The 912,650-nt window shown below is 72.5% G+C and carries 825 protein-coding genes, 12 tRNA genes, 3 rRNA genes, 1 other RNA gene, 14 pseudogenes and 3 riboswitches (2 of these 858 cut by a window edge); of the genes and pseudogenes, 526 read left to right on the top strand and 329 right to left on the bottom strand.

Annotated features, from left to right (window positions below; all coding sequences use genetic code 11):
- Positions 1-378, bottom strand: the 5' portion of a protein-coding gene (locus tag CYQ11_RS09140; RefSeq protein WP_099200671.1) for a TetR family transcriptional regulator. The gene continues 285 nt to the left of window position 1, outside the view; the window shows 378 of its 663 coding nt (coding positions 1-378); the start codon lies at positions 376-378; the stop codon falls past the left edge of the window.
- Positions 379-490: 112 nt separating this feature from the next.
- Between CYQ11_RS09140 and CYQ11_RS09135 the strand changes: the two genes are divergently transcribed.
- Together CYQ11_RS09135 and CYQ11_RS09130 are read left to right on the top strand one after the other, a co-directional pair.
- Complete coding sequence (locus CYQ11_RS09135; protein ID WP_099200672.1) at positions 491-2,089, top strand: MFS transporter; 1,599 nt, start codon at positions 491-493, stop codon at positions 2,087-2,089.
- 180 nt (positions 2,090-2,269) lie between these two features.
- Positions 2,270-2,644 (top strand): peptidase inhibitor family I36 protein, encoded by a 375-nt coding sequence (locus CYQ11_RS09130; protein ID WP_099200673.1) that lies wholly within the window; start codon positions 2,270-2,272, stop codon positions 2,642-2,644.
- Between the two features lie 73 nt (positions 2,645-2,717).
- Here the strand turns inward: CYQ11_RS09130 and aceE are convergent, their stop codons facing one another.
- Positions 2,718-5,450 (bottom strand): pyruvate dehydrogenase (acetyl-transferring), homodimeric type, encoded by a 2,733-nt coding sequence (gene aceE / locus CYQ11_RS09125; protein ID WP_099200674.1) that lies wholly within the window; start codon positions 5,448-5,450, stop codon positions 2,718-2,720.
- A 483-nt stretch (positions 5,451-5,933) separates the two neighbouring features.
- On the opposite strand from aceE, the gene CYQ11_RS09115 reads away from it, so the two are divergent.
- The 6 genes from CYQ11_RS09115 to CYQ11_RS09090 all read left to right on the top strand — a co-directional run bounded on the left by CYQ11_RS09115 (position 5,934) and on the right by CYQ11_RS09090 (position 10,500).
- Positions 5,934-6,371 (top strand): DUF3052 domain-containing protein, encoded by a 438-nt coding sequence (locus CYQ11_RS09115; RefSeq protein ID WP_099200675.1) that lies wholly within the window; start codon positions 5,934-5,936, stop codon positions 6,369-6,371.
- Between the two features lie 202 nt (positions 6,372-6,573).
- Positions 6,574-7,032, top strand: coding sequence for a peroxiredoxin (locus CYQ11_RS09110; RefSeq protein ID WP_099200676.1), 459 nt, complete (start codon positions 6,574-6,576; stop codon positions 7,030-7,032).
- Between the two features lie 178 nt (positions 7,033-7,210).
- A complete protein-coding gene (locus CYQ11_RS09105) occupies positions 7,211-7,786 on the top strand; it encodes a TerD family protein (protein WP_099200677.1) in 576 nt (191 codons plus the stop codon).
- 101 nt (positions 7,787-7,887) lie between these two features.
- Complete coding sequence (locus CYQ11_RS09100; RefSeq protein WP_099200678.1) at positions 7,888-8,463, top strand: TerD family protein; 576 nt, start codon at positions 7,888-7,890, stop codon at positions 8,461-8,463.
- 48 nt (positions 8,464-8,511) lie between these two features.
- A complete protein-coding gene (locus tag CYQ11_RS09095; protein ID WP_099200679.1) occupies positions 8,512-9,654 on the top strand; it encodes a DUF475 domain-containing protein in 1,143 nt (380 codons plus the stop codon).
- Positions 9,655-9,753: 99 nt separating this feature from the next.
- Positions 9,754-10,500 (top strand): TerD family protein, encoded by a 747-nt coding sequence (locus tag CYQ11_RS09090; RefSeq protein WP_099200680.1) that lies wholly within the window; start codon positions 9,754-9,756, stop codon positions 10,498-10,500.
- 31 nt (positions 10,501-10,531) lie between these two features.
- Here CYQ11_RS09090 and CYQ11_RS09085 read toward each other — a convergent pair whose 3' ends face one another.
- Complete coding sequence (locus CYQ11_RS09085) at positions 10,532-11,497, bottom strand: TerD family protein (RefSeq protein WP_099200681.1); 966 nt, start codon at positions 11,495-11,497, stop codon at positions 10,532-10,534.
- Between the two features lie 208 nt (positions 11,498-11,705).
- Here CYQ11_RS09085 and CYQ11_RS09080 point away from each other — a divergent pair, with 208 nt between their 5' ends.
- From CYQ11_RS09080 to CYQ11_RS09065, 4 genes are all read left to right on the top strand, one after another.
- A complete protein-coding gene (locus CYQ11_RS09080) occupies positions 11,706-12,875 on the top strand; it encodes an HpcH/HpaI aldolase/citrate lyase family protein (RefSeq protein ID WP_099200682.1) in 1,170 nt (389 codons plus the stop codon).
- A complete protein-coding gene (locus CYQ11_RS09075; RefSeq protein WP_099200683.1) occupies positions 12,872-15,385 on the top strand; it encodes a phosphoribosyltransferase in 2,514 nt (837 codons plus the stop codon). Before CYQ11_RS09080 ends, CYQ11_RS09075 begins: the two co-directional genes overlap by 4 nt.
- The gene (locus tag CYQ11_RS09070; RefSeq protein ID WP_099200684.1) at positions 15,382-16,197 is read left to right on the top strand and encodes an HAD family hydrolase; all 816 of its coding nucleotides are present in this window, start codon (positions 15,382-15,384) and stop codon (positions 16,195-16,197) included. The genes CYQ11_RS09075 and CYQ11_RS09070 overlap by 4 nt, the downstream gene beginning before the upstream one ends.
- 65 nt (positions 16,198-16,262) lie before the next feature.
- The gene (locus tag CYQ11_RS09065) at positions 16,263-16,928 is read left to right on the top strand and encodes an O-methyltransferase (RefSeq protein WP_099200685.1); all 666 of its coding nucleotides are present in this window, start codon (positions 16,263-16,265) and stop codon (positions 16,926-16,928) included.
- A gap of 30 nt (positions 16,929-16,958) precedes the next feature.
- Here the strand turns inward: CYQ11_RS09065 and CYQ11_RS09060 are convergent, their stop codons facing one another.
- From CYQ11_RS09060 to CYQ11_RS09050, 3 genes are all read right to left on the bottom strand, one after another.
- A complete protein-coding gene (locus CYQ11_RS09060) occupies positions 16,959-17,180 on the bottom strand; it encodes an FmdB family zinc ribbon protein (RefSeq protein ID WP_099200686.1) in 222 nt (73 codons plus the stop codon).
- Between the two features lie 163 nt (positions 17,181-17,343).
- Complete coding sequence (locus tag CYQ11_RS09055; RefSeq protein WP_099200687.1) at positions 17,344-18,714, bottom strand: coiled-coil domain-containing protein; 1,371 nt, start codon at positions 18,712-18,714, stop codon at positions 17,344-17,346.
- 78 nt (positions 18,715-18,792) lie between these two features.
- On the bottom strand, positions 18,793-19,554 hold the full coding sequence (locus CYQ11_RS09050; protein ID WP_181143620.1) for a DUF4097 family beta strand repeat-containing protein: 762 nt from the start codon (positions 19,552-19,554) through the stop codon (positions 18,793-18,795).
- 193 nt (positions 19,555-19,747) lie between these two features.
- On the opposite strand from CYQ11_RS09050, the gene CYQ11_RS09045 reads away from it, so the two are divergent.
- Positions 19,748-19,819, top strand: a tRNA-Val gene (locus tag CYQ11_RS09045).
- 58 nt (positions 19,820-19,877) lie between these two features.
- Here CYQ11_RS09045 and CYQ11_RS09040 read toward each other — a convergent pair.
- Together CYQ11_RS09040 and CYQ11_RS09035 are read right to left on the bottom strand one after the other, a co-directional pair.
- Entirely contained in the window at positions 19,878-20,270 is a 393-nt protein-coding gene (locus tag CYQ11_RS09040) for a VOC family protein (protein ID WP_099200689.1), read from the bottom strand.
- A 37-nt stretch (positions 20,271-20,307) separates the two neighbouring features.
- Complete coding sequence (locus CYQ11_RS09035) at positions 20,308-21,279, bottom strand: LysR family transcriptional regulator (protein ID WP_099200690.1); 972 nt, start codon at positions 21,277-21,279, stop codon at positions 20,308-20,310.
- Between the two features lie 232 nt (positions 21,280-21,511).
- On the opposite strand from CYQ11_RS09035, the gene snpA reads away from it, so the two are divergent.
- Entirely contained in the window at positions 21,512-22,177 is a 666-nt protein-coding gene (gene snpA, locus CYQ11_RS09030; RefSeq protein ID WP_099200691.1) for a snapalysin, read from the top strand.
- 84 nt (positions 22,178-22,261) lie between these two features.
- Here the strand turns inward: snpA and CYQ11_RS09025 are convergent, their stop codons facing one another.
- The 3 genes from CYQ11_RS09025 to CYQ11_RS09015 form a co-directional block, all read right to left on the bottom strand.
- Positions 22,262-22,897 carry a DedA family protein gene (locus tag CYQ11_RS09025; RefSeq protein WP_099200692.1) on the bottom strand — a complete coding sequence of 212 codons (636 nt, stop codon included), beginning with the start codon at positions 22,895-22,897 and terminating at the stop codon, positions 22,262-22,264.
- Positions 22,898-23,133: 236 nt separating this feature from the next.
- Positions 23,134-23,625, bottom strand: a complete 492-nt coding sequence (locus tag CYQ11_RS09020; protein WP_099200693.1) for a DoxX family protein — start codon at positions 23,623-23,625, stop codon at positions 23,134-23,136.
- A gap of 214 nt (positions 23,626-23,839) precedes the next feature.
- Positions 23,840-24,481, bottom strand: a complete 642-nt coding sequence (locus CYQ11_RS09015; RefSeq protein ID WP_099200694.1) for an HNH endonuclease family protein — start codon at positions 24,479-24,481, stop codon at positions 23,840-23,842.
- Positions 24,482-24,703: 222 nt separating this feature from the next.
- Here CYQ11_RS09015 and CYQ11_RS09010 point away from each other — a divergent pair, with 222 nt between their 5' ends.
- Positions 24,704-25,501 carry an ABC transporter permease gene (locus tag CYQ11_RS09010; protein ID WP_240003517.1) on the top strand — a complete coding sequence of 266 codons (798 nt, stop codon included), beginning with the start codon at positions 24,704-24,706 and terminating at the stop codon, positions 25,499-25,501.
- A 239-nt stretch (positions 25,502-25,740) separates the two neighbouring features.
- Here CYQ11_RS09010 and CYQ11_RS09005 read toward each other — a convergent pair.
- Positions 25,741-26,840 (bottom strand): annotated as a pseudogene (locus tag CYQ11_RS09005) (RNA-guided endonuclease InsQ/TnpB family protein); the annotation flags it as partial.
- A 246-nt stretch (positions 26,841-27,086) separates the two neighbouring features.
- Here CYQ11_RS09005 and CYQ11_RS09000 point away from each other — a divergent pair.
- Both CYQ11_RS09000 and CYQ11_RS08995 read left to right on the top strand, forming a co-directional pair.
- Positions 27,087-27,668 carry a TMEM165/GDT1 family protein gene (locus CYQ11_RS09000; RefSeq protein WP_099200695.1) on the top strand — a complete coding sequence of 194 codons (582 nt, stop codon included), beginning with the start codon at positions 27,087-27,089 and terminating at the stop codon, positions 27,666-27,668.
- A gap of 41 nt (positions 27,669-27,709) precedes the next feature.
- Positions 27,710-28,192, top strand: coding sequence for a nuclear transport factor 2 family protein (locus CYQ11_RS08995; RefSeq protein WP_240003518.1), 483 nt, complete (start codon positions 27,710-27,712; stop codon positions 28,190-28,192).
- Positions 28,193-28,205: 13 nt separating this feature from the next.
- Here CYQ11_RS08995 and CYQ11_RS08990 read toward each other — a convergent pair whose 3' ends face one another.
- From CYQ11_RS08990 to CYQ11_RS08985, 3 genes are all read right to left on the bottom strand, one after another.
- Positions 28,206-28,862, bottom strand: coding sequence for a hypothetical protein (locus CYQ11_RS08990; protein ID WP_099200696.1), 657 nt, complete (start codon positions 28,860-28,862; stop codon positions 28,206-28,208).
- 113 nt (positions 28,863-28,975) lie between these two features.
- Positions 28,976-29,290 carry a DUF6255 family natural product biosynthesis protein gene (locus tag CYQ11_RS29150; RefSeq protein ID WP_146104659.1) on the bottom strand — a complete coding sequence of 105 codons (315 nt, stop codon included), beginning with the start codon at positions 29,288-29,290 and terminating at the stop codon, positions 28,976-28,978.
- 322 nt (positions 29,291-29,612) lie between these two features.
- Entirely contained in the window at positions 29,613-30,392 is a 780-nt protein-coding gene (locus tag CYQ11_RS08985) for a GntR family transcriptional regulator (protein ID WP_099200697.1), read from the bottom strand.
- 18 nt (positions 30,393-30,410) lie between these two features.
- Here CYQ11_RS08985 and CYQ11_RS08980 point away from each other — a divergent pair, with 18 nt between their 5' ends.
- The 4 genes and pseudogenes from CYQ11_RS08980 (at position 30,411) to CYQ11_RS08965 (ending at position 32,385) form a co-directional block, all read left to right on the top strand.
- A complete protein-coding gene (locus tag CYQ11_RS08980; protein ID WP_099200698.1) occupies positions 30,411-30,878 on the top strand; it encodes an NUDIX hydrolase in 468 nt (155 codons plus the stop codon).
- A gap of 8 nt (positions 30,879-30,886) precedes the next feature.
- Positions 30,887-31,444 (top strand): annotated as a pseudogene (locus CYQ11_RS08975) (GntR family transcriptional regulator); the annotation flags it as partial.
- Between the two features lie 68 nt (positions 31,445-31,512).
- On the top strand, positions 31,513-31,863 hold the full coding sequence (locus CYQ11_RS08970) for a putative quinol monooxygenase (protein WP_099200700.1): 351 nt from the start codon (positions 31,513-31,515) through the stop codon (positions 31,861-31,863).
- A 12-nt stretch (positions 31,864-31,875) separates the two neighbouring features.
- Positions 31,876-32,385 carry a DinB family protein gene (locus tag CYQ11_RS08965; RefSeq protein WP_099200701.1) on the top strand — a complete coding sequence of 170 codons (510 nt, stop codon included), beginning with the start codon at positions 31,876-31,878 and terminating at the stop codon, positions 32,383-32,385.
- Positions 32,386-32,556: 171 nt separating this feature from the next.
- On the opposite strand, the gene CYQ11_RS08960 is transcribed toward CYQ11_RS08965, so the two are convergent.
- Together CYQ11_RS08960 and CYQ11_RS08955 are read right to left on the bottom strand one after the other, a co-directional pair.
- Entirely contained in the window at positions 32,557-32,895 is a 339-nt protein-coding gene (locus tag CYQ11_RS08960) for a deoxyxylulose-5-phosphate synthase (RefSeq protein WP_099200702.1), read from the bottom strand.
- A 26-nt stretch (positions 32,896-32,921) separates the two neighbouring features.
- Positions 32,922-33,554, bottom strand: coding sequence for an AAA family ATPase (locus CYQ11_RS08955; RefSeq protein WP_099200703.1), 633 nt, complete (start codon positions 33,552-33,554; stop codon positions 32,922-32,924).
- Positions 33,555-33,614: 60 nt separating this feature from the next.
- Here CYQ11_RS08955 and CYQ11_RS08950 point away from each other — a divergent pair, with 60 nt between their 5' ends.
- From CYQ11_RS08950 to CYQ11_RS08940, 3 genes are read left to right on the top strand one after another with little or no spacing between them, the layout of a single operon-like run.
- On the top strand, positions 33,615-34,007 hold the full coding sequence (locus tag CYQ11_RS08950; protein ID WP_146104658.1) for a carboxymuconolactone decarboxylase family protein: 393 nt from the start codon (positions 33,615-33,617) through the stop codon (positions 34,005-34,007).
- A gap of 4 nt (positions 34,008-34,011) precedes the next feature.
- Entirely contained in the window at positions 34,012-34,218 is a 207-nt protein-coding gene (locus tag CYQ11_RS08945; RefSeq protein WP_099200705.1) for a hypothetical protein, read from the top strand.
- On the top strand, positions 34,215-34,580 hold the full coding sequence (locus tag CYQ11_RS08940; RefSeq protein ID WP_099200706.1) for a cupin domain-containing protein: 366 nt from the start codon (positions 34,215-34,217) through the stop codon (positions 34,578-34,580). Before CYQ11_RS08945 ends, CYQ11_RS08940 begins: the two co-directional genes overlap by 4 nt.
- A gap of 18 nt (positions 34,581-34,598) precedes the next feature.
- Here CYQ11_RS08940 and CYQ11_RS08935 read toward each other — a convergent pair whose 3' ends face one another.
- Positions 34,599-35,255, bottom strand: coding sequence for an HAD-IA family hydrolase (locus CYQ11_RS08935; RefSeq protein ID WP_099200707.1), 657 nt, complete (start codon positions 35,253-35,255; stop codon positions 34,599-34,601).
- 291 nt (positions 35,256-35,546) lie between these two features.
- Between CYQ11_RS08935 and CYQ11_RS08930 the strand changes: the two genes are divergently transcribed.
- Positions 35,547-37,619 (top strand): DHA2 family efflux MFS transporter permease subunit, encoded by a 2,073-nt coding sequence (locus CYQ11_RS08930; RefSeq protein WP_099200708.1) that lies wholly within the window; start codon positions 35,547-35,549, stop codon positions 37,617-37,619.
- Between the two features lie 28 nt (positions 37,620-37,647).
- On the opposite strand, the gene CYQ11_RS08925 is transcribed toward CYQ11_RS08930, so the two are convergent.
- Both CYQ11_RS08925 and CYQ11_RS08920 read right to left on the bottom strand, forming a co-directional pair.
- The gene (locus CYQ11_RS08925; RefSeq protein ID WP_099200709.1) at positions 37,648-38,157 is read right to left on the bottom strand and encodes a GNAT family N-acetyltransferase; all 510 of its coding nucleotides are present in this window, start codon (positions 38,155-38,157) and stop codon (positions 37,648-37,650) included.
- A 32-nt stretch (positions 38,158-38,189) separates the two neighbouring features.
- The gene (locus tag CYQ11_RS08920; protein ID WP_099200710.1) at positions 38,190-38,516 is read right to left on the bottom strand and encodes an antibiotic biosynthesis monooxygenase family protein; all 327 of its coding nucleotides are present in this window, start codon (positions 38,514-38,516) and stop codon (positions 38,190-38,192) included.
- 277 nt (positions 38,517-38,793) lie between these two features.
- Here CYQ11_RS08920 and CYQ11_RS08915 point away from each other — a divergent pair, with 277 nt between their 5' ends.
- On the top strand, positions 38,794-40,767 hold the full coding sequence (locus tag CYQ11_RS08915) for a bifunctional glycosyltransferase 87/phosphatase PAP2 family protein (RefSeq protein ID WP_099200711.1): 1,974 nt from the start codon (positions 38,794-38,796) through the stop codon (positions 40,765-40,767).
- A 40-nt stretch (positions 40,768-40,807) separates the two neighbouring features.
- Here CYQ11_RS08915 and CYQ11_RS08910 read toward each other — a convergent pair whose 3' ends face one another.
- From CYQ11_RS08910 to CYQ11_RS08895, 4 genes are all read right to left on the bottom strand, one after another.
- Complete coding sequence (locus CYQ11_RS08910; RefSeq protein ID WP_099200712.1) at positions 40,808-41,509, bottom strand: hypothetical protein; 702 nt, start codon at positions 41,507-41,509, stop codon at positions 40,808-40,810.
- Positions 41,506-42,081, bottom strand: coding sequence for a DUF6114 domain-containing protein (locus CYQ11_RS08905; RefSeq protein ID WP_240003519.1), 576 nt, complete (start codon positions 42,079-42,081; stop codon positions 41,506-41,508). The genes CYQ11_RS08910 and CYQ11_RS08905 overlap by 4 nt, the downstream gene beginning before the upstream one ends.
- Positions 42,068-42,688: a DUF6230 family protein gene (locus CYQ11_RS08900; RefSeq protein ID WP_099200714.1), complete on the bottom strand. Its 621-nt coding sequence runs from the start codon at positions 42,686-42,688 to the stop codon at positions 42,068-42,070. The genes CYQ11_RS08905 and CYQ11_RS08900 overlap by 14 nt, the downstream gene beginning before the upstream one ends.
- Before the next feature lie 218 nt (positions 42,689-42,906).
- Positions 42,907-44,145: a cytochrome P450 gene (locus tag CYQ11_RS08895; protein ID WP_099200889.1), complete on the bottom strand. Its 1,239-nt coding sequence runs from the start codon at positions 44,143-44,145 to the stop codon at positions 42,907-42,909.
- Positions 44,146-44,444: 299 nt separating this feature from the next.
- Here CYQ11_RS08895 and CYQ11_RS08890 point away from each other — a divergent pair, with 299 nt between their 5' ends.
- Entirely contained in the window at positions 44,445-45,614 is a 1,170-nt protein-coding gene (locus CYQ11_RS08890) for a steroid 3-ketoacyl-CoA thiolase (protein WP_099200715.1), read from the top strand.
- A gap of 85 nt (positions 45,615-45,699) precedes the next feature.
- Here the strand turns inward: CYQ11_RS08890 and CYQ11_RS08885 are convergent, their stop codons facing one another.
- From CYQ11_RS08885 to CYQ11_RS08860, 6 genes are all read right to left on the bottom strand, one after another.
- The gene (locus CYQ11_RS08885; protein ID WP_240003520.1) at positions 45,700-46,116 is read right to left on the bottom strand and encodes an aggregation-promoting factor C-terminal-like domain-containing protein; all 417 of its coding nucleotides are present in this window, start codon (positions 46,114-46,116) and stop codon (positions 45,700-45,702) included.
- Positions 46,117-46,387: 271 nt separating this feature from the next.
- Positions 46,388-47,185 carry an ECF transporter S component gene (locus CYQ11_RS08880; protein ID WP_240003543.1) on the bottom strand — a complete coding sequence of 266 codons (798 nt, stop codon included), beginning with the start codon at positions 47,183-47,185 and terminating at the stop codon, positions 46,388-46,390.
- Between the two features lie 269 nt (positions 47,186-47,454).
- A complete protein-coding gene (locus tag CYQ11_RS08875; protein ID WP_099200717.1) occupies positions 47,455-49,146 on the bottom strand; it encodes an ABC transporter ATP-binding protein in 1,692 nt (563 codons plus the stop codon).
- Entirely contained in the window at positions 49,143-50,387 is a 1,245-nt protein-coding gene (locus tag CYQ11_RS08870) for an energy-coupling factor transporter transmembrane component T (protein ID WP_107489258.1), read from the bottom strand. The genes CYQ11_RS08875 and CYQ11_RS08870 overlap by 4 nt, the downstream gene beginning before the upstream one ends.
- A gap of 68 nt (positions 50,388-50,455) precedes the next feature.
- On the bottom strand, positions 50,456-51,130 hold the full coding sequence (locus CYQ11_RS08865; protein WP_240003521.1) for an SCO2322 family protein: 675 nt from the start codon (positions 51,128-51,130) through the stop codon (positions 50,456-50,458).
- Entirely contained in the window at positions 51,127-52,395 is a 1,269-nt protein-coding gene (locus tag CYQ11_RS08860) for an SCO2321 family membrane protein (protein WP_099200718.1), read from the bottom strand. The genes CYQ11_RS08865 and CYQ11_RS08860 overlap by 4 nt, the downstream gene beginning before the upstream one ends.
- 543 nt (positions 52,396-52,938) lie before the next feature.
- Between CYQ11_RS08860 and CYQ11_RS08855 the strand changes: the two genes are divergently transcribed.
- The 6 genes from CYQ11_RS08855 (at position 52,939) to CYQ11_RS30770 (ending at position 61,383) form a co-directional block, all read left to right on the top strand.
- A complete protein-coding gene (locus CYQ11_RS08855) occupies positions 52,939-54,420 on the top strand; it encodes an aldehyde dehydrogenase (RefSeq protein WP_099200719.1) in 1,482 nt (493 codons plus the stop codon).
- Positions 54,417-54,656, top strand: coding sequence for a ferredoxin (locus tag CYQ11_RS08850; RefSeq protein ID WP_099200720.1), 240 nt, complete (start codon positions 54,417-54,419; stop codon positions 54,654-54,656). The genes CYQ11_RS08855 and CYQ11_RS08850 overlap by 4 nt, the downstream gene beginning before the upstream one ends.
- A gap of 136 nt (positions 54,657-54,792) precedes the next feature.
- Positions 54,793-57,462: a class III lanthionine synthetase LanKC gene (lanKC, locus tag CYQ11_RS08845; RefSeq protein WP_099200721.1), complete on the top strand. Its 2,670-nt coding sequence runs from the start codon at positions 54,793-54,795 to the stop codon at positions 57,460-57,462.
- 43 nt (positions 57,463-57,505) lie between these two features.
- Entirely contained in the window at positions 57,506-57,631 is a 126-nt protein-coding gene (locus CYQ11_RS08840; protein ID WP_099200722.1) for a SapB/AmfS family lanthipeptide, read from the top strand.
- A gap of 141 nt (positions 57,632-57,772) precedes the next feature.
- Complete coding sequence (locus CYQ11_RS08835; protein WP_099200723.1) at positions 57,773-59,488, top strand: ATP-binding cassette domain-containing protein; 1,716 nt, start codon at positions 57,773-57,775, stop codon at positions 59,486-59,488.
- Positions 59,485-61,383: an ATP-binding cassette domain-containing protein gene (locus CYQ11_RS30770; protein WP_338105649.1), complete on the top strand. Its 1,899-nt coding sequence runs from the start codon at positions 59,485-59,487 to the stop codon at positions 61,381-61,383. The genes CYQ11_RS08835 and CYQ11_RS30770 overlap by 4 nt, the downstream gene beginning before the upstream one ends.
- On the opposite strand, the pseudogene CYQ11_RS30765 reads toward CYQ11_RS30770, so the two are convergent.
- Both CYQ11_RS30765 and CYQ11_RS08820 read right to left on the bottom strand, forming a co-directional pair.
- Positions 61,297-61,671: pseudogene (locus CYQ11_RS30765) on the bottom strand (LuxR C-terminal-related transcriptional regulator); the annotation flags it as partial. The gene CYQ11_RS30770 and the pseudogene CYQ11_RS30765 overlap by 87 nt on opposite strands.
- A gap of 313 nt (positions 61,672-61,984) precedes the next feature.
- Positions 61,985-62,656: a TetR family transcriptional regulator gene (locus CYQ11_RS08820; protein ID WP_146104657.1), complete on the bottom strand. Its 672-nt coding sequence runs from the start codon at positions 62,654-62,656 to the stop codon at positions 61,985-61,987.
- A gap of 217 nt (positions 62,657-62,873) precedes the next feature.
- Here CYQ11_RS08820 and CYQ11_RS08815 point away from each other — a divergent pair, with 217 nt between their 5' ends.
- The 4 genes from CYQ11_RS08815 to CYQ11_RS08800 all read left to right on the top strand — a co-directional run bounded on the left by CYQ11_RS08815 (position 62,874) and on the right by CYQ11_RS08800 (position 67,053).
- Positions 62,874-64,256 carry a glycosyltransferase family 4 protein gene (locus CYQ11_RS08815; protein WP_099200724.1) on the top strand — a complete coding sequence of 461 codons (1,383 nt, stop codon included), beginning with the start codon at positions 62,874-62,876 and terminating at the stop codon, positions 64,254-64,256.
- A gap of 103 nt (positions 64,257-64,359) precedes the next feature.
- The gene (locus tag CYQ11_RS08810) at positions 64,360-65,106 is read left to right on the top strand and encodes a class I SAM-dependent methyltransferase (RefSeq protein WP_099200725.1); all 747 of its coding nucleotides are present in this window, start codon (positions 64,360-64,362) and stop codon (positions 65,104-65,106) included.
- Complete coding sequence (locus tag CYQ11_RS08805) at positions 65,103-66,185, top strand: glucosidase family protein (protein ID WP_099200726.1); 1,083 nt, start codon at positions 65,103-65,105, stop codon at positions 66,183-66,185. Before CYQ11_RS08810 ends, CYQ11_RS08805 begins: the two co-directional genes overlap by 4 nt.
- A gap of 76 nt (positions 66,186-66,261) precedes the next feature.
- On the top strand, positions 66,262-67,053 hold the full coding sequence (locus tag CYQ11_RS08800) for a maleylpyruvate isomerase family mycothiol-dependent enzyme (protein WP_099200727.1): 792 nt from the start codon (positions 66,262-66,264) through the stop codon (positions 67,051-67,053).
- A gap of 24 nt (positions 67,054-67,077) precedes the next feature.
- Here the strand turns inward: CYQ11_RS08800 and CYQ11_RS08795 are convergent, their stop codons facing one another.
- The 6 genes from CYQ11_RS08795 to CYQ11_RS08770 form a co-directional block, all read right to left on the bottom strand.
- On the bottom strand, positions 67,078-68,088 hold the full coding sequence (locus CYQ11_RS08795) for an LLM class F420-dependent oxidoreductase (protein WP_099200728.1): 1,011 nt from the start codon (positions 68,086-68,088) through the stop codon (positions 67,078-67,080).
- A gap of 201 nt (positions 68,089-68,289) precedes the next feature.
- On the bottom strand, positions 68,290-69,162 hold the full coding sequence (locus CYQ11_RS08790) for a DUF5336 domain-containing protein (RefSeq protein ID WP_099200729.1): 873 nt from the start codon (positions 69,160-69,162) through the stop codon (positions 68,290-68,292).
- A gap of 210 nt (positions 69,163-69,372) precedes the next feature.
- The gene (locus CYQ11_RS08785) at positions 69,373-70,344 is read right to left on the bottom strand and encodes an N-acetylmuramoyl-L-alanine amidase (protein ID WP_240003522.1); all 972 of its coding nucleotides are present in this window, start codon (positions 70,342-70,344) and stop codon (positions 69,373-69,375) included.
- Positions 70,345-70,367: 23 nt separating this feature from the next.
- Positions 70,368-71,015 carry a class I SAM-dependent methyltransferase gene (locus tag CYQ11_RS08780; RefSeq protein WP_338105651.1) on the bottom strand — a complete coding sequence of 216 codons (648 nt, stop codon included), beginning with the start codon at positions 71,013-71,015 and terminating at the stop codon, positions 70,368-70,370.
- 96 nt (positions 71,016-71,111) lie between these two features.
- A complete protein-coding gene (locus CYQ11_RS08775) occupies positions 71,112-71,717 on the bottom strand; it encodes a response regulator transcription factor (protein WP_099200895.1) in 606 nt (201 codons plus the stop codon).
- A gap of 5 nt (positions 71,718-71,722) precedes the next feature.
- On the bottom strand, positions 71,723-72,886 hold the full coding sequence (locus CYQ11_RS08770) for a sensor histidine kinase (RefSeq protein WP_099200731.1): 1,164 nt from the start codon (positions 72,884-72,886) through the stop codon (positions 71,723-71,725).
- Positions 72,887-73,053: 167 nt separating this feature from the next.
- Here CYQ11_RS08770 and CYQ11_RS08765 point away from each other — a divergent pair, with 167 nt between their 5' ends.
- Genes CYQ11_RS08765 through CYQ11_RS08755 form a run of 3 tightly spaced genes read left to right on the top strand, consistent with a single transcriptional unit; the run spans position 73,054 to position 76,025 of the window.
- Positions 73,054-73,941: a MaoC/PaaZ C-terminal domain-containing protein gene (locus CYQ11_RS08765; protein ID WP_099200732.1), complete on the top strand. Its 888-nt coding sequence runs from the start codon at positions 73,054-73,056 to the stop codon at positions 73,939-73,941.
- Positions 73,942-73,995: 54 nt separating this feature from the next.
- Positions 73,996-75,072: a Zn-dependent alcohol dehydrogenase gene (locus CYQ11_RS08760; protein WP_099200733.1), complete on the top strand. Its 1,077-nt coding sequence runs from the start codon at positions 73,996-73,998 to the stop codon at positions 75,070-75,072.
- Positions 75,057-76,025: a 3-oxoacyl-ACP reductase gene (locus CYQ11_RS08755; protein ID WP_099200734.1), complete on the top strand. Its 969-nt coding sequence runs from the start codon at positions 75,057-75,059 to the stop codon at positions 76,023-76,025. Before CYQ11_RS08760 ends, CYQ11_RS08755 begins: the two co-directional genes overlap by 16 nt.
- Positions 76,026-76,103: 78 nt before the next feature.
- On the opposite strand, the gene CYQ11_RS29475 is transcribed toward CYQ11_RS08755, so the two are convergent.
- Both CYQ11_RS29475 and CYQ11_RS08750 read right to left on the bottom strand, forming a co-directional pair.
- Entirely contained in the window at positions 76,104-76,262 is a 159-nt protein-coding gene (locus CYQ11_RS29475) for a hypothetical protein (RefSeq protein ID WP_181143619.1), read from the bottom strand.
- A 253-nt stretch (positions 76,263-76,515) separates the two neighbouring features.
- Positions 76,516-77,709 carry a hypothetical protein gene (locus tag CYQ11_RS08750; RefSeq protein ID WP_398779565.1) on the bottom strand — a complete coding sequence of 398 codons (1,194 nt, stop codon included), beginning with the start codon at positions 77,707-77,709 and terminating at the stop codon, positions 76,516-76,518.
- 229 nt (positions 77,710-77,938) lie between these two features.
- Here CYQ11_RS08750 and CYQ11_RS08745 point away from each other — a divergent pair, with 229 nt between their 5' ends.
- From CYQ11_RS08745 to CYQ11_RS08730, 4 genes are all read left to right on the top strand, one after another.
- Positions 77,939-78,970 (top strand): ABC transporter substrate-binding protein, encoded by a 1,032-nt coding sequence (locus tag CYQ11_RS08745; RefSeq protein ID WP_099200735.1) that lies wholly within the window; start codon positions 77,939-77,941, stop codon positions 78,968-78,970.
- A gap of 106 nt (positions 78,971-79,076) precedes the next feature.
- A complete protein-coding gene (locus CYQ11_RS08740; protein WP_099200736.1) occupies positions 79,077-79,916 on the top strand; it encodes a Nif3-like dinuclear metal center hexameric protein in 840 nt (279 codons plus the stop codon).
- Between the two features lie 14 nt (positions 79,917-79,930).
- The gene (locus CYQ11_RS08735) at positions 79,931-80,674 is read left to right on the top strand and encodes a zinc ribbon domain-containing protein (protein WP_181143837.1); all 744 of its coding nucleotides are present in this window, start codon (positions 79,931-79,933) and stop codon (positions 80,672-80,674) included.
- A gap of 6 nt (positions 80,675-80,680) precedes the next feature.
- Positions 80,681-81,868 carry a bifunctional RNase H/acid phosphatase gene (locus tag CYQ11_RS08730; protein WP_099200737.1) on the top strand — a complete coding sequence of 396 codons (1,188 nt, stop codon included), beginning with the start codon at positions 80,681-80,683 and terminating at the stop codon, positions 81,866-81,868.
- Positions 81,869-81,938: 70 nt separating this feature from the next.
- On the opposite strand, the gene CYQ11_RS30235 is transcribed toward CYQ11_RS08730, so the two are convergent.
- Both CYQ11_RS30235 and yaaA read right to left on the bottom strand, forming a co-directional pair.
- The gene (locus CYQ11_RS30235; protein WP_240003524.1) at positions 81,939-82,247 is read right to left on the bottom strand and encodes a hypothetical protein; all 309 of its coding nucleotides are present in this window, start codon (positions 82,245-82,247) and stop codon (positions 81,939-81,941) included.
- A gap of 138 nt (positions 82,248-82,385) precedes the next feature.
- Positions 82,386-83,183, bottom strand: coding sequence for a peroxide stress protein YaaA (gene yaaA / locus CYQ11_RS08720; RefSeq protein WP_099200738.1), 798 nt, complete (start codon positions 83,181-83,183; stop codon positions 82,386-82,388).
- A gap of 91 nt (positions 83,184-83,274) precedes the next feature.
- Here yaaA and CYQ11_RS08715 point away from each other — a divergent pair, with 91 nt between their 5' ends.
- Together CYQ11_RS08715 and rnpB are read left to right on the top strand one after the other, a co-directional pair.
- Complete coding sequence (locus CYQ11_RS08715) at positions 83,275-84,741, top strand: RNB domain-containing ribonuclease (protein WP_099200898.1); 1,467 nt, start codon at positions 83,275-83,277, stop codon at positions 84,739-84,741.
- 29 nt (positions 84,742-84,770) lie between these two features.
- Positions 84,771-85,178, top strand: an RNA gene (rnpB, locus tag CYQ11_RS08710) — RNase P RNA component class A.
- A 3-nt stretch (positions 85,179-85,181) separates the two neighbouring features.
- On the opposite strand, the gene CYQ11_RS29040 is transcribed toward rnpB, so the two are convergent.
- Positions 85,182-85,589: a site-specific integrase gene (locus tag CYQ11_RS29040; RefSeq protein WP_181143618.1), complete on the bottom strand. Its 408-nt coding sequence runs from the start codon at positions 85,587-85,589 to the stop codon at positions 85,182-85,184.
- 1,127 nt (positions 85,590-86,716) lie between these two features.
- Between CYQ11_RS29040 and CYQ11_RS08695 the strand changes: the two genes are divergently transcribed.
- Positions 86,717-87,328, top strand: coding sequence for a ricin-type beta-trefoil lectin domain protein (locus CYQ11_RS08695; protein WP_146104656.1), 612 nt, complete (start codon positions 86,717-86,719; stop codon positions 87,326-87,328).
- Between the two features lie 55 nt (positions 87,329-87,383).
- On the opposite strand, the pseudogene CYQ11_RS30230 reads toward CYQ11_RS08695, so the two are convergent.
- Together CYQ11_RS30230 and CYQ11_RS08685 are read right to left on the bottom strand one after the other, a co-directional pair.
- A pseudogene (locus CYQ11_RS30230) lies at positions 87,384-87,595 on the bottom strand (alpha/beta hydrolase); the annotation flags it as partial.
- Positions 87,596-87,699: 104 nt separating this feature from the next.
- Entirely contained in the window at positions 87,700-88,497 is a 798-nt protein-coding gene (locus CYQ11_RS08685; RefSeq protein ID WP_099200740.1) for a PASTA domain-containing protein, read from the bottom strand.
- A gap of 332 nt (positions 88,498-88,829) precedes the next feature.
- Between CYQ11_RS08685 and CYQ11_RS08680 the strand changes: the two genes are divergently transcribed.
- Positions 88,830-89,303 (top strand): superoxide dismutase family protein, encoded by a 474-nt coding sequence (locus CYQ11_RS08680; protein WP_338105652.1) that lies wholly within the window; start codon positions 88,830-88,832, stop codon positions 89,301-89,303.
- A 63-nt stretch (positions 89,304-89,366) separates the two neighbouring features.
- On the opposite strand, the gene CYQ11_RS08675 is transcribed toward CYQ11_RS08680, so the two are convergent.
- The 5 genes from CYQ11_RS08675 to CYQ11_RS08660 form a co-directional block, all read right to left on the bottom strand.
- Complete coding sequence (locus tag CYQ11_RS08675) at positions 89,367-90,575, bottom strand: FG-GAP-like repeat-containing protein (RefSeq protein ID WP_099200742.1); 1,209 nt, start codon at positions 90,573-90,575, stop codon at positions 89,367-89,369.
- Between the two features lie 102 nt (positions 90,576-90,677).
- Complete coding sequence (locus CYQ11_RS08670; RefSeq protein WP_181143617.1) at positions 90,678-92,735, bottom strand: glycoside hydrolase domain-containing protein; 2,058 nt, start codon at positions 92,733-92,735, stop codon at positions 90,678-90,680.
- A 187-nt stretch (positions 92,736-92,922) separates the two neighbouring features.
- Positions 92,923-94,392, bottom strand: coding sequence for a C40 family peptidase (locus tag CYQ11_RS08665; RefSeq protein WP_099200744.1), 1,470 nt, complete (start codon positions 94,390-94,392; stop codon positions 92,923-92,925).
- Between the two features lie 276 nt (positions 94,393-94,668).
- The gene (locus CYQ11_RS29470) at positions 94,669-94,836 is read right to left on the bottom strand and encodes a hypothetical protein (protein ID WP_181143616.1); all 168 of its coding nucleotides are present in this window, start codon (positions 94,834-94,836) and stop codon (positions 94,669-94,671) included.
- A 197-nt stretch (positions 94,837-95,033) separates the two neighbouring features.
- A complete protein-coding gene (locus CYQ11_RS08660) occupies positions 95,034-95,285 on the bottom strand; it encodes a hypothetical protein (protein ID WP_099200745.1) in 252 nt (83 codons plus the stop codon).
- Positions 95,286-95,524: 239 nt separating this feature from the next.
- Between CYQ11_RS08660 and CYQ11_RS08655 the strand changes: the two genes are divergently transcribed.
- Positions 95,525-96,538: a helix-turn-helix domain-containing protein gene (locus CYQ11_RS08655; protein ID WP_099200746.1), complete on the top strand. Its 1,014-nt coding sequence runs from the start codon at positions 95,525-95,527 to the stop codon at positions 96,536-96,538.
- A 32-nt stretch (positions 96,539-96,570) separates the two neighbouring features.
- Here CYQ11_RS08655 and CYQ11_RS08650 read toward each other — a convergent pair whose 3' ends face one another.
- Positions 96,571-97,023, bottom strand: a complete 453-nt coding sequence (locus tag CYQ11_RS08650; protein ID WP_146104655.1) for a hypothetical protein — start codon at positions 97,021-97,023, stop codon at positions 96,571-96,573.
- Positions 97,024-97,144: 121 nt separating this feature from the next.
- Here CYQ11_RS08650 and CYQ11_RS08645 point away from each other — a divergent pair, with 121 nt between their 5' ends.
- From CYQ11_RS08645 to CYQ11_RS08635, 3 genes are all read left to right on the top strand, one after another.
- Positions 97,145-98,635: an alkaline phosphatase D family protein gene (locus tag CYQ11_RS08645; protein WP_240003525.1), complete on the top strand. Its 1,491-nt coding sequence runs from the start codon at positions 97,145-97,147 to the stop codon at positions 98,633-98,635.
- Between the two features lie 98 nt (positions 98,636-98,733).
- Positions 98,734-100,035 carry a multidrug effflux MFS transporter gene (locus CYQ11_RS08640; RefSeq protein ID WP_240003526.1) on the top strand — a complete coding sequence of 434 codons (1,302 nt, stop codon included), beginning with the start codon at positions 98,734-98,736 and terminating at the stop codon, positions 100,033-100,035.
- Between the two features lie 22 nt (positions 100,036-100,057).
- Entirely contained in the window at positions 100,058-101,068 is a 1,011-nt protein-coding gene (locus CYQ11_RS08635) for a small ribosomal subunit Rsm22 family protein (RefSeq protein ID WP_099200750.1), read from the top strand.
- Between the two features lie 10 nt (positions 101,069-101,078).
- Here CYQ11_RS08635 and ddaH read toward each other — a convergent pair whose 3' ends face one another.
- Together ddaH and CYQ11_RS08625 are read right to left on the bottom strand one after the other, a co-directional pair.
- Positions 101,079-101,945, bottom strand: coding sequence for a dimethylargininase (gene ddaH, locus CYQ11_RS08630; RefSeq protein WP_338105665.1), 867 nt, complete (start codon positions 101,943-101,945; stop codon positions 101,079-101,081).
- 114 nt (positions 101,946-102,059) lie between these two features.
- Entirely contained in the window at positions 102,060-102,245 is a 186-nt protein-coding gene (locus tag CYQ11_RS08625) for a DUF6243 family protein (RefSeq protein ID WP_099200751.1), read from the bottom strand.
- Between the two features lie 138 nt (positions 102,246-102,383).
- Here CYQ11_RS08625 and CYQ11_RS08620 point away from each other — a divergent pair, with 138 nt between their 5' ends.
- Together CYQ11_RS08620 and CYQ11_RS08615 are read left to right on the top strand one after the other, a co-directional pair.
- On the top strand, positions 102,384-102,977 hold the full coding sequence (locus CYQ11_RS08620) for a TetR/AcrR family transcriptional regulator (protein ID WP_099200752.1): 594 nt from the start codon (positions 102,384-102,386) through the stop codon (positions 102,975-102,977).
- Between the two features lie 131 nt (positions 102,978-103,108).
- On the top strand, positions 103,109-103,837 hold the full coding sequence (locus tag CYQ11_RS08615) for a bifunctional DNA primase/polymerase (protein ID WP_099200753.1): 729 nt from the start codon (positions 103,109-103,111) through the stop codon (positions 103,835-103,837).
- 21 nt (positions 103,838-103,858) lie between these two features.
- Here CYQ11_RS08615 and CYQ11_RS08610 read toward each other — a convergent pair whose 3' ends face one another.
- The 4 genes from CYQ11_RS08610 to efeO are packed head-to-tail and all read right to left on the bottom strand — an operon-like array spanning position 103,859 to position 108,212.
- Complete coding sequence (locus CYQ11_RS08610) at positions 103,859-104,866, bottom strand: SCO2278 family lipoprotein (RefSeq protein ID WP_099200754.1); 1,008 nt, start codon at positions 104,864-104,866, stop codon at positions 103,859-103,861.
- On the bottom strand, positions 104,763-105,734 hold the full coding sequence (gene efeU, locus CYQ11_RS08605) for an iron uptake transporter permease EfeU (RefSeq protein WP_099200755.1): 972 nt from the start codon (positions 105,732-105,734) through the stop codon (positions 104,763-104,765). Before efeU ends, CYQ11_RS08610 begins: the two co-directional genes overlap by 104 nt.
- Positions 105,735-105,765: 31 nt before the next feature.
- Positions 105,766-107,067 carry an iron uptake transporter deferrochelatase/peroxidase subunit gene (gene efeB / locus CYQ11_RS08600; RefSeq protein ID WP_099200756.1) on the bottom strand — a complete coding sequence of 434 codons (1,302 nt, stop codon included), beginning with the start codon at positions 107,065-107,067 and terminating at the stop codon, positions 105,766-105,768.
- Positions 107,068-107,078: 11 nt separating this feature from the next.
- Entirely contained in the window at positions 107,079-108,212 is a 1,134-nt protein-coding gene (efeO, locus tag CYQ11_RS08595; RefSeq protein WP_099200757.1) for an iron uptake system protein EfeO, read from the bottom strand.
- A gap of 627 nt (positions 108,213-108,839) precedes the next feature.
- Here efeO and CYQ11_RS08590 point away from each other — a divergent pair.
- The gene (locus CYQ11_RS08590; RefSeq protein WP_099200758.1) at positions 108,840-110,492 is read left to right on the top strand and encodes an HtaA domain-containing protein; all 1,653 of its coding nucleotides are present in this window, start codon (positions 108,840-108,842) and stop codon (positions 110,490-110,492) included.
- Positions 110,493-110,560: 68 nt separating this feature from the next.
- On the opposite strand, the gene CYQ11_RS08585 is transcribed toward CYQ11_RS08590, so the two are convergent.
- On the bottom strand, positions 110,561-111,262 hold the full coding sequence (locus CYQ11_RS08585; RefSeq protein WP_181143615.1) for a biliverdin-producing heme oxygenase: 702 nt from the start codon (positions 111,260-111,262) through the stop codon (positions 110,561-110,563).
- Between the two features lie 89 nt (positions 111,263-111,351).
- Positions 111,352-112,209: a type I methionyl aminopeptidase gene (map, locus tag CYQ11_RS08580; RefSeq protein ID WP_099200760.1), complete on the bottom strand. Its 858-nt coding sequence runs from the start codon at positions 112,207-112,209 to the stop codon at positions 111,352-111,354.
- A 66-nt stretch (positions 112,210-112,275) separates the two neighbouring features.
- Between map and CYQ11_RS08575 the strand changes: the two genes are divergently transcribed.
- Positions 112,276-112,506 (top strand): hypothetical protein, encoded by a 231-nt coding sequence (locus tag CYQ11_RS08575; protein WP_099200761.1) that lies wholly within the window; start codon positions 112,276-112,278, stop codon positions 112,504-112,506.
- Between the two features lie 112 nt (positions 112,507-112,618).
- Here the strand turns inward: CYQ11_RS08575 and CYQ11_RS08570 are convergent, their stop codons facing one another.
- A complete protein-coding gene (locus tag CYQ11_RS08570) occupies positions 112,619-113,935 on the bottom strand; it encodes an MFS transporter (protein WP_099200762.1) in 1,317 nt (438 codons plus the stop codon).
- 73 nt (positions 113,936-114,008) lie between these two features.
- Complete coding sequence (locus CYQ11_RS08565; RefSeq protein WP_099200763.1) at positions 114,009-114,653, bottom strand: hypothetical protein; 645 nt, start codon at positions 114,651-114,653, stop codon at positions 114,009-114,011.
- A gap of 133 nt (positions 114,654-114,786) precedes the next feature.
- On the opposite strand from CYQ11_RS08565, the gene npdG reads away from it, so the two are divergent.
- Together npdG and CYQ11_RS08555 are read left to right on the top strand one after the other, a co-directional pair.
- Positions 114,787-115,491, top strand: coding sequence for an NADPH-dependent F420 reductase (gene npdG / locus CYQ11_RS08560; protein ID WP_099200764.1), 705 nt, complete (start codon positions 114,787-114,789; stop codon positions 115,489-115,491).
- A 77-nt stretch (positions 115,492-115,568) separates the two neighbouring features.
- A complete protein-coding gene (locus CYQ11_RS08555) occupies positions 115,569-115,763 on the top strand; it encodes a hypothetical protein (protein WP_099200765.1) in 195 nt (64 codons plus the stop codon).
- Here CYQ11_RS08555 and CYQ11_RS08550 read toward each other — a convergent pair.
- Positions 115,760-116,569 (bottom strand): site-2 protease family protein, encoded by an 810-nt coding sequence (locus CYQ11_RS08550; RefSeq protein WP_099200766.1) that lies wholly within the window; start codon positions 116,567-116,569, stop codon positions 115,760-115,762. The genes CYQ11_RS08555 and CYQ11_RS08550 overlap by 4 nt on opposite strands.
- Before the next feature lie 141 nt (positions 116,570-116,710).
- Between CYQ11_RS08550 and CYQ11_RS08545 the strand changes: the two genes are divergently transcribed.
- Complete coding sequence (locus CYQ11_RS08545; RefSeq protein ID WP_099200767.1) at positions 116,711-120,193, top strand: AfsR/SARP family transcriptional regulator; 3,483 nt, start codon at positions 116,711-116,713, stop codon at positions 120,191-120,193.
- A gap of 31 nt (positions 120,194-120,224) precedes the next feature.
- Here the strand turns inward: CYQ11_RS08545 and CYQ11_RS08540 are convergent, their stop codons facing one another.
- From CYQ11_RS08540 to panB, 3 genes are all read right to left on the bottom strand, one after another.
- The gene (locus CYQ11_RS08540) at positions 120,225-121,055 is read right to left on the bottom strand and encodes an ABC transporter permease (protein WP_099200768.1); all 831 of its coding nucleotides are present in this window, start codon (positions 121,053-121,055) and stop codon (positions 120,225-120,227) included.
- The gene (locus CYQ11_RS08535; RefSeq protein WP_099200900.1) at positions 121,052-122,074 is read right to left on the bottom strand and encodes an ATP-binding cassette domain-containing protein; all 1,023 of its coding nucleotides are present in this window, start codon (positions 122,072-122,074) and stop codon (positions 121,052-121,054) included. Before CYQ11_RS08535 ends, CYQ11_RS08540 begins: the two co-directional genes overlap by 4 nt.
- A gap of 129 nt (positions 122,075-122,203) precedes the next feature.
- The gene (gene panB, locus CYQ11_RS08530) at positions 122,204-123,073 is read right to left on the bottom strand and encodes a 3-methyl-2-oxobutanoate hydroxymethyltransferase (RefSeq protein ID WP_099200769.1); all 870 of its coding nucleotides are present in this window, start codon (positions 123,071-123,073) and stop codon (positions 122,204-122,206) included.
- A 219-nt stretch (positions 123,074-123,292) separates the two neighbouring features.
- Here panB and CYQ11_RS08525 point away from each other — a divergent pair, with 219 nt between their 5' ends.
- The 5 genes from CYQ11_RS08525 to CYQ11_RS08505 all read left to right on the top strand — a co-directional run bounded on the left by CYQ11_RS08525 (position 123,293) and on the right by CYQ11_RS08505 (position 128,390).
- Entirely contained in the window at positions 123,293-124,912 is a 1,620-nt protein-coding gene (locus CYQ11_RS08525; protein ID WP_099200770.1) for an MFS transporter, read from the top strand.
- A complete protein-coding gene (locus tag CYQ11_RS08520; RefSeq protein ID WP_099200771.1) occupies positions 124,909-125,586 on the top strand; it encodes a TetR/AcrR family transcriptional regulator in 678 nt (225 codons plus the stop codon). The genes CYQ11_RS08525 and CYQ11_RS08520 overlap by 4 nt, the downstream gene beginning before the upstream one ends.
- 275 nt (positions 125,587-125,861) lie before the next feature.
- The gene (locus CYQ11_RS08515) at positions 125,862-126,905 is read left to right on the top strand and encodes an endonuclease/exonuclease/phosphatase family protein (protein ID WP_099200772.1); all 1,044 of its coding nucleotides are present in this window, start codon (positions 125,862-125,864) and stop codon (positions 126,903-126,905) included.
- Between the two features lie 59 nt (positions 126,906-126,964).
- Positions 126,965-128,173: an MFS transporter gene (locus CYQ11_RS08510; RefSeq protein WP_099200773.1), complete on the top strand. Its 1,209-nt coding sequence runs from the start codon at positions 126,965-126,967 to the stop codon at positions 128,171-128,173.
- On the top strand, positions 128,148-128,390 hold the full coding sequence (locus CYQ11_RS08505) for a DUF2277 domain-containing protein (RefSeq protein ID WP_099200774.1): 243 nt from the start codon (positions 128,148-128,150) through the stop codon (positions 128,388-128,390). Before CYQ11_RS08510 ends, CYQ11_RS08505 begins: the two co-directional genes overlap by 26 nt.
- 28 nt (positions 128,391-128,418) lie before the next feature.
- On the opposite strand, the gene CYQ11_RS08500 is transcribed toward CYQ11_RS08505, so the two are convergent.
- The 3 genes from CYQ11_RS08500 to CYQ11_RS08490 form a co-directional block, all read right to left on the bottom strand.
- Entirely contained in the window at positions 128,419-130,011 is a 1,593-nt protein-coding gene (locus CYQ11_RS08500) for a S1 family peptidase (RefSeq protein WP_099200775.1), read from the bottom strand.
- 82 nt (positions 130,012-130,093) lie between these two features.
- Positions 130,094-130,600, bottom strand: coding sequence for a hypothetical protein (locus CYQ11_RS08495; protein ID WP_146104654.1), 507 nt, complete (start codon positions 130,598-130,600; stop codon positions 130,094-130,096).
- Between the two features lie 217 nt (positions 130,601-130,817).
- Positions 130,818-132,572: an NAD+ synthase gene (locus CYQ11_RS08490; RefSeq protein WP_099200777.1), complete on the bottom strand. Its 1,755-nt coding sequence runs from the start codon at positions 132,570-132,572 to the stop codon at positions 130,818-130,820.
- 366 nt (positions 132,573-132,938) lie between these two features.
- Between CYQ11_RS08490 and gadC the strand changes: the two genes are divergently transcribed.
- The 6 genes and pseudogenes from gadC (at position 132,939) to CYQ11_RS08460 (ending at position 141,508) form a co-directional block, all read left to right on the top strand.
- A complete protein-coding gene (gadC, locus tag CYQ11_RS08485) occupies positions 132,939-134,423 on the top strand; it encodes a glutamate/gamma-aminobutyrate antiporter GadC (RefSeq protein ID WP_099200778.1) in 1,485 nt (494 codons plus the stop codon).
- Positions 134,424-134,564: 141 nt separating this feature from the next.
- Entirely contained in the window at positions 134,565-135,419 is an 855-nt protein-coding gene (locus CYQ11_RS08480; RefSeq protein ID WP_099200779.1) for an alpha/beta fold hydrolase, read from the top strand.
- Between the two features lie 119 nt (positions 135,420-135,538).
- On the top strand, positions 135,539-136,018 hold the full coding sequence (locus tag CYQ11_RS08475) for a hypothetical protein (RefSeq protein ID WP_099200780.1): 480 nt from the start codon (positions 135,539-135,541) through the stop codon (positions 136,016-136,018).
- Positions 136,019-136,253: 235 nt separating this feature from the next.
- Positions 136,254-137,615: a gamma-glutamylpolyamine synthetase GlnA2 gene (gene glnA / locus CYQ11_RS08470; protein WP_099200781.1), complete on the top strand. Its 1,362-nt coding sequence runs from the start codon at positions 136,254-136,256 to the stop codon at positions 137,613-137,615.
- Positions 137,616-137,696: 81 nt separating this feature from the next.
- Positions 137,697-138,269 (top strand): annotated as a pseudogene (locus CYQ11_RS08465) (histone deacetylase); the annotation flags it as partial.
- Positions 138,270-138,403: 134 nt separating this feature from the next.
- Entirely contained in the window at positions 138,404-141,508 is a 3,105-nt protein-coding gene (locus tag CYQ11_RS08460; protein ID WP_099200782.1) for a bifunctional [glutamine synthetase] adenylyltransferase/[glutamine synthetase]-adenylyl-L-tyrosine phosphorylase, read from the top strand.
- A 66-nt stretch (positions 141,509-141,574) separates the two neighbouring features.
- Here CYQ11_RS08460 and CYQ11_RS08455 read toward each other — a convergent pair whose 3' ends face one another.
- The 6 genes from CYQ11_RS08455 to CYQ11_RS08430 form a co-directional block, all read right to left on the bottom strand.
- The gene (locus CYQ11_RS08455) at positions 141,575-142,438 is read right to left on the bottom strand and encodes a phosphatase PAP2 family protein (RefSeq protein WP_099200783.1); all 864 of its coding nucleotides are present in this window, start codon (positions 142,436-142,438) and stop codon (positions 141,575-141,577) included.
- A gap of 36 nt (positions 142,439-142,474) precedes the next feature.
- Positions 142,475-143,569, bottom strand: a complete 1,095-nt coding sequence (locus CYQ11_RS08450) for a LacI family DNA-binding transcriptional regulator (RefSeq protein ID WP_240003527.1) — start codon at positions 143,567-143,569, stop codon at positions 142,475-142,477.
- Positions 143,570-143,594: 25 nt separating this feature from the next.
- Positions 143,595-145,235 carry a glycoside hydrolase family 13 protein gene (locus CYQ11_RS08445; RefSeq protein WP_104650975.1) on the bottom strand — a complete coding sequence of 547 codons (1,641 nt, stop codon included), beginning with the start codon at positions 145,233-145,235 and terminating at the stop codon, positions 143,595-143,597.
- Positions 145,236-145,304: 69 nt separating this feature from the next.
- Positions 145,305-146,159 (bottom strand): sugar ABC transporter permease, encoded by an 855-nt coding sequence (locus CYQ11_RS08440; RefSeq protein ID WP_099200784.1) that lies wholly within the window; start codon positions 146,157-146,159, stop codon positions 145,305-145,307.
- Positions 146,156-147,100: a carbohydrate ABC transporter permease gene (locus tag CYQ11_RS08435; protein ID WP_099200785.1), complete on the bottom strand. Its 945-nt coding sequence runs from the start codon at positions 147,098-147,100 to the stop codon at positions 146,156-146,158. The genes CYQ11_RS08440 and CYQ11_RS08435 overlap by 4 nt, the downstream gene beginning before the upstream one ends.
- A 10-nt stretch (positions 147,101-147,110) precedes the next feature.
- On the bottom strand, positions 147,111-148,412 hold the full coding sequence (locus CYQ11_RS08430) for an extracellular solute-binding protein (protein ID WP_099200786.1): 1,302 nt from the start codon (positions 148,410-148,412) through the stop codon (positions 147,111-147,113).
- Between the two features lie 295 nt (positions 148,413-148,707).
- On the opposite strand from CYQ11_RS08430, the gene CYQ11_RS08425 reads away from it, so the two are divergent.
- Together CYQ11_RS08425 and pulA are read left to right on the top strand one after the other, a co-directional pair.
- The gene (locus tag CYQ11_RS08425) at positions 148,708-150,105 is read left to right on the top strand and encodes an alpha-amylase (RefSeq protein ID WP_099200787.1); all 1,398 of its coding nucleotides are present in this window, start codon (positions 148,708-148,710) and stop codon (positions 150,103-150,105) included.
- 313 nt (positions 150,106-150,418) lie between these two features.
- A pseudogene (gene pulA / locus CYQ11_RS08420) lies at positions 150,419-152,905 on the top strand (pullulanase-type alpha-1,6-glucosidase); the annotation flags it as partial.
- Positions 152,906-152,912: 7 nt separating this feature from the next.
- Here the strand turns inward: pulA and CYQ11_RS08415 are convergent.
- From CYQ11_RS08415 to CYQ11_RS08375, 9 genes are all read right to left on the bottom strand, one after another.
- Positions 152,913-154,850 (bottom strand): hypothetical protein, encoded by a 1,938-nt coding sequence (locus tag CYQ11_RS08415; RefSeq protein WP_099200789.1) that lies wholly within the window; start codon positions 154,848-154,850, stop codon positions 152,913-152,915.
- Positions 154,851-155,002: 152 nt separating this feature from the next.
- A complete protein-coding gene (locus CYQ11_RS08410; protein ID WP_099200790.1) occupies positions 155,003-155,821 on the bottom strand; it encodes a tyrosine-protein phosphatase in 819 nt (272 codons plus the stop codon).
- Positions 155,822-156,010: 189 nt separating this feature from the next.
- The gene (locus CYQ11_RS08405; protein WP_099200791.1) at positions 156,011-156,658 is read right to left on the bottom strand and encodes a response regulator transcription factor; all 648 of its coding nucleotides are present in this window, start codon (positions 156,656-156,658) and stop codon (positions 156,011-156,013) included.
- Complete coding sequence (locus CYQ11_RS08400; RefSeq protein WP_099200792.1) at positions 156,649-157,101, bottom strand: cupin domain-containing protein; 453 nt, start codon at positions 157,099-157,101, stop codon at positions 156,649-156,651. The genes CYQ11_RS08405 and CYQ11_RS08400 overlap by 10 nt, the downstream gene beginning before the upstream one ends.
- A gap of 17 nt (positions 157,102-157,118) precedes the next feature.
- The gene (locus CYQ11_RS08395) at positions 157,119-158,393 is read right to left on the bottom strand and encodes a sensor histidine kinase (RefSeq protein ID WP_099200793.1); all 1,275 of its coding nucleotides are present in this window, start codon (positions 158,391-158,393) and stop codon (positions 157,119-157,121) included.
- 183 nt (positions 158,394-158,576) lie between these two features.
- On the bottom strand, positions 158,577-159,206 hold the full coding sequence (locus CYQ11_RS08390) for a winged helix-turn-helix domain-containing protein (protein ID WP_099200794.1): 630 nt from the start codon (positions 159,204-159,206) through the stop codon (positions 158,577-158,579).
- A gap of 434 nt (positions 159,207-159,640) precedes the next feature.
- A complete protein-coding gene (gene sph, locus CYQ11_RS08385; RefSeq protein ID WP_099200901.1) occupies positions 159,641-160,567 on the bottom strand; it encodes a sphingomyelin phosphodiesterase in 927 nt (308 codons plus the stop codon).
- A 199-nt stretch (positions 160,568-160,766) separates the two neighbouring features.
- Positions 160,767-161,465 (bottom strand): DUF817 domain-containing protein, encoded by a 699-nt coding sequence (locus CYQ11_RS08380; protein ID WP_099200796.1) that lies wholly within the window; start codon positions 161,463-161,465, stop codon positions 160,767-160,769.
- A gap of 182 nt (positions 161,466-161,647) precedes the next feature.
- Positions 161,648-162,016, bottom strand: a complete 369-nt coding sequence (locus CYQ11_RS08375; protein ID WP_099200797.1) for an arsenate reductase family protein — start codon at positions 162,014-162,016, stop codon at positions 161,648-161,650.
- Between the two features lie 119 nt (positions 162,017-162,135).
- On the opposite strand from CYQ11_RS08375, the gene CYQ11_RS08370 reads away from it, so the two are divergent.
- Complete coding sequence (locus CYQ11_RS08370) at positions 162,136-162,411, top strand: hypothetical protein (protein ID WP_099200798.1); 276 nt, start codon at positions 162,136-162,138, stop codon at positions 162,409-162,411.
- Between the two features lie 45 nt (positions 162,412-162,456).
- Here the strand turns inward: CYQ11_RS08370 and CYQ11_RS08365 are convergent, their stop codons facing one another.
- The 3 genes from CYQ11_RS08365 to CYQ11_RS08355 form a co-directional block, all read right to left on the bottom strand.
- Positions 162,457-163,587: an acyltransferase family protein gene (locus CYQ11_RS08365; RefSeq protein WP_099200799.1), complete on the bottom strand. Its 1,131-nt coding sequence runs from the start codon at positions 163,585-163,587 to the stop codon at positions 162,457-162,459.
- A 954-nt stretch (positions 163,588-164,541) separates the two neighbouring features.
- Positions 164,542-165,225 carry an HAD family hydrolase gene (locus CYQ11_RS08360; protein ID WP_181143613.1) on the bottom strand — a complete coding sequence of 228 codons (684 nt, stop codon included), beginning with the start codon at positions 165,223-165,225 and terminating at the stop codon, positions 164,542-164,544.
- Positions 165,222-166,064, bottom strand: coding sequence for a GntR family transcriptional regulator (locus CYQ11_RS08355; protein WP_181143612.1), 843 nt, complete (start codon positions 166,062-166,064; stop codon positions 165,222-165,224). Before CYQ11_RS08355 ends, CYQ11_RS08360 begins: the two co-directional genes overlap by 4 nt.
- 128 nt (positions 166,065-166,192) lie before the next feature.
- On the opposite strand from CYQ11_RS08355, the gene CYQ11_RS08350 reads away from it, so the two are divergent.
- From CYQ11_RS08350 to CYQ11_RS08290, 13 genes are all read left to right on the top strand, one after another.
- A complete protein-coding gene (locus CYQ11_RS08350; protein ID WP_099200802.1) occupies positions 166,193-166,549 on the top strand; it encodes an SCO3933 family regulatory protein in 357 nt (118 codons plus the stop codon).
- 2 nt (positions 166,550-166,551) lie between these two features.
- On the top strand, positions 166,552-167,907 hold the full coding sequence (locus CYQ11_RS08345) for an FtsK/SpoIIIE domain-containing protein (RefSeq protein ID WP_099200803.1): 1,356 nt from the start codon (positions 166,552-166,554) through the stop codon (positions 167,905-167,907).
- Between the two features lie 89 nt (positions 167,908-167,996).
- Entirely contained in the window at positions 167,997-168,200 is a 204-nt protein-coding gene (locus CYQ11_RS08340) for a hypothetical protein (RefSeq protein ID WP_099200804.1), read from the top strand.
- Positions 168,201-168,205: 5 nt separating this feature from the next.
- Complete coding sequence (locus tag CYQ11_RS08335) at positions 168,206-168,415, top strand: hypothetical protein (RefSeq protein ID WP_146104653.1); 210 nt, start codon at positions 168,206-168,208, stop codon at positions 168,413-168,415.
- On the top strand, positions 168,412-168,600 hold the full coding sequence (locus CYQ11_RS29935) for a hypothetical protein (protein ID WP_240003528.1): 189 nt from the start codon (positions 168,412-168,414) through the stop codon (positions 168,598-168,600). The genes CYQ11_RS08335 and CYQ11_RS29935 overlap by 4 nt, the downstream gene beginning before the upstream one ends.
- A gap of 81 nt (positions 168,601-168,681) precedes the next feature.
- Positions 168,682-169,356: a DUF2637 domain-containing protein gene (locus tag CYQ11_RS08325; RefSeq protein WP_099200806.1), complete on the top strand. Its 675-nt coding sequence runs from the start codon at positions 168,682-168,684 to the stop codon at positions 169,354-169,356.
- 21 nt (positions 169,357-169,377) lie between these two features.
- Positions 169,378-169,569 carry a mobile element transfer protein gene (locus tag CYQ11_RS08320; protein ID WP_099200807.1) on the top strand — a complete coding sequence of 64 codons (192 nt, stop codon included), beginning with the start codon at positions 169,378-169,380 and terminating at the stop codon, positions 169,567-169,569.
- Positions 169,570-169,604: 35 nt separating this feature from the next.
- Positions 169,605-169,925 carry a SpdD-like protein gene (locus tag CYQ11_RS08315; protein WP_099200808.1) on the top strand — a complete coding sequence of 107 codons (321 nt, stop codon included), beginning with the start codon at positions 169,605-169,607 and terminating at the stop codon, positions 169,923-169,925.
- Between the two features lie 281 nt (positions 169,926-170,206).
- Complete coding sequence (locus CYQ11_RS08305) at positions 170,207-170,575, top strand: MazG-like family protein (protein WP_420894521.1); 369 nt, start codon at positions 170,207-170,209, stop codon at positions 170,573-170,575.
- Positions 170,572-170,751 (top strand): hypothetical protein, encoded by a 180-nt coding sequence (locus CYQ11_RS29145; RefSeq protein ID WP_146104652.1) that lies wholly within the window; start codon positions 170,572-170,574, stop codon positions 170,749-170,751. Before CYQ11_RS08305 ends, CYQ11_RS29145 begins: the two co-directional genes overlap by 4 nt.
- Positions 170,748-172,136 (top strand): replication initiator protein RepSA, encoded by a 1,389-nt coding sequence (gene repSA / locus CYQ11_RS08300; protein ID WP_181143611.1) that lies wholly within the window; start codon positions 170,748-170,750, stop codon positions 172,134-172,136. The genes CYQ11_RS29145 and repSA overlap by 4 nt, the downstream gene beginning before the upstream one ends.
- Positions 172,133-172,330 (top strand): helix-turn-helix domain-containing protein, encoded by a 198-nt coding sequence (locus CYQ11_RS08295; RefSeq protein WP_099200810.1) that lies wholly within the window; start codon positions 172,133-172,135, stop codon positions 172,328-172,330. Before repSA ends, CYQ11_RS08295 begins: the two co-directional genes overlap by 4 nt.
- Complete coding sequence (locus CYQ11_RS08290; protein ID WP_099200811.1) at positions 172,330-173,553, top strand: tyrosine-type recombinase/integrase; 1,224 nt, start codon at positions 172,330-172,332, stop codon at positions 173,551-173,553. Before CYQ11_RS08295 ends, CYQ11_RS08290 begins: the two co-directional genes overlap by 1 nt.
- A 121-nt stretch (positions 173,554-173,674) precedes the next feature.
- On the opposite strand, the gene glnA (CYQ11_RS08285) is transcribed toward CYQ11_RS08290, so the two are convergent.
- Positions 173,675-175,084 carry a type I glutamate--ammonia ligase gene (glnA, locus tag CYQ11_RS08285; RefSeq protein ID WP_099200812.1) on the bottom strand — a complete coding sequence of 470 codons (1,410 nt, stop codon included), beginning with the start codon at positions 175,082-175,084 and terminating at the stop codon, positions 173,675-173,677.
- A gap of 295 nt (positions 175,085-175,379) precedes the next feature.
- Here glnA (CYQ11_RS08285) and CYQ11_RS08280 point away from each other — a divergent pair, with 295 nt between their 5' ends.
- Complete coding sequence (locus tag CYQ11_RS08280; protein ID WP_099200813.1) at positions 175,380-175,847, top strand: RDD family protein; 468 nt, start codon at positions 175,380-175,382, stop codon at positions 175,845-175,847.
- Positions 175,848-176,113: 266 nt separating this feature from the next.
- Here the strand turns inward: CYQ11_RS08280 and CYQ11_RS08275 are convergent, their stop codons facing one another.
- From CYQ11_RS08275 to lipB, 4 genes are all read right to left on the bottom strand, one after another.
- Complete coding sequence (locus CYQ11_RS08275; protein WP_099200814.1) at positions 176,114-176,797, bottom strand: DUF4191 domain-containing protein; 684 nt, start codon at positions 176,795-176,797, stop codon at positions 176,114-176,116.
- Positions 176,798-176,807: 10 nt separating this feature from the next.
- Positions 176,808-177,068 (bottom strand): SCO2195 family GlnR-regulated protein, encoded by a 261-nt coding sequence (locus CYQ11_RS08270; protein ID WP_099200815.1) that lies wholly within the window; start codon positions 177,066-177,068, stop codon positions 176,808-176,810.
- Between the two features lie 203 nt (positions 177,069-177,271).
- The gene (gene lipA / locus CYQ11_RS08265) at positions 177,272-178,225 is read right to left on the bottom strand and encodes a lipoyl synthase (protein WP_099200816.1); all 954 of its coding nucleotides are present in this window, start codon (positions 178,223-178,225) and stop codon (positions 177,272-177,274) included.
- A 122-nt stretch (positions 178,226-178,347) separates the two neighbouring features.
- A complete protein-coding gene (lipB, locus tag CYQ11_RS08260) occupies positions 178,348-179,151 on the bottom strand; it encodes a lipoyl(octanoyl) transferase LipB (protein ID WP_099200817.1) in 804 nt (267 codons plus the stop codon).
- 271 nt (positions 179,152-179,422) lie between these two features.
- Between lipB and CYQ11_RS08255 the strand changes: the two genes are divergently transcribed.
- Positions 179,423-180,883: an NsdA family TPR-like regulatory protein gene (locus CYQ11_RS08255; protein WP_099200818.1), complete on the top strand. Its 1,461-nt coding sequence runs from the start codon at positions 179,423-179,425 to the stop codon at positions 180,881-180,883.
- A 67-nt stretch (positions 180,884-180,950) separates the two neighbouring features.
- Here CYQ11_RS08255 and CYQ11_RS08250 read toward each other — a convergent pair whose 3' ends face one another.
- From CYQ11_RS08250 to CYQ11_RS08240, 3 genes are all read right to left on the bottom strand, one after another.
- Positions 180,951-182,273 (bottom strand): NAD(P)/FAD-dependent oxidoreductase, encoded by a 1,323-nt coding sequence (locus CYQ11_RS08250; RefSeq protein WP_099200819.1) that lies wholly within the window; start codon positions 182,271-182,273, stop codon positions 180,951-180,953.
- A gap of 178 nt (positions 182,274-182,451) precedes the next feature.
- Positions 182,452-183,348 carry a TIGR01777 family oxidoreductase gene (locus tag CYQ11_RS08245; protein WP_099200820.1) on the bottom strand — a complete coding sequence of 299 codons (897 nt, stop codon included), beginning with the start codon at positions 183,346-183,348 and terminating at the stop codon, positions 182,452-182,454.
- Positions 183,348-183,866, bottom strand: coding sequence for a DUF4240 domain-containing protein (locus CYQ11_RS08240; RefSeq protein WP_181143835.1), 519 nt, complete (start codon positions 183,864-183,866; stop codon positions 183,348-183,350). Before CYQ11_RS08240 ends, CYQ11_RS08245 begins: the two co-directional genes overlap by 1 nt.
- A gap of 273 nt (positions 183,867-184,139) precedes the next feature.
- Between CYQ11_RS08240 and CYQ11_RS08235 the strand changes: the two genes are divergently transcribed.
- Entirely contained in the window at positions 184,140-185,027 is an 888-nt protein-coding gene (locus CYQ11_RS08235) for an SDR family oxidoreductase (RefSeq protein ID WP_240003548.1), read from the top strand.
- Between the two features lie 31 nt (positions 185,028-185,058).
- Here CYQ11_RS08235 and CYQ11_RS08230 read toward each other — a convergent pair whose 3' ends face one another.
- From CYQ11_RS08230 to CYQ11_RS08205, 6 genes are all read right to left on the bottom strand, one after another.
- Positions 185,059-186,054, bottom strand: coding sequence for a helix-turn-helix transcriptional regulator (locus CYQ11_RS08230; RefSeq protein WP_099200905.1), 996 nt, complete (start codon positions 186,052-186,054; stop codon positions 185,059-185,061).
- 271 nt (positions 186,055-186,325) lie between these two features.
- Positions 186,326-186,949, bottom strand: a complete 624-nt coding sequence (locus tag CYQ11_RS08225; protein ID WP_099200822.1) for a GntR family transcriptional regulator — start codon at positions 186,947-186,949, stop codon at positions 186,326-186,328.
- Positions 186,950-187,090: 141 nt separating this feature from the next.
- The gene (sucB, locus tag CYQ11_RS08220; RefSeq protein WP_104650974.1) at positions 187,091-188,848 is read right to left on the bottom strand and encodes a 2-oxoglutarate dehydrogenase, E2 component, dihydrolipoamide succinyltransferase; all 1,758 of its coding nucleotides are present in this window, start codon (positions 188,846-188,848) and stop codon (positions 187,091-187,093) included.
- Positions 188,849-188,897: 49 nt separating this feature from the next.
- Positions 188,898-190,286 carry a dihydrolipoyl dehydrogenase gene (gene lpdA / locus CYQ11_RS08215; protein WP_099200823.1) on the bottom strand — a complete coding sequence of 463 codons (1,389 nt, stop codon included), beginning with the start codon at positions 190,284-190,286 and terminating at the stop codon, positions 188,898-188,900.
- A gap of 294 nt (positions 190,287-190,580) precedes the next feature.
- Positions 190,581-192,116: a leucyl aminopeptidase gene (locus tag CYQ11_RS08210; RefSeq protein WP_099200824.1), complete on the bottom strand. Its 1,536-nt coding sequence runs from the start codon at positions 192,114-192,116 to the stop codon at positions 190,581-190,583.
- A gap of 144 nt (positions 192,117-192,260) precedes the next feature.
- Positions 192,261-193,058 (bottom strand): adenosylcobinamide-GDP ribazoletransferase, encoded by a 798-nt coding sequence (locus CYQ11_RS08205; RefSeq protein ID WP_099200825.1) that lies wholly within the window; start codon positions 193,056-193,058, stop codon positions 192,261-192,263.
- 66 nt (positions 193,059-193,124) lie between these two features.
- Here CYQ11_RS08205 and CYQ11_RS08200 point away from each other — a divergent pair, with 66 nt between their 5' ends.
- Positions 193,125-193,862: a hypothetical protein gene (locus tag CYQ11_RS08200; RefSeq protein WP_099200826.1), complete on the top strand. Its 738-nt coding sequence runs from the start codon at positions 193,125-193,127 to the stop codon at positions 193,860-193,862.
- Here CYQ11_RS08200 and CYQ11_RS29465 read toward each other — a convergent pair.
- The 4 genes from CYQ11_RS29465 to CYQ11_RS08180 all read right to left on the bottom strand — a co-directional run bounded on the left by CYQ11_RS29465 (position 193,829) and on the right by CYQ11_RS08180 (position 198,737).
- A complete protein-coding gene (locus tag CYQ11_RS29465; protein WP_181143610.1) occupies positions 193,829-194,548 on the bottom strand; it encodes a hypothetical protein in 720 nt (239 codons plus the stop codon). The two genes, CYQ11_RS08200 and CYQ11_RS29465, sit on opposite strands and share 34 nt — an antisense overlap.
- Positions 194,545-196,311: a phosphatidylglycerol lysyltransferase domain-containing protein gene (locus CYQ11_RS08190; protein ID WP_099200827.1), complete on the bottom strand. Its 1,767-nt coding sequence runs from the start codon at positions 196,309-196,311 to the stop codon at positions 194,545-194,547. Before CYQ11_RS08190 ends, CYQ11_RS29465 begins: the two co-directional genes overlap by 4 nt.
- A gap of 81 nt (positions 196,312-196,392) precedes the next feature.
- Positions 196,393-197,439 carry a nicotinate-nucleotide--dimethylbenzimidazole phosphoribosyltransferase gene (locus tag CYQ11_RS08185; RefSeq protein ID WP_099200828.1) on the bottom strand — a complete coding sequence of 349 codons (1,047 nt, stop codon included), beginning with the start codon at positions 197,437-197,439 and terminating at the stop codon, positions 196,393-196,395.
- Positions 197,440-197,537: 98 nt separating this feature from the next.
- Entirely contained in the window at positions 197,538-198,737 is a 1,200-nt protein-coding gene (locus CYQ11_RS08180) for a bifunctional adenosylcobinamide kinase/adenosylcobinamide-phosphate guanylyltransferase (protein WP_181143609.1), read from the bottom strand.
- 147 nt (positions 198,738-198,884) lie between these two features.
- Here CYQ11_RS08180 and CYQ11_RS08175 point away from each other — a divergent pair, with 147 nt between their 5' ends.
- Complete coding sequence (locus CYQ11_RS08175; protein ID WP_099200829.1) at positions 198,885-199,097, top strand: hypothetical protein; 213 nt, start codon at positions 198,885-198,887, stop codon at positions 199,095-199,097.
- 52 nt (positions 199,098-199,149) lie between these two features.
- Here CYQ11_RS08175 and CYQ11_RS08170 read toward each other — a convergent pair whose 3' ends face one another.
- Together CYQ11_RS08170 and CYQ11_RS08165 are read right to left on the bottom strand one after the other, a co-directional pair.
- Positions 199,150-199,905, bottom strand: a complete 756-nt coding sequence (locus tag CYQ11_RS08170; protein ID WP_341533609.1) for a class I SAM-dependent methyltransferase — start codon at positions 199,903-199,905, stop codon at positions 199,150-199,152.
- Positions 199,906-199,946: 41 nt separating this feature from the next.
- The gene (locus CYQ11_RS08165) at positions 199,947-200,549 is read right to left on the bottom strand and encodes a DUF3043 domain-containing protein (RefSeq protein ID WP_099200831.1); all 603 of its coding nucleotides are present in this window, start codon (positions 200,547-200,549) and stop codon (positions 199,947-199,949) included.
- Positions 200,550-200,832: 283 nt separating this feature from the next.
- On the opposite strand from CYQ11_RS08165, the gene CYQ11_RS08160 reads away from it, so the two are divergent.
- The 4 genes from CYQ11_RS08160 (at position 200,833) to CYQ11_RS08145 (ending at position 204,162) form a co-directional block, all read left to right on the top strand.
- Positions 200,833-201,609: a PspA/IM30 family protein gene (locus CYQ11_RS08160; protein ID WP_099200832.1), complete on the top strand. Its 777-nt coding sequence runs from the start codon at positions 200,833-200,835 to the stop codon at positions 201,607-201,609.
- A gap of 119 nt (positions 201,610-201,728) precedes the next feature.
- Positions 201,729-202,007, top strand: a complete 279-nt coding sequence (pspAA, locus tag CYQ11_RS08155) for a PspA-associated protein PspAA (protein ID WP_099200833.1) — start codon at positions 201,729-201,731, stop codon at positions 202,005-202,007.
- Positions 202,008-202,154: 147 nt separating this feature from the next.
- Positions 202,155-203,468 carry a sensor histidine kinase gene (locus CYQ11_RS08150; protein WP_099200834.1) on the top strand — a complete coding sequence of 438 codons (1,314 nt, stop codon included), beginning with the start codon at positions 202,155-202,157 and terminating at the stop codon, positions 203,466-203,468.
- 10 nt (positions 203,469-203,478) lie between these two features.
- Positions 203,479-204,162, top strand: coding sequence for a response regulator (locus CYQ11_RS08145; RefSeq protein WP_099200835.1), 684 nt, complete (start codon positions 203,479-203,481; stop codon positions 204,160-204,162).
- Positions 204,163-204,268: 106 nt separating this feature from the next.
- On the opposite strand, the gene nadA is transcribed toward CYQ11_RS08145, so the two are convergent.
- Positions 204,269-205,447, bottom strand: coding sequence for a quinolinate synthase NadA (gene nadA / locus CYQ11_RS08140; protein ID WP_181143608.1), 1,179 nt, complete (start codon positions 205,445-205,447; stop codon positions 204,269-204,271).
- 250 nt (positions 205,448-205,697) lie between these two features.
- Here nadA and erpA point away from each other — a divergent pair, with 250 nt between their 5' ends.
- A complete protein-coding gene (gene erpA, locus CYQ11_RS08135) occupies positions 205,698-206,054 on the top strand; it encodes an iron-sulfur cluster insertion protein ErpA (RefSeq protein ID WP_004946545.1) in 357 nt (118 codons plus the stop codon).
- Between the two features lie 70 nt (positions 206,055-206,124).
- Here erpA and CYQ11_RS08130 read toward each other — a convergent pair whose 3' ends face one another.
- Positions 206,125-207,675: a hypothetical protein gene (locus tag CYQ11_RS08130; protein ID WP_099197463.1), complete on the bottom strand. Its 1,551-nt coding sequence runs from the start codon at positions 207,673-207,675 to the stop codon at positions 206,125-206,127.
- Between the two features lie 140 nt (positions 207,676-207,815).
- Complete coding sequence (locus CYQ11_RS08125; RefSeq protein WP_099197462.1) at positions 207,816-208,034, bottom strand: hypothetical protein; 219 nt, start codon at positions 208,032-208,034, stop codon at positions 207,816-207,818.
- A gap of 169 nt (positions 208,035-208,203) precedes the next feature.
- Between CYQ11_RS08125 and CYQ11_RS08120 the strand changes: the two genes are divergently transcribed.
- A complete protein-coding gene (locus CYQ11_RS08120; protein WP_099197461.1) occupies positions 208,204-209,178 on the top strand; it encodes a carbohydrate kinase family protein in 975 nt (324 codons plus the stop codon).
- A gap of 41 nt (positions 209,179-209,219) precedes the next feature.
- Here CYQ11_RS08120 and CYQ11_RS08115 read toward each other — a convergent pair whose 3' ends face one another.
- Positions 209,220-210,605 (bottom strand): cysteine desulfurase/sulfurtransferase TusA family protein, encoded by a 1,386-nt coding sequence (locus tag CYQ11_RS08115; protein WP_099197460.1) that lies wholly within the window; start codon positions 210,603-210,605, stop codon positions 209,220-209,222.
- A 314-nt stretch (positions 210,606-210,919) separates the two neighbouring features.
- Between CYQ11_RS08115 and ctaC the strand changes: the two genes are divergently transcribed.
- From ctaC to CYQ11_RS08095, 4 genes are all read left to right on the top strand, one after another.
- A complete protein-coding gene (gene ctaC / locus CYQ11_RS08110) occupies positions 210,920-211,891 on the top strand; it encodes an aa3-type cytochrome oxidase subunit II (RefSeq protein WP_099197459.1) in 972 nt (323 codons plus the stop codon).
- Complete coding sequence (ctaD, locus tag CYQ11_RS08105) at positions 211,888-213,618, top strand: aa3-type cytochrome oxidase subunit I (protein ID WP_099197458.1); 1,731 nt, start codon at positions 211,888-211,890, stop codon at positions 213,616-213,618. The genes ctaC and ctaD (CYQ11_RS08105) overlap by 4 nt, the downstream gene beginning before the upstream one ends.
- Positions 213,615-214,013 carry a cytochrome c oxidase subunit 4 gene (locus CYQ11_RS08100; protein WP_099197457.1) on the top strand — a complete coding sequence of 133 codons (399 nt, stop codon included), beginning with the start codon at positions 213,615-213,617 and terminating at the stop codon, positions 214,011-214,013. Before ctaD (CYQ11_RS08105) ends, CYQ11_RS08100 begins: the two co-directional genes overlap by 4 nt.
- A gap of 121 nt (positions 214,014-214,134) precedes the next feature.
- Entirely contained in the window at positions 214,135-215,382 is a 1,248-nt protein-coding gene (locus tag CYQ11_RS08095; RefSeq protein WP_099197456.1) for a L,D-transpeptidase, read from the top strand.
- Positions 215,383-215,400: 18 nt separating this feature from the next.
- On the opposite strand, the gene CYQ11_RS08090 is transcribed toward CYQ11_RS08095, so the two are convergent.
- On the bottom strand, positions 215,401-215,808 hold the full coding sequence (locus CYQ11_RS08090) for a response regulator transcription factor (RefSeq protein WP_099197455.1): 408 nt from the start codon (positions 215,806-215,808) through the stop codon (positions 215,401-215,403).
- 273 nt (positions 215,809-216,081) lie between these two features.
- On the opposite strand from CYQ11_RS08090, the gene ctaE reads away from it, so the two are divergent.
- The 6 genes from ctaE (at position 216,082) to CYQ11_RS08060 (ending at position 223,213) form a co-directional block, all read left to right on the top strand.
- Positions 216,082-216,702, top strand: a complete 621-nt coding sequence (gene ctaE / locus CYQ11_RS08085) for an aa3-type cytochrome oxidase subunit III (protein WP_099197454.1) — start codon at positions 216,082-216,084, stop codon at positions 216,700-216,702.
- A gap of 68 nt (positions 216,703-216,770) precedes the next feature.
- Positions 216,771-217,580 carry a cytochrome bc1 complex diheme cytochrome c subunit gene (qcrC, locus tag CYQ11_RS08080; protein WP_099197453.1) on the top strand — a complete coding sequence of 270 codons (810 nt, stop codon included), beginning with the start codon at positions 216,771-216,773 and terminating at the stop codon, positions 217,578-217,580.
- On the top strand, positions 217,577-218,632 hold the full coding sequence (gene qcrA / locus CYQ11_RS08075) for a cytochrome bc1 complex Rieske iron-sulfur subunit (protein ID WP_099197452.1): 1,056 nt from the start codon (positions 217,577-217,579) through the stop codon (positions 218,630-218,632). Before qcrC ends, qcrA begins: the two co-directional genes overlap by 4 nt.
- The gene (qcrB, locus tag CYQ11_RS08070) at positions 218,629-220,254 is read left to right on the top strand and encodes a cytochrome bc1 complex cytochrome b subunit (protein ID WP_099197451.1); all 1,626 of its coding nucleotides are present in this window, start codon (positions 218,629-218,631) and stop codon (positions 220,252-220,254) included. The genes qcrA and qcrB overlap by 4 nt, the downstream gene beginning before the upstream one ends.
- Positions 220,255-220,412: 158 nt before the next feature.
- On the top strand, positions 220,413-221,477 hold the full coding sequence (gene trpD / locus CYQ11_RS08065) for an anthranilate phosphoribosyltransferase (protein WP_099197450.1): 1,065 nt from the start codon (positions 220,413-220,415) through the stop codon (positions 221,475-221,477).
- Positions 221,478-221,592: 115 nt separating this feature from the next.
- Positions 221,593-221,709, top strand: a riboswitch (SAM riboswitch).
- A gap of 145 nt (positions 221,710-221,854) precedes the next feature.
- Positions 221,855-223,213: an aminotransferase class V-fold PLP-dependent enzyme gene (locus CYQ11_RS08060; protein WP_099197449.1), complete on the top strand. Its 1,359-nt coding sequence runs from the start codon at positions 221,855-221,857 to the stop codon at positions 223,211-223,213.
- Between the two features lie 4 nt (positions 223,214-223,217).
- On the opposite strand, the gene CYQ11_RS08055 is transcribed toward CYQ11_RS08060, so the two are convergent.
- Both CYQ11_RS08055 and CYQ11_RS08050 read right to left on the bottom strand, forming a co-directional pair.
- Positions 223,218-223,499, bottom strand: coding sequence for an Lrp/AsnC ligand binding domain-containing protein (locus CYQ11_RS08055; RefSeq protein ID WP_099197448.1), 282 nt, complete (start codon positions 223,497-223,499; stop codon positions 223,218-223,220).
- Entirely contained in the window at positions 223,496-224,215 is a 720-nt protein-coding gene (locus CYQ11_RS08050; RefSeq protein ID WP_099197447.1) for a rhomboid family intramembrane serine protease, read from the bottom strand. The genes CYQ11_RS08055 and CYQ11_RS08050 overlap by 4 nt, the downstream gene beginning before the upstream one ends.
- A 147-nt stretch (positions 224,216-224,362) precedes the next feature.
- Here CYQ11_RS08050 and CYQ11_RS08045 point away from each other — a divergent pair, with 147 nt between their 5' ends.
- From CYQ11_RS08045 to CYQ11_RS08025, 5 genes are all read left to right on the top strand, one after another.
- Positions 224,363-224,602, top strand: a complete 240-nt coding sequence (locus tag CYQ11_RS08045; RefSeq protein ID WP_099197446.1) for a hypothetical protein — start codon at positions 224,363-224,365, stop codon at positions 224,600-224,602.
- A 20-nt stretch (positions 224,603-224,622) separates the two neighbouring features.
- Positions 224,623-225,996, top strand: a complete 1,374-nt coding sequence (locus tag CYQ11_RS08040) for an NYN domain-containing protein (RefSeq protein WP_099197445.1) — start codon at positions 224,623-224,625, stop codon at positions 225,994-225,996.
- 221 nt (positions 225,997-226,217) lie between these two features.
- Positions 226,218-227,288: a C40 family peptidase gene (locus CYQ11_RS08035; RefSeq protein WP_099197444.1), complete on the top strand. Its 1,071-nt coding sequence runs from the start codon at positions 226,218-226,220 to the stop codon at positions 227,286-227,288.
- Positions 227,289-227,530: 242 nt separating this feature from the next.
- Positions 227,531-228,592: a C40 family peptidase gene (locus CYQ11_RS08030; protein ID WP_099197443.1), complete on the top strand. Its 1,062-nt coding sequence runs from the start codon at positions 227,531-227,533 to the stop codon at positions 228,590-228,592.
- Positions 228,593-228,640: 48 nt separating this feature from the next.
- Positions 228,641-229,888: a hypothetical protein gene (locus tag CYQ11_RS08025; protein WP_420894454.1), complete on the top strand. Its 1,248-nt coding sequence runs from the start codon at positions 228,641-228,643 to the stop codon at positions 229,886-229,888.
- 42 nt (positions 229,889-229,930) lie between these two features.
- On the opposite strand, the gene CYQ11_RS08020 is transcribed toward CYQ11_RS08025, so the two are convergent.
- Positions 229,931-231,172 (bottom strand): glycosyltransferase 87 family protein, encoded by a 1,242-nt coding sequence (locus tag CYQ11_RS08020; RefSeq protein WP_099197442.1) that lies wholly within the window; start codon positions 231,170-231,172, stop codon positions 229,931-229,933.
- Positions 231,173-231,324: 152 nt separating this feature from the next.
- On the opposite strand from CYQ11_RS08020, the gene CYQ11_RS08015 reads away from it, so the two are divergent.
- A complete protein-coding gene (locus CYQ11_RS08015; RefSeq protein ID WP_099197477.1) occupies positions 231,325-232,467 on the top strand; it encodes a glycosyltransferase family 4 protein in 1,143 nt (380 codons plus the stop codon).
- 55 nt (positions 232,468-232,522) lie between these two features.
- Here CYQ11_RS08015 and CYQ11_RS08010 read toward each other — a convergent pair whose 3' ends face one another.
- Positions 232,523-234,319, bottom strand: coding sequence for an AMP-dependent synthetase/ligase (locus CYQ11_RS08010; protein WP_099197441.1), 1,797 nt, complete (start codon positions 234,317-234,319; stop codon positions 232,523-232,525).
- Positions 234,320-234,588: 269 nt separating this feature from the next.
- On the opposite strand from CYQ11_RS08010, the gene CYQ11_RS08005 reads away from it, so the two are divergent.
- The 6 genes from CYQ11_RS08005 to CYQ11_RS07980 all read left to right on the top strand — a co-directional run bounded on the left by CYQ11_RS08005 (position 234,589) and on the right by CYQ11_RS07980 (position 239,545).
- Entirely contained in the window at positions 234,589-235,350 is a 762-nt protein-coding gene (locus CYQ11_RS08005; protein ID WP_099197440.1) for a metallophosphoesterase family protein, read from the top strand.
- A gap of 72 nt (positions 235,351-235,422) precedes the next feature.
- Complete coding sequence (locus CYQ11_RS08000) at positions 235,423-235,872, top strand: SRPBCC family protein (protein ID WP_099197439.1); 450 nt, start codon at positions 235,423-235,425, stop codon at positions 235,870-235,872.
- Positions 235,873-235,922: 50 nt separating this feature from the next.
- Positions 235,923-237,158 carry an ArsA family ATPase gene (locus CYQ11_RS07995; protein ID WP_099197438.1) on the top strand — a complete coding sequence of 412 codons (1,236 nt, stop codon included), beginning with the start codon at positions 235,923-235,925 and terminating at the stop codon, positions 237,156-237,158.
- Positions 237,159-237,259: 101 nt separating this feature from the next.
- On the top strand, positions 237,260-237,724 hold the full coding sequence (locus tag CYQ11_RS07990) for a DUF5304 family protein (RefSeq protein ID WP_099197437.1): 465 nt from the start codon (positions 237,260-237,262) through the stop codon (positions 237,722-237,724).
- Positions 237,725-237,781: 57 nt separating this feature from the next.
- The gene (locus CYQ11_RS07985) at positions 237,782-238,723 is read left to right on the top strand and encodes an ROK family glucokinase (RefSeq protein WP_099197436.1); all 942 of its coding nucleotides are present in this window, start codon (positions 237,782-237,784) and stop codon (positions 238,721-238,723) included.
- A gap of 60 nt (positions 238,724-238,783) precedes the next feature.
- Entirely contained in the window at positions 238,784-239,545 is a 762-nt protein-coding gene (locus CYQ11_RS07980) for an endonuclease/exonuclease/phosphatase family protein (RefSeq protein WP_099197435.1), read from the top strand.
- Between the two features lie 13 nt (positions 239,546-239,558).
- Here CYQ11_RS07980 and CYQ11_RS07975 read toward each other — a convergent pair whose 3' ends face one another.
- Positions 239,559-240,083, bottom strand: coding sequence for a hypothetical protein (locus tag CYQ11_RS07975; protein ID WP_099197434.1), 525 nt, complete (start codon positions 240,081-240,083; stop codon positions 239,559-239,561).
- Positions 240,076-240,870: an alpha/beta hydrolase gene (locus CYQ11_RS07970; RefSeq protein ID WP_099197433.1), complete on the bottom strand. Its 795-nt coding sequence runs from the start codon at positions 240,868-240,870 to the stop codon at positions 240,076-240,078. The genes CYQ11_RS07975 and CYQ11_RS07970 overlap by 8 nt, the downstream gene beginning before the upstream one ends.
- A 120-nt stretch (positions 240,871-240,990) precedes the next feature.
- On the opposite strand from CYQ11_RS07970, the gene CYQ11_RS07965 reads away from it, so the two are divergent.
- Genes CYQ11_RS07965 through CYQ11_RS07950 form a run of 4 tightly spaced genes read left to right on the top strand, consistent with a single transcriptional unit; the run spans position 240,991 to position 244,779 of the window.
- Complete coding sequence (locus tag CYQ11_RS07965) at positions 240,991-241,770, top strand: lysophospholipid acyltransferase family protein (RefSeq protein ID WP_099197432.1); 780 nt, start codon at positions 240,991-240,993, stop codon at positions 241,768-241,770.
- A gap of 24 nt (positions 241,771-241,794) precedes the next feature.
- The gene (gene macS, locus CYQ11_RS07960) at positions 241,795-243,015 is read left to right on the top strand and encodes a MacS family sensor histidine kinase (RefSeq protein ID WP_398779503.1); all 1,221 of its coding nucleotides are present in this window, start codon (positions 241,795-241,797) and stop codon (positions 243,013-243,015) included.
- A gap of 17 nt (positions 243,016-243,032) precedes the next feature.
- Complete coding sequence (locus CYQ11_RS07955; RefSeq protein ID WP_099197430.1) at positions 243,033-243,698, top strand: response regulator; 666 nt, start codon at positions 243,033-243,035, stop codon at positions 243,696-243,698.
- Positions 243,699-243,747: 49 nt separating this feature from the next.
- Positions 243,748-244,779: a 6-phosphofructokinase gene (locus CYQ11_RS07950; protein WP_099197429.1), complete on the top strand. Its 1,032-nt coding sequence runs from the start codon at positions 243,748-243,750 to the stop codon at positions 244,777-244,779.
- 44 nt (positions 244,780-244,823) lie between these two features.
- Here CYQ11_RS07950 and CYQ11_RS07945 read toward each other — a convergent pair whose 3' ends face one another.
- Positions 244,824-246,785 (bottom strand): anthranilate synthase family protein, encoded by a 1,962-nt coding sequence (locus CYQ11_RS07945; protein ID WP_099197428.1) that lies wholly within the window; start codon positions 246,783-246,785, stop codon positions 244,824-244,826.
- A 298-nt stretch (positions 246,786-247,083) separates the two neighbouring features.
- Here CYQ11_RS07945 and CYQ11_RS07940 point away from each other — a divergent pair, with 298 nt between their 5' ends.
- Positions 247,084-248,433 (top strand): class II 3-deoxy-7-phosphoheptulonate synthase, encoded by a 1,350-nt coding sequence (locus CYQ11_RS07940; RefSeq protein ID WP_099197427.1) that lies wholly within the window; start codon positions 247,084-247,086, stop codon positions 248,431-248,433.
- Positions 248,434-248,584: 151 nt separating this feature from the next.
- Positions 248,585-248,851 (top strand): (2Fe-2S)-binding protein, encoded by a 267-nt coding sequence (locus CYQ11_RS07935; protein ID WP_099197426.1) that lies wholly within the window; start codon positions 248,585-248,587, stop codon positions 248,849-248,851.
- A gap of 4 nt (positions 248,852-248,855) precedes the next feature.
- Here CYQ11_RS07935 and bfr read toward each other — a convergent pair whose 3' ends face one another.
- Entirely contained in the window at positions 248,856-249,344 is a 489-nt protein-coding gene (gene bfr, locus CYQ11_RS07930; RefSeq protein WP_099197425.1) for a bacterioferritin, read from the bottom strand.
- Positions 249,345-249,530: 186 nt separating this feature from the next.
- Here bfr and CYQ11_RS07925 point away from each other — a divergent pair, with 186 nt between their 5' ends.
- Positions 249,531-250,187, top strand: coding sequence for a sulfite oxidase-like oxidoreductase (locus CYQ11_RS07925; RefSeq protein ID WP_240003082.1), 657 nt, complete (start codon positions 249,531-249,533; stop codon positions 250,185-250,187).
- A gap of 25 nt (positions 250,188-250,212) precedes the next feature.
- Here the strand turns inward: CYQ11_RS07925 and CYQ11_RS07920 are convergent, their stop codons facing one another.
- From CYQ11_RS07920 to thiO, 5 genes are all read right to left on the bottom strand, one after another.
- On the bottom strand, positions 250,213-251,091 hold the full coding sequence (locus tag CYQ11_RS07920) for a deoxyribonuclease IV (protein ID WP_099197424.1): 879 nt from the start codon (positions 251,089-251,091) through the stop codon (positions 250,213-250,215).
- 7 nt (positions 251,092-251,098) lie between these two features.
- Complete coding sequence (pknB, locus tag CYQ11_RS07915; protein ID WP_181143607.1) at positions 251,099-253,084, bottom strand: Stk1 family PASTA domain-containing Ser/Thr kinase; 1,986 nt, start codon at positions 253,082-253,084, stop codon at positions 251,099-251,101.
- A gap of 156 nt (positions 253,085-253,240) precedes the next feature.
- A complete protein-coding gene (locus tag CYQ11_RS07910; RefSeq protein WP_099197423.1) occupies positions 253,241-254,044 on the bottom strand; it encodes a thiazole synthase in 804 nt (267 codons plus the stop codon).
- A gap of 9 nt (positions 254,045-254,053) precedes the next feature.
- Positions 254,054-254,278 carry a sulfur carrier protein ThiS gene (thiS, locus tag CYQ11_RS07905; protein WP_099197422.1) on the bottom strand — a complete coding sequence of 75 codons (225 nt, stop codon included), beginning with the start codon at positions 254,276-254,278 and terminating at the stop codon, positions 254,054-254,056.
- Positions 254,275-255,468, bottom strand: coding sequence for a glycine oxidase ThiO (gene thiO / locus CYQ11_RS07900; protein WP_099197421.1), 1,194 nt, complete (start codon positions 255,466-255,468; stop codon positions 254,275-254,277). The genes thiS and thiO overlap by 4 nt, the downstream gene beginning before the upstream one ends.
- A riboswitch (TPP riboswitch) is annotated at positions 255,466-255,578 on the bottom strand. It overlaps the preceding gene by 3 nt.
- A gap of 152 nt (positions 255,579-255,730) precedes the next feature.
- Between thiO and CYQ11_RS07895 the strand changes: the two genes are divergently transcribed.
- From CYQ11_RS07895 to CYQ11_RS07875, 5 genes are all read left to right on the top strand, one after another.
- Positions 255,731-256,957 carry an NAD(P)/FAD-dependent oxidoreductase gene (locus CYQ11_RS07895; RefSeq protein ID WP_099197474.1) on the top strand — a complete coding sequence of 409 codons (1,227 nt, stop codon included), beginning with the start codon at positions 255,731-255,733 and terminating at the stop codon, positions 256,955-256,957.
- A gap of 144 nt (positions 256,958-257,101) precedes the next feature.
- The gene (locus tag CYQ11_RS07890) at positions 257,102-257,467 is read left to right on the top strand and encodes an Rv2175c family DNA-binding protein (protein WP_099197420.1); all 366 of its coding nucleotides are present in this window, start codon (positions 257,102-257,104) and stop codon (positions 257,465-257,467) included.
- A gap of 103 nt (positions 257,468-257,570) precedes the next feature.
- Entirely contained in the window at positions 257,571-258,224 is a 654-nt protein-coding gene (gene thiE / locus CYQ11_RS07885) for a thiamine phosphate synthase (RefSeq protein ID WP_099197419.1), read from the top strand.
- Between the two features lie 125 nt (positions 258,225-258,349).
- Entirely contained in the window at positions 258,350-259,267 is a 918-nt protein-coding gene (gene metF, locus CYQ11_RS07880) for a methylenetetrahydrofolate reductase [NAD(P)H] (RefSeq protein ID WP_099197418.1), read from the top strand.
- Between the two features lie 39 nt (positions 259,268-259,306).
- A complete protein-coding gene (locus CYQ11_RS07875; RefSeq protein ID WP_099197417.1) occupies positions 259,307-260,284 on the top strand; it encodes a hypothetical protein in 978 nt (325 codons plus the stop codon).
- 43 nt (positions 260,285-260,327) lie between these two features.
- On the opposite strand, the gene CYQ11_RS07870 is transcribed toward CYQ11_RS07875, so the two are convergent.
- The 5 genes from CYQ11_RS07870 to CYQ11_RS07850 all read right to left on the bottom strand — a co-directional run bounded on the left by CYQ11_RS07870 (position 260,328) and on the right by CYQ11_RS07850 (position 266,331).
- A complete protein-coding gene (locus CYQ11_RS07870; protein WP_099197416.1) occupies positions 260,328-261,830 on the bottom strand; it encodes a phytoene desaturase family protein in 1,503 nt (500 codons plus the stop codon).
- Between the two features lie 60 nt (positions 261,831-261,890).
- Positions 261,891-262,493, bottom strand: a complete 603-nt coding sequence (locus CYQ11_RS07865; RefSeq protein WP_099197415.1) for a DUF4126 domain-containing protein — start codon at positions 262,491-262,493, stop codon at positions 261,891-261,893.
- Between the two features lie 319 nt (positions 262,494-262,812).
- Positions 262,813-263,427, bottom strand: coding sequence for a TetR/AcrR family transcriptional regulator (locus tag CYQ11_RS07860; protein WP_099197414.1), 615 nt, complete (start codon positions 263,425-263,427; stop codon positions 262,813-262,815).
- Between the two features lie 35 nt (positions 263,428-263,462).
- Entirely contained in the window at positions 263,463-265,592 is a 2,130-nt protein-coding gene (locus tag CYQ11_RS07855) for a YhgE/Pip domain-containing protein (RefSeq protein WP_099197413.1), read from the bottom strand.
- The gene (locus CYQ11_RS07850) at positions 265,564-266,331 is read right to left on the bottom strand and encodes an ATP-binding cassette domain-containing protein (protein ID WP_240003081.1); all 768 of its coding nucleotides are present in this window, start codon (positions 266,329-266,331) and stop codon (positions 265,564-265,566) included. Before CYQ11_RS07850 ends, CYQ11_RS07855 begins: the two co-directional genes overlap by 29 nt.
- A 164-nt stretch (positions 266,332-266,495) precedes the next feature.
- Here CYQ11_RS07850 and CYQ11_RS07845 point away from each other — a divergent pair, with 164 nt between their 5' ends.
- Together CYQ11_RS07845 and CYQ11_RS07840 are read left to right on the top strand one after the other, a co-directional pair.
- On the top strand, positions 266,496-267,251 hold the full coding sequence (locus CYQ11_RS07845) for a methyltransferase (protein WP_099197411.1): 756 nt from the start codon (positions 266,496-266,498) through the stop codon (positions 267,249-267,251).
- 237 nt (positions 267,252-267,488) lie between these two features.
- Entirely contained in the window at positions 267,489-267,881 is a 393-nt protein-coding gene (locus CYQ11_RS07840; protein WP_099197410.1) for an SCO2097 family morphological protein, read from the top strand.
- A 133-nt stretch (positions 267,882-268,014) separates the two neighbouring features.
- Here CYQ11_RS07840 and CYQ11_RS07835 read toward each other — a convergent pair whose 3' ends face one another.
- The 4 genes from CYQ11_RS07835 to CYQ11_RS07820 all read right to left on the bottom strand — a co-directional run bounded on the left by CYQ11_RS07835 (position 268,015) and on the right by CYQ11_RS07820 (position 273,491).
- Entirely contained in the window at positions 268,015-270,432 is a 2,418-nt protein-coding gene (locus tag CYQ11_RS07835; protein WP_099197473.1) for a transglutaminase TgpA family protein, read from the bottom strand.
- Entirely contained in the window at positions 270,429-271,781 is a 1,353-nt protein-coding gene (locus CYQ11_RS07830; protein WP_099197409.1) for a DUF58 domain-containing protein, read from the bottom strand. Before CYQ11_RS07830 ends, CYQ11_RS07835 begins: the two co-directional genes overlap by 4 nt.
- Positions 271,781-272,779: an AAA family ATPase gene (locus tag CYQ11_RS07825; RefSeq protein WP_099197408.1), complete on the bottom strand. Its 999-nt coding sequence runs from the start codon at positions 272,777-272,779 to the stop codon at positions 271,781-271,783. The genes CYQ11_RS07830 and CYQ11_RS07825 overlap by 1 nt, the downstream gene beginning before the upstream one ends.
- 163 nt (positions 272,780-272,942) lie before the next feature.
- Positions 272,943-273,491 carry a beta-class carbonic anhydrase gene (locus CYQ11_RS07820; protein WP_099197407.1) on the bottom strand — a complete coding sequence of 183 codons (549 nt, stop codon included), beginning with the start codon at positions 273,489-273,491 and terminating at the stop codon, positions 272,943-272,945.
- 425 nt (positions 273,492-273,916) lie between these two features.
- Here CYQ11_RS07820 and rsmH point away from each other — a divergent pair, with 425 nt between their 5' ends.
- The 16 genes from rsmH to CYQ11_RS07740 all read left to right on the top strand — a co-directional run bounded on the left by rsmH (position 273,917) and on the right by CYQ11_RS07740 (position 291,870).
- Positions 273,917-274,876, top strand: coding sequence for a 16S rRNA (cytosine(1402)-N(4))-methyltransferase RsmH (gene rsmH, locus CYQ11_RS07815; protein WP_099197406.1), 960 nt, complete (start codon positions 273,917-273,919; stop codon positions 274,874-274,876).
- Positions 274,873-275,496, top strand: a complete 624-nt coding sequence (ftsL, locus tag CYQ11_RS29460; RefSeq protein WP_099197405.1) for a cell division protein FtsL — start codon at positions 274,873-274,875, stop codon at positions 275,494-275,496. The genes rsmH and ftsL overlap by 4 nt, the downstream gene beginning before the upstream one ends.
- Before the next feature lie 8 nt (positions 275,497-275,504).
- Positions 275,505-277,427 (top strand): peptidoglycan D,D-transpeptidase FtsI family protein, encoded by a 1,923-nt coding sequence (locus CYQ11_RS07805; protein ID WP_099197404.1) that lies wholly within the window; start codon positions 275,505-275,507, stop codon positions 277,425-277,427.
- Complete coding sequence (locus tag CYQ11_RS07800; protein WP_099197403.1) at positions 277,424-279,121, top strand: UDP-N-acetylmuramoyl-L-alanyl-D-glutamate--2,6-diaminopimelate ligase; 1,698 nt, start codon at positions 277,424-277,426, stop codon at positions 279,119-279,121. Before CYQ11_RS07805 ends, CYQ11_RS07800 begins: the two co-directional genes overlap by 4 nt.
- Positions 279,122-279,186: 65 nt before the next feature.
- Complete coding sequence (locus CYQ11_RS07795; RefSeq protein ID WP_099197402.1) at positions 279,187-280,608, top strand: UDP-N-acetylmuramoyl-tripeptide--D-alanyl-D-alanine ligase; 1,422 nt, start codon at positions 279,187-279,189, stop codon at positions 280,606-280,608.
- On the top strand, positions 280,608-281,672 hold the full coding sequence (gene mraY / locus CYQ11_RS07790) for a phospho-N-acetylmuramoyl-pentapeptide-transferase (protein WP_099197401.1): 1,065 nt from the start codon (positions 280,608-280,610) through the stop codon (positions 281,670-281,672). The genes CYQ11_RS07795 and mraY overlap by 1 nt, the downstream gene beginning before the upstream one ends.
- Positions 281,654-283,108, top strand: coding sequence for a UDP-N-acetylmuramoyl-L-alanine--D-glutamate ligase (gene murD / locus CYQ11_RS07785; protein WP_099197400.1), 1,455 nt, complete (start codon positions 281,654-281,656; stop codon positions 283,106-283,108). The genes mraY and murD overlap by 19 nt, the downstream gene beginning before the upstream one ends.
- Before the next feature lie 58 nt (positions 283,109-283,166).
- Positions 283,167-284,540, top strand: coding sequence for a putative lipid II flippase FtsW (gene ftsW, locus CYQ11_RS07780; RefSeq protein ID WP_240003079.1), 1,374 nt, complete (start codon positions 283,167-283,169; stop codon positions 284,538-284,540).
- Positions 284,541-284,546: 6 nt separating this feature from the next.
- Positions 284,547-285,641 (top strand): undecaprenyldiphospho-muramoylpentapeptide beta-N-acetylglucosaminyltransferase, encoded by a 1,095-nt coding sequence (gene murG / locus CYQ11_RS07775; RefSeq protein WP_099197399.1) that lies wholly within the window; start codon positions 284,547-284,549, stop codon positions 285,639-285,641.
- Positions 285,642-285,670: 29 nt separating this feature from the next.
- The gene (locus tag CYQ11_RS07770; RefSeq protein ID WP_099197398.1) at positions 285,671-286,558 is read left to right on the top strand and encodes a cell division protein FtsQ/DivIB; all 888 of its coding nucleotides are present in this window, start codon (positions 285,671-285,673) and stop codon (positions 286,556-286,558) included.
- A gap of 240 nt (positions 286,559-286,798) precedes the next feature.
- Positions 286,799-288,052 (top strand): cell division protein FtsZ, encoded by a 1,254-nt coding sequence (gene ftsZ / locus CYQ11_RS07765; RefSeq protein ID WP_099197397.1) that lies wholly within the window; start codon positions 286,799-286,801, stop codon positions 288,050-288,052.
- A gap of 62 nt (positions 288,053-288,114) precedes the next feature.
- Positions 288,115-288,837 (top strand): peptidoglycan editing factor PgeF, encoded by a 723-nt coding sequence (pgeF, locus tag CYQ11_RS07760; protein WP_099197396.1) that lies wholly within the window; start codon positions 288,115-288,117, stop codon positions 288,835-288,837.
- On the top strand, positions 288,834-289,553 hold the full coding sequence (locus CYQ11_RS07755) for a YggS family pyridoxal phosphate-dependent enzyme (protein ID WP_099197395.1): 720 nt from the start codon (positions 288,834-288,836) through the stop codon (positions 289,551-289,553). The genes pgeF and CYQ11_RS07755 overlap by 4 nt, the downstream gene beginning before the upstream one ends.
- A 121-nt stretch (positions 289,554-289,674) precedes the next feature.
- Positions 289,675-290,283 carry a cell division protein SepF gene (locus CYQ11_RS07750; RefSeq protein WP_099197394.1) on the top strand — a complete coding sequence of 203 codons (609 nt, stop codon included), beginning with the start codon at positions 289,675-289,677 and terminating at the stop codon, positions 290,281-290,283.
- A gap of 71 nt (positions 290,284-290,354) precedes the next feature.
- Positions 290,355-290,639, top strand: coding sequence for a YggT family protein (locus CYQ11_RS07745; RefSeq protein WP_099197393.1), 285 nt, complete (start codon positions 290,355-290,357; stop codon positions 290,637-290,639).
- Between the two features lie 61 nt (positions 290,640-290,700).
- Positions 290,701-291,870 (top strand): DivIVA domain-containing protein, encoded by a 1,170-nt coding sequence (locus tag CYQ11_RS07740; protein ID WP_099197392.1) that lies wholly within the window; start codon positions 290,701-290,703, stop codon positions 291,868-291,870.
- A gap of 159 nt (positions 291,871-292,029) precedes the next feature.
- Here CYQ11_RS07740 and ileS read toward each other — a convergent pair whose 3' ends face one another.
- Positions 292,030-295,164 (bottom strand): isoleucine--tRNA ligase, encoded by a 3,135-nt coding sequence (gene ileS, locus CYQ11_RS07735; protein ID WP_099197391.1) that lies wholly within the window; start codon positions 295,162-295,164, stop codon positions 292,030-292,032.
- A gap of 435 nt (positions 295,165-295,599) precedes the next feature.
- On the opposite strand from ileS, the gene CYQ11_RS07730 reads away from it, so the two are divergent.
- From CYQ11_RS07730 to CYQ11_RS07715, 4 genes are all read left to right on the top strand, one after another.
- Positions 295,600-296,910, top strand: coding sequence for a TraR/DksA family transcriptional regulator (locus tag CYQ11_RS07730; RefSeq protein ID WP_099197390.1), 1,311 nt, complete (start codon positions 295,600-295,602; stop codon positions 296,908-296,910).
- Between the two features lie 119 nt (positions 296,911-297,029).
- The gene (gene lspA, locus CYQ11_RS07725; RefSeq protein ID WP_240003086.1) at positions 297,030-297,551 is read left to right on the top strand and encodes a signal peptidase II; all 522 of its coding nucleotides are present in this window, start codon (positions 297,030-297,032) and stop codon (positions 297,549-297,551) included.
- Positions 297,552-297,593: 42 nt separating this feature from the next.
- The gene (locus tag CYQ11_RS07720) at positions 297,594-298,535 is read left to right on the top strand and encodes an RluA family pseudouridine synthase (RefSeq protein ID WP_099197388.1); all 942 of its coding nucleotides are present in this window, start codon (positions 297,594-297,596) and stop codon (positions 298,533-298,535) included.
- Between the two features lie 84 nt (positions 298,536-298,619).
- Entirely contained in the window at positions 298,620-300,212 is a 1,593-nt protein-coding gene (locus CYQ11_RS07715) for a Na+/H+ antiporter (RefSeq protein WP_099197387.1), read from the top strand.
- A 21-nt stretch (positions 300,213-300,233) separates the two neighbouring features.
- Here the strand turns inward: CYQ11_RS07715 and CYQ11_RS07710 are convergent, their stop codons facing one another.
- Positions 300,234-301,337, bottom strand: a complete 1,104-nt coding sequence (locus tag CYQ11_RS07710; protein WP_099197386.1) for a mechanosensitive ion channel family protein — start codon at positions 301,335-301,337, stop codon at positions 300,234-300,236.
- A gap of 97 nt (positions 301,338-301,434) precedes the next feature.
- Here CYQ11_RS07710 and CYQ11_RS07705 point away from each other — a divergent pair, with 97 nt between their 5' ends.
- The gene (locus CYQ11_RS07705; protein ID WP_240003078.1) at positions 301,435-302,025 is read left to right on the top strand and encodes a dienelactone hydrolase family protein; all 591 of its coding nucleotides are present in this window, start codon (positions 301,435-301,437) and stop codon (positions 302,023-302,025) included.
- A 67-nt stretch (positions 302,026-302,092) separates the two neighbouring features.
- Here the strand turns inward: CYQ11_RS07705 and hisF are convergent, their stop codons facing one another.
- Genes hisF through hisD form a run of 8 tightly spaced genes read right to left on the bottom strand, consistent with a single transcriptional unit; the run spans position 302,093 to position 307,821 of the window.
- Positions 302,093-302,848: an imidazole glycerol phosphate synthase subunit HisF gene (gene hisF / locus CYQ11_RS07700; protein WP_099197384.1), complete on the bottom strand. Its 756-nt coding sequence runs from the start codon at positions 302,846-302,848 to the stop codon at positions 302,093-302,095.
- A complete protein-coding gene (locus tag CYQ11_RS07695; protein ID WP_099197383.1) occupies positions 302,845-303,249 on the bottom strand; it encodes a RidA family protein in 405 nt (134 codons plus the stop codon). The genes hisF and CYQ11_RS07695 overlap by 4 nt, the downstream gene beginning before the upstream one ends.
- Positions 303,246-303,980: a bifunctional 1-(5-phosphoribosyl)-5-((5-phosphoribosylamino)methylideneamino)imidazole-4-carboxamide isomerase/phosphoribosylanthranilate isomerase PriA gene (priA, locus tag CYQ11_RS07690; protein WP_099197382.1), complete on the bottom strand. Its 735-nt coding sequence runs from the start codon at positions 303,978-303,980 to the stop codon at positions 303,246-303,248. Before priA ends, CYQ11_RS07695 begins: the two co-directional genes overlap by 4 nt.
- Positions 303,980-304,624, bottom strand: a complete 645-nt coding sequence (hisH, locus tag CYQ11_RS07685) for an imidazole glycerol phosphate synthase subunit HisH (protein WP_099197471.1) — start codon at positions 304,622-304,624, stop codon at positions 303,980-303,982. The genes priA and hisH overlap by 1 nt, the downstream gene beginning before the upstream one ends.
- A complete protein-coding gene (locus CYQ11_RS29455; protein WP_181143606.1) occupies positions 304,621-304,788 on the bottom strand; it encodes a CG2302 family histidine operon protein in 168 nt (55 codons plus the stop codon). The genes hisH and CYQ11_RS29455 overlap by 4 nt, the downstream gene beginning before the upstream one ends.
- On the bottom strand, positions 304,785-305,378 hold the full coding sequence (hisB, locus tag CYQ11_RS07680; protein ID WP_099197381.1) for an imidazoleglycerol-phosphate dehydratase HisB: 594 nt from the start codon (positions 305,376-305,378) through the stop codon (positions 304,785-304,787). The genes CYQ11_RS29455 and hisB overlap by 4 nt, the downstream gene beginning before the upstream one ends.
- Positions 305,375-306,499, bottom strand: a complete 1,125-nt coding sequence (locus CYQ11_RS07675; protein ID WP_240003077.1) for a histidinol-phosphate transaminase — start codon at positions 306,497-306,499, stop codon at positions 305,375-305,377. Before CYQ11_RS07675 ends, hisB begins: the two co-directional genes overlap by 4 nt.
- Entirely contained in the window at positions 306,496-307,821 is a 1,326-nt protein-coding gene (gene hisD, locus CYQ11_RS07670) for a histidinol dehydrogenase (RefSeq protein WP_099197379.1), read from the bottom strand. Before hisD ends, CYQ11_RS07675 begins: the two co-directional genes overlap by 4 nt.
- A 193-nt stretch (positions 307,822-308,014) precedes the next feature.
- On the opposite strand from hisD, the gene CYQ11_RS07665 reads away from it, so the two are divergent.
- From CYQ11_RS07665 to CYQ11_RS30965, 4 genes are all read left to right on the top strand, one after another.
- Entirely contained in the window at positions 308,015-309,616 is a 1,602-nt protein-coding gene (locus CYQ11_RS07665) for an oxidoreductase (RefSeq protein ID WP_099197378.1), read from the top strand.
- Positions 309,617-309,659: 43 nt separating this feature from the next.
- Positions 309,660-310,397, top strand: a complete 738-nt coding sequence (locus CYQ11_RS07660) for an LON peptidase substrate-binding domain-containing protein (RefSeq protein ID WP_099197377.1) — start codon at positions 309,660-309,662, stop codon at positions 310,395-310,397.
- Between the two features lie 18 nt (positions 310,398-310,415).
- A complete protein-coding gene (gene ybaK / locus CYQ11_RS07655) occupies positions 310,416-310,919 on the top strand; it encodes a Cys-tRNA(Pro) deacylase (RefSeq protein ID WP_099197376.1) in 504 nt (167 codons plus the stop codon).
- An 88-nt stretch (positions 310,920-311,007) separates the two neighbouring features.
- Positions 311,008-311,082, top strand: a complete 75-nt coding sequence (locus CYQ11_RS30965) for a 50S ribosomal protein bL37 (RefSeq protein ID WP_466319588.1) — start codon at positions 311,008-311,010, stop codon at positions 311,080-311,082.
- Between the two features lie 47 nt (positions 311,083-311,129).
- Here CYQ11_RS30965 and CYQ11_RS07650 read toward each other — a convergent pair whose 3' ends face one another.
- The 4 genes from CYQ11_RS07650 to CYQ11_RS07635 all read right to left on the bottom strand — a co-directional run bounded on the left by CYQ11_RS07650 (position 311,130) and on the right by CYQ11_RS07635 (position 315,174).
- Positions 311,130-311,828 carry a hypothetical protein gene (locus CYQ11_RS07650; protein ID WP_240003076.1) on the bottom strand — a complete coding sequence of 233 codons (699 nt, stop codon included), beginning with the start codon at positions 311,826-311,828 and terminating at the stop codon, positions 311,130-311,132.
- 59 nt (positions 311,829-311,887) lie between these two features.
- Positions 311,888-312,721: an ABC transporter permease gene (locus CYQ11_RS07645; RefSeq protein ID WP_398779478.1), complete on the bottom strand. Its 834-nt coding sequence runs from the start codon at positions 312,719-312,721 to the stop codon at positions 311,888-311,890.
- Between the two features lie 43 nt (positions 312,722-312,764).
- Entirely contained in the window at positions 312,765-313,736 is a 972-nt protein-coding gene (locus CYQ11_RS07640) for an ABC transporter ATP-binding protein (protein ID WP_099197470.1), read from the bottom strand.
- 160 nt (positions 313,737-313,896) lie between these two features.
- The gene (locus CYQ11_RS07635) at positions 313,897-315,174 is read right to left on the bottom strand and encodes an NYN domain-containing protein (protein WP_099197373.1); all 1,278 of its coding nucleotides are present in this window, start codon (positions 315,172-315,174) and stop codon (positions 313,897-313,899) included.
- 259 nt (positions 315,175-315,433) lie between these two features.
- Here CYQ11_RS07635 and CYQ11_RS29450 point away from each other — a divergent pair, with 259 nt between their 5' ends.
- Positions 315,434-315,607, top strand: a complete 174-nt coding sequence (locus tag CYQ11_RS29450; RefSeq protein WP_181143605.1) for a hypothetical protein — start codon at positions 315,434-315,436, stop codon at positions 315,605-315,607.
- Between the two features lie 143 nt (positions 315,608-315,750).
- On the opposite strand, the gene dnaE is transcribed toward CYQ11_RS29450, so the two are convergent.
- Complete coding sequence (dnaE, locus tag CYQ11_RS07630; protein WP_099197372.1) at positions 315,751-319,296, bottom strand: DNA polymerase III subunit alpha; 3,546 nt, start codon at positions 319,294-319,296, stop codon at positions 315,751-315,753.
- A gap of 181 nt (positions 319,297-319,477) precedes the next feature.
- On the opposite strand from dnaE, the gene CYQ11_RS07625 reads away from it, so the two are divergent.
- From CYQ11_RS07625 to CYQ11_RS07600, 6 genes are all read left to right on the top strand, one after another.
- Positions 319,478-320,803, top strand: coding sequence for a DUF2252 domain-containing protein (locus CYQ11_RS07625; protein ID WP_099197371.1), 1,326 nt, complete (start codon positions 319,478-319,480; stop codon positions 320,801-320,803).
- Positions 320,804-320,849: 46 nt separating this feature from the next.
- Positions 320,850-321,503, top strand: a complete 654-nt coding sequence (locus CYQ11_RS07620; protein ID WP_240003075.1) for a hypothetical protein — start codon at positions 320,850-320,852, stop codon at positions 321,501-321,503.
- Positions 321,504-321,564: 61 nt separating this feature from the next.
- On the top strand, positions 321,565-322,401 hold the full coding sequence (locus CYQ11_RS07615) for a thioredoxin domain-containing protein (RefSeq protein WP_099197369.1): 837 nt from the start codon (positions 321,565-321,567) through the stop codon (positions 322,399-322,401).
- A 119-nt stretch (positions 322,402-322,520) separates the two neighbouring features.
- Complete coding sequence (locus tag CYQ11_RS07610; protein WP_099197368.1) at positions 322,521-323,210, top strand: hypothetical protein; 690 nt, start codon at positions 322,521-322,523, stop codon at positions 323,208-323,210.
- A 59-nt stretch (positions 323,211-323,269) separates the two neighbouring features.
- Positions 323,270-324,127, top strand: a complete 858-nt coding sequence (locus CYQ11_RS07605; protein WP_099197367.1) for a thioredoxin domain-containing protein — start codon at positions 323,270-323,272, stop codon at positions 324,125-324,127.
- Between the two features lie 131 nt (positions 324,128-324,258).
- Positions 324,259-325,929 carry an alkaline phosphatase D family protein gene (locus CYQ11_RS07600; protein WP_099197366.1) on the top strand — a complete coding sequence of 557 codons (1,671 nt, stop codon included), beginning with the start codon at positions 324,259-324,261 and terminating at the stop codon, positions 325,927-325,929.
- A gap of 116 nt (positions 325,930-326,045) precedes the next feature.
- Here the strand turns inward: CYQ11_RS07600 and CYQ11_RS07595 are convergent, their stop codons facing one another.
- Positions 326,046-326,594, bottom strand: coding sequence for a DoxX family protein (locus CYQ11_RS07595; protein ID WP_099197365.1), 549 nt, complete (start codon positions 326,592-326,594; stop codon positions 326,046-326,048).
- Positions 326,595-326,785: 191 nt separating this feature from the next.
- On the bottom strand, positions 326,786-327,418 hold the full coding sequence (locus CYQ11_RS07590; RefSeq protein ID WP_099197364.1) for a TIGR03085 family metal-binding protein: 633 nt from the start codon (positions 327,416-327,418) through the stop codon (positions 326,786-326,788).
- A gap of 130 nt (positions 327,419-327,548) precedes the next feature.
- Here CYQ11_RS07590 and hisI point away from each other — a divergent pair, with 130 nt between their 5' ends.
- The 14 genes from hisI (at position 327,549) to CYQ11_RS07530 (ending at position 343,698) form a co-directional block, all read left to right on the top strand.
- Entirely contained in the window at positions 327,549-327,917 is a 369-nt protein-coding gene (gene hisI, locus CYQ11_RS07585) for a phosphoribosyl-AMP cyclohydrolase (protein ID WP_099197363.1), read from the top strand.
- Between the two features lie 9 nt (positions 327,918-327,926).
- Positions 327,927-329,507, top strand: a complete 1,581-nt coding sequence (locus tag CYQ11_RS07580) for an anthranilate synthase component I (RefSeq protein WP_240003074.1) — start codon at positions 327,927-327,929, stop codon at positions 329,505-329,507.
- A gap of 73 nt (positions 329,508-329,580) precedes the next feature.
- Positions 329,581-330,234, top strand: a complete 654-nt coding sequence (locus tag CYQ11_RS07575) for a TIGR02234 family membrane protein (protein ID WP_099197361.1) — start codon at positions 329,581-329,583, stop codon at positions 330,232-330,234.
- Between the two features lie 179 nt (positions 330,235-330,413).
- Positions 330,414-330,644 (top strand): HGxxPAAW family protein, encoded by a 231-nt coding sequence (locus CYQ11_RS07570; protein WP_099197360.1) that lies wholly within the window; start codon positions 330,414-330,416, stop codon positions 330,642-330,644.
- Positions 330,645-330,742: 98 nt separating this feature from the next.
- Positions 330,743-331,198, top strand: a complete 456-nt coding sequence (locus CYQ11_RS07565; protein WP_099197359.1) for a DUF2752 domain-containing protein — start codon at positions 330,743-330,745, stop codon at positions 331,196-331,198.
- A gap of 157 nt (positions 331,199-331,355) precedes the next feature.
- Positions 331,356-332,165, top strand: a complete 810-nt coding sequence (gene trpC, locus CYQ11_RS07560; protein ID WP_099197358.1) for an indole-3-glycerol phosphate synthase TrpC — start codon at positions 331,356-331,358, stop codon at positions 332,163-332,165.
- Between the two features lie 65 nt (positions 332,166-332,230).
- Positions 332,231-332,395 carry a tryptophan biosynthesis modulator TrpM gene (gene trpM, locus CYQ11_RS30875; protein WP_398779653.1) on the top strand — a complete coding sequence of 55 codons (165 nt, stop codon included), beginning with the start codon at positions 332,231-332,233 and terminating at the stop codon, positions 332,393-332,395.
- A gap of 103 nt (positions 332,396-332,498) precedes the next feature.
- A complete protein-coding gene (gene trpB, locus CYQ11_RS07550) occupies positions 332,499-333,743 on the top strand; it encodes a tryptophan synthase subunit beta (RefSeq protein WP_099197356.1) in 1,245 nt (414 codons plus the stop codon).
- On the top strand, positions 333,743-334,558 hold the full coding sequence (trpA, locus tag CYQ11_RS07545; protein ID WP_099197355.1) for a tryptophan synthase subunit alpha: 816 nt from the start codon (positions 333,743-333,745) through the stop codon (positions 334,556-334,558). Before trpB ends, trpA begins: the two co-directional genes overlap by 1 nt.
- Positions 334,559-334,623: 65 nt before the next feature.
- Entirely contained in the window at positions 334,624-335,589 is a 966-nt protein-coding gene (locus tag CYQ11_RS07540) for a DsbA family protein (protein WP_099197469.1), read from the top strand.
- Positions 335,590-335,824: 235 nt separating this feature from the next.
- Positions 335,825-336,388 (top strand): hypothetical protein, encoded by a 564-nt coding sequence (locus CYQ11_RS30215; protein ID WP_243469266.1) that lies wholly within the window; start codon positions 335,825-335,827, stop codon positions 336,386-336,388.
- Positions 336,389-336,454: 66 nt separating this feature from the next.
- Positions 336,455-341,062, top strand: a complete 4,608-nt coding sequence (locus CYQ11_RS30210) for a LamG-like jellyroll fold domain-containing protein (protein ID WP_240003072.1) — start codon at positions 336,455-336,457, stop codon at positions 341,060-341,062.
- Positions 341,059-343,089, top strand: a complete 2,031-nt coding sequence (locus CYQ11_RS30205) for an RHS repeat-associated core domain-containing protein (RefSeq protein WP_481135919.1) — start codon at positions 341,059-341,061, stop codon at positions 343,087-343,089. The genes CYQ11_RS30210 and CYQ11_RS30205 overlap by 4 nt, the downstream gene beginning before the upstream one ends.
- A gap of 3 nt (positions 343,090-343,092) precedes the next feature.
- Positions 343,093-343,698, top strand: coding sequence for an SMI1/KNR4 family protein (locus CYQ11_RS07530; protein WP_240003070.1), 606 nt, complete (start codon positions 343,093-343,095; stop codon positions 343,696-343,698).
- Between the two features lie 67 nt (positions 343,699-343,765).
- Here the strand turns inward: CYQ11_RS07530 and CYQ11_RS29445 are convergent, their stop codons facing one another.
- The 3 genes from CYQ11_RS29445 to CYQ11_RS07520 are packed head-to-tail and all read right to left on the bottom strand — an operon-like array spanning position 343,766 to position 344,342.
- Positions 343,766-343,933, bottom strand: a complete 168-nt coding sequence (locus tag CYQ11_RS29445) for a hypothetical protein (RefSeq protein WP_181143604.1) — start codon at positions 343,931-343,933, stop codon at positions 343,766-343,768.
- Positions 343,930-344,154: a hypothetical protein gene (locus CYQ11_RS07525; protein ID WP_099197354.1), complete on the bottom strand. Its 225-nt coding sequence runs from the start codon at positions 344,152-344,154 to the stop codon at positions 343,930-343,932. Before CYQ11_RS07525 ends, CYQ11_RS29445 begins: the two co-directional genes overlap by 4 nt.
- Entirely contained in the window at positions 344,151-344,342 is a 192-nt protein-coding gene (locus tag CYQ11_RS07520; protein ID WP_099197353.1) for a hypothetical protein, read from the bottom strand. The genes CYQ11_RS07525 and CYQ11_RS07520 overlap by 4 nt, the downstream gene beginning before the upstream one ends.
- Positions 344,343-344,497: 155 nt before the next feature.
- On the opposite strand from CYQ11_RS07520, the gene CYQ11_RS07515 reads away from it, so the two are divergent.
- The 3 genes from CYQ11_RS07515 (at position 344,498) to CYQ11_RS07505 (ending at position 348,617) form a co-directional block, all read left to right on the top strand.
- On the top strand, positions 344,498-345,643 hold the full coding sequence (locus CYQ11_RS07515) for a helix-turn-helix domain-containing protein (protein WP_099197352.1): 1,146 nt from the start codon (positions 344,498-344,500) through the stop codon (positions 345,641-345,643).
- 118 nt (positions 345,644-345,761) lie between these two features.
- Positions 345,762-348,071: an RHS repeat domain-containing protein gene (locus tag CYQ11_RS07510; protein WP_099197351.1), complete on the top strand. Its 2,310-nt coding sequence runs from the start codon at positions 345,762-345,764 to the stop codon at positions 348,069-348,071.
- An 18-nt stretch (positions 348,072-348,089) separates the two neighbouring features.
- Positions 348,090-348,617, top strand: a complete 528-nt coding sequence (locus tag CYQ11_RS07505) for an SMI1/KNR4 family protein (RefSeq protein ID WP_099197350.1) — start codon at positions 348,090-348,092, stop codon at positions 348,615-348,617.
- A 254-nt stretch (positions 348,618-348,871) separates the two neighbouring features.
- On the opposite strand, the gene CYQ11_RS07500 is transcribed toward CYQ11_RS07505, so the two are convergent.
- On the bottom strand, positions 348,872-349,096 hold the full coding sequence (locus tag CYQ11_RS07500) for a hypothetical protein (protein ID WP_099197349.1): 225 nt from the start codon (positions 349,094-349,096) through the stop codon (positions 348,872-348,874).
- A complete protein-coding gene (locus CYQ11_RS07495; protein ID WP_099197348.1) occupies positions 349,093-349,290 on the bottom strand; it encodes a hypothetical protein in 198 nt (65 codons plus the stop codon). Before CYQ11_RS07495 ends, CYQ11_RS07500 begins: the two co-directional genes overlap by 4 nt.
- 158 nt (positions 349,291-349,448) lie before the next feature.
- Here CYQ11_RS07495 and CYQ11_RS07490 point away from each other — a divergent pair, with 158 nt between their 5' ends.
- From CYQ11_RS07490 to CYQ11_RS07465, 6 genes are all read left to right on the top strand, one after another.
- Positions 349,449-350,417 (top strand): helix-turn-helix domain-containing protein, encoded by a 969-nt coding sequence (locus CYQ11_RS07490; RefSeq protein WP_099197347.1) that lies wholly within the window; start codon positions 349,449-349,451, stop codon positions 350,415-350,417.
- Positions 350,418-350,663: 246 nt separating this feature from the next.
- Entirely contained in the window at positions 350,664-351,803 is a 1,140-nt protein-coding gene (locus tag CYQ11_RS07485; protein ID WP_240003069.1) for a hypothetical protein, read from the top strand.
- Between the two features lie 81 nt (positions 351,804-351,884).
- Positions 351,885-352,865 carry a prolipoprotein diacylglyceryl transferase gene (gene lgt / locus CYQ11_RS07480; RefSeq protein ID WP_104650973.1) on the top strand — a complete coding sequence of 327 codons (981 nt, stop codon included), beginning with the start codon at positions 351,885-351,887 and terminating at the stop codon, positions 352,863-352,865.
- Between the two features lie 225 nt (positions 352,866-353,090).
- The gene (locus CYQ11_RS07475) at positions 353,091-353,822 is read left to right on the top strand and encodes a VIT1/CCC1 transporter family protein (protein ID WP_099197345.1); all 732 of its coding nucleotides are present in this window, start codon (positions 353,091-353,093) and stop codon (positions 353,820-353,822) included.
- A 311-nt stretch (positions 353,823-354,133) separates the two neighbouring features.
- On the top strand, positions 354,134-358,690 hold the full coding sequence (gene gltB, locus CYQ11_RS07470) for a glutamate synthase large subunit (RefSeq protein ID WP_099197344.1): 4,557 nt from the start codon (positions 354,134-354,136) through the stop codon (positions 358,688-358,690).
- Entirely contained in the window at positions 358,683-360,143 is a 1,461-nt protein-coding gene (locus CYQ11_RS07465) for a glutamate synthase subunit beta (protein ID WP_099197343.1), read from the top strand. Before gltB ends, CYQ11_RS07465 begins: the two co-directional genes overlap by 8 nt.
- Positions 360,144-360,226: 83 nt before the next feature.
- Here CYQ11_RS07465 and CYQ11_RS07460 read toward each other — a convergent pair whose 3' ends face one another.
- The 3 genes from CYQ11_RS07460 to CYQ11_RS07450 all read right to left on the bottom strand — a co-directional run bounded on the left by CYQ11_RS07460 (position 360,227) and on the right by CYQ11_RS07450 (position 363,421).
- A complete protein-coding gene (locus tag CYQ11_RS07460; protein WP_099197342.1) occupies positions 360,227-360,892 on the bottom strand; it encodes a calcium-binding protein in 666 nt (221 codons plus the stop codon).
- Positions 360,889-362,082 (bottom strand): non-hydrolyzing UDP-N-acetylglucosamine 2-epimerase, encoded by a 1,194-nt coding sequence (gene wecB, locus CYQ11_RS07455; protein ID WP_099197341.1) that lies wholly within the window; start codon positions 362,080-362,082, stop codon positions 360,889-360,891. Before wecB ends, CYQ11_RS07460 begins: the two co-directional genes overlap by 4 nt.
- Before the next feature lie 76 nt (positions 362,083-362,158).
- Positions 362,159-363,421: a glycosyltransferase gene (locus CYQ11_RS07450; RefSeq protein WP_099197340.1), complete on the bottom strand. Its 1,263-nt coding sequence runs from the start codon at positions 363,419-363,421 to the stop codon at positions 362,159-362,161.
- A gap of 531 nt (positions 363,422-363,952) precedes the next feature.
- On the opposite strand from CYQ11_RS07450, the gene CYQ11_RS07445 reads away from it, so the two are divergent.
- Together CYQ11_RS07445 and CYQ11_RS07440 are read left to right on the top strand one after the other, a co-directional pair.
- A complete protein-coding gene (locus CYQ11_RS07445; protein ID WP_240003068.1) occupies positions 363,953-365,770 on the top strand; it encodes a DUF2334 domain-containing protein in 1,818 nt (605 codons plus the stop codon).
- A gap of 5 nt (positions 365,771-365,775) precedes the next feature.
- Complete coding sequence (locus tag CYQ11_RS07440) at positions 365,776-366,852, top strand: glycoside hydrolase family 113 (protein ID WP_240003083.1); 1,077 nt, start codon at positions 365,776-365,778, stop codon at positions 366,850-366,852.
- A 32-nt stretch (positions 366,853-366,884) separates the two neighbouring features.
- Here CYQ11_RS07440 and CYQ11_RS07435 read toward each other — a convergent pair whose 3' ends face one another.
- The gene (locus CYQ11_RS07435) at positions 366,885-367,760 is read right to left on the bottom strand and encodes a hypothetical protein (protein WP_099197337.1); all 876 of its coding nucleotides are present in this window, start codon (positions 367,758-367,760) and stop codon (positions 366,885-366,887) included.
- Positions 367,761-367,938: 178 nt separating this feature from the next.
- Between CYQ11_RS07435 and CYQ11_RS07430 the strand changes: the two genes are divergently transcribed.
- The 6 genes from CYQ11_RS07430 (at position 367,939) to CYQ11_RS07405 (ending at position 373,063) form a co-directional block, all read left to right on the top strand.
- On the top strand, positions 367,939-368,739 hold the full coding sequence (locus CYQ11_RS07430; protein WP_099197336.1) for a S1 family peptidase: 801 nt from the start codon (positions 367,939-367,941) through the stop codon (positions 368,737-368,739).
- Between the two features lie 261 nt (positions 368,740-369,000).
- Complete coding sequence (locus CYQ11_RS07425; RefSeq protein ID WP_099197335.1) at positions 369,001-369,729, top strand: hypothetical protein; 729 nt, start codon at positions 369,001-369,003, stop codon at positions 369,727-369,729.
- A 96-nt stretch (positions 369,730-369,825) separates the two neighbouring features.
- On the top strand, positions 369,826-370,506 hold the full coding sequence (locus CYQ11_RS07420; RefSeq protein WP_099197334.1) for a response regulator: 681 nt from the start codon (positions 369,826-369,828) through the stop codon (positions 370,504-370,506).
- The gene (locus CYQ11_RS07415; protein ID WP_099197333.1) at positions 370,503-371,660 is read left to right on the top strand and encodes a sensor histidine kinase; all 1,158 of its coding nucleotides are present in this window, start codon (positions 370,503-370,505) and stop codon (positions 371,658-371,660) included. Before CYQ11_RS07420 ends, CYQ11_RS07415 begins: the two co-directional genes overlap by 4 nt.
- An 84-nt stretch (positions 371,661-371,744) precedes the next feature.
- Entirely contained in the window at positions 371,745-372,470 is a 726-nt protein-coding gene (locus CYQ11_RS07410) for an MBL fold metallo-hydrolase (RefSeq protein ID WP_338105335.1), read from the top strand.
- Between the two features lie 53 nt (positions 372,471-372,523).
- The gene (locus CYQ11_RS07405; RefSeq protein WP_099197332.1) at positions 372,524-373,063 is read left to right on the top strand and encodes a class I SAM-dependent methyltransferase; all 540 of its coding nucleotides are present in this window, start codon (positions 372,524-372,526) and stop codon (positions 373,061-373,063) included.
- 16 nt (positions 373,064-373,079) lie between these two features.
- On the opposite strand, the gene CYQ11_RS07400 is transcribed toward CYQ11_RS07405, so the two are convergent.
- Entirely contained in the window at positions 373,080-373,469 is a 390-nt protein-coding gene (locus CYQ11_RS07400) for a VOC family protein (protein WP_099197331.1), read from the bottom strand.
- A gap of 165 nt (positions 373,470-373,634) precedes the next feature.
- Between CYQ11_RS07400 and CYQ11_RS07395 the strand changes: the two genes are divergently transcribed.
- Positions 373,635-376,760, top strand: a complete 3,126-nt coding sequence (locus CYQ11_RS07395) for an endo-alpha-N-acetylgalactosaminidase family protein (RefSeq protein WP_099197330.1) — start codon at positions 373,635-373,637, stop codon at positions 376,758-376,760.
- A gap of 100 nt (positions 376,761-376,860) precedes the next feature.
- On the opposite strand, the gene CYQ11_RS07390 is transcribed toward CYQ11_RS07395, so the two are convergent.
- A complete protein-coding gene (locus CYQ11_RS07390) occupies positions 376,861-378,579 on the bottom strand; it encodes a beta-galactosidase (RefSeq protein WP_099197466.1) in 1,719 nt (572 codons plus the stop codon).
- 204 nt (positions 378,580-378,783) lie between these two features.
- On the opposite strand from CYQ11_RS07390, the gene CYQ11_RS07385 reads away from it, so the two are divergent.
- From CYQ11_RS07385 to pepN, 3 genes are all read left to right on the top strand, one after another.
- Complete coding sequence (locus tag CYQ11_RS07385) at positions 378,784-379,674, top strand: helix-turn-helix domain-containing protein (protein ID WP_099197329.1); 891 nt, start codon at positions 378,784-378,786, stop codon at positions 379,672-379,674.
- A gap of 15 nt (positions 379,675-379,689) precedes the next feature.
- The gene (locus tag CYQ11_RS07380; protein WP_099197328.1) at positions 379,690-379,995 is read left to right on the top strand and encodes a chorismate mutase; all 306 of its coding nucleotides are present in this window, start codon (positions 379,690-379,692) and stop codon (positions 379,993-379,995) included.
- 241 nt (positions 379,996-380,236) lie between these two features.
- Positions 380,237-382,753: an aminopeptidase N gene (pepN, locus tag CYQ11_RS07375; RefSeq protein WP_104651117.1), complete on the top strand. Its 2,517-nt coding sequence runs from the start codon at positions 380,237-380,239 to the stop codon at positions 382,751-382,753.
- Positions 382,754-382,901: 148 nt separating this feature from the next.
- Here pepN and atpF read toward each other — a convergent pair whose 3' ends face one another.
- The gene (gene atpF, locus CYQ11_RS07370) at positions 382,902-383,456 is read right to left on the bottom strand and encodes a F0F1 ATP synthase subunit B (protein ID WP_099197327.1); all 555 of its coding nucleotides are present in this window, start codon (positions 383,454-383,456) and stop codon (positions 382,902-382,904) included.
- 385 nt (positions 383,457-383,841) lie between these two features.
- Here atpF and CYQ11_RS07365 point away from each other — a divergent pair, with 385 nt between their 5' ends.
- Positions 383,842-385,275 (top strand): lysine N(6)-hydroxylase/L-ornithine N(5)-oxygenase family protein, encoded by a 1,434-nt coding sequence (locus tag CYQ11_RS07365; RefSeq protein WP_104650972.1) that lies wholly within the window; start codon positions 383,842-383,844, stop codon positions 385,273-385,275.
- Here CYQ11_RS07365 and CYQ11_RS07360 read toward each other — a convergent pair.
- Entirely contained in the window at positions 385,231-387,039 is a 1,809-nt protein-coding gene (locus CYQ11_RS07360; RefSeq protein ID WP_099197797.1) for a bifunctional metallophosphatase/5'-nucleotidase, read from the bottom strand. The two genes, CYQ11_RS07365 and CYQ11_RS07360, sit on opposite strands and share 45 nt — an antisense overlap.
- Positions 387,040-387,202: 163 nt before the next feature.
- On the opposite strand from CYQ11_RS07360, the gene CYQ11_RS07355 reads away from it, so the two are divergent.
- Complete coding sequence (locus CYQ11_RS07355; protein WP_099197798.1) at positions 387,203-387,919, top strand: SIMPL domain-containing protein; 717 nt, start codon at positions 387,203-387,205, stop codon at positions 387,917-387,919.
- A gap of 144 nt (positions 387,920-388,063) precedes the next feature.
- The gene (gene pyk, locus CYQ11_RS07350) at positions 388,064-389,497 is read left to right on the top strand and encodes a pyruvate kinase (RefSeq protein ID WP_099197799.1); all 1,434 of its coding nucleotides are present in this window, start codon (positions 388,064-388,066) and stop codon (positions 389,495-389,497) included.
- Positions 389,498-389,503: 6 nt separating this feature from the next.
- Here the strand turns inward: pyk and CYQ11_RS07345 are convergent.
- A pseudogene (locus tag CYQ11_RS07345) lies at positions 389,504-390,277 on the bottom strand (transcriptional regulator).
- 110 nt (positions 390,278-390,387) lie between these two features.
- A tRNA-Leu gene (locus CYQ11_RS07340) sits at positions 390,388-390,461 on the bottom strand.
- A 99-nt stretch (positions 390,462-390,560) separates the two neighbouring features.
- Between CYQ11_RS07340 and CYQ11_RS07335 the strand changes: the two genes are divergently transcribed.
- Complete coding sequence (locus CYQ11_RS07335; protein WP_099197800.1) at positions 390,561-391,211, top strand: ANTAR domain-containing response regulator; 651 nt, start codon at positions 390,561-390,563, stop codon at positions 391,209-391,211.
- A gap of 73 nt (positions 391,212-391,284) precedes the next feature.
- Here CYQ11_RS07335 and CYQ11_RS07330 read toward each other — a convergent pair whose 3' ends face one another.
- The 7 genes from CYQ11_RS07330 to CYQ11_RS07300 all read right to left on the bottom strand — a co-directional run bounded on the left by CYQ11_RS07330 (position 391,285) and on the right by CYQ11_RS07300 (position 399,974).
- Positions 391,285-392,001, bottom strand: a complete 717-nt coding sequence (locus CYQ11_RS07330) for an ABC transporter ATP-binding protein (protein ID WP_099197801.1) — start codon at positions 391,999-392,001, stop codon at positions 391,285-391,287.
- Positions 391,998-392,819, bottom strand: coding sequence for an ABC transporter ATP-binding protein (locus CYQ11_RS07325; protein WP_099197806.1), 822 nt, complete (start codon positions 392,817-392,819; stop codon positions 391,998-392,000). The genes CYQ11_RS07330 and CYQ11_RS07325 overlap by 4 nt, the downstream gene beginning before the upstream one ends.
- A 5-nt stretch (positions 392,820-392,824) precedes the next feature.
- Complete coding sequence (locus CYQ11_RS07320) at positions 392,825-394,606, bottom strand: branched-chain amino acid ABC transporter permease (RefSeq protein ID WP_240003175.1); 1,782 nt, start codon at positions 394,604-394,606, stop codon at positions 392,825-392,827.
- 5 nt (positions 394,607-394,611) lie between these two features.
- A complete protein-coding gene (locus CYQ11_RS07315; RefSeq protein WP_099197807.1) occupies positions 394,612-395,541 on the bottom strand; it encodes a branched-chain amino acid ABC transporter permease in 930 nt (309 codons plus the stop codon).
- Positions 395,542-395,624: 83 nt separating this feature from the next.
- Complete coding sequence (locus CYQ11_RS07310; protein WP_099197803.1) at positions 395,625-396,866, bottom strand: branched-chain amino acid ABC transporter substrate-binding protein; 1,242 nt, start codon at positions 396,864-396,866, stop codon at positions 395,625-395,627.
- A 267-nt stretch (positions 396,867-397,133) separates the two neighbouring features.
- Positions 397,134-397,595 (bottom strand): PaaI family thioesterase, encoded by a 462-nt coding sequence (locus CYQ11_RS07305; protein ID WP_099197804.1) that lies wholly within the window; start codon positions 397,593-397,595, stop codon positions 397,134-397,136.
- Positions 397,596-397,661: 66 nt separating this feature from the next.
- Complete coding sequence (locus CYQ11_RS07300; RefSeq protein ID WP_099197805.1) at positions 397,662-399,974, bottom strand: FdhF/YdeP family oxidoreductase; 2,313 nt, start codon at positions 399,972-399,974, stop codon at positions 397,662-397,664.
- 199 nt (positions 399,975-400,173) lie between these two features.
- Here CYQ11_RS07300 and polA point away from each other — a divergent pair, with 199 nt between their 5' ends.
- From polA to CYQ11_RS07280, 4 genes are all read left to right on the top strand, one after another.
- On the top strand, positions 400,174-403,017 hold the full coding sequence (gene polA / locus CYQ11_RS07295; RefSeq protein WP_104650971.1) for a DNA polymerase I: 2,844 nt from the start codon (positions 400,174-400,176) through the stop codon (positions 403,015-403,017).
- Positions 403,018-403,249: 232 nt separating this feature from the next.
- Positions 403,250-403,384, top strand: coding sequence for an SPW_0924 family protein (locus CYQ11_RS07290; protein WP_104650970.1), 135 nt, complete (start codon positions 403,250-403,252; stop codon positions 403,382-403,384).
- Positions 403,385-403,399: 15 nt separating this feature from the next.
- Entirely contained in the window at positions 403,400-404,422 is a 1,023-nt protein-coding gene (gene pgfA / locus CYQ11_RS07285; protein WP_099201892.1) for a cell envelope lipid trafficking protein PgfA, read from the top strand.
- Positions 404,419-404,610, top strand: coding sequence for a hypothetical protein (locus tag CYQ11_RS07280; RefSeq protein ID WP_099201893.1), 192 nt, complete (start codon positions 404,419-404,421; stop codon positions 404,608-404,610). The genes pgfA and CYQ11_RS07280 overlap by 4 nt, the downstream gene beginning before the upstream one ends.
- Before the next feature lie 249 nt (positions 404,611-404,859).
- Here CYQ11_RS07280 and CYQ11_RS07275 read toward each other — a convergent pair whose 3' ends face one another.
- On the bottom strand, positions 404,860-407,529 hold the full coding sequence (locus CYQ11_RS07275) for an ATP-dependent RNA helicase (RefSeq protein WP_099201894.1): 2,670 nt from the start codon (positions 407,527-407,529) through the stop codon (positions 404,860-404,862).
- Positions 407,530-407,603: 74 nt separating this feature from the next.
- Positions 407,604-408,407 carry a class I SAM-dependent methyltransferase gene (locus CYQ11_RS07270; protein ID WP_099201895.1) on the bottom strand — a complete coding sequence of 268 codons (804 nt, stop codon included), beginning with the start codon at positions 408,405-408,407 and terminating at the stop codon, positions 407,604-407,606.
- 597 nt (positions 408,408-409,004) lie between these two features.
- On the opposite strand from CYQ11_RS07270, the gene rpsA reads away from it, so the two are divergent.
- The 7 genes from rpsA (at position 409,005) to CYQ11_RS29135 (ending at position 414,504) form a co-directional block, all read left to right on the top strand.
- The gene (gene rpsA / locus CYQ11_RS07260) at positions 409,005-410,504 is read left to right on the top strand and encodes a 30S ribosomal protein S1 (protein ID WP_099201896.1); all 1,500 of its coding nucleotides are present in this window, start codon (positions 409,005-409,007) and stop codon (positions 410,502-410,504) included.
- A 148-nt stretch (positions 410,505-410,652) separates the two neighbouring features.
- Positions 410,653-411,597, top strand: a complete 945-nt coding sequence (locus CYQ11_RS07255; RefSeq protein WP_099201897.1) for a PAC2 family protein — start codon at positions 410,653-410,655, stop codon at positions 411,595-411,597.
- A gap of 25 nt (positions 411,598-411,622) precedes the next feature.
- Complete coding sequence (gene coaE / locus CYQ11_RS07250) at positions 411,623-412,240, top strand: dephospho-CoA kinase (RefSeq protein WP_099201898.1); 618 nt, start codon at positions 411,623-411,625, stop codon at positions 412,238-412,240.
- A gap of 210 nt (positions 412,241-412,450) precedes the next feature.
- Positions 412,451-413,035, top strand: a complete 585-nt coding sequence (locus tag CYQ11_RS07245) for a hypothetical protein (protein WP_099201899.1) — start codon at positions 412,451-412,453, stop codon at positions 413,033-413,035.
- 31 nt (positions 413,036-413,066) lie between these two features.
- Positions 413,067-413,387 carry a WXG100 family type VII secretion target gene (locus CYQ11_RS07240; RefSeq protein WP_146104651.1) on the top strand — a complete coding sequence of 107 codons (321 nt, stop codon included), beginning with the start codon at positions 413,067-413,069 and terminating at the stop codon, positions 413,385-413,387.
- Positions 413,384-414,121, top strand: a complete 738-nt coding sequence (locus CYQ11_RS07235; RefSeq protein WP_099197502.1) for a WXG100 family type VII secretion target — start codon at positions 413,384-413,386, stop codon at positions 414,119-414,121. Before CYQ11_RS07240 ends, CYQ11_RS07235 begins: the two co-directional genes overlap by 4 nt.
- A 14-nt stretch (positions 414,122-414,135) precedes the next feature.
- Positions 414,136-414,504, top strand: coding sequence for a hypothetical protein (locus tag CYQ11_RS29135; RefSeq protein ID WP_146104650.1), 369 nt, complete (start codon positions 414,136-414,138; stop codon positions 414,502-414,504).
- On the opposite strand, the gene CYQ11_RS07225 is transcribed toward CYQ11_RS29135, so the two are convergent.
- The 3 genes from CYQ11_RS07225 to CYQ11_RS07215 all read right to left on the bottom strand — a co-directional run bounded on the left by CYQ11_RS07225 (position 414,501) and on the right by CYQ11_RS07215 (position 416,468).
- Positions 414,501-414,773, bottom strand: coding sequence for a DUF6343 family protein (locus CYQ11_RS07225; RefSeq protein ID WP_099197504.1), 273 nt, complete (start codon positions 414,771-414,773; stop codon positions 414,501-414,503). The genes CYQ11_RS29135 and CYQ11_RS07225 overlap by 4 nt on opposite strands.
- Before the next feature lie 90 nt (positions 414,774-414,863).
- Entirely contained in the window at positions 414,864-415,439 is a 576-nt protein-coding gene (locus tag CYQ11_RS07220) for a methylated-DNA--[protein]-cysteine S-methyltransferase (RefSeq protein WP_240003100.1), read from the bottom strand.
- 57 nt (positions 415,440-415,496) lie between these two features.
- Positions 415,497-416,468 (bottom strand): glycerophosphodiester phosphodiesterase, encoded by a 972-nt coding sequence (locus CYQ11_RS07215; RefSeq protein WP_099197505.1) that lies wholly within the window; start codon positions 416,466-416,468, stop codon positions 415,497-415,499.
- Between the two features lie 286 nt (positions 416,469-416,754).
- On the opposite strand from CYQ11_RS07215, the gene uvrB reads away from it, so the two are divergent.
- From uvrB to CYQ11_RS07195, 4 genes are all read left to right on the top strand, one after another.
- A complete protein-coding gene (uvrB, locus tag CYQ11_RS07210) occupies positions 416,755-418,902 on the top strand; it encodes an excinuclease ABC subunit UvrB (RefSeq protein WP_099201901.1) in 2,148 nt (715 codons plus the stop codon).
- 287 nt (positions 418,903-419,189) lie between these two features.
- A complete protein-coding gene (locus CYQ11_RS07205) occupies positions 419,190-419,768 on the top strand; it encodes a TerD family protein (protein ID WP_099201902.1) in 579 nt (192 codons plus the stop codon).
- Positions 419,769-419,955: 187 nt separating this feature from the next.
- Positions 419,956-421,962 (top strand): TerD family protein, encoded by a 2,007-nt coding sequence (locus CYQ11_RS07200; RefSeq protein WP_099201903.1) that lies wholly within the window; start codon positions 419,956-419,958, stop codon positions 421,960-421,962.
- Between the two features lie 190 nt (positions 421,963-422,152).
- Positions 422,153-423,199 (top strand): TerC family protein, encoded by a 1,047-nt coding sequence (locus tag CYQ11_RS07195; RefSeq protein WP_099201904.1) that lies wholly within the window; start codon positions 422,153-422,155, stop codon positions 423,197-423,199.
- A 79-nt stretch (positions 423,200-423,278) separates the two neighbouring features.
- On the opposite strand, the gene CYQ11_RS07190 is transcribed toward CYQ11_RS07195, so the two are convergent.
- The 3 genes from CYQ11_RS07190 to CYQ11_RS07180 form a co-directional block, all read right to left on the bottom strand.
- Positions 423,279-424,556 (bottom strand): MFS transporter, encoded by a 1,278-nt coding sequence (locus tag CYQ11_RS07190; protein WP_099202005.1) that lies wholly within the window; start codon positions 424,554-424,556, stop codon positions 423,279-423,281.
- A 161-nt stretch (positions 424,557-424,717) separates the two neighbouring features.
- Entirely contained in the window at positions 424,718-425,374 is a 657-nt protein-coding gene (locus CYQ11_RS07185; RefSeq protein ID WP_099197809.1) for an MBL fold metallo-hydrolase, read from the bottom strand.
- A gap of 9 nt (positions 425,375-425,383) precedes the next feature.
- Complete coding sequence (locus CYQ11_RS07180) at positions 425,384-426,070, bottom strand: maleylpyruvate isomerase family mycothiol-dependent enzyme (RefSeq protein WP_099197808.1); 687 nt, start codon at positions 426,068-426,070, stop codon at positions 425,384-425,386.
- A 215-nt stretch (positions 426,071-426,285) separates the two neighbouring features.
- On the opposite strand from CYQ11_RS07180, the gene uvrA reads away from it, so the two are divergent.
- The gene (uvrA, locus tag CYQ11_RS07175; protein ID WP_099201905.1) at positions 426,286-429,246 is read left to right on the top strand and encodes an excinuclease ABC subunit UvrA; all 2,961 of its coding nucleotides are present in this window, start codon (positions 426,286-426,288) and stop codon (positions 429,244-429,246) included.
- Between the two features lie 71 nt (positions 429,247-429,317).
- Here uvrA and CYQ11_RS07170 read toward each other — a convergent pair whose 3' ends face one another.
- On the bottom strand, positions 429,318-430,232 hold the full coding sequence (locus tag CYQ11_RS07170; protein ID WP_099201906.1) for a carbohydrate kinase family protein: 915 nt from the start codon (positions 430,230-430,232) through the stop codon (positions 429,318-429,320).
- Between the two features lie 115 nt (positions 430,233-430,347).
- Between CYQ11_RS07170 and CYQ11_RS07165 the strand changes: the two genes are divergently transcribed.
- On the top strand, positions 430,348-430,779 hold the full coding sequence (locus tag CYQ11_RS07165; protein ID WP_099201907.1) for a Rieske (2Fe-2S) protein: 432 nt from the start codon (positions 430,348-430,350) through the stop codon (positions 430,777-430,779).
- 43 nt (positions 430,780-430,822) lie between these two features.
- On the opposite strand, the gene CYQ11_RS07160 is transcribed toward CYQ11_RS07165, so the two are convergent.
- The gene (locus CYQ11_RS07160; protein ID WP_240003637.1) at positions 430,823-431,803 is read right to left on the bottom strand and encodes a hypothetical protein; all 981 of its coding nucleotides are present in this window, start codon (positions 431,801-431,803) and stop codon (positions 430,823-430,825) included.
- Positions 431,804-432,054: 251 nt separating this feature from the next.
- Here CYQ11_RS07160 and CYQ11_RS07155 point away from each other — a divergent pair, with 251 nt between their 5' ends.
- The 13 genes from CYQ11_RS07155 (at position 432,055) to pgi (ending at position 447,410) form a co-directional block, all read left to right on the top strand.
- Positions 432,055-432,678, top strand: coding sequence for a papain-like cysteine protease family protein (locus CYQ11_RS07155; RefSeq protein WP_240003638.1), 624 nt, complete (start codon positions 432,055-432,057; stop codon positions 432,676-432,678).
- A 4-nt stretch (positions 432,679-432,682) separates the two neighbouring features.
- On the top strand, positions 432,683-433,552 hold the full coding sequence (locus tag CYQ11_RS07150) for a hypothetical protein (RefSeq protein ID WP_099201909.1): 870 nt from the start codon (positions 432,683-432,685) through the stop codon (positions 433,550-433,552).
- A 121-nt stretch (positions 433,553-433,673) separates the two neighbouring features.
- Positions 433,674-435,674, top strand: coding sequence for an excinuclease ABC subunit UvrC (gene uvrC / locus CYQ11_RS07145; RefSeq protein WP_099201910.1), 2,001 nt, complete (start codon positions 433,674-433,676; stop codon positions 435,672-435,674).
- Between the two features lie 173 nt (positions 435,675-435,847).
- Complete coding sequence (rapZ, locus tag CYQ11_RS07140) at positions 435,848-436,780, top strand: RNase adapter RapZ (protein ID WP_181143601.1); 933 nt, start codon at positions 435,848-435,850, stop codon at positions 436,778-436,780.
- A complete protein-coding gene (locus tag CYQ11_RS07135) occupies positions 436,777-437,826 on the top strand; it encodes a gluconeogenesis factor YvcK family protein (protein ID WP_099201911.1) in 1,050 nt (349 codons plus the stop codon). Before rapZ ends, CYQ11_RS07135 begins: the two co-directional genes overlap by 4 nt.
- Positions 437,817-438,824: a DNA-binding protein WhiA gene (whiA, locus tag CYQ11_RS07130; protein WP_099201912.1), complete on the top strand. Its 1,008-nt coding sequence runs from the start codon at positions 437,817-437,819 to the stop codon at positions 438,822-438,824. The genes CYQ11_RS07135 and whiA overlap by 10 nt, the downstream gene beginning before the upstream one ends.
- Positions 438,825-439,092: 268 nt before the next feature.
- Complete coding sequence (locus CYQ11_RS07125; protein ID WP_099201913.1) at positions 439,093-441,459, top strand: M14 family metallopeptidase; 2,367 nt, start codon at positions 439,093-439,095, stop codon at positions 441,457-441,459.
- A 130-nt stretch (positions 441,460-441,589) separates the two neighbouring features.
- On the top strand, positions 441,590-442,594 hold the full coding sequence (gene gap / locus CYQ11_RS07120; protein ID WP_099201914.1) for a type I glyceraldehyde-3-phosphate dehydrogenase: 1,005 nt from the start codon (positions 441,590-441,592) through the stop codon (positions 442,592-442,594).
- A gap of 153 nt (positions 442,595-442,747) precedes the next feature.
- Complete coding sequence (locus CYQ11_RS07115; RefSeq protein WP_099201915.1) at positions 442,748-443,959, top strand: phosphoglycerate kinase; 1,212 nt, start codon at positions 442,748-442,750, stop codon at positions 443,957-443,959.
- Between the two features lie 6 nt (positions 443,960-443,965).
- Complete coding sequence (tpiA, locus tag CYQ11_RS07110) at positions 443,966-444,742, top strand: triose-phosphate isomerase (protein WP_099201916.1); 777 nt, start codon at positions 443,966-443,968, stop codon at positions 444,740-444,742.
- 117 nt (positions 444,743-444,859) lie between these two features.
- A complete protein-coding gene (secG, locus tag CYQ11_RS07105) occupies positions 444,860-445,096 on the top strand; it encodes a preprotein translocase subunit SecG (protein WP_099201917.1) in 237 nt (78 codons plus the stop codon).
- A 183-nt stretch (positions 445,097-445,279) separates the two neighbouring features.
- A complete protein-coding gene (locus CYQ11_RS07100) occupies positions 445,280-445,615 on the top strand; it encodes an RNA polymerase-binding protein RbpA (protein ID WP_003957010.1) in 336 nt (111 codons plus the stop codon).
- 142 nt (positions 445,616-445,757) lie between these two features.
- Positions 445,758-447,410, top strand: coding sequence for a glucose-6-phosphate isomerase (gene pgi, locus CYQ11_RS07095; RefSeq protein WP_099201918.1), 1,653 nt, complete (start codon positions 445,758-445,760; stop codon positions 447,408-447,410).
- Between the two features lie 290 nt (positions 447,411-447,700).
- Here pgi and pgl read toward each other — a convergent pair whose 3' ends face one another.
- Genes pgl through tkt form a run of 5 tightly spaced genes read right to left on the bottom strand, consistent with a single transcriptional unit; the run spans position 447,701 to position 454,303 of the window.
- Positions 447,701-448,480 carry a 6-phosphogluconolactonase gene (pgl, locus tag CYQ11_RS07090; RefSeq protein ID WP_099201919.1) on the bottom strand — a complete coding sequence of 260 codons (780 nt, stop codon included), beginning with the start codon at positions 448,478-448,480 and terminating at the stop codon, positions 447,701-447,703.
- The gene (gene opcA / locus CYQ11_RS07085) at positions 448,477-449,550 is read right to left on the bottom strand and encodes a glucose-6-phosphate dehydrogenase assembly protein OpcA (protein ID WP_099201920.1); all 1,074 of its coding nucleotides are present in this window, start codon (positions 449,548-449,550) and stop codon (positions 448,477-448,479) included. Before opcA ends, pgl begins: the two co-directional genes overlap by 4 nt.
- A complete protein-coding gene (gene zwf / locus CYQ11_RS07080) occupies positions 449,547-451,070 on the bottom strand; it encodes a glucose-6-phosphate dehydrogenase (protein WP_099201921.1) in 1,524 nt (507 codons plus the stop codon). Before zwf ends, opcA begins: the two co-directional genes overlap by 4 nt.
- Before the next feature lies 1 nt (position 451,071).
- Positions 451,072-452,187, bottom strand: a complete 1,116-nt coding sequence (tal, locus tag CYQ11_RS07075) for a transaldolase (RefSeq protein WP_099201922.1) — start codon at positions 452,185-452,187, stop codon at positions 451,072-451,074.
- 34 nt (positions 452,188-452,221) lie between these two features.
- Positions 452,222-454,303 (bottom strand): transketolase, encoded by a 2,082-nt coding sequence (gene tkt, locus CYQ11_RS07070; protein WP_099201923.1) that lies wholly within the window; start codon positions 454,301-454,303, stop codon positions 452,222-452,224.
- Between the two features lie 442 nt (positions 454,304-454,745).
- Here tkt and CYQ11_RS07065 point away from each other — a divergent pair, with 442 nt between their 5' ends.
- The 3 genes from CYQ11_RS07065 to CYQ11_RS07055 all read left to right on the top strand — a co-directional run bounded on the left by CYQ11_RS07065 (position 454,746) and on the right by CYQ11_RS07055 (position 457,240).
- Positions 454,746-455,687, top strand: coding sequence for a heme o synthase (locus CYQ11_RS07065; protein ID WP_181143600.1), 942 nt, complete (start codon positions 454,746-454,748; stop codon positions 455,685-455,687).
- A 93-nt stretch (positions 455,688-455,780) separates the two neighbouring features.
- Positions 455,781-456,101 (top strand): hypothetical protein, encoded by a 321-nt coding sequence (locus CYQ11_RS07060; protein ID WP_240003639.1) that lies wholly within the window; start codon positions 455,781-455,783, stop codon positions 456,099-456,101.
- Between the two features lie 92 nt (positions 456,102-456,193).
- Complete coding sequence (locus CYQ11_RS07055) at positions 456,194-457,240, top strand: amidohydrolase (protein ID WP_099202008.1); 1,047 nt, start codon at positions 456,194-456,196, stop codon at positions 457,238-457,240.
- On the opposite strand, the gene CYQ11_RS07050 is transcribed toward CYQ11_RS07055, so the two are convergent.
- The 3 genes from CYQ11_RS07050 to CYQ11_RS07040 form a co-directional block, all read right to left on the bottom strand.
- On the bottom strand, positions 457,213-458,211 hold the full coding sequence (locus CYQ11_RS07050) for a COX15/CtaA family protein (protein WP_099201926.1): 999 nt from the start codon (positions 458,209-458,211) through the stop codon (positions 457,213-457,215). The two genes, CYQ11_RS07055 and CYQ11_RS07050, sit on opposite strands and share 28 nt — an antisense overlap.
- Before the next feature lie 94 nt (positions 458,212-458,305).
- Positions 458,306-459,073 carry an ABC transporter permease gene (locus CYQ11_RS07045; protein WP_099201927.1) on the bottom strand — a complete coding sequence of 256 codons (768 nt, stop codon included), beginning with the start codon at positions 459,071-459,073 and terminating at the stop codon, positions 458,306-458,308.
- Complete coding sequence (locus CYQ11_RS07040; protein WP_099201928.1) at positions 459,070-460,041, bottom strand: ABC transporter ATP-binding protein; 972 nt, start codon at positions 460,039-460,041, stop codon at positions 459,070-459,072. The genes CYQ11_RS07045 and CYQ11_RS07040 overlap by 4 nt, the downstream gene beginning before the upstream one ends.
- Before the next feature lie 136 nt (positions 460,042-460,177).
- Here CYQ11_RS07040 and CYQ11_RS07035 point away from each other — a divergent pair, with 136 nt between their 5' ends.
- The 8 genes from CYQ11_RS07035 to CYQ11_RS07000 all read left to right on the top strand — a co-directional run bounded on the left by CYQ11_RS07035 (position 460,178) and on the right by CYQ11_RS07000 (position 466,816).
- Complete coding sequence (locus tag CYQ11_RS07035; protein WP_099201929.1) at positions 460,178-460,966, top strand: helix-turn-helix transcriptional regulator; 789 nt, start codon at positions 460,178-460,180, stop codon at positions 460,964-460,966.
- Positions 460,963-462,384, top strand: coding sequence for a Fe-S cluster assembly protein SufB (gene sufB / locus CYQ11_RS07030; protein ID WP_099201930.1), 1,422 nt, complete (start codon positions 460,963-460,965; stop codon positions 462,382-462,384). The genes CYQ11_RS07035 and sufB overlap by 4 nt, the downstream gene beginning before the upstream one ends.
- Positions 462,385-462,452: 68 nt before the next feature.
- Positions 462,453-463,634, top strand: a complete 1,182-nt coding sequence (sufD, locus tag CYQ11_RS07025; RefSeq protein ID WP_099201931.1) for a Fe-S cluster assembly protein SufD — start codon at positions 462,453-462,455, stop codon at positions 463,632-463,634.
- Positions 463,631-463,957 (top strand): non-heme iron oxygenase ferredoxin subunit, encoded by a 327-nt coding sequence (locus tag CYQ11_RS07020; RefSeq protein ID WP_099201932.1) that lies wholly within the window; start codon positions 463,631-463,633, stop codon positions 463,955-463,957. The genes sufD and CYQ11_RS07020 overlap by 4 nt, the downstream gene beginning before the upstream one ends.
- Before the next feature lie 7 nt (positions 463,958-463,964).
- A complete protein-coding gene (sufC, locus tag CYQ11_RS07015) occupies positions 463,965-464,729 on the top strand; it encodes a Fe-S cluster assembly ATPase SufC (protein WP_099201933.1) in 765 nt (254 codons plus the stop codon).
- 2 nt (positions 464,730-464,731) lie between these two features.
- A complete protein-coding gene (locus tag CYQ11_RS07010) occupies positions 464,732-465,985 on the top strand; it encodes a cysteine desulfurase (RefSeq protein ID WP_099202009.1) in 1,254 nt (417 codons plus the stop codon).
- Between the two features lie 19 nt (positions 465,986-466,004).
- A complete protein-coding gene (gene sufU, locus CYQ11_RS07005) occupies positions 466,005-466,478 on the top strand; it encodes a Fe-S cluster assembly sulfur transfer protein SufU (RefSeq protein ID WP_099201934.1) in 474 nt (157 codons plus the stop codon).
- The gene (locus tag CYQ11_RS07000; RefSeq protein WP_099201935.1) at positions 466,475-466,816 is read left to right on the top strand and encodes a metal-sulfur cluster assembly factor; all 342 of its coding nucleotides are present in this window, start codon (positions 466,475-466,477) and stop codon (positions 466,814-466,816) included. The genes sufU and CYQ11_RS07000 overlap by 4 nt, the downstream gene beginning before the upstream one ends.
- Positions 466,817-466,858: 42 nt before the next feature.
- Here CYQ11_RS07000 and CYQ11_RS06995 read toward each other — a convergent pair whose 3' ends face one another.
- Complete coding sequence (locus tag CYQ11_RS06995; RefSeq protein WP_099201936.1) at positions 466,859-467,881, bottom strand: agmatine deiminase family protein; 1,023 nt, start codon at positions 467,879-467,881, stop codon at positions 466,859-466,861.
- 67 nt (positions 467,882-467,948) lie between these two features.
- Positions 467,949-469,166: a S8 family peptidase gene (locus CYQ11_RS06990; RefSeq protein ID WP_099201937.1), complete on the bottom strand. Its 1,218-nt coding sequence runs from the start codon at positions 469,164-469,166 to the stop codon at positions 467,949-467,951.
- Positions 469,167-469,384: 218 nt separating this feature from the next.
- Between CYQ11_RS06990 and dapD the strand changes: the two genes are divergently transcribed.
- Positions 469,385-470,377 carry a 2,3,4,5-tetrahydropyridine-2,6-dicarboxylate N-succinyltransferase gene (gene dapD, locus CYQ11_RS06985; protein WP_099201938.1) on the top strand — a complete coding sequence of 331 codons (993 nt, stop codon included), beginning with the start codon at positions 469,385-469,387 and terminating at the stop codon, positions 470,375-470,377.
- A 61-nt stretch (positions 470,378-470,438) separates the two neighbouring features.
- On the opposite strand, the gene dapA is transcribed toward dapD, so the two are convergent.
- Positions 470,439-471,329, bottom strand: a complete 891-nt coding sequence (gene dapA, locus CYQ11_RS06980; protein WP_099201939.1) for a 4-hydroxy-tetrahydrodipicolinate synthase — start codon at positions 471,327-471,329, stop codon at positions 470,439-470,441.
- A gap of 128 nt (positions 471,330-471,457) precedes the next feature.
- Positions 471,458-473,299 (bottom strand): DUF8508 domain-containing protein, encoded by a 1,842-nt coding sequence (locus CYQ11_RS06975; RefSeq protein WP_099202010.1) that lies wholly within the window; start codon positions 473,297-473,299, stop codon positions 471,458-471,460.
- A 344-nt stretch (positions 473,300-473,643) separates the two neighbouring features.
- Here CYQ11_RS06975 and CYQ11_RS06970 point away from each other — a divergent pair, with 344 nt between their 5' ends.
- The 3 genes from CYQ11_RS06970 to CYQ11_RS06960 all read left to right on the top strand — a co-directional run bounded on the left by CYQ11_RS06970 (position 473,644) and on the right by CYQ11_RS06960 (position 477,807).
- Complete coding sequence (locus CYQ11_RS06970) at positions 473,644-475,137, top strand: hypothetical protein (protein WP_099201940.1); 1,494 nt, start codon at positions 473,644-473,646, stop codon at positions 475,135-475,137.
- Between the two features lie 148 nt (positions 475,138-475,285).
- Positions 475,286-476,707, top strand: a complete 1,422-nt coding sequence (locus CYQ11_RS06965) for an alkaline phosphatase PhoX (protein ID WP_099202011.1) — start codon at positions 475,286-475,288, stop codon at positions 476,705-476,707.
- A 53-nt stretch (positions 476,708-476,760) separates the two neighbouring features.
- Positions 476,761-477,807 (top strand): LLM class flavin-dependent oxidoreductase, encoded by a 1,047-nt coding sequence (locus CYQ11_RS06960; protein WP_099201941.1) that lies wholly within the window; start codon positions 476,761-476,763, stop codon positions 477,805-477,807.
- On the opposite strand, the gene CYQ11_RS06955 is transcribed toward CYQ11_RS06960, so the two are convergent.
- Entirely contained in the window at positions 477,782-478,981 is a 1,200-nt protein-coding gene (locus CYQ11_RS06955; protein ID WP_099201942.1) for a TerD family protein, read from the bottom strand. The genes CYQ11_RS06960 and CYQ11_RS06955 overlap by 26 nt on opposite strands.
- A 140-nt stretch (positions 478,982-479,121) precedes the next feature.
- Between CYQ11_RS06955 and CYQ11_RS06950 the strand changes: the two genes are divergently transcribed.
- Complete coding sequence (locus CYQ11_RS06950) at positions 479,122-480,276, top strand: serine hydrolase domain-containing protein (RefSeq protein ID WP_099201943.1); 1,155 nt, start codon at positions 479,122-479,124, stop codon at positions 480,274-480,276.
- An 80-nt stretch (positions 480,277-480,356) separates the two neighbouring features.
- Here the strand turns inward: CYQ11_RS06950 and CYQ11_RS06945 are convergent, their stop codons facing one another.
- From CYQ11_RS06945 to CYQ11_RS29440, 3 genes are read right to left on the bottom strand one after another with little or no spacing between them, the layout of a single operon-like run.
- A complete protein-coding gene (locus tag CYQ11_RS06945) occupies positions 480,357-481,031 on the bottom strand; it encodes a response regulator (RefSeq protein WP_099202012.1) in 675 nt (224 codons plus the stop codon).
- The gene (locus CYQ11_RS06940) at positions 481,028-482,302 is read right to left on the bottom strand and encodes a sensor histidine kinase (RefSeq protein ID WP_240003640.1); all 1,275 of its coding nucleotides are present in this window, start codon (positions 482,300-482,302) and stop codon (positions 481,028-481,030) included. The genes CYQ11_RS06945 and CYQ11_RS06940 overlap by 4 nt, the downstream gene beginning before the upstream one ends.
- Positions 482,299-483,333, bottom strand: a complete 1,035-nt coding sequence (locus CYQ11_RS29440) for a hypothetical protein (RefSeq protein WP_099201944.1) — start codon at positions 483,331-483,333, stop codon at positions 482,299-482,301. The genes CYQ11_RS06940 and CYQ11_RS29440 overlap by 4 nt, the downstream gene beginning before the upstream one ends.
- Positions 483,334-483,494: 161 nt before the next feature.
- Between CYQ11_RS29440 and CYQ11_RS06930 the strand changes: the two genes are divergently transcribed.
- On the top strand, positions 483,495-484,616 hold the full coding sequence (locus tag CYQ11_RS06930) for an amidohydrolase family protein (protein ID WP_240003641.1): 1,122 nt from the start codon (positions 483,495-483,497) through the stop codon (positions 484,614-484,616).
- A gap of 10 nt (positions 484,617-484,626) precedes the next feature.
- Here the strand turns inward: CYQ11_RS06930 and CYQ11_RS06925 are convergent, their stop codons facing one another.
- Complete coding sequence (locus CYQ11_RS06925; protein WP_146104649.1) at positions 484,627-485,229, bottom strand: hypothetical protein; 603 nt, start codon at positions 485,227-485,229, stop codon at positions 484,627-484,629.
- Between the two features lie 248 nt (positions 485,230-485,477).
- On the opposite strand from CYQ11_RS06925, the gene CYQ11_RS06920 reads away from it, so the two are divergent.
- Positions 485,478-486,440 carry an SCO1860 family LAETG-anchored protein gene (locus CYQ11_RS06920; protein ID WP_181143834.1) on the top strand — a complete coding sequence of 321 codons (963 nt, stop codon included), beginning with the start codon at positions 485,478-485,480 and terminating at the stop codon, positions 486,438-486,440.
- Positions 486,441-486,612: 172 nt separating this feature from the next.
- On the opposite strand, the gene cobC is transcribed toward CYQ11_RS06920, so the two are convergent.
- The 9 genes from cobC to CYQ11_RS06875 all read right to left on the bottom strand — a co-directional run bounded on the left by cobC (position 486,613) and on the right by CYQ11_RS06875 (position 496,789).
- Positions 486,613-487,665 carry an Rv2231c family histidinol phosphate aminotransferase CobC gene (gene cobC / locus CYQ11_RS06915; RefSeq protein ID WP_099201947.1) on the bottom strand — a complete coding sequence of 351 codons (1,053 nt, stop codon included), beginning with the start codon at positions 487,663-487,665 and terminating at the stop codon, positions 486,613-486,615.
- Between the two features lie 34 nt (positions 487,666-487,699).
- Positions 487,700-488,077 carry a cobalamin biosynthesis protein gene (locus tag CYQ11_RS06910; protein ID WP_240003643.1) on the bottom strand — a complete coding sequence of 126 codons (378 nt, stop codon included), beginning with the start codon at positions 488,075-488,077 and terminating at the stop codon, positions 487,700-487,702.
- Complete coding sequence (locus tag CYQ11_RS06905; RefSeq protein ID WP_099202015.1) at positions 488,074-489,516, bottom strand: cobyrinic acid a,c-diamide synthase CobB; 1,443 nt, start codon at positions 489,514-489,516, stop codon at positions 488,074-488,076. Before CYQ11_RS06905 ends, CYQ11_RS06910 begins: the two co-directional genes overlap by 4 nt.
- Complete coding sequence (gene cobO / locus CYQ11_RS06900) at positions 489,513-490,112, bottom strand: cob(I)yrinic acid a,c-diamide adenosyltransferase (protein WP_099201948.1); 600 nt, start codon at positions 490,110-490,112, stop codon at positions 489,513-489,515. Before cobO ends, CYQ11_RS06905 begins: the two co-directional genes overlap by 4 nt.
- Positions 490,112-492,220 (bottom strand): putative cobaltochelatase, encoded by a 2,109-nt coding sequence (locus CYQ11_RS06895; protein WP_099201949.1) that lies wholly within the window; start codon positions 492,218-492,220, stop codon positions 490,112-490,114. Before CYQ11_RS06895 ends, cobO begins: the two co-directional genes overlap by 1 nt.
- Before the next feature lie 175 nt (positions 492,221-492,395).
- The gene (locus CYQ11_RS06890; protein WP_099201950.1) at positions 492,396-493,913 is read right to left on the bottom strand and encodes a cobyric acid synthase; all 1,518 of its coding nucleotides are present in this window, start codon (positions 493,911-493,913) and stop codon (positions 492,396-492,398) included.
- Positions 493,910-494,881, bottom strand: a complete 972-nt coding sequence (locus CYQ11_RS06885) for a cobalamin biosynthesis protein (protein WP_099201951.1) — start codon at positions 494,879-494,881, stop codon at positions 493,910-493,912. The genes CYQ11_RS06890 and CYQ11_RS06885 overlap by 4 nt, the downstream gene beginning before the upstream one ends.
- Positions 494,882-494,938: 57 nt before the next feature.
- Positions 494,939-495,058: riboswitch (cobalamin riboswitch) on the bottom strand.
- A 209-nt stretch (positions 495,059-495,267) separates the two neighbouring features.
- Positions 495,268-495,510: a hypothetical protein gene (locus tag CYQ11_RS06880; RefSeq protein WP_099201952.1), complete on the bottom strand. Its 243-nt coding sequence runs from the start codon at positions 495,508-495,510 to the stop codon at positions 495,268-495,270.
- Positions 495,511-495,535: 25 nt separating this feature from the next.
- The gene (locus tag CYQ11_RS06875; protein ID WP_099201953.1) at positions 495,536-496,789 is read right to left on the bottom strand and encodes an inorganic phosphate transporter; all 1,254 of its coding nucleotides are present in this window, start codon (positions 496,787-496,789) and stop codon (positions 495,536-495,538) included.
- Between the two features lie 111 nt (positions 496,790-496,900).
- On the opposite strand from CYQ11_RS06875, the gene CYQ11_RS06870 reads away from it, so the two are divergent.
- The 3 genes from CYQ11_RS06870 (at position 496,901) to CYQ11_RS06860 (ending at position 500,368) form a co-directional block, all read left to right on the top strand.
- A complete protein-coding gene (locus CYQ11_RS06870; RefSeq protein ID WP_099201954.1) occupies positions 496,901-497,617 on the top strand; it encodes a class II aldolase/adducin family protein in 717 nt (238 codons plus the stop codon).
- A gap of 77 nt (positions 497,618-497,694) precedes the next feature.
- Entirely contained in the window at positions 497,695-498,819 is a 1,125-nt protein-coding gene (locus CYQ11_RS06865; RefSeq protein WP_099201955.1) for an alpha/beta hydrolase, read from the top strand.
- Positions 498,820-498,952: 133 nt separating this feature from the next.
- Complete coding sequence (locus CYQ11_RS06860; RefSeq protein ID WP_099201956.1) at positions 498,953-500,368, top strand: hypothetical protein; 1,416 nt, start codon at positions 498,953-498,955, stop codon at positions 500,366-500,368.
- A gap of 129 nt (positions 500,369-500,497) precedes the next feature.
- On the opposite strand, the gene CYQ11_RS06855 is transcribed toward CYQ11_RS06860, so the two are convergent.
- Together CYQ11_RS06855 and ypfJ are read right to left on the bottom strand one after the other, a co-directional pair.
- On the bottom strand, positions 500,498-500,920 hold the full coding sequence (locus CYQ11_RS06855; protein ID WP_099201957.1) for a VOC family protein: 423 nt from the start codon (positions 500,918-500,920) through the stop codon (positions 500,498-500,500).
- A 5-nt stretch (positions 500,921-500,925) separates the two neighbouring features.
- Positions 500,926-501,822 (bottom strand): KPN_02809 family neutral zinc metallopeptidase, encoded by an 897-nt coding sequence (gene ypfJ, locus CYQ11_RS06850; protein WP_099201958.1) that lies wholly within the window; start codon positions 501,820-501,822, stop codon positions 500,926-500,928.
- 235 nt (positions 501,823-502,057) lie between these two features.
- On the opposite strand from ypfJ, the gene abc-f reads away from it, so the two are divergent.
- The 3 genes from abc-f to CYQ11_RS06835 all read left to right on the top strand — a co-directional run bounded on the left by abc-f (position 502,058) and on the right by CYQ11_RS06835 (position 505,142).
- Positions 502,058-503,656, top strand: a complete 1,599-nt coding sequence (gene abc-f / locus CYQ11_RS06845; RefSeq protein ID WP_099201959.1) for a ribosomal protection-like ABC-F family protein — start codon at positions 502,058-502,060, stop codon at positions 503,654-503,656.
- A gap of 357 nt (positions 503,657-504,013) precedes the next feature.
- Positions 504,014-504,235 carry a helix-turn-helix domain-containing protein gene (locus tag CYQ11_RS06840; protein ID WP_181143599.1) on the top strand — a complete coding sequence of 74 codons (222 nt, stop codon included), beginning with the start codon at positions 504,014-504,016 and terminating at the stop codon, positions 504,233-504,235.
- A gap of 115 nt (positions 504,236-504,350) precedes the next feature.
- Positions 504,351-505,142, top strand: coding sequence for an enoyl-CoA hydratase/isomerase family protein (locus CYQ11_RS06835; RefSeq protein ID WP_099201960.1), 792 nt, complete (start codon positions 504,351-504,353; stop codon positions 505,140-505,142).
- Positions 505,143-505,177: 35 nt separating this feature from the next.
- On the opposite strand, the gene CYQ11_RS06830 is transcribed toward CYQ11_RS06835, so the two are convergent.
- On the bottom strand, positions 505,178-505,804 hold the full coding sequence (locus tag CYQ11_RS06830) for a hypothetical protein (protein ID WP_099201961.1): 627 nt from the start codon (positions 505,802-505,804) through the stop codon (positions 505,178-505,180).
- A 118-nt stretch (positions 505,805-505,922) separates the two neighbouring features.
- Between CYQ11_RS06830 and CYQ11_RS06825 the strand changes: the two genes are divergently transcribed.
- Genes CYQ11_RS06825 through amaP form a run of 5 tightly spaced genes read left to right on the top strand, consistent with a single transcriptional unit; the run spans position 505,923 to position 508,120 of the window.
- Entirely contained in the window at positions 505,923-506,342 is a 420-nt protein-coding gene (locus CYQ11_RS06825; RefSeq protein WP_099201962.1) for an Asp23/Gls24 family envelope stress response protein, read from the top strand.
- A gap of 10 nt (positions 506,343-506,352) precedes the next feature.
- The gene (locus CYQ11_RS06820) at positions 506,353-506,544 is read left to right on the top strand and encodes a hypothetical protein (RefSeq protein WP_099201963.1); all 192 of its coding nucleotides are present in this window, start codon (positions 506,353-506,355) and stop codon (positions 506,542-506,544) included.
- A gap of 4 nt (positions 506,545-506,548) precedes the next feature.
- Entirely contained in the window at positions 506,549-506,902 is a 354-nt protein-coding gene (locus tag CYQ11_RS06815) for an Asp23/Gls24 family envelope stress response protein (protein WP_240003644.1), read from the top strand.
- The gene (locus CYQ11_RS06810) at positions 506,899-507,516 is read left to right on the top strand and encodes a DUF6286 domain-containing protein (RefSeq protein ID WP_099201965.1); all 618 of its coding nucleotides are present in this window, start codon (positions 506,899-506,901) and stop codon (positions 507,514-507,516) included. Before CYQ11_RS06815 ends, CYQ11_RS06810 begins: the two co-directional genes overlap by 4 nt.
- Before the next feature lie 7 nt (positions 507,517-507,523).
- Positions 507,524-508,120 carry an alkaline shock response membrane anchor protein AmaP gene (gene amaP / locus CYQ11_RS06805; protein ID WP_099201966.1) on the top strand — a complete coding sequence of 199 codons (597 nt, stop codon included), beginning with the start codon at positions 507,524-507,526 and terminating at the stop codon, positions 508,118-508,120.
- Positions 508,121-508,136: 16 nt separating this feature from the next.
- Here amaP and CYQ11_RS06800 read toward each other — a convergent pair whose 3' ends face one another.
- From CYQ11_RS06800 to CYQ11_RS06785, 4 genes are read right to left on the bottom strand one after another with little or no spacing between them, the layout of a single operon-like run.
- Positions 508,137-508,892: an SDR family oxidoreductase gene (locus tag CYQ11_RS06800; protein ID WP_099201967.1), complete on the bottom strand. Its 756-nt coding sequence runs from the start codon at positions 508,890-508,892 to the stop codon at positions 508,137-508,139.
- Between the two features lie 4 nt (positions 508,893-508,896).
- The gene (locus tag CYQ11_RS06795; protein WP_099201968.1) at positions 508,897-510,681 is read right to left on the bottom strand and encodes a glycoside hydrolase family 15 protein; all 1,785 of its coding nucleotides are present in this window, start codon (positions 510,679-510,681) and stop codon (positions 508,897-508,899) included.
- Positions 510,682-510,710: 29 nt separating this feature from the next.
- On the bottom strand, positions 510,711-511,535 hold the full coding sequence (locus tag CYQ11_RS06790) for an SURF1 family cytochrome oxidase biogenesis protein (protein WP_099201969.1): 825 nt from the start codon (positions 511,533-511,535) through the stop codon (positions 510,711-510,713).
- A 55-nt stretch (positions 511,536-511,590) separates the two neighbouring features.
- Positions 511,591-512,589: a DEDDh family exonuclease gene (locus CYQ11_RS06785; protein ID WP_099201970.1), complete on the bottom strand. Its 999-nt coding sequence runs from the start codon at positions 512,587-512,589 to the stop codon at positions 511,591-511,593.
- Positions 512,590-512,854: 265 nt separating this feature from the next.
- Here CYQ11_RS06785 and CYQ11_RS06780 point away from each other — a divergent pair, with 265 nt between their 5' ends.
- The 5 genes and pseudogenes from CYQ11_RS06780 to tyrS all read left to right on the top strand — a co-directional run bounded on the left by CYQ11_RS06780 (position 512,855) and on the right by tyrS (position 519,019).
- Complete coding sequence (locus CYQ11_RS06780) at positions 512,855-514,384, top strand: TldD/PmbA family protein (RefSeq protein ID WP_099201971.1); 1,530 nt, start codon at positions 512,855-512,857, stop codon at positions 514,382-514,384.
- 521 nt (positions 514,385-514,905) lie between these two features.
- On the top strand, positions 514,906-515,253 hold the full coding sequence (locus CYQ11_RS06775) for a hypothetical protein (RefSeq protein WP_099201972.1): 348 nt from the start codon (positions 514,906-514,908) through the stop codon (positions 515,251-515,253).
- 541 nt (positions 515,254-515,794) lie between these two features.
- Positions 515,795-516,061 (top strand): annotated as a pseudogene (locus tag CYQ11_RS06770) (TldD/PmbA family protein); the annotation flags it as partial.
- Positions 516,062-516,143: 82 nt separating this feature from the next.
- On the top strand, positions 516,144-517,550 hold the full coding sequence (locus tag CYQ11_RS06765; RefSeq protein ID WP_099201973.1) for a metallopeptidase TldD-related protein: 1,407 nt from the start codon (positions 516,144-516,146) through the stop codon (positions 517,548-517,550).
- Between the two features lie 65 nt (positions 517,551-517,615).
- Complete coding sequence (gene tyrS / locus CYQ11_RS06760; protein WP_099202018.1) at positions 517,616-519,019, top strand: tyrosine--tRNA ligase; 1,404 nt, start codon at positions 517,616-517,618, stop codon at positions 519,017-519,019.
- Positions 519,020-519,112: 93 nt separating this feature from the next.
- Here the strand turns inward: tyrS and CYQ11_RS06755 are convergent, their stop codons facing one another.
- Positions 519,113-519,391 (bottom strand): GlsB/YeaQ/YmgE family stress response membrane protein, encoded by a 279-nt coding sequence (locus tag CYQ11_RS06755; RefSeq protein ID WP_099201974.1) that lies wholly within the window; start codon positions 519,389-519,391, stop codon positions 519,113-519,115.
- Between the two features lie 222 nt (positions 519,392-519,613).
- On the opposite strand from CYQ11_RS06755, the gene CYQ11_RS06750 reads away from it, so the two are divergent.
- Positions 519,614-520,000, top strand: coding sequence for a DUF3099 domain-containing protein (locus tag CYQ11_RS06750; RefSeq protein ID WP_099201975.1), 387 nt, complete (start codon positions 519,614-519,616; stop codon positions 519,998-520,000).
- A gap of 214 nt (positions 520,001-520,214) precedes the next feature.
- A complete protein-coding gene (locus CYQ11_RS06745; RefSeq protein WP_099201976.1) occupies positions 520,215-520,442 on the top strand; it encodes a hypothetical protein in 228 nt (75 codons plus the stop codon).
- Here the strand turns inward: CYQ11_RS06745 and moaA are convergent.
- From moaA to CYQ11_RS06730, 3 genes are all read right to left on the bottom strand, one after another.
- Complete coding sequence (moaA, locus tag CYQ11_RS06740; RefSeq protein ID WP_099201977.1) at positions 520,425-521,414, bottom strand: GTP 3',8-cyclase MoaA; 990 nt, start codon at positions 521,412-521,414, stop codon at positions 520,425-520,427. The two genes, CYQ11_RS06745 and moaA, sit on opposite strands and share 18 nt — an antisense overlap.
- Positions 521,415-521,553: 139 nt before the next feature.
- On the bottom strand, positions 521,554-523,188 hold the full coding sequence (locus CYQ11_RS06735; RefSeq protein WP_099201978.1) for a monocarboxylic acid transporter: 1,635 nt from the start codon (positions 523,186-523,188) through the stop codon (positions 521,554-521,556).
- A complete protein-coding gene (locus CYQ11_RS06730) occupies positions 523,185-523,502 on the bottom strand; it encodes a DUF485 domain-containing protein (RefSeq protein ID WP_240003649.1) in 318 nt (105 codons plus the stop codon). Before CYQ11_RS06730 ends, CYQ11_RS06735 begins: the two co-directional genes overlap by 4 nt.
- Positions 523,503-523,736: 234 nt before the next feature.
- Between CYQ11_RS06730 and CYQ11_RS06725 the strand changes: the two genes are divergently transcribed.
- On the top strand, positions 523,737-523,937 hold the full coding sequence (locus CYQ11_RS06725) for a hypothetical protein (RefSeq protein WP_099201979.1): 201 nt from the start codon (positions 523,737-523,739) through the stop codon (positions 523,935-523,937).
- Between the two features lie 175 nt (positions 523,938-524,112).
- Entirely contained in the window at positions 524,113-525,660 is a 1,548-nt protein-coding gene (locus tag CYQ11_RS06720; protein ID WP_099201980.1) for a S8 family peptidase, read from the top strand.
- Here CYQ11_RS06720 and CYQ11_RS06715 read toward each other — a convergent pair.
- Positions 525,615-526,367 carry a lysoplasmalogenase gene (locus CYQ11_RS06715; protein ID WP_099201981.1) on the bottom strand — a complete coding sequence of 251 codons (753 nt, stop codon included), beginning with the start codon at positions 526,365-526,367 and terminating at the stop codon, positions 525,615-525,617. The genes CYQ11_RS06720 and CYQ11_RS06715 overlap by 46 nt on opposite strands.
- Entirely contained in the window at positions 526,364-527,269 is a 906-nt protein-coding gene (locus tag CYQ11_RS06710; protein WP_099201982.1) for a sterol desaturase family protein, read from the bottom strand. Before CYQ11_RS06710 ends, CYQ11_RS06715 begins: the two co-directional genes overlap by 4 nt.
- Positions 527,270-527,524: 255 nt before the next feature.
- Here CYQ11_RS06710 and fabG point away from each other — a divergent pair, with 255 nt between their 5' ends.
- The 6 genes from fabG to CYQ11_RS06685 all read left to right on the top strand — a co-directional run bounded on the left by fabG (position 527,525) and on the right by CYQ11_RS06685 (position 530,696).
- Positions 527,525-528,229, top strand: a complete 705-nt coding sequence (fabG, locus tag CYQ11_RS06705) for a 3-oxoacyl-[acyl-carrier-protein] reductase (RefSeq protein ID WP_099201983.1) — start codon at positions 527,525-527,527, stop codon at positions 528,227-528,229.
- Positions 528,230-528,234: 5 nt separating this feature from the next.
- On the top strand, positions 528,235-529,005 hold the full coding sequence (gene fabI / locus CYQ11_RS06700; protein WP_099201984.1) for an enoyl-ACP reductase FabI: 771 nt from the start codon (positions 528,235-528,237) through the stop codon (positions 529,003-529,005).
- Positions 529,006-529,122: 117 nt separating this feature from the next.
- Positions 529,123-529,482: a hypothetical protein gene (locus CYQ11_RS06695; protein ID WP_240003645.1), complete on the top strand. Its 360-nt coding sequence runs from the start codon at positions 529,123-529,125 to the stop codon at positions 529,480-529,482.
- 49 nt (positions 529,483-529,531) lie between these two features.
- Positions 529,532-529,648, top strand: coding sequence for an SGM_5486 family transporter-associated protein (locus CYQ11_RS30625; RefSeq protein ID WP_275666487.1), 117 nt, complete (start codon positions 529,532-529,534; stop codon positions 529,646-529,648).
- A gap of 186 nt (positions 529,649-529,834) precedes the next feature.
- On the top strand, positions 529,835-530,068 hold the full coding sequence (locus CYQ11_RS06690; protein ID WP_099201985.1) for a hypothetical protein: 234 nt from the start codon (positions 529,835-529,837) through the stop codon (positions 530,066-530,068).
- 109 nt (positions 530,069-530,177) lie between these two features.
- Complete coding sequence (locus CYQ11_RS06685; protein WP_099201986.1) at positions 530,178-530,696, top strand: SixA phosphatase family protein; 519 nt, start codon at positions 530,178-530,180, stop codon at positions 530,694-530,696.
- A gap of 40 nt (positions 530,697-530,736) precedes the next feature.
- Here the strand turns inward: CYQ11_RS06685 and serB are convergent, their stop codons facing one another.
- Positions 530,737-531,969 carry a phosphoserine phosphatase SerB gene (serB, locus tag CYQ11_RS06680; RefSeq protein WP_099201987.1) on the bottom strand — a complete coding sequence of 411 codons (1,233 nt, stop codon included), beginning with the start codon at positions 531,967-531,969 and terminating at the stop codon, positions 530,737-530,739.
- 70 nt (positions 531,970-532,039) lie between these two features.
- On the bottom strand, positions 532,040-533,683 hold the full coding sequence (locus tag CYQ11_RS06675) for a streptophobe family protein (protein WP_099201988.1): 1,644 nt from the start codon (positions 533,681-533,683) through the stop codon (positions 532,040-532,042).
- A 247-nt stretch (positions 533,684-533,930) separates the two neighbouring features.
- On the opposite strand from CYQ11_RS06675, the gene CYQ11_RS06670 reads away from it, so the two are divergent.
- Positions 533,931-536,483, top strand: coding sequence for an ABC transporter ATP-binding protein/permease (locus tag CYQ11_RS06670; protein WP_099201989.1), 2,553 nt, complete (start codon positions 533,931-533,933; stop codon positions 536,481-536,483).
- Positions 536,484-536,563: 80 nt separating this feature from the next.
- Here CYQ11_RS06670 and CYQ11_RS06665 read toward each other — a convergent pair whose 3' ends face one another.
- The gene (locus CYQ11_RS06665; protein WP_099201990.1) at positions 536,564-537,268 is read right to left on the bottom strand and encodes a transglycosylase SLT domain-containing protein; all 705 of its coding nucleotides are present in this window, start codon (positions 537,266-537,268) and stop codon (positions 536,564-536,566) included.
- Positions 537,269-537,629: 361 nt separating this feature from the next.
- A complete protein-coding gene (locus CYQ11_RS06660) occupies positions 537,630-538,328 on the bottom strand; it encodes a nitroreductase family protein (RefSeq protein WP_181143597.1) in 699 nt (232 codons plus the stop codon).
- A 164-nt stretch (positions 538,329-538,492) separates the two neighbouring features.
- On the opposite strand from CYQ11_RS06660, the gene CYQ11_RS06655 reads away from it, so the two are divergent.
- From CYQ11_RS06655 to CYQ11_RS06640, 4 genes are all read left to right on the top strand, one after another.
- Positions 538,493-539,638, top strand: a complete 1,146-nt coding sequence (locus CYQ11_RS06655; protein WP_099201992.1) for a GAF domain-containing sensor histidine kinase — start codon at positions 538,493-538,495, stop codon at positions 539,636-539,638.
- Positions 539,631-540,281 carry a response regulator gene (locus CYQ11_RS06650; protein WP_099201993.1) on the top strand — a complete coding sequence of 217 codons (651 nt, stop codon included), beginning with the start codon at positions 539,631-539,633 and terminating at the stop codon, positions 540,279-540,281. The genes CYQ11_RS06655 and CYQ11_RS06650 overlap by 8 nt, the downstream gene beginning before the upstream one ends.
- A 175-nt stretch (positions 540,282-540,456) precedes the next feature.
- A complete protein-coding gene (locus CYQ11_RS06645; protein WP_099201994.1) occupies positions 540,457-540,705 on the top strand; it encodes a chaplin in 249 nt (82 codons plus the stop codon).
- A gap of 188 nt (positions 540,706-540,893) precedes the next feature.
- Positions 540,894-541,208, top strand: coding sequence for a chaplin (locus tag CYQ11_RS06640; protein ID WP_099201995.1), 315 nt, complete (start codon positions 540,894-540,896; stop codon positions 541,206-541,208).
- A 100-nt stretch (positions 541,209-541,308) separates the two neighbouring features.
- On the opposite strand, the gene CYQ11_RS06635 is transcribed toward CYQ11_RS06640, so the two are convergent.
- Positions 541,309-542,115, bottom strand: a complete 807-nt coding sequence (locus CYQ11_RS06635; protein WP_099201996.1) for an Rv1486c family protein — start codon at positions 542,113-542,115, stop codon at positions 541,309-541,311.
- A gap of 109 nt (positions 542,116-542,224) precedes the next feature.
- Between CYQ11_RS06635 and CYQ11_RS06630 the strand changes: the two genes are divergently transcribed.
- The 4 genes from CYQ11_RS06630 to CYQ11_RS06615 all read left to right on the top strand — a co-directional run bounded on the left by CYQ11_RS06630 (position 542,225) and on the right by CYQ11_RS06615 (position 545,470).
- Complete coding sequence (locus CYQ11_RS06630) at positions 542,225-543,016, top strand: ABC transporter ATP-binding protein (protein ID WP_099202021.1); 792 nt, start codon at positions 542,225-542,227, stop codon at positions 543,014-543,016.
- Positions 543,017-543,100: 84 nt separating this feature from the next.
- Positions 543,101-543,523, top strand: coding sequence for an NfeD family protein (locus tag CYQ11_RS06625; protein ID WP_099201997.1), 423 nt, complete (start codon positions 543,101-543,103; stop codon positions 543,521-543,523).
- 119 nt (positions 543,524-543,642) lie between these two features.
- Entirely contained in the window at positions 543,643-544,590 is a 948-nt protein-coding gene (locus tag CYQ11_RS06620; RefSeq protein WP_099201998.1) for an SPFH domain-containing protein, read from the top strand.
- Between the two features lie 106 nt (positions 544,591-544,696).
- Positions 544,697-545,470, top strand: coding sequence for a sulfite exporter TauE/SafE family protein (locus CYQ11_RS06615; protein ID WP_099201999.1), 774 nt, complete (start codon positions 544,697-544,699; stop codon positions 545,468-545,470).
- A gap of 297 nt (positions 545,471-545,767) precedes the next feature.
- Here the strand turns inward: CYQ11_RS06615 and CYQ11_RS06610 are convergent, their stop codons facing one another.
- Entirely contained in the window at positions 545,768-546,307 is a 540-nt protein-coding gene (locus CYQ11_RS06610) for a YbhB/YbcL family Raf kinase inhibitor-like protein (RefSeq protein WP_099202000.1), read from the bottom strand.
- A 148-nt stretch (positions 546,308-546,455) separates the two neighbouring features.
- Here CYQ11_RS06610 and CYQ11_RS06605 point away from each other — a divergent pair, with 148 nt between their 5' ends.
- A complete protein-coding gene (locus CYQ11_RS06605; RefSeq protein ID WP_099202001.1) occupies positions 546,456-546,878 on the top strand; it encodes a guanyl-specific ribonuclease in 423 nt (140 codons plus the stop codon).
- Positions 546,875-547,306, top strand: coding sequence for a barstar family protein (locus CYQ11_RS06600; protein ID WP_099202002.1), 432 nt, complete (start codon positions 546,875-546,877; stop codon positions 547,304-547,306). The genes CYQ11_RS06605 and CYQ11_RS06600 overlap by 4 nt, the downstream gene beginning before the upstream one ends.
- Before the next feature lie 65 nt (positions 547,307-547,371).
- On the opposite strand, the gene CYQ11_RS06595 is transcribed toward CYQ11_RS06600, so the two are convergent.
- Positions 547,372-548,154 (bottom strand): sporulation protein, encoded by a 783-nt coding sequence (locus CYQ11_RS06595; protein WP_099202003.1) that lies wholly within the window; start codon positions 548,152-548,154, stop codon positions 547,372-547,374.
- Between the two features lie 55 nt (positions 548,155-548,209).
- Here CYQ11_RS06595 and CYQ11_RS06590 point away from each other — a divergent pair, with 55 nt between their 5' ends.
- The 6 genes from CYQ11_RS06590 (at position 548,210) to CYQ11_RS29430 (ending at position 556,397) form a co-directional block, all read left to right on the top strand.
- Positions 548,210-548,872 carry a DNA-3-methyladenine glycosylase gene (locus CYQ11_RS06590; RefSeq protein ID WP_099202004.1) on the top strand — a complete coding sequence of 221 codons (663 nt, stop codon included), beginning with the start codon at positions 548,210-548,212 and terminating at the stop codon, positions 548,870-548,872.
- A 534-nt stretch (positions 548,873-549,406) separates the two neighbouring features.
- Positions 549,407-550,930: ribosomal RNA gene (locus CYQ11_RS06580) — 16S ribosomal RNA — on the top strand.
- Between the two features lie 282 nt (positions 550,931-551,212).
- Positions 551,213-554,336 (top strand): 23S ribosomal RNA (locus tag CYQ11_RS06575).
- Positions 554,337-554,474: 138 nt separating this feature from the next.
- Positions 554,475-554,591, top strand: a 5S ribosomal RNA gene (gene rrf, locus CYQ11_RS06570).
- Together the 16S, 23S and 5S rRNA genes form the textbook arrangement of a ribosomal RNA operon.
- Positions 554,592-554,850: 259 nt before the next feature.
- Positions 554,851-555,561, top strand: coding sequence for a hypothetical protein (locus tag CYQ11_RS29435; RefSeq protein WP_181143596.1), 711 nt, complete (start codon positions 554,851-554,853; stop codon positions 555,559-555,561).
- Entirely contained in the window at positions 555,558-556,397 is an 840-nt protein-coding gene (locus tag CYQ11_RS29430) for a tetratricopeptide repeat protein (protein ID WP_099202187.1), read from the top strand. Before CYQ11_RS29435 ends, CYQ11_RS29430 begins: the two co-directional genes overlap by 4 nt.
- Positions 556,398-556,486: 89 nt before the next feature.
- Here the strand turns inward: CYQ11_RS29430 and CYQ11_RS06560 are convergent, their stop codons facing one another.
- A complete protein-coding gene (locus CYQ11_RS06560) occupies positions 556,487-557,785 on the bottom strand; it encodes a DUF1015 family protein (protein ID WP_104650968.1) in 1,299 nt (432 codons plus the stop codon).
- A 75-nt stretch (positions 557,786-557,860) separates the two neighbouring features.
- Here CYQ11_RS06560 and CYQ11_RS06555 point away from each other — a divergent pair, with 75 nt between their 5' ends.
- Complete coding sequence (locus tag CYQ11_RS06555) at positions 557,861-558,892, top strand: HAD hydrolase-like protein (RefSeq protein ID WP_099202022.1); 1,032 nt, start codon at positions 557,861-557,863, stop codon at positions 558,890-558,892.
- 259 nt (positions 558,893-559,151) lie between these two features.
- Here CYQ11_RS06555 and CYQ11_RS06550 read toward each other — a convergent pair whose 3' ends face one another.
- Together CYQ11_RS06550 and CYQ11_RS06545 are read right to left on the bottom strand one after the other, a co-directional pair.
- Positions 559,152-559,988, bottom strand: coding sequence for a siderophore-interacting protein (locus tag CYQ11_RS06550; protein ID WP_099202023.1), 837 nt, complete (start codon positions 559,986-559,988; stop codon positions 559,152-559,154).
- A gap of 44 nt (positions 559,989-560,032) precedes the next feature.
- The gene (locus CYQ11_RS06545; RefSeq protein WP_099202024.1) at positions 560,033-561,061 is read right to left on the bottom strand and encodes an ABC transporter substrate-binding protein; all 1,029 of its coding nucleotides are present in this window, start codon (positions 561,059-561,061) and stop codon (positions 560,033-560,035) included.
- Between the two features lie 56 nt (positions 561,062-561,117).
- On the opposite strand from CYQ11_RS06545, the gene CYQ11_RS06540 reads away from it, so the two are divergent.
- Genes CYQ11_RS06540 through CYQ11_RS06530 form a run of 3 tightly spaced genes read left to right on the top strand, consistent with a single transcriptional unit; the run spans position 561,118 to position 564,160 of the window.
- Positions 561,118-562,176, top strand: coding sequence for a FecCD family ABC transporter permease (locus CYQ11_RS06540; RefSeq protein ID WP_099202025.1), 1,059 nt, complete (start codon positions 561,118-561,120; stop codon positions 562,174-562,176).
- Positions 562,173-563,255: a FecCD family ABC transporter permease gene (locus tag CYQ11_RS06535; RefSeq protein ID WP_099202026.1), complete on the top strand. Its 1,083-nt coding sequence runs from the start codon at positions 562,173-562,175 to the stop codon at positions 563,253-563,255. Before CYQ11_RS06540 ends, CYQ11_RS06535 begins: the two co-directional genes overlap by 4 nt.
- 47 nt (positions 563,256-563,302) lie before the next feature.
- Positions 563,303-564,160, top strand: coding sequence for an ABC transporter ATP-binding protein (locus CYQ11_RS06530; RefSeq protein WP_099202189.1), 858 nt, complete (start codon positions 563,303-563,305; stop codon positions 564,158-564,160).
- On the opposite strand, the gene CYQ11_RS06525 is transcribed toward CYQ11_RS06530, so the two are convergent.
- Positions 564,108-564,455, bottom strand: a complete 348-nt coding sequence (locus tag CYQ11_RS06525) for an alkyl sulfatase C-terminal domain-containing protein (RefSeq protein ID WP_099202027.1) — start codon at positions 564,453-564,455, stop codon at positions 564,108-564,110. The two genes, CYQ11_RS06530 and CYQ11_RS06525, sit on opposite strands and share 53 nt — an antisense overlap.
- Before the next feature lie 69 nt (positions 564,456-564,524).
- On the opposite strand from CYQ11_RS06525, the gene CYQ11_RS06520 reads away from it, so the two are divergent.
- The 3 genes from CYQ11_RS06520 to CYQ11_RS06510 are packed head-to-tail and all read left to right on the top strand — an operon-like array spanning position 564,525 to position 566,526.
- Positions 564,525-564,770 (top strand): hypothetical protein, encoded by a 246-nt coding sequence (locus tag CYQ11_RS06520; RefSeq protein WP_099202028.1) that lies wholly within the window; start codon positions 564,525-564,527, stop codon positions 564,768-564,770.
- Between the two features lie 20 nt (positions 564,771-564,790).
- On the top strand, positions 564,791-565,597 hold the full coding sequence (locus CYQ11_RS06515) for a TlyA family RNA methyltransferase (protein ID WP_099202029.1): 807 nt from the start codon (positions 564,791-564,793) through the stop codon (positions 565,595-565,597).
- Complete coding sequence (locus CYQ11_RS06510) at positions 565,594-566,526, top strand: NAD kinase (RefSeq protein ID WP_099202030.1); 933 nt, start codon at positions 565,594-565,596, stop codon at positions 566,524-566,526. Before CYQ11_RS06515 ends, CYQ11_RS06510 begins: the two co-directional genes overlap by 4 nt.
- Positions 566,527-566,584: 58 nt before the next feature.
- Here CYQ11_RS06510 and CYQ11_RS06505 read toward each other — a convergent pair whose 3' ends face one another.
- Positions 566,585-568,000 (bottom strand): S41 family peptidase, encoded by a 1,416-nt coding sequence (locus tag CYQ11_RS06505; RefSeq protein ID WP_099202031.1) that lies wholly within the window; start codon positions 567,998-568,000, stop codon positions 566,585-566,587.
- A 121-nt stretch (positions 568,001-568,121) separates the two neighbouring features.
- Here CYQ11_RS06505 and recN point away from each other — a divergent pair, with 121 nt between their 5' ends.
- Complete coding sequence (gene recN / locus CYQ11_RS06500) at positions 568,122-569,882, top strand: DNA repair protein RecN (RefSeq protein ID WP_099202032.1); 1,761 nt, start codon at positions 568,122-568,124, stop codon at positions 569,880-569,882.
- Between the two features lie 164 nt (positions 569,883-570,046).
- Entirely contained in the window at positions 570,047-571,177 is a 1,131-nt protein-coding gene (locus CYQ11_RS06495; RefSeq protein WP_099202033.1) for a glycosyltransferase family 4 protein, read from the top strand.
- A 52-nt stretch (positions 571,178-571,229) separates the two neighbouring features.
- Here the strand turns inward: CYQ11_RS06495 and CYQ11_RS06490 are convergent, their stop codons facing one another.
- Positions 571,230-573,032, bottom strand: coding sequence for a glycoside hydrolase family 15 protein (locus CYQ11_RS06490; RefSeq protein ID WP_099202034.1), 1,803 nt, complete (start codon positions 573,030-573,032; stop codon positions 571,230-571,232).
- A 416-nt stretch (positions 573,033-573,448) separates the two neighbouring features.
- Between CYQ11_RS06490 and CYQ11_RS06485 the strand changes: the two genes are divergently transcribed.
- The 9 genes from CYQ11_RS06485 to CYQ11_RS06445 all read left to right on the top strand — a co-directional run bounded on the left by CYQ11_RS06485 (position 573,449) and on the right by CYQ11_RS06445 (position 584,734).
- Positions 573,449-575,101: a CTP synthase gene (locus tag CYQ11_RS06485; protein ID WP_398780535.1), complete on the top strand. Its 1,653-nt coding sequence runs from the start codon at positions 573,449-573,451 to the stop codon at positions 575,099-575,101.
- A 78-nt stretch (positions 575,102-575,179) separates the two neighbouring features.
- Positions 575,180-575,821, top strand: a complete 642-nt coding sequence (locus CYQ11_RS06480) for an NUDIX domain-containing protein (RefSeq protein ID WP_099202035.1) — start codon at positions 575,180-575,182, stop codon at positions 575,819-575,821.
- A 222-nt stretch (positions 575,822-576,043) separates the two neighbouring features.
- Entirely contained in the window at positions 576,044-578,146 is a 2,103-nt protein-coding gene (locus CYQ11_RS06475; RefSeq protein ID WP_420894536.1) for a tetratricopeptide repeat protein, read from the top strand.
- Positions 578,147-578,351: 205 nt separating this feature from the next.
- Complete coding sequence (ald, locus tag CYQ11_RS06470) at positions 578,352-579,467, top strand: alanine dehydrogenase (protein WP_099197509.1); 1,116 nt, start codon at positions 578,352-578,354, stop codon at positions 579,465-579,467.
- Positions 579,468-579,788: 321 nt separating this feature from the next.
- Positions 579,789-580,916, top strand: a complete 1,128-nt coding sequence (locus tag CYQ11_RS06465) for a ParA family protein (protein ID WP_099202036.1) — start codon at positions 579,789-579,791, stop codon at positions 580,914-580,916.
- A complete protein-coding gene (locus CYQ11_RS06460) occupies positions 580,901-581,428 on the top strand; it encodes a hypothetical protein (protein ID WP_099202037.1) in 528 nt (175 codons plus the stop codon). The genes CYQ11_RS06465 and CYQ11_RS06460 overlap by 16 nt, the downstream gene beginning before the upstream one ends.
- An 83-nt stretch (positions 581,429-581,511) precedes the next feature.
- Positions 581,512-582,696, top strand: coding sequence for a segregation and condensation protein A (locus CYQ11_RS06455; protein ID WP_099202038.1), 1,185 nt, complete (start codon positions 581,512-581,514; stop codon positions 582,694-582,696).
- On the top strand, positions 582,693-583,361 hold the full coding sequence (gene scpB, locus CYQ11_RS06450) for an SMC-Scp complex subunit ScpB (RefSeq protein ID WP_398780533.1): 669 nt from the start codon (positions 582,693-582,695) through the stop codon (positions 583,359-583,361). Before CYQ11_RS06455 ends, scpB begins: the two co-directional genes overlap by 4 nt.
- Positions 583,361-584,734 (top strand): pseudouridine synthase, encoded by a 1,374-nt coding sequence (locus CYQ11_RS06445; protein ID WP_099202039.1) that lies wholly within the window; start codon positions 583,361-583,363, stop codon positions 584,732-584,734. Before scpB ends, CYQ11_RS06445 begins: the two co-directional genes overlap by 1 nt.
- A 340-nt stretch (positions 584,735-585,074) precedes the next feature.
- Here CYQ11_RS06445 and CYQ11_RS06440 read toward each other — a convergent pair whose 3' ends face one another.
- On the bottom strand, positions 585,075-585,437 hold the full coding sequence (locus CYQ11_RS06440; RefSeq protein ID WP_099202040.1) for a DUF952 domain-containing protein: 363 nt from the start codon (positions 585,435-585,437) through the stop codon (positions 585,075-585,077).
- Positions 585,438-585,501: 64 nt separating this feature from the next.
- Between CYQ11_RS06440 and CYQ11_RS06435 the strand changes: the two genes are divergently transcribed.
- The 4 genes from CYQ11_RS06435 (at position 585,502) to der (ending at position 589,580) form a co-directional block, all read left to right on the top strand.
- Complete coding sequence (locus CYQ11_RS06435) at positions 585,502-586,587, top strand: prephenate dehydrogenase (protein WP_099202041.1); 1,086 nt, start codon at positions 585,502-585,504, stop codon at positions 586,585-586,587.
- 98 nt (positions 586,588-586,685) lie between these two features.
- On the top strand, positions 586,686-587,420 hold the full coding sequence (gene cmk, locus CYQ11_RS06430) for a (d)CMP kinase (RefSeq protein WP_099202042.1): 735 nt from the start codon (positions 586,686-586,688) through the stop codon (positions 587,418-587,420).
- On the top strand, positions 587,360-588,058 hold the full coding sequence (locus CYQ11_RS06425) for a lysophospholipid acyltransferase family protein (protein WP_398780532.1): 699 nt from the start codon (positions 587,360-587,362) through the stop codon (positions 588,056-588,058). Before cmk ends, CYQ11_RS06425 begins: the two co-directional genes overlap by 61 nt.
- 61 nt (positions 588,059-588,119) lie before the next feature.
- On the top strand, positions 588,120-589,580 hold the full coding sequence (gene der / locus CYQ11_RS06420; RefSeq protein WP_099202043.1) for a ribosome biogenesis GTPase Der: 1,461 nt from the start codon (positions 588,120-588,122) through the stop codon (positions 589,578-589,580).
- 93 nt (positions 589,581-589,673) lie between these two features.
- Here der and CYQ11_RS06415 read toward each other — a convergent pair whose 3' ends face one another.
- The gene (locus CYQ11_RS06415; protein WP_181143595.1) at positions 589,674-589,985 is read right to left on the bottom strand and encodes a hypothetical protein; all 312 of its coding nucleotides are present in this window, start codon (positions 589,983-589,985) and stop codon (positions 589,674-589,676) included.
- A 164-nt stretch (positions 589,986-590,149) separates the two neighbouring features.
- Complete coding sequence (locus tag CYQ11_RS06410; protein ID WP_099202199.1) at positions 590,150-590,923, bottom strand: DUF8842 C-terminal domain-containing protein; 774 nt, start codon at positions 590,921-590,923, stop codon at positions 590,150-590,152.
- Positions 590,924-591,172: 249 nt separating this feature from the next.
- Here CYQ11_RS06410 and CYQ11_RS06405 point away from each other — a divergent pair, with 249 nt between their 5' ends.
- Both CYQ11_RS06405 and CYQ11_RS06400 read left to right on the top strand, forming a co-directional pair.
- Complete coding sequence (locus CYQ11_RS06405; protein ID WP_099202044.1) at positions 591,173-592,420, top strand: glycosyltransferase family 4 protein; 1,248 nt, start codon at positions 591,173-591,175, stop codon at positions 592,418-592,420.
- A complete protein-coding gene (locus tag CYQ11_RS06400; RefSeq protein WP_240003651.1) occupies positions 592,417-593,367 on the top strand; it encodes a hypothetical protein in 951 nt (316 codons plus the stop codon). Before CYQ11_RS06405 ends, CYQ11_RS06400 begins: the two co-directional genes overlap by 4 nt.
- A 30-nt stretch (positions 593,368-593,397) precedes the next feature.
- Here CYQ11_RS06400 and ctaD (CYQ11_RS06395) read toward each other — a convergent pair whose 3' ends face one another.
- Positions 593,398-595,077 (bottom strand): aa3-type cytochrome oxidase subunit I, encoded by a 1,680-nt coding sequence (gene ctaD, locus CYQ11_RS06395; protein ID WP_099202045.1) that lies wholly within the window; start codon positions 595,075-595,077, stop codon positions 593,398-593,400.
- A 484-nt stretch (positions 595,078-595,561) separates the two neighbouring features.
- Between ctaD (CYQ11_RS06395) and CYQ11_RS06390 the strand changes: the two genes are divergently transcribed.
- Positions 595,562-595,777, top strand: a complete 216-nt coding sequence (locus CYQ11_RS06390; RefSeq protein ID WP_099202046.1) for an I78 family peptidase inhibitor — start codon at positions 595,562-595,564, stop codon at positions 595,775-595,777.
- 92 nt (positions 595,778-595,869) lie between these two features.
- Here the strand turns inward: CYQ11_RS06390 and CYQ11_RS06385 are convergent, their stop codons facing one another.
- Both CYQ11_RS06385 and CYQ11_RS06380 read right to left on the bottom strand, forming a co-directional pair.
- The gene (locus tag CYQ11_RS06385) at positions 595,870-596,883 is read right to left on the bottom strand and encodes a phosphatase PAP2 family protein (protein WP_181143593.1); all 1,014 of its coding nucleotides are present in this window, start codon (positions 596,881-596,883) and stop codon (positions 595,870-595,872) included.
- Positions 596,884-597,144: 261 nt separating this feature from the next.
- Positions 597,145-598,338, bottom strand: coding sequence for a glycosyltransferase family 39 protein (locus CYQ11_RS06380; protein WP_099202048.1), 1,194 nt, complete (start codon positions 598,336-598,338; stop codon positions 597,145-597,147).
- 157 nt (positions 598,339-598,495) lie between these two features.
- Between CYQ11_RS06380 and CYQ11_RS06375 the strand changes: the two genes are divergently transcribed.
- Both CYQ11_RS06375 and CYQ11_RS06370 read left to right on the top strand, forming a co-directional pair.
- Positions 598,496-600,145, top strand: a complete 1,650-nt coding sequence (locus CYQ11_RS06375) for an MFS transporter (RefSeq protein WP_099202049.1) — start codon at positions 598,496-598,498, stop codon at positions 600,143-600,145.
- Positions 600,146-600,234: 89 nt separating this feature from the next.
- Positions 600,235-601,401: an acyl-CoA dehydrogenase family protein gene (locus CYQ11_RS06370; RefSeq protein WP_398780530.1), complete on the top strand. Its 1,167-nt coding sequence runs from the start codon at positions 600,235-600,237 to the stop codon at positions 601,399-601,401.
- Positions 601,402-601,447: 46 nt separating this feature from the next.
- On the opposite strand, the gene CYQ11_RS06365 is transcribed toward CYQ11_RS06370, so the two are convergent.
- Positions 601,448-601,882, bottom strand: coding sequence for a cell division protein SepF (locus CYQ11_RS06365; RefSeq protein WP_099202051.1), 435 nt, complete (start codon positions 601,880-601,882; stop codon positions 601,448-601,450).
- 275 nt (positions 601,883-602,157) lie between these two features.
- Here CYQ11_RS06365 and CYQ11_RS06360 point away from each other — a divergent pair, with 275 nt between their 5' ends.
- The 5 genes from CYQ11_RS06360 (at position 602,158) to CYQ11_RS06340 (ending at position 607,950) form a co-directional block, all read left to right on the top strand.
- Positions 602,158-603,390 (top strand): DUF5685 family protein, encoded by a 1,233-nt coding sequence (locus CYQ11_RS06360; RefSeq protein WP_099202052.1) that lies wholly within the window; start codon positions 602,158-602,160, stop codon positions 603,388-603,390.
- Positions 603,391-603,527: 137 nt separating this feature from the next.
- Positions 603,528-604,322 (top strand): DUF1684 domain-containing protein, encoded by a 795-nt coding sequence (locus CYQ11_RS06355; RefSeq protein WP_099202053.1) that lies wholly within the window; start codon positions 603,528-603,530, stop codon positions 604,320-604,322.
- A 247-nt stretch (positions 604,323-604,569) separates the two neighbouring features.
- Positions 604,570-605,490 (top strand): S1 family peptidase, encoded by a 921-nt coding sequence (locus CYQ11_RS06350; RefSeq protein WP_099202054.1) that lies wholly within the window; start codon positions 604,570-604,572, stop codon positions 605,488-605,490.
- A gap of 215 nt (positions 605,491-605,705) precedes the next feature.
- The gene (locus CYQ11_RS06345; protein ID WP_240003664.1) at positions 605,706-606,590 is read left to right on the top strand and encodes a slipin family protein; all 885 of its coding nucleotides are present in this window, start codon (positions 605,706-605,708) and stop codon (positions 606,588-606,590) included.
- Positions 606,591-606,891: 301 nt separating this feature from the next.
- Positions 606,892-607,950 carry a S1 family peptidase gene (locus CYQ11_RS06340; RefSeq protein ID WP_240003652.1) on the top strand — a complete coding sequence of 353 codons (1,059 nt, stop codon included), beginning with the start codon at positions 606,892-606,894 and terminating at the stop codon, positions 607,948-607,950.
- A gap of 119 nt (positions 607,951-608,069) precedes the next feature.
- On the opposite strand, the gene CYQ11_RS06335 is transcribed toward CYQ11_RS06340, so the two are convergent.
- Both CYQ11_RS06335 and CYQ11_RS06330 read right to left on the bottom strand, forming a co-directional pair.
- The gene (locus CYQ11_RS06335) at positions 608,070-608,519 is read right to left on the bottom strand and encodes a subtilase-type protease inhibitor (protein WP_099202056.1); all 450 of its coding nucleotides are present in this window, start codon (positions 608,517-608,519) and stop codon (positions 608,070-608,072) included.
- Between the two features lie 529 nt (positions 608,520-609,048).
- Positions 609,049-610,083 carry a YhgE/Pip domain-containing protein gene (locus CYQ11_RS06330; protein ID WP_099202057.1) on the bottom strand — a complete coding sequence of 345 codons (1,035 nt, stop codon included), beginning with the start codon at positions 610,081-610,083 and terminating at the stop codon, positions 609,049-609,051.
- A gap of 214 nt (positions 610,084-610,297) precedes the next feature.
- On the opposite strand from CYQ11_RS06330, the gene CYQ11_RS06325 reads away from it, so the two are divergent.
- The 3 genes from CYQ11_RS06325 to CYQ11_RS06315 all read left to right on the top strand — a co-directional run bounded on the left by CYQ11_RS06325 (position 610,298) and on the right by CYQ11_RS06315 (position 615,910).
- Entirely contained in the window at positions 610,298-613,777 is a 3,480-nt protein-coding gene (locus tag CYQ11_RS06325) for a DNA polymerase III subunit alpha (RefSeq protein ID WP_099202058.1), read from the top strand.
- Positions 613,774-614,844 (top strand): DNA polymerase Y family protein, encoded by a 1,071-nt coding sequence (locus CYQ11_RS06320; protein ID WP_099202059.1) that lies wholly within the window; start codon positions 613,774-613,776, stop codon positions 614,842-614,844. Before CYQ11_RS06325 ends, CYQ11_RS06320 begins: the two co-directional genes overlap by 4 nt.
- A 190-nt stretch (positions 614,845-615,034) precedes the next feature.
- Entirely contained in the window at positions 615,035-615,910 is an 876-nt protein-coding gene (locus CYQ11_RS06315) for an esterase/lipase family protein (protein WP_240003653.1), read from the top strand.
- Here the strand turns inward: CYQ11_RS06315 and CYQ11_RS06310 are convergent.
- The 3 genes and pseudogenes from CYQ11_RS06310 to CYQ11_RS06300 form a co-directional block, all read right to left on the bottom strand.
- Positions 615,907-616,266: pseudogene (locus CYQ11_RS06310) on the bottom strand (transposase); the annotation flags it as partial. The gene CYQ11_RS06315 and the pseudogene CYQ11_RS06310 sit on opposite strands and share 4 nt — an antisense overlap.
- Positions 616,267-616,373: 107 nt before the next feature.
- On the bottom strand, positions 616,374-617,045 hold the full coding sequence (locus tag CYQ11_RS06305; RefSeq protein WP_099202061.1) for a class I SAM-dependent methyltransferase: 672 nt from the start codon (positions 617,043-617,045) through the stop codon (positions 616,374-616,376).
- A gap of 155 nt (positions 617,046-617,200) precedes the next feature.
- On the bottom strand, positions 617,201-617,503 hold the full coding sequence (locus CYQ11_RS06300; RefSeq protein WP_240003654.1) for a UCP032817 domain-containing protein: 303 nt from the start codon (positions 617,501-617,503) through the stop codon (positions 617,201-617,203).
- Between the two features lie 2 nt (positions 617,504-617,505).
- Here CYQ11_RS06300 and CYQ11_RS30200 point away from each other — a divergent pair.
- The 10 genes and pseudogenes from CYQ11_RS30200 to CYQ11_RS06250 form a co-directional block, all read left to right on the top strand.
- Positions 617,506-617,729, top strand: a pseudogene (locus tag CYQ11_RS30200) (transcriptional regulator); the annotation flags it as partial.
- Positions 617,730-617,740: 11 nt separating this feature from the next.
- A pseudogene (locus CYQ11_RS06290) lies at positions 617,741-617,919 on the top strand (transposase); the annotation flags it as partial.
- A 195-nt stretch (positions 617,920-618,114) separates the two neighbouring features.
- The gene (locus CYQ11_RS06285) at positions 618,115-618,621 is read left to right on the top strand and encodes a ribonuclease FAU-1 family protein (protein WP_240003665.1); all 507 of its coding nucleotides are present in this window, start codon (positions 618,115-618,117) and stop codon (positions 618,619-618,621) included.
- Between the two features lie 35 nt (positions 618,622-618,656).
- Positions 618,657-620,198, top strand: a complete 1,542-nt coding sequence (locus CYQ11_RS06280; protein WP_099202062.1) for a carboxyl transferase domain-containing protein — start codon at positions 618,657-618,659, stop codon at positions 620,196-620,198.
- 259 nt (positions 620,199-620,457) lie between these two features.
- On the top strand, positions 620,458-621,708 hold the full coding sequence (locus CYQ11_RS06275) for an ATP-grasp domain-containing protein (RefSeq protein WP_099202204.1): 1,251 nt from the start codon (positions 620,458-620,460) through the stop codon (positions 621,706-621,708).
- Positions 621,705-623,480, top strand: a complete 1,776-nt coding sequence (locus CYQ11_RS06270) for an IucA/IucC family protein (protein WP_099202063.1) — start codon at positions 621,705-621,707, stop codon at positions 623,478-623,480. The genes CYQ11_RS06275 and CYQ11_RS06270 overlap by 4 nt, the downstream gene beginning before the upstream one ends.
- Positions 623,481-623,551: 71 nt before the next feature.
- Positions 623,552-625,297, top strand: a complete 1,746-nt coding sequence (locus CYQ11_RS06265; RefSeq protein WP_099202064.1) for an IucA/IucC family protein — start codon at positions 623,552-623,554, stop codon at positions 625,295-625,297.
- Positions 625,294-626,478: a type III PLP-dependent enzyme gene (locus CYQ11_RS06260; protein WP_099202065.1), complete on the top strand. Its 1,185-nt coding sequence runs from the start codon at positions 625,294-625,296 to the stop codon at positions 626,476-626,478. The genes CYQ11_RS06265 and CYQ11_RS06260 overlap by 4 nt, the downstream gene beginning before the upstream one ends.
- Before the next feature lie 209 nt (positions 626,479-626,687).
- Positions 626,688-628,541 (top strand): asparagine synthase (glutamine-hydrolyzing), encoded by a 1,854-nt coding sequence (asnB, locus tag CYQ11_RS06255; RefSeq protein WP_099202066.1) that lies wholly within the window; start codon positions 626,688-626,690, stop codon positions 628,539-628,541.
- A gap of 87 nt (positions 628,542-628,628) precedes the next feature.
- The gene (locus tag CYQ11_RS06250; protein ID WP_181143592.1) at positions 628,629-629,003 is read left to right on the top strand and encodes a GntR family transcriptional regulator; all 375 of its coding nucleotides are present in this window, start codon (positions 628,629-628,631) and stop codon (positions 629,001-629,003) included.
- A 63-nt stretch (positions 629,004-629,066) separates the two neighbouring features.
- Here the strand turns inward: CYQ11_RS06250 and CYQ11_RS06245 are convergent, their stop codons facing one another.
- The gene (locus CYQ11_RS06245) at positions 629,067-630,188 is read right to left on the bottom strand and encodes a DUF5925 domain-containing protein (protein WP_099202205.1); all 1,122 of its coding nucleotides are present in this window, start codon (positions 630,186-630,188) and stop codon (positions 629,067-629,069) included.
- Positions 630,189-630,301: 113 nt separating this feature from the next.
- Between CYQ11_RS06245 and CYQ11_RS06240 the strand changes: the two genes are divergently transcribed.
- The 3 genes from CYQ11_RS06240 (at position 630,302) to CYQ11_RS06230 (ending at position 632,697) form a co-directional block, all read left to right on the top strand.
- Positions 630,302-631,699 carry a xylan 1,4-beta-xylosidase gene (locus CYQ11_RS06240; RefSeq protein WP_099202068.1) on the top strand — a complete coding sequence of 466 codons (1,398 nt, stop codon included), beginning with the start codon at positions 630,302-630,304 and terminating at the stop codon, positions 631,697-631,699.
- 102 nt (positions 631,700-631,801) lie between these two features.
- Positions 631,802-632,056: a hypothetical protein gene (locus tag CYQ11_RS06235; RefSeq protein ID WP_099202069.1), complete on the top strand. Its 255-nt coding sequence runs from the start codon at positions 631,802-631,804 to the stop codon at positions 632,054-632,056.
- The gene (locus CYQ11_RS06230; protein ID WP_099202070.1) at positions 632,053-632,697 is read left to right on the top strand and encodes a hypothetical protein; all 645 of its coding nucleotides are present in this window, start codon (positions 632,053-632,055) and stop codon (positions 632,695-632,697) included. Before CYQ11_RS06235 ends, CYQ11_RS06230 begins: the two co-directional genes overlap by 4 nt.
- A 45-nt stretch (positions 632,698-632,742) precedes the next feature.
- Here CYQ11_RS06230 and CYQ11_RS06225 read toward each other — a convergent pair whose 3' ends face one another.
- From CYQ11_RS06225 to CYQ11_RS06200, 6 genes are all read right to left on the bottom strand, one after another.
- Positions 632,743-636,354 carry a lipopolysaccharide biosynthesis protein gene (locus tag CYQ11_RS06225; RefSeq protein ID WP_099202071.1) on the bottom strand — a complete coding sequence of 1,204 codons (3,612 nt, stop codon included), beginning with the start codon at positions 636,352-636,354 and terminating at the stop codon, positions 632,743-632,745.
- The gene (locus CYQ11_RS06220) at positions 636,347-637,135 is read right to left on the bottom strand and encodes a polysaccharide deacetylase family protein (RefSeq protein WP_181143832.1); all 789 of its coding nucleotides are present in this window, start codon (positions 637,133-637,135) and stop codon (positions 636,347-636,349) included. The genes CYQ11_RS06225 and CYQ11_RS06220 overlap by 8 nt, the downstream gene beginning before the upstream one ends.
- 23 nt (positions 637,136-637,158) lie before the next feature.
- Complete coding sequence (locus tag CYQ11_RS06215; RefSeq protein ID WP_099202073.1) at positions 637,159-638,199, bottom strand: glycosyltransferase family 2 protein; 1,041 nt, start codon at positions 638,197-638,199, stop codon at positions 637,159-637,161.
- On the bottom strand, positions 638,196-639,023 hold the full coding sequence (locus CYQ11_RS06210; RefSeq protein ID WP_099202074.1) for a glycosyltransferase family 2 protein: 828 nt from the start codon (positions 639,021-639,023) through the stop codon (positions 638,196-638,198). Before CYQ11_RS06210 ends, CYQ11_RS06215 begins: the two co-directional genes overlap by 4 nt.
- Before the next feature lie 405 nt (positions 639,024-639,428).
- Positions 639,429-640,526 carry a GNAT family N-acetyltransferase gene (locus tag CYQ11_RS06205; protein WP_099202075.1) on the bottom strand — a complete coding sequence of 366 codons (1,098 nt, stop codon included), beginning with the start codon at positions 640,524-640,526 and terminating at the stop codon, positions 639,429-639,431.
- Position 640,527: 1 nt separating this feature from the next.
- Positions 640,528-640,983 (bottom strand): hypothetical protein, encoded by a 456-nt coding sequence (locus CYQ11_RS06200; RefSeq protein WP_099202076.1) that lies wholly within the window; start codon positions 640,981-640,983, stop codon positions 640,528-640,530.
- A 382-nt stretch (positions 640,984-641,365) separates the two neighbouring features.
- Here CYQ11_RS06200 and CYQ11_RS06195 point away from each other — a divergent pair, with 382 nt between their 5' ends.
- Positions 641,366-642,169, top strand: a complete 804-nt coding sequence (locus CYQ11_RS06195) for an SGNH/GDSL hydrolase family protein (protein WP_099202077.1) — start codon at positions 641,366-641,368, stop codon at positions 642,167-642,169.
- A 52-nt stretch (positions 642,170-642,221) separates the two neighbouring features.
- Here the strand turns inward: CYQ11_RS06195 and CYQ11_RS06190 are convergent, their stop codons facing one another.
- The gene (locus CYQ11_RS06190; protein WP_099202078.1) at positions 642,222-643,877 is read right to left on the bottom strand and encodes a serine/threonine-protein kinase; all 1,656 of its coding nucleotides are present in this window, start codon (positions 643,875-643,877) and stop codon (positions 642,222-642,224) included.
- 241 nt (positions 643,878-644,118) lie between these two features.
- On the opposite strand from CYQ11_RS06190, the gene CYQ11_RS06185 reads away from it, so the two are divergent.
- The gene (locus CYQ11_RS06185) at positions 644,119-644,394 is read left to right on the top strand and encodes a hypothetical protein (RefSeq protein ID WP_099202079.1); all 276 of its coding nucleotides are present in this window, start codon (positions 644,119-644,121) and stop codon (positions 644,392-644,394) included.
- Between the two features lie 96 nt (positions 644,395-644,490).
- On the opposite strand, the gene CYQ11_RS06180 is transcribed toward CYQ11_RS06185, so the two are convergent.
- Together CYQ11_RS06180 and CYQ11_RS06175 are read right to left on the bottom strand one after the other, a co-directional pair.
- Entirely contained in the window at positions 644,491-645,276 is a 786-nt protein-coding gene (locus CYQ11_RS06180) for an ABC transporter permease (RefSeq protein ID WP_398780545.1), read from the bottom strand.
- Positions 645,276-646,238: an ATP-binding cassette domain-containing protein gene (locus tag CYQ11_RS06175; protein ID WP_099202080.1), complete on the bottom strand. Its 963-nt coding sequence runs from the start codon at positions 646,236-646,238 to the stop codon at positions 645,276-645,278. Before CYQ11_RS06175 ends, CYQ11_RS06180 begins: the two co-directional genes overlap by 1 nt.
- A 63-nt stretch (positions 646,239-646,301) precedes the next feature.
- On the opposite strand from CYQ11_RS06175, the gene CYQ11_RS06170 reads away from it, so the two are divergent.
- Positions 646,302-647,024 carry a TetR/AcrR family transcriptional regulator gene (locus tag CYQ11_RS06170; RefSeq protein WP_099202081.1) on the top strand — a complete coding sequence of 241 codons (723 nt, stop codon included), beginning with the start codon at positions 646,302-646,304 and terminating at the stop codon, positions 647,022-647,024.
- 61 nt (positions 647,025-647,085) lie between these two features.
- Here the strand turns inward: CYQ11_RS06170 and CYQ11_RS06165 are convergent, their stop codons facing one another.
- Entirely contained in the window at positions 647,086-647,679 is a 594-nt protein-coding gene (locus CYQ11_RS06165; protein ID WP_099202082.1) for a TetR/AcrR family transcriptional regulator, read from the bottom strand.
- 289 nt (positions 647,680-647,968) lie between these two features.
- Here CYQ11_RS06165 and CYQ11_RS06160 point away from each other — a divergent pair, with 289 nt between their 5' ends.
- Positions 647,969-649,300, top strand: coding sequence for an alpha/beta hydrolase family protein (locus tag CYQ11_RS06160; RefSeq protein WP_181143591.1), 1,332 nt, complete (start codon positions 647,969-647,971; stop codon positions 649,298-649,300).
- Between the two features lie 193 nt (positions 649,301-649,493).
- The gene (locus tag CYQ11_RS06155) at positions 649,494-650,111 is read left to right on the top strand and encodes a hypothetical protein (protein ID WP_099202083.1); all 618 of its coding nucleotides are present in this window, start codon (positions 649,494-649,496) and stop codon (positions 650,109-650,111) included.
- Positions 650,112-650,178: 67 nt separating this feature from the next.
- Here CYQ11_RS06155 and soxR read toward each other — a convergent pair whose 3' ends face one another.
- Together soxR and CYQ11_RS06145 are read right to left on the bottom strand one after the other, a co-directional pair.
- A complete protein-coding gene (soxR, locus tag CYQ11_RS06150; protein WP_099202084.1) occupies positions 650,179-650,640 on the bottom strand; it encodes a redox-sensitive transcriptional activator SoxR in 462 nt (153 codons plus the stop codon).
- Between the two features lie 25 nt (positions 650,641-650,665).
- On the bottom strand, positions 650,666-651,301 hold the full coding sequence (locus CYQ11_RS06145; protein ID WP_099202085.1) for a TetR/AcrR family transcriptional regulator: 636 nt from the start codon (positions 651,299-651,301) through the stop codon (positions 650,666-650,668).
- Positions 651,302-651,423: 122 nt separating this feature from the next.
- Between CYQ11_RS06145 and CYQ11_RS06140 the strand changes: the two genes are divergently transcribed.
- Positions 651,424-651,936, top strand: coding sequence for a DUF2165 domain-containing protein (locus CYQ11_RS06140; protein WP_240003656.1), 513 nt, complete (start codon positions 651,424-651,426; stop codon positions 651,934-651,936).
- Positions 651,937-651,957: 21 nt separating this feature from the next.
- Here the strand turns inward: CYQ11_RS06140 and CYQ11_RS06135 are convergent, their stop codons facing one another.
- Positions 651,958-653,046 carry a zinc-binding dehydrogenase gene (locus CYQ11_RS06135; protein WP_099202087.1) on the bottom strand — a complete coding sequence of 363 codons (1,089 nt, stop codon included), beginning with the start codon at positions 653,044-653,046 and terminating at the stop codon, positions 651,958-651,960.
- A 29-nt stretch (positions 653,047-653,075) separates the two neighbouring features.
- Positions 653,076-654,494 (bottom strand): aldehyde dehydrogenase family protein, encoded by a 1,419-nt coding sequence (locus CYQ11_RS06130; protein ID WP_099202211.1) that lies wholly within the window; start codon positions 654,492-654,494, stop codon positions 653,076-653,078.
- A gap of 186 nt (positions 654,495-654,680) precedes the next feature.
- Between CYQ11_RS06130 and hmgA the strand changes: the two genes are divergently transcribed.
- Together hmgA and CYQ11_RS06120 are read left to right on the top strand one after the other, a co-directional pair.
- The gene (hmgA, locus tag CYQ11_RS06125; RefSeq protein WP_099202088.1) at positions 654,681-656,012 is read left to right on the top strand and encodes a homogentisate 1,2-dioxygenase; all 1,332 of its coding nucleotides are present in this window, start codon (positions 654,681-654,683) and stop codon (positions 656,010-656,012) included.
- Between the two features lie 25 nt (positions 656,013-656,037).
- The gene (locus CYQ11_RS06120; RefSeq protein WP_099202089.1) at positions 656,038-656,787 is read left to right on the top strand and encodes a GntR family transcriptional regulator; all 750 of its coding nucleotides are present in this window, start codon (positions 656,038-656,040) and stop codon (positions 656,785-656,787) included.
- Between the two features lie 49 nt (positions 656,788-656,836).
- On the opposite strand, the gene CYQ11_RS06115 is transcribed toward CYQ11_RS06120, so the two are convergent.
- From CYQ11_RS06115 to CYQ11_RS06100, 4 genes are all read right to left on the bottom strand, one after another.
- Positions 656,837-658,048 carry an acyl-CoA dehydrogenase family protein gene (locus CYQ11_RS06115; RefSeq protein WP_099202090.1) on the bottom strand — a complete coding sequence of 404 codons (1,212 nt, stop codon included), beginning with the start codon at positions 658,046-658,048 and terminating at the stop codon, positions 656,837-656,839.
- Between the two features lie 8 nt (positions 658,049-658,056).
- Positions 658,057-659,082, bottom strand: a complete 1,026-nt coding sequence (locus CYQ11_RS06110; protein WP_099202091.1) for a phosphotransferase family protein — start codon at positions 659,080-659,082, stop codon at positions 658,057-658,059.
- A 103-nt stretch (positions 659,083-659,185) separates the two neighbouring features.
- Positions 659,186-660,133: an MBL fold metallo-hydrolase gene (locus CYQ11_RS06105; protein ID WP_099202092.1), complete on the bottom strand. Its 948-nt coding sequence runs from the start codon at positions 660,131-660,133 to the stop codon at positions 659,186-659,188.
- A gap of 115 nt (positions 660,134-660,248) precedes the next feature.
- On the bottom strand, positions 660,249-660,692 hold the full coding sequence (locus tag CYQ11_RS06100) for a MarR family winged helix-turn-helix transcriptional regulator (RefSeq protein WP_099202093.1): 444 nt from the start codon (positions 660,690-660,692) through the stop codon (positions 660,249-660,251).
- Positions 660,693-660,829: 137 nt separating this feature from the next.
- Between CYQ11_RS06100 and CYQ11_RS06095 the strand changes: the two genes are divergently transcribed.
- Together CYQ11_RS06095 and CYQ11_RS06090 are read left to right on the top strand one after the other, a co-directional pair.
- Positions 660,830-662,329, top strand: a complete 1,500-nt coding sequence (locus CYQ11_RS06095; RefSeq protein WP_099202094.1) for an MFS transporter — start codon at positions 660,830-660,832, stop codon at positions 662,327-662,329.
- A gap of 52 nt (positions 662,330-662,381) precedes the next feature.
- Positions 662,382-663,305 carry an NADP-dependent oxidoreductase gene (locus tag CYQ11_RS06090; RefSeq protein WP_099202095.1) on the top strand — a complete coding sequence of 308 codons (924 nt, stop codon included), beginning with the start codon at positions 662,382-662,384 and terminating at the stop codon, positions 663,303-663,305.
- Between the two features lie 27 nt (positions 663,306-663,332).
- Here CYQ11_RS06090 and CYQ11_RS06085 read toward each other — a convergent pair whose 3' ends face one another.
- Positions 663,333-663,863 (bottom strand): NUDIX hydrolase, encoded by a 531-nt coding sequence (locus tag CYQ11_RS06085; RefSeq protein ID WP_099202096.1) that lies wholly within the window; start codon positions 663,861-663,863, stop codon positions 663,333-663,335.
- 33 nt (positions 663,864-663,896) lie between these two features.
- On the bottom strand, positions 663,897-664,781 hold the full coding sequence (locus tag CYQ11_RS06080) for a DMT family transporter (protein WP_099202097.1): 885 nt from the start codon (positions 664,779-664,781) through the stop codon (positions 663,897-663,899).
- 396 nt (positions 664,782-665,177) lie between these two features.
- Between CYQ11_RS06080 and CYQ11_RS06075 the strand changes: the two genes are divergently transcribed.
- The 3 genes from CYQ11_RS06075 to CYQ11_RS06065 are packed head-to-tail and all read left to right on the top strand — an operon-like array spanning position 665,178 to position 669,717.
- On the top strand, positions 665,178-666,161 hold the full coding sequence (locus CYQ11_RS06075) for a hypothetical protein (protein WP_099202098.1): 984 nt from the start codon (positions 665,178-665,180) through the stop codon (positions 666,159-666,161).
- A gap of 56 nt (positions 666,162-666,217) precedes the next feature.
- Positions 666,218-667,771: an APC family permease gene (locus CYQ11_RS06070; protein WP_099202099.1), complete on the top strand. Its 1,554-nt coding sequence runs from the start codon at positions 666,218-666,220 to the stop codon at positions 667,769-667,771.
- Positions 667,768-669,717, top strand: coding sequence for a primary-amine oxidase (locus CYQ11_RS06065; protein ID WP_099202100.1), 1,950 nt, complete (start codon positions 667,768-667,770; stop codon positions 669,715-669,717). Before CYQ11_RS06070 ends, CYQ11_RS06065 begins: the two co-directional genes overlap by 4 nt.
- A 25-nt stretch (positions 669,718-669,742) precedes the next feature.
- On the opposite strand, the gene CYQ11_RS06060 is transcribed toward CYQ11_RS06065, so the two are convergent.
- Positions 669,743-670,150 (bottom strand): hypothetical protein, encoded by a 408-nt coding sequence (locus CYQ11_RS06060; RefSeq protein WP_099202213.1) that lies wholly within the window; start codon positions 670,148-670,150, stop codon positions 669,743-669,745.
- A gap of 663 nt (positions 670,151-670,813) precedes the next feature.
- Between CYQ11_RS06060 and CYQ11_RS06055 the strand changes: the two genes are divergently transcribed.
- From CYQ11_RS06055 to CYQ11_RS29125, 8 genes are all read left to right on the top strand, one after another.
- A complete protein-coding gene (locus CYQ11_RS06055) occupies positions 670,814-671,023 on the top strand; it encodes a hypothetical protein (RefSeq protein ID WP_099202101.1) in 210 nt (69 codons plus the stop codon).
- Positions 671,007-671,519 carry a DUF6879 family protein gene (locus CYQ11_RS06050; protein ID WP_181143590.1) on the top strand — a complete coding sequence of 171 codons (513 nt, stop codon included), beginning with the start codon at positions 671,007-671,009 and terminating at the stop codon, positions 671,517-671,519. Before CYQ11_RS06055 ends, CYQ11_RS06050 begins: the two co-directional genes overlap by 17 nt.
- On the top strand, positions 671,516-672,349 hold the full coding sequence (locus tag CYQ11_RS06045; RefSeq protein WP_099202102.1) for a helix-turn-helix domain-containing protein: 834 nt from the start codon (positions 671,516-671,518) through the stop codon (positions 672,347-672,349). Before CYQ11_RS06050 ends, CYQ11_RS06045 begins: the two co-directional genes overlap by 4 nt.
- A 466-nt stretch (positions 672,350-672,815) precedes the next feature.
- A complete protein-coding gene (locus CYQ11_RS29425) occupies positions 672,816-672,953 on the top strand; it encodes a hypothetical protein (protein ID WP_169748831.1) in 138 nt (45 codons plus the stop codon).
- Between the two features lie 14 nt (positions 672,954-672,967).
- Entirely contained in the window at positions 672,968-674,155 is a 1,188-nt protein-coding gene (locus CYQ11_RS06035; RefSeq protein WP_099202104.1) for a cupin domain-containing protein, read from the top strand.
- On the top strand, positions 674,152-675,255 hold the full coding sequence (locus CYQ11_RS06030; protein ID WP_341533602.1) for an aldo/keto reductase: 1,104 nt from the start codon (positions 674,152-674,154) through the stop codon (positions 675,253-675,255). Before CYQ11_RS06035 ends, CYQ11_RS06030 begins: the two co-directional genes overlap by 4 nt.
- A 211-nt stretch (positions 675,256-675,466) precedes the next feature.
- The gene (locus CYQ11_RS30195) at positions 675,467-675,892 is read left to right on the top strand and encodes a hypothetical protein (RefSeq protein WP_240003658.1); all 426 of its coding nucleotides are present in this window, start codon (positions 675,467-675,469) and stop codon (positions 675,890-675,892) included.
- Between the two features lie 187 nt (positions 675,893-676,079).
- Complete coding sequence (locus CYQ11_RS29125) at positions 676,080-676,619, top strand: hypothetical protein (protein ID WP_146104648.1); 540 nt, start codon at positions 676,080-676,082, stop codon at positions 676,617-676,619.
- Positions 676,620-676,707: 88 nt separating this feature from the next.
- On the opposite strand, the gene CYQ11_RS06010 is transcribed toward CYQ11_RS29125, so the two are convergent.
- Positions 676,708-676,795: transfer RNA gene (locus CYQ11_RS06010), tRNA-Leu, on the bottom strand.
- 256 nt (positions 676,796-677,051) lie between these two features.
- Between CYQ11_RS06010 and CYQ11_RS06005 the strand changes: the two genes are divergently transcribed.
- From CYQ11_RS06005 to CYQ11_RS05995, 3 genes are all read left to right on the top strand, one after another.
- Positions 677,052-678,395: a M20/M25/M40 family metallo-hydrolase gene (locus CYQ11_RS06005; protein WP_099202108.1), complete on the top strand. Its 1,344-nt coding sequence runs from the start codon at positions 677,052-677,054 to the stop codon at positions 678,393-678,395.
- Between the two features lie 153 nt (positions 678,396-678,548).
- Entirely contained in the window at positions 678,549-678,782 is a 234-nt protein-coding gene (locus CYQ11_RS06000) for a chaplin (RefSeq protein WP_099202109.1), read from the top strand.
- Between the two features lie 161 nt (positions 678,783-678,943).
- A complete protein-coding gene (locus CYQ11_RS05995) occupies positions 678,944-679,786 on the top strand; it encodes a chaplin family protein (RefSeq protein ID WP_099202110.1) in 843 nt (280 codons plus the stop codon).
- Positions 679,787-679,873: 87 nt separating this feature from the next.
- Here the strand turns inward: CYQ11_RS05995 and CYQ11_RS05990 are convergent, their stop codons facing one another.
- A complete protein-coding gene (locus CYQ11_RS05990) occupies positions 679,874-680,062 on the bottom strand; it encodes a DUF5703 family protein (RefSeq protein WP_099202111.1) in 189 nt (62 codons plus the stop codon).
- Between the two features lie 47 nt (positions 680,063-680,109).
- Between CYQ11_RS05990 and CYQ11_RS05985 the strand changes: the two genes are divergently transcribed.
- Entirely contained in the window at positions 680,110-680,889 is a 780-nt protein-coding gene (locus CYQ11_RS05985) for a hypothetical protein (protein WP_099202112.1), read from the top strand.
- A 34-nt stretch (positions 680,890-680,923) separates the two neighbouring features.
- Here the strand turns inward: CYQ11_RS05985 and CYQ11_RS05980 are convergent, their stop codons facing one another.
- A complete protein-coding gene (locus CYQ11_RS05980; RefSeq protein ID WP_240003659.1) occupies positions 680,924-683,137 on the bottom strand; it encodes a helix-hairpin-helix domain-containing protein in 2,214 nt (737 codons plus the stop codon).
- Positions 683,134-684,117: an aldo/keto reductase gene (locus CYQ11_RS05975; RefSeq protein ID WP_099202113.1), complete on the bottom strand. Its 984-nt coding sequence runs from the start codon at positions 684,115-684,117 to the stop codon at positions 683,134-683,136. Before CYQ11_RS05975 ends, CYQ11_RS05980 begins: the two co-directional genes overlap by 4 nt.
- Before the next feature lie 135 nt (positions 684,118-684,252).
- Here CYQ11_RS05975 and CYQ11_RS05970 point away from each other — a divergent pair, with 135 nt between their 5' ends.
- Both CYQ11_RS05970 and CYQ11_RS05965 read left to right on the top strand, forming a co-directional pair.
- Positions 684,253-685,302: an LLM class F420-dependent oxidoreductase gene (locus tag CYQ11_RS05970; RefSeq protein WP_099202114.1), complete on the top strand. Its 1,050-nt coding sequence runs from the start codon at positions 684,253-684,255 to the stop codon at positions 685,300-685,302.
- A gap of 166 nt (positions 685,303-685,468) precedes the next feature.
- Positions 685,469-685,695, top strand: a pseudogene (locus tag CYQ11_RS05965) (ferritin-like domain-containing protein); the annotation flags it as partial.
- A gap of 36 nt (positions 685,696-685,731) precedes the next feature.
- Here CYQ11_RS05965 and corA read toward each other — a convergent pair.
- The gene (gene corA, locus CYQ11_RS05960; protein WP_099202219.1) at positions 685,732-686,724 is read right to left on the bottom strand and encodes a magnesium/cobalt transporter CorA; all 993 of its coding nucleotides are present in this window, start codon (positions 686,722-686,724) and stop codon (positions 685,732-685,734) included.
- A 64-nt stretch (positions 686,725-686,788) separates the two neighbouring features.
- Between corA and CYQ11_RS05955 the strand changes: the two genes are divergently transcribed.
- From CYQ11_RS05955 to CYQ11_RS05935, 5 genes and pseudogenes are all read left to right on the top strand, one after another.
- Positions 686,789-687,487 carry a histidine phosphatase family protein gene (locus tag CYQ11_RS05955; RefSeq protein ID WP_099202115.1) on the top strand — a complete coding sequence of 233 codons (699 nt, stop codon included), beginning with the start codon at positions 686,789-686,791 and terminating at the stop codon, positions 687,485-687,487.
- Positions 687,488-687,592: 105 nt separating this feature from the next.
- Positions 687,593-688,183 (top strand): DUF3090 domain-containing protein, encoded by a 591-nt coding sequence (locus tag CYQ11_RS05950; protein ID WP_104650967.1) that lies wholly within the window; start codon positions 687,593-687,595, stop codon positions 688,181-688,183.
- The gene (locus CYQ11_RS05945; RefSeq protein ID WP_099202117.1) at positions 688,147-688,977 is read left to right on the top strand and encodes an SCO1664 family protein; all 831 of its coding nucleotides are present in this window, start codon (positions 688,147-688,149) and stop codon (positions 688,975-688,977) included. The genes CYQ11_RS05950 and CYQ11_RS05945 overlap by 37 nt, the downstream gene beginning before the upstream one ends.
- A 138-nt stretch (positions 688,978-689,115) precedes the next feature.
- Complete coding sequence (gene mshC, locus CYQ11_RS05940; RefSeq protein ID WP_099202118.1) at positions 689,116-690,345, top strand: cysteine--1-D-myo-inosityl 2-amino-2-deoxy-alpha-D-glucopyranoside ligase; 1,230 nt, start codon at positions 689,116-689,118, stop codon at positions 690,343-690,345.
- 195 nt (positions 690,346-690,540) lie between these two features.
- Positions 690,541-692,790, top strand: a pseudogene (locus tag CYQ11_RS05935) (glycoside hydrolase family 31 protein); the annotation flags it as partial.
- Between the two features lie 64 nt (positions 692,791-692,854).
- On the opposite strand, the gene CYQ11_RS05930 reads toward CYQ11_RS05935, so the two are convergent.
- The 3 genes from CYQ11_RS05930 to metH all read right to left on the bottom strand — a co-directional run bounded on the left by CYQ11_RS05930 (position 692,855) and on the right by metH (position 698,343).
- Complete coding sequence (locus CYQ11_RS05930) at positions 692,855-694,429, bottom strand: hypothetical protein (RefSeq protein WP_099202120.1); 1,575 nt, start codon at positions 694,427-694,429, stop codon at positions 692,855-692,857.
- A 40-nt stretch (positions 694,430-694,469) separates the two neighbouring features.
- Complete coding sequence (locus CYQ11_RS05925) at positions 694,470-694,658, bottom strand: hypothetical protein (protein ID WP_099202121.1); 189 nt, start codon at positions 694,656-694,658, stop codon at positions 694,470-694,472.
- A gap of 178 nt (positions 694,659-694,836) precedes the next feature.
- Entirely contained in the window at positions 694,837-698,343 is a 3,507-nt protein-coding gene (metH, locus tag CYQ11_RS05920) for a methionine synthase (RefSeq protein WP_099202122.1), read from the bottom strand.
- A 287-nt stretch (positions 698,344-698,630) separates the two neighbouring features.
- Here metH and CYQ11_RS05915 point away from each other — a divergent pair, with 287 nt between their 5' ends.
- The 9 genes from CYQ11_RS05915 (at position 698,631) to CYQ11_RS05875 (ending at position 710,664) form a co-directional block, all read left to right on the top strand.
- Positions 698,631-699,395, top strand: a complete 765-nt coding sequence (locus CYQ11_RS05915) for an IclR family transcriptional regulator (RefSeq protein ID WP_099202123.1) — start codon at positions 698,631-698,633, stop codon at positions 699,393-699,395.
- Between the two features lie 314 nt (positions 699,396-699,709).
- Positions 699,710-700,492 (top strand): MIP/aquaporin family protein, encoded by a 783-nt coding sequence (locus CYQ11_RS05910; RefSeq protein WP_099202124.1) that lies wholly within the window; start codon positions 699,710-699,712, stop codon positions 700,490-700,492.
- A 47-nt stretch (positions 700,493-700,539) separates the two neighbouring features.
- Positions 700,540-702,075: a glycerol kinase GlpK gene (gene glpK, locus CYQ11_RS05905; RefSeq protein ID WP_099202125.1), complete on the top strand. Its 1,536-nt coding sequence runs from the start codon at positions 700,540-700,542 to the stop codon at positions 702,073-702,075.
- 2 nt (positions 702,076-702,077) lie between these two features.
- Positions 702,078-703,685: a glycerol-3-phosphate dehydrogenase/oxidase gene (locus tag CYQ11_RS05900; RefSeq protein WP_099202126.1), complete on the top strand. Its 1,608-nt coding sequence runs from the start codon at positions 702,078-702,080 to the stop codon at positions 703,683-703,685.
- Positions 703,686-703,819: 134 nt separating this feature from the next.
- The gene (locus CYQ11_RS05895) at positions 703,820-704,860 is read left to right on the top strand and encodes a glycosyl hydrolase family 18 protein (protein ID WP_099202127.1); all 1,041 of its coding nucleotides are present in this window, start codon (positions 703,820-703,822) and stop codon (positions 704,858-704,860) included.
- Positions 704,861-705,004: 144 nt separating this feature from the next.
- Positions 705,005-706,054 carry a PAC2 family protein gene (locus CYQ11_RS05890; RefSeq protein ID WP_240003660.1) on the top strand — a complete coding sequence of 350 codons (1,050 nt, stop codon included), beginning with the start codon at positions 705,005-705,007 and terminating at the stop codon, positions 706,052-706,054.
- A 154-nt stretch (positions 706,055-706,208) separates the two neighbouring features.
- Positions 706,209-706,904 (top strand): HAD family hydrolase, encoded by a 696-nt coding sequence (locus CYQ11_RS05885; protein ID WP_099202128.1) that lies wholly within the window; start codon positions 706,209-706,211, stop codon positions 706,902-706,904.
- A 449-nt stretch (positions 706,905-707,353) separates the two neighbouring features.
- Complete coding sequence (locus tag CYQ11_RS05880; protein ID WP_099202129.1) at positions 707,354-708,949, top strand: ABC transporter substrate-binding protein; 1,596 nt, start codon at positions 707,354-707,356, stop codon at positions 708,947-708,949.
- Between the two features lie 128 nt (positions 708,950-709,077).
- Complete coding sequence (locus tag CYQ11_RS05875; RefSeq protein ID WP_099202130.1) at positions 709,078-710,664, top strand: ABC transporter substrate-binding protein; 1,587 nt, start codon at positions 709,078-709,080, stop codon at positions 710,662-710,664.
- Between the two features lie 38 nt (positions 710,665-710,702).
- Here CYQ11_RS05875 and CYQ11_RS05870 read toward each other — a convergent pair whose 3' ends face one another.
- Positions 710,703-711,374, bottom strand: a complete 672-nt coding sequence (locus CYQ11_RS05870) for a response regulator (protein ID WP_099202131.1) — start codon at positions 711,372-711,374, stop codon at positions 710,703-710,705.
- A 15-nt stretch (positions 711,375-711,389) separates the two neighbouring features.
- The gene (locus tag CYQ11_RS05865; protein WP_099202132.1) at positions 711,390-712,421 is read right to left on the bottom strand and encodes a RecB family exonuclease; all 1,032 of its coding nucleotides are present in this window, start codon (positions 712,419-712,421) and stop codon (positions 711,390-711,392) included.
- A gap of 24 nt (positions 712,422-712,445) precedes the next feature.
- Here CYQ11_RS05865 and CYQ11_RS05860 point away from each other — a divergent pair, with 24 nt between their 5' ends.
- The 3 genes from CYQ11_RS05860 (at position 712,446) to CYQ11_RS05850 (ending at position 715,413) form a co-directional block, all read left to right on the top strand.
- Positions 712,446-713,738, top strand: coding sequence for a site-2 protease family protein (locus CYQ11_RS05860; RefSeq protein WP_107489262.1), 1,293 nt, complete (start codon positions 712,446-712,448; stop codon positions 713,736-713,738).
- Between the two features lie 62 nt (positions 713,739-713,800).
- On the top strand, positions 713,801-714,688 hold the full coding sequence (locus tag CYQ11_RS05855) for a tRNA (adenine-N1)-methyltransferase (RefSeq protein ID WP_099202134.1): 888 nt from the start codon (positions 713,801-713,803) through the stop codon (positions 714,686-714,688).
- 164 nt (positions 714,689-714,852) lie between these two features.
- A complete protein-coding gene (locus CYQ11_RS05850) occupies positions 714,853-715,413 on the top strand; it encodes a hypothetical protein (protein ID WP_099202135.1) in 561 nt (186 codons plus the stop codon).
- A 40-nt stretch (positions 715,414-715,453) separates the two neighbouring features.
- Here CYQ11_RS05850 and CYQ11_RS05845 read toward each other — a convergent pair whose 3' ends face one another.
- Positions 715,454-715,750, bottom strand: a complete 297-nt coding sequence (locus CYQ11_RS05845) for a ferredoxin (RefSeq protein ID WP_099202136.1) — start codon at positions 715,748-715,750, stop codon at positions 715,454-715,456.
- Between the two features lie 242 nt (positions 715,751-715,992).
- On the opposite strand from CYQ11_RS05845, the gene arc reads away from it, so the two are divergent.
- The 6 genes from arc (at position 715,993) to prcA (ending at position 722,144) form a co-directional block, all read left to right on the top strand.
- A complete protein-coding gene (gene arc, locus CYQ11_RS05835; RefSeq protein WP_099202137.1) occupies positions 715,993-717,759 on the top strand; it encodes a proteasome ATPase in 1,767 nt (588 codons plus the stop codon).
- A gap of 305 nt (positions 717,760-718,064) precedes the next feature.
- Positions 718,065-719,576, top strand: a complete 1,512-nt coding sequence (gene dop, locus CYQ11_RS05830; protein ID WP_338105724.1) for a depupylase/deamidase Dop — start codon at positions 718,065-718,067, stop codon at positions 719,574-719,576.
- Positions 719,577-719,724: 148 nt separating this feature from the next.
- Positions 719,725-719,943, top strand: coding sequence for a ubiquitin-like protein Pup (locus CYQ11_RS05825; RefSeq protein ID WP_086569168.1), 219 nt, complete (start codon positions 719,725-719,727; stop codon positions 719,941-719,943).
- A 29-nt stretch (positions 719,944-719,972) separates the two neighbouring features.
- A complete protein-coding gene (locus CYQ11_RS05820; protein WP_099202139.1) occupies positions 719,973-720,566 on the top strand; it encodes an endonuclease VII domain-containing protein in 594 nt (197 codons plus the stop codon).
- Positions 720,518-721,360, top strand: coding sequence for a proteasome subunit beta (gene prcB / locus CYQ11_RS05815; RefSeq protein WP_099202140.1), 843 nt, complete (start codon positions 720,518-720,520; stop codon positions 721,358-721,360). Before CYQ11_RS05820 ends, prcB begins: the two co-directional genes overlap by 49 nt.
- 46 nt (positions 721,361-721,406) lie before the next feature.
- A complete protein-coding gene (gene prcA, locus CYQ11_RS05810) occupies positions 721,407-722,144 on the top strand; it encodes a proteasome subunit alpha (RefSeq protein WP_099202221.1) in 738 nt (245 codons plus the stop codon).
- Between the two features lie 90 nt (positions 722,145-722,234).
- Here the strand turns inward: prcA and CYQ11_RS05805 are convergent, their stop codons facing one another.
- Positions 722,235-723,326 carry a LacI family DNA-binding transcriptional regulator gene (locus CYQ11_RS05805; RefSeq protein ID WP_099202141.1) on the bottom strand — a complete coding sequence of 364 codons (1,092 nt, stop codon included), beginning with the start codon at positions 723,324-723,326 and terminating at the stop codon, positions 722,235-722,237.
- A gap of 157 nt (positions 723,327-723,483) precedes the next feature.
- Between CYQ11_RS05805 and CYQ11_RS05800 the strand changes: the two genes are divergently transcribed.
- The 12 genes from CYQ11_RS05800 (at position 723,484) to CYQ11_RS05745 (ending at position 735,690) form a co-directional block, all read left to right on the top strand.
- Entirely contained in the window at positions 723,484-724,752 is a 1,269-nt protein-coding gene (locus CYQ11_RS05800; protein WP_240003661.1) for an MFS transporter, read from the top strand.
- Positions 724,753-724,761: 9 nt separating this feature from the next.
- Positions 724,762-726,123, top strand: a complete 1,362-nt coding sequence (gene pafA, locus CYQ11_RS05795) for a Pup--protein ligase (RefSeq protein ID WP_099202142.1) — start codon at positions 724,762-724,764, stop codon at positions 726,121-726,123.
- Between the two features lie 149 nt (positions 726,124-726,272).
- Positions 726,273-727,253 carry an FKBP-type peptidyl-prolyl cis-trans isomerase gene (locus tag CYQ11_RS05790; RefSeq protein WP_099202225.1) on the top strand — a complete coding sequence of 327 codons (981 nt, stop codon included), beginning with the start codon at positions 726,273-726,275 and terminating at the stop codon, positions 727,251-727,253.
- A gap of 65 nt (positions 727,254-727,318) precedes the next feature.
- Positions 727,319-727,690 (top strand): FKBP-type peptidyl-prolyl cis-trans isomerase, encoded by a 372-nt coding sequence (locus CYQ11_RS05785; RefSeq protein WP_099202143.1) that lies wholly within the window; start codon positions 727,319-727,321, stop codon positions 727,688-727,690.
- Positions 727,691-727,807: 117 nt separating this feature from the next.
- The gene (locus tag CYQ11_RS05780; protein WP_099202144.1) at positions 727,808-728,782 is read left to right on the top strand and encodes a helix-turn-helix transcriptional regulator; all 975 of its coding nucleotides are present in this window, start codon (positions 727,808-727,810) and stop codon (positions 728,780-728,782) included.
- Between the two features lie 22 nt (positions 728,783-728,804).
- A complete protein-coding gene (locus CYQ11_RS05775) occupies positions 728,805-729,767 on the top strand; it encodes a helix-turn-helix transcriptional regulator (RefSeq protein WP_099202145.1) in 963 nt (320 codons plus the stop codon).
- Positions 729,768-729,804: 37 nt separating this feature from the next.
- Positions 729,805-730,053 (top strand): hypothetical protein, encoded by a 249-nt coding sequence (locus tag CYQ11_RS05770; protein ID WP_099202146.1) that lies wholly within the window; start codon positions 729,805-729,807, stop codon positions 730,051-730,053.
- A gap of 74 nt (positions 730,054-730,127) precedes the next feature.
- On the top strand, positions 730,128-730,325 hold the full coding sequence (locus CYQ11_RS05765) for a hypothetical protein (RefSeq protein WP_099202147.1): 198 nt from the start codon (positions 730,128-730,130) through the stop codon (positions 730,323-730,325).
- A gap of 223 nt (positions 730,326-730,548) precedes the next feature.
- Positions 730,549-730,830, top strand: coding sequence for a Sec-independent protein translocase subunit TatA (tatA, locus tag CYQ11_RS05760; protein ID WP_099202148.1), 282 nt, complete (start codon positions 730,549-730,551; stop codon positions 730,828-730,830).
- 63 nt (positions 730,831-730,893) lie between these two features.
- Positions 730,894-731,832 carry a twin-arginine translocase subunit TatC gene (tatC, locus tag CYQ11_RS05755; RefSeq protein WP_099202149.1) on the top strand — a complete coding sequence of 313 codons (939 nt, stop codon included), beginning with the start codon at positions 730,894-730,896 and terminating at the stop codon, positions 731,830-731,832.
- Between the two features lie 97 nt (positions 731,833-731,929).
- Positions 731,930-732,823: a diacylglycerol kinase gene (locus CYQ11_RS05750; protein WP_099202150.1), complete on the top strand. Its 894-nt coding sequence runs from the start codon at positions 731,930-731,932 to the stop codon at positions 732,821-732,823.
- Between the two features lie 44 nt (positions 732,824-732,867).
- The gene (locus CYQ11_RS05745) at positions 732,868-735,690 is read left to right on the top strand and encodes a DEAD/DEAH box helicase (RefSeq protein ID WP_099202227.1); all 2,823 of its coding nucleotides are present in this window, start codon (positions 732,868-732,870) and stop codon (positions 735,688-735,690) included.
- A gap of 131 nt (positions 735,691-735,821) precedes the next feature.
- Here the strand turns inward: CYQ11_RS05745 and CYQ11_RS05740 are convergent, their stop codons facing one another.
- From CYQ11_RS05740 to CYQ11_RS05730, 3 genes are read right to left on the bottom strand one after another with little or no spacing between them, the layout of a single operon-like run.
- Complete coding sequence (locus CYQ11_RS05740; protein WP_099202151.1) at positions 735,822-736,505, bottom strand: hypothetical protein; 684 nt, start codon at positions 736,503-736,505, stop codon at positions 735,822-735,824.
- 45 nt (positions 736,506-736,550) lie between these two features.
- A complete protein-coding gene (locus CYQ11_RS05735) occupies positions 736,551-737,408 on the bottom strand; it encodes a siderophore-interacting protein (RefSeq protein WP_099202152.1) in 858 nt (285 codons plus the stop codon).
- Positions 737,409-737,460: 52 nt separating this feature from the next.
- On the bottom strand, positions 737,461-738,366 hold the full coding sequence (locus CYQ11_RS05730; protein ID WP_099202229.1) for a 5'-3' exonuclease: 906 nt from the start codon (positions 738,364-738,366) through the stop codon (positions 737,461-737,463).
- 170 nt (positions 738,367-738,536) lie between these two features.
- Between CYQ11_RS05730 and CYQ11_RS05725 the strand changes: the two genes are divergently transcribed.
- Genes CYQ11_RS05725 through CYQ11_RS05715 form a run of 3 tightly spaced genes read left to right on the top strand, consistent with a single transcriptional unit; the run spans position 738,537 to position 742,198 of the window.
- Complete coding sequence (locus CYQ11_RS05725; protein ID WP_240003662.1) at positions 738,537-739,610, top strand: quaternary amine ABC transporter ATP-binding protein; 1,074 nt, start codon at positions 738,537-738,539, stop codon at positions 739,608-739,610.
- Positions 739,603-741,417: an ABC transporter permease/substrate binding protein gene (locus tag CYQ11_RS05720; protein WP_099202154.1), complete on the top strand. Its 1,815-nt coding sequence runs from the start codon at positions 739,603-739,605 to the stop codon at positions 741,415-741,417. Before CYQ11_RS05725 ends, CYQ11_RS05720 begins: the two co-directional genes overlap by 8 nt.
- Before the next feature lie 40 nt (positions 741,418-741,457).
- Complete coding sequence (locus tag CYQ11_RS05715) at positions 741,458-742,198, top strand: helical backbone metal receptor (protein ID WP_099202231.1); 741 nt, start codon at positions 741,458-741,460, stop codon at positions 742,196-742,198.
- Here the strand turns inward: CYQ11_RS05715 and CYQ11_RS05710 are convergent.
- Entirely contained in the window at positions 742,125-743,249 is a 1,125-nt protein-coding gene (locus CYQ11_RS05710) for a TDT family transporter (protein ID WP_099202155.1), read from the bottom strand. The genes CYQ11_RS05715 and CYQ11_RS05710 overlap by 74 nt on opposite strands.
- A gap of 70 nt (positions 743,250-743,319) precedes the next feature.
- Here CYQ11_RS05710 and CYQ11_RS05705 point away from each other — a divergent pair, with 70 nt between their 5' ends.
- Positions 743,320-744,243 (top strand): LysR family transcriptional regulator, encoded by a 924-nt coding sequence (locus CYQ11_RS05705; protein WP_099202156.1) that lies wholly within the window; start codon positions 743,320-743,322, stop codon positions 744,241-744,243.
- Between the two features lie 6 nt (positions 744,244-744,249).
- Here CYQ11_RS05705 and CYQ11_RS05700 read toward each other — a convergent pair whose 3' ends face one another.
- From CYQ11_RS05700 to CYQ11_RS05690, 3 genes are all read right to left on the bottom strand, one after another.
- Positions 744,250-744,969, bottom strand: a complete 720-nt coding sequence (locus tag CYQ11_RS05700; RefSeq protein ID WP_398780504.1) for a gamma-glutamyl-gamma-aminobutyrate hydrolase family protein — start codon at positions 744,967-744,969, stop codon at positions 744,250-744,252.
- A 26-nt stretch (positions 744,970-744,995) separates the two neighbouring features.
- A complete protein-coding gene (eat, locus tag CYQ11_RS05695) occupies positions 744,996-746,456 on the bottom strand; it encodes an ethanolamine permease (protein WP_099202158.1) in 1,461 nt (486 codons plus the stop codon).
- A gap of 197 nt (positions 746,457-746,653) precedes the next feature.
- The gene (locus CYQ11_RS05690; RefSeq protein ID WP_099202159.1) at positions 746,654-747,373 is read right to left on the bottom strand and encodes a FadR/GntR family transcriptional regulator; all 720 of its coding nucleotides are present in this window, start codon (positions 747,371-747,373) and stop codon (positions 746,654-746,656) included.
- Between the two features lie 72 nt (positions 747,374-747,445).
- Here CYQ11_RS05690 and CYQ11_RS05685 point away from each other — a divergent pair, with 72 nt between their 5' ends.
- From CYQ11_RS05685 to CYQ11_RS05670, 4 genes are all read left to right on the top strand, one after another.
- Positions 747,446-748,813: a glutamine synthetase family protein gene (locus tag CYQ11_RS05685; protein WP_099202160.1), complete on the top strand. Its 1,368-nt coding sequence runs from the start codon at positions 747,446-747,448 to the stop codon at positions 748,811-748,813.
- A gap of 10 nt (positions 748,814-748,823) precedes the next feature.
- Complete coding sequence (locus CYQ11_RS05680; protein ID WP_099202161.1) at positions 748,824-750,191, top strand: aldehyde dehydrogenase family protein; 1,368 nt, start codon at positions 748,824-748,826, stop codon at positions 750,189-750,191.
- A complete protein-coding gene (locus CYQ11_RS05675) occupies positions 750,188-750,973 on the top strand; it encodes a 3-oxoacyl-ACP reductase (protein ID WP_099202162.1) in 786 nt (261 codons plus the stop codon). Before CYQ11_RS05680 ends, CYQ11_RS05675 begins: the two co-directional genes overlap by 4 nt.
- Before the next feature lie 88 nt (positions 750,974-751,061).
- A complete protein-coding gene (locus CYQ11_RS05670) occupies positions 751,062-752,342 on the top strand; it encodes an HAD family hydrolase (RefSeq protein ID WP_099202163.1) in 1,281 nt (426 codons plus the stop codon).
- A gap of 37 nt (positions 752,343-752,379) precedes the next feature.
- Here the strand turns inward: CYQ11_RS05670 and CYQ11_RS05665 are convergent, their stop codons facing one another.
- Positions 752,380-753,567 carry an alanine racemase gene (locus CYQ11_RS05665; protein WP_398780502.1) on the bottom strand — a complete coding sequence of 396 codons (1,188 nt, stop codon included), beginning with the start codon at positions 753,565-753,567 and terminating at the stop codon, positions 752,380-752,382.
- A 187-nt stretch (positions 753,568-753,754) separates the two neighbouring features.
- Here CYQ11_RS05665 and CYQ11_RS05660 point away from each other — a divergent pair, with 187 nt between their 5' ends.
- The 4 genes from CYQ11_RS05660 to CYQ11_RS05645 all read left to right on the top strand — a co-directional run bounded on the left by CYQ11_RS05660 (position 753,755) and on the right by CYQ11_RS05645 (position 757,819).
- Positions 753,755-754,624, top strand: coding sequence for a hypothetical protein (locus CYQ11_RS05660; protein ID WP_099202164.1), 870 nt, complete (start codon positions 753,755-753,757; stop codon positions 754,622-754,624).
- On the top strand, positions 754,621-755,829 hold the full coding sequence (gene mycP / locus CYQ11_RS05655; protein WP_099202165.1) for a type VII secretion-associated serine protease mycosin: 1,209 nt from the start codon (positions 754,621-754,623) through the stop codon (positions 755,827-755,829). Before CYQ11_RS05660 ends, mycP begins: the two co-directional genes overlap by 4 nt.
- Before the next feature lie 318 nt (positions 755,830-756,147).
- The gene (locus CYQ11_RS05650; protein WP_099202166.1) at positions 756,148-756,891 is read left to right on the top strand and encodes an SseB family protein; all 744 of its coding nucleotides are present in this window, start codon (positions 756,148-756,150) and stop codon (positions 756,889-756,891) included.
- A 103-nt stretch (positions 756,892-756,994) separates the two neighbouring features.
- The gene (locus tag CYQ11_RS05645) at positions 756,995-757,819 is read left to right on the top strand and encodes an MIP family channel protein (protein ID WP_099202167.1); all 825 of its coding nucleotides are present in this window, start codon (positions 756,995-756,997) and stop codon (positions 757,817-757,819) included.
- Between the two features lie 132 nt (positions 757,820-757,951).
- Here the strand turns inward: CYQ11_RS05645 and CYQ11_RS05640 are convergent, their stop codons facing one another.
- Positions 757,952-758,341: a DUF1844 domain-containing protein gene (locus CYQ11_RS05640; RefSeq protein ID WP_099202233.1), complete on the bottom strand. Its 390-nt coding sequence runs from the start codon at positions 758,339-758,341 to the stop codon at positions 757,952-757,954.
- Between the two features lie 319 nt (positions 758,342-758,660).
- On the opposite strand from CYQ11_RS05640, the gene infC reads away from it, so the two are divergent.
- The 10 genes from infC (at position 758,661) to CYQ11_RS05585 (ending at position 769,486) form a co-directional block, all read left to right on the top strand.
- The gene (infC, locus tag CYQ11_RS05630) at positions 758,661-759,320 is read left to right on the top strand and encodes a translation initiation factor IF-3 (protein ID WP_099202168.1); all 660 of its coding nucleotides are present in this window, start codon (positions 758,661-758,663) and stop codon (positions 759,318-759,320) included.
- Between the two features lie 132 nt (positions 759,321-759,452).
- On the top strand, positions 759,453-759,647 hold the full coding sequence (gene rpmI, locus CYQ11_RS05625; protein WP_099202169.1) for a 50S ribosomal protein L35: 195 nt from the start codon (positions 759,453-759,455) through the stop codon (positions 759,645-759,647).
- A gap of 96 nt (positions 759,648-759,743) precedes the next feature.
- Entirely contained in the window at positions 759,744-760,130 is a 387-nt protein-coding gene (gene rplT, locus CYQ11_RS05620) for a 50S ribosomal protein L20 (RefSeq protein ID WP_030493496.1), read from the top strand.
- 134 nt (positions 760,131-760,264) lie between these two features.
- Positions 760,265-761,119, top strand: coding sequence for a TrmH family RNA methyltransferase (locus tag CYQ11_RS05615; protein ID WP_099202170.1), 855 nt, complete (start codon positions 760,265-760,267; stop codon positions 761,117-761,119).
- A 38-nt stretch (positions 761,120-761,157) separates the two neighbouring features.
- Positions 761,158-762,270 carry a sensor histidine kinase gene (locus CYQ11_RS05610; RefSeq protein ID WP_099202171.1) on the top strand — a complete coding sequence of 371 codons (1,113 nt, stop codon included), beginning with the start codon at positions 761,158-761,160 and terminating at the stop codon, positions 762,268-762,270.
- A gap of 167 nt (positions 762,271-762,437) precedes the next feature.
- The gene (pheS, locus tag CYQ11_RS05605; protein WP_099202172.1) at positions 762,438-763,562 is read left to right on the top strand and encodes a phenylalanine--tRNA ligase subunit alpha; all 1,125 of its coding nucleotides are present in this window, start codon (positions 762,438-762,440) and stop codon (positions 763,560-763,562) included.
- The gene (pheT, locus tag CYQ11_RS05600) at positions 763,562-766,072 is read left to right on the top strand and encodes a phenylalanine--tRNA ligase subunit beta (protein WP_099202173.1); all 2,511 of its coding nucleotides are present in this window, start codon (positions 763,562-763,564) and stop codon (positions 766,070-766,072) included. Before pheS ends, pheT begins: the two co-directional genes overlap by 1 nt.
- Before the next feature lie 211 nt (positions 766,073-766,283).
- Positions 766,284-767,471: a PP2C family protein-serine/threonine phosphatase gene (locus CYQ11_RS05595; protein ID WP_099202174.1), complete on the top strand. Its 1,188-nt coding sequence runs from the start codon at positions 766,284-766,286 to the stop codon at positions 767,469-767,471.
- An 89-nt stretch (positions 767,472-767,560) separates the two neighbouring features.
- A complete protein-coding gene (locus tag CYQ11_RS05590; protein WP_099202175.1) occupies positions 767,561-768,898 on the top strand; it encodes a tetratricopeptide repeat protein in 1,338 nt (445 codons plus the stop codon).
- Positions 768,899-768,955: 57 nt separating this feature from the next.
- Positions 768,956-769,486, top strand: coding sequence for an NUDIX hydrolase (locus CYQ11_RS05585; RefSeq protein WP_099202176.1), 531 nt, complete (start codon positions 768,956-768,958; stop codon positions 769,484-769,486).
- 23 nt (positions 769,487-769,509) lie between these two features.
- Here the strand turns inward: CYQ11_RS05585 and CYQ11_RS05580 are convergent, their stop codons facing one another.
- Together CYQ11_RS05580 and CYQ11_RS05575 are read right to left on the bottom strand one after the other, a co-directional pair.
- A complete protein-coding gene (locus CYQ11_RS05580; RefSeq protein ID WP_099202177.1) occupies positions 769,510-769,767 on the bottom strand; it encodes a hypothetical protein in 258 nt (85 codons plus the stop codon).
- A 178-nt stretch (positions 769,768-769,945) separates the two neighbouring features.
- Positions 769,946-770,815 (bottom strand): 3-hydroxybutyryl-CoA dehydrogenase, encoded by an 870-nt coding sequence (locus CYQ11_RS05575; protein WP_275666509.1) that lies wholly within the window; start codon positions 770,813-770,815, stop codon positions 769,946-769,948.
- A gap of 194 nt (positions 770,816-771,009) precedes the next feature.
- On the opposite strand from CYQ11_RS05575, the gene CYQ11_RS05570 reads away from it, so the two are divergent.
- Positions 771,010-772,254: a glycoside hydrolase family 10-like protein gene (locus CYQ11_RS05570; protein WP_099202179.1), complete on the top strand. Its 1,245-nt coding sequence runs from the start codon at positions 771,010-771,012 to the stop codon at positions 772,252-772,254.
- A gap of 10 nt (positions 772,255-772,264) precedes the next feature.
- On the opposite strand, the gene CYQ11_RS05565 is transcribed toward CYQ11_RS05570, so the two are convergent.
- Both CYQ11_RS05565 and CYQ11_RS05560 read right to left on the bottom strand, forming a co-directional pair.
- Positions 772,265-772,465: a DUF1918 domain-containing protein gene (locus CYQ11_RS05565; protein WP_099197491.1), complete on the bottom strand. Its 201-nt coding sequence runs from the start codon at positions 772,463-772,465 to the stop codon at positions 772,265-772,267.
- Positions 772,466-772,546: 81 nt separating this feature from the next.
- Positions 772,547-773,494 (bottom strand): DMT family transporter, encoded by a 948-nt coding sequence (locus CYQ11_RS05560; RefSeq protein ID WP_099197492.1) that lies wholly within the window; start codon positions 773,492-773,494, stop codon positions 772,547-772,549.
- Here CYQ11_RS05560 and CYQ11_RS05555 point away from each other — a divergent pair.
- Positions 773,493-774,938 (top strand): aminotransferase-like domain-containing protein, encoded by a 1,446-nt coding sequence (locus tag CYQ11_RS05555; protein ID WP_099202180.1) that lies wholly within the window; start codon positions 773,493-773,495, stop codon positions 774,936-774,938. The genes CYQ11_RS05560 and CYQ11_RS05555 overlap by 2 nt on opposite strands.
- Here the strand turns inward: CYQ11_RS05555 and CYQ11_RS05550 are convergent.
- Complete coding sequence (locus CYQ11_RS05550) at positions 774,935-775,870, bottom strand: LysR family transcriptional regulator (protein ID WP_099202181.1); 936 nt, start codon at positions 775,868-775,870, stop codon at positions 774,935-774,937. The two genes, CYQ11_RS05555 and CYQ11_RS05550, sit on opposite strands and share 4 nt — an antisense overlap.
- 117 nt (positions 775,871-775,987) lie before the next feature.
- Between CYQ11_RS05550 and CYQ11_RS05545 the strand changes: the two genes are divergently transcribed.
- The gene (locus CYQ11_RS05545; protein WP_099202182.1) at positions 775,988-777,427 is read left to right on the top strand and encodes an MFS transporter; all 1,440 of its coding nucleotides are present in this window, start codon (positions 775,988-775,990) and stop codon (positions 777,425-777,427) included.
- A gap of 14 nt (positions 777,428-777,441) precedes the next feature.
- On the opposite strand, the gene CYQ11_RS05540 is transcribed toward CYQ11_RS05545, so the two are convergent.
- On the bottom strand, positions 777,442-777,684 hold the full coding sequence (locus CYQ11_RS05540) for a hypothetical protein (RefSeq protein ID WP_099202183.1): 243 nt from the start codon (positions 777,682-777,684) through the stop codon (positions 777,442-777,444).
- 157 nt (positions 777,685-777,841) lie between these two features.
- Between CYQ11_RS05540 and CYQ11_RS05535 the strand changes: the two genes are divergently transcribed.
- A complete protein-coding gene (locus CYQ11_RS05535) occupies positions 777,842-778,981 on the top strand; it encodes a sensor histidine kinase (RefSeq protein ID WP_104650966.1) in 1,140 nt (379 codons plus the stop codon).
- A gap of 27 nt (positions 778,982-779,008) precedes the next feature.
- On the top strand, positions 779,009-779,674 hold the full coding sequence (locus CYQ11_RS05530; protein WP_099202184.1) for a response regulator transcription factor: 666 nt from the start codon (positions 779,009-779,011) through the stop codon (positions 779,672-779,674).
- A gap of 41 nt (positions 779,675-779,715) precedes the next feature.
- On the opposite strand, the gene CYQ11_RS05525 is transcribed toward CYQ11_RS05530, so the two are convergent.
- Both CYQ11_RS05525 and CYQ11_RS05520 read right to left on the bottom strand, forming a co-directional pair.
- Positions 779,716-780,939 (bottom strand): beta-ketoacyl-[acyl-carrier-protein] synthase family protein, encoded by a 1,224-nt coding sequence (locus CYQ11_RS05525; protein ID WP_099197724.1) that lies wholly within the window; start codon positions 780,937-780,939, stop codon positions 779,716-779,718.
- Between the two features lie 205 nt (positions 780,940-781,144).
- Positions 781,145-781,792: a TMEM175 family protein gene (locus CYQ11_RS05520; RefSeq protein WP_099197723.1), complete on the bottom strand. Its 648-nt coding sequence runs from the start codon at positions 781,790-781,792 to the stop codon at positions 781,145-781,147.
- A gap of 209 nt (positions 781,793-782,001) precedes the next feature.
- Here CYQ11_RS05520 and argC point away from each other — a divergent pair, with 209 nt between their 5' ends.
- The 6 genes from argC to CYQ11_RS05495 are packed head-to-tail and all read left to right on the top strand — an operon-like array spanning position 782,002 to position 786,988.
- A complete protein-coding gene (gene argC / locus CYQ11_RS05515) occupies positions 782,002-783,030 on the top strand; it encodes an N-acetyl-gamma-glutamyl-phosphate reductase (RefSeq protein WP_099197722.1) in 1,029 nt (342 codons plus the stop codon).
- Entirely contained in the window at positions 783,027-783,173 is a 147-nt protein-coding gene (locus CYQ11_RS29420; RefSeq protein ID WP_181143589.1) for a hypothetical protein, read from the top strand. Before argC ends, CYQ11_RS29420 begins: the two co-directional genes overlap by 4 nt.
- Positions 783,170-784,321, top strand: coding sequence for a bifunctional glutamate N-acetyltransferase/amino-acid acetyltransferase ArgJ (gene argJ, locus CYQ11_RS05510; RefSeq protein ID WP_099197721.1), 1,152 nt, complete (start codon positions 783,170-783,172; stop codon positions 784,319-784,321). The genes CYQ11_RS29420 and argJ overlap by 4 nt, the downstream gene beginning before the upstream one ends.
- Entirely contained in the window at positions 784,318-785,235 is a 918-nt protein-coding gene (gene argB / locus CYQ11_RS05505; protein WP_099197720.1) for an acetylglutamate kinase, read from the top strand. The genes argJ and argB overlap by 4 nt, the downstream gene beginning before the upstream one ends.
- Positions 785,232-786,437, top strand: coding sequence for an acetylornithine transaminase (locus CYQ11_RS05500; protein ID WP_099197719.1), 1,206 nt, complete (start codon positions 785,232-785,234; stop codon positions 786,435-786,437). Before argB ends, CYQ11_RS05500 begins: the two co-directional genes overlap by 4 nt.
- Before the next feature lie 8 nt (positions 786,438-786,445).
- Positions 786,446-786,988, top strand: a complete 543-nt coding sequence (locus tag CYQ11_RS05495; RefSeq protein WP_099197718.1) for an arginine repressor — start codon at positions 786,446-786,448, stop codon at positions 786,986-786,988.
- Positions 786,989-787,137: 149 nt separating this feature from the next.
- Here CYQ11_RS05495 and CYQ11_RS05490 read toward each other — a convergent pair.
- Positions 787,138-787,211, bottom strand: a tRNA-Pro gene (locus CYQ11_RS05490).
- A 330-nt stretch (positions 787,212-787,541) separates the two neighbouring features.
- Here CYQ11_RS05490 and CYQ11_RS05485 point away from each other — a divergent pair.
- The 5 genes from CYQ11_RS05485 to CYQ11_RS05465 all read left to right on the top strand — a co-directional run bounded on the left by CYQ11_RS05485 (position 787,542) and on the right by CYQ11_RS05465 (position 793,547).
- Positions 787,542-788,738: an argininosuccinate synthase gene (locus CYQ11_RS05485; RefSeq protein WP_099197717.1), complete on the top strand. Its 1,197-nt coding sequence runs from the start codon at positions 787,542-787,544 to the stop codon at positions 788,736-788,738.
- Positions 788,739-788,829: 91 nt separating this feature from the next.
- The gene (gene argH / locus CYQ11_RS05480) at positions 788,830-790,278 is read left to right on the top strand and encodes an argininosuccinate lyase (protein ID WP_099197716.1); all 1,449 of its coding nucleotides are present in this window, start codon (positions 788,830-788,832) and stop codon (positions 790,276-790,278) included.
- Positions 790,279-790,396: 118 nt separating this feature from the next.
- The gene (locus tag CYQ11_RS05475) at positions 790,397-790,945 is read left to right on the top strand and encodes a TetR/AcrR family transcriptional regulator (protein ID WP_240003144.1); all 549 of its coding nucleotides are present in this window, start codon (positions 790,397-790,399) and stop codon (positions 790,943-790,945) included.
- A 74-nt stretch (positions 790,946-791,019) separates the two neighbouring features.
- Complete coding sequence (locus tag CYQ11_RS05470; RefSeq protein ID WP_240003155.1) at positions 791,020-792,513, top strand: MFS transporter; 1,494 nt, start codon at positions 791,020-791,022, stop codon at positions 792,511-792,513.
- Positions 792,514-792,716: 203 nt separating this feature from the next.
- Positions 792,717-793,547 carry an alpha/beta fold hydrolase gene (locus CYQ11_RS05465; protein WP_099197713.1) on the top strand — a complete coding sequence of 277 codons (831 nt, stop codon included), beginning with the start codon at positions 792,717-792,719 and terminating at the stop codon, positions 793,545-793,547.
- A 35-nt stretch (positions 793,548-793,582) separates the two neighbouring features.
- Here the strand turns inward: CYQ11_RS05465 and CYQ11_RS05460 are convergent, their stop codons facing one another.
- Positions 793,583-794,260 (bottom strand): lysophospholipid acyltransferase family protein, encoded by a 678-nt coding sequence (locus CYQ11_RS05460; protein WP_099197712.1) that lies wholly within the window; start codon positions 794,258-794,260, stop codon positions 793,583-793,585.
- A gap of 229 nt (positions 794,261-794,489) precedes the next feature.
- On the opposite strand from CYQ11_RS05460, the gene CYQ11_RS05455 reads away from it, so the two are divergent.
- The 3 genes from CYQ11_RS05455 (at position 794,490) to CYQ11_RS05445 (ending at position 796,802) form a co-directional block, all read left to right on the top strand.
- Complete coding sequence (locus CYQ11_RS05455; protein ID WP_099197711.1) at positions 794,490-795,656, top strand: glycerophosphodiester phosphodiesterase; 1,167 nt, start codon at positions 794,490-794,492, stop codon at positions 795,654-795,656.
- Between the two features lie 102 nt (positions 795,657-795,758).
- Complete coding sequence (locus CYQ11_RS05450) at positions 795,759-796,250, top strand: RNA polymerase sigma factor (RefSeq protein ID WP_099197710.1); 492 nt, start codon at positions 795,759-795,761, stop codon at positions 796,248-796,250.
- Between the two features lie 48 nt (positions 796,251-796,298).
- Positions 796,299-796,802, top strand: a complete 504-nt coding sequence (locus CYQ11_RS05445; RefSeq protein ID WP_099197709.1) for a GNAT family N-acetyltransferase — start codon at positions 796,299-796,301, stop codon at positions 796,800-796,802.
- 36 nt (positions 796,803-796,838) lie between these two features.
- Here the strand turns inward: CYQ11_RS05445 and CYQ11_RS05440 are convergent, their stop codons facing one another.
- Together CYQ11_RS05440 and CYQ11_RS05435 are read right to left on the bottom strand one after the other, a co-directional pair.
- Positions 796,839-797,246 carry a hypothetical protein gene (locus CYQ11_RS05440; RefSeq protein WP_099197740.1) on the bottom strand — a complete coding sequence of 136 codons (408 nt, stop codon included), beginning with the start codon at positions 797,244-797,246 and terminating at the stop codon, positions 796,839-796,841.
- Between the two features lie 14 nt (positions 797,247-797,260).
- On the bottom strand, positions 797,261-797,620 hold the full coding sequence (locus CYQ11_RS05435) for a hypothetical protein (protein ID WP_099197708.1): 360 nt from the start codon (positions 797,618-797,620) through the stop codon (positions 797,261-797,263).
- A 504-nt stretch (positions 797,621-798,124) separates the two neighbouring features.
- Between CYQ11_RS05435 and CYQ11_RS05430 the strand changes: the two genes are divergently transcribed.
- The 8 genes from CYQ11_RS05430 to CYQ11_RS05395 all read left to right on the top strand — a co-directional run bounded on the left by CYQ11_RS05430 (position 798,125) and on the right by CYQ11_RS05395 (position 809,226).
- A complete protein-coding gene (locus CYQ11_RS05430; RefSeq protein WP_181143588.1) occupies positions 798,125-799,183 on the top strand; it encodes a methionine ABC transporter ATP-binding protein in 1,059 nt (352 codons plus the stop codon).
- Positions 799,180-799,950 carry a methionine ABC transporter permease gene (locus CYQ11_RS05425; protein WP_099197706.1) on the top strand — a complete coding sequence of 257 codons (771 nt, stop codon included), beginning with the start codon at positions 799,180-799,182 and terminating at the stop codon, positions 799,948-799,950. Before CYQ11_RS05430 ends, CYQ11_RS05425 begins: the two co-directional genes overlap by 4 nt.
- Positions 799,951-800,040: 90 nt before the next feature.
- A complete protein-coding gene (locus CYQ11_RS05420) occupies positions 800,041-800,910 on the top strand; it encodes a MetQ/NlpA family ABC transporter substrate-binding protein (protein ID WP_099197705.1) in 870 nt (289 codons plus the stop codon).
- Between the two features lie 156 nt (positions 800,911-801,066).
- Positions 801,067-801,717: a GNAT family N-acetyltransferase gene (locus CYQ11_RS05415; RefSeq protein ID WP_099197704.1), complete on the top strand. Its 651-nt coding sequence runs from the start codon at positions 801,067-801,069 to the stop codon at positions 801,715-801,717.
- Positions 801,718-801,811: 94 nt separating this feature from the next.
- Positions 801,812-803,035 (top strand): precorrin-6y C5,15-methyltransferase (decarboxylating) subunit CbiE, encoded by a 1,224-nt coding sequence (gene cbiE, locus CYQ11_RS05410; RefSeq protein WP_099197703.1) that lies wholly within the window; start codon positions 801,812-801,814, stop codon positions 803,033-803,035.
- A 217-nt stretch (positions 803,036-803,252) separates the two neighbouring features.
- Complete coding sequence (cobT, locus tag CYQ11_RS05405; RefSeq protein ID WP_099197702.1) at positions 803,253-806,981, top strand: nicotinate-nucleotide--dimethylbenzimidazole phosphoribosyltransferase; 3,729 nt, start codon at positions 803,253-803,255, stop codon at positions 806,979-806,981.
- 147 nt (positions 806,982-807,128) lie between these two features.
- The gene (gene cobA, locus CYQ11_RS05400; protein ID WP_099197701.1) at positions 807,129-808,358 is read left to right on the top strand and encodes a uroporphyrinogen-III C-methyltransferase; all 1,230 of its coding nucleotides are present in this window, start codon (positions 807,129-807,131) and stop codon (positions 808,356-808,358) included.
- Positions 808,359-808,407: 49 nt separating this feature from the next.
- The gene (locus tag CYQ11_RS05395) at positions 808,408-809,226 is read left to right on the top strand and encodes a TrmH family RNA methyltransferase (RefSeq protein WP_099197700.1); all 819 of its coding nucleotides are present in this window, start codon (positions 808,408-808,410) and stop codon (positions 809,224-809,226) included.
- Between the two features lie 22 nt (positions 809,227-809,248).
- Here CYQ11_RS05395 and CYQ11_RS05390 read toward each other — a convergent pair whose 3' ends face one another.
- A complete protein-coding gene (locus tag CYQ11_RS05390; protein WP_099197699.1) occupies positions 809,249-810,511 on the bottom strand; it encodes a serine/threonine-protein kinase in 1,263 nt (420 codons plus the stop codon).
- 671 nt (positions 810,512-811,182) lie between these two features.
- Between CYQ11_RS05390 and CYQ11_RS05385 the strand changes: the two genes are divergently transcribed.
- Positions 811,183-811,386: a hypothetical protein gene (locus tag CYQ11_RS05385; protein ID WP_099197698.1), complete on the top strand. Its 204-nt coding sequence runs from the start codon at positions 811,183-811,185 to the stop codon at positions 811,384-811,386.
- 213 nt (positions 811,387-811,599) lie between these two features.
- On the opposite strand, the gene CYQ11_RS05380 is transcribed toward CYQ11_RS05385, so the two are convergent.
- The 6 genes from CYQ11_RS05380 to CYQ11_RS05355 form a co-directional block, all read right to left on the bottom strand.
- Positions 811,600-811,671: transfer RNA gene (locus CYQ11_RS05380), tRNA-Val, on the bottom strand.
- A gap of 20 nt (positions 811,672-811,691) precedes the next feature.
- A tRNA-Val gene (locus tag CYQ11_RS05375) sits at positions 811,692-811,766 on the bottom strand.
- Positions 811,767-811,789: 23 nt separating this feature from the next.
- A tRNA-Val gene (locus CYQ11_RS05370) sits at positions 811,790-811,861 on the bottom strand.
- 20 nt (positions 811,862-811,881) lie between these two features.
- Positions 811,882-811,956, bottom strand: a tRNA-Val gene (locus CYQ11_RS05365).
- Between the two features lies 1 nt (position 811,957).
- Positions 811,958-812,031 (bottom strand) — tRNA-Cys (locus CYQ11_RS05360).
- Positions 812,032-812,068: 37 nt separating this feature from the next.
- Positions 812,069-812,141: transfer RNA gene (locus tag CYQ11_RS05355), tRNA-Gly, on the bottom strand.
- A gap of 168 nt (positions 812,142-812,309) precedes the next feature.
- On the opposite strand from CYQ11_RS05355, the gene CYQ11_RS05350 reads away from it, so the two are divergent.
- The 3 genes from CYQ11_RS05350 to CYQ11_RS05340 are packed head-to-tail and all read left to right on the top strand — an operon-like array spanning position 812,310 to position 815,024.
- Positions 812,310-813,344 carry a chorismate-binding protein gene (locus tag CYQ11_RS05350; protein ID WP_181143828.1) on the top strand — a complete coding sequence of 345 codons (1,035 nt, stop codon included), beginning with the start codon at positions 812,310-812,312 and terminating at the stop codon, positions 813,342-813,344.
- A complete protein-coding gene (locus CYQ11_RS05345; RefSeq protein ID WP_099197697.1) occupies positions 813,341-814,171 on the top strand; it encodes an aminotransferase class IV in 831 nt (276 codons plus the stop codon). Before CYQ11_RS05350 ends, CYQ11_RS05345 begins: the two co-directional genes overlap by 4 nt.
- A gap of 31 nt (positions 814,172-814,202) precedes the next feature.
- Complete coding sequence (locus CYQ11_RS05340) at positions 814,203-815,024, top strand: GNAT family N-acetyltransferase (protein WP_099197696.1); 822 nt, start codon at positions 814,203-814,205, stop codon at positions 815,022-815,024.
- A 26-nt stretch (positions 815,025-815,050) separates the two neighbouring features.
- On the opposite strand, the gene CYQ11_RS05335 is transcribed toward CYQ11_RS05340, so the two are convergent.
- A complete protein-coding gene (locus CYQ11_RS05335) occupies positions 815,051-815,566 on the bottom strand; it encodes a DsbA family protein (protein ID WP_099197695.1) in 516 nt (171 codons plus the stop codon).
- 167 nt (positions 815,567-815,733) lie between these two features.
- Here CYQ11_RS05335 and CYQ11_RS05330 point away from each other — a divergent pair, with 167 nt between their 5' ends.
- Both CYQ11_RS05330 and CYQ11_RS29415 read left to right on the top strand, forming a co-directional pair.
- Positions 815,734-816,183, top strand: coding sequence for a hypothetical protein (locus tag CYQ11_RS05330; protein ID WP_099197694.1), 450 nt, complete (start codon positions 815,734-815,736; stop codon positions 816,181-816,183).
- Positions 816,184-816,251: 68 nt separating this feature from the next.
- Positions 816,252-816,392, top strand: a complete 141-nt coding sequence (locus CYQ11_RS29415; protein ID WP_181143587.1) for a hypothetical protein — start codon at positions 816,252-816,254, stop codon at positions 816,390-816,392.
- Positions 816,393-816,430: 38 nt separating this feature from the next.
- On the opposite strand, the gene CYQ11_RS05325 is transcribed toward CYQ11_RS29415, so the two are convergent.
- Positions 816,431-816,967 carry a CGNR zinc finger domain-containing protein gene (locus CYQ11_RS05325; RefSeq protein WP_099197693.1) on the bottom strand — a complete coding sequence of 179 codons (537 nt, stop codon included), beginning with the start codon at positions 816,965-816,967 and terminating at the stop codon, positions 816,431-816,433.
- Positions 816,968-817,217: 250 nt separating this feature from the next.
- Positions 817,218-817,631 carry an SsgA family sporulation/cell division regulator gene (locus CYQ11_RS05320; RefSeq protein ID WP_003959770.1) on the bottom strand — a complete coding sequence of 138 codons (414 nt, stop codon included), beginning with the start codon at positions 817,629-817,631 and terminating at the stop codon, positions 817,218-817,220.
- A 191-nt stretch (positions 817,632-817,822) separates the two neighbouring features.
- Between CYQ11_RS05320 and CYQ11_RS05315 the strand changes: the two genes are divergently transcribed.
- From CYQ11_RS05315 to CYQ11_RS05305, 3 genes are all read left to right on the top strand, one after another.
- On the top strand, positions 817,823-818,254 hold the full coding sequence (locus CYQ11_RS05315) for a TIGR02611 family protein (protein ID WP_099197692.1): 432 nt from the start codon (positions 817,823-817,825) through the stop codon (positions 818,252-818,254).
- A 74-nt stretch (positions 818,255-818,328) separates the two neighbouring features.
- Positions 818,329-818,400 (top strand) — tRNA-Val (locus CYQ11_RS05310).
- Positions 818,401-818,569: 169 nt separating this feature from the next.
- A tRNA-Val gene (locus tag CYQ11_RS05305) sits at positions 818,570-818,641 on the top strand.
- A gap of 71 nt (positions 818,642-818,712) precedes the next feature.
- Here CYQ11_RS05305 and CYQ11_RS05300 read toward each other — a convergent pair.
- A complete protein-coding gene (locus tag CYQ11_RS05300) occupies positions 818,713-819,438 on the bottom strand; it encodes a 3'-5' exonuclease (RefSeq protein WP_099197691.1) in 726 nt (241 codons plus the stop codon).
- A gap of 164 nt (positions 819,439-819,602) precedes the next feature.
- Here CYQ11_RS05300 and CYQ11_RS05295 point away from each other — a divergent pair, with 164 nt between their 5' ends.
- The 6 genes from CYQ11_RS05295 to CYQ11_RS05270 all read left to right on the top strand — a co-directional run bounded on the left by CYQ11_RS05295 (position 819,603) and on the right by CYQ11_RS05270 (position 826,285).
- Entirely contained in the window at positions 819,603-820,184 is a 582-nt protein-coding gene (locus CYQ11_RS05295) for a DUF4365 domain-containing protein (RefSeq protein ID WP_099197690.1), read from the top strand.
- On the top strand, positions 820,184-821,392 hold the full coding sequence (locus tag CYQ11_RS05290) for a hypothetical protein (protein WP_104650965.1): 1,209 nt from the start codon (positions 820,184-820,186) through the stop codon (positions 821,390-821,392). The genes CYQ11_RS05295 and CYQ11_RS05290 overlap by 1 nt, the downstream gene beginning before the upstream one ends.
- 83 nt (positions 821,393-821,475) lie before the next feature.
- Positions 821,476-823,452, top strand: a complete 1,977-nt coding sequence (gene thrS / locus CYQ11_RS05285; protein WP_099197689.1) for a threonine--tRNA ligase — start codon at positions 821,476-821,478, stop codon at positions 823,450-823,452.
- Between the two features lie 81 nt (positions 823,453-823,533).
- Positions 823,534-824,094, top strand: coding sequence for an HIT family protein (locus tag CYQ11_RS05280; RefSeq protein WP_099197688.1), 561 nt, complete (start codon positions 823,534-823,536; stop codon positions 824,092-824,094).
- A gap of 98 nt (positions 824,095-824,192) precedes the next feature.
- On the top strand, positions 824,193-825,029 hold the full coding sequence (locus CYQ11_RS05275) for a polysaccharide deacetylase family protein (RefSeq protein ID WP_099197687.1): 837 nt from the start codon (positions 824,193-824,195) through the stop codon (positions 825,027-825,029).
- Positions 825,026-826,285 (top strand): YncE family protein, encoded by a 1,260-nt coding sequence (locus CYQ11_RS05270; protein WP_398781074.1) that lies wholly within the window; start codon positions 825,026-825,028, stop codon positions 826,283-826,285. Before CYQ11_RS05275 ends, CYQ11_RS05270 begins: the two co-directional genes overlap by 4 nt.
- A gap of 28 nt (positions 826,286-826,313) precedes the next feature.
- Here CYQ11_RS05270 and CYQ11_RS05265 read toward each other — a convergent pair whose 3' ends face one another.
- Both CYQ11_RS05265 and CYQ11_RS05260 read right to left on the bottom strand, forming a co-directional pair.
- Entirely contained in the window at positions 826,314-827,984 is a 1,671-nt protein-coding gene (locus CYQ11_RS05265) for an AbeC-like domain-containing protein (RefSeq protein ID WP_099197686.1), read from the bottom strand.
- A gap of 154 nt (positions 827,985-828,138) precedes the next feature.
- Positions 828,139-830,346 (bottom strand): elongation factor G-like protein EF-G2, encoded by a 2,208-nt coding sequence (locus CYQ11_RS05260; RefSeq protein WP_099197685.1) that lies wholly within the window; start codon positions 830,344-830,346, stop codon positions 828,139-828,141.
- 235 nt (positions 830,347-830,581) lie between these two features.
- On the opposite strand from CYQ11_RS05260, the gene pgsA reads away from it, so the two are divergent.
- The 3 genes from pgsA to CYQ11_RS05240 are packed head-to-tail and all read left to right on the top strand — an operon-like array spanning position 830,582 to position 833,330.
- Positions 830,582-831,244 (top strand): phosphatidylinositol phosphate synthase, encoded by a 663-nt coding sequence (gene pgsA, locus CYQ11_RS05250; protein WP_099197683.1) that lies wholly within the window; start codon positions 830,582-830,584, stop codon positions 831,242-831,244.
- Positions 831,241-832,173, top strand: coding sequence for a phosphatidylinositol mannoside acyltransferase (locus CYQ11_RS05245; protein WP_099197682.1), 933 nt, complete (start codon positions 831,241-831,243; stop codon positions 832,171-832,173). Before pgsA ends, CYQ11_RS05245 begins: the two co-directional genes overlap by 4 nt.
- Entirely contained in the window at positions 832,170-833,330 is a 1,161-nt protein-coding gene (locus CYQ11_RS05240) for a glycosyltransferase family 4 protein (protein WP_099197681.1), read from the top strand. Before CYQ11_RS05245 ends, CYQ11_RS05240 begins: the two co-directional genes overlap by 4 nt.
- 123 nt (positions 833,331-833,453) lie before the next feature.
- Here CYQ11_RS05240 and CYQ11_RS05235 read toward each other — a convergent pair whose 3' ends face one another.
- Complete coding sequence (locus CYQ11_RS05235) at positions 833,454-834,092, bottom strand: VC0807 family protein (RefSeq protein ID WP_240003143.1); 639 nt, start codon at positions 834,090-834,092, stop codon at positions 833,454-833,456.
- Positions 834,093-834,376: 284 nt separating this feature from the next.
- Between CYQ11_RS05235 and CYQ11_RS05230 the strand changes: the two genes are divergently transcribed.
- The 12 genes from CYQ11_RS05230 (at position 834,377) to CYQ11_RS05175 (ending at position 847,174) form a co-directional block, all read left to right on the top strand.
- Positions 834,377-834,919: a hypothetical protein gene (locus CYQ11_RS05230; protein ID WP_099197679.1), complete on the top strand. Its 543-nt coding sequence runs from the start codon at positions 834,377-834,379 to the stop codon at positions 834,917-834,919.
- Between the two features lie 323 nt (positions 834,920-835,242).
- On the top strand, positions 835,243-836,154 hold the full coding sequence (gene pdxS, locus CYQ11_RS05225; protein WP_181143826.1) for a pyridoxal 5'-phosphate synthase lyase subunit PdxS: 912 nt from the start codon (positions 835,243-835,245) through the stop codon (positions 836,152-836,154).
- A 96-nt stretch (positions 836,155-836,250) separates the two neighbouring features.
- Positions 836,251-836,841 (top strand): pyridoxal 5'-phosphate synthase glutaminase subunit PdxT, encoded by a 591-nt coding sequence (gene pdxT / locus CYQ11_RS05220; protein WP_099197677.1) that lies wholly within the window; start codon positions 836,251-836,253, stop codon positions 836,839-836,841.
- Between the two features lie 62 nt (positions 836,842-836,903).
- A complete protein-coding gene (locus CYQ11_RS05215; protein WP_099197676.1) occupies positions 836,904-837,656 on the top strand; it encodes a YebC/PmpR family DNA-binding transcriptional regulator in 753 nt (250 codons plus the stop codon).
- 146 nt (positions 837,657-837,802) lie between these two features.
- Complete coding sequence (gene ruvC / locus CYQ11_RS05210) at positions 837,803-838,354, top strand: crossover junction endodeoxyribonuclease RuvC (RefSeq protein WP_099197675.1); 552 nt, start codon at positions 837,803-837,805, stop codon at positions 838,352-838,354.
- A complete protein-coding gene (gene ruvA / locus CYQ11_RS05205; RefSeq protein ID WP_099197674.1) occupies positions 838,351-838,974 on the top strand; it encodes a Holliday junction branch migration protein RuvA in 624 nt (207 codons plus the stop codon). Before ruvC ends, ruvA begins: the two co-directional genes overlap by 4 nt.
- Positions 838,975-839,083: 109 nt before the next feature.
- Complete coding sequence (gene ruvB, locus CYQ11_RS05200) at positions 839,084-840,178, top strand: Holliday junction branch migration DNA helicase RuvB (protein WP_099197673.1); 1,095 nt, start codon at positions 839,084-839,086, stop codon at positions 840,176-840,178.
- Positions 840,179-840,340: 162 nt separating this feature from the next.
- Positions 840,341-840,832, top strand: coding sequence for a preprotein translocase subunit YajC (gene yajC / locus CYQ11_RS05195; RefSeq protein WP_099197672.1), 492 nt, complete (start codon positions 840,341-840,343; stop codon positions 840,830-840,832).
- 150 nt (positions 840,833-840,982) lie between these two features.
- On the top strand, positions 840,983-842,785 hold the full coding sequence (secD, locus tag CYQ11_RS05190; protein ID WP_104650964.1) for a protein translocase subunit SecD: 1,803 nt from the start codon (positions 840,983-840,985) through the stop codon (positions 842,783-842,785).
- A gap of 1 nt (position 842,786) precedes the next feature.
- Positions 842,787-843,923 carry a protein translocase subunit SecF gene (gene secF, locus CYQ11_RS05185; protein WP_099197671.1) on the top strand — a complete coding sequence of 379 codons (1,137 nt, stop codon included), beginning with the start codon at positions 842,787-842,789 and terminating at the stop codon, positions 843,921-843,923.
- A complete protein-coding gene (locus CYQ11_RS05180; protein WP_099197670.1) occupies positions 843,920-844,486 on the top strand; it encodes an adenine phosphoribosyltransferase in 567 nt (188 codons plus the stop codon). Before secF ends, CYQ11_RS05180 begins: the two co-directional genes overlap by 4 nt.
- 165 nt (positions 844,487-844,651) lie before the next feature.
- Entirely contained in the window at positions 844,652-847,174 is a 2,523-nt protein-coding gene (locus tag CYQ11_RS05175; RefSeq protein WP_099197669.1) for a RelA/SpoT family protein, read from the top strand.
- Positions 847,175-847,243: 69 nt separating this feature from the next.
- Here CYQ11_RS05175 and CYQ11_RS05170 read toward each other — a convergent pair whose 3' ends face one another.
- Together CYQ11_RS05170 and CYQ11_RS05165 are read right to left on the bottom strand one after the other, a co-directional pair.
- Positions 847,244-848,473 (bottom strand): DUF349 domain-containing protein, encoded by a 1,230-nt coding sequence (locus tag CYQ11_RS05170; protein WP_099197668.1) that lies wholly within the window; start codon positions 848,471-848,473, stop codon positions 847,244-847,246.
- A 212-nt stretch (positions 848,474-848,685) separates the two neighbouring features.
- Complete coding sequence (locus CYQ11_RS05165) at positions 848,686-849,501, bottom strand: peptidylprolyl isomerase (RefSeq protein WP_099197667.1); 816 nt, start codon at positions 849,499-849,501, stop codon at positions 848,686-848,688.
- 190 nt (positions 849,502-849,691) lie between these two features.
- Between CYQ11_RS05165 and CYQ11_RS05160 the strand changes: the two genes are divergently transcribed.
- The 4 genes from CYQ11_RS05160 to CYQ11_RS05145 all read left to right on the top strand — a co-directional run bounded on the left by CYQ11_RS05160 (position 849,692) and on the right by CYQ11_RS05145 (position 853,848).
- Positions 849,692-850,402, top strand: coding sequence for an MBL fold metallo-hydrolase (locus CYQ11_RS05160; protein ID WP_099197666.1), 711 nt, complete (start codon positions 849,692-849,694; stop codon positions 850,400-850,402).
- A gap of 10 nt (positions 850,403-850,412) precedes the next feature.
- Entirely contained in the window at positions 850,413-851,675 is a 1,263-nt protein-coding gene (hisS, locus tag CYQ11_RS05155) for a histidine--tRNA ligase (protein WP_099197665.1), read from the top strand.
- Between the two features lie 59 nt (positions 851,676-851,734).
- Positions 851,735-852,385 (top strand): vitamin K epoxide reductase family protein, encoded by a 651-nt coding sequence (locus CYQ11_RS05150; protein WP_099197664.1) that lies wholly within the window; start codon positions 851,735-851,737, stop codon positions 852,383-852,385.
- 98 nt (positions 852,386-852,483) lie between these two features.
- A complete protein-coding gene (locus CYQ11_RS05145) occupies positions 852,484-853,848 on the top strand; it encodes a replication-associated recombination protein A (protein ID WP_099197663.1) in 1,365 nt (454 codons plus the stop codon).
- Positions 853,849-853,916: 68 nt separating this feature from the next.
- Here CYQ11_RS05145 and CYQ11_RS05140 read toward each other — a convergent pair whose 3' ends face one another.
- Positions 853,917-854,633, bottom strand: coding sequence for a DUF2470 domain-containing protein (locus tag CYQ11_RS05140; RefSeq protein ID WP_099197662.1), 717 nt, complete (start codon positions 854,631-854,633; stop codon positions 853,917-853,919).
- A 189-nt stretch (positions 854,634-854,822) separates the two neighbouring features.
- On the opposite strand from CYQ11_RS05140, the gene rpsD reads away from it, so the two are divergent.
- The 15 genes from rpsD to nusB all read left to right on the top strand — a co-directional run bounded on the left by rpsD (position 854,823) and on the right by nusB (position 868,722).
- On the top strand, positions 854,823-855,437 hold the full coding sequence (rpsD, locus tag CYQ11_RS05135) for a 30S ribosomal protein S4 (protein WP_071966204.1): 615 nt from the start codon (positions 854,823-854,825) through the stop codon (positions 855,435-855,437).
- Positions 855,438-855,654: 217 nt separating this feature from the next.
- On the top strand, positions 855,655-856,101 hold the full coding sequence (locus CYQ11_RS05130) for a DUF948 domain-containing protein (protein ID WP_240003141.1): 447 nt from the start codon (positions 855,655-855,657) through the stop codon (positions 856,099-856,101).
- Between the two features lie 8 nt (positions 856,102-856,109).
- Entirely contained in the window at positions 856,110-856,439 is a 330-nt protein-coding gene (locus CYQ11_RS05125) for a DUF6167 family protein (RefSeq protein ID WP_104650963.1), read from the top strand.
- On the top strand, positions 856,439-859,108 hold the full coding sequence (alaS, locus tag CYQ11_RS05120) for an alanine--tRNA ligase (RefSeq protein ID WP_099197660.1): 2,670 nt from the start codon (positions 856,439-856,441) through the stop codon (positions 859,106-859,108). The genes CYQ11_RS05125 and alaS overlap by 1 nt, the downstream gene beginning before the upstream one ends.
- Complete coding sequence (gene ruvX / locus CYQ11_RS05115) at positions 859,105-859,575, top strand: Holliday junction resolvase RuvX (protein WP_099197659.1); 471 nt, start codon at positions 859,105-859,107, stop codon at positions 859,573-859,575. Before alaS ends, ruvX begins: the two co-directional genes overlap by 4 nt.
- 125 nt (positions 859,576-859,700) lie before the next feature.
- Positions 859,701-861,341, top strand: coding sequence for an endolytic transglycosylase MltG (gene mltG / locus CYQ11_RS05110; RefSeq protein ID WP_099197658.1), 1,641 nt, complete (start codon positions 859,701-859,703; stop codon positions 861,339-861,341).
- Complete coding sequence (locus tag CYQ11_RS05105) at positions 861,338-862,171, top strand: shikimate dehydrogenase (RefSeq protein ID WP_099197657.1); 834 nt, start codon at positions 861,338-861,340, stop codon at positions 862,169-862,171. The genes mltG and CYQ11_RS05105 overlap by 4 nt, the downstream gene beginning before the upstream one ends.
- Before the next feature lie 254 nt (positions 862,172-862,425).
- The gene (gene aroC, locus CYQ11_RS05100; RefSeq protein ID WP_099197656.1) at positions 862,426-863,610 is read left to right on the top strand and encodes a chorismate synthase; all 1,185 of its coding nucleotides are present in this window, start codon (positions 862,426-862,428) and stop codon (positions 863,608-863,610) included.
- The gene (locus CYQ11_RS05095; protein ID WP_104650962.1) at positions 863,607-864,143 is read left to right on the top strand and encodes a shikimate kinase; all 537 of its coding nucleotides are present in this window, start codon (positions 863,607-863,609) and stop codon (positions 864,141-864,143) included. The genes aroC and CYQ11_RS05095 overlap by 4 nt, the downstream gene beginning before the upstream one ends.
- A gap of 7 nt (positions 864,144-864,150) precedes the next feature.
- Positions 864,151-865,242, top strand: a complete 1,092-nt coding sequence (aroB, locus tag CYQ11_RS05090) for a 3-dehydroquinate synthase (protein WP_099197654.1) — start codon at positions 864,151-864,153, stop codon at positions 865,240-865,242.
- Entirely contained in the window at positions 865,239-865,691 is a 453-nt protein-coding gene (gene aroQ, locus CYQ11_RS05085; RefSeq protein WP_099197653.1) for a type II 3-dehydroquinate dehydratase, read from the top strand. Before aroB ends, aroQ begins: the two co-directional genes overlap by 4 nt.
- Before the next feature lie 142 nt (positions 865,692-865,833).
- Positions 865,834-866,481 carry an AAA family ATPase gene (locus CYQ11_RS05080; RefSeq protein WP_240003139.1) on the top strand — a complete coding sequence of 216 codons (648 nt, stop codon included), beginning with the start codon at positions 865,834-865,836 and terminating at the stop codon, positions 866,479-866,481.
- Positions 866,482-866,559: 78 nt separating this feature from the next.
- Positions 866,560-867,669, top strand: a complete 1,110-nt coding sequence (locus tag CYQ11_RS05075; protein WP_099197652.1) for an aminopeptidase P family protein — start codon at positions 866,560-866,562, stop codon at positions 867,667-867,669.
- Between the two features lie 49 nt (positions 867,670-867,718).
- Positions 867,719-868,285 (top strand): elongation factor P, encoded by a 567-nt coding sequence (efp, locus tag CYQ11_RS05070; protein WP_099197651.1) that lies wholly within the window; start codon positions 867,719-867,721, stop codon positions 868,283-868,285.
- Between the two features lie 2 nt (positions 868,286-868,287).
- Positions 868,288-868,722, top strand: a complete 435-nt coding sequence (nusB, locus tag CYQ11_RS05065; RefSeq protein ID WP_099197650.1) for a transcription antitermination factor NusB — start codon at positions 868,288-868,290, stop codon at positions 868,720-868,722.
- Between the two features lie 121 nt (positions 868,723-868,843).
- On the opposite strand, the gene bldD is transcribed toward nusB, so the two are convergent.
- Positions 868,844-869,344: a transcriptional regulator BldD gene (bldD, locus tag CYQ11_RS05060; protein WP_004948690.1), complete on the bottom strand. Its 501-nt coding sequence runs from the start codon at positions 869,342-869,344 to the stop codon at positions 868,844-868,846.
- Between the two features lie 197 nt (positions 869,345-869,541).
- Here bldD and pyrR point away from each other — a divergent pair, with 197 nt between their 5' ends.
- From pyrR to CYQ11_RS04990, 14 genes are all read left to right on the top strand, one after another.
- Complete coding sequence (pyrR, locus tag CYQ11_RS05055) at positions 869,542-870,111, top strand: bifunctional pyr operon transcriptional regulator/uracil phosphoribosyltransferase PyrR (RefSeq protein ID WP_099197649.1); 570 nt, start codon at positions 869,542-869,544, stop codon at positions 870,109-870,111.
- Positions 870,112-870,201: 90 nt separating this feature from the next.
- Positions 870,202-871,221, top strand: a complete 1,020-nt coding sequence (locus tag CYQ11_RS05050; RefSeq protein ID WP_099197648.1) for an aspartate carbamoyltransferase catalytic subunit — start codon at positions 870,202-870,204, stop codon at positions 871,219-871,221.
- A 2-nt stretch (positions 871,222-871,223) separates the two neighbouring features.
- Positions 871,224-872,510 (top strand): dihydroorotase, encoded by a 1,287-nt coding sequence (locus tag CYQ11_RS05045; protein WP_099197647.1) that lies wholly within the window; start codon positions 871,224-871,226, stop codon positions 872,508-872,510.
- Complete coding sequence (locus tag CYQ11_RS05040; RefSeq protein WP_099197646.1) at positions 872,507-873,091, top strand: PH-like domain-containing protein; 585 nt, start codon at positions 872,507-872,509, stop codon at positions 873,089-873,091. Before CYQ11_RS05045 ends, CYQ11_RS05040 begins: the two co-directional genes overlap by 4 nt.
- Positions 873,088-874,230 carry a glutamine-hydrolyzing carbamoyl-phosphate synthase small subunit gene (gene carA / locus CYQ11_RS05035; RefSeq protein ID WP_099197645.1) on the top strand — a complete coding sequence of 381 codons (1,143 nt, stop codon included), beginning with the start codon at positions 873,088-873,090 and terminating at the stop codon, positions 874,228-874,230. Before CYQ11_RS05040 ends, carA begins: the two co-directional genes overlap by 4 nt.
- Entirely contained in the window at positions 874,223-877,534 is a 3,312-nt protein-coding gene (gene carB, locus CYQ11_RS05030) for a carbamoyl-phosphate synthase large subunit (RefSeq protein ID WP_099197644.1), read from the top strand. The genes carA and carB overlap by 8 nt, the downstream gene beginning before the upstream one ends.
- 81 nt (positions 877,535-877,615) lie before the next feature.
- Entirely contained in the window at positions 877,616-878,740 is a 1,125-nt protein-coding gene (locus CYQ11_RS05025; RefSeq protein ID WP_099197643.1) for a quinone-dependent dihydroorotate dehydrogenase, read from the top strand.
- A gap of 64 nt (positions 878,741-878,804) precedes the next feature.
- The gene (pyrF, locus tag CYQ11_RS05020; RefSeq protein WP_099197642.1) at positions 878,805-879,662 is read left to right on the top strand and encodes an orotidine-5'-phosphate decarboxylase; all 858 of its coding nucleotides are present in this window, start codon (positions 878,805-878,807) and stop codon (positions 879,660-879,662) included.
- Between the two features lie 244 nt (positions 879,663-879,906).
- Positions 879,907-880,230, top strand: coding sequence for an integration host factor (locus CYQ11_RS05015; RefSeq protein ID WP_099197641.1), 324 nt, complete (start codon positions 879,907-879,909; stop codon positions 880,228-880,230).
- Between the two features lie 71 nt (positions 880,231-880,301).
- The gene (gene gmk / locus CYQ11_RS05010; RefSeq protein ID WP_099197640.1) at positions 880,302-880,892 is read left to right on the top strand and encodes a guanylate kinase; all 591 of its coding nucleotides are present in this window, start codon (positions 880,302-880,304) and stop codon (positions 880,890-880,892) included.
- 34 nt (positions 880,893-880,926) lie between these two features.
- On the top strand, positions 880,927-881,199 hold the full coding sequence (rpoZ, locus tag CYQ11_RS05005; RefSeq protein ID WP_030360466.1) for a DNA-directed RNA polymerase subunit omega: 273 nt from the start codon (positions 880,927-880,929) through the stop codon (positions 881,197-881,199).
- Positions 881,200-881,366: 167 nt separating this feature from the next.
- A complete protein-coding gene (gene coaBC, locus CYQ11_RS05000) occupies positions 881,367-882,599 on the top strand; it encodes a bifunctional phosphopantothenoylcysteine decarboxylase/phosphopantothenate--cysteine ligase CoaBC (protein WP_099197639.1) in 1,233 nt (410 codons plus the stop codon).
- A gap of 188 nt (positions 882,600-882,787) precedes the next feature.
- Entirely contained in the window at positions 882,788-883,996 is a 1,209-nt protein-coding gene (gene metK / locus CYQ11_RS04995; RefSeq protein ID WP_099197638.1) for a methionine adenosyltransferase, read from the top strand.
- Between the two features lie 285 nt (positions 883,997-884,281).
- Positions 884,282-886,435, top strand: coding sequence for a primosomal protein N' (locus tag CYQ11_RS04990; RefSeq protein ID WP_243469265.1), 2,154 nt, complete (start codon positions 884,282-884,284; stop codon positions 886,433-886,435).
- A gap of 244 nt (positions 886,436-886,679) precedes the next feature.
- Here CYQ11_RS04990 and CYQ11_RS04985 read toward each other — a convergent pair whose 3' ends face one another.
- Entirely contained in the window at positions 886,680-887,183 is a 504-nt protein-coding gene (locus CYQ11_RS04985; protein WP_099197737.1) for a hypothetical protein, read from the bottom strand.
- Between the two features lie 295 nt (positions 887,184-887,478).
- Between CYQ11_RS04985 and fmt the strand changes: the two genes are divergently transcribed.
- The 4 genes from fmt (at position 887,479) to CYQ11_RS04965 (ending at position 892,106) form a co-directional block, all read left to right on the top strand.
- Positions 887,479-888,423 carry a methionyl-tRNA formyltransferase gene (gene fmt / locus CYQ11_RS04980; RefSeq protein ID WP_099197637.1) on the top strand — a complete coding sequence of 315 codons (945 nt, stop codon included), beginning with the start codon at positions 887,479-887,481 and terminating at the stop codon, positions 888,421-888,423.
- Positions 888,424-888,462: 39 nt separating this feature from the next.
- Complete coding sequence (locus CYQ11_RS04975; protein WP_099197636.1) at positions 888,463-889,890, top strand: RsmB/NOP family class I SAM-dependent RNA methyltransferase; 1,428 nt, start codon at positions 888,463-888,465, stop codon at positions 889,888-889,890.
- A 365-nt stretch (positions 889,891-890,255) separates the two neighbouring features.
- A complete protein-coding gene (rpe, locus tag CYQ11_RS04970; protein ID WP_099197635.1) occupies positions 890,256-890,942 on the top strand; it encodes a ribulose-phosphate 3-epimerase in 687 nt (228 codons plus the stop codon).
- A gap of 174 nt (positions 890,943-891,116) precedes the next feature.
- The gene (locus tag CYQ11_RS04965) at positions 891,117-892,106 is read left to right on the top strand and encodes a sugar-binding transcriptional regulator (RefSeq protein ID WP_181143586.1); all 990 of its coding nucleotides are present in this window, start codon (positions 891,117-891,119) and stop codon (positions 892,104-892,106) included.
- A 100-nt stretch (positions 892,107-892,206) separates the two neighbouring features.
- Here CYQ11_RS04965 and CYQ11_RS04960 read toward each other — a convergent pair whose 3' ends face one another.
- From CYQ11_RS04960 to CYQ11_RS04935, 6 genes are all read right to left on the bottom strand, one after another.
- Positions 892,207-893,289 carry an HAD-IIIC family phosphatase gene (locus CYQ11_RS04960; RefSeq protein ID WP_099197633.1) on the bottom strand — a complete coding sequence of 361 codons (1,083 nt, stop codon included), beginning with the start codon at positions 893,287-893,289 and terminating at the stop codon, positions 892,207-892,209.
- A 10-nt stretch (positions 893,290-893,299) separates the two neighbouring features.
- Positions 893,300-894,445 carry an acyl-CoA dehydrogenase family protein gene (locus CYQ11_RS04955; protein ID WP_099197632.1) on the bottom strand — a complete coding sequence of 382 codons (1,146 nt, stop codon included), beginning with the start codon at positions 894,443-894,445 and terminating at the stop codon, positions 893,300-893,302.
- Entirely contained in the window at positions 894,438-894,734 is a 297-nt protein-coding gene (locus CYQ11_RS04950; RefSeq protein ID WP_240003138.1) for an acyl carrier protein, read from the bottom strand. Before CYQ11_RS04950 ends, CYQ11_RS04955 begins: the two co-directional genes overlap by 8 nt.
- Positions 894,731-895,597: a 3-hydroxyacyl-CoA dehydrogenase family protein gene (locus CYQ11_RS04945; protein WP_099197631.1), complete on the bottom strand. Its 867-nt coding sequence runs from the start codon at positions 895,595-895,597 to the stop codon at positions 894,731-894,733. Before CYQ11_RS04945 ends, CYQ11_RS04950 begins: the two co-directional genes overlap by 4 nt.
- Before the next feature lie 150 nt (positions 895,598-895,747).
- On the bottom strand, positions 895,748-896,410 hold the full coding sequence (locus tag CYQ11_RS04940) for an O-methyltransferase (protein ID WP_099197630.1): 663 nt from the start codon (positions 896,408-896,410) through the stop codon (positions 895,748-895,750).
- Positions 896,411-896,442: 32 nt separating this feature from the next.
- Positions 896,443-897,204: a thioesterase II family protein gene (locus CYQ11_RS04935; protein ID WP_099197629.1), complete on the bottom strand. Its 762-nt coding sequence runs from the start codon at positions 897,202-897,204 to the stop codon at positions 896,443-896,445.
- A gap of 575 nt (positions 897,205-897,779) precedes the next feature.
- Between CYQ11_RS04935 and CYQ11_RS04930 the strand changes: the two genes are divergently transcribed.
- The 5 genes from CYQ11_RS04930 to CYQ11_RS04910 all read left to right on the top strand — a co-directional run bounded on the left by CYQ11_RS04930 (position 897,780) and on the right by CYQ11_RS04910 (position 904,319).
- The gene (locus CYQ11_RS04930) at positions 897,780-900,584 is read left to right on the top strand and encodes an AAA family ATPase (protein WP_099197628.1); all 2,805 of its coding nucleotides are present in this window, start codon (positions 897,780-897,782) and stop codon (positions 900,582-900,584) included.
- A gap of 146 nt (positions 900,585-900,730) precedes the next feature.
- Positions 900,731-901,327, top strand: a complete 597-nt coding sequence (locus CYQ11_RS04925; RefSeq protein WP_146104647.1) for a TetR/AcrR family transcriptional regulator — start codon at positions 900,731-900,733, stop codon at positions 901,325-901,327.
- A gap of 106 nt (positions 901,328-901,433) precedes the next feature.
- Entirely contained in the window at positions 901,434-902,387 is a 954-nt protein-coding gene (locus tag CYQ11_RS04920) for a quinone oxidoreductase family protein (protein ID WP_099197626.1), read from the top strand.
- Between the two features lie 105 nt (positions 902,388-902,492).
- Positions 902,493-903,440, top strand: coding sequence for an ATP-binding cassette domain-containing protein (locus CYQ11_RS04915; protein ID WP_099197625.1), 948 nt, complete (start codon positions 902,493-902,495; stop codon positions 903,438-903,440).
- A 45-nt stretch (positions 903,441-903,485) separates the two neighbouring features.
- Positions 903,486-904,319 carry an ABC transporter permease gene (locus tag CYQ11_RS04910; protein WP_099197624.1) on the top strand — a complete coding sequence of 278 codons (834 nt, stop codon included), beginning with the start codon at positions 903,486-903,488 and terminating at the stop codon, positions 904,317-904,319.
- 103 nt (positions 904,320-904,422) lie between these two features.
- Here CYQ11_RS04910 and ccrA read toward each other — a convergent pair whose 3' ends face one another.
- The 3 genes and pseudogenes from ccrA to CYQ11_RS29410 form a co-directional block, all read right to left on the bottom strand.
- Positions 904,423-905,766 (bottom strand): crotonyl-CoA carboxylase/reductase, encoded by a 1,344-nt coding sequence (ccrA, locus tag CYQ11_RS04905; RefSeq protein ID WP_099197623.1) that lies wholly within the window; start codon positions 905,764-905,766, stop codon positions 904,423-904,425.
- A gap of 19 nt (positions 905,767-905,785) precedes the next feature.
- Positions 905,786-907,015: an FAD-dependent oxidoreductase gene (locus CYQ11_RS04900; RefSeq protein WP_099197622.1), complete on the bottom strand. Its 1,230-nt coding sequence runs from the start codon at positions 907,013-907,015 to the stop codon at positions 905,786-905,788.
- Positions 907,016-907,156: 141 nt separating this feature from the next.
- Positions 907,157-912,650: pseudogene (locus CYQ11_RS29410) on the bottom strand (type I polyketide synthase); its annotated part runs 1,460 nt beyond the window's last position; the annotation flags it as partial.

Below are 912,650 nucleotides of genomic sequence, written 5' to 3'. Positions count from 1 at the left end.
GATGTGCAGTTCCAGGGGGACGACCGCCTGGATGGCCTCCTCGATGGTGTCCCAGGAGGCGAGGACCGCGGCCCGCAGCGCGGTGAGCGGGGGCTCCTCGGCGGGGCGGTCGTACACGGCGGCGAAGAAGTGCGACTCCACCATGTGCTGGACGGCGAGGGCGACCTCCTCCTTGCCCGCGAAGTAGCGGAAGAAGGTCCGCTGGGAGACGTCCGCCGCGCCGGCGATCTCGTCGACCGTGGTGCCCTCGTAGCCCTTGAGGGAGAACAGCTCCAGGGCCGCTCTGACGAGGGCGTCCCGGGTGCGCTGCTTCTTGCGCTCGCGCAGGCCCGACGAGGGCGCCGCCGTGCGCCCCGGCGCGCTCTCGATCGCGTGCATGTTCGCCTCTTCTCGCTGTGTTTCCGCTGCTCAGAATAGCCGTGGCCGGTCTGGCAGATCATGACGGTTGAAGTGGATTGTCAATTGACAGAGACTGCCATAATCTCGGTGCATGACGTTTGAGACCACCGTCGCCGAGGCGACGCCGCCGGATGACCCCGGACCCGCCAAGGGCCTGCGGGGCCACCCCTGGCTGACACTCGTGACCGTCGCGATCGGCGTGATGATGGTCGCGCTCGACGGCACGATCGTCGCCATCGCCAACCCCGCCATCCAGAAGGACCTGGGCGCCTCGCTCGCCGACGTCCAATGGATCACCAACGCCTACCTCCTCGCCCTCGCCGTCGCCCTGATCACCGCCGGCAAGCTCGGCGACCGCTTCGGCCACCGGCCGATCTTCCTCATCGGCACCACCGGCTTCGCCCTGTCCTCCGGGCTCATCGCCCTGTCCGGCAGCGTGTCGCTGATCGTCACCTTCCGGGTGCTCCAGGGCCTGTTCGGCGCGCTCCTCATGCCCGCCGCCCTCGCCGTGCTGCGCGCCACCTTCCCGGCCGAGAAGCTCAACATGGCCATCGGCTTATGGGGCATGGTCATCGGCGCGTCGACGGCCGGCGGGCCGATCGTCGGCGGGCTGCTCGTCGAGCACGTCAACTGGCAGTCGGTGTTCTTCATCAACCTGCCGATCGGCGCCCTCGCGCTTGTCCTCGGCCTGGTGATCCTGCGTGACCACCGCGCCGAGAACGCCCCCCGCTCCTTCGACCTCCTGGGCATCGGGCTGCTCTCGGCCGCGATGTTCTGCGTCATCTGGGCACTGATCAAGGTGGCCGACTGGCACTGGGGCAGCGGGAAGACCCTGGCCTTCCTGGGCGCCTCCGCCGTGTGCTTCGTCCTCTTCGCCCTCTGGCAGGCCAGGACGCGCGAGCCGCTGCTGCCGCTCAGCCTCTTCCGGTCGCTGCCGCTGTCCGCCGGCACGGTCCTGATGGTGCTGATGGCGTTCGCCTTCATCGGCGGCGTCTTCTTCGTCACCTTCTACCTGCAGAACGTCCACGGCATGGCCCCCGTCGACGCCGGCCTCCACCTGCTGCCCCTCACCGGCATGATGATCGTGGCCTCGCCCGTCGCGGGCGCGCTCATCACCAGGTTCGGCCCGCGTGTCCCCCTGGTCGGCGGCATGGTTTCCACCGCGGTCGCCTGCTTCGGCATGGCCACCCTGGACGTGGACACGAGCACGGGGCGCATGTCCGTGTGGTTCGCGCTGCTCGGCATCGGCCTCGCGCCGGTCATGGTGGGTGCCACCGAGGTCATCGTCGGCAACGCCCCGCTGGCGCACGCCGGTGTGGCGGGCGGCCTCCAGCAGGGCGCCATGCAGGTCGGCGGCTCGCTGGGGACGGCCGTCCTCGGCGCCGTGGTGGCCTCGCGGGTGGACCACCTGCTGCCGGAGAAGTGGACGGCGGCGGGACTGCCGCCGCTCGCGCCGGAGCAACTGGACGGGGCCAAGGACGCCGTCCAGCTCGGCGTCGCCCCGGTGCCGCCGCACGCGCCGCCCCAGGTGGCCGAGAAGATCACTTCCATCGCGCACGACACCTTCATGTCCGGCATGAACCAGGCCTTCACCATCGCCGGATGCGTCGCCGTCTTCGCCGCGGTCGTCGCCCTGTTCACCAAGCGGGGTGAGAACGCGGAGGCCGGCGCCGGCGCGGCGCACCTCTGACCCTTGTCTCCCACGGCCCGACGGCGGCGGTACCTCGGTACCGCCCCCGTTTTCGGCCGCCTTCCCCTATCAGGGCATGGCCGGACCCGCGCCCTTGGCAGCGTCGATCTTGCGCGGCAAGACTCGTCGCACCGTCGGATCCACCGTCGGATCCGACGCCGGACTGGGGGAGGAACCCATATGCGTACGACCCGTACCACCGCGCTGGTCCTCGGCCTCGCCACCGTCCTGGCCTGCGCGGCCGCGCCCACGGCCAGCGCCGCCCCGGACAAACGCCGGGGCGAGTGCTCGGCGGGGCAACTGTGCGTCTGGCCCAAGGCGGGCTTCCGGGGCGAGCGGGCCACCAGCGAGCTCGCCGGCATCGAGATCGAGAGCTGCGTCACCCTGCCCGCCGGCACCACGGCGGCGTCCTTCGCCAACCGCACGGGCCGGCCCGTGACGACGTACCAGAGCGCCACCTGCGCCGAGACCGGCGAGTTCGCCACCTACCCCTCGGGGACCTGGGTCCCGGAGTCGCCCTACGTGGTGCGCGCGTACAAGGTCTGGGAGAGCTGAGCGGAAAAAGGGGCGGCCCCCCACCTCCACGAGGTGGGGGGCCGCCCCTTCGAACGGGGTGATCCGGACGGGATCAGGCGTCGCCGCCGGCCGCGCCCGGGTCGGCCGCGGCCACGTCCAGGAGCTGGTAGCGGTCGATGGCCTGCTTCAGGGCCGAACGGTCGATCTTGCCCTCCTTGGCGAGCTCGGTGAGCACGCCCAGGACGATCGACTGCGCGTCGATGTGGAAGAAGCGACGGGCCGCGCCCCGCGTGTCCGCGAAGCCGAAGCCGTCCGCACCGAGCGACTGGTACGAGCCGGGCACCCAGCGGGCGATCTGGTCCGGAACCGCGCGCATCCAGTCGGACACGGCGACCTTCGGGCCCTCGGCGCCGGCGAGCTTCTTCGTCACGTACGGGACGCGCTGCTCCTCCTCCGGGTGGAGCAGGTTGTGCTCCTCCACCTCGATGGCGTCGCGGCGCAGCTCGTTCCAGGAGGTCGCCGACCAGACGTCCGCCTTGACGTTCCACTCCTCGGCGAGGATGCGCTGGGCCTCCAGGGCCCACGGCACGGCCACGCCGGAGGCGAGGATCTGCGCCGGGACGGCGCCGGCCTCGGCCGCCTTGTAGCGGTACAGACCCTTGAGGATGCCCTCGGCGTCCACGTTCTCCGGCTCGGCCGGGTGCTGGATAGGCTCGTTGTAGACGGTGAGGTAGTAGAAGATGTCCTCCGCGTTCTCACCGTACATACGCCGCAGACCGTCCTGGACGATGTGCGCGATCTCGTAGCCGAACGCCGGGTCGTACGCGACGACGCCCGGGTTGGTCGAGGCCAGCAGGTGCGAGTGGCCGTCGGCGTGCTGCAGGCCCTCACCCGTCAGGGTGGTGCGACCGGCGGTGGCGCCGAGGACGAAGCCTCGGGCCAGCTGGTCGGCCATCTGCCAGAACTGGTCACCCGTGCGCTGGAACCCGAACATCGAGTAGAAGACGTAGATCGGGATCAGCGGCTCGCCGTGCGTGGCGTACGCGGAGCCCGCGGCGATCAGCGACGCGGTGCAGCCCGCCTCGGAGATGCCGTCGTGCAGCATCTGACCGGTCGGGGACTCCTTGTACGCGAGCAGCAGCTCGCGGTCCACGGCCTCGTACTGCTGGCCCAGCGGGTTGTAGATCTTCGCCGACGGGAACAGCGAGTCCATGCCGAAGGTGCGGTACTCGTCGGGGGCGATCGGCACGAAGCGCTTGCCGATCTCCTTGTCCCGCATGAGGTCCTTCAGCAGACGGACGAACGCCATCGTGGTGGCGATCGACTGCTGGCCGGAGCCCTTCTTGATCGGGGCGTAGGCCTTGTCGCCCGGCAGCTGCAGCGGCTTGGCGCGCACGACGCGGGTCGGCACGTAGCCGCCCAGCGACTTGCGCCGGTCGTGCATGTACTGGATCTCCTCCGAGTCGCGACCCGGGTGGTAGTACGGCGGCAGGCCGGACTCCAGCTCCTTGTCGGCGATCGGGATGTGGAGGCGGTCCCGGAAGCGCTTGAGGTCCTCGACCGTCAGCTTCTTCATCTGGTGGGTCGCGTTGCGGCCCTCGAAGTTCGGGCCGAGCGTCCAGCCCTTGACCGTCTGCGCGAGGATCACGGTCGGCTGGCCCTTGTGGGCCTTGGCCGCCGCGTAGGCCGCGAAGATCTTCTTGTGGTCGTGACCGCCACGGCCCAGGTGCAGGATCTGGTCGTCGGTCATGCCCTCGACCATCTTCCGCAGACGCTGGTCGTCGCCGAAGAAGTGCTCACGGATGTACGCGCCGGTCTCGGTGGCGTACGTCTGGAACTGGCCGTCGGGGGTGCTGTTGAGCTTGTTGACCAGGATGCCGTCGCGGTCCTGGGCCAGCAGCGGGTCCCAGGAGCGGTCCCAGACCAGCTTGATCACGTTCCAGCCGGCGCCGCGGAACTGCGACTCCAGCTCCTGCATGATCTTGCCGTTGCCGCGGACCGGGCCGTCGAGGCGCTGCAGGTTGCAGTTGACGACGAAGGTCAGGTTGTCCAGGCCCTCGCGAGCGGCCAGGGACAGCTGGCCGAGCGACTCGGGCTCGTCCATCTCGCCGTCGCCCAGGAACGCCCAAACGTGGGACTTGGAGGTGTCGGCGATGCCGCGCGCCTGCATGTAGCGGTTCATGCGGGCCTGGTAGATCGCGCCGAGGGGGCCGAGGCCCATCGAGACGGTCGGGAACTCCCAGAAGTCCGGCATCAGCCGCGGGTGCGGGTAGCTGGACAGGCCGTAGGGAGCCTTCGACTTCTCCTGGCGGAAGGCGTCCAGCTGCTGCTCGGACAGTCGGTCCAGCAGGAAGGCGCGGGCGTAGACGCCCGGCGAGGCGTGGCCCTGGAAGAAGATCTGGTCGCCGCCGTCACCCTCGTCCTTGCCCCGGAAGAAGTGGTTGAAGCCCACGTCGTACAGGGAGGCCGAGGAGGCGAAGGTGGCGATGTGGCCGCCGACGCCGATGCCCGGGCGCTGGGCGCGCGAGACCATGACGGCCGCGTTCCACCGGGTCGCGTTCAGGACCTTGCGCTCGATCTCCTCGTTGCCGGGGAAGAACGGCTCGTCCTTGGTCGCGATGGTGTTGACGTAGTCCGTGCTGCGCATCTCGGGCACGGCGACGCGCTTCTCGCGTGCCCGCTCGATCAGGCGAAGCATGAGGTAGCGGGCACGTTCCCGGCCTCGCTCATCGACAGCCGCGTCGAGCGAGTCGAGCCACTCCTGGGTCTCTTCGGGATCGAAGTCCGGGACCTGGCTGGGAAGACCGCCAATGATGATCGGGTTGCGATCGGATCCGGAAGCCACGCTGTTCCTTCGCTGTTCTGGTCGTGTCGTGCTCGCACATGATCGATGCTGTGCACGCGGGTCAATACGGTCTTTGCTTATGAGTCGCGCCGGCTCCCATCGTGGACCGCGGCGGCGGAAACGTCATCTCTACTGGGCGGTAACCCCCACCCAAGAGACAAATCGTCGGTGGTTGGTCGCCTGCGGCGGCCAAATCGCAACCTTACGCCCCCTATGAGAGTCCCCCGCGTACGGCCGTTCGGACCTGAGTCCCGTAATCGCACGGAGTAACTTCGCAAACCCGGCAGAACCCTGTGGTGTGAATCACTCGCGCTTGCTGCCTGATGGTTGGAGTTGCCATAAGACGGTCGTGTTCGTCAACGTTTCGGCGGTCTCGACGGCCGGGTACTTGCGCGATCCGTCCGGCACGTGTGGACTACGCCCAATGCCTTGCGTACGCGAGCAGCACAAGACAATTTCTCGAAAGATGACAGGAGGCAATCCGTGAGCGCGACCGCGGACCACGCGGAGGAGCGGACCCTTGCCGCCAGGCTGGGTTTCCAGCCCGGACAGGTGGTCCAGGAGCTCGGTTTCGACGAGGACACCGAGCAAGATCTCCGTGAGGCCATCGAGGAACACACCGGCACGGAGCTCGTCGACGAGGAGTACGACGATGTCGCCGACGCCGTCCTGCTGTGGTTCCGCGACGAGGACGGCGACCTCACAGACGCGCTGGTGGATGCCATCGGTCTGCTCGAAGAGGACGGCATGATCTGCCTCCTCACGCCCAAGACGGGCCGCGAGGGCTACATCGAGCCCAGCGACATCAATGAGGCGGCCCGCACCGCCGGCCTCTCCCAGACCAAGAGCATCAGCGTGGGCAAGGACTGGAACGGCAGCCGCCTCGCCACCCCCAAGGCCGCCAAGACCGGCCGCCGCTAGTCCGCGAGGACCGGCACACCCGCGACGCTCCCGCACCCCCGGCGACCTCGGTCGCCGGGGGTGCGGCGCTTTCCGTGCCGTACCGGGCGCCCCGCCGGACGCGACCGCCCCTCGCGCCGGCCGTCACCCGCCGCCCGGCGGCTGTGACGGCAGTGACAGACTGGGCCCGCCGACAGGCTCCGTCACCAGAAAGGTGTTCCCCATGGCAATCGCCGTAGGCGACAAGGCTCCGGACTTCGCGCTGAAGAACCAGCACGGCGAGACCGTCCGGCTCTCCGACTTCCGTGGTGAGAAGAACGTCGTGCTGCTCTTCTACCCCTTCGCCTTCACCGGCGTGTGCACCGGCGAGCTGTGCGCCCTGCGCGACGAGCTGCCGAAGTTCGCCAACGACGACGTGCAGCTGCTGGCCGTCTCCAACGACTCGCCGTTCTCCCTGCGCGTCTTCGCCGAGCAGGAGGGTCTGGAGTACCCCCTGCTGTCCGACTTCTGGCCGCACGGCGAGGCCAGCCGCGCCTACGGCGTCTTCGACGAGGAGAAGGGCTGCGCCCTGCGCGGCACCTTCATCATCGACAAGGAGGGTGTCGTCCGCTGGACGATCGTCAACGGACTGCCCGACGCGCGTGACCTGAACGAGTACACCAAGGCGCTCGCCGCGCTCTGAGCGCACTTCCGGGACGCCTGGGGCAACCCTGACGCCGGATCCGGGCGTCCTTCGTCGCAAGAGCCTGTAATCGGTGGGAACCGGTCACTAGGATCAAACCGTTGATCGGATGCCATCGCACAACCGGGGGCGCGGGTCGGTCACCACTGCCCGGCCCCTCGAAACCTATGGAGGACTCGTGGGAGTCAGTCTCAGCAAGGGCGGCAACGTCTCGCTGACCAAGGCGGCCCCGAACCTGACCGCGGTCGTCGTCGGTCTCGGCTGGGACGCCCGTACCACCACCGGTACGGACTTCGACCTGGACGCCAGCGCCCTGCTGACGAACGACCAGGGGAAGGTCGCCAACGACCAGAACTTCGTCTTCTTCAACAACCTCAAGAGCCCCGACGGCTCCGTCGAGCACCAGGGCGACAACCTCACCGGTGAGGGCGAGGGCGACGACGAGGTCATCAAGGTCAACCTGGCGGCCGTGCCGGCGGACGTGCAGAAGATCGTCTTCCCGGTCTCCATCTACGAGGCCGAGAGCCGCCAGCAGAGCTTCGGCCAGGTGCGCAACGCCTACATCCGCGTCGTGAACCAGGCCGACAACACCGAGCTGGCCCGCTACGACCTCAGCGAGGACGCCTCGACCGAGACCGCCATGGTCTTCGGCGAGCTCTACCGCAATGGTGCCGAGTGGAAGTTCCGGGCCATCGGCCAGGGCTACGCCTCGGGCCTGCGCGGGATCGCCCAGGACTTCGGCGTCAACGTCTGACGTCTCGAAACCGACCGGGTCCGGCGCCGTACACCCCTGGGGGGAGTGCGGCGCCGGACGCGCACCGCGCAACACCGTCATCTCGGGGAGGAAGCAACATCATGGGCGTAACGCTCGCCAAGGGAGGCAACGTCTCCCTCTCCAAGGCCGCACCGAACCTCACCAACGTCACCGTGGGCCTCGGCTGGGACGCGCGTTCCACCACGGGGGCCCCCTTCGACCTCGACGCCAGTGCGCTGCTGTGCGCCTCGGGCCGGGTCCTGGGAGACGAGTACTTCGTCTTCTACAACAACCTCAAGAGCCCCGAGGGATCCGTCGAACACACGGGCGACAACCTCACCGGTGAGGGCGACGGCGACGACGAGTCGATCCTGGTGGACCTCACCAAGGTGCCCGCCAGCTGCGACAAGATCGTCTTCCCGGTCTCCATCCACGAGGCCGACACCCGCGGTCAGAGCTTCGGCCAGGTCAGCAACGCCTACATCCGGGTCGTGAACCAGGCCGACGGCAGCGAGCTGGCCCGCTACGACCTCAGCGAGGACGCGGCCGGCGAGACGGCGATGATCTTCGGTGAGGTCTACCGGTACGGCGGCGAGTGGAAGTTCCGAGCGGTGGGGCAGGGGTACGCGTCAGGCCTGCGAGGCATCGCCCTAGACTTCGGGGTCAACGTTTCGTAAAGCCGCGTCCGCGCGGAGGGACCCGAACAGCGAAGGATTGGGTAGCCAGTGCTCCTGAAAACCTTTGGTTGGTCGTTCGCCATCACGGCGGCCGGACTGGCCTTGGCCGGCGTTCTCTGGGGGTGGCAGGGGCTGGCGATCGTCGCGATCCTCTCCGTCCTGGAGATCTCGCTCTCGTTCGACAACGCGGTCATCAACGCCGGCATCCTGCGGAAGATGAACGCGTTCTGGCAGCGGATCTTCCTGACGGTCGGCATCCTCATCGCCGTCTTCGGCATGCGGCTGGTCTTCCCGGTCGTCATCGTCGCGATCACCGCCAAGCTGGGCCCAATCGAGGCCGTCGACCTGGCGATCAACAACAAGGACCGCTACGAGGAACTGGTCACCGCGGCGCATCCGGCCATCGCCGCCTTCGGCGGGATGTTCCTGCTGATGATCTTCCTGGACTTCATCTTCGAGGACCGGGACATCAAGTGGCTGGACTGGCTGGAGAAGCCGCTGGCCAGGCTGGGCAAGCTGGACACGCTCTCCACGGTCGTCTCGCTCGTCGTCCTGCTCGTCGCCGCCACCACCCTCGCCACCGCCGTGCCGGTGCACGGCGGCGACGGCACGGTGGACAAGGCCGCGACGGTGCTGCTCGCCGGCATCGGCGGCCTGGTGACCTACCTGATCGTCGGGGGCGTGTCCGGCTTCTTCGAGGACCGTCTGGAGCAGGAGGAGGAAGAGGCCGAGGAGGAGGCCGAGAAGGCGCCCGCGAAGAGCGGCGGCGGCTCGGTCGTCGGGCTGGCCGGCAAGGCCGCGTTCTTCATGTTCCTCTACCTCGAGGTCATCGACGCGTCGTTCTCCTTCGACGGCGTCATCGGCGCCTTCGCCATCACCAACGACATCTTCATCATGGCGCTGGGCCTGGGCATCGGTGCGATGTACATCCGTTCGCTCACGGTCTTCCTCGTCCGCAAGGGCACCCTGGACGACTACGTCTACCTGGAGCACGGCGCCCACTACGCCATCGGCGCGCTGGCCGTCATCCTGCTGATCACTATCAAGTACGAGATCAAGGAGGTCGTCACCGGCCTCGTCGGCATCGTGCTGATCGGCCTGTCCTTCCTCTCCTCGGTGCGGCGCAACCGCCGCGAGGCGGAGGCGGGCGGGGACTCCGGAGCCAAGGCCGAGGTCTCCTCCGGAGTGTGACTCCGGCACATTTGAGGAACGCTCTGACCGGGGCGGTCGTGAGGATCATCCTCACGACCGCCCCGCGGCGTTTCGGATCGTCCGGTGGGGGTTTTCGCGATGACGGTATGGGACAAGCTCTTCGGCAACTGGGGGACGGCTGCCGCACGTCAATTCGACGCCGCCGGCGGAGCCAGCGGCGCGGTCGAACTGACCAAGCGCCGTCCGACGTTCTCCCTGACCAAGCAGGGTGCGGTCACGGGAAACCTGCGGGTCAACCTCTCCTGGCGGATGCGGACCTCCGACATCGCGGACAAGCCCGGTTTCGGCTCCGGCGTCCGGCATCCCTTCCGCAAGTTCACCCCGCAGATGGTCCAGGCCCAGGGACCGGCCATGGTGGACGTCGACCTCGACCTCGCCTGTCTGTACGAGCTCCAGGACGGGTCCAAGGGCGTAGTGCAGCCCCTCGGCAACATACTGGGCAGCATCAACTCGCCGCCGTATGTTCAGCTGAGCGGTGACGACCGCTTCGGGTCGGGGTCGGGCGAGACGATCTACATCAACATGGACCACCGCGACGAGTTCAAGCGTCTGCTGATCTTCGTCTACATCTATGACGGCACCCCCGCGTTCGACCGTACGCACGCGATGGTGACGCTCTACCCGGGCAACGGCCCCCGGCTGGAGGTCGAGCTCCACGAGCGCGCGCCGGAGGCCCGCTCCTGCGCCGTGCTGCTGATCGAGAACAGGGGCGGCGAGATCGTCGTGCGGCGCGAGCTGAAGTACGTGTACGGGTTCCAGGCGGAGCTGGACCGGCTGTACGGCTGGGGCCTGCAGTGGGGCCGGGGGTACAAGACCCGGGTCTGAGGAGGGCCGGCCCCGCCGCGGGGCCGGCCGGTCAGCGGCCGGGCTGGAACTGCGGGCCCTGGGGCGGCAGCCGGAAGGCCGGGTCGGGCACAGGCCGCTGCGGCGGGTAACCGTAGGACGGCTGCGGAGAGTGGTTCGACTGGTGCTGCTGGGGATAGCCGTAGGCGGGCTGGGCCGCGGGGACCGCCGGGGCCGAGGGGTAGGGGGGATAGCCGTAGGACGGCTGCGGGGGGATCACGGGCGGCATGGGGGGCGGCGGCGGGTAGCCGCCGTGCCCGGTGCCCGGGGCCGCCACGGGGGACGTGGCGACGGTCACGGGCTCGTCGGCGGGGACGGCCGGGTCGGGGACGGGCTCGGGAGCCGCGGGGGCCTCGGGGGAGGCGCTCACGCCGTCCGCGTCCCGCGCGCCGTCCGTGCCGTCGCCCTCCTCGACCGTGATGCCGAACTCCGTGGCCAGGCCGACCAGCCCCGAGGCGTAGCCCTGGCCGAGCGCGCGGAACTTCCAGCCGTCCCCGCGCCGGTAGAGCTCGCCGCAGAGCATGGCGGTCTCGTCGCCGGTCTCCGGCTGGACGTCGAAGCGGGCGAGGGGCGTGGGGCCGGCCGCCCCGGTGCCCCCGGCCACCGCGGCGGAGACCTGCTCGGCGTCGTAGAGCAGCACGCACAGGTCCCGCACGAGCCCGAAGGGGCCGCCGTCCGCCGAGGCGGCGATCACGACGCGGGCCACGGACGCGTCGAGGGCGCCCAGCTCGGCCTCGACCGTGTCGGTCATCCCCTCCAGCTGCCGTTTCTTCAGCAGGTGCCGGACGAGGCCGGAGGGGTGCCGGGGCTGGTTGTAGAAGACGAAGTCCTCGTCCGAGCGCACGCGGCCCCCGTCGCCCAGCAGCAGGGCGGAGGCGTCCACGTCGGGGATGCCAGGGCCCGGCGTCCAGCGCAGTACGGCCCGTACGGTGCGGGCGTTCAGCGGGATGTTCGACCCCTTGAGCATGGCGTGCGTCATGTCCGCAATCCTGCCTTCCCGTGCGGGCCCCGGACAACGCAGGGGGCCCCGGCCGCTCCTCGCTTACCGGATCGATCCCTGGCGGTCATGAGTTTTTAACGGCTTTGGGGAACTCTTGACCCGCCCCCGGACGTACGATAATCGGCCACGCTTTCCTGCCGGGTGGACCGGAACGAAGGCGGCCAGGCCGCGGGATTCGGGGAGAACTATGAGGCATTTCGGACACCTTGCGCCTGCGGTGCGGAGTGGGCTGTTCCACCGGGAGCCGGGTGAGTTCGACGCCGGCTCCCCCGCCCGTACGCTCGCCGTCGCCCTGGGCGCCACGCTCTACAGCCCCGCCACGCGCGGCACGCTCGCCCGGGACGTCCGCAAGCAGGCCCGGCGCGGCGTGGTCTCCATGGTGCTGTGCCTGGAGGACTCCATCAGCGACGCCGAGGTCGCCGGCGCGGAGGAGAACCTCGTCCGGCAGTTCGCCGAGCTGGCCGCGGGCGGCACGGCCGAAGGGCTCCCGCTGCTCTTCGTCAGAGTCCGCGAACCCCGCCAGATCACCGACCTCGTCCGGCGACTGGGCCCCCACGTGCGGCTCCTCTCCGGATTCGTGCTGCCCAAGTTCACCGAGGACCGCGGCCTTCCGTTCCTGGAGGCGCTGGCCGGCGCCGAAGCCGGCTGCGGACGGAGGCTCTTCGCCATGCCCGTCCTCGAATCGCCCGAACTGCTCCACCTGGAGACCCGCACCGAGACCCTGGCCGGCATCGCCCGCGCCGTCGACAAGTACCGCGACCGCGTCCTCGCCCTGCGGCTCGGCGTCACCGACTTCTGCTCCGCCTACGGGCTGCGCCGGGCGCCCGACATGACCGCCTACGACGTCAAGCTCGTCGCCTCCGTCATCGCCGACGTCGTCAACGTGCTCGGCCGCGCCGACGGCAGCGGCTTCACCGTCACCGGCCCCGTCTGGGAGTACTTCCCGCAGCCCGAGCGGATGTTCAAGCCCCAGCTGCGGCGCAGCCCCTTCGCCGGACCCGCCGAGGCGCTGCGCACCGCGCTCATCGAGCACGACCTGGACGGCCTCCTCCGTGAGATCCAGCTCGACCGCGCCAACGGCCTCCAGGGCAAGACCTGCATCCACCCCTCCCACGTCGCGCCCGTGCACGCCCTCTCGGTCGTCAGCCACGAGGAGTTCAGCGACGCGGAGGACATCCTGCGACCGGAAAGGGACGGTGGTGGAGTGCTGCGCTCCGCCTACACGAACAAGATGAACGAGGTGAAGCCGCACCGCGCCTGGGCCGAGCGGACCATGCTGCGCGCGGAGGTCTTCGGGGTGGCGCGGGAAGATGTGAGCTTCGTGGAACTGCTGGCGGCGGGGTTGCAGAACGTATGAGGAGTGGTGGAGTGGTCTGGTCGGGACAGTGGGTCGCGGACCGGCTGGGCGTGGGGCTGGAGGGTGACGCCCGCCTGACGGAGCTGCTGGGCCTGGCGCTGCGGCGCAACCCCAAGCGGGCGCACCTGCTCGTGTCCAACGTGCTGGGCAAGCACGTGCCGCAGCGGCCCTCCACGGTGTACGGGACGGGCGCGGACCTCGGCCGCCGCGTACGGGCCCTGCTCGGGGAGGGGGCCGCCGCCCGCGCCGTGGTGCTCGGCTACGCCGAGACCGCCACGGGCCTCGGCCACGCGGTCGCGGACGGCCTCGGCCTCGCGCCGTACCTCCACTCGACGCGGCGCGCCGTGGCGGGGGTCGCCCCCGTGGGCGGCTTCGAGGAGGAACACAGCCACGCCACGTCGCACCTGCTGCTGCCCGAGGACCCCGCCCTCCTGGCCGGCGACGGGCCGCTGGTCCTCGTCGACGACGAGTTCTCGACGGGCCGCACGGTCCTGAACACCATCGCCGCGCTCCACGCGCGCTTCCCGCGCGAGCGGTACGTGGTGGTGGCGCTGGTCGACATGCGCGGCGCCCGGGACCGGGGACGACTGACGGAGTTCGCGGCGGAGCTGGGCGCGCGCGTGGACCTCGTGGCGCTGGCCACGGGGACGGTGTCGCTCCCGGAGGGGGTGCTGGAGCGGGGGCGCGAGCTCGTCGCCCGGTACGAGGCGGAGGCCGGTCGCCGTCGCGGCGGGGACGGTCTCCCCGGTCCCGCCCACGGGTCCGGGGCGCAGCCCCGGGAAACGGCGACGGGCACGGACCGTCTCGGCCGCGACGGCGACCGGCCACGGTGGAGGGGCCCGGCGGTGCCGAACCGCGTGGAGCTCGACTGGCCCGCGGGCCTCCCCGACGGCGGCCGCCACGGCTTCACGCCCGCTCACCGCGCGCGACTGGACGCCGCGCTCCCGCAGATGGCGGCCCGCGTCCGCGCAGCCCTCCCGCAGGACGCCTCCCGCGTGCTCGTCCTCGGCAACGAGGAGCTGATGTACGCCCCCCTGCGCATCGCCCGGGCGCTCGAACCGGCCCTCGCCGAGGTCCGGTTCTCCACCACCACCCGTTCCCCCGTCCTCCCCGTCGACGATCCCGGCTACGCGATCCGCTCACGGATCACCTTCCCGGCGCACGACGCGCCCGCCGACGGCCCCGGCGAGCGGTACGCCTACAACGTCGCCGACGGCCGCTTCGACGCCATCGTCACCGTCGTCGACTCCACCGGCGACACCCCCGAACTGCACGCCCCCGGCGGCCTGCTGGACGTGCTCGGCGCGCACACACCCCACGTGCTGCTCGCCGTCATCCCCTCCTACGTACCCCCCGAGGCTGCTTCCCCCATGCCCGAACCGCTGCGCGGACCCGCGTTCTCCTCCTACGAGCCCGAGGACGTCGGCTGGCTGCTGCAAGACCTTTCCGCCGTGGAGCTCGAAGCGCCCACCGAGGAGCGCGAGGAGGCCATCCAGAGCGGCGGGGCGCACTACGCGGAGTCCCTGCCCGTCGAGTACCAGCCCAGCGAGCGCTACCAGCAGCTCTACCGCTCCGCCCTCGACGCGTCGGCCACCCGCATCGCCCGCGCCGTCGGCACGGTCACCGAGACCGTGCTGGCCGAGCGGTCGCCCCGCCCGGTGCTGGTCTCCCTGGCCCGCGCCGGAACGCCCGTGGGCGTGCTCATGCGCCGCTGGGCGCGCCACGCGCACGGACTGGACCTGCCGCACTACGCCGTCTCCATCGTGCGCGGCCGCGGCATCGACCGCAACGCCCTGCGCTGGCTGGCCGCCCACCACGACCCGGCCGACGTCGTCTTCGTCGACGGCTGGACGGGCAAGGGCGCCATCACCCGTGAACTGGCCGACGCCCTCGCGGACTTCGAGGGCTTCGACCCGCGCATGGCCGTCCTCGCCGACCCCGGCCACTGCGTGGAGACGTACGGCACGCGCGACGACTTCCTCATCCCCTCCGCGTGCCTCAACTCCACCGTCTCCGGCCTGATATCGCGGACGGTGCTGCGCGACGACCTGGTCGGGCCGCAGGACTTCCACGGCGCCAAGTTCTACCGCGAGCTGGCCGGCGCGGACGTCTCGCGCTCCTTCCTCGACGCCGTCACGGCCCGGTTCGCCGAGGCCGAGCCCGACGTCGCCGCCGACGTCAAGGAGCTGGCGGCGGCCGACCGCACGCCCACCTGGGCGGGCTGGGCGGCGGTCGAGCGCATCGCCGCCGCCCACGGCATCGACGACGTCAACCTCGTCAAGCCGGGCGTCGGCGAGACCACCCGCGTCCTGCTGCGGCGCGTCCCCTGGAAGATCCTCGCCCAGCGGGGCGCCGGCGCCGACCTGGCCCACGTGCGGCTGCTGGCCGAGCAGCGCGGCGTACCGGTCGAGGAGGTCGACGGGCTGCCGTACAGCTGCGTCGGCCTGATTCACCCCCGCTACACCCGCGCCGCGACGGGCGCCGACGGCAAGGCGGTGGCGTCGCGGTGACCACGGCCCCCACCCTCGTCACCAGCGACCTCGACCGCACCCTCATCTACTCCACCGCCGCGCTCGCCCTGTCGATGCCGGACGCGCAGTCCCCCCGGCTGCTGTGCGTGGAGACCTACGAGCACAAGCCGCTGTCCTACATGACGGAGGCCGCGGCGGCCGGCCTGGCCGCACTGGCCCGCACGGCCACGTTCGTGCCCACGACCACCCGCACCCCCGAGCAGTACGCCCGGGTCCGGCTGCCCGGCCCGGCGCCCCGGTTCGCGATCTGCGCCAACGGCGGCGAGCTGCTCGTCGACGGGGAGCCGGACCCGCACTGGCGGGCGGTGGTGCGCCGACGGCTGGCCGCCGAGTGCGCACCGCTGGCGGAGGTCGAGGAGCGCCTGGTGCGCACTGCCGACCCGGCGTGGCTGCTCAAGCGGCGCACGGCGGCGGACCTCTTCGCCTACCTCGTCGTCGACCGGCCGCTGCTGCCCGAGGCGTGGGTCAAGGACCTCGCCGACTGGGCCGCGGGCCGCGGCTGGACGGTCTCCCTCCAGGGCCGCAAGGTCTACGCCGTGCCCGGGCCGCTGACCAAGAGCGCGGCCGCGGCCGAGGTCGCCCGCCGCACCGGCGCCGGCCGGACGCTCGCCGCCGGCGACTCGCTGCTCGACGCCGACCTGCTGCTGGCCGCGGACCGGGCCTGGCGGCCGGGCCACGGCGAGCTGGCGGACGTCGGCTGGAGCGCGCCGCACGTCACCGCCCTTCAGACCCGGGGAGTGGCGGCGGGAGAGGAGATCATCGAGGCGTTCACGGCGGCCGCGCTCTCGTAACGGGCCGTCTCCTGGACGTAGTGTCGTGCCCGCATCGTCTCTGCCGTCCTCGCTGAGGAGAACGCGTGCCCGAGATCAAGAGCGCTCCGCTCACCCCCGAGCTCTACGCGTACGTACTCGCCCACAACCCGCCCCTCGACCCCGTGCAGCGCGCCCTGGTCGCGTCGACCCGGGAGCTGTTCCCGGACCACGCGATCAAACAGGTGGCCCAGGAGCAGGCCCCGCTCCTGGCCTTCCTCGTGCGGCTCACCGGCGCCCGGCACGTGGTGGAGGTGGGCACCTTCACGGGGCTGTCCGCCCTGGCCATGGCACAGGCGCTGCCCGCCGGCGGCCGGCTGATCGCCCTGGACATCTCCGAGGAGTGGACGGCCCACGCCCGCGAGGCGTGGGCCCGGGCGGGCGTCGCCGACCGCATCGACCTGCGCATCGCCCCCGCCCTGGACTCGCTGCGGGCCCTGCCCGCCGAACCGCACGTCGACCTCGCCTTCCTCGACGCGAACAAGGACGGCTACGTCGACTACTGGGAGGAACTCGTGCCGCGGCTGCGGCCCGGCGGCCTGATCGTGGCGGACAACGTCCTCTTCATGGGCCAGGCCGCCGATCCGTCCGTGACGAGCGGCCCGGGCGCGCACGTCCGGGTGTTCAACGAGCACGTGGCCGCGGACAAGCGGATGGAGTCGGTGATGCTCACGGTCGCGGACGGCCTGACGCTGGCGCGCCGCGTGGCCTGAGGACGGGCGTGGCCGGCAGGGGCCGCCGGCTCAGCCGCAGCAACCGCCGCCGCAGCAGCCACCGCCGCCACCGCCGCCGGACCGGGGCGCGGGACCGGCGCCCGCCGTGCCGGTGACGGCGACGGTGGAGAGCAGCTTGACGGTGTCGGTGTGCCCGTCCGGGCAGGTGGCCGGGTCGGAGGACTCGGCCATGGGACGGTTCAGCTCGAAGGTGGAGCCACAGGGTGCGCAGCGGTATTCGTAACGGGGCATGGGGGCAGCTTAGGCGGTGTCCGACGGGCCGGCACGGGCGCTGCGGGGCATGGCCCAGGGGTGTCCGACGGGTCGGTGCGGGTCCTGCGGTGCCCGGTGCCGGGGGCATCTCCCGGCGGTAGTCGGGGGAGTCCCGGGGCAGGCGGGACTTCGCGGACACCTCCTAGCGCTGCGCCGCCCCGCCGCCGCGCTCCTCGCGGATGTCCTGCACCACCCGGGCCGCGGCGCCCCGCACCGCCTCGGTCTCGGTCAGGAAGTGCCACCAGTCCGGGTGCCGGCCCTCCAGGCCCGCCACAGCCCGGTCCAGGCGGGCGACCGCCTCGTCGAGCGGGCGGGCGTGGCGCGGGTCGGGGGTGCTGCGGCCGTCCATGGCCAGGCGCTGGGCGTCGCGCAGGGCGAAGCGGGTGCGTTCGACCTCCTTCTGGTGGTCGAACGACACCTCGTCCAGCCGGCGCAGCCGGTCGCCGGCGGCGGAGACGGCCTCGTCGGTGGTGTTGAGCAGCGCCCGGACCGTGGCGAGCAGCGCGGTGGCGTCCGGCCAGCGCTGTTCGTCCCGCGCGGTACGGGCCTCGCGCAGCTTCTCCTCCGCCCGGGCGACGGCGCGTTCCGCCTCCTCGGGCACCTGCTGGAGGTCCTGCCAGCAGGCCGCGCTGTAGCGGCGGCGCAGCTCGCTGAGGACCGGTGCGACGCCGCCGGCGCGGGTGGCCAGGGCTTGGGCGCGGGTGCGCAGCGAGACGAGCCGCTTGTCGGTCTCCGCCGCCTTCTCCGGCAGCCGCTCGGCCTCGCCGCGGATGGCCTCGGCCTCGCGCAGCACGCGGTCGGCGCGGTCGACGGTCGGCTGGACGCCGTGCCGGCCGGCGCCCTGGTTGAGCTTGGTCAGCTCCGGGGCGAGGGCCGCGAGGCGGGCGGCCAGGTCGTCGGCCCGCAGCCCCGTGGCCCGCGCGGCCTCCAGCGCCTCGCCGGCCGCGCGCAGCCCCTGCCGGGCCCGCTCCACGGCGGGCGCCAGCTGCGTCAGCTGGTGCTCGGCCCGGGTCAGCAGCGGCTGGAGGCTCTCGGCGAAGCGGTCCAGGTCGGCCTTGGCCCGCACCAGCTCGTCCTTGGCCTTGGTCAGGGCCGTGCGGGCGCGGGCGGCCGTGGCGGTGTCGAGGTCGTCGCGGTCCAGGTCGTGGGAGTCGACGGCGGTGATGTAGGTGCTGGAGACCTCGTCTATGCGGTGGCCGAACGCCTCGAAGTCCGCGGCGGCCTTGCGGGCGGCGGGGGAGGAGTCGACGGCGGTGATGGTCTCGATGGTGATCCGCAGGTCGCGCTGGGCGGTGTCCAGCTCGTAGAACGCCGCGGCGGCCGCGTCCTTGGCGGCCTGCGCGTCACCGCGCTGGCTCTCGCCGCGCCCCCAGCCCCAGCGGCGGGTGCCGCCGCCGGAGAACGCGCCGGGGGAGGCCGCCGCCGCGGCGGCGAGGAGGGGGAGGGGCAGCAGGACCAGTGCGAGGGTCTCACGGACCGCAGCCGTCACCGTACGCACGCAGGTCGCCGTCACTTGCCCTCTCCCCGTTGGATCGCCCCAGGCCGGTTGTCATTCTCCCACCCGGCGGAGGCGAACACACAGGCCGGGAGGTCAGCCCGCCGTGCGGATGTCGATCCTGCCGCTGCCGCTGCGGGCGGTGACCGCGTGACCGGCCGCGTCGTCGCGCGGGACGTCGACCTTGGTGCCGCCGTTGTCGCTGTGGGCGGCGACCTTGTAGCCGGCGCGGGGCAGGGTGATGCGGGTGGCGCCGTTGCCGGTGCGGGTCTCGACGTGGTCGGGCACCTGCTCGGCGCCGACCTCGACCGACCCGTTGGAGGTGGTGACCGACACCGTGCGCGAGCCGAGGCCGCGGGCCTTGACGGCGCCGTTGGAAGTCCTCAGCTCCAGGGGCCCCTTGGCGTTCCGGACGTCGATGGAGCCGTTGGAGGTGGTGATCGCCAGAGGGGTCTCCAGATCGCGCGCCGTGACCGACCCGTTGTCCTCCTTGACGGTGACGGCGACACCGCGCGGCACCTCGATCCGGTGCTTGGCCTCGCAGCCCATGCTGATCCCCTTGCACGTCAGCCTCAGCTTGAGGGTGTCGCCGCGCATCTCCCACGAGACGCCGGCCGACCCGCCGAGCGCCCAGCCGTCGAAGCGCCGGACGACCTTGACGTCCTTGCCGTCGCCGCCCGGCACGAGCTCGATGGCCGAGTTGTCCGAGTCCACGGTGAGCTCGCGCCCGCTGATCGAGAACGTCCTCTCCTCGGGCGTCGCGTCGTCCGCGTTCGAACTCCCGCATCCGCCGAGGGTCAGTCCGGCGAGCAGGACTCCGCCCACGAGGGCCGGTATGCGGACGGGGCGGGGGGTCATGGGAGTCTCCGTTTCCGGGCGGTGTCGGGCGGGCTGCGCCGACTCTACGGACGCGTGCCGGCGCCCGGGATCCGGCGACCTCCCGGATCCGGGGTGGGGATACCCCCAGGTCCTCCCCGTCGAGGGGGCCGCGGGGCCCGGCGCCGGGTTTGCCCGGACCCGGGGCGGGCCATGTAGGCTGTCGTTCCATTGCGGGCGCATAGCTCAGCGGTAGAGCGCCGCTCTTACAAAGCGGATGTCGGCGGTTCAAATCCGTCTGTGCCCACAGAGGGAACACCCGGGGCCCCGCACGCGATCGCGTGCGGGGCCCCGGTCGTACGCCCCTACGCCGTGCGCGGTCCGATGAGGTCCCAGCGGTTTCCGTACAGGTCCTGGAAGACGACGACCGTGCCGTAGGGCTCGTGGCGGGGCTCCTCCTCGAAGTGGACGCCGGCGGCGCGCATCCGCTCGTGGTCCCGCGCGAAGTCGTCGGTGGTGAGGAACAGGCCGACGCGGCCGCCCGTCTGGTCGCCGACGCGGGCCTGCTGTGCGGGGCCGTCCGCGCGGGCGAGCAGCACCCCCGTCTCCTTCGAGCCCGGTGGGGCCACGACCACCCAGCGCTTGCCGTCGCCCAGCGGGGTGTCCTCCCGCAGTTCGAAGCCTGCGGCGTCCGTGTAGAAGGCGAGTGCTTCGTCGTAGTCGCGTACGACGACCGTCACGAGTCCGAGATAAGCCATCCCCGCATCATGCCGCACGCCCGTCCCCCCGCTGCCGTCAGTGGCTCCCCACCGACGGCAGCAGCGGGCTCCCGCTGCGGTCCAGCCAGGCCCGGTACGTGGTGTCGGCCGCGGCCAGGTCCACGTACGAGGCCATCAAGTCCGCGAAGAGCGCGTCCAGTTGCGGCAGAGGCAGCGAGCCGGGGCGGGAGGCCAGGGACAGCTGGGCCGTCAGCGGGTCGCCGTGCAGGGGGCGGATCACCGTGCCCGGTGCCGGGGCGGCCGTCGGCTGGGCGGGGCGGACCGCCTCGCCGGAGGCGACCAGTTCGGCGGCCGTGGTGGCGTCCCGGACGTGGACGAGGCGGGGGTCGAGGCCGGCGGCGGTGAAGACCCGGCGCAGGGCCGTCACCTCGTCGTCGGCGGTGGGGTCGACGATCCAGGCGTCGTGGGCCAGTTCGCGCAGCCGCACCGCCGGCCGGCCGGCCGCCCGGTGCCGGTCGGACAGGCACACGAAACGGGGCTCGCAGGCGATCAGCACACGGCGCTCGACCCCCGGCGGCACGGCCAGGGGCAGCCCGGGGGTCTCCTGCACGAAGGCCACGTCCAGCTGGTTGGTGGCGAGCAGCTGGAGCAGCGTGTTGGACGAGACGTCTATGTGGATCGTCGTGTCGGTGTCCGGCAGCCGCTGGTGGATGCGGCGCAGCCAGCCCGTCACCGCGCGGCTGCCGATGCTCCCGATGCGCAGGCGCAGACCTCCCACGCCCCCGGCCGCGTCCCGCGCCGCGGAGACCAGCGCGGTCATCTCGGCGATGATCGGCCGCGCGCGGGAGAGCACCGAGTGCCCCAGCGGCGTGGGGCGACTGCCGGTCTGGCCGCGGGTGAACAGCATGCCGCCGAGGGACGTCTCGATGCGGCGGAGCTGGGTCGTCAGCGAGGGCTGGGTCATGCCCAGTTGCAGGGCGGCCTTCCGCACGCTGCCGGTGTCCGCGATGGCGCAAAGTGCACGGAGGTGCCTGACCTCAAGCTCCACGCGGAGAGCATAACGGCGCCCCGTGCGTCACACCAGGCACATCCCGGACGGTGGACGCCAAGGGGTGGCGCAGGATAGGCGATTGGATGGTGTTATGGCCAACTGGCATCATCCGTACCAGTGATAACCCGTCAGAGACTCAAGGGGAACAGGAGTTCACCCGTGAGCCCCGGCCTTCGCGACCCACCGCGCGGCGCGCCGAAGCGGCTCCGGAACGAATGGAGTCCCCCACATGAAACGCTCCACGATGGTGCTGTCGGCTGCCCTCGGCCTCGGGCTGGCGGCCTCGCTGACCGCCGTGCCCGCCTCCGCCGCCACCCAGGCGCCGGCCGGCACCTCCTCGGCGCGGACCGTGTCCTCGTACGTCGGCTCGGCGGCCGAAGAGGCCAACAACAAGGCCTTCTTCGACGCCGTGATGAAGTCCGTGAAGGCCAAGCAGGCCGCCGCGCCCGGCGCCCAGGTCGTCACCGTCGTCTACGACGCCAGCCAGGCGCCGAGCTTCCAGACGGAGATAGCCAACAGCGCCCGGATCTGGAACAGCTCGGTCCGCAACGTCCAGTTGCGCGCGGGCTCGAACGCCGACTTCAGATACTACGAGGGCAACGACTCCCGCGGCTCGTACGCCAGCACCGACGGCCACGGCCGCGGCTACGTCTTCCTCGACTACCAGCAGAACGAGCAGTACGACTCCACCCGCGTCACCGCGCACGAGACCGGCCACGTGCTCGGCCTCCCGGACCACTACTCCGGCCCGTGCAGCGAGCTGATGTCCGGTGGCGGCCCCGGCCCGTCCTGCACCAACGCCTACCCCAACACCACCGAGCGGAGCCGGATCAACCAGCTCTGGGCGAACGGCCTGAAGGCGTTCGACAAGGACGCGTTCACCAAGGCCCGCTGACGGCGCGTACCGCACGCGCCCGCGGCCCGGACACGACGGCGGCCCGGTACCGGAAGGTACCGGGCCGCCGCCCACGTCCACCGACTACTGCGGCTGGGTCTCCGGGGCCTCCCGGCGCATCACGTACACCGCTCCGGAGCCCGCCGCGAAGAGGGCGAGGACGGAGACCGCCGTGCTCAGCCACGACGCGCCCAGCCACTGGCCGCCGAAGTAGCCCAGGCTCACGCTGTACGCGGCCCACGTCAGGCCCGCCAGCGCGGACCACGGCAGGAACTCGGCCACCCGCCGGTGCATCACCCCGGCGCCGAGGCTGACCACCGAGCGCCCGGCGGGCGCGAAGCGGGCCAGCACCACGAGCGGGCCGCCGCCGCGGAGCAGGGCCGTGCCCAGCTTGGCCTGGGCCGCGGTCAGCCGGCGGGAGCGGGCGATGGCCCGGTCGAAGCGGTCGCCGCCGCGCCAGGCGAGGCGGTAGGCGACCATGTCGCCCATGACGGACGCCGTCGCGGCGCACATCACCAGCGCGAGCATGTCGGAGAACCCCGCGTGGCCCTGGGCCGCGTCGCCCACCGCGCCGGCGGCGGACCCCGCGGCCGCGGTGGCGGCGGTGATCACCAGCACTCCGCTCGGCAGCACGGGAAGGAACACGTCCAGGAGGACGGACAAGCCGACGATCACGTATATCCACGGGGTCCCGGCCAAGGTCCCCAACTGCTCCAGCACGTCCTGATCTCCCGGTACGGTCCCCCGCCGCGACGTCGCAGGGGAGCGGCAGGGGCGGCCTTCACAACCGTACAGCGTACGCCTGGGGCTGGTGGGAAACGGGCGTGGGGGAGGTGATGTTGTTCGAATCACTTGTGCCGGATTTGGGAATATCCGGCTCCGGACACCCGCCGGCCCGCTCCGAGCGGTGGAGCGGGCCGGGGGAAGCGGCGTGTGCGGCGCAGGCCGGCGCGGGGTCAGCCCCGGCGGCCGCGCCCGAAGAAGCGGTCCAGCGACAGCGCGCCAGGACCCGTGAAGACGAGCAGCAGGAACGCCCAGCAGAACATCGCCGAGGCCTCGCCGCCGTTCTGTATCGGCCACAGGGCCATGCTCTGGTGCACGTCGAAGTAGGCGTAGGCCATCGAGCCCGAGGCGATGAGGGCCGCGGTGCGGGTGCCGGCGCCCAGCAGGACGAGGGCGCCCGCCACGAGCTGGATCGCCGCCGCGTACCAGCCGGGCCAGGTGCCCGCGGCGATCGTGCCGCCGTTGCTGCCGGGCGCGCCGCCGAGCACGCCGAAGAGCGACGCGGCGCCGTGGCAGAGGAAGAGCAGGCCCACGACGGCGCGGAACAGGGACAGGACGTACGGGCGGGCCTCGTCCAGGCGCTGGGTGAGCGCGGAACCGGCGGCGCTCGCGGAGGACCGCGCCGAGGCCGGCGAGGGAGCGGGCGCGGTGGGCGTCGGGGGCATGGTCGGGCTCCTCGTGTCAGGGGACGGGTGCGACGAGGGGACCAGGTTAGGGGTGCCTAACGAATAGTTGCAAGTTCAAGTTTCTTGGTTTCTCGCCGACGGCACGGGTTCTCCGCGGCACCGGTGGAGCAGGTGGGGCGGGAGCGGCGGCCGGGCCGGCCAGCCGGGGCGGCCGAGGCCGCCCCGGCCGCCGGTGAAGCGGCGTCCGCCCGCCTCAGCAGCCGCCGAGGACGCGCGTGAGCGCGTCCTTCTCCGCGGAGTCGACGGTCAGGGCGTACTCGTGCTTGACGCTCACCCACATCTGGGCGTACGTGCAGGCGTAGGACTTCAGCGGCGGCATCCACTGCGCCGGGTCCTTGTCGCCCTTCGCCTGGTTGACGCGGTCGGTGACCGCGATCAGCTGCGAGTGGGTCAGGTCGTTGGCGAACGCCTGGCGCTGCGCGGTGGTCCAGGTGTTCGCGCCCGAGCGCCAGGCCTGGGCGAGCGGCACGATGTGGTCGATGTCGACGTCCTGGGCGTCGTGCCAGGTGGCCCCGTCGTAGGGGGAGAACCAGGTGCCCGAGACGGCCGCGCACTTGGCGTCCTGCTGCACGTCCTGCCCGTCGCGCTTGAGGACCACCTCGCGGGTGTTGCACTGGCCGGACTGCGTGATCCAGTGCGGGAACCTGGCGCGGCTGTAGCCGTCCATCGAACCCTCGGGCTTGACGGTCAGCTGGCTCAGGTACGTACGGGCCGTCGCGGCGTCCGGCGGGGTGGGGGGCGCGGCCTGGGCCGCCGGGCCGCTCAGGACGAGCGTGCCGACGAGGGCGGCGAGCCCCGCGGCGACGGCGGTACGACGCGCGTAGACGCTGGACATGGAGACTCCCTAGGGGTGGAGGGTGGGGGCGACCTGTGCGGGAAGGGCGCGGCCAGGATCGTGGCGACGGGTATCCGGGGGGTGGTCGCCAGGTGACAGAATGACGACGCGGTCATGTCAAAGCAAGGGTTTCGGGGCGTGAGATCGACTGATCGGCCGGTTTCTGACGCGCCAACAGGTCTACGCCCTGGTATGGACTTTCACGGCCCTTAGGGTGGCGGCGTGCCCCTCGCCGCGGCCCTGCTGCCCGTCAACGCCACGCTGGGCGTGGTGCTCGCCGTGCTGCTCGTCGTCGCGGTGGGCGTGGCCGCCCTCGCCCGGCTGGAGGACGCCCGGGGGCACGGCTACGCCCGGGCGATCGCGCTGGCCGGGGTGCGGGCCGCTGTTCAACTGGCCGTCGTCTCCGTGCTGATCGGCTGGGTCGTCCGGGCGGTTCCGCTGCTCCTCGCCTTCCTCGTCCTGATGTTCGCCGTCGCGGCGCGCACGGCCGGGCGGCGCGTCACGGACAACCGCACGTGGTGGTGGGCGGCCGCACCCCTCGCGGCCGGCGTGCTGCCGACCGTCCTCGCGCTGCTGCTGACCGGGCTCGTCCCGCTCAAGGGCGTCGCCCTCGTCCCCGTCACCGGCATCCTCATCGGCGGCGCCCTGACCGGCACCGTCCTGGCCGGCCGCCGCGCCCTCGACGAGCTGCGCACGCGGCACGGCGAGGTCGAGGCGGGCCTGGCCCTCGGCCTGCTGCCCCGCGAGGCCCGCCTGGAGATCGCCCGCCCGGCCGCCTCGGACGCCCTGCTGCCGGGCCTGGACCAGACGCGCACCGTGGGGCTCGTCACGCTGCCGGGCGCCTTCGTCGGCATGCTGCTGGGCGGCGCGTCGCCGGTGCTGGCGGGGGCGGTGCAGCTGTTCGTGCTGGTCGCGCTGATGACGGTGCAGGCGGTGGCGGTGGCGGTCACGCTGGAGCTCGTGGCGCGGGGGATGCTGCACCGGTCGCGTACTCCTCTGGGGGAAGCAGAAGGGGATTGACCTCCTCCCCGCGTGGACGCGAGGATTTCCTCCCTGGCGACCTCATGAGCGGTTGCCTTGAGCTGGGTTCCTGGTTCTTCCCCAACGTAAGTGGGGGTTGTGCACTCCGCCGGGGCCAGGCCCGGTCTGACATGTGCTCCGCAGGCGTTTACTCGCGCCGTCACCGGCGTGAGGCCCCCGGTCCGGGGGTCGGTGGTGCTGTCTCAGGAAGTAGCCGCTCGTAGGCGGCGTCCTTCCAGCCTGATGTTCTTGGCCGCATTGTGGTCCCGGTCGTGCCGAGTGCCGCATGCTGGGCAGGTCCAAGCCCGTACGCGCAGGGGCTTGGGGCCGTCTCGGCGGCCGCAAGCGGAGCACGCTTGGGACGAGGGGAAGCGCCGACCCACGGCGGTGAAGGAACGGCCGTGTTTGACCGCCTTGTATTCCAGCATGGCGATGAACGCGGACCATCCGGCGTCGTGCACGGACTTGGCGAGGTGGCCGTGTGCCGGGCCTTTCACATTCAGGCTCTCCGTGCTGACCGCTTGGTTCTCGCGGATCAGCTTCGTGGACAGCTTGTGATGGAAGTCCTTGCGTGCGTCGCTGATTTTCGCGTGTACGCGTGCCACCTTCGCTCTGGCCTTTTCCCTGTTCTTTGAACCTTTCGTCTTCCGGGAGAGACGACGTTGCTCTCTGCGGAGCTTTTTCTCCATCGTGCGCAGGAAACGCGGTGACTCGACACGGGAGCCGTCCGCCATGACGGCGAAGTGCGTCAGGCCGAGATCCACCCCCTGTTCTCTCGTCTGAGGGGGAGGGCGTCGGCGGCCGGGTCGGTTTCCACGACGAAGCTGGCCCAGTAGCGGTCGGCCGCGTCCTTGGTGATGGTCACAGTCGAGGGCGCGGAGGGCAGGGCACGGGACCAGCGGACCCGCACGGCCCCGATTTTGGGGAGGCTCAACCTGTCGTCCGCTGTGATCGACCAACGAGCGTTGGCGGTGAACCTGACGGCTTGCCTGCCGTCCCGCTTCGACTTCATGCGTGGCTCGCCCATCTTCGGGCCTTTGCGGGCACCCTTGGTGCTGGCGGATAAATTGGAATATGTCGCGATCAAATCCCGTAGTGACTGCTGCAGCACCACTGCTGAAACCTCACTGAGCCAGGCCCGTTCCGAGGTCTTCTTCGCTTCGGTGATAAATCGCTTCGACAGCTCCGCCGGAGTCGGATAGGGAATGCCTGCGGCTTGCGCGTCCTTGCGTGCCCGCAGGCAGTCGTTCCAGACTGTCCGGGCGCAGCCGAACGCCCGGCTCAGCACAATACGCTGAGCCGGGCTCGGCTCGATGCGGAAGGAGTAACGGAGCTGCATGCCAATTACCGTAATGCTCCGGCCGCGCCCGAGACAGCAGAGATCGGAAATGACGGAATCTGCTCATGCTCGTGTCGCATGTGCGCATGGTTTCGCGAGAGCGGTGACGTAGGGCGGTCCATAGGCTTGTGGATCCTTGCTTACCAGTCGGCGATACTTCGGTGTAGTGCCCATGCGTCACGTGGGACTGTCGTTCGTCCGGGCCTCCTGATCCGGTGCGACGCTCACCGATCAGAAGGAAAATGCGTGTTCAGCCTCACCGTCGCCGCCGTGGCCTTCGGAGTCGTCTTCCTGGCCGAGCTGCCCGACAAGACCGCCCTCGCCGGCCTGATGCTCGGCACCCGCTACCGCGCCTCTTACGTCTTCGCGGGTGTCGCGGCCGCCTTCCTGGTCCACGTCTGCCTCGCCATCGCCGCGGGCAGCGTGCTGACCCTCCTCCCGCACCGCCTGGTCCAGGCCGTGGTGGGCGTGCTCTTCCTGGCGGGCGCGACGGTGCTGCTGCTGAAGAAGGACGACGACGAGGAAGAGATCAAGAAGCCCGCCGACCAGTCCTTCTGGAAGGTCTCGGGGGCGGGCTTCATGCTGATCCTCGTCGCGGAGTTCGGCGACCTCACACAGATCATGACCGCCAACCTCGCGGCCCGCTACGACGACCCGCTCTCCGTCGGCACCGGCGCCGTCCTGGCGCTGTGGGCCGTCGCCGGCCTGGGCATCGTGGGCGGACGGACGCTGATGCGGTACGTGCCGCTGAAGCTGATCACGAAGGTGGCGGCGCTGGTGATGCTGGCGCTGGCGGGCTTCAGCCTCTACGAGGCGGTGACGGGGTAGGGGCTGGACCTCAACCATGGTTGAGGGGGCAGGCTTCGATCATGGACATCGAGAGCATGGACGCCGAAGAGGTGCAGCGCCGGCTGCGGGCCCTGACCGACCGCGCCGAGATCGCCGACCTGATGAGCCGCTACCTGCGGTCCCTGGACGAGCGGGTGTTCGACGAGGCGTGGGTCCGCGCGTTCCACACCGAGGACGTCGTCGCGGAGATGCCGATCGGTACGGTGCGCGGTCAGGACGCCCTGCTGGACCACATACGGCGCGGCATGGCGCTGTTCGACCGGACCGTGCACCTGGGCACCGACACGGTCATCGAGATCGACGGCGACCGGGCCACCGCCCGCGGCGCCCAGCTGAGCACGCACGTCCTGGCCGAGCGCCCCGAGGACGGCTCGGAGAACGTCTTCGTCTCCGGCGGCCACACCCACACGGAACTGGTGAGGACACCGGCCGGCTGGCGGATCCGCGCCACGGCGCTGCGGGTGGTGTGGACGCAGGGCACGCCGCCGCGGCTGCCGGCCTGAGGCCGGCAGGGGCTCAGCGCGCCGGACCGTCGAGCAGGTTGGTGATCAGCTTCCGCAGCCGCCCCTCGCGGACCGTCTCCACGCCGTGCACGAGCTGCGCGCCGTAGACGACGGCGGTCCCTGCGGGGGGCGCGCTGGTCCAGCGGGTGCGCGGGATGCCGGCGAGCGCGGCGAGGTCCTCGGGCCGCCCCTCGTGCGAGACCTCCCGGGCGAAGCGCGTGCCGGGCACGAAGGCGCTGCCCGAACCGGCGACGCGTGAGGTCCACAGGTCCTCGGCGGAGCAGGTGTCGACGTAGAACTCGCCACCGCGCGACGCCTCCTGGAGGTGGAACGCCACCCGCGCCACGCGCTGCGGCCGCGCGTCGGGCTCTCCGACGCCGTGCAGGTGCGCGTCGATCCGGTCACCGGGCCCGAGGTCGTGGTAGTCCCACGGGGTGGCCGCGGCGACGGAGGGGAACACCCGCCGGATGGCGGGCAGCGCCCGCGCGATGCCGGCCGCGAGGATCTCCTGCACGGCCTCGGGCGGGACCGTCCCCTCGCTGGGCCGCGCGGGCACCCAGCGGGTCGCTTCGAGGTGCTCGTCCAGCAGTTTCGTCACCTGGGCGGTCTCCTCGGGGGTGAGGAAGCCCTCCAGGGTGTGGACGGCGAGGGTTTCGGTCATGTGGATCACGAGCGGACTCCTCTCGCGGGGCGGGAGCGCTGCGGTTCGGCGTCACGCATGCTAGGTGCGGTGGCGTGGCCCCGGAAGTACGAGGTGAGCCATGGTCGTGATGGCGGTCGGGGCTACGGCCTGCCCCTCCGGCTCCGGAGATTGACCTCGCGGAGTCTGCGAAGGAGCTCCCGCCGACGAGCGGGGTCGGCGGGGCCGCCCATGGGGCCGGTGCACGTGGCCGTCGCCGCGAAGAGGGCTGTCCGCTCGGGCGGTTCGAGGGCTTGGGCGAGCGCGCGGTAGTCGGTGACGCGCCGGGTCGCGCAGCGGACGCAGGTGGCGATGCCGCCGGTGGTGGCCCAGGCGGGGTGGGGGCAGGGCTTGGCCGCCGGACGGGTGCTGGTGAGTCCCTGGACGGTGCTGTCTGTGGCTGCCCGAACCGCCGCCATCAGTGCGCAGCCCGTAGGTGTCGCCCCATAGCCGCGGTCATGGCTTCGGCGGTTTGGACGTCGCTTTGGCGGGCGGCTTCGTAGTAGGTCGCTTTGATCGCTGTGCAGCGCACACATGACTGCTGGGAGCGAAGCTGATTTGTCCTCTGGCGCGCCGCATCGGGGTCGGGGCCACTGAGTGGATCCTGCATCGAGACTCCTGGTGTGAGGCAAGAGGGCGACACATGCACTCATGTATATGAGTGCATGTGTCGAGGGTGGCTCAGCTCCTGCATATGAGTCAAGGGTGCCGGCCTGGCCGCGTCGCTGCGTTGACCCGGGATCAGTCCACTGAGGGGATGCGGTATTCGAGGACGAAGCGGTCGGCGGCCATGATCGTGTCGCAGACCTCAACGACCCGGCCGTCACGGGTCACCGCATTCCGCACAAGGTGGATGACCGGAGATCCCGGACTGAGTCTCAGTGCTGAGACCTCCTGTTTGGTGGCCAGTCGTGCCCGCACGGTCTCCACGTACTCGCCGAGGGTGAGTCCGTGTTCTTCCAGGCGGGCGTAGATGCCACCGCTTCCGGGGTTCTCGCTCAGCAGCTGGGGGATGGCCGTCGCAAGCGGCCAGGGTAGGTATGAAGTCGCTTCCTCGGTGGGCGTGTTGTCGCTGAAGTAGCGACGACGCCGGGCCAGCACTTTGTCCCCCGCGGCCACTCCGAGACGGTCAGCGATCTCGGCCGGCGCGTCCGTGGGGCCGACGTAGAGCACCTGAACGCGCGGCTTCTGACCCGCCTGCTCTGCTTCGGCGAGGTAGGCGCCCTTACCGTCCCTGCGGTGGGAGCGACGAAACCTGTCCGAGGACTTCCTCCGCACGGGAGGCAGGCTCTTCACATACGAGCCACGCCCGTGATGCGTCTCCACAAGCCCTGAGGTTCGCAGCTCGGCCATCGCCTTGCGCACTGTCCCCTGGGAGACGCCGTAGCGCTCCATGACCTCGGACTCGCTGGGCACCTGGCTGCCCGGCTCCAGGATCCCCGCTCGGATCTGCTCGGCGAGATCGTGCGCGATTTGCAGATATCGCGGCTTTCCCGAGTCCTGCGAGACCTCGTTCCCCATGGGCCTGCCCGCCCTCCTATGCTCATCCGCATGAGTACAGCGGCCCAGTCTCCCAGGTCCACCCCGCTCCACTCGGTTTCGGTGGCGGGAGCCGTCGTACGCGACGACGGGCGTGTTCTCGCCATCCGCCGGGCCGACAACGGCAACTGGGAGCTCCCGGGCGGGGTGCTGGAGATCGAGGAGTCGCCAGAGGCGGGCGCTCGCCGGGAAGTGCTGGAGGAGACGGGCATCGAGGTCAGCGTGGACCGGCTGACCGGCGTCTACAAGAACATGACCCGCGGCATCGTGGCTCTCGTCTTCCGATGCCGGCCGGTGGGGGGATCGGAGCGGACCTCCGACGAATCCGCTGCGGTCTCATGGCTCACTCCCGAGGAAGTGACCGCCGCCATGGCGGAGGCGTACGCCGTGCGCTTGCTCGACGCGCTCAGCGACGATGCCCCGCACGTGCGCGTCCACGACGGTCGCCGGCTGATGCCCGCTGCGTGAGAACCGGAGAGGGTGAGGGCGTGCAGTCTGACCAGAGAGTTTCCATCCGCCGCCGCGGCGTCCAGCGCCTGGCCGAGGAAACCTGGGGTTCTGGGCGGTCGATCTGGTCGTCCGACGTCGGGGACCGCGTACTGATCGTGGACCGGATCGAGGTCGGTGAGCGACCGGCGCCCCAGTGGGTGGCCGAAGCCCTGGGCCTGGAGCCGGGCGCGGCCGTCTGCGTCAGGAGCCGGCGCTTCGTCCTGGACGGCAAGCCGGTCCAGCTCTCCACCTCGTACCTGCCCGCCGAGCTCGTGGCCGGGTCCGCCATCACGCGGGCGGACAGCGGGCCCGGCGGTACCTACGCGCGCCTCGCGGAGCTCGGGCACAAGCCTGTCCGGTTCCGCGAGGAGATCCGCACCCGGATGCCCACCGCCGAGGAGGCGGAGCAGCTCGAACTGCCGTCGGGCACGCCCGTTGTGCACATCTGCCGCACCGCATGCGCGGGTGGCGGCAGGGCGGTCGAGGTCTGTGAGATGACGCTGGACTCCGCGTCGTACGTGCTGGAGTACGAGTTCGACGCCTAGTCGAGTGAAGGCCATCCCCTGTCGGCCGCCGCGTGAGAACCTTGGCGCGACGAGAGGGGAGAGCGCCCATGACCTCGGGCTTCGGACTTGTCGTGCGCTTCACGCTTCGTGACGCCGCTGCCGCGCTGGCCTTCGACGAGTTGGTCTCCCAGACCCTGGACGGGATCAGGAAGCACGAGGCGGGCACGGTCGCCTACCTCGTTCACCGGGTGCCGGACGAGCCGGACGTGCGCGTTTTCTACGAGCTGTACGAGAGCCGCACCGCCTTCGACGCGCACGAGCAGCAACCGCACACCTGCCACTTCCTGGCAGAGCGTGAGAAGTTCGTCCTCAGCACCGACGTGACCTTCCTGGAGCTTGCCGACGGCAAGCGCGGCCGGACCGGAGTGGATACTGGCCCTGCGTACAGGCGCGGATGAGGAGCACGACCAGTGACCAGCGATCAACGCGTGGGACCGCCCAGCTTCGGCAGCGAACGCGACATGCTGCGGGCATTCCTCGATTACCACCGCGCGACCCTCGCCATGAAGTGCGAAGGGCTCACCGACGAGGAGCTGCGGCGGCAGTCGATGCCGCCGTCCACGCTGTCGCTGCTCGGCCTGGTGCGGCACATGGCGGAGGTGGAACGTGCCTGGTTCCGCCGGGTGTTCGAGGACAACGACGCACCCATGGTCTGGTCGGACGAGATCGACTTCCAGGCGGCGTACGACGCGGGCGCGTCGACCAGACACGAGGCGTTCGCAGCCTGGGAGGCCGAGGTGGAGACCTCGCGCCGGATCGAGCGGGAGGCCCGGTCCCTGGACCAGGCCGGGCACCAGCCGCGCTGGGGCGAGGACGTGTCACTGCGCATGGTGATGGTGCACGTGCTCCTGGAGTACGGCCGTCACAACGGACACGCGGACTTTCTGCGTGAGGGCGTCGACGGGGCCGTGGGCGCCTGAGTCCGCAGGAGCCGACGATCTCCACCCGGGAGTCCAACGTCAGTGTCTGAAGGCAGAGTTGGCCCGGACGATCTACTGAAGGATTCGCCGCAGCGGCCCCGTGGCGGCCGGCCGAGGGCATCGCGCCGTGGCTCGCCGACGGCAAGCGCTGACGGCTCACGGTAAGCGGCCCTACGGCACCTCCCGCCGCAGCAGCGCCTGCGCGAACGGCTCTCCCGAGCGCCGGGCGTACGTCATCCGCTCCCGCACCTCGCTGAGGGTGCGGGGGCGGTAGCCCGGGCCGCCGAAGCAGCAGTCCTTGCGGAAGCGGATGCCCGCGTGCAGCAGGACCGAGAGGGTTCGCCAGGCGGCGGTGTCGCGGCGGCGCGGGGGTGCGAAGGCCGAGCCCACGTGGATCAGGGGACCGGCGCAGCGCGGGCACACGCGGACGTCGTCGCCCGGTGAGGGGTGGCGCTGCTTGTACGAGGCACGGCAGGGCAGGCAGACGTAGGCGGTCTTCGCGGGCGGCATCCGGCCAGCGTAGGGGCGGCCGGCGTTCAGACGAACCGGATATGCCGCGCCCCCGTCCACGCCCGCCGCAGGCGGCCCCGTAGCGCGCCGTCCCTGTCCGGTGCCAGCCTCAGGCCCGCCGACTCGGCGATGTGGTCGGCCACTTGCGGGACCGTGAGCCGGTCCGTCCACACGTGGTCCGCGAACTCCTCCTCGCGCAGCCTCTCCAGGCACACGTCCAATCTCGCGACCGCGAAGCTCTCCCCCCGTGGCGGGGCGTTCCGTCCCATGGCCCGCTGGACGGCGTGGACCGGGTTCCGTTCGCCCAGCCGGCGCAGCACCGTCTCCCGCCGCGCCAGCAGCGCGAAGTGGCGGACGCCGTGGCCGCGCTCGCGCAGGCGGCCCACCGTCTCCCGGAAGTACGCCGGCTCCGTGATCGTCATGGGGGCGATGACCACCCCCTCGTGCCGGGTCAGGACCAGGTCCAGGACCTCGTAGACGCCCTGGCGCCAGGCCGTGAGGTCCTGGAAGTCGCCGCGCAGGCGCGGTGGGGTCATGCGGTGCAGGCCGAAGCCCACCTCTTCGGGGTCGCAGACCACGCTTCCGGGCAGACGGCGGCGGATCTCGTGGGCGGTCTGGGTTTTGCCGGCACCGAACGGGCCGTTGATCCACAAGAGCATGTCCGGACCCTACGGCCTATCGTGAGAAGAGAGGAACGAAGCGGAAAGGGAGTGGCCACCATGGCCGGCCGTAGCCGCGCTGAGATCGAAGCCGACATCAAGGAAACGCTCGGGCTCGTTCCCCATTTCCTCGCCGGCATCCCCGATGACCTGCTGGAAAGCGAGTGGGAGATCTTCAAGAAGCTCGAACTCGGCGAGACCCTCATTCCCAACAAGTACAAGGAACTGATGGGCATCGCCCTGCACTCCGAGACCAAGTGCCGCTACTGCACGCTCTTCCACACCGAGGCCGCGAGGCTCTACGGGGCCACGGACGAGGAGATCCAGGAAGCCGTGCACTACGCCAAGAACAGTCTCGGCTGGAGCGCCTACCTCAACGGCATGCGTGAGGACTACGACGACTTCGCCAAGGAGCTGGAGCAGATCAAGGACTACCTGAACGCCAAGGCGTGAGCCGGTGGAACTCGAGTGGGTCCGCCCCGGCGTGCTGCGCGTGACGTCGCACGCCTACGAGTTCGCCGCGCTCGTCGCCGCCGCCCGGTACGTCACCGAGTCGGCCCCCGCGGAGATCCCGGAGGAGGCGCTGGAGCAGATGCGCGGGGTGCTGGCCGACTACGACACGCGGCTGCGTGAGGCGACCGCGAGAAGCGAGGAGGAGCCATGACGTCGACGACCCGTGAGCAGACGCCGGTCACCGTCGAGGGCGAGGGCCTCGAAGTGCGGACGCAGGACATCGGCGGCGGCATGAGCGTGATGTTCATGCGCGCCGCCGCGGGCACGGACCTCGGTCCTGCTCTCAAGGGGCTGCCCGACGACCTGTGCCAGTGCCCGCACTGGGGCTTCCTGGCCAAGGGCCGGGTCCGGATTCGGACGAAGGACGGCGAGGAGATGTACGAGTCCGGTCAGGCCTTCTACTGGGGGCCGGGGCACGCCCCGTCGATGGTGGAGGACACCGAGTTCGTGGACTTCTCGCCCACGGAGAAGGTCAACGAGGTGGTCTCGCACGTCAAGGCGCAGATGGGGTGACCCCGGCCGGGGCCCGTCTCAGGCCGCCGCGATCCGCAGGGTGATCGCGCCGTCCGGACCGGCCTCGACCCGCACCTGCTCCAGCGTCATGACATGGGCGTCCGGCGCGTGCGCCGCCGCGCGCGGGCCCACGCCCACCACGCGCATGCCCGCCGCCTTGCCGGCCGCGATGCCGGCCTCGGAGTCCTCGAAGACCACGCAGTCCTCCGGGGCGAAGCCCAGCTCCGCCGCGCCCTTGAGGAAGCCCTCCGGGTCCGGCTTGCTGGCGCTGACGCACTCGGCCGTGACCCGCACGGCGGGCATCGGCAGTGCCGCGGCCCCCATGCGGGCCTCGGCGAGCTTGCGGTCGGCCGAGGTCACCAGGGCGTGCGGCAGGGCGGCCAGCGCGGCCATGAAGGCGGGGGCGCCCGGCACGGGCACGACGCCGTCCATGTCGGCCGTCTCGGCGGCCAGCATCCGGCGGTTGTCCTCGTGGTTGAGCTCCATGGGGCGGTCCGGCAGGAGGACGGCCATGGTGGCGTAGCCCTGGCGGCCGTGGACGACCTTCAGCGCCTCGTCGGCGTCGAGCCCGTGCTCCTCGGCCCAGCGGCGCCAGCAGCGCTCGACCACCGCGTCGGAGTTGACGATGGTCCCGTCCATGTCCAGGAGCAGGGCACGAGCCGTAAGCGTGGTCATCGGGTGGACTCCAAGCGCGCGGAAAAAAGACAAGCGGCTCCACCCGCCGGTCAGGGAGTGCGGGCGGAGCCACTTTGTTTCTCAAAGATACAAAACGAATCACCCAAAACGCCAGCGCCCCAGGTCGCAGGCCCGCGCGGGGTGCCGGCCGGGCCCCCGAGGGCCCGCCCGCGCCCGCCCCCGGCACCGCCCCGGGCTGCCAATGGCGTACCCCGGCAGGCCGAACGGCGGAATCCGGCCGACCATGGAGGCAGCGGACCGGAACGCACCCCCGAAACCCGAGGAGCGCCCATGGCCCAGGACACCCCGGGCCCCGCCGTGACCGAGGCCCCCGCGCCCGTCCCCGGTGCGGGGCAGCCCCGCAGCACCGTGCGGGTCGCCATCGGCGCGCTGTTGCTGGGCATGCTGCTGGCCGCACTCGACCAGACCATCGTCTCCACCGCCCTGCCCACGATCGTCAGCGACCTCGGCGGGCTGGAGCACCTGTCGTGGGTGGTCACCGCCTATCTGCTGGCCTCCACGGCCGCCACCCCGCTGTGGGGCAAGCTCGGCGACCAGTACGGCCGCAAGAAGCTCTTCCAGACCGCCATCGTGATCTTCCTGGTCGGTTCCGCGCTGTGCGGCCTCTCCCGCAACATGCCCGAGCTGATCGGCTTCCGGGCCCTCCAGGGCCTGGGCGGCGGCGGGCTGATCTCCCTGTCCATGGCGATCGTCGGCGACATCGTGCCGCCCCGCGAGCGCGGCCGCTACCAGGGGCTCTTCGGTGCCGTCTTCGGCGGTACGAGTGTCCTGGGCCCCCTGCTCGGCGGCCTGTTCGTGGACCACCTGAGCTGGCGCTGGGTGTTCTACGTCAACCTGCCCGTCGGCGTCGTGGCCCTGCTGGTCATCGCCGCCGTCCTGCACATCCCCGCCGACCGCACCCCGCACCGCATCGACTACCTCGGCACGTTCCTCATCGCCGCGGTCGCCACCTGCCTGGTGCTGATGACCTCGCTCGGCGGCACCACCTACCCCTGGTCCTCCTGGCAGATCATCGGCCTGGGCGTGCTCGGCGTGGCACTCCTCGTGCCCTTCGCGCGCGTCGAGCGGCGCGCCGCCGAGCCCGTCCTGCCGCTCGGCCTCTTCCGGAACCACACCTTCGCGCTGTGTTCGGTGATCGGCTTCGTCGTCGGCTTCGCGATGTTCGGCTCGATGACCTACCTGCCGACGTTCCTGCAGGTGGTGCAGGGCGTGTCGCCCACGATGTCCGGCGTGCACATGCTGCCGATGGTGGCCGGCATGCTGATCTCGTCGACCGCCTCCGGCCAGATCGTCAGCCGCACGGGCCGCTACAAGGTCTTCCCCGTCGCCGGCACGGCCGTCATGACCGTCGGCCTGCTGCTGCTCCACCGGCTCGACCCGGCCGTCGGCACCACCGAGATGAGCGCGTACTTCTTCGTCTTCGGCTTCGGGCTCGGCCTGGTCATGCAGGTCCTCGTGCTGATCGTGCAGAACTCCGTGGGCTACGAGAACCTCGGCGTCGCCACCTCCGGCGCCACCTTCTTCCGCTCCATCGGCGCCTCGTTCGGCGTCTCCATCTTCGGCACGATCTTCACCAACCAGCTGGGGCCGCGCGTCGAGCGCGCCCTCGCCGGGGTCCCGCTGCCGCCCGGCGTCACCCCCGCCGCGCTCCAGGCGGACCCGCGGGCCGTGGACCGCCTTCCCGCCGCCCAGCGCGCCGGCGTCCTCGACGCCTACTCGCTGTCGATCACCGACGTCTTCCTCTACGCCGTCCCGCCCGCGCTGCTCGCCTTCGTCCTCGCCTGGCTGCTGCGTGAGGAGCCGCTGCGGGGCAGCGTCACCGCCCCCGACACCAGCGAGGTCATCTCCAGCAACCCCGTCGAGCGCTCCTCCCGCGAGGAGTGCGCCCGCGCGCTGTCCCTGCTCGGCAGCCGCGAGGGCCGCCGCAAGGTCTACGAGAAGATCACCGAACGGGCCGGGCTCGACCTCAGACCGGCCGCCAGCTGGATGCTGCTGCGCATGAAACGCGACGGCCACGTCGAGCCGTCGTTCCTCGCCGAACGCGTGGACGTGCCACTGCGGGTCGTCACCGACGCGGCGGCGCAGCTGGAGACGCGCGGCCTGGCGGAGCGTCAGGGGCTGCGGCTCGTGCCCACCGAGGAGGGCCGGCAGGAGGCCGACCGGCTGTTCCGGGTCCGGGAGGAGATGCTGGCGGAGCTGCTGGGCGACTGGTGGACGGCCGAGGACCGGCCCCACGACCTCCAGGCCCTCGTGCGCCGTCTGACGGAGGAGCTGTCTGGCTCGGACGAGGAGCAGCCGCGCGACGGCGGCTCGGCGGAGATCAAACCCGACCACCGGCGGTGAGCGCGGGCCGCCCCCTGGTGGCGCATCGTCAGTCCAGCTCCTTGCCGAGCCACACCTCCGCGTACTCGTCGCCCGTCTTGTAGGGCGCGATCTCCGTGAAGCCGTGGCGCGCGTACAGCGCCCGGGCCTCGCGCAGGTCCCGGCGGGTCTCCAGGACGACCCGCCGCGCGCCCCACTCGCGGGCGACCGCCTCCGCCGCCCCGACCAGCGCCGCCGCCCCGCCCGTCCCGCGCAGCGAGGCCCGTACGAACATGCGGGTCAGCTCCGCCGTCCGCCCGTCCAGCCGCCGCAGGCCCACGCAGCCGGCCGGGGCGCCGCCGTGGCGGCCCATCAGGAACACGCCGTGCGGCGGTGCGAGGTCGTCGCTGGGCATCTCGGCGAGGTGCCGCTCGACCTCCTCGGGTGTCGTGCGGCTGCCGCGGTGCAGCAGGTACCAGCGGTCGGCGACGTCCACCAGGAACGCGCGCAGCAGCGCGGCCGACTCGGGCGAGCCGACCGGCTGCGGGGCGATGGTCCAGGAGGGTGCGGATCCCGTCATGCGCGGATGGTCGCACGCCGGGCGGCGGGCGCTCAGCTGGTTTTCGGCGCCGCCTGCTGGACGACCTCGAAGGACCACAGCGTGGAGCCCGAGGCCGCCGGACGCTGCTGGGGCGCGCCCTGGCCGCCGCCCTGGTGCGCGGCCTTCATCGGGCCCTCCATCCACGCCTGGAAGTCCTCCTCGCTGCGCCAGCGGGTGTAGACGAGGTACTGGTCGGTTCCCTCGACCGGACGCAGCAGTTCGAACCACTCGAAGCCGTCGGAGCTCTCCACGGAGCCGGCGCGGGCGGCGAAGCGCTGTTCGAGGACGGCGCGCTGCTCGTCGGGGACGGTCAGGACGTTGATCTTCACGATGCTCATGGCCCCCATCCTGCCGCAGTCCCCCCGCCCGGCCCCCCACCCCCACCGGAGTCTCCGACCGCACCCTAATCGGCCCTAGAAGCGTTGCATTCAGGCCACCTGTGGAAGGTTGTCAGGTGACCTGGGGGTGACCTGCGTCCGTTCCTTAGGACTCAGTAAGGTCTCAAACAGCCCTACGAGGGTGACCGAGCTGGGCGACTTGGAGGAGCGGCGAAGCGTGGCGGATGCAGAGCGGCGCGGACTGGGGAGTCCGCCGAGGGCGGGCTCGCGGACCGGCATGGCCCTGGCGGCGCTGTGGTTGCTCGCCGGACTGCTGGCGGTGCGTCAGGCGGCGGTGGTGCTGCGGCTGCCCCCGGAGCGCCGGTTCAGCGACCTGGAGACGTGGATCGGTGAGAACGGGGTCCTGCACGTGCGGGGCTCCCTCTACGACACCGACCGGTTCACCGGCACGCCCTTCTCCGGACTGGCCCTCAAACCCCTCACCAAGGCGGCGGAACACGCGCTGGGGATCTTCTGGACCTTCGGCACGCTCCTGCTCGTCGTCGCCGTCGCCCTCGTGGCGGCGCGGGCCCTGCCCGGCCCCCTCACCCGCCGCGCCAAGCTGCTGGCGCCCCCCGTCGCCGTCATCCTGACGGTCCTTTCGCTGCCCGTGCGCAACACCTTCACCCTCGGGCAGACCAGCATCATCCCCGTGCTCCTGGTGCTCCTCGGCTGCTGCCTGCCGGCGATCGCGCGGGGGCCCGGCCGGGCGAGCGGGATCCTCGTGGGCGTCGCGGCGGCCCTCCAGCCCGCCGTCCTGCTCTTCGCACCGCTCCTGTGGCTGACCGGCCGGCGCCGTGCCGCCGTCACCACCGGCGTGACGTTCGCCGCGTGCACCGCCCTGGCGTGGGCGGCCATGCCGGACGACTCCTGGACGTACTGGGTGCACCACCTCGCCGGGGCGGGCCTCGGCGAGAAGCCCGACGGGCTGGCCAACCAGTCCCTGCACGGCCTGCTGTTGCGCGTCGGCCTGCGCGGCCCCCTGGAACTGGCGCTCTACGCCCCGCTGGCCCTCGCCGTCACCGTGGTGGGCCTGCGCCGCGCCGCGCGCTACGCCAAGGACGGGCAGCCGCTGCTCGCCACGGCCATCACCGGCTGTGTGGCGGTCGCCGTCTCGCCCACCGCCTGGCAGCACCAGCAGTTGTGGATCCTGCTCGCCGTCGCCGGCCGGGTCGGCAAGCGTCGCGCGGACCGGCTCGTCTGGCCGGTGCTCGTCGTGCTCGTCATGACGCTGCCCAGCACGATCCTCGTACCGGCCAACCCCGTCCTCGGCCCCCTCGGCGAGAACGCCCCGCTGCTGGCCGCCCTCGCCGCCGGCTGCGTGGTGCCCTTCCTCTCACGGGACTCCGCGCTGTGGGACGAGCCCCTGCCGACCCCCGTCGCCGAGCCGCAGCGCGGCCGCTTCTCCTGGGTCCCGCTGCTGGGCTTCTTCAAGCGCTCACTCAACCGGCCGAACCTGTTGCTGGAGCTGATGCTGATACGGGTCTTCTACTGGGCCTACTCCTTCGTGCGCGCCCAGGCCCCGGACTCGCGCACCCTCGCCGAGTCCCACGGCCGGCAGATCATCGGCATCGAGGAGTTCCTGCACATAGACGTCGAGCACGGCTTCAACCACTTCGTGGCGGGCACGGGCTGGCTGGCGGACAGCATGGACTACTACTACGGCACCTTCCACTTCCTGGTGCCGCTGTCCCTGCTGGGCTTCCTGTACCTGCGCCGTCCGGCCACCTACCGCTGGGCGCGCACGGCGCTGGGCTTCGCGACGCTGATGGCGCTCGTGGGCTTCTGGGTCTACCCGCTGGCTCCGCCGCGGCTGATGCCGGGGCGTGGCTTCATCGACACCGCCAACGGTCCGCAGGACCTGTCCAACCCCGACTTCGGGGCGCTGACCGAGCTGTCCAACCAGTACGCGGCGATGCCCTCGTTGCACATCGGGTGGTCGCTGTGGTGCGGGGTCGTGATCGCGATCGTGGCGCCGAAGCTGTGGATGAAGGCGCTCGGCATGCTCTACCCGGTGCTGACCTTCTCGGTCATCATCGGCACGGCCAACCACTACGTGCTGGACGCCCTGGGCGGCGCGTTCGTGGTGGCCTCCGGCTTCGCCATCCAGTACGCCCTGACGGGCCCGGGCCGGGGGACCCTGGCGGTGATCCCGGGGGCGCGGGGCGAGAGCGACGCCCTCAAGCCCGAGCCGGTACGGGCCGGAGGCTAGGGGACGTCCCCCGCTCCGGCCCGTCCTGTGGACGCGGCGGTCAGCTCCCGACCGTGATCCGCGCCGCCGGGTCGGTGACGTCCGTGACGTCGTAGACCGCGTTGAACACCGAGGTCGTGGCGGCGGTCGGGCACCCGAAGCCGCCCGTGACCTTCACCGCGACCTCGGCGTCGGCGACGGTGATCCGCGAGGGGGTGCCGCCCGAGCCGTTGGTGAAGGTGGCCGGGAACGTCACGGGCCCGTCGGGGGCCGCGGTGATGGTGCAGTTCGCCAGACCGCTGCTCTTGAGCACGAAGCCCCCGGTGGGGATCGTCAGCGAGGCCGTGATGGGCGAGCCGTTCTGCATCGAGACGGTCCACGTGCCCGAGGTGGTGACGCTGACGTCCACCGGCAGGCTGGACGTGCAGTCGGAGTAGGTGGGCGCGTTGATGCCGCTGCTCACCGGCCCCGAGGCGTTGGTGTTGCCCGGCGCGTCGGGCACCTTGTTGTTGCCGCTGCCGGCCGAGGGCGCCGAGGCGGAGACCTCACAACTGGCGCTGACCGAGCCGGCCTTGAAGGACGCCGCGCCGTTGAGGGTGGCCGCGAAGGAGTGGCCCGCCGGCTGGACCGTGGTGGACGCCGCGTCCGCGGTCCCGGCCGATGCGGTGCCCGTGCCGCTCAGGGACAGCGCGACGGTGACGGCCAGGCCGGCGCCTGCGGCCAGCAGGGCGCGGTGGCGACGGGGCGTGCTGGGGGAGGTCACGGTGACTCCTTGGGTGGGAGGTGACGTGGTGGTGCCGGTGCCTCTGCCTGCGTCCGTGCCGGGTGCGGCTGTGTCCGACCTGGCTGCGTCGGCGCCTGCGCGTGCGCTTGAGGCGTCGGTACGGGGGGCTCGGCGAGCGGGGCCCCGGCCGGCTCCGGCGCCGGTTCCAGGGGCGTCCAGGCGAAGATCATGGCGCCGCCGACGACGCCGACGACGGTGCCGAAGAGGAAGCCGCCGAGGTTGGACATCACCAGGGTGGCGGTGGCGACGAGAACGGTGAGGACGCCGGCCAGGCCGCGGTACTGCGGGGCGAACCACGCGGACAGGCCCATCACGATCATCACCAGGCCCATGAGGACGCCGGGGATCCCCGCGATGCCCTGCTCCAGCATGATCTTCAGCGGCGCCAGCGGGATGGCGCAGATCTCGGCGCCCGCGACGACGGCGGCCAGGCCGCCCCAGAACGGACGGCTCCTGCGCCACCGGCGCCACGCGGCCCAGAAGCCGGGCCGTGCGGCCGCCGGCGGACGTACGGACCCGGTGCCGCCGCCCGGCATGTCAGAAGCACTCATCCTTGCCGAGCTTGATGTTCATGTCGAGGCCGGAGAGCTTGAACCGGCCGGCGTTGGTCGCCCAGGCGGTCTGGCGCAGGTCCGTCATCTTGATGGACTTGGCCTGCTGGCCGAAGGCGTCCTGCAGGCCCTGCGCGGAGGCGGGTCCCTTGTTGAGGGTCGACGCGTCCCGGCCGATCTCGATGTTCTCGAACTCGGCGTCGCCGGACATCCGGGTGGCGTCGATGAAGAGGTCGGACGCCTCGACGACCTTGCCGCCCGTGCCGGCACGGAGCTTCAGCGAGATGTCGCCGATCAGCGGCAGGGTGGTGACCACGGACTGGCACAGGTCGTGGATCTCGGCGTTCTTGATGGCGGTGACGGCGACGGGCAGCAGCTTGCCGCGCGCGTTCTTGTCGATGCCGCCGTACTGGGCGAAGCCGGTGCCCGACAGGCTCGACGCCCCCACCTTGAACTCCTGGCCGGACACGGCGAACGAGGCGGCGAGGGCCCCGTCGGCGAGCGCTATGGCCAGCGCGGCGGTGACGGCGAAACCGGGGACGGACAGCACGGCGAACTTCCGCCACCTGACGCGTCCTGTCACCTGTCTTCCCTGAGCGTCCTTCATCCTGATGTCCCTCGTCCCTCGAAAGGAGTGGTGGGCAGGCGCACCGCTGCCCGTGCCGTCGGCATACGTGGGGGTGCGGTGATGATTCCGTGGCGATCTGGGGTCACCGCGGGGTGTACCCGAGAGTAAGTCCGCCCCGTGCACCTGACAAGGGTTCAGGTATGGACCGATTCCCGTCATGCCAGGGGCAGTTGTGGTTGACGTGTCGAGTGTGGGGATCAGGCCCCGTACTCCACTCTCAGCTCCTTGATCCCGTTCAGCCAGGCCGAGCGCAGCCGCCGGGGCTCGCCCGCCAGGCGGATGCCGGGCAGGACGTCGGCGATGGCGTCGAAGATCAGACCGATCTCCAGCACGGCGAGGGACTTGCCCAGGCAGAAGTGGGGGCCGCCGCCCCCGAAGCCGAGGTGGGGGTTGGGGTCGCGGGTGATGTCGAAGGTCCCGGGCGCGTCGAAGACCTCGGGGTCGTGGTTGGCCGACGCGTAGAAGAGCCCGACGCGCTGGCCCTCGGCGATGTCCGCGCCGCCCAGCCGGGTGTCCCGCGTGGCGGTGCGCTGGAAGGAGGTCACGGGGGTCGCCCACCGCACGACCTCCTCCGCCGCGGTGGCGGGGCGCTCCCTCTTGTACAGATCCCACTGCTCGGGGTGGGTGAGGAAGGCGTGCATGCCGTGGCTGATGGCGTTGCGCGTGGTCTCGTTCCCGGCGACGGCCAGCATCAGGACGAACAGCCCGAACTCGTCGGAGCGCAGGTTCCCCTCGTCCTCCGCGGCCACGAGCCGGCTGACGATGTCCCGCGCGGGACACGCGGCGCGGGCGGCCGCCAGGCCCATGGCGTACGAGATGAGTTCCAGCGCGGAACGGGCGCCGGTCTCCTCGGTGGCGGCCAGCTCGGGATCGTCGTAGGCGATCATCTTGTTGGTCCAGTCGAAGATCTTCGCCCGGTCCTCCTGGGGGACACCGATCAGCTCGGCGATGGCCTGGAGGGGCAGTTCGCAGGCGACGTCCGTGACGAAGTCCCCGCTCCCGCGCTCCCGTGCCGCCGTCACGATGGCGCGCGCCCGCCGCCGGAGGGCGCCCTCCAGGGCCCGCACCGCGCGCGGGGTGAAGCCGCGCTGCACGATCTGGCGGACCCGGGTGTGCTCGGGCGGGTCCATGTTGAGCATCATCAGCCGCTGGTGGTCGAGATGTTCGGACGGGATCCCCGGGCGGAAGCGGATGACCGAGGTGTTGCGGTGGGAGGAGAAGACCTCCGGCCGGGTGGAGACCTCCCGGACGTCCGCGTGCCGGGTGACGACCCAGTAGCCGTCGTCGCCGAAGCCGGCGGAGCCGTACGGCTGGGCGTTCCACCAGACCGGGGCGGTGCGCCGGAGCAGGGCGAACTCCGGCAGCGGCACGCGCCGTCGGTAGAGGTCGGGGTCGGTGAAGTCGAAGCCCTCGGGCAGCGCGGGGCAGGGCGGCATGGCGACCACTCCCTTTCGGCCGGAGACCCTGACGACGGACCCGCCGACGGCCGGGGCCGGCCGGCAATGGGTCTGACGGTCAGTCAGAAGTCCCCCCTTGAGTCGACGGTAATGACGGCACCCTGGAGCGGCAAGGGACGTGACGCCATCTGTTGCGCGGGCGGGGGGTGCGCGACCCTTGCGTACCGGGGGCGGGGGTCGGAAGACTGCCGAAGTCGAACAGGACTAGAACGCGTACCAGTTCTGGCTGGCCGTGGGCGCCGGGAAGCCCTGCGGACCGAGGAGAGGACGAGTCAGTCATGGCCGCGGAACCCGTCATCGTCGAAGCCGTACGCACCCCCATCGGCAAGCGCGGAGGAGCGCTCGCCAACCTCCATCCCGCCTATCTGCTGGGGGAGACCTACCGGGAGGTCCTCGCCCGCACCGGCATCCAGCCCGACTGCGTCGAGCAGATCGTCGGCGGCACGGTCACCCATGCCGGCGAGCAGTCGATGAACCCCGCGCGCACCGCCTGGCTCGCCATGGGCCTGCCCTACGAGACCGCCGCCACCACCGTGGACTGCCAGTGCGGCTCCTCCCAGCAGGCCAACCACCTGGTCGCCAACATGATCGCCGGCGGCGTCATCGACATCGGCATCGGCTGCGGCGTCGAGGCCATGTCCCGCGTGCCCATCGGCAGCGGCTCCAAGCACGGCCCGGGCAAGCCGTTCCCCGACGAGTGGAACGTCGACCTCCCCAACCAGTTCGAGGCCGCCGAGCGCATCGCCCGCAAGCGCGGCCTCACCCGCGAGCGCGTCGACGAACTGGGCCTGCGGTCGCAGGAGCGGGCGGCTCGCGCCTGGGCCGAGGAGCGCTTCAAGCGGGAGACCTTCGCGGTGCAGGTGCCCACGACGGAGGAGGAGCAGATCGCCGGGCAGGGCATGTGGCGCCTGGTCGACCGCGACGAGGGGCTGCGCGACACGAGCATGGAGGCCCTGGCCGGCCTCAAGCCCGTCATGCCCACCGCCGTCCACACCGCCGGGAACTCCTCCCAGATCTCCGACGGCGCCGCCGTCCTGCTGTGGGCCTCCAAACGCATGGCCCGCGCCCTGCGGCTGCGCCCCCGGGCCCGCATCGTCGCCCAGGCCCTCGTGGGCGCCGACCCGCACTTCCACCTGGACGGGCCCGTCGACGCCACGCGGGCCGTCCTGGGCAGAGCGGGCATGTCGCTGCGCGACATCGACCTGGTGGAGATCAACGAGGCGTTCGCGTCGGTGGTGCTGTCCTGGGCGCAGGTCTTCGAGCAGGACCTGGAGAAGGTCAACGTCAACGGCGGTGCGATAGCGCTGGGCCACCCCATCGGGGCGACGGGGGCCCGGCTGCTCACGACCGCGCTGCACGAGCTGGAACGGCGCGACGGGGAGTTCGCGCTGATCACGATGTGCGCGGGCGGGGCGCTGGCCACGGGGACGATCATCCAGCGGCTGTAGGGGCGGGCCCGCATGCGAAGCGGCCGGCACCCCGTGGAGGGGTGCCGGCCGCATTCGCGTGCGCGGGGCCGTCCGGCCGGTCCGGTCAGTACCAGTGGTGGGCGGACCAGAAGGACCAGGCGCCACAGGGGCTGCCGTAGCGGTCCTTCATGTAGTCCATGCCCCACTTGATCTGGGTGGCCGGGTTGGTCTGCCAGTCGGCACCGGCGGAGGCCATCTTCGAGCCGGGCAGGGCCTGGACCAGGCCGTAGGCACCGCTGGAGGCGTTGGTGGCGGTGTGCTTCCAGCCGCTCTCATGCTCGACGATCTTGCTGAAGCACTGGAACTGCGCCTCGTCGCCGATCATCTTCCGCGCGATGTCCTGCGTGGCGGTCGTCGACGGGGCCGCGGCGTGGGCCGGAACGGCGGTCAGCACGGCGCCCGCGGTGCCGAGCACCAGGGCGGCGCCGGCGGCGGCGACGAGCTTGCGGGAGGCCTTGCGGTTGATGGTTCGGAACGTCACGAAGGAGAACCTTCCGTCGGGGGCAGAGGCGTGCCGCCGGAGCGACGTGCTCCCTGGCGGCTCAACCAACCTGGCCGACGCTCGGGGGACCTGGCAAAGACCCCCGTGCACGGGGGTCTTTCGGAGGACGGACCCGCCTACCCCTCCCGAGTTGGGCGGACGCCTACGAGGAGGCATCGGATGTGAACGGGGCCACGTGCCCCGGCTCACCGGATGCGTAAGCCTCCCAAGTCGCTGGGGTCCTTACGGGGGTGGCCGGCTGTGGCCCCGGTCACGGGCCGTGCGGGTCGTGGAAGGCCACCGGCGCGTCGAAGGCCGCCCGGCGGGTGGCCCGGCGCAGGGCCTTGAGCAGGGTGGGCCCCAGGGCGAGCGTGGCGAGGACCGTGACCAGCGCGCGCGGCAGGTCCCAGCCCAGGGAGGTCGCCAGGCAGTAGGCGACGAAGCGGCCGAGGTTGTCCGCCAGCGGGTCGCCGGGCACGAAGGAGACACCGGAGACGAGCGAGCCGATGTAGGGCCAGCCCTGGAGGTTCATGACCGTCCCGTAGCCCACGGAGGCGACGGCCCCGTACGCCGCGAGCATCGCGAGCTCCCCGCGCCCCCGCAGGCGGTCCGGGCCGGGCAGCAGGCCCGCGCCCATGCTCACCCAGCCCATGGCCAGCATCTGGAACGGCATCCACGGCCCGACCCCGCCGGTCAGCAGCGCGGACGCGAACATCGACAGGGAGCCCAGCACGAACCCGAAGCCGGGCCCCAGGACGCGGCCGGACAGCACCATCAGGAAGAACATCGGCTCGATGCCGGCCGTCCCCGCGCCGAGCGGCCGCAGCGCGGCCCCGGTCGCGGCCAGCACGCCCAGCATGGCGACGGCCTTGGCGTCCAGACCGGAGTCCGCGATCGTCGCCACGGCCACCGCCAGCAGCAGCGGCAGCAGCGCCGCGAACAGCCACGGCGCGTCCTTGGAGTGCGCCAGCCCGGACGAGGAGGCGGCGAGCAGGGGCCAGCCGAAGGCGGCGACGCCGATGGCGCTGACCAGCGCCAGGGCGGCGACGGACCGCGGTCCGAGGCGCACCGCGCGGACCTGCCGGTCCGGCCCCCTGCCGGAGAGGGAGGCGCGCCCGAGGTCCCGCGGGGAGCCGGCGACGGCACCCCCGGCTCCGGGCAGGGCCCGGACCGGGACCTCTCCCCGCTGCGACGGCGCGACCTTCGAGGTGCCTGCCGGGCGGTGCCGGAGGGGCCACCGACGGCCGGTGCCCGCGGTCGCGGCCGGCTCCGCGTCGCCGGTCACCGCGGCGGAGCCCCGCCGGGCCCGGGAGAGCGGGGAAGAACGTCGCCCGGACCTCATGACCCGCCCTCCAGGGCGTCCCGCACCTGCGGGACCGTGAGCCACGGCTGCGGCGCCAGCACCTTCGCCACCTGCGGGGCGAACGCCGGCGACGAGACCACGACCTCCGCCGTGGGGCCGTCCGCCACGACCTCGCCCTCCGCGAGGACCACGACCCGGTGGGCCAGCTCCGCCGCCAGCTCCACGTCGTGGGTGGCCAGCACGATCGCGTGGCCCTCGCCGGCCAGTCCGCGCAGGATCTCCACCAGGCGGCCCTTCGCGGCGTAGTCCAGCCCCCGCGTCGGCTCGTCCAGGAGGATCAGCGGCGGCCGGGAGGTGAGCACCACGGCGAGCGCGAGCGCCAGCCGCTGCCCCTCCGACAGGTCGCGCGGATGGGTGTCGCCGGCCACGTCCGGCAGCAGCCCGGAGACCAGCGCGCGGCAGGTGCCGGGCGCGGCCTCCGCGTCGTGGTCCGCGGCCGCGCACTCGGCGGCGACCGTGTCCGCGTACAGCAGGTCGCGGGGATCCTGCGGTACGAGGCCGACGTGCCGCAGCAGCTCGCGGGGGCCCGTGCGGTGCGGCTCGGCGCCGCCGACGCGTACCGCCCCCCGCGCCGGCTCGTGCAGCCCGACGAGCGTGCCCAGCAGCGTGGACTTGCCGGCGCCGTTGCGGCCCATGAGCGCGACCGTCTCACCGGCACGGACCGTGAGACCGACGTCGCGCAGCGCGTCGACGCGACCCCGGCGCACGCCCAGGCGCGTGACCTCGGCGGCGGAGCCGGCCGGGGCGGGCTCGGCCACCCGGGCCCTGCGCAGCAGACCGGTGCGCCGCGGCCGTGGTGCGGCCCCGGCGTGGGTGCCCGCGCCGCCGCTCTCCCCGGCCGCCGGGACCAGCGGCGCCAGCCGCTCCCGCAGCGGTGCCGCCTTGCGGCGCGCGTCCCGTACGGACAGCGGCGGCGGCGACCAGCCGGCCAGCCGGCCGAGGGCCACGACCGGTGGGTGGACGGGGGAGACCGCCATGATCTCGGCGGGGTCGCCGATCCGGGGGGCCTGGCCGGGACCGGGCAGCAGGATCACCTGGTCCGCGTACTGCACGACGCGCTCCAGCCGGTGCTCGGCGAGCAGCACCGTGGTGCCCAGGTCGTGCACCAGGCGCTGGAGCACGGCCAGCACCTCCTCGGCCGCCGCCGGGTCCAGCGCGGACGTCGGCTCGTCGAGCACCAGCACCTCGGGGTGCGTGGTCAGCACCGAGCCGATCGCGACGCGCTGCTGCTGCCCGCCGGAGAGCGTGGCGATCGGGCGGTCGCGCAGGGTCGCCAGGCCCAGCAGGTCGAGGGTCTCCTCGACGCGCCGCCGCATGGTGTGCGGCGGGACGCCGAGGGACTCCATGCCGTAGGCGAGCTCGTCCTCGACGGTGTCGGTGACGAAGTGGGCGAGCGGGTCCTGCCCGACGGTGCCGACGACGTCGGCCAGCTCGCGCGGCTTGTGCGTGCGGGTGTCGCGGCCGGCGACGGTGACGCGGCCGTGCAGGGTGCCGCCGGTGAAGTGCGGGACGAGGCCGCTGACGGTGCCGAGGAGGGTGGACTTGCCGACGCCGGACGGGCCGACGAGGAGGCAGAGCTCGCCCTCGGGGACGGTGAGGTCCACGCCTCGGAGCGAGGGGGCTTCGGCGTCGTCGTAGGTGACGGACACGTTCTCGAAGCGGATCACTTGGGCTCCTGGGGGTGGGGGATGTCGAGCGGTGCGGCACCGCCGGGCTCCCCGGTGGGGGTCGCGCGCCGCGGCGGCGGGACGGAGGGCCCCGGAGGTGGAGCGGTCGAGGCAGCGCCCCGGGCCTCACGGGACCGGGTGGTGGCGGCCGTCCCCGCCGGCGCGGCGAACGCGGGCAGCAGCCCCAGCAGCACCGCGGCCGCCGGCCACAGCGGCAGCGCCGGAGCCGTCAGCGGCACGGCCGGCGAATGGAGGGCCGTCGGGGCGTGGTCGCCCGCCCAGATCATCAGTGCCGCCACGGCCACGCCCGAGGCCGACACCAGCCACGCCCGTCCGTCCCACCGGTCCGGCCGGTAGCGCGTGCGCACCGAGCGGCGGCCGCCCAGCCACAGGCCCGCCACGGCCAGGGCCAGGCCGGCGAGCAGGAGCGGCAGGCCGTAACCCGCGCCGACATCGGCCAGCAGCCCATACGTCCCCGCGCACACGCCCAGCAGACCGCCCAGGGTCAGCGCGTTCGTCGTGAGCCGGACCGGGCGCGGGACGCGGGCGGTGCGGCCGTAGCCACGGGCGTTCATGGCCGCCGCCAACGCCACGGAACGCTCCAGTGCCCCCTCCAGTACCGGCAGCCCCACCTGGGCCAGGGCCTTCAGCCCCCGCCCGGAGCGGCCCCGCAGCCGCCGCGCCCCGCGCAGCCGCTGGACGTCCGCGACCAGGTTCGGGGCGAAGGTCATGGCGACGACGACCGCCACCCCCGCCTCGTACAGCGCGCCCGGCAGCGACTTCAGCAGCCGCGCCGGGTTGGCGAGGGCGTTCGCCGCGCCGACGCAGACCAGCAGGGCGGCCAGCTTCATCCCGTCGTACAGGGCGAAGACCAGCGCCTCCGCGGTCACCCGGCCGCCGATGCGCACCCCCCGCGCCCACGCGGGGAGCGGCACCTCCGGGAGGGTGACGACGACGTGCGTGCCGGGGATCGGCGAGCCGAGCGCGACCGCGAAGACCAGCCGGATGACGATCACGGCCAGACCGAGCCTGAGGAAGGCCCCGTACGAGCGGGCCCACGGCGCGTCCGTGCGCCGCGCCGCGACGACGTAACCGGCGACGCCGACCAGCATGCCCAGCAGCAGCGGATTGGTGGTGCGCGAGGCCGCCGTCGCGAGCCCGAGCGCCCACACCCACCACGCCCCGGCGTGCAACGCCGGCGCGCGCCCGCCGGCCGGGCCCACCCGGCTTGCCCCGCTCATCCGCACCATCCGGCTCGTACAGCTCTTCCGGTCTCGACTCTCGTGACTCTTCTCGTGACGCCGACGGGTCACCCGTGACGGCGTCGCCGGGCCTGCCACAGGCCCGCGGCACCGAGGGCGACCACGACGGCGACGCCGCCGACCAGCCCGGCCGACGGGCCACCGTCGTCCTTCTTCCCGGAGGCCGTCCCCTCCTCGGCCGCGGCGGTGCTCTTCCTCTCCCCGACCCGCTCGCCGCACCCGGTCCGCGGGTACCCCGCGATCGCGCACAGCAGCGCCGAGGAGTCGTAGCGCAGCGGCTCGGCCACCGCGGCCAGCACCTCGCCGGCACTCGCGTCCGCGGCCACCTGCGCGCAGGCGGTACGGGCCGCCGGCGGGGCGTCGCCGGAGGGGGCGTCGGCCGGGGTGCCGAAGTCGAGGACCACGGCGACGCGCTTGCGGCCCTCCTTCGCGGGGGTGCCCGCGCACACCGCGCCGAAGCCGGCGGCCGCCCGCGGCTTCGCGGCGTGCGCCGAGTCCTCGCTGACGGCGAAGCGGAAGCCCACGGCCTGGCCGTCGCCGGGCCGCAGCGTGGCGGGCCCCTGCGTGGCGTACGTCCACTCCTGCCCCGCGCCCTGCCAGAACGACCAGTAGCGGTAGCCGTCCGCGTGGGCGGGCGCCGCGCCGAGCACGGCGGTCAGCGCGGCGAGGAGAGGGGCGAGGAGCAGCGCGCGGACCGCGCGCGGACCGCGCGCCGGCCTCACAGCTTGTTCTTCTTGCGGCCGCTGAGCAGGAAGCCCACGCCCACGCTCGCGACGAAGAAGAGCCCGAAGAACCACCAGACGCCGAAGCCGCCGCCGTCGTCCTTCTTCTCCTCGTCCTTCTTCTCCGGCGAGGCGGAGGCCTTCTCCGGGGCGGGGCCGGTCTCGTTCAGCTGCTTCACCAGGTCGGTGCCGCCGAAGTCCCGGGGGTCGGCGCCGGCGGCGTGGGCGGTGAGGACGAGCTTGGCGAGGCGGCCCGGGTCGCCCTGGGCCCACTCGACGGCCTTGTTGTCCTTGGCCTGGAGCCACGTCAGCGGCTTGGCGGCGGCGTTGCGGTGGCCGCCCGTCGCGAGGGCCAGGGTGGCGTCGGCGGTGGTGCCGAAGTCGGGGCCCGCGGGGGCGCCCGGCATGGAGGACTTCAGGTGGTTGTCGCCGGCGTCGAGCTTCTTCGCCAGGTAGGCGGCCACGGCCTCGGCGCCCGCCGCCGCGTCCTTCGGCTTCGCCTTCTCGTCACCCGCGCAGTCCAGCGGCGCCACCGGCCGGTCCGCGCCCTTGGCGGCGGGCCCGGTCAGGAAGCCCTTGCCGAGCGCGGCCTGCGCGGCGGCGGCCGAGGCCAGGTCGTTGGGCAGCAGCTCGCCGTTCTGCGGCATGTAGGCGAAGGCGCCGCGCTCGTCCTCCTTCTTGTCGCAGCCGAGCTGGAAGGACAGCAGCGCGTCGTACGGGCTCTTGCCGCCCTTGACCGCGGCCTTCGCCGGGTCCTGGCCCGCGGCGACGAAGGCGCCCACGGCGATGGAGGTGGAGTTGGCGTCGGTGGCGCCGCCCGGGGTCATGCCCCAGCCGCCGTCCTCGTGCTGGTGGGTCTTGAGCCACTCCAGGCCCTTCTGCACGGCGCCGGCCCGCCCGCCGACGGCCGCCAAGGCCTGCACGGCCGCCGACGTGGCGTCGGTGAACTCCCCCGCGTTCGCGTCGCACGCCTTGCCGGTGTCGGCCCGGTAGCCGGCGAAGCCGCCGTCCGCGCACTGCTGCCCGGCCAGCCAGTCGACGGCCTTCGGGGCCGGCGAGACACCCACCGCGTCCTGCGCCAGGAAGGCCAGCGACTGCCGGAAGACGCCGTCGAACTGCGGGTCCTTCGCGCCGTACAGCCCCGACGCCGCCGGGGAGGGGGAGCCGTCGGCGAAGGCGGCGGGGGCGGCGCCCGCGCCGAGGGCGGCGGCGGTGGCCAGGGCCGCGGCGCCGCGGCGCGCGTGGACGGCGAAGGAGGGGGCCATGGAAGGGTGCCTCTCGGTGATTGCCCGGCTCGCACCGGGGACCTTCGGAGTGACGCTTTGGTGGGAGCTGAACACTTTATCCGGCCGCGCGCGGGCGGCTCCGGCCGCCATGGGCCGCGGTGCGGCCGGGGAACGGCGGCCTGTGCCCCCGTCGGGCCGGGGACCGGGTTTCCGCCGGGCCGGGGTCCTGTGCCCCGTCGGGCCGGGGTCCTGTGCCCCCGTCGGGCCGGGGATCGGTTTCCGGGGCGGGGGCGGGGCGTGGAGTCCCCTTCTGGGGGCTGCGATTTCGCGGGTCCGCCCTCTGTTCCTCCGCTTGCCCCGCACCGCCCGCGAAACCGCTCTACGCCCCCTGCCAGGGGTCTCCCCGCCCCGCCCCCTCGTGGGTGGGGCGCCTTCCCCTCTCCCCGGTCGCACTCTCCGTTGCGGGCCCGGTGGCTGGCCCACCGTCCCCTTGCACGGGTGGAGCGCCTTCCCGTCGTCCTCCGGCCCTCGTACATTGCTGATGCACCGTCAGATGCTACCGATGCGAGGGGACCCCCCGTCATGGCCGAACTCGTCGAGCACGGACAGCTCTTCATCGGCGGCAGACTCGCCGACCCGGCCGCCGGAGACGGCGGCGCGGTCATCGACGTGGTCTCGCCGCACAGCGAAGAGGTCATCGGACGCGTCCCGCACGCCTCGCGCGCCGACGTGGACCGCGCCGTGGCCGCCGCCCGGGCGGCCTTCGACTCCGGGGTGTGGGCCGGCCTGCCGCTGGCGGAGCGGCTCGCGGTCGTCACCCGGATCAAGGACGGCCTCGCCGCCCGCCACGAGGAGATCGCGAGGACCGTCTCCGCCCAGAACGGCTCCCCCTACTCCTGGAGCGTCCTCGCCCAGGCCCTCGGCGCCGTCATGGTGTGGGACTCCGCCATCGCCGTCGCCCGCGGCTTCCCCTACGAGGAGCGGCGCGCCGGAGCCCTCGGTCCGCTGCTCGTGCGGCGCGAGCCGGTCGGCGTGGTGGCGGCGGTGGTGCCCTGGAACGTGCCGCAGTTCGTGGCGGCGGCCAAGGTCGCGCCGGCGCTGCTGGCGGGCTGCTCGGTGGTGCTCAAGCCGGCGCCGGAGACGCCCCTGGACTCCTACGTCCTCGCCGAGGTCGCGGCCGCGGCGGGGCTGCCCGAGGGGGTGCTGTCGATCCTGCCCGCGGGCCGTGAGACCGGGGAGTACCTCGTCGGCCACCCCGGGGTCGACAAGGTGTCCTTCACCGGCTCCGTCGCGGCGGGCAAACGCGTCATGGAGGTCGCCGCCGGCCACCTCGCCCGCGTCACCCTGGAACTGGGCGGCAAGTCCGCCGCGATCGTCCTGCCCGACGCGGACCTGGACGCGGCCGTCGCCGGCATCGTGCCCAGCGCCTGGATGAACAACGGACAGGCCTGCGTCGCCCAGACCCGCGTCCTCGCGCCCCGCTCGCACTACGCCGAGCTCGCCGAGCGCCTCGCCGCCGCGGCCACCGCCCTGACCGTCGGCGACCCCCTCGACCCCGCCACCGAGGTCGGCCCCCTGGTGACCCGGCGCCAGCGCCAGCGGTCGCTGGACTACATCGCGCTCGGCCGGCGCGAGGGCGCCGCCCTGCTGGCGGGCGGCGGCACCCCGGCGGGCGCGGACCGCGGCTGGTACGTGGAGCCGACGCTCTTCGGCGAGGTCACCAACGCCATGCGGATCGCCCGCGAGGAGATCTTCGGCCCGGTGGTGTGCCTGCTGCCCTACGAGGACGAGGAGGAGGCCGTCGCGATCGCCGACGACTCCGACTACGGGCTCTCCGGCAGCGTCTGGACCGGCGACGTCGAGCACGGCATCGGCATCGCGCGCCGCGTGCGCACCGGCACGTACTCCGTCAACACCTTCAGCCTGGACATGCTCGCGCCCTTCGGCGGCTACAAGGACTCCGGGCTCGGCAGGGAGGGCGGCCCCGAGGGCTACGCCGAGTACCTGGAGCAGAAGACCATCCACCTGCCGGCGGGTTACGGGCGGGACGGGGCCGGCCGGTGAGCGGGGCACCGCGCTGGCGGGTGGCGGTCGACCGGGGCGTGTGCGTCGGCTCGGGGCTGTGCGCGGCCGTGGCGCCCGGGGCGTTCCGGCTCGACGCGACGCGCCGGTCGCGGCCGGTGGCAGAGGAGACGGAGGCGTCGCCGGCGGTGCTGGAGGCGGCCGAGGGCTGCCCCGTGGAGGCCGTGGCCCTCCATGTGGCCGGTACGGGGGAGGCGGTGTTCCCCCCGGAGGAGTAGGGTCGGCCCTCTGTTCGGATTCTGGTCCGTACATTACTTAACTCATGCGTTCCGCACGGGATGTTCGTGACACGCGTGACTGTCCCGGCCCTCTGCGGCGTGGAAATCTCTTCCCGTCGCCGCCAAGGGGGGTCCGATGGAGAAGCGGTACGAGGTCTACTGCCTGGCCGACAGGCACTTCTACGAGATCCCGGACCGGTTGTCGGCCCCCGCCGGAACCGGCGCCGGGACCGCCCTCTTCGAGACGGCGCGGCGGCCCGTCCCCGACGGCTGGAAGAGCACCCGCAGCGGCGACTGGCTCCAGCTCACGCCCGTCGACGCCACCGGCGCCCCGCGCCCCGGACAGCCCGCACAGGGCTGGAAGATCCACGTGTCCGCCACCGCGGAGAGCGCCGACAAGACGGCGGCCGCGGTCTGGGACTACTGCGTCCCCCGGGGCATCCCCTTCAAGTTCGTCCCCGCGCCGCACCTGTTGCACCTGCGCAACAGCAAGTACGCGGCCCGCGACGCCAGCGGGAAGTTCGTCACCGTCTACCCGGCCGACGAGGACCAGCTGCACACGGTCCTCACCGAGCTGCACGAGACGGTCGGCGGCGCTCCCGGCCCCTACGTCCTCACCGACCTGCGCTGGCACGAGGGCCCGCTCTACGTACGCTACGGCGCGTTCGCGCGCCGCTACTGCACCGACGCGCACGGCGCCCTCGTCCCCGCCGTCGAGGACCCCGACGGCACGCTCGTGCCCGACCTGCGCAACCCGGCGTTCCAGACCCCCGCGTGGGTCCGCCTCCCCGCCTTCCTCGAACCCCACCTGGCCGCCCGCAACGCCACCACCGTCGGCGAGCTGCCCTACAGCATCGAGAAGGCCCTGCACTTCTCCAACGGCGGCGGCGTCTACCGCGGCACCGACACCCGCGACGGCAGCGCCGTCGTCCTCAAGGAGGGCCGCCCCCACGCCGGCCTCGCCGCCGACGGCGCCGACGCGATCGCCCGCCTGGAGCGGGAGAGGGACGCACTGGAGAAGCTCGCGGGGCTCGGCGTCGCGCCCGGCTTCCGCGACTGGTTCGCCGTCGGCGACCACCGCTTCCTCGTCATGGACTTCGTCGAGGGCCGGCCGCTGAACTCCTTCTTCGCCGAGCGGCACCCGCTGCTCGCCCCCGACGCCGACCCCGGCGCGGTCGCCGACTACACCGCCTGGGCGCTGCGGATCCACCGCGCGGTGGAGGACGCGGTGGAGCGCGTGCACGCCAGGGGCGTGGTCTTCAACGACCTGCACATGTTCAACATCATGGTCGCCCCGGACGAACGGTCCGTGACGCTGATCGACTTCGAGGCCGCGGCACCGGCCTCCGAGAGCGGCCGGCAGGTCGTCGCCCACCCCGGCTTCGTCGCCCCGCCGGACCGCACGGGCACCGACGTGGACCGCTACGCCCTGGCCTGCCTGCGCCTCGCCCTGTTCCTGCCCGTCACCACGCTTCTCGCCGTCGACCGGTCCAAGGCCGCGCACCTCGCCGGCGTCATCGCCGAACGCTTCCCCGTGCCCCGGGAGTTCCTCGACGAGGCCGTCACCGAGATCACCCGCGACACGGGGACGAGCGGCCGCCCGGCCCGCGCCGCCGGCGGGACGGCCGCGCGCGGCACCCCTCCGGCCGGCGGCGGCGCCGCGGCCCTGCCCGAACCGGGCGACTGGCCGGCCGCCCGCGACTCCATGGTCCGCGCGATCCTCGCCTCCGCCACGCCCGACCGCGACGACCGGCTCTTCCCGGGCGACATCGCGCAGTTCTCCGACGGCGGCGGACTCGGGCTCGCCCACGGCGCCGCCGGGGTCCTCCACGCCCTCGCCGAGACCGGCGCCGAGCGCTACGAACAGGGCGAGCAGTGGCTGCTCGACCACACCCGCTCCGCGCCGCCCGGCACCCCGCTCGGCCTCTACGACGGCCTCGCCGGCGTCGCCCACGTCCTCCACGGCCTCGGCCACGTCGAGCGGGCCATGGACCTCACCGGCGCGCTGCTCGCGGAGAAGTGGCAGCGCCTGTCGTCCGGACTGCGCGGCGGCCTGGCCGGCGTGGGCCTGGCCCTCGACCACCTCGCCGAGGCCACCGGCGACCTGTCCCTGCGGGACCACGCCGTCCAGGCCGCCCAAGTGCTGGCCGACCGACTCGCCGCCGACCAGGCGGCCCCCTCCGGGCGCCGGCGCGCGGGCCTGATGCACGGCGCCACCGGCCCCGCGCTGCTCTTCCTCAGGCTCCACGAACGCTCGGGCGCACCCGCCCTCCTCGACCTGGCCGGCGCCGCCCTGCGGGCCGACCTCGCCCAGTGCGTCCGCACCCCCATCGGCTCCCTCGACGTCAACGAGGGCTGGCGCACCATGCCCTACCTCGGTGACGGCAGCGTCGGCATCGGCGCGGTGCTGGACGACTACCTCGCCCACCGCGCCGACGAGGACCTCCAGGAGGCCCGAAGCGGCATCCTCCTCGCCGCGCGGTCCGGGTTCTACGCCCAGCCCGGCCTCTTCCAGGGCCGTGCCGGGATGATCTGGCACCTCGCCCGCACCACGGCGCCGGACGCGACCGCCGGGCACCTGGCCGCCCAGATCTCGGCCCTGTCCTGGTACGCCATGCCGTACGAAGGCGAACTGGCCTTCCCCGGCCATCAGATGATGCGGCTGTCGATGGACCTCGCCACCGGAACGGCCGGCTGTCTGCTCGCGCTCGGTGCCGCCCTCGGCGGCGACCAGCCGGCCCGGCTGCCGTTCCTGCCGCCCCTCGGGGCGCCCCAGAGCCGGCTCCGCCTCGCGGCGGAGTCGTGACCAGCAAGTCCCACGTATTCCGTCCCCACGAAAGGAAAGAACCATGGCGCTTCTCGACCTGCAGAGCCTGGAGTCCGACGAGTCCTACAGCGGCGGTGGCCACGGCGGCGGCAGCAACGCGAGCCTGCTCCTGTGCTGGAGCACCGCCAGCACCGTGCTGTGTCTGTGACACGTGGTGACTCGCGGTCGCTGATACGCGCTCGCGGATGACCGCCCCGGGTGGGCCCTCCCTCAACGGAAGGGCCCACCCGTCCGTCTTCACCCCGGCTCGCCCGACCGGCCGGCCACTCGCACCCCAAGGGGGCAGCCCATGGCCGTCACGGCCCCGCACGAGGCGGGCGAGGACGCCCGCGCAGGCGACCGGATCCTGGCCGGCGCGGTCCGGCACAGCGCCGCCCGCACCCTCGTCCTCGCCCTGATCGCCACCGCCGGCACCGGCGCCGCCCTCCTGTCGCCCGCCGTCCTCGGCCACACGCTCGACCTGCTGCTCGCCCGGCGCGGCGACACCACCCGCTGGGTCCTGCTGTGCGCCGGGCTCGTGTGCGCACCCGCCGCCCTGGACGCGCTCGACGAGCTGCTCGGCGCCACCACGACCGCCCGCACCACGGCCTGGCTGCGGCACCGCGCGCTCGGCCACGTCCTCGCGGCCGGCCCGGCGGCCACCGCCGCGGTGCCCCCCGGCGACCTGGTCTCACGCGTCGTCGGCAACGCCGCCCACGCCGCCGCCGCGCCCGCCTCCCTCGCCGGCACCGTCACCGCCGTCGTGGGCCCCCTCGGCGGCGTGGTCGCCCTGGGCCTCATCGACCCCTGGCTCGTCGTCGTCTTCCTCGCCGGCGCGCCCCTTCTCGCCCTGCTGCTGCGGGCCTTCGCCCGTGCCTCCACCGACAGCCTCACCGCGTACCAGCGGCTCCAGGGCGACCTCGCCGGGCGCCTGCTCGAAGCGGTGGGGGGCGCCCGGACCATCGCCGCCGCCGGGACGGCCGGCCGCGAGCGGGCCCGCGTCCTCGCGCCGCTGCCCGGCCTCTCCCGGCACGGCCACCGCATGTGGCGGGTGCAGGGCCGCTCCACGGCCCAGGCCGTGACGCTCGTCCCGCTGCTGCAGATCGCCGTCCTGGCCGTCGCCGGACTGGAGCTGCACCGCGGCCGGCTGAGCGTCGGCGACGTGCTGGCCGCCTCCCGCTACGCCGCGCTGGCCACCGGCGTCGGCATGATCGTCGGGCACGTCAACACCCTCGTGCACAGCCGCACCGCCGCCCGGCGGCTGGCCGGCGTCCACGCCCTGCCCGCCGTCCGGCACGGCTCGCGGCGCCTGCCGCCCGGCGACGGCACCCTGCGGCTGCGCGGCGTGAGCGCACGGCGCGGCGGGCGGCAGGTGCTGAGCGACGTCGACCTGGTCGTGCCCGGCGGCACCACCCTGGCCGTCGTCGGCCGCTCGGGCACCGGCAAGTCGGTGCTCGCCGAACTCGCCGGACGGCTCGCCGACCCGGACACCGGCGAGGTCACCCTCGACGGCGTGCCCCTGCCCGACCTCGCCCACGACGAGCTGCGCCGAGAGGTCGGCTACGCCTTCGCCCGCCCCGCCCTGCTGGGCGGCACCATCGGCGGCACGATCGGCTTCGGGTCCCGCACCCCAGCCCCCCACGAGCTGACGGCGGCGGCCCGCGCCGCCTGCGCGGACGGGTTCATCCGCAAGCTCCCCGCCGGCTACGCCACGCCGTGCGCCGCCGCGCCGCTGTCGGGCGGCGAGGCCCAACGCCTGGGCCTGGCGCGGGCCTTCGCCCACGCGGGCCGGCTGCTCGTCCTCGACGACGCCACCTCCAGCCTGGACTCCGTCACCGAACACGAGGTGGCGCGGGCGCTGGTCGACGACGTCACCGCCGGCACGCGCGTGATCGTCGCCCACCGCGCGACGACGGCCGCCCGGGCCGACCGCGTCGCCTGGCTGGACGCGGGCCGCGTCAGAGCGGTCGGCACGCACGGGGAACTGTGGCGACTGCCCGCGTACCGGGCGGTGTTCGGAGAATGAGCGCACGCCGCACGCCGAGGCGTCCCCCGGTGCCGCAGGGCCCCTCGCCCGCCGGCTTCCGCCAGGGGCTGGCCTTCCTCGCGCGCCGTCGGCGCGTGCTCGCCGGCCTCGCCGCGTGGTCGGCCGTCGAGGCGGCGCAGACCTTCGCCGCCGGCTACGCGCTGGCCCGCGCGCTCGACGCCGGGTTCCTCGCCGGGCGCCCCGGCACCGGACTGGGCTGGCTCGCGGCCGCGGCCCTCGCCGTGGTCGTCGGCGCCTACGGCACGGGGCGGACCTACCGGGGCGTGGCCGCGATCGTGGAGCCGTTCCGGGACGCCCTCGTGCGGCGCGTGGTCGACCGGGCCCTGGTCGACGGGGACGCCGCCGCCGTCTCCCGGCTCACCCACCAGGTGGAGATCGCCCGCGACGCCCTCGCCGGCCTGGTGATGGTGACGCGGTCCTTCGTCTTCACCGCCGCCGGGGCCCTGGTGGGCCTGGTCGTGCTGGCGCCCGTCCTCCTCGCGGTCGTCGTGCCGCCCCTCCTGCTGGGCCTGGCGCTGTTCCTGGCGACGCTGCGGCCGCTGGCCCGCCGCCAGGAGGCGTGCCTGGCCGCCGACGAGGCCGTGGCCCAGTCGCTGGGGGAGGTCTGCGACGGCCTGCGCGACATCACCGCGGGCGGCGCGGAGCGGGGGGTGCGGGCGCAGACGGGCGCCCTCGTCGACGCCGGGCTGCGCACCTCCAACGCACTCGCCCGCTGGTCCGTCGCCCGCGTGGTGGCCCTGGCGGTCGCCGGGCGCCTGCCCGTCGTGCCGCTGCTCGCCGCCACGCCGTGGCTGCTGGACCACGGGGTGTCGGCGGGCGCGATCGTCGGCGCCCTGGCCTATCTGACGCAGTCCCTGCTGCCCGCCCTCCAGAGCCTCGTCCACGGGCTGGGCACGAGCGGCTCCCGGCTGGTCGTGGTGGTGCGCCGCCTGACGGCACCGCCGCCGCCGCGGCCCGCCCCGGCCCCGGCGGCGGACCCCGTGCCGGGGGCGCCCGCCGTGGAGCTGCGAGGGGTGACCTTCGGCTACGGCGAGCACGCCGACCCGGTCCTCCACGGGCTCGACCTGAGTCTTCCCGTGGGCTCCCGCCTCGTGGTGGTCGGGCCGAGCGGCGTGGGCAAGTCGACGCTGGCCGCCCTCGTGGCGGGCCTGCTCCGGCCGTGGTCCGGGGAGGTGCGCGTGGGGGGCGTCGACGCCGGGGCCGAGGGGGCGGCGGCCCGGCGGGTGCTGATCCCGCAGGAGGCGTACGTCCACTCCGGCACGCTCGGCGAGAACCTGCGCTACCTGCGCGAGGACGCGGGCGACGACGAGGTGGTGGCGGCCGTCCGGGCCGTCGGCGCGGACGGGCTCGTGGCCAGGCTGGGGGGCCTCGCGGCGGCCGTGGTGCCGGGGGAGTTGTCGGCGGGGGAGCGGCAACTGGTCGCGCTGGTGCGCGCGTACCTCTCCCCGGCGCCGGTGGCGCTGCTCGACGAGGCCGCCTGCCACCTCGACCCGGCGGCCGAGGCGCGCGCCGAGCGCGCCTTCGCGGCGCGGCCCGGCGGCACGGTCGTTGTCGTCGCCCACCGCGCGGACTCGGCCCGCCGCGCGGATCGCGTGCTGGTCATGGACGGTCCCCGCACCATGGTGGGTACGCACCGGGACCTGCTGGCGCGTTCGCAGCTCTACCGTGACCTGATGGGTGCTGCGGGAGGGGACGGCCGGGACTCACACCCAGCCGGCCCCGCGGGAGATGCGGATGGCGTCGACCCGGTTGCGGGCCCCGGTCTTGCGGGTGATCGCGGCCATGTAGTTGCGCACGGTCCCGTTCGACAGGTGCAGGCTCCGGGCGATCTCGCCGACGGAGGCGCCCTCGGCGGCGAGGGACAGCACGCTTAACTCCCGGCGGGTCAGCGGCATCTCGGCGGCCTGGAGGAAGCCGTAGCCCAGTGTCTCGTCGATGTAGCGCTCGCCTTTGGCCACATGCCGTATCCCCTCGACCAAGCGATCAGGTGAAGCGTTTTTGCTCAAGTATCCCAAGGCCCCCACCTCATAGGCCCGGCGCAGTGGCCCCGGCCGCCCCGCGGTCGCCAGGGCGAGCAGCGCACCGCCTTCGTCCCCCTCGCCGCACCGGGCGGCCAGGGATCTGACGCCCCCGCACTCCTCACTCGCGCCGGGGCTGTCCATGTCGATCACGCACACATCGGGGCGCAGCGCCCGGGAGGTGGCAAGGGCGCCGTGCCACGACGCCGAGGACACGTCGAGGTCCGGTTCCCTGCCGATGAGCACCGCAAGGGCCGTGCGCAGCAAATAGGTGTCGAGTATCAGAAGCACTCGGGTCACGTTCCGCCTCTCCCGCTCCGTGTAGCGAACCACCTCGGTCACGTCGATAAATTCATACCGGCGCGTGTCGCTATCCCGGGTGCAGTTACCCGCTCCCCGGGGGGCGTAAGGGCGTAGAGGCCCCGGCGGACCCGCCCCGACTGCGAGGATCGTGCGCCTACCGCGAGCGGCGGGGGCCTGGTCGGTCGGCTGAGGGGCCGATGAGACGGCATACCGTCTCAATGTCGATCTTCACTTGGGCGATAGACGCTCGTCCCGACAGCCAGGTGATCAGCGCCGAGTGCCAGGTGTGCTCGATGACGCGGACGACGGACAGCTGGGCGGGGGTGGGCGGGCCGGTGAGGCCCATCGCGTCCAGGATGATCGTCGTGGTCAGCCGGGAGACCGTGTCCACCTCGGCGCTCACCGAGCGGTCGGCGAAGGTGAGGGCGCGCACCATGGCGTCGGCCAGGTGCGGTTCGCGCTGCATCGCGCGGAAGGCGCGCATCAGGGTCTGCGCGACGCGGGCCGCGGGGTCCTCCTCGGTGGGCGGACGCTCGCGCAGGGTCTCGTGCAGGTGCTCCAGCTGGTCCCGCATCGTGGCCACCAGCAGATGGACCTTGGAGGGGAAGTAGCGGTAGAGCGTGCCGAGCGCGACGCTCGACAGCTCGGCCACCTCCCGCATCTGCACCGCGTCGAAGCCGCCCCGGCTCGCCAGCCGGGTGGTCGCCTGGAGGATCCGGCGGCGCCGGGCCTCCTGACGCTCGGTCAGGGGGGCGGGGGCCGCCGTGGCCGCCGCCGGGGCGGTCGTCGGGGACGCGCCGGCCGGCTGGGGGGGTGGCGTAGTCATGTGTCCCATTCCGTGGCAATCCATCCAGCGGTGTCTGTGCGGCCCGGACGGCACAGCATGGCAGGGGTCGGGCCGTGGCGCGAATCACCCGGTCCGCATCTTTCGGCGCCCTGACATCCCGGTAGATTCAAGGCCCTGACGACCCAGTCTGAAACTTGTTCTAGATTAGCGCGACCCGTTACGCTCCGGCGGAACAGCCAGCGAGAAGGAGGCCGGAGTGACCGCTGAGGCCACGGAGGCATCGCTCACTCGGGCCCACGGCCTCCCGACCGGTGACGGCGACGACGGCGACAGCCCGCTGCGCATCGCGCTGCTCACGTACAAGGGCAACCCCTTCTGCGGCGGCCAGGGCGTGTACGTGCGCCACCTCTCCCGCGAGCTTGCCCGCCTCGGCCACTCCGTCGAGGTCATCGGCGCCCAGCCCTACCCCGTGCTCGACGCCCAGGACGACGGCGCGCCGGGCCGGCTCGCCCTCACCGAGCTGCCCAGCCTCGACCTCTACCGCCAGCCCGACCCCTTCCGCACCCCCGGCCGCGACGAGTACCGCGACTGGATCGACGCGCTGGAGGTCGGCACGATGTGGAGCGGCGGCTTCCCCGAGCCGCTCACGTTCTCGCTGCGCGCCCGCCGCCACCTCGCCGCCCGGCGGGGCGAGTTCGACGTTATCCACGACAACCAGACCCTCGGCTACGGCCTCCTCGGCGGCCCCGCCGCCCTCGGCGCCCCGCTGGTCACCACGATCCACCACCCCATCACCGTCGACCGGCGGCTGGAGCTGGACGCCGCCCAGGACTGGAAGCGCCGCGCCTCCGTGCGCCGCTGGTACGGCTTCACGCGCATGCAGAAGCGCGTCGCCCGGCGCCTGCCGTCCGTGCTCACCGTCTCCGGTTCCTCCCGGCAGGAGATCGTCGACCACCTCGGGGTGCGGCGCGACCGCGTCCACGTCGTCCACATCGGCGCCGACACCGCGCTGTTCTCGCCCGACCCGTCCGTCCCCGAGGTCCCCGGCCGGATCGTCACCACCTCCAGCGCCGACGTCCCCCTCAAGGGCCTGGTCCACCTCGTGGAGGCGCTCGCCAAGGTCCGCGCCGGCGATCCCGCCGCCCACCTCGTCGTCGTCGGCAAGCGCGCCGAGGACGGACCGGTCGCCTCCGCGATCAGACGGCACGGCCTCGAAGGCGCCGTCGAGTTCGTCAAGGGCATCACCGACGCCGAACTGGTCGACCTGGTGCGCTCGGCGCAGGTCGCCTGCGTGCCCTCGCTCTACGAGGGCTTCTCCCTGCCCGCCGCGGAGGCCATGGCCACGGGCACGCCGCTGGTGGCGACCACCGGCGGCGCCATCCCCGAGGTCGCCGGCCCCGACGGCGAGACCTGCCTGGCCGTGCCGCCCGGCGACGCCGACGCCCTGGCCGGCGCGCTGGCGCGGCTGCTGGGCGACGCGGACCTGCGCCGCCGCCTCGGGGCCGCGGGCCGGGACCGGGTCCTCGCCAGGTTCACCTGGCGGCAGGCCGCCATCGGCACGGCCGAGCACTACCGCCGGGCCGTCGCCCGCGCGAGAGCCGTACGGGCGACGGGCGGGCGCGGCCCGTGGTCCGCGTGAGCCCCGGCCGGACCGCACCGCCCCCTCGGACCTCCCCCCGCCCCGGACCGCGCCGTGCGCGGTGTCCGCGACCCGACCTGACCCGCCGGACGAAAGCAAAAACGTGCTGACCGTCGATTTCTCCCGCTTCCCGCTCGCCCCGGGCGACCGCGTCCTCGATCTCGGCTGCGGCGCCGGCCGGCACGCCTTCGAGTGCTACCGGCGCGGGGCGCGCGTCGTCGCGCTGGACCGCAACGGCGAGGAGATCCGCGAGGTCGCCAGGTGGTTCGCCGCCATGAAGGAGGCCGGCGAGGCGCCCGAGGGGGCCACCGCCACCGCCATGGAGGGCGACGCGCTGGCCCTGCCCTTCCCCGACGACAGCTTCGACGTCGTCATCATCTCCGAGGTCATGGAGCACATCCCGGACGACAAGGGCGTGCTCGCCGAGATGGTCCGCGTCCTGCGACCGGGCGGCCGCATAGCGGTCACCGTGCCGCGCTACGGCCCGGAGAAGGTCTGCTGGGCGCTCAGCGACGCCTACCACGAGGTCGAGGGCGGCCACATCCGCATCTACAAGGCCGACGAGCTGCTGGAGAAGATGCGCGAGGCCGGCCTCAAGCCGTACGGCACCCACCACGCCCACGGCCTGCACAGCCCGTACTGGTGGCTCAAGTGCGCCTTCGGCGTCGACAACGACAAGGCGCTGCCCGTCCGCGCCTACCACAAGCTGCTGGTCTGGGACATCATGAAGAAGCCCGCGGCCACGCGCGTCGCCGAGCAGCTCCTCAACCCCGTCATCGGCAAGAGCTTCGTCGCCTACGCGACCAAGCCGCACCTGCCCGCCGACGCGGTGGCCGGGGAGCGCGCGTGACCACCGCCGGCAGCAGGCCGGACCGCACCGAGCGCCTCGTCCTGCCGGGCGTCCTCACCGCCGAGCAGGCCGCCCGCACCGTCGCCGGCATCGCCGCCGGGCAGCGCGAGGACGGCGCCATACCGTGGTTCAGGGGCCACCACCTCGACCCCTGGGACCACGTCGAGGCCGCCATGGCCCTGGACGCGGCGGGTGAACACGAGCGCGCCGAGGCCGCCTACCTCTGGCTGGCCCGGCACCAGAACCCCGACGGCTCCTGGTACGCGGCCTACGCCGACGGCGACGCCGAGGCGCCCACCGACCGCTCCCGCGAGAGCAACTTCGTCGCCTACGTCGCCGTGGGCGTCTGGCACCACTACCTCTCCACCGGCGACGACGCCTTCCTCGACCGCATGTGGCCGACGGTCTTCGCCGCCGTGGAGTTCGTCCTCGGCCTGGCGCAGCCGGGCGGCCAGATCGGCTGGAAGAAGGAGGACGACGGCACGGAGCGCACCGAGGCGCTGCTCACCGGCTGCTCCTCCGTCCACCAGGCGCTGCGCTGCGCCCTGGCCATCGCCGAGCACCGCGAGGAGCCGCAGCCCGACTGGGAGCTGGCGGCCGGCCTGCTGGCGCACGCCATACGGCACCACCCCGAGCGGTTCCTGGACAAGAGCCGCTACTCCATGGACTGGTACTACCCGGTCCTGGGCGGGGCCGTCACCGGCGCGGCCGCCAAGGAGCGCATCGAGGAGCGCTGGGACGACTTCGTCGTGACCGGCCTCGGCGTGCGCTGCGTGCTGCCCAACCCCTGGGTGACCGGCGGGGAGAGCTGCGAACTGGCCCTGGCGCTGTGGGTGATGGGCGAGTCGGACCGCGCGGTGTCGATCCTCCAGTGGATCCAGCACCTGCGGGCCGAGAACGGCATGTACTGGACCGGGTACGTCTTCGCCGACGACGCCGTGTGGCCGGAGGAGCAGACCACCTGGACCGCCGGTTCGCTGCTGCTGGCCGTGGCCGCGCTGGGCGGCGACGAGGCGACCACCGCCGTCTTCGGGGGCGAGCGCCTGCCGTCGGGCCTGGAACCGGACTGCTGCGGGTAGGGCGGGCGGAGGGTCGCCCGCGCGAACTCACCCCCTGCTCAGGTGGATTGTCAGTGGCTCGCCCTACAGTGACGTCATGAGCCTTCTCAGTCATGAGCGTTACTGCGGCGAGGTCATCGCCGAGACCGAACTGCTGTGTACGGCCCTGCGGGACGCCGACGTCTCCACCCCCGTACCCACCTGCCCCGACTGGACCCTCGCCCAGCTCGTCCTGCACCTCGGCGGCGCGCACCGCGCCGTCGAGGCCGTCGTGCGGACCCGGGCCACCGAATTCGCCGTGCCGGACGTGTCGCAGGAGGCCGGCGGCCCGGCCCCGGCCGACGCGGCCGCGCTCGCGGCGTGGCTGACCGAGGGCGCCGCCACGCTGGTGGCGGCCCTGCGGGAGGCCGGCCCCGACGCCCGGGTCTGGACGTTCGGCGGCGAGCAGCCCGCCGCCTTCTGGTTCCGCCGCATGGCGCACGAGACGGTGATCCACCGCGCCGACGCCTTCGCCGCGGTCGGCTCCCCCTTCGCCGTCGCCCCGGAGGTGGCCGCCGACTGCCTCGACGAGTGGCTGGACATCCTCGCCTTCCTCCACAGGCTCGGCCGCCTCCCGGAGCTGAGCGACGTCACCGGCCCCGACCGCACCCTTCACCTGCACGCGACGGACGCCGCGCCCGAGCTGGACGCGGAATGGGTCATCGACGGCACGCAGGAGCACATAGCGTGGCGGCGCGCCCACGAGAAGGCCGCCGTGGCCGTGCGGGGCCCGCTGGCCGACCTGCTGTGCCTCGTCTACCGCCGCCTGCCGCTGAAGGACGCGGACCGGATCGAGGTCGTCGGCGACCGCGAGCTGCTCGAAGCCTGGCTGGAACGAGCCAAGTTCTGACGGGTCGCCCCCGCTTCCGGCCGGTCAGGAGTTCAGCTCCGCCAGCACCCTGAGGGTCTCCTCGTCCGGCGTGATGACGAGGAGGTCGGTGACCGGGCCCGCCCGCCACAGCTCCAGCCGTTCGGCGACGCGCTCGCGCGGGCCGACCAGCGAGATCTCGTCGGCGAAGGAGTCCGGCACCGCCTCCACGGCCTCCTCCCGCCGTCCGGAGAGGAACAGGCGCTGGACGCGGCGGGCCTCCTCCCCGTATCCCATGCGGGCCATGAGGTCGGCGTGGAAGTTGCGGGCCGCGTGGCCCATGCCGCCGATGTAGAGGGCGAGCATGGTCTTCACGGGGCGCAGTCCCTCCGTGACGTCCGCGCAGATCCTCGCCTGCGTCAGGGGGGCCACCATGAAGCCCGCGGGGGTGCCGGCGAGGGACTCGGCGTAGAGGTCCGAGCGCGCCGGCGACCAGTACAGCGGTAGCCAGCCGTCCGCGACGCGCGTGGTCTGGGCGACGTTGCGCGGGCCCTCGGCGCCCAGCAGCACGGGCAGGCCGGCCCGCAGGGGGTGGGTCACGGAGCGCAGCGGCTTGCCCAGGCCGGTGGCGCCGGGCCCGGTGTAGGGGTGGCAGTGGTAGCGCCCGGCGAGCTCCACGGGCGCCTGTCTGCGCAGCACCTGCCGGACGACGTCCACGTATTCGCGGGTGGCGGTCAGCGGGCTGTCGGGGAACGGGCGTCCGTACCAGCCCTCGACGACCTGGGGGCCCGACAGGCCGAGGCCGAGCAGGACCCGGCCGCCGGAGAGGTGGTCGAGGGTGAGGGCGTGCATGGCCGTGGCCGTCGGCGTGCGGGCGGCCATCTGGGCCACGGCCGTGCCGAGCCGGATGCGGCGGGTGTGGGCGGCGATCCAGGTCAGCGGGGTGAAGGCGTCGGATCCCCACGACTCGGAGGTCCAGACGGAGTGGTAGCCGAGCCGCTCGGCCTGCTGGGCGAGGGCGAGCTGGCGTGGGTCGGGGTGCCGGCCCCAGTAACCGAGGGCGAGACCGAGTCGCACGAGAGCCTCCTTGGGTACCCTGCCGGATCCATATCTGACGGGTCATCAGGCAATTGGGGACTCTAGGGCCGCGGGCCGCACGGGACCAGGGCGCCGCGAGGGCCGCCGGCCGGCCGTGCCGGCCACCGCCGCCCGGGCGCCGCGGACAACGCGACGGCCCGCCGGGATGAACCCGGCGGGCCGTCGTGGGAGCGGGGCGCGTCAGCCGCGCTGGATGCCCGTGGTGTCCTGGAGGACGCCGCGGCGGCCGTCCTGCGTCTGGGCGACGAGCGCCGGACCGCGCTGGTCCACCGCGAGGTACCACGTGCCGGGCGCCAGCTCGGCGATCGGCGTCTGGGAGCCGTCCTCCGGGAACAGCGGCCGGTTCACCGGCACCGCGAACCAGAACGGGGTGAAGTCACCGCCGGCCGGCGCGGCGGGCTGGCCGGCGGCCGCGGGCTGCGCGGCCTCGGGGCCCTGCTGCGGCTGGACCTGGGTCGGGCCGGCCTGCGGCGCGCCGCCGAAGGACGGCTGCTGCTGGGCGCCGTAGGGGGCGCCGGGCTGCATGCCGCCCGGGGCGGGGTAGCCGTAGCCCTGGCCGGGCTGGGCGCCGTACGGAGCCGGGGCGGGCTGCGGGGCGCTCAGCAGCGGGGCCTTCAGGGCCGGGACGCGCGGGGTGAGCGCCGAGACGGCGGCCAGCACGAGGGTGGCGATGAGGGCCAGGATCTGGCCGACGCCGGGGGAGACGCGGTCGCTGTCCGGGCCGCCGAAGATCGTCCACAGCGAGGACCACGCGGCGAAGACCGAGAGCGCGATGCCCCACTGGTCCAGGCTCAGGCCGACGAGCTTGCGGCCCTCGGGCTGGAAGCGCGCGGCGATGACGAGGGCGGCGGCGATGATTCCGGCGAGGAAGATCGACGGCAGCACGGGGAAAAGGTCGGGCTTCCAGCCGGTCGGCTCCTTGGGGCAGCCCATCGCGCCGATCGGCGAAGGCCCGCAGTCATACGAATGGAAGCTCAGGAACGAGGCGATGAACAGCAACACCGCTGCTCCGATCACCACGCCGTCGCCTCGAGTGAGGGAGCGGATGTTCACCTAAAATCCTTTGTCAGTGCTGTCAGTACGCGTCGCCGGCATGGGGATGCGGGATGCCGGAGCGCGTGAGGGCGCGGGGGTGGCGGCCACCCATCGTACGGGTGAACCTATCGCCTGGACGGCCGGGGCGTCTCCTTCGTATCACCCTCGTGACACGCCCGTGGCCTGCCGGTACGTACCCGGCGTCCGCGCGGTCCGCCCCCCGCGGGCCTACCCGCGCAGAAAGTCCGTGATGCCGTCCGCGATCCCCTGCGCCGCCTTTTCGCGCCAGCTCGCGTCGGTGAGCGAGGCGGCGTCCCGCGGGTCCTTCATGTTGCCGCACTCGATGAACACCTTGGGGATGACCGAGAGGTTGAGGCCGCCCAGGTCACCGCGGGTGTCGAGGCCCGTGCCGCCGCCGACGTAGTTGGACGCCGGGGTCCCGGTCGAACGGACGAAGTTCCCCGCGATGCGGGCGCCCAGCTCCTTGGACGGGCCGACGATGGCCGAGGTGTCCGCCCGCCCCGCGTGCACCTGTGCGGGCAGGATCACATGGAAGCCCCGCTGGCCGACGGCCGCGCCGTCCGCGTGGATCGACACGGCGGCGTCCCCGTGGGCCTTGTTCCCGATGTCGGCCCGCTCGGTCACGCAGGGCCCCCACGGCCGGTCGCCGTCGTGGGTGAGGGTGACCGTGGCGCCGCGCGCCCGCAGCAGCGCCCGGAGGCGGTGCGCCACGTCGAGGCTGAAGGCGGCCTCGGCGTAACCGGCGTCGGTCTCGGTGCCGGTGGTGTCGCACTCCTTGCGGCCGTTGCCGATGTCGACCTGACGGTTGATCTCGGCGGTGTGCTCGCTGTTGTGGACGTTGTGGCCGGGGTCGACGACGACGACCTTGCCCTTGAGCGGCCCGTCGGCCGCCTGCGGGGCGTCCTGCGGCGAGGGCGCGGAGGACGGCGACTCGGCGGGCGCCGACCACGGCGGTGCGCCGGACGGCTCGGACGGCTGCGGCCGCTGGCGGGGCGGCTGCGCGGCCGGCGAGGACGCGGCGACGGGCCCCCGCGCGTCGTCCCGCCGCGCCGCCGGGCCGCCCGGCTCGCCCGAGCAGGCCGTCAGCACGCCGACGGCCAGGAACAACGCGGCCGCCCCGGCCGCCGGACGCCGGGGTGCGCGGGAGAGGACGCCGTGGAACACGCTGCCGTTGGACACGCGGGCGATGCTAGCGCCGCCGCTCAGACGCCGTGACCCGTACGCCGCAGTACGCGCAGCGAGCGCGTCACCGAGACCTCGGTGAACGCCCCGGACTCAAGGGCCCTGCGGTACACGCGGTACGGGGCCTGGCCGCCGTCCGCGGGGTCGGGGAAGACGTCGTGGATGACGAGCAGCCCGTCGGGGGCGACGTGGGGCGCCCACCCCTCGTAGTCCGCGTTCGCGTGCTCGTCGGTGTGCCCGCCGTCGATGAACACCAGTCCGAGGGGCGTCTGCCAGACCTTCGCCACCTGCGGGGAGCGTCCGACGACGGCGATGACGTGGTCCTCCAGCCCGGCCCGGTAGAGCGTCCGCCGGAAGGTGGGCAGGGTGTCCATCCGCCCGACGCCCGGCTCGTGGTCCACGACCGAGGGGTCGTGGTACTCCCACCCCGGCTGCTGCTCCTCGCTGCCCCGGTGGTGGTCGACGGTGACGGCGACGGTGCCGCCCTCGCGGGCGGCGTCGGCCAGGAGGATGGTGGACCGGCCGCAGTAGGTGCCCACTTCGAGCAGGGGGAGTCCCTGCCCGGCGGCCCGCGCGGCGGCGGAGTACAGGGCGAGCCCTTCGTCCACGGGCATGAACCCCTTGGCCGCTTCGAAGGCGGCGAGTGTCTCGGGCTTGGGCTGCGCCATGCTGTCCTGTCCTCGGGGCGGAGTGGGTGTGGGGGCCATGCTGCCGTACGCGGCTGGCGGTTCCCCGCCCACCCCGCCCCCTGGCGGGCGGGGCCGCTACAACCAGCCGTTCTGGCGTGCCGCCCGCACCGCCTCCATGCGGTTGCGCGTCTGGGTCTTGCCGATCGCGGCCGACAGGTAGTTGCGGACCGTCGCGGGCGACAGGTGCACCTTCGCCGCGATGTCGGCGACGGTCGCCCCGTCCACGGCCGCCGCCAGCACGTCGCGCTCGCGCTGGGTCAGCGGGTTCGGCCCGGCGCTGAGGGCGGCCGCGGCGAGCGCCGGGTCGATGACGCGCTCGCCGGCCAGCACCCGGCGGATCGTCGCCGCCAGTTCCTCGACCGGGCCGTCCTTGACGAGGAAGCCGCAGGCGCCCGCCTCCATGGCCCGGCGCAGATAGCCGGGCCGGCCGAAGGTGGTGAGTATCAGCACCCGGCACTCCGGCAGCCGCGCCCGCAGGTCGGCCGCGGCGTCGAGGCCGCTGCGGCCCGGGAGCTCGATGTCCAGCAGGGCGATGTCGGGGCGCAGTTCGAGGGCGCGGGGGAGGATCTCGTCACCGTCACCCACCTGGGCGACGATCTCGATGTCGTCCTCCAGGCCCAGCAGCAGCGCCAGCGCGCCGCGCATCATCCCCTGGTCCTCGGCCAGCAGTACCTTGATCACGCGGCTCACGCGGCCCGCTCCTCCTCGTTGTCGTCCACCGGGAGTTCCGCCACGAGCCGGAACCCCCGCCGCCCGTCAGGGCCCGCCGTCAGGGAGCCGCCCGCGGCGGCCAGCCGCTCGCCGAGCCCCTTGAGTCCGTTGCCGCCCGTGCCCGGGTCGCCCTGGGCCGAGCCTACGCCGCGTCCGTCGTCGCTGATCTCCAGATGGACCCGGTCCTGTTCCCCGCGCACCTCGATCAGGCACCGCCCCGCGCCGCTGTGCCGTACGACGTTGGTGACCCCCTCCCGGACGACCCAGCCCAGGAGGGCCGCCGTCTGGGGCGGCAGCGGCGGGCCCGACTGGCGGATGTCGGCGCTGACGCAGGACGCCTCCAACAGGGACCGCGCGCGGTCGAGTTCCGTGGTGAGGCTCCCCTCGCGGTAGCCGGTCACCGCCTCGCGGATCTCGGTGAGGGCCTGCCGGCCCACCGCCTCGATGTCGGCGGCCTGGCCCATCGCCGCCTCCAGGTCGCGCGGCGCCAGCCGGCGCACCGCCTCCGCCTTGACCACGATGACGGACATCGTGTGGCCCAGCAGGTCGTGCAGGTCGCGGGAGAAGCGCAGCCGTTCCCGCTCGACGGCCGAGTGGGCCAGCTCCTCGCGGGTGGCGCGCAGCTTGGCGTTGGTCTCGGAGAGGTTGAGCACCGCGGCCGCCACCATGCCCGACAGACCGGTTCCCCAGGCGACGACGAGCACGTTGTCGGTGTGGCTCTGGACGGCCATGGTGGCGCCCACCGTGATGCCGAGCGTGCCCAGCGCCGCTCCGAGCCGGGGGCCGGTGCGCAGGACGACGCCGGTGGCGAGCGAGAGCAGCGGGAAGCACAGCAGCCAGTCGCCGCCGTAGCCGATGGTCAGGGCGTAGGTGACCGCGGCCATCCCGCCGAGCAGGTAGAGCGGCCGGCGGGTGTGCCGGCGCTCCTCGTCGAGCCCGTCGAGGATCGCGGCCACGTAGAGGGCCAGGAAGGCGGCGACGCCCAGGGCGCCGAGCCAGGGGAGCGGCAGTCGGCCGCGGGCGAGGTCGACGACGTCGCTGACGATGACGAGGGGCCAGGGCATGAAGTGCCGCGGCCCCGGCGGTCCCAGCCGCTCGAACCGTTCCTCGCGCCGTCCCCGCTCCGTACAGTGCCGCATGGCTCACGACCCTACGGAAGCGCCCGAGGGCCGGTCAGAGGGGAATGTCGCAGGACACCCATGACATTTGTCTTCCCACGCCGCGGGGGATGGGCTATACATAGCCGGTTGAGAACTGGAACGCGTTCTAGTACCCCTCACGGCACCGGCGAAGGAGCAACACCTCCATGCCCATCGACCCCGCCAAGGCCACCGCCGCCGAACCGCGGACCGTCCCGCTCTCCTGGGACCACAAGGACGTCCTGCTCTACCACCTCGGCATCGGCGCCGGATCCCGCCAGGGCGCGCCCGGCGCCGCCACCGACCCCCGCGAACTGCGCTACACCCTGGAGAGCAGGCTGCACGTCCTGCCCTCCTTCGCGACCGTCGCCGGCGGCGGCATGGCCCTGGCCGGCGGGCTCACCGCGCCCGGCGTCGACGTCGACCTCGCCGCCGTGCTGCACGGCGGGCAGAGCGTCGTCCTGCACCGGCCCATCCCCCTGCGGTCCGCCGCGGGCACCCGGCAGACCAGCCGGGTGGAGGCCGTCTTCGACAAGGGCAAGGCCGCGCTCATCGTGCTCCGCGCCGACGTCGCCGACGACGACGGGCCGCTGTGGACCTGCGGCAGCGAGATCTTCGTCAAGGGGGAGGGCGGCTTCGGCGGCGAGCGCGGCTCCACCGGCCGCCTCGAAGCCCCGGCCCGCGCAGCCGACCTGACGGCCGAGCGGCACGTGCGCGAGGACCAGGCCCTGCTCTACCGCCTCTCCGGCGACTGGAACCCCCTGCACGCAGACCCCGAGTTCGCGGCCCTCGCCGGCTACGACAAGCCGATCCTGCACGGCCTGTGCTCGTACGGCATCGCCCTCAAGGCCGTCGTCGACACCGTGCTCGGCGGCGAGGTCGCCCGCGTGCGCTCCTACCGCACCCGCTTCGCCGGCGTCGTCTTCCCCGGCGAGACGCTGCGCGTGCGCATGTGGCGCGACGCCCCCCGGCCGGGCAGCGTCCAGCTCACCGCGACCGCCGTCGAACGCGAGGACGCGCCGGTCCTCACGGACACCGTCGTCGAACACGACTGAGTCACCGGCGAGGCCGGCTCGCCGCCGTCACGTTCCGTACGAAGGGAGCCCCGCATGCGCGCCGCCGTACTGCACGAGACAGGACAGGACAGGCTCGACGTCCTCGACGACGTCGAACCCGTCGCCCTCGGCCCCGGCAAGGTCAGGATCCGCGTCCGGGCCGCCGGGCTGTGCCACTCGGACCTCTCCGCGATGTCCGGCGTGCTGCCGCAGCCCGCGCCCTTCGTCCCCGGCCACGAGGGCGCGGGCGACGTCGTCGACGTCGGCGACGGCGTCACGGGCCTGGGGCCCGGCGACCGCGTCCTCGTGTGCTGGCTGCCCGCCTGCGGCGGCTGCCCGTCCTGCAAGCGCGGGCAGACCCACCTCTGCCTCGCCGGCTTCGCCAACTCCGGCACCCCCAACTTCAGGCGCCCGGCCGGCGACGTCTTCGGCTTCGCCGGCACCGGCACCTTCGCCGAGGAGACCGTCGTCGCGGCCGGCTGCGCCGTGCCCGTCCCCGACGACGTGCCCTACGAGATCGCCGCCCTCCTCGGCTGCGGCGTCACCACCGGCCTCGGCGCGGCCCTCAACACCGCCGGGGTGACCCCCGGTTCGTCGGTCGCCGTCCTCGGCTGCGGGGGCGTCGGCCTCTCCACCGTCCAGGGCGCACGGATCGCCGGCGCCGCCCAGATCCTCGCCGTCGACCCCGTCGGCTCCCGCCGCGAGGCGGCCCTGGGCTTCGGGGCGACCGAGGCCGTCGCCCCCGAGGGCCTGGCCGACGCCAAGGCCCGCATCACCGGCGGCGAGGGCTTCGACTACGTCTTCGAGGTCGTCGGCAGGTCCGCCACCGCCCGCACCGCCTACGAGGCCACCCGGCGCGGCGGCACGCTGTGCGTCGTGGGGGCGGGCGCCCTGGACGACCACTTCCACGTCAGCATGTTCGAGCTGTTCTTCGACGAGAAGAGGATCCTGCCCTCGCTCTACGGCGGGGGAGACGTGCTCCGCTCGTACGAACGCGCCATCGCCCTGTGGCGGGCCGGCCGCGTCGACCTGGAGGGCCTGATCACCCACCGGGTGCCGCTGGCCCGCATCAACGACGCCCTCGACCAGATGCGCACGGGCGAGGCGCTGCGCACATGGGTGACGATGTGACGGGCGGCCGGAGCGCCCCGCTGGCGGGCAGGACCGCCGTCGTCACCGGTGCCGGGCGCGGGCTCGGCCGCGCCGAGGCCCTGGAACTGGCCCGCCTGGGCGCCGCCGTCGTCGTCAACGACTACGGACAGCCCGCCCGCGACGGCTCCGGCGAGGCGTCCGCCGGCCCGGCGGAGGCGGTCGCGGCCGAGATCCGGGCGGCCGGCGGGCGGGCCACGGCGCACGCCGGCGACGTCGCCGACTTCGAGGAGGCCCGCGCGCTCGTGGACCTGGCCGTCGAGACCTACGGAGCCCTCGACGTCCTGGTCAACAACGCCGGCATCCTGCGCGACCGGATGGTCTTCTCGATGAGCGAGGAGGAGTGGGACGCCGTCGTCCGCGTCCATCTGAAGGGCCACTTCAACACCACCCGGTTCGCGGCCGCGCACTGGCGGGAGCGCGCCAAGGCGGCCGGCGGCGCACCGGTCGGCGGACGCATCGTCAACACCTCCTCGGAGGCGTTCCTCGCCGGCTCGGCCGGGCAGCCCAACTACGCGGCGGCCAAGGGCGGCATCGTCGGACTGACCACCTCCACAGCCGAGGCGCTGCGCAAGTACGGGGTCACGGCGAACGCGATCTGCCCCCGGGCGCGGACGCGGATGACGGAGGACGTCTTCGACGGCGTCGGGCCGCCGGCGCCGGGGCGCCCGGACCCCCTGGCCACGGGGCACGTCGCCCCGCTCGTGGCCTATCTCGCCTCGCCCGCCGCCGCCGGGATCACCGGGCAGCTGTTCGTGGTGCACGGCGGCATGGTCGCGGTCATGGAGCGGCCGAAGGTGGCCGCGCGCTTCGACACGGAGGGGGACGCCTTCACCGTCGAGGAGCTCGACAGTCTCCTGACGCCGTATTACGCGGGGCGGCCGGAGCGGGAGGGCTTCGCGGCGCCGGAGGTGCTGGCACTGCGGCACGGCTGACGCCGCGGCCCCGGAGAACGGTGCCGCCCGGGTGGGCCCGTACGCGGGGGCCCACCCGGGCGGGAAGTGCTGCCGGGACTAGTTCGTCTCGCCGGGGCGGCGGTGTTTGCCGAAGGCGGGAGCGCGGTTCTCGTCCGGCGAGGCCGGACCGCGGTGCCTGCCGGTGCCGCCGGCTGCGGCCTGGGCGGGCGCCTTGAGGGTGCGCGCCTCGGTCGTGTCGTTTCGGGCATCGGACATGGGGAAAGTCACTCCGTCGGATCTGGGTGCGTGCTGTGCGCGTCGGGGCCCACGACAGCGGCACCCGGCGTCACAGACCCCGCCCGACGACCTCGCCCGACATCAACGCACTGGTCGTGCACGGCCGTTGGGCTGCCTCGGTGCCCGCTGGTACAGCTGCGCGACCCCCGCCCGATTCTAACGGGACCTTGATCACCGAGCCACCCGCGGCAGCGGCGTGTCCACGGCAAGAAAGCACCGGGAAACGCCACAACTACGGCGTACGGGCACAGGGCGCCTGCTGGAGCGGCACGGGCCGGGCGGGGGCGGAGCCGTCCGGTTCCGCCCCCGCCGTCGCCGTGCCCGCGGTCCCCTCCACCACGGGCACGGCACGCTCGGTCTCCCCGCCCGGCTCCGGGGCCCCGGCCTCGCCGGGCATCCGCAGCCGCGCCAGCCCGCAGGGCACCCCGGCCGTGACGAACGGCAGCCGCAGCTCCCCGCAGGCCGTCCACAGCCCCGCCCCCGGCAGCCAGCCCGTGGGACCGGGGAACTGCCGCAGCCGCTTGGTGGCCGGCCGCCACACCCCGACCCAGCTGTCCGCCGCGCCGCGGTCGACCCGGAAGGCCACCGAGCACTCCTCGGGGCTCAGCCCCTGTCCCGGCTGGGCGGCGAACGGCGTGAGCGAGGCGTCCGGCAGCAGCAGGCACTCCGGGAAGCGCACCGGGCGCGACGACCCCAGCACGCCCCAGCCGAGCCGGTCGACGCCGGGCGCGTCGGACCTCACCAGCAGCAGGCCGCTGTCCGGCTCGGCGAGCAGCAGCCGGTCGTTGCTCTTGTCGGTGATCTGGAGCAGCGGGCTGGTCTCGCCGCCGCGTCCGAGGTCGACCACGACGGTCTTGGTCAGCCCCTCCAGCTCCCGGTCCAGGGCGAGCAGCCGGCCCGAGCGGTCCAGCCAGGCGCCCCCCTCGCAGCGCCCCTGGACGGTGGCGAGCAGTTCGGGGCCGCCGGCGCCGCCGTGCACCCGCCAGAGGGTGGTCGACCGCTCGCCGTGCACGAGGGCGTAGGCGGACGAGCCGTCGGGGGCGGGTGGCAGCAGGGACAGGTAGGGGCACTCGATCGTGCCCAGCGGCAGCTCGCCGGTGCCGGGCCCGGTGGGGTAGAGCAGCGAGAGCGCGTACCGCTCGGCCACCCGGCGCCGGATGAGCACCCGGCCGTCGCTGAGCGGCAGCACCTCGCTGTCGGGCTCCTCGGGCTGGCTGCCGGGCAGCGACACGGCGTAGGGCTCGGGGCCGTCGAGGGTCCAGCGTTCCGGAAACCAGCCGTCCGTGCCGCGGCCGAGAGCCAGCCACGCGGCGTACGAACCGTCCACGGTGACCGTGAATGCCGTGCGTCTCATGTCCAGCGGCGGAGCACTTCGGGGCGTGCTCTGAGGGGTGCTCTGGGTGCCTTGGGGAGCACAGACCGTCATGAGAAACGTCACCTCCGGCACTGAACGTAGTTATGGCGCCTCCGGCTCAACCCTCCGACCCCGGTCACTTCACGCGTAAGGGTGGTAGATGTCCGATTTACCGGAGGGGCGGGGGGTGGGTGTGCTGCGGGTGTTTCAGATGGGTAAGGTAAGGCGATCCTAAGTAGCCGTCATATGGCCGTCCCGGCCCCCTCGACCCGGCGCCGGCCGTCCCCTTGGAGCACCACCCATGTCTTCGCGCCGTCGCGGCACCGCCGCCGCAGCCCTGTCCGTCGCCGCCGCGCTCTCGCTCGCCGCCTGCGGCTCCTCCGGGGGCGACGGGGCGGGCAAGGACGGCGGGGCCGGCTCGAAGTCGGTCGCCCAGGGCGGCAAGGACTTCGGCAAGGCCGCCGAGGAGACCGCGAAGATGGGCACCGACGCCGCGCCCGGCCAGTTCCCGCGCACCATCACCCACGCCCTCGGCACGACGGAGATCAAGAAGCGCCCCGAGCGCGTCGTCGTCCTCGACGTCGGCGAGCTGGACAACGTCGTCTCCCTCGGCATCAAGCCGGTCGGCTGGGCCCCCAGCGAGGGCAGCCAGGAGATCCCCGCCTACCTGAAGAAGGACGCCGGCGAGCCCAAGAGCGTCGGCACCATCAACAACCTCAACCTTGAGGCGATCAACGCGCTCAAGCCCGACCTGATCCTCGGCAGCAAGCTGCGAGCGGAGAAGAACTACAAGGACCTGTCGAAGATCGCCCCCACCGTCTTCTCGGTCCGCCCCGGCTTCACGTGGAAGGAGAACTACCTCCTCAACGCCGCCGCCCTCGACAAGAGGGCCGACGCCGAGAAGCAGCTCGCCGACTACGAGGCCAAGGCCCGCAAGCTCGGCCAGGACGTCGGCGAGAAGAAGCCGACCATCAGCATGGTGCGCTACCTGCCGCAGGTCACCCGCCTGTACGCCCGGCAGTCCTTCATCGGCACCGTCCTCGCCGACGCCGGACTGCCGCGCCCGGAGAACCAGCGGGCCGACACCCTCGCCGTCGAGGTCGGCCCGGAGAGGATCGACCAGGCCGACGCCGACTGGATCTTCACCGGCGTCTACGGCGACCCGGGCAGGACGAAGCAGGACGCGGCCGAGGGCAATCCGCTGTGGAAGAACCTCACGGCGGTACGCGAGGGCCGGGCCAAGCCCGTCCAGGACGAGACCTGGTACCTGGGCCTGGGTGTCACCGCCGCCAACAGCGTCCTGGACGACCTGCGCGGCTTCCTCGTGAAGTGACGCGCCGGCATGACACGCGCGGACCGCGCGCCACGAGCCGTCCGAAGTGAGCCGTGTGAGGTCGGCGCAGTGAAGAGCGGCACGGGGGACAGGTAGCCTTTCCTCCGTGCCCGCACTGTCTGAAGTCATCGCCGCCCTCGAAGCTCTCTGGCCCCCGGAGCGGGCCGAGCAGTGGGACGCCGTCGGCACCGTCTGCGGCGACCCCGACGCCCCCGTCGGCACGGTCCTGTTCGCCGTCGACCCCGTCCAGGAGGTCGTCGACGAGGCCGTGCGGCTCGGCGCCGACCTGGTCGTCGCCCACCACCCGCTCTACCTGCGGGGCACGACGACCGTCGCCGCCCACACCTTCAAGGGCCGGGTCGTCCACACCCTGATCAAGAACGACATCGCCCTGCACGTCGCGCACACCAACGCCGACAGCGCCGACCCGGGCGTCTCCGACGCCCTCGCCGGCGCCCTCGACCTGCGCGTCACCGGCCCCCTCGTGCCGGACCCCACCGACCCGCACGGCCGTCGCGGCCTCGGCCGCCTCTGCGAGCTCGACCCGCCCATGAGCCTGGCCGACTTCGCCGAGCGGGCCGCGGGACGCCTGCCCGCCACCGCGCAGGGCATCCGCGTCGCCGGCGACCCGGCCCGCACCATCCGCACGGTCGCCGTCTGCGGCGGCTCCGGCGACTCCCTCTTCGACCAGGTCCGCGAGTCCGGCGCCGACGCCTACGTCACCGCCGACCTGCGCCACCACCCCGCGTCCGAGGCGCAGCAGCACAGCCCGCTCGCGCTGGTCGACGCCGCGCACTGGGCCACCGAGTGGCCCTGGACCGAGCAGGCCGCGGCCCAGCTCGACGAGATCTCCGACCGCCACGGCTGGGGCCTGCGCACCCACGTCTCGCGTACGGTCACCGACCCCTGGACCGCCCACGCGGCGTCGTCCGGCCACAACCACTAACCAGGAGCCCCCAAATAAACGCCGCGCCCGCCGACCAGATCCGCCTTCTCGATCTCCAGGCCCTCGACGTCCGCCTCACCCAGCTCGCGCACAAGCGCAAGAGCCTGCCCGAGCACGCCGAGATCGTCACCCTCGAAGGCGACCTCACCCAGCACCGCGACCTCCTCGTCGCCGCGCAGACCGAGGAGAGCGACTGCGCCCGCGAGCAGGCCAAGGCCGAGCAGGACGTCGACCAGGTCCGCCAGCGCGCCGCCCGCGACCAGCAGCGTCTCGACTCCGGCGCCGGCATGTCCCCCAAGGACCTGGAGAACCTCCAGCGCGAGGTCGCCTCGCTCGCCAAGCGCCAGGGCGACCTGGAGGACGTCGTCCTCGAGGTCATGGAGCGCCGCGAGACCGCCCAGGAGCGGGTGAAGGAGCTGACGAGCCGCGTCGAGTCCGTGCAGGGCAAGGTCAACGACGCCGTGGCCCGCCGCGACGCCGCCACCGAGGTCCTCGACACCGAGGCCGCGACGGTCACCAAGGAACGCGAGATCGTCGCCGGTTCCATCCCGGCGGACCTGCTGAAGCTGTACGACAAGCTGCGCGCCCAGTCCGGCGGCGTCGGCGCGGCCCGCCTCTACCAGCGCCGCTGCGAGGGCTGCCAGCTGGAGCTGAACATCACCGAGCTCAACGAGGTGCGGTCCGCCGCCCCCGACACCGTGGTGCGGTGCGAGAACTGCCGCCGCATCCTGGTCCGTACGCCCGAGTCCGGCCTGTAGCCGACGATGGCGAACCGCTTCGTCGTCGAGGCCGACGGCGGCTCCCGGGGCAACCCGGGACCCGCCGGCTACGGCGCGGTGGTGCTCGACGCGGCGACCGGTGAGGCCCTGGCCGAGGCGGCCGAGTACATCGGCACCGCGACCAACAACGTCGCCGAGTACAAGGGCCTGATCGCCGGGCTGAAGGCCGCGAAGGCCCTCGACCCGGACGCGGAGATCGCGGTCCGGATGGACTCCAAGCTCGTCGTCGAGCAGATGTCCGGACGCTGGAAGATCAAGCACCCGGACATGAAGCCGCTGGCCGCCGAGGCACAGCGGGTCTTCCCCGCCGGCCGCGTCGCGTACGAGTGGATCCCGCGCGAGAAGAACAAGCACGCGGACCGGCTGGCCAACGAGGCGATGGACGCGGGCAAGGCGGGCCGGCAGTGGGAGCCGGGACGCTCCTCGGCCGGCCTCGCGGCAGCGGCCTCCGCCCCGTCCGGTGTCGCGGCCGCCCTCCAGGTGCCCGCCGCCGAGCCGCTCGCCGAGCCGAAGGCCTCGCCGGTCGGCTGGGCCGCGCCCGCCGACCTCGGCGCACCCACCACGTTCGTCCTGCTGCGGCACGGCGAGACCGCCCTGACGCCGCAGAAGCGCTTCTCCGGCAGCGGCGGCAGCGACCCCGGACTGTCGCCCGCCGGCCGCCGCCAGGCCGAGGCGGCCGCGGCCGCGCTGGCCGCCCGCGGCACCATCCAGGCCGTGGTCACCTCGCCCCTGCTCCGCTGCCGGGAGACCGCCGGCGCCGTCGCCGCCCGGCTGGGCCTGGACGTGCGCGTCGAGGAGGGCCTGCGCGAGGCGGACTTCGGCGCCTGGGAGGGCCTGACCTTCGCCGAGGTGCGCGAGCGCCACCCCGAGGACCTCGACGCCTGGCTCGCCTCGTCGAAGGCCGCCCCCACCGGCGGCGGCGAGAGCTTCGCGGCCGTCGCCCGCCGGGTGTCCCTGACGCGCGACAGGCTCCTGGCGCGCTACGCCAGCCGCACGGTCCTGCTCGTCACGCACGTCACGCCCGTCAAGACGCTGGTGCGGCTGGCGCTGGGCGCGCCGCCCGAGTCGCTGTTCCGCATGGAGCTGTCGGCGGCGTCGCTGTCGGCGGTGGCGTACTACGCGGACGGGAACGCGTCGCTGAGACTGCTGAACGACACGTCGCACCTGCGGTAGGCCCCGCGGGAACGCGCCGAGGCCCCGTCGCGTCCGCGACGGGGGCCTCGGTCGTGGTCGTCCGGGGGCGCTAGAGGGCGAGGGTGGAGCCGACCCGGTCGCAGCCGGGGCACTCCCACCGGTCCGGAGCGCCGATGCGCGGCGGCGTCATGTCGACCTCGCACTGCGGACAGCGCATCGTGATGGGCTCCACGTGCCCGCACGTGCCGCACACCCACAACGGCCCCTCGGAGTCGTGCTGCCGCCAGGCGGTCCGCTGACAGCGCGCGCACCCGGTCGTCACGATCCCCGCGCCCCTGCTTATGACCGGCGGCTCCGGGGTCGAGTGGGCGTACTCGATGATCTGTGCCCTGATGTGGTCGTCGGTGGTGTTGGCCATCCGGAGCAGATGTGCGACTCGCGAGCGTGCTTCGTCAACGAAATCGTTCATGGCGGCAACAGGCTATCGCCTGGCGGTCAGTTGGGTTCAGATGTAGTCAACGTGCTGCTCGCGGTGTCGCCCTGGTGGAACCCTGGGCTAGACCTCCGTCACCACCACGTCGAGGGCCCACGGCCGGCCGGCCCCGGCCGGGGCGGCGCCCTCCACCGTGTAGCCGAGGTCCCGCAGGGCGTCGGCCAGTTCGGCCGGGGTGGCGGGCGCGGACCCGGTGGTCAGCAGCTCGCGCACGAGCCGGCCCTTGGTGGCCTTGTTGAAGTGGCTGACGACGGACCGTTTCTCGACCCCGTCCACCACCTTGGACTGCAGCACCCGCACCGTGGCGGTCCGCTCGGCGAGGCTGCCCTTCGGCTTCCAGGCCGAGGCGTACGCCGCCGAGCGCAGGTCCAGCACCAGACCGTCCCCGGCGGCCTCGGGCAGGGCCTCGGCCATCGGAGCGCGCCAGTGCGCGGCGAGGGCGCCCAGCCCCGGCAGCTTCACGCCCATCGAGCAGCGGTAGGAGGGGATGGCGTCGTCGACGCGCACGGCGCCCCACAGCCCGGAGAAGACCAGCAGCGAGCGGCCGGCGGCGCGGCGCGCGGGCCCGGCGAGCGTGGCCAGGCCCAGGGCGTCGTAGAGCACGCCCGTGTAGATCTCCCCGGCGGGGCGGGTGCCGGCCGTGCGCAGCCCGGCGTTCTTGGCGACCTCGCCGCGCAGCCCCGGGCTCAGGCCCAGCACCTCGGCGGCCTTCTCCTCGTCGCCCGAGCACAGCTCGACCAGCTCGTCCAGGACGCTCTCCCGCGCCCGGCCGAGCGCCGGCAGCGCCAGGCCGGCGATCTCCAGCGCGGGCCCGGTGCCACCCGTGGCCTTCCCCTCGGACGGCGGCAACAGCACGAGCACGGTCGATCTCCTTCACGGCCTTCGGGGGACCTCTGCACCCTAGGACATGTTCGCCGTGCCCCACGCCCGCACCGCCCCTAGGCTCGGTGCCATGCCCCGCCGCCCGATGCGTGTGACGGACGCGGAGCGCGCCCCGCTGGCGACCGCCCTGCGCGAGCTGCGCGCGCGCACGCACGTGCCCGGGGGGTTCCCCCCGGCGGTGCTGGAGGAGGCGGAGCGGGCCGCGCGCCGGCCGCGCATGCCCGCGTACGACGCGACGGACGTGCCGCTCTTCACGATCGACCCGCCGGGCTCCACGGACCTGGACCAGGCGATGTACCTGGCGCGCCGGGACGCCGGCGGCTTCCGCGTCTACTACGCCATCGCCGACGTGGGGGCCTTCGTCGCACCCGGGGGAGCGCTGGACCGGGAGGCGCACGAACGGGTGGTGACCCTCTACTACCCCGACCTGCGGGTGCCCCTGCACCCGCCGGTCCTCGGCGAGGGGGCCGCGAGCCTGCTGCCGGACCACGACCGGCCCGCCGTGCTCTGGCGCCTGGACCTGGACGCGGACGGGAACGTCGAGCGCACGGACGTCCGCCGCGCGGTCGTCCGCAGCCGGGCCAGGCTGGACTACGCCGGCGTCCAGCGGGCCCTCGACTCCGGGACGGCGGAGGAGCCGCTCAGCCTGCTGCGGGAGGTGGGCCGGCTTCGGGAGGGGCTGGAACGGACCCGCGGCGGCGTCTCCCTCAACGTGCCCGAGCAGGAGGTCGTCCGGCGGGCGGACGGCCGCTACGCGCTGGAGTACCGGGCCCCGCTGCCGGCGGAGGGCTGGAACGCGCAGATCTCCCTCATGACGGGGACGGCCGCGGCCCAGCTCATGCTCACCGCCGGGACGGGCGTCCTGCGCACCCTGCCCGCCGCGCCGGAGAGCGCGGTCGCGAGGCTGCGGAGGGTGGCGCGGGCCCTCGGCGTGACGTGGCCGGAGGCGATGCCGTACGCCGTGGTCGTCCGGGCCCTCGACCCCCGGCACCCCCAGCACGCGGCCTTCCTGCAGGAGTGCACGGCCCTGCTGCGGGGCGCGGGCTACGCGGCCTTCGACCGCGACCGCCCGTCCGAGCTCCCGCCCCCGGCCGCCCCGGTCCACGCCGCGCTGGCGGCCCCCTACGCCCACTGCACCGCCCCGCTGCGCCGCCTGGTCGACCGCTACACCAGCGAACTGTGCCTGGCCGCGGTCGCGGGGACGGCCGCCCCGGAGTGGGTGCGGGCGGCGCTGGACGCCCTGCCGGCCGAGATGGAACGGGGCGGGCGCCGGGCGGGCGAGGCCGAGCGGGAGTGCGTGGACCTGGTCGAGGCGGCGCTGCTGCGCGACCGGATCGGCGAGGTCTTCGACGGCTACGTGGTGGACGTGGTCGAGTCCCGCCCCACGGCGGGCCGGGTCCACCTCTACGACCCCGCCGTGATCGGCCACGTCGAGGGCGACGGCGACGGCCCGCCCCTGCCGCTGGGCCGGCGGATGAGGGTCAGGGTGATCGAGGCGAACCCCGGACGGGAGAAGGTCTGGTTCGCCCCGGCCTGAGCGGCCGGTAGCATGGTCGTCACGGCGGACGAGCCGGCCGGGCGGCCGCGTGGGATCCTCACGGATCCCCCGAGGAACGTCCGGGCTCCACACGGCAGGGTGGTGGGTAACGCCCACCCGGGGTGACCCGCGGGACAGTGCCACAGAAAACAGACCGCCGGGACCGTGAGGTCCCGGTAAGGGTGAAACGGTGGTGTAAGAGACCACCAGCGTCCGAGGTGACTCGGACGGCTAGGTAAACCCCACCCGGAGCAAGGTCAAGAGGGGCAGCCGCTTCACGGCGGCGGCCCTGCGCGGACGATCGAGGGCTGCCCGCCCGAGTCCGCGGGTAGACCGCACGAGCCTGTCGGCAACGGCAGGCCTAGATGGATGGCCGCCTCCCCGAGGACCGCGAGGACCTCGGGAGACAGAACCCGGCGTACAGGCCGACTCGTCCGCCCCTAACCCCTCTGACCTGCGGAAACGCAGAGCTGAGGGGCTTCATTTTGCCCCGTGGGGAGTATCTGGGGAGTTTCGATCGAGACACTCGCATTCCCCTCCTGCTGCACCTCCACGGCCACGCGGACGGCGAATGCGAGGAGCGCGCCGAGCGCCGCCATTCCCCGGGCTCCGGATTTCGGCATGAAGTGCACGTAGGTCCGCAGCGTGAATGCCGGGTCGCTGTGTCCGAGCCAGGCCGCGAGCTGAACGATCGTCTCACCGGCGGCCAGCACGACTGAGGCGAAGGTGTGACGAAGGACATGGAAACCCTCTTCGCGAAGCATGGCCCACACCACGTGCACCAGCGGGCGTTTCCCCGGCCGGGGGATGACCTCCACCTCCGGAGCCGGGATGACGCCGGCCTTCACGAGGGCGGGCTTCCAATGCAGCCGACAACAAGGATCGCCCTCGAATCCTGCCTTGGACCCGCGCCTGGCGCCCATCCGCCCCCGTCGCGACCGCTCGGGACGGCGCGTAGAAGCGGCGGCATGATGGCCAGGGTGTGACTCATCGCGAATCTGGGAGCTTGCGCCGAGTCCACGGGGCGCCTCGGCCCGTCGACTCATCCCCCGGGCCGGAATTGGCCCGGGGCATTATCGAACCGACGAGGCGATTGGTTGAGGGGCCGTCGTGTTGTGCGACGGCCCCTCAACCTTTTCAACAGAACTGCGCGTCCGCTGTTACACGGCAGGCAGCATGCCCGGCGTCGCCTTGTCGGCGGGGACGGAGACGATGAACCGCATGGTGGGGTCGCGAAGCGGAGTGAAGCCGAGCCAGACGACCCGGCCTCCTCGCCCTGGAGGATGAGGTCAGCCGTCTCTTCCTCGACCCACACGGTCGGCGAGCCGCCTCCGGTGGTCTCCGGGGCGATTCCGACGAACTCTAGGGGCCATGGCGCCCTCCCGTTTCAAGTCGGTTGCGGGTTCTTGCGTTGCGACGCTTCCCGAGCGGTTGTGCCAGGTCAAGGGAGCGAGGCGTCCTTCGCGTCAAGATGGCTTGTTCACGCGAACATGCAGTCCGCCGATCACTCGGCCCATGTCCGCGGTCACGCCGCCGCACCGTCCGGCGCCTCGGCCCCGCCCACGTAGTCGCAGCCGTTCAGCCAGGCCGTGAGCTTGTCCACGCCTCGTTCGAGGCGGTATCTCACTGCCTGGTCGGTCATCCCGTCGCGGGCGGCCGCGATCAGGCCGTCCGGCCGGTCCAGGGCGCACCGCAGGGACAGGGCCCGCCGCTCGCCGAGGGACAGCTCGCACGTCTTCCACGCCTGCCGTCTGGTGGTTTTGGCGCTGGGGAGAACCTGGGGGTTTCCGCCCCCCGGACCTCGCCCCGGTCCCCGCAGCCGGTGCCGGCAGGCCGGCTTTTCCCTTCCCTCGGCTGGTCCGGTTCGGTAGCGGAGTGAACCGTTTCTTGAACTGCCGTCCCCTGTGCGGCCGTTCGAACCCCTGCCACGGTTCTTGTGGCGTACCACCGAGGTACGGGGAGAGAGGGTTCTCGGGTGAACATCAAGGTGAGATCGGCACTGGCGGCCGGAGTGCTCGCAGCTGCGGTGGTGACAGGAACGGCGGGCACCGCCCACGCGAACACCTACCAGCGCAACGTGATGCTCCAGGACTACGCCACCGGCTACTGCCTCGACAGCAACGGCGGCGACGTCTACACCAATCCGTGCCAGCCGGGGAACCCGTACCAGCGGTGGGACGTGGTCTCCTACGACGGCAACGTCGGCGGCTACTACGACCGCGTGCAGATCATCCACAAGAAGGAAGGCAACTGCCTCCGGGCCCAGCACTACCACTCGCAAGTCCCGGGCGGCACCCAGGACTGGACGGCCACCCGCGGGGCCGGATGCGAGTGGACCGACTACCACCAGCAGTGGAACCTGACCTGGGTCGGCAACACCTCCGGCAACCCGCGGCAGAGCTGGCAGTTCGCCAACTACCAGAGCGGGAGGGACGGCACCGGCCACGTCTTCTGCCTGGACCGCGGCCAGGACGGCCACGAGAACCAGCTCCTGTGGGACCAGGGCACCCCCAAGGGCGCTCCGGTCGCCAAGACCACCTGCTACAACCACACCAACCGGTACCAGATGTGGAACATGGTCCATTAGCGGGAGTCCCGGCGGCTCTGGCGTCGCTGGGGCCGCCCCGGGGCCCGCTCCGCCGAGGTGCCGGCGGCTCGCCGGCCGCTCTCGCCCGGAAGAGTTCGGCGATCTCCGCCTCGTCGTGCGCCGTGCGCGGCCGGCCACCGTGACCGGGTCGAGGACGGCGACGTGGAAGCCGCAGCCGGTCACCAGGAGTCGGGCTCGGCCGGACATCGCCGGGCGCTTCTTGTGGTTGCCGCCGCCGTGGCCCATCAGGACCAGGGGTGCGCGCTCCGTGGCGCCGTGGCCACGTACCATCGCCCGGTCCCGGCGGCCACCGGTCGCTGCGGTGGCCGCGACCTCCACGTCCTCCCCTCGCAGTGGCCGACCAGCCGGCCCTACGCACTGCGCCAGCGGTTGCGGCCCCCCGTGCTCGGGGCGCAGGTCATGGGCGTGCCCTTCGTCGTGACGCCCGTGGCGCCCTGTGGGGAGCAGAACGCGCCCGGGTGGACCACGCCCACGCCTCCTCCGCCGGCGCTGCCGCCCGAGGCTCCGCCCGTGCCCGGCTTCCTGTCGGGGTCCGGGCCGGGTTCCGTCGTCGGTTTCGGGTGCAGCTCCGTGTTCTTGCTCTTGGGGCACGGTGTGCCCGGCGGGGCCACGTGGATCTTCGGTGCCGCGTGCGCCGGGGCGAGGGGTGTGCCCGCCGACGGGCTCTGGAAGCAGACCGTCCAGTCGTCGTGGTCGTTCACCAGCTCGACGTCCGTGTAAGCGCTGTACGCCTCCGTGCCGCCGTCGACCAGCTTCTTTAAGGCATCCGACGCCTTGCCGTACGGCATGTTCACCACATCCGGCATCTGTGGATCAGCGGTCGGCGTGGGGGTCGGGGGCGGCGTCGGCGAAGGTGTCTCCGAGGGCGTCGGCGAGGGCGCCGGCGACGCCGACGCCCGTCCGGCCGGCTTCGGGGCCGCTGCCTTCCCCTTGCCTTCGTGCTCGGCCTTCGAGGGGGTCGCCACGAAGAGGGCCAGCCACAGAGCCGAGAGGACGATGGCGATGGTCTTCTTACGGCGCGGCCAGTCACTTAGCCACGCCAGGACGATGCCCACGGGCGGGAGGACCACCAGCAGGGCGATGACTACTCCCGGACGCTGCCACCAGCGGGCGTGCCGCGGCGGGGAGTGCGGTGACAGGACGGACACAGGGGCGCTCCCACGAGGCAAGTCGGGCTGGGCGCCGCACTCTAACCCCGGCGTTGAGGGGTGCGGAAGAAAATCACGGAACATCTCTGTGGAAGCTTCGGGGCCGCTCATCGGCGCCACCCCGCCGCCCCGCGCACCCCGGGCGATGGCTGGATACCGTGTAGCCAGGGGCGTGGAGCGGACGGGAGGGTGCGGGGCTGAGGAGTCAGCCCGCGCCGGGGGCCGAGAGCGGGCTGCGTCGAAAGGGGCGGAAGATGTCCTTCGTCACGTCCGCGATTGCCGCTTCGATGCTGGTGGCATCTCCGACGAGCGTTCAGTGCCAAGGCGTTGCCGTGAGCGAGTGGTTCGAGCCCGCGGCCGGCGGCGGTGTCCACGCCGCCGTCACCTTCCGTGCGGACGTCGTCCCCGACGGCGCCCGCGTCACCGTCGTCGAGCGCACCGGCCACGACGGCACGCACATCGCCCTGCGTCTGCACGGCGTCGAGGCCGGCCGGACGTTCGGCGCCCACGTGCACACCAAGCCGTGCGGTGCCAAGCCCGAGGATTCCGGGCCGCATTACCAGGACCGCAAGGACCCGAAGCAGCCGTCCACCGATCCCGCCTACGCCAACCCGCGCAACGAGGTGTGGCTGGACCTCACCACCGACCGGCGCGGCGACGGCGGCGCGTCCGCCGACGTCCAGTGGCGCTTCCGGGACGGCGAGGCCCGTTCCGTCGTCGTGCACGAGCACGCCACCGAGACCGGTGCCGGGCACGCCGGCATGGCCGGTGCCCGGCTCGCCTGCGTCAACGTGCCCTTCGTCTGAGGGGGTACAGCGCTGCGGGGCGCCCGTGACCGGGCGCCCCGCAGCGTTCGTCAGGCCGGCTGATCACCAGCCGCCGGTGCCGATCTCGACGCGGCTGTCGAGGCCGCCCTTCTGGCTGTTGCCCTTGTAGAGGTAGAGCTTTCCGGTCTCGCGGGCGTCGGAGTCGACGGCCACGAGGTCGGTGATGCCGTCGCCGTTGAAGTCGGCGGCCGCGTAGTCCGAGATGCCGTTCCAGCCGCCCGTGCCGATCTCCCTCGGGGAGTCGAACATCTCGGTGCCGGACTTGCCGGTGCCGGCGTACACGAACAGCTGGCCGGTGGCCGTCTTGGTGGCGATCAGGTCGGGGCCGCCGTCGCCGTTGAAGTCGCGCGCGGCGACGACCTTGTTCATGCCGTTCCAGCCCCCGGTGCCGACGAGGGTGCGGCTGCCCAGCGTGTCCAGGCCCTTCTTGCCGGTGTTCGGGTAGAGGAACAGCTCCCCGGTCTCGGTCTTCGCGGCGATGAGGTCCGCCTTGCCGTCGCCGTTGAAGTCGGCGGCCGCCAGGTGCTTCATGCCGTTCCAGCCGCCGGTCCCGATGAGGACGCGGTCACCGAGGGCGTCCAGGCCCTTCTTGCCGGTGCCGGGGTAGAGGAACAGCTCGCCCGTCTCCTTCTTCGCGGCGACCAGGTCGTCCTTGCCGTCGCCGTTGAAGTCGCCGACGGTGAGGTCCTTCATGCCGTTCCAGCCGCCCGTGCCGATGAGGACGCGGTCGCCGAGCATGTCGAGGCCCGACTTGCCGGTGTTCGGGTAGAGGAACAGCTCGCCGGTCTCGACCTTGACGGCCACGACGTCCTTCTTGCCGTCGGCGTTGAGGTCACCCGCCGTCAGCTCGGTCATGCCCGGGTCGGTGGGGGTGGGCTTGTCCGGGTACGGGTCGGCGTGGTCGTTGCCGAGCCCGGCCCGGGCGCCGCAGCTCGGCCAGGCGCCCGGGCCCTGGCCCTTGAGCACCTTCTCGGCGATGCGTATCTGCTCTTCCTTGCTGGCGAGGTCGGCGCGGGCGGCGTACTTCTTGCCGCCGTAGGACTCCCAGGTGTCCTGCGAGAACTGGAGGCCGCCGTAGTAGCCGTTGCCGGTGTTGATGTGCCAGTTGCCGCTGCTCTCGCACTGGGCGACCTTGTCCCAGGTGGCGACCGAGGCGGCCGAGGCCGTGCCGGAGCCGAAGAGGGAGAGGGCGGCGACGGGCGCCACGACCAGGGGGAGGAGGCGTCTGGCGATGCGGGACGAGGAAGACATGGATGACCTCTTGGTGAAGTTCACGGAACGTTCGCTGACGAGCTGAGAAGCCGGCGAGCTGAGAAGCTCGGAAGGTGAGGGGACCGGGGAGAGGGGCGGGAACTACCAGCCGCCGGTGCCGATTTCGGTGCGGCTGTCGAGGCCCTTGCCGTTGCCCTTGTAGAGGTAGAGCTTTCCGGTCTCGCCGCGGTCGGAGTCGACGGCGGCGAGGTCGGCGATGCCGTCGCCGGTGAAGTCGGCTGCGGCGTAGTCGGAGATGCCGTTCCAGCCGCCGGTGCCGATCTGGGTGCGGTCGCCGAGGGTGTCCAGGCCCTTCTTGCCGGTGCCGGGGTAGAGGAACAGCTCCCCGGTCTCGGTCTTGGTGGCGACGAGGTCGGGCTTGCCGTCCTTGTTGAAGTCGCCGGCGGCCAGCTTGTTCATGCCGTTCCAGCCGCCCGTGCCGATGAGGACGCGGTCGTCGAGAGCCTCCAGGCTCTTCTTGCCGGTGCCGGGGTAGAGGAACAGCTCGCCTGTCTCGCTCTTGACCGCACCCAGGTCCGTCTTGCCGTCGCCGTTGAAGTCACCGGCGAACAGGCCCTTCATGCCGTTCCAGCCGCCGGTCCCGATGAGGGCGCGGTCGTCGAGGGCCTCCAGGCTCTTCTTGCCGGTGCCCGGGTAGAGGAACAGCTCGCCTGTCTCGGCCTTGGTCGCGACGAGGTCGTCCTTGCCGTCGCCGTTGAAGTCGCCGACGGTGAGGTCCTTCATGCCGTTCCAGCCGCCCGTGCCGATCAGGACGCGGTCGCCGAGCATGTCGAGGCCCGACTTTCCGGTGTTGGGGTAGAGGAACAGCTCGCCGGTCTCGACCTTGACGGCCACGACGTCCTTCTTGCCGTCGGCGTTGAGGTCACCGGCGGTCAGCTGCGTCATGCCCGGGTCGCCGAGGGACGGGGCGACGTCGACGTAGTCGCGGTCGATGTTCAGCTGCGTGCCGCCGTGCGACTCGCTGACCTCACCCGCGTACTGGTGGACGCGCTGGTGGTGGGACCAGTAGCCGTCGGGGATGTAGCTGTCGTCGGTGTCGGCCTTGCTGTTCCAGTTCGCCGACCACACCACGTCCGGGCGGTGGTAGGAGTCGTTGTTGTAGACCGAGGAGAGGTCCTTCATGGCGCTGGACGCCGAGCCGTAGACGCCCGAGCGGAAGCCCAGCTCGCGGATCCGGTCGGACCAGCCGGACAGGTAGTTGAGGACGTTGGCGCGGTAGCCGGGGGAGTAGTTCTCCATGTCGACGTACAGCACCGTGCCCGGCGCGAAGCCCAGGTCCTTCGCCAGCTCGACGGCCTTCTCCGCGGCCGCGCGGCCCTGCCCCGTGGCGTTGCCGGAGGAGATGCCGGCGGCCTGCGTACCGGCGTAGATCGGCAGCATGTGCCAGCCGGCCCGGGTCTGGGTCTGCACCCAGGAGGAGGTCAGGTTGGGCTGGGCGCACACCCGTGTCGGGCCGCCGATGTAGATGCCGACGCCGCGGTAGGGCGAGTCGGCCCAGTCCGACATCGTGGAGTTGGAGGGGGCGGCGCAGGCGTCGAAGGCCTTGCCGGTGAACCCGGTGCTCGGCGTCACCGCGGCGGCGGCCGCGGCCAGGGGGGCCCGCGACGGCTTGGGCGCGGCGGCGGGCTTCGCCGACTTGTCGAGCTTCGCGGAGGAGAGGATCTTCTGGACGGCGGCGGTGGAGCCCTCGTAGCTGGCCGTGGCGAACAGGCCCGCGCCCTCGAACGCCACCCGCACCTCCCGCCCGTCGTCGGTGGGCAGCGTGCCGGGGACCTGCTGGCCTGCCGCGACGTTCACCGTCGGGACGTCCGGCCGGGGGGCGGCGCCGGAGACCGGCTCGACGACCAGCGCGTCGGTCTTCTGGCCGACCAGGTGGGTCGGGCAGTTCTGGTTGGCCCCGGGGTGACCGAGGTAGAGGGTCTTCTGGTCCAGCCGGACGCAGGTGTCCGGGTGGTCGTCGAGGTTCACCACGTTCCAGCCGGCGGGTACGTCCAGGGACAGTCCCTGGTACGAGACCGGGGCGCCGCCCTGGCCGGCCGGGGTGGCGGCGAGGGCCGAACCGGCGGACACCAGCGGGGCGGCGAGGACGGCGGCGGCCGCCACGAGCGTGGCCAGGCCGCGCACGTGCTTGGAGCTCATCATTTTCTCCACAAAGAGCGTCTGCAGGCGGGCGCGAGCCGGCCTGGGCTGGGCGGGAAGGGCGAAGGAGGGGGCGGGGTGGGCCCGGGCGGGGCGCGGGCCCACCCCTGGGAGGCGGCGCGCCGGCCGGTGTCATCCCCCGGCGGGGGCGGGAGCCGGAGGGCTCACCGGCGCGGCGCGTCGCGGGCTACCAGCCGCCGGTGCCGATTTCGGTGCGGCCGTCGAGGCCCTTGCCGTTGCCCTTGTAGAGGTAGAGCTTTCCGGTCTCGCCGCGGTCGGAGTCGACGGCGGCGAGGTCGGCGATGCCGTCGCCGGTGAAGTCGGCTGCGGCGTAGTCGGAGATGCCGTTCCAGCCGCCGGTGCCGATCTGGGTGCGGTCGCCGAGGGTGTCCAGCCCGGCCTTGCCGGTGCCGGGGTAGAGGAACAACTCGCCGGTCTCGGTCTTGGTGGCGACGAGGTCGGGCTTGCCGTCCTTGTTGAAGTCGCCGGCGGCCAGCTTGTTCATGCCGTTCCAGCCGCCCGTGCCGATGAGGGTGCGGCTGCCCAGGGTGTCGAGGCCCTTGTTGGCGGTGCCGGGGTAGAGGAACAGCTCGCCGGTCTCGTTCTTCGACGCGATGATGTCGGCCTTGCCGTCGCCGTTGAAGTCACCGGCGCTGAGGTTGTTCATGCCGTTCCAGCCGCCCGTGCCGATGAGGACGCGGTCGCCGAGGGCCTCCAGGCTCTTCTTGCCGGTGCCGGGGTAGAGGAACAGCTCGCCGGTCTCGGTCTTGGAGGCGACCAGGTCGTCCTTGCCGTCGCCGTTGAAGTCGCCGACCGTCAGGTTCTTCATGCCGTTCCAGCCGCCGCTGCCGATCTCGACGCGGTCGCCGAGCATGTCGAGGCCCGACTTGCCGGTGCCCGGGTAGAGGAACAGCTCGCCGGTCTCGACCTTGACGGCCACGACGTCCTTCTTGCCGTCGGCGTTGAGGTCACCGGCGGTCAGCTGCGTCATGCCGGGGTCGGACGGCCCGTCGTCCACGACGGACTTGTTGCGGACCGGGTAGTAGCTGCCCGCGTCGTAGCCCGAGAAGTAGGTGTAGGGGATCTCGCGGTAGTGGACGCCGCTGCCCGTGAACTCGTAGCCCCAGTAGGCGGAGTGGTCCGAGTTGGCCCACTTCTCGAAGAGCACGATGTGGCCGTAGTTGCCCGGCTTGGGGTTCAGCAGGGCGTCGCCCGCCTTGAGCTCGTTCTTGCTGATCTTCTCGGTCACGCCCTCGGGGCCGAACTCGGGGGTGGCCAGCGAGTCGCTGAGGTTCCAGGCCATGGACACGTAGCCGGAGCAGTCGGTGCGGTAACCCTTGTACGAGCCGCCCTGGTTGTAGGAGAGGCCGATGCCCACCCAGGACTTGGCGCGTTTGATCGCCTCACTGCGGGTGATCTTCGGGGCCAGCTTGGTGGCGCCGGCCACCAGGGAACTTCTGGGATGCGCCGGGGTGCGCGGGCCCTGACCCGCGCCACCCTTGTCGTTGTCCGCGGCCGGCGTGGCGGTGGCCGAAGCGGCGGGGGCGGGCGCCGGGGCGGCGAAGGCGGCGGTCGCGGTGGCGACCGTGCCACCGGTGATGGCGCACACCAGTGCGATGCCGATGGCGGACTTGCGCAGGTAGGCGTTCTCAGCCATGGAAATCTCCGTAGGAAGTGGTGTCAGGCAATGCGGTGCCGTCAGGCCGGCCGGAATGCCTGGTCGAGTCGTGGGGAACCGGTTCGGAAGGCGGCTGCCGCGGCGTTTCGGGCGGCGCTCGCTACGAGCCGGAAAGTCTGGGAAAGCCGGGCGGAGTTAATGCGTGGCGCCCGTGGAGTTCGGCGCCGGTAATGCCCGGAGTTTCGGATATCGGCGAGAGCCGGAAGCGGCCTCGGTGGTGTCTGCGGGCCGTCCGCCGCGGGCCGGCCCCGCCGTTTACTGCCAGCCCATGGACTGCCAGCCCATGGAGGGAAGGACCACCTTCTGCGCCTTGGCGTCCGCGGCGGCCGCCGGAGTGGCGCCGGTGGCGGCTTGCGTGAGGACGGCGGAGCCGAGCGCGAGGGCGACGACCGCGGCGGCCTTGGCGATTCGGGTGCGAAGCATCTCAGGTGGTCCCTTCGGGTGTGGACTTCGGGCGGCGAGCCGGCGGTCCAAGGGCATCCCGCGGTGATGCCTCTTTGGTCCAGCCGGTGCGTTCTCCGGTGCTCGCCGCCGGTGTTCCGTGCTGATGGGTAATAGCTTCGTCCCAGGTCAGACGGTGCGGAAGAGCTTTCCGGTGGCCCGAAGGGGCCCTGGACGGATCAGTCCACGAGGGGTGAGAGCTCCAGGGGGCCGTGCAGATCCAGCAGGGGGACCTGGGCCGTGGCGAGTTCCCATTCGGCGAGTTCGGGGCGGTGCGCGATCGTGCGCCGGCAAGCCTGTGCCGCGTGCAGTTCGGCCTGCTCCAGCCGCTCGGCGAGCAGGTATACCCCGAGTACGGGGTGCGGCTCGGCGTGCGCATGGACCGCGACGTGTTCGACGCGTTCCCTGGGCAGGGCGTGGGAACGGACCAATTCGCCGGTTCCGGGCGGAAGCGCCGCATTGTCCGGGCCCCGGAGGCTTACGTGCACGAGATACATGGCGCCAATCTCCCAAGCCGGGGCGGGGGGTGGCCAGGCATTCAAGCGGAACTTTTCAGTCCATGGCCTAAAGCGGCCACGGGATAGGGGCGGACAGGCCTACAAATATTCGTACATACATGCAATGATCTTGAAAGTATTGGGGAGACATCTCGTCTTTTCGGGGGTTGGGAATGCTGGACACGCTGGGACTCGATCCCAGATCCGAGCAGGTGTACCGGGGGCTGCTCGCCCTGCCGGGGGCGGGGGTCGCCGCCCTGGCGGACCATGTGGGACTGTCCGACGCCGACGTGCGTCACGGACTGGACGTGCTGAGCGAACTGTCGCTCGTGCGGCCGTCGGCTGAGCTGGGGGGCTTGCCGCGGGCCGTGTCGCCGGACATCGGACTCGACATCCTGATGTCACGTCAGCAGGCGCAGCTCGCCGAGCAGCAGAAGCGCCTGGAGGAGTCCCGGGTGGCCGCAGCCCAGCTCATCGCCGAGTTCGCCGACCAGCGGTCGGCGTCGGCGGGCTTCGGCGGCGAGCAGCTGGTCGGTATCGACGCCATCAGGGACCGCCTGAACGGGCTGACGCGCGACGTCCGTGAGGAGGTGCTGGCCTTCAGCCCCGACGGGGCGCAGACCAAGGAGAACCTCCAGGCGTCCCGCCCGCTGGACCGGCACCTGCTCGGACGGGGCGTGCGGATGCGCACGGTCTATCTCGACAGCGTGCGCAACAGCACCCACTCTGTGGCGTACGCGCAGTGGCTGACGGAGCTGGGCGGCCAGGTGCGCACGGCGCCCTCGCTGCCCACCCGGATGATCATCATCGACCGCACGACCGCGGTCATCCCCGTGAACAGCGAGGACTCGGCGGCCCGGGCCGTCGTCCTGACCGGCCAGGGCATGCTCACCGCCCTGTGCGCGCTCTTCGACGCCATCTGGTCCGCGGCGCAGCCGCTGGGTGAGGCGCCGGCCCGTGACGACCGGGGCCTGACCGCCCAGGAGGCGGCCACCATCCAACTGCTGGCCGAGGGACGCACCGACGAGGCCATCGCCAAGCGCCTGGGCGTCTCGCAGCGCACGGCCCGGCGCATCGCCACGGGCCTGATGGAGCGCCTCGGCGCACGCAGCCGGTTCGAGGCCGGGGTGCTGGCGGTGCAGGCGGGATGGCTGCCGAGCCGGGTGGCGGTGGGCCCGGCGGTGTGACACCCGCCGTGCGACACCCGCCGCGGACCGGCTCAGCGGAACGCGAAGTCCGAGTGCCCCGACGCCAGTTTCCGGCCGTCGGGGCCGTACGCCGTCACCCGCAGCTGCCAGGGCACCGGGGGTGTGGGGACGGTGAGCGTCGGCTTCCAGTCGGTGGTGCGCCAGGCCAGCACCGGGGAGCCGAGGGTGCTCTCCTCGCTCATGGGCAGCTCGGTGACGTCGTTGTACAGGTGCCACCGGAGGGAGCCCGCCCGGCCCTTGAGGCCGGTGAAGGTCACCTTCACCCGCACCCTGGTGACGGCCGGGTCACCCGTGCCCAGGGGGACGACGGCGGCGACGCGCGCCGAGACGCGGGGTTCCGGGCGGGGGTGCGGGGGAGCGGCGGCCCGCCCGACGAGGACGAAAGCGGCCACGGCCAGGGCCGAGGCCAGGCCGCACGCCACTCCGTACGCCAGGACGCGCCCTCGCGGTGTCGCCTCTCGCATGGGGGGAAGCTACACCCCGAATCGGCCATTGCGGGGCGAGACGGTCACCGTTCCCCCTCGTCATGGAACGTTCAGTACCACGGGCCTTCACAGTCACCCCAGCCACGCGCAATCTGAACGTATGACCCCCCTCCAGGCCCTGAACGCCGACCCCTTCACCCTCGGCGTCGCCTCCGGCGACCCCCTGCCAGGATCCGTCGTCCTGTGGACCAGACTCGCCCCCCGGCCCTTCGAGCCGGGCAGCGGCTTACCCGCCGACGGCGCCCTCGACGTCCAGTGGGAGCTGGCCTCCGACGAGTCGTTCCGCCACCTCCACCGCAGCGGCACCACCTCCGCGCCGGCCGAGGACGACCACACCGTCCACCTGGACGTGTGCGGCCTCGAACCCGACACCGTCTACTGGTACCGCTTCCGCGTCGGCAGATGGATCAGCCCCGTCGGCCGCACCCGCACCGCACCGGCCCCCGACGCGGACGTCGACGGCGTCCGCTTCGGGCTCGTCTCCTGCCAGCAGTACGACGAGGGCTACTACACCGCCCTCGCCCACCTCGCCGCGGAGGACCTGCACGCCGTCTTCTTCGTCGGCGACTACATCTACGAGAACGCCATCAACGCGCAGGCCGGCGCCCGCAACTACACCGACCACCCCCTGCCGGAGTTCTTCGACCACTGGACCTGGAACCTCACGGACTACCGCCTGCGCTACGCCCTGGGGAAGTCCGACCCCGACCTCCAGGCCGCCCACGCCGCCCACCCCTGGTTCGTCACCTGGGACGACCACGAGGTCGAGAACAACTACGCGGGCGACGTCTCGCAGAACAACGACCCCGTCGACGTCTTCCGCGCCCGCCGGGCCGCCGCCTACCGGGCGTACTGGGAGAACATGCCGCTGCGGGCCGGCCTCCGGCCCACGGGGCCGGACATGCGGCTCTACCGCCGCTTCCGCTACGGGCGGCTGGCGCAGTTCGACATCCTGGACACCCGCCAGTACCGCTCCGACCAGGCGTACGGCGACGGCTGGCAGTACCCCGGACCCGAGTCCGAGGACCCGGCGCGCACGCTCACCGGCGAGGCCCAGGAGCGCTGGCTGCTCGACGGCTTCCACGACTCCACCGCCCTGTGGAACGTCGTCGTCCAGCAGGTCGCCTTCTGCCGCCGCAAGAACACCACCGCGGACCGGTCCCGGCTCTCCATGGACGCCTGGGACGGCTACCCCGCGTCCCGGCAGCGCGTGCTCGACGGGGTGGAGCGGGCCGGCGTCGAGAACCTCGTCGTCCTCTCGGGGGACGTCCACGTCCACTACGCGATGGACGTCAAGAAGGACTTCGACGACCCCGGCTCCCGCACCCTGGGCGTCGAGGTGGTCGGGACCTCCGTCTCCAGCGGCTTCGACGGGGAGGAGCGGCCCGACGACTGGAACCTCCAGCTGGCCGCCAACCCCCACATGAAGTACTACGACGGCCGCCGCGGCTATGTGGTCGTCTCGCTCGACGCCACCCGGATGCAGGCCGACTTCCGCACCCTCTCCGGCGTGCTCACGCCGGGCGCCCCCGTCCAGACCTCCGCGCGCTTCGTCTCGGAGGCCGGTGCCCCGGGCTTCAGTGCGGCGTAGGACACATCGCACACGTAAGGGTCGGGGACCGTCCGCGCTCATGACACCATGGGTTCGCTTGAAGTTTCATCAATCGGCGCAGACCCATGGAGCCCCGCATGACGGACCCCGGCCCCGGCAAGGCCGTCCACGAACACACCCCCGCCCCGCCGGCGGCCGGCACGTCCCCGGCCGCGACGGCCGCCCGCCGCGCGAGCCTGATCGTCACCCTCGTCCTCGGCGGCCTGACGGCCCTGCCACCGCTCTCCATGGACATGTACCTCCCGGCCCTGCCCGAGGTCACCGACTCCCTGTACAGCCCGGCGGCCACCGTCCAGCTCACCCTCACCGCCTGCCTCATGGGCATGGCCCTCGGCCAGCTCGTCGTCGGCCCGCTCAGCGACCGGTGGGGCCGCCGCCGCCCGCTGCTCGCCGGCATGCTCGTCTACGTCGTGGCCACGGCGGTCTGCGCCTTCGCCTCCTCCGTCGAACTGCTCGTCGCCTTCCGCCTGGTCCAGGGCCTGGCCGGAGCGGCCGGCATCGTCATCGCGCGCGCCATGGTCCGCGACCTCTACGACGGCGACGCCATGGCCCGCTTCTTCTCCACCCTCATGCTGATCTCCGGTGTGGCCCCCGTCGTGGCTCCGCTCATCGGCGGCCAGATCCTCCGCCTGACCGACTGGCGGGGCGTCTTCGTCGTCCTCGCCGTCATCGGCGCCGTCCTGACCGTGGTCGTCTGGCGGCGGCTCGGGGAGACCCTGCCGCCGGACCGCCGCCACTCCGGCGGGCTCGGGGAGGCCCTGCGCACGATGCGCGGCCTGCTCGCAGACCGCGTCTTCACCGGCTACACCCTCGCCGGCGGCTTCGCCTTCGCCGCGCTCTTCGCCTACATCTCCGCCTCGCCCTTCGTCGTCCAGGACATCTACGGCGCCTCGCCGCAGACCTTCAGCCTGCTCTTCGGCCTCAACTCCGTCGGCCTGGTCGCCGTGGGCCAGGTCAACGGCAAGGTGCTCGTCGGGCGGGTGAGCCTCGACAAGGCGCTCGGCGCCGGCCTCGCCGTGATCACGCTGGCCTCGGCGGCCCTGCTGCTCATGACCTCCGGCGTCCTCGGCCACGTGGGCCTGGTCCCGGTGGCGGCCGGGCTCTTCGTCCTGATGTCCGCGATGGGCCTGGCCATGCCCAACACCAACACCCTCGCCCTGATGCGCTCCCGCGACGCCGCCGGCTCGGCGTCCGCCCTCCTGGGGACCTCCACGTTCCTGCTCGGGGCCGTCGCCTCGCCCCTGGTCGGCATAGCCGGCGAGCACACGGCCGTACCGATGGCGGCCGTGCAGCTCGGCTGCGCCCTCGCGGCCGTCCTGTGCTTCGTCGTCCTGTGCAGGCCGGGGCGGAGGGCCACCGCCACGGCGGACCCCGCCTGAGCGGCCGCCTAGAATTCACCAAATGCACGCCCCCGTGAACCCGCCGACCGGCGAGAACCTGCGCACCGTCCTCGCCGGACTCCTCGACGGGCTGCCGCCCAGCCAGGCCGCCAAGGCCGTCGAGCGGCTGATCGCCAACTACCGGGGGCGCACCCCGACCCACACCCCCGTGCTGCGCGACCGCTCCGACGTCGTCGCGTACGCGGCCTACCGCATGCCCGCCACCTTCGAGGCCGTACGGTCCGCGCTGGAGGCCTTCCGGGACCGGCTGCCGGCGTGGGAGCCCGCCTCCCACACCGACATCGGTGGCGGCACCGGCGCCGCCACCTGGGCCGTCGCCGCGGCCTGGCCCGGCGCCGAGCGGACGACGACGGTCCTGGACTGGGCGGAGCCCGCCCTGGCCCTCGGCGCCGAGCTGGCCCGGGCCGCCGCCGACCCCGCCCTGCGCGCCGCGCGGTGGCAGCGGCAGACGATCGGCACCGGGCTGGCCCTCGACGCCGGCACCGACCTGGTCACCGTCTCGTACGTGCTGGGCGAGCTGACGGAGGCCGACCGGCGGGCCGTGACCGAGGCGGCGGCCCGCGCCGCGCGGACCGTCGTCGTCGTCGAACCCGGCACCCCCGAGGGCTACCTGCGCGTCATCGAGGCGCGCGACCGCCTGATCGCGGCCGGCTTCCGCGTCGTCGCCCCCTGCCCGCACAGCGCGGCGTGCCCCATAGAACCGGGCGCCGACTGGTGCCACTTCGCGGCGCGCGTGAGCCGCTCGTCGCTGCACCGGCAGGTCAAGGGCGGCTCGCTGGCCTACGAGGACGAGAAGTTCTCGTACGTGGCGGCCGTCCGCGACGAGGACCCGCCGGCCGCCCCCGCCCGCGTCGTCCGCAAGCCGCAGATCCGCAAGGGCCAGGTCCTGCTCGACCTGTGCACCCCCGAGGACGGCCTGACCCGCGAGACGGTGACCAAGCGGCACGGGCCCCGGTACCGGGACGCGCGCGACGCGGACTGGGGCGACGCGTGGCCGCCCCGGTCCGGCTGACGCGGAGCCGTCAGAGCCCGGCGGTCCCCGTCCCGCCGGGCCCGGCGGGATCCCCGCGCAGCTCCTGGGTGCAGCACTTCACGCTGCCGCCCCCCTTCAGGAGCTCGCCGAGGTCCATCCCGACCGGCTCGTACCCCCGCGCCCGCAACGGCTCGAAGAGCCCCACCGCGCCCTGCGGCAGCAGCACGTGTCTGCCGTCGGACACCGCGTTGAGCCCCAGCGCCATCGCGTCCTCCTCGCTCGCGACGAGCGCGTCGGGGAACAGCCGCTCCAGGACCGCCCGGCTGCCGGGTGAGAAGGCGCCCGGGTAGTACATGATCTCGCCGTCGGTCGAGTCGTCGAGCACGCACAGCGCGGTGTCGAGGTGGTAGTAGCGCGGGTCGACCAGGTCGAGCCCGATGACCGGGCGCCCGAAGAACTCCTGCGCCTCGGGGTGCGAGAGCGGGCTGCTGCGGAAGCCCCGCCCGGCCAGCAGCCAGGAGGCGGTGACGGCGAAGTCGCCCTCGCCCTCGTTGATGTGCTGGGGCTCGCGCACACGGGCGTACCCGTGGGAGCGGAACCACGCCAGGTGGGCCGCGGCCTCCTCCCACCGCTCGGGGTGGGTGAAGCGGGCGCCCAGCACCCGGCCGTCGACGACGGTGGCCCCGTTGGCGGCGAAGACCATGTCGGGCAGGCCGGGGCGGGGTACCAGCTCCTCGACGGTGTGGCCGAGGGAGCGGTAGCGGTCGCGCAGCTCCTCCCACTGGGCGAGGGCGAGCGGCAGGTCGACCGGCTTGCCCGGGTCCATCCAGGGGTTGATCGAGTATGTGACCCGGAAGTACGTGGGCGGGCACATCAGATAGCGACGCGGGGTGGATGCACGCGGGGCGGTGATCAAGTCGCGCTCCTCACGGTGGTGTTGGGCACGCACGCCGTTGTCGTGCGTGCCCAAATGGTCCACGGTGGGAGACCTTCGCGCATGAACCGTACGGGTGGTTTACAAACCGCCCGCTCACGCTCCCGTGCCGCCGGACCGTCCCTCCCGCAACGCCCGCAGCAGCTCGCGCTTCTGTGCGAGCGCGTCGGTGCCGCTCCCGGCTCCCCGGCCGCCGCGGCCGCCGCCGCGGAGCGCCGTGCGGGAGAGGTTGCTGCGCGTGCCGCCGACTCCGAGCATGGCGCCGTTGTTGCCCCGGGTCATGGGGTTCCCCTCTCGTCCAGACTTGCGATTCAGTGAGACGCTCCGTCTCGTTGCGCCTCTAGGGTGAACGAGACGGTTCGTCTTGTCAACCTGTTCGAAGACGATACGGTTCGGATCGGCTCTCGCTAGACTCCCGTCATGGCCACCCCCAGGACCCCCGACTCCACCCGCCGCAGCGAGCGTTCCCGCCGGGCGATCTTCGACGCCGCCCTCGAACTCGTCGGCGAGGTCGGCTACGACAAGCTCACCATCGAGGGCATCGCCGCCCGGGCGGGCGTCGGCAAGCAGACGATCTACCGCTGGTGGCCGTCCAAGGCCGCCGTGCTGCTCGACGCCTTCACCGCGGACGCGGGCGACTACGAGGCCGGCCTCCCCGACACCGGCGACCTGGCCGCCGACCTCCGCTTCGTCCTCCGCGCCAGCGTGGACGAATTCAACGACCCGAAGTTCCAGGCCCCCTACCGCGCCCTCGCCGCCGCGGGCGCGAACGACGCCGAACTGTCCGCCGACTTCGTCGCCCGGCTCATGGAGCCCGGCATCAAGGTCTACACCGACCGGCTGCGCGCCGCCCGCGACCAGGGCCAGGTGGCCGAGGACGCCGATCTGCGCGTGGCCGCCGAGATGCTCCTCGGCCCCTTCAGCCAGCGCTGGCTCATGCGTACGGGTCCTCTCACGTACGAGTTCACCGACACCCTCGTGGACTTGGTCGTCCGGGCCGTCGCCAGGCGCTGAGGCCCCGGACGGCCCGTACGGGCGGCCCGGCACGCGGCCGGTCTCACACCCCCCGGATGCGTCCGGCGGTCACACCGGGAGCAGGATGGTGGCAGCATTGACCGGAGACCGCGGTCGAAGTGAGGGGATAGATGGAACGCAAGGGCAGGTTCTCCCAATGGCTGCGCCGCCCCAGGAGCGGAGCGGGCGGCGATACGGGCACGGGGGCGGCCGACGGGGCCGCCCGCGAGGAACTGCTCCTGGCCGCGGCCGCCGCGGGATTCCCGCTGGCCCCCGCCGCCCACCCCTCCGGGTACGGCTGTTCCTGTGAGCGCATCGGCTGTCCCACCCCCGGCCGCCACCCCGTCTCCTTCGCCTGGCAGACGCTGGCCACCACCGACCCCGAGAAGGTCACCAAGTGGCTGCGCGGCCAGCCCGAGGCCAACTTCGTCACCGCCACCGGCATCGCCCACGACGTGCTGGACGTGCCGGCCGAGGCCGGCCGGGCGGCCCTGGAGCGGCTGACGGCGGCCGGCGTCGAGGTGGGTCCCGTCGCCACCGTCGCCCCCGACCGCATGCTGTTCTTCACCGCCACCCGCGGCACCCCGGACGACGAGGACGAGTGGTGGCCCTGCGAGCTGGACTGTCACCCCGAGACGATGGACGAACATCCCGGCCTGCGCTGGCACTGCCGGGGCAGCTACGTGCTGCTGCCGCCCTCGCTGCCGCCGGGCGACGTGCGGGTGGCGTGGCTGCGCGGCCCCGAGCGGCCGCTGCCCGACCCGCTGACCCTGCTCGAAGCGCTCACGGACGCCTGCGCCCAGTACGCCGGCGACCGGCAGGACCACGAACAGCCCCACCCCTGGCCGATCGGCCGCTGAAGTCCCGCCCGTCCCGCGCGGTCACTCGCCCTTGGCGGCGGTCAGCGACTCGATCCGGTTGAGGAAGACCACCTGGCCGCCCGCCGTCCTCGGCGGCACGGCCACGGCCGACTCCGACACCCGGGTGTACGTCACCGCGTGCCTGAGGTCCCCGGAGAGCAGGGCCTTCGTCCGCGGATCGGTGACCGTGGGCCGCACGCCCTCGGCCATCGTGCGCTTCTCCCGGTGGTGCGCGGTGAAGAAGACCAGCGCGCCGCCGTCCGCCGTGCGCAGGCCGAAGGCGGGGAAGTCCGGCTCCTTCTCGGGGCTGTCGATGTAGTCGGTCCAGAAGTTGGGGGTCCGCGCCAGCCTGGCGCGCTCCTCCCGGAGCAGGGTCGTGGACCCGCCGGGAGCGAAAACGTTTCCGTCGCCGGTGCGCAGGTAGTCCGTGTACCTGCCGCTCACCGCGCCGGGCGCGAGCACCGGCGCCGGCTTCGAGGCGCCGCCCTTCGCGCCGCCCTTCGCACCGGACGCCGTCCCGGTGACCCCGGCCGCCGGCACCGCCTCCGCGTGTCCGTCCCCGTCCAGGGCGAAGGCCGGCACCTTCCCCTCGCCCAGCAGCGACAGGTACGCCGCCTTCCAGGGCTTCCCAGCGCCGGCCCGGGTGAAGACCACGAGCCAGCGGTTGCGGTCCCGGTTGCTGCGGGTGTCGGCGAGGAAGAACTTCGGCCAGCCGGCCATCGCGGGGACGGTGAACCGGGCGTCGTCCAGCTTCAGCGCCGGGTAGCCGGGGTTGCCCCCGGGCGTCGCCGCGCGCTGGGCGGCCAGGTCGGCCCGGCCGATCTCCGCGAGCGCGCCGGTCTCGACCCGGTCCACGAGGGCCGGGTCGAGCCTGCGGTACGCCTCGGTGTAGCCGTCCGTGAAGCGGCCGAGTGCCTTGGCGGCCTCAGCCCTGGTCACCGCCGGGACGACCGCCCGTTCGCCGTGCACCGTCACGCAGCCCGTCGCCGTCAGCAGTGCCGCCGCCGTCAGCGCCGCTGCCGGGAACACTCGACGTGGCGACCGGCGTCTCATCGCGCTTCGACTCCTCGGTGACTGCTGGGGACGGCGACACCCTACCGGCACGCCCCGGCGCGAAGAACAGCACCAGGGTCGGCACCACGTACAGCGCCCACACCCCGACCTGCACCCACGTCGGGTCGGGCTGGAAGTTGAAGACGCCCTTCAGCAGCGTGCCGTACCAGCTGTCGACGGGGATCTGCTCGCTGACGTCGAAGGCCCTGTCGCCCAGCCCCGGCAGGACGTCGGCCTCCTGGAGGTCGTGGAAGCCGTAGGCGAGGACGCCCGCCGCGACGACGATGAGCATGCCGCCGGTCCAGGTGAAGAACTTCGCCAGGTTGATCTTCAGCGCGCCGCGGTAGAACAGCCAGCCCAGCAGCACGGCGGTCAGCAGGCCGAGCAGCGCGCCGACCAGCGGCCGCACGCCGTCGTCGGTGGCCTGCACGGCCGTCCAGATGAACAGCGCGGTCTCCAGGCCCTCCCGGCCCACGGCCAGGAAGGCGGTGACGACCAGCGCGGTCGTGCCCATCGCGAGCGCCGCGTCCAGCTTGCCGTGCAGCTCCTTCTTCAGGTGCCGCGCGGTGCGCCGCATCCAGAAGACCATCCACGTCACGAGGCCGACCGCGACGACCGACAGCGAGCCGCCGAGCATCTCCTGCGCCTCGAACGTCATCGTCTGCGAGCCGTACTGGAGCAGGGCGCCGAAGCCCATGCTCAGCAGGACGGCCACGGCGATGCCGAGCCAGACCGGGCGCAGGGCGTCCCGCCGCCCGGTCTTGACGAGGTAGGCGACGAGGATGCAGACGACCAGGCTGGCCTCCAGGCCCTCGCGCAGGCCGATCAGGTAGTTGCCGAACACGCGGCCTCCCCTTCCGTGGTGCGTCCGTGGATCACGCGAACAGGGCCTTGCCCCACCAGTCGCCCTTGTCCCGGACGCCCGGCGGCACGGCGAAGACCGCCGAACCCACGTGCTGGATGTACTCGTTCAGCGCGTCGTTGCGGGCGAGGTTCGTCTGGAGCGGCACGAAGCCGTCCCGGACGTCACGCTGGTAGGCGATGAAGAACAGGCCCGCGTCCAGCCGGCCCAGCCCGTCGGTGCCGTCGGTGAAGGAGTAGCCGCGGCGCAGGATGGTCACGCCGTTGTTGCTGTCGGGGTGGGCGAGGCGCACGTGCGCGTCCGGCTTCATGGCCTTCAGCAGCGGCTCGTCGTGCTCGCGCTCCCTGCCGACCGGGGCGCCCTCGGCCTTGTCGCGGCCGAAGACGTCCTCCTGCTCCCGGAGCGAGGTGCGGTCCCAGGTCTCGATGTGCATGCGGATGCGGCGGGCGACGAGGTACGAGCCGCCGGTCATCCAGTCCGGGCCGTCCTTCTCGCCGACCCACACGTGCTTGTCGAGCCGGGCGGTCTCGGTGCCGGCGATGTTCCGCGTGCCGTCCTTGAAGCCCATCATGTTGCGCGGGGTCTGGGCGTCCGGCGTCGTGGACGAGGTCTTGCCGAAGCCGAGCTGCGACCAGCGGATGGCGACCTTGCCCATGCCGATGCGGGCCAGGTTGCGGATCGCGTGCACCGCGACCTGCGGGTCGTCGGCACAGGCCTGGACGCACAGGTCGCCGCCGCTGCGGGCCGGGTCGAGGTTGTCGCCGGGGAAGGCGGGCAGGTCGATCAGGGCCTTGGGGCGGCGGGCGCGGAGCCCGAAGCGGTCCTTGCCGTCCTTCTCGAACAGGCCGGGGCCGACGCCGAAGGTCAGGGTCAGCCGGGACGGCTTGAGGCCGAGCGCCTCGCCGGTGTCGTCCGGGGGCAGTTCCTCGTTGTCGCTGATCGCGCCGTCGCCGACCTCGTGGCCGGCCGTCATGCGGGCCGCGGCGGCCGTCCAGTCCTGGAGCAGCTTGACCAGCGCGGCACGGTCGGTCGTGGTCACGTCGAAGGACGCGAAGTGCAGCCGGTCCTGGACGGGCGTCGCGATGCCGGCCTGGTGGGCGCCGTGGAAGGGCACGGCGTCGCCTCCGGAGGCGACGGGCTGGGCGTCGGCGCCGGTCCGCAGGGCGGCGGCGGTGCCGCCGGCCGCGGCGGCGCCGAGCGCGAGGCCGGCGCCGCCCCAGCCGAGCAGGGCGCGGCGGGAGGGACGCGGGGACGCGGTGTCCGCGGCGGGCCCGGCGTTCCGTTCGGAGCCGGTGGTGGTGTTCGCTTCAGTCATCGTCCGAACCCTTACTTGGCGACGGCGCCGGCGAGCTTGGACAGCGGCTCGGACAGGGCGTTGACCGCGTCCGAGAGCTTCTTGCGGTCGTCCTTGCCGACCGCGTCGTACGACTTGAAGCCGTCGCCGTCGCGGTAGTCGCCGAGCAGCTTCTTCAGGTTCGCGAACTGGGTGTCGAGTTCCTTGGCGAGCGCGGCGTCGTTCTTGGCGGCGACGGGCTTCAGCAGCTCGTAGGCCTTCTCGGCGCCCTCGACGTTGGCCTGGAAGTCGGTCAGGTCGGTGTGGCTGTAGCGCTCCTCCTCACCGGTCACCTTGCGGGTGGCCACCTCGTCGAGCAGCTCCTTGGCGCCGTTGGCCATGCTGGTCGGGGTGATCTCGGCGGTGCCGACGCGCTTCTGCCAGTCCTTGAGGTCCGTCATCAGCTGGTCGGCGAGCTTCTTGTCGTCGTCGCCGATCTGCTTGGTCTCCCACAGCGACTTCTCGAGCTTGTGCCAGCCGGTCCACTGCTGGTCCTTCTCCAGGCCGTCCTCGCGGACGTCGACCTTCGGGTCGATGTCGCCGAAGGACTCCGCCACCGGCTCGGTGCGCTCCCAGCCGACGCGGGAGAGGGCGTAGTTCTTCTGCGCCTCCTCCAGGTCGCCGTTCTTGACGGCGTCGGCGAACTTCTGGGCGGCCGAGACGGTCTCGTCGGCCTGCTGCTGCACGTAGGCGCGGTATGCGGCGACGGCCTTGTCCAGCTCCGGGTCCGTCTTCTTCGCGGCGCCGCCACCACCGGTCACGGTGATCTTCTGCCGGATGCCGTCGCCCTTCATTCCGGGCTTGCAGGCGATCTCGTAGGAACCGGCCTTGATGGTGGCGGTGATCTCGGTCTTGGTGCCCGGGCCTATGTTCTCCCGCTCCGTGACGATCCGGTCGCCCTCGCCGTAGACGTACACCTCGGTGACCTTGGAGCCCTTGTTCTCCACGGCGATCTTCACGTGACCCGAGGGGAACGTGGTCTTCGAGACCTCGCACTTGTCGTCGGAGGCGGCGACCTTGATCGCGTCCGATCCCTTGCCGTCCGACTTCTCGGCACAACCGGACACGACGGTCAGAGCCGCGGCCGCCGCGACGGCGGTGACGGCGGAGGAGCGGAGGACTCGCATGGGGGCTCCCAGGCTCTCGGATAGGGCGGAACAGGACATGGCCAAAAAGCACCGGCCGAATAAGGTCGCCCTAACTTATCTGAGGCTTGCCTACCCTGTTCCCCGATCGGTGCGTGATTCTGCTCTCACGAGGCAAAATTTCTTCCAGTACGGCCCCAGAGGCATCACGTGTCCCACGGCGCGCCTCTCCGTGGAGAGGCTCCCTCGCATTCGGGGTCCGGGAATGGACACGGCCCGACAACGCCGCGCCGACGGCCCCCGATACGGGCCCGCCCGTGCCGGGGTTCCGCCGGCCGGGGCGGCGGGGCGCGCGGGCGGGGGGCGGATCCGGCCATCCCGGCGGTCGCCGCCGTACGCGCTCCACGGTCTTCCCGATCCGGGTGCGGCATCCTCCGCCCCCGCGCGTCTTCACGGGGTGAGCGGGCCTGGCGGATTGTGCGATTCCGATTCCGTTTTCCATTCCGCTTGCGATTTCGCCTACGGTCATTGCGATCTGACGCCGCGTCGGCCGTGACGCACCCCTCACCGGGCTCGACCGACGCGGCTCTTCCCCGGCCCGCGCCGCACTGCTGAGATGGGCAGCGTGTTCACCTCATTCACCTCAAGCCCCACTAGGAGATATGGAAGATGACCGTCACCGCACGTCGTGCCGCGCTGACCGCGCTGGCCACGGCGACTGCCCTCGGTGCCGCCGCGCTGACCGTTCCCGCGCACGCGGCCGTGGCCGGGGCGCAGACCGACGGGCCGCCGTCCGGCGCCGCGCTGAAGGACGCCACCTTGGAATGGGGGGTCTCCAAGGCGTTCCGTGAGTACGTGGCCGGCGTCGGACAGGGCAGGATCGAGGCCGGGGACGGTGTGCGGCAGGCCGACGGCAACGGCGCCCTGACGTTCCCCGGCGGCACCGGCGCGCCCGCCGCCGCGTACCCGGCCACGACCACGTTCAAGGGCAGCGTGCGCTTCCTCGCGCGCCCCGTGGACGCCGGGAAGTGGCAGTTCGACCTCACGTTCACCGACGTGAAGTTCGTGGCCGACCCCAAGGGCGGCACGGCCGGCAGCATCACCGCCGACGTCACCACCGCGGACGGCAGGCTCCAGGACGACGTGGCCCTCGCCTCGGTCGACCTCGCGGGGCTCACCCCGAAGCCCGGCGAGGGCGGCGCGCGCGTCTACGCCGGCATACCCGCGAAGCTGACCGGCAAGGGCGCGGAAGTCCTGTCGTACGACGGCACGCCCCTGCGGCAGGGGGCCGAGATCGATCCGGTCACCCTCGCCCTGCCAGCGGCGCCGAACGGACAGCAGCAGCGGCCGGCCGACCCCGCGCACCCCGAGGGCAGCGCCGGCGACCCGTCGAAGGGCGGCGCCACCCGGCCCACGGGAGGTGTCACCCAGCCCACGGGCACCACGCCCCAGCCGGCAGGCGGCACCACGCAGCCCACGGGCGACACCACGCAGCAGAAGAACAACGGCACGCCGACGGGCACGACCGCCTCGGGCAAGGTCTACGACGGCCGCCTGGACTGGGGCCTCCTGAAGTCCTTCCGCGACTACGTCACCGGCCCCGCCAAGGGCAAGGCCGAACTCTCCGGCGACGCCGTGAAGTCCGGCGACGGCTACCGCTTCACCAAGGGCACCGGCACGTACGACGCGGCCAGGCCCTCGCTCTCCGACGTCACCTTCAGCGGCCAGCTGCTCTTCACCGGCCGGGACGGCGAGCTGGACCTGCGCTTCGGCAACTTCAAGGTGCAGGCGGCGGGCGTCAGCGGCAAGATCACCGCGGACGTCGCCACCAAGAACAAGGCCACCGGCACCACCACGAAGGTTCAGGACATGCCGCTCGCGGAGCTGGCACTGGGCACGGCCGACGCCCTGAAGGCGAAGGACGGCCTCGTGTCCCTCTCGGCCGTTCCGGCGACGCTGACCAAGGAGGGCGCGGAGCTGCTCACCCAGCAGGGGAAGGCGTCCTACAAGGAGAAGGCGGCTCTCGACCCGGTGTCCCTCGCCCTCACCGTGGACGAGAAGGTCAAGCTGCCCGACGGCTCGGGCACCTCCGGCACCGGCACGACCACCACCACGACGACCAGCACGGACACCGGCGGCAGCGCGGACACCGGTACGGGCACCACCGGTCCGGCCTCCGGCACCGGCTCGGGCGGCGACGCCACCCTCGCGGCGACGGGCGCCACCACGCCCACCGGCCCGCTCCTGGGCACCGCGGCGGCCCTCATGGCGGCGGGCGGCACCGCGGTCTACGGCGCCCGCCGGCGCCGCGCCCGCGACTGACCCCCTCCCCGCGACCCCCGCGCCCGCCGGTACGGCTCACCGGCGGGCGCGGGCCTGTCCGCCGTCCGTCAGGCGCTGAGCGGGAACTGCCGCCCCAGTTCGTGGAAGACCGCGGTGTTCAGCGCGAAGGCGCGCCTGCACTCCTCGACCACCCGCTGCTTCTCCAGCTCGTCCACCGGCAGCGCGTCCAGCAGTGCCCGGTACTCGCGCTTGAAGGCTGCGGGGTTGCCGATCCGCTCGAAGACGTAGAAGCGCACGCCGTCGCCCTTGCGGGCGAAGCCCCAGGTCCTCTCCGCGGTGCCCCGGATGATCTGACCGCCGGAGAGGTCGCCGAGGTAGCGGGTGTAGTGGTGGGCGACGTAGCCGGCGGGCCAGGTGCGGGCGCACTCCGCGATCCGGGCCGCGTAGGTCGCGGTCGCGGGCAGCGGCTCCAGGCCCGCGTCCCAGCGGGGGCCGCCGAGGTGGGCCAGGTCGCGCGCGAGCTGGGGGGTGCGCGCCAGCTCGGGGCGTATGAAGGGGCCGGCGACGGGGTCGGCGGCCAGGGCCCCGGAGGCCGACTCCAAGGCGCGGTAGACGAACCAGAGCTGCTCGGTGTAGCGGCGGTAGGCCGCCACACCCAGTCGCCCGCCGAGCATGTCGCTCATGAACGACGAGTTCTCGGCCTCCGCGTGCTGCTCGTGGGAGGCCGTGCGGATCAGCGTGGAGAACGGAGCCGGGGCGGACGCGTCCAAGGAGGACCTCCGGAAGCCGGGGGGACGGGAAAGCCTCATCCTCTCCACTTAGGTTCACCTAAGTCAATCGCTTCCCGACTGGACGTCGGTAAAAAGACCCTAGCGCCCGTCCCCGCGCCCCGCAGGGCCTACGGGAGCGTGAGGATCTCCGCGCCCGTGTCCGTCACGACCAGCGTGTGTTCGAACTGCGCCGTCCGCTTGCGGTCCTTCGTCACGACCGTCCAGCCGTCCTCCCACATGTCGTAGTCGTGGGTGCCCAGCGTGAGCATCGGCTCGATCGTGAACGTCATGCCCGGCTCGATGAGCGTGTCGTGGTACGGGCTGTCGTAGTGCGGGACGATCAGGCCGGAGTGGAAGGAGGAGTTGATGCCGTGGCCGGTGAAGTCGCGGACGACGCCGTAGCCGAAGCGCTTGGCGTACGACTCGATGACCCGCCCGATGACGTTGACCCGGCGGCCGGGCTTGACCGCCTTGATGGCCCGGTTCAGCGCCTCGCGCGTCCGCTCCACCAGCAGGCGCGACTCCTCGTCCACCTCGCCGCAGAGGTAGGTGGCGTTGTTGTCGCCGTGCACCCCGCCGATGTAGGCCGTCACGTCGAGGTTCACGATGTCGCCGTCGCGCAGCACGGTCGAGTCCGGGATGCCGTGGCAGATGACCTCGTTGACCGAGGCGCACAGCGACTTGGGGAAGCCGCGGTAGCCGAGCGTCGAGGGGTAGGCGCCGTGGTCGCACATGTACTCGTGCGCGACGCGGTCCAGCTCGTCCGTCGTCACGCCCGGGGCGATGTGCTTGGCGGCCTCCGCCATGGCGCGGGCGGCGATGCCGCCCGCGATCCGCATCCGCTCGATCGTTTCGGCGTCCTGCACCTCGGGCCCGTCGTACGGGGTGGGCGCGGGCTTGCCGACGTACTCGGGGCGCGCGATGGAGGAGGGGACGGGGCGGGCGGGGGAGAGGGTCCCCGGAACAAGAAGCGACTGGCCAGACATGTCAGCGAGTGTAGTCAGGGCCCATCGGGGAGCATGTGGGCGAGAGCACGGCGTGAGGAGACGGTGATGGCACTGTTCAAGAGGCGCCCGGCCGGCAGGGCCGGCGAGTGGTACTACTGCCTCAAGCACGGCACGGTCGAGGAGGGGCCGGAATGCCGGGCCGCCGACCGCATGGGGCCCTACGGGACCCGTGAGGAGGCGGCCCACGCGATGGAGACGGCGCGTGAGCGCGACGAGGAGTGGCGCAACGATCCGCGCTGGCGCGACGAGGGCGAGGGCGGCAAGACCGCCGACTGAGGCGGTCCGGCGCCGCCGGGCGCCTCGGTGGGGGTCCGCCCACCGCGAGGTGCCCGGCGGCGCCGGACCGGCCGGGAGGAGGATGCCCCCCAAGCCGACTCGGCCAGTTCCGCTAAGCCGCCTCGGTCACCTCCGCGGCCTTCCGTTCCCGCATCCGCACCGCGTGCTCGTCCGTGCGCTGGTCGTACGCCATCAGCTTCGGCAGCGACACCGCCAGCAGGCCCACCGAGGCCACGCAGGCCAGGCCGCCCGCCCACACCGACGTGCGGACGTTCGTCAGCGAGGCCATGCCGCCGGCGCGGACCTGGCCCAGCTGCGGGCCCACCGAGTACGACAGCATCTCGATGCCGGCCAGGCGGCCGCGCAGCTCGTCGGGGATCGTCTGGTCCCAGATCGCCGAACGGAAGAGGCCGCTCACCGTGTCGCAGGCGCCGGCCGCGGCCAGGAACAGCAGCACCAGCCAGAGGTTGTGCAGCCAGCCCGCCACGGCCATGGCCAGGCCCCAGCCCAGCGCGGCGCCGGCCACCATCCGGCCGTGGCGGTGGACCCGTGCGATCCAGCCGCTGGTCAGCGTCACCGCCAGCGAGCCGACCGCCCCGGCGCCGTAGAGCAGGCCCAGCGCCCAGGGCGCGCCCAGGTCGTCGGCCAGGAACGGGAAGATCGCGGTGGGGTAGGCGAAGAACATCGCCGCCAGGTCCACGGCGTACGTCCCCAGCAACTCCTTGCGGCTCCACGCGTAGCGGGCGCCGTCCAGGATGCCGCGCAGCGACGGCTTCTCGGCGTCCTTCGAGGCGGGGGAGGGGGCGAGGCCCACCACCAAGGCCAGGGACAGCGCGTACGAGACGATGTCCAGGAGATACGCCAGCGGCAGCCCCGCGAAGGCGATGACCACGCCGGCCAGGGACGGGCCGATGATGGCGCCCGCCTGCCAGCGCAGGGAGTTCAGCGCGATGGCGGCGGGCAGCTGCTCATGCGGCACGATGCGGGGCACGATGGCGTGCAGCGCCGGGCGCTGGAGCCCCGTCAACGCGCTGACCAGGGCGGCGACCAAGTACAGCGGCCAGACCATCGGGTGCGGGAGCAGGGTGTTGAGCAGCAGCAGGCCGCTCAGGACGCCCAGTCCCGCCTCGGTCCACAGGATCAGCTTGCGGCGGTCGAGGGCGTCGGCGAGGGCGCCGCCGTAGAGACCGAAGACGATCAGAGGGACGAGCTCGACCGCGCCGATCGCACCGACCGCCAGCGCCGAACCCGTCAGCTCCTTGAGCTGCAAGGGCACGGCGACGAAGGTCAGGAAGCTGCCGAAGACCGTGACGAAGCCCGCGAGCCACATCCGGCGGAAGTCGGGCGAGGAACGCCACGGGGACAGGTCCGGGAGCAGGGCTTTGAGGCGGCGGACGGGGCCGGGGGAAGGGGGATGGGGCTCGGTCACGGGGAAACATGGTCCGCTGCGGGGGTGCGGTGGGGCAAACGAATATCGGGGCGCCGGGCCCGCCGGCCGCCCCTCACCAGCGCTGCGGCGGCGGTGCCGTCAGCTGGTCCGCGAGCCGGGACAGCCGGTCGCGGAAGCGGCGGCCGCGCGGGGACGGCAGGCCGTTCTCCCCGGCCGCGGCGCTGACGAGGTGCTGCACGGTGTCGAGGTCGAGCGCCGCGGAGTCCGGCACGCTGAGCGCGTCGTGGGCGAGCGCGAGCATCTCCGCGTGCGCGGTGGTGTCCCCGGGGCCGGGCCCCGGCGCGTCCCTGGCCGGGGCGCCCTCCAGGGCGAGGACGGTCGCCCCGCCGCGCCGGGCGTCGTGCACCCGCTCCAGCAGCCCCTCGCCGGGCCGCCCCGCGGCCACGACCAGCAGCGTCTCCCCCCGCCGCGCCGCCTCCAGCCGGCCGAGCCCCACCGACAGGTGCGCCGGGGCGCCGGCCGGCACCCGGTGACGCACCAGCGTGGGGGTCAGCTCGGGCAGGCCGGCCCAGGCGGCCTCGTCCTCCAGGTGCGCGGCCAGGTGCCAGGGCTCGTACTCCCTGGTGCCCACCAGCAGCAGCCCCCCGCCGTGCGCCCCGACGGAGGCCCGCAGCGTCCCCGCGAAGCGTCGGGTGGCCTGCAGCCACTCCGTTCCGGCGAGCATGTCTCGCAGCGTTGCGACCCGTACGGCGTCCATGCGCCGGATCCTGCCCCAACGGCCGCGTGCGAACGTGCAGTTGCACCCCTTCTCACCCGTTCGGGCCCGGGGCCCCGGCGTGCTGGCCGCACCGGCCCGCCGGTGGGGAAACGGGCGTGACAGTATCGCTGTCATGACTACTTCTGAAGAGCCGAAGAAGGCCCCCGCGAAGGACCCTTGGGACCTTCCCGACGTTTCCGGTCTGGTGGTCGGCGTCCTCGGTGGCACGGGCGACCAGGGCCGGGGCCTGGCCTACCGGCTGGCCAAGGCCGGCCAGCGGGTGATCATCGGCTCGCGGGCCGCCGGGCGCGCGCAGGCCGCGGCCGACGAGCTGGGCCTGGGCGTCGAGGGCGCCGACAACGCCGAGTGCGCCCGGCGCAGCGACATCGTGATCGTCGCCGTGCCGTGGGACGGCCACGCCGAGACCCTCCGGTCGCTGCGCGAGGAGCTCGCCGGCAAGCTCGTCGTCGACTGCGTCAACCCGCTCGGCTTCGACAAGCAGGGCGCCTACGCGCTGAAACCGGAGGAGGGCAGCGCCGCCGAGCAGGCCGCCGCCCTGCTGCCCGGCTCGCGCGTCACCGCCGCCTTCCACCACCTGTCGGCCGTGCTGCTCTCCGACCCGGAGATCGCCGAGATCGACACCGACGTGATGGTGCTGGGCGAGAAGCGGGCCGACACCGACGTCGTGCAGGCCCTGGCCGGCCGCATCCCCGGCATGCGCGGCGTCTTCGCGGGCCGGCTGCGCAACGCCCACCAGGTGGAGTCGATGGTCGCCAACCTGATCTCCATGAACCGGCGCTACAAGGCGCACGCGGGTCTGCGCGTCACCGACGTGTAGCCCCGGCGGGGGCATGGGGGACAATGACCGGGATCGTACGCACATGCGCCCCCGGACACCGGACAGGAGCCGCTCCCATGCCCCGCCTCGCCCTCTATGCCCTCGCCGTCTGCGCCCTCTCGCTCGCGGCGGCCGTCGTCTCCTTCGCGCGGGGCAGCTGGCTCGGCGTCGTCTGGATCCTGCTGCTCGGCGTCTCGTCCAACATCGCCTGGTACTACGTGCGCAAGGCGAAGAACGACAAGGCCGCCGAGGAGGGCCTCCGTCTCGGCTAGCCGAAGTCGACCGTGTGCAGCGGCGGTATCTCGGGCGTGCCCTGCCAGAAGCGGAACAGCTCCTGGCCCCAGTAGGTGTCCCACTCCGTCACGCCGAGGGTCCGCAGCACCGCGTCGATCATGTCGAAGAAGGCGTGGTTGACCTCGGGGATCCACAGGAAGCCGAAGACCGCCAGCAGGCCGAACGGCGCGAACGGCTCCACCTGGCGCCGCACCTTGTACGACAGCCAGGGCTGGATGACGCCGAAGCCGTCCAGGCCCGGCACGGGCAGGAAGTTGAGGATCACCGCGGTCACGTGCAGCTGGATCATGAAGGCGAGGGCGTAGCGGACGTTGTCCGGTGCCCCGTCCAGCGCCCCCAGCAGGAAGGGGAGGCCGACGGCGAGGGCGAAGACGGCGTCCATCAGCGGGCCGGCCGCCGAGACCAGGCTCTGCTTCCAGCGGCTGCGGATGCGGTGCTGCTCGATGAAGACCGCGCCGCCCGGCAGGCCGATGCCGCCCATGACGACGAAGACCACCGGCAGCACGATGCTGAGTACGGCGTGGGTGTAGAGGAGGGGGTTGAGGGTCAGATAGCCCTTGGCCCCGACGGATATGTCACCGCCGTGCAGGGCGGTGCGGGCGTGGGAGTACTCGTGCAGGCACAGCGACACGATCCAGCCCGAGAGGATGAACAGGAACACGGCGAAGCCGGGGCTCGCCGAGAAGCCGGTCCACACCGCCCACAGGGAGACCGCCATGATGGCGACGAGGGCGAGGAAGACGGGGCTCACGCGCCGTTCGCCACGGGTCGCGGTGGATGCCATTTCTGAGTGCTCCTGGGTGTCTACGGGGCTGCCGGGACGATCCCGGGCGTACGAACGTACCGGGCGACGGTACTTCGTCGGCGCACCGGCCTCGCGGCGGGAGGTAGCGGGGCCGGGTCCGGGCCGGGGGAGAATGGGCCCGTGCGCTACGGCATCCTCGGCACCACCCAGGCATTCTCCGACGACGGCTCGCCCTTGGCTGTCGGCGGGGTCCGGCTGCGCGCGCTGCTGGCGGCGCTCGCCCTGCACCCCGGGCGGGTCCGCGGCGCGGACGCGCTGATCGACGACGTATGGGACGGCGAGCCGCCCGCCGACGCGACGGGCGCGCTGCAGGCGCTGGTCGGCCGGCTGCGGCGGGCCCTCGGCCATGAGACGGTGGCCTCCGAGGCGGGCGGCTACCGGCTGTGCGCCGAGCCGGACGACGTCGACCTCCACCGTTTCGAACGGCTCGCGGGCGAGGGCGAACGGGCGCTCGCCGACGGTGACGCGGAGAAGGCCGCCGTCCTCCTCGACGACGCGCTCGCCCTCTGGCGCGGCCGCCCGCTGGCGGACCTCCCCGGCGGGGCCTTCCACGCCGTCCGCCACGAGGCCCGCCACCTCGCCGCCCGCCGCGCCCGGCTGGCCGCCTCCGTGGCCCTCGGCCAGGCCGCCCGCTCCCTCCCCGAACTGGCCGAGCTCAGCGAGGCCCACCCCCTCGACGAGCCCCTCCAGGCCCTGCACCTGCGGGCCCTGCGCGACTCGGGCCGCCCGGCCGAGGCGCTCGCCGCGTACGGGCGGGTCCGCGCGGTGATAGCCGGCCGCCTCGGCACCGAGCCGGGACCGGAACTGCGGGCCCTCCACGCGGAACTGCTCAACCCGGAGCCGGCGGGCGCCCCGGCCGGCCCCGGAAGGGACACCGCGGCACCGTCCGCCCCGCGGCCCGGCGCGGACGCGCCGCGGGACACCGGCGCGGAGCCCGCGGCGGGACCGACCGCCGCCCGGGCGGGCGGCGCGGACACGGCCGCCGCCCAGGCCCCCGCCTCCTCGGCGGCGCCGGCTGCCGCCCCGCCGCGCGGCAACCTCCGGGCCCGGCTCACCTCCTTCGTGGGGCGCGAGGACGACCTCGCGCGCATCCGCGCCGACCTCGCGGGGCACCGGCTCGTGACGCTGCTCGGCCCCGGCGGCGCCGGCAAGACGCGGCTGTCGCAGGAGGCCGCGGAGAGCGCGGCGACGGCCGGGGGGCACTGGCCGGACGGCGTGTGGCTCGCCGAGCTCGCCCCCGTCGACGACCCCCAGAACGTGCCCGAGGCCGTACTCACCGCCCTGGGCGCGCGCGAGACCGTCGTGCGGGCGACCGCCGCGGAAGGGCTGCGCGCGGCGGGCGACGTCGCCGGCGCCGACCCGCTGACACGCCTGGCCGAGCACTGCGCACCGCGCCGCATGCTGCTCGTCCTCGACAACTGCGAGCACGTGATCGACGCCGCCGCCCGCCTGGCCGAGACGCTCCTGGCGGGCTGCCCCGGCGTCACCGTGCTCGCCACGAGCCGTGAACCGCTCGCGGTGCCCGGCGAGTTGGTGCGTCCCGTGGAGCCGCTGCCCGACCCCGTCGCGCTGCGTCTGCTCGCCGACCGGGGCGCGGCCGCCCGGCCCGGCTTCCGCGTGGACGACGACCCCGAAGCCTGCGCCGAGATCTGCCGCCGGCTGGACGGCCTGCCGCTGGCCATCGAGCTGGCCGCGGCCCGCCTGCGGCTGCTCACGCCGCGGGGCCTCGCCGACCGCCTCGACGACCGCTTCCGGCTGCTGACCTCCGGCAGCCGCACCGTCCTGCCGCGCCAGCAGACCCTGCGGGCGGTCGTCGACTGGTCGTGGGACCTGCTCGACGCGTCCGAACGCGCCGTCCTGCGCCGGCTGTCCGTCTTCTCCGGCGGCTGCGACCTGGCCGCCGCCGAGGACGTCTGCGCGGACGGAGCGGACGGGGCCGGCGACGTCGGGTCGTGGGACGTCGCCGCGCTGCTCGGCTCCCTGGTCGACAAGTCGCTCGTGGTCGCCGCCCCCGCCGGCGACGGGCAGATGCGCTACCGCCTGCTGGAGACCGTCGGCGAGTACGCCGGGGAACAGCTGGACGCCGCCGGCGAGCGGGCCGCGGTCGAACGCCGCCACCTGGTGGCCTACCGGGAACTGGCCCGTACCGCCGATCCGCTGCTGCGCGGCCCCGAGCAGCGCGTGTGGCTGGACCGGCTGGAGCTGGAGCACGACAACCTCCGCTCCGCCCTGCGCCGCGCCGTCGCGGCCGGCGACGAGCAGGAGGTCCTGTGCCTGGTGCTGTCGCTGAACTGGTTCTGGCAGCTGCGCGACCACGTGCCCGACGGCCGGGCCTGGTCGAAGGCCGCCGCGGCGCTCGGCCCCGACCCCTTCGCGGAGCCCGTCGTCCCGGCCCCGCCGCTGCTCGGCGCGTGCACGGACACGCCCCCGCCGATGACCCCGGAGGTCCTGGAGGAGGCACGGCGCCAGGTGCGCCTGGTGATGCTCTCCCACCTGGAGTCCGACATGCGGATGGTCGAGAGCCCCGAGATGCAGCGCATGCTGCACGGCATCGTCACCGCCTACGGGGACGGGCAGCCGCAGAACTGCCGGGTCCCCGGAATGATGTGGTTCTACGCGCGTATGCTGACGGCCGCCCTCGACGAGCTGCACAGGGCCGTCGACATGGCCGTGGAGCGCTGCCGCCGGCTCGGCTACACCTGGGAGCTGGCCAACGCGCTCCAGCTGCGCGCCAAGCTGCTCAACGACAGTCTGGACCGGGCGGACCAGGGGATCCTGGACGCCGACGAGAGCCTGGAGATCTTCCGCCGGCTCGGCGACTCGTGGGGTGTGGCCGAGGCGCTCTCCGGCCGTGCCGAGGCACGGGAGAAGCGGGGGCAGTTCGCCAGCGCCGCCGAGGACTACCGGGAGGCCATCGAACGGGTCCGCGAGCTGGGCTCCAACGGCCAGGTGCCGTTGCTGCGGTCCCGCCTGGTCGAGGTGCTCCAGGAGAGCGGGGAGATCGACCTTGCCGAGGCCGAGCGCATGCTCCGCGAGGCGCTCGCCGACGCCGAACGGCTGCCCCCCGACGCCGCCATCTTCCCCCGCCTCCAACTCGGCGTCTGCCTGGGCCGGTCCGGCGACCTCCGTCAGGCGAGAGAGATCTTCGAGGGGCTCCTCGACGACTTCGCGGGCCGGGCCATCGCCCTCTTCGACGGCTTGATGAACGGGCTCGGCGCCTGGGTGGACGTCCTGGAGGGGCGGCCGCAGGAGGCCCTGCCGAAGATCCGCGTCGCCCTGGAAATGGGCCGGCACCCCGTCTCCCTGATGGTGGCGCCGCAGATGGTGGCGGCCCAGCTGCTCCAGGGCGCCCATGCCTACGCCGTGCTGAGCTGCGACGGAGCCGGGGACGGGCGGGGCGCGGAGCACGCGCGGACCGCCGCCGTGCTGCTCGGCGCCTACGCGGCGCTGCGCCCGGCCGGCTTCCACGCCAGCACTCTGGAGCGGGAGGTCCGCGAGCAGGCGGAGACCCGGGCCCGGGCGCTGCTCGGCCGGGGGGACTTCGAGCAGGCGTGCGCCGAGGGCGCCCGCCTCTCCCTCGTGGAGGCGAGCGCCCTCGTCTGACGCGAGGCCGGGGCCGGCCGGAGCCGGCCCGTCAGGTCTTCTTGCGGAACTTGGCGATGGCCAGCGGCGCGGTCACCACGGTGATGGCCACCGACCAGCCCAGCGTCATCCACACCGCGTGGGCCACGGGGCCGCCGTTGATGAGGTTGCGCGCGGCGTCGGCCAGGTTGGACAGGGGGTTGTACTTGGTGAACGTCTCCAGCCAGCCCGGCATGTTCGAGGGCGAGGAGAAGATCGAGCTGCCGAACTGCAGGGGCATCAGGACGATCATGGCCATTCCCTGCACCGCCTGGGCGTTCTTCAAGGTCAGCCCCAGCAGGATGAAGATCCACATCAGCGAGGCGCCGAAGGCCATGGACAGCGCGACGGCTCCGAGCAGGTGGAAGACGGAGGTGCTGATGTGCAGGCCCATGCACAGGCCCATGACGAGCAGGATCGTGGTCGCGACGAGCATCCGGCCGATCTCGACGACGATCTTCGCGATGAGGACGGAGGACCGGGCTATCGGCATGGTGCGGAAGCGGTCCATCACCCCCTTCTTGAAGTCGTCGTTGATGCCCTGGCCGACGGCCATGGAGATGTTCAGGCCCATCATCGCCATGAGGCCCGGCACCAGGTAGTTGACGTACTGCTCCTCCTGTCCCTTGCCGACGATCGAGCCGCCGAAGACATAGGTGAACAGCAGGATGAAGATCACCGGCATCAGCACGGCGTCGTACATCGACTCCGGGTCCGCCTTGATCTGAAGGGCGTTGCGGCGCGCGAGGGCGCCGATGTGCCGCAGGTTGGCCCGCAGCCCGATCCGGCCCTCGCCGGTCCGGGGGCGCGCCTTCGGCGGCGCGGCCGTCGTCGTCGCGCTCATGCCGCGACCTCCTCTAGTGCGTCGGTGCGGGAAGCGGTGGCCGTCGTCCGGGTCGGCTGGCCGGTGACGGCCAGGAAGACCTCGTCGAGGCTGGGCAGGTGGGTGTCGATCCCGGCGAGCTTGAAGCCGCGCTCGCCCAGCAGCCCCACCACGGCGGTCAGCTGCTCGTCGCTGACGATCGGGACCCTGACCACGCCCTCCGCCTCGTCGGCGCTGGCACCGGCGACGCCGTCCAGCCCGGCCTGGGCGAGGGCGCCGACCATGCGGGCCAGCTCGGCGGGGTCCGCCGGACGGATCTGCAGGGTGCGCCCGCCGACCTTGGCCTTCAGCTCCTCGACCCGGCCCCGGGCGATCACACGGCCCCGGTCGATCACGGTCAGCTCGTCGGCCAGCTGCTCGGCCTCCTCCATGTACTGCGTGGTGAGCAGGACCGTGCTGCCCTCGCCGACCATGCGCTGGACCTCGGTCCAGACCTCGTTCCGGGTGCGGGGGTCGAGGCCCGTGGTGGGCTCGTCCAGATAGAGCACCGCGGGGCGGCCGATCATGGAGGCGGCCAGGTCGAGCCGGCGGCGCATGCCGCCGGAGTACTGCCCGGCGGGCCGCTTGGCGGCGTCGGTGAGCGAGAAGCGCTCCAGCATCTCGTCCGCACGCCGCCAGGCCTCCTTGCGGGAGAGGTCCAGCAGCCGGCCGATCATGTAGAGGTTCTCGCGCCCGGCCAGCTTCTCGTCGACGGAGGCGTACTGCCCGGTGAGGCCGATCACCCGGCGCAGCTGCCGGGGCTGGGCCACCACGTCGTAGCCGGCGACGACGGCGGTGCCCGCGTCCGGCCGCAGCAGGGTGGACAGGCACCTCACCAGCGTGGTCTTGCCCGCGCCGTTGGGGCCGAGGACTCCGAGGACCGTGCCCTCGCGCACGTCCAGGTCGACCCCGTCGAGGGCCTTGGTCTTGCCGAAGTGCTTGACCAGCCCCCGGACCTCGACGGCGTTCCCGTCGTCTGTGGGGATGTCGATTCGCGTCATGCCGATGACGGTGCCAGACGGCACTGACAGCGGGCCGACAGACGGCCGACGGCGACCTGTCGGCGTCCCCGGGGACGCCGACAGGTCACCGACACGGCACCGACGGGCGGTTCGCGCCGGACGTCCGGCCTAGTGGAAGGAGTGCTCCTCCGCCGGGTACGCCCCGCCCACGACCTCGTCCGCGAAGGCCTTCGCGGCGTCGCCGAGGGTCTCGCGCAGCCGGGCGTACTGCTTGACGAAGCGCGGCAGCCGGCCGGCGGTCATGCCCGCCATGTCGGTCCACACCAGCACCTGGGCGTCGCACTCGGCGCCGGCGCCGATGCCCACGGTCGGGATGTGCAGGATGCGGGTGACCTCGGCGGCGAGCTCCGCCGGGACCAGCTCCAGGACGACCGCGAAGGCGCCCGCGTCCTGAACGGCCTTGGCGTCGCGGAGCAGCTGCTGGGCCGCCTCCTCGCCCCGGCCCTGCACCGGGTAGCCGCCGTAGGCGTTGACGGACTGGGGGGTGAGGCCGACGTGGGCCATGACCGGGATGCCGGCCTGGACCAGCAGCTCGATCTGGTGCGCCGAACGCTCGCCGCCCTCCAGCTTGACCGCGCCGACGCCGGCCTCCTTCACCAGCCGGGTGGCGTTGCGCAGGGCCTGGACCGCGCCCTCCTGGTACGAACCGAAGGGCAGGTCGCCGACGACCAGGGCGCGCTTGGTGCCGCGGACGACCGCGGCCGAGAGGACGGCGATCTCGTCCATGGTGACCGGCACCGTGGACTCGTAGCCGAGGTGACAGTTCCCCATCGAGTCGCCCACGAGCAGCACGGGGATGCCGGCCTCGTCGAAGACGGAGGCGGTCATCGCGTCGTAGGCGGTGAGCATGGGCCACTTCTCGCCGCGCTCCTTGGCGGCGGCGACGTCTCGGACGGTGATGCGGCGGGAGGTCGTGCCGCCGTACAGCGCCTTGCTGCTCTTCTGGCCGCTGTCGGGCGTCTTCAAGGCATGCGTCATTGCCATGGCTCCTGTGTTCTGTCGTCTCGAGGCGCCCTGACGGCGTCCCCGGATCACCTCCATGCTGACACGGCCCGCGCGGGCGGGGAAGTGAGGGGACCGAACCCTGGGGTGCCCCCTGGCCACCCCTTCCCCCGGAGCCCCGGCGGCGGACCGCAGCCGGGGAATTTCTTTCCAATACGAGACGGGATCGTATCGATATCGCTTTATGCTGGGCTCATGACAACTGAGGAGACAGTCGCGCCGCGCAAGGTTCCCGAGGCTGTCCACCGCAGGCGGTGGGCGATCCTGGCCGTGCTCCTGTTCAGCCTGCTCGTCGTCGTCCTGGACAACTCGATCCTGAACGTGGCGATGAAGACGATCGCCTCGCCCGCGCCCAGGGGGCTCGGGGCCACCCAGAGCGAGCTGGAGTGGGCGGTCAACTCCTACACGCTCGTCTTCGCCGGGATACTGTTCACCGCCGGCCTGCTGGGCGACCGGCTGGGCCGCAAGAAGGTCCTGCTCTTCGGCATGGTCGTCTTCGGCGTCGGCTCGGTGTTCTCCGCCCTGGCCGGCTCGCCCACCGAACTGATCACCTTCCGGGCGCTGATGGGCTTCGGCGGCGCCTTCGTGATGCCCACGACGCTGGCCATCATCATGAACGTCTTCGAGCGCGACGAGCAGCCCAAGGCCATCGGCATCTGGGCGGGCGCGGTCGGGCTCGCGATCGCCATCGGCCCGATCACCGGCGGCGTCCTGCTGGAGCACTTCTGGTGGGGCTCGGTCTTCCTCGTCAACGTGCCCGTCGTGATCACCGCCGTGACCGCCATGGTGATCCTCATCCCCGACTCCCGGGACCCCCGGCCCGGCCGCCTCGACCCCTTCGGCGTGGTGCTCTCCGTCGTCGGCCTCGTCCTGCTGGTCTACGGCATCATCAAGGGCGGCCAGCTCGCCGACTTCACCGACCCCGAGGTCTACGGCACCGTCGGCGGCGGCCTGCTGGTGCTGACCCTGTTCGTCGTGCACGAGCGGCGCAGCGACCACCCCTCGCTCGACGTGCGCTACTTCCGCAACCCCGCCTTCTCCGCGGCCGTCACCTCCATCGCGCTGGTCTTCTTCGCGCTCATGGGCGTGACCTTCTTCATCGTCTTCTACACCCAGAGCGTGCGCGGCTACACCCCCCTGCAGAGCGGCATGCTGATGCTGCCGGTCGCCGCCTCCCAGATGTTCTTCGCGCCCCGCGCCCGGCTCGTCGTCGAGCGCTTCGGCGCCCGCGCCGTGTGCACGTGCGGCATGTTGCTGATCGCCACCACCATGGCCGGCCTGGGCCTGCTCGGCCGGGACACCCCGATCTGGGTGCTGGAGGTGCTGTTCTTCTTCCAGGGCGCCGCGATGGCGCACATCATGCCGCCCGCCACCGTCTCGATCATGCAGTCGCTGCCGCGGGAGAAGGCCGGTTCCGGGTCCGCCGTGAACAACACCTTCCGGCAGGTCGGCGGCGCGCTGGGCGTCGCCGTGCTCGGCTCCGTGCTCTCCACCACCTACCGCGACGGCATCTCCGACAGGATCGACGCCGTCCCCGGCCTGCCCGACGAGGCCCGGCACGCCGCGGGCGAGTCCATCGAGGCCACCCTGTCCGTCGCCGACCGGCTCGGACCGGCGGGCAAGGACCTCGTCGGGCCGGCCCAGGACGCCTTCGTCCACGCCATGCACGTCACCGTCCTCGGCGCCTCCGGCATGGCCGTGCTGGGCGCCCTGGTCGTCGGGCTCTTCCTGCCGGGCAGGGGCGCGACGGCGAAGGGAGCGGGCCCGGCCCGGCCGGGCGCCGAGCGGGAACCCGCAGCGGGGGCGGGCAAGTGAGCGGCACCGGGACCGGGGCCGCCCCCGGCGGGCGGCCCGCGGAGCGGCGCGGCCGGCCGCGCAGCGCCGCCGTGGACACCACCGTCGTCGAGACCGTGCTGCGGCTGCTCGAGGAGGGCGTCACCGTGGGCGAGCTGTCCATGGAGCGGATAGCCCGCGAGGCGGGCGTCGGCAAGGCCACCGTCTACCGCCGCTGGGCGGACAAGGAGGCGCTCCTGCTCGACGTGCTGCGCTCCCTGGACGACGCCTGTCCCGAGCTCGCGGGGGCGTCGGTGCGCGACGACCTCGTCGCCCTGCTGGAGTTCCTGCGCCGCCGGGTGCTGGCCAAGCGCTCGTCCGCCGTCATGCGGGCCGTCATCGCCCACGTGCAGACGCAGCCGAAGCTCTGGCGCGAGTACCACGACACCGTCGTCGCGGCCCGCCGCCAGGCCTTCCACGCCGTGCTGCTGCGCGGCGCGGCCACCGGCGAGATCCGCCCCGGCCTGGACGCCGAGCTGCTCACGGACCTGTTCGTGAGCCCGATGCTTTCGCGGGTCATGCTCCACGAGTGGCGGGAGCTGCCCGACGGGCTGGCCGAGCAGATCGTCGACACCGTGCTCCAGGGCGTACGGCCGCAGGAGGGCACGGCCGCGCGCGGGGGCCCGTCGCGGGGGAACGCGCCGGGTCCTGCGTGACGCTCGCGGGGAAGTCCGCGCCGGCCCGTCGGGCACCCCGCGCCGGGGGGCCGCGCCGGGGGCGGTGCCCGGCCCGGGCGGAATGTGCCCGTTGTGTCACAGCAGGCCGCCCCGGCCGCCCGGGAGGAACCCGCGCCCGCCGGAGCCTCGTCCTCCTCCCCGACGCCCCCGCCAGGGGCGTCCGGTAAGCCCCGTACCCAGTGGTGATCACTTTCTTCCGTGATCACCTATCGTCTGGTGCGGGGGCGGAGCAGACGAAGCAGTGAGGACAGCGGATGCCGCAGGCGTATGTGGAGGAGACGGGCCGTGAGGGAGCCGGTCCGGAGCGGACCGGATCCGGAGCCCCGACCTTCCCGGGTCGGTGGCGGGGACTCGGCGCGTGGCTCGGGAAGTGGAAGGGCCCCGGCCTGTGGCGGCGGGGCCTCGTCCTCGCCGTGCTCGCGGCACTGCTGGGCCTGCTGATGCTGCTGCACACCCACCTCCCCAACCGCGTCGGCAACCTCGGCAGTCTCACAGAGACGTTTCTGCCGTGGCTGGGCCTCTTCGTCCCGGTGTTGCTCGTGCTGGCCCTGGTGCGCCGCTCGGCGACCGCCCTGATCGCCCTGCTGCTGCCCGCCGTCGCCTGGGTCAACCTCTTCGGCGGCCTGCTCAGCGACAAGACCGGCAAGGGCGGCGACTTCACGGTGGCCACCCACAACGTCAACGCCGGCAACCCCGACCCCGCCGCCACCGCCAAGGCCGTCGCCGCCTCGGGCGCGGACGTCGTCGCCCTGGAGGAGCTCAGCGACGCCTCCCGCTACGAGCGGGCGATGGCCGGCACGTACCGGTACCACTCCGTGCAGGGCACCGTCGGCGTGTGGAGCAGGTACCCGCTGAGCGACGCCCGGCCCGTCGACATCAAGATGGGCTGGACCCGGGCGCTGCGCGCCACCGTCCACGCCCCCAAGGGCCCCGTCGCCGTGTACGTCGCCCACCTGCCGTCGGTGCGCGTGAAGTTCAACGCCGGCTTCACCGCCGGCCAGCGCGACAACAGCGCCGAGGCCCTCGGCCAGGCCATCTCCCACGAGCCGGTGAAGAAGGTCGTCCTCCTCGGCGACCTCAACGGCACCATGAACGACCGCTCGCTCGCGCCCGTCACCTCCCAGCTCCGCTCGGCGCAGGGCGCGGCCGGCAACGGCTTCGGCTTCACCTGGCCGGCCGGCTTCCCGATGGCCCGCATCGACCAGATCATGGTCCGCGGCCTGGACCCCGTCTCGGCCTGGACGCTGCCCGCCACGGACAGCGACCACCTGCCGGTGGCGGCTCGTGTGAAGACCTGACCGGGCGGCCCGTAGGGTGGAGGGCTTGCCCCACCGCACCTCCACCCGAAAGGCCCCCCATGCCCCTGGCGCTGCTCGCCCTCGCGGTCTCCGCCTTCGGCATCGGAACGACCGAGTTCGTGATGATGGGCCTCCTGCCCAACGTCGCCGACGACCTCCACACCTCCGTCCCCACGGCCGGATACCTGGTCTCGGCCTACGCGCTCGGCGTCGTCGTCGGTGCCCCGCTGCTCACGGCCCTGGGCGCGCGCATCCCGCGCAAGCGCATGCTCGTCCTGCTCATGGGCCTCTTCACGATCGGCAACCTGGCCTCCGCGCTGGCCCCCTCCTTCGGGCCGCTCGTCGCGGCCCGGGTCCTGGCCGGCCTGCCGCACGGGGCGTTCTTCGGCGTCGGCTCGGTGGTCGCGGCCCGGCTGGTGAGCCAGGGCCGGCAGGCGCGGGCCGTCGCCACGATGTTCCTCGGTCTGACCGTCGCCAACGTCGTCGGCGTGCCCACCGCCACGCTGCTCGGCCAGCACCTCGGCTGGCGCGCCACGTTCCTGGTGGTCACGGGCATCGGCCTGCTGGCCATGGCCGCCCTCGCGGCCCTCGTCCCGCAGCTGCCCCGCGAGGAGCACGGCGGCCTGGCCCGGGAGCTGCGCGCCCTCGGCGGCCGGCAGGTCCTGCTCGGCCTGCTCACCGCCGTCTTCGGCTTCGCGGGCGTCTTCGCCGTCTACAGCTACCTCGCCTCGATGAGCACGGAGGTCACCGGCTTCTCCGAGACCTCGGTCACCGTGGTGCTGGCCCTCTTCGGCACCGGGATGACCCTCGGCGCCCTCGCCGCGGGCCCCCTCACCGACCGGGCGCTGCGCCCCACGCTGTACGGCTCGCTGGCGGCGCTGGCGGCGGTGCTCGTGCTCTTCGACTTCACGGTGCACGTGAAGTGGGCGGCGCTGGTGACGGTGGTGCTGCTCGGCGCGGTCGGCTTCATGACGACGACGCCGCTGCAGATGCTGGTGATGCTGGGGGCCCGCCAGGCCCCCACGCTGGCCGCGGCCTCCAACCACTCGGCGTTCAACCTCGCCAACGCCGGCGGCGCCTGGCTGGGCGGCGCGGCCATCGCGGCGGGCTGGGGCTGGACGTCCCCCACGCTGGTGGGCGCGGCGCTGGCGGTCGTGGGCCTGGGCGTCGCGCTGCTGGCGGGACTGCTGGACCGCGGCGAGGAGGAGGGCTCGCGGGTGGTGGCGGGTGCACACTGGGAGCATGTGCCGCAGCATCAAGACGCTTAGGCCCCCGGTCACCCCCGAGCCGGGGGAGGACGACATCCGGGCGGCGGCGTTGCAGTACGTCCGCAAGGTCTCGGGCTTCCACGCCCCGGCCGCGCACAACCGCGAGGTCTTCGACGAGGCGGTGGACGCGGTGGCGGAGGCGACGGAGCGGCTGCTGGCGGGGCTGGTCGTGCGGGGACGGCGCGACGCCCCCACCGCCGGGGCGTCCCAGGGGTGAGGGCGTCGTCAGGTGGTGACGGGCTGCGTCAGCCGGTGAGCTGGACCTCGTCGTGGGTGCCGGAGGCGTCCACGTCGGCGTAGTAGCTCACGTTGCCGTCGGCCCAGCGGACGAGGAGGTCCTCCCCGTAGCCGCCGCCGAACGAGCCGGCCGTCAGGATCTGGGCGTACTTCCAGGCCGAGCCCTGCGGACGGAGGTTGACCTCCTGCCCGTAGTCGCCGTTCACCTCGAAGCCGCCGAGGGCGTCCGCCGCGCCGTTCGGCCAGCGCACGACCAGGTCGTCCCGGTCCTTGCCGGTGAACGAGCCGGCGGCGAGCTGCCCGCCGATCAGGGCTTCCGTCTTCCCGGTGATCTGGGTCTCCTTGGAGACGCCGTTGACGCCGGTGTCGGTGTACGTCGACCAGGAGCCGTCCGCCCACAGAACCGACAGGTCGTCCCGGAGGCCGTTGGCGCTGTGGCGGCCGGCCGCGATGGAGCGGGCGTTCTTCCAGCTGTTGCTGGAGGCGAGGGTCTTCTCCTCGAAGAAGCCGTACTCGTCCGCGTGCGTGTAGGTCGAGAGCTTGCCGGTGTTCCAGCGGACGGTGAGGCCGTCGGAGGCGCTGCCGCTGGAGGGGGAGTCGGTCACGCGCGTGCCGGTGATCGCCTCGGCGTTCTTCCAGTAGCTGCCCTTCGGGGCGACCTTGTGCTCCGTCGCGAAGGGGCGCTTGGCGTCCTTGTGGTAGGAGCGCTCGAAGATGCTGGCCGAGCCGTCCGCCCAGACGACGAAGAGGTCCTTGCGGCCGGTGCCGACGAGGCTGTGCCTGCGGGTGAAGTCGCCCGCGACGACGTGGACGGCGTCCTTCCAGTTCGGCCGGGCCAGGACGTCCCGGGAGGCGACGCCCTGGATCCAGTCCACGATGTCGTCGACGCGGGCCTCGGACGCGGTGTGGCGGGTCTCGGACTCGTCCGCGCCGAAGCAGCCGGCCTGACCGGAGGTGCTGTGGACGCCCATCAGGTGCCAGGCGGCATCCAGGGTGGGGCCGCCGGTGTCTCCCTGGCAGACAGCGGCGTCGGGCGACGTGCCGCTGATGCGCACGGTGCCGCCGGATACCGAGTCGACCTTGAAGTCGGCGACGTTGAGGCGGTCCGGGACCCACTCGTCCTTGGTGCGGCCGTAGCCGAGGGCCTGGACGGTCTCGCCCGCCATCGGGGCGTGGTCGGGAAGGGCGACGGTCTTGATGCCGTCGACCGGCTGTGCCAGCCGCGCCATCACCAGGTCGCGGTCCTCCCGCGGGACGAGTTCGACGACGTCGACGACCGTGCCCTTGTCCTCACGGGTGAGGTCCGTGCGGCCGATCGTGGCGGTCGTCTTCCGCTGGGGGGCACCGGAGTTGATCCTGTACCCCTTCGCCGGGTCGTCGGCGAAGCAGCTGGCGGCGGTGATCAGCCACTGTCGTTCGACGAGGGTGGCGGAGCAGCTGCGCCGCCCGTCGATGTCCAGCCGCGCCACCGAGGAGTACTTCCCCTCCGCGACGGGCTGGCCGGCGATGGCGTGCGCGGGAGCGCCGGCCAGGACGCTCGCGGTGACGGCGGACGCGAGGAGACCTGTCATCCAGGCGGCGCGCGGACGTATGGCAGTCATGATGGTGTTCCTCCGAGGGCTCGACGCGTCGCGGAGCCCGGGGTGATGAACCGTGGAGTGGAAGGTGGACGAAGAGGCGGCGTCAGCCGACCTGGAGCGCCAGCAGCGTGGCGGGGTGGTCCCAGGAGGCCTCGCCCATGGCCTTGAAGGTGTTCTTGGGCACGTGAACCGGTCCGTTCGGACCACCGGCGGAGGCCGAGACGGGGTACTTGCCGGCGTCGACCCCGATCACGTCGGGAACGTTGAGGGCGAGGTAGCCCTTCTTGCCGTTTCCGGTGACCTTGAAGCAGAAGTGGTTGCGGCCGGCGCTGTTGGCCTTCTTCGTGTAGACGACGATGTCGTCCCTGACGTCGTTGTTCAACGGCATGCAGCTGGTCAGCAGGATGTGCCCGTCACCGCTCTCGAGCGTGAGGCCCTGTTCCTTGAGGATCTTCGCCGCACCCGGGTACTCGAAGGTCTCCACGGCGGAGGGCAGCTTGTCGTCCGCCGGGTCGGGCGTGCCCGCGGCGAGGCCCGGAGCGGAGGCTCCCAGGACGACGACGGCGGCGCCGGCCGCGGTGATCAATGTTTTGCGCGCGCGAGAAAACAACGCGAATCCCCCGATTCAGAAAGGCAAAAGAAAAGCGCCATGCGAGATGGCGATCTTTCGGCAAACCTACCACGGAGTAGTGCTTTGTGCTTCTGATGATGTGATGAGCTTCGGATTCCGGAGTGTGTCGGATGTCCGTTGAGTCGGGCCCGGGGGCCTGGCCGGGGCCGGAGACGACGAACGGGCCGCCCGGAGGCGGCCCGTTCACCTGGGTCCGTCAGACCGCTTCCCGCCACCGGTTCGTGATCGGCAGCCGGCGGTCCTTGCCGAAGCCCTTCGCCGAGATCTTCGTGCCCGGCGGGTACTGCCGGCGCTTGTACTCCGCCGTGTCGACCATGCGCAGCACCCGCGTCACCAGCTCCGCGTCGAAGCCCTCCGCGACGATCGCCGCCCGGCCCTGGTCGCGGTCGACGTACAGCTCCAGGAGCCGGTCGAGCACGTCGTAGTCCGGCAGGGAGTCCGTGTCGACCTGGCCCGGGCGCAGTTCGGCGCTCGGGGGCTTGGTGATGGAGTTCTCCGGGATGGGCGGCGTCTCGCCGCGTTCGACCGCCGCCCGGTTGCGCCACCTGGCGAGGCGGAAGATGCCGGTCTTGTAGACGTCCTTGATGGGGCCGTACGCGCCGACCGAGTCGCCGTAGAGCGTCGAGTAGCCGCACGCCAGCTCGGACTTGTTGCCCGGGGCCAGCACGATGTGGCCCTCCTGGTTGGAGATCGCCATCAGCATCGTGCCGCGCAGGCGCGACTGGAGGTTCTCCTCGGCCAGGCCCGTCAGGCCCAGCGCCCCCATGTACGCGTCGAACATCGGCGCGATCGGCACGGTGCGGAAGTGGAGGCCGGTGCGGCGGGCCAGGTCCTCCGCGTCGGCGATGGAGTGGTCGGAGGAGTAGCGGGACGGCATGGCCACGCCGTACACGTGCTCCGCGCCCACCGCGTCGCAGGCGACGGCCGCCACGAGCGCCGAGTCGATGCCGCCGGACAGGCCGATGAGGACGCTGCGGAAGCCGTTCTTCGTCACGTAGGCCCGAAGGCCCGTCACCAGCGCCTCGTAGACCTCCTCGTCGTCGTCGAGGGCCTCGGTCACGACGCCGGGGAACCGCGGCTCGTAGGCCGGCAGCGGCTCGGCGGAGAGGGTGACGTGGTCGATGCGCAGGCCGTCGGCGACGACGCCGGACGGCGCCTTCGCCGGCGCGGCCGGCAGGTCGAGGTCGAGGACCACGCAGGTCTCCCGGAACTGCGGGGCCCGGGCGACGACGGAGCCGTCGGCGCCGACGACGATGGAGTCGCCGTCGAAGACCAGCTCGTCCTGGCCCCCGGTCATCGCCAGGTACGCGGTGGTGCAGCCGGCCTCCTGGGCGCGCTTGCGCACCAGTTCCAGCCGGGTGTCGTCCTTCTCGCGCTCGTACGGGGAGGCGTTGACCGTCAGCAGCAGCCCGGCCCCGGCCTCGCGGGCGCCGGGCACCCGGCCGCCCTCCTGCCAGAGGTCCTCGCAGATGGCCAGCGCCACGTCCACGCCGCGCACCCGGACCACCGGCATCGTCTCGCCCGGCACGAAGTACCGGAACTCGTCGAAGACGCCGTAGTTCGGCAGGTGGTGCTTGGCGAAGGTCAGCACGGCGGCGCCGCGGTGCAGCACGGCCGCGGCGTTGCGCGGGGCGCCGGCGGGCCGGCCCAGACGCGGGCGCGCCTCCTCGCTGCGGTCGAGGTAGCCGACGACCACGGGCAGCTCCCCGAGGCCCTCCTCCCGCAGCCGGGCGGCGAGCGCGTGCAGCGCCTCCCGGCTGGCCTCGACGAAGGAGGAGCGCAGCGCCAGGTCCTCGACGGGGTAGCCGGTGAGCGCCATCTCCGGGAAGGCCACCAGATGGGCACCCTGCTCGGCCGAGTGCCGGGTCCAGCGGACGATCGACTCGGCGTTCCCGGCGATGTCGCCGACGGTGGAGTCGATCTGGTTCAGGGCGAGACGAAGTTGAGCCACCCGGCCAGTGTAATCGTCTGACTGACGCAATGTGCTGTGAGGGCGGACACGCGGCGGCCCTTCCCCGCCCGTCCGGCGCCGCCGCGTGGTGACCTTCGCGGGCGTGCCCGCGGGGGTGTGCCGGGTGTGTGGATCGTCACGGTGCCCGGCACCGGCGCGCCGCACGGCGGCGGCCGGCCCCCGGGCGGTGGCCGTCCGCTGTCCTTGCCCCGCCTGCCTCCCGGGCCTTCCGGTCGTCCCGCCCCCGCCCCCGGCGGGTATCCCCGCTCCGGGGAGGCGGCGGGGGACGGATGTGCGCGCACCCGTACGAAGGCCCGATCATGGGGCGGAACGCACCACGCACGGCCCGAAGGACGCTCTCCCCCCATGACCCTCACGGAACCGGTTCGGGACGAACGTCCCGCCGCCGCTGCCGCCACCGCCCCGGCACCCGCACCCGGCGGCACCCCCCGGGCACAGTTCCTGTCCTGGACCACTCTCGCGATGATGACGACCGCCTCCGTGGCGAACCTGCGTCCCTCGCCCTCCATGGCCCTCTACGGCCTGGCCGCCGTCTTCCTCTACCTCCTGCCCGCCGTGGTGTTCCTGCTGCCGACCGCCCTGGTCTCGGCCGAGCTGGCCTCCGGCTGGCCCGGCGGCGTCTACCGGTGGGTGAGCGAGGGCCTGTCCAAGCCGCTGGGCTTCCTCGCCGTGTGGTGCCAGTTCGCGATGACCATCGCGTACTACCCGAGCCTGCTGGCGTACGTGGCGAGCACGTTCGCGTACGTCGTCGACCCGTCGCTCGCCGACAACGGCCTCTACATCGCGATCGTCATCGTCGTCATCTACTGGGCGGGCGTGCTGGTCTCCTCGCGCGGCACCAAGGCGGTGGCGGGGCTCTCCAGCGCCGGCCTGGTCGTCGGCACGCTGGTGCCGGGCGTCGTGCTCGTCGTCCTCGGCCTGGTCTTCCTCGGTCAGGGCAACCCGTCCGCCGCGCCCATGGACGGTGCCCACGTCCTGCCGCAGTGGACCGGGATCGCCAGCCTCGTGCTGATCGTCAACAACTTCCTGTCCTACGCGGGCATGGAGATGAACGGCGTGCACGTCTCCTCGCTGCGCGACCCCGCGAAGCAGTACCCGCGCGCCATGTTCGCCGCTACCGGCCTCGTCCTGCTGATCTTCATCCTGCCCGCCCTGGCCATCAGCTGGGTGATGCCGGGCGAGGACCTGAGCCTGACGGCCGGCGTGATGCAGGCGTTCCAGGGCTTCTTCGACCACTTCCACGTCGGCTGGCTCACCAAGGTCGTCGGCGTCCTGCTGGTCGCGGCCGCGCTCGGCGGCATGCTCACCTGGCTGGCCGGCCCGTCCAAGGGGCTGCTGATGGTCTCCCGGCAGGAGGGCTACCTCCCGCCCGTCCTGCAGAAGCTCAACAAGAACGGCGTCCCGCGCAACATCATGGTCGCCCAGGGCGTGCTGACGACGCTGATCGCCCTGCTCTACGCCTTCCTCCCCGATGTCTCCAGCGCCTACTGGATCTTCTCGGTCGTCACCACGCAGATCTATCTCGTCGTCTACGTGCTGATGTTCGCCGCCGTCGTCCGGCTCCGGGTCACCCGGCCCGGCCAGCCGCGCGGCTTCCGCGTCCCGGCCGTGCGCCTGGTCGCCGGCGTCGGCCTCGCCGCCTCCCTCGGGGCGATGTGCATCGGCTTCATGCCGCCGGAGCAGTTCGGCGGCCAGCCGCTGTGGCGCTACCTGCTCATCGTCGGCGGCGGGCTCGTCACGCTCGGCTTCGTCGCGCCCTTCGCCTTCCTGAGGTTCCGCAAGCCGCACTGGGTGACGGCCGCGGACGGGGAGGGCGCCGGCGTCGAGTAGCTTGGCGGTGCTCCCGGGCGCACGACCCCGGCGCGTGTGCCGGGCGTGTGCTTTCCGGGTGGTGCTCGTGGGCAGTGCTCTGCGGTGACGGACCGGACGATGGGGGAGCGCGTGAGCGATACGCAACGGCCACCGGGGCGGATGCTGAGGGTCGGCGGAGTCGCGCTGCACGTCGTGCGCGAGGGCTCGGGGCCCGTGTGCGTGCTGAGCGCCGGGCTGGGCATGGGCTGGTTCGACTGGGAGCCCGTCGTACCGCTCCTCACCCCCCACCGCACGGTCGTCCGCTTCGACCGGCCCGGACTGGGGTTCAGCGCCCCCGCCCTCGAACCCCCCACCGCCACCGCGGAGGCCGACCGGATAGCGGGCGTCCTCGACGCCCTGGGGCTGCCGGGCCAGGCCACCGTCGTCGGGCACTCGCTCGCCGCGTTCCACGCCGAGGCGTTCGCCCGGCTCCACCCCGACCGCACGGCCGGCCTCGTCCTGGCCGACCCCGGGGTCCTGGAGGAGGACGCCCGCCCCGTACCGGGCCTGGGCCTGCGCACCGCCGCCGCGCAGGCGCGCGGCGCGGCCTTCGCCGCCGCCGGGCTGCCCCGGGCGCTCGGCCCGGCCCTGCGCCGGCTGAGCGCCCGCTCCGCCTCGCTCGCCCGCCGCGATCCCGCCCCCGCCGAGCTGGTGCGCCGCGTCTACGGCAGCGGGCGCGTCGCCCGCGCCGTGCTGATGGAGAACGCCCGCTACCGCGACGTGGCCGCGGAGCTGGCGGACCTGCGCGGCCGGCACGCGCTGCCGCCTGTCCCGGTCACCGTCCTCGCCGCCTCCACCGGCACCGGCTCCTGGCTGGAGCGGCGCTGGCTGACGCGCCAGCGCGCCCTCGCCGAGCGGCTCGACGGCCGCTTCGAGGCGGTCGCCCCGGCCGGCCACCTGCTGATGTACGACCGGCCGCAGGCCGTCGCCGCCGCCGTGCTCGCGACCCCGTTCCTGCGGGGCCGCGGCGGCTGAGGGCGCGGCGGCCGCCCCGGCGTCACCCGCTCGGTCGCCGCCGGTGGGTGCCGCGCCCGCCGTTGCGTCAGTGTGAGCAGCGGACGGGGCGGGCCGGATCGCAGGCGAGGAGCGGGCGCGTGAGCACGGAAGGGACCTACACGCCGTTCGGCGGCGAGCTCGAACGGGGCGTGAAGTACGCCGTCCAGTGGCGGGCGGATCCCCGCTACGTCCTGTGCGGCGACCTCACGCACGGCGTCGTCGACGTCCGCGACCGCGCCACGGCGGCCGAGCGCGACTACGCCTGGCACATCGACGCGGCCACCGGGACCGTCACCCTGGCCGCCGCCGCGGACGAGCACACCCCCCGGGTGCTCACCCTGCTCCTCGGCCGCACCGGCCTGCGCCCCGTCCTGCGCCGCCTGGTCTCGCCCCGCGTCAGCACCCAGCGCTGGAACTGGACCGGCAGGGCCCTGATGAGCCACAACCAGCCGGCCGACGACAAGCTCGCCGTCCACGTCGGCGACCGGTCCGCCGACGGCGGCTACGGCCTGCGGATGGTCCTCCCCACGGGTGGCGTCCCCGCCCACGAGTGGCAGCTGCTGCGGTCCGCGGCCTGAGCCCCCGGCGGGCCGGTGGCACCCGGCCGGAGCCCCATGCCGCGGCGTCCCACGGCAGCCGGGGCGGCCCGACAGGTGACGTTCTGGAAGCGCTCATCAGTACGATGCACCCAGAAGGCGCAACAGTGCGGCGGCCGACGGAAACCCCCCGGTAACCACGGGACGTGATACTCAAGGTCCAGCCCGTGCCCGTATCCGGTGAAACGAGCCGTCTGACCTGCAAGGATAGGTAGCTATGGATAAGCAGCAGGAGTTCGTGCTCCGCACGCTCGAAGAGCGCGACATCCGGTTCGTCCGGCTGTGGTTCACCGATGTCCTCGGCTACCTGAAGTCCGTGGCCGTCGCCCCCGCCGAACTTGAGCAGGCCTTCGACGAGGGCATCGGCTTCGACGGCTCCGCGATCGAGGGCTTCGCGCGGGTCTACGAGTCGGACATGATCGCCAAGCCGGATCCGGGGACCTTCCAGATCCTTCCCTGGCGGGCCGAGGCCCCCGGCACCGCCCGGATGTTCTGCGACATCCTCATGCCGGACGGCTCGCCCTCCTACGCCGACCCGCGCTACGTCCTCAAGCGCATCCTGGCCAAGACCTCCGACCTCGGCTTCACCTTCTACACCCACCCCGAGATCGAGTTCTTCCTGCTCAAGGACAAGCCCGTCGACGGCACCCGCCCGGTGCCCGCCGACTCCTCCGGCTACTTCGACCACACCCCGCAGAACGTCGGCATGGACTTCCGCCGGCAGGCCATCACCATGCTCGAATCCATGGGCATCTCCGTGGAGTTCAGCCACCACGAGGGCGCCCCCGGCCAGCAGGAGATCGACCTGCGCTACGCCGACGCGCTGTCGACCGCCGACAACATCATGACCTTCCGGCTGGTCATGAAGCAGGTGGCGCTGGAACAGGGCGTGCACGCCACGTTCATGCCGAAGCCGTTCTCCGAGTACCCCGGCTCCGGCATGCACACCCACCTCTCGCTCTTCGAGGGCGACCGCAACGCCTTCCACGAGTCCGGCGCCGAGTACCAGCTGTCCAAGGTCGGCCGGTCCTTCATCGCGGGCCTGCTGCGGCACGCCGCCGAGACCTCGGCCGTCACCAACCAGTGGGTCAACTCCTACAAGCGCATCTGGGGCGGCTCCCAGCGCACCGCCGGCGCCGGCGGCGAGGCCCCCTCCTACATCTGCTGGGGCCACAACAACCGCTCCGCGCTCATCCGGGTGCCGATGTACAAGCCCGGCAAGACCGGCTCCACCCGCGTCGAGGTCCGCTCCATCGACTCCGGCGCCAACCCCTACCTGACCTACGCCGTGCTGCTGGCGGCGGGACTCAAGGGCATCGAGGAGGGGTACGAACTCCCCGCGGGCGCCGACGACGACGTGTGGGCGCTGTCCGACGCCGAGCGCCGCGCCATGGGCATCGAACCGCTGCCCCAGAACCTGGGCGAGGCCATCGAGTTGATGGAACGCAGCGAACTGGTCGCCGAGACCCTCGGCGAGCACGTCTTCGACTTCTTCCTGCGCAACAAGAAGCAGGAATGGGAGGAGTACCGGTCGGAAGTGACGGCGTTCGAGCTGCGCAAGATGCTGCCGGTGCTGTGAGGCGGCCGTGAGCGCCGGCCGCAGCGGTTGCCGCGCGTGAGCGGCCCCGACCGCGTCTGGTACGCGGCCTTCGGGTCCAACATGCACGGCCGGCGCCTTCGCTGCTACCTCTCCGGCGGCAGGCCGCCCGGGGGCACGCGGACGTATCCCGGCTGCCGGGACCCGCGCCCGCCCGAGCGGTCGGTGCCGGTCATGCTGCCCGGAGTCCTGTACTTCGCCACCGAGTCGCCCGTCTGGACCGGCGGGCGGGCGTTCTACGACCCCGACGGCGCGGGCGAGACCGCCGCCCGCGCCCATCTGCTCACGGCGGCCCAGTTCTCCGACATCGCGGCACAGGAGATGTACCGGGAGCCGGGCCGGGACGTCGACCTGACGCGGGCCGTCCCGGACTCCCGCACGCGACTGGGCCCGGGGCGCTACGAGACGCTGGTGTGCCCCGGCCGGCTGGACGGCCACCCCGTCCTCACCCTCACCGCCCCGTGGAGCCACCGCGACGTGCCCGGCAATCCGCCCTCGGCCGCCTACCTGCGGCACCTCGCGGCCGGCCTCGTCGAATCGCACGGCTGGAGCGCCGAGCACGTCGCCGCCTACCTGGCCGGATGCCCGGGCGCCGAAGGGCACTGGAGCCCCGGGGCGGTCGCGGCGCTGCTGCGGACGCCCGCGGCCGGCCCCCCGGCCGGGGGCCGCACCGTGCCGGGAACACCCCCCACGCCGCCGCGGCCCGGTACGACTAGGCTCGGCCGTGGTTCGGACCGAGCCTGTCGGGAGCCAGGGACGGGAGGCATGCGATGACGGTGCCGGAGGGGCGTCGCAGCAGCACGTACACACGGCTGCTGAGGTACGGCTTCACCGACGCGGCCGCCGCCGAGCGACTGCTCGACGGCCCCGGACTGGAGGGCGTGCGGGCCGACCCGGTGTTCCTCGACGCGCTCGGCGCCACCGCCGACCCCGACCTCGCGCTGCGCGGGCTCACCCACCTCGTGGACGCGCTGGACCGCCGGGGCGAGGACGGCGAACGCCGGGCGCTGCTGGACACCCTGGCCCGCGCCAAACCGCTGCGCGACCGGCTGCTGGGCGTGCTGGGCGCCTCCGAGGCCCTTGGCGACCACCTCGCCCGGCACCCCCGGGACTGGCACGCCCTGGACGCCTTCGAACCGGCCGACCTCAACCCCACCGTCGCGGACTTCGAACGGGCCCTCGCCGAGGGGATCCGCGGGGAACGCGGCGCCGGGCTCACGCCCCCCGACGCGCTGCGCGCCGCCTACCGTCGCTGCCTGCTGGTCATCGCCGCCCGCGACGTCGGCGGCAGCGTGGACGTCGCCCGGACCGCGGCCGAACTGGCCGACCTGGCCACCGCCACCCTCCGCGCCGCCCTGGCGATCGCCGGGGAGGAGCAGCCCGCCGACGCCGCGGCCTGCCGGCTGGCCGTCATCGGCATGGGCAAGTGCGGCGGCCAGGAGCTGAACTACGTCTCCGACGTCGACGTCATCTTCGTGGCCGAGGCCACGGACGGCACCCCCGAGGGCCCCGCCCTCCAGGCCGCCACCCGCCTCGCCTCCCGCATGATGCGCGTCTGCTCCGACGTCACCCCCGAGGGGACCATCTGGCCCGTCGACGCCAACCTCCGCCCCGAGGGCCGCAACGGCCCCCTGGTGCGCAGCCTCTCCAGCCACCTCGCCTACTACCAGCGCTGGGCCAAGACCTGGGAGTTCCAGGCCCTCCTCAAGGCCCGCCCCGTCGCCGGCGACGCCGCCCTCGGCCGTGCCTATCTGGACGCCGTCTCCCCGCTGGTCTGGCAGGCCGCCGAGCGCGAGAACTTCGTCGCCGACGTCCAGCAGATGCGCCGCCGCGTCATCGAGTCGATCCCCGCGACCCAGCTCGAGAGGGAACTCAAGCTCGGCCCCGGCGGGCTGCGCGACGTGGAATTCGCCGTGCAGCTCCTCCAGTTGGTGCACGGCCGCAGCGACGCCTCGCTCCGCGCCGGCAGCACCCTCGACGCGCTGGCCGCCCTCGCCGCGGGCGGCTACGTGGGCCGCGCCGACGCGGCGTCCCTCGACGCCGCCTACCGCTTCCTGCGGGCCATGGAGCACCGCATCCAGCTCTACCGGCTGCGCCGCACCCACCTGGTGCCCGAGGGGGAGGACGACCTGCGCCGCCTCGGCCGCTCCCTGGCCCGCACCTGCGGCTGGCCGGGCGGCAAGGAACCCGTCGCCGAACTCGGCAGGCAGTGGCGGCTGCACACCCGCGAGGTCCGCCGGCTGCACGAGAAGCTCTTCTACCGCCCCCTGCTGGACGCCGTCGCCCAGCTGGAGCCCGGTGAGGCCCGGCTCAGCCCCGAGGCCGCCGGCCAGCGCCTGGAGGCCCTCGGCTACGCCGACCCCGCCGCCGCCCTGCGCCACCTGGAGGCCCTCGCCTCCGGCGTGACCCGCAAGGCCGCCATCCAGCGCACCCTGCTGCCCGTCCTCCTGGGCTGGTTCGCCGACTCGGCCGACCCCGACGCCGGGCTGCTGAACTTCCACAAGGTCTCCGACGCGCTCGGCCGGACCCCCTGGTACCTGCGGCTGCTGCGCGACGAGGGCGCCGCCGCCGAGAACCTCGCCCGGGTGCTCTCCGCCGGCCGCCTCGCCCCCGACCTGCTGCTGCGCGCCCCCGAAGCCGTCGCCCTGCTCGGCGACCCCGGGGGCCTGCGCCCCCGCAGCCGGGAGGCCCTGGAACAGGAGGTGCTGGCCGCCGTCGGCCGCGCCGAGGACGCCGAGGCGGCGATCGTCGCGGTGCGCGGCGTGCGCCGCCGCGAGCTGTTCCGCACCTCGGCCGCCGACATCATCGGCGCCTACGGCCGCGGCGGCACCCCCGCCGAGGCCCACGCCTCCGGCGAGCGCGGCACGGGCTCGCGCGGCGCCGCCGAGACGGCCGGCGGCGACCACGCCGCCCGCGCCGACCTCGTCGGCGAGGCCGTCTCCGACATCAACGCCGCCACCATCGCCGGCGCCCTGCGCGCGGCCGTACGGGCCGAGTGGGGCGACACCCTGCCCACCCGCTTCGCCGTCATCGGCATGGGCCGCTTCGGGGGCCGCGAGCAGGGCTACGGCTCCGACGCGGACGTCCTGTTCGTCCACGAGCCGCGCGAGGGCGTCAGCGACGAGGAGGCGGCCAAGGCCGCCTTCGCCGTCGCCGGGGAGATGCGCCGCCTGCTGCAACTGCCCACCACCGACCCGCCGCTGCTCGTCGACGCCGACCTGCGCCCCGAGGGCAAGTCCGGCCCGATCGTGCGCAGCCTCGCCTCGTACGCCGCCTACTACCGGCGCTGGTCGCTGGTGTGGGAGAGCCAGGCGCTGCTGCGCGCCGAAGCCGTCGCGGGCGACGCGGAGCTGGGCCGGCGCTTCATCGACCTGGTCGACCCGCTGCGCTACCCCGCCGAGGGGCTCGGCGAGGACGCGGTGCGCGAGATCCGCCGGCTCAAGGCCCGGATGGAGACCGAGCGGCTGCCGCGCGGCGCGGACCCCACCACCCACACCAAGCTGGGGCGGGGCGGGCTGTCGGACGTGGAGTGGACGGTGCAGCTGTTGCAGATGCGGCACGGCTGGGCGGAGCCGGGGCTGCGCACCACGCGGACGCGCGAGGCGCTGGCCGCGGCCTGCGCCGCGGAGTTGATCTCCACCGAGGACGCCCGGATCCTGGACGAGGCCTGGGTCCTGGCGACCAGCGTGCGCAACGCCGTGATGCTCGTGCGCGGCCGGCCCGGGGACACCTTCCCCGGCGACGGCCGCGAGCTGGCCGCCGTGGGCCGCTACCTCGGCTACGAACCGGGGCACGTCGGGGAGATGCTGGACGACTACCGCCGCACCACGCGGCGGGCCCGGGCCGTGGTGGAGGAACTGTTCTACGGGGCCTGACGGACACGGCCCGCCCGGCCGCTTCCAGCATGCCGCCGGCTCCCCACATCCGCCACTTCGAGCGTTCTAGACGCCCCTGACCGCGACGTGCCGGGCCAGCCGGAAGGGGAACGCGCCGTACCAGAGGCGGGAGAGGGCACCGCCGAGGGTCAGGCACAGCAGGCCGCCCACCGCGTCCAGCCAGAAGTGGTTGGCGGTGGACACGATCACCACCAGCGTCGCGAGCGGGTACAGCGCCCCCAGCGCCTTCGCCCACGCCCGCCGGGCCAGCATCGCGATGGTGACCCCGCACCACGTCGACCAGCCGATGTGCATCGACGGCATCGCCGCGTACTGGTTGGACATGTCGGCGAGATTGCCCGAGGCCATCGAACCCCAGGTGTGGTGCACGACGACGGTGTCGACGAAGCCGGGGCCGGTCATCAGCCGCGGTGGCGCCAGGGGATACAGGTAGTAACCGATCAGTGCCACGCCGGTGGTGGCGAAGAGGACCAGCCGCGCGGCGGCGTAGCGCCCGGGATGCCAGCGGTAGAGCCAGACCAGCACGCCGATCGTCAGCACGAAATGCAGCGTGGCGTAGTAGTAGTTCATGCCCACGACCAGCCACGTCACCGAGTTCACGGCGTTGTTGACCGTGTGCTCGACCGCGATGTGCAAGGTGTGCTCGGTCTGCCAGATCCAGTCGGCGTTCCGCAGGGCGGCCGCCCGCTGCTCGGGCACGGCATTGCGGATCAGCGAGTACATCCAGTAACTCACCGCGATCAGCAGTACCTCGACCCACAGGCGCGGATGCCGTGGGGAACGCAGTCTGCCCAGGAGGCGCGGCGCCCGGGGACGGGGGCGGCCCGCCGGCGGCCGGTCCCCTCGCTCCTCGGTGGGTGGCGGGGCGGCCGTCCGGCCTTCCAGGGTCCTTGCAGTCGCTTCACCCATAGGGAAACAGTCTGCCAGAAAGCCCCTGGGCGCAGATCAACCCGAAGTCGGCCCTTCGTCGTTTTCAGCCAGCTCCGCCGCCGCCCCGCGGGGGCTCGTGCGGGCCTCCGCCCGCACGGCCGGAGCCGACGCCGTGGAGCCCCTGACCACGAGTTCGGGGAGGAAGACGAACTCGCTGTGCGGCGCCGGGGTGCCCCCGACCTCCTCCAGCAACGCGCGCACCGCGGCCTGCCCCATCGCCTGCACGGGCTGGCGGATCGTGGTCAGCGGCGGGTCCGTGAACGCGATGAGCGGGGAGTCGTCGAAGCCCACCACCGAGACGTCGCGCGGCACTTCGAGGCCGCGCTGGCGCACCGCCCGCACCACGCCCAGCGCCATCATGTCGCTCGCGCACACCACGGCCGTGCACCCGCGTTCGATGAGCGCGGAGGCCGCCGCCTGACCACCCTCAAGAGTGAACAGGGAATGCTGGACCAGCTCGTCCGCCCCGGCCCCGCTCACCCCGAGCCGCTCCCGCATGCTCGACAGGAAGCCCTCGATCTTCCGCTGCACCGGCACGTACCGCCGTGGGCCCACGGCCAGCCCGATCCTGCGGTGCCCCAGTGCGGCCAAATGGGTGACGGCCAGGTCCATGGCCGCGCGGTCGTCCGGCGAGACGAAGGGCGCCCGCACCTCCGCGGAGAAGCCGTTGATCAGCACGAACGGCACGCCCTGGGCGCGCAGCCGCTCGTAGCGCTGCATGTCCGCCGAGGTGTCGGCGTGGAGCCCGGAGACGAAGATGATCCCGGCCACCCCCCGGTCGACCAGCATCTCGGTCAGCTCGTCCTCCGTGGAGCCGCCCGGCGTCTGCGTGGCCAGCACCGGGGTGTACCCCTGGCGGGTCAGCGCCTGCCCTATCACCTGGGCGAAGGCCGGAAATATGGGGTTCTCCAGCTCCGGGGTGATCAGCCCGACCAGCCCGGCGCTGCGCTGCCGCAGCCGCACCGGGCGTTCGTAGCCCAGCACGTCGAGCGCGGCCAGCACCAACTGGCGGGTGGAGGCGGCGACCCCCGGCTTTCCGTTGAGGACGCGGCTGACGGTTGCTTCGCTGACACCCGCCTGGGCTGCGATGTCGGAGAGCCGGGCGGTCACAGGAGGTGACTGTACCCGTCGCATCTCAGACTGCCCACCACACGCACGTATCCGAAGGAATCCGCACGGTTCCACCGGAGAATTCCAGGGCGGCGGACGACAGCAGGGGCCGGCCGGGCACCGGAACCGCCACCTCGTCGCCGAGCGTGTTCAGCGTGCACACGAATCCCGGCCGCCCGAAGGCCAGTACGCCCTCCGGTGCCTCCAGCCACGTCATCTCCCCGTCACCGAGACCGGGCAGCTCGTGGCGGAGCGTCAGCGCCGAGCGGTACAGCTCCAGCGTCGAGCGCGGGTCGCCCGACTGCGCCTCCACCGACAGCGCCCGCCACGACGAGGGCTGAGGCAGCCAGCTGCCGCCCGGCCCGAAGCCGTACGGGGCCGCCTCGCCGGACCACGGCAGCGGCACCCGGCAGCCGTCGCGGGTGCCGTCCTGGCCGTCGCCCCGGAAGAACGCCGGGTCCTGGCGCACCTCGTCCGGCAGGTCCACGACCTCGGGGAGCCCCAGCTCCTCGCCCTGGTAGACGTAGGCCGAGCCGGGCAGCGCCAGCATCAGCAGCGCCGCGGCGCGCGCCCGCGCGAGGCCCAGCCGCTCGTCCCCGCCGCCGTAGCGGGTGGCGTGCCGCACCACGTCGTGGTTGGACAGCACCCAGGTCGTCGGCGCCCCGACCGACAGCGTGGCCGCCAGCGACGCGTCGATGACCTCCCGCAGCGCCTCGGCACCCCAGTCGCAGGTCAGGAACTGGAAGTTGAACGCCTGGTGCAGTTCGTCCGGGCGCACGTACAGCGCCAGCCGCTCGGACGTCGGCGCCCACGCCTCGGCCACGCCGATCCGCTCACCGGGGTAGGAGTCCAGCAGCTGCCGCCAGCCGCGGTGGATCTCGTGCACCCCGTCCTGGTCGAAGAACGGCAGCACCTGCGCGCCGATCAGCTTCGCCTGCTCGCTCAGCCCGATGTCCGGCAGCCCCGCGGCCTTGACCATGCCGTGCGCCACGTCGATCCGGAAGCCGTCCACGCCCAGGTCCAGCCAGAACCGCAGCACCGAATCGAACTCGGCCCGCACCTCGGGGTTGTCCCAGTTGAGGTCCGGCTGCTCGGGCGCGAACAGGTGCAGGTACCACTCGCCCGGGGTGCCGTCCGGGCCGGCCGTCCGGGTCCAGGCCGGACCGCCGAAGACCGACTCCCAGTCGTTGGGCGGGAGTTCGCCGTGCTCGCCCTTGCCGGGACGGAAGTGGTAGCGCGCGCGGGCCGTCCCCCCCGGACGGTCCGCGAGCGCCGCGCGGAACCACACGTGCTGGTCGGAGGTGTGGTTGGGCACGATGTCCACGATCACCTTCAGGCCCTGCCGGTGGGCCTCCCGCACCAGGTCGTCCGCGTCCGAGAGCTCCCCGAACAGCGGGTCCACCGCGCGGTAGTCCGCGACGTCGTAGCCGCCGTCCGCCTGCGGCGAGGCGTAGAACGGCGTCAGCCACAGCGCGTCCACGCCCAGCTCCGCCAGGTACGGCAGCCGCTCGCGGATCCCGCGCAGGTCCCCGATGCCGTCACCGTCGCTGTCGGCGAACGAGCGCACGTACACCTGGTAGATGACGGCGCTGCGCCACCAGCCGTCCGCCCGCGCGGGGGCGGCGCCGTGGGCCGGGCGGACGGAGGGCGCGAGATCCTGGGTCATGTACTTCCTATCGGCTCGTAGTCTCGGTGGTGGGCGTGCGAACGGCTCAACGACGGGCGGGGCGCAAGGTCAGCCCTTGGTGCCGCCCGCGGTCAGCCCGGCGACCAGGTGCCGCTGGGCGAGGAAGAAGACGAGTCCGGCCGGGACGGTGATCAGCACGGCCGCCGCCGTCATCAGGCCCCACTCGGCCTTCTGCTGGCCCACGAAGGTCTGCAGGCCCACGGCCAGCGTGTAGTGGTCCTCGCTGCTCATGAACTGGCTGGCGAAGGCCACTTCCCCCCAGGCGGTGATGAAGGAGTAGAAGCCGGTGACGGCCAGTCCCGGCCGGGCCAGCGGCACGATCAGCCGCCAGAACGTGCCGAACGGCGTCAGCCCGTCCACCCGGCCCGCCTCGTCGATCTCGGCCGGTATCGAGTCGAAGTACCCCTTGAGCATCCACGCGCAGAACGGCACCGACACCGAGCAGTAGGTGAGGACCAGACCCGCGTAGGAGTCCAGCAGCTCCAGCTCGCCGAGGATGTTGTACAGCGGCACGATGAGCACCGCCATGGGGAACATCTGCACCACCAGGAACGTCCACATCAGCGGCCGGTGCCCGGGGAAACGCATCCGCGACACGGCGTAGCCGGCGGTCGCCGCGATGAGCACGCCCAGCACGGTCGCGCCCAGCGCCACGATCACCGAGTTGCCGAACCAGGTCAGGAACTTGGTCTCGCTCAGGATGTGCGTGTAGTTCGAGAAGTCGAACCCGACGAAGCGGGTGGGTTCCTGCCAGCCGTCCCGCCCGCGCAGCGAGACGAAGACGATGAACAGGACGGGGAAGAGGGAGATCGCGGAGGCGCAGATCAGCGCCGTGTGCAGGGCTACGGAGGCCCCGCGCGAGCGCTGTCCCCGCTCGCGCGGCCTGCGAGTGGTGCCGCTCATCGCGTCGCGGCCTCCTGTCGGGTGAGCAACCGGCGGTAGAAGACGGCGAAGACCAGCAGCAGCGAGAGGATGAGGATGCCGTACGTCGCCGAGCCCGCGTAGTCGCGGACGCCCTGGAAGGCGAGGCGGTAGGAGTACGTCACGAGGATCTCGCTCTCCGAGCTCGCCCCCTGCCCGATCAGCAGGTAGATGACCTGGAACATGTTGAACGTCCAGATGACGCCCAGCAGGATCACCGTCCCGCTCACCGGACGCAGCCCCGGCAGGGTCACGTGCCGGAACCGCTGCCACGGCGAGGCGCCGTCCATCTCGGCCGCCTCGTGCAGCTCGGCGGGGATGGACTGCAGGCCGCCGAGGATGGCCACCATCATGAACGGCACGCCGAGCCAGACGTTGACGGCCACGGCCGACACCTTCTGCAAGGTGGCGTCACCGAGCCAGTCCACGGGGTCCATGCCCACCTGGGTGAGGAGGGCGTTGAGGACTCCGTACTTCTCGTTGAACATCAGCCGCCACGAGAACGTGGCGACGAACGCCGGCACCGCCCACGGAAGGATCAGCAGCACCCGGTAGAGCGCCCGAAACCGCACCTTCCGGTTGAGCAGCAGCGCCAGGCCCAGGCCGAGCGCGTAGTGCAGGAGGACGCAGGACGCCGTCCAGAGGACCGTCCAGGTGAGCCGGGAGTAGAAGTGGCCCTCCTGGCCGGAGAGCACCTTCCAGTAGTTGTCGAGGCCGACGAACTGGTACGTGGCGGGGATGCGGTTGACGCCGATGGTGCGGCCGACGTTGGCCTCGTTGGCGTCCGTGAAGGAGAGGTAGACGCCCCTCCCCAGCGGATAGCCGACGAGAACGGCCAGCACGATGACGACCGGCAGCACCATCGCCCACGCGTACCAGTGGGTGGAGAAGGAGCGCCTGACCCGGGTGACGACTGTGGCCATGAGATGGGACCTACTCCTCGACGCCGTAGTCCTTGAGGAGCGCGGACTGCCAGGCCTTGGCCGTGGCGTCCACACCCGCCTTGGGGTCTTCCTTCAGCGTGAGGATCTTGGTGTAGTGCTGGAGCCACTCGGTGAACAGGTCGCCGCCCTGCGGGATCGGCACCCGCGGGTGCGCCTTGGCCAGCGCGTCGTGGAAGGCGCTGCGCACCGGGTCGGCCAGGACGGTCTGCGAGTAGGCCGACTTGCGGGTCGGCAGCACGCCGACGGCGTTGGAGACGCTCTCCTGCTGCGCGCTCTCGGTCATGAACCGGGCGAAGAGGTAGGAGGCGTCGAAGTTCTTCGAGCCCGCGTAGAGGACGAGGTTGTGGCCGCCCACCGGGGCGCCCGCGGTGCCGGTGGAACCGGCCGGGATCGGTGCGATGCCCAGGTTCTCGCGGGACTTGTAGGCGTCGCCGCCGAAGATCTCCTTGGTCGCCCAGGGGCCGTCGATCAGCATGCCCAGCTTGCCGTTCTTGAAGTCCGTCTTGAGGGCGTTGTAGCCGTCGGTGCCGGCCGGCTTGGGGGCGGCGCCGGACTTGACGAGGTCGACGGCGGTCTCGACGCCCTTGAGGGAGGCGGCGCTGGAGATCGTGATCTTCTTCTTCGCGGCGTCGACCATGTCGCTGTTCTCGCCGTAGAGGAAGGGCAGGGAGTAGTAGCTGTCGGGGCTGAGGCCGATGCCGTCGGCGCCCGTCTTCTCCTTGATCTTCAGGGCGGCGTCCTTCACCTCCTGCCAGGTGGCCGGGGCCTTGTCGAGGCCCGCCTTCTGGAACAGCTCCTTGTTGTAGAGGAGGCCGAGGGTGTCGGTGACCTGCGGGACGCCGTAGGTCTTGCCCTGGTACGCCGCGTTCTTCAGCGGCCCCTCCAGGAAGTCCTCGGACTTGTCGAGGGCGGGGGTGCCGGTGAGGTCCTTGAGGTATCCGAGCTGGGCGAAGCCGGGGGTCCAGCCGACGTCGGAGCGCAGGACGTCGGGGGCGCCCTTGCCGGTGGAGGCGGCGGTCTTGAACTTCTGCTGCGCCTGGTCGAAGGGGACGTTGACGTAGTCGACCTTGATCTTCGGGTACTTCGCCTCGAAGTCCTTGACCAGCTTCTTGAACGCCGGCGCCTCGTTGGTGGCGTCGGAGGTGTCCCACCAGGTGATGGTCCCGCTGACGCTGCCCGGGTCCTCGGCCGCCTTGGAACCGTCGTTCCCGCTGTCGCCGCCACCGCCGCACGCGGTCGCGGTCAGGGCCAGCACGCCGACGACGGCGGCGACCGATATGCCTCTTCGCATAGGGACTCCTCTTTCGGAAGGCCGCCTGGGGGGCAGGGCGGCCCGAGCTGAGGAGGAAGTTAACAGGCTGCAATCCCTTGCGAAAGACTTTGCAAGAAGGGATTCGTGAGATTTCAGGGTTGTAACCGTCCCGTGTCCAAAGGGTTGACCGGGAGGGAAGCGGCTCGTACGGTCTCGTGCGGCAAGCCGTTGCATTGTGCGAGCAACCTTGCTGAAAGAACCTTCAGCGGCCTTACGGGCACGGCGCGTTGCCGTACGGGTCCGCACCCCTCTCCCCCCACCCCCAGGAGAACCCATGCCTTCCCTCGGTGTGTCCGGATTCGCCCGAAGAGGCCTGGTCCTCGCCCTCGCCCTGGGGGGCGCCGCCGCCCTCCCGGCACCGCAGGCCCATGCGAGCCCGCCCGGCGCGAAGGACACCACCGCGGTCCTCTTCGAGTGGACGTACGCCTCCGTGGCCAGGGAGTGCAAGGAGACCCTGGGCCCCGCCGGCTACGGACACGTCCAGGTCTCCCCGCCCCAGGAACACGTCCCAGGCCCCCAGTGGTGGACCTCCTACCAGCCCGTCGGCTACCGCGTCGCCGGCCGCCTCGGCGACCGGGCGGCCTTCGCGGGCATGGTGACCGCCTGCCACGGCGCCGGGGTGAAGGTCGTCGTCGACACCGTCATCAACCACATGGCGGCCAAGCCCGGCACCGGCACCGGCGGGACGTCGTATACGAAGTACTCCTACCCCGGCCTGTACCAGGACGGCGACTTCCACACCTGCCGCAAGGACGTCACCGACTACACCAGCCGCTCCGAGGTCCAGAACTGCGAACTCGTCGGCCTGGCGGACCTCGACACCGGCAGCGACCGCGTCCGTTCGGCCGTCGCCGGCTACCTCAACGACCTGCTGTCCCTGGGTGTCGACGGCTTCCGCATCGACGCCGCCAAGCACGTCGCCGCCGGCGACCTCGCCGCGATCAAGGCCAAGCTCGGCAAGCCGGACGTCTACTGGAAGCAGGAGACCATCCAGGGCGCCGGCGAGGCCGTTCAGCCGGAGGAGTACCTGGGCAACGGCGACGCGCAGGAGTTCCGCTACGCCTGGGACCTCAAGCGGGTCTTCCAGCGGGAACGGCTGGCGTACCTGCGCGACTACGGCGAGGGCTGGGGCTATCTGCCCGGCGGCCGGGCGTCCGTCTTCGTCGACAACCACGACACCGAGCGGGACGGCGTCACGCTCACCTACAAGGACGGCGCCGCCTACACGCTGGCCCACGTCTTCATGCTCGCCTGGCCGTACGGCTCGCCGGACGTCCACTCCGGCTACGCGTTCACCGACCGCGACGCGGGACCTCCGAACGGCGGCGCGGTGAACGCGTGTTGGCAGGACGGCTGGAAGTGCCAGCACAAGTGGCCCGAGGTCAACGCCATGGTGGGCTTCCGCAACGCCGTCGCGGACACGGAGGTGACGAACTGGTGGGACAACGGCTACCAGGCGATCGCCTTCGGTCGCGGCACCAAGGGCTACGTGGTGATCAACCACGAGACCTTCGCGGTCGGGCGGACGTTTCAGACCTCGCTGCCGGGCGGTGACTACTGCGACGTGCAGAGCGGCCGCCGCGTGACAGTCGGCGCGGACGGCCGCTTCACGGCGAGCGTGGCGCCGAACACGGCGCTGGCGCTGCACGCGGGCGCGCGCACGTGCGGCTAGCCGTCTGCTTTCCCCGGCCCCGCCCCTTCCCGTAACCGGAACTCCGCCCTGGGCCCCGCGCCGCACACGCCGGCGGGGCTTGGTTCCAAGCCCGTCCGGCGATGGAGGACACCGCGCGGCAGCGCGGTCCGGGGCCCGGGGCCTGCCCCCGGTCACGGGAAGGGGCGGGGCCGGGGTCTCTTCCGTTCCGACCGCAACCGAAGGAGACCCACGCGTGAAACGCCTGGCCGCGATCGCCGCAGCGATAGGCACCCTGCTGCCCCTGGCAGCGGCGACGTCCCCCGTCCACGCGGACCCGCAGCCCCCCGCAGGGGCCCGCGTCCAATGGATCGACGCCCACACCGTCGCCTGGCCCAGAAACCTGGGAAACCCCACCCACCCCCACCGCCTCGTCCACGAGCACGGCAGCTTCCCCCTCACCCCCCAGCCCGGAGGACTGACCCCCGCCCAGCAGGCGAAGTACCCGTTCCTGGCCACCGGCGCCTACGACGCCTTCCGCGTCCACGCGAGCGAGAAGGACGAGCGCACCGCGCTCAGAGGGCGGCTCGTCGCCGAGACGGACGGCGTCACCACCGGCGTCCAGATCCCCGGCGTCCTCGACGCCCTCTACGCCTCCGCCGCCACCACGGCCCACCTGGGCCCCACCTTCCGCAACGGCCGCCCCACCCTCTCCGTCTGGGCCCCCACGGCCAAGAACGTCGCCCTCGAACTCGACGGCCGCACCGTCCCGATGAGGCGCGACGACGCCGCCGGCGTGTGGAGCGCGACCGGCGGCCGCGACTGGGCCGGCAAGCCCTACCGCTACGCCGTCACCGTCTACGCCCCCACCGTCGGCAAGACCGTCACCAACCACGTCACCGACCCGTACTCCACCGCCCTCACCGCCGACTCCGCCCGCAGCCTGGTCACCGACCTCGCCGACCCGGCCCTCGCCCCGCCCGGCTGGCAGCGGCTGCGCAAGCCGGCCGCCGTGCCGCTGCGCGACGCGCAGATCCAGGAACTGCACATCCGCGACTTCTCCGGCGACGGCGGCTACCTCGCCTTCACCGACCGCGCCTCCGCCGGCATGCGGCACCTGAGGGACCTCGCCGACGCCGGCACCTCCTACGTCCACCTCCTGCCGGCCTTCGACTTCGCCACCGTCCCCGAGCGCCGCGCCGACCAGGCCGCGCCGCCCTGTGACCTGACCGCGCCGCCCGCCGACTCCGAGGCGCAGCAGGCCTGCGTCGCCAGGACCGCCGCCCGCGACGCCTACAACTGGGGCTACGACCCGCTGCACTACACCGTCCCCGAGGGCTCGTACGCCTCCGACCCGGACGGCCCCCGCCGGACCGTGGAGTTCCGGCAGATGGTGCAGGGCCTGGCGGGCGCCGGGCTGCGGACCGTCATGGACGTCGTCTACAACCACACCGCCGCCTCCGGGCAGGACGAGAAGTCCGTCCTCGACCGCATCGTGCCCGGCTACTACCAGCGCCTCCTCGACGACGGCACCGTCGCCACCTCCACCTGCTGCTCCAACACGGCACCCGAGCACGCCATGATGGGCAAGCTCGTCGTCGACTCCGTCGTCACCTGGGCGAAGCAGTACAAGGTCGACGGCTTCCGCTTCGACCTCATGGGGCACCACCCCAAGGACAACATCCTCGCCGTCCGCAAGGCCCTCGACGCCCTCACCCCCGCCAAGGACGGCGTCGACGGCAAGGCGGTCGTCCTCTACGGCGAGGGCTGGAACTTCGGCGAGGTCGCGAACGACGCCCGCTTCGTGCAGGCCACACAGAAGAACATGGCCGGCACCGGCGTCGCCACCTTCTCCGACCGCTCACGTGACGCGATCCGCGGCGGAGGCCCCTTCGACGCCGACCCCCGCGTCCAGGGCTTCGCCTCCGGCCTGTTCACGGACCCCAACGACTCGCCCGCGAACGGTTCCCCCGCCGAACAGCGGGCCCGCCTCCTGCACGCCCAGGACCTCATCAAGGTCGGCCTGACCGGCAACCTCGCCGGCTACCGCTTCACCGACACCACCGGCCGCACCGTGCGCGGCGCCGACGTCGACTACAACGGCTCACCCGCCGGCTACGCCGCCGCCCCCGGCGACGCCCTGTCCTACGCCGACGCCCACGACAACGAGTCGTTGTACGACGCCCTCGCCTACAAGCTGCCGGCCGCCACGGCGCCCGCCGACCGGGCCAGGGCCCAGGTCCTCGCCATGGCCACCGCCGCGCTCTCCCAGGGCCCGGTCCTCTCCCAGGCCGGCACCGACCTGCTCCGCTCGAAGTCCCTGGACCGCAACTCCTACGACAGCGGCGACTGGTTCAACGCCATCCACTGGAACTGCGCCGAGGGCAACGGCTTCGGCCGCGGCCTGCCGCCCGCGACCGACAACGCGGGCAAGTGGCCCTCCGCGCGGCCGCTGCTGGCCGACCCCGCGCTGAAGGCCGGGTGCGCCCAGATCACCGCCGCCTCGGCCGCCTACCGGGACCTGCTGCGGATCCGTACCACCGAGAAGGCCTTCGGCCAGCCGACCGCCGGAGCCGTCCAGGCGGCGCTGTCCTTCCCGCTGTCCGGCCCGGACGAGACGCCCGGCGTCATCACCATGCGCCTCGGCGACCTCGTCGTGGTCCTCAACGCCGCCCCCGGCCGGCACACCCAGCGCGTCGCCGGCCTCGCCGGCCGGGACTACACCCTGCACCCGGTGCAGGCTCGGGGAGCGGACCCCGTCGTCAAGTCCGCCTCGTACGAGGCCGCTTCCGGTACGTTCACCGTCCCCGGCCGCACGGTCGCGGTCTTCCGCCGGGCCTGACCCTCCCTCAGCGCAGCTGGGACAGCTTCCCGCCGTCCGGCAGCCGCGCCGTCAGCTCGGCCTGGGCGCCCTGCCGGGCCGGTACGGCCAGGAGGTGGCCCGCGGCGCTGCCGCGAACCCCGCCCGTGGCGGCGACGGACGTGACGTCGCCGTCGCCGGCGGCGAGCGCGTACCACGTGCCGCCCTGGGACTTCCACAGCACGCCCGCCAGGACGTGGGGCTCGGGGGTGCCGCAGGCGGGGGAGTCCTCGGCCCGGGCGACCACCGACGCGGGGGCGGCGGCGCGGGTGCCGGGCGGCAGGAACTGGGCGAGCACCCGGCTGCCGGCGCCCCGCCAGGTCTCGGCGCGGGTGCAGGACCAGGCCGCGCTGCCGGCGCCCCCGGGCAGCGGCTGGGTGGCGAACTGCCAGTTGTTCACCGCGCGCACGCCCTGCCCCCGGATCGTCGCGAGGTGGCAGGCGGTGTGCGCCCAGTCGGCGCGCTCGGCGGGGCCGCCCACGTCGTGCGGGGCGGTGGGCGCGCCGGCGGTGAGCCGGGCCGGGACCAGCTCCGCGAGGTCCGTCACCAGATGCGCGCCCAGCTGCAGCGCGGTCCAGTCGTGGCAGTCGTTCGTGGCACCCGGGCTGGGCACGGCGTCGGTGACGCCGTCCGCGTCCCGGTGCAGCGGCTTGACGGGGGCGGTCGGCTCCAGCAGGTTCCGCACGCCGGCGCTGGTCAGCCAGGGGGCCGTCAGATACCGGACGTTGCCGTCGGTGCGGCCCAGCACCAGCGCCGTCGCGGACGCCGCCTCCGCAGCGTCCGCGCGGGCGAAGTCCAGGGCGGCGGAGCCGGTGGCCCCGTTCTTGGCCTCGGCGTAGCGCACCACGCGCAGGCCGTCGTGGAACAGCACGACGGCCGCCGCGTCGACCTCGCCCGCGTACAGCAGCTGCGGCGGTCCGGCGGCGGGCCCCGTCGCGGTGCCGGGCGTGGCCGTGACCTGCACCGTGTGCCCGGGGCGGGCCCACACGGCGAGGGCCCGGCGCAGCAGTGCCCGGTCGCCGGTGCGGTTGCCGCGCGCGGGCCAGGAGGCGAATCCGGGGTGGTCGGCGCGCTTCCAGGCGGTGGCGGGGACCCGGGTCAGCCGGGCGGGGTCCAGGGCCTGCTGCGCCGCGGGGTTCTGCGCGTACGGCGGGGCGGCCGCGCCGTCCCGGCCCCAGCCGTCGCCCGGCAGGCCCAGGAGCGTCCCGCACACGACCACGGCCGCCAGCGCCGCGAGGGCCGCGCGGGTGTGCTGGCGGCGGCGCATCAGATCCGTGGGGCGGGCCTGGAGGGAGCAGGGGTCGAACTCCACCGACTCCAGCAGCGACGCGTCCCGGCTGCCGGCCGGCGTGCGCGCCCGGTCCGCCTCGGTCAGCGCCGCGTCGGGGTCCTCCACCCCCGCGGCGGCCAGCAGCAGGCGCACGTCGTGGTCGGTGGGCAGCTCCAGGGCGCGCAGGACGTACGCGGCCCGGGCGGGACCGGACAGGGTGGCGAGCGCCTGGTCCAGGGCGAGCTCGTCGGCGCCCCCGGAGCGGGGGAACAGCCGCAGCCCCCACACCTGCGGCAGCAGCGGGGGCAGCTGCCCGGGGCGGGGCAGGCCCCAGCGGCCGCGGGGCCGCCCGGCCTCCAGCGCCGCCTGGAGGACCCGCCGGCGCACGTAGGCGTACCCGGGGTCGCCCGGGGACGTCTCCGCGCCGCGCGGCTGGGGCACGGCCGGCTCCCGCACCTCCGCGCGGTGGCGCGGGAGGGCGCGCTGGACCAGGGCGTGCGCCGTGAGGACCCGGCGGTTGCGGCCGAGGGCCGGCGGCAGCACCAGATACCCGAGCCGCACCAGGCGGGGGTAGTGCTCGATGAGCGCGGCCTCGGCCTGCTCGACGTCGACGGGGGCCGGGGCGAACGGCCGGGGGGCTGTAGCTTGCTGCTCCACATCCGTAGAACGAGTGAATCGTGGGATGGTCACCTCACCCATGTGGGCGCATGGCCGGGTCCGGGCGCCCCGCCCGTACCCCGCACGCCCGGGGGCGCGTCACCCGCGGTGCGCGCCCGCCGGACGCGCCGCCGACGGGGGCCGGCCGCGGCTCAGGCGACGCAGCGGGCGCGGATGCGGTCGACGGCCGCGTCGGAGATGCCGAGCCCGTCGCGCACGTACCCCTCCACGGACCCGTACGCCCAGCGCATCGCCTCCAGGGCGGCCGCGAGGTAGGCCGGGCGCACGCCGAGGATCGCGCCGGCGATCTCCGGGTCGCCGCCCACGGCCGTGAAGCCGTCGATGAGCGGCGCGAAGGCCGCCCGCACGGCCGGGGCGACGGCCAGGTACTCCCGCCCGGCCGTCTCCTCGTCCGCGCCGAGCAGCAGCAGGACCACGGTGGCCGCCCAGCCGGTGCGGTCCTTGCCCGCCGTGCAGTGGAAGAGCACCGGGCCGCAGTCCGGCTCGGCGAGCGTGGTCAGCAGCAGCCCGTAGGCCTGGCAGGCGGACTCCGAGGTCACGAACGTGCGGTAGGTGTCGCACATCAGCTTCTCCGCCTTGCCGCCGCCCAGGTACTCGTCGGCGACCGCCGGGTTGCCCAGCACGTCCTCCAGCCTCGCGGGCACCTCGCCGCCGGCCGGGGCGTCGCCCGCGCGGTGCCGCGAGAACGCGCCCGCCAGCACGTCCGCGACGATCAGGCGGGCCCCCTCCGGCAGCCGGTCGGGGCGCTCCCGGCGCTCCTTCTCGGTGCGCAGGTCCACGACGGTGTGGATGCCGAGGGCCGCCACGGACGGGTCGGCGGCCGGGTCCAGCCGGTCGAGCTGGCCGGAGCGCAGCAGCAGGCCGGGGCGGACGGCGGAGTTGCCGACGAGCGCGATGCCGCCGAGGTCGCGGAGATTGGTGATCGTCGAGGCATCGAACTGCTGCGGCATGGGCCGTCTCCCTTGTCCGCCGTTCCGGCTGTCGCGCGGTCGGGCCTGTCGCGTGGGGTTCTGTTTGTTGCGATTTCTCGTTTTATTGTGGGGAACGGTAGCGGACTCCGCGACGGAAGGGCCGCCCGCCGGCCCGGCTCCGCCCGCGTACGCCCGCCCCCGCGCCCGCCGGGCAGGCCCCGGCCGCGCTCAGCCGTGGTCGAGGTAGGCCAGCACGGCCAGCACCCGGCGGTTGTCGTCGTCGGAGGGCGGCAGCCCGAGCTTGCCGAAGATGTTGGAGGTGTGCTTGGCCACGGCCCGCTCCGTCACCAGCAGTTGCGTGGCGATCGCCGTGTTGGACCGGCCCTGCGCCACCAGCTCCATCACCTCGCGCTCACGGGGGGTGAGCCGGCCGATGGGCCGGTCCTGCGACCGCCGCGTGAGCAGCTGGGAGATGACCTGCGGGTCCATCGCGGTGCCGCCCGCCGCCACCCTCCGCACGGCGTCGACGAACTGCTCCGCGTCGAAGACCCGGTCCTTCAGCAGGTACCCCACCCCGCCGGCGCCGTCGGCGAGCAGTTCGCGGGCGTACAGCTGCTCCACGTGCTGCGAGAGCACCAGCACCGGCAGGCCCGGCCGTGCCCGCCGGGCGGCGAGGGCGCACTGCAGGCCCTCGTCGGTGAAGGACGGCGGCAGCCGGACGTCCACGACGGCCACGTCCGGCTTGAGCTCCGCGAGCGCCGTGGTGAGTTCCGGTCCGCTGGCCACCGCGGCCGCGATCTCGAAGCCGAACGCCTCCAGGAGCCGCACCAGCCCGTCCCGCAGCAGGAAGAGATCCTCGGCGAGGACTACGCGCACGGTTCCCCCGCGAGCGTGAAGTCCTCGTAGTGGAAGCCCGGTGCGACGACGCAGGTGACCAACGCCGGTTCGGTGCCGACCGGTTCGGCGGACTGCCAGACCCCGCCCGGGACCAGCACCTGGGGGCGCTCCCCGCGCTCGACGCCGGAGCCGAGGACGACGTCGGCCGCCCCGGCCTCGTCGGGCCGTTCGCCCGTCCCGCCCAGCCGTAGCCGCAGTGGGCCGCCCCGGTGCCACAGCCACATCTCGTCCGAGCGCACCCGGTGCCAGCGGGACACCTCGCCGGGGTGCAGCAGGAAGTAGATGCCGGTCGCGTACGCGCGGGGTCCGGCGTAACCGTCGGGGACGGTGGCGCCGGCGGTCTGCCAGGTCTCCCTGAACCAGCCACCCTCCACATGGGGTTGGAGGTCGAGGAGCCGGACGAGCTCGCAGGGTTCGGTCATGCCCGCAAGCTTCTCACTCACCCACCGGCGGCGAGTGCGCAGGGGATCTCCACGGTGATCATCGTCGGCCCGCCGCGGGGGCTGCTGACGGCCAGGACGCCGTCGAAGGCGCCCAGGCGTCGCTCCAGGCCGGCCAGCCCGCTGCCGCCCGCCGGGTCGGCGCCGCCGCGGCCGTCGTCGGTCACCGCGATGCGGAGCGTGCCCCGGGCGTGGTGGACGTCCACCCACACCCGTTCGGCCCCGGCGTGCTTGGCCGCGTTGGTGAGCAGTTCGCTGACCGCGAAGTACGCGGCCGACTCCACCGGCTCCGCGGCGCGCCCCGCCAGGTCGACGTCCACCTCCACCGGCAGCGGCATCCGCAGGGCCAGGGCCCGCACCGCGTCGCCCAGGCCGCGCTCGGCCAGCACGGGCGGGTGGATGCCGCGCACCAGGTCGCGCAGCTCGGTCAGGGCCTCGGCGGAGGTCGCGCGGGCCGCCGCGACGAGCTTCCTGGCCTGCTGCGGGTCCTTCTCGATCAGCGCCTCGACGGCGCCCAGGCTCATGCCCACCGCGACCAGCCGGGCCTGCGCCCCGTCGTGCAGGTCCCGCTCGATGCGGCGCAGCTCGGCGGCGGAGCTGTCCAGCGCGTCGTGCCGGGTCTCGGTGAGCCGGTCGACGCGCAGCGCCAGCTCGCGCTCGCGGGTCGGCCGCAGGAAGTGCCGGGTGAGGTGGAAGTTGGTGCGCAGCAGCCCCGGATTGACGAACAGGCCGAGGACGCCGTAGGCGAGGCCGAGGACGGCGGCCGAGTCGGCGCTTTCCTGACCGGTGACGTGCACGAAGGTGAACCACTCGTTGCCGCCCGCCTCGACGATCGGCTTCCAGACGCCGAGGGCCAGCACGGGCCCCCAGACCGCGTAGAGGAGCAGGCACGGTGCCAGGATCGCCAGGACGAAGCCCGCGGTCATGTCCACGAGAAGCCACTGGAGGTCGCGCCAGGTCGCCGGGTCCTTCAGCAGTGCCACGCAGCCCTCGACCTGGCCGGCCAGCCCGCCGCGCCGCCCGCCTGCGGGGACCGGGGGCCGGTAGGGGGAGGGGATCCGCACCCCCGACCACTCGTGGGCCAGGACGCGGCGCTGGTCGGCGAAGGCCCGCAGGGCCTTGATCATGACGGGGGTGGTGAAGAACCCGATCCCCAGCACGACCAGGACGATCGAGACCACGGTGAGCGTGAACAGCAGGACGGACCCGATCAGGCCGAACAGGGCGAGCCACAGCCCCTGCGCCCCTGCCAGCAAACCCCCGCGGACCCTCATCCGGCCTGTCCCCACGCTCTTCCCCACCCTTTTCCTCCCGCGGCCGCCGTCCGGCCGTCACCATTGTGCGGCCTGGGAGGGGTGAAGATCACGGGGCCTGGGCCGCCGGACGGGGGTGGTGCTGGCCCCACCCTCCGGCCGGGGGCGCGGGGGTCGGCCGGAGAACGGGCGGGGACGCCGGGGTCAGAGGCCGGCCGGGGGTGCGTACTTGTAGCCGACCCGGCGGACGGTCACGATCGACGACCGGTGCTCGGCCCCCATCTTGCGGCGGAGCCGCGCCACGTGGACGTCGACGGTGCGGCCGTCGCCCACGTGCCCGTAGCCCCACACGGTGGTCACCAGCTGGTCGCGGGTGTGGACGCGGTGGGGGTGGGCGACGAGGTGGGCCAGCAGCTCGAACTCCAGGTAGGTGAGGTCCAGCGGCTTCCCCGCGATGTGCGCCGTCCGCTGCTCGGGGTCGATGCGCACCAGGGCGTCCCCCTCGGTGAGCGTGCGCGGGGCGGCCGGCCCGGGGACGTCCGGGCCCTGCGCGCCCGGAGCACGGGGGGCGGGCACGGGGGCGGGGAGGCCGGGCGCGGCGGACAGCGCCTGGTCGGCCGGTACGAGCACCAGATATCCGATCATCGGCGGCTGGCCCGGCAGGTCGGGCAGGGTGTGCTGCGGCGCCGGCATCCAGGTCGCGCCCGGGTGCAGCAGCTCGGCGACGGGGGGCACCTCGTCCGGGGCCACGGCCCGCAGCCGGTGGCGGTGGGCGGGGGAGGGCAGGGTGGGGGCGGCCGGCGAGGACGCGGTGACGGTGCGGAGGTTCGTCATGGGGAGCTCAGCTCTTTCGCACGGGAGGCCGTCGAGAGGACGTGCGTGCGCGGGCCGCTTGGCCGGAAGGGTCGCCGGCGGCTGACTTCGACGTGGGTCAGCGAGAGGAGTGGGCCCGCGTAAAGGACGCGCGACAACACACTCGGTCGAAGTCGTGGTGCTGGCGAGAAGGCCAGAAGGGCTCGAGGTCGTCGCGACCCGTCGAGGTGTTCTGGTAGCCGGCCATGTCCCCTATTGAAGCACGGCCGGCGACGGGAGAGCAGCCCCCACCTGGTACTTGACCGGATTCCCGCTGGTCAGCCGACGGCCCGGGGGCCGCCGGTGTGAGGGCGGTCACCCGCGGGCCACCGGCGTGGGGCCCGGGCCGGTCAGGAGCCGGTCAGAAGCCGGTCAGGATCGGATCCGGATCGGCTCCGGATCAGATCAAAATCGGGTCAGGATCCGGTCAGGGGGTAGTGGTCGCTGAGGTTCGTGTACGTGTACTCCTTGCCCCAACTGGAGACCTTCCACGGCGCGGACTGCTCCTTGACCACCGTGTTGGTCCAGCCCTGTGGACGCGCGTGCCCGTTGCGGTGGAGGACGTGGTCGAGGTCCTCGCGCGGGTCGGTGGGGTAGCGGTAGGCCGCGATCGAGTTCTCCTTCGTGTCGAAGGAGTACGGGTGGCCGGTGCGGTGGTCCGCCGGTGCCACGTCGGCGTCGGCCAGCAGGGAGCGGTATTCGTCGCTGCGCGAGTCCACGTTCAGGTCGCCGGCCAGCAGGACCTGCTCGCCGGCCGGGATGTTCTTGCCGTCCAGGAACGCGTCGATCTGCCGCAACTGCCGGGAGCGGTCGGCTGCCGCCTCGCCCGCGGCGCAGCCGCCGTCGGTCGACTGGGTGTGGGTGCCCACGACGTGCACCTTCGTGCCGGCCACGTTCAGCACGACGTAGGCGAAGCCCTTGTTGGACCACCGGTCGGCGCCGCACGCGTCCTTGAAGACGACCTGCTCCTTGCGGACGATCGGCCACTTGCTCAGGACCGTCACCCCGCCGTCCTCCGGCGTGGTCGACGCGTAGGCGCCCCCGGTGGCGTCCCAGCCGCTCGTGCTCCGCCCGACCACGGGCGTCTGGTACGGGTACTGGCCGGCCGCCCGCGCCTTCAGAGCGTCGGAGGCGGAGTTGTCGAAGGCCTCCTGCAGCACCACGACGTCGTTGCCCTGGAAGAAGCCGGCGGACGGTATCTCCCGTGCCCGGTGCTCCTGCCCCCAGTTGGGGTAGAGGTTCGTGCTCATGAGGAAGACGTTGTACGACAGCACCTTCAGCCGGAGTGTCGTCGCGGCCGGCGAGGCGTCGGCCGCCCGGGCCGTCTGCGGCAGGGCGGCCATGGTGAGGGCGGTGGCGGCGAGGACGGCGGCCTTGGTGGTTCCGGCGAACGGCACGGGCAACTCCCTGAAGGGGTGGGGTTCCTGGGCGCGATGGTGCGGAACGAGCGTTCCACATCAGATCAGTCGCCGTTAGCCGTGGATGACGATCAGTTGACCGGCGGGGGTCGGGAGCGGGAACCCTGCCGCGCGCCGTGCCTCCTCAGCGGGTGCGCTGCCGCCGGCGGGACGCCTCGACCAGGACGACGGTGACGCTGATCAGCAGGGCCCAGGCACCGAACTTTTCGACGGAGACGGGCTGCCAGCCGTGCAGCTGGGAGGGGTAGCGCCAGGCGCCCGCGTAGGTGGCGATGTTCTCGGCCAGCCAGAGGAAGAAACCGATCAGCGCGAAGGAGAGGGCCAGCGGCATGCGGTAGCGCCGGGAGCCCACGGTGTAGTGGACCCACGTCCCCGTGGTGACCGCCACCAGCAGCGCGGCCAGGGGCCAGCGCAGGTCGGGCAGCCAGTGGTGGCTGAAGAAGTTCGCGTAGACCGCCGCCGCCACGGCCGCCGTCAGGCGCCGGCGGTAGCCGGTGAGCTCCAGGTCCAGCACCCGCCAGGCGCTGCACACGTAGCTGCCGACGGCCGCGTAGAGGAAGCCGCCGTACAGCGGCACGCCCGCCTCCTTGAAGAGGGCGGGCTCCGGATAGCTCCACGAGCCGAGCGAGACCTTCACCAGCTCGAAGGCCAGCCCGACGGCGTGGCACACGGCGATCACGGCCAGGTCCCGCGTCGTCTCCCAGCCGCACAGCCGGAAGAGCAGGGTCAGCAGCAGCCCGTAGCCCAGGAGCAGGTCGTACCTGGCCACGGGCAGCTGCGGCGCGAGGGAGGACGACAGGGCCACCCCCGCGAGCAGGGCGATGGCGAACGCGCAGCTGCGCGTCTACAACCGCGCGAAGAGCAGCAGCTGCTGTGCGGGAAGCATGATCGCGGACATGGCAGGGGAGACGTGGCCGGAGGTGGGGGCGGTTCCCTATGATCTGCTGTGACCTGCGCGTTCCGCCCCGCCGGCACGCCTGACCGGCCCGGGCGGCCACCCGGGCGTCACCCCTTGGACCGCGCCAGCGCCTCCCGCACCGCCTCGTCCGATCGCGCCACCAGGGCGGAGCCGTCGTCGGCCGTGATGATGGGCCGCTGGATCAGCTTCGGGTGCCCGGCCAGCGCCTCGACCCAGCGGTCCCGCGACGCCGCATCGCGCGGCCAGTCCCCCAGGCCGAGCTCCTTGGCCTCCGCCTCCTGGGTGCGGGTGATGTCCCACGGCTCCAGCCCGAGCCGGCCGAGGACGGCACGGATCTCGTCGGCGCTGGGCACGTCGTCGAGGTAGCGGCGGACGGTGTAGCCGGCGCCCTCCGCGTCGAGCAGCGTGAGGGCGCCGCGGCACTTGGAACAGGCGGGATTGATCCAGATCTCCATGCCCCAACGGTAGCGCGTCACCCCGGCCGAAGCCTGTTTGACCAGGGCCGATTGTCAGTGGTCGGCAGTAAAATGGGGGGAGTTGAGCAAGGGTGCACGACCCCTTCAGGAGGACGCCGATGGCAGTAGCCGCAACACCTCGACCCGACCTGCCGAGCATTCCGACCCTGCCCGTGAAGCGCCTGCCCGCCGGCCGCCCGCGGGAGTGGTACGAGGCCCACAACCGCCAGCTGAAGGCCATGCGCCTGGCCATCGCGCTGCTGCACGCCGGTGTGTGCCGGGCGGAGCAGGCGAACAACCGCAGGATACGCACCACGGCGGTCCGCATCGGTGTGCACCGCCCGTCCAACACCACCTGCCGGCTGGTGCGCTCCCTCATCCCCGCCGACGCCTGACCCCCGGCGCCGTGTGGAAGAGCCCCGTCCGAGGACGGGGCTCGCTCACGTCGCGGCCGGCCGCGGCTTCGGCCGCCCGCGGGAGAGCAGCCTCACGCCGGGCTTCTCCACGTACCGGTGCAGGAGGGCCGCGCCGGCCAGGGAGACGCCCAGCACCAGGAGGGTGTCCAGCCAGAGGGCGGGGGAGAGGTGGTGGGTGAAGAAGAAGTGGTTGGTGCCGAAGATGACCATTTCGTGCACCAGGTAGAAGGAGAAGGAGATCTCACCGAGGTACACCAGGACCCGGTTCCGGAACGGTGAGCGGGACCCCCGCGCGTCGGCGTGCGCGGCCGCGGCGATGGTGAGCGTGTACGGGACGATCGTGCAGGCGCTCCAGTGGAAGTCGTACGGCACGAGGTGGACGAGCCACAGGGCGGCGGCGCAGGACAACCCGAGGCTCACGCCGAGCCCGGGGCCGCGCCAGGAACCGTTCCTCACCAGCAGCGCCAGCGCGATGCCGACGACGAACTCGGCCAGCCGCACCGGCGGCAGCAGGTAGAGCAGGAACTTCGGGTGCCAGCCGGCCGCGTACGCGAGGTCCCGCCCGTACAGCGGAAAGAGCACGACGAACAGGTTCCCGGCCGCGACCACCGCCCACAGCCCGCGGGACCGCAGCCGCCGGAGGGGCCCGATCAGGAACGGGAACGCGAAGTAGAAGAAGAACTCACAACTCAACGACCACGAGACGCCGTTGTAGCCGAACCACACCTCGGGGTCGGGGACCCACGCCTGGGTCAGGGTGAGGTTCGCGAGGCCGGTGAGGGGATCGAGCGTCAGCCCCATCCACAGGAGCATCACGACGGCGACGCAGAAGGTGACGGCGTGGCTCGGGTAGATGCGGGCGAAGCGCCGCCGCCAGAACCCGCCGGCCGTGTCGGCCGTCCGGGCCGACCACGCGAGCACGAAGCCGGAGAGGACGAAGAAGAAGGAGACCGCCGAGGGCCCGGCGAGGGTGAGGTGTCTCAGCTGCCCCACGTGCTGCCCGCTGCCGGCGGCGGACTCCTCGAAGGAGAAGTGGTAACAGAAGATCAACGCGGCCGCGCACCAGCGGAGTCCCGTGAGCGAGTCCAGGCGTATGGACCGGGGAACGGCGGGGCGGGGCGGAGCTTTCGGAGCGGTGGAGGTTATGAGGCTCACAGGCTGGCATCCGTCGACGAGCTGGCAGAGGGGTGCTGCGTCAGCCGCTGCGCCGAAGCCCTACCCCCCCGACGCGGCCACCACCCGGCGCCCCCGCGCCCCGTCGCGCACCCGGCGACGGGCCGGGCGGGACGGACAGGCCCGCGGCTGGGTGCTGGAATCTACCATTCAGCTTCCTTCCGCCCGCCCGTGGTGCGAGGTCGCGCGGACACACCGGAGCCCCGCCGCCGCCGGGGGCGGTGACGGGGCTCGGTGTTGCCGCCGGCGAGCGGCGGACGCGGTCTAGATGTCGAAGAAGTGATGAGGCGGCTTTCTGACCTGCGGTCGTCTAGTGGATCAACCTGCTGACCTGCGGCTGAGCCGTCATCCGTTGCCGTTGTCGGTCACCCTTGAGCGCCCTTTCACGGCCCCACCACGGCCCAGGAGCGCTTTTGGGTCCTAGCAGGAACCACAGCGGTCCCCGGCTCCCATCCCGTCTGCCGTCGACCCACACGCATGTGGAGCGGGCGTGGTCCCTGGCGTCCAGGTGGAGCGCGCCACTGTACGAACGACCTGGACGCCAGGGGCCGCGTCTGCTCGGCTTCGCCTGGGTTGATGGCAGGCGGGATGGGAGCCCCCACGCACGCCACGACGGGCCCGCAGCCGCACGCGGAGCCCCCGCCATCCCGGAGCCTGAGCGCCCCCGCCGGAGGCATTTTCGGTGAGAGACGGATCCAGCGGCCCGTATGGGCTCGGCTCATGCCTTCGGGCCTGTCCCGCCGTAGGGGCGGGCGTCGGCGCAGCCCGCGCGGAGCGGGCCGAAGGCAGGAGCGTCGCGCGGAGCGGAGCCGGGAAGCCCGCCCGGCGGAGCGGAGCGCAGCCGGGTGCTTGATGAAGTAGAGAAACTCTTATCGCACCGCATGCGCTGCCGGTGATGAGGCCGAAGATCGAGCGGGGCGCCTGTCGTGCGTTGGGTCAGATGGCCTCTGTGAGTTCGCCCATGTCCTGAATAACCGTGGTGGCGCCTTCGTGTTTCAGGGTTTCAGCCTTCCCCGGCTTATTGGCATACCCGATACATGGCACGCCAGCAGCGTGGGCGGCCTGAATATCGGTCACAGAGTCGCCGACCACCACGGCGCGGTGTGGCGCTGTCCCGTGCGCCTTCAAGGCCAGCAGGACCATGTGTGGGTCCGGCTTCATTCGCGTCAGGTGCTCCGGCTCTCGACCGATCAGCGGAGAGACGTACCGATCAAGGCTATGTTCCGAGAAGTACTGGACCAGTGCAGCGGTGCTGTTGTTGCTCACTGCGGCCAGCTTTCGAGAGCTGGCATGAACCGCCTGGATGGCCTCCCTGGCATGCGGGGTGGGCTCTCCAGCGTTGACGGCCTCCAGCTCCAAGGCGGTCAGCATGGCCTCTAGCCTCCGAGCGCCGGGCAACTTCTTCGTGCCCGCCCGTCTCACCAGCTCCAAGGGGTCATCTGTCTGCCCCAAGCGTGAAGCGGCGGCCTTGCCGTGCGTCTCTGTGTAACTCTCGCGCAGACGCTGAGCCACGCTCGGCGCTGGCAGACCTGCGAAGACATGGCAGATCGGGCCATCAAAGTCCAGGAGGACCGAGTCCGCCCGGGAAAGCACTTCTTTGACTGCGTCCGCTCCAGTCACGGTGTGAAGTCCTCGCCTAGGTTGTCCCATACGCTGTCGAACCACAGCTGACTCTGTTCGACCCACTGCGTTTCGTTGCCGTTGCGGTCGTCTCCCTGAGAGAACGGAAACAGAGTGGCGTCCAGCCCCAAAACGTCCAGAATTTTTACTGGCTCTCCGCCGATGGGCACCGTATTAGGTGTTACGGGGTAGAACCCGAAGAACACGTCACGCTGGTTGAGGATGTAGAGCTTGAACGACGGCGTGAAGCCGTGAACGCGAACGCTAACGCGGGCCTGCTCGATCAACCCTAGAATCTCAAGTTCGGTCACGGCATCGACGATCCCCTGAGTGCTCCGGAGCATGATGCGGTGGGCCCGCTCTCGAACCTGTTCTGCCGTGACTGACGGATCGAGGGATGCCGGAAGTGCTTGCGGCTTCCTGGTATCCGGAACCAAAACGCGCAGATTGATGCTCTGCGGCCGGAGGCGTCCGGTTCGGATCCGGTCAATCGGCTCCCGGATTGCCCCATACAGGGTTTCACCCGAAAACCCAGCGAAGTCGATCGTCACCTCGTCGGCCGCGAACGCTTGCTCGATGTGCGGACGAAGCGCCATCGGGCGCTCGGTCTTGCTGCGCACGAAGACTCCACTGCCCTGGCGGGCGACGATGAGTCCTTCGTCTTGGAGGTCGCGCAAGGCGCGCTGCACTGTGGCGCGCGAGACCTGGTAGCGCTTGGTCAGCTCGTTCTGAGAGGGAAGCCGCTCGCCAGGCGTGAGCGTCTTCGTGAGGATCGCGGCGCGCAACGCGTTCGTGATCTGCACGTATGGCGGTCGCGGGTCATCTGGATCGAGGCTCATACCGGGACATGGTGTCACAGCTGGCACAGCTTGCCTAATCAACCGTTGACCTGACTAGCCAAGCTGGTCTAACGTACTGGCATAGCCAAGTTGGCCAACCTGGCCATCTGTGAGCCTAGGAGTGCGCTATGCGTCAGATCCCCGTCGACACTTCCGCCGCCTCTGTGATGGTGGCTAAGCCTCCGCAGCCCAAGTTGAAGGACCGTCGTACTGGTGAGCGTGCGGTGGACGCTGAGACCGGTGCACCGCTGTCGGTCGTGGACGTGATGTTCGCGGCGAACGATGAGGTGGAGATCCTGTCCGTAGCCGTTCCGGAGACAGGTGTCTCTGGTGAGCTGGTGATGGGCACCCCGGTGGCGCTGACTGGGCTGGTGGCCCGGCCGTGGGAGAACGAGTTCAACGGTCAGAAGCGCCATGGGATCAGCTTCCGAGCAGTGGCTGTGACATCGCTTGTCGCCGGTGCCACGAAGCCTAAGGCGGCCTGACCATGAGCGGCTTAGTGGTCACGCTGCTGGTGGTCTTCGCCGTCGCTGGTCTCCTGCGGTGGTGGCGTCCCACCTGGTACTGGCTGACCTTCGGGGCGACCTTCGCCGCGCTGCGGGTCCTGGTTCGGTACAGCTCGGTGATGGATGCGTGCAGGCTGACGGTTCCGCCGTCGCGCTGGCGCATGGCTCTCGCCAGGTTCGCTAACCGCCCTATCTCGCAGCCACGGGTTCCGCGCCTGCTGCGCCTGCGGCCGACAAGGACTGGCCTTGTCCTACGGCTCAAGCTCTGCCCCGGTCAAGATGCTTTCGACGTCGCTGCGGCTACCGACCGGTTGCGTCACTCGTTCGTGATGTACCGGGTGATGTCCCAGGAGGTGCGCTCGGGGGTCGTAGAGCTGCGGATGACTGGCTACGACGTGCTCAAGCGGGTGCAGATGCCGTCCAAGGTCGACCGTGCATCGATGCGCGTCCCGGTCGCGCTGCGTGAGGACGGCTCTGTGCACTATCGCGACTACCGGGCCGTCCCCCATGCTCTGACTATCGGTGCTACGGAGTCTGGGAAGTCGGTCTATCTGCGCAACCTGGTGGCTGAGCTGGCCAAGTTGGATGTTGCCCTGGCTGGTATCGACTGCAAACAGGGAGTGGAGCTGTTCCCGCTGGCGCGTCGGTTCTCCGCGCTGGCCGACAACTCCGATACTGCCGCTGACCTGCTTGACGCACTCGTGTCCCGTATGGGAGGCGTCTATCAGCTCATTCGCGCTGAGCAGCGTATTGCGGCTGACGTGCCTGATGCGGAGATCGCCGCCGACATCTGGGACCTGCCTGACGATCTGCGGCCTACACCGGTTGTAGTCGTCGTCGATGAAGTCGCGGAACTGGCCTTGGTTGCCAGCAAGGATGAGGAGAAGCGCCGGGACCGGTGCGTTACCGCTTTGGTCCGCCTCTCTCAGCTCGGCCGCGCTGCCGGTATCTATCTGGAGATTTGCGGCCAGCGCTTCGGCTCCGAACTGGGCAAGGGCATCACGATGCTTCGCGCTCAGCTGACCGGGCGGACGGCACATCGGGTCAACGACGAGTCGAGCGCGAACATGGCCTTCGGCGACATCGCCCCCGATGCGGCACTCGCCGCGATCCACATTCCCCCCGACCGTCCCGGCGTGGCTATCGCTGGTGACTCCACCGGCGGATGGTCCCGCATCCGCGCTCCGCACATCTCGCTGCGGCAGGTCGTGAACGTCTGCAACCGGTACGCGCACCTGACCCCGGACCTGCCAGAACTGGCACCCTTCCGGCCCGCGCTGCCGCACTCGGCTAAGGCTCCGGCTCCGGCCGTCGAGACCGCCCCCACCACGGTCTGACCCACCCGCCCCAACGGTCGGCGCGACCGCCTTCGCGCCAGGTCCCTACCCCATCCATGCCCGAAACCGGGCACAAAGGAGAGATACCCGTGTCCTACCGAGACCGCCGCAGCACCAGTGACGCGGCAGAAGACCAGCGTCTGACCGGAAAGCTCCTGCACGACGCGCAGACCTACAGCTACCGCGACGACGCCGACCCGGAATTCACCTCGATCGTTATGCGGGGCTGCGGAACCTCGCAGCGCGGCGACTACCCACCCAAGGGTCACGACTACCCCCGCCGGGATCGGTGACGGTCATGGCCTACGACTACGACTACGACGCGCAGCGGGCGGACGACGAACGCCAGAACCACCTCGCCTGCCACGTGGCCGAGTACGTGTGCCACCCCCGCCATGACGCCGAGTTCGCAGCGGCCCTCTACTCCGCGACGATCGCCGAATTCGAAGCCAAGGAATGGGGCGACTACCCGCCCGAGGGCCACGGATACCCCCGAGAGGAGCGGTGATCACGGTGGCTGCTCGTAAGACCACTCGCCGCAAGGCCTCCGCGAAACCTTGCCCGGACTGCACCGCAGGCCAGACGTCCGAGACGTTCAAGGTCGGCGGCCGGAAGAAGCACGAGAGCCCGGACCGGCAAGAGGCCCTGTGCCTGACCTGCCTCGGAAGCGGCCAGATCAGCGAAACGCCCTGAACCCCGCTCGGAGCCGGGCCGCTCAAGGCTTCCGGCCCGGCCCCGGGCCTCCGCCCTGATGCTTGGAAGGAGGACCGCGCGATGAGCCGACTGCCCCGACGAGACCCCGTTCTCGTCCAGGCCGTGATCGCCGGTGCCTTGTCCTTCGCTCACCTTCACGACATCGCCCAAGCCGCCGGGCAAGACGGCTGGAAAGGCTGGGCCTACCCCGTCTCCGTCGACCTGCTCCTGGTCGCCGCATGGCGCCGCCTGCGCTCGGGCACCCGCGCACGCCTGGCCTGGGCCTGGTTCATCATCGCCCTAACAGCTTCCCTCGGCGCTAACGTCGCCACCGCCGGATTCCTCGACCTGGCCCATCCTCCGGCCTGGCTGCGCATGCTGGTCGCCGGTTGGCCCGCCGCCGCGTTCCTCGGCGGAACCCTTCTCGCTCACGTTCCTGACCCGGCCGAAGACCCGGCACCGATCACGTCGGCAAAAGTAGCCCCGGCCCCCGAACCCGAGGTGACGGGACCGGAACCCGCTGGGGAGCCAGAGACCGCACCAGTCGCCGACGTCGAAGAGGCCCCGGCCTGTCCAGCTCCTGCCGTGGAACCCGAGTCGCTGCCTGTGGTCCCGGTCGCGCTGGTCGCTCACGCCCGCAGGGTCGCTGACGACCACCACGCCCGCACCGGCGCGCAGATCGACACCGACACCCTGCGCGCCCGCCTGGGAGTGCCCGCCTCGATGGCCGACGCGATCGCAGCCCAGCTCGCCTGACACGAACGGAGAAGCACCCACATGCCCGCCTACGACCGCTTCCACTCGCTGATGCGGATCGGCCCCGTGCAGATCGGTACGCACCGTGACCGGCATGGCCGTACCAAACACGCCGCCGTGTGCACCAACGACCACTGCGGCTGGTCGGCCGACTACTCCAGCCAGACCGCCGCTCAGCTCGCCGCCCGCACCCACTGCTGCCAACCCACCTAAACGCCTACCAGACACGTTCAAGGAGGAGACCAACCATGCTTTATCCAAAAGTGCCCACGAACCCCCTGCCGACTCCCGTCGTCATTCCCGCCCGCGACATCCAGGGCGACGGGTGCCCCGAGGGCTCAGTGACACCGATCGTGTGCCAACACACCGTGCCTCCGGCTGCCCCCGCTCAGCGGGCTGTGCAGCTGTCGGCGGGTGGCACGGTCGCAGCCATCGGCCTGGGCTCCGTTGCGGTGCTCGTCGTCGGTGCGGTCCTGGTCGGCATGTTCCTGGCCATCGCCATCACCGCCACCTCGCTGGCCATCGTCGCCGTGATCGCGCGCTCCATGCTCAACGACCTCAAGCGCTGAACAGTCCCCGGGGCGGCCTCTACCGCCAAGTATCCGCCGCCCCGAGGACCCAAGCCCCCTTCACCAATCAGCAAAGGGAGATCCCCATCATGCCTCAGCACACCCATGCTTTATCCCGGCCGTGCTCTCACTGCGACGGGTTCCCCGCCGTAGCCGTCACCACCGGCCGAACCACCCCGACCGGGCACCGGGAGACCATCACCGCCACGTGCCCCGCCTGCCGTGGCACCGGCACCAGCAAGATCAGGCCCGTCCTCGTTGCGGCCGGGAGGTGAGCTGAAGTGGCTGACCTGCCTCCCACCCACGACTGGCCCGGTATGCCGTGGCACCACGTGCTTGCCCTGGTCATGTGGCTCGACTCCCACAACGGCACCGGACCGGAAGAAATCGCGCTGCGGCTTCTCAAGCTCACCGAGGAAGCAGGGGAAGCAGCGCAGGCCTACATAGGGCTGCGGGGCCAGAACCCCCGCAAGGGCATCACTCACACCCGAGAGGACGTCGCCACCGAACTGTGTGATGTGGCCCTGACCGCACTGGTCGCTTTATGCGCCTTCACCGAAGATCCGGCCGCCTTCTTCGACACTGCGATACGCACCCGCCGCGAGCGGGTCAGCCCTTCCACGCTCGGCAATCACTCCGGGGGCTGGTGACTGCCGTGGCCTTCCTCGACTGGCGCGACCACAAGCATTTCGACCACTCCGGTGACAAACCGTGCGTGTGCTGCGGGAAGCCCACCCCCCTGCGCTCGGACCGAGGCAAGCCCGTCCACAAGGTCTGCGCCGAGGCGTGGATCGACGCCCACACCCGGAAGGAGGACAACCGTTGACCGACACCGCGACCTTCGCGGGCCTGGACCCGATCACCCTGGGCGACCTGCTCAGGGTGGCCGGGGCACCCGGCTTCGACCGTTGGCAGGAGCAGGTCCGCCGCACAGGAGGCTGCGCCGACCCCATCCACCTCCGAGGCTGGGCTATCACCCAAGACCGCGTAACCGGCGAGACCCTGCACCACTACACGACCGATGGTGAGCCGGGCGGACGGCTCCGGGTCGCCTGCGGCAACCGCCGTGCCTCCCGCTGCCCCTCCTGCGCCTGGACCTACGCCGGAGACACCTACCACCTCATCCGTGCCGGGCTCGCCGGAGACGACCGCCGCGACATCCCCACCACCGTCCGCGACCACCCCCGCGTCTTCGCCACCCTCACCGCCCCCTCCTTCGGCCCCGTCCACAACCGACCCCACCACGGCACCTGCCGCTGCGGCACCCGCCACGCCTCAGACGACCCGGCCCTCGCTACCGCCCTCGCCCCGGAGACGTACGACTACGCGGGCACGGTGCTCTTCAACAACCACGCGGGCGAACTGTGGCAGCGCTTCACCACCCGGCTCCGCCGCGAGATCGCCCGACGCGCCGGACTCACGCAGCGCGAGTCCCGTGAGTTCCTTCGGGTTTCCTTCGGTAAGGTCGCCGAGTTCCAAAAGCGCGGCGCCATCCACTTTCACGCCGTGATCCGCCTCGACGGACCCGACGGGCCCCAGAGCCCGCCACCGTCCTGGGCGAGCGTCGACCTGCTGACCGACGCGATCCGCGCCGCCGCACAGCACCCGTACACCTCCGTCTCCGTCCCGGCCGCCGACGACCAACCGGCCCGCACGTTCCGCTGGGGCACCCAGCTCGATGTCCGCCCGGTCAAAGCGTTCGGCGACGGCTCCGACATCACGGAACAGGCCGTCGCCTCCTACGTGGCCAAGTACGCCACCAAATCGGCGGAGAGCACCGGCACCCTCGACCGCCGGATCGGTGAACTCGCCGAACTCGACCGCCACGGCGTCCCGGACCACGCCCGCCACCTGATCGCCGCATGCTGGACGCTCGACCCGCTCTACCCCGACCGTCGGCTGTGGGCGTGGGCCCACATGCTCGGCTTCCGAGGCCACTTCTCCAGCAAGTCCCGCCACTACTCGACCACCCTCGGCGCCCTCCGCCAGGCCCGTGCCGACTACCGAGCAGCCCAAGAACGCCAAGCCCACGGCATCGACGACCGCGACCCGGGCACCGTGCTCCTCCTCGCCGACTGGCAGTACGCCGGACACGGCCACACCCCCGGCGAATCCGCCCTCGCAGCCACCATTGCCCGCAGCCTCCAGCTGAATCGCGAAACCGCCCGCGAAGCACTGAACGACCTGGGTGACCAGGAGGTGGGCGCATGAGCCGCCTCCTTCCGACTCGCTACCTAACCCCCATCGACGTGGCCGACCTGCTCGGGGTCCCCGTGGAGACGGTCTACCAGTGGCGCCGCAAGCGCACTGGTCCCTGCGGCTTCCGAGTCGGCCGCCACCTGCGCTACGACCCCGAGGACGTACGCGTGTGGATCACCTCCCTCATCAACGGGGAGGCCGTCTGATGGCCGGACACATCCAAGACCGCTGGTACAAGACCGAACCCGGCCCCAGCGGCAAACCCGTCAAGACCAAGACCGACCGTCACGGCATCGGCCTGCGGTATCGAGCCCGCTATGTCGGCCCCGACGGCACCGAGAAGTCCAAGAGCTTCCCCGACAAGCAGAAGCGGCGGGCCGAGACGTGGTTGTCCACGATCGAGACTGACATGGCGCGCGGCCAGTACATTGACCCGACAGCTGGTCGGATCACCTTCCGGGACTTCGCTTCGGACTGGATGGCCTCACAGACGACAGATCCTGCCACCCGCCAGGCGGTGGAACTCCGGCTCCGGCTTCACGCCTTCCCGCACTTGGGTTCCCGCTCCATGTCCGCCTTCGCCCCAGGCAACATCCGGGCCTGGGCGCGTGCGCTTCAGGACTCGGGCATGGCGCCGACGTATCAGCGGGTCGTCTTCGCGAACGTCTCGTCGGTGTTCACGGCTGCGGTCGACGATGGGCTGATTGCTCGAAATCCGTGTCGCGCGCGCTCCGTTCGCGCCCCCAAGGTAGAGCGACGCAAGGTGCAGCCCTGGTCGCACGAACGTGTCCGTACGGTCCGTCTCGGGCTACCTGAGCAGTACCGCTTAACCGTAGACCTCGGCGCTGGCTGCGGTCTCCGCCAAGGGGAAGTCTTCGGCCTCGCCGTTGATGACGTGGACTTCTTGGGCGGCGTCGTCCACGTAGTGCGCCAGGTCAAGATGATCGGCGCGGAACTGGTCTTCGCTCCGCCTAAGGGCGGCAAGATTCGTGACGTACCACTTGCCGATGTGACGTCGACCGCCCTCACGCAGCACATCACGCGGCGCCCACCGCTGGAAGTGACCTTGCCCTGGAAGACTCCCGACGGGCCTCCGGTCACGGCCTCGCTGCTGCTCTACACCCGTGAACGCAAGGCGCTGAACAGGAACTACTTCAACATGTACTTGTGGAAGCCTGCTCTGGTCGCCGCCGGGGCTATCCCAGAGCGGCAACCGGGGGAGCGCTTTAAGGAGTCCCGCGAGCATGGGATGCACGCGCTGCGTCATTACTACGCCTCGGTGCTTCTCGATGCGGGTGAGAACGTCAAGGCTCTGGCCGAGTACCTGGGCCACTCAGACCCGGGCTTCACGCTCCGCACGTACACGCACCTGCTGCCCAACAGCAGCGAGCGCGCCCGCCGTGCCATTGACGCGGCCTTTGCCGCATAGCTGATCGGCAACCGCACATTCAACGACCGTGGGCCGTGCCCTCCTCCCAAGCGGGGAAGGCACGGCCCACGGCCCATGTACGGCCCAGAGCTTCATAGAGCGGCTCTGACCTGCGGGTTCCCTAGATGTCGAAGTACATCTCGAACTCGTGCGGGTGCGGGCGCAGCTGGATCGGGGCGATCTCGTTCGTGCGCTTGTAGTCGATCCAGGTCTCGATCAGGTCGGACGTGAAGACGCCGCCGGCCTGGAGGTACTCGTTGTCGGCCTCCAGGGCCTCGAGGACGGCCGGGAGGGACGTGGGGACCTGGGGGACGCCCGCGTGCTCGTCGGGGGCGAGCTCGTAGAGGTCCTTGTCGATCGGCTCGGCCGGCTCGATCTTGTTCTTCACGCCGTCCAGGCCGGCGAGGAGCAGGGCCGAGAAGGCGAGGTAGGGGTTGGACGACGGGTCCGGGGCGCGGAACTCGACGCGCTTGGCCTTGGGGTTCGCACCCGTGATCGGGATGCGCATGGCGGCCGAGCGGTTGCGCTGGGAGTAGACCAGGTTGACCGGGGCCTCGAAGCCGGGCACCAGGCGGTGGTAGGAGTTCACCGTCGGGTTGGTGAAGGCCAGCAGCGACGGGGCGTGCTTGAGGATGCCGCCGATGTAGTAGCGGGCGGTGTCCGACAGCCCGGCGTAGCCCTGCTCGTCGTAGAAGAGCGGCTCACCGTTGCTCCACAGCGACTGGTGGACGTGCATGCCGGAGCCGTTGTCACCGAAGATCGGCTTGGGCATGAAGGTGGCGGTCTTGCCGTTGCGCCAGGCGACGTTCTTCACGATGTACTTGAAGAGCATCAGGTCGTCGGCCGCGGCCAGCAGCGTGTTGAACTTGTAGTTGATCTCCGCCTGGCCGGCCGTGCCGACCTCGTGGTGCTGGCGCTCGACCTGCAGGCCGGCCTTGTCCAGCTCCAGGGAGATCTCCGCGCGCAGGTCGGCGAAGTGGTCGACCGGCGGGGCGGGGAAGTAGCCGCCCTTGTAGCGGACCTTGTAGCCGCGGTTGTCCTCCAGCGCACCGGTGTTCCAGGCGCCCGCCTCGGAGTCGATGTGGTAGAAGGACTGGTTCGCGCTGGTCTCGAAGCGGACGCTGTCGAAGACGTAGAACTCGGCCTCGGGACCGAAGTACGCCGTGTCGGCGATGCCCGTGGAGGCGAGGTAGGCCTCGGCCTTCTTGGCGATGTTGCGCGGGTCGCGGCTGTACTGCTCACCCGTGATCGGGTCGTGGATGAAGAAGTTGATGTTGAGCGTCTTGTCCCGGCGGAACGGGTCCATGCGGGCCGTGGAGAGGTCGGCGCGCAGAGCCATGTCCGACTCGTGGATGGCCTGGAAGCCGCGGATCGACGAGCCGTCGAACGCCAGCTCCTCGGTCGGGTCGAAGGCCGAGGCCGGGATCGTGAAGTGCTGCATCACGCCAGGCAGGTCGCAGAACCGGACGTCGACGAACTTGACGTCCTCGTCCGAGATGAACTTCTTGGCCTCGTCGGCGTTCTGGAACATCCAACTCCTCCTAGCCCGGCCGCACGCGGTCGGGGATTGCTTCGATGGCGCGTCCGTGTCGCGGTGCACGATGACATGCTGCTGCGACGCGCTGGGGCCGACCCTAGAGAGGCGGGATTTCTCAAGCATGACCCATTTGTTTCGCCGAGGTTAACCGGAACGAAGGTGATCTCTTCGGCCGTCCGTGCTCCCGCGGCGGGGCGTCCGTGGTCCGGCAGGGGGGTTCCGGCCGGTCCTCCGGCGGGGCGCGCCCCCGGCATCCGGGGGACGAATACGGGCGCAGTACCGTGGACGGGTGGACAACAGGCAAGCAATCGGCTCATGGCTCTCCGGCCCCCGCGCGGCGGCCGAGGACATGGGCGTCGAATTCGGCCACCAGGGTGAACGCCTGGGGCTGCCCCAGAGCGGCCCGGGCTCGATCGCCCCGGTCGGGCGGCGGGTCGTGGCCCTCCTCGTGGACTGGGCGCTGTGCATGCTCATCGCATACGGCCTCCTCGCCGGCGGCGAGCCCCAGCGGGCCGGCAACTGGGCCGTGCTGATCTTCTTCGTGCTCAGCGTGCTCACGGTCGGCACGGTCGGCTGCACCCCCGGCAAGCGGCTGCTCGGCCTGCGTGTGGCCGCCGAGGGGGGCGGGCGGCTGTCCTTGCCGCGGGTCCTGCTCCGTAGCCTGCTGATCGTCCTCGTCGTGCCCGCGGTCGTCTGGGACCGTGACACCCGCGGACTGCACGACCGGCTCACCCGCTCCGTCCAGGTGCGGATCTAGCCGTCCGCCGGTCTGGTGGGGCTCCAGCCGCCCCGCCGGCCTGGTGTGGCTCTGGCCGTCCGCCGACCGGGTGTCGATCCAGCCGCCCGGGCCGGCCAAAGCTCGGATCCCCCCCCGCTCAACTCCCCTGACCGTCCAGCCGCAGACCGGCCCCCGCCCGAGAGGCAGGACGGACGGCCCACGAGCCGGGACCGAGGCGACAACGGAAGGCGGGCCGGAACTCTCGTTCCGGCCCGCCTTCCGTTTCGTTCGGGTGCCGTGACGCGTCAGCGGCCCTTCGGCATGCGCATGCCCTTGGGCATCGGCCCCTTGGGGATCGGCATGTTGCTCATCAGGTCGCCCAGCGCCCGCAGACGGTCGTTCACGGCCGTCACCTGGGCGCCCGGCAGGACCCGCGGCAGCTTCAGCAGCGTGGTGTGCAGCTTCTTCAGCGGCACCTGGCCCTCGCCGTCACCCACCACGATGTCGTGCACCGGCACGTCCGCGACGATGCGCGCCATGCGCTTCTTCTCGGCCGCCAGCAGGGCCTTCACCCGGTTCGGGTTGCCCTCGCCGACCAGCACGATGCCCGCCTTGCCGACGGACCGGTGGACGACGTCCTGGTTGCGGTTCATCGCGACCGCGGGCGTCGTCGTCCAGCCGCCGCGCCGGATGTTCTCCAGCACCGCGGCGGCCGCTCCCGGCTGGCCCTCCATCTGCCCGAAGGCAGCGCGCTCGGCACGTCGCCCGAAGACGATCGCCATACCGAGGAATGCCAGCAGGAAGCCCAGAATGCCCAGGTAGACCGGGTGATCGATCCAGAAGCCGATGGCAAGGAGTACACCGAAGGTGACCATGCCCACAGCCGCGACGACAAGACCGACCTTCGAGTCGACCTTCTTGGTCATCTTGTAGGTCAGGGCGATCTGCTGCAGTCGCCCGGGGTTCTCGGATGTTTCCTTCCTCGCCATACGCCGAAGTTTACGTGGCTTGCGGACCGGGGGCCGCCACGGCCTCCAGGACGTGCTGGGCCTCGCGGCGGTCCTTGGCGCGGCGGCGGTCCTCCAGCACCGCCGTCCAGGCGTTCCGGCGGGCCGTGCGCTGACCGCCGCGCATCAGCAGTTCCTCCAGGGCGCGCAGGGCCCCGGTGAACGACGGGGGCCTGACGGTGAGCGTGGAAGGCGGAGCGGAAGACGCGCGTGTGGCGTTCGCGAAGACTGCGTTACCGGGCGCGGCCTGCATGTCGGTATCCCCTCGGGAGCGGAAAGAATTCGAGGCGTGGAGGGTGTCGTACTGCTGTGCGTGCTTCCATCGTTACTGAACGGTGTTACCAACGCATGACTAGTTGGTCAAACGCCTATGAAACGTTGACGCGGCCCGTACCATCTCCCGGATCCGGGTGAGAGGTGCGGGCCGCGTCGACGGCACGGGGGGCGGAGCGGGGCCTACACGGCCGCCTGGCTCCGTCGGTCCATCGCCTGCTGGTAGAGGCGGCCGGCCCGGTACGACGAGCGGACCAGGGGGCCGGACATGACACCGGCGTAGCCGATCTCCTCCGCCTCCTCCTTCAGCTCGACGAACTCCTGCGGCTTCACCCAGCGCTCCACCGGGTGGTGGCGCACGCTCGGCCGCAGGTACTGGGTGATGGTGATCAGCTCGCAGCCCGCGTCGTGCAGGTGCTGGAGCGCCTCGCTGATCTCCTCGCGGGTCTCGCCCATGCCGAGGATCAGGTTCGACTTGGTCACCAGGCCGTACGCGCGGGCCTGGGTGATGACGTCGAGGGAACGCTCGTAACGGAAACCGGGGCGGATCCGCTTGAAGATCCGCGGCACCGTCTCGACGTTGTGGGCGAAGACCTCCGGGCGGGAGGCGAAGACCTCTTCGAGCAGCTCGGGGACCGCGTTGAAGTCGGGGGCGAGCAGCTCGACCTTGGTGCGGCCGCCCTCGCGGCCGGCGGTCTGCTCGTGGATCTGGCGCACGGTCTCGGCGTACAGCCAGGCGCCGCCGTCCGGCAGGTCGTCGCGCGCGACGCCGGTGATCGTGGCGTAGTTCAGGTCCATCGCGACGACGGACTCGCCGACGCGGCGCGGCTCGTCGCGGTCCAGGGCCTGGGGCTTGCCGGTGTCGATCTGGCAGAAGTCGCAGCGCCGGGTGCACTGGTCGCCGCCGATGAGGAACGTGGCCTCGCGGTCCTCCCAGCATTCGTAGATGTTGGGACAGCCCGCCTCCTGGCACACCGTGTGCAGGCCCTCGCGCTTCACCAGGCCGTGGAGCTCCTTGTACTCGGGGCCCATCTTGGCGCGGGTCTTGATCCACTCGGGCTTGCGCTCGATGGGGGTCTGGGCGTTCCGGACCTCCAAGCGCAGCATCTTGCGTCCGTCGGGTGCGACAGCGGACACGTCCGGCTCCCTATGACTTCGATTCCTCGGCGAACACCAGGGTACGCCCGTTATTTCCTACGCTCGTACGCGTGGCTACGCGTATGCCCAAGGCAACTGATGGAGCCCTGGGCGCATTCCCCCTAGCCGGCGACCTGGGCCGGCTCGACCTCGCGGGGCAGCGGGGCCTCGGATTCCAGGATCTCCCGCAGGTGCTTCTCCACCAGCGGCACCACCTCGCCCACCGTCACCCGGCGGCCCAGCTCGTTCGAGAGCGAGGTCACGCCGGCGTCGCGGATGCCGCAGGGGACGATCCGGTCGAACCAGGTGTTGTCGGGATCACAGTTCAGCGAGAAGCCGTGCATCGTGACGCCCTTGGCGATGCGGATGCCGATGGCCGCCAGCTTGCGGTCCTCGCGGCGCTGGCCGGCGTTGGACGGGGCGTACTCCGGGCCGTTCAGCCGGGGGTCGAACTCCTCGTCGGTCAGCCGGGGGTCGAAGTCCAGGTTCAGGCCGGGGATCGCCGGGCGCTGGTCGACTGGATCGCCCAGCACCCACACGCCGCTGCGGCCCTCCACCCGGGTCGTCTCCAGTCCCAGCTCCGCACACGTGCGGATCAGCGCCTCCTCCAGGCGGCGGACGTGCGCGATGACGTCCACCGGGCGGGGCAGCTTGAGGATGGGGTAGCCGACAAGCTGGCCGGGGCCGTGCCAGGTGATCTTGCCGCCGCGGTCGACGTCGATGACCGGGGTGCCGTCCAGGGGGCGCTCGCTGTCCTCCGTGCGCCGCCCGGCCGTGTAGACCGCCGGGTGCTCCAGCAGCAGGCAGGTGTCCGGGATCTCGTCCGCGAACCGGGCCGCGTGGACCCTGCGCTGCTCCTGCCACGCCTCCTGGTACTCGACGGAGTCCGCCCCGAAGCCCAGGTGGACAAAGCGCAGCTCACTCACGGCGGCAGCTCCTCTTCGAACCGGTTCGGTGTTCCTCGGGCGTGTCCCGGTGTGCGTCCCGGTGCGTCCCCGCAGGTTCGCACGCCCTTGCCCACTGTACGGCGACTCTCCGGCGACCCCGCAGGCGGCCGCCGCCCGGGACCGCCTCCCGGGCCCATTTGATCTGTCCTCACACGATCGGATGAATGCGGGGCGAAGGTGGCGATCGGGGCGGCGGGGGCCGTTAAGTTCACGCCGTTCCAGAACAGAGATCAGGGAGACCGGCAGGCTGATGACGGAACGACCCCCACAGCGCATTCCCAACCGTCAGCTCGCCGCGCTCATCGCGGAGGCCGGGTTCTCCAACGCGGGCCTGGCGCGCCGCGTGGATCAGCTGGGACTCGAGCACGGCCTCGACCTGCGGTACGACAAAACCTCCGTCACCCGGTGGCTGCGCGGCCAGCAGCCGCGCGGCACGACACCGGCGCTGATCGCCGAGGTCTTCACCCGGCGGCTCGGCCGCCGGCTGTCCGCACAGGACCTCGGCCTGGACGCGTGCGCCCCGGTCTACGCCGGGCTCGAATTCGCCGCCTCGCCCGAGGAGGCCATTGACATCGTCAGCGGCCTGTGGCGCAAGGACTCCGGCAGCCACACCGAGCTCCGGAAGATCGCGTTCACCCCGGCCGGGCTCGTCGTGCCGAGCCGCGACTGGCTCATCGGGCGCGCGGACGAACGCGTGGCGCGCGGCACCGGCCCCGCGCCCTCCGCAGAGGGCGCGCGCCTGCCCGCTCAGGCGCGCGGCGGTGTCCAGGCTCCGCTGCCCCGGCAGCGGCTCGCCGAACGGGCGCCGGGCAGCCGGGTCTCCATGGGCGACATCGCCGCCCTGAGGTCCGTCGGCGAGCTCTTCCGCACCCTCGACGCCGCCTACGGCGGCGGGCACGCCCGCCAGGCGCTGGTGCGCTACCTGGAGCACGAGACCGAGCCGATGCTGCGCGGCACCTACGGGGAGACGACCGGGCGGCGGCTCTTCGCGGCCGCCGCCGACCTGACCCGGCTGGCCGGCTGGACGTCCTTCGACATCGCCGCCCACGGCCTGGCCCAGCGCTACTACGTCCAGGCGCTGCGCCTGGCCCAGGCCGCCGGCGACCGCGCCTACGGCAGCTACGTCCTGGTCACCATGAGCCGGCAGGCCGTCTACCTCGGCCACGGCCGCGAGGCCGTGCAGCTGGCCCGGGTCGCCCAGCAGGGCGTGGGGTCGAGCGCCCCGCCGGTGGTGCAGTCGCTGCTGCACGCGGTGGAGGCGCGCGGGCACGGGGTGCTCGGCGAGGTACGGGCCTGCTCGGCGTCGCTGGCCCGGGCGGAGCGGGCGCTGGAGACGTCGCGGACGGGGGAGGACCTGCCCCACTGGGCCCGGTTCTTCGACGAGGCCGAGCTGGCGGACGAGTTCGCGCACTGCCACCGGGACCTCCAGCAGCACCGGGCCGCCGCCCAGCACGCGGAGCGCTCGCTCCAGCTGCGCAGCCCCGCGTACGCGCGCAGCAGGCTGTTCTGCCGCGTCGTGCTGGCCTCCGCGCGGCTGGGGCTCGGCGAGCTGGAGCAGGCCTGCGCGCTGGGCGTGGAGGCGGCGCAGCAGGCCGCCGAGATGCGCTCGGTCAGGGCGCTGGAGTACGTGCGCGACTTCGAGCGCCGGCTGGAGCCCTACCGGGACGCCGCCGCGGTCCGGGCCTACCGGGAGAAGGTGGCGGGGCTGTGAGCGGGTGCGGGGCGGACGCCCGCGCGCCCGCCCCGCACCCGGGGGCCGTCAACACATCGGACACCCCCTAGGCCGCCCGCAGCACCTGCGTGCCGTGCCCCGGCCGGATCCCCAGGTCGCGCAGGACGGCCTGGGCCGCCCGGCGGCCGGAGGACAGGGCGCCCTGGACCGTGCTCGTCTCCCGGTGGTCCCCGCAGACGTACAGGCCCGACAGCAGGCGCACCGGCCGGCGGATGTCGTGGGGGGCCGGCATGGCGGGGACCGCGTCCGGGTCGTGGTGGGCGGCCAGCAGCCGCCAGGAGGCGGTCGAGGTGTTGTAGACCCGGGCCAGCTGCGCCCGGGCCGCCCGGTCCAGCTCGGCGGTGGGCAGGGCGGCGGCGGGGCCCAGCACGGTCGACGTCACCAGGGCGCGGCCGAGGGGCGCGCGGTCGGGGTCCACCTCGCTGGCCACCGTGGTGTGGGCGACGGGGCCCCGGCGGCCCGTGGTGAGGACCAGGGAGGCGTCCCGCAGCGGCGGCTCGTCGGCGGCGTGGTGGAGGATCGTCACGGGGTGGAAGCCCGGCAGCCGCAGGCCGGGGATCAGCTCGGCGGCGGCCCGCGCGCCGGTGGCCACGATGACCGAACGGCAGGGGACGTCGCCGTGCTCGGCGGTGCCGACGGACGTCGTCGCCACGCACTTGGCGTGCACGCCCGTGTGGAGCGTGTCCGCGGGCAGCCCGCCGGCCAGCAGGTCCGCGATGGTCCCCGCGCCCCCCGCCGGGAGACACAGCCGGCCGCGCGCGAAGCCGCGCAGCACCAGGTCGGCGCACCGGCTGGACGTCGTCAGGTCCGGGTCGCACAGCAGGGAGACCAGCAGGGGGCGGAGGAAGCCCTCGACGGTGCGGCCGGGCAGGCCGCGGCCGCCCAGGGTGGCGGCCGTGGGGCGGTCCGGCCGGGCCAGCATCCGCTCGCTGGGCAGCGCGGCAAGGCGGGCCAGTGCCACGCCGAGCCGCGCTTGATCGAGGCCGGCGCTGCGCGGGGCGCGGGCGGCGGCGAAGGCGCGCGCCGTGGTGAAGGCGCGCTTGGCACCGCGGAGTTCTCCGGTGCGGTGGTTGCGGCCGTCCGCGTGGACCAGCACGCCGGGGGTGAAGGGGCGCAGTTTGAGCGCTTCGAGGCCAGGGGTGCGCGTCAGCTCGGGGAAGGACGTGTTGAGCAACTGGCCGGTGCGGTCGAGGCGGAAGCCGTCGACCTCGTCGGTCGTCATGCGGCCGCCGGGGCGGGACTCCGCCTCGAGGACCGCGACGCTCACCCCGGCGCCGGTGAGATGGTGAGCCGCCGAGAGGCCGGCGAGGCCGGCCCCCACGATGACGACGTCAGCGTGGTGTGCGGTGTCGCGTGCGCTGCTGAGCACGTGCCCTCCCGGGGTCGGTCCGCTCTCGCTCGGGGGCCTGATGCCCTCAACCGGGGGCGGCGATGCGCGAGTTCGCCTCGACCGTAGAGAGAATTCCGGTCAATAACAGTCGCGCACGAACAGAGCACGGTCGCACAGCGGTCGCACGGGCGGGGTCCGGTGCGGGGGCCGTACCCCGTCAGCTGTCGGTCAGCGCCGCGCGTACGGCGCTCTCGGCGTCCGGGTACGCGAAGGAGAAGCCGGACGCCTCCAGTCGCCGGGGCAGCACCCGCCGGCTGGCCAGCACTTCCCCGGCCATCTCGCCCAGCGCCAGTCTGAGCGCCGGAGCGGGCGCGGGCAGCAGCGTCGGACGCTTCAGCACGCGCCCCAGCGCCTCGGTCACCTCGCGGTTGGTCGCGGGCCGGGGAGCGGTGAGGTTGAAGGGACCGGAGAGGCCGGGGGAGTCCAGGAGGTGGCGCACGGCCGCGACGTGGTCGGACAGGGCGATGAAGCTCCAGTACTGCGCGCCGTCGCCGATCCGGCCGCCGAGACCGGCCCGGAACAGCGGCAGGAGACTGCCGAGGGCACCGCCCTGACGGCTCATCACCAGTCCCGTCCGGATGACGACCGTACGGACGCCCGCCTCGGCGGCCGCGCCCGTCGCCTCCTCCCAGTCCCGGCAGACGTCGCTCAGGAAGCCCCGGCCCGGCGGGGTGTCCTCGTCGATCACTGCGTCGCCGGCGTCGGGGTAGATGCCGATCGCGCCGGCGCTGACCAGCACCCGGGGCGGCTCGGCCAGCGACGCCACCGCCTCGGCGATCGTCCCGGTGCCGTGCACGCGGCTGTCGCGGATCTCCTTCTTGTAGGCGGCCGTCCAGCGGTGGTCGCCGATGCCGGCGCCGGCGAGGTGGACGACGGCGTCGCAGCCCTCCAGCGCGCCCGGCGCCACGTACTGGCGCGAGGGATCCCACCGGGCCTCGTCCTCCCCGCGCGGCGCGCGCCGCACCAGGCGCACGACTCGGTGACCGTCCGCTTCGAGGGACCGCACGAGCGCCCCGCCGATGACCCCGGACGAGCCGGTGACCGCCACCCGCATCAGGCCCTGAACCTCTCCCAGAGCCGGGGGAACCGCTCCGCCAGCGCGGCCTCGTCCTCCAGGTCGAACGGGGTGCCGAGCGGCTCGGCCGGCTGCGGCGCGAGGCCCAGGTCGGGCGTCTCCGTGCCGGTCAGCTGCTCGTACGCCTCGTCCGCCGCGTAGCCCAGGTCCTCCCCGTCCCCGTCGACCTCGTCGTCGAAGTCGTCGAGGAGCTCGGCGAGCTGGTCGGGGTCGTGGACGGCGCCCTCGAAGACCTCTCTGCCCTGCCCGATCAGCCAGCACCGGAAGTAGTCGAACACGTCGTCGCTCGCACCGTTCAGCAGCACGGCGGCCGCGCCCCACAGGTCCCAGAGGTAGGCGCGGTTGTAGCGCGACTCGAAGTGCCGGGCGAAGTCCAGCACGTCCTCCGGCTCCAACTGCGTCAGGCTCTCGACCAGGACGTCGGCCTGGTCCTCGGGGTCTCCCTCGGCGGCGTCACGTGCGGTGTCGATCAGCTCCCAGAACTCCGTCTCGTCCATCACGGCACCAGCATCGGTCCTGCCGGTGCCCCACGCACCCGGAGGGGACCGGATGCGGCCGTGTTGTTACCGGTGGCTCTGGGACGAGGTGGCGGTCATACCCGACAGGAGGTGTCCGGATTCGGTGCGAAGGTCGTCCGCGGCACCGAGGAGGACCGAGTGAGAGGACGCGTCGTCGTGACCGCATCGGAGAACGTGACCGCACCGCAGGACCCGGCGGCGAGGGAGGAGAAGGAGCCGGCCGGGGCCGGCCGGCGCACGCTCGAGGGCAGGATCGCGCTGGTCGCCGGGGCGACCCGGGGCGCGGGCCGGGCCATGGCCGTCGAGCTGGGGGCGAGGGGCGCCGTCGTCTACGTCACGGGGCGCACGACGCGCGAGCGGCGCAGCGAGGTGGGGCGGGCCGAGACCGTCGAGGAGACCGCCGAGCTGGTGACCGCCGCCGGCGGCACCGGCGTCGCCGTGCCGACCGACCACCTGGAGCCCGCGGCGGTCGAGGCCCTGGCCCGGCGCGTCGACGGGGAGCAGGGACGGCTGGACGTCCTCGTCAACGACGTGTGGGGCGGGGAACACCTGATCGAGTTCGGGAAGAAGGTGTGGGAGGCCGACCTGGCCAAGGGTCTGCGGATGCTGCGGCTGTCCATCGACACCCACGCCATCACCAGCCACTTCCTGACGCCGCTGCTGATCCGCCGGCCCGGCGGGCTGCTCGTCGAGGTCACGGACGGCACGGAGGAGTTCAACCGGACCTACCGGGAGAACCTCTTCTACGACCTCGCCAAGTGCGCGCCGATCCGGATGGCCTTCGGGCTGGCCCAGGAGCTGGAGGAGTACGGGGCCACGGCCGTGTCGCTCACTCCGGGGTTCCTGCGCTCGGAGCAGATGCTCGACCACTTCGGGGTGACGGAGGCGAACTGGCGGGACGCGGTGAGCGCGGAACCGCACTTCGCCATCGCCGAGTCGCCCGCCTACGTCGGCCGGGCCGTCGCCGCGCTCGCGGCCGATCCGCGGCGGGACCGCTGGAACGGGCGGTCGCTCTCCAGCGGGGAGCTGGCCCGGGAGTACGGCTTCACGGACGTGGACGGCTCGCGACCGGACGCCCAGGCCTACTTCCGGGACGTGGTCTTCGGGGGGAAGGAGGCGTCGGCGGAGGAGTACCGGTAGGACCGGGACGGCGTGCGCCTCCCCCCGTCCGTCAGGGGGAGGGCTCGCCGGACGCGTCCCGGTCGTAGAGCGCGGCAGCCCGCGCCGCCGCCCGGGCGAAGCGGTCCCGCAGTTCCGGCGGGTCCAGCACCTCCGCCTCGGGCCCCAGCGCCAGCAACTGGTCGTAGGCGACCTCCAGCGTCTCCACCGCCAGCGTGACGGTGACGCGCTGCCGCGCGTCGGGCCCCGGCGCCGCGGCCAGCGCCCGACGCGCCTCGGCGCGGTCGGTGACGTGCGGCAGCCGCCGCGCCCCCTCGGGGGTCAGCCGGAGCCCGACCGTCTCCCGCAGGATCGAGCGGGCGAACTCGGCGGCCCGCTCCTCCCAGAACTCCGGCAGGTCGAAGGACTCCTCGCGGTCGAAGTGCTCCTCGCCGGCCGTCGCCGCGACGAAGCGGTCCAGGCGGTAGACGCGGAAGGCACCCTCCGGCACGCGGGCCGCCAGGTACCACACGCCCCCCTTGAGCACGAGCCCGTAGGGCTCCAGCACCCGCTCGGCCTCGGTCTCGCGGCGCCGGTAGCGGGCCGTCAGACGGAGGTCGTCCCAGACCGCGCGCGCGACCGCCGGCAGCAGCGGCGGCGGGTCGGCGGACTGCCACCAGGCGGGGGCGTCGAGGTGGAAGCGCTGGGCGGCGCTCGCGGGGGCGTCGCTCAGTTCGGGCAGCAGCGCGGCCGACACCTTGAGCCTCGCTGCGGAGGCGACGTCCGCCAGGCCCATCTCGCGCAGCGCGGAGGGCACCCCGGAGAGGAAGAGGGCTTCGGCCTCGGTGCGGTCCAGGCCGGTGAGGCGGGTGCGGTAGCCGCCGACGAGGCGGTAGCCGCCGGCCCGGCCGCGATCGGCGTAGACGGGCACGCCGGCCTCGGACAGGGCGAGGACGTCCCGGGCGACCGTGCGCTCCGAGACCTCCAGCCGCCGCGCCAGCTCCGGGCCCGTCGTGGACGCCCGCGACTGGAGCAGCAGCACCAACTTGATCAACCGGGCCGCACGCATGCCCCCCATGATGCGGGAGCGGGGCGCGACGACAGGAACCCGCGTGCCAGTCAGGGCAACGAATGAACGCGCGGGGTCCTGTCGTCACCCCTGAGCCGTTCCGCGACACAGGACAGGGCGCGCGGACGGCTCCGGCGGAGACGATACGCCTCTGATCGATGATCGATCAACGCCAGATGAGGAGAAACCGGGGGGAAAACAGGGAGGAGGGGTGAAGATCGGGTGTCGGCCGAGGCCGCCGGCCGCTCGGCCGGGCCCGCCGGAGCCCTGGTCAGACCCGCGGGGCGCAGCTCAGGACGTGCGTCCTGAGCAGCTCACCGATCTTCGGGTCCCGTCGCTCGAACGCCCGGACGATCTCCGCGTGGTCCTCGGCGTGGGCGCGTGGCTGGGGGCTCAGCCAGCGGATGGACAGCGCCGTCCACACCTCGATGCCCAGCGACTCCCAGGTGTGCAGCAGCACCGCGTTGCCCGCGGCCCGGACGATCGCGCGGTGGAAGGCCACGGTGTGACGCGCCTGCGCCTCGCTGTCGCCTGCCCGGTCGGCCACCCGGAGCGCGGCCACCTCGGCCTCCAGCGCCGAGACGTCCCCCGCCAGCGCGTCCGCCGCCAGCTCGGCCGCCACCTGCTCCAGGCCCGCCCGCACCGGATAGCTCTCCTTGAGGTCCGCGGCGGTCAGCTCCCGGACCCGGACGCCCTTGTTGGGGGCGGACTCGATCAGCCGCAGCGACTCCAGCTCGCGCAGCGCCTCGCGCACCGGGGTCTGGCTCACCAGCAGCTCGGCGGCGATCCGCCGCTCCACGATCCGCTCGCCCGGCTGCCAGCGCCCGTTCACGATCCCCTCCAGGATGTGCTCGCGGATCTGGTCGCGCAGCGAGTGGACGACGGGTGGTGCCATGGGTGCTCCTCAGCGGGCGGGTTCGCCACGTCGGTGGGCGGAACAGCATTATCGCGGCAGCACAAAGGGCGCGGCCCCGGTCGTACGGATACGAACCGGGGCCGCGCCCTCAGCCTTGTGCGCGCACAGAGTGCCTGCGGATCAGAGACCGATCTCGGTCTCGAACTCCGCCGCCTCCAGGATCTGCTTGACCGCGGTCAGGTAACGGGCCGCGTCGGCGCCGTCCACCAGACGGTGGTCGTAGGAGAGCGTCAGGTAGGTCATGTCGCGGACGGCGATGACCGTGCCCTCGGCGGTCTCGACGACCACCGGGCGCTTGACCGTGGCACCGATGCCCAGGATGGCGACCTGGTTCGGGGGCACGATGACCGTGTCGAACAGCGCACCGCGCGAGCCGGTGTTGCTGATCGTGAAGGTCGCGCCGGACATCTCGTCCGGGCTGATCTTGCTGGTGCGGACCTTGCCGGCCAGCTCCGCGGTCTTCTTGGCGATGCCCGCGATGTTGAGGTCACCCGCACCCTTGATGACCGGGGTCATCAGGCCCTTCTCCGAGTCGACGGCGATGCCGACGTTCTCGGAGTCGAAGTAGGTGATGGTGTTCTCGTCCTCGTTGATCCGGGCGTTGATGACCGGGTGGGCCTTCAGCGCCTGGACGGCGGCCTTGACGAAGAACGGCATCGGGGACAGCTTGACGCCCTCACGGGCGGCGAAGGCGTCCTTGGCCTTGTTGCGCATCCGCATGATCTTGGTGATGTCCACCTCGACCACGGAGCTCAGCTGCGCCTGGCTGTGCAGCGCCTTCATCATGTTGTCGGCGATGACCTTGCGCATGCGCGGCATCTTGACCGTCTGACCGCGCAGCGGGGAGACCTCGAGGGCCGGGGCCTTCGGGGCGGCCGCGGCGGCCGGGGCGGCGGCCGGAGCCGGAGCCGCGGCCTTGGCGGCCTCGGCGGCGGCGATGACGTCCTGCTTGCGGATGCGACCACCGACACCGGTGCCCGCGACGGTGCTCAGGTCGACGCCGGACTCGGCGGCGAGCTTGCGCACCAGCGGGGTGACGTAGGCGCCGTCAGCCGCCGGGGCGGCGGCCGGAGCGGCGGCCGGGGTCACCGGCGCGGGGGCCGGGGCGGCCGGAGCCGGAGCAGCCGGGGCCGGAGCCGGGGCGGCGGCCGGGGCCGGGGCGGCGGGGGCCGGAGCCGGAGCGGCCGGAGCCGGAGCAGCCGGGGCGGCGGCGGGGGCGGGGGCGGCCGGGGCGGCGGGCGCGGCGGCGGCCGGAGCCGCACCGGCGGCGCCGATCACGGCCAGCTTGGCGCCGACCTCGGCGACGTCGTCCTCGCCGACGAGGATCTCGAGCAGCACACCGGAGGCCGGGGCCGGGATCTCGGTGTCGACCTTGTCGGTCGAGACCTCGAGCAGCGGCTCGTCCTCGGTGACCTCCTCGCCGACCTCCTTCAGCCAGCGGGTGACGGTGCCCTCGGTGACCGACTCGCCCAGGGCGGGCAGCACGACGTCGGTGCCGGAGGCGCCGCCGGCCGGGGCGGCGGGCGCCTCGGCGGCCGGAGCCGGAGCAGCGGGGGCCTCGGCCGCGGGGGCCTCGGCCGCGGGGGCCTCGGCGGGGGCCTCGGCGGCGGCCGGAGCCGCAGCCGGGGCCGGGGCGCCGGTGCCGTCGTCGATGACGGCGAGCTCGGCGCCGACCTCGACCGTCTCGTCCTCGGCCACCTTGATGTGGGCGAGGATGCCGGCCGCGGGGGCCGGGATCTCGGTGTCGACCTTGTCGGTGGAGACCTCGAGCAGCGGCTCGTCGGCCTCCACGCGCTCACCCTCGGCCTTGAGCCATCGGGTGACGGTGCCCTCGGTCACGCTCTCGCCGAGCGCCGGCAGGGTTACGGAAACCGCCATGATTGCGGTTGCTCCTTACGGTTAGTGCGGATGGTGGTGCGCTCGGGACTTAGTCGTGCGAGTGCAGCGGCTTGCCGGCCAGGGCCAGGTGGGCCTCACCGAGAGCCTCGTTCTGCGTCGGGTGCGCGTGGATGAGCTGCGCGACCTCGGCCGGCAGCGCCTCCCAGTTGTAGATCAGCTGGGCTTCGCCGACCTGCTCACCCATACGGTCGCCGACCATGTGGACGCCGACCACGGCACCGTCCCGCACCTGGACGAGCTTGATCTCGCCCGCGGTCTTCAGGATCTTGCTCTTGCCGTTGCCGGCGAGGTTGTACTTCAGAGCGACGACCTTGTCGGCGCCGTACAGCTCCTTGGCCTTCGCCTCGGTGATGCCGACCGAGGCGACCTCCGGGTGGCAGTACGTGACGCGGGGCACGCCGTCGTAGTCGACCGGCACGGGCTTGAGCCCGGCCAGACGCTCCGCAACCAGGATGCCCTCCGCGAAGCCGACGTGCGCGAGCTGGAGGGTCGGGACGAGGTCACCGACGGCCGAGATGGTCGGCACGTTGGTCTGCATGTACTCGTCGACGAGGACGTAGCCGCGGTCCATCGCGACGCCGGCCTCCTCGTAGCCCAGGCCCTGGGAGACCGGGCCGCGGCCGACGGCCACGAGCAGCAGCTCGGCCTCGAAGGTCTTGCCGTTCTCCAGCGAGACCTTCACGCCGTCGGCGGTGTACTCCACGCCGGAGAAGCGCGAACCGAGGGAGAAGTTGATGCCGCGCTTGCGGAAGGCGCGCTCCAGCAGCTTGGAGCTGTTCTCGTCCTCGACCGGGACGAGGTGGGGGAGCGCCTCGACGATGGTGACGTCGACGCCGAAGGACTTCCACGCGGAGGCGAACTCGACGCCGATGACGCCGCCGCCCAGCACGATCGCGGACTTCGGCACGCGGTCCAGGACCAGGGCGTGGTCGGAGGAGATGACGCGGTCGCCGTCGATGGTCAGGCCCGGCAGCGACTTCGGCACGGAGCCGGTGGCCAGCAGGACGTGGCGGCCGTGGACGCGCTCACCGTTCACGTCGACGGACGTGGGGGAGGACAGGCGGCCCTCACCGGTGATGTAGGTGACCTTGCGCGAGGCGACCAGGCCCTGCAGACCCTTGTACAGGCCCGAGATCACGTCGTCCTTGTACTTGTGGACGCCCGCGATGTCGATGCCCTCCAGGGAGGCCTTGACACCGAACTGCTCGGCCTCGCGAGCCTGGTCGGCGACCTCGCCCGCGTGCAGCAGAGCCTTGGTGGGGATGCAGCCGCGGTGCAGGCAGGTGCCGCCCAGCTTGTCCTTCTCGATCAGGGCGACGTCGAGACCCAGCTGCGCTCCACGCAGGGCAGCGGCGTAACCGCCGCTACCGCCTCCGAGGATCACTAGGTCGAAAACGGTGCTGGCGTCGTTCGCCACGTCACGTCCTCCATGCATGGGTACGCCGGAGCCGGTCGTCGATGACCGGGCGGCGGCTGTCTTTCGGCCGCTTTTGGTCGGCCCTGTGTTTAAGGGGGCCCTGTCCTGCCGAGACAACATCTTCGCACTTGTTGACGGGCGGCGGGACGCCGGGCCGGGCTGAGGGACGACGGATGCGTCACCTTCGAGGGTTACTCGCGCGTAGGAGCCCGCGTTGACGTTGAGGTTTCGTCGAGAGCGAACGCACGCCGTACGGACCGGGTCGCACCCCGGTCCATACGGCGCGAATCGACCTCAGCCCAGGTCGCCGGCGGCGGTGCGCTCGGCCAGCCGCACCAGCGTGCGGACCGCGGAGCCGGTGCCGCCCTTGGGGGTGTAGCCGTACGGGGCGCTCTCGTGGAAGGCCGGGCCCGCGATGTCCAGGTGGGCCCAGGTGATGCCCTCGCCCACGAACTCCTGGAGGAAGAGGCCGGCGACCAGGCCGCCGCCCATGCGCTCGCCCATGTTGGCCATGTCGGCGACCGGGGAGTCCATGCTCTTACGCAGGTCGGCGGGGAGCGGCATCGGCCAGGCCTGCTCGCCGACCTCCTCGGCGATCTCGTACAGCGAGGTGCGGAACGCGTCGTCGTTCGCCATCACACCGAAGGTGCGGTTGCCGAGCGCGAGGACCATGGCACCCGTGAGGGTGGCGACGTCCACGATCGCGTCCGGGTTCTCCTCCGAGGCGCGGGTGAGGGCGTCGGCCAGGACCAGCCGGCCCTCGGCGTCGGTGTTGAGCACCTCGACGGTCTTGCCGCTGTACATGCGCAGCACGTCGCCCGGACGGGTGGCGTTGCCGGAGGGCATGTTCTCCGCGAGGGCCAGCCAGCCCGTGACGTTGACCTCCAGGCCGAGCCGGGCGACGGCCACGACGGCGGCGAGGACGGCGGCGGCGCCGGCCATGTCGCACTTCATGGTCTCGTTGTGGCCGGCCGGCTTCAGCGAGATGCCGCCCGAGTCGTAGGTGATGCCCTTGCCGACCAGGGCCAGGGTCTTGGCCGCCTTGGGGTGGGTGTAGGCGACGCGCACCAGGCGCGGCGGGTTGTCCGAGCCCTGGCCGACGCCCATGAGGCCGCCGAAGCCGCCCTTGAGCAGCGCCTTCTCGTCCAGCACCTCGACCTTGAGGCCGAACTCCTTGGCCGCGGCCTGGGTGTGGGCGGCGAAGGCCTTGGGGTTGAGGTCGTTGGAGGGCATGTTGACGAGGTCGCGGGCGCGGTTGACCTCGGCGGCCACGGCCTGGGCCCGCTCGACGGCGGCCTTGGACGCCTTGTCGCGGGGCTTGGCGCCCAGGATCGTCGCCTCGGCGAGCGGGGCGGACTTGTCGTTCTTGGCGCCCTTCCCGCTCTTGCCCGCGGTGCCCCGGTAGGCCGTGAAGGCGTACGCGCCGAGGACGACGCCCTCGCCGACGGCCGCGACGGACTCCGCGTCCGGGACGGGCAGCGCGAACGCGGCCTTCTTGGTGCCGGTCAGCGTGCGGGCGGCGACGCCCGCGGCGCGGCGCAGCGCCTCCTCGGCGAAGCCGTCGCCGTCGGCGGGCAGGTCGCCGAGGCCGACCGCCAGCACGACCGGCGCCTTGATGCCGGCGGCGGCGGGCAGCTTGGTCACCTCGCCCTCGCCGCCGGAGGCGCCGAGGGTCTCCAGGACGGTCGCCAGCTTTCCGTCGAAGGCGTTGTCGACGGCCTCGCCGCCGGGGGCGACGACGGGTCCCTTCGGGCCCTTGGCCACGCCGACGACGACGGCGTCCGCGCGCAGCGTCGCCGCGCTGGAGGTGCTGAGAGTCAGAGCAGTCACGGTGGTGGGTGTCCCTACTTCCGTCGAGTTCCTCGGCCGCTGGGGGTGATGGGCCGGCCGCACCCTGCGCCATCGTATGCGTCATGCATCCGTCGCCCGGGGCCGGGCCGTCCGGCACGCGAGAGCGTATCCCCGCCGGGGCGCTCAGCCCAGGGTCAGGGCGAGGAGGGCGACGGTGCCGGCGGTTTCGGCCAGGGCGCCGAAGACGTCTCCGGTGACGCCGCCGAACCTGCGCCGGCAGTGACGCAGCATCAGCTCGCCGGCGCCCAGCGCGAGGAGCACGGCCACCGCGCCGTGCACCGCGCCGTACCGGCCGAGGAGCGCGCCCGCGGCCGCGGCCGCGCCGGCCGAAAGCGCCGTGGCGGTCAGCGCGGCCGGCAGGGGCACCGTTCCCGCCACGGCCGCGCCCAGCCCCTCCGGCCGGGCGGCCGGCACCCCGGCGCGGGAGGCGAGCGTCAGGGCGCAGCGGGCGGCGAGGGCGGCGGTGATGGCCCCGAGGGCCCCGGCCGTCGCGCTCCGGCCGTACAGGCTGTCGAGCGCCGCGACCTGGCCGAGGAGGGTCAGCAGGAGGGCGACGACGCCGAACGGGCCGATGTCGGACCGCTTCATGACGCGCAGCGCGTCCTCGGCGGGCTTGCCGCTGCCCAGTCCGTCGGCGACGTCGGCCAGCCCGTCCAGGTGCAGGGCCCGGGTGAGCACGGCCGGCACGGCGACGGTGGCCACGGCGGCCGGCAGCGAACCGGCGCCCAGCAACAGGAACAGCGTGCCGACGGCGGCGGCGCAGAAGCCCACGACGAGCCCGGCCAGGGGGGCCGCGAGCATCCCGCCGCGGGCGGCGGGGCGGTCCCACCGGGTCAGCCGCACCGGCAGCACCGTCAGGGTGCCGAAGGCGAAGCGCAGGGCGTCGCCGGGGGTGGGCCGGGCGGAGGTCGTGTCGGTCATCGCGGGCAGGGTATCGGGCCGGTTCCGGCAGTACGTTGGCCGGGAGGCACGACGCGGGAGCGGAACATGGGTCACTGGCTGGCACGGAACATCGTCGACCCGGGCAAGCTGCCGCTCCTGCTGGCGCTCACCTCCTTCGTGCTCACCTTTCTCGTCACCCGCGTCATCACCCGCCTCATCCGGGCCGGGCGGGGGCCCTTCCGCAACATCCGGCCGGGCGGGCTGCACGTGCACCACGTGGTGCCCGGCGTGGTGCTGATGGTGGTGGGCGGCTTCGGGGCCGTCGCCGAGGGGCAGCACGGCGTGGGGGCGGCCGTCTCGGCCGTGCTGTTCGGGGCGGGCGCCGGGCTGGTGCTGGACGAGTTCGCGCTGGTCCTGCACCTGGACGACGTGTACTGGACCGAGCAGGGCCGCAAGAGCGTGGAGATCGTGGTGCTGACGGCGGCGCTGGTGACGCTGCTGCTCGCCGGCTTCCTGCCGTTCGGCGTCAACGAGCTGACGCCGGACGAGCTGCACGACCGGGGCATCGTGGTCGCGAACGTGTCGGTCAACTTCCTGATCGCGCTGTTCGCCCTGGCGAAGGGCAAGCCGCGGATGGCCCTGATCGGGGCCGTGGTGCCGTTCGTGGCCCTGGTCGGAGCGGTGCGGCTGGCCCGGCCGGGCTCCCCGTGGGCGCGGCGCTTCTACCGCAACAGGCCCCGGGCCCGGCGCCGGTCGCGCGTGCGCGCCTACCGGCACGACGCGCGCTGGGCGGCGGTGCGGAACCGGCTTCACGACCTGGTGGCGGGCGCCCCCGACCGCTGATCCCGCTCCCGGTGGGCGTCCCGGCGGGGCTTGTGGCGCCGGCGGACCTCGTCGGCGCCGCACGCCACGAGCATCGCCGCGACGGCGGCGATGTGCTCCTTGCCGGCGAGGTTGGGCTTGACGAGCGCCTCGCCGACCATGGCCAGCACCACCAGGCCGCAGGTGAACCAGGCGCGGTAGCGCCAGGAGACGTAGACCGCGAGGCCCACGACCGCCGCCGACGGGCCGGTGTCGATCACCTTGGCGGCCTCCGGCGGCAGTCCCAGGAGGGAGGCGGGGCCGATGGCGATGGCGAGGCGGGCGTACATCGTCCCCGCCAGGGTGGCGAGGTAGCCGACGGCCAGGGTGCGCCCCATGCCCAGGCACGCCTCGGCGATCCCGAAGACGAGCAGGAGCTGCGCCAGCGCCCCCCACACCGGGAGGTCCAGTGCGGGGACGAACAGCGACAGGGGGGTGCGCAGCAGGGCGAGCCACCACGGCAGCTGGGCCTGGACCGAGCCGATCCGCTGGACGGGCTGGAAGCCCCAGGGCTGGTTCTGGACGATCTGGAAGACCGCGGTGAGGGCCACGGCCGTGAGGGTCATGGGGACCGCCCTCAGCCGTTCGCGGGCGAACGTCCCCCACACGGCCGTATAGAGCGGGCCCCATTCGGTGCGCGCGGCGCGGAGCAGCGCCGCGCGGTTCATCGCCGGCTCTCCAGGTGTTTGCGGTTGAGCCACTTGGGCAGGCCGGGGGCCTCCAGGAAGCCCTCGGCCCGGGCGCCGGCGACGCCGATCCTCAGCAGGTCACTGCTCTTCTCGAACAGCATGAAACGAGGCTCCCAGATGGGACGGTATTTCGCATTTGCTCGGTAGAGCGATTCGATCTGCCACCAGCGGGAGAAGAAGCTGAGCAGCGAGCGCCACATCCGCAGCACCGGGCCGGCGCCCAGCTTGGAGCCGCGCTCGAAGACCGAGCGGAACATCGCGAAGTTCAGCGACACCTGGGTGACGCCCAGCGACACGGCCCGCTGGAGCAGTTCGATGACCATGAACTCCATCAGGCCGTTCTCCGAGTCCCGGTCACGGCGCATCAGGTCCAGCGACAGCCCCTTGGGGCCCCACGGCACGAAGCTGAGCAGGGCCCGCAGCCGGCCCTCGGCGTCGTGGCACTCGAGCATCACGCAGCGGCCGTCGTCCGGGTCGCCGAGACGGCCCAGCGCCATGGAGAAGCCGCGCTCGGTCGCGCCGTCGCGCCAGTCGTCGGCGCGGCGCAGCAGCTCGGCCATCTCCGGCTCGGGAATGTCCTCGTGCCGCCGCACGGTGACGGTGTAACCGGCGCGCTTGACGCGGTTGTAGGCCTGGCGCACGGTGCGCATCGCCCGGCCGTCGAGGGTGAACTCGGCGGTGTCCACGATGGCCTCGTCGCCCAGCTCCAGGGCGTCCAGGCCGTGCCGGGCGTAGATCGTGCCGCCCTCCTCGCTCGCGCCCATGACGGCGGGGATCCAGCCGTGCTCGCGCGCCTGGGTCAGCCACGGCTCGATGGCCCCGGGCCAGGCCTCGGGGTCGCCGATGGGGTCGCCGGAGGCCAGGGAGACGCCGCCGAGGACGCGGTAGGTGACCGCCGCCTTGCCGGAGGGGGACCAGATGACGCTCTTCTCGCGGCGCAGCGCGAAGTAGCCGAGCGAGTCCCGGTCGCCCCACCGGTCGAGCAGGCCGCGCAGGCGCGTCTCGTCCTCGGCGGTGAGCGGGTCGGTGGCCCGGCGGGAGCGGAAGGCCGCGAAGACGACGAGGATCAGCAGGACCGTGCTCATCACGTTGATGACGACGTCGACCCAGCCGGGAGGGGCGATGCCCGCGTAGCGCGAGTCGTCGGCGGCGATCGAGATCAGCCGCATCACGCCGTAGTGCCAGCGGTCGAGGAAGGTGGACCGCTGCTCGTCGGTGGCCTCGTTGGTGACGGTGACCAGGCCGGCGGCGATCAGCGAGGTGACCAGCAGGCCGCCCGCCGCGACGGCCGAGGCCAGCTTGGGGTTGGACCGGTCCCCCTTGGCGTAGAACTCCCGCCGGCCCACCAGCAGCGCGGTCACGAACAGGGCCGTGAGCACCAGCGAGATCCAGTTCAGGCCGTGCCGCCGGAACTCGGGGAAGGCCATCACGAAGGCCAGCAGGAGCAGCAGCAGCCCGGCCAGCACCAGGTTGAGGATCCACGCGGCCCGCTTGCGCCGGCGCAGGGTGATCGCCATGAACAGCGACACCAGCGCCGGCGAGAAGCCCGCCGCCAGCAGGTAGGGGGTGAAGAACTCCTCGACGTTGTGGCGGCGGATGTCCGTCCCGAAGGACACCCAGACCGCGCCGAGCAGATTGATGAACGTGACGACGCGCAGGTACCACACGGCGAAGCCGGCGGCACGCCGCTGCCAGACGCCGTCGCGGACGCTCTCATCCGGAGTCAAACGGACTTCTCCCATGAAAATTGATCATATGGGGCCCATGTGCGGCGGGATTCCGTGCGCTCACGACGTGCCCGGCCACCGGCCGTCCGTCCGCCGTCAGGCGTGCTCGGGGAGTTCCGCCGCCAGGGCCGCGGCCGCCTGCACCAGCGGCAGAGCCAGCAGCGCCCCTGTCCCCTCGCCCACAGTGACGCCGTGATCGAGGAGAGGGTTGAGCGCCATCCGGTCCAGCGCCTTCGCCTGGGCCGGATCGCCGGCCGCCTGCCCCGCCAGCCACCAGTCCGGGGCCCGGAACGCCACCCGCTGGCCCACCAGCGCGGCCGCGGCGCAGACCACGCCGTCGAGGATCACCGGGGTGCGGCGCACGGCGCTCTGGAGCAGGAAGCCCGTCATCGCCGCGAGGTCCGCGCCGCCCACGGCCGCCAGCAGCTGGAGCTGGTCGCCCAGGACCGGGCGGGCCCGGCGCAGCGCGTCGCGGATCGCCGCGCACTTGCGCATCCACGCCAGGTCGTCGATACCGAAGCCGCCCCGCCCGGTGACCACGGAGGCGTCCGTCCCGCACAGCGCGGCGATCAGGACCCCCGCGGCGGTGGTGCCGCCGACGCTCAGGTCACCGAGGACCACGAGGTCCGTGCCCGAGTCGGCCTCCTCGTCGGCCACCGCCATCCCGGCGCGGAACGCCCGCTCCGCCTCCTCGGCGGTCAGCGCGTCCTCGACGTCGATCCGGCCCGAACCGCGCCGCACCCGGTGCCGCGTGACGTCCCCGGGCAGGTCGGCCGGGTCGCAGTCCAGCGACATGTCCACGACGCGCAGCTCCACGCCGGCCCGCCGGGCCAGGATCGCGCCGGTGCCGAGGCCGTCGAGCGCCGCGCGCACGAGCGTCCGCGCGCCCTCCGCCGGGCCGCCCGAGACACCCAGCTCCGCGACGCCGTGGTCGCCGGCGAACAGCACCGCCTTGGGGCGCGTCACCGGCTTCACCGGCACCGCCCCCTGGGCGGCGGCGAGCCACTCGCCGAGCTCGTCCAGCCGCCCCAGGGCGCCGGGCCGCGGCCCGATCCGCTCCCGCCGCTCCTCGGCGTCCCGGCGCACACCGGAGTCGGGGCGCTCGATCAGCGTGGCGAAGTCATCAAGATTCAGACCGCTCATCCGCGAAACACTACCCGCGCGAGGTGACGGTATCCCCGGTGCGGGGCGGGGCCCGTGGGGCGCCGGGGCGCTCCCGGGGCCGCCGCGTCGCGGCGGTCTCACCCGCGCAGCGGCAGCGCCTGTCCCGCGACCACCAGCACCACGTGCTCGCACTCGTCCCCGACCATGGCGTTCAGCCGCCCCAGCTCGTCCCGGAAGCGCCGCCCCGACGCCGTCGCGGGCACCACGCCCGAGCCCACCTCGTTGCTCACCAGCACCACGGTGCGCGGCGTGGCCCGTATCGCCGCCACCAGCTCCGCCACCCGCCCGGCCAGCGCCGCCGCCCCGCCGTTGTGCCAGGTGGCGTCGTCCCACGCCCCGACGGAGTCCATCGCGTCGGTCAGCCACAGCGCCAGACAGTCGATCAGCAGCGGCGGACCGTCCGCCGCCAGCAGCGGGACCAGGTCGCAGGTCTCCGCCGTGCGCCAGGAGCCGGGGCGGCGCTCGCGGTGGCGGGCCACCCGCGCCGCCCAGTCGAGGTCGCCCTCGCGGGAGCCGCTGGTGGCCACGTAGAGCACGCCGGGGAAGGCGTCCAGCCGCCGCTCGGCCTCCACCGACTTGCCCGAGCGGGCCCCGCCCAGCACCAGCGTCCGCCGCGGCACATCCGGCACGGCGTGGAAGTCGCCGACGACGAGCGTGGTGCCGTCCGGCACCGCCCGGGCCCCCACCGCGGCCAGCCGCCGGTGCAGCTCGCGGCCCGGCGGAGTGTCGTGGTCGAGGTGCACCGCGACGACGTCCGTCGTCGGCCCGGCCGCGCCCGTCTCCCGCAGGCGGGCCAGGGCGTCCGGCCGTCCCACCGCGTCGAGCAGCACCATCGCGTACGGGCCCGGCGCACCGGACATCCCGGCGGGCGCGCCGCCCGGCGGCAGGTACAGCAGCCGCTCCCCATCGGGGCCCGTCACCTCGTAGCCCGTGCCGGGCGCGTCCAGGGCCACCGCCCGCACCCGGTGCCCGCTGATCACCGACAGCTCACGCCCGTCCGGCACCCGCACCGGCGTGGGCAGCCCGGCCGGGAACTCCACGGCGGGCCCGTCGTGCGGGTGCGAGAGCAGCACCTGCCGCACCCCGGCGACGGACCGCCCGGCGCGGGCCGCGGCGAAGGCCGGCCCGGGCGTGAGGTCCAGCAGCAGGGCGTCGTCCACGAGCAGGGCGGTCGCCGCCCGCGCGTCGTCACCGGTCGCGGTGGCGCAGGAGGCGCAGGGGCAGCCGGGGCGCGGCAGCCCCTCGGGGGCCCCGGTGCCGAGGAGAGTCAGTTCCACCCACTGATCGTCTCGCGTCGGCGGGCGGCGGGCGCGCGGGGCTCACCCTTTCTCGTCCGTCACGGCCCGTTAGGCTTCGGTCGCAGGACACTCCGAACGACGCGTAGCGCGGGACGACGTGGGAACCAGCAGCCCCAGGAGGCGGACATGGTGTGGACGTGGCGGTTCGAGAAGGCCGACGGCACGGAGGTCGCCCCGGCCGTGGAGCCGGAGGAGTTCACGACGCAGGGGGACGCGGAGTCCTGGGTCGGCGAGGTGTGGCGCGCCCTCATGGACGGCGGTGTGGACCAGATCCGGCTGTTCGAGGACGACACCGAGATCTACGGCCCGATGAGCCTGCACGCCGCGGCCGAGGGCTGAGGGCCGGTGTGCCGGCCGGGTCCGTGGACGTGACGGGCCCGGCCCGCTCCGGTCAGCCGCCCCGCACCCCGCACAGGTGCAGCAGCGCCGCCACCGCGCGGTAGGGGTCGGTGCGGCCCGCCCGGTCCTCGGCGGCGAGCAGGCGCTCCAGCTCCGCGCCGGAGGGCGGCGGCGCCTCGTCGGGCGCGAGGTCGCAGAAGACGCGCACGCCGTACCAGGCGTGCAGCGGTGCCCCGATCCCGGCCAGGGTGGCCGTCAGGGTCTCCCGGCGGTCCGCCCGTACCTCCAGCCCGATCCGGTTGGTGTAGGCGGGGGAGTCGAAGGCCGCCAGGGCGGTGTCCCAGTCGCCGGCCAGGCCCGGCCGCATGGCCAGCGCGTCGGCGTTGCGCACGAGCAGCGACAGCAGCCCGCCCGGGGCGAGCACGCGCGCCAGCCCGGCGAGCATCGGGTCCGGCTCCGGCACGTACATCAGGACGCCGTGGCACAGCACGACGTCGAAGGCGCCCGGCAGGAAGTGGGCGCCGGCCTCGCGGCCGTCCCCCTCGACCAGCCGGACGCGCTCGCGGATGCCCTCGGGCTCGCCGGCCAGCGCCCCGCGCACGGCGTCCAGCATCCGCGGGTCGCTCTCCAGCCCGGTCACCTCGTGGCCGGCCCGGGCCAGCCGCAGCGCCTGCGTGCCCTGGCCGGGGCCGACGTCGAGGACGCGCAGCCGCCGGCCCACGGGGAAGCGCGCCGCTATCTGCTCGTCCACCTGCCGGGCGACCAGCTCCTGGCGGACGGTGTTCCGCAGCCCCCCGAGCCCCCTCAGCCACCCCTCGGCGCCGCCCCCGAAGCCCGGTGAGAGGGCGCTCAGGGTCGCTCCCCGCGCTTGACCTTCGGCTTGGGCAGGCGCAGACGGCGGACCTGGAGGGTGCGCATGAGCGCGTACGGGACGGCGCCCCGGACGTTCTCGCCGGGGAAGCGCTGGGCGAGGGCACGCTTGAGGGTGAGACCCGTGATCACGGAGTTGATCACGATCAGGGCGATCACGATCATCCACAGCAGCAGCACGTAGGTCTGGAACTGACCCCGGTTGACCATGCTCAGGATGAGGATCAGCACGGCCAGCGGCAGGAAGAACTCCGCCACCGAGTAACGGGAGTCGACGTAGTCCCGCGCGAAGGAGCGCACCGGGCCCTTGTCGCGGGCGGGCAGGTACCGCTCGTCCCCGCTGGCCAGGGCCTCCCGCTGACGGGCGAGGTCGGCGCGGCGCGCCTCGCGCGAACGCTTGGCCGCGTCCTTGCGGTTGGCCGGTGCGGCGGCCTGGGAACGGCGCTGCGAGTTGGCCTCGCTGCGCTTGGGGGTCGGGCGGCCCTTGGGGGCCTGCGGGTCACGGGGCTGCTTCGGCTGGTCCGGGGTCACGGCTTCGTTGACCTTGGCGGACCGCTCTTCCTTGGAACGGCTTCGGAACACGGGACCCAAGGGTACGGGCTTGGGACCTTCTGCCCCAGCCCGGCCGGGCACGATACGACAACGGCCGTCCGCCGCCCTCCGCCGCGGGGCGCCCCTGGGGTGCCTTCTACTCCTTGCGCCGGAGGGAGCGGCTTCCTGATCGTCCTGCAGGAGGAGCGCATAGGAGCCCGAACAGTGCGGTAATGGAAGCAGGGCCCGTACTGTGGGTTCTGATAGTTGTGGTGGAGCCTAAGCCCGATCTATTTCGGTCAGAAGGGGGCGCGCGAGGCCCATGAGCGGTGTCATGAAGCGGATGGGGATGATCTTCCGCGCGAAGGCCAACAAGGCCCTGGACCGGGCCGAGGACCCGCGCGAGACCCTCGACTACTCGTACCAGAAGCAGCTCGAACTGCTGCAGAAGGTGCGCCGCGGCGTCGCCGACGTGGCGACGTCCCGCAAGCGCTTGGAGCTCCAGCTCAACCAGCTCCAGAGCCAGTCGTCCAAGCTGGAGGACCAGGGCCGCAAGGCGCTGGCACTCGGCCGGGAGGACCTCGCCCGCGAGGCGCTCACCCGGCGGGCCGCGCTCCAGCAGCAGGTCAGCGATCTGGAGACCCAGCACCAGACCCTCCAGGGCGAGGAGGAGAAGCTCACGCTCGCCTCCCAGCGCCTCCAGGCGAAGGTCGACGCCTTCCGCACGAAGAAGGAGACGATCAAGGCCACGTACACGGCGGCCCAGGCCCAGACCCGGATCGGCGAGGCCTTCTCGGGCATCTCCGAGGAGATGGGCGACGTCGGCATGGCCATCCAGCGCGCCGAGGACAAGACGGCCCAGCTGCAGGCCCGCGCCGGCGCCATCGACGAGCTGCTCGCCTCGGGCGCGCTCGACGACCCGACCGGCATGGCCAAGGACGACCTCACCGCCGAGCTGGAGCGCATCTCCGGCGGTTCGGACGTGGAGCTGGAGCTCCAGCGGATGAAGGCGGAGCTGTCGGGCGGCGGCCAGAAGCCGGCCATCGAGGGCGGCGCCGCGGGGCAGGCCGGCGAGCAGCAGCACAACCAGCACCGCTTCGACAAGGGCTGACCGGCACCACGCGAGCGGGCGGCGCAGTTCCAGTGCGCCGGCCACGAGCGTCTGCCCCGAGCGCCGACCCGACGAGCAGAGCCCGACGAGCAGAGCCGACCACGAGCCTGGGAGACGTCATGATCGTACGGATCATGGGGGAGGGACAGGTGAAGCTGGCCGACAGCCACTTCACCGAGCTGAACAAGCTGGACGACGAACTGCTCGACGAGATGGAGAGCGGTGACGAGGAAGGCTTCCGCCGCACCCTGGGGGCCCTGCTGGAGGCGGTGCGCCGGCTGGGCACCCCCTTGCCCGACGACGCCCTGGAACCCTCCGAGCTGATCCTGCCCGCCCCCGACGCCTCCCTCGCGGAGGTCCGCGCGATGCTCAGCGACGACGGCCTCATCCCCGGCTGAGCCGCTCCCTTCCGGCCGGCCCGGCCGTCCGGCGCGCGTCCCGCCCCCGTCACCCTCCGTGCGGGGGCGCCGCCGCGTCGCACGGCGGCCGCCGTGCCACGCTTGCCCCGCACCCCGCCCGGCCGGACCGCCGTCGATCGGATCGCGATGACCTCCCTCGCCGCCACGGGCCTGGCCCGCCCGCACCGCTGGCTGCGCGCCCACCCGCTGGCCGCCGACACGCTGCCGGCCGCCGCCGTCCTGGCGGTCATCCTGCTGGGCGTCTACGTGAGCCCGCGCGGCGGCCCGCAGCGCCCGCCCGACGCCCTGTTCCTGCTCTCGGCCGCGGCGGCCTGCGCCGCCCTCGTGGCACGCCGCCGCGCACCGCGCGCCGTCGTCGCGATCACCTCCGCCCTCACGGTCCTCGTCACCGTCGTCCCCCGCGAGGGGCCGCCGCGCACCCACGTCGCCCTGGCCGTGGCGGTGGCCCTCTACACGGTCGCCTCCCGCACCGAGCGCCCCACCGCCTGGCGCATCGTCGCCGGCACCGTCGCCGCCCTCACCGGCACCGTCATGCTCTTCGGCCCGCCGCCCTGGTACGCGCAGGAGTACTTCGGCCTGGTCGCCTGGACCGGCATGGCCGGCGCCGCCGGGGACGCGGTCCGCAGCCGCCGGGCCTACGTCGCGGCGATCGAGGAGCGGGCCGTGCGGGCGGAGCGCACGCGCGAGGAGGAGGCCCGGCGGCGCGTGGCCGAGGAGCGGCTGCGCATCGCCCGTGAGCTGCACGACGTCGTCGCCCACCACATCGCCCTGGTCAACGTCCAGGCCGGCGTCGCCGCGCACATCATGGACAGCCGGCCCGAACAGGCCAAGGAGGCCCTGGCCCACGTCCGCGAGGCCGGCCGCTCGGCCCTGGAGGAGCTGCGCGCCACGGTCGGCCTGCTGCGCCAGTACGGCGACCCCGAGGCGCCCACCGAGCCGGCGCCGGGGCTGGGCGTGCTGGACCAGCTCGTCGATGGGTTCGCCCGGGTGGGCCTGCGCGTGGAGGTGAACGTGGCCTCCAGCCTGCCCGGCGGGCCGGGGGCCTCGGCGAGCGCCGCCGAGGCCGCGGGGGTCGTCGGGCCGCTGCCGGGGGCCGTCGACCTGACCGCCTACCGGGTGCTCCAGGAGGCGCTGACCAACGTGCACAAGCACGCGGGGCCCGGCGCCCGGGCCCAGGTCGCCGTGGTGCGCAGCCCCCGGAGCCTGGTCCTGACCGTGCTCGACGACGGCGCCGGGGGCGGGGACGGCCCGTCCGTGGACCTCATCGGCGGCCCGGCCGGCGGCCACGGGCTGATCGGCATGCGCGAGCGGGCGGTCGCGCTCGGCGGCACCTGCGAGGCGGGCCCGCGCGGCCGCGGCACGCCCGGCTTCCAGGTCCGGGCCGTGCTGCCCCTCCAGAGCCGTGCGGAGGCGGCCGTCCCGGCCCCCGGCGAACCCTAGGCTGGGCGCCATGACTGAGCCGATCACCGTTCTGCTGGCCGACGACCAGGCGTTACTGCGCAGCGCGTTCAAGGTGCTGGTGGACTCGGAGCCGGACATGCGGGTGGTGGCGGAGGCGGCGGACGGCGCCGAAGCGGTGGAGCTGGCCCGCCGCCACGTGCCGGACGTGGTGCTGATGGACATCCGGATGCCGGGCACCGACGGCCTGGCCGCGACGCGGGCCATCTGCACGGACCCGGCGCTGGCGGCGGTGCGGGTGGTGATGCTGACGACGTTCGAGGTCGACGAGTACGTGGTGCAGTCGCTGCGGGCGGGCGCCTCGGGGTTCCTCGGCAAGGGCGCCGAGCCGGACGAGCTGCTGGCGGCGATACGGGTGGCCGCGGCGGGCGAGGCGCTGCTGTCGCCGGCGGCGACGAAGGGACTGATCACCACGTTCCTCGCGCAGGGCGAGGAGCGCGGGCGCCCGGCGGGCCCGGCGGCCCGGCTGGACGCGCTCACCGTGCGCGAGCGGGAGGTGCTGGTGCACGTGGCCGGGGGCCTGTCGAACGACGAGATCGGGGAGCGGCTCGCGGTCAGCCCGCTGACCGTCAAGACGCACGTGAACCGGACGATGGCCAAGCTGGGGGCGCGGGACCGGGCCCAGCTGGTCGTCGCGGCGTACGAGTCGGGGCTGGTCCGGCCGCGGACGGACTAGGGGGTGTCCGACGGGCCGGCCCCCGTCGCGCGGACCCAAACGCGCTCGTGCCGGACGGGCCGCCTCGGCGGCCCGCCCGGCACGAGCGGGGTGTGCGGGGTGCGGGCTACGGCAGCGCCAGCATCCGCTCCAGCGCCAGCTTGGAGAAGCTCGCGACCTCGGGGTCGACCTCGATGCGGTTGACGACCTTGCCCTCGGCCAGCGACTCCAGGGCCCACACCAGGTGGGGGAGGTCGATGCGGTTCATGGTCGAGCAGAAGCAGACCGTCTTGTCGAGGAAGACGATCTCCTTGCCCTCGGAGGCGAATCGATTCGCCAGGCGGCGCACCAGGTTCAGCTCGGTGCCGATGGCCCACTTCGACCCGGCCGGCGCGGCCTCCAGGGTCTTGATGATGTACTCGGTCGAGCCGACGTAGTCCGCCGCCGCGACGACCTCGTGCTTGCACTCGGGGTGGACCAGGACGTTGACGCCCGGGATGCGCTCGCGCACGTCGTTGACCGAGTCGAGCGAGAAGCGGCCGTGCACGGAGCAGTGGCCCCGCCAGAGGATCATCTTGGCGCCGCGCAGCTCCTCGGCGGTCAGACCGCCGTTCGGCCTGTGCGGGTTGTAGACGACGCAGTCCTCCAGGGACATGCCCAGGTCGCGGACGGCGGTGTTGCGGCCCAGGTGCTGGTCGGGCAGGAAGAGCACCTTCTCGCCCTGCTCGAAGGCCCAGGTCAGCGCCCGCTCGGCGTTGGAGGAGGTGCAGATGGTGCCGCCGTGCTTGCCGGTGAAGGCCTTGATGTCGGCGGAGGAGTTCATGTAGGAGACCGGGACGGTCACCTCGGCTATGCCGGCCTCGGTCAGCACGTCCCAGCACTCGGCGACCTGCTCGGCGGTGGCCATGTCGGCCATCGAGCAGCCCGCGGCCAGGTCCGGCAGGACGACCTGCTGGTCGCCGGTGGTGAGGATGTCCGCGGACTCGGCCATGAAGTGCACGCCGCAGAAGACGATGTACTCGGCGTCCGGCCGGGCCGCCGCGTCGCGCGCCAGCTTGAACGAGTCGCCGGTGACGTCCGCGAACTCGATGACCTCGTCGCGCTGGTAGTGGTGGCCGAGGACGAAGACCTTGTCCCCGAGCTTCGCCTTGGCCGCGCGGGCGCGCTCCACCAGGTCCGGGTCGGACGCCGCCGGCAGGTCGCCGGGGCACTCCACGCCGCGCTCGCTCCGGGGGTCGGACTCGCGTCCGAGCAGCAGGAGGGCGAGGGGGGTGGGCTGGACATCCAAGGGCTGGGCGGTGGTCACGACACGCACCCTTTCTGTTTCTGCGGGCGGCCCGCGGGCCTTGTCGTCAATTTGACGCTATCTATCATAGCCCCTTCATGTCAGTTTGACGATGTTGATCGCGTCGATGTGACGCATTCCCGATCCGGCCGCGCGTGTGCGAGCATGAAAGACGGAAGTACGAGTCCGGCCCCGGAATGATTCCGGGACGACGGCGGTTGCTGGCGTAGGCAAGCAGTCCGCACCCGCACCGAACCCGGGAGTGAAGCAGATGTCCGTTCAGGACGAGAAGACCACTGTGAGCGACGGCATCCTTCTGTCCGACGCCGCGGCCGCCAAGGTCAAGAGCCTGCTGGAGCAGGAAGGCCGTGACGACCTCGCCCTGCGCGTCGCCGTCCAGCCCGGCGGCTGCTCCGGTCTGCGCTACCAGCTCTTCTTCGACGAGCGCTCGCTCGACGGCGATGTCGTCAAGGACTTCGACGGCGTCAAGGTCGTCACCGACCGCATGAGCGCCCCGTACCTGGGCGGCGCCTCGATCGACTTCGTCGACACCATCGAGAAGCAGGGCTTCACGATCGACAACCCCAACGCCACGGGCTCCTGCGCCTGCGGCGACTCGTTCAGCTGACGGCTGGACGCGTGCTCGTGCGCGAGGGCGGCACCCCGTGGGGGTGCCGCCCTCGCGCGTTCCGCAGCGGCTACTTCTCCCGCAGCTGCCGCACGGGCCCGCCCGTGGTGAGGTCCACGACCTTCCGGTCGCCCAGCGGCTCGTCCAGCGCCACCGTCGTGTCGAACTGCTTGATCATCATCACGCAGTAGCGGCCCGGCTCCTTCTCGGTGGCCGTGACCTTGACCGTCACCGCCGCGCCCGACTGGTCGGCGGACGCGGCGTACTCGCTGCACACCCCGCCCCAGAAGTGCAGGGTGAGCTTCCTGCCGTCGGAGTCCAGGCGGTAGGACTCCACCGGCACCGGCCCCGACCGCGGGGGAGTGGCCGTCGGGCTCCCGCCCGGCCCGCCGGGGGACGGGTGGTGCTCGATGAACTTCGGGTCGACCGCCGGCTGGGCGACCGTGACCGTGGCACCGTCCTTGGGGGTGCCCGGGATCCGGGCCGTGAACAGCCACGACGGCACCAGCGCCGACCGCCCGGCCACGGACTGCGCCGACAGCCCGAAGACCGCGCCCTCCACCTCCACCGGCTCCGGCTTGCCGGGCTTGTCCTTGCAGGGGTCCTCGGAGCCGTCGCCGAGCGGGGCCGGCGTCGCGCAGCCGCCGATGCCGGCGTGGCCGGTGCCGCCGCCCTTGTTCAGCTCGTCCAGCGCCTGCCGCGCGGTCAGCATCGGGTACGCGGTGGCCTTCCTCGGCATCTGCAACTGACCGCTGCCACCGGTCAGTTGCGCGTCCGCACCCACCTGCAGGCTGGTCTGCCAGCCGTAGGTCGGCAGCGTGTCCAGCACCGGCTCGGCGCTCACCGTCCGCAGCGCGCCGTGCACCCCGCGCGCGTCGGTCTTCGCGCGGCCCTGGCCGAGGGCCTTGAGCACGGGGGCGGCGACGCTCTTCGCCTTCTCCTCCGACACCGGCCCGGCGGCGCCCGGATCCGGCGCGGGGGAGCCGCGGAACGACGGGCACGCCGGCACCGCCGCATCGGTCCCCGGCCCCGGCGCGGGACCGCTCTCCCGCTTCGGCCCGGCACCCGGCGGGTGCTCGCAGTGCGCGCCGCCCGGAACGCCGTAGCGCGCGTACGACCAGGTGCCCGGCCCCTGCCGGCTCACCTGCAGGGTGGGCCCGGCGGCGTCCGGCGTACCGCCCACCGTCCAAGTGTCCTGCACGAGCCGGGGCACGCCCTGCACGTTCAGGGCCTTGGCCAGGTCCGCCACCTCCTCGCGCGTCACCTCGCGCGCGGGCAGGTAGACCGCCGCCGTGCGCGGCCCGTCGGGCAGCTTCCCCGTGGCCCGGTAGCGGACGCCACCCGGATCCGGCTCGCCCACCGCGATGCCCGGCCCGGAGGAACCCGGCGCGCGCCCGTACCCGTCCAGCGCCAGCGGCGGGGGAGAGGAGTCGGCGGCGGACGTGCCCGGCTCGCCGCCACCGCCACCGCCACCGCCACCGTCCGACGCCGTCGACGCCCAGTACGCGCCGCCGCCCCCGGCGAGCAGCACCGCCGCCGCCACCGATGCCACCGCCAGCGGTGAGTGCTTCCGCCGCCGTTTGCCGGGGGTGCCGCCCGGAGTGCCGCCCTCGGTGCTCACCGCATCGCTCCTTCGCTCCGCTCAAAAAGATGTACTGCCGCATCCCCCGGGAAGGGGACGCCGCTTGGACGGAGCGCAGGAGCGGGCGGTTCCCCTGTGATGTCCGGTGCGCCTGCCGGCGCGGCCCTTCGCGGGTGAGGTCAGTCGCCGTAGTCCGACATCGCGTCCAGCAGCCGGGCCGACCGCGCGGGCACGACGACCCCGTGGATCAGGGACAGCGGTGTCCCGTGCGGCCGGGGGCGGCCGGCGGGCGCGGCGACGCCGGTCCAGTGCGGTGCCATGCGGGCGCAGTCCCTGCGCAACTCGGCCAGCGACTCCGGCTCACGGGCCGGAGTGACGTCCTTCACAGTCTTCGGCATACCCGCACCGTACGCACCGGGGGACGCCCGGCGAAAGACCTACGATTAGGTAGATTTGCCCGCTCAGTGGCGAGAACCGCACCTGGCGTGCCGTATCCGAACCGGTAACGTGGTGTGGCTCTTCTTGTTCTTGTCGTTTCAACCTCGCCCCGCAGGGAGCAGACCCGTCGTGCGTATCGCTGTCACCGGCTCCATCGCCACCGACCATCTGATGACCTTCCCCGGCCGCTTCACGGATCAGCTCGTGGCCGACCAGCTGCACACGGTCTCCCTCTCCTTCCTGGTCGACGAGCTGGACGTCCGCCGCGGCGGCGTGGGCCCCAACATCTGCTTCGGCATGGGTCTCCTCGGCCTCCGCCCGGTCCTCGTCGGCGCCGCCGGCGCGGACTTCTCCGACTACCGCGCCTGGCTCGACCGGCACGGCGTCGACACCGCCTCCGTGCACATCTCCGAGGTCCTGCACACCGCGCGCTTCGTCTGCACCACGGACACCGACCACAACCAGATCGCGTCCTTCTACACCGGTGCGATGAGCGAGGCCCGCCAGATCGAGCTCCAGCCGGTGGCCGACCGCGTCGGCGGCCTGGACCTGGTCCTCATCGGCGCCGACGACCCCGAGGCGATGCTGCGCCACACCGAGGAGTGCCGCACCCGGGGCATCCCCTTCGCCGCCGACCCCTCCCAGCAGCTCGCCCGCCTGGACGGCGACGACATCCGCCAGCTGGTCGACGGCGCGACGTACCTGTTCACCAACGAGTACGAGAAGGCGCTCATCGAGTCCAAGACGGGCTGGACGGGCGAGGAGATCCTCGCCAAGGTGGGCACCCGGGTGACCACCCTGGGCGCCCAGGGCGTGCGCATCGAGCGCGCCGGCCAGCCGGTCGTCGAGGTCGGCTGCGCCCAGGAGGAGGCCAAGGTCGACCCGACCGGCGTGGGCGACGCGTTCCGCGCCGGCTTCCTCGCGGGCGTCACCTGGGAGCTGTCCCTCGAGCGCGCGGCGCAGGTCGGCTGCATGCTGGCCACCCTCGTCATCGAGACGCTGGGCACCCAGGAGTACGAGCTGCGCCGCGGCCACTTCATGGAGCGCTTCGCGAAGGCCTACGGCCACGAGGCCGCCGCCGAGGTCCAGGCCCACCTGGCCTGACGGCCCCGCGGGGGTCCGCAAGGCCCCCCGCACCCCTTCCCCTACGAGCGGCGCCGCACCGTGTAGGCGACCCCGCGCTCGGCCGGCCGCTCGCCCACGTACTCCTGGCCGCGCATGTCGCACCACGCCGGGATGTCCAGCCGCGCCGCCTCGTCGTCGGACAGCACGGTCACCAGCCCGCCCACCGGCACGTCGCCGATGACCTTCGCCAGCTCGATCACCGGGATCGGGCACCGCTTGCCGAGCGAGTCGAGGACCAGCTCCCGCGCCTCACCCCCGGCCGCCGCCGGGGTTCCGGCGGGCGCCCCCGCCCGCTCCCGCACCGAGGCCACCACCTCCGGCAGGACGGCGAGGAAGTCCTCCACGTCCTTCGCCGCGGTCCCCATCGGCAGGGAGACGCGCACGTTCCCCTCCGACAGCACCCCCATCGCCCGCAGCACATGGCTCGGCTCCAGCGTGCTGGAGGTGCACGAGGAGCCCGACGAGACCGAGAAGCCCGCGCGGTCCAGGGCGTGCAGCAGGACCTCCCCGTCCACGTAGAGACAGGAGAAGGTGACCAGGTGCGGCAGACGGCGCACCGGATCGCCCACCACCTCCACGTCCGGCACCAGCCGGGGCACCTCGGCCCGCACGCGCGCCACCAGCTCGCGCAGCCGGGCCTCCTCGGCCACCGCCTCCGCCCGCACCGCCCGCAGCGACGCGGCGGCGGCGACGATCGCGGGGAGGTTGGGGAAGCCCGGCGCCCGGCCCGACTCCCGTTCGTCCGCCGGCCCCTGGGCCGCGAAGCGCACGCCCTTGCGCACCGCCAGCAGGCCCACCCCCGAGGGGCCGCCCCACTTGTGGGCGCTGGCCGCGAGCAGCGACCAGCCCTCCGGGGCGGGCTCCCAGGCCAGCGTCTGCGCCGCGTCCACCAGCAGCGGGACGCCCGCCGCCCGGCATTCCCGCGCCACCTCGGCCACCGGCTGCGCGGTGCCCACCTCGTGGTTGGCCGACTGAAGGACCGCCAGGGCGGTGTCCGGGCGAAGCGCTGCGGCGTAGGTGTCCGGGGCCACCCGGCCCGTGCGGTCGACCGTCACCTCGGTGACGCTGCCGCCGGCCGCGTCCAGCGCGGCGGCCGACTGGAGCACGGCGGAGTGCTCGACGGCCGACACCACCAGATGGCGGCCCACCCGGCGGCGCCCCGCGAGCGCGCCGGCGATGCCGTCGTGCAGCGCCCGGGTCCCCGATGGAGTGAAGACCAGTTCGTCGGTCCGGCACCCCACGGCCTCCGCGGCGGCCTCCCGCGCGGCGTCCAGCAGCAGCCGCGCGCGCCGGCCCTCGCGGTAGAGCCGGGCGGGATCCGCCCAGCCCTCGTCGAGGGCGGCGAGCAGTGCCTGGCGGGCGACCGGGTGCAGGGGGGCGGCGGAGGCCGCGTCGAAGTAGGGCACGTGACGAACGCTAGCGCGCCCCTTCGAACAGCGCGGGCCGCGGCCTGACGGCCGGTCGGTGGACCGGGAGTGTGCGCAGGCCAGCGGCCTGAGCCGGCCGTCTGACGGTCCTCCAGATCCTCGCCGGAGCCCTAGATTCCACCCCTTCGGGGAGTGACGCGGCGCGTTGGGCACCCTCCCCGCGCGGCCCTAAATAGCGTCCAGTAGGGTTTGGTCCGCATAAACATCCAAACCCCTGCCCGCAGCGGGCCGGCGACCGACCAGCGAGACGGCCGCAGCCGGCCGCACGGGCGAGACTCTCGGGAAGGCGCTACGTGAGTCCCAACGGCTCCGACCGCTCGTCGCGGCGCCCGGTGCGGCGGAAGCTGCTGCAGGCGCTGGCCGCGGGCGCTGTCCTTGCGACCGCCACCGGTTGCACATCGAAGGACTTCCCCCGCCTCGGAATGCCCACTCCCGTCACGGAAGAGGCGCCGCGGATCCTCTCCCTGTGGCAGGGCTCCTGGGCCGCCGCCCTCGTGGTCGGCGTTCTGGTGTGGGGCCTGATCATCTGGAGCGTGCTGTTCCACCGGCGCAGCCGGAGCAAGGTGGAGGTACCGGTCCAGACCCGGTACAACATGCCTCTTGAGGCGCTCTACACCGTGGTCCCGATCATCATCGTGTCGGTGCTCTTCTACTTCACCGCGCGTGACGAGAACAAGCTCCTGACCAACCCTGACAAGCCGCAGCACGTCGTGAACGTGGTCGGCTTCCAGTGGAGCTGGGCGTTCAACTACATGGAGAACGTCGACGGCAACGCCGCCACCCCGGCGCAGCCGCTCCGCCAGAACAAGGAGCTCGACGCGATCCCGGACCGGTTCCTGCAGAAGGCACCGGCTGGCGCCGAGGGCGTCTACGAGGTGGGCGTACCCGGCGACCGGAACCCGCAGAACGGAAACCCCGGCCCCACGCTGTGGCTGCCCAAGGGCGAGACGGTGGAGTTCATCCTCACGTCGCGGGACGTCGTCCACTCCTTCTGGGTGGTGCCGTTCCTGATGAAGCAGGACGTCTTCCCGGGGCACACCAACAGCTTCACGGTGACCCCGAGCAAGGAGGGCACCTACATGGGCAAGTGTGCCGAGCTCTGCGGCCAGGACCACTCCCGGATGCTCTTCAACGTCAAGGTCGTCTCTCCTGAGCGTTACCGGGCGCACCTGAAGGAGCTGGCGGCAAAGGGCCAGACCGGTTACCAGCCGGCGGGCATCGCGCAGACGGATCACGCGAAGAACGCGGAGACCAAGAACAAGTGAGCATCCTCAACGAACCCCAGGGTGCCGCCGCCGCATCGGCCACGGCAGCACCGCCCGTACGCCAGAAGCAACCCGGCAGTCAGGTGATCAAGTGGCTCACCACCACTGACCACAAGACGATCGGCACGCTGTACCTGGTCACGTCGTTCGCGTTCTTCTGCATCGGCGGCCTGATGGCGCTCCTCATGCGCGCCGAGCTGGCCCGTCCCGGCACGCAGATCATGTCGAACGAGCAGTTCAACCAGGCGTTCACGATGCACGGCACGATCATGCTGCTGATGTTCGCGACGCCGCTGTTCGCCGGTTTCGCGAACTGGATCATGCCGCTGCAGATCGGCGCGCCCGACGTGGCGTTCCCGCGGCTGAACATGTTCGCCTACTGGCTCTACCTCTTCGGCTCGCTGATCGCGGTGGGCGGCTTCCTCACCCCGCAGGGTGCGGCCGACTTCGGCTGGTTCGCCTACTCCCCGCTGTCCGACGCGGTGCACTCCTCGGGCGTCGGCGCCGACATGTGGATCATGGGTCTGGCCTTCTCCGGCTTCGGCACGATCCTCGGTTCGGTCAACTTCATCACCACGATCATCTGCATGCGCGCCCCGGGCATGACGATGTTCCGCATGCCGATCTTCACCTGGAACGTCCTGCTGACCGGTGTGCTGGTCCTGCTGGCCTTCCCGGTGCTGGCCGCCGCGCTGTTCGCCCTGGAGGCGGACCGCAAGTTCGGCGCCCACGTGTTCGACCCGGCCAACGGCGGTCCGCTGCTGTGGCAGCACCTCTTCTGGTTCTTCGGTCACCCCGAGGTGTACATCATCGCGCTGCCGTTCTTCGGCATCATCTCCGAGATCATTCCGGTGTTCTCCCGGAAGCCGATGTTCGGTTACATCAGCCTCATCGCCGCCACCATCGCCATCGCCGGTCTCTCGGTGACGGTGTGGGCGCACCACATGTACGTGACGGGCGGCGTGCTGTTGCCGTTCTTCTCGTTCATGACCTTCCTGATCGCGGTCCCGACCGGTGTGAAGTTCTTCAACTGGATCGGCACCATGTGGAAGGGCTCGCTGTCCTTCGAGAACCCGATGCTCTGGGCCGTCGGCTTCCTGATCACCTTCACCTTCGGTGGTCTGACCGGCGTCATCCTGGCCTCGCCCCCGATGGACTTCCACGTCTCCGACTCGTACTTCGTCGTCGCGCACTTCCACTACGTCATCTTCGGCACCGTGGTCTTCGCGATGTTCGCCGGCTTCCACTTCTGGTGGCCGAAGTTCACGGGCAAGATGCTGGACGAGCGGCTCGGCAAGATCACCTTCTGGACGCTGTTCGTGGGCTTCCACGGCACGTTCCTGGTGCAGCACTGGCTGGGTGCCGAGGGCATGCCCCGTCGTTACGCGGACTACCTGGCCGCCGACGGCTTCACCACGCTGAACACCATCTCGACCATCAGCTCGTTCCTGCTGGGCATGTCGATCCTGCCGTTCTTCTACAACGTGTGGAAGACCGCCAAGTACGGCAAGAAGGTCGAGGTCGACGACCCGTGGGGTTACGGCCGTTCGCTGGAGTGGGCGACCTCCTGCCCGCCGCCGCGGCACAACTTCCTCACCCTGCCGCGGATCCGCAGCGAATCCCCGGCGTTCGACCTGCACCACCCCGAGATCGCGGCGCTCGAGCTCGAAGAGAACCCGGAGATGGCCGCCAAGGCGGTCGCGGGTGGCAAGGAGGCCGGTAAGTGAAGATCCAAGGCCGGATGTTCATCTGGCTCTCCGTCTTCATCCTCGCCATGGCGATCGTCTATGGCGTGTGGGCGAAGGAGCCGGCCGGTGCGACCGCCCTCTTCCTGGCCTTCGGCCTGACCATCATGGTCGGCTACTACCTGGCGTTCACCGCGCGCCGGGTGGACGTCGGGGCGCAGGACGACAAGAACGCGGACGTCGCGGACGACGCCGGTGAGCTGGGCTTCTTCGCCCCGCACAGCTGGCAGCCGCTGTCCCTGGCCGTGGGCGGCGCCCTCGCCTTCATGAGCATCTGCTTCGGCTGGTGGCTCATGTACTTCTCGGCCCCGGTCATCCTGGTCGGCCTCTTCGGCTGGGTGTTCGAGTTCTACCGCGGCGAGAACCAGAACCAGTAGGTCCTCGCGGCAGCTTCCGCCGGGCCCCGCACACCCTCGGGTGTGCGGGGCCCGGCGTGCGTTTACACCCGTTTGCACCACACCAGAAGCCGTATCACCCGATTCTTCCTACGGTGTGACCATGAGTCACTCACCTCGCAGGCGCACGGCGGAAGTCCTCGCCCTGCTGCTGGTCTCCTTGGCGCTGGGGGCGTCCGCGTGCGGCGGCTCGTCGAACCCGCTGGCCGACAAGCCCTACGACGCCTCGGCGTCGGTCGGCCTCGCCGGCGCCCGGGCCGGCCACAAGGTGGATCCGAGCAAGCCCCTGGAGGTGACCGCGACCGGCGGCGACCACATCACGGACGTCACGGCCACGGACGCCGCAGGACGCTACGTCAAGGGCGAACTGGCCGCCGACGGCTCCAGCTGGCACAGCACCGCCCCACTGGCGGCCGGCGCGCACTACACCGTCCGGGTGAGCACCGAGGACGAGGAGGGCGCCCAGGGCCGCCGCACGATCGGCTTCGACACCAATCCGGCCGACCGGCTGCTGCGGGTCGCCTTCGGCCCGCAGAGCGGCAAATACGGCGTCGGCCAGCCCATCACCGCCGAACTGAGCATCCCCGTCCAGGACCCGGCCGCCCGCGCCGTCATCGAGCGCACCCTCCGGGTGGACGCCCAGCCCGCCGTCCAGGGCGCCTGGCACTGGGTGGACAACCGCACCCTGCACTACCGCCCGCAGGACTACTGGCCGGCCAACTCCGTCATCGAGGCCCACGCCACGCTCGACGGGATCAAGGTGGCCCCCGGGCTCTACGGAGGCCCCTCCAAGCCCGTGCGGCTGACCATCGGCGACCGTGTCGAGGCCGTCACCGACGCCGCCGCGCACTACATGACCGTGATGAAGAACGGCAAGACGGTCCGGACCATCCCGGTGACCACCGGCAAGCCCGGCTACGCCACCCGCAACGGGGTCAAGGTGGTCCTGGGCCAGGAATCCTTCGTACGGATGCGCGGAACCAGCATCGGCATCGCCGAGGGCAGTTCGGACTCCTACGACCTGCCCGTCTACTGGGCCACCCGGGTGACATGGAGCGGTGAATACGTGCACGCCGCCCCCTGGTCCGTCGGGTCGCAGGGAGCGGACAACGTCAGCCACGGGTGCACCGGCATGAGCACCGAGAACGCCAAGTGGTTCTTCGACAACGTCCGCGTCGGCGACGTCGTCAAGGTCGTCGGCAGCGCCGGCGCCACCATGACGCCCTTCGACAACGGCTTCGGCGACTGGAACATGCCCTGGAAGCAGTGGCGCGAGGGCAGCGCCCTGATGGCCGGCAAGCGCGAGGGCACCAGCCCCGCCGACGCCGCCCGCCTGCGCCCCCGCGTCTAGACCGCCCCGCCCCGGCCCTCAGCTGGGCTGGGGCTGCCGGTCGCCCGGGCGCAGCAGCTCCGCCAGCGACTCCGCGAAGGCCACCGGGTCCAGCGGGTGGGTCACCGCCGCGTCCGCGCGGCTCCAGGTGGCCAGCCAGGCGTCCTGGGGGCGGCCGATGAGCAGCAGCACGGGCGGGCAGCGGAACACCTCGTCCTTCAGCTGCCTGCACACCCCCATGCCGCCCGCAGGCGCCGTCTCGCCGTCCAGGACGCACACGTCCACGCGGTGCTCCTCCAAGGTCCTCAGGACCGCCGGCAGGGTCGCGCACTCCAGGTACTCCACCGGCGGCACGTCGGCCGCGGGACGCCGCCCGCCGGCCAGCCGCACCTGCTCGCGGGTGCTCGCGTCGTCGCTGTAGACCAGCACCGTAGCCGTCGGCCGCATCGTTCCTCCAGACTCGTGGACAAGCACAGCTGTGGGTCGGACCTCCCCCGGCCGCCGCCGGGAGGTGTCCCCGGCGACGCTACTCCCCACAGGGCCCTCACGAGGAGGGTTCGGGCCGGTCCCCAACTGTCCCGGAACCAGCGCTTCCTCCCTTCGGGGGACGCCTCGGGGTCCCTCGTCCGGAGCAAGGGCAGGGCCGTACGAGCAGCGCATACCGTCTTGACACACCGAACGGCACCCCCCGGAGTGAGCGCGAGATAAGCGACCGACATAATGTCGGTCGTGGCGACAGCAACAGCAACTGATACCGGGCACGCACACCCGTCGGTCAATCGACCGAACCTCACCAGCGTCGGAACCATCATCTGGTTGAGTTCCGAGCTGATGTTCTTCGCGGCCCTCTTCGCGATGTACTTCACCCTGCGATCGGTGATGGGTACCGACCACTGGAAGGAAATGGCGTCCGCGCTGAACCTTCCGTTCTCGGCCACCAACACCACGATCCTGGTGCTCTCCTCCCTCACCTGCCAGCTCGGCGTCTTCGCCGCCGAGCGCGGCGACGTGAAGAAGCTGCGCATGTGGTTCGTGGTCACCTTCGTGATGGGTGCCATCTTCATCGGCGGCCAGGTCTTCGAATACACCGATCTGGTCAAGGAGGAGGGCCTCTCGCTCTCCTCCGACCCGTACGGTTCGGTGTTCTACCTGACGACCGGCTTCCACGGCCTGCACGTGACGGGCGGTCTCATCGCCTTCCTGCTGGTCCTGGGCAGGACGTACGCGGCCAAGAGGTTCACCCACCACCAGGCGACGGCGGCCATCGTCGTGTCCTACTACTGGCACTTCGTCGACGTGGTCTGGATCGGCCTCTTCGCCACGATCTACTTGATCAAGTAATCGGTCCTGTCCCGCACCGGACCATCAGTCCAGCATCGACGCAGAAGATCCTGACACCGGGGTAATCCGTGAAAAAGCTCTCCGCACGACGACGCCATCCGCTGGCGGCGGTCGTCGTCCTACTCTTCGCGCTGGCGGTAACTGGGGGGCTGTACGCCGCGTTCGCGCCGGCGGACACGGCCAAGGCCGATGACACCGCCCAGTCCCTCGCCATCGAGGAGGGCAAGAAGCTGTATTCCGTGGGCTGCGCAAGCTGCCACGGCACCGGCGGTCAGGGCACCTCCGACGGGCCGAGCCTGGTCGGCGTGGGTTCCGCCGCCGTCGACTTCCAGGTCGCCACCGGCCGCATGCCGCTCCAGCAGCAGGGCGCCCAGGCGCCCCGCAAGAAGGCGATCTACAACCAGGCCGAGATCGACCAGCTCGCCGCGTACATCGCCTCCCTGGGCGCGGGCCCCTCGGTCCCGGCCAAGAGCCAGTACAGCCCCGAGGGTGCCGACATCGCCAAGGGCGGGGAGCTGTTCCGTACGAACTGCGCCCAGTGCCACAACTTCGTCGGCAAGGGCGGCGCGCTCTCGAACGGCAAGTTCGCCCCGACGCTCGAGGACGTCAACCCGAAGCACATCTACGAGGCCATGCAGACCGGCCCGCAGAACATGCCTTCCTTCCCGGACACCACGATGACCGAGAAGAACAAGAAGGACATCATCGCGTACCTCGACACGGTCAACAGCAGCAAGACCAAGAGCCCGGGCGGCCTCGAACTGGGCGGGCTCGGCCCGGTCAGTGAGGGTCTGTTCGCGTGGATCTTCGGTCTGGGCGCGTTGGTCGCCGTCGCCATCTGGGTCGCCGCCCACACCGCCAAGGCCAAGAAGTCATGAGTAGCCAAGACATTCCAGAAGAGACCCTGCCGAGCAAGCAGGGCGACGCGCACGAAGGTGTGGTAGCCACCGCCGGCGACCCGTTCGCCGACCCGGGGCTGCCGCCGCACGAGCCCCGCATCCAGGACATCGACGAGCAGGCCGCCAAGCGCTCCGAGCGCGTGGTCGCGTTCCTGTTCATGCTCTCGATGCTGGCCACGATCGGCTTCATCGCCGCCTACGTGACCCTGCCGATCGACAAGAGCATCTACGTGTTCCCGATCGGCCACATCAGCGCCCTGAACTTCTCCCTGGGCCTGACCCTCGGCGTGGCGCTGTTCTGCATCGGCGCGGGCGCCGTCCACTGGGCGCGCACCCTGATGTCCGACGTCGAGCACGCCGACGAGCGGCACCCGATCCAGGCCGAGCCCGAGGTCAAGGCCAAGGTCATGGCCGACTTCAAGCAGGGCGCGGAGGAGTCGACCTTCGGCCGCCGCAAGCTGCTGCGCAACACGATGTTCGGCGCGCTGGCCCTGGTGCCGCTGTCCGGCGTCGTGCTGCTGCGCGACCTCGGCCCGCTGCCCGGCACCAAGCTCCGCAAGACCGCCTGGTCCGCGGGCAAGATGCTGATCAACCAGAACACGATGCAGCCGCTGCGTCCCGAGGACATCCAGGTCGGCTCCCTCACCTTCGCCATGCCCGAGGGCATGACGGAGGAGGACCACGACTTCCAGCAGGAGATCGCCAAGGCGGCCCTGATGATCGTCCGGCTCCGTCCGGAGAACATCAAGGACAAGCGCGAGCTCGACTGGTCGGCCGACGGCATCGTCGCGTTCTCCAAGATCTGCACCCACGTCGGCTGCCCGATCAGCCTCTACGAGCAGCAGACGCACCACGTGCTGTGCCCGTGCCACCAGTCCACCTTCGACCTCTCCGACGGCGGTCGCGTGATCTTCGGCCCGGCCGGCCACGCCCTGCCGCAGCTGCGGATCAAGGTCAACGACAAGGGCTACCTCGAGGCCATGGGCGACTTCGCCGAGCCCGTCGGTCCTGCCTTCTGGGAGCGCGGATGAGTACTGCAGCTGACAACCGCCGCAAGGCGCCCGCCGGCGAGCGGGTAGCCGACTGGGCCGACGGCCGGCTGGGCATCTACAGCCTGGCCAAGGCCAACATGCGCAAGATCTTCCCGGACCACTGGTCCTTCATGCTGGGCGAGGTCTGCCTCTACAGCTTCATCATCATCATCCTCACGGGTGTGTACCTGACGCTGTTCTTCCACCCGTCCATGAACGAGGTCGTCTACCACGGCTCGTACGCCCCGCTGCAGGGCATGCGGATGTCCGAGGCGTTCAAGTCGACCCTCGACATCAGCTTCGACGTCCGTGGCGGTCTGCTCATCCGGCAGATCCACCACTGGGCCGCGCTGATCTTCCTGGCCGGCATGTTCGTGCACATGATGCGCGTGTTCTTCACCGGCGCGTTCCGCAAGCCGCGTGAGGTCAACTGGCTGTTCGGCTTCCTGCTGTTCGTCCTCGGCATGTTCACCGGCTTCACCGGTTACTCGCTGCCGGACGACCTGCTCTCCGGCACCGGTGTCCGCTTCATGGAGGGCGCGATCCTGTCGTTCCCCATCGTGGGCACGTACATCTCGATGTTCCTCTTCGGCGGCGAGTTCCCCGGCTCGGACTTCGTGCCGCGGTTCTTCTCGATCCACGTCCTGCTGCTGCCGGGCATCATGCTCGGCCTGCTGGTGGCGCACCTGATCCTGGTCTTCTACCACAAGCACACGCAGTTCCCCGGCCCCGGCCGGACGAACAAGAACGTGGTCGGCATGCCGCTGCTGCCGGTCTACATGGCCAAGGCCGGAGGCTTCTTCTTCCTGGTCTTCGGTGTGATCGCGGCCATCGCGGCCATCGCGTCGATCAACCCGATCTGGTCCATCGGCCCCTACCGGCCGGACCAGGTGTCCACCGGCGCCCAGCCCGACTGGTACATGGGCTTCGCCGAGGGCCTCATCCGAGTGATGCCGGGCTGGGAGATCAACGTCGCGGGCCACACGTTCGTCCTGGGCGTGTTCATCCCGATGATGATCTTCCCGCTGGTCCTCGCGGCCATCGCGGTCTACCCCTTCATCGAGTCGTGGGTGACCGGCGACAAGCGGGAGCACCACCTGCTGGACCGTCCGCGCAACGCCCCGACCCGCACCGCCTTCGGTGTGGCGTGGCTGACCGCGTACATGGTCATGATGGTCGGTGGTGGCAACGACCTGTGGGCCACCCACTTCCACCTGTCGATCAACGCCATCACCTGGTTCGTCCGGATCGGCTTCTTCGTCGGCCCGGTCATCGCCTTCGTCGCCACGCGCCGGATCTGCATGGGTCTCCAGCGCCGCGACAAGGACAAGGTGCTGCACGGCCGCGAGTCGGGCATCATCAAGCGCCTGCCGCACGGTGAGTTCGTCGAGGTCCACGAGCCGCTCTCGCAGCAGCAGCTGCACACCCTCACGGCGCACGAGCAGCCCCGGCCGCTCGAGCTCGAGCCCGAGGTCGACGAGAACGGTGTCGCCCGCAAGGCCGGCGCCGGCCAGCGCCTGCGCGTGAAGCTCTCGAAGGGCTTCTACGGCGAGGGGACGCACATCCCCAAGGCCACCGCGGAGGAGTACCAGGAGATCACGAGCGGCCACGGCCACCACTGATCCCCGCCCACTGATCAGTAACTGATCGCCACGGCGAGAGCCCCGTCCATCGCATGGACGGGGCTCTTCGCTGTCCGTGGAGCTGGATAGGCTGGACCCCGGGAACCAGTGGACCTCTACGCGGTCCCCCCTCGGACCGACCACCAGGAGTGTGGACCATGAACGTTGCGACCCCGGCAGGCGGCGAGCGCTCGGTGGCCCCCTCCTGGCCCGGCGTGCTCGACGCCCTGCTGAACCGGGTGGACCTCAGCGCGGACGACACCGCCTGGGCCATGGACCGCATCATGCGCGGCGAGGCGACCGACGCCCAGATCGCCGGCTTCGCCGTGGCGCTGCGGGCCAAGGGCGAGACGGTCGCCGAGATCTCCGGCCTGGTCCGCACGATGTACGCGCACGCCAACCTGATCGAGGTGCCGGGTCCCAGCGTGGACATCGTGGGCACGGGCGGCGACGGCGCCAAGACCGTCAACATCTCCACCATGTCCTCGATCGTCGTCGCCGGCACCGGGGCGAAGGTCGTCAAGCACGGCAACCGCGCCGCGTCCTCCGCCAGCGGCGCCTCGGACGTCCTGGAGAAGCTCGGCGTCAACCTGGACCTCACCCCGCGCCGCGTGGTGGAGGTGGCCGAGGAGGCCGGCATCACGTTCTGCTTCGCGGTGAAGTTCCACCCCGCGCTGCGGCACGTGGCCCCGGCCCGGCGGGAGTTGGGCATCCGGACGACCTTCAACGTGCTGGGTCCGCTGACCAACCCCGCCCGGGTGAGGGCCCAGGCGACGGGTGTCGCGGACCCCCGGATGGCGCCGATCCTGGCCGGGGTGCTCGCCGAGCGGGGCTCCTCGGCCCTGGTCTTCCGCGGCGACGACGGCCTGGACGAGCTGACCACGACGGCGACCTCGCGGGTGTGGGTCGTGCGCGACGGCCGGGTGCGCGAGGAGGCGTTCGACCCGCGGGACGTGGGGATCGAGCTGGTGCCGGTGGAGGCGCTGCGCGGCGCCGACGCCTCGTACAACGCGGACGTGGCGCGGCGGCTGCTGGGCGGCGAGACCGGTCCGGTGCGGGACGCGGTGCTGCTGAACGCCGCCGCCGCGCTGGTGGCCCTGGAGCCCACCGGGGCGCCGCTCGCCGAGCAGATCACCGCCGGGATGGCCCGGGCCGCGGAGTCGATCGACTCGGGAGCGGCCCGGCGGGCGCTCGAACGCTGGGTCACGGCGAGCAACGCCTAGCCCGGGCCGGGCGGGACTTCGCCGGCACGGCCCAGGCCCCGCATGCCGGACGGGCCGTCCGGCATGCGAGAGGGCCCCTGTGCCGAGGAGGTTGTTGTGCCATACTCCTCGGCAAGGTCACGAGTGACAGCGACACGGCCCCGGCCCGCTGTCCGGCAACCCTCCTTCCGTGGCGGGGTGCCCCGGGTGATGACCAGGTCGCAGGCAGCGAGGTCTGCGACAAGCGCGGATCCCTCGCCAGGGATCCTGGTTGTCGAGGGAGAACTTCCGTGACGCAGCGAATGCGCTAGGGCTCCACGAGCCCCTTCTCCGTACCCACTTCCCTTTTCCCGCGCCGTCGCGCGGTCGAATTCGCCTGCTCTGTACGGGAGTTCGCCATGTCTGTCGCCACCCTTGCCGCCGACCAGTCCGTTTGTCCGCCGCTGCCCGTCCTGGGCAGGGACGTCCGGGTGCCGCTCGTCACCGGGGGAGAGGTGACGTACGCGGCGCTCGACTACGCCGCCAGCGCCCCGGCCCTCCAGCGGGTCTGGGACGACGTGGCCGCGTACGCGCCCTACTACGGCAGCGTGCACCGCGGTGCCGGATACCTCTCGCAGCTGTCCACCGAGCTCTTCGAGAACAGCAGGGCCGAGGTCGCCGCCTTCCTCGGCTGCCGCCCCGGCGACCAGGTCGTCTTCACCCGCTCCACCACCGACTCGCTCAACCTGCTGGCGGCCGTACTGCCCGCCGGCTGCCGGGTGTTCGTCTTCGAGACCGAGCACCACGCGGCGCTGCTGCCCTGGCCCGCCGGCCACGTCACCGTCCTGGACGCCCCGCGCAGCCCGCGGCAGGCCGTCGAGATCCTGGAGCGCGCGCTGGCCGACCGCGACCCCCACGGTCCGGCACTCGTCTGCGTGACCGGGGCGTCCAACGTCACGGGTGAGTTGTGGCCGGTGCGGGAGCTCGCGGCGGCGGCCCACGCGCACGGGGCGCGGATCGTGGTGGACGCCGCGCAGCTGGCGCCGCACCACCCGGTGGACATCGCCGCCTGTGACGTCGACTGGGTCGCGTTCTCCGGGCACAAGCTCTACGCGCCGTTCGGCTCCGGCGTGCTGGCCGGACGGGCGGACTGGCTGACGCGGGCCCGGCCGTACCTGGCCGGCGGCGGCGCGAGCCGCACGGTCGCGCGGGGCGGGGACGGGGGCCTCGACGTCGAGTGGCACACGACCGCCGCCCGGCACGAGGCCGGTTCGCCCAACGTCATCGGCGCCTACGCGATCGCCGCCGCCTGCAAGGCGCTCACCGAGGCCGGCTTCGAGCGGCTGGTCGAGCGCGAACAGCGGCTGGTGGCGCGGGTGCGGGAGGGACTGGCCGGGGTGCCCGGGGTGCGGGTGCTGTCACTGTTCGGAGACGACGCCCCGCGCGTGGGCGTCCTGTCCTTCGTGGTCGACGGCTGGAACAGCTCGCACTTCGCGGCCGCGCTGTCGGCCGAGTACGGCATCGGGGTCCGCGACGGCCTCTTCTGCGCCCATCCGCTCGTCCGCGTCCTGCTGGGCGGCGAACGGGACGAGCCCGGTGAGTGCGGGGCCCCCGACGGGGAGCGGTCGCTGAACGCCGTCAGGGTCAGCTTCGGCGCCGGGACGCCCGACGAGCACGTCGAGCGGTTCGTCCGGGCCGTGGGGGAGCTGGTGGCGAACGGCGCCCGCTGGCTCTACCGTACCGAGGACGGGCGCTGCGTGCCCGACGGCTCCGCCTGAGGCGTCAGTTGTCGAGGCCGATGGCGAAGGCCGCCTCGAGGTCGTGCTGGGAGTAGGTGCGGAAGGCGATGTGCGTCTCGGTGGAGGCCACTCCCGGCACCTTGCTGATGCGGCCCGGGATGACGTCCGCGAGGTCGTCGTGCCGGGCCACCCGCACCAGGGCGATCAGGTCGCAGGCGCCGGTGACCGAGTAGACCTCGCTGACGCCCTCCAGGGCGGCGATGCTCTCGGCGATCTCGGGGATCCGGTCCACGTCGGTCTTGATGAGCACGATCGAAGTGATCACGTCGGTTTGTCTCCTTCGGTGGACCTGGCTGCGTTCTTCACTCTAGCCGCATGCGTTCCGAGCCCCCAGGCGAAGGCGAAGCCCAGCGCGAAGCCCAGGACGTGCGCCAGATGGGCGACCCCCGGACGTCCCGCCTCCGCGCCCGCCGCCAGCCACTGCAGGACGAACCAGAACAGCAGTACGGCCCAGGCGGGCAGGCGCAGCGGCAGGAAGAAGAGGAAGGGCAGAAGGCTGGTCACGCGCGCCCTGGGGAAGAGATAGAGGAACGCGCCGAGCACCCCGGAGATGGCGCCGGAGGCTCCGACGAGCGTGCGGTCGGAGTGGGCGTGCACGGCGGCGTAGCCGAGCAGGGCGAGCGTGCCGGTGACGAGGTAGCACAGGGCGAAGGCGCCGCGGCCCATCCGCGCCTCGGTCATGGCGCCGAAGACGTAGAGGAAGAGCATGTTGCCCAGGAGATGCAGCCAGTTGCCGTGCACGAAGAGGGCCGTGAACGGCGTGCAGAGAGCCAGGGGCGAGCCGTACCACAGCTCCTCGGGCACCACGCCCCAGCGCTGGAAGTAGGCGGTCTGGGCCGCGTGCAGCGCGTGCCCGGTGCCGTAGGCGGGGTTGAGACCGGACACCGGGCCGACGACGAAGACCGCGCAGCACAGGGCCAGGAGCGTCCACGTCACCACAGGAGTGCCGGATCCGCCCGGAGTTCCTGCCTTTTCGATCATTGCCAGATCATGGCGTACCAGGCGCAACCATCCCTAAGTGCCTCGCCGGGCGTTCCGCTCCGGCCGGTGGCACCGCCCTCGGCGACCACCAGGCCGTAGGGTTACGGAAAGCACTTCGCGGACCACTCGAGACGGACGGACGACACGATGGGCATTCCCCAGCCGAGCGCCGGCACCCGGTGGCGCTGCACGCTGTGCGGCAACCTCACGCGCTTCGACGTGACGCGGCGGACCACGGCCGTCGAGTTCGTGCACCTCGACCTGTCCGGCGAGCCGACGGTGGAGGAGCGCGAGGTGCTCAGTGAGACGATCGAATCCGTGCGCTGCCGGTGGTGCAACGCCGTCGACCAGATCGAGCTGGTGGACCGGCCGGGCGCGCATGCCTGAAGAACGGGAGCGATGAAACGGTGGTGGAGCACACAGACGGCGCGGAGGCGGCCGGTGACGCCGGCGGGGCCGACGACGGCGTCACCGAGGTGCTCGACCGGCCGTTGCCCGAGGGGATCCGGCGCCGGGTCATCGGGCTGGTCGCCGAGGCGTTCGGCGGGCTGACGGTCGCCGAACTGCCGCCCCAGCTGCGGCAGTACTCCCGGTTCACGCCGAGCCGGCGGGCCAAGTTCGCGGGGAACGCCATGGCGGCCGCCGTGGAGGGCGACCCCGCCTTCCGGCAGCGGATCTCGGCGCGGCTGCGCGAGAGCGGCTCGGAGCTGGTCGACGCGCTGGAGGCCGGGTCGCCGCCGGCGGCCGCCGACCCGGAGGACGTGGCCGCCATGGCCTTCGTGCTGCGCCCGGCCGGCTGGGTCAAGCTGGTCACGGCGGCCGGCGAGGAGGCCCAGCGGGCCAGCGCCGAGCGGGCGGGCGAGGAGGCCCAGCGCGAACTGCGCCGGCTGCGGGAGGAACTGGCCGCGGCCCGTGCGGAGACCAAGGCCGAGGCCGAGCGCGTCCGCGCGGAGCTGGACGCGGCCCGCAAGGAGACAGAGGCCCTCCAGCGCAAGCTGCGCAGCGCGCTCAGCGACGTGCGGCGCGGCGAGGCCGCGCTGCGCAAGGCGCAGGCCGAGCTGGAGTCCGTCCGGGCGGAGGCCCAGGCCGAGAAGGCGGCCGCCTCGGGCGAGACCCGGCGCGCCAAGGCGCGCCTCGCGGAGGCCGAGGCGGCGCTGGAGGCGAGCCGCCGGGCGGCACGCGAGGGGCGCAGCGTGGAGGACGTGCGGCTGCGGCTGCTGCTGGACACGGTCCTGGAGGGGGCCCAGGGGCTGCGGCGGGAGCTGGCGCTGCCGCCGGCGTCGGTGCATCCGGCGGACACCGTGGACGCGGTGCGGCCGGGCATGATGACGCCCAGGGACATCGCGACCCGGGCGCTGTCGGAGACCGATCCGGCGCTGCTGGACCAGCTGTTGGCGCTGCCCCAGGCCCACTTGGTGGTCGACGGCTACAACGTCACCAAGACCGGCTATCCGACGATGCCCCTGGACAAGCAGCGGCTGCGGCTGCTGGGCGGGCTCGCGATGCTGGCCGCGCAGTCGGGCGCGGAGGTGACGTGCGTCTTCGACGGCGCCGAGCTGGCCGCGCCGGTGCTGCTGGCGCCGCCGCGCGGGGTGCGGGTGCTGTTCAGCAAGCCGGGGGTGACGGCCGACGAGCTGATCCGGCAGCTGGTGCGGGCCGAGCCGCCGGGCCGGCCGGTCGTCGTGGTCTCCACGGACCGCGAGGTGGCGGACGGCGTGGCCAAGGCCGGGGCGCGGCCGGTGGCATCGGCTTTGCTGCTCAAGCGACTTGCACGTACCTGACCGTCAACTGTCCATTACCGACCGTGCGGACTTGGTAAAGGATGCTGTACTGACGAAGTTTTTTCGTACGAGAATTTGAAAGGATCACATTCCGCTCACTAGGGTCGGGCCTCGAACCCTTCGCACGGTGATCATCCATTCGGGGTGGCGCGAGGGGTCCCGCCGTGCGCGCGGCAGTCCGGGTGGCACGCGGTCGAGCAGAAGAAGGAGCTCGTCTCTCCGTGGCGTCCCACCGTCGTCCCAAGCAGCCGAGCCGCACTCGGGTCACCGTCCTCACCGCGACCGCCGCCGCCGCGGTCGCCCTCTCGGCCCAGGCCGCGCACGCCGACTCCCCGTCCAAGGCGGACGCCAAGACGAAGGTCGACAAGCTCTACGAAGAGGCGGAGCAGGCCACCGAGAAGTTCAACGGGGCCAAGGAGAAGCAGGAGCAGCTGGAGAAGGAGGTCGGCGACCTCCAGGACAAGGTGGCCCGCGGCCAGGAGGAGCTGAACAAGCTCCGCAACGGCCTCGGCGCGATCGCCACCGCCCAGTACCGCAGCGGCTCCGTCGACCCCACGCTGCAACTGCTGCTCTCCTCCGACCCGGACAGCTACCTGGAGAAGGCCTCCACCCTCAACCAGCTCACCGCCAAGCAGGCCGAGGCCCTCAAGCGCATCGCCGACAAGCAGCGCACCCTCAGGCAGGAGCGCCAGCAGGCCACCGGAAAGCTCGCCGACCTCGAGTCCACCCGCAAGGCGCTGGGGGAGAAGAAGCAGGAGATCCAGGGCAAGCTCTCCGACGCCCAGGACGTCCTCAACACCCTCTCCGCCAAGGAGCGCGCCGAGATCACCGGCGCGGACAAGGACAGCGGCGGCAAGAGCGGCGGCTCCGGCTCCGGCTCGGGCGCCGATACGGGTTCCGGCTCCAGCGCCTCCCGCCCCAAGGTCCCGGCCGGCTCCGGCCGCGCCGCCGCCGCCCTGGCCGCCGCCGACACCAAGGCGGGCAAGGCCCCGTACGTGTGGGGCGCCACCGGCCCCAACTCCTTCGACTGCTCCGGCCTGACCTCCTGGGCCTACGCCCAGGCCGGCGTCAACATCAGCCGCACCTCGCAGGAGCAGGCCAACGACGGCACCCGCATCTACGACCAGAGCCAGCTCAAGCCCGGCGACCTGGTCCTCTTCTACGGCGACCTGCACCACGTGGGCCTCTACGCGGGCAACGGCATGACCCTCCACGCCCCCAAGCCCGGCACGAACGTGCGCTACGAGGCGATGAGCAACATGCCCTTCCAGTTCGGCGTCCGCATCGGCTGACCCTCCGGGCCCGCGCCGCGCCACGCCACGCCGCCCGTTCGGGCGAATCGCGGCGTCGCCCACTGACACCACGCCCCGCCGGTGACCTGCGTCTCCGGCGGGGCGTCAGTTTTCCCACCGCGTACGGTCTTTGAACAGGGGGTGACCGCGCCGCTACTGTCTGGCGCGCGGCGCCCGCCGGAGACCGCCCCGTCAACCGGGCGGCAGGGCACCGCACACAGCGGAAGGAAGTGCGGCACCCAGTGGCGTCCCATCGCCGTCCCACGCAGACCGGTCGCAGCCCGGGCGTCCGGTCTGCCGTCCTCTCGGCCGCCGTGGCCACCGCCGCGGCCGCCCTCTCGGCGGCGCCGGCGACCGCCCGGCCCGGCGACACCGCCGAGGCCCCCGCGGCCCCGGGGACGGTCAAGGCCCAGCTCGACCGGCTCTACGAACAGGCGGAGCGGGCCACCGAGCGGTTCAACGCGGCGGACGAACGCGCGGGCACCCTCAAGGAACAGGTGGAACGAGCCGCCGACCGGGTCGCCCGGGGCCAGGAGAAGGTCAACCGGATGCGCAGCGCCCTCGGCATGGTCGCCGCCGCCCAGTACCGCAGCGGTGCCGTCGACCCCGCCCTCCAGCTGCTGCTGTCCTCCGACGCCGACGGCTACCTCGACCGCGCCACCACCCTCGACCGCGTCACCGGCCGTCAGGCCGGGCAGCTGCGCGCCCTGCTGGCCGCACAGCGCAGCCTGCGCCAGGAGCGCGAGGAAGCCGCGCGCACCCTCGCCGAACTGGAGGACAGCCGGCGGGCCGTCGAGCGGCACAAGCACGAGGTCGAGGGGAAGCTGGCCGCCGCCCGCCGGCTGCTGAACTCCCTGCCGGAGGCCGACCGGGCCGAGTACACCCGCTCCTCCCGCGCCGAGGACCGCCCGGCCGGCCCGCTGCGCTCCGTGCTGCCCGACCTGTCCGGCATCGGATCCGGCCGGGGAGCCGCCGCCGCGATGGCCGTCCGCTCGGCGGTCGGCTCCCCGTACGCCTGGGGGGCGACCGGGCCCGGCGCCTTCGACTGCTCCGGGCTGATGCAGTGGGCCTACGGACGCGCCGGAGTGGGCCTGCCGCGCACCTCGCAGGCCCAGCGCAACGCCGGCCGCCACGTCTCGCTGGCCGAGGCCCGCCCGGGCGACCTGGTGATCTACCGCGACGACGCCAGCCACGTGGGCATGTACGTCGGCAACGGCCAGGTCGTGCACGCCCCCTACCCGGGCGCCCGGGTGCGCTACGACCCGGCCGACATGATGCCGATCTCCTCCGTCACCCGCCCCTGAGCGTGCCCTGACGCGGCGTCCGGTCCCCCCTGCTCGTACGATGCGGGCGTGACGGGCTGGAGGCGGAGCGGGCGGCGGGCGGCGTGCTGCCTGACCGCGGTGGTGCTCGGCGTCCAGGCCCTGACCGGCTGCGACGTGAGCGGGGGCGGCGACCGCGGGGACCACGGCCGCGCGGCCGCCGAACGGCTGCTCAAGCGGTGGTCCGCCGCCGTGCGCGACCGGGACGAGAGCGCGTACCTGGCCGCCGTCGACCCGGCCGCCGAGGGCTACCGCGCCGAGCGGCGGCGGGTCTTCGCGAGCCTCGCCTCCGTGCCGCTCGCCTCCTGGGAGTACCGCCTGGTGCGGACCGGCGGCTTCGCCCCGGCCGCGGGCGACGGCCGGCGGCTCGCGGCACAGGTCGAACTGCGCTACCGGCTGGCCGGCTACGACAGCGCTCCCGTCAGCGCCGCCCTGCGGCTGACGCTGGTGCGCCGCGACGGCGGCTGGTACGTGGCCGGGCAGGACGCCGGCGGGGGCGGCGCGCAGCTGTGGGAGCAGGGCGAGGTCACGGTCGTGCGGGGGCGGCGCGGGATCGTCCTGGGGGTGGGTCAGGACCCACAGCGGCTGCGGGCGGTGGCGGACCTCGTCGACCGGGCGGTGCCGGACGTGGACGGGGCGTGGCGGGGCCCGTGGGCGGAGCGGGTGGTGGTCGAGATGCCCGCCTCCCTGGACCGCATGGCCGCGCTGCTGGGGGCGCCCGCCGCCAACTACCGGGGCATCGCCGCCGTGACCACCGGCGAGGTCGGCGGCGGGCCGGCGGCCCCCGCCGACCGCATCATCGTCAACCCCGAGGCGTACGGCGCGCTCGGCGACTTCGGGCGGCGGATCGTGCTCACGCACGAGACGGCGCACGTGGCGACCCGCGCCCGGACGTCGGCCGCCACCCCGCTGTGGCTGTCCGAGGGCTTCGCCGACTGGGCCGCCTACCGCGCCACCGGCCGCACGGCCCGCCAGGCCGCCCCCGAGCTCGCCGCCGCCCTGGAGGCCGGCTCGGCCCCGCGCGAGCTGCCCGAGGACGCGGACTTCGGTTTCACGGGCGAGGCGGGGCGGCTGGCCCGCGCCTACGAGGGCGGCTGGCTGGCGTGCCGCATGATCGCCGAGCGGTGGGGCGAGGAGAGACTGGTCGCGTTCTACGCGGCGGTGGGGGCCCGGAAGAAGCGGGCGGGCGCGGTGGACGGGGCGTTGCGCGAGGTGCTGGGGGTGAGCGCGGGGGAGTTCACCCAGCAGTGGCGGCGGTACGTGACGGACGCCTTCTGACGGCGCCCGCCCGCCGCGCCCGGGGCCGTGCGGCCCCGGTGCTCACCCCGGCACCAGCGCCGACTCCTTCTCCGCCGGCGGCTCCGGCTCCTCCTGGGAGGGGTGGTCCTCCGTCACCGTCTCCCGCCACAGCCGTGCGCAGGCCAGCACGGTCGCCGCCACCAGCAGCCCGTTGCGCAGCGTCAGCGTCGCCACCCCCAGCTTGTCGCTCGCGACGACGTGCGAGAACCAGATGGGGAACTCCAGCTGGGTGAGCGGCGTCGCCAGCAGCACCAGTACCACCGGCAGCCCCTGCCGTGGCGTCCGCATCGTCACGCACACCGCCGCCAGGCCGATCAGCCAGATCATGTACTGCGGGCTGATCACCCTGCTGGTCGTGGTGAACAGCAGCACCGCCGCGAAAGCCGCGTCGTACGGCGTGGTCGCCGTGAACCTGCGCGCCCTCACCCGCCACAGCAGCAGCCACGCGAACGCCAGCACGCTCAGCCCCAGCGCCAGGAAGCTCACCGCGTGGACGTGCCGGCCGAGGAACTCCACCGAGCCGTAGTTCAGCCGCGCCTTGCCGTGCCAGCCGAGGTGCCGCCCGAGGTGGAAGACCAGCGAGCCCAGGGACTCCACCTCCGTGCCCCGGTGCCGCTGGAAGGTCAGGAAGGCCAGCGCCCCCGGCATCGCCGCCGCGAAGAACATGGCCAGCCCCATCGCCGTGAGCAGCGCCGACCCCCACAGCGTGCGGGTGCGCGGGCCGCGCGGGGAGCCGGCGAGCAGCAGCACCGGCCAGACCTTGAGCAGGGCGCCGAAGCCCACCAGCGCCCCCGCCAGCCGGGTCCGCCGGCGGGCCGCCAGCAGGGCCGCCACGGCGACGGCGGTGACCATCACGTCGTAGCGGGCGTAGACGATGGGGCCCAGCAGCGGCACCCCCACCACCCACACCCACACGCCCCAGGCGCTGCGCCGGCCGTCGCGCACCGCGTACAGCAGCATCCCCATGACGGCGACGTCCGCCAGGAAGCACAGCACGAAGAACGCCGGGGCGTAGTCCAGGAACGGCACCAGCCCGGGCGCGAGCACGGCCAGCGCGGCCGCCGGCGGGTACTGCCAGGTCACGTCGTCGTACGGGAAGATGCCAGTGCGCAGCACCCCGTACCAGCCCTGGTAGATCACCTCGATGTCGACGGAGACGTCCGACCCCGGCAGGATCCACACCCGGAACACGCACAACAGCAGCACGGCCCGGGTGAGGGCCCACGCCACGATCGAGAGCCGCAGACCAGTGCCCGCCACCATCACTCACCACGTCCTTCCGTCGGCACCCGCAGCACTCGCCGTACCCGCGCCGTCACTGGAAGGAATGATGCCGGTCGGAGGGGCCCGCGCGCGACGACGTGGCGGGACGCGGCGCGGCCTACGCCCGATCGCACCCGGTACTGTCGGCGGCGATGCACAAGACCCTTATCGTCACCAACGACTTCCCGCCCCGTCCCGGCGGCATCCAGGCCTTCCTGCACAACATGGCGCTGCGCCTGGACCCGGAGCGGATCGTGGTCTACGCCTCCACCTGGAAGCGGGGCCGTGAGGGTGCCGAGGCCACCGCGCGGTTCGACGCCGAGCAGCCGTTCCCGGTCGTCCGCGACCGTACGACCATGCTGCTGCCGACCCCGCGGGTGACCCGGCGCGCGGCCTCGCTGCTGCGCGAGCACGGCTGTTCGTCCGTGTGGTTCGGGGCCGCTGCGCCGCTCGGGCTGATGGCCCCCGCGCTGCGCCGGGCGGGGGCGCGCCGGCTCGTCGCCACCACGCACGGCCACGAGGCGGCCTGGGCCCAGCTGCCCGGCTCCCGGCAGCTGCTGCGCAGGATCGGCGAGGGCACCGACACAATCACCTATCTGGGCGAGTACACCCGCGTCCGGATCGCCTCCGCCCTGACGGACGAGGCGGCCGCGCGGATGACGCAACTGCCGCCGGGCGTGGACGAGAAGGCCTTCCACCCGGCGTCGGGGGGCGAGGAGGTCCGCTCCCGGCTCGGGCTCGCCGACCGCCCGGTCGTGGTGTGCGTCTCCCGGCTCGTGCCGCGCAAGGGCCAGGACACCCTGATCCAGGCCATGCCGCGCGTCCTCGCGGCCCTCCCGGACGCGGTCCTGCTGATAGTCGGCGGCGGCCCCTACGCGGAGGACCTGCGGAAGCTGGCCGCCGACAGCGGGGTCGCGCACGCGGTGCGCTTCACCGGCCCGGTGGAGTGGGAGGAGCTGCCCGCGCACTACGGCGCCGGCGACGTCTTCGCGATGCCCTGCCGCACCCGCCGCGGCGGCCTGGACGTCGAGGGCCTCGGCATCGTCTACCTGGAGGCCTCCGCCACGGGACTGCCGGTGGTCGCCGGCGACTCCGGCGGAGCGCCGGACGCGGTGCTGGAGGGGGAGACGGGGTACGTGGTGCGGGGCGGATCACCGGCGGAGGCGGCCGACCGGATCGTCACGCTGCTGCGGGATCCCGGGCTGCGCCGCCGCATGGGCGAGCGGGGGCGCGCCTGGGTGGAGGAACGCTGGCGCTGGGACCTGCTGGCGGAGCGGCTGAAGGACCTTCTCTGACCAACGGGTGAGGGGCTCGCGCCACCTGGCGCGAGCCCCTCACCCGTATGCGGCGTCAGCCGTGGTAGATCGCCTCGATCTCGTCCGCGAAGTCCTTCGCCACGACGTTGCGCTTCAGCTTCAGCGACGGCGTCACGTGCCCGGACTCCTCCGTGAACTGCGCCGGCAGGATGCGGAACTTGCGCACCGACTCCGCCTTGGACACGGCGGCGTTGCCGTCGTCCACCGCCTTCTGCACGGCCGCCAGCAGGTCCGCGTCGTCGGACAGCTCGGACGCCGTCAGCCCGGCCGGCTTGCCGTGCTGTTCCAGCCAGCGGGGCAGGAAGTCCTCGTCCAGGGTGATCAGCGCGCCCACGAACGGCCGTCCGTCGCCCACGACCATGCACTCCGCGATCAGCGCGTGCGCCCGGATGCGGTCCTCGATCACCGCGGGGGCGACGTTCTTGCCGCCCGCCGTCACGATGATCTCCTTCTTGCGGCCGGTGATGCGCAGGAAGCCGTCCTCGTCCAGCGTGCCCAGGTCACCGGTGTGGAACCAGCCGTCGGACAGCGCCTCCGCCGTCGCGGCCTCGTTGTTCCAGTAGCCCGTGAACAGGTGCTCGCCGTGCAGCAGCACCTCGCCGTCGTCGGCGATGCGCACCACCGAGCCCGGCAGCGGCTGGCCGACCGAGCCGATGCGCGGCTTGTCCCAGGGGTTGAAGGCGGTCGCCGCGCACGACTCCGTCAGGCCGTAGCCCTCCAGCACCGTGAAGCCGATGCCCCGGTAGAAGTGGCCGAGCCGCTCGCCGAGCGGGGCGCCGCCGGAGATGGCGTGGGTGGCGCGGCCGCCGAGGACCGCGCGCAGCTTGCCGTAGACAAGCTTGTCGAAGACCTTGTGCTTGATCCGCAGGCCGAAGGACGGCCCCGACGGGGTGTCCAGCGCCCGGCTGTAGGCGATCGCCGTCTCCGCCGCCTTGTCGAAGACCTTGCCCTTGCCGTCCGCCTGGGCCTTGGCCCGGGCGCCGTTGTAGACCTTCTCGAAGACGCGCGGGACGCCCAGGACCAGCGTGGGCCTGAAGCCCTGGAGGTCGTCGGTCAGGTTCCGGATGTCGCTGACCAGGCCCAGGCGGATCGGGGCCAGCACCGCGGCGACCTCGACCAGCCGGCCGAAGACGTGGGCGGCGGGCAGGAAGAGCAGCACGGACGAATCGCCCGTGTTGAACAGCGGCTTGAGCCGCTCGACCGCGTTGCCGCACTCCGCGAAGAAGGCGCGGTGGGTCAGCACGCAGCCCTTGGGGCGGCCGGTGGTGCCGGAGGTGTAGACGATGGTGGCGGGCGAGTCCGCGGTGGCCAGCGCGCTGCGCTCGTCCACCTGCTCGTCCGTCAGCGACTCGCCGGCGGCCCGCAGGCGCTCGACGGCCCCGCGCTCGATCTGCCAGATGTTCGCGAGCTCGGGGAGGCGGTCGCGCACGGACTCCACGGCCGCCTCGTGGTCGGGGGTCTCCACCAGGCAGGCCACCGCGCCGGAGTCGCCCAGGATCCACTGGATCTGCTCGGGCGAGCTGGTCTCGTAGACGGGCACGGTGACCGCGCCCGCGCTCCAGATGGCGAAGTCCAGCAGCGCCCACTCGTAGCGGGTCCGCGACAGCAGGCCCACCCGGTCACCGGGGCGGATGCCCGACGCCATCAGGCCCTTGGCCGCGGCCCGGACCTCGTCGAGGAAGCCCGCCGCGGTGACGTCCTGCCAGCGGCCGTCCACCTTGCGCCCTATGACGGCGACGTCTGGGTGCAGTGCGGCGTTCCGGCGGATGAGATCCGTCAGGTTTCCGTCGGCGGGGACCTCGTAAAGGGCCGGAAGGCTGAACTCGCGCAAGACTGCTGCTCCTCGTCGGGCGCCGGCGCCGCCGCGTCTTCGAGGGGCGCTGCGTCGGCTGCGGTCCATGATCAGGCAAGGGGGGGACAGGACTGCCCGGACGTTACCCACCGGTATGCGTTTCGAATAGGGGGTCACGACCAGATGTTCGCTGCGTCACATGCCACGGAACCGCTCCCCGCACCCTAGCCCCCCGGCCGGGTAACCGGGAAGTAACCGCAGGTCGGGGCCCTTTCCGAGGCGCCTTCGCACACCCTAGGGTGATCCGTATGCGAGTCCACGTGGTCAGCGATGTGCACGGCAACGCCGAGGGCCTGGCGCGGGCGGGCGAGGGGGCGGACGCCCTGGTCTGCCTCGGCGACCTGGTCCTCTTCCTCGACTACGCCGACCACTCGCGCGGCATCTTCCCCGAGCTCTTCGGCGTCGAGGCCGCCGACCGCATCGTCGAGCTGCGCACCGCCCGCCGCTTCGAGGAGGCCCGCGCCCTCTCCCGCGGCCTGTGGGCCGGCATCGACCGCGAGAGCGCCGTGGAGCAGGCGGTCCGCAAGCAGTACGCCGAGCTCTTCGCCGCCTTCCCCACCCCCACCTACGCCACCTACGGCAACGTCGACGTCCCCCCGCTGTGGCCCGAGTACGCCCGGCCCGGCACCACCGTCCTCGACGGCGAGCGGGTGGAGATCGGCGGCCTGGTCTTCGGCTTCGTCGGCGGCGGCCTGATCTCGCCCATGCGCACGCCCTACGAGATCCCCGAGGAGGCGTACGCGGCCAAGCTCGCCGCCCTCGGCGACGTCGACGTCCTGTGCTCGCACATCCCGCCCGACGTGCCCGAGCTCTGCTACGACACCGTCGCCCGCCGCTTCGAGCGCGGCAGCTCCGCCCTGCTGGAGACCATCCGCGCCGTCCGCCCCGCGTACGCGCTCTTCGGCCACGTCCACCAGCCGCTCGCCCGCCGGATGCGCATCGGCGCCACCGAATGCGTCAACGTCGGCCACTTCGCCTCGACCGCTACACCGTGGGTGCTGGAGTGGTGACGCGCAGCGCGAGGTAGCCTTCACCGGCAGACGAATTCACAGGGTGCGGACCGGTACGGAGGAGCCACGCAGATGGCGGAACACACCAGCTCGAGCATCACGATCGAGGCAACCCCCGCCCAGGTCATGGCGGTGATCGCGGACTTCAGCCGCTACCCCGAGTGGACGGGCGAGGTCAAGCAGGCCGAGGTGCTCGACCAGGACGACCAGGGCCGCGCGCTCAAGGTGCGCCTCGTCCTGGACGCGGGCGCCATCAAGGACGACCACACCCTGAACTACAGCTGGCCCGAGCCGGGCGTCGTCGCCTGGTCCCTGGACAAGTCCCAGATGCTGCGCCAGCTCGACGGCTCCTACAGCCTGGAGCCCGTCGCCGGCGGGGCGCACACCAAGGTGACGTACCAGCTGACCGTCGACGTCAAGATCCCCATGCTCGGGATGATCAAGCGCAAGGCGGAGAAGGTCATCATCGACCGGGCCCTGGAGGGGCTCAAGACCCGCGTCGAGAGCGGCGTGACGTCCTGACCCAGGGCGTCCTGTCCGACGCCCCCACCCCTTCGCCCGGAGGCTCCACCTTGCGCACGGTCCTCGTCACCGGTCCCGGCGGCGCGGGCCGCACCACCGTCGCGGCGGCCACGGCCCTGGCCGCCGCCCGCGCCGGCCGCCGCGTCCTGCTGCTCACCTGCGACCGCGGCCCGGCCCCGGACGCCGTCCTGGGCGTGAGCCTGCCCGCGGACGGCGACGGGGAGGGCGGGGACGCCATACCCTGGGCGCCGCCCACCGAGGCGGCTCCCGGGCTGTGGGCCGCCCGCGTGGCCACCGGCGCGCACTTCCGGGCCCTCGCCCGCGACCTCCAGGACCGCGGCACCTCGGTCTTCGACCTCCTCGGCGCCAGCCCCCTCGACCCCGAGGAGCTGACCGAACTGCCCGGCGCCGAGCACCTGGCGATCCTCGCCGCGCTGCGCGCCGCGCACGCCCGGCCGGAACGCTGGGACCTCCTCGTCGCCGACATGCCGCCCGCCCACGAGACCGTGCGGCTGCTCGCCCTCCCCGAACAACTGCGCCGCTACCTGCGCCGGCTCCTGCCCGCCGAACGCCAGGCGGCCCGCGCCCTGCGGCCGATGCTCGCCCAGCTCGCCGGGGTGCCGATGCCCACGCAGCGGCTGTACGAGACGGTCGAGCGCTGGCAGGAGGAGCTGACCGCCGTCCAGCGCGTGATCGAGGCGGACGGCACGACCGTGCGCCTGGTCGCCGAGCCGGGGCCGTCCGGAGCGGACCTGCTGCGCCCCGCCCGCGCGGGGCTGTCCCTCCAGGGCTGCCGCGTCGATTCGCTCGTGGCGAACCGGCTGCTGCCCGCGGAGTCGGCCGATCCCTGGCTCGCCGGGCTGGCCCAGGAGCAGCGGGCCGCCCTCAAGGCCCTCAGCGAGGAGTACCTCGCCGACGGCATTACCGTCCGCGAGCTGCCCCACCTGGGCAGGTCCCCGCGCGGCCGGGCCGACCTCGACGCCCTGGCCCAGCGCGCCACCCTGCCCCGCGAGGACCACGCGCCCCCCGTGCCCTGGCCCGTCGACGACCGCCTCGCCGACGAGGGCATGCTGGTCTGGCGCATCCCGCTGCCCGGCGCGGAGCGCGACGGCCTCGGGCTCGTCCGCCGGGGCGACGAACTCCTCGTCTCCGTCGGACCGTTCCGCCGGGTGCTGCCCCTGCCCTCCGCGCTGCGCCGCTGCACCGTGTCCGGCGCCGGCCTGCGCGACGGCGAGCTGTGCGTGCGCTTCGTCCCCGACCCGGGACTGTGGCCGCGCGGCACCTGACCGGGCGGACCGGCGCCGGGCCCGGGGCAGGCCCGGGCCCCCTGAACGGCACCGGGTCGTTCGGGTAACGTCGGGAGAAAGCCCAGCCGCAGGAGACCGTCATGAGCGAAGCCACCGAGGGCCCCGGCCAGGCGCCCGACCCCGACGCCTGGGAGCGGGCCTGCGCCGAGGACCTCGCCGCCGAGCGGGCCCGGCGTCGCGCGGAGTACGGGCACGACAGCCCGCCCGGCAGCGCCGCCGAAGAGCTGCGCAAGCTGGTCGACGCCGTCGCCGAGAAGGTCTCCGCCCTCCACCTGCCGCTCGCCGGGGCCGCCGCCCAGGAGGCCGTGCGGCACCTGGTCACCCAGGCCAGGACCGCGGTGGAGCCGGTCATCGAGCGCAACCCCGAGGTCTTCGACCACCTGGCCTCCGCGGGCTCGGAACTGCGGGCCGCCTACCGCGCGGCCGTGCGCCGGCAGGAGGCGCGCTGGACCCGCGACGAGCCCCCGCGCGCGGCGCGCGAGCCGCGCGAAGGCGACGACGGCGGTGCGGACCAGGGCGGAACCGAGCACATCGATCTCGACTGATCCCCCGCTCGGGTACGGTGGGTCGCGGCGGGGTCAGAGCGAAAAACTGAGGGACACATGGGACTCACCATCGGCGTCGACATCGGCGGCACGAAGATCGCGGCCGGCGTGGTCGACGAAGAGGGCTCGATCCTCGCGACGTGCAAGGTGCCGACCCCGGACACCCCCGAGGGCGTCGTCGACGCCATCGCGGACGCGGTGCGCACGGTCAGTGAGGGCTTCGACGTCGAGGCCGTCGGCATCGGCGCCGCCGGATACGTGGACGACAAGCGGGCCACCGTCCTGTTCGCCCCGAACATCAACTGGCGGCACGAGGCGCTCAAGGACAAGGTCGAGCAGCGCGTGGGCCTGCCGGTCGTCGTCGAGAACGACGCCAACGCCGCCGCGTGGGGCGAGTACCGCTTCGGCGCCGGCCAGGGCCACGACGACGTCATCTGCATCACCCTGGGCACGGGCCTGGGCGGCGGCATCATCATCGGCAACAAGCTGCGCCGCGGCCGCTTCGGCGTCGCCGCCGAGTTCGGCCACATCCGGGTCGTCCCGGACGGCCTGCTGTGCGGCTGCGGCAGCCAGGGCTGCTGGGAGCAGTACGCCTCCGGCCGCGCCCTGGTCCGCTACGCCAAGCAGCGCGCCCACGCCACCCCGGAGAACGCCGAGATCCTGCTGAGCCTCGGCGACGGCACCCCCGAGGGCATCGAGGGCAAGCACATCAGCGACGCCGCCCGGCAGGGCGACCCGGTGGCCATCGACTCCTTCCGCGAGCTGGCCCGCTGGGCCGGCGCGGGCCTGGCCGACCTGGCCTCGCTCTTCGACCCGTCGGCGTTCATCGTCGGCGGCGGCGTCTCGGACGAGGGCGACCTGGTCCTTGACCCGATCCGCAAGTCCTTCCGCCGCTGGCTGGTGGGCGGCCAGTGGCGGCCCCACGCGCAGGTCCTCGCGGCCCAGCTCGGCGGCAAGGCCGGCCTGGTCGGCGCGGCCGACCTGGCCCGGCAGGGATAGCACCCGGGCGGACGGCAGCCACACCGGCCGACGGGCCGGCTGACGGATGGGAGCGGTCGGATGAGTACGGCGGTGCTGAAGGACCTTCCGGCGTCCCGGACGGAGCCCGACGGCTCCGCCGTCGTCCGCCTGCTGAGCTACAACATCCGCTCCATGCGCGACGACGTGGGGGCGCTGGCCCGGGTCATCCGGGCCTGCGCCCCCGACGTCGTCTGCGTCCAGGAGGCGCCGCGCTTCTTCCGCTGGCGCAAGAAGGCCGCACGGCTGGCCCGCGCGTCGGAGCTGGTGCACGTCACGGGCGGGGCCACCACGTCCGGGCCGATGATCCTCGCCTCGCTGCGCGCCCACGTGGAGCGCGCCGACGACGTCCTGCTGCCCCGCACCCCGGGGCTGCACCAGCGGGGCCTCGCCACCGCCGTGCTGCGGTTCGGGCGGGCCCGGCTGGGGGTCGTCAGCTGCCACCTGAGTATCGACGCGGACGAGCGCTTCGCCCAGGGCCGGCTGCTGCTCGCGAAGCTCGCCTCGCTGGAGGCGGCGCACACGGTGGTGGCCGGGGACCTCAACGACCGGCCCGACGGCCGCACGTTCGGCCTGCTGGCCGGGACGCTGCAGGACGCCTGGGCGACCGCGCCGTGGGGACGCGAGCACACGACGCGGCTCGGCGACCCGGAGCAGCGCATCGACGCGGTCTTCGCCAACCAGGGCGTGGAGGTCCTCGGGTGCGGCGTCCCGATGGGGCTGGCGGGGGTGAGGGAGGCGGACCTGCGGGCGGCCACCGATCACCTGCCGGTGCTGGCGGCCCTCCGGGTGCCGGCCCCGTAGCCGGACGGCCGGCTCAGACCACGGCTCCGCGCCCGGGGTCGCCGTCGTCGTCGTCCTCGTCCTTCATCCGCAGGACGAGCGTCGCGAAACCGCCGAGGAAGCCTCCGACGCCCAGCGTGGTGATCCACCACGTCAGCTCCTGCCGCAGCAGCACCATGACCAGCAGCAGCAACGGGCCGCCCAGCACGGCGATCCACGCGAAGCGGGAGGTGACGTCGCCGGCCGGCAGCGGCGGCGGCTCCGGCGGGACGAAGTGGCCCTCGTCCGTCTCGTCCTCGGCGGCCCCGACCGGCGGGGTGCCCCCATCGCGCGGGCCCACGCCCGGCGCGTAGACGATGAAGCTGCCGGGCCGCTCCGGCCCGTCCGCCCGCTCCGGCGACGGCGGCTTCTCGTCGCCGCCGTCCCCCGTCGCGGGCCAGCGGCCCTTCTCCGGGTCCGGCTGCTCGCCGTACGCCGCGACCAGCTCGGCCCAGGCACGGTCCTCGTCCAGCGGGTCGCGGCTCTCGTCGCGGTCGCGGTCCGCGTCGTGCTCAGCCACGGGAGGCCGTCCGCGGTGCGCCGGCGCTCTCCTCGCCGGTGCCGGCCGAGAGTCGGCCGATGAAGGCGTACGTCTCCTCGAAGACCGTCGGGGCGTCGTGGTCGAGGGTCGCCACGTGGTAACTGCGGTCCAGCAGCCGCTCGGTGACGTCCCGCGAGGAGACCCGGGCCAGGATGCGCGCCGAGTCGGCCGGGGGAACCACATGGTCGTGGGGGCTGTGCATCAGCAGCAACGGCTGGGTCACCTGGGGCAGTTCGGAGTCGAGCATCCGCAGGAAGCGACGGAAGGAGTGCGCGGCGTGCAGCGGCACCCGGTCGTAACCGGTCTCCTCCATGCCGGGCTTGGCGATGTCGCTGGCGATGCCCTTGGTCGTGCGCACCAGGTGGCGCACCACCGGCAGGGCCCGCGCGGCGAGCCCGTGCACCTTGTTGGCCGGATTCACCAGCACGGCCCCGGAGACGGCGTCGCCGTGCCGGGCCGCCAGGCGCAGGCTGAGGGCGCCGCCCATGGAGAGCCCGCACACGAAGACGCGGGAGCACCGCTCGCGCAGCGTCCACAGCTCCCGGTCGACCTCCGCGTACCAGTCCTGCCAGCCCGTGACCGCCATGTCCTGCCAGCGCGTGCCGTGCCCCGGCAGCAGCGGCAGCGACACCGTCAGACCCCGCTCCGCGAGATAATCGGCCCAGGGGCGAACGGACTGAGGGGAGCCGGTGAAGCCGTGGCACACGAGGACGCCGACCTCTCCGCCGTCGTGGCGGAACGGCTCGGCACCGGGGAGGAGCGGCACCGGGATCTCCGATCGATGGAGCGGAACAACAGGAAAGAGGCTCTCGCCCTCAGCCTACGCGGAGCGCCGCACCGCGGGTAGGCAGGTTAAGGTCTCCTCGTCACTACAGGAGGTTCTCGGTTGTTCTACGGCGCTATGAAGCTGTCCATCGGCGGGTCGCTGAAGCTTGCCTTCCGGCCGTGGGTGGAGGGCTTGGAGAACGTCCCGGCCGAGGGACCCGCCATCCTGGCGAGTAACCACCTGTCCTTCTCGGACTCGTTCTTCCTGCCCGCGGTGCTCGATCGCAAGATCACCTTCATCGCCAAGCAGGAGTACTTCACGTCCCCCGGCGTCAAGGGGAAGCTGACGGCCGCCTTCTTCAAGGGCGTCGGTCAGCTCCCGGTCGACCGGTCCGGCGCCCGCGGCGCCGGCGAGGCCGCGATCAAGAGTGGCATCGAGGTGCTGGAGCGCGGTGAGCTCTTCGGCATCTACCCCGAGGGCACCCGCTCTCCCGACGGCCGTCTCTACCGCGGCAAGCCCGGCGGGCTGGCCCGGGTGGCGCTGGCCACCGGAGCGCCCGTGATCCCGGTCGCGATGATCGACACGGAGAAGATCCAGCCGCCCGGCAAGGTCGTCCCCAAGCTGATGCGGCCGGGCATCCGGATCGGCAAGCCGCTCGATTTCAGCCGTTACCACGGCATGGACGGCGACCGCTTCATCCTCCGCTCGGTGACCGACGAGGTCATGTACGAGATCATGAAGCTCTCGGGCCAGGAGTACGTCGACATCTACGCGACCGCCGCCAAGCGGCAGATCGCGGACGAGGCGAAGCGGAAGGCCGAGGAGGAGAAGGCGGCCAAGGCCGCCGGCCTCGACAAGGAGAAGACGGAAGACACGGCGCAGGACAAGCCCGAGGCATAGCCGCCCGGGCCGGGGGGTTGGCCAATGACTCAGCGCACCGGACGCCCGCGTGCCGTGCGGATGTCGGTGGAGCTGCCGCTGTGGCGCGCCCTGACCGGCTACCGCATCCTGACGCTGGGCTACGCCCTGGCCCTGTTCTTCCTCAACTACCACGAGTACGCCCATCCGCTCGGTGCCGCGCTCTACATGGGCGTACTCACCCTGTGGATGCTGCTGACCTGGAACCGGGTCTCGGCGCCCGAGCGCTGCACCCGGGCCTTCCTGATCGCCGACCTGACCATCGCGCTCGCGGGAGTGCTGCTCAGCGCCGTCGTCGACTCCGCCCAGCGCGTCGACGGAGGCGCGGCCACCCTGCCGTCCATCTGGACCGGCGGCGCGGTCCTGGGCCTGGCCATCAAGGGCGGCTGGCGCTGGGCGGCGGCCGGCTCCACGCTGGTGGCCGCCGCCAACCTCGTCGAGCGCGGCAGCGCCGCCCGCGACACCGTGCACAACGTGGTGCTGGTGTGGGTCTCCAGCATCGCCATCGGCTACATCGTCGAGGTTGCGCGCGCCAGTGAGCGCACGCTCGCCCGCGCCCTGCAGATCGAGGCGGCCACCCGCGAGCGCGAGCGGCTGGCGCGCGACATCCACGACAGCGTCCTCCAGGTCCTGGCCATGGTCCAGCGCCGCGGCGCCGCCATCGGCGGCGAGGCCGCCGAGCTGGGCCGGATGGCCGGCGAGCAGGAGATCGCCCTGCGCAGCCTGGTCGCCGGCGGCCTGGTGCCCCCGCAGCGCTCGGCCGAGCAGCTGGCCGAGGACGCCGAGCTGGTCGAGGCCGTGACGGGCGCCCCCCGTCCGCCCGTCGGCCCCTGCGACCTGCGGGCCCTGCTCGCCCCCCACGAGGGCGCCACCGTCACCTTCTCCGCGCCCGGCACCCCCGTGCTGCTGGAGGCGGCCGCCGCGGCGGAGCTGGCGGCCGCCGTCAGCGCCGCCCTGGACAACGTGGCCAAGCACGCCGGAGCCGGGGCGCGGGCCTGGATCCTGGTCGAGGACGAGCCGGACGGCGTGATCGTCACCGTCCGGGACGACGGCCCGGGCATCCCCGAGGGGCGGCTCGCCGACGCGGAGCGCGAGGGGCGGATGGGAGTCGCCCTGTCCATCCGCGGCAGGCTGCGGGACCTGGGCGGAACCGCCGAGCTGGTGTCGGTGCCGGGACAGGGCACCGAGGTCGAACTGAGAGTCCCACGGGGGAGCGAGAAGACGTGACGAGTACGGAGAGCACCATGACGGCGGACGCGGTGCGGGTCATGGTCGTCGACGACCACCCGATGTGGCGCGACGCCGTCGCCCGCGACCTGGCCGCCGCCGGGTACGACGTGGTGGCCACCGCTGGCGACGGCCCGCAGGCGGTCCGCCGCGCCAGGGCCGTCGTCCCCGACGTGCTGGTGCTGGACCTCAACCTCCCCGGCCTGCCCGGCGTGGCCGTCTGCAAGGAGCTCGTCGCCGAGCAGCCTGCCCTGCGGGTCCTGGTCCTGTCCGCCAGCGGCGAGCACGCGGACGTCCTGGAGGCCGTCAAGTCCGGTGCCACCGGCTACCTCCTCAAGTCCGCCGGACCCGAGGAGCTGCTGGACGCCGTGCGCCGCACCGCCGCCGGCGACCCCGTCTTCACCCCGGGGCTGGCCGGCCTGGTCCTCGGCGAGTACCGCCGGCTGGCCGCCGACCCCGCCCCCGCCGCCGACGAGCCCAAGGCGCCGGCGCTCACCGACCGCGAGACCGAGGTCCTGCGGCTCGTCGCCAAGGGCCTGTCCTACAAACAGATCGCCGAGCGGCTGGTTATTTCCCACCGCACGGTGCAGAACCATGTGCAGAACACCTTGGGCAAGCTCCAGCTGCACAACCGCGTGGAGCTCGTCCGCTACGCGATAGAGCGAGGCCTCGACGACGCCTGACCGCCCCTTGCGGCCGGGCGCGCGTATCCGGCGGAAGGGAAGGTGTCTCATGCGGATCGGAGTGCTGACCGGTGGCGGCGACTGCCCCGGTCTCAACGCGGTCATCCGCGCCGTCGTCCGCAAGGGCGTCCAGGACTACGACCACGACTTCATCGGCTTCAGGGACGGCTGGCGCGGACCGCTGCACGGCACGGTCGTGCCGCTCGGCATCCCCGCGGTGCGGGGCATCCTGCCGCGCGGCGGGACCATCCTCGGGTCCTCGCGGACCAACCCCCTCAAGGAGGCGGACGGCGTCCGCCGGATCAAGGAGAACCTCGCCGCGCACGAGGTGGACGCCCTCATCGCCATCGGCGGCGAGGACACCCTGGGCGTCGCCGCGCGCCTGCACGACGAGCACGGCGTCCGCTGCGTCGGCGTGCCCAAGACCATCGACAACGACCTCTCCGCCACCGACTACACCTTCGGCTTCGACACCGCCGTCAACATCGCCACCGAGGCCATCGACCGCCTCCACACCACGGCCGAGTCGCACATGCGCGTCCTCGTCGTCGAGGTCATGGGCCGGCACGCCGGCTGGATCGCCCTGCACTCCGGCCTCGCCGGCGGCGCCAACGTCATCCTCGTCCCCGAGCGGCCCTTCGACCTCGACGAGGTCTGCGACTGGGTCACCTCCCGCTTCCGCGCCAGCTACGCCCCGATCGTCGTCGTCGCGGAGGGCGCCGTGCCCAAGGACGGCGACCTGGTCCTGAAGAACGCCTCCGCCCGCGACTCCTTCGGTCACGTCCGGCTGTCGGGCGTCGGCGAGTGGCTGGCGGAGGAGATCGAACGCCGCACGGGCAAGGAGGCGCGCACCACGGTGCTCGGGCACGTCCAGCGCGGGGGCACGCCCAGCGCGTTCGACCGCTGGCTGGCCACGCGGTTCGGCCTCCACGCCATCGAGGCCGTCGACGACGGCGCCTTCGGCTCGATGGTGGCCCTGCGGGGCCCGGACATCGTCCGGGTGCCGCTGGCGGAGGCGACGGCACGGATCAAGACCGTGCCGGCCGCGCTGTACGAGGAGGCGAGGGTCTTCTTCGGCTGACGCCGCCGGCCCGCCCGGTGACGGGCGGGCGGGCCGGCGCTCCCTCAGCGGACCACCACGCCCGCCAGGAGCTCGCTTACCACCGCCACGCCGTTCAGGGTCAGCACCGATTCCGGATGGAACTGCACACCGGCGAACGTGCCCGCGCGCAACGCGTGCACGTCGCCGCTCTCCGGGTCGCGGCTCAGCTCGACGCCGCGCGTCGCGAGCTCCACCGCCGTCGCCGCGTCGCACCGCGCCGTGAAGGTGTTGTAGAACCCCACCGTCTCCTGCCGTCCGAAGAAGTCGATCCGCTCCTGCGCCCCCTGGAACGGCACCCGCTTGCGCACGATCCCCAGCCCCAGCTCCGCCGCGATCAGCTCGTGCCCCAGGCACACGCCGAACAGCACGCGGCCCGCGGTGCCCTGCTGAGGGGTGGTGGCCGCGGGACCGTGCCGGTGCCCGCGCAGCAGCTCCCCCGTCAGGGAGCGCAGCATCCGCATCTTCGGGTCGGCTGTGTCCGAGGGGTCGCCGGGGCCGGGCCCCAGCACGACCGGGCCCTCGTGGGCGAGCGCCGCCTCCCGCAGGCCCGGCTCGTCGAAGCGCCGCACGGTCACCGTCAGCCCCGCGGTGCGCAGCACATGGGCGAGCATCGCCGTGAAGGTGTCCTCGCCGTCGACGACGAGCGCGTGTCCGCTCGTCGCGGCGGCCCGGGGCTCGGTCTGCATCCGCAGCCAGAAGGGGGCCAGGTCCGCGCGCCGGGCGTCCAGCGCCGCCCGTACCCGCGGGTCGTCGGCGAGCCGTACGGCCGGGGCCGCCGCCGGGCGTAGGGGACCCGGTCGCACGCCGAGGGCCGTGAGGACGCCCGCCGCCTTGGCGTGGGTCTCGGCGACCTCGGCGCGGGGGTCGGAGCGGCGCACCAGCGTGGCGCCGACCCCCAGGCGCAGCCGGCCGTCGCCGCCGATGTCGGCGGTGCGGATGAGGATGGGGGAGTCGAGGGTCTGCGCGCCGCCGGCGTCCCGGCCGAGGAGGGCGAGCGCCCCGGCGTAGTAGCCGCGTCCGCGGGGCTCGTACCGCTCGATCACCCGGCAGGCGTTCTGCACGGGCGAGCCGGTGACGGTCGCGGCGAACATCGTCTCCCGCAGGACGTCGCGGACGTCGAGCGAGGAGCGCCCGCGTAGCTCGTACTCGGTGTGGGCGAGGTGGGCCATCTCCCGCAGGCGGGGCCCGACGACCACGCCGCCCATGTCGCCCACGGTGCACATCATCTTCAGTTCCTCGTCGACGACCATGGACAGCTCCTCCACCTCCTTGGGGTCGTGGAGGAACTTGAGGAGCCCCTCGGCCGTGGGGCCTCCGGCGGGGTGGCGGTAGGTGCCGCTGATGGGGTTCATCACGACGGTGCCGCCCGCCATCCGCACGTGGACCTCGGGGCTCGCGCCCACCAGGGTGCGGCCGGGGGTGTGCACGACGTGGGTCCAGTAGGCGCCGCGCTCGCCGGCCAGCAGCCGGCGGAAGAGGGCCAGCGCGTCGGCGGCCCGGAAGCCGTGGACCTCGCCCTCGAAGGTGCGGCGGATGACGAAGTCGGCGCCCTCGCCGGTGCCGATCTCGTCCTCGACGACCCGCTGGACGACGCGCGCGTAGTCGTCGTCGCTCATGTCGAAGGCCCCGCCCTCCACCCGCACCTCGTGCCGGGGCAGGGCGGCGAGGACGTCGTCGAGCGGCAGCTCGTGGACCTCCTCGGGGCGCAGGACGAGCAGGGGGGTGCCGTCGTCGCGGACGTCGAAGCCGCGTTCGCGGATCTGCCGGAAGGGGACGAGCGCCAGCGCGTCGTGCACCGGGCGGCCGTGCGGCGGGGGCCCGTCGGGCAAGGGGATGGCGGCCAGGCGTTCGACCTCGGTGACGGGGCCGGTCAGCAGCTCGACGACGTCCTCGGGGTGGCCGGGCGTACGGCGGTGCAGCAGGGCGAACGGCGGGCAGCCGGGGTCCGTCAGGCGGGCGAGGAGGGCGGCGGTGCCGGCGGTCATGAGGGTGTTCCTTCCGTGGGGGGAGGAACGGCCGCTCGCCGCGTCCGGTCCACGGACGCCGAAGGCCGCCCCTCGGGGCGGCCTTCGCGATCGGTTCGGGAGTACGCGCGATCAGTGGGCCGCCGGAGGAGCGGTCCACCACCAGTTCTGATTCTGGGACTCGAGCACGTACACGCCCGGCACGTTACCCGACGCCCCCGGGCCGTGTCCTGGATTTCCGCGGAATCCCGTCTCAGGATTCGTCTCACAGTGCGGTCCGGCGGCTGGACGGCGGTGCCGACCCCGTACTGTTGACTGCGTGACCGTGAACGCTGAAATCCACGCCGGTGGCAACACCTGGCGCTCCCTGCCCGCGGCGCAGCAGCCTGAATGGCCGGACCAAGAGGCTCTGCGCGATGTGATCGCCGAGCTCGAGTCCTATCCGCCCCTCGTCTTCGCCGGCGAGTGCGACCAGCTGCGTCAGCGCCTGGGAGCCGTCGCGCGCGGCGAGGCGTTCCTGCTCCAGGGCGGTGACTGCGCGGAGGCGTTCGACGCCGTCGGCGCGGACCAGATCCGCAACAAGCTCAAGACCCTGCTCCAGATGGGCGCCGTGCTGACGTACGCCGGCTCCGTGCCCGTCGTGAAGGTCGGCCGCATCGCCGGCCAGTACAGCAAGCCGCGTTCCAAGCCGACCGAAACCCGCGACGGCGTGACCCTGCCGACCTACCGCGGCGACTCGGTCAACGGCTTCGCCTTCACGCCCGAGGCCCGTACGCCGGACCCGCAGCGGCTGAAGCGGATGTACCAGGCGTCGGCCTCCACGCTGAACCTGGTGCGCGCCTTCACCACCGGCGGTTACGCCGACCTGCGCCAGGTGCACGCCTGGAACCAGGACTTCGTGAAGTCCTCGCCGTCCGGTCAGCGCTACGAGCAGCTGGCCCGCGAGATCGACCGGGCGATGAACTTCATGAACGCCTGCGGGGTGGACCCGGAGGAGTTCAAGACGGTCGAGTTCTACGCCTCTCACGAGGCCCTGGTCCTCGACTACGAGTCCGCCCTGACCCGGGTCGACTCGCGCACCGGGCAGCTGTACGACGTCTCGGGCCACATGGTGTGGATCGGTGAGCGCACCCGGCAGCTGGACGGGGCGCACATCGAGTTCGCCTCCAAGATCCGCAACCCGATCGGGGTGAAGCTCGGGCCGACGACCACGGCCGACGAGGCGCTCACCCTCATCGAGCGGCTGGACCCGGACCGCGAGCCCGGCCGGCTCACCTTCATCACCCGGATGGGCGCGGGCAAGATCCGCGAGAAGCTGCCCGCCCTGGTGGAGAAGGTCACGGCGTCCGGCGCCCAGGTCGTGTGGGTCTGCGACCCCATGCACGGCAACACCTTCGAGGCGGCCTCGGGCCACAAGACCCGCCGCTTCGACGACGTGCTGGACGAGGTCAAGGGCTTCTTCGAGGTCCACAAGGGCCTCGGCACCCACCCGGGCGGCATCCACGTGGAGCTGACCGGCGATGACGTCACCGAGTGCGTGGGCGGCGGCGACGAGATCTTCGTCGACGACCTCCACCAGCGCTACGAGACGGCGTGCGACCCCCGCCTCAACCGCAGCCAGTCCCTGGACCTGGCGTTCCTGGTCGCCGAGATGTACCGCGACCAGTAGGGGGACCGTCCTTCGTGCGCCGTGGGGCGCGGATCGGAAGTGATCCGCGCCCCACGGCGTTGTTTTTCGGACGGCGGGCCGGGTAAGGTAAGGGTAACCTTATTGATCAAGTTGTTCGATCAGTTCCCCGGACCGGCAAGGCGGTGGCCGCGTGTATGTCTGCTCGTGCTTCGGCATCACGGAGCAGCAGGTGCGCGAGCACGCGGACAAGGGGGCGTGCACGCCCCGCAAGATCGCGTCCGCCTGCAAGGCCGGCACCGACTGCGGCAGCTGCGTCCGGCGCATCCAGGCGCTGCTCGGCCGCGGTGCCTGCCCGCGCCGCGAGCTGGCCGACCAGGGCGAGGGCGACGTGCTGGCCGCCGAGGTGACCCTGATGGCCCCCTCCGCGTCCGCGCCGGACGCCGCCCGGGCGGCCTAGGGGCTCAGTCGGCCCCGCCACCGTCCTGCTCGATGAACTGCGCGAGGTACAGCGGTTCGCCGAGCTTCTCGATCAGCTCCAGCTGGGTGTCGAGGTAGTCGATGTGGTCCTCCTCGTCCGCGAGGATCGACTCGAAGATGTTGGCCGAGGTGATGTCGCCCTTGGCCCGCATGACCTCCACGCCCCGCCGCAGGCGGTCGATGGCCTCGACCTCCACCTGCCGGTCGGCCTGGAACATCTCGCTGACCGACTGGCCGATCCGGACGTGGAAGAGCCGCTGGTAGTTGGGCAGTCCCTCCAGGAAGATGATCCGGTCGGTGAGGACCTCCGCGTGCCTCATCTCGTCGAAGGACTCGGCGCGGGTGTGCTGCGCGATCTTGGTCCAGCCCTTGTGCTCCTGCAGCTTCGCGTGCAGGAAGTACTGGTTGATGGCGGTCAGCTCGGCCGTCAGCTGTTCGTTCAGGAACTCGATGACCTCGGGGTCGCCCTGCATCGCAGAGGGCTCCTTCCTGGGGGCACCTCCCGTGGCCTTCGGGCCGTGGGGGAGGACGACTGGCAGGTTGCGCGCATCCTCGCACCGCCCTTCGAAACCGTCCAGTAAGTTCACACTTAGTGGGAGTTGCCCGGATAACGCAACCCCTGGTCATCAGCACCCTCGAAGGTCTGACACCATTGAGCCATGGGGCCCTCGCAGAACACCGAAAGCCGCAAAGGGGAACTCCCCCGGCTGCCGCCGGGCGGCGCCCCCACGCTCCCCCCGGGGCAGCGGCTCCAGCGCGGATGGCCGGTGACGCACTACGGCCCGGTCCCGAGGTTCAAGCCGGACCGGTGGGAGTTCCGTGTCTTCGGCGCGACCGCCGACGGTGACAAGCGCTGCTGGACGCACGACGAGTTCTCCGCCCTGCCGTACACGACCGTGGTGGCGGATCTGCACTGCGTCACGAAGTACAGCATGCTCGGCGCCGAGTGGGGTGGGGTTTCGGCCCGCACGATCCTCGAACTGGCCCCGCCCGCGCCCGAGGTCACGCACGTGATGGTGTGGGCCGAGTACGGCTTCAGCTCCAACCTCCGGCTCGCCGACTTCACCGCCGAGAAGACCATTTTCGCCACGCACAAGGACGGTGAGCCGCTCACCGCCGAGCACGGGTTCCCCGTACGCCTGGTCGTCCCGCACCTGTACGCCTGGAAGGGCCCCAAATGGGTGCGCGGTGTGGAGTACATGACCGCGGACCGGCGGGGGTTCTGGGAGGAGCGCGGCTACCACAACATCGGCGACCCCTGGCGCGAGCAGCGCTACTCCTACCAGGAACAGCCCGGCGAGGGCCCCGAGCTCTAGGGGGTGTCCCCCTGGCGGGCGCCGGTCAGCCGTCCCGCAGCGCCTTCAGCCGCGCGACGTCCGCGGCGTGTCCCTCCGCACCGCCCGGCGTCTCGATCGTCAGGGGGACCCCCGCCGTCTCCGGGTGCCGGAAGAGCTCCGCGAAGGGCTCCAGCCCGATGTGGCCGGAACCGATGTTCTCGTGCCGGTCCTTGTGGGCGCCGACGACGTCCTTGGAATCATTGGCGTGAATGAGCCCCAGCCGGCCCGTGCCCACCACCGACACCAGCTCGTCGAGCGTCTGCTTGACCCCGCCGGGCCCGGCGAGGTCGTGCCCGGCCGCGAAGAGGTGGCAGGTGTCCAGGCAGACCCCCAGCCGCGGATGGTGCTCCAGCGCGTCGAAGTACGGGCCGAGGTCCGCGACCAGCGAGCACAGTGAGGCACCCTGACCGGCCGTCGGCTCCAGCAGCAGCCGGGGGTCGTCGTCGTGCGTGAGCTCCTCCAGCAGCGGCAGCAGCCGCTCGTGGACCTGGGCCAGCGCCGCCGCCCGCGCGCGGCCACCGGTCGCCGAACCGGTGTGGACGACGACGCCGCGGGCGCCGATCTCCCGGCCCCGGCGCAGCGAGTGCCGCAGGGACTCGACGGACTTCTCGACGGTGGCCCCGGTGTGCGAGCCGAAGTTGATCAGGTACGGGGCGTGCACGTACGCGGGAATCGCCCCGGCCGCGCACCCGGCGCGGAACTCCTCGTCCTGCCGGGGGCTGCCGGGCGGGGTCGCCCAGCCGCGCGGGTTGGCGACGAAGACCTGCACGGCCTCGGCGCCCATCGCGCGGGCATAGGGCAGGCCCACCTTGGCGAGGCCGCCGGCGACGGGGATGTGGCCGCCGACGGGATTGCGCCCGGGGCCGGGCGGTGTGTCGTTCATGTGGTGCTCAGAATCCGCTCTTCATCCGGATGACGATGGTGTCGCCCTTGGCCGCCTGGTCCCCGGCGCGCACCGACTGGCCGTCGACCGAGTCCTTCGGGAAGAGGAACGGCCGGTCCACCTTGACCTGGAAGCCCGCGGCGCCCAGGATCCGCTTGGCCTCGGCCTCGCTCTTTCCGGTGACGTCCGGGACGGTGGCCATCTCCTTGCCCTTGGAGACGGCGACGGTGACGGTGTCGCCCTCGGCCACCTGGGTGCCCCGGTCCGGGGACTGCCGGGCGACCGCCCCCTTCTCCTGGGTGGAGAAGACCGGGTCGTCCGCGACCTTGGTCTCCAGCCCGGCGTCCCGCAGCGCGGCGGTCGCGGCGGCCACCGACATGCCGGTCACGTCGGGCACGTTCCGCGGCTTGCCCTTGCTGACGACCAGCGCCACGGCCGAGCCCGGCCGGCGCTCCACGCCGGGCGCCGGGTCGGTGGAGAGCACCGCGCCCTTGGGGGTCTCGCCGCTGAACTGCTCGGTGACGTCGCCGACCGTCAGCCCCAGCTCCTGGAGCTTCCGCTTGGCGTCGTCGAGCTGCACGCCGGCCAGGTTGGGCACCTCGGCCTTCTGCGGCCCGCGCGAGACGGTGATCGTCACCGTGCCGGTGTTGCGGATGCGCTTGCCCGGCTCGGGGTCGGTGGAGATGACGCGGCCGCGCTCGACGGTGTCGCTGAACGCCTGCCTGGTCTTCACCCCGAGCCCGGCCCGGTCCAGCTCCTGGGACGCCTTGTCCTGGGTCATGTCCAGCACCGCGGGGACGGCGGTGAACTGACCGGAGTTGATGTACCACACGCCCGTGCCGCCCAGGAGGAGCACCACGGCGGCGACCGCCGCGATCAGCCAGCGCCGGGGCAGCCGCTGCCAGGGCCGCGCCGGGTGCGCCGGGCGCGCCGGCGGAGGGCCGGGCGGGGAGGCCGGGGGCACCGGCGGCGCCTCGAAGCGGGTGGTGCGGTTCAGCTCGTCCTCGGCCGGCGGCAACGGGCCCGCCGTGACCGGACGGGGGATCACGCTCGTACGGTCCTCGGAGCCCACGGACGCGACGGACGCCGCGGGGACGGCGCCCGCGCCGGCCTCCGCGCCCGGCGCCGCCGCGTCCAGCTGCTCGTCGGACAGCTCCGCGCGCTCCGCGCGGACCCGGCCCAGCAGGGCGGCTGCGTCGGCCGGGCGCAGCCGCGGGTCGCGGGCGGTGGCGGCGGCCACCAGCGCGTCGAGCTCGGGTGCCAGGGACGGGACGGCGGCCGACGGCGCCGGCACGTCCTCGTGGAGGTGCTGGTAGAGCACCTGGGCGGGGGTGCCGCCGGAGTGCGGCTTGGCGCCGGTGAGCATCTCGTAGAGGACGACCCCGCAGGCGTAGACGTCCGCGCGGGTGTCGGCCGTGCCGTGCTCGATCTGCTCGGGGGCGAGGTAGGACACCGTGCCCAGCACCGCGCCGGTGCTGGTCGAGGTGTTGGTGTCCACGGCCCGCACCAGTCCGAAGTCGGCGACCTTGACCCGGCCGTCGTCCCCGATGAGCACGTTCTCCGGCTTGACGTCGCGGTGGACCAGCCCCGCCAGGTGCGCGGCGCCCAGCGCCGCCAGCATGGGTTCCAGGACGTCCAGGGCGGCGCGCGGGCGCAGGGCCCCGCGCTCGCGCAGGACGTCGCGCAGGGTGCACCCCGCCACGTACTCCATGGCGAGGTAGACGTACGGGCCGTCGGTGCCCTGGTCGTACACGCCCACCACGTTGGGGTGGTCGAGCCGGGCCACGGACTTGGCCTCGCGGATGAACCGGTCCACGAAGGCCCGGTCCGCGGCGAGCGAGGGATGCATCACCTTGAGGGCGAGCACCCGGTCGAGCCGGGTGTCCACGGCGCGGTAGACCGTGGCCATGCCGCCCACGGCGATCCGCGCCTCGACGCGGTAGCGGCTGTCGAGCAGGTGATCGACTAGGGGGTCCGGCAGGGTCGTGTCCACGGCACACGAGTCTACGAGCCGTGCCGGGCCCCCTCGTACGTCCCGCCTTCCGCGCACCCGTTCTGAAGCCGAACAGTGACAAGATCGCAGGTCGGGCCCGTCTCCCGCAGGGAGTACGGGTGCTTATGTCCCACCGGCCGCCGCCCGTCGGCCGCCCTACGGACGGGCGAAGGCCGGCCGCTCCGGGTCCAGGGCCGCCCGTCCCTCGACGGGCGAGGACGCCTCGGCGAAGTGGCGGCGCGGGATACGGCCGGCCCGGTGGGCCAGCCGCCCGGCCTCCACCGCGTGCCGCATCGCCTCCGCCATCAGCACCGGCTCCTGCGCCCGGGTCACCGCCGAGGCCAGCATCACCGCCGCGCAGCCCAGCTCCATGGCGAGCGCCGCGTCCGAGGCCGTGCCCGCGCCCGCGTCCAGGATCACCGGGACGCCGGCGCGCTCGGTGATCAGCTGGAAGTTGTGCGGGTTGCGGATGCCGAGCCCGGAGCCGATGGGTGCGCCCAGCGGCATGATCGCCGCGCAGCCCACGTCCTCCAGCTTGCGCGCCAGGACGGGGTCGTCGTTGGTGTACGGCAGGACCGTGAAGCCGTCGTCCACCAGGATCTCGGCCGCGTCCAGCAGCTCGATCGGATCGGGCAGCAGGGTGCGCTCGTCGGCGATCACCTCCAGCTTGACCCAGTCCGTGCCGAGCGCCTCGCGCGCCAGCCGGGCGGTCAGGACCGCCTCGCCCGCCGTGAAGCAGCCGGCCGTGTTGGGCAGCACCCGGATGCCGTGCTTCTCCAGCACGGACAGCACCGAGCCCCGCACGGTCGCGTCCAGCCGCCGCATCGCGACGGTCGTCAGCTCGGTGCCGGAGGCCAGCAGGGCGCGCTCCAGCACGTCCAGGCTGGGGGCGCCGCCCGTACCCATGATCAGGCGGGAGGTGAAGGGGGTCTCCGCGATGGTGAGCAGGTCGTCTGCCATCTGTGCTGATCAGCCTCCCTGGACCGCGGTGAGGACCTCGACCCGGTCGCCCTCGCCGAGCGGGGTGGCCGGCCACTGGCCGCGCGGGACGACGGCCTCGTTGACGGCGGCGGCCACGCCGCCGCGCTCGGTGGTGAGCGTCGCGACGAGCCCGTCGAGCGTGGTGCCCGCGGGCACCGTGCGGCGCTCCCCGTTGACGCTGATGGTGTGGGTGATCACTTCGCCGGCGGTCATGCGGACTGCTCCTGGAGGACGGGGGTGAAGCGCTGGGGGGAGAAGGGCAGGGCCTCGTCGGGCAGCCGCCCGGTGGTGAGCACCTCGGCCATCACGTCACCCGTGAGCGGGGCGAGCAGGACGCCGTTGCGGTGGTGCCCGGTGGCCGCCAGCAGGCCGGGCAGCCGGGTGGGGCCGAGCAGGGGGGCGTTGTCGGGCGAGCAGGGGCGCAGCCCGGCCCGGGTCTCCACCAGCGGCAGCTCGGTGATCCCGGGCACCAGCTCGTGGGCGTCGCGCAGCAGCTCGTAGACGCCGCCCGCGGTGACGGTGGTGTCCCAGCCCAGCTCCTCCGTCGTCGCCCCGACGACCAGCTCGCCGTTCTCGCGCGGCACCAGGTAGACGTGGCCGCCGCGCACCACCGCCCGCACGGTCCGCGAGAGGAAGGGCCGGTACGCCTCCGGCACGCGCAGCCGCAGGATCTGGCCCTTGACCGGGCGGACCGGCGGCAGGACGTCCGGCGGCAGGCCCTCCAGCCGGCCGCTGTGGCTGCCCGCGGCCAGCACGGTCTGCCCGGCGGCGACGCGCGTGCCGTCGGCGAGTTCGGCGCCGGCCGCCCGGTCGCCGGACAGCAGCGCCCGTACCGCCGCCGACCGGTGGAGGGCCACTCCGGCCCGCTCACAGGCCGTCAGCAGCGCCCCGGCCAGCCGGCGGGGGTCGGTCTGGTGGTCGCCGAGCGCGTGGAGCCCGCCGCGCACGCCCGGCGCGAGCATCGGCTCCAGGCGGCGGCACTCGCGCCCGGTCAGCCACTGCGAGTCCAGGCCCGAGCGCTGCTGGAGGTCGTGGAGCTCCCTCAGATGGGCCCGGTCGTCGGCGTCCAGGGCGACGGCCAGCGTGCCGCAGGCGCGGTAGCCGGTGTCCCGGCCGGTCGCCTCCTCCAGCTCGGCCGTGAACTGCGGGTAGCGGCGCGCCGAGGCCAGGTTCAGGGCCAGCAGGTCCTGCTCGCCGTAGTGCAGCTCGGTGACCGCGGCCAGCATCCCGGCCGCCACCTGCGCCGCGCCGCCGCCGGGCGCGGGGTCGGCGACGGCCGTGCGCAGCCCCCGCTGGGCGGCGCGCCAGGCCGTGACGAGGCCGATGACCCCGCCGCCGATGACGAGGACGTCGTACGTGTGGTGCGCATGGGTTGGGTGTGCCGGGGTTCGATGCGCGTGCATGGGCTTCCAGCCCCTCCCTTCGCCGGCATGACCCGGATCAGGTTCGTACGGTCGGAGGCCGTCCAGCCTCCCTCTCAGCCCGGTCCGCCCGGGCTCCCGCGAGTGCTTGCAGCGGCCACCCTAGTACGCGCCGGCGACGGCCCGGAAGGGCGGCCGGGCGCACGGAGGGCCGGACGGCGCGCCCAAACATCGTGACGCTGTGTCAGAGGTCTCCCCACGCGGTGCTCCGGCCAAGGCCGGCCGCCGCCCTACAGTGGACCGGGTGAGCGAGCAGACGAATACCTCCGGTGACCGGCGCGTCGTCATCGTCGGCGCGGGCATGGCGGGGGTGCAGACCGCCGTCGCCCTGCGCGAGCAGGGCTGGCGCGGCACGATCTCCCTGCTGGGCGAGGAACCCCATCCGCCGTACGACCGGCCACCGCTCTCCAAGGCCGTCCTGCTCGGCAAGGCGGAGGGCTCCGCCTTCGAGGTGGACTTCGCCTCGCTCGCCATCGACCTGGAGCTGGGCGTCGAGGCCACGGGGCTGCGGGCCGGCGAGCACGTGCTGGAGACCTCGCGCGGCCCCGTCCCCTACGACGTCCTGGTCGTCGCCACCGGCGCGCAGCCGGTGGCGCTGCCGGGCAGTGAGGGCGTGCCGGGCGTGCACGTGCTGCGCACCATGGACGACGCGGAGCGGCTGCGCCCGCTGCTGGCCGGGCAGCGCGACGTCGTCGCGGTCGGGGCCGGCTGGATCGGCGCCGAGTTCGCGACCGCGGCGCGCGAGGCGGGCTGCCGGGTGACCGTGGTGGAGGCCGCCGACCGGCCGCTGGCCGGCGCCCTGCCCGCCGAGGTCTCCGGCCACATGGCCGACTGGTACGCGAGCAGCGGCGCCCGGCTGCTGACGGGCGCCGCCGTGGCCGCCGTCGAACCCGGCGCGGTCGTGCTGGAGGACGGGACGCGGCTGCACACGGACGCGGTGGTCGTGGGCATCGGCGCGCGCCCCGCGACGCGCTGGCTGGACGGCTCGGGCGTCGTGCTGGCCGAGGACGGCTCCGTGGTGACCGACAACCGGCTGCGCTCCTCCCTCCCGGACGTCTACGCGGTCGGCGACTGCGCCTCCTTCCCCTCCGCCCGCTACGGGGAGCGGCTGCTGGTGCACCACTGGGACAACGCCCTCCAGGGCCCCCGGACCGTCGCGGCCAACATCGTGCACGGCCCCGCCGAGGGCGAGGTCTACGACCCGGTGCCGTACTTCTGGTCGGAGCAGTTCGGCCGCTTCGTGCAGTACGCGGGCCACCACTCCGCAGCCGACGAGCTCCTGTGGCGCGGCGACCCGGACAGCGCCGCCTGGACCGTGTGCTGGCTGCGCGCGGGCGTGCTGGTGGCGCTGCTGGCCGTGGGGCGCCCGCGCGACCTGGCCCAGGGGCGCAAGCTCATCGAGAAGGGCGCGCTCCTCGACCGCGCCAAGGCGGCGGACGCCTCCGTGCCCCTGAAGTCCGCCGTCCTGTGAGCCCGCGCGAGGCGCCGGCCGGACGGTGAAAGCGGGGGTGCGGAAGTGGTCAGGGGGCCACAGGGGTGACCTGAGGCGCGGCTCGGGGCCCGGCTCGGGTCAACCCGGCTACCGGCTGTCAGTCCCGGATGGCAGGCTTGTCCCGTGACCGAGATTGACGCAAAGATCGATGCTCTCGTCCCCGCCTGGCTCAACCTCCCCGACATCGCCGAAAAGCTCGGCGTCGAGGTGACGCGTGTCCGGCAGCTGGTCAAGGAGGGCCAGCTGATCGCCGTGCGACGTGGCGAGAACCGAGTGCTCATGGTGCCCGCCGACTTCATCGGCGAGGACAAGGTGGTCAAGGGCCTGGCCGGGACCTTGACGCTGCTGCGGGACGACGGCTTCAGCGACGAAGAGATGCTGGAGTGGCTGTTCACCGAGGACCCGACCCTGCCCGGCACGCCCGCGCAGGCCCTGCGGGAGAATCGCGGCACGGAGGTGAAGCGCCGCGCCCAGGCGCTCGCCGTCTGACCCACGGCGCGCTCGCGCCGCGAGATAAAACCATCCGGTGAGCGGGCCGGGGACGCCGACGGCGCGTCCCCGGCCCGCTGGCCGCCGACCCGGGGGAGACCCGATGCCCGACAGCGCGCGCCAGCGGCTCGCCGACGCCCGGCTGTACCTGTGCACAGACGCCCGCAAGCGCCAGGGAGACCTGCCGGAGTTCCTCGACGCGGTCCTCTCCGCCGGGGTCGACATCGTGCAGCTGCGCGACAAGGGCATGGAAGCGGGCGAGGAGCTGGAGCACCTCGCCGTCCTCGCCGAGGCCGCCCGCCGCCACGGCAGGCTCCTCGCGGTCAACGACCGCGCGGACGTCGCCCACGCCGCCGGCTCCGACGTGCTGCACCTGGGCCAGGGCGACCTGCCCGTGCCCGCCGCCCGGGCGCTCCTCGGCGACGACGTCCTGATCGGACGCTCCACCCACGCCGAGTCCGAGGTCGAGGCCGCGATCACCGAGCCCGGCGTCGACTACTTCTGCACCGGCCCCTGCTGGCCCACCCCCACCAAGCCGGGCCGCCACGCCCCGGGCCTGTCCCTCGTGCGCCACGCCGCCGCCCTCGCCCCCGCGCGCCCCTGGTTCGCGATCGGCGGGATCGACGCCGGCAACCTGGACGAGGTGCTGGACGCCGGCGCCCGGCGGGTCGTCGTGGTGCGCGCGATCACCGAGGCGGACGACCCGGGCGACGCCGCGGCCGCGCTGGCGAAGCGGATCCGCGCGTACGACGCCTGACCCGGACGGCCGTGCGCGGGACGCCGTCCGAGGAGTGAGACGGCGTGCGGACGGAGAACGGGCGAATGCCCGCAAAGGGCATGTGTGGGTTGGGGGCCCGTCCGCCCGCTGGTTAACTTGCCGGTATGGCCCTTGGCACTGCCTCCACCAGGACAGACCATGCGCTCACCGTGCGTGAGCTGCTCGCTTCCGGCGAGCGTTCCTACTCCTTCGAGTTCGCCGCCCCGAAGACGGAGAAGGGCGAACGGACGCTGTGGAACGCCATCCGGCGGATCGAAGCCGTCGGACCGACCTTCGTCTCCGTGACGTACGGCGCCGGGGGGTCCTCCCGTGAGGGCACCGTCCGGGCCACCGAGCGGATCGCGACGGACACCACCCTGACGCCCGTCGCCCACCTCACGGCGGTCGACCACTCCCTCGCCGAGCTCCGCAACGTCATCGGCCAGTACGCCGACGTCGGCATCCGCAACATGCTCGCCCTGCGCGGCGACCCGCCCGGCGACCCCATGGGCGAGTGGGTGCGGCATCCCGAGGGCGTCCGCTACGCCGCGGACCTGGTCCGGCTGATCAAGGAATCCGGGGACTTCTGCGTGGGGGTCGCGGCCTTCCCCGAGATGCACCCCCGGTCCACCGACTGGGAGACCGACATCGGTCACTTCGTCGACAAATGCCGGGCGGGCGCCGACTTCGCGATCACCCAGATGTTCTTCTACCCCGAGGACTATCTGCGGCTGCGCGACCGGGTCGCGGCGGCGGGCTGCGAGACGCCGATCATCCCGGAAATCATGCCGGTCACCAATGTCCGCCAGATCGAACGGTTCGCACAGCTCAGCAACGCCGCCTTCCCCCCGGACCTCGCCGAGCGGATCCTCGCGGTGAAGGACGATTCGGCCGCTGTACGCTCGGTCGGGATCGAGTACGCGACGGACCTGTGTGCTCGGTTGATGGCCGAGGAGATTCCCGGGTTCCACTTCATTACCCTGAACCACTCCACGGCCACGTTGGAAATCTACGAGAATCTGGGACTGCATCAGCGGTCCTGACGGCTGTCCGGCGAACGGCGGCCGACGAGAGGGGCGTTAATGGGCTGGACGGTCCTCTACATCGCTTTCGGCGTCGTCGCGCTCTGGCTGCTCGGCGAGGTGCTGCTGCAGTACAAGGCGCGGCTGCGCTGGCGGCTGCTGGCCTTCGTCGGCTTCCTCGGCGTGGTCGCGGGCGTCGTGATCCCCTCCGTCGCCGTCATCGTCGTGGGCGCCGTCGCCTTCGCGGTGGGGCAGACGTTCGTCACGCTCTCCTTCCGCCGCGGCTTCTCCCGGGGCTGGGCGATCCGCCGCGGCGAGGAGGGCGCGGCCGCGGAGCCGGGCCGGGGCTCCGGCAAGGGCGAGTCCCGGGCCGCCGGCAAGTCGCGGGCCGAGAAGTCCCGGTCGGGGCGCCGCCGCAAGGGCGGCGACCGCGCCCAGCGGTCCGCCGCCGGCGTCACCGCGCCGGTCTCCGGACCGGACGCCCCGCCCACCGCGGGGGCCGGCGAGGACGACCGCACGGAGCTGATGCCCAGCGTGCCCCAGCAGCCGACCGGAGAGTCCGCGCAGCCCGCCGGGTACGGCGGCGGCTACGGCGCGGACACGAACGCCACGGGCACGGACCAGGACGGTTTCCCCGCATACGGGAGCTACGCCGCGGCCCAGCCCGCCGAGGCCCCGGCCGCCCCGGGCGGCTACGCGGGCCAGTTCGACTACGGCCAGGGCCAGTACGCGGCCTACTCCGACCCGTACATCGGCAACCGCCCGCCGTCGTACGAGCAGTACGACGCCTACGGCCAGCAGCAGGCGTACCCCCAGCAGCAGTACGGCACGACCGCGTACCCCGGCGACACGTACGCCACCCCGCAGCAGTACGACGTCGACACCCCGCCCGGCGGCGTGTGGGTGCCGCAGCAGCGGGACACCGACCACCCGGCCGGCCAGGCCCCTCCGCCCGAGCAGTACCCCGGCCAGCAGCAGCCGCCCTACCCGCCGCAGCAGCCGGGCCAGGGCTTCGACGAGCAGCGCTACCGCTACTGACGGCGGCCGCCGCGGCCCGGGGGACGAAGCCCCCGGGCCGCGGTCACTGCGAGCCTCGCCAGTCGGCTCCCTCGACGATGAGCCCGGCGACCATCGCCCCCGACATCCCCGCGTGGGCGAGCCCGCCGCCCGGGTGCGCGAAGCCGCCCACCAGATAGAGGCCGGGCAGGCGCGTGACGTTGGCGGGCCGCAGGAACGCGCCCTCGCCGCCGGCCAGGACGGGCGCGGGCACCCCGCCCCCCTCGGCGCCGGTCGCCGCCTCCGTGTCGGCCGGCGTGCGCACCTCGCGCCACAGCACCCTCTCGCGCAGCCCCGGCACCGCCGCCTCGGCGGCCGCGACCATCCGGTCCGCGAAGTCCGCGACGGTCCGTGCGTCGTTCCAGTCGGTCCGGCCGTGCGGGGCGATCGTGGCGGTCAGCGTGACGGCCTCGTGGGCGTCGTCCGGCCGCGTGTCCGCGTCGTCGGGCCGCAGCACGGTCACCGTGGGGCGGTAACCACCCACGCCCGCCGCGCCGAAGACCGCCTCCAGCTCCGCCGTACGGTCGTCGCCGTGCACCACGGTGCGGTGCGCCGCGTCCTCGGGGCGGGAGCCGGCGACGGCGAGGAACACACTGAACCGGCCGGGCGGCACCGGCCCCCGGGACGGCCCGGCCACACCGGGGGCGAACGCTTCCAGCCGTCCGGGGGCGACCCCGGCCACCACCATGTCCGCCTCGGCGACGCCGTCGCCGGCCAGCCGCACTCCGGCCGCGCGGCCGTCCTCCTCCACCAGTCCCACGACCTCGGCGCCGAAGAAGAACTCCACGCGCCGGGCCAGGCAGCGCTCGTACAGCGCGTCGGCGAGCGCCCGTACGCCGCCGCGCACGTACCAGCTGCCGAAGGTCTGCTCCATGTACGGCAGCACCGTCGCGCTCGCGGGCGCGACGCGCGGATCGAGCCCGTGGGCCAGGGCGTGGCCCTCCAGCAGGGCGACCAGCCGGGGGTCCGCCAACTCCCGCTCGGCGACGGACGCCAGGGTCAGCGGGCCCCTCCGGCGCCGGAACAGCCCGCGGCGGGGCGGCGCCGGGTAGGGGTCGTGGCCCAGGGCGGCCGTGCGGTCCGCACGCAGCGGCTCCTCCAGCAGCGGGCGCCGGGTCGCGTCCCACACCTCGCGCGCCCGGTTGACCAGGTCGCTCCAGCGCTCGCCCGCGCCCGGCCCGGCCGCGGCGTCGAGCGCCGCCACGACACCGGCCCGCGAGGCGTTGGGCAGGCGGACGTCCGTGCCGTCCGCGAAGAGGTGGCGGCTCGCCGGGTCGACCTGGGTGAGGGTCAGGCTCTGCTCCAGCGACTCCTTGCCGGTCTTGACGAACAGGTCGCGGTAGACGGCGGGCAGGTGCAGCAGCCCCGGCCCGGTGTCGAAGGCGAACCCGTCCCGTTCGAGCCGTCCCACGCTTCCGCCGTGCGTCGCCGCGCGCTCGTACACCGCCACGCGGTGACCCGCGACGGCCAGCCGGGCGGCGGCTGCCATGGCGCCCATTCCGGCGCCGATTACCGCGATTCGTGCCATGGGGAGGACTTTATCCGCCTCCCGGGGGCCCTCCCTCCGGGCCGGGGCGGCCCCCTGCCGTCAGGCTCCGGCCGCGCCGGACAGCCTCGCCGCGCGCCGCTCGCGCCTGCGCCGCAGGAACGCCCGGACGCGTTTCCACAGGAAGGCCACCAGCGCGACGCCCAGCGCCAGGAGCGTGCCCGCGACGACGGCCGCGGCGACGGGATGGAAGAGCGCGAAGACGATGAGGGCGGCGACGCCCAGGTCCTCGCCGAGGCTCAGCGCGATGTTGCTGGCGGGCTCCGGCGAGGTGTTGACCGCCATGCGCGTGCCCGCCTTGACCAGGTGGCTCAGCAGCGCCGCCGAGCCGCCCAGCGCCCCGGCCGCGAGCTCCGGGACCGACCCCGTCTGCCCCGCCAGCAGTGCGCCGACCACGCCGCCCGCCACGGGCCGGACCACGGTGTGCACGACGTCCCAGACCGTGTCCACGTAGGGGACCTTGTCGGCGACGGCCTCGCAGAGGAAGAGCACGCCGGCCGCGATCAGGACGTCGGGGCGCTGAAGGGCCCCCGGCACGTCGTCGGAGACGCCGGTCGCGCCGAGCACGCCGAGCAGCAGGACCACGGCATAGGCGTTGATCCCGCTCGCCCAGCCGCTCGTGAACACCAGAGGAAGCACCGACACCCGCAGGATCGTAGCCAGTGGCGGCTGGTGCCGGGTGCCCAGGTCTGAGTACGCGTACTCAGAAGCCGAGATGAGTACCCGCACGGATGGGCCGCACCCGGCCGGGAGGAGAGAGTGGTGTCCGCAGAGGGGACGCGGCACCGGTACCGCCGGCACGGGGCGGCGGAACGGTGCGGCCTCCCCGACGCGACCGGGGGGACGGGGGCTCCCACGGGGGGCTCGGGGGAGCGACGGGGGAACACACGGGGGGAACGGGGGAACGCCGTGCCGGTGCGGGCCGAGGGGGAACGGTCCGCACCGGCACGGCGCCACCCACCCCCTAGACGGCCGTGCCGCCCACCCGGCCCTGCAGCAGGCGGGACAGCGCCGAGTGCACCTCGTCGATGGACCGCTCCGGCTGGAAGGACTGCCAGTCCAGGGCCGCCACCAGCACCATGCCGAACAGCGCCGACGCCGTCAGCGGAACGTCGATGTCCCCGCTCAGCTCGCCCGCGGCGACCGCTTCCCGCAACACCGACTCGATCACGGCGATCGCCTTCTGCCGCACCTGCATCAGCGTCGACTGCCACGCCCGGTTGGTGCGCCACAGCTCGGCCACGTACAGCTGGGTGAGCGAGGGGTAGCGGGTGATGAAGTCCAGCCCGGCCCGGATCATCGCGTCCAGGGCGTCGACCCGGCTGCCGCCGCGCTCGGCGCTCTCGTCGGCGGCGGCCTGGAGGGCGGCGGTGAGCAGCTCGATGCCGTGCTTCAGCAGCTCCTCGAAGAGCACGGTCTTGCTGGCGAAGTTGTAGTAGACCGTCCCCTTCGCCACTCCCGCCCGCTCGGCGATCTCGTCCACCGTGGTGGAGGAGAACCCCTGCTCGGCGATGAGGGTGACCGCCGCCTCGAAGAGCTTGCGTCTGGTGTTCTGGCGGCGCGTACTGCTGCTGTCCATGAGAGTGATTCTCCCTGTACCCCGCGTGTTCGCGCTCACAGACTCAGTTCCGGGTGCAGCCGGTCGACCGACCAGACCTGCGCGCGCCGCGCGGACCAGGCCGTCAGCGCGAGCGCGCCCGCGGTGAACGCGACCAGCACGCCGCACGCCTGCCACACGGGCCCCAGCCCGCCGCCCGTGATCAGGTGGCGCAGCCCGTCGACGACGTAGCTCATCGGCAGGAACGGATGGACGGCGTTGAAGAATCCGGGGCTCGTCTGCACCGGGTACGTGCCGCCCGCCGAGGTCAGCTGGAGCATCAGCAGGGCGAGGACGAGGATGCGGCCGGCCGGCCCGAAGCGGGCGCCCAGCCACTGCACGATCGCGGCGAAGCAGGCGGTGACCAGGCAGAGGAAACCGGCCGTGCCGGCCGTGCGGGCCATGTGGAGGCCGAGCCCCCAGTGGAGCACCGCCAGCAGCGCCCCCGTCTGCAGGACGCCGACCGCGACGACCGGCAGCCAGCCGGCGACGGCGATGCGCCAGGCGGGCGCCCCGGCGGCGAGGGCCCGCCGGTTGAGCGGCTGGATCAGCATGTAGGCGACCATGGCGCCCACCCACAGGGAGAGCGGGATGAAGTAGGGGGCGAAGCCGGTGCCGTAGTTGGGCGCCTTGTGCAGGGCCCGCGAGGCCAGCCCGACCGGGTCGGCCATGACCTCGGTGCGGGCGTCGCGGTCCTTCTTGTCGTAGTCGGGGATCCGGCCGGCGCCGTCGTGCAGCCCGCCGGCGAGTTCGGCGGAGCCGTCGGACAGCTTGAACATGCCGCCCTGGAGGGTGCCGGCCCCCTCGCGCAACTTCCCTATGCCGCCGTCGAGATCGGCCGCGCCCTCCTTGGCGGTGCCGAGCCCGGTGTGCAGCCGCCCGGCGCCGGTGTGGAGCTTGCCGGCGCCCTCGGCGAGCTTCTGGGCGCCGTCGTTGAGCGCGTTGACGTCGCGGACGGCGCCGTCGATGTCCCGCCCGAGGTGCGGGGCCTCGGCGGCGAGACGCAGGGCGTAGCCGCGCAGGGTGTCCAGCCGGCCGGGGAGCCGGTCCAGTTCGCCGTTCTTGTTCTGCATCAGCGTGTTGAGCTTCTCGGCGCCCGCGGCCGACTGCTGCGCGGCGAAGACGGCCTTCTTGAGGGTGGGGCAGAAGCCGGGCGCCCCGGCGGGTGGGCACGCCTTGGCGTAGGCGGCGGCCAGATCCTCGGCGCCGCGCCGGCTGCCGCTCGCGAGCAGGGCGGTGGTGGCGGGGGAGGGCAGGTCGTCCAGGTGCTCCCGGACGGTCTGGGCCTCCTTGGCCACGTCCCGGGCGGTGGCGCCGATCTCCCGGGCGTGCTCCTTGACGAAGGCGCCCTCCTTGCCGGCGACGCCGTTGACCTTGTCGGCCAGCCGCTGGGTGCCCGACGCCACCTTCTGCGCGCCCGAGGCGAGCTCCCCCGACGCGCTGTCCAGGGTGCCGGCGCCCGTGTGGAGTTGAGCGACCCCGCTCTCCAGGTCGCCGCTGCCGCGCTCGGCCCGGGCCAGTCCGTCCTTGAGGTCGCCGGCGCCCTTGCGGGCCTCGCCGATGCCCTCGCCGAGCCGGTCGGCGCCCTCGGCGGCCTTCTGGGTCTTGTCGTGGAGACCGGAGAAGGAGACGAAGATCCTGTCGTAGAAGGAGCGCGAGGCCTTGCGGGAGGCCGTCGCGCGGATCTCGGAGAAGACCGTGCGGGAGATCTGCCCGACGATGTAGTTGTTGGCGTCGTTCGTACGGACCTGGAGGGCGCCCGCCACCGGGGACGCACCGGAGCTGGAGGCCACCTTGTCGCTGAAGTCGGGCGGAATGGTCAGCGACAGGTAGTACTTGCCCTTCTCGACGCCCTCGCGGGCGTCGTCGGCGCTGGTCTCGTGCCACGCGAACGACTTGCTCCCGCGCAGCCCCTCGGCGATCGAGGCGCCGGCGTCGAGCCGCTGGCCGTCGACTTCGGTGCCCCGGTCGGCGTTGACCAGGGCCACCGGCACCTTGTCCAGCCGCCCGTACGGGTCCCAGAACGACCACAGGTACAGGGCGCCGTAGAGCAGCGGCAGCAGGAGCAGCGCGACGAGGGCGGCGCGCGGGAGCCTGCCCCTGCCGAACCTTCTGAGCTCAAGCGCGGCCAGCTTCGGCGAACGCATCCGCCGCTCCCTTCGTCGTGTCGGCGCCGGCGTCCCGGGCGGCCCGCGCGGTGGTGACGACGACCGCGTCGCGGGGGGCCTCACTGCACACCGCGAGCACGGTCGTCCCCGCCCGGGCGAGCGACCGCAGCAGCTCCCAGACCTGTTCGCGTTCGGCGGGGGAGAGCTTGAGATCGGTGTCGTCGACCGCGACCAGCCGCGGCTCGCCGATGAGCGCCAGGGCCACCGAGAGCCGCAGCGCCTGAAGCCGGTCCAGCCGCCGTACGGCCGTGTCCTCGCCCCCGGGCAGCGCGCCGGGATCGAGGCCCGCGGCCGCGAGCGCCGACTCGACGCGGGAGCGCCGCTCCGCGGCCCGCTCAGCCCGCGGGCGCAGGAGGGCGCGCGGCGATCCGTTGAACCGGCGTTCCAGCAGGGCGCGTTCGCGCAGGTGCTCGGCGACGGTCAGGGACGCGTCGAGCTCGGCGACGCCGGGGACGTGCGCCAGCGCGCTCACCCTCCGGACGGCCGCCATCTTGCGGGGCAGGGGCAGCCCGGCGACTTCGGCGCGGCCGGCGGCGGCACGCATGCGGCCGGTGAGAGCGAGCAGGAGACAGGTGCGGCCCGAGCCGGAGGGCCCCTGGACGGCGATGAGCGAGCCGGGTGGCGCGGCGACGTCCACGTCGCGGAAGGCCCAGCCGCGCGGGCCCTTCACGCCCAGGGCGCGGGCCGTGATCGCGGCTCCGTGCGGGGTGCTGTCCACGCCACCTCCAACGATCTTGTACTGACCAGTCAGTGCAAAAAGTATGGCGCACCGCGCCCTGCCTCCGTCAAGCGGAGCCCGCCCGCCCATTAGGCTGGGGCCCTACGTTCAAGTCACCCGTCGCCGCCGAGGCGGTGGCGGCCCGTGCCGAGGAGCCAGCCGCCGTGTCAGACCCCCTGCGTCCCCGGGCCTCCCTCCGTACCGCCGTGGTCTGGGAGGTCCTGCGCGACGCCCTGGACCGCCGGGTCAAGGCCGCCGGCCGGGACGCCCTGGAGGTCCTCGACACCGGGGGCGGCTCCGGGAAGTTCGCGGTGCCGCTGGCCCGGCTCGGGCACCGGGTCACCGTCGTCGACCCCAGCCCCAACGCGCTGTTCGCGCTGGAGCGCCGGGCCGCCGAGGCGGGCGTGGCCGACCTGGTGCGCGGCGTCCAGGGCGACGCGCACGGCCTGTTCGACGTCGTCGAGCGCGACGGCTACGACCTGGTGCTGTGCCACGGCGTCCTGGAGTACGTCGAGGACCCCGCCGAGAGCGTGCGCAACGCCGTCGCCGCGCTCCGCCCCTCCGGCACCCTCAGCCTGCTCGCGGCCGGCCTCGGCGGCGCCGTCCTCGCGCGCGCCCTCGCGGGGCACTTCACCGAGGCCCGGCAGGCCCTGGCCGACCCGGCCGGACAGTGGGGCGCGGGCGACCCGCTCACCCGCCGCTTCACCGCCGAGCAGCTGTCGGGCCTCGTCACGGACGCCGGCCTCGCGGTGACGGCCGTCCACGGCGTGCGTGTCTTCGCCGACTTGGTGCCCGGCGTGCTCGTCGACGCCGAGCCCGGCGCGATCGACGCCCTGCTGCGGCTGGAGGCCGCCGCGGCCGAGGTGCCCGCCTTCCACTCGGTGGCCACTCAGCTGCACGTCCTCGCCGAACGAGGCTGATCCCACCCGCCGCACACGGCCCACCCGGACGGGCCGTTCGCCCCGTATGATCGGGGGACACCGTCCGGCATGGCGGATCGGCGGAACGGGAATGTACGTCCCGACGGCATCGACCGCCACACCGGGGCCGGTGGCCGAATTGGCGCAGAGGGGCGGGTTTCATGGGGGCGAATCCCTGCCTATCCTGAAAGGGTCGCACCCCGGTCGCCCCCCGCGACCGACGAGTAGGAGGACTCCGTGCCGCTCTCGGAGCACGAGCAGCGCATGCTCGAGCAGATGGAGCGAGCGCTGTACGCCGAAGATCCCAAGTTCGCGACAGCGCTCGAGGGCAGCGGCCTGCGCACGTACACCCGGCGACGGGTCTACCAGGCGGTCGCGGGTTTTCTGGCGGGCATCGCGCTCCTCATGGCCGGAATGGTCGCCCAGCGCATCTGGATCAGCGTGGCGGGCTTCCTCGTCATGCTCGCGTGCGCCGTGCTCGCGGTGACGGGATGGCGCAAGGCGCCGAGGCCCGGAGCCCAGCGGGGTGCCGGCCCGGGGGGAACGCCCCGCCGCCAGGCCGGCCGACGCTCCATGATGGACCGCATCGAGCAGCGCTGGCAGCGCCGCCGTGACGAACAGGGCCACTGAGGCCCGGCTCCTCCTGACGAGGTGACCCCGCAGCGAACGCCGGGGCCAGGACTTCCCGTCCTGGCCCCGTTTCGCGTTTCCGAGCCCTGTGACCGTGTCCGGTGGCCGGGGGCGGGGCCCCCGGGCCCGGGCGTCAGGGCAGGGGGCGGGAGCGGGGCAGCAGCCGCCCGGCGGCGCGCAGCCGCGCCAGCAGCCGCTCCCGCACCGCCGACCAGCAGCGCCCCCACGCCCAGCGGACCCGCACCGCCGACCGCGGCGCCAGCTCGGCCCGCACCCGGCCCCGGCGGCCCGCCGACGCCCGCAGCCCGGCCCGCACCAGCTCCGCGTCGGCGGCCGGATCGCCCGGCGTCCGGGGACTGGGCGCGTACAGCACCTGCTCGACCGCCGACGCCAGCCGGCCGGCCGCCTCGGCCGCCGGCGCGTTAAGCCGGCCGGAGCGGACGAGCCGTGCCACCGCCGCCCGCGGGGTCAGGGACTCGTCGGGCGGGATGCCGTGGTCCCAGGCCGAGTCGGTGGTCTCGTGCCAGGCGTCCAGCACCCGCTCGCCCGCGTCCCGCGCGTCGCGGCCGTCCCGGCCCAGCCGCCGGGCCCGGAGCCGCCGCCGCCACAGCATCGGCAGCAGCGGAAGCGCGAGCGCCACGAGCGCGGCCGCCGCCGTGCCGGTCAGCTGGGCCGGCGAGGGACCGCCGCCGGAGGAACCGCCGCCCGTCTGCTGCGCGGCGCCCGGGCAGCCTTCGAGCTTCTTCTGCCGCCCTGTGCAGCCGTCGTCCACCGAGGGGGCCGTCGGCCGGGCGGTCGGGCGGCCGGGCTGCGCGCTCGGCGCACCGGGGTCGGGAACGGCGGGAGTCTGCGCGATCGTGTACTCGGGCGGGGTGCCACGGCTCGGGGTGGGCTCGAAGCGCGTCCAGCCGGCGCCCTCGAAGTACAGCTCGGGCCAGGCGTGCGCGTCCTTGGACCCGATGGACATCGCACCCTCCGTCTGCGGGCTGCCCGGCGTGAAGCCGACCGCCACGCGCGCGGGGATGCCCAGCGTCCGCGCCATGGCCGCCATGGAGAAGGAGAAGTGGATGCAAAAGCCCCGCTTCTCCTCCAGGAAGCGCGCTATGGCGTCGGGGCCGCTGCCCGAACGCACCTCGGTGTCGTAGCGGAAGCCGCCGCCCGTCGAAAACCAGTCCTGGAGCTTCACCGCCTGCTGGTACGCGTTCGCGGAGCCCGCCGTGACCTGACGGGCCGTCGCCGACACCACCTTCGGCAGCGTCGCGGGCACGCGCGTGTACTCGCGCAGCAGCTCGCCGGGCGGCGCGGGCGCGGCGGCGAGCTGCTGCGCGGTGGGCGTGACCAACAGGCTCGACACCTGGTAGCGCAGGCCCTTGGTGGTCTGCCCGTGGTCGCCCACGATCGTGCGGCCCTCGGGTTCGTACCGCCACTGGCCCGTGAAGCGCACGCTCGTCGCCGGATACGGCAGGGGGAGATACGTCTGCCCGTAGGTCTCGGCGGCGGCGACGGACGTCGTGACCTCCTCGGTGCGCACGCCCGGGGCCAGCCCGGCGGGGGCGGGCAGCGGCACCGGCACATCGGTCACCCGGCGCTCGGAGGCGCTCCACGTCGCCCCGTCGAACCGGTCGAGGGCGATGATGCGCAGGTACAGGTCCTCGGTGGTGCCCGCGGAGGTGCGGTAGCGCAGAACCTCCCGGTTCTGCGGCTGGTTGAGGCTGTTCTGCAGCGACACCAGCGGATTGACCGCCGAGATCGTCCCCCCGCCGTCGCCGCCGGGGCCGTCCCCGTGGTTGTCCGGACGCAGCAACCCGCCGCCGATGGAGGGCAGTACGGCCGGTACGGCCAGGGCGACCCCGAGGGCGAGGGCACCGATCCGCCGTCCGGTGCGCACCGGCGCGAGCGCGGGGCCGGTGCCCGCCGCGGCGAAGCCGGCGGCGGACCGCGGCCCGCCGGGCTCGCCGCCCCCGAAGACGCGGCCCCAGCGCGAGAGCCGGTCGCGCCCCTCGGCCAGGAGCAGCAGCAGATAGCCGCCGGCGGCGGCCAGGAACCACAGCCAGCCCGAGCCGCCCTGCGCCAGACCGGCGCCGATGGAATAGAGGGCCAGCAGCGGCAGCCCGGCCGGCGCGGCGGTGCGGAAGGTCGCCGCCACCGCGTCCACCACCAGGCCGACCACCAGCACCCCGCCGACCAGCAGCAGCCGGATGGCCGAGGTCGCGGGCGCGGGGATGGCGTACCGGCCGACGTCGTCGGCGCCCTCCCGCAGCAGCTGCCCGAACTCCCGCCAGACGTCGGGCCCCGGCAGGAAGCCGCCGACCGCCTGCGCCCGCGCGAACACGACGGTGAGCAGCAGCAGCGCCACCAGCGCCTGCATCGCGACCGTCAGGGGCCTGGACAGCGGCACCCTGCGGGCGACCACGCCGGCCGCCGTCTGAACGGCCAGCAGCAGCGCGGCCTGCACCAGCCAGCTGGCCTTGTCGACCAGGGGCAGCATCGCGCAGGCGGCCGCCAGGGTGGCCACCGCGCCGAACACCGCGACCCGCGTCCGCCCGCTCATGCGCCGCCCCCCGCGTGCCCGCCGACCAGCCGGCCCAGGGCGCCGGCCCCGCCGGGCGAGCCGGCGACGCGCCACAGGTCCGGCAGGGCGGCACCCGGAGTGACGAGCAGCGCCGTCCAGCCGGCCTCGCGCAGCATCCGCAGCCCCTCCTTGGCGGGGGAGGCCGGCGCGTGCTGCCCGGGGGAGCCCGCCCAGGCGTCCTGGTCCAGCAGGAAGGCGACCGCCGTGCCGCTGCGCTGCCGCATCCTGGCGGCCACCGCGGCCTGCCGCTCGTCCAGTTCCCCGAAGAACGCCACCAACAGCCCCCCGCCGCCCCCGCGCAGCACGTCGTACGCCGGGGAGAGCCCGGTCTCCTCGGAGTGGTCCACCGTCGCGAGGGTGTCCAGCAACAGCCCGGCCGCGTCCGCCGTGCCGTGGCCCATGCCGTCCGGTCCCGGCACCGGGGTCCCGGTGTCGGTCAGCAGCCGCACGGAGAAGTCGCGCTCCAGCAGGTGCACCGCCGCGGAGGCCGCCCCCGCCACCGCCCACTCGAAGGGCGAGTCGGGGCCCGCGCCGAAGTAGGCGTCGCCACGGGTGTCCAGCAGCACCGTGCAGTGAGCCCGCTGCGGCTGCTCCTCGCGGCGCACCATCAGCTCGCCGTGGCGCGCGGTGGAGCGCCAGTGCACCCGGCGCAGGTCGTCACCGTGGCGGTAGCCGCGCGGGATCACGTCGTCGTCGCCGGCGAGGGCGAGTGAGCGCCGGTGTCCGTCGCCGTGGCCCGCCGCCTCGCCGCCCAGCCGCACCGGCGGCAGCGGCTCGACGCGCGGCATGACCGTCAGGGTGTCGTACGCGCCGAAGCCGCGGGTCAGTTCGCACATGCCGAACGGGTCCGTCAGCCGAAGCTGCAGGGGCCCCAGCGGATAGCGGCCGCGCAGGTCCGAGCGGACCCGGTAGGACACCTCGCGGCGCCCGCCCGGCTCCATCCGGTCCAGCACGAAGCGGGGGCGGGGGCCCAGCACGTAGGGCACCTGGTCCTGGAGCATCAGCAGACCGGTGGGCAGCCGGGAGACGTTCTCGACGCGCAGGCTCACCCGCGCCTCCGCCGAGGCCGGCACCCGGGCCGGCGACAGCCGCCTGCTGCCGGTGACCCGGTGCCGGGTGCGGTGCAGCACGACCACGCACAGCAGGGGGAGCACGGTCAGCAGCAGCCCGACCCGCAGCAGCTCCTCCTGGCCCAGGACGTAGGCGCAGCCGGTGGCGGCCACGCCCGCGGCGAGGAACGAACGGCCCCGGGTGGTGAGCCCGCCGAGCGCCGCACCCAGACCGCCGGGGCCGGCGGGCCCCGCCCGGCCCGGCCCCCCGGCGCTCATCACGGCCTCCGCACGCCCGGCGGCTGCTGGCCGAACGGGTCGGGCAGCGGGGTGCGCTGCAGGATGTCGACGACGACCTGCTCGGCCGTGCGCCGGTTCAGCTGGGCCTGCGAGGTCGGCAGCAGGCGGTGCGCGAGCACCGACACGGCCAGCGACTGCACGTCGTCCGGCAGGGCGAACTCCCGCCCCGTCAGGGCCGCGGCGGCCTTGGCCGCCCGCAGCAGGTGCAGCGTCGCCCGCGGCGACGCGCCGAGTCTGAGCTCCGGGTGGTGGCGGGTCGCGGCGACCAGGTCCACCGCGTAGCGCCGCACGGTGTCGGAGACGTGGACCGTGCGGACCGCGTCGACCAGCTTGACGATCTCGTGGGCGTGCGCGACGGGCTGGAGGTCGTCCAGCGGGGACGTCCCGCCGTGCACGTCGAGCATCCGCAGCTCGGCCTCCGGGCTCGGATAGCCCATCGAGACCCGGGCCATGAAGCGGTCGCGCTGGGCCTCGGGCAGCGGATAGGTGCCCTCCATCTCCACCGGGTTCTGCGTGGCCACCACCATGAACGGACTGGGCAGTTCATAGGTCTGCCCGTCGATGGTGACCTGCCGCTCCTCCATCGACTCCAGCAGCGCCGACTGGGTCTTGGGGGAGGCACGGTTGATCTCGTCGCCGATGACGATCTGCGCGAAGACGGCGCCGGGCTTGAACTCGAAGTCCCGCCGCTGCTGGTCGTAGACGCTGACGCCGGTGATGTCGGACGGCAGCAGGTCCGGGGTGAACTGGATGCGCCGCACCGAGCAGTCCACCGACCGCGCCAGCGCCTTGGCGAGCATGGTCTTGCCCACGCCCGGCACGTCCTCGATCAGCAGGTGCCCCTCGGCGAGCAGCACCGTCAGCGCCAGCCGAACGACCTCCGGCTTGCCCTCGATCACACTCTCCACCGACCGGCGGACGCGCTCCACCGTCGATGTCAGATCGCTCAGGCTCGCTCGTTCGTCATAGGTCGTCACCCGGCCCTCCTCGGCCCGTTCACCAGGGCCGTGGTCCGACGGATACGGACCGGCCCACCCCAAAGCGCGGGCGCGCGCCCCGGAAGGCGGCGTCCCCTGTGCATTCTGTCCGCCCGCGCCGTGTCCCGTCACTGTCTGTGGACAACTCGCCGAGCCCGGCGCGTCAGTGCTGCGGATCGATCTCGCGCAGCCGGCCCGTCGTCACGTCGAAGACGAAGCCGCGCACGTCGTCGCGGTGGGGCAGGAAGGGAGAGGTGCGCACCCGCTGCATGGACTGCCGCACGTCCTGGTCGAGGTCCTTGAAGGCCTCCACCGCCCACGCCGGCCGCTGCCCGACCTCGGCCTCGATGTCGTGCCGGAAGTCCTCGGTGAGGTTCAGCAGACCGCAGCCGGTGTGGTGGATGAGGACGACCGAGCGGGTGCCCAGTGCGCGCTGGCTGATCGTCAGCGAGCGGATGATGTCGTCGGTGACCACGCCGCCCGCGTTGCGGATGGTGTGGCAGTCACCGAGCTCGAGGCCCAGCGCCGCGTGCAGGTCGAGACGGGCGTCCATGCAGGCCACGATCGCGACCTTCAGGACGGGCCGGGCGTCCATGCCCGGGTCGGTGAACTCTGCTGCGTACTTCGCGTTGGCGGCGACCAGACGATCGGTGACCGTGGGCTCGGTGGCGCCGGGCTCGGGGCTCTGGGGCTGGGACGCGGATATCGACATGAGTACGAAGGTAGTCGGCCGGGCGCCGGTCGGCCCGGTTTACCGGGCGACATTCACGGCCAACACGACCTCTTGTGAGGTATGCCACAACGCCCTGGTCATCCGCCATTCGGGTGACCGGGCGCCTTCACGCGCCCCTCACCACCCATCTGCCGCGCCTGATCACACCTATCGCGGGACGCGCAGGCCGGTTGGTTGACCGAGGGGACGAGTGGACTAAAGTGGCGCGAAGTGGGAGGCGTGACGCTCCCCTTGGAACCGAAGAACTCCCGTGCGCGACGCGTACGCACCCCTCGGCCTCCTCCCGCTCCCCGGTCGCCCCGGCGCCTCTTCCCCGGTGCCGGACCGGCCGCTTCCCCTTCGAGCGGGCGGGGACCCGGCGGTGTGCGCGCGCCGCGCCCCCCGCATACCTCTCTGAAGGGCGCATGAGCAGCAACGCGCGACACGTCCCCGTCATGCTCCAGCGCTGCCTGGACATGCTCGCCCCCGCACTCGCCGAGCCCGGCGCGGTCGTCGTCGACTGCACCCTCGGCGCCGGTGGGCACAGCGAGGCGCTGCTCAAGAGGTTCCCGGAGGTCCGGCTCGTCGCCCTCGACCGCGACCCCACGGCCCTGAAGCTCGCAGGCGAGCGCCTCGCCCCCTACGGCGACCGCGCCACGCTGGTGCGCGCCGTCTACCACGAGCTGCCCGAGGTCCTGGAGCGGCTGGGCATCCCCCGTGTCCAGGGCGTCCTCTTCGACCTGGGCGTCTCCTCCATGCAGCTCGACGAGGCCGACCGCGGCTTCGCCTACGCGCAGGACGCGCCGCTGGACATGCGCATGGACCAGACCACGGGCATCAGCGCCGCCGAGGTGCTCAACACCTACCCGCCCGGCGAGCTGGTGCGCATCCTGCGCGCGTACGGCGAGGAGAAGCAGGCCAAGCGCATCGTGTCGGCCGTCGTCCGCGAGCGGGAGAAGGAGCCCTTCAGCAACAGCGCCCGGCTCGTCGAGCTCATCCGCGACGCCCTGCCGCAGGCCGCCAAGCGCACCGGCGGCAACCCCGCCAAGCGCACTTTCCAGGCCCTGCGCATCGAGGTCAACGCCGAGCTCGCGAGCGTCGAGCAGGCCATCCCCGCCGCCGTCGCCGCGCTCGCGGTCGGCGGCCGCATCGCCGTGCTGTCGTACCAGTCGCTGGAGGACCGCATCGTCAAGAGCGTCTTCGCCGCGGGCGCCACGAGCACCGCACCGCCCGGGCTGCCCGTCGTCCCCGAGCAGTACCAGCCGCGCCTGAAGCTGCTGACCCGCGGCGCGGAGCTGCCCACCGAGGAGGAGGTCGCCGAGAACCGGCGCGCCGCCCCCGCCCGGCTGCGCGGCGCCGAGCGCATCCGCGAGGACATCCCGTGACGCCGGCGGCCCGCCGCGGCCCCCGGCTCGGCCGGCTGCTGCCCCCGGGCGTGGCCGGCGCCAGGCGCACCCCGTTCGTCCTCCTCGTCGTGGTGCTGCTCGGCTCCGGCCTGATCTCCCTGCTGCTGCTGAACTCCTCCCTCAACCAGGGCTCCTTCGACCTCAGCCGCCTCCAGCGCAAGACCACCGAGCTGACCGACGAGGAGCAGGCCCTGCAACAGGAGGTCGACCAGCTCGCCGCCCCGGACGCCCTGGAGCGCCGCGCCCGCGAGCTGGGCATGGTCCCCGGCGGCAGCCCCGCCTTCCTCAACCCCGACGGCACCGTCAGCGGCGTCCCCGGGCCGGCGTCCTCCGAGGTCCCGGCCGCCCCCGCCGCCTATGCCGCCCCCGAGGCGCCCGCCCCCGCGCCCGCCGTCCCGGCCGCGCCGTCCTCGCCCGCGTCCCCCCTGGTCCCCCTGGTGGCGCCCGCACCCTCCGCCGCCCCCGCGGTGCCCGTGTCCCCCCTCGCGGTGCCGTCCCCGGCGCCCCCGCCGGCCGACGGCCGCAAGCCGACGACAGTCCCCGCCGTCCCCGCCCTCCCCCCGCCACCGGCGGACGGGAACCTCCGACAGGTCAGGTAGGTGACGTCGTGACGGCGCCCAGGCAGCCCCGCCGCCCGGTCCCCGGGCCCGCGCGCCCCGCCGCGCGCCCGGCCCGCCCCCGCCCCGGCTCCCAGGCCCTCCGGCTGGGCAACCCCCGGCCCCGGCTGCGGATGATCGGGGTCGGGCTCACGCTCGTCCTGCTGGTCTTCACCGTGCGGCTGCTCCAGGTGCAGGCCGTCGACGCCGGCGCGTACGCCGCCCAGGCCAACGTCAACCGCTACATCCCCGTCACCCTGGCCGCCGAGCGCGGCGCCATCACCGACCGGACCGGCGTGGACCTGGCCACCACCGTCGACGCCTACGACATCACGGCCGCCCCCGACCTGCTCACCCCCGAGCGGGCCAAGGCCGAGGGCGCCGCCCGGCTCGCCGCCGAGCTGCTCGCCCCGGTCCTCGACGAGCAGGCCGACGTGCTGGAACAGCGGCTCACGGCCAACCCCAAGTCGAAGTACGTCGTGCTCGCCCGCCGCCAGACCCCCCAGGTCTGGAAGAAGATCACCGAGCTGAAGAAGCAGCAGCAGGAGAAGGCGAACCGGACCAAGGGCGTGAACGTCCTCGCCGGCGTCAACCGCGAGTCCCACAGCAAGCGCGTCTACCCCAACGGCGACCTCGCCGCCGGCCTGCTGGGCTTCGTCAGCGGCGACGGCCAGGGCGGCGGCGGCCTGGAGGCGCAGCTCGAGGAGACCCTCGCCGGCAAGAACGGCAAGCGCGTCTACGCCCAGTCCGGCGGCCGCCAGGTGCCCACCGGGGACGTCAAGGAACAGGCCGCCGTGCCCGGCTCCGACGTCGAGCTGACCCTCGACCGCGACATCCAGTGGGCCGCCCAGAACGCCATCAGCCGCCAGGTGACCGACTCGGCGGCGGACCGCGGCTACGTCGTCGTGCAGGACACCCGCACCGGCGAGATCCTGGCCATGGCCAACGCCCCCGGCTACAACCCCAACGACCTCGCCCACGCCGACCGCGCCGCCATGGGCAACTTCGCCCTCCAGGACGCCTACGAACCGGGCAGCGTCAGCAAGGTCATGACCATGGCCGCCGTCCTGGAGGAGGGCGTGGCGAACCCCGCCACGCACGTCGAGGTGCCCAACCGGCTGCCGCGCGCCGACCGCGCCTTCGCCGACGACATCGACCACCCCACCTGGCACCTGACCCTCAACGGCGTCCTGGCCAAGTCCAGCAACATCGGAACCATCCTGGCCAGCGAGCAGCTCGGCAAGACGCGGGAGGAGGCCAACAAGGTCCTCTACACCTACCTCCGCAGGTTCGGCGTCGGCCGCCCCACCGGCCTCGGCTTCCCGGGCGAGACCCCCGGCATCCTCGCCAAGCCGGGGGAGTGGACCGCCTCCCGGCCCTACACCATCCCCTTCGGCCAGGGCCTGTCCCTCAACGCCGTCCAGGCCGCGTCGGTGTTCTCCACCATCGCCGGTGGCGGCGAGCGCGTACAGCCCACCCTCGTGCGCGGCACCAAGGGTCCCGACCACCGCTTCACCGCGGCCCCGCCGCCGCCCCGCACACGCGTGGTCAGCGAGAAGACCGCCCGGCAGCTGTCCGAGATGCTCGAGTCGGTCGTCGACGACCAGGAGGGGACCGGCACCAAGGCGAAGATCCCCGGCTACCGCGTCGCCGGCAAGACGGGCACGTCCAACCGGGTGGATCCGCAGACCGGCCGCTACCACGGCTACACCGCCTCCTTCGCCGGCTTCGCCCCGGCCGACCAGCCCCGGATCACCGTCTACTGCGCCATCCAGAACCCCACGAGGGGCAGCTACTTCGGCGGGCAGATCTGCGGACCGGTCTTCAAGCAGGTGATGGAGTTCGCGCTCAAGACCCTCCAGGTGCCGCCGTCGGGCTCCCAGCCGCCCCGGCTGCCGGTGAGCTACGACGGCCGGCCCGCCGGCTCGCCGTGACGACGATCACTCCCGGTCCGGGGAACCACGGCCCGGCACGCCCCTCGCTTCGCGACGAGGAGGGTGCGCCCGGTACGCTCACCGCCGTGCCCCACGCTGATCAGTCCCCCAACCCTCCCAAGGACACGCCCGTCGTGACGCCGGGAGCGCCCCGCCCCACCCAGGTCCGCCCCGTGCCCCTCGCGGAGCTGGCCGGTCAGCTGGGCATTCCCGCGCCGCAGGGTGCCGAGGCCGCCGCCACCGGCATCACCCACGACTCGCGGGCCGTCCGCCCCGGCGACGTCTACGCGGCCCTGCCCGGCGCCCGCTTCCACGGCGCCGACTTCGCCGCCCAGGCCGCGGGCCTCGGCGCCGTCGCCGTGCTGACCGACCCGGCGGGCGCCGAGCGCGCCGCCGCCACCGGCCTGCCCGTGCTGGTCGTCGACGACCCGCGCGGCCACATGGGCGCCCTCGCCGCCGCCGTCTACGGCGACCCCGGCGCCGACCTGCTCCAGATCGGCATCACCGGGACCTCCGGCAAGACCACCACCGCCTACCTCATCGAGGGGGGCCTGCGGGCCCTGGCCGGACCGACGGGCCTCATCGGCACCGTCGAGTCCCGCATCGGTGACGAGGCGCTGAAGTCGGAGCGCACCACCCCCGAGGCCACGGACCTCCAGGCGCTCTTCGCCGTCATGCGCGAGCGCGGCGTCCGCTCGGTGGCCATGGAGGTCTCCAGCCACGCCCTGCGCCTCGGCCGCGTCGACGGCTGCGTCTTCGACGTCGCCGTCTTCAACAACCTCAGCCCGGAGCACATGGAGTTCCACTCGGGCATGGAGGACTACTTCGCCGCCAAGGCCGAGCTGTTCACCAAGGAGCGCAGCCGCCTGGGCGTGGTGAACCTCGACGACGAGTACGGCCGGCGCCTCGCCCGCGGCGAGTCCGAGGTCCCCGTCGTCACCTTCTCCGCCGAGGGCCGCGAGGACGCCGACTGGCGCGCGGTGGACGTGGAGATCGGCCCGTTCGACTCCACCTTCACCGTCCTGGGCCCCGAGGGCCGGTCCGTGACCGCCCGGGCGCCGCTCGCCGGCCCGTTCAACGTCGCCAACGCGCTCGCCGCCATCGTCGCGCTCGTCGCCGCGGGCGCCGACCCGCAGGCCGCCGCCGACGGCGTCGCGGCCGTCCCCGGCGTGCCCGGCCGCCTGGAGCGCGTCGACGCGGGCCAGCCCTACCTGGCCGTGGTCGACTACGCGCACAAGACGGACGCCGTCGAATCGGTTCTCCGCGCCCTGCGCGAGGTCGGCACGGGCCGGGTGCACGCCGTGCTCGGCTGCGGCGGCGACCGTGACACCACCAAGCGGGCGCCGATGGGCCGCGCCCTGGCCCGGCTGGCCGACACGGCCGTGCTGACGTCCGACAACCCCCGCTCCGAGGATCCCCTCGCGATCCTCGCCACCATGCTCTCGGGCGCCGTCGAGGTGCCCCCCGCCGAGCGCGGCACCGTCCTCCTGCTGGAGGACCGTGCCGCCGCCATCGCCGCCGCCGTCGCCCGCGCCGAACCCGGTGACACCGTCCTGGTCCTCGGCAAGGGCCACGAACAGGGCCAGGACGTCGCCGGAGTGGTACGCCCCTTCGACGACCGCCGGGTGCTGCGCGAGGCCATCGAGGCCGAGCGCGCGCGCTCGTCGACCAAGCACCGGAACGACCAGGGATGACAGACCGCCATGCGCGCACAACCCTCCCCCCGGAAGCTCTCCCGAACGGCCGGAGGTGACCACCGGTGATCGCACTCTCCCTCGCCGACGTCGCCGCCATCGTCGGCGGGCAGCAGCACGACATACCGGACCCGGGGCTCACCGTCACGGGTCCGGTCGTCATCGACTCCCGTGAGGTGCGGCCCGGCAGCCTCTTCGCCGCCTTCGCCGGCGAGCACGTCGACGGCCACGACTTCGCCGAACGGGCCGTCGCCGCCGGCGCCACGGCCGTGCTGGCCTCCCGGCCCGTCGGCGTCCCCGCCGTCGTGGTGGACGACGTCGTCGCGGCCCTCGGCAAGCTCGCCCGCGCCGTCGTGGAGCGGCTCGGCACCACCGTCGTGGCGCTGACCGGCTCCGCCGGCAAGACCAGCACCAAGGACCTGGTCGCCCAGCTGCTGACCGGCATCGGCCCCACGGTGTGGACCCCCGGCTCCCTCAACAACGAGATCGGGCTGCCGCTGACCGCGCTGCGCGCCGACGCCGGCACCCGGCACCTGGTGCTGGAGATGGGCGCCCGCGGCATCGGCCACATCCGCTACCTGACCGAGCTGACCCCGCCGCGCATCGGCGTCGTGCTCAACGTCGGCACCGCCCACCTGGGCGAGTTCGGCGGCCGCGAGCAGATCGCGCAGGCCAAGGGGGAGCTCGTCGAGTCCCTCCCCGGCGAGGCCGACGGCGGCATCGCCGTGCTCAACGCCGACGACCCGCTGGTGCGCGCCATGAGCGCGCGCACCAAGGCCCGTACGGTCCTCTTCGGAGAGGCCGCCGACGCGCACGTCCGTGCCGAGGACGTCCGCCTGGACGCCCTGGGGCGGCCCTCGTTCACGCTTCACACACCCACCGGGTGCGGAAACGTGACCATGCGGTTGTACGGTGAGCACCACGTGTCGAACGCGCTCGCCGCCGCCGCCGTCGCCCATGAGCTGGGCATGCCCGTGTCGGAGATCGCCTCCGCGCTCTCCGGGGCGGGCCAGCTCTCGCGCTGGCGGATGGAGGTCACCGAGCGCGCGGACGGCGTGACGATCGTCAACGACGCCTACAACGCGAACCCCGAGTCCATGCGAGCCGCGCTGCGCGCGCTGGTCGCGATGGGCGAAGCCGCACAGGCTAGGGGCGGGCGTACGTGGGCAGTACTCGGTCGGATGGCCGAGCTGGGCGAGGAGTCACTCGCCGAGCACGACGCTGTCGGACGGCTCGCCGTCCGGCTCAACGTCAGCAAGCTCGTGGCAGTCGGGGGCAGGGAAGCGGCCTGGCTGCGGATGGGCGCCTATAACGAGGGTTCGTGGGGTGAGGAGTCGGTGCACGTGTCCGACGCGCAGGCGGCGGTCGACCTGTTGCGCAGCGAGCTGCGTCCGGGAGACGTCGTACTGGTGAAGGCGTCCAGGTCGGTGGGGCTGGAGCGGGTGGCCGAGCAGCTGCTCGCTCTCGACGGTGAGGTCGCCGGCTGATGAACCAGATCCTCTTCGCGGGTGTCATCGGTCTGTTCCTGACCCTCATCGGCACCCCGCTGCTGATCAAGTTCCTCGCCCGCAAGGGCTACGGCCAGTTCATCCGTGACGACGGCCCCCGCGGCCACGCCGGGAAGAAGGGCACGCCCACCATGGGCGGCATCGCCTTCATCCTCGCCACGCTCATCGCGTACGCGGCGACCAAGGTGATCACCAGCAGGGAGCCGACCACCTCGGGTCTGCTGGTGCTGTTCCTGACGGCGGGCATGGGCCTGGTCGGCTTCCTCGACGACTACATCAAGATCGTCAAGCAGCGGAGCCTGGGCCTGCGGGCCAAGGCGAAGATGGCCGGCCAGCTGATCGTCGGCATCGCCTTCGCCGTGCTGGCGCTCCAGTTCTCCGACACCCGGGGCCAGACCCCGGCCTCCACGCGGCTGTCCTTCACCCAGGACTTCGGCTGGTCCGTCGGCCCCGTGATCTTCGTGGTCTGGGCGCTGTTCATGATCCTCGCGATGTCGAACGGCGTGAACCTCACCGACGGCCTCGACGGCCTGGCCACCGGCGCCTCCGTGATGGTCTTCGGCGCCTACGTCTTCATCGGCACCTGGCAGCACGGCCAGTCCTGCGCCAACCCGCTGACCGCGGGCGCGGGCTGTTACGAGGTGCGGGACCCGCTCGACCTCGCCGTCGTCGCCTCGGCCCTGATGGGCTCCTGCTTCGGCTTCCTGTGGTGGAACACCTCGCCCGCCAAGATCTTCATGGGCGACACCGGCTCGCTGGCCCTCGGCGGCGCCCTCGCGGGCCTGGCGATCTGCTCCCGCACGGAGCTGCTGCTCGCGCTCCTCGGCGGCCTGTTCGTGCTGATCACCATGTCCGTGATCATCCAGGTCGGCTCCTTCCGCCTGACCGGGAAGCGCGTCTTCCGGATGGCTCCGCTCCAGCACCACTTCGAACTCAAGGGGTGGAGCGAGGTCCTGGTCGTGGTCCGGTTCTGGATCATCCAGGGTCTGTGCGTGGCCGTCGGGCTCGGAATCTTCTACGCCGGATGGTTGGCCATCAAGTGAGCCCCGCAGAGTTCCACGGCAAGCACATCACCGTCGCCGGCCTCGGGGTGAGCGGCGTCAGCGCCGCCCGCGCCCTGGCCGGCCTCGGCGCCCGGGTCACCGTCGTCGACGGCGGTGACGGCCCGGCGCTGCGGGAGCGGGCCCGGGTCCTCACGGACCAGGGGGTCGCCGTCCGCCTCGGCGACGCCGACACCCTCCCCGAGGGCACCGACCTGGTCGTCACCTCGCCCGGCTGGAAGCCGGAGAGCCCGCTCTTCGCGGCAGCCGCCGAGGCGGGCGTCGACGTCGTGGGCGACGTCGAGATCGCCTGGCGGCTGCGCGGCGAGGACGCCGCGCCCTGGCTCGCGGTCACCGGCACCAACGGCAAGACCACCACCGTGCAGATGCTCGCCTCCATCCTGGAGGCCGCCGGGCTGCGCACGGCCGCCGTGGGCAACATCGGCACGCCGATCATCGACGTGGTCCTCGGCGACCAGCCCCACGACGTGCTCGCCGTCGAGCTCTCCAGCTACCAGCTGCACTGGGCGCCCTCGCTGCGCGCCCACTCCGCGGCCGTCCTCAACGTCGCGCCCGACCACCTCGACTGGCACGGCTCCATGCGCGCGTACGCCGCCGACAAGGGCCGCATCTACGAGGGCAACACCGTCGCATGCGTCTACAACGTCGAGGACCCGCGCACCGAGCACCTGGTCCGCGAGGCCGACGTGGAGGAGGGCTGCCGCGCCATCGGCTTCACCCTCGGTGCCCCCGGCCCCTCCATGCTGGGCGTCGTCGAGGGCCTCCTCGTCGACCGGGCGTTCGTCGAGAACCGCCAGCAGCAGGCCCAGGAGCTGGCCGAGGTCGCCGACATCGCGCCCTCCGCCGGCCCGGCGGCCCCGCACAACATCGCCAACGCCCTGGCCGCGGCCGCCCTGGCCCGTGCCTTCGGCGTGCCCCCCGAGGCGGTCCGCGACGGCCTGCGCGCCTTCCGCCCGGACGCCCACCGCATCGCGCACGTCGCGGAGGTCGACGACGTCGTCTACGTGGACGACTCCAAGGCCACCAACCCCCACGCCGCCCAGGCCTCGCTCGCGACCTACGAGTCGATCGTGTGGATCGCGGGCGGCCTCGCCAAGGGCGCCACCTTCGACGAGCTGGTCACCGCCTCCGCGAAGCGGCTGCGCGGCGTCGTCCTGATCGGGGCCGACCGGGCGCTGATCAGGGAGGCGCTGGCGCGACACGCCCCGGATGTCCCGGTCGTGGACCTCGACCGGACCGACACTGGGGCGATGGCGGCGGCGGTCCGGGAGGCGGCCCGGCTCGCCGGTCCCGGGGACACCGTGCTGATGGCCCCGGCCTGCGCCTCGATGGACATGTTCACCAACTACAACAAGCGCGGCGAGGCCTTCGCCGAGGCGGTACGGGCCCTGGAAACCGGCCGCGGCGCGGACGAGTAGCCGCCGCCCCCCTCGGCGCGGGCCGGCGGCGCGGGACTCAAGCGGAGGGGACACCCGGATGCACGCGGACGAGAGCGCCTGGCCGAGCGGCGCCTGGACGGCCCTGCGCGGGTCCGTGGCCCGGTCCCGCCCCGCCCGTGCCCCCCGTCCGGCGGGCCGGGCGACCCCGGGCGGGCCCCGGCGCCCCCGCGGCGGCCCCGGCGGCCTGCGCGGCCTCCAGCTGCGCGCCAAGCGCGCCTGGGACCGCCCGCTGACCGCCTACTACCTGGTCCTGGGCGGTTCCCTGCTCATCACCGTGCTCGGCCTGGTGATGGTCTACTCCGCCTCCCAGATCAAGGCCCTCCAGAACGGGCTGGCCCCCAGCTACTTCTTCCGCAAGCAGCTGCTGGCCGCCGCGATCGGCACCGTGCTGCTGCTGGCCGCCGCCAGGACCCCCGTGCGGCTGCTGCGCGCCCTGGCCTACCCGCTGCTGGCCGGCTCGGTCTTCCTGCTGTGCCTGGTCCAGGTGCCGGGCATCGGCGAGACGATCAACGGCAACACCAACTGGATCTCCCTCGGCGGCCCCTTCCAGCTCCAGCCCAGCGAGTTCGGCAAGCTCGCCCTGGTGCTGTGGGGGGCGGACCTGCTGGCCCGCAAGCAGTCCAAGAAGCTGCTCACCCAGTGGAAGCACCTGCTGGTGCCGCTGGTGCCGGTCACCTTCCTGCTGCTGGGCCTGATCATGCTGGGCGGCGACATGGGCACCACCGTCGTCCTCACCGCCGTGCTGCTCGGCCTGCTGTGGGTGGCGGGCGCCCCCACCAGGCTGTTCTCCGGGGTGTTCGGCGTCACGGCCGTGCTCGCCGTGCTCTTCATCAAGACCAGCGCCAACCGCATGTCCCGCCTGGAGTGCATCGGCGCCACCGACCCGGGCGTGAACGACCAGTGCTGGCAGGCCGTGCACGGGATCTACGCCCTGGCCAACGGCGGCTGGTTCGGCGCCGGCCTCGGGGCGAGTGTGGAGAAATGGGGTGAACTGCCCGAACCCCACACCGACTTCATCTTCGCCATCACCGGCGAGGAACTGGGTCTGGCGGGGACGCTGTCGGTACTCGCCCTGTTCGCGGCTCTAGGCTATGCGGGTATCCGCGTGGCCGGACGCACGGAGGACCCCTTCGTGAGGTACGCCGCGGGAGGTGTGACCACCTGGATCACGGCCCAGGCCGTGGTCAACATCGGTGCGGTGCTCGGCCTGCTGCCGATCGCCGGTGTCCCGCTCCCGCTGTTCTCCTACGGAGGGTCCGCCCTGCTGCCGACCATGTTCGCCATCGGGCTGCTGATCGCCTTCGCGCGCGACGAACCCGGTGCACGGGCGGCGCTGGCCATGCGGCAGCCTGGGGTGAGATGGAAGACGATGAGACGGCGCGTCAAGAAGCGACCGTCCGGAGAGCGGTGAATTTCGGTGCATGTCGTACTCGCCGGTGGGGGGACCGCCGGCCACATCGAGCCCGCGCTCGCCCTCGCGGACGCCCTGCGCAGGCAGGACCCGACCGTGGGGATCACAGCGCTCGGCACGGAGCGGGGCCTGGAGACCCGCCTGGTGCCCGAGCGGGGCTATGAGCTGGGGCTCATCCCCGCCGTACCGCTGCCGCGCAAGCCCACCCCGGAGCTGATCACCGTCCCCGGGCGGCTGCGCGGCACCATCAAGGCCGCCGAGCAGATCCTGGAGCGCACGCAGGCGGACTGCGTGGTCGGCTTCGGCGGCTACGTGGCGCTGCCCGGCTACCTGGCCGCCAAGCGGCTCGGGGTGCCGATCATCGTCCACGAGGCCAACGCCCGCCCCGGCCTCGCCAACAAGATCGGCTCGCGTTACGCGGCGTCGGTCGCGGTGAGCACCCCGGACAGCAAGCTGCGCAACGCCCGCTACGTGGGCATCCCGCTGCGCCGCACCATCGCCACCCTGGACCGGGCCGCCATGCGCCCCCAGGCGCGGGCCGCCTTCGGGCTCGACCCCAACCTGCCCACGCTGCTGGTCTCCGGCGGCTCGCAGGGCGCCCGCCGGCTCAACGAGGTCGTCCAGGCGGTCGCCCCGCTGCTCCAGCGCTCCGGCGTCCAGATCCTGCACGCGGTCGGTCCCAAGAACGAACTGCCGCACGCGGACAACATGCCCGGAATGCCGCCCTATATCCCGGTATCGTATGTTGACCGGATGGACCTCGCGTACGCCGCGGCCGACATGATGCTCTGCCGCGCGGGCGCGATGACCGTCGCGGAGCTGTCCGCCGTCGGCCTCCCGGCGGCCTACGTCCCGCTGCCCATCGGCAACGGCGAGCAGCGGCTCAACGCCCAGCCGCTGGTCAAGGCGGGTGGCGGCCTGCTGGTCGACGACGCCGAGCTGACCCCGGAGTGGGTGCAGAGCCAGGTGCTCCCGGTGCTCTCCAACCCGCACCGGCTGTACGAGATGTCCCGCGCCGCCGCGGAGTTCGGGCGGCGGGACGCCGACGAGCTCCTGGTCGGCATGGTGTACGAGGCGATTGCCGCACGCAGAGCGGGCTGAGCGCCCGTAGAGCAGGAGGCTTGAGGAGCGTGGCCGGACCGACGACCGCCCGGCGCGGTGGCGCGAAGAACGCGAAGTCGAAGTCGTCCAAGTCGTCCAGATCGCCGAAGTCGCCCAAGGCGTCCCGGCCCGCTCTCCTGCCCTCCCGCTCCCGCCGGCCGGGCGGCAAGCCCCGCAAGGGCGCGCCGCGCGGCTCCGGCGCCCGCTCCCGGCGCGCCGGACGGCGCAGACTGCTCCTGTGGGCCGTGCTGGCCGCCCTCCTCGGCGCGGGCGTCTGCTGGGTGCTCTACGGCTCCGGCTGGCTGTGCGTCACCCGTGTGGAGGTCAGCGGCACCACGGTGCTGACGGCCGACGAGGTGCGCGAGGCGGCCGAGGTGCCCCTCGGCGACCCCCTGGCGTCGGTCGACACCGACGCCATCGAGGAGCGGCTGCGCGCCCGGCTGCGGCGCGTCGAGACGGTCGACGTCGAGCGGTCCTGGCCACACGCGATCGGTCTGAAAGTGACCGAACGACAGCCCAAGGCGCTTCTCGAGAAGGCCGGGAAGTTCATCGAAATCGACGGTTCCGGCGTGCGGTTCGCCACAGTCGATCAAGCCGTCCGGGGCGTGCCCCGGCTGGTGCTGGAGACCGAGGACTCGCCCAGCACCCGCCGGTTCGGCACCGAGCGGCTCGAACAGGAGGCCGTCCGCGTGGCGGCCGCCCTGCCTGCCGCGATCCGCGGGCAGACCCTCGTCATCCGGGTGCGCTCGTACGACTCCATCACCGTGGAACTGACGGGTGGTCGGACGGTGGTCTGGGGAAGTGGTGAACGGGGCGAGGTGAAGGCCCGTACGCTCACTGCACTGCTCAAGGCTGCGGGCGGCGCCAAGCGCTTCGACGTCAGCGCTCCGGCCGCCCCCGCGGTGTCCGGGAGTTGACGCCGATCCAGGCCGGCCAGCACCCTGGTTGGCTACGGCTATGGGTGATCACATAGGGTGAAAAGAAAAACGGGAGGTTCGGCGTGTTCGTTGAAGCCGCGCCGCTTGTCGACTTAGTGTCCTGCTTCAGAGAACCCAGGGAACAGTGACACCGGTAACCCTAAACTTCAACGTTAGGGTTCGGGTCGGCATTGAGAACCGCCCCCAGGCATACGTAACTCGAGGCGAGAGGCCTTCGACGTGGCAGCACCGCAGAACTACCTCGCAGTCATCAAGGTCGTCGGCATCGGCGGCGGTGGCGTGAACGCCATCAACCGGATGATCGAGGTCGGTCTCAAGGGCGTCGAGTTCATCGCGATCAACACCGATGCGCAGGCCCTGCTGATGAGCGACGCAGACGTCAAGCTCGACGTCGGCCGCGAGCTCACCCGCGGCCTCGGCGCCGGCGCCAACCCCGATGTCGGCCGCAAGGCCGCCGAGGACCACCGCGAGGAGATCGAGGAGGTCCTCAAGGGGGCCGACATGGTCTTCGTCACCGCGGGCGAGGGCGGCGGCACCGGCACGGGCGGCGCGCCCGTCGTGGCCAACATCGCCCGGTCCCTCGGCGCCCTGACGATCGGTGTGGTGACCCGCCCGTTCACCTTCGAGGGCCGCCGCCGCGCCAACCAGGCCGAGGACGGCATCGCCGGCCTGCGCGACGAGGTCGACACCCTCATCGTCATCCCCAACGACCGGCTGCTGTCCATCTCGGACCGTCAGGTGAGCGTGCTCGACGCGTTCAAGTCGGCCGACCAGGTGCTGCTGTCCGGCGTCCAGGGCATCACCGACCTCATCACCACCCCGGGTCTGATCAACCTCGACTTCGCCGACGTCAAGTCCGTGATGTCCGAGGCCGGCTCCGCGCTCATGGGCATCGGCTCGGCCCGCGGCGACGACCGCGCGGTGGCGGCGGCCGAGATGGCGATCTCCTCGCCGCTGCTGGAGGCGTCCATCGACGGCGCCCGCGGTGTCCTGCTGTCCATCTCCGGCGGTTCCGACCTCGGTCTCTTCGAGATCAACGAGGCCGCCCAGCTGGTCAGCGAGGCCGCCCACCCCGAGGCCAACATCATCTTCGGCGCCGTCATCGACGACGCCCTCGGCGACGAGGTCCGGGTCACGGTCATCGCCGCCGGCTTCGACGGCGGCCAGCCGCCGGCCAAGGGCAGCCGCGACAAGGTGCTCGGTGGTTCCTCCTCCTACGGCTCCGCCCGCGAGGAGAGCTCCGCGGCCACCACGCCGGCGAGCCGCCAGGCCGCCCCGTCGGCCGAGCCGGCCCGCCCGTCCTTCGGTGGTCTCGGCAGCGTGACCCCCCGCACGGAGGAGCCCGTACCGGCCGACCCGTCGCCGGTCGCCGAGGTTCCGCCGCCCCCGGTCGCCTCGCCCCAGGTCCCCCCGGCCCGTCCGTACCAGGACTCCACGGCCGAGGAACTGGACGTTCCCGACTTCTTGAAGTGACGCGGGCCGAAGTGACCTCCGTGATAGGGAATTCAGCCCCGCACACGCGGGGAGGGCCCCAGGTGGCCCACGCGAGCGGCGCCCACTTCGCCTTCACCGACCGGTGGGGCGGGGTGAGCGCCGCTCCGTATGCGGAGCTCAACCTGGGCGGCGCGGTCGGCGACGACCCGGCGGCCGTGCGGGCCAACCGCGAGCGGGCCGCCCGCACGCTGGGCCTGGACCCGGCGGCGGTGGTCTGGATGAACCAGGTGCACGGCGCGGATGTGGCCGTAGTGGACGGACCGTGGCAATCGGGTGAAACCCCCCGGGTCGACGCCCTGGTGACGGCCCGTCGGGGGCTGGCCCTCGCGGTCCTGACCGCCGACTGCACCCCGGTCCTGCTGGCCGACCCGGTCGCCGGGATCGCGGGCGCAGCCCACGCCGGCCGGCCCGGCCTGGTGGCCGGGGTCGTTCCGGCGGTCGTGGAGGAGATGCTCCGGCTCGGCGCCGACCCGGACCGGATGCTCGCCCACATCGGCCCCTCCGTCTGCGGCCTGTGCTACGAGGTGCCCGAGGCGATGCGGCTCGAGGTCGCCGAGGCGGTGCCCGAGGCGTGGGCCACCACCCGCCAGGGCACGGCGGCGGTGGACGTCGCCGCCGGGGTCGCGGCCCAGCTGGGCCGAATGGGTGTCACCATCAGCGGCAAATCTCACATTTGCACGCTGGAGTCGGCGGACCACTTCTCCTACCGGCGCGAGCGCACCACCGGACGGCTCGCGAGCTATGTGTGGCTGGACGAGCTGTGACGGACCGTAGAACCCAGTTGGCGGACAACCTCGCCCGTGTGGAGGAACGTATCTCCGCCGCTTGCGCCGCGGCCGGCCGCGAGCGCGAGGAGGTGACCCTGATCGTGGTCACCAAGACCTACCCCGCGAGCGACGTCCGCCTCCTCAGCGAGCTGGGTGTCCGTCACGTCGCCGAGAACCGCGACCAGGACGCCGCCCCCAAGGCGGCCGAGTGCTCGGACCTGCCGCTTACCTGGCACTTCGTCGGTCAGTTGCAGACAAACAAGGTCCGGTCGGTAGTGAATTACGCCGGTCTGGTGCACTCCGTTGACCGAAGCAGACTGGTCACCGCGCTGTCGGCGGCGGCCGTCCGGGCCGGCCGGGAGCTGGACTGCCTGATCCAGGTGGCGCTTGACGCGGAGTCGGGAGCCCGGGGGGAGCGAGGCGGCGTCGCTCCCGACGGGGTGTTGGACCTGGCGGATGAGATCGCGGCGGCGGAAGGTCTGCGGCCCGTCGGTCTGATGACGGTGGCTCCGCTGACCGGGCCGTTCGCGGACCGGCCGCGGGCCGCCTTCGGGCGGCTGATGGAAATCGCAACGGACCTGCGCGCGACTCATCCTGCTGCGAACATGGTGTCCGCAGGGATGAGCGCGGACCTCGAGGACGCCGTGGCGGCCGGTGCGACACATGTACGTGTCGGCTCAGCGGTACTCGGAGTCCGACCCCGGCTCGGGTAACGTCGCCAAGAAGTCGGACCACAGCAGAAAATATGGTCATTCCCGCCAAAAGGCGGGCGGACCACGTGGATCCGGGCGCCGTTGACGGAGCCGATCCACCACAGAGCGGAGGACGCAGAGAATGGCCGGCGCGATGCGCAAGATGGCGGTCTACCTCGGCCTCGTGGAGGACGATGGGTACGACGGCCCGGGGTTCGACCCCGACGACGAGTTCGAGCCCGAGCCGGAGCCGGACCGGCGCCGGCAGCACCAATCGCACCAAGCACAACAGACGCAATCGGACGAACCGGTTCGAGTCGCCCAGCCGCCCGCGCAGCGCGAACCCGCTCCGCTCGTAGCGGAAACGGGACGACCCGCCCGAATCGCCCCCGTGTCGTCCATCACACCCGAACGCCACTCTCTGGAGAAGAACGCACCGGTGATCATGCCCAAGGTTGTGTCCGAGCGGGAGCCTTACCGCATCACGACATTGCACCCCCGGACCTACAACGAGGCCCGTACCATCGGGGAACACTTCCGCGAAGGTACCCCGGTGATCATGAATCTCACCGAGATGGACGACACCGACGCGAAGCGACTTGTCGACTTTGCGGCCGGTCTGGTCTTCGGACTGCACGGCAGTATCGAGCGGGTGACGCAGAAGGTGTTCCTGCTGTCTCCTGCTAACGTCGATGTCACGGCGGAGGACAAGGCCCGCATCGCAGAGGGTGGGTTCTTCAACCAGAGCTGAGACGCAACACCGGGCAATCCGGACAACGGCCGGTCAGGCCGAGTACGAGCAAGGGGAGAGGGAAGCGCGAGATGGGCATCGCACAGCAGGTGATCTACATCGCGCTGTACTGCTTCCTGATCGTGCTGATCTTCCGGTTGGTGATGGACTACGTCTTCCAGTTCGCCCGCTCGTGGCAACCCGGTAAGGCGATGGTGGTCGTCCTGGAGGCGACCTACACTGTCACCGATCCGCCACTCAAGCTTCTGCGGCGGGTCATCCCGCCGCTGCGTCTCGGGGGCGTAGCGCTCGACCTGTCCTTCTTCGTACTGATGATCATCGTCTACATCCTGATCACCGTCGTGAGCCGGCTGTGAACGCGGCTGTGAACGATACGGTCTTGCCGATTGCCGACGACTACGTTGAGGTGAAGAAGAGATGCCGCTGAGCCCCGAGGACGTGCGGAACAAGCAGTTCACGACCGTCCGCCTCCGAGAAGGCTATGACGAGGACGAGGTCGATGCCTTCCTCGACGAGGTCGAGGCCGAACTGACCCGCCTGCTCCGGGAGAACGAGGATCTGCGCGCCAAGCTGGCCGCCGCGACGCGTGCCGCCGCGCAGAACCAGCAGCAGAACATGCGCAAGCCCGAGCCGCAGGACCAGCGACCCGGCGCTCCGGTGCCCGCCGCCATATCGGGCCCGCAGCCGGTGCCGCCGAACCAGCAGCAGATGGGCGGCCCGCCGCAGCTTCCGGGCGGTGCCCCGCAGCTGCCGGCCGGCCCCGGCGGTCACGGCCACGGTCCTCAGGGCCCGCACGGTCCCGGCCCGATGGGACAGAACGGTCCGATGGGTGGCCCGATGGGCGGCCCCATGGGACAGAACGGACCGATGGGGCAGAACCCCATGCAGCAGAACGGCCCCATGGGCCAGAACGGCATGGGTCAGAACGGCCCCATGGGCGGCCCGCAGCTGCCCCAGCCCGGACAGGGTCCGGGCGGCGACAGCGCGGCCCGCGTCCTCTCCCTCGCCCAGCAGACGGCCGACCAGGCGATCGCGGAGGCCCGTTCCGAGGCCAACAAGATCGTCGGCGAGGCCCGCAGCCGCGCCGAGGGCCTGGAGCGGGACGCCCGTGCCAAGGCCGACGCCCTGGAGCGGGACGCGCAGGAGAAGCACCGCGTGGCGATGGGCTCCCTGGAGTCCGCCCGCGCCACGCTGGAGCGCAAGGTCGAGGACCTGCGCGGCTTCGAGCGCGAGTACCGCACCCGCCTGAAGTCCTACCTGGAGAGCCAGCTGCGTCAGCTGGAGAACCAGGCGGACGACTCGCTGGCCCCGCCGCGGACGCCCGCAGCGGCGTCGCTGCCGCCGGCCCCCTCGATGAGCGGGTCGATGGCCTCGACGGGTGCCGGCATGGGCGGCCACTCCATGGGCGGCAACCAGTCCATGGGCGGTCACGGCGGCCCGTCGACGGCTGCCCCGTCGTACGGCGGCCAGCAGCAGATGTCGCCGGCGATGACCCAGCCGATGGCACCGGTGCGGCCGCAGGGCCAGCAGCCGATGCAGGCGCCGTCCCCGATGCGGGGCTTCCTGATCGACGAGGACGACAACTGACGGCCGCGTAGTCGTCGGCATCAACGGGCCGGGCCCCTGGGATCTCCCAGGGGCCCGGCCCGTTTGCGCACCCGTGTCCCGGACGGGGGGGGAAGAAGCCCCCCAGGGCAGGTGAAAGCCCCCCGGCGCACAGGCGCCGGGGGGCTTTCACCCGTCTGCTTACGCCTTACGGAGGCGGAACGTCAGTCCGAGACCCTCGTCCACGAACGGCTCACCGTAGGAGTCGTCCGCCTCACCCGTGGCGAAGTCCGTCGCCAGGACCTCGTCCGCGATGAGACCGGTGTGCTCGGTCAGAGCGGTCACCGTCTCCTCGTCCGTGGCGGTCCACCGCAGGGCGATCCGGTCGGCCACGTCCAGGCCGCTGTTCTTGCGGGCCTCCTGGATCAGCCGGATGGCGTCCCGCGCGAGACCCGCACGCCGGAGCTCCGGCGTGATCTCCAGGTCGAGGGCGACCGTGGCACCCGAGTCGGAGGCCACCGACCAGCCCTCACGCGGCGTCTCGGTGATGATCACCTCGTCCGGGGCGAGCGTGACGGTCTCACCGTCGACGACGACGGAGGCCGTTCCCTCGCGCAGCGCCAGCGACAGCGCGGCGGCGTCGGCCGCGGCGACGGCCTTGGCCACCGCCTGGACGCCCTTGCCGAAGCGCTTGCCCAGGGCACGGAAGTTGGCCTTGGCCGTGGTGTCGACGAGCGAGCCGCCGACCTCCGAGAGGGAGGCGAGCGAGGAGACGTTCAGCTCCTCGGCGATCTGCGCGCGCAGCTCCTCGCCGAGCGCCTCGAAGCCGGCCGCGGCGACCAGCGCGCGCGACAGCGGCTGACGCGTCTTGACGCCGGACTCGGCGCGCGTGGCGCGACCCAGCTCGACCAGGCGGCGGACCAGCAGCATCTGCTGGGACAGCGCCGGGTCGACGAGCGCCGTGTCGGCCTTCGGCCACGTGGCCAGGTGGACCGACTCCGGGGCCTGCGGGTCGACCGGGACGATCAGGTCCTGCCACACCCGCTCGGTGATGAACGGCACCAGGGGCGCCATCAGCCGGGTCACGGTCTCGACGACCTCGTGCAGCGTGCGCAGCGCGGCCGCGTCACCCTGCCAGAACCGGCGGCGCGAGCGGCGCACGTACCAGTTGGACAGGTCGTCGACGAAGGCCGACAGCAGCTTTCCGGCGCGCTGGGTGTCGTAGGCCTCCATGGCCTCGGTGACCTGGCCGACGAGCGTGTTGAGCTCGCCCAGCAGCCAGCGGTCCAGCAGCGGCCGCTCGGCCGGTGCCGGGTCGGACGCGCCGGGCGCCCAGCCGGAGGTGCGGGCGTACAGGGCCTGGAAGGCGACGGTGTTCCAGTAGGTGAGGAGCGTCTTGCGGACGACCTCCTGGATCGTGCCGTGACCCACGCGGCGCGCGGCCCACGGGGAGCCGCCGGCGGCCATGAACCAGCGGACGGCGTCGGCGCCGTGCTGGTCCATCAGGGGGATCGGCTGGAGGATGTTGCCCAGGTGCTTGGACATCTTCCGGCCGTCCTCGGCGAGGATGTGGCCCAGACAGACCACGTTCTCGTACGACGACTTGTCGAACACGAGCGTGCCGACGGCCATCAGGGTGTAGAACCAGCCGCGGGTCTGGTCGATGGCCTCGGAGATGAACTGCGCCGGGTAGCGCTGCTCGAACAGCTCCTTGTTCTTGTACGGGTAGCCCCACTGGGCGAACGGCATCGAGCCCGAGTCGTACCAGGCGTCGATGACCTCCGGCACGCGCACGGCCCGGTGAGAGCAGCCGTCGGCGGTGCAGGTGAAGGTGACGTCGTCGATGTAGGGGCGGTGGGGGTCCAGGCCGCTCTGGTCGGTGCCGGTCAGCTCGGAGAGCTCGGCCAGCGAGCCGACGCAGGTGAGGTGGTTCTCCTCGCAGCGCCAGATGGGCAGCGGGGTGCCCCAGTAGCGGTTGCGGGAGAGCGCCCAGTCGATGTTGTTGTTCAGCCAGTCGCCGAAGCGGCCGTGCTTGACCGAGTCGGGGAACCAGTTGGTCTTCTCGTTCTCCTCAAGGAGCCGGTCCTTGACCGCGGTCGTGCGGATGTACCAGGACGGCTGGGCGTAGTACAGCAGCGCGGTGTGGCAGCGCCAGCAGTGCGGGTAGCTGTGCTCGTACGCGACGTGCTTGAAGAGCAGGCCGCGCTCGGAGAGGTCGGCGACGAGCTTCTCGTCGGCCTTCTTGAAGAACTGGCCGCCGACCAGGCCGAGGCCCTCCTCGAAGGTGCCGTCGGGGCGGACGGGGTTGATCACGGGCAGGCCGTAGGCGCGGCAGGTCCTGAGGTCGTCCTCACCGAAGGCCGGGGCCTGGTGGACCAGACCGGTGCCGTCCTCGGTGGTGACGTAGTCGGCGTTGACGACGAAGCTGGCGTCCTCCAGCTCGACCAGGTCGAACGGGCGGCGGTAGGCCCAGCGCTCCATCTCGCGGCCGGTGAAGGACCGGCCGGTGGCGGTCCAGCCCTCGCCGAGGGCCTTCTCCAGCAGCGGCTCCGCGACGACCAGCTTCTCGTTGCCGTCGGTGGCCACGACGTAGGTGACGTCGGGGTGCGCGGCGGCGGCCGTGTTGGACACCAGCGTCCACGGGGTGGTCGTCCACACCAGCAGCGACGCCTCGCCCGCGAGCGGGCCGGACGTCAGCGGGAAGCGGACGAAGACGGAGGGGTCGACGACCGTCTCGTAGCCCTGCGCCAGCTCGTGGTCGGACAGGCCGGTGCCGCAGCGGGGGCACCAGGGGGCGACGCGGTGGTCCTGGACCAGCAGGCCCTTGGTGAAGATCTCCTTCAGCGACCACCAGACGCTCTGGACGTAGTCCGGGTCCATGGTGCGGTAGGCGCCGTCCAGGTCCGTCCAGTAGCCCATGCGGGTGGTGAGCTCGGCGAACGCGTCGGTGTGGCGGGTGACGGACTCGCGGCACTTGTCGTTGAAGGCGGCGATGCCGTACGCCTCGATGTCCTGCTTGCCGGAGAAGCCGAGCTCCTTCTCGACGGCGAGCTCGACCGGCAGGCCGTGGCAGTCCCAGCCGGCCTTGCGGGCCACGTGGTAGCCCTGCATGGTGCGGAAACGCGGGAAGACGTCCTTGAAGACCCGGGCCTCGATGTGGTGCGCGCCGGGCATGCCGTTGGCGGTCGGCGGGCCTTCGTAGAACACCCACTCGGGGCGGCCCTCGGACTGTTCGAGGGTACGGGCGAAGGTCTTCTGCTCGCGCCAGAACTCGAGCACGGCGTGCTCCAGGGCGGGCAGGTCGACCTGCGCGGGTACCTGGCGGTACTGCGTCATCGGCTTCCTCCGGCGGGACGGTTGTGCGCTGTCCGTCGGAGGGACGAGAGCGTGTGCTGCTCCCGCGGTACCACCCTCCTTGGCCGCAGGCGCGTCACGCCTCCGGCCCCCTCATTAGGGTCGCGACGCCGGTTCTACTGACCCCGGGGCGGGGGGTTCCTCCGGCGGCTCCGGGCTGATCTTCACCCCGCGCACACCCCCGGGCTCGCACCGTCCCCGGATCGCTGATGGCTGCGTGCGGCGCTACTGGTCCCATCCACGCCTTTCGCTGCGCCCAGTGTACGGGGCGCGAGGCGCGCCGGCCGACCGATTAAGGGGCCGGAGGCGGGGCACAACGGATGAGACCGGCGAGCCCCGTTGCCGCGTGCCCTGCGCCGATTTATCGTTCCCGCACGATTCGCGCGCAAGATCATAAAATGTGAAGGGATCGCGGCCATGGCGGAGAAGTCGGCGACAAAGGCCGTGCCGGCCAGGTCCGCCGTGGGGTCCGCGCGGCCGGCCAAGGCCGGTGCCGGTGGGAAGACGGCGCCGGCGAAGAAGTCCACGGCCCCCGCGGCCGCGAAGTCCGCGGCGGGCGGGAAGAAGGCGGCGACGAAGAAGTCCGTGCCGACCGGCGGAGCCGCCGGGAAGGCCACCCCCGCGAAGAAGGCGACGACCGCCAAGACCGCCGCCGGCGGCAAGGCGGCACCGGTGAAGAAGGCCGCAGCCGCCGCCAAGGCCGCCGCGGCCAAAAAGACGACAGCGGCGAAGAAGGCCGCTCCGGGCGGCAAGGCCGCGCCGGCGAAGAAGGCGACGACCACCAAGACCGCCGCCGGCGGCAAGGCCACGCCGGCCAAGAAGGCGGCGAAGGCCGCCGAGCCCGCACCCGCGAAGAAGACCGGCACCGCTGCCAGGACGGCCACCGCCGCCCCCGCCAAGGCCGCCGCCAAGAAGTCCGCCTCCGCCGGCAAGGGCGCCCCGGGCCGGAAAACCGCCCCGGTCAAGAAGTCCGCCCCGGCCAAGAAAGCCACTGCGGCAGACAAGGCCGCCGCGGCGGGGAAGACTGCCACGGTGGCCCGGGCCGCCCGGCAGGGGGAGGACGCGACCGGTGCGGCGGCCGGCACCGGGAAGGCGGCGGCGAAGGCCGCCCCCGCACGAGGAACAGCGCCGAAGGCCGGGCCGGACGGAACAGCACCACCCCGCAAGCCGGCCCGCCGGGCCGGTGCCGCATCAGATGACCGGGCCGCATCGGCCGCAAGCGCACCGGCCGGGACGGCGGTGCCCGCTAAAGAGACGGGAGCCAGGACGGTGGCTGCTAAGAAGAGCACGGACGAGGCCCAGGCCGCCAAGAAGGTGCCGGGAGCCCGCACCGGTGCGGTGCTGGCCGTGCGGCCGGGGGAGGAGCCCTGGTCGCCCGCGGAGGTGGCCGGGGCGCGCAGCGAGCTCCAGACCGACGCCGCGCGGCTGCGGGCCGAGATCGCCGCCTCCGACGCGGCGATCAGCGGGCTGATGCGGGACTCGGGCGACGGCGCCGGGGACGACCAGGCGGACACCGGGACCAAGAACATCACCCGGGAGCACGAACTGGCCCTCGCCGCGAACGCCCGCGAGATGCTGATGCAGACCGAGCGGGCGCTGGAGCGGCTGGACGCCGGTACGTACGGCCTCTGCGAGAACTGCGGCAAACCGATCGGCAAGGCCCGTATGCAGGCGTTTCCCCGCGCCACCCTGTGTGTGGAGTGCAAGCAGCGGCAGGAACGTCGCTGACCCGCCCCCCACCGCGTGCCGTACCCTCGTCCTCAGTCAGCAGGGACGAATAACCAGGGACTCACGTGACAGAGGCGGATCAGGCCGGACGGCCCACCGAGCCCACCGAGCCCGGCGGGGTGACGGATACGGCAGGCGGGAAGGGCGACCCCCGGCGCCGGCGGCGCATCGCGGTGCTGCTCGCGGTGGCCGCGTTCGCCTATCTCCTGGACCTGGGCAGCAAGCTGCTCGTGGTCGCCCACCTGGAGCACCACGACCCCGTCGAGGTGTTCGGCACCTGGCTCCAGCTCGACGTGATCCGCAACCGCGGCGCGGCCTTCGGCATCGGCGAGGCGATGACGATCGTCTTCACGGTCATCGCCGCCGCCGTGATCGTGGCGATCGCCCGCATCGCCCGCAAGCTCTACAGCCTGCCGTGGGCGATCGCGCTGGGCCTGCTGCTGGGCGGCGCCTTCGGCAACCTCACCGACCGGCTCTTCCGGTCGCCCGGCGGCTTCGAGGGCGGTGTGGTGGACTTCATCGCCACCCCGCACTTCGCGGTCTTCAACCTCGCCGACTCCGCGATCGTCTGCGGCGGCTTCCTGATCGTCGTCCTCTCCTTCCGGGGCCTGGACCCGGACGGGACGATCCACAAGGACTGAACCGGGGACGGGCGTCCCCCGCCCGTCCGTCATACTCGACTGGTGAGCACCATTCCCGAGATCCGCGCCCTTCCCGTCCCCGATGGCCTCGAAGGCGAGCGCGTCGACGCCGCCATCGCCCGTATGTTCGGTTTCTCCCGCACCAAGGCGGCCGAGCTGGCGGCCGCGGGCAAGGTCCAGCTCGACGGGGCCGAGGCCGGGAAGTCCGACCGGGTCACCGGTGGCGCCTGGCTGGAGGTCGAGCTGCCCGCGCCGCCCGCGCCGGTGCAGATCGTCGCCGAGCCGGTCGAGGGCATGGAGATCGTCCACGACGACGACGACATCGTCGTGATCGTCAAGCCGGTCGGCGTGGCCGCGCACCCCAGCCCCGGCTGGACGGGCCCCACCGTCATCGGCGGACTGGCCGCCGCCGGCTACCGCATCTCCACCTCCGGCGCCGCCGAGCGCCAGGGCATCGTGCACCGCCTGGACGTCGGCACCTCCGGCCTGATGGTCGTCGCCAAGTCCGAGCGCGCCTACACCCTGCTCAAGCAGCAGTTCCGCGAGCGCACGGTCGACAAGCGCTACCACTCCCTGGTCCAGGGCCACCCGGACCCGATGAGCGGCACCATCGACGCCCCCATCGGCCGCCACCCCAACCACGACTACAAGTGGGCCGTCACCGCCGAGGGCAAGCCGTCCGTCACCCACTACGACCTCATCGAGGCGTTCCGGGCCGCCAGCCTCCTGGACATCAAGCTGGAGACGGGCCGCACCCACCAGATCCGCGTGCACATGGCCGCCCACCGCCACCCGTGCGTCGGCGACCTCACCTACGGCGCCGACCCCACCATCGCCAAGCGCCTGGGACTCACCCGCCAGTGGCTGCACGCCGTGCGGCTCGGCTTCGAGCACCCGGGCGACGGCCGCTGGGTGGAGTTCGAGAGCGCCTACCCCGACGACCTCCAGCACGCCCTGGACACGGTGCGCGCCGAGAGCTCGTAGCACCGTCCCCCGTGGGGCGGGCCGGAGGCGGGTGAGGCAGGCTGTAGGCCTGGCCGACCGCACCGACCCGCCCGGAGGGCGTCCGTGGACCAGCTCGCCCTGCTGTTCGTCCTGCTGCTCGGGGCGCTCGTCACGGTGCCGCTGGGGGACCGGCTGGGGGTGCCCTCCCCGGTCCTGATGACGATCGGCGGGATCGTCCTCGCCCTGCTGCCGTTCGTGCCCAACGTGGCCGTCCCGCCGGAGTTCATCCTCCCGCTGGCCCTGCCGCCGCTGCTCTACGCCACCGCGCAGCGCACCTCCTGGCGGCAGTTCGCGGCCAACGTGCGGCCGATCCTGCTGCTCGCGGTCGCGCTGGTCTTCGTCACCACCGCGGCCGTCGCCGCCGTTGCCAACGCGATCATGCCCGGCATCTCGCTGGCCGCCGCCGTGGCGCTCGGCGCGCTCGTGGCCCCGCCCGACCCGGTCGCCGCCACCGCCGTCGCGGGCTCCCTCGGACTGCCGCGGCGCCTGGTCTCCATCCTGGAGGGCGAGGGGCTCTTCAACGACGTCACCGCGATCGTGCTCTACCACGTGGCCATCGCGGCCGCCGTCAGCGGCAGCTTCTCGCTGTCGCGGGCCGTCGGAGAGCTGGTGCTCTCCGCCGTGGTGGCCGTCGCGGTCGGCCTCGCGCTCGGCTGGGCCGCCAAACGGCTGATGGACGTCCTCGGCGACGCCACGCTCCAGATCGGGCTCACCCTGCTGGTGCCGTTCGTCGCCTACGTCCTCGCCGAGGAGCTCAAGGGCTCCGGCGTGCTCGCCGTGCTGACCACCGCGCTGTTCCTCGCCGAGTACGCCCACGACCCCGACGACGTCCTGGGCCGGCTGGCCGGGCACACCTTCTGGGAGGTCGTCGACACCCTCGTCACCGGCGCCGCCTTCGGGCTCGTCGGCCTGGAGCTCCACAACGCCGTCAGCACGGCCTCCGGCCGCTGGGGCGAGATGCTGGGCGTCGGCGGCACCGTCGTCGCCGTCGTGGTGGGCGTACGGCTGCTGTGGCTGCTGCCCGCCGCCTGGGTGACCAAGAAGCTGCACAAGCGCCGGGACGTCGACGAGGACGTCCTGCTGAGCTGGCGCGAGACGGTGGTGACGTGGTGGTCGGGGATGCGGGGCGTGGCCACCGTGGCGCTCGCCCTCGCGATCCCCCTCACCAAGGACGACAAGTCGCCCTTCCCGGCCCGCGACGAGATCCTCTTCGTCGCCTTCGCGGTCATCATCGCCACCCTCGTCGTCCAGGGTCTGACCCTGCCGTGGCTGGTCAAGGCCGTGGGGGTGCGCAAGGACATCGACGCGAGCCGGGAGCTGGAGCGGCAGCTGGCCACCCGGGCGGCGAAGGCCGCCCGGCACCGGCTGCTGGAGCTCGTGGAGGACGAGGACCTGTCCGAGGACATGATGGAGTCCCTGGGCCGCCGCGCCTACGACATGGGCGCCCGGATCAGCCCCGACATGGTCGACGAGGAGCGCCGCGACGCCCACGCGCAGCGCGTGGAGCGGCTGCGCGCGCTCCACCGGCTGCAGGGGGAGCTGCTGTCGGCGGCGCGGCACGAGGTGATGGCGGCGCGCAGCGAGCCGGGAATGGACCCGGAGGTGGTGGACAGCGTGCTGCGCCACCTGGACGAACGCACCCTGCGCGGGCTCTGAGCACGGCTTCCCCGGGGGCCCTCATGCCGTCCCCGGGCCCGGGGCGACGTCCTCGGAGGTCGGCGGTGTCTGCCGCCGGTCGGGGGCCTCCTCCAGGCCCGGCGCGGGCGCGGTGTTGAACCGGGGGAGGGCGTACGGGTGCTCCCGGCGCAGCCAGGACACCAGTTCCTCGCGGACCACGCAGCGCAGGGCCCATATGTCGTCGGAGTTCTGGGCGGTCATCAGGGCCCGCACCTGGATCGTGGAGGGCGTGGTGTCGGTGACCACCAGGCTCCAGGCGCGGCCGTCCCACTCCAGGGTCGCCTTGAGCACCTGGTGGAGCCGCTCGCGCAGCAGGTCGACGGGGGCGGCGTGGTCGAGGTGGAAGAAGACCGTGCCGGTCATCCGGGCGTTGCCGCGGGACCAGTTCTCGAACGGACGGCTGGTGAAGTACGACACCGGCATGGTGATGCGCCGCTCGTCCCAGGTGGCCACCACCAGATAGGTCAGGGTGATCTCCTCGACGGTGCCCCACTCGCCCCCGACCACGACCGTGTCTCCGATGCGCACCATGTCGCCGAAGGCGATCTGGAGGCCCGCGAAGAGGTTGCCCAGGGTCGACTGGGCGGCCACACCGGCCACGATGCCGATCAGGCCGGCGGAGGCCAGCAGCGAGGTCCCCACGGTCCGCATGGCGGGGAAGGTCAGCAGCATGGCCGCCACCGCGACCACCGCGACGGCCGCCGTGACGACCCGGCGGATCAGCGTGACCTGCGTCCGCACCCGGCGCATGCGGGCCGGATCGCGGGCCCCGGCGGCGTAGCGGGCGTACCCCGCCTCCACCACCGCGGTGGCCAGCCGCACCGCGAGCCACGCGCACGCCCCGATCAGCACCAGCGTGAGCCCCTGACCGATGACGGCCTCGTGCTTCTCGCCCAGCTCCGCCGAGCTGTACCCCCCGCGCAGCAGGGCCGCGCACAGCACCAGCCGCAGCGGCATTCTGCACCGGCGCAACAAGCCCCACAGCGGGTCGTCGGGGCGCCGCTCGGCGATCCCGCGCACGATGCGGTCGGCCAGCCAGCCGACCAGCAGCGTGACGAGGAGCGCCCCGCCGACGACCGCGAGGGGCCGCAGCACGTCCTCCATGGCACCAGCTCCTTCCGGCCTCCTGCCGGCGCGCGCCCCTTCCGAACGTAACTGGCACGATGGGGGCACGCGATCCAGCTGTAAGGAAGTGTCTTCAGTGGCGTCCCCTACCACGATTGTCCTTTTTCATTCGGCCTACGGGCTGCGGCCGGCGGTCCTCGCCGCGGCCGAGCGACTGCGCGCCGCGGGCCACGAGGTCCACGCGCCCGACCTCTACGAGGGCCGCACCGCCGAGTCCGTCGAGGACGGCATGGCCATCAAGGACGAGATCGGCCGCGAGGAGCTGCTGCGGCGGGCCGTGACGGCGGTGGCCCCGCTCTCCGACCGGGGGCTGGTCTACGCCGGCTTCTCGCTCGGCGGGTCGATCGCGCAGAACCTGGCGCTGGCGGACGCCAAGGCGCGGGGACTGCTGCTCCTGCACGGCACGTCCGACCTGGCGGAGGACGCGGCGGTGGACGAGCTGCCGGTCCAGCTGCACGTGGCGGACCCGGACCCCTTCGAGCCGCACGACTGGCTCAACGCGTGGTACCTGCGGATGGGGCGTGCGGGAGCGGACGTGGAGGTGCACCGGTACCACGGCGCGGGGCACCTCTTCACGGATCCCGGCCTGCCGGACTACGACGAGGAGGCGGCGGAGGCCGCCTGGCGGGTGGCGCTGGGCTTCCTGGAGGACGTCGGCCGGGGATAGGGGACGAGGCGCCCGGCCGGGCGGGCCGCCGGCCCGCCCGGCGACCGGGCGTCGTGGGCGGGCGCCCCTACCGCACGGGGTGGCCCGCGTCCCGCAGCGCGCCCTTGACCTCCGCGATGCGCAGGTCGCCGAAGTGGAAGACCGACGCGGCCAGGACCGCGTCCGCGCCCGCGTCCACCGCCGGGGCGAAGTCGGCGAGCTTGCCGGCGCCGCCGCTGGCGATGACGGGGACCGTGACGTGCCGGCGCACGGCCGCGATCATCTCCGTGTCGTAGCCGTCCTTGGTGCCGTCGGCGTCCATGGAGTTCAGCAGGATCTCTCCCGCGCCCAGCTCCGCCGCGCGGTGCGCCCACTCCACGGCGTCGACGCCGGTGCCGCGCCGGCCGCCGTGCGTGGTCACCTCGAACGATCCCGAGGCGGTGCGGCGGGCGTCGACCGACAGGACCAGCACCTGCCGGCCGAACCGCTCCGCGATCTCGCGGATCAGCTCCGGCCGCTCGATGGCCGCCGTGTTGACGCCCACCTTGTCGGCGCCGGCCCGCAGCAGCTTGTCGACGTCCTCCGCGGTGCGGACCCCGCCGCCCACGGTCAGCGGGATGAAGACCTGCTCGGCGGTGCGGCGCACCACGTCGTAGGTGGTCTCCCGGTTGCCAGAGGAGGCGGTGATGTCGAGGAAGGTCAGCTCGTCGGCGCCCTCCTGCCCGTAGACGCGGGCCATCTCGACGGGGTCGCCCGCGTCGCGCAGGTTCTGGAAGTTGACCCCCTTGACGACGCGGCCGTTGTCCACGTCCAGGCAGGGGATGACTCGGACGGCGAGGGTCACGCCGATGCTCCTCTGAAAGCTTCTACTTCTACTTCGACCAGGACGCGCGAGTCGACGAAGCCGGACACCACGACCATGGTCGCGGCGGGCCGGACGCCGTCGAAGAGCTCCTTGTGGGCGCGGCCGACCGCGTCCACGTCCCGCGCGTGGGTGAGGTACATCCGGGTGCGCACGACCGACTCGGGGCCCAGGCCGAACTCCTTCAGCGCGGCGAGCGCGTTGCCGAAGGCCGCCAGGGCCTGCTCGTACGGGTCGCCCTCGCCCTGGAGGACGCCGTTCACCAGCGGCGTCGTCCCGGCGACGTGCACCCGGTCCCCGGCCGCCACGGCGCGCGCGAAGCCGATCGACGCTTCCCAGGGATTGTCTGTCTGCACGCGCCGGGGGGCCGGGGTTTCGCTCATACGGACACTGCCTCCAGGGCCTCTTCCAAGGTGAACGCCTTGGCGTAGAGGGCCTTTCCGACGATGGCGCCTTCGACACCCTCCGGTACCAGGGTGGCGATCGCACGCAGATCGTCAAGGGAGGAGACCCCGCCGGAGGCCACGACGGGCCGGTCGGTGACCGCGCACACGTTCTTCAGCAGCTCCAGGTTGGGGCCCTGGAGGGTGCCGTCCTTGGCGATGTCGGTGACGACGTAGCGGGCGCAGCCCTCGGAGTCGAGGCGGGCGAGGGTCTCGTAGAGGTCGCCGCCGTCGCGGGTCCAGCCGCGGCCCCGCAGCGTCGTGCCGCGGACGTCCAGGCCGACGGCGATCTTGTCGCCGTGCTCGGCGATGACCCGGGCGACCCACTCGGGGGTCTCCAGGGCGGCGGTGCCGAGGTTGACGCGGGTGCAGCCGGTGGCGAGGGCCGCGGCGAGCGAGGCGTCGTCGCGGATGCCGCCCGAGAGCTCGACCTTGATGTCCATCGCGCGGACGACCTCGGCGATCCGCTCCCGGTTGTCGCCGGTGCCGAACGCCGCGTCGAGGTCCACCAGGTGCAGCCACTCGGCGCCGGCCCGCTGCCACGCCCGGGCGGCGTCGAGCGGGTCGCCGTAGGAGGTCTCCGAACCGGACTCGCCGTGGACGAGCCGGACGGCCTGCCCGTCGCGGACGTCGACGGCCGGGAGGAGTTCGAGCTTGGACGCGTTGGTCATCACAGGGTCTCGATCCAGTTGGTCAGCAGCTGGGCGCCGGCGTCGCCGGACTTCTCGGGGTGGAACTGGGTGGCCCACAGCGGTCCGTTCTCCACGGCGGCCACGAACGGCTCGCCGTGCTCGGCCCAGGTGACCTTGGGCGCGCGGATGTGGGGGTTGGTCACTTCCAGGCTCCACTCGCGCACCGCGTAGGAGTGCACGAAGTAGTAGCGGGTGCCGGCGTCGAGCCCCGCGAAGAGCTGCGAGTCCTCGGCGGGGGTGACGGTGTTCCAGCCCATGTGGGGTACGACCGGGGCCTTGAGCGGCTCGACGGTGCCGGGCCACTCGTCGAGGCCCTCGGTCTCGACGCCGTGCTCGATGCCGCGCCCGAAGAGGATCTGCATGCCGACGCAGATGCCCATGACCGGGCGGCCGCCGGCCAGCCGGCGCCCCACGATCCAGTCGCCGCGCACGGCCCGCAGGCCCTCCATGCAGGCGGCGAAGGCACCCACGCCGGGGACCAGGAGGCCGTCGGCCGCCATGGCCGCCTCGAAGTCGTGGGTGATCTCCACGTCCGCGCCGACGTGGGCCAGGGCCCGCTCGGCGGAGCGGACGTTGCCGAAGCCGTAGTCGAGGACCACGACCTTCTTCGCGGCGGCGGTCATGACCACAACCCTTCGATGCGCAGTATCCCGGCGCTCAGGCACATCACGGCGCCGAAGCCCAGCAGCACGACCACGCCCTTGGGCATGCCCTGCTTGAGGAACGAGATGATGCCGCCGACGAGGAACAGCCCCACGACGATCAGTACGGTCGAGAGGCCGTTCACAGGGCACCCTTCGTAGACGGAATGATGCCCTCCGCACGCGTGTCGCGCTCACAGGCGTAGCGCAGCGCCCGGGCCAGGGCCTTGAACTGGCACTCCACGATGTGGTGGGCGTTGCGCCCGTACGGGACGTGGACGTGCAGGGCGATCTGCGCCTGGGCCACGAAGGACTCCAGGATGTGCCGGGTCATCGTGGTGTCGTAGGCGCCGATCATCGGCGCCATGTTCTCGGGCTCGCTGTGCACGAGGTAGGGGCGGCCGGAGAGGTCGACGGTGACCTGGGCGAGGGACTCGTCCAGCGGGACCGTGCAGTTGCCGAAGCGGTAGATGCCCACCTTGTCGCCCAGGGCCTGCCGGAAGGCGGCGCCGAGCGCCAGGGCGGTGTCCTCGATGGTGTGGTGGGTGTCGATGTGCAGGTCGCCGTCGGTCTTGACCGTGAGGTCGAAGAGGCCGTGGCGGCCGAGCTGGTCGAGCATGTGGTCGAAGAAGCCGACCCCGGTCGACACGTCGACCTGTCCGGTGCCGTCGAGGTCTATCTCGACCAGGACCGAGGTCTCCTTGGTGGTGCGCTCGACGCGCCCAACGCGGCTCATGAGTTGCTCTCCTTGCGAATGGCGCGTACTGCGTCCAGGAACGCGTCGTTCTCCTCCGGGGTGCCCGCGGTCACCCGCAGCCACCCCGGTACGCCGTTGTCCCGTACCAGCACACCGTGGTCGAGGATGGCCTGCCATGCGGTGTGGCTGTCGTCGAAGCGCCCGAACTGGACGAAGTTGGCGTCGGAGTCGGTCACCTCGCAGCCCATGGCGCGCAGCTCGGTGACGATGCGGTCGCGTTCGGTCTTGAGCTGTTCGACGTAGCCGAGCAGCGTGTCGGTGTGTTCCAGCGCCGCGAGGGCCGTGGCCTGGGTGACGGCCGACAGGTGGTACGGCAGGCGGACGAGCTGCACGGCGTCGACCACGGCGGGGTGCGCGGCGAGGTAGCCGAGGCGCAGCCCGGCCGCGCCGAACGCCTTGGACATGGTGCGCGAGACGACGAGGTGCGGGCGGCCCTCCAGGAGCGGCAGCAGCGAGGGGCGGTGGCTGAACTCGCCGTACGCCTCGTCGACCACCACCATCGACGGCTTCGCCGCCTGCGCGGCCTCGTACAGCCGCAGGACGGTCTCGGCCTCGACGGCCGTGCCGGTGGGGTTGTTCGGCGAGCAGACGAAGACGACGTCGGGCCGTCGCTCGGCGATGACGCGCTCGGCGGCCTCGACGTCGATGGTGAAGTCGTCGTGGCGCGGGCCGGAGATCCAGCCCGTGCCGGTGCCGCGGGAGATCAGGGCGTGCATCGAGTAGGACGGCTCGAAGCCGACGGCCGTGCGGCCGGGACCGCCGAAGGTCTGGAGCAGCTGCTGGAGGACCTCGTTGGAGCCGTTGGCCGCCCACACCCGGGCCGCGGTGACCTCGTACCCCGTGGTGCGGGTGAGGTACGCGGCCAGCTCGGTGCGCAGCTCGACGGCGTCCCGGTCGGGGTAGCGGTTGAGGTGCCGGGCCGCCTCGGCGACGCGCTCGGCGATGCGCGCGACGAGGGGCTCGGGCAGGGGGTAGGGGTTCTCGTTGGTGTTCAGCCGGACGGGCACGTCCAGCTGGGGGGCGCCGTACGGGGACTTGCCGCGCAGTTCGTCCCGGACGGGGAGTTCGTCCCAGGGGGAGGGGGTACCGGTGCCGGTCACTTGCCTTGCGGAACCTTCCATCCGAACCGGGCCTTGAGGGCGGCCCCGTGCGCCGGCAGGTCCTCGGCCTCGGCGAGGTTGACCACGTGGTGGGTGACCTCGGCGAGCGCGTCGCGGGTGTAGTGCACGACGTGGATGCCGCGCAGGAACGACTGCACGGACAGGCCGGAGGAGTGGCAGGCGCAGCCGCCGGTGGGCAGGACGTGGTTGGAGCCGGCGCAGTAGTCGCCGAGCGAGACGGGCGCGTACGGGCCGACGAAGACCGCGCCGGCGTTGCGCACCCGGGCGGCGACGGCCTCGGCGCCGGCGGTCTGGATCTCCAGGTGCTCGGCGCCGTAGGCGTCGACGACCTTGAGCCCGGCGTCGATGTCGTCGACGAGCACGATCGCGGACTGCCGGCCCGCCAGGGCCGGGGTGATCCGCTCCTCGGCGTGCTTGGCGAGCGCGACCTGGGCCTTGAGCTCGGCCTCGGTCGCGTCGGCGAGCTCGGGCGAGTCGGTGACGAGGACGGCCGCGGCCAGCGGGTCGTGCTCGGCCTGGCTGATCATGTCGGCCGCGACGTGCACCGGGTCGGCGGTGGCGTCCGCGAGGATGGCGATCTCGGTGGGACCGGCCTCGGCGTCGATGCCGATGCGGCCCTTGAGCAGCCGCTTGGCGGCGGCGACCCAGATGTTGCCCGGGCCGGTGACCAGCCGGACCGGCCGGCACTCGTCGGTGCCGTAGGCGAACATGGCCACGGCCTGGGCGCCGCCCGCGGCGTAGACCTCCTCGACGCCCAGCAGGGCGCAGGCGGCGAGGATCGTGGGGTGCGGCAGGCCGCCGAACTCCTTCTGCGGCGGCGAGGAGACGGCCAGCGAGGGGACGCCGGCCTCCTGCGCGGGCACCACGTTCATCACGACGGACGAGGGGTAGACGGCCCGGCCGCCCGGGACGTACAGCCCCACCCGGTCGACGGGCACCCAGCGTTCGGTGACCGTGCCGCCGGGCACGACGGTGACGGTCTTGTCGGTGCGGCGCTGTGCGCGGTGGACGAGGCGGGCGCGCCGGATGGACTCCTCCAGGGCGGCCCGGACGGCCGGGTCCAGCTCCTCCAGGGCACGCGCGATGGCCTCGGCGGGCACCCGCACCCGCTCGATGCGCACGCCGTCGAACCGCTCCGCGTAGTCGATCAGGGCCGCGGTGCCGCGATGATGCACGTCGTCGCAGATGGGCCGCACCTTCTCCAGGGCGGCCTCGACGTCGAGCTCGGCACGGGGCAGCAGGTCGCGGTCGATGCCACCGTCGAGGGTGGCGTCGCCGCGCAGATCGATTCGGGAGATCACACGGCCAATTGTCTCAGACCCGCCCCGTCCCACGGCCGCCCGTACCACTCAGTGATACACCGCCAAACTGTTGATCTTTGCCTGACGGAGGACCGACAATCGTGACCTCACCGCCGGTATCCGGCCGGTCACGGGTGGGAAAGGGCCCAGCAAGCCGTAACGGCGGCGGACGAGGGTGGCGGGAGGGGAGAGCGTGAGCGAACCGCGCGGCGAGCCGCCCTCGGGGCTCGACCTCACCACGGCCGAATGGGGCATGTGGCAGGCGTTCCGCAACGGCGGCACCCACGACCTGCGCACCCCCTACCCCGAGCAGAACGACCCGGGCGGCCCCCACACCTGGGGCCCCGAGCGCAGCGTGCGCGCGGACATCGTCGCGCGGCTGCTCCTGAGCGGCCCGCCCGCCAACCCGGGCCGGGTCTGCGCCCTGAAGCTCAACGGGGTACGGATCACCGGCACCCTCGACCTCTCCGGCGGCACCGTCGTCCCCTACGTCGAGTTCCACAACTGCCGCTTCGACCAGCAGCTGCTGCTGCCCGAGAGCCACTTCACCACCCTGCGCCTGGTCGGCTGCGCCCTGCCCCGCCTGGAGGCCGCCCGCATCCGCACCGAGGGCGACCTGCACCTGCCCCGGTGCGTCGTCTCGCACGGCATCCGGCTGACCGACGCCCACATCGGCACGGACCTGCTGCTCAACCAGCTGCTGGTGCGCCGGGACCGGCGCGGGCTGTCCATAGCCGCCGACGGGATGACCGTCGGGCAGGACGTCCAGGCCGAGATGATGCGCTCCCACGGTGAGCTGAGCCTGCGCGGCGCGACGGTCGGGGCCTCCCTCAGCCTGCGCGGCTCCGTCCTCAGCAACCCCTACGGCAGACGCGCCCTCAACGCCCCCCAGCTGACCGTCGAGCGCACCCTCTACCTCACGGCCGCCGGCATCAGCGGATCCCGGCCGGGCGGCGGGGTCACGCCCCCCTACGGCATCGGCACCACGACCCCCGCCCACGGCACGCGGGTGCAGCGCTTCGAGTGCCTGGGCGGGGCGCGGCTGGACGACGGACGGTTCGGCGACGCGGTCGACCTCAGCCAGGCCCGGTTCGAGATGGAGGCCGACCAGGAGCTGTCGCTGCGCCGGGTGCAGACGCCCGAACTGCGTTTCCTCGGCGAGCGGCCCGAGGGCGGACGCGTGGTGCTGTCGGGGACCAAGGTGGCCAACCTGGTCGACCGGTACGACAGCTGGCCCGCGCCCGGCGGCCTGGTGATGGCCGGGTTCGGCTACGAGAACCTGATACCCCTGGGCCACTTCCCGCTCGCCCTGCGCCTGCAGTGGGTCGCGGCCGCCACCCCCGAGTACGCCCCGGAGCCCTACGAACGCCTGGCCGGCGCCCTGCGCGCCAGCGGCGAGGACGCGGACGCCCGGGCGGTGCTGCTGGCCAAGCAGCGCCGGCGGCGCGAGACGCTGCCGCTGGCGGGCAAGGCCTGGGGGTACCTCCAGGACTGGACCGTGGCCTACGGCTACCGGCCCGGGCGGGCGGCGGTGTGGATGGCGGTGCTGTGGGCCCTGGGGACCGTCTACTTCTCCTGGCGGCCGGTGCCGCCGCTGAAGGAGGGCGAGGGCCCGGTGTGGAACCCCGAGCTGTACACCCTGGACCTGCTGCTGCCCGTCATCGACCTGGGTCAGGGCACCGCCTGGCGGCCGACGGGGGGCACCCAGTGGGTGGTCGCCGCCCTCACCCTGCTCGGCTGGATCCTCGCCACCACGGTCGCCGCGGGCGCCTCCCGGCTGCTGCGCCGCCAGTGAACTCCCGGCGCCGCCGGCGGCGGGGCCGTTAGGCTTACCCGCCGTGACCACCGCGCGCCTTCCCCTCTTCCCGCTGAACTCGGTGCTGTTCCCGGGCCTCGTACTCCCGCTGAACGTCTTCGAGCAGCGGTACCGCGCGATGATGCGCGACCTGTCACGGCTGCCCGAGGACGCGCCGCGCCGCTTCGGAGTCGTCGCCATCCGCGACGGCCACGAGGTCGCGCCCAGCGCCCCGGGCCTGCCCGACGAGACCCGCCCCGAGCCGGGCCCCGCCGCCGGCTTCGGCACCGACCCGGCGAAGGCGTTCCACGGCGTGGGCTGCGTCGCCGACGCCGCCTCGATCCGCGAGCGCCCGAACGGCACGTTCGAGGTGCTCGCCACGGGCACCACCCGCTTCAGGCTGCGGTCCGTCGACGCCTCCGGCCCCTACCTCGTCGGCGAGGTCGAGCACGTCGAGGAGCGGCAGGGCGACGAGGCCGGCGCGCTCGCCTCCGGCGTCGTCCGGGCCTTCCGGGCGTACCAGAAGCGCCTGGCCGGGGCCGGCGAGGCGTCGCTGGCCGGGCAGTCGGAGCTGCCGGGCGAACCGCAGGTGCTGTCGTACCTGGTGGCGGCGGCCGCGGTGCTGGACACCCCCGCCAAGCAGCGGCTGCTCCAGGCCCCCGACACCGCGTCCCGGCTGGCCGACGAACTGCGGATACTGCGCGCCGAGACGGCGGTCATACGCCAGCTCCCGTCGCTGCCGGCCGTCGACCTGACCCGGCGGCCGACCAGCCCCAACTGAGGCGAGGACACCGAACCAGTGGCCAAGAAGAGCAGGAAGCAGCAGACGTCCGGCCCCACGCCCGCGATCGTCGCCCTGGAGAAGGCGGGCACCGCCTTCTCCGTCCACGCCTACGAGCACGACCCGGCCGCCGCCTCCTACGGCGAGGAGGCCGCCGAGGCGCTGGGGGTGGAGCCGGGGAAGGTCTTCAAGACGCTCGTGGCCGAGGTGGACGGCGAGCTGACCGTGGCCGTCGTGCCGGTCTCCGGGTCGCTGGACCTCAAGGCGCTGGCGGCGGCGGTCGGCGGCAAGCGGGCCGCCATGGCCGACCCCGCCGCGGCCGAGCGCACCACAGGCTACGTACGCGGCGGGATCTCCCCGCTGGGCCAGCGCAGGCGGCTGCCGACGGCGCTCGACGCGTCGGCGCGCTCGCACCCCACCATCTGCGTCTCGGCCGGCCGGAGGGGCCTGGAGGTCGAACTCGCGCCCGACGACCTGGCCCGGCTGACGGGCGCCGTCGTCGCGCCGATCGCCCGCGGCTGAGCCGCGCACTCTGGACGGCGGCCCGTACCTCCGCTACGACCGAGGGGCGGGCCGCCGTGCGTGCGTCCCGCACCAGGGAGGGACGCCCATGTCGAAGCGCACCCGCAAGCGCCGCTGGCGGCTGAAGAAGGGCCGCGCCAACCACGGCCGCCGCCCGGCGTAGGCACGCGGGCCGGCGGCCGGGGGCCCAAGGGGAACACCCCCGGGTCCTCACGCGGACTCGGGCCAGTGGGGCACCACCGGCCCGGGTTCCGGGTCACGCGGCCCGAACAGGGCCGTCAGGCCCAGGTGCACGGCCATCGCCGCCATCGGCCAGGCCAGCAGGGCGCCCTTGGCGGCCAGCTTGAGCGGCGCCTCGAAGACCACGCCCGCCCCCACGGCCCTGGCGTGCGCGGCCACGTCGGAGCCGGGCCCCAGCCAGACGCCCAGCCGCCAGCCCACCAGCGAGCCCAGCAGGGAGCCGACCGCCAGGCCGACGACCAGGGGGATGCCGCCCCGGCGGTGGAGGAGGAACACCACGGCGGCGCTCACCGCGCCGAACGCCAGGGCCAGCAGCGTGAACCAGCCGTCCGCGCCGATGGCCTGCTCGCCCTCGCTGTTCTTGAGGTAGACCGCCTTGCCGTCGGAGATCAGCGGCACGCGCGGCGCCAGCCACAGCCACAGCAGGCCCAGCAGCACTCCGCACACCGTGGTCACCGCCAGGACGACGGCTGCCTGCCGCATCTCGGTGCGCAGCTCGGCCCGCTCGTCCGGGGCCTCGGCCTGCTCGTCGGGGGCGTCGGCCTTCTCCTTCGGCGCCCCGGCCTTCCCGTCCGGGATCGGCAGGCCGGGCCCGGGGCCCGGGCCGGGGTCCGGTTCGGGTTCAGGTTCGGAGGAGGAGTTGCCCTGCGGGGTCAGCGGTGCGGTCACCCCGCCATCGTGCCAGGCCGCGCCGTCCGGCCCGGAGGCAGGACGGTCACTGCGGCGCGTCACCGCACGGCCGCCCGGCGGTAGGCCCAGGTCGCCACGGCCAGCGACACCACGCCGACAGCCGCGCAGACCCCCAGGTCGGCGAGGACCAGCAGCCAGTCGGGGCGCGCGTCGAAGCTGCGCGCCAGCGCCTCCACGCCGTAGGTCGAGGGCAGCAGGTCGCGCGCGTAGGCGATGGGCGCCGGCATGTGCGCGGCCGGCAGCACCCCCAGCAGCAGCGCCGCCGACATGCCCAACTGACCGCACAGCGTCGCCAGTTCCTGCCGCGGGGCGAGCAGGCCCAGGGCCGCGCCCAGGCCGGCCAGCGCCGCGCCGGACAGCGGGATCACCGCCGCGAGCACCCACAGGTGCCCCATCGGCAGCTGGAACAGCACGCTGCCCACCACGGCCGTCACGGCGGTGCCGGGCACGGTGAAGGAGGCGTACGCCCCGGCCGCTCCCAGCACGACGGCGGCGGGCGGCACGGGCAGCGTCGCGTAGTGGTCGAGGCCGCCGCCGGCCCGCAGCTGGCCGAAGTACTGGGCGAGCAGGTTCAGCGCGACGAACGCCACGACGAGCACGCTGGAGCCGGCCACGACCGCCCGCGCCTCGTCGCCGCCGTCCACGACGCCCCGCATGAGGATCATGATGCCGACGGACTGGAAGGTCGCCACGAACAGCAGCGGGATCCGCGCCACCCGGGCGCGGGAGAGCTGGGCGCGGTAGACGGCCGACAGTGCGGGCAGCAGCCGCGCGGCCGGCGCCAGCGGCGCACCTCGGCGAGGGGGCCTCGTCCGGTCTGCGCCCTCTGCTGCGGCGACTGCGGACACCGCCTCTGCGGACACGGCACTCACGCGGCACAGCTCCTGTTCACTCCGGACCGGAGGGTGATCGTCCTCATCCCTTCACCAGCCCCTGCGCGAGACCGCCGCCGAGCGCCAGGTAGACGTCCTCCAGGCTCGGGGTGGCGAGGGTGAAGTCGTCGAGCGCGGCGAAGGCCGGGCCGCCGGTGACGGCGGCGACGGCGGCACGGGCCTCGGCCGGCGCGAGCCGCAGCGACCAGCGGCGGCCGGTCTCCCGGGCCGCGCCCCGCAGCGCGGCCACCTCGGGCACGTCCAGCGGGGGCTCGGCCCGCCAGACGAGGTCGACGCGCACCTCGTCCCCGACGAGCTCCTTGAGCCCGGCGGGGGTGTCGCAGGCGATGATCCGCCCGCGTTCGAGGACCGCGACGCGGTCGAGGACGGTCTCGGCCTCGATGACGTTGTGGGTGACGAGCAGGACCGTGGTGCCCTTCTCGGCGCGCCGCCGGTCGACGGCGGCCCACACGGCGCGGCGGGCCGCGGGGTCCATGCCGGTGGTCGGCTCGTCGAGGACCAGCAGCGGGCGCTCGCCCACCAGCGCCGCGGCGAAGCAGGCGAGGCGGCGCTGGCCGCCGGAGAGCTTCTTCAGCGGGCGGCCGGCCAGGGGGCCGAGGCCGAGCTCGTCGAGGACGTCGTCGCGCTCGGCGCGGGCGGCGGCGAGGCTCAGGCCGCGCAGCCGGCCGGTGGTCTCGGCGGCCAGCGCCACGGTCAGCTCGTCCAGCGCGGTCGACTCCTGGCCCAGGTAGCCGACGAGCCGGGCCGCGCGCTCGGGGTGGCGGACCAGGTCGTGGCCGAGCAGGTCGACGCTGCCCTCGTCGGGCCGCAGCAGTCCGGTGAGCTGACGGACGAGCGTGGTCTTGCCGGCCCCGTTGGGGCCGAGCAGGCCGAAGATCTCGCCGCCCCGGACGTCGAGGTCGATGCCGTCGCTGGCCCGGACGTCGGCAGCGCCGCCGCCGCGCCGGCCGCGGGCGGCGGGGTAGGTCTTGACGAGGCCGCGCACGGCGCACACCACCTCGCCCGCGGTTCGCTCCGCCTGTTTCGCGCCCGTTCTCACGAGCTATGAGGGTACGCGCCCGGGGGCCTGCCGCTCGCCGCGGGGGCCTGTGGACGGCCGGGGACGGACGGGGCGCGCGCGGGCCGGCCCGGCCGGCGGTCCGCCCGGCGGCACGTCAGTCGCCCGCCTGCGTGTGCTCCGCGGCCGTGCGGGCGTCGATCTCCCGCCAGAAGCCGGCCCGGATCGCGTAGCGGTCGTGCTCGTCGATCTGGTCGTCCTTGTGGGCGAGGAGGCCGAAGCGGGCGGCGTAGCGCAGCAGCTCGCCGTCGATGCGGTGCGGGATGCGGGGGTATTCGGTGGAGAGGTGCTGGAGGTGGACGGAGTCCGTGAGGCGCTCGGCCCAGCGGCGGGCGAAGACCTGGCCCACCTCGAAGGGGTCGCCGCCGACGGTGGTGATGTCCTCCTCGCGGTCGGCCCAGCGCTGCTCGGCGCTGGTGAGCTGGGCCAGCATGGGCAGACAGGCCGTTTCGGGAGGCTCTCCGAGGCCGTTGCCCGCGCCGCGCTCGACCCACCCCTTGTCGGAGGACCAGCGCAGGGTGGCGTTGGGCGTGGCGGGCTGGACGGTCTGCGCGGTGCCGGCGCTCTGCTGGGCGGGGCCCCTGCCGAGGCCGGCCAGGTCCTTGGGGGTGGGCACACCCCGGGTGGCGGGGCCGTCCGCGCCGCGCTCGGCGGTGGTGAGGGCGGCGACGGCCGCGGGGCGGGTGCCGTTGCGCTCGGTGGTGGCGGGCTCCGGCTGGCGGTTCGCGGCGGCGGCAGCGGCGGCGGCCGTCTCGGGGAGGGGCGCGGAGAGGATCGCGGCGATCTCGGGGCGGTCGGCGGGCTGGGGGGCGCAGGCGCCGGCGAGGTCCTTGGCCCGGACGGCCCGGGTGATCCAGGTGCGGTCCAGCACCCGGCGCTCGTCCGCCTCGGCGACGAGGTCCTCGGACTGGTTGTAGTCGCCGTCGGCCGCCTGGACCGCCCACAGGTGGACGGCGACGCCGTGCTCCTTGGCCGACATCAGGCCCGGGAGCAGGTCGCCGTCACCGGTGACGAGCACGATGTCCGAGCAGGCGCGGTTGCGGGCCAGTTCGGTCAGCTCGGTGTGCATGGCCGCGTCGACGCCCTTCTGCGCCCACCGACCGTCACTGCGGGTGAGGGCACCCAGCCTGACGGTGACGCGGGGCATCACGCGCAGCCTGCGGTGCTCGGGCTGGGGCACGCGGTCGGGGGCGCCGTCGAACCAGTAGATGCGCAGCAGGGGGCGCTGGGTCTCGGACTCGGCCCTCTCCCGCAGGCCCTGGATGAGGGTCGAGTGATCGACCGTGATGCGGGACCGGGCGGGTTCCCCCGCCAGCAGGCTCGCGGCGGCGCCCAGCAGATAGCCGGCGTCCACCAGGACGACGCAGCGGTCCACGTTCCACCCTCTTTCCGTCGGTTCGGACGTGCGGTCGCCCCCCGGCACAGGCGTGCCCCGGATTCCTTGGCTTTCCCAGGAGTCTGCCCGACCGCACGGGGGTTATCAGTCCGAACTGGATCATCGGCGTGGCGGATACGGGGGAACACCGATAAGTACCCCGGTCACCCACGGTAATTACCCGAAATGCACGGTTCGGCGGGGCGTGTCAGGGTGGGCGGGGTGGGGGGCGTCACCCCGATCCGGAGGCAACAGCAGCATGGCCAAGAACAAGAAACAGGACCGGAGCCAGCAGAAGGCCAGTGCGGCCGAGCGCGGCTCGGAGCAGGCCAAGACCTCCTCGATGGAGGCTCAGGCCGAGCGGCGCCAGTCCCAGGTCACCCCGGGGGACATGGCCCGCAAGAGCAAGCAGAAGCGCTTCGGCCACAACTGACCGGCGCCTCGATGTGATTGAGGGCGCGCTCGCTTGGCGTGCGCGCCCTCTTCGATGTTTCTCCGACGCCTTCTCGGACGTTCTTAGGTGATTTACCCCTTGTATTCCCAGGGGGAGGCGTCGTGTTCCCCCGGGGTCCGGCGTCAGCCCGCCAGGCAGGACGGGCCGAGGAGCACCTTCAGGTCACCGAAGAGCGCCGGGTCGGGCGTGACCCGGTGCCGGTCCAGGCGCAGCACGGTCGTCTTGCGCGCCCCCTGGAGCTTGATGCGGACCTCGGTGGCGCCCTTGTGGTGGCTGAGCACCTGTCCGAGCTTCTCCACCAGCGGCGGGGTGACCTTCACCGTGGGGATGGTGATGACCACCGGCGCGTTGGTGCCGGCGTTGGACAGGTCGGGGACCATCAGCTCCATGGCGACCAGGCGGGGGACGTCCTCGCGCTTGTCGAGCCGGCCCTTGACGAAGACGACGGCGTCCTCGACGAGCTGGGTGGAGACCAGCTGGTAGGTGGCGGGGAAGAACATGCAGTCGATGGAGCCCGCCAGGTCCTCCACGGTGGCGATGGCCCAGGCGTTGCCCTGCTTGGTCATCTTGCGCTGGAGGCCGGAGATGATGCCGCCGATGGTCACGATCGCGCCGTCGGCGTGCTCACCACCGGTGAGCTGGGAGATCGCGGCGTCGGCCTTGTCGTTGAGCACGTGCTCGATGCCGAAGAGCGGATGGTCGGACACATAGAGCCCGAGCATCTCCCGCTCCTGGGCGAGCAGGTAGGACTTCTCCCACTCGACGTCGGAGAACTCGACGTCGAGCCCGAAGCCCGGCCCCTCGTCGGCGCTCTCGTCGTCCATGCCGCCGAAGAGGTCGAACTGCCCCTCGGCCTCCTTGCGCTTGACCTGCACCACGTTGTCGATCATCGGTTCGTAGTGCGCGGTGAGGCCCTTGCGGGTGTGGCCCATCTCGTCGAAGGCGCCGGCCTTGATCAGCGATTCGACGGTGCGCTTGTTGCAGACCACCGCCTCGACCTTGTCGAGGAAGTCGGGGAAGGAGGAGTACTTCCCCTTGGACTTGCGGCAGCGGATGATCGAGTCGACGACGTTCTGGCCGACGTTGCGCACGGCGGTGAGGCCGAAGAGGATCACGTCGTCACCCTGGGCGGCGAAGTTGGCCTCGGACTCGTTGACGTTCGGCGGGAGCACCTTGATGCCCATGCGGCGGCATTCGTTGAGGTAGATCGCCGACTTGTCCTTGTCGTCGCGCACCGAGGTGAGGAGCGCGGACATGTACTCGGCGGGGTAGTTCGCCTTGAGGTAGGCGGTCCAGTACGAGACCAGGCCGTACGCGGCCGAGTGGGCCTTGTTGAAGGCGTAGCCGGCGAAGGGCACCAGCACGTCCCACAGGGCCTGGATGGCCTCGTCGGAGAAGCCCTTCTTCTGCGCGCCCTCCTTGAAGAAGACGAAGTTCTTCGCCAGCTCGTCGGGCTTCTTCTTGCCCATGACGCGGCGGAGGATGTCGGCCTCGCCGAGCGAGTAGCCGGCGACGATCTGCGCGGCCTTCTGGACCTGCTCCTGGTAGACGATCAGACCGTAGGTGACGCCGAGGACCTCTTCGAGCGGTTCCTTCAGCTCGGGGTGGATCGGGGTGATCTCCTGCTGGCCGTTCTTGCGCAGCGCGTAGTTCGTGTGCGAGTTCATGCCCATCGGGCCCGGCCGGTACAGGGCGGACACGGCGGAGATGTCTTCGAAGTTGTCGGGCTTCATCAGCCGCAGCAGGGACCGCATGGGTCCGCCGTCGAACTGGAAGACGCCGAGGGTGTCGCCGCGCTGGAGCAGCTCGAAGGTCGTGGGGTCGTCGAGCGGCAGGCTCAGGAGATCGATGTCGATCCCCTTGTTGGCCTTCACCATCTTGACGGCGTCGTCCATGATCGTGAGGTTGCGCAGGCCCAGGAAGTCCATCTTCAGCAGGCCGAGCGACTCACAGCTCGGATAGTCCCACTGCGTGATGGTCACGCCGTCGGAGTGCCGGACCCAGACCGGGACGTGGTCGGTGATCGTCTCGCTGGACATGATCACGCCGGCCGCGTGCACACCCATCTGCCGGACCAGGCCCTCGACGCCGCGCGCGGTGTCGATGACCTTCTTCACGTCCGGCTCGTTCTCGTACATCCCCCGGACCTCACCGGCCTCGCTGTAGCGCGGGTGGTTCGGGTCGGTGATGCCGGAGAGCGGGATGCCCTTGCCGAGGACGTCGGCGGGCATGGCCTTGGTGATGCGGTCGCCCATGGCGTAGGGGTAGCCGAGGACCCGGGCCGAGTCCTTGATCGCGTTCTTGGCCTTGATGGTGCCGTAGGTGCCGATCATGGCGACCTTGTCCTGGCCGTACTTCTCGGTGACGTACCGGATCACCTCGGCGCGCCGGCGCTCGTCGAAGTCGATGTCGACGTCGGGCATCGAGATGCGCTCGGGGTTGAGGAACCGCTCGAAGATCAGGCCGTGCGGGATGGGGTCGAGGTCGGTGATGCCGAGGGCGTACGCCACGATCGAGCCGGCCGCGGAGCCTCGGCCCGGGCCGACGGCGATGCCCTGCTTCTTGGCCCACATGATGAAGTCGGCGACCACGAGGAAGTAGCCCGGGAAGCCCATCGAGATGATGGTGTCCATCTCGTACTCGACCTGGCGCATCCGGTCCTCGGGGATGCCGCCGGGGAACCGGCGGGCCATGCCGCGCATGGTCTCCTCGCGGAACCAGGTGACCTCGGTGTAGCCCTCCGGGATGTCGAACTTGGGCATCAGGTTCTTGGCCTTGAACATGCCCTCGGTGCTGACCTGCTCCGCGACCAGGCGGGTGTTCGCGCAGCCCTGCTGCCAGGCGTCCGAGGAGTCGACGGCGTACATCTCCTCCGTGGACTTGAGGTAGTAGCCGGAGCCGTCGAACTTGAAGCGGTCGGGGTCGGAGAGGTTCTTGCCGGTCTGGATGCACAGCAGGGCGTCGTGGGCCTCGGCCTCGTGCGCGTAGGTGTAGTGGGAGTCGTTGGTGACCAGCGGCGGGATGCCGAGCTTCTTGCCGATCTCCAGCAGGTCCTCGCGGACCCGGCGCTCGATCTCGATGCCGTGGTCCATCAGCTCCAGGAAGTAGCGGTCCTTGCCGAAGATGTCCTGGTACTCGGAGGCGGACTTCAGGGCCTCGTCGAACTGGCCGAGGCGCAGGCGCGTCTGGAGCTCGCCGGAGGGGCAGCCGGTGGAGGCGATCAGGCCCTCCGACCACTGGGCGATGGTCTCCTTGTCCATGCGCGGCCACTTCGTCAGCCAGCCCTCCTTGTACGCGTCGGAGGACAGCCGGAAGAGGTTGTGCAGGCCCGTCGCGTCGGCCGCCCAGATGGTCTTGTGGGTGTAACCGCCGGAGCCGGAGACGTCGTCGCGCTTCTGGTGCGGCTGGCCCCACTGGATGCGCCGCTTGTTGCGGCGGGACTCGGGCGCGACGTACGCCTCGATGCCGATGATCGGCGTGACGCCGGCCTTCTGGGCCTGGTGGAAGAAGTCGTAGGCGCCGTGGAGGTTGCCGTGGTCGGACATGGCGATGTGTGTCATGCCCATCTCATTGCAGGCATTGAACATGTCCTTGAGCCGCGCGGCACCGTCCAGCAGGGAGTACTGGGTGTGGACGTGCAGGTGCGTGAAGGGCGGCTTGGTGGCCACGGTGGGAGACCTCCGGCGGGAGTGGGCGGCGGGGCGGACGGGACTGTTTTGAAGGTTACCGGCCCCCACCGACAGCCGCGGGCACGCGCCGGTAGCCTCACGCGTTGAGGACGGCAGCACAGACGTTCGTCCCATGACCTCCCCCGGCCACCACCGGGGGTGCCCCAAGGAGGACCCCGCGATGGCGCTCGAGCACGACCGGTCCGCGCAGCGCGGCGAGGAGATCCTCGCCGTCTTCGACACCGCCTTCGGTGAGCTGCTCGCGGCCGACCCCGCCGCCTTCCGCGTCAAGTTCCGGAAGATGGCCGCCTCCGCCTTCGCCTTCTACCGGGGCACCGCCTGCCTCTTCTACGCGGACCTCCAGCACGAGCGCGACGCCGGCCCGTACCTGGACGAGCGGACCGGCCGGGTGTGGATCCACGGCGATCTGCACGCCGAGAACTTCGGCACGTACATGGACGCCAACGGCCGCCTCGTCTTCAACGTCAACGACTTCGACGAGGCCTACGTCGGGCCCTTCACCTGGGACCTCAAGCGCTTCGCCGCCTCCGTCGCCCTGATCGGCTACACCAAGGCGCTGAGCGACGAGAAGATCACGGAGCTGGTGCGGACCTACGCGGCCGCCTACCGCGAGCGGATCCACGCCCTCGCCACCGGCGCCCAGGACGACGACCTGCCGCCCTTCACCCTGGACACCGCCGACGGCCCGCTGCTGGACGCGCTGCGCGAGGCCCGCGCCCAGACCCGCTTCGGGCTGCTCGCCACGATGACGGAGATCCGGGACTTCGAGCGGCGCTTCCTGGAGGACGGCGGCGCCGTCGAGCTGGACGCGGCCACCCGCTACAAGATCCTCGCGGCCTTCGACGGCTATCTGGAGACCCTGCCCGACACCAGCCTGACCCGCCCCGACTCCTACCGCGTCAAGGACGTCGTCGGCCGCCGCGGCGTCGGCATCGGCAGCGCCGGGCTGCCCTCGTACAACATCCTCCTGGAGGGCAACAGCGACGCCCTCGAGAACGACGTCGTCATCTACATGAAGCAGGGGCAGACCCCGGCGGTCTCCCGGCACATCACCGATCCCGCCGTGCGCGGCTACTTCCAGCACGAGGGCCACCGCACGGTGATCTCCCAGCGGGCCCTCCAGGCGCACGCCGACCCGTGGCTGGGCTGGACCGAGCTGGACGGGGCCGGGCAGCTGGTCGCCGAGGTCTCGCCCTACGCCGTCGACCTGGACTGGTCGGACATCGACGACCCGGCGCAGATCGCCGCCGTCGTCGCCGACCTGGGCCGGGCCACCGCCACGATGCACGCGGCCGCCGACGACCAGAGCGGGCACTCGCTGGTGCCGTTCTCCACCGAGCGGGCCATCGACGCCGTGATCGCCGCCGACGAGGAGGGCTTCGCGGACCTGCTGGTGGACTTCGCCCACACCTACGGCGCCCGGGCCCGCGCGGACCACCAGATCTTCGTGGACCTCTTCCGCAACGGCAGGATCCCCGGCCTCTAGGGTCCCCGGACTCCGGGCGGCTCTTAGGCACGGCTTATCACGGGGCATGACAGACTCCACCCTCATGGACATATCGGCGGCACGGCTGCGGGCACTGCGCGCGGCGCTGTTCTCAGCGCTGTGCGTCCTGCTGTCCGCCGCGTCCCACGTGCTGCTGTCCGGGCGGCCCCTGCCCGGCCCCGCCGTGGCCGCCGCCTCGGCCGCCGTCTTCGTCCTCGCCTACGCCCTGGCGGGCGCCGAGCGCGGCTACGGGCGCATCGCCGCCCTGCTGGTTCCCCTGGAGCTGGCCTCCTGCGCGCTCTTCACCGCCGGGCAGGACACCTGTTACGGCTCCGGCGGCCGACCGTCCGCCGGAGCCCTGACCTGGCTGTGCAGCGGCAGCGTGGGGCAGCCCCTCGCCGGGCTCGCCGCGCCCGGCACCGCGCCGTGGCTGGTGCTCGCCGGGCACGTCGTGACCGGCCTGCTGGCCGCCCTCTGGCTGCGGCGCGGCGAGGCGGCGCTGGGCAGGCTGCTGCGCGCGGCCGCCGCCGTGGCCTTCCGGCCGCTGCTGCTGGCCGCCGCCACGCTCACGGCCGGCGGACGGGTGCGCGGGCGGGCGGCCGTACGCGTCCCGAACGGCACACGCCCGGCCCGGCCGCTGCCGCCGTTCCTGCACTCCGTGGTGCGGCGCGGCCCGCCCGCCCTGCCCGCCGCCGGCTGACGGAGGCCGGCGGGCGACGACGGACGACGACACGGAACACGCACCACGGAGAAGCACCACCATGAGCAAGCGCAACAACTGGGAGCACAAGCAGTCGGCCCGCGAGCGGCTGCGCGCCGAACGGGACCGGCAGGCGAAGAAGGAGAAGACCCGCCGCCAGCTCCTCGTCGGCGGGGCGGTCGTCGCCGTCCTCGCGGTCGTGGGCGGCATAGCCGTGGCCGCGACCCAGCTGGGCGGCGACGACGCCACCGACGCCTCCTGGAAGGCGGCGAAGGACAAGACGCTCGTCAAGCCGGCCCACACCGGCGGCGACAAGGGCCTGGAGGTCGTGGTCGGCAAGCAGGACGCCAAGCACACCCTGGAGATCTACCAGGACATGCGCTGCCCGGTCTGCTCCGTCTTCGAGCAGAACGTCGGGGACACCGTCGACAAGGACGTCAAGGACGGCAAGTACAAGGTCGCGTACCACATCGGCACGTTCCTCGACCGCAACCCGGCGATCAAGGGCAACGGCTCGAAGAACGCGCTCAGCGCCCTCGGGGCCGCCCTGAACGTCGGCCCGGACGCCTTCGCCGCCTATAACAAGGCGCTCTACGCCAAGGCGAACCACCCCGACGAGACCAAGGACACCTTCGCGAAGGACGACGTCCTGCTGAAGATCGCTCAGCAGGTCCCGGCCCTGAAGGACAACGCCGACTTCGAGAAGAACGTCAAGGACGGCACGTTCGACAAGTGGGCGCTGGAGATGTCCGACGCCTTCGACGACGCCAAGGACGTCACCGGCACCCCCACCATCAAGCTGGACGGCCAGAAGCTCACCGTCGACACCCCGAACGGCAAGGGCGCCCCGATGGTGGCGGAGCAGTTCAACACGGCCGTGGGCCAGATCCTGAAGTAACCCGGGCCACGCGGCCGGCCGGCGGGCCGGCCGGCCGCGAACCGGGACGAACCCCCGTCCCTTCGCCGATACCGAAACTTGACACGACACTCAAGGCCGGTCGTGGCACACTTCGGGCCATGGAGGGGACGGGAGTTCGGTTCAGGACGGTGCGCGCCGCGCTGTTCACCGCGCTCTGCGTCACCCTGTCCGCGGCCTCCCACGTGCTGCTCTCCCGGGCGCCGCTGCCGCTGTCCACGGTCACCGTGCTGTCGGGCGCGTTCTTCGCGCTCTCCTACGCGCTGGCCGGCCGGGAGCGCGGCTACTGGCCCATCGCCACGCTGCTCGTCCCCCTGGAACTGTCCGCCGACACCGTCTTCACCACTGGCCAGCACGCCTGTTACGGCCAGGCCGGTGGCCCGGTCGCGGGCCCGCTGCGCTCGATGGGCGTCGACCTGGTCTGCGGGGGCGGGGACTTCGGCACCCCGCTGGCCCGGATGGCCGGCCCCGCCGGCTCCGGCCACATGACGGACGGCGTCGCCGGGCACTCCGCCACCCCCTGGCTGCTGCTGGCCGCCCACGTGGCGGTCGGCCTGCTGGCCGCCGCCTGGCTGCGCCGCGGCGAGGTCGCGCTGTTCCGGCTGCTGCGCGCGGTGGCCTCGCTGGCCTTCCGGCCGCTGCTGCCGCTCGTCGCCGCGCTGGCCGCGCACGCCCGCCCCGCCCGCCCGCCCGTGCGGCCGGTGCGGGACACCCTCTCGGCCCGCGTGCTGCCCCTGCTCGTCCACTCCGTCGTACGGCGGGGACCGCCCCCGTGCCCGGCGAGCGCCTGAGCGCCCGCCCAGCACGCACCGGTCACCAGCCCTCACCTTCCTCACGCGGAGAAGACGTCATGAGCAACCGCAACAACCCGCAGAACAAGGCCGCCGCCCGCGAACGACTGCGCGCCGAGCGCGAACGGCAGGCGAAGAAGGACAAGCTCCGCCGCCAGCTCCTGGTCGGCGGAGGCGCCCTGGCCGTCCTCGCGGCCGCCGTCGGCATCGGCGTGGTCGTCTCCAACGCCACCAACGGCAGCAAGAACACCAAGGTCAGCAGCGAGGACTGGGAGGCGGCCGCCAAGAAGACGGAGTTCAAGCAGCCCGCCAACAGCACCGGCGACAAGGGCACCACGGTCGTCATGGGCAAGCAGGACGCCAAGAACACCCTTGAGGTCTTCGAGGACATGCGCTGCCCGGTCTGCTCGGACTTCGAGCAGAACGCCGGGGAAACCGTCCTCAAGGACGTCAAGGACGGCAAGTACAAGGTGCAGTACAAGATCGGCACCTTCCTCGACCGCAACCCCATGATCAAGGGTTCGGGCTCGAAGAACGCGCTGAGCGCGCTGGGCGCGGCCCTCAACGTCGGCCCGGACGCGTTCCTCGACTACAAGAAGGCGCTGTTCGCCGCCAAGAACCACCCCAACGAGCAGGACGACGCCTTCTCCGACGACGAGAAGCTCATCGGCATCGCCCAGCAGGTCAAGGCGCTCAAGGGCAACTCCGCGTTCGAGAAGGACGTGAAGGACGGCACGTTCGACAAGTGGGCGCTGGAGATGTCCGACGCCTTCGACAAGGTCGTGGGCCAGGGCAAGGACATCCAGGGCACGCCGGGCTTCAAGCTCGACGGCAAGGTGCTGGCGGACGAGCAGGGCCGCACCCCCAGGACGGGCGAGCAGTTCACCGCCCTGGTCGACAAGGCGCTGGGCAAGTGACGACCGCGGTGACCGGGAGGTAACCGGCGGGCGGCCGTCGCCGACGGCGGGCCCAAGGGCGGACGAACAGTCGGTGTCGTGTCCGCCCTGGGGCTTACCCGTGGTTTTACCGGCCAGTAAAGTGACGGCCCGTGACCTCTCACGACATATCACGCCGCACTGCCGTCACGGCCGCCGCCGCGACCGCGACCGCCGCGCTGCTCCCGCTGGCCGCACCGACCACGGCACACGCCGACTCCGTCCCGTCCGGGGCCGGTTCACCGGCCACCGGCCAGGGGACCGCCTTCCTGCACGGCGTCGCCTCCGGAGACCCGCTGCCCGACGGCGTCCTGCTGTGGACCCGCGTCACCCCGAGCCCCGACGCCGTCCCCGGCTCCGGGCTCGGGGCCGCCGTCGAGGTCGGCTGGGAGGTGGCCGAGGACGCCGCCTTCGCCCGCGTCACGGCCCGGGGCAAGGTGACGGCGACGGCGGCCGCCGACCACACCGTCAAGGCGGACGTCCGCGGACTCCGCCCGGCCACGGAGTACTTCTTCCGCTTCTCCGCCGGCGAGGCGGCGTCCCCCGTGGGCCGTACGCGCACAGCCCCCGCCCACGGCGAGGCCACCGCGGGCGTCCGCTTCGGCGTCGTCTCGTGCGCCAACTGGGAGTCGGGCTGGTTCTCCACGTACCGTCACCTCGCGGCCCGCCGCGACCTGGACGCGGTGCTGCACCTCGGCGACTACATCTACGAGTACAAGTCCGGCGAGTACCCGGCCGCCACGTACGTCGTGCGGCCCCACGCCCCCCAACACGAGATCACGACGCTGGCCGACTACCGCACCCGGCACGGCCACTACAAGACGGACGCCGACCTGCAGGCCCTGCACCACGCCCACCCCGTCATAGCCATCTGGGACGACCACGAGTTCGCCAACGACGCCTGGGCCGGGGGCGCCGAGAACCACACCCCGGGCGAGGAGGGCGACTGGTCCGCCCGCATGGCGGCGGCCAAGCAGGCCTACTTCGAGTGGATGCCCGTGCGCCCCTCCGTCGAGGGCACCACCTACCGGCGGCTGCGCTTCGGCAAGCTCGCCGACCTCCACCTCCTGGACCTCAGATCCTTCCGCTCCCAGCAGGTCAAGCCCGGCAGCGGCAAGGTGGACGACCCGGAGCGCACGATCACCGGCCGGGCCCAGCTGGACTGGCTCAAGGACGGCCTGGCGGGCTCCGACACCACCTGGCGGTTCGTCGGCACCTCGGTGATGATCTCCCCGGTGGCCTTCGGGTCCCTGCCCGCGCACCTCCTGGAGCCCCTCGCCAAGCTGCTGGGACTGCCGGCGGGCGGCATCGCGGTCAACACCGACCAGTGGGACGGCTACACGGACGACCGCCGCGAGCTGATCGGCCACCTCGTCGACCGCGGCATCCGCAACACGGTCTTCCTCACCGGCGACATCCACATGGCCTGGGCCAACGACGTGCCGAAGCAGGCCGCGACGTACCCGCTGTCGCCGTCGGTCGCCACGGAGTTCGTGGTCACCTCCGTGACCGCGGACAACCTGGACGACATCCTGCACGTGGCGCCCCACACCGTCTCGCTCGCCGCGGTGGCGGCCCTGAAGGCCGCCAACCGCCACGCGAAGTGGATCGACATGGACTCGCACGGGTACGGCGTGCTGGACGTGACCGCGGAGCGGGCGCAGATGGACTACTACGTGCTGTCGGACAAGCGGGACGCGAAGGCGACGGCGTCCTGGGCCCGCTCGTACCGGACGCTGTCGGGCACGCAGAAGGTGGAGCGGGTGGACGCCCCCGTCCGCTGACGCGGGGTCCTTCCCCCTGACCCACCCTCACGACACCCCGCCTGGTGGGCGGGTCCGGCAGCAGCCGGCCCCGCCCACCAGGCGAAGCCCGCAACCGAGCCTGTCCGCGGCCCCGCCTACGTGCGGACCAGCAGGAACACCGCCCCCACCACGCACGCCAGGGCGATCGCCGCCACCCCGTAGGCCAGCCGGTGCCCGCGCAGCCCCGGCACGAAGCGGTCCACCGCGAACTCTCCCGGCCCCGTCAGGGCCAGGGCCGCGGCGCCCACCGCGACCAGAAGGGTGAACTCGACGCCCTTGGGCAGCAGGAAGCCGCCCTCCCACGTCACGCCCAGCGCGTTGATCATCGTCCCCAGCACCGCCGCCGCGGCCAGCGGCGTCAGGAAGCCGAGGAAGAGCCCCGCCCCGCCCAGCGTCTCGCTGAGACCCGCGACGACGGCCATCGCCCGGGGCGCCGGATAGCCGTACAGCTGGAAGAACTTCGCCGTCCCGTCGAGCCCGGGCCCGTCCCACCAGCCGAACAGCTTCTGCGTGCCGTGCGCCATCATGATGACGCCGAGCATCATGCGCAGCAGCAGGAGTCCCAGGGAGCAGCCGGCCGGCAGGGTCCGGTACGCGACCCCGCCCCTCCCGGCGAGCACGTCGTTCCTGCTCCGGAAAGCCATGATCGGCACCTTCCTCCGTGTGGGCGTCCGGCCCGCCCTCCAGTGTCGCCCCGCCCGGTCCCGCCCGCCACGACAACCGGGCGCGGCCCGGTGCGCCCCGAGTGCGCCGAGACGTCCCGGGACCCGCCCTCCGGGCGCACGGCGCTCCTTCGCGAAAACGCCCCGGAGGGTGCCTGGAGGGCGTCGCCTCCCTAGATCCCCAGCTCGCCCGCCTTCAGTTTGGCGATCGCCGTGTCCTCGCCGTCCAGGTCCACCCGCGCGGTCGCCGTGCGGCCGAAGGCGAACAGCGTCAGCTCGCCCGGCTCCCCGGTGACCGTCACCACCGGCACGCCCTTGCGGGCCACGGCCGTCCGGCCGTCCGGCCGCCGCAGCACCAGGCCCACCGGCGCCCTGCGGCCGAGCAGCCGCGCGCTCCGCTCCAGCCGGCTCCACAGCGCGTCCGCGAAGACCGGGTCGATCTCGCGCGGCGTCCACTCCGGCTGTGCCCGGCGCACGTCCTCGGTGTGGACGTAGAACTCGACCGTGTTGGCCGCCTCGTCGACCTGCTTGAGGGCGAACGGCGACAGCCGCGGCGGACCGGTGCGGACGAGCCGGACCAGCTCCTCGTACGGCTTGGCCGCGAACTCCGCCTGCACGCGCTCCAGGCGGGCGGCCAGCGGCTTGAAGACGACTCCGGCGGCCGCGTCCGACCGCCTCTCCCGCACCACCACGTGGGCGGCCAGGTCCCGGGCCCGCCAGCCCTCGCAGAGTGTGGGGGCGTCCGGGCCCACCGTCTCCAACAGGTCGGCGAGAAGCAGGCGTTCGCGCTGCGCGTGGGTCGACATGCCGCCACCCTACGACCGGGGGCTCGACGGGCGCCACGGTGACCCTACGGCGGCGTGTTGGCGTACCCGGCCGCCACCGGGCGTAGCCGTGGCGCGCACCGCGCGGCGGGCGGGGAGGCAGAATGGGGGTATGACCGGCAACGCCCGACCCCTCTCCGGACTCGACCCCGCCATCGCCGCCCGGCTCAAGCGGAGCGTCGACGGACTGGTCCCCGCCATCGCCCAGCAGTACGACACCGGCGAAGTGCTCATGCTCGGCTGGATGGACGACGAGGCCCTCCACCGCACCCTCACCAGCGGCCGCTGCACCTACTGGAGCCGCAGCCGCGAGGAGTACTGGGTCAAGGGCGAGACCTCCGGCCACGCCCAGCACGTCAAGTCCGTCGCCCTCGACTGCGACGCCGACGCCCTCCTGGTCAAGGTCGACCAGGTCGGGCCCGCCTGCCACACGGGCACCCGCACCTGCTTCGACGCCGACGTGCTGCCGCTGGGCCAGTAGGCTCCGGCCATGGCTGCCACGACCGCATCTGTGCCCGCACCCCAGGGCAACCACGGGGACGTCGTCCCCGACGCCGACACCTTCCGCAGGCTCGCGAAGGACCGCAGGGTCATTCCGGTCACCCGGCGCTTCCTCGCCGACGGCGACACGCCGGTGGGCCTCTACCGCAAGCTCGCCGCCGAGCGCCCGGGCACCTTCCTCCTGGAGTCCGCGGAGAACGGCCGCACGTGGTCCCGGTACTCCTTCGTCGGCGTCCGCAGCGCCGCCGGCCTGACCGTGCGCGACGGCCAGGCCCACTGGCTCGGCACCCCGCCCGTCGGGGTCCCCACCGACGGCGACCCGCTCGCCGCCCTGCGCGCCACCGTGGCGGCCCTGCACACCCCGCGCGACCTGCTGGAGGGCGCCGGGCTGCCGCCCTTCACCGGCGGCATGGTCGGCTACCTCGGCTACGACGTCGTCCGCCGCCTGGAGAAGATCGGCGAGCACCCCGGCGGACCCGGCGACGACAGCCTGGACCTGCCCGAGCTGACGATGCTGCTCACCTCGGACCTCGCCGTCCTCGACCACTGGAACGGCACCGTCCTGCTGATCGCCAACGCGATCAACCACAACGACCTGGACACCGGCGTCGACGAGGCCTACGCCGACGCCGTCGCCCGCCTCGACGCCATGACCGCCGACCTCCGCCGGCCGGTGCCCACCGACCCCACCGCCCTGCCGCCCTCCGAGCTGCCGGAGTACACCGCCCGCTGGGGCGGGAGCGACTTCATGGCCGCCGTCGAGGACATCAAGGAGCGCATCCGCGCGGGCGAGGCCTTCCAGGTCGTGCCCTCGCAGCGCTTCGAGACGCCCTGCGCCGCCTCGGCGCTGGACGTCTACCGCGTGCTGCGGGCCACCAACCCCAGCCCGTACATGTACCTGTTCCGCTTCCCCCACGGGGAAAGCGGGGCGTTCGACGTCGTCGGCTCCAGTCCCGAGGCCCTGGTCAAGGTCGAGGACGGGCGGGCCATGGTGCACCCCATCGCCGGCACCCGGCCCCGCGGCGCCACCCCGCAGGCCGACGCCCAGCTCGCCGAGGAACTGCTCGCCGACCCCAAGGAGCGCGCCGAGCACCTGATGCTCGTCGACCTCGGCCGCAACGACCTCGGCCGGGTCTGCGAGCCCGGCAGCGTCGAGGTCGTCGACTTCATGTCCGTCGAGCGCTACAGCCACGTGATGCACATCGTCTCCACGGTCACCGGCCGGCTGGCCCCCGGACGCACCGCCTTCGACGTGCTCACCGCCTGCTTCCCCGCCGGCACCCTGTCCGGCGCGCCCAAGCCGCGCGCCATGCAGATCATCGAGGAGCTGGAGCCCGCCCGCCGGGGCCTGTACGGGGGCTGCGTCGGCTACCTCGACTTCGCCGGGGACTCCGACACGGCCATCGCCATCCGCACCGCCGTGCTGCGCGACGGCACCGCCTACGTCCAGGCGGGCGCCGGCGTCGTCGCCGACTCGGACCCGGCCGCCGAGGACGCCGAATGCCGCAACAAGGCCGCCGCCGTGCTGCGCGCGGTGCACGCGGCGGGCCGCCTCACCTCCCGGGGCTGACGCTTGCGCCGGCCGGGGGCCCCGCGGCACCCCCGGCCGCGCGGAGCACCGGCGACAAGGGATAGTGGTATCCGTGAGCGCAGCCGTACCCCACCCCCGCACCCACGCCGAGCCCACCCCCCGCGAGGACCGCGGCGGCCGGCGCAGCGTCGCCGCCGCCCTGCTCCTGGGCGCCGCCGGCGCCGCGCTCGTCCTGCTCTCCGGCGGCCGCACCTGGTCCGAGGGCACCGCCGCCGACGTCGCGCAGGCCTCCGCCGTCCAGCACGCCAGCGGACAGGACGTCACGGCCCTGCCCGGCGCCCTCGCCATCGTGGGACTCGCCGCGCTCGTCGCCGTCTTCGCCGTCCGCCGCGCCGGCCGCCTGGTCGTCGCCGGGCTGCTGGCGCTGAGCGGCGCCGGCGTCGTCGCCTCCGCCGTCACCGCCCTCTCCGACACCGCCGCGCTGGAGGAGAAGGCCGCCAAGGCCTCCGGGCTCACCCGCGCCGGCGTGGAGGGCGTCACCCACACCGCCTGGCCGTGGGTCGCCGTCGCCGGCGGCGTGCTGCTGCTGCTCGCCGGGCTGCTCGCCCTGCGCCACGGCCGCGACTGGCCCGCCATGTCCGGCCGGTACGAGCGCGACGGCGCCCCCCGCCCCCGCCCCCGCACGGCCCCCGACCCGGACCGCCCCGAGGAGCTGTGGAAGGCCCTCGACCGCGGCGAGGACCCCACCGGCGGCCCCGGCCGATGACGGCCCCCGGCGCGCCCGGCCGCGCCCCCGCGCCGCCGGCCGTGCCACGGCAGGGGCCACCGGCGACGACACCGCCGGTGACACGCCAACCCCGGGCGCACGGCGGCCCGGCAGGTCGGGGACAATGACCCGGAGATCTCCGCGCCGGCAGGCGCGATACAGCAACGAGGAGTCAACTCATGTCGGCTAACAGCCACGGACACACTCCGGCCGCCTGGACCGGTGTGACCATCGCCTTCATCGGCTTCTGCGTCGCCGGCGCGTTCGTCGTGATGGCGAAGCCCGCCGGCTTCCTGGCGGGGATGGCCGTGGTCGTCCTCGGCGGTGTCGTCGGTGGCGTCATGCGCATGATGGGCTACGGCATGGTCCCCAAGCGCGGTACGCAGCCGCAGCCCCAGAGCCAGAGCTGACCGCTCCCGCTCCCGCCCGAGGCGCGGCCCGGGCCCGTACGCACCCCGTGCGCCGGCCCTGAGCTGCGCCTTCGTGCTTTCCGGCGGAAACTGGCGACGTGAGGGACCACGTACGCGCCGAAGCCGTCGGCGGCCCGCCGCGGGCGGCGTCCACGTCCACGGCCCGCCGCCTGGCCGCGCCCCTGGGGGTGGCGGCCGGTGTGGGCGCCGCCGTGGCCTGGGTCGCCGCCGTCGACCCGGGCCGGCCCGGCCACTACCCCGTGTGCCCGCTGCTGAGCTGGACGGGTCTGTACTGCCCCGGCTGCGGCGGGCTGCGCGGCCTCCACGCGCTGGCCCACGGCGATCCGGTCGCCGCCCTGGGGGCGAACGCGCTCGCCGTCGCCGCCTACGCGGCCTTCGCCGTGCTGTGGGTCCGCTGGCTCGTCGCGGCGGTGCGGACGGGAGGGGGCATGCCCGTCGTTCCACGGGCGAGGCACTGGTGGCTGCTGGGCGGGATTCTGTTCGTCTTCACCGTCGTGCGGAACCTGCCTCTCGGGGCGGCGCTCGTCCCCTGAGCCCCGCCGGTCACCTACTCGCGGGTATGCGGGACGCGGCCCGCGTCAACCGGATGCGAAACCTTCGCCGTCCGGCAAGTACCATCGCAGGTGCCTGGTGAGGTCGTATCGTGCCGCACCAGCCCAGACCAGCCGAGTCCGGAAGGGGGCCGCTCGCGTGAGTGTGCTCGACGAGATCATCGACGGAGTCCGTGCCGACCTCGCGGAGCGGCAGGCGCGCGTCAGCCTCGACGAGCTCAAGGAGCGCGCGGCCAAGGCCCCGCAGGCCAGGGACGGGGCCGCCGCCCTGCGCGGCGAGAACGTCAGCGTGATCTGCGAGGTCAAGCGCTCCAGCCCGTCCAAGGGCGCCCTCGCCGCGATCGCCGACCCGGCCGGGCTCGCCGCCGACTACGAGGCCGGCGGCGCGGCCGTCATCAGCGTGCTGACCGAGCAGCGCCGCTTCGGCGGCTCGCTCGCCGACCTCGAAGCCGTCCGCGCCAAGGTCGACATCCCGATCCTCCGCAAGGACTTCATCGTCACGGCCTACCAGCTGTGGGAGGCCCGCGCCTACGGCGCCGACCTCGCCCTGCTGATCGTCGCCGCCCTGGAGCAGGAGGCCCTCGTCTCCCTCATCGAGCGGGCCGAGTCCATCGGGCTCACCCCCCTCGTCGAGGTGCACGACGAGGAGGAGGTCCAGCGCGCGGTGGACGCCGGCGCCCGCATCATCGGCGTCAACGCCCGCAACCTCAAGACCCTCGAAGTCGACCGGGACACCTTCGCCCGCGTCGCCCCCGAGATCCCCGACGGCATCGTCAAGATCGCCGAGTCCGGTGTGCGCGGCCCGCACGACCTCATCGCCTACGCCAACGAGGGCGCCGACGCCGTGCTGGTCGGCGAGTCCCTGGTCACCGGCCGCGACCCCAAGGGCGCCGTGGCCGACCTCGTCGCGGCGGGCGCGCACCCGGCCCTGCGGCACGGGCGGAGCTGACCCCCCCCGTGAGCGGCCGCCGCACCTCCGCCACGGAGCCGGGCGCCCGCCCGGCTCCCGCCGGGGTGCCCGCGGCCCAGGGCCCCCACGCGCGCTGGGCGCGTGGATGCCGCCCGCGTGGATGCCGCGCGCCGGCGCGGCGCGTGCGCGGCCGCCGGGTGCGGTATCACATCGGCTGTGAGCCGGGGCAGATCAACGGGCGCCGATGGCGCGGGGCGGTAGTGCTCTAGCCACGTCGCCACGACCGGGTGCGGCGCCCGTCCCGCGGGTGCCCGCGGCGGGTTCCTCCGCCGTGCGTCCACCCGGCGCCCACATCTGCATAGGAGTACGTCAGTGACCTCTGACTTCTTCGTCCCCGACCCCGAAGGCCAGGTGCCGAGCGCCGAAGGCTACTTCGGCGCGTTCGGCGGCAAGTTCATCCCCGAGGCCCTCGTCGCCGCCGTCGACGAGGTCGCGGCCGAGTACGAGAAGGCCAAGGCGGACCCCGCCTTCGCCGCCGAGCTGGGCGACCTGATGGTCAACTACACCGGGCGGCCCAGCGCCCTCACCGAGGTGTCGCGCTTCGCCGAACACGCGGGCGGAGCCCGGGTGTTCCTCAAGCGCGAGGACCTCAACCACACCGGCTCGCACAAGATCAACAACGTGCTGGGCCAGGCGCTGCTCACCAGGCGCATGGGCAAGACCCGCGTCATCGCCGAGACCGGCGCCGGCCAGCACGGCGTCGCCACGGCCACCGCCTGCGCGCTCTTCGGCCTGGAGTGCACCATCTACATGGGCGAGGTCGACACCCAGCGCCAGGCGCTCAACGTCGCCCGCATGCGCATGCTCGGCGCCGAGGTCATCGCCGTGAAGTCCGGCAGCCGCACGCTGAAGGACGCCATCAACGAGGCGTTCCGCGACTGGGTCGCCAACGTCGACCGCACCCACTACCTCTTCGGCACGGTCGCGGGCCCGCACCCCTTCCCGGCGCTCGTCCGCGACTTCCACCGCGTCATCGGCGTCGAGGCCCGCCGCCAGATCCTGGAGCGCGCCGGCCGGCTGCCGGACGCGGCGGTGGCCTGCGTCGGCGGCGGCTCCAACGCCATCGGCCTCTTCCACGCCTTCCTCCCGGACGCCGGCGTCCGGCTGGTGGGCTGCGAGCCCGGCGGCCACGGCGTCGCCAGCGGCGAGCACGCCGCCACCCTCACCGAGGGCACCCCGGGCATCCTGCACGGCTCCCGGTCGTACGTCCTCCAGGACGAGGACGGCCAGATCACCGAGCCCTACTCGATCTCGGCGGGCCTGGACTACCCCGGCATCGGCCCCGAGCACTCGTACCTGAAGGACATCGGCCGCGCCGAGTACCGGGCCGTCACCGACGACGAGGCCATGCAGGCCCTGCGGCTGCTCTCGCGCACCGAGGGCATCATCCCGGCCATCGAGAGCGCCCACGCACTCGCCGGAGCGCTTCAGGTCGGCCGGGAGCTGGGCGAGGACGGCCTGCTCCTGGTGAACCTCTCCGGGCGGGGAGACAAGGACATGGACACGGCGGCCCGCTACTTCGGGCTGTACGACAACGACACGGCGGGGGAGAAGTAATGGCGGGCAACATCGAGCTGCTCGGCTCCGTCCTGGCCGCGGCCAAGGCCGAGAACCGTGCCGCCCTCGTCGGCTACCTCCCCGCCGGCTTCCCGACCGTCGACGACGGCGTACGGGCCGTCACCGCGATGCTCGACGGCGGCTGCGACGTCGTCGAGGTCGGCCTGCCCCACAGTGACCCCGTCCTGGACGGCCCGGTCATCCAGACCGCCGACGACATCGCCCTGCGCGGCGGCGTCCGGATCGCCGACGTGATCCGCACGGTCAGGGAGGCCCACGAGATCACGGGTGCGCCCGTGCTGTGCATGACGTACTGGAACCCCGTGGACCACTACGGCGTCGAGCGGTTCGCCGCCGACCTCGCCGCCGCCGGGGGAGCGGGCTGCATCCTGCCCGACCTGCCGGTCGAGGAGTCCGAGGTGTGGCGCAAGGCCGCCGAACAGCACGGCCTGGCGACGGTGTTCGTGGTCGCGCCGAGCAGCCGCGACGAGCGCCTCGCCAAGATCACCGCGGCGGGCAGCGGCTTCGTCTACGCCGCCTCCCTGATGGGTGTGACGGGCACCCGCGAGTCGGTGGGCGACGAGGCCAAGGACCTGGTCCGCCGCACCCGCGCCGTGACGTCGCTGCCGGTGTGCGTCGGCCTCGGCGTCTCCAACGCCGTACAGGCGGCCGAGGTCGCCCAGTTCGCCGACGGCGTCATCGTCGGCTCGGCCTTCGTCAAGCGCCTGCTGGAGGCGCCCGACCTGGAGAGCGGCCTCGCCGCGGTCCGCACCCTCGCGGGTGAGCTGGCGGAGGGTGTGCGCCAGCGCGCGTAACTCTTTTGAAGGAAACGACGGCCGGGGGCGCGCTGGGGCGCGCCCCCGGTTCGTTGTACGGGGACGTGAGCCAGAAGAACAGCGAGGGAAAGCGCAGCGCCCGCGAGCGGCTGCACGAACAGCGCCAGAAGGAGGAGGCCCGCGCCAAGCGCAAGCGGACTCTGATCGCGGCCGTCGTGGTGGTGGCGGTCCTCGGTGTCGGCGGCGGAGTCGCGGCCCTGGTGGCCAGCACCAACCACGCCAAGGACAACAAGCAGCACGCCACCGGTCCGCTCGTCGCCCCCCAGGGCGCCATCGGCAAGGACAACCTCGCCGTCCCGGTGGGCGGCTCCGGAGCCAAGGCGACGCTCGTCGTCTACGAGGACTTCCGCTGCCCCGGCTGTGGCATGTTCGAAAACGGCTACCGGGACACGATCCACGACCTGGAGGACAAGGGCCAGCTCAAGGCCGAGTACCACCTGGTCACCCTGATCGACAAGAACCTCGGCGGCTCCGGCTCCGTCAACGCCGCGAACGCGGCGGCGTGCGCGCAGGACGCGGGCAAGTTCCGCGCGTACCACGACGAGCTCTACAAGAACCAGCCGCCGGAGACGGACGACGCGTTCGCCAAGAAGGACCGCCTGCTGACGCTGGCGGACAAGGTCGCCGGCCTGAACACCGCGTCCTTCAAGAAGTGCGTCGAGGAGGGCACGCACGACAGCTGGGTCCACAAGTCCCAGGAGGCGTTCAGCACGTCCGGCTACCGCGCCACACCGACGGTCCTGCTGGGCGGCAAGAGCATCTACGGCGACCCGGCGAACCCGCTGACCCCGGAGAAGTTCCGCAAGATGGTGGCGGACGCCCAGAAGGGCGGCGGCGCGGGGAAGGGCAGCGGAGCGCCGGGGGAGACGGGCGTGGGGAAGGGCGCGGCGTCGCCGAGCGGGGCCGTCCCGAGCGGACTTGTGCCGAGCGCGCCGGAGAAGGGCGCGGCGGAGAAGGGCGCAGCGGCGTCGAGCGCACCGGCGATGGGCGGTGCGCGGGAACGGGGGTGAGGGCGAGGCCGGCTGAGGCCTCGCCCTCTTCGGGGGCGGGATGGCCGAGTGCCGTCCCTGCCAACAAGGGTTGAAATGGCGATAATTCGCCTCATCGAAGCGTTTCGTGACCTACCACTGGTAATGGAAGGGTAAATTTGGCCAGCTGACGGTCCGTTATGCCCCTTATGGATTTGTGTGAAGATCGCTTAAGTAGTAAACATGGGCGATTTTTGTTCACTCCATAGGGAAATTTGTGCGTTTCACGAGATACATAGCCTTCGTCATAGCCTTCGTCATGGCCTTCGCCATGGCTCTGCTATGCGGCACCGAACAGGTGGCGCTAGCAGTCGATCAATGGAACAGGAGCTCGCCCGGAGGCCCCGGTTCCCCCGACCAGCGCTGGGGGTCGGCGGCAGGCCGTGACCACCGGACCCCCGGTGGTGCCACCGAGGCCGCGGCCGCCGGCGGCCGCCCCGGGGCCCTTGAGGCCCCCGGACAACTGCCGGCCGAACACAAGCTGACCGAGCGTGAGCTCGGCGGTAGGCCGCAACCGCCCGCGATGGGCAAGGCCGAGCGGGCCACAGCTCCTGACGGCCCGGCCCCTCAGGGTTTCTCGGAGAAGACGAGCAAGGAGCTGCCGACTGGACGCCAAGAGCGCCGGCGCACCTTCCTCAACGAGGACGGGACCTACACGACCCGCTTCTACAACGAGCCCGTCAACTTCAAGGACCGTGACGGCTCCTGGAAGCCCATCGACTCCAGTCTGGTCCGCTCCACGCGCAGCCTCCGTGCGGCGAGCGCGGCCGGACCGCTGTAGGAGACCCGCTCGACCGCGACCGCCATCAGCTTCGCGCCCACGGCGGACGCGAGTCCGGTGATGAGCATGAAGCTGAGCGACGGGCCGTCGCTGGGCTACGGCCTGTCGGGCGGCGCATCCGTGCCAGGCAAGGTCGAGGGCAGCATCATCACCTACCCGGACGCGCGGCCGGCCACGGACCTGCAGTACGTCGCCGGCAGTGACTCCGTGAAGGAGACGCTCGTCCTCAAGAGCAAGGAAGCGCCGACCGAGTGGCGGTTCCCGCTCCTGACGCAGGGCCTGACCGCCAAGCTCGACGACCAGGGCGGCGTGGTCTTCACCGACAAGGACGGCAAGCAGCGCGCCCGGATGCCGGCGGGCTGGATGGAGGACTCGCACCTGGCGGAGAACGCCAACCAGGGTGAGGTCTCCTCGGGTGTCCGGTACGGCCTGGAGACGGAGAACGGTCATCAGGTTCTCACCGCCTCCCTCGACAAGGAGTGGCTGAGCGCGCCGGAGCGGGTCTTCCCCGTGAAAGTGGATCCCTCGCTCAAGAGCGTCGACGCCGCGTCCGGCACATACGTCCAGGCCCCGTACAACACTGACTTCTCCAGCGACACTGTACTGAAGGCGGGCACGTACGACGGCGGCACCCACAAGGCCGCGTCGTTCCTGCGCTTCGACGGCGTGGAGAGCTCGCTGAAGAACGCCTGGGTGCTCGACGCGAAGCTGGCGCTGTACAACACGTGGTCGTACTCCTGCGACGCACGGCCTGTGACCGTCCACGCCATCACGTCCGACTGGACCGAGTCGTCGACCAAGTCGTACCCCGGCCCGGCCACCGGATCCTCCCTCGCCTCCAAGAGTTTCGCCCACGGCTGGCGTCCGCCGAACACGGAGTCATGGGCCTGTGGAGCGGCCTGGGAGTCCATAGGTCTGGGATCCGAGGGACGCCAGGTCGTCGACGACTGGACGCACGGCCGCAAGAAGAACTACGGCCTCGCGGTCAAGGCGTCGGAGACGGACACCAAGGGCTGGAAGCAGTTCGGCTCCGACGACTACCCCGGCGGCAAGCCGAGCCTGGACATCACCTGGACCCGCTACGGAGCCACGTACAAGGTGGGTGACTTCACCAAGCCGGTGACCGCCACCTCCCAGGGCTCCATGAAGGTCACGGTCACCAACCAGGGCCAGGACACCTGGACCAAGGGTGGCAAGGTCCAGCTGCGCTACAACCTCTACGACGAGGCGGGCAAGGAGTACAACGACACGGCGCACGTCGCCTGGACCCCCCTGCCCCAGGACGTCGCGCCCGGTCAGAGCGTCACCCTCGACGCTGCGATCGCGGCTCTGCAGCCCGCCACCTACACCCTGGTGTGGACCATGGACGTCCTCGACGGCCCCCGGTTCACCAGTGAGGGCGTCCCGGGCGCGGCGATCAAGTTCGCCGCGGTCAACCTGCCGCCCCAGGTGACGGCCGAGTCCCCGGCCGGCGGCGCCGTGCTCAACTCCCTGACCCCGACCCTGTGGGCGTCCGGCAAGGACGAGGACCACTCCCCCTCCAGCAGCCTGCAGTACACCTTCGAGATCTGCGAAGTGGAGGGCAAGGACTCGCGCAAGAACTGCCGCAGCGGTTCCCGTGGCACCTCCCAGCAGTGGGCCGTCCCCGGCGGCTGGCTGTCCTGGAGCAGGAGCTACGCCTGGTACGCCTATGTGTACGACGGCAAGGACACCTCCGCCCGGCCCGGACCCGCGTACTTCACCACGCAGGTCCCGCAGCCCGCGGTGACCGCTCACCTCGGCGGTGACGGCGGCCGGGAGTTCGGCAGCCGGTCGGGGAACTACGCCACGGCCGCGACCGACGCGTCCTTGCCCACGGTGGGCCCGGAACTGTCGGTCGTCCGCACCTACAACTCGCTCGACCCGCGCACCGACAACGTCTTCGGCACGGGCTGGTCGACCCGGTGGGACATGCGCGCGGTCGCCGAGAGCACCGGCGACATCGTCGTGACCCAGGCCAACGGCACACGGATCCGGTTCGGCAAGAACGCGGACGGGACCTACGCCGCCCCGCCCGGCAACCCGACCACCCTCACCTCCGCCTCCGGCGGCGGCTGGGTGCTGCGGGACAAGTCCGCCACCACGCTGTCCTTCGACCCCTCCGGCCGGCTGACGAAGATCACCGACGGCTCGGGCAGGGAACAGCGCCTGACGTACACCGACGGCAAGCTGACCGAGGCCCGTGACACGCTGTCCGGACGGTCGCTCGTCTTCACCTGGAGCGGCGGCAAGGTCGCCACGGCGACGGCCCAGGGCACCGGCCCCGGCGCCGACGGCCTGACGTGGACGTACACCTACACCGGTGACCGTCTCACCAAGGTCTGCCCGCCGGGCGTCACCGACAAGTGCACGGTGTACGAGTACGGCGACGGCTCGCTCTACCGCAGCATGGTCCTCGACCAGAACCCCCTCTCCTACTGGCGTCTCGGCGAGGCCCAGGGCTCCGTCGCCGCGAGTGAGGCGCCTTCGCGCACCGGCCTCAACCAGGCCCTGTACCGGGACGTGAAGCCGGGCTCCGACGGAGCCGTGGCGGGCACGAGCGACAAGGCCGCCGCCTTCGACGGCACCAACTCGTACGTGGAGCTGCCCGAGGACACCCTCCGGACCTCGACCTCGCTGACGACCGAGCTGTGGTTCAAGACCACCAAGCCCGGTGTGCTGGTCGGCTTCCAGGACGGGCGCCTGACCGACGGCCAGCCGGGCGACTGGACCCCCGCCCTCTCCGTGAACAGCGCGGGCAAGCTGGTCGGGCAGTACTGGACCGGCAAGGTCCAGCCCCTCGTCAGCGGCAACGCCGTCACCGACGACACCTGGCACCACGCGGCGCTCACCGCCGCGGGCACCACGCAGTCGCTGTACCTCGACGGTGTCCTCGTCGGCTCCCTGACCGGACCGATCGACCACCGCAAGCAGTCCTTCACCTACCTCGGTGCCGGCTACTCCAGCGAGGGCTGGGACGGACAGGCGGCCGGCGTGCGTCACTTCACGGGCCTGATGGACGAGGTGGCGGTGTACCACCAGTCCCTCGACGCGACTACCGTGGCGGAGCACTACCGGGCTCGTGGTGTGTCGGGGCGACTGACCAAGGTGACCATGCCTTCCGGGCGTGTCCATTCCACGATCGCCTACGACGCGGGCACCGGGCGGCTCCGTGAGACCACGGACGACAAGGGCGGCATCTGGAAGGTGTCCGCTCCCGCCTATTCCTCCGGTTCGGCGGCTTACGCCGACACCGTGCGTACTTCCGGCCCTGTCGAGTACTGGCGCCTGGGGGACCGGAGCGGTTCCACCGCGGCCAACGCGGTGAACGGCGGGGCCGACGGCGCCTATCGTGACGGGGTGACGCTCGGCGCGGTCGGGGCCTTCTCCGACGGCGACGACGGCTCGGCGACGTTGGACGGCGCGCAGGGTGCCGTTCAGGTCCCCACCGACCCGCTCAAGGGTGCGGACGCCCTTTCCGTGGAGCTGTGGTTCCGCACGGCTAAGCCGGGCGTGTTGTTCGGTCTGCAGGACGCGGAGCTGGGCAAGGCGCCGACCGACTGGAACCCGAGCCTGCTGGTCGACTCCGACGGCAAGCTGCGGGGTCAGCTGTGGCATGGCACTTCGTGGAAGCCCATCGTCTCCGGGCCGAAGGTCACGGACAACGAATGGCACCATGCGGTGCTCACCGGCTCGGCGAAGGGCCAGTCGCTGTACCTCGACGGCTCGAAGGTGGGCAGCCTCGCGGATGCGGCCAAGCCGGAGACGCTGGCCTATGCCTACATCGGAGCCGGTTACTCAAGTGACAGCTGGGACGGTCAGAAGCCCGGAACCCGCTACCTCACCGGCCAGCTCGACGAGGTGGCCTTCTACACCAAGGAGCTGACGCAGGACACGGTGGCCGAGCACTACCGCTCGCGCGCCGGCCTGGTCTCCGGCGACGGCGCCCACTACCGGGGCACGGTCACCGCGGACGCCCCGTCCGGCTACTGGCGTCTCGCCGAGACCAGCGGCGACAAGGCCCGCAGCCAGACCGCGGTGTACGCCGGCGACGGCACGTACACCAAGGCGAAGCTCGGCACGACCGGCGCCTTCGGGCCCGGCGACGACGGTGCGGTGACCCTGGCCGGTGACGGCTCGGTCGAGCTGCCGTACGGCGTCATGGGCGGCACGCCGGCGATGTCGGCGGAGCTGTGGTTCCGTACCGGCAAGCCCGGCGGTGTCCTGCTGGGTCTGCAGGACGCGGAGCTGGGCAAGACGCCGACCGACTGGAACCCGAGCCTGCTGGTCGACTCCGACGGCAAGCTGCGGGGTCAGCTGTGGCACGGCGGCGCCGGAAAGCCGATCGTCTCGGGAACGGCGGTCACCGACAACCAGTGGCACCACGTGGTGATCACCGGCGGTGCGAGCAGCCAGTCCCTCTACCTCGACGGCACGAAGGTCGGCGCGCTGAACGAGCCGTCCAAGCCGGAGACCATGGCCCACACCTACCTGGGCGGTGGCTTCGCGAGCGAGGGCTGGGACGGGCAGAAGCCCGGCACCCGCTACTTCACCGGCGACCTCGACGAGGCGGCCTTCTACCCGAAGGAGCTGACCGAGGAGCAGGTGGCCGAGCACTACCGGGCCATGCGTAGCTCCGGTATGACTACGACCTGAACAACCGTCTGACGAAGAAGACCACCAGCGGAATCTCGGGTGCCGGAACGGAGGCCTACGCGTACGACAAGTCCGGCCGCATGACGTCCTGGACGAGCGACGGAAAGACCACGACCTACGCGTGGGACGACGCGGGCAACCGGGTCAAGGCCGGTGACGTCCCCGCCACCTTCGACGAGGCCAACCGCCTGCTCACGGACGGCGCCGGTCGCTACGGCTACACGCCGCGCGGCACGCTCTCGTCGGTCGACACGGGAAGCGGCAAGCGCTCGCTGACCCATGACGCCTTCGAGCGCCGCATCGCCGACGGCGACACCAGGTTCACGTACGACTCGCTCGACCGGGTGAGCCGCAACGGTGACACCGCCTTCACGTACGACGGCGGCTCCAACAACCTGGTCTCGGACGGTTCGAGCACGTACAGCCGGAGCCCCGGCGGTGCGCTGCTGGGCAGCACGGACGGCACGACCAGGCAGCGGGCGGTGACCGACCAGCACACGGACGTGGTGGCCGGCCTGTCGCCCGACGGCACGAAGGTCGTGGGCTCCACGGCCTACGACCCGTTCGGTTCGGTGCGGGCCAAGTCCGGTTCGCGCTCGTCACTGGGCTTCCAGTCCGGCTGGACGGACCCGTCGAGCGGCGACGTCAACATGGCGGCGCGCTGGTACCAGCCGGGCACGGGCCGTTTTGCCTCGCGTGACACGTGGCAGCTGGACGCTTCGCCGTCGGTTCAGGCGAACCGGTTCGTTTACGGGAACGCGTCGCCGCTGAACGGGACGGACCCCTCGGGGCACTGCTTCTGGGATGCATGTGCGGCCGAACTGATTGCTGGAGCAGCTGCATACGGCGCCTACACGACCTGCGTTCAGTACTGCGGCGGCCTGACGAGCAGTCTGAGTGACGCTGTGGACTGGACCCGGGACCGTTGGAACGATTGGGCATCCGACGACACTGATAGCGGTACGAACGAATGGACCTTCGAACTGGGCGGGAGGATCGTCGGCAGCATAGTCCGGGATTACAGCATCGTTCGCGGTATCTGGCGGTCCGTCAGGTCCATTCCTCGTTCTTGGGATGTCGATGAGGACGAAGGTGGATGGGGAGGAGGCGGATACGACGGCGGATGCATCCGGTGTGATGGCGGTTCGGGCGGGCCGGTCGGCACTCCTCTCCGCAACCCGCGGGGAACACGCAAGCGGCATGTGCAACCTCCCCGCCCCCCGCGCCCGAAGATCGACCAGAACCCCAACAACGGCAAGAACCCGAAGCCGGCCCCGAAGCGACCGGCACCGAAGCCGGACTTCGCTCCGAACGGCGGCTGGAATCCCGGCGATGTGGTCAACGCGGTCATCACTGCCGCGCACATTCTGGACCTGTTCAACGCCGACTCGTACGACCCGTCACAGGGACAGTGGGTAGACCCCAACCAGACGCAGACGGACAAGCAAGGGGGAAAGAATGGCGGTCGCTTGCGAAGTGATGGCCAGTGCGACGACGGGCCCGGAAGGAGCCCAAACGGCCACGCTACATACTTGCCGCGCGAGCGCTACTACGACGCCTTTGAGGGCAGCGAACAGTGCCGGGCTACGGGAGCTTACGGAGTGCTCGACATCAGTGACTACAACAAGGGCCGTAAGAGGCCGGGGACCAACACCAACACCTCGACCCAGCCGCCAGGTATGCGCGAGATTGATGCCCAGGGGCACGACCCGGCCAATGGTCATTTGATTCCTGCTGCCGCCACGGGTTCGGGAATCGACCTCAGGAACCTTGTTGCCGAGTACGAGAAGACTAACCACCCCTATCTCGACCATGGAGTGGAGAAGGAAGTTCGCAATGCAATCAAGTCGGGTAACCATCTGCAGATTTCTGTGGTCCCCCATTACGGAAGGGCAAAATCTGGGATTCCGACCAGCATCGAGTACAACTACTCTGTGATCGAAACAGGGGTGTCTAGGCGCTGTATCATCCATCAGTCTCCCATCGGTGGTACAACGACCGGCGACGCAGACTGCCCGAGGAGGTAGAACGTGAAGAGTGCTGATTATCTTGAAGCTGTTTTCGCCATGCTTGGTGAGGCCACCGGTCATGGGGCGAACCCGGGGGCATGGGAAAGCATCGAAAACTCGCTGGGGTTCGGGCTTCCCGCCGACTATAAGCAGGTTCTTGAAGCTTATGGACCTGTGAAGCTCAACGGTCACTTGTATGTGAACCATCCGGCTACTGTTCGATGGAATCTGGGAAAGTGGATCCGTGAGACAGTGGTGGCTTGGGGAGAGGTCCCCTGGGACGACGATATCGATGGGGACCCTCGGCCTGCACTCGGTATAAGTGAGATGAAGTTCGGTACCAGCGATGGCCTGACACCTATCGCTGGTACCGATCGCGGGGAGCTGATTTTTCTAGCCAGGGGAGCGTCTGGTCAGGAGTGGCGCATCTTCGTTGGAGACGGCGACGGGGAATTTTTCGAGTACTCCATCTGCTTCTCCGAGTGGCTTTATCGGTATCTTGTCGGCGAAGACATGGCCGGTCCGAACAGCTCTGCCTTTTACCCGGGGCCGGTGAAGTTTGAGGGCCGCCCCATGAGCTATGGCGAAGAGACGGCCGTCTGGTACGGCCCGGATCGCGGGATGTAGCGACCCGCGCTGCCGTAGCCGTGAAGCGACTGCCCGCCCCGGTTGGCCGGGGCGGGCAGTCGTGCTGTCAGGGGTGCGCCACGCGCAAGTGGACGCCCATGGTGACGGTCGCCGCTTCGGCGCCGGAGCGGTCGCCGGCTTCCAGGGCCTTGGCCCGTTGCCGCTTGATGTTCTGGCACTCAGCGCAGCGCGTCCCGGATGCGGGCCTCGGCCGGGCCGTCTTCTGGTTCGTCACCGGGCCTGCCTCCGCACGCTGCGGTGGTTGAGGTCCGCGACCTTCGCTCGCAGCTCGTCGTTCGCCGTCGCGGGCCGGACGTCGCACGACAGCGCCTCCCACTCCTCCCTGCTGGTGAGGTCGCGCAGCGACACCCGCCCGTCGCTCACCTCGACAACCTCGCCGACGCGGTCCCGTCTGACGTCGACCACCCACGTCCCGGCTTCGGGCGCGGCGTTCACCGGGTCACCTGCGCGCGGTGGGGCTGGCGGGGGATGAAGTTGATGCCGTGTGCGGAAACGACGACGGTGTAGGGGCGCTCGGTGGCCCTCGGACAGTGCGGGGGCTTGCGCCGGGGCGGTGGGGGAGTGGGAATCGGGGCGAGCAGCGCCCTTACCCGGCGGAACCAGCGGGCGATATGGTCGGTCATGTCGACGCTCCTTGTTCAGCGTTGGCCGCGCCCCGGGGCCGTTCACGCGGTCGCCGGGGCCCTGAGCGTCCATGGTCGGTAAACGCAGAGGGCCAGCGGGAGTTGACCGGCGTTGACTACGCTGGAAGTCATCAGTCAACACCCCGGAGCCCACCATGACGGAGTTCGCGTCCCGAGCCCGCGAAGCCTTGGCAGCCAGGGGCCTGAGCATGCGCGGGGCAGCGCGTGCGCTGTGCTACGACCCGGCGTACCTCTCCCGCGTTCTCAACGGGAAGCAGTGCCCGTCACCGCAGTTGGCCGGGGCGTTGGACGCGCTGGTCGGGGCGGAAGGGGCGTTGGCCGGTCTCTTGCCGCCGGGGGCGGCTCTGCGGGTGGACACTGCGCCTGAAAACACGGACAGCGACCTCGGCCATCTGCGTGCGACCGTCGCCTACTTGCTCGACCACGACAACCGGTACGGCGGAGACGCCATCGCGCCTGCGGCCGTACGGGTGTGGAAGACCGCGCAGCGCAAGCTGGACACCGGGTCCGTGCCCGACCGGCTGAAGTGTGAATACCTGACGGCGGTTGCCGAGCTCGCGCAGGTAGCGGGCTGGTTGCTGTTCGACGCGGGGCAGCAGGACGCTGCTCGCTCGGCCTTCCTCGAAGCGCGCATACTGGCCGGGCACGCCGGGGACCGGTCGAGGGAATGGTTCGTACTGGATCTGCTGGCCATGCAGGGTGTGGAGCACGGCCGCACGGGCGAGTCGCTGCGGATCGCGGATGAGCTCTTGTCCCAGCTCCGGCTTCCGCCGCGTGTCGCATTGATGGCTCGTGTACGCAAGGCGCGGGCGCTCGCAGACGCCGGCCATCGGCAGGGCGCGCTGAACGAGCTGAAGGCCGCCAGGGCCGCGCTGGAGGATTCGATCAGCCCTTGCGATCCGTCCTGGACCTGGTGGATCAACGAACTCGAGATCGCCGGGCACGAGGGCGAAGCGCTGCGTGCACTGGGCGATGACGGCGCCGCCGTCCCCCAGCTCCAGAGGGCGCACGACTTGAGCGTGGAGTTCCGGCCCAGCGGGCGGGGCGTGCTGTACTACAAGATCTCCCTGCTGTCGGCGTACACAGCGATCGAGGACTGGCCCGCGTGTGAGGCGATGCTGCACTCCCTGCCCGCCGTACTCGATGTTGTGAGCTCCGGTCGTAACCACCGCAGGCTGCGAGGTGCCCTGCAAGGCGTGACGCGCGCTCCCCACGCCCCCCACTGGCTGACCGACCTGGCCCGCGACGTCGCGAGCACACCCCAGCTGTCAGTCGCGTGAGGGGTCACCGTCTTCGTGATCTCGCCGCGGAGGCGCTCACCGCCGATGAGCGGTCGCGCATCGCGCGCTCCGTCGAGCTGCCCTCCCGGCTGGACAGAGGAACCGTGCCGACGGCGCCATGACGTCCCGGACGGACAAGTCCGGCACGTCGACGTACGGCTACGACGCCGCGGGTCGTCTGAACCGCACCGAGGACGCCGTGACCGGCGGCCAGACGACGACGGCCTACGACGCCGCCGGCCGCGTGCTGCAGGAGCAGTACGCGACCAAGCCCGCGGGCTCGACCGACTGGCAGCTCGGCGCGAAGCGGGGCTACGGCTACGACCAGCTCGGCCGCCTGACCGAGTCCAAGGTCACCAGTGCGGACGGCACCGCGCAGGTCATGTCGAACACCTATGACTACGACCTGAACAACCGTCTGACGAAGAAGACCACCAGCGGAATCTCGGGTGCCGGAACGGAGGCCTACGCGTACGACAAGTCCGGCCGCATGACGTCCTGGACGAGCGACGGAAAGACCACGACCTACGCGTGGGACGACGCGGGCAACCGGGTCAAGGCCGGTGACGTCCCCGCCACCTTCGACGAGGCCAACCGCCTGCTCACGGACGGCGCCGGTCGCTACGGCTACACGCCGCGCGGCACGCTCTCGTCGGTCGACACGGGAAGCGGCAAGCGCTCGCTGACCCATGACGCCTTCGAGCGCCGCATCGCCGACGGCGACACCAGGTTCACGTACGACTCGCTCGACCGGGTGAGCCGCAACGGTGACACCGCCTTCACGTACGACGGCGGCTCCAACAACCTGGTCTCGGACGGTTCGAGCACGTACAGCCGGAGCCCCGGCGGTGCGCTGCTGGGCAGCACGGACGGCACGACCAGGCAGCGGGCGGTGACCGACCAGCACACGGACGTGGTGGCCGGCCTGTCGCCCGACGGCACGAAGGTCGTGGGCTCCACGGCCTACGACCCGTTCGGTTCGGTGCGGGCCAAGTCCGGTTCGCGCTCGTCACTGGGCTTCCAGTCCGGCTGGACGGACCCGTCGAGCGGCGACGTCAACATGGCGGCGCGCTGGTACCAGCCGGGCACGGGCCGTTTTGCCTCGCGTGACACGTGGCAGCTGGACGCTTCGCCGTCGGTTCAGGCGAACCGGTTCGTTTACGGGAACGCGTCGCCGCTGAACGGGACGGACCCCTCGGGGCACTGCTTCTGGGATGCATGTGCGGCCGAACTGATTGCTGGAGCAGCTGCATACGGCGCCTACACGACCTGCGTTCAGTACTGCGGCGGCCTGACGAGCAGTCTGAGTGACGCTGTGGACTGGACCCGGGACCGTTGGAACGATTGGGCATCCGACGACACTGATAGCGGTACGAACGAATGGACCTTCGAACTGGGCGGGAGGATCGTCGGCAGCATAGTCCGGGATTACAGCATCGTTCGCGGTATCTGGCGGTCCGTCAGGTCCATTCCTCGTTCTTGGGATGTCGATGAGGACGAAGGTGGATGGGGAGGAGGCGGATACGACGGCGGATGCATCCGGTGTGATGGCGGTTCGGGCGGGCCGGTCGGCACTCCTCTCCGCAACCCGCGGGGAACACGCAAGCGGCATGTGCAACCTCCCCGCCCCCCGCGCCCGAAGATCGACCAGAACCCCAACAACGGCAAGAACCCGAAGCCGGCCCCGAAGCGACCGGCACCGAAGCCGGACTGGGATCCCGGCGGGGGCTGGAAGCCCGGCGACGTGGTCAACACGGTCATCACCGCCGCGAACATTCTCGACCTGTTCAACGGCGACTCGTACGATCCGGATCGGGAGCCGGGAGCTGCCCCTCGGTCGGCACCGGGCGCGGATCCCTCTCGCGGGGGTCGCCTGAACGGTGACCAGGACGACGACGATGTGGACTGCACGAAGCTCCTTGAGATGGACACCGTGTCAAAGGGTATGTCGGGGCCTGTGTGCTTCCGTGCTCCCAGCGGTGCCACGGCTGCTCAGATAGAAGAGCTGAAGGATCATATAGCCGCGATCAACGCAATTCCCGGCTACTGGTCCCCGAAGGGGCGGGTGTCCCCCCCTAAAGAGTTTGTCGGCAACAAGACGCTCAGTGCGGTCGCGACAGAATACCTGGTGAATCATAAAAAGGAACTGAAGGGAACCCCGTACGAGTATCGGACGGGGCAGGCTGCAGGGCACCTTCCAGATACGACATGGTCTGGGAAGGAGAAGCCGTACTGTTGGCACCAGCAGGATGGACGCGTTAATTCCACGGTCGGTTCGTATGCGAACAAGTATCCGGTGGGGTACAAGCCAACTGGCTTTTACTATGCGGGAGTGCGAAATGATCCCAGTACGTACACGACGGAATACGAATCCGGCTCAGTGTCCGTGGGTTCTTATGGACTCTGTAGCATCAGCAGGCTCCCCTGATGGAACGAATGTCCTTGAGTGTCCGATTTGATGGAGGTGGATGGGTTGCAGGAAATGATCGCGCAACTTGTTGAGAAGCGTGCTCGCGAGGTTGCCGAGGAGCCAGGTGCTTACAGCTTGATCCAGCTGCGTCCGTCAGCAACGGAAGAGCAGTTGGCAGAACTGCAAAGTGTAGTTGGGCAGGCGCTGGAGCCGAGATATCGGGAATTTCTCTCGGTGAGCGACGGGCTGGATAACTTCTACTTCGAGATGCCAATTCTCGGGTGTCAGGACTGGCCTGAGAGTGCGGCCCTGATTCGTGCTCAATCATTTCTTGAGCTAATCCTCGACATGGGGACGCTGGAAGATGAGGGTCTGCCGTCCACCAGCAGGCTTGTTCCCGTATCGGTCGATGAAGATGAGACCAACGGGATCTTCATGATCGACACTCTGGGTGCGACGCAGGACCGCTTTTGGTGGGTAGGTGAAGGCTCAAGCCTGCTATTCCCTGACTTCGCAGCCGTGATGGCGTACGTGATCGATCCCGCTGGCTATCTCTTGCGATAGCTCTTACATCACGCGAGTCAGTCGAATTCAGCTCGGCGTAACCAGCCGAGGACGGCCCGCCCCGGTTCGCCGGGGCGGGCAGTCGTGCTTTTAAGGGTGCGCCACGCGCAGGTGGACGCCCATTGCTACGGTCGCCGCTTCGGCGCCGGAGCGGTCGCCGGCTTCCAAGGCCTTGGCCCGTTGCCGCTTGACGTTCTGGCACTCCGCGCAGCGCGTCCCGGATGCGGGCCTCGGCCGGGCCGTCTTCTGGTTCGTCACCGGGCCTGCCTCCGCACGCTGCGGTGGTTGAGGTCCGCGACCTTCGCTCGCAGCTCGTCGTTCGCCGTGGCGGGCCGGACGTCGCATGGCGACGCCTCCCACTCCTCCCTGCTGGTGAGGTCGCGCAGCGACACCCGCCCGTCGCTCACCTCGACGACCTCGCCGACGCGGTCCCGTCTGACGTCGACCACCCACGTTCCGGCTTCGGGCGCGGCGTTCACCGGGTCACCTGCGCGCGGTGGGGCTGGCGGGGGATGAAGTTGATGCCGTGTGCGGAAACGACGACGGTGTAGGTGTAGGGGTGCTCGGTGGCCCTCGGGCAGTGCGGGGGCTTGCGCCGGGGTGGTGGGGGAGTGGGGACGGGGGCGAGCAGCGCCCTTACCCGGCGGAACCAGCGGGCGATATGGTCGGTCATGTCGACGCTCCTTGTTCAGCGTTGGCCGCGCCCCGGGGCCGTTCACGCGGTCGCCGGGGTCCTGTCTGCCGCCCATCGTCGGATTTCCCCTTGGCCACACGGGAGTTGACCGGCCTTGACTAAACTTGAAGCGACAAGTCAATGCCTAGGGGTTCACCGTGAGCGACTTCGCTGATCTGGCCCGCCGTGCCCTGCGGGACAACGGCTATTCCATGGGTGCCGCAGCTCGGGCGATCAACTACGACCTCTCCTACCTCTCCCGCGTGCTGAACGGGAAGCAACAGCCGTCCCCGAAGCTGGCTGAGGCGTTGGACCAGCTCGTAGGGGCCGGAGGTGCGCTGTCCGCAGTGGTGCTGAGCGCCGACGACCGTTCGCGGGTCTCGCGCAGCGTTGAGCGGCCATCCCGTCTGGACGCGGGAACGGTGGAGGCGCTGGGCGGTGTGCTGGCCGCCTACCGGCGCCTGGACGACGCCCTTCGCCCCGAGGCGGTCATCCCGGCCACCCTTACACACGTCAAGGACGTGACCCGCATGCTCAAGGACGCGCGCGGACCCCGCCGGGACCAGCTCACAGCCGTGGCGTCGGAGTTCGCCCAGTTCGCCGGGTGGATGCTGGCTCAGGTGCGCCGCGACGACGAAGCCGTGTCGATGCTGACCCAGGCACTGGAGCTCGCGGACTCGATCGAGGACGGCACCCTCGCCGCACAGGCGCTGAACTTCCGCGGCTATCTCGCCCGCCAGCAAGGAAGACAGCAAGGCGTCGCCAGGTGGTTCGCCGCGGCCGCCGGCACTCCGGGTGCCCACCCCGCTCAGCGCCTGGGCGATCTACTCCAGTCGGCCGCCGGGCTGGCGGCTCTCGGCGAGAGAGATCAGGCGCTGCGCGCCGTGGAGCAAGCCGAGCGGTTGTCGGACGTGGCCGCCGCCGTGCCGCCGCCTGAGACCGCCTACTGGCTCACGCCGGAGTTCAACCGACTGAACATGGGCCTGTGCACCCTTGCACTGGGGCGCTACGACGAGGCCGTCGATCACATCTCTGTGGGACTCGCGGGCCTGCCTGAGGAGCAGCGGGGCGCTGCCTGGACGCAGGAGCACCGGGACGCCCTGCGGAGAGCGCTGGCGGCTCGCTGACTTGCCCCGAGGGCCGCTGTGGCAGCGGTTACCTCAGCCGTGACCCTAGGTCGGATGGAGGATTCCGCTGGGACGGCTGTGCCGCTCCGGCGCCTGACACCGACGGGCGGTCGAGAACGCCCTCGACGGCCGTCCAACCCGCTCTGACCCGTGTCCGAGCACGCCTCTACAGTGCCCTCTGACCTGGTGATCCATTGAGAGCAGACAAGAGGGCGTGCCGTGACGGTCGAACCACCTGAGAGACCCTTGACCGACGAGGACTGGGAGCGTTTCGCCCGGGACACCGAGCAGTCGATCCGTGAGTCCGCCCCCAAGGAGCCGTCGGCGCGGGCCCGTATGGTCACCGATCGGTTGCGGCGGCAGGACGAGGCCGCCGCGAAGGCCCGGCGGAAGGGGCTGGGCGGGTTTCTCGGCCGGGGAGGCGGGAACGTTCCCCCGTCGTACCCCGAAGGCTGGCGCACCGGGCCCGCCTGGCAGGAGATGAACGGGAAGGCCGCCCGCAAGCGCCGGATCCTCGGCGGTGTCGGGGTCGTCCTGGCCGTCGCCGTGGGCGCCACGTTCGTACTCAATCCCGGCGACGTCCTCTCCCGGATACCCGGCGGCTGGGGCAAGGAGAAGGAGGCCCCGGCGTCGTCCGAGGGCACCGCGACCCTCGACCGGCCCTTCGCCGGTTCGCCGGCGGAGGAGTACGCCGATGGAGCGGCGGGGATCGTGCTGCCCGAGGCCACGGCCGTGGGCCAGGTGCCGAAGGAACGAGTCGCCTCGGCCCTGCAGCTGACCAAGGACTTCCTCGTCGCCGCCAACCTCGATCCCGCGACCCTGCGCGGCGAGCGCCCGGCCGCCGCGCTGGACCTGCTCGATCCGGAGCAGGAAGGGATGATCGCCAAGGCGAGCGCCTCCCTGCGCGAGCCCGACCGCGAGAACGATCCGCTGACTCTCTTCAGCCGCTTCGACCCGGACGAGGTCCGCGTGGTGGGCGGTGCCGTCAAGACGCAGGGCCGGATGACCTTCGCGGAGGGGAAGGGCGGCGTCGTCACCATCCACGCCGACTACACCTTCGTCTACCCGCTGACGAAGAAGGACAAGGGTTCGCGGCAGGTCGCGCGCAGCATCGTGCGCCGCGTCGTCGACACCGAGATCCTCGACCCCGCCCGCTTCAGCGTGACGCCCGGCAAGCTGGTCATCGCCCGCCACATGATGGACATCGGCAACACCACCTGCGACGTCCACGACGGGTTCATCCACCCGCGATTCCCCAGGCTCGTTCGCCACGGCGAGAAAGAGGACGAGTCCGGGCCTTCCGTCGACCCCTACGACCGCAGCCGCGAGCTGGGCGCCGAGGACGAAGTCCGTCGCGGGGAGTGCGGAAAGGTCACCCGGACATAAGTGCCACCCGTGGCGTTACGGAGCTGTTGCGCCAGGCGGGGTGCCACCTGCGCGTTCCGGCAAGGTAGCGTCGTAGCTGTCATGGAACTCGCATACATTCCCAGCCCGTCGACCGGCGTGATCCACCTCGGGCCGGTCCCGCTGCGCGGCTATGCCTTCTGCATCATCATCGGCGTCTTCGTCGCCGTCTGGCTCAGCAACAAGCGCTGGATCGCACGGGGCGGCCGGGCCGGGACGGTCGCGGACATCGCCGTGTGGGCGGTGCCGTTCGGGCTCGTCGGCGGCCGGCTGTACCACGTGATCACCGACTACGAGCTGTACTTCGGGTCGGGCCGGAACTGGGTCAACGCCTTCAAGATCTGGGAAGGCGGACTGGGCATCTGGGGGGCCGTCGCGCTCGGCGCCGTCGGTGCCTGGATCGGCTGTCGCCGTCGCGGCATCCCGCTGCCCGCGTGGGCCGACGCCGTCGCGCCCGGGCTCGCCGTCGCGCAGGCCATCGGGCGCTGGGGCAACTGGTTCAACCAGGAGCTGTACGGCAAGGCCACCGACCTCCCCTGGGCGCTGAAGATCGACGCCAACCCCGCCATCGGCCGCGTCGGGGGCACGTACCACCCCACGTTCCTGTACGAGTCGCTGTGGTGCCTCGGCGTCGCGGCGCTCGTCATCTGGGCCGACCGGCGGTTCAAGCTGGGGCACGGCCGTGCCTTCGCGGTGTACGTCGCCGCGTACACCGTGGGGCGCTTCTGGACCGAGTACCTGCGCGTCGACGAGGCCCACCACGTCCTGGGCCTGCGGCTCAACGGCTGGACGTCGATCCTGCTCTTCCTCGCCGCCGTCGCGTACATCGTGATCTCCACCAAGCGCGTCCCCGGCCGGGAGCTCGTCGTCGAGCCGGCCGCCGAGGTGGAGGTGGCCGACGGGAAGGCGAAGCCGGAAGACGCCGAGCCCGCCGCCGCGGGCGACGCGAAGCCCGGAACGGACAAGCAGGCGAAGCCCGGCACGGCGAAGCCCGCCCCCGACGCGAAGCCCGGCACCGCGAAGTCCGGCACCAAGAAGCTCTGACGCTCCGCGTCACCCCTCCGCCGTCGTGGCCGACGACCTCGGCCACGGCGGCGGATCTTTGTTTCCGGCCCCGGCCGAAATTCGCACCCCCTCTGATAAAACCGCAGGTCAGCGAGGTAAGTTCGGCCTTCCTTGCTAGCGGATCACCCCCATTCGTGCGTACCTTCGAGTCATGGGGGGTGGGGCGAAGGGCCCGTACCCCCGGGGAAGGGAGCACCCGGAGAAATGGCTGTCCTCGATACGGCAGCGGCCACGCACGTAGCCCACCGCGACAACCACACGCACCGCGATGTGAACGGCGGCTGGCTGCGACCCGCGGTGTTCGGCGCCATGGACGGGCTGGTCTCCAACGTGGCCCTGATGACCGGCGTCGCCGGGGGCACGGCCTCCGCCGACGCGATCGTCATCGCCGGTCTGGCCGGCCTCGCCGCCGGCGCCTTCTCGATGGCCGCCGGCGAGTACACCTCCGTCGCCTCGCAGCGCGAGCTCGTGCTGGCCGAGCTGGACGTGGAGCGGCGCGAGCTGCGCAAGCACCCGGCGGACGAGCTGGAGGAGCTCGCGGCGCTGTACGAGTCCCGCGGCGTCGAGCCCAAGCTGGCGCGCGAGGTCGCCCGGCAGCTGTCGAAGGATCCGGAGCAGGCGCTGGAGATCCACGCCCGTGAGGAGCTGGGCATCGACCCGGCCGACCTGCCCTCGCCCACCGTCGCGGCCGTCTCCTCCTTCGGTTCGTTCGCGCTGGGCGCCCTGCTGCCCGTGCTGCCGTACCTCCTCGGCGCCACCCAGCTGTGGCCGGCCGTCCTGCTGGCGCTGCTCGGACTGTTCGCCTGCGGGGCCGTCGTGGCCCGCGTGACGGCCCGGACGTGGTGGTTCAGCGGGCTGCGGCAGCTGCTGCTCGGCGGGGCCGCGGCGGGTGTGACGTATCTCCTCGGTATTGCCTTCGGCACCGCCGTGGGGTAATTCTTATGCGCGCTTCCGCATAACGTGTGTGTTTCCCCGCGGTTTCAGTTCCTCGGTGGCAGGGCACAATCCGGAAGCGCAGCGGGCAACGCCGCCCGTGCTGTGCTGATCTCCGGTGCGGCCGGGCCTGGCGATCCCAGGGAATCCGGAGTGCCCGCCCGACCCTCTGGTGTCCATATGGTGGACCCCCTCTTCCACTTCTTGAGAAGCGCCCCATCATGTAGCTTGCACCGACTTTCACCCAGCGAGGGCCAACGTCGTCCCTCGGCACATGCCTCTGACATGACTGCCAGACGACGACGGGAGCGCCGATGCGCCACGCATCCCACCCCGCCCCGCAGGGGATGTACGACCCTCGCAACGAGCACGACGCCTGTGGCGTGGGATTCGTAGCGACTCTCACCGGCGAGGCGAGCCACGCGCTCGTCGAGCAGGCGCTCACCGTTCTGCGCAACATGGAGCACCGCGGCGCCACCGGCTCGGACCCCGACTCGGGGGACGGCGCCGGCATCCTGATGCAGGTCCCGGACGCGTTCCTCCGCGAGAGTGTGGACTTCGCCCTCCCCGAGGCCGGCGCCTACGCCGTGGGCATCGGCTTCCTCCCGGCGGACGACCGGGAAGCGGCCGCCGCCGTCTCGCAGATCGAGACGATCGCCGCCGAAGAGGGCCTGGCCGTCCTCGGCTGGCGCGAGGTCCCCGTCGCCCCCGAGCTGCTGGGCGCCGGCGCCCGCGCCACCATGCCGGCCTTCCGGCAACTGTTCGTCGCGGACGCCGACGGCGAGGTGTCCGGCCTCGCCCTCGACCGCAAGGCCTTCGTCCTGCGCAAGCGCGCCGAGCGGGAGGCGGACACCTACTTCCCGTCCCTGTCCGGCCGGACGATCGTCTACAAGGGCATGCTGACCACCGGGCAGCTGGAGCCGTTCTTCCCGGACCTCTCCGACCGCCGGTGCGCCACCGCCATCGCGCTGGTCCACTCCCGCTTCTCCACCAACACCTTCCCCAGCTGGCCGCTGGCCCACCCGTACCGCTTCGTCGCCCACAACGGCGAGATCAACACGGTCAAGGGCAACCGCAACTGGATGCGCGCCCGCGAGTCCCAGCTGGCGAGCACGCTGTTCGGGGAGGGCGAGAACCTGGAGCGCCTCTTCCCCGTCTGCACCCCCGACGCCTCCGACTCCGCCTCCTTCGACGAGGTCCTGGAGCTGCTCCACCTCGGCGGGCGTTCCCTGCCGCACAGCGTGCTGATGATGATCCCCGAGGCATGGGAGAACCACGCCTCCATGGATCCCGCCCGGCGCGCCTTCTACCAGTACCACTCCACACTGATGGAGCCCTGGGACGGCCCCGCCTGCGTCACCTTCACCGACGGCACCCTCGTCGGCGCCGTTCTCGACCGCAACGGCCTGCGCCCCGGCCGCTACTGGGTCACCGACGACGGCCTGGTCGTGCTCTCCTCCGAGGTCGGCGTCCTGGACATCGACCCCGCCAAGGTCGTCCGCAAGGGCCGGTTGCAGCCCGGCAAGATGTTCCTCGTCGACACCGAGGGCCACCGCATCATCGAGGACGACGAGATCAAGGCCGCCCTCGCCGCCGAGCAGCCCTACCAGGAGTGGCTGGAGGCCGGGCTGATCGACCTGGCGGACCTCCCCGAGCGCGAGCACATCGTGCACACCCACGCCTCGGTCACCCGCCGCCAGCAGACCTTCGGCTACACCGAGGAGGAGCTGCGCGTCATCCTCGCCCCGATGGCGAAGTCCGGGGCCGAGCCGATCGGCTCGATGGGCACCGATTCCCCCATCGCCGCGCTCTCCGAGCGGCCCCGCCTGCTCTTCGACTACTTCACCCAGCTGTTCGCGCAGGTCACCAACCCGCCGCTGGACGCCATCCGCGAGGAGCTCGTCACCTCGCTGATCTCCTCCCTCGGCCCCCAGCGCAACCTGCTGGAGCCGACCGCCGCGTCCTGCCGCAGCGTCACCCTGCCGTTCCCGGTGATCGACAACGACGAGCTGGCCAAGCTCATCCACATCAACGCCGACGGCGACCTGCCGGGCCTGAAGGCCGTGACCCTCTCCGGCCTGTACCGGGTCGCAGGCGGCGGCGAGGCGCTCGCCGCCCGCCTCGCGGCCATGTGCGCCGAGGCCGACGCCGCCATCGAGGGCGGCGCCCGCCTCATCGTGCTCTCCGACCGGCACTCCGACGCCGAGCACGCCCCCATCCCGTCCCTGCTGCTGACCTCCGCCATCCACCACCACCTCATCCGCACCAAGCAGCGCACCCAGGTGGGGCTGCTGGTCGAGGCCGGCGACGTCCGCGAGGTCCACCACGTCGCGCTGCTCATCGGTTACGGCGCGGCCGCCGTGAACCCCTACCTCGCGATGGAGTCCGTCGAGGACCTCGTCCGCGCGGGCACGTTCCTGCCGGACACCGCCCCCGAGGACGCCATCCGCAACCTCATCAAGGCGCTCGGCAAGGGCGTCCTGAAGGTCATGTCCAAGATGGGCATCTCCACCGTCGCCTCCTACCGCGGCGCCCAGGTCTTCGAGGCCGTCGGCCTGGACGAGGGATTCGTCGCCACCTACTTCCAGGGCACCGCCACCAAGATCGGTGGCGTCGGGCTGGACGTCGTCGCCCAGGAGGTCGCGGCGCGGCACGCCAAGGCCTACCCCGCCACCGGCATCCCCGCCACCCACCGCCGCCTCGACATAGGCGGCGAGTACCAGTGGCGCCGCGAGGGCGAACCCCACCTGTTCGACCCCGACACCGTCTTCCGGCTCCAGCACTCCACCCGTGCCCGCCGCTACGACATCTTCAAGCAGTACACCCAGCGCGTCGACGAGCAGTCCGAGCGCCTGATGACGCTGCGCGGCCTGTTCTCCTTCACGAGCGACCGCCCCTCGGTCCCCCTCGACGAGGTCGAGCCCGTCAGCGAGATCGTCAAGCGCTTCTCCACCGGCGCCATGTCCTACGGGTCCATCTCGCAGGAGGCCCACGAGACCCTCGCCATCGCCATGAACCGGCTGGGCGCCAAGTCCAACACCGGTGAGGGCGGCGAGGACCCCGAGCGTCTCTACGACCCCACCCGGCGCTCCAGCATCAAGCAGGTGGCGTCCGGCCGCTTCGGCGTGACCAGCGAGTACCTGGTCAACTCCGACGACATCCAGATCAAGATGGCCCAGGGCGCCAAGCCCGGCGAAGGCGGCCAGCTGCCCGGACACAAGGTCTACCCCTGGGTCGCGAAGACCCGGCACTCCACCCCCGGCGTCGGCCTGATCTCGCCGCCCCCGCACCACGACATCTACTCCATCGAGGACCTCGCCCAGCTCATCCACGACCTCAAGAACGCCAACCCCGCGGCCCGCATCCACGTGAAGCTGGTCTCGGAGGTCGGCGTCGGCACGGTCGCGGCGGGCGTCTCCAAGGCCCACGCCGACGTCGTCCTCATCTCCGGCCACGACGGCGGCACCGGCGCCTCGCCCCTGACGTCCCTCAAGCACGCGGGCGGCCCCTGGGAGCTGGGCCTGGCCGAGACCCAGCAGACCCTGCTGCTCAACGGGCTGCGCGACCGCATCGTCGTCCAGACCGACGGTCAGCTCAAGACCGGCCGCGACGTGGTCGTCGCCGCCCTCCTCGGCGCCGAGGAGTTCGGCTTCGCCACCGCGCCCCTCGTCGTCTCGGGCTGCGTCATGATGCGCGTCTGCCACCTGGACACCTGCCCGGTCGGCATCGCCACCCAGAACCCCGTCCTGCGCGAACGCTTCAACGGCAAGGCCGAGTTCGTCGTCAACTTCTTCGAGTTCATCGCCGAGGAGGTCCGCGAGATCCTCGCCGAGCTGGGCTTCCGCACCCTCGAGGAGGCCGTCGGCCACACCGAACTCCTCGACACCGGCCGGGCCGTCGGCCACTGGAAGGCCCAGGGCCTCGACCTCGCCCCCCTGCTGCACGTGCCGGACCTGCCCGCCGGGGCCGCCCGCCACCGCACCACCGCACAGGACCACGGCCTGGCCAAGGCGCTCGACAACCAGCTGATCAAGCTCGCCGCCGACGCCCTCGACACCGTCGGCGCCGAGGAGGCCCAGCCGGTCCGCGCCCACCTGCCCATCCGCAACATCAACCGCACGGTCGGCACCATGCTCGGCCACGAGGTGACCAAGAAGTACGGCGGCGCCGGGCTCCCCGACGACACCATCGACATCACCTTCACCGGCTCCGCGGGCCAGTCCTTCGGCGCCTTCCTGCCGCACGGCGTCACCCTGCGCCTGGAGGGCGACGCCAACGACTACGTCGGCAAGGGCCTCTCCGGCGGCCGGATCGTCGTCCGCCCCGACCGCGGCGCCGACCACCTCGCCGAGTACTCCACCATCGCCGGCAACACCCTCGCCTACGGCGCCACCGGCGGCGAGATGTTCCTGCGCGGCAGCGTCGGCGAACGGTTCTGCGTCCGCAACTCCGGCGCCACCGTCGTCTCCGAGGGCGTCGGCGACCACGGCTGCGAGTACATGACCGGCGGCAAGGCCGTCGTCCTCGGCCCCACCGGCCGCAACTTCGCAGCCGGCATGTCCGGCGGCGTCGCCTACGTCGTCGACCTCGACACCGACAACGTCAACAAGGAACTGGCCGGCGCCGTCGAAGCACTCGACGACGCCGACCGGCGGTGGCTGCACGGCGTGGTGCGCCGCCACCACGAGGAGACCGCCTCCACCGTCGCGGCGGCCCTCCTCGCCGACTGGGACACGGCCGCGACCCGCTTCCGCAAGGTCATCCCGGCCACGTACAAGGCAGTGCTCGCCGCCAAGGACGCCGCCGAGCGAGCCGGTCTGACCGAGACCGAGACCCACCAGAAGATGATGGAGGCGGCGACCCATGGCTGACCCGAAGGGCTTTCTGACCACCGACCGCGAGGTCGCCCGCACCCGTCCCGTCGCCGAACGCGTCCGCGACTGGAACGAGGTCTACGTCCCCGGCTCCCTCCTGCCGGTCATCAGCAAGCAGGCGAGCCGCTGCATGGACTGCGGCATCCCCTTCTGCCACAACGGCTGCCCGCTGGGGAACCTCATCCCCGAGTGGAACGACTACGCCTACCGCGACGACTGGCAGGCCGCCAGCGAGCGGCTGCACGCGACCAACAACTTCCCCGAGTTCACCGGCCGCCTGTGCCCCGCTCCCTGCGAGTCCGCCTGCGTGCTCGGCATCAACCAGCAGCCCGTCACCATCAAGAACGTCGAAGTCACCATCATCGACAAGGCGTGGGACGCCGGGGACGTCACCCCCCAGCCCCCCGAGCGGCTCTCCGGCAAGACCGTCGCCGTCATCGGCTCCGGCCCCGCCGGCCTGGCCGCCGCCCAGCAGCTGACCCGGGCCGGCCACACCGTCGCCGTCTACGAGCGCGCCGACCGCATCGGCGGCCTGCTGCGCTACGGCATCCCCGAGTTCAAGATGGAGAAGCGGCACATCAACCGCCGCATCGAGCAGATGCGCGCGGAGGGCACCAAGTTCCGCACCGAGGTGGAGATCGGCCGCGACATCGACGCCGCCAAGCTGCGCAAGCGCTACGACGCCGTCGTCATCGCCGCCGGCGCCACCACCTCCCGCGACCTGCCCGTGCCCGGCCGGGACCTCAAGGGCGTCCACTTCGCCATGGAGTACCTGCCCCTGGCCAACAAGGTGCAGGAGGGCGACCTGACGGTCTCCCCGATCAGCGCCGAGGGCAAGCACGTCGTCGTCATCGGCGGCGGCGACACCGGTGCCGACTGCGTCGGCACCGCCCACCGCCAGGGCGCGGCCTCCGTCACCCAGCTGGAGATCATGCCCAGGCCGGCGGACGAGCGGGCCGCCCACCAGCCCTGGCCGACCTTCCCCATGCTCTACAAGGTCACCTCGGCGCACGAAGAGGGCGGTGAGCGGATCTACTCCGTCTCCACCACCCACTTCGAAGGCGACGCTGACGGAAACGTCCAGTGGCTGCACCTCGTCGAGGTCGAGTTCACCGGCGGCAAGCTGGAGCAGAAGCCTGGCACCGAGCGGCGCATCCCCGCCCAGCTCGTCACCCTCGCGATGGGTTTCACCGGCACGGACCGGCAGAACGGTCTCGTCGAGCAGTTCGGCCTGGAACTGGACGAGCGCGGCAACGTCGCCCGCGACGCCGACTACGCCACCAACGTCCCCGGCGTGTTCGTCGCCGGCGACGCCGGCCGCGGTCAGTCGCTCATCGTCTGGGCCATCGCCGAGGGCCGCTCCGCCGCCCGCGGAGTGGACCGCTACCTGACGGGTACGAGCACCTTGCCGGCACCCGTCCGGCCGACCGACCGGGCGCTCACCGTCTGACGGACCCGCCCCCGAACCGCGGCGCCTGCCTCACCCCCCGACCGAGGCAGGCGCCGTCGTCCGTGCGGACCCGGTCCCGCGCCCTACTCCGGCGCGCGCACGGAGAGGTCGGTGAACAGCACCCGCGCGTCCTCGGTGTAGACGCCGACGTTCCCCTTCAGGTAGGGGCGTTCCCGGTCCGCGTAGCCGACCAGTCCCCGGCCGTCCACGCTGACCTCTATCCGCGCACCGCGCTGGGCGACGCGCACGTCCGAGGTCCTGCCGATCGGGAAGTGCTCGGCCCCGGTCGCCAGGAACCGCTGGCCGCCCGGATACGCCGGGTCGCGCTTGCCCAGCTCCCAGCCGTTGGGCTTGAGGGTGATGTAGTAGAAGTGCTCCGGGTCGTTGTACGCCCACACCAGCCACGGCACCTCCCAGGGGTTGGGCTCCGGGGTGCGCAGCTGGGCGAGGGTGCGGACCTTGGCCCGGAAGTCCACGTCCTCGTACTGGCGCGTGGAGACGATCAGCCCGGCGTGGGTCTCGCCGGGCTCGCGGGCGGGTCTGGGGGAGAGGGCCAGGCCGTCGTGGCGGCCGATGTTCTCCCCGTGGCCGTCGAAGACCGACCGCCACGAGCCGTGGACCGAGCCCTCGGCCCACGGCCGCTCCGGCTCCCCGCTCTCCTCCCAGACGTTGCTCACGGCTATGGCGATACCCACTACCACGGCGGCCGCGAGCAGGGTGAGGGCGAGAAGCCGGTGAACTCTCGTCATGCCGTCGAGTATGACCCCGGACCGTCGGGCTGGGGCGCGATCAGCGTGGTGGGCGCGGGCAGCACGCCCGCGTCCGCGCCGAAGTCCTCGGCGAGCTGCGCCACGATCCGCTCGGTGGCCCGCCCGTCCCCGAAGGGGTTGCCGGCCGTCGCCATCCGTTCGTACGCGGCGGCGTCGTCCAGCAACCGGACCGCCGCGTCGAGGACGGCGTGGGGCTCGGTGCCCACCAGGGCGGCGGCTCCCGCCTCCACCGCCTCGGGCCGCTCGGTGGTGGTGCGCAGCACCAGGGCCGGCTTGCCGAGGCTGGGCGCCTCCTCCTGGATGCCGCCCGAGTCGGTCATCACCAGGTCGCAGCCGGCGAGGGTCGCGGAGAAGTCCACGTAGTCCAGCGGCTCGACGACGCGGATGCGGGCGTGGCCGGACAGCTCCGGCAGCAGCGCCTCGCGCACGGCGGGGCTCTTGTGCAGCGGCAGTACGATCTCCACGTCGCCGCGGTCGGCGAGCTGCCGCAGGGCCTTGCCCATGGCCCGCATCTTGTCGCCCTGGTTCTCGCGGCGGTGGAGGGTGACCAGGACGCGCCGCAGGTCGCTTTCGAAGAGGTTGGCGCCGGTGCCCTCCTCCAGCACCCACAGCAGGTTGTCGATGACGGTGTTGCCGGTGACGAAGACCTCCGCCGCCGGCACCCCCTCGGCGGTGAGGTGGCCGGCCGCGCGGGGCGTCGGTGCGAAGTGCCAGCGCGCGACGCGGCCGATGAGGCGGCGGTTGAGCTCCTCGGGGAACGGGTTGTCCAGCACCCCGGTGCGCAGTCCGGCCTCCACGTGGGCGACGGGGACGTGTTCGTAGAACGCGGCGAGGGCGCCCGTCAGCGCGGAGGTGGTGTCGCCCTGGACGACGACGAGGTCCGGGCGCTGCTCGCGGACGACGTCGCCCAGGCCGTCGATCAGCCGGGCCGTCAGCTTGGACAGCTCCTGGCGGTCGCGCATGACGTCGAGTTCGACGCGGGCGGGGACCTTGAGCAGGGCCAGCATCTGCTGGAGCATCTCGCGGTGCTGGCCGGTGGTGACGACGAGGGGGTCGAAGAGCGGGGACGCGGCCATGGCGCGGGCGAGGGGCGCGAGCTTGATGGCTTCGGGGCGGGTGCCCAGGACGAGCATGGCGCGTACGGGCGTGCTGATCACGTTCGGGGACATGGTGGTCTCCCTCGAAAGGTGCGTGCTGTGCTGATGGGTGGAGGAGAGGGGAGCCGGACGCCGGTGCGGCGCGGCGTCAGGTGCGCGCTGTCTTCAGCCAGGTCTGCTTGCCGGTGAGCATCCGCCACAGTCCCCACCATCCGGCGGCGAACCAGATGTAGCCGTAGAAGACGAAGACGTGGGAGAGCAGGACGGCGCGTGTGAGGCCGAGGTTCCGCTCGCGCCGGGAGTAGACCCAGCCGTAGGCGTACGCGGCCGTGAAGGACAGCACGTACGGTCCGAGGACGAACATCGGTGAGAACAGCGGCCGTCCGGCCTCCACGGAGCCGATGAGCGTGCCGGCCGTGGCGACGAGGAAGGACAGCGGGAGCAGCGAGGTGAGCAGGATCAGGACCGGGCTGGAGAGGTGGTACATGAGGTCCACCGCGGCCCGGGTGGGCACCTCGCGCAGGATGAGCGGTACGAGGTTCGCCGACTGAAGGTGTCCCTGGAACCAGCGTGAGCGCTGGCGCACCAGTCGTCCCACGTCGAGGACGGCCTGCTGGGAGACGGCGGCGGTGGTGCAGTGCTGGTTGGTCCAGCCGCGGGCGATGAGGCGCACCCCGAGGTCGAGGTCCTCGGTCAGGGAGTCGCTCCAGGGGCCCCTGCCGTCCGGGCCGCCGAGGGTGTCGAGCGCGGCCAGCCGCATGAACTGGCCGTTGCCGCCCATGCCGACGCTGCCGAAGTAGCGCCGGGCGGTTTGGAAGATGTCGCCGTAGATGACGAATTCCATGTCCTGGAGGCGGGCGAGCAGACCCTTGTGGCGGTTGTACATCCGCACGCCGATCTGGGTGGCGCCGGTGTGCGGGTCGTCGAAGTAGGGGTCGACCGCCTGGACCACGTGGGGGTCGAGCCGGCCGTCGGCGTCGACGACGCAGACGATGACGTCGCGCGGGTCCCGGCCGTCGAGGAGGCCGGATTCCCGCAGGTGCCGAATGCCGGCGTTGAGGGCGGCGCCCTTGCCCCTGCGGGCGTCGGGCAGGTGCCGCTGGAGGAGCTGGACCCGGCCCTGCGAGGAGCGGCCGGCGGCGCGCGCGATCTCGGCCGTGCCGTCGTCGGAGGCGTCGTCGATGACGAGTGCCATGAAGTTCCCCGCCGGCAGGGAGGTGATGCGGGCCAGGCTCTCGGCGAGCACCTTCTCCTCGTTCAGGCAGGCGAGGAGGAAGACGTACAGACGCTCGGCGCGGGGACCGCGGTCCCGCCGGACGCGGCGTCTGGAGAGGACGAACAGGGTGGTGTTGTAACAGCCCGCCATCACGATGATGGCGATGCTGCCCCACAGCAGAACTGCGGCGATCATGGCCGGTCACCGGAGTTCCGGAGCACGAACCAGAATTTCGCCGAAAGAAGGACGGCGGCTATCGAGCAGTAGAGCAGAAAGCCGGCGCCGGCGGCTTCCTGTAGTCCCCTGGCAAAGGGTATGCCCGGAATGACTTCTGGGGCTGCCGTCAGTCCGGCGAAGGGCAGGACTGTCCCCAGAGCGGGTTTTCCGTACATGAGTTCCCCCCGGATTCCGCCTCGTCTTGAGGCGTGCGGTGGGAAGGTATCAGACCTGGCAAGGAGTTTCCGGGGTGATGGTGAGAGTTGTTCGATCGGAACTGTTAATTCTTTAAACCAACCGGTTGTTATGCCTGTTCGAGTAGGGCGTGTGACGGGTGTGACGTTTGGTCTGTGCCAATGAGGGTGACGGTAATTGCCCGTTCCAGACCGCAATTGTCTATTGACACCCTTCTCAGGCGGCACAAGAATCAGCCAACTGTCGGTACTTCACGCCTTCTCGGCGGGGGGACGGCACCGGCTCGTTCAACCAGGGGGAACAAAAATGAATGAAATGCGAGGGAGATCAGGGGCTTCCCGGATCTCGCTCATCCTCGTCCTCGTCGCCGCCTTGCTGGGCGGCGTCTCTCTTTCCACGGGCGCCGAGGCCGCGATAGCCGTGAAGAAGCCCAGCCCGCCGCACGGACTCACGGGCGTCGGCTCGGCGTCGCTCTCCGGCGTCGGCACCACGGACCTGAAGTCATGGGTGTCCAGCCGGCTGCAGGCGGACGTCCAGCGCCGGGCCGGCAAGCTCACCGTCAGTCCCGCGCCGCTGACCGCGGCCGCGGCCGCCGCGCCGCTCGCCGCCCCGACCGGCACCTCGGCCCTCGTCCTCTACGACACCACCGGGCCCTACGGCTATCTGGGCGAGCTGTACGCGATGGCCGTCGCCAACCTCGCCGGCCACTTCGGAACCGTCACCTCCAAGCCCGTGTCGGCCTACACCGCGGGCCTGGTGGACCAGTACACCGCCACCGTCTACATCGGCTCGACGTACTACGGCGGTTCGATCCCCGACGCCGTTCCGGCCGTCTTCTACCAGGACGCGCTGAAGACCACCAAGCCCGTCAGCTGGGTCGGCGACAACATCTGGAACATGGCCAACGCCGTCGGCATCGAGGCCTTCAAGCAGAAGTACGGCTGGGACCCCACCAACTCGTTCTTCGAGACCGGGGGCAGCGTCGGCAACATCACCCAGGTCGCGTACAAGAACCAGACGCTGACCCGGAAGATCCCCACGGGCTTCGACGGGGGAGTGCTGCACCCCGCCCTCTCCGGTGCCGGCTATCCGCAGGTCACCGAGCTCGCGACGGCCACCGACGCCAATTCCGGGGCCACCAGCCCGTGGGCGGTCCGCTCGGGCAACCTCACCTACGTCGGCGAGATCCCCTTCACCTACGTCTCCGAGTCGGACCGTGTGATCGCCTTCGAGGACCTCCTCTTCGACGGCCTCGCCCCCGCGACCACCGAGCGGCACCGCGCGTTCGTGCGCCTGGAGGACATCAGCCCCAAGGCGGACCCGGCGCAGCTGCGGGCGATGGCCGACTACCTCTACTCGCAGAAGATCCCCTACGGGATCAACGTCATCCCGGTCTACAAGGACCCGAAGGGCGTCTACAACGGCGGCAGGGCCGAGACCGTCACCCTCGCCCAGGCACCCAAGGTCGTCACCGAGCTGAAGTACATGCTCGCCCACGGGGCCGTGCTGATGAACCACGGCTACACCCACCAGTACAACAACGTCAACAACCCCTACACCGGGGTCACGGGCGACGACTTCGAGTTCTTCCGCGCCCACGTCGACGCCGCCGACAACGTCATCTACGACGGGCCGCCCGCCGAGGACTCCACCCTCTGGGCACAGTCCCGGGTGACGTCGGCCCTCGGCGCCTTCGCCGCCGCCGGCCTGCCCAAGCCCACCCTCTGGACGACCCCGCACTACGCGGCCTCCGCCACCGACTACCGCGTCCTCGGCCAGAACTACACCGCGCGCCTGGAGCGTTCGCTGTACTTCGCCGGAACGCTCAGTGGCGGCGCGGTGAACGCCAGCAGGTACATCGGGCAGTTCTTCCCGTACGCCGTCAAGGACGTCTACGGTACGACCGTGCTCCCCGAGAACATCGGCAACTACGAGCCCGAGCCCTTCAACAACCACCCGGCCCGCCTGCCCGCCGACCTGATCGCCTCGGCCAAGGCCAACCTGGCCGTCCGCGACGGCGTGGCGAGCTTCTTCTACCACCCGTACTACGCGGTGGACCCGCTGAAGCAGACCGTCGACGGCATCCGGGCCCTCGGCTACACCTTCGTCGGGCCCACGGAACTCGCGCAGTGACCGCGATGGGGAGGACGGCCGCCGTGTTCGCGGCGGTGGCCGTCCTCCTCGTCGCCGGATGCTCCTCCTCCGGCGACGAGGACGCTCCGGTCCCCCAGGACAGCGGCCGGACCGGCGGCCAGCCCGACGACAGGAAGGTGAACGGCATGCGCGGCATGACCCTCCCGTCGTGGAACACCGACGACTACGGCAGTCCGCAGGCCGGAACGTATCTGCGGCAGATCGCCGCCACCGGCGCCCGGTGGGTGACCTTCACCCCCACCTGGTACCAGGACCGCGTCACCGACTCCGCCCTGCGCACGACGGGGGAGACGGCCGGCGACGACAGCCTGCGCCACATCATCCGCCTCGCCCACGAGGCAGGCCTGAAGACCATGCTCAAACCCCACGTCGACCTGGTGAAGGGCGGTGACCGCGCCGAGATCAGGCCGCGCGACCCGGACGCCTGGTTCGCCGACTACGAACGCTTCATCACCCACTACGCCCGGCTCGCGGCGGACACGGGCGTCGAGCAGTTCGCGGTCGGCACCGAGCTGGCGGGCACCTCGGGTGAGGGCGGGCGCTGGAGCAGGACCATCGCCGCGGTGCGCGAGCGCTACAAGGGCCCGCTGACGTATGCCGCCAACTACGACGAATACCGGAGCGTTCCGTTCTGGAAGGACCTCGACGTCATCGGCATCGACGCGTACTGGCCGCTGGCCGACAAGGCCACGACCGACCCGGCGCGGCTGCGGCAGGCGTGGCAGCCCATCGCCGAGACGCTGGCCGCCTTCTCCGCACGGCAGCACCGCAAGATCCTCTTCACCGAGGCGGGCTACGTCAGCCAGCGCGGCTCCACGACGGCCCCGTACTCCTGGACGGTCAGCAAGCGCGACGGCGACGCCGAACAGGCCGCCGCCTACGACGCGTTGCTCGCGGCGTTCGACGGCAAGTCGTGGTGGGAGGGGGTGTGCTGGTGGATGTGGGACGACTGGCCGGACAGCGGTGAGACGGCCAAGCGCCTGGCGTACACCCCGCACGGCAAGCCCGCGGAACAGGTCCTGCGCAGGTGGTGGGCGAAGCCCGGCTCGTCCGGCGGCTGAGCGCGCCGCCGGGGGAGGCCGCGCGGAGCCTCCTAGGTGTCGCACTCCAGCACCGACCTGCACAGCCCGCACCGCGCCCGCACCCGCCCGCGCACCGGCACCCGGATGCGCTGATGGCACGTGGGGCACGGGAAGCTCACCCGCGACGCGCCGTCGCTCTCGAACGCGTACCCGGCGCCGCGCGGCGCCACCCCGGCCCGCCGGTCGCGGGCGTAGCGGTGCCGCGCCAGGCGCCCGGCCGCGGCGAGCGGGGGCCGGCGCCCGTCGCGGCGCGCCCACTGGGCGCCCCTGACGTAGGCGTCGTACGCCTGGGGGCTGGTGAACCAGGGCGCCGGGTCCTCGCCGAACGCCAGCGCCCGCTTGGCCAGGACGTATCCGAACTCCTCCGGCGTGAGATAGCCGAGCTTCTGCGTCGCGACCGACGACTCCCGGTAGGCGTCCAGCAGCAGCCAGCCGGCGCCGAGGTAGGCGGCGGCGGTGTCGGTGAGGATCTCGTTGTCGCGGGTGCCGGGGAACTCGAGGCCGAGCCGGTGCAGGTAGACGTGCATGACCTCGTGGGAGAGGGCGGCGCCGATGTCCCGGCGGTGGGTCTTGAAGCGCGCGTTCAGCTCGATGAAGTACTCGGGACCGGCGGCGAGTTCGACACTGCCCGCGTGGCGCATGTCCCGGAAGCTGACGATCATCCGCGCGTCCGGCAGCCGCAGGTGCCGCACCATCGAGCCCGCCACGCGCTGCACGCCCAGGTAGGGGTCCTCGTCGTCCGAGAAGGCCACGTCCACCGGCGGCACGCTGGTGTCGAAGGCGTGGACGGTGTCGTAGGAGAGCCGGCGGTACAGCGCGGTGATCGCCGAGCGCACGGTCTCCACATGGGGGAAGCCGTGCTCGATCACGGTCTGAGGGACGCCCACGCCTGACCACCCCCGTGCGGTTGCCGCTGCCCTTCCACTGTACGGGCCGCGGCCCGCCGACTGGCCGAAAACCGGGCTGGGTCCGGCCCTCACCCGCCCCGATAATCACCTTGCGCATTGTCATGAGCCCAACAACCCACCAGTGCGATGCGCGCAACCCTCCACGAAAGGAAGACCGTTGCGCAACTACCTCAAGGCGCTCAAGAGATGCACGGCCGTCGGGGCGATCGCCCTCGCCGGGTTCAGCCTCCAGCCCGGCAGCGCCCAGGCCGCCGACCCCGGCCCCCGGCCGGGCCCGGGCGTCGTCGGCGGCACCCGTGCCGCGCAGGGCGAGTTCCCCTGGATGGTGCGGCTGTCCATGGGCTGCGGCGGAGCCCTCTACACCCGGCAGATCGTCCTCACCGCCGCCCACTGCGTGAACGGCAGCGGTGCCAACACCTCGATCACCGCCACCGCGGGCGTCGTCGACCTCAACTCCTCCCAGGCCGTCAAGGTCAAGTCCACCCAGGTCCTCCAGGCACCCGGCTACAACGGCACCGGCAAGGACTGGGCGCTGATCAAGCTCGCCAAGCCCGTCGACCTGCCCACCCTCAAGATCGCCGACACGCCCGCCTACAACCAGGGGGACTTCACCATCGCCGGCTGGGGCGCCGCGAGCGAGGGCGGCGGCCAGCAGCGCTACCTGCTCAAGGCCACCGTCCCGTTCGTCGACGACGCCACCTGCCAGGGCGCCTACGGCGGCAGCCTCACCCCCGCCGAGGAGATCTGCGCCGGCTACCTGGACACCGGCGGCGTGGACACCTGCCAGGGCGACTCCGGCGGACCCATGTTCCGCAAGGACGACTCCGGCGCCTGGACCGAGGTCGGCATCGTCAGCTGGGGCCAGGGCTGCGCCCGGCCCGGCTACCCCGGCGTCTACACCGAGGTGAGCACCTTCGCCTCCGACATCAAGTCCGCCGCCGCGAGCCTCGGCGGCTGAGCCCCGTCCCCGCCGCCCGCACCGGCGTGCCGGGCCGCCGCTGACCCGGACGGCCCAGCCCCGGTGCGGGCACCGGCGGCCCGCGAAGGGCCCGCCACCCCTGCCCCTGGTATGACGCCCACGGCCTCCGTCATCCTTTCGGCCGAGATGAGAATGGTCGGACAGTCGAGGTGTGGGCCGTATAAACGCCCGTAACGTGAGGGCGTGGCCCGTCGGCACGGGCCACCGTCCTCAGCCCACCGTTACGGAAAGGCACGCTCCGTGTCCGTGAAGTCCCGCCTCGCCGCCGCCACCGTCCTGACCGCCGCCGTCGCGGCCGTGGCGTACCCGACGGCCGGTGCCTTCGCCGCGGACACGGCACACCGCGACACCCGTCCCGGCACCCCCGCCACCAGCCACCAGGTGCAGCTGCCGGACGGCAGCCGGGCCCGGCTGACCTCGGGCCGCTCGGGCACCACCGTGACCGTCACCAGCGCCCGCGGACACCACACCCTGGACGCCGGCCGCCCCTCGGCCGACCTGGACCGCCTCCACCTGCGGATCATCGGCGGCGACACCACGCACCCCACCCTGCGGGCCCGGCTGGACGGCACCCGGCTGACCAACTACTACGACTTCGCCTCCGGCTCCCTGCGGCACACCGCCGACGGCAGCGACCTCGACCGCCCGGTCCGCGAGGGCGACAGCATCGCGGACTACCGCAAGGAGTCCCCGGCCGGGCCCGCCGCCACCGCCGTCCCCGCGCAGCCGCGGCCCCACGGCGCCCCCGCCTCCGCCCAGCCCCACGCCTCCGCCAAGGGCAAGCCGCCGCACGACTCCTCCGGCAACCCCGTCAAGCGGGTCGTCGAGGCCGGCCAGGTCATCAAGGCCAGCCACGACGTGGGCGACGTCGGCACCCCCGTCCTCGCCGCGGGCGTGGCCCTCCTCGCCGTCGGCGGCGCCTACGGCGTGCGCGTGGCCCTGCGCCGGGGCGGCCGCGGCGAGTCCTGACCGCGCCCTGCGGTTGCGGCACCGGGACACCCCCTGTGCCATGGAGAGACGCCCCGGCGCAGGCGACGGATCTCCACGAAGGGCGAGGGCACCAGCATGGCGATCACCGTGGTCATCGCGGACGACCAGGAGATGGTCCGCACCGGCTTCCGGATGATCCTGGAGAGCCAGCCCGACATCGAGGTCGTGGCCGACGTCGTCGACGGCGAGGCCGCCCTCGCGGCCGTCGAACACCACGACCCCGACGTGCTGCTGCTGGACATCCGGATGCCGAAGCTCGACGGCCTGGAGGTCACCCGCCGCCTGTCCGCCCTCGCCGCCGCCCACCCCGAGCGCGGGCAGCGCCCCCGCGTCGTCATCGTCACCACCTTCGACCTCGACGAATACGTGCACCAGGCCCTCCGCAACGGCGCCTCGGGCTTCCTGCTCAAGGACGCCAGCCCCGCCATGCTCGTCGAGGCCGTCCACGCCGCGGCCGTCGGGGACTCCCTCATCTCACCCGCGATCACCGTCCGGCTGCTGCGCGACATGGCCCCGGGCGTCGGCACGGCCGGCACCCTCCGGCAGCCGGCCGAGCCGCTCACCGACCGCGAGGCCGACGTCGTGCGCTGCCTGGCGCGCGGCGCGACGAACGCCGAGATCGCCTCCGAGCTCTTCGTCTCCCTGTCCACGGTCAAGACCCACCTGGCCAACGTGCAGACCAAGCTCGACGCCCGCAACCGCGTCGAGATCGCCGCCTGGGCCTGGGAGAGCGGGCTGGCCACGGGCGGCACGTGAGCAGACGGTCGGGCTGGGCCACCCGCCACCCCCGGCGGGCGGCGGTCGCGAACGCCGCCCTCGGGGTGGCGCTGCTCTGCCTCGTCGCCTTCGAGGGCACGGCCCTCGCCCGCCGGCCCAGCGAGCCGCACGCCCTCGTCCTCGCCTCCGGCGTCGCCGTCTGCCTGTGCGCCGTGCCCTACGGCTGGATCCCGCTGAACGTACGGGCGGCCGTCGCCGTCGCCGTCTCCTGGACCACCTCTGCCGTCCTGATGGCCGGGACGCACCCCACCGTCGTGTGGGGCATGGGGGAGGACGTGGCCCTGCTCGTCCTGCTCACCGGCGTCGTCAGCCGCTCCTCCGACCGCGCCGCCGCGATCCTCGGCCCGATGCTGGCCCTCGCCATCGTCGCCGCGCCCGTGCGCGACCTCAACCCGGAGTGGTTCACCGCCCTGTTCACGGTCCTGCTGGCCGTCGTGGGCAGCTACTCCCTGCTGCTGCGCGGCCACGCCGCCCAGCGCGTGCGCGACATGGCCGCCGTGCGCACCGCCGAGCGGCTCGAACTCGCCCGCGAACTCCACGACCTCGTCGCCCACCACGTCACCGGCATCGCCGTCCAGGCCCAGGCCGCCCGCTTCACCTCCCTGGACGGCCCGGCCGCCGCCTCGGCCTTCGAACGGATCGAGACCTCGGCCGGCGAGGCCCTCGGCGCGATGCGCCGCCTGGTCGGCGTCCTGCGCGAGGGCGAGGCCCAGACCGAACCGCTGGCCGGCCTGCCCCAGGTGCGCGCCCTGGCCGAGGACTTCACCCGGACGGGCCCGCCCGTCGCCCTGTACATCGAACGGGGCATGGAGCGTTGGATCCCCGGCGACGTCGCGGCGGGCGTCCACCGGGTCGTCCGCGAGGCCCTGACCAACATCCGCAAGCACGCCGCCGACGCCACAGCCGTGCGCATCGGCGTGCGCGGCGGCCCGGAGGGCGTCGAACTGCGCATCGCCGACGACGGCAAACAAGCCGCACAACTGTCCGAACAGGCGCGGGGTGGCGGCTTCGGTCTCGTCGGCCTCGCCGAGCGGGCCAAGGCGATGGGCGGCCGCCTGCACGCCGGCCCGGCGCCCGAAGGAGGCTGGCAGATCACCGCGGTCTTCCCGGTGGACCGGGGCCCGAGGGCATGACCCACGGCGCTGTTCGCCCGGCGCTCAATCCGCCCACGGCGCAAAAGCTGGGGCGACCCGCGGGATGATCCTTAACGTGGGGGCATGAACGCCATCGAGACACAACAAGTCACGCCGACGATATGGATGTTGAAGTTCGCCGTCGGGCAGGCCTATGCACTGCGCCTGCCCGACGGCTGGTCCCTGGTCGACACGGGCCTGCCCGGCCACGCCGAGCAGGTCCTGGCCGCCCTGCGCCGGCTCGACGGGACGGGCTGCGCCGACCTGCGCGACATCGTGCTCACCCACTCCCACCTGGACCACGTCGGCTCCGCCGCCGACCTCGCCGCGGCCACCGGCGCGACGGTCCTCGCCGGAGCCGCGGACGCGCCCGTCATCCGGGGCGAGGTGCCGGAGCCGCCGCCGGTCCTGGAGGACTGGGAGGTGCCGCTGTGGGACGCCGTCCACGCGAACATGCCGGACCTCCCGCCACCGGGCCCCTGCCCGGTGGACCGGGAGCTCGCGGACGGCGACACCCTGGACTGGGGCCAGGAGGTCCGGGTCGTCCACGTGCCCGGCCACACCGCCGGCAGCATCGCCCTCCACCTGCCCCGCACCGGCGTGCTCTTCACGGGCGACACCATCGCCAACGTGGAGCAGCTGATGCCGGGCGTCTTCAACGTCGACCGCGCGCAGGTCCTCGCCGCCTTCCACCGCCAGGCCGCGCTGGAGGTGGAGACCGCCTGCTTCGGCCACGGCGCCCCCCTCGTCGGCGGCGCCGGCGAGGCGCTCAGGGCCGTGGCCCGGCAGCTCGGCGGGCCCGCCACCTGAGCCGCCGCGCGCCGGTGCAGTAGAGAGGGGTGATATGGGGGAAACATCCCTCTATGCCCAGAACCCCCACCCGCTGCTACGCCTTCATCAGCCACCGCCTCATCAGAGCCGCCCTGGGCGACAGCCCACCCCGCGACGTCCGCTGGATCACCCCCGGCCCCGGCCTGCGCTGCGCCGAGATCGGCAGCGGGGGCGGCTTCTACACCACCGCCCTGGCGCGCCACCTGGGCCCCGGCAGCCTCCTCGTCGCCCTGGACCCCGCCGCCCACGACCCCCGCGCGCAGCACGGCGCGGGCCCGGGCGCCCGGACCGTCCACGTCGCCGGCGACGGCTGCGCCCTGCCCTTCGCGTCCGCCGCCCTCGACGCCCTGCTCTACAGCTACAGCCTGGAGGAGATGCCCGAGCACACCGCCCTGGCCGAGGCGGAACGGGTCCTGCGCCCGGGCGGACAGCTCGTGCTGTTCCTGTGGCGCCCCCTGGTGGGACGCCACAGGACCACCGCGCTCACCCACCTGGCCCGCGGCGGAGCCTTCGAACTCCGCCGGGCCGACCGCGGCCTGCAGAACCTGCGCCTCGCCTACCGCAAGCGGTGACCGGCCCGAGGCCCGTTCAGCCCGTCTGGCCGTAGCACAGGCAGAAGGGATGCCCCGCCGGGTCCGAGAACACGAGGAACCCCCGCTTCTCCCCACCGCTGTCGTGCAGGAACGTCGCCCCGAGGGCGACGACCTCCCCCTTCGCCCGCTCCACGTCCGCCCGCTCCGGCACGTCGAAGTCCAGGTGCATCTGCTGCGGACGAGCGGGGTCCGGCCAGTGGGGCGGGTGGTACTCCTCGACGCCCTGGAAGGCGAGGCGCTGCCCCGTCGCGGGATCGGTCAGCCACACCCAGGCGGGGTCGCTGTCCTCGTCGCCGACGCGCCAGCCCAGGACGGCCGCGTAGAAACGCGCCAGGGCCAGCGGGTCGGGGCAGTCGATGACGGTGCACTGCATCGTGGCGATCATGTACGGCATCATGCCGCGCCCCGCGCCGCGACGAAACGGGGGCCCCGGCCACCCACGCCCCACACATCCGTTAGTCCAACACGGGTTACTCCTTTGTCCATGGGCACCCCGGCCCCCCTCGCCCAAGGTGACGCATAGCCACCAGCGCGAGGAGGCACGAGCAGCGTGACCGCAGACCGACGCGAAGCCCGCCCCGGCCCCACCCCCCGGACCGGCCCGAGCCGCCGGACCGCCGTCGTCACCACCGCCCTCGCCGGCCTCGGCACGGCCCTCGCCCCCGCCACCGCGGCCGCCCGCACGGCCCGCACCCCCGCCGAGGCCGTCCTGCGCTCCGCCGCCCTCGACGTCCGGGTCGACACCGCCTTCCCCCGCATCCTGTCCTACACCGACCGCGCCACCGGCGCCGTCCTGTACGGCCAGGAGGAACCCGTCACGACCCTCCTGATCGACGGGACCACGCACACCCCCCACGTCACCGCCACCACCACCGCCGACCGCGCCACCTACACCCTCACCCTCCCCACCGGCACCCGCATCGACGCCGAGATCCACGTCGACGGATGGCGCGTGGACTGGCGGGTGACCCGCATCGCCGACGCCCCCGGCCCGCCCCGCCGCGTCGGCACCCTCCAGATCCCCGGCCTCGCCTTCCTCGCCGTCCGCGACACCCAGCCCGGCGCCACCCTGCTCGCCGCACGGATCGCCCTCGACGCCGCCGGCAACGGCGACACCCTCGTACGGGTCACCCCGGCCACACCCCCCGACCCGGCGCCCCTGGGGTGCGCCTACGCCGTCGTCAGCACCGACCGGCTCGCCGCCGCCATCGAGACCAACACCGTCCAGGACCGGCCCGACGCGCGCACCGCGTGGGAGAACGGCCGTCTGTGGCGGCAGACCCTCGCCCGCCCCGGCCACACCGAGGCCCGCATCACCGCCGGCCAGTGGACGCACCGGGCCGCCACCGCCCCCGCCGACGACACCGCCCCCCTGCCCCGCGTCAGCGTCATCCTCACCCGGGACCGCAACGGCGACGGCAGGACCGACTGGCAGGACGCCGCCATCGCCCTGCGCGAGATCATGACCGACCCGCCCGGCGCCGACGAACAGCACCTGCGCGTCGTCCCGCACATCCCCTTCAACTTCGCCAGCCAGGCCACCAACCCGTTCCTGACCACCCTCGACAACATCAAGCGCATCCACCTGGCCACCGACGGGCTACGGCAGTTCACCCTCCTCAAGGGCTACCAGTCCGAAGGCCATGACTCCGCCCACCCCGACTACGGCGGCAACTACAACACCCGCGCCGGCGGCCTCGCGGACCTCAACACCCTCCTGCGCGCCGGAAAGAAGTGGAACAGCGACTTCGCCGTCCACGTCAACACCACCGAGTCCTACCCCGTGGCCCACGCCTTCTCCGAGACGCTCGTCGACGAGAACGACCCGCAGTGGGACTGGCTCGACCAGTCGTACCGCATCGACCCCCGTCGCGACCTCGTCTCCGGTGACCTCGCCCGCCGCTTCCGGCAGCTGCGCGAGGAGACCGACCCGGCGCTGACCACCCTCTACATCGACGTCTTCCGCGAATCCGGCTGGAACTCCGACCGGCTCCAGCGCCTCCTGCGCGAGCAGGGCTGGCAGATCACCACCGAATGGGGCCACGGCCTGGAACGCTCCAGCCTCTGGTCCCACTGGGCCACCGAGACCGACTACGGGCCCGACACCTCACGCGGCATCAACTCCCGGCTCATCCGCTTCCTCCGCCACCACCAGAAAGACGTCTTCGCCGACAAGTGGCCACTGCTGCCCACCGCCAGACTCGGCAACTTCGAGGGCTGGCGCGGCAAGACGGACTGGACGGCGTTCTACCGGCAGCTGTGGACCGACAACCTCCCCGCGAAGTACCTCCAGGCGTTCGCGATCCGGACCTGGGACGACCACGACGTCACCCTCGCCCACTCCCACATCACCGTCCACGTCACCGACCGCGGCGGCACCCGGCGGATCACCACCGACGGCCGCACCGTCGCCGTCGGCGACACCTACCTCCTGCCCTGGGAACCGCGCCGCGCCACCGACCCCGCCAAGCTCTACCACCACAACCCCCACGGCGGCACCACCACCTGGACCCTGCCGCGCGGCTGGGCCCACCGGCGCACCGTCCACCTCCACCGCCTCACCACCCGAGGACGCACGGGCACCGTGGCCCTGCCCGTACACCGCGGCAGGGTCACCATCGAGGCCGCGGCCGGCCGGCCCTACGTCCTCACCCGCGAGCCGGACCCCCACGGGCCGGCCCCCGCCGACCCGGACTGGGGCGAGGGCACACCCCTGCGCGACCCCCACTTCCTGTCCCAGACCCTCGACGCCTGGCAGATCACCGGCCCCGCCCGCGTCGTGGAAAGTCCCCTGGGCGACCCCGAACTCGTCGTCGGCGCCGGGGCGGCGGCCACCGTCAGCCAGCGACTGGCGCGTCTCCAACCCGGCACGTACGCGGCGTCCGTCCAGGTCGAAGTCGGCGCCACGGCGGGGGAGCGGCGCAGAGCCGCCCTCCAGGTCCGCACGGCCGACGGCGTCACCGCCGTCAACTGGACGGACACCTCCACGGCCGGCAACCACATGGCGGCCGACCGCAAGCACGGCACCCGGTTCCAGCGGATGTTCACCTGGTTCACCGTCCCCGACGGCGGCGGCCCGGTCACCCTGGCCCTCACGGTGGCGGCGGGGCGGGCACGCGTACGGTTCGACGCGCTGCGGGTCGTACCCGGCCGGCGCACAGAAGCACCCCCCGGCACCCTCGTCTCCGAGGACTTCGAGAACGTGCCGCAGGGCTGGGGCCCGTTCGTCAAGGGCAACGCCGGCGGCACCACCGACCCGCGTACCCACATCGCCCAGCGGCACGCGCCCTACACGCAGCGCGGCTGGAACCGCAAGGCCGTCGACGACGTCATCGACGGCACACAGTCCCTCAAGTCGCGGGGCGAGAACCCGGGCCTCGTCTACCGCACGGTCCCCCACACCGTGCGCTTCGAGCCCGGACACCGCTACCGCGTCACCTTCCGCTACGAGAACGAGCAGGCGGAACAGTACGCGTGGGTGACCGCCGTGGACGAGCCGCAGCCGCGCGAGCTGACCCGCGCGCCCCTGCCGGCCGCCACCGGGCCGACGACGTACTCGTACGACTTCACCGCGCCGGATACGGGTGAGGCGTGGGTGGGACTACGGAAGGTGGGGGAAAGCGGGACCACTGAGTTCTGCCTGGACGGCTTCACCGTGCGGCAGGTCGGGCAATAGACATCCACGGGGTTCCGTCCCGTTGGTCACCGTCATCGGCCGGTGACCAGCGGGACGGGGGGCTCAGCCACCACCCCGCGCCGCCGGGGGCCGGGCGGGCTCAGCGGACCGGCGGCGACGCGGGGCCGGGAAGGCACCCCAGCACCGCCTCCCGGTCACCCGCCCGGTCGAACTCCAGGACCAGCAGTTCGTTGCCCCCCTCCCGCAGCACCGGACCCGGCACGTACAGCGAACGCTGCGGCCCCCGGTCCCAGTGACGGCCCAGACAGAAGCCGTTCACCCACACGTAGCCCCGCCCCCAGCCGGGCAGCTCCAGCACCGCGTCCCCCGCCCCCGCCACCGCGAACCTCCCCCGGTACAGCCCCGGAGCACCCCCCGCGCCCACCCGGCCCCGCCACGGCACCCGCGCCGCCGCCCCCGCCTCCTCCAGCGCCTCCAGCCGCAGCCCCCGCGCCCGCACCCCGTGCACGTACTGCCGCTCGTGCAGCAGCCCGCCCGTGAGGCCCTTGGCCTCACCCAGCCGCGGCCCGTAATTGACCCGGCCCAGCGACTCCACCCACAGCTCCACACGGGCCGGCCCCGGCACCTCACCGATCACCCCCGACTCCGTCTCCACCGTGGCCGCACGGACCCCGTCCACGTACGCCACCGCCACGTCCCGCAGCCCCGCCACCCGCAGCGGATACGCCCGCCGCGGCCCCGGCACGTCGAAGCGGTACCGCACCACCCCCCGCTCGACCCCCAGCTCCTCGAACGACGGCGGCACCGGGCCCACCGCCTCCGGCCCGCCCAGCACGTCCACGACCCCACCCAGCGCGGCCCACTCCACCAGCGGCACCCGCACCGCCGCCCGCAACGCCGCCGGCGCCGCGGGCGGCGGGGGCGGCGGCCCCGCACGGTCCGGACAGGCGGCCAGCACCTCGCGGAACGCCCAGAACTTCGCCGTCGGACGGCCGTACTCGTCGACCGGCGCGTCGTAGTCGTACGACGTCACCACCGGCTCCAGCACCCCACGGTGGTCCTCACCCGAGCGGTTCGCCCCCGACCAGCCACCGAAGTTCGTCCCCCCGTGCGCCATGTAGACGTTGACCGACGCACCACGCCCCACGATCTCCCGCAGCACCCCCGCCGCCTCCCCGGCCTCCCGGACGGCCGGACGCCCGCCCCAGTGCGTGAACCAGCCGCACCAGAACTCCATGCACATCAACGGCCCGCCCTCCGGCCGGTGCCGCCGCAGCGCCGCGAACGCCTCACCCGCCCCCGAACCGAAGTTCACCGTCGCCGGCAGCCCCGGCACCGTGCCACCCGACAGCATGTGATCCTCCGGCCCGTCGGAGGTCACCAGCGGAACCGTGACACCGCACCCACGCAACCGTTCTACGAGATGCCGCAGATAAACCTCGTCACTCCCATACGACCCGTACTCGTTCTCCACCTGCACCAGCACCACCGGACCACCCCGGTCCGCCTGCCGGCCCACCACCTGCTCCGCCACCAGCGCGAACCAGCCGTCCACCGCCCGCAGGAAAGCGGCGTCCCGCGTGCGCACCCGCCGCCCCAACCGCCCCGTCAGCCAGAACGGCAACCCCCCGTTCTCCCACTCCGCGCAGATGTACGGGCCGGGCCGCACGACCGCCCACAACCCCGCCGCTGCCGCCGCGTCGAGGAAACGCCCCAGCTCCTGAACGTCACGCGGGCGCCCCGGAAGGGGCTCGTGCCGGTTCCACGGCACATACGTCTCCACGCAGTTGAGACCCATCGCCCGCAACATCCCCAGACGGTGCGCCCAGTGCGCCTCGTGCACCCGGAAGTAGTGCATCGCCCCCGACAACAGCCGCACCGGCCACCCACCGGCCTCCGCGTCCCCGCCCCCGTCCCCGTTCCCGACGAAACGCGCCACCGACCCCGCCCCCTGCCCTCGGCCCACTCCGGCGTCCGGAGACCATCGTCGCCCTCTGGCGGGGGAGGGGGCCATGGACAAAGATCGGCCCTGATTGGACGAGTCACGGAAAGGCGGCGGCGCGTGTACCACACCTGGATGCGCTACTTCACGCCCGGCCCGGTCCACCACCGGCTCGGCCTGGTCTGCCTCGGCGTGGGACTCCAGCACGGCGCCCTGCCGCCCGTCGGCCCCCGCACCCTCGACCACCACGTCGCCGTCGTCGTCAGCGCCGGAGCCGGCTGGTACCGCACCCCCGACGGCCGTACCCGCCCCGTCATCGCCCCCGCCCTGCTCTGGCTCACCCCCGGCACCCCCCACCACTACGGCGCCGGCCACGGCGCCGGCTGGGACGAGGCCTTCGTCGACTTCACCGGCACCGCCGTCGGCGCCTACACCGAACTCGGCTACATCGAACCCGAACGCCCCGTCGTCCCCCTCACCGACACCACCGGCGCCCGCGCCGCCGTCACCCGCATCGCCCGCGCCGCCCGCCGCGGCAACCCCCTGCTGGAGGTCGAGACCTCCGCCGCCGTCCACGAACTGCTCGTCGCCCTGCGCCGGGCCCGCGCCGACACCGCCACCGGCGCCGACCCCGTCCTCGCGGCCCTGGCCCGCGACGCCTTCCTGCCCCTGTCCGTCACCCAGCACGCCGCCCGCCACGGCATGACCCCCGCCGAGCTGCGCACCGCCGTGCGCCGCGGCGCCGGCTGCAGCCCCAAGGACTACCTGCTGGGCATCCGGCTCGGCCGCGCCAAGGAACTCCTCGCCGCCACCGAGCTGCCCGTCGCCGCCGTCGCCCGCCGCGTCGGCTACGACGACCCCGCCTACTTCAGCCGCCTCTTCACCCGCCGCGTCGGCACCGCCCCCGTCCGCTTCCGCGAGCGCGTCGGCCGTGCCCTGCCCGGCGGCTGGAGCGACCGCGTCCCCGATCCGGAGCACCCGCCGGTCATTGGATCGCGCCCTTCCGCATAGGCTCGTGGTGTGGAGATGAACAACAGTGCCAACGACGAGTCCGTGCGTGCGGAGCTCACGCGCCTGCGCGACAGCATCGACAACATCGACGCCGCGGTGATCCACATGCTCGCCGAGCGCTTCAAATGCACCCAGCAGGTCGGCCACCTCAAGGCCGCCCACAAGATGCCCCCCGCCGACCCCGCCCGCGAGTCCCGCCAGATCGCCCGCCTGCGCGAACTCGCCGAGAACGCGAAACTTGACCCCGCCTTCGCGGAGAAGTTCCTCAACTTCATCATCGCGGAGGTCATCCGCCACCACGAGACCATCGCCCGGGCCTGACCCCACGCCGGACGGGCCGCACCCGCGGCCCCCGGCTCTCCGGCTCTCCGGCCCGGGGCCTGGGGCACGAGTGGACCCCAGCGGGTCCCGGACGCCACCGGGCCCGCCCACGACCGGGCCTCGACAGCCCCCCGCCCAGGCCGGGCCACAACAGGAGCCCCACACCACCCGGCCGCCACAGCGAATCCGGACGCGGAAAACCCCCTCGGCCCCCACCCCCCTGATGCGGCAGCATGACCGCATGCCCGTACTGACGTGTGACGAAGCCCAGACCCGAGCCCGCCTCCTCGACGTCCACCGCTACGAGATCGACCTCGACCTCACCCGCGGCGACGAACACTTCCGCTCCACCACCGTCATCCACTTCACCGCACGGAACTCCGGCGACACCTTCGTCGAACTCAAACCCGCCACCCTGCACACCGTCCGCCTCGACGGCACCCCGCTCGACCCCGCCACGCTCGACGACAACCGGCTACCGCTCACCCTCACCGCCGGCCCCCACGAACTCCACGTCGAAGCCGACATGCGCTACTCCCGCACCGGCGAGGGCATGCACCGCTTCACCGACCCCGCCGACGGGGAGACCTACCTCTACACCCAGACCTTCATCGACGACGCCCAGCGCGTCTTCGCCGCCTTCGACCAGCCCGACCTCAAGGCCGTCTACGACGCCACCGTCACCGCACCCCCGCACTGGACCGTTCTCGGCAACGCCCGCGCCACCCGCGTCGGACCGCCCGCCCAAGGCCGCTGGCACCTGGCCACCACGAAACCCCTGAGCACCTACTTCGTCGCTTTCGCCGCCGGCCCCTGGCACAGCGTCCACACCGAGCACGCCGGCCTGCCCTTCGCCCTGCACTGCCGCCGTTCCCTCGCCCCCCACCTCGACGCCGACGCCGGCGAACTCCTCGACATCACCCGGCGCTGCTTCGACCGCTACCACGAGATCTTCGACGAGCCCTACCCCTTCGACTCCTACGACCAGGCGTTCGTCCCCGAGTTCAACGCCGGCGCCATGGAGAACCCCGGCCTCGTCACCTTCCGCGACGAATTCGTCTACCGCTCCGCCGTCACCGACACCGAACGCCAGACCCGCGGCATGGTCATCGCCCACGAGATGGCCCACATGTGGTTCGGCGACCTCGTCACCCTCCGCTGGTGGGACGACATCTGGCTCAACGAGTCCTTCGCCGAGTACATGGGGTACCAGGTCCTCGCCGACGCCACCCGCTTCACCGGCACCTGGACCGACTTCGCCATCGCCCGCAAGAGCTGGGGCTACGACGCCGACCAACGCCCCTCCACCCACCCCGTCGCCCCCGCCCCCGGCGCCGTGACCGACACCGCCTCCGCACTCCTCAACTTCGACGGCATCTCCTACGCCAAGGGCGCCAGCGCCCTGCGCCAGCTCGTCACCTGGCTCGGCGAGAAGGACTTCCTCGCCGGCATCAACGACCACTTCTCCCGCCACCGCTTCGGCAACGCCACCCTCGCCGACTTCATCGACTCCCTCGACCGCCACTCCAGCCGCGACGTCCCCACCTGGGCCGCCCACTGGCTGCGCACCAGCGGAGTCGACACCCTCACCCCCCACACCCCCGCCCCCACCACCCCCGGCACCTGGCGACTGGAGCTCCACCACGACGGCACCCGCCCCCACCACCTCACCGTCGGCCTCTACGACCACACCCCCGACGACCCCCACGCCCTCACCCCCCGCACCCCCCTCACCCTCGACCTCCCCGCCGACGGCCACACCCCCGTCCTCGACCTCCCCGGCCCCCGCCCCGCACTCGTCCTCCTCAACGACGGCGACCTCACCTACGCCAAGGTCCGCCTCGACCCCGACTCCTGGACCACCGCCCTCACCTCCCTCTCCTCCCTCCCCGACCCCCTCACCCGGGCCGTCCTGTGGAACGCCGCCCGCGACATGGTCCGCGACGCCGAGCTCGCCCCCGCCGCCTACCTCGACGCCGCCCGCGCCCACCTGCCGCACGAGAACGACATCGCCATCACCCAAGGCGTCCTCGCCTTCGCCCGCACCGCGATCGCCGACCACTACACGACCGCGAAGGACCGCCCCGCCGCCCTCGCCACCCTCACCGACCTCTGCCACGACCTCCTCACCCGCACCGAGGGCACCGACGCCCACGGCCTGCGCCTGACCGCCGTCCGCACCCTCATCTCCAGCGCCACCACCCCCACCACCCTCCAGGACTGGCTGGCCGCCGGCACCGTCCCCGCCGGCCCCGCCCTCGACCCCGAACTGCGCTGGGGCATCCTCGCCCGCCTGGCCGTCCTCGGCGCCACCACCACCGCCGACATCGACGCCGAACTCACCCGCGACCCCAGCGCCACCGGCCAGGAAGGCGCCGCACGCTGCCGCGCCGCCCTCCCCGACCCGGTGACCAAGGAAGCCGCCTGGCACGCCATGTACGGCGGCGACGACCTGTCCAACTACCTCTTCACCGCCACCGCACAGGGCTTCTGGCAGCCCGAGCAGACCGACCTCCTCCGCCCCTACCTCGACCGCTACTACCCCGACGCCGTCGCCGTCGCCGCCCGCCGCGGACCCGCCCTCGCCGTCGCCGCCGGCCGCGACGGGTTCCCCCGCACCCTCATCGACGAGGAGAACCTGCGCCGCGGCGAACAGTGCCTGCGCGACGCCGACCCCACCCCCGCGCTGCGCCGCCGCCTCACCGACCAGCTCGACGACCTGCGCCGCGCCCTGGCCATCCACGCCGCCCAGGGATGACCCCCGGGCCCTCCCACAGGGCGGGCCCGGAAACGACATCTGAGAACGACACCTGGGAAAGGCCTCCCGGGAAACGAACCCGGGAAACGACAAGGCTCCCCGCACCCGGAAGGGTGCGGGGAGCCTGGGCCTATGGCTCTGCCGGTTGTCAGTCGCGGGTCTCGCCCGCTGCCGCGTCCGACGCCTTCGCCGTGCGCAGCTCCTCCAGGAAGCGGTCGACGACACCGCTCTCCCGGGCGTAGTCCGTCATCGGCTCGCCGACGATCTTGCCCGCGAGGTCCGTGGCCAGCACGCCGACCTGCTCGCGCAGCTCCGCCTCGGCCACCGCGCGCTCCGCGTCGATCACCGCGTGACCGGCGGAGATGATCTCCTCACGCTGCCGCTGGCCCTCGGCCCGCAGCTCCGCGATGATCGCCGTGCCCTGCTCGAACGACTCCTGCCGCAGCCGCGCCGCCTCGTGGCGGGCCTCCGCCAGCAGCTCCTGGTACTCGGCGTGGACCCGCGCCGCCTCGGCACGCGTCTCCTCGGCCTCCTCGAAACGCCCCTCGGTGGCGTTCTCACGCTCGATGAGGACCTTGTTGACGCGCGGAAGGATCACCTTCGCCATCACCCAGAAGGTGAGGAAGAACAGCACCAGACCCAGGATGAGCGGTGCGGGCTCGGGCTTCAGCGGCCCTACGTCGAGAGCAAAAGTCATGGCCATGGTGAGCACATTACCTTGAAGCCCCTCCCCACCGCCGAACCGCACCCCCCGCCACGGCCTCGCCCCACGCCCCCGCGCCCCCAACTCCGCGCCCGCGCAAGGCCTCGCCGGGCCCGTACCCCCATCGGGCGAAACCTTCCCCACCCCACGTCACCGTGCGAGCACAGCCGGTAGCTTGAGCCGTTGGCGCCAGCCCGGCCCGCCACAGACCAGGGAGAACGCCCCGAGAACAGCCTCCGGCCACCGCCGCACCCGGCCCGCGGCGCGCACCCGCCCCGGAGCCGGCCCCGCCGACGCGATCATTCGAGCCCGCTCCGGACCCCGCCCGGTACCCGCCCCCGACGACCCCGGCACCGCCGACACTCGTGGAAGGCCACACCACCCGATGACCAGCCCCCAAGAGCCCCCCGCCTCCGCCCCCGACCACCCCCTCGACCTCGTCGGCATCGGCATCGGCCCCTTCAACCTCTCCCTCGCCGCCCTCGCCCACCCCCTCCAGGACCTCAAGGCCGCCTTCTACGACCAGAGCCCGTCCTTCCAGTGGCACCCCGGCCTCCTCATCGACGGCACCGCCCTCCAGGTCCCCCACCTCGCCGATCTCGTCACCCTCGCCGACCCCACCAGCCCCTGGTCCTTCCTCAACTACCTCAAGACCCGCGAACGCCTCTACCCCTTCTACTTCGCCGAGCGCCAGCACATCCACCGCGCCGAATACGACGCCTACTGCCGCTGGGTCAGCGAGAACCTCCGCGGACTCCACTTCAACCACCACATCGACGCCGTCCGCTGGAACCCCGAACGCGTCCTCTTCGAGATCGACTACACCCAGCTCGACCCCGACGGCGAAGCCGACGCCCTCGGCCGCGCCTACACCCGCAACCTCGTCCTCGGCGTGGGGACCGCCCCCTACGTCCCCGAACCGCTCCGCCCCCTCGTCGACGCCCCCAACGTCCCCGTCATCCACGCCGCGGACTACCTCTCCCACCGCGACAGACTCCTCGAAGCCGAACACATCACCGTCATCGGCAGCGGACAGTCAGGCGCCGAGGTCTTCCTCGACCTCCTCCGCCGCCGCCCCGAAGGCCGCGAAAAACTCCACTGGATCGCCCGCACCCCCGCCTTCGCCCCCATGGAGTACAGCAAGCTCGGCCTCGAGCACTTCACCCCCGACTACACCCACTACTTCCGCACCCTCCCCGAACCCGTCCGCGACCAGGTCCTGCCCCAGCAGTGGCAGCTCCACCAGGGCATCGACACCCACACCATCGCCGACATCCACGACGAGCTCTACCGCCGCAGCCTCCACGGCGGCTGGCCCGACGCCACCCTCACCCCCGGAGTCTTCGTCCGCACCGCCGGACGCGTCGGCACCACCCGCGTCGAACTCCACCTCGAACACACCCAGCAAGGCAGCCGCTCCCGCCTCACCACCGACGCCGTCGTCCTCGCCACCGGCTACCGCGAACGCCGCGTCGACACCCTCCTCGCCGCCCTCGACCCCTACATCCGCCGAGACTCCAGCGGCCGCCCCCGCATCGACGAACACCACCGGCTCATCCTCGACCCCTCCGTCAAGGGAGCCGTCCACGTCCAGAACGCCGAAACCCACACCCACGGCGTCGGCGCCCCCGACCTCGGCCTCGCCGCCTGGCGCAGCGCCGTCATCCTCAACGCCCTCACGGGGAAAACCGTCTACGCCCTGCCCCAGCGCACCGCCTTCACCACCTTCGGCCTGGAGCCGCGGCCACAACCACGACCCCAGACCGCCATCGGCTCAGAAAACCGGCACACCATCCCGCGTCAGCTTCCAGTCCACTGAAGCGAACGCCCCCACATCGATCGACCCCTTCGCCTTCACCCAACCGATGATCGTGTTGCGGATCTCCTCCGAGTTCGCCCACAACTGCTTGGCACGCGCCACATGCGGGAAACCACCCCCGCCACTCGCCCGGTAGTTGTTCACCGCCAGAACGAACTCGGCGGAGTCGTCCAACGGCTTCCCCGCGAACGACAGGCCCACGATCCGCGACCCCGGCGCCCGAGCGATGTCCACCTCGTACGACAGACCACTCACCACGTCGTAGTTGTAATCCGGAACCCCCTCCGCATTCGTCAACTTCGACGGATCCACCGGCGCACCCACAGCGGTCTGCGCGTAATAGCGCACCGAGAACTCCAGATACTCACGCAACTGGGCACCGGTCATCAACCGCGCCTCCAGCGTGTTCTCAAACGGATACAGCCCCGCCACCTCGCGAATCGTCACCTTCCCCGCCGGCACCGCAGCCGTACGCGAAAAACACGAAGCCTGGGACAACACTGGCAACGACGCGTACGCCGAACCCGCCAGAGCACCCCGCACCGTCTCCGCCTGCACATGATTGATGAAATCAATGATCGGCGTGTCCTTGTACGGCGCCTCCGCGGCACTCATCGCCGCCGACGACGAACCGATCACCTGGTTCACATACGCCACCACCTTCCGGTGCTCATCACGCAGCAAACCGGTGATCCGGGCGTCCTCCGCCACCGTATTGGAGTTCAGCACCTTCGCCGAGACCGACTCCACCTGCCAGCCGCCCCGCTCCCACACCAGGTCGAAGTCGAACAGCGTCAGCCGCTGACCCCACTTCAAGGGCTCCGACAGCACGACCTGCTTGCCGGTCTCCTTGTTCGCCACCCGGTACTCGGGAATCTCCGTGTGAGCGTGCCCCACCAGAATCGCGTCGATACCCGGCACCTGCTCCGCCACCAACGCCGCCGCGTTCTCCACGTACGGCAACTGATCACCGTACGACGACGTGCCGCTCGAACCCGAATGCGCCGCAACGATCACCACGTCCGCGCCCATCGACCGGAGCTTCGGCACCCACTTCGCCGCCTGCTCCTCCAGACCGGGAAACACCATCTTCCCCTGCACGTTCGCCTTGTCCCAGATCGCGATCCCCGGATTCGTCAAACCCAGAACCGCCACCCGCACATCACGACCATGCGGCGTGCACACCCGCTTCATCACATACGGACGGAACGCCGGCCGCATGGTCTTCGCATCCAGAGCGTTCGCACCCAGCAGCGGAAAATCACACTGCTCCTCGAACTTCCGCAACGTCGGAATGCCGTAGTTGAACTCATGGTTGCCCAGCGCGGCAGCGTCATAGCCGATCGCGTTCATCGCCTGCGCCATCGGGTGCACCGGCCCTCCCGGACCCGTGATCGGATCCACCCTGGCGTAGTAATACGAAAGCTGAGTCCCCTGAATCGTGTCACCGGCATCGATCAAAAGCGTGTTCCGACGCCCCTTCTCCGCCCGGACCTGACCCACCAGCGTCGAAATCTTCGCCAGCCCGACGTCGTTGTGCGCCTTGTCATCGAACTCGGCATCGGTGAAATAGTCCCAGTTGAAGACGTTGCCGTGCAGGTCGGTCGTCCCCATCACGGTCAAGGAGTAGCGCTTCTTCCCCCGACCCCGCTCCTGGTCCGCAGTCCGCGCCTCGGCCGGCACGGCACCCGCAGCCCCCGCCAACGCCACACCGGCACCCGTCACAGCCGTACGCCCCAGGAAGTTCCTACGATTGAGCGGCATATGTTCTGTTCTCCCCATTCATCACCAGAACCAACGCGGCCAGAGCCAACGCGCGTAGATTCTGGCCCACCCCCCACACCCCCCAACACCCTCAACACCCTGCGATCCACATCACCACCCACCAGCCACGACACCCCCGCACCACGCCTGCCACCCTGACCCCATGACCACACCCCACCCCGCACCCCTGCCCTACGGCACCCCCGACGCCCCCCGAGTCGCCGTCCGCGGCGAAGCCCGCCTCGAAGTCGACCCCGAAATCGCCCACCTCGGCATCAGCATCAGCGCCCGCGGCACCGACCGCCGCACCACTCTCGACGACCTCACCCGCCGCAACAACCACACCCTCGAACTCCTCAGGAGCTACGGACAAGCCATCGAGAAAATCGAAACAGGAAGCTTCACCATCACCCCCCAACTCAACGACAAAGGCCGCCACGAACGCGTCCACGCCTACCACGGCCACGTCCACCACACCGCCACCGTCACCGACTTCACCACCCTCGGCGAACTCGTCACCCGCCTCTCCGAGAACGACCTCATCCGCATCAACGGCCCCTGGTGGAGCCTGCGCCCCGACTCACCCGCCCACCGCGAAGCCCGCCAAAAGGCCGTACGCGAAGCCGTACAACGCGCCCGCGAATACGCCGACGCCCTCGGCTCCCGACTCGTCGCCCTCGTCGAACTCGCCGACACCGGCGCCGAGCACACCCTCCCCACCGCCCCCGCAGGGCCCCCCGCCGCGCCCGGCGGCATGATGCGCTCCGGCTTCGGCGGCGCCCCGCCCACCCCGCCCCCCACCCTCGACCTCGAACCCCGCCGCCAGACCGTCCACGCCCACGTCAACGCCCGGTTTACGATGACGCCCCCCACCCTCTGAGGCCCACCACCGCGGCGGCCGGAGGCGCTCATCGGAGCGCCTCGCTGCACGTTTCACAAGGTGTCAACAAGGGTTTACCCAAAGGACTTTGAGCACTTGCGGCGGGCGAATTCCCTACCGGTCGGTAGGTCATAGGCTCGTACCATGCGCCGAGCGAAAATCGTCTGCACCCTGGGGCCCGCCACCGACTCGTACGAGCAGATCAAGGCACTCGTCGAAGCCGGCATGGACGTCGCCCGCTTCAACCTCAGCCACGGCACGTACGTCGAACACGAGACCCGCTACCAGCGGGTCCGCAAGGCCTCCGACGAAATCGGACGCAGCGTCGGCGTCCTCGCCGACCTTCAAGGCCCGAAGATCCGCCTCGGCCGCTTCCGCGAAGGCCCCGTCCTCCTCGAGCGCGGCGACGAGTTCACCATCACCGTCGAGGACGTCGAAGGCGACCGCCACTCCTGCGGCACCACCTACCCCGGCCTCGCCCACGACGTCTCCAGGGGCGAACGCATCCTCGTCGACGACGGCCGTGTAACTCTTGAAGTCATCGACGTCCACGGCCCCCGGGTCAGGACCATGGTCATCGAAGGCGGCATGGTCTCCGACCACAAGGGACTCAACCTCCCCGGAGTCGCCGTCTCCGTCCCCGCCCTCTCCGCGAAGGACGTCGAAGACCTCCGCTGGGCCATCAGGACCGGCGCCGACATCATCGCCCTCTCCTTCGTCCGCACCGGACACGACATCGACGACGTACACCGCGTCATGGACGAAGAAGGCCGCCGCCTCCCCGTCATCGCCAAGATCGAAAAGCCCCAGGCTGTCCAGAACCTCGACGACATCGTCGCCGCCTTCGACGGCATCATGGTCGCCCGCGGCGACCTCGGTGTCGAAATGCCACTGGAAACAGTCCCGATCGTGCAGAAACGAGCGATCAAGCTCGCCAAGCGCAACGCCAAGCCGGTCATCGTCGCCACCCAGATGCTCGACTCCATGATCGACGCCTCCCGCCCCACCCGCGCCGAAGCCTCCGACGTCGCCAACGCCGTCATCGACGGCACCGACGCCGTCATGCTCAGCGGTGAGACCAGCGTCGGCAAGTACCCCGTCGAGACCGTCAAGACCATGGGCCGCATCGTCGCCGCGGCGGAGGAAGACGTCCTCGCCAAAGGCCTCCCCCCTCTCACCGAACGCAGCAAGCCCCGCACCCAGGGAGGCTCCGTCGCCCGCGCCGCCGCCGAAATGGGCGACTTTCTCGGCGCCAAGTTCCTGGTGGCCTTCACTCAATCCGGTGACACGGTCCGCAGGCTGTCGCGCTACCGGTCACCCATCCCGCTGCTGGCGTTCACCCCCGAGCCGGCGACGCGCTCGCAGCTGAACCTCACGTGGGGGGTGGAGACGTTCCTGGGCCCGATGGTGCAGACGACCGACGAGATGGTCGAGCAGGTCGACGAGCACCTGCTGCGGATCGGCCGCTGCCGCAAGGGCGACATGGTCATCATCACGGCGGGCTCCCCACCCGGGACGCCGGGGACGACGAACCTGGTGCGGGTGCACCACATCGGGGAGGACGACTCGCCGAAGTAGGGGCGATCAGTACTTCGGTCCTATGTGGGCGTCCATGAGGGCGACGGAGGCGCGGCGGGCTACGGAGATGTTCTGGGCGCGTCGGCTCTGGGTGGGTGGACTTCCATTCGACGCCCACCTTGTCGAGGGTCTCGGTGAAGAGCATCAGGATGTCGGTGGATGTGTTGGTGAAGAAGTAGCGGGAGTACTCGTAGCGCTTGACCTCACCGTTGATGGTGCGGGTGGTCCAGTTGGTGATGCGCGAGCCGTCGGAGTGGATGAGTCCGCGGAGGAACTCCCACGGGTGTGCGTCCACGATTCGCTGCTGCCAGGCTTCCAGCACGATGCGGCGCTCGTGCTTCTTGCCGGGGCCGTGCTGAGGGAAGAGGCACGGGAGGTGTTTCGAGTGCACCTTCACGTAGGTGCAACCGGTGCCGCTCACCTGGCAGACCTTGTTGTCGGGGAACACGGCGTTGAGGGCCTGTGCGGCGGCTTCGATGAGGCCGGGCCACTTGTCGCCGCACGCGAGAGACATGCTCGGTGCCCGGTGTTTGCGGTAGTCGATGATGTGGCCGTCGCCCAGGTAGAGGCCGAGCAGATAGGCGTACGCGGCTGACATCGGCGGGGGTGCGGTGTGCTGCAGCAGCGCGAGCATTCGTGCGTGCGGGGGAGGGGTTCGAGCCTGGTCTGCCACGAGCGGATCGCGTACCTGGATATGCCGGTCTGCTTGCTCACGGCATTGAGGCTGTGGCCCTGATCGACGAGGGCGAGTGCACGCTGGCGCGTTTCGGTGTCGTACACAGCTGCGGGCGTGCCTGAACGTGTGTGGCAGCGAGCCGGCTCGAAGAAATGTTCACCGTAGCGAGTGAAGATCACCAGCAGGCTGGCGAGCCTTCGATTCGAAGGTCAAGTGCCCCGAGTGGGATTCGAACCCACACTGTCGGTGGTTTGAGCACCGTCTCTCTAACCGTTGGAGTACCGGGGCCTCCTGCGAAACGAAGGTCCACGAGTGACCTTCGTGCATCAAACATACAGGACCTAGGTAGGCTCGTGGGGCAGTACCCCTGCCCTACCAAGGAGACCCGTGACCGCCGCCGAGCCCCAGCCGCCCGTCGACGACGAGCCGCAGCACACCCCTCCGCACATCACCCGCGTCGTGATCGCCGAGGACGAGGCCCTCATCCGCCTCGACCTCAAAGAGATGCTCGAAGAAGAGGGCTACTCCGTCGTGGGCGAGGCGGGCGACGGCGAGACGGCCGTCGCGCTCGCGCGCGAGCACCGGCCGGATCTGGTGATCCTCGATGTGAAGATGCCGGTGCTCGACGGGATCTCCGCGGCCGAGCGGATCGCGGGGGAGTCGATCGCCCCGGTTTTGATGCTGACCGCGTTCTCGCAGCGTGATCTTGTGGAGCGGGCCCGGGACGCCGGGGCCATGGCGTATCTGGTGAAGCCGTTCAGCAAGAGCGACGTCGTGCCGGCGATCGAGATGGCGGTGTCGCGGTTCACGGAGCTGAGGGCACTGGAGCAGGAGGTCGCGGACCTCTCGCAGCGGCTGGAGACGCGGAAGCTGGTGGACCGGGCGAAGAGCGTGCTGCAGACGCAGTACGGGCTGACGGAGCCGGCGGCGTTCCGGTGGATTCAGAAGACGTCGATGGACCGGCGGATGTCGATGCAGCAGGTGGCGGAGGCGGTCATCGAGGACGCGCAGGAGAAGAAGCAGGCGAAGGGGCAGTAGTCCGCTCGTCGTTGTGGTGGGGCCCGGGTCCGTGGGGACTCGGGCCTTTTGCGTTGCCGGGGGTTGTCGGGTGTCAGTCTTCGCCGAGGTAGGCCTTGCGTACGGATTCGTCGTGGAGGAGGTCTGTGCCTGTTCCGGAGAGGACGATGCGGCCGGTTTCCATGACGTGGCCGTGGTCGGCGAGGGCGAGTGCGGCTCGGGCGTTCTGTTCGACGAGCAGGATGGTGGTGCCGGTGGCTTTGAGTTCGGTGATGGTGGCTGTGATTTTCTGCATCATGATCGGTGAGAGGCCCATGGAGGGTTCGTCGAGCATGAGGAGTTTGGGCCGGGACATGAGGGCGCGGCCCATGGCGAGCATTTGTTGCTCCCCGCCGGAGAGGGTGCCGGCTTTTTGGGTGGAGCGTTCGCCGAGGACGGGGAAGAGTTCGTAGACGCGGTGGATGTCGTGGGTGATGCCGTCGGTGTCTTTTCTGAGGAACGCTCCGAGGTGGAGGTTTTCGGCGATGGTGAGGCGGGGGAAGATGTGGCGGCCTTCGGGGGAGTGGGCGAGGCCGCGGGCGACGATGCGGTGGGCGGGGGTGTGGGTGAGGGGTTGGCCGTCGAAGTGGATGGTGCCGGAGTGAGGGGTGAGGAGACCGGAGATGGTGCGGAGGGTAGTGGTTTTTCCGGCGCCGTTGGTGCCGACGAGGGTGACGATTTGGCCGGTGTGGACGGTGAGGGAGATGCCTTTGACGGCTTTGATTTTTCCGTAGGCGACGTGGAGGTTGTCGATTTCGAGGAGGGCGGTCATCGGTGGTCGTCCTCCGTGGTGGTGCTGTGGGGTGTGCCGAGGTAGGCGGCGATGACGCGTTCGTCGTTCTGGACGGTTCGGGGGGTGCCTTCGGTGAGTTTTTGTCCTTGGACGAGTACGGCGACGTGGTCGCAGAGGTTGAAGATGAAGCGCATGTCGTGCTCGATGACGAGGACGGCGGTGCCTTGGTCGCGGATGGCGCGGACGAGTCGTTCGGTGGTGCGGGTCTCGTGGGGGTTCATTCCGGCGGTGGGTTCGTCGAGGAGGAGGAGTCCGGGGTCGCTGGCGAGGGCGCGGGCGATTTCGAGGCGGCGCTGTTCGCCGTAGGGGAGGTTGCGGGCGAGCTGGTCGCGTTGGGGGGTGAGGCCGGTGAAGTCGAGGAGTTCGAGGGCGCGTTGTTTTGAGGCTTTCTCGGCGCGGTGGTAGGTGGGTCCGCGGAGGAGGGCGGCGAGGAGGCCTTCTTTGGTGCGGGTGTGGCGGCCGACGAGGACGTTTTCGAGGACGGTCATGCTGGCGAAGAGGCGGATGTTTTGGAAGGTGCGGGCGATGCCTGCCCGGGTGACGAGGTGGGGTTTGGCGGGGAGGGCGGTGTCGCGGTAGGTGACGGTGCCTTCGGCGGGGGTGTAGAGGCCGGTGAGGCAGTTGAAGAAGGTGGTTTTGCCGGCGCCGTTGGGGCCGATGAGTCCGACGATCTGACCGGTGTGGACGGTGAGGTCGACGGATCGTACGGCGGTGAGTCCGCCGAAGCGCATGGTGACGCCGGTGGCGGTGAGGAGGGGCTGGGGCCGGGGGGTGTCGGCGGCGTCGGTGGTCGTCATGGTGTTCATGCCTCCGCCTTGGTGAGCTGGACGCCGTCGTCGGGGCGGTTGTCGGTGGTGTCGTGGAATTCGAGCTGTTGTCGGCGGCTGGGGATGAGGCCTTCGGGGCGGAAGCGCATGAGGAGGATGAGGGCGATGCCGAAGGCGAGGAGTTGGTAGTCCTGGAGGAATTGGAGTTTGGCGGGGATGAGGTAGAGCAGGGCGGCGCCGAGAAGGGGGCCGCTGATGGTGCCCATGCCGCCGAGGATGACGGCGGCGAGGAGGAATGCGGAGTTGGGTGGTACGGGGCCGGCGAAGACGTACTGCTCGGGGACGACGGTTTGGGCGACGTGGGCTTGGACGGTGCCGGCGAGGCCGGCGAGGGTGGCGCCGAGCGCGAAGGCGAGGAGTTTGAGGCGGAAGCTGTTGATGCCCATGGCGGTCGCGGCGGTCTCGTCCTCGCGGATGGCGATCCAGGCGCGGCCGATGCGGGAGTTTCCGGCGCGGCTGAAGACGAGGACGACGATGACGGTGATGAGGAGCATCAGGAAGTAGTAGTTGGCGAAGGGGGTGAGGGTGATGCCGGCGAGGGAGTGGGTGTCGCCGAAGTGGTAGCTGCCGAGGGCGAGGTCGGGGATGTTGGGGATCCCGTTGGGGCCGTTGGTGAGTGAGGGGCCTGATTCGCCGTTGAGGTTGCCGACGGCGATGCGGAAGATCTCTCCGAAGCCGAGGGTGACGATGGCGAGGTAGTCGCCGCGCAGGCGGAGGGTGGGTGCGCCGATGACGATGCCGAAGATGAGGGAGGCGGCGGCGCCGGTGAGGGCGGCGGCCCAGAAGGGGAAGTGGACGTGGAGGGTGGAGGCGGTGGAGCCGGAGACGAGGGCTGCGGTGTAGGCGCCGACGCCGAGGAAGGCGACGTAGCCGAGGTCGAGGAGGCCGGCGAGGCCGACGACGACGTTGAGGCCGAGGGCGACCGTGGCGAAGATCAGGATGTTGACGATGATGAGGGTGTATTCGTCGGTGTCCTGGGTGAGGGGGAAGAGGGCGGCGGTGAGGAAGGCCGCGGTGATGGTGACGTGGCGGTGCTGGTGGGTGAGGTGTCGTAGGCGTGTGATGAGTCCGGCTTTGAAGAGTGCCGCCGTGGTGAAGGCGGCGAGGAGGAGGAAGCCGGTGAAGAGTTCGCCGTATGCGGTGCCGATGCCGTAGGTGAGGACGTAGAGGGCGAGTGCGAAGACCGCCGCGATGATGGCGATGCCGGCGGGGGCGGGCAGCGGCCGGGGTGGGGGCGGTGTGTGGCTGCCGGGTCCGTTGAGCAGGGTGCGTGCGGTGCGGAGCAGGGCGGCGGTGGCGGTGGTGGTCCGGTCCTGGTGGGTGTGGTCCTCGGTGGCGTGGTGGTGGGCGAGGGCGAGGGTGCCGGTGAGGGTGATGAGGGGGGCGATGGCGGCTACGGCGCCGCCGGGTTCGAGGTTGACGAGTCCGCCGAGTTGTACGGCGATGGCGATGAGGGTGTACCAGGTGGTGGCGAGGGTGCCGGTGGCGAGGAGGAGGGCGGGGGTGTGGGTGCGGGCGGGGTTGAGCCAGCGGAGGCCGGGGATGCCGTGTCCGGCGAGGAGTTGGATGAGGGTGAGGGCGGCGCCGATGAGGGTGAAGAGTTGGAGGCCGCCGGGGTAGCCGGTGATGGTGAGGTTGCCGGGGAAGGCGGTGGTCCAGGTCCAGGGGAGGTAGGTGGAGAAGGCGGTGAGGGCGGCGCCGCAGGTGGTGAGGGCGGTGGCGGTGGTGGGGGAGAGGGTGGCGGGGTGTGTGGTCATGTCTCTCACGCCCGATCCGCGACGCGTTCGCCGAGCAGTCCCTGGGGGCGGACGAGGAGGACGGCGATGAGCATGGCGAAGGCCCATACGTCCTTCCAGCCTCCGCCGCCGAGTTGGTGCATGCCGGGGATGTGCTGGATGTAGGTGACGGAGGCGATTTCGCCGATGCCGAGGAGGACTCCGCCGAGCATGGCGCCGTAGATGTTGCCGATGCCGCCGAGGACGGCGGCGGTGAAGGCCTTGAGGCCGAGGACGAAGCCCATTTCGAAGTTGATCTGACCGGCGCGCAGTCCCTGGGCCACGGCGGCGACGGCGGCGAAGGCGCCGCCGATGGCGAAGGCCAGGACGATGATGCGGTCGGTGTTGATGCCCATGAGGCGGGCGGTGTCGGGGTCCTGTGCGGTGGCCTGCATGGCGCGGCCGGTGCGGCTCTTGGCGACGAAGATGCCGAGGGCGAGCATGCACAGGGGGGCGGCGATGAGGACGAAGAGGTCGTCGCGTTGGAGGCGGAGGTTGCCGGCGAGCTGGAAGGCGTCGCCGAACTGGGGGAAGCTGCGGGACTTCTTGGCGTCGGGGTAGAAGGCCCAGACGATTTGCTGGAGTGCGATGGACAGGCCGATGGTGGTGATGAGGGGGGCGAGGCGGGGGGCGTTGCGCAGGGGGCGGTAGGCGAAGCGTTCGGCGGCGCCGGCGACGGTGACGGAGGCTATGACTCCGCCGAGGAGCATGAGGGGGAGGGTGGCGGCGAGGGGGATGGTGTCGGGCAGCCAGAGGTGGATGGTGAGGGCGCCGAAGGCGCCGATCATGACGATCTCGCCGTGGGCGAAGTTGATGAGTTGGACGATGCCGTACACCATGGTGTACCCGATGGCGATGAGGCCGTAGAGGGCACCGAGGGCTATTCCGCTGACCAGCACTTGGGGCAGTTCGTGCACCACGGGCCTCCCCGTTGAGGGTGTGATGGGTTGCGGCGCGGCGTGGGGCCGGGCGCGCGTGCGGTGTGCGTGTGTGCGGGGTGTCAGCCTTCGAAGGTGGTGCTCTTGATGGGTTTCCAGATTTTCCCGGCGACTTGGTAGACGGTCATCTGTTTGTTGGTGGTGTCGCCGTATTCGTCGAAGGAAACTTTGCCGGTGACCCCGCCGAAGTAGACGTCGCTCATGGCTTCGACGATTTTGGGGCGGGGGTTTTCGGGGAGTTTTCCGTCGTTGTCCTGAACGGTTTTCTTGATGGCTTGGATGATGGCCCAGGCGGCGTCGTAGGAGTAGCCGCCGTGTGAGGCGTAGGGGTCCTTGTAGCCGGTTTTTTTGTAGTTCTTGATGAATGTCCTGGCGGAGTGCAGTTCTTCGACGGGGTAGCCGACGGAGGTGACGAGGTCGCCGTCGTTGCTTTCGCCGGACGCGGTGATGAAGGCAGGGTCGTACATGCCGTCGCCCCCCATGAGGGGGATGTGGGCGCCGGTTTTTTTGACCTGGTCGGACAGGAGGCCGCCTTCGGGGTACTGGCCGCCGAAGTAGACGGAGTCGGCGCCGGAGGATTTGACTTTGTTGGCGATGCCGGAGAAATCGGTTTCTTTGACGGTGAGGTGGTCGGTGCCGACGACCTGGCCGCCGAGGTGTTTGAATTCCTGGGCGAAGATGGCTGCGAGGCCCATGCCGTAGGTCTGTTTGTCGTCGACGACGAAGACGCGTCGTTTCTTGGATTCGTTGTAGTAGTACTGGGCGGCGAAGCGTCCTTGGACGAGGTCGGTGGTGGCGGTGCGGAAGTAGGTGGGGAAGGGGCGTTTCTTGTCGCCTTTGGCCCAGGCGTCGCCGAGGCTGAGTGCCGGGTTGGTGTTGGCGGGGGAGACCTGGGTGAGGTGGGATTTGGCGAAGATGCCCTGCATGGACTGGGCGACGCCGGAGTTGTAGGGGCCGACGACGCCGAGGACGGTTTTGTCGGCGGCGAGTTTGGCGGCGTTCTGCTGGCCGGTGCCGGGTACGGCCTGGTCGTCGAGGGCGACGGTCTTGAAGGTGATGCCTTTGACTTCGCCGTATTTGTTGGCGGTGCGGACGGCGAGGTCGACGGAGTTCTTGATGCCCTGGCCGATGGCGGAGACGGATCCGGTGAGGGGGGCGTCGACGCCGATGGCGACGACGGTTTTGCCGGCGGCGTCGCCGGCGGCGTCGCCGGCCTTCTGAGGGTCGCGTGATCCGCAGGCGGAGAGGGCCAGGGCGCAGGTGGTGAGGGTGGTGGTGAGGAGGAGAAAGGGGCGGTGGCGCACGCGGTGTGGCACGGTGAATCCTTTCCCTGGCGCGGCTGTTGAGGTGCCGTGGCGCTCGCCGGGCGAGGGCGGGGGGATCCGAGTGCGGGGGTGGTGGGTGTACCGCCCGGCGGGGTCGTGATGGGCCGTGACTTTAGGGGGTGGTCGGCTCGGTGGGGCAGAGGTGGGGGACACGATGTGACTGTCTTGTTATGCCGCTTGTCGTGCCTTCGCCCCGGCCTGTCCGTGTGGTGTGCGCGTGCGGTCGTTCCCGGTGCAGACCGTGGTTCAGATCGTTTCGTTGTCGCGCAGGATGCAGGTGAGGCGGGCGGTGCACACGCGCTTGTCGTGTTCGTCGGTGATGACGATCTCGTAGGTGGCGGTGGTGCGTCCGCGGTGGACGGGGGTGGCGACGCCGGTGACCAGGCCGGAGCGCACTCCGCGGTGGTGGGTGCAGTTGAGGTCCACGCCGACCGCGATGCGGGCGGGGCCGCCGTGGAGCATGGCGCCGACGGAGCCGAGGGTTTCGGCGAGCACGGCGGAGGCGCCGCCGTGCAGGAGTCCGTACGGCTGGGTGTTGCCCTCGACGGGCATGGTGCCCACGACGCGCTCGGGGGATGCCTCGGACACGTCCACGCTCATGCGTTCGCCGAGGTGTCCGGCGGAGAAGAGGGCGTTGAGGTCGAGCCCGCTGCCGGCCCACTGGTCGAGGATCTCCTGCGGGAACGTGGTCTTGCTGCGCTCGCCCATGCGTCGTGGCTCCGATCACCCGTGGTCGTTGTGGTGTGAAATTGTTTTCGGCCGGACGGCCCGGCGTCAACGGTTGCCGGGGGACGGGTCCTGGGCCGGGGCGTCGTGGGGGCGTTCGATCCTGATGACGACGGACTTGCTGGCCGGGGTGTTGCTGGTGTCGGCGGTGTGGTCCAGGGGGACGAGGACGTTGGTCTCGGGGTAGTAGGCGGCGGCGCAGCCGCGGGCCGTGGGGTAGTGGACGACGCGGAAGCCGGGTGCGCGGCGTTCGCTGCCGTCGGTCCATTCGCTGACGAGGTCGGCGTAGGCGCCGTCGGCGAGGTCGAGGTCGCGGGCGTCGTCGGGGTGGAGGAGGACGACGCGGCGGCCGTTCTTGATGCCGCGGTAGCGGTCGTCCAGGCCGTAGATGGTGGTGTTGTACTGGTCGTGCGAGCGGAGGGTCTGGAGGAGGAGGCGTCCCTCGGGCACGCGCGGGTACTCGACGGCGGCGGCGGTGAAGTTGGCCTTGCCGGTGGTGGTGGGGAAGCGGCGGCTGTCGCGGGGGGCGTGGGGGAGGGTGAAGCCTCCGGGCTCGGCGACGCGGGTGTTGAAGTCCTCGAAGCCGGGGATGACGCGGGCGATGCGGTCGCGGATGGCGGCGTAGTCGCGCTCGAAGGCCTCCCACGGTGTCTTGCTGCCGTCGCCGAGGACGCGGCGGGCGAGGCGGCACACGATGGCCGGCTCGGACAGCAGTCGCGGGCCGGCGGGTTCCAGGCGTCCGCGGGAGGCGTGGACCATGCCCATGGAGTCCTCGACGGTGACGAACTGGTCGCCCGAGGCCTGGCGGTCGCGTTCGGTGCGGCCGAGGGTGGGCAGGATCAGGGCCCGTGCGCCGGTGATCACGTGTGAGCGGTTGAGTTTGGTGGAGACGTGGACGGTGAGGCGGGCGCGGCGGATGGCGGCCTCGGTGACGTCGGTGTCGGGGGTGGCGGCGACGAAGTTGCCGCCCATGGCGAAGAAGACCTTGGCGGCTCCGTCGCGGAGGGCTCGGATGGCCCGGACGACGTCGAGGCCGTGCTCTCGGGGCGGGGCGAAGCCGAACTCCTTCTCCAGGGCGTCGAGGAACGCGGGGGCGGGGCGTTCGAAGATGCCCATGGTGCGGTCGCCCTGGACGTTGCTGTGTCCGCGGACGGGGCAGACGCCGGCGCCGGGCCGGCCGATGTTGCCGCGCAGCAGCAGGAAGTTGACGACTTCCTTGATGGTGGGCACGGCGTGCTTGTGCTGGGTGAGGCCCATGGCCCAGCACACGACGGTGCGGCGGGAGGCGAGGACCATGCGCAGGGCGGCCTCGATGTCCTCGCGGGGCAGGCCGGTGGCGCGCAGGGTCTCGTCCCAGTCGGCGGCGCGGGCCGCGCGGGCGAACTCCTCGAAGCCGTGGGTGTGCTCGCGGACGAAGTCGGTGTCGACGGCGCCGTCGGTGTCGAGGACCAGCTTGTTGAGGAGGCGGAAGAGGGCCTGGTCGCCGCCGAGGCGGATCTGGAGGAAGAGGTCGGTCAGGGCGGTGCCGCCGCCGGCGAGGCCGCGGGCGTTCTGGGGGTTCTTGAACCGCTCCAGGCCGGCCTCGGGCAGGGGGTTGACCGTGATGATCCGTGCGCCGCCGGTCTTGGCCTTCTCCAGGGCGCTGAGCATGCGGGGGTGGTTGGTGCCGGGGTTCTGGCCGGCGACGATGATCAGGTCGGCCTTGTGGAGGTCCTCCAGGAGGACGCTGCCCTTGCCGATGCCGATGGTCTCGGTGAGTGCGGAGCCCGAGGACTCGTGGCACATGTTGGAGCAGTCGGGCAGGTTGTTGGTGCCGTACTCGCGGGCGAAGAGCTGGTAGAGGAAGGCGGCTTCGTTGCTGGTGCGCCCGGAGGTGTAGAAGACGGCTTCGTCGGGGGAGGTGAGGGCGGTGAGTTCCTCGGCGACGATGTCGAAGGCCCGTTCCCAGGAGACGGGCTCGTAGTGCTCGGCGCCCTCGGCCAGGTACATGGGTTCGGTGAGCCGGCCCTGCTGGCCGAGCCAGTAGCCGCTGCGGTCGGCGAGCTGGGCGACGGGGTGGGCGGCGAAGAAGGCGGGGGTGACGCGGCGCAGCGTGGCTTCCTCGGCGACGGCCTTGGCGCCGTTCTCGCAGAACTCGGCGGCGTGGCGCTTGTCGGGTTCGGGCCAGGCACAGCCGGGGCAGTCGAAGCCGTCCTTCTGGTTGACCTTGAGGAGGGTCAGGGCGGTGCGGCGCACGCCCATCTGCTGCTGGGCGATGCGCAGGGTGTGGGCGATGGCGGGCAGGCCGGCGGCGGCGTGCTGCGGGGCGGTGACGTCGGGTGCGTCCTGTACGGGGTCGCCGGTGGGCGGCTTGCCTGCCATGTCGCTCTCCCTTGAGCGGATCGGTGGTGCTCGGGGTGGCCTCGGTGGTGCGCGGGCCGCGCGGCGCGGCCGGTGGGCGCGTCGCGGTCGTGCGTGCGGTGCCGATCCTGTCACGGGGGTCGGACGGTGGGGATGGCGGAGGGTGATCCGTGGCTCGGGGCGGTCGGGATTGTCAGTGGGCCGTGGCAGGATCGGGGGCGTGGCAGCAAAGGCATCGAAAACACCGTCCGAAGTGAAAGACCCGACCGGCGCCGAGGCGGCGGAGGGGGGTCGTCCCCGCCTGCTCCTGATGGACGGGCACTCCATGGCGTACCGGGCGTTCTTCGCCCTGCCCGTGGAGAACTTCACGACGTCCGCCGGGCAGCACACGAACGCGGTGTACGGCTTCGCGTCGATGCTGGCCAACACGCTGCGTGACGAGCAGCCCACGCACTTCGCGGTGGCGTTCGACGTCTCGCGCAAGACCTGGCGCTCGGAGGAGTTCCCCGAGTACAAGGCGACCCGGTCGAAGACGCCGGACGAGTTCAAGAGCCAGGTGGAGCTGATCGGCCGGCTGCTGGACCACATGCAGGTGCCGCGCTTCGCCGTGGACGGCTTCGAGGCCGACGACGTGATCGCCACGCTCGCCACCCAGGCCGAGGCCAAGGGCTTCGAGGTCGCGATCGTCACCGGCGACCGGGACTCCTTCCAGCTGGTCAGCGACAGCGTCACGGTGCTGTATCCGACCAAGGGGGTCTCGGAGCTCACGCGATTCACCCCCGAGAAGGTCGTGGAGAAGTACGGGCTGACCCCGGCGCAGTACCCCGACTTCGCGGCGCTGCGCGGTGACCCGTCGGACAACCTCCCGGGCATCCCGGGCGTGGGCGAGAAGACGGCCGCGAAGTGGATCAACCAGTTCGGTTCGTTCGCCGAGCTGGTCGAGCGCGTCGAGGAGGTCAAGGGCAAGGCCGGGCAGAACCTCCGCGATCACCTGGAGGCGGTCAAGCTCAACCGCCGTCTGACGGAGATGGTGCGTGACGTCGAGCTGTCCACGGGCCCCGAGGGCCTGATCCGCGAGGCCTACGACCTGCCGGCCCTGACCGAGCTGCTGGACGAGCTGGAGATCCGCAACAAGAGCCTGCGGGACCGGCTGAACGGCACCGACCCGGCGGCGGCCGTGCAGGAGGCCGCGGAGGAGATCGAGATCGAGCTCGACGGCCGCATGCTGGGCGCCGACGAGCTGGCCCCGTGGCTGGCGGCCATCCCGGCGGACGTGCCGGCCGCGGTCGTCGCGGGCTACGACTGGAAGCTGGGCAGCGGTGACGTCCACGAGGTGGCCCTCGCGCTGCCCGACGGCCGTGCCTGCTGGTTCGTGCCGCAGGACCTGACGGAGGGCGACGACCGGGCCTTCGCCGGCTGGCTGGCGGACGCCGGCCGCCCCAAGGTCCTCCACATGGCCAAGCGGGTCGTGCGCGTCTTCGCCGAGCGCGGCTGGAACGTGGCGGGCGTCACGATGGACACCGCGGTCGCCGCCTATGTGGACGAGCCCGGGGCGCGGCTGTTCGAGACGGACCCGCTCAACCGCCACCGGCAGAAGCGGGCCGGCAAGGTGCGGTTCAACAAGGGCAAGCGCCAGCTCACCGAGCTGGAGGTCCTCGTCGAGGACAAGCTGGGCCGCGTCCTGCCGCGCGTCGACCCCGAGAAGGCCGACGCCGGGCAGCAGGCGTTCGACTTCGACGGCGAAGGCGACAAGGACGCCGCCGAGAAGCTCATGCTCGAAGGCCGCGCCGTGCTCGACCTCGGTCAGTTCTACGAGCGGAAGCTGGCCGGCACCGGTGCGCTGAAGCTCATGCGCGAGCTGGAGTTCCCGGTCGGCGACCTGCTGGTCGCCATGGAGCGCGAAGGCATCGCGGTCGACCGTGAGCGCCTGCAGCGGCTGTCCGAGGAGTACCAGGGCGAGATGGAGCAGGCCGTCAAGGAGGCGCACGCCGCCGCCGGGCGGGAGTTCAACCTCTCCTCGCCCAAGCAGCTCCAGGAAGTCCTCTTCGACGAGCTCGGGCTGCCGAAGACCAAGAAGATCAAGACGGGTTACACCACCGACGCCGACGCGCTGGCCTGGCTCGCCGCCCAGACGGAGAACGAGCTCCCGGTCGTCCTGCTGCGCCACCGTGACCGCGCCAAGCTGCGCACCACCGTCGACGGTCTGATCAACAACGTCGCCGCGGACGGCCGCATCCACACCACCTTCAACCAGATGGTGGCGGCCACCGGCCGGCTCTCGTCCACCGACCCGAACCTGCAGAACATCCCGGTGCGCACCGCCGACGGCAGCCGCATCCGCAGGTGTTTCGTCGTCGGTGAGGGCCATGAGTCCCTGATGACGGCCGACTACAGCCAGATCGAACTGCGCGTGATGGCCCACCTCTCCGAGGACGAGGGCCTGATCGAGGCCTTCACCTCCGGCGAGGACCTGCACACCACCGTCGCCTCCCAGGTGTTCGGCGTCGCCAAGAGCGAGGTCGACCCCGAGATGCGCCGCAAGATCAAGGCGATGTCGTACGGACTGGCCTACGGCCTGTCCGCCTTCGGCCTCTCCCAGCAGCTGAACATCGCGCCCGATGAGGCGCGCCGTTTGATGGACACGTTCTTCGAGCGGTTCGGCGGGGTGCGCGACTACCTCCAGCGCGTCGTCGAGGAGGCCCGCGCCACGGGCTACACCGAGACGATCATGGGTCGTCGCCGTTACCTCCCGGATCTCAACAGCGACAACCGCCAGCGCCGTGAGATGGCCGAGCGCATGGCCCTCAACGCCCCGATCCAGGGCACGGCCGCCGACATCGTCAAGGTCGCGATGCTGCGGGTGGCCGAGGCGCTGACCGCCGAGGGGCTCACCTCCCGGATGATCCTCCAGGTGCACGACGAAATCGTGCTGGAGATCGCTCCCGGCGAGCGCGAGAAGGTCGAGACGCTGGTCCGGCGCGAGATGGCCGGCGCGGTCGAGCTGCGCGCCCCGCTGGACGTGTCGGTGGGCGTCGGCGGGGACTGGGAGTCCGCCGCGCACTGACGGACCGCACCAGCGGCACCGCCGGTCCGGGCGAGCGCCCGGCGCGGCGCGCCCCGGCGGCCGGGGTCACCGCGGAGGCCCTGGTCCGGGACACCGGTACGCGTCACGGCTCTTCTCCCCCGCACGGGGGGAGAAGAGCCGTGACGCGTTGTTCTCATCTCCGTCCGGCGTTGCTACCGTTCCCTGATCCTGACGCATCGTCAGGTGTCGGGATCCCGCCGGGAGGCTCCGCATGCGCGCACTGGCCGCCGCGGCCGTCGGACTGGCCGCCGCCCTCGCCCTGGTCCTGACCCTCACGGCCGTCGGCCCGCCCCGGGGCGAGACCTCCCCCAGGCCCCTGCTGACCTCCGCCCCCGCACACCCCTAGCGGGAGGGACCCGCCATGCGCCGCAGAGCGAGCCTGGTGCTGCTGGCCCTCGCCGTCTTCTTCGCCGCCCTGTCGCCCCTGCTGCGCTGGTACGCCTTCCCCCGGCTGGCCAAGGTCCCGGCGGGCCGCTACCAGACGGTCGTCCTGGAGGCCAAGGACGCCACCCTCATCGACTACGGCACCCTCGAACCCCGCACGGTCCCCCGCCTCACCATGATCCAGACCCTCAAGGGCAACGTGGAGGAGGCCAACAAGGTCAAGAAGGAGACGGGCAGGGACGTCGTCGTCTGGGACACCCTCTCCCACGCCGCCGGACCCGACGGCGCGATGGTCTCGCAGATCCCCGAGCGCTACGTCTTCGACGCCCACAGCCAGCAGCCCGTGCACGCGGGCGGCGAGCACGTCGACGGCACCCCGGTGCGGCGCGACGGCATCGAGTTCAAATGGCCGTTCCTCGTCGAGAAGCGCGACTACCGCTACTTCGACCTGATGACCCGCACGTCCGCGCCCATTCACTACCGCGGCACCCGCGACTTCCACGGACTGCGTGTCTACTACTTCGAGCAGACGATCCCCTGGACCGAGGTGCCCCTGCCCCGGCGGCTCCCGCTCGGCATCACCCCCGACACCGTCCGGGCGCTCGGCCTGGAGCGCTGGTACAGCACCAGACGCATGTTCTGGGTGGACCCCACCACCGGCGCCCCCGTCAACGGCGAAGAGGTCCACCAGGAGGAGATGCGCTGGACCGGCCACCCCGAGAAGAAGCCGATCACCGCCTTCGCCGGCCATGTGAAGATGCGCCCGGACTACGTCGACTCCACCGTCGCCCTCGTGAAGTCCCAGCGACAGCTCGTCCTCCTGCTCACCAGCTACCTGCCCTGGGGCTTCCTGGCCCTCGGCGGCGCCCTGCTCGTCCTCTCCCTGGTCCTGGAGGCCCGAGATCGTCGTGCACGCGCCGCCGAACTGTCACACGATGGAGGGAAACCCGAACGGGCGGCCCCCGGTGAGGGGGCGCTGAGCAGAGGAGGCTCGCCGTGAAGGAGAGTCCCGAGGACACATCGAAAACGTCCAGGCCGAGCCGGCTCTACACCGGCGGCGAGCGGCCCTTCGACCCCGAGGACCTGGTCATGGCCTCCGGTCACGACGTGACGCCCGAGCGGATCGAACGGGCCAAGCGCCTGATCGAGGAACAGGGGGCGGCGGCCGTCGAGCGCTACCTCCCCTGACCTCCCCCCACGCCCGTCCCCGTGCCGGCCGGCGCATCAAGGCCCTCTGCCCGGCCGGCACGACACCGCCCCCGGGTGCCGTCCGGGTGACGGCCGCGCGGCAGGCGGTGTCCTGTGCGTCAGCCCGGCTCGGCTGCCCTTCAGGCCGCGGCCCGTAGCCGCACGCCCACGCACGCCCCCCGGCACCGACGCCGCCCGGGTGCCACGGCCGGTCCGGCCGCAGGGCGCCTTCCGGCTAGCGCCTTCTGGCTAGCGCCTGGCGTTGGTGCGCCGCGTCGCCGTCGCCGTGGAGGGGTCCTCGGGCCACGGGTGCTGCGGGTACCGGCCGCGCAGCTCCGCCCGTACGGACCGGTAGCCGTCCCGCCAGAACGACGCCAGGTCCGCCGTGACCGCCGCCGGCCGTCCCGCCGGCGACAGCAGGTGGACGAGCACGGGCACGCGCCCGCCCGCCAAGCGCGGCGTCTCCCGCATGCCGAAGAGCTCCTGCAGCTTGACGGCCAGCACGGGCTGCTCACCCGCGTAGTCCACGCGGATCCGCGAACCGCTCGGCACCTCGATGCGCTCCGGGGCCAGCTCCTCCAGCCGGGCGGCCTCACCGCCCGCCCACGGAAGCAGCCGCTCCAGACCCTTGCCGGCGTCCAGCCGCTCCAGATCGGCGCGCCGCCGGGCCCGGTCCAGCTCCCAGCCCAGCCAGTCGTCCGCCCGGCCGAGCAGCGCCTCGTCCGAGACGTCGGGCCACGGATCGCCCAGCTCCCGGCGCAGGAACGCCAGCCGCTGCCGCAGGCCCACCGCCTCCGGGCTCCACCGCAGCAGCCCGAGCCCCTCCCGGCGCAGGCCCTCGACCAGGGCGGCCCGCACCAGGGACGGGTCCGGCGAGGCGAGCGTCCCGGCCGTCAGTTCCACCGCGCCCAGTCGCGCCACCCGGCGCGCCACGACGTCCCGCCGCTCCCCGGACCAGCACACCTCCTCGCTCTCCGAGAACAGCGCCCCGGCGGCCTCCCGCGCCGTGTCCTCGTCGATCACCGCACCCAGCCGCACCCGCGCGGAGGCCGCCGTCACCGGGCGGTCCGCCACCGCGATCGCGAGCCAGGGCGCGCTGTGCAGCCGTGACCCCTCGCCCAGGCCGGCGCCGGTGCCGGACACCATGAGGTAGGACTCTCCGCCCCGCGCCCGGGCCACCCGCTCCGGGAAGGCGAGCGCGGCGATCAGCCCGGCGACGGCGTCGTCGGCGTGCGGGGAACCGGCGGGGGAGCGCGAACCGCCCTGCGGCGCGGACAGGCCGTCGCGCGCCCCTCCAGCGCCGGAAGCGGCCGGCTGCCCGGGCCCCTCCGTCCGCTGCGGACCGCGGGCCTCGGGCGCCGCCCCGCCGGAGGCGCTCCGCACGGCGCTCTCCAGGCGTTTGGCCTCGGCCTTCCAGCGGGCGCCGTAGGCGTCGCCCCCGCGGCGGGCGGAACGCCAGGCGGCGGCCAGGTCGTCGCCGTACTCCCGCGGCGGCTCCTCGCTCAGCAGGGCCACGACCTCCGCCGCCCGGCGCGCGCCCACCTCGCGAGCGCCGTCCAGGAGGGCGCGTGCCAGGCGGGGATGCACGCCCAGGCGGGCCATGCGCCGGCCCCGGTCCGTGGGCCGCCCCACCGCGTCGACCGCGCCCGTGGCCGTCAGGACGCCGCGCGCCGCGGCCAGCGCACCCGGCGGCGGCGCGTCGAGGAGGGCCAGCCCCGTCGCGTCCGGATCACCCCAGCAGGCCACCTGGAGGGCGAACGCGGTCAGGTCCGCCACCGTGATCTCGGCCGCCGGGAACGCCGGCAGCCGCACGTCGTCCGCCTCCGCCCAGCAGCGGTACACCGTCCCCGGCGCCTCACGCCCCGCCCGGCCCGCGCGCTGCCGGGCGGCCGCCCGCGACGCCCGTACGGTCGTGAGGGCGCTCAGCCCCCGGGCGTGGTCGGTGCGCGGCTCGCGCGCCAGGCCCGCGTCCACCACGATCCGCACACCCGGCACGGTCAGGCTCGACTCCGCGACGGAAGTCGCCAGCACCACCCGGCGCCGGCCCGAGCCGCCCGCCAGCACGGCGTCCTGCACGGTGGCCGGTGCCCGCCCGTGCACCTGGAGCACCTCCGCGCCGCCCGGCCCCTGTGCGCCGCCCAGCAGGCCCGCCACCCGGCCGATCTCGCCGACGCCGGGAAGGAAGCACAGCACGTCCCCCTCCCGCTCGCGCAGCGCCCGCCGCACCACCGCGGCCACGTGCTCCAGCAGTACGGGATCCACCCGCATGCCGTGCGGCGGCCGCACCGGACGCTCCGGGGGCGCCCACACCACGTCGACGGGATGCGACACGCCCTGCGCCTCGACGACGGGCGCCCCGCCCAGCAGCCGGGCCCAGCCCTCCGCGTCCGTCGTGGCGGAGGCGGCGACCAGCCGCAGCTCCGGCCGGAGGGCCGCCCGTACGTCCAGGAGGAAGGCCGCGGCGGTGTCGGCGTCCAGATGCCGTTCGTGGCACTCGTCGAGCACCACGGCGTCCACGCCGGCCAGCTCCGGGTCGCGCTGGAGACGTTGCAGCAGCACACCGGTCGTGACCACCTCGACCACCGTCGAGGGCCCGGCGCGCCGCTCGCCGCGGACGGTGAAACCGACCCTCCCGCCGACCTCCTCGCCCAGCAGCCAGGCCATGCGTCGCGCGGCGGCCCGCGCCGCGATGCGCCGCGGCTCGGCGACCACGACCCGGCGCACGGGCCGCTCGGCGGCGTCGCGCGCCTCGTCTCCCGGCGGCCCCGCCAGTCCCGCCAGGACCAGCGGGACGAGCGTCGTCTTGCCCGTACCGGGTGGCGCGCACAGCACCGCCGCGCCGTGCTCGTCCAACGCGCGGGTGAGGGCGGGCAGCGCGGTCCGTACGGGCAGTCGTTCGAGGGCGTCGGCAGGGATCACGGGTCAAGTCTCTCCGAGGCCCCGGCCGGGCCGGCGCGCAGGCCGTGGCCCGGCCGGGGACGGGGCGCGGCGGGTCAGCCGCGCTCGCAGACGAAGATCGCCGTGCCGGGGATCAGATGGCCGCGCAGCGGGGACCAGCCGCCCCACTCCTGGGTGTTCCAGGCCGGCCACTCGGGCTCGACCAGGTCGACCAGCCGGAAGCCGGCCGCCACGATGTCCCGCACCCGGTCGCCGACCGTCCGGTGGTGCTCCACATAGACGGCACGGCCCGTCTCGTCCTGCTCCACGTACGGCGTGCGGTCGAAGTAGGAGGCCGCGACGGACAGCCCTTCGGGCCCCGGCTCGTCGGGGAAGGCCCAGCGGACGGGATGAGTGACGCTGAAGACCCAGCGTGCGCCGGGGCGCAGCACCCGGTGCACCTCGCGCATCACCCGTACGGGATCGGCGACGAACGGCACGGCGCCGTAGGCCGAGCACGCGAGGTCGAAGGAGCCGTCCGCGAAGGGCAGGGCCCCGGCGTCCGCCTCCACCAGCGGGAAGTCCGCGCCGATGCGCAGGGCGTGCTGGAGCTGCCGGTGGGAGAGGTCGAGGGCTACGGGCCGCGCGCCCCGGGCGGCCAGCCAGCGCGAGCACTGCGCCGCGCCCGCCCCGATCTCCAGGACGTCGAGGCCCTTGAGGGCGCTCGCGGGGCCCAGCAGGGCCGCGTCGGCCTCGTCGAGGCCCTCGGGGCCCCAGACGAACCGGTCGTCGCCGAGGAAGCCGCCGTGCTCGGTCTGGTACTCGTCGGCGTTGCGGTCCCACCAGCCGCGGCTGGCGCGGCTGCTCTCGGTCTCGCCGGTCTCCCGGCGGGTCGCTGCGGGCTCGTGTTCTTCGGTCATCTCGGCGGTCGCTCGCCCTCGGCCTCGGCGGTGGATGGATGGTGTGGCGGTGCGCGGTCTGGGGCCGGGGCGGGCCCGCGGACGCCGGGCCGGCCCTGCCGGCTCGTCGGCCGGCTGGCGGGCCGGCCGCGCCCGGCGCGCTGGATCGTCGGCCCTACCCGGCGGTAATCTGTCGTGCCCCCGCGGTCAGCGGCCCGGGGGCGGGCCTCGCGCGGCACGCCGACGGGGAACGATCTTTGCAGGCGCCGCTCCGGGGCGCTCGGCGGGGGCGTTCGGGGGCCGTCGTGGCCTCGCACAACCCGAATTGCGCCGGAATTACGGCGTTTCGTCCCGGGTGTTCGCCTTCGCGCATTGACCGTGCCCGGCTGCCCCCGTATGCTACAAGTTGCGCTGCGGGCCTGCGCGCCTCAGACGGAGCAGGTCGCGCTCGCACTTGTTGTATGTCCCCTCGGTTGTCGAGGTGCTCCCGATATTTCGGGTCTTCGGACCCCCAATGGAGAGTGCGCCTCCAAGGCTGTCCGGCTTCGGCGGTGCGATACGGGCTCTCGGCGTAGCAGTACCTACGACTTCAATGTCCGTACCGGAGCCCTTTCCCACATGACGAGCAGCACCGAGACCACCGCCACCACCCCGCAGGTTGCGGTCAACGACATCGGTAACGAGGAAGCCTTCCTCGCCGCGATCGACGAGACGATCAAGTACTTCAACGACGGCGACATCGTCGACGGCGTCATCGTGAAGGTCGACCGGGACGAGGTCCTGCTCGACATCGGTTACAAGACCGAGGGTGTCATCCCCTCGCGCGAGCTCTCGATCAAGCACGACGTCGACCCGAACGAGGTCGTCAAGGTCGGCGACGAGATCGAGGCCCTGGTCCTCCAGAAGGAGGACAAGGAAGGCCGCCTGATCCTCTCGAAGAAGCGCGCCCAGTACGAGCGCGCCTGGGGCACCATCGAGAAGATCAAGGAAGAGGACGGCATCGTCACCGGTACCGTCATCGAGGTCGTCAAGGGTGGTCTCATCCTCGACATCGGCCTCCGTGGCTTCCTGCCGGCCTCCCTGGTCGAGATGCGTCGCGTCCGCGACCTCCAGCCCTACGTGGGCAAGGAGCTCGAGGCCAAGATCATCGAGCTGGACAAGAACCGCAACAACGTGGTCCTGTCCCGCCGCGCCTGGCTGGAGCAGACCCAGAGCGAGGTCCGCCAGACCTTCCTCACCACCCTCCAGAAGGGTCAGGTGCGCTCCGGCGTCGTCTCCTCCATCGTCAACTTCGGTGCCTTCGTGGACCTGGGTGGCGTCGACGGTCTCGTTCACGTCTCCGAGCTGTCCTGGAAGCACATCGACCACCCCTCCGAGGTCGTCGAGGTCGGCCAGGAGGTCACGGTCGAGGTCCTGGACGTCGACATGGACCGCGAGCGCGTCTCCCTGTCGCTCAAGGCGACCCAGGAAGACCCGTGGCAGCAGTTCGCCCGGACCCACCAGATCGGTCAGGTCGTCCCGGGTAAGGTCACCAAGCTCGTTCCCTTCGGTGCGTTCGTGCGCGTCGACGAGGGCATCGAGGGCCTGGTCCACATCTCCGAGCTGGCCGAGCGCCACGTGGAGATCCCGGAGCAGGTCGTCCAGGTCAACGACGAGATCTTCGTCAAGGTCATCGACATCGACCTCGAGCGTCGTCGCATCAGCCTCTCGCTGAAGCAGGCCAACGAGTCCTTCGGTGCCGACCCGTCCGTGGTCGAGTTCGACCCGACCCTGTACGGCATGGCCGCGTCCTACGACGACCAGGGCAACTACATCTACCCCGAGGGCTTCGACCCCGAGGCCAACGACTGGCTGCCGGGTTACGAGAAGCAGCGCGAGGAGTGGGAGCGCCAGTACGCCGAGGCGCAGCAGCGCTTCGAGCAGCACCAGGCGCAGGTCATCAAGTCCCGCGAGGCGGACGCCGAGGCTGCGGCCGAGGGCGCCCAGGCCGCCCCGCAGGCCGGTGGCCAGGTCTCCGGCGGCTCGTACTCCTCGGAGTCGGCCGACACCTCCGGCGCCCTGGCGTCGGACGAGGCGCTCGCCGCCCTCCGCGAGAAGCTCGCCGGCGGCCAGAGCTGAGGCTCGAACCGACGCGCAGCTGACCGCAGCTGACTGATGTAAGGCCCGCTTTCCTTGGAGAGCGGGCCTTACTCATGTTCCGGGGTCGGGAATGACCAGTGGCCCCAAGGACGTTCCCCCGTACGGAACATGAGGAGGAACGGTCACTGTGTTGGATCCGCAGGGTTTGTACGAATGGGAGCCCAAGGGGCTCGCCGTGGCCGACCTGGCCCTGGCCCAGGACACGGCTGGTCTGGTCATGCTCTACCACTTCGACGGCTACATCGACGCGGGTGACGCGGGCGAGCAGATCGTCAAGCGGCTGCTGGACGGCCAGCCCCACCAGGTCGTCGCCCGCTTCGACCACGACAGGCTCATCGACTACCGGGCGCGCCGCCCCCTGCTGACCTTCCAGCGGGACCGGTGGAGCGCGTACGAGGTCCCGAAGATCGAGCTGTATCTGGTGCAGGACGCCACCGGCGCCCCCTTCTACCTCCTCACCGGGCCGGAGCCCGACGTGGAGTGGGAGCGCTTCGCGGTCGCCGTCCGCCAGCTCGTCGAGCGCCTGGGCGTCCGCCTGTCCGTGAACTTCCACGGCATCCCCATGGGTGTGCCCCACACCCGCCCCGTCGGCCTCACCCCGCACGGCAACCGCACGGACCTCACCCCGGGGCACCGCAGCTACTTCGACGAGGCCCAGGTCCCCGGCAGCGCGGAGTCGCTTGTCGAGTTCCGCCTGGCCGAGGCCGGCCACGACGTCCTGGGCGTCGCCGCGCACGTCCCGCACTACGTGGCCCGCTCCCCCTACCCGGACGCCGCGCTGACGGTCCTTGAGGCGGTCACCGCCGCCACGGGTCTCGTCCTGCCGAACGCCGCGCACGCCCTGCGCTCCGAGGCGTTGCGCACCCAGGAGGAGATCGAGCGTCAGCTGGCCGAGGGCGACGAGGAGCTCGTCGCGCTCGTACGGGGCCTTGAGCACCAGTACGACGCGGTGGCCGGCGCCGAGACCCGCGGCAGCCTCGTCGCCGAGCCCGTCGACCTGCCGTCCGCCGACGAACTGGGCGCGGAGTTCGAGCGCTTCCTCGCCGACAGGGAGGGCGACGGCGGCCGCTGACGGCGGGGGCTATAGCGTGGGGCCCATGCTGAAGGTGGGCCTCACAGGCGGAATCGGTGCGGGCAAGAGCGAGGTCTCGCGGCTCCTCGCGTCGTACGGAGCGGTGATCGTCGACTCCGACAGGATCGCGCGGGAAGTGGTCGAGCCGGGCACGCCCGGACTCGCGGCGGTGGTCGCGGAGTTCGGCCCCGGCGTGCTGACCGCGGACGGCACCCTCGACCGCCCCAAGCTGGGGGCGATCGTCTTCGCCGACGAGACCCGCCTGGCCGCCCTCAACGCCATCGTCCACCCCCTCGTCCGCGCCCGCGCCGAGGCCCTGGAGTCGGCGGCCCCGGCCGACGCGGTGGTGGTCCACGACGTCCCCCTGCTCGCCGAGAACGGCCTGGCCCCCCTCTACGACGTCGTCGTCGTGATCGACGCCTCCCCGGAGACCCGCCTGGACCGCCTGGTCCGCCTCCGCGGCATGACCCCCTCCGAAGCCCGGGCCCGCATGGCCGCCCAGGCCACCCGGGAGGCCCGCCTGGCCGTCGCGGACGTCGTCATCGACAACGACGTCCCCCTGGCGGAGCTGGAGCCGCGGGTGAGGACGGTGTGGGAGGACCTGCGGGAACGGGCCGCGGGATCCCCCACCGAGGGTGAGTGAACGCCGCCCGGTCGGTTCGTCATATCGGGTGAGGGGCCGGGTGCGTCCAGACATGACGCGCCGGGTGGTCGCGGGCCGGTGAGGGCGGGAAGGACGGCCTCCGCGTAGTCCTGCGGCCCGTGCGCCGGCCTGCTCCCTCCGTGCCGTCGACGGCGTGCGCAACGTGGTTTCATCGGGCTCTCCCGTCACCTGCTCCCTGGGGAACCGCCCGTGGCCATGCCGGACATGCTTTCCTCAAGCCCTTTCGCGACTCCGACCGAGCCGCGCTACAAGACGTGGCTCATCGGCGCGGGCTACGTCCTCCTCGGTCTCCTGTGCATGGGCGCGACGGCGACCCAGGCGACGAAGGCGACGGGCGAGGTGGCCCACAAAGGCACCCTGACCGTGGAGAGTTGCACCGTGCGTCACGTGTCCGGGCGGCACGGTGGTGACAAGACGATGTGTGTGGGGACCTTCCGGCCGGGGAGAGGCCCCGCCGTGCGGGACGAGACGGAACTCGAGGGGGACCACATCCCCGGCGAGCACGTGCGCGTGTACCGCGAGGACTACGAGTACCACCTCATCAGCTGGCGGTCCTTCTGGGGCTGGCTGGCTTTCTTCTTCCTGAGCGTGCTGGCGGTGTGCAGGGGCGCGACCACCGCCCTGTCGGGGGTCCACGCCAGGACGGTCGACGAGTTCACCGTTGTCAGGTCCTTGATGGAACGACACCCCGGGGCGCCCTATGTCGCGGCGCTGCGCTGGGCCGGGGCCGGGGGCTTGCTGCTGTGTTTCGTGTTTGCACTGGTGTCGCATTGACTCGGTTTTCTTTTCTGAAGGAGGAGCTGTGGTGGATCTTCGTGTCGACCCCGGGCAGCTGGAAGCGTTTGCGCGACAAATCGGAAGAGCTGCTGAGGACTCGCGGGAGGTCCTGGGTCGCACCCGGGACTTCACCCGCATCTCGGCACGCAACGAGGGGCTCATGGGTTCGGCGATCGGTCATCACACCGAATTACGAAGTGGTGTGCTGCAGGCGCTCCACCGCCTCTCTGAGATCCTTCTGTGCTCGTCGGAGGAGTTGCAGGAATCAGCCGCGTACTACCGCCGGACCGATCGGGCCGTGGCTGCGGCCATGGACGCCGTCCACCCCGGGGAGGGAGCTCAGCTGTGACGCAGTTCGTTGATGTGCGGGAGCCCACGGCCTGCCTGAAGCCACCTGGGGAGCCGGAGGACTTCCTCGATCCGTTGGAATCGATCAACGCCGTGTGCGATGTGCTCACCCCAGGTTCCTGGCTGCTCAAGCTCGCAGAACTGATGCTGCCGAGAGACCCCGTGGCTTGGGCTCAGGAACAGCTCGCCGGAGACTGGAAGGCCTATGCCAAGTGCTCGGAAACATGGCGAAGGGCAGGGCAGGCATGTGACGCCGTCGCACGGAACATCGATGCTGGGGTCAAGGACATCGACGCGACGTGGGACGGAAACGCCGCAGAAGCGGCCCTCCGTTACTTCGACGCCCTACGTGGGGACTTGGAGGAATTCCGCACCTCCCTGCAGGCGATGGGCGACGAGTACCTCGCCGTCGCACAAGCCGTCTCAGCTGCGGGACAGGCCATCGGCGAATGCATCGGAGCCATCACGGACGCGCTCGTCACCGGGGCCATCGCTGCCGCCGCCTCGACCGCGCTCGGCTGGACGGGCTGGGCCGCCGCGATGGGATACGCGCTCGGAGCGCAGGAGGCGCGGGTCATCATCAAGGAATGGGAACGCATGACCAGGCTCATTAACGCCGCCCAACTGGCTATGAACGCCGGCTACGCGGCCATGGGGAGGGTCGGGGGAGAAGCCATGGCCAAGCTCAACACCTTCCCCCTGCCGGGAGCGAGCTATGACCACCCGGCGGTCTGAGGAGCGGAGGCACCATGAGTGAATCAGAAGTGGGCTACGAGGAGTTCCTGAGCCGGGGGCGTGACCATGCGCAGGCCCAGGTCGTGCACAAAGCCCTTCAGCACCTGGCGACCGGAGGAGACGACGACGTCCTCCGGGAAATGGCACGAGAGGTCCTCTCCGGGCGTATCGGTCTTCGTGAGGCCATGCGCGTCGGGGCCTACGCCGACGCGCTGGGCGAACATGTCCAGCCGGTTCGTGCGGCATGGGAGCAGATGCCCCAGGCAGAGCGTGAACAGTACACACATGAAGCCCGCCAGCTTCTGGATGCTTCCGGCGATGCCCTGGGTGAGGGCGTTTCCCTCAGCCGCCGGCAGGAGTCCTGGGACAGGCCCGCGCGTTAGCGCCCCCGCCTCTCCTCCCGCACCGCTTCGTACGGCGGTACGTCCCGTCCCGGCTGGTAGTGCGGGCCCTGCCGGATGTGGCGGATGATCAGGGTCAGGTCCACCACCGTCACGGCCACCAGCACCCCGCAGGCGATCGCCCACCCCGGCTGCCCCGCCAGCGCGAACAGCACGGTTCCGGCGATCGTCCACACCAGCCCGAAGGCCGCCAGCCCGCACCTGAGCCGTAGCGGGCTCCGGGCGGTCATCGGTTCGTTGCCCGTACGCATGACGCACCATCTCCCACTACCAGGATCCACCCGATCCCGTGCGTTCGATCCGGGCGTTTGAAGCGTGCGCGCGTCAGAACAGTGCTCGTTTCAGAACAGCGGCTCCGGCAGCACGCCCTCCAGCGCCAGCAGAGCCCGTTTGATCTCCAGGCCGGGGCCGAAGCCGCCCAGGCCGCCGCCGCTCTCGACGACCCGGTGGCAGGGGACGACTATGGGCAGGGGATTGCTGCCCATGGCCACACCCACCGCGCGGGCCGCGCCCGGTTCGCCGGTGCGGTCGGCCAGGTCCTGGTAGGCGGCCAGGGCGCCGTAGGGGACGTGGGCGAGGAGTTCGCGGAGGGCACGGCGGTTGAAGCCCGAGGTCAGCGACCAGTCAAGGGGGACGGAGAACGTCCGTAGCCGGCCGGCGAAGTAGTCCCCGAGCTGCGCCGACGCCTCGGCGAGCAGCCCGTTGCAAGGGGAGGGCGGTGGGCAGGGGGGCGAGCCCAGCTGCTGGGTCAGGCGGGCGACAGCCGTGGCCGCGGTGCCGGCGTCGGCCCGGAAGACGACGCTGAGCAGGCCCTGCGCCGTCGCGGCCAGCCCCAGCGGGCCGACGGGCGTGTCGATGGTGGTCCACGCCCACGGCCTGGGGCCGGGCGGCGGCAGGGGGCGCTCCGAATCCGTCACGGGATCAAGCGTAGAGCCAAGCGGAAAGCAGCGTCCCTGCCGCCGTCCCCGGGGTCCTCAGAGGATGCCGTCGACGAGGGCGTCCGTGTCGGCGGGGTTCGTCAGTCCGTTCAGGAAGGCGTCGTCGTCGGCGTCCTCGGCCAGCGCCGCCGCCACCTCGTGCGGGGCGTTGCTGATGATCCCGTCGACGCCCTTGCGGGCGAGGGAGACCGCGTCGTCACCGTCGTCGACGGTCCACGCGGAGACCTCCAGACGGCGCCCGTGCGGGCCCTTCAGGGCGTGCACGGAGCGCACCCACGCCTCGGTGACGCTCTTGTAGGACGGGTTGATCTGGTCGGCGAAGGCGGCGTACGAGCGGAGTTCGGAGGGCTTGGGGGCGCCCAGGAATCCCGTCTTCACGTCCGGGCGCAGCTGGTGGACGGTCCGCAGGGAGGCCGCGTCGAAGCTCTGGACGACGAGCCTGCCGTCGACGTGCCGCCGGTCGAGCCAGCCGGTGCGGTCCAGTTCGGCCAGTATCTGCCGCTCGATGCCCGGGTAGAGCTCCGGCGCCTTGACCTCCAGGAGCAGCTTCTGGCGGTTGCGGTCCACGCGGCGCAGGTAGCTGCTCAGGGTGGGGACGCGCTCGCCGGCGAAGCGCGGGGCGTACCAGCTCCCGGCGTCCAGCTTCTGGATCTCCGCGAGCGTGAAGTCGGAGACCTTCCAGGGCGCACGGTCGGGGTAGCGCTGCTCGACGTCCGTCGTCCGGGCCAGGGTGGTGTCGTGCATGACGATCAGAGCACCGTCCTTGGTGCGCTGGACGTCGTTCTCCACCCACCGGACACCCAGTTTCGCGGCTCTGTCGATGGAGGCGAGGGTGTTCTCGGGGGCCCGGGCCGGCACGCCCCGGTGGCCGATGACGACGGGCGAGGAGACGCGCTGGGCCGCGTGGACGGGGGGAGAGGCCACGCCGAGCGACCCGAGGGCGGTGAGCGCCGTGACGGACAGACCGACGAACGCGCTGGTCACGGCGGAGGCGGGGCGAATGCGCATGGAGGCTCCTCGTCTCGTCCTGGCCGGAGGCGGGGCGCGCCCGGCCGGGCGTGTGCGGATGTCGTACCCGGACGCACGGAGAGTCGTACCCCGTGCACGGAGAGTCGTACACGAAACACCTACGCGATCCCGGCGCCCCGTACCCGCCGGAGCCGGGACGCTTTGCCGACATTTCGCCGGCCGTTCGCCTGCCGAACGACCCGTGAACGCCCTGGTCCGGGGCCGCCGGCCAGCCGGGACGCGGCCGGACACGCTGGTTGTCAGTGGTCGGCCGTACCGTGGTCTCATGCGGCCCGTATCGAAGATCGAACGCAAGGTGGCGCCTTTCGAGGTCGTCAGCTCCTTCCAGCCCAGCGGTGACCAGCCCACCGCCATCGCCGAGCTGGAGCGGCGCATCCGCGCCGGGGAGAAGGACGTCGTCCTGCTGGGTGCGACCGGCACCGGCAAGTCCGCGACCACGGCGTGGATGATCGAGAAGCTCCAGCGGCCGACGCTCGTCATGGCTCCGAACAAGACCCTGGCGGCCCAGCTCGCCAACGAGTTCCGCGAGCTCCTGCCCAACAACGCCGTCGAATACTTCGTCTCGTACTACGACTACTACCAGCCCGAGGCGTACGTCCCGCAGTCGGACACCTACATCGAGAAGGACTCCTCGATCAACGAGGAGGTGGAGCGTCTGCGCCACTCCGCGACGAACTCCCTCCTCACCCGGCGCGACGTGGTCGTGGTGGCGTCGGTGTCGTGCATCTACGGCCTGGGCACGCCCCAGGAGTACGTGGACCGCATGGTGCCGCTGAAGGTCGGCCAGGAGATCGACCGGGACCAGCTGCTGCGCCGCTTCGTGGAGATCCAGTACACGCGCAACGACCTCGCCTTCACCCGGGGCACCTTCCGCGTGCGCGGTGACACCATCGAGATCTTCCCGGTCTACGAGGAACTGGCCGTCCGCATCGAGATGTTCGGCGACGAGATCGAGGCGCTCTCCACGCTGCACCCGCTCACCGGCGAGGTCATCTCCGACGACCAGGAGCTGTACGTCTTCCCCGCCAGCCACTACATCGCCGGTGCGGAGCGGATGGAGAAGGCCATCGCGGGCATCGAGGCGGAGCTGGAGCAGACGCTCGCCCGGATGGAGAAGCAGGGCAAGCTGCTGGAGGCACAGCGCCTGCGCATGCGCACCACGTACGACATCGAGATGATGCGGCAGATCGGTTCGTGCTCCGGCATCGAGAACTACTCGCTGCACATGGACGACCGCGAGCCGGGCTCCCCGCCCAACACCCTGCTCGACTACTTCCCCGAGGACTTCCTCCTCGTCATCGACGAGTCGCACGTCACGGTCCCGCAGATCGGCGCCATGTACGAGGGTGACGCCTCCCGCAAGCGCACGCTCGTCGAGCACGGTTTCCGGCTGCCCTCGGCCATGGACAACCGCCCGCTGAAGTGGGAGGAGTTCACCGAGCGCATCGGCCAGACCGTCTACCTCTCCGCGACGCCCGGCAAGTACGAGCTCTCGCGTGGTGACGGCTTCGTGGAGCAGATCATCCGGCCCACCGGCCTGGTCGACCCGGAGGTCGTCGTCAAGCCGACCGAGGGGCAGATCGACGACCTGGTGCACGAGATCCGCACGCGCACCGAGCGGGACGAGCGCGTGCTCGTCACCACGCTCACCAAGAAGATGGCCGAGGATCTCACGGACTATTTCCTGGAGCTCGGCATCCAGGTGCGCTATCTGCACAGCGACGTCGACACCCTGCGCCGCGTCGAGCTGCTGCGCGAGCTGCGGGCCGGCGAGTTCGACGTCCTGGTGGGCATCAACCTGCTCCGCGAGGGCCTCGACCTGCCCGAGGTGTCGCTGGTCGCGATCCTGGACGCGGACAAGGAGGGCTTCCTGCGGTCCGGTACGTCCCTGATCCAGACCATCGGCCGTGCGGCGCGCAACGTCTCCGGTCAGGTCCACATGTACGCGGACAAGATCACTCCGGCGATGGAGAAGGCCATCGAGGAGACCAACCGCCGTCGTGAGAAGCAGATCGCCTACAACAAGGAACGGGGCATCGACCCGCAGCCGCTGCGGAAGAAGATCGGTGACATCGTCGCCACCCTCGCCCGCGAGGAGCTCGACACGCAGGAGCTGCTGGGCACGGGCTACCGCAAGGGTGACAAGGACAAGGCGAAGGCCCCCGTGCCCACGGTGGCTTCCGCCGCGGGCGGCAAGGGCAAGGCGGCGCAGGGCAAGGCCAAGGCGGCCAAGGGTGCGGTGACGCCGACGGACCGGCCGGCGGCGGAACTGGCCCAGCTCATCGAGGACATGACCGACCGGATGCGGGCGGCGGCGGCAGAGCTGCAGTTCGAGGTCGCGGCCCGGCTGCGCGACGAGGTGGGCGAGCTGAAGAAGGAGCTGCGGCAGATGCGCGAGGCCGGCCTCGCCTGACGGCCCGGAAGGGGTGGACGGCGGGCCGTCGTCGCGCCCGGTGCGCCGCTGAGCGGCCCGCTCCGTTCATGTACGGCGCGGGCCTGTTTCCTGACGAACCATGGGCAAAACGGGCCTCGTGCTCAAGGCGGGGCAGAGATGGCGCGGCGAGGCGGATGATGTTGCAAGACCGCCACAAACCCCCCTCGGGTGAGTGTGCTGTGGGCAGCTGTGCATAGGGTCGTTCAAGAAGACCGCGCGATCGGACGTGTGGTCACGGGGACGAACGAACGAGAGAGGGACTGCGCGTGACGGTCAACTTGTCCAAGGGCCAGGGCATCAGCCTGCAGAAGGCCGACGGGGCCACCCTGACCGCGGTGCGGATGGGGCTGGGCTGGCAGGCGGCTCCTCGCCGCGGACTGTTCGGGTCGCGCACGAGGGAGATCGACCTCGATGCCTCGGCGGTGCTCTTCGCCGACAAGCAGCCGGTCGACGTGGCCTTCTTCCAGCAGCTGGTCAGCAAGGACGGCTCGGTGCGCCACACCGGCGACAACCTCGTGGGCGGTGCCGGCCAGGGTGGTGACGACGAGTCGATCCTCGTCGACCTCCAGCGCGTGCCCGTGCACGTCAACCAGATCGTCTTCACGGTGAACTCCTTCACCGGTCAGACCTTCGCCGAGGTGCAGAACGCTTTCTGCCGGCTGGTCGACGAGACCACCGGCCAGGAGCTGGCCCGTTACACCCTGGACGGCGGCGGCCCGTACACCGCCCAGATCATGGCGAAGGTGCACCGCGTCGGCGCCGGCTGGCAGATGACGGCCATCGGCACCCCGGCCAACGGCCGGACCTTCCAGGACCTCCTGGCCGAGATCCAGTCCGTCCTCTGACGGCCGGTTCCGGGCCGCGCCCCGCGTGGCCGGGCCCGGGCCCCGGTGAGGACACGCCCACGTACGTACGCCACACTCTTGCGCCGTACGTACACACATAGCGCAGCGATACGAAACGGGCCCGGCGGAGCATCATCCGCCGGGCCCGCGGGCACAGCGAGCACAGACACATCGAGGGGGAGCGGCGATGACGGCCGAGCTGGTGCGGGGGCAGAACCACCCGCTGTCCGGGACTCGACTGGAGATCCGGGTCTCGGCGGGCCACCCGGTGGTGGCGGGGGCGACGCTCGGTGACGCGGAGGGCCGGGTCCCGGGCGCGGACGGGGTCGCACATCCGGCCGCCCCCCGGCTCCCGGGCGTCGAGGTGTCCCGGCAGGCCGCGGCGGAGCACCGGCTGGCGTTCGACCTGGAGGCGGTCTCCGAGGCCGTGCACCGGGTCAGCATCGTGCTGGCCCTGCCGTCCGGCGTGGGCGGCCCGGTGCGCTTCGGCGCTCTCGCCGCGCCGTTCGTCGCGGTCACGGACCTCGACGGCACCGAGATCGCCAGCTACACCATCACCGACCTGGAGGCGGAGACCGCGGTCGTCGCGGTCGAGCTGTACCGCAGGCAGGGAGCCTGGAAGGTGCGCGCGGTCGGGCAGGGGTACGCGGGCGGCCTGGCCTCGATGCTGGCCGACCACGGGATCCCGCAGGCCGCCGAGCTGGCGGCGAGCATCGACGAGGCCGTCGCCCAGGGCATGGCCCGCGCCGTGGTGCCGCCCCCCGCGCGGCTCGCCACGGGCGAGGGAGCCGGCCGGGGGTCCGCCCCGGCCGCGGACGTTCGCGGGAGCGCGGCGGACGGCCGGTCCGTCCCGGACGCGGCGGCCGAGGCGACCGGCCCCGACGGCCTCGACCCCACGGTGTCCCTGCCCGCCCAGGGGGTGGGTGGTGCGGACGAGGCCCCGGGGCGGCAGCCCGGGGGCGCCTCCGGCCCGATCAGCTACCAGCACCCCGGCCGCCGGACCTCGACGCCCCCGGAGCCGGCCCCGGCCGCCCCGGCCGCCGAGCCGGGCCGGGCCGGCGCGCCCGTGGCGGGCGACGCCACGGGCTGGACCATGAACGAGCGGCTCTACAACCAGGTCTGGGGCATGTTCGAGGACCTGGCCCGCGCGGCGGCGGCCTACCGCAGCGCCGTCGACTTCGCGGAGTCCCGCCTGGAGCAGGAGCTGGACCGGGTGCTCTCCGACCCGAGCACCCGGGTGGGTCCCGCCGCCGACGCCGCCAGGGCCCAGGCGCGCGCCAGGCACGGTGAGCTGATGGACCAGGCGCGGGCCGTGCTCGACCGCGACCTCACCCAGCTGGCCGCCGAGGCCGAGGTCGTCGAGCACGCCCTGCCGCCCGCCTACGCGCGCTGGGACAGCCCCGTCTGGCAGGGCTACCAGGTGCCCCTGGAGCGGCCCATGGCGCTGCGGCTCGGCGATCTGCACCTGCCGGAGCGCAAGGACCTGCGCATCCCGATGCTGGTCCGGCTGCCGCTGGAGCGCGGGCTGTGGATCGACAGCGGCCGTTCCTCGGGCGGGGTGGACGCCGCCCTCGTGGACTCGGCCGAGCTGCGCCGGCTCGCGGTGGACTGCGCGGTGGCGCAAGCCGTGCGGCTGCTGGCCGTCCACCCCGTGGGCGACTACACGGTGCACGTCATCGACCCAGCGGGCTCGGCGGGGACGGCGCTGGCCCCGTTGCTGGAGTACGGGGCCCTCAAGGAGCAGCCGGCGGCCGGTGCCCAGGGGGTCTCGGAGGTCCTGGCACGGCTGACGCGGCGGGTCGACCTGGTGCAGATGGCGGTGCGCAGCGGCGCCGTGGACGCGCTGCCGCCGGACGTCGACACCGCCGAGCAGCTGCTGCTCGTGAACGACTTCCCGCACGGCTTCGACGATCGCGCCGTCACCCAGCTGCGCTACCTCGCCGACGAGGGCCCGGCCGTGGGCGTGCACCTGGTGATGATCGCCGACCGTGACGACGCGCGGGCGTACGGGCCCGTGCTGGACCCGCTGTGGCGTTCCCTGCTCAGGGTCACGCCGGTGCCCGACGACCACCTCGCCGACCCCTGGGTGGGGCACGCCTGGACGTACGAGCCGTCGATGGCCCCCGCCGGCAGCGACGTGGTGCGGCAGGTGCTGTGGCAGGTGGGCCAGGCGCGCCGGGCCTACGGCATCTGAGGTCTGCCCCCTCGGGCGCCGGGCGGCGTCCGAGGGGCGTCGGACGGCTTCCGCGGGGACTTCTCCGAGAAAGGTAAAGGGAAGGGAAGGGCGGTTCAGCAGGGCGTTTGGGATTCTCTTTACTCTTCCTTGGTGTTTCCTGTACTCTTCTGGGGACAGCTCGTACGCCGTACGACATGCCGGAGGAACAGTGGACGTCTCCCTGACCCTGTGGGTGCTGACCATCCTGGGTCTCTGCGCTCTGATAGCCGCCGACTTCTTCATCGGGGGCCGCAAGCCCCATGAGGTCTCCCTCAAGGAAGCCGGCGTCTGGACGGTGGTCTGGGTCGCCCTGGCCGGGCTGTTCGGACTGGGACTCCTGGTCTTCGGCGGCGGACAGCCGGCCGGTGAGTTCTTCGCCGGGTTCGTGACCGAGAAGTCCCTGAGCGTCGACAACCTCTTCGTCTTCGTCTTGATCATGGCGAAGTTCGCGGTGCCGCCGGTGTACCAGCAGCGGGTGCTCATGGTCGGGGTGCTCATAGCCCTGGTGCTGCGGGCCGTCTTCATCGGCGCCGGCGCGGCGATCATCGCCAACTTCTCCTGGGTCTTCTACATCTTCGGCGCGTTCCTCATCTGGACCGCGTGGAAGCTCATCCAGGAGGCGCGGTCGGACGAGGAGGAAGAGGAGTTCGAGGAGAACCGCTTTCTCAAGATGGTCGAGCGGCGCTTCCCGTCGACCGACCGCTATGACGGCACGAAGCTGTTCACCGTCGAGAACGGCAAGCGGCTGATGACCCCGATGCTGATCGTTATGCTGGCGATCGGCACGACCGACGTCCTCTTCGCGCTCGACTCCATACCGGCGATCTTCGGCCTCACCCAGGACCCGTACATCGTCTTCACCGCCAACGCCTTTGCGCTCATGGGGCTGCGGCAGCTGTACTTCCTGATAGGCGGCCTGCTGAAGAAGCTGGTCCACCTGTCGTACGGCCTGTCGGTCATCCTCGGCTTCATCGGCGTCAAGCTCGTGCTGCACGCCCTGCACGAGAACGGCGTCGGGGTCCCCGAGATCAGCATTCCGGTCTCGCTGGGCGTCATCTGCGCCGTGCTGGTCGTCACCACGATCACCAGCCTGCGCGCCTCGGCCAAGCAGGAGCGGGCCGAGGCGGCCGGGGGAGCGGCGGGTCGGCCGACGGCCGGGCCCGACGGGGACGATGCCGTGGAGACCGAGAAGGACCGCGAGGGCGTTCGCGCCTGAAGCCTGAAGCCTGAAGCCTGAAGCCTGAAGCCTGAAGCCTGAAGCCTGAAGCGTGTCGGCCGTCGCGGTCCCCTTTCGCTCAGGCGGGGGCGGGGCCGGTGGCGGCCTTGACCGCCGGGTTGGTCTCGGGGAGGGCGAGGAAGCACCCCATGCTCAGCAGGGCCACGCCGACCAGATAGACGGCGACGCCCCAGGGCGGCCCGTCCCGGCCGGCCAGGGCGGTGGCGGCCAGGGGGGTGACGGCACCGCCCAGGACGCCGGCCAGGTTGTAGCCGACGGCGGCACCCGTGCAGCGGATCCTGGCCTCGTAGAGCTCGGGGAGGTAGGCGCCCACCACGCCGAAGGCGGTGGCGAAGGCCAGCAGCGCGATGACGAAGCCCAGCACCATCAGCGCCGGGCGTCCGGTGCGCAACAGGCCGATCAGCGGGAACATCCACAGGGCGACGGCGGCGCAGCCGGACAGGCACAGCGTGCGGCGGCCGAAGCGGTCCGCGAAGAAGGCGACGAGGGGCGTGGCGACGCCGGAGGCGGCGACGGCCGTCATGATGCAGCCCAGTATCACCGTGCGGTCGACGCCGAGCCGTTCGGTGCCGTAGGCGAGGGACCAGGTGGTCACCGTGTAGAAGAGCGCGTAGCCGATGGACAGGCCGCCGGCGGTGAGCAGCAGGAGCCGCCAGTTGCCGCGGACGACCTCGGCGAGGGGCAGTGAGGCACGGCTCTCGGTCTCGCTGAGGGTGCGGAAGACAGGCGTCTCGGTGAGCCGGCTGCGCAGCAGCAGGCCGACGGCCGCCAGGGCGCCCGCGCCCCAGAAGGGTACGCGCCAGCCCCAGGACAGGAACTGGGCGTCGCTGAGGACGGCGGAGAGGGTCACGGTGATGCCGTTGGCGAGCAGGAAGCCCAGGGCCGGGCCGACTTGGGGGAAGCTCGACCACAGGGCCCGGCGGTGCTCGGGCGCGTGTTCGGCGGTGAGCAGGACGGCTCCGCCCCATTCGCCGCCGAGCCCGAGTCCTTGCAGGAAGCGCAGCAGGAGCAGCAGGAGCGGGGCGGCGACGCCGATGCTGCGGTAGGTGGGCACCAGGCCGACCGCGATGGTCGCGAGGCCGGTCAGCAGGAGCGAGGAGATGAGCACGGGACGGCGGCCGACCCGGTCGCCGATGTGGCCGAAGAGCACCGAGCCCAGAGGGCGGGCGAGGAAACCGATGCCGAACGTGCCGAAGGCGGCGAGGCTGCCGGCGAGGGGGGAGACGGTGGGGAAGAAGAGCGGGCCCAGGACCAGGGCCGCGGCGGTGCCGTAGGTGAAGAAGTCGTAGAACTCGATGGCGGTCCCGACCATGGACGCGGCCGCCAGGCGGAACATGGCCGGGGAACGGTCACGGTGCATGTACTGCCCAACTTCCCTGCGGCGGACAGGAAACGGGGCGTACGGGGGTGTTGGCGGGGGCGTGTGGGAATCGCGCCGTCCGCCTCTCGTGCGGACGGCGCGCTACCCCGGCCGGGCCGGCAGGCCGCGGGCGGGCGTCACCAGCCGCGCTTGCGCCACTCCGCCAGGTGCGGGCGCTCGGCGCCCAGGGTGGTGTCGTCGCCGTGGCCCGGGTAGACCCAGGTCTCGTCCGGCAACTGGCCGAAGAGCTTGGTCTCGACGTCACCGAGGAGGCTGGCGAAGGCCTCGGGGTCGTCGTGGGTGTTGCCCACGCCGCCCGGGAAGAGGCAGTCGCCGGTGAAGAGGTGCGGGTGCCCGTGCGGGTCGTCGTACACCAGGGCGATGCTGCCGGGGGTGTGGCCGACGAGGTGACGGGCGGTCAGCTCGACGCGTCCGACCCGGATGACGTCGCCGTCCTCGACGAGTTCGTCGGTGCCCACCGGGATGCCCTCGGCGTCGTACTTGCCCGCGTAGGTGCGGGCGCCGGTGGCGGCGACCACCTCGCGCAGCGCGCCCCAGTGGTCGGCGTGCTGGTGGGTGGTGACCACCGAGGTGATGCCGCTGTCGCCGATGAGGGAGAGCAGGGTGTGCGGCTCGGCGGCCGCGTCGATCAGCAACTGCTCGTCCGTGGCACGGCACCGCAGGAGATAGGCGTTGTTGTTCATCGGGCCGACCGCGACCTTGGAGATCATCAGATCGGTCAACTCGTGTACATCCGCAGGTCCGCCGACCTGTACCGCTCCGCTGTAGGTCATGGTTTCAGCCTATAGCGGGGGCAGAGCGGGCAGCGGGGCGCCACCGGCTTCCAGGGCGGCGCCGTCGCGCCGTCCGGCCAGCCAGCCCATCAGGTCGGGGGCGGGGCCGGTGACGGTCAGCGCGGTGCCCTCGCCGGCGCCGGTGTGCCACTGGCCGCCGTCGGGTGCGGTGAGCCGCAGGGACGGGAGGCCGGGGTGGCCGGAGAAGCGCTGGGCGAGGAAGTCGATCTCGCGGTGGGTGAATTCGGCCGCCAGGTCCTCCAGCTCGTAGCCGATCCCGAGGTCGACGTGGTGCAGCTCGACCTCGACGAGGCGGCGGAAGGGGACGCGTGAGGCGCTGTCCGTCACGCCGTTGCGCAGGGTGACGGTGCGGTTCCAGTCGGCGGGGGCGGCCGCCGTCGCCAGGAAGCGGGCCGCGGTGTCCCGCAGGTCGGCGAGGTGGGTCTCCAGGGGGCGGGGGGCGCCCCGCTCGATGTCGGTGTCGCGGGCCTCGGCGCTGGGGTACATGGGGCGGCCCTCGAGCACGTTCCCCAGGGCGTCCGCGTTGCGGGCGAGGTGGGCGAGGACGTGGCCGCGGGACCAGCCGGGCAGCCGTGACGCCTCGGCGACGGCGGCGTTGTCCAGTTCGCCGACCGCGGAGAGCAGCCGGTCGGTTGCCTCACGTACAGCGTTCAGGTCGTGCACATGATCAATCATGCGGCCGACGATAGCCGCCGCCACTCCTTCGGGTGAAGGAGTCACACTTCCCCCGTAAATCGAATGTGCGTGCTATATGGTCGAGGGTGGCATCGCGTTACGGCATCCGTGTGTCCCACGGTTGTCAGAGGCCCCCCGTACTCTGGATCGGGGGCGCGGCCCGGCCCACCCCCCTGCTCTTCCAGAGCCGACTCTCAAGAAAGGTGCCGACCGGCGTGACCGACCGTCTCATCGTCCGTGGCGCTCGCGAGCACAACCTCAAGAACGTCTCGCTCGACCTCCCGCGTGACTCCCTCATCGTCTTCACGGGACTCTCGGGGTCGGGCAAGTCGTCCCTCGCGTTCGACACGATCTTCGCCGAGGGGCAGCGTCGCTACGTCGAGTCGCTCTCCTCCTACGCACGGCAGTTCCTCGGGCAGATGGACAAGCCCGACGTGGACTTCATCGAGGGCCTGTCCCCGGCCGTGTCCATCGACCAGAAGTCGACCTCGCGCAACCCGCGCTCGACCGTCGGCACGATCACCGAGGTCTACGACTACCTCCGCCTGCTCTTCGCCAGGATCGGCAAGCCGCACTGCCCCGAGTGCGCGCGGCCCATCTCCCGGCAGTCGCCGCAGGCCATCGTGGACAGGGTGCTGGAGCTGCCCGAGGGCAGCCGCTTCCAGGTGCTGTCCCCGCTGGTGCGCGAGCGCAAGGGCGAGTTCGTCGACCTCTTCGCCGACCTCCAGGCCAAGGGCTACAGCCGCGCCCGGGTCGACGGCGAGACCATCCACCTCACCGACCCGCCCAAGCTCAAGAAGCAGGAGAAGCACACCATCGAGGTGGTGGTCGACCGCCTCACCGTCAAGGACAGCGCCAAGCGCCGGCTCACCGACTCCGTCGAGACCGCCCTGGGCCTGTCGGGCGGCATGGTCATCCTCGACTTCGTCGACCTCCCCGAGGACGACCCCGAGCGTGAGCGGATGTACTCCGAGCACCTCTACTGCCCCTACGACGACCTGTCGTTCGAGGAGCTGGAGCCGCGTTCCTTCTCCTTCAACTCGCCCTTCGGCGCCTGCCCCGACTGCACTGGCATCGGCACGCGCATGGAGGTCGACCCCGAGCTGATCGTCCCGGACCCGGACAAGTCCCTCGACGAGGGCGCGATCAACCCCTGGTCCCACGGCCACACCAAGGACTACTTCAGCCGGCTGGTCGGCGCCCTCGCCGACGCCCTGGGCTTCCGTACGGACATCCCCTGGGCCGGACTGCCCCAGCGCGCCAAGAAGGCCCTGCTCAACGGCCACAAGACCCAGATCGAGGTCCGCTACCGCAACCGCTACGGCCGTGAGCGCGCGTACACCACCGCTTTCGAGGGCGCGGTGCCCTTCGTCAAGCGGCGCCACTCGGAGGCCGAGAGCGACTCCAGCCGCGAGCGCTTCGAGGGCTACATGCGCGAGGTGCCCTGCCCCACCTGTGAGGGCACGCGCCTGAAGCCGATCGTGCTCGCCGTCACCGTGCAGGGCCGCTCCATCGCGGAGGTCTCCGCGATGTCCATCAGCGAGTGCGCCGACTTCCTGCGCGACATGAAGCTGACCGGCCGCGAGAAGAAGATCGCCGAGCGGGTGCTCAAGGAGGTCAACGAGCGGCTGAAGTTCCTGGTCGACGTCGGCCTGGACTACCTCTCGCTCAACCGCGCCGCCGGCACGCTCTCCGGCGGCGAGGCCCAGCGCATCCGGCTCGCCACCCAGATCGGCTCCGGTCTCGTCGGCGTGCTCTACGTCCTGGACGAGCCCTCCATCGGCCTGCACCAGCGCGACAACCACCGCCTCATCGAGACGCTGGTCCGCCTGCGCGACATGGGCAACACCCTGATCGTCGTCGAGCACGACGAGGACACCATCAAGGTGGCCGACTGGGTCGTCGACATCGGCCCCGGCGCCGGCGAGCACGGCGGCAAGGTCGTGCACAGCGGTCCCCTGAAGGAGCTGCTGAGCACCGAGGCGTCGATGACCGGGCAGTACCTGTCCGGCAAGAAGTCCATCCCGACGCCCGACGTCCGCCGGCCCGTCGACCCCAAGCGGCGGATCACGGTGCGCGGTGCCCGCGAGAACAACCTGCGCGACATCGACGTCTCCTTCCCGCTCGGCGTGCTCACGGCCGTCACCGGCGTGTCCGGTTCGGGCAAGTCGACGCTGGTCAACGACATCCTGTACACCCACCTGGCCCGCGAGCTGAACGGCGCCCGGGCCGTTCCCGGCCGGCACACGCGCGTGGACGGCGACGACCTGGTCGACAAGGTCGTCCACGTCGACCAGTCGCCCATCGGCCGTACGCCGCGGTCCAACCCGGCCACGTACACCGGTGTCTTCGACCACGTCCGCAAGCTCTTCGCGGAGACGATGGAGGCCAAGGTCCGGGGCTATCTGCCCGGTCGCTTCTCCTTCAACGTCAAGGGCGGCCGCTGCGAGAACTGCTCCGGCGACGGCACCATCAAGATCGAGATGAACTTCCTGCCGGACGTGTACGTGCCGTGCGAGGTCTGCCACGGCGCGCGCTACAACCGGGAGACCCTGGAGGTGCACTACAAGGGCAAGTCCATCGCCGAGGTGCTGGACATGCCCATCGAGGAGGCGCTGAGCTTCTTCGAGGCGGTGCCCACCATCGCCCGGCACCTGCGCACGCTCCACGAGGTCGGCCTCGGCTACGTCCGCCTCGGCCAGTCCGCGCCGACGCTCTCCGGCGGCGAGGCGCAGCGCGTGAAGCTGGCGAGCGAGCTGCAGAAGCGCTCCACGGGCCGCACGGTCTACGTGCTGGACGAGCCGACGACCGGTCTGCACTTCGAGGACATCAGCAAGCTGATCTCCGTGCTGTCCGGGCTGGTCGACAAGGGCAACACCGTGATCGTCATCGAGCACAACCTCGATGTGATCAAGACCGCCGACTGGGTCGTCGACATGGGCCCCGAGGGCGGCGGCGGAGGCGGCCTCGTGGTCGCGGAGGGCACGCCGGAGGAGGTGGCGGCGATCCCGGCCAGCCACACGGGCAAGTTCCTGCGCGACATGCTGGGCGACCGGGTGAGCGACGCCCCGCCGCTCGCGGAGCCGAAGGCGCCGAAGAAGCGGGCAGCGGCGAAGAAGACGGTGGCGGCGAAGTCCGGCGCCGTGAAGAAGACGGTGCGGGCCCGCAAGGCCTGACCTGTCCGTACGGGGGCGGGGCGGGGGAGGTCCTCCCCGCCCCGCCCTCTGCCGTCCCCCCGGGCAGGCGCTCAGCCCAGCTCGGCCGCGTGCGGCGGTTCCGCGCCGCGCCGGGAGCAGGTGACGGCCGCCGCGCGGGCGGCGAAGCGCAGGACGTCGCCCCAGCCCGCCTCGTCGAGGGCGGCGAGCCCCGCGCGCGAGAGCGCGTCCCGCGCCGCGAGCCGGTGCAGCAGCGCGGCGTTCACCGTGTCGCCCGCGCCGATCGTGTCCACCACCGCCACCCGCTCCGCCGGCACGGCGTACACGGCCCCCTGTCGCGTGTGGACCGTCAGGCCCTCCGCGCCCCGGGTGACGACCACCGCGGCCGGGCCCGCGGCGAGCCACTGCTCCACCGAGCCGTCCAGCCACCGCGCGTCCTCCTCGGACACCTTGAGCAGCGTCACGTCCGGCAGCCACGAGCGGAACCGGGCGCGGTAGGCGGCGGCGTCGGGGATCAGGCCGGGCCGGATGTTGGGGTCGAGCAGGGTGAGGACCCCGCGCCGGGCCTCGCGCCGCAGCAGGGCCTCGTAGGCGCTCGCGCCCGGCTCCAGCACCAGCGAGCACGTGCCCAGGCACAGCGCCCGCGCCGTGTCCGGCAGGGCGGCCGGCAGCTCGAACAGCCGGTCTGCGGTGCCGCCCGCGTAGAAGCCGTAGCCCGCGGAGCCGTCGGCACCGATCTCCGTCACGGCGAGCGTGGTCGGCTCGGGTCCGCGCTGCACCAGCGAGACGTCCACCTCCGCCGCCCGCAGACCGTCGAGCAGCGCCTCGCCGAAGGCGTCCGCCGACACCCGGGAGCAGAAGGCGGCCGGCGTGCCCAGCCGGCCCAGCGCCACGGCCGTGTTGTACGGGCCGCCGCCGCGGCGGGGCAGCAGGGCCGGCAGGCCCGCGTCGCCCCCGGGGCCGTCCGGTACGAGATCGATCAACGCTTCTCCGGCTACGACGATCATCCCGGGAGTCTGCCACGCAGCCCGCGGCCCCCGGAATCCCCTGGCCGCCGGACGACCGGACGAAGGGCTGCCGTATCGTCGCCGTGTCGTACCGCCCTTCCCCGCTGGAGCCCCCATGTCTTCCCCCACCGCCTCCTCGGCCTCCCGCCGTACCGTGCTGCGCGGAGCGGCCCTGGCCGGCGTCGCCGGGCTCGGCGCCAGCGCGTGCTCCGGCGGCGCGGGCGCCAAGGGTCCCGCCGTCCCCACCGCGCCGGTGGACCTCGGGGCCGCGGGCGAGGTCCCCGTCGGCGGCGCCCGGCTCTACCGCGAGCAGCGACTGATCGTCGCGCAGCCCGTCGAGGGGCAGTACAAGGCGTTCAGCGCGGTGTGCACCCACGCGGGATGCGTCGTCGACAAGATCGAGGACGGGAAGGTCAACTGCCCCTGCCACGGCAGCAAGTTCGACGCGCAGACCGGCAAGGTCCTCCAGGGCCCGGCGGGCGCGCCCCTGCCGTCCGTGCCGGTCAAGGCGGACGGCGGCAAGCTGGTGGCCGGCCCGGACGCCTGAGGGCCCGCACCCGCCCGGGCCCGGCCGCCGCGGCGGCCCGGCCTCAGCACCAGTCCCAGCCGATGCCCACGATCCCCGGCCGCACCCCCTGCTCCACCAGGTGCACGCCCCGGTGCCGCCCCGCCAGCGTCAGCTCCTGCTGACCGCCGCGCGGGGCGTTCGCCGAGGACTGGGTGAAGCGGCGGCAGCGCACCGGCAGGGCGGCGGCGTCGAAGCGGACCTGGAGCACGTACTGCCCGCCCGCGAAGCTGAACCCGCGCACGTACTCCCGGCTCGTCCCGCCCGTACCGTCCTCGAAGCCGTAGCCGAAGACGTACGTCTCCCCGGCCCGCAGCCGTGCGTCGAAGAGGAGTTCGGCGGCGAGCACGCCCGAGGCCGCGTGCCACCGGACCCGGCCGACCCGGCAGTTCTCGGCGGCCCGCACGATCACCCGGGCCGGGTCGCAGCCCGGGTCGCCGTGGTGGATGGCCAGGTAGCGGTCCACACCGTCGCGGTGCGCCCTGACCACGTGCTGCGAGTCGCGCCGGCGCATCTCGCGCCGCGCCCCTATGAGCACCCGTTCCAGGTGGCAGACGGTGTGCAGGCCGCCGTCGGCCGGCGACTCCAGTTCGGCCAGCAGCCGCTCCAGCGCCCGGGACTCCTCCACCAGCGTGCGGTAGGAGCGGGCGGCCGGCCGCTCCGTCCCCCGCCGGGGGGCGGCCGGCTCCAGCAGCCGGGTCAGCGCCTGTGCGGGCAGGTCCAGCACGTCCTCCAGCATCCGCACCGCCCGCAGCGACTCCGCCCGCCGGGGCCGGCGCGCACCCTGCTGCCAGTAACTGAGGCTGGTGACGCCCACCTTGACGCCGCGTTGTGCCAGCCGGTGCTGCACGCGGTGCAGAGCGAGCCCCCGGGCGGACAGGGCCGTGCGCAGCGCCAGGTCGAACGGACCCGTGCGCAGCGCCCGGGCCAGTTCGGTCTCCGCGGCCCCCTTGCCGCCGGCCTGTCTTGCGTCTCCCGCGCCGACGTCACCCCTGGTGCGTGCCATCCGCTCGCTCCTTTGTGAAGCTCTTCCACGGATGTGAACGTTCACGATCTGCCGAAGCGGCTCAGGTGGTCAGGAGCGTTTGGTTCCTCCTTGACGGGCACCGGCTGTTCACATCCGCTTCCTCGCGTTCACACCGCCGTCCTTGGGCGTATTGAAGCTGGTTGACCGTTCTCCGACAACATCCGATGCTCCTCACACGCGTCCGGACGCGCTCCTCCACCACAACCCCCCGCCACGGGAGGAACGCGAAAATGACCCGTGCTTCGGCATCGGCACCCACAGAGAAGTCCCGCATACGCGGCAGACGGCTGTCCCTGGCAGCGATCGTCGCCTCCGTCCTGCTCGCCGTCCCCACCACGGCGACCGCGGCGACCGGCGACCAGTCGTCCCTGCTCGCATCCAAGCGACTGAACATCGTCATGCAGGCCCAGCAGAAGAACAACTGGTGCTGGGCCGCCTCCGGCAACACCATCGCCACCTGGTTCGGGCGCACCTACAGCCAGAACCAGTTCTGCAACGCCGCCTTCAACCGGCAACAGGGCACGGAGTGCCCCAACAACCAGGCCACCCTGGGCAACGTGCAGAACGCCCTCTCCTGGGCGGGCGTCAACCAGGGCTCGTACGTCTCCGGCTGGCTGCGCTACTCGACCGTGCAGAGCGAGATCAACGCCGACCGGCCCGTCGAGACCCGCATCCAGTGGTCCTCCGGCGGTGGCCACATGCACGTGGTCTACGGGTACGACGACTCCAACGGCTGGGTGTACTGGGGCGACCCGTGGCCCTCCAGCAACCGCTACAACTGGGCCTCGCACAACTGGTACGTCGGCAACGACGGGTTCTCCTGGACCCACTCCCTCTACCGGATCGGGGCGTGAGGCCGTGACCGACCACCCGTACACCCCCGACCACTCCCGGCGCAACGCGGTCCGCGCGGCGGCCGCCGGCGCCCTGACCGCGGGCCTGCTCGGCCTCGCCCCCCTCGCCCACGCCGCCCAGCCGCCGGCGGCCCCCACGCCGCCCCCGGCGGGCGGGGTCGCCGCGGCGCACGACGCGGCGGCGGCACCCTCGAACCTGGAGACGCTCTCCCGCTTCTTCGCCCGCGACGGGGCGGTCGCCCGGTCCGCGGCGCGGCCGCGGATCGAGGGCGCGACGGTGCCCGTCTACACCCTCGCCCCCGAGTTCGTCGCGGGCGAGGACGGCGCCGCCGTCGCCAGGCTGGAGTTCCTGGCCAGCACGGCCGTCTCGGCCGACGGGCAGAAGGCCTCGGTGTGGACCGCGCGCACCGGGGACACCTGGAAGGTCGTCAACATCGCCACCGGTGACGACGAGACGCGCTACGCCGCCGAGGGCGCGCGGAAGCTCAGCGGCGGCACGGTCTTCCGCGAGCCCCAGATCAACGCCTGGTACGTCCAGCGCGGCGACCGCGTGCTGCCGCTCGACGAGGACGCCGTCAAGGCCGTCGGCGAGGGGGGCACCACCGTGGACGCCTACCGCGCGAGGGTCCACAAGGCGTACGGCGACAAGCTGCCCGGCTCGGCCTACGCCAAGAAGGGCGTGGCGGGCGGCTATGCGGAACAGAACGCCCCGGACTCGGCCGCGGCCGGGACCGGCGCGGACCGGGCGGCGGTCGCGGCACCCGCGGGTGACGGCGGCTCTCCGGGCGCCGGCACCGTCGCGGCCGCGGGCGGGACGGCACTCGCCCTGGGCCTCGGCGCGGTGGCCGCGCGCAGGAGGCTGAGGCGCCGCTGACGGACCGGGCCGGTCCCACGGCCGGCCCGTCGCGGCCCCGGCGGCCACCACCGCCGGGGCCGCGGTCGCCCGCTCCGCGGGCGGACGCCGATTGTCACCGCCCGCAAGTAGGGTGTGAGACATGGCAGACCCCAGCAGCTACCGACCCAAGCCGGGACAGATCCCCGACTCGCCGGGGGTCTACAGGTTCCGTGACGAGCACGGCCGGGTGATCTACGTCGGGAAGGCGAAGAGCCTCCGCCAGCGGCTCTCCTCGTACTTCCAGGACCTCGCCGGTCTCCACCCGCGCACCCGCACCATGGTCACCACGGCCGCCTCCGTGGAATGGACCGTGGTCTCCACCGAGGTCGAGGCGCTCCAGCTCGAATACTCCTGGATCAAGGAGTACGACCCGCGGTTCAACGTGAAGTACCGCGACGACAAGAGCTACCCCTCCCTCGCCGTCACGCTGAACGAGGAGTTCCCCCGCGTCCAGGTCATGCGCGGCCCCAAGAAGAAGGGCGTGCGCTACTTCGGCCCGTACGCCCACGCCTGGGCCATCCGCGAGACCGTCGACCTGATGCTGCGCGTCTTCCCCGTACGCACGTGCTCGGCCGGGGTGTTCAAGCGCTCCGCCCAGATCGGCCGCCCCTGCCTGCTCGGCTACATCGGCAAGTGCTCCGCCCCCTGCGTCGGCCGGGTCACCCCCGAGGAGCACCGCGAACTGGCCGAGGAGTTCTGCGACTTCATGGCCGGGCGTACCGGCGCGTACATCCGCCGTTTGGAACAGCGGATGCACGATGCCGCCGAGGAGATGGAATACGAGAGGGCAGCACGACTGCGGGACGACATAGAGGCGCTCCGGCGAGCCATGGAGAAGAACGCCGTCGTCCTCGCGGACGCCACCGACGCGGACCTGATCGCGGTAGCCGAGGACGAACTCGAAGCGGCCGTGCAGATCTTCCACGTGCGTGGCGGGCGCGTGCGCGGCCAGCGCGGCTGGGTGACCGACAAGGTCGAGGCCGTCGACACCGCCGGGCTCGTCGAGCACGCCCTCCAGCAGCTCTACGGCGAGGAGAGCGGCGACGCCGTCCCCAAGGAGGTCCTGGTCCCCGCCCTGCCGCAGCCGGCGGAGCCCGTCGCCCAGTGGCTGACCGAGCGCCGCGGCGCCCGCGTCGACCTGCGCATCCCGCAGCGCGGCGACAAGAGGGACCTGATGGCCACGGTCCAGCGCAACGCCCAGCAGGCCCTCGTCCTGCACAAGACCAGGCGCGCCTCCGATCTGACCACCCGCTCCCGCGCCCTGGAGGAGATCGCCGGGGCGCTGGGCCTGGACTCCGCGCCCCTGCGCATCGAGTGCTTCGACATCTCCCACCTCCAGGGGCAGGACGTGGTGGCGTCCATGGTCGTCTTCGAGGACGGCCTGGCCCGCAAGAGCGAGTACCGCCGTTTCCAGATCAAGGGCCGCGTCGGGGACACACAGGTCTGGCACGGCACCGGCCAGGACGACGTCCGCTCGATGCACGAGGTCGTGAGCCGCCGCTTCCGCCGCTATCTGCAGGAGAAGCAGAAGACGGGGGAGTGGACCGAGGAGGCGCTCGACGGCGAGGTCTCCGCCGAGGGCGACGACCGGCCCAAGCGCTTCGCCTACCCGCCGCAGCTCGTGGTCGTCGACGGCGGAAAGCCCCAGGTCGCGGCAGCCCAGCGGGCCCTGGACGAGCTGGGCGTCACCGACGTGGCCGTGTGCGGCCTCGCCAAGCGCCTGGAGGAGGTCTGGCTGCCGGAGGAGGACGACCCCGTCGTCCTGCCGCGCACCAGCGAGGGGCTGTACCTGCTCCAGCGCGTGCGCGACGAGGCCCACCGCTTCGCCATCGCCTACCAGCGGGGCAAGCGCACCAAGACCATGAAGGCCGGGCCGCTCGACACGGTCCCCGGCCTCGGCAGCACCCGCAAGCAGGCCCTCCTCAAACACTTCGGCTCGGTCAAGCGGCTGCGCGCCGCCACGGTCGAGCAGATCTGCGAGACGCCCGGGATCGGCCGCAAGACGGCCGAGACGATCGTCGCCGCGCTGGCCCGGGCGGCCCCGCCCGCCCCCGCGGTCAACATGGCGACGGGCGAGATCATGGACGACGCGGAGGAATGATGGACGTGGCCGGAGCAGACGCGGCCGCGGCCCCCGCAGGACGCGACGGCCCCGCCGGGCGGCACGCCCCGGCCGCGGCCGCGCGGTCCGGGCCGTGGGACCGCCGAACCCGCACTATGGAAGACAGGACGACAGGCGCCCCCGGCGCCGTCGGCAGAACGGGGGAAGACAGCATGAACGTGACCGACCGGGACGGAGCACAGGTGAGTACGGGCGCGACGGCGGACGCCGGCGGCGAGGCGACGGGCATCCCCGAACTGGTGATCATCTCCGGCATGTCGGGGGCGGGACGCAGCACCGCCGCCAAGTGTCTCGAGGACCTCGGCTGGTTCGTGGTGGACAACCTGCCGCCCGCACTGATCCCCACCATGGTGGACCTCGGCGCCCGCTCCCAGGGCAACGTGGCCCGCATCGCCGTGGTCGTGGACGTGCGCGGCCGGCGCTTCTTCGACAACCTCCGCGAGTCCCTCGCCGACCTGGAGGCGAAGAAGGTCAAGCGGCGCGTGATCTTCCTGGAGGCGTCCGACGAGGCCCTGGTGCGCCGCTTCGAGTCGGTGCGCCGCCCCCACCCGCTCCAGGGCTCGGGGCGCATCGTCGACGGCATCGCGGCCGAGCGCGACCTGCTGCGCGAGCTGCGCGGCGACGCCGACCTGGTCATCGACACCTCCAGCCTCAACGTCCACGAACTGCGCGCCAAGCTGGACGCCCAGTTCGCGGGCGAGGAGGAGCCGGAGCTGCGCGCCACCGTCATGTCCTTCGGCTTCAAGTACGGCCTGCCCGTCGACGCCGACCTCGTCGTGGACTGCCGCTTCCTGCCCAACCCGCACTGGGTGCCGGAGCTGCGGCCCTTCACCGGCCTCAACGAGGAGGTGTCCGGCTACGTCTTCAACCAGCCCGGCGCCAAGGAGTTCCTCGACCGCTACACCGAGCTGCTCCAGCTCATCGCCGCCGGCTACCGCCGCGAGGGCAAGCGCTACGTGACCATCGCGGTCGGCTGCACCGGCGGCAAGCACCGCTCGGTCGCGATGTCGGAGAAGCTCGCCCACCGCCTGGTCTCGGAGGGCGTCGAGACCGTCGTCGTGCACCGGGACATGGGGCGCGAGTGACCGGCCGCGCCCCCCGGATGCGCCGTGTCCGCCGGCTGGTCCCCGGCCGGGCACGCGGCGCCGACAGCCGTGTGGTCCGCGGGGCACAGCCCAAGGTCGTCGCCCTCGGCGGCGGCCACGGGCTGTCCGCCTCGCTCGCCGCCCTGCGCCGGATCACCGGAGACCTGACGGCGGTCGTCACCGTCGCCGACGACGGCGGCTCCAGCGGCCGGCTCCGCGACGAGCTGGGCGTGCTGCCCCCCGGCGACCTCCGCAAGGCCCTCGCGGCCCTGTGCGGGGACGACGACTGGGGACAGACCTGGGCGCGCGTCATCAAGCACCGCTTCGAGAGCCAGGGCGAGCTGCACGGCCACGCCGTGGGCAATCTGCTGATCGTGGCCCTGTGGGAACAGCTGGGCGACCACGTCAAGGCCCTCGACCTGGTCGGCAGGCTGCTGGGCGCCCACGGCCGGGTGCTGCCCATGTCGGCCGTTCCGCTCGAACTCCAGGCGCTGGTCCGGGGCCACGACCCGGCCGCCCCCGACGAGATCACCACCGTGTGCGGCCAGGCCACCGTGGCGCTGACCCCCGGCGAGGTGCAGTCCGTGCACGTCGTCCCGGAGGAGCCGCCGGCGGTGCCCGAGGCCGTCGAGGCCGTGCTGGACGCGGACTGGGTGGTCCTCGGGCCGGGCTCCTGGTTCTCCTCCGTCATCCCGCACCTGCTGGTGCCCGAGCTGCTCCAGGCCCTCCAGGAGACCAAGGCCCGCCGGGTGCTCTCACTGAACCTCGCCCCGCAGCCCGGGGAAACCAGTGGCTTCTCCCCGCAGCGTCATTTGGAGGTTTTGGCCCGACACGCCCCTAAACTCGCCCTGGACGTGGTGCTGGCCGACGAGGCCGCCGTGCCCGACCGGGAGCGCCTGACCGACGCCGCCAAGCGGCTGGGGGCCACGGTCGAGCTGGCGGCGGTCGCCGCGCCCGACAGCTCGGCCACTCACGACCCGGAGCTGTTGGCCGCCGCGTACGACCGTATTTTTCGGATGCATGGAAGGATCGGCCCATGGCGATGACGGCAGCGGTGAAGGATGAAATCTCCCGGCTCCCCGTCACCCGCACCTGCTGCCGGAAAGCGGAGGTCTCGGCGATCCTGCGGTTCGCGGGCGGTCTGCACCTGGTCAGCGGGCGCATCGTGATCGAGGCGGAGCTGGACACCGGGATCGCCGCCCGGCGGCTGCGCAAGGACATCCTGGAGATCTTCGGACACGCCTCCGACCTGGTGGTCATGGCCCCCGGCGGCCTCCGCAGGGGCAGCCGGTACGTGGTGCGGGTGGTGGCGGGCGGTGACCAGCTGGCGCGCCAGACCGGCCTGGTCGACGGCCGCGGCCGGCCGATCCGCGGGCTGCCCCCGCAGGTCGTCTCCGGTGCCACCTGCGACGCGGAGGCCGCCTGGCGGGGCGCCTTCCTCGCCCACGGCTCGCTGACCGAGCCGGGCCGCTCCTCCTCCCTGGAGGTGACCTGCCCCGGCCCCGAGGCGGCGCTGGCCCTGGTCGGCGCGGCCCGCCGGCTCCAGATCGCGGCCAAGGCCCGGGAGGTGCGCGGAGTGGACCGCGTCGTCGTCCGGGACGGTGACGCGATCGGCGCGCTGTTGACGCGCCTCGGCGCCCATGAGTCGGTGCTCGCCTGGGAGGAGCGGCGCATGCGCCGCGAGGTCCGGGCCACCGCCAACCGCCTGGCCAACTTCGACGACGCCAACCTGCGCCGCTCGGCCCGGGCCGCCGTCGCGGCGGGCGCGCGCGTGCAGCGGGCGCTGGAGATCCTCGGCGAGGAGGTGCCCGAGCACCTCGCCGCCGCCGGACGACTGCGCATGGAGCACAAGCAGGCGTCCCTGGAGGAGCTCGGCGCCCTCGCCGACCCGCCGCTGACCAAGGACGCCGTGGCCGGCCGCATCCGCCGCCTGCTGGCGATGGCCGACAAGCGCGCCCAGGACCTGGGCATCCCCGGCACCGAGTCGACCCTGTCCGACCTCTCGGACCTCACCGAGGAGATGGCCGAGGGCATGGTCGGCTGACCTGCCGCGAGGCCCCCGGCGCCGTAGCGCGCCCTTTTGCCGGCCCCCGGATCCGGCCCGTGTCCTCCCGGCCCGGATCCGGCCGCCCGCGCCCTCACCCCCTGCGGTCTCCGCCGCACGGCGCCGTGCCTCCGTGCCGTCCCCGCACCGCCGCACGACCAGGCAGCGTCCTCCCGGCGCGACGCAAAACGCGTCATTGACATGATCATGAAGGGTTACGAGTCTGGCCCCCGTGTACTGACGTGGCAGACAACAGCAAGGGGGGCTCATGAGACGCAGGGCGCAATCGGTCCTCGCACTGGCTTCGCTGTTACTCGGCGGGCTCGCCGCGGCTCCGGCCGCACAGGCACGACCCGGCCCGGCGGCCCCGCCGGCCGGCGCCGACGCGCTGACCGCGTGGACCGCCCAGGTCACCACCGAGCAGGTCCCGCTCCTCCTGGAGGCCGGCGTCGACGGCCGGGAGCTCGGCGAGCGGCCCGCCGCCGGTAGACCCGCACGGGTCGAGGTCCAGCTCACCGGCGCCCAGGCCGAGGGCCTGCGCGCCAAAGGCGTGGACCTCGTCGAGAAGCGCCTGCCCCAGCGCACCCGCGAGCGGCTGAAGGCCGCGGGCGACGGAGTCTTCCGCCCCTATGGCGGGAAGAACGGCCTCAGCCAGGAGATCGCCGACACCGGGCGGGCCCACCCCCGCCTCACCAAGGTCGTCAGCATCGGCAAGACCGTGCGCGGCCAGGACATCCTCGCGGTCAAGGTCTCGAAGGACGCCCGCACGACCCGGGACGGGGCCAGACCCGCCGTGCTCTACATGTCCAACCAGCACGCCCGCGAGTGGATCACTCCCGAGATGACGAGGCGGCTGCTCCACCACTACCTGGACCGCTACGGCAAGGACGAGCGGATCACCCGGATCGTGGACCGGACCGAGCTGTGGTTCGTGCTCTCCGCCAACCCGGACGGCTACGACTACACCTTCCAGAGCCCGGCCACCCGGCTGTGGCGCAAGAACCTCCGCGACAACGACGGCGACGGGAAGATCGCCCCCGGCGACGGCGTGGACCTCAACCGCAACTTCCCCTACAAGTGGGGCTACGACAACGAGGGTTCCTCCCCGCGCCCCGCCTCGGAGACCTACCGCGGCCCCGCGCCCGCCTCCGAGCCCGAGACGCGCGCCCTCGACGCCTTCCAGAAGCAGCACGACTTCACCTACGCCGTGAACTACCACTCGGCCGCCGAACTGTTGCTCTACGGCGTCGGCTGGCAGGTGGCCACCCCCACCCCCGACGACGTGCTCTACAAGGCGCTCGCCGGGACCCCCGGGAACTCCGCCATACCGGGCTACCGGCCCCAGCTGTCCTCCGAGCTGTACACGACCAACGGCGAGGCCGACGGGCACGCGGCCAACGTCAACGGCACCATGATGTTCACCCCCGAGATGTCGACCTGCGAGACCGCCTCCGCGGTCGACCCGGCCGACCGCTGGGACCCGTCCGACTGCCCGTCCATCTTCACCTTCCCCGACGACGAGAAGCTGATCCAGGGGGAGTTCGCGAAGAACGTGCCCTTCGCCCTCGCCGTCGCCGAGACCGCGGGCCACCCGGACCGGCCCTCCTCCCCGGTCGGCGTCGACGCCCCCGACTTCACGCCGCACGCCTTCGCCACCTCCTACGCGCGGGGCAAGGACCAGACCGTCGCCGTCACCGCCCGCAAGAGCCTGGGCGACAAGCGCCTGAACTACCGCGTCGACGGCGGCCGTACGCACTCCGCGCCGCTGGCGGCCTGGGGCGGCGGCGACCGTTACGGCGGCGACGACAACCTCCGCTTCGACCAGTACCGCGCCACCGTCGAGGGCGCCCGCCCCGGGTCCACCGTGAGCGTCTGGTTCACCGGCCGCACGCGCGAGGGCGGCCGGACGGCCAGCCGGCCCTTCACCTACAAGGTCGCCGAACAGCCCCGCGCCGACACCCTGGTGATAGCCGACGAGGGCGGCGGCACGCCCGCCCGGCAGGCGGACGACTACGTCCGGGCCCTGGCCGCCGACGGCCGCGAGGCCGTCGTCTGGGACGTGGCCCGGCAGGGCGCGCCGCCCGCGCTCGGCGTGCTGAGCCACTTCGACACCGCCGTCTGGTACTCCGGCACCGCCAGCCCCGACGGCGCCACCCTGCTGGCCGTACGCGACTTCGTCAACGAGGGCGGCAAGCTGGTCGCCGCGGGGGTGCGGGCGGGCGGCAGTTCACGGGTCGGCGACGCGGACACCGACGACTTCGCCCAGTACTACCTGGGGGCCGGCAGCCGGACCTCGTACGCCGCGCCCTCCCGCTTCACCGGCGCGGGCGAGCTGACGGGCACCACCGCGGCCCTCGGCACGCCCGTCGCCGGCGCGTACACGCCCGTCTCCGACCTGCTGCCGCCCGAGACGTTCCCCCGTTTCCGCAGCGCCGCCGCGGGGGAGTACACCCCTGCCGCCCGGACGGCGTCCCCCCAATCGGTGACTCTCCGTGAGGAAGGGGGCGGCCGGCGGCTCGCGGCGGCCGTCACTACGCGTGACACCGCCCTGTTGGGCTTCGGCCTGGAACACGTCCCGGACGCCCGTCAGCGGGCGGTGCTCATCGGTGCCGCTTTGCGCGCAATTGGGGGCTGAGGGAGGGCTTGCTGGAGCAGCGCCGCCAATGTCACGTACCTCTGCTCTTAGAGGTAGGGTCAATGGTGGTCGGGGACATCCCATACAGCCGCCGGCGGACAGCCCGGCACACCAACGAGGAGATCGGTTCGTGACGATCCGCGTAGGCATCAACGGCTTTGGCCGTATCGGTCGTAACTACTTCCGCGCGCTCCTGGAGCAGGGTGCGGACATCGAGATCGTCGGTGTCAACGACCTGACCGACAATGCCACCCTGGTCCACCTGCTGAAGTACGACTCGATCCTGGGTCGTCTCAAGCAGGAGGTCAGCCACACCGACGACACGATCACCGTCGGTTCGCAGACCTTCAAGACGATGGCTGAGCGTGACCCGGCCGCCCTTCCGTGGGGCGAGCTCGGTGCCGACATCGTCATCGAGTCCACCGGCATCTTCACCAAGCGTGAGGACGCTGCCAAGCACCTCGCCGCCGGCGCCAAGAAGGTCCTGATCTCCGCGCCCGCCAAGGGCGAGGACATCACCATCGTCATGGGCGTCAACCAGGACAAGTACGACGCGGCCAACCACCACGTCATCTCCAACGCCTCCTGCACCACCAACTGCGTGGCGCCGATGGCCAAGGTCCTCGACGAGAACTTCGGCATCGTCAAGGGCATGATGACGACGGTCCACGCGTACACCAACGACCAGCGCATCCTGGACTTCCCGCACTCCGACCTGCGTCGCGCCCGTGCCGCCGCGGAGAACATCATCCCGACCTCGACCGGTGCCGCCAAGGCCACCGCCCTGGTCCTCCCGCAGCTCAAGGGCAAGCTGGACGGCATCGCCATGCGCGTCCCGGTCCCGACCGGCTCGGTCACCGACCTCGTCCTGGAGCTGGACCGCGAGGCCAGCAAGGACGAGATCAACGCCGCCTTCCAGAAGGCCGCCGAGGGTCAGCTCAAGGGTGTCCTCGAGTACACCGAGGACCCGATCGTCTCCTCGGACATCGTCAACTGGCCGGCCTCCTGCACCTTCGACTCCTCCCTGACCATGGTCCAGGGCAAGCAGGTCAAGGTCGTCGGCTGGTACGACAACGAGTGGGGCTACTCCAACCGCCTGGTGGACCTGACCGTCTTCGTCGGCGGGCAGCTCTGATATCTGTCTGACCGACGGTGCCGCCGACGGCACCGGCGAGCGCACCGTCACAGACAGCGGGATGTGGTAAGGGACGGGGCTCGTGCGACGCGATGAGGCGTCGTCCGGGCCCCGTCTCATGACTGACCCCTACGGAAGTACCGGAGTCACTGCATGAAGACGATCGACGAACTCATCCAGGGCGGCATCGGGGGCAAGCGCGTCTTCGTACGCGCCGACCTCAACGTGCCCCTCGAGGGCACCACCATCACCGACGACGGCCGCATCCGCGCCGTCGCGCCGACGATCGCCAAGCTCGCCGAGGCGGGCGCCAAGGTGATCGTCGCCTCCCACCTGGGCCGTCCCAAGGGCGCCCCGGACCCCCAGTTCTCCCTCGCCCCGGCCGCGCAGCGGCTCGGCGAGATCCTGGGCAAGAACGTCTCGTTCGCCACCGACACGGTCGGTGACAGCGCGAAGGCCACCGTCGCCGCTCTGGCCGACGGCGAGGTCACGCTGCTGGAGAACCTCCGTTTCAACGCGGGCGAGACCAGCAAGGACGACGCCGAGCGCGGCGCCTTCGCCGACGCGCTCGCATCGCTGGCCGACCTCTACGTGGGCGACGGCTTCGGCGCCGTCCACCGCAAGCACGCCTCGGTCTTCGACCTGCCGGCGCGCCTGCCGCACGCCGCGGGCGACCTCATCGCCACCGAGGTCGGCGTCCTGAAGAAGCTCACCGACGAGGTCCAGCGGCCCTACGTCGTGGTCCTCGGCGGGGCCAAGGTCTCCGACAAGCTCGGCGTCATCGACAACCTGCTGGAGAAGGCCGACCGCATCCTCATCGGCGGCGGCATGTCGTACACCTTCCTCAAGGCCAAGGGCCACGAGGTCGGCATCTCCCTGCTCCAGGAGGACCAGATCCCGGTCTGCCTGGAGTACCTGGCGCGCGCCGAGAAGCGCGGCGTGGAGTTCGTCCTCCCCGTCGACGTCCTGGTCTCCGCCGACTTCCCGGACCTGAAGACCAAGGCCCCGGCCAACCCGGACACCGTCGCCTCGGACGCCATCCCGGCGGACAAGGAGGGCCTGGACATCGGCCCGAAGACCCGGGAGCTCTACGCCTCGAAGCTCGCCGACGCGGGCACGGTCTTCTGGAACGGCCCGATGGGCGTCTTCGAGCACCCCGACTACGCGAACGGCACCAAGGCCGTCGCGCAGGCCCTCCTCGACTCGGACGGCTTCACCGTCGTCGGTGGTGGCGACTCGGCCGCCGCCGTGCGCATCCTTGGCTTTGACGAGAACGCTTTCGGCCATATCTCGACCGGCGGTGGCGCCAGCCTCGAATACCTCGAAGGCAAGACGCTCCCCGGCCTCGCCGCACTGGAGGACTGAACCACCGTGAGTGCACGTACCCCGCTGATGGCGGGCAACTGGAAGATGAACCTCAACCACCTTGAGGCCATCGCGCACGTCCAGAAGCTCGCCTTCGCCCTCGCGGACAAGGACTACGAGGCCACCGAGGTCGCCGTCCTGCCGCCGTTCACCGACCTGCGCTCGGTGCAGACCCTGGTCGACGGCGACAAGCTGAAGATCAAGTACGGCGCCCAGGACATCTCGGCGTACGACTCCGGCGCGTACACCGGCGAGATCTCCGGTGCGATGCTCGCCAAGCTCAAGTGCACCTACGTCGCCGTCGGGCACTCCGAGCGCCGTCAGTACCACGGTGAGACGGACGAGCTCTGCAACGCCAAGGTGAAGGCCGCCTTCCGGCACGGGCTCACCCCGATCCTGTGCGTCGGCGAGGGCCTGGACGTCCGCAAGGCCGGCCAGCAGGTCCCGCACACCCTCGCCCAGGTCGACGGCGCCCTGAAGGACGTCCCGGCCGAGCAGGCCGAGAGCATCGTCATCGCCTACGAGCCCGTCTGGGCCATCGGCACCGGCGAGGTCGCCACCCCCGAGGACGCCCAGGAGGTCTGCGGGGCCATCCGCGCCCGCCTGGTCGAGCTGTACAGCCAGGAGCTGGCCGAGAAGGTCCGCATCCAGTACGGCGGCTCGGTCAAGTCGGGCAACATCGCCGCGATCATGGCGCAGCCCGACGTGGACGGCGCCCTGGTGGGCGGCGCCGCCCTGGACGCGGACGACTTCGTCAAGATCGTGCGCTTCCGCGACCAGTAGCAGCTATGACGACGGGCGCTCCCCGTCGTACCCTGTCGGGGCCGGGACCGGCGCAAACGCGCCCCCCGGCCCCGCAGCATTGTCCATCCGAGTCAGTCCGAGAGAGTTGGTCCAGCCGTGGTCATCGGGTTCTCGATCGCCCTCATCGTCTTCAGCTTGCTGATCATGATGCTGGTGCTCATGCACAAGGGGAAGGGCGGCGGCCTGTCCGACATGTTCGGCGGCGGCATGCAGTCCTCCGTCGGCGGCTCCTCGGTCGCCGAGCGCAACCTCGACCGGATCACGATCGTGATCGGTGTGCTGTGGTTCGCGTGCATTGTCGCTCTCGGCCTGCTGATGAAGCTCGACAGCTGACGTACCGTCGTATCAGCAGCCTATGATGGAGTCTCGCGTCTTCGCGGCTGGGCTGTAACTACTGCCACTGGACGCGCGTTGGGCCTTACGTAGACTGGGGCGCCCGCGGCGGAGCCGACTGCCGATCCGCGGCGCAACCGCTGTTCGGCACAGTGCAGCACCATCACGCAGGGAGTTACAACCGTGGCAAGTGGCAACGCGATCCGAGGAAGCCGGGTCGGTGCGGGGCCGATGGGGGAGGCCGAGCGGGGCGAGTCCGCGCCGCGCCTCCGCATCTCCTTCTGGTGTTCCAACGGGCACGAGACGCAGCCGAGCTTCGCCAGCGACGCACAGGTGCCGGACACCTGGGACTGCCCGCGTTGCGGCTTCCCGGCCGGCCAGGACCGGGACAACCCCCCGGACCCGCCGCGTACCGAGCCGTACAAGACCCACCTCGCGTACGTCCGCGAGCGGCGGAGCGACGCCGACGGGGAGGCGATCCTCGCCGAGGCGCTCGCCAAGCTCCGCGGGGAGATCTGAGCGCAGCGCGGGAAGAGACCCGGGCGACATACGACAAGCGGCCCGGCCGCGCACCCCCACCAGGTGCGCGGCCGGGCCGCTTCGGTATTAGGTTGGGGTGGAGGCGATGCAGCTACGAGTGAGAAGTGGGCTGATGTCCGAAATGAACGCTGAAGGCCGCGGCCGGCTCGACCAGACGCCTGAATGGCACGCGCTGGCCAAGCACCGGGACGAGTTGGGGGAGGTGCACCTGCGCGAGCTGTTCGCGAGCGACCCCGGGCGGGCCGAGAAGTTCTCCCTGTCCGTCGGCGACCTCCACCTGGACTACTCCAAGCACCTCGTCACCGACGAGACCCTGCGGCTGCTGCGTGAGCTGGCGGCCTCGGCCGGCGTGGCGCAGCTGCGGGACGCCATGTTCCGGGGCGAGAGGATCAACACGACGGAGGACCGCGCGGTCCTGCACACCGCCCTGCGCGCCCCCGAGTCGGCCGACGTCGAGGTCGACGGGGAGAACGTCGTCCCCGCCGTGCACGCCGTCCTGAGGAAGATGCAGGTCTTCTCCGACCGCGTGCGTTCGGGGGACTGGAAGGGCCACACCGGAAAGCCCATCAAGAACGTCGTCAACATCGGCATCGGCGGCTCCGACCTCGGCCCGGCCATGGCGTACGAGGCGCTGCGCGCCTACACCGCCCGGGACCTGACGTTCCGTTTCGTCTCCAACGTGGACGGCGCGGACCTGCACGAGGCCCTGCACGACCTGGACGCCGAGGAGACGCTCTTCATCGTCGCCTCGAAGACCTTCACCACGATCGAGACCATCACCAACGCGACCTCGGCCCGCAACTGGCTGCTGACGGAGCTGCGCGCCGGTGAGGAGGCGGTGGCCAAGCACTTCGTGGCGCTGTCGACGAACGAGGAGAAGGTCGCCGCGTTCGGCATCGACACGGCCAACATGTTCGAGTTCTGGGACTGGGTCGGCGGCCGCTACTCCTTCGACTCGGCCATCGGGCTCTCCCTGATGATCGCCATCGGCCCGGACCGCTTCCGCGAGATGCTGGCCGGCTTCCACCTCGTCGACGAGCACTTCCGCACCGCCCCGCCCGAGGAGAACGCCCCGCTCCTGCTGGGCCTGCTGGGCATCTGGTACGGCAACTTCCACGACGCCCAGTCGCACGCGGTGCTGCCCTACAGCCACTACCTGTCGAAGTTCGCGGCCTACCTCCAGCAGCTGGACATGGAGTCCAACGGCAAGTCCGTGGACCGCGAGGGCCGGCCCGTCTCCTGGCAGACCGGCCCGGTCGTCTGGGGCACGCCCGGCACGAACGGCCAGCACGCCTACTACCAGTTGATCCACCAGGGCACGAAGCTGATCCCGGCGGACCTGCTGGGCTTCGCCAAGCCGGTGGACGACCTGCAGCCCGGACTCGTGGCCCAGCACGACCTGCTGATGGCCAATCTGTTCGCGCAGGGGCAGGCGCTCGCCTTCGGCAAGACGCCGGAGGAGGTCGCGGCGGAGGGCGTCCCGGCGGAGCTGGTGCCGCACAAGACGTTCCGCGGCAACCACCCGACGACGACGATCCTGGCGAGCGAGCTGAGCCCGTCCGTGCTGGGGCAGCTCATCGCGCTCTACGAGCACAAGGTGTTCGTCCAGGGTGCCGTCTGGAACATCGACTCCTTCGACCAGTGGGGCGTCGAGCTGGGCAAGGTCCTCGCGAAGCGGGTCGAGCCGGCGCTGACGGAGGGCGCGGAGGTTCCGGGACTCGACGCGTCGACGGCGGCGCTCGTCTCGCGGTACCGCGAGCTGCGGGGACGCTAGGGGTGTCCGAGGGGTCAGCACGGGCCCTGTGGAGCCCGGTACGGCACCTCGCTGCGTTGTCGCATCAGCCGAGGACGCCCGGTCCGAGGTAAATGCTCCGCCTTGCGATCTACCGCACCGACCACCGCAGGACCCGCACCGCCCCATCGGACACCCCCTAGTCGCCCCCCACCGCGCTGCGCGCGGTGGCCTCGGTCGCCGGACGGGCTGAAAACCAGCCCGTCCGGCGAGAAGACGGATGGCCCGCCCCCCGACAGGGGGACGGGCCACAGGCTCCGCAGGGGCCAGCGTCAGGGCGACGCCGGCGGGTAGAGGTCGCGGGGCAGGCGGGCCGCCGCGGCCTGGTCGAGGAGCCACAGCGTGCGGCTGCGGCCGTACGCCCCGGCCGCCGGAGCCTGCACCTCACCCGCACCGCTCAGCGCGACCGCGACCGCCCCGGCCTTGTCCTCTCCGGCCGCCAGCAGCCACACCTCCCGCGCCGCCCGGATCGCCGGCAGGGTCAGGGAGACCCGGGTCGGCGGGGGCTTCGGCGCGCCGTGGACGCCGACGACCGTGCGCTCGGTCTCCCGGACGCCCGGGAGCTCGGGGAACAGCGAGGCGACGTGGGTGTCCGGACCGACGCCCAGCAGCAGGACGTCGAAGGCCGGCACGGGACCGTGGTCCTCGGGCCGGGCCGCCGCGGCCAGCTCGGCCGCGTAGGCCTCCGCGGCCGCGTCCGCGTCGTCGTGCGTGCCGTCCGCGGCGGGCATGTAGTGGACCCGCGCCGGGTCCAGGTCCACCGCGTCCAGCAGTGCCTCACGCGCCTGCGTGGCGTTGCGCTCCGGGTCGCCCTCGGGCAGGAACCGCTCGTCGCCCCACCACAGGTCGAGGCGGGACCAGTCGACCGCGTCCCGGGCGGGCGCGGCGGCCAGGGCCGCGAGCAGCCCGTTGCCGTTGCGCCCGCCGGTGAGGACGACGGAGGCCGAGCCGCGCGCGGCCTGGGCGTCCACGATCTTCGTGATCAGCCGGGCCGCCGCGGCCTGGGCCATCAGCTCCTTGTCCCGGTGGACGACGACCTGGGGCGTGGTCACTTGGCCGCCGCCTTCTTGCCGGAGGACTTCTTCGCGGGGGCGGCCTTGCCCTCAGGGGTCTCGGCGGGGGCCGCCGCCTCCGCGTCACCCGCCGGGGACTCCTGGGCGCTCCCGCCGGCGGCCGCCGGGGCCGCCGAAACCGGCTCGCCGAGCCGCTCCACGCCGTACTTCAGCGCCGACTCGTAGATGAGGTCCGGGTCGAGCCGGCGCAGCTCCTCCGCGAGCAGCTCGGCGGTGTCCCGGCGCTTGAGCGCCACCGCGCGGTCCGGCTGGCCGCGCATGGCGAGCGTGGCCAGGGAGCCGTCCGGGCGGTCCAGGGTGACGACGCCGCTCTTGGTCTCCAGGCGGACGGCCGTGAGGCCGGGGCCGTCGGAGACGGTCCGCCGGGCGGTGACGCCCAGCCGGTCCGCGAGCCACATGGCCAGCAGCTCGCCGCTGGGGTTGTAGGCCTCGCCCTCGACCTCGGCCGAGAGGACCTCGATGCCCGGCTGCTGGTCCAGGGCGGCCGCGAGCATCGAGCGCCACGGCGTGATCCGGGTCCAGGCCAGGTCGGTGTCGCCCGGCGTGTAGTTCGCGGCACGGGCCGAGAGCTCCGCGACCGGGTCCTCGGCGGCGTAGGTGTCGGTGACCCGGCGCTGGCCGAGCGCGCCGAGCGGGTCCTTCTCCGGGTTGGGCGGAGAGGCGACCGGCCACCAGACGACCACGGGGGCGTCCGGCAGCAGCAGGGGCAGCACCACCGACTGGGCGTGGTCTATGACCTCGCCGTACAGCCGCAGCACCACCGTCTCACCGGTGCCGGCGGACGTGCCGACGCGCACCTCGGCGTCCAGGCGGGCCTGGGCGCGGTCGCGGGGCGAGCGGCTGACGCGCTTGATGACGACGAGCTTGCGCGAAGGGTGCTCGCGGGATGCCTCGTTGGCCGCCTTGAGCGCGTCGTAGGCGTGCTCCTCGTCGGTGACGATGACCAGGGTGAGCACCATGCCGATGGCGGGGGTGCCGATGGCGCGGCGCCCCTCGACCAGGGCCTGGTTGATCTTGCTGGCCGTGGTGTCCGTGAGATCCATCTTCATGGCCGGCGCCAGCTCCGTCCGTCTCGTGCGAGCATCTCGTCCGCCTCGACCGGCCCCCAGGTGCCGGCCGGGTACTGCGCGGGCTTGCCGTGCTTGTCCCAGTACACCTCGATGGGGTCGAGGATCTGCCAGGAGAGCTCGACCTCCTTCAGGCGGGGGAAGAGGTTCGACTCGCCCAGCAGGACGTCGAGGATGAGCCGCTCGTAGGCCTCGGGGCTGGACTCGGTGAAGGACTCGCCGTAGGCGAAGTCCATCGAGACGTCCCGGACCTCCATCGAGGTGCCCGGCACCTTGGAGCCGAACCGCACGGTCACACCCTCGTCCGGCTGCACCCGGATGACCAGGGCGTTCTGCCCCAGCTCCTCCGTGGCGGTCTGGTCGAAGGGGGAGTAGGGGGCGCGCTGGAAGACGACCGCGATCTCGGTGACGCGGCGGCCGAGCCGCTTGCCGGTGCGCAGGTAGAAGGGGACGCCCGCCCAGCGGCGGTTGTCGATCTCCAGCTTCACCGCGGCGTAGGTGTCGGTCTTCGACTGCGGGTCGATGCCCTCTTCCTGGAGGTAGCCGACGACCTGCTCGCCGCCCTGCCAGCCGTGCGCGTACTGGCCGCGCACGGTCTCCTTGCCGAGGTCCTTCGGCAGCCGGACGGCGCCCAGCACCTTGGTCTTCTCCGCGGCCACGGCGTCGGCGTCGAAGGAGGCGGGCTCCTCCATGGCGGTCAGCGCGAGCAGCTGGAGCAGGTGGTTCTGGATGACGTCACGGGCGGCGCCGATGCCGTCGTAGTAGCCGGCGCGGCCGCCGATGCCGATGTCCTCGGCCATGGTGATCTGCACGTGGTCGACGTAGGACCGGTTCCAGATCGGTTCGAAGAGGGTGTTGGCGAACCGCAGGGCCAGGATGTTCTGGACCGTCTCCTTGCCCAGGTAGTGGTCGATGCGGAAGACCGCCTCGGCCGGGAAGACCTCGTGGACGATCCGGTTGAGCTCCTGGGCGCTCTTCAGGTCGTGGCCGAAGGGCTTCTCGATGACGGCGCGCCGCCAGGTGCCCTCCTTCTGCTCGGCCAGACCGTGCTTCTTGAGCTGCTGGACGACCTGGGGGAAGAACTTCGGCGGCACCGACAGGTAGAAGGCGAAGTTGCCGCCCGTGCCCTGCGCCTGGTCCAGCTCCTCGATGGTCTTGCGGAGGGTGTCGAACGCCTCGTCGTCGTCGAAGTCGCCCTCGACGAAGCGGCAGCCCTGCACCAGCTGCTGCCAGACCTCCTCGCGGAAGGGCGTGCGGGAGTGCTGCTTGACGGCGTTGTACACCTCCTCCGCGAAGTCCTCGTCCACCCATGAGCGGCGGGCGAAGCCGATCAGCGAGAAGCCCGGCGGCAGCAGACCCCGGTTGGCCAGGTCGTAGACCGCCGGCATCAGCTTTTTCCGGGACAAATCGCCCGTGACGCCAAAGATGACCAGGCCCGACGGCCCCGCGATGCGCGGGAGCCGTCGGTCCGATGCGTCACGCAGCGGATTGCTGCTGCTCAATTCACGCCTCCGGTGCGAGGCGCTTGAGCTCCGCCTCAGTGGACTTCAGCAGGTCGTTCCAGGACTGCTCGAACTTGTCGACGCCCTCGTCCTCCAGGAGCTGCACGACCTCGTCGTACGAGATCCCGACCTTGGCGATGGCGTCGAGCTCGGCCTTGGCCTGCTCGTAGGTGCCGCGCACCGTGTCACCGGTGATCTGCCCGTGGTCGGCCGTGGCCTCCAGGGTGGCCTCCGGCATGGTGTTGACCGTGTTCGGGGCGACCAGGTCGTCCACGTACAGCGTGTCCTTGTAGGCCGGGTCCTTGACGCCGGTCGAGGCCCACAGCGCACGCTGCTTGTTGGCGCCGGCCTTCTCCAGGGCGGCCCAGCGGTCCGAGGAGAAGACCTCCTCGTACGCCTGGTAGGCCAGGCGGGCGTTGGCGAGGGCGGCCTTGCCGCGCAGCGCCTTGGCCTCGTCGGTGCCCAGCGCGTCCAGGCGCTTGTCGATCTCGGTGTCCACGCGGGACACGAAGAAGGACGCGACCGAGTGGATCAGGGACAGGTCCAGGCCGGCGGCCTTGGCCTGCTCCAGACCGGTCAGGTAGGCGTCCATGACGGCGCGGTAGCGCTCGAGGGAGAAGATCAGCGTCACGTTGACGCTGATGCCCCGGCCGATGACGTCGGCGATGGCCGGCAGGCCCGCCTGGGTGGCCGGGATCTTGATCAGGGTGTTGGGGCGGTCCACCAGCCACGCCAGCTGCTTGGCCTCGGCCACGGTGGCCTTGGTGTCGTGCGCCAGACGGGGGTCGACCTCGATGGAGACCCGGCCGTCCTGGCCGCCGGTCGCGTCGAAGACCGGGCGCAGGATGTCGGCGGCGTCGCGGACGTCCGCCGTCGTGATCATGCGGATGGCCTCGTCGACGGTGACCTTGCGGGCGGCGAGGTCGGCGAGCTGCTGCTCGTAGCCCTCACCGCTGGAGATCGCCTTCTGGAAGATCGACGGGTTCGTCGTGACGCCCACGACGTGGCTCTGGTCGATCAGCTCGGCCAGGTTGCCGGACGTGATGCGCTTGCGGGACAGGTCGTCCAGCCAGATCGCGACGCCTTCGTCGGAGAGGCGCTTGAGTGCGTCTGTCATCGGGTTTGCATCTCCTACTTGTTGTATACGGGCGTCAGCGGCGGTTCGCGTCGGCGATCGTCTCGCGGGCCGCCTCGACGACGGCCTCGGCGGTCAGACCGAACTCGCGGTAGAGCACCTTGTAGTCGGCGGAGGCGCCGAAGTGCTCCAGCGAGACGATGCGGCCGGCGTCGCCGACGTAGCGGTGCCAGGTCAGGCCGATGCCGGCCTCGACCGCCACCCGCGCCTTGACGTCCGGCAGCAGCACGCCGTCGCGGTACGCCTGGTCCTGCTCCTCGAACCACTCGACGGACGGCATCGAGACCACACGGGTCGGGATGCCCTCGGCCTGGAGCACCTCGCGGGCCTCGACGGCCAGCTGGACCTCGGAGCCGGTGCCGATGAGGATCACCTGCGGACGGCCGCCCTCGGCCTCGAACAGGACGTAGCCGCCCTTGGCGGCGCCCTCGTTGGCCTCGTACGTCGGGACGTTCTGGCGGGTGAGGGCCAGACCGTGCGGCGCCGGGTGGGTGGTGTGACGCTTGGTGATCTCGCGCCAGGCGATCGCCGTCTCGTTGGCGTCGGCCGGGCGGACCATGTTCAGGCCCGGGATGGCGCGCAGCGCGGCCATGTGCTCGACCGGCTGGTGGGTCGGGCCGTCCTCGCCGAGGCCGATGGAGTCGTGCGTCCACACGTAGGTGACCGGCAGCTTCATCAGCGAGGCCAGGCGCACGGCCGGGCGCATGTAGTCGGAGAACACCAGGAAGGTGCCGCCGTAGACGCGGGTGTTGCCGTGCAGCGCGATGCCGTTCATGGTCGAACCCATGGCGTGCTCGCGGATGCCGAAGTGGATCGTGCGGCCGTAGGGGTCCGCCTCCGGGAGGGGGTTGCCCTCGGGGAGGAAGGACGACGACGCGTCGATCGTGGTGTTGTTCGAGCCGGCGAGGTCGGCGGAGCCGCCCCACAGCTCGGGGATCACGCTGCCCAGCGCCTTGAGGACCTCACCGGAGGCCTTGCGGGTGGCGACGTCCTTGCCGGCCGGGAAGACCGGGACGGCCTTCTCCCAGCCGTCGGGCAGCTCGCCCGCGTTGACGCGGTCGAACTCGGCGGCGCGCTCCGGGTTGGCCTCGCGCCACTGCTGGATGCGCTTGTCCCAGGCGGCGTGGGCCTCGCGGCCGCGGTCGACGACCTTGCGGACGTGGGTGAAGACCTCGTCCTCGACCTGGAAGTGCTGCTCCGGGTCGAAGCCCAGCACCTTCTTGGTCGCGGCGACCTCGGTCTCGCCGAGCGCCGAGCCGTGGGAGGCCTCGGTGTTCTGGGCGTTCGGGGCGGGCCAGGCGATGATCGTGCGGGCCGCGATGATCGAGGGACGCCCGGTCTCCTCCTTCGCCGCCTTCAGCGCCGCGTACAGCGCCTGGACGTCGAAGTCGCCGGTGGGGGCCTGCTCGATGCGCTGCACGTGCCAGCCGTAGGCCTCGTAGCGCTTCAGGACGTCTTCCGAGAACGCCGTCTCGGTGTCGCCCTCGATCGAGATGTGGTTGTCGTCGTACAGCGCGACGAGGTTGCCGAGCTTCTGGTGGCCGGCCAGCGAGGACGCCTCGGCCGAGATGCCCTCCTCCAGGTCGCCGTCGGAGACGATCGCCCAGATGGTGTGGTCGAAGGGCGACTCGCCCTCCGGGGCCTCGGGGTCGAACAGGCCGCGCTCGTAGCGGGCGGCCATCGCCATGCCCACGGCGTTGGCGATGCCCTGGCCCAGCGGGCCGGTGGTGGTCTCGACGCCACGGGTGTGACCGTGCTCCGGGTGGCCCGGGGTCTTGCTGTCCCAGGTGCGGAAGGCCTTGAGGTCGGACAGCTCCAGGCCGTAGCCGGCCATGAAGAGCTGGATGTACAGCGTGAGGCTGGTGTGGCCCGGAGAGAGGACGAACCGGTCGCGGCCGGTCCAGTCGGCGTCGCTCGGGTCGTGCCGCATCAGCTTCTGGAAGAGCAGGTACGCGGCGGGCGCCAGGCTCATGGCCGTGCCCGGATGGCCGTTGCCGACCTTCTGCACGGAGTCCATGGCCAGGACGCGGGCGGTATCGACGGCCCGCTGGTCCAGTTCGGTCCATTCGAGGTCTGTGGTGGTCGGCTTGGTGCTCACCCTCGGATCAGGGCTCCTCTCCACATGGTCAATCTGCCGGGGGCGGTATTGCCCGCCACGACGCGGCGCTGACGAGCCTACCCCCGCTGGGACGCGCATCTTTTCGACGTACAGTCGGGCTCCCGGCCTCTCATTTGAGTGCTCCAGAACGATCGTGGACCGGGGCGACCTGATTCGGATCTCCAACACTCCCGTCTGGTGTGACGGCCACGAGTCCAGCCTGCCGGTGACCGCGGTGCTCCGCCTCCCGAACGCGACCGTTCCGTCGCGTTCCGGCAGGCGCGGACGAGGTACGGTTTCCCGCTGCCGCGCGCCCAACACGACCCCACCCCGGCGAAGGCCGCGCCACGCCCTGCGTCTAAAGTGGCGTGGTACGCGCAAGCCTTCACCGGGCTTCCCCGCCCGGATGTGCTTGCTGGCCTTATCTCTGTCAGGGGTGTGCGTGACGGCCGTCGAATCCCGTCCTGCGGGGGTACTCACCGAGAACCCCGGTCACCGGCCGTTCGGGGCCCGTGTCAAGGCGTTCGTGGCGCTCACGAAGCCGCGCGTCATCGAGCTGCTGCTGATGACGACGGTGCCGGTGATGTTCCTCGCGGCCAAGGGCGTCCCGGACCTGTGGCTCGTGCTGGCCACGTGCATCGGCGGCTACCTGTCCGCCGGCGGCGCTGGCGCGTTCAACATGTACTACGACCGCGACATCGACGCGATGATGGACCGCACGTCCCAGCGTCCGCTGGTCACGGGCATGGTCTCCCCGGTGGAGTGCCTGGTCTTCGCCAGCGTCCTGACCGTCGGCTCGACCGTCTGGTTCTGGTTCCTGGTCAACCCCCTGTCGGCGATGCTGTCGCTGGGCGCGTCGGTGTTCTACACCGTCGTCTACACCATGATCCTCAAGCGTCGCACCGCGCAGAACATCGTCTGGGGCGGCATCGCGGGCTGCCTGCCGGTCATCATCGGCTGGTCCGCCGTGAAGAACGAGGTCTCCTGGGCCTCGCTCATCCTCTTCCTCGTCATCTTCTTCTGGACGCCGCCGCACTACTGGCCGCTGTCGATGAAGGTGAAGGACGACTACGAGCGCGTCGGCGTGCCGATGCTGCCGGTCGTCGCGGGCAACAAGGCCGTGGCCAAGCAGATCGTCCTCTACAGCTGGGTGATGGTCGGCGTGTCGCTGCTGCTCACCCCACTGGGCTACACCGGCTGGTTCTACACGCTCGTCGCGGTGGTGTGCGGCGGCCTCTGGCTGAAGGAGGCGCACGCCCTCCAGGCCCGCGCCAAGGCCGGAGTCACCGGCGCCAAGCTCAAGGAGATGCGCCTCTTCCACTGGTCGATCACCTATGTGTCGCTGCTGTTCACGGCCGTGGCGATCGACCCGTTCCTGCGCTAGTCCCCTCTTCTCCCGCCGACGGGCGGTGCTGGTGGTCAAGGCCACCCGCACTGCCCGTCGCCATATGTGCTACCCGTCGGTAGCATCCTGGCCATGGCAGACAACAAGCAGGCAGCGAAGCTGGCCCGGCAGATCACGGCCTTCGCCCGGAGCCACGGCGGTAGCGCCGAAGGACAGCTCGCGCACATCGGCCGCGGCACCACCCGCATCGCCCTCGTCGGCGCCAACGGCGAGTGGGGCAACCTCGTGGCCCGCTCCGACGAGACCGCGCGGAAGGCCGTCGAGCTGGCCGGCATCACCCTCCGGGACGAATTCGACGGGGAGATGGCCGCCCAGGTGCGCACCGGCCCCTACGAATGGTCCCGCATGGCGGGCCTCCAGATCGGCGGCCCCGCGAACCCCGCCGATAACTGACGGCCCCCTCGCCCGTTAGACCCACCGGGAGCGGCGCCGCGGCGCGCCGCGCGGTGGGGGACGGGCGGGAGGGGCCACGCATGGACGGCCGGATGGACGGCATACCGCCGCTCGTCGACCAGCACAGCCACGGTGCGGTCCACGGCGAGCTCGGGCTCGGGGAGTTCGAGACGCACCTGGCGAAGGCCCAGGGCGCGACCGGCCCCGCACCGCCCGGCACCACCTTCTTCGACAGCCGCGCCGGCCTGGCCGTACGCCGCTGGTGTCCGCCCCTGCTGGGCCTGGAGCCGCACTGCGCGCCGGTGCGCTATCTGGCCAGACGCCGCGAGCTGGGCGCCTACCGCGCCGGACTGCTGCTGCTCCGCGGCGCAGGCATCGGCACGTTCCTGCTGGAACAGGGGGCTCCGGGCGCCCTCACCTCGCCGGCCGAACTGGCCCGCGCCGCCGAGGGCCGCGCCCACGAGGTCGTCCGGCTCGAACCGCTGGCCGCGCAGGTCGCCGACACCTCCGGCGGCACCGACGCCTTCCTCTCCTACACGGCCGAGGCGCTCTACGCGGCCGCCGGCAGCGCCGCCGCCTTCGCCTCCGGCGCCGCCGCCTGCGCGGGCGGCCCGCCGTGCGCCGCGGAGGTCCGCCAGGCGGCCGGACGCTGGCTGCGCACCCGCGGCACGGGTGCGGCGCCGGCCGATCCGGTGCTGGTCCGCCACCTGCTGTGGAGCGCGGTGGCGACGGGGCTGCCCGTCCAACTGCACTGCCCCGACCCGCGACGGCTGACCGGCTTCCTGAGCGCCACGGCGGGCCGCGGCACGGACCTGGTGCTCCTGCCCGGCCCGGGGCACCGCCGGCAGGCCGCCCGGCTGGCCGCCGTCTTCCCCCACGTCTACGCCGACGTGGGCGCCCGCCCGGAGGAGGCCCTCAGGGAGGCGCCGTTCGGCAAGCTGCTGTTCTCCACGGGCGCGCGGGCGCTGGCGGAGCTGTACGTGGTGGCCGCCCGGCTGTTCGTGCGCGCCATGGAACACCTGGTGCGCGACTGGGTCGCCGACGGCTGGTGCCGGGCCGCCGAGGCGGGGCGGATCGCCTCGCTGGTCGCAGCCGGCACCGCCCGCCGGGTCTACCGGCTGGAGGCGGCCGCGGGCTGATCCGGGGCCAGCGCCTCGTGCTCGCCGGAGGGTGCGGGCAGCGTCGCCGCCTCGCCGCGCCCGCGCAGCGACAGGAAGACCCGCAGCACCGCGATCCACACCAGGCAGGAGCCGAACATGTGCGTGCCGACGATCACTTCGGGTGAGTCGTTGAAGTACTGCACGTAGCCGACGACGCCCTGGAGCATCAGGACGACGAACAGCTCCGCCACCCGGCGGCGCGGGGTGGCGGGCGCCTGGACGGCCCGCAGCACGAACCACAGGGCCACGGTGAGGCCGACGACGACGTAGACGAAGTCGACGTGCAGCTGGGTGATCTCGTGCCAGTCCAGCGGGATGCGGTGGACGTCCTTCTTGGCGTCGCCCGCGTGCCGGCCGGAGCCGGTGACGACCGTGCCGACGAGGATCAGCAGGGTGGTCGCCACGACCAGCACCCAGCCGAGCTGCCGCACCGGACGGGGCACCAGGTCGCGCGGCTCGTCGTCGCCCTCGGCCGAGCGGTGCCACATCACCACGGCCACCGTCAGCAGCGCGGTCGCGGCCAGGAAGTGCAGGGCGACGATGTACGGGTTGAGGCCCGTCAGCACCGTGATGCCGCCGATGACGCCGTTGCTCGCGATCAGCCAGAACTGGGCCCAGCCCAGCCGCGTCAGGGGGCGGCGGCGCGGGGCACGCGCGCGTGCCGCCACGATCGCCAGGCCGACGATCGCGCAGAGCACGTACGTCAGCATGCGGTTGGTGAACTCGATGACGCCGTTGATGCCCATCTCGGGGGTGGGCGTCAGGCTGTCCTCGGTGCAGGTCGGCCACGTCGGACAGCCGAGCCCGGACTGGGTGAGCCGGACCGCGCCGCCCGTCACGACGATGACGACCGCCATGACGACGCAGGCGAGCGAGGCCCGCCGGACGAAGCGGGCGGAGGGCTGCCAGCGGTCGGCGACGAGCTGGAGGGGGTTCAGCGTTTTCGGCACGGGAGTCATCGTATGCGCCCGCTTGTGCACGGATTCACGAGGGGGGTGCGTGGCGGAATGTCCCCTGGTGGGTCCTGGTGCGATCCGGTGCGGGCTACTCCCAGCGGAAGAACCGGGCCGCCGCGCCCAGGCCCAGCACCGCCCAGCCGGCGAGGATGCCGAGGTCGGCCCAGGGCATGCCCGCGCCGTCGCGCAGGACGTCCCGCAGCCCGCCGGAGAGCGCCGAGATCGGCAGCAGGCCGAGCACCGACTGCGCGGCGTCCGGGAACTTCGTCAGCGGCACGATCACGCCGCCGCCCACCAGCAGGAGCAGGAAGACGAGGTTGGCCGCGGCCAGCGTCGCCTCCGCCTTGAGCGTCCCGGCCATCAGCAGGCCCAGCCCGGAGAAGGCCGCCGTGCCGAGGACCAGCAGCAGGACGACGGCGAACGGGTTGCCGTGCGGCGACCAGCCGAGGGCGAAGGCGATCACCGTCAGCAGGACGGTCTGGAGGACCTCGGTCACCAGCACCGAGCAGGTCTTCGCGGTCATCAGCCCCCAGCGCGGCAGCGGCGAGGCGCCGAGCCGCTTGAGGACGCCGTAGCGGCGCTCGAAGCCGGTCGCGATGGCCTGTCCGGTGAAGGCCGTGGACATCACGGCCAGCGCCAGCACGCCCGGGGCGAGGAAGTCCACGGCCTCGCCCTCGCCGGTGTCGACGATGTCGACGGTGCTGAACAGGGCGAGCAGGAGCGTGGGGATGACCACGGTGAGCAGCAGCTGCTCGCCGTTGCGCAGCAGCATGCGGGTCTCCAGCGCGGCCTGCGCCCGGATCATCCGGGGCAGCGGCGCGGCACCGGGCCGCGGGGTGAACGTGCCGGTCGTCACGGGCGCAGCTCCTTGCCGGTCAGTTCCAGGAAGACGTCCTCCAGGGTGTGCCGCTCGACCGTTATGCGGTCGGGCATCACACCGTGCTGCGCGCACCAGGCCGTCACGGTGGCGAGCAGCTGCGGGTCGACCTTGCCGTCGACCCGGTACGAGCCGGGGGCCGGCTCGGCGGCCGCGGAGTCGGCGGGCAGCGCCTTGAGCAGCGAGACGAGGTCCAGGCCGGGGCGGCCGGTGAAGCGCAGGGTGTTCTCGGCGCCGCCGCGGCACAGCTCCTCGGGGCTGCCCTGGGCGATCACCTTGCCGGCGTCGACGATCGCGACGTCGTCTGCCAGCGTTTCGGCCTCGTCCATGTAGTGCGTGGTCAGCACGACCGTCACCCCGTCCGCGCGCAGCTCCCGGACCAGGTTCCAGGTGGCGTGCCGGGCCTGTGGGTCGAGGCCCGCGGTCGGCTCGTCGAGGAAGACCAGCTCGGGGCGGCCCACGACGGCCATGGCCAGCGACAGCCGCTGCTGCTGGCCGCCGGACAGGCGCCGGTAGGTGGTGCGGCCGCAGTCGCCCAGGCCGAGCCGCTCGACGAGGGCGTCGACGTCCAGGGGGTGGGCGTGCAGTGACGCGGTGTGACGGAGCATCTCCTCGGCGCGCGCGCCGGCGTAGACGCCCCCGCTCTGCAGCATCACGCCGATGCGCGGGCGCAGCGCGGCGGAGTCGGCGACCGGGTCGAGCCCCAGCACGCGGACGGTCCCGGCGTCGGGGCGGCGGTAGCCCTCGCACGTCTCGACGGTGGTGGTCTTGCCGGCCCCGTTGGGGCCCAGCACCGCGGTGACCGTCCCCGTGTCGACGGTCAGATCGAGCCCGTTCACGGCGGTTTTCGGCCCGTACCGCTTCACCAGGCCGCGGACCTCGACGGCGGGTGTCCCGCCGGAGGGCGGGGGGCCGGCCGGGCCGTCACCCGGAAAGACGCTGCGCATGCGGGGAAGTCTACGAACCCGGCAGGGGGGCGAACCCGGGCGGGGGGCGCTTAGGTGACCCTAAGTGATCAAAGCCACCGATCCGTCACCCGGCCGACGCTTGTCGCCCCTCCCGCAATTACGCAACAATGGTGTTGTGAAATACGCGGGCGAGGCTCCCCAGAGCCCCGCGGCCGGGCAGGCCGCCGGGGTGCGATCGCCGCTGCCCGCTCCCGCGCGCGAGGACCAGCGTGCTCACGACGAGCAGCGAGGCACCCGCAACCGCGTCGCCCGGTCGATCCTCGACCACGGTCCCTCCACCGCCGCCGAGCTGGCCCTGCGGCTGGAGCTGACCTCCGCGGCCGTCCGCCGCCACCTCGACACGCTGGTCGCCGAGGGCGTCGTCGAGGCCCGTGAGAAGCGGGTGTACGGCGCCCGTGGCCGCGGCCGCCCCGCCAAGGTCTTCGCGCTCACCAACTGCGGCCGCGACGCCTTCGACCAGGCCTACGACACCCTCGCGCAGGACGCCCTGCGCTGGATCGCCCAGTCCGCCGGCGGCGGCGAGATGGGCGAGGCCGCGGTCGCCGCCTTCGCCCGCGCCCGGATGGCCGCCCAGGCCGAGAGCTACCGGCAGGCCCTGGAGGCCGTGGCCCCCCAGGAGCGCGCGGAGGCCCTCGCCCGGGCATTGACCGCGGACGGGTACGCTGCTACGGCGCGCAGCGCACCGGTCGGCGAACAGCTCTGCCAGCACCACTGCCCGGTCGCCCATGTCGCCGAGCAGTTCCCGCAGCTGTGCGAGGCGGAGACCGAGGTCTTCTCCCGCCTGCTCGGGACTCATGTGCAGCGTCTTGCCACCATCGCCCACGGCGACGGTGTGTGCACGACGTTCATCCCCAAAAAGACCACCACCGCATCCACCAGCACGGCCGGGAGGAACCCCGCATGACTCTCCCCACGGAGACTGCCCACCCTGAGCTCGAGGGCCTGGGCACGTACGAATACGGCTGGGCCGACTCCGACGAGGCCGGTGCCGCGGCCAAGCGCGGCCTCTCCGAGGAGGTCGTCCGCGACATCTCGGCCAAGAAGTCCGAGCCGGAGTGGATGCTCAAGCTGCGCCTGAAGGGCCTGCGGCTCTTCGACAAGAAGCCCATGCCGACCTGGGGCTCCGACCTCACCGGCATTGACTTCGACAACATCAAGTACTTCGTCCGCTCCACCGAGAAGCAGGCGGCCACCTGGGACGACCTGCCCCAGGACATCAAGAACACCTACGACAAGCTGGGCATCCCCGAGGCCGAGAAGCAGCGCCTGGTCGCCGGTGTCGCCGCCCAGTACGAGTCCGAGGTCGTCTACCACCAGATCCGTGAGGACCTGGAGGAGCAGGGCGTCATCTTCCTGGACACCGACACCGCCCTGAAGGAGCACCCCGAGCTCTTCCAGGAGTACTTCGGCACGGTGATCCCGGTCGGCGACAACAAGTTCGCCTCGCTGAACTCCGCCGTGTGGTCCGGCGGCTCCTTCATCTACGTCCCGAAGGGTGTCCACGTCGACATCCCGCTGCAGGCCTACTTCCGTATCAACACGGAGAACATGGGCCAGTTCGAGCGGACGCTGATCATCGTCGACGAGGACGCCTACGTCCACTACGTCGAGGGCTGCACCGCCCCGATCTACTCCTCCGACTCGCTGCACAGCGCCGTCGTGGAGATCATCGTCAAGAAGGGCGGCCGCTGCCGCTACACGACGATCCAGAACTGGTCGAACAACGTCTACAACCTGGTCACCAAGCGCGCCGTGGCCTACGAGGGCGCGACCATGGAGTGGGTCGACGGCAACATCGGCTCCAAGGTGACGATGAAGTACCCCGCCGTCTACCTGATGGGCGAGCACGCCAAGGGCGAGACCCTGTCCATCGCCTTCTCCGGCGAGGGCCAGCACCAGGACGCCGGCGCCAAGATGGTCCACATGGCACCGAACACCTCCTCCAACATCGTCTCCAAGTCGGTGGCGCGAGGCGGCGGCCGCACCTCCTACCGCGGCCTGATCGAGATCGCCGAGGGCGCCCACGGCTCCAAGTCGAACGTGCTCTGCGACGCCCTGCTGGTGGACACCATCTCCCGGTCGGACACCTACCCCTACGTCGACGTCCGCGAGGACGACGTCTCCATGGGCCACGAGGCGACCGTCTCCAAGGTCAGCGAGGACCAGCTCTTCTACCTGATGAGCCGTGGCCTGTCCGAGGACGAGGCCATGGCCATGATCGTGCGAGGGTTCGTCGAGCCGATCGCCCGCGAGCTGCCCATGGAGTACGCACTGGAGCTCAACCGGCTGATCGAGCTGCAGATGGAGGGCGCGGTCGGCTGACCTCCGCGCCGCCGAAGCCCCCGCCCGCAGCGAACCCTTTGTGACAGGAAGAGAGCACGACGACAGCCATGGCTGACAACACCCCCGCCGGCAGCACGACCGACGGCGCCATCCAGGTGGGCGGCCCCCGGCAGCCCATCGACGCCCGGGTCAGCGCCCCCGCCTCGTACGACGTGGCGGACTTCCCCGTGCCGCACGGTCGCGAGGAGGAGTGGCGCTTCACCCCGCTGGAGCGCCTGCGCGGTCTCCACGACGGCACGGCCGTGGCCGACGGCGCCGGCGTCAAGGTCGAGGTGACCGCCCCCGAGGGCGTGACGGTCGAGACCGTCGGCCGGGACGACGCCCGCCTCGGCAGGTCCGGCAAGCCGGTCGACCGGGTCGCCGCCCAGGCCTACAGCTCCTTCGAGAAGGCCTCGGTCGTCTCGATCCCCAAGGACACCGTGCTCTCCGAGCCCGTCCGCATCTCCGTGCGCGGCGAGGGCGGCGTGGCCTTCGGCCACCAGGTCGTCGAGATCGGCGCCTTCTCCGAGGCCGTCGTCGTCATCGACCACACCGGTGACGCCACGCTCGCCGCCAACGTCGAGTACCTCCTCGGCGACGGCGCCAAGCTCACCGTCGTCTCCGTGCAGGACTGGGACGACACCGCCGTGCACGCCGCCCAGCACACCGCGCTGGTCGGCCGCGACGCCTCCTTCAAGTCCGTGATCGTCACCTTCGGCGGCGACCTGGTCCGCCTCCACCCCCGGGTCGTCTACGGCGCCCCAGGCGGCGAGGCCGAGCTGTACGGCCTGTACTTCACCGACAACGGCCAGCACCAGGAGCACCGCCTCTTCGTCGACCACGACACCCCGCACTGCCGCAGCAACGTGGTCTTCAAGGGCGCGCTCCAGGGCAGGGACGCCCACGCGGTCTGGATCGGCGACGTGCTCATCCGCGCCGCCGCCGAGGGCACCGACACCTACGAGCTCAACCGCAACCTGGTGCTCACCGACGGCGCCCGCGTCGACTCGGTCCCCAACCTGGAGATCGAGACCGGTGAGATCGTCGGCGCCGGCCACGCCTCGGCCACCGGCCGCTTCGACGACGAGCAGCTCTTCTACCTGATGGCCCGCGGCATCCCCGCCGACGAGGCCCGCCGGCTGGTCGTCCGCGGCTTCTTCACCGAGCTCGTCCAGCAGATCGGCATCCCCGAGCTGGAGGAGCGCCTCATCACCAAGATCGAGGCCGAGCTGGAGGCGTCGGTGGCATGAGCGACTCCCCGTTCGTCCGAGTGGCCGCCCTGAGCGACCTCGAAGAGGACAGCCCCCAGCGCGTCGAGCTCGACGGCACGCCCATCTCCCTCGTCCGCACCGAGGGCGAGGTGTTCGCGATCCACGACATCTGCTCGCACGCGAACGTCTCGCTGTCCGAGGGCGAGGTGGAGGACTGCCACATCGAGTGCTGGCTGCACGGCTCCAGCTTCGACCTCCGCACGGGCAAGCCCGACAGCCTCCCGGCCACGCGTCCCGTCCCCGTTTACCCCGTCAAGATCGAAGGGGACGACGTGCTCGTCTCCGTCACCCAGGAGTCCTGAGTTCCCCATGGCAACGCTTGAGATCCACGACCTGCACGTCTCCGTCGAGGCCGAGAACGGCCCCCGGGAGATCCTCAAGGGTGTCGACCTGACCGTGAAGCAGGGCGAGACCCACGCCATCATGGGCCCCAACGGCTCCGGCAAGTCCACCCTGGCCTACTCCCTCGCGGGCCACCCCAAGTACACGATCACCGGCGGCACCGTCACCCTCGACGGCGAGGACGTCCTGGAGATGTCCGTCGACGAGCGCGCCCGCGCCGGTGTCTTCCTCGCCATGCAGTACCCGGTCGAGGTCCCCGGCGTCTCGGTCTCCAACTTCCTGCGCACCTCCGCCACCGCCGTCCGCGGCGAGGCCCCCAAGCTGCGCACCTGGGTGAAGGAGGTCAAGGCCGCCATGGAGCAGCTCCAGATGGACCCGTCCTTCGCCGAGCGCAACGTCAACGAGGGCTTCTCCGGCGGTGAGAAGAAGCGCCACGAGATCCTCCAGCTGGAGCTGCTCAAGCCCAAGATCGCGATCCTGGACGAGACCGACTCCGGCCTGGACGTCGACGCCCTGCGCGTCGTCTCCGAGGGCGTCAACCGCGTCCGCGAGACCGGTGAGGTCGGCACCCTGCTGATCACTCACTACACGCGCATCCTGCGCTACATCAAGCCCGACTTCGTGCACGTGTTCGCGAACGGCCGCGTCGTCGAGTCCGGCGGCGCCGAGCTGGCCGACAAGCTGGAGAACGAGGGCTACGAGGCATATGTGAAGGGTGGCGTAAGCGCGTGACCATACTGCTGCCGGGCCTCCTCGACACCGAGGCGATCCGCAAGGACTTCCCGATCCTGGACCGCGTGGTCCACGACGGGAAGAAGCTCGTCTACCTGGACAACGCGGCGACCTCCCAGAAGCCGCGCCAGGTGCTCGATGTGCTCAACGAGCACTACGAGCGGCACAACGCCAACGTCCACCGCGGCGTGCACGTGCTCGCCGAGGAGGCCACGGCGCTGTATGAGGGCGCCCGCGACAAGATCGCCGCATTCGTCAACGCCCCCAGCCGCGACGAGGTGATCTTCACCAAGAACGCCTCGGAGTCCCTCAACCTCGTGGCGAACATGCTGGCCTGGGCCGACGAGCCCTACCGCGTGGACCACGAGACCGAGATCGTCATCACCGAGATGGAGCACCACTCCAACATCGTGCCGTGGCAGCTGCTCGCGCAGCGCTCGGGCGCGAAGCTGAAGTGGTTCGGCCTCACCGACGACGGCCGGCTGGACCTGTCGAACATCGACCAGGTCATCACCGAGAAGACCAAGGTCGTCTCGTTCGTGCTGGTCTCCAACATCCTGGGCACGCTCAACCCGGTCGAGGCGATCGTCCGCCGCGCCCAGGAGGTCGGCGCCCTGGTCGTCGTCGACGCCTCCCAGGCCGCCCCGCACATGCCGCTGGACGTCCAGGCCCTCCAGGCCGACTTCGTGGCCTTCACCGGCCACAAGATGTGCGGCCCCGACGGCATCGGCGTCCTGTGGGGCCGCCAGGAGCTGCTCGAGGACCTGCCGCCGTTCCTCGGCGGCGGCGAGATGATCGAGACCGTCTCGATGCACTCCTCGACCTACGCCCCGGCGCCGCACAAGTTCGAGGCGGGTACGCCTCCGATCGCCCAGGCCGTCGGCCTCGGCGCGGCGGTGGACTACCTCACCTCGATCGGCATGGAGAACATCGCCCGCCACGAGCACGCGATCACCGAGTACGCGATCCGCAGGCTCCAGGAGGTCCCGGACCTGCGCATCATCGGCCCCACCACGGCCGAGGACCGCGGTGCCGCCGTGTCCTTCACCCTCGGCGACATCCACCCCCACGACGTGGGCCAGGTGCTGGACGAGCAGGGCATCGCGGTACGCGTCGGCCACCACTGCGCGCGCCCCGTCTGCCTGCGGTACGGAATTCCCGCGACCACGCGGGCGTCGTTCTATCTGTACTCCACCCCCGGCGAGGTCGACGCCCTGGTCGAGGGCCTGGAGCACGTACGGAACTTCTTCGGCTGAGCGGACGAGGCAGCGGACAGTGAAGCTTGATTCGATGTACCAGGACGTGATCCTGGACCACTACAAGAATCCCCACGGCCGGGGCCTGCGGGACGGCGACGCCGAGGTGCACCACGTCAACCCGACGTGCGGTGACGAGATCACCCTGCGCGTGCGGATGGCCGGCGAGACCGTCGAGGACGTCTCCTACGAGGGCCAGGGCTGCTCCATCAGCCAGGCCAGCGCCTCGGTGCTCAACGAACTCCTGGTCGGCAAGGACCTCGGCGAGGCCCGGCGCATCCAGGAGACCTTCCTGGAGCTGATGCAGTCCAAGGGCCGCATCGAGCCGGACGACGCGATGGAGGAGGTGCTGGAGGACGCGGTCGCGTTCGCCGGCGTCTCCAAGTACCCGGCACGCGTGAAGTGTGCTCTGCTGAGCTGGATGGCGTGGAAGGACGCGACCGCCCAGGCGCTGGGCGAAGGCCCCGAAAGCACGGTAAGGAAGACCGCATGACCGACAAGGCAGACGTGACCACCACCAAGCCGGCCACGGAGGAGGAGGTCCGCGAGGCCCTCTACGACGTGGTCGACCCCGAGCTGGGCATCGACGTCGTCAACCTCGGCCTGATCTACGGCATCCACATCGACGACGCCAACATCGCCACCCTCGACATGACTCTGACGTCCGCGGCCTGCCCGCTGACCGACGTCATCGAGGACCAGGCGAAGTCGGCCACCGAGGGCATCGTGAACGAGCTCCGGATCAACTGGGTCTGGATGCCGCCGTGGGGCCCCGACAAGATCACGGACGAGGGCCGCGAGCAGCTCCGCGCGCTGGGCTTCAACGTCTGACGCGACCGGTACGTCCCCGGCAGCCCGCCTCCCGACCAGGTGTCAGGAGGCGGGCTGCTGCTGTGTGGCGCAGTGGATCCCGCCGCCGCCCTCGGCGAGCGTCGGGACGGCGACGGTGCGGACCTCGCGGCCCGGGTGGAGGGCGCCCAGCAGGGCGGCGGCCTCGTCGTCGGCGCGGCGGTCGCCGAAGCGGGGGACGATGACGGCGCCACCCGACCCTCCCGCCCCTCCCGCCAGGTAGTAGTTGACGTAGCTGCCGAGGAAGTCGGGTCCCCGGTCGCCCAGGGCGGCGGGGTCGGGCTCGGGCAGGTCGATGACCTCCAGCGCGCGGCCGTCGGCGTCCGTGGCGGCCTCCAGGGCGGTGCGGGCCCGCTCGTACACCCGCGTCCACACGTCGGGCCTCGCGTCGGCGGGCGGGCGGCTCAGGAGGACCGTGGCCGGCCCGGCGAAGCGGGCGAGGGCGTCGACGTGGCAGTCGGTGACGTCCTCGCCGCGCACGCCCTCCAGCCAGATCACCTTGCGCAGGCCCAGCAGGGCGGTGAGTGCGCGTTCGACGGCGTCGCGGGTCAGGCCCGGGTTGCGGTTGTCGTTGACCAGGGAGCTCTCGGTCGCCAGGAGGGTGCCGGCGCCGTCGGTCTCCAGGGAACCGCCCTCGGCGACGACCGGGGACTCGACGCGGGGGATGCCGAAGTGGTCCAGGAGACGGGAGGCGACCAGGCCGTCCCGGGCGTGCTCCTGCTTGCCGCCCCAGCCGTTGAAGCGGAAGTCCACGCCGCGCAGCCCGCCGTCCTCGCCGGTGACGAAGACCGGGCCGGTGTCGCGCAGCCACAGGTCGTCGACGGGCACGGGGAGGACGGCGGCCGCCGCACCGCAGGCCCGTCCGGCGTCCGCCGCGTCCTCGGGCGAGGCCAGCAGCACGACCGGCTCGTACTCCCCGATCGTCCGGGCGAGGGCGGCGACGTCCTCGCGCACGGCCGCGGTGGAGCGCCCCCACACCGAGCCGGCCGGCGGCCAGCCCAGGAAGGTCCGCTCGTGCGGCCGCGACTCGGACGGCAGGTGGTTCATCGTCGGGTCCCCCCTGGTCCGGCACGGCTCACTCGCACCCGAACGGTACCCGGGCCCGGGCGCCGGATCAGAGACCGCCGGTGAACAGCAGGCGGTTCGGGGTGCCCGCCTTGAGGTCGGTCACCACGTCCTTGGTGGACTGCTCGACCAGCCACTTGATCACGGCGTCCGAGGTGGCGCTGGGCGTGCGGGCCTTGTAGAGCGTCGCCACGCCCGTGACGTAGGGGGACGCCTGGGACGTGCCGCTCTTGGTGGCGGTGCCGCCGCCGGGCGCGGCCGAGACGATGTCCTCGCCGGGGGCGAGGATGCGGGCGCACGGACCGGAGTTGGAGAAGTCCGTCATCTGGTCCCTCTGGTTGGTGGCCCCCACCGCCAGGGCGGCCAGGGCGCCGGAGGGGGAGTGGTCGCAGGCGCTGTCGTTGTTGTTGCCGGCCGCGACCACGGGCAGCACGCCCTTGGCGGCGACGTTGCCGACGGCGGTGTCGATGGCGCGGGACGGGGGGCCGCTGAGCGAGGCGTTGACCACGGAGGCGGCCGGCGCGTTCGCGGCCACGTACTCGAAGGCGGCGGCGACCCGGGCGGCGGTCGTCCGGCCGGTGCAGTCGAGCACGCGGACGCTCACCAGCGTCGCCTTGCGGGCCACCCCGTAGGTCGCGCCCCCCACGACGCCCGCCACATGGGTGCCGTGGCCGCTGCCGGAGGGGCAGTCCTTGCCGTCGCCGCCCGAGGTGACGAGGTCGGTGCCGTTGCGGGCCCGGCCGCCGAACTCGGGGTGGCCGTAGTCGATGCCGGTGTCCACGATGTAGGCGGTGCCGCCCTCGCCGGTGGCGGCCTCGCTGAACTGGCCGTCGAGCGGCAGCCGGTGCTGGTCCACCCGGTCCAGGCCCCAGGACTGCGTCGGCGCCCGCGTCCGGGTGGCGGGCGCGTCGTCCTCGTCGGCCTGGGAGTAGACCGCGTCCTCTTCCACCGCCTCCACGTCGGACGCGCCGCGCACGGCCTCCAGCTGCTCGGGGGTGAGCGTCGCGGCGAAGCCGGTGAGAGCGTGGGTGTAGACGAAGTCCGGGACCACGCCCAGGCGGGAGGTCAGGGTGCGGGGGCTGGATCCCTTGCGCAGCGTGACGATGTAGTGGCCGGGCACGGGCTGGCCCGAGGTCTGCCGCAGCGGGGCGAGGCGGGCGGTGCTGTCGGGCCCGGGCGCGGGCTCGGCCGCGACGGCCGGCGCGGCGGCCAGCGGGAGGGCCAGCATCAGCGCGGCCGCGCAGAGCCGGTATCTCGGCGGTTTCATGCGGGATCCGTTCGAAGCGAGGGGGAGCGGTCGGCCGGGGAGCACACACGACGCGCTCCCCGGTGTCACCTCAATGGATATGTCGACTTTGATCCCGGTGGCCACGCGGGCTGCTCCGACCGGCTGGTGACGCTGGGCCATTCGCGTCGTTCCGGGCCGCCGGGCGTGAGAGGGCACCGGTTCGCCTTGGGAGGGCCCCGCCGGTTAGGTTTTCGGACATGACCGATGCTGTTGCCACCACCCCTGTCACCGGCGCCGTCGCCGCCGGTCTCGCCACGATCACCACGGACGGCACCGTCCTCGACACCTGGTACCCCGCCCCCGAGCTGGTCGCCGAGCCCGGTCCGGCAGGCACCGAGACGCTCACGGCCGAGCTGGCCGCCGAGCTGCTGGGCGAGGCCGCCGTCAAGGCCGTCGGCCCGGACCCCCGCCGGGGCGTCACCGTCGTGGCCGTCCGCACGGTCATCGCCTCGCTCGACGACAAGCCGCTCGACGCGCACGACGTCTACCTGCGTCTGCACCTGCTCTCGCACCGCCTGGTGCGGCCGCACGGGCAGAACCTGGACGGCGTGTTCGGCCTGCTCGCCAACGTCGCCTGGACCTCGATCGGCCCCGTCGCCGTCGACCACGTCGAGGCGGCGCGCCTGAACGCCCGCGCCGAGGGCCTGCACCTGTCGGTGACCAGCGTGGACAAGTTCCCCCGCATGACCGACTACGTCGTCCCCTCCGGCGTCCGCATCGCCGACGCCGACCGCGTCCGCCTCGGCGCCCACCTCGGTTCCGGCACCACCGTGATGCACGAGGGCTTCGTCAACTTCAACGCCGGCACGCTCGGCACCTCCATGGTCGAGGGCCGCATCAGCGCGGGCGTCGTGGTCGGCGACGGCACCGACATCGGTGGCGGCGCCTCCACCATGGGCACCCTCTCCGGCGGCGGCAAGCAGATCATCTCCATCGGGGAGCGCTGCCTGCTGGGCGCCGAGTCCGGCATCGGCATCGCGCTCGGCGACGAGTGCGTCGTCGAGGCCGGCCTGTACGTCACCGCCGGCACCCGCGTCACCCTGCCCGACGGCGAGGTCGTCAAGGCCCTGGAACTCTCCGGCGCCGACAACATCCTCTTCCGCCGCAACTCCACCACCGGCGCCGTCGAGGCCCGCCCCTACAAGAGCAGCTGGGGCGGTCTCAACGAGGTGCTGCACAGCCACAACTGACCGGTGACCGGGAGGGCCGCACCCCCTGGGGGTGCGGCCCTCCCGGCGTTCGCGCGCGGCGCTACAGGCCCAGCTCCGCACGCGCCGCCAGCAGCGCCCGGGTGCGCTCGGCGGACGCCGGCCGCAGGGGCGCCCGCACCGGGCCGCCGGGCAGGCCCAGCGCGCCCAGCAGGGCCTTGGCCGTGACGGTGCCGGGCAGGCCCGCGGCCATCATCAGCTCCACCAGCGGCAGCGTGCGCTGGTGGAGCCGCGCCGCCTCCTCGTTCGCGCCGCGGTCGTAGGCGTCCAGGACGGCGGCGACCGCCGGGCCGGCGACGTTGGCGACCGTGCTGACGTAGCCGACGCCGCCCACCGCCCGCAGCGGAAGGTTCAGTTCCTCCGAGCCGGAGTAGTAGGCGAGACCGGTCGCGGCGATCACCTTCGCGCTGCCGAGCAGGTCGTACGCGCAGTCCTTGACCCCGGCGACCCGCGGGTGCTCGGCCACCCGGAGCATGGTGTCGGGTTCGACGCGCGTGCCGGTGCGGCCCGGGATGTCGTACAGCATCACCGGCAGCCCGGTCGCGTCGGCGACCGTGCGGAAGTGCTCGGCGACGTCCTCCTGGGGCGGCCTGCTGTAGTACGGGGTGACCACCAGCAGCCCGTGCGCCCCGGCCTTCTCGGCGGCCCGGGCCAGCTCCACGGTGTGCGCGGTGCTCGCCGAGCCGACGCCGGCCGTGATCCGCGCGCGGTCTCCCACGGCCTCGACGACGGCCGCGACGAGCGCGCTCTTCTCCGCGTCGCTCGTCGTCGGCGACTCGCCGGTGGTGCCGCTCAGCACGAGCCCGTCGCAACCCCCCTCGCACACGAGGTGGTCGGCCAGGCGCTGTGCGCCGTCCAGGTCGAGCGCCCCGTCCGGGGTGAAGGGGGTGACCATCGCGCAGACGGTACGGCCGAAGGGGCTGGTGGGCGGCATGGGGTCACACTCCGGAATCGGTACCGGGGCCGCGGACACGGCCCCGACCGGATTCTGGGCTCCTTCGACCGTACAGGTCTATTTAATTGTTGTGCCCGAATTCCCTAAGCAGGGCTACAGCTTCGGGGTCAGGGGCGCCAGCGCAGCACCTGGGGGTCGTGGTCGCTCGCCTGGTCGGCGAACTCCGCGTTGATGTGGACGATGTCGTAGTCGACGCGGCCGATGTGGCGGCTGGTCAGCATGTGGTCCAGGACCTGGGAGTTGCCCTGGTAGACGTAGCCGTACCGTTCCTTCTTCGGCAGCCTGTCGACCTGGTCCGTCAGGACGCAGCCCGCGGTGAGGGCCTTCAGGGCGGGCGAGAACTGGTAGTCGTTGAGGTCGCCGGCGACGATGACGTTCGCGTGCTTGTCGGCCGCGAGGAGCTGCTTCACGAAGCCGTTGACGAGCTGCGCCTGCTGGGTGCGCTGGATCTCCGACGAGCGCGCCGGCGGCTGGAAGCGGCTGTCGAGGCCCTGGTCGCCGCCCTTGGAGTTGAAGTGGTTGGCGACCACGAAGACGTCCCGGCCCCGGAAGGAGAACTGGCCGGCCAGCGGCTTGCGGCTGTTCGTCCACGCCGCGTCGGCCGGGGCCACGCGGCCCGGGGAGGCGGACAGCGCCGCCTTGCCGTTCTCCCGGGTGACCTTGACGGGCGTGGTGGCGTCGCCGCCCGGGACGTCCTTGAACGAGACGCGCGCGGGGTTGAAGAGGAAGGCGGTGCGGATGTTGCCGCCCGGCTGGCCGCCGTCCTGGTTGTTGACGGGGCTGATCTGCCGCCACTGGTAGGCCGGGCCGCCCGCCGCGGCGATCGCGTCGGTCAGCTTCTTCAGCGTCTGCCCGGCGTCCACGACGCCGTCGTTCACCGTGCCGTCGTCGTCCTGGACCTCCTCGAGCGCGACGACGTCGGGCGAGGCGAGGTTGGTCACGAGCGCGGCCGCCAGGCGGTCGAACTTGGCCTGCGGCGTCTTGGGGGAGAGGTTCTCCACGTTGTACGTGGCGACGGCAAGCTCGTCGGACCGCTGCTTGCGCGTGGTCTCACGGGCGAGCTCGTGGTCGGCGAGGGTGCCCAGCTCGGTGGCCTGGAGGGTGTAGCCGCCGAAGTTGTCGTAGTCCAGCGGGCCGGCGGTGGTGCCGGTCAGCGCGTCCCCCACGTCGGCGACCGGGAAGGGGTGCTGGGCGAAGGGGATCAGCGAGGCGACCTTCACCCGGGCGGAGTTGGGGTCGTCGTACGCGCCGTAGAGCGTGCCGCCGCGCCGGGTGCGGTCGTGCCGGGGGTCGGCGGTGACCCACAGCTCCTTGTGCTCGTTGGTGGCCCCGACGACGGCGGCGTCGCGCACCTCGACCCGCATGCCCTCCAGGGACTCGTAGCGGTCCAGGGCGTACCGGCCGGGCTTGAGCGGCAGCTTCTCGATGGAGCCGCCGTGCGCGTCCGGCGCGTAGCGGGCGGGGACGGCCGAGGACGTCAGCCGCACCGCGGCGGGCAGGGGGTTGCCGGAGGAGCGGACGGTCCAGGTGGCCTTGGTCAGCTGGGTGACGGACTGGAGCCCCGCGGCCTCGCCGCCGGGGTAGTACTCGCCCACCGTGCCCGACACGAGAACGGAGTCGCCGGGGGCGACGGCCGGCGTGGTCGTCCCCGTGAAGACGAAGACGCCCTCGCTGGTCGCCGCGTCGTGGTCGGGGTCCGGGTCCTGGAACCAGAAGCCGCGCGCCGAGCCGAAGGCCTTGACGGCCGTCACCACGCCCGGTACGTCCCGCACCTGCTGCCCGGCGAGCGGCGACACGCGGGTGGTGCCCTGGATGTCGTGGATCCGCACCCCGGATCCGTCGGCGGCGCTCGCGGACTGGGCGGGGGTCACGAGCCCCGCCGCGAGCGCGCCGGCTATGAGGAAACCGGTGGCGGTGGTGCGTCTGTGCGCGGGGCGGTCGGTGGGCAGCACAAAGGCCTCCGTGAGGAGTGGTGAGGGGTGGGGCCGAGCGGTGGTGCGCCGGTGACACCGGTGGTGGAGCGGTCGCCGGGTCACACGGTGGAGCAAAGATGGATCAAGGTGGTGCGGAGGTGATTACAGGCCGTCGCGGGACGATGCGCAATCTACGCGCGTCAATCTGTTGTCTGAGCACCGGAGTTGTCAAGGGTTGTCGCGTGGACGGCGGCGGTACGGCCGCGGCGGGTTCGTGAACCGGGCGGAGGAGGAGGAATCCCGTCTAGGGTGGTGCACTGCGCGCTTGATCCACCGACGCGGCCCGGTGTGGCCGTCACCACGAGGAGATGACTCCCCTGATGTCCTCTGACCGCCCGACCATGCCGCCGGTGCGGCTCCCCTCCGACGCGGAGCTGGCCCGCGACGCGCTGTCCGCGCCGCTGTTCGCCCGCGCCGCGAAGCTCGCCCGCTGGGCCGGCGAGGGCACCCCGGTCGGCGCGGGCGGCGAGCTGCTCGCCGGTCAACTGGCCACCGCCACCGGCCTGCTCGGCCTGGAGGGCGACGAGGACGGTCCCGCGTACGCGGCGGAGGCGTGGCAGCTCGCGCTCGACACGGGCCTGGTGGAGTTCACCGAGGGCGAGGAGGCGGCCGACGCGGACGCCGACCAGCCCTCCGGGACCGCCGTGGCCGGCGAGGAGCTGGCCACCCTCACCTCCGGCAGCCCCCAGGACGTCCTGGAGCTCTGGCTCGCCGGCCTGGAGACCGTGCTGGCCGACGCCGCCACCCCGGACCTGGGGGACCTGGTCGAGCAGCTGACGGACTCCGCCGACGGGCAGCTCGACCTCGACTCGATCGACTGGAACCCCGAGGAGGAGGCCGACTTCCTCGACGGCATCCTCGGCAACCTCTACCTGCTGACCGCCCTCGACGAGGGCTCCGCCGAGCGGCCCGTACCGCTGCCCGCGCTCGCCGCGTCCATGATCGTCCCCGATGACATGGACGAGCCCACGGACGAGGTCCTCGAAGAGGTCTCCGACGCGATGATGCGCCTGGACGACCAGTTCCGGATGCTCGCGCCGACCGGCCTGGTGACGTACCGGCCCGTCGACGAGGAGCTCATCGAGGTCGTCGACGGCGAGGGCCACATCCGCGAGTCCGTCGACGGCCTGGCCTCCGACCTCCCCGAGGACGAGGACGTCTCCCGCTACGGCCTGGTCGGTCTGACCCCGCTCGGCGTCTTCGCCGTGCGCTCGCGGATGCTGGACGCGGGCGTGGACGCCCCGGCCGTCGGCGACCTCGCGGAGGCCGGCGCGGACGCGCTCCTCGCCGCGCTGCCCCACCACCCCCCGTCCGCCGTCCACACCGAGACCGAGCTGTGGCTGGCCCGCCGGAGCCCGCTGGAGGCGGCCCGCGAGCTGCTCGCCGCCGCGCGCGGCTCGGACGAGGCCGCGCCGGGCCGCCGCCTGGTCTGCCAGCAGACGCTGTCCCTGCTGGGCGCCGAGGCGGAGCCCGCCCTGCGCGAGGTCCTCGACGACCCCGAGCTCGGCGGCCTCGCCCGCGTGTGGCTCGCCGAGCACGGCGCCGCGGACATCCCCGAGCCGGGCGAGGCCATGGTCTTCTGGCTCACCGTCGACACGATCGCCGCGCAACTGGCCGTGGAGGGGGACTCGGAGGAGCTCCGCGGCCTGGTGGAGGCCCTGGCCGGCCGCCACAGCGGCTTCTTCGAGACCGCGTGGCGGGTGGACCACCCGGCGACCGCGGAGGTCCTGGAGGCGATGGGCCGCCTCCACCCCGACAAGAAGCTCGCCAAGCAGGCCCGCAAGGCGGCCTTCAAGGCCCGCTCCAGGGGCTGAGGGCGGGGCGGTCCGCCGGCCGCGCGGAAACCGGAGCCGGCCGGGGGCCGCCCGCCGGGGCGTGTTCATCCTCCGTTCTCCGGGGGACGGAAGGGTGAGGGAAGGCTTCGAGCCGTCCGCCCGTTTCCGGACCCTGGAGAAGACGCCCATGTCCCTCAGCCGAAGAGAGTTCGCCAAGCGATCCGCCGCCACCGGCGCGGGGGTGGCCCTCGCCGGCAGCGTCGGCGTGCTGGCCAGCGCGCCCGGTGCGCTGGCCGCCCAGCCGGGCGCCGGGAGGCCGCCCGGGTACGGGCCGCTGCTGGCCGACCCGGCCGGCCTCCTCGCGCTGCCCGCCGGGTTCACGTACCGCGTCGTCACCCGCACCGGCGTCACCAGGCTGGAGTCGGGCGAGTCCACCCCCTCGAACCACGACGGCACGGCCGCCTTCGCCGGACGGCGGGGAACGACCCTGCTCGTCAACAACCACGAGCTGAAGGGCCCCCGCGCGAACTGGCCGCACCCCGTGCCGCTCGCCGACGGCCTGGTGTACGACCCGGCGGCCGCGGGCGGTTGCACGGTCGTCGAGGTCGCGCCGCACGGCGACCACGTCGCCGAATGGGTCGGCATAGCCGGCACGTCCACCAACTGCGCGGGCGGCACAACGCCCTGGGGCACCTGGCTGACCTGCGAGGAGACCGAGGACAAGGCCGGCCAGAACGGCATGACCAAGGACCACGGCTACGTCTTCGAGGTCGATCCCCACGACCGGCGGGCGGCCCGCCACCCCAAGCCGGTCAAGGCCCTCGGCCGGTACGCCCACGAAGCCGTCGTCGTGGACCCGGACCCGGCCCGCGGCCACCTCTACCTGACCGAGGACGCCGCCGGTCCCAACGGGCTGTTCTACCGCTGGGTCCCGCCGCACGGCTTCCGGCACGGGCGGGGCCGGCTGCGCGCCCTGGCCGACGACGCGGGCGTGCTCCAGGCGTTCACGTGCTACGACTCCGGCGGCCGGTTCGTCGACGACCTCTCGCGCGCCACCCACACGGGCACCGTCTACGGCGTGGACTGGACGACGGTGCCCGACCGCGACGCGCGGACGACTTCCGTGCGCAGGCAGTTCCACGACGGCGAGGTCACCCGGGCCCGCAAGCTGGAGGGCATGTGGTGGGGCGACGGCGGCGTGTACGTCGTGGCGTCGTTCGCCCGGGAGGAGAGCCCGGTGCGGCACGACGGGCAGGTGTGGTTCTACGACCCCCGCCGCCGCACCCTGACCCTGAAGGTCCTGCTGGGCGTCAACCCGCACCCCGAGCGTGACGGCGCCTTCGACGGGCCGGACAACATCACGGTCTCCCCGCACGGCGGGCTGGTGATCGCCGAGGACGGCGAGGGCGTCCAGCACCTCTTCGGCGCGCTCGACGACGGCCGTACGTACCCGATCGCGCGCAACGAGCTCAACATCGGGACGCCCCAGAAGCCGGAGTACAGCGAGTTCACCGGGGTGACCTTCGCGCCGGACGGGCGCACCCTCTTCGCCAACATCCAGGAGCCGGGCATCATGCTCGCGATCACCGGCCCGTGGCGCCGCCCGTGACGGGGGTGACGGCGTCCCGGGAATCCCCGCGGCGGCAGCGCGTTGACGTGTAGGTGACCGTTCCGTTCTCCGTACTGGACCGCTCCCGCACCCGGCAGGGGCGGGAGCCGGGCGAGGCCCTGCGCGACACCGTCGCCTTCGCGCGGGAGGCCGAGGCGCTCGGCTACCACCGCTTCTGGGTGTCGGAGCACCACAGTGTGCCCGGCGTCGCGGGCTCGGCGCCGACCGTGCTCGCGGCGGCGGTGGCGGGGGCGACCTCGCGGATCCGGGTCGGCACCGGCGGCGTGATGCTGCCCAACCACCGCACCCTGGTCGTCGCCGAGCAGTTCGGGGTGCTGGAGTCGCTCTTCCCCGGCCGGATCGACATGGGTCTGGGCCGTTCCGTGGGGTTCACCGACGGGATCCGGCGGGCGCTGGGCGCGGACAAGGACGCCATGGGGGACTTCGGCGCCCAGCTGGCGGAGCTCGCGGCGTACTTCACCGACGGCCCCAGGCCCCATCCGCAGGTGCACGCCCGCCCGGCGGAGGGCCTGCGGGTGCCCATGTTCGTCCTCGCCAACGAGTCGGGCGCCGAGCGGGCCGCCGAGGCCGGGGCGGCCCTGGTGATCGGGGGTCTGAAGGGCGAGGACGCGATGCTCGCCGCCATCGAGCGCTACCGCGCCGCCTTCCGGCCCTCGGCCGGCTGGCCCCGGCCCCATGTGATGGTCGCGGGGAACGTCGCCGTGGCGGAGACGAGCGAGGCGGCCCGGCGGCTGCTGGTGCCGGAGGCGTGGTCGCTGGCGTACTCCCGGACGCACGGCGTCTTCCCGCCGCTCCTCGCGGCCGAGGAGATCGAGGAACTGCCGATGACGGAGAAGGAGCGGGGCTTCTACGAAGCCGGGCTGCGCGGCCACATCCACGGCACGCAGGAGGAGGTGGGCGCGGCCCTGGCGGCCCTGGTGGGGCGCACCGGGGCGGACGAGGTGCTGGTGACCACCAGTTCGTTCGACAGGGCGGCGCTGCTGGACTCCTACCGGCGCCTGGCCGCACTGGCGGGACCGCCGGAGCGGCCCCGCCGCGTCGCCGCGCCGGCGGCTACAGCGCCTGCGCCGCGGGCTTGACCAGGTCCCGGACCGTCTTCGCCTTGACGTACTCGCCCATGGCCGTCATCTCCCACTCGCCGGTGAACTGGCGGATGAACTTGCACATGAGCACGCCGGTCTTCGGCTCCGAGCCGGTGAGGTCGAAGCGTACGAGCTCCTCGCCGGTCTGGGCGTCCAGCAGGCGGCAGTAGGCCTTGGCGACGTCCGTGAACTTCTGGCCGTTGAACGAGCTGACGGTGAAGACCAGGCCCGTCACCTCCGGCGGCAGACCGCCCATGTGCACGGTGATCGTCTCGTCGTCGCCGGAGCCCTCGCCGGTGAGGTTGTCCCCCGAGTGCTGGATGGTGCCGTTCAGGATCTGCAGACGGCCGAAGTAACAGGCGTCGATCATGTTGCGGTCGGGGCCGTAGGCGATGACCGAGGCGTCGAGGTCGATGGCCGCGCTGTTCCAGGCCGGCTCCCAGCCGAGGCCCATCTTCACGGAGCGTGTCAGCGGCTGTCCGCCCTTGACCAGCGAGACCGTCTCGTTCTTGCGGAGGCTCACCTTGCCCTTGTCGAGGCTGATCTTCCCCGGGACGGCGGGCGGCGCGGCGGGCGCCGGGGGAGCGGCGGCCGGCATGGGCGGGGCCGCGGGGAAGACCGTCGCGGGCGCGGGGGGCGCCGGGGTGGCGGGGGCGGCGGCGGGCTGGGCCGGGGCGGGCTCCTCCACGCTCACGCCGAAGTCCGTGGCGATGCCGGCCAGGCCGTCGGCGTAACCCTGGCCGACCGCGCGGACCTTCCAGGCGCCGTTGCGCCGGTAGACCTCGACGATCACCAGCGCCGTCTCCGCGCCCAGCTGGGGCGGGGTGAACGCGGCGATCACGGCGCCGTCGTCCGCGCCGCGCACGGTGGCGGTCGGCTCGGTGCCGGCGAAGGTGGTGCCGGCGGCGTCCAGGCTGGCCGTGACCACGATCTTCTCGATGCCGGCCGGGACGGCGGACGTGTCGACGGTGATCGCGTCGGGGGAGCCGGCGGAGGCGGCCCGGTGGGTCACGCCGGGGCCGTGGGGCTGGTTGTAGAAGACGAAGTCGTCGTCGGAGCGCACCTTGCCGTCGGCGGTGAGCAGCAGGCCCGAGACGTCGAGCCGCACCGGAGCGGTGACGTCCACCGTCACCCGGGCGACGGAGAGCGGAAGGTTCGAGCCGGGGGTCATAGCGGTCATGTCCCGGATAACGAGCCGCCCGGCTTTACGGTTCCATGACCCGGGGACCGAATCTGGCCAGGAATATTCGAACGAAAGTCTAGGCTTATCTCCTCCGTCACAAGATTTTCGATCTTTACAGGGGAGGACACGTGTCGGAGGGCATCGTGGCGCAGGGCACCGTCGCCGAGGGGTTTGAGGCGGTGCGCGCGGAGTTCGAGGCCACGCTGAACGAGGAGCGGGCCGGGCACTCCGCACAGCTCGCCGCGTACGCCGACGGACAGCTGGTCGTGGACCTGTGGGGAGGGCCCGGCATGGCGGGGGACTCGCTGACCGGTGTCTTCTCCTCCACCAAGGGCGCGGCCCACCTCGTCGTCGCCCTGCTGGTGCAGGAGGGCGTGCTGGAGCTGGACCGGAAGGTCGCCTCCTACTGGCCGGAGTTCGCAGCCGAGGGCAAGGGGGACATCACCCTGCGGGAGCTGCTCGCGCACCGGGCGGGCCTGGTCGGCGTGGAGGGCGGCTTCACGGCCGAGGAGCTGGCGGACGACCGCGCGATCGCCGCGCGCCTGGCCGCCGAGCGGCCCTACTGGCGCCCGGGCGCCGGCTTCGGCTACCACGCCTACGTCATCGGCGCCCTCACCGGCGAGGTCGTCCTGCGTGCCACCGGGCAGACCATGCAGGAGGTCTACGAGGCGCGGATCCGCGCCCCCCACGGCCTCGACCTCTACATGGGCCTGCCGGAGGACCAGGAGCACCGCGTGCTCGACGCCCAGCCGATGGACCCCACCCCCGAGCAGAAGCGCGCCCTGGCGGAGGGGCAGGCGGGGCCGCAGAGCCTGCACGGCTTGGCCTTCAACCTCAACCACCCGCACCCCACCGACCTGCAGTCCCTGCCCAACTCCCGTGCCGTGCGCGCCGCCGGCCCCGCCTCCGTCGGCGGCGTCGGCTCCGCGCGCGGCCTCGCGCGGATGTACGCGGCAGCGGTGAGCGGGCTGGACGGGAAGGCGCCGCTGCTTGCGCCCCGCACGATCGCGGAGTTCTCCCAGGTGCACTCGGCGGGCCAGGACCTGGTGTTCGGCCAGCCCAACTCCTTCGCCCTGGGCTTCGCCGCCACCTCGCAGCTCTACCGCTTCCTCGGGGCCCGCTCCTTCGGCCACAGCGGCGCCGCCGGCTCGCAGGCGTTCGCCGACCCGGGCGCCGGTCTCGCCTTCGGCTACAACCGCCGCCGCTTCGCCTTCCCGGGCGGCGCCGCCCCCGAGGCGGCCCGCCTGGCGAAGGCCGTGTGGGAGGCCGTGACGGGGCGCTGAGCCGCCGCGCCTTCGCGGCCGCCGGGCGGGCTCGCACCGAGCCCGCCCGGCGGCGCGGGGGACGGAATATCCCGCGCGGCTCACCGCGGCGACACGAACCCGCATTCGTACGCCGCGATGACCGCCTGGGTGCGGTCGCGCACCCCCAGCTTGGCCAGCACGCCCGCCACGTGCGTCTTGACGGTCGCGGCCCCCAGCGCCATCCGCTGCGCGATCTCCGCGTTCGACAGGCCGCGCGTCATCAGCCGCAGCACCTCCGCCTCCCGCTCGGACAGCCGGGCGCGCAGCCGCTCGGCCTCCGCGCGGGAGGCCCGTTCCTGGCCGTAGGCGGCGGCCAGGGCCCGCACGGCCGAGGGGAACAGCAGCGAGTCGCTGCCGGCCACCATCCGCACCGCCTGCACCAGTTCGTCCGCGCCCGCGCGCTTGAGCAGGAAGCCGCAGGCACCGGCGCGCAGCGCGTCGTAGACGTAGGCGTCGTTCTCGAAGGTCGTGACGACGATGACGCGCGGCGGCTCGGCCATGCCCGCCACGATGCGCTCCGTCGCGCGGATGCCGTCGACCTCCGGCATGCGGACGTCCATCAGCACGATGTCCGGGCGCAGCTCCCGGACCAGGGACACCGCCTCCGCGCCCGTGGCCGCCTCGCCCACGACCTGAAGGTCCGGCTCGGCGCCCAGGATGGCGCGCAGGGCGGTGCGCACCATCCGCTCGTCGTCCGCGAGCACGATCCGCACCGGCGGCGGGGCGGCCGTCACCGGGCGCCGCCCGCGAGCGGCAGCCGCACGGTCAGCCGCCACACGCCCTCGTACGCGCCCGCGGTGGCGGTGCCGCGCAGCAGCCGGGCCCGCTCGGCTATGCCGGGCAGCCCGCGGCCTCCGCCGGACGGGCGGTGCGCGGGCACGGCACCGGGGCTCAACGGATTCTCCAAGGCGACCTCCAAGTCGTCGTCGAGCAGGGCGATCCGCAGGCGCACGGGGACCTGTCCCGCGTGGCGCAGGGCGTTGCCGAGCCCTTCCTGAACGATCCGGTACGCCTCGCGGGAGACGACCGGGGGCACCCGCTCCAGGGAGGCGGGCGCGGTGAGCGTGACCGTGCAGCCCGCCGCCCGCGTGCGGTCCAGCAGGGCGTCCAGGCCGGCGAGGGTCGGCGCGGGAGCGGTGGCGGCGGACCCCTCCTCGCGCAGCAGCCCCAGGACGGTGTCGAGTTCGCCGACCGCCTCGCGGGTCGTCTCCTCGATCGCGGCCAGCGCCTGCCGGGCGAACTCCGGGTCCGCGTCGAGGAGCCGGCGGGCGGCGCTCGCCTGGAGCGTCACGGCGCTGAGCGCGTGGCCGACCGAGTCGTGCAGCTCGCGCGCGAGACGGTTGCGCAGGGCCAGGCGCAGGGCGTGCTGCTCGGCGGCCGCCAGCCGGTCGGCGGCCGTGGGCCCCAGCAGGACGGGCGCGCAGCGCGCCAGCACCTCCCCAGCCGCCCAGGACGTGCCGAAGACCAGGCCCAGCAGGGCGAGCCCGGCCACGGGGGCCGCCATCGTCCACGGGCCCAGGCGTCCGAGCGCGTACGGCGCGTCGGAGCCGCCGGGGGCGCCGGTGACCGGCAGGAGGATCAGCAGCACCGCGAAGGGCGGCGCCGCCAGCGACATCCCGCTGACGACGCCGCCCGTCAGCAGGTGCAGGGTGTACCAGGCGGCCGTGCGTCCCCGCGCCGCCCAGGTCCTGCTCGGCCCGGTGGCCAGCGCGTTCCGTGGCACCCCGCACAGCGCCCGCGCCGCCCCGCCCTCCAGGGGCCGTACGAGCGGGTGCAGGGCCGTGATCGCCGCCGGGACCAGCGCGATGGCGAAGGTGACGAACTGCCACAGCAGGGAGAGCGGGAAGATGCCGTTCGTGCGCTCCTCCCCGAGCATCGACACCACCGTGCCCGCCAGCAGGTAGTACGGCATCAACAGCGCCCCGCCCAGCAGCAGGTGCACCCAGCGCAGCCGCGCCCGGTGCCCCAGCAGGGCGACGGCCGCGCTCCGCAGGGCGCCCGTCACGGGGTGCGGGCGGCGGCCCGCCCGGAGAAGAAGCGGGCGCCGGCTCCCAGGACCAGCAATCCGATGATCATCTGGACAGCGTAGGTGACGAGCATCAGCGGTGTCGCCGCCTGGTCGCCGCCCTGTCCGCCGACCGCGGAGGCGAGGAGCAGCCAGCCGCCCCAGCAGCCGACCGCCGCCGAACCGGCCCCCGCGAGCAGCAGCGGCAACCACAGGGGCGTCCGCGCCGGCACCCACGCCCGGGCGAAGCGCGGCAGGAGCCGCTCGGGCCGGGCGAGCAGCAGCACGACACCCACCACGGTCGCGCCCGCGTACAGCACCCAGGCCGCGTCCTGCACGGCGGCCTCGGCGTCGTACTGCCGGCCCAGGGCCCCCGACAGCCCCGACCGGTGGCCGGTCGCCCACATCAGGTGCACCGTGATGGGCATTGCCGCCAGCAGGGCCGCCGCCACCACCGCGATCCGCTGTCCGCGTCCCGGCAGCCGGCCCGCCGGCTCGCCCGCCAGCCCCCGCCACAGATGTGCCCACCGCTCGCGGGCGTACAGCACGAACAGGGCCCCCAGGGCCAGGCCCTGGACGATGAACCCCGGGTAGACCACGAAGTAGACCCACTCGTCGAGGAACGGCCGCTCGCCCGGGGTGCGTTCACCGCTCGCGAAGCCCGTCACCCGCAGCACGACCTGGGCCGGGAAGCCCGCCATGATGGGCGTCAGCAGGCCCGCCGCGGCCCACATCGGCAGGGCGAGCAGCCACGACGGCACGCGCCTGCCCCACGGCCGGCTCAGCAGCAGCGCCAGGACGACGACGCAGGCGTCCATCAGCACCGTGGCCGCGTTCACCACCCTCATCGTCGTTTCGTGGGCGAGCAGCACGCTGCCCTCGGGGATGCCGACCCGGCTGCCGGCGATCCAGGCCGCCTTGAGCGAGAGGTAGGGCACGCAGGCGGCGACGGCGACGGTCCGCAGGGTCCGGCGGGCGGTGGCGCGGTCGTCCCCGGCGACGGGGGAGGGGGTGGGTGTCGTACGGCTCATGTGGCCAGCCTCCCGCGCCCCGGGGCCGGCCACCTCGGCCCCGGTGGGGAACCGCCTCCCCCGCAGGGCGGAGCCGCCCCTCCTCCTCACCCGCCCCCACCCGGCGGCCGGTGATCCGCCGCGGGTGCCGTCCGGCGGGGTCCGGCTCGTAGAGTGCCTGCATGGCCTCCAAGGACGACAGCGCGACGGCGTCGCCGGTGCTGCACATCAAGGGACGGATACTCGTCGGACCGGACCCGCTGAGCGGGGTGCGCGACGAGCTGTGGGTGGTCGGTGGGCGGATCACCTTCGACCGGCCGGCGGGGGCGCGGGACGTCACCACCGTCGAGGGCTGGGTGCTGCCCGGCCTGGTGGACGCCCACTGCCACGTCGGGCTCGACGCGCACGGCGCCGTCGACGAGTCGACCACCGAGAAGCAGGCGCTGACCGAACGCGGCGCCGGCGCGCTGCTCCTGCGCGACGCCGGGTCCCCCTCCGACACCCGCTGGATCGACGACCGCGAGGACCTGCCGCGCATCATCCGCGCGGGCCGCCACATCGCCCGGACCCGCCGCTACATCCGCAACTACGCGCACGAGATCGAGCCCGAGGACCTGGTGGCGTACGTCGCGCGCGAGGCCCGGCGCGGCGACGGCTGGGTCAAGCTCGTGGGCGACTGGATCGACCGGGAGACCGGCGACCTGGGCGTCTGCTGGCCGCGCGGCGAGGTCGAGGCCGCCATCGCCGAGGCGCACCGGCTGGGCGCCCGCGTCACCGCGCACTGCTTCGCCGAGGAGACGCTCGCGCCGCTGGTGGAGGCGGGCATCGACTGCGTCGAGCACGCCACCGGACTGACCGAGGAGACGATTCCGCTGTTCGCCGAGCGGGGCGTGGCGATCGTGCCGACCCTGGTCAACATCGCGACCTTCCCGCGGCTCGCGGCGGGCGGCGAGGCCAAGTTCCCGCGCTGGGCCGACCACATGCGCCGCCTGCACGCGCGGCGGTACGAGACGGTGGGCGCCGCCTACGACGCCGGCGTCCCGGTCTACGTCGGGACGGACGCGGGCGGTTCGCTGCCGCACGGCCTGGTCGCCCAGGAGGTCGCCGAGCTGGTCACGGCGGGCGTCCCGGCCTCGGCGGCCCTCGCCGCGACGGCGTGGGGGGCCCGGGAGTGGCTGGGCCGGCCGGGCCTGGAGGAGGGCGCCCCCGCGGACCTGGTGGTCTACGACGCCGATCCGCGCGCCGACGTCCGGGTGCTGGGCGCGCCGCGCCGGGTGGTGCTGCGGGGGCGCGTGGTGGCGTGAGGGGCGGCCGTCAGCCGACGAGGGCGTCGAGCGCGCCGACGACCGCCACCACGCCCAGGACGAGTCCCACGGCCCCTCCACAGCCCCAGCCCATGACGGCGCGTCCGCGCAGCGGCGTCCGGCCCGTCGTGTCCCGGAGGTTCGACAGCCGTGCCAGCAGCGCGGCGGGGACGGTCGCCACGGTCAGCCCGAGCCACCACCACAGATAGACCGCCGGCGCCGCCGCGTCCCCGCGCGTCAGCCCGGTCCCCGTCCCCACCGCGGCGACCGCGACGGCCGCCACCGCGGTGGCCGCGGCCGGCACCCACCACCAGGCCCCCGCGCCGCCCCACCACGAGCCCGCCCGCCGCGCCAGCAGGGTGGTGGGCAGGACGAACGCGGAGACGAAGGCCAGGGCCGCGGCCGTCACGAGCGGCAGCAGGACCGGCAGGACGAAGATCGCCAGAGCGGGGCTGTCCGGACCGGGGTCCCCCTCGGGCTGGGGCTCCGGATGCGCCATCGCCCACAGGAACAGGACGGTGAGCGCGAGCGCCGCTTCGGCGACGACGCCCGCCGCCGCGACCTTGGTCATCGACCACGTCCACGCCTGGTGAGGCGTTATCGCTGCTTTCACGCCACTGATGATCCTCCGCCTGTCGATGTGACGGAAAACCGCCCCCGTGACGCATGAATCGAACGCCTAGGCGAAACCCATCCTTTGGGGTGAACTCCCCCTGGCCGTCTGTCCGTTCACCCTCACGTGATCGAACATTGCGGGGTCGATGCCGTCGGCGCGCGATGTCCCCCATTGGCGCGCCGGCGGCTCCTTTTTCCCGTGGGGGTTCCACACACGTGTTCAGCACCACCGGCTCTTCCTTCGGCATGCCCGCACGCCGGATCACGGCGATGGCCGCGACGGCCACCGCCACCGCCCTCGCCCTCGGCGCCACGCCCGCGCACGCCACCGACAGCGCCGGCGGCGGCGCGGCCGGCGCGGCCGTCCTGCGCACCGGACTCGACCTCTCCCTGCTCGGCGGAACCGCCCACCTGCCGGTCAACGCCTCCGTCGACGACGTACGGGCGCCCGCGAGCGCCGACCGGACCGCGCTCGCCGTCACCCTCGACGGCGTGGAGAACGGCAAGCCCGTCAGCGTCCTGCGCGCGGACACCGCCACCGCCCGCGCCACCGCCGACGGGCGGACGGCCAAGGGGTATGCCAACCTCGTCCATGCCCGGGTCCACGTCCCGGGCCTGCCCCTGCTGTCCCTGATCGAGGTGCAGCAGGTCATCTCGGAGGCCGTGTGCGAGGCCGGGAGGAAACCGGAGGCGACGTCGAACCTGCTCGGCAGCGTCTCGGTCCTCGGCAAGAAGGTCACGCTCACCACTGCCGGCCCGACCAAGGTCGACGTGCCTGGCGTCGGCGCGGTCCGCCTGGACCTGTCGAAGACCGCCACGATCTCCCGGACGGCGGCGGCCACGGCGCTCGCCCTCGACGTCGCCGTCGACCCCCTGGGCCTGGGCGTCGCCAAGGTCAGGGGCCGGGTGACGCTCGCGGAGGCCACCTGCGGGACCCCGGCCGGCCCGGGCAACCCCGCCAAGGGCCAGGGCGCCTCGGGCACGGACGGAAAGGCGACGGACGCGAAGGGCGCACCGGACAAGGCGACGGACGTGAAGGCACAGACCGCGCCGCGCACGGCCGCCCGTCCCACCGGCGGCGGGCTCGCCGAGACCGGCGGCGGCTCCGCCACGCCCTACCTCGCGGCGGCCGCCGGACTGCTCGTCGTCGGCGGCGCCGGCGCCCTCGTCGCCGCCCGCCGCCGCAGGTCGGCCCGCGACGAGGGCTGACGGGGGGCGCGCCGGGGGCCGGGGACGGTCGGGGCCACCGGCCGGCGGTGGTGTACGGGGCCCGGCCTGCCCGGCTCATGAGGGCGCCCGGCCGGGGCGGACCGGCGGCCGGTCCGGGTGAGGCGCCCGTGGGGGCGGGCCCGCGCCGTCGCCTGAGCCGCGGCCGGCCCGCTCAGTCCTCCGTGAGGGCCTTGGCCAAGGCGTCGGCGAAGCGGTCCGTCGTGGCGCGGTCCCGCACCGCCAGGCGCAGGTAGTCCGGGCCCAGGCCCGGGAAAGTGTCGCCCCGGCGCACCGCGAAGCCGAGGCCGCGCAGCCGGGACCGTACGGCTGCCGCCCCCGGCAGCCGCACCAGGAGGAACGGCCCGGCCGCCGGCCCGCACACCGTCACCTGGGGGAACTCCGCGAGCCGCGCCTGGAGGTGGGAGCGGTCGGCGGCCGTCTCGTGCGCCGCCCGCTCCGCCTCGGCGAGCGCCGGGGGAGCGCTGCACGCCTCCGCCGCCACCAGGGCCGGCGAGGACACCGGCCACAGCGGCTGGGCCCGCTCCAGCCGGGCCACCGTGCCGGGCGAGGCCAGGACGTAGCCGACGCGCAGTCCCGCCAGCCCCCAGGTCTTGGTGAGGCTGCGCAGCACGACCAGCCCCGGCAGGTCCGTGCGGGCGGCCAGCGACTCCCGCTCGCCCGGCACCGCGTCCATGAACGCCTCGTCCACCACCAGCGTCCGGCCGGGGCGGGCGAGCCGGGCCAGGGTGGTGGCGGGGTGCAGGACGGACGTCGGATTGGTCGGGTTGCCCACGACCACCAGGTCCGCGTCCCCGGGCACCGCGCGCGGATCGAACCGGAAACCGTCCTCCGCGTCCAGCAGCACCCGTTCCACCGCGTGCCCGGCGTCGCGCAGCGCCGCCTCCGGCTCGGTGAACTGGGGGTGCACGACCACGGCCCGGCGGGCCGGCAGCGCCCGCGCGATCAGGACGAACGCCTCCGCCGCCCCCGATGTCAGCAGCACCCGCTCCTCCGGCAGCCCGTGCCGCTCGGCGACGGCCCGCCGTGCCGCCCGGCCGTCCGGGTAGGCGGCGAGCGAGTCCAGCGAGCCGGCTATGCGCTCCCGCAGCCACTCGGGGGGCGTGCCGGAGCGCACGTTGACGGCGAGGTCCGTCAATTCCGTGCCCATGCCGCGTACTTCGGCGTCTCCGTGGTGCCGCAGGTCGGGCTCGGTCGATTCGTGCATGCGATAGACGGTACTGAGGGCGCGGCCGGGCCGTTCACGCGGGGCGGCACGCCACCGCGGCGGTGACGTGCGCGGACTTCCGCTTCGGCACGGCGAGCACCGCCCCCGGTCCCGCCGCCAGCAGCGCGGCCGCCTCGGCGACGCCCGGCGTGCCCAGGGCCCTGCGGGCCGCCTCCGAGGGGTGCGGAACCGGTTGCGCGGCGAGGACGCCGGGGGCGTAGGCGGTGAGGGGCACGCCGAGCCGCGCGGCCGCCGCCAGCATGCCGGGCTCGTCGGCACGGACGTCGACGGTGGCCAGGGCGGCGACCGCGCCGCCGCCGGCCTCCGCCAGGGCGTGCTCGACGAGCGCGAGCACCTCGGCGGCGGCCACGTCGCGGCACGCGCCGACGCCGACGTAGAGCACGGCGTTCACCGCGCGTCCGCCGCCGCGGCCACGAACCGCTCCGCCGTGCCGGGGGCCCCCGCCCAGTGGACATGGAGGTACGAGGCGTGCACGCCGCCCTGCGCGAAGCCCTCCACACGGCGCGCCGGACGCGTGATCCCCCAGGCCGGGACGGCCCCGGCGGCCGGCTCGACGACCGTGCGGTGGAACTCGTGCCCGCGGACGCGGGTGCCCGCGGCGGCGAGCGGATTGTCCGCGATCGCCACCGCCTCGCGGTAACCGAGCGTCAGCCGCTCCGACATGCGGGCGTCCGCCGGCAGGACGCCGCACATCGGCTTCCCGTCGAGGGCGCGGGAGAGGTAGAGCAGGCCCGCGCACTCGGCGGCGACCGGCGTGCCGGCGAAGGCGAGTTCCGCCACGGCCTTGCGGAGCGGCTCGTTGGCGGAGAGCTCCGGGGCGTACACCTCGGGAAAGCCGCCGCCGATGACGAGGCCGGCCGTGCGTTCCGGCAGGGCCTCGTCGCGCAGGGGGTCGAACGTGACGACCTCCGCGCCGGCGGCCCGCAGCAGCTCGGCGTGCTCGGCGTACGAGAAGGTGAACGCCGGGCCGCCGGCCACGGCGATCACGGGGCGACCCCTGTTCGGGTCCGCCCCCTCGTCCGGCCTCTCCGGCGTCTGAGAAGCGGGGTCCGGGGCGGAGCCCCGGTTCGGGGAGGGGACAGGGTGGGGGAGAGGCTCGCCGCGGGCGCTCCACGCCTCTCCGGTCACCGGCGGTGCCGAACGGGCCAGGGCCAGGAGCCTCTCCAGGTCGCAGCCTTCCCGCACGCGGGCCGCGAACTCCGCCACCGCGTCGACCGCCTCGGCCCGCCGCTCGGCGACGGGCACCAGGCCCAGGTGCCGGGACGGCGTGTGCACGGGCTCCGCCCGCCGCACCGCGCCCAGCACCGTCACCCCCGACTCGTCCAGCGCCTCCCGCAGCAGCGCCTCGTGGCGGTCGGAGCCGACCTTGTTGAGGATGACCCCCGCGACCCGCACCTCCGGGTCCCAGGAGGCGAAGCCGTGCACCAGCGCCGCCACCGACCGCGACTGCGACGACGCGTCGACGACCAGCACGACCGGCGCCCGCAGCAGCTTCGCCACGTGCGCCGTCGACGCCAGCTCGCCCTGCCCGGCCGCCCCGTCGTACAGGCCCATGACGCCCTCGACGATCGCCAGGTCGCAGCCCGCCGCCCCGTGCAGGAACAACGGGGCGATCCGTTCCGGGCCGCACAGGAAGGAGTCCAGGTTGCGGCCCGGCCGCCCGGTCGCCAGCGCGTGGTAGCCCGGATCGATGTAGTCCGGGCCCACCTTGTGCGGCGACACCGCGAGGCCCGCGTCCGCGAAGGCCCGCATCAGGCCCGTGGCCACGGTGGTCTTGCCGCTGCCGGACGCCGGCGCGGCGATGACGAGACGGGGGAGGCGCGTACTCACCACTCGATGCCCCGCTGGCCCTTCTGACCGGTGTCCATCGGGTGCTTGACCTTCGACATGTCCGTCACCAGGTCGGCGAACTCCACCAGCTTCTCCGGGGCGTTGCGGCCGGTGATCACCACGTGCTGGGTGCCGGGGCGGTCCCGCAGCACCTCGATCACCTCGTCGGTGTCGATCCAGCCCCAGTGCATCGGGTACGCGAACTCGTCGAGCACGTAGAGCTTGTACGTCTCGGCCGCCAGGTCGCGCTTGACCTGCTCCCAGCCCTCACGGGCCTTCTCCTCGTTGGACAGCTCACTGTCGCGCTGGATCCACGACCAGCCCTCGCCCATCTTGTGCCAGTCGACCGTCCCGCCCTCGCCGGAGGCGCCCAGCACCCGCAGCGCGTTCTCCTCGCCGACCTTCCACTTCGCCGACTTCACGAACTGGAACACCCCGATCGGCCAGCCCTGGTTCCACGCCCGCAGCGCCAGCCCGAAGGCCGCCGTCGACTTGCCCTTGCCGACGCCGGTGTGGACGAAGACCAGCGGCCGGTTGCGCCGCTGGCGCGTGGTGAGACCGTCGTCGGGGACGACGGCCGGCTGTCCCTTGGGCATTACGCGACCCTCCTGTTGTCGGTGTTCCGTACGGTACGCACGCCGCGCACCAGCGTGGCCACGCTGTCCGCGCGCAGCTCGTCGAGCGTCACGACCGGCCCGCCCAGCTCGCGGCCCAGCTCAGCCGCCAGGCCCAGCCGCACCGGCCCGGCCTCGCAGTCCACGACGACCGACGCCGTGCCCTCGCCGGCCAGCAGCCGGGCCGCGCGCGCGGCCCGCGCCAGCGGCTCCGGGCCGCCCGTCGCCCGGCCGTCCGTCACCACGACCAGCAGGGGACGCCGGGACGGATCACGCATCCGCTCCACCCGCAGCACCTCGTGCGCCCGCAGCAGGCCCTCGGCCAGCGGGGTGCGGCCGCCGGTCGGCAGCTTCTCCAGCCGCGCCGCGCCCGCCTCCACCGAGGACGTCGGCGGCAGCGCCACCTCCGCGCCCGAGCCCCGGAACGTGACCATGCCGATCTTGTCGCGGCGCTGGTAGGCGTCCATCAGCAGCGACAGCACCGCGCCCTTGACGGCGCTCATCCGCTTGCGGGCCGCCATCGAGCCCGAGGCGTCCACGACGAACAGCACGAGATTGCCCTCGCGCCCCTCGCGCACCGCCTCCCGCAGATCGTCCCGGCGGACGAGCAGCCCCGGGCCCGAGCGGCCACGCGCCCGCTGGTGCGGGGCGGCGGCCTGCACGGTCGCGGCGAGGTGCAGCTTGGCGAGCGCACCGCCGCGAGGCCGGCGCGCCCCCGTCGTGCGCCCGTGCGCGGTACGGGCCCGGGAGCGGCGGCCGTCGGCGCCCTCACCGAGTCCGGGTACATCGAACCGGCGCGTCCGGAAGGGCTCCGCGGCCGCGACGGCGGGTGCCTCGGGGGCCTCGCCCTCGCTTCCGGGCACGCCGTCGGAGGAGTTCTGCCGCGGGGCGGGGTCGGCTGCGGGGGAGTCCTGCCGCTGCTGCGGCACGTCGGGGCCGCCCGCGCCGTCGGGGCGGGGGCCGTCCTGCGGCGGTCGGCCGCCGCCGTCCGGACCGCCGCCATCCGGATCCTCGTCGCCGGGGCCGCCGTCCTCCGGGCCCCCGGGCTCGGGGTCCGGCTCGGGGTCCGGCTCCTCGTCCTCGAACCGCCTGAGGATCTCGTCGAGCTTGTCCTCGTCCAGACCGGGGGCGTCGAAGGGATTGCGGCGGCGCCGGTGCGGCAGCGCCAGCAGCGCCGCCTGCCGCACGTCCTCGGTCGTGACGTCCGTACGCCCCGCCCACGCGGCCAGCGCCGTCGCCGTCCGAGCGGTCACGATGTCGGCCCGCATGCCGTCCACCTCGAAACCGGCGCACACCGCGGCGATCCGGCGCAGCGCGCCGTCCCCGAGCCGTACGGCCGGCAGCAGCGCCCGCGCGGCGGCGATGCGCTCGCGCAGCGCGTCCTCCTCCGCCGCCCACTTGGCGGCGAAGGCGGCCGGGTCCTCGTCGTAGGCGAGGCGGCGGCGCACGACCTCGACGCGCTCGTCGGTGTCGCGGGAGGCCGCGACCTCGACGGTCAGCCCGAAACGGTCGAGCAACTGCGGTCGCAGCTCGCCCTCTTCGGGGTTCATGGTGCCGACGAGGAGGAAGCGGGAGGCGTGCCGGACGGAGACGCCTTCGCGCTCGACGTACGAGGCGCCCATCGCGGCGGCGTCCAACAGCAGGTCGATCAAGTGGTCGTGGAGGAGGTTGACCTCGTCGACGTAGAGCACGCCGCGGTGTGCGGCTGCCAGCAGGCCCGGCTCGAAGGCCTTGACGCCTTCTGAGAGGGCCCGCTCGATGTCGAGGGCGCCGACGAGCCGGTCCTCGGAGGCCCCTACCGGCAGTTCCACCATGCGTGTGGGGCGTGCGCTGCCCGCCGCGTCCGCCGTGTGCGGCCCGTCAGGGCACGTCGGGTCCGGTGCCACCGGGTCACAGGAGAACCGGCAGCCGTCGACGACGGCGACAGACGGCATCAGCGTCGCGACACCGCGCACGGCAGTGGACTTCGCCGTGCCCTTCTCGCCGCGTACGAGCACGCCGCCCACCGCGGGGGAGACCGAGGTCAGCAGCAGGGCCAGTCGTAGATCGTCCATGCCGACGATCGCCGTGAAGGGATAGGGGGTGCTCATGAGCTGATCGCTCCTTCGAGTGGCATTCGTCCGATGGCGTGTGCACCGAGTGGAAGGCGCGGCATGCTGGTGATCTCGGCCGCCCATCTGTGGGGATGCACCCCCGGCACCGCCGAGGCGACGACGGTCCGCGTGTTGTCCGCTCCCCGCTTCCGTGGGGATGGTGGGCCGCTCATCACGGCGCCCCCGGCGGGATGAACGGCAGCCCCGCCGGGACCCCGTCCCCGATCAGCCGCAGCAGCGCGTCCGTGTCCGCGTGCTCCTCGATCAGATCGCCCAGCCGGTCCAGCTGTTCCTCGCGCAGCGCGGCGAAGGACGTGTCGGGCGCCGGCACGAACGCCCGGCCCGCCGCCCGTGCGACCTCGCGCAGGAACGCCCGCCGGAAGCCGTCGCTCTCCAGCGAGCCGTGCCAGTGCGTCCCCCACACCGCACCCACCCGGCAGCCGTCCAAGAACGGTTCCCCGTCCAGGACCTCGGCGACGCCGTGGTGGATCTCGTACCCCTCGACGTGCTCGCCCAGCGCCTTGCCGGCCGGCCGGGCCAGGGTCTTCTCCACCGCGAACCGCACCCGCACCGGCAGCAGGCCCAGCCCCTCGACCGTGCCCGCCCGGGACTCCACCTCGTCGTCGATGCGCTCGCCCAGCACCTGGAAGCCGCCGCACACGCCCAGCACCGGGCGGCCCTCCGCGGCGCGCCGCTTCAGCGCGTCCGCCAGGCCGCGCTCGCGCAGCCACGCCAGGGCCTTCACGGTGCCGCGCGTCCCCGGCACCACCACCAGGTCCGCGTCGGCCAGTTCCTCGGCCCGGTCCACGAACCGCACCACCACGCCCGGCTCCGCGGCCAGCGCGTCCACGTCCGTGAAGTTCGACATCAGCGGAACGGCGCACACCGCGACCCGCAGCACGTCGGTGCCGTACGGCGGGGCGACCACCGACTCGCGGACCGCCCCGCGCAGCGACACCCGCAGGCCGTCCTCCTCGTCGATGCCGAGCCCGTGGGCGAACGGCAGCACGCCCAGCGTGGGCCGCCCGGTCAGGCCGCGCAGCATCTCCAGCCCCGGCTCCAGCAGCGTCACGTCGCCGCGGAACTTGTTGACGACGTAGCCCGCTATCAGCTTCTGGTCCTCGGGCGAGAGCAGGGCCGTCGTGCCGAAGAAGGACGCGAAGACGCCACCCCGGTCGATGTCGCCGACCACGACGACGGGCAGCCGGCCCGCGCGGGCGACGCCCATGTTGACGATGTCGCTCCGCCGCAGGTTGATCTCGGCCGGGCTGCCCGCGCCCTCGCAGATCACCGCGTCGTGCGTCCGCCGCAGCTCCTCAAGGCACGCGGTCACCGTCCCGAACAGCTGCTCCTGGCGCCCCGCGTGGTAGCCGCGCGCGCTGAGCTCGCCCACCGGCTTGCCCATCAGCACGACCTGGCTGCTCCGGTCCCCGCCGGGTTTGAGCAGCACCGGGTTCATCAGCGCGCTCGGCTCGACGCGCGCGGCGGCGGCCTGCATCGCCTGGGCACGCCCTATCTCCGCGCCCTCGCGCGTCACGTACGAGTTGAGCGACATGTTCTGCGCCTTGAACGGCGCGACCTTGACGCCCCTGCGGACCAGCCAGCGGCAGATGCCGGCGGTCACCACGCTCTTGCCCGCGTCCGAGGTGGTCCCCGCCACCAGCAGGCCCCCGCCCCTTGGAGCTGTCACCGGTTCCTCCTCCTCGCGGCCGACGCCGCGGCGCTCTTCACAAGGCTGCCCAGCGCACGGCCGCCGATGGCGGTGCCCACGGCCAGCAGCGACACCCGGCGCGAGAGCCGCACCGCGCGCTCGATGTCGGCCACCCGGACCGGACGCAGCTCCGCGCCCAGCACGGGCCGGTGCTCGACGCGCCCGGCGTAGGCGAGCGTGCCGCCGAGCCGCACGCCCAGGGCGCCGGCGAAGGCGGCCTCGACCGGGCCGGCGTTGGGACTGGGGTGGCGGGAGGCGTCACGGCGGGCCACCCGCCAGGCACCGCGCGGGTCGGGGCCCGCGAGCACGGTGAGGGCGGCGGTGAGCCGGGCACCGGGCCAGCCCACGACGTCGTCGAGCCGGGCGGACGCCCAGCCGAAGCGGCGGTGGCGGGGCGACTTGTGACCCACCATCGCGTCCAGCGTGTTCACCGCCCGGAAGCCCGCCAGCCCCGGCACCCCGCCCAGCGCGCCCCAGAACAGGGCGCCCACGACGGCGTCGGAGGTGTTCTCGGCGACGGACTCCACGACGGCCCGGGCGATCTGCTGCCCGTCCAGGGCCTGCGGGTCGCGCCCGCACAGGTGCGGCAGCCGCTCCCGGGCGACCTCGATGTCGCCCGCGGCGAGCGCACCGCCGATGGCCCGCGCCTCCCGGCCCAGCGACGTCCCGCCCAGCACGGCCCAGGTGGCGGCGGCGGTCAGGGCGACGCCGGGGGCGCGGCGGCCGCGTACGGCGCGGGCCAGCAGTCCGGCGCCGGCCACGGCGCCGCCCGCGCAGACGAGGGTGTGCAGGGCGCCGTGGCCGCGGTGGTCGCGCCACAGGCGCTGTTCGACGGCGTGCGCGGCGCGCCCGAAGGCGGCCACCGGGTGGCCGCGGCGGGGGTCGCCGAAGACGAGGTCGGCGAGATAGCCGAGGGCGGTGCCGCAGGCGAAACCGCAGAAGGGCATGGCCGGCTTGTGTCCTCACTCAGGGTCCGCGCCCTGGCTCGACGTGACGGCGACCAGAGTCTCCTGGCTCCCGGATCCACGCCGCCCCCGGCCTTCCGGCTCACGCCGTGGCCATCGCTTGGGGGTGCGCTCCCCGGTGACAGTGGCGGGACCGCGCCGGACTCGCACCGGCTTCCTCTGCTGTCGCCGTTTTGGCTCCGGAAGTCCACCACGGCCCGGGAACGGGCGTCAACTCACCCTGACCTGCGATGAGGCGGCCGTGGGGCAGTGGGGCCGGTGGGTCCACCGCCCCGTGACCGGGCTCCGGCCACGGGGCGCGCGGAAACGACGAAGCGCCGGCCCGGCGGCTGCCGGACCGGCGCTTCACGCGCGGGGCTGTCCCCGCGTCAGGCGACGATGAGGTAGATGCCGTAGCCCACGGCGGCCGCGCACAGGGCGTAGCAGGCGTACGCGCCGGTGCGCACGAGCGCGGCCGGGCCGGCGACCGCGGCGACGGTGCCGTCCGGCTGCTCCTGGGGCTTGCGGGGGGACGTACCGATGATGCCGAGGGTGAAGACGCCCACGAGACCGACGGTGACCACGAGGCTGACGCCGAAGACCTGGCCGAGGGCTTCCCAGTTGATGTGCATGCGGGGTTCCTTGGTTTCCGGTTCCTCAGCTCGTCGCCGTCGCGGCGGCGGGAGCTGCGGTCTGGGCCGCGGGGGCGGCCGGGACGGCGGACAGGGGGCCGGCCGGCGGCGGGGCGACGGCCTGGAGGGCGGCGGTGACGACACCGGCCGGCTCGGCGGGCAGGCCCTGCGGCACGTTGAGGTCGTTGACCGTGTCGTGGGAGACCGGCTTGCGGCGGGAGGCCGCCCAGATCGCGCCGGACACGGCCAGGCCGAGGACGGCGACCGCGGCCACGCCCCAGTCGCCCTGGTCGGCGAGGAGGGCCGCGCCACCGGCGACCAGGCCCGCGGCGGGCAGGGTCAGGACCCAGGCGGCGACCATGCGGCCGGCGGTCGACCAGCGCACCACGCCGCCCTTGCGGCCGAGGCCGGCGCCCATGATCGAGCCGGAGCAGACCTGGGTGGTGGAGAGCGCGAAGCCGATGTGCGAGGAGGCGAGGATCACCGTGGCGGCACCGGTCTGGGCGGCGAAGCCCTGGGCCGGCCTGATGTCGGTGAGGCCCTTGCCGAGCGTCTGGATGATGCGCCAGCCGCCCAGGTACGTGCCGAGCGCGATGGCCAGGCCCGCGGAGACGATGACCCACAGGGGCGGGTCGGAGTGCGGGGCCACGACGCCGCCGGCGACCAGCGCGAGGGTGATCACGCCCATGGTCTTCTGGGCGTCGTTGGTGCCGTGGGCGAGGGAGACCAGGGCGGCCGAGGCGATCTGGCCGGCGCGGTAGCCCTTGGCGGTCTCCTGCTCGTCCCGCCCCTTGGTCAGGCGGTACGTCAGGCGCGTGGCGGCCGTCGCGGCGAGGCCGGCCACGAGGGGCGCGGCGACGGCCGGGATGAGGACCTTCATCACGATCTTGTCGGCGTTGACCGCGTCGAAGCCGACGGAGACGATCGTCGCGCCGATCAGACCACCGAAGAGGGCGTGGGAGGAACTGGAGGGCAGGCCCACCAGCCACGTCACCAGGTTCCAGACGATGGCGCCGACGAGCCCGGCGAAGATCACCTCTGGTCGGATGCCGGCACTCTCGTCGATGATGCCGCCGGAGATCGTCTTGGCGACCTCCACCGAGAGGAACGCGCCGACGAGGTTGAGAACCGCCGACATCGCCACCGCGGCCTTGGGCTTGAGCGCCCCGGTGGAGATGGTGGTGGCCATGGCGTTGGCCGTGTCGTGGAAGCCGTTCGTAAAGTCGAACACCAAGGCCGTGACGATCACGATCCCGATGAGAAGCGTGATGTTTTCCATTCACCCAGGCAATCAGTTCGATGGTCAGTACGCGGCGACCGTAGGGACCCTGGGTGAACGGAAGGTGAACGGGGTCGGGGTGCGGCGGACACCGACCGGAGGGGCAAGCCGATGAGGGTTCCAGAAGAGGACGCGAGGACCGCGCGCGGCCGCACCGGGGCGGGCGGGCCCATACCCCCCGGCATCCCCGCCGACCTGGGCGGCGCCTGGGCCGAGCTGGTCGCCAGCGCCCGCCGCACGACTGCCGAAGGACTCGTCGTCGGCACCTCGGGCAACGTCTCCGCCCGGGTGGGGGATGTGGTGCTCGTCACGCCCAGCGGCGTGCCCTACGACCGCCTCGGGCCCGGCGACGCGGTCGGCGTCGACCTCGACGGCCGCCAGGTCCTCGGCGAGCTGGTGCCCACCAGCGAGCTGCCCATGCACCTCGCCGTCTACCGCTCCACCGACGCCGCCGCGATCGTGCACACCCACGCCGTCCACGCCACGGCCGTGTCCACCCTGGTCGACGAGGTGCCGCTGATCCACTACATGGCCGCCGCCCTGGGCGGGCCGGTCCGCGTCGCCCCCTACGCCCTCTACGGCTCCGAGGAGCTGGCCGCGCACATGCTGGCGGCCCTCGACGGCCGCACCGGCTGCCTGCTGCGCAACCACGGCACCCTCACCTACGGCACCACCCTGGACCAGGCCTACGACCGCACCGCCCAGCTGGAGTGGATGTGCCGGGTCTGGCTCGCCGCGTCCGCCGTCCCCGGCCGCACCCCAACCCTCCTCACCCCCCAGCGGCTCGCCGAGGTGACCGAGAAGTACCGCGGCTACGGACAGCGCTGACCCCCGCCCCCGCCCCGGGCGGCACCCGTCCGCCGCCCGGTGGACGCCGCCCCCGCCCGGGGCCCAGACTGGAGGGGATGGGACTGCGCGGAGCGACGGCCACGGCGGCCGCCACCCTGATCGGTGCCGGCGCGGTCGCGGTGGCGGCCGGACGGTACGCCGGCGACGCCGCCCTCAAACCCGCCCCCGGCCACCCGCCGCCGGGCGAGCCCAGGATCGCGGTGCACGACGCGGACGCCGGCACGGTCACCCTCACCCGCACCCCCGCCACGCTGCGCCCGGGCACCTACGGGCTGGCCGGGCGCGGGCTGCGCGCCGTCGTCGGGCCGGTCGTGCCCGACGTGTCCCACCCCCACCACTGCGTCGTCCGGCGCCTGGAACGGGTGCACCACGGCACCGTGGCACCGGGCGACCACGTGTGGCTCACCCCGCAGGTGCACGCCGGCACCCCCCGCGACGCCCTCGGCCTGGACCACACCGACGTCGACGTGCCCGGCGAACTGGGCTGGCTGCCCGCCTGGTTCCTGCCCGGCGCCCGCGACACCTGGGTGATCAGCGCCCACGGCATGGGGACCACCCGCGAGCACTCCATGGTCCTCATGCCGTTCCTGCACGGACTGCGGCTCCCGGTGCTCGTCCCGGCCTACCGCGGCGATGCCGGCGCACCCCGGACGGCGCACGGAATCAGCCACTTCGGCGCCAGGGAATGGCGGGATCTCGACGCGGCCGTCCGCTACGCCGTCGCCCACGGCGCCCGCCGGGTCGTCCTGCACGGCTGGTCCACCGGCGCCACCATGGCCCTGCTGACCGCCCTCGACTCACCCGAGAGCGACCGCGTCGCCGGCGTCGTCCTGGACTCGCCGCTCCTGGACTGGCCCGCCGCCCTGGGCGCCCTCGCCGCCCACCGCGTCCCGGCACCGCTCATTCCGCTTGCCGTGCGGGCAGCCGAGGGCAGGACCGGCCTCGCCCCCGACGCACTGCTCGCGGCCGCCGACCCCGGGCGGCTGTCCGTACCCGCCCTCGTCGTGCACGGCACGGACGACGCCCTCGCGGCGCCGTCCCGCTCCCGCGAACTGGCCGCGGCGCGACCGGAACTGATCACCCTGCGCACGGTGCGCGGCGCGGGCCACGCGGCGTCCTGGAACGTCGACCCCCAGGGGTACGAGGAGTCCCTGCGGCGCTTCCTCGTCCCCCTCATGTGACGTTCCGCAAACCCGGCGCGCGGTGCACACGGGGTCGCGCGCGGCCGCCCCGTAGCCTCCCGTCACTGGTCGTGGACGGCCGGATAGTTGATTCCGATTGGGTTTTCGGAGCGTGAACGGCAAGACTGCTCCTGTGACGTCCCGTACTCCGCGCGACTCCCGGCTCAGACTCGTCCCCCGACAGCCGATCACGGCCGCCCGCACGGCCGTGGCGAACCGCGGCTCCCGCCCGGCGCCCCGCCCGCCCGCGGGCACCCCGGCCCGGCCGGAACTCGCCCGGCAGGCCAGAACCGGACTGGCCGGAGCGGTCCGCCTGGCCCGTTGGGCGGCCGAGGAGTGCGGCCGCGGCGCCACGCTGCGGCCGGGCGCCGCCGGCGGGCTCTGCGAGGGCACGGCCGAACGGGCCGCCGCCGCCCTCGGGCTGACGGGTGGCCAGGTGCGCTCGGACTGGGACCGGGCCCGCCTCGCCGGGCTCCTCGAACTCCACGGCGGCACCGCCCGGCCCGGCTGGCGCCTGACGGCGTGGGACCGCGACGACAGCGCCGTGCTGCGCGGCTGGGTGGCGCTCTTCGACGCCTGGTCGCTCGCCCACCCCGAGCCCGCCGGCACCGACGCCACGATCGCCGCCGAGGTCGTCGAGGCCGCCCCCCAGCTGCTGTCCGTCATGCACCTGTCGGCCGGTCCCGTGTCCGTGGCGATGCTGCTCGACCTGCTCCGCCAGCGCGTCGCCGAGATCCGCGCCGAGCGCTGCGAGGTCCCCTACGGCAACGTGCCGGCCGCCCCCGCGCCGCCGCCCGTCCCCACCGCCGGCGACACCCTGCCGGAGCTGCTGGACTGGGCGCTTGAGGCGCTCGCGTCGGTCGGGGCGCTGGTCATGCGCGGCGGCACCGGCCCCGGCGCCGAAGCGGTCCTGACCCCGCTCGGCAACTGGGCGGTGTGGGTCAAGCTCGAACAGATCTGCGTCGCCGCGCAGAGCCCGGCCGGCCACATCGAGCTGTCCGCCGAGGCCATGCTGCGCGGCTGCGCCGACCTCACCCCCGGCCCCGCCCGCGCCGAGTACCGGGCCTGGCTCGCCGCCCGGCCCGTGCGCAGCGCCGTCGGGGAGCTGCTGGAGGCCGCCCGGGGCGACGACGCCATGGTCCGCGGGCTGGCCTTCGAGGCCCTGCGCGCGGTCGGCACCCCCGCCGAGCCCGCCGTCCGGGCGGCGGCCGACGAGCCCGCCCTGCGGCCCTACGCCCTGCTGTGGCTCGCCGAGCACGAGGGGCACGACCCCGAGGACGCCGCGGAGGTGCTGACCCGCGAGGAGGCCACCTGGCTGTGGGTCGACACGGCCGCCGCCGTCGCGGACCACGGCGAGAGCCGGCTGCTGGTGCGCCACCTCGACTCGGCCGTCCAGGGAACGGTGCCCGGGCTCCTGGAGGAGGTGCGCGCCGTGGGCCATCCCCGCACGGTGCAGGTGCTGGTCGCGCTGGCCGCGGCCCACCCCGACCCCGCGCTGGCCAAGGCCGTGCGCAGGGCGGCGTTCCAGGTGCACCGGGGCGGGGCCTAGCTAGGGGGTGTCCGCACAGTTCCGCCCGGCCCGGGACTCCCGCGGCCACCGCTGAGAGGTGCCCCGGCACGGGAGGCCCGGGGTTACGCCCTACGGGCGCACGGCTACCGCGCGGGCACGCCCTGGGCCCTAGCCGGTCGTCTCCGGCCCCTTGGGGGCGTACGTGCCGAACGTCCAGAGGTTGCCCTCCAGGTCCCGGGCCGTGTAGTCCCGGGACCCGTACTCCTGGTCGGCCGGCGGCGCCAGGACCTCCGCCCCGTGCGCCACGGCCCGCCGGTGGTGCGCGTCGGGGTCCTCGACGGCCACGTAGACCCCCGAGGGCCCGGCGTCCTTCACGGCCTCGTCGAAGACGCCGCCCCGGCCCCTGGAGCCGATCATCACGATCCCGTTGCCCCACATCAGCTCGGCGTGCAGCACCGTGCCGTCCTCGCTCTCGTACAGCGCGGTCCGGGTGAAGCCGAAGGCCTCCGTGAGCTGCCGGATCGCCGCCCGGGCGTCCCGGTACAGCAGGGCCGGGCAGACGGCCGGCGCGGCCGTGCTGATCTGTGCCATGACGCTCACTCCTGGTGGAAGGTGTCGCAGCGGGCCACGTCCCCCGTGGAGTACCCGGTCGTGAACCACTGCCGGCGCTGCGCGGCCGAGCCGTGGGTCCAGCTCTCGGGGGTGACCCGGCCCTGGAACCGCTCCTGGATGCGGTCGTCGCCGACCGCCGCGGCGGCGTTCAGGCCGTCGTCGACGTCGGCCGGCGTCAGCCGCTCGACGAGCGGCCGGCCGGTGGACCGCTCGGGCGTCGTGGTCGCGTGCCGGGCCCAGACCCCGGCGTAGCAGTCGGCCTGGAGCTCGACCCTGACCGCGTTGCTGCCCGCGCCCGTCCGCCGGTCCTGGGCGCGGCCGAGGACACCCGTGAGGTCCTGGACGTGGTGCCCGTACTCGTGGGCGACGACGTAGGCCTGGGCGAACGGTCCGCCGCTCGCCCCGAACTTCGTCTTGAGCTCGTCGAAGAACCCCAGGTCGAGGTAGACCTTCCGGTCGGCCGGGCAGTAGAACGGGCCGACCGCCGAGGTCGCGGCCCCGCAGCCGGTACGGACCTGGCCGGTGAAGAAGACCGTCGGGGCGGGGGTGTAGGTGCCGCCCCGGCGGGGGAGCTCCTGGCTCCAGAACGACTGGGCGCTGTTGACGACCGCGACGGTCCGGCAGTCCTGACGGGTGTTGGCGTCCTTGCCGGTGCGGCAGGTCCGGGAGACCTGGGCGTCCGTCGTGGCCGCAGGGCCGGACCCGGGCTCGCCGGAGCTGAGCCCCAGCTCCCGCGGGCCGATGCCGAAGAACAGGCCGGCCAGCAGGGCCAGCAGCCCGACCAGCCCGCCGCCGATGGTGAGCCCGCCCCCGGGGATCCCGCCGCCGCGCTCGTCCTGCACCTGGGAGGTGTCCAGGTCCGCGTCGTCGTCGAACTGCATCAGCCACCGCCTCTCCACCCAGGGGCTTGTCCACCCTGAGTATCCGCGAATCACCCCCTGTGCGCCCTTTTCGGCGCACTGAGGCCCATGTACGCCCGTCGGCGGCCCCGGAAACCGGTTTGCGCGCCGCCGTTAGACTGGTTCGCATGGCCTCCCTCCTCGTGCATTAGACGGCGTCGAAACGACCCAGTCCGTCCCTTTCCGCCGTCCCGTCCTGCTCAGGAGTAGAAAACCCGTGATCACCGCCTCCGGCATCGAGCTGCGCGCCGGCGCACGCGTCCTCATCGAGTCGGCCAGCTTCCGCATCGCCAAGGGCGACCGCATCGGCCTCGTGGGCCGCAACGGCGCGGGCAAGACCACCCTCACCAAGTGCCTCGCCGGCGAGGGCATCCCCGCCGCGGGCACCATCGCCCGCTCCGGCGAGGTCGGCTACCTCCCGCAGGACCCGCGCACCGGCGACCTCGACGTCCTGGCCCGCGACCGCGTCCTGTCCGCCCGCGGCCTCGACGCCGTGCTGCGCAAGATGCGTGAGAACGAGGACCGGATGGCGAACGGCAAGGGCGCCACCCGCGAGAAGGCCATGAAGAAGTACGAGCGCCTGGAGACGGAGTTCCTCACCAAGGGCGGCTACGCCGCCGAGGCGGAGGCCGCGACCATCGCCGCCAGCCTCGGCCTGCCCGACCGCATCCTCACCCAGCCGCTGCACACCCTCTCCGGCGGTCAGCGCCGCCGCGTGGAGCTGGCCCGCATCCTCTTCTCCGACGCCGACACGCTGCTGCTCGACGAGCCCACCAACCACCTCGACGCCGACTCCATCGCCTGGCTGCGGGACTACCTCAAGACCTACCGCGGCGGCTTCGTCGTGATCTCCCACGACGTCGACCTCGTCGAGACCGTCGTCAACAAGGTCTTCTACCTCGACGCCAACCGCTCGGTCATCGACGTCTACAACATGGGCTGGAAGCTGTACCAGCAGCAGCGCGAGGCCGACGAGAAGCGCCGCAAGCGCGAGCGGCAGAACGCCGAGAAGAAGGCCGCCGCCCTCAACTCGCAGGCCGACAAGATGCGCGCCAAGGCCACCAAGACCGTCGCCGCGCAGAACATGGCGCGGCGGGCCGAGAAGCTGCTGTCGGGCCTGGAGGCCGAGCGGGTCTCCGACAAGGTCGCCAAGCTGCGCTTCCCCGAGCCCGCCCCCTGCGGCAAGACCCCGCTCATGGCCGACGGCCTGTCCAAGTCCTACGGCTCGCTGGAGATCTTCACCGACGTCGACCTGGCGATCGACAAGGGCTCCCGCGTCGTCATCCTCGGCCTCAACGGTGCCGGCAAGACCACCCTGCTGCGCCTGCTCGCCGGCACCGAGAAGCCCGACACCGGCCAGGTCACCCCCGGTCACGGCCTCAAGCTCGGCTACTACGCCCAGGAGCACGAGACGCTCGACCCGGACCGCACGGTGCTGGAGAACATGCGCTCCTCCGCCCCCGACCTGGACCTGGTCGAGGTCCGCAAGACGCTCGGCTCGTTCCTCTTCTCCGGCGACGACGTGGACAAGCCGGCGGGCGTGCTCTCCGGCGGTGAGAAGACCCGGCTGGCGCTGGCCACCCTGGTCGTCTCCTCCGCCAACGTGCTGCTGCTCGACGAGCCCACCAACAACCTCGACCCCGCCAGCCGCGAGGAGATCCTGGGCGCCCTGCGCACCTACAAGGGCGCCGTCGTCCTGGTCACCCACGACGAGGGCGCCGTCGAGGCCCTCGAGCCCGAGCGCATCATCCTGCTGCCCGACGGCGTCGAGGACCTGTGGGGTCCGGACTACGCCGACCTGGTCGCCCTCGCCTGAGCGGGGCCGGCCGCCGGCTTGATCAGTACGGTCCCGATCATTCGGCCGACGCGTGATCCATCATCTGAGTGAGGGCGGCTCGTACCGTCATGCGGCCGGGTGCTCCGGCGCGCGCGCTGTGCGAGGTGCGGGGCGCCGTTCGCGCCGTGCTCGACGGGGCCCCGCCTGACCTGGCGCTTCACCCCGCCACCCGTACGGCCGTACGAGCGAGATCGTCCGGAATCGCCTGCTCCAGGGCCTGTCCCCGGCCGAAAACGAGGAAATCTCCTCGGATGGACCTTGCCGAATGGGTGGCCAGGAGGCGGCCAAGGGGTGATCATGAGAGTCAAGAGGCGCATCTCCCATGAGGAGGCACGGGTGGCCGAGACTCTGAAGAAGGGCAGCCGGGTGACCGGCGCCGCGCGCGAAAAGCTCGCGGCAGACCTGAAGAGGAAGTACGACTCCGGTGCGAGTATCAGGGCGCTGGCCGAAGAGACCGGTCGCTCCTATGGCTTCGTGCACCGGATGCTCAGTGAATCCGGCGTGATCCTGCGAGGTCGCGGCGGAGCGACGCGCGGCAAGAAGGCCGCCTCGGCCTGACGCCGCGCACCCGGAAACAAGCAGTGTGGGCAGTCCCACCCGGTCGGCCGATCCGTCGGCCGGGTGGTTACTGTGCAGTCAACCTATTGCGACTGCGGCCATTCCGGAGGCCCCCATGACTGCCCGCGAAACCCTGCTCGACCAGGACGGCGTACAGCTCACCGTCGCCGACGCGGTTGCCACCGTCACGCTGACCAATCCCGCCAAGCGCAACGCTCAGTCGCCCGCCCTGTGGCGGGCCCTGACCGAGGCGGGCCGGCTGCTGCCGGGCACGGTCCGGGTGGTGGTGCTCCGCGGCGAGGGCAAGTCGTTCTCCGCGGGGCTCGACCGTCAGGCGTTCACGCCCGAGGGCTTCGACGGGGAGCCCTCGTTCCTGGACCTCGCGCGCGGGTCGGACGAGGCGCTGGACGCGGAAATCGCCACGTACCAGGAGGCGTTCACCTGGTGGCGCCGCAACGACGTCGTCTCCATAGCCGCCGTGCAGGGGCATGCCATCGGCGCGGGCTTCCAGCTGGCGCTCGCCTGTGACCTGCGCGTGTGCGCGGACGACGCGCAGTTCGCCATGAAGGAGACCAGCCTCGGGCTGGTGCCGGACCTCGGCGGCACGCAGCCGCTGGTCTCCCTCGTGGGCTACGCCCGCGCCCTGGAGATCTGCGCCACGGGACGCTTCGTCGGAGCGGACGAGGCCGAGCGGACGGGGCTCGCCAACCTCGTCGTCCCGCTCGCCGAACTGTCCGCCGCCACCGACGACCTGACGGCGGCTCTGCTGGCGGCGCCCCGGGACGCGGTCGTCGAGACGAAGGCGTTGCTGCGGGGCGCGGCCGGCCGTACGTACGACGAGCAGCGCGTCGCGGAGCGCGCGGCGCAGGGGCGCCGGCTGCGCGACCTCGCGGGGCTGGGGGAGTAGGGGCGAGCGCCGGCGGCGGGCGGCGGGGCCGCGGCTCAGCGCGGCGGGCCGGGGTGGACGGGGGGTTGGTCCACCGCCGTGACCAGCACCGCCGTCGGCACCGCGGCCCGTACCGCCCGCGCCACGTCCAGCGCCCGGTATCCGGGCGCGACCGCGATCTGCTGCCAGTCGTCACGGCGCGGGTCGATCAGGGCCGGGGCCAGGCGCGCCGCCCCGGGCACCGAGAGCGCCGCCCGTCCCGCCCCGTCCGCCGGGGCGGGCGCGGGATCCGGCGCGTGCGGCGGGGCCTCGTCCGGCGCCGGCGCGTCCAGCAGCGCCGTCACGCGCAGGTCCATCACCGCGACCGCGAGCCCCAGCCGGTCCTCCGTCGCCGCCGCCAGCGCGTCCCTGAGCCGATCCGCCGTCCGGGGGAACGGCAGGTCGCCCGGCGCCGCGAAGTCGACCTCCACCCGCGACGGCCCGCGCGGCTCGTCGCTCCGGGCCGGGGCGACCCGCACCGCGTCGACGCGCAGCCCCAGTCCCGCCGCGGCCGCCGCGTGCCGCAGCGCCGCCGCCACCGCGGCCTCCGAGATCCACAGGTCCTCGTCCGCGCCGCCCAGCGGCAGCACCCGGCCCAGCCTCAGCTGCTGCCGTACCGCCTCTGCCCAAGGGTCCGCCACCACACTCCCAGCCTGCCCCACCCGGAGGGCGGGCTCCACCCGGACTTGCCCGTCATCAGTCGGGCGCCGCGCGGGTATCCGGCTTATGGTGGCAAAAGGACTGGAGGAGAGGCGATCACAGATGACCGAGACGGTGAGCCAGACCAGTCAGCCCCCGGCCGAGCGGGGCCGGACGACGATCGCCGACGGCGTCGTCGAGAAGATCGCGGGTCTCGCGGCCCGCGACGTGGTGGGCGTCCACGCCCTGGGCAGCGGGCTCGCCCGCACCTTCGGCGCGGTGCGGGACCGGGTGCCCGGCGGCGGCAGGTCCGTCACGCGCGGCGTGAAGGCCGAGGTCGGCGAGGTGCAGACCGCACTCGACCTGGAGATCGTCGTGGACTACGGCGTGGCGATCACCGATGTGGCCCACTCCGTGCGGGAGAACGTCATCCTGGCGGTGGAACGTATGACGGGCCTTGAGGTCGTCGAGGTCAACATCGCCGTGAGCGACGTCAAGCTGCCGGACGAGGAAGAGGAAGAGCCGGAGCCGAGGCTCCAGTAGGGAGCGCGCGATGAGCATGGCCGTGGTCGGCCTGGCGGCCGGCATGGTGCTGGGGTTCGCCGGGTACTTCGGCGGATTCGGGGCCTTCTTGCTGGTGGCGGCGCTCGGCGCCGTCGGTTTCGTGGCGGGGCGGTTCCTCGACGGGGACCTGGAGCCGGGCGACTTCTTCCGCCCCCGCGACCACGACGGGCGGAGGAGGTAGCGGCGTGGGGGGAGGACGCGCGGTGGAGCCCGCCGAGCGCGGAGCGACCCGCATCGCCGACCGCGTCGTCGCGAAGATCGCCTCCCGGGCCGCAGGGGAGGCGCTGAGCGACACGGCGGAGGAGCACCACGAGCCCCCGCTGGCCTCCGTGGTCGTCCACGAGGGCGCGGCACGGATCCGGGTCGCGGTGGAGCTGGGATACCCGGGTGACATCGGCGCCCGCTGCCGCGCCGTGCGCAGCCGCGTCGCCGAGCGGGTGCGGGGGCTGGCGGGCATGGACGTGCCGGAGGTGGTGATCACGGTGGAGCGGCTGCATTCACCGCACACCGGCCGCGCGGACCGGGAGCGGGTGCGATGAGCGCTCCCGTGCCCCTGGAGAAGCCCGCGCCCGAGGAGACCGAGGGCGGGCCCGCGCCGGCGCACGGGCACGCGCACGCGCACCGCTTCTGGTCCGCGCGCCGGGTCCCGGCCGCGTTCCTGGCGGCCCTCCTGCTGGCCGGTGCGGGCGTCCTCCTCTACGACGTGGTCGCCGTGCGCGCCCACCACCCGGCCATGGCGTGGCGCCGCCGGCTCGCGCACGAGCTGGCCACCCGCCCCCTCGACGATCCCTGGGTGACCACGGGCGCGGCCCTGGCCGTTGTGCTGGGCCTCTGGCTGATCGTGCTGGCCCTCACGCCCGGCCGGCGCCGGGTGCTGCCCATGCGCCGCGACACCCCGGACGTCCGGGCCGGGCTCGACCGCAGGGCTGCCGCCCTGGTCCTGCGGGACCGGGCCATGGAGGTGCCGGGCGTGCAGTCCGTGCGGGTCGACGTCACACGCCGTCGGGTCCGGGCGCGAGCCCGGTCGCACTTCCGGGACCTGGACGAGGTGCGGACGGACGTCGGCGCCGTCCTGGCGGCGGGCGTCCGGGAGCTGGGACTGGCCCGGGAGCCGTCCTTGTCCGTGCACGTCCACCGGCCGGCGAAGAGGTGAGCGGGTCGTGCTGAGGAACGTCAACCGGGTGCTGGTCGCCCTGGCCGGGGTGCTGCTCGTGGCCCTCGGCGCGGCCGTCCTGATCGGGTCGTTCGGCCTCCAGCGGCGCTGGGGCCTCGCCCTGCCGTCCGCCTGGCCGTTCGACGGGGCGCACGACGTGCTGCTCACCCTCGCCGAACAGCGCAGGTGGCGGGGGCGCGGGTGGTGGTGGCCCGTGGTCATCGCCGCCCTCGCGGCGGTGACGCTGCTGGCCCTGGCGTGGCTGCTCGTCCAGGCCCGCCGGCGCCGGCTGCGGCACCTGGTCGTCGACAGCGGCGACGGCGACGTGGTCGTGGTGCGGGGCAGGGCGCTGGAGGACGTGCTGGCCGCCGAGGCGGGGGCGCTGGACGGGGTCGACCACGCCGCCGTCACCCTCGGCGGCCGCCGTACCGCCCCCGAGGCCCGGATCGTCCTGACGCTCGCCCCGCACGCCGCCCCCGCCGCGGCCCTGCACCGGCTGCTGGCCGAGGTGCTGCAACAGGCCCGTACGTCGGCCGGGCTCGCCCGCCTCCCGGCGGAGGTCCACCTCCGCGCGGTGCGGCACGGCGCCGAACGCGTGGGGTGACCGGCGGAAGGGGACGTCAGAAGCCGTGCCGGGCGCCGCCGTCCACGGGCAGCATCACGCCCGTGACGTACGAGGCGGCGGGCGACATCATGAACGCCGCGACCTTGCCGAACTCCTCGGGCGCGCCGTAGCGGCCCAGCGGAATGGCCGCCGAGTGGCGGGCCCGGGCCGCCTCGGAGTCGCCCGACAGCGCGTCCAGTTCCCGCAGCCGGTCCGTCTCGACGCGCCCCGGCAGCAGTCCGACCACCCGGATGCCGCGCGGTGCCAGCTCGCGGGACAGCGACTTGGCGAAGCCGGCCAGGCCCGGCCGCAGCCCGTTGGAGATCGTCAGCCCCGGCACCGGCTCGTACACCGACGAGGACAGGACGAAGGCGATGACCCCGCCCTCGCCCAGCTCCGCCGCGGCCGTCCGGGCCATCCGGACCGCGCCGAGGAAGACGGCCTCGAACGCCGCCCGCCACTGGTCGTCGTCGTTGTCGGCGGCCGACCCCGGCGGCGGTCCGCCGACGCTGACGAGCACGCCGTCGAGGCGGCCGAAGCGCTCCCGGGCGGTGGCGAGGAGCCGGCCGGCGGCCCCGGGGTCGGCGTTGTCGGCGGCCACGCCGACGGCGTTCCCGCCCAGCTCCGCCGCGGCCGCCCGGGCGGTCTTCTCGTCCCGCCCGGAGACGACCACTCTGGCGCCGTCGGCGGTGAGTTCGCGTGCGGTGGCGAAGCCCAGGCCGCGGCTCGCGCCGGTCAGGACGTACACCCGGTCCTTGAGTCCAAGATCCATGCCCTCAGTCTGCCGTGTCACCACCCGACAGGAGAAGGGCCGTTCCCACGAGGCCGATGTGGCTGAACGCCTGGGGGAAGTTGCCCAGCAGCCGGCCGGCGCCGGGGGCGTACTCCTCCGCGAGCAGGCCCACGTCGTTGCGCAGGGTGAGCAACTGCTCGAACAGCTTCCGGGCCTCCTTCGTGCGCCCCGTCAGATACAGCGCGTCGGCCAGCCAGAACGAGCACACCAGGAAGGTGCCCTCGTCGCCGGGCAGCCCGTCGACCCGCCTGCCCTCCAGGCTGTAGCGGCGGACGAACCCCTCGCACGTCAGCTCCCGGCGGACCGCGTCCACCGTGCCGACGACGCGGGGGTCGTCGGGCGGCAGGAAGCCGACGCGGGGGATGAGCAGGGCGGCCGCGTCGAGTTCGCGCGAGCCGTAGTACTGCGTGAAGGTGCCGCGCTCGGCGTCGTAGCCCCGTGCGCAGACCTCGCGGTGGACCTCGTCGCGCATCGTGCGCCAGGCGTCGACGTCGCCGCCCAGCCCGGGGTCCGCCTCCAGGGCGCGCACGGCGCGGTCGGCGGCGACCCAGGCCATCACCTTGGAGTGCACGAAGTGACGGCGGGGGCCGCGGATCTCCCACAGGCCCTCGTCGGGCTCGCGCCAGTGCCGCTGGAGGAACTCCAGGAAGTGCCGCTGGATGTTCCACGCGTGCGGCTTGGCGAGCAGGCCGCCCCGGCGGGCGACGTGCAGGGAGTCGATGACCTCGCCGTAGACGTCGAGCTGGAGCTGCCCGACCGCGCCGTTGCCCACCCGCACCGGCTGGGAGCGCTCGTAGCCCGCCAGCCAGGGCAGCTCCCGCTCGGGCAGCCGGCGCTCGCCCCCCAGCCCGTACATGATCTGGAGGTCGGAGGGCTTGCCGGCCACCGCGCGCAGCAGCCAGTCACGCCAGGCGGTGGCCTCCTCCTCGTATCCGAGCGAGAGCAGGGCCTTGAGGGTGAGGGTGGAGTCGCGCAGCCAGCAGTAGCGGTAGTCCCAGTTGCGGACGCCGCCGATCTCCTCGGGCAGCGAGGTGGTGGGGGCGGCGACGATGCCGCCGGTGGGGGCGTAGGTGAGGGCCTTGAGCGTGATCAGCGAGCGGACGACCGCGTCGCGGTGGGGCCCCTCGTACTGACAGCGGTCCGCCCACGCGCGCCAGTCCGCCAGGCAGTGCTCCAGCGCCTCGTGGGGATCGACGAGCCGGGGCCGGGGCTCGTGGGAGGGGTGCCAGGTGAGCACGAAGGCGACCTTCTCGCCGGCCCCGACGGTGAACTCGGAGTAGGTGCTGTAGTCACGGCCGTAGGTGGGCACGGGCGGTTCGCTGCGCAGCCACGCCGAGTCCGGCCCGGCGACGGCCACCCGGTGGCCGTCGGTGCGCCGTATCCACGGGACGATGTCGCCGTAGTCGAAGCGCAGTCGCAGCACGCTGCGCATGTCCACCTGTCCGCTGACGCCCTCGACGATGCGCACGAGGTCGGGGGCGCGGTCGCGCTGCGGCATGAAGTCGGTGACCTTGACGGTGCCCCGGGCGGTCTCCCACACGGACTCCAGGGCGAGGGAGTCCTTCAGGTAGGCGCGCCGGGTGCAGGCGCCGGCGCCGTCGGGGGCGAGCCGCCAATGGCCGTTGTCCTCGTCGCCGAGCAGGGCCGCGAAGCAGGCCGCGGAGTCGAAGCGGGGCAGGCAGAGCCAGTCGACCGAGCCGTCACGGCCGACGAGCGCCGCCGTCTGGAGATCGCCGATGAGCGCGTAGTCCTCGATGAGAGCTGCCACGCGAAGCGACTTCCCTGATCGGGTGGGGGCTACTCCGGTGAGGTGGAGCTCGCGGCCACTCCGGCGGCGGGTTCCGCCGGCTCGGTGGTGGTCCCGGCGGTCGCGGCCGCCGCCTCGGCGGCGCGGTCGCGGCGCTCCCTGCGGACGAGGATGACCCAGCCGACGGGGACGAAGGCGGAGAAGAGCCACCACTGCACGGCGTAGGCCATGTGGTTGCCGATGCTGCTGTGGTCGGGGCTGGGCACGGGCTGGGGCTGTCCGTCGCCGGTGGGGGAGACGAGCTCGACGTAGCCGCCGAGCACGGGGCGGTGCAGCACCTCCGCCTGCCGCTCACTGTTGATGATCATGATCATCCGGGCGGGCAGGCCCTTGGTGTCCCTGATGCCGCTGCCGGCGGTCTCGTCGGCGCGCAGCCGGCCCGTGACGGTGACCTTGCCGCCGGGCGGCGCGGGCACGGAGGGGAACTCCCGCTGGCCGGCGTCGGCCGGGATCCAGCCCCGGTTGACGAGCACGGCGGTGCCGTCGTCCAGGACCAGGGGGGTGATCACCATGTAGCCGGACTTGCCCGACTCGTCGGTGCGGTAGCGGGCGACGACCTCGCCCTTGGTGTCGTACGTACCGGTGGCCGTGACCCGGCGCCAGACGCTCTCGTGCGCCACCTCGCGCCCCGGGCCCGTGAGCCCGGTGATGGGGACGGGGGCGTGGGCGAGGCTCTCGCCGATCTGGTTGTTGCGCGCGACCCTCTGCTCGTGGCGGTGGAGCTGCCAGAAGCCCAGTTTGATCATCACCGGAATCAGGGCGAGCCCCACGAGAGTGAGGATCACCCACTGCCGGGTCAGCAGGAAGCGGTACACGCATTTGACGGTACCTGGTGGGGTTCGCCCCCCGGCCAGTGGGTCGGCGCGGACGTCAGGCGCGGCCGCCCCCCGCCGGGGTCACGTGCGACAGCAGCTGTATGAACGCCGCCTCGTCCACCACGGGAGTGGCGAAGGAACGGGCCTTGACGACCTTGGAGGTGGGGGAGTCGGGATCGTTGGTCACCAGCAGGCTGGTGAGGCGGGAGACGCTGGTGGCCACGTGGAGACCGGCCTCGACGGCCCGGTCCTCCAGCAGCTCCCGGTCGACCGAGGTGTCACCGGAGAACGCCACCCGCATGCCCTGAATGAGCTGTTCGCCCGATTTATAGCGCCCCGGGTTGGGATACGGGCACGCCGGCCGCTTGCGGCTCGGCCGCCAGGTGCCGGACCGGTAGGACGGCTGATAGCCGATCTTCGCCGACCGGGTGGCCGCCGACGGTCCGTCGGACCACTCGGTCAGCGGCTGGCACGCCAGCAGCGGCAGCCGCAGCCCCGCCTCCGCCGCCAGCTGCAGGCTCGGCCGGAACGCCTCGGCGAGCACCCGGGCGTCGTCCAGCGCGTGGTGGGCCCGCTGCTGGACGACGCCGTAGTGCGCGGCCAGCGACTCCAGCTTGTGGTTGGGCAGCGGCAGCCCCAGCTCCTTGGAGAGCGCGATCGTGCACAGCCGCTGCCGCACCGGGGCGGCGGCCTTCGCGCGCGCGTACTCCCGGGCGATCATGGACCAGTCGAAGGCGGCGTTGTGCGCCACGAGCACCCGCCCCTGAAGCCGCCGGGCGAACTCCTCGGCGATCTCCGGGAACAGCGGCGCGCCCGAGAGGACGTCGGTGGTGAGCCCGTGGATCCACACCGGGCCCGGATCCCGCTCGGGATTGACCAGCGTGTACCACTGGTCCTCCACCCGGCCGCGGGCGTCCAGTTGATAGACCGCGGCCGACACTATCCGGTCGTCCCGGGCGAGCCCGGTGGTCTCCACGTCGACGACCGCGTACCCCTCGGGATACGCGGCCGGCCACGGGCTGGGCGATGCGGCGGCGGTGCGGTCTTCGAGCATGGTCCAAGAGCTTACGGGCCACCGCTGACAACGAAGGATCCGGTCGGCCCGGACAAAAGGATCAGGCCAGGGCCCGTGCGCCCTCCCCTGTCACCCGGAAGACGGACCCGCGTCACCACGGCCGGCCCCCGCGGCCGCCGGCCGCGCGCCGGACCGCCCCCGCCACGGCTGCCCCCGGGGAGGCGGCCCGGTCCGCCCGGAGCTGACCCCCACTCACCAACTGACGTGGTTCACTGCGGAAACACACCCAAAAGGAGAGTGAACCGTGCCGCATGAGATCGATCCGTCATTCCTGGCGCTGCCACTGCGCCCGTTGGCCGACGCGGCGCTCGCGCGGGCGCGGGCCCTGGGGGCCGAGCACGCGGACTTCCGGTTCGAGCGGGTGCGCGACGCGTCGTGGCGACTGCGGGACGCCCGGCTGGCGGGGTCCTCGGACTCCACCGACCTGGGGTACGCGGTCCGGGTCGTGCACGGCGGCACGTGGGGGTTCGCCTCCGGTGTGGAACTGACGATGGACGCCGCGGCACGCGTGGCGTCGCAGGCCGTGGCGATGGCGAAGCTGTCGGCCAAGGTGATCGCGGCCGCGGGCTCCGACGAGAGGGTGGAGCTGGCGGACGAGCCGGTGCACGCGGAACGGACGTGGGTCTCCTCCTACGAGACCGATCCCTTCGACGTGCCCGACTCCGACAAGACCGGGCTGCTCGCCGAGTGGAGCGAGCGGCTGCTGGCCGCCGACGGGGTGGCCCACGTGGACGCGTCCCTGGTCACCGTGCACGAGAACAAGTTCTACGCCGACTCCGCCGGCACCACGACCACCCAGCAGCGGGTCCGGCTGCACCCCCAGCTGACGGCCGTGGCCGTGGACCACCGGACCGGCGGCTTCGACTCCATGCGCACCCTCGCGCCCCCGGCCGGCCGCGGCTGGGAGTACCTGACGGGTGCCGGCGGCTGGGACTGGGACGCCGAGCTCGCCGAGATCCCCTCCCTCCTGGCCGAGAAGATGCGCGCGCCGAGCGTCGAGGCGGGCACCTACGACCTGGTCGTCGACCCCTCCAACCTGTGGCTGACGATCCACGAGTCGGTCGGCCACGCCACCGAGCTCGACCGCGCGCTCGGCTACGAGGCCGCCTACGCGGGCACCTCCTTCGCCACCCCCGACCTCCTGGGCACGCTCGCGTACGGCTCGCAGCTCATGAACGTGACCGGGGACCGGACCGCCGAGCACGGCCTGGCGACCGTCGGCTACGACGACGAGGGCGTGGCCGCCCAGTCCTGGGACCTGGTCCGCGACGGCGTCCTGGTCGGCTACCAGCTCGACCGCCGCATCGCCCGCCTCACCGGTCTCGGCCGGTCCAACGGATGCGCGTACGCCGACTCGCCCGCCCACGTGCCGGTGCAGCGCATGGCGAACGTCTCGCTGCGGCCGGCGGCCGGCGGTCCGTCGACCGAGGAGCTGATCTCGGGCGTGAAGAGGGGCGTCTACGTCGTCGGGGACCGGTCGTGGTCCATCGACATGCAGCGTTACAACTTCCAATTCACCCAGCAGAGGGCATACGCGATCCGCGACGGCCGCCTGGCCGGCCAGCTCCGGGATGTTGCCTACCAGGGAATCACGCCCGAGTTCTGGGGCTCGATGGAGGCCATCGGAGGCCCCCGGACCTACGTCCTGGGAGGCGCCTTCAACTGCGGGAAGGCCCAGCCGGGGCAGGTCGCGGCGGTGTCACACGGGTGCCCGTCGGCGCTGTTCCGGGGTGTGAATATTTTGAACACTGCGAACGAGGCCGGACACGGCTGACGGGCGGCTTGTCGGACGTTTCCGAGGCCTGGAAGCCTGCACCAGGTCGACACGTCGTCACGGATGACTGTGTCGGGTTGCGGTGGCGGGGGCGTGCCGTCGCCGTGCCGCCTAGGCCACATCGTCCCAGTCCTCGACGTCTTCCTCAGAGGGAGCCAGCTGGGGCGGGGCGATGAGGCCTCGGAAAGGCTCAAGGGCGCGCCGCAGGCGGCGCGCCGGGCGGTCCGGCGCCCCGGCGGGCTGCGGCCTGGCGGCCGGTCCCGCCGGTCGCCCGCAGGCGGCCGCCGGCGACCGTAGGAGCCGGGCGCCGTAGTCCCGCCGCCACGGATACCGGCGCGTGACAACGGCCACCTGGAATTCCCCATGTTGACAAGTGATCTTGGTCGATTGCCAAGTGACTTTGACCGCCAGTCGGAGGCCTGCGAACGGTGCACCATGATCAGGGCATGCTCATTCGCCGGCTTCGGCTGCCACGACTCTCGCGCCTCCGCGGGGGTCCGGAGATCCCGCATGTCAGCCCCGTGTCGTTTCCCTGCCTGCTGGTCGACGGCGACGGCTGGGTCATGCCGTGCGAGGACGACGCCGAACTCCAGGCACTGACCGAGCCGGACTTCATCGACGACATCGTGGCCGCCTTCGACGCGACTGCGCGCCCGCTGAAGCTCCACCTGGTCGGCGAGGGGCACGTGATCGCTCTGCGCCCGACGGAGGAGCCGCGGCCTGACGAACTCGCCGCGCACGTACGCGCCTACTTCCACCACTGGACCGATCAGGAAGCCCCCGAGGCGGCACAGCCGATGCGACTCGACGTCAGAAGCATCGCCGACGCCGTCCACGCCACGCCCACGCGCCGTCGGCGACGTTCCTGAATCGCCACCCGCCGGTCTCCCGCCCCGACGGTGTCCAGGCCGACCGGCCGGGGCGCGCCCGAGGTAAAACCTTCGTCCGGTGTGCAAGCAGCGCTCGACGACATGCCGGTACCAGCTCCCCTAGCCGCGCGCTACCACTGGTGACCAACCAACGCGCGCAGGACACGAGAGAGACCGTACCCACCGTCGATGAACGCAAGCGAGCCTGTCGGGAACATGATCAGCCACGTGCCGCGCCCGGGGCGGGGCCGGGGTGGTGCCGGCTCTGCGGGACTCGACGCGCACGCCCATCCGGTGGCAGGGCGATCCGTCGGCACACCTTGCGAGCCGCATGCCGCGTCTTCGCATTCGAGGTCTTCGAGCCCCCAACCAGCGCGGCTGTCACTCAGTAGGCTCTCCTCCGACGTCGACACCAAGTCGTCACCAGACCCCGTAGAGTCCGGTTTCAACCCGTATGAACAGGGAAGGAGGGCGCGCCGTGAAACGTGCTCTGACCTGCGCAGACGCTGATCACGCACGTATGCCCTCTGCCGCCTCCGTGAACTTCCCATTCACCCAGCAGAGGGCATACGCCATCCGCGACGGCCGCCTGGCCGGCCAGCTCCGGGATGTTGCCTACCAGGGAATCACGCCCGAGTTCTGGGGCTCGATGGAGGCCATCGGAGGCCCCCGGACGTACGTCCTGGGAGGCGCCTTCAACTGCGGGAAGGCCCAGCCGGGACAGGTCGCGGCGGTGTCACACGGGTGCCCGTCGGCGTTGTTCGCGGGCGTCAACATTCTGAACACCACCCACGAGGCCGGCCGATGAGCACCGCGCACGGGGCCGGCCGGGGCGCCGGGGGCGTCCCCCCGGGCAAGCACAGTCCGAACACGACTCAGGAGGCCGGTCGATGAGCCCGCGCACCAACAAGCCGCACGAGATCGTCGAGCGCGCCCTCGAGCTGTCCCGCGCCGACGGCTGCACGGTGATCGCGCAAGAGCAGTCCACCGCCAACCTCCGCTGGGCCGGCAACGCCCTCACCACCAACGGCGTCACCCGCGGCCGCACCCTCACCGTCGTCGCGACCGTCGACGGCAAGGAGGGCACCGCCTCGGGCTCCGTGACGCGGTCCGCCGTCACCGCCGACGACCTGGAGCCGCTGGTGCGGGCGGCGGAGGCCGCGGCCCGGGAGGCCGGGCCCGCCGAGGACGCGCAGCCGCTGGTGACGGGCGTACCCCACGCCGCCGACTTCACCGGCGCGCCCGCCGAGACCTCCCCGGCCGTCTTCGACGCCTTCGCCCCGGCCCTCGGCGAGGCCTTCGCCCGGGCCCGCGCCCAGGGCCGTGAGCTGTACGGCTTCGCCCGGCACGAGACGGAGTCCAGCTACCTCGGCACCTCCACCGGCCTGCGCCTCCGCCACGACCAGCCCACCGGCACCCTGGAGATCAACGCCAAGACCCCCGACCGCGCGCACTCCGCGTGGGCGGGCCGGGCCACCCGGGACTTCCTCGACGTCGACCCGCTGACCATGGAAGCGGAGCTCGCCGAGCGCCTGGCCTGGGGGAGCCGCAAGAAGCTGGAGCTGCCGGCCGGACGGTACGAGACGCTGCTGCCGCCCACCGCAGTGGCGGACCTGCTGGTCTACCAGCAGTGGTCGGCCTCCGCGCGGGACGCCGCCGAGGGCCGCACCGTCTTCTCCAAGGCCGGCGGCGGCACCCGGGTGGGGGAGAAGCTGTCGGAGCTGCCGCTGACGCTGCGCAGCGACCCGCACGCCCCGGGCCTGGAGTGCGCGCCGTTCGTCCTGACGGGCTCCTCCGGCGACGACGCCTCGGTGTTCGACAACGGACTGCCCATCGCCGCCACGGACTGGATCCGCGACGGCGTGCTGGAGCGCCTGGTCACCACCCGGCACAGCGCCGGCCTGACCGGCCTCCCGCTCTCCCCGTACACCGACAACCTCGTCCTCGACGCCGGCGGCACCCGCTCGCTCACGGAGATGGTCGCCGCCGCCGGGCACGACGGGCCCGCCCTGCTGCTGACCTGCCTGTGGTACATCCGCGAGGTGGACCCGGCCTCGCTGCTGCTGACCGGACTGACCCGGGACGGCGTCTACCTCGTGGACAAGGGCGAGGTCGTCGGCGAGGTCAACAACTTCCGCTTCAACGAGTCGCCGGTGGACCTGCTCTCCCGGGCCGTCGAGGCCGGGCGGACCGAGCCGACGCTGCCGCGCGAGTGGGGCGACTACTTCACCCGGGCGGCGATGCCGGCCCTGCGCGTTCCGGACTTCAACATGAGTTCGGTCAGCAAGGGCGTATGACCGCTCTGCGGAGGAAATAGACTCGGGCCTGTCCTTTGTCCGACAACCACTACAGGAACGTCACGATGACACGCCTCGGCGACTCCGTCGCGCGCGCCAGCGCCCTGCTGGCGCAGGACCTCTCCACCGACTCGACCGTGGAGCAGCTGCTCACGGAGACGAAGGCGAGGCGCTATCTGGACCTGACGGACCTGTCGGCGAAGGAACAGGCCGAGCTGATCGCCGCCCGCACGGTCGAGGTCCTGCCCGCGGTGAGCAAGCTCGCCGAGCGCATCGACGCGCGCCGCGCCGAGGGCAAGGGCCTGAGCATCAAGCTGGGCATCGACCCGACGGCCGCCGACGTCCACCTCGGCCACGCGGTCCCGGTGATCATCCTCAGCCGCTTCCAGCGCATGGGCCACGACGTCACGCTCCTCATCGGCGACTTCACGGCCAAGATCGGCGACCCGACGGGCCGTACGGCGGAGCGCCCGCCGCTGACCGACGAGGACATCGCGGCGAACCTCGCGGGCTACCGCGACCAGGTGCGCCCGTTCTTCGACTTCGAGAAGGTCACCTTCGTACAGAACAGCGAGTGGCTGGCGCCGTACACCTTCCCGAAGCTGCTCGGTCTGCTCTCGCAGGTGCCGGTCTCGCAGCTGCTCCAGCGCGAGGACTTCCGCAACCGCCTCGCCTCGGGCTCGGGCCTGACGATGTCGGAGCTGCTGTACCCGATCGCCCAGGGCCTGGACTCCGTGGCCCTGGACTGCGACGTGGAGCTGGGCGGCGCCGACCAGCTGCTCAACCTCCAGATGGGCCGCAAGCTAATGGAGGTGCACGGCCAGAAGCCGCAGCTCGTCGTCACCATGCCGCTCATCGAGGGCACGGACGGCACCGGCGCCAAGATGTCCAAGTCCAAGGGCAACTACGTGGGCCTCTCGGCGCCCGCCGACGACGTCTTCGGCAAGATCATGTCCGTGCCGGACCGTCTGATGGAGCCGTACCTGAAGGCCTGGACGGAGTGGACGGACGCCGAGATCGCGCTGGCCCTGGCCCGGATCGAGGAGAAGGCGCTGCACCCGATGGACCTGAAGAAGGTCCTCGCGGGCGAGGTCGTCGCCGCGCTGTACGGCGTGGAGGCGGCGATGGCGGCGCGCGCCGGGTTCGTCGCGCAGTTCTCGAAGAAGAGCTTCTCCGACGTCGAGACGCCGGTGGTGGAGCTGGCCGAGCACGGTGAGGAGCCGGCCACGGCCGTCCTCAGCAAGGTCCTCGGCTTCCAGCCCAGCGCCTCGGCCGCCCGCCGGGTCGCCAAGCAGAACGGCCTGCGGCTGGTCTTCCAGACGGCGGGCGAGCAGGAGGCCGTGGTGCTGGCCGAGGCCGACGCCATCCGCCCGCTGGGCGAGGTGGCCCGGGAGCTGCTGGCCGGGCGTGAGGTGAGCGGCGTCTACCTCAAGGCCGGCCGCAAGATCGCCGAGCTGCGCGGCCTGTAGGCCGCGCCCGCGCGGCCCCGCCGGCCGCCGTGGAAGGCTCCCCGAGGGGGCCGGTCGCTTCCCCGCGCCCGGCCCCCTCGTTCCGCGACCGCCTCAGGTGACCCTGTGCCGCCTGCCCCGCATCCCGACCCACAGCCGGTCGCCGAGGGCGACCAGTACGACCGCGCCGGCCAGCTGGAGCAGGTGGCGGATCCAGTCGATGCCCTTGGTGTGCTCGACGCCCAGCGCGCTGGCCGCCCAGTTGCCGAGCAGCGCGCCGATCAGGCCCAGGATGATCGTCAGCCAGAGCGGGACCTGCTGCTTGCCCGGCAGGATCGCCTTGGCGATCAGTCCCAGGACCAGTCCGACGATGATGGCCCACAGCCAGTTCATGCCGCCTCCTCACCCGGAGCGATAGGGCGTGCTCAGTCATTCTGGGCCCCTCCCCCCTACGGCGCACGTCGGAGTCCTCCGTACGCCGTATGCGCACGTCGGGCGCCTGCCGGGGAGTCCGGCGGCGGCTGCCCCGGTCTCGTCCGCCGGGGAGTCGCGGCGTAACGTTGAGTACGTAAGGGCCCGAAGGGCGTCGGCGCGGCAGTCGGGTGGTGGAACGTGATGCGGAAGCTGGGCGGTACGGAGGTCTTCCGGATCACCGGGGCCCGGCAGGGCCTGGAGGAGGACGTGCGCGGGCGCCAGCGCCGGTACGTCATCTCGATGGGCGTCCGCACCCTGTCCGTGGTGCTCACCGTGATCCTGTGGAACATCGAGCGTTACGTGGCGGTGGGCACTCTCGTCCTCGGCGCGCTCCTGCCGTACGTGGCCGTCGTGATAGCCAACGCGGGCCGGGAGAACGCCCCTTCACTGCCCGGTACGTTCGTCCCCGCGCCCACCCGCCCGGTGCTGACGGCCGGCCCCGCGGGCGGCGTGGCGGAACCCGTCCCGGAAGCGGCCCCGGACGCCGAGGGCCCCGCGCGGCCCGATCAGGGACCTGACCACGACTGACCCTCCGGTTCCGGGCGGACCCCCGGCAAGCGGTGTGACAAGCTCAAGAAAACCTCAGATCAATCATGTGGATCGGTGCCCTGCGAAGGGCCCCCCGTGACATACTTCGTAGGCGCTCCGCATCCCCCGTCGGAGCGACAGACCGACGCCGGGCGGCTCCCCCCGTGGCTGCCCGGCGTCGCCGTGTCCGCAGCCCGCTGCGTAGAGTTGTCGGGTGAACTCCCCCGAGAACGCCGTGATCTGCTCCGCCAAGGGCTGCCGCGCGCCGGCGGTGTGGGTGCTGGCGTGGAACAACCCCAAGCTGCACACCCCCGAGCGCCGCAAGACCTGGCTCGCCTGCGACGAACACCGCGAGCACCTGTCCAACTTCCTTGCCCTGCGCGGTTTCCTCAAGGACGTGGTGACGCTCCAGGAGTGGGAGGCGTCAGCCTCCGATCGCTGACATCGGCCGGCTGGGCTGGAGGAACGCCGGGTCGTCCAGCCCCGAGCCGGCCTTCTTGCCCCACATGGCCCGCCGCCACAGGGCGGCGATCTCCTCGTCGTCCGCGCCCGCGCGTAGGGCCGCGCGCAGGTCCGACTCCTCGGTGGCGAACAGGCACGTGCGCACCTGCCCGTCGGCCGTCAGCCGCGTCCGGTCGCAGGACCCGCAGAAGGGGCGGGTGACCGAGCCGATGACGCCCACCCGGGCGGTGCCGCCGTCGACCAGCCAGCGCTCGGCGGGGGCGGAGCCGCGCTCGTCCTCGCCCTCGGGGGTGAGGGTGAAGCGGGTGCGCAGGCTCGCCAGGATCTCCTCGGCGGTGATCATGCCCTCGCGCTTCCAGCCGTGCTGGGCGTCGAGCGGCATCTGCTCGATGAAGCGCAGTTCGTAGCCCGCCTCCACGGCCCAGGCGAGCAGGTCGGGGGCCTCGTCGTCGTTGTGCCCGGGCATCAGCACGGCGTTGACCTTGACGGGGGTGAGCCCGGCGGCGTGGGCGGCGGCCAGCCCGTCGAGGACGTCCTGGTGGCGCCTGCGGCGGGTCAGGGTGGCGAAGACCTCGGGGCGCAGCGTGTCGAGGGAGACGTTGACGCGGTCCAGGCCCGCGTCCTTCAGGGCCCGCGCGGTGCGGGCCAGGCCTATGCCGTTGGTGGTCAGGGAGAGCCGGGGCCGGGGGGTGAGGGCCGCGCAGCGCTCGACGATGCCGACGAGTCCGGGGCGCAGCAGGGGCTCGCCGCCGGTGAAGCGGACCTCGGTGACGCCGAGGGCGGTGACGGCGACGCCGATCAGACGGACGATCTCGTCGTCGGTGAGCAGGTCCGGTTTGGCGAGCCACTGCAGGCCCTCCTCCGGCATGCAGTAGGTGCAGCGGAGGTTGCAGCGGTCGGTCAGGGAGACGCGCAGGTCGGTGGCGACGCGACCGTAGGTGTCGATGAGCACGGTGCGGCCCCTCCCTGGACTGGAACGACGTTTTGTTCACTCGTTCACTACCGCAGCGTACGTGATCCCCCCTCGCTTCAACACTTCGTTGAAGGGGGTGGCCGGCGTACGGGGAGGGGCCGCACCGGGGCGGCGGTCGTCAGTGCGCGCCGTATCCGGTCAGGGAGCGGACCTCCAGCTCCGCGTACTTCTGCTCCTGATCGGGCGCGGGCGCGGAGAGCAGCGAGCCGGCCCAGCCGAGCAGGAAGCCCAGCGGGATGGAGACCAGGCCCGGGTTGCCGAGCGGGAAGTAGTCGAAGCTCATCCCGGGGAAGAGGGCCTTGGGGTTGCCGGAGACCACCGGGGAGAAGATCACCAGGGTCACGGACGAGACCAGCCCGCCGTAGATCGACCACAGGGCGCCCCGGGTGGTGAAGCGCTTCCAGAAGAGGCTGTAGAGGATCGTCGGGAGGTTCGCCGAGGCGGCCACGGCGAAGGCCAGGGCCACCACGGCGGCCGCGTTGAGCCGGTGGGCGAAGATGCTCAGGCCGATGGCGACGCCGCCGATGACGACGGCCGCGCACTTGGCGGTGAGGACCTCCTCCTTCTCGCTCGTCCTGCCCTTGCGGATGACGTTGGCCCACAGGTCGTGGGCGAAGGACGCCGAGGAGGCCAGGGTCAGCCCCGCGACCACGGCGAGGATCGTCGCGAACGCGACGGCCGAGATCACGGCGAGCAGGATCGCCCCGCCCGTGGAGCCGGACCCCCCGCCGACCTCCTGGGCGAGCAGCGGCGCGGCGGTGTTGCCGGAGGGGTCCGAGGCGGTGATCGCCTTGGAGCCGACCAGGGCGGCGGCGCCGAAGCCCAGGGCGATGGTCATCAGGTAGAAGGTGCCGATGATCCCGATCGCCCAGTTGACCGACTTGCGGGCGGCCTTGGCCGTCGGCACGGTGTAGAAGCGGATGAGGATGTGCGGCAGCCCGGCCGTGCCGAGGACGAGCGCGATGCCGAGCGAGACGAAGTTGAGCTTGGAGGTGCCGTCCTTGCCGTACTGGAGCCCGGGTTCCAGGAAGGCCCTGCCCTTGCCGCTCTCCTCGGCGGCGCGGCCGAGGAGCGTGGAGACGTTCCAGTCGAACTTGGTGAGCACCAGGAAGGTGATCAGCAGGGTCCCCAGGATGAGCAGGACGGCCTTGACGATCTGCACCCAGGTGGTGCCCTTCATGCCGCCGATGGTCACGTACAGCACCATCACCAGGCCGACCAGGACGATGATCCACCGCCGTGAGCCCTCACCGCTCGCCCCGAGCAGCAGGGAGACCAGCGCGCCCGCGCCGATCATCTGGGCGAGGAGGTAGAAGATCGACACGACGATGGTGGAGGTTCCCGCGGCGGTGCGGACGGGCCGCTGCTTCAGCCGGTAGGCCAGGACGTCGGCCATGGTGAAGCGGCCGGAGTTGCGCAGCGGCTCGGCGACGAGCAGCAGGGCGACCAGCCAGGCGACGAGGAAGCCGATGGAGTAGAGGAAACCGTCGTAGCCGAACAGGGAGATGGCGCCGGCGATGCCGAGGAACGACGCGGCGGACATGTAGTCGCCGGAGATGGCCAGGCCGTTCTGGAAGGCGGTGAACGAACGCCCGCCGGCGTAGAAGTCCGTGGCGTCCTTGGTCTGCCGGCCGGCCCAGACCGTGATGCCGAGGGTCACGGCGACGAAGACCGAGAAGAGAGTGACGATCAGGGTGCGGTGGTCCCCCGCGCCGCCGGCGGCGGCCAGGACGGTGGTGCTGCTCGCGGTCATTCCCCCGCCTCCATACGGGCCTTGAGGGCCTCGGCCTTCGGGTCGGTGTTCGCCGCGGCGTGCCGTGCGTACCACCAGGCGATCAGGAAGGTGGTGAGGAACTGGGCGAGGCCGAGGACCAAGGCGACGTTGATGTTGCCGGCGACGGTGGTGTCCATGAACGCGCCCGCGTAGTTGGAGAGCAGGACGTACAGGAGGTACCAGGTGACGAAGGCGACGGTGAGGGGGAAGGCGAAGGAGCGGTGGGCCCGGCGCAGTTCGGCGAACTCGGCGCTCTCCTGGGCCTCGGTGAATCGTTCGGGCTGAGCGGGGATGGCGGGGCGAACGGCTTCGTCCGGCCCCTGGGCTGCGGTCGGTGGGGTACCCACCGCCTCTTCAGAGTCCACGACCTCTCCTGACGGTGAAAAGCGGGGCGCGACCCGAGCCTGTGACCCGGATCACGCATCGTAGAGGGACACCGCAGTATGCGACAGGGGGCGGTTCGACCGATGTCGCAGTGGCGCCCGCACGGGGCAAAACCGCCCGCCGACGGCCTCGTTGACCCTGGTGTGAGCGCTGCCCCGACCTCTCCCGCGCCGTCCCCCGGCCGCCGCCCCTTCGGCATCGTCAGGTTGACGGCCCCCGTGCCGGCGGTGCCCACGGACCGGGCCCCGGCCGCGGTCCCCGCCCCGGCCCGCTGGCACGGCCCGGGGGTGCCGCTGCCGCCGCTGAGCATCGCCGCCCTGCGGAGCCCGCGGCCGCGGTCCTGAGCAGCCGGCCCGGGTTCCGACAAGGCGTCACCAACGCGCCCAGATCCGGTCTCTGCCGCATTTCCTGCGAGAATTCATTGCCTGGAACAGCTGACCAGCGCTAGCTTCACTCGTCATGCGACCGCCCGCGCACATCCGTGCGACCGGGCGGATTTCCGGATGATGTGGAGTACCCATGGCTCATCTGCGTTCCAGACGGCGGCACGCCCTGCTGGCGGCCCCGATCGGACTGGCGCTCACGGCGTCCCTCGGTTTCCTGCCCGGCACCGCCTCGGCGGCGGCGCCCGGCACGGGAACGAAGGCGGCCGTCACGGCGGACGGACCCCTGCTGTCGTACGTGGTGAACACCGGCACCGACCGCGCCACGCTCGCCAAGGTGAAGAAGGCCGTCGGCCAGGCCGGTGGAACCATCGTGGCCTCCTACGACCGCATAGGCGTCATCGTCGCGCACTCGAAGAACCCCGCCTTCGGCACGACGCTGCGCGCGGTGCCGGGCGTGCAGTCGGCGGGTGCGACCCGCACCGCGCCGCTCAAGTCGGCTGCCACCACCGACTACGGCAAGCCGGAGAAGCTCAAGCTCGACAAGGCCGGCGCCCTGGCCGCCGCCCGCTCGGCCGCCGACGGCAAGGAGCCCCTGGAGGGCCTCCAGTGGGACCTCGGGGCGATAGGCGCCGACCAGGCCGCCAAGGTCAACCCCGGCAGCAAGAAGGTCACCGTCGCCGTCATCGACACCGGCGTGGACGACACCCACCCCGACCTCGCCCCCAACTTCTCGGCGAGCCAGTCGGCGAGCTGCGTGACGGGCAAGGCCGACACGACCCCCGGCGCCTGGCGGCCCAACGACCCGGCCGAGGACTACCACGGCACCCACGTGGCCGGCACCATAGCCGCGGCCCGCAACGGCTCCGGCGTCGCCGGCGTGGCCCCGGGCGTGAAGGTCTCCGGCATCAGGGTGAGCACCCCCGACAAGAACTCCTTCTTCTACGCGGAGAGCGTGGTCTGCGCGTTCGTCTTCGCCGCCGACCACGGCGTCTCGGTGACGAACAACAGCTACTTCGTCGACCCGTGGATGTTCAACTGCCCTGACAACGCGGACCAGAAGGCGATAGCCGACGCGGTCGGCCGGGCCGCGAAGTACGCCGAGGGCAAGGGCATCGTCAACGTCGCCTCGGCCGGCAACTCCAACTTCGACCTGGCGGCCAAGGAGATAGCCGACGGCGGCAGCCCGAACGACACCACGCCGCAGCCCCGCAAGATCGACCCCAAGCAGTGCCTGGACGTCCCCGCCCAGCTGCCCGGCGTCGTGACCGTCTCCGCCACGGGCGTGAAGTCGCAGAAGTCCTTCTACTCCAACTACGGCCTGAACGCCGTGGACGTCGCGGCCCCCGGCGGCGACTCCCTCCAGGTGCCCGAGCTGCCCGCCAAGGACGGCCGGATCCTCTCCACCATGCCGGGCGGCGACTGGGCCTACCTCCAGGGCACGTCGATGGCCGGTCCGCACGTGGCGGGCGTGGCGGCGCTGATGAAGAGCGCCCACCCCAAGTCCAGCCCGCAGGAGATCCAGTGGCTCCTGAAGGCCCAGGCGAAGAACCCCGGCTGCCCGACCGCGGCCTACGACCCGGACGGCACCGGTAAGTACAAGGCCGCCTGCACCGGTACCCAGCACGTCAACAGCTTCTACGGCTTCGGCATCGTCGACGCCCTGGCGGCCGTCAAGAACTGACGCGAGCGGGACGTCCGGCCTGCCGGACGCCGGTCGGAGGAGGGGCCGGGTGGCTGCAGCCCGGTCCCTCCGCTTTCACCGTCGCACCTGCGCACCCCGTACGCCAGCAGACACTGCGCGGCCAGGTAGGTGAGCATGACCCAGAACTGCGGGACCGGTGCCTGCGGCCATCCGGCCAGACCGGTGGCGATGAGCGTGTCCGACAGCAGGAACAGCGCCCCGCCCGCGGCGGTCCACAGCCGGGCCCGCGTCGCGCCGAGCGCCATGGCGGTCAGCAGCAGGCTGTAGCCGGCGACGGGCAGCCGCAGGTCCGCGTCGAGGTCCGGCCACAGCAGGGTGACGGTCCCCAGCCAGGCGGCGGCGTACCCGGCCGCGAGCCGGTGGGTGCGGGCGCCGCCCGGGCTGCCGTGCCGGGCGAACAGCACCAGGTAGCACACGTGCCCGGCGGCGAACGACCCCATGCCGGCGCGGAAGAGCGCGTCCCCGCCGCACTGCAACAGCACGTCGCCCCCGCAGCCGAAGAGCAGCGCCACCGCCAGCAGCCGCGGTCCGCCCCGCGTGAGGACGTGCACCGCCAGCAGCGGCATCAGCAGCGGTTTGGTGGCGAGGGCGAGGACGGTGGCCCCGGCGGCGAGCGCGGTCAGGTGCGTGGCGGCCGCGACGGCGAAGGCCGCGCGCGCCGCACGGCTCGCCGCGGACCGCCTCACGCGACCCGCTCGGGCAGGCCGGCGGAAGCCCGGCCCGCTCCGCCCGCCGCGGCACCGGACGCCCCGCCGCCCCCGGCCGGCTGCCAGCCGGGCCCCCTGAAGACCCGCCCGGCCCGCTCGCGCCAGCTCCTCGCGGCCCGCAGGTCGCGTGCGAGGGCCGCGTACTCGTGGGTGGCCACGCGCAGCGGGTTGTAGGTCGCGATGTTCTTGGTCAGCCCGTAGACGGGACGTTCCCCCTCCGCCACGAACGACCCGAAGGCCCGGTCCCAGAGGATCAGGATGCCGCCGAAGTTGCGGTCCAGGTAGCCACCCTGGGAGGCGTGGTGGACGCGGTGGTGGGAGGGGGTGTTCAGGACGTACTCCACGGGCCTCGGCAGCGTGCCGATCCGCTCGGTGTGCACCCAGAACTGGTAGACGAGGTTGACCGAGGAGCAGAACGCCACCGCCGCCGGATGCACCCCGAGGAGCACCATCGGCACGTAGAACGGCCAGACGGTCAGGGAGGTCCACGGCTGGCGCAGCGCGGTGGTCAGGTTGAACTTGCGGCTGGAGTGGTGCACCACGTGGCACGCCCACAGGACGCGCACGACGTGGTGCCCCCGGTGCGACCAGTAGTAGAAGAAGTCCTGCGCGAGGAGCATCAGCGGCAGCGTCCACCACAGGACGGGCACGCGCAGGGGGGTCAGCTCGTAGAGGGCGGTGTAGACCGCGACGATCGGGATCTTCCAGAGGGCGTCGAAGACGAGACTGCCCAGCCCCATGCCGACGCTGGTCGCCGCGTCCTTGGCCTCGTAGCCCTCCAGGCGGTCGTCGGGGTGCAGACGGTAGCTCGCCAGCTCCAGCACGGTGAGCAGGACGAAGGCGGGCACGGACCACAACACGACATCGGGAAGGTGCGGCATGGCGGCACCATAAGCGCGCCGACGGGCCTGCCGCTAGGGGTTGTTACCCCCGGGTACCGGTGGGGGGTTACCGGGGGTCACCTGGTGGTGGCGGGGCCCGTGCGGGCCGGTGGGGGACGCCCGCCTTCTGTAGGGACCCGACAGGGACCGCTCGTCGCACCTGTCGCAGGTCGATTCCCGCTTTGGTGACCTCTACCGATACGTTCAGGTGTAGTCCAGCACGATCTATGGATACGCAAACGGAAGGGTGATCCTTTGAGCCGCTCGGTTCTCGTCACCGGAGGAAACCGGGGCATCGGCCTCGCCATCGCGCGCGCCTTCGCCGCAGCGGGGGACAAGGTCGCCATCACCTACCGGTCGGGCGAGCCCCCGGAGGGCTTCCTCGCCGTGAAGTGCGACATCACGGACCCGGAGCAGGTCGAGCGGGCGTACAAGGAGATCGAGGAGAAGCAGGGCGCGGTCGAGGTGCTGGTGGCCAACGCCGGCGTCACCCGCGACATGCTTCTGCTGCGCATGTCGGAGGAGGACTTCGCCTCGGTGGTGGAGACCAACCTGACCGGCACCTTCCGTGTGGTCAAGCGTGCCTCGAAGGGCATGCTGCGGGCCCGTAAGGGTCGCATCGTGCTGATTTCGTCCGTCGTGGGCCTCAGGGGCTCCGCGGGCCAGGCGAACTACGCCGCCTCCAAGGCCGGCCTGGTGGGCTTCGCCCGCTCGGTCGCCCGCGAGCTGGGCTCTCGCAACATCACCGTCAACGTCGTCGCGCCCGGCTTCGTGGACACCGACATGACCCGCGCGCTCACGGACGAGCAGCGCGCCGGCATCGTCGACCTCGTCCCGCTGGGCCGTTACGCGCAGGCCGAGGAGATCGCCGCCTCGGTCCGCTTCCTCGCCTCCGAGGACGCCGCATACATCACCGGAGCCGTCATTCCTGTCGACGGCGGATTGGGCATGGGTCACTGAACGCCATGAGTGGAATTCTCGCCGGCAAGCGCATCCTCGTCACGGGTGTCCTCACCGAGTCCTCGATCGCCTTCCAGGCCGCGAAGGTCGCCCAGAACGAGGGCGCCGAGGTCATCCTGACCGGCTTCGGGCGCCTCTCCCTGGTCGAGCGCATCGCCAAGCGGCTGCCGAAGCCGGTCCCGGTCATCGAGCTCGACGTGAGCAACCAGGAGCACCTCGACGGCCTGGCCGACAAGGTCCGCGAGCACCTGGGCGAGGACGCCCGCCTCGACGGCATCGTGCACTCGATCGCCTTCGGCCCGCAGGGCGCCTTCAACTTCCTCGAGGGCACCTGGGAGGACGTCTCCACGGCCGTCCAGGTCTCGGCGTACTCCTACAAGTCGCTGGCCATGGCCCTGCTGCCGCTGATGGGCGAGGGCGCCTCGATCGTGGGCCTGACCTTCGACGCGCAGATCGCCTGGCCGAAGTACGACTGGATGGGCGTCGCCAAGGCCGCCCTGGAGTCCACCAACCGTTACCTGGCCCGCGACCTCGGCCCCCAGGGCATCCGCTGCAACCTGGTCTCCGCCGGCCCCATCAAGTCGATGGCCGCCAAGTCCATCCCGGGCTTCGAGGAGCTCGCGGACGTGTGGAACCACCGCGCCCCGATCGGCTGGGACCTGGCCGACCCGGAGCCGGCCGGCCGCGGCGTCGTCGGCATGCTGTCCGACTTCTTCCCCCGCACCACCGGTGAGATCGTGCACGTCGACGGCGGCGTGCACATGATGGGCGCCTAGCCCCCGCGCACCCTCCGCGATGCCCGTCCCGAAGACCTTCGGGGCGGGTATCGCCCGTTCCCGGGTCGTGCGTTCGACGCCGCGACCGCACACTGGGGCGAGGAGGAGGTGGGTGCCATGCGCTTCCGGACAGGCCCCCGGGCGCGTTCCCGGGCACGTCGGCGGACGCGCCGCGCGGTCACGCTGCTGCTGCTCACCGCCGCCGCCGTGCTCACCGCCGCGGCCACGCCCCGGGCGCCCGACCCCCGGCGCGAGGCGGAGTGCCACACCCGCGTCCGCGGTTCGCACGTCACCGCCTCCTGCTACAACGGCAACGCCACCACCGATCGCGTCCAGCTGCACGTCACGTGCGCCCGTTGGTGGGACCCCGCCATGGACACCGCCGTGGTGGACGTCGGTCCGGCCCGCCGCGCCGACCTCGCCCAGCGCTGCTGGCTGGAGGTCCGCGACGCCTGGGTGACCCACGACCCCGGCTGACCCTCGCCCCGAGGGCGGGCGGCCCGGGCCGGGATGGGAGACTGGTGCCATGCCCGTCCTCGAACCGAACCCCAAGAACGGCCAGAAGGCCCTCCTGACGATCCTCGGCATGATGCTCGGCATCACCGTCGTGATCGGCGTCATCGCCACCATCGCCGCCGGCTGACCCGCCCCGGCCCGCCGCCGACCGCGCCCCGGACCCGAAAGGGTGGGGCTGGCCCCACCATCCCCTAGGGGGCTGGGGTCAGGGGTAAGTGGGTGGGTTGCCGGATGGGAGGGGGGCGCCGCACTCCGTAGGTTCGACGTACACCGCGACGCGGCGGTGCACGAACCCCCCTCGGAGGCGATTCCCATGTCCGCCGGCAGGCAGGCCGTCCATGTCCCGGGCGGCGCACAGCACCGGACGCAGTCCCGCCTGCCGTGGTGGGCCCTGGCCCTGCCGCTCGTCGCGTTCGCGACCCTCTTCTCCCTGCTGGCGCAGCCCGCCTCCGCCGACACCGGCGGCGGCTCGTCCACGGGAGGCGTCTCCCGCGTGGTGCAGTTCGTACGCTACTTCGTCGACCACACCGAGAACTGGGCGCCGTGACCCCCTGCGCCCGGTGACCCTCCGTGGCCCCCGGCGGCGCACACCCCTGCGGGGGCAAGCGTGTCAACACCCCGCGCCTCGCCATGGGTTTCGTGCGAAGCTGGACGACATGAGCTCCGAACCGACCCGCAGGATCGTCATCCTCCGGCACGCCAAGGCCGAATGGTCCGACGTGGACGACCACGAACGTCCGCTCGCCGAGCGCGGCCGCAAGGACGCCCCGGTAGCCGGCCGCTGGCTCGCCGGTTCCGGCATCACCCCCGACCTGGCCCTCTGCTCGACGTCCGCCCGCACCCGGGAGACCTGGAAGCTCGCCGTTTCCGAGCTGCCGGAGCGCCCCCGGACGGTGTACGAGGAGCGGATGTACGAGGCATCCCTGGGCGAGCTGATCGCGCTGCTCAACGAGACCTCCGACGAGGTGCGCGACGTGGTCCTCATCGGGCACAACCCCGGGATGCACGCCCTGGCCGACGCCCTCGCGGGCGAGGCCGACGGGGACCTCCTGGCCAGGATGAACCGCTCCGGCTTCCCCACGTCGGCGATCGCGGTGGTCGAGTTCGGCGGTTCCTGGAAGTCCGTGGAGCACGGCGTCGGCAAGCTCGTCGCCTACTGGGCCCCCCACGCCTGACCCGGGGCGGGGACGGGCGCCGGTCCGTCCCCGCGGACGCTCACTCGTGGGTGTTGGCCGCCTCGACCTCTTCGCGGGTGACCCCGAGCAGGTACAGCACGGTGTCCAGGAAGGGGACGTTCACCGCCGTGTGCGCGGCCTCGCGCACCACGGGCTTGGCGTTGAACGCGACGCCCAGGCCCGCCGCGTTGAGCATGTCCAGGTCGTTGGCGCCGTCACCCACCGCGACCGTCTGGGACAGCGGCACCCCGGCCTCCGTCGCGAAGCGGCGCAGCAGCCGGGCCTTGCCCGCCCGGTCCACGATCTCCCCGGTGACCCGGCCGGTCAGCTTGCCGTCGACGATCTCCAGCGTGTTGGCGGAGGCGAAGTCCAGGCCGAGCCGCTCCCGCAGGTCGTCCGTGACCTGCGTGAAGCCCCCGGAGACGACCCCCACCTGGAAGCCGAGCCGCTTGAGGGTCTTGATCAGGGTCCGGGCGCCCGGCGTGAGCCGCACCTCCGCCCGCACCTTGTCCACCACCGACTCGTCGAGTCCCGCCAGCAGCGCCACCCGGGCGTGCAGCGACTGCTCGAAGTCCAGCTCGCCGCGCATCGCCTGGGCCGTCACCTCGGCGACCTCGGCCTCACAGCCGGCGTGCGCCGCGAACAGCTCGATGACCTCGTCCTGGATGAGCGTCGAGTCGACGTCCATCACGACCAGGCGCTGCGCCCGCCGCTGGAGGCCGGCCGCCACGACCGCCACGTCCACGCCCAGCGCGGCGGACTCCGTGGCCAGCGCGGTCCGCAGCTTCTCCGTGTCCGTGCCGGAGACTGCGAACTCCACGGCCGTGACCGGGTACTTGGCGAGCCGGAAGATGCGGTCGATGTTGCCGCCGGTGTCGGTGATGCAGGCCGCGATGGCCGCCGTCGACTCGGCGGTCAGCGGGTGGCCGAGCACGGTGACGTGGGAACGGCCCGTGCCGCGCGGCCGGTTGTCGCCCCGGCCCGAGATGATCTCGGTCTGCAGGTGCATCGAGTCCGCCCAGCTGTGCACCGTCGCCCGCAGGTCGCCCTCCGTCACCCCGCCGCCCGAGGGTGCGGTGACCAGGGCGCACAGCGTGATCCGCCCCCGGGTGACGATCTGCTCGATGTCTATGACGTCCACGGCGTAGGCGGCGAGGGTGTCGAAGAGCCCGGCGGTGATGCCCGGCCGGTCCTTCCCGAAGATCTTGACGAGGAGGGTGGGGACATCGTCGCCGGTGACGGCGGTGGCAGGCGGGGTCTGCGATGCGCTCATGGTGTTCCTACGGTATCCGCCTCCGCGCCGGACCCGTACACGTGTCCCGAGGGCCGGACGGCTCCCGCGCCTACCCGCGCCCCCGCGGCGGGGGCGGCGGCCGTTCGTCCGGCGGGGGGACGGGTGAGGAACCGTACCGGTAGTCGGAGGAGCGCCGAGGCCGGTAGGGCGGCGGCACCGGGTGCCCGGTCTGGGTGGGCGCCGTGAAGGGGTTCTCGCCCGGCGGCCGCAGGTACGGGTTGGTCTCGTCCCGCGCGGGCCGGTAGCCCGGCGAGGGGTTGTACGGGCCCGGCACGTGGGCCTGGGCCGGGTAGGTGCCACCGGGCGGCGCACCACCGTCACCCGGTCCCCGCCCGTACGGCGCCGCCCGCCGCCCGGCGGCCCCCGCCACGGACGCCAGCAGCCCCCCGAGCGCCCCCGCGCCGAAGCCCCACACCGCCCCCAGCGCGAGCGCCGCCGGTACGCTGCCGCCCAGCTCCAGGCCCGCGCCCACGGCGTCGATCCCCAGCACCGACAGGCTGGCGTCCACCTGGACGCGGGTCGCCACCACCAGCAGCGGCAGCGCCACCGCCGTGGCCGCCCCCAGGCACAGCCCGCACCGCCCGGCGAAGGCCAGTGGCCGCGCCGCGCCCCTGGGCGTACGGGCGCCGGTGAGCACCCCGGCCGTGAGCATCATCAGCGCGCACCCCACGGACAGCAGCCACACGAGCGGCTCCAGGTCGGCCAGCCGCCCCACGCTGATCGTCTGCTCCGTCCCGGCGCCCAGCAGGCCGGGCAGCGGATCGGGCAGCACCTGCAGCAGGGAGCCCGTTGCCGTGCCCCGCAGGGGCACGAACAGCCCCAGCGGCACCCCCAGCCACACCCCGTTCGGCGCCCCGAGCAGCGCCCCGCCGATCACCCGCCCGGGGTGGTCGTCACCCGTGGCCGCCGCCCCCGCCCCCGCCGCCAGCCCCGCGACGACCGCCAGCACCAGCACCGCGCACAGCGCCGAGGCCGCCGGGCGCACCGCGCGGTGCGCCACCGCCCAGCCGCGGGGCACCGGCGCCCGGCGGGCGGCCAGCAGCGTGATCAGCAGCACCAGGAGCACCCAGACCGCACCCCCCAGCAGCGACGGTCCGGTCCGCACCGAGAACCCGACGGCGGCCTTGGCGTTCGCGAGGCCGGCGAGCCGGTCCGGCAGTCCGCCGCCGATGTCCCCCAGCCCGGGGATGTCCAGCCCGCTGCCGCCGGGGGACGCATCCTGGCCCCCGAGCCCCAGACCGCTGCCGTCGAGGGTGACCGAGGACGAGCCGGCCCAGGCCAGACCGCCCAGGATCCCCAGGAACAGGAGCATGACGGCCCCCACCCGCGCCGCCAGTTCGCCGCCCCCGATCTCGGGCCCCGCCCGTCGCAGCGACCGCGCGAAGACCCAGCCGAGCAGAAGCGCACCCGTCAGGCTCACCCCCAGTGGCGCGATGTCGATGGTGGTGTGCGCCCCGGCGCCTGTCAGCCCGAATGCTTCGACCGACCCCGAGGGGGTGAGGGATCCACCCACGGCGAGCACCACCAGGGCCCCCGTCATCGGCCCCAGCGCCCCCACCGCGTCCGCCCCCAGCAGATGCAGCCCCAGCGCCGCCACCCCCGCCATGGCGAGGAACGCCCAGCTCACCGCCGCCGTCGCGGCGAGCAGCAACTCAGCGGCACGCCCCGCGCGCCGACCACTGGTCAAGGTCATCACGGCCCCCCGGTCCCTACCAGCGCCCGGATGCACATGATCCGTCCGTGTCTGCGGCATCCATCGCATCCATGGGCGGTTACTACTGTCAGGGCGTGTTTCGCATCGGTCAACGGCTGCTGTTACCGGGCCGGTACGTCGTGGAGCCCGTCCCGACTTTCGGTCAGGGGACTGTGCCTGAAATAGTTCCTCCCGATGTTCGCCATCCCTAGACTCCCCGTGCAGGGGGCTCATCGGGGGACAAGTAGTGGGGCATGGAGTGCCGGAACTCGTACTGGAATTGAACGGACAGACCTGGACATTGGACCCGTCCAGGTCGTACACCCTCGGGCGTGACCCGCAGGGTGACATGGTGTTGGAGGACGCCCGGGTCTCCTGGCGGCACGCCAGTCTCCGCTGGGGCGGGCGCGCGTGGGTCATCGAGGACCACGGCAGCACCAACGGCACCTATGTGCAGGGCCAGCGCATCCACCAGCTGGAGCTCGGCGCCGGCGCGGTCGTGCACCTCGGCAACGCGACGGACGGCCCGCGGCTGAACCTCTCCGCCGCCGCCTCTCCGGCCGCCGACCTCTACAGCGCGCAGACCGCGATGGCCGCGCCGGTCCAGCCGGGCGCGCAGCCGCCGCAGCAGTACCAGCAGCCCGACCCCCAGGGGTGGGGCCACCAGCCCCCGCAACAGCAGTACCAGCAGCCCCCGCAGGCGCAGGCCTGGCAGCAGCAGCCCTACGTCCCGCCGCAGGCCGCCCCCCAGCAGGGCCAGACGACCGGCGGGCAGGCCGGCGCCCCGCCCGTCTACGGCGACCGCAGCCCGACCAGCTTCCACCAGATGGCCGTCGGCCGGGTGATGCGCATCGGTCGTGCCCTGGACAACGAGCTGGTCGTCTCGGACCTCCAGGTCTCCCGGCACCACGCCGAGTTCCGGGCCACCAGCGACGGCCGCTTCGAGATCGTCGACCTCGGCAGCCACAACGGCACCTACGTCAACGGTCAGCCGGTCCGCCAGCAGATCATCGGCCCCCAGGACATCGTCGGTGTCGGTCACTCGACCTTCCGGATGGTCGGCGACCGGCTCGAGGAGTTCGTCGACACCGGTGACGTCTCCTTCTCCGCCCGCCACCTCACGGTGACGGTCGAGGGCGGCAAGCAGATCCTCAAGGACGTCTCCTTCGGCGTCCCCGAGAAGTCGCTGATCGCCGTCATCGGCCCCTCCGGCTCCGGAAAGTCCACCCTGCTCAAGGCGCTCACCGGCTACCGGCCCGCCAACCAGGGCGACGTCCTCTACGACAACCGGAACCTCTACAAGCAGTTCGCCGAGCTGCGCCAGCGCATCGGTCTGGTCCCGCAGGACGACATCCTGCACAAGGAGCTCACCGTCCGGAAGGCGCTGCGCTACGCCGCCAAGCTCCGCTTCCCCGGCGACACCGCGCCCGCCGAGCGCGAGGCGCGCATCGACGAGGTGCTGCGCGAGCTGAAGCTGGACATCCACAAGGACAAGAAGGTCACGGCCCTCTCCGGCGGCCAGCGCAAGCGCGTCTCGGTGGCCCTGGAGCTGCTCACCAAGCCGTCGCTGATCTTCCTGGACGAGCCGACCTCCGGTCTCGACCCGGGCATGGACCGCGACGTGATGCAGCTGCTGCGCGGCCTCGCCGACGACGGCCGCACGGTCCTCGTGGTCACCCACTCCGTGGCCGAGCTGGCGCTCTGCGACAAGCTGCTCGTCATGGCCCCCGGCGGTTCGGTCGCCTACTTCGGCCCGCCCGACGAGGCGCTGAACTTCTTCGGCTACGAGACGTGGGCGGACGTCTTCTCAGCCTTCGAGAACTACCGCGACTACGACTGGTCGGGCCGCTGGCGCGGTTCCCAGCACTACCAGATGTACGCGGCCGACATCGACGCCGTCGCCCCGCAGTCGGTCCACGTCCAGCCGCAGATGGTGCGCCCGCCGGTGCCGCAGAGCTGGGGCGCCCAGCTGTGGACGCTGATGCGGCGCTACGTCTCGGTCATCGCCTCCGACCGCGGCTTCCTGGCCCTGATGGTGATACTGCCCGCCGTGCTCGGCGGGGTGAGCACGGTCATCCCCGCCAACTTCGGCCTCGGACCCGGCCCCGCGAAGTCCGCCTTCCAGAACCGCGACGCCGGCACCATCCTGCTGATCCTCGCGGTGGGCGCCTGCTTCGCGGGCGCGGCGAACTCCGTCCGCGAGCTGATCAAGGAACGGGTGATCTACGAGCGGGAACGCGCGACAGGCCTGTCCCGCTCCGCGTACCTGATGTCCAAGGTCGTCGTCCTGGGCATGATCACCGTCTTCCAGGGCGCGCTCATCAGCGTGATCGGCTTCGGCACGCGCGGTGCGAAGATGCCCAAGGAGGGCGTGCTCCTCACCAACCTGCCGCAGGTCGAGATGGCCCTGGTCATCATGGCCCTGGGCTTCACCTCGATGATGTTCGGCCTGATCATCTCCTCGCTGGTGAAGACGGCGGAGAAGACCATGCCGCTGCTGGTGATGTTCGCGATCGTCCAGGTCGTGTTCACCGGAGTGCTCTTCCAGATCTTCGACAAGATTGGCGTGGAGCAGCTCGCCTGGCTGATGCCCTCGCGCTGGGCGATCGCCGCCGCGGGCGCCACGGCGGACCTCAACGTCCTCATGCCGTGGCCGGGCGCCGGCCCGGACCCGCTGTGGGAGCACACCGCGGGCCAGTGGATCGTCGACATGGGCGTCCTGCTCGGCATCGGCGTGGCCTGCGGCGTCGTCGTCGCCCGGCTGCTGCGCCGGCACGAGCCGGAGGTCATGCGCAAGTAGCGCCGCGCCCGTACACGCCGAAGGGCGGCACCCCCGCGGGGGTGCCGCCCTTCGGCGTGTAGGTGCCGTTCGCGGAAGGCTCAGTACGCCGAGTTGACGTTGTCCATGGAGCCGTACACCTTGGCCGCGTAGTTGCACGCGGCGGTGATGTTGGCGACCGGGTCGTAGATGTTCCAGGACGTGCCGTCGACGTGGTACGCCTTGAAGGTCGGGTCGATCACCTGGAGCAGGCCCTTGGAGGGGATGCCCGCGGCGGCGTTGGAGTCCCAGTTGTTGATGGCGTTGGGGTTGCCGCTCGACTCCCGGATGATGTTCCGGTAGAGGCCGTTGTAGCTGCCGGGGATGCCCTTGGCCTTCATGATGTCCAGCGCCTCCTTGATCCAGCCGTCAAGGTTGTTGGCGTAGGTCTTCTTGGCGGGGGCCGGGGCGGGCGCGGCCTGGACCGGCTTGCGCTCCTCGGAGCGGCTGGCGGCGGCCTTCTCGGCGCGCTCCTTGTCGGCCTTGGCCTTGGCGTCGGCCTCGGCCTTCTTCTTGGCCTCGGCGTCGGCCTGGGCCTTCTTGACCGCGGTCTCCGACTGCTTGTTCAGCTCCTCCTGCTGCGTCTCACCGAAGGAGTTGGTGTTCCACGCGACGGGCTTCACGGCGACGGAGTGGGCCTCGGTGCCGGCGGAGGCGTCCGGGATGACGGCGAACGCGAGGGCGGCGGCACCCACCGCGGCGACGCCGGCGGCGGAGAGCTTGTGGACCTTGGTGAGACGGCTATAGCCGGAGATGGCGGAGCGCATGAGTGTGCTGAACCTCTTCCAATCGCTTGAGTCGCACTGGCCCGTCGTGGCGCGCAAAAAGCGCCGTGTCTCGATCGACGGCGCCGTGCGACGTGCGGCAATTGTTAGCGGCTGCAAAATCATGTGGCAAAGGTGTGACGTACTACCGCGCTTCGTTGCGAGACCACCCGCCGAAGGCCCGCAAAACAGGCACTTCTCCCTGCTGGGGGGCGTGCTTACGGCTTGTTTACGGGCCCACTAGGCTGCTTCGTACGTGACCTGCGTCCCATGAGCGGGCTCACACCGGGGGCCGTAGGTCCTCACCCGGTGTGGCCGGCTCTGTGCGGAACGTTTGCGATCAAAAACGTTGCTCGACGGTGCGTCAGATTTCGACCAGCACCTGGTCGAGGCTCTTGCGCACCAGGTCCGGCACCTGGCAGTCCGCCGCCGGGTAGCCCACCGGGATCACCGCGAAGGCCTTCTCGTTCACCGGCCGGCCCAGCACCTCGGACAGGAACCGCATGGGGCTCGGGGTGTGCACGAGCGCCGCCAGTCCCGACAGGTGCAGCGCGGTGAGCAGCATCCCCACCGCGATGCCGACCGATTCGTCCACGTAGTAGTGCTTGCGCTTGTCCCCGTCCTCGCCCAGCCAGTAGCGCTGCTGGAACACCACGACCAGCGCGGGCGCGTCCGTCAGGTGCGGCTTGACCTCGTCCGTGCCCAGCGGCCGCAGCGCCGCCAGCCACTCCTCACCCAGCCGGCCCTCGTAGGAGACGTGCTCCTCTTCCTCCGCTGCCAGGCGGATGCGCCGGCGGATCTGCGGGTCCTTGACGAGGACGAAGGTCCACGGCTGCTGGTGCGCGCCCGAAGGCGCGGTCGCCGCGCACGCGATCGCGTCCTTCACCACCTGCTCGGGCACGGGGTCGGGGGAGAACTGCCGCACGGTCCGCCGCCGGCCCATCCGCTCCCTCAGCTCCGCGGCGCGGGCGAGGGACTCCTCGGCGGGCATCCGCTCGGGACGGTAGGGCACGGGACGGTACGGCTCGCCGTGCGTGGGCGTCCACTGCGTTGGTATAGACATATCCCGAGTCTGGTCCCCCGGGCGGCCCCTTGGGGCGCACACGCGGAAACCCGCCACGACGACGCGGCGCACCCGCCAGGGCCGGCCGACCTAGGTCCGGCGGCCCATCCCCTTGCCGCCGCCCGCCCGATCCGCTGCCCTCCGGCCGTCGATACGGTGAGGCCATGACCATGGGCCCCCGCTCCGGCCTCACCGCCGTGAGCACCGCACTCCTCGCCATGAGCCGGCACCTGGAAGTCCGTGACGTGCTCAAGACGATCGTCGCCTCCGCGCGCGAACTCCTCGACGCCGAGTACGCCGCCCTCGGCGTCCCCGACGACCACGGCGGATTCGCCCAGTTCGTCGTCGACGGCGTCAGCGAGGAGGAGTGGAGGGCGATCGGCCCGCTGCCCCGCCAGCACGGCATCCTCGCCTCGATGCTGAGCGACGCCACCCCCCAGCGCCTCGCCGACGTCCGCCTCGACCCCCGCTTCGGGGGCTGGCCGGAGGCCCACCCCGACATGAGCGACTTCATCGGGATGCCGGTCGCCGACGGCGACGAGATCCTCGGCGCCCTGTTCCTCGCCAACAAGAGATGCCCCAAGGTGGAGGGCGGCTGCTCCTTCACCGCCGAGGACGAGGAGCTGCTGGCCGTCCTTGCCCAGCACGCCGCCATAGCCCTCACCAACGCCCGTCTCTACGAGCGCAGCCGCGAACTGACCATCGCGGGGGAGCGGGCCCGCCTCGCGCACGAGCTGCACGACGCCGTCTCCCAGAAGCTCTTCTCGCTGCGCCTGACCGCCCAGGCCGCCACCGCCCTCGTCGACCGCGACCCCGCCCGCGCCAAGGGCGAGCTGCACCAGGTGGCCCGGCTCGCCGCCGAGGCGGCCGACGAACTGCGCGCCGCCGTGGTGGAACTCCGCCCCGCCGGCCTCGACGAGGACGGGCTCATCGCCACCCTGCGGACCCAGGTCAAGGTCCTCGACCGGGCCCACTCCGCCCGCGTCACCTTCGCCGCCCACGGCGTACGGGCCCTGCCGGCCGCCCAGGAGGAGGCGCTGCTGCGCGTGGCCCAGGAGGCCCTGCACAACGCCCTGCGCCACTCGGGCGCCCAGGCCGTGGACGTCGTCCTCACCCGGCAGGGCCCCGGCGCGGTCCTGCGCGTGACCGACGACGGCACCGGCTTCGACCCGTCGGCCGTCCGCAGGGCGGGCCGCCACCTGGGCCTGGTGTCCATGCGTGACCGGGCCAACGGCGTCGGCGGCGCCCTGGCCGTCCTCTCGGAGCCCGGCAAGGGCACCACGATCGAAATGGAGGTCCCCGGTGGCTGAGAACCGAGTCATCAAGGTGCTGCTGGTGGACGACCACCAGGTGGTCCGCAGGGGCCTGCGCACCTTCCTCGAGGTGCAGGACGACATCGAGGTCGTGGGGGAGGCCGCGGACGGCGCCGAGGGCGTCGAGCGCGCCGAGGAGCTGCGGCCGGACGTCGTCCTCATGGACGTGAAGATGCCCGGCATGGACGGCGTCGAGGCGCTGCGCCGGCTCCGGGAGCTGGCCAGCCCCGCGCGGGTGCTGATCGTCACCAGCTTCACCGAGCAGCGCACCGTCATCCCCGCCCTGCGCGCCGGTGCCGCGGGCTACGTGTACAAGGACGTCGACCCCGACGCGCTGGCCGGTGCCATCAGGTCGGTGCACGCCGGGCACGTGCTGCTCCAGGCCGAGGTCGCGGACGCCCTGCTGTCCCAGGAGGAGTCGGGCGCGGGCGGCCAGGGCCGGGGCAACGCCCTCACCGACCGGGAGCGCGAGGTGCTCGCCCTCATCGCGGACGGGCGGTCGAACCGGGAGATCGCCCGGGCGCTGGTCCTCTCGGAGAAGACCGTCAAGACCCACGTCTCGAACATCCTGATGAAGCTGGACCTCGCCGACCGGACCCAGGCGGCGCTGTGGGCCGTGCGCCAGGGCATCGGAGGCTGACCGGGGGACGCACGGACGGCAACGGAGCGTTGCGTTCCGACCAGAGATTCATGCGGTCGTGTGATAAACCACCCGGCTGCGCAACCCGAATGGCCCTGGCCCGTTGGTCATGGCGTAACCGCGGCGGCTGGCCGTGGCGACGCTTTGGCAACATTCCAGGAAGGTCATAGGAAGAGTGAAGAACATCAAGAAGGCCGCTGCTGTCACGCTCGCCGTCGGCGGTCTCGCCCTCGCCGGCGCCGGTGCCGCCTCCGCGCACGGCGGGCACGTGGGCGCGGACGCCACCTCGAAGAACAACCCGGGTGTCGTCTCCGGCAACGTCCTCCAGGTTCCGGTCGAGGTTCCCGTGAACGTCTGCGGCAACACCGTCAGTGTCGTCGGTCTCTTCAACACCGCGCACGGAAACCTCTGCGTCAACGAGTAATCAGGCTCGTCCCGCCTCGTCGGGCGGTCGGCTCCACGGTGGTGGAGCCGACATCCGAGGGCTTTTCAATCGTCCGAACGAGGGCAAACACCGCCGGTGGCCGTGCCATCGGCGGTGCATTGGCGTTCATCAGTGCAGGCCCCGTGGCAGGGGCTGTCAAGGTCAGTCATCAGAAGGAAGACCACCTCATGAACAGTGCCAAGAAGGCCGCCCTCGCTCTGGCCGCAGCCGGTGTCGCCCTCGGGGCGTCCGTCATCCCCGCCGCCGCCACCGACGACGACGGCTTCGGAGGCGCCCTGGCCTCCGGCGTCGCCAAGGGCTCGCCGGGTGTCATCTCGGGCAACGTCATCCAGGTGCCGATCGACATCCCGATCAACATCTGCGGCAACACCATCGACATCGTCGGCCTCCTCAACCCGACGTTCGGCAACACCTGCGTCAACGACGGCCACGAGAAGCACCACGACCACCACGAGGGCGGCCGCCACGGCGGTCACCACTAGTTCTCACGCGGCGTCCCGCACGGCGGCGCACGGCGCATACGGGAAGGCCCCGCGGACCGGGAGGTCTGCGGGGCCTTCCTGCTGCCGGGAGGACGCCGGGTCAGGGCCGGCGGCGGCTGCGCTCCTCCACCATCGCGTTGTACGCGGCCACCTGCGCCCGCCGCGCCGTGCGCTCCACCGGCCGCAGGGCCGCCGAGCGGGCCGTGATCTCCGCCGCGCTCACCGCGCCGCCGTGCTCGCGCCCCTCGGAGTCGCCCGGCTCGTACGCGATCGAGACCAGTGCCCCGACGCGCTGCGCGAGCTCCAGCACCCGCACCGCGCGCGGCGGATACCCCGGCGCGAGCACCTCACGGCCGCGCTCCGCCCGCGCCCGGTATGCCTCCAGTGCCGCCTGTGCCACCGGTCCGGAGCCGGCCACGTCCAGCCGGGTGAGCACCTCGGTCGCCTCGCGCAGCGCCTCCGCGAGCTCCCGCTCGGCCTCCGAGAGCGAGGGCACGTCGGCGGGCGGCGCCTCCCGCACGGGCAGGCACCGCCAGAGGACCTCCGCGTGGACGTCGCCCTCGGGTCCGGCCTCGAAGACCTCGGGCACGAGGCCGAGCGGCAGCCCCGAGACCAGCACCGCCTCCTCGGCCTCCATGGCGCGCGCGTTGAACTCGGGCGGACCGCTCAGCCCCAGCGGGTGCCCCGGCACCGGAAGCGCCAGCCGCAGCCCCGTCGCCCCGAGGGCGCGCAGCCGCCCCAGCGCCAGCGTGAGCCCGACCGGACCCGACTCGCCGGGCAGGTCCGCGACCCGGTGCACCGCGTCGTCCCCCGTGATGTGATGCGCGGCGTCATCGGGCGCGGCAAATCCGGCAAGCAGGGCATTTCCCCACGCGGTGAGCCGTCCTGAGCGGTGTTCGTTCAGCATGGGCCCCAGCCTAAGGACTGGCGCCGACAACCGGTGGCGTAGGTTTTCCCTGGGGACTGCGCCGACAGGCGCAAGCGACGACGCGACTGCAATGGGAGACAACGCGCTCATGAGCGATGTGCTGGAACTGGTGGACGTATCCGTGGTCCGCGAGGGCCGGGCTCTGGTGGACCAGGTCTCCTGGTCGGTCAAGGAGGGCGAGCGCTGGGTGATCCTCGGCCCCAACGGTGCCGGCAAGACCACCCTGCTCAATGTCGCCTCCAGCTACCTCTTCCCCACCAAGGGCACCGCCCGGATCCTGGGTGAGAAGCTCGGCGCCGTCGACGTCTTCGAACTGCGCCCCCGCATCGGCATGGCCTCCATCGCCCTCGCCGACAAGCTGCCGCGCAGCCAGACCGTGCTGCAGACCGTCCTCACCGCCGCCTACGGCATGACCGCCGGCTGGCAGGAGGACTACGAGGAGGTCGACGAGCAGCGCGCCCGCGCCTTCCTCGACGTGCTCGGCATGACCGATTACCTGGACCGGAAGTTCGGCACGCTCTCCGAAGGCGAGCGCAAGCGCACCCTCATCGCCCGCGCGATGATGACCGACCCCGAGCTGCTGATGCTCGACGAGCCCGCAGCCGGACTCGACCTGGGCGGGCGCGAGGACCTCGTGCGCCGCCTCGGCCGGCTGGCCCGCGACCCCCTCGCCCCCTCGATGATCATGGTCACGCACCACGTCGAGGAGATCGCCCCCGGCTTCACCCACGTCCTGATGATCCGCCAGGGCAAGGTGCTGGCCGCCGGCCCCCTCGAACTCGAGCTGACCTCCCGCAACCTCTCCCACTGCTTCGGCCTGCCCCTGGTCGTCGAGCGCCGCGGGGACCGCTGGTCCGCGCAGGGCCTGCCGATGTCCTGACGCCTGCGGCCACGACGCGCGCACGGTGCCCGGGACACCGCGCGCGCCCTGCCGCCGGGCCGCTCACGCCCCTACCATGACCACGTGGACACTTGGGTGTGGTGGCTCGTGGCCGCCGTGGGGCTGGGCATTCCGCTGGTCGTGACCGCCATGCCGGAATTCGGCATGTTCGCCGTCGGCGCCCTGGCAGCCGCCGGCACCGCCGTCGTCGGCGGCGGCACGGTGGCCCAGTTCATCGTCTTCGCCGCTGTCTCCGTCGCCCTCATCGCCGTCGTGCGCCCGATCGCCAACCGGCAGCGCGCACGGCGCCCCGAGGTCAGGTCCGGAATCGACGCGCTGAGGGGCCGCCAGGCCGTCGTGCTCGAACGGGTCGACGGCAGCGGCGGCCGCATCAAGCTCGCCGGCGAGGTCTGGTCCGCGCGCTCCCTGGACGCCGACCGGGTCTACGAGGCCGGAGCGCACGTGGACGTCGTCGAGATCGACGGCGCGACGGCGGTGGTGATCTGAAGGCCGCGCCGGGGGACCGGGTCGATCCGGACGAGCTCGGCCCAACGCCTGCACGGCGCCGCCGGGTTCTGAAAGACTGATCAAGCCCAACGACACAGGCACGGGGAGCTGGAGTCACGATGGAACCGATCATCATCGTCCTGATCATCCTGGTGGTGCTGGTCTTCATCGCCCTCATGAAGACGGTGCAGGTCATCCCACAGGCCAGCGCGGCCATCGTCGAGCGCTTCGGCCGCTACACCCGCACCCTCAACGCCGGCCTGAACATCGTCGTCCCCTTCATCGACTCCATCCGCAACCGCATCGACCTCCGCGAGCAGGTCGTGCCGTTCCCCCCGCAGCCGGTCATCACCCAGGACAATCTCGTCGTCAACATCGACACGGTCATCTACTACCAGGTGACCGACGCCCGGGCGGCCACCTACGAGGTGTCCAGCTTCATCCAGGCCATCGAGCAGCTCACCGTCACCACCCTGCGGAACATCATCGGCGGCATGGACCTCGAACGGACCCTCACCTCCCGCGAGGAGATCAACGCCGCCCTGCGCGGCGTCCTCGACGAGGCGACCGGCAAGTGGGGCATCCGCGTCAACCGCGTCGAGCTCAAGGCCATCGAGCCGCCGACCTCCATCCAGGACTCGATGGAGAAGCAGATGCGCGCCGACCGTGACAAGCGCGCTGCGATCCTCACCGCCGAGGGCATCCGCCAGTCCCAGATCCTCACCGCCGAAGGTGAGAAGCAGTCGGCGATCCTGCGCGCCGAGGGCGAGGCCCGGGCCGCCGCGCTGCGCGCCGAGGGCGAGGCCCAGGCCATCCGCACGGTCTTCGAGTCCATCCACGCCGGCGACGCCGACGAGAAGCTGCTCGCCTACCAGTACCTCCAGATGCTCCCGAAGATCGCCGAGGGCGACGCCAACAAGCTCTGGATCGTCCCCAGCGAGATCGGTGACGCCCTGAAGGGACTCAGCGGCGCCGTCGGCAGCCTCACCCCCAAGAGCGGCGGCGGCGCCCCGTCGCCCGCCCCCGCCAAGCAGAACCCGCGCCGGGAGCAGCCGCCGATCGACTGACCGACGACTGAAGCCCCTCCCCCTTCACGCATGTTCGATCTCATGCATGATCAGTGCGGCCCCTCGACCTCTCACGGCGGGGAGGCGACACACTGAACTGAAGGAGATGGCCTTGTCCATCTGGGAAGCACTCGCGGTCTTCGCGGCCGGCATCGGCGCCGGCACGATCAACACCATCGTCGGCAGCGGCACCCTGTTCACCTTTCCGGTGCTCCTCGCCACCGGCCTGCCGCCGGTCACCGCCAACGTCTCCAACACCCTCGGCCTCGTCACCGGCAACATCAGCGGCGCCGTCGGCTACCGCCGCGAACTGCGCGGCCAGCGCCGCCGCATCGTCCGCTTCGGCGTCACCGCGCTGATCGGCGGCCTCACCGGCGCCGTCCTGCTGCTCGCCCTGCCGTCCAAGGCGTTCGACGCCATCGTCCCCGTCCTGATCGCCCTCGCGCTGGTACTCGTCGTCCTCCAGCCCCGCCTCGCCCGGGCCCTCGCCCGCCGGCGCGAGCGCAACGGCACCGAGGCACCCACCGACGGCGGCGTCGCCCTGCTGGCCGGACTGCTCGTCGCCAGCGCCTACGGGGGCTACTTCGGCGCCGCCCAGGGCGTCATGTACCTCTCGCTCATGGGAATCCTGCTCCACGACGGACTGCAGAGGATCAACGCCCTCAAGAACGTCCTCGGCGTCGTCGTCAACGGCGTCGCCGCGCTCTTCTTCGTCTTCGTCGCGGACGTCGACTGGACGGCCGTCCTCCTCATCGCCGTCGGCTCCACCCTCGGTGGCCAGGCCGGCGCGAAGCTCGGCCGCAGACTGCCGCCCACCGTGCTGCGCGGCGTCATCGTCGTCGTCGGCGTCGTGGCGATCGTCCAGCTCCTGCTGCGCTGACGGCGGGACGCGGCTGACCGGGGGAGGGGGAACGCTCCGGGCCCATTCCCCCGTGTCGAACGCGGGCCCGGAGCGCACGGCAGCAGGCGCGGTCCCCCGGCACCAGACCGGGCTCCGGCAGACAGGCGCACAGCGCCACGCCCCCGCCACGGCGGTACCTGCTGCCCGACGGCCGCATGCGAAGCCGTCGGCAGGAACCACTGTGCGAGCCAGGGGCACGGACGCGCAACGGAATTTCCGGACGCCCACGCCTGTCTGACGGGACCTACGGACCGCCGGCCGCCCGCCGTCGCGGCCTCAGCCCGCGGCCGGCACCTCGTACTCACCGATCAGCTGCGCCCGCGCCAGCGCGTGGAAGCGCAGGTGGAAGCCCACCACCGCCGGGGACGCGTCCGCGTCGGGGCCCAGCTTCTCCCGGTCCACCGCGTAGACGGTGAAGACGTACCGGTGCGGCCCGTCACCGGGCGGCGGCGCCGCACCACCGAAGTCGCGGGTCCCGTAGTCGTTGCGCACATGAACGGCGCCCTCGGGCAGCTCCTTCATCCCGCCGCTTCCCGCACCGGCCGGCAACTCGGTGACACCGGCCGGGATGTCGAAGAGCACCCAGTGCCAGAAACCGCTGCCGGTCGGCGCGTCCGGGTCGAAGCACGTGACGGCGAAACTCTTCGCGTCCTCGGGGAAACCCTCCCAGCGCAGGTGCGGCGACACGTTGCCGCCCGCGTGCACCTGGTCGCTCTTGAGCCTCGCACCATCCGTCACATCGTCGCTCGCCACTGTGAACGAGGGCACCGGCGGATGAAAATCGTGGGGGAGCGGCCGTCGCTTCTGCTCGGACACCAAGACACCTCCAATACGCGCTGACAGGTGAAAGCGCCAGCCTAACGAGGCATCGGCCGCCCGCACTGCGACCATGGGGAGCGTGCTTCATGTACTTCGACAAATCGGACGACGACAGAACGAGCGGCGACGACCGGCGGGCCGTCTCATGCGCGCCCTGACCGTCCTCCTGGCCACCCTGCCGCTGCTGCTGCTCCCTGCCTGCGTGTCAGGAGGCCAGAAGACCGAGAAACCCCGGACCACCGCCGCCACCCCCACCGACACGGGCGCGACCCCCTCCTGGGCGAAGGGCATGAAGACCGTCCGCGAGGACCGGCTGCCGCCCGAGGCACGGCGCACCCTCGACCTCATCGCCAAGGGCGGCCCCTTCCCGTACCCCAAGGACGGCACCGTCTTCGGCAACCACGAGAACCGGCTCCCCCGGCAACCCCGCGGCTACTACCACGAGTACACGGTGCCCACCCCGGGCTCCCGTGACCGCGGCGCCCGCCGCATCATCGCCGGGGAGCACTCCGAGCGCTACTACACCAGCGACCACTACGAGACGTTCGAAGCGGTGGTGCACCGATGACCCGCTCGCTGCCCGCATCCGGGCTCCAGGGAATCCTCAGCGGCGCCACGCCGCCGGGCCTCTACCGACTGCCCCCCGCCGAACCCCCGCAGGAGGTCATGGACCTCGCCGCCGAGGCCGACTGGCGGGCGGCGCGGCTGCGCCTCGACGGCGTCCACGACAAGGCCGCCTTTCTCCGGAGGTGCGCCGCCGACCTCGGGTTCCCCGACTGGTTCGGCCACAACTGGGACGCCCTCGCCGACTGCCTCACCGACCTCTCCTGGTGGCGCGAGGCCGGTAAGTCCCGCGGCTACCTGCTGCTGGCGGAGCAGTGGGAGGCCTTCAGCAAGGCCGCCCCCGCCGACGCCCGCACGGCGGAGGCCGTCCTGGCCGACGCCGTCGACTTCTGGGCCGAGGGCGAGTCGCCGCTGACGGTGCTCCTCGGCTGAGGCAGGGCGCCGCGTACAGCGCCCGGCACGCACGAGGCGGACGTGCCGGGCACCGACGGGACGGATCAGAACCAGTTGCGCTTGCCGCCGACCTCGGAGAGCCACTGGTTCAGGTACGCGGCCCAGTCGGTCTGCGCGTACGCCTGGAGGTCCACGGCGAACGACCGGTAGGCGTCGCTGCCCGAGCTGAACACGCCGGGCTTCTTGTCCATCTCCAGGACGACGTCCATCTCGCGGTCATCGGCCACGAACGACAGCTCGACCTCGTTCAGCCCCCGGTACTGCGACGGGGCGTGGAACTCGATCTCCTGGTAGAACGGCAGCCGCTGCCGCGTCCCGCGGATGTGGCCGCGCTCCAGGTCGGCGCTCTTGAACGCGAAGCCGAGCTGCCCGAAGGCGTCGAGGATCGCCTGCTGCGCGGGGAGCGGGTGGACGTTCACCGGATCGAGGTCGCTGGAGTCCACCGCGCGGGCGATGGCCAGATGGGTGGTGACCCCCACGTTCATCCCCGTGAGGTGCCGGCCCAGGAACATGGTGATCGGCGTCTCCCAGGGGATCTCCAGCCCGAACGGCACCGAGTGGACCGCCCCCGGCTGCACCTCGAAGGCGCCGCCCAGCTGGAGACGGGTGAACTCGACGTCCTGCTTGTACTCGCCGTCGTCGCCCTCCACCTCGACGCGGGCCTGGAGCCCCACCGAAAGCCCCTCGATCCGCTGCGGGACCGAGCCACCCTGGATGCGGACCTCGCCCTGCACCACACCACCGGGTACGACGTTCTCCTCGAAGAGCACCGTCTCGACCGAGGCGCCGCCCGCGCCCAGACTCGCCATGAGCTTCTTGAAAACCACTGCGCCATTCCTCCCCGGACCCGTTCGCCGGGCCCTTCCAGTACGCTCGACCGGCATGATTGCCGCGCCTGACCGTATGCCACTCGCCCGGGAGTTCTTCGACCGTCCGGTCCTGGAGGTCGCTCCCGAACTCCTCGGCCGCACACTCGTCCGGACGAGTCCGGAGGGTGTGATCGAGCTCCGCATCACGGAGGTCGAGGCGTACGCCGGCGAGGCGGATCCCGGATCCCACGCCTACCGAGGCCGCACGGAGCGGAACGCGTCGATGTTCGGCCCGCCCGGGCACGCCTATGTCTACTTCATCTACGGCATGTGGTTCAGCCTGAACCTGGTCTGCGGTCCCGAGGGCACCGCCAGCGGTGTCCTGCTGCGCGGCGGGGAAGTGATCAGGGGAGCCGACCTCGCCCGTGGACGCCGCCCCAAGGCGCGTCACGACCGGGAGCTGGCCCAGGGTCCGGCCCGCCTCGCGACGGCGCTCGACGTGGACCGCTCCCTGAACGGCACGGACCTCTGCGCGGGCCCGGGCGCCCCCCTCTCCGTCCTGGGGGGCACTCCGGTGGCCGCCGAGCTGGTGCGGAGCGGCCCGCGCACGGGGGTGGGCGGCGAGGGCGCGACGCACCCCTGGCGGTTCTGGACGGACGGCGATCCGACGGTCAGCCCGTACCGGGCCCACGTGCCCCGCAACAGGGGCAAGGGGGCACGCCAGGGGGGTGCTTGACTCTGAAGGATGGAGGGCCTAACGTAGGCAAGCCGCTTGAGACACGGGCAGCGCTGTGAGCGCGTACCGGCGAGCGGCAACAACCACTGCTACGAGGACTCCCCGGATCGGGGTCATGTTTCGGTGTGCCGAAATATGTCCGCGGATCGGCTCGATTATGAGCCGCCGGAGAAATCCGCTAACGTAGTGGTCACCCCGCCGACAGGGGAATCGGAAACCGAATTCGGACCGGAAACGGAACGGAAAAGGATCTGATAGAGTCGGAACACGAAATACCGAAGGGAAGCGCCCGGAGGAAAGCCCGAGAGGGTGAGTACAAAGGAAGCGTCCGTTCCTTGAGAACTCAACAGCGTGCCAAAAGTCAACGCCAGATATGTTGACACCCCGTCCATCTCGATGGATGAGGTTCCTTTAAAAGTCCTGCCGGGTCCGTATGGATCGGGTAGGCACACACAGCGAGGACGCTGTGAACGACCGGGCTTATTCCGCCTGGTTGTTCCGCTCTCGTGGTGTCGACCCGATTACGGGTAAACATTCACGGAGAGTTTGATCCTGGCTCAGGACGAACGCTGGCGGCGTGCTTAACACATGCAAGTCGAACGATGAAGCCCTTCGGGGTGGATTAGTGGCGAACGGGTGAGTAACACGTGGGCAATCTGCCCTGCACTCTGGGACAAGCCCTGGAAACGGGGTCTAATACCGGATACGACCGCTGACCGCATGGTTGGTGGTGGAAAGCTCCGGCGGTGCAGGATGAGCCCGCGGCCTATCAGCTTGTTGGTGGGGTGATGGCCTACCAAGGCGACGACGGGTAGCCGGCCTGAGAGGGCGACCGGCCACACTGGGACTGAGACACGGCCCAGACTCCTACGGGAGGCAGCAGTGGGGAATATTGCACAATGGGCGAAAGCCTGATGCAGCGACGCCGCGTGAGGGATGACGGCCTTCGGGTTGTAAACCTCTTTCAGCAGGGAAGAAGCGAAAGTGACGGTACCTGCAGAAGAAGCGCCGGCTAACTACGTGCCAGCAGCCGCGGTAATACGTAGGGCGCAAGCGTTGTCCGGAATTATTGGGCGTAAAGAGCTCGTAGGCGGCTTGTTGCGTCGGATGTGAAAGCCCGGGGCTTAACCCCGGGTCTGCATTCGATACGGGCAGGCTAGAGTTCGGTAGGGGAGATCGGAATTCCTGGTGTAGCGGTGAAATGCGCAGATATCAGGAGGAACACCGGTGGCGAAGGCGGATCTCTGGGCCGATACTGACGCTGAGGAGCGAAAGCGTGGGGAGCGAACAGGATTAGATACCCTGGTAGTCCACGCCGTAAACGTTGGGAACTAGGTGTGGGCGACATTCCACGTCGTCCGTGCCGCAGCTAACGCATTAAGTTCCCCGCCTGGGGAGTACGGCCGCAAGGCTAAAACTCAAAGGAATTGACGGGGGCCCGCACAAGCAGCGGAGCATGTGGCTTAATTCGACGCAACGCGAAGAACCTTACCAAGGCTTGACATACACCGGAAACGGCCAGAGATGGTCGCCCCCTTGTGGTCGGTGTACAGGTGGTGCATGGCTGTCGTCAGCTCGTGTCGTGAGATGTTGGGTTAAGTCCCGCAACGAGCGCAACCCTTGTTCTGTGTTGCCAGCATGCCCTTCGGGGTGATGGGGACTCACAGGAGACTGCCGGGGTCAACTCGGAGGAAGGTGGGGACGACGTCAAGTCATCATGCCCCTTATGTCTTGGGCTGCACACGTGCTACAATGGCCGGTACAATGAGCTGCGATACCGCGAGGTGGAGCGAATCTCAAAAAGCCGGTCTCAGTTCGGATTGGGGTCTGCAACTCGACCCCATGAAGTTGGAGTTGCTAGTAATCGCAGATCAGCATTGCTGCGGTGAATACGTTCCCGGGCCTTGTACACACCGCCCGTCACGTCACGAAAGTCGGTAACACCCGAAGCCGGTGGCCCAACCCTTGTGGAGGGAGCCGTCGAAGGTGGGACTGGCGATTGGGACGAAGTCGTAACAAGGTAGCCGTACCGGAAGGTGCGGCTGGATCACCTCCTTTCTAAGGAGCACATAGCCGACTGCAAGCGAATGTCTTGCACGGTTGCTCATGGGTGGAACGTTGACTATTCGGCACAGTTCTTGAGGGTTCACTAGTACTGCTTCGGCGTGGAACGTGAAATTTCTGAGGGGCTGGGTCGGGCACGCTGTTGGGTATCTGAGGGTACGGAACGTAAGTTTCGAACCTTCGCGATGCCGGCCCCAGTGCACTCACTGCTTCGGTGGTGGGGTGATGGGTGGCTGGTCGTTGCTTGAGAACTGCACAGTGGACGCGAGCATCTGTGGCCAAGTTTTTAAGGGCGCACGGTGGATGCCTTGGCACCAGGAACCGATGAAGGACGTGGGAGGCCACGATAGGCCCCGGGGAGCTGTCAACCGAGCTTTGATCCGGGGGTGTCCGAATGGGGAAACCCGGCAGTCGTCATGGGCTGTCACCCGCTGCTGAACACATAGGCAGTGTGGAGGGAACGCGGGGAAGTGAAACATCTCAGTACCCGCAGGAAGAGAAAACAACCGTGATTCCGGGAGTAGTGGCGAGCGAAACCGGATGAGGCCAAACCGTATGTGTGTGATACCCGGCAGGGGTTGCGCATGCGGGGTTGTGGGATCTCTTTTTCATAGTCTGCCGGCTGTGAGACGAGTCAGAAACCGTTGATGTAGGCGAAGGACATGCGAAAGGTCCGGCGTAGAGGGTAAGACCCCCGTAGCTGAAACATTGACGGCTCGTTTAAGAGACACCCAAGTAGCACGGGGCCCGAGAAATCCCGTGTGAATCTGGCGGGACCACCCGCTAAGCCTAAATATTCCCTGGTGACCGATAGCGGATAGTACCGTGAGGGAATGGTGAAAAGTACCGCGGGAGCGGAGTGAAATAGTACCTGAAACCGTGTGCCTACAAGCCGTGGGAGCGTCGCGCATCGAGCTTGCTCGGTGCGTCGTGACTGCGTGCCTTTTGAAGAATGAGCCTGCGAGTTTGCGGTATGTTGCGAGGTTAACCCGTGTGGGGAAGCCGTAGCGAAAGCGAGTCCGAATAGGGCGTTTGAGTAGCGTGCCCAAGACCCGAAGCGGAGTGATCTAGCCATGGGCAGGTTGAAGCGGAGGTAAGACTTCGTGGAGGACCGAACCCACCAGGGTTGAAAACCTGGGGGATGACCTGTGGTTAGGGGTGAAAGGCCAATCAAACTCCGTGATAGCTGGTTCTCCCCGAAATGCATTTAGGTGCAGCGTCGTGTGTTTCTTGCCGGAGGTAGAGCACTGGATAGGCGATGGGCCCTACCGGGTTACTGACCTTAGCCAAACTCCGAATGCCGGTAAGTGAGAGCGCGGCAGTGAGACTGTGGGGGATAAGCTCCATGGTCGAGAGGGAAACAGCCCAGAGCATCGACTAAGGCCCCTAAGCGTACGCTAAGTGGGAAAGGATGTGGAGTCGCAGAGACAACCAGGAGGTTGGCTTAGAAGCAGCCACCCTTGAAAGAGTGCGTAATAGCTCACTGGTCAAGTGATTCCGCGCCGACAATGTAGCGGGGCTCAAGCGTACCGCCGAAGTCGTGTCATTGCAGTATGTACCCCCAACGGGGACTGTGATGGGTAGGGGAGCGTCGTGTGCCGGGTGAAGCAGCCGCGGAAGCGAGTTGTGGACGGTTCACGAGTGAGAATGCAGGCATGAGTAGCGATACACACGTGAGAAACGTGTGCGCCGATTGACTAAGGGTTCCTGGGTCAAGCTGATCTGCCCAGGGTAAGTCGGGACCTAAGGCGAGGCCGACAGGCGTAGTCGATGGACAACCGGTTGATATTCCGGTACCCGCTTTGAAACGCCCAATATCGAATCAGGCGATGCTAAGTCCGTGAAGCCGCCCTGGAGTCTTCGGACAAAGGGGAGTGGTGGAGCCGACGAACCAGACTTGTAGTAGGTAAGCGATGGGGTGACGCAGGAAGGTAGTCCAGCCCGGGCGGTGGTAGTCCCGGGGTAAGGGTGTAGGCCGTGTGATAGGCAAATCCGTCACACATTAAGGCTGAGACCTGATGCCGAGCCGATTGTGGTGAAGTGGATGATCCTATGCTGTCGAGAAAAGCCTCTAGCGAGTTTCATGGCGGCCCGTACCCTAAACCGACTCAGGTGGTCAGGTAGAGAATACCGAGGCGTTCGGGTGAACTATGGTTAAGGAACTCGGCAAAATGCCCCCGTAACTTCGGGAGAAGGGGGGCCATGTCTGGTGAGGGAACTTGCTTCCTGAGCTGGGTGTGGCCGCAGAGACCAGCGAGAAGCGACTGTTTACTAAAAACACAGGTCCGTGCGAAGCCGTAAGGCGATGTATACGGACTGACGCCTGCCCGGTGCTGGAACGTTAAGGGGACCGGTTAGCTCCATTTCGGTGGGGCGAAGCTGAGAACTTAAGCGCCAGTAAACGGCGGTGGTAACTATAACCATCCTAAGGTAGCGAAATTCCTTGTCGGGTAAGTTCCGACCTGCACGAATGGCGTAACGACTTCTCGACTGTCTCAACCATAGGCCCGGTGAAATTGCACTACGAGTAAAGATGCTCGTTTCGCGCAGCAGGACGGAAAGACCCCGGGACCTTTACTATAGCTTGATATTGGTGTTCGGTTCGGCTTGTGTAGGATAGGTGGGAGACTGTGAAGCATGCACGCCAGTGTGTGTGGAGTCGTCGTTGAAATACCACTCTGGTCGTGCTGGATGTCTAACCTGGGTCCGTGATCCGGATCAGGGACAGTGTCTGGTGGGTAGTTTAACTGGGGCGGTTGCCTCCTAAAGGGTAACGGAGGCGCCCAAAGGTTCCCTCAGCCTGGTTGGCAATCAGGTGTTGAGTGTAAGTGCACAAGGGAGCTTGACTGTGAGACCGACGGGTCGAGCAGGGACGAAAGTCGGGACTAGTGATCCGGCGGTGGCTTGTGGAAGCGCCGTCGCTCAACGGATAAAAGGTACCCCGGGGATAACAGGCTGATCTTCCCCAAGAGTCCATATCGACGGGATGGTTTGGCACCTCGATGTCGGCTCGTCGCATCCTGGGGCTGGAGTCGGTCCCAAGGGTTGGGCTGTTCGCCCATTAAAGCGGTACGCGAGCTGGGTTTAGAACGTCGTGAGACAGTTCGGTCCCTATCCGCTGTGCGCGTAGGAGTCTTGAGAAGGGCTGTCCCTAGTACGAGAGGACCGGGACGGACGAACCTCTGGTGTGCCAGTTGTCCTGCCAAGGGCATGGCTGGTTGGCTACGTTCGGGAGGGATAACCGCTGAAAGCATCTAAGCGGGAAGCCTGCTTCGAGATGAGGACTCCCACCCACTTGATGGGGTAAGGCTCCCAGTAGACGACTGGGTTGATAGGCCAGGTGTGGAAGACCGGTAACGGTTGGAGCTGACTGGTACTAATAGGCCGAGGGCTTGTCCTCAGTTGCTCGCGTCCACTGTGTGGTTCCCGGGTTGCGAACAGTCGCACCGGTTGAACCAGTAACACCTTTTAATTGAAGAGTGTGCTTGTTCGCTAGGAGCGCCATCTATCCCGCTGACGCGGGGTGGCCCGATGGTGTTTCGGTGGTCATAGCGTTAGGGAAACGCCCGGTTACATTCCGAACCCGGAAGCTAAGCCTTTCAGCGCCGATGGTACTGCAGGGGGGACCCTGTGGGAGAGTAGGACGCCGCCGAACAATCTTTTAAAGGACCCTTGGTCCCAGCGTTCACGCTGGGACCAAGGGTCCTTTTGTTTTTTCGTTTGTATTTTGCCGAAGCGCGCCTGCAACCCGGGTGCGCGAGAATGACTGCGGTACCCGAAGACAGGAGTCACGTCGATGTCCACCAACTCTCCCGACGACCGCTCGGGCGGCGAGCCGCGTCGCGGAGGCCCTCGCGGTCCGCGCAGCGGCGGCGGCGGCTTCCGTCGTGACGACCGTGCCGGCGGTTTCCGACGTGACGACCGTGGTCCCCGTCGTGACGATGACCGTGGCGGTTTCCGTCGTGACGAGCGCCGTGACGACCGTGGCCCGCGTCGCGATGACGACCGTGGCGGCTTCCGTCGCGATGACCGCCGTGACGACCGTGGTCCCCGTCGCGACGACGACCGCGGTGGTTACCGTGGTGGCCGTCCCGGTGGTGGCTTCGGCCCTCGCCGTGACGATGACCGTGGCGGTTTCCGTCGTGACGAGCGCCGTGACGACCGTGGCCCGCGCCGCGATGACGACCGTGGTGGTTTCCGCCGCGATGACCGTCGCGATGAGCGTCCGTCGTTCCGTCGTGACGAGCGCCGTGACGAGCGTCCCTCCTTCCGCCGTGACGAGCGCCGCGATGACCGTGGTGGCCGTCCCGGTGGTGGCTTCGGCCCTCGCCGTGACGATGACCGTGGCGGTTTCCGTCGTGACGAGCGCCGTGACGACCGTGGCCCGCGCCGTGACGACGACCGTGGTGGTTTCCGCCGCGATGACCGTCGCGATGAGCGTCCGTCGTTCCGTCGTGACGAGCGCCGCGACGACCGTGGCCCCCGCCGTGACGACGACCGTGGCCCCCGTCGTTCCTACCGGGACGACCGCCAGGGCGGCGGTGGCGGCTACCGAGGCGGTCGCGACGACCGTTCCGGTGGCTACGGCCGCCGCGACGACCGGGACCGCGACCGGGAGCCCGTGAAGCGGCTGCCGATCCCCGAAGAGGTCACCGGCGACGAGATCGACAAGGACGTCCGGCAGGAGCTGATGAGCCTGCCGAAGACCCTGGCCGAGGACGTCGCCCGTAACCTCGTCATGGTCGCGAAGCTCCTGGACGAGGAGCCCGAGCAGGCGTACGAGTACTCCCGCATCGCCCTGCGGCTCGCGTCCCGCGTCGCCGCCGTGCGGGAGGCCGCCGGCTTCGCCGCGTACGCGACGGGCAAGTACTCCGAGGCCCTCGCCGAGTTCCGTGCCGCCCGGCGGATGACCGGCTCCGTCGAGCTGTGGCCCGTCATGGCGGACTGCGAGCGCGGCATGGGCCGTCCCGAGCGCGCCCTCGCCATGGCCGGTGAGCCCGAGGTGCACAAGCTCGACAAGGCCGGACAGGTGGAGATGCGCCTGGTCGCCGCCGGCGCCCGCAAGGACATGGGCCAGGCGGAAGCGGCGGTCGTGACGCTGCAGAGCCCCGAGCTGGCGTCCAACTCCATCCAGCCGTGGACTGCGCGCCTGCGGTACGCCTACGCCGACGCGCTCCTTGAGGTCGGGCGCGAGAGCGAGGCGCGCGAGTGGTTCGCCAAGGCGCTGGAGGCCGACCAGGGCGGTACGACGAACGCCTCCGACCGGCTCGCTGAGCTGGACGGCGTGGAGTTCACCGACGCCCTGGAGGAGGAGACCGAGGACGAGGCCGAGATCGCCGAGCCCAAGGCCGAGGACGCCGAGGTCAAGGACGAGCCCAAGGGCGAGACGGAGTCCGCCGCCAGCGCGGACGCCGACGCGGACGCCGAGCCCAAGGCCGGCGAGGGCGACAGCCAGAGCTGATCACAACTCTGGCGCTGATCGCTGATCGCTGATCATGACGATGAGGGCGGAACCCCCACGGGGTTCCGCCCTCATCGTCGTATGCGGCCTCAGTGCAGCGCGAGGCTGCGCAGCACCAGCCCGGTGGCCGGCTTCGGGCCGAAGGACGTCGACTTGCGCGGCATCGTGACGCCCTGCTCGGCGAGCTCCCGCACCACGTCCTCGTGGACCGGGTGCATCAGCACCGCCGTGCCGCCGTGCCGCTCCGCCTGTGCCACGGCGGCCGCCGCCTCGTGGATGTAGCCGATGTGCTCGGGATCGTCCGGGACCTCCCAGACGTGCTCCAGCAGGGCCGAGTGCAGGACCGCCGCGTCGAGCTCCCGCCAGGCCCGGGGCCGGTCGGTGGGGACCGTGCGGGCCAGCAGACCGGCGTCGGGGCGGTCGAGGAGGTGGAAGCGGCCGTCGCCGGCGAGGACGAAGGCGTTGCCGCCCTCGCGGACCGCCTCCGCTAGGGCGTCCAGCGCTTCGGGGAGCGGGCCGTCGAGGGCGCGGACCCGGAAGGAGCCGCCCACCGCGGCCAGGGCGTCGGCGACCGGCAGACGGTGCAGCAGGCGGTGGATGGCCCGTACGCGCAGCGGATAGCGGGCCGTGTCCACGAGGAGGACCAGACCGAAGTCCCAGGGCCCGGGTGCCGGCTGCTCGTCGCGCAGGCGCAGGTAGGTGGCCCAGCGGTGGTGGCCGTCGGCGATGAGGGCGTGCTGGTGGGAGAGGTCCTCGGTGATGAGGGCCAGGTCGGCCGCGTCGGTGACCGACCACAGGCGGTGGGCGTAGCCGTCGTCGGTGGTGGTGGAGAGCAGCGGCTCCGTGCGGATCACCCGCTCGATGACGCCCGCGGCGCCCTCGGTGCCGTCGCCGTTGCCGCGGTAGGAGAAAAGCAGGGGTTCGAGGTTGGCCCCGGTGTCGCGCATGAGGGCGGCCCGGTCCTCGATGATGTGCGGCATGACGTCCTCGTGCGGCAGGACGACGCCTTCCTCGCGGGGGGACAGGCGCAGGGCGCCGATGAGGCCGCGCTGCAATATGCCTTCGCCGCGCTGCTCGTACACGTAGAGCGCGGGCTCGGGGTCCGGGGCGAGGACCTGCTCGTCCTGCCAGCGGCGCAGGGTCTCGGCCGCCTGGCGGTGGCGGTCGGCGGCGGTGGCGGCCTGCGGGAGGATCAGCCGCACGATGTTGTGCGGGTCGGCGGTCTCCAGGTGGCGCAGACCGTCGGGCCGGACGACCACGTCGTACGGTGGCGACGTGACCGCCGAGAGGCTGCCGACCTGCTCGGGGACGTAGCGGAGTCCTCGGAAGGGGGTGAGGTGGAGCCCCCGCCCCGTGCGATCGCCGTGGCCATGGCCTGGAGTGCTCATTGTGAAATGTTATGTCGCATGGCCCGATGAGCAATGATCGTGGAAGAGACTTACAGCACAAGGAGCGAACCCGGTATGAACCAGACCGCCCGGACCCGGCCCGACGGCAGCGAGCAGCGGCTGAGCGACGCCTACGACACCGCGCTGCTGGACCTCGACGGGGTGGTGTACGCGGGCGGTGTGGCCATCGCGCACGCCGTGGAGTCGCTCGGGGCGGCCCGCGAGGGCGGGATGCACCTCGCGTACGTGACGAACAACGCGGCGCGCACGCCCGCGACGGTGGCCGGGCACCTGACGGAGCTGGGCATACCGGCCGATCCCTCGGACGTGATCACTTCGGCGCAGGCGGTGGCCCGGCTGATCGCCGATCAGGTTCCCGCCGGCTCGAAGGTGCTGGTGGTCGGGGCGGAGGGGCTGCGGGTCGCGCTGCGGGAGCGCGGTCTGGTGCCGGTGGAGTCGGCCGACGACGATCCGGCGGCGGTCGTGCAGGGGTACGGCGGGCCGGACATGCCGTGGTCGCGGCTGGCGGAGGCCTCGTACGCGGTGGCCAGGGGAGTGCCGTGGTTCGCGTCCAACACGGACCTGACGATTCCCAGTGAGCGTGGCATCGCCCCGGGGAACGGGTCGGCGGTGGAGGTCGTACGGATCGCCACCGGGGGCGACCCGCAGGTGGCGGGCAAGCCGCAGCCGCCGATGCACCGGGAGACGATCCTGCGGACGGGGGCCGAGCGGCCGCTGGTCGTCGGCGACCGGCTGGACACGGACATCGAGGGCGCGCACGTCGGCGGAGTGGACTCGCTGCTCGTGCTGACCGGGGTGACGACGGCCGCGCAGTTGATCGCGGCGCGGCCGGAGCACCGGCCGACGTACGTGGCCGAGGACCTGCGGGGGATGCTCCAGGGGCAGCCGGTCGTGTCCGGGTCCGCGGAGGAGGGTTTCCGCTGCGGCGGCTGGACGGCGTCGGCGGACGGCCGGGCGCTCACGCTCGACGGCGAGGGCGAGCGCATCGACGCGCTGCGGGCGCTGTGCGGGGCCGCGTGGGCGTCGGCGGGGGAGGGCTCCTGCGGGCTGGACGCCGGCAAGGCGCTGAGCCGTCTGGGCTGGTAGCGGGGCACCGGGCGCCTCCGGGGACCCGAGGCCGGCGGAGGGGCCGGGGTGGGACGGGGCCTGGCAGGGGGCGTAAAGGGTTGTTCGTGGGAAGTGCCGGGTACGCTCCACGCTGGGCGTTCCCCACGAACAATCCAGCCCCCCAGAAGGCCCCGTCCCACCCCGGCCCCGGCCCCCACACACCGCCATCAGCCCCGGCCCCACCGGCCCCGGCCCCACCGGCCCCGGCTCCCGCCGCCCGGTTCCGGGCGGCGGGGCGTCAGCCCAGCTCCGCCAGCAGCTGCTCTTCGGTGGCGCCCCGGCGCCAGTAGCCCGTGAAGGTCACGGTCCGCCGGTCGAAGCCGCGCTCGGAGACGAGGTGGCGGCGTACGGCGCGGACGGTGCCGGACTCGCCGGCGACCCACGCGTACGGCGTGCCGGCGGGCAGGTCCGCGGCGCGGACCGCGTCGAGGGTGGCTGTGGCGCCGCCCACCAGCCAGGTGACCTCCGCGTCGGCCTTCGTCGGCAGGTCCTGGACGTCCTCGGGGTGCGCGACCTCGACCCAGACCCTGGCGGGCGTGCCCGCGGGCAGCCAGGCGAGGATGCCCGCCACCGCGGGCAGCGCGGACTCGTCGGCGGTGATCAGTACCCAGTCGGTGCCGGCCGGGGGCTGGAAGTCGGCGCCGCCGTTGTCCTCGGCGACGGGGCCGAGGACGGCGACGCGGTCGCCGGGGCGGGCGGTCCGGGACCAGTGCGAGGCGGGGCCGCCGTGGCCGTCGTGGCCCTCGCCGTGCTGGACGAAGTCGACGTCGAGCTCGGCCGGGTCGTGGCGCAGCTCCCGGATCGTGTACGAGCGCATGACGGCCCGCACGGCCGGGTCCTGGGCGCGCCACTGGGCGTACCAGCTGATGCCCCGGTCGTCGGGCAGCACCGGGGCGTCCTGGCCCGGCCGGGGCAGGAACAGCTTGAAGCGCTGGTCGCGGCCGTCGGTGACCATGTCGCCGAGGCGCTCGCCGCCGAAGGTGACGCGGAGCAGGGAGGGGCTGACGCGCTCGGTCCGCAGGACGTGCAGGTCGAACCACTGGTAGGGCGGGGGCGGGGGCGGGGCGTCGGGCATGCGGGACGCGCTCCTTTCGGGGATCGGTGGTCGGGGCCCCGGCGTCAGGACGTCTTCTCGGCCTTCTCGATGGCGGCGGCGAGGCCTTCGAGCAGCGGTGCGCAGCCGGCGTAGGAGAAGCGGGGTTCGCTGAGCCAGGGGGCGACCTGTCCGGCCTTGACGGCGGGGAGCTTCCCCCAGGTCGGCTTGGCGGCGAGGTCCTTGGGCTGGAGCGCGGAGGTGCGGCTGTCCAGCAGGATCAGATCGGCCTGGTACTTGTCGGCGTTCTCCCAGCTCAGGCTCTCGAAGTAGCCGCCCTTGTCGAGCTTTTCGGGGACGACGAGGTCGACGCCCAGCTCGCGGAAGTACATCAGGTCGGCGTTGACGGCCGGGTTGGAGGCGTAGAACAGGTCGGCGCTGCCGGAGGCGGCCAGGACCTTGACGGGGTTGGCCTTGGCGGCCTTGCGCAGCGTCTCCGCGGCCTGTTCGAAGCGGGCCTTGGCGTCGGTGACCTTCTTGGCGCCGAGGTCGGCGCCGAGGGACTCGGCCAGTTGGGCGTAGCGCTTGATGGGTTCCAGCATGGAGACCCGGGCGGAGGTGAGGCCGACGCTGGGGGCGAGGCCGAGGATCTTCTTCTTGCTCTCCTCGGGCACGTACCAGAGGGCGTCCGGTTCGAACATGTTGCTGACGAGCAGGTCGGGCTTGAGGGCGGCGTACTTCTCGACGCGGAACTCGCCCCAGGTGTTGCCGAGGACGGTCACCTTGTCGACGTCGAGGTCGCCGGCCTGCGGGTCGGGCTTGCCGTTCTCGAGCCGGGTGGGGCCGAAGACGCCGACGCATTCGACGCCGAAGTCGTGCAGGGCGGCGGCGGTGCCGGTGAAGGCGACGATGCGCCGGGGGGTGCCGGCGGCCTTCACGGTCTGCCCGCGGTCGTCCTTGAACGTCCACGGCCCGCCCTTGCCGCCGTCGGACGCGTCGGACGAGCCCTTGGAGCCGCCACCCCCACAGGCCGTCAGGAGGGCGCCGACGCCCAGGGCGCCGCCCGCGGCGAGGAGGCCGCGGCGGGATACGGTGAAGGTGCGGGGGGTGCTCATGGGGTTGGTGCTTCTCTCTGGGAGGAATGAGACTCAGGGTAGGCTAACCTAACCACGTGTTGGTCGACAGTCCCCCTCCACCGAGCCCCGCCCCGGCGACGCCAGCCCGCCGACGCGGCGTCAGCCGCAACGCCGCACGGGCCGCCGGGCTGCTCCTCGCCCTCGGCGCGCTGCTGCTGGTCACGGTCGCGTCCGTCGCCGTGGGCGCCAAGCAGATCCCCGTCGACCAGGTCTGGCACGGGCTGTTCCACTACGCCGGCAGCGACACCGACGTCGTCGTGCGCGACGTCCGCGTCCCCCGCACCCTCCTCGGTCTGCTCGCCGGCGCCGCGCTCGGGCTCGCGGGCGCGGTCATGCAGGCCCTGACCCGCAACCCGCTCGCCGACCCGGGGCTGTTCGGCGTCAACGCCGGGGCCGCGGCCGCCGTCGTCTCCGGCATCAGTCTTCTCGGCGTCACCTCGCTGACCGGCTACGTGTGGCTCGCCTTCCTGGGCGCCGCGGCCGTGTCCCTCGTGGTGTACGCGCTGGGGGGCACCCGCGGGGCCACGCCCGTGCGCCTGGCCCTCGCGGGCACCGCCGTCACCGCCGCCCTCAACGGCTACATCTACTCCGTCGAGCTGCTGGACTCCGCCGCCCTGGACAGGATGCGCTTCTGGACGGTCGGCTCGCTGGCCTCCGCCAACGCGGACCTCGTCGGTCAGGTCGCCCCGTTCGTCGTCGTGGGCGTCCTCCTCGCGCTCGCGCTGGCGAGGCCCCTCAACGCCATGGCGCTCGGCGACGACCAGGCCCGCGCCCTCGGCAGCAGGCCGGCCCTCACCCGTGCCCTCGCCCTGACCGCGGTCACGCTGCTGTGCGGCGCCGCGACCGCCGCCTGCGGGCCCATCGTCTTCGTGGGGCTGATGGTCCCCCACATCGTCCGCTCGTTCACCGGCCCCGACCTGCGCTGGATCCTGCCGTACGCGGCCCTGCTCTCGCCGGTGCTGCTGCTCGGCACGGACATCGCCGGCCGCGTCGTGGTCCGCCCGTCCGAGCTCCAGGTCGGCGTCGTCACCGCCCTCGTGGGCGGTCCCCTCTTCATCCACCTCGTCCGCCGCCGGAAGATGGCCCAGCTATGACAGGCACACGAGCCGTCACGTCCCCGCGCTCCCCGCATGTCTCGCGCTTCCCACGTGCCCTGCGTACCCGCGGCGGGCTCTCCCTGCGCGTCGACGCCCGCGCGGCGCTGGTCGTCCTGGCCCTGCTGGCCGTCGCCCTGGCCGCCTCCGTCGCCCTCGTCGGCACCGGCGACTACCCCATGTCGGCCGCCGACGTCCTGCGGACCCTCACCGGCGGCGGCACCCCGGCGGAGGAGTTCATCGTGCGGGACCTGCGGCTGCCGAGGGTCCTGGTCGGCCTGCTCGCCGGCGCGGCCCTCGCCCTCGCCGGCGCCGTCTTCCAGACCGTCTCCCGCAACCCCCTGGGCAGCCCCGACGTCATAGGCCTCGGCCAGGGCTCGGCCGCCGGGGCGCTGACGGTCATCGTCCTCTTCCAGGGCGGCACCACGGCGGTCGCCGCCGGGTCGGTCGCCGGCGGCCTCGCCTCCGGCGCCGCCATCTACGCGCTCGCCTGGAAGAAGGGCGTGCACGGCTACCGCTTCGTGCTCGTCGGCATCGCCATGGCCGCCGTCCTCACCGCCGTCGTCGGCTACCTCCTCACCAAGGCCAGCCTCACCGACGCCACGCGCTCGACGGCGTGGATGGTCGGCTCCCTCAACGGCCGCGACTGGGACCAGGTGTGGCCCCTGCTGGCCGCGTGCGCCGTGCTCGTCCCGCTCGTCCTCGGCCACGGCCGCGCCCTGCGGATGCTGGAGATGGGTGACGACGCCGCGCACGCCCTCGGCGTGCCCGTCGAGCGCACCCGCCTGGTCACCATGGCGGCCGCCGTCCTGCTGACCTCCGCCGCCACGGCCGCCGCGGGCCCCATCGCCTTCGTCGCCCTCGCCGCGCCCCAGCTCGCCCGGCGGCTCACCCGCGGCTCCGGGCCCGGCCTCACCGCCGCCGCGTGTGCGGGCGCCGCGCTGCTGGTGACCGCGGACTGGGCCGCCCAGCGGCTCTTCGGCCCCGACCACCTGCCCGTCGGGGCCCTCACCGGGATGCTCGGCGGCTGCTATCTGCTGTGGCTGCTGTTCACCGAGCGCAGGGCAGGACGAATGTGAACCCGCACCCGCACCTGCACCCGCACCCCCACCCCAGGAGCCAGACCGTGAGCCGACTGACGGCCGAATCCGTCACCCTCGCCTACGACGGGCGGGTCATCGCGGAAGACCTGTCGGTCGCCGTCCCCGACCACTCCTTCACCGTCATCGTGGGCCCCAACGCCTGCGGCAAGTCCACGCTGCTGCGCGCCCTGTCCCGGATGCTGAAGCCGCGGGCCGGCTCGGTCCTCCTGGACGGCCAGGCCATCGGCTCGTACCCGGCCCGGAAGGTGGCCCGCACGCTCGGGCTGCTGCCGCAGTCCTCGGTCGCGCCGGACGGCATCACCGTCGCCGACCTCGTCGCCCGCGGCCGCCACCCCCACCAGGGCCTGCTGCGCCAGTGGTCGCCGGAGGACGAGCGGATCGTCGAGGAGTCCATGGCCGCCACCGGGGTGGCGGCGCTCGCCGACCGCTACGTCGACGAGCTGTCCGGCGGCCAGCGCCAGCGCGTGTGGATCGCCATGGCCCTCGCCCAGCGCACCCCGCTGCTGCTGCTCGACGAGCCCACCACCTACCTCGACATCCAGCACCAGATCGAGGTCCTCGACCTGTGCGCCGACCTCCACGAGACCCAGGGCCGCACCCTCGTCGCCGTCCTGCACGACCTCAACCACGCCGCGCGCTACGCCACCCACCTGATCGCCATGCGCGACGGGCGCGTCGTGGCCGAGGGGCCGCCGTCCGAGGTGGTGACCGCCGGCCTGGTCGAGCGTGTCTTCGGGCTGCGCTGCCAGGTCATCGACGACCCGCAGACCGGGACCCCGCTGGTCGTGCCGGCCGCCCGGACGGCCCGTACGCCCCGGGAGGCCGCCCCTACAGGACCGAGCGCAGCCGCAGCAGGTCCCGCAGCGGCGCCTTCACCCTGACCCGGCCGCTGGCCCAGGCGCGCGCGAAGTGCAGCCTGCCGTCGACCAGCGCCACCAGGTCCTCGCTCGTCATCTCCAGAGCGATCTCCGCCCGTTGCTCGGGGGCGCCCTCCAGCGTGCGCACCTCCTTGAGGTGGCCGTCCCTGAGGTGGCCGGTGAAGGTGGCGTCGAGGTCGGTGACGTGGCAGCTGAGCGAGCGGTCCAGCGCGGCGGCGCCGCGCAGCTCCGCGCTCGCCCCCGAGAGGTTCTCCGCCAGCCGGTCGAGTGCGTCCAGGCACTCCTCAATGGTCGCCATCGCAATGGACGGTACACCGCGATGCCCGGAACACCGGAGAAACACCCGTTCCGGGGTAGCGTCGGGTCCATGACCGATCCGATGGCCCCCGAGCCCGGCGAGCCCGCCGCCCCCCGGCCGCTCGGCGTCGACCGCACCCCCACCGGCCACGCCGCGGTGGACGCCGGCCTGGCCCGGCTGGAGGACGCGGACCACCTCGCCGTGAGCGGACACCTGGAGGTGTACGAGGATGTACACCAGGGGCTGCGCGAGGCGCTCAGCGCCCTCGACCAGCGCCCCGGGCCCACGGGCCCCACGCGCCCGTACGACCTTTAGGAGCTGAACCGCACGTGGCAGTGACCCGCCGCCGACTCGACGCGGAGCTGGTGCGCCGCAAGCTGGCCCGCTCGCGCGAGCACGCGAGTCAGCTGATCGCCGCCGGCCGGGTGACCGTCGGCGGCACGACGGCGACCAAACCCGCCACCCAGGTGGAGACCAGCGCCGCCCTCGTCGTCACCCAGGACGACAGCGACCCGGACTACGTCTCGCGTGGGGGCCACAAGCTCGCGGGCGCCCTCGCCGCCTTCGTCCCCCTGGGGCTGAAGGTCGAGGGCCGGCGGGCGCTCGACGCCGGCGCGTCGACGGGCGGCTTCACCGACGTCCTGCTGCGGGCGGGCGTCGCCCATGTCGTCGCCGTCGACGTCGGCTACGGCCAGCTGGCCTGGTCGCTGCAGAGCGACGAGCGGGTCACCGTGAAGGACCGGACCAACGTACGCGAGTTGACGCTGGAGCAGATCGACGGGGAGCCGGTCGACCTGGTCGTGGGCGACCTGTCCTTCATTCCCCTCGGCCTGGTCCTGCCCGCCCTCGTCGGCTGCGCAGCCCCCGACGCGGACCTCGTGCTCATGGTCAAGCCGCAGTTCGAGGTGGGCAAGGAGCGCCTCGGCACCGGTGGCGTCGTGCGCAGCGCCGAGCTGCGGGCCGAGGCCGTGCGGGCCGTCGCGGCGCGGGCGGCGCAGCTCGGGCTCGGCGTACTGGGGGTCACAGCGAGCCCGCTGCCCGGACCGTCGGGCAATGTCGAGTACTTTCTGTGGCTGCGCGCCGGTGCGCCCGAACTGGACCCGGCGGATGTTGACCGTGCAGTGGCGGAGGGGCCCCGTTGACCACTTCAGAAGCACCATCAGCAACAACGACCGGACGCACTGTCTTCCTGCTCGCCCACACCGGCCGCCCCGCGGCCATCCGCAGCGCGGAGCTCGTCGTCCAGGGCCTGCTGCGCTGCGGCATCGGCGTGCGCGTGCTGGCCGAGGAGGCCGCGGACCTGCCGCTGCCGGCCTCGGCGCAGCGCGTCGAGGCCGGGCCCGGCTGTCCGGACGTCCTTGAGGGCTGCGAGCTGCTGGTGGTGCTCGGCGGCGACGGCACCTTGCTGCGCGGCGCGGAGTTCGCCCGGCGGTCCGGGGTGCCGATGCTGGGCGTCAACCTCGGACGGGTCGGCTTCCTCGCCGAGGCCGAGCGGGACGACCTCGACAAGGTCGTCGACCGGGTCGTGACGCGCGCGTACGAGGTCGAGGAGCGGATGACCATCGACGTGCTCGTCCGCACCGACGGGCACGTCGTGCACACGGACTGGGCGCTGAACGAGGCGTCGGTCGAGAAGGCGGCGCGGGAGCGGCTGCTGGAGGTCGTCACGGAGGTCGACGGCCGTCCGGTGTCCCGCTTCGGCGGCGACGGCGTCGTGTGCGCCACGCCGACGGGGTCGACCGCGTACGCCTTCTCCGCGGGCGGGCCGGTGGTCTGGCCGGAGGTGGAGGCCCTGCTCATGGTGCCGATCAGCGCGCACGCGCTGTTCGCCAAGCCGCTGGTGACGGCGCCGGACTCGGTGCTGGCGGTGGAGGTGCAGCCGCAGACGCCGAACGGGGTGCTGTGGTGTGACGGGCGACGGAGCGTGGAACTGCCGGCCGGGGCGCGGGTGGAGGTGCGGCGCGGAGCGGTGCCGGTCCGCCTGGCGCGGCTGCACCACGCGTCGTTCACGGACCGGCTGGTGGCGAAGTTCGCCCTGCCGGTGGCGGGCTGGCGCGGGGCGCCGCACTAGACCTCGAATCGCCGGACGGGCTCTTTGAGCCCGTCCGGCGATTCGAGGACACCGCGCGTCAGCCCGTCCGGCGCGTCAGCCGCCGCCGCGCCTCCGCCAGCGCCGAGTCCCGCCCCGCCGCGAACTCCTCGTCCGTGAAGACCGGAACCCGCACATCCGGCGCGATCCCGTCCCCGTCGTACGACCGCCCGGTCGCCGGGTCGAGGAACTCCTCGTTCGGCAGCCCGAAGCCCCATCCGTTCGGCAGCCGCCGCTCCAGCACGTCGGAGAAGGACCCGTTCGTGTTCTGCCCGATCCGCACCACCCGGGGCGCACGCCCCGTCAGCGCCTGCGTCGTCGTCTCGCCCGCGCTGATCGTCAGCCGCCCGGTGAGGACCGCGACCGGTCCGGTGTAGACCGCGCCGCGGTGCGGCAGCACCCGCACCGGCTCGGCCGGCGTGAACTTCCCCGGGTCCCGCGGATCGTTGCGCGCCTGCTTGAGGTAGGCCGTGTACGGGCGGTCCGTGAGCCGCTCGGCCACGCGCAGGCCCAGCCGGTCCGAGCCACCGCCGTTGAGACGGAGGTCGAGGACCAGGCCGCGCAGGTCCCGCACCCGCTGCGGGGTGAAGACGGCGTCCAGCGCCCGGTCGAGTTCGGCGGCGTCCGCCTCGAAGGTCCTGTCGTCGGTGTAGTTGACGAAGCCGGTCAGGCGCAGGTAGCCGGTCCCGTCCGGCAGCTCGGCGAAGGCGATCTTGCCCTTGCCGCGGCCCTGCCCCCACTTCTGGAGCCGGTCGGCGCCGACCTGGCCGGCGATCGACGCGTCGATCTTCTCGACCAGTTCCTCGGTGGGGAACGGCGTGTCCGTGCGGTGGCCGCCGAAGCAGTTGCCGGGTGCGGCCCGGCAGTCGCCGCGCACCAGGGACGTGTGTCCGTCGTGCAGCGGCTCGATCATCTTCGTCAGGATCGCGAACAGCTCGTCGTCCGTGGTCCGGTCCGTCACCTGCGGCCGGTAGCGGTCGCGGACGGCCCGCCAGTCCACGCCCTTCATTGCGAAAAAGGGGTAGTTCTCCGCGTATGTCTGCCAGAAGGTGTCGAAGACGGCACGGGCGTCCTTCGCGGGCTGCGGGTCGAGGCAGGCGGCGGGCAGGGCGGCGACGCGCCGCAGGGTGCGGTGGCCGACGCTGCCGGCGTAGCCGAGCCGGGCCCGGCCCGGGCCCGCCGGCTCGAGCGTGGCCGTGGTGGGGGTCAGCTCGGTGACGTCGCCGGGCAGGCAGCCGATCCCCGTCGTCTCGTACTCGCGCATCCGCCGGCCCCCGTCCTCGACGGAGACGACCGTGCCGTAGCCGTCCACCCGCCACACGCCGTCCAGCGCCGCCGGCCCGTTCCCGCCGAGGGGCCCGGCGACCGCGCCCTGAGCTCCGGCGCACGTGGCGAGCGCGACGGCCGTGGTGAGAAACAGCGTGGCGGCACGGCGGCCGGAAGTACTGGTGATCATGGGACAAGCCTTCCGCCACAAGGGGTCCGGGCACCATGGAGCGATCACCCGGAACGGTGGTGGGGTTCTCCCCAGGGGGGTTGGTGGGGGAGGCCGTCGCGAGGGGCCCCCGGAACCTCGTATGGTCGTACCCGTGTTGGAGGAGATGCGGATCCGGTCCTTGGGCGTCATTGACGACGCGGTGGTCGAGCTGTCGCCCGGTTTCACGGCGGTGACCGGCGAGACCGGTGCCGGCAAGACCATGGTCGTCACCAGTCTCGGCCTGTTGCTCGGCGGCCGTGCCGACCCCGCCCTGGTGCGCGTCGGCGCCAAGGCGGCCGTCGTCGAGGGGCGACTGGCCCTGGACGGCCGCTCACCCGCGGCCGTGCGGGCCGAGGAGGCCGGCGCCGAGCTGGACGACGGCACCCTGCTCGTCAGCCGCACCGTCTCCGCCGAGGGCCGCTCGCGCGCCCACGTCGGCGGGCGGAGCGTGCCCGTGGGGCTGCTGGGGGAGCTGGCCGACGACCTCGTGGCCGTCCACGGCCAGACCGACCAGCAGGGGCTGCTGCGCCCCGCCCGCCAGCGGCAGGCCCTGGACCGCTACGCCGGCGCCGCGGTCTCCGCGCCGCTCGCCAAGTACGCCGACGCCTACCGCCGGCTGCGCGCGGTGACCGCCGAGCTCGCCGAGCTGACCACCCGCGCCCGCGAGCGCGCCCAGGAGGCCGACCTCCTGCGCTTCGGCCTGGACGAGGTCGCCGCCACCGAGCCGCTGCCCGGCGAGGACGCCGAGCTGGCGGCCGAGGCCGAGCGGCTCGGCCACGCCGAATCCCTGGCCTCCGCCGCCACCGCCGCCCACGCCGCGCTGGCCGGCAACCCCGAGGACCCCGAGGGCGTCGACGCCGCCACCCTCGTCGCGGGTGCCCACCGCGCCCTGGAGTCCGTGCGCTCCCACGACCCGGCCCTCGCGGCGCTCGCCGACCGGATCGGCGAGATCGGCATCCTGCTGTCCGACGTCGCCGGCGAGCTCGCCGGCTACGCCTCCGACCTCGACGCCGACCCACGCCGCCTCGCCGCCGTCGAGGACCGCCGCGCGGCGCTGACCCACCTCACCCGTAAGTACGACGAGTCCGGTGAGGGCATCACCGCGGTCCTCGCCTGGGCCGAGCGCGGCGCCGCCCGCCTGGCCGAGCTGGACGGCGACGACGACCGCATCGGCGAGCTGACCGCCGAGCGCGACGCCCTGCGCGCCGAACTCGGCGACCTCGCCCAGGCCCTGACCGACGCCCGCACCGAGGCGGCGCAGCGGTTCGCCGAGGCGGTCACCGCCGAGCTGGCCGAACTCGCCATGCCGCACGCCCGCGTCACCTTCTCCATCCGGCAGACCGAGGTGGCCGACGCCGCGTCGGGCATCGACGTCGGCGGCCGCGCCGTCACCTACGGCCCGCACGGCGCCGACGACGTCGAGCTGCTCCTCACCCCGCACCCCGGCGCCCAGCCGCGGCCCATCGCCAAGGGCGCTTCCGGCGGTGAGCTCTCCCGCGTCATGCTGGCCGTCGAGGTGGTCTTCGCCGGCTCCGACCCCGTGCCGACGTACCTCTTCGACGAGGTCGACGCGGGCGTCGGCGGCAAGGCGGCCGTCGAGGTCGGCCGCCGCCTGGCCCGCCTCGCCCAGTCGGCGCAGGTCGTGGTCGTCACCCACCTACCGCAGGTCGCGGCCTTCGCCGACCGGCACCTCGTGGTCGAGAAGACCCACGACGGCGCCGTCACCCGCAGCGGCGTCCAGGCCATGGAGGGCGAGGCCCGCGTCCGCGAGCTCTCCCGCATGCTGGCCGGGCAGGAGGACTCCGAGCTGGCCCGGGCCCACGCCGAGGAACTGCTGGCGGCGGCCCGGGCCGGACGCTGACGGACGCACGGAATCCCCAAAGCGGGTGAATCCGGGGATCTGCGGGCGAGGCGGGACGGGCCGCCCAGCCGTCGGTGGTGCCCCGATCCGGGTGCCGACTGGCATCCTGGGCTGACGCACCCCGCCGCCCGCCCCGCCGACGCGAACCCAGGAGCCCCCACCGCGTGAGCAGCACACCCGGCCCCTCGCACGGGCGGCCGCCCCTGCACGCCGTACAGGTCGTGGGCGGCGGGCGCGGAGGAAGCGGCGCCCACGTGCGCTCGCTGACCGGCGGGCTGGTGGCGCGGGGACTGCGGGTCACGGTGTGCGGGCCGCAGGAGGCGGCGGACCGCTACGAACTCACCGCCGGCGGAGCCGCGTTCATCCCCCTGCGGCCCGGTACGAGCGCCCTGGCGGTCGCCGCCATCCGTGCCGCGAGCCGGACCGCCGACGTGGTGCACGCCCACGGGCTGCGCTCCGGGGCGCTGGCCGCCCTGGCCCTGCGGGGACGACCGACGCCCCTGGTGGTCACCTGGCACACCAGGGTGCGGGCCGAGGGCGCCCGCACCCATGTCGTACGGCTGATGGAACGGCAGGCCGCGCGGGCCGCCGCCGTCGTCCTCGGAGCCTCCTCGGACCTGGTGGCCGAGGCCCGGCTGCGCGGGGCGCGGGACGCCCGGCTGGCCCCCGTGGCGCTGCCCGCGCCGCGCGTCCGCCCCGACGACGACGACGAGTGCCTCCGGCTGAAGGCCCGCGCCGAACTGGGCGCGGTGGCCCGGCCGTTGCTCGTCACCGTCGGCCGGCTGGAGCCCGGTCAGGGCCACGGCCCGCTGCTGGACGCCGCCCGCGTCTGGCGGCGGCTGGACCCCGAGCCGCTGCTCGTCATGGCGGGGGAGGGCGGCGAACGGGCGGCGCTCCAGCGCCGCATCACCGACGAGGAACTCCCGGTGCTCCTCGTCGGGCGCCGCGACGACGTGCCGGAGCTGCTGGCGGCGGCGGACGTGGTGATCCTCCCCAGCCGCTGGGAGGCGCGGGCCCTGCTGGCACAGGAGGCGCTGCACGCGGGGGTGCCGCTCGTGGCCACGGCGGTGGGCGGCGTCCCCGAGCTGGTCGGGGACGCCGCCGAACTGGTCCCGTACGGGGACGCGGGCGCGCTGGCCGGAGCGGTCGCGGCCCTGCTCGACGACCCGCTGCGGTGCGCGGAACTGGTCGCCGAGGGGTTCCGGCAGGCCGCCCAGTGGCCGTCCGAGGACGACACGGTGGCGCACGTCCTGAGCGTCTACGACGAACTGCGCCAGCGCCAGGACCCGACCTAGGCCACCGCCCGCAGGGGAGCCCGGAGCCCCCGGCGGGCCGGCCGCCGGGGTGCTACCCGCCGAACGCGCTCGACGCCGTCAGCCGCAGCGCCGTGTCGATCAGCGGCACGTGGCTGAAGGCCTGCGGGAAGTTCCCCACCTGGCGCTTCAGACGCGGATCCCACTCCTCCGCCAGCAGTCCCAGGTCGTTGCGCAGCGCCAGCAGCTTCTCGAACAGCTGCCGCGCCTCGTCGACCCGCCCGATCATCGCCAGGTCGTCCGCCAGCCAGAACGAACAGGCCAGGAAGGCCCCTTCGTCGCCCTCCAGACCGTCCACCCCGGCCTCGTGCCCGGCGGTCGGGTAGCGCAGGACGAAGCCGTCCGGCGTCGACAGCTCCCGCTGGATCGCCTCGATGGTGCCGATGACGCGCTTGTCGTCGGGCGGCAGGAAGCCCATCTGCGGGATGAGCAGCAAGGAGGCGTCCAGCTCCTGCGAGCCGTAGGACTGCGTGAAGGTGTTGCGCTCCTTGTCGTAGCCCCGCTCGCAGACGTCCCGGTGGATGTCGTCCCGCAGCTCGCGCCAGCGCTCCAGCGGCCCGTCCACGTCACCGGACTCGATGAGCTTGATGGTGCGGTCGACCGCGACCCAGGCCATCACCTTGGAGTGCACGAAGTGGCGGCGCGGCCCGCGCACCTCCCAGATGCCCTCGTCGGGCTCGGTCCAGTGGTCCTCGAGGTAGCCGATGAGGCGCAGCTGGAGCAGGGAGGCGTAGTCGTTGCGGGCGAGCCCTGTCATGTGGGCCAGGTGCAGGGCCTCGGTGACCTCGCCGTAGACGTCCAGCTGGAGCTGTCCGGCCGCGCCGTTGCCGACCCGGACGGGGCCGGAGTTCTCGTAGCCCGGCAGCCACGGCAGCTCCGCCTCGCCGAGCTCCCGCTCGCCGGCGATGCCGTACATGATCTGGAGGTTCTCGGGGTCGCCGGCGACGGCCCGGAGCAGCCACTCGCGCCAGGCGCGGGCCTCCTCGCGGTAGCCGGTGCGCAGCAGCGAGGAGAGGGTGATCGCCGCGTCCCGCAGCCAGGTGTAGCGGTAGTCCCAGTTGCGGACGCCGCCGATCTCCTCGGGCAGCGAGGTGGTGGGGGCGGCGACGATGCCGCCCGTCGGGGCGTACGTCAGCGCCTTGAGCGTGATCAGCGAGCGGACCACGGCGTCCCGGTAGGGGCCGTGGTACGTGCAGTGGCCGACCCACTCCCGCCAGAACTCCTCGGTGGCCTCCAGCGACCCCTCGGGGTCGGGCAGCGCGGGCGGCTCGCCGTGCGAGGGCTGCCAGCTGATGGTGAAGGCGACGCGCTCACCGGGGGCGACGGTGAAGTCGGAGTAGGTGGTCAGGTCCTTGCCGAAGGTCTCGGCGGTGGTGTCGAGCCAGACCGAGTCGGGGCCCGCGACGGCCACCGTGCGGTCGCCGACCTTGTGCACCCAGGGCACCACCCGCCCGTAGGAGAAGCGCATGCGCAGCGCCGAGCGCATCGGCACCCGGCCGGTGACGCCCTCGACGATGCGGATCAGCTGAGGGGCACCGTCGCGCGGCGGCATGAAGTCGATGATCCGCACGGTCCCGCGCTCGGTGTCCCACTCGGACTCGAGCACCAGCGAGTCCCCCCGGTACCGGCGCCGGTCCGCACGCGGCGGAGTGGCCCCCGCGGGATGCGCCGGGCCGATGCGCCAGTAGCCGTGTTCCTCCGTGCCGAGCAGTCCGGCGAACGCCGCGTGCGAATCGAATCGGGGCAGGCACAGCCAGTCGGCCGTGCCGTCCCGGCAGACCAGGGCGGCGGTCTGCATATCGCCGATGAGTGCGTAATCCTCGATACGCCCGGCCACGTCATCTCCAGTCGAACGGCATCTAGGACCCCGAAGGGGCCGTTGGCGGTCAAGCGATCTTCGACGAGCTCTTGTTCCGGAAGGGGGGCGGGGATGGTGCCGTGCCGGCCGGCTCGCTGCGTGTGTCCGAGCAGGATACGACGCCGAGTTGGGACACGCGCGACGGTTGGCCGGGGAATCTGTGCCGAATGGGTGGCCTGATGCGTACCCGTTCCGCGGCCGGTGACACGCCCGTGACGCACGGTCCGCGAGGGCGTCGCACCGCGTCACCGGACGCGTCCGGTGCCGGGCGCTGATACCCTGGTACCCCGTGGACCGGCGGGCGCCAGACCCCCCAACCGCAGCGACGGCACCCCCGAAAACAACCGGGTGATCGCCGGTACGCACCTTCACCTCGCGACCACGGGAGCCCCCCTTTGGCTATTGCCGCAAAGCCCACGACGACCAAGCACCTCTTCGTCACAGGGGGTGTCGCCTCCTCGCTCGGCAAGGGACTGACCGCCTCCAGCCTGGGCGCGCTGCTCAAGGCCCGGGGCCTGCGGGTGACGATGCAGAAGCTCGACCCGTACCTGAACGTCGACCCGGGCACGATGAACCCCTTCCAGCACGGTGAGGTGTTCGTCACCAACGACGGCGCCGAGACCGACCTGGACATCGGCCACTACGAGCGCTTCCTCGACGTCGACCTCGACGGCTCGGCCAACGTCACCACCGGCCAGGTGTACTCCACGGTCATCGCCAAGGAGCGCCGCGGTGAGTACCTGGGCGACACCGTGCAGGTCATCCCGCACATCACCAACGAGATCAAGCACCGCATCCGGCGCATGGCGACCGACGATGTCGACGTCGTGATCACCGAGGTCGGCGGCACCGTCGGCGACATCGAGTCGCTGCCGTTCCTGGAGACCGTCCGCCAGGTCCGCCACGAGGTGGGCCGCGACAACGTCTTCGTCGTGCACATCTCGCTGCTGCCCTACATCGGCCCCTCCGGCGAGCTGAAGACCAAGCCGACCCAGCACTCCGTCGCCGCCCTGCGCAACATCGGCATCCAGCCCGACGCGATCGTGCTGCGCGCCGACCGCGAGGTGCCCACCGCCATCAAGCGCAAGATCTCGCTGATGTGCGACGTGGACGAGGACGCGGTGGTCGCCGCCATCGACGCCAAGTCGATCTACGACATCCCCAAGGTCCTGCACGCCGAGGGCCTGGACGCCTACGTCGTCCGCAAGCTGGACCTGCCCTTCCGCGACGTGGACTGGGCGCAGTGGGACGACCTGCTGGACCGCGTCCACCAGCCCGACCACGAGGTGACGGTCGCGCTGGTCGGCAAGTACATCGACCTGCCCGACGCCTACCTGTCGGTGACCGAGGCCATCCGCGCCGGCGGTTTCGCCAACAAGGCCCGCGTGAAGATCAAGTGGGTCACCTCGGACGACTGCAAGACCCCGGCCGGGGCCAAGAAGCAGCTGTCCGACGTCGACGCCATCTGCGTCCCCGGCGGCTTCGGCGACCGCGGCGTGGACGGCAAGGTCGGCGCCATCACCTACGCCCGTGAGAACAAGGTGCCGCTGCTGGGCCTGTGCCTGGGCCTGCAGTGCGTGGTCATCGAGGCCGCCCGCAACCTGGCCGGCATCGAGGGCGCCAACTCCACCGAGTTCGACCCCGCCACGGCCCACCCGGTGATCTCCACCATGGCCGAGCAGATGGACATCGTCGCCGGTGAGGGCGACATGGGCGGCACGATGCGACTGGGCATGTACCCGGCCAAGCTGGCCGAGGGCTCGATCGTCCGCGAGGTCTACGACGACCAGCCGTACGTCGAGGAGCGCCACCGCCACCGCTACGAGGTCAACAACGCCTACCGCGGTGAGCTGGAGAAGAAGGCCGGCATCGTCTTCTCCGGCACCTCCCCCGACAACAAGCTGGTGGAGTACGTCGAGTACCCCCGCGAGGTCCACCCCTACCTCGTGGCCACCCAGGCCCACCCGGAGCTGCGCTCCCGCCCGACCCGCCCGCACCCGCTCTTCGCGGGCCTGGTGAAGGCGGCCGTCAAGCGTCAGCAGGGCTGACCTATACGGTGGACCGGGGTGGGGGCCTCCCGCAGGAGGCGCCCACCCCGGTTTCCGCGTTCTCGGGAGGACACACACATGGCGCACACGGCGCACCGCATCCAGGACACCGCCGAGGAGTGGCGGATCAACGCGTCCGCGACGCCGTTCACCGGCAACAAGACCAGCGTCCGCACGGACGAGGTGGTCATGCCCGACGGCTCCGTCGTCACGCGCGACTACCAGGTGCACCCCGGTTCCGTGGCCGTCCTGGCGCTCGACGACGACATGCACGTCCTGGTCATCAACCAGTACCGCCACCCGGTGCGCCAGCGGCTGTGGGAGATCCCGGCCGGCCTGCTGGACGTGCCGGGGGAGAACCCGCTGCACGCCGCGCAGCGCGAGCTGTACGAGGAGGCGCACGTCAAGGCCGAGGACTGGCGGGTCCTGACGGACGTCTACACCACCCCGGGCGGCTGTGACGAGGCCGTGCGGATCTTCCTGGCGCGCGGCGTCTCCGACGTCGAGGGCGACCGCTTCGCGGTCGAGCACGAGGAACTCGACATGCAGCTGGCCCGCGTCCCGCTGCCGGAGCTGGTGCGCGGCGTCCTCGCTGGCGAACTCCACAACAACTCCCTGGCCGTCGGCGTGCTCGCGGTCGCCGCCGCGCTCGCGGGCGAGGGCCTCGACGCGCTGCGTCCGGCCGACGCGCCCTGGCCGGCCCGCCCGTTCGAGGCGTGACCGCGTGACCGCGTGACCGCGTGACCGCGTGACCGCGTGACCGTGTGTGCCGCCCCGGTTTCACCACCCCCGGTCCTATCGTCATGCAACCCGAATAGGTGATCTTCGGCATGGCGGGTGTGGGTTACCGGGGGTGAGGGGGCCGGTGAACTAGGCTCGACACGTTCCCGACCGCGGCCGCGGCGGGCTCGAGCGTGTGCAGGGTGGAACGGGAGTGGCCCCGTGGCGGAGCGGACGGTGGAGACCGGCGGACCGGCGACGGACCGGCCCGGGCGACGGCTGGCCGCCGTGGGACCGGTGATGACCCCCCGTCAGGCCCCGGCGCCCGCGCCCTGTTTCGCCCCGGCCGGCCCGTTCGTCGGCCGCCAGCGCGAGCTGAAGGAGCTGCGGGCCGACATCGTGCGGGCCGGCCTCGACACCCTCTCCGGCCGCAAGCGACCGCGCGGCCGGGTGCTGCTCATCGCGGGCCGGCCCGGTTCCGGCCGCACCGCCCTCGCCGAGGAGCTCGCCCGGCAGCTCGCCGGGGACTACCCGGACGGAGTACTGCGCGCCCGCCTCACGGGTGCCGACGGGGAGCCCGTACCGACCGAGCGGACCGCGCGGGCCCTGCTGGGGGCGCTGAACGCCCCCGTGCCGGCCGGGGCGCGGGAGGACGAGCTGACCGAGGCGCTGCGGGCCGCGCTCAACGGACGACGGGTGCTGCTGCTCCTGGACGACGCCGCGGGGGCCGGGCAGGTGGACCCGCTGCTGCCCGACGAGCCCGAGTGCCTGGTGGTCGCCGTCTCCCGGGGTCCGCTGACCGGGGTGCCCGACGTGCGGCCGTGCACGCTCGGCGGGCTGGACACCCCGGCGGCCGTGGAGCTGCTGGAGCGGTACGCGGGCCCGACGCGGATCACCTGCGACCCGGTGGCGGCGAGCGCCGTCGTCGAGGAGTGCGGCGGCCAGCCCGCCGCGCTGGTGCTCGTCGGCGGCTGGCTGGCCGCCCGGCCCAAGATGTCGGTCGTCGACGTGGCCAAGCGGCTGCGCGAGCTGCCGGCGGGCGGCCCCGCCGCCGGCCGGGAGGGCGCGGCCCGTCCGCTGGCGAGGGCCTTCTGGCTCGCCTACGAGGCGCTGCCGCCCTCCTCCGCCCGGCTGCTGCACCTGCTGGCGCTGGCGCCCGCCGGGCTCGCCGACGCCCACACCGCCTCCGCCCTGGCGGGCTGCGCGCTCACCACCGCCCAGTCGGCGCTGGAGGACCTCACCGCGCGGGGCCTGCTGAGGGGGGAGGCCCCCGAGGGGGCGGAGGGGGCGCTGCCGCCGCAGTACCGGGTGCCGGGCTGCCTCGCGGAGCTGCTCGGCGCGCTGCTCCAGGCCCAGGAGCGGCCGGCGGAGATCGAGCTGGCGCGGGCGCGGATGCTGGAGCGGACCGTGCGGCAGCTGCACTCCTGCCGGGCCGCGACGGAGCAGGACGACCCGGCGGTGCGGCGCAGGATCGAGCAGCTGCCCAGACCCCTGCGGTTCCCCTCGCGGCCCGCCGCCGAGGAGTGGCTGCTGGCGCGGCTGCCCGCGCTGCTGGCGGCGGCCCGGCTGGCGGTGGAGGACGGCCGGCTCGACACCCTGGCCCGCCGGCTGGTGTCGGCGCTGACCAGGGCGCTGACCGCCCACCTGGGGCCGGAGGCTGCGGCTCCGGACCTCTACGGGCTGCACCAGCTCGTCCTCGACGTCGCCAGGCGCTGCGAGATGCCCCTGGAGAAGGCGGCGGCCCTGCTGAACCTCGGCGACCTGGACGCCCGCGGCGGGCGCACCCCCGAAGCCCTCGAACGCTACCGCCAGGCGCTGCAGTCGGCGCGGGAGGCGGGCGATCCGTACGCCACGAGCCGGGCCCTGGAGTCCATCGGCGCGGCGCACCAGGAGCTGGGCGACTGGCAGCGGGCCGCCGACTGGTACCGGCGCTCCCTGGAGTTGCGCCTGACCCGGGGCGAACTGGCCGACGAGGCAAGGCTGTACGGGCGGCTGGGCGCGGTGCACGGCTACGCGGGCCAGTGGAGCGAGGCGCTGCGCGACTGGCGGGCCGCCGCCGCGGCCCACCGCAGACTGCGGGACCAGGCGGGGCAGGCCAGGGCGCTGGGCGAGGCCGCCCGGGTGCTGGAACAGGCGGGCCGCTCGCGCGAGGCGCTGCGGACGGGCCTGGAGGCGATGGAGTGCGCCCGGCGGGCCGGGGACGGCCGGCTGGAGGCGGCGGCGCGGCTGCGGCTGGCGGACACGCTGGACCGGCTGGGCGACGGGGCGGCCGCGGAGGCCCACCGGCGGGCGGCGCACGAGCTGCTCGGAGAGGGGGCGAGCTGAGGAGGCCCGGTGAGGGGGGCCAGGACACTGGATCTTCGACCTAAGAAATCAGTGGCGGTTCGCGCAAAGATTGCTGCATTGCAAGGCTAGACAGCGCGCAATCCTTCATTAGACTGGCTAGGCCGCGATCGACGCGGTCTGCTCTGGTGTGCCCGGCATATCAGGGATTAGCCTGTCATTCTCTGATTCAAGGACCGTGATCGACGTGAAGGTCGGCATCCCCCGCGAGGTCAAGAACAACGAATTCCGCGTGGCCATCACCCCGGCCGGTGTGCACGAGCTGGTGCGCAACGGCCACCAGGTCTTCGTGGAGAAGGGGGCCGGTCTCGGCTCCTCCATCACCGACGCCGAGTACGTCGAGGCCGGCGCCGCCATCCTGGACACCGCCGATGACGTCTGGGCCACCGCCGACCTGCTGCTGAAGGTCAAGGAGCCGATCGCGGAGGAGTACCACCGCCTCCGCAAGGGCCAGACCCTCTTCACCTACCTGCACCTGGCCGCGTCCCGCGAGTGCACGGACGCCCTGCTGCAGTCCGGCACCACCGCCATCGCGTACGAGACGGTCGAGCTCGCCAACCGCGCGCTGCCGCTGCTCGCCCCGATGTCCGAGGTCGCGGGCCGCCTGGCCCCGCAGGTCGGCGCCTACCACCTGATGCGCTCGGCCGGCGGCCGCGGCGTGCTGCCGGGCGGCGTCCCGGGCACCCACGCCGGCAAGGCCGTCGTCATCGGCGGTGGCGTCTCCGGCTGGAACGCCACGCAGATCGCCGTCGGCATGGGCTTCCACGTGACCCTGCTCGACCGGGACGTCAACAAGCTCCGCGAGGCCGACAAGATCTTCGGCACCAAGGTGCAGACGATCGTCTCCAACGCCTACGAGCTGGAGAAGGCCGTCGTCGAGGCCGACCTGGTCATCGGCGCCGTCCTCATCCCGGGCGCCAAGGCCCCCAAGCTGGTCACCAACGAGCTCGTCGCCAAGATGAAGCCCGGAAGTGTACTTGTCGACATTGCGATCGACCAGGGCGGCTGCTTCGAGGACTCCAAGCCGACCACCCACGCGGAGCCGACCTTCCAGGTCCACGACTCCGTCTTCTACTGCGTCGCCAACATGCCGGGCGCGGTGCCGAACACCTCCACCTACGCGCTGACCAACGCCACGCTGCCCTACATCGTGGAGCTGGCCAACCGCGGCTGGCAGGAGGCGCTGCGCCGTGACGCCGCGCTCGCCAAGGGCCTCAACACCCACGAGGGACAGGTCGTTTACGGCCCCGTCGCCGAGGCGCACGGACTGCCGCAGGTCGAACTGAGCAGCCTCCTCGGCTGAGCCCCTGGCGTCATCAGTCGAAGAGCACGTACCCGGCCGGGCCTTGTCGAGCAAGGCCCGGCCGGGGTGTTTCGCCCCCGTTTCGCCCGCCCGTGAATCTTCCGGGTTATCTCCCGTACACCCTTGACAGAAGGGTGTTCGATTGCCGACACATCGTGCCGTCTCCGGCGGATTGTGTTGCTGCGGACCGCCGACACGCCATAGAGTCGCCAACCGTCGGCATGGTGCCACGCTGACGTATCTAGATGTTTCCTGGTCACCAAGGAGGTAGGACGACTTGTGAATGAGTCGACATTTGCTCCCGGGGGTGGTCACCCAGGAATGCCTGCGCAGGGCCAGAGTCCCGTGGGACTCCAAGCAGTCGGCTCCGTCGCTGTCCACACCTTCGCAGCACACCAGAACATCCAGAGCATGACGACAGCCCACCAGAGCATGGACGGTCAACACGTGAACGCCATGGCCGGCGACCGGGGCGGGGTGGAGACCACCCGTCTCGCCGACTACGAGGAAGTGCCGGACGGTCACTTCTACGACCCCGACGCGGAGTACGAGCCCGACCCCGAGTACGCGGCCACTCTCGCACCCGACGCCGCGCGCCAGCGCCGCGAGCGCATCGGCCCCACGGGGCGTCCCCTGCCGTACTTCCCCATCCCCGGGCCGCTGACCGACCACGGTCCGGCCAAGATCATCGCGATGTGCAACCAGAAGGGCGGGGTCGGCAAGACCACCTCGACCATCAACCTGGGCGCCGCGCTCGCCGAGTACGGCCGCCGGGTGCTGCTCGTCGACTTCGACCCGCAGGGAGCGCTCTCCGTCGGGCTCGGAGTCAACCCGATGGAGCTGGACCTGACGGTCTACAACCTGCTCATGGAGCGGGGCATGTCGGCCGACGAGGTCCTGCTGAAGACGGCGGTGCCCAACATGGACCTGCTGCCCAGCAACATCGACCTGTCGGCGGCCGAGGTCCAGCTCGTCAGCGAGGTGGCCCGCGAGTCCACGCTCCAGCGCGCCCTGAAGCCGCTGATGGCCGACTACGACTACATCGTCATCGACTGCCAGCCCTCCCTCGGCCTGCTCACCGTCAACGCCCTGACGGCGGCTCACAAGGTGATCGTCCCGCTGGAGTGCGAGTTCTTCGCGCTGCGCGGCGTGGCGCTGCTCACCGAGACCATCGAGAAGGTCCAGGAGCGGCTCAACCCGGAGCTGGAGCTCGACGGCATCCTCGCCACGATGTACGACTCGCGCACCGTGCACAGCCGCGAGGTCCTCGCGCGCGTCGTCGAGGCGTTCGACGACCACGTCTACCACACGGTCATCGGCCGCACGGTCCGCTTCCCCGAGACCACGGTCGCGGGCGAGCCCATCACCACCTACGCGTCCAACTCCGTCGGCGCCGCCGCATACCGTCAGCTGGCCAGGGAGGTGCTCGCCCGTTGTCACGCCGAGTGAGTCTGCCCGGCGCCGACGAACTGTTCCGCACCACCGGAGGCATGGGGCTCCAGTCCTCCTCGCCCCGCCGCAAGGCGAACGGCGAGAAGCCGCCGAGGGTGCCCGGTCCGGGCGACGCGCCCGACGGTGAGCGGCCGGGCAAGGGAACGGAGCACGACGGCCACGCGACCGCGCCCGCCGCGGCGGGCCAGGAACAGGACGCCGAGCGGCGCCCCACCACCGCCGACCGCGCGACCGCGCCCCGAGCCGCCGAGCCGGCGACCGGCAAGCGCCGGGGCCGCAGCGGGGGCCGCCGCCCCAGCGGCCGCGAGCGCCACGACGAGAAGATCACGGTCTACGTCTCCGCGGAGGAGCTGATGGACCTCGAGCACGCGCGCCTGGTGCTGCGCGGCGAGCACGGGCTGGCCGTCGACCGGGGCCGCATCGTCCGGGAGGCCGTCGCCGTCGTCCTGGCCGACCTGGAGTCCCGCGGCGACGCGAGCATCCTCGTGCGGCGCCTGCGCGGCCGCTGAGGGGCCGCGCCGCGCTAGCCTCCTGCCGTACGCGTCCTCGGGCCGTACGGCCCGTTCCGCTTCCCCCGCCCCCTGGAAACCCAATGCCCCCAGCCGCCTCGTCCCCGGCCCGCCGTCCCCTGGGCCGCGGCCCGGCGAGCCGGCCCGCCGTCCCGCCGCCGGCCGGTGACGACGGAGCGCGCGGGGGCGACCCGGGCCGGCGCGAGGACGGGGGAACCGCCCGCGCCACGGCGGCCGGGCCGGAGGCCGACGGTACGGCCCCGGCTGCGGACACCCGCCCCGAGCCCCCGGCGGCCGGCACGGCAGAGCAGGCGGCCCCCTCCGAGCCGGCGGCCCTCTCCGAGGCTGCCGACCGTGCGGAGCCGGCCGGGACCCCCGACACCCCCGAGCCGGCCGAGGCGCCCGAGCCCGCGGACACCACCGGCGGCGCTGACGCCCCCGACGGTGCCGGCACCCCCGATGACGGCCGCTTCACCATCCACCTGGAGAACTTCGAAGGCCCCTTCGACCTCCTCCTCCAGCTGATCGCCAAGCACAAGCTGGACGTCACCGAGGTAGCCCTGCACAAGGTCACCGACGAGTTCATGGCGCACATCCGCGCCATGGGCCCCGAGTTCGACCTGGACCAGACCACCGAGTTCCTCGTCGTCGCCGCGACGCTCCTCGACCTCAAGGCGGCCCGGCTGCTGCCCGCCGCCGAGGTGGAGGACGAAGGGGACCTCGCCCTGCTCGAAGCCCGCGACCTGCTCTTCGCCCGGCTCCTGCAGTACCGCGCGTACAAACGGATCGCCGAGATCTTCAGCGGCCGGCTGGAGGACGAGGCCCACCGCCACCCCCGCACGGTCGGCCTGGAGCCGCACCACGCGGAGCTGCTGCCCGAGGTCGTCCTCGGCATCGGCGCCGAGCGCCTGGCCGAGCTGGCGGCCCGGGCCATGCGCCCCAGGCCGGCGCCGCAGGTCTACGTCGACCACATCCACGCCCCGCTGGTCAGTGTGCGCGAGCAGGCCGAGGTCGTCGTCGCCAGGCTGCGCGAGGCGGGCGAGGCCACCTTCGGCCGGCTCACGGCGGACGCCTCCGACACCCTCACCGTCGTGGCGCGCTTCCTGGCCCTGCTGGAGCTCTACCGCGAGCGCGTGGTGGTCCTGGACCAGGACGAGGCGCTCGGGGCCCTGACGGTCCGCTGGACGGGCGCGGCGGACGCCTCCCCGGTCGTGACCGACGAATTCGACCGCGAGCCGGAGACCGAGCCCGAGGAGGCGACGGCGTGAACGACGTGCACGAGGAGCCGCGACGACCGGCGGAGGCCCCCGCCGGAGCGCCGGCCGTGGCGGAGCTGCCCCTCGCCCCGGCCCTGGAGGCCGTCCTGATGGTCGTCGACGAGCCGGCCACCGAGGAGCACCTGGCCAAGGTCCTCGCCCGGCCCCGGCGCGAGGTCGAGCGGGCGCTGCGCGAGCTGTCCGAGGAGTACACGGCCCAGGGGCGCGGCTTCGAGCTGCGGGAGGTGGCCGGCGGCTGGCGCTTCTTCACCCGTCCCGCGTACGCCGACGCCGTCGAGTCCTTCGTCCTCGACGGCCAGCAGGCCCGGCTGACGCAGGCCGCGCTGGAGACCCTGGCGGTCGTCGCGTACCGTCAGCCGGTCGGCCGTTCGCGGGTCTCCGCGGTGCGCGGAGTGAACTGCGACGGGGTCATGCGCACCCTCCTCCAGCGCGGTCTGGTGGAGGAGGCGGGGACGGAACCCGAAACAGGTGCGATCCTGTACAGGACGACGAACTACTTTCTGGAACGGATGGGCCTGCGCGGCCTGGACGAGCTCCCCGAGCTGGCTCCGTTCCTCCCGGAGGCGGAAGCGGTCGAGGGCGACTCCCCGGAAGGGGTGCCGTCGTTCGATCCGGACGCACCGGACACCGAAGCGGACGACAAGACGGAACTTTGATGCGAAGCAGCGGCAGGAACAGCGGAAGCGGCAACCGGGACGACCGGGGCGGCCGGGCAGGGTCTCCCCGTCCGGGGTCCGGGGGCGGGCGCGCGGGCGGCGGGCGTTCCGGCGGCGGACGCCCCGAGAGCGGCGGTCGCTCCGGCGGCGGCTACGGCGGTGGCCGCTCCGAGGGCGGTCGTTCCGGCGGCGGGCGCCCCGAGAGCGGCGGTCGCTCCGGTGGCGGTCGCTCCGGTGGCGGCGGCTACGGCGGTGGCCGCTCCGAGGGCGGGCGCTACGACGGCGGTCGCTCCGGGGACCGGCGGGACGACCGCCGGGACGACCGGCAGCAGGAGCGCCCTCGCCGTCCGCGCCCCGAGGAGCGCCGCTACGACGTGGGCCCCGACGCCGAGCGCACCCGTAACGGCCCCACCAGCGGCCGCACCGGTGGACCCTCCGGCGCTCGCGGTGCGGCGGCCCGCGGCGGCGCCAAGGGCGGCCCCCGCAAGAGCTCGACCGCCGGTGCGGGCGGGCGCAGCAGCGGCCCCGCCCGTGGCCACGGCTATGCCCCGGCCCGCCCGCGCGAGCTCGACGCCAAGATCGAGGAGCGTAACCGGGAGCGGCACAACAAGCCGCAGGTGAAGACCCCCAAGACCTTCCCCGGCGCCGAGCAGGAGGGCGAGCGCCTGCAGAAGGTGCTGGCCCGGGCGGGCATGGGCTCCCGCCGTGCCTGCGAAGAGCTCATCGAGATGGCCCGCGTCGAGGTCAACGGCGAGATCGTCACCGAGCAGGGCCTGCGCGTCGACCCGGAGAAGGACGAGATCAAGGTCGACGGCCTGACGGTCGCCACCCAGTCGTACCTCTTCTTCGCGCTGAACAAGCCGGCCGGCGTCGTCTCCACCATGGAGGACCCGGACGGCCGCCAGTGCCTCGGCGACTACGTCACCAACCGCGAGACCCGCCTCTTCCACGTCGGCCGGCTCGACACGGAGACCGAGGGCATCATCCTGCTCACCAACCACGGCGAGCTGGCCCACCGTCTGACGCACCCGCGCTACGGCGTGCAGAAGACCTACCTCGCCGCCATCACGGGCCCGCTGCCGCGCGACATCGGCAAGCAGCTCAAGAGCGGCATCGAGCTGGAGGACGGCTGGGCCCGCGCGGACAACTTCCGCGTCATCCAGCAGACCGGCAAGAACTACCTCGTCGAGGTCACCCTCCACGAGGGCCGTAAGCACATCGTCCGCCGCATGCTCGCCGAGGCGGGCTTCCCGGTCGAGAAGCTGGTCCGCACCAGCTTCGGCCCGATCGCCCTGGGCGACCAGAAGTCGGGCTGGCTGCGCCGCCTGACGAACACCGAGGTCGGCATGCTGATGCGCGAGGTGGACCTCTAGGAGGTCCCGGGGCGGGCCCCCGGCCCGCCCGGCCGCGGCGCGCGGGCTGGGGAGCCCGCCCGTCATGGTCTCCGCCGAGGCCGCCGCCGAGCACGGCCCGGCCGGGGAGGCCGCGGACGAGCACGGGTGCGGGCCGGCGCCGAGGCGCCGCACGTCCGGCTGGGCGCCGGGCCGCCTCCGGCTGCCCGGAAGCCCGGCGCCGGAGGTCCTGGACGCGCTGCGCGACCTCGGGCGTACGGGGGCGTACGGCGGGCTGAGCCGCCGGGCCGGCCTCGCGCCCGGCACCACGCCGCCGAGCGCCGGCGCACCCGGATGCAGGAAGTCCTCGCCAGACCGTCGTCTACGACCAGACCGTCATCCCGGTCGCCCGGCCGTCCTCGTCGCGCTGGATCTCCATCATCCCCTCGACCGCGTCCCGCGTGATCCGCCCGTAGACGTGCGGGAAGAGCGCACCCGGGGCCGCCCCCGGCGGCGGGGCCGGGTCGGCGGCCTCCCAGCGGACCATGACGTCGAGCTTGTGCTCGTCGATCAGCAGGGCCATCAGCGGACCGGGCACCTCGCGGTAGTAGGCCGTGGCCACGGCCAGCGTGGTCGCCTCGTCGGGGGAGCAGTGGACGAAGCCGTCGTCCGCGAGGGAGGCGGGGGAGTAGGGGCGGTCGGGCACGGCCAGCCAGTCGTCGAGGGGGACCACATGAAAGATCATGAATACGGTTCTACCGGACCCCGGTCCCGCCCGTCGCCCTCCGGAGGCTGACTAGGCTGGGGGCGTGAGAACCGCCCTTGTGATCGGAACCGGACTGATCGGCACGTCCGCCGCCCTCGCCCTCGCCGGCCGCGGAGTCCAGGTGCACCTGTCGGACCACGACCCCGCACAGGCGCGCACCGCCGCCGCCCGCGGGGCCGGCACGGACCGGGCCCCCGAGGGCCGCGTGGACCTGGCGATCGTGGCCGTGCCGCCCGCGCACGTCGCCGAGACCCTCGCCGAGGCCGTCCGGGGCGGCCTGGCCCGCGCCTACCTCGACGTCGCCAGCGTCAAGGGCGGCCCGCGCCGCGACCTGGAGGCGCTCGGCTGCGACCTCAGCGGATACCTGGGCACCCACCCGATGGCCGGGCGCGAGCGCTCCGGCCCGATGGCGGCCTCCGCCGACCTCTTCGAGGGCCGGCCCTGGGTGCTGACCCCCACCCCCGGGACGGACACCGAGGTCCTCAACCTCGCGCTGGAGCTCGTCGCCCTGTGCCGCGCGGTGCCGGTCGTCATGGACGCCGACGCCCACGACCGGGCCGTGGCCCTCGTCTCGCACACCCCCCAGCTGGTCTCCAGCATGGTCGCCGCCCGGCTGCGGGACGCCGACGAGACGGCCGTGCGCCTGTGCGGCCAGGGCATCCGCGACGTGACCCGCATCGCCGCCTCCGACCCCCGCATGTGGGTGGACATCCTCTCCGCCAACCCCGGCCCGGTCGCCGACGTGCTGGCCGGCGTGGCCGCCGACCTCGACGAGACCGTGCGGGCGCTGCGCGCCCTGGAGTCCCCCGACGAGGACAAGCGCATCGACGGCGCCACCGGCGTCGAGGACGTCCTGCGGCGCGGCAACGCCGGCCGGTCCCGGGTCCCGGGCAAGCACGGCGCCGCCCCGGCCGCCTACGAGACCGTCACCGTGCTCATCGGCGACCAGCCGGGCGAGCTGGCGCGGATCTTCGCGGACGCCGGCCGGGCGGGCGTCAACATCGAGGACGTACGCATCGAACACGCCACCGGACAGCAGGCCGGTCTCATCCAGCTGATGGTCGAGCCCTCCGCCGTGGCCGGGCTCACCGCGACGCTGCGGGACCGGGGCTGGTCGGTCCGGCAGTAGCCCGCCGGTCGTACGGCTGCACGGGGCGCTCCGGCGAGCCAGTAACCTTGTGTGAGCCCTGTATGGGCGCCTCGTCTCCCGCACCGTGCACAAGGAAGGTGTCTGACACCGTGGAAACCGCCGCCCGGACCGCCCCGGCCGCAGTCATCGTCGGCATCGACGGCCCCTCCGGCACGGGCAAGTCCAGCACCTCCAAGGCCGTCGCCGCCAAGCTCGGCCTGCGCTACCTGGACACCGGCGCCCAGTACCGGGCGATCACCTGGTGGATGCTGAGCAACGGCATCGACGTGGACGACGCCACCGCCGTGGCCGAGGCCGCGGGCAAGCCGGAGATCGTCTCCGGCACCGACCCGTCCGCGCCCACGATCGTGGTCGACGGCGCCGACGCCGCCGGGCCCATCCGCACCCAGGAGGTCACCTCCGCCGTGAGCGCCGTCAGCGCGGTGCCGGAGATCCGCACCCGCCTGACCGAGCTCCAGCGGGCCATCGCCGCCGAGGCGCCGCACGGCATCGTCGTCGAGGGCCGGGACATCGGCACCACCGTGCTGCCCGACGCCGACGTCAAGATCTTCCTCACCGCCTCCCCCGAGGCGCGTGCCGCCCGCCGCAGCGGCGAGCTGAAGGGCAAGGAGGCCACCGACCTGGCCGCCACCCAGGCCGCCCTGGTCAAGCGGGACGCCGCCGACTCCGGCCGCAAGACCTCCCCGCTGGCCAAGGCGGACGACGCGGTCGAGGTGGACACCACCGAGCTGACCCTGGACCAGGTCATCGAGTGCGTCGTGACCCTGGTCGAGGAGAAGCGGTCGGCGGCCGAGGAGAAGCGGTCCGCGTGACCGCGTCCGCTTCCGGTGCCGCCGTCGGGCGGCGCATCGGCATCGGCCTGATGTACGGGCTGTGGAAGCCCCGCGTGCTGGGCGCCTGGCGGGTGCCCGCCGCGGGGCCGGTCATCATGGCCGTCAACCACACCCACAACATCGACGGGCCCATGCTCATGGGCACCGCACCCCGCCCCGTGCACTTCCTGATCAAGAAGGAAGCGTTCGTGGGCCCGCTCGGCCCCTTCCTGCGCGGCATCGGCCAGCTGGAGGTGGACCGCACGGGCACCGACCGCACGGCCGTCACCGGCGCGCTCCAGCTCCTGGAGCAGGGCGGTGTGCTGGGCATCTTCCCCGAGGGCACCCGGGGCGAGGGCGACTTCGCCTCGCTGCGCGCGGGCCTGGCCTACTTCGCCGTGCGCTCGGGCGCGCCGATCGTGCCGGTGGCGGTGCTGGGCAGCGGCGAGCGCAGCAGCCGCGTCATACGGGCGCTGCCCCCGCTGCGCAGCGGGGTCGACGTGGTCTTCGGCGACCCCTTCGAGGCCGGCGACGGCAGCGGCCGCAGGACGCGCAAGGCGCTGGACGAGGCGACCGTCCGCATCCAGCGGCACCTCGGCGCCCACCTGGCGGACGCCAAGCGGCTGACCGGCCGCTGACTGAGACTTGAGTAGCGGACCGTACGGGTCCGCCGACGATAAAGAACGAGGAACGGACTTCATGGACGAGCAGATCCACACCGGCGACGAGCACGGTGAGCTTGGCGACGCCGAGTACGCGGAGTTCATGGAGCTCGCGGCGCAGGAGGGCTTCGACGCGGAGGAGGTCGAGGGCGCGCTCGACGAGGCCGGGCACGGCCCGCTGCCCGTCCTCGCCGTCGTCGGCCGTCCCAACGTCGGCAAGTCGACCCTGGTCAACCGCATCATCGGGCGCCGCGAGGCCGTGGTCGAGGACCGCCCGGGCGTCACCCGCGACCGTGTGACCTACGAGGCCGAGTGGGCCGGCCGCCGCTTCAAGGTCGTCGACACCGGCGGCTGGGAGCAGGACGTGCTCGGCATCGACGCGTCCGTGGCCGCACAGGCCGAGTACGCGATCGAGGCCGCCGACGCGGTGGTGTTCGTCGTGGACGCGACGGTCGGCGCCACCGACACCGACGAGGCCGTCGTCAAGCTGCTGCGCCGGGCCGGCAAGCCCGTCGTGCTCTGCGCCAACAAGGTCGACGGCCCCTCCTCCGAGGCGGACGCCGCGATGCTGTGGTCCCTGGGCCTCGGCGAGCCGATGCCGGTCTCCGCGCTGCACGGCCGCGGCACCGGCGACATGCTGGACGAGGTGCTCAAGGCCCTGCCCGAGGCCCCCGCCCAGACCTTCGGCAACGCCGTCGGCGGCCCGCGGCGCATCGCCCTGATCGGCCGCCCGAACGTCGGCAAGTCCTCCCTGCTGAACAAGGTCGCGGGGGAGGAGCGGGTCGTCGTCAACGAGCTGGCCGGCACCACCCGCGACCCGGTCGACGAGCTGATCGAGCTCGGCGGCACCACCTGGAAGTTCGTGGACACCGCGGGCATCCGCAAGCGCGTCCACCTCCAGGAGGGCGCCGACTACTACGCCTCCCTGCGCACCGCCGCCGCGGTGGAGAAGGCCGAGGTCGCGGTCGTCCTGATCGACGCGAGCGAGAGCATCAGCGTCCAGGACCAGCGCATCATCACGATGGCCGTCGAGGCCGGCCGCGCGCTGGTCGTCGCCTACAACAAGTGGGACACCCTCGACGAGGAGCGCCGCTACTACCTCGAGCGCGAGATCGAGACCGAGCTCCAGCAGATCGCCTGGGCGCCCCGGGTGAACGTCTCGGCCCAGACCGGCCGCCACATGGAGAAGCTGGTCCCGGCGATCGAGACGGCCCTGGCGGGCTGGGAGACGCGCGTGCCGACGGGCCGGCTCAACGCCTTCCTCGGCGAGCTGGTCGCCGCCCACCCGCACCCGATCCGGGGCGGCAAGCAGCCGCGCATCCTCTTCGGCACCCAGGCGGGCACCAAGCCGCCGCGCTTCGTGCTCTTCGCCTCGGGCTTCCTGGAGGCCGGCTACCGCCGCTTCGTCGAGCGCCGCCTGCGCGAGGAGTTCGGCTTCGAGGGCACCCCGATCCACATCTCCGTGCGGGTGCGCGAGAAGCGCGGCCGCAAGAAGTAAGCCGCACCGAGCGGCCACGACCACAAGCCCCGGATCCCTGTGCGGGTCCGGGGCTCCGTCGTCGCTGGGAGGGCGGCCCTCCGGGGCCGGGCGCTAGAAGCCGCGCATCCGGCCGTCCCGCTGGCCGGGCGGCAGCGCGGGGAGCTGACCGCGCCGGTTGCCGTAGTAGGACTCCCAGACCGCGTTGTACGTCGACTGTCCCTGGTACGCCGACGGCCCGGACAGCTGGTTGGCGTAGCCGTACCCGCCCGGCTGCGGGGCGAAGGACTTGAACTTCAGCTCCTCCTCGCCCGAGCGGTCGAAGGGCAGGGCCCGGAACGACCGGCGGTACTCGGAGCAGAGGGAGTCGTAGATCGGGGTCACCGAGACGTGACTGTCCGTGGAGACGTCGCGGGATGGCCGCATGCCGGGGATGTGGTTCTGGTACGAGTTCCGGGGGGCGGGTTCGTATGAGTACACACCCCTGCCAACGACCTCAAGGCCCGCGGGATGCGGTCCCGCGGGCGAATGCCCGGGGACGACCCGGTGGACGAGGTGTGCTCCGGGGCCGGGCTCCCGGCCGTGCCGGCTCATGTGCCCGCGAGCGGCATGGCCGCTCCGACCAGCCGCCCGGCGGTCGCCGCCCGGTCCAGCGCCTCGCGCAGCAGGTCCTCGCGCGGCTGGGCGCCGATCGTGCCGACGGGGGCGGCGTAGACCAGCACCCGCTGGGTCTTGTTGACCGCGGCCCGCCATTCGTCGGCGACCTGCATCGCCTGGTGCGCCTGCCACCACGCCTGCGGGGCGGCCCCGCCCACCGGCGGCTGGAGCACCGCGTGCAGCCGGCCCATGGCCACCAGCACCGACCAGCCCGGCAGCGGCGCGGGCGGGGTGTCCAGGTCGGTGACGGGTGCGAAGCCCTGGCTGGTCAGCAGGTCCAGGAAGACGTCGACGGGGCCCGTCGTGCCGGGGCGGGCGATCGGGCCCAGCGGCTCCACCACCAGCGCCGGGTACACGTCGCCGCCGACCAGTACCAGGCCGCTGGTCACCCCCAGCTCGGCCTGCAGCGACACCTCCTCGCGCACGCCCGGCCGGGCGCCCTCGCCGGTGATGGACTGCACGGCACCCTGCAACTGCTCCTCGGACACCGGAACGACCTGCGAGGGGATGCAGGTGGCATGCGCGAAGGCCAGCACCGCCGTCTCCTCGCCCACGAACAGCACGGTGCTGGTCGGCTGCTGCTCGCTGTTGCCAGGGGCGCGACAAGAGGTGCAGTCGTAGACGCCCGGGGCGTTGTCGCCTCCGAGCAGTCGCTCCGCTTCTTCGTCGCCGATCTCGGCGCGAACCTCGTCGCTGACGTCGAGCATGCGCGGCACGGGGGCTCCTCGAAACTTGGTGCGGGGTGCGCCGGGTGGTCCCCGGCTCATAAGGAGACAACGGATGATCCGTGGCCGGGGTCACGCCCCGGAAAAGTTCCCGGGATCCGCTACCGATTCCTCATCACTTGGGGAACGAGTTGGCGATCAAGACCAACCTCCGGGCTCCCGGCACGGTCTAACCTCTCAGTAGAGGCGGGCTACCAGGACTGTCCGCGGCACACGGCTGCATGGGGACGAATGCACATCTCATTCCTGATTCACAACGCGTACGGGATCGGCGGCACCATCCGCACCACGTACAACCTGGCGGGGACGCTCGCCGAGCACCACGACGTGGAGATCGTCTCCGTCTTCCGCCATCGTGACGTGCCCGTCTTCGCGCCCAGCGACAAGATCCGGCTGCGGCACCTGGTCGACCTGCGCAAGGACAGCCCGTCCTACGACGGCGACGACCCCGACTACGAGCGCCCCGCATCGGTCTTCCCCGCGACCGAGGGGCGGTACAAGCAGTACAGCGCGCTGACCGACCGCCGCATCGCGGAGCACCTGCGCGGCCTGGACTGCGACGTGGTCCTCGGCACCCGCCCCGGCCTCAACGTCCACATCGCCCAGCAGGCGCGGCGCGGCCCGGCCCGCGTCGGCCAGGAGCACCTGACGCTGAGCACCCACTCCGGGCCCCTCAAGCTCACCCTGCGCACCCACTACCCCCGGCTGGACGCGGTCACCACGGTCACCGAGGCCGACGCCCGCACCTACCGGAAGGTGATGCGGCTGCCCGGCGTGCGCGTGGAGGCCGTGCCCAACAGCGTCCCCGCCCCGGCGCTCGAACCCGCCGACGGCAGCGGCAAGTGGGTGGTCGCCGCCGGCCGGCTCGCCCCGGCCAAGCGCTACGACGTGCTGATCCGCGCCTTCGAGAAGGTCGTGGCCGAGCGCCCCGACTGGCGGCTGCGGATCTACGGCGCCGGTGCGGAGCGCGCCAAGCTGCGCGCCCTGATCGACAAGCTCGGTCTCTACAACCACGTCTACCTCATGGGTCCCGCCACTCCGCTGGAGCCCGAGTGGGTCAAGGGCTCCATCGGCGCCGTCACCTCCAGCCTGGAGTCCTTCGGGATGACGATCGTCGAGGCGATGCGCTGCGGTCTGCCGGTGGTCTCCACCGACTGCCCGCACGGCCCCGGCGAGATCATCGACGACGGCGTCGACGGCCTGCTCGTGCCCGTGGGCAAGACCGACGCCATCGCCGCCGGGCTGCTGAAGCTGATCAACGACGACGAGCTGCGCCGCCGCATGGGGCAGGCGGCGCTGGAGAGTTCGGCGCGCTTCGACCCCGGCCGCGTCGCCGGGCGCTACGAGGAGCTCTTCGCCGACCTCACCGGGCGCGGCGCCCTGCGCGGCTCCCTGCACCGCACGCGCGGCGCCCTCCTCAGCAGTGCCCTCCAGGTCAAGGACAGGAGCCGCTCCCTGCGCAAGGGGAGTGCCGCATGACTCCGCCCAGCCCCGCGAACCCCGGCGACCGGCCGGGCGTGACACCCCTGACGACCACCACCTCCGAGGAGTGCACCAACGTGTCTGCCCCTCCCCTGGCCTTCGGCGCACCGAACCCCAGCGCCGACTGCATCGCGGACTCCGCGGGCGGACTGACCTTCGACCTGGACGCCCCGGGCCGCGTCGACGCCGACGCCCACTGGTCGGCGGCGCTCGTCCTGCGCCGCCGGGGCGCCGAGGACGAGTCCGAGGAGGTCCGGCTGCCGCTGACGCCCAACGGCGACGGCCGGCTGCGCGCCGTCCTGCCCAGCACCGTCTCCCTCCCCGAGGGCCGCTGGGACGTCCACGTCGCCTGTGGCGAGGCCGTCCCGCAGCGCCTGGTGCCCGGCCTCGCCGACCTGCGCTCCCTCGTGGACCGCAGACCCGGCCCGAGCACCTCGCCGCTCGCGGTCCGCATCCCGTACGCGACCAAGCACGGCAACCTCTCCCTGCGCAGCTGGCTGCGCGCCCCGCACGCCGAGGCCGGGGACCTCCTGGTGGACGCCGAGGGGATAACGGGCCACGGCACGCTCTACCGGGTGGAGAACCCGGCGGAGTGGCTGGCCGGCGCCGTCGTCGAGGCCCGGTGCCGGCGCGCGCCCGACCTGGTGCGCACCGCGCCCGTGACCGCCGACGGCCAGGACTTCACCTTCTCCCTCTCCTACGCGCAGCTGTGCGAGGAGTGGCGGGGCGGTCTGGACGTGTGGGACCTGTGGCTGCGCGGCCCCGAGGGCACGGAGCCGGTGCGCGTCGCCAGGATCCTGGACGACGTCGCCGACAAGCGGCAGGTCTTCACCTACCCCGCACGGCAGGTCGCCGCCTCGTACGCCCTTGCCCAGGTGAGCCCGTACTACACCGTCGACAACGACCTCTCGCTCCGCGTCGACGAGCGCCCGCCGGTGGGCTGAGCGGAGCCCGGGGCCAAAGCCCGCCGCCGCTCAGGCGGGCTCGGCCGCCGGTGACGGCTCGGCCCGGCGGGCGGTCTCCGGATGGTGGAGGTCGAAGGCCGGCGACTCGGAACGGATGCGGGGCAGGGTGACGAAGTTGTGCCGGGGCGGCGGGCAGGACGTCGCCCACTCCAGCGAACGGCCGAAGCCCCAGGGGTCGTCGGCGTCCACCCGCCGTCCGTACTTCGCGGTCTTCCCGACGTTGTAGAGGAACGGCAGGGTGGACAGGCCCAGCAGGAACGCGCCGATGCTGGAGACCGTGTTGAGGGCGGTGAACCCGTCGGCCGCCAGATAGTCGGCGTACCGGCGGGGCATCCCCTGCGCGCCCAGCCAGTGCTGGACGAGGAAGGTGGTGTGGAAGCCGGTGAACAGGGTCCAGAAGTGGACCTTGCCCAGCCGTTCGTCGAGCATCTTGCCGGTGAACTTGGGCCACCAGAAGTAGAAGCCGGCGAACATCGCGAAGACCACGGTCCCGAACACCACGTAGTGGAAGTGCGCCACGACGAAGTACGTGTCGGTGACGTGGAAGTCCAGCGGGGGAGAGGCCAGGATCACCCCGGTGAGCCCGCCGAAGAGGAAGCTCACCAGGAAGCCGGCCGACCACAGCATGGGCGTCTCGAAGGACAGCGAGCCCTGCCACATCGTGCCGATCCAGTTGAAGAACTTCACCCCGGTCGGCACGGCGATCAGGAACGACATGAACGAGAAGAACGGCAGCAGCACCGCCCCGGTGGCGAACATGTGGTGCGCCCAGACGACGACCGACAGGGCCGTGATGGACATGGTCGCGCCGATCAGCATGGTGTAGCCGAAGATCGGCTTGCGGGAGAACACCGGGATGATCTCGGTGATGATCCCGAAGAACGGCAGCGCGATGATGTAGACCTCGGGGTGGCCGAAGAACCAGAACAGGTGCTGCCACAGCAGCGCTCCGCCGTACGGGGCCTCGAAGACCACCGCCCCGAACCGGCGGTCCGCCTCCAGGCACAGCAGCGCCGCCGCCAGCACGGGGAAGGCCAGGAGGACCAGGATCGAGGTGAAGAGGACGTTCCAGGTGAAGACCGGCATCCGGAACATCGTCATCCCGGGGGCCCGCATCCCGATGACGGTGGTCAGGAAGTTGACCGCGCCGAGGATCGTACCGAAGCCGGACAGGGCCAGCCCCATGATCCACATGTCGGACCCCAGGCCGGGCGACCGGACCACGCTGTCCAGCGGCGCGTAGGCGGTCCAGCCGAAGGACGCGCCGCCCTCGGGCATCAGCAGGCTGCTCACGACGACGAGCCCGCCGAAGAGGTAGAGCCAGTAGGCGAACATGTTGAGCCGGGGGAAGGCCACGTCCGGCGCGCCGATCTGCAAGGGCATGATCGCGTTGGCGAAGCCGGCGAAGGCCGGGGTGGCGAACAGCAGCAGCATGATCGTGCCGTGGGCGGTGAACACCTCGTTGAACTGCTCGTTGCTGACCAGCTGGAGGCCCGGGCGGGCCAGCTCGGCCCGCATGACCATCGCGAGCAGGCCGGCGAGCAGGAAGAAGACGAACGAGGTGATCAGGTAGAGGTGGCCGATCTTCTTGTGGTCGGTGGTGGTCAGCCAGTCGACCAGGATCCGCCCCCTTCGCCTTCCCCCGGCCGGCCCGGCCGCCTCCTTGGCCCGCGCGGTGTCGCTCACCATCCGTGCCCCCTCGCTGTCGGCTCACGGGAACCGTGGTCCCCTTGCGTGAAGACGGGCACCCGCCATGATGCTCGCCGGGCGGTCCGCGCGCGAGGGCGCCTCTTACGACACCCCGTCAAACCGTGGTGCGCATCCGGGGTGTGAGGTGCCGGAACTTTATATTCCGCCGCGAATGGGGCATGGCCTCCCGAAGGGCACCCGGAATTCCCGGCCGGAGAAAATCCGGAAGGCGTCCGCACGGGAATTGCACCGGACAATGCACCACCCCGTTCCCCGCGTTCGGAAAAACTGTGGTGAATTCATCGGAAGTGTTTTGTGGAGGCTCCGGGAAGAGTGCGGGAAGGCTCGTACGAGTGAGCTGCGCGACCGTAAACCCGGCCGAGTTGTCTGTGACAGAAGTGTGACCAGTGGCGGACCCGGTCAGGACGGACGCCTGGGAGGGCCGGCTTCCGCGGCCGTGCCGGCGCGGCCTACGGTGGCCGGCATGGCACCTCTTCCGAACTTCCCCACCGACCCCGACGACGACCCCGCGGCCTACGTCGGCCTCGCCGCCGAGACCGCCGCGCGGCAGGCGCGCGAGCGCGGCTGGACGGACGTGCGGGCGCTTGCGCCCGGGGCGGTCATCACCCTGGAGTACCGGGTGGGCCGGCTGAACTTCGAGGTCGACGAGGGCGTGGTGCGGCGCTCCTGGAAGGGCTGACGGCACGGGCCGGCGCATGCGGCGAGGGCGGCCCCGTGACCTCACGGGACCGCCCTCGCCCTGCGTACCGGGTGTGCGTGCCGGCCGTCGCGTCAGGTGCCGGCGGTGCGGCCGCGGCCGGCGGCGGGGCCCAGCGGCGCGGTGCGCGGCGCCGACAGCGGCGGCCGGCGGCTGCCCGTCGGGGTGACCGGCGTGCGCTCGGAGCGGGACGTGTGCGGCCTGGCCGGCAGGTGCGGCCGGCCGTCGGGGACCCGGGAGGCGCCCCCGCCCGCCCGGCTTCCCGCGGCCACCGGCTCGCGCACGGGCAGCACGTCGTCGGCCGCCGGCCGCGGGGCGCCCAGCACGACGCCCGCGCCGGCCGGGACCGGGACGGCGGTGCCGCGCTCGCGCAGCCGCGCCCAGACGGTGAGCAGCCAGGCCTCGGCGCGGGCCATGAGCGGCTCGAACCAGGGCAGGACCAGCAGGACCAGCAGGCCGGCGGTCCAGCCGAGGGTCACGTCGCTCATCCAGTGCGTGCCCAGGTAGACCGTCGTCATCCCGACGCCCAGGGCGAGCAGCGCGGCGACCACCGAGGCGATCCGGCGGGTGCGCGGAGTGGTGGCCAGGTAGGCGAGCACGCCCCAGGTGACCACCGCGTTCGCGGTGTGGCCGGAGGGGAATATGTCGCCGCCGGCGAACATCTCGTTGGAGCCGATGGTGGTGGCGTAGTGCGGGCCCAGCCGGCCCATGCCGATCTTCGCGGCCCCCACGGTCGCGTTGAGCAGCAGCAACGACGTGCCCAGCACCAGCAGCGGGCGCAGGGTCTTCTGCTTGTGTGTGCGCCAGCCCAGCCAGGCGGCCACGGCCACGGCGGTCGGGCCGCGCTGGCCCAGGACCACGAAGTAGTCGAGGAAGGTGTGGATCTCCGGCCACTGCTTGTACGGCCGGAAGAGCATCACCTGCCAGTCGAACCGCACCGGCCAGGACGTGGTGAGCACGCCGACCACGATCGCCACATAGACCACGAAGGTCGCCACGAAGATGCCCAGACGGGTCCGGGTCATCCGTGGTCGCACGGGATCGGTGGGGCGCTCCTCCACATGGACGAGCTCGTCGTTGGTACGCACTCAATCGACGTTACATTGCGTAACAGGAGGCTTCGGCCGATCGAGGCGCTTTGTGATGACGATGTGATGTGGAATGCGTCTCAATCGTGCCGTGCCTCACGTTTGGACCGGCGGAATAAGAAACAGCTAAAGAGCCGCCGGGTGCCGTAGCCCGAAGACCCGCCCGCGGCAATTCCTTTTCGTGCGGCCCCGTTTATCGGGGATTGGCCGAGGGGTGTCGCGGCGTTTCCCGCCGGCCCGCCGGGCCGCCCCGGAATTCGATCATGGCGGCCCGGAGCCGTGCAGCCAGAAGGCACCGTAGACCGCCGACGCCAGCGCCACGGTCGTGAGCACCGCCGCGGCGCGCACCGTCCGTAGCCGTGCCAGGGCCACCGCCGGCGGCAGCAGCAGCGGGAACGCGGGCATCATCAGGCGCGGCTTCGAGCCGAAGTAGCCCTTGGCGGTCAGCGCCAGCAGCAGGACCGTGCCCGAGAAGACGAGCAGCGGCAGCGGCTGCCCCCGCCGCGCCCCGGCCACGTACAGCCAGACCACCAGCGCCACGCCGGCCAGCAGCGCGATCCCGGCGGGCCACGCCGGGCCGGCGAGCCGCTCACCGATGAAGGAGCCGAAGGCCAGCCCGCCGTCGAAGCCGTTGCCCCAGCCGCCCTGCACGTCCAGATAGCCGGTGACGCTGCCGGTCCGCACCCCCACCCAGGCGAAGTACGCCAGCCAGCCCAGGGGCGCGAGCAGCACACCGAGCAGGAGGCGCAGCGGCGGAGCACCCCGCTCGCCCCGCCGGTGCCGGCGCAGCAGCGTCACCGCCGCCGTGATCCACACGGCCGCCACCACCGCGGCCCCCACCGGCCGGGTCAGCCCGGCCAGCGCCGCCAGTGAGCCGGCCCCCACCCACCGGCCGGTCAGCACGCAGTACGCGCTCCAGGCGGCCAGCGCCGTGAAGAGCGCCTCCGAGTACGCCATCGACGCAACGATCCCCACCGGCAGCGCGGCCCACAGCCCCACCAGCGCGAGGCCCGCGCGGCGGCCGTGCAGACACTCGCCCACGGCGAAGATCCCCCAGGCGGCGAACAGCCCGGCGACGGCCGAGACCACCAGCCCCGCCTCGCCCGCCGAGAGGGGCAGGACGGCCGACAGCCCCCGCTCCAGCCACGGCAGCAGCGGGAAGAACGCCATGTCGGAGTGGACCTTGCCGCCCGCCAGATGAAGGGTGTAGCCGTATCCGTCCTCCGCGATCCGGGCGTACCAGAGCGAATCCCACCGCGCCGACAGCAGCCGGAGCGGGCCCTTGCCGTCCGCCAGTCCCCACAGCGCGAGCACCACCACGCCGAGCGCCCGCACCCCCGCGTACAGCAGCAGGGCGGCGACGGCCCGGCGCGGAGCGGCCGGGGACGCGGCCGCCCCACCGGGCGCGGAGGCCGGGGCGGGGGCCGTGCCGGAGCGGGAGGCGAGAGAGGTCATCGGTCGATTGTCCCAGGCCCCGCGACGTGAGAGGGGCCACGTGGGTCCGGGCGGGACTCGCGTACGCTGTCGACTCACCCGGCCCCCGGACTCCGCCGGGGCCGTAAGGCCCCCGGCCCGCGAGAAGGCCGCGAGCGCTCGACACGGAGGTAAGTGGATGTCCGGGACGACCACGGCCGGCCCCCGACGGCCGGTCGGTGTGCCCCGGCAGCGGCCCCGGCCGCGCCGCGCGGAAGGACGCGCCGCCGGCGGGGTGAGCCGGTGGACCGTGCTCGTCGTCCTCTGCGTGAGCCTGCTCCTCGTCGCCGTCGACGCCACCGTGCTGCACGTGGCCGTGCCCGCCGTCAGCGAGGACCTGCGGCCCGGCGCGATCCAGCTGCTGTGGATCGTCGACGTCTACCCCCTCGTCTGCGCCTCGCTGCTCATCCTCTTCGGCACCCTCGGCGACCGCGTCGGGCGCCGCAGGGTGCTGCTGCTGGGCTACGGCCTCTTCGGCCTGGCCTCCGCGCTGGCCGCCCTCGCCACGGTGCCCGAAGTCCTCATCGCGGCGCGGGCCCTGCTGGGCGTCGGCGGGGCGATGATCATGCCGGCCACGCTCTCCATCCTCCGGCAGGTCTTCCCCGACCGGCGGGAGCGGGCCGTCGCCATCGGCGTCTGGAGCGCGGTGGCCGCGGTGGGCGCGGCCCTGGGGCCGCTGGTGGGCGGACTGCTCCTGCAGCACTTCTGGTGGGGCTCGGTCTTCCTCATCAACATCCCGCTGATGCTGGTCACACTGCCCGTCGGGCGGTTGCTGCTGCCGGAGTCGACCGGGGACCGGAACGGACCCTGGGACGTGCTCGGCGCGCTGATGGCCGCGTTCGGGCTGTTCGGACTCGTCTACGGGGTGAAGCGCGTGGGCAGCGCCGAGCCCCTGTCCCTGTCGACGGTCGTCCCGGCCGCCCTCGGCGCCGCCCTCCTCGTCCTCTTCGTCCGCCGGCAGCGGCGGCGCCGGCACCCGCTGGTGGACCTCGCGATGGTCGCCCGTCCCGCGTTCGGGACGTCCGTGGGCTGCATCGTGCTGGCCCTGCTCGCGCTCGTCGGCCTGGAGCTGATAGCGGCGCAGTACCTCCAGCTCGTCCTCGGCCTCACCCCGCTGGAGACCGGACTGCGGCTGCTGCCGCTCACGCTCGCCGCGATGGCGGCCGGTCTCTCCGGTTCGCGGGTGCTCCAGCGGTTCGGGCCGCGGGCGATGGTCTGCGGGGGGTTCGTGCTCACTGCCATGGCCGTGCTCTCGCTGACCGTCATGGGCCACGACGACCGTCCCGTCGCGCTGACGCTGGGCTTCCTCCTGCTCGGCTTCGGGCTGGAGACCACGCTCTTCGGGGCGTACGAGTCGATGCTGAGCGAGGCCCCGGCGGAGTCGGCGGGCGGCGCGGCCGCGATCGGTGAGACCTCCTACCAGCTCGGTGCCGGCATCGGCATCGCCCTGCTGGGCAGCGTCATGAACGCGGCCTACGCGCCGGCGGTCGAGGCGGTGCCCGGTGTGCCGAGCGCGGCGGGCCGCGCGGCGAGCCACTCGCTGGGCGAGGCGTACGACGTCGCCGACCGGCTCGGCGGCCCCGCCGGCGCGGCCCTGCGCGCCGCCGCGCGGGACGCCTTCGTGCACGGCCTCCACACGGCCCTGGCGGTGAGCGCGGGTCTGTTGCTGCTGGGGGCGCTGGCCGCGCTGCGGCTGCCCCGCGGCCTGGAGTGCGCGGCCCCCGAGGTCGCGCCGGGCGCGGTGCCGGCGGGCCGGGGGCCGGGGCCGGACGAGGCGCCCGCGGGCTGAGGCCCGGGGCTGGACGGGTGCGGTTACCCGGAAGTAGCGTCAGGGGCGACCGGAGATCGTTCCCGTACCGCACCGTGCCGGAGGCCACCGTGTTCGACCCGCATGACCCGCTCGGCATCGACGACCTCCTCACCGACGAGGACCGGGCCATCCGGGACGCCGTGCGGCAGTGGGCCGCCGACCGCGTGCTGCCGCACATCGCCGGCTGGTACGAGCGCGGGGAGGCTCCCGTCCGTGAACTCGCCCGCGAACTGGGCGCCATGGGCGCCCTCGGCATGCAGCTCACCGGCTACGGCTGCGCGGGCGCGACCGCCGTCCAGTACGGCCTGGCCTGCCTGGAGGTGGAGGCCGCCGACTCCGGCATCCGCTCGCTGGTCTCCGTGCAGGGCTCGCTCGCGATGTACGCCATCCACCGCTTCGGCTCGGAGGAGCAGAAGGAGCGGTGGCTGCCGGGCATGGCCACCGGCGAGACCATCGGGTGCTTCGGACTGACCGAGCCCGACCACGGTTCGGACCCCGCGGGCATGCGGACCCACGCCAGGCGCGACGCCGGCGGCGACTGGGTGCTGACGGGACGCAAGATGTGGATCACCAACGGCTCGGTGGCCGGGGTGGCGATCGTCTGGGCCCGGACCGAGGAGGGGATCAGGGGGTTCGTCGTGCCCACCGACAGCCCCGGCTTCTCCGCACCCGACATCCACCACAAGTGGTCGCTGCGCGCCTCGGTCACCAGCGAACTGGTGATGGACGAGGTGCGGCTGCCCGCCGACGCGGTGCTGCCGGAGGCCGTCGGGCTGCGCGGGCCGCTGGGCTGTCTGAACCACGCCCGGTACGGCATCGTCTGGGGCGCCATGGGCGCGGCCCGCACCTGCTTCGAGACGGCGCTCGAGTACGCCCGGACGCGGGAGCAGTTCGGCAGGCCGATCGGCGGCTTCCAGCTGACGCAGGCCAAGCTGGCCGACATGGCGGTGGAACTCCACAAGGGGATCCTGCTGGCCCACCATCTGGGGCGGCGGATGGACGCGGGGCGGCTGCGGCCGGAACAGGTGAGCTTCGGGAAGCTGAACAACGTGCGGGAGGCGATCGAGATCTGCCGCACCGCGCGGACGGTCCTGGGCGCCAACGGGATCTCTCTCGAATACCCCGTCATGCGGCATGCGACGAACCTGGAGTCGGTGCTCACCTACGAGGGCACCGTGGAGATGCACCAGCTGGTGCTGGGCAAGGCGCTCACCGGCCTCGAAGCCTTCCGGTGAGCACCCGCCCGGGCGCAGGGCGTCCGCTCGGACGCCGGCTCGGACGTCAGCTCTGGTTGAAGAAGCCGCCGTTGGGACGGCCCCCTTCGCCGCTGACGACCTTGTAGTCGGCGGGGGTGAGCAGGAACACGCGGTTGGCCACGCGTTCGATCGAACCGCGCAGCCCGAACGTCAACCCGGCCGCGAAGTCCACCACCCGCTTGGCGTCGCTGGGCTCCATGCTCGTGAGGTTGACGATGACCGGTACGCCCTCCCGGAACAGCTCGCCGATGCCACGGGCGTCCCGGAAGCCGTCCGGGGTGACCGTGGCGATGCGGGTGCCCTGCTCCTGCGCGACCTCGTCGGCCACGCGGACCTTGGGGTTGGTCACCCAGGAGTCTCCAGGCTCGGGCCCCTCGGCGTACTCGTCGTCGTAGTAGCGCTCGTCATCGCTGTCGTCGACGAGGCCAAGCCAGGCACTCGCCTTGCGCACCGATCCCATGGACGCCTCCTCTCACACGCGGTGTCTTCCGCCCGCTCCTCTATGGTCGTCCATGATGCGGATGATGTGCCAAGTGGATGGCGGCCATGCGAGGATTTCGTGACGCATCTGGTGCAAAGCGGGTGGCGGTGCGTCAGAAACTCCTGGTGATTGGCCGCAGGCGCTGGACCTGGGCATATGCGGCATGGTTCGAGGAGTGCGGGCTCCGGCCCAGCACGATTGTCCCCGGTGATTAGGATGCCCGGGCACATCGACACCACACACGGGGGCACGTTTTGTTCGGGATCATCAGGCCATGCCGTCATCGGCTGTCCGAAGGCATGCGAACCGAGTGGATGGCCCACCTGTGCGGCCTCTGCCTCGCTCTGAAAGGCGATCACGGACAGTTCGCTCGAATAGCCACCAACTATGACGGGCTTGTCATATCCGTTCTCGTCGAGGCGCAGTCCGAGCGCGCGGGAGCGGACGCCTGGCGGCGCACCGCCGGCCCCTGTCCGCTGCGCGGCATGCGCGGCGCCTCGGTGGCGCAGGGCGAGGGGGCACGGCTGGCCGCCACGGTCTCGCTCGTCCTGGCCTCCGCGAAGATGCGCGACCATGTCGCCGACGGCGACGGGGCGTTGGCGCGGCGGCTGGTCGCGGCCGCGGCCCGCAAGGTCGCCGCCCGGTGGGACCGGGCGGGCGCGCGCACCGGATCGGAGCTCGGCTTCGACACGGCGGTCCTGGTGGACGCCGTCGAACGGCAGGCGGGGATCGAGTCGCTGGCCGGGCCGGGCACCCCGCTGCTGGAGGTGACCGAGCCGACGGAGACGGCGACCGCCGCGGCCTTCGGCTACACGGCCGTTCTGGCCGGCCGGCCGGGCAACCGGGAGGCGCTGGAGGAGGCGGGCCGGCTCTTCGGCCGCCTCGCGCATCTCCTGGACGCCGTCGAGGACCTGGCCGAGGACGCCCGGACCGGGGCGTGGAACCCCGTCACCGCCACCGGCGCCGAACTCGCCGAGGTGCGGCGGCTGTGCGACGACGCGGTGCACGGGGTGCGGCTGGCGCTGCGCGAGGTCGAGTTCGCGAGCAAGGCCCAGGGCAAGCTGGCCCACCTGCTGCTGGCCCACGAGCTGGAACGTTCCGTCGACCGGGCGTTCGGCACCCAGGCCGCCGCCCGCTGCGGCCACCAGGGACACTCCGGGCAGCCGCACCCGGCGGGGCCCGAGGGCGCGTTCGGGGCGCCGCCGGTCATGCCGCCGCCCGCCCCGCCGGAGCCGCCCCGGCGCCGGCGCGGGCTGATCGCCGGCTGTGCGGTGTGGACGGGGCTGTTCTGCACCGGCCAGGTGTGCTGCAAGGACCCCTACCAGGACCCGTGGAACGGCCAGCCCCGCGAGGGCTGGTGCGCCAAGTGCGCCGACAACTGCGACGGCTGCGGGGACGGTTGCGATTGCTGCGATTGCTGTGACTGCTGTAGCAAGTGTGGCGACGGGTGCGATTGCTGTGACTGTAGCTGCGACTGCGGCTGTTAGGGAGGGCATGGCGCGGGACGGCGTGGCCCAAGAGCCGTGCCCCACCCAGCGCGTGGCGCGTTCCGTGCGGGGCGCGCGGCGTCGGCGTCGCGCGGGGCGTCGCCCCGTTGCGCCGGGGGTGTGGAAGGGTGAGCGGCATGAGCACCGATGACGCTCGCCGGCGGTGGGAGGTGTGGCGCGAGGAACGTGCCGAGGCGGTCTCGGCGCCCTACGGCCCCCTCGCGCTCACCGGGACGCACTGGCTGGCGGAGGCGCCGGAGGGTCGAATTCCGGCCATCCCGGGGCGCTGGACGCCGGATCCCGGCGCCGGGAGCGTCCTGCTCTCCGCCGCCGCCGAGGACGGGCTGACCCTGGACGGGCGGCCACTGGAGGGCCGGGCCCGGCTCCGCCCCGACGGCGGACCCGCCGTCGCGCGGGTCGCGCACGGGGAGCGGAAGCTGCCGGTGCTGCGGCGCGAGGGGCTCTGGGCGGTGCGGGTCTTCGACCCGGGCTCACCGCGCCGCCGGGCGTTCGCCGGGATCGACGTCTTCGACCACGCCGTGCGCTGGGCGCTGCCGGGCCGCTTCCGTCCGTACGAGCGGGAGCGCGCGGTCCTGGTGGCGCACGCCGACGGGCGGGAACGGCCGCTGCGCCTGTCCGGCGAACTGGTCTTCGCCCTCGGCGGGGAGGAGTACACGCTCCAGGCCGGGACCGAGGCGGACGGCTCGCTGTGGGCGGTGTTCTCCGACGGCACCAGCGGGACGGCCGGTTACCGCTTCCGCTTCCTCAGGCTGCCCGCGCCGGAGAGCGGCCGGCCGGTGACCGTCGACTTCAACCGCGCCGTGCTGCCGCCCTGCGCGTTCGCCGACCACTTCATCTGCCCCTTCCCGCCCCCCGGAAACCGGCTGCCGTTCCCGGTGCCGGCCGGGGAGCGGAACCCGCTCACGCGCTGAGCCGTCGAAGCGGCGGGTCAGGGACATGCCACCACGGCCCCGGCGGCGGGCCGAGCCGTGGGGGCTCCTTGGTGTGCGCGGGGGGCGCGTCCGAAAGGCGCCCTTGCGCCGCCTGGCCCCCGGACCGAATACTCCCGAACAGCGCTTGTCAGGGGCACGGCGAAAGTGGAACCCGGTGTGTCCTTTTGGCTGCGCCTCACGGGCCCGCGCCCACCGCGGACCCCCGACCCCCTTCGGGAGGAAGAACGTGAGGATCAAGCGCACCACCCCCCACGGTGGCACCGACAGACGAACCAAGGCCCTCGCCGTGGCCTCCGGCCTCGTCGCCGTGTCCGCCCTCGTCGCCGGCACCGCCCACGCCGCACCCCCGGCCGCCGCCGTCCACTCCGCCGCCCTGGCCGCCACCGCGAGCGCGGCCGTGGAGTCGGCGGACGTCCCGGGCACGGCCTGGTCCCTCGACCCGACGACCAACACCCTCGTGGTCACCGCCGACTCCACGGTCCCGGCGGCCGGCCTCGAACGGATCAGACAGCGGGCCGGGGCGGCCGCCGACGCGATACGCGTCGAGCGCACCCCCGGCACCTTCCGCACGCTCCTCGCCGGTGGCGACGCGATCTACGCTCCCAGCTGGCGCTGCTCGGTGGGCTTCAACGTCCGCAAGGGCAGCACCTACTACTTCCTGACCGCCGGGCACTGCACCGAGGGCAAGCCGCCCTACTACGCCGACTCCGGCCACGCCACGAGCATCGGTCCCACCACCGGCACCAGCTTCCCGGGCAACGACTACGGGATCGTGCAGTACGCCAACGGTTCGCTCGCCCACCCCAGCGCCGTCGACCTCTACGACGGCAGCACGCAGCGCATCACCTCCGCCGGCAACGCGACCGTCGGTCAGAGCGTCAAGCGCAGCGGCTCCACGACCAAGGTGCACGGCGGCAAGGTCACCGGCCTCAACGCCACGGTCAACTACGGCAACGGCCAGATCGTGCGCGGCCTCATCAAGACCGACGTCTGCGCCGAGCCCGGCGACAGCGGCGGCGCCCTCTTCGCCGGCTCGACCGCCCTCGGCCTGACCTCGGGAGGCAGCGGCAACTGCCGTTCCGGCGGCACGACCTTCTTCCAGCCGGTCACCAAGGCGCTCAGTGCTTACGGAGTGAGCGTCTTCTGACGCCGTGGGTGACCCCCGGCGCCCCGGGCGGGAGGCCCGGGCGCCCACCGGACGTCTGACCGCGAGCGCGCTCCGCCCTTCCCCACCGCCTGCGGCCAGCGGCACACACACCGGGCCCCCGGCTCCCTGCGGGCCGGGGGCTCGACCGCACTCCGGCGCGGGCATACCGTGGACATATCACCTGACCTGTGGTGTCCGTACGGCAGGGGGTCGTGATGGTCGAGGACCTCGTGGTGGCAGGAGTGGCCGCCCTCTCGGCGGGCGCGGTGTACCTCATGGCCGCCGCCCGGGTGGTCAAGCAGTACGAGCGCGGAGTGGTGCTGCGGCTCGGGCGGCTGCGGTCCGACGTCCGCCAGCCGGGCCTCACCCTGATCGTTCCGGGCGTGGACCGGCTGCGCAAGGTGAACATGCAGATCGTGACCATGCCCGTCCCCGCCCAGGAGGGCATCACCCGCGACAACGTCACCGTGCGGGTCGACGCCGTCGTCTACTTCAAGGTCGTGGACCCGACCGAGGCCGTGATCCAGGTCGAGGACTATCGCTTCGCGGTCTCGCAGATGGCCCAGACCTCGCTGCGCTCGATCATCGGCAAGAGCGACCTGGACGACCTGCTCTCGAACCGGGAGAAGCTCAACCAGGGTCTGGAGCTCATGCTCGACAGCCCCGCCGTGGGGTGGGGCGTGCACATCGACCGGGTGGAGATCAAGGACGTCTCGCTGCCGGAGACGATGAAGCGCTCGATGTCGCGGCAGGCGGAGGCGGAGCGGGAGCGCCGGGCCCGGGTGATCAACGCGGACGCGGAGCTGCTGGCCTCGAAGAAGCTGGCGGAGGCCGCGCAGACGATGTCGGAGCAGCCCTCCGCGCTGCAACTGCGGCTGCTGCAGACGATCGTGGCGGTGGCGGCGGAGAAGAACTCGACCCTGGTCCTGCCGTTCCCGGTGGAGTTGCTGCGTTTTCTCGAACGGGCCCAGGGGGGTGAACGGGCCCAGGGGGGTAAGGATTCCGCTCCTCCGGCGGGGACGCCCGAGGTGACCTCGGAGCGGGTCCCGATCGAGGGGGCGGAGGAACCGCCGGACCCGGGGGCCGTGGGGCACGCCTGAGGGCCGGCCCCGCCTTCTCGCCCTTTTCCCGCGCCGGGCCAGCCCCCATCGCGCCGCGCGCACAGCGGTAGTGGGGGGTGACGGAGAGCATCACCCGGCGCTCGCGCGTGGTGGGGGCGCGCGCATGGGCATGCGCGCGACTGGAAGTCGCCCTTGTGCACTCCCTCCGTGGATGGGGACACTCGACGGACCAACTTGGCATGGACGCGACCTCCTCTCGGGGGTGCGGCTGTGTCGTTGTCCTCCGGGCCCGCTCGCCTGACACACGCGAGCGGGCCCACCCCCCACTGGAGGTGCCGAGTTGAAGATCCGTCGGATGCCGGCGCGCGCCGTGCGGGCCGCCACGGCCGTCGTCGCCCTCGCGGCGGTGGCCCTCGTCCCCGTGCGGGCCGGGGCGTCGTCCGGGCGACCGGCCGCCGTGCTCTCCGCGCCGTCGGCCGCGCGGCTGGCCACGTCGCTGGCCGCCGAGTTGAAGGGGGCGGCCGCCGGCTCGTACTACGACGGAAGGACCGGCGCGCTCGTGGTCAACGTCCTGGGGCCGGCCGCCGAGGACGCCGTGCGCGCGGCGGGCGCCGAGCCCCGGCGGGTGCGCTTCTCCCAGGCGCGACTGGACGCGGCCCGGCGGGTGCTGGGCAGCCGCGCCGCCATTCCCGGCACCGCCTGGGTGGCCGACCCCAGAGCCAACCGGGTCGTGGTGACCGCCGACCCCACCGTCACGGGAGCGAGGATGGCCCGGCTCACCGAGGTCACCGAAAGCCTCGGCGACGTGGTGGTGGTGCGCAGGACCGCCACCCGGCTCACCCGGCTGCTGGCGGGCGGCGACGCCATCTGGGGCCGGACGGCCCGCTGTTCGCTGGGGTTCAACGTCACCAAGGGCGGCGAGGCCTACTTCCTGACCGCCGGACACTGCGGCAAGGCCGTCCCGAACTGGTCCGACTCCCGCGACGGCCGGGAGGTCGCGGTCACCGTCGCCTCCGTCTTCCCCGGCCGTGACCACGCGCTGGCCAGGTACACCGCCGGCACCGACCACCCCGGCGCGGTCACGGGCGGGGGCGCCATCACCCGGGCCGGGCGGGCGGCCGTCGGCCAGGCGGTGTCGCGCAGCGGCTCCACCACCGGCACCCACCACGGCAGGGTCACCGGGCTCGACGCGACCGTCAACTACGCCGAGGGCAGGGTCGACGGGCTGATCAAGGCGGACGTCTGCGCCGAGGCGGGGGACAGCGGCGGCCCCCTCTACGACGGCGACACCGCCCTCGGCCTCACCTCGGGCGGCAGCGGCGACTGCACGACGGGCGGCGAGACCTACTACCAGCCGGTCGAGGACGCCCTGCGGACGTACGGCGTGCGCGTCGGCTGAAGCGGGCCGCGGCGCCCGCCCCATGGACGGCGGCCCCCGGACACACCTCCACGGTGTCCGGGGGCCGCCTCACCGCCCCGGTCGCGCCGGGCGGGTCGTACAGGCCGGGTGCCGGCCGGTCAGAACTCGAAGACCGTGCCCTTGCCCGCCTTCATCTCGCACGGGTTGGCGAACGTGTGCTCGTAGCTCACGCGCTTGCCTTCCCAGACGCCCTGCGCCGTCACGACGATCGGGTTCCACTCCCGGGTGCAGAAGGTGCCGGACTTGATCGTGGTGATCTTGTCGAAGTCACCGCCGGCGGCGCGCAGCTGGGCGCAGGCCCCGCTCGCGTCGGGGTGGGAGCCGGTGGCCTTGGGCGTACAGGTGAGCGTGACCGCCCGCTGCACGCCCGCCTGGGCGGCCGAGTCACCCTGGCCGACGGTCAGCACCAGCGCCGAAGGCGCGTAGAGGCTCTGCGTGTGGGCCGGGGGTATGGGCGTCGGGGCGGCGCTCGCCGACGTCCCGATGCCCACCAGGCCGCCCAGTGCCAGCGCGGCTCCCAGCGCGATCCCCCCAGTGACGTACCGCATTCCGAACACTCCCTTGCTCGTGGCTGCTGATAACGGTCGGCAGTCTGGCCCAAGTCGAGCATGAATGCACTCCGATCGAACACTTTCAGTCGCTGATTGAAAACCCTGTGTAGCGCCCGAGGTTGGCTCGATCTGATGCGGGCCAGACCTTCCCGTGTGCCCCGGGAGGACGGTGATCTCACATCGACGCCCGACTTGGGTGGGAAGAGGGGGAATTATTGTTTCAGGCGTGTTAACCAGCGAAGATGCCTTGTAATCATCGATTGAATATCAAATAGGCCTGCGAAAACATGATTTGCTCAGGCGATGACCATCGGATCTAATGATCCTCAAGCTCGTTCGGCGACCTTCGGGGGTGCGGCCGAAAAGCGGCTGCTCCCTTGGCCGTGCGGCGGTACGGACCTTTCCCGGGTGGGGCAGCAATGGCCGAAGAGTACTCAGACCGACCGTTCGGTCTGGGTGTTCCGGGGGCTCGTGTGCCGCCGCCCGTGGAGGGGACGGGCGGGGCGGCACACGAGCCCCCGGCCCGTCACCAGTCGGCGGGGGAGCGCGGGCCCCTGACCGCCGCGCACACCAGCGCGACCACCGCGCCGGCCACCGCCCACGCCGACAGCACCAGCAGCGGGCCGGTCAGCGCGTTGCCGTCGAAGTAGGCGACGGACCGGGCCGACCAGGTGCCCGCCCCCGGGGGGAGGGCCGGCCCGATGGCGCGCCAGAAGGGCGGCAGCAGGGGGTAGGGGTAGGCCCCGCCCGCGCTCGGATTGCCCAGCACCACGACCAGTCCGATCGCGAGCCCGATGCCGACCACCCCCGCGAGCCCCTGGAGGGCCAGGGTCAGGGCGCCGACGGCGAAGACCACCAGGGCGCCCAGGCCCCACAGGGCCGCGAGGCTCCCGGGCAGCGCGTCGAGGACCGGGCCCGCGATGACGGCGCCGAGCAGGCCCGCGCAGACGGCGTAGCAGGCGATCGCGCCGAGCCGGATGACGGCCCGGTGGAGGTTGGCGGGCCGCGCCCCCGCGCTGATGGCGAGGATCGCGGCGCACAGATAGCCGCCCACGCACCAGCCCACGACCAGGTAGAACGACGTCAGTCCGCGGGCGTCGCCCGAGGCCGCCGGGGCGGTGTCGATGACGCGCAGCGTGCGCCCCTCGGCCTTCTCGGCCCGGGTGACGACCGCCTCGGCGGCCTGGGCGAGCGAGGCGCCGGCGCCGCCGGCGGTCAGCAGGGTGTCGGTGGTGCCGCGCGGGTCGACCACGAGCGCCGCGTCGAGGTCCCGTTCGCCGATCTGCCGGCGCGCCTCGGGCGCGTCGCGGACCGGGCGCGGATCCAGGGGGTCGCCGGGCAGCCCGCGGAGCTTGTCCACGAGCTGGCCGCTGATCTGCCGGGGCGCGACCACGCCCAAGGAGATGTCCTTGGGCACGGGGTGGTGGAAGGCGCCGATGTAGGAGGCGATGAAGCCCAGCTGGAGCACCAGGGTGCCGATCACCAGCAGTGCGGCCCGGCCCGTCACCGCCTGCCGGGCCTCCTGGAGGAGGCGGGAGGGGCCCCCGGGGGTGCAGACCATGCGTCGCTCCTCTGTGCTGCGTGCGCCGGCCGTCTTCCGCGCCGCCTTCCGTCGCCCGTGGGCCTCCTTCCGAGCCTGCGGGCGCGGGCGGGCGGACGCAGGCGGGAGAGACCGTTCGAGCGACGCTGTTCGTACGAACGTTCGAGTATTGGTTTATGGTGGAGAGCGCGGGCGAAAGGATTCGGCCAAGGGGGAGCGAACGGCAGGAGGTGCGATGGCGGGCTTCACGCACCTGCACACCGCATCGGGGTTCTCGATGCGGTACGGCGCCGCGCACCCCGAGCTCCTGGCCGAACGGGCCGCCGAGCGCGGCATGGACGCGGTCGCCCTCACCGATCGCGACAGCCTCGCCGGAGCGGTCCGGTTCGCCCGGGCGAGCGCCCGGGCCGGGGTGCGGCCGCTGTTCGGCGTGGACCTGGCCGTGCGGGAGCCGCTGCCGGCGCCCGGCCCCACGGCGCGGCACCGCGCCCCCGTGCGCGGCGGGGCGTTCGTCGACGAGTCGGCACCCCGCGCCGTCTTCCTCGCCCGCGACGGGGCGGCCGGCTGGGCCGCCCTGTGCGGGCTGGTCTCCGCCGCCCACGCCGGCGACGCCTCCCGGGCCGGGGGCTCCGGGGCGGGCGCCGCACGCCCCGAACTGGACCGGACGGACCTCGCCGAGGCCGCCGCCGGCCTGCGCGCCCCACTGACCGTGCTGCTCGGCCCGGACTCCGAGGTCGGCCGCGCGCTCGCCGCCGGGCGCCCCGACCGGGCCGCGCGGCTGCTGGCGCCCTGGCGCGAAATGTTCGGTGACGGCCTGCGGCTGGAAGTCGTCTGGCACGGCCGCACCGGCCCCGGCACCGGCCCCGGCTCCCTGCGACTGGCCGCCCGCACCGCAGGCTTCGCCGCCGACCAGGGCGTGCGGGCCGTCCTGACCAACGCCACCCGCTACGCCGACCCCGGGCAGGGGCCCGTCGCGGACGTGCTCGACTCCGCCCGCCGGCTGGTACCCATCGACACCCGCAGGCCCGAGGCCCTGGACGGCGGCGAGCGCTGGCTCAAGGACCCGGCCGCCATGGCCGCCGTCGCCGACCGGGTCGTGGAGGCCGCCGGGTTCCGCCGCGCGGCCGCGCACCGGCTGCTGGCCATGACGCAGGAGGCCGCCGCCGAGTGCCTCGTCGACCCCGAGGACGACCTGGGCCTGGGTTCGGTGCACTTCCCCGAGCCGCACCTGGTCGGAGCCGGCCGCCGCAGCGCCGCCCGGGTGCTGCGCTCCCGCTGCGCCGGGGCCATGGTGCTGCGCGGCCACGACCGCGACCGGCGCTACTGGGACCGGCTGGAGGAGGAGCTGCGCGTCATCGAGGCGCGCGGCTTCCCCTCGTACTTCCTCACCGTCGCCCAGGTCGTCGACGACACCCGCGCGCTCGGCATCCGCGTCACCGCCCGGGGCTCCGGCGCGGGCTCGCTGGTCAACCACCTGCTCGGCATCGCGCACGCCGACCCCGTCGCCCACGGCCTGCTCATGGAGCGCTTCCTGTCCGTGCGCAGGGCCGCACTGCCCGACATCGACATCGACGTCGAGTCCGCCCGCCGCCTGGACGTCTACCGGGCGGTCTTCGACCGCTTCGGCGCCGAGCGCGTCGCGACCGTCTCCATGCCCGAGACCTACCGGGTCCGGCACGCCGTGCGGGACGTGGGCGCGGCCCTCGGTATGGACCCGGCCGAAGTGGACCGCCTCGCCAAGGCGTTCCCGCACATCCGGGCCCGGGACGCCCGCGCGGCGCTCGCCGAACTGCCCGAGCTGCGGGGCGTGGCGGCCGAGGAGCACGGCCGGCTGTGGGAGCTGGTCGAGGCGCTGGACGCGCTGCCGCGCGGGATCGCCATGCACCCCTGCGGCGTGCTGCTGTCCGACGCCTCCCTGCGGGCCCGCACCCCCGTGGTGCCGACCAGCGGCGAGGGGTTCGCGATGTCGCAGTTCGACAAGGACGACGTGGAGGAGCTGGGGCTGCTCAAGCTCGACGTGCTGGGCGTGCGGATGCAGTCCGCCATGGCGCACGCGGTGGCCGAGATCGAGCGCGCCACCGGGCGGCGGATCGACCTGGACGACCCGGCGCAGGTGCCGCCGGGCGACCGCAGGACCTACGAGCTGATCCGCTCCACCGAGACGCTCGGCTGCTTCCAGATCGAGTCGCCCGGCCAGCGCGACCTGGTCGGCCGGCTCCAGCCCGCGGACTTCCACGACCTCGTGGTCGACATCTCCCTCTTCCGGCCGGGTCCGGTCGCGGCCGACATGGTCCGCCCCTTCGTCGAGGCCCGGCACGGCCGCGCCCCGGTCCGCCTCCCGCACCCCGACCTGGCCGAGACCCTGGGCGAGACGTACGGCGTGGTCGTCTTCCACGAGCAGATCATCGAGATCCTGCGGATCATGACCGGCTGCGACCGGGGCTTCGCCGACGAGACGCGGCGCGCCCTGTCCGACCCCGAACTGCTCGGCCGCGTCCGCACCTGGTTCGCCGGCCGGGCGCGCGAGCGCGGCTACGCACCGGACGTCGTCCGCCGCACCTGGGAGATCGTCGAGGCGTTCGGCTCCTACGGCTTCTGCAAGGCGCACGCGGTGGCGTTCGCCGTGCCGACCTACCAGTCGGCCTGGCTCAAGGCGCACCACCCGGCCGCCTTCTACGCGGGACTGCTCACCCACGACCCGGGGATGTACCCCAAGCGGCTGCTGCTCGCGGACGCGCGGCGGCGCGGGGTGCCGATCCTGCCGCTGGACGTGAACCGTTCGGGGGCCACCCATACGATCGAACTGGTGTCCGAGAAGGAGGGCTTCGGCATCCGCCTCGCGCTCTCCGAGGTGCAGGGCATCAGCGAGGCCGAGACACGGCGGATCGTGGCCGGACGGCCGTACACCTCGCTCCAGGACCTGTGGCGGCGCGCCCGCCCCGCCCGGCCCGTCGCCGAACGGCTGGCGCGGGTCGGCGCGCTGGACGCCTTCGGCACCAACCGCCGGGACCTGCTGCTGCACATCGCCGAACTCCACCGGCACGGCCGGGCCGGCTCCGCCGACCAGCCGACGCTGATCGACAGCGCCCGCGCCGAACCGGTCGGCCTGCCCGACCTGGACGCGGCCGAACGGCTCGGCGCGGAGCTGAACGTGCTGGGCATGGACACCTCGCGGCACCTGATGTCCGACCACCGGGCCTTCCTCGCGGAACTGGGCGCGATCCCCGCCCGGCGCCTGCGCGACGCGCGGCACGGTGAGACCGTCCTGGTCGCGGGCGCCAAGGCCGCCACCCAGACCCCGCCGGTCCGCTCCGGGCGCCGGGTCATCTTCACCACCCTCGACGACGGCACGGGCCTGGTGGACTGCGCCTTCTTCGACGACAGCCACGAGGCGTGCGCCCACACGGTCTTCCACTCCTGGCTGCTGCTCGTCCGGGGCGTGGTCCAGCGGCGGGGCCCGCGCAGCCTGAGCGTGGTGGGCGCCGCGGCGTGGAACCTCGCGGAGCTGACCGCGCTGCGCGCCGAGGGCGGGCTGGGGGCGGTGGCGGCCGTGCTCGCCGACGGCACGGCACCGGCCGCTCCCGCGCCGGGACGCCGCATCCGCATGTCCACCGGCTACACCATGCACCCGTGGGCGGACCTGCGGCCGGCGGGCGAGGGGGCGGCCACGGGACGGAAGCTGTGGCACGCGAGCCAGGGGAGCGCGGGACGATGAGCGCGCGAGGCGTCCTCTCCCCGGTCCCGTCCCCGGGCCCACCGCCGGCGCGGCCCGGCGGGCCGGGGTGCGGCACGACCGTCCTCTACGTGCACTTCCACCCGGCGGCCGGCACCGCGGCCCTCGACGAGGAGACCTACGACGGCCTCCTCGGCCTCCTCGCCGAAGTGACGCCCGTCGTCGAGGCGTTGCCGCCCGACGCCGCGCTCCTGGACGTCCGCGGCGCCACCCGGTACTTCGGCCACGACCCGGTCGAGCTGGCGGAACTGCTGCGCGTCCGCACCCTCGCCCGGTACGCGGCCGACTGCACCGTCGGCATCGCCGCCAACCCGATGCTCGCCCGGATGGCCGCGCAGGACGGGGCGCCCGGGGCGATCCGCACCCTGGGCGCCGAGCCGGACGCCGTCGCCGCGTTCCTGGCGGGCAAGCCGGCCGCGGCACTGTACGGGGTGGGCCCCGCCACCGCCCGCACCCTGTGCTCGTACGGACTCGACAGCGTCGGCCGGATCGCCGCCGCGCCGCTGCCAGCGCTCCAGCGCATCCTCGGCGCGGCCGCCGGGCGGCGGATCCACGAGCGGGCGCGCGGCGTCGACCCGACGCCCGTCACCCCGGACGCGCGGGCCCGCTCGATGGGCGCGGAGCACCGCTTCGGCGGCGACGAGCTGGACGCCGCGCACCGGCGCCGCGCGCTGCTCGCGCTCGCCGACGGGCTGGGGGCGCGGATGCGGCGGAGCGGCCAGGTCGCCCGCGGCCTGAAGCTCACCGTCCGGTACGCGGACGGCTCGTCGACCACCCGGACCCGGGCCTTCCCAGAACCGACCGCGCACACTCCCGAACTGACAGCCGTCGCCTATGCGTTGCACGCCTCGCTCGGTCTGCAGCGGGCCAGGGTGCGGGCCGTGGCGCTGCGCGCCGAAGGGCTGGACGCCGCCGAACACGCCGCCCACCAGCTGACGTTCGACCCCGCGGACGAGAAGGCCCGCCGGGTCGAGGAAGCCGTCGACCGGGCGCGGGCGCGCTTCGGCATGGGCGCAGTGGGGCCGGCCGCCACGCTGGACGTCGCCTGAGTCGTCCCTGGGAAACCTGTCAGTTTGCTTGACGAAAGCAAGAACTTCCCTCCACCCTACTCCGAAGTAAGTTAACGCGTATTTAATACGCCGGTAACGCCCTATGGTTTCCGGTGCGGTTCGGCGTATCCACCCCCCTGAGCCCCGGTACTCCCCGTATGCACCCCCACCCCCACCGCGAGGAGCCCCTGTGAAGTCGCGCCGGAGATCCTGGAGATCGCTGCCCACGCTCCTGTCCGCCCTGGCCCTGGCCGTGACCGCCGCCGTGGTGCCCCAGGCCGCGGCCGCCGCCACCGCACCCGTCGTCAGCAGCGGCTGGAACGACTACTCCTGCAAACCGTCCGCCGCCCACCCCCGCCCCGTCGTCCTCGTCCACGGCACGCTGGAGAACTCCACCAACAACTGGTGGTCCTTCGCGCCCTATCTGGCCAGACGCGGGTACTGCGTCTTCTCCCTGGACTACGGCAGGCTCCCCGGCGTGCCCTACTTCGGCGGCCTCGGCCCCGTCGCGGCGTCGGCGGGTGAGCTGGCCGTCCACGTGGACAAGGTGCTGAAGGCCACCGGTGCCGCCAAGGCCGACCTGGTCGGCCACTCGCAGGGCGGCATGCTGCCGCGCTACTACACCAAGTTCCTCGGCGGGGCGCCGAAGGTGAACGCCATCGTCGGCATCGCCCCCAACAACCACGGCACGACCCTGTCCGGGCTGACCGGGCTGCTGAACGTGGTGCCCGGCGCGCGCGACGCCATCCGCGGCACCGCCCCCGGGCTGACCGACCAGGTCGTCGGCTCGGAGTTCATGCGCAAGCTCAACGAGGGCGGCGACACCCTCCCCGGCATCCGCTACACCGTCATCGCGACCAGGTGGGACGAGGTCGTCACCCCCTACCGGACGCAGTTCCTCTCCGGCCCGGGCGTCCGCAACGTCCTGGTCCAGGACCTCTGCCCCGTCGACATCTCCGAACACCTGGCCCTGGGCACGATCGACCGCATCGCCTTCCACGAGGCCGCGGGGGCCCTCGACCCGGAACACGCCACACCCGCCAACTGCGCGACCCTGCTGACCTAGGTTCTGTCTGACAAACGATCTTGGGCGGGTTCTCGGAGCCAGAGGATGAGTGCGGCGAGGTGGACCCCGGCCTTGTAGCGGGTGGCGAGTTTGTCGAAGCGGGTGACGATCGCGCGGAACTGCTTGACGCGGTTGAAGCAGCGTTCGACCACGTTGCGGGCCTTGTGGAGCTCGCGGTCGAAGGCCGGCGGCCTGCCGCCGGCCTGTCCGCGCCGCAGGCGGTTGGCCTTCTGGTCGGACCGTTCCGGGACAACGGCCTGGATGCCCCGCCCGCGCAGGACCTGGCGGATCGCCCGGGACGAGTACGCCTTGTCCGCGATGACCGCGGCCGGCCGGCGGCGTGGCCGTCCGCCGCCGGCACCCGTTCAAGCACCCAGCACGCGTGTCACCAACGTCCCGGGACAACACACCTAGGCGCCCTCGGAACTCAGGCTGTATTCGTGACGTGACCGTCCTGCCGAGGTCAGGCGACGCCGGCGCGCACGAGGAGGGTCCCGAGGGTCTCGTCGCCTGGCGGGGGCACGATGCGCGCGTCGATGTCCGTGAACCCGCTGCGCTTGAGCAGGTCGGCCCACGTCTGGGGTGGGTACTGCCAGCGCAGGACCGTGAGTTGCCGTTCCCGGCCTTCGAGCCACTTCCCGCGCATCTGCTGGGGGCCGTAGGCGTCGGGGCCCGGCTCGGCGTGGCTGAAGATGAAGACGCCTTCCGGCGCCAGGCGCTTGGCGACCAGCGGGAGTAGCTGTTCGGGGTCGGTGAACCAGACGGCGCCCCACATGGAGTAGATCGCGTCGTATTCGGTGGCCTCGGTGACGAGGAAGTCGCAAACGTCGGCGTGGATGAAGGTGACGCCTGGTTCGTTCGCCCACCAGCGGCGGGCGCGCTCGGTTTGGAACGCGGAGAAGTCGACGCCCGTGACCTGGGCGCCGCGGCGGGCCAGGTAGACGGCGTCGGCGCCTTCGCCAGGGCCAAGCTCCAGAACCGTGCGCGGCGTGCCGAGGAGTTCGGGGCCGGGGCCGTGGCCGGGGAACTGTGTCCACTCGAACTGGCCCGGCTCGGGGGCCGGCTGCGCGCCCCCGCCCCGGTAGGGCTTGTAGAGGTCCCAGTACTCGGCGGGGGTGAGGGGCGGGTGGGGCATGGGGCTCCTCGCGGGGAACGGCGGGCCACGTGAGTTCGCCACCGTACTGGTGCCGCCCGGCTGCCGAGGCGGGCTTACCGAAGTCCGCCCGCTCGGCCCATGAAGCGGCCCGGGAGCGCTCGCGGCGCTCCCGGGCCTGACCGTTTCCGGTTCACTCAGTGACAACTGGTGCCCGGTGCGCATGGGCCGCACTTGGCGTAGTCGGCTTCCCAGAGCTTCCAGTCCACCTCGAACCCGTTCTCTGCGATGATCTTCGCTGTGCGTTCCACCGAGCCGTCGTACTTGAACTCGATCTCGGGGATGTGCTCCAGGAATCGGCCCTGGAAGTGCTCGGCGCAGAACTCCCGGTAGTTCCTGGTGTCGAGGATGAAGGTGTGAACGGCGATGTCCACGGTGCGGCCGCAGCACATTTCCAGCTTCTGGCCCCACTTCTCCATGGCCGTGATCAGGTACGACACGGCCGCGAGCCGAACGGCGCGCCCGCATGCGCACCGACCTCGCCCGCGCTGGTGGCAGTGGGACAAACCTCAGCAGACCGCCGATGCCCTCCTCCATGCCCTGCGCGTTTCCCCGGCAGAGGTACGGGACCGGCCCGCCATCCGGCGAGTCGCCAGCGACTTGGTCACCCGGCACCCGCGTACTGCTGGCGTGCGGGAACTGGCCTCGGCCCTAGGACCTGTCTGATAATTGATCTTGTGGTGGGTCGGGGTGAGCTGACGGATGTGGCGTGGGAGCGGATAGCGCCCCTGCTGCCTGGTGCTGACGGTAGGGGCGGCCGTGGCGGGATCACCGGCAGGTGATCAACGGGGTTCTGTGGCGGTTGCGGACCGGCGCCCCGTGGCGTGACTTGCCCGAGCGCTACGGGCCGTGGCAGAGGTCCACCTCGCCGCACTCATCCTCTGGCTCCGAGAACCCGCCCAAGATCGTTTGTCAGACAGAACCTAGGGGGCGTCCGAAGGCCCGGCGCCTTCGCGCCGGGCCGCCGGACGGATTAATCACTGGCTCCACGCCGCACCATGGGAAATGCTGCACCCGTTCGACGACGGTGAGGCAAGGAGCGAGGTCAGACATGAGCGAGGCGCCCATGAGGCTGGCGGCAGGCACCACGGTGACGGTCGCCCTGGAGAAGGCCGGCCGGGTCAAGGTGCGTTATCCCGCCGCGGTCGTCTCCGACGACGGCGCGCACGTGGTCGTGCGGGCGCCGTGGGCCGGGGAGAAGGACCGGGACTTCGGGTTCGTGCGGTTCGAAGGGGGCGACGTCTTCACCGAGCACTACTGGCGCGACCGCTGGTACTCCGTCAAGGAGGTGCGCGACGCGGAGGGGGCGCTCAAGGGCTGGTACTGCGACGTCGCGCGGCCGGCCCGGGTCGGGCCGGAGGGGATCGCCGTCGAGGACCTCGACCTGGACCTGTGGCTCTCGGGGGACAGGAGCGCCGTCCTGCGGCTGGACGAGGACGAGTTCGCCGCCAGCGGCCTGGCCGAACGGGACCCGGAAGCGGCCCGCGCGGCCTGGCGGGCGCTGGACGAGCTGGAGGACCTGGCCAGGGGCGGGGACTTCGAGGACCTCCTCGTCTGACGATCTTCCCGACGCGACCGTGACAGGGTGACCTCATGACCGAGCGCAGCACGCCCCCTCCCGCCCCCGTCTCCGCTCTGGACCTCGTCGCGGCCGTCGTGGACCCCGGCACCTGGCGGTGCTGGGACGAGCCCGTGCCCCTGGCGGCCGACGACCCGGCCTACCGCGCCGACCTGCTGGCCGCCCGGGAGCGCACGGGCCTGGACGAGTCGGTCGTCACCGGTGAGGGGCGGGTGCGCGGGCGCCGGGTGGCCGTGGTGGCCTGTGAGTTCCGCTTCCTCGGCGGGTCGATCGGCGTGGCGGCGGGGGAGCGGCTGGTGCGGGCCGTGGAGCGGGCCACGGCGGAGCGGCTGCCGTTGCTGGCGGCGCCCGCCTCGGGCGGCACCCGCATGCAGGAGGGGACCATCGCCTTCCTCCAGATGGTGAAGGTCACCGCCGCCATCACCGACCACAAGGCCGCCGGGCTGCCCTACCTGGTCCACCTCCGCCACCCCACGACCGGCGGCGTGCTCGCCTCCTGGGGTTCCCTCGGGCACCTCACCGCCGCCGAACCGGGTGCCCTCATCGGTTTCCTGGGGCCCCGGGTGCACGAGGCGCTGTACGGCGAGGAGTTCCCGCCGGGCGTCCAGGTGGCCGAGAACCTGCTGGCCAACGGTCTGGTGGACGCCGTCCTGCCGGCCGGGCTGCTGGCGGAGGCCACCGCCCGGGCGCTGTCCGTGCTGTGCGCGGACGACGCCGGGAGCACCACGGCCGGCGTGCCCGCCCCGGCGCAGGCCGCCCTCGCCGAGGCGCCGTCGGCCGAGGAGTCGATCCGCCGCTCGCGCCGCCCCGACCGCCCCGGCGTGCGGGAGTTCCTGCGGGTGACGGCCGCCGACGTCACACCGCTGAGCGGTACGGGCGCGGGGGAGCGCGACCCGGGGCTGCTCCTCGCGCTCGCCCGCGTCGGCGGCACCCCCTGCGTCGTGCTCGGCCACGACCGGGGCACCCGCGACGGCACTCCGGTCGACGGCGCCCCGGCCCGGGGGCAGGCGCTCGGGCCCGCCGGGCTGCGGGCGGCCCGGCGCGGCATGCGCATCGCGGCCGAGCTGGACCTCCCGCTGCTCACGATCGTCGACACGGCCGGTGCCGCGCTGTCGCGCGAGGCCGAGGAGGGCGGCCTGGCGGGGGAGATCGCCCGGTGCCTGGCGGATCTGGTGGCCCTGCCCGCGCCGACCGTGTGCCTGCTGCTGGGCCAGGGCGCCGGCGGCGCGGCCCTCGCGCTGCTGCCCGCGGACCGGGTGGTGGCGGCGCGGCACGCCTGGCTTTCGCCGCTGCCGCCGGAGGGCGCCTCGGCGATCCTGTACCGGACGACGGAGCGGGCGCACGAGGTGGCGGAGCGTCAGGGGGTGCGGAGCGCCGACCTCTTGGCGAAGGGGATCGTGGACCGCATCGTAGAGGAAGAAGGGGACTTCCTTTCCACTCTCGGGCGTGTGATCGGAGCGGAGATGGCTGCTCTCAGGGCAAGTGACCGGCGCGAACGCCGTGCGGCCCGCCGTGCGCGCTACCGGCGCCTCGGCGGCCCGGACCGCGCCCAGTGACCCGGCACCGAAGAAACGGGTGCATTGCGGGCGTACACCCAAGGGGAATTGACAAGGTTAGGTTTGCCTAACCTAAGGTCTCTCGTGTGAACGTCATCGCGCCCCCGCTCCGAGCGACCCTGTACAGGCTGCGCAGAGGGCTCGCCACGCTCCTCGCCGCGCCGGGACCCGGCGGCGCCGCGGCTCCCGAGTAGGCGCTGCCCAGGGCGGTGTCGCCCGGCCGCCCGCTTCGCACACCCCTGCCCCGAAAGGCATGCCCGTGCGCCTGTACCTCCTCGCGCTCAACCCGACCGACTCCGTCACCGAGGGCTTCCTGCCCGCCGCCGCCCGCCTCGGACTCTCCGTCACCCTCCTCACCGACCAGCCCGCCGCCCACCGGCGCGCCCACGAAAGACACCCCCGCGGCCCCGCCGCCGGCGCCGGCCCGCTGCCCCCCGTCGACCTCGCCGGCTGCGACGTACGCGACTTCCGCGAGGTCATAGGCCGGATCTCCGCCCTCGGCGAGCCCGGCGCGGTGTTCACCAACAGCGACCACCTCCAGACCCAGGCCGCCCTGGCCGCCGACTACTTCGGTCTGCCGGGCAAGGACTGGCGGGCGGCCCTGCGCACCAAGAACAAGGCGCAACTGCGCCGCAGCCTGGCCCGGGCCGGCCTGGACGCCGTCCGCTCGGCCGAACTCCTGCCCGGCGAGGACCCCGCCGCCCTCACGGCCGGCCGCCCGCCCCGCCTGCGCGCGACCGACTTCCCCTGCGTGGTCAAGCCCCGCGAGGGCGTGGCCAGCGAGGACGTCGTCCTCGTCGGCGACGCCGCCGAACTCGCCGCCCGCGTCCGGGAGATCCGCGCGCGCCGGCCCGGCGAGGCCCTCGTCGTGGAGGAGTACCTGGAAGGACCGCTGCACACCCTGGAGACCCTCGGCGACGGCGACACCCTCCACGTCCTCGCCTCCTTCGAGACCGAGCTCTGCCCGCCGCCCCACTTCGTCGAGGAGCGGATGCGGCTGCTGCCCGCTCCGCCGGCTCCGCACACCCGGCAGGTCCTCGCCATGCTCCGGGCGCTCGGCGTCGGCTTCGGGGCCTGCCACACCGAGTACGCGGCCCAGGGCGAAAGGGCCAGGATCATCGAGGTCAACTACCGTGCCGTGGGCGACCAGTGCGACCTCGCCCTCGCCGAGGCGCTCGGCGTCCCGCTCTTCGCGCACATCCTGCGCACCCACCTCGGCGAGCCACTCCCGGCGGATCTCGGTGCGCGCCGGGACGGCCGGGTACGTATGGAGTACGTGTGCGCCGAGCGCGGCGGCATCCTCAAGACCGCGCCCGGGGCGAGCGACACCGAGCACGACGGCGTGCACCTGGTCTACCGGCCGCTGCGCGAGCTCGGCGAGGAACACCCGCGCCACCGCACGAACCGCGACTACCTGGGGGTGGTGCGGGCGACCGGTACCGACCAGGACCGGATCGACCGGGCCGTCGCGGACTTCCTGGCGTGCCGACGATGGGAGATCGTCTCATGAGCACCGCTGCGACTGCCCGGACGGCGAACGCCGCCGAAGCGGCGAACGACGCGGCAGAGAACGACCTCCTCGGCAGGGTGCTCAGCACCCTCCTGCGCGAGAACGCCTACGGGCTGCGCAGCAGAGCCGCCACCGAGCGCCGCCCCGACGGCGACTGGCTCCGCCTCCCGGCCGGGAAGGAGACGTTGCTGCTTCCGGTGGGCCCCGAGGGCTTCCAGTGCGAGGTCCAGGCCCGCGAGCCCGTGCTCCACACCCCCGGCGGCCCGGTGAGCGGACTGCGGCCGGTCCTGACCCGGCTGCGCGCGGCCGCGCCGGACGAGGACCGCGCCGGCTTCGACGCCTTCCTCGCCGAGTGCGAGGAGGCGCTCGCCGCGGCCCGGCTGCACGGCCTCGTGCGCGACGCCGTCGTGGACCGCCTGTCCCGGACCTACGGCCACTCCACCGCCGGCTGGACCGGGCTGCGCGGCGCCCTGGCCTTCGACACCCTCGCCGCCTTCCGCGACCACCCCGTCTACCCCACCGGCCGGGCCCGCTCCGGCCTCGGCGAGCGGCAACTGCGCGCGTACGCCCCCGAGTTCCACCCCGTCTTCGCACTGCGCTGGCTCGCCCTGCCGGCCGGCGCCGTCCACGGCGAGCGCGGCGAGCTGCCGCACTGGTGGCCCACCCCCACCACCCTCGGCCTGCCCCGCCGGCTGGACGCCACCCACCTGGCGCTGCCCGTCCACCCCCTGACCGCCGACGGCCCACTCCCCGGCGCCCTGCGCGCCGCCGGCCTCGCGGACCACGCCCACCTCGCCCCGAAGCCCTGGCTGGAGGTCACCCCCACCCTGTCCACCCGTACGGTCGCCGTCGCCGACGACCCCGAGACCCACCTCAAGCTGCCGCTCGCCACCGCCACCCTGGGCCTGCGCAACCGGCGCACCATCAAACCCGGCGCCCTCGTCGACGGCGAGACCGGCCAGCGGCTCCTGGAGGAGATCGTCGCCCGGGAGCCGCGCTTCGCCGGCACCGTCCTCCTCGCCGACGAGCGCACCCACCTGCGGGCCGGCCACGAACTGCTCGTCACCCTGCTGCGCCGCTACCCGGCCGGGCTCGACGACGCCCACGTGGTGCCCGTCGCGGCGCTGCTGGCCCGGGCCCCCGACGGGCGCCTGGTCGCCGACGCCCTCGCGGAGCGCTACTACGGGGGCTCCCTGGTCGCCTTCGTCGACGCCTACCTGACGCTCCTGCTGGACTGGCACACCACCCTCTTCTCCTACGGCATCGCCCTCGAATCGCACCAGCAGAACACCTCCGTCGTCCTCGACGAGCGCGACGGCAGACCGCGGCTGCGGCTGCTGCTGAAGGACAACGACGGGCCGCGCGTGCACTCCGTACGGCTCGCCGCCCGGCTCGGCGGCGCGGCGGCCGACCTGCTCGGCTTCGACGACCGGCGGATCCTCGTGGCCGGCGACGGGCCGGTCGCCGACGTCTTCGCGACCATCACCGTCCACCTGTGCGCCGGCGCCCTCGCCTTCGAGCTGGGCCGGCTCGGCAGGGGACCGCTGGAGGGCTGGCTGCGGCAGCTGCGCGACCGGCTCGCCGAGGCCACCGACCGGCTCGCCCCCGGCACGGCCGCCGTCCTGCGCGCCCGCGTCCTGGACGCCGACCGGCTGCCCGTCAAAGCCATGATCACCGCGGGCACCCTGCTCACCAAGGAGCGCTCCGGCGCGGCCGACATCAACAAGTACTACGTGGAGGGCCCCAACTACCTCCGCCCGGCCGCGAGGTGAACGCCCGGCCGGCCCTCCGCCCCCGACCGTGTCCGCCGGCACGCCCACCCTCCTCCGCTGGAGTCGCTGAAATGTGCTCAGCCCCCTCTGCCGCCCGCTCCACGGCCACCCCCGCCAGTCCCCCGGCGCCGGCCGGCCCGGCCACCGCCGACCACGTGGTCGCCCACACGCTGCTGAACTGCCTGCTGCGGGAGGTGGCCGGGCCCGAACACCAGACCGCCGTCGCCGACGGGCATCTGCTGCTGCGCCTGCCCCGCGGCGGCACCCTGCTGCGGGTCCGGCTGCGCCGCGCCTCCCTGATCGGCGCCCACCGCTTCACCGGGCCGGCCACCGAACAGCGCGGCAGCGTCTGGGCCGAGCTGTCCTGGCGGCAGCTCGCCGAGCGCGTCCACCGCGAACTGGAGCTGCGCACCGGTGTCCGCAACGACGAGTTCCTCGACCAGGTCGCCTCCAGCCACGCCGGCACCACCGCCGCCCTCGCCGCCCGGCAGCCGGACGCCGCCGGCCGCGAGGGCGCGGACCGCTACCTGGACTCCGAGCAGTCCCTGCTCTTCGGCCACCGCTTCCACCCCACCCCCAAGGCCCGCACCGGCGCACCCCGCGACTGGGACCGCTACGCACCCGAGGCCCGCGCCCGCTTCGCCCTGCGCCACCTGGCCGTACGCCGCTCCCGCCTGCGCCAGGAGGTCACCGGACCGGCCGCGGCCGCCGCGTTCGACCGGATGGGCGGGGTGCCGGAGGGCTACGCGCTGCTGCCCGCGCACCCCTGGCAGTACGGCATGCTGAAGGACCACCCCGCCCTGCGCGCCGCCCTGGGCCGGGGCGACGTGCTCGACCTCGGGCCGCGCGGACCCGAGTTCGCGCCTACGGCCTCGGTGCGCACGCTCTACGACGGCCGGGACTTCCTGAAGTTCAGCCTGAACATCCGCATCACCAACTGCCTGCGCAAGAACGCCGAGTACGAACTCGCCGGCGCCGTCGCCCTGTCCCGGCTGCTGGAACCGGTCGCCGCGGACCTGGCCGCCCGCTTCCCCGGCGCCGAGCTGCTGCGCGAGCCCGGCTACCGCACGCTCGACCTCGGCAGCCGCGAGCTGGCGGAGGGCTTCGGCGTCATCGTCCGCGAGGGGCTCGGCGCCCGGCTCGCGCCGGGCCTGACCGCCCTGCTGGCCGCGGCGGTCGCCGACGAGTACCCCACCGGCGGGGCACAGCTGTCCCGGCTGCTCGCGGGGGCCGGCCCGGACCGGGCCCTCGCCTGGTGGAACGCCTACCTGCGGCTGCTCGTCCCACCGGTGCTGGCCGCCTACTTCGACCACGGCGTCGTCCTGGAACCGCACCTGCAGAACGTCGTCGTCGGCGTCGACGAGGAGGGCATGCCCCGGCAGGTCCTCCTGCGCGACCTGGAGGGCACCAAACTGCTCCCGGGGCACCACGCCGCGGCCCTCGCCGCCCTCGCCCCGGACGTGGCCCGGGCCATGAGGTACGACCCCGAGCGCGGCTGGAACAGAGTCGTCTACTGCCTCGTCGTCAACCACCTCGCCGAGATGCTCGCCGCCCTCGCCGACCGCCACCCCCGCCTGGAGCCCCGCCTGTGGTGCGCCGTGCGCCGGGAGCTGGCCGCGCGCTGCGCCGCCCACGGCGCGCCGCCCGCCTTGCGCGCCCTGATCGCGGGGGCGCCGCTGCCGGCCAAGGCCAACCTGCTCACCCGCTGGGAGCGCAAGGCGGACCGGCACGCCGGTTACGTCCGCATCGGCTCGCCCCTGGGGTCCGACCTGCTCTGCGAAGCCGCCCGCACCGAACCCTGGAGCACCCCGCGATGATCACCCCTCCCGTCGCCGCCCTCGCCGCGCGCCTGCCCGCCGGCCGGCTGCCCGCCTACGTCCACGACCTCGCCGCCCTGGACGGGCACGCGGCCGCGGTGCGGGCCGCCCTGCCGCGCGCGGTGGAGCTGTACTACGCGGTCAAGGCCAACCCCGCCGCCGAGATCCTGGCGGCTCTCGCCCCCCACGTCTCCGGCTTCGAGGTCTCCTCGGGCGGTGAGCTCGCTCACGTCCGCGCGAGCGTCCCGGGGCTCCCGCTGGCCTTCGGCGGCCCCGGCAAGACCGAGGAGGAACTCCTCCTGGCCCTCGACGCGGGCGTCCGGCGCTTCCACGTGGAGAGCGAGCGGGAGCTGCGCCTGCTCGCCGCCCTCGCCGACGGGCGGCCCGGTGGGGCGCCGGTGGACGTCCTGCTGCGGGTCAACCTCCCCGCCGCCCCGGGGGATCCGGGCGGGGCGGCCCTGACCATGGGCGGTGGCCCCAGCCCGTTCGGCCTCGATCCCCGCGCCGCCGCCGCCTGCGTGCCCCTGCTGCGCGGCCGGCTGCGGCTGCGCGGCGTCCACGCCCACCTGGCCAGCGGCCTGGACGCCCCCTCCCAGCTGGCCGTCGCCGCCGCGGTCGCCGGCTGGGCGCGGGAGTTCGGCGACCGGCACGGCTTGGCCGTCCCCGAGGTGTGCGTCGGCGGCGGCATGGCGGTCGACTACACCCGGCCCCGCTCCCGCTTCGACTGGACCGCCTACGGGCAGGGCCTGGCCGCGCTCGCCGCCGAGCACCCCGGCGTCACCTTCCGCGTCGAGCCCGGGAGATCCCTGACCGCGTACTGCGGCTGGTACGTGACCGAGGTCGTCGACCTCAAGCACAGCCACGGCGAGGCCTTCGCCGTCCTGCGCGGCGGCACGCACCACCTGCGCACGCCGGTGGCCAAGGGGCACGACCAGCCCTTCACCGTGCTGCCGGTCGACGTCTGGGAGCACCCCTGGCCGCGGCCGGCGGCCCTGGACGAGCCGGTGACCCTCACCGGTCAGCTGTGCACGCCCAAGGACGTCCTCGCCCGGCGCGTGCCGGTGGCGGAGCTGAGGGCGGGGGACCGGGTGGCCTTCGCCATGGCCGGGGCCTACGCCTGGAACATCTCGCACCACGCGTTCCTGATGCACCCGGCGCCGGAGTTCCACTTCCTGGCGTGAGGCCGGGCCCAGCGGCTCGCGCGGGGGCGGGATCCGGCCCTTCGAGGAGCCGGGGCACGGCTTTGCCGAAAGTAGATGGTAGATGCATCTATATCGGCGTAGCGTCGGCTGCGCGGCCCCGATCGCGGGGGTGAGGGGCCGCGGCCACGGGGGCAGAGCCGAGGCCCCGGGACCACCGGGGCGGCCTACCGAGAGGGGACACCGCGACCATGTGCGGGATCACCGGATGGATCTCCTACGACCAGGACCTCACCACCGCGCGCGGCACGCTGGAGGCCATGACGCGGACCATGGCCTGCCGCGGACCGGACGCCGGCGGCGTATGGCTGGACACCCACGCCGCCCTGGGACACCGCAGGCTCGCCGTCATCGACATCGAGGGCGGCAAGCAGCCGATGCTCGTCGAACACGACGGCCGCACCCTGCTCGCCACCACCTACAGCGGCGAGGTCTACAACTACCGTGAGCTGCGGGCCGAACTCCAGGCCCACGGCCACGCCTTCCGCACCGACAGCGACACCGAGGTCGTCCTCCACGCCTACCTCGAGTGGGGCGAGTCCTTCACCGAGCGCCTCAACGGCATGTACGCCTTCGCCCTGTGGGACCCGCGCGCCGAGGAACTCCTCCTGGTCCGCGACCGCATGGGCATCAAGCCCCTCTACTACTTCCCGACCGCCGACGGAGTGATCTTCGGCTCCGAGCCCAAGGCCGTCCTCGCCCACCCGGTGGTGCGCCCCGCCGTCGACGCCGAGGGCCTCGCCGAGATCCTCGCGTTCACCAAGACCCCGGGCCACGCCGTCTACAAGGGCATGTACGAGCTGCGCCCCGGCCACACCGCGCGCGTGCGCCGCGAAGGGCTGACGGTGCGCCGCTACTGGGGCCTGGAGGCGCGCGAGCACACCGACGACGTGCCCACCACCGTCCGGCACGTGCGCGACCTGCTCGACGACATCGTCGCCCGCCAGCTCGTCGCCGACGTCCCCCTGTGCACCCTGCTCTCCGGCGGCCTGGACTCCTCCGCCATCACCGCCCTCGCTGCCAAGGGCCTGGGGGAGGCCGGGCGCGGGCCGGTGCGCTCCTTCTCCGTCGACTTCGCCGGCTACACCGAGAACTTCAAGGCCGACGACCTGCGGCCCACCCCCGACGGTCCCTACGCCCACGCCCTCGCCGAGCACGTGGCGTCCGACCACACCGACATCGTGCTCGACACCGCCACCCTCATGGAGCGGGCCCACCGCGACGCCGTACTGACCTCCCGCGACCTGCCCATCGGCTTCGGCGACGGCGACACCTCGCTCTACCTGCTGTTCAAGGCCATCCGCGAGCAGTCCACGGTCGCCCTCTCCGGCGAGTCGGCGGACGAGATCTTCGGCGGCTACCGCTGGTTCCACGACCCCGAGGCGGTGCACGCCGACACCTTCCCCTGGATCGCCGCGGGCACCTTCGACCGCTTCTCCGGCGAGGGCAGCGGCAGCCGCACCGCCCTCCTCGACCAGGGCGTCCTGCGCAAGCTCGACCTGCCCGGCTACCAGGACGCCCGCTACCGCGAGGCCCTCGCCGAAGTGCCGGCGCTGCCGGGCGAGAGCGGCCTGGAACGGCGCATGCGCGAGGTGAGCCACCTGCACCTGACCCGCTTCGTCCAGCTGCTGCTCGACCGCAAGGACCGCGTCAGCATGGCCGTCGGCCTGGAGGTGCGGGTGCCCTTCTGCGACCACCGCCTCGTCGAGTACGTCTTCAACACCCCCTGGGCCATGAAGACCTTCGACGGACGCGAGAAGTCGCTGCTGCGCGCCGCCACCCGCGACCTGCTCCCCGCCTCCGTCGCCGACCGCGTCAAGAGCCCCTACCCCAGCACGCAGGACCCCCGCTACGCCGAGGTGCTGCGCGCCGAACTGCGCCGCGTCGTCGCGGACAAGGACGCGCCCGTGCAGCCGCTGCTCGACCGGGCCGCCGTCGCCGGCTCCCTCGACGAGGACGCGGGGGACTCGTTCCGGTCCACCACGGAACTGGTCCTCGGGCTCAACACCTGGCTGAGCGCCTACGGCACGGCGCTCGAGCTCTAGCGCGCCGCGGGCACGACCGGCGGCACTGGCGCACAATGGACGGCACCACACGCCGCCCCACCGCCACCGCCAGCCAGGAGTCCCACCGTGGCCTTGCAGATGACCGTCGACCCGGACGCCGCCGAGCCCCCGTACGAGCAGATCCGCGCCCGCATCGCCGAGCGCGCCCGCTCGGGGGCGCTGCCCGTGGGCTACAAGCTGCCCACCGTCCGCGGCTTCGCCGAGGAACTGGGCCTCGCCGCCAACACGGTGGCCAAGGCCTACCGGGCCCTGGAGGCGGACGGCGTGATCGAGACCCGCGGCCGGAACGGTACGTTCATCGCGGCGCCGGGCGACACGGCGGCCCGTGAGGCGGCCTCGGCGGCCCGCGCGTACGCCGAGCGCGCCCAGCGCCTGGGCCTGGGCCGGGAGGCCGCGCTGGACGCCGTGCGGGACGCGCTGCGCGCGGTCTACGAGCGCTGAGCCCGCCCCCGCCGCCTCCCGCCACCGGGACCCCCGGTCGCGGGAGGCGGCGGGGGCGGACCGCTACAGGTACAGCCCCGCGTCCGCTCCGCCGCCCTGCTGCTCCGGCACCGAGGCGGGCACCGTGCCGCGCCGCAGCGCGAAGAGCTCGGCGAGCGTGGCGCCGTGACGGCCCACTCCCTCCTCGCGGCCCAGCCAGCCCACCGCCTCCGCCCGCGTCAGCGGCCCCACCTCGATCCGGGCCAGGCACCGCCCCGGCCGGACCACCGCCGGGTGGAGGCGCTCCAGGTCCTCGTTGGTGGTGACGCCCACCAGGACGTTGCGGCCCTGCCCCAGCAGACCGTCCGTCAGGTTGAGCAGGCGGGAGAGCGCCTGGCCCGCCGCGTGCCGGGCCTCACCGCGGATCAGTTCGTCGCAGTCCTCCAGGAGCAGCAGCCGCCAGCGGCCCCGCTCCGACCCGTCGTCCTCACCGATGGCGATGTCCATCAGATAGCCGACGTCGTTCAGCAGCCGCTCGGGGTCCAGCACGCAGTCCACCTGGCACCAGTCCCGCCACGAGCGGGCCAGGGTGCGCAGCGCGGACGTCTTGCCCGTGCCGGGCGGGCCGTGCAACAGCAGCAGCCGGCCGGCGATGTCGTCCGGGGTGACCTTCATCAGCCGGTCCATCGCGTCGGCCACCGGCGCGGTGTAGTTGGCGCGCACCTCCTCCCACGTGCCCGCCGAGATCTGCCGCGTGGTGCGGTGCGGGCCGCGCCGCGGGGAGAGGTACCAGAAGCCCATGGTGACGTGCTCGGGCTGCGGCTCGGGCTCGTCCTCCGCCCCCTCCACCGCCCGCTCCAGCACCGTGCGGGCCAGCTCGTCGCTGACGGCCGTCACCGTCACCTCGGCGCTGCCCCGCATCCAGCGCGCCGCCAGCAGCCGCCAGCCCTCGCCCTCGGCCAGGACCGCGCTGCGGTCGTCGTCCCGCGCGGACCGCACCACCGTGGCCCCGGGCGGCAGGAGCGTCGCCCCGGACCGCACCCGCTCGACCGAGTGGCCGCGTGCGTAGGGCTGTTCACCCGTGCTGAAGGGCCCCAGGAAGAGGGCGTCGACGACGTCGGCCGGGGAGTCGCTGTCCACGTTCAGACGGATGGAGGGGGAGGCGGAGGGGAACCGGGGACTGGCGGCGGTCGCGTCGGCACACATGCCGCCCATGATCCGGCACGGAACGTCCCGGCGCACCCCGGTTGTCCCCGGTTCCGGCCCCGCCTGCCGGGAAGCCCCCGCACACCGTTTCCACCGCGGTTACCCTTGCCGTGATGGGACGTCATCGTGGAGGTCGGGCGTTGCTTCAGGCGGGCGGTGGGCGACCCCGGGCGGGGCGGTGGCGACTTCCCGCCCTGCTCGCGGGGACCGGCCTCGTGCTGGGCCTGGTGCTCGCCCTGGTCGTCCTGGCCTGGCAGTCGGGCGTCGGGGGCACGGGCCCGCCCGGCCGCGCCGGCGGTACCGCGGCCGACCTGGGCTGGGGCTTCACCCACACCCAGTACAGCGCCGATCTCGGTCAGGACGGCGCCCGCAAGGCCGCGGTCACGGCCCTCTCCGCCGATCCGCTGCCGCAGAACCAGCACATCATGGGCTGGGGCGCCGACAACCCCGAGCCCCGGCCCGGCGCGTACAACTTCTCCGACCTCGACCGGCGGGTGGCGCTCATGCGCAGGAGCGGCGGCGCCCCCGTGCTCACGCTGTGCTGCGCGCCGGACTGGATGAAGGGCGGCGGCACCCGCACCGACTGGTCCCAGAAGTCCCTGGAGAAGGCCCCCGAGCGGGCCCACTACCGCGACTTCGCCAAGCTCGCCGGCGTGATCGCCGCACGCTATCCGGACGTGCGCCACTTCATCGTGTGGAACGAATTCAAGGGCTTCTACGACGAATCCAGGAACCGCTGGGACTACGAGGGCTACACCGAGCTGTACAACCTCGTCTACAAGGAAGTGAAGAAGCGGAACAGACACGCCCTCGTCGGCGGCCCGTACGTGGTCATGGACAGCGAGGCACCCGGCAGCGAGACCAACGCCTCGCGGCTCCAAGGGGACTGGGGCGTGGTCGACCAGCGGGCCATCGACGCCCTGGAGTACTGGGACGAGCACAAGGAGGGCGCCGACTTCGTCGTGGTGGACGGCTCCAGCTACACCCGCACGGGAAGCCGCACCCTCCCCGACGAGTTCGCGGCCACCGCCAAGTTCGCCGACGTCACCACGTGGCTGAACCGCACCACGGGCCTGCCGGTGTGGTGGGCCGAGTGGTACGTGGAGCCCGCCGACGCCCACGACGAGCGCAAGCTGTGGACCGAGCCCCACCGCGTCGCCGTCCAGGCCGTCGCCATGATGCGGCTCGCCGAGTCCGGCGCCGCGGCCGCCTTCTACTGGAACCCCGAGGAGCAGGGCCCCGACTGTCCCGGCTGCCTGTGGCGCAGCACCGAACTGGGCGACGGCGGGGGCGGTCTGCCGATGCTCGGCCTGCTGTCCCGGTTCGCCAAGGAGTTCCCGCCCGGAGCGGACTTCCGCCCCGTCGACGTGGAGGGCGCGGACGGCGCCCGTCTGAGGACCCTGGCCGCCGGTGACGCCCTGCTGGTCGTCAACACCTCGGACCGGGGCGTCACGGCGCGGGTCGACGGGCGCACGGTCGATCTGGGGGCGTACGAAGCGCGCTGGCTCTGACCGCGCGGACCCGTCCACCCGGGTGGACGGTCACGGCCGTTGCCTTATCCCCCGGGGCGGGGGAACACTTCGAGCGGCGTCAACCGAGGGGAAGGAGACCCCGTGCCGGAGAACGAGAGTCAGGCGCTGGTCATCGTCGACGCGGAGGACAACTACTACGTCCTGCCCAGGGAGGCCGTCGAGATGGCCAGGGCCGCCCCTGAGGCCAGGGCCGTCATCGAGGAACACCTCGGCGGGAGCGAGAAGGTGCCCCTGGCCGGCGGCTACGCCTTCGTGGGCGTCCTGACCCTCCCCGGCGAGGCCGAGATGGCGCACTACACCCCCGAGGTCGCCTGGCCGGTCGCCACCACCTCGTGACGCGTCCCGTGATCCCCTCCGGGGCCCTCCCGCGCCACGCGGCCGTCACCCGGGCCCAGTACCGCTCCTTCGCCGCCCTCGGCCACGTCGCCCTCCCGGGCCTGTGGGACCGGGCCCTGGCCGGCCGCCTCGCCGCCGAAGCCCGCGCGCGGCACCCCTTCGCCGAGATCCCCCGGAGCGGCCCGCGCACCCCGGTCTCCGCGCGCCGCACGGCCCGCCGGGGCACCCCCGCGGCGAGCGGCCGCCTTCTGGCGCGGGTGCACCTCTCGCTCGTCGGCACCGCCCGGGCGGTGACCGGGCGGCTCCTGGTGCCCACCTTCGCGGCCTACGGCTACTACGAGGACGACGACGAGGTCTTCCTGCACGTCGACACGGAACTGTGCGATCTGACGCTCCTCACCACGGCCTTCGGCGAGGTGGGACCGCTCCACGTCCACCCCGGCCTGATCGGCAGCAGCATGGAGCAGCTGGGGGCGCTCGAAAGCGATCCCGCCTGGGACCGCACCTCGGGGACGCGCGTCACCTACCCGGCCACGGGCGTGACCGCCCTCAACGGACACGTCCTGCCGCACCACCGGCCGGGACGGCCGGTGCCGGGGGGCAGCGCGGTCGCGGCCCTCTGCTACCGCGCCCTCTTCTGAGGCGGCCGGCGGGAAGGCGGCGGGCGGCCGGGCCGCCCTGGCCGGCTAGGACATCGTCGCCATCCGCCACACCAGTGACCCCAGCACCACCACCAGCAGCGGCACCGCGAACCAGAACGCTCCCCGCACCCACCGCAGCTGCCGCACCCCCGGCCCCGCGCCCACCCGCACCAGCTCCCGCACGGTCAGCAGCACCAGCAGCGCCACCGCGGCCAGCCCGCCGACGACGGACACCGGATTCCAGGTCACCCGGGGCCCGGCCGGTCCCGGCCGGGGCTCCGGGGCGGCCCCGGCGGGCTTGTCCTTGAGCTCGTAGAGCGCGGCGTCGGCGTTGACCAGCACCCGGCGCAGCTCCGGACGGCCGTCCAGGGCGCGCCGCGTCCGCTGCTCCCAGTCGGGCGCGTAGCCGGCGCTCATCTCCAGATAGACCGACTGGCCCCGGCTGACCATCAGATAGGCCCGGGGCCCGGCCCGGCGCAGCGCCTGCACCAGGTCGGGCACCTGAGCGGGGTCGCGGGGGGCGAGCGTGGGTTCGTAGAGCACCCGCTCCATGTCGCGCGCGCCCCAGGGCATGGAGGGCGTGACGTCGTTGACCGTGTCGCTGCTCATCCACAGCAGCCGCACGGTCGGCTCGTCGTGGCGGTAGACGTAGTCCATGGCGGCGGCCTCGCCGGCGCGGACCCGTTCGAAGGACTCGTTGCCCCAGCGCGCCACCAGGAACCCGAAGACGAGCACCACACCGGTGAGCAGGACGGCCACCGGCCCGCGGTACGTTCGGCCCGGTCCGGTCGTCGTCTTCGGGAAGAGCGCCAGCGCGGCCAGCACACAGGCGCCGGGCAGCGCGAACAGGAAGACGCGCAGCGCCACTTCGCCGCCGTAGGACTGCATGCCGAAGGCGAGGAACGGCACGGCCGTGAGCACCAGCAGCGAACGGTCGCCGACCTTGGCGCGGCGCCGCCGCCACCAGCCCAGGGCGGCGCAGGCCAGCACCCCGCACGCCAGCGCGACCCGGATGGAGAGCACCAGTTTGTGCGTCTGGCTGCCGCCCTCTATGCGGCCGGAGACGGACGAGGAGACGTTGCCGCCCAGTGAGCCGAGGCCACCGAACAGCTCGTCGAAGTGGCCCGACCAGTAGGGCTCGGCCAGGAACCCCACCCACACCGCGAGGATCACCCCGCACAGCAGCGGCAGCCCGGTCAGGGCCGAACGGCGCACCAGCACCAGGGCGGTCAGGACGCCCAGCATGACGAACGGCGTGAGCTGGTGGCTGGTCACCGACGCGGTGAACAGGGCGAGCAGCAGCGCCAGCAGGGCCGTCAGCTCACCGCGCCCGGCCCGGGCGACCTCCCGCTCGCCGGGCAGCAGCTTGCCGCGCAGCTGCCCGGGCCAGCGGAACCACACCAGGAGCACGGCCACGAACAGCAGGTAGAAGAGGTAGTTGAGCGACTGCGGGGAGAAGTAGTCCTGCCCCACCCAGCCGCACAGCGCGAACAGCCACAGCGCGGTCCACTTCGCCCGCCAGCCCGCCCGCACCGCCCGCAGCAGCAGCGCGAGGGGCGCCAGGCACAGCAGCTGCACGGCCGTCGGCCACCAGCGCAGCACCTCGGTGAGGTCGTGCACGCCGCAGGCACGGGCGGCGAAGGCCACGAGGGCGAAGAAGCCGGGCCAGCTCCAGCGGGCGTCGAGGTCGGGCACCGCCGTGCCCGTGCGGTCGATGTAGTCCAGAAAGCCCAGGTGCTGCCAGGCCGTGGCGAAGCGCGGCCGGTCCTCCAGCAGCGCGGGCACGGCGTGCAGGGACACCACGGTCAGCAGCAGGATCGTCAGCAGCAGCCAGGTGCGGGGCCGGTCCAGCCACAGCGCCGACGCGAAGGCCAGCACCAGCAGCGCCGCCCCCACCAGCGTCGCCACGGGCAGCACGGACACCAGCCCCAGCCCGCCCATGCCGTCCAGGCTCACCTCGCCGACGGCCTTCAGCGGCAGCCAGTACAGGGCCAGCGCGGCGGCGAGCAGCAACCAGACCGCGGCCTCGGGCGTGCGCCACCGGGGTCTGGCCGGGGACACCGCGGCCTCGTCGGGACCGGGCGGCGCCGGGGCGCGCTCGGCCGCCTCCCCGGCGGGCCGTACGTCCGGGCGCCGCTCCAGGTGGTCGATGTCCACCCGCACGCCCAGCGGAACCGTGTCGGCGTCGAGGACCTTGCGCAGGGCCCGGCGCGTGCCCAGCCGGGTGGTCTCCCGCTCTCCGTCCGCGTCGTCGCGCCGGTCGCCGTGCACGGCCAGGTCCGCCAGGTCGCCGTCGGGCGGCGTCTCGGTGGTGACGGGCGCGGCGGGGGAGGCGGGCACCCGCGCGGCCTTCAGGACGGCCCGCAGCTTCACGGCCGCGATCGAGACGATCACCGTCAGGCTGCAGATCTCCGCCACGCCCGCGCCCGTCAGCCCCATGCGCGGGAGCAGCAGCAGCGTCAGGCCCAGGACCAGGAAGCACAGCAGGCCCTGGAGGTAGGCGAGCCCCGCCGTGCGGCTCTGCGCCCGCAGTACCGCGAAGTACACCTCCATCACCACGCGCAGTGCCGCGCCCACCGCGAACCACCGCAGCAGCGGGGTCGCCGCGTCGGCGTAGCCCTGTCCGAAGACCCGCAGGACGTGCGGGGCCAGGACGAAGAGCAGCACGCACACCGGCACCATGATCTTGGCCATCCGGCGCAGCGCCGCCCGGCAGTTCTCCGCCAGCCGCGCCGGGTCGTGCGAGCCCTCGACCGTCAGGGAGGCGCCCATGTTGATGGCGAGGAGGTTGACCGTGCCGCCGATGGTGGAGGTGATGTAGAAGTAGGCGTTGTCGGCGGAGCTGACCTGCGCCGCCACGATCACCGGCACCAGATAGACCACGGCCAGGGAGAACAGCGACCCCGTGCAGTCACCGGCCAGGAAGCGGCCCATCTCGCGGTAGGAGGCCGGCTGGGCGCTCTCCTCGGTCGCCCGCACGTGGGCGGGCACCAGCCGCCGGAAGACCAGCCAGCCCAGCGGGACGACCGACACCGCGATCGAGACCACCCAGGACACGAACACCCCGGACACCGGTAGCGTCGCCGCGAGCCCCACCAGCAACGCCAGTTTCACGGCCGAGAAGACCGTGTTGCCCACCGGCACCCACAACGCGCTGCGCAGCCCGGTCAGCACCCCGTCCTGGAGCGTCAGCAGTGACCACGCCACCACCGCCGCCGCGAACCCGAGGCCCGGCAGCACTCCGTGCAGGAAGGCGTAGGACGGCCCCCACAGGTCCAGCGTCAGCAGGAAGACGCCCGCCGCCACCGCGACGAGCGCCGAACTTCCCGCGTACGTACCGAGGACGAGGCGTCCCGTGGTGCGCCCCGCGACCGGGATGAAGCGCGCCAGCGCGCCCGTGAGGGTGACCGCCGTCAGCCCCGCCAGCAGCTTCATGGCGGCGATCGCCGCCGAGCCCTGGCCGACGGATTCCTCCGTGTAGTAACGGGCGGCCACCAGCCAGAAGCCCACCCCCAGGACGGCGCTGATGCCCGTGTTCAGCATCAGCGCGAAGGCGTTGCGGAACAACGGGCTGCCGCCTCCCCGGCCGGGGAGCCGCAGCCGTCGGGCGGCGGGCTCCACCGCTCTTTCCTCGGTCCGGGTGGAGGTGTCAGACACGGGCCTCGATCGCTTTCCTGACGCCGCTCTTCCTGAGGAGACCGCGGCTTCTGCGGACGACTGCGTACCCCTTGGTCAGGACCCGGTCCGCCACGAACAGCCGGCCGACCCGGCGGCCCTCGACGAGCCGCTCGAACTCGGCCGTGGACGTGGAACGGCGCACGGTCACCCGCTCCAGGGCGTACGGCCCCTGACGGCGGACGGCCAGCGCGTTGCCCACGGCGAGCGAGACGCCGAATCCGGCCGCGCGCACCGTATCGCGCACCCGGCGGCTGGAGTAGCCGTACGGGTAGGCGAAGGACCCGGGCGGGTGACCCAGTTCGAGGGTCAGCAGATCGCGGCAGTGCCGCACCTCGAACCACAGCCGCTCGTCGGTGAGCTGGTCGAGCTGGGGGTGGGTGTGGCTGTGCCCGCCGATCTCCACGCCCGCCGCGGCCAGCTCCCGCAGCTGGTCCCAGCTCAGCATGAGGTCGAGCGCGCCCCCGGTCTCATGGGCACCGCGCAGCCACCCCGTGGAGGCGAACAGCGTCGCGGCGAAGCCGTGTTCGGCCAGGACGGGCAGGGCGTACCGGTGCACGCCCTCGTAGCCGTCGTCGAAGGTGATCAGCACCGGCCTGGGGGGCAGCCGGCCGCCGCCGCGCCAGGCGGCGGCCAGCCGGCCCGCGGTCACCGGCGTGTGGCCGGAGTCGGCCAGCAGCCGCATCTGTTCGGCGAAGGCGCCGGGGGAGACCGACAGCCCGTACGCAGCCCGGGCGGGCGCGTGCGCCACCGCGTGGTACATCAGGATCGGGACCGGTTCCGCTCTCACGCCGCCGCCCCCTCGCCCGGTGCCGCCGCCGGAAGCGACGCCACGGCGAACCGCCCCCCGGTCCGCCGCGCCCGCCAGGTGCCCAGGACGTAGCCCCCCGCCGCGGCGGCCACCCCGGCCACGATCGCCCCCGCCCGGCCAGCCCCGCCGGGCCTGCCCAGCAGGGCGTCGCGCACCCCGCGCGCGACACCGGCCGGCAGCACGCGGGTGGTGTACCGGCGCTCGCTGGCCAGCCCGTCCTGGGCGCCCACGATGTGCGCCACCAGCGCCTTGGACAGGCCCTCGGCGTACGCCCGGGTCCGGAAGTAGCCGAACCGCTCCCGGGCCGCCGGCACCCGGTGGTGGATCACCGAGCGGTCGTCGATCAGGAGCACGGCGTCCGGCACGGCGCGGGCCAGCCGGATGCACAGCTCCGTCTCCTCGCAGCCCAGCGGCAGCCGGTGCCCGTCGCGGCCGATGCCGCTGGCGAAGCCCCCGACGGCCGCGAGCGCCGTCCTGCGGAAGGAGGCGTTGCCGCCGAGGACGTTACGCACCGGCACCCTGCCCGGCGGCAGCCCGCGGTAGGTGCACCCCACGACCCAGTCGAACTCCTCGGGGAACCACGCCGGCCGGCGCCGGGAGGCCCACACCGGCTGGGTGCGGCCGCCCACCGCCATCACCCGGGGGTCGGCGTAGGCCTCGGCGAAGTGCAGCAGCCAGTCCCGCTCGGCCACCGCGTCGTCGTCCAGGAAGGCGATCACCTCGCCGGAGGAGGCCGCGATGCCCGTGTTGCGGCCGGCCGACAGGCCCCGGGGGCCGGCGTTGGGCAGCACCCGCACCCGGTGCGCCCCGGCGCCGTCGTCCCCGAACGCCTTGGCGAGCCGGCGCAGCAGTCCGGGGTTGTGGTCGACCACGAGCAGCGTCTCCAGGGCGGGGTGGGACTGGTCGCACACCGAGGCCACCGCGGCGAGGATGTCGCCCCAGCGGTCCTCGGTGTACACACAGACGACCACCGAGACGCTCGGTGCGCCGGTCCGTCCGGTCGGTGCAGCGCTCAAGAGACTTCCCCGCGGTTGGCGGCCGGCGCGATGGCGAGGGGGCGTTGCCGCCGCCGGGAGCCACGGCGGACGCCCCGCTCGCGGAGGATCACCTTCAGTACCCGGATCCCGTCGCGCACGGCCCGCAGGTTGCTCGCGCCGTGGATGCGGACGAACTCATGGCTGGGAATCTCCTGGACCCGCAGCCCGGCCTTGACCACTCTGATGTTCATCAGGGTCTCCACCTCGAAGCCGGCGCAGTCCAGGGCGATCTCGTCGAGGCAGTGCTTCCAGAACGCGTTGTAGCCGTAGCACAGGTCGGTGTAGCGGGCACCGAACTTGTGGTTGACCATGGACGTCAGAACGCGGTTGCCCAGCTTGCGGACGAAGGTCATGTCGTCGGTGCCGCCGCCGTTGGCGAAGCGGGAGCCCTTGGCGAAGTCCGCGCCGCCCACCAGCGCGGAGACGTAGCTGACGATCTCCCCTCCGTCGGCGGAGCCGTCCGCGTCGACCATGACGATGATCTCGCCCGTGCAGGCGGCGAAACCGGTGATCAGCGCGTCGCCCTTGCCCTTGCCGAGCTGCTCGACGACCTTGACGTCCGGACGCAGCCCGCGGGCGACGCCGACCGTGTCGTCGGTGGAGTTGCCGTCGACCAGGACCACCTCGTGGATCCAGTCGGGAAGTGTCTTGAAGACGTACGGAAGGTTCTCCGCCTCGTTCATGGCCGGAATGACGACGCTCACCGGTGGCGCTATCGCGAATTGCGAGGTCACCGGACGGTAGCGGCCCCCGGATGTCTCCGGGTCCTCTTCACTGGCCGCTGGGCGCAGAAACGCACTCATGGGTCTTCGTTCCCTCTCGTCCGGCGGACCGCCCGCCCAGAGCGGTCCGATCGTGTGTCCGGTTCGAAAAGGGGGTACTCACCCCGGTCCCGGCGATGGCGAACACCGCACGGGCAGGGCGAGTTGGCAGATAGCACCGGCGCGCGGCACGCGACCCGGCACTGACTGCGGCCGGGCGCGGCACCCCCTGCCGCGCCCCGCTCCGGACACCATCGCGACGCTTACGAAGCCCTCCCCGGAGCCGCTTTGACATGATGGGCCGATGCGGGTAGATGTACGACGGTATTGAAGCTTGAGACCGTATGGCAAGAGGTGGGGCGGAGACTCCTCCTTTGGTGTTTTTTGCGCCTATGCAACCATCCGCCTCTGTTGGGCTATTGACTGGCCACCCACAAGTGCGAAGGGTCAGTGACCGCTCTCCCGGAGGCTTCCCACCCGTTTGAGCAGCCGGTCCGCCGGCTCGAACAGCTCCGGCCGGGACAGCACCGTGTTGCGCAGGGCCCGCACCGGCGCCCGCCGTGCCCGGTAGCCCAGGGCGACCGGATGACGCCGGGTCACCCAGCCTTCCGAGACGCTCAGTTCCCTGGTCTTGAGCGAGTCCTTGTACGCCTTGCCGCCCCGGCCCAGGTCCAGATAGGCCATCCCCTCGGCGGCGGCCCCCTCGGCCATCCGCAGATGCAGCACGAGCCCGGGTGAGTACCTCGCGAACTCCGGGTCGTACGCCGGGAACCAGCAGGCCAGCACGGTCGTGGAACGCAGCCCGAAGTGCGCCGCGACCGGCCGGCCACCGGCGTAGAGCACCGACAGCAGGCCGCTGAAGGTCTCCGTGCGAGTGTGGAACAGCTGCTCGACGAGCTGCGTTATCCACGGGCGCGCGAAGCGGTCGGCGCGCCCTGTTCTTCGGTACTGCGCCGATTTCCAGCCGATCAGCGCGCGCAGCACGCCCGGATCACGTTCGTCGTGCACGTACCGCACCTCGCCGGCGTCCCGGCCCAGCTTGCGCTCCTTGGCCAGCGTGGTGCGGGTGAACTTCGGCGACTGCTTGCGCAGCGCCGACAGATACCGGTCGAACCCCTGGTCGACGTCGATGACCGGCGAGGCGTACGAGCCGGAGGCCACCACCTCGAACGGTTTCTGCCCCTCCACCAGGTGGTCGAACTCCCAGAGGGAGAGCCCGCACGCCTGCAGCAGCTCGCGGGTGTCCCACTGGAAGCCGGGGCGGTGCACCAGGCCCTGGGCGTCCGAGACGCCCATGCCTATCGCCCGCCCCACACCGAGCGAGCTGCGCTGGTAGGGGAAGAAGGCCACCGGCGCGCCCTCCTCCCGGACGACCGCGATCCGGGCGCCGCGCCGGCAGCGCCCCACGGCCAGGGCGAACTCGGGTGCGAGGAAGGGATTCGTCAACTGCGGCGAACCGTCCTCCACCGCCCGCACCTGCATCGCCGACCAGGCCGTCCGGTCGGCCGCGGTGAGCTCGCCGGGCCGGTACACGCTGATGTCCACGTCACGAAGCCCGACTTCTCGCGGCGCGGCCGCGATGGCGCCGCGCATGTGCCAGCAGGTACAGAAGGAGGCTGACGGCCGCCACCGCGGCGACCCCGCCCCGCACCGACCAGGTGTGCAGCGCGAGCATGGTCTCGGCGATCAGCAGGTCGACCGCGACGGCCCCGCCGGTGGCCACCACCGACCGGCTGAGCGGATCGAGCCCGCGCAGCACGGCCGACAGGGCGCACGCCGGTGCCACCAGCAGGAAGAACAAGGTGAAGGGCGCGCGCAGCGGTGAGCCGATGTCGGCGAGCGCCAGGGCGCCGCCCACCCCCGCGATGGCCGTCGCCGCGCCCGCGATCACGGGGAGCGAGTCCCCCGCCGGCCGCCTCCCGCCGATGGGGCCCTCCTCGCCACCCGCGCCGTCTGGTTCCGTCGGTTCGTCGAGACCGGTGAGATCAGTGAAGCTCTGCATTGCCGACTTTGCCCCCCGAAGCGCCGGATGCCGGGCTTCAATGTCGCGCAGCGGGCGGAGGCCCGTCAAGATGTGAAGGCCATGCGAAAAGCCGCCCTCCGGAGCCGTCGCCACGCCTGGCGCCTGGCCGTCAGTTGAACAGTCGGAAAAGCCTTCCGGAGGCCGGCTCACGTCCCAACTGACGAGCATTTTTACGCCAGTTGGCACTTCCTGACCCCTCGGTCACTCCTGACGTTCAGTCATCGCCCGTGAGCCATGGGTGGCATGGCCGCGCCACTTGGTCGGCGCGCGGTGACGGACACAGTATTGGCATGGACACTTCCAGCGACAGCAGGGCGCTGCTACCACGGTGGTGGCAGAAACCCCTGCTAAGGGAGGTTCCATGAAACTGTCCCGGTTCGCGGGTTCCGTCTCCGCGCTGGCCCTCACCGTCGCCCTCGCCTTCGGCGGGGCCGGCGCCGCGCACGCCGCCGAACACGCCTCAACTCCCGCCTATGTGGCGCTCGGTGACTCCTACGCCTCCGGCGTGGGTGCCGGAAACTACGACTCCGCAAGCGGTGCCTGCAAACGCAGCACCAAGGCGTACCCCGCCCTGTGGGCCGCCGCCCACGCCCCGTCGAGATTCACTTTCGTGGCGTGTTCCGGCGCCCGAACGGGTGATGTTCTCAGCGGTCAGCTGGCGTCGCTCAACTCCTCCACCGGACTCGTCAGCATCAGCGTCGGCGGCAACGACGCCGGTTTCGCCGACACCATGTCCTCCTGCGTCCTCGGCACCGACAGCTCCTGCCTGGACCGGATCGCCCGCGCGCGGGCGTTCATCCAGGACGAGCTGCCCGCCAAGCTCGACAGCGTCTACACCGCCATCAGCTCCAGAGCCCCCGCCGCGCGCGTCGTCGTCCTCGGCTACCCGCGCTTCTACAAGACCGGCGGCGTCTGCATCGGGCTGAGCGACACCAAGAGAAAGGCCATCAACGCCGCAGCCGACCAGATCGACACCGTCATCGCCAAGCGCGCCGCCGACCACGGCTTCGCCTACGGGGACGTCAACTCCACCTTCGCCGGCCACGAGCTCTGCTCCGGCAGCGCGTGGCTGAACAGCGTGGCGTTCCCCGTCGACGAGTCGTACCACCCCAACGCCGCGGGCCACTCCCGCGGTTACCTGCCCGTCTTCACCTCCGCGGCGTGAAGCCCGCGCCCCGGGTGCCACACCTCCACCGAGCACCGGGGACGAGCGGAGTTCACGAGTAGGCGCCCGGGCCCGTCGGCCTCCCCGCCGACGGACCCGGTGTGCCGGAACGCCCCGAAGGGCCGGGGGAGGACCCCGGCGAGGACGCGCCGCCGGTCGGATCCGCCCGGCACGAGACCGTGAAGGGCACGTGGCGCGACGACTGGGACCGGCGGTCGTCCTTGACCTCCAGCGCGATCCAGTCCTGCTCCGCGTCACCCGCCCGGTGAGCCGTCTCCACGTGCTCGGCCTGCCGGGTGGAGGTGCCGTCGCCGAAGCGGACGCGCTGCCAGCCGCCGTCCGAGACGCGCCCGCTGCCCGTCACCCACCGGTAGGAGAGGTCCGCCGGACCGCCGGCCACCGTGATGGCCGCCCGGAAGGAAGGGGCGGCCGCCGCCGGAGGGGGACAGGGGCCGGCGTAGCGGTCCCGCAGGGCGGCGAGCGCGACCTCCACCGTGTACGCCCCCGAGGCCCGGGCGCTCGCCGACGCCGCGCCGCCCGGCGGCTCCACCCCCGTGTTCTTGTCGGCGCCGCCCGTGGCGCTGCCCTCCGCCCGGCCGCCGCCGTCCGAGCCGCCGTCGTCACGGGTCAGCCCCCACACCAGGCCGGCCGCGGCCAGCGCGGCCACCAGCACGCCGGCGACCAGCGCCACCCGGGCCCGGCCACCAGGCCCCGCGCCGGGCGGGGGAGTGCCGGTGCGCGGGTCCGGCGCGCGCGGTGGCGCGCCGTCACCGGCCGCCCCCGCGGGCCCGGAAGGCGCGGGAGTCCCGGCGGCCGCGGGGGCGGCCGGATGCGCCGCCACCGTCGGGGCGTACGCACCCGGCGCCGCAGGGTGCTCCGCGCCTCCGGCCGCCACCGTGCGCAGCAGCCGCTCGGCCTCCGCCGCGCCGAGCCGCTCGGCGGGGTCCTTCCGCAGCAGCCCGTCCAGGACCGGGCCCAGCGCGCCGGCCCGGCGCGGCGGCGGGAGCCGCGAGTCCACCACGGCGCGGAGCGTGCTGAGCGGCGTGTCCTGACGGAACGGCGAACAGCCCTCGACCGCCGCGTAGAGCAGCACCCCCAGCGACCACAGGTCCGACTCGGGCCCCGGCGGGCGGCCCAGTGCCCGCTCCGGCGCCAGGTACTCGGGCGAGCCCACCAGCTGTCCGGTGGCGGTGAGGGCGGACGTGCCCTCGATCATCGCGATGCCGAAGTCGGAGAGCACCACCCGGCCGTCCGCGGCGATCAGGACGTTGCCGGGCTTCACGTCGCGGTGCAGCACCCCCACGGCGTGTGCGCCACGGAGGGCGGCCAGCACCTCCACCCCGACGTGCGCGGCGCGCCGGGGGTCCATCGGCCCGTCGGCCTCCAGCACGTCGGCGAGCGACATGCCGCGCACCAGTTCCATGACGATCCAGGGGCGGCCGCCGTCGGTGACCACGTCGTGCACGGTGACGACGTTGCGGTGCGAGATGCGCGCCGCCGCGCGGCCCTCGCGCTCCAGCCGGGCGTACAGCTGCCGCACCTGGGGCTCGGGCAGTCCGGCGGGCGCCCGCACCTCCTTGACGGCGACCTCGCGGCCCAGCGCCTCGTCCCGGGCCCGCCATACCACGCCCATGCCGCCCTGCCCGAGCCGGTCCAGCAGGCGGTACCGGCCGGCCAGTGCCCGTCCGGTGCCGGAACTTCCGTCCATGCCGCGTCCCTCCCCCGAGAGCAATTCGGGGTGAATGTACCGCAACGGAGCGTGATCGCCCTCCCCTTCGCTGCGGAATGTCCCCGCCAACTCGCGCATCGTGACGGCAGGTTCGCGCCAGGCTCGTCAACCCCCTTGACGGGGTGGTGAATACGGCACGCCGATGCGCGGGTGACGCGATGGGGCGATAGGGTTACCCTGCCTGGGCCGGGTGCGTGCCTCGTACGGGTGGGGAGTCTCAATGGATCAGATAGCAATGCGGAGCAGGCCACGTGTGCCTGCCATCAGTCATGGAGGCGGTGCGTCGAGCGCGCGTCTCGACCGCCATCTCGCGGTGCTCGGCGGGCCCGCCCTGCCGCGACCGGAAGTCGAGGGCGCGACCGTGCTGATGCGCGAGCTGACCGCCCGCGACCACGCCCGCGCCGGCCAGAGCCGCACCGCCCGGGTCTCCCTGTTCGCCCCGCTGCGGCGGCTGCGCCGCTCGCTCTTCGGCAGTCACGGCACCAGCCACGCCTGACCGGGTCCGCGCGGCGGTCCGTACGGCACGGCCAGCCCTTTCCCCCCGGGGCCGGCCGGACGGCCCCGCCGGCACCCCCGGCGACCCCGGTGGCACTCACCCGGCAGAGCGCCCGTACCGCCGCACGGTGAGCGGCACGAAGACCGCCAGCAGGACCGCGGCCCACCCGAGCGAGGCGGCCAGGGGATGCGCGACCGGCCACGCGGCGTCCGCCGCCGGGCGGGCGTTGCCGAACAGGTCCCGGCAGGCGGCGCCGACCGCGCTGACGGGGTTCCAGTCGGCGGCCGTGCGCAGCCAGCCCGGCATGCCCTCGGTCGGCACGTAGGCGTTCGACAGCAGCGGGAGCATGAAGGTGGCCCCGCCCAGCTGGCCCGCCGCCTCCTCCTTCTTCAGCAGCAGCCCCAGCCAGTGGCCGAACCAGGCGGTCACCAGCCGGAACAGCAACAGCAGCGCGAACGCCCCGGCGGCCGGGCCGGCCCCGCCCTCGATCCGCCAGCCGACCGCGTAACCGCACAGCGCCAGCGGGACCAGCCCGGCCGCGGCGAGCAGGACGTCGAAGGCGGTCTGCCCGGCGGGGATGGCGAAGCGGCTCATCGGCAGTGTCCGGAAACGGTCCATCACTCCGCGCTGGTGGTCCTGCGCCGAGGACAGCATCGACGTCAGCACGCCGCCCACCGCCGTCGCGGCGAAGAGCCCCGGCACCAGATAGGCCCGGTAGTCCCCGCCTCCGTCGAGCGCCACCGCGCTGCCGAACACGTAGCCGAAGAACAGCAGCAGCGTGACGGGCATGGTCATGGTGATCAGGAACAGTCCGGGGGCGCGGCGCATCCGCTGGACGTTGCGGACGAGCATGGCCCGGCTGTCGGAGAGGGTCGCCGTGATCACGCGTGGGCCTCCTCGGTCTCGGCGCGGTCGGGGGCGGTCAGGCGCAGGAAGGCCTCGTCCAGGGTGGGTTGCCGCAGGGTGGCGTCGACGACGCGCACGCCCGCCGCGTCGAGCTCGCGCACGAGGAACGGCAGGGTGACCGCCGGATCGGTGACGGCCGCCGCGGCGGCGCGCCGCTCGGGGAAGACCTCGGGGCGCGCCCCGGTGAGGGCGCCCAGCACCACGGCGGCCCCGGGGAGCGCGGCGTCGTCGGCGACGACGACTTCGGCGCGCGCTCCGATGCGGGCCTTGAGCGCGGCCGGGGTGCCGTGCTCGGTGGCCCGGCCCCGGTCGATCAGCACGATGTCGTCGGCCAGCCGGTCCGCCTCCTCCAGGTACTGGGTGGTCAGCAGGACGGTCGTGCCGTGGTCCGCCAGCTCCCTGACGGTCTGCCAGATCCCTTCTCTGCTCGCGGGGTCGAGGCCGGTGGTGGGCTCGTCCAGGAACAGCACCTCGGGCCGCGTGATCAGGGCGGCGGCCAGGTCGAGCCGGCGGCGCGTGCCGCCGGAGTAGCCCCCGGCCGAGCGGTCGGCGGCCCCGTCCAGCCCGAACCGCTCCAGCAGCTCGTCGGCGCGGGCGCGCGCGGCGGCGGGGGAGAGCCGGTGCAGCCGGCCGAACAGCCGCAGGTTCTCCCGTCCCGTCAGATCCATGTCCACCGAGGTGGACTGGCCGGTGACGCCGATGGCGCGGCGCACGGCCTCCGGCGCGCGCACCACGTCGTGCCCGGCCACGCGGGCCGTGCCGGAGTCGGGGGTCAGCAGCGTGGTCAGCAGGCGCACGGCCGTGGACTTCCCGGCGCCGTTGGGGCCCAGCAGCCCGCACACCGTGCCCGGGGGCACGGCCAGATCGAGTCCGTCGAGCGCCTGCACCTCGCGGAAACGCTTCCGCAGGCCCTCACTAAGTACAGCGTACGTAGTCATGGGGGTCACCCTACTCCACTCCGTACGCCGTACGGAACTAGGATGGTGGAGAGGTGATGACCCATGGCAGCCAGCGGCCGCTCGGCCGGACCCGAGGTGATCTGGGCGCGGCCGGAGCGCTCCGCCCGTGGTCCGCGGCCCTCGCACACCCGCGCCGACATCGCGGCGGCGGCGGTGCGGATCGCGGACGCGGAGGGGCTCGACGCCGTGTCCATGCGACGTGTGGCGGCGGAGATCGGCTGCGGCACGATGTCGCTGTACAACTACGTCCCCCGCAAGGAGGACCTGTACGAGCTGATGTTTGACGCGGCCGTCGCCGAGTACGACCTGTCCGAGCCGCCGACCGGCGACTGGCGGGCGGACACCCTCGCGCTGGCCCGGCAGACGCGCGCCCTGATGCACCGCCACCCCTGGCTGCCGAGGCTGCTGGCGCCCGAATACGGCTTCAGCCCCCACTCCCTGCGGTACCTGGAGTACGCGCTGTGGGCGCTCGACCCCCTGGACGTGGGCGGCGGCACGAAGATGGAACTGCTGTCGATGCTCAGCGCGGTGGTGGCCGCGTACGTCACGCACGAGCTCTCCGCGGCGGAGCGGGCCCGTTCGTCGCCCTTCGCCCCGGGCCAGGAACAAGCCGCCCGGCAGGAACACCTGGTCCGGCAGCTGGCGGGCGGCGCCTACCCCCGGCTGGCGGCGGCCTTCGCCGCGCCGTCGGAGGTCCCGGACGGGGAGGCGCTCTTCGAGCGCGCGGTGGAACGCGTGCTCGCCGGCTTCGCGCCGCGGGGCTAGTCCCCCGCACGGGACCCGGCCCCGCCCCGGGTCCCGCGGGCGGTGTCCGCCGGCGCGGCCGCTACGGGCGCAGGGCCCTCAGCAGCAGGTCCGCCAGGTGGTCGGCGACCTCCTGCGCGGCCAGCGGGCCGTCCGGCCGGTACCAGCTGCTCAGGTGGTGGACCGAGCCGAAGTGGTAGTCCACCACCAGGTCCGCGGGCGTCGCCCGGCTGAACACGCCCGAGCGCTGGCCCTCCTCCACCAGCGCGCGGAACCGCTCGTGGTAGCGGCGCCGTTCGGCGCGGACCTGCCGGAGCTTCTCCGGAGCGAGGTGGTGCATGGACCGGAAGAAGATCTTCGTGTCGTCGAGGTTCTCGATGGTGGTCACCACGACGTCGGCGGCCGCCTGCCGCAACCGCCGCTCGACGGGGGCGTCCGTGCCGGCGAGCGCGTCCAGCCTCTCCTGCTGGAGGCGCAGCACCCGGCCGTAGACCTCGTGCAGCAGGTCGTCCTTCGAGCCGAAGTAGTGGTACAGCGCCCCCTTCGTGACGCCGGCCGCCTCGACGATCTCCTGGACGGACGTGCGGTCGTACCCCTGATCGGCGAAGAGCCGGGTGGCGGCGGCCAGGAGCCGCTGGGGCACCGGTCTTCCGCCGTTCTCCGTCGTTCCGGCCATCGCCGTCCTGGTCGTCATCGCCGCCACCCGCCTTCCGCCGTCGTGCGGTGCCGTGCCGCGCCGGAGACGGCGCGGCTCCCTCGCAGGATCTTGCCACTCGCGGCGGCCCGCGACGGTGGCGGGGAAGGAAGCGGAAGCCGATGCCCACCGTTCCCCTCGTTCACCTGCTCGTAGCACGGAAGCACGACATCTCGCTCACGAAGGAGTGAAGCCCCCGGGGGAAGGCTGGACACGCCCTCTTGACGGCAGGAAGATGCGCGTCGCACACCGGACCGGTCAGGGGGACGCCATGGCGGGGATACGCGTGGAGCCGTACTGGGAACTCACCTTCGACGCCGACGGGGACATGGCTCCCGGCGAACGGGACGCGCTGGTACGGGGCGTGGGCGACAGCGGGATCACCGACCTGGTGGTCTTCGCGCACGGCTGGAACAACCGCCGCTCGGCCGCCACCCTCCTCTACGACCAGTTCTTCGCCCCGTTCCCCGGTGTGCTCGCGGACGCCCCGTCCCCCGTGCGCCTCGGCTACGCCGGTGTGTTCTGGCCGTCCATGCGGTTCACCGACGAGCCGATCCCGGACTTCCCCCCACTGCGTCCCGCCCCCGCGGCCGGCCCCGGCCTCGACCCCGCCACCCTGCGGGCGCTGGCGGATGTCCTCCCCGGCAGCGAGGCGACGCTGGACCGGCTGGCGGAGCTGCTGGAGCGGCGGCCCGAGGACGAGGAACGGCTGGCGGAGTTCGTCGCGCTCGTCCGCGGCCTCGTGCCGGAGCGGCTTCGCGCGGCGGCCGGTGACCGCGACCCGTACGGCCACGACATGGAGCCGGACGCGGGCCCGCCCGCCATGTTCACCGCCGACCCCAGAGCGGTCTGCGAGGCCTTCGCCGAGGCCTTGGCCGCCACCGGCGCCCCGGCCGCCGAACTGCTCGGCGGCCTCGGCGACGCCTGGGAGAAGCTGTGGCGCGGCGCCCTCGAACTGCTGCGGCAGGCCTCCTACTGGGAGATGAAGCGACGGGCCGGCACGGTCGGCCGGGCCGGGCTCGGCCCCGTCCTCGCCCTGCTGGCCGCGGACCCTCCCGGGCCGCGGATCCACCTGGTGGGGCACAGCTTCGGCGGCCGCCTGGTCGCGTTCGCGGCCCAGGCCGTCCCGGAGCACGTGGAGTGCGTGCACTCCCTCACCCTGCTCCAAGGCGCCTTCTCGCACTACGCGTTCGCGCCCCGGCTGCCGTTCGCCCTGGACCGCGGCGGCGCGCTCAAGGACCTCCACCGCCGCATCCGGGGCCCGCTGCTGTGCTGCCACTCCGGCTACGACGAGGCGCTGCGGGTGCTCTACCCGGTCGCCTCCCGGGTGTCCGGGGACAACCGGTCCATGTGGGGCGCGGACCGGCTGGCGAACGACCCCCGGTGGGGCGCGATGGGGCACGACGGCGTGCAGGCCGTGCCCGGCACCACCACACTCACCCTCGCCCGGGCGCTGACGGACCCGCTGCCGGAGAGCGGCTGCGTGAACGTGGACGCGTCGGCGGTCGTGCGCCGCGGCGGCCCCCCGTCGGGTGCCCACAGCGACATCTGCCACGGCGAGCTGGCCCGCCTCATCCTGCGGGCGGGGCGGCTCGTCGGCTGATCAAGGGGTGAGCTTCCGCCACCTTCGCGGATCCCCACATCTGTCCGCGCGATGGGGGTAGCAGAGCGGAATCGGCCGGGCGCCCCGCCCGGAGGGTCCGAAGAGCGGACCCGCAAAGCCGATGGATCCGATACGCGACGGGATACGTCCCTTCCATGTCGATCCGAGTCCGTGCCGCCGGAGGTGGGAAGAAGTGGCAGGTTTCAGAGCACTGGCCCGAGAGGTGCGCAATCCCCGCAACACCATCGCGTTGCGCCGCACCTCCTTGCGCAAATGCCTGGAGCGCTTCGCTCCGTACGGGCACCGGGCGACCTGGCGCCACCTGTGTGCCCGCGCGGGCATCGCCCCCGACGACCGTGCCCCCGACCCCGGCCGGCTGATCGCCGCGCTGGCCGAGCTGGAGGAGGCGCGCGAGGTCTGGCTGGCGTACGAGGCCGAGTTCGCCGGCCGGCGCCGCCGGGAGAAGCACGACGGCATCCGCCAGCCCAGCGCCGTCGACGACTGGCACCGCAACACCTGGGGCGGCTGCGACATAGTCCCGTGCGCGTCCCCCGACGTCCAGCCCGACGCCCGCCTCGCCGACGTGCTGCGGCGGGTGATCACCGCCATGGAGTCCGCCCCCGGCGACGCCTGCCCCGTCTGCGCCCAGGAACGCATCGAGTGGCGCACCGACCTCGAGCGCTACCCCCTCCAGGGACCCGTCTGCACGGACTGCGGCATCGTGGTGCCGGTGTCCGTGCTCACGCCCGCCGCCCTGTCGGCGGCGCGGCGCTACACCTTCACCTTCGCGGAGCGGTACGCCGTGGCGTGAGGGCGCTCCCCGGGCACCCCGGGGAGCACGGCCCGGGGGAGGGCCGGGCGGCGGGGGATGTGGACGGTCAGCCGGTGCGCTGGCCGTACAGCATCGAGCCGGTGCCCAGGACGCCGAAGCGGTCGTCGGGGTTGGAGAGCGCGCAGGTGGCGAGCGAGAGGCAGCCGCAGCCGATGCAGTCGTCCAGGTGGTCGCGCAACTTGCCGAGCTGCGCTATTCGTTGCTCCAGCTCCGCACGCCACGCCTCGGACAGCCGCGCCCAGTCCTCACGGGTGGGCGTGCGCTCGTCGGGCAGCGTGGAGAGCGCCTCGCGGATGGTGGCGAGCGGGATCCCCACGCGCTGGGCGGCGCGGATGAAGGCGACCCGGCGCAGCGCGTCACGGTCGTAGCGGCGCTGGTTGCCGGAGGTGCGCCGGCTGTGGATCAGGCCCTTGGACTCGTAGAAGTGCAGGGCGGAGACGGCGGCACCGCTGCGCGCGGAGAGCTGGCCGACCGTGAGCTCGTGGACTTGCTTGGAAATCTGCGGCACGTCCCCGACCCTACGCGAACCGTCCTCAGGCCCCCGCCGCCCGCACCCCGTTGCCGTGACCCACCATGCGCAGCACCAGCCCTGCGTAGAGGTCGCCGACCTCCTCGGGGGTGCGCCTGCCGTCCACGCTGAACCAGCGGGCGACGTCGACGCACAGGGAGAGCACCGCGAGGCTGGTGCCGCGCACGTCGGGGACGTCGAAGTCGCCCGCGGCGACGCCCTCCTCGATGATGGCGCGGACCGCGGCGTCGGTCTCCCGGCGCAGCGCGACGATCTCGGCGTGGTGCTCCTCGCCGAGCGCCCCGAGCTCGTACTGCACCACGCGGGCGGTGGTGTGGTGTTCGGCGTGCCAGCGGACGAAGCGGCGGACGGCGTCGGCGAGCCGCTCGGCGGGGCTGCCGGGGCCGTCGTGGGCCCGGCGGAGGATGCCGAGCGCGAGGCGGTGGCCGACGCCGCTGATGCGGTAGAGCAGTTCCTCCTTGGTCCTGTAGTGGATGTAGAGGGCGGCCGGGCTCATCCCGGCGCGGCCGGCGATGTCGCGGGTGGTGGTGGCGTGGTAGCCGCGCTCGGCGAAGGCCTCGACGGCGGCGGTCAGCAGCCGTCGCGCGGCGTCGGGCGTGACGTCGGCCCACTGCTCGGTCCGCTGCGCCTGTGTGCCCATCCCGTGCCCCGCTCTCCGGGCCCGCCCGGGGCCCCTCGCCGACAAGAACGAACACCTTACCCCGGCCCTGAGCAAGCGCTTAGGGTGCGTACCGGCCCGGTACGGCGGGAATGCATGGCCTCATGAGCAGTGAGCGCACCCTGCCGGTGGCGGCGACGGCGCTGACCGCCACGGTGGCGGTGTACACCGCGCTCGTCGCCTTCGGCAACGTCACGGACTTCGGGACCAACCGGGAATTCGTCCGGCACGTCCTCGCGATGGACACGACCTTCCTCGACGACGACCTGATGTGGCGGGCCGTCACCGACCGCACGCTCCAGGACGCCGCCTATGTGGCCGTCATCGTCTGGGAGACGGTGGCCGCGCTGGCGCTGCTGTGGGCCACAGCCCTGTGGCTGCGCGGCCTCGTCAGGCCGTGGGCCGGCTACGGCCCGGCCCGGCGGGCCAGCACGGTGGGCCTGGTGATGCTGATGCTGCTGTTCGGACTGGGCTTCATGGCCATAGGCGGCGAGTGGTTCGCGATGTGGCAGTCCACGAAGTGGAACGGACTCCAGGCGGCCGGGCGGGACTTCACCCTGGCCGGCTTCGTGCTCGTCCTGATCCATCTGCCGTCCTCGCAGTGGCGGCGGGAGTGACACCCCCGAGGGGGTGTCCCCCTAGTCGGGGAAGACCACCAGGGCCCGGCCCCCGCGCCCGGCGACCATCTCCTCGAAGGCCCCGGGGATGCCGTCGAGCCCGATCCGGTCGGTGACCAGGCCGGCCAGGTCGAAGCGCCCCTCGCGCACGTGCCCGGCGATGACCGGCAGGTCCTTCGCCGGGTCGCTGTTGCCGTAGACGCAGCCGGAGAGCGTACGGCCGAAGTGGAAGAGCTCCAGCGCCGAGAAGGACACCTGCTGGTCCTTGCCGCCGATGCCGACCACCGTCGTCCGGCCGCCCCGGCGCGTCGAGGACCAGGCGGTGCGGATGCTCCCGGCCCGGCCCACGCACTCGACGGCCACGTCCGCGCCGTGCCCGCCGGTGAGCGCGCGGACGCGCCGCGCGGTGTCGTCGGAGGCGAGGAGGAACTCGGTGGCCCCGGCGGCCCGGGCGAGTTCCTCCTTGTCCGGCGAGACGTCCACCGCCACGATCGTCCCCGCGCCCGCGAGCCGCGCCGCGCGCAGCGTGGCCAGCCCCACCCCGCCGGCGCCCACGACCACGACCGACTCGCCGGCGCGGACGCGCGCGTTGTGGTGCACGGCCCCGTAGCCGGTGAGCACCGCGCAGCCCAGCAGGGCGGCCTCGGCGAGCGGCACGCCCTCCGGCAGCGGCAGCACGGCGTCCGCGCCGACCACGGTCTCCTCGGCGAAGACGGCCGTCCCCAGGCCCGCGTGCAGCGCGCGGCCGTCCGCCCGCAGCGTGGCGTAGGGCACCGTGGCGGCCGCGGCCGCCCGGGCGCACAGCCACGGCTCGGCCAGGCCGCAGAAGTGGCAGGCCCCGCAGGAGGGCGCCCAGTTGAGGACCACCTGGTCACCCGGCGCGACGTGGCGCACGCCCTCGCCGACGGCGACGACCGTGCCCGCGCCCTCGTGCCCGAGGACGGCCGGCACGGGCTGGCGCAGGGTGCCGTCACAGAGGGAGAGGTCGGAGTGGCACACCCCCGCCGCGGCGACCCGCACGCGCACCTGGCCGGGGCCCGGCGCGGGCAGGTCGATCTCGGCGATCTCCAGCGGGGCGCCCACGGCGGGCAGGACGGCGGCGCGGACCATGCGGAACCCTTTCCTCGGTGGTGGGCGGGTCAGAACTGGAGCGACTTGGTCTGGAGGTACTCCGTCAGGCCGTGCACGCCCATCTCGCGCCCGACGCCCGACTGCTTGTGGCCGCCGAAGGGCGCCAGCAGGTTGAAGCGGCCGCCGTTGACGTCGACCTGGCCGGTGTCCATGCGGCGGGCGAAGGCGGCGGCCGTGGCGTCGTCGGCCGCCCAGACCGCGCCGCCGAGGCCGTACGGCGTGCCGTTGGCCAGGGCCAGGGCCTCCTCCTCGGTCTCGTAGCGCAGCACCGACAGGACGGGGCCGAAGATCTCCTCCTGGGCGATGGTCATGTCGCCGGTGACGTCGGCGAAGACGGTGGGGCGCACCCAGTGGCCCTTCTCCCGCCCCTCGGGCGCCTCGGGGCCGCCGGTGACGAGCCGGGCGCCCTCCGCCACGCCCTTGCGGATGTAGCCCACGACGCGTTCGCGCTGGGCCCGGCTCACCACCGGGCCCAGGCGGGTCTCCGGGTCGGCCGGGTCGCCCGGGACGTAGGAGGCCGCCGCCTCGGCGGCGAGCGCGACGGCTTCCTCGTAGCGGTCGGCGTGCACCAGCATGCGGGTGAGGGCGTTGCAGGACTGGCCGGCGTTGCGCATCACGTCGGCGACGTTGACGGTGACGGCCTTCGGCAGGTCGGCGCCGGGCAGGATGACGTTGGCGGACTTGCCGCCGAGTTCGAGCGCGACGCGCTTGACGGCGCCGGCGGCGACGGCGCCGACCTGCCGGCCCACGGCCGTGGAGCCGGTGAAGGACACCAGGTCGACGCCCGGGTGCTCGGCCAGCGCCCGGCCGGCGACCGGGCCCAGCCCGGTGACCATGTTGAAGACCCCGGCCGGCAGGCCGGCCTCCGCCACGCACGCGGCGAACAGGCGGGCGGTCAGCGGCGTGTCCTCGGCGGGCTTGAGGACCACCGTGCAGCCCGCGGCCAGCGCGGGGGCGACCTTGGCGACGATCTGGTGCAGCGGGTAGTTCCAGGGCGTGATCGCCCCGACCACGCCGACCGGCTCGTGGAGCACGGTGGAATTGCCGACACGCTCCTCGAAGGCGTACGTCGCGGCGAGCTCGGCGTACGAGGCGGTGACGGCGACCGGCAGCCCGACGTGCACGCGCCGGGCGAAGCCGATGGGCGAGCCCAGCTCGGCGGTGACCGTGGCGGCGATCTCCTCGCGACGGGCGTCGAGCGCGTCCCGCAGGGCGACCAGGTGCTCCCCGCGCCGGGCCGGCGCCGTGGCCGACCAGGCGGGCAGGGCCGCGCGGGCCGCCCGGACGGCGGCGTCGACGTCCTCGCCGTCACCGGCCGGGACCGTGGCGATGACCTGCTCGTCCGCGGGGTTGACCACCTCGGTGACCCCGCGTCCGGCGGCGGGCCGCCAGCTGCCGCCGATGTACATCCCGTCGTGGTTGCTCACGGGTCCGGTCATCTCCTCGCGCTGTCGTCCGGGGCGCCCGCGGCCGGCCTGTGCCGCCGCGGCGGCTTCGACCCTACCCATCGGTAGCGACAACTGACAGCCCTCTGCCCGGATTTGATCCATTGACGGACCGGCCCGGGAATCCTACGGTCTTCCATAGGAATCGATCAGCGGTGGGAGCACGCGATGAGCGACACGGGCAACGAGCAGGCGCGGAAGGCGGCGGAGGCCCTGACCTACCTGTCCGGCTTCGGCAACGAGCACGGCAGCGAGGCCGTCCCCGGCGCCCTGCCGCAGGGCCGCAACTCCCCGCAGCGCGCCCCCCTCGGGCTCTACGCGGAGCAGCTGAGCGGCTCCGCCTTCACCGAGCCCCGGCAGCACAACCACCGGTCGTGGCTGTACCGCATCCGGCCCTCGGCCGCCCACCCGCCGTTCACCCGCCTCGACGCCGGCGCGGTCCGCGGCGCGCCCTTCACCGAGACCGTCCCCGACCCCAACCGGCTGCGCTGGGACCCGCTGCCCGAGCCCCCCGCCGGCACGGACTTCCTGGCCGGCCTGTGGACCCTGGGTGGCAACGGCGACGCCGCGCAGCGCACGGGCATGGCCGTGCACCTCTACGCCGCCAGCGCCTCGATGGACCGGGTGTTCAGCGACGCCGACGGCGAGCTGCTGATCGTCCCCGAGCAGGGCGGGCTGCTGCTGCGCACGGAGTTCGGGCTGCTGCGGGCCGAGCCGGGCCACGTGGCGCTGATCCCGCGCGGCGTGCGCTTCCGCGTGGAGCTGCTGGACGCCACCGCCCGCGGCTACGTCTGCGAGAACCACGGCCGGCCCTTCACCCTCCCCGACCTGGGCCCCATCGGCGCCAACGGCCTGGCGAACCCCCGCGACTTCCTCGCGCCCGTCGCCGCCTACGAGGACGTGGACGGCCCCGTCGAGGTGGTCAACAAGTTCTGCGGCAACCTCTGGTCCGCGACCTACGACCACTCCCCGCTGGACGTCGTCGCCTGGCACGGCAACCACGTCCCGTACGTCTACGACCTGCGCCGCTTCAACGTGATGGGGACCATCAGCTACGACCACCCGGACCCCTCGATCTTCACGGTGCTCACCTCGCCGTCGGACACCCCGGGACTCGCCAACGTCGACTTCGTCGTCTTCGCGCCGCGCTGGCTGGTGGGCGAGGACACCTTCCGGCCGCCCTACTTCCACCGCAACGTGATGAGCGAGTACATGGGCCTGATCGAGGGCGCCTACGACGCCAAGACGGCCGGCAAGGGGGGTTTCGTCCCCGGCGGCGGCTCGCTGCACAACATGATGTCGGCGCACGGGCCGGACCGGGAGACCTTCGACAAGGCCAGCGCGGCGGACCTGAAGCCCCACAAGATCGACGACGGGCTCGCCTTCATGTTCGAGACCCGCTGGCCGGTGACCCTGACCGGGCAGGCGGCGGCCGCCGACCACCTGCAGAGCGGGTACGACACCGTGTGGCAGGGTCTGGAGCGCCATTTCAGCCGCTGACGCCCCCCGCAGAGCCGGAGCCCCCGTGACCACCTTCGCCCCCGACTCCCTCGCGCTCAACCGCAAGCTGCCGCTGTGGTACCAGGTCTCGCAGTCGCTGCGGGCCTCGATACTCGGCCGCCGCCCGGACGACCCGCTGCGGCTGCCCACCGAGGACGCCCTCGCGGAGCACTACGGCGTCAGCGTGCTGACCATGCGGCAGGCGCTGAAGGAGCTGGAGGCGGAGGGCCTCATCAGCCGGCACCGCCGGCGGGGCACCTTCATCGAGCCGAGCGCCCGGCGCGGGTCCCCGGTGCGCCTGCTGGGCTCGGTGGACGCGATCGTCGCCCAGCAGTCCGGCGAGCGGACGGCCGTGCTCGACCACGGCCCCGCGCCGGTGCCGGCCCAGCTGGCCGAGCACTTCCCCGGCCTGGCCGAGGTCACGGCCTACCGGCGGCTGCGCTGCGAGGAGTCCACGGGCGAGCCCACGAACTGGGCGGAGAACCTGATCCGCCCCGAGCTCGCCGAGCGCATCGACCTCGCCGACCTCGCCCGCTGGCCCATGACGAAGGTCCTGCGCGACGCGCTCGGCGTGCGGATCAGCCGCATCACCGACACGGTCGAGGCACGGCTGGCCGACCCGGAGACGGCGCGCCTGCTCCAGGTGCCGCTGCTGAGCCCGATCCTGCACTACACGGGGGTGACCTACGACGAGACGGGCCGGGTGGTCGACGTGGCCCTCATCCGCTACCGCGGGGACCGCTTCTCGTTCACCGTGACGCTGGACGCCCACTGAGGGCCCCGCCCCCCGCGGCCGGGGAGCGCAGCCAGCACACCTGCCACGGTCAGCGGTAGCGCGCCAGCTCCCGCCGCGCCAGCGACCGCTGGTGCACCTCGTCCGGCCCGTCCGCGAGCCGCAGGGTGCGGGCGGCCGCCCACAGTTCCGCCAGCGGGAAGTCCTGGCTCACCCCGCCCGCCCCGTGCAGCTGCACCGCCTGGTCGATGATGCCGGCCACCGTGCGCGGCGTCGCGATCTTGATGGCCTGGATCTCCGTGTGGGCGCCGCGGTTGCCCACCGTGTCCATCAGCCACGCCGTCTTCAGCACCAGCAGCCGCAGCTGCTCCACCGCGACGCGGGCGTCCGCGATCCACTCCTGCACCACGCCCTGCTGCGCCAGCGGCTTCCCGAAGGCCGTACGCGCCACCGCTCGCCGGCACATCAGCTCGATCGCCCGCTCGGCCATGCCGATCAGCCGCATGCAGTGGTGGATCCGGCCCGGGCCGAGCCGCGCCTGGGCGATCGCGAAGCCGCCGCCCTCCTCACCGACCAGGTGGTCCGCGGGGACCCGCACCCCGTCGAACACGACCTCCGCGTGGCCGCCGTGGTAGTGGTCCTCGTAGCCGTACACCCCCATGGCCCGGCGGATCTCCACGCCGGGAGCGTCCCGCGGGACCAGCACCATGGACTGCTGGCGGCGCACGTCGGCGCCGGGATCGGTCTTGCCCATCACGATGAAGATCCGGCAGTCGGGGTGCAGCGCCCCGGAGATGTACCACTTGCGGCCGGTGATCACGTACGCGTCGCCGTCGCGCTCGACACGGGTCTCGATGTTCGTCGCGTCCGAGGAGGCGACGTCCGGCTCGGTCATCGCGAAGGCCGAGCGGATGCGGCCCGCCAGCAGCGGCTCCAGCCAGCGCGCACGCTGCTCCTCGGTGCCGAACTGCGCGAGCAGCTCCATGTTCCCGGTGTCCGGTGCCGCGCAGTTGAGCGCGGTGGGGGCGAGCTGGGGGCTACGGCCGGTGATCTCGGCGAGGGGCGCGTACTGGACGTTGGTCAGCCCGGCCCCGTACCGCTCGTCCTGGAGGAAGAGGTTCCACAGCCCGCGCCGGCGGGCCTCCGCCTTCAGCTCCTCCACGACCGGCGGGACGTCCCAGGGCGAGGCGAGGGCGGCCCGCTGCTCGGCGGCCACGCTCTCCGCCGGGTACACCCGTTCGTCCATGAAGGCCAGCAGCCTCTCGCGCAGCTCCTCGGTGCGCGCGTCGCATGCGAAGTCCATGGTGTGCCTCAGCCCTTCCGGAGCGTGGTGAGTCCGCTGTCGATGAACAGCGGTACGAGCTGCCCGATGCGGTCGAAGCCCGCGCCGACCGTCTGGCCGAGGGTGTAGCGGTAGTGGATGCCTTCGAGGATCACGGCGAGCTTGAAGTAGGCGAAGGCGGTGTACCAGGGCAGCGCCGAGACGTCCCGCCCCGAGCCGGCCGCGTACCACTCGGCGATCTCGGCGGGATCCGGGTGGCCGGGGGCCTCGCGCGTGGTGGTGATCGGGGAGCCGGGCACGTCCCGCTGCTCGCTGTACATCATCAGCAGGCCCAGGTCGGTCAGCGGGTCGCCGAGGGTGGACATCTCCCAGTCCAGGACGGCCCGGACCGTGTCGTCGGCGCCGACGAGGACGTTGTCGAGCCGGTAGTCGCCGTGGACGACCGTGGGCGCGGGCGAGGCGGGCGGCGCCGCGCCCAGCGCCCGGCACAGCTCGTCGACGCCCGGCAGGTCACGGCTGCGGGACGCCTCCAGCTGCTTGCCCCACCGCCGCAACTGCCGCTCCAGGAAGCCCTCCGGCCGCCCGAAGTCCCCGAGCCCGACCGCGCCGGGATCGACGGCGTGCAGCCGCACGAGCGTGCCGGTCAGGCCCCGCACCACCGCGCGGGTGCGCTCCGGTCCGATCGCGGCGAGCTGCGCGGCGGTGCGGTAGGGCGTGCCCTCCACGTGCTCCATGACGTAGAAGGGCGCCCCCAGCACCTCCGCGTCCTCGCAGAGCAGCACCGTCCCCGGCACCGGGACCGCCGTGTCGCGCAGGGCACTGATCACCCGGTACTCGCGGCCCATGTCGTGCGCGGTGGCCAGCACGTGCCCCAGCGGCGGCCGGCGCACCACCCACCGCCGGCCGGTGCCGTCGGTGACGGCGTAGGTGAGGTTGGAGCGTCCGCCCGCGATCACCTCGGCGGTCAGCGGCCCTTCCACCAGGCCCGGCCGTGCGCGGCCGAGGTGGTCGCGCAGCCTTCGCAGGTCGAGGCCCGGGGGATTGGCTTGGCTCATCGCGTGCTCCTGAAGGGAGTTGGCCGTGGCGTCCGTCCCGGATCATGATGCCGACCAGTCGGTATGCCGTCCAGGGCCCACCGGCCCTTCGGTGCGGCACCGCTCACGCGTGGCAGGCGACCGGCCTGCCTCCGTTCATCACCATCATGTCGCCGAGGACGGTCACCAGGTCGAGCGGGGTGCCCAGCGGCAGGCCGTCCAGCTCCACGTAGGCGCGGTGCAGGTTGGCGACGAGGCGCTCGCTCTCCGGCAGCGCCGCGAACTCGCCCAGGTCCGCCCGCCGGGCCGCCTCCAGGGGGGTGAGGCCGGCCGCGTGGGAGGTGCGGGCCAGGTCCTCGACGAAGCGCAGGTAGCTCTCCACGGCGTCGTACGCGCCGGGATCGGTGACCCGTCCGTGGCCGGGGACGACCGTGTGGGCGTCCAGTGCGCGCAGCGTCTCCAGGGCGCGCAGCGAGCCGCTGAGGGAGCCCATCATGATGAACGGGGTGCCGCCGTTGAAGACGAGGTCGCCGGTGAAGACGATGCCCTGCTCCGGCAGCCAGGCGATGGTGTCGCCGACGGTGTGCGCGACGCCCGGGTGGAGGAGCCGCACCTCGATGTCGCCGACGTGCAGGGTGAGCGCGTCGGTGAAGGTGAGGGTCGGCGGGGTGACCTCGACGGCGCCGTAGTCGACCGTGGGCCAGGCGAGGTGCAGCTGGAGCCCGGCGGCGATCGTCTCCCTGCGGCAGTCGGCGTGCCCGATGACCGTGGCCTCGGGGGTGAAGACGCAGTTCCCGTAGGTGTGGTCGCCGTGGTGGTGGGTGTTGACGACGGTGGTGGGCAGCGGCGCGCCACTGGCGAGGACCGCCTCGCGCAGCGCGAGCGCCCGGCGCTCGGTGGCGGCCGTGTCGATCAGCAGGGTGCGGCCGGCCCCGGTGACGAAGCCCGCGTTGTTCAGGCACCACCCGCCGTCGGGCTGGATGTAGGCGTGCACTCCCGGAGCCAGGGGGACTGTGTAGGGGGAGTCGGGCACCGCCTCGCCGGCCGGCGCCTGCGGGTTGGTCGTGGTCATGGAGGCCCTTCCTTACCGTCCGCCGCGCGGCGGATCCGACTGGCCGTCAGAATACGGGGACGGCCGGGCCGGAGGGCACCCCCGGACCGGTCGCCGGTCGCGGGATTCCGGCCGGTCAGACGGCGCCGTGCTCCAGTCCGGGGCGCAAGGCTTCGAGGAGCCGGTAGAGCGTGGCGCGCTCCTCCTCGTCCAGCGCGTCGAGCGCGCTGTGGGTGGCCTGCATCTCGCCCCGGACCCGCTGGATGATCTCGCGGCCCTCGTCCGTGGCGACCACGTTCTTCACCCGGCGGTCGGCGGGGTCGGGCTCCCGGCGGACCAGGCCGCGGGCCTCCAGGCGGTCCACGATGCCGGTGACGTTGGACGCGTCACAGACCAGCAAGGTGGCGAGGCCGCGCATCGGGACCGGGCCCTTGAGCTGGGAGAGCAGCTTGGCCTGTACCGAGGTCAGACCGTGGCGCCCGGCGGCGGCCGCGAAGTCCTGCCACTGGGCGGTGCCGAGCGCGGCGACCAGCTCCAGGAGCTGGGCCTTGGTGGGGGGTGGGGTCGTCGAGCCGGTCATGCCGTGAAGTGTACTCAAGAGATTGATGTACTCAATCATTAACTTGACTATCTGAAGTTTCTCCGCCTAACGTTTCCCCGGTTGCTTGACGATCTCAAGCATCCATGTCGTGAAGTAACTGAAGGAACCGCCACCCCATGACCTCCCCCTCCCCGGCGCCCGCCCGGGGCGAGCAGCGGAACGAGACGGTCATCGTCTTCGCCCTGAGCCTCGCCGCCATGGTCGTCTCGATGATGCAGACCCTGGTCGTGCCGATCCTCGGCCTGATCCAGGACGACCTGAACACGACCTCCGCCAACGTCAGCTGGGTCACCACCGCGACCCTGCTCTCCGCCGCCGTCTTCACCCCGCTGCTGGGCCGCTTCGGCGACCAGCACGGCAAGAAGAAGACCCTGGTCGGCGTCCTGATCGTCATGGTGGCCGGGTCCGTCCTGGCTGCCGTGACCCACTCCCTGCTCTGGCTGATCGTCGGCCGGGTGCTCCAGGGCGCCGCCACCGCGATCTTCCCGCTCGCCCTGTCCGTGCTGCGCGAGGAGGTCCGCCCCGCGAAGCTGCCCGGCGCGATGGCCATGGTCAGCGGCACCCTCGCCTTCGGCAGCGGCCTGGCGCTCGTCGCCACCGGCCTGCTGACCTCCGGCGACCACCCCGACTACCGCAGCGCCTTCTGGCTGGCCACCGGTCTCGCCGCGCTCGCCCTGCTCGCCGTCGTCACCCTCGTGCCCGCCACCCGGGAGACCACCGGCGGCCGCACCGACGTCCTGGGCGCCCTCACCCTGGCCGCCACCCTGGTGCTGCTCCTGCTGCCCATCACCCAGGGCCACGAGTGGGGCTGGTCCTCCGCCCGTACGCTCGGCTGCTTCGCCGGCGCCGTGGTGATGGCCGCGCTGTGGACCGTCGTCGAGCGCAAGGTGCGCGAGCCGCTGGTGGACATGCGGATGTTCGTCCACCGCCCGGTGCTCTTCGCCAACATCGCCGGCCTGCTCGTGGGCTTCGGCTCGTTCGCCCTCTTCATCGGCGTCTCCTACCTGGTGCAGATGCCGTCGAAGATCACGGGCTACGGCTTCGACGCGAGCGTCCTGCGCGCCTCCGTCGAGTACCTGCTGCCCAGCACCATCGTCTCGCTCCTCGCGGCCCCCGTGGGCGGCCAGCTCGTCCGCCACAAGGGCCCGCGCCTGGTCCTGCTGCTGGCCTCGCTCATCGGCACCGCCGGCTTCGTGTGGATCGCGCTCGACCACGACCACACCGTCTCCGTGATCGCGGCCGGCATGTTCGTCGGCGCGGCCATCAGCTTCGGCTACGCGGCCATGCCCGCCGTGATCGTCGCGAGCGTCCCGCACCACCAGACGGGCATAGCCAACGGCATCAACTCCATCTCCCGTTCCACGGGCAGCGCCATCGGCAGCGCGATGATCACCACGGTGCTCGCCTCCAAGAGCATCGAACACCTCCCGCCGGGAGTGCCCAAGCTGCCCGCCGAGAGCCAGTTCAGCCTGACCTTCGTCATCGCGGGAACGGCGTTCTGCCTGGTCGCCCTCGTGGCCGGGCTGGGCCTGCGGAAGATCGCCGCACCGCGGCAGGCAGCGGTGGCGGCCCCGGCCCCGGCGGCCGACGCTGGGAGCGCGACGACCACCGGCTGAACCCGGCAACGACGGGACGACGGACAACGACGGCAACGAAGGAGTCACCACCATGAAGGCAGTCAGCTACCGCGCCTACGGGGGCCCCGAGGTCCTGGAGTACGGCGAGCTGCCGAAGCCCAAGGTCGGCCCGGACTCCGTCCTGATCAGGGTCAGGGCGGCGGCGGTCAACCCCGTCGACTGGAAGGCGCAGGCCGGCTACCTCGACCCCATGCTCGACGCCGTCTTCCCCGTCGTCCCCGGCTGGGACGTCTCCGGAGTCGTCGTCGCCCTGGGCGCGGACACCCCCGAGTTCCAGGTGGGCGACGAGGTCATCGGCTACGTGCGCAAGGACGTCCTGTCCGGCGGCACCTTCGCCGAATACGTGGCCGCCCCGGTGCGCACCCTCGCCCGCAAGCCGGCGGGCCTCACCTTCGAGCAGGCCGCCGGCCTGCCGCTGGCGGGCCTGACCGCCTACCAGTCGCTGAAGGCGGCGGGGGCGGGGGAGGGCGACACCGTCCTCGTCCACGCCGCCGCCGGAGGGGTGGGCACCTTCGCCGTCCAGCTCGCCCGGCACCTCGGCGCCCGCGTCATCGGCACCGCCAGCGAGCGCAACCACGACTTCCTGCGCTCCCTCGGCGCCGAACCCGTCGTCTACGGGGAGGGGCTCGCCGAGCGAGTGCGGGCCCTGGCGCCCGAGGGCGTGGACGTGGTCCTCGACCTCGTCGGCGGTGGCGTCGTCCACACCTCGCCCGAGGTGAGTGCCGAGGGCGCCCGTCTCGTGTCGATCGCCGACGGGGACGTGGCGGCGCTCGGCGGACGCCTGCTGTGGGTCCGCCCGGACGCCGAGGACCTCACGGCCCTCGCCCACCTGGCGGAGCAGGGCGTGCTCTCGGTGGAGGTGGCCGAGGTCTTCCCCCTGGAGAAGACCGCCGACGCGCAGCGGCTCAGCGCCGGGGGACACACCCGCGGCAAGATCGTGGTCACCGTCGACTGACCGCCCGCCCGGCGGAACCGGTCCCCTTCAGGCCCGGTTCCGCCGGTGCTCGCGCAGCAGGCGGTGGGCCGCCAGGCCGTCCGGCACCCACTCCCACTGCTCCAGACGGGCCTCCACCTCCTCCTCGGAGAGGAAGGCGTACCAGGCGACCTCTTCCGCCTGAGGGTTGACCGGAAGGTCGCAGCGCACCTCATAGACCGCCGACCACCAGCTGTGCTCATCCGTCTCGTACAGGAAGCGGAACAGCGGCGTGGGGGCCGGGAGGCCGCTGACGCCCAGCTCCTCCTCGGCCTCCCGCAGCGCGGCGCCGTCATACGTCTCGCCCGCCCCGACCACGCCGCCGACGAACATGTCGTACCGCGAGGGGAAGACGAGCTTCCGGTCGGTGCGGCGGTGCACGAAGATCCGCCCCCGGGCGTCCCTCGCCTGGACGAACACACAGCGGTGGCGCAGTCCCCGCGCGTACGCCTCGCCGCGCGGCGCCTGCCCGACGACCCGGTCGTGCGCGTCGACGACGTCCAGCACCTCGTCCGCCGCGAGCGGCTCCTGATCACTCATGGGCCCATCCAAGCAGGGCCGCGCCCGGCCGCGTCAGTGCGGCTGGAGGTCGCGGACGCGGTCGTCCTGCGCCATGCCGGAGGGCATGGCGGGATGCCGGCCGATGAGCACGATCCCGGTCACGATGGCCGCCAGGCCCGCGGCCTCCCAGGCCAGCGCCCCCGGGGTGGTGCGCACCCGGTCCCCCACGAAGCCGACCCCGCAGACGATCCCCGCCAGGGGCTGGGCGGCGGTCAGGGCGGGCAGCGACATCCGCAGCGGGGCCGTCTCGAAGGCGCTCTGCACCATCACCAGCGCCGTCACCCCGAGCACCAGCACGGCGTACGGCTGCCAGCTGGTGACCAGGGTGGTCCAGCCGCCGTGGCCGAAGCGCTCGCCGGACACCCGGGTGAGGGCGTCCTGGAGGCCGTAGAGCAGCCCGGCGGCCACCGCCAGCAGGGCGGCCTCCGTGCTCATCCGCACCCGTTTGGAGACGGCCGCCAGCAGCAGGGCGGTGCCCACCATCACGCCGACGATCAGCCAGTGCCGCAAGGGATCGGTGACCGCGCCGCCGCCGTGCGGCCGGCCCGCGACGATGAACGCGGTGACCCCGCCGGCCAGCAGCCACAGCCCGCCCCAGCCGCTGCGGCCGAGCGGCTGCCTGGTCTGCCAGCGCGAGAGCGCCATGGCGAACAGCAGGTTCGTCGCGGTGAGCGGCTCCACCAGCGAGATCTCGCCCCGGCTGAGCGCGACGGCGCTGAGCGCCATGCCGCAGACCATCAGCCCGATGCCCGCCAGCCAGCGGGGCATGCGGACCAGGTCCAGCAGGAGCCGGAGGGAGAGGAAGTCGCTCATGGGCGCCCGCTGCGCGGCGTTCTGCTGGAGGACGAACCCCACGCCCAGACAGGCCGCCGCGCTCACGGCGAAAGCGAAGACCATCACGTCGCGCACCTCAAGACCGGCCGGTCGTAGGGGACTTGACAGCAGAACGATAGCCGCCCTGGGGGCGGTGTGACGGCCGAGTACCCCTCTTTCGCCCGTTCATCCGCCCCGTGGTTGACTCGCTCCCCGGGGGTCGAACTAGAGTTCGCCGCACATGTGTATGTGTCGCCGGGAGTGCCCGTCGGCCCCCTCGCGCTCCGGAGCCCCCGGGGCGTACCCGGCAACTGATGCTGACTCTACGTCACTTGACGTCATGCCAGCGTCAAGATCGGTCTTGACGCGGAGCCGTGACTACCGGTTTGCTGTGCGTGATTGAGACAGACGGGAAAGCCTGTTCGCGGACGCCCGGACCCGGCGCCCGGAGGGGACGCACGCCGTGGAGGAAGCCCGCAGATGACGCCCCCGCCTCCCCTCGGCCGCCCGCGCAACAAGGACGGGCCGGCCTTCGACCCGGCCCTGGACGACACCGCCCTCGCCGCCGCCCGGGACGCCCTCGCCCGCGGCCGCTGGGCCGACGCCCGGCAGCTCCTCGCCCGCACCGGTGACGACTGGGACCGCCGCGGCCACCGCCTCGTGGCCCTCGGCCGGCCCCCCACCGCCGCCGCCTGGGCCCGCGAATGGCAGCTCGCCGAGCCCGACAGCCCCGACGCCGCCGCCCTCCTCGCCTTCGCCACCGTCTTCCGCGCCCTCGGTGGCAAGGACGCCCCCGACGCCGCCCGCGCCCTGTGCCTGGCCGCCGGCCGGATGGCACCGCGCGACCCCACCCCCTGGCTCGGCGCCCTCGTCCTGGCCCGCCGCACCGGCACCGACGACGAGCGCGTCCGCGCCTTCGACCAGGTGCGCGCCCGGCACCGCGACCACCACCACGCGCACCACCTGATGGCGGCCTGCCTCGCCGAACACCAGGACGGCGACCGCGACGACCCCCTGCACGAGGTCTACGACTTCGCCGCCTGGGCCGCCGAGCAGGCTCCCGCCGACTCCCCCCTGGCCGTCCTGCCCGTCGTGGCCCACGCCGAGCGCTACCGCGTCCTGGCCCGCGCCGGACTCGAGCCCGGCGACCCCGCGCGGTCCGGGCACTGGAGGACCCGGCGCGCCCGCCAGGTGATGAAGTCCGCCTTCGACTGGTGGCTCGAATGGGACGTCGACGAGGACGCGGCCGACGCGCCGGACACCGCCGGCTCCTCCCACCCCCGGCGCAAGGTCGACCTCAACTTCCTCGCCCACGCCAAGCTCCACGAGGGCCGGACGGCCGAGGCCGCCGCCCTGCTCACCCGCATCGGCCCCCACGCGACCCCCGCCCCCTGGTCCTACCCCGGCCAGGACCCCGGCGCGGCGTTCCGGGCCGCCCGCCGCGCCGCGCTCGGCGCCGGGTGAGACATCCGCAGAAGCCCCATCCCCCCGCCCTCCTCCACGGGAAGGACGACCCCGCCATGCCGACGGGCTCCACGAGCGAGATCAGCACCTTCAAGGGCCAGGGCAGACGCCTGCGCTCCGACCGGATAGGAGCGGCCGGCCTGCTGCTCTCGGTCGTCGCGGCCAGCGCCCCCCTGATGGTCACGGCCGGCGTCATGCCGACCACCTACGGGACCATGGGCATCGTCGGGCAGCCGCTGCTCTTCGTCATCCTCGGCGTGGTCCTGACGCTCTTCGCCTGCGGCTACGCCGAGATGAGCCGCCACGTCCACAACGCCGGGGCCTTCTACGCCTACATCGCCCGCGGCCTCGGCGGCACCGCCGGCGCCGCCGCCTCCGTGGTCGCCCTGGTCGCCTACAGCACCCTGCAGTTCGGCATCTACGGCATCTTCGGCTTCGAGGTCTCCGGGCTGCTCGCCGACCACTTCGGCACCGGCGTGCCCTGGTGGGTGCCCGCCCTCGCCGCCGTCGCGACCATCGGCGTGCTCGGCTGGCTGAAGATAGACCTCAGCGCCAAGGTCCTCGGCGTCCTGCTGCTCGTCGAATGCGTCATGGTCGGCCTCTTCGACGTCGCGGGCCTGACCGATCCGGGCCCGGAAGGCGTCTCGCTGCACGCCTTCGACCCCACCACGCTCAGCGGCGGCGGGCTCGGCACCGCCCTGTGCTTCACCATCGCCGCCTTCGTGGGCTTCGAACAGGCCGCCGTCTACGCCGAGGAGACCAGCCGCCCGCAGGTCGTCGTCGCCCGCGTCACCTTCCTCGCGGTCGGCTTCGCCGCCGTCTTCTTCGCCCTCAGCTCCTGGGCGCTCAGCGTCGCCGCCGGCCCCTCCGCCATCGTCGACACCGCCCGCGCCCAGGGCCCGGGCCTTCTCTTCGACCTCACCGGCGCACGCCTGGGCAGCGGCTTCGCCGACCTCATGCACCTCTTCTACGTCACCGGTACCTTCGCCGCGCTGCTCAGCTTCCACAACGTCGTCGCCCGCTACGCCTTCGCCATGGGCCGCGAGGGCCTGCTGCCCGCCGCCGTCGGCCGCACCGCCCGCGCCAGCGGCGCCCCCGCCCACGGCTCCCTGCTCCAGAGCGCCGTCTCCGCCCTCGCCGTCCTGCTCTTCGCCGTCACCGACGACGGACCCCAGGGCGACCCGACCGCCCCCGTGCAACGCCTGTTCACCTGGAGCGGCAACGTCGGCGCCCTGGGCATCATCGTGCTCATGGCCGCCACCTCGGCGGCCGTCATCACCTTCTTCGTCCGCCGGGGCGCGGCGCGCCTCCAGGCGCCCCGGCTCACCGCCTGCGGGCTGGCCGGGGCGGCCCTGCTCGTCATGGCCTGCTACGCCGTCAAGGACTCCGCCGTGCTCGTCGGCGCCGGCCCCGGATCCGCCCTGCGCTGGGTGCTGCCCGGCGTCGTCGGCGCGGCCGTCGTCCTCGGGCTCGGCTACGGACTCGTGCTCAAAGCCGTGCGCCCCCGGGTGCACGCCCGCATCGGCCTGGGCAACGAGGCGTTCCAACTGGAGAAGGCCGCCGCGACGGCGGCCGCCACCGCCACACACCACAGAAAGGTTTCCCCATGACGTGCCGCCACCCCGCCCCCGCGACGGCGCCGCACCCCCTCGACCCCCTGGACGCCGCCGAGTTAAAGACGGCCCGGCACGTCCTGGAGGAAGCGGGCAAGGTCTCCCCGAGCACGCGTTTCGCGCTGGTCCTGCTCGACGAGCCCGGCCGACACGAGGCGGCCGCCCACCGGCCCGGCCGGCCATTCACGCGCCGCCTGCGGGTCACCCTCCTCGACTCGGCGACCGGCGCCGCCGCCGAGGCGCTCGTCGACGTCACCGGCGGCGTGCTGCTCTCCCACCGCGCCCTGGACGTGGCGGCGGAGGGGCAGCCGCAGATCACCTTCGAGGAGTACGGGATCGTCGACGCGATCGTGAAGGCCGACCCCGGCTGGCGCGCGGCCATGGCCGCGCGCGGCGTGACGGACACGGAGCTGGCGATCTGCGGCCCCCTCGCCGCGGGCAGCCTGCTGCTCGACCGCCCCGGCCGCCGGCTGCTGCGGTCGCTGACCTGGCTGCGCTGCGACGCGACCGACAGCCCCTGGGCCCATCCGGTGGGCGGCCTCGTCGCGGACGTCGACGTCATCGAGCGCAAGGTCGTGCGCCTCGTCGACACCGGCCCGGTGCCCGTGCCCGCCGAATGCGGGCGCTACACGGCCGACTCCACCGGCCCCGCCCGCACGGATCTGCGCCCCCTGGAGATCACCCAGCCCGAGGGTCCCTCCTTCCGGCTCGACGGGCCGCTGCTGACCTGGCAGAACTGGAGCTTCCGCGTCGACTTCAACGCCCGCGAGGGCCTGGTCCTCCACCGCGTCACCCACCGCGACGGCGACCGCGAACGGTCCGTCCTGCACCGGGCCTCCCTCGCCGAGATGGCCGTCGTGTACGGAGAGGCCGAGGAGTCCCGCAACTGGGTCGGCTTCCTGGACGCGGGGGAGTACTCCCTGGGCCGCAACGCCAACGCCCTGCGGCTCGGCTGCGACTGCCTCGGCGAGATCCGCTACCTCGACGCCGTCGTCGCCGACGACCTCGGCAACCCCGAGACGCTGCCGAACGCCATCTGCATCCACGAGGAGGACACCGGCCTCCTGTGGAAGCACACCGACATCTTCAACGACATGGCCGCCGAGAGCCGGCGCGCACGGCGCCTGGTCGTCTCGTACATCGCCACCGTCGGCAACTACGACTACGGCTTCTACTGGTACTTCCAGCAGGACGGGACCATCGCCTTCGAGGTCAAGGCGACCGGCGTCGTGCAGACCTCGGCCGTCGTCCCCGGCGCTGGCTCGCCCCACGGCACCGAGGTGGCGCCGGGCCTGCTCGCCCCCCACCACCAGCACCTGTTCTGCGTCCGGCTCGACGTGGCCGTCGACGGGCTCGCCAACACCGTGGAGGAACGCGACGTCGTCCCCGTCCCCGAGGGTCCGCGGAACCCGGGCGGCAACGCGTTCACCACCCGTACGACCGTCCTGGCCGACAGCGCGGACGGCGGCCGGACGGCCGACCCCCTGGCCGGCCGGGTGTGGCGGATCACCAACCCCCGGGTGCGCAACCGCATGGGCGAGCCCACCGCGTACACCCTCGTCCCCCAGCCCGGTCCGGTCCTGCTCGCCCGGCCCGGCTCACCGGCCGCCCGCCGCGTGGCCTACGGCACCCGGCACCTGTGGGTCACCCGGCACCGCCCCGACCGCCGCTACCCGGCCGGCGACCGGCCGAACCAGCACCCCGGCGGCGCGGGCCTGCCGCAGTGGACGACGGGCGGCGAATCGCTGGAGGAGACCGAACTGACCGTCTGGCACACCTTCGGGTCCACGCACCTGCCGCGCCTGGAGGAGTGGCCGGTCATGCCCGTGGAACCCATGGGCTTCACGCTCAAGCCGACCGGCTTCTTCGACCGCAACCCCGCCCTGGACCTGCCCCGGGAGACGGCCGGCCACTGCGCCACCCCACCGCCGGAGCAGCCCTGACGGCCCGGGGAGGGCGCGGGCGGCCTCAGCCCTCCAGCGCCTTCCCCACCCGCCGCGAGACGGTGAACCCGTAGAGGTCCAGCACCCCGGGCGGCTCCGCCAGCCCGGGCCCGCCGGCCCGCACCCACGCGGCGATGTCGGCCAGCACGTCGTCGTCGTTGACCAGCCCCAGCCACACGGGCCTGCCCCCGGCCGCCCGGCCCGCCGCCGACGGCTGCACCACCACCACGTTGGCCTGGTCGCACACGTCCAGGCACTCGGAGGCCCGCACCAGGGCGGCCCCCGCCGCCGCCTCGCGCAGCCTGCCGATCTGTCCGGCGTGGTCGACGCCGGGCACCTTGGCCGGATCGCCGCAGCAACAGCCGCGGCAGACGGTGATCCGGCAGGTGCCGGCGGACGCGGGGACGCGAGGGGAACCGGTGTTCGTGATCATCGGGGCGATGATACGCAGGGCCGCACAGACGAAAGAACCCCAGCTTTCGCTGGGGTTCTCGCTGGTGTCCGAGGGGGGACTTGAACCCCCACGCCCGATCTGGATGGCTTGACCGATGAGCTGTTCAAGCGCTCCGGGTGCTGCGCTGTGCATCAGCTCATGCAGGTAGGGGTCAAGGTCGGTGATGTCGTCCGGCAACCGAAGCTCGGGGACGAGTGATGTGCCATCGGTTGCGTACTTCCCGGGCGGCATCCTGACCTTCTCCGGGTGCACGCACACGGGTACTCCGGCCGCCGTGTACCTATGGCCGTCAGCCGGGTTGAACGGGAACTCACGGGATGGACGTTCGGCCACGTCGAACCCTCCAAGAGGGAAGCGGCGTGAGGGGCAGATGCCGCACACGAGGTGCTCGTCGCTGGTGACGAAAGCCTCGACCATGGCAGCAAAGCGTAGCTCCCGGAGGAGATGCCGGGAGCTGCGCTTCGTTGGTTTGAGGGCTGCACGTGCGAGTACGCGACCACGTACCGGGGGGTGGGCTGGGGCGGTCGTGACCTGTTTATGCAAGGACACGCATAGTCGCGTTCACACATAGACGCGTAGCGCCACCCCTTCTACTGTCGTTGGGCAGGTGGCCCAAACGGGGCCAGGGCAAGGGGGTTTGGCATGTCCGAACGTTCGGCACTCACCCGGCTCACGGGCAACGGCAACGGCGAGTGCGGAGAGAAGGACTGCCCGAACGTGTACCGCACGGCGACCGGATCGTTCGTGGTGCAGGGCGACGTGTCCGACGCCTTCACCCCGCCCACTGGTGAAGGGCTCGTGGAAATCCCCGAGGCGGTTCTCAGGGAGGCATTCCGTGCGCTTGGATGGTGACGCGTGGAATGACTGCTTCGATTCCATGGAGCGTGAGGCGTGGCGGCTGGAAACGCTGCCCGTCTACACCATGCCCCAGGAAGCGGAGAAGTTGAAACGCTTCCTCGCCGGGGAGAAATCCCCCGACGATTACGCGTCGGCCTGGATGGACGAGGTCCAGCAATGGACCTCGGAAGGAAAGAGCGTCGGCAGGGTGCACGTCGTGACCCGCCCGCTCTCGGACTATCTCCGGTTCGAGTTCGAGTATTACTACCGGCATCACGTGAAGGTGGGCGAGGATATCCGCATCCTCGATCTCACCGACCGGGAGAACCCGGGACTTCCGGATCAGGATTTCTGGATGTTCGATGAGTCCAAAGTGGTCCTGATGAACTACCGGGCGGACGGGACGCAGATAAGCCGGGAACTGTACGAGGGCGATCCAGAGCCGTACCGGCGGTGGAGGCAGATTGCCGTTGCCGAGGCGGTTCCATTCCTGGAGTACGTGAGCGGGTGACGTTCGATCCTGAACAGTTGGGGCAGCCGAAACAGGAACTGGCGGCCCTGCTGAAAGAACTACGCAAGCGAGCCGGCCTCACTGGGGACCGGCTCGCTCGGCGTTGCAACATGTCCCAATCGAAGATCAGTCGGATCGAGAATGGGAAAGCCCAACCGAGCCTGCTGGACCTGGAAAGAATCCTCCGGGCCGTCGTGGCTCCGCCCGAGGTCATCGAGGAGGTCATCGCTCTCGCGAGGCTGGCCAACACCGAATGGCAAGACCTTCGCTCGCTACGCCGCAGGGGCCTGGAGAAGAAGCAGACTGAACTTGCGGCCCTTGAATCCTCGTCTACGCAGTTCCGCTTCTTCCTGCTCTCGATGATTACAGGACTACTGTCCACTCCTGAGTACATCCGGGCCAGCCTTGCCCATTCCCCGGCCGATGTCACTAAGACGATCGCGAGAAAGCTGGAGCGGCAGGAGGTTCTTTACGACACGAAGAAGCGGTTTACCTTCATCCTGACTGAGCAGGCCGTCAGGTGGCCGCTCCTGCCCCCGGCTGCGATGGCGATGCAGATCGACCGGCTGGTCTCACTGACTCACCTTACGAACGTGAAGCTTGGCGTCATCCCAATTGCGGGATACAAGCCCATGGCTCCGATGGATACGTTCACCGTCTATGAAAACACGCTGGCCACTGTGGAGAACGCGACCGGTGTCGTGATCCTGAGAGATCCGAGAGACATCGAAATGCATCTGGAACTGTTCTCCACGCTGGAGGGTTATGCGTTGTTCGGGGACGAAGTACGAGCCTTGCTGGCGGAGTGGTCCGCCGCTTGCCGTTCATGATCTTTAGTCCATGACGGGAAAGAGCTACACAGCCGCCGCTTTCCGGGTCAATGATTTCCCCCATGGCGGCGACCGAGCGAGACGAAACGAGAAACCGCAACGGCGGGCGCATGACCCTGCGCGTGTCGTACGACGGCGGTAAGACGTACGGCCCGGCGCGCACGGTGCAGGTGAACCCGCGCAACGCGGTGATCTTGGGTTCGCCGACCAAGTACCCGCCGTGCGGGTGCCCTCGGTGCACGGGGCGCTTGCCGCCCCCGGGGTCGGAGTGATGTCCGGCTCAGGGCGGTGGGTGCTGCGCCACTTCGGCCGGTACACGGGGCCGCTCTTCCTGGCCATGATCCTCGGCGGCCTGGCCCTGTTCTTTGGAGTCCTTGCGATCCGGTAACCGCCGTGCTCGTCGCTGTCCCCTTTGCTTCCTGCCGGGTTCCCGGTGGGAGTTCCCGAGAAGAGAGAGGTAAGTCCGATGGTGGAAGAGAACACCACTTCGGTTGCCCCCGAGGGGGGTGGCCTGCTCGTCGCGAAGCGGAAGATCGTGGCCGCGCGCACGCGTGCCGAGCAGGAGTCTGACGTCAGCAGTGGCCGTTCCGACGGCAACGACTGACGGGAGCGCCCACGGTGCTTGATGCAGCCTCGTGGGCGGGGCGTCTGGGCGGGGACAAGTTCCTCGCCCAGACGTACCACCGCTCCTACGCGCACTTCCCCGGAGTCGCCGACGCTGCGGGTCTGTTCTCCTGGGATGACCTGAACCGGATCATCGCCACGCAGCGGCTGGAGCCGCCCCGGCTGCGCCTGTCGGTCGACGGCGAGATGGTCCCTCTGCACCGCTACGCGATCCCGACCACGAACCGTCGCGCGGTCACCTGGTCCCGCATCCAGCCGTCCGAATTCCACGCCCAGCTCAGGGACGGGGCGTCGCTGGTCCTCGATGCGGTGGAGAAGATCCACCCCGCCGTGGGGGCGGCTGCGGAGGGGCTGGAACGCTTCCTCGGGACTTCCGTGCAGGCCAACGTGTACGCCTCGTGGACCGAGCGGGAGGGCTTCGGCCGGCACTGGGACGACCACGATGTCGTGGTGGTGCAACTGCACGGCTCGAAGCGGTGGCGCTTGTGGGGGGTGACCCGTGAGGCGCCCACCTTCCGGGACGTGGAGTCGCCGGAGGAGCCGGAGGGTGACCCGCTGGCGGACTTCGTTCTGGCCCCGGGTGACGTGCTCTACCTGCCGCGCGGCTGGTGGCACTCGGTCACGGCTGACCAGGGGTCGGAATCCCTTCACCTCACGTTCGGCATGGTCCCGCACACGGGCGCTGATCTGATGCTGTGGGTCGTCGATCAGCTCCGGGCATCCCTCGCGCTGCGCAGGGACATTCCGCGCTTCGGGTCGCTGGCGGAACAGTCGGACTTCATCGACTCCGTACGCCGTGAGGTGGCCGACATGATGGCGGACCCGCGCCTCGTGGAACGGTGGGCGGAGTCGATCGACACGACGGACATGGGCCATGTGATTCCGTCCCTGCCGTACGTGGACGGGCTCCCGGCACAGGGAGAGATCACGGTCAAGCTCACCGCTCCGAGGGGTCGCCTGACGGCGAACCGCGAACAGGGCACGGTCACCTTCTCGGCGGCCGGTACCGCGTGGGACTTCGCCGAGTCCGCCGCGCCCGCGCTGGGCACACTGCTGACCAACCAGCCGACCACGTTGGGCGAGATGGCCGACTCCGCCGGACTGGACGTCAAGGAGGTGGCCGAACTGGTCTCCGTCCTCATCGACGGCCACGCCGTCGCAGTAGTGGGGACGGCGCTGTGACCGCCGCTCTCTCCCTGGGGACATACCGCGTGCGTGCCGTCAGTCAGGCGGCATGCACCGCCCTGGCTGCCGGTAGCCCCTGGGTGGACACGGCACCCAACTACGCCCACGGTCGGGCGCATGAGGAACTGCACCCGGTTCTCCGGGAGTACCCAACCGTGCGGGTAGCCACGAAGACCGGGTTCTTCACGGAGGAACAGGGCCGCAGCGCCCTGTCTGAGGGCGTGCTCACCGGAGAAGGGGCGGCCGGTAGGCACCGCCTTGAACGGGGCTTCGTCCGTTGGCAGACGGAGCGCTCGTTGGCCGTGCTCGGGCGCGTGGACCTGGTGTTCGTACACAACCCCGAGCACCACGGGCACGGCCTTGACCGTGCTTCTCTGCACGAGCGTGTGCGGGAAGCCTTCACGGCACTGGAGGAGTTCGCCCAGGCGGGCAGGATCGGCGGGTACGGCGTCGCCACCTGGTCTGGCCTGGCCTCCAGAGTATTCAGCGTGCCCGAGTTGCTCGTGCTCGCCCGGCAGGCGGCGGGTTCCGCCGAGCACCACTTCACGGGCTTGCAGGTACCCGTCAGCCTGATCATGGATGCTTCGATCACACAGGCCCTGAACGGCGGCGGACCGCTGGTGCAGGCGAAGGATGCGGGGCTGATCACGTTCGGCTCCGCGCCCCTGCACGGCGGCGAACTCCTCGACGCCATGACACCCGAACTGGTGAACCTCATCCGCCCCGGCCTGTCGGCCGCAGCCGCTGCCCTGCTGGCCGCTGGCTCGTGCCCTGGCCTCGATGTCGTCCTCACCTCCGCGAGCACCCGCGAGCACTGGGACGATGTGGCAAAGGCTCTGGCTGCGCCGCTGACGGCCGAGGAACTCAGGAAGGTAACGGATGAACTCGCCGGTGAACGAGGAGGTACAGGCCCTGATGGAGGCCGCCCACGACCGGGCGGCCAAGGCACTGGGGCTCACGTGTACGGGGCCGAAGGCGTGGGGCTTCCTCGGTGTCACCCTCGGACGCCGAGCGGGGGACCAGTGGCTACGGGTGAGCCGGGCGGCGAAAAGGAACGCGGGCAGGAAGCGGGGAGAGGGCATCGTCGGTGCCTCTGAGCTGGTGCCTGAGGGTGTCCCGCGCCCCCGCCTGCACGGGGTGCACGACTGGACTGACGGCGAGTGGGCTTTCGAGGCGGAAGTCCTGGACCACCTCACGCAACCCGTGGTGTCCCCGGACCGAGCCGACATCGACCACGACCCGGGGTTGCCTGACGAGTGGTGGGCAGACCTTCGCCAAGCTCTTGCCCTGCTCGCTGAAGCGGAAGGTGTGAAGACGACCGTTCGGGACGGGTGGATCGAACGGGCCTTCCCCCAGTTCCTTGGTGTCCCGGCCCCCGCCAAGGTGGAGCGGGTGACCGGTCACGGTGACCTGCACTGGGGCAACCTCACCGCTGCACCCCTGTGCCTGCTGGACTGGGAGCGGTGGGGCTTGGTGCCCTTCGGCTATGACGCCGGACTCCTCCACGCCAGTAGCCTGCTCGTGCCGGACGTTGCTGCCCGCATCCGCAGGGAGTTCGCGCCGATCCTCGACACCTCGGCCGGCCGAATCGGGGAACTCGCGGCCCTGGCCGAGATGCTGCAAGCCGTAGCCCGTGGCTGGTACCCCGACCTTGCACCCCGGCTTGTCACCCGCGCGGAAGCCATCACCGGTGTTCGCCCGCCCGTCCCGGTGTACTCCGAGGTGAGCGCCTGACTGCGCCCCTGTACGCCTGTCTCAGGCGCTCTCACCGATATGCCGGTACAAGGGTGGCCCGGGAGATCCCCAGGGCCTTGGCGATAGCGGTGACGCTCTCTCCTGAGGGTGCTGCGCGCCCGACTTCCCTTCGCCGCTGCACGTGGAAGTGGTGATGGGGCAGGGTGAGGCATCGGACGGTTGAGTCGTGCCCGATCAGGGCCAGCGCCTTGGCTCGGCCGACCGCGTTCGTGACGCTCTGCCTGGACGGGATGCCCCCGTCATCACCGGCGAGGATTCCGGCCAGCTCGCCCATGCGGAACTCGGCGTGACCTATCTGGTTCGCCCTCCACAGGGCGGCGAAGTAGACGCGGGGATCACGAGACGGGGCCGTCTCTGGCGGACATCTGGAAGCCGTGCGGCAACCGGGCCTTGTGTCGCCCGTGACGGCTTCAAGCTGTACCGGGGCGAGGCGGGCGGGCCGCAGGACCCCGAGAAGGTGTCGGCACGCTGGAGGACGGCACGCAACCGTCTGCACCTGCCGGAGAACTTCCGACTGCACGACTGGCGGGCGTCGAAGATCACGAACGATCTGGACGCCCACGAGAACCCGGCAGGGGTCTCGGCCGATGCCCGGCACCACTCGCCGGGCTACACCATGGCGCGCTACGGCAGGCGTCGCGCCGAAGGGGCGAAGAAGCTGGCCGCTTCCAGTGCTGCCCGTATCGGCCTGTCATCCCTGGTCTGACCAGGAAGTTCGCTCGGCCGTTGGTCACGTGGTCGGTCACGCCACTGCCCAGGAAACAGAAAAACCCCAGGTGAACTGGGGTCTCTGCTGGTGTCCGAGGGGGGACTTGAACCCCCACGCCCGATAAAGGGCACTAGCACCTCAAGCTAGCGCGTCTGCCATTCCGCCACCCGGACCAGGTGTCTGTCTCTGCGGGGTGTTCCCCGCGGCGACATGGAAAACAATACCAAACATCCGGAGGTGCTCGATCACGGGTGCGCCCCCGCAGCTCCCCCGGCCCCGGCGGCCCGCGGTGATCGTTGCGGACACGTGTCGGCGGCATTGCGGCCTTGGGCGCGGGGAAACCCGGAAGGCAGGATGGCGGTGGACCCCTGCCGGGCCCGTCCGGCGCCCGCGCGGCCGGCGCCCGGCAGCCAAGCACGAGGAGGCAGCGTGAGCGAGTCGAAGCCGGCCGGCACCGGCACCCCCGGGTACGCCGGGAACGCCGATCAGGAGGTCGTCGACCTCTGCCGCGACCTGATCCGCATCGACACCAGCAACTACGGCGACCACTCCGGGCCGGGTGAGCGCGTCGCCGCCGAGTACGTGGCCGAGAAGCTCGCCGAGGTCGGGCTCGAACCCCGGATCATCGAGTCCCACAAGGGCCGGGCCTCGACCGTGGCCCGGATCGAGGGCGCCGACCCGTCCCGGCCGGCTCTGCTGATCCACGGCCACACCGACGTGGTCCCGGCCAACGCCGCCGACTGGACCCACCACCCCTTCTCCGGCGAGATCGCCGACGGGTGCGTGTGGGGGCGCGGCGCGGTCGACATGAAGGACATGGACGCGATGACGCTTGCCGTGGTCCGCGACCGGCTGCGCTCGGGCCGCAAGCCGCCGCGCGACATCGTGCTCGCGTTCCTCGCGGACGAGGAGGCCGGGGGCACCTACGGCGCCCGGTACCTCGTCGACAAGCACCCGGACCTCTTCGAGGGCGTCACCGAGGCGATCGGCGAGGTCGGCGGCTTCTCCTTCACCGTGAACGAGAACCTGCGGCTCTACCTCGTCGAGACCGCCGAGAAGGGCATGCACTGGATGCGGCTCACGGTGGACGGCACGGCCGGCCACGGCTCGATGACCAACAAGGACAACGCCATCACCGAGCTGTGCGAGGCGGTCGCCCGGCTGGGCCGGCACGAGTTCCCGGTCCGGGTCACCAAGACCGTGCGGTCCTTCCTCGACGAACTCTCCGACGCGCTCGGCACCCCGCTGGACCCCGAGGACATGGAGGCGACGCTCGTCAAGCTCGGCGGCATCGCCAAGATGATCGGCACCACGCTGCGCAACACCGCCGCCCCCACGATGCTGGGCGCAGGGTACAAGGTCAACGTGATCCCCGGGCAGGCCGTCGCGCACGTGGACGGCCGCTTCCTGCCGGGGTACGAGGAGGAGTTCCTCGCCGACCTCGACCGGATCCTCGGGCCCCGGGTCAAGCGCGAGGACGTCCACGCGGACAAGGCGCTGGAGACGAGCTTCGACGGCAGGCTCGTCGAGGCGATGCAGTCGTCGCTGCGGGCCGAGGACCCCATCGCCCGGGCCGTGCCGTACATGCTCTCCGGCGGCACCGACGCCAAGTCCTTCGACGACCTCGGCATCCGCTGCTTCGGCTTCGCCCCCCTCCAGCTGCCCCCCGAGCTGGACTTCGCCGGCATGTTCCACGGGGTCGACGAGCGCGTGCCCGTGGAGGGGCTGAAATTCGGGGCGCGGGTGCTCGACCGCTTCCTCGACCAGTGCTGAGGTCGGTTCCGAACCTCTGCCCCGCTGCGCGTTATTGGTGATTTGTTAGCCGGAAAGAGTGAACGCCCCGTGAGGCGCGTAGCCCAATTACCTCCTTGTCGTTACAGGTGTGCGGTCCGCGGCTGGGACCGCATTGCCAACAAGGAGGAATCCATGCTCAAGAAGGTCGTCGCCGCTGCGGCAGCCACCAGTGGTCTCGTTCTCGCGGGTGCCGGTATGGCCGCCGCCAGCGGGGGTGCTCAGGCAGCTGCTGTGAACAGCCCCGGCGTCGCTTCGGGCAACGTCGTGCAGGTTCCGGTCTCCGTGCCGGTCAACCTGTGCGGCAACACGATCAACGTCGTCGGGCTGCTGAACCCCGCCGCTGGCAACACCTGCGTCAACAAGTGACGTTGTGTCTCGTTCCGTGAGGGATTGAGACAGGACGGCTCCGGAGTGCACGCCATGCGCTCCGGGGCCGTCGGGCTTTCGCCCGGCTTTACGCGTACGGACGGCTTGTCAGTTCGTCCGCACGCATTCCGCATGGCAAAAAGCAGGAGGGGCAAGACGAAATGCGACAGGTCACCAAGAAGGGCCTGATCACCGTAGCGGCGGCGAGTGGGGTACTCGCCGTGACCGGCGGCTACGCACAGGCCGACTCGGGTGCCATGGGCGCTGCGGCGCACTCGCCGGGCGTGGGTTCCGGCAACACGGTCCAGGTTCCGGTCCACGTGCCGGTGAACGCCTGCGGCAACACCGTGAACGTGGTCGGGCTGCTGAACCCCGCGTCGGGCAACCGGTGCTTCAACGGCGGGCACGGCGGCGGTGTCCACGCCGGTGGTGCCCACGGCGGCGGTGTCCACGGCGGCGGGCTGGCGAACGGCAAGGCCGAGAACTCGCCCGGCGTGGCGTCCGGCAACACCGTGCAGGCGCCCATCAGCGTGCCGGTCAACGCGTGCGGCAACAGCGTCAACGTCGTCGGCATCGGCAACACCGCCACCGGTAACGAGTGCGTCAACGGTGGCGGTCACACGGGCGGCCACCAGAGCGGGCACGAGCACAAGCCCCCGCACGGCCACGAGCCCGGCCACCCCGGGGGCCACGACCACGGCGGGCGGCACAACCCGCCCGCCGAGCAGAAGCCCGGCCACAAGCCGCCGGCCCACCACGGCGGGCAGCCGGCCGGTCACCCCGGCGCCCCGGGCGGCCACCAGGCCAAGCCCGCCACCGCGGTGAAGGACGCCCACCGTGCCCCCGAGGTGCTCGCCGAGCACCGTCCGGCCACGGTGGCCGAGAAGGCCTCGGAGCTGGCGCACACGGGCGCCGGCCAGCTGGGTGCGGCCGGTGCCGCCAGCGCGGGCCTGCTGCTCGGCGGCGCGCTGCTCTACCGCCGCGCGCGGGGTGCCCAGGGCTGACGCCCGGCTCCGCTCAGGCGAAGCGGCCCGACAGGGCACGGAGCGGGTCCCGCAGCCGCGGGGCCCGCTCCGTCCGTGTTCACTCCGTCACCATGTGGCACGGATCTGTCGGATGATCCGGCGCCGCAGCCGCACCCTGCGGCTGCCGTCGGGGTACAGGCGTAGTCGGTCCAACTCCCAGAGTCCGTACTCGGCGTGGTCGGTCAGCAGGCGTGTGGTGGCCTTCCGGGAGACACCCCGGGGCACATACACATCACAGAATTCGTATTCCGGCATCGCATCTATTGTGCGGGAACGGCCCCGGTGCGGATAGCGTCTGCACTATGTCTGATGCTGCGCAGCCAACCGCTGCCGAGGTACGGGCCGCCGCCGAGGCGGTCAAAACCGCTCTGGACCGCCACCTCGAGGCCGTCGAACGCCGTTCGGGGGAGGACGACCCGGCCGTCTACGCCGCGTTCAACGAGCTGGCCGCGACAGCCGAGGCGTACGACGAACTGCTGTACGACGCCTATGACGAGGTCACCCCCTTCGAGATCCCCGGGGACGACACGCTGCCCGCGTACGCCGGCCCCGAGGAGCCCAGCGCGCTGAGCGTGCTGATCCGCAGGGACTACGCCGTCGTCGAGCCGCAGCGGCTGCTCGCCCAGGCCCAGCGCGTCGCCGACCTCGACCCGGACGCCGACACGGACACGGTCCCCGGCACGTCCGGGGGCGCGTTGGGGCTCGTCGGCAGCAGCGTCCACGCCGCCCTGGGCGTGCTCTTCGGGGAGTACGAGCCCGACGAGATCGCCTCCCGGCACAAGGAGTTCGGCCTGGAGGAGGGCGACTCCACGCTGTGGGTGGCGGCGGCCGACGAGCCGGCCGAGCCGGGGGAGTGGCTCTCGGCCCCCTTCGACCAGGCCGACCCGCAACGGGTGGTGTGCCGCTTCGACGTCAGCGCCGTCTTCGACGAGGAGCTCGACCTGGACGACGAGGCTCTGGACGACGAGAGCCTCGAAGACGAGAGCCTCGAAGACGAGGGCCTGGAGGACGACGGCCCCGCCGACGGACCGGACGCCGCCGGGGACGACGCCGGCCCCCCGGGGCGCGGACGGGGCCGCTGACCGGGCCCCCGCCCGCTCCCGCGCCGGCCGCGGATCACCCCTCAGGAGTGCTCCGCGGCCGCAGCAGCGCCCGCAGCCGGGTGGTCCGGTCCTTCGCCGGCACCTCGGCGACGGCGCGGGGCAGCGCCTGGTCCACGCCGTGCACGACCGACAGGTGGCGCTCGGCCCGGCTGAACGCCGTGTAGACCCACGCCCGCGTCAGGGAGGCGGCCGCGTCGCCCGGCAGCACGACCACCGCCGCCGGCCAGCGCGTCCCGGCCGCCTGGTGCGCGGTGACGGCCCAGCCGTGGCGCACGTCCTCACCGACCCGGCCCGGCGGTACGACCACGGGCGTGCCCGCGCAGTCCAGGCGCAGCCCCTCCGCGTCCGCGGAGACCACGGTGCCCGGGACCATCCGGCCGGGGGCCGGCACGTACGCCACGCGGTCGCCCGGGTCGAAGCCGCCGAACCGGCCGGGGCCGGGGTTGAGCCGCTCCTTGAGCGCGGCGTTGAGCGCCCGGGTGCCGACGGGGCCGCCGTGGCCCGGGGTGATCACCTGGGTCTGGGCGGCGGGCACGCCGAGGGCGCGCGGCACGGAGTCGGCGACCAGCTGCACCGTGCGGTGCACGGCCTCGCCCGGATCCCGCACGGGGACGATGACGACCTCCTTGCCGGGGGCGTCCACCTGGTTCAGCTCGCCGATCCCGACGCCCGAGACCAGCTCGCCGAGGGGGCCCGCGTCGGGGGTGCGGGAGACGACGGCCGGGCAGGCGCGGGCCGCCACCACGTCCGCGAACACCCGGCCCGGTCCCGCCGACCACAGCACGGCGGGGTCGCCGCTGAGCACCAGCCGGGTGCCGTCGGCGAGCGACTCCACCAGCAGGGCGGCCGTCTCCACGTCCAGCTGCGGCGCGTCCAGGACGGCCAGCACGTCGAGCGCGAGGGTGCCGTCCTCCTCGCGCCCGGGCCCCTGACGGCCGGACAGCAGGCCGGACACGGTCACCGCGTCCTCGACGCCCAGCTCGGCGAGGCGGCGCCGGCCGTCCTCGGTGTGCGCGGCGGCGCAGGCCCGCAGGCCCAGCCCGGCCGCCGCCCCGACCAGCGCGGCCGGCTCGGCGCGCGCGGCCTCGCCGCCGCTGTGGGTCACCAGGCCGGCGGCCGCGACGGCCCGGACCAGCTCGGCGGCGGAGGGGGAGGGGGCGGCCTCCGCGGCCGCCGTCCAGTCGGCCTCGGGCAGTGGGGCGGCCAGCAGCCGGGCGAGACCGTCGGCGAGGCTCTCCTCGGCCATCGCGTAGCGGTCCAGGCCGAACAGCAGCGACACCGGCTCCTCGGTCTCGTCGCCCTCCTGGAACACCAGGGCCGCGCCCTCGGCGATGGCGCCGCGCAGCGCCTCGTCGGGGTCGGGCACGTCGCGCCGGCCCAGCTCGGTGCTGAGGGCCGCGGCGTCCAGGACGGTGTGGCCGGCCAGCGCGGCGCGCTCCAGCAGCCACACGACCAGGGCCCGGGCCCGCCGCTCGTCGCCGGGGCCGCACTCCGGGCCCAGCAGCGCCCGCGCGAAGCCGTCGGCCTGCTCGGGCCGGACGCCGGGCACGCCCAGCAGCAGCCAGGGATCCTCACGGAGGGCCTCCGCGGCGTGCTCGCCGAGGGCCTCGGCGGCCCGGGGCGCCAGCTGCTCCGGCGCCCCTCCCGCGGCGAGCACCTCGACGAGCGCGGCGCTCGGCGCGACGACGGGGGCGGCACCGCGCACGGGCGGTGCCGGGGGAGCCGGCCGCGCGGGCCGGGCCGGCCGTGCGGGCCTGGCCGCCGGCTTGGGCTCGGTGAAGAACTCCGCTGCGGACCGCTCACCGCTCTCCACCGCCCGCACGGCGGCGGCCAGCGCCTCGGCGACGGCGGACCGGGGCTTGCCGCTCCCGGCCGCCTCGGGCGCGTCCGCGGAGGCGTCGTCCGGAGTGGTGTCGTCCGGGGTGGCGGGCGCGGGGGTCGCGGGAGGTCCGGACGGGGCGCCGGCGTCAGCGGCCGCCGCCGGCTCCGTGCCCTGTGGCCCGTCGCCGGCCGCGTCCCCGGCCTCCGCCGCCGGTGACGGCTTCTCCTCGCCGCCCGTCCGGGCCCGCGCGGCGGCGGCACCGGCGCCGCCGTCCTCGTCCCCGGCCGGCTCCGCGGCGGGCTCGCCGGCCTGCGGCGCGGGCGTGGCCGGCTTCGTCTCGGTGACCTCGTCCGCCGGGGCGGGGGCGGCGGCCTCGCCGGCGAGGTGACCGCGGTGGTTGGTCACAGCGTGCTCCAGTCCTGGTCCGGGTAGCGGTGCACCGGCGCCGACACGTCGTCGAGCGCCTGGCAGATCTCGTCCGGAAGCGTAAGGGCCTCCACTGACAACGCGGCCCGCAGCTGCTGCGCGGTGCGCGCGCCCACGATCGGGGCGGTGACGCCGGGGCGGTCGCGCACCCACGCCAGGGACACGTGGAGCGGGGTCGTCGCGAGGCCGTCGGCCGCCGTGGTGACCGCGTCGACCACCCGGGTGGCCGTGTCGTCGAGGTAGGGGGCGACGAAGGGCGCCAGGTGCTCCGAGGCGCCCCGCGAGTCGGCGGGTGTGCCGTGGCGGTACTTGCCGGTGAGGACGCCCCTGCCGAGCGGCGAGGAGGCGAGGACGCCGATGCCCAGGTCGAGCGCGGCCGGCAGCACCTCGCGCTCGATGCCGCGCTGCAGCAGGGAGTACTCCATCTGCGTGCCGGCCAGCCGCGTCCGGGCGCCCGGCGCGGCCAGCTGCCAGGTCGCCGCCTTGGCGAGCTGCCAGCCGCAGAAGCCGCAGACCCCGGCGTAGCGGGCCCGGCCGCTGCCGACGGCGATGTCGACGGCCTGCAGCGTCTCCTCCAGCGGCGTGCCGGGGTCGAAGGCGTGTATCTGCCACACGTCGACGTAGTCCGTACCCAGCCGGTCCAGGGAGTCGTCGAGGGCGGCGAGGAGGTGGCGGCGGGAGCAGTCGGTGCGGCGGCCGGGCGGAAGGACGCCGCCGGCCTTGGTCGCGACGATCAGGTCCCGGCGCGGGACCAGGTCCGCGAGCAGCCGTCCGAGGAGGTGTTCGGCGGCCCCGTCCGCGTAGACGTCGGCGGTGTCGACGAGCGTCCCGCCCGCTTCCCAGAAGGCCTTGAGCTGCTCGGCCGCGTCGTGCTCCCCGGTGTCCCGGCCCCAGGTGAGCGTGCCGAGGCCGAGGCGGGACACCCGCAGGCCGGTGCGGCCGAGATGCCTTTGTTCCATGAGCGCTGAGGGTACTGGCCGCGCCCGGCGGGCCGCCGGGCCGCCGCGGGCCCCGCGACCGGCCGGTGACGTATGCCGGGTGCACGCGCTAGAGTCCCCGGCAACGACGACGTTACTGATCAGTAAGGGGTTGGCATGCGGCTCGGAATCAATCTCGGCTACTGGGGTGCCGGGATGGACGCGGACAATCTCGAGGTCGCCCGGGAGGCGGACCGGCTGGGCTACTCGGTGTGCTGGGCCGCCGAGGCGTACGGCTCCGACGCCCCGACCGTGCTGGCGTGGGTCGCCGCCCAGACCGAGCGGATCGACGTCGGCTCGGCGATCCTCCAGATCCCCGCCCGTACGCCCACGATGACGGCGATGACCGCCGCCACCCTGGACTCCCTCTCCGGCGGCCGCTTCCGCCTGGGCCTCGGCGTCTCCGGCCCGCAGGTCTCCGAGGGCTGGTACGGCGTGAAGTTCGACAAGCCGCTCGCCCGCACCCGCGAGTACGTCGAGGTCATCCGCAAGGCCATGTCCCGCGAGCGGGTGGCGCACGACGGGCAGCACTGGACGCTGCCGCTGCCCGGCGGCCCGGGCAAGCCCCTCAAGCTCACCGTGCACCCGGTGCGCGAGCACATCCCGCTGTACATCGCCGCGATCGGCCCCAAGAACCTGGAGCAGACCGGCGAGATCGCCGACGGCGCCCTCGTCGTCTTCTTCGCCCCCGAGCACGCCGAGGAGACCACCCTGGGCGCCCTGCGCGCCGGGCGCGCCAAGGCCGGCAAGGACCTCGAAGGCTTCGACCTCGTCCCGACGGTGCCCCTGGCCGTGGGCGACGACGTCGACGCGCTGGCCGACCTCTTCCGCCCGTACACCGCCCTGTACGTGGGCGGCATGGGCAGCGCCAAGCAGAACTTCTACAACAAGCTCGCCCAGCGCATGGGCTACGAGAAGGCCGCCGCCGAGATCCAGGAGAAGTACCTCTCCGGCGACAAGGCCGGCGCGGCCGCGGCCGTGCCCCGCGAGCTGATCGACTCCACCGCTCTGCTCGGCCCCGTGGAGCGCATCGCCGACCGCATGCGGGCCTACGCCGACGCCGGGGTCACCACCCTCTCGCTGGCCCCCGCCGGCTTCACCCTGGACGAGCGGATCGCCGGCCTGCGCACCGCCGTGACCGCGCTGGAGCGCGCCGGACTCGCCTGATCTCCGGAAGAAGTCCGCGGCCGTGGTGGGGGCTCGGGGGTCGGTCTTCCCCGCCACGGCCGACACCGAGCACAACGCCCGCGCGGCCCGCTGGTTACGCGCCGGGGCGGCCCGGAATTCACCCGCGCCGTCAGCCGTTCGGCGCAGCGCCGCGAGCGCTCCGATCGCCCTGGCGGAGATCGCCGTCCACCGGACGTCAGCCTCGCCGTCGTGGGGCACAGGGGCCGCGTCCTGCGCTGGCCGGGCGCCAAGTCCGCGGCGCCCGCGGCCGGCATCCGGGCCGTGTACGCGTACGAGCGGCCCGGCGGCCGGCGGCGGATGGTCACGCTGCGGACGCCGCCGCGCCGCGACGCGCTGGGCGGCCCCCCGGCCACGGCCCGCGGGTTCGCCTGAGGCCCGCGGCCGGCCCGGACGCGGGCCGGGGCCGGCTCACAGCCAGCCGCGGCGCTTGAACATCCGGTACAGCCACACGACCAGCCCCGCCATCAGCACCACCACCACCGGGTACCCCCACGGCTGGCGCAGCTCCGGCATGTGCGCGAAGTTCATCCCGTACACGCCGGCGATCATCGTCGGGACGGCCGCCATGGCCGCCCAGGCCGAGATCTTGCGCATGTCGTCGTTCTGCTGGACGCCCATCTGCGCCAGATGGGCGGAGAGGATGTCCGACAGCAGCCGGTCCAGGCCCTCGACCGACTCGTTGGCCCGGGTCAGGTGGTCGCTGACGTCACGGAAGAAGGGCCGCGACTTCTCGTCGACGAACGGCAGCTGCGTGCCCGCCAGCCGCGCCATCGGCTCGGTGAGCGGCAGCGTCGCCCGGCGGAACTCCACGACCTGGCGCTTGAAGGAGTAGATCCGCGACGCGGTGTGCCGCACGTCCTCACCCAGCGGCGCGAACACCTCGGCCTCCAGCTCGTCCAGGTCCGCGTGCAGCAGGACCGCGACCTCCGTGTAGTGGTCCACGACCGCGTCGCTCACGGCGTACAGCACCGCCGTCGGCCCGTGCCGCAGTATCTCCGGATCCCGCTCCAGCCGTTTGCGCACCTCCGCCAGCGGGCTGCCCTCGCCGTGCCGGACGCTCACCACGAAGCAGTTCCCGACGAAGAGCATCAGCTCCTCCGTGGCGACGACGTCCCGCACGTCGTCGTAGACCACCGGCTTGAGCACCATGAACAGCGAGTCGTCGTAGACCTCCAGCTTCGGCCGCTGGTGCGCGTTGAGCGCGTCCTCCACCGCCAGTGGGTGCAGGCCGAACTCGTTCGTGACGAGGTCGAACTCCTCCTCCGTGGGTTCGTACAGCCCGATCCACACGAAGGACTCCCCCTCGGCGCGCGCCGCCTCCAGCGCGTGCGCGAGCTCGGAGGGGCCCTCGGTGCGATGCCCGTGCCGGTAGATGGCGCAGTCCACGATCATGCAAGGGATTCTTCCGCTCAAGTGTCCGGAGTACACCCGCCGGGCGCCGGACGGTGGTCGTAGGCTGGCGGCCATGCCCACCCTGATCCTGGTCCGGCACGGCCGGTCCACCGCCAACACCCGCGGCGTGCTCGCCGGGTGGACCCCGGGGGTGGCCCTGGACGAGCGCGGTGCCGCGCAGGCGGCCGCCCTCCCCGGCCGGCTGGCCGGACTCCCGCTGGCCGCCGCCGTCACCAGCCCCCTCCAGCGCTGCCGCGAGACCCTCGCCCCGCTGCTGGCCGCCAGGCCCCGGCTGCCCCTGCACACCGACGAGCGCATCGGCGAGTGCCGCTACGGCGACTGGTCCGGCCGCAAGCTCGCCGAGCTGGCCGGCGAACCGCTGTGGGAGACCGTCCAGCGGCACCCCTCCGCGGCCGCCTTCCCCGGCGGCGAGTCCGTCCGCGCCATGCAGACGCGGGCCGTGGACGCCGTGCGGGAGTGGAACGCGCGCGTCGAGGCCGAGCACGGCGAGGACGCCCTCTACCTGATGTGCTCGCACGGCGACGTCGTCAAGGCCGTCGTCGCGGACGCCCTCGGCCTCCACCTCGACCACTTCCAGCGGATCACCGCCGACCCCTGCTCGGTCACCGCCGTCCGCTACACCCGCCTGCGCCCGTACGTGCTGCGCCTCGGCGACACCGGCGACCTGGCCGGCCTCGCCCCCCACGAGGAGCCCTCCGGCAGCGGCGACAAGGGGGACGCGGCCGTCGGAGGCGGTGCGGGGGCACCGTGATCGTCGCGCGCAGTAGGGTGGTGACGCGGGACCGCCCGGGCCCTCCCCGGTGATCCCGCGCCCGGAAACGACACGCCGACCAACCGAACCCCATGGAGCAGGACGTTGTCCCGTCAGGTGTTCCTCTATGACCCGCCGGACCGCTTCGTCGCCGGTACGGTCGGGCTGCCGGGCCGCCGCACCTTCTTCCTCCAGGCCAGCGCGGCCGGCCGCGTCACCAGCGTGGCCCTGGAGAAGGCCCAGGTGGAGGCGCTCGCCGAACGCATCGACGAACTGCTGGACGAAGTCGTCCGGCGCACCGGCGGCAACGCCCCCGTGCCCGCCGTGGCCCCGCTGGAGCTGTCCGACAGCGCGCCGCTGGACACCCCCGTCGAGGAGGAGTTCCGGGTCGGCACGATGGCCCTGGCCTGGGACGGCGACGGCCAGCGCATGGTCGTGGAGGCCCAGGCGCTCGTCGAGCTCCAGGCGGACACCGACGAGGACCTCGCGGAGGCCGAGGAGCGGCTGCTCCAGGACGAGCTGAACGGCCCGCCGATGCTCCGCGTGCGCATCACCGGCACCATGGCGCGGGCCTTCGCCAAGCGGGCCCTGGAGGTCGTCAACGCCGGCCGGCCCCCGTGCCCGCTGTGCAGTCTGCCGCTCGACCCGGAGGGACACGTATGCCCGCGTCAGAACGGATACCGTCGCGGAGCGTGAGCCCGCACGAACTGCTCGCCCGCGGTGAGCTGACGGTGCGTGGGCGGGTCCGCGAGGCGTCCAACGCGGTCCTGTACTGCACGGTCGAGTACGAGGGCGTCAGCGCCGCCTGCGTCTACAAGCCCGTCGCCGGCGAGCGGCCGCTGTGGGACTTCCCCGACGGCACGCTGGCGCAGCGCGAGGTGGCCGCGTACGAGCTGTCCGAGGCCATGGGCTGGGGGCTGATCCCGCCCACGGTGCTGCGCGACGGCCCGTACGGCGAGGGCATGTGCCAGCTGTGGATCGAGCCACCCGCCGAGGACGCGGCCCAGGAGCGGCTGCTGGCGCTGGTCGACGGCCGGGAGCCGGGGCCGGGCTGGAAGGCCGTCGGCTTCGCCGAGGTCGACGACGACCGCACCGCGCTGCTCGTCCACGCCGACGACGAGCGGCTGCGCCGGCTGGCCGTGCTGGACGCGGTGATCAACAACGGCGACCGCAAGGGCGGCCACCTGCTGCCCGCCCCCGACGGCCGGCTCTACGCCATCGACCACGGTGTGACCTTCAACTCCGACGACAAGCTCCGCACGCTGCTGTGGGGCTGGGCGGGGGAGCCGCTGACCGAGGAGGCGATGGAGGCCCTCCGACGACTTTCGGCCGATCTGGCCGAGGGGCGGCCCCTGGCGGACCGGCTGGCGGAACTCATCACCGCGGACGAGATCGAGGCCCTGCGGGGCCGGGTGGCCGGTCTGCTGCGCACGGGACGCCACCGGGAGCCGAGCGGACAGTGGCCGGCGATCCCCTGGCCGCCGGTCTGACCGGCGCCGCCACGCCCGTTCCGGAAGGCCGCGGGCCGTATGGGGAGCACACCCCCCGGCCTCGGCGCAAGAACGCACATTCGGCCAACAGCCGGATCCGGTTCGTATCCGGAACATGCGTCCGGTTACGCTCAGGACATGCATGCCTGGCCCGCTTCTGAGGTTCCCGCCCTGCCCGGCAGTGGCCGCGACCTCCGGATCCACGACACCGCGACCGGTGAGCGAGTGACCCTCGCCCCCGGCCCCGTCGCCCGCATCTACGTCTGCGGCATCACTCCGTACGACGCCACCCACATGGGACACGCGGCGACCTACAACGCGTTCGACCTCGTTCAGCGCGTGTGGCTCGACACCAAGCGGCAGGTTCACTACGTCCAGAACGTCACCGACGTGGACGACCCGCTCCTGGAGCGGGCCGTCGCCAACGGCGACGACTGGACCGAGCTCGCCGAGCGCGAGACCGCCCTCTTCCGCGAGGACATGACCGCGCTGCGCCTGCTCCCGCCGCGCCACTACATCGGTGCCGTGGAGTCGATACCGAAGATCGTGCCGCTGGTGGAGCGGCTGCGCGAGGCCGGTGCCGCCTACGAGCTCGAAGGCGACACCTACTTCTCCGTCGAGTCCGACGCCCACTTCGGCCAGGTCTCCCACTACGACGCCGAGGTCATGCGCCGGCTCTCCGCCGAGCGCGGCGGCGACCCGGAGCGGCCCGGCAAGAAGAACCCCCTCGACCCCATGCTGTGGATGGCCGCCCGCCCGGGGGAGCCCAGCTGGGACGGCGCCTCGCTCGGCCCCGGCCGCCCCGGCTGGCACATCGAGTGCGTCGCCATCGCCCTCGAGCACCTCGGCATGGGCTTCGACGTCCAGGGCGGCGGCTCGGACCTGATCTTCCCGCACCACGAGATGGGCGCCTCCCACGCGCAGGCGCTCACCGGCGAGCACCCCTTCGCCCAGGCGTACGTCCACGCCGGCATGGTCGCCCTCCACGGCGAGAAGATGTCGAAGTCCAAGGGCAACCTGGTCTTCGTCTCCGCGCTGCGCCGCGACGGCGTGGACCCGGCCGCCATCCGCCTCGCGCTGCTGGCCCACCACTACCGCGCCGACTGGGAGTGGACCGACGCGGTCCTCACCGAGGCCGTGGAGCGCCTGGACTGCTGGCGCGCGGCCGTCTCCCGCCCCGACGGGCCGTCCGCCGACGCCCTGCTGGCGGAGATCCGCGAGGCTCTCGCCGACGACCTCGACGCCCCGGCCGCGCTGGCCGCCGTCGACCGCTGGGCAGCCGCCCAGGCCGCCTCGGGCGGCAGTGACGAGGGTGCGCCGGGCCTGGTGTCCCGTGCGGTGGACGCCCTGCTGGGCGTGGCGCTGTGACGCGCTGACGCCTCTTCTCGACGTCCTCGGGGCGTTCCTCCCGCAAGTAGGGGGGAACGCCCCGCTCTCTTCGCGGCCCGACCCCCGTCGGCGGCCCGGGCACGGCACGCCGGCGGGAAGCGGGTGCCATAAGTCCACGCGCGCGGTGCGTCCGTCCATGGTCGTGTACACGTCGGGTGGACTATCCACGCCGTCATGACTACGCGAACGCGAACACGACGGCTGAGAGCGGTGATCGCAGCCGTCCTCCTGGGCGTGCTGACGGCCACGGCCGGCCCGGTGGGCGGCGCACGGGCGTCCACCGCCGAGGAGACCGTGGGCGACGTCACCGGCTTCTCCACGGCCGGCCCCGTCTTCCACCTGCGGGCCGGCCAGGCCGAGGCGCGCGTCAGCTTCGTGACCCCCGAGACGTTCCGCCTGGAGCTGGCGCCGGACGGCCACTTCACCGACCCCACCGGCAAGGACATCGTGCTGCGCCAGGGCCCGCCCCCGGCCACCCGCTGGAAGGACAAGGGCGACCGCTACGAGCTGAGCACCGCCGCCGTCACCCTGCGCGCGTACAAGAGCCCCCTGCGCTTCGCCCTGCACCGGGCCGACGGCAGCCGGATATGGGCCGAGACGAAGGGCCTGACCTGGGCCGCGGACAAGACGACCCAGACGCTGGCGCGCGGCGCGGACGAGCAGTTCTACGGCGCCGGCATGCAGAACGGGCGCGGCAACACCTCGCACCGCGGCAAGACCGTCGAGGTCGGCGTCGACTACAACTGGGACGACGGCGGCCACCCCAACTCCGTGCCCTTCTACCTGTCGTCGGCCGGGTACGGCGTCTACCGCAACACCTACGCCCCCGGGACGTACTCCTTCGGCGACCCCGTCACGGCGACCGAGCGGGAGCGGCGGTTCGACGCCTACTACTTCGCGGGGGACTCCGCGAAGGACGTCATCGGGAAGTACACCCGGCTGACCGGCCGCCCCTTCCTGCCGCCCGTCTACGGCCTGGAGATCGGCGACTCGGACTGCTACCTGCACAACAAGAACCGCGGCGAACGCCACACCCTGGACGCCCTGAAGGTCGCCGACGGCTACGTCGCCCACGACCTGCCGCTCGGCTGGATGCTCGTCAACGACGGCTACGGCTGCGGCTACGAGAACCTGGGCGAGACGAACAAGGGCCTCGCCGGCCGCGGAATGAAGATGGGCCTGTGGACCGAGGACGGCCTGACGAAGCTCGCCGACCAGGTGAAGGCCGGCCAGCGGGTCGCCAAACTCGACGTCGCCTGGGTCGGCGACGGCTACAAGTTCGCTCTCGACGGCTGCAAGGACGCCTACAAGGGCATCGAGGACAACAGCGACGCCCGCGGCTTCACCTGGGCCCCCGAAAGCTGGTCCGGCGCCCAGCGCTGCGGCGTCCAGTGGTCCGGCGACCAGAAGGGCTCCTGGGAGTACATCCGCTGGCAGATCCCCACCTACGCCGGCGCCACCATGTCGGGCCTGGCCTACACGACGGGCGACGTCGACGGCATCTTCGGCGGCAGCCCCCGGACGTACGTACGTGACCTGCAATGGAAGACGTTCCTGCCCGCCGTCATGACGATGGACGGCTGGGCGCCCAGCGACAAGCAGCCCTTCCGCTACGGCGAGCCCTACACCTCGATCAACCGCAAGTACCTGAAGCTCAAGGAATCGCTGCTGCCCTACATGTACTCCTACGCGGCCGAGGCGACCCGGACCGGTGTGGGCCCCGTACGGCCCCTCGCCCTCGAGTACCCGCACGACCCCAAGGCGGCCTCCGACGCGGCCAAGTACGAGTTCCTCTCCGGCGAGTACTTCCTCGTGGCACCCGTCTACGAGGACTCCGGCGTCCGCGACGGCATCTACCTGCCCGAGGGCACCTGGACCGACTACTGGACCGGCCGCACGTACCAGGGCCCGACGACCGTCGACGGCTACCGCGCCCCGCTGGACACGCTGCCGCTCTTCGTGAAGGCCGGCGCGAACATCCCGATGTGGCCGGGCATCCGCTCGCACGAGGACCGCACCGCCGACTCGCCCCTGGCCTGGGACGTCTACCCCCGGGGCACCTCCTCCTTCACCCTCTACGAGGACGACGGCGTGACCCGCGCCCACCGCACCGGCGCCTACGCCCAGCAGCGCCTCACGGTGCGCGCACCCGAGACGGGCAAGGGCGACGTCACCCTGGAACTGGGCGCCTCCCTCGGTGACTTCCGCGGCAAGCAGACGGCACGGCCCTACCACTTCACCGTGCACGCGGCCACCGCGCCGCAGGCCGTGACCCTGGAGGGGAGCGCCCTGCCCCGCCTGGAGTCGGAGGACGCCTTCGACCGGGCCGGGCAGGGCTGGTGGTACGACCGGGACGACCGCGGCGGCGCCGTGAAGGTCAAGACCGCGGCCCGGTCCACCGACCGCGCCTTCACCCTCGCCCTGCGGGCCGGATAGCCGGCCCCCGCACCCGCCGGCCGGCCAGGCCGGTGGGTGCCCGCACCACCCCCTACGCCAGGCCCCCCGCCACGGCCAGCTCGCGGCTGGACGCCTCCACCATCTGCCGCACCATCTCGTCCGGCGGGACCCGGGCGGCCGGACACAGCGAGTTGAGGCTGTACCCGTCGGGCGCGAGCCGCAGCAGCGTGTCGGCGATGAGGCGCCGGGTCTCGGCGAACGCCGCGCCCTCGTCCTGGGCGGAGGGCTGCGCCGGAACGCACCCCAGAACGTCGAGCTGCTCCTGGGCGCCCAGACCGGTCAGCACCGCCCGGGTGGAGTCGACCTCCGCCTCGCGCAGGGCCGCCAGCCGCTGCACCAGCGCCCCGGCGGGCGGGACTTTCTCGATCCGCCGCGCCTCCGCGAGATAGCGGTCCAGGAGCAGGTGCAGCGAGGACCCCGGGGGAGGGGGCGCCGGATCGACGGCGCCCAGGACGGAACTCAGCCAGTCGACCATGCGCCGGCCCGCCGGTCCCAGCTCGGCCCAGCACACCGAACGCAGGCCCTCGCCCAGATAGTGGGCGCGCTCGAACGCCGTGCGGCTGGGCGTCATCGCGCACGGGGCGTCCGGCGGACCGTAGACGGCACGCAGCTCCGGGGCGCGCCGCTCGGCGAGCGTGGAGAAGAGCGCCACGTGGACGTACACGTGGAACGCAGCCACCGCCCGCTGGGCGTCCCACAGGTTCCCCGCCTCCAGGCCGGGGGAGTTCCACAGGGCCACCACCTTGCGCAGCTCGTCCAGCAGCCCGCCGGCCGTGCCGCCCCCGGTGCCCCGGGCGTCGCGGGCCAGCAGGGAATGGGCGTGGCGGAAGTCGTAGAGCTTCTGGTGCAGGCACTCGTGCAACAGGGCCTCGGCCACCCACCACGGGTTCCGGAACATCCTGCGGTTGAGGAAGACGGCCCCCGCGAGGCGGAACTGGGAGCTGGAGGACTTTCCCCGCCACGCGCCGACCCCGGGCGTGACGCCGACGACGTGGGCGTGGCCGAGGGCACTGCGGGAGGTCTCCGGGAGGATCTCGCCGAGGAGCCGGGTCGCCTTGCGCAGCATGACGACGTCACCGGCCGAGGGAGCGCACGGCGCACCCCCGTACTCATGCGCGACGACGTGCCGGAACGCCCGTGCGCACATGTCGTCGCGGGGGCCCTCGCCCCAGATCCAGGGGGTGCGGGAGGCGTCGCCCACGTGCCGGGCCTCGGGGGAGCCGTCGCGCAGGGGGCCGCTCGTGGCCCCCGCGGTGAGGCGGTGCGCGGTCTCGGCCAGCACCGCCTCGCACACCTCGAAGGCCAGCGCGGCCCGGCGGCCCGTCACGAAGCGGGTCAGCAGCTGCTGGAGGGCGTAGCGCACGAGGGGATCGCCGAGGACCCGGTAGCGGGCCGGCTCCCCGGCCCGTTCCAGGGCGGTCAGCAGGGGGCGGGCCACCGGGAGGAAGGCGGCCATCTTCTCCAGACGGAACGTGAAGGCCGCCTGGGTCTGCTCCCGCAGATAGCCGCTGTCCCCGAACGGCCGGCCCCGCGCCAGAACGGCGTCCATGCCGGAGGGGTCGGAGAGGAACGCGTCGTCCGCGCCGAGCCGCCTGTCCACCTCCACCGCCCCCCTTTTTTCCGTCCGCGTCCGTCGTGCCGCCGGGTCAGTCGGGAAGGAGGTGGTGGTGGCAGTGGTCGTCGTCCGCGGACGGCGGCTCCAGCAGGGCACCGATCGCGTCATGCCGGGACTGCAACTGCCGCACTTCCTCGTCGGACAGCTCGCGGTTGAAGGCGAGGAGGGGACGTGCCCCCACGGCCGCCTGCCGGTCCCCGGACGCTTCCCGACCGGCCATGGCGCACCCCGTCTCCCCGGTGCGAGCGGGACACCGCTCTCCCCGTCATCCACGGTAGGAGCGCGGATTTCGCCTGGTCAATGGCCCGGCGATAAGTCAGACAGTGCGCAAAGCGCCCGTAAGCGGACGGTCCCCGAAGACGGGACCGGCCGCTTACGGCAAGCGGACGCCGTTGGCGTTAACGGGCGTTGAAGTACTTCGCCTCGGGGTGGTGGATCACGATGGCGTCCGTCGACTGCTCCGGGTGCAGCTGGAACTCCTCCGACAGGTGCACCCCGATCCGCTCCGGCTCCAGCAGGTCCGCGATCTTCGCCCGGTCCTCCAGGTCCGGGCAGGCGCCGTAGCCCAGGGAGAAGCGCGCCCCCCGGTACTTCAGCGCGAACATGTCCTCCACGTCCGCGGGGTCCTCGCCCGCGAAACCGAGCTCGGCCCGCACCCGCGCGTGCCAGTACTCGGCGAGCGCCTCCGCCAGCTGCACCGACAGCCCGTGCAGCTCCAGGTAGTCGCGGTAGGAGTCGGACGCGAACAGCTCCGCCGTCGCCTCCCCGATCCGGGAGCCGACCGTGACGACCTGGAGGCCCACGACGTCCCGCTCGCCGGACTCCTCCGGGCGGAAGTAGTCCGCCAGGCACAGCCGCCGCCCGCGCCGCTGGCGCGGGAAGGTGAAGCGGGTCCGCTCGGTGCCGTCCTCATGCAGCAGGATCAGGTCGTCGCCCTTGCTCACGCACGGGAAGTAGCCGTAGACGACCGCCGCCTCCAGCAGGTTCTCCGTGTGGAGCTTCTCCAGCAGGCCGCGCAGCCGCGGCCGGCCCTCGCTCTCGACCAGCTCCTCGTACGTCGGACCGCCGGCGCGGGCCTGCTTCAGACCCCACTGGCCCTTGAAGAGCGCCCCCTCGTCCAGCCAGGACGCGTAGTCCTTGAGCGGGATGCCCTTGACCACCCGGGTGCCCCAGAACGGCGGCTCGGGGACGCGGTTGTCCACCGCCACGTCCGAGCGGACGGCGCCCTGCGGCTCGTCCACCTCCGGGACGGCCGTCTCCCGCTTGGGCACCCGCCGCTGCTTGAGCTCCGGCAGGCTCGCGCCCGGCACCCCGCGCTTGACCGCGATCAGCGCGTCCATCAGGCGCAGCCCCTCGAAGGCGTCGCGGGCGTAGCGCACCTCGCCCTCGTAGATCTCGTGCAGGTCCTGCTCGACGTACGCGCGCGTGAGCGCCGCGCCGCCCAGGATCACCGGATAGGTCGCCGCCAGCTTGCGCTGGTTCAGCTCCTCCAGGTTCTCCTTCATGATCACGGTGGACTTCACCAGCAGCCCGGACATCCCGATGACGTCCGCCCGGTGTTCCTCGGCCGCCTCCAGGATCGCCGACACCGGCTGCTTGATGCCCAGGTTGACGACGTTGTAGCCGTTGTTGGACAGGATGATGTCCACGAGGTTCTTGCCGATGTCGTGGACGTCGCCGCGCACGGTGGCGAGCACGATCGTGCCCTTGCCCTCCGCGTCGCTCTTCTCCATGTGCGGCTCCAGATGGGCCACCGCGCTCTTCATCACCTCGGCCGACTGCAGTACGAACGGCAGCTGCATCTGACCGGAGCCGAAGAGCTCGCCGACGACCTTCATGCCCTCCAGCAGGGTGTCGTTGACGATGTCGAGCGCCGGGCGGGTGGTCAGCGCCTCGTCGAGGTCGGCCTCCAGCCCGTTCTTCTCACCGTCGACGATGCGGCGCCGCAGCCGCTCCTCCAGCGGCAGGGCGGCCAGCTCCTCCGCCTTGCCCGCCTTCATGGACTTGGTGTCCACGCCCTCGAACAGCTCCAGGAAGCGCTGCAGCGGGTCGTAGCCCTCGCGCCGCCGGTCGTAGATCAGGTCGAGGGCGACCTCGCGCTGCTCCTCCTCCAGCCGGGCGATGGGCAGGATCTTGCTGGCGTGCACGATGGCCGAGTCGAGGCCCGCCTCCACGCACTCGTTGAGGAAGACGGAGTTCAGCACCATGCGGGCCGCAGGGTTGAGCCCGAAGGAGATGTTGGACAGGCCCAGCGTCGTCTGGACGTCCGGGTGGCGGCGCTTGAGCTCGCGGATCGCCTCGATGGTGGCGATGCCGTCGCGGCGGGACTCCTCCTGGCCCGTGGCGATGGTGAAGGTGAGGCAGTCGACGATGATGTCGCACTCCCGCACGCCCCAGTTGCCCGTGAGGTCGGCGATCAGCCGCTCCGCCACGGCCACCTTGTGCTCGGGGGTGCGGGCCTGGCCGTCCTCGTCGATCGTCAGCGCGATCAGCGCCGCGCCGTGCTCGACCGCCAGACGGGTGATCCGCGCGAACCGGGAGTCGGGGCCGTCGCCGTCCTCGTAGTTGACGGAGTTGATCACGGCCCGGCCGCCCAGCTTCTCCAGGCCCGCCTGGATGACCGCGGGCTCGGTGGAGTCCAGCACCAGCGGCAGCGTGGAGGCCGTCGCGAAGCGCCCGGCGATCTCCGCCATGTCCGCGACGCCGTCGCGGCCCACGTAGTCGACGCACAGGTCGAGCAGGTGCGCGCCCTCGCGGATCTGCTCGCGGGCCATCTCCACGCAGTCGTCCCAGCGCCCGTCCAGCATGGCCTCGCGGAACTTCTTCGAGCCGTTGGCGTTGGTCCGCTCGCCGATGGCCAGGTACGAGGTGTCCTGGCGGAAGGGCACGGTCTGGTAGAGCGAGGAGGCGCCCGGCTCGGGGCGCGGGCTGCGCCCGGCCGGGGCCAGGCCGCGCACCCGCTCGACGACCTGGCGCAGGTGCTCGGGGGTCGTGCCGCAGCAGCCGCCGACCAGCGACAGGCCGTACTCCCGGATGAACGTCTCGTGGGCGTCCGCCAGCTCGGCCGGCGACAGGGGGTAGTGGGCGCCGTCCTTGCCGAGGACCGGCAGACCGGCGTTGGGCATGGCGGAGACCCGGGTGCGGGCGTGCCGGGAGAGATAGCGCAGGTGTTCGCTCATCTCGGCCGGGCCGGTGGCGCAGTTCAGCCCGATCATGTCGATGCCGAGCGGCTCCAGGGCGGTGAGCGCGGCGCCGATCTCGGAGCCGAGGAGCATCGTGCCGGTGGTCTCGACGGTCACCTGGACCAGCAGGGGCAGGTCCACACCGGCCGCCTCCATGGCGCGCCGGGCGCCGACGACGGAGGCCTTGGTCTGGAGCAGGTCCTGGGTCGTCTCGATGAGGACGGCGTCGGCGCCGCCGGCGACCAGGCCCTCCACGTTCCGCTGGTAGGCGTCGCGCAGCACGGGGTAGGCGGCGTGGCCGAGGGTGGGGAGCTTGGTGCCGGGGCCGACGGACCCCAGCACCCAGCGGGTGCGGCCGTCGCCGGCGGTGAACTCGTCGGCGACCTCGCGGGCGACGCGGGCGCCGGCCTCCGAGAGCTCGAAGATGCGGTCGGAGATCTCGTACTCGCCGAGGGCGGCGAGGTTGGCGCCGAAGGTGTTGGTCTCCACGCAGTCCACGCCGACCGCGAAGTAGGCCTCGTGCACCGAGCGCACGATGTCGGGGCGGGTGACGTTCAGGATCTCGTTGCAGCCTTCGAGCTGCTGGAAGTCCTCAAGGCTGGGGTCCTGCGCCTGAAGCATCGTGCCCATCGCGCCGTCGGCCACCACCACTCGGGTGGCCAGGGCCTCGCGCAGCTGCGCGGAGCGGGCGGAGTGGACGGTCGATGGCGTGTGCGAGGCCATGGGTGTGCTCCCGGGTGTGCGACGGCTGTCGGCTTTGCGCCCTCCCTGCAGAGAGGCGCACGCGGCAAGCGTATCGGGCGGGCGCGCCGGGGGCCGAGGGCGTTTCACGGTACGGACCGGCGCGCCACGGCCCGGACCGGGCGGGCCCCGTCCCGGTTCGGCGGCGACACCACCTTCAGCGATCATGGTCATGCCCTGCTGTCCGGTATCCGCTGGTCGGCATCGGCCGATAGTGTTCAGCAATGCCGAACGGAGCCAGCCCGGCCCGGCATGAAGGAGGTTGCTCGATGGCACGGACCATCCAGTCGCTCGAACGGGCGGCGGCGATGTTGCGGCTGCTCGCGGGGGGAGAGCGGCGGCTCGGCCTGTCCGACGTCGCCTCGGCGCTGGGGCTGGCCAAGGGCACCGCGCACGGGATCCTGCGGACCCTCCAGCAGGAGGGGTTCGTCGAGCAGGACCCGGCCTCCGGGCGCTACCAGCTGGGGGCCGAGCTGCTGCGGCTGGGCAACAGCTACCTGGACGTGCACGAGCTGCGGGCCCGCGCCCTGGTCTGGGCCGACGACCTGGCCCGCTCCAGCGGGGAGAGCGTCTACCTCGGCGTGCTGCACCAGCAGGGCGTGCTCGTCATCCACCACGTCTTCCGGCCCGACGACAGCCGCCAGGTGCTGGAGGTCGGCGCGATGCAGCCGCTGCACAGCACCGCGCTGGGCAAGGTGCTGTGCGCCTACGACCCCGTCGCCCACGCCGAGGTGACCGAGACCGGCCGCGAGGCGTTCACCTCCCGCACCGTGACCGACCTGCCCGACCTGGAGGGCGTGCTCGACCTGACCCGCGCCCGCGGCTGGGCGGCGGACGTCGAGGAGACCTGGGCGGGCGTGGCGTCGGTCGCCGCCCCCATCCACGACCGGCGGCGGATGCCGGTGGGCGCGGTCGGCGTCACCGGCGCGGTCGAGCGCGTCTGCGAGGGCGGCGAGCTGCGGCCCGGACTGGTGGCGGCGGTACGCGACTGTGCCCGCGCCGTCTCCCGCGACCTGGGCGCCGGGCGCTTCTAGCGGATGGCTTTGAGGGGGTGGGAAACGGTGGCGGAGCATCCGTTCCGCCTCCTTCGAGACCGGGCTGTTACCGCCCGGTATCCAGACGGATATTTCCGGCCAGTTGGCCGAGAGTTTCCGGTCACAGAACCCTTGACGCGCCCTTAACCGTGCAGAAAACTGCCGTGCATCGGTCGGCATTGTCGAACACCTAACGACAATATTCGCTATGGTGGGCAGTGCCACGGGACCGATCACCGCCCTCACGGAGGGCGCGGACCACCGGAGGGACCCGGGGTTCGCCTTCCCCTGGACGAAGGACAAAGGAGTCGCGGGTGTCCAGCTCCGACATCTTCACCGGTGAGACCATCGGTACCGCCGTATTGATCCTGCTCGGCGGCGGCGTGTGCGCCGCCGTCACGCTGAAGCGCTCGAAGGCGCTGAACGCGGGCTGGCTCGCCATCACGTTCGGCTGGGGCTTCGCCGTACTGGCCGGCGCCTACATCGGCGCCAAGTCCGGCGCGCACCTCAACCCCGCCGTCACCGTCGGCCTCGCCCTCGACGGCGCCGTCGAGTGGAGCGACGTACCGCTCTACATCGGCTCCCAGCTGCTCGGCGCCATGATCGGCGCCACGCTGGTGTGGCTCACCTACATGGGCCAGTTCAAGGCCCACCTGACGGACCCGGAGCTCGTCGCCACCCTCAACCCCGCCGAAGGCATGGTCGACCAGACCGCGACGCCCCAGGCCGGCCCTGTGCTCGGCGTCTTCTCCACCGGCCCCGAGATCCGCAACGCGGTGCAGAACCTCATCACCGAGATCATCGCCACCGCCGCACTGGTGCTCTTCATCCTCACCATGGGTCTGACCAAGGGGCTGGCGGTCAGCGGTACCGGCACCCTGATGGTCGCCCTCGTCGTCGTCGGCATCGGCCTCTCGCTCGGCGGCCCGACCGGATACGCCATCAACCCCGCCCGTGACCTCGGCCCGCGCATCGTGCACGCGCTGCTGCCGCTGCCGAACAAGGGCGGCTCCGACTGGGGCTACGCCTGGATCCCCGTGGTCGGCCCGATCATCGGCGCCGCTCTGGCCGCGGGCATCCACAAGCTCGCATTCTGATCGAGCACAGCCGAGACCTTCAGACGACTCCCAGGAGCACACACACCATGACCGACACCACCGGCAGCCACGGCCACGGCCCGTTCATCGCGGCGATCGACCAGGGCACCACCTCCTCGCGCTGCATCGTCTTCGACCGCGACGGCCGCATCGTCTCCGTCGACCAGAAGGAGCACGAGCAGATCTTCCCCAAGCCGGGCTGGGTCGAGCACGACGCCATGGAGATCTGGACCAACGTCCAGGAGGTCGTGGCGGGCGCCGTCGAGAAGGCCGGCATCACCGCCGCCGACGTCAAGGCCATCGGCATCACCAACCAGCGCGAGACCACGCTGCTGTGGGACAAGAACACCGGCCAGCCGGTCTACAACGCCATCGTCTGGCAGGACACCCGCACCGACGCCCTGTGCAAGGAACTCGGCCGCAACGTCGGTCAGGACCGCTTCCGCCGTGAGACGGGCCTGCCGCTGGCCTCGTACTTCTCCGGCCCGAAGGTCCGCTGGCTGCTGGACAACGTCGAGGGCCTGCGCGAGCGCGCCGAGGCCGGCGACATCCTCTTCGGCACCATGGACTCCTGGGTCATCTGGAACCTCACCGGTGGCACCGACGGCGGCGTGCACGTCACCGACGTCACCAACGCCTCCCGCACGATGCTGATGAACCTCCGCAGCCTCGACTGGGACGAGCGCATCCTGGAGTCGATGGAGGTCCCGGCCGCCGTGCTGCCGGAGATCCGCTCCTCCGCCGAGGTCTACGGCACCGCCAAGGGCGGCGCCCTCGCCGGCGTGCCCGTCGCCTCCGCGCTCGGCGACCAGCAGGCGGCCCTCTTCGGCCAGACCTGCTTCTCCGAGGGCGAGGCCAAGTCGACCTACGGCACCGGCACGTTCATGCTGATGAACACCGGTGGCGAGCCCGTCAACTCCTACAACGGCCTGCTGACCACCGTCGGCTACCGCATCGGCGACCAGAAGCCGGTCTACGCCCTCGAGGGCTCCATCGCCGTCACCGGCTCCCTCGTGCAGTGGATGCGCGACCAGATGGGCCTCATCAAGAGCGCCGCCGAGATCGAGACGCTCGCCAGCTCCGTCGAGGACAACGGCGGCGCCTACTTCGTCCCGGCCTTCTCCGGCCTGTTCGCCCCCTACTGGCGCTCCGACGCGCGCGGCGTCATCGCGGGCCTGACCCGCTACGTCACCAAGGCGCACATCGCCCGCGCCGTGCTCGAGGCCACCGCCTGGCAGACCCGCGAGATCACCGACGCCATGACCAAGGACTCCGGCGTCGAGCTGACCGCGCTCAAGGTCGACGGCGGCATGACCTCCAACAACTTGCTGATGCAGACCCTCTCGGACTTCCTGGACGCACCCGTCGTGCGCCCCATGGTCGCCGAGACCACCTGCCTCGGCGCCGCCTACGCCGCCGGCCTCGCCGTCGGCTTCTGGCCGGACACCGACGCCCTGCGCGCCAACTGGCGCCGGGCCGCCGAGTGGACCCCCCGCATGGACGCGGACACGCGTGACCGCGAGTACAAGAGCTGGCTCAAGGCCGTCGAGCGGACCATGGGCTGGATCGAGGACGAGGAGTAATCATGACAACCCCGCAGAGCGTTCCGACCCTGGGAACGCACCCGGCCGCCGGCATCAACCCGGGCCGTGCCGAGACCCGGGAACGACTGTCCAACGCGACGTACGACCTCCTGGTCATCGGCGGCGGCATCCTGGGCACCTCGGTCGCCTGGCACGCGGCGCAGTCCGGACTGCGGGTCGCGATGGTGGACGCCGGCGACTTCGCCGGCGCCACCTCCTCCGCGTCCTCCAAGCTCGTCCACGGCGGTCTGCGCTACCTGCAGACCGGTGCCGTCAAGCTGGTCGCGGAGAACCACCACGAGCGCCGGGTGCTGGCCAAGGACGTGGCCCCGCACCTGGTCAACCCGCTCACCTTCTACCTGCCCGTCTACAAGGGCGGCCCGGTGGGCGCGGCCAAGCTCGGCGCCGGCGTGTTCGCCTACTCGGCGCTGTCCGCCTTCGGCGACGGCGTCGGCAAGGTCATCTCCCCGGCCAAGGCCAAGGCCGACAACCCCGGCCTGCGCACGGACAACCTCAAGGCCGTGGCGGTCTACTACGACCACCAGATGAACGACTCCCGCGTGGCCGTCATGACGGTCCGCGCGGCCGTCGAGTCGGGTGCCGTGGTCCTCAACCACGCCGAGGTGACCGGCCTGCGCTTCACGCACGGCAAGGTGACCGGCGCGGAGCTCAAGGACCGCGTGGACGGCACCGAGTTCGGCATCGACGCGCGCGTCGTCCTCAACGCCACCGGCCCGTGGGTGGACCACCTGCGGAAGCTGGAAGACAAGGGCGCCGCGCCGTCGATCCGCCTCTCCAAGGGCGCGCACATCGTGATGAAGCGCAAGTCGCCCTGGAAGGCCGCCATGGCCACCCCGATCGACAAGTACCGCATCACCTTCGCCCTCCCCTGGGAGGACCAGCTGCTGCTGGGCACCACCGACACCCAGTACGAGGGCGACCCGGCGGACGTGCGCGCCACCGAGGAGGACATCCAGCAGATCCTCGACGAGGCCGCGTTCTCCATCCAGGACGCCGACCTCGACCGCGACCTGATGACGTACGCCTTCGCGGGCCTGCGCGTCCTGCCCGGCGGCCCGGGCGACGTGGCCCAGGCCAAGCGCGAGACGGTCGTCTCCGAGGGCAAGGGCGGCATGCTGTCGGTCGCCGGCGGCAAGTGGACCACCTACCGCCACATCGGCCGCACGGTCATGAGCAAGCTCGCCAAGGTGCCGGGCAGCCCGCTGACCGAGGACATGGAGCCCGTCTCCAGCCTGGTCCGCCGTACCCCGCTCCCCGGCGTCGCCAACCCCAACGCGGTCGCCCACCGCCTGCTCGTCGACCGCGAGCCCGGCAGCCGCATGGACCCGCTGACCGCCCGTCACCTCGCCACCCACTACGGCTCGCTGTCCTTCGACATCGCGCGCCTGGTCAACGAGGACCCCGAGCTCGGCGAGCGGATCCACCCCGACGGCCCGGAGATCTGGGCCCAGGTCGTCTACGCCCGCGACCACGAGTGGGCCGAGACGGTCGACGACGTGCTGCGCCGCCGCACCACCCTGACCATCCGCGGCCTGGACGACGAAAACGTCCGGACCCGGGTCAAGGACATGCTGAACGCCAAGCGCTGACCCCGAGCCGGCACCGGCTCCCTGAAGGGGAGGGCCACCTTCGAGTGGTCCTCCCCTCGCGGCGTCTTCGCCCCCGAGGGCAACCAACCCGCCCCCGCACACGTCCCTCGAAGGGATAAAGGGGGGACGACGACATGAACCGGCCAAAGACGCGCCGACGGCTGACACGCAAACGCGTGCTGCTCCGCATCGCGCTCGCGCTGGCCCTGCTGGTACTCGCACCGCTCGTGACGGCGGGCAGCGCGCTGCGCGCCTCCTACGCCGGCGCCCCCGCGGACGACGCCGTCACCCGCGGCCGGGACGCCGTCTGGCTGGGCCACGCCTGGGTGGACGGCCGCCACGGCCCGGCGGAGCTCGCCCGGCTGCGCGAGCGGACGGCGGGCACCGGCATCCGCGACCTGTACGTGCACGCGGGCCCGCTGGAGCACGACGGCACCCTGCCGCCCACGGCGTACCGCAACGCGAAATGGCTGATCGACTCCGTGCACCGGGAGTTCCCCGGGGTACGGGTCCAGGCCTGGCTGGGCGACAAGCTGGTCGGCCGCGGCCAGGACGGCGGCCTCTGGCTGGGCTCGCCCGCCGCCCGCAGCGCCGTCGTCGAGAGCGCGCGCCAGGTCCTGCGGGCCGGCTTCGAGGGCGTGCACCTGGACGTCGAACCCGTGCGCACCGGCGACCGCCACTTCCTGGCCCTGCTGGACTCCCTGCGCCCGGCCGTGCGTTCGCAAGGCGGCGTGCTGTCCGTCGCCGCCCAGCAGATAGACCCGCTGCCCTCGATGCACACCGCCTCGGGCATGCTCGGCAGCCCCAAGTGGTGGACGCAGAGCTACTTCGGCAAGGTCGCCCGCCGGGTGGACCAGATAGCCGTGATGTCCTACGACACCGCGCTGCCGTGGGAGAACCTCTACGGCGGCTACGTGGCCCGGCAGACCGCCCTCGCCCTCCAGGTCACACCAGAGGAAACGGATCTGCTGATGGGCGTGCCCTTCTACCACACCGACAATCTGGGCCACCAGAGCCGGGCGGAGACGGCCGCCGCCGCCGTGCGCGGCAGCAGGCTGGGCCTCAGCCGCGAGGACCGGCACCGACAGCGGTTCGGCCTCGCGCTCTACGTGGACTTCGCGGCGACCGAGGCCGACTGGCGCGCCTACCGCGCCGGATGGGGTACGCGTGGCTGAAAGTACCTCCCCCTCAGGGGCTGCGAAGGGGGGTCGCCGAAGTCGTAGGCTTGGGGCACACGCAGGACGACCGCAACTGCACGGAACGGCAACCGGCGGACGCAACGGAAGACCCGTGCGGCCCCGGTCGGAAGGAGGCGCTGGGTGATCGAGCTTGAGGGGGTACCCGAGCTGATCGACCCGGTGATGATCTGTGCCTTCGAGGGCTGGAACGACGCCGGTGACGCCGCCTCCAGCGCGGTGGCGCACCTGGACCGGGAATGGAAGGGCGAGGTCTTCGCCGCGCTCGACGCCGAGGACTACTACGACTTCCAGGTCAACCGGCCCACCGTCTGGCTGGACGGCGGCGTTCGGAAGATCACCTGGCCGACCACCCGGCTCTCCGTGGTGCGCACCGGCGCCCCCGGCGGCGAGGGCGCGACGCGCGACCTCGTCCTGGTCCGGGGCATCGAGCCGAGCATGCGCTGGCGCTCGTTCTGCAACGAGATCCTGGGCTTCGCCCACGAGCTGGGCGTGGAGATGGTGGTGATCCTGGGCTCCCTGCTCGGGGACACCCCGCACACCCGGCCCGTACCGGTCAGCGGCGTCACCTCCGACCCCGACCTGGCCCGCACCCTGGATCTGGAGGAGTCCCGCTACGAGGGCCCCACCGGCATCGTCGGCATCCTGCAGGAGGCGTGCACCCACGCCGGCGTCCCGGCGGTGAGCCTGTGGGCCGCCGTGCCGCACTACGTCTCCCAGCCGCCGAACCCGAAGGCCACCCTGGCGCTGCTCAACCGCCTGGAGGACCTCATCGACCTGCGCGTGCCGCAGGGCGAGCTGCCAGAGGACGCCCGGGCCTGGCAGCTGGGCGTGGACCAGCTGGCGGCCGAGGACAGCGAGGTCGCCGAGTACGTGCAGTCGCTGGAGGAGGCCCGGGACACCGCCGAGCTGCCGGAGGCGTCCGGCGAGGCCATCGCCCGCGAGTTCGAGCGCTATCTGCGCCGCCGGGACGGCCAGCCCGGGCCCGCCCAGCCGGGCCAGCCGGGCGGCCTGGCCGCCGAACCGGGCCTGACCGAGGGCGGCCGGGACGCCTCCTACCTGCGGGACACCACCAGCGGCCGCACCCGCCCGCCGCGCCCGCCGGCCAAGGACGACGACGGCGGCGGCGCGACGCCGGGCGAGGAGACGGACGGGCGGGACGGCGAGGGCTGAGCCCGTCCCGCGGGGGCCAGCGGGGCCCGTGCGAAATATCGACGCGACGCACCGTAACCATCGGTCGTACACTTGTCGGTCCGGTGAAGGCCGGTCCGCCGACCTGGAGACAGGAGGCGGACCGGCCTTCTCGTCCCCTTGAGGAGGTGCGCGGATGACCAGCAGCATCCCCGCCGTCGACACCCGTTCGGCGGCCCCGGCCCTGCAGGCCGTATTGCTCGACATGGACGGGACCCTGGTCGACACCGAAGGCTTCTGGTGGGAGGTCGAAGTCGCCGTCTTCGCCGAGCTGGGACACCAGCTGCTGGAGGAGTGGCGCGAGGTCGTCGTCGGGGGCCCGATGACGCGCAGCGCCTCGTTCCTCATCCAGGCCACCGGCGCGAAGATAGCCGTCGCCGAGCTCAGCGTCCTGCTGAACACCCGCTTCTCCCAGATGATCGGGCGGGGCGTGCCGCTGATGCCCGGTGCCCGGCGGCTGCTGGCCGAGCTGGCCGCCCACGGCGTGCCCACGGCACTGGTCTCGGCCTCCCACCGCGAGATCATCGACCGGGTGCTGCACACCCTCGGCCCGCAGCACTTCACGCTGACCGTCGCGGGCGACGAGCTGGCGCGCACCAAGCCCCATCCGGACCCGTACCTGCTGGCCGCGGCCCGGCTCGGGGCCGAGCCGGGGCGGTGTGCGGTGGTCGAGGACACCCTGACGGGTGTGAGAGCCGCTGAGGCGGCGGGGTGCCGGGTGGTGGCGGTGCCGTCGGTGGCCCCCATCCCGCCCGCGGCGGGCCGTACAGTCGTCGGCTCGCTGGAAGAAGTGGATCTCTCTTTTCTCCGGGACATGATCTCCCGCCTCTGATCACGGCCGATCACGGGAATGCACCAGGGTGTGCACTGAGCGTACGACCGGGAATGGTCGGGAACTCTGGGCGTTTGGCCGACTGTTTTCCGTGACGAATCCCGTGGCCGAATTCGCCTGCCCGTCACCCGTATCGGGGGAGTGACGTTCGTCACCGCGTCTTGCGCCCGCGCGTCGGCTTGCACAGCCCCGCGCGGGCCCTCACGGGGGTTGAAGCGCACCCTTGTGTCCCGATTGATCATTCGGTGCCTGAATCGTTCCAGCGTCCGGATATCGGACATCCTCGTGCCGTTATCACCGCGTGATATCGCGTCGACTTCACCGTGTTCCAGCGGGAGCGGCCATCCGCACTAATCTTTTCGCGAGAACTTCACGGCTGCCCGTATGACCGGCCTTCCGGTATCGGTAGGGTCCGGGCACCGATCGCACCACAGGGAGAACCCCACACAATGAACCGCAAGACGTTGGTCCTGCCGATCGTGGCAGGCCTGTTGGCACCCGTGCTCGTCGCCTGTGGCGGGAGCGAGGGAGCCGGCAAGGACAGCGCCATCGTCATCGGCACGACCGACCGGTTCGAGGAGACCACCGACGCGCCCGCCCCCTTCGACCCGGCCGCCGCGTACGACGTGGGCGCCTGGAACGTGCTGCACAGCACCTTCCAGACCCTGCTGCGGCTGCCGCGCTCCGGTACCGCGCCCGTCGGTGACGCGGCCGAGAAGTGCACCTTCGGGGACCGCAAGAACGAGCAGTTCCGCTGCACCCTGCGCAGCGGCCTGAAGTTCTCCAACGGTCACGCGCTGACCGCCGAGGACGTCAAGTTCTCCATCGACCGCGCCCGCGCGATCAACTACGAGAACGGCCCCGTCTCGCTGCTGAGCAACATCGACAAGGTGGAGACCCCCGGCGACCTCGAGGTCGTCTTCCACCTCAAGTCGCCCGACGCCACCTTCCCACAGAAGATAGCCACCCCGGCCGCGGCGATCGTCGACAGCGAGTCCTACGAGAAGGACAAGCTCGGCAGCGGCTTCAAGGTGGTGGGTTCCGGCCCGTACACCCTCCAGACCGAACAGAAGGACGGCCACGTCGTCAAGGTCACCCTCAACAAGAACTCCGACTACCGGGGTTCGGTGAAGGTGCTGAACGACAAGGTCGAGATGCGCTTCTTCGACGACGCCGCGTCGATGGAGAAGGCCCTCAAGTCCGGCGACATCGACATGATGAACCGCGCCCTGCTGCCCGAGCAGATCGGCCGGCTGCGGGGCTCCTCCGGCGAGGGCGTGCGGCTGCTGGAGCTGCCCGGTCAGGAGATCAGCTTCCTGGCCTTCAACACCGACGACTCCACCGTGAAGTCCAAGGCGGTCCGCCAGGCCATCGCCCAGGTCGTCGACCGCGCGGCCCTGGTCCGCGACGGCTACGACCGCACGAGCGACCCCCTGTACTCGCTGGTCCCCACCGGCATCGCCGGCCACCAGAACTCCTTCTCCAACCGCTACGGCGAGCCCAGCGCCGACAAGGCCCGCGCCATCCTGAAGGCCGCCAACGTCAGCGCACCGGTGCCGATCACCCTCACCTACACCAGCGACCACTACGGTGAGGGCACGGAGCGGGCCTTCAAGGCCCTCCAGAAGCAGCTGACCGCCAGCGGCCTGTTCGACGTCAAGATCCAGGGCGTGAAGTGGGCGGACTTCCGCCCCGAGGCCGCCAAGGGCAAGTACGCCGTCTACGGCATGCACTGGTTCCCCGACTTCCCGGACCCGGACAACTTCGTCGCCCCCTTCGTCGGCAAGGACAACTTCCTCCGCTCCCCCTACCGGAACACGAAGATCAGCAACGAGCTGGTCCCGCAGTCCCGGGAGTCGACCCAGCGCGACGCCGCCGCCCGCTACTTCCAGCAGGCGGAAGACCTCATCGCCGACGACGTGCCGGTGCTGCCGCTGTGGCAGGGCAAGCAGTACGTGGCCGTCCGCGAGAAGATCACCGGCGCGGAATGGGCCCTCAGCTCCGCCTCGGAACTCCAGCCCTGGGAACTCTCCCGCGGCGTGTGACCACCGGCAGCACCTCGTTCAACTCCATACCAACGCTCCACCTGCTCCACCTGCTTCACCAGCTCCACAGAACGCTCTACAGCGACAGACGGTCTCGTCAGCGATCAAGAACTGTGAGGAACGTGCACGTGAGGAAACGTGACCAGTGGCTCGCCGCCCCGCTCGGCGCGGGGCTTGCCGCCGCCCTGCTCAGCGGGTGCGGATCGGAAGACGGCAACGCGGCCGGCACCGGGGAGTCGGTGGTCATGGGGATGTCGGACGAGGTGCTATCCACCGACCCGGCCTCCGGCTACGACCCGGGCTCCTGGCTGCTCTTCAACAACGTCTTCCAGTCGCTGCTGAGCTTCCCCAAGGGAAGCACGGTCCCCCAGCCGGAGGCCGCCAAGAGCTGCAAGTTCAAGGACGACAGCAGCACCGTCTACCAGTGCACCCTCCAGGACGGGCTGAAGTTCAGCAACGGCCACGACCTCACCTCCGAGGACGTCGCCTACTCCTTCCGCCGGACCCTGAAGATCAAGGACAAGAACGGTCCCGCGGCCACGATGCTGTCCTCGATCAAGGACATCCAGACGCCGGACAAGTCCACCGTGATCTTCCGGCTCAGCCGCTCCGACGCCACGTTCCCGCAGAAGATCGCCTCCGGTGCCGGCTCCATCGTCGACCACACCGAGTACTCGATGGACAAGCTGCGCACCGACGGCAAGGCCGTCGGCTCCGGCGTCTACAAACTGGACTCCTACGACAAGTCCAAGGCCGTCTTCAAGGTCAACGCCTCCTACAAGGGCCCGGCCACCGTCCAGAACAAGGGCATGACCCTCAAGTTCTTCCACGGCGAGCAGGACGCCCTGAAGGACGCCGTGGTCAAGGGCGACATCGACCTGGCCTACCGAGGCCTGGCCATGAAGGACATCGCCGACCTCGAAACCAGCGGCGGCAAGGACATCAAGGTCGTCGAGGGCACCAGCGCCGAAGTCCAGCACCTGGTCTTCAACACCAAGGACCCCGTGGTCGGCAAGGTCGGCGTCCGCAAGGCCATCGCCTACCTCATCGACCGCAGCTCGCTGGTCCGCGACGTCTACAAGCGCACCGCCGAGCCCCTCTACTCGGTCGTCCCCAGCGGCATCACCAGCCACCGGACCCCGTTCTTCGACGTCTACGGCGACCGCCCGCAGCTCGACAAGGCCACCGCGGCCCTGAAGTCCGCGAACATCAGCGGCAAGGTCAAGCTCACCCTGTGGGCCACCCCCGTCCGCTACGGCCCGGGCACCGTGCCGGAGTTCCAGGAGATCGCCAAGCAGCTCAACGCCAGCGGGCTCTTCGAAGCGGACGTCCAGAGCGTCCCGCTCGACGAGTACGAGAAGGGCATCGAGGCCGGAAAGTACGGCGTCTACGTCAAGGGCTGGGTGCCCGACTACCCGGACCCCGACAACTTCACCTCGCCCTTCTTCGGCGAGGACAACGTGCTCGGCAACAACTACCAGTCCAAGGAGATAGCCGGCATCCTCCCGGCCACGGCCGCCCAGGGCAGCCGCGCGGCCACCGTCGGCGACTTCGTCAAGCTCCAGAACACCGTCGCCCAGGACGTACCGCTGCTGCCGCTGTGGCAGGGCAAGCAGTACGCCGTCTCCAGCGACCGGATCTCCGGACTCCAGTGGACGCTCGACTCCTCGACCGTCTTCCGATTCTGGGAGATCAGCAAGGCCGGCAAGGGCTGAACCGGCCCCACGACCAGCCAGGGCAACGCCCCGGCGCCCTACTGGGCGCCGGGGCGCACCAGTCCGCTCTCATAGGCGTAGACCGCGGCCTGCACCCGGTCCCGCAGCCCGAGCTTCGTCAGCACGTGCCCGACATGGGTCTTCACCGTCGTCTCGCTCACGAACAGATCCGCCGCGATCTCCGCGTTCGACAAGCCACGGGCGACCAGCTTCAACACCTCGACCTCACGGTCGGTCAGCGTGTTCAGCGTGTCCGGCAGCGGCTCCTCACCCGACGGCAGGTGCCCCGCGTACTTGTCGAGCAGCCGCCGCGTGATGCTCGGAGCCAGCATCGCCTCACCGCCCGCGACCACCCGGATCGCCTGGACCAGCTCATGTGCCGGCGCGTCCTTCAGCAGGAACCCGCTGGCCCCCGCACGCAGCGCCTCCACCACGTACTCGTCGAGGTCGAAGGTGGTCAGCACCAGCACCTTCGCCGGCCCGTTCCGCTCGGGCCCCGTGATCTGCCGGGTCGCCTCCACCCCGTCCATGCGGGGCATCCGGATGTCCATCAGCACCACATCCGGCTGCAACGCCCGGACCTGGTCCAACGCCTGCAGACCGTCCCCGGCCTCACCCACCACCGCCAGATCCTGCTCGGCCTCCAAAATCATGCGGAAGCCGGTACGCAGCAGCGGCTGGTCGTCGACCAATAGGACCCGGATCGCCACAGGAACACTCCTTCGCTAGACCGGGTCCATTCTGCCCTGCTCCTCACCGGCGGGAACGGCCGGACCACCGCTCGCACCGCCCGAAGGCCCACCGCGCTGACCGGGCAGCGGCAGCGGATACGGCGGGGGAGTGCCACCGAACTCGGGGCACACCGCCTGATGGTCACACCAGCCGCACAGCTTCGTCGGCCTCGGCCGCCAGTCACCCGTGTCCGTCGCCAGCGAGATCGCCTCCCACAGCGCCCGCAGCTTCCGCTCCACGGCCAGCAGCTCCGCCTCCACCGGGTCATACGTCAGCACGTCACCGCTGCCCAGGTAGACCAGCTGCAACCGCCGCGGCACCCGGCCGCGCAACCGCCAGATCACCAGCGCGTAGAACATCATCTGGAACAGGGCACCCTCGCGGTACCGCGGCGCCGGGGCCTTGCCCGTCTTGTAGTCCACGATGCGCACGTCGCCCGTCGGCGCCACGTCCACCCGGTCGACGATGCCCCGCAGCGTCAGACCCGACGCCCCCGCGTCCTCCAGCACCGTCTCCACGAAGAGCTCCCGCTCCGCCGGCTCCAGCCGCGTCGGATCCTCCAGCGAGAACCACCGCTCGACCAGCCGCTCCGCCTCACCCAGCCACGTCGCCAGCAGAGCCGGATCCTGCGCCCCGTCCTCACCCTGGAACAACTGAGCGAGCTCCGGGCGGGACGCCAGCAGCTTCTCCCACTCACCCGGCACCAGCCCCCGCGCCCGCACCGCCGTACGGTCGGCAGCCGGAGCGTCGAACAGCCGCTCCAGCACCGCATGCACCACCGTGCCCCGCGTCGCCGCCGCACTCGGCTTCTCCGGCAGCCTGTCGATCACCCGGAAGCGGTAGAGCAGCGGACACTGCATGAAATCGGCCGCCCGCGACGGCGACAACGAAGCCGGCCGCCCGGGCCCCGCCGGCCGCCCCCCACGGCCCACCGCCGGGCCCGGCGCACCCCCGGCACAGTTCTCGGTAGCGCTATCCATGACACAGACCCTACGGCCCGCTACTGACAGTCGGACGCATACCATCGACGACAGACCCCTTCGCACTGCATGATCGTGACATCGCACCATTCGGTGCCGGGGCCGGAGCGACGAGGGGACACCGTGAACGACAGCGGGCAGGGCGACACCGGCGTCGGAGGCGCCGGCCCACCGGCCGGCCCCCAAGACCGCAAGCCGCAGCGCCCCCGCGAGAGCGGCGGCGGCATCCTCATGGGCCGCCCCTTCGGCGTGCCCGTCTACGTCGCCCCCAGCTGGTTCCTCGTCGCCGCCCTCATCACCTGGGTCTTCGGCGGCCAGCTCGACCGCGTCCTGCCCGACCTCGGCCGCCTCCGCTACCTCGTCGCCCTCTTCTTCGCCGTCGCCTTCTACGCCTCCGTCCTCATCCACGAGCTCGCCCACACCGTCGCCGCCCTGCGCTTCAAACTCCCCGTACGCCGCATCCAGCTCCAGTTCTTCGGCGGCGTCTCCGAGATCGAAAAAGAGAGCGAAACCCCCGGCCGCGAATTCGTCCTCGCCTTCGTCGGCCCCCTGCTCTCCCTGGCCCTCGCCGGCGTCTTCTACCTCGCCATGCTTGCCGTCGAACCCGGCACCGTCCCCGGCGTCCTGCTGGCCGGCCTCATGATCTCCAACCTGCTCGTCGCGGCCTTCAACCTCCTGCCCGGCCTCCCCCTCGACGGCGGCCGCATGCTCCGCGCCGTCGTCTGGAAGATCAGCGGCAAACCCATGACCGGCACCATCGCCGCCGCCTGGGTCGGACGCGCCCTCGCCGTCGCCGTCCTCCTCGGCCTGCCCCTCCTCACCCACGGCGGCATCGGCGACGGCGCCCGCGACTTCACCGGCGTCGACGCCCTCACCGACGCACTCCTCGCCGCCATCCTCGCCGCCATCATCTGGACCGGCGCCGGCAACAGCCTCCGCATGGCCCGCCTCCGCGAACACCTCCCCGAACTGCGCGCCCGCAACCTCACCCGCCGCGCCGTACCCGTCCAGCCCACCACCCCCCTCTCCGAAGCCCTGCGCCGCGCCGGCGAAGCCGGCGCCCGCGCCCTGGTCGTCGTCGACGGCCACGGCAACCCCACCGCCCTCGTCCGCGAAGCCGCCATCGTCGCCGTCCCCGAACACCGCCGGCCCTGGGTCGAGGCCGGCTCCCTCGCCCAGGACATCAAGGAAGGCATGCGCATCCCCGCCGACCTCACCGGCGAAGACCTCCTCGACGCCCTCCGCACCACCCCCGCCACCGAATACCTCGTCGTCGAGGACACCGGCCAGGTCTACGGCGTACTCTCCACCGCCGACGTCGAACGCGCCTTCGTCGCCGCCATGGCCCGCCCCACCACCTGACCCCCCGCCCCCCGGCAGGCGCCGTGGTGCTGCGCCGCCCACAGGCCCGGTACGCTGGTCACATGTCCGAACCGACCGGTGCCGCCCGCCGTCGCGGGCCCTTCCAGGTCGGGGACCAGGTCCAGCTCACCGACCCCAAGGGACGCCACTACACCTTCACGCTCGAAGCCGGGAAGAACTTCCACACCCACAAGGGTTCCTTCCCCCACGACGAGCTGATCGGTGCTCCCGAGGGCAGTGTTGTCCGTACCACGGGAAACGTCGCCTACCTCGCGCTGCGCCCCCTGCTCCCCGACTACGTCCTGTCCATGCCCCGCGGCGCCGCCGTGGTCTACCCCAAGGACGCGGGGCAGATCCTGGCCTTCGCCGACATCTTCGCCGGCGCCCGCGTCGTCGAAGCCGGAGTCGGCTCCGGCTCCCTCAGCGCCTTCCTGCTGCGCGCCATCGGCGACCAGGGCATGCTGCACTCCTACGAGCGCCGCGCCGACTTCGCCGAGATCGCCCAGGCGAACGTCGAGCGCTACTTCGGCGGCCCCCACCCCGCCTGGCAGCTCACCGTGGGCGACCTCCAGGACAACCTCTCCGACACCGACGTCGACCGCGTGATCCTCGACATGCTCGCCCCCTGGGAATGCCTGGAGGCCGTCTCCAAGGCACTCGTCCCCGGCGGCATCCTCTGCTGCTACGTGGCCACCACCACCCAGCTGGCACGCACCGTCGAGTCCATCCGCGAGATCGGCTGCTTCGCCGAGCCCCAGCCCTGGGAATCGATGATCCGCAACTGGCACGTCGAGGGCCTCGCGGTCCGCCCCGACCACCGGATGATCGGCCACACCGGCTTCCTCGTCACCGCCCGCCGCCTCGCGGACGGCGTGGAACCCCCCATGCGCCGCCGCCGCCCCGCCAAGGGCGCCTACGGCGACGACTACGAAGGCCCCAACAAGGGCTGACCCCCGCACCACCGCGCGCCGCCGCCGAACCGCACCCCGCGGAACTCGGCGGCGGCGCGCGCGCGTTGGCCGACACACCGGTCCCCGCCCACTGTTCCCCCGCGCCAGACCGTGTGGCACGATGCGGAAGATCCCATCCCGCAGCCTCACAGGAGTCAGCGCGCGTGCACCCCACGGCAGGCCCCTCCGCCTACCCGCACACCCGCCCCCGCCCCGTCCACTGGCTCGCCACCGCCGCCGCACTGGCCGCCGTGGTCACCGGCGCGGCCCTCGCAGGCCCCGGTGACGCCACCGCCACCACACCCACGACCCACGCCGCCGCCCCCGACCCGCAGACCGCGCACTACCCCCTCGACTGCCACGGCGCCGGCCCCCAGGTGACCGACCGGGCCCAGGCCGACCTCGACGGCGACGGACGCCCCGAGACCGCCGTCGCGGTGCGCTGCGCCTCCGGCGGGGGCACCCCGCCCAGCGGCGTCTACGTCCTCGCCTCCCCGCACCCCGACGGCACGGCACCCCGCATCAGGGCCACCCTCGTCGACCCGCGGCAGCGGATGACCGTCACCGGCCTCACGGCCGCCAAGGACACCGTCTCGGCCACCGTCTCCGGCTACTCCGGCCCCGGAGTGCCCCGCTGCTGCCCGGACCTGCGCACAGCGGTCAAGTGGCGGTGGACCGGAGGGAAGTTCACGGTGACCACACCGCCCGTCGCCCGGAGCGCGTGAACGGCCACCGCCCGTACCGGAACGCGCCGTGACGACGCTCTCACTCGGCGTCGGGACCGAAGACCTCGACCTTGTCGGACACCCGGCGCACATGGATGCAGTCACCGGGACACTCCTTCGCGGAGTCCCGGACGTCGTTCAGCAACGGCAGCGGTACGGGCGTGGTGGCACCCTTGTCCTGGAGCAGCTCGTCGTCGGCGCTCTTCACATAGGCCAGCCCGTCGACGTCCAGCTCGAAGACCTCGGGGGCGTACTGCGCGCAGATGCCGTCACCGGTGCACAGGTCCTGGTCGATCCAGACTTCCAGGTCGCCGAGTCCTTCATCCTGCACGGTCATCTCGCCTGCCGTTTCCTGCGTTCGTGAATCAATTGGAGCCAGCCCTGACGGGTGTTGACCGAGTCGACGATACAACCGCCCGCTTTCCGATGTTGGTGGGTGGGTATCCCCCTCACGTGAGGACGTGCGCAAGGGTGAAGATCGGACACACTCCGACCGGGTTTGTGATCTAGGGGTTTCAACCTGCACCGGCCCAGGTAGGGTCAGGAAGCGTCCAGCTCCCCTTGGAGGAGGTGAGGACCGTGGCAGCCCACGACGACGACATGAACCGCGGCATCCGGCCGGGACGAGGGTCTGACGACCCCGCGGGCCAGGTTGCCTATCTCGAGCAGGAGATCGCCGTCCTGCGACGCAAGCTCGCCGACTCTCCGCGTCACACGAGGATTCTCGAAGAGCGGATCGTCGAGCTCCAGACGAACCTGGCCGGCGTCTCCGCACAGAACGAGCGACTCGCGAACACCCTCCGTGAGGCACGGGACCAGATCGTGGCCCTCAAGGAGGAGGTCGACCGGCTCGCCCAGCCGCCGGCCGGCTTCGGCGTCTTCCTGCAGCCCAACGACGACGGCACCGCCGACATCTTCACCGGAGGCCGCAAACTCCGCGTGAACGTCAGCCCCGGCGTCGAGGTCGAGGACCTCCGGCCCGGCCAGGAGGTCATGCTCAACGAGGCCCTCAACGTGGTCGAAGCCATGCACTTCGAGCGCGCCGGCGACATCGTCACCCTCAAGGAGATCCTCGAGGACGGCGAACGCGCCCTGGTCATCGGGCACACCGACGAGGAGCGGGTGGTGCGGCTCGCCGAGCCCCTGCTGGACACCACCATCCGCCCCGGCGACGCCCTCCTGCTCGAACCCCGCTCCGGCTACGTCTACGAGGTCATCCCCAAGAGCGAGGTCGAAGAACTCGTCCTCGAAGAGGTCCCGGACATCGACTACTCCAAGATCGGCGGCCTGGGCAACCAGATCGAGCTGATCCGCGACGCCGTCGAGCTCCCCTACCTCTACCCCGACCTCTTCAAGGAGCACGAACTACGGCCCCCCAAGGGCGTCCTGCTCTACGGCCCCCCCGGCTGCGGCAAGACCCTCATCGCCAAAGCCGTGGCCAACTCCCTTGCGAAGAAGGTCGCCGAAGTCACCGGCAAGCCCGCCGGCAAGAGCTTCTTCCTCAACATCAAGGGCCCCGAGCTGCTCAACAAGTACGTCGGCGAAACCGAGCGGCACATCCGGCTGATCTTCCAGCGCGCCCGGGAGAAGGCCAGCGAGGGCACCCCCGTCATCGTCTTCTTCGACGAGATGGACTCCCTCTTCCGCACCCGCGGCTCCGGCGTCAGCTCGGACGTGGAGAACACCATCGTCCCCCAGCTGCTCTCCGAGATCGACGGCGTCGAGGGCCTCGAGAACGTGATCGTCATCGGCGCCTCCAACCGCGAGGACATGATCGACCCCGCGATCCTGCGCCCCGGCCGCCTCGACGTCAAGATCAAGATCGAGCGCCCGGACGCCGAGGCCGCCAAGGACATCTTCTCGAAGTACCTCACCGAGACCCTCCCGCTCCACGCGGAAGACCTCGCCGAGCACGGCGGCTCCCCGAAGGCGGCGGTCGGCGCCATGATCCAGTCGGTCGTCGAGCAGATGTACGCCGAATCCGACGAGAACCGCTTCCTCGAGGTCACCTACGCCAACGGAGACAAGGAAGTCCTCTACTTCAAGGACTTCAATTCCGGCGCCATGATCCAGAACATTGTGGACCGGGCCAAGAAAATGGCGATCAAGGCGTTCCTCGACCACAACCAGAAGGGCCTCCGCGTCTCCCACCTGCTCGCCGCCTGTGTGGACGAGTTCAAGGAGAACGAGGACCTGCCCAACACCACCAACCCGGACGACTGGGCCCGCATCTCCGGAAAGAAGGGCGAGCGGATCGTCTTCATCCGCACCCTCGTCACCGGAAAACAAGGCGCGGACACCGGCCGCTCCATCGACACCGTGGCCAATACCGGCCAGTATCTGTAACACCGCCGACCGGCCGCGGATGTCCCTGTTGTTCTCGCTCCCCCGCCCCGGCGGGAAGAGCCCCAGGGCGTCCGCGGCCGGTCGCGTTTTGCGCCACTCGTACGACCGGCACGACGACGTTTTCCGCCCGCGGCACGAACCGGAGCAATGACTGTAATGATCTCCCCAGCACCGCAAAGCCGTTCTAGGCTCTTCGGTACCGCCGCCGTGCGCAGTGGGGGATCGGAGACCGTACACGGACCGGATGCGCAGCGGTACTTGAGTGGCGACCCCGCCCGGGGGCGCCACCGGGCAAGGAGGGCCGCATGACCGTACGGCGAGTAATGGGCATCGAGACGGAGTACGGGATCTCCGTCCCCGGTCACCCGAACGCCAATGCCATGCTCACCTCGTCCCAGATCGTCAACGCCTACGCGGCAGCGATGCACCGGGCACGCCGTGCCCGCTGGGACTTCGAGGAGGAGAACCCGCTGCGGGACGCCCGCGGCTTCGACCTCGCCCGCGAGGCCGCAGACTCCAGCCAGCTCACCGACGAGGACATCGGCCTGGCCAACGTGATCCTCACCAACGGCGCCCGGCTCTACGTCGACCACGCCCACCCCGAATACAGCTCCCCGGAGATCACCAACCCCCGGGACGCCGTCCTCTGGGACAAAGCCGGCGAACGCATCATGGCCGAGGCCGCCGAACGCGCCGCCCAGCTCCCCGGCGCACAACCCATCCACCTCTACAAAAACAACACCGACAACAAGGGCGCGTCCTACGGCACCCACGAGAACTACCTGATGAAGCGGGAAACCCCCTTCTCCGACATCGTGCGCCACCTCACGCCCTTCTTCGTCTCCCGCCAGGTCGTCACCGGCGCCGGCCGCGTCGGCATCGGCCAGGACGGCCACGAACACGGCTTCCAGATCAGCCAGCGCGCCGACTACTTCGAAGTCGAGGTCGGCCTGGAAACCACCCTCAAGCGGCCCATCATCAACACCCGCGACGAGCCGCACGCCGACGCCGAGAAGTACCGCCGCCTCCACGTGATCATCGGCGACGCCAACCTCTCCGAGATCTCCACCTACCTCAAACTCGGCACCACCGCCCTCGTCCTCTCCATGATCGAGGACGGCTTCATCACCACCGACCTGGCCGTCGAACAACCCGTCCGCACCCTCCACCAGGTCAGCCACGACCCCACCCTGCGACGCCTTGTCACCCTGCGCAGCGGCCGCACGCTCACCGCCGTCCAGCTCCAGATGGAGTACTGCGAGCTGGCCCGCAAATACGTCGAGGACCGCTTCGGCGCCGACGCCGACGAACAGACCAAAGACGTCCTCAGCCGCTGGGACGACGTCCTCGGCCGCCTCGAACGCGACCCCATGAGCCTCGCCGGCGAGCTGGACTGGGTGGCCAAGCGCGAACTCCTCGAGGGCTACCGCCGCCGCGACGCCCTGGACTGGGACGCCGCCCGCCTGCACCTCGTCGACCTCCAGTACGCCGACGTCCGCCCCGACAAGGGCCTGTACAACCGCCTCGCCGCCCGCGGCAAGATGCGCCGCCTCCTGGACGAGACCGACGTCGCCCGGGCCCGTACGGCCCCACCGGAGGACACCAGGGCCTACTTCCGCGGCCGCTGTCTGGAGCAGTACGCCGACGACGTGGCGGCCGCCTCCTGGGACTCGGTCATCTTCGACCTCCCGGGCCGTGACTCCCTGCAACGGGTCCCCACCCTGGAGCCCCTGCGCGGCACGCGCAACCACGTCAAGGAGCTCCTGGACCGCTGCCGCACGGCCGAGGACCTGGTCCGCGTGCTCTCCGGCGGCTGACCGGGTCTGAGATGGGCGCGATCCGGGAATCATCACGGTGGTTCCGGGACGTTGTAGCAAGTGCGGGGCCGATGACGGACCCTGCTTGTAGGGTCGGATCTTGTACGTCTCGTGTACGTGTACGTCGAAACCGAGCGGGGTGAGGGGTATGGCGACCAAGGACACCGGCGGCGGGCAGCAGAAGGCCACGCGTTCGACCGAGGAGGTCGAGGAGCAGGCGCAGGACGCGCAGGTCTCCGAGGACCTCAAGGAACGCCAGGAGAAGCTGTCGGACGACGTGGACTCTGTCTTGGACGAAATCGATGATGTGCTCGAGGAGAATGCGGAGGACTTCGTTCGAAGTTTCGTTCAAAAAGGCGGCCAGTAGCCTTCGAATTGAAGGTCCAGGGGCGGGGAATGGGTGAGATCGAGGATGGGAAGCGTTGCACGCGGTGTGGCGAAGTCAAGCCGCGTGCCCGCTTCGCGATCAAGCGAACGAACTTGGACGGCCTGCAGCGGCACTGTCGGGAGTGCGCGTCCGACTGCGACCGTAGGCGCCGGATCGCCGCAGGCATGAACGTACGTCCACAGGTGGACGTGCCTGAGGGACACAAGCACTGCCTGGGCTGTGGCGTGATCAAACCGCATTCCGAACGGCACCGGAACGCATCGGCTTCAGATGGACTGTCGACGCGCTGCAAGGCCTGCCGAGCCGTCCAGAGCCGATCCGATCACCTCAGGCGCCAGTACGGCATCACTGAGGCGCAGCGTGACGAGATGATCGCGTCGCAGGTGGGTGTCTGCTGCATCTGCTTGTCGGCGCCCGCCGTACATGTGGATCATTGTCACGCGACCGATAAGGTCCGTGGCGTGCTGTGTTTCAACTGCAACTCGGCACTCGGAAAGTTGAGAGACGATGTCGGCGCTCTGTGCCGGGCCATCGACTATCTGGAAGGAAACGTGTGGAAGCCAACCCTCGTAGCATCGGGCGTCTACCAGCTGCCTTCCTGACGCCCGGCTCGTCGTCCTTCATGGATTTCCTCGCCCAGCACCAGCCCGACCTGCTGCCGCGCAACCGGCAGCTGCCCGCGCAGGGGGTGCTCGAGGCGCCGCACGGTACGACGATCGTGGCCGCCTCGTTCCCCGGTGGCGTGGTGCTGGCCGGTGACCGGCGGGCCACGATGGGTAACGTGATCGCGCAGCGCGACATCGAGAAGGTCTTCCCCGCCGACGAGTACTCGGCCGTCGGGATCGCCGGTACGGCGGGGCTGGCCGTGGAGATGGTCAAGCTGTTCCAGCTGGAGCTGGAGCACTTCGAGAAGGTCGAGGGCGTCTCGCTCTCTTTGGAGGGCAAGGCCAACCGTCTCTCGACGATGATCCGGAGTAACCTCGGCATGGCCATGCAGGGCCTGGCCGTGGTGCCGCTCTTCGCGGGCTGGGACGTGGACCGTCAGAAGGGTCGGATCTTCTCCTACGACGTCACCGGTGGGCGTTCCGAGGAGCACGGCTTCGCGGCGACCGGGTCCGGTTCGTTGTTCGCCCGGGGGGCGCTGAAGAAGCTGTTCCGGGAGGACCTGACCGAGGGGCAGGCCACCACGCTGGTCGTTCAGGCGCTGTACGACGCCGCCGACGACGACTCCGCGACCGGTGGGCCCGATCTCGCGCGTCGTATCTATCCGATCGTCACCGTCATCACCGACGAGGGTTTCCGGAAGCTGACCGAGGCCCAGTGCTCCGAGATCGTGCGTGCCGTTCACGAGCGGCGGCTCGAGGAGCCTGACGGGCCGCGCGCGGCGCTTCTGTGATGTCTTCAGTTCTGACGGTCTCCTCTACAGAAAGGGACGGATAGCGGTGTCGACGCCGTTCTATGTCTCACCCCAGCAGGCCATGGCCGACCGTGCGGAGTACGCCCGGAAGGGCATCGCGCGTGGTCGTAGTGTCGTGGTCCTCCAGTACCGGGACGGCGTTGTCTTCGTCGCCGAGAACCCCTCCCGTGCCCTGCACAAGGTCAGCGAGATCTACGACCGGATCGCTTTCGCGGCGGTCGGGAAGTACAACGAGTTCGAGAATCTGCGCATCGGTGGGGTGCGCTATGCCGATCTGCGGGGTTATACCTACGATCGCGAGGACGTGACGGCGCGTGGCCTTGCGAACGTGTATGCGCAGACCTTGGGCACGATCTTTTCGAGTGCGGGTGAGAAGCCGTATGAGGTCGAGCTGATCGTTGCCGAGGTCGGGGCCGGGCCCGAGGACGATCAGATCTATCGTCTGCCGCATGACGGTTCGATCGTGGATGAGCACGGTTCGGTCGCGGTCGGTGGTAACGCCGATCAGATCAGTAGCTATCTGGATCAGCGGCACCGGGACGGGATGACGCTGGCCGAGGCGCTGAAGCTGGCGGTCGAGTCGCTCGCCCGGGACACCAACGGGGGTGAGCGCACGTTGACCGCCGAGCAGCTGGAGGTCGCGGTGCTGGACCGGACGCGTCCGCAGCAGCGGAAGTTCAAGCGGCTCCTGGGCCGGCAGCTGTCCAGACTGCTGGACGACGGTGCGGGCCCGGCGGAGACGGCCGAGGCCGTCGAGGAGTAGGAGAGCCGGGTCGCTTCTTCTCGGGGGAGAGGGATCCGTGCGGCGGGCGGGCCGGTTTTCCGGCCCGCCCGCCGTTTTCCGTGGGGGGCGTCAGGGGGCGGCCGTGGTGGAGCCGCGGGTGACGAGCTCCACCGGGAGGGCCGTCGGGGTCACGGGCCGGCCGTCGAGTGTGGCGACGAGTGCCCGCATGCCCGCCGCGCCGACTTCCTCGGCCGGCAGCCGGACCGTGGTGAGCTCCGGTTCGAGGGCGGTGGCCAGGGGGAGGTCGTCGAAGCCGGTGACGGAGACGTCCTGGGGGACGCGGAGTCCGAGTCGCCGGGCGGCTTTGCAGGCGCCGGCCGCCAGGGTGTCGCTGTCGCAGATGAGTGCGGTGGGGCGGGGGCCGGGGCCGGTGAGGGCCCGTTCGGCGGCGAGTCGTCCGGCGGTCACGTCCAGGGTGGCCGTTTCGGTGCGTACCACGTCGCCGGTGCTTCCGTGGAGGGCGTCGGCCAGGGCCCGGGCTCTGACGCGGAAGGTCCAGGAGTCGATGTCGGCTGCGATGTGGGCGAAGTGCCGGTGGCCGAGTGCCAGGAGATGGTTCGTCACCTGCCTTATGCCGTCGGCGATGTCGAGGTTGACGGTGGTCGCGGCGTCGGTGCGTTCAGGGTCGCTGTCGAGCATGACCAGGGGGAGGTCGCCTTCGCGGATGTCGGCGAGCGCGTCGGCGGCCATGGAGGAGGCGATGACGCCGTCGAGGGCCGCCCGGGCGGAGGCGAAGGGGTCGCGGGCGGGGCCGGTCCCTTCGGGGGAGGGATAGAGGACGACGCCCACGCCGTGGTCGGTGGCGGCCCGGGCGGCGCCGGTGTAGACGCGGGCGAAGAATTCGTTGGTGAGTGCGGGGACGACGAGCAGGGCGGTGCGGGTGCGGCCCAGGCGGAGGTTGCGGGCGGCGAGGTTGGGGCGGTAGCCGAGGTCGCGGGCGGCGGCGCGTACGGCCTCGGCGGTGGGTTCGGAGACCCGGCCGCGCCATTTGTCGCCCATGACGAGGGAGACGGTGGCCTGGGAGACGCCGGCTGCGCGGGCGACGTCCCGGCTGGTGGCTCGGGCGGTGGCCGCGTGTGGCCCGCGGACGGTGGGCCACCGTCTGCCGTCCCGCCCCTCGTGACCGCTGCTGCTGGGACCGTCCTGCTCGACGTCCGTCACCGTTGCTGCGCCCCTCTCCGCTGCTGGTGTACCGCGTGGCTGGACCCGCGGGCTCCGATCATGGTACGTATAACGGGGTTAGTTATACGTAAAACCGGGATGGCTCGGTCAAAGGCGAACCGGGTGGGACGCCCCGGGACGGGATGAGAGGCGGACGATGGCGGGCGCGGGCGGCGGTTACGTCGAGATGCTCAAGACGCGGCACGCTGCGCGACTGCTCACCGGCACCCTGGTGGGCCGGCTGCCCAACGCCACGGCGGCGCTGGCGATCGTGCTGTTCGTACGTGCCGAGGGTGGTAGCTACACCCTCGCGGGCGCGCTCTCGGCCGTCTACGGCGTGGCCAACGCCGTCGGCCAGCCGCTGCTGGGCCGGGCTGTCGACCTGTACGGCCAGCCCCGTGTCATCCTGCCGTCGGCCGTGATGACGGCGCTGGGCATGGCGGTCTTCACCGTCGTCGGCCTGGACCCGTTGCCGCTGACCTACACGGCGATGATCGTGGCGGGCTTCTTCGCGCCGCCGCTGGAGGGCGGGCTGCGGGCGCTGTGGCCGTCGGTCCTGAAGAACGAGGACGATCTCCACGCCGCGTACTCCCTGGACGCGATCGCGCAGGAGCTGATCTATGTGGTCGGCCCGCTGATCGTGACCCGGATCGTCGCGATCTGGTCCGAGGCGGCCGCGCTGAACGCCCTGCACCTGATGGGTGTCGCCGGAGCCCTCGCGGTGGTCACCTCGCCGCCCTCGCGCAGCTGGCGCAGTGCGCCCCGTGAGGCGCACTGGCTGGGCGCGCTGCGCTCGCGGGGGCTGCTGGTGCTGCTGGGCACCTTCTTCTTCATCGGTTCGGCCCTGGGTTCGATAGCGGTGGCCGCGGTGGCCTACGGCGACGCGCACGGCGGCGGGAACATATCCGGCTGGCTGCTGTCGGCGCTGGGCGTCGGTGCTCTGATCGGCGGTTCCGTGCACGGTGCGCGTCAGTGGCCCGGCAGCCCCGAGCAGCGGCTGCGGGTGCTGGTGGGCGGGCTGGCGCTGCTCTACGTGCCGCTGGTGCTGGTGCCGGGCGTGGTGGCCATGACGGTTCTCGCCGGGGTGGCGGGTCTGTTCCTCGCGCCTTGTCTGGCGACCGCCTTCGTGGTGGTGGACCGGCACGCGCCGCGTGGCACGGTGACCGAGGCGTTCTCGTGGCTGGTGACGTCCTTCGGTGTCGGCGCGGCCATCGGCACGGCGTTCGTGGGGCCGGCGGTGCAGTCCGGCGGTGCGCGTTCCGGTTTCCTGGTGGCTGTGGGCGGCGGTGCCGCGGCTCTGGCGGTGATCGTCGCGGCCCGGCGTGCCCTGCGGGCCCCCGAGGTGCCCTCGACGGTCGTGGCCCGGTCGGAAAATGATCGAAGCGGTGCTGTCGAACCCGGTTTCAGCGCAGGGCATCAGGCGTAATGTTCAGGCATGGACCGCCGCATTTTCGGGCTGGAGAACGAGTACGGCGTCACGTGCACCTTCAGAGGACAGCGCCGCCTGTCCCCTGACGAAGTGGCGCGGTACCTCTTCCGCCGCGTTGTTTCCTGGGGCCGCAGCAGCAATGTCTTCCTGCGCAACGGCGCCCGTCTCTACCTCGATGTGGGCTCGCACCCGGAGTATGCGACTCCGGAATGTGACAGCGTGACCGAGCTGGTCACCCACGACAAGGCGGGCGAGCGCATTCTCGAGGGTCTGCTCGTCGACGCGGAACGGCGCCTGCACGAGGAGGGGATCGCGGGCGACGTCTATCTGTTCAAGAACAACACCGACTCGGCCGGGAACTCCTACGGCTGTCATGAGAACTACCTCGTGGCCCGGCACGGGGAGTTCTCCCGCCTGGCGGACATCCTCATCCCCTTCCTGGTGACCCGGCAACTGCTGTGTGGGGCCGGCAAGGTCCTGCAGACCCCGCGGGGCGCGGTCTACTGCGTCAGTCAGCGGGCGGAGCACATCTGGGAGGGCGTCAGTTCCGCCACCACCCGTTCGCGTCCGATCATCAACACCCGGGACGAGCCCCACGCGGACGCCGAGCGCTACCGCCGGCTGCACGTCATCGTGGGCGACTCCAACATGTCGGAGACGACCATGTTGCTGAAGGTCGGTGCCACCGACCTCGTGCTGCGCATGATCGAGGCCGGCACCGTGATGCGCGACCTGACGCTGGAGAACCCCATCCGGGCCATCCGGGAGGTCAGTCACGACATCACGGGCAGGCGCAAGGTGCGTCTGGCCAGTGGCCGGGAGGCGTCGGCGCTGGAGGTGCAGCAGGAGTACTACGAGAAGGCCGTGGACTTCTGCGAGCGGCGCGGTATCCGTACGGGGACGGTCGAGCGGGTCCTGGAGCTGTGGGGCCGGTCGCTGGAGGCCATCCGGGACGAGGATCTGGACCGGATCTCCACGGAGATCGACTGGGTGATGAAGTACCAGCTCATCGAGCGGTACCGGGCGAAGAACAACATCACCATGTCGCATCCGAGGATCGCTCAGATAGACCTCGCCTACCACGACATCCACCGTCGCCGGGGTCTGTACTACCTCCTGGAGAAGCGCGGTCAGGCGGCTCGGGTGTGCAACGACCTCAAGATCTTCGAGGGCAAGTCGGTGCCTCCGCAGACCACGCGTGCCCGGCTGCGGGGTGACTTCATCCGGCGGGCGCAGGAGCAGCGCCGGGACTTCACCGTCGACTGGGTGCATCTGAAGCTCAACGACCAGGCTCAGCGCACGGTGTTGTGCAAGGATCCGTTCCGCTCGGTGGACGACCGGGTGGAGAAGCTCATCGCGGGGATGTGAGCGGGGATTTCCGGTCCGTGAAGGGCACGGATGTGCGCCGGGTCCACCGGACCCGGCGCACATCCGTGTCGGACGGGGTTGATCGGCGGGATTCAGGCCGTAGAGTGACGGGCACTGCTCAGCGACCCCTATAGCCCGAGTTGGACTTCATGAACCACACGAAGAACGCGCGTCGCCTCGCTGCGGCGTTGGCCGTGCCCGTCCTGCTGCTGTCCGCCGCGGCGTGCGGTTCCGAAGGCGAAGGCTCCTCCGACGCCAAGGTGACGGTGGAGGGGAAGTTCGGGGAGAAGCCCGAGATCTCCGTTCCCAAGGACGCCAAGCCGGCGGACAAGCTCGTTGTGAAGACCCTGACCGAGGGCAGCGGCGAGAAGGCGGAGAAGGGTTCCTTCGTCCGGCTGGACTTCGCCGGGCAGACCATGAAGGACGACAAGACCCTCGGTGGGACCTGGGCGACGCAGGACAAGTCGCAGGCGGGCGGGCCGCGCCGACAGCTGGTGCAGCAGCTCGGTCAGCCGAGCCAGGAGATGCCCGCCAAGGTGCTGGACGCGGTGATCGGCCAGAAGGCGGGCAGCCGCATCGAGGTCGAGGGCACGGCGAAGGCGCTCATCGGCGACCAGCTCAACCCGCAGGCCGGCGTCAAGCCGGAGGACGGTCTGGTGTGGGTGATCGACGTCGTGGGTGCGCAGAAGGTCGACTCCAAGACCGAGGCCAAGGGCGAGCAGGCGAAGCCCGAGGAGGGCATGCCGGAGGTCAAGGCCAACGCGCAGAAGGCCGCCGACATCACCATCCCCAAGGGTGAGAAGCCTCCGACGGACCTCAAGGAGCAGCTGCTGATCAAGGGCAGCGGTCCGGAGATCAAGGCGGGTGACGGTCTGATCGCCCAGTACACCGGGGTGAAGTGGGAGGACGGTCAGAAGTTCGACTCCTCCTGGGACCACTCGGGTGCGACGGCCTTCCAGATCGGTACGGGGTCGGTCGTCCAGGGCTGGGACAAGTCCCTGGTCGGCAAGCACGTCGGTGACCGTGTCGAGCTGGTGATCCCGCCGAAGTTCGGTTACGAGGGTCAGGCCCAGAGCGGTCTGGACAAGAACACGCTGGTCTTCGTCGTGGACATCGTGGGCAAGGTCTGATCCGCTGGTCGCGGTCTGCCAGAATTGCACGGTTGTCATCACATTCCGTTCGTAGGAGCACGTTCGTGAGCATCGATAAGCCGGAGATCGACTTCCCGGAGGGCCCGGCGCCCGCCGACCTGGAGATCACCGACATCTGGGAGGGCGACGGCCCGGCCGCCAAGCGCGGCGACATGGTCAAGGTCCACTACGTCGGCGTGGCCTTCTCCACCGGTGAGGAGTTCGACGCGAGCTGGAACCGCGGCACGCCGCTCGAGTTCCCGCTGGGCGCCGGCCACGTCATCGAGGGCTGGGAGCGGGGCCTGGAGGGCATGAAGGTCGGCGGTCGCCGCAAGCTGGTCATCCCGGCCCACCTCGCCTACGGCGACAGCGGCCGTGGCCCCCGCATCGCGCCGGGCGAGACGCTGATCTTCGTTTGCGACCTGATGGGCGTCTGAGCCCCGGGTGATCGAAGGCCGAGGGCCCGTGCCTGCCTGGCACGGGCCCTCGGCTTTTGTCGTACGACCGGCGAGCGGTACGGTCATCGGTTGAGAGCACAAGTAGAGAGGGCGTCGATGGCGATTGCCAAGGCCGAGCGGCTGATGAACCTGGCGCTGTGCCTGCTGAGCACGCGTCGGCCGCTCACCAAGGGGGAGTTGCGCGCCTCCATCGAGGCCTACATCGAGGCCGCGACGGCCGGAGGCGAGCCGGGGAAGGACGACGCCTTCAACCGGATGTTCGAGCGGGACAAGGAAGACCTGCGCGAGCTGGGCCTGATCATCGAGACCGTCGAGGGCGTCGACGGCGAGACCGGCTACCTCGCCCGCCGTGACAGCAACCGCCTGCCTCCCATCACCCTCGACGTCGAGGAGGCCGCCGCCCTCGGCCTCGCCGCCAAGGTCTGGCAGCAGGCCCGGCTCGCCGGCGCCGCCAGCGGGGCGCTGCAGAAGCTGCGCGCCGCCGGGATGCCGCTGGCCGAGGACCCCTACGGCGCGACCAGTGCCCTGGAGACGCGCATCCCGGTCCACGAGGCCGCGTTCGAGCCGCTGATGCTCGCCGCCCGTGACCGGCGGCCCGTCGTCTTCGACTACCGCAAGGCCAGCGCCGCCCACCCCGAGCAGCGCCGGGTCGAGCCCTGGGCCCTGGAGTGCTGGCGCGGCCACTGGTACCTGGCGGGCTGGGACCGCGACCGGCAGGCCGAGCGGGTCTTCAGGCTCTCCCGGATCACCGGCAAGGTGCGCTCCCGGGCGCTGGCCTTCACCGCGCCCGTCCCCGACCACGTCACCGTGCGCGAGACGGTCGAGAGCTGGGCGGGCGAGACCGCCACCGGCACCGCCCGCATCAGGGTGCGCACGGGCCACGGCTATCCGCTGCGCGCCCGGGCCCTGTCCTCGCGCGAGCTCGGTGACGGCTGGGACGAGCTGGAGATTCCGTACGGGCACGGGCTGGACGCCTGGCTGGTGGAGTTCGGTCCGGACGTGATCGTGCTCGGGCCCGCCGAGCTGCGGGCCGACGTCGTCGACCGGCTGCGCGCCGTCGCCAAGGGCTGAGAGGAACGGGAGTCGACTTCTGATGGCAGGCAACGCCATTGACCAGACCCGGCGGATGCTGTCGCTGGTCACCTACCTGCGGGAGAGGCCCGGTGCCCGGGTGGCCGACGTGGCCCGTGCCTTCGGGATCACCGAGGACGAGCTGATCGGCGACCTCGACGTGCTGCCGATGTGCGGCACCAGCTTCCGGGGCGGTGACCTGCTGGACATCGACACCGACGGCGACCGCATCTGGTGGCACAACCCCGACGCGTCGTCCACCAGCACGGGCGAGCCGCTGCGGCTGGCCGCCGACGAGGCCACCGCCCTGCTGGTGGCGGCCCGTGCCGTGGCGACCCTGCCGGGGCTGCGCGAGAGCGACCGGCAGGCGCTGGTGCGCGCCACCGCGAAGATCGAGGCCGCGGCCGGGGAGGCGGCCGAGGCCAGCTCCCGGCTGTCGGTCAGCTTCGAGTCCGAGGGCGGCGTCTTCGCCGACGTGGACCGGGCCATCGCCGAGCGGCGCCGGGTCTGGCTGCGGTACTACTCCCCGGCCCGCGACGAGCTGACCGAGCGGGAGGTCGACCCGATCCGGTTGTTCGCCGTCGGCCACACCTACATGGAGGCCTGGTGCCGGCTCTCCGAGGCCCGGCGGACCTTCCGCCTGGACCGGGTGGCCGAGATCCGGCTGCTGGACGAGCCCTGCGACCCGCCGCGCGTGGAGCTGCGGGACCTGTCCGAGGGGCTGGTGCAGCCCGCCGTGGAGGACCCCGAGGTCGTCATCGAGGTGGGCCCCGGCGGCCGCTGGGTCGCCGAGTACTACCCGCACGACAGCGCCGAGGAGCTGCCCGAGGGGGCCTTGAGGATCACGCTGCGCACGCCCGACCCGGCGTCGCTGCGCCGGCTGGCGCTGCGTCTGGGCCGGGACGGGCGGATCGTCTCCCCGCCGGAGCTGGCCGACAGCGCGCGGGAGGCGGCGCGCGAGGCGCTGGCGGCGTACGGCGAGTGAAGGGCACGGGAGCGGGGCGGGGAGAGGGGCGCCGGGGATGACGCAGACGTCGGTGACGGCCGTGGCGGCCGCGGTCTTCAAGGCCGCGTGCCCCGACTGCCGGGGCCGTTTCGAGCTGGCCGCGGGGGCGCTGCGGCTGGCCATCGGTGCCAGCGACCGCACGACCTTCTACTCCTTCACCTGCCCCGACTGCGGCTCCGCCGTCCGCAAGCCGGCGGGGGAGCGGATCGTGGAGCTGCTGACCGGCGGGGGAGTGCGGACCCTGCGGCTGCACATCACCGCCTGAGGTCCGCTCCGCCGATCGAACGCGACATTTTGGTCATTCCCGTGCATTTCCCTCCCCGTCGATAGGCTCGTCCCATGTTCTGGCCCATGCTCGCCATCGCTCTCGGCTTCTGTGGCACCGCGGTGCTGGGGATCCTCGCCGTGCGGGTGTTCGCCGAGGTCCGCCGGCTGTCCCGGGAGGTGGCGGAGGCGTCACGGCGGATCACCCGGGCCGCGGAGGACCTGGAGCGGGCCGCGACGCCGCTGGCCGCGCAGCTGCCGCGCGAGGGCTGAGCCGGCCGGGCGGACGCCTGCGGCCTGCTGCGGTTTCGGGGCGGACGGTAGTCTGGTCGAGGCGGCTCTGGTGACGAGGCGGAGGGCCGCGACGGGAGTATGCACAGGGATTGCCCGGCGTTCACCCCTGCGCGTTACGATCGCTGGCGTACGGCTGATGGATATTTGTCCGATCGGCCGCCGGCCCCACCCCCATCCCGCTTCGGTGAGAAGGTACACGCTTATGTTCGGACGGCTCGGAGCTCCCGAGATCATCCTCATCCTCGTCGTCGTCGTCCTGCTGTTCGGGGCGAAGAAGCTTCCCGACATGGCGCGTTCCCTCGGCAAGTCCGCCCGCATCCTCAAGAGCGAGGCCAAGGCGATGAAGTCCGACGGCCAGGACAACGCCGCGGCCCCCTCGGACCCGCCCGCCGGCGAGCAGGGCCCGCGCACCATCAAGGCCGCGCCCGGCGACGTCACCTCCCGCCCGGTGGGCGAGCCCACCGACCGTACGACGCAGCGCTGACCCAGGACAGACTGAGACGGCCGCCCGAAGGCGACCGTCTGCCGCACGAGATAGGGACGTGGGTTGCTCAAGTCTGCCCGCAAGAAGGAGAAGGACCCCGAGGGGCGGATGCCGCTCGGGGAGCACCTGCGTGAGCTGCGCAACCGGCTGGCGAAGTCGGTCCTCGCGATCGTCGTCGTCGCCGTGGTGGCCGCCTTCTACTACCGGGACATCATCGAGGTCTTCAAACACCCGATCCAGGACGCGATCGGCTGCAAGATCTCCTTCGCCGAGCTGGCCAACAAGGACAGCCGGCAGCAGTGCGCCAGCATCACGATGTCGGGACTGGTCGGACCGTTCACCTTGATGGTGAAGGTGTCCCTGGTCTCCGGCCTGGTGCTGGCGAGCCCGGTGTGGCTCTACCAGCTGTGGGCGTTCCTCGCGCCCGGGCTGCACAAGACCGAGAAGAAGTACGCGCTGGGCTTCGTCGCGGCCGGCGTGCCGCTCTTCGCCGCGGGCGGCTTCTTCGCGTACAAGGTCCTGCCCTCCGCCGCCAAGGTCCTCATCGAGTTCACCCCGGGCGGTGTCGACAACCTCCTGCCGCTGGACGAGCTCATCGACCTCGTCACGCGCCTCGTGGTCGTCTTCGGGCTCTCCTTCGAGCTGCCCCTGCTGCTGATGATGCTGAACTTCGGTGGCGTCCTCAGCGGCCGCAGGATGCTCGGCTGGTGGCGCGGCATGATCATGTCGGTCACGGTCTTCTCGGCCGTGGCCACGCCGACGGTGGACCCGTTCTCGATGTTCCTGCTGGCCGGCCCGATCATCGTGCTCTACTTCATCGCCGTCGGCGTCGCGCTGCTGAACGACCGGCGCAAGCGTGAGGCGAACCCCGACCGGCTGCTCTCCGACGACGAGGCCGCCCCGCTGGACCTCACCCCCCAGCCCCTCGGCGACTCCGAGCCGCTGCCCCCGCTGTCCGAGCAGGGCGCCCACCACCGCGCCGGCTACGACGACGTGACCTGACCCGGCCGCCGCCCCTTGGGGGCCGGGATGCCGAGGGCGGCCGCCGAGCGGCCGCCCTTCGTCGTACCCGGCCGCCGACTACCGGTAGGGTCCCGGCGTGACCTGCGACATCACGTTATTCGTCAACCCCACGGCGGGCCGCGGCCGCGGCGCCCACGCCGCCCGGCCCGCGGCCCGGGTGCTGCGCGAGGCCGGGTTCCACGTGCGCACCGTGCTGGGCGAGGACGCCGAGGACGCGCTGCGCCGGGCGCGCGCGGCGGTGGCCGCCGGGACCGGCGCGCTGGTGGCCGTCGGCGGCGACGGCATGGTCTCGCTCGCCCTGCGGGCCGTGGCCGGCACCCTCACCCCGCTCGGCGTGATCGCCGTCGGCACCGGCAACGACTTCGCCCGCGCCACCGGCCTGCCCGTACGCGCCCCGGAGGCCGCCGCCCGCCTCGTCGCCCGGGAGCTCAAGGGCGACGGCGGCCGGCCCGTCGACCTCGGCAGGGTGGGGGAGACGTACTTCGGCACGGTCCTGGCCTCCGGCTTCGACTCGCGGGTCAACGACCGCGGCAACCGGATGCGCTTCCCCACCGGACGGCTGCGCTACGACGCCGCGCTGATCGCCGAGCTGGCCGCGCTGCGCCCCATCCCCTACCGCGTCCGGTTCGACGACGGGCCCGAGCAGCGGATCGAGGCCACCCTGGTCGCGGTCGGCAACAGCTCCTCCTACGGCGGCGGCATGCGCATCTGCGCGGGCGCCCGGCCGGACGACGGGCTCTTCGACATCACGGTCGTGGGTCCCTGCCGCCGTTCCACCCTGCTGCGCGTCTTCCCGAAGGTGTACCGGGGCACCCACCTGTCCCACCCGGCGGTGACCACCCACCGGGCCGCCAGGGTGACCCTGGAGGCCGAGGACGTCACCGGCTACGCGGATGGCGAGCCGCTGGGGCCCCTGCCCCTGACGGCCGAGACGGTGCCCGGCGCCGTGCGGCTCCTGGGAGCGCGATAAAGATCGGGTGGCTGTCAGAGGTCCCCGGTAGGCTCGTGAGCAAGATGACCGAGGACATGTCCCCTGCTGAGCGCTACGCCCTGGCACGGCAGCGCGCCGCCGAGCAGGCCACCGCACTCGCCCCCTTCCGCGAGATGTACGACTTCGAGCTGGACCCCTTCCAGATAGAGGCATGCCGGGCCCTGGAAGCCGGCAAGGGGGTGCTGGTCGCGGCGCCGACCGGCTCCGGAAAGACCATCGTGGGCGAGTTCGCCGTCCACCTCGCCCTGAGCCAGGGGCGCAAGTGCTTCTACACCACGCCCATCAAGGCGCTGTCGAACCAGAAGTACAGCGATCTCGTCAAGCGCTACGGCGCCGCCAAGGTCGGCCTGCTGACCGGTGACAACAGCGTCAACGCCGACGCCCCGGTGCTCGTGATGACCACCGAGGTCCTGCGCAACATGCTCTACGCGGGCTCGCAGACCCTCGTCGGCCTGGGCCACGTGGTCATGGACGAGGTGCACTACCTCTCCGACCGCTTCCGCGGCGCCGTCTGGGAGGAGGTGATCATCCACCTCCCCGAGTCGGTGACCCTGGTGTCCCTGTCGGCCACCGTCTCCAACGCCGAGGAGTTCGGCGACTGGCTGGACACCGTGCGGGGCGACACCGAGGTGATCGTCTCCGAGCACCGGCCCGTCCCCCTGTGGCAGCACGTGCTGGCCGGCCGCCGGATGTACGACCTCTTCGAGGAGAAGGCGACGCCCGACGGGGGCCGCAGCCGCCGCGAGGTCAATCCGGACCTGGTGCGCCTGGCCCGCATGGAGAACAGCCGCACCTACAACCCGCGCGAGCGCCGCCGCGGCAAGATGGTCCGCGAGGCCGAGCGCGAGCGCGAGCGCCGCCAGCGCAGCCGCATCTGGACCCCCAGCCGGGTCGAGGTCATCGAGCGGCTCGACGCCGAGGGTCTGCTGCCCGCCATCACCTTCATCTTCAGCCGCGCCGGCTGCGAGGCCGCCGTCCAGCAGTGCCTCTACGCGGGCCTGCGGCTCAACGACGACGAGGCCCGCGCGCGCGTGCGCGCCATCGTCGAGGAGCGCACCGCCGCCATCCCCGACGAGGACCTCCACGTCCTGGGCTACTTCGAGTGGCTGGAGGGCCTGGAGCGCGGCATCGCCGCGCACCACGCGGGCATGCTGCCGACCTTCAAGGAGGTCGTCGAGGAACTGTTCGTCAAGGGCCTGGTCAAGGCCGTCTTCGCCACCGAGACGCTGGCGCTGGGCATCAACATGCCCGCCCGCTCGGTCGTGCTGGAGAAGCTCGTGAAGTGGAACGGCGAGCAGCACGCCGACATCACCCCCGGCGAGTACACCCAGCTCACCGGTCGTGCCGGGCGGCGCGGCATCGACGTCGAGGGCCACGCGGTGGTGCTGTGGCAGCGCGGCATGGACCCCGCCGCGCTCGCCGGCCTGGCCGGCACGCGCACGTACCCGCTGCGCTCCAGCTTCAAGCCCTCGTACAACATGGCGGTCAATCTGGTCTCCCAGTTCGGGCGGCACCGCTCGCGGGAGCTGCTGGAGACCTCCTTCGCCCAGTTCCAGGCGGACAAGTCGGTCGTAGGCATCTCCCGGCAGGTACAGAAGAACGAGGAGGGGCTGGCCGGTTACCGCGAGGCCATCGAGTGCCACCTCGGCGACTTCGACGAGTACGCCCGGCTGCGCCGCGAGCTGAAGGACCGGGAGACCGAGCTGGCCAAGCAGGGCGCGGCGCAGCGCCGGGCCGCGGCCGCGGCGGCGCTGGAGCGGCTCAAGCCCGGTGACGTCATCCACGTGCCCACGGGCAAGTACGCCGGGCTGGCGCTGGTGCTGGACCCGGGGGTGGCGCCCGCCCGTTCGGACCGCCATCGCGGCTTCGACTACCACGACGGGCCCCGTCCGCTGGTCCTCACGGCCGAGCGGCAGGTCAAGCGGCTGGCCGAGATCGACTTCCCGGTGCCGGTGGAGCCGCTGGAGCGGATGCGCATCCCCCGCTCGTTCAATCCGCGCAGCCCCCAGTCCCGTCGCGACCTCGCGTCCGCGCTGCGCACGAAGGCCGGGCACCTGGTGCCGGACCGGCACCGCAAGTCCCGTGCGGCCGCCGCCGACGACACCGAGATCGCCCGGCTGCGTGCCGCGATCCGTTCCCACCCCTGTCACGGCTGTGACGAGCGTGAGGACCACGCGCGCTGGGCCGAGCGCTACCACCGCCTCCAGCGCGACACGCGTCAGCTGGAGCGGCGCATCGAGGGGCGTACGAACACCATCGCCCGCACCTTCGACCGGATCTGTGCCCTGCTGACCGACCTCGACTATCTCCACGGTGACGAGGTCACGGAGGACGGCCGGCGGCTGGCACGGCTCTACGGCGAGCTGGACCTGCTGGCCTCCGAGTGTCTGCGTGAGGGGGTGTGGGACGGTCTGGGCCCCGCCGAGCTGGCGGCCTGCGCCTCGGCGCTGGTGTACGAGGCCCGTGCCGCCGACGACGCGATGCCGCCGAAGCTGCCCGCCGGGGCGGCCAAGGAGGCGCTCGGCAAGATGGTCCGCATCTGGGGCCGGCTGGACGCCCTGGAGGAGCAGCACAAGATCAACCAGGCGGAGGGTGTCGGCCAGCGGGAGCCCGACCTGGGCTTCGCCTGGCCCGCGTACCGCTGGGCGTCGGGACACGGCCTGGACGAGGTGCTGCGGGAGATCGACATGCCCGCGGGTGACTTCGTGCGCTGGTCCAAGCAGCTGATCGACGTGCTGGGGCAGATCGCGGCGGCGGCTCCGTCCAGCAGCCCGGTCGCGCGGAACGCGCGCCGGGCGGTGGAGGGGCTGCTGCGGGGCGTGGTGGCGTACTCGTCGGTGGGCTGAGGAGGCCTCGCCGCCGCCCGGACGACATGAGGGGCGCCCCGCTGCGAGGGCGCTCCTCGGGGGCCGTGGGCCCGGGTGGGTTCTTGCTGCCGGGGCCCGGCCCCGGGGCGGGGCGGCCCGGGGCGCCGGGCTCAGGGCTTGGGGTCCTGCGGGGTCTCGCCCTTGCCGCCGTCACCGCTGCCGCCGTCACCGCCGCGCCCGCGCCGGCGCGTCAGAAGGTAGGTCGCCGCGGAGGCCAGGGCGGCCGCCAGGGCCGCCGTGCCCGCGATGACCGCCGCGAGGGCGCCGGGTCCGATGGTGGTGTCGTCGTCATCGGAGTCGTCGTCGGGGGCCGTCTCGCTGGTCCGGTCGACGACCTCGTCGTAGTTGCGGGGGCTGTCGCAGAAGTCGCGGTTGCCGGGATCCATGTCCGCGACGACCGTCATCTCGTCCGTGTCCTCCGGCTCGTCGTCGCCGGCCTTGAGCTCCACCGGGTAGGTGCCCGGCTGGATGTCACACAGGACCATCCCCGCGACCTGGGTGTAGAGCGAGCCGTCCTTGCCCTCCCGGAAACGCTTCGCCTTCAGGGTGAGCTTCTTGGCGAACGCGGGCGACTCCACCGTCAGCCGGCCGCCGTTGTCGTCCAGGACGGACTGACTGGTCGTCACCGTGAAGGTGATCTCGCGGCCGCGCTGCGTCGTGCCCCGGCTCGATATGGAGGAGCCCGAGCTGTCGGAGTCGTCGGAGCCCGACGGGGCGGCGGTCGCCGTGGCGGCGGGGGGCAGGGCGAAGGCGGCCACGACGAGGGCCGCCAGGGCTGTCCGGACTCGGTTCATGGGCCCGACCCTATCCGCGGCGGCCCGCCGCTCCGGGGGCGAGGGTCAGGCCGCGGTGCCCGCCGGGCCGCTCTCCTGCTCGGCCTCGACCTGCTGGTTCCACTCGCGCTTGGACGCCTGCCAGCCGTCCTCGTCGTGCCCCCGGCGCCAGTAGCCGGAGATCGACAGCCGCTCGCGCGGCAGCTCGCGCTCCATGCGCAGGTGGCGGCGCAGCTCCTTCACGAAGCCGGCCTCGCCGTGCACGAAGGCGTGCACGTCGCCGGCGGGGAAGTCGAGCGAGCGCACCGCCTCGACGAGGGCGGCGCCGACGGGACGGTCCGCGCGGTGCAGCCAGGTGACCTCCACGCCGGCGGGCAGCTGGAGCTTCTGCTCCTCGCCGGCGTCCGCGACCTCGACGAAGGCGTGGACGAGTGCACCCTCGGGGACGCGCTCCAGGGACGCGGCGATCGCGGGCAGGGCGCTCTCGTCGCCCACCAGCAGGTGCCAGTCGGCGGCCGGGTCGGGGGCGTAGGCGCCGCCGGGGCCGAGGAAGAGGACCTCCTCGCCCGGCCGGACCCGGGCGGCCCACGGCCCGGCGAGGCCCTCGTCGCCGTGGATCACGAAGTCGACGGCCAGCTCGCGGGCCTCTCGGTCGAAGGAGCGCACCGTGTACGTCCGCGTCCGGGGCCACTGGTCGCGGGGCATGTCGCGGCGGACGGCCTCGATGTCGAACGGCTCGGGGTAGGTCACGTCCTCCAGCGGGAAGAGCAGCTTGACGTAGTGGTCGGTGTGCTCGCCGGCGCCGAAGTCCGCGAGGGCCTCGCCGCCGAGGACCACGCGCACCATGTGCGGTGTCAGCCGCTCGGTGCGGAGCACCCGGGCGCGGTTGAGCCGGGGTCCCTTGCGTGCCGGACGGTCTGCCATGGCTGTCTCCCCTGATCCCCTGATAAAAGTTAGGTCTGCCTAACCTAACAGGTCATCGTTCGAGGGCGGTGAGCAAACGCTGCAACGACCCGCCCAGCCCCCAGCGTCCGGCCAGCGCGTCGAGCGCCTCGGCGTCGCGCGGCGCCGCCGGCAGGGCCGCGTCGAACGGGGCCAGCGGCACGTCGGAGGCCACCCGCACCACCTTCGGCGCCACCGCCAGATAGGGGCGGGCCTCGTCCAGCCGCCTGCGCTGCGCCGGGCTCAGCTTCGTCGCCGGGTCGTCGACCGCAGCCATGATCCCGGCGAGGTCGCCGAAGGACGCCAGCAGCTTGGCCGCCGTCTTCTCGCCGATGCCGGGCACGCCCGGCAGCCCGTCGCTGGGGTCGCCGCGCAGCAGGGCCAAATCGGCGTAGCCGGGGCCGTCCACCCCGTACTTCTCCCGCAGCACCGCCTCGTCGACCACCTGGAGCGTGCCGACGCCCTTGACCGGATACAGCACCCGCACCCCGCGGCGGTCGTCCACCAGCTGGTAGAGGTCGCGGTCGCCGGTGACGATGTCGACCGGGCCCGCGGACCGCCCGGCCAGCGTGCCGATCACGTCGTCGGCCTCGTACCCCACGGCTCCCACGCGGGCGATGCCGAGCGCGTCCAGCACGCTCTCGATCACCGGGACCTGCGGGGAGAGCGTGTCCGGCGTCTCCTCCTCGTCCGGAGCCCCCACGACCTCGTCCGCCACCCGGTGCGCCTTGTAGGAGGGGATCAGCTCCACCCGCCACTGCGGGCGCCAGTCGAAGTCCATGCAGGCCACCAGGTCGTCGGGGTGGTGGTCCTGGACCAGGCGGGCGATGAAGTCCAGCAGGCCGCGCACCGCGTTCACGGGCGTGCCGTCCGGGGCCTTCACCGATTCCGGCACCCCGAAATAGGCGCGGAAGTACAGGGAGGCGGTGTCGAGGAGCATCAGGCGTCGGGTCACGGACCGATCATGCCGCACCGCACTGACAACCACCCCGCCGGAATGTGAAGCGGATCACGTTCCGTTTGCCCGGGATGACCCGGGGCAGGCGCGACGCCGGAGTGGACCCGCCAGGGGAGGGGGAGGCGGTCCGTAGTTCGACCCGAGAGGTTTATGTGTCCAGGCTGAAGGCCGAGCATCTCTACAAGGTGTTCGGCAGACGACCCGAAGCCGCCGTCCAGCGACTCAAGGACGGCGCAGACCGTGACGAGCTGCGCGCGGACGGCACCACCGCGGCGGTCATCGACGCGTCGTTCGAGGTCGAGGCCGGCCAGATCTTCGTCGTGATGGGACTGTCGGGATCCGGCAAGTCCACGCTGCTGCGCATGCTCAACGGCCTGTCGGACCCCACCGCCGGACGCGTCCTCTACGACGGGCGGGACCTGACCGCCCTGACCCCGGCCGAGCTGCGCGACGTCCGCTCGCGGAACATCAGCATGGTCTTCCAGCACTTCGCGCTGTTCCCGCACCGCAGCGTGCTGGAGAACGCCGCCTACGGCCTGGAGGTGCGCGGCCTGCCCCGCGCCGAGCGTGAGGAGCGCGCCGCCCAGGCCCTGGAGCTGGCCGGTCTCAAGGGCTGGGAGACCTCCTGGCCCGACGAGCTCTCCGGCGGCATGCAGCAGCGCGTCGGCCTCGCCCGCGCGCTCGCCACCGACGCGGACCTGCTGCTGATGGACGAGTCGTTCAGCGCCCTGGACCCCCTGATCCGCCGCGACATGCAGGACCAGCTGCTGGACCTCCAGAAGCGGCTCAAGAAGACCATCGTGTTCATCACCCACGACCTCAACGAGGCCATGCGCCTCGGCGACCGCATCGCCGTGATGCGGGACGGCCGGATCGTCCAGAACGGCACCGCCGAGGACATCCTGGTCCGCCCCGCGAACGACTACGTCGCCTCCTTCATCCAGGACGTCGACCGCTCCCGGGTGCTCACCGCCGGTTCGATCATGGACGAGCCGGCCGGCGTGCCGGAGGGCACCACGGCCGTCGGCACCGCGACGCCCGTCTCCGAGCTGTTCACCCCCTTCTCGCTCAGCGACGCCCCCGTCGCCGTCACCGGCGAGGACGGCGAGCTGGCCGGCGTCGTCACCCGCGACCGGATGCTCGCGGCCCTGGGCGAGGCGCCGCAGCCGGGCGGAGCCGCGCCCGAAGCGGCGAAGACCGAGGGGGAGGTGACCGCCCGTGCCTAGGATCAACCTCGGTGGCTGGGCCGAGCACGCCGTCTCCTGGCTCCAGGCCCACCTCTCCTGGCTCTTCGACGCCGTCAACACCGTCCTGAGCGGCATGTACGACGGTGTCAACGCCACCCTCGGCGCCCCCGACGCGCTGCTCATGGCCGGCATCCTCGCCGTCGTCGCCTGGTGGCTGCGGGGCCTGCCCGCCGCCGTGCTCGCCTTCGCGGGCCTGGCGCTCATCGACTCGTTCGGCCTGTGGGACCGGGCGACGGCGACGCTCTCGCTCATCCTCGTCGCCAGCGTCATCACGCTCGTCCTCGCCGTGCCCCTGGGCATCTGGGCGGCCCGCGACCGGCGGGTGAGCGCGGTGCTGCGGCCCGTCCTGGACGTCATGCAGACGATGCCCGCCTTCGTCTACCTGATCCCCGGCGTGATGTTCTTCTCGATCGGCCCCATGCCGGGCCTGATCGCCACCATCGTCTTCTCGATGCCCCCCGGCGTCCGCATGACCGAGCTGGGCATCCGCCAGGTCGACGCCGAACTCGTCGAGGCCGCCCGGGCCTTCGGCACCACCCCGCGCCACACCCTCACCCGCGTCCAGCTGCCCCTCGCCCTGCCCACGATCATGGCCGGCGTCAACCAGGTCATCATGCTGGCGCTGTCCATGGTCGTCATCGCCGGCATGGCCGGCGCCGGAGGTCTCGGCGAGTCGGTGTACGCGGCCGTCACCCAGGTCGACATCGGCGGCGGCGTCGAGAGCGGCCTGGCCGTCGTCGTCCTCGCCATGTACCTGGACCGGATGACCGGCGCGCTCGGCAAGCGGGTCTCCCCGCTGGGCCGCCGCGCCTCCGCCAAGGAGGCCGCCCCCGCCCGCGGCCTCGCCTCCGCCAAGGTCCTCCGCTACCGGCCGGGCACGGCCGTGGCCACCGTCGGCGTCGTCGTCCTCGCGCTCGTCGCGGGCGGCGTGCAGCTCGTCGGCGGGGACGGCGGACGGCAGGCCGTCGCGGCCGGTGAGAACGTCGGACAGGGCCAGCGGATGAAGCTCGGCTACTTCCCCTGGGACGAGGCCGTCGCCTCCACCTACCTCTGGCAGAACATCCTGGAGGACCGCGGCTACAAGCCGGACGTCAAGCAGCTCGACCCGGGCCCCCTCTACACCGCCCTCGCCCAGGGCCAGATGGACGTCCAGTTCGACGCCTGGCTGCCCACCACGCACCAGCAGTACATGGAACGCTACGGCGACAAGCTCGCCGACCTCGGCGCCTGGTACGGGCCCACGTCCCTGGAACTGACCGTTCCCTCCTACGTCAAGGACGTCGACTCCCTGGCGGACCTCAAGGGCAAGGCCGGAACGTTCGGCGGGAAGATCGTCGGCATCGAGTCGAGCGCCGGCATGATGGGCAAGCTCAACGACAAGGTCCTCAAGGAGTACGGCCTGGACGGCGAGTACAAGGTCGTCTCGTCCTCCACGTCCACGATGCTCGCCGAGCTGGACCGGGCCATCAAGAAGAAGCAGCCGATCGTCACGACCCTGTGGTCCCCGCACTGGGCGTACGGCACCTACGACCTGAAGAAGCTCAAGGACCCCAAGGGCGCCTGGGGCGAGGGCGAGCAGATCCACGCCGTCGGCAAGAAGGACTTCGCCCGCGACTTCCCCCGCGTCGCCGGGTGGCTGAAGAACTTCAAGATGTCCGAGGCGGACCTGTCCTCCCTGGAGGCCGCGGTCCAGAAGGGCGGCAAGGGCAAGGAGAAGGACTCCGCCCGCCGTTGGCTGGACGCCCGCCCGGGCCTGATCGACAAACTGGCGCCCGTCACCGGCTGACCGTCCGCGCGACCGGGCGTACGGTGGGGCGGTGAGCTCGCTGAGCGGCCGTCCCGCCGTACGCCGTGTCGTCTCCCTCGTGCCCTCGCTGACCGAGGCCGTGGCCGTCACGGAGCCCGGGCTGCTCGTGGGGGCCACGAACTGGTGCGAGGAGCCCGCCGGGCTCGACGTCGTACGGATCGGCGGCACCAAGAACCCCGACGTGGCCCGTGTCGTGGCGCTCGCCCCCGACCTCGTCGTCGCCAACGAGGAGGAGAACCGGGCGCCCGACCTCGCCGCCCTGCGCGCCGCGGGACTGGACGTCATGGTCACCGGGATCCGCACGCTGGACCAGGCGTTCAGGGAACTGGAGCGGGTCCTCGTGCGCGGCTGCGGGCTGCGCCCGCCCGCGTGGCTGTCCGACGCGCGCGACGCTTGGCGGGACGTGAGCGCCCCCGGGCCCCTGCTGCGGGCCGTCGTGCCCGTGTGGCGCAGACCCTGGATGGTCCTCGGCAGCGACACCTTCGCCGGCGACCTGCTGGCCCGTCTCGGCGTGGCCAACGTCCACGCCGGGCACGCCGAACGCTACCCGCGCGTCCCCCTCGACGAGCTGAACGCCTGCGGCGCGGAGCTGGTCGTGCTCCCCGACGAGCCCTACCGCTTCACGCGCGACGACGGGCCGGAGGCGTTCCCCGGCCTGCCGTGCGCGCTGGTCAGCGGCCGCCACCTCACGTGGTACGGACCGTCGTTGACCCGAGCGCCACAGGTGCTGGCCGCGGCGCTGCGAGCAGCCCGCCGCTGAGCAGCCCGGCCAGCGTCCGGGCGCCCGCGACGGCCCAGGCGGCCACCAGCACGGCGTACAGCCCGACCGCCAGCCACGTGAACGCCTCCAGCCCGGTGTGGCGGGCCAGTCCGGCGGCGCCCGTGACGCAGGTGCCGAGGGGGAAGGTGAAGGCCCACCAGGTCATCGCGAAGCCCATGCCGCCCCGGAAGGCGCGGACCACCAGGGCCGTGGCCAGGGCCAGCCACAGCAGGGCGAAGCCGATCACGGGTGCGCCGTAGAGGACCGCGAAGCCGGCCATCGCCCGCGCGTACGGCTGCCCCACGGCACCCGGCGCGACGTCGGCGAGGTTGCCCACGGCGGTGGTGGACTGGCCCAGCGGGCCGAGCACGAGGAACAGCGTCGGCGTCAGCGCGAGCGGCAGCGGCCCGTGGTGGACGAGCCGGGAGAAGACCACCGGCAGGATGACGAGCGTCGCCAGCAGGCTCGCCCCGAACAGCGCGTAGCAGCCCAGCAGCATCGCCTCCCGCCACTGCCCGGCGGGCAGGTGCGGCACGAGGGCGGGGCCGAGCGCGGCGGAGACCATGGGGGCCACCACGGGCAGCAGCCAGACGGGGGAGGCGTCACCCGGCGCCACCCGGTGCCGGGTCACCATCAGGTACGGGACGGCGCAGGCGGCACCGAGCCCGACGACGGTGCCGGTCACCCACAGGACGGCGTCGGCGCGGACCGCGGCGTCGGCGCCGATCACGCCCGAGCCCACGGAGAGGGTGGCCCCGCCGACGGCCAGCAGCGCCATGGCCAGACACCCGTAGAAGGGCGCCACGGCCGGGTCGGCCAGGTGCCGTCTGGCCTGGTCCGGGTGGCGGGCCCAGTGGACGGCCCGGGCGGCGAGCAGGACGAGGAGCGCCAGCGCCGCCACGGCCCAGACGGCTTCGAACGCGCCGCGCAGCCCGCCGGTGTCCCCGGGCAGCGCCGCGCCCGCCGACGCGACGATCGCGGTGCCCATGACGGTGGCGTACCAGTTGGGGCCCAGATGGCGGAGCGGGGTGTGCGAGCGCGTGGTGGTCATGTCTCCACGGTCGCCGCGCAAGCGCGCCCCCACCAGGGACCATGGTGCTATGAGGACATAAGCTGGCGTTATGAGCGCCAGGGAGCAGCCGCCGTCGCCGCTCGCGCACCGGGTCCCCGACCTGGGGTCGCTGGAGCTGCTGCTCGCCGTCGCCCGGCTGGGCAGCCTCGGCCGGGCCGCGCGGGAGCTCGGCATCACCCAGCCCGCGGCGAGCGGCCGGGTGCGCAGCATGGAGCGGTTGCTGGGCGTCGCGCTCGTCGAGCGCTCCCCGCGCGGCTCCCAGCTCACCCCGTCCGGGGTGCTGGTCACCGACTGGGCGCGGCGCGTCGTCGAGGCGGCCGAGGCGTTCGACGCGGGGGCGCAGGCGCTGCGGACCCGCCGTGACTCGCGGCTGCGGGTGGCCGCGAGCATGACCATCGCGGAGTACCTGCTGCCCGGCTGGCTCGTCGCGCTGCGCACGCTGCGGCCGGGGCTGGCCGTGTCGCTGCTGGCGGGGAACTCGGCCGCCGTGGCGGAGCGGCTGCTGTCGGGGGAGGCCGACCTGGGCTTCGTCGAGGGGCTGGACGTGCCGTCCGGCCTGGACGGGACGGTCATCGGTCACGACCGGCTCGTCGTCGTCACGGCGCCGGGGCACCCGTGGGCACGGCGCCGCGGGCCGCTGGAGGTGGCGGAGCTGGCGGCCGCCCCGTTGATCCTGCGCGAGCGCGGCTCGGGCACCCGCCAGGTCCTCGACGCCGCGCTGGCGGGGTCGGGCGGCCCGGCCGCGCCGCTGCTGGAGCTGGCGTCGACGACGGCGGCGAAGGCGGCGGTGGTCGGCGGGGCGGGCCCGTCGGTGCTGAGCGAGCTGGCGATCGGGGAGGAGCTGGCCGCCCGGCGCCTGGTGGAGATCCCCGTGGCGGGGCTCTCCCTGCGCCGGGCGCTGCGGGCGGTGTGGCCGACGGGACACCGTCCCGCGGGGCCGGCCCGGGACCTGCTGGGGCTGACGGCCGGCTGACGGCCGTCACGCCTCACGCGTGGCCGCCCGCACGAGTCCCCTCACCAGTCGCAGGTCGTCCCGTGCCTCCGGATGCCACTGCACCGCCAGCGCGAAGGGCTTGCCCGGGTACTCCAGCGCCTCCACGGTGCCGTCCTCGGCGTGGGCGGTCGCGACGAGACCGGTGCCGAGGCGGTCCACGGACTGGTGGTGCTGCGTGGCCACCGCCAGCGGGCCGGACAGCAGGCCGGCGGTCCGCGTGCCCGGGACCGGGGTGACCGTGTGGTCGGTGAAGGTGCCGGGGACGGGGTTGTGGCGGTCGTGGCCCACCTCGTCGGGGAGGTGCTGGCAGAGCGTGCCTCCCGCGTGGACGTTCATCAGCTGCATGCCCCGGCAGATGCCGAGCACCGGCAGGCCGCGGCGCAGCGCGACGTCGAGCAGGGCCAGTTCCCAGCGGTCGCGCTCGGGTACGGGCGTCCCGGCGCGGGGGTGCGGGCGGGCGCCGTACAGGGCCGGGTCCAGGTCCTCGCCGCCGGCGAGGACGAGGCCGTCGAGGCGGTGGAGGACCGCCGCGGCGGACGCCGGGTCGTCGGGCGGCAGCATCACGGCGAGGCCGCCGGCCCGCTGGACGTAGGCCGGGTAGGCGGCGGGCAGGAGGGTGGCGGGCAGGTCCCAGGCCACTCCCCAGCGCGCCCGGGTCAGATAGGTGGTGACACCGATGAGGGGCCTGTGTTCCGGCGCGTCCAATTCCCTTGTCCTTTCCTCGTTCCCGCTCATTCTCCTGTCAGCTCCGCCTCCGCCGCGGCCAGTGCGGCGAACTCCTCCTCCGGCGCGCCGGCGACCAGCCGGTGCCTGCTGTAGAGGGCGAAGTAGGCGGCGGCGACGGCGTAGACGCCCAGGGCGATGAAGGCGGCGGTGACGTCCACCAGGAACGTGGCCACCAGCGCGGAGCAGGCCAGGACGAACGCCACCGCCGACGTCGCCGTCCCGCCCGGGGTGCGGTAGGGCCGGGCCAGCCGCGGCTCGCGGCGGCGCAGCACGATGTGGGAGAGCGACATCAGCGCGTAGGAGATGGTGGCGCCGAAGACCGCGACGTTGAGCATCCGCGCCCCGTCGCCGCTCGCGGCCGCCAGGGCGAAGCCGAGGGCGCCGGGCACCAGCAGGCCCAGCCAGGGGGCCTTGCGGCGGCTGGTGAGGGAGAGGAAGCGGGGGAGGTAGCCGGCCCGGGAGAGGGCGAAGAGCTGGCGCGACCCGGCGTAGATGAGGGAGAAGAAGGAGGCCACCAGGCCCGCGAGGCCCGCGTAGTTGACGACGCGGGCCAGGACCCGGCCGTGCCCGTCGCCCTCCAGCGCGGCGACCAGCGGGTTGCCCGCGTCCTTCATCGCCTCCGCACCGCCGGCGCCGGTGGTGGCGAGGAAGGTCAGCAGGGCCAGCAGCAGCAGGATGCCCATGGACGTGGCCATGGCCCTGGGGAGCGTGCGCGCCGGGTCCCTGGTCTCCTCCGCCGCCAGCGGCACGCCCTCGACGCCGAGGAAGAACCACATGCCGAACGGGAAGGCCGCCCAGATGCCGAGGAGGCCGAACGGCAGCCAGGACGAGGCCCCGAAGGCGTCCGGGTCGACGGGGATGTCGTCGAGCCGTCCGGCGTCGAAGTCGGTGAAGGCGCCCGCGGCGAAGACGATCAGGGCGGCCACCGCTATGCCGGTCACCACGAAGCTGAAGCGCAGGGCCTCGCCCACGCCCCACAGGTGGATGCCGATGAAGACGACGAAGCAGGCGAGGTACACGGGCCAGCCGGAGGTGAGCCCGAACAGGTGCAGCGACTCGACGTAGTCGCCGATGAAGAGGGAGATGGCGGCGGGTGCGAGGACATACTCGATGAGGATGGCCGTGCCGGTCAGGAAGCCGCCCCATGGGCCGAGCGCCCTGCGGGCGAAGCCGTAGCCGCCGCCCGCGGTGGGGAGGATGGCGGCCAGTTCGGCGAGGGCGAAGACCATGCAGGTGTACATCAGGCCCATCAGCACGGCGGCGACGGCCAGTCCGCCGAAACCGCCGTGCGCGAGGCCGTAGTTCCAGCCCGAGAAGTCGCCGGAGACGACGTAGGCCACGCCCAGCCCGGTGAGCAGGAGGGGCCCGGCGCTGCCCCGGCGCAGGGTGCGCTTCTCCAGATAGTCCTCGGCGCCGCCGTCCCCGGTGGCGGAGGGTGCGCTGGGGGAGTCCGTGCGATCGGCCATGAGCCGCTCCTGCCTGGGGGGACGTGAGGACGCCGAGGGACCGCTGAGGGAACACTCAGGCAAAGGTTTTGCGCCATACCTTTGCCGTGTGTGCGACGGAAAGGCAACCCCCGTGCGTAAATCCCGCGTTACGCGTCCTCACGACACCGTCGCTCCTGGGACATACGCCCCACGAGCAACACCCCGTCTCGTTCGTCTCAGGTCAGAAAGCCGCGCAACAGCGCCGCCGTGCCGCAGCAGTGCTCCCGCATCACCTCGCGCGCCTCGTCCGCGTCCTGGGCCAGGACCGCCTCCACCAGCGCGGTGTGCTGGCGCTGGGAGTGTTCGAGGTTGCGCACCAGCAGCGGGATGCAGTCCAGCAGTTCGTTGACCGAGGCCCGCACCGCCGCGTACTGCGCGGCCAGCGAGGGGGAACCGGACAGTTCCGCCAGGGTCAGGTGCAGCATCGTGTCCAGTCGGCGGTAGTCGGCCAGCGGCGCGTCGTGCGTGGCGGCCAGCGCCTCGCGCAGCCGCACGGCGCGCTCGCCGGCCAGGCCGTGCGCGGCGCACAGCCCCGCCGCGCCCACCTCCAGCACCTCGCGGAAGCGCAGCACGTCCTCGACGTCGACCGCCGCCACCCGGCGGCGCAGCTCCTCCTCGCCCGCCGCGGCCGGGGCCAGGACGAAGGTGCCGCCGTAGCGGCCCCGTCTGCTCTCCACCAGCCCCTGGTCGTGGAGCACCTTCAGCACCTCGCGCAGCGTCACCCGGCTGATCTGCAGCCGCTCCGCCAACTCCCGCTCGGCGGGCAGCCTTTCCCCGTGACCGACCAGGCCCAGCCGCACGATCTGGAGTATCTGGGCCAGAGCCTCCTCGAACCCGTTGCCCGCGCGCACCGGCCGCAGCACCGGCGCCAGCCGGTCCGCCGCATGCTCGTTCATCGGACCCCCTTCCCAATCAATGGTCTACCGGCCTACCTTATGACCTCCAGTCGCACCGACAGGAGGCAATACGTGGCAGACCGCATGCCCCCGCTCACGGTCGACGAGCTGCGCGGGCTCGTGGACACCGGGGAGATCGACACTGTCGTCCTGGCCTTCACGGACATGCAAGGACGGCTCCAGGGGAAGCGGTTCGCCGCCCGGTTCTTCCTCGACGACGCCCTGGAGCACGGCACCGAGGGCTGTAACTACCTGCTCGCCGTGGACGCCGACATGAACACCGTCGGCGGCTACACCATGGCCTCGTGGGAACGCGGCTACGGAGACTTCGCCCTGCACGGCGACACCGCCACCCTCCGCCGCACGCCGTGGAACCCCGGCACCGCACTCATCACCGCGGACCTCGCCTGGCACGACGGCTCACCCGTCCTCGCCTCGCCGCGGCAGATCCTGCGCCGCCAGCTCGGCCGGCTCGCCGAGCACGGCTGGACGGCCTACGCGGGCACGGAACTGGAGTTCATGCTCTTCAAGGACACCTACGAGGACGCCTGGAACCGCGGCTACCGCGGCATGACCCCGGCCAACCAGTACAACATCGACTACTCCGTCCTCGGCACCGGCCGCGTCGAGCCCGTACTGCGCCGCATCCGCAACGAGATGGGCGCCGCCGGCATGACGGTCGAGTCCGCCAAGGGCGAGTGCAACCTGGGCCAGCACGAGATCGCCTTCCGCTACGACGAGGCGCTCACCACCTGCGACCAGCACGTCGTCTACAAGACCGGGGCCAAGGAGATAGCCGCCCAGGAGGGCATGGCCCTGACCTTCATGGCCAAGTACGACGAGCGCGAGGGCAACTCCTGCCACATCCACCTCTCGCTGCGCGACGAGGCCGGAACACCGGTGCTCGCCGACGACTCCGGCCCGTACGGCATGTCCAAGCTGATGCGGCACTTCCTCGCCGGGCAGCTGGCCGCGCTGCGCGACTTCACGCTCCTCTACGCGCCGAACATCAACTCCTACAAGCGCTTCCGCCCCGGCTCCTTCGCCCCCACGGCCGTCGCCTGGGGCCCCGACAACCGCACCTGCGCCCTGCGCGTGGTCGGCCACGGGCCCTCCCACCGGTTCGAGAACCGGCTCCCCGGCGGCGACGTGAACCCCTACCTCGCCGTCGCCGGCATGGTCGCCGCCGGGCTCCACGGCGTCGAGCACGAGCTGGAGCTGCCCGAGGCGTGCACCGGCAACGCCTACTCCGGCGACGCCCGGCACGTCCCCGCCACGCTGCGCGACGCCGCGAAGCTGTGGGAGGAGAGCCCCCTCGCACGGGCGGCCTTCGGCGACGAGGTCGTCGAGCACTACCTGAACATGGCGCGCGTCGAGCAGGACGCCTACGACGCCGCCGTCACGGACTGGGAGCGCTTCCGCTCCTTCGAGCGGATGTGAGGACCGCACCTTGGACATCCTCAACCCGGCGACCGAAGAAGTCGTCGCCACCGTCCCCGACTCCACCGCGCGGGACGTGGACGCGGCCGTCCGGCGGGCGGCCGCGGCCCAGCCGGCCTGGGCGGCCCTGGCCCCCGGCGACCGCGCCCGCGCGCTGCGGCGCTTCGCCGCGGCCGTCGACGCCCACCTGGAGGAACTCGCCCTTCTGGAGGTCCGCGAGGCGGGCCACCCCATCGGCAACGCCCGCTGGGAGGCCGGCAACGTCCGCGACCTGCTCGACTACGCCGCCGGGGGAGCCGAGCGCCTGACCGGCGCCCAGATCCCCGTGGCCGGCGGGCTGGACGTCACCTTCCACGAGCCGCTCGGCGTCGTCGCCGTCATCGCCCCGTGGAACTTCCCCATGCCGATCGCGGCCTGGGGCCTGGCCCCGGCCCTCGCCGCCGGCAACGCCGTCCTGCTCAAACCGGCCGAGACCACCCCGCTGACCGCCCTGCGGCTCGCGGAGCTGGCCCTGGAGGCCCAGCTGCCCGAGGGGCTCTTCCAGGTCCTGCCGGGCCGGGGCCCGGTCGCCGGCGCCGCCCTCGTCGAACACCCGGGCGTCGCCAAGGTCGTCTTCACCGGATCCACCGCTGTCGGCAAGCAGATCATGGCCAAGTGCGCGGCGGGCGTGAAGCGCGTGACCCTCGAACTCGGCGGCAAGAGCCCCAACATCGTCTTCGCGGACGCCGACGTCGAGCGGGCGGCCGCCGCCGCTCCCGGCGCCTTCCTCGACAACACCGGACAGGACTGCTGCGCCCGCAGCCGCATCCTCGTCCAGCGCCGGGTCTACGACCGGTTCATGGAGCTGCTGGAGCCGGCCGTGAAGTCCTTCGTCACGGGCGACCCGGCCGACCCCGCCACGCAGATGGGGCCGCTGATCTCCGCCGCGCAGCGGGAGCGCGTGCGCGGGTACGTGCCCGAGGACGCACCGGCCGCCATCCGAGGCGAGGCGCCGGCCGGCAAGGGCTTCTGGTACCCCGCCACCGTCCTCGAAGCCGCCCCGGACGACCGCGTCGCCACCGAGGAGGTCTTCGGGCCGGTCGCCGTGGTCATCCCCTTCGAGGACGAGGCCGAGGCCGTCCGCCTCGCCAACGCCACCGACTACGGGCTGTCCGGCTCGATCTGGACCCGGGACGTCTCCCGCGCCCTGCGCCTCTCCCGGGCCGTCGCCGCCGGCAACCTCTCCGTCAACTCCCACAGCAGCGTCCGCTACTGGACGCCCTTCGGCGGCTTCAAGCAGTCCGGCCTCGGCCGGGAACTGGGCCCGGGCGCGCTGGCCGCCTTCGCCGAGACCAAGAACGTGTTCATCGCCATCGACCCCCTGGAGGAGACCAAGTGACCGACCAGACCCCCGTCTGCCGCCGTCTCGTCGGACGCACGGCCGTCATCACCGGAGCCGGCAGCGGCATCGGCCTGGCCACCGCACGGCGCCTGGCCTCCGAGGGCGCCCACGTCGTGTGCGCCGACATCGACGAGAGCGCCGGCAAGGCCGCGGCCGACGAGGTCGGCGGGCTCTTCGTCCAGGTCGACGTCACCGACGCCGAGCAGGTCGAGGCGCTCTTCAAGACCGCCTACGACACCTACGGCTCCGTCGACGTCGCCTTCAACAACGCCGGCATCTCGCCGCCCGACGACGACTCCATCCTCACCACCGGGCTCGACGCCTGGAAGCGCGTCCAGGAGGTCAACCTCACCTCCGTCTACCTGTGCTGCAAGGCGGCACTGCCCTACATGCAGCGGCAGGGCAAGGGCTCCATCATCAACACCGCGTCCTTCGTCGCCGTGATGGGCGCCGCCACCTCACAGATCAGCTACACCGCCTCCAAGGGCGGCGTGCTGGCCATGTCCCGCGAGCTGGGCGTGCAGTTCGCCCGCGAGGGCATCCGCGTCAACGCCCTCTGCCCGGGGCCCGTGAACACCCCCCTGCTCAAGGAGCTGTTCGCCAAGGACCCCGAGCGGGCCGCGCGCCGGCTGGTGCACGTCCCCGTGGGGCGCTTCGCCGAACCGGAGGAGATCGCCGCCGCGGTCGCCTTCCTCGCCAGCGACGACTCGTCCTTCGTCAACGCCGCCGAGTTCCTCGTCGACGGAGGCATCGCGGGCGCCTACGTGACCCCGCTGTAGGGTCCATGATCAGACGCCGGGACCGGGGGCCGGTATGCGCGGTCCGGTCCCGGCGCGCCTCCAGCCGTCCCCGCACCAAAGAGAGCTCATGCGCACCAAGTCCGCCATCGTCGCCGGCCTCGCTGCCGTCGCGGCCCTCGCCGCCTCGGTCCCCGCCACCGCCGCGACCCCGGCCTCCGCCGCCCTGACGGCCCGTCCGAACTGCCCGCAGCTCGACAAGAACACCCCGTGGTTCGGCGACAACCGCGCCAAGCTGCAGAAGATGATCGACGAGCGGGGCACCTGCTCCGGCAAGCGGGGCGGCGCCCGTCCCGTCGCCGCCTTCGACTGGGACAACACGGTCGTCAAGAACGACATCACCGACGCGACCCTCGCCTGGTCCCTCAAGCACGACAAGATCCTGCGGCCCAAGCACTGGAGCGACACCAGCAAGTGGCTCACCCCGGCCGCCGACCGCGCGCTCACCAAGGCGTGCGGCACCTCGGTGCCCGTCGGCCACCCCCTGCCCACCTCGAAGAACACCGCCTGCACCGACGAGATCTTCGAGATCCGCGAGAAGTCGCAGACCATGAGCGGCGAGGCGGCCTTCGCCGGCGACTGGAACCACCGGCGCACGGTCCCCGCCTACGCGTGGATCCCCCAGCTCTTCGCCGGTCACACCCCCGCCGCCCTCACCTCCTTCGCCAAGCGGGCCCGGGCCGAGCAGCTGGCCGCCCCGGTCGGGGCGAAGCAGACCGTCGGCACCCACACGATCGCCGGCTACGTCCGCTACTACGACCAGCAGAAGGACCTGATCCGCACCCTCAAGGCGGCCGGCTTCGACGTCTACATCATCTCGGCCTCCTCCGAGCCCATCGCCGAGGCGTGGTCCAGCGGTGTCGGCCTGGACCGCAAGCACACCGTCGGCATCCGCAGCATCGTCGAGCACGGCCGCCTCACCACGGGCGTCAAGGGCTGCGGCGACGTCGCGGACGGGGCCGGCGAGGCCATCCCGTACATGGACGGCAAGCGTTGCGTGATCAACCAGGAGATCTTCAAGATCAAGGGCGCGAAGGCCTGGCAGCAGCAGGACTTCTCCCACCGCATCGCCCTCGGCGCGGGCGACGCCGACACCGACGTGACGTTCGTGAACGACGCGACCGGCGCCCACGTCGCCGTCAACCGCAACAAGGCCGAGCTGATGTGCCGCGCCTACGACGACGCGGACGGCCGCTGGGTGGCCAACCCGATGTTCATCGAGCCGATGCCGCGCAAGTCGGGGACGTACCCGTGCTCGACGACCGGCGCGACGGCCGCCGACGGCTCGAAGGTGCCGGTGAAGCGCGCCGACGGTTCCGTCATCGCCGACCAGGTGGACCGGGCCTTCTGACGGGACGTCCGGCCCTGAGCGGGCGCGGGGCCGGGGGTCACAGGAACGCGTGGCCCTCGCCCCGGTAGGTGGGGACGGTGTCCACCACCCGCTCCCCGTCGATCAGGTGCAGCGCGGCGAAGCGCTCGCACAGCTCGCCCGCCTTCGCGTGCCGGAACCACACCCGGTCGCCGATCAGCAGGTCGTCCGCGGGCGTGCCCAGCAGCGGCGTCTGCACCTCCCCGGCCCCCTCCCGCGGGGCGTGCCGCAGCCCCGCCGGAAGGTGGGGCACCGGCAGCCGGTCCGGCCCGGGCACGCCCGAGGCCGGGTAGCCCCCGCCGAGGACGGTCACCACACCCACCCCCGGGCGGCGCACCACGGGCAGGGCGAAGAGAGCGGCCGGGCGGGCGGCGAACGAGGCGTAGTCGTCGAAGAGCCGGGGCGCGTACAGGCCCGAGCCGGCCGCCACCTCCGTCACCGCCGCCTCGGCCGCGGTGTGCTGGACGCTGCCCGTACCGCCGCCGTTGACGAACTCCAGCTCCGCCACCGCCCGGACCGCCCGGACGGCCTCCGCGCGCCGGGCGGCCAGCTGCCGCCGGGCGGCCGACTGCATCAGCCGGATCCCCCGGGCGCGCAGCGGCCGGCCGGCGGGGGCGTCGCCCACGCCGGCCACGTGCGCCTCGTACGCCATCAGGCCCACCAGCCGGAAGCCGGGGCGGCGGTCGACGGCCCGGGCCAGCTCGGCCAGTTGCTCCGGTTCGCCCAGCGGTGAGCGTAATGCCCCGATCCGTAACCTGCCGCCGAGCAGCCGCAGCGAGGTGTCCAACTCCAGGCACACCCGTACCTCTTCGCGGCCGGCCCGCGCCGCGTCCACCAGCGCCAGCTGCGCCGGGTCGTCCACCGTCACCGTCACCGCGCGCGCCAGCTTGGCGTCCGACGTCAGCTCCGCGAACGCGGCGCGGTCGGCTGAGGGATAGGCCAGCAGCACGTCCTCCAGGCCCGAGCGCGCCAGCCACAGCGACTCGGCGAGGGTGTGGCTCATCACGCCCGCGAAGCCGTCGCGCGCCAGCACCCGGTCCAACAGGGCCCGGCAGCGCACGGACTTGGTGGCCACCCGCACCGGCTTGCCCCTGGCCCGCCGCACCAGGTCGGCGGCGTTGGCGTCGAACGCCGCCAGGTCGACCACCGCCAGCGGGGCGTCCAGATGAGCGGTGGCCCGGTCGTAACGCACTCGGTCGGACGACATGGCGGGCAGCCTGCCAGAGCGGAATCGCGCTGGGTAGAGGTGGGACGCGGGCGAATGGCACCCGCCCTCGTGCGCACCGTAAAGTGGCGCCGCACGCCCGCCCCCAGGGCCGCGGGTGGGATGTCCGAATACGGCGGTATAGCGCGATACGGCGGCACCGCGGGCCGGTTCGCGAGGGGAGCGCAGGGTGAGCACCGAAGCGGATGCCGTGCCGCGGCGCCCCGCCCCCGTCCACGTCCCCCCGATGCCGTCGTCGCCTCCGGCGGTCTCCGGCCCCCCGGCGGTCTCCGGCGTCCCCGCCGCGCCGGGCCGGAACGTCGCGGCCGCGGTCTGCACGATTCTGGGCGTCGGCCTCATAGCCGGGGCGGCCGCCGGGAGTTGGGTCACCGGCGGGCCGCACGACCGGACCACGGCGCAGGCGGCGTACGAGCGCGGGGCCACCCTCTGGCAGACCCTGCCCGTCGACGAGCTGTTCCCCGTGGCGGTGCACGGCGGCGCGGCCGGGCCCGGCGGCGCCGACCGGGACTGGACGCGCACGGGCGTCGCCCCGGCCGAGGGCTGCACCGGCGCCTTCGACCCGCTGCTGGCCAAGGCCCTGGCCCCCGTCGGCTGCAAGCGCCTGCTGCGCGCCACCTACACCGACGCCACCTCGACGAGTGTGACCACCGTCGGACTGCTCGTCACCGACGCGGACCCGTCCGGCATGCGCGCCCTGCGCAAGCGCTTCGCCGACGAGAACCTCGACGAGCGAACGGACCTGATGCCCCGCCCGTACGCCCCGCGCGGTACCGCCGCCGCCCGCTTCGGCGACGCCCAGCGCGCCAGCTGGCGCATCGACGTGCTCACCGACACCCCCGCCGTCGTCTACTCCGTCACCGGCTTCGCGGACGGTCGCGCCGGCGTCCCGCCCCAGCCGGCCGTGCGCGCGACGGCCCCCGGCGCCGCCACGACCGCGGCCCAGGCCGGCCTCGGCCACGACGCCACCGCCCTCGCCGAGCGCGTGGCACGCGGATACCGCGACGCCACCCACCGGACGGCGCGCGAGGACGAAGGATGAGGGCGCGCACCGCCCGGCGGGCCCTGGGCGCCCTCTCCGCCGGCGTCGCCCTCGCCGTCCTCATGGCCGGGCCCGCGCGCGCCGACGCCATACGCGCGCAGGAGTGGGGCCTCGACTCGGTGCGGGTCCACGAGGCGTGGGGGACGACCAAGGGGGCCGGCGTCACCGTCGCGGTGCTCGACACCGGGGTCGACGAGGGGCACCCGGACCTCCGGGGCCGGGTGCTGCCGGGCAAGGACCTGATCGGCTTCGGCGCGGGCCCGGGCGACCGGGCGTGGGCGCGACACGGCACCGCGATGGCGGGCATCGTCGCCGGGCGCGGACACGGCCCGGACGACGCGGACGGCGTCATGGGCGTCGCCCCGGACGCCCGGATCCTGCCGGTGCGGGTCATCCTCGAGGACGGCGACCCGGCCCGGGCCAAGGCCCGCGGCGCGCGGGGCGCCGCCCTCGCCGACGGCATCCGCTGGGCGGCCGACCACGGCGCCGACGTGATCAACCTGTCCCTCGGCGACGACAGCGACACCGCCCACCCCGAGCCGCGCGAGGACGCCGCCGTGCAGTACGCGCTGCGCAAGGGGGCGGTCGTGGTCGCCTCGGCCGGCAACGGCGGCGAGCACGGCGACCACGTCTCCTACCCGGCCGCCTATCCCGGCGTGATCGCCGTGACCGCCGTCGACCGCTACGGCGCCCACGCCTCCTTCTCCACCCGCCGCTGGTACGCCACCGTCAGCGCGCCGGGCGTCGACGTGGTGATCGCCGACCCCGACCGCCGCTACTACGAGGGCTGGGGCACGAGCGCCGCGTCCGCCTTCGTCTCCGGGGTCGTCGCCCTGGTCAGGGCGGCCGATCCGGGCCTCGCCCCGGCGCAGGTCCGCGAGCTGCTGACCCGCACCGCGCAGGACGCGCCGCCGGGCGGGCGCAGCGACGAGCTGGGCGCCGGCCTGGTGGACGCGGCGGCGGCCGTGACCGCGGCGACGCGGGGCGGCGTGGCCGCGCGGGGCGCCACGGCACCGGCCCCGCGCTACTTCGGCGCCGGGCCCCGCCCCGGCCCGCGGCACACCGGCGGCGCCCCCCTCGGCGGCCCGGCCCTCGCGGCGGGCGGCGCGGGCGTGGCCCTGCTGGCGGCCGCCGCGGTGCTGGACCGCAGACGCCGGCGGGAGAAGACGGCCGGCGCGCCCCGGCGGGCCTTCCTCCAGCGGTAGGGCGCCGTCCGCCGGCTCCGCGCGGGACCCGGGCGGCCTCCGAGGCATCGGACGCCGGGCCGTCTCGTGCCGTACGGGGCGCTCACCGTGCCGCGCCCCCGCCGCACGGCCATGCCACCGTCGGCCACGCCACACGCCACACGCCGACGCTTGCGGGCCCGCCCGGCGCGCTCACCGTGCCGCGGCCGCGCCACCGCGCGTCCCGCCGGCGCCGGCGCGGGGCAGGCTCCCCGCGCCCTTCGCCGCCGCCCGGCCGGGCCCCTGCGCGGGGGTCAACCCGCCCCACGGCCCGGCGCCCGCGCCGGATAGGCTCGGCCCGTGGCGCTCAAGAACATCCCCGACCCCGGCTTCTCCGACGACGACGGCTCCGCCGACGCCGCCCTCACCGAGGCGCTCGCCGCCTGGGGGGCCGACCGGACGGACCCGGAGGCCGAGCGGCGGGTCCTCGCCGCGCTGACGGGCGCGCGGCTGCTCGTACCCGTGGTGGCCGTGCTCGGCGAGGTGGAGACCGGGGAGGACGGTCTCAAGCGCGAGAAGACCAGCGACATGGCCGTGCCGACGCTCCAGGCGCCCGACGGCCGCCGGGCGCTGCCGGCGTTCACCTCCACCGGGACGCTCGCCCGCTGGCGCGCGGACGCCCGGCCCGTGGCCGTACCGCTGCACCAGGCGCTCCAGGCGGCCGCGCACGAGAAGGCCGACACGATCGTCCTCGACCTGGCCGGCCCGGTGACCTACCCCCTGACCGGTGCCGCGCTGCTCGCGCTGGCCGAGGGACGCGACAGCGCGGACCCGCTGGCCGACCCCGCCGTCACCGGCGCCCTGCGCGCGGTGCTGGAGGACGAGCCCGCGGTGCTACGCGCCCACCTCACGCCGTCCCGCGAGGCCGACGGCACCCTGGCCCTCACCCTGGCCCCCGGCGCCCCGGCGCCCGACGTGGTGCGCCGCGTCGCGGAGGGCCTGGCCGGCGACGAGGTGCTGCGGGCACGGCTGGTCAAGGGCCTGGACCTCGCCCTGCTGCCGGCGGAGGCGACCGTTCCGGGAGAGGCGCTCTTCAGCCGCTGAGAGGGACCGGCGCGCGCGTCGCGCCGGGCTCCTCGACAGGCGCCCGGGGAGAGATCGTCCGACAATGCCTAAGGACGGTCCACGAGATCCTCAGGAGGTCGCCATGGACGCCCTGAAGAACGTGAAGCTGGACCTGGCCCACCTCGACCCGGTGACGACCAGGGCCATCACGTCCGAATTCCTCGGAACGCTGCTGCTGGTGTTCTTCGCCGTGGGCTCCGTGGTCCTCGCCGCCGACTACATCGGCGTGCTCGGCATCGCGCTGGCCTTCGGCTTCACCCTGCTGGCCCTCGCGTACGCCCTGGGCCCAGTGTCGGGCTGCCACGTCAACCCGGCGGTGACGCTCGGCATGCTGATGGAGCGGCGCATCACCCTGCACACGGCGATCGAGTACTGGATCGCCCAGCTGCTGGGCGGCATCGTCGGCGCGGCGATCCTCTTCCTGCTCGCCAAGCAGGTGCCGGGGCTGAAGACGCACGGCGCCTTCGGCAGCAACGGCTTCGCCGACCGCTCGAACGTGCACCTGAACACGGGCGGCGCGTTCCTCGCGGAGGTCGTGATGACCTTCCTGCTGGTCTTCGTGGTGCTCGCGGTCACCCACCGGGTGGCCCTCATGGGCTTCGGCGGGCTGGCCATCGGCGTGGCACTGGCCGTGGTGCACATCGTGGGCGTCCCGCTGACGGGCACTTCCGTCAACCCGGCCCGGAGCCTGGGGCCCGCCCTCTTCGCGGGCGGGCCGGCGCTGTCACAGCTGTGGCTGTTCATCATCGCCCCGCTCATCGGCGGCGCGCTGGCCGCCTACGCCCACCGGGTGACCCATCCGCCCCACAGCCTCGCCGTCTCCGCGGACGAGCTGGCGGCGCCGGAGCCCCTGGCGGGTCCGGGCGAGGGCCGGCCGGACCGGCCGCACTTCGGCGGCCGGGCCTGACGGCCGCATCCGACCGCCCGAGGGCGGACCGTCCTGAGGCGGAAGGAACGGGGGCCGGACCGGCTTGCGGTCCGGCCCCCGTTCCTTCCGCCTTCGTTCCTGCGGCCCGCGGCCGCTCCCGCTCGGTGGGGCTCAGCCGTACACGGGCCCCGTGAACTTCTCGCCCGGCCCCTGGCCCGGCTCGTCCGGCACGACGGACGCCTCGCGGAAGGCCAGCTGGAGGGACTTCAGGCCGTCGCGCAGCGGGGCCGCGTGGAAGTTGCTGACCTCGGTGGCGCTCGCGGTCACCAGCCCGGCCAGGGCGGTGATCAGCTTGCGGGCCTCGTCCAGGTCCTTGTGCTGCTCGCCCTCCTCGGCGAGGCCCAGGTTGACCGCCGCCGCGCTCATCAGGTGCACCGCGACCGTGGTGATCACCTCGACCGCCGGGACGTCCGCGATGTCGCGGGTCATGGTGTCGAAGTCGGGGGTGCCCTCGCCGGGGGTGTCGGCGGAGGAGTCGTTGCTGGGGGTCGCGTCGCTCATGGCGCCCACGATACGTCCCGGTGGCGTATCGGTTCGCCACCGGTTAGCACGCCTGCTCCACAGCTGCTAGTGTGGTGGATCGACCGGCTGGGTGCTCCTGTGCCCGGCCCACAAGTGGAGCTCCGTTCTCCCACCTCGCCGACCACAGGTCGGCAGGTCTCCGGTCAGGTAGCGGCCATCGTTCCGTACGGACGATGGAGCTGCCCGATGCGCCCCGCGGCTCGCCGTGGCGGTGTTCCGGTTTCATGGAGCCCCGCCTGTGTCCCGTCGGGGCATTTTTTGTGCGTCGGCGCGGTTGGTCTTTACGAAAAGACGTTACGTGGCCGCCCGCGAGGGCGTCACGTGGTGCTACCGAGGAGGCCCCATCAGCGCCGAGCCCCGCATCAACGACCGGATCCGCGTCCCCGAGGTGCGACTTGTCGGTCCCAGTGGCGAGCAGGTCGGCATCGTGCCGCTTGCCAAGGCCCTGGAGCTTGCGCAGGAGTACGACCTCGACCTGGTCGAGGTGGCGGCGAACGCACGCCCGCCGGTCTGCAAGCTCATGGACTACGGGAAGTTCAAGTACGAGTCGGCCATGAAGGCCCGTGAGGCGCGCAAGAACCAGGCGCACACGGTCATCAAGGAGATGAAGCTCCGGCCGAAGATCGACCCGCACGACTATGACACCAAGAAGGGTCACGTCGTCCGGTTCCTCAAGCAGGGCGACAAGGTCAAGATCACGATCATGTTCCGTGGTCGCGAGCAGTCCCGGCCCGAGCTGGGCTACCGACTGCTGCAGCGGCTCGCGGAGGATGTCCAGGAGCTGGGTTTCGTGGAGTCGAACCCCAAGCAGGACGGCCGCAACATGATCATGGTTCTCGGTCCGCACAAGAAGAAGACCGAGGCGATGGCCGAGGCCCGCGAGGCGCAGGCCGCCCGCAAGGCGGAGCGCCAGGGCGGGTCCAGCGCGGACGCCGCCGAGGAGCCCGCAGAGGCGTGATCCCTGGGGTCGCACGCGGCCCCGGATCGCTCCGGGGCGGACCGCCCCGGGAAGCAACCCGAACAAGATGACGCTCCCATGCGCCCACTCACGGGCTCGGGGGAGTGCCACCGACGAGGAGAGAACGGCGCTATGCCGAAGAACAAGACGCACAGCGGTGCCAAGAAGCGCTTCAAGGTCACCGGCTCCGGCAAGGTGCTGCGTGAGCGCGCTGGCAAGCGCCACCTGCTCGAGCACAAGTCGTCCCGCCTGACGCGTCGCCTCACCGGCAACGCCGAGATGGCCCCGGCCGACGCCGCGAAGATCAAGAAGCTTCTCGGCAAGTGACGTCCGGCGCCACCGCGCCGAAACGTCCGCACCGGGACCCAATCGATTCCGGGCCGTGTGAGAACTGACCACGGCCCCGCTACAAGGAGTTAACAAGTGGCACGCGTCAAGCGCGCAGTCAACGCGCACAAGAAGCGCCGGGCGATCCTCGAGCAGGCCAGCGGTTACCGCGGCCAGCGGTCGCGTCTGTACCGCAAGGCCAAGGAGCAGGTCACCCACTCCCTGGTCTACAACTACAACGACCGCAAGAAGCGCAAGGGCGACTTCCGTCAGCTGTGGATCCAGCGCATCAACGCCGCTGCCCGCCAGAACGGCATGACGTACAACCGCCTCATCCAGGGTCTGAAGGCCGCCAACATCGAGGTGGACCGCAAGATCCTGGCCGAGCTCGCGGTCAACGACATCAACGCGTTCGCCGCGCTCGTCGAGGTCGCGCAGAAGGCGCTGCCGGCCGACGTCAACGCCCCGAAGGCCGCCGCCTGATCCGGCGCCCTCCACGGCATCGAGCGGACCCGCAGGCCCCCGGGGCCTTGCGGGTCCGCTGCCGTTTGCCACCCGCTCCGCGCGGCCGGCCACGGCCGTAGGACCCCACCCCAGTGAGAAGTGAGCCGCCGCCCATGGGCACCCCCGAGCTGATCTCCCCGCGCTCCCCCCGCGTCATCGCCGCCCGCCGGCTGGCCAAGCGCAGTTTCCGGGTCAAGGAGCGCCGGTTCATCGCCGAGGGCCCGCAGGCCGTGCGCGAGGCGATCGACCACCGCAGCGCCGGCGAGCCGACGCTGGTGGAGCTCTTCGCCACCGTCGAGGCCGCCGAGCGGCACGCGGAGATCGTCGGTGCGGCCCGCGCCGCCGGGGTGCGCTTCCACCTGGCCACCGACGACGTGATCGCCGACCTCTCGCAGACCGTGACCCCGCAGGGCCTCGTGGGTGTCTGCCGCTTCCTCGACTCGCCCTTCGAGGAGATCCTCGCCGCCCGCCCCAAGCTGGTGGCGGTCCTCGCGCACGTACGCGACCCCGGCAACGCCGGCACGGTCCTGCGCTGCGCGGACGCCGCCGGGGCCGACGCGGTCGTGCTCACCGACGCCTCGGTGGACCTGTACAACCCCAAGTCCGTGCGCGCCTCCGTCGGCTCGCTCTTCCACCTGCCGGTCGCCGTGGGCGTCCCCGTCGAGCAGGCCGTGCGGGGCCTGGGCGACGCCGGGGTGCGCATCCTGGCCGCCGACGGCGCGGGGGAGCGGGACCTGGACGGCGAGCTCGACGAGGGCACCATGGGCGGCCCCACCGCCTGGGTCTTCGGCAACGAGGCCTGGGGCCTGCCGGAGGAGACCCGCGCCCTGGCCGACGCGGTGGTGCGGGTACCGATCCACGGCAAGGCGGAGAGCCTGAACCTCGCGACGGCCGCCGCGGTGTGCCTGTACGCCTCCGCTCGTGCGCAGCGCGCGTCCGGAGGGTGCCGCTCCGTGACCTCCAGCTAGTAGGGTGGCGCTCCGGGGGTCAGGGAGGGGGTGCGGTGATGAAGGTGGGGACGGCCGGAAGCATGGCCGGAATCTGTCCATCCGCCTCGCCCGGCCTGGGGCTGCACCCCGACGACCTGCCCGACGGCCTGGTCGTGGCCGACGCCGCCCAGCGCGTCACGTGCTTCAACGCCGCCGCGGCCCGCATCACGGGGCTGCGCCCCGCCGACGCCGTGGGGCGCCCGCTGGAGAGCGCCCTGCCGCTGGAGGACCTGGACGGCAGGCGCTGGTGGGCGCTGACCGATCCCTACGGGGGGCTCGCCACCCGCAGCGGCCAGCCCGAGCGGAACCTCCTGCTGCCCGGCGGCCGCCAGGTGCTGGTCTCCGCCCGCTACGTCCGGGAGCGGCCGGGCGGGCCCGTGGTGCGCGTCGTGGTCCAGCTGCGCGGCACCGAGGCGCGCCGCCGCGCCGAGCGCAGCCACGCCGAGCTGATCGCCACCGTCGCCCATGAGCTGCGCTCCCCGCTGACGTCCGTCAAGGGCTTCACGGCGACGCTGCTGGCCAAGTGGGAGCGGTTCACCGACGACCAGAAGCGGCTGATGCTGGAGACCGTCGACGCCGACGCCGACCGGGTCACCCGTCTGATCGCCGAGCTGCTGGACATCTCCCGGATCGACTCCGGACGGCTGGAGGTCCGCCGGCAGCCCGTCGACATGGCCGCCGCGGTCTTACGGCACGTGGAGACCTACGTCCGGGCAGGCCTGCCCCGCGACCGTTTCCGGCTCGAGGTCGCCGAGGAACTGCCCGCGCTCTGGGCGGACCCGGACAAGGTCGACCAGGTCCTCGGCAACCTCCTGGAAAACGCGGTGCGCCACGGCGAGGGACGCGTCACCATAGAGGTGTCACCGGCAGTGACGAAGGCCCGGACGGAGGGGACGGCGGTCACCGTGAGCGATGAGGGCCCCGGAATCCCCGAGGAGTCGATGGCCCGCGTCTTCACCCGCTTCTGGCGGGGCAGCAAGCGCGGCGGCACCGGCCTCGGCCTGTACATCGTCAAGGGCATCGTCGAGGCCCACGGCGGAACCATCACGGTGGGGCGGGCCGCCAGGGGCGGCGCGCAGTTCCGGTTTACCCTGCCCGTGGGCGCCCCGGCCTTCCTCACCCAGGGCTGAAGCGCCGCCCACGGGCTCATCCGACCACGCGCGCCCCTTAGACTCGACCTTTGGCACCTTTGGCACCACCTTTGGCCAACGTCATCGGACACGCGCCGGGCAGCGAAGCGAAGCCTGGGGGCACCTCCCAGCGGTAGCTGGGGGACAATTCGGAAGCACGGGAAGAGATGTCGGCACCCAATAAGTCGTACGACCCTGTCGAGGTCGAGGCACTGAAACCGGAAGAGATCGAGCGCATGCGGGACGAGGCGCTCGCCGCCTTCGCCGCGGCCGCCGACCTCGACGCCCTGCGCGAGGCCAAGGCCGCGCACATGGGCGACCGCTCTCCGCTCGCCCTCGCCAACCGTGAGATCGGCGCCCTGCCGCCGCAGGCCAAGGCCGACGCCGGCAAGCGCGTGGGCATGGCCCGCGGTGCCGTGAACAAGGCCCTGGCCGCCCGGCAGGCGGAGCTGGAGGCCGAGCGCGACGCCCGGGTCCTGGTCGAGGAGGCGGTGGACGTCACCCTGCCCTACGACCGCACCCCGGCCGGCGCCCGGCACCCCCTGACCACCCTCTGCGAGCGCATCGAGGACGTCTTCGTGGCCATGGGCTACGAGGTCGCCGAGGGCCCCGAGGTCGAGGCGGAGTGGTTCAACTTCGACGCCCTGAACTTCGAGCCCGACCACCCGGCCCGCGCCATGCAGGACACCTTCTTCGTCCAGGGCGAGGACAAGAAGGCCGCCGAGTCCGGCGTCGTCCTGCGCACCCACACCTCCCCGGTGCAGGTGCGTTCCATGCTCGACCGCGAGCCGCCCGTCTACGTGGTCTGCCCGGGCCGCGTCTACCGCACGGACGAGCTGGACGCCACCCACACCCCGGTCTTCCACCAGGTCGAGCTCCTCGCCATCGACGAGGGCCTGACCATGGCCGACCTCAAGGGGACCATCGAGCACATGGTGCGCTCGCTGTTCGGCGAGGGCCTCACCACGCGGCTGCGCCCGAACTACTTCCCCTTCACCGAGCCCTCCGCCGAGCTGGACATGGAGTGCTACGTCTGCCGCGGCGAGTCGGTCGGCGACCCCGAGAAGGCGTGCCGCACCTGCTCCAGCGAGGGCTGGATCGAGCTGGGCGGCTGCGGCATGGTCAACCCGCGGGTGCTGGTGGCCGCGGGCATCGACCCGGAGAAGTACAGCGGCTTCGCCTTCGGGTTCGGCATCGAGCGAATGCTGATGTTCCGCCACAACGTCGAGGACATGCGAGACATGGTCGAAGGTGACGTGCGCTTCACCCGGCCGTTCGGGATGGAGATCTGATGCGCGCCCCGCTTTCCTGGCTGCGGGAATACGTCGACCTGCCGGCCGGCGAGACCGGCCGCGACGTGCAGGCCAAGCTCGTCGCCGCCGGCCTTGAGGTCGAGCGCGTCGAGCGGCTCGGCAGCGACCTGACCGGTCCCCTGGTCGTCGGCAAGGTCCTCACCATCGAGGAGCTCGAGGGCTTCCGCAAGCCGATCCGCTTCTGCACCGTCGACGTCGGTCAGGCCAACGGCACCGGCGAGCCGCAGGAGATCGTCTGCGGCGCCCGCAACTTCGTCGTGGGCGACAAGGTCGTCGTGGCCCTGCCCGGCGCCGTGCTGCCCGGCGACTTCGCGATCGCCGAGCGCAAGACCTACGGCCGGATGTCGCGCGGCATGATCTGCTCCGGCGACGAGCTGGGCATGGGCGACGACGGCACGCACGGCATCATCGTGCTGCCGCCCGAGCACGAGGTCGGCACCGACGCCGTCGCGCTGCTGGAGCTCGTCGACGACGTCCTCGACATCGCCGTCACCCCCGACCGGGGCTACTGCCTGTCGATGCGCGGCATCGCCCGCGAGGCCGCCACCGCCTACGGCCTGCCGCTGCGCGACCCGGCCCTGCTGGACGTGCCCGCGCCCAACGGCTACGGCTACCCCGTCCAGGTCGCCGACCCCACCGGCTGCGACCGCTTCACCGCCCGCACGGTCACCGGTCTCGACCCCGAGGCCCGCTCCCCGATCTGGCTCCAGCGCCGCCTCCAGAAGGCCGGCATGCGCCCGGTCTCGCTGACCGTCGACGTCACCAACTACGTGATGCTCGAGCTGGGCCAGCCGCTGCACGCCTACGACCGCGCCCGTCTGGACGGGGCGATCGGGGTGCGCCGCGCCCGGGCCGGTGAGAAGCTCACCACCCTCGACGGCACCAAGCGCGTCCTGGACGCCGAGGACCTCGTCATCACCGACGAGCGCGGCCCCATCGGGCTCGCCGGCGTCATGGGCGGTGCCGAGACCGAGATCGCCGGCCCCGCCGACGGCCAGGGCTCGACCGAGGTCGTCATCGAGGCCGCGCACTTCGACCCGGTCGCCATCGCCCGGGCCGCGCGCCGCCACAAGCTGTCCTCCGAGGCGTCCAAGCGCTTCGAGCGCGGTGTCGACCCGCAGGCCGCCTCCGCGGCCGCCCAGCGGACCGTCGACCTGCTCGTGCTGCTCGCGGGCGGCACCGCCGAGGCCGGCGTCACCGAGATCGTCGCCCCCAGCGGGCCGCGCACCATCTCCCTGCACGCGAACCACCCGGACCGCGTCGCCGGCGTCGAGTACGGCCGCGAGACCGTGGTGCGCCGCCTGCAGGAGGTCGGCTGCGACGTCTACGGGCAGGACGAGCTGATCGTCACCGTGCCCAGCTGGCGTCCCGACCTCACCGACCCCAACGACCTGGCGGAAGAGGTCATCCGGCTCGAGGGCTATGAGAACCTGCCCTCGACCCTGCCCCAGCCGCCCGCCGGCCGTGGCCTGACGCGGCGCCAGCGACTGCACCGCCGGGTCGGCCGGGCGCTGGCCGGCTCGGGTTACGTCGAGGCCCTCAACTACCCCTTCCTCGGGGACTGGGCCCTGGACCACCTGGGCCTGGAGGCCGACGACCCGCGCCGCGCCACCGTGACGCTGGTCAACCCGCTCTCCGACGCCGAGCCCGCGCTGCGCACCACGCTGCTGCCGGGGCTGTTCGCCGCCCTGCGCCGCAACGACGGCCGGGGCGAGCACGACCTCGCCCTCTTCGAGACGGGCCTGGTCTTCCGCCGCAGCGGCGACGAGCCCACCCCGGTCCGGCTGCCGGTGGACCGCCGTCCCACCGACGAGGAGATCGCCGCCCTCGACGCCGCGCTGCCGCAGCAGCCTCGCCACGCCGCGGTCGTCCTCGCCGGCGCCCGTGAGCAGGCCGGCTGGTGGGGCAAGGGCCGCCCGTCCACCTGGGCGGACGCCGTCGAGGCGGGCCGCGTCGTCGCCCGTGAGGCCGGTGTCGAGCTGATCGTCCGCCAGGATCAGCAGGCGCCGTTCCACCCCGGCCGCTGCGCCGCGCTGCTCGCCGTCGTCGACGGCGAGGAGGTGCTCGTCGGCAACGCCGGTGAGCTCCACCCGCGCGTCACCAAGGCGTTCGGCCTGCCGGAGCGCACCTGCGCGATGGAGATCATCCTGGACCGCCTGGAGCGGGCCGGCACCCCGGTCGTCGAGGCGCCGCACGTGTCCGCCTTCCCGGTGGCCACCCAGGACGTCGCCCTCGTCGTGGACGCCTCGGTCGCAGCCGTCGACGTCGAGGCCGCCCTGCGGGACGGCGCGGGCGAACTGCTCGAGTCGCTGCGCCTGTTCGACGTCTTCACCGGCACCCAGCTCGGTGAGGGCAAGAAGTCGCTGGCCTACGCCCTGCGCTTCCGCGCCGACGACCGCACCCTGACCGCGGAGGAGGCCTCGGCCGCCCGTGACGCCGCGGTCGCCAAGGCCGTCGAGCGCACCGGCGCGGTGCTGCGCGGCGCGTAACGCGACCCGTACGACGGGCGACGGCCACGCCGCGCCCACGGCGAAGGGGCGCCCCGGATCTCCGGGGCGCCCCTTCGCACGTCACGCCTCGTCAGGGAGGCACAACCCCCGCATCACTCATTGGAGTGGAATCAGGGGTCAGGGTCGTTACTTCCGGCGGAGCGCTCCGCAAGAATCGAGCCCGTCATTGCTGCTATGGGGGGCCGACGGCATGATCCGAACACGGGTGGTTCGCTGCCGGCGGGCAGTGGTGTTCGTCCTGCCCGGCCTGTGGGTGCTCGCCGTCGTCCTCTGGGAACTCCTGAGCCCCCTGGGCACCCGGTTCGTCGAGCTCCTCGCCGCGACCCCCGCCATCGCCTGTGCCGGTACGGGCCGCCGCCAGTGCGTCGTCCTGGGCGGCGCCTGCGCGCTGTTCGCCCTGCTGCCGCTGGGCCCCTCCTGGCGCACCGCCCCCGGGTCCCGGCTGGGCACCTGCTGCGCCATCCTCGCGGTCGTCGTCGCGAGTTACCTCACCAGCGGCCGCAGGCGGCGCCTCACCCAGGAGCTGGAGCGCGTCAAGGAGATCGCGGTCACCGCCCAGCGCGCCCTCCTGCGCCCCCTGCCGCCCCTGCTCGACGGCCTCGCCCTCGCCGGCGGGCACCTCTCCGCCAGCCACGGCGCCCTCGTCGGCGGCGATCTGTACGAGGTGCAGGCCACCGCGCACGGCGTGCGCGTCGTCATGGGAGACGTCCGGGGGCACGGCCTGCCCGCGCTCTCCACCGTCGCCGCCCTCCTCGGCAGCTTCCGCGAGGCCGCCCACGACGAGCCCGAACTGCCCGGCGTGCTGCGCCGTCTGGAGCGCGCCCTCCACCGCCATCTGCGCGACCGGGACCGCACCGAGCCGCCGCGCCCCGGCCAGGGCGGGGCGGACCGGGCGGACGCCGAGGAGTTCGTGACCGTCCTCCTCCTCGAAGTCGGGGCCCACGGCGAGGTCCGCGCCCTCAACTGCGGCCACCCCTGGCCCCATCGCCTCCCCGGCGCCGGGCCCGACGGCCCCCGCGCCGTCGCCCTGGCCCCCGGCGACCCGCTGCCCCCGCTGGGCATGTTCCCCCTCCCCGCCGACCTGCCCGTGCTCGCCCTGGACCGGCTGCTCCCCGGCGACGCCCTGGTGCTGCACACCGACGGCGCCGAGGACGCCCGCGACGCCACCGGCGCCTTCTTCCCACTGTCCGGAGCCCTCGCCCGGACCGCCCACGCCGCCCCCGCCACCGTCGTCGCCCGCGTGCAGGACGCGCTCCTGCGGCACACCGGCGGACTGCTGACGGACGACTTCGCGCTCCTCGTGCTGCGCAACGACCGCGTCCGCGTGCCCGAACAACCCTCGCCCCTACCGCTGGAGCCCTGCTGCCGCCGTCCCTGACGGCGGGTGCGCCCGCCCGTGGCCCGTTCACACCCCGTGCGAAGGGATCTCCACTACGCTGATCCCACCGAGCGCACCGGAGGGCAGGGATGGAGCCCAACACACTGCTCGACGCCATCCTCGACGAGGCGGGAATCTCCCACGCCGGTCTGGCCGCCCACATCAACGCGGCGGGCCGGGCCCGGGGACTGGCGTTGCGTTACGAACACACCGCCGTCGCCCGCTGGCTCAAGGGCCAGCGGCCGCGCGGCCAGGTACCGGATCTGATCTGCGAGGTCCTGGGCGAGCGGCTGCACCGGGCCCTGACCCTCGACGACATCGGCCTGGGCACCCCCGGCACCCCGAGGGCCTCCGGCACCCCCCTGTCCGGCTTCGTCGAGCGCGCCACCGCCCTGTGGCGCTCCGACGAGCAGCAACGCGAACACGTCGTCCGGGCCCCCGCGGTCACCGGCACGCCCGCGGTCATCCCGGTCTGGGAGTGGGAGAACCCACCGGAGGACGCCGACGTCTCCCGGCGCGGCCTGACCCGGGTCTCCATGGACGACATCGCGATGCTGCGGGCCGCGCGCACCCACTACGAGCAGATGTACCGCAAGGCCGGCGGCATCGCGACCCGCACCCGGGTCGTCGGCTTCCTCAACGCCGAGGCGGCCCCCCTGCTGCGCGGCAGCTACTCCGACGCCATGGGCCGGCAGCTGCACCGCGCCACCGGCGGTCTGGTGGCCGTCGCCGGGATCTGCGCGTACGACTCCGACGCGCACGGCCTGGCCCAGCGGTACTTCCACCAGGCGCTGCGGCTGGCCAAGGCCAGCGGCGACCGTGGGCTGGGCGCCTATGTGATCGCCCTCCTCGTCAACCAGTCGCTCTTCACAGGGGAGTACCGCCAGGCCGTCGCCTTCGCCGAGTCCGCGCTCCGGGCCGGGCACAACGACCTCACCCCCGCGCTCGCCGCCGACCTCTACGCCATGCAGGCCAAGGCCTACGCCCGGCTCGGCGACGGCGCGGGGGCGCTCGCCTGCATCCGGCGCGCCGAGTCGGCGGCCGAGCGCATCCACCGCGGTCAGGAGCCCGCCGAGACGGGCTACGTCCAGCCCGGCCTGGTGAACGTCCAGGTGGCGGAGGCCCTGCTCAGCCTCGGCGACCTCGGACCCGCCCGTGAGCACGCGGACCGGGCCGTCGACACCCCCGCCCATGACCGGGGCCGTGTCCACCGGCTCGCCATGCTCACGCACATCGAGCTGCGTCAGGGAGACGCGGACAAGGCGGTGGCCACCGCACGGGAGATGACCGAGCAGGCGAGAGGCATGGAATCGCAGCGCTTACGGGACCGGCTCCGTGCGGTGCGCGAGCACCTGATCGAGAGTGGGTGCGCGGCCACGGCCGAGGCCGCCGAGATGATAGACGGGGCGCTGCGCGTGCCCTTGTGAGAGCAGTTGTGAGGACAGCGCCCGGGAGGTGGCCACCTCGGCGGAAGGTGGCAACACGTGCGTTGGAAGAATCTCAGCGAGCTGACCGTGTACGAGAACCGCTGGTTCCAGGTCAATCTCGCGGACGTCGAACTCCCCGACGGCCGCCATCTCGACCACTTCCTCATCCGGCTGCGGCCCGTCGCCGTGGCCACGGTGGTCAACGCGGCCAACGAGGTCCTGCTGCTGTGGCGGCACCGTTTCATCACCGACAACTGGGGCTGGGAGCTGGCGGCGGGCGTCGTCGAGGACGGCGAGGACGTCGCCTACGCGGCGGCCCGTGAGATGGAGGAGGAGACCGGATGGCGGCCCGGTCCGCTGCGGCACCTGATGTCGGTCGAGCCCTCCAACGGCCTGACCGACGCCCGGCACCACATCTACTGGTCGGACGAGGCCGAGTACATCGGAGACCCGGAGGACGCCTTCGAGTCGGACCGTCGCGAATGGGTGCCGCTGAAGCTGGTGCCCGACCTCATCGCCCGCGGTGAGGTGCCGGCCGCCAACATGGCGGCGGCGCTCCTGCTGCTGCACCACATCCGGCTGGGCTGACGTGCCCGGGAAGCGGTCCGGGCTCACCGGCCGAGGGCCTGCCAGACGGCGACCGCCAAGCCGGCGAGACCGGTGAGCGCGGCGAGGGACGCCAACGGCCATCTGCCGTGCTCCAGGGCCCGTACCCGCTCGGTCATCTCGCAGAGGTCGCGTTCCGCCTGTTCGCTGCGCTGGGCGAGGAGGGCGAGCCGGCCGTCGATGCGGACGACGCCGACATCGAGGTTGCGCCGGAGCTCCGCGAGCTCGGCCGCCTTGGCGGCGTGCTCGGGATGGATGGTCACGGTGAGTGCTCCTTCCGGAAGAGTCGCTTACTGTCCGACGAAGCGAGTCAACCGCGTGCGGGGCCCGGGCGGGAGCGTGTGCGGGGGGTATGTGCGGGTCACCGGCGCACACCCCGTGTGAACGGATGCCCCCACCGGCCGGGCCGGTGGGGGCTTTTTGGTGACTCTCGGTGCGGGATCAGTAGGTGTAGAAGCCCGCACCGGACTTACGGCCCATACGACCGGCGTCGACCATGCGCTGGAGCAGCGGGGGAGCGGCGTACAGCGGCTCCTTGTACTCCTCGTACATCGACTGCGCCACGGAGGCGACCGTGTCGAGGCCGATGAGGTCGGAGAGCTTGAGCGGTCCCATGGGGTGGGCGCAGCCCAGTTCCATGCCGTTGTCGATGTCCTCGCGGCTGGCCATACCGGACTCGAACATCCGGATCGCCGAGAGGAGGTAGGGGATGAGCAGGGCGTTGACCACGAAGCCGGAGCGGTCCTGGGCGCGGATGGCGTGCTTGCCGAGGATCTTGCCGACCAGGGCCTCGGCGCGCTTGATCGTCTCATCGCTGGTGGTCAGCGCGGGGATCAGCTCGACGAGCTTCTGCACGGGGGCCGGGTTGAAGAAGTGGATGCCGATGACCCGGTCGGGGCGGGAGGTGGCGACGGCCAGCTTGACCAGGGGGATGGAGGAGGTGTTCGAGGCCAGGATGGCGTCGGGCCGGGTGACGACCTGGTCCAGGATCTGGAAGATCTCGGTCTTGACCTGCTCGTTCTCCACGACGGCCTCGATGACCAGGTCGCGGTCGGCGAACTCGCCCAGGTCCGTGGTGAAGCTCAGCCGTCCCAGGGTCGCGTCCCGCTCCCCCTCGGTGATCTTGCCGCGTTCGGCGGCCTTGCCCAGGGAGTTGGTCAGCCGGGTGCGCCCCAGCTCAAGGGCCTCACCGGTGGTCTCCGCGACCTTGACGTCCAGGCCGGCCCGGGCGCACACCTCCGCGATGCCGGCGCCCATCTGGCCGCAGCCCACCACTCCGACGCGCGCCAGATCTACAGCAATGTCCGTCACATCGTGCCTTTCGCTGATCTTCGTCGAAACCGCGGGTGGTCGAAGGTCGTCCGGCTCCCGCCTCGGATGGAGACGTTACTCCGCGCGGCACGGTGCCGGGCGGGCCGGGGCGGGCATGCTCTGCGTGACGGGTGTGACGGCGATTACGTCAACGCTTACGACGACAAGCAAGGACAAGCGGAAGGTGACGGCATATGGGACGTATGAGCAGAAGAGGGTTCGGTGTGGTCGCGGCGAGTGTGATGACGGCCATGCTCGCGAGCGGCGAGGCGGCGGCCCTGGAGGTGCGGGACGGCGCCGCGCCCACCCGCAGGCGGGAGTTCCGGGGGATGTGGACCGCGACCGTCGTCAACGTCGACTGGCCCTCCGCGCCGGGGCTGTCCCCCGAGCGGCAACGGACCGAACTGCTCGGCCTGTTCGACGCGGCCGTCTCCCGGCGGCTCAACGCCGTCATCCTCCAGATCCGGCCCACCGCCGACGCGTTCTGGCCCTCCCGCTACGAGCCCTGGTCGGAGTACCTGACCGGCACCCAGGGCAGGTCGCCGGGCTGGGACCCGCTGGCCTTCGCTGTGCGCGAGGCCCACAAGCGCCGTCTGGAGCTGCACGGTTGGTTCAACCCCTACCGGGTCGCCAACCACACCGACCCGGGCCGGCTGGTCCCCACCCACCCCGTCCGCATCCACCCCGAATGGGCGGTGCCCTACGGCGGCAAGCTCTACTACAACCCGGGCCTGCCCGAGGTCCGCCGCTTCGTCCAGGACGCCATGCTCGACGCGGTCTGGCGCTACGACCTGGACGGCGTGCACTTCGACGACTACTTCTACCCCTACCCGGTCGCCGGGCAGACGTTCGACGACACGGCCGCCTACGAGCGGTACGGCGCCGGCTTCCCCGACCGGGCGGCCTGGCGGCGCGACAACATCGACCGTCTGGTGCGCGAGACGGGGGAGCGCATAAAGAGACGCAAACGCCATGTGCGGTTCGGTGTCAGTCCGTTCGCCGTCTGGCGCAACCGCGCCACCGACCCGCTCGGCTCCGACACCCGGGCCGGTGTGCAGACCTACGACGACCTCGCCGCCGACACCCGCAGGTGGGTCCGCGAGGGCTGGATCGACTACATCGTCCCGCAGTGCTACTGGCACATCGGCTTCGGCCCCGCCGACTACGCCAAGCTCCTGCCGTGGTGGGCGGAGACGGTGCGGGGCACGCGCGTGCAGCTCTACATCGGCGAGGCCCTCTACCGGGCGGGCGACCCGGCCCAGCCCGCGCCCTGGCAGGATCCGGGCGAACTCTCCCGCCACCTCGACCTGGCCAGGGGCCGTCCCGAGGTGCTGGGCAACGTCTTCTTCTCCGCGAAGTACGTCGCGTCGGACCCCGTGGGCGCGATGGCGCGCGTGGTGAAGGACCACTACCCGCACCGCGCACGCCCGCCGCGCTGACCGGGCCCGGCTACTCGCGGTCGGCGGCCTTGCGGTGGTCGACCACGGAGTCCGGTCCCGGCGACATGATGGTCTCGTGCCCGTTCTCCGACCGGACCCGGTAGGGCGGCGTGCCGTTCGGCCCCAGGACCTCCACGACCTCCACGACGTGGTCGGGCTTCCCGACCACCCGGCCGTGCACCACCAACCGATCGCCCTTGCTCGCATGCATCGACGTGACCCTTTCGTCGGGAGAGGAAACAGGTGCACTCGGATACTCCCAGCCTAGGGTGACCGGCGGTATAGGGCGCGCTCAGGAACGCGCCCGCTGGGTGACCCCGATGCAGACGAGCACGGCCACCGCCGCCACCGGCGCCGCGGGCGACAGCGCCTCGCCCAGCAGCACCACCGACCAGAAGAGGGTGAGCAGAGGCTGGGCGAGCTGCATCTGGCTGGCCCGGGCGACGCCGACGGCGGCCATGCCCCGGTACCACACCCACATGCCCAGGAACTGCGAGCCGACCGCCAGCCAGAGCACGCCGGCCACGGCGTGGCCGGTCAGGTGCACGGGCTCGGCCGTCAGCGCGACCGCCGCTCCTGCCGCGGCCACCGGCAGGCACAGCACCAGGGCCCAGCCGACGACCTGCCAGCCCGGCATCTCGCGGGCGAGCCGCCCGCCCTCGGAGTAGCCCGCCGCGCACACGAGCAGGGCGGCGAAGAGGCAGCCGTCGCCGGCGTTCGGTGCCCCGCCGCTCTGCCACAGCGCGAAGCCCACCACCACGACCGCCCCGGCCAGCGCGGCCACCCAGAACGTGCGCGAGTGCCGGGCGCCCGTGCGTACGGCCGCGTAGGCGGCCGTGGTCAGCGGCAGCAGGCCCACCACCACGGCCGCGTGCGAGGTCGTGGAGGTCCGTAGCGCGAGGGTGGTGAGGAGCGGGAAGCCGATCACGGTGCCGCCGGCCACGACGAGCAGAGGGCCCCACTGGCCGCGCACCGGGCGGGGCACCCGGCCGGCGAGGAGACAGACCCCGGCGAGCAGTCCCGCCAGCACCAGGCGGCAGGTGGTGACCGACCACGCGCCGAACCCTTCGAGGGCCCAGGCGGTCGCGGGGAAGGTCAGCGAGAAGGCGGCGACGCCGAGGGCGGCCAGGAGCGAGCCGCCCGACCCGGCACGACCGTGGCCGGAGGGAGAGGCCGGGGCGGTGGCGGCGGTGCTGACCGCTATCGCAGAACGTTCAGTAGCGCTATCTTTCAGTCTCATGCACGAGCGTAGCAGCGTTGCTGAACTGGCCAGGATTCTGCGGAACGAACTGGACCGCTACTCTCCGGGTGAGAAGCTGCCGTCCAGTCGGTCGCTCGTCGACCGCTTCCACGCCAGCCCCGTCACGGTCTCCCGGGCCCTGGCTTGCCTCGCCGCCGAGGGGCTGGTCGTCACCCGCCCCGGAGCGGGGGTCTTCCGGTCCGAGCCGCGCCACCCGTTGACCAGGGCGGGCGACACCTCCTGGCAGCAGGTCGCGCTCAGCGCCGAGGCGGGCGAGGAGGCCGTGCCCCGCTCCGTGGACGCCTCCGGCATCGTCGTCACCCTCGTCGAGCCGCCCCCGGGCGTCGTCGAGCTCAAGGGCGGCTACCTCAGCCCGGCCCTCCAGCCCGAGCGCGCCCTGGCGGCGGCCCTGGGCCGGGCCGGCCGGCGGCCCGGCGCCTGGGGCCGGCCGCCCGTCGAGGGCGTGGGCGAGCTGCGGGCCTGGTTCGCCCGGGAGATCGGCGGCCCGGCCGGCACCGTCGCCCCCTCCGACGTCCTGATCACGGCGGGCGGCCAGAGCGCCCTGACGGCCGCCCTGCGCGCCCTCGCCCCGCCCGGCGCCCCCGTCCTCGTCGAGTCGCCCACCTACCCCGGCATGCTCGCCGCCGCCCGCGCCTTCGGGCTGCGGCCCGTGCCCGTGCCCACTGACGCCCGGGGCGTGCGGCCCGACCTGCTGCGGCGGGCGTTCCAGGCCAGCGGAGCCCGGGTCTTCGTCTGCCAGCCGCTCTTCCAGAACCCCACCGGCGCGGTCCTGGCCGACGAGCGCCGGGCCGAGGTGCTGCACGCCGCTCGCGAGGCCGGGGCCTTCGTCATCGAGGACGACTTCGCACGCCGACTGGCCCACGAGGACGCCCCGCCGCTGCCGCCCACCCTCGTCGCCGACGACCCGGACGGGATCGTCGTCCACGCCTGCTCGCTGACCAAGTTCACCTCGCCCAGCATGCGGGTCGGCGCCCTGGCCGCGCGGGGCCCGGTCCTGGAACGGCTGCGCGCCATCCAGATCGTCGACAGCTTCTTCGTGCCCCGCCCGCTCCAGGAGGCCGCCCTGGAACTCGTCGGCTCTCCCGCCTGGACCCGCCACCGGCGCACGGTCGCCGCGGAGCTGCGGGTGCGCCGCGAGGCGCTGATGACCGCCCTGACCCGCGAACTCCCGGAGCTCGTGGTGGAGTCCGTGCCGCCGGGCGGCTTCCACGTGTGGGCCCGGCTGCCGGACGGCATGGACGAGGACGCGCTCACGGCCGCCGCGCTGCGCGCCGGCGTGGCCGTCACCACCGGCCGCCCGTACTACGCCGCCGAGCCGCCCGCCGCCCACCTGCGACTCGGCTTCGCCTCGGCCGCGGGAGCGGGCGAACTGGTGGACGGCGTGCGCCGGCTGCGCGCCGCGTGGGACGAGGTGTCCGGCTAGCGGACCCCAGCCGCCTCCGGCGCCGGACGGGTGTCCTCCGGCCCGGGGGACTCCGCCTGCGCCACCGCGTCCCGCAGCCACCGGTGCGCGGGATCGGCGTCGACCCGCACGTGCCACGCCATCCCCGTGGCGATCGACGGCAGCGGCAGCGGGATCTCCCGCACGACGAGCGGCATGGCCTCCGCGGCCCGGGCCGCCACGGGAGCGGCCAGCAGGGCCAGTACGTCGGACCGCAGGGCGAGGAAGCAGGCGGTGATGTGCGTCGGCACGGTCGCCAGCACCCGGCGGCGCAGCCCCAGCTCCGCGAGCCTTTCGTCGACGACGCTGTGGAACCGGCCCCGCCGGGTGACCGTGATGTGCGGCAGGGCGGCGAAGCGTTCGACGGTCAGCGGTTCGTCGGCGTGCGGCGCGCCGGCCCGGCAGACGGCGACGTGGCGGTGCCGGGCGAGGGGGCGGCTGCGCACGTCGTGCGGCAGGTCGGGCAGGTGCCCGATGTCGAGGTCGATGGCGCCGCGCAGGTCCGCCGGGTCCTCGTCGCCCTCGGGCAGCCAGCGCAACTGGATGCCGGGGGCCTCCATGGCGACGCGCTCGGCGAGCGCGGGCCCCAGGACGACGGCCAGCCCGTCGTTCGTGCGGAGCGTGAACCGCCGCTCCACGGACGCGATGTCGACCGGCTGCACCGGCTGGAGCGCGGCCAGCGCGCCCACCAGCGCCGCCTCGACCCGGGGCCGCAGCTCCAGTGCCCGCGGGGTGAGGGTCAGACCCCGCCCGGCGGGCACCAGCAGCGGATCCCCCAGCACACGCCGGAGCCGGCCCAGGGTCCGGCTCATCGCGGAGGCCGACACGCTCATCCGGGCGGCGGCCCCGGTGACGCTGCCCTCGCGCAGCAGGGCGTCCAGCGCCGGCAGGAGGTTCATGTCCGGCAGGTGCATCGGGGTCCCCCTCGCGATCAGTTGCGTGAGAGTCAATTCTGCCTTGGCGATTCGGAACTTGTGGTCACTGCTCGCCCGGCCCGACGATGAGCGGGACCGAGAACAGCGAGGGGACCGATGATCGACGCCAAGCACCGCAACACCGCGCTCCTGGTAGCGGGCTGCTTCTTCATGGAGAACCTGGACGGCACCATCGTGTCGACGGCGGCGCCCCGCATGGGCGCGTCCCTGGACGTCGCCCCCACCGCGATCGGCCTCGTCGTCACCGCCTATCTGGTGACCCTCGCCGTCCTCATACCGCTCAGCGGCTGGCTGACCGCCCGCTTCGGCACGCGCCGCGTCTTCCTCACCGCCATCGCCGTGTTCACCCTGTCCTCGCTGGGCTGCGCGCTGAGCACCAGCCTCGGCGAGCTGGTGGCCCTGCGGATCGTCCAGGGCGCGGGCGGCGCGATGATGGTGCCCGTCGGCCGGGTGATGGTGGTCGCCGGAGCCGACAAGAGGGACATTCCGCGGATCGTCTCCTACGTCGTCTGGCCCGGGCTCGTCGCCCCGGTGCTCGCGCCCCTCCTCGGCGGGCTCATCACCACCTACGCCGACTGGCGCTGGATGTTCCTGATCAACCTGCCCCTCGGCGCCCTGGCGTTCGCCGTGGCCCGGCGCCTGATCGCCGCCGCCCCGGCCGGCGCCGCCGTGCCGCCCCTGGACTGGTGGGGCGTCGCCCTCGCCTCCACCGGCCTCGGCGCCCTGACCTGGACGGCACACCTGCTCTCCGAGCCCGGCACGCCCTGGGTCCCGGTGGCCCTCGCGGGCGGCCTCGCGGTCACGCTGCTGGCCGCGTCGGCCCGGCATCTGCTGCGCACGGAAGCGCCGTTGATGGACCTGCGGATCCTGAAGGTGCCGACCTTCCGGGCCTCGGTGTCCGGCGGCTCGGTCTTCTGGGTCGTCGTGGCGGCCGTGCCGTTCCTGCTGCCGCTGCTGTTCCAGGAGGCATTCGGCTGGAGCGCGGTGAAGTCCGGCGCCCTCGTCCTGTGCGTCTTCGTCGGCAACATCGCCGTCAAGCCCGCCGCCAACCGGCTGCTCGACCGCTTCGGCTTCCGGCCCCTGCTGATCGCCGCGGGGCTCGGCGTGACCGCCACGACGACCGCCTGCGCGTTCCTCACCGCCCGTACGCCGCTGGCGCTGATCGCGGCCGTGGCGGTGGTCGGCGGCGCCGCCCGCTCCCTGGGGCTGACGTGCTATCAGGTCATCGCCTTCGCCGACGTACCGGCCGAGCGGATGCGGCACGCCGGCACCCTCCAGGCCACCGTCCAGCAGGCCGCGGCCGGTCTCGGTGTCGCCGCCGCCACGGTCGCGCTGCGCGCCGGCGGCCCGGTCGGCGACGCCCTGCCGGACGCCGGCGGCGCCACCGCCTACGGCGTCGCCTTCTGCCTGCTCGCCGTCCTGTCCCTCGCGGCGGTGGCCGGCGCCCTGCGGCTCCGGCCGGGCGCGGGTGACGCGGTGCGCCGGCCGGCGCGGGTCGAGCGGGAGGAGACGCGCGAACGGGCCGGGGCGCGGTAGCGGCGGACGGCGCCTCAGTGGGAAGGCCCCTGGCGGGACGCCCCCGTGGCGGACGGCTCCCGCGTGAGGGACGCGTTCACCGCGCCCAGGACGACCCCCAGCGCGACGAGCACGACGTACGTGTAGACCTCATAGCCGTCCGGGCTGAGCCAGCGCAGGAAACCGAAGAGACGGAACCACCCCAGCCACTCGTGCAGCAGACCGCTGGCACCACCGGCGATGAGGACGAAACTCGCGACATTCAGCAGACTCTTCATGCAGTCGAGACTAGGAAGCGCGGCCCGGGCCGGACATCCGCCGACGGGACCTGCGGTCTCGACGAAAGCAGCCGGTTTCCGGACCGCTTGTCGTTCCAAAGTATCGACCCTCCCCAGGAGTCCGCGTGGCGCGACCTGGGGGACGTACTTTTCGCTCATGACCCGCCACTCCACCCGCGCCCTGCTCGCCGACCTCGGTTTCTTCCTCTTCGCGGCCGTCTTCTCGGTGGCCGTCTCCGAGAACGTCGTGGAGGGCAGGAACCTGTCCGAGGAGGCCCTGTTCTACGACCAGCTCGCCGGGGGCCTGGCCTGCGCCGCGCTGTTCCTGCGGCGGCGCTGGCCCGTCCAGCTGGCGGTGGTGCTGCTGGTGGCGGGGGCCTTCTCCCACTTCGTCACCGGGCCGGTCCTGGTGGCGGTGTTCACCGTCGCGGCGCACCGGCCGCCGCGCGTCACCCGGTGGGTCGCCGCCGTGGCGGCGGCCCCGCTCCCGGTGTTCCTGAGCAGCCGCCCCGACCCGTCCCTGCCCGCCACCGGGTCGGCGATCACCTACTTCGCGCTGGTCACGGCGGCCTTCGGTTGGGGCCTGTACGTGCGCTCGCGGGCCAGGCTCGTCGACGAGCTGAGGGAGCGCGCGGAGCGGGCGGGAGCCGAGGCGCGCCGGCAGGTGCGCGAGGACATCGCCCGGGAGATGCACGACGTGCTCGCCCACCGGCTGTCGCTGCTGAGCGTCCACGCCGGGGCGCTGGAGTACAACCCGGGCGCGCCGGCCACCGAGATCCGGCGCGCCTCCGCGGTGATCAGGGACAGCGCCCACCAGGCGCTGGAGGACCTGCGCGAGATCATCGGCGTGCTGCGGCTGCCGGCCGGCGACGACGGCCCCGAGCGTCCCCAGCCCACGCTGGCCGACCTGCCCCGGCTGGTCGGGGAGTCGAGGGAGGCCGGGATGCGGGTGGCACTGGACCTCAGGGTCGGCGACGCCCCCGAGGTTCCGGCCGTCACCGGCCGCACCGCCTACCGGATCGTGCAGGAGGGCCTGACCAACGCCCGTAAGCACGCGCCGCGTGAGGAGGTCACCGTCACGGTCACCGGCGACCCCGGAGAGGGGCTCGCGGTGGAGGTGCGCAACGCAGCGCCGGCCCCCGGGGCCGGCACCGCCGTACCGGGCGCGGGGCAGGGCCTCCTCGGCCTGGCCGAACGCGCGGGCATCGCCGGCGGACGCCTGGAACACGGCCGCGACGAGGCGGACTTCCGGCTGCGCGCATGGCTGCCGTGGCCGGCGCGACGACCGGTAGGGTGAACCGAACCGACCTGCGAGGAAGCCCTGGTGAACGAGCGCGCAACGATCCGCGTCCTCCTCGTCGACGACGACCCGATCGTCCGGGCCGGGCTGCGCCTGATGCTCGGCGGCGCACCCGACATCGAGGTCGTCGCCGAGGCCGCCGACGGCGCCGAGGTGGAGGCCCTCGTCGAGGCGCACACACCCGACGTCGTCCTGATGGACATCCGCATGCCCACGGTCGACGGCCTCGCCGCCACCGAAGCGCTGCGCGGCCGCCCGCGGCCCCCCGAGGTCCTCGTCCTGACCACCTTCCACACCGACGACCACGTGCTGCGCGCCCTGCGCGCGGGCGCCGCCGGCTTCGTGCTCAAGCACACCCCGCCGCAGCGGATCGTCGAGGCGATCCGCACGGTGGCCGCCGGCGAGCCGGTCCTCTCCCCGGCCGTCACCCGGCAGCTCATCGCCCAGGTCTCCGACGGCGGGCACCGCGGCCGCGCCGCAGACGCCCGCCGCCGCCTCGCCGCCCTGGCCGACCGCGAGCGGGAGGTGGCCGTGGCGGTCGGCCGGGGCAGGTCGAACGCGGAGATCGCGACGGAACTCTTCATGAGCGTCCCCACGGTCAAGACCCACGTCTCGCGCATCCTCGCCAAACTCGCCCTGAACAACCGGGTCCAGATCGCTCTCCTGGTCAACGACGCGGGGGAGGCCTAGGGCGCGATGGCCCGGGAGCCGCGAGGGCTCCCGCCCGGTTTTCAGGGCGCCGGTGTGAACACCAGCGAGGCGTTGTGGCCGCCGAAGCCGAAGGAATTCGTGAGCGCCGCGCTCAGGCTCGCCCGCCGGGGCGAGCCCGTGACGACGTCGAGCTTGATCTCCGGGTCGAGCGTGTCGACGTTCTGCGTCGCGGGGATCACCCCGTCGCGCACCGCGAGGATCGCGGCGAGCGCCCCCATCGAGCCCGCCGCGCCGAAGAGGTGGCCGGTCATGGACTTGGTGGCGGTGACGGCCGGGTGCGTGCCGACGGCCTCGCCGATCGACTGGGCCTCGACCAGGTCGCCCTTGGGCGTGGACGTCGCGTGCGCGTGGACGTGCCCGACGGCCTCGGGCGGCAGACCGGCGGAGGCGAGGGCCAGGCGCATCGCCCGCACCTGCCCCTCGGGGTGCGCGGCGGTGATGTGGAACGCGTCCGACGTGACGCCCGCTCCGGCGAGTGTCGCGTGGGCCCGGGCGGACCGGGCGGCGGCGAACTCGGCGCGCTCCAGGACGACCACCGCGGCGCCCTCCCCGATGACGAACCCGTCGCGGTCGACGTCGAAGGGCCGCGACGCCCGCTGGGGCTCGTCGTTGCGCGTCGAATGGGCCTTGGCCTGCGCGAAGCCGGCCAGCGGCAGCGCACCTATGCAGGCCTCGGCGCCACCGGCCACCACGACGTCGGCCCGGCCGAGACGGATCAGGTCCAGGCCCATGGCGATCGCCTCGGCCCCGGACGCGCAGGCGCTGACCGGGGTGTGGGCCCCGCCCCGGGCGCCGAGTTCGATGCTCACCCAGGCGGCGGGGCCGTTCGCCATCAGCATGGGCACCGTGTGCGGCGAGACCCGCCGCACCCCGGAGGCCTCCAGGACGTCGTCCTGCGCGAGCATGGTGAGCGCGCCCCCGGTGCCCGTACCGATCACCACGGCCAGCCGCTCCGGATCCACGGCGGGGCGGCCCGCGTCCGCCCACGCCTCGCGGGCGGCCACCAGGGCGACCTGCTCGCAGCGGTCCATGCGGCGCGCCTGCACGCGGTCCAGGACCGCGGTCGGCTCGACCGCGAGCTGGCCGGCGATCCGCACGGGCAGGCCGGCCGCCCACTCCTCCTCGATCGGTCCGATCCCCGACCGGCCCGCCAGCAGGGCGGACCACGTCGAGGCGACGTCCCCGCCGAGCGGCGTCGTGGCCCCCAGGCCCGTGACCACCACGTGGTCGGTGTCCATACCCATGGAACAAACCCCCTTTGTCGTAGAGAGACAACTCTCCTCGCGGACGTTCGCGAGGGGAGATCGACTCGCTGACCACTCTGCCAAGGGGAAAAGGGGTGGGCAGGTGCCGCTCTGCACGGAGTCCGCTGCTGGGGATTTGTAGAGTCTGCCTAGTTTGATCTTGCCGCGAGTGTGAAAGAAGGGGACGTGCGTGGAGAGGGGCGGCTCAGTGCGGGGGAGCCCCGGCGCCGGGCCCGGCGCGCCGGGCGGCGACCTTGTCGGCCAGCACGGAAAGGGGCAGGGCCGCGGCCCAGCTGTAGATCGCGGCGAGCGGCGAGATGTGGGCGATGCCGATCGAGAGCAGGAAGACGAGGGCCTGCGCCGGGAACGGGACGGGGCGCCGGCGGGGCGCGGCCGAGAGGCGGTGGGCGTGCACCTCCATCGCGTACACCACCAGGGAGACCGTGCCGATGACCGCTCCGTACAGGCCGGGCCCGAGGGTCCGGTCGCCGTAGTTCTGGAGGACGGACGTGGGGAACGGGATCAGGGACACCAGGGCGAGGAAGGCGACGTTGAGCCAGAAGAGCCGGACGTCGATCCGCTCCGCGCTCTCCAGTGCGGCGTGGTGGGCCCGCCAGAACAGGGCGATGACCAGCGCGCTGAGCAGGAACGTCCCCACCTGCGAGGGCACTTCGCCGAGCGCACGGTCCAGCTCGGCGCCGCGCAGCCCCGAGGGCAGCTCGATGTCGAGCACGAGCAGGGTCATCGCGATGGCGGTGACGCCGTCGGTGAGGGCGAGCATCCGGTGCTTCGGCACCAGGTGGCCGGCCGGAGAGCGGGCAGCCTCGCCGGCGCCCTGCGGGGCTTCGCTCACCGGTCCGTTCTAGCACGCGGGCGACCCGCTCCCCGGCGCGCGCCGCGCGTGAGCGGACCGGCGCGGGTCCGTACGTGTGACTGCCGCAGTCGGCCCTTCACCAGGGGACGGACTGGCCGAAGCGGTCCATCTCAGCGTACCGGCACCGGACCCCGTTGTATAAATCTTCGCAACTGCGTATAGTCATGCCTCGACGAGGGAGGGTCGACATGGCCATACACGCGGCGGTCGCCGGAGCCAGTGGATACGCGGGCGGGGAAGTCCTGCGTCTGCTCCTCGCGCACCCCGAGGTGCGCATAGGCGCCCTGACCGGGAACTCCAACGCCGGCCAGCGCCTGGCCGCGCTCCAGCCGCACCTGCCGCCGCTCGCCGACCGCGTGCTGGAGGCGACCACGACCGAGGCGCTCGCCGGGCACGACGTCGTCTTCCTGGCCCTGCCGCACGGGCAGTCGGCCGAGGTCGCCGAGCGGCTCGGGGACGACGTCCTGGTCATCGACTGCGGCGCGGACTTCCGCCTGCGCGACGCGGGGGACTGGGAGCGCTTCTACGGCTCGCCGCACGCCGGGACCTGGCCCTACGGGCTGCCCGAGCTGCCCGGCGCACGCCAGGCGCTGCGCGGCGCCAAACGCGTCGCGGTGCCCGGGTGCTACCCGACCGCCGTCTCCCTCGCGCTCTTCCCCGCCTACGCCGCCGGGCTCGCCGAGCCCGAGGCCGTGATCGTCGCCGCCTCCGGCACGTCCGGCGCCGGCAAGGCGGCCAAGCCGCACCTGCTCGGCAGCGAGGTCATGGGCTCCATGAGCCCGTACGGTGTGGGCGGCGGGCACCGGCACACCCCGGAGATGGTCCAGAACCTCTCGGCCGTCGCCGGGGAGCCCGTCACGGTGTCCTTCACCCCCACCCTGGCGCCCATGCCGCGGGGCATCCTCGCCACGTGCAGCACCAAGGCCCGGCCGGGCGTCACGGCGCAGGCCGTGCGGGCCGCGTACGAGAAGGCCTTCCAGGACGAGCCGTTCGCCCGGCTCCTGCCGGAGGGCCAGTGGCCGGCCACCGCGTCCGTCTACGGCTCGAACACCGCCCTCGTCCAGGTCGCCCTCGACGAGGCCGCCGGCCGGATCGTGGCGGTCGCCGCCATCGACAACCTCACCAAGGGCACGGCCGGCGGCGCGGTACAGAGCATGAACCTCGCCCTCGGCCTCCCCGAGGAGCTGGGCCTGCCGGCCACCGGGGTGGCGCCGTGACCATCAGGCGCGCCTTCGCCACCGCGCTCGCGCGGCTGGTGCCGTGCACACCCCGCTCCGGCCGGGGGGCCGGGGAGCAGCAGACGACGAAGGCCGTGCCGCACCGCGGCGCGGGCGGAGAAGCGAACAAGGAGATGCAGTGAGCGTCACCGCAGCAAAGGGATTCACCGCCTCCGGCATCGCCGCCGGTCTCAAGGACAGCGGCAGCCCCGACCTGGCCCTCGTGGTCAACCAGGGCCCCCGCCTGGCCGCCGCCGGCGTCTTCACCGCCAACCGCGTCAAGGCCGCGCCCGTCCTGTGGTCCCAGCAGGTCCTCAAGGGCGGCCGGGTGTCGGCCGTGGTCCTCAACTCCGGTGGCGCCAACGCCTGCACCGGGCCCGGCGGCTTCCAGGACACCCACGCCACCGCCGAGAAGGCCGCCCGGGTCCTCGGCCACAACGCCGGCGAGATCGCCGTCGCCTCCACCGGTCTCATCGGTGTCCGGCTGCCCATGGACAAGCTGCTGACGGGTCTGGACAAGGCCGCCGTCGAGCTGTCCGCGCACGGCGGCGAGAAGGCGGCCATCGCCATCAAGACCACCGACACCGTCCACAAGACCGCCGTCGCCCAGGGCGACGGCTGGACCGTCGGCGGCATGGCCAAGGGCGCCGGCATGCTCGCCCCCGGGCTCGCCACCATGCTCGTCGTCCTCACGACCGACGCCGACGTGGACGCCGCCGGCCTCGACGAGACGCTGCGCGCCGCCACCCGCCAGACCTTCGACCGGGTGGACTCCGACGGCTGCATGTCGACGAACGACACCGTGCTGTTGCTCGCCTCCGGCGCCTCCGGCGTCACGCCCCCGCAGGACGCGTTCACCGAGGCCGTGCGGACCGTCTGCGACGACCTCGCCCGTCAGCTGATCGGTGACGCCGAGGGCGCGTCCAAGGACATCCGCATCGAGGTCGTGGGCGCGGCCACCGAGGACGACGCCGTCGAGGTCGGCCGTTCGATCGCCCGGAACAACCTCCTCAAGTGCGCCCTCCACGGGGAGGACCCCAACTGGGGCCGGGTGCTCTCCGCGATCGGCACGACCTCCGCCGCCTTCGACCCCGACAAGCTCAACGTCGCCATCAACGGCGTGTGGGTCTGCCGGAACGGCTCGATCGGCGACGACCGCGACCTGGTCGACATGCGCTACCGGGAGGTCCGCATCACCGCGGACCTGGCCGAGGGCTCCGAGAGCGCCGTCATCTGGGCCAACGACCTCACCGCCGACTACGTCCACGAGAACAGCGCGTACTCCTCATGAGCGGCTCCACTCCCACCACCCGCCGGCACACCGCCCTGCCCAAGGCCCGCACCCTCGTCGAGGCGCTGCCCTGGCTGACGCGCCATCACGGCAAGACGGTCGTGATCAAGTTCGGCGGCAACGCCATGGTCGACGACGACCTCAAGGCGGCCTTCGCCCAGGACGTCGTCTTCCTGCGGCACGCCGGACTGCACCCCGTCGTGGTCCACGGCGGCGGGCCGCAGATCAGCGCCCACCTGGACCGGCTGGGCCTGGAGTCGGAGTTCAAGGCCGGACTGCGGGTGACCACGCCCGAAGCCATGGAGGCCGTCCGCATGGTCCTCGCCGGGCAGGTGCAGCGCGAGCTGGTCGGGCTGCTCAACCAGCACGGCCCCCTCGCCGTCGGCCTCACCGGCGAGGACGCCCACACCATGACCGCCGTCAAGCACTTCGCCGAGCTCGACGGCGAGCGGGTGGACATCGGCCGCGTCGGCGAGGTCACCGACATCGACACCGGTGCCATCCGGGCGCTCCTCGACAACGGCCGCATCCCCGTCGTCTCGTCCATCGCCCGCGGCGCCGACGACGGCGGCATCTACAACGTCAACGCCGACACGGCCGCGGCGGCCCTGGCCGCCGCGCTCGGCGCGGAGACCCTGATGGTCCTCACGGACGTCGAGGGCCTCTACGCGGACTGGCCCAACAGCGACGACGTCATCAGCCAGCTCACCGCGAGCGAACTGGAGCGGCTGCTGCCGGAGCTGGCCAGCGGCATGGTCCCCAAGATGCAGGGCTGTCTGCACGCCGTGCGCAACGGCGTCACCACCGCCCGGGTCATCGACGGGCGCGTCCAGCACGCGATCCTGCTGGAGATCTTCACGGACGAAGGCATCGGCACGATGGTCGTGCCCGACCCGGAGCAGGGGGACAAGTGACCAACGCGGACCTCACCCGCCGCTGGCAGGGTGCCCTGATGGACAACTACGGCACTCCGCGCGTACCCCTGGTGCGCGGCGAGGGCACGGCCGTGTGGGACGCCGACGGCAAGCGCTACGCCGACTTCGTCGGCGGCATCGCCGTCAACGCCCTCGGCCACGCCCATCCCGCGATCGTCCGGGCGGTCTCGGACCAGATCGCCACGCTCGGCCACGTCTCCAACCTCTTCACCGCCGAGCCGACCGTCCTGCTGGCCGAGCGTCTCCTGCGGCTGGCGGGCCGGCCCGGACGCGTGTACTTCTCCAACTCGGGCGCGGAGGCGGTCGAGGCCGCGTTCAAGATCGGCCGGCGTACGGGCCGTACGCACATGGTCGCCACCCAGGGCGGCTTCCACGGCCGCACCATGGGCGCCCTCGCCCTGACGGGCCAGCCCGCCAAGCAGGAACCGTTCCTTCCGCTGCCCGGGGACGTCACCCATGTGCCCTACGGGGACGCCGAGGCGCTCCGCGCGGCCGTCACCACCGACACCGCGCTCGTCGTGCTCGAACCGGTGCAGGGCGAGAACGGCGTCGTCGTCCCCCCACCGGGCTACCTGACCGCCGCGCGGGAGATCACCCGTGCGACGGGAACCCTGCTCGTCCTGGACGAGATCCAGACAGGTATCGGCCGCACCGGTCACTGGTTCGAGCATCTGGCGCAGGGCGTCGAGCCCGACGTCGTCACCCTCGCCAAGGGCCTCGGCGGCGGTCTTCCCATCGGCGCCACCCTCGCCTTCGGCCCCGCCGCCGACCTGCTGACGCCTGGTCAGCACGGCTCGACCTTCGGCGGGAACCCGGTCTCCTGCGCGGCCGCCCTCGCCGTCCTCGACACCATCGAGGCCGACGGAATCCTCGACCGCGTCAAGCACACCGGTGAACTGCTGCGTGACGGGATCGCTGCGCTCGCCCACCCCCTGGTCGACCACGTCCGTGGCGCGGGCCTGCTGCTGGGTATTGTCCTTGCCGAGCCCCTCGCACCAAAAGTGCAGCAGGCGGCTCAGGAAGCCGGAGTCCTGGTGAACGCGGTCGCACCTCACGTGGTGCGGCTGGCCCCTCCCCTGATCATCACCGAAGATGAGGTGGAGACGTTCCTCCAGACGCTGCCCGGCGTCCTGGACGCCGTCGCCGACGGGACCCACGAGGAACGACGATCCGGAGACTGACGAACACGATGACCGAGGCGCAGGAGACCGAGCCGGTCCATGGCGGACCGGCCGTGCCACAGACCCGCACCGCACGCCACCGCCGGATCGTGGACATCCTCAACCGGCAAGCCGTGCGATCCCAGAGCCAGCTCGCCAAGCTGCTCGCCGACGACGGTCTCACCGTCACCCAGGCGACCCTCTCCCGCGACCTCGACGAACTCGGTGCGGTCAAGATCCGCAACACCGGCGGAGAGCTGATCTACGCCGTCCCCTCCGAGGGCGGGGACCGCACCCCCCGCGCCCCCCTCGGCGAGTCCGCCAGCGAGGCCCGCATGGGCCGCCTGGCCGCCGAACTGCTGATCTCGGCGGAGGCGTCCGCCAACCTCGTCGTGCTGCGCACGCCGCCGGGCGCGGCGCAGTTCTTCGCCTCGGCGATCGACCAGGCGGGGGTGCACGAGATCATCGGCACGATCGCCGGCGACGACACCCTCCTGCTCATCAGCCGCGACCCGGCGGGCGGCCAGGCCCTGGCGGACCACCTGCTGAGGCTGGCGCAGAAGGAGCGGTGAGGGCGGACGCTTCGGGGTGAGGCCGCGGGGGACACCGCCGCCGCCTTCACCGCCGGGCTCGCGCCCGCGCACGGAGACCCGCACACAGGAGCGCGAAAAAGCCCAGCGGTCCGAGGGAAACCCTCGGGCCGCTGAGCTTTACTGCACCGTCGGGACGGCGGGATTTGAACCCACGACCCCTTGACCCCCAGTCAAGTGCGCTACCAAGCTGCGCCACGTCCCGGTGCCGTTTCCCTCCGGGCGTTCCCGGTGGGGCGTGCAGAAAGAAAATAACCCCTGCGGTGGCCCTGATCCAAATCCGGGGTCCGGGCGGGGGTCCGCTCCCGCGCGTGGGCGTGTCCGCCGGGATGCCGCCCTCGTTGCCGTTCGTGGACGGCCACGCCCCTCACCCTCCCGTTCCCCGGGGCCTTCTCGGCGAGCGCGTCGCCGTCACGCCCGTACCGCGCACCCGGGACCGGTTCACTCTCGTGCGTTGTTGACGAAACATACGGCGCAGTGCATAGTTATACCCATCAGCGCATGGAAAGCGCATCGCACCGTAAGGAGAACCCCCGTGACCGAGCGCGTCGTACTCGCCTATTCCGGCGGCCTTGACACCTCCGTCGCCATCGGCTGGATCGCCGAGGAGACGGGCGCCGAGGTCATCGCCGTCGCCGTGGATGTCGGTCAGGGCGGCGAGGACCTGGACGTCATCCGCAAGCGCGCTCTCGCCTGCGGTGCGGTGGAGGCGGAGGTCGCCGACGCCAAGGACGAGTTCGCCGAGGAGTACTGCCTCCCCGCGATCAAGGCCAACGCCCTGTACATGGACCGCTACCCGCTGGTCTCCGCCCTCTCCCGGCCGACCATCGTCAAGCACCTCGTCGCCGCCGCCCAGAAGCACGGCGCGTCCACCGTCGCCCACGGCTGCACCGGCAAGGGCAACGACCAGGTGCGGTTCGAGGCGGGCATCTCCTCCCTCGCCCCCGAGCTGAAGTGCATCGCCCCCGTCCGGGACTACGCCATGACCCGGGACAAGGCCATCGCCTTCTGCGAGGCCAAGGGCCTGCCCATCGCGACCACCAAGAAGTCGCCGTACTCCATCGACCAGAACGTCTTCGGGCGGGCCGTCGAGACCGGCTTCCTGGAGGACATCTGGAACGCGCCGATCGAGGACGTCTACGACTACACCGCCAACCCGGCCACCCCCCGGGAGGCCGACGAGGTGGTCATCACCTTCGAGCGGGGCGTGCCCGTCGCCCTCGACGGCAAGCCCGTCACCGTGCTCCAGGCCATCCAGCAGCTCAACGAGCGGGCAGGTGGGCAGGGCGTCGGCCGGCTCGACATGGTCGAGGACCGGCTCGTGGGCATCAAGTCCCGGGAGATCTACGAGGCGCCCGGCGCGATCGCGCTGATCACCGCGCACCAGGAGCTGGAGGCCGTCACCGTCGAGCGCGAGCTGGCCCGCTTCAAGCGGCAGGTCGAGCAGCGGTGGACCGAGCTGGTCTACGACGGCCTGTGGTTCTCGCCGCTCAAGCGGGCGCTGGACGGTTTCATCGCCGAGGCCAACGAGCACGTCTCCGGTGACATCCGGATGACGCTGCACGGCGGCCGGGCCGTGGTCACGGGCCGGAAGTCCGAGAAGTCGCTCTACGACTTCAACCTCGCCACCTACGACACGGGTGACACGTTCGACCAGTCCATGTCGAAGGGCTTCATCGAGATCTTCGGCCTGTCTTCGAAGATCGCCGCCAAGCGGGACCTGGCCCACTAGCCCGGCTGGTCCGCACCGACGTCCCTCCGCCTCCCCGGCCCGCCGCGGCCGGGGAGGCTTCCAGCACCGCGCCACGCAGAGGAGCAGCACGATGACATCGGGTCCGCAGAGCCAGGCAGCAGGCGGCGACGTACGTCTGTGGGGCGGCCGGTTCGCCGACGGCCCCGCCGAGGCGCTGGCCAAGCTCTCCGCCTCCGTCCACTTCGACTGGCGGCTCGCTCCCTACGACATCGCCGGCTCCCGCGCCCACGCCCGCGTCCTGCGCAAGGCCGGGCTGCTGACCGACGACGAGCTCCAGCGCATGATCGAGGGGCTCGGGCTGCTGGAGGCCGACGTCGCGGCGGGCACCTTCGTCGGCACCATCGCCGACGAGGACGTCCACACCGCCCTCGAGCGCGGCCTGCTGGAGCGGCTCGGTCCCGAGCTGGGCGGCAAGCTGCGGGCCGGGCGCTCGCGCAACGACCAGGTCGCCACGCTCTTCCGGATGTACCTGCGCGACCACGCCCGCGTCATCGGCGGGCTCGTCGCCGACCTCCAGGAGGCGCTGGTCGGGCTGGCGGAGGCGCACCCCGACGTCGCCATGCCGGGGCGTACGCACCTCCAGCACGCCCAGCCCGTGCTCTTCGCCCACCACGTCCTCGCCCACGTCCAGGCGCTCTCCCGGGACGCGGAGCGGCTGCGGCAGTGGGACGAGCGCACGGCCGTCTCGCCCTACGGTTCGGGCGCCCTGGCGGGGTCGTCCCTCGGGCTGGACCCGGAGGCGGTGGCCGCCGACCTCGGGTTCGAGCGCGGCAGCTCCGGGAACTCCATCGACGGCACGGCCTCGCGGGACTTCGTCGCGGAGTTCGCCTTCATCACGGCGATGATCGGGGTCGACCTGTCGCGGATCGCGGAGGAGGTCATCATCTGGAACACGAAGGAGTTCTCCTTCGTGACCCTCCACGACGCGTTCTCCACCGGCTCCTCGATCATGCCGCAGAAGAAGAACCCGGACATCGCCGAGCTGGCGCGCGGCAAGTCGGGCCGGCTGATCGGCAATCTGACCGGGCTGCTGGCCACGCTCAAGGCGCTGCCGCTCGCGTACAACCGCGATCTCCAGGAGGACAAGGAGCCGGTCTTCGACTCCTGCGACCAGCTGGAGGTCCTGCTGCCGGCCTTCACCGGGATGATGGCCACCCTCACCGTCCACCGCGCCCGGATGGAGGAGCTGGCCCCCGCCGGCTTCTCGCTGGCCACCGACATCGCGGAGTGGCTGGTCAAGAAGGGCGTGCCCTTCCGTGTGGCGCACGAGGTCGCGGGGGAGTGCGTCAAGGAGTGCGAGGCTCGCGGCATCGAGCTGGACGGGCTGACCGACGAGCAGTTCGCGAAGATCTCGCCGCACCTGACGCCCGAGGTCCGTACGGTCCTCAGCGTCCCCGGGGCGCTCGCGTCCCGCAGCGGACGGGGCGGCACGGCACCCTCCGCCGTGGCCGTGCAGCTCCAGGAGGTCAAGGCGGACCTCGCGGTCCAGCGGCAGTGGGCCGACGCGCGGCGCGACTGAGGCCGCCGGCGCCCCGCGCGCCGGCCTCCTGCCACCGAGGAGGCACCCACCCCGCTGATCATGAAACGACGCTGACCCGAATGAGACATCAATGTCTCACTCGGGTTATCGTCGTCTCATGAGCCTCGACCGCGAACGTGTACTGACGGCAGCCGCAGCCCTGCTCACCCGCAAGGCCACCGCCTCCATGGACGAGATCGCCAAGGCCGCCGGCATCAGCCGTGCCACCCTCCACCGCCACTTCGCCGGGCGCGACGCGCTCGTCCGTGCCCTCGAACAGCTCGGCATCGAGCAGTTCGAGCGCGCCCTGGACGAGGCCCGTCTGGAGGAGGGCGACGCGGCCGAAGCGGTCCGCCGGCTGATCGCCCGCGCCGAGCCCGTGGCCGGCCTGTTGTCCTTCCTCTACTCCGAGAACCAGCTCTTCGAAGGCGAGATGGACGAGGGCTGGAACCGCCTCGACGCCCGCGTCCACGCCCTCTTCGCGCGCGGCCAGGAGCAGGGTGCCTTCCGCATCGACCTGTCACCCGCCTGGCTCACCGACGCGCTGTACGGGCTGATCGCCTCGGGGGCGTGGGCCGTGCACGATGGGCGGGTGGCCGCGAAGGACCTCACCCGCATGGTCTCCGAGCTGCTGCTCGGCGGCGCCCTGCGGAGGGCGGAGCGGTGAGCGGCGGCACCGGCACCACGTCGCCCGGCGCCCGGGCGCCGCACGAGGCGGAGGCGCCGCGCCCCGGGCGCTGGCTGGCCCTGGCCGTCCTCGCCCTGGCCGTCCTGCTGGTCGCCGTCGACGCCACCGTCCTCGGCCTCGCGACCCCCTACCTCAGCGAGGACCTGCAGCCGACCGGCACCCAGCTGCTGTGGATCGGCGACATCTACTCCTTCGTCATCGCCGGCCTGCTGGTCTCGATGGGCAGCCTCGGTGACCGCATCGGCCGCAAGCGGCTCCTGCTGAGCGGTGCCGTGGCCTTCGGCGCGGTCTCCGTGCTCAACGCCTACGCCACCAGCCCCGAGATGATGATCGCCGCCCGTGCCCTGCTGGGCGTGGCGGGCGCGACGCTCATGCCCTCCACGCTCGCGTTGATCCGCAACCTCTTCCACGACCCGCGGGAGCGCAGCCTGGCCATCGGCATCTGGGGTGCCATGGCGTCGGCGGGCGCGGCCGTCGGCCCGGTCGTGGGCGGCTTCCTGCTGGAGAACTACTGGTGGGGCTCGGTCTTCCTGATCAACCTGCCGGTCATGGCCGTGCTCGTCCTCGTCGGCATCAAGCTGCTGCCCGAGTCCCGCGACCCGGCCCCCGGGCCGTGGGACCTGCTGAGCGTGGCCCTGTCGATGATCGGCATCGTGGCGCTCGTCTACGCGATCAAGGAGGGTGCCACCCACGGGTTCACCTGGCCGATCGCTGTGGCGTCCGCGGTCGGCCTGCTGGCCCTGGTGTGGTTCGTCCGGCGCCAGCTGAAGCTGCCCGCGCCGCTGCTGGACATGCGGCTCTTCCACCACGGGGGCTTCTCGGGCGCGGTGATGGCGGACCTGCTGACGGTCCTGGGGCTCTCCGGGTTGGTCTTCTTCCTCTCGCAGTTCCTCCAGCTGGTGCAGGACCGCAGCCCCCTGGAGGCGGGTCTGGCGGAACTGCCCGCGGCCATCGGCGCGGTGACGGCGGGGCTCCTGGCCGGCCAGGCCGCCCGGCGGTTCTCGGTGCGGTCGGTGGTGGCGGGCGGGCTCGCCGCGATCGGGGTGTCCCTGGCGGTGCTCGTGGGCCTGAGCAGCGACACGGCCTATCCGGTGCTCGGCACCGTCCTGCTCGTCGTGGGCATCGGCGCGGGCTTCTCCTTCACCGTCACCGCCGACGTCATCCTCTCCAGCGTGCCCAAGGAGCAGGCGGGCTCGGCGTCGGCCGTCTCGGAGACGGCGTACGAACTGGGTGCCGCGCTCGGCATCGCTGTGCTCGGCTCGATCGTCACGGGCGTCTACCGCGACTTCACCGTGCCCCAGGGCGTCCCGGCCCAGGCCGCGGCCGAGGCCCACGAGTCCCTGGGCGGCGCGGTCGAGACGACGACACAGCTGCCGGCCGACACCGGGGCGGCGCTGCTGGCCTCGGCGCAGGACGCGTTCGTCGATGGACTGCGCATCGCCTCCGGGGTGGGCGCGGTGGTGCTGCTGGGCACGGCCGTGGCCGCCTGGTTCCTGCTGCGCGGCCAGCAGCTGGAAGAAGGGTACGGCGGACCGACCCGGCACTGAGCGACGCCGGGCTCAGATGAGCAAACCGCACACGGGCCGGGGCTGGCAAGCCCCGGCCCGTGTGATGTTTACCGGCAAGTAACTCCCTTGACGAGTTCCTGATGCCGGGGTGAACATCTCGTCCACCGGTCGACATTGTCGAACGAGGTTCGGACGAGGGTGTCCACTTTCGGACGCCCGTGCCTCAAAAGGAATCCCCCACCATGCGTCTGCGCACCACCGCACGGCTCCTGGTCGCCGCCACGGCCGCCGCCGCCCTGAGCCTCACGGGCCCCACCGCCTCCCCGGCCACCGCCTCGCCCCTGGACATCCCGCCCAAGGGCGCCAACGACTGGTCCTGCAAGCCGGATTCGGCCCACCCGCAGCCCGTCGTCCTCGTCAACGGCACCTTCAAGCTGATGGTGGAGAACTGGGCCGCCCTGTCCCCGAAGCTGAAGGAGGCGGGCTACTGCGTCTTCGCCTTCAACTACGGCCACGGCGAGACCGACCCGATCCCCCAGGCCGCCGTCGAACTGCGGGACTTCGTCGAGGCCGTGCGGGGCGCGACGGGCGCGGAGAAGGTCGACCTCGTCGGCCACAGCCAGGGCGGCATGATGCCGCGCTACTACGTGAAGTTCCTCGGCGGGGCCGACAAGGTCGACGACCTCGTGGGCATCGTCCCCTCCAACCACGGCACCAAGAACCCGCTCGCCATCGCGGCCGGCTACACCTTCTGCCCGTCCTGCACCGACCAGCGCGTCGGCTCGGACCTGCTGAAGAAGCTCAACGAGGGCACCGAGACCCCGGCGGGTCCCGACTACACCGTCGTCTCGACCCGCTACGACGAGGTCGTCATCCCCTACACCAGCGCGCTGCTGACCGGTCCGGCCGAGCACCTGACGAACGTCGTCCTCCAGGACAAGTGCCCGCTCGACCTCTTCATGCACGACCAGGCCACCAAGGACCCGGTCGTCGCGCAGTGGGTCCTCAACGCCCTGGGACGCAAGGGCCCCGCCGACCCGGGCTTCCAGCCTCGGTGCGTCGGCGGGGCGTAAGGCCCGGGCTGACCCGGGCCGGGGGTGCGAAAGGATCAGGCCGCCTTGGCCGCCCGCGCCTTGGTGGCGTACATGTCCACGTACTCCTGGCCCGACAGGCGCATCACGTCGCTCATCACCTCGTCGGTGACGGCGCGCAGGACGTAGCGGTCACGGTCCATGCCCTCGTAGCGGGAGAAGTCCAGCGGCTCGCCGAAGCGCACGGTCACCGGCGCGATGCGGGGCAGGCCCTTGCCGCTGGGCTGGACCTTGTCGGTGCCGATCATCGCGAACGGCACCACCGGCGCGCCCGTCATCAGCGTGAGGCGGGCGATGCCCGTGCGGCCGCGGTAGAGGCGGCCGTCGGGGGAGCGGGTGCCCTCGGGGTAGATGCCGAAGACCTTGCCCTCCTCCAGCACCCGGCGGCCCGTCATCAGCGCGGCCACACCGCCGTTGCCGCCGTCCCGGTCGACGGGGATCATGCCGGAGGAGCTGAAGAACCACGCCATCAGACGGCCCTTGAAGCCCTTGCCCGTGACGTACTCGTCCTTGCCGATGAAGAACACCTGGCGCTTGAGGACGAGGGTGAGGAACAGCGAGTCGATGAACGTGGTGTGGTTCCCGGCCAGGATCACGGGCCCGCTGTCGGCGATGTGCTCCGCACCCTCCACCCTGGGGCGGTACAGGACGCGCATGAGCAATCCGAGAAACGCCTTGAGCAAGATGCGGGACAACGGGCCCTCCGGTCGTGATGGTCGGTCTGACGCACGGGTACGCGGACGCTGACGATACTCGCGGGTACCCACCCTGTGCACGCGGGATTGACCGACTTGAAACGGAGTGTTGACGTGACTTTTCACTCCGTTCCGTTTCCGTTCTTCTGAGAAGAAGTCGTACGTGCATACGATCAGCCGGCGAACGCGACAGCCGGCGGACGCCGAAAGAACAGAGCGAGGAGCGTACATGCAGCAGGAGCAGCGGCCTGGCAGGCGCACGGTGCTGGGGGCCGCGGCGGCCCTCGGCGCGGGGGCGGTGGCCCTGGGCGGCGGGGCGTCCCCGGCGTCGGCGGCCCCGCGCGGTGCCGAAGCCCACGGCGACGGCGGTTCGTACAAGAACCTTCCGGTGCCCACCGTCATCGGCCACCGGGGCGCCTGCGGCTACCGGCCCGAGCACACCTTCGGCTCCTACGAGTACGCGCTGGCCAACGGTGCGGACGTCATCGAGCAGGACCTCGTCCCCACCAAGGACGGGCACCTCGTCTGCCGGCACGAGAACGACATCACGGCCACCACCGACGTCGCCTCCCGCCCCGAGTTCGCCTCCCGCAAGACCACCAAGACCGTCGACGGCGAGGCCCACACCGGCTGGTTCACCGAGGACTTCACCCTCGCCGAGCTCAAGACGCTGCGGGCCAAGGAGCGCATCCCCGGCAACCGCCAGCACAACACCCCCTACGACGGCCGCTGGCAGGTCCCCACGTTCGAAGAGGTCCTCAAGTGGGCCGACGAGCAGGGCCGCAAGCGGGGCCGGCGCATCTGGCTGCACGTCGAGACCAAGCACCCCACCTACTTCCGCAAGGCCGGACTCGGCCTGGAGGAGCGCCTGGCCAAGCTGCTGCGGCGCTACGGACGCTCCGGCCGCAACGGCTACACCTTCATCCAGTCCTTCGAGCCCGGCAGCCTCCAGCGGCTGAACAAGCTGGGCGTCGACTGCCCCAAGGTCCTGCTGCTCGACGACCTCCCCACCCGCCCCTGGGACTTCGTGGAGGCGGGGGACCCGCGCACCGTCGCCGACCTCATCACCCCCAAGGGGCTGGCGTGGGTCTCCGGCTTCGCCCAGGGCATCGGCCCCTGGCTCAACCTGATCATCCCGCGGGACAAGGACGAGAAGCTCACCAAGCCGACCACGCTGGTGCGCGACGCCCACGCCGCCGGGCTGATCCTGCACCCGTACACGATGCGCAACGAGAACAGCTTCCTGCCCGCCGACTTCCGCCGCGGCAGCGACCCCAACGGCTACGGCGACGCCTTCGCCGCGTTCAAGACGTACTTCGCCACCGGGATCGACGGCATCTTCTCGGACAACTGCGACACGGCCGCGCTCGCCCGCGCGGACTTCGTCAAGAGGTGACCCCCGGGGCGGCCCGGTGCGCCCGGGCCGCCCCGCCACCCACAAGGGTGATCCCCACGGCCTTCCGGAAACCGGCCGGCCCGGGCCCACGTCCCAGCGATCATGACGCAGAGTGATCTCCTGTACCGGATGGGCCCGCTCCTGGAGGCGGAGTGCGCGGCGGAGGCGTCCGCCGCCGGCCTCGACGCCGCCGACCTCCGGCAGTCCGTCTGGGTACGGCTCCTGGACGAGGACCGCACCACCGTCTCCGCCGGCCGCCTGCGGGCGGCGGTCCGCGCCGAGGCCCGCGCCGCCCGCCGCCGGGCGCTGCGGGAGGTGCCCTACGACCCCACCGCCGACCCGCCGCCCGGCACCGGACCCGGGGTCGAGGCACAGGTCCTGGCCGCCGAAGCCGGCCGCGAGCTGCGCGCCGCCGTCCGCCGCCTCCCCGGCCGCTGCCCGGGGCTGCTGGATGCGCTTCTCTCCGGTGGCGACCCGACCTACCGAGAAATCGCAGGGAAGTTGGGAATGTCACAAGGATCTTTAGGGCCCGTACGCTCCCGCTGCCTGGGATGCCTGCGCAGAATGCTCATGGCGGAGATTGCGGCTCCTTGACCGTGGGGAAAGGAGCGTTAGACGACCCACAAGGGGAGGCGTGCGCAGATGGGCATGAGCGTGACCATCTCGGCAGCGGCCGAGACCGATGCCGAGCAGATCCTCAAACTTCAGTACCTCTGCTATCAGAGCGAGGCGGAGCTGTACGGCGACTACTCCATCGAACCCCTCACCCAGAGTCTCGACGACCTGCGCGCCGAACTGGGCAGCGGCTGTGTGCTCGTGGCCCGGCTCGGCGAGGAGGTCGTCGGCTCGGTGCGCGGCACCGTCGACGACGACGGCACGGCCGTCATCACCGGCCTCATCGTGCACCCCAGGATGCAGCGGCACGGCCTGGGCGGCCGGCTGCTCGGGGCGCTGGAGACGCGGCTGGCGGGGGAGTGGGCCGCCCGGCGGTTCCGCCTGGCCACCGGCCAGCGCAGCGAGGGCAACCTCCGCCTCTACCGCAAGTGGGGATACGAGCCCACGGGCACCGAGGAGGTCACCCGCAAGCTCACGCTGGTGACCCTGGAGAAGGAGGCCACGGCGGTGGCCTTCGCGACGAGCGCCTGACGCCCCCGGTGGCCGGGCCGGCGCCGGGCCGACGGCTCAGCGCGCGGCCCGGCGCAGCCAGACCATGGCCGTCACGGGCAGGATGACCGGGATGAAGAGGTAGCCCATGCCGTAGTCCGACCACACCGTCGCGTCGGGGAAGGCGGACGGCTCCAGGAGCGTCCAGGTGCCCACGGTCAGGACGCCGGCCAGCTCGGCGGCGCAGCACACCAGCGCCGCCCTGCGGGCCGCCGGCCCGCCGCGCACGAGGGAGTACGTGATGAACGCGTACACCACGGCGGCCGCCGCCGACAGGACGTAGGCCAGCGGTGCCCGGCCGAAGTCCATCAGCATCTGGACGACCGAGCGGGACGCCGCCGCGACGGTGAACACGCCGTAGAGCCACACCAGCAGCCGGCCCGGGCCCTGACCGAGGTCCAGGCCGGAGCCTTCCTCGCGCTTCATGGATTCCGACACGGTCAGCCTCCCCAGATGTCGTACAGCCGTACTTCGAGCACGGCGAGGATCACGGCGCCCGCCGCCACCGTGGCCGACCCCCAGCGGGTCCGCTCGGCCAGCGACATGAAGCCCGCCGCCGGCACCGCGGCCGCCGCGCCCAGCAGGTAGGCCACGAAGATGGCCGTGCCCTGGACGGGCCGGTCACCGCCCGACAGTCGCACCACTCCGACGACGAGCTGCACCAGCACCAAGGCCGAGACCACGGCCATGCCGATGAAGTGCCAGTCCTTGGTGGGCTGGTCGCGCGAGAAGGCGAAGCCGCACCAGGCGGCCAGCGCGAGGGCGGCCAGGCCGGCCGCGAGCGTCAGCGCGTCGATCACCGCCGCCCCCGGGCGGTGCGGGCGTGCGGATGGGGCTTGACAGGCATGGGACGACTTTAATGGCCCGGCGGCCAGGCTCCGCGCGCGACCCCTGGGGCGGCCGGGGAAGCCGGCGCAACCCCGGTCGCTGTCCGCCCCTTGATCAGCCCCGTCCGCCATTCGGACAGGCTTGGCTGATTCGCACACCCTTCTGTTTTACTTGCCCGCATGACCACGACGAGCACCCGCATCCTTGCGACCGAGGCGATGACGACGCCCGGTGCTGCTCGTCGCATGTGTCGAATGTGTGACCGCTGAGGGCCCCCGTCTGTGCCTCGCGCCCCGAAGCGAGACCCCGTGAAGCCGTCCGGCAGCCGACACCGGCCCGGACCGCTCGCCCCGCGTCACCGGAACCCCAGGCCGCACGTCCCCGCGCGCCCGCCGGGCTTCCCATGCCGCGTTCCGCAATGAATGCCCGTGTCCGGCCGTCACCAGCGCCGGGCACTCGACAGTGACGGAATCCCTGTGATCACCACTACGGGCCTGACAAAGGTCTACCGCTCACGCGGCCGCGAGGTCACCGCCCTCGACGGCGTCGATCTCCACGTCCGCGAGGGCGAGGTGTACGGCGTCGTCGGCCAGAGCGGCGCCGGCAAGTCGACCCTCATCCGCTGCGTCAACCTCCTGGAGCGCCCCACCTCCGGCACGGTCACGGTGGCGGGCCAGGACCTGACCGCCCTCGCCGGGCGCGGCCAGCGGGCGAACGCCGCGCTGCGCCAGGCGCGCAGCCGCATCGGCATGGTCTTCCAGCACTTCAACCTGCTCTCCTCGCGCACCGTCCAGGCCAACGTCGAGCTGCCGCTCGAGATCCTGGGCGTCTCCGGCAAGGAGCGCGGCCGCAAGGCACTCGAACTGCTCGACCTCGTCGGCCTCGCCGACAAGGCCAAGGCCTACCCCACCCAGCTGTCCGGCGGTCAGAAGCAGCGCGTCGGCATCGCCCGCGCCCTGGCCGGCGACCCCAAGGTGCTGCTCTCCGACGAGTCGACCTCCGCGCTCGACCCGGAGACCACCCGCTCGATCCTCACGCTGCTGCGCGACCTCAACCGGCAGCTCGGTCTGACCGTCCTCCTCATCACCCACGAGATGGAGGTCGTCAAGACCATCTGCGACTCCGCGGCCCTGATGAAGGGCGGCCGCGTCGTGGAGTCCGGCACCGTCTCCGAACTGCTGGCCACGCCCGGCTCGGAGCTCGCGGCCGAACTCTTCCCGGTGGGCGGCGAGCCCTCCGGCCCCGGCCGCACGGTCGTCGACGTCACCTTCCACGGTGAGGCCGCCACCCAGCCGGTCATCTCCCAGCTCTCCCGTACGTACAACATCGACATCTCGATCCTGGGCGCCGCGATGGACACCGTCGCCGGCAAGCAGGTCGGCCGGATGCGCATCGAGCTGCCCGGCCGCTTCGAGGAGAACGTCGTCCCCATCGGCTTCCTGCGCGAGCAGGGCCTGCAGGTCGACGTCGCGGACGTGCGGACCGCCCACGACACGGCCTCGGCCGACGCGATCCTCAAGGACGGTGCCCAGTGACCTGGACCGAGATGCAGCCGCTGCTGCGTGACGCCTGTCTCGACACGCTCTTCATGGTGTGGTGGTCCACCGTCTACGCCGTCGTCGGCGGACTGCCCCTGGGCCTGCTGATCGTCCTCACCGACCGCGGTGCCCTGCTGCAGAACGCCGTGGTGAACAAGGTCCTCGGAGCGGTCCTCAACCTCGGCCGCTCGCTGCCCTTCATCATCCTCATCGTCTGGCTGATCCCCTTCAGCCGCTTCGTGGTCGGCACCTCCATCGGCCCCAGCGCGGCCGTGGTGGCGCTCGCCGTCGGCGCCGTCCCGTTCTTCGCCCGCCTGGTGGAGACCGCCGTCCGCGAGGTCGACCACGGCCTCGTCGAGGCCGTGCAGTCGATGGGCGGCGGCACCTGGACGATCGTCTTCAAGGTCCTGCTCCCGCAGGCCCTGCCCTCGCTCATCGCGGCCCTGACCACCACCGTCATCACCCTCATCGGCTACTCCGCCATGGCGGGCGCGGTCGGCGGCGGCGGGCTCGGCAACCTCGCCATCACCTACGGCTACATGCGCTCCGAGCGCGACCTGATGAACATCACCATCGTGCTGCTGATCGTCATCGTCACGGTCGTCCAGCTCGCCGGCGACCTGGCCGTGCGGCGCCTCGCCGCCCGCGGCGGCCGCTCGGCGTCACCGGTGGGCCTGCGCCGCCTCCTGCCCGCCCAGCGCAAGCCCGCCGACGCGGCCGCCCCGGCCGCCACGGAGGCCGTCGCCCCCGACAAGGCCGCCTGACGCCGGGGGCCCCGGCCCCCCACAGACCCACGAGCCCGGACCCTTTGCCGGGCAGCAACACCTCGTGAGACAAGGAAAGAGGCACTCTTCGTGCGTACTACCGTCAAGTTCACCGCCGCCGCCGCGGCAGCCGCCGCCCTCACCCTCGGCCTGAGCGCCTGCAGCGCCCCCTCCGACACCTCCAGCTCCGGGTCGTCGAAGAAGGGCAAGGACGCGGACCCCGCCGCCGAGCTCGTCGTCGCCGCCAGCCCCACCCCGCACGGCGACATCCTGAACTTCGTCCGCGACAACCTCGCGGCGAAGGCCGGCCTCAAGCTCAAGGTCAGAGAGTTCAACGACTACGTCCTCCCCAACACCGCCACCCAGAACGGTGAGGTGGACGCGAACTTCTTCCAGCACAAGCCCTACCTCGACGACTTCAACAAGAAGAACAAGACGGACATCGTGCCCGTCGTCAACGTCGAGGTCGAGCCGCTGGGCCTGTACTCCAAGAAGGGCAAGAAGGTCGCCGACCTGACCTCCGGCTCCACCATCGCCGTGCCCAACGACACCACCAACGAGGGCCGCGCCCTCAAGCTGCTGGCGGACAACGGCGTCATCAAGCTGAAGGACGGCGTCGGGGCCGAGGCCAAGCTCTCCGACGTCGAGGACAAGAAGGGCGTCCAGTTCACCGAGCTGGAGGCCGCCCAGATCCCCTCCCGCCTGGCCGACGTCGACGCCGCCGTCATCAACGGCAACTTCGCCATCAACGCCAAGCTCAACCCCGCCAAGGACTCCATCGCCCTGGAGAAGGCCGAAGGCAACCCCTACGCGAACTTCCTCGCCGTCAAGCGGGGCAACGAGGGCGACCCCCGCGTCGCCAAGCTCGCCAAGCTCCTCAACTCCGACGAGGTGAAGAAGTTCATCGAGGAGAAGTTCAACGGCGCCGTCATCCCCGCCTTCGGTGCCCCGCAGAGCTGACACCTTGTAACCTCGGCCGTCCGTACGGTCGTAGGCCCCGCGCACTCGGACCCGGTGCGCGGGGCCTACGCGCTTGGCACACCCGCCTGCCGATGCTGCATGCTGGTGCACCCAAGAGGGACCCCCGCCCACCCGCCCCCGGCGTTGGAGCAGCGCATGACTTCCACCTTTCCGGACATCTCCATCAGTACGGACCGGCTGGTGCTGCGCCCGTTCGAGGCGGGGGACGTCCCCGCGCTGGCGGAGATGATGAACGACGAGCTCACCACCGCCTGGACCTCCGCGCCCCACCCCTACACCACCGCCGACGCCCGCGACTGGGTCCTGCGCCAGGCCCCCGCGGAGCGCACCTCCGGGCGCGGAATCGTCTTCGCCGTCACCGAGTTCCTCACCCACCGGCTGGTCGGCATCGTCCACCTGCGCAACACCGACTGGCGCACCTTCTCCACCGAGGTCGCCTACGTCACCGCGCCCTGGGCCCGCGGCGAGGGCTACGCCTGCGAATCCGTCCTCGCGGTCGCCCAGTGGCTGTTCCACGACCAGCGGTTCGAACGCCTGGAACTGCGCACCGCCGCCGACAACACCGCCTCCCAGCAGGTCGCGCAGAAGATCGGCTGCATCAGCGAGGGCGTGCTGCGCAGCGCCTGGATAGCGCGCAGCCGCACGGAGGACGGCGGCTGGACCGAACTGCGCACCGACCTCATCGTCTGGAGCCTGCTGCCCGAGGACCTCGACGAGATCCGCGAGGCGCCCGCCGGCGGATACGGCTGCTCCGACTACGCGACCGCGTTCCCCGACTGGCGCTAACCACCCCGCTCCGGACAAACCGGGGTACCCTCACCCTGCTCGCCCCGGCCCCACGGGGACCCGACCCACGACAAGCCCCAGGAGACTGACGACGATGGCCGACCGGGTCACGGTGATCGGATGGGACGGCTCACCGCTGACGGACGCGGCCCGCTCCGCCCTGGCCGCCGCCACCCTCGTCGCCGGCGCGGCCCACCACCTGGCCCTCCCCGAGGTCCCGCCCGCCGCCGAGCGCATCCGCCTCGGCAGCGTCGACCTCGCCGCCCGCCGCATCGCCCAGCACCGCGGCTCCGCCGTGGTCCTCGCCGACGGCGACCCCGGCTTCTTCGGCGTCCTGCGCACCCTGCGCGCACCCGAGCACGGGCTGGAGGTCGAGGTGGTGCCGGCCGTCTCCTCCGTCGCCACGGCCTTCGCCCGCACCGCCATGCCCTGGGACGACGCCCAGATCGTCGTCGCCCACAGCCGCGACCTGCGCCGCGCCGTCAACGTCTGCCGGGCCCACCCCAAGGTCGCCGTCCTCACCTCGCCCGGCGCCGGCCCCGCCGAACTCGCCCTCCTCCTCGGGGACGTCCACCGCACCTTCGTCATCTGCGAGGAGCTGGGCACCGAGCGCGAGGAGGTCACCGTCGTCACCTCCGACCGGGCCGCCGACCACACCTGGCGCGACCCCAACGTCGTCATCGTCATCGGCGGCCCCGGCGCCGCGGAGTCCCGGCCGAAGGCCGGCGGCGGCTGGATCGCCGGCCGCGACCCCGGCTACCCGCCGGCCCTGCGCGGCTGGGCCCTGCGGGGCGGCGCCTACGGTGACGGCCTCGGCGAGGGCGAGTCCACCGAGCTGCGGGCCGCCCAACTCGCCCGCCTCGGCCCCCGCGTGGGCGACCTCGTCTGGGACATCGGCTCCGGCAGCGGCGCCGCCGCCGTCGAGGCCGCCCGGTTCGGCGCCGCAGTCATCGCCGTCGACCGCGACCCCGCCGCCTGCCACCGCACCACCGCGGCCGCCCGCCGGCACGGCGTCCAGCTCCAGGTCGTCCACGGCACCGCGCCCCAGGTCCTCGAGGACCTCCCCGAACCCGACGTGGTCCGCGTCGGCGGCGGGGGAGCGGCCGTCGTCGCCGCCTGCGCCGACCGCCGCCCCGAGCGGATCGTCGCCCACGCCGTCACCCGCGACGACGCCGAGGCCATCGGCCGCGCGCTGGCCGAGGGCGGCTACGCCGCCGAGTGCACCCTGCTCCAGGCGGTGGAACTGGACACCGCCGCATGGGTGGAACGCGAACGCGCCGTCGCCTTCCTGCTGAGCGGCCGCCGCACCCACCCCTGAGGGCCGGTCACCGGCGCGGGGTAGGCTGGCGGATCGTTGTAACAGCCGCTCGGTGTCCGACGCCACACCGTCAATGCTCGGAACGCGCCCCCCGCTTGGCGCGTACAGGGCAGGGTGGCACAGGACGGCACACAACGTGCCGCAATACATGGACGCTCGTTGTTGTCTATGGGCGTGAGCGGTTGGAAGGAGCACTACCGATGGGCGAGGGGTACGCATGACCGACACCGGCCGGTTCCCGGACGAGGGACAGCCGGAGAACGCAGGCGCACTGCCCGGCCACCCGCTCCCCGCGGACGCCGCAGGTCCTGCCGACACCGGAAGCCAGGCTCCCTACACCTTCATCGACCACGACGCCGCGGACGAGGACGACCTGCTGCTGATGCCGGGTGCCCAGGGCGCCTGGATGGAGCAGCCCGCCGCCACCGGCGGCACGCACGAGACGGGTGGCCGCGACACGGGCTCGGTCGACTACACCGGCGTCCGCACGACCCCGCCCGCCGCCGCGGCCCCGGCGCCGCGCCGCCCGCTGCACATGGGCCCGCCCGTGCCAGAGCCCTCCACCGGTGTCGTCCGCTCCCTCGCCGACCGGGGCCCCGCCGCACCCCAGCAGCCCGTCGGCGCACCGGCTCGCCAGGCCGCACCGCAGGCCGGCGGCGTCGAGTACCTGGACGCGGGCCCCGACGAGACCCTTGGCGGCGCCCCGGCCACGGCCTTCGTGCCCGCCCAGAACACCGGTGCCGCCGCGGTGCAGACCGCCCCCGCGCCGGTCGCCCCCGAGATGGTGGCCGCCGCACCGGCCGTTCCGGCCGAGGGCGCCGCCGTCGCGGCGACGACGACCGCCGGCGGCCCGGCGGTGGCCGCCGAGCCCGTGGCTGAAGCCGTGTCAGCGCCTGCCGCGCAGCAGAGCGCCACCCCCGAGGAGACGCCGGCCCACGGCCTCGACCTCGGTGCCCCGCAGCCGGCGCCCGCCGTGCTCCAGCAGGACGCCGCGGCCGGCGTGCTCGGCCGGCTCGCCGCCGTGGTGAGCGCCGACGCCCACCCCCAGGGCGCCGCGCAGCCCGCCGGGGAGACCGGCGGTGCCGACGGGACGCCGCTGCCGCCCAGCGTCGCCGTGCCGGCCGACGGCGGTGCCGAGGCGGCCGCCCCGCAGCCCGTCCAGGCTCCGCCCGCCCCCGCCCAGGAGGCTCCGCCGGCGCCCGCTCCGGCCGTGGCCCCCGAGCCCCAGGGCGCGGAGGCGCCGCCCACGTGGGAGCTGCCGGAAACGCCGGAGGCCGTCGCGGTGGAGGCGCCCGAGCAGGTCACCGCGCCGCAGCCCGAGGCCGTCGCCGAGCCCGTACAGCCCGCCCAGCCAGTCGACGTGCCGCCCGTTCAGCCCGAACCGGCCGTGGCCGTCGTCGCGGACGCCCCCGAGGCGGTCGCCGAGGCCGTCTCCGTGCCGGCGCAGCGCGCCGTGGAGGAGGCACAGCCGGTGACGGACGCCGCCGAGCCGGTCGCGGCCCCGGTCGTCGCCGAGGCCGTGGCGCCGGACGCGACCGTGACCACCGCCGAGGCCGCGCCCGCGCAGCCGGCCGCGGCACCTGAGCCGCAGGCCCCGGCCGCCCCGGTCGTCCCGCAGCCGCAGGCCCCGGCCGCCCCCGAGGCGGAAGCGGTGCCCGCGCAGCCGGAGCCCGTCCAGGCCCCGGTCGCCCAGCCGGAGCCCGAGCAGCCGGTGGTGGAACAGCCCGCCGCGCCGGTGACCGACCAGGCCGCCGTGCCGCAGGAGCCCGCCGCTCCCCAGGCCGCCGTCGCCCCTCAGGAGCCCGCCGCCGTTCCCGTCGAGCAGCCGGCCCAGGCCCCTGCCCCGGTGACGGCGCCCCCGGCTGAGGTCCCGGCACCGGCCCAGGACGCCGAGGCCGTGGCGCCCGCGCCCGCTCCGCAGCAGCAGGCGCCCGTCGCCGCCGACGCGGCCCCGGCCGCTCCGCAGCAGCACGCGCCGGCCGAGCCCGCCCCCGAGGCGGAGCCCGTCCCCGTCCAGAGCGCGCCTTCCGGCACGGAGGAGGCCCAGCCCGCGCAAGCGTCCCCGGTGGCTCCGGAGGTCCAGGAGCCGCAGGCAGCCGACGTCACCCCACAGTCCCCGGAAGCGCCGCAGACCCCGGAGGCCCCTGAGGCCGTCGAGGCCCCGGAGGCCCTCGAAGCCCAGGAGCCGGCCGCCGCGCCCGAGCCGGTGGGCCCCCCGGCCCCCGCCTTCGACGAGAGCGAGCGCGCCGCCGTCCACCGCGTGATCCGCGAGCGCCGCGACATCCGCAACGGCTTCCGCACCGACCCCATCCCGCACGAGGTGCTCCTGCGGGTGCTCGAAGCGGCGCACACCGCCCCGAGCGTCGGGCACTCCCAGCCCTGGGACTTCGTCGTCATCCGCTCCGCGGAGACCCGCAAGGCCATGCACGAGCTGGCCGTGCGCCAGCGCGAGGCGTACGCCAAGTCGCTGCCCAAGGCCCGGGCCAAGCAGTTCACGGAACTGAAGATCGAGGCGATCCTCGAGACGCCCGTCAACATCGTCGTCACCGCGGACCCCACCCGCGGCGGCCGCCACACCCTGGGGCGGCACACCCAGCCGCAGATGGCGCCGTACTCCTCCGCCCTCGCCGTGGAGAACCTCTGGCTCGCCGCCCGGGCCGAGGGCCTCGGCGTCGGCTGGGTGAGCTTCTTCGACGAGCGCGAGATGGTCCGCGAGCTCGGCCTGCCCGAGCACCTGGAGGTCGTCGCCTACCTCTGCGTCGGCTACGTCGACGAGTTCCCCGACGAGCCCGAGCTGATGCAGGCGGGCTGGTCCAAGCGCCGGCCGCTGTCCTGGGTCGTCCACGAGGAGACCTACGGGCGGCGCGCGCTGCCCGGCGAGGACCCGCACGACCTGCTCGCCGAGACCCTGCGCGGCATCCGCCCGCTGGACGCCAAGGCGCTCGGCGAGGCATGGGAGCGGCAGAAGCGGATGACCAAGCCGTCCGGCGCGCTCGGCATGCTGGAGATCATCTCCGCGCAGCTGTGCGGCCTGTCGCGCAAGTGCCCGCCCCCGATCCCGGAGCCCGCCGCCGTCGCGATCTTCGCGGGCGACCACGGCGTGCACCACCAGGGCGTCACGGCCTGGCCCCAGGAGGTCACCTCCCAGATGGTGGCCAACTTCCTGGGCGGCGGAGCCGTGTGCAACGCCTTCGCCAAGCAGGTCGGCGCCGAGGTCTGCGTCGTCGACGTGGGCGTCGCGAGCGAGCTGCCCAGCACCCCCGGCCTGCTGCCCCGCAAGATCCGGCCCGGTACGAGCGACTTCACCACCGGCCCCGCGATGTCCCGCGAGGAGGCGCTGCGCGCCGTCGAGGTGGGCATCGAGACCGCCCGCGACCTCGTCACGGCCGGCAACAAGGCCCTGCTCACGGGTGAGATGGGCATCGCCAACACCACCGTGTCGGCCGCCCTCATCGCCGTCTTCACCGGCGCGGACCCGGCGGAGATCACCGGCCGCGGCACCGGCATCAACGACGAGATGCACGCCCGCAAGATCGACGTGGTCCGCCGGGCGCTGGAGCTGCACCGGCCGGACCCCGAGGACCCCATCGGCGTCCTGGCCGCCGTCGGCGGCCTGGAGCACGCCGCGCTGGTCGGCCTGATCCTCGGCGGCGCGTCGCTGCGCACGCCGGTGATCCTGGACGGCGTCAGCGCGGGCGCCGCCGCGCTGGTCGCCCGGGCCATCGCCCCCGAGGCGCTCGCCGCCTGCATCGCCGGGCACCGCAGCGCCGAGCCGGGCCACGTGGCCGCGCTCACCAAGCTGGGTCTGCGGCCGCTGGTCGACCTGGACCTCCGCCTCGGTGAGGGGACCGGAGCCCTGCTCGCCCTGCCGGTCGTCCAGAGCGCCGCGCGCGCGATGCACGAAGTGGCGACGTTCGACACCGCGGGCGTCACGGAGAAGGGCTGACGCCCTGGGGGTCCGTCACCCCGCGCCACGGCGCGGGGTGACGGACCCCCAGGGGACGAGGCCCGGTCCGCCCCCGCCCCGCCCACCGGCCCGCGCCGCACCATAAGGTGTCCCCACCAGCGCATTCGCACGAGGAGACCCCGGATCATGGCCGAGCCCGCACACGTTGCCGCCTACCCCGTCGGACTGCGCCTCGCGGGACGCCGCGTCGTCGTCCTCGGCGCGGGTCAGGTGGCCCAGCGCCGTCTGCCCGCCCTGCTCGCCGCCAAGGCGGACGTCCTTCTCGTCTCCCCCTCGGCCACCCCCTCCGTCGAGGCGATGGCCGACGCCGGCGAACTGCGCTGGGAGCGCCGCCGCTACCGTGACGGCGACCTCGACGGCGCCTGGTACGCCCTGATCTCCACCGACGACCCCGCCGCCAACGAGGCCGCCTCCGCCGAGGCCGAGGCCCGCCGCGTGTGGGCCGTGCGCAGCGACGACGCCGAGGCCGCCTCCGCGTGGACGCCGGCTACCGGCCGCGCCGCGGGCGTCACCGTCGCCGTCCTCACCGGGCGGGACCCCCGCCGCTCCGCCGCCGTGCGCGACGCCGTCGTCGAAGGACTGCGCGACGGCTCGCTGGCCGCCCCCCACCACCGCACCGCGGCCAAGGGCGTCGCCCTGGTCGGCGGCGGCCCCGGCGACCCCGACCTCATCACCGTCCGCGGACGCCGGCTGCTCGCCGAGGCCGACGTCGTCATCGCCGACCGGCTCGGCCCCCGCGACCTCCTGGACGAGCTGCCGCCGCACGTCGAGGTCATCGACGCGGCCAAGATCCCCTACGGGCGCTTCATGGCCCAGGAGGCCATCAACAACGCCCTCATCCAGCACGCCAAGGCCGGCAAGGCCGTGGTCCGCCTCAAGGGCGGCGACCCGTTCGTCTTCGGCCGCGGCATGGAGGAGCTCCAGGCGCTGGCCGAGCACGGCATCCCCTGCACCGTGGTGCCCGGCATCTCCAGCACCATCAGCGTGCCCGCCGCGGCCGGCATCCCCGTCACCCACCGCGGAGTCGCCCACGAGTTCACGGTCGTCAGCGGCCACGTCGCACCCGACGACCCCCGCTCCCTCGTCGACTGGGAGGCAGTCGCCCGCCTGCGGGGCACGCTCGTGCTGCTGATGTCCGTCGAGAAGATCGGCGCCATCGCCGAGACGCTCATCGGGCACGGCCGCTCCGCCGACACGCCCGTCGCCGTCGTGCAGGAGGGCACCACGGCCGCCCAGCGCCGCGTGGACGCCACGCTCGCCACGGTGGGGGAGCGGGTCCGGGCCGAGGACATACGCCCGCCGGCCGTCATCGTGATCGGCGACGTCGTGACCGTGGGCCCGGACACCCACCGCTGACCGCCGCAGGCACCCGTACGCGCACCCACCGAACCAGGACGAACCCAGCATGGCCGAACTCATCACCATCGACGACCCCGGCGACCCGCGCCTGCACGACTACACCGGCCTGACCGACGTCGAGCTGCGGCGCCGCCGCGAGCCCGCCGAGGGGCTGTTCATCGCCGAGGGCGAGAAGGTGATCCGGCGCGCCCACCAGGCCGGCTACGCGATGCGGTCGATGCTGCTGACCGCGAAGTGGGTGGAGGTGATGCGGGACGTCATCGACGACGCCGACGCCCCCGTCTACACCGTCACGCCCGAGCTGGCCGAGCAGGTGACCGGCTACCACGTCCACCGCGGCGCGCTGGCCTCCATGCAGCGCACGCCCCTCCCGGACGCCGGCGAGCTGCTGCGCGACGCCCGCCGCGTCGCCGTGCTCGAAAGCCTCGTGGACCACACCAACATCGGTGCCATCTTCCGCAGTGCCGCGGCCCTCGGCATGGACGCTGTCCTGCTCTCCCCGGACTGCGCGGACCCGCTCTACCGACGGTCCGTCAAGGTCTCGATGGGCGCGGTCTTCTCCGTGCCCTACGCACGTCTGGAGAGCTGGCCCCGCGACCTGGAGACCGTGCGCGAGGCGGGCTTCCGACTCCTGGCCCTCACCCCCGACGAGAAGGCCACCTCCATGGACGAGGCGGCTCCGCACCGGCTGGAGAGGGCCGCGCTCATGCTGGGCGCGGAAGGTGACGGCCTGTCGGCCCGCGCGCTGAGGGCGGCGGACGACTGGGTCCGCATCCCCATGGCGCACGGGGTGGACTCGCTGAACGTCGGCGCGGCGGCGGCAGTGGCCTTCTACGCCGTCACGACGGGACGCCCCGAAAGCTGACGGCCGACTCGCCGGCGTCCTCTCACCCGTCGGCGGACGACCCGCCGGGGCCTGCCGCGGCCCCGCCCGACACCACCGGCGGGGAGGGCAGCCGGTCCATGCTGTGCGCCGGCCCCTGGCACCCCTGGGCCGCGGCGATGCCCAGGGCCACCAGCAACGTCACCACGACGAACACGATCAGCCGCTGGCGCAGCAGCTTGCGGTCCGGCCCCGGCCGCCGGGCACCCGGCCCCGTACGCGCTCCGGCCCGGGAACCACTGCCCCCGCGCCTGGCCCGCGGCGGGGCCGGCCGCCGCTCGGGCGCCCGGTGGGCCTCGGGTGAGCGCAGCGGTGCGTGCGGGCGCGGCGTGGGGGAACCGCCCGGCTGCCGCTCGGTGCGCTGCCGCTCGTACTCCGCGGCCCGGCGGGCCGGGGGACGGTCCGGCTCCCGGCGCGGCGACGGCGGACGGCCCTCGGACAGGCCGTGGGCCTCGCGGGCGGCGATCTCCTTCAGTCGCAGGGACAGCTGGAGGGTGCTCGGGCGCTCCTCCGGGTCCTTGGCCAGACACGCGTGGATGAGCGGGGCGAGCGCGTCCGGCACGCCCATGAGCTGCGGCTCCTCGTGCACCACGCGGTAGAGCATGACCTCCGAACTGCCCTGCCCGAAGGGAGAGTCGGCCGTGGAGGCGTAGGCGAGCGTGGCGCCCAGCGCGAAGACGTCCGTCGCCGGCGTGACCGCGGCACCGCGCACCTGTTCGGGAGCGAGGAAGCCCGGCGAGCCGACGGCCGTGCCGACGTGGGTGAGCGTGCTGGCACCGGTCGACCAGGCGATGCCGAAGTCGATGATGCGGGGGCCCTTGGGGGAGAGCAGGATGTTGGACGGCTTGAGGTCGCGGTGGACCACGCCCGCGTCGTGCACCGCGAGCAGGCCCTCGGCCAACGCCGCCCCGATGGAGGCGGTCTGAGCCGCCGACAGCGGCCCCTCCTCGTTCACCTTGTCGTGCAGCGAGGGGCCCGGTACGTACTGCGTGGCGAACCACGGCCGGTCCGCCTCCAGGTCGGCGGCCACCAGCCGTGCCGTACAGCCGCCGCGGATCCGGCGTGCGGCCGAGACCTCGCGCGCGAAGCGGGAGCGGAACTCCTGATCCTCCGCCAGGTCCGGCCGGATCACCTTCAGCGCCACCCGCTGGCCCCGCCGGTCGGAACCGAGGTAGACCACACCCATGCCGCCCGCGCCCAGCCGACGATGCAGCCGGAACGAGCCGACGACACGCGGGTCCTCGCGCCGGAGCCGCATCATCGTCATCTTCGTCCCCTACCTCCGGTGGGGCTGCCCCACGTAGCTGCCCGGCGTCTGACGTGCCACAGCTTACGGATTGACGGACGGTCGCGCTCAGAGGCCGCGCATGCGTCGGCAACTGGATTGGCGGAGCCGCGCGGGGCACCCCCGGCGCCGGGCGCCGCCGCCGGCCGTGCCCGCCCCGCTCGCCGCCCGGTCGCCAAGGCGCCTGCCCCGAAGGGGGGTTGGCGGCGCTCGGGCCGGTCGGGGCGGCGGGGCCCCGGCCGCGCGGGCCGCGAGCCGGGCGCCCGGCACGACGTGCGCCGGGGGCGGTGGGAAAGCCGGGACGGGAACCCCCGTATGTGTGGCGGAAGTGATCGAATTCACCTCGGGTGCGGACGCCGGACGGCCCCGCGCCCGGCCGCGACGACCGCCCCCGCAGCCGGGTCACCGCGCCGGCCGCTCCCCCTCCTGCCGGCCTCGTCAGGGAAGTCCCCCAGGCGGCGGGCGCCGGTCTCCACCCACGGGAGTAGCCGTCTCCACCCGGCCTCATCCTCCGGGGGAACCGGCAAGCGGTACGAGGGCATGACGCCGGGCCGGTGCCGCGCGCCTAGTGTTGAGGTCAAGCGGCGGGCACAACACTCGTCCCCCGAGGTCAGGTGCCCGCCGCTGCCAAGACGCACGGAGGGAGAGGGACGATGGCGGATCTCGCACGCGACACGGGCCGCCCGGCACACCACCGGGCGGCGGACGTCCTCGGCGACCGCCCGTCCTCCACCCGCCACCCCCTGGTCGCGGCTGCGATGGTGCTGCCCCTGGCAGCACTGCTCGCCGTGGCCTTCGGCGGCTGGGACGCCGTCGTCATCCAAGCGTCGTCCGTGGCCGGCATTCTGGGGCGCTGAGCGCTTCGGGTCCGGGAGAGCGGCCCGGGCCGGGGACACACCGGCCATAACCCCGTGGGGACGGGGGTGCGGCGGACGGCACGACTGGCCGGGTACCTGGGGAGGTACCCGGCCGTCGCGTTTTCGCAGGTCAATGCGGTAGTGAGAAGAAACCCGGGAACGCAAAACGGCCGGGGGCCGGAACACTGTGGTTCCGGCCCCCGGCCGATCAAGTGCGCGATACTGGGATTGAACCAGTGACCTCTTCCGTGTCAGGGAAGCGCTCTCCCGCTGAGCTAATCGCGCAGGAGGGTCCGTGTGGACCCTGGTGGACGATACTGGGATTGAACCAGTGACCTCTTCCGTGTCAGGGAAGCGCTCTCCCGCTGAGCTAATCGTCCGGGGATCATGCGTGGATCATGCGTGCGCGATACTGGGATTGAACCAGTGACCTCTTCCGTGTCAGGGAAGCGCTCTCCCGCTGAGCTAATCGCGCAGGAGGGTCCGTGGGGACCCTGGTGGACGATACTGGGATTGAACCAGTGACCTCTTCCGTGTCAGGGAAGCGCTCTCCCGCTGAGCTAATCGTCCTTGGAGGTGGAGACGGGATTTGAACCCGTGTAGACGGCTTTGCAGGCCGTTGCCTCGCCTCTCGGCCACTCCACCAGGAGTGCGGGGGGTTCGGGAAGATCCCCCCAACTCGAGCGGACAACGAGACTCGAACTCGCGACATCCACCTTGGCAAGGTGGTGCTCTACCAACTGAGCTATGTCCGCACTCTGTCGTTTCTCCGGAGCGCTTCCGCGTCCCGGCGACGTGTTGAACTTTAGCGGATTCCGGCGCCAGCTCAAATTCCGTTTGCCCAGCATGCTGCGCTGATCCTCCACCGGGGCCGTCCCGACGGGCCGCGCCATAGACTCGATGACGTGCTGCACCTGTCTGCCATGGCCCGATTCGGCGGCCTCCTCGCCACTGACCTGCGCGACGTCACCAGTGACCCCGCCGCCCTGGAATCGACCGGCTGGTGGGCCGTGGTCGCCGACTTCGAAGGAGGTCTGACCTGCGCACGCTTCGGCGACGTGCGCCCCGCCCCGGCCCCCGCACCCGGCCGCTGGCGGGGCCCGGACCCCCGGCAGTGGACCAGCTCCCTCGACCACGCCGCCTACACCGCGGGCGTGCGCCGCATCCGCGAGCACATAGCCGCCGGCGAGGTCTACCAGGCCAATCTCTGCCGCGTGCTCAGCGCGCCCCTGCCCGACCCGGCCGCCACCGACGTGGACGCCCTCACCGCGCTCCTGGCCCGCGGCAACCCCGCCCCCCACGCGGGCACGATCCGCCTGCCGGCCCACGGCGTCGAGGTCGCCACCGCCTCGCCCGAGCTGTACCTGCGCCGCACCGGCCGCACCGTCGAGTCCGGGCCCATCAAGGGCACCGGCCGCACCGCGGCCGACCTCCTGGAGAAGGACCACGCCGAGAACGTCATGATCGTGGACCTGGTCCGCAACGACCTCGGCCGCGTGTGCGCCACCGGCTCCGTGACCGTCCCCGCGCTCTGCGCCGTCGAACAGCACCCCGGCCTGGTCCACCTCGTCTCCACCGTGCGCGGCGAGATCGCCCCCGGCGCCGGCTGGCCGGAGCTGTTCGCCGCCACCTTCCCGCCCGGCTCCGTCACCGGCGCCCCCAAGGCCAGCGCCCTGCGGATCATCGACTCCCTGGAGACCGCCCCCCGCGGCCCCTACTGCGGCGGCATCGGCTGGGTGGACGCCGACCAGGGCACCGGCGAGCTGGCCGTCGGCATCCGCACCTTCTGGATCGACCGCGAAGCCGCCGGCGGCCCGGCGCTGCGCTTCGGCACCGGCGCCGGCATCACCTGGGGCTCCGACCCGGAGCGCGAGTGGGCCGAGACGGAGCTCAAGGCCGCCCGGCTCCTCGCGATAGCGTCGGCCGCACACACGCCCGCAGAAGGGACGAGACGGTGATCATCTGGCTCGACGGCACGCTCCGTGACGCGGAAAGCTCCCAGGTCTCCGTGTTCGACCACGGCCTCACGGTCGGCGACGGCGTCTTCGAGACGCTCAAGGCGGCCGACGGCCGCGCCTTCGCCATGACCCGGCACCTGGCCAGGCTCGCCACCTCGGCCCGCCTGCTCGGACTGCCCGAACCCGACCTCGACGAGGTCCGCCGGGCCTGCGCGGCGGTCCTCGACGCCAACCCCATGCCGCTGGGCCGGCTGCGCGTCACCTACACCGGCGGCATCGCCCCGCTGGGCTCCGACCGCGGCGCCACCACCCCCACCCTCGTCGTCGCCCTCGCTGAGACCTCCCGGCGGCCCGACGTCACCGCCGCCGTCACCGTCCCCTGGACCCGCAACGAACGCGGCGCCCTCGCCGGCGCCAAGTCCACCTCCTACGGCGAGAACGTCGTCGCCCTCGCCCACGCCCACAAGCGCGGCGCCACCGAGGCACTGTTCGCCAACACCGTCGGCGCCCTGTGCGAGGGCACCGGCTCCAACGTCTTCGTCGTCCTCGACGGCGAACTCCACACCCCGCCGCTCTCCTCCGGCTGCCTGGCCGGCATCACCCGCGCCCTGGTCCTGGAGTGGACCGGCGCCAAGGAGACCGACCTGCCCTTCGACGTGCTCGACCGCGCCGAGGAGGTCTTCCTGACCTCCTCCCTCCGCGACGTCCAGGCCGTCCGCGCCCTCGACGGCCGCCAACTGCCCGCCGCACCCGGCCCGGTGACCGCCAAGGCCATGCGGGTCTTCGACGAGCGCTCGGCCGCGGACCCCGACCCGCAAACCGGATGACGCGCGGCCGCGGGGCAGGTACAACACCAACGTGACCACCACCCTGCGGCCCACCGCACCCGAACGGCGCACCGAGGACGGCGGCCGGTCCCGTACGTACGAGATCTGCGTCAACAGCCGGCCCGTCGGCAGCGTCGACCTGGCCACCGACCACCGCTTCGGACCGCGCTTCGGCACGATCGCCCGGCTCGTCGTCGACGAGCCCGACCGCGGCCGGGGACGCGGCACGGTCGCCGCGCTCGCCGCGGAGGAGGTCTTGCGCGGCTGGGGCTGCGGACAGGTCGCCGTGAGCATCCCGGCGAGTGCCACGCGGGCCCTCGGCCTCGCGGGCGCCCTCGGCTACACCGAGCGCAACCGGTCCATGGCCAAACCGCTGGCCGAGGCCCCCGCACTGCCCGCGGGCAGCACCGCCCGGCCCATGACCGAGGAGGAGTTCCCGGCCTGGCAGACGGCGGGGAAGGCCGCCTACGCCGCGCACTGGGCGGACCGCGGCATACCCCGCGCCCAGGCCCTGGCGAAGGCCGAGCGCGACCACGCCACGGCGCTGTCACGGGGCCCGGCCACCCCGGGCGCCGTCCTGCGCGTCCTCACCCACGGCGGCGAGGACGTCGGCACCCTGTGGTTGGCCGTCCGCGACGGGGCGGCCTTCGTCTTCGACGTCCTCGTCGGCGCCGCCCACCGGGGCCGCGGCCACGGCCGCACGCTGATGCGCCTCGCCGAACGCGAGAGCCTGGCCGCCGGGGCCCGCACCCTGGGCCTCAACGTCTTCACCGACAACATCCCGGCCCTGAGGCTGTACGAGTCGCTCGGCTACGAGCCCACCGACTACCACCTCTACAAGCCGCTGTTCTAGGCGCCCCCGAAGGAGCGCCGTGCGCCTCAGCCGGCCAGCAGGCGGTCGGCGATCTCCTCGACGCGCTCCCGCAGGCCCTCCTGGCTCTTGCCGCCGTCCAGCCGCACGCCGTCGATGACGTAGGTGGGCGTCCCCGTCACGCCCATCGCCTTGCCCTCGGCCTGGTCCGCGTCGACGATCAGCATGTGCCGGCCGTCGATCAGCGCGGTGTCCACCTCCTCGGCGTCCAGCCCGAGCTCGCCCGCCACCTCGACCAGCAGCTTCTCGCCCCGCTCCGCCAGCTCCCCGGTCCGCGCCAGCACGGCCTCGACGTACGGCCAGGCCTGCCCCTGCTCGGCCGCCTCCTCGGCCGCCTGGGCCGCGGCGTAGGCGTGCTTGTGCTTCTCCAGCGGGAAGTGCCTCAGCCGGATCTCCAGCCGGTCGCCGTAGCGGGCCCGCAACGCCCGGAGGTCGTCGAGGGCCTGGTGGCAGTCGGGGCACTGCAGCTCGCACCAGACGTCGAGGACGGGGCGGACGGTGGGGAGGGGATCGGTATCGCTCATGGGGCCAGTCTTCCAGCCCGCACGGGATGAGGGCAGCTCGGTCCTGGGGAGGAGTCCGCCCCCGAGACCGACCCGGAGATCTCCCCGATCCGGCCGCGGGCCGTGGCACTCGCCGCCGCGGCCGGTGCAGGATGGAGGAAGGAGACCGCCGTCGGCAGGAGGACCGGATGCTGATCTCGACCGTATGCGCCGCGGTGTCCGCGGCCGGCCTGGGAATCGCCCTGCTGACGGCCTACCGCAAGCGCTTCCTCGCCGCGACCCGCATCGCCGCCTACGCCCTCGTGCCCATCGGGCTGGTCCTGACGGGCGTGATCGACTGGGTCACCGACCTGGTCTTCAAGCCCAGCGTCTGGGCGGGCTTCGGGATCCTTGCGCTCTCTGCCGCGCTGTTCATGATCAGCAGGGCCGTCGAGCGACGCCGCGGCGGCACCCGCAAGGAGCGCCGCCGGGCCGCGGCGGCCGGGCGGCCCGAGGCGCTGGCGCCCACGGCCTCCGCCCCCTCCCTCGGCTCGCCCCGCCAGGCCGAGCGCCCGAAGGCCGGCAAGGCGAAGCCCCCGCAGGGCGACGGCGAGGACTTCTCCGACATCGAGGCGATCCTCAAGAAGCACGGAATCTGACGAACTCCGCCCGAAAGGTGGAGCGTTGGTGAGGTGACCGGCAGGGGCTGCGCCATGATCTGTCGGAGATGAACGACGAACCGGCCGAGATCACCGACGAGCCGCGAGGCTGTCTCTTCGCACTGTCCCAACCGCCGCTGATGTTCTTTCTCGCCTTCATAGCCACGCTGATCCTGCTCACCGCCGTGCACGACCTGTACCGCTGGTGAGCGGACCCCGGCGCCGCCCGGCGCGGGGCGGGCCGTCCTCACTCCGCGGCGGCCTCCCGCCGCCGGGCCCGGTAGGCGGCCACGTGCAGCCGGTTCCCGCAGGTACGGCCGTCGCAGTAGCGGCGCGACCGGTTGCGGGACAGGTCGATGAAGGCGCGCCCGCAGTCCGGCGCCCCGCACCGCCGCAGCCGCTCCAGCTCGCCCTCCACCAGCAGGAACGCCAGCGCCATCCCGCCGTCCGCCGCCAGGTGCTCGGCGAGGGAGGCGCCGGGTGCGAAGTAGTGCACGTGCCAGTCGTAGCCGTCGTGGTCGGTCAGGCGCGGCGTGGTCCCCGCCTCCGCGACCAGGGCGTTGAGCAGGTCCGCCGTCGCGCGCGCGTCCTGGGAGTCGAACACCTGGATGAACCGGTCGCGCGCCGAGCGCACGGCCGCCAGGTCGGGCTCCCGGAGCGCGCCGATGCCGCTGAAGTCGTGCCGCCGGACGTACTCCCGCAGGGCGGGGAGGTCGGGCAGCTCGGTGTTCAGCAGGTCGACGACGGCGTCGAGCGTGCGCCGGATGTCGTGGTTGATCAGCACGGAATCGTTCGCTCCCTGGCCGGGCGGAGGAGGGTCTGCGAGAGGGCGGCACATGTTCGACTGCGGGCAGCGACTCTAGCGGCTTCCCTCGCGCGGCGACTCCCCGGCCGGGGTCCCGTGCGGTGCCCGGCGCGACGGCGCCGCCGCCGCGGTGGCTCCGCGGCGGCGGCGTGTGGTGCCGTTATGCGAGACGTGCGCGCGCGACCTCCCCGAGTGGGCCGGCGCGCTCCGGGTCAGCCCCGGCCCGGCTTCAGCTCTCGGCCAGGATGTGCGAGAGCTCGGTGTCCAGGTCGAAGTGACGGTGTTCGGTGCCCGGTGGGACGGCGGCGTCGGTCCTCTTCAGGAACGACTCCAGCGCCCGCGCCGGCGCCTCGAGCAGGGCCTCGCCCTCCGGCGAGCTCAACGCGATGCAGACGACGCCCTGGCCGTGACTGCGCGAGGGCCAGACGCGGACGTCGCCCGTGCCGGTGGGCCGATGCAGGCCCTCCGCGAGCAGGTCCCGGGCGAAGACCCATTCGACGGTTTCTTCGGCTCCGGTGTGGAAGGTGGCGTGCACGGCATAGGGATCGGCCGTGTCGTACCGCAGGCCTGCGGGTACAGGCAGTGAGGATTCGCTCGACACAACGAGGCGCAGGTGCAGCTCGCAGCTGACCGTGGTGTTCATAAGCGCCAAGGCCTTTCGCTCAGTGTGCGCTCGGGGATTCGCACGTCGGCGAAATCGACATGCCACCTACGGTGCCGTTGTAAACCCCTCTGACCGTTTTGGGACTGTTCGGATACCCCGGACGGCCCAGCCGTCACGCCGCGCGCTCCGCCGAACCGGTGAGTTCCCGCCCGTCGGGTAACTTGGGCCGCATGAACGCGGAGCGTGACGAGCGGCGGACCGCCGCGACAGAGGGTGACGAACAGGGCGAAAAGGGGCTCGGCTCCCGGGCCCCGCACTTCATCAGGCGGTCCCGCCCCCTGCACCTGAGCTGGCAAGTCGGCGTCTTCGTCGTGGGCCTCGCCGTCGTCGCCGCCGGCATCGTCATGCTGCCCCTGCCCGGCCCCGGCTGGCTCGTGATCTTCGCCGGCATGGCCATCTGGGCCACCGAATTCGTCTGGGCCCAGCTCGTCCTGCGCTGGACCAAGCGCAAGGTCACCGAAGCCGCCCAGCGCGCCCTCGACCCCAAGGTCCGCCGGCGCAACATCATCCTCACCGTCACCGGCCTCGTGATCGTCGGTGTGCTCGTCGGCCTCTACGTCGCCAGCTACGGCCTCCGGCCGCCCTGGAACCTCGGCCACTGACGCCGGCCGGCCCCTGACCAGGCACGGGTGGTTCTGGGCACCCTCTGACATGCGGTAATGTTTGCGGTGCGCCCGGGCGATTAGCTCAGCGGGAGAGCGCTTCGTTCACACCGAAGAGGTCACTGGTTCGATCCCAGTATCGCCCACATCGGACCGAGGGTCCGCGAGGTTCACACCTCGCGGACCCTCGGTCTTTTCGCGCACCCGCCCGCCTCCGGAATCCGGACCCGATGCCGGGCGGAGGGGGATTTGATGAAGGAGCCCCGCGGCCTGTATTGTTCAGTGCGTTCCCGGGGGAAACCCCGAGGGAAACCCGGGCGATTAGCTCAGCGGGAGAGCGCTTCGTTCACACCGAAGAGGTCACTGGTTCGATCCCAGTATCGCCCACGCCCGGGGAAGGCCGGTCCATCAACTGATGGGCCGGCCTTTCGCATGACCGGCCCCGCGCCGCCGCCCCCTCAGGCCGCGGCCGGCAGATCCGGCCGCAACGGCCACGCCGGATCGCACTCCTCCGTCGAACCGTTGCGTGTGAACCACGCCTGCAGGCCCCGCGCCTGGGCCGCGTGCCACAGCGCCTGCCGCGTGTGCAGCTCCGCCGGACTCAGCCGCTCCAGCCGGGACGCGAACCGCCGCCCCACCGCCCGCACGACCTCCAGCGCCGCCGCCGCGTCCGCCGCCGCGTCATGGGCCCCCGACAGCACCACCCCGTACTGGTCGCACAGGTCCGACAGTGTCCGGCGGCCCTTGCGGTAGCGGTCCAGGTGCTTGTCCAGCACCCACGGGTCCATCACGCACAGCGCCGCACCCCCCAGATACCCGGCGAGCGACGACGCCCGGTGCCGGCGCAACTCCCGGTCCAGCAGCGTCAGATCGAAGGGCGCGTTCATCACCACCAGCGGTATGCCGCGCGCCGCGTGCCCCGCCAGCGCCCGCGCCACCTCCTCCATCACCGGCGCGGGCCACCGGCCGTACCGCTGCAGATGGTCGTCGTTCAGACCGTGGATCGCGGTCGCCGCCTCCGGAACCGGCACCCCCGGATTCACCAGCCAGCGGGTGACCACGGGAACGGCGCCCGTCTGCGACTGCGTCACGAAAGCCGCCGACACGATCCGGTCGCGCTCCACATCCACCCCGGTCGTCTCCGTGTCGAAGGCCGCCAACGGCCCCTCGAACCAGCACGGCATGAAGCAACTCCTTGAGTCCGTCCGGCAATTGGCGTGTTTCCCCTCCCTGCCAGGTGATACCCGGCCAGCCCGCCGCCCGAACCGCCGCTGTTTGCCGGGGAGTTCGTCTGGAGACAACACAGATGTACGACCCAAGACCGGCGAGCCCGGAAGGTTTTTCGGACATGGCGCTCGCTCAGCCCGACCCGGCCGCACCCCCGGACCACCGCGCGCCCGGGCCTCTCGCCGCGCTCCGCGGCGCCCTCGCCACCACCGCCTGCATGGAGACCTTGCAGATCGGCTACCTCCACGCCGTCGCGGCCGCCGCCGGCTGCTCCCTCGCCCAGCCCTTCCCCGACAACGGCATCGACTGGCACCTCAGCCACAGCGCCCCCGGCCACACCACCGACGACGAGGTCACCATCAAGGTGCAGCTCAAGTGCACCTACCAGCTCGGCCCCCGCCACCCCGCCGACGCCACCTTCGGCTTCACCCTCGACAACGACCACCTGGCCAAGCTCGCCCGCACCCCCGTGTCGGTCCACAAGATCCTCGTCGTCATGATCGTCCCGCGTGCCCGGGAGGACTGGCTGCGCGCCGGGCACGACCGCCTCGAACTGCGCCACTGCTGCTACTGGACCAACCTCGCCGGCCACCCCGTCACCGGCAGGCGCAGGACCACCGTGCGCATCCCGACCTCACGCGTCTTCGACGACCGCGCACTCTGCGAGATCATGACGCGGGTCGGGGCGGGAGGGAGACCCTGATGCACAGGCCGACCGCACCACCCCCCGGCGGCCCCGACCCCGCCGTCCTCGGCGTCCTCCTCGCCCGCCACGGCTGGCGACGGCGCGGAGGAGAGCCCGGACGCTACGGCCGCTGGACCCCACCCGAGGGCACCGGCCCCGGCACCAGCCTCCTCGTCCCCGAAAGCCACGCCTTCCCCGACAGCGCCGACCTCCTCGCCGAGGCCCTCACCGCCCTCGAACACACCGTGGCCCCCTCGGCCCGCGACATCCTCGTCGCCCTGCGCGTCCCCAGCGACGAGATCCGCTGGCGACGCGAGATCCCCGCCCCCCGGGCCCCCGCCGCCGCCTGGACCGCCCAGGAACGCCTGCGCGCCGGAGCCCGCGCGATGCTGCTCGCCGGAGCCCTCGCCGCCCGCGCCCACGCCGGCTACCACGGCGCCCGGCACCGCCGCCGGGCCGAGGCCGCCCTCGACGCCCTCCTCACCGGCCCCGCCCCCGGCGGCCGGGAGCTCACCGTCTTCCTGCCGGTCGGCCCGCCCCCCGCCCCAGCGGCCGAAGCGGCGGCGGCGACCCCGGCCGAAGGCGGCCGCCCCCTGGCCACGGCACTGCTGCGCGCCCTCCAGGCCACCCGCGACGCCACCGACTACCAGCGCGCCACCGGCCGCATGGACGCCTTCGACACGGCCGTCGGCGCGGGCGTCTGCCGGGAGCTGACCGAAGCCCTCGTCGCCCTCGTCGCCGGCTCCCAGGGCATTCGCGTCGGCGTGGAATGGGCCCCGGCGGCCGGAGTGCCCGAAGGCTTCGCGGCCCGGCCCGAACCCGTGGAGTTCTCGCCCGGCGACCTCCCCGCCCTGCGCGAGGCCGGCGCCCGGTACGTACGGGACGAGCCCGACGTCACCGTCCGGCTGACCGCGGCCGTCGTGCGGATGCGCCGCGAGGCACCCGGCGGCCCGGGCGTGGTGCGACTGAGGGTGCTCGCCGGCGCGGAGACCGGCCAGGTACGGGCCGTCCTCGGCGAGGACGACTACCGCCTCGCCGGGCACGCCCACCTCGTCGGGCTGCCGGTCAGGATCAGCGGACGGCTGGAGAGCCGGGGCGGCTTCCGCCGGCTGGCCGGCGCCGGAGACGTCACTCCCGTACCCGTCGACGAGGCCGAGCGCGACCGGCTGCTGAAGTCCCTCCACGAAAGCCACGACGTCCTCGGCGAGAAGCCCGACGCCGATTAACCGTTTAGCGACCAGGGGGCCGGGCTCGGTACGATTCAGGCGCACAGCGACCGCTGTCGCGCCCCATAAGTCAGGAGAGACCGGTGTCAGACGTCCGTGTGATCATCCAACGCGATTCCGAGCGGGAAGAGCGCGTGGTGACGACGGGCACTACGGCCGCCGACCTCTTCGCCGGCGAGCGCACCGTCGTCGCCGCGCGCGTCGCGGGCGAGCTGAAGGACCTGGCCTACGTCGTCGCCGACGGCCAGGAGGTCGAGCCCGTCGAGATCTCCTCCGAGGACGGCCTGAACATCCTGCGCCACTCGACGGCCCACGTCATGGCCCAGGCCGTGCAGGAGCTCTTCCCCGAGGCCAAGCTGGGCATCGGCCCGCCGGTCAAGGACGGCTTCTACTACGACTTCGACGTCGAGAAGCCGTTCACCCCCGAGGATCTCAAGCTCGTCGAGAAGAAGATGCAGGAGATCCAGAAGCGCGGTCAGCGCTTCTCGCGGCGCGTCGTCACCGACGAGGCCGCCCGCGAGGAGCTCGCCGACGAGCCGTACAAGCTGGAGCTGATCGGCCTCAAGGGCTCCGCCTCGCACGACGACGGCGCGGACGTGGAGGTGGGCGCGGGCGAGCTCACCATCTACGACAACCTGGACGCGAAGACCGGCGAGCTGTGCTGGAAGGACCTCTGCCGCGGTCCCCACCTGCCGACGACGCGGTTCATCCCGGCGTTCAAGCTGATGCGCAACGCCGCGGCCTACTGGCGGGGCAGCGAGAAGAACCCCATGCTCCAGCGGATCTACGGCACCGCCTGGCCGTCCAAGGACGAGCTCAAGGCGCACCTGGAGTTCCTCGCCGAGGCCGAGAAGCGCGACCACCGCAAGCTGGGCAACGAGCTCGACCTCTTCTCCATCCCGGAGCAGATCGGCTCGGGTCTGGCCGTCTTCCACCCCAAGGGCGGCATCATCCGCCGGGTCATGGAGGACTACTCCCGCAAGCGGCACGAGGAAGAGGGGTACGAGTTCGTCTACACCCCCCACGCCACCAAGGGCAAGCTTTTCGAGACCTCGGGCCACCTGGACTGGTACGCCGACGGCATGTACCCGCCCATGCAGCTCGACGAGGGCGTGGACTACTACCTCAAGCCCATGAACTGCCCGATGCACAACCTGATCTTCGACGCGCGGGGGCGGTCGTACCGCGAGCTGCCGCTGCGCATGTTCGAGTTCGGGACCGTGTACCGGTACGAGAAGTCGGGCGTCGTGCACGGCCTGACCCGTGCCCGCGGCTTCACGCAGGACGACGCGCACATCTACTGCACCCGTGAGCAGATGGGCGAGGAGCTCGACCGGACGCTCACCTTCGTCCTGGACCTCCTGCGCGACTACGGCCTGAACGACTTCTACCTGGAGCTGTCCACCAAGGACCCGGAGAAGTTCGTCGGCTCGGACGAGGCGTGGGAGGAGGCGACCGAGACCCTGCGCAAGGTCGCCGAGAAGCAGGGCCTGGAGCTCGTCGCCGACCCGGGTGGCGCGGCCTTCTACGGCCCGAAGATCTCGGTGCAGGCGAAGGACGCCATCGGCCGTACCTGGCAGATGTCGACCATCCAGCTCGACTTCAACCTGCCGGAGCGCTTCGACCTGGAGTACACCGCGGCGGACGGCACCAAGCAGCGCCCGGTCATGATCCACCGTGCCCTGTTCGGCTCCATCGAGCGCTTCTTCGCCGTGCTGCTGGAGCACTACGCGGGTGCGTTCCCGGCGTGGCTGGCCCCGGTGCAGGCGGTCGGCATCCCGATCGGTGACGCGCACGTCGAGTACCTGCAGGACTTCGCCGCCGAGGCGAAGAAGAAGGGCCTGCGGGTCGAGGTCGACGCCTCCTCGGACCGCATGCAGAAGAAGATCCGCAACGCGCAGAAGGCCAAGGTTCCGTTCATGATCATCGTCGGTGACGACGACATGAGCGCGGGCACGGTGTCGTTCCGCTACCGGGACGGCTCGCAGGAGAACGGTGTCCCGCGTGACGAGGCCCTGGCGAAGCTCGTGGACGTGGTCGAGCGTCGCGTCCAGGCGTGACGTGGTCCCCGCTTGAGCGGGGGTGAGAGGGGCGGCCCGTCCGGGCCGCCCCTCTCTGCGTTCGCCCCCACGCGGGCGCCTATGCTTCTGAGCATGACGAGTGAGCCGGAGCAGCAGTTCGGAGTAGGGGCGCCGGACGCCTTCCAGCGTCTGTGGACGCCTCATCGGATGGCCTACATCCAGGGTGAGGGCAAGCCCACCGGCCCCGGGGCCGACGACGGGTGCCCGTTCTGCTCGATTCCGGCCAAGAGCGACGAGGACGGGCTGATCGTGGCCCGCGGCGAACTCGTCTACGCCGTGCTCAACCTGTATCCGTACAACGGCGGGCACCTCATGGTCGTCCCGTTCCGGCACGTCGCCGACTACACCGAGCTGGACGAGGCCGAGACGGTCGAGCTGGCGGCCTACACCAAGCGGGCGATGCGGGCCCTGCGGGAGGCGTCCGGGGCGCACGGTTTCAACATCGGCATGAACCAGGGTTCGGTGGCGGGCGCCGGCATCGCCGCCCACCTGCACCAGCACGTCGTCCCGCGGTGGGGCGGCGACACCAACTTCCTGCCGGTGATCGGCCACACCAAGGTCCTGCCGCAGTTGCTCGCGGACACGCGCAAGATGCTGGCCGACGTCTGGCCGACCGTCTGAGAGGGCGGGAACCGGTCGTATGACGACCGGACGGGACACGCACTGCACAAAAACGGGCAAATCGCACCAATTCTTTTTAAAGAAGCTCTAATGGTGCGGTGACCTTCCTACACCGTCGCACCGTGCTGCGCGCGGCCGCCGGTGGCGCCCTGGCGGGGGCCGTCGGCGGCGGCGTCGCTGGCTGTGGCGAGGGCGGCCGGACCGTGGCCGCCGGGGCCTCGCCGCGTACGCCCGCGCCGACGACGCCCGCGCCGAGGGGCACGGGTGGCCGGCCCCGGGCCTCCGCCCCCACGCCGGGACCGCCGTTGCTGCTGCCCGGGCTGCCGCCGGGGTTGCCCGCACAGATCGAGAACGGTCCGCGCCGGGGCCGCGCGGTGGCGCTCACCTTCCACGGCCGGGGCGACCCCAAGTCGGCCACGGCGGTGCTCGCCGAGGCGGAGCGGGCCGGGGCGCGGGTGACCGTGCTCGCGGTCGGCGACTGGCTCGACGCCGAGCCGCAGATGGCCCGCCGGGTGCTGGACGGCGGGCACGAGCTGGGCAATCACACGATGCGGCACCTCGCGGTCTGCTCGATGCCCGAGAAGGCCGCCTACGCGGAGATCGCCGAGTGCGCCGAGCGCCTGCGCAGACTGACCGGCGGCGTCGGCCGCTGGTTCAGGCCGTCCCGCGCGCGGCGGGCGACCGACCAGGTGGTGAGGCTGGCGCGAAAGGCCGGTTACCCCCACGTCCTGTCGTACGACGTGGACTCTCTCGACTTCACCGACCCGGGTGCGGAGGTGGTCCGGCGTACCGTGTTGAACGCGGTCCGGCCGGGGTCGGTGGTGAGTCTGCACTTCGGGCACGCCGGCACGGTCGCCGCGATGCCCGCGATCCTCGACGGCTTGCACCGCCGCGGCCTGCGTGCGGTGACGACTACGGAGCTGCTGACCCGATGATCCAGTTCTCGCATCACCGCCTTGGCCCCCGACTCCGCTCCCGCCTCTTCCGCCTCGTCCGTCTGTCCTGCCCCGGCTCCGGTGCCCGTGGGCGGGGGGCCCGCAGAGTCGCGCTGTTCACGGCCGTCGGCGCGCTGCTGGTGGCCGGCTGCGGCGGGCCGAGCAAGGACGAGGCGGCCGACCAGCAGCCGCACGGTGCGCAGGGCGCGGCGCGGGGGGTTCCGCAGGGGCTCCCCGGGATGCCGCCCCTGCTGGACCCGAACGACCTCTACGCGGCGGACCGCCCCAACGCGCTGTCGCCGGTGGTCAAGGACTTCCCGTCGCGGGTGTACGTACCGAACACGGAGTCGGACTCGGTCAGCGTCATCGATCCGAAGACGTACAAGGTGATCGAGACGATTCCGGTCGGCGAGCAGCCGCAGCACGTGGTGCCGTCGTGGGACCTGAAGACCCTGTGGGTCAACAACGACCGCGGCCACACGCTGACCCCGATCGACCCGGCCACGGGCAAGGCCGGGAAGCCGGTGGACGTGCACGATCCGTACAACCTCTACTTCACCCCGGACGGCAAGTACGCGGTGGTGATGGCGTCGATGGATCGTGAGCTGGTCTTCCGTGACGCGCACACGATGAAGCGGATGAAGACCGAGCACGTGGACTGCCTCGGGGTGAACCACGCGGACTTCTCGCCGGACGGGCGGTACTTCATCGTCTCGTGTGAGTTCTCGGGGGAGTTGCTGAAGGTCGACACGGCGCGGATGAAGGTGATCGCCAAGCAGAAGCTGCCGTTCGACGGGGCGATGCCTCAGGACGTGAAGATCTCTTCGGACGGCAAGACCTGGTACGTGGCGGACATGATGGCCGACGGTCTGTGGGTGCTGGACGGGGACAAGTTCACCGAACCGTCGCTGATGCCGACGGGCAAGGGCGCCCACGGCCTGTACGTGAGCCGGGACTCGAAGTCGATGTACATCTCCAACCGCGGTGAGGGTTCGATCTCGGTGCTGGACCTGCCGAGCCGCAAGCTGGTGAAGAAGTGGGAGCTGCCGGAAGGGGGCAGCCCGGACATGGGCGGGGTGTCGGCGGACGGCAAGGTGCTGTGGCTGTCGGGCCGGTACAACAGCGAGGTCTACGCGATCGACACGGAGGACGGTCACCAGATCGCCAAGATCCCGGTGGGGGCCGGTCCGCACGGGCTGGCGGTGTACCCGCAGCCCGGGCGGTACTCGCTGGGCCACACCGGCATCTTCCGGTGAGGCCCGGGCCTCGGTCGTCGTCGCCCTCTCAGGCGTTGTAGACGTCGGCCTGGCGCGGTGTGGGGTCCTGCACCGCGCCGCTGAGGAAGGTGGCGCGGTTGCCGAACCGCTCGGTGCTGACGCCGTGGTCGGCGAGGACGCCCAGGGCCGCCTCGTGGACGACGCGGAGCACGGGCGTGGCGGCGCGCATGGCGTCGTCGGCCATGAAGCGGTGGCGCCAGGGTTTGTCGGCCCAGGCGTGGCGGAGGCCGAACGGCTCGGGGAGGACGAGCTTGCCGCCCCAGTGCTCCAGGAGCGGGGGGTACCAGGTGAGGGGGGCGCGCGCGGCGAGGCGGACGACTTCCTTGACCGGGACGACGGGGAGGGTGAACTCCCGGGTCTCCCAGAACTTGACGGCCTTCTTGACGGTCTTCGTCCGCTTCTTGGGCCGGTCGTTGAAGAGCGGGTGGGTGGGGCCGAGGGCGTGGCCGGTGACCTCGATGCGCAGGGTCTTGTGCAGGACGGTGACGTTGATGAGCAGGGTGATGACCAGCTGGCCGTCCCAGAGGGTGAACTGGACGCCCAGGTAGTGCCGGTCGCCGCTACCGAAGTGCTGCTTGTCGCAGATGTCCTGCAGCTGGCTGCCCCGTACCTGGTAGGAGTCGCCGCCGGTGCCGCCGGGGCGTGAGACCGAGCCGGCGCCTTCGCCGATGGGGGAGACGACCCAGTGCTCGACGTGGGGGGCGGTGAGGCCGCCGGCGTTGATGGGGGTGCGTTCGAGGAGCTTGAGCTGGTCGTGGGCGGCGCGGACGATGTCCCAGCTGCGGAAGGGGTTGATGCCCTTGCCGGGGTCGGCGGGGACGATCTCCTCGGCGAGCTGCCAGCTGCCCCAGCGGGTGCCCATGCCGAGTATGCCCTTGGGGCCGGCGTAGAAGACGACGTTGCTGCGCTGCTCGGCGCTGAGCCGCTCCAGGTTCTGGCGCAGCTGCTCGGCGGTGCTGTGGCCGGGGTCCCGGGGGACGGCTTCGGGGATCTTGGCGGCGATTCCGCTGCCGTCGAGGAGGCCGTTCCAGCGTTCGCGGAGGTCCTTGGCGGTGCGTTCGCAGGTGATCTTGGCTGCGTAGCCGCCGATGAGGGGGACGATGAGCATGGCGCGCAGGTAGATGCCCCAGAAGCCGTCGACCGGCATCTTGATCATGAAGATGACGGCGATGACGCCGAGGGCGGCCAGCAGGACGGTGCCCAGGATTCCGGCGCGCTTGTCCTGGGCTCCGGCGAGGCTGCGGCGGAGCTGGAAGACGCCGAGCCACAGGAGCACGCCGGGCAGGAAGAGCAGTCCGAAGACCACCATGATGACGGTGAGCCGGGAGTCGCGCTGCTTGCGGATGCGGGAGGCGGCCAGGCAGTGCTCGACGATGACCTGGGGTTCGAGGCCGAAGGACTGGATGAGCGGTTTGCGGCCGCTGGCCAGCATGCGCTGCTGCACGGCGCGCGAGAAGGCTTCGCCGAAGTCGGGCTCGAAGAGGGAGATGCGGGGTTTCTTGACCTCGGAGGTGGCCCAGTCGGAGTTGGCCTTGAGCAGCTGGTCGACGGGGCCGTCGCGGTAGGCCGCGGAGGCCAGGGCCTGGGTCGCCGCGGTGCCGCCGGCGCCGCCGGAGACCGGGATCTGCGCGCCCGGGCTGAAGTCGATAGCGTCCCCTGCTGCCACTGCTGCCCCCAATGCCGTGCACGTCCGGTGTGCCGGCTTGCTCCCGACTACCGCCCACGGCTTGCGTCATGGGCCGCATGCTCAGCGTAGTGGTGTGCGGTGCCGCCTGTCGTGGGAGATCGGAAAGCCGCTCGCCCCGGGTGAGTTGGGGCGAGCGGCTTGTTAACTATGCTCCGTTTTCCGCCTGTTCGCGAATGCGGTCCGCGAGCTGGGGCGGCATGGGTTCGTGCCGGGCGTAGGAGCGGCTGAACCGCCCGGTGCCGTGCGAGAGCGAGCGCAGGTCGACCGCGTAGCGCCCGATCTCGATCTCGGGCACCTCGGCGCGGACGAGCGTGCGGCCCGCACCGGACTGCTCGGTGCCGACCACCCGGCCGCGCCGGCCGGACAGGTCGCTCATGACCGGTCCCACGTAGTCGTCCGGCACCAGGACGCGTACGTCCGCCACCGGTTCGAGGAGGTGGATGCGGGCCTCCGCGGCGGCCTCGCGCAGGGCGAGCGCGCCGGCGGTCTGGAAGGCGGCGTCGGAGGAGTCCACCGAGTGGGCCTTGCCGTCCAGGAGGGTGACCCGCACGTCGACCAGCGGATAGCCGGCGGCGACGCCGCGGGCGGCCTGGGCACGCACGCCCTTCTCGACCGAGGGGATGAACTGGCGGGGCACGGCGCCGCCCACGACCTTGTCGACGAACTCGATGCCGGAGCCGCCGGGCAGCGGTTCGACCTCGATCTCACAGATGGCGTACTGGCCGTGGCCGCCGGACTGCTTGACATGGCGGCCGCGGCCGCCCGCCCGGGAGGCGAAGGTCTCCCGGAGGGAGACCTTGTGGGGCACGATGTCGACCTGGACGCCGTAGCGGGTGCGCAGCCGCTCCAGGGCGACGTCCCGGTGGGCCTCGCCCAGGCACCACAGCACGACCTGGTGGGTCTGCGGGTTCTGTTCCAGCCGCATGGTCGGGTCCTCGGCCACCAGCCGGGCCAGGCCCTGCGAGAGCTTGTCCTCGTCCGCCTTGCTGTGTGCCTGGATGGCGACGGGCAGCAGGGGGTCCGGCATCAGCCAGGGCTCCATCAGCAACGGGTCGCTGCGGTCGGAGAGGGTGTCGCCGGTCTCGGCCCGGGTGAGCTTGGCGACGCAGGCGATGTCACCGGCGATGGCCTGTGCCAGCTGGCGCTGGTGCTTGCCGAAGGGTGAGGAGAGGGCGCCGATGCGTTCGTCGACGTCGTGGCTCTCATGGCCGCGGTCCTCCAGGCCGTGGCCCGAGACGTGCACGGTCTCGTCGGGGCGCAGGGTGCCGGAGAAGACGCGGACCAGGGAGATCCGGCCGACATAGGGGTCCGAGGCGGTTTTGATCACCTCGGCGGCCAGGGGGCCCGCGGGGTCGCAGGCGAGGGCCGGGCGCGCGGCGCCGTCGGGGGTGGTGACGGCGGGGGCGGGATGGTCGTACGGGGTGGGGAAGCCGCCGGTGACGAGCTCCAGCAGTTCCACGGTGCCCAGGCCCTGGCGGGCGCCCTCGGCCGCCGGCGCGGCGGCGAGGACGGGGTGGAAGCTGCCGCGCGCGACGGCTCGCTCCAGGTCCTCGATGAGGGTCTTGACGTCGATGTCCTCGCCGCCGAGGTAGCGGTCCATGAGGGTCTCGTCCTCGCTCTCGGCGATGATCCCCTCTATGAGCGCGTTGCGGGCCTCCTCGATCCTCGGCAGCTGCTCGGGGTCGGGCTCGCGCTCGGTGCGGGTCCCCGAGGAGTAGTCGAAGACGCGCTGGGTGAGCAGCCCGATGAGCCCGGCGACGGGGCGGTGCCCGTCGGCTCCCTCGGCCCCGTGCAGGGGGAGGTAGAGGGGGAGCACACTGTCGGGGGAGTCACCGCCGAAGGCGGTGCGGCAGGTCTCGGTCATCTCGTCGAAGTCGGCGCGGGCCGCCTCCAGGTGCGTCACCACGATGGCGCGGGGCATGCCGACCGCCGCGCACTCCTCCCACACCATGCGGGTCGCGCCGGTGATGCCTTCGGTGCCCTCCGCCGCCGAGACGACGAAGAGGGCCGCATCCGCTCCCCGCAGACCGGCCCTCAGCTCGCCGACGAAGTCGGCGTAGCCGGGGGTGTCCAACAGATTGATCTTGATGCCCGCCCATTCGACGGGCACCAGCGACAGCTGCACCGAGCGCTGCTGGCGGTGTTCGATCTCGTCGTAGTCCGACACCGACGCGCCGTCCTCCACGCGGCCGGCGCGGTTGACCGCGCCCGTCGCCAGGGCCAGCGCCTCGATCAGCGTCGTCTTTCCCGAACCACTGTGGCCGACCAGCACCACGTTGCGAATGTCGCCCGGCCGGTCGGCCGTCACTGCTCTGCCCGCGGCCCCTGGGTGTGTGGTGGTCTTCTCGCCCATGTGTCTCGCCTCCCGGTCGTCGACACCTGCGGTCCTTCGAGCTTTCCACCGTGGTCACGCTGCGTCCATACGTCGCACACGCGGGTGCAACCGTCCGCCCCCTGGGGGGAGCGCCCGCGGGCTTGCGGCGGCCGGGGAGCGACGGTGTGCGCGGAGCGCCCGGGCGGCCTGGCTACGATGGGCCAGCCGGTGGCCTTCCGACCACCCGGCCCGCTCACGACCCTCCGGGAAGGCCATGCTGAACAAGTACGCGCGTGCTTTCTTCACGCGTGTTCTCACGCCGTTCGCCGCCCTGCTCATTCGCCTGGGCGTCAGCCCCGACGCGGTGACCCTCATCGGTACCGGTGGTGTGGTGGCGGGCGCACTGGTCTTCTACCCCCAGGGGGAGTTCTTCTGGGGCACGGTGGTCATCACCCTGTTCGTCTTCTCGGATCTGGTCGACGGCAACATGGCCCGCCAGCTGGGCCGCTCCAGCCGCTGGGGCGCCTTCCTCGACTCGACCCTCGACCGGGTCGCCGACTCGGCGATCTTCGGCGGTCTGGCCCTGTGGTACGCCGGGCGCGGTGACAGCCTGATCGTGTGCGCGGTGGCCATCTTCTGCCTGGCCAGCGGCCAGGTGGTCTCGTACACCAAGGCGCGCGGCGAGAGCATCGGCCTGCCCGTCAACGTCAACGGCCTCGTCGAGCGCGCCGAGCGGCTCGTGATCTCGCTGGTGGCCTGTGGCCTCTCGGGGCTGCACGCCTTCGGTGTCCCGCACATCGACAAGCTCCTGCCCATCGCGCTGTGGATCGTGGCCGTCGGCAGCCTCGTCACCCTGATCCAGCGCGTGGTCACCGTCCGCCGGGAGTCCGCTGAGGCGGACGCCGCCGTGACGGTGGGCGGGGGCGAGACCGGGTGAAGGAGCGGCTGACCGACGCGCTGTACGGACTCGGGTGGGGCACGGTCAAGACCCTGCCGGAACCCGTGGCTGCCGCACTGGGCCGGCGGATCGCCGACACGGCCTGGCGGCGGCGCGGCGCGGGCGTGCGCCGTCTGGAGAGCAACCTCGCCCGGGTCGTACCCGACGCCGGGCCCGCGCGGCTGTCCGAGCTGTCGCGGGAGGGCATGCGCTCCTACATGCGCTACTGGATGGAGTCCTTCCGTCTGCCGGCCTGGAGCAAGGAACGCATCCGCACCGGCTTCGCCCCGCAGGACCTCCACCACCTGGAGGAGGCCCTGGCCAGCGGCCGCGGCGTGGTCCTCGCGCTGCCCCACATGGGCAACTACGACCTTGCCGGCGCCTGGGTCACCACCCGCCTCGGCGTCCCCTTCACCACCGTGGCCGAGCGGCTCAAGCCGGAGACGCTCTACGACCGCTTCGTGGCCTACCGCGAGGGCCTGGGCATGGAGGTCCTGCCGCACGCCGGCGGCAGCGCCTTCGGCACCCTCGCCCGCCGCCTGCGGTCCGGGGGCCTGGTCTGTCTGGTGGCCGACCGTGATCTGTCCTCCTCCGGGATAGAGGTCGAGTTCTTCGGTGAGGCGGCCAAGATGCCCGCCGGCCCGGCCATGCTCGCGGTGCAGACCGGCGCCCTGCTGCTGCCGGTGACCCTCTGGTACGACCAGTCGCCGGTCATGCGGGGCCAGGTCCACCCGCCCCTGGAGGTGCCCGCGTCCGGCACCCGCGCGGAGAAGGCGGCCGTGATGACCCAGCACCTGGCCGACGCCTTCGCCTCGGGCATCAAGGAACACCCGCAGGACTGGCACATGCTCCAGCGGCTGTGGCTCGCCGATCTCCACCGGCCGCCCCGGCCCGCCTCCGACCAGAGCCCGGGAACGGAGAAGCCTTGAGGATCGGGATCGTCTGCCCGTATTCGTGGGACGTACCGGGTGGCGTGCAGTTCCACATCCGTGACCTCGCCGAGCACCTCATCCGGCTGGGCCACGAGGTGTCGGTCCTGGCGCCGGCCGACGACGACACGCCCCTGCCGCCCTTCGTCGTCTCGGCGGGCCGCGCCGTGCCCGTGCCCTACAACGGCTCGGTGGCCCGTCTGAACTTCGGCTTCCTCTCCGCCGCGCGCGTGCGCCGCTGGCTGCACGAGGGCGACTTCGACGTCATCCACATCCACGAGCCCACCTCCCCGTCCCTGGGCCTGCTGTCCTGCTGGGCCGCACAGGGGCCCATCGTGGCGACCTTCCACACCTCCAACCCCCGCTCCCGCGCCATGATCGCGGCCTACCCGATCCTCCAGCCCGCCCTGGAGAAGATCAGCGCGCGCATCGCGGTGAGCGAATACGCCCGCAGGACCCTGGTCGAGCACCTGGGCGGCGACGCCGTGGTCATTCCCAACGGCGTCGACGTGGGCTTCTTCGCCGGGGCCGAGCCCAAGCCGGAGTGGCAGGGCGGAACCATCGGCTTCATCGGCCGGATCGACGAGCCCCGCAAGGGCCTGCCCGTGCTGATGCGCGCCCTTCCCGCCATCCTCGCCGAGCGCCCCGGCACCCGGCTCCTCGTGGCCGGGCGCGGTGACGAGAAGGAGGCCGTCGCCGGGCTGCCCCCCGAGATGCGGGCCAGCGTCGAGTTCCTCGGCATGGTCAGCGACGAGGACAAGGCCCGACTGCTGCGCAGCGTCGACGTCTACGTGGCGCCCAATACGGGCGGCGAGTCCTTCGGCATCATCCTCGTCGAGGCCATGTCAGCCGGAGCTCCCGTGCTCGCCAGCGACCTCGACGCCTTCGCCCAGGTGCTCGACCGGGGTGCGGCGGGCGAGCTGTTCGCCAACGAGGACGCCGACGCCCTCGCCACCGCCGCCGTCCGGCTCCTCGGCGCCCCCGAGCGCCGGGCCGAGCTGAGCGAGCGGGGCAGCGCGCACGTGCGCCGCTTCGACTGGTCGACGGTGGGCTCCGACATCCTGGCCGTCTACGAGACGGTGACGGACGGCGCAGCCTCCGTCGCCACCGACGAACGCATCAGCCTGCGCGCCCGCTTCGGCCTCGCCCGGGACTAGGGGGGCCCTGGGCCGAGCCGGACCGGGCGCGGGAGGCGGTCGCCCCGGGCCGGGCCGGCGAGCCGGCGCCCCGGTCACGTTGGGTCGGCCGGGCCACCACCCCCGTGGGCGGCCCGGCCGTGCTCATGGGCGGACGGCTACCTCCGCCTGCGGCTCCTCGGCGACGGCACGCACCCCGAACAGGGATATCCCGTGCCGCGCGTGGAAGCCACGGCTGCGCCGGACGGTGATCACGGCCACCAGCCCCAGCAGCGCGACCGACTGGAACCGGCCTATCACCGGGACCACATCGACCGGCAGCGTCAGCGCGGCCACCGTGCTGAGGGCCGCGTCCAGCAGCTGCCCACAGCCCCACACCACCGTGAGCCCCCGCAGCGCCTCGCGGAACTCGGGCCGGTCCCGCCAGGCCAGCTCCGCCGCCTCGGCGCCCGCCCGGTCCCGCAGCGCCCCGCCGAAGGTGAAGGCGAAGGGCCGCGAGACCCCCAGCGTGCCGAGGATCCACAGCCCCAGCACCGCCGGCAGCCCGGCGTCCTTCAGCAGCAGCACCCGCGGATCGCCGCTGATCAGGGAGGTGGCCGCCGATATGGCCAGCAGCACGACCACGAGGAAGTCGAAGAACTCCACGCGGCGCCGCACGACCGCGCTGCCCAACGCGTGCGCCGCCGGTATCACGCCGCTCAACAGCAGCGCCTGCCACTGCGCCGTGCCCTGGGCCCGCAGCGCGTAATACAGCGCGAGCGGGAGGAGCACATTGACGGACAAGGGGACGAGGAGCGCGCGAGTGGAGCGCGCTCCATGCGATGCCACGGTTCCCATCGGTGCCTCCGCTACCCGGTCCGGCGAGCCGGCCCCAAGCCCTTCCGCCCGGCTTGCCGCCCGCCCGTCGTCTCCGGCTCTCCATCCGACCCGCTGTCGGCCTCTGCCTCGAAGTTAGGGCCGGGCCGGGTGCAGACGGATCGGAGCCAGGGTCGGTTCTCCGCCCGGCGCCCTCCACCCGCGTCTCCACCCCGAGGTGGAGACGTCCCGGCCCGGTACTGTGACCCGGCGTGACCACTTTGATCTGGATCGCGGCCGCCCTGGTCCTCATCGGCATCTACCTGAGCTGGACCGCGGGCCGCCTGGACCGGCTGCACAGCCGCATCGACGCGGCCCGCGCCGCCCTGGACGCCCAGCTGCTGCGGCGCGCCTCGGTCGCCCAGGAGCTCGCCACCGCCGGGGTCCTCGACCCGGCGGCCTCGATCGTGCTCTACCAGGCCGCCCACGCCGCACGGCAGGCCGAGGAGGAGCACCGCGAGGTGGCCGAGAGCGAGCTGAGCCAGGCGCTGCGGGCGGTCTTCGCGGAGACGCCGCAGGTCGAAGAGGTCCGGCAGGCACCCGGCGGCGAGGAGTCGCTGGAGGAGCTGACGCAGGCCGTGCGCCGGGTGCCGATGGCCCGGCGGTTCCACAACGACTCGGTCCGGGCGGCCCGGGCGTTGCGCAGGCACCGCAAGGTGCGCTGGTTCCGGCTGGCGGGGCACGCGCCCTTCCCCCTGGCCTTCGAGATGGACGACGAGCCTCCGCTCGCGCTCGGCGACCGCAACGGCCGCTGACCGCCGGCCGACGGCCGAAGCACGCGGAGACGGCGTCGGCGAGCCACAGGTCAGCGGCGCCGGTGACCCGGTCAACGGCACCGGTGGGCCACGCGGCCGGGGCACCGCGAGCCCTTTCGGCGGCGGCACCGTGAGTCGTGTCGGCGGGGGCAGGGCGCCGGGACCCCGCCCTGGCCAGGGCGCCGGCCTCGCCGACCGCGTCCGCGACGCCCGCGCCGATCAACCGGCGACAAGCCACCGTCCTTGAATTGGCCCTTTTTTCGAGCCACCCGAGGTCGGTTTGATGACCCTGCAGCATCACCGCCCTTGATTAGTGAGGTCACATCGTGTCCACTTCCACCACGCCCCAGACTCCCGAGACCGGCACCGCGCGCGTCAAGCGCGGCATGGCCGAGCAGCTCAAGGGCGGCGTGATCATGGACGTCGTCAACGCCGAGCAGGCGAAGATCGCCGAGGACGCGGGCGCGGTGGCGGTCATGGCCCTGGAGCGGGTTCCGGCCGACATCCGCAAGGACGGCGGCGTGGCCCGGATGTCCGACCCGAACATGATCGAAGAGATCATCGGCGCCGTCTCCATCCCGGTCATGGCCAAGTCCCGCATCGGCCACTTCGTCGAGGCCCAGGTCCTGCAGTCCCTCGGTGTCGACTACATCGACGAGTCCGAGGTCCTCACCCCCGCGGACGAGGTCAACCACTCCGACAAGTGGGCCTTCACCACCCCCTTCGTCTGCGGCGCCACCAACCTGGGCGAGGCCCTGCGCCGCATCGCCGAGGGCGCGGCCATGATCCGCTCCAAGGGCGAGGCCGGCACGGGCAACGTCGTCGAGGCCGTGCGTCACCTGCGTCAGATCAAGAACGAGATCGCCAAGCTGCGCGGCTTCGACAACAACGAGCTGTACGCCGCCGCCAAGGACCTGCGCGCCCCCTACGAGCTGGTCAAGGAGGTCGCCGAGCTGGGCAAGCTGCCCGTCGTGCTGTTCTCCGCCGGTGGTGTGGCCACCCCGGCCGACGCCGCGCTGATGCGTCAGCTGGGCGCTGAGGGCGTCTTCGTCGGCTCCGGCATCTTCAAGTCGGGTGACCCGGCCAAGCGCGCCGCCGCCATCGTGAAGGCCACCACCTTCTACGACGACCCGAAGATCATCGCGGACGCCTCCCGCAACCTGGGCGAGGCCATGGTCGGCATCAACTGCGACACCCTGCCCGAGGCCGAGCGGTACGCCAACCGCGGCTGGTAGTCCCGGCCGGCCCACGCAGTCTCCTCCCGGCAGGGCGGTCCGCGGCACCCGCCGCGGGCCGCCCGCCGCCGGTCGTACACCTGAGAGGTCCTCACCGTGTCCACCCCCACCATCGGCGTCCTCGCCCTCCAGGGCGACGTGCGCGAGCATCTCGTGGCCCTCGCCTCCGCCGACGCGCTGGCCCGGCCGGTGCGCCGCCCCGAGGAACTGGCCGAGGTCGACGGCCTGGTCATCCCCGGCGGCGAGTCCACCACGATGTCCAAGCTGGCGGTCGCCTTCGGCATGCTGGAGCCGCTGCGGGAGCGCGTCCGGGCCGGCATGCCTGTCTACGGCACCTGCGCCGGCATGATCATGCTGGCGGACAAGCTCCTGGACGGACGCGAGGACCAGGAGACCCTCGGTGGCATCGACATGATCGTCCGTCGCAACGCCTTCGGCCGGCAGAACGAGTCCTTTGAGGCGTCCGTCGAGATGGCGGGCGTCGAAGGCGGCCCCGTCGAGGGCGTGTTCATCCGTGCCCCGTGGGTCGAGTCCGTGGGTGCCCAGGTGGAGGTCGTCGCCACCTACGACGGCCACACGGTCGCCGTCCGGCAGGGAAACGTGCTGGCCACGTCCTTCCACCCGGAGCTCACCGGCGATCACCGGGTGCACGCGCTGTTCGTGGACATGGTGCGCGCGGCCCAGTAGCGGGATCCCGGTAGGATCTCTGTCGTTCGTTACGGATTTGGTTACGCGAAGGAGACAGGCGGATGTCCGGCCACTCTAAATGGGCTACGACGAAGCACAAGAAGGCCGTGATCGACGCCAAGCGCGGCAAGCTCTTCGCGAAGCTCATCAAGAACATCGAGGTCGCGGCCCGCATGGGTGGCGTCGACATCGAGGGCAACCCGACGCTCTACGACGCCATCCAGAAGGCGAAGAAGCAGTCGGTTCCCAACAAGAACATCGACTCCGCGGTCAAGCGCGGTGGCGGCCTCGAGGCCGGCGGCGCCGACTACGAGACCATCATGTACGAGGGCTACGGCCCCAACGGCGTCGCGGTCCTCATCGAGTGCCTCACCGACAACCGCAACCGCGCCGCCTCCGACGTCCGCGTCGCCATGACCCGCAACGGCGGCTCGATGGCCGACCCGGGCTCGGTGTCCTACCTGTTCAACCGCAAGGGCGTCATCATCGTCCCCAAGGGCGAGCTGACCGAGGACGACGTCCTCGGCGCCGTCCTGGACGCCGGTGCCGAAGAGGTCAACGACCTCGGCGAGAACTTCGAGGTCCTCAGCGAGGCCACCGACCTGGTCGCGGTCCGCACCGCGCTCCAGGAGGCCGGCATCGACTACGACTCGGCCGAGGCCAACTTCGTCCCCACCATGCAGGTGGAGCTGGACGAGGAGGCCGCGCGCAAGATCTTCAAGCTCATCGACGCGCTCGAGGACAGCGACGACGTCCAGAACGTCTTCGCCAACTTCGACGTCTCCGACGAGGTCATGGCGAAGGTCGACGCCTGACGCGACCGGCCGGCACGGCCGGTCGACGGATCCGGTGACGACGGGCCGACGGGAAGCCTCCCGTCGGCCCGTCGTCCTGTCGGTACGGGGCGTTGTCAGTGCCGGCCGATAGCCTGCCGGAACAGTTGACCGATGGGAGGGGCGCGATGCGCGTACTGGGCGTGGACCCGGGGCTGACGCGATGCGGGATCGGCGTGGTCGAGGGCGTCGCGGGCCGGCCGCTGCGCATGCGGGGCGTCGGAGTCGTCCGCACCCCGGCGGACGCGGAGGTCGCCGACCGCCTCGTCCTCATAGAGCGCGGCATCGAGCAGTGGCTGGACGAGCACCGCCCCGAATACGTCGCGGTGGAGCGGGTGTTCAGTCAGCACAACGTCCGTACGGTCATGGGCACCGCCCAGGCCAGCGCCGTGGCCATGCTGTGCGCCGCCCGCCGCGGGCTGCCCGTCGCCCTCCACACCCCCAGCGAGGTCAAGGCCGCCGTCACCGGCTCCGGCCGGGCCGACAAGGCACAGGTCGGCTCGATGGTCACCCGGCTGCTGCGGCTCGACGCGCCCCCCAAGCCGGCGGACGCCGCCGACGCCCTCGCCCTGGCCATCTGCCACATCTGGCGCGCCCCGGCGGCCGGCCGGCTGCAAGAGCTCGCCGCGGCCCACCGCCGCACCACCGCTCCCGTACGACTCCCGAAGGGCACCCGATGATCGCCTTCGTCTCCGGCCCCGTCGCGGCCCTCGCCCCGGACACCGCCGTGGTCGAGGTCGGCGGCGTCGGCATGGCCGTCCAGTGCACGCCGGGCACCCTGGCGGGGCTGCGCGTCGGCCAGCACGCCAAGCTCGCCACCTCCCTCGTGGTCCGCGAGGACTCCCTGACTCTCTACGGCTTCGCCGACGACGACGAGCGGCAGACCTTCGAGCTGCTCCAGACCGCCAGCGGGGTCGGGCCCCGCCTCGCCCAGGCCATGCTGGCCGTGCACAGCCCCGACGCCCTGCGGCGGGCCTTCGCCGCCGGCGACGAGAAGGCGCTCACGGCCGTGCCGGGCATCGGCAAGAAGGGCGCCCAGAAGCTGCTGCTGGAGCTCAAGGACCGGCTGGGGGAGCCGGTCGGCTCCGCCCGGCCCGCCGGCGCGCCGGCTGCCGCCGCGTCCGGCTGGCGCGACCAGCTGCACGCGGCGCTGGTCGGTCTGGGGTACGCGGCGCGCGAGGCCGAGGAGGCCGTCACGACCGTCGGACCGCAGGCGGAGGCCGTCCTCGCCGAGGGCGGTACGCCTCAGGTCGGCCAGCTGCTCCGGGCCGCCCTCCAGACGCTGAACCGGGCCCGCTGAGCCCTGCCCCTTCCCGCACCCGGGGCCCGGCCCCGGACCGGTCCTCGCCAGGCCGGACGGCCTCCGCAGCCGCCGGCCGAGGACAAGAAGCGACCGTGAGGTTTCACCCGTGAACTGGGACGACGAGTCCGCATACGCCACACCCCCGGCGGGCGACCGCCTCGTCGGCACCACCGCCGACGGCGAGGACCAAGCCGTCGAGGCCGCGCTGCGCCCCAAGGACCTCGGCGAGTTCATCGGCCAGGAGCGCGTCCGCGAACAGCTGGACCTCGTCCTCAAGGCCGCCCGCGCCCGCGGGGCCACCGCCGACCACGTCCTGCTCTCCGGCGCCCCCGGCCTCGGCAAGACCACCCTCTCCATGATCATCGCGGCGGAGATGGGCGCCCCCATCCGCATCACCTCCGGCCCCGCCATCCAGCACGCCGGCGACCTCGCCGCCATCCTGTCCTCCCTCACCGAGGGGGAGGTGCTCTTCCTCGACGAGATCCACCGCATGTCCCGGCCCGCCGAGGAGATGCTCTACATGGCCATGGAGGACTTCCGCGTCGACGTGATCGTCGGCAAGGGCCCCGGCGCCACCGCCATCCCCCTGGAGCTGCCGCCCTTCACCCTGGTCGGCGCCACCACCCGGGCCGGCCTGCTGCCGCCCCCGCTGCGCGACCGCTTCGGCTTCACCGGCCACATGGAGTTCTACGCGCCGGCCGAGCTCCAGCGCGTCGTCCACCGCTCGGCCCGGCTGCTCGACGTGGAGATAGACGAGAAGGGCGCGGCGGAGATCGCCGGCCGTTCCCGGGGCACCCCCCGCATCGCCAACCGCCTGCTGCGCCGGGTCCGCGACTACGCCCAGGTGAAGGCCGACGGAGTGATCACCCAGGAGATCGCCGCCCAGGCCCTCCAGGTGTACGAGGTCGACGGCCGGGGCCTGGACCGGCTCGACCGCGCCGTGCTCACCGCGTTGCTCAAGCTCTTCGGCGGCGGCCCCGTCGGCCTGTCCACGCTCGCGGTCGCGGTGGGGGAGGAGCGCGAGACGGTCGAGGAGGTCGCCGAGCCGTTCCTGGTCCGCGAGGGCCTGCTCGCCCGTACGCCCAGGGGCCGGGTGGCCACCCCGGCGGCCTGGTCGCACCTGGGCCTGGTGCCGCCCCAGCAGGGCGGGGGCCGGGCCGGGGCGGGCGGGTCCGACCAGCACGGTCTCTTCGGGGAGTGACGGCGCGTGGACTGGTCCGGCCAGGAACCACGGTGCCATGCTGGGCGTTGTTCCATAGGTGCGGGCTCGCTTAGACTCCGCCGATGCCGTCCGTATGTGCGGCATACCACCCCCGTAGACCAGGCCGCGCCCCCAGCGGTCGTGTGAAGGAAACCCCGTCCCGTGAATATCGTGACTCTCCTGCCGTTCATCGTGCTTATCGGGGCCATGTTCCTGATGACCCGGTCGGCCAAGAACAAGCAGCGCCAGGCCGCGCAGATGCGCAACGAGATGCAGCCGGGTACCGGTGTCCGGACGATCGGCGGCATGTACGCCACCGTCAAGGAGATCAACGAGGACACGGTCCTGCTGGAGGTCGCCCCGGGCGTCCACGCGATCTACGCGAAGAACGCCATCGGCGCCGTCCTCGAGGACGCCGAGTACAACCGCATCGTCCACGGCCTGGAGCCGGAGGACGCCCCGGTCGTCCCGGACGACGCCTCCTCGCTGACCGACGCCGACGCGCCGGCCGAGAAGAAGATCGACCTCGGCAAGGACGCCGCCCCGGCCGCCGCTGACGAGGCCGGCAAGGCCGACAAGGCCGACGAGAAGTCCGCCGAGGCCGAGGCGCAGCCGAAGGACGTCAAGCGCGACGGCGACACCGACGCGAAGTAACCCTCTTCCGGAACCGCGGAGCACCCACCGAGCGGTGCGCCGCGGTTCCGTTACGGTCTAGGCTCCGGCGGGGGGCACGTCCCCACAACACTTCGTGGCCGCCCGGCGAACACCCGACGCCCGGGCGGTTGGACAGGGAGAAACGACAAGGTGGCAGCACCGAAGAAGGGCCGCAGGTCCCCGGGCGGCCAGGGCAGGCCGGGCAGAGTCCTGGCCCTGATCCTGATCGCGATGGTGGCGCTCACCGGGGGGATGTTCGCCTCCGGGCACGCCACGCCGCGGCTGGGCATCGACCTGGCGGGCGGCACCAGCTTCACGCTGGAGGCCAAGAACGAGCCCGGCAAGCCCAACGCGATCAACGAGACCAACATGAACACCGCCGTCGGCATCATCGAGCGGCGTGTCAACGGTCTCGGCGTGACCGAGGCAGAGGTCCAGACGCAGGGCAGCAAGCACATCATCGTGAACATCCCCAAGGGGACGAACGCGACGCAGGCTCGCCAGCAGGTCGGTACCACCGCCAAGCTCGGCTTCCGGCCGGTCCTGACCTCGACCGCCGGCGTCAAGGCTCCCGAGCCCGCGCCCAGCGCCTCCTCCGACGCCGGCAAGGACAAGGACAAGAGCAAGGAGGACGGCAAGGCCAAGCCCTCCGGCTCCGCCTCCCCGTCCGCCAGCACCCAGGGCCGCCCGGTGACCGACGCCCTGAAGGCCGACGGCACCCCGTCCCCGAAGGCCACCGCCTCCGTGTCCGGCGAGGACGCGAAGAACGGCCAGCCCTCCGCCAAGCCGTCGGACAAGGGCGACAAGAAGTCGCCCGAGCCCACCCCGTCCACGGGTGACACGGCCGCGCTTCAGAAGCAGCTCGACGCCCTGGACTGCTCCACCAAGGAAGGCCGCGCCAAGGCGAACGAGGCTGCTGCCGCCGCCAAGACGTCCGACCCGATCGTCGCCTGCCGCAAGGACGGCCAGGTCAAGGAGATCCTCGGCCCCGTGGCCGTGGAGGGCGCCAACGTCAGCGGCGCCAGCGCGGTCTTCGACACCCAGCAGGGCAAGGGCTGGCTCGTCCAGCTGAAGTTCGACTCGACCGGCTCCAAGAAGTTCGCCCAGGTCACGGGCCAGCTGGCCAGCAAGCCGGCGCCGCAGAACCAGTTCGCGATCGTCCTCGACGGCGAGGTCGTCTCCGACCCGTCCGTGAGCAGCTCGATCACCGGCGGCCAGGCGGAGATCTCCGGCGGCTTCACCCAGCAGAGCGCCCAGGACCTGGCCAACGTGCTGTCCTACGGTGCCCTGCCGCTGTCCTTCGACATCGTCACCGAGACCACGGTGACCGCCGCCCTCGGCGGTGAGCAGCTGCGCGCCGGCCTGATCGCCGGTGCCATCGGCCTCGCGCTCGTCGTGCTGTACCTGGTGATCTACTACCGCGGCCTCGCGCTCGTGGCGCTCGCCAGCCTCCTGTGCTCGGCGATCCTCACCTACACGATCATGGTCCTGCTGGGCACGGCCATCGGCTTCGCGCTGAACCTGCCGGCCGTCTGCGGCGCCATCGTGGCCATCGGCATCACCGCCGACTCCTTCATCGTCTACTTCGAGCGCATCCGTGACGAGATCCGCGAGGGCCGCAGTCTGCGCCCCGCCGTCGAGCGCGGCTGGCCGCGCGCCCGCCGCACGATCCTCGTGTCGGACTTCGTCTCCTTCCTCGCCGCCGCGGTGCTGTTCGTCGTCACCGTCGGCAAGGTGCAGGGCTTCGCGTTCACCCTCGGTCTGACCACGCTCCTCGACGTCGTCGTGGTCTTCCTCTTCACCAAGCCGCTCATGACGCTTCTCGCCCGCCGCAAGTTCTTCGCCAGCGGCCACCCCTGGTCGGGCCTCGACCCCAAGCGGCTCGGCGCCAAGCCGCCGCTGCGGGCCTCCCGCCGCCGTCCGTCCGCCCCCGTCGACCCGAAGGAGGCGTGAGATGTCGCGACTCGGCACCATCGGCGCCCGGCTCTACCGCGGTGAGGTCGGCTACGACTTCGTCGGCAAGCGGAAGATCTGGTACGGCATCTCGATCCTCATCACCATCACGGCCATCGTCGGCCTGGCGGTGCGCGGCCTGAACATGGGCATCGAGTTCTCCGGCGGCGCCGTCTTCACCACCCCCAAGACCTCGGTCTCCGCCGAGGCGGCCAAGCGCACCGCCGAGGACGCCTCAAGCCACCAGGCCATCGTCCAGAAGCTCGGCGACGGCACCCTGCGCGTCCAGGTCAGCGAGCTGACCACCGACCAGTCCCGGACGACCCAGCAGGCCCTGGCCAAGAAGCTGGCCGTGCCGCTGGAGAAGGTCAACACCGACATCGTCGGGCCCAGCTGGGGCGACCAGATCGCCAACAAGGCCTGGACCGGCCTCGGGGTCTTCATGGTCCTCGTGGTGATCTATCTGGCGATCGCCTTCGAGTGGCGCATGGCGCTGGCGGCCCTGATCGCGTTGATCCACGACCTCACCATCACGGTCGGCGTGTACGCGCTCGTGGGCTTCGAGGTCACCCCGGGCACCGTGATCGGTCTGCTGACCATCCTCGGTTACTCCCTCTACGACACCGTCGTCGTCTTCGACGGTCTCAAGGAGAGCTCGAAGGACATCACCAAGCAGACCCGCTTCACCTACAGCGAGATCGCCAACCGCAGCCTCAACGGCACGCTGGTGCGTTCCATCAACACCACCGTGGTGGCGCTCCTGCCGGTCGCCGGCCTGCTGTTCATCGGCGGCGGTTTCCTCGGCGCGGGCATGCTCAACGACATCTCCCTCGCCCTCTTCGTCGGTCTCGCGGCCGGCGCGTACTCCTCGATCTTCATCGCCACCCCGCTGGTCGCCGACCTCAAGGAGCGCGACCCGCAGATGCAGGCCCTGACCAAGCGGGTGCGCGCCCGTCGCGCGGCCGACGCCGCCAAGGCCGACTCCGCCGGTGCCGCCGCCTCCCCCGAGGAGAGCGACGAGCAGGACGAGGACGAGCCGCAGGACGCCTCCCCGGCCGGGCTCGTCGGCCAGCGCCGCCAGCCCACCGGTCGTGGCCGCGGCGGTCGCGGCGGCCGCCCGCAGGGCAAGCGCCGATGAGCGCCACCCGCGCCTCGGGCGCCGACCAGGACCTGCGGGACCTGCTGCTCAGCCGGATCCACGACGTCCCCGACTATCCGAAGCCGGGCGTGATGTTCAAGGACATCACCCCGCTGCTCGCCGACGCCGAGGCCTTCGGCGCGCTGACCGACGCGTTCGTGGCGCTCTGCGCGCACCACGGGGCGACCAAGGTCGTGGGCCTGGAGGCCCGTGGCTTCATCCTGGCCGCCCCCGTCGCCGTCCGCGCGGGGCTCGGCTTCGTGCCCGTGCGCAAGGCCGGCAAGCTCCCCGGAGCCACGCTGGCGCAGTCCTACGAGCTGGAGTACGGCACCGCCGAGATCGAGATGCACGCCGACGCCCTGGACGCGGGTGACCGGGTCCTGGTCATCGACGACGTGCTGGCCACCGGCGGCACCGCCGAGGCCTCGCTCCAGCTGATCCGCCGGGCCGGCGCCGAGGTGGCGGGCGTCGCCGTGCTGATGGAGCTGGGCTTCCTGCCCGGCCGCGCGCGCCTGGAGTCCGCCCTGGCCGGCGCGCCCCTGGAGGCGTTGATCACGGTCTGACGGGCACGGCCGCACGGCCCACGCCCCGCGGCGGGCACCGGGGAAGTCCCCGGTGCCCGCCGCTGTTGTTCCTGATGCCGCCGGGTGCGAGGTGCTCCGGTGGCCGGGATCGATACCATGGCAGTCCGGACCTGAACGGGGGGCCGGTACGCATGAGGAGTGCTCTTGCCAGACGAGGTCCAGCCGCTCACCGCCGCTCAACAGGACAAGCCGTCTTCCGAGGCCGCGGCGGTCTCGGGCGCGCCCACCGGCCGTCCGCAGGGCACCGACGGGCCCCCGCCCAAGGGCGAGCCCAGGACCGGCGGCGCGGCGCAGGCCCAGCCGGCCCGCCCCCAGCCGCCCGCCTCCTCCGCGCCGGCCCGGCAGGCGCCCACGCCCGGCCCCGCGCCCCGGCCCGGCTCCTCCAGCCGCGTCCGCGCCCGCCTCGCCCGCCTGGGCGTCCAGCGCTCCAGCCCGTACAACCCGGTGCTCGAGCCGCTGCTGCGCATCGTGCGCGGCAACGACCCCAAGGCCGACACCACGACCCTGCGCCAGATCGAGCGCGCCTACCAGGTCGCCGAGCGCTGGCACCGCGGCCAGAAGCGCAAGAGCGGCGACCCGTACATCACCCACCCGCTCGCGGTCACCACGATCCTCGCCGAGCTGGGCATGGATCCGGCCACCCTGATGGCGGGCCTGCTGCACGACACCGTCGAGGACACCGAGTACGGCCTGGACGACCTGCGCCGTGACTTCGGCGACCAGGTGGCCCTGCTCGTCGACGGCGTCACCAAGCTCGACCGGGTGCAGTTCGGCGAGGCCGCCCAGGCCGAGACCGTGCGCAAGATGGTCGTGGCCATGGCCAAGGACCCCCGCGTCCTGGTGATCAAGCTCGCGGACCGCCTGCACAACATGCGCACCATGCGCTACCTCAAGCGGGAGAAGCAGGAGAAGAAGGCCCGCGAGACGCTGGAGATCTACGCCCCGCTGGCGCACCGGCTGGGCATGAACACCATCAAGTGGGAGCTGGAGGACCTCGCCTTCGCGATCCTCTACCCCAAGATGTACGACGAGATCGTCCGGCTCGTCGCCGAGCGGGCCCCCAAGCGCGACGAGTACCTGGCCGTCGTCACCGACGAGGTCCAGGCCGACCTGCGCGCCGCCCGCATCAAGGCCACCGTCACGGGCCGCCCGAAGCACTACTACAGCGTCTACCAGAAGATGATCGTGCGAGGCCGCGACTTCGCCGAGATCTACGACCTGGTGGGCATCCGCGTCCTCGTCGACACCGTCCGCGACTGCTACGCGGCGCTCGGCACCGTCCACGCCCGGTGGAACCCGGTGCCGGGGCGGTTCAAGGACTACATCGCGATGCCCAAGTTCAACATGTACCAGTCGTTGCACACGACGGTCATAGGGCCCAGCGGCAAGCCCGTCGAGCTGCAGATCCGCACCTTCGACATGCACCGCCGCGCCGAGTACGGCATCGCCGCGCACTGGAAGTACAAGCAGGAGGCCGTCGCCGGAGCCTCCAAGATCCGCACGGACGTGCCGAAGAACGCCGGCAAGAACCAGGACACCGTCAACGACATGGCCTGGCTCCGGCAGTTGCTCGACTGGCAGAAGGAGACGGAGGACCCGGGCGAGTTCCTGGAGTCCCTGCGCTTCGACCTCTCGCGCAACGAGGTCTTCGTCTTCACCCCCAAGGGCGACGTCATAGCGCTCCCGGCGGGCGCCACGCCGGTCGACTTCGCCTACGCCGTGCACACCGAGGTCGGCCACCGCACCATAGGCGCCCGGGTCAACGGACGGCTCGTCCCGCTGGAGTCGACCCTCGACAACGGCGATCTGGTGGAGGTCTTCACCTCCAAGGCCCCCGGCGCGGGCCCCTCCCGCGACTGGCTGGGCTTCGTCAAGTCCCCGCGCGCCCGCAACAAGATCCGCGCCTGGTTCTCCAAGGAGCGCCGCGACGAGGCCATCGAGCAGGGCAAGGACGCCATCGCGCGCGCCATGCGCAAGCAGAACCTGCCGATCCAGCGCATCCTCACCGGCGACTCCCTCGTCACCCTCGCGCACGAGATGCGCTACCCCGACATCTCCTCCCTCTACGCCGCCATCGGTGAGGGCCACGTCGCGGCCCAGGGCGTCGTGCAGAAGCTCGTCCAGGCCCTCGGCGGCGAGGACGCGGCCACGGAGGACATCGAGGAGACCGCCCCGATCCGCGGCCGCTCCAAGCGGCGTTCCAGCGCCGACCCCGGTGTGGTCGTCAAGGGCGTCGACGACGTCTGGGTCAAGCTCGCCCGCTGTTGCACGCCCGTGCCCGGCGACCCGATCATCGGCTTCGTCACGCGCGGCAACGGCATCTCCGTCCACCGCGCCGACTGCGTCAACGTCGACTCGCTCTCGCAGCAGCCCGAGCGGATCCTCGACGTGGAGTGGGCGCCCACCCAGTCCTCCGTCTTCCTGGTCGCCATCCAGGTGGAGGCGCTGGACCGGTCACGGCTGCTCTCGGACGTCACCCGCGTCCTGTCCGACCAGCACGTCAACATCCTCTCGGCCGCCGTGCAGACCTCCCGCGACCGGGTGGCCACCTCGCGCTTCACCTTCGAGATGGGCGACCCCAAGCACCTGGGGCACGTGCTCAAGGCCGTCCGGGGCGTGGAGGGCGTCTACGACGTCTACCGCGTGACGTCCGCGCGCAGGCCGTAGCGACGGCATGAGTAAGGGGCTCCGGCCATGGCCGGAGCCCCTTACTCATGGGCATGTGCGGGCTGAAGCTCAGCCGCCGAACTCCTCAAGGCCCTTCAGGGCCTGGTCCAGCAGCGCCTTGCGGCCCTCAAGCTCCTTCGCGAGCTTGTCGGCCTTCGCGTCGTTGCCCGCGGCGCGCGCCTTGTCGACCTGCTCCTGGAGCTTGTCGACGGCGGCCTGGAGCTGGCCCGTCAGACCGGCCGCACGGGCCCGCGCCTCCGGGTTCGTACGCCGCCACTCGGCCTCCTCGGCCTCCTGGATGGCGCGCTCCACCGCGTGCATCCGGCCCTCGATCTTCGGCCGGGCGTCGCGCGGCACGTGGCCGATGGCCTCCCAGCGCTCGTTGACCGAACGGAACGCCGCCCGCGCCGCCTTGAGGTCCGTGACCGGCAGGAGCTTCTCGGCCTCGACGACCAGCTCCTCCTTGAGCGTCAGGTTGCCCTGCTGCTCGGCGTCACGCTCGGCGAACACCTCGCTCCGCGCCTGGAAGAAGACGTCCTGGGCGCCGCGGAAACGGGTCCACAGCTCGTCCTCGGCCTCGCGCTGGGCGCGCCCGGCGGCCTTCCACTCGGCCATCAGGTCGCGGTAGCGCGCGGCGGTCGGGCCCCAGTCCGTGGAGCCGGAGAGCGCCTCGGCCTCGGCGACCAGCTTCTCCTTGACCTTGCGGGCGTCCTCACGCTGTGCGTCCAGCGCGGCGAAGTGCGCCTTGCGTCGCTTGGAGAACGCCGAGCGGGCGTGGGAGAAGCGGTGCCACAGCTCGTCGTCGGTCTTGCGGTCCAGCCGCGGCAGGCCCTTCCACGTGTCGACCAGGGCGCGCAGCCGCTCGCCGGCGGATCGCCACTGCTCGCTCGCCGCCAGCTCCTCGGCCTCGGCGACCAGCGACTCCTTGGCCGTACGGGCTTCCTCGGACTGCTTGGCCTTCGCCGCCTTGCGCTCCTCGCGGCGCGTCTCGACGGTGGCGACCAGCTTGTCCAGGCGCTCGCGCAGGGCTTCGAGGTCACCCACCACGTGGTGCTCGTCGACCTGGACGCGCAGGTGGTCGATCGCGGTCATCGCGTCCTTGGCCGACAGGTCGGTCGTCCTCACCCGTCGCTCGAGGAGGCCGATCTCGACGACCAGGCCCTCGTACTTGCGCTCGAAGTAAGCCAGGGCCTCCTCTGGAGACCCCGCCTGCCACGATCCGACGACCTGCTCGCCGTCGGCGGTACGCACGTACACGGTCCCCGTCTCATCGACGCGGCCCCACGGGTCGCTGCTCACAGCGCCTCCTCCACATGATGCCGGGGCCACTGCCGGGCCCGCGCGCATCGTCCACAGTTGTTGCCGGGCAGAGCCGCGCTCTGGCCGGTCCGACGGCTTGATCATCCGGGTGCGCAGAGCCGTCGGAGCAGGCACCCTACACAACGCCAACATAGGCGAACGGTGGCCCGGCTGTCCGTATCCCGCGCGACCGAAATTTCGCCGTCCGGGCGTCAGCTTCCGGCCACGGTCGCCTTGTCGATCACGACGGTCGCGTTGGGCGCGCCGTCGCCGGCGCCCGACCGCTCACCGGCGTCGGCGATCTTCTTGAGGGTCTTCATGCCCTCCTCGCCGATGGTGCCGAAGGGCGTGTACTGCGGCGGCAGCTGGCTGTCCTGGTAGACGAGGAAGAACTGGCTGCCCCCGGTGTGCGGCTGGCCGGTGTTGGCCATCGCGATCGTGCCCGCCGGGTAGACGTTGTCCTTGAGCCGGGAGTCCTTGAGGTTCTCGTCCTCGATGGTGTAGCCGGGGCCGCCCATGCCGGTGCCCTTCGGGTCGCCGCACTGCAGGACGTAGATGCCGGCGGTGGTCAGGCGGTGGCACTTGGAGTGGTCGAAGAACCCTTCCTTCGCCAGGAAGTCGAAGGAGTTGACCGTGTGCGGCGCGTTCGCGGCGTCGAGCTTGACGTCGATCGCGCCGCAGGTGGTCTTCAGTTCCATCGCGTACGACTTGGACTTGTCGACGCTCATCTCGGGCTCCGACTTCCACGTCTTGCCGGAGGGCGAGCCCGGAGCGGGCTTCGCGCACGGGTCCGGGCCCTTCTTGGGGCTCGGGGCGGCGTCCTGGGCCGCCGCGTCCGTCCTCTTCCCGCCGTCCGAGAAGGCGCCCGCCGCGTACGCGCCCGCGCCCGCGGCCACCACGACGGCGAGGCCGGCGGCGATCACCGCGTTGCGGCGACGGGCCTTGCGCCGTGCCGCGTCGCGCCGCTGCTGCTGCCGCTCGAACTTCTCCCGGGCGAGCTGCCGCCGCCGCTGCTCGTTACTGGCCACCGGGTCGTCTCCTCATACCGTGTGTGTTTTGGTGTGTTCTGAAGGCCTGTGTTGCGAGTGTGCCCGTACCGTATACGGGTTCGCGGCGGTGGGAGTGCCGCCGGTAGGCTCTGAGGCGGCCGGGTGCCCCCACCGGGGCCTCCCGCCGACGCACCATCTGCTGAAGACTCGCCGATCATTAAGGACGAACGTGCTCATTGCCGGGTTCCCCGCCGGGGCCTGGGGGACCAACTGCTACCTGGTCGCCCCGGCCGCGGGTGAGGAGTGCGTGATCATCGACCCGGGCCATCAGGCCGCCCAGGGCGTCGAGGAAGCACTGAAGAAGCATCGGCTCAAGCCCGTCGCCGTCGTCCTCACCCACGGCCACATCGACCACGTCGCCTCGGTCGTCCCGGTGTGCGGCGCCCATGACGTACCGGCCTGGATCCACCCCGCCGACCGCTACATGATGAGCGACCCGGGAAAGGCCCTCGGCCGCTCCATCGGGCAGCAGCTCATGGGCGAGCTGACCGTCGGGGAGCCCGACGACGTCAGGGAGCTGTCCGACGGCAGCCGGCTCGACCTCGCGGGGCTGGAGTTCACCGTCGCGCACGCGCCCGGCCATACCAAGGGGTCGGTGACCTTCCGGATGCCCGAGTCCTCCGACGTCCCGTCGGTGTTCTTCTCGGGCGACCTGTTGTTCGCCGGCTCCATCGGACGCACCGACCTGCCCGGTGGCGACCACTCCGAGATGCTCCAGTCGCTGGCCCGCGTGTGCCTGCCCCTGGACGACTCGACCGTGGTGCTGTCCGGCCACGGCCCCCAGACGACCATCGGCCATGAGCGCGCCACCAACCCCTTCCTGCGGGAGGTGGCCGCCGGCCCTGGAGCCGGACACCCGGCTCCGCGACGAGGAATGTGACGAAAGTTCCGTGAGCACCTTCAAGGCCCCCAAGGGCACCTACGACCTGATCCCGCCGGACTCCGCGGTCTACCTCGCCGTGCGCGAGGCCATCTCCTCGCCGCTCAAGCGCGCCGGCTACGGATACATCGAGACCCCCGGCTTCGAGCAGGTGGAGCTGTTCTCCCGCGGCGTCGGCGAGTCGACCGACATCGTGACCAAGGAGATGTACACCCTCACCCAGCGCGGCAAGGAGCAGCTCGCCCTCCGTCCCGAGGGCACCGCCTCCGTGCTGCGCGCCGCGCTGGAGGCCAACCTCCACAAGTCGGGCAACCTCCCGGTCAAGCTCTGGTACTCGGGTTCGTACTACCGCTACGAGCGCCCGCAGGCTGGCCGCTACCGCCACTTCTCCCAGGTCGGCGCCGAGGCGATCGGCGCCGAGGACCCCGCGCTCGACGCCGAGCTGATCATCCTGGCCGTCGACGCCTACAAGTCGCTGGGCCTCACGAACTTCCGGCTGCTGCTGAACTCGCTCGGTGACAAGGAGTGCCGCCCCGCCTACCGGGACGCCCTCCAGGCCTTCCTGCGCGACCTGGACCTGGACGAGGACACCCGCCGCCGCGTCGAGATCAACCCGCTGCGCGTGCTCGACGACAAGCGCGAGGACGTGCAGAAGCAGCTCGCCGGCGCCCCCATGCTGCGCGACCACCTGTGCGAGGCGTGCAAGGAGTACCACGAGCAGGTGCGCGAGCTGCTCACCGCCGCCGGGGTCGCCTTCCAGGACGACGAGAAGCTGGTGCGCGGCCTGGACTACTACACCCGCACCACGTTCGAGTTCGTCCACGACGGTCTCGGCTCGCAGTCCGCGGTCGGCGGCGGCGGCCGCTACGACGGCCTGTCCGAGATGATCGGCGGACCGGCGCTGCCCTCCGTGGGCTGGGCGCTCGGCGTGGACCGCACGGTGCTGGCCCTGAAGGCCGAGGGCGTCGAGCTGGAACTGCCCGCCCCGACCCAGGTCTTCGCCGTGCCGCTGGGCGAGGAGGCCCGCCGGGTGCTCTTCGGCGTGGTCACCGAGCTGCGCCGGGCCGGCGTCGCGACGAACTTCGCCTTCGGCGGCAAGGGCCTGAAGAACGCCATGAAGTCGGCCAACCGCTCCGGCGCGCGCTTCGCGCTCGTCGCCGGGGAGCGCGACCTGGCCGAGGGCATGGTGCAGCTCAAGGACCTCGAGAGCGGCGAGCAGAAGGCCGTCGCCCTCGACACCGTCGTGAGTGAAGTCCTTTCGGCCCAGGGCTGATTCACAGGCCCCTGGTGCAGAATGGGCGGCAACGGCCTACTGATGGGATCGACAGCGCTATGACCACTTCGGCACTCGACCGCTCCGATACCGACGACACGGAGCGGGACGGGCCCGCCACGGGAGCGGTGGGCGGCGGTCGTGCCTTCGCATGGCTGCTGGTCGTCACCGGGGCGATGGGGCTGCTGGCGTCCTGGGTCATCACGCTCGACAAGTTCAAGCTGCTGGAGGACCCGAACTTCGTACCGGGTTGCAGCCTGAACCCCATCGTCTCCTGCGGCAACATCATGTCGAGCGACCAGGCCAAGGCCTTCGGGTTCCCGAACCCGATGCTGGGCCTGGTCGCCTACGGCATGATCATCGCCATCGGGCTCGCCCTGCTGACCGGGTCCCGCTTCCCGCGGTGGTACTGGCTGGGCATGGAGGCCGGCTGCCTCTTCGGCGTCGGCTTCGTCACCTGGCTCCAGTACCAGTCGCTGTACGTGATCGGCTCGCTGTGCCTGTGGTGCTGCCTGGCCTGGGTCGCCACCATCGTGATGTTCTGGTACGTCACCGTGCAGAACCTCCGCCACGGCTTCATCCCCGCGCCGGAGGGGCTCAAGCGGGGGCTGCTGGAGTTCCACTGGGTGGTCCCGGTGCTGTGGATCGGCGTCATCGGCATGCTGATCCTCACCAAGTGGTGGTGGTTCTGGACCGGCGGCACCGCCTGAGTCCCCCGCCGTACGCACGTACGCACCTGGCTTGACCAACGCCGCCGGACCCATGGGTCCGGCGGCGTTGTCAGTGCTGTGGCCTAGGGTTGGCGGACGTGGAGCCCGACCTGTTCACCGCAGCCGCAGAGGACCGCCAGGAGAGAGATCCGGCAGGCAGTCCGCTGGCCGTCCGCATGCGCCCCCGTACCCTCGACGAGGTCGTCGGCCAGGGGCACCTGCTCAAGCAGGGCAGCCCGCTGCGCCGGCTGGTGGGGGAGGCGAGCGGCGGCCCCGCCGGGCCCTCCTCGGTGATCCTCTGGGGTCCGCCCGGCACCGGCAAGACGACGCTCGCCTACGTGGTCAGCCAGGCCACCAACAAGCGCTTCGTGGAGCTGTCCGCGATCACCGCCGGCGTCAAGGAGGTGCGGGCCGTCATCGACGGCGCCCGCCGTGCCTCCGGCGGGTACGGAAAGGAGACCGTCCTCTTCCTGGACGAGATCCACCGCTTCAGCAAGGCCCAGCAGGACTCCCTGCTGCCGGCCGTCGAGAACCGCTGGGTGACCCTGATCGCGGCCACCACGGAGAACCCCTACTTCTCCGTGATCTCCCCTCTGCTCTCGCGTTCGCTGCTGCTGACCCTCCAGGCGCTCACCGACGACGACCTGCGCGGCCTGACCCATCGCGCGCTGACAGACGAGCGGGGCCTGGGCGGCGCGGTGACCCTCTCCGGGGACGCCGAGGCGCACCTGCTGCGCATCGCCGGGGGTGACGCCCGCAGGGCGCTCACGGCCCTGGAGGCGGGGGCGGGCTCGGCCCTCGCCAAGGGCGAGGACGAGATCACCCTGGAGACCCTGGAAGGGGCCGTCGACCGCGCGGCGGTGAAGTACGACCGCGACGGCGACCAGCACTACGACGTCGCCAGCGCGCTGATCAAGTCGATCCGCGGCTCGGACGTCGACGCGACGCTGCACTATCTGGCCCGGATGATCGAGGCGGGGGAGGACCCCCGGTTCATCGCCCGGCGGCTGATGATCTCGGCGAGCGAGGACATCGGCCTGGCCGACCCGACGGCGCTGCAGACGGCGGTCGCCGGGGCGCAGGCCGTGGCGATGATCGGTTTCCCCGAGGCGCGGATCACCCTGAGCCAGGTGGCGGTGGCGCTGGCGCTGGCCCCGAAGTCCAACGCGGCGTATCTCGCGATCGACGCGGCCCTGGCGGACGTCCGGGCCGGCCTGGCCGGGCCCGTGCCGCCGCACCTGCGCGACAGCCACTACAAGGGCGCGGAGAAGCTCGGCCACGGGCGCGGCTACACGTATCCGCACGATGTGCCCGGCGGGATCGCCCCGCAGCAGTACGCCCCGGACTCCGTCCACGGCAAGCGGTACTACGAGCCCACGCGCTACGGCGCGGAGGCGCGGTACGCGGACGTGGTGGAGCGGGTGCGGTCCCGCCTGCGCGGGGAGCAGCCGCCGGGGGAGTAGGGGCCCGCCGGCCCCGGCTCCCCGGGACGCCGGGCGAGCGGCGCCGGCCCCGGGGGACCGGACACCTCCTAGTAGCCCGCCGCCTCGAAGAGGCGGTGCATCTCCTGACGCAGCTGTGCGATGTCCCGCACCGGCTCGGGGAACTCGAAGCGGGCGTCGAAGGAGCGGTCCGCGGCCGTGCCGCCGCCCTCGCGGCGCGTGAAGCGGACCCTCAGGCCGAAGCGGTCCAGGGCCACCGGCACCACCTGCGCGTAGGCTTCCGACGAGGGGCTCTCGCGCTCGCCCAGCAGCGCGCTCAGGCCGCGCACCTGGTCGCCGTGGCCGGCGTGGAGGTGCTGGAGCAGCTCCGCCTCGTGGTCCACCAGGGGGTCGGGGCAGGCGTGCGCGAACTCCTCGGGCTCGACGCTCTCCGTGCCCCAGAGGTCGTCCACGGACACCTCGCCCAGCTCCAGCCGCAGCAGCATCCGCCCCGGCTCGGCCATGCCGGGCACACAGGTGAGCCAGCCGGACAGCCTGGCGCGGCCCCGGATACGGTTGGGCACGGAGACCGGCGCCACATCGGTCAGCTCCAGCGCCGCGGCCAGCTCGTCGTCCTGGGCGTGGGTGGCGGCCCGTACGGCCGGGGAGTCGGCCGGCAGCACCAGGAAGATCTCGCCGTCCGGGCCGACCGTCCGCACGCCGGGCATCAGCTGGTCCGGATAGATGCACTCCAGGCCGGGAATCAGCAGTACCGCCGAGCATGTACTCTGTACGAGAGTTCGTGTGCGCTCGGCTGCTGACGGCATCCGTGCGATTTCAAGTCCGCTGGGACGCGGCTGACCACGATCTGATCGGACCTCCGTCACGTCGGCGCCATCAAGAGCGTCGGCCTCTTTCGTGCTGTCCGTGATGTGACTGGTGTTCCCCGGACGAGACATGCGATCTCCTTGAGTAAGGTAAGCCTAACCTAACTTATCAACGGAGGTCTGGAGAACGTGCCTAACCAGTCGCGTCCCAAGGTCAAGAAGTCTCGCGCGCTCGGTATCGCGCTGACGCCGAAGGCCGTCAAGTACTTCGAGGCCCGCCCCTACCCGCCGGGCGAGCACGGCCGTGGCCGCAAGCAGAACTCGGACTACAAGGTCCGTCTGCTCGAGAAGCAGCGTCTGCGCGCCCAGTACGACATCAGCGAGCGCCAGATGGCGCGCGCCTACGACCGCGCCAAGAAGGCCGAGGGCAAGACGGGCGAGGCGCTGGTCGTCGAGCTCGAGCGTCGTCTCGACGCCCTGGTCCTGCGTTCGGGCATCGCCCGCACCATCTACCAGGCCCGCCAGATGGTCGTCCACGGCCACATCGAGGTCAACGGTGGCAAGGTCGACAAGCCGTCCTTCCGCGTGCGTCCGAACGACGTCGTGATGGTCCGCGAGCGCAGCCGTGCCAAGCACCCCTTCCAGGTCGCCATGGCCGGTGGCTACGCCGGTGAGGGCGAGACCCCGCGCTACCTGCAGGTCAACCTGCCGGCGCTGGCGTTCCGCCTGGACCGCGACCCGAACCGCAAGGAGATCCCCGTGATCTGCGACGAGCAGCTCGTCGTCGAGTACTACGCCCGCTGACCCGGACGTAGCACTCTCCTTCTGCTCAGCCCGTCGACTCTCCGGCCCCCGTGGCCGGCGAGCCGGCGGGCTGGCGCGTTTCCGGCCCCCGTCCCGGCTGGGTGAATCTCCGTACATCCGTGCCTCTACGGAGCGGTAATGCGGTACGGGCCGCGAGGCCCGGCGCGATAAGGTCGGTATTCGCAGACAAAAGACAACGGCTAGGGAGCGGTGCAGCGTGTCCGGTGGAGAGGTGGCCGGGATCCTCGTGGCCGTCTTCTGGGCGATCCTGGTGTCCTTCATCGCCCTGGTGCTCGTACGCCTCGCCCAGACGCTGAAGGCGGCCACCAGGCTGGTGTCGGAGATCTCCGAGCAGGCCGTGCCGCTCCTCGCCGACGCCTCGGCGACCGTCCGCTCCGCCAACACCCAGCTCGCCCGCGTCGACTCGATCACCGCGGACGTCCAGGAGGTCACGGCGAACGCCTCCGCCCTCTCCTCGACCGTCTCCTCCGCCTTCGGCGGACCGCTGGTCAAGGTCGCCGCCTTCGGCTACGGGGTGCGCCGGGCGATCGGCCGCAAGACCGAGCCGGCGGAGCGGGAGAGCACCGTCTTCGCCGGCCGGACCGTCGACAGCAGGCTTCCGTCCGCCCGGCGCGGCGGCCGCCGTACCCGTGGGAAGGGCTGATCCCGGAAATGTTCCGCCGCACGTTCTGGTTCACCACCGGTGTAGCCGCCGGTGTCTGGGCCACCACCAAGGTCAACCGCAAGCTCGCCAAGCTCACCCCGGAGAGCCTGGCGCTGCAGGCGGCGGACCGAGCGGTCATCGCGGGCCGCAAGGTCAAGCTCTTCGCCCTGGACGTGCGCGACGGCATGGCCCACCGGGAAGCGGCGCTCAAGGACGCGCTCGGCCTCACGGCCGCGCCCCCCGCCCCCGAGCACCGCGCGCTTCCCGGACAGCGTCACCTCGTCGCGCTCGAACAGCAGCACCCCTACAACTCGTACACCCGGAAAGAGGACCACTGATGGAGTCGGCTGAAATCCGCAGGCGCTGGCTGCGCTTCTTCGAGGAGCGTGGGCACACCGTCGTGCCGTCGGCGTCGCTCATCGCGGACGACCCGACCCTGCTGCTGGTCCCGGCCGGCATGGTCCCCTTCAAGCCCTACTTCCTCGGCGAGGTCAAGCCGCCCTTCCCGCGCGCCACCAGCGTGCAGAAGTGCGTCCGCACCCCGGACATCGAGGAGGTCGGCAAGACCACCCGGCACGGCACGTTCTTCCAGATGTGCGGCAACTTCTCCTTCGGCGACTACTTCAAGGAAGGCGCCATCAAGTACGCCTGGGAGTTGCTGACGACTCCCGTGGCGGACGGCGGCTACGGCCTTGAGCCGGAGAAGCTCTGGATCACCGTCTACCTCGACGACGACGAGGCCGAGCGGATCTGGCGCGACGTGGTCGGCGTGCCCGCCCAGCGCATCCAGCGCCTGGGCAAGAAGGAGAACTACTGGTCCATGGGCGTCCCCGGCCCGTGCGGACCGTGCTCCGAGATCAACTACGACCGCGGCCCCGAGTTCGGCATCGAGGGCGGCCCGGCGGTCAACGACGAGCGTTACGTGGAGATCTGGAACCTGGTCTTCATGCAGTACGAGCGCGGCGCCGGCGAGGGCAAGGAGGACTTCCCCATCCTCGGCGACCTGCCGAGCCAGAACATCGACACCGGTCTCGGCCTCGAGCGCCTGGCGATGATCCTGCAGGGCGTGCAGAACATGTACGAGACCGACACCCTGCGCGTCGTGATCGACAAGGCCACCGAGCTCACCGGCGTCCGCTACGGCGCCGCCCAGAACAGCGACGTCGCCCTGCGCGTGGTCGCCGACCACATGCGCACGTCCACGATGCTCATCGGCGACGGCGTCACCCCCGGCAACGAGGGCCGCGGCTACGTCCTGCGCCGCATCATGCGCCGCGCCATCCGCAACATGCGCCTGCTGGGGGCCACCGGACCGGTCGTCGCCGAGCTGCTCGACGTCGTCATCCGCACGATGGGCCAGCAGTACCCCGAGCTGCTGACGGACCGCCAGCGCATCGAGACGGTCGCGCTCGCCGAGGAGGCCGCCTTCCTCAAGGCCCTCAAGGGCGGCACCAACATCCTGGACACCGCCGTCACCGAGACCAAGGCCGCCGGCGGCACGGTCCTCGCCGGCGACAAGGCCTTCCTGCTCCACGACACCTGGGGCTTCCCGATCGACCTCACCCTCGAGATGGCCGCCGAGCAGGGCCTGTCCGTGGACGAGGAGGGCTTCCGCCGCCTGATGAAGGAGCAGCGGGAGCGTGCCAAGGCCGACGCCAAGGCCAAGAAGACCGGCCACGCCGACCTGTCCGCCTACCGCGAGGTGGCCGACACCGTCGGCGAGACCGAGTTCACCGGCTACACCCTCACCGAGAACGAGTCCACGGTCGTCGGCCTGCTCGTCGACGGCGTGCCCTCGCCCGCCGCCTCCGAGGGCGACGAGGTCGAGGTCGTCCTCGACCGCACCCCCTTCTACGCCGAGGGCGGCGGCCAGCTCGCCGACCAGGGCCGCATCAAGCTCGACAACGGCGCGGTCATCGAGGTCCGCGACGTGCAGAAGCCCGTCCCGGGCGTCAACGTCCACAAGGGCGTCGTCCAGGTCGGCGAGGTCACCGTGGGCGCCTCCGCCTACGCCGTGATCGACGTCAGGCGCCGCCGGGCCATCGCCCGCGCCCACAGCGCCACCCACCTGACCCACCAGGCGCTGCGCGACGCCCTGGGCCCGACGGCCGCCCAGGCCGGCTCGGAGAACTCCCCGGGCCGCTTCCGCTTCGACTTCGGCTCGCCGGCCGCCGTGCCCGGCTCGGTCCTCACCGACGTCGAGCAGCGCATCAACGAGGTCCTCTCGCACGAACTCGACGTGCACGCCGAGGTCATGAGCCTCGACGAGGCCAAGAAGGCCGGTGCCATCGCCGAGTTCGGCGAGAAGTACGGCGAGCGCGTGCGCGTGGTCACCATCGGCGACTTCTCCAAGGAGCTGTGCGGCGGCACGCACGTGGCCAACACCGCCCAGCTGGGCCTGGTGAAGCTGCTCGGCGAGTCCTCGATCGGCTCCGGCGTGCGCCGCGTCGAGGCCCTCGTCGGTGCCGACGCCTACAACTTCCTGGCCAAGGAGCACACGGTCGTCGCCCAGCTCACCGAGCTGGTCAAGGGCCGCCCGGAGGAGCTCCCGGAGAAGATCTCCGGCATGCTCGCCAAGCTCAAGGACGCCGAGAAGGAGATCGAGCGCTTCCGCGCCGAGAAGGTGCTCGCCGCCGCCGCGGGCCTGGCCGAGGGCGCCAAGGACGTCCACGGCGTGGCCCTGGCCATCGGCCGGGTGCCGGACGGCACCGGCGCCGACGACCTGCGCAAGCTCGTCCTGGACGTCCGCGGGCGCATCCAGGGCGGCCGCCCGGCCGTCGTGGCCCTGTTCACCGTGGCGGGCGGCCGCCCGCTGACCGTCATCGCCACCAACGAGGCCGCCCGTGAGCGCGGCCTCAAGGCCGGCGACCTGGTCCGCACCGCGGCCAAGACGCTCGGCGGCGGTGGCGGCGGCAAGCCGGACGTCGCCCAGGGCGGCGGTCAGAACCCCGAGGCCGTCGACGAGGCCATGGCCGCCGTCGAGCGCCTCGTCGCGGAAGCGGCCTGACCGTGCGACGAGGCAGGCGCATCGCCGTGGACGTCGGGGACGCCCGCATCGGGGTCGCGTCGTGCGACCCCGACGGGATCCTCGCCACCCCCGTCGAGACCGTGCCCGGTCGCGACATCCCGCAGGCCCACAAGCGGCTGGCCGCGATCGTCGCGGAGTACGAGCCCATCGAGGTCGTCGTCGGTCTGCCCCGCTCCCTCAAGGGGGGAGAGGGGCCGGCCGCGGCCAAGGTGCGGACGTTCGCCAAGGAGATGGCCCGGCGCGTCGCGCCGGTGCCGGTCCGGCTGGTCGACGAGCGTATGACGACCGTCACGGCCGCGCAGGGTCTGCGCGCCTCCGGCGTCAGCGCCAAGAAGGGCCGTTCCTTCGTCGACCAGGCGGCCGCCGTGGTCATCCTGCAGAACGCCCTGGAGATCGAGAAGGTCTCCGGGCGGCCGCCGGGTGAGGCCGTCGAAGTGGTCATCTGATCGCAATACGGTAACGTTCCGCGCGACATGGCAGCTGTTCGAATGTCTTCCGGGCAGGACCAGACGTCGGACGATTGCGCTCACCGAGCGCCCAACGGCTGCCGCTGTGCGGCTCTAGGGGATAGATGACTGAGTACGGCCGGGGTTCCGGCTCTCAACCGTGGCATCCCGAGGACCCTCTGTACGGGGACCGGGGATACGACGGGCAGCAGTACGCGCAGCCGCAGCCCCCCTACGGACAGCAGCAGCACTATCCCGAACAGCAGCAGTACGGCTGGGACCCCTCGCACACGGCGGGGGGCCAGTACGCCGGGAACGCCGGCGACCCGTACGCCGCGCAGCACACCGGCGGCTACGGCGACGGCCAGCAGGACCCCTACGGCGCTCCCGGCGGTTACCCGCAGGCAGAACATCCGCAGGCCCAGCACCCGCAGTCTCCGCAGCACCCCCAGGCGCAGCAGCAGACCCCGTACGTGGGCGAGCAGCGGCAGGGGCAGCACGAACAGCTCCGGCAGCCGCAGGCCCCCGCGGGCCCCGCCGGCGACGAGTGGCGCACCGAGCCCGACGAGGAGAAGCTCTCCTTCTTCGACGACGACCCGGCGGACCACGGCCCCGACGCGGAAGACGACGCCGAGGCGGCCGACGAACCCCGGGGCCGGGGCCGTGAGCGCCGCGGCAAGGGCAAGGGCAAGAAGAACAAGCGGCGCAGCGGCACGGCCTGCCTGCTGGTCGCCGTCGTGCTCGTCGGCGTCGTGGGCGGTGGCGGCTACCTCGCCTACGACTACTGGCAGAGCCACTTCGGGCCCGCCCCCGACTACGAGGGCGAAGGCGACGGCCAGGTCCAGGTCGAGATCCCCAAGGGCTCCAGCCTGACGCAGATGGGCCAGGCCCTGGAGAAGGCCGGCGTCGTCAAGAGCGTCGGTGCCTTCACCGAGGCCGCGGCCAAGAAGTCCATCCAGCCGGGCACGTACACGCTGCGCAAGGAGATGTCCGGCGCGGCGGCCGTCGCGATGATGACCGACTCCGGCAACTTCCTCACCCTCCGCGAGGGCATCAGGGCCGCCGACGTCTACGCCGCGATCGACAAGAAGCTCGAACTCAAGGCGGGCACCACCAAGGAGGTCGCCAAGAGCCAGGTGAAGAACCTGGGCCTGCCCGACTGGGCGGGCGGCGACCCGAACCTGAAGGACCCGCTGGAGGGCTTCCTCTTCCCGTCGCAGTACAGCGCCGGCAAGGGCACCAAGCCGGAGGACATTCTGCGGCAGATGGTGGCCCGGGCGAAGAAGAACTACGACGAGCAGGACCTGGCGGGCAAGGCCAAGGACCTGGGCCTGAAGTCCCCGCTCCAGGTCATCACCGTCGCCAGCCTCGTCCAGGTCGAGGGCAAGTACAAGCACGACTTCGACAAGATCTCCCGGGTCATCTACAACCGGCTCAAGCCGGACAACAAGGAGACCTACGGCCTGCTCGACTTCGACTCGACGGTCAACTACGCCAGGAGCCAGAGCACCCTCGACACCGGCGCCGTCAGCGACCTGCGCAAGTTCAAGGACCCGTACAACACGTACAACGTCAAAGGCCTGCCGCCGGGGCCGATCAGCAACCCCGGCATGGACGCGCTGAAGTCGGCCCTGGAGCCCACGCCGGGCCCCTGGTACTACTTCGTGTCGGTCAACGAGAACGAGACGCTGTTCGCGGTGACCAACGAGGAGCACAACAAGAACCGCCAGCGGTACGAGCAGGAACACAAGAAGGCCGGCTCATGACCACGCAGCGCCGGGCGGCCGTCCTCGGCTCGCCCATCGCCCACTCGCTCTCCCCGGTCCTGCACCGCGCCGCCTACGCGGAGCTGGGCCTGACGGAGTGGACGTACGACCGTTTCGAGGTCGACGAGGACGGGCTGTGCGCGTTCGTCGAGGGCCTCGACGACACGTGGGCCGGGCTCTCCCTCACCATGCCGCTCAAGCGGGCCGTCATCCCGCTGCTCGACGAGATCAGCGCCACCGCGGAGTCGGTCGAGGCCGTCAACACCGTCGTCCTCACCGAGGACGGCCGCCGGCTCGGCGACAACACCGACATCCCCGGCATCACGGCCGCCCTGCGGGAGCGCGGCATCGACAAGACGGACTCGGCCGCCGTCCTCGGCGCCGGCGCCACCGCGTCCTCGGCCCTCGCCGCCCTCGCCCGCGTGTGCACCGGCGAGGTCACCGCCTACGTCCGCAGCGCCGAACGCGCCGCCGAGATGCGCCACTGGGGCGAACGGCTCGGCGTGTCCGTGCGCACCGCCGACTGGTCCCGCGCCGCGGAGGCGCTCACCGCGCCGCTGGTGATCGCCACGACCCCCGCCGGGGCCACGGACGCACTGGCCGAAGCGGTCCCCGAGCACCCGGGCACGCTCTTCGACGTGCTCTACGAACCGTGGCCGACGCCTTTGGCCGCCGCCTGGGCGCACCGCGGCGGCACGGTCCTGGGCGGCCTGGACCTCCTGGTGCACCAGGCGGTCCTCCAGGTCGAGCAGATGACGGGCCGCGCGCCCGGCCCCCTGGCGGCCATGCGGGCCGCCGGCGAGGCGGCGCTGGCGGCGCGCGGCGCGTGACGGCGCACGGCTGGAGGCGTCGAGCCCGGCCGATTCGCGCCTCTGCGCGCCCCGGGCGTTTCGCGCCGTAGTCCTGGATCCCGGCGCGTTCCGCTTGGTGGACCCCGCACCTGCGGGGTGGGCGGCAGCGGATTCCGCTGCTGCCCGCATTGTGTCCACATGCGTCCGTCCCTTGGACCTGCGCCCTGATCCCGCCCCGGCTCGTGGGAGGATCGAGGCAGCATTTCGCATGGCCCAGGCACTGAGGAGCACCGTTGAGCAGGTTGCGCTGGCTGACCGCGGGGGAATCGCACGGCCCCGCACTCGTGGCGACGCTGGAGGGTCTTCCCGCCGGCGTGCCGATCACCACGGACATGGTGGCCGACCACCTGGCCCGGCGGCGCCTCGGCTATGGACGCGGCGCGCGGATGAAGTTCGAGCGCGACGAGGTCACCTTCCTCGGCGGCGTCCGCCACGGCCTGACGATGGGCTCCCCGGTCGCGGTCATGGTGGGCAACACCGAGTGGCCCAAGTGGGAGAAGGTCATGTCGGCCGACCCCGTGGACCCCGCCGAGCTGGCGGACCTGGCCCGTAACGCCCCGCTGACCAGGCCGCGCCCGGGCCACGCCGACCTGGCGGGCATGCAGAAGTACGGTGTGGCCGACGCCCGCCCGATCCTCGAGCGCGCCTCCGCCCGCGAGACCGCCGCCCGCGTGGCCCTCGGCGCCGTCGCCCGTTCCTTCCTCAAGGAGGCGGCCGGCATCGAGATCGTCTCCCACGTCGTGGAGCTCGCCGCCGCCAAGGCCCCCTACGGCGTGCACCCCCGGCCCTCCGACGTCGAGAAGCTGGACGCCGACCCGGTGCGCTGCCTGGACGAGGCCGCGAGCAAGGCGATGGTCGCCGAGATCGACCAGGCCCACAAGGACGGCGACACCCTCGGCGGCGTCGTCGAGGTCCTCGCCTACGGCGTACCCGTGGGCCTGGGCTCCCACGTCCACTGGGACCGGCGCCTGGACGCCCGGCTGGCCGCCGCCCTGATGGGCATTCAGGCCATCAAGGGCGTCGAGGTCGGCGACGGCTTCGAGCTGGCCCGTGTCCCCGGCTCGAAGGCCCACGACGAGATCGTCCCCACCGAGGACGGCATCCGCCGCGCCTCAGGCCGCTCCGGCGGCACCGAGGGCGGCCTGACCACCGGCGAGCTGCTGCGCGTGAGGGCCGCCATGAAGCCCATCGCCACCGTCCCGCGCGCCCTGGCCACGGTCGACGTGACCACCGGCGAGCCCACCCAGGCCCACCACCAGCGCTCCGACGTGTGCGCCGTCCCGGCGGCCGGCATCGTCGCCGAGGCCATGGTGGCGCTCGTCCTGGCGGACGCGGTCGTGGAGAAGTTCGGCGGCGACAGCGTCACCGAGACCCGCCGCAACGTCCAGGGCTACCTCGACAACCTGGCCATCAAGTGACCCCGCCCGTCGTCGTCCTGGTCGGCCCCCCCGGGGCCGGCAAGTCCACGATCGGCGCCCTGCTCGCCGAGCGGCTGGGCACGGGCTACCGGGACACCGACGCCGACGTCGAGCAGCTCGCCGGCAAGCCCATCCCGGAGATCTTCATCGACGAGGGCGAGCCGCACTTCCGCGAGCTGGAGCGGCAGGCCGTGCGCACCGCCGTGGCCGAGCACCCCGGGGTGCTCGCCCTCGGCGGCGGCGCCGTCATGGACGCCGGCACGCGCGCCCTGCTCACGGGCCTGCCCGTGGTGTTCCTCGACGTCGAACTGGCCGACGCCGTCCACCGCGTGGGCCTGGACGCCCCGCGCCCGCTGCTCGCTGTCAACCCGCGCAAGCGGTGGCGCGAGCTGATGGAACAGCGCCGCCCGCTCTACACCGAGGTCGCCCGCGCCGTCATCGGTACCGGCGGCCGCACCCCGGCCCAGGTCGCCGACGCCGTACTCGAGGCGCTGCGGCTGCCCCGGGACCGTACCCACGACATCACGCAGTGAGGAACGCATGACCGACGCCCCCACCCGCATCCAGGTCGCCGGCAGCGCGGGCACCGCGCCGTACGAGGTCCTGGTCGGCCGCCGGCTGCTGGGCGAGCTGCCCGGCCTGATCGGCGACAAGGCCAAGCGGGTCGCCGTGCTGCACCCGGAGGCCCTCGCCGAGACGGGGGAGGTGCTGCGCCAGGACCTCGCCGAGCAGGGCTACGAGGCCATCGCGATCCAGCTCCCCAACGCCGAGGAGTCCAAGACGGTCGAGGTCGCCGCCTACTGCTGGAAGGCGCTGGGCCAGACCAACTTCACCCGCACCGACGTCATCGTCGGCGTCGGCGGCGGCGCCACCACCGACGTGGCGGGCTTCGTGGCCGCCACCTGGCTGCGCGGGGTGCGCTGGATCGCCGTGCCCACCACCGTGCTCGGCATGGTCGACGCGGCCGTGGGCGGCAAGACCGGCATCAACACGGCCGAGGGCAAGAACCTCGTCGGCGCCTTCCACCCGCCGGCCGGCGTCCTGTGCGACCTGGCGGCCCTGGAGTCGCTGCCGGTCAACGACTACGTCAGCGGTCTCGCCGAGATCATCAAGGCGGGCTTCATCGCCGACCCGGCCATCCTGGAGCTGATCGAGGCCGACCCGCAGGCGGCGCGCGACCCCAAGGGCCCGCACACCGCCGAGCTGATCGAGCGCGCCATCCGCGTCAAGGCCGAGGTCGTCTCCTCCGACCTCAAGGAGTCGGGCCTGCGCGAGATCCTCAACTACGGCCACACGCTCGCCCACGCCATCGAGAAGAACGAGCGCTACAACTGGCGCCACGGCGCCGCCGTGTCCGTCGGCATGGTCTTCGCCGCCGAGCTCGGCCGGATCGCCGGCCGCCTGGACGACGCCACCGCCGACCGGCACCGCGCCGTTCTCACCTCCGTGGGCCTGCCCGTCACCTACCGCGGTGACCAGTGGCCCAAGCTGCTGGAGACGATGAAGGTCGACAAGAAGACCCGCGGCGACCGGCTGCGCTTCATCGTCCTCGACGGCCTCGCCAAGCCGACGGTCCTGGAGGGCCCGGACCCGGCGATGCTGCTGGCGGCCCACGCGGAGATCGCCGCGTGAACGGCGCGAGCGGGCGTCGGGTCCTCGTCCTCAACGGGCCCAACCTGGGCCGGCTCGGCTCGCGCGAGCCCGACGTCTACGGCTCGACGTCCTACGAGGGGCTCGTCGAGGCATGCACCGCGCTGGGCACGGAGCTCGGCTTCGCCGTCGAGGTCCGCGAGACCAACGACGAGGGCGAGCTGGTGCGCTGGCTGCACGAGGCCGCCGACGGCGCGCTGCCGGTGGTCATCAACCCCGGGGCGTTCACGCACTACTCGTACGCCATGCGCGACGCGGCGGCGCAGCGCACGGCGCCGCTCATCGAGGTGCACATCTCGAACCCGTACGCGCGCGAGGAGTTCCGGCACACCTCCGTGATCGCGGCGGTCGCCAGCGGGACGGTCGCGGGGTTCGGCATCGGCTCCTACCGGCTGGCGCTGCGTGCGCTCGCGGAGGAACTCGGCGGCTGAGCGGGCCGTTTCCAGTGCGGCGGCCCAGGGGGAGGACCGGGGGGAGCTTACTCTCCGGTACTCTCCCGTCTGGCCGGCGCGGGTCGGTGCCCGCGTCCCACCACCTCGCGCCAGTCGCCCGTACGAGACGGAGTGCCACCGGATGCAGTACCCCGCGGGACCGCCGCTGCCGCCAGCGCAGCCCCCGATGCCGGCCGCGCCCCCGCCCCGGCCGGAGCCGGTCGCGGTGCACGACCCCTCCACCGCCCCCGTCGCGGTGCTCCTCATCGGTCCGGCCGGCGCCGGCAAGACCACCGTGGCCCGGTACTGGGCGGACACGCGCCGGGTGCCCACGGCCCACATCAGCCTCGACGACGTCCGCGAGTGGGTGCGCTCGGGCTTCGCCGACCCCCAGTCCGGCTGGAACGACCACTCCGAGGCGCAGTACCGGCTCGCCCGCCGCACCTGCGGCTTCGCCGCCCGCAACTTCCTCGCCAACGGCATCTCGTGCATCCTCGACGACGCCGTCTTCCCCGACCGGCCCGTGGTCGGCCTCGGCGGCTGGAAGCGGCACGTCGGCCCCGGGCTGCTGCCCGTCGTGCTGCTGCCGGGCCTGGAGGTCGTCCTGGAGCGCAACGCCGAGCGCTCGGGCAACCGCAGGCTCAGCGACGAGGAGGTGGCCCGCATCCACGGCCGGATGGCGGGCTGGTACGGCTCGGGCCTGCCCATCATCGACAACTCCCAGCAGGACGTGGCCACCACCGCCCGCCTCCTGGACGAGGCCGTGGCCCGGGCCCTGACCGGCTGGTAGCCCGGCCGTCCGGCCGCCACCGCCCGGTCGGAGGCGCTGGGAAGGCCGGAATCCGCCGCCGAACGTACGCTCGGAGGCATGTCCGAGGTGTACGCGGCACGGCGGGCGCGGCTGCGCGAGTGGTGCGAGGCGGGCGGCAGCGAGGCCGCCCTGGTCTCCGGCGGCGCCAACGTCCGGTACCTGGTGGGCGGCGCGCCGGCCGGTGCCGCGCTGCTCCTCGGCCCGGACCGGGACGTGCTGGTGTGCGCGAGCGACCCCTTCGCGGACGCGACGGGCGGCAGCAGGCCTGCCGACGACCTGCCGGTGCTGGTCCTGCCCACCCCGGACGGCGATCCCGCGGTCGCGGGGGCCGAGCGGGCCGTGGAGGCCGGGGCCCGGTCGCTCGCCGTCGAGGAGCACCACCTGACCGTCACCCGGCACCGTGCGGTGCGCTCCGTCGCGGCCCGGGCGCGGCTGAACGACCTGGGCACGGCCGTGGAGCAGCAGCGGGTGATCAAGGACGACGAGGAGATCTCGACGCTGCGGATCGCCGCCGAGATCGCCGACCAGGCCCTGGGAGAGCTGCTGGAGTCGATACTGGTCGGGCGGACCGAACGCCACCTCGCGCTGGAGCTGGAGCGCCGGCTGATCGACCACGGCGCCGACGGGCCGGCCTTCGCCACCTCGGTGGGCGCCGGGCCCAATTCCGGGCGCGCCGGTCACGTGCCGACCGACCGCAGGGTGGAGGAGGGCGACTTCCTCAGCGTCTGCCTGGGCGCCCTCTACCGCGGCTACCGCAGTGAGATCGCCCGGACGTTCGTCATAGGGTCCTCCCCGGCGGACTGGCAGATCGAGCTGTACGACCAGGTCTTCGCAGCCCAGCGGGCCGGTCGGGAGGCGCTCGCGCCGGGCACCGCCTACCGCGACGTGGACCGGGCGGCGAGGGTCGTCCTGGAGGCCGCGGGGCACGGCGAGCGCCTCGGACCGCGGATCGGCCACGGCGTGGGACTCGAAAACGACGAGGACCCTCGGCTGTCGCCGTCGGCAATGGGTAAACTGGACGCTTGCGTGCCGGTCACCGTAGATCCGGGAGTCCACCTCCCGGGGCGCGGCGGAGTCCGGATCGATGACACGCTCGTCGTCCGCCCCGAGGCGGACGGCGGACCCGAGCTACTCACCATCACGACCAAAGAGCTGCTCGCGCTCTAGCCGGCGCACCGCACTTTCTGGTTCCACCAGTCCAGGAGATTCCGCAACCGTGGCATCCACGAACGACCTCAAGAACGGCATGGTGCTCAAGCTCGAAGGCGGCCAGCTCTGGTCCGTCGTCGAGTTCCAGCACGTCAAGCCCGGCAAGGGCCCCGCCTTCGTCCGCACGAAGCTGAAGAACGTGCTCTCCGGCAAGGTCGTCGACAAGACCTTCAACGCCGGCGTGAAGGTCGAGACGGCCAACGTCGACAAGCGCGGTATGCAGTTCTCGTACATGGACGGCGACTACTTCGTGTTCATGGACATGGACACGTACGACCAGCTGCACATCGACCGCAAGACGGTCGGTGACGCCGCCAACTTCCTGCTCGAGGGCTTCGAGGCCGTCGTCGCGCAGAACGAGGGCAGCGTCCTCTACGTCGAGCTGCCGGCCGCCGTCGAGCTGACCGTCAAGCACACCGACCCCGGTGTCCAGGGCGACCGCTCCACCGGTGGCACCAAGCCCGCCACCCTGGAGACCGACTACGAGATCCAGGTCCCGCTCTTCATCACCACGGGTGAGAAGATCAAGGTCGACACCCGCTCCGGTGAGTACCTCGGTCGGGTGAACAGCTAACCGTGGCCGCTCGTAGCAAGGCCCGTAAGCGCGCCTTCCAGATCCTCTTCGAGGCCGACCAGCGTGACAGCACCGTGCAGAACGTGCTCGCGGACTGGATCCGGCACTCGCGGTCCGACGACCGCCAGCCGCCCGTCAACGAGTACACGATGCGGCTGGTCGAGGGCTATGCGGAGCATGTCGCCCGGATCGACGAGCTGATCGCGACGTACGCGGTCGACTGGGACCTGGACCGGATGCCCGCCGCCGACCGGAGCATCGTCCGGCTCGGTGCGTACGAGCTGATCTGGGAGGACGAGACCCCGGACGCGGTGGCGATCGACGAGGCCGTGCAGCTCGCCAAGGAGTTCTCCACCGACGACTCGCCGGCCTTCGTCAACGGCCTGCTGGGCCGTTTCAAGGAGCTCAAGCCGAGTCTCCGGCGCGAGGGCCGCTAAGAGGCGCCCAGGCCCTCACAGGGACCGTGAGGGCCGCACACGGCACAAACGGCCGGGGGCGGGGAGAACCCGAAAGGGTTTCCCCGCCCCCGGCCGTTTGTCATATCGCCGGGACGAGCCGTCAGGCGTCCTCGTGCTGGACCGCGCGACGCGCGTCGGCGTCGAGGACGCCCCAGCTGATGAGCTGCTCGGTCAGGACCGAGGGCGACTGGTCGTAGATCACGGCGAGGGTGCGCAGGTCGTCCTGGCGGATCGACAGCACCTTGCCGTTGTAGTCGCCGCGCTGGCTCTGGATGGTCGCGGCATAGCGCTGGAGCGGGCCCGCCTTCTCGGCCGGGACGTGGGCGAGGCGCTCCAGGTCCAGGACCAGCTTCGGCGGGGGCTCGGCGGCGCCGCCGGGCGTGGTGCCGGGCAGCAGTTCCTGCACGGGCACGCCGTAGAAGTCGGCCAGCTCGGCCAGGCGCTGCACGGTCACGGCACGGTCGCCGCGCTCGTACGAACCCACTACGACGGCCTTCCAGCGCCCCTGGGACTTCTCCTCGACGCCATGAAGGGAGAGGCCCTGCTGGGTGCGGATGGCGCGGAGCTTGGCCCCGAGCTGTTTGGCGTATTCGCTGGACATAAAGCTCCCCGGACGAAGACTGGTAACTCACTGTGAGGTTACGCAGCGTAATCTCGGTTCGTCAAGCCGAATGGTTCACCGCCTGGGCCGTCAGGGGACCGGGGCCGGTGGACGCCCGTTCTCCTGGTACGGTGAACAGGTAAATCCGACGTCCTTTAATGTCCGTCCCGTGAGGCGGAGAAGGAGGTCCGTTTCGTATGGACGCAATTCCCAGCGCGCGTCCCGTGCTCGAAGCACCGGACATCGCCCGGGTTCTCACCCGAATCGCTCACGAGATCGTCGAGCGCGCCAAGGGCGCCGACGACGTCGTCCTCCTCGGCATTCCCACCCGTGGCGTCTTCCTCGCCCACCGGCTGGCGGCCAAGCTCGAGGACATCACCGGAGGCAAGACCCCGGTCGGCTCCCTCGACATCACCATGTACCGCGACGACCTGCGGCTGCGCCCGGCCCGTGCCCTCGCCCGGACCGAGATCCCCGGTGAGGGCATCGACGGCAGACTGGTGATCCTGGTCGACGACGTGCTGTTCTCCGGCCGCACGATCCGCGCCGCGCTCGACGCGATGAACGACATCGGGCGCCCCCGCGCCGTCCAGCTCGCGGTCCTCGTCGACCGCGGCCACCGCGAACTCCCGATCCGCGCCGACTACGTCGGAAAGAACCTCCCCACGTCGCTGCGGGAGACGGTCAAGGTCCAGCTCACCGAGGAGGACGGGCGCGACAGCGTGCTCCTCGGCGTGCGCGAGACCGCCCCGGCCGACGCGCAGTAGCGGTGCCAGGACGGACCCGGTGACCCCGGGGCCGTCGGTCCGCACGCCCGTCCGCACCCCCGCACACCTCCTCAACCACGGAGCAACCGGATGCTGCACCTCTCCGGGGGGAGCCCCCGAACCCCAGGCCACCTGATCTCGGCGGCCGACCTCTCCCGCGACGACGCCGTCCTGATCCTCGACACCGCCGAGGAGATGGCCCGGGTCGCCGACCGGCCGATCAAGAAGCTGCCGACCCTGCGCGGCCGCACCGTCGTGAACCTCTTCTTCGAGGACTCGACGCGCACCCGCATCTCCTTCGAGGCCGCCGCCAAGCGGCTGTCGGCCGACGTCATCAACTTCTCCGCCAAGGGCTCCTCGGTCTCCAAGGGCGAGTCCCTCAAGGACACCGCCCTGACCCTGGAGGCGATGGGCGCCGACGCCGTGGTCATCCGCCACCACGCCTCCGGCGCGCCCTACCGCCTGGCGACCTCCGGCTGGATCGACGGGGTCGTCGTCAACGCCGGCGACGGCACCCACGAGCACCCGACCCAGGCCCTGCTGGACGCCTTCACCATGCGCCGCCGGCTGATCGGCCCGGACGCCGGACTGGGCCAGGACCTGTCGGGCCGCCGGATCACGATCGTCGGGGACGTCCTGCACAGCCGCGTCGCCCGCTCCAACGTCCACCTGCTGGGCACCCTCGGCGCCGAGGTCACCCTCGTCGCGCCGCCCACCCTGGTGCCGGTCGGCGTGGAGAGCTGGCCCTGCGAGGTCAGCTACGACCTCGACCAGGTGCTGCCGAAGTCCGACGCCGTGATGATGCTGCGGGTGCAGCGCGAGCGGATGAACGCCGCGTTCTTCCCGACCGAGCGCGAGTACGCCCGCCGCTACGGCCTGGACGGCGACCGCATGGCCCGGATGCCGGAACACGCCGTCGTGATGCACCCCGGCCCGATGAACCGGGGAATGGAGATCACCGCCGAGGTCGCCGACTCGGACCGCTGCACGGCCGTCGAGCAGGTGGCCAACGGCGTCTCGATCCGCATGGCCGTGCTCTACCTGCTGCTCGGCGGCTCCGAGCCGGCCGTCACGAACAACGCCACCGCCCGCACCGAGGAGAACAAGTAGCCATGACGAAGATCCTGATCCGTGGTGCGAAGGTCCTCGGCGGCGAGCCGCAGGACGTGCTGATCGACGGCGAGACCGTCGCCGCGGTCGGCACCGGCCTCGACGCCGGTGACGCGACCGTGATCGAGGCGGCCGGCAAGATCCTGCTGCCCGGCCTGGTCGACCTGCACACCCACCTGCGCGAGCCCGGCCGCGAGGACTCCGAGACCGTCCTCACCGGCACGCGCGCCGCCGCGAGCGGCGGCTACACCGCCGTCTTCGCCATGGCCAACACCTTCCCCGTCGCCGACACCGCCGGCGTCGTCGAGCAGGTCTGGCGCCTGGGCAAGGAGTCCGGCTACTGCGACGTGCAGCCCATCGGCGCCGTCACCGTGGGCCTTGAGGGCAAGCAGCTCTCCGAGCTCGGCGCCATGCACGACTCCGCCGCCGGCGTCACCGTCTTCTCCGACGACGGCAAGTGCGTCGACGACGCCGTGATCATGCGCCGAGCCCTGGAGTACGTGAAGGCCTTCGGCGGCGTCATCGCCCAGCACGCGCAGGAGCCCCGGCTCACCGAGGGCGCCCAGATGAACGAGGGCGTCGTCTCCGCCGAGCTGGGCCTGGGCGGCTGGCCGGCCGTCGCCGAGGAGTCGATCATCGCCCGTGACGTGCTCCTCGCCGAGCACGTCGGCTCGCGGGTGCACATCTGCCACCTGTCCACGGCAGGCTCGGTCGAGATCGTCCGCTGGGCCAAGTCGCGCGGCATCGACGTCACCGCCGAGGTCACCCCGCACCACCTGCTCCTCACCGACGAGCTCGTGCGGTCCTACAACCCCGTGTACAAGGTGAACCCGCCGCTGCGCACCGAGCGCGACGTCATGGCCCTGCGCGAGGCCCTGGCCGACGGCACGATCGACATCGTGGCCACCGACCACGCCCCGCACCCGCACGAGGACAAGGACTGCGAGTGGGCCGCGGCCGCCATGGGCATGGTGGGCCTGGAGACCGCGCTGTCCGTCGTCCAGCAGACGATGGTCGAGACCGGGCTGCTGGACTGGGCCGGTGTCGCCGAGCGCATGTCGTTCAAGCCCGCCAGCATCGGCGGCCTCGCCGGTCACGGCCGCCCCATCGCCGTCGGTGAGCCCGCCAACCTCACGCTCCTCGATTCCGCTTACCGTGGTGTCGTGGACCCCGCGGGCTTCGCCTCCCGCAGCCGCAACACCCCCTACGAGGGCCGCGAGCTGCCGGGACGCGTCACCCACACCTTCCTGCGGGGCCGGGCGACGGTCGTGGACGGGAAACTCGCGTGACACCTGCACTGATCAATCTGGCGGCCGAGCAGAAGTCTGCGGCCGTCACCGACTGGGCCGCACGGATCGGCTGGGTCGTCGGACTGCTGCTCTTCATCGCGCTGCTGTACTGGCTGATGCGCGAGGGCTGGAAGTGGCGCGGCACGCTCCAGGGCGACCTGCCCGAGCTGCCCGCCGCCCCCGCCGGGACCGGTGAGCCGCAGCTGACGATGACGGGCCGCTACCACGGCTCCACCACCGCCGGCGAGTGGCTCGACCGCATCGTGGCGCGGGGCCTGGGCACCCGCAGCCGGGCCGAGCTCACCCTGACGGAGCAGGGCGTCGCCGTCGTACGGCCCGGCGCCCAGGACTTCTTCATCCCCGCCGCCGCCCTGCGCGGAGCCCGCCTCGACAAGGGCATCGCGGGCAAGGTCCTCGCCGAGGGCGGCCTGCTGGTGATCACCTGGCAGCACGGCGACAAGACCATCGACTCCGGCTTCCGGTCCGACCGGGCCGCCGGGCACACGGCCTGGGTGGAGGCCCTCACGGCCCTCGCCCCCTCGCACGACCAGCACAGCAACGACATGGAAGGCGCACGATGACGACCTCCACCAGGGGAGCCGCGAAGGCTCCCGCCGTACTCGTCCTGGAGGACGGCCGTACATTCCGCGGCCGCGCCTACGGGGCCGTGGGGGCGACCTTCGGCGAGGCCGTGTTCTCCACCGGCATGACCGGCTACCAGGAGACCCTGACCGACCCCTCCTACCACCGCCAGGTCGTCGTCATGACGGCCCCGCACGTCGGCAACACCGGCGTCAACGACGAGGACCCCGAGTCCGGCCGCATCTGGGTCGCCGGCTACGTCGTCCGCGACCCCGCCCGCGTCCCGTCGAACTGGCGCTCGCGCCGCTCCCTGGACGAGGAGCTCGCCCGCCAGGGCGTCGTCGGCATCAGCGGCATCGACACCCGCGCCCTGACCCGCCACCTGCGCGAGCGCGGCGCCATGCGCGTCGGCATCTTCTCCGGCGAGACGCTGCCCGACGCGGCCGCCATGCTCGACGAGGTGCGCCGGGCCCCCGAGATGAAGGGCGCCGACCTCGCCGCCGAGGTCGCCACCAAGGAGGCGTACGTCGTCCCCGCGATCGGCGAGAAGCGCTTCACCGTCGCCGCGATCGACCTGGGCATCAAGGGCATGACCCCGCACCGGATGGCCGAGCGCGGCGTCGAGGTGCACGTCCTGCCCGCCACCGCCACGGTCGAGGACGTCTACGCCGTCGACCCCGACGGCGTGTTCTTCTCCAACGGCCCCGGCGACCCCGCCACCGCCGAGCACCCGGTCGCGGTGATGCGCGAGGTCCTCTCCCGCAAGACCCCGCTGTTCGGCATCTGCTTCGGCAACCAGATCCTCGGCCGGGCCCTCGGCTTCGGCACCTACAAGCTGAAGTACGGCCACCGCGGCATCAACCAGCCCGTGCAGGACCGCACGACCGGCAAGGTCGAGGTCACCGCGCACAACCACGGCTTCGCCGTCGACGCCCCGCTCGACAAGGCGACCGACACGCCCTACGGCCGGGTCGAGGTCTCCCACGTGTGTCTCAACGACGACGTGGTCGAAGGCCTCCAGCTGCTCGACCAGCCGGCGTTCAGCGTCCAGTACCACCCCGAGGCAGCCGCAGGCCCGCACGACGCCGCGTACCTGTTCGACCGCTTCGTCTCCCTGATGGAGGGCCAGCGTGCCTAAGCGCACCGACATCCAGTCCGTTCTGGTCATCGGCTCCGGCCCGATCGTCATCGGCCAGGCCGCGGAGTTCGACTACTCCGGCACCCAGGCCTGCCGCGTGCTGAAGTCCGAGGGCCTGCGGGTCATCCTCGTCAACTCCAACCCGGCCACGATCATGACCGACCCGGAGATCGCCGACGCCACGTACGTCGAGCCGATCACCCCCGAGTTCGTCGAGAAGATCATCGCCAAGGAGCGCCCCGACGCCCTCCTGCCCACCCTCGGCGGCCAGACCGCGCTCAACACCGCGATCTCGATGCACGAGAACGGCGTCCTGGAGAAGTACGACGTCGAGCTCATCGGCGCCAACGTCCAGGCCATCCACAAGGGCGAGGACCGCGACCTGTTCAAGGGCGTCGTCGAGGCCGTCAACGCCAAGATCGGCCACGGCGAGTCCGCCCGCTCGGTCATCTGCCACACCATGGACGAGGTCCTCGCGGGCGTCGACACCCTCGGCGGCTACCCGGTCGTCGTCCGCCCCTCCTTCACCATGGGCGGCGCCGGCTCCGGCTTCGCCCACGACGAGGAGGAGCTGCGCCGCATCGCCGGCCAGGGCCTCACGCTCTCCCCGACCACCGAGGTGCTCCTGGAGGAGTCCATCCTCGGCTGGAAGGAGTACGAGCTGGAGCTGATGCGCGACAAGCACGACAACGTCGTGGTCGTCTGCTCCATCGAGAACTTCGACCCCATGGGCGTGCACACCGGTGACTCCATCACCGTCGCCCCGGCGATGACGCTCACCGACCGCGAGTACCAGATCCTGCGGGACGTCGGCATCGCGATCATCCGCGAGGTCGGCGTCGACACCGGCGGCTGCAACATCCAGTTCGCGGTCAACCCCGAGGACGGCCGGGTCATCGTCATCGAGATGAACCCCCGCGTCTCGCGCTCCTCGGCGCTCGCCTCCAAGGCCACCGGCTTCCCGATCGCCAAGATCGCCGCCCGGCTGGCCGTCGGCTACACGCTGGACGAGATCCCCAACGACATCACCGAGAAGACCCCGGCGTCCTTCGAGCCCACGCTCGACTACGTCGTGGTCAAGGCGCCCCGCTTCGCGTTCGAGAAGTTCCCGGCCGCCGACGCCACCCTCACCACGACCATGAAGTCGGTCGGCGAGGCCATGGCCATCGGCCGCAACTTCACCGAGGCCCTGCAGAAGGCGCTGCGCTCGCTGGAGAAGAAGGGCTCGCAGTTCGACTTCGTCTCCGAGCCCGGCGACAAGGCCGAGCTGCTGGAGAAGGCGGTCCGTCCCACCGACGGCCGGATCAACACCGTCATGGCCGCCATCCGCGCCGGCGCCACCCCGGAGGAGGTCTTCGACGCGACGAAGATCGACCCGTGGTTCGTCGACCAGCTCTTCCTGATCAAGGAGATCGCCGACGAGCTGGCCGCCGCCGAGAAGCTCCTTCCCGAGCTGCTGGCCGAGGCCAAGCGCCACGGCTTCTCCGACGCCCAGATCGCCGCGATCCGCGGCCTGCGCGAAGACGTCGTCCGCGAGGTCCGCCACGCCCTCGGCGTCCGCCCGGTGTACAAGACGGTCGACACCTGCGCCGCCGAGTTCGCCGCGAAGACCCCGTACTTCTACTCGTCCTACGACGAGGAGTCCGAGGTCGCGCCGCGCGAGAAGCCCGCCGTGATCATCCTGGGCTCCGGCCCGAACCGCATCGGCCAGGGCATCGAGTTCGACTACTCCTGCGTCCACGCCTCCTTCGCGCTGAGCGAGGCCGGCTACGAGACCGTGATGGTCAACTGCAACCCCGAGACCGTCTCCACCGACTACGACACCTCCGACCGGCTCTACTTCGAGCCGCTCACCCTGGAGGACGTCCTGGAGATCGTCCACGCCGAGCAGCAGGCCGGCCCCGTCGCGGGCGTCATCGTCCAGCTCGGCGGCCAGACGCCGCTGGGCCTGGCCCAGGCGCTCAAGGACAACGGCGTGCCGATCGTCGGCACCTCGCCCGAGGCCATCGACCTCGCCGAGGAGCGCGGCGCCTTCGGCCGCGTGTTGACCGAGGCCGGGCTGCCCGCGCCGAAGTACGGCACCGCCTACTCCTTCGACGAGGCCAAGGGTATCGCCGCCGGCATCGGCTACCCGGTGATGGTCCGCCCGTCCTACGTCCTGGGCGGCCGCGGCATGGAGATCGTCTACGACGAGCCCTCCCTGGCCGGCTACCTGGAGCGGCACGCCGGTCTGATCTCCGAGCACCCGGTCCTCATCGACCGCTTCCTCGACGACGCCATCGAGATCGACGTCGACGCGCTCTACGACGGCCACGAGCTCTACCTCGGCGGCGTCATGGAGCACATCGAGGAAGCCGGCATCCACTCCGGCGACTCCGCCTGCGCGCTGCCCCCGATCACCCTCGGCGGCTACGACATCAAGCGCCTGCGCGCCTCCACCGAGGCCATCGCCAAGGGCGTCGGCGTGCGTGGCCTGATCAACATCCAGTTCGCCATGGCCGGCGACATCCTCTACGTCCTGGAGGCCAACCCGCGCGCCTCCCGCACCGTGCCCTTCACCTCGAAGGCCACCGCGGTGCCGCTGGCGAAGGCCGCCGCCCGGATCTCCCTGGGCGCCACCGTCGCCGAGCTGCGCGCGGAGGGCATGCTCCCGGCGCAGGGCGACGGCGGCACGCTGCCGCTGGACGCGCCGATCTCCGTCAAGGAGGCCGTCATGCCGTGGTCGCGCTTCCGCGACATCCACGGCCGCGGCGTCGACACCGTCCTCGGCCCGGAGATGCGCTCCACCGGCGAGGTCATGGGCATCGACACGGTCTTCGGCACGGCGTATGCCAAGTCGCAGGCCGGCGCGTACGGCGCCCTGCCCACCAAGGGCCGCGCCTTCGTCTCGGTGGCCAACCGGGACAAGCGGTCGATGATCTTCCCGGCCCGTGAGCTGGTCGCCCACGGCTTCGAGCTGCTGGCCACCTCCGGCACGGCCGAGGTGCTGCGCCGCAACGGCATCAACGCCACCGTCGTGCGCAAGCAGAGCGAGGGCGAGGGCCCGAACGGCGAGAAGACCATCGTCCAGCTCATCCACGAGGGCCAGGTCGACCTGATCGTCAACACCCCCTACGGCACCGGCGGCCGCCTCGACGGCTACGAGATCCGCACCGCCGCCGTCGCCCGGGCGGTGCCGTGCCTGACCACGGTCCAGGCGCTCGCCGCCGCCGTCCAGGGCATCGACGCCCTGACGCGGGGCGAAGTCGGCGTCCGCTCCCTCCAGGAGCACGCGGAACATCTGACCGCCGCGCGCGAGGCGTAGGGCCAAGGAGGGGGACACCGGAAGGTGTCCCCCTCTTCTTGAGCCCCCACGCCCCCCGCCCCCTCGCTCAGAAGGCTGGAAATGTACCGTCTGTTCTTCGACCTGATCTTCAAGCGCATGGACCCCGAGAAGGCCCACCACCTGGCCTTCGCCTGGATCCGCGGCGTCGCCCGCGTGCCCGTCCTGCGCACCTTCGTCGCGGCCGTCCTCGCCCCCCGCCACAAGGCGCTGCGCATCGAGGCCCTGGGCCTGCGCATGCACGGCCCCTTCGGCCTGGCCGCCGGCTTCGACAAGAACGCCGCCGCGGTCGACGGCATGACCATGCTCGGCTTCGACCACGTCGAGATCGGCACCGTCACCGCCCAGCCGCAGCCCGGCAACCCCAAGAAGCGCCTCTTCCGCCTCGTCGCGGACCGCGCGCTCGTCAACCGCATGGGCTTCAACAACGACGGCTCGGCCGCCGTGGCACAGCGCCTGGCGGCCCGCAAGGAAGTCTTCCGCACCACCGTGGGCGTCAACATCGGCAAGACCAAGGTCGTGCCGGAGGAGGAGGCCGTCGCCGACTACGTCGCCTCCACCGAGCGCCTCGCCGCCCACGCCGACTACCTCGTCGTCAACGTGTCCTCACCGAACACGCCCGGGCTGCGCAACCTCCAGGCCACCGAGGCGCTGCGCCCGCTGCTCGCGGCCGTCCGCGAGGCCGCCGACCGCACGGTCACCGACCGCCGCGTCCCCCTCCTGGTGAAGATCGCCCCCGATCTCGCCGACGAGGACGTCGACGCCGTCGCCGACCTCGCCGTGGAGCTGGGCCTGGACGGCGTCATCGCCACCAACACCACCATCGCCCGCGAGGGCCTGGGTCTTAAGACCCCCCAGCGCACCGTCGAGGCCATCGGCGCCGGCGGCCTGTCCGGCGCCCCCCTCAAGGCGCGCTCCCTGGAGGTCCTGAGCCGCCTGTACGCCCGCGTGGGCGACCGGATCACCCTGGTGGGCGTGGGCGGCGTCGAGAGCGCCGACGACGTCTGGGAGCGCATCCTGGCCGGCGCCACGCTGGTCCAGGGCTACAGCGCCTTCGTCTACGAGGGCCCGTTCTGGTGCCGCCGCATCCACGACGGCCTGGCCGAGCGCCTCGCCGCGAGCCCCTACGCCACCCTCGCCGAGGCCGTCGGCGCGGCCGCGCGCGAGACGAGCGGGCAGGCCGCGTGAGGCACCACCTGCCCCGCACCGTCCCGGCCGTGTGCCCGCGCCCCCAGACCTCCGGAGGAAACCCGTGACCCCCACCCCCGCCGAGCCCTTCGGCGCCCGCCTGCGCCGCGCCATGGACGAGCGCGGACCGCTGTGCGTCGGCATCGACCCGCACGCCTCGCTGCTCGCCGACTGGGGCCTGTCCGACGACATCGCCGGCCTTGAGCGCTTCGCGATGACCGTCGTGGAGGCCCTGGCCGACCGCGTCGCCGTCCTCAAGCCGCAGTCGGCCTTCTTCGAGCGCTTCGGCTCGCGCGGCGTCGCCGTCCTCGAGCGCGCGGTGGCCGATTCCCGCGCCGCCGGGGCGCTGGTGCTGATGGACGCCAAGCGCGGCGACATCGGCTCCACCATGGCCGCGTACGCCGCGACGTACCTCGACCCGGCCTCGCCGCTGTTCTCCGACGCCGTCACCGTCAGCCCCTACCTCGGCTACGGCTCGCTGCGCCCGGCGCTGGACCTGGCCCGCGAGAGCGGCACCGGCGTCTTCGTCCTCGCCCTCACCTCGAACCCCGAGGGCGCCGAGGTCCAGCACGCGGTGCGGGCCGACGGCTCGACGGTCGCCGCCACGATGCTCGACCACCTGCGGGCCGAGAACGCCGGCGCGGCCCCCCTGGGGTCGTACGGCGCCGTCGTCGGGGCGACGCTGGGCACCACGCTCGGCGCGGCGGGTGCGGATCTGGCCATCAACGGGCCGCTGCTCGCCCCCGGCATCGGCGCGCAGGGCGCCACCGCCGCCGACCTGCCGAAGGTCTTCGGCGCGGCCGTGCGGGACGTCGTGCCGAACGTCAGCCGGGGCGTGCTGCGGCACGGTCCCGACGTCGCCGCCCTGCGCGAGAGCGCCGCGCGGTTCGCCGGTGAGGTGCGTGAGGCGGCGGCCGCTTAGGCCGCCGAGGCGGCTACAGGAACGCGGCAACGTCAAAATTGTCGGTCATTATGCCCGGAAAAGTCCTGGTCGAGCGAGTCTGACCAGGACTTTTCGTCTGTTCTCGCTGACTGGAGCGGGATCGGCCGCTAGTCTCCGACGAGAGCGAACGTGCAAGCGCGTTGCTCGTTGCTCCCCAGGTGTGGGCCGACTAGGTTCCTCACCGGTCCGTATCCGACAGTTCGACATCCGAGGTGACGTAGGCGTGGCTCTTCCGCCCCTTACCCCTGAACAGCGCGCAGCCGCGCTCGAAAAGGCCGCCGCGGCTCGCCGGGAGCGCGCCGAGGTCAAGAATCGGCTCAAGCACTCCGGCGCCTCGCTGCACGAGGTCATCAAGCAGGGCCAGGAGAACGATGTCATCGGCAAGATGAAGGTCAGCGCCCTGCTGGAGAGCCTTCCCGGTGTGGGCAAGGTCCGTGCCAAGCAGATCATGGAGCGGCTCGGGATCTCCGAGAGCCGCCGGGTGCGCGGGCTGGGCTCGAACCAGATCGCTTCTCTTGAGCGTGAGTTCGGCAGCAAGGCCGCCTGACGGCGGCCTCGCGGCCGCCTGCAGACGGCCCGGCGTTCCCAGGCACTCCCGGGAACCGGGATAATCGCTGCATGAGTACTGCAGTCTCCCGGGGGACGTCCCCCGTCCCCCCGGCCAGACAACCGCGGCTGACCGTGCTCTCCGGCCCCTCCGGGGTCGGTAAGAGCACGGTCGTCGCCCATATGCGCAAGGCCCACCCCGAGGTGTGGCTCTCTGTCTCCTGCACCACCCGCAAGCCGCGCCCCGGTGAGCGGGAAGGTGTCCAGTACTTCTTCGTGGACGACGAGCAGTTCGACAAGCTCATCGCCAACGGCGAGCTGCTGGAGTGGGCGGAGTTCGCGGGCAACCGCTACGGCACGCCCCGCAAGGCCGTGCTCGACCGCCTTGAGGCGGGGGAGCCCGTGCTGCTGGAGATCGACCTCCAGGGGGCCCGGCAGGTCCGCGAGACCATGCCGGACGCCCAGCTGGTCTTCCTGGCTCCGCCCAGCTGGGAGGAGCTGGTCCGCCGGCTCACCGGCCGCGGCACCGAGTCGCCCGAGGTCATCGAGCGGCGGCTGGCGGCGGCGAAGGTGGAGCTGGCGGCGGAGGCCGAGTTCGACACGACGCTGGTCAACACCTCCGTCGAGGACGTTGCGCGTGAGCTGCTAGCCTTGCTTCGCTGAACATCTTTCTTCACCCCCCTTCGGAAGGCAGAGAGTGTCCTCTTCCATCACCGCGCCCGAGGGCATCATCAACCCGCCGATTGATGAGCTGCTCGAGGCCACGGACTCGAAGTACAGCCTCGTGATCTACGCCGCCAAGCGCGCGCGCCAGATCAACGCGTACTACTCGCAGCTCGGCGAGGGCCTGCTGGAGTACGTCGGTCCGCTGGTGGACACCCACGTCCACGAGAAGCCGCTCTCCATCGCGCTCCGCGAGATCAACGCGGGCCTGCTGACCTCCGAGGCCGTCGAGGCCCCGGCGCAGTAAGCATCGATTTTCCGTCACCGAGGGCCCGGCAGGGCACCGCCCGGCGTCAGCCGGAGGAGCGACTGCCGGGCCCTTGGTGTGTCATGGGGCCTGTACGGTCCGTACGTACGGGCGAGAGCCGCGTACGGAGAACTGCGTACGGACGAGAGCGCGGGGAGAGGCGAACGATGGACAAGCCCAAGGTCGTCCTGGGGGTCAGCGGCGGGATCGCCGCCTACAAGGCGTGCGAGCTGCTGCGGCGCCTCACCGAGTCGGGACACGACGTGCGCGTGGTGCCCACGGCGTCGGCGCTGCAGTTCGTCGGTGAGGCCACGTGGTCCGCGCTGTCGGGCCACCCCGCCGCCACCGAGGTGTGGGAGAGCGTCCACGAGGTGCCCCACGTGCGGATCGGCCAGCAGGCCGACCTGGTGATCGTGGCCCCCGCCACCGCCGACATGCTGGCCAAGGCCGCGCACGGCCTGGCCGACGACCTGCTGACCAACACCCTCCTGACCGCGCGCTGCCCCGTGGTCTTCGCGCCCGCGATGCACACCGAGATGTGGGAGAACCCGGCCACCCAGGAGAACGTGGCGACCCTGCGCCGCCGCGGTGCGGTCGTCATCGAGCCCGCCGTCGGCCGGCTGACCGGCGTCGACACCGGAAAGGGCCGCTTCCCCGACCCGGCCGAGCTCTTCGAGGTCTGCCGCCGGGTGCTGGCCCGGGGCGCCCGCCCGGCGGACGCCGACCTCGCGGGCCGTCCCGTGGCCGACCTCGCCGGCCGGCACGTCGTCATCAGCGCCGGCGGCACCCGAGAGCCCCTCGACCCCGTCCGCTTCCTGGGGAACCGTTCCTCCGGCAAGCAGGGGTACGCCCTGGCCCGCACCGCCGTCGCGCGGGGCGCGCGCGTCACGCTCGTCGCCGCCAACAGCGAGCTGGCCGACCCGGCCGGGGCCGACGTGGTGCGCGTGGGGACGGCCGTGCAACTGCGTGAGGCCGTGCTCAAGGCGGCCGCGGACGCCGACGCCGTGGTCATGGCCGCCGCCGTGGCCGACTTCCGGCCGGCCCACTACGCGACCGGCAAGATCAAGAAGCGCGACGGGCAGGAGCCCGACCCGATAGCCCTGGTCCGGAATCCGGACATCCTGGCGGAGCTCTCCGCGGACCGCCCGCACCCGGGCCAGATCGTCGTGGGCTTCGCCGCCGAGACCGACGACGTCCTCGCCAACGGTCGCGCCAAGCTGGCCCGCAAGGGTTGTGACCTGCTGGTCGTCAACGAGGTGGGGGAGCGCAAGACCTTCGGCTCGGAGGAGAACGAGGCCGTGATCCTCGCCACTGACGGCGCGGAAACGATCATTCCGCACGGCCCCAAGGAAGACCTCGCCGACACGGTCTGGGATCTGGTGGCGACCCGTCTGGCCTAAAGCCGCCGCCCATGGGCCTCCTGGGATCCAGGGGGCAGGTGTCGCAGGTCACGCTGGTTGTGATGGCAGGCGGGATGCCCGAAGCTCGAGAACGCCGGATAAACTGGCAAACGGATCCGCGGTGAGCGCAGCTCTTGCCCGGGTCCATCAATGATCAGCCAGCAGCCGCTGCAACCCCAGGGAGCGATGTGTCCCGCCGCCTGTTCACCTCGGAGTCCGTGACCGAGGGTCACCCCGACAAGATCGCTGACCAGATCAGCGACGCCATTCTCGACGCCCTCCTCAAGGAGGACCCGACGTCCCGCGTCGCCGTCGAGACCCTGATCACCACCGGCCTGGTCCACGTGGCCGGTGAGGTGACCACCAAGGCCTACGCGCCGATCGCCTCGCTCGTGCGCAACAAGATCCTCGAGATCGGCTACGACTCCTCGAAGAAGGGCTTCGACGGCGCGTCCTGCGGCGTCTCGGTCTCCATCGGCGCGCAGTCCCCGGACATCGCCCAGGGTGTCGACACGGCCTACGAGAACCGGGTCGAGGGCGACGAGGACGAGCTCGACAAGCAGGGCGCGGGCGACCAGGGCCTGATGTTCGGCTACGCCTGCGACGAGACCCCCGAGCTGATGCCGCTGCCGATCCACCTGGCACACCGGCTCTCCCGCCGCCTGTCCGAGGTCCGCAAGAACGGCACCATCCCCTACCTGCGCCCGGACGGCAAGACCCAGGTCACCATCGAGTACGACGGCAACAAGGCCGTGCGCCTGGACACCGTGGTCGTCTCGTCGCAGCACGCCTCCGACATCGACCTGGACTCTCTGCTGGCACCGGACATCCGCGAGTTCGTCGTGGAGCACGTCCTCAAGGAGCTGGTCGAGGACGGCATCAAGCTGGACACCGAGGGCTACCGCCTGCTGGTGAACCCGACCGGCCGCTTCGAGATCGGCGGCCCCATGGGCGACGCCGGCCTCACCGGCCGCAAGATCATCATCGACACCTACGGCGGCATGGCCCGCCACGGTGGCGGCGCCTTCTCCGGCAAGGACCCGTCCAAGGTCGACCGCTCGGCCGCCTACGCGATGCGCTGGGTCGCGAAGAACGTCGTCGCCGCCGGCCTGGCCGCCCGCTGCGAGGTCCAGGTCGCCTACGCGATCGGCAAGGCGGAGCCGGTGGGCCTGTTCGTCGAGACCTTCGGCACGAACACGGTCGACACGGACAAGATCGAGCACGCCATCGGCGAGGTCTTCGACCTCCGCCCGGCCGCGATCATCCGCGACCTCGACCTGCTGCGCCCGATCTACTCCCAGACCGCCGCGTACGGCCACTTCGGCCGTGAGCTCCCCGACTTCACGTGGGAGCGCACGGACCGCGTGGAGGCGCTGCGCAAGGCTGTGGGGCTGTAAGCGGGCCCGCACCGCTTCGACGGCCCCGGACCGAATCGGTCCGGGGCCGTCGCGTTGTGCCCGGGGGAACGCCGTGCCGCCTCCGGCACAGCGGGTGAACGCCGTGGCGCCGCACGACCCCGCGCGGGTGGCCTCGTGCCCGCCCTCCCGGGGCGAAGGCCGCGGCTGCTTTGGTGGAGCGCGCGCGAGCGCGCTGTGAAACTCTCTCGCCGCTGCCGCCGACCCGCTCCGGAGGGCCTTCGCGCGATGACGCCCCTGTCAGTGCTCTCTGCTAAGACTGGAGCCGTGAGCAGCGAGAACGGGTCGGCCGGGGAGAAGCACGGCGGGGAGCAGCCGGAGCAGCTCGCGTTCATCCGGGAGAGCGTGCGCAAGGCCAAGGTGCCGAGGGCCAAGCCGCGGACGTGGCGGGGGGCCGAGCTGGCCAAGGAGTTGCCCGTCGCGCGGGTGCTGGTCGACAAGGGGCCCGTGCACCTCGACAAGCTCTGGGACTACGCCGTGCCGGCCGAGCTGGACGCCGACGCCCGGCCGGGCGTGCGGGTGCGGGTGCGCTTCGGGGCCGGCACGCGGAACGTGCGGGGCGGGCGGCGGGAAGGGGGCGGGCTGCTCGACGGGTTCATCGTCGAGCGGGTCGCCGAGTCCGAGTTCCAGGGGCCGCTCGCCGCGCTCGCGCAGGTGCTGTCGACCGAGGAGGTGCTCGGTCCGGCCCTGCTGGGGCTGTGCCGGTCCGTCGCCGATCGTTACGCGGGGTCGCTCGCCGACGTCCTCCAGCTGGCCGTCCCGCCCCGCCACGCCCGTATCGAGGCCGAGCCGTCGGCCGCTCCGCTGCCCCCGCCCGCCGCGCCGGAGCCGGGCAGCTGGGCCCGCTATCCGACCGGGCCCGCGTATCTCGACGCCGTCGCCCGGGGGGACGCCCCGCGCGCGGTGTGGACCGCGCTGCCCGGACCGCACTGGCCCGGTGAGCTGGCGCGGGCCGCCGCGGCCGCCCTCGCCTCGGGGCGCGGGGCGCTGATCGTCGTGCCCGACGGCCGGGTCGCCGCCCGCGTGGACGCCGCGCTCACCGATCTGCTCGGTGACGGGCGGCACGTGCTGCTGACCGCCGACACCGGGCCCGACGAGCGGTACCGCCGCTGGCTCGCGGTCAGCCGCGGCGCGGTGCGGGCCGTGGTCGGCACGCGCGCCGCGATGTTCGCCCCCGTGCGGGACCTGGGCCTCGCCGCGATCTGGGACGACGGCGACTCCAGCCACAGCGAGCCGCACGCCCCCCAGCCGCACGCCCGCGAGGTGCTGCTGCTCCGGGCGGCGCACGAGAAGGCGGCCTTCCTGCTCGGCGGCTTCGGCTGCACCGTGGAGGCCGCACAGCTCGTCGACACCGGCTGGGCCCTGCCGCTGGCGGCCCCCCGCGAGAGGGTGCGGGCCGCCGCCCCGCGGATACGGACCGTGGGGGAGGGCGACGAGGGGCGCGACGCCGCCGCGCGGGCCGCCCGGCTGCCCACGATCGCCTGGGAGGCCGCCCGCGAGGGGCTGAAGCACGGGCCGGTCCTCGTGCAGGTGCCGCGGCGGGGCTACGTCCCCCGCCTGGCCTGCGAGCGGTGCCGGGAGCCCGCGCGCTGCGCCCACTGCGCCGGGCCCTTGGAGGCCCTCGGCGAGCAGGCGGGGGCGCTGCACTGCGGCTGGTGCGGGCAGGAGGCCCGCGACTGGCACTGCGGCGAGTGCGGCGGCTTCCGGCTGCGCGCCCAGATCGTGGGCGCGCGCCGCACGGCCGAGGAGCTGGGGCGGGCGTTCCCCGCCGTGCCCGTGCGGACCTCCGGGCGCGACCACGTCCTGGACACCGTCCCGGACCGGCCGGCCCTCGTCGTCTCCACTCCCGGCGCGGAGCCCGTCGCCGAGGGCGGCTACGCGGCGGCGTTGCTACTGGACGGCTGGGCCCTGCTGGGCCGACCGGACCTGCGGGCGGGGGAGGAGGCGCTGCGCCGCTGGCTGGGCGCGGCGGCGCTGGTCAGGGGCCAGGAGGCGGGCGGCACGGTGGTGATCGTGGCCGAGCCGACGCTGCGGCCGGTGCAGGCGCTGGTGCGCTGGGATCCCGCCGGACACGCGGTCCGTGAGCTGGCGGACCGGGCGGAGCTGGGCTTTCCGCCCGTCTCGCGGATGGCGGCGGTGTCCGGCCCGCCGGAGGCGGTGGCGGACCTGCTCACCCTGGCGCGGCTGCCGGACGGGGCCGAGGTCCTCGGCCCCGTGGAGCTGCCCGCGCCCGCCCCCGGCCGGCCGCGCCGGGCGGGCGACCCGCCGCCCGGTGAGCGGTGGGAGCGTGCCCTGCTGCGCGTCCGCCCGGGTCAGGGCGCGGCGCTGGCGGCCGCCCTGAAGGCGGCCCAGGCCGTACGGCTCACGCGCCGCGAGGGCGATCCGGTGCGGTTGCGGGTGGACCCGCCGGACATCGGGTGACCCTCCGGGCCCGGTGGCGTCGGCCGCCGGGGGCGGGGTGTGCGCGTGCGGGCCGGTCGTCATCGTGGACGGGGCGGGGTCCGGACGTGTTCCCGAGCGCCTCGTGTCCGTCGCGCAGCGGGTGTGCGGCCCCGTGCCGGGCGCCGTCGTCCGGGGCCGGCGGCAGCCGGCCGTGCCCACGCCGTGCCCGGGGCGCGGCGCGGCGGTCCCCAGGGGGCCGTCCGTGCGCCGTGCGCCCCGCGCGTCAGCCGTTGCGCGGGCCGGGGAAGACCGAGGCCCGGGGCTCCTCGCGGTGGACGCTCGGCTGGCCGGGGACCGAGCGGGCGGCGGGGACCACCGGGACGGCGGACGGCTCGGCCGTGCGCACCGTCTCCGTGGTCTCGGCGGAGCCCTGGGCTCCGGCGCGGCGCGCCCCGTAACGGCGGTGCACCGCCTGCTTGGTGACGCCGAGCGCCGAACCCACCGCGTCCCACGAGAAGCCCAGCGAGCGGTCGAAGTCCACCGCCGCGGTGACCAGCGTCTCGACGCTGTCCCGCAGCTCCTGCGCCAGCCGCACCGTCGGCGCGGGAGCGCGGCCGTAGACGACGAAGCCCGCGGACGGGCCGGTGCGGCGGGGGCGGTAGACGTTGCCCAGCTGGGCGGTGAGGGTGCGCAGGGCGTCCACCTGCCGGCGGACCCTCTCGATGTCCCGGACCAGAAGATGCAGGCTGGCCCGTGCCTGGGCGTCGTGGGTTGCGTGGTCGGGCATGAACAAGCCTCTCGGACCGGCGGTTAAGGGGACGTTGGAGGATGAGAGTTGACGGGTGGTTGACAAGCAACGGAACGGAAGCGGGCCGCGGTTGCGGCCCGTTTCGGTCAATCTCTCTTGACCCAACGCGTCACCGGCCGCTGGGTCACGGTATGGGGGCGTGGATCCGTCAGAATGGGGCGCGCATCATCCCGCACGCCCCCTGTGGTGGGGCCGCCTCTAAACTGGGGCGCCGCTGCGCCCGGCGCCACGAGAGCGCACATCAGAGCGTTACGAGAGAGGTAGTCCGCCACCCATGAGGCTCGTCTTCGCCGGTACCCCCGAGGTCGCCGTCCCCGCCCTCGACGCCCTGATCGCCTCGGACCGCCACGAGGTCGTCGCCGTCGTCACCCGCCCCGACGCCCCCGCCGGGCGCGGCCGCCGCCTGGTCGCCAGCCCCGTCGCCGAGCGCGCCGAGGAAGCCGGCATCGAGGTGCTCAAGCCCGCCAAGCCGCGCGACGAGGAATTCCTCGCCCGCCTGCGGGAGATCGCCCCCGACTGCTGCCCGGTCGTCGCCTACGGCGCGCTGCTGCCCAAGGCCGCGCTGGAGATCCCCGCGCACGGCTGGGTGAACCTGCACTTCTCCCTCCTGCCCGCCTGGCGCGGTGCCGCGCCCGTGCAGCACGCGATCCTGGCCGGCGACGAGGTCACCGGCGCCTCGACCTTCCTGATCGAGGAGGGCCTGGACTCCGGCCCCGTCTACGGCGTGCTCACCGAGCAGGTCCGGCCCACCGACACCAGCGGCGACCTGCTGACGCGGCTCGCCTTCGCCGGGTCCGGGCTGCTGGCCGCCACCATGGACGGCATCGAGGACGGCACGCTCGAGGCCGTGCCGCAGCCGGCCGAGGGCGTCTCCCTCGCCCCCAAGATCAACGTCGAGGACGCCCGGATCGACTGGGCCGTCCCCGCCCTGCGCGTCGACCGCGTCGTGCGGGGCTGCGCGCCCGCGCCCGGCGCCTGGACGACCTTCCGGGGCGAGCGGCTGAAGGTGATGTCCGTGGCGGCCGCCGCGGACCGTTCGGACCTGGCCCCCGGCGAGATCGCCGCCGCCAAGAACTCCGTCCACGTCGGCACCGGCTCGTACGCCGTGCAGCTGCAGTGGGTCCAGCCGCAGGGCAAGAAGCCGATGCAGGCCGCGGACTGGGCGCGCGGAGTCCGCATCGCCGCGGGCGAGCGGCTGGGGCAGGACCCGGCGGCGTAGGCTGGAGTCCTTCATCACCTCAGCCCCGGAGCACTTTTCGTGAACGACCAGGCGTCTCGCCGACGACCCGCAAAGCCCTACCGCCGCCCCAAGAAGGACCCGGTGCGGATACTCGCCTTCGAGGCGCTGCGGGCCGTCGACGAGCGGGACGCCTACGCGAACCTCGTGCTCCCGCCGCTGCTGCGCAAGGCCCGGGAGAAGGACGGCTTCGAGGCGCGCGACGCCGCGCTCGCCACGGAGCTCGTCTACGGGACGCTGCGCCGCCAGGGCACCTACGACGCCGTCATCGCCGCCTGCGTCGACCGCCCCCTGCGGGAGGTGGACCCGCCCGTCCTGGACGTGCTCAGCCTCGGCGCCCACCAGCTGCTCGGCACCCGCATCCCCAGCCACGCCGCCGTCTCGGCGAGCGTGGAACTGGCCCGCGTCGTGCTCGGCGACGGCCGGGCGAAGTTCGTCAACGCCGTGCTGCGGAAGATCGCCGCGCACGACCTCGACGGCTGGCTGGAGAAGGTCGCCCCGCCCTACGAGGACGACCCCGAGGAGCACCTGGCGGTCTTCCACTCCCACCCCCGCTGGATCGTCTCCGCGCTGTGGGACGCGCTCGGCGGCGGCCGGGCGGGCATCGAGGACCTGCTGGAGGCCGACAACGAACGGCCCGAGGTCACCCTGGTCGCGCGCCCCGGCCGCGCCACCACCGACGAACTCCTGGCCGCGCTCGGCGAGGACTCCGGCCTGCCGGGCCGCTGGTCCCCGTACGCCGTACGGCTCGCCGAGGGCGGCGAGCCCGGGGCCCTGGACGCGGTCCGCGAGGGCCGCGCCGGCGTCCAGGACGAGGGCAGCCAGCTGGTCGCCCTCGCCCTCGCGGACGTCCCGCTGGACGGCCCGGACGAGCGGTGGCTCGACGGCTGCGCGGGCCCCGGCGGCAAGGCCGCCCTGCTCGGCGCGCTCGCGGCGCAGCGCGGTGCCGCGCTGCTGGCCTCCGAGAAGCAGCCGCACCGGGCCCGGCTCGTCGAGCGCGCCCTCGCCGGCAACCCCGGCCCGTACCAGGTCATCGCTGCCGACGGCACCCGGCCGCCGTGGCGCGAGGGCTCCTTCGACCGGGTCCTCGTCGACGTGCCCTGCACCGGCCTCGGCGCCCTGCGCCGCCGCCCGGAGGCCCGCTGGCGCCGCCGCCCCGAGGACGTGGCCGGCTTCGCCACGCTCCAGCGCGACCTGCTGCGCGAGGCGCTGCGGGCCGTACGGGTCGGCGGAGTCGTCGGGTACGCGACGTGCTCGCCGCACCCGGCCGAGACGAAGGCCGTCGTGGACGACGTCCTCAAGCGGGACGGCGTGAGCGCGGAGTGGATCGACGCCCGCCCGCACATGCAGGGCGTGCCGGCGCTGGGCGAGGGCCCGGACGTCCAGCTGTGGCCGCACCTCCACGGGACGGACGCGATGTATCTGGCTCTGCTGCGCCGCACGGCCTGACGGGCCTGCGCCCCGGAGCGGCGGCGCCACGCCTCGACGGTGCGGCCGGCGGCGGTGCCGCGGTCGGCCGCGGCCCGTCGCACCGGCGACCGCCCGCGGTCGTCCGGCACCGCCGGACCGCGCCGTGGGGGCGGGCCGCCGCCGCGGCGGGAGGGAGAGCCCCTGCTTCGCCCTTTCACCGTTTCCCGGGGCTGCGCCCCGGACCCCCGTGGGGCGGCGGGGCGGAGGCGGGCGTGCCGTGCCCCGGGTCCCATGGCCCGGGCGCGGGCGGGGCGGGGCCCGGGGCCTGTCCCGGGCTGTCCGTCGCGGGCCCGCTAGGGCCTCCCGTGTCATCCGCCGGCGTCGCGGCATGGCAGGCTTGGGGCATGGCCGTGCAGATCAACCCCAGCATCCTGTCCGCGGACTTCTCCCGCCTCGCCGACGAGGCGCGGGCGGTGGAAGGCGCGGACTGGCTCCATGTCGACGTGATGGACAATCACTTCGTGCCCAACCTCACGCTCGGCGTCCCGGTCGTCGAGTCGCTGGCCAAGGCCACCGACACCCCGCTGGACTGCCACCTGATGATCGAGGACCCGGACCGCTGGGCCCCGCAGTACGCCGAGGCCGGCGCCGGGTCGGTGACCTTCCACGCGGAGGCCGCCCACGCGCCCGTACGGCTCGCCAGGGAACTCCGGCGGATGGGGGCGCGGGCGTCGATGGCGCTCAAGCCGGCCACGCCGATCGAGCCGTTCGAGGACCTGCTGCCCGAGCTGGACATGCTGCTGATCATGACGGTCGAGCCCGGCTTCGGCGGGCAGGCGTTCCTCGACATCATGCTGCCGAAGATCCGCCGCACCCGGGAGCTGATCTCGCGCCATAACCTGGAACTGTGGCTCCAGGTCGACGGCGGTGTCTCGGCGGCCACCATCGAGCGGTGTGCCGAGGCGGGCGCGGACGTGTTCGTCGCGGGATCCGCCGTCTACGGTACGGACGACCCCGCAGCGGCCGTACGCTCTCTGCGCACGCAGGCGGAGAAGGCCACCTCGGGCGCGCCCTGGGCCTGCGCCCACTGAACGAACGAGGGCCCCGCGCCGCTCGCCCGAATTGCTGAGGGCTGTGGCCGGGGACTGATCAAGGACCGCCGGATCTGACAGGATGAGGCCGAGTCCACAGCTCCACAGCTTGCACACAAGCGTGAACACAGTAGTGAGGAGACCGCGGTGTCGACGGGCCGTTCAGTGACGCCCATGGGGCCCGCCGAGCTGGTGCAGGCGGCGGCGATGGCCCGTCGTTTCTATCTCGAGGGCAAGTCGAAGATCCAGATCGCCGAGGAGTTCGGCGTGAGCCGCTTCAAGGTGGCGAGGGTCCTGGAGACGGCTCTGGAGCGGGATCTGGTGCGGATCGAGATCCGGGTGCCGGCCGAGTTGGACGCGGAGCGCTCCGACGCGCTGCGCGCCCGCTACGGCCTGCGGCACGCGGTCGTCGTGGAGTCCCCGGCCGACGCGGCCGACGACGCGCCCGATCCCGAGAACCTGGGCGAGGTGGCGGCCGACCTGCTCGGCGAGCTCGTCCACGAGGGAGACGTCCTGGGCCTCGCCTGGGGCCGTTCCACGATCCACATGGCCGCGGCCCTGCACCGGCTGCCGCCCTGCACGGTCGTCCAGCTCACGGGTGTGTACGACGCGGGCACCGCCGAGCGCGGCTCGGTCGAGGCCGTCCGCCGGGCGGCCCAGGTCTCGGGCGGCGAGGCGCACCCGATCTACGCGCCGATGCTGCTGCCCGACTCGGCCACGGCCGCCGCGCTGCGCGGCCAGACCGGCATCGCCCGGGCCTTCGACTACTTCGACAAGGTCACCGTCGCGGCCGTGTCCATCGGCTCGTGGGCGCCGGGCATCTCGACCGTCTACGACATGCTCACCGAGGAGGAGCGGGCCCACTACGCCTCCCTGGGCGCCGCCGCGGAGATGTCCGCGCACCTCTTCGACGCCGAGGGCCGGCGCATCGGCCGGGACCTGGGCGAGCGCTGCATCACGGTCGAGGCCGACCGGCTGCGCCGCATACCGGAGGTCGTCGCGATCGCGGGCGGACTGCGCAAGGCCGCCGCGATCGGGGCGGTACTGCGCTCCGGCCTCGTCACCAGCCTGGTCACGGACACGGCCGCCGCCGACCACCTGCTCCTGGAGACCGGTCCCGGTCCCCGCCCGGCCCTGGACCGGGCGGACCCCGACGGCGGCTGAGAGCGCCGAGGGGGTGCCTTACGGGCCGGCCAGGCCCCGCGGCCCGGGCCGGCCCGTTGGACAGCCCCTGGCGGTCGGACGCCGCCGGGTGCCGGTGCGGTCAGCCGACCGGCGCCGCCGCCCCGGGGGCGATGAGCTTCATCGTGGTCGGGGGCCGCTGCGGTCCGGGCACGAGGTGGAGCCGCTGGATCCCCTCCTCCCCGGCGGGGGCGAGGGCGGCCCGGCAGGCGCACGGGTCGTCGGTGTACCCGGCGAAGCGGTAGGCGATCTCCATCATCCGGTTGCGGTCCGTCGCCCGGAAGTCGGCGACGAGATGGACGCCCGCCCGGTGGGCCCGGTCGGCGAGCCAGTTGAGGATGACGCTGCCGGCGCCGAAGGAGACGACGCGGCAGGACGTGGCCAGGAGCTTGAGGTGCCACACCTCCGGCCGCCGCTCGAACAGCAGGACGCCGATCGCGCCGTGCGGGCCGAAGCGGTCGGCCATCGTCGCGGTCAGCACCTCCTGGTCCGGGTCGTCGAGCAGCGCGCGCAGCGCGGCGTCGGAGTAGTGCACCCCCGTCGCGTTCATCTGGCTCGTGCGCAACGTGAGTTCCTCGACGCGGGAGAGCTCCTCCTCGCCGGCGCGGTCGATGCGCATGACCATCTCCAGCGAGCGCAGGAACTCCTCCCCGGGGCCTTCGAAGCCGGCCTGCTCGGCCTCCCGCCGGAACCTGGCCTGGTACATGCTGCGCCGGCGCCGTGAGTCGACGGTGACCGTCGCGGGGCTGAACTCCGGCAGCTCCAGGAGCCGCGCGGCCTCTTCCGCCGCGTAGCAGCGCACCTCGGGCAGGTGGAAGGTGACTTCCGCCCGCTCGGCCGGCTGGTCGTCGATGAAGGCGATGGCGGCGGGGGCGAAGTTCAGCTCGTCGGCGATGGCGCGCACGGACTCCGACTTCGGGCCCCAGCCGATCCTCGGCAGTACGAAGTACTCGGCGAGGCCCAGTTCCTCCAGGCGGGCCCAGGCGAGGTCGTGGTCGTTCTTGCTGGCGACGGACTGGAGGATGCCGCGCGCGTCGAGGCCGGCGATCACCTCGCGCACGGTCTCGTCGACCTCGGCCCGGCCGCCCTCCAGCAGCGTGCCCTGCCACAGGGTGTTGTCCAGGTCCCAGACCAGGCACTTCACCAGGGTTGGCCGGTCGGCCACGACTCCTCCTTCAGGGACGTCGGTTCGCTGCGGTGACCGCGTGCTGAGCCAGCAGCAGCCGGCAGATCTCGTTGCTGCCCTCGATGATTTCCATGAGCTTGGCGTCCCGGTACGCCCGGGCCACCACCTCGCCGTCGACGGCCCCGGCCGAGCCGAGGACCTGCACGGCGCGGGCGGCCCCGTGGGCGGCGAGCTCGGCGGCGGTGTGCTTGGCGAGCACCGCCGCCATGGCGACGTCGGACGAGCCGGAGTCCCAGCGGTCGCTGGCGTGCTCGCTGGCGCGGGTCGCGGACTGCTCGGCGACGAAGAGGTCGGCGAGGTGTCCGGCGACCAGCTGGTGCCGGGCGAGCGGCTTGCCGAACTGCTCGCGGGCCGAGGCGTGGCGGGTGGCCGCGTCCAGGCAGGCGCGCAGGATGCCCACGCAGCCCCAGGCCACCGAGAACCGCCCGTAGGTGAGCGCGGCCGTCACCAGGAGCTGGAGCGACTGCCCGCAGCCCCCCAGGACCGCGGACGCGGGCAGCCGGACCGCGTCGAAGGTGAGGTCCGCGTGCCCGGCGGCGCGGCAGCCGAGCGGGTCGGCCACGCGGCGCACCCGCACCCCGGGCGCCGAGGCGGGCACCACCACGGCGGCGGCCGCGTCCTCGCCCGAGCCGTCGTCGTACCGGGCGAAGACCACCAGGAGGTCGGCGTAGTGCGCCGCGGTGATCCACTTCTTCTGGCCGTCGAGGACGACCGTGTCGCCGTCGACGCGCAGACGCGTGGTCATCGCCGAGAGGTCGCTGCCGGCGGCGGGTTCGCTGAAGGCCACGGCCGCCAGTTCCCCTCCGGTCAGCCGGGGCAGGTGGGTGTCGCGCTGCTCGCGGGTGCCCAGGCGCTGGACGGCCCAGGCCGCCATGCCCTGGGAGGTCATCACGCTCCGCAGGGAGCTGCACAGGCTTCCCACGTAGGCGGTGAACTCGCCGTTGGCGCGACTGGTGGCGGCCAGTCCGCCGAACCGGGCCGGCACCTGGGCGCACAGCGCGCCCCGGGCGCCAAGCGCGGTCAGCAGCTCGCGCGGCAGCTCGCCCTTGAGGTCCCACTCCGCCGGCCGGCCCGCGACCAGTTCGCCGACCAGCAGGCGTGCCGCGGCGAGGGGGTCCGGCAGCGGCTCAGGCATCGGAGTCCGCGGCGGCCTCGGCGCGGAGCCGCAGGACCAGGGCGCTCATGCCGCGCACCGTACGGAAGTTGTCGAGCTTCAGGTCCGGGCCGACGATGGCGATGCCGTAGGCGCCCTCCAGGTGGACGACGAGTTCCATGGCGAACATCGACGAGACGAGGCCCGACGAGAACAGGTCCTGGTCCTTCTCCACGGTGGCCTTCGTCCTGGACTCCAGGAAGTCCAGGAGGGCGCTCTCGATGACCTCCGCGGTCACCGGGGCGGTCGTGGTCAGTTCGTCGCTCGTCACGAAAGTGCCTCTCCATAGTCGAAGAACCCACGGCCCGTCTTCCGCCCCAGGTCGCCCGAGCGGACTTTGTCGAGGAGGAGTTCACAGGGCCGGAAGCTGTCGTTGCCGGTGCGCTCGTGCAGGGCCCAGAGCGAGTCGGCGAGGTTGTCCAGGCCGATCAGGTCGCCGGTGCGCAGCGGGCCGGTCGGGTGCCCGAGGCACCCTTCCATGAGGGCGTCGACCGATTCGGCGGTCGTGACGCCCTCACCGACGATCCGCGCGGCGTCGTTGATCATCGGGTGGAGCAGCCGGCTGGTCACGAAGCCCGGTGAGTCGCTCACGACGATGGCACGCCGCTCGATCGCGGCGAGCAGGTCGGTGACCGCCTCCATCGTCGCCTCCGCGGTGCGGGGGCCGCGGACGACCTCGACCAGCCGGATCAGATAGGTCGGATTCATGAAGTGGATGCCGACGACGTCGCCGGGGCGCTCCACGGCGCCGGCCAGTTCGTCGACGGGAATTCCCGAGGTGTTGGTGATCAGGGGAGTTCCCGGTCGTACGGCGGCTGATATCTGGGCGAGCACCTTGTATTTCAGGTCGGCCGCCTCCGTCACCGCCTCGACGACCGCGGTCGCTTCCGCGCCGTCGGCCGGCGACAGGCTGGTGATCAGTTTCCCGGGTGTCCGGCCGGCTGGCAGTGCTCCCATCATCTGGGCGTGCCGGAGATTTCTCGCGATGTTCACCCTGGCCTTTTCGAGGCTGCCGGGATCGATATCGACGAGCACCACCGGAACGCCGTGTCCGATGGTTGTCGTCGCGATGTTGGTGCCCATGACACCGGCACCCAGTACAGTGAGCCGATGAGCGGTCGAGTTGGCTGTCACCGAACCTCCGGAACAGTTACTGCGGTTATGCCGGCCGATTCCGCATTTCTGCGCCGCAAGGTATTGAGGGCGCGTGAATTCACCGTATTTACGCGCCCGTCGGGCGGTCAACCCCCCTATAAGGGGCGCCGGCCCGACCCCTTAAGGGTGTTATCGCTTGCGGGCCAGGGTGATGCCGTCGGCCATCGTCAGGAGTGACATGTCGACCCGTTCGTCCCCGTGCAGCAGGCGGTTGAGCTCGCGCACCGCCAAGGTGTCGCGGTCCTGGGCGCCGGGGTCGATCACGCGCCCGAAGAAGAGGGTGTTGTCGACGACGACGAGTCCGCCGGGCCGGGTCAGGGAGAGCGCCGCCTCGTAGTACCGGGGGTAGTTCGCCTTGTCCGCGTCGACGAAGACCAGGTCCACGGAGTCCGGGCCCCATTCCGTCAGCAGCTGCTCCAGGGTGGCGCAGGCGTCCCCCACACGCAGCTCGATCCGGTCGAAGACGCCGGCCTCACGCCAGTACGGGGCCGCGGTCGCCGCCCAGCGGTCGGTGATGTCGCAGGTGACCAGCCGGCCGTGCGGGGGCAGGGCGCGGGCCATGCACAGGGCGCTGTAGCCGGTGAAGGTCCCTATCTCCACCACTCTCGTCGCCCCGCACAGGGTGACCAGGAGGGCCAGTAACTGGCCCTCCTCGGCCATGACCTGCATGGCGGTGCCCATCGGCAGTTCCGCCGTCTCCTTGCGCAGTCCCCGCAGCACGGGATCGTCGCGCAGCGACACGTCCCGCACGTATTCCAGCAGCGCGTGGGAGGACTGAATCTGATCGGCCATCGGCGGTGGGCCCCCTGAGCACGAAGAAAACGTCAAATGGAAAGGAAGAGATCGGAGATCAGGTTGACGACCTGCGGCTGGTGTTCTTCGAGGAAGAAGTGCCCGCCGGGGAACACCTGGAGTTCGAAGGCCCCGCAGGTGTGCCCGCGCCAGGCGTTGGCCTCGCTCGCGCTCACCTTCGGGTCCCGGTCGCCGACCAGGGCGATGACCGGGCAGGTCACCCGGGCGCCCGGCAGGGGGCGGTAGGTCTCGAACGCCTTGTAGTCGCTTCTGATCGACGGCAGGGTGCGGCGCAGGAGCCGCTCGTCGGGCGGCGGCGCCGCGTCCGCGTCCCCGCCGTTCACCCGCTGCACCTCGGCCACCAGGCCCCGGTCGTCCAGGAGGTGGACGTGTTCGTCGCGCCCGGCCGCCGGCGCCCGGCAGCCCGCGGCGAAGAGGGCCAGGGGCGGGACGCCCTGCTTCTCCTCCAGCAGACGGGCCACTTCGAAGCCCACCAGCGCGCCCATGTCCTGACCGAACAGCAGCAGGGGCAGATCCCCCCAGCAGGCCAGTGCGTGGCAGACCCGCTCGGCCAGTTCGCGTACGTCCTCGATACAGCGTTCGGCGTGCCGGTCCTGGCGCCCCGGGTACTGCACGGAGAGTACTTCCACCGACGGGGCGAGGTGTTCGGACATGTGGAAGAAGTAGCTCGCCGCACCCCCCGCGTGCGGGAGGCAGACCAGACGGGCTCTCGGGTCCGGTGACGGGGTGAAGCGTCTGATCCAGAGACCGTTCTCTTCAGCGGGAGATGGCATCGGCTGATCCGCTCCTTCTCGCGAGATGCCCGGTCCGCCGCGTGCCGGCCGGCCCGCCGGGAGCGCGGTGGCGACGTCCTGACGGCGGTTCTGCGGTACTCAACCACGCCGGCCCCCCGGCCGGAATACTGTCGACCGGCCGGTGACCTGCCAACCCGTGGCCTTCCCCTAGGGACCCCTAGCGCGCCGGGCCCCTAGCGCCGGACTTGCGCGCGGGACGGCCCGGTATCCAGGGTCCGGCCATCGACCGGGTCGTGCGAGGTGCTCCTGTGGGGGGCGTTCACCAGGCTCGTTTTGAGGCGAACTTGAGCAGGAATTTTCTCGCTCTTTGCCTCTCCGGATCATTTCGACAGTTGCCCGATTGTGTAAGGCGTGCGTTACGGCAGGGGGGTGCGTCCGGCCGCGGACTATGCTTGTCGCGGCCCTCTCTCAGTTGTTACAGTCTCTCAGAACTTGCCACAGGATCTTTTGTGGCGCCAGCGCCGCCCCAGTGCGTCCGGGGGTCTTCGGACACATTGCGCAACGTGACGACGAAACTCTCAGCGACTTCATTTCGCAGGTAGTCAGGACGGGGGATGACTGTGAACCTGTTCGAACGGGACGCCGAAATGGGTGTTCTGCGTGAAGCCTTTGCCGCTGCTGTTCAGGGTCGAGGGGAAACGATAATTCTCAGCGGTGTCATCGGCGCCGGAAAAACCGCACTCCTCCATGAGTTCAACGAATTCGCCGCGGAATCCGGTGGGCTGGTGCTCGCCTCCGCCTGCGGACCCGCGGAACAGGAACTACCACTCGGCCTCATGGAGCAGTTATTCCGGGACGCGCCATTGTCCGAAGAGAACTCCCGGCGGGTGCACGACGTCCTCCGCGAGGCCTCGGCGCTGACGCCGCCCCTCTCCGACGCGCTCACCCCTTCCGGCGCCAGAATGATCAGGGGGCTGTGCACCGCGCTGCTCGACCTCGCCGACAGCCGCCCGGTCGTCGTCAGCGTCGACGACGTGCAGTCCGCCGACCCCCTTTCGCAGCAGTGCCTGTTGTACCTGGCGCGGCGAATACCGCGGGCCCGGCTGCTGCTGTTGCTCAACGAGCGCACCGGCATCCAGGCGGCGGACCGTGCGTTCCGCGCGGACCTGACCCATCAGCCCCACTGCCGCCGGCTCAAGCTGGGGCCCCTGTCCGCCGGCGCCGTCGCGGCCATGCTGGGCGAACGGCTGGATACCACCGTCACCGACCAACTCGCCGGCGAGTGCCACGCGTTCAGCGGCGGCAACCCCCTCCTCGTACGGGCCGTCGTCGACGACCAGCCCCACCGGGGCGAGCACGGACGGCCCGGGGCGCTGGTGCCCGGCGAGGCGTTCGCCGACGCGGTGCTCGCCTGCCTGCACCGCTCCGGCGCCCACACGGTCGAGGTCGCCCGGGGCCTCGCGCTGCTCGGCGACTTCGCGACCCCCGAGTTCGTCGGCGCCCTCATCGGCGCCGGCACCGCCTCGGTCACCGAGGTCCTCGAACGCCTTGAGGCGATCGGCCTGCTGGAGGGCGGGCGCTTCCGGCATCCGGTCGGCCGCACGGCCGTCCTGCACCACATGGGCGTCACGCGCCGCGTCGAACTGCACCTGCGGGCCGCCGAACTGCTCCACCGCGAGGGGGTCGAGGCCCGTGCGGTCGCTGAGCACCTCGTCGCCGCCGACGGCCATCCCGGCCCCTGGGCGGTGAGCGTGCTCCAGGACGCCGCCACCCGGGAAGTCGCCGGCGGCAGGGTGGCGTTCGCGCTCGACTGCCTCGAACTGGCCAGGCGCAGCTGTGCCGACGAGCGCCGGCGTGCCGTGCTCACCGTGCTGCTCGCGGACACCGAGCTGCGCTCGAGCCCCTCCTCGGCCTCCACCCGGCACCTGTCCCGGCTGAACGCCGCACTGCGCGAAGGCGAACTCGGCGGCCGGCTCACCGTCACCGCCATCGACCACCTGCTCTGGTTCGGCCACACCGACCAGGCGGGGGAGGCGCTGGAACGGCTGCGGGGCTCCGTCGAGCCCCTGGACGCGGAGACCACCGCGTCGCTGCGCGTGCTCCAGCGGTCGCTGGCCTCGTCCTATCCGGGGCTGCTGGCCCGCATGCCCCCCGGCGCCGTCGAGCCGGTGGCCAAGGAGCCGACCCCCGTCACCGTCGCCAACGACCCCGTGCTGCACGCCGCGGAGGCTCTCGCCAGTGTCCTGACCTCGGGCCCGAACGCCGACGCCGTGACGGCGGCCGAGCAGATCCTGCAGAGCGGCAGGCTCACCGGTGCGACGCTCACCACCCTCACCAACGCGCTGTACGCCCTGATCTACGCCGACCGGCTGGACCTCGCCCTGCCCCGCTGCGACGCGCTGCTCGCCGAGGCCCGCGCCCGTAAGTTCCCCACCGGCGAGTCGTTGATCGTGGCCGGCCGCGCGGAGATCGCCGTGCGCCTGGGGGACCTGGCGGGGGCGGAGGAGTGCGCGAGTGCCGCGACGTCCCTGGTGCCCGCGCCCCACTGGGGAGTCGGGCTCGGCGTGCCGCTCGCGAGCCGGTTGCTCGCGGCGACGGCGACCGGTCGCTTCGACGTGGCCGAGTCCGTGCTGGACCAGGCCGTGCCCCAGGGGATGTTCGGCACCCGCTTCGAGCTCCACTACCGCTACGCGTGTGGCGACTACTACCTGGCCACCGGCCGGCCGCACGCGGCCCTGGGGGAGTTCCAGATCTGCGGCGAGCTGATGGCCGACTGGGGCATCGACACCCCCGGGCTCGTCCCCTGGCGCGTCGGCGCGGCCCAGGCGATGGTGGCGCTGGAGGAACGGGCGCAGGCCAGGCGGCTGGTCGAGGAGCAGCTGGCCCGCGGCGGCACCGGGGCGGTCCGGTCCCGCGGGGTGGCGCTGCGGGTCCTGGCGTCGACGCTGGACCCGCGCCAGCGCTTCCGGCCGCTGCGCGAGGCCGTCGACATCCTGCACGGCTGCGGCGCCCGGCTGGAGCTGGCGCGGGCGTTCGCCGACCTGAGCCAGGTGCACCAGATGCTGGGCAGCTCGGAACGGGCGCGGATGATCGCCCGCCGGGCCTGGCAGCTGGCCAAGGCGTGCCAGGCCGAGCCGCTGTGCCAGCAGCTGATGCCGGGTTCGGGGGCGGTGGTGCCGAGGGCCCACCTGAGCCGGCCGGTGAAGGCCGGCGGCGTCGAGGCCCTGAGCGACGCGGAGCGCAGGGTCGCGGCGCTGGCGGGTCAGGGGCTGACCAACCGGGAGATCGCCAGAAAGCTGAGGATCACGGTCAGCACCGTCGAGCAGCACCTGACCAGGGCCTATCGCAAACTCAACGTGAGGCGCCGGACGGACCTTCCAGCGGAGACGCAGCTGGACTTCGTCGGAACGGCCTCCTGACACCACGGCCGGTCCCCCGCAAGGGGGGGCCGGCCTTCGTCGTGTCGGGGGTCATGGACGCGAACCTTCCGGGCCGTCGCGGTCCGGGGGCTTGACTGACAGCCGCTAGCTAGTGATAGATTCTCTCAGTAGAGAGAATTTCTCAGTTGATACGGGGACTCATGGGACTGCGCGAGCTGAAGAAGTTGCGGACCAAGAAGGAGGTCCAGCGCCAGGCGCTGAAGCTCTACCTGGAGAAGGGGTTCGAAGCCGTCACGGTCGAGCAGATCGCGGCCGCGGCGGAGATCTCGACCGCCACCTTCTACCGGTACTTCCGCGACAAGAAGGACGTGCTCTTCAACGACGAGTACGACCCGTTCTTCGAGGAGGCCTTCGCCCGCCGCCCGGCCGACGAGCCGCTCGCCGACGTCGTGTGCAAGGTCTTCAACGAGCTCGCCAGCCAGCTGCTGGACGCGGACCGCGACGCGCTGTTGCTCCGGCACCGGCTGCTGACCAGCGTCCCCGAGCTCCGGCAGCGCCTCTACCAGGAGGCTTCGGCCAACATCGAGCAGCTCACCGAGCTGATCGCGCACAGGACGGGCCGTGACGCCCGGGAGGACCTCGCCGTCCAGCTGGCCGCGACCGCGGCGAACGCCGCGTTCGCGTCGGCGGCCCTCTACTGGCTCGACCACGACACGGAGCCCGACCTCACTCAGCTGATCGAGTTCGCCATGCACCGCATCAAGCCCGCACTCGAGCTCTGAACCTCTCTCCACGAACCACCCGGTGAAGGACCCATGCCAGCACCTTCGAACCACCCGCACGTCTTAAGCCTCTTGAGCCTTTCGAACCTCTTAGAAGGAGACAGCGATGCACGCTGCCGTGGTGCGCACGATCGGACAGCCCCCGGTTTACGGGGAGTTCCCCGACCCCACCCCGCAGGAGGGTGAGGTCCTCATCAACGTCCGCGCCGCCGCGCTGACCAACCTCGGCAAGCTCGTCACGTACGACCCCGACTACTCCGCCGGCGCCGAGGTGCCCTTCGTCGCCGGTGTCGAGGGCGTCGGCACGCTCCAGGACGGCACCCGGGTCGGCTTCGCCGCCCAGCGGCCGCCCTACGGCTCCATGGGCGAACTGACCGTCTCCTTCGCCCCCCTGGCCTTTCCCGTGCCCGACGGCGTGAGCGACGCCACCGCCGCGGCGCTGATCAACCCCGGCTTCTCCTCCTGGCTCCCCTTCGCCTCGCAGCTCAAGCTGGAGGCCGGCGCCAAGGTGCTGATCCTCGGCGCCACCGGCGTCGCCGGCAAGCTGGCCGTGCAGATCGCCAAACACCTCGGTGCCGGACGCGTCGTGGCCGCTGGCCGCAACCGCGCCGCACTGGAGCAGCTGCCCTCGCTCGGCGCGGACCGGGTCGTCTCCCTGGACCAGCCCGAAGAGAAGATCGCAGCCGAGTTCGCCCAGGAGGCCGGCGAGCACGGCTTCGACGTCGTCCTCGACTACATCTGGGGCCGCCCGGCGGAGATATTCCTCGGCTCGCTGCCCCGCTCCCTGGAGGCCGAGGGCGAGGTCCGCTACGTACAGCTCGGCAACAGCGCCGGCCCGACCGCCACCATCGAGGGCAACGCCCTGCGGCGCGCCGGCATCACCATCATCGGCACCGGCAGCATGCCGAGCCTGGACATCGTCAAGGACGTGTGGGAGCGGATGACCGACGCGGTCGTCAAGGGCTCCCTCACCATCGACGTCGACGAGGTCCCGCTGTCCGAGGTCCACGACGCCTGGAACCGCGAGACGCCCGGACGGCGCCTCGTCTTCGTCGTCTGACCGAGCCGAACCGAAAGCTGGTGGCACCGGGGATCCGACGCGCAGACCCCCGCTGTGAGGCCCGGCCCCGGTGCCACCGCACCCAGGGAAGACGACACTGACACCATGAACGAGCTGATGATCGAGACGCTCGACGTCGGCAAGACCTACGGCACGGTACGCGCCCTGGACGGGGTGAACCTGACCGTGCCCCGGGGCACCGTCCTCGGCCTGCTGGGCCACAACGGCGCCGGCAAGACCACCCTCGTGAACATCCTCGCGACCCTCCAGCCGCCGAGCACCGGCACCGCCCGCGTCGCGGGCTTCGACGTCGTCGGCGCGCCCGTCGAGGTCCGCCGCAGGATCGGCCTCACCGGACAGTACGCCTCGGTCGACGAGCAGATGACCGGCCTCGACAACCTGGTCCTGATCGCCAGACTGCTGGGCGCCCACCCCCGCGCCGCCCGGACGCGGGCGGGGGAGCTCCTGGAGCGCTTCGAGCTGACCGCCGCCGCCAAGCGGCCCGTACGCGGCTACTCCGGAGGCATGCGGCGCCGGCTCGACCTCGCGGCCAGCGTGGTCAACAGCCCCGCCGTGCTCTTCCTCGACGAGCCCACCACCGGCCTCGACCCCGGCAGCCGCATCACCCTCTGGAACATCGTCGGGGAGATGGTCGCGCAGGGCAGCACGGTCGTCCTCACCACCCAGTACCTCGACGAGGCCGACCGCATGGCCGACGCCATCACCGTCCTGTCCGAGGGCGCCGTCGTCGCCTCCGGCACCCCGGCGGAGCTCAAGGACCGGGTGGGACGGCGCGCCGTCACCGTCACGCTCGCCTCGCCCGAGGACCTGCCGCGCGCCGCCCGGGCCCTGGAGGCGGCCGGCCTGCGGCCCTCGTACGACGAGACGCGCGGGAAGCTCACCACACCGGTGGACAGCTCCCGGCAGGTCGCGGACGTGGTGCGGGCCCTGGACGCCGTCCACGTCGAGGCGGCGGAACTGGCCATGACGGAACCCACGCTCGACGACGTCTACCTCACCCTCGCCCGCAAGGCCCCCGCCCTCGCCGGATGACGCCCGCACCGGGCGGACCGGGACACGCACACCGTAGGAGACGCCATGGCGCGGGCACTCGCGCAGGAACACCCCGGGGCCGCGCAGCCCCCCGCCCAGTGGACGGGGGCCGGAATCGGCACCCAGATCGCCGTCCTCACCGGAAAGTCGCTGCGCAAGCTGGTCACCGACCCCAAACTGCTGATCTTCAGCGTGCTGCAACCACTGGTGCTGTTGCTGCTGTTCGGCCAGGTCTTCACCAGCGTGGCCACCACGCCCCACTTCCCCGACGGCGTCGGCTACATCGAGTTCCTGGTGCCGGCCATCCTGGTCACCACCTCGATGCAGTCCGCCTTGATGTCGGGGGTCGGCCTGAACGAGGACATCAAGAACGGCGTGGTCGCCCGCTTCCGCTCCATGCCCATCTGGCTGGGCTCCGTCCTGGTCGCCCGGAGCGTCTTCGACGTGGCGCGCGCGGCCGTCCGGCTGCTCGTGCTGCTCGTGCTCGCCACCGTCCTCTTCGGCTTCTCACCCGCGGGCGGCGTGCCGGGCGTGCTCGCCGCGGTCGTCCTCGCCCTGCTCATCGGCTTCGCCCTGGCGTGGATCTTCATGGCCATCGCCTGCTGGCTGAGGAACGCCGAGGCCATGCAGGGCGTCGGCTTCCTGGTGATGTTCCCGCTGATGTTCGCCTCCAACGCCCTGGTGCCCACCGCGGGACTGCCGGGCTGGCTGCAGGTCATCGCCCATGCCAACCCCATGAGTTACGGCATCGACGCCTCGCGCCACCTGATGTGGGGCCAGCCGGCCGGGACGTCCGTCCTCGCCTCGGTCGGCACCAGCGCCGTGCTGGCCGTGGTGGCCGCCGTGGTGGCGGAGCGGGGGTTCCGCCGGCCGCAGTAGGGAGCGCCCGGCCGGCGGAGGAACGAGACGGCAGGGCGTGGTGCCGCGGGCCCGCACGACCGTGCGGGCCCGCGACGCCCTGCCGCCGGCGGTCCGAATCGCCTCAGACGCCGGCCCTGCGGAAGCGCGTGATGGCGTCGATGTGCCGCTCGCGCAGCCGCGCGTCCCGGACGCCCAGCCCCTCCTCGGGCGCCAGGCACAGCACCCCGACCTTGCCGCTGTGCCGGTTGCGGTGCACGTCACGGGCCGCCATGCCCGTCTCCTCCAGCGGGAACACCTTCGACAGCGTCGGGTGGACCATCCCCTTGGCGATCAGCCGGTTGGACTCCGCGGCCTCCCGGTAGTTGGCGAAGTGAGTGCCGATGATCCGCTTGAGGCTCATCCACAGGTAGCGGTTGTCGTAGACGTGCTGGTAGCCCGACGTCGCCGCGCACGTGACGACCGTGCCGCCCTGCCGTGCGGCGAAGACGCTCGCACCGAACGTCTCCCGGCCCGGGTGCTCGAAGACGATGTCCGGGTCGTCACCGCCGGTCAGCTCACGGATCCGCGCGCGGAAACGCTTCCACTCCCGCGGGTCGGGCGTGTTCTCGTCCGCCCAGAACCGGTAGCCCTCCGCCGCCCGGTTGATCACCAGCTCGGCGCCCATCCCCCGGACCAGCTCCGCCTTGCTCTCGCTGGAGACGACGCACACCGGGATGCCGCCGCCGTTGAGCACCAGCTGGGTCGCGTACGAACCGAGTCCGCCCGTCGCGCCCCAGATCAGCACCACGTCGCCCTGCTTCATGCCCGCCGCGTTCGGCGACGCCAGCTGCCGGTACGCCGTCGCGTTGCACAGCGTGGAACAGGCCGCCTCCTCCCAGGTGAGGTGCTCCGGCATCGGCATCAACTGGGTGCCGTTGACGAGGGCCAGCTCGGCGAGCCCGCCGTAGTTGGTCTCGAAGCCCCAGGCCCGGCCGGACGGGTCCAGCATCGAGTCGTCGTAGCCGTCAGGCGTGTCCATGGCAGCCTGGTGCGCGGTGGCCACCACCCGGTCGCCCGGCTTCCAGCGCTCCACCCCCGGCCCGGTGCGCAGCACGACGCCGGCCATGTCCGAGCCCACCACGTGGTACGGCTGGAAGTGCCGGGCGTGCAGCGCGCTGGACTGCGCGTACCGCTTGAGGAAACCGAACGTCGGCAGCGGCTCGAAGATCGCGCTCCAGACGGTGTTGTAGTTGATCGCGCTCGCCATCGAGGCCACCAGCACCTCGCCCGGCCCCGGCTCCGGTGTCGGCACGTCCTGCACGTGCAGCGACTTCTCCGGATCCTTGTCGCTGCTCGCCATTCCGTCGAACATGGCGGTCTCCTCGGCGAGCACCACCACACCCCGGTACGACTCCGGGAGCGGCAGGGCCGCGAAGTCCTCGCTCACGGCGTCGTCGGAGAGGATCGCGCTGAGGATCTGGTCCACTTCTGTCTCCTGTCACCTGTCAGCCGATGTGGACCGACGCCCCCGTACCGGGCGCGTCGTCGTTCAGGTAGTTGCTGAGCCTCTTGACCTGGAGCTGCTGGTAGGCGGTCATCGGCACGAAACGGCCGATCCGCTGCGCCAGCTTCGGCGGCGCGGGCAGCGTCCGGCGGCCCATCACCTCCGCGATCGTGCGCATGCGCCGCAGCCGCGGCCAGCGCGCGCCCTCGTAGGCGCGCAGCCGCTCGTTCGCCGTGCCCGGCCCGCTCATGGCGCGCTCCAGCACCCACGCGTCCTCAAGCGCCTGGCACAGCCCCATGCCCAGCCGGGGCGGTACGACGTGCGCGGCGTCCCCCGCGAGGGTCACCGGCCCGTCCCCCCAGTACGGGCGGACGTGATGCATGATGTGCGGGAAGACGCTGATGTCGTCGTCAGTGATCGTCTCCAGCAGCTGCGGCAGCGCCCCTCCGGTCCAGTGCCCGAAACGGGCCCGCAGGTTCTCCACCGGCGACCCCTCCACCGGCACCCCCGGGTGGCCGAACCCGTGACCGCCGGGCTTGCCAGGGGGAGCGGTGTCGCCCTCGCGCCACGGCAGCTCGAACGCCCAGTAGACCTGGCCGTCGCCGACCGGGTGCATGACGCAGATCCCCTCGTGGCTGTAGAGGGAGTGGATGCGGTCGCCCTCGCTGAAGCCGTGGGGCAGGGCGGTGATCCCGTGCCAGGTCGCGTCCCCGCAGTACGCCGCCGGGTCGTGGCCGAGCAGGTGCTCCCGCACGGCGGAACGGTGGCCGTCGGCGCCGATCAGCGCGTCGCACTCCACCTCGCTGCCGTCCGAGAACGACGCCACCACCGTCGTCCTGGGCCGGTCCGTCCGGTACTTGATGCCGGTCAGCTGCTTGCCGAACTGCACGGTGCCGGCCGGCAGCCGTTCGGCCAGGGCAGCCAGGACACCGCCGCGCTTGCCGACGATGACCGGGTGGCGGTAGCGCCGCGCGATGGCGGCCATGTCCATCTGGAGCAGCGTCTCACCGTATTCCGACAGCAGGTCCAGCGCTTCCACGCGCACACCCAGGTCGTCCAGCCGGATGCCCCAGGTACGCAGCAGGCCGGTCGCGTTGGGGTAGAGGAGCACGCCGTTGCCGTCGGCGCGCAGCTCGTCGGCCTGCTCGTACACCGTCACTTCGTGCTCGCGCGAGAGGGCGAGCGCGCTGGCGACGCCGCTGACTCCCGCACCGATGATGACCGTCTTCACTCAGGTGTGCCTTTCTCGAGGGCGGCTGGGGTCGGTTGGTTGGTGGTGCTGACCGTTCGCTGCTTGTCTTCGCTTGCTTACGCTTGTCTTCGGTTGCCTCGGTCTGTTTTCGGTCTGTTTCCGGTCTGTCCTCGCTGTCGTTCAGCGGCCGAGAATCCAGGTGCGGACGGCTTCGGCGGTGGAGTCGGAGAAGTCCTCCAGCATCGTGAAGTGATCGCCCTGCACGTCGACTTCGCAGTCCGCGAGCTCCCAGACCGCCCGCCAGTCCTCCGGCGGCGCAGCCGGGCCGGAGTCCTCGCCCTCGCCCGCCGAGAAGCAGGCGGAGGCCCGTACCAGCAGAGTTGGCGCGGCGACCGGCTCGACGTCCCACTGCGAGAAGATCCGGATGTAGCCGCCCATGGCGGCCAGCCGCCTGTCGTCGAACATGTCGAAGTCGTTCTCCCGCGACACCATCGCCCCACCGATCTGTGCGCCGACCGGCGACTGCGCCATGTGTGCGGGCGAGGAGGTGTCCAGGAGCACGACGGCGGACGGCGCGTGACCCAGCTCCTCCAGCCTCCGCGCCACCGCGTGGGCCACCCACCCCCCGGCCGAGCGGCCCGCCAGGACGAAACGCCGCCGGGTGCCGCCGTCGCCGAGGCAGCGCAGCACGGCGTCCGCGTGGACGCGCGCCAGTGCCTCGACCGTGCCCGGCAGTGACTCCCCGGAGAGGAAGCCCGGCTCGGGGAGGGCCCAGACGTCGGCCGTGCCGCGGAAGTGGGCGGCGAAGCGGGCGTATTCGTGCGGTCCCGCGACGGGGCTGAAGGAGGGGAAGCAGATCAGCGTGGGCTCGGACTCGCCGTCGGTCCCGGACTCGCCGTCGGTCCCGGACGAGGTGACCGACGAGAGCCGGATGGGCCTGGAGACCGGAAGCTCCGCGTCGTGGGCGCTGAAGGTTCCTTCGAGCAGGGAGGCCGCCTTGAGCAGTTCGAGGGCTTCGTCGAGCTTCTCCTCGGCGCAGGCCCGCCGGTAGAGGGCACCCAGGGGGCCGGGGGCGGCGGAGACTTCACCTGTCTCGGGTGATTCCGCTTCTGTCGCGGCTTGCGCGGAGAGCCGGTCGTGCAGCTCGGTGGCGAGGGCCGTCGGGGTGGGGTGGTCGAAGAGCAGCGTCGCGCCCAGACGGAGGCCCGTGAGCTCTTCCAGCCGGCTGCGCAGCTGAACGGCGGTCAGCGAGTCGAAGCCCGACTCAAGGAACGGCTGCTCGGCGGCCACCTGCTCGGCGTCCCGATGGCCCAGCACGGCGGCGGCATGGGTGCGCACCGCCTCCAGCAGCATGCCGGGGCGTTCCCCCTCGGGCGCGGCGTCGAGCCGGCGCCGGAACTCCGTCCCGGAGGAGGTGACGTTCTCGGTGCGGGGCAGAACGACCTGGGTGTCGCTGTCGAGCCAGTAGTGGTGGTGTTGGAAGGGGTAGGTGGGGAGGTCGTGGGTGGGGTGGGTGGTGGGGAGGAGGGTGTTCCAGTTGGGGGTGGTGCCGGTGGTGTGGAGGTGGGTGAGGGCGGTGATGGTGGTGTGGGGTTCGGGGTGGTTTTTGCGGAGGAGGGGGGTGGCGGTGGTGTGGGGGTGGGTTTGTTGGGTGAGGGCGGTGAGGGTGCTGTCGGGGCCGAGTTCGAGGAGGGTGTGGGTGGTGAGGTGGGTGAGGCCGTCGTTGAAGCGGACGGGTTGGCGGATGTGGTGGGTCCAGTAGGTGGGGGTGAGGGTGTCGGTGGTGGTGGGTTGGCCGGTGAGGTTGGAGATGATGGTCAGCTGGGGTGGGTGGTAGGTGAGGGACTCGGCGATGGTTTGGAATTCGTCGAGTATGGGGTCCATGTGGGGGGAGTGGAAGGCGTGGCTGACGTGGAGTTTCTTGGTTTTGCGGCCCCAGTTGGTGACGGTTGTTGCGATGGTGTCGACGGCGTCTTTGTCGCCGGAGATGACGACGGATGAGGGGCCGTTGATGGCTGCCAGGCTCACTCGCTCGTTGAGAAGAGGAGCGATTTCGTTTTCTGTGGCTTGGAGGGCGGTCATGGTGCCGCTGGTGGGGAGGGTTTGCATGAGGCGTCCGCGTGCGGCGACCAGGGTGCAGGCGTCTTCGAGAGACCAGATGCCGGCGACGTGGGCTGCGGTGAGTTCCCCGATCGAGTGCCCGAGCAGTGCCTCTGGCCGTAGTCCCCAGCTTTCTATGAGCCTGTATTGGGCTGTTTCGAGGGCGAAGAGCGCGGCCTGGGTGTAGGCGGTTTGGTGGAGCAGGCCGGTGGTGTCGTGCCACATGATGTGGGTGAGTGGCTGGTCTAGGTGTTGGTCGAGTTCGGTGCGGATGGCGTCGAAGGCGTCGGCGAAGGCTGGGTAGGTGGCGTGGAGTTCGCGCCCCATGCCGGGCCGTTGTGAGCCCTGTCCCGCGAAGAGGATCGCCAGCCTGCCGTCGTGCCGCCTGCCGCGGATCACCGAGACCGAGCCCAGGGCCTCGATCAGTTCTTCGCGGGTGCTGCCCACCACGGCCGCCCGGTGATCGAAGTGGGTGCGGGTGGTCGCGAGGGCGTACGCCGTGTCGGCGGGGTGCACGTCGGGACGGTCCTCGGCCCAGCGCCGCAGCCGGCTCAGCTGCTCGTCCAGCGCCTCCGGTGACTTCGCCGAGACGACCCACGGCACGACGACGTCCTTGGCCTCGACGGGCGCGGTCGGATCCGCCGTGTCGGCCGTCTCCTGGGGTGATTCCTCAAGGATGAGGTGCGCGTTCGTGCCGCTGATGCCGAAGGAGGAGACGCCTGCGCGGCGCGGCCGGTCGGTCCGCGGCCACGGCCGGGACTCCGTGAGGAGTTCCACCGCGCCGGCCGACCAGTCGACCTCGGGGGTCGGCGCGTCGACGTGGAGGGTGCGGGGCAGCGCGCCGTGGCGCAGCGCCTCGACCATCTTGATGACGCCGCCCACGCCCGCGGCCGCGAGGGAATGGCCGATGTTGGACTTGAGCGAGCCCAGCCACAGGGGCCGGTCATCCGGCCGTCCTTGCCCGTAGGTGGCCAACAGGGCCTGCGCTTCGATGGGGTCGCCCAGCTTGGTCCCGGTGCCGTGCGCCTCGACGGCGTCGACGTCCGCGGGCGAGAGGCGCGCGTTGGCCAGCGCCGCACGGATCACACGCTGCTGCGAGGGGCCGTTGGGGGCGGTGAGACCGTTGGACGCGCCGTCCTGGTTCACGGCGGAGCCCCGTACGACCGCCAGGACGCGGTGGCCGTGGCGGCGGGCGTCCGACAGGCGCTCAAGGAGCACCATGCCGGCACCTTCGGCCCAGTTCGTACCGTCCGCCGCGGCCGCGAAGGACTTGCAGCGGGCGTCCGAGGCGAGGCCGCGCTGCGCGCTGAAGTCGACGAAGGCGCCGGGCGTGGCCATCACGGTCACACCGCCGGCCAGGGCGAGCCGGCACTCACCGCTGCGCAGCGCCTGTGCGGCGAGGTGCATGGCCACCAAGGAGGACGAGCAGGCGGTGTCGACCGTGACCGCCGGGCCCTCCAGCCCGAGGGTGTACGAGATCCGCCCCGAAGCCACGCTCCCCGCACTGCCGTTGGCCAGGTACGGAGCGATGTCCTCGGGCACGGAGGGCAGGTGGACGGCGTAGTCGTGGCCGACGAGCCCGGCGTAGACCCCGACGGGTTCGCCGCGCAGGGAGGCCGGGTCGATGCCGGCGCGTTCGAGCGCCTCCCAGGAGGTCTCCAGCAGCAGCCGGTGCTGCGGGTCCATGGCGAGGGCCTCGCGGGGGCTGATGCCGAAGAAGGCCGCGTCGAAGCCCGCGGGGTCGTGCAGGAAACCGCCTTCGCGGACGTAGGTCCTGCCGGGGGCGTCGGGGTCGCTGTCGAAGAGGGCGTCGAGGTCCCAGCCGCGGTCGGTGGGGAAGCCGGACACGGCGTCGGTGCCGTCGGCCACCAGCTGCCACAGCTCCTCCGGCGAGGCGACCCCGCCCGGGAAGCGGCAGCTCATGCCGACGATCGCGATCGGTTCGTCCGCGCTCGCCGGGGTCCCCTCCCCGGCGGGACGGGCGGTGCCGGTCTGGCCGAGCAGTTGCGTCCGCAGGTGGGCGGCCAGGGCTGCGGGCGTCGGGTGGTCGAAGACGAGGGAGGCGGGCAGGCGCAGTTCGGTCGCCCGCTCGAGAACGGTGCGCAGCTCGACCGCCGTGAGCGAGTCGAATCCGAGGTCGCGAAAAGTCTGGTCCGCTTCGAGGCCGTACTCCGGTACGTGGCCGAGCACGGTGACGGCATGGCCCTTGACCAGGTCGAGAAGGAAGCGCTCCCTTTCGCGCTCGGGCAGCTCGGTCAGCTGGCGCACGATGCTGGCGACGGGACGAGGAGACTCCGGTGCGGGGTGGTGCCCGGTGCTGGAGCCGTGATTGCTGGGGTCGAGCCAGTAGTGGTGGTGTTGGAAGGGGTAGGTGGGGAGGTCGTGGGTGGGGTGGGTGGTGGGGAGGAGGGTGTTCCAGTTGGGGGTGGTGCCGGTGGTGTGGAGGTGGGTGAGGGCGGTGATGGTGGTGTGGGGGTCGGGGTGGTTTTTGCGGAGGAGGGGGGTGGCGGTGGTGTGGGGGTGGGTTTGTTGGGTGAGGGCGGTGAGGGTGCTGTCGGGGCCGAGTTCGAGGGGGGTGTGGGTGGTGAGGTGGGTGGGGCCGTTGTTGTAGGGGACGGGTTGGGGGATGTGGTGGGTCCGGTGGGTGGGGGGGGGGGTGTCGGTGGTGGTGGGTGGGCCGGTGAGGTTGGAGATGATGGTCAGCTGGGGTGGGTGGTAGGTGAGGGACTCGGCGATGGTTTGGAATTCGTCGAGTATGGGGTCCATGTGGGGGGAGTGGAAGGCGTGGCTGACGTGGAGTTTCTTGGTTTTGCGGCCCCAGTTGGTGACGGTTGTTGCGATGGTGTCGACGGCGTCTTTGTCGCCGGAGATGACGACGGATGAGGGGCCGTTGATGGCTGCCAGGCTCACTCGCTCGTTGAGAAGAGGAGCGATTTCGTTTTCTGTGGCTTGGAGGGCGGTCATGGTGCCGCTGGTGGGGAGGGTTTGCATGAGGCGTCCGCGTGCGGCGACCAGGGTGCAGGCGTCTTCGAGAGACCAGATGCCGGCGACGTGGGCTGCGGTGAGTTCCCCGATCGAGTGCCCGAGCAGTGCCTCTGGCCGTAGTACCCAGCTTTCTATGAGCCTGTATTGGGCTGTTTCGAGGGCGAAGAGCGCGGCCTGGGTATAGGCGGTTTGGTGGAGTAGGCCGGTGGTGTCGTGCCACATGATGTGGGTGAGTGGCAGGTCTAGGTGTTGGTCGAGTTCGGTGCGGATGGCGTCGAAGGCGTCGGCGAAGGCTGGGTAGGTGGCGTGGAGTTCGCGTCCCATGCCGGGGCGTTGTGAGCCCTGTCCCGCGAAGAGGACCGCCAGTTCGCGGCCTTGTCGCCGGCCTCGTAAGACCGATGCGGGCGAGGCCAGCGCGGTGACAAGTTCTTCGTGGGTTCGGCCTACGACCGCGGCCCGGTATTCGAAGTGCGTGCGACTCGTGGCCAAGGCGTGGGCGACGTCGACTGGCCGGGCGTCCGGCCGTTGCTGGGCCCATTGGCGTAGCCGTGCGAGCTGTTCGTCGACGGCTGCTTCGGTCTTGCCCGAG

Origin of the sequence: Streptomyces cinnamoneus (assembly GCF_002939475.1) — a bacterium.
GTDB lineage: Bacteria > Actinomycetota > Actinomycetes > Streptomycetales > Streptomycetaceae > Streptomyces > Streptomyces cinnamoneus_A.
Note: the sequence above shows the minus strand (reverse complement) of the source record. Positions and strands in the feature narration are given on the sequence as shown.

What these genes read in the sequence shown, in the direction of transcription:
- CYQ11_RS09135 (WP_099200672.1), top strand. Translation starts at nt 491, where the DNA reads ATGACGTTTGAGACCACCGTCGCCGAGGCGACGCCGCCGGATGACCCC.
- CYQ11_RS09130 (WP_099200673.1), top strand. Translation starts at nt 2,270, where the DNA reads ATGCGTACGACCCGTACCACCGCGCTGGTCCTCGGCCTCGCCACCGTC.
- CYQ11_RS09110 (WP_099200676.1), top strand. Translation starts at nt 6,574, where the DNA reads ATGGCAATCGCCGTAGGCGACAAGGCTCCGGACTTCGCGCTGAAGAAC.
- CYQ11_RS09100 (WP_099200678.1), top strand. Translation starts at nt 7,888, where the DNA reads ATGGGCGTAACGCTCGCCAAGGGAGGCAACGTCTCCCTCTCCAAGGCC.
- CYQ11_RS09090 (WP_099200680.1), top strand. Translation starts at nt 9,754, where the DNA reads ATGACGGTATGGGACAAGCTCTTCGGCAACTGGGGGACGGCTGCCGCA.
- CYQ11_RS09085 (WP_099200681.1), bottom strand. Translation starts at nt 11,497, where the DNA reads ATGACGCACGCCATGCTCAAGGGGTCGAACATCCCGCTGAACGCCCGC.
- CYQ11_RS09080 (WP_099200682.1), top strand. Translation starts at nt 11,706, where the DNA reads ATGAGGCATTTCGGACACCTTGCGCCTGCGGTGCGGAGTGGGCTGTTC.
- CYQ11_RS09075 (WP_099200683.1), top strand. Translation starts at nt 12,872, where the DNA reads ATGAGGAGTGGTGGAGTGGTCTGGTCGGGACAGTGGGTCGCGGACCGG.
- CYQ11_RS09060 (WP_099200686.1), bottom strand. Translation starts at nt 17,180, where the DNA reads ATGCCCCGTTACGAATACCGCTGCGCACCCTGTGGCTCCACCTTCGAG.
- CYQ11_RS09050 (WP_181143620.1), bottom strand. Translation starts at nt 19,554, where the DNA reads ATGACCCCCCGCCCCGTCCGCATACCGGCCCTCGTGGGCGGAGTCCTG.
- CYQ11_RS09040 (WP_099200689.1), bottom strand. Translation starts at nt 20,270, where the DNA reads ATGGCTTATCTCGGACTCGTGACGGTCGTCGTACGCGACTACGACGAA.
- snpA (WP_099200691.1), top strand. Translation starts at nt 21,512, where the DNA reads ATGAAACGCTCCACGATGGTGCTGTCGGCTGCCCTCGGCCTCGGGCTG.
- CYQ11_RS09020 (WP_099200693.1), bottom strand. Translation starts at nt 23,625, where the DNA reads ATGCCCCCGACGCCCACCGCGCCCGCTCCCTCGCCGGCCTCGGCGCGG.
- CYQ11_RS09015 (WP_099200694.1), bottom strand. Translation starts at nt 24,481, where the DNA reads ATGTCCAGCGTCTACGCGCGTCGTACCGCCGTCGCCGCGGGGCTCGCC.
- CYQ11_RS08995 (WP_240003518.1), top strand. Translation starts at nt 27,710, where the DNA reads ATGGACATCGAGAGCATGGACGCCGAAGAGGTGCAGCGCCGGCTGCGG.
- CYQ11_RS29150 (WP_146104659.1), bottom strand. Translation starts at nt 29,290, where the DNA reads ATGGCGGCGGTTCGGGCAGCCACAGACAGCACCGTCCAGGGACTCACC.
- CYQ11_RS08985 (WP_099200697.1), bottom strand. Translation starts at nt 30,392, where the DNA reads ATGGGGAACGAGGTCTCGCAGGACTCGGGAAAGCCGCGATATCTGCAA.
- CYQ11_RS08980 (WP_099200698.1), top strand. Translation starts at nt 30,411, where the DNA reads ATGCTCATCCGCATGAGTACAGCGGCCCAGTCTCCCAGGTCCACCCCG.
- CYQ11_RS08970 (WP_099200700.1), top strand. Translation starts at nt 31,513, where the DNA reads ATGACCTCGGGCTTCGGACTTGTCGTGCGCTTCACGCTTCGTGACGCC.
- CYQ11_RS08960 (WP_099200702.1), bottom strand. Translation starts at nt 32,895, where the DNA reads ATGCCGCCCGCGAAGACCGCCTACGTCTGCCTGCCCTGCCGTGCCTCG.
- CYQ11_RS08955 (WP_099200703.1), bottom strand. Translation starts at nt 33,554, where the DNA reads ATGCTCTTGTGGATCAACGGCCCGTTCGGTGCCGGCAAAACCCAGACC.
- CYQ11_RS08950 (WP_146104658.1), top strand. Translation starts at nt 33,615, where the DNA reads ATGGCCGGCCGTAGCCGCGCTGAGATCGAAGCCGACATCAAGGAAACG.
- CYQ11_RS08940 (WP_099200706.1), top strand. Translation starts at nt 34,215, where the DNA reads ATGACGTCGACGACCCGTGAGCAGACGCCGGTCACCGTCGAGGGCGAG.
- CYQ11_RS08935 (WP_099200707.1), bottom strand. Translation starts at nt 35,255, where the DNA reads ATGACCACGCTTACGGCTCGTGCCCTGCTCCTGGACATGGACGGGACC.
- CYQ11_RS08930 (WP_099200708.1), top strand. Translation starts at nt 35,547, where the DNA reads ATGGCCCAGGACACCCCGGGCCCCGCCGTGACCGAGGCCCCCGCGCCC.
- CYQ11_RS08925 (WP_099200709.1), bottom strand. Translation starts at nt 38,157, where the DNA reads ATGACGGGATCCGCACCCTCCTGGACCATCGCCCCGCAGCCGGTCGGC.
- CYQ11_RS08920 (WP_099200710.1), bottom strand. Translation starts at nt 38,516, where the DNA reads ATGAGCATCGTGAAGATCAACGTCCTGACCGTCCCCGACGAGCAGCGC.
- CYQ11_RS08915 (WP_099200711.1), top strand. Translation starts at nt 38,794, where the DNA reads ATGGCCCTGGCGGCGCTGTGGTTGCTCGCCGGACTGCTGGCGGTGCGT.
- CYQ11_RS08905 (WP_240003519.1), bottom strand. Translation starts at nt 42,081, where the DNA reads ATGAGTGCTTCTGACATGCCGGGCGGCGGCACCGGGTCCGTACGTCCG.
- CYQ11_RS08900 (WP_099200714.1), bottom strand. Translation starts at nt 42,688, where the DNA reads ATGAAGGACGCTCAGGGAAGACAGGTGACAGGACGCGTCAGGTGGCGG.
- CYQ11_RS08895 (WP_099200889.1), bottom strand. Translation starts at nt 44,145, where the DNA reads ATGCCGCCCTGCCCCGCGCTGCCCGAGGGCTTCGACTTCACCGACCCC.
- CYQ11_RS08890 (WP_099200715.1), top strand. Translation starts at nt 44,445, where the DNA reads ATGGCCGCGGAACCCGTCATCGTCGAAGCCGTACGCACCCCCATCGGC.
- CYQ11_RS08870 (WP_107489258.1), bottom strand. Translation starts at nt 50,387, where the DNA reads ATGAGCGGGGCAAGCCGGGTGGGCCCGGCCGGCGGGCGCGCGCCGGCG.
- CYQ11_RS08860 (WP_099200718.1), bottom strand. Translation starts at nt 52,395, where the DNA reads ATGGCCCCCTCCTTCGCCGTCCACGCGCGCCGCGGCGCCGCGGCCCTG.
- CYQ11_RS08855 (WP_099200719.1), top strand. Translation starts at nt 52,939, where the DNA reads ATGGCCGAACTCGTCGAGCACGGACAGCTCTTCATCGGCGGCAGACTC.
- lanKC (WP_099200721.1), top strand. Translation starts at nt 54,793, where the DNA reads ATGGAGAAGCGGTACGAGGTCTACTGCCTGGCCGACAGGCACTTCTAC.
- CYQ11_RS08840 (WP_099200722.1), top strand. Translation starts at nt 57,506, where the DNA reads ATGGCGCTTCTCGACCTGCAGAGCCTGGAGTCCGACGAGTCCTACAGC.
- CYQ11_RS08835 (WP_099200723.1), top strand. Translation starts at nt 57,773, where the DNA reads ATGGCCGTCACGGCCCCGCACGAGGCGGGCGAGGACGCCCGCGCAGGC.
- CYQ11_RS30770 (WP_338105649.1), top strand. Translation starts at nt 59,485, where the DNA reads ATGAGCGCACGCCGCACGCCGAGGCGTCCCCCGGTGCCGCAGGGCCCC.
- CYQ11_RS08820 (WP_146104657.1), bottom strand. Translation starts at nt 62,656, where the DNA reads ATGACTACGCCACCCCCCCAGCCGGCCGGCGCGTCCCCGACGACCGCC.
- CYQ11_RS08800 (WP_099200727.1), top strand. Translation starts at nt 66,262, where the DNA reads ATGAGCCTTCTCAGTCATGAGCGTTACTGCGGCGAGGTCATCGCCGAG.
- CYQ11_RS08780 (WP_338105651.1), bottom strand. Translation starts at nt 71,015, where the DNA reads ATGGCGCAGCCCAAGCCCGAGACACTCGCCGCCTTCGAAGCGGCCAAG.
- CYQ11_RS08770 (WP_099200731.1), bottom strand. Translation starts at nt 72,886, where the DNA reads ATGCGGCACTGTACGGAGCGGGGACGGCGCGAGGAACGGTTCGAGCGG.
- CYQ11_RS08765 (WP_099200732.1), top strand. Translation starts at nt 73,054, where the DNA reads ATGCCCATCGACCCCGCCAAGGCCACCGCCGCCGAACCGCGGACCGTC.
- CYQ11_RS08760 (WP_099200733.1), top strand. Translation starts at nt 73,996, where the DNA reads ATGCGCGCCGCCGTACTGCACGAGACAGGACAGGACAGGCTCGACGTC.
- CYQ11_RS08755 (WP_099200734.1), top strand. Translation starts at nt 75,057, where the DNA reads ATGGGTGACGATGTGACGGGCGGCCGGAGCGCCCCGCTGGCGGGCAGG.
- CYQ11_RS29475 (WP_181143619.1), bottom strand. Translation starts at nt 76,262, where the DNA reads ATGTCCGATGCCCGAAACGACACGACCGAGGCGCGCACCCTCAAGGCG.
- CYQ11_RS08750 (WP_398779565.1), bottom strand. Translation starts at nt 77,709, where the DNA reads ATGACGGTCTGTGCTCCCCAAGGCACCCAGAGCACCCCTCAGAGCACG.
- CYQ11_RS08745 (WP_099200735.1), top strand. Translation starts at nt 77,939, where the DNA reads ATGTCTTCGCGCCGTCGCGGCACCGCCGCCGCAGCCCTGTCCGTCGCC.
- CYQ11_RS08730 (WP_099200737.1), top strand. Translation starts at nt 80,681, where the DNA reads ATGGCGAACCGCTTCGTCGTCGAGGCCGACGGCGGCTCCCGGGGCAAC.
- CYQ11_RS30235 (WP_240003524.1), bottom strand. Translation starts at nt 82,247, where the DNA reads ATGGCCAACACCACCGACGACCACATCAGGGCACAGATCATCGAGTAC.
- CYQ11_RS08715 (WP_099200898.1), top strand. Translation starts at nt 83,275, where the DNA reads ATGCCCCGCCGCCCGATGCGTGTGACGGACGCGGAGCGCGCCCCGCTG.
- CYQ11_RS08675 (WP_099200742.1), bottom strand. Translation starts at nt 90,575, where the DNA reads ATGTCTTCCTCGTCCCGCATCGCCAGACGCCTCCTCCCCCTGGTCGTG.
- CYQ11_RS08670 (WP_181143617.1), bottom strand. Translation starts at nt 92,735, where the DNA reads ATGAGCTCCAAGCACGTGCGCGGCCTGGCCACGCTCGTGGCGGCCGCC.
- CYQ11_RS08665 (WP_099200744.1), bottom strand. Translation starts at nt 94,392, where the DNA reads ATGGCTGAGAACGCCTACCTGCGCAAGTCCGCCATCGGCATCGCACTG.
- CYQ11_RS29470 (WP_181143616.1), bottom strand. Translation starts at nt 94,836, where the DNA reads ATGCTTCGCACCCGAATCGCCAAGGCCGCCGCGGTCGTCGCCCTCGCG.
- CYQ11_RS08655 (WP_099200746.1), top strand. Translation starts at nt 95,525, where the DNA reads ATGCTGGACACGCTGGGACTCGATCCCAGATCCGAGCAGGTGTACCGG.
- CYQ11_RS08650 (WP_146104655.1), bottom strand. Translation starts at nt 97,023, where the DNA reads ATGCGAGAGGCGACACCGCGAGGGCGCGTCCTGGCGTACGGAGTGGCG.
- CYQ11_RS08645 (WP_240003525.1), top strand. Translation starts at nt 97,145, where the DNA reads ATGACCCCCCTCCAGGCCCTGAACGCCGACCCCTTCACCCTCGGCGTC.
- CYQ11_RS08640 (WP_240003526.1), top strand. Translation starts at nt 98,734, where the DNA reads ATGACGGACCCCGGCCCCGGCAAGGCCGTCCACGAACACACCCCCGCC.
- CYQ11_RS08635 (WP_099200750.1), top strand. Translation starts at nt 100,058, where the DNA reads ATGCACGCCCCCGTGAACCCGCCGACCGGCGAGAACCTGCGCACCGTC.
- CYQ11_RS08625 (WP_099200751.1), bottom strand. Translation starts at nt 102,245, where the DNA reads ATGACCCGGGGCAACAACGGCGCCATGCTCGGAGTCGGCGGCACGCGC.
- CYQ11_RS08620 (WP_099200752.1), top strand. Translation starts at nt 102,384, where the DNA reads ATGGCCACCCCCAGGACCCCCGACTCCACCCGCCGCAGCGAGCGTTCC.
- CYQ11_RS08615 (WP_099200753.1), top strand. Translation starts at nt 103,109, where the DNA reads ATGGAACGCAAGGGCAGGTTCTCCCAATGGCTGCGCCGCCCCAGGAGC.
- efeB (WP_099200756.1), bottom strand. Translation starts at nt 107,067, where the DNA reads ATGACTGAAGCGAACACCACCACCGGCTCCGAACGGAACGCCGGGCCC.
- efeO (WP_099200757.1), bottom strand. Translation starts at nt 108,212, where the DNA reads ATGCGAGTCCTCCGCTCCTCCGCCGTCACCGCCGTCGCGGCGGCCGCG.
- CYQ11_RS08590 (WP_099200758.1), top strand. Translation starts at nt 108,840, where the DNA reads ATGACCGTCACCGCACGTCGTGCCGCGCTGACCGCGCTGGCCACGGCG.
- CYQ11_RS08585 (WP_181143615.1), bottom strand. Translation starts at nt 111,262, where the DNA reads ATGAGGCTTTCCCGTCCCCCCGGCTTCCGGAGGTCCTCCTTGGACGCG.
- map (WP_099200760.1), bottom strand. Translation starts at nt 112,209, where the DNA reads ATGTCTGGCCAGTCGCTTCTTGTTCCGGGGACCCTCTCCCCCGCCCGC.
- CYQ11_RS08575 (WP_099200761.1), top strand. Translation starts at nt 112,276, where the DNA reads ATGGCACTGTTCAAGAGGCGCCCGGCCGGCAGGGCCGGCGAGTGGTAC.
- CYQ11_RS08565 (WP_099200763.1), bottom strand. Translation starts at nt 114,653, where the DNA reads ATGGACGCCGTACGGGTCGCAACGCTGCGAGACATGCTCGCCGGAACG.
- npdG (WP_099200764.1), top strand. Translation starts at nt 114,787, where the DNA reads ATGACTACTTCTGAAGAGCCGAAGAAGGCCCCCGCGAAGGACCCTTGG.
- CYQ11_RS08555 (WP_099200765.1), top strand. Translation starts at nt 115,569, where the DNA reads ATGCCCCGCCTCGCCCTCTATGCCCTCGCCGTCTGCGCCCTCTCGCTC.
- CYQ11_RS08550 (WP_099200766.1), bottom strand. Translation starts at nt 116,569, where the DNA reads ATGGCATCCACCGCGACCCGTGGCGAACGGCGCGTGAGCCCCGTCTTC.
- CYQ11_RS08540 (WP_099200768.1), bottom strand. Translation starts at nt 121,055, where the DNA reads ATGAGCGCGACGACGACGGCCGCGCCGCCGAAGGCGCGCCCCCGGACC.
- CYQ11_RS08535 (WP_099200900.1), bottom strand. Translation starts at nt 122,074, where the DNA reads ATGACGCGAATCGACATCCCCACAGACGACGGGAACGCCGTCGAGGTC.
- panB (WP_099200769.1), bottom strand. Translation starts at nt 123,073, where the DNA reads ATGACGCATGCCTTGAAGACGCCCGACAGCGGCCAGAAGAGCAGCAAG.
- CYQ11_RS08525 (WP_099200770.1), top strand. Translation starts at nt 123,293, where the DNA reads ATGACAACTGAGGAGACAGTCGCGCCGCGCAAGGTTCCCGAGGCTGTC.
- CYQ11_RS08515 (WP_099200772.1), top strand. Translation starts at nt 125,862, where the DNA reads ATGCCGCAGGCGTATGTGGAGGAGACGGGCCGTGAGGGAGCCGGTCCG.
- CYQ11_RS08510 (WP_099200773.1), top strand. Translation starts at nt 126,965, where the DNA reads ATGCCCCTGGCGCTGCTCGCCCTCGCGGTCTCCGCCTTCGGCATCGGA.
- CYQ11_RS08505 (WP_099200774.1), top strand. Translation starts at nt 128,148, where the DNA reads ATGTGCCGCAGCATCAAGACGCTTAGGCCCCCGGTCACCCCCGAGCCG.
- CYQ11_RS08500 (WP_099200775.1), bottom strand. Translation starts at nt 130,011, where the DNA reads ATGACTGCCATACGTCCGCGCGCCGCCTGGATGACAGGTCTCCTCGCG.
- gadC (WP_099200778.1), top strand. Translation starts at nt 132,939, where the DNA reads ATGACCCTCACGGAACCGGTTCGGGACGAACGTCCCGCCGCCGCTGCC.
- CYQ11_RS08480 (WP_099200779.1), top strand. Translation starts at nt 134,565, where the DNA reads ATGCTGAGGGTCGGCGGAGTCGCGCTGCACGTCGTGCGCGAGGGCTCG.
- glnA (WP_099200781.1), top strand. Translation starts at nt 136,254, where the DNA reads ATGGATAAGCAGCAGGAGTTCGTGCTCCGCACGCTCGAAGAGCGCGAC.
- CYQ11_RS08460 (WP_099200782.1), top strand. Translation starts at nt 138,404, where the DNA reads ATGACGGTGCCGGAGGGGCGTCGCAGCAGCACGTACACACGGCTGCTG.
- CYQ11_RS08455 (WP_099200783.1), bottom strand. Translation starts at nt 142,438, where the DNA reads ATGGGTGAAGCGACTGCAAGGACCCTGGAAGGCCGGACGGCCGCCCCG.
- CYQ11_RS08445 (WP_104650975.1), bottom strand. Translation starts at nt 145,235, where the DNA reads ATGACCCAGGATCTCGCGCCCTCCGTCCGCCCGGCCCACGGCGCCGCC.
- CYQ11_RS08440 (WP_099200784.1), bottom strand. Translation starts at nt 146,159, where the DNA reads ATGAGCGGCACCACTCGCAGGCCGCGCGAGCGGGGACAGCGCTCGCGC.
- CYQ11_RS08435 (WP_099200785.1), bottom strand. Translation starts at nt 147,100, where the DNA reads ATGGCCACAGTCGTCACCCGGGTCAGGCGCTCCTTCTCCACCCACTGG.
- CYQ11_RS08430 (WP_099200786.1), bottom strand. Translation starts at nt 148,412, where the DNA reads ATGCGAAGAGGCATATCGGTCGCCGCCGTCGTCGGCGTGCTGGCCCTG.
- CYQ11_RS08425 (WP_099200787.1), top strand. Translation starts at nt 148,708, where the DNA reads ATGCCTTCCCTCGGTGTGTCCGGATTCGCCCGAAGAGGCCTGGTCCTC.
- CYQ11_RS08410 (WP_099200790.1), bottom strand. Translation starts at nt 155,821, where the DNA reads ATGCCGCAGCAGTTCGATGCCTCGACGATCACCAATCTCCGCGACCTC.
- CYQ11_RS08400 (WP_099200792.1), bottom strand. Translation starts at nt 157,101, where the DNA reads ATGACCGAACCCTGCGAGCTCGTCCGGCTCCTCGACCTCCAACCCCAT.
- CYQ11_RS08395 (WP_099200793.1), bottom strand. Translation starts at nt 158,393, where the DNA reads ATGAGGGTCCGCGGGGGTTTGCTGGCAGGGGCGCAGGGGCTGTGGCTC.
- CYQ11_RS08390 (WP_099200794.1), bottom strand. Translation starts at nt 159,206, where the DNA reads ATGACGAACCTCCGCACCGTCACCGCGTCCTCGCCGGCCGCCCCCACC.
- sph (WP_099200901.1), bottom strand. Translation starts at nt 160,567, where the DNA reads ATGGCCGCCCTGCCGCAGACGGCCCGGGCGGCCGACGCCTCGCCGGCC.
- CYQ11_RS08375 (WP_099200797.1), bottom strand. Translation starts at nt 162,016, where the DNA reads ATGGAGATCTGGATCAATCCCGCCTGTTCCAAGTGCCGCGGCGCCCTC.
- CYQ11_RS08370 (WP_099200798.1), top strand. Translation starts at nt 162,136, where the DNA reads ATGGCAGTAGCCGCAACACCTCGACCCGACCTGCCGAGCATTCCGACC.
- CYQ11_RS08355 (WP_181143612.1), bottom strand. Translation starts at nt 166,064, where the DNA reads ATGAGCCTCGATCCAGATGACCCGCGACCGCCATACGTGCAGATCACG.
- CYQ11_RS08350 (WP_099200802.1), top strand. Translation starts at nt 166,193, where the DNA reads ATGCGTCAGATCCCCGTCGACACTTCCGCCGCCTCTGTGATGGTGGCT.
- CYQ11_RS08345 (WP_099200803.1), top strand. Translation starts at nt 166,552, where the DNA reads ATGAGCGGCTTAGTGGTCACGCTGCTGGTGGTCTTCGCCGTCGCTGGT.
- CYQ11_RS08335 (WP_146104653.1), top strand. Translation starts at nt 168,206, where the DNA reads ATGGCCTACGACTACGACTACGACGCGCAGCGGGCGGACGACGAACGC.
- CYQ11_RS08325 (WP_099200806.1), top strand. Translation starts at nt 168,682, where the DNA reads ATGAGCCGACTGCCCCGACGAGACCCCGTTCTCGTCCAGGCCGTGATC.
- CYQ11_RS08320 (WP_099200807.1), top strand. Translation starts at nt 169,378, where the DNA reads ATGCCCGCCTACGACCGCTTCCACTCGCTGATGCGGATCGGCCCCGTG.
- CYQ11_RS08315 (WP_099200808.1), top strand. Translation starts at nt 169,605, where the DNA reads ATGCTTTATCCAAAAGTGCCCACGAACCCCCTGCCGACTCCCGTCGTC.
- CYQ11_RS08295 (WP_099200810.1), top strand. Translation starts at nt 172,133, where the DNA reads ATGAGCCGCCTCCTTCCGACTCGCTACCTAACCCCCATCGACGTGGCC.
- CYQ11_RS08290 (WP_099200811.1), top strand. Translation starts at nt 172,330, where the DNA reads ATGGCCGGACACATCCAAGACCGCTGGTACAAGACCGAACCCGGCCCC.
- glnA (WP_099200812.1), bottom strand. Translation starts at nt 175,084, where the DNA reads ATGTTCCAGAACGCCGACGAGGCCAAGAAGTTCATCTCGGACGAGGAC.
- CYQ11_RS08275 (WP_099200814.1), bottom strand. Translation starts at nt 176,797, where the DNA reads ATGGCGAGGAAGGAAACATCCGAGAACCCCGGGCGACTGCAGCAGATC.
- CYQ11_RS08270 (WP_099200815.1), bottom strand. Translation starts at nt 177,068, where the DNA reads ATGCAGGCCGCGCCCGGTAACGCAGTCTTCGCGAACGCCACACGCGCG.
- CYQ11_RS08255 (WP_099200818.1), top strand. Translation starts at nt 179,423, where the DNA reads ATGACGGAACGACCCCCACAGCGCATTCCCAACCGTCAGCTCGCCGCG.
- CYQ11_RS08245 (WP_099200820.1), bottom strand. Translation starts at nt 183,348, where the DNA reads ATGCGGGTGGCGGTCACCGGCTCGTCCGGGGTCATCGGCGGGGCGCTC.
- CYQ11_RS08240 (WP_181143835.1), bottom strand. Translation starts at nt 183,866, where the DNA reads ATGGACGAGACGGAGTTCTGGGAGCTGATCGACACCGCACGTGACGCC.
- CYQ11_RS08230 (WP_099200905.1), bottom strand. Translation starts at nt 186,054, where the DNA reads ATGCGTGCGGCCCGGTTGATCAAGTTGGTGCTGCTGCTCCAGTCGCGG.
- CYQ11_RS08225 (WP_099200822.1), bottom strand. Translation starts at nt 186,949, where the DNA reads ATGGCACCACCCGTCGTCCACTCGCTGCGCGACCAGATCCGCGAGCAC.
- sucB (WP_104650974.1), bottom strand. Translation starts at nt 188,848, where the DNA reads ATGGCGGTTTCCGTAACCCTGCCGGCGCTCGGCGAGAGCGTGACCGAG.
- CYQ11_RS08205 (WP_099200825.1), bottom strand. Translation starts at nt 193,058, where the DNA reads ATGACCGACACGACCTCCGCCCGGCCCACCCCCGGCGACGCCCTGCGC.
- CYQ11_RS08200 (WP_099200826.1), top strand. Translation starts at nt 193,125, where the DNA reads ATGGGTCACTGGCTGGCACGGAACATCGTCGACCCGGGCAAGCTGCCG.
- CYQ11_RS29465 (WP_181143610.1), bottom strand. Translation starts at nt 194,548, where the DNA reads ATGAACCGCGCGGCGCTGCTCCGCGCCGCGCGCACCGAATGGGGCCCG.
- CYQ11_RS08190 (WP_099200827.1), bottom strand. Translation starts at nt 196,311, where the DNA reads ATGGGAGAAGTCCGTTTGACTCCGGATGAGAGCGTCCGCGACGGCGTC.
- CYQ11_RS08185 (WP_099200828.1), bottom strand. Translation starts at nt 197,439, where the DNA reads ATGAGCGGTCTGAATCTTGATGACTTCGCCACGCTGATCGAGCGCCCC.
- CYQ11_RS08175 (WP_099200829.1), top strand. Translation starts at nt 198,885, where the DNA reads ATGGTGTGGACGTGGCGGTTCGAGAAGGCCGACGGCACGGAGGTCGCC.
- CYQ11_RS08160 (WP_099200832.1), top strand. Translation starts at nt 200,833, where the DNA reads ATGAAGCGGATGGGGATGATCTTCCGCGCGAAGGCCAACAAGGCCCTG.
- pspAA (WP_099200833.1), top strand. Translation starts at nt 201,729, where the DNA reads ATGATCGTACGGATCATGGGGGAGGGACAGGTGAAGCTGGCCGACAGC.
- CYQ11_RS08150 (WP_099200834.1), top strand. Translation starts at nt 202,155, where the DNA reads ATGACCTCCCTCGCCGCCACGGGCCTGGCCCGCCCGCACCGCTGGCTG.
- CYQ11_RS08145 (WP_099200835.1), top strand. Translation starts at nt 203,479, where the DNA reads ATGACTGAGCCGATCACCGTTCTGCTGGCCGACGACCAGGCGTTACTG.
- erpA (WP_004946545.1), top strand. Translation starts at nt 205,698, where the DNA reads ATGTCCGTTCAGGACGAGAAGACCACTGTGAGCGACGGCATCCTTCTG.
- CYQ11_RS08125 (WP_099197462.1), bottom strand. Translation starts at nt 208,034, where the DNA reads ATGCCGAAGACTGTGAAGGACGTCACTCCGGCCCGTGAGCCGGAGTCG.
- CYQ11_RS08095 (WP_099197456.1), top strand. Translation starts at nt 214,135, where the DNA reads ATGAGTCACTCACCTCGCAGGCGCACGGCGGAAGTCCTCGCCCTGCTG.
- CYQ11_RS08090 (WP_099197455.1), bottom strand. Translation starts at nt 215,808, where the DNA reads ATGCGGCCGACGGCTACGGTGCTGGTCTACAGCGACGACGCGAGCACC.
- ctaE (WP_099197454.1), top strand. Translation starts at nt 216,082, where the DNA reads ATGTCGGTCGTGGCGACAGCAACAGCAACTGATACCGGGCACGCACAC.
- qcrA (WP_099197452.1), top strand. Translation starts at nt 217,577, where the DNA reads ATGAGTAGCCAAGACATTCCAGAAGAGACCCTGCCGAGCAAGCAGGGC.
- qcrB (WP_099197451.1), top strand. Translation starts at nt 218,629, where the DNA reads ATGAGTACTGCAGCTGACAACCGCCGCAAGGCGCCCGCCGGCGAGCGG.
- trpD (WP_099197450.1), top strand. Translation starts at nt 220,413, where the DNA reads ATGAACGTTGCGACCCCGGCAGGCGGCGAGCGCTCGGTGGCCCCCTCC.
- CYQ11_RS08060 (WP_099197449.1), top strand. Translation starts at nt 221,855, where the DNA reads ATGTCTGTCGCCACCCTTGCCGCCGACCAGTCCGTTTGTCCGCCGCTG.
- CYQ11_RS08050 (WP_099197447.1), bottom strand. Translation starts at nt 224,215, where the DNA reads ATGATCGAAAAGGCAGGAACTCCGGGCGGATCCGGCACTCCTGTGGTG.
- CYQ11_RS08045 (WP_099197446.1), top strand. Translation starts at nt 224,363, where the DNA reads ATGGGCATTCCCCAGCCGAGCGCCGGCACCCGGTGGCGCTGCACGCTG.
- CYQ11_RS08020 (WP_099197442.1), bottom strand. Translation starts at nt 231,172, where the DNA reads ATGGTGGCGGGCACTGGTCTGCGGCTCTCGATCGTGGCGTGGGCCCTC.
- CYQ11_RS08015 (WP_099197477.1), top strand. Translation starts at nt 231,325, where the DNA reads ATGCACAAGACCCTTATCGTCACCAACGACTTCCCGCCCCGTCCCGGC.
- CYQ11_RS08005 (WP_099197440.1), top strand. Translation starts at nt 234,589, where the DNA reads ATGCGAGTCCACGTGGTCAGCGATGTGCACGGCAACGCCGAGGGCCTG.
- CYQ11_RS08000 (WP_099197439.1), top strand. Translation starts at nt 235,423, where the DNA reads ATGGCGGAACACACCAGCTCGAGCATCACGATCGAGGCAACCCCCGCC.
- CYQ11_RS07990 (WP_099197437.1), top strand. Translation starts at nt 237,260, where the DNA reads ATGAGCGAAGCCACCGAGGGCCCCGGCCAGGCGCCCGACCCCGACGCC.
- CYQ11_RS07985 (WP_099197436.1), top strand. Translation starts at nt 237,782, where the DNA reads ATGGGACTCACCATCGGCGTCGACATCGGCGGCACGAAGATCGCGGCC.
- CYQ11_RS07980 (WP_099197435.1), top strand. Translation starts at nt 238,784, where the DNA reads ATGAGTACGGCGGTGCTGAAGGACCTTCCGGCGTCCCGGACGGAGCCC.
- macS (WP_398779503.1), top strand. Translation starts at nt 241,795, where the DNA reads ATGACTCAGCGCACCGGACGCCCGCGTGCCGTGCGGATGTCGGTGGAG.
- CYQ11_RS07955 (WP_099197430.1), top strand. Translation starts at nt 243,033, where the DNA reads ATGACGGCGGACGCGGTGCGGGTCATGGTCGTCGACGACCACCCGATG.
- CYQ11_RS07950 (WP_099197429.1), top strand. Translation starts at nt 243,748, where the DNA reads ATGCGGATCGGAGTGCTGACCGGTGGCGGCGACTGCCCCGGTCTCAAC.
- CYQ11_RS07945 (WP_099197428.1), bottom strand. Translation starts at nt 246,785, where the DNA reads ATGACCGCCGGCACCGCCGCCCTCCTCGCCCGCCTGACGGACCCCGGC.
- bfr (WP_099197425.1), bottom strand. Translation starts at nt 249,344, where the DNA reads ATGCAGGGCGACCCCGAGGTCATCGAGTTCCTGAACGAACAGCTGACG.
- CYQ11_RS07925 (WP_240003082.1), top strand. Translation starts at nt 249,531, where the DNA reads ATGGGGCCCTCGCAGAACACCGAAAGCCGCAAAGGGGAACTCCCCCGG.
- CYQ11_RS07920 (WP_099197424.1), bottom strand. Translation starts at nt 251,091, where the DNA reads ATGAACGACACACCGCCCGGCCCCGGGCGCAATCCCGTCGGCGGCCAC.
- CYQ11_RS07910 (WP_099197423.1), bottom strand. Translation starts at nt 254,044, where the DNA reads ATGGCAGACGACCTGCTCACCATCGCGGAGACCCCCTTCACCTCCCGC.
- thiS (WP_099197422.1), bottom strand. Translation starts at nt 254,278, where the DNA reads ATGACCGCCGGCGAAGTGATCACCCACACCATCAGCGTCAACGGGGAG.
- thiO (WP_099197421.1), bottom strand. Translation starts at nt 255,468, where the DNA reads ATGCACGCGCATCGAACCCCGGCACACCCAACCCATGCGCACCACACG.
- thiE (WP_099197419.1), top strand. Translation starts at nt 257,571, where the DNA reads ATGCCCGACAGCGCGCGCCAGCGGCTCGCCGACGCCCGGCTGTACCTG.
- metF (WP_099197418.1), top strand. Translation starts at nt 258,350, where the DNA reads ATGGCCCTTGGCACTGCCTCCACCAGGACAGACCATGCGCTCACCGTG.
- CYQ11_RS07875 (WP_099197417.1), top strand. Translation starts at nt 259,307, where the DNA reads ATGGGCTGGACGGTCCTCTACATCGCTTTCGGCGTCGTCGCGCTCTGG.
- CYQ11_RS07870 (WP_099197416.1), bottom strand. Translation starts at nt 261,830, where the DNA reads ATGGCACGAATCGCGGTAATCGGCGCCGGAATGGGCGCCATGGCAGCC.
- CYQ11_RS07860 (WP_099197414.1), bottom strand. Translation starts at nt 263,427, where the DNA reads ATGGACAGCAGCAGTACGCGCCGCCAGAACACCAGACGCAAGCTCTTC.
- CYQ11_RS07855 (WP_099197413.1), bottom strand. Translation starts at nt 265,592, where the DNA reads ATGCGTTCGCCGAAGCTGGCCGCGCTTGAGCTCAGAAGGTTCGGCAGG.
- CYQ11_RS07835 (WP_099197473.1), bottom strand. Translation starts at nt 270,432, where the DNA reads ATGAGCGGGCGGACGCGGGTCGCGGTGTTCGGCGCGGTGGCCACCCTG.
- CYQ11_RS07830 (WP_099197409.1), bottom strand. Translation starts at nt 271,781, where the DNA reads ATGAGCGCCGGGGGGCCGGGCCGGGCGGGGCCCGCCGGCCCCGGCGGT.
- CYQ11_RS07820 (WP_099197407.1), bottom strand. Translation starts at nt 273,491, where the DNA reads ATGTCGATATCCGCGTCCCAGCCCCAGAGCCCCGAGCCCGGCGCCACC.
- rsmH (WP_099197406.1), top strand. Translation starts at nt 273,917, where the DNA reads ATGAGCAGCAACGCGCGACACGTCCCCGTCATGCTCCAGCGCTGCCTG.
- mraY (WP_099197401.1), top strand. Translation starts at nt 280,608, where the DNA reads ATGAACCAGATCCTCTTCGCGGGTGTCATCGGTCTGTTCCTGACCCTC.
- murD (WP_099197400.1), top strand. Translation starts at nt 281,654, where the DNA reads ATGGTTGGCCATCAAGTGAGCCCCGCAGAGTTCCACGGCAAGCACATC.
- ftsW (WP_240003079.1), top strand. Translation starts at nt 283,167, where the DNA reads ATGCACGCGGACGAGAGCGCCTGGCCGAGCGGCGCCTGGACGGCCCTG.
- CYQ11_RS07750 (WP_099197394.1), top strand. Translation starts at nt 289,675, where the DNA reads ATGGCCGGCGCGATGCGCAAGATGGCGGTCTACCTCGGCCTCGTGGAG.
- CYQ11_RS07745 (WP_099197393.1), top strand. Translation starts at nt 290,355, where the DNA reads ATGGGCATCGCACAGCAGGTGATCTACATCGCGCTGTACTGCTTCCTG.
- CYQ11_RS07740 (WP_099197392.1), top strand. Translation starts at nt 290,701, where the DNA reads ATGCCGCTGAGCCCCGAGGACGTGCGGAACAAGCAGTTCACGACCGTC.
- ileS (WP_099197391.1), bottom strand. Translation starts at nt 295,164, where the DNA reads ATGACGCAGTACCGCCAGGTACCCGCGCAGGTCGACCTGCCCGCCCTG.
- CYQ11_RS07730 (WP_099197390.1), top strand. Translation starts at nt 295,600, where the DNA reads ATGGCGGAGAAGTCGGCGACAAAGGCCGTGCCGGCCAGGTCCGCCGTG.
- CYQ11_RS07710 (WP_099197386.1), bottom strand. Translation starts at nt 301,337, where the DNA reads ATGGAGGACGTGCTGCGGCCCCTCGCGGTCGTCGGCGGGGCGCTCCTC.
- CYQ11_RS07695 (WP_099197383.1), bottom strand. Translation starts at nt 303,249, where the DNA reads ATGAGCGAAACCCCGGCCCCCCGGCGCGTGCAGACAGACAATCCCTGG.
- priA (WP_099197382.1), bottom strand. Translation starts at nt 303,980, where the DNA reads ATGACCAACGCGTCCAAGCTCGAACTCCTCCCGGCCGTCGACGTCCGC.
- hisH (WP_099197471.1), bottom strand. Translation starts at nt 304,624, where the DNA reads ATGACCGCCGCCGCGAAGAAGGTCGTGGTCCTCGACTACGGCTTCGGC.
- hisB (WP_099197381.1), bottom strand. Translation starts at nt 305,378, where the DNA reads ATGAGCCGCGTTGGGCGCGTCGAGCGCACCACCAAGGAGACCTCGGTC.
- CYQ11_RS29450 (WP_181143605.1), top strand. Translation starts at nt 315,434, where the DNA reads ATGGCCAAGAACAAGAAACAGGACCGGAGCCAGCAGAAGGCCAGTGCG.
- CYQ11_RS07625 (WP_099197371.1), top strand. Translation starts at nt 319,478, where the DNA reads ATGGCGCTCGAGCACGACCGGTCCGCGCAGCGCGGCGAGGAGATCCTC.
- CYQ11_RS07620 (WP_240003075.1), top strand. Translation starts at nt 320,850, where the DNA reads ATGACAGACTCCACCCTCATGGACATATCGGCGGCACGGCTGCGGGCA.
- CYQ11_RS07615 (WP_099197369.1), top strand. Translation starts at nt 321,565, where the DNA reads ATGAGCAAGCGCAACAACTGGGAGCACAAGCAGTCGGCCCGCGAGCGG.
- CYQ11_RS07610 (WP_099197368.1), top strand. Translation starts at nt 322,521, where the DNA reads ATGGAGGGGACGGGAGTTCGGTTCAGGACGGTGCGCGCCGCGCTGTTC.
- CYQ11_RS07605 (WP_099197367.1), top strand. Translation starts at nt 323,270, where the DNA reads ATGAGCAACCGCAACAACCCGCAGAACAAGGCCGCCGCCCGCGAACGA.
- CYQ11_RS07595 (WP_099197365.1), bottom strand. Translation starts at nt 326,594, where the DNA reads ATGGCTTTCCGGAGCAGGAACGACGTGCTCGCCGGGAGGGGCGGGGTC.
- CYQ11_RS07590 (WP_099197364.1), bottom strand. Translation starts at nt 327,418, where the DNA reads ATGTCGACCCACGCGCAGCGCGAACGCCTGCTTCTCGCCGACCTGTTG.
- hisI (WP_099197363.1), top strand. Translation starts at nt 327,549, where the DNA reads ATGACCGGCAACGCCCGACCCCTCTCCGGACTCGACCCCGCCATCGCC.
- CYQ11_RS07580 (WP_240003074.1), top strand. Translation starts at nt 327,927, where the DNA reads ATGGCTGCCACGACCGCATCTGTGCCCGCACCCCAGGGCAACCACGGG.
- CYQ11_RS07570 (WP_099197360.1), top strand. Translation starts at nt 330,414, where the DNA reads ATGTCGGCTAACAGCCACGGACACACTCCGGCCGCCTGGACCGGTGTG.
- trpA (WP_099197355.1), top strand. Translation starts at nt 333,743, where the DNA reads ATGGCGGGCAACATCGAGCTGCTCGGCTCCGTCCTGGCCGCGGCCAAG.
- CYQ11_RS30210 (WP_240003072.1), top strand. Translation starts at nt 336,455, where the DNA reads ATGAAGCTGAGCGACGGGCCGTCGCTGGGCTACGGCCTGTCGGGCGGC.
- CYQ11_RS07520 (WP_099197353.1), bottom strand. Translation starts at nt 344,342, where the DNA reads ATGACCGACCATATCGCCCGCTGGTTCCGCCGGGTAAGGGCGCTGCTC.
- CYQ11_RS07515 (WP_099197352.1), top strand. Translation starts at nt 344,498, where the DNA reads ATGACGGAGTTCGCGTCCCGAGCCCGCGAAGCCTTGGCAGCCAGGGGC.
- CYQ11_RS07510 (WP_099197351.1), top strand. Translation starts at nt 345,762, where the DNA reads ATGACGTCCCGGACGGACAAGTCCGGCACGTCGACGTACGGCTACGAC.
- CYQ11_RS07495 (WP_099197348.1), bottom strand. Translation starts at nt 349,290, where the DNA reads ATGACCGACCATATCGCCCGCTGGTTCCGCCGGGTAAGGGCGCTGCTC.
- lgt (WP_104650973.1), top strand. Translation starts at nt 351,885, where the DNA reads ATGGAACTCGCATACATTCCCAGCCCGTCGACCGGCGTGATCCACCTC.
- CYQ11_RS07475 (WP_099197345.1), top strand. Translation starts at nt 353,091, where the DNA reads ATGGCTGTCCTCGATACGGCAGCGGCCACGCACGTAGCCCACCGCGAC.
- gltB (WP_099197344.1), top strand. Translation starts at nt 354,134, where the DNA reads ATGCGCCACGCATCCCACCCCGCCCCGCAGGGGATGTACGACCCTCGC.
- CYQ11_RS07465 (WP_099197343.1), top strand. Translation starts at nt 358,683, where the DNA reads ATGGCTGACCCGAAGGGCTTTCTGACCACCGACCGCGAGGTCGCCCGC.
- CYQ11_RS07460 (WP_099197342.1), bottom strand. Translation starts at nt 360,892, where the DNA reads ATGACGAGAGTTCACCGGCTTCTCGCCCTCACCCTGCTCGCGGCCGCC.
- wecB (WP_099197341.1), bottom strand. Translation starts at nt 362,082, where the DNA reads ATGTCCCCGAACGTGATCAGCACGCCCGTACGCGCCATGCTCGTCCTG.
- CYQ11_RS07450 (WP_099197340.1), bottom strand. Translation starts at nt 363,421, where the DNA reads ATGATCGCCGCAGTTCTGCTGTGGGGCAGCATCGCCATCATCGTGATG.
- CYQ11_RS07445 (WP_240003068.1), top strand. Translation starts at nt 363,953, where the DNA reads ATGCGAGGGAGATCAGGGGCTTCCCGGATCTCGCTCATCCTCGTCCTC.
- CYQ11_RS07440 (WP_240003083.1), top strand. Translation starts at nt 365,776, where the DNA reads ATGGGGAGGACGGCCGCCGTGTTCGCGGCGGTGGCCGTCCTCCTCGTC.
- CYQ11_RS07420 (WP_099197334.1), top strand. Translation starts at nt 369,826, where the DNA reads ATGGCGATCACCGTGGTCATCGCGGACGACCAGGAGATGGTCCGCACC.
- CYQ11_RS07410 (WP_338105335.1), top strand. Translation starts at nt 371,745, where the DNA reads ATGAACGCCATCGAGACACAACAAGTCACGCCGACGATATGGATGTTG.
- CYQ11_RS07405 (WP_099197332.1), top strand. Translation starts at nt 372,524, where the DNA reads ATGCCCAGAACCCCCACCCGCTGCTACGCCTTCATCAGCCACCGCCTC.
- CYQ11_RS07400 (WP_099197331.1), bottom strand. Translation starts at nt 373,469, where the DNA reads ATGATCGCCACGATGCAGTGCACCGTCATCGACTGCCCCGACCCGCTG.
- CYQ11_RS07390 (WP_099197466.1), bottom strand. Translation starts at nt 378,579, where the DNA reads ATGCACTACTTCCGGGTGCACGAGGCGCACTGGGCGCACCGTCTGGGG.
- CYQ11_RS07380 (WP_099197328.1), top strand. Translation starts at nt 379,690, where the DNA reads ATGAACAACAGTGCCAACGACGAGTCCGTGCGTGCGGAGCTCACGCGC.
- pepN (WP_104651117.1), top strand. Translation starts at nt 380,237, where the DNA reads ATGCCCGTACTGACGTGTGACGAAGCCCAGACCCGAGCCCGCCTCCTC.
- atpF (WP_099197327.1), bottom strand. Translation starts at nt 383,456, where the DNA reads ATGGCCATGACTTTTGCTCTCGACGTAGGGCCGCTGAAGCCCGAGCCC.
- CYQ11_RS07365 (WP_104650972.1), top strand. Translation starts at nt 383,842, where the DNA reads ATGACCAGCCCCCAAGAGCCCCCCGCCTCCGCCCCCGACCACCCCCTC.
- CYQ11_RS07360 (WP_099197797.1), bottom strand. Translation starts at nt 387,039, where the DNA reads ATGCCGCTCAATCGTAGGAACTTCCTGGGGCGTACGGCTGTGACGGGT.
- CYQ11_RS07355 (WP_099197798.1), top strand. Translation starts at nt 387,203, where the DNA reads ATGACCACACCCCACCCCGCACCCCTGCCCTACGGCACCCCCGACGCC.
- pyk (WP_099197799.1), top strand. Translation starts at nt 388,064, where the DNA reads ATGCGCCGAGCGAAAATCGTCTGCACCCTGGGGCCCGCCACCGACTCG.
- CYQ11_RS07330 (WP_099197801.1), bottom strand. Translation starts at nt 392,001, where the DNA reads ATGACCGCCCTCCTCGAAATCGACAACCTCCACGTCGCCTACGGAAAA.
- CYQ11_RS07325 (WP_099197806.1), bottom strand. Translation starts at nt 392,819, where the DNA reads ATGACGACCACCGACGCCGCCGACACCCCCCGGCCCCAGCCCCTCCTC.
- CYQ11_RS07320 (WP_240003175.1), bottom strand. Translation starts at nt 394,606, where the DNA reads ATGACCACACACCCCGCCACCCTCTCCCCCACCACCGCCACCGCCCTC.
- CYQ11_RS07305 (WP_099197804.1), bottom strand. Translation starts at nt 397,595, where the DNA reads ATGGGCGAGCGCAGCAAGACCACGTTCCCGCAGGAGATCCTCGACCAG.
- CYQ11_RS07300 (WP_099197805.1), bottom strand. Translation starts at nt 399,974, where the DNA reads ATGGCAGGCAAGCCGCCCACCGGCGACCCCGTACAGGACGCACCCGAC.
- CYQ11_RS07290 (WP_104650970.1), top strand. Translation starts at nt 403,250, where the DNA reads ATGCGCGCACTGGCCGCCGCGGCCGTCGGACTGGCCGCCGCCCTCGCC.
- pgfA (WP_099201892.1), top strand. Translation starts at nt 403,400, where the DNA reads ATGCGCCGCAGAGCGAGCCTGGTGCTGCTGGCCCTCGCCGTCTTCTTC.
- CYQ11_RS07270 (WP_099201895.1), bottom strand. Translation starts at nt 408,407, where the DNA reads ATGACCGAAGAACACGAGCCCGCAGCGACCCGCCGGGAGACCGGCGAG.
- rpsA (WP_099201896.1), top strand. Translation starts at nt 409,005, where the DNA reads ATGACGAGCAGCACCGAGACCACCGCCACCACCCCGCAGGTTGCGGTC.
- coaE (WP_099201898.1), top strand. Translation starts at nt 411,623, where the DNA reads ATGCTGAAGGTGGGCCTCACAGGCGGAATCGGTGCGGGCAAGAGCGAG.
- CYQ11_RS29135 (WP_146104650.1), top strand. Translation starts at nt 414,136, where the DNA reads ATGAGTGAATCAGAAGTGGGCTACGAGGAGTTCCTGAGCCGGGGGCGT.
- CYQ11_RS07225 (WP_099197504.1), bottom strand. Translation starts at nt 414,773, where the DNA reads ATGCGTACGGGCAACGAACCGATGACCGCCCGGAGCCCGCTACGGCTC.
- CYQ11_RS07215 (WP_099197505.1), bottom strand. Translation starts at nt 416,468, where the DNA reads ATGCGCATTCGCCCCGCCTCCGCCGTGACCAGCGCGTTCGTCGGTCTG.
- uvrB (WP_099201901.1), top strand. Translation starts at nt 416,755, where the DNA reads ATGCGGCCCGTATCGAAGATCGAACGCAAGGTGGCGCCTTTCGAGGTC.
- CYQ11_RS07200 (WP_099201903.1), top strand. Translation starts at nt 419,956, where the DNA reads ATGACGGCCGAGCTGGTGCGGGGGCAGAACCACCCGCTGTCCGGGACT.
- CYQ11_RS07190 (WP_099202005.1), bottom strand. Translation starts at nt 424,556, where the DNA reads ATGTTCCGCCTGGCGGCCGCGTCCATGGTCGGGACCGCCATCGAGTTC.
- CYQ11_RS07185 (WP_099197809.1), bottom strand. Translation starts at nt 425,374, where the DNA reads ATGACCTACAGCGGAGCGGTACAGGTCGGCGGACCTGCGGATGTACAC.
- CYQ11_RS07180 (WP_099197808.1), bottom strand. Translation starts at nt 426,070, where the DNA reads ATGATTGATCATGTGCACGACCTGAACGCTGTACGTGAGGCAACCGAC.
- CYQ11_RS07170 (WP_099201906.1), bottom strand. Translation starts at nt 430,232, where the DNA reads ATGATCGTCGTAGCCGGAGAAGCGTTGATCGATCTCGTACCGGACGGC.
- CYQ11_RS07165 (WP_099201907.1), top strand. Translation starts at nt 430,348, where the DNA reads ATGTCTTCCCCCACCGCCTCCTCGGCCTCCCGCCGTACCGTGCTGCGC.
- CYQ11_RS07160 (WP_240003637.1), bottom strand. Translation starts at nt 431,803, where the DNA reads ATGGCACGCACCAGGGGTGACGTCGGCGCGGGAGACGCAAGACAGGCC.
- CYQ11_RS07155 (WP_240003638.1), top strand. Translation starts at nt 432,055, where the DNA reads ATGACCCGTGCTTCGGCATCGGCACCCACAGAGAAGTCCCGCATACGC.
- uvrC (WP_099201910.1), top strand. Translation starts at nt 433,674, where the DNA reads ATGGCAGACCCCAGCAGCTACCGACCCAAGCCGGGACAGATCCCCGAC.
- rapZ (WP_181143601.1), top strand. Translation starts at nt 435,848, where the DNA reads ATGAACGTGACCGACCGGGACGGAGCACAGGTGAGTACGGGCGCGACG.
- whiA (WP_099201912.1), top strand. Translation starts at nt 437,817, where the DNA reads ATGGCGATGACGGCAGCGGTGAAGGATGAAATCTCCCGGCTCCCCGTC.
- CYQ11_RS07125 (WP_099201913.1), top strand. Translation starts at nt 439,093, where the DNA reads ATGAGACGCAGGGCGCAATCGGTCCTCGCACTGGCTTCGCTGTTACTC.
- CYQ11_RS07115 (WP_099201915.1), top strand. Translation starts at nt 442,748, where the DNA reads ATGAAGACGATCGACGAACTCATCCAGGGCGGCATCGGGGGCAAGCGC.
- pgi (WP_099201918.1), top strand. Translation starts at nt 445,758, where the DNA reads ATGAACGCTGAAGGCCGCGGCCGGCTCGACCAGACGCCTGAATGGCAC.
- opcA (WP_099201920.1), bottom strand. Translation starts at nt 449,550, where the DNA reads ATGAAGATGGATCTCACGGACACCACGGCCAGCAAGATCAACCAGGCC.
- tal (WP_099201922.1), bottom strand. Translation starts at nt 452,187, where the DNA reads ATGACAGACGCACTCAAGCGCCTCTCCGACGAAGGCGTCGCGATCTGG.
- CYQ11_RS07060 (WP_240003639.1), top strand. Translation starts at nt 455,781, where the DNA reads ATGGCAGACAACAAGCAGGCAGCGAAGCTGGCCCGGCAGATCACGGCC.
- CYQ11_RS07055 (WP_099202008.1), top strand. Translation starts at nt 456,194, where the DNA reads ATGGACGGCATACCGCCGCTCGTCGACCAGCACAGCCACGGTGCGGTC.
- CYQ11_RS07040 (WP_099201928.1), bottom strand. Translation starts at nt 460,041, where the DNA reads ATGCGCAGCGTCTTTCCGGGTGACGGCCCGGCCGGCCCCCCGCCCTCC.
- sufB (WP_099201930.1), top strand. Translation starts at nt 460,963, where the DNA reads ATGACTCTCCCCACGGAGACTGCCCACCCTGAGCTCGAGGGCCTGGGC.
- sufD (WP_099201931.1), top strand. Translation starts at nt 462,453, where the DNA reads ATGGCTGACAACACCCCCGCCGGCAGCACGACCGACGGCGCCATCCAG.
- CYQ11_RS07020 (WP_099201932.1), top strand. Translation starts at nt 463,631, where the DNA reads ATGAGCGACTCCCCGTTCGTCCGAGTGGCCGCCCTGAGCGACCTCGAA.
- sufC (WP_099201933.1), top strand. Translation starts at nt 463,965, where the DNA reads ATGGCAACGCTTGAGATCCACGACCTGCACGTCTCCGTCGAGGCCGAG.
- CYQ11_RS07000 (WP_099201935.1), top strand. Translation starts at nt 466,475, where the DNA reads ATGACCGACAAGGCAGACGTGACCACCACCAAGCCGGCCACGGAGGAG.
- CYQ11_RS06995 (WP_099201936.1), bottom strand. Translation starts at nt 467,881, where the DNA reads ATGAACCACCTGCCGTCCGAGTCGCGGCCGCACGAGCGGACCTTCCTG.
- CYQ11_RS06990 (WP_099201937.1), bottom strand. Translation starts at nt 469,166, where the DNA reads ATGAAACCGCCGAGATACCGGCTCTGCGCGGCCGCGCTGATGCTGGCC.
- dapD (WP_099201938.1), top strand. Translation starts at nt 469,385, where the DNA reads ATGACCGATGCTGTTGCCACCACCCCTGTCACCGGCGCCGTCGCCGCC.
- dapA (WP_099201939.1), bottom strand. Translation starts at nt 471,329, where the DNA reads ATGCCGCCCACCAGCCCCTTCGGCCGTACCGTCTGCGCGATGGTCACC.
- CYQ11_RS06970 (WP_099201940.1), top strand. Translation starts at nt 473,644, where the DNA reads ATGTCCTCTGACCGCCCGACCATGCCGCCGGTGCGGCTCCCCTCCGAC.
- CYQ11_RS06965 (WP_099202011.1), top strand. Translation starts at nt 475,286, where the DNA reads ATGTCCCTCAGCCGAAGAGAGTTCGCCAAGCGATCCGCCGCCACCGGC.
- CYQ11_RS06955 (WP_099201942.1), bottom strand. Translation starts at nt 478,981, where the DNA reads ATGACCCCCGGCTCGAACCTTCCGCTCTCCGTCGCCCGGGTGACGGTG.
- CYQ11_RS29440 (WP_099201944.1), bottom strand. Translation starts at nt 483,333, where the DNA reads ATGAGCCGTACGACACCCACCCCCTCCCCCGTCGCCGGGGACGACCGC.
- CYQ11_RS06930 (WP_240003641.1), top strand. Translation starts at nt 483,495, where the DNA reads ATGGCCTCCAAGGACGACAGCGCGACGGCGTCGCCGGTGCTGCACATC.
- CYQ11_RS06920 (WP_181143834.1), top strand. Translation starts at nt 485,478, where the DNA reads ATGCCCGCACGCCGGATCACGGCGATGGCCGCGACGGCCACCGCCACC.
- cobC (WP_099201947.1), bottom strand. Translation starts at nt 487,665, where the DNA reads ATGCACGAATCGACCGAGCCCGACCTGCGGCACCACGGAGACGCCGAA.
- cobO (WP_099201948.1), bottom strand. Translation starts at nt 490,112, where the DNA reads ATGCCCAAGGGACAGCCGGCCGTCGTCCCCGACGACGGTCTCACCACG.
- CYQ11_RS06895 (WP_099201949.1), bottom strand. Translation starts at nt 492,220, where the DNA reads ATGAGCACCCCCTATCCCTTCACGGCGATCGTCGGCATGGACGATCTA.
- CYQ11_RS06885 (WP_099201951.1), bottom strand. Translation starts at nt 494,881, where the DNA reads ATGCCCTTCTGCGGTTTCGCCTGCGGCACCGCCCTCGGCTATCTCGCC.
- CYQ11_RS06880 (WP_099201952.1), bottom strand. Translation starts at nt 495,510, where the DNA reads ATGCACATCAACTGGGAAGCCCTCGGCCAGGTCTTCGGCGTCAGCCTC.
- CYQ11_RS06875 (WP_099201953.1), bottom strand. Translation starts at nt 496,789, where the DNA reads ATGGAAAACATCACGCTTCTCATCGGGATCGTGATCGTCACGGCCTTG.
- CYQ11_RS06870 (WP_099201954.1), top strand. Translation starts at nt 496,901, where the DNA reads ATGAGGGTTCCAGAAGAGGACGCGAGGACCGCGCGCGGCCGCACCGGG.
- CYQ11_RS06865 (WP_099201955.1), top strand. Translation starts at nt 497,695, where the DNA reads ATGGGACTGCGCGGAGCGACGGCCACGGCGGCCGCCACCCTGATCGGT.
- CYQ11_RS06855 (WP_099201957.1), bottom strand. Translation starts at nt 500,920, where the DNA reads ATGGCACAGATCAGCACGGCCGCGCCGGCCGTCTGCCCGGCCCTGCTG.
- ypfJ (WP_099201958.1), bottom strand. Translation starts at nt 501,822, where the DNA reads ATGCAGTTCGACGACGACGCGGACCTGGACACCTCCCAGGTGCAGGAC.
- CYQ11_RS06835 (WP_099201960.1), top strand. Translation starts at nt 504,351, where the DNA reads ATGACTGCCCGCGAAACCCTGCTCGACCAGGACGGCGTACAGCTCACC.
- CYQ11_RS06825 (WP_099201962.1), top strand. Translation starts at nt 505,923, where the DNA reads ATGACCGAGACGGTGAGCCAGACCAGTCAGCCCCCGGCCGAGCGGGGC.
- CYQ11_RS06820 (WP_099201963.1), top strand. Translation starts at nt 506,353, where the DNA reads ATGAGCATGGCCGTGGTCGGCCTGGCGGCCGGCATGGTGCTGGGGTTC.
- CYQ11_RS06810 (WP_099201965.1), top strand. Translation starts at nt 506,899, where the DNA reads ATGAGCGCTCCCGTGCCCCTGGAGAAGCCCGCGCCCGAGGAGACCGAG.
- CYQ11_RS06800 (WP_099201967.1), bottom strand. Translation starts at nt 508,892, where the DNA reads ATGGATCTTGGACTCAAGGACCGGGTGTACGTCCTGACCGGCGCGAGC.
- CYQ11_RS06785 (WP_099201970.1), bottom strand. Translation starts at nt 512,589, where the DNA reads ATGCTCGAAGACCGCACCGCCGCCGCATCGCCCAGCCCGTGGCCGGCC.
- CYQ11_RS06765 (WP_099201973.1), top strand. Translation starts at nt 516,144, where the DNA reads ATGAGCCCGCGCACCAACAAGCCGCACGAGATCGTCGAGCGCGCCCTC.
- tyrS (WP_099202018.1), top strand. Translation starts at nt 517,616, where the DNA reads ATGACACGCCTCGGCGACTCCGTCGCGCGCGCCAGCGCCCTGCTGGCG.
- CYQ11_RS06755 (WP_099201974.1), bottom strand. Translation starts at nt 519,391, where the DNA reads ATGAACTGGCTGTGGGCCATCATCGTCGGACTGGTCCTGGGACTGATC.
- CYQ11_RS06750 (WP_099201975.1), top strand. Translation starts at nt 519,614, where the DNA reads ATGCGGAAGCTGGGCGGTACGGAGGTCTTCCGGATCACCGGGGCCCGG.
- CYQ11_RS06735 (WP_099201978.1), bottom strand. Translation starts at nt 523,188, where the DNA reads ATGACCGCGAGCAGCACCACCGTCCTGGCCGCCGCCGGCGGCGCGGGG.
- CYQ11_RS06720 (WP_099201980.1), top strand. Translation starts at nt 524,113, where the DNA reads ATGGCTCATCTGCGTTCCAGACGGCGGCACGCCCTGCTGGCGGCCCCG.
- CYQ11_RS06710 (WP_099201982.1), bottom strand. Translation starts at nt 527,269, where the DNA reads ATGCCGCACCTTCCCGATGTCGTGTTGTGGTCCGTGCCCGCCTTCGTC.
- fabI (WP_099201984.1), top strand. Translation starts at nt 528,235, where the DNA reads ATGAGTGGAATTCTCGCCGGCAAGCGCATCCTCGTCACGGGTGTCCTC.
- CYQ11_RS06695 (WP_240003645.1), top strand. Translation starts at nt 529,123, where the DNA reads ATGCGCTTCCGGACAGGCCCCCGGGCGCGTTCCCGGGCACGTCGGCGG.
- CYQ11_RS30625 (WP_275666487.1), top strand. Translation starts at nt 529,532, where the DNA reads ATGCCCGTCCTCGAACCGAACCCCAAGAACGGCCAGAAGGCCCTCCTG.
- CYQ11_RS06690 (WP_099201985.1), top strand. Translation starts at nt 529,835, where the DNA reads ATGTCCGCCGGCAGGCAGGCCGTCCATGTCCCGGGCGGCGCACAGCAC.
- CYQ11_RS06685 (WP_099201986.1), top strand. Translation starts at nt 530,178, where the DNA reads ATGAGCTCCGAACCGACCCGCAGGATCGTCATCCTCCGGCACGCCAAG.
- serB (WP_099201987.1), bottom strand. Translation starts at nt 531,969, where the DNA reads ATGAGCGCATCGCAGACCCCGCCTGCCACCGCCGTCACCGGCGACGAT.
- CYQ11_RS06675 (WP_099201988.1), bottom strand. Translation starts at nt 533,683, where the DNA reads ATGACCTTGACCAGTGGTCGGCGCGCGGGGCGTGCCGCTGAGTTGCTG.
- CYQ11_RS06665 (WP_099201990.1), bottom strand. Translation starts at nt 537,268, where the DNA reads ATGCGCTCCGCCATCTCCGGCTATAGCCGTCTCACCAAGGTCCACAAG.
- CYQ11_RS06660 (WP_181143597.1), bottom strand. Translation starts at nt 538,328, where the DNA reads ATGTCTATACCAACGCAGTGGACGCCCACGCACGGCGAGCCGTACCGT.
- CYQ11_RS06655 (WP_099201992.1), top strand. Translation starts at nt 538,493, where the DNA reads ATGACCATGGGCCCCCGCTCCGGCCTCACCGCCGTGAGCACCGCACTC.
- CYQ11_RS06640 (WP_099201995.1), top strand. Translation starts at nt 540,894, where the DNA reads ATGAACAGTGCCAAGAAGGCCGCCCTCGCTCTGGCCGCAGCCGGTGTC.
- CYQ11_RS06635 (WP_099201996.1), bottom strand. Translation starts at nt 542,115, where the DNA reads ATGCTGAACGAACACCGCTCAGGACGGCTCACCGCGTGGGGAAATGCC.
- CYQ11_RS06630 (WP_099202021.1), top strand. Translation starts at nt 542,225, where the DNA reads ATGAGCGATGTGCTGGAACTGGTGGACGTATCCGTGGTCCGCGAGGGC.
- CYQ11_RS06620 (WP_099201998.1), top strand. Translation starts at nt 543,643, where the DNA reads ATGGAACCGATCATCATCGTCCTGATCATCCTGGTGGTGCTGGTCTTC.
- CYQ11_RS06615 (WP_099201999.1), top strand. Translation starts at nt 544,697, where the DNA reads ATGGCCTTGTCCATCTGGGAAGCACTCGCGGTCTTCGCGGCCGGCATC.
- CYQ11_RS06605 (WP_099202001.1), top strand. Translation starts at nt 546,456, where the DNA reads ATGCGCGCCCTGACCGTCCTCCTGGCCACCCTGCCGCTGCTGCTGCTC.
- CYQ11_RS06600 (WP_099202002.1), top strand. Translation starts at nt 546,875, where the DNA reads ATGACCCGCTCGCTGCCCGCATCCGGGCTCCAGGGAATCCTCAGCGGC.
- CYQ11_RS06590 (WP_099202004.1), top strand. Translation starts at nt 548,210, where the DNA reads ATGATTGCCGCGCCTGACCGTATGCCACTCGCCCGGGAGTTCTTCGAC.
- CYQ11_RS06560 (WP_104650968.1), bottom strand. Translation starts at nt 557,785, where the DNA reads ATGAGCACTCCAGGCCATGGCCACGGCGATCGCACGGGGCGGGGGCTC.
- CYQ11_RS06555 (WP_099202022.1), top strand. Translation starts at nt 557,861, where the DNA reads ATGAACCAGACCGCCCGGACCCGGCCCGACGGCAGCGAGCAGCGGCTG.
- CYQ11_RS06550 (WP_099202023.1), bottom strand. Translation starts at nt 559,988, where the DNA reads ATGCCCGACGCCCCGCCCCCGCCCCCGCCCTACCAGTGGTTCGACCTG.
- CYQ11_RS06545 (WP_099202024.1), bottom strand. Translation starts at nt 561,061, where the DNA reads ATGAGCACCCCCCGCACCTTCACCGTATCCCGCCGCGGCCTCCTCGCC.
- CYQ11_RS06535 (WP_099202026.1), top strand. Translation starts at nt 562,173, where the DNA reads ATGACAGGCACACGAGCCGTCACGTCCCCGCGCTCCCCGCATGTCTCG.
- CYQ11_RS06525 (WP_099202027.1), bottom strand. Translation starts at nt 564,455, where the DNA reads ATGGCGACCATTGAGGAGTGCCTGGACGCACTCGACCGGCTGGCGGAG.
- CYQ11_RS06520 (WP_099202028.1), top strand. Translation starts at nt 564,525, where the DNA reads ATGACCGATCCGATGGCCCCCGAGCCCGGCGAGCCCGCCGCCCCCCGG.
- CYQ11_RS06505 (WP_099202031.1), bottom strand. Translation starts at nt 568,000, where the DNA reads ATGATCACCAGTACTTCCGGCCGCCGTGCCGCCACGCTGTTTCTCACC.
- recN (WP_099202032.1), top strand. Translation starts at nt 568,122, where the DNA reads ATGGTCGTACCCGTGTTGGAGGAGATGCGGATCCGGTCCTTGGGCGTC.
- CYQ11_RS06480 (WP_099202035.1), top strand. Translation starts at nt 575,180, where the DNA reads ATGGCGCACACGGCGCACCGCATCCAGGACACCGCCGAGGAGTGGCGG.
- CYQ11_RS06465 (WP_099202036.1), top strand. Translation starts at nt 579,789, where the DNA reads ATGCCTGCGCAGGGCCAGAGTCCCGTGGGACTCCAAGCAGTCGGCTCC.
- CYQ11_RS06455 (WP_099202038.1), top strand. Translation starts at nt 581,512, where the DNA reads ATGCCCCCAGCCGCCTCGTCCCCGGCCCGCCGTCCCCTGGGCCGCGGC.
- CYQ11_RS06445 (WP_099202039.1), top strand. Translation starts at nt 583,361, where the DNA reads ATGCGAAGCAGCGGCAGGAACAGCGGAAGCGGCAACCGGGACGACCGG.
- CYQ11_RS06440 (WP_099202040.1), bottom strand. Translation starts at nt 585,437, where the DNA reads ATGATCTTTCATGTGGTCCCCCTCGACGACTGGCTGGCCGTGCCCGAC.
- der (WP_099202043.1), top strand. Translation starts at nt 588,120, where the DNA reads ATGGACGAGCAGATCCACACCGGCGACGAGCACGGTGAGCTTGGCGAC.
- CYQ11_RS06415 (WP_181143595.1), bottom strand. Translation starts at nt 589,985, where the DNA reads ATGCGGCCATCCCGCGACGTCTCCACGGACAGTCACGTCTCGGTGACC.
- CYQ11_RS06410 (WP_099202199.1), bottom strand. Translation starts at nt 590,923, where the DNA reads ATGCTCGACGTCAGCGACGAGGTTCGCGCCGAGATCGGCGACGAAGAA.
- CYQ11_RS06405 (WP_099202044.1), top strand. Translation starts at nt 591,173, where the DNA reads ATGCACATCTCATTCCTGATTCACAACGCGTACGGGATCGGCGGCACC.
- CYQ11_RS06400 (WP_240003651.1), top strand. Translation starts at nt 592,417, where the DNA reads ATGACTCCGCCCAGCCCCGCGAACCCCGGCGACCGGCCGGGCGTGACA.
- ctaD (WP_099202045.1), bottom strand. Translation starts at nt 595,077, where the DNA reads ATGGTGAGCGACACCGCGCGGGCCAAGGAGGCGGCCGGGCCGGCCGGG.
- CYQ11_RS06390 (WP_099202046.1), top strand. Translation starts at nt 595,562, where the DNA reads ATGGCACCTCTTCCGAACTTCCCCACCGACCCCGACGACGACCCCGCG.
- CYQ11_RS06380 (WP_099202048.1), bottom strand. Translation starts at nt 598,338, where the DNA reads ATGACCTCTCTCGCCTCCCGCTCCGGCACGGCCCCCGCCCCGGCCTCC.
- CYQ11_RS06375 (WP_099202049.1), top strand. Translation starts at nt 598,496, where the DNA reads ATGTCCGGGACGACCACGGCCGGCCCCCGACGGCCGGTCGGTGTGCCC.
- CYQ11_RS06365 (WP_099202051.1), bottom strand. Translation starts at nt 601,882, where the DNA reads ATGGGATCGGTGCGCAAGGCGAGTGCCTGGCTTGGCCTCGTCGACGAC.
- CYQ11_RS06355 (WP_099202053.1), top strand. Translation starts at nt 603,528, where the DNA reads ATGAGCACCGATGACGCTCGCCGGCGGTGGGAGGTGTGGCGCGAGGAA.
- CYQ11_RS06345 (WP_240003664.1), top strand. Translation starts at nt 605,706, where the DNA reads ATGGTCGAGGACCTCGTGGTGGCAGGAGTGGCCGCCCTCTCGGCGGGC.
- CYQ11_RS06335 (WP_099202056.1), bottom strand. Translation starts at nt 608,519, where the DNA reads ATGCGGTACGTCACTGGGGGGATCGCGCTGGGAGCCGCGCTGGCACTG.
- CYQ11_RS06330 (WP_099202057.1), bottom strand. Translation starts at nt 610,083, where the DNA reads ATGGTCTGCACCCCCGGGGGCCCCTCCCGCCTCCTCCAGGAGGCCCGG.
- CYQ11_RS06325 (WP_099202058.1), top strand. Translation starts at nt 610,298, where the DNA reads ATGGCGGGCTTCACGCACCTGCACACCGCATCGGGGTTCTCGATGCGG.
- CYQ11_RS06320 (WP_099202059.1), top strand. Translation starts at nt 613,774, where the DNA reads ATGAGCGCGCGAGGCGTCCTCTCCCCGGTCCCGTCCCCGGGCCCACCG.
- CYQ11_RS06305 (WP_099202061.1), bottom strand. Translation starts at nt 617,045, where the DNA reads ATGCCCCACCCGCCCCTCACCCCCGCCGAGTACTGGGACCTCTACAAG.
- CYQ11_RS06285 (WP_240003665.1), top strand. Translation starts at nt 618,115, where the DNA reads ATGAGCGAGGCGCCCATGAGGCTGGCGGCAGGCACCACGGTGACGGTC.
- CYQ11_RS06280 (WP_099202062.1), top strand. Translation starts at nt 618,657, where the DNA reads ATGACCGAGCGCAGCACGCCCCCTCCCGCCCCCGTCTCCGCTCTGGAC.
- CYQ11_RS06270 (WP_099202063.1), top strand. Translation starts at nt 621,705, where the DNA reads ATGAGCACCGCTGCGACTGCCCGGACGGCGAACGCCGCCGAAGCGGCG.
- CYQ11_RS06265 (WP_099202064.1), top strand. Translation starts at nt 623,552, where the DNA reads ATGTGCTCAGCCCCCTCTGCCGCCCGCTCCACGGCCACCCCCGCCAGT.
- CYQ11_RS06260 (WP_099202065.1), top strand. Translation starts at nt 625,294, where the DNA reads ATGATCACCCCTCCCGTCGCCGCCCTCGCCGCGCGCCTGCCCGCCGGC.
- asnB (WP_099202066.1), top strand. Translation starts at nt 626,688, where the DNA reads ATGTGCGGGATCACCGGATGGATCTCCTACGACCAGGACCTCACCACC.
- CYQ11_RS06245 (WP_099202205.1), bottom strand. Translation starts at nt 630,188, where the DNA reads ATGTGTGCCGACGCGACCGCCGCCAGTCCCCGGTTCCCCTCCGCCTCC.
- CYQ11_RS06240 (WP_099202068.1), top strand. Translation starts at nt 630,302, where the DNA reads ATGGGACGTCATCGTGGAGGTCGGGCGTTGCTTCAGGCGGGCGGTGGG.
- CYQ11_RS06220 (WP_181143832.1), bottom strand. Translation starts at nt 637,135, where the DNA reads ATGTACCACGCGGTGGCGCACGCGCCCGCCCGGGCTGCGTACGGGCTG.
- CYQ11_RS06210 (WP_099202074.1), bottom strand. Translation starts at nt 639,023, where the DNA reads ATGAGTGCGTTTCTGCGCCCAGCGGCCAGTGAAGAGGACCCGGAGACA.
- CYQ11_RS06200 (WP_099202076.1), bottom strand. Translation starts at nt 640,983, where the DNA reads ATGCAGAGCTTCACTGATCTCACCGGTCTCGACGAACCGACGGAACCA.
- CYQ11_RS06195 (WP_099202077.1), top strand. Translation starts at nt 641,366, where the DNA reads ATGAAACTGTCCCGGTTCGCGGGTTCCGTCTCCGCGCTGGCCCTCACC.
- CYQ11_RS06190 (WP_099202078.1), bottom strand. Translation starts at nt 643,877, where the DNA reads ATGGACGGAAGTTCCGGCACCGGACGGGCACTGGCCGGCCGGTACCGC.
- CYQ11_RS06185 (WP_099202079.1), top strand. Translation starts at nt 644,119, where the DNA reads ATGGATCAGATAGCAATGCGGAGCAGGCCACGTGTGCCTGCCATCAGT.
- CYQ11_RS06175 (WP_099202080.1), bottom strand. Translation starts at nt 646,238, where the DNA reads ATGACTACGTACGCTGTACTTAGTGAGGGCCTGCGGAAGCGTTTCCGC.
- CYQ11_RS06170 (WP_099202081.1), top strand. Translation starts at nt 646,302, where the DNA reads ATGGCAGCCAGCGGCCGCTCGGCCGGACCCGAGGTGATCTGGGCGCGG.
- CYQ11_RS06165 (WP_099202082.1), bottom strand. Translation starts at nt 647,679, where the DNA reads ATGGCCGGAACGACGGAGAACGGCGGAAGACCGGTGCCCCAGCGGCTC.
- CYQ11_RS06160 (WP_181143591.1), top strand. Translation starts at nt 647,969, where the DNA reads ATGGCGGGGATACGCGTGGAGCCGTACTGGGAACTCACCTTCGACGCC.
- CYQ11_RS06145 (WP_099202085.1), bottom strand. Translation starts at nt 651,301, where the DNA reads ATGGGCACACAGGCGCAGCGGACCGAGCAGTGGGCCGACGTCACGCCC.
- CYQ11_RS06140 (WP_240003656.1), top strand. Translation starts at nt 651,424, where the DNA reads ATGAGCAGTGAGCGCACCCTGCCGGTGGCGGCGACGGCGCTGACCGCC.
- CYQ11_RS06135 (WP_099202087.1), bottom strand. Translation starts at nt 653,046, where the DNA reads ATGGTCCGCGCCGCCGTCCTGCCCGCCGTGGGCGCCCCGCTGGAGATC.
- hmgA (WP_099202088.1), top strand. Translation starts at nt 654,681, where the DNA reads ATGAGCGACACGGGCAACGAGCAGGCGCGGAAGGCGGCGGAGGCCCTG.
- CYQ11_RS06115 (WP_099202090.1), bottom strand. Translation starts at nt 658,048, where the DNA reads ATGGACTTCGCATGCGACGCGCGCACCGAGGAGCTGCGCGAGAGGCTG.
- CYQ11_RS06110 (WP_099202091.1), bottom strand. Translation starts at nt 659,082, where the DNA reads ATGAGCCAAGCCAATCCCCCGGGCCTCGACCTGCGAAGGCTGCGCGAC.
- CYQ11_RS06105 (WP_099202092.1), bottom strand. Translation starts at nt 660,133, where the DNA reads ATGACCACGACCAACCCGCAGGCGCCGGCCGGCGAGGCGGTGCCCGAC.
- CYQ11_RS06100 (WP_099202093.1), bottom strand. Translation starts at nt 660,692, where the DNA reads ATGACCGGCTCGACGACCCCACCCCCCACCAAGGCCCAGCTCCTGGAG.
- CYQ11_RS06095 (WP_099202094.1), top strand. Translation starts at nt 660,830, where the DNA reads ATGACCTCCCCCTCCCCGGCGCCCGCCCGGGGCGAGCAGCGGAACGAG.
- CYQ11_RS06090 (WP_099202095.1), top strand. Translation starts at nt 662,382, where the DNA reads ATGAAGGCAGTCAGCTACCGCGCCTACGGGGGCCCCGAGGTCCTGGAG.
- CYQ11_RS06085 (WP_099202096.1), bottom strand. Translation starts at nt 663,863, where the DNA reads ATGAGTGATCAGGAGCCGCTCGCGGCGGACGAGGTGCTGGACGTCGTC.
- CYQ11_RS06080 (WP_099202097.1), bottom strand. Translation starts at nt 664,781, where the DNA reads ATGGTCTTCGCTTTCGCCGTGAGCGCGGCGGCCTGTCTGGGCGTGGGG.
- CYQ11_RS06075 (WP_099202098.1), top strand. Translation starts at nt 665,178, where the DNA reads ATGACGCCCCCGCCTCCCCTCGGCCGCCCGCGCAACAAGGACGGGCCG.
- CYQ11_RS06070 (WP_099202099.1), top strand. Translation starts at nt 666,218, where the DNA reads ATGCCGACGGGCTCCACGAGCGAGATCAGCACCTTCAAGGGCCAGGGC.
- CYQ11_RS06065 (WP_099202100.1), top strand. Translation starts at nt 667,768, where the DNA reads ATGACGTGCCGCCACCCCGCCCCCGCGACGGCGCCGCACCCCCTCGAC.
- CYQ11_RS06060 (WP_099202213.1), bottom strand. Translation starts at nt 670,150, where the DNA reads ATGATCACGAACACCGGTTCCCCTCGCGTCCCCGCGTCCGCCGGCACC.
- CYQ11_RS06055 (WP_099202101.1), top strand. Translation starts at nt 670,814, where the DNA reads ATGTCCGAACGTTCGGCACTCACCCGGCTCACGGGCAACGGCAACGGC.
- CYQ11_RS29425 (WP_169748831.1), top strand. Translation starts at nt 672,816, where the DNA reads ATGGTGGAAGAGAACACCACTTCGGTTGCCCCCGAGGGGGGTGGCCTG.
- CYQ11_RS06000 (WP_099202109.1), top strand. Translation starts at nt 678,549, where the DNA reads ATGCTCAAGAAGGTCGTCGCCGCTGCGGCAGCCACCAGTGGTCTCGTT.
- CYQ11_RS05995 (WP_099202110.1), top strand. Translation starts at nt 678,944, where the DNA reads ATGCGACAGGTCACCAAGAAGGGCCTGATCACCGTAGCGGCGGCGAGT.
- CYQ11_RS05990 (WP_099202111.1), bottom strand. Translation starts at nt 680,062, where the DNA reads ATGCCGGAATACGAATTCTGTGATGTGTATGTGCCCCGGGGTGTCTCC.
- CYQ11_RS05985 (WP_099202112.1), top strand. Translation starts at nt 680,110, where the DNA reads ATGTCTGATGCTGCGCAGCCAACCGCTGCCGAGGTACGGGCCGCCGCC.
- CYQ11_RS05975 (WP_099202113.1), bottom strand. Translation starts at nt 684,117, where the DNA reads ATGGAACAAAGGCATCTCGGCCGCACCGGCCTGCGGGTGTCCCGCCTC.
- CYQ11_RS05970 (WP_099202114.1), top strand. Translation starts at nt 684,253, where the DNA reads ATGCGGCTCGGAATCAATCTCGGCTACTGGGGTGCCGGGATGGACGCG.
- CYQ11_RS05955 (WP_099202115.1), top strand. Translation starts at nt 686,789, where the DNA reads ATGCCCACCCTGATCCTGGTCCGGCACGGCCGGTCCACCGCCAACACC.
- CYQ11_RS05945 (WP_099202117.1), top strand. Translation starts at nt 688,147, where the DNA reads ATGCCCGCGTCAGAACGGATACCGTCGCGGAGCGTGAGCCCGCACGAA.
- mshC (WP_099202118.1), top strand. Translation starts at nt 689,116, where the DNA reads ATGCATGCCTGGCCCGCTTCTGAGGTTCCCGCCCTGCCCGGCAGTGGC.
- CYQ11_RS05925 (WP_099202121.1), bottom strand. Translation starts at nt 694,658, where the DNA reads ATGGCCGGTCGGGAAGCGTCCGGGGACCGGCAGGCGGCCGTGGGGGCA.
- metH (WP_099202122.1), bottom strand. Translation starts at nt 698,343, where the DNA reads ATGGCCTCGCACACGCCATCGACCGTCCACTCCGCCCGCTCCGCGCAG.
- CYQ11_RS05915 (WP_099202123.1), top strand. Translation starts at nt 698,631, where the DNA reads ATGGCACGGACCATCCAGTCGCTCGAACGGGCGGCGGCGATGTTGCGG.
- glpK (WP_099202125.1), top strand. Translation starts at nt 700,540, where the DNA reads ATGACCGACACCACCGGCAGCCACGGCCACGGCCCGTTCATCGCGGCG.
- CYQ11_RS05900 (WP_099202126.1), top strand. Translation starts at nt 702,078, where the DNA reads ATGACAACCCCGCAGAGCGTTCCGACCCTGGGAACGCACCCGGCCGCC.
- CYQ11_RS05895 (WP_099202127.1), top strand. Translation starts at nt 703,820, where the DNA reads ATGAACCGGCCAAAGACGCGCCGACGGCTGACACGCAAACGCGTGCTG.
- CYQ11_RS05885 (WP_099202128.1), top strand. Translation starts at nt 706,209, where the DNA reads ATGACCAGCAGCATCCCCGCCGTCGACACCCGTTCGGCGGCCCCGGCC.
- CYQ11_RS05880 (WP_099202129.1), top strand. Translation starts at nt 707,354, where the DNA reads ATGAACCGCAAGACGTTGGTCCTGCCGATCGTGGCAGGCCTGTTGGCA.
- CYQ11_RS05865 (WP_099202132.1), bottom strand. Translation starts at nt 712,421, where the DNA reads ATGGTATGCGTCCGACTGTCAGTAGCGGGCCGTAGGGTCTGTGTCATG.
- CYQ11_RS05860 (WP_107489262.1), top strand. Translation starts at nt 712,446, where the DNA reads ATGATCGTGACATCGCACCATTCGGTGCCGGGGCCGGAGCGACGAGGG.
- CYQ11_RS05855 (WP_099202134.1), top strand. Translation starts at nt 713,801, where the DNA reads ATGTCCGAACCGACCGGTGCCGCCCGCCGTCGCGGGCCCTTCCAGGTC.
- CYQ11_RS05845 (WP_099202136.1), bottom strand. Translation starts at nt 715,750, where the DNA reads ATGACCGTGCAGGATGAAGGACTCGGCGACCTGGAAGTCTGGATCGAC.
- dop (WP_338105724.1), top strand. Translation starts at nt 718,065, where the DNA reads ATGACCGTACGGCGAGTAATGGGCATCGAGACGGAGTACGGGATCTCC.
- CYQ11_RS05825 (WP_086569168.1), top strand. Translation starts at nt 719,725, where the DNA reads ATGGCGACCAAGGACACCGGCGGCGGGCAGCAGAAGGCCACGCGTTCG.
- CYQ11_RS05820 (WP_099202139.1), top strand. Translation starts at nt 719,973, where the DNA reads ATGGGTGAGATCGAGGATGGGAAGCGTTGCACGCGGTGTGGCGAAGTC.
- CYQ11_RS05800 (WP_240003661.1), top strand. Translation starts at nt 723,484, where the DNA reads ATGGCGGGCGCGGGCGGCGGTTACGTCGAGATGCTCAAGACGCGGCAC.
- pafA (WP_099202142.1), top strand. Translation starts at nt 724,762, where the DNA reads ATGGACCGCCGCATTTTCGGGCTGGAGAACGAGTACGGCGTCACGTGC.
- CYQ11_RS05790 (WP_099202225.1), top strand. Translation starts at nt 726,273, where the DNA reads ATGAACCACACGAAGAACGCGCGTCGCCTCGCTGCGGCGTTGGCCGTG.
- CYQ11_RS05780 (WP_099202144.1), top strand. Translation starts at nt 727,808, where the DNA reads ATGGCGATTGCCAAGGCCGAGCGGCTGATGAACCTGGCGCTGTGCCTG.
- CYQ11_RS05775 (WP_099202145.1), top strand. Translation starts at nt 728,805, where the DNA reads ATGGCAGGCAACGCCATTGACCAGACCCGGCGGATGCTGTCGCTGGTC.
- CYQ11_RS05770 (WP_099202146.1), top strand. Translation starts at nt 729,805, where the DNA reads ATGACGCAGACGTCGGTGACGGCCGTGGCGGCCGCGGTCTTCAAGGCC.
- CYQ11_RS05765 (WP_099202147.1), top strand. Translation starts at nt 730,128, where the DNA reads ATGTTCTGGCCCATGCTCGCCATCGCTCTCGGCTTCTGTGGCACCGCG.
- tatA (WP_099202148.1), top strand. Translation starts at nt 730,549, where the DNA reads ATGTTCGGACGGCTCGGAGCTCCCGAGATCATCCTCATCCTCGTCGTC.
- CYQ11_RS05745 (WP_099202227.1), top strand. Translation starts at nt 732,868, where the DNA reads ATGACCGAGGACATGTCCCCTGCTGAGCGCTACGCCCTGGCACGGCAG.
- CYQ11_RS05740 (WP_099202151.1), bottom strand. Translation starts at nt 736,505, where the DNA reads ATGAACCGAGTCCGGACAGCCCTGGCGGCCCTCGTCGTGGCCGCCTTC.
- CYQ11_RS05735 (WP_099202152.1), bottom strand. Translation starts at nt 737,408, where the DNA reads ATGGCAGACCGTCCGGCACGCAAGGGACCCCGGCTCAACCGCGCCCGG.
- CYQ11_RS05730 (WP_099202229.1), bottom strand. Translation starts at nt 738,366, where the DNA reads ATGCTCCTCGACACCGCCTCCCTGTACTTCCGCGCCTATTTCGGGGTG.
- CYQ11_RS05710 (WP_099202155.1), bottom strand. Translation starts at nt 743,249, where the DNA reads ATGACCACCACGCGCTCGCACACCCCGCTCCGCCATCTGGGCCCCAAC.
- CYQ11_RS05705 (WP_099202156.1), top strand. Translation starts at nt 743,320, where the DNA reads ATGAGCGCCAGGGAGCAGCCGCCGTCGCCGCTCGCGCACCGGGTCCCC.
- eat (WP_099202158.1), bottom strand. Translation starts at nt 746,456, where the DNA reads ATGGCCGATCGCACGGACTCCCCCAGCGCACCCTCCGCCACCGGGGAC.
- CYQ11_RS05690 (WP_099202159.1), bottom strand. Translation starts at nt 747,373, where the DNA reads ATGAACGAGCATGCGGCGGACCGGCTGGCGCCGGTGCTGCGGCCGGTG.
- CYQ11_RS05670 (WP_099202163.1), top strand. Translation starts at nt 751,062, where the DNA reads ATGCGCACCAAGTCCGCCATCGTCGCCGGCCTCGCTGCCGTCGCGGCC.
- CYQ11_RS05665 (WP_398780502.1), bottom strand. Translation starts at nt 753,567, where the DNA reads ATGTCGTCCGACCGAGTGCGTTACGACCGGGCCACCGCTCATCTGGAC.
- mycP (WP_099202165.1), top strand. Translation starts at nt 754,621, where the DNA reads ATGAGGGCGCGCACCGCCCGGCGGGCCCTGGGCGCCCTCTCCGCCGGC.
- CYQ11_RS05645 (WP_099202167.1), top strand. Translation starts at nt 756,995, where the DNA reads ATGGACGCCCTGAAGAACGTGAAGCTGGACCTGGCCCACCTCGACCCG.
- CYQ11_RS05640 (WP_099202233.1), bottom strand. Translation starts at nt 758,341, where the DNA reads ATGAGCGACGCGACCCCCAGCAACGACTCCTCCGCCGACACCCCCGGC.
- rpmI (WP_099202169.1), top strand. Translation starts at nt 759,453, where the DNA reads ATGCCGAAGAACAAGACGCACAGCGGTGCCAAGAAGCGCTTCAAGGTC.
- CYQ11_RS05615 (WP_099202170.1), top strand. Translation starts at nt 760,265, where the DNA reads ATGGGCACCCCCGAGCTGATCTCCCCGCGCTCCCCCCGCGTCATCGCC.
- CYQ11_RS05610 (WP_099202171.1), top strand. Translation starts at nt 761,158, where the DNA reads ATGAAGGTGGGGACGGCCGGAAGCATGGCCGGAATCTGTCCATCCGCC.
- pheS (WP_099202172.1), top strand. Translation starts at nt 762,438, where the DNA reads ATGTCGGCACCCAATAAGTCGTACGACCCTGTCGAGGTCGAGGCACTG.
- pheT (WP_099202173.1), top strand. Translation starts at nt 763,562, where the DNA reads ATGCGCGCCCCGCTTTCCTGGCTGCGGGAATACGTCGACCTGCCGGCC.
- CYQ11_RS05595 (WP_099202174.1), top strand. Translation starts at nt 766,284, where the DNA reads ATGATCCGAACACGGGTGGTTCGCTGCCGGCGGGCAGTGGTGTTCGTC.
- CYQ11_RS05590 (WP_099202175.1), top strand. Translation starts at nt 767,561, where the DNA reads ATGGAGCCCAACACACTGCTCGACGCCATCCTCGACGAGGCGGGAATC.
- CYQ11_RS05570 (WP_099202179.1), top strand. Translation starts at nt 771,010, where the DNA reads ATGGGACGTATGAGCAGAAGAGGGTTCGGTGTGGTCGCGGCGAGTGTG.
- CYQ11_RS05565 (WP_099197491.1), bottom strand. Translation starts at nt 772,465, where the DNA reads ATGCATGCGAGCAAGGGCGATCGGTTGGTGGTGCACGGCCGGGTGGTC.
- CYQ11_RS05555 (WP_099202180.1), top strand. Translation starts at nt 773,493, where the DNA reads ATGCACGAGCGTAGCAGCGTTGCTGAACTGGCCAGGATTCTGCGGAAC.
- CYQ11_RS05560 (WP_099197492.1), bottom strand. Translation starts at nt 773,494, where the DNA reads ATGAGACTGAAAGATAGCGCTACTGAACGTTCTGCGATAGCGGTCAGC.
- CYQ11_RS05550 (WP_099202181.1), bottom strand. Translation starts at nt 775,870, where the DNA reads ATGCACCTGCCGGACATGAACCTCCTGCCGGCGCTGGACGCCCTGCTG.
- CYQ11_RS05545 (WP_099202182.1), top strand. Translation starts at nt 775,988, where the DNA reads ATGATCGACGCCAAGCACCGCAACACCGCGCTCCTGGTAGCGGGCTGC.
- CYQ11_RS05540 (WP_099202183.1), bottom strand. Translation starts at nt 777,684, where the DNA reads ATGAAGAGTCTGCTGAATGTCGCGAGTTTCGTCCTCATCGCCGGTGGT.
- CYQ11_RS05535 (WP_104650966.1), top strand. Translation starts at nt 777,842, where the DNA reads ATGACCCGCCACTCCACCCGCGCCCTGCTCGCCGACCTCGGTTTCTTC.
- CYQ11_RS05525 (WP_099197724.1), bottom strand. Translation starts at nt 780,939, where the DNA reads ATGGGTATGGACACCGACCACGTGGTGGTCACGGGCCTGGGGGCCACG.
- argC (WP_099197722.1), top strand. Translation starts at nt 782,002, where the DNA reads ATGGCCATACACGCGGCGGTCGCCGGAGCCAGTGGATACGCGGGCGGG.
- argB (WP_099197720.1), top strand. Translation starts at nt 784,318, where the DNA reads ATGAGCGGCTCCACTCCCACCACCCGCCGGCACACCGCCCTGCCCAAG.
- CYQ11_RS05495 (WP_099197718.1), top strand. Translation starts at nt 786,446, where the DNA reads ATGACCGAGGCGCAGGAGACCGAGCCGGTCCATGGCGGACCGGCCGTG.
- argH (WP_099197716.1), top strand. Translation starts at nt 788,830, where the DNA reads ATGACATCGGGTCCGCAGAGCCAGGCAGCAGGCGGCGACGTACGTCTG.
- CYQ11_RS05475 (WP_240003144.1), top strand. Translation starts at nt 790,397, where the DNA reads ATGAGCCTCGACCGCGAACGTGTACTGACGGCAGCCGCAGCCCTGCTC.
- CYQ11_RS05465 (WP_099197713.1), top strand. Translation starts at nt 792,717, where the DNA reads ATGCGTCTGCGCACCACCGCACGGCTCCTGGTCGCCGCCACGGCCGCC.
- CYQ11_RS05455 (WP_099197711.1), top strand. Translation starts at nt 794,490, where the DNA reads ATGCAGCAGGAGCAGCGGCCTGGCAGGCGCACGGTGCTGGGGGCCGCG.
- CYQ11_RS05450 (WP_099197710.1), top strand. Translation starts at nt 795,759, where the DNA reads ATGACGCAGAGTGATCTCCTGTACCGGATGGGCCCGCTCCTGGAGGCG.
- CYQ11_RS05445 (WP_099197709.1), top strand. Translation starts at nt 796,299, where the DNA reads ATGGGCATGAGCGTGACCATCTCGGCAGCGGCCGAGACCGATGCCGAG.
- CYQ11_RS05440 (WP_099197740.1), bottom strand. Translation starts at nt 797,246, where the DNA reads ATGAAGCGCGAGGAAGGCTCCGGCCTGGACCTCGGTCAGGGCCCGGGC.
- CYQ11_RS05415 (WP_099197704.1), top strand. Translation starts at nt 801,067, where the DNA reads ATGACTTCCACCTTTCCGGACATCTCCATCAGTACGGACCGGCTGGTG.
- cbiE (WP_099197703.1), top strand. Translation starts at nt 801,812, where the DNA reads ATGGCCGACCGGGTCACGGTGATCGGATGGGACGGCTCACCGCTGACG.
- cobT (WP_099197702.1), top strand. Translation starts at nt 803,253, where the DNA reads ATGACCGACACCGGCCGGTTCCCGGACGAGGGACAGCCGGAGAACGCA.
- cobA (WP_099197701.1), top strand. Translation starts at nt 807,129, where the DNA reads ATGGCCGAGCCCGCACACGTTGCCGCCTACCCCGTCGGACTGCGCCTC.
- CYQ11_RS05395 (WP_099197700.1), top strand. Translation starts at nt 808,408, where the DNA reads ATGGCCGAACTCATCACCATCGACGACCCCGGCGACCCGCGCCTGCAC.
- CYQ11_RS05390 (WP_099197699.1), bottom strand. Translation starts at nt 810,511, where the DNA reads ATGACGATGATGCGGCTCCGGCGCGAGGACCCGCGTGTCGTCGGCTCG.
- CYQ11_RS05385 (WP_099197698.1), top strand. Translation starts at nt 811,183, where the DNA reads ATGGCGGATCTCGCACGCGACACGGGCCGCCCGGCACACCACCGGGCG.
- CYQ11_RS05350 (WP_181143828.1), top strand. Translation starts at nt 812,310, where the DNA reads ATGGCCCGATTCGGCGGCCTCCTCGCCACTGACCTGCGCGACGTCACC.
- CYQ11_RS05335 (WP_099197695.1), bottom strand. Translation starts at nt 815,566, where the DNA reads ATGAGCGATACCGATCCCCTCCCCACCGTCCGCCCCGTCCTCGACGTC.
- CYQ11_RS05330 (WP_099197694.1), top strand. Translation starts at nt 815,734, where the DNA reads ATGCTGATCTCGACCGTATGCGCCGCGGTGTCCGCGGCCGGCCTGGGA.
- CYQ11_RS29415 (WP_181143587.1), top strand. Translation starts at nt 816,252, where the DNA reads ATGAACGACGAACCGGCCGAGATCACCGACGAGCCGCGAGGCTGTCTC.
- CYQ11_RS05320 (WP_003959770.1), bottom strand. Translation starts at nt 817,631, where the DNA reads ATGAACACCACGGTCAGCTGCGAGCTGCACCTGCGCCTCGTTGTGTCG.
- CYQ11_RS05315 (WP_099197692.1), top strand. Translation starts at nt 817,823, where the DNA reads ATGAACGCGGAGCGTGACGAGCGGCGGACCGCCGCGACAGAGGGTGAC.
- CYQ11_RS05300 (WP_099197691.1), bottom strand. Translation starts at nt 819,438, where the DNA reads ATGCCGTGCTGGTTCGAGGGGCCGTTGGCGGCCTTCGACACGGAGACG.
- CYQ11_RS05295 (WP_099197690.1), top strand. Translation starts at nt 819,603, where the DNA reads ATGGCGCTCGCTCAGCCCGACCCGGCCGCACCCCCGGACCACCGCGCG.
- CYQ11_RS05290 (WP_104650965.1), top strand. Translation starts at nt 820,184, where the DNA reads ATGCACAGGCCGACCGCACCACCCCCCGGCGGCCCCGACCCCGCCGTC.
- CYQ11_RS05280 (WP_099197688.1), top strand. Translation starts at nt 823,534, where the DNA reads ATGCTTCTGAGCATGACGAGTGAGCCGGAGCAGCAGTTCGGAGTAGGG.
- CYQ11_RS05270 (WP_398781074.1), top strand. Translation starts at nt 825,026, where the DNA reads ATGATCCAGTTCTCGCATCACCGCCTTGGCCCCCGACTCCGCTCCCGC.
- CYQ11_RS05260 (WP_099197685.1), bottom strand. Translation starts at nt 830,346, where the DNA reads ATGGGCGAGAAGACCACCACACACCCAGGGGCCGCGGGCAGAGCAGTG.
- pgsA (WP_099197683.1), top strand. Translation starts at nt 830,582, where the DNA reads ATGCTGAACAAGTACGCGCGTGCTTTCTTCACGCGTGTTCTCACGCCG.
- CYQ11_RS05215 (WP_099197676.1), top strand. Translation starts at nt 836,904, where the DNA reads ATGTCCGGCCACTCTAAATGGGCTACGACGAAGCACAAGAAGGCCGTG.
- ruvC (WP_099197675.1), top strand. Translation starts at nt 837,803, where the DNA reads ATGCGCGTACTGGGCGTGGACCCGGGGCTGACGCGATGCGGGATCGGC.
- ruvA (WP_099197674.1), top strand. Translation starts at nt 838,351, where the DNA reads ATGATCGCCTTCGTCTCCGGCCCCGTCGCGGCCCTCGCCCCGGACACC.
- secF (WP_099197671.1), top strand. Translation starts at nt 842,787, where the DNA reads ATGTCGCGACTCGGCACCATCGGCGCCCGGCTCTACCGCGGTGAGGTC.
- CYQ11_RS05180 (WP_099197670.1), top strand. Translation starts at nt 843,920, where the DNA reads ATGAGCGCCACCCGCGCCTCGGGCGCCGACCAGGACCTGCGGGACCTG.
- CYQ11_RS05150 (WP_099197664.1), top strand. Translation starts at nt 851,735, where the DNA reads ATGACCACTTCGGCACTCGACCGCTCCGATACCGACGACACGGAGCGG.
- CYQ11_RS05140 (WP_099197662.1), bottom strand. Translation starts at nt 854,633, where the DNA reads ATGCCGTCAGCAGCCGAGCGCACACGAACTCTCGTACAGAGTACATGC.
- CYQ11_RS05125 (WP_104650963.1), top strand. Translation starts at nt 856,110, where the DNA reads ATGTTCCGCCGCACGTTCTGGTTCACCACCGGTGTAGCCGCCGGTGTC.
- alaS (WP_099197660.1), top strand. Translation starts at nt 856,439, where the DNA reads ATGGAGTCGGCTGAAATCCGCAGGCGCTGGCTGCGCTTCTTCGAGGAG.
- mltG (WP_099197658.1), top strand. Translation starts at nt 859,701, where the DNA reads ATGACTGAGTACGGCCGGGGTTCCGGCTCTCAACCGTGGCATCCCGAG.
- CYQ11_RS05105 (WP_099197657.1), top strand. Translation starts at nt 861,338, where the DNA reads ATGACCACGCAGCGCCGGGCGGCCGTCCTCGGCTCGCCCATCGCCCAC.
- aroB (WP_099197654.1), top strand. Translation starts at nt 864,151, where the DNA reads ATGACCGACGCCCCCACCCGCATCCAGGTCGCCGGCAGCGCGGGCACC.
- CYQ11_RS05080 (WP_240003139.1), top strand. Translation starts at nt 865,834, where the DNA reads ATGCAGTACCCCGCGGGACCGCCGCTGCCGCCAGCGCAGCCCCCGATG.
- CYQ11_RS05075 (WP_099197652.1), top strand. Translation starts at nt 866,560, where the DNA reads ATGTCCGAGGTGTACGCGGCACGGCGGGCGCGGCTGCGCGAGTGGTGC.
- bldD (WP_004948690.1), bottom strand. Translation starts at nt 869,344, where the DNA reads ATGTCCAGCGAATACGCCAAACAGCTCGGGGCCAAGCTCCGCGCCATC.
- pyrR (WP_099197649.1), top strand. Translation starts at nt 869,542, where the DNA reads ATGGACGCAATTCCCAGCGCGCGTCCCGTGCTCGAAGCACCGGACATC.
- CYQ11_RS05050 (WP_099197648.1), top strand. Translation starts at nt 870,202, where the DNA reads ATGCTGCACCTCTCCGGGGGGAGCCCCCGAACCCCAGGCCACCTGATC.
- CYQ11_RS05045 (WP_099197647.1), top strand. Translation starts at nt 871,224, where the DNA reads ATGACGAAGATCCTGATCCGTGGTGCGAAGGTCCTCGGCGGCGAGCCG.
- carA (WP_099197645.1), top strand. Translation starts at nt 873,088, where the DNA reads ATGACGACCTCCACCAGGGGAGCCGCGAAGGCTCCCGCCGTACTCGTC.
- CYQ11_RS05025 (WP_099197643.1), top strand. Translation starts at nt 877,616, where the DNA reads ATGTACCGTCTGTTCTTCGACCTGATCTTCAAGCGCATGGACCCCGAG.
- gmk (WP_099197640.1), top strand. Translation starts at nt 880,302, where the DNA reads ATGAGTACTGCAGTCTCCCGGGGGACGTCCCCCGTCCCCCCGGCCAGA.
- coaBC (WP_099197639.1), top strand. Translation starts at nt 881,367, where the DNA reads ATGGACAAGCCCAAGGTCGTCCTGGGGGTCAGCGGCGGGATCGCCGCC.
- CYQ11_RS04985 (WP_099197737.1), bottom strand. Translation starts at nt 887,183, where the DNA reads ATGCCCGACCACGCAACCCACGACGCCCAGGCACGGGCCAGCCTGCAT.
- fmt (WP_099197637.1), top strand. Translation starts at nt 887,479, where the DNA reads ATGAGGCTCGTCTTCGCCGGTACCCCCGAGGTCGCCGTCCCCGCCCTC.
- rpe (WP_099197635.1), top strand. Translation starts at nt 890,256, where the DNA reads ATGGCCGTGCAGATCAACCCCAGCATCCTGTCCGCGGACTTCTCCCGC.
- CYQ11_RS04965 (WP_181143586.1), top strand. Translation starts at nt 891,117, where the DNA reads ATGGGGCCCGCCGAGCTGGTGCAGGCGGCGGCGATGGCCCGTCGTTTC.
- CYQ11_RS04955 (WP_099197632.1), bottom strand. Translation starts at nt 894,445, where the DNA reads ATGCCTGAGCCGCTGCCGGACCCCCTCGCCGCGGCACGCCTGCTGGTC.
- CYQ11_RS04940 (WP_099197630.1), bottom strand. Translation starts at nt 896,410, where the DNA reads ATGGCCGATCAGATTCAGTCCTCCCACGCGCTGCTGGAATACGTGCGG.
- CYQ11_RS04935 (WP_099197629.1), bottom strand. Translation starts at nt 897,204, where the DNA reads ATGCCATCTCCCGCTGAAGAGAACGGTCTCTGGATCAGACGCTTCACC.
- CYQ11_RS04930 (WP_099197628.1), top strand. Translation starts at nt 897,780, where the DNA reads ATGACTGTGAACCTGTTCGAACGGGACGCCGAAATGGGTGTTCTGCGT.
- CYQ11_RS04920 (WP_099197626.1), top strand. Translation starts at nt 901,434, where the DNA reads ATGCACGCTGCCGTGGTGCGCACGATCGGACAGCCCCCGGTTTACGGG.
- CYQ11_RS04915 (WP_099197625.1), top strand. Translation starts at nt 902,493, where the DNA reads ATGAACGAGCTGATGATCGAGACGCTCGACGTCGGCAAGACCTACGGC.
- CYQ11_RS04910 (WP_099197624.1), top strand. Translation starts at nt 903,486, where the DNA reads ATGGCGCGGGCACTCGCGCAGGAACACCCCGGGGCCGCGCAGCCCCCC.